Source organism: Pseudomonas oryziphila, from assembly GCF_003940825.1.
Classification (GTDB): Bacteria; Pseudomonadota; Gammaproteobacteria; order Pseudomonadales; family Pseudomonadaceae; genus Aquipseudomonas; species Aquipseudomonas sichuanensis.
Window position 1 is genome coordinate 1190475 of sequence record NZ_CP034338.1, and the last position, 902190, is coordinate 2092664.

Sequence of the window (902190 nt, forward strand, 5' to 3'; positions counted from 1 at the left end):
CCGCGAGTCGATCCTCGCCGACGCCCTCGAAGCGCTCATCGGCGCCATCTACCAGGACGCCGACATGCAGACTGCGCGCGAGCGCATCCTGGCCTGGCTGACCGACGAGTTCGAAGGCCTGACCCTGGTCGACACCAACAAAGACCCCAAGACCCGCCTGCAGGAGTTTCTGCAGTCGCGAGCCTGCGAGCTGCCACGTTACGAAGTGGTGGACATCCAGGGCGAACCGCACTGCCGGACCTTCCTCGTCGAATGCGAAGTGGTCCTGCTGAACAAGAAAAGCCGTGGCCAGGGCGTAAGCCGGCGTATTGCCGAACAGGTCGCCGCCGCCGCCGCATTGATCGCCCTGGGCGTGGAGAATGGCAATGACTGAGAACACTTCGACCCGCTGCGGCTATGTCGCCATCGTCGGCCGCCCCAACGTCGGCAAGTCGACGCTGCTCAACCACATCCTCGGGCAGAAGCTGGCGATCACCTCGCGCAAGCCGCAGACCACCCGCCACAACATGCTCGGCATCAAGACCGAAGGTGATGTGCAGGCGATCTACGTCGACACCCCCGGCATGCACAAGGCGAACGACAAGGCGCTCAACCGCTACATGAACCGCAACGCCTCGGCGGCCTTGAAAGATGTCGACGTGGTGATCTTCGTGGTTGACCGCACCCGCTGGACCGATGAGGACCAGCTGGTGCTCGAGCGCGTTCAGTACGTGACCGGCCCGGTGATCCTGGCGGTCAACAAGACCGACCGCATGGACGAGAAGGGCGACCTGATCCCGCACCTGCAGTGGCTGCAAGAGCAGCTGCCGAATGCCGAGATCGTGCCGATCTCGGCCCAGCAGGGGCACAACCTCGAGTCGCTGGAAGCGCTGATCGCCAAGCACCTGCCGGAAAACGACCACTTCTTTCCGGAAGACCAGATCACCGACCGCAGCAGCCGCTTCCTCGCCGCCGAGCTGGTGCGCGAGAAGATCATGCGCCAGCTGGGCGCGGAGCTGCCGTACCAGATCACCGTGGAGATCGAGGAATTCAAGCAGCAGGGCCATGTGCTGCACATCCATGCGCTGATCCTGGTCGAGCGTGACGGCCAGAAGAAGATCATCATCGGCGACAAGGGCGAGCGCATCAAACGCATCGGCTCCGACGCGCGCAAGGACATGGAAACGCTGTTCGACGCCAAGGTGATGCTCAACCTCTGGGTCAAGGTCAAAGGCGGCTGGTCCGACGACGAGCGTGCCCTGCGTTCGCTGGGCTACGGCGACCTGTAAGCCTCCCAGGCACACCTGCTTTCCCTGTGGGAGCGGGTTTACCCGCGAATGCGATAGTGGATTCACTGACGCTTTCGCGGGTAAACCCGCTCCCACAGGTGCATATGGCCCTCAGAGATAGCGTATGGACCAACCCACCCCCCAGCCGGCGTACGTGCTGCACAGCCGCCCCTACAAGGAAACCAGCGCCCTGGTGGATTTCCTCACGCCCCAGGGGCGGGTGCGTGCGGTACTGCGCCGTGCGCGGGGCAAGGGCGGCAGCCAGGTGCGGCCGTTCGTGCCACTGGAAGTGGAACTGCGCGGACGTGGTGAGCTGAAGACCGTATGGCGCCTGGACAGCAACGGCATCGCGGCCTGGCTGCATGGCGATGCGCTGTTCAGCGGCCTCTACCTCAACGAACTGCTGATGCGCCTGTTGCCCGCCGAGGCACCGCAGCCAGCGCTGTTCGAGCATTACACCCTGACCCTGCAAGCCCTGGCCGCCGGCCGACCGCTGGAGCCGCTGCTGCGCTCGTTCGAATGGCGGTTGCTGGACGAGCTGGGTTACGCCTTCTCGCTGGAGCACGACGTGAATGACGACCCGGTCGTCGCCGAGGGCCTGTATCGCCTGCAGGTGGATGCCGGCCTGCAACGGGTCGAGCTGTTCCAGCCCGGGTTGTTCAAGGGGACCGAGTTGCAGGCCCTGGCCCAGGCCGACTGGGACGCCCCCGGCGCCTTGCTCGCCGCCAAGCGCCTGATGCGCCAGGCCCTGGCGGTGCACCTGGGGCCCAAGCCACTGGTCAGCCGGGAACTGTTTCGCAAGCGCTGATCAGCACGTATGCTGTGGCCCTCAACTTTCAGGAGTGCCCCTTCGTGACTCACAGCAACCGCATGCTTCTCGGCGTCAACATCGACCACGTGGCGACCTTGCGCCAGGCCCGGGGCACCCGCTATCCAGACCCGGTCAAGGCCGCGCTGGATGCCGAGGAAGCGGGCGCCGACGGCATCACCGTGCACCTGCGTGAAGACCGCCGGCACATCCAGGAGCGCGATGTGCTGGTGCTCAAGGACGTGCTGCAGACCCGCATGAACTTCGAGATGGGCGTCACCGAAGAGATGATGCTGTTCGCCGAGAAGATCCGCCCGGCGCATATCTGCCTGGTCCCGGAAACCCGTCAGGAGCTGACCACCGAAGGTGGCCTGGACGTGGCCGGCCAGGAGGCGCGGATCAAGGCCGCGGTCGAGCGCCTGTCGCGCACCGGCGCCGAAGTGTCGCTGTTCATCGATGCCGACGAGCGCCAGATCGAGGCCTCGCGTCGGGTGGGTGCACCGGCCATCGAACTGCACACTGGCCGTTACGCGGATGCCGAGACGCCGACCGAGGTGGCCGAAGAGCTCAAGCGCATCGTCGATGGCGTGGCGTTCGGTATTGGCCAGGGGCTGATCGTCAACGCAGGCCACGGGCTGCATTACCACAACGTCGAAGCCGTTGCCGCGATCAAGGGCATCAACGAGCTGAACATCGGCCATGCGCTGGTGGCCCATGCGCTGTTCGTCGGCTTCAAGGCCGCCGTGGCCGAGATGAAAGCGCTGATCGTCGCCGCTTCGCGCTGAACTTCGCGGGCCAATCGCCGGCAAGCCGGCTCCCACAGTTTTAGCGCTAGCCTCAAGTCTTGCGCTGTACCTGTGGGAGCCGGCTTGCCGGCGATTGGCCAGTGCAGGTGAAACCGCTATTGGCTCTGAAACAACAGGGTGAAACGGGTCGGCCCTTCGGCCTGGCTACGCACCTCAACCCGCCCCCCATGCAACTGCATGATCGACTTCACGATCGCCAACCCCAGCCCGGTCCCGCCCTCAAGACGTGACCGCCCGCTGCCAGCCCGGTAGAAACGCTCGAACAGGTGCGGCAGATGCGCCTCGCCAATGCCAGCCCCCTGGTTTTCCACCCAGACCCCGACTTCATCGCCCAGCCGCTCGATCCCCACGGCCACCTTTTGCGCTTGCGGGCTATGCCGGATCGCATTGCTCAGCAAGTTCGACAGCGCCCGCTGGAACATCAGCCTATCCGCCCGAGCCGTGCCCCAGCCTTGCAGTTCCAGGGTGATGCCCTTGAGCTCGGCGCTGAAGGCAAACAGCTCACTCACCCGGGCCACCTCGTCAGCCAGTGCCACCGGCTGCAGCGCAACCTGGCTCTGCGGCTGGCTGACCTGGGCGAGGAACAGCATGTCGTTGATGATGCGGTTGAGCCGGGTCAGCTCCTCGACACTGTCCTCCAGCGCTTCACGGTACTTGTCGCCATCGCGCTCGCGGGCCAGGGTCACCTGGGCCTTGCCCATCAGGTTGCCGATCGGCGTGCGCAGTTCGTGGGCCAGGTCGTCGGAGAACTGCGACAACTGGCGCACCCCCTGATCGAGGCGGTCGAGCATGACGTTGATGGCCCGGGCCAGGTCGGCCAGCTCGGTCGGCAGGCCCTCCACCGGCAAGCGGTGGTCGAGGTCCTGGGCCGACACTTGCCCGGCGATGCGGCGAAAGTGACGCAGCGGGCGCAGGTCGCGCTGCACCAGCTTCCAGGCAGCGATGCCGATCAGCAGCAGCAGCAGCGGCAAGGCGAGCAGGGTTGAATGCAGGTAGGCCTGCAGCAGGGCGTTGTCGTCGCCGCGGTTGAGCGACATCAGCACATTCACCGGGGTGTCGTCGCGCAGCAGCATCAGGCGGCTGGCGGTGAGCACCTCGTTGCCTTGATCGTCGCGCCATTCGTGGAACACCAGCCGGGGGCTTGCGGCCATTTCCAGCAGGTGCCGGGATTGCAGGGCGGGGCCAAGGCTGAGCAGGGCTGGGTGACGGCCGCTGGTGGCCATGACGCTGAGGCTCAGGTTGTCGTGGCCCATCACCAGGTCGAGCAGTGGGTGGGCGCGGGTGCCCAGGTCGTCGCTGCGCAGGTCCACCCGCAGGTTGTGCTCGACCTGCAGCATCTTGCGCGCCAGGTCCTTGCGCGCACGGCTGTCCAGCTCGTGGTCGAGGGCGAACACCGCCAGGGTGGCCAGCAGCAGCACCAAGGCTGCGCCCATCAGGGTGACGGTCAGGCCGAGGCGCAGCGACAGGGTGGCGCGCTTCACGCCCGCGCCTCGAGCACATAGCCGACGCCACGCAGGGTGTGGATCAGCTTGTCCTCGAAGGGGTCGTCGATCTTCGCCCGCAGGCGGCGGATCGACACCTCGACCACGTTGGTGTCGCAATCGAAGTTCATGTCCCACACCAGCGAAATGATCTGCGTGCGCGACAGCACTTCGCCGCTCTGGCGCATCAGCAGGTGCAGCAGGGCGAACTCCTTGGCGGTCAGGTCGATGCGCTGGCCGCCGCGAAAGGCGCGGTGGCGGCCGGGGTCGAGCTCAAGGTCGGCGACCTTCAGGGTGCTTGGTTGCAGGCGCTGATCGTTGCGCCGCAGCAGGCTGCGGATGCGTGCCAGCAGCTCGGGGAATTCGAAGGGTTTGAGCAGGTAGTCGTCGGCGCCCAGGTCGAGGCCCTTGACCCGATCGGCAAGGCGGCCGTGGGCGGTGAGCATCATGATCCGGGTGGACGACTCGGCGCGCAGGCGCTGCAGCACGCTCCAGCCATCGAGCTCCGGCAGGTTGACGTCGAGGATCACCAGGTCGTAGGGCTGCTGGCGGGCCAGGTGCAAGCCGTCGGTGCCGGTATGGGCGCAGTCGACCACGTAGCCGTTCTCGCGCAGGCCTTGCTGCAGGTAGTCGGCGGTACGGGGTTCGTCCTCGATGATCAGTAGGCGCATGGTGGGCTCGGGTTACGGAAAGGGGGCGATTCTCGACCCTGTAGTGACATCAGGGTCAAGCGGTGAGGATGTTACTGGATGCGAATGGGTAAACGGCGGGGATAACGGATTTGTAATACGCGGGTCATGTGCGTGACAGGCCTGGTCCATTGATTTCGTGGGAGCGGGCTTGCCCCGCGAAGGGGCCGCCTTGCAAGACTGTAATGTCCTGCTCACCTTGGCGTTAGCTGCCCCTTGCGATGATGGCCCTGTCGATACGGTTATCACGAGGCAAGCACGATGAACCTGAGCAAATACCTGCTGCTGGCGATCCTCGCCCTGGGCAGCACCAGCGTTTTCGCCGAGGGTGGCGCGGAGCGTTCGAAGCAGTTCTGGCAGGCGTTCCGCGAGGACCAGGCACGCCTGTACGGCGACAAGCAAGAGGCCATGGCCGAGCGTGAGCGCAAAGCCGAAGAGAAGGCCCGCGAGTTGGCCAAGGATTGAGTGACCGCCACCTGCGCCGCGACAGCTCCTCGCCGCGGGTGTATTCAGGCGCCCCTTCAGGGTAATGCCAGTCAGTCAAGCCAATTGGGGTCGCTGCGCGACCCTTCGCGAGTAAACTCGCTCCCACAGGGCATCGAGATCCTGTGGGAGCGGGTTTACCCGCGAAGGGCTGCAAAGCAGCCCCAACAAGTGCGATGAAGCGCTAACTGTCTGGCATTACCCTTTCAGGGCGCCTTTTTTATTTGCGCGCCAGCAGCGTGGCGCGGCGCGGGGCCGGCAGGCCTTCGACGGTCTTGCCGTGGTCGTTCGGGTCGAGGAAGTCGCCCAGCGACTGGTAGCGCATCCACTCGGTGCTGCGCTGCTCCTCGACGCTGGTAACGCTGACATCGACGCAGCGCACATCGCTGAACCCCGCGCGGCGCAGCCAGCGCTCCAGCGCCGGCACCGACGGCAGGAACCACACGTTGCGCATCTGCGCATAACGGTCCTCGGGCACCAGCACCTGGTTTTCATCGCCCTCGATCACCAGGGTTTCCAGCACCAACTCGCCACCTTTCACCAGGCAGTCCTTGAGCGCCAGCAGGTGCTCGATGGGCGAACGGCGGTGGTAGAACACGCCCATGGAGAACACCGTGTCGAAACCTTCCAGGTTGGCCGGCAGCTCCTCCAGGGCAAACGGCAGGTGCCAGGCCGGCAAGTCCGGCAGGTACTGCTGCACCGCCTGGAACTGGCAGAAGAACAGCCAGTTGGGGTCGACCCCGATGACCATGTCGGCACCGGCGCCGAGCATGCGCCACTGGTAGTAGCCGTTGCCGCAACCCACATCGAGTACGCGCTTGCCCTTAAGGTCCAGGTGCGGGCCGACCCGCGACCATTTCCAGTCCGAGCGCCATTCGGTGTCGACGTGCACGCCGAACAGGTCGAACGGCCCCTTGCGCCAAGGCGACAACCCCATCAAGGCCTGGCGCATCTGCTCCCGGGTGGCGTCGTCGCAGTCGCAGTCCAGGCGCAGGCCGTCGACCAGGTCGATCTCGCTTGGCGTCAGTCGTGGCAGCGCTTCGAGCGCGCCGCGCCAGCGGTCGAGGTCGCCGTGGCCCTTTTCCAGCTTGGTTTGCAGTTGTGCCTGCAGGCCTTGGGACCAGGTGGCGAGAGGCGTGCCCGCCAGGCGGCGGACGAGGGGGGACAGATCGATCATGGCAGGGCTATCAGCGAGGCGAAGTTAAGGCATTGGAACCAGGGCACGACCTTGGAGAAGCCGGCGGCGCGCAGGCGCTCGGCATGGGTTTCCAACGTATCGGGCTTCATCACGTTTTCGATGGCGCTGCGCTTCTGGGCGATTTCCAGTTCGCTGTAGCCATTGGCCCGCTTGAAGTCCAGGTGCAGGTCGTTGAGCAGTTGCTGTTGCTGGTCGTCGGCGAAGCGCAGCTTTTCCGAGAGGATCAGCGCACCGCCCGGCAGCAGCGCCTGGCGAATACGGCCGAGCAACTCCAGGCGCTGTTCGGGGGCGATGAACTGCAGGGTGAAGTTCATCGCCACCACCGAGGCGGGCTCGAACGGCAACGACAGGATGTCGGCCTCCAGCACCTGTACCGGCAACAGCTCCTGGAACATCGAATCCTGGGCCGTGAGGTACTGGCGGCAGCGCTCGACCATGGCCGCGGAGTTGTCCACGGCAATCACCCGGCAACCCTCGGTGCGCACATGCCGGCGCAGGGCCTGGGTCACCGCGCCCAGCGAGGCGCCGAGGTCGTACAGCGCTGTATTCGGCTGGGCGAAGCGCGCGGCCAGCACGCCGAGGTTCTCGACGATGGTCGGGTAACCGGGCACCGAGCGCTTGATCATGTCCGGGAACACTTGCACCACGTCCTCGTTGAAAACGAAGTCGGGTACCTGCTCCAGGGGCTGGGCGAAAAGGCGGTCGGGTTGTTTGCTCACGAAGGGTCCGGGCGGCTGGCAATCTACAGGGGCGGCATTCTAGCCAAACCACGGCAAGCTTGCATGACTGGCTGACCGGCGCTGCTGGCTCACTTGACCCGAATGGCGCAATCGAAGGTCTGCACCGGGCGCACTTCCGGGGCCCAGGGCTGCTGGTAGACCAGGATCAGGTGGCCCTCGCCGGCGGCCTTGGCCTGGAAGCGCCAGGTGGAGGTCCCGCCGCTGCCGACGATACCGGCTTCCTCGGGGGTGCTGTAGACCTCGGGGCCGAGGACCCGGAGGATTTCCGGGGCCGGGTTCTGCAACAGCCAGCGGTAACCGGTGCTGGGGTTGCTGGGCAGGGTGAGGGTCATGGTCTGGCCAACCTGCAGGCGCGTCGGGCATTCGCTTTCGGCGTCCAGTTCGACGTTGCGTTGCGGCTGTTGCGCACAGGCGGTGAGCAGGGCGAGGCCCAGGGGAACGAGCAGACGAGGGAGGGTCATGTTGGCTCCTGAGGCTGAAGTTGCCAGAGGATAACCGAAGTTGTGCTGCCTGTGCCGGCCTCATCGCGGGGCAAGTCGCATCGGCGCACCGCCGCTCCCACAGGTGCCATGACCTGTGGGAGCGGCGGTGCGCCGATGCGACTTGCCCCGCGATCGGGATCGGTCAGAACAACACTTTCGCCACGTCGGCAAAGCGCTTGGCGAAGTGCACGGTCAGCCCTTCCTTCAGATACTCCGGCAACTCGGCGAAATCGCCACGGTTGGCCTCGGGCAGGATCAGCTCGAAGATTTTCTGCCGGCGCGCGGCAATCACCTTCTCGCGCACGCCGCCAATCGGCAGCACCTGCCCGGTCAGGGTCAACTCGCCGGTCATGGCCACGCCTTTCTTCGGTACCTGGTCACGGGCCAGCGACAACAGCGCGCTGGCCATGGTCACACCAGCGCTGGGGCCATCCTTGGGGGTGGCGCCTTCGGGCACGTGCAGGTGAATGAAGGCCTCGTTGAAGAAGCCTGGCGTGCCACCGTACTGCTTCAGGTTGGAGCTGACATAGCTGTAGGCGATTTCTGCCGACTCCTTCATCACATCCCCCAACTGGCCGGTAAGCTTGAGGCCGCGGTTGAGGGTGTGGATGCACGTGGCCTCGATCGGCAGGGTGGCGCCGCCCATGCTGGTCCAGGCCAGGCCGGTGATCACGCCCTTGCCGGCCAGCACCTGTTCGCTGCGGAACACCGGCATGCCGAGGGCTGGCTCGAGCTCCTTGTTGCCGATCTTCAGTTTGGCGCCCGGGTCTTCCAACAGCTTGACCACCGCCTTGCGCACCAGCTTGCCCAGTTGTTTCTCCAGCTGGCGCACGCCAGCCTCGCGGGCATAGCCCTCGATCACCGTTCGCAGGGCGCTGTCGCTGATGCTCAGGCTGCTCTTCGAGACACCGGCCTTTTCCAGCTGCTTGGGCCACAGGTGGCGCTTGGCGATGGCCAGTTTTTCTTCGGTGATGTAGCCGGACAGGCGGATCACTTCCATGCGGTCGAGCAACGGCCCGGGGATCGAGTCCAGGGTGTTGGCGGTGCAGACGAACAGCACTTTGGACAGGTCCAGGCGCAGGTCCAGGTAGTGGTCGAGGAAATCGACGTTCTGCTCGGGGTCGAGGGTTTCCAGCAGCGCCGAGGCGGGGTCGCCCTGGTAGCTTTGGCCCATCTTGTCGATCTCATCGAGCATGATCACCGGGTTCATCACCTCGACCTCCTTCAGCGCCTGCACCAGCTTGCCCGGCTGGGCGCCGATGTAGGTGCGGCGGTGGCCCTTGATCTCGGCCTCGTCGCGCATGCCGCCGACGCTGAAGCGGTAGAACGGCCGGCCGAGGGATTCGGCGATGGACTTGCCGATGCTGGTCTTGCCCACCCCGGGCGGGCCCACCAGCAACACGATCGAGCCGCTGATCTCGCCTTTCCAGGCGCCCACGGCGAGGAATTCGAGGATGCGTTCCTTGATGTCATCGAGCCCGGCGTGGTGGCGGTCCAGCACCTTGCGGGCGTGGGCAAGGTCGAGCTTGTCGTCGCCATACACGCCCCAGGGCAGGGCGGTGGCCCAGTCCAGGTAGTTGCGGGTGACGGCGTATTCCGGCGAGCCGGTTTCGAGGATGGCCAGCTTGCCCATCTCTTCATCGATGCGTTTTTTCGCCTGCTCGGGCAGGGTCTTGTCCTGCAGGCGTTGCTGGAACTGCTCGACATCGGCGCTGCGGTCGTCCTTGGTCAGGCCCAGCTCCTGCTGGATGACCTTGAGCTGTTCCTTGAGGAAGAATTCGCGCTGGTGCTCACCGATCTGCCGGTTCACCTCGGCGGAAATCTCGTTCTGCAGGTGCGCGACTTCAACTTCCTTGCGCAGCATCGGCAGCACTTTCTCCATGCGTTTGAGCATGGGCACGCAGTCCAGCACTTCCTGCAGCTGGCTGCCGGTGGCGGAGGTGAGCGCGGCGGCGAAATCGGTGAGCGGCGACGGGTCGTTGGGGCTGAAGCGGTTGAGGTAGTTCTTCAGCTCTTCGCTGTACAGCGGGTTGAGCGGCAGCAGCTCCTTGATCGCGTTGATCAGCGCCATGCCGTAGGCCTTCACCTCATCGGTGGGCTGCGCCGGCTGGTGCGGGTATTCGACTTCGACCAGGTAGGGCGGGCGGTGATGCTTGAGCCAGGTGCGGATGCGCACCCGGGTCAGGCCCTGGGCGACGAACTGCAGCTTGCCGCCTTCGCGGCTGGCGTGATGCACCTTCACCAGGGTGCCGTACTGGGGCAGGGCCTTGGTGTCGAAGTGGCGGTGGTCTTCGGCCGGGGTGTCCATGAAGAACAGCGCCAGCGAGTGGTGCGGGGTCTTGGCCACCAGGTCGAGGGTTTCGGCCCAGGGCTCTTCATTGACGATCACCGGCAGCACTTGCGCGGGGAAGAACGGGCGATTGTGGATCGGGATCACGTAGACCTTGTCCGGCAGTTGCTGGCCGGGCAGGGCGAGATGGTGGCCGGCGCCGGTGGCGTGGTCGGGGTGTTCGACTTCGCTGTGTTCGTCGGGGCGGTCCGGGAAATCCTGCTGGTCGCTCATGGGGCACCTGCGTGAATGGCTATGGTGCTTAGATGGGGCGGGGAGGGATGGGTTTCAAGCATTGAGCTTCTAGCCACAAGCTTCAAGCTGCAAGAGAAAAGCGCGACCGGGCTGGTTCGACGTTCTCTTGCAGCTTGCAACTTGAGGCTTGCAGCTTACTCCGCGAGTTTGTAAGCGATGATGTAATCGCCCATGCGGGTGCCCAGCGAGCCATGGCCGCCGGCGGTCACCAGCACGTACTGCTTGCCGTCCTTGCCGGTGTAGGTCATCGGCGTGGCCTGGCCGCCTGCCGGCAGGCGGGCTTTCCACAGCTCTTCACCGTTCTTCACGTCATAGGCGCGCAGGTACTGGTCCAGGGTGCCGCTGAGGAAGCCCACGCCACCGGCGGTGACGATCGAGCCGCCCATGCTCGGTACGCCCACCGGCATGCCGATCGGTACCGGGGTGCTGTCACGGGTGGTGCCGTTCTTGTGCTTCCACACCACTTTGTTGGTGAACAGGTCGATGGCGGCCACATAGCCCCAGGCCGGGGCCTGGCACGGCACGCCCAGCGGCGACATGAACGGGTGCATGGTCACGGCATACGGCGCGCCGGTGTTCGGCTGCACGCCGCTGGTCTCACTTTCGCGCTTGCTGCCTTCGGCAACCTGCTCACGCGGCACCATCTTCGACACGAAGGCCATGTAGTTGGGCGAGGTGAACAGCAGCTGGCGCACCGGGTCGACCGACACGCTGCCCCAGTTGAACACGCCGACGTTGCCCGGGTAGACCAGGCTGCCCTGCTCGGACGGCGGGGTGTACTGGCCTTCGTAGCGCAGGCTGCGGAACTGGATGCGGCAGAGCATCTGGTCGAACGGCGTGGCGCCCCACATGGCCTGTTCGGTCAGGTCGGGGCCGAGCAGGTTGAGGTCGGAGCGGGCCTGGGTCGGTGCGGTGTGGTCGCCCTTGACCGCGCCTTGCGGTACCGGGATCTCGCGGATCGGCACGATCGGCGTGCCGTCGCGGCGGTCGAGCACATACAGGCTGCCTTGCTTGGTCGGCACGATGACCGCGGGCTTGACGCCATCGTCGGTCTTCAGGTGGACCAGGGTCGGCTGGCTGCCGACGTCCATGTCCCACAGGTCATGGTGGGTGAACTGGTAGTTCCAGCGCGCCTTGCCGGTGGCCAGGTCCAGGGCGACGATGCCGGCGCTGTACTTCTCGGCGCCCGGGGTGCGGTCGGCGCCCCACTGGTCGGGGGTCTGGTTGCCCAGCGGCAGGTAGATCATGCCGAGGTCTTCATCGACGCTGGCGATCGACCACATGTTGGCCGAATTGCGGCTGTAGAACTTGCCGTCGGCCAGGGGCTTGGTGTCGTCCGGGTTGTTGCTGTCCCAGTTCCATACCAGGTGCCCGTCGTGCACGTCATAGGCGCGGATCACCCCGGACGGCTCGTTGGTCGACTCGTTGTCGGTCACGTGGCCGCCGATGATCACCAGGCTGCGGGTGATCGCCGCCGGCGAGGTGGAGTAGTAGCCACCGGCGGTGAACGGGCCGATGCCGCGGGTCAGGTCGATCACGCCCTGGTTGGCGAAGCCTTCGCAGACCTTGCCGTTGTCGGCGTTAATGGCGATCAGGCGGGCGTCGGCGGTCGGCAGGTAGAGGCGGCGCGGGCAGGCCTGGGCCACGGCTTGGCCGGCGTCGGTGATTTTCGGCGCGGGGCTGCCGTCACGGCTGACGTAGCTGTTCTCGTCGTAGTAGGAGACGCCACGGCAGGTCATGTGGGCGAAGCCCTTGAAGGTGCCGGTAGGGCTCTTGACCTGCGGGTCGAAGCGCCAGATTTCGGCGCCGGTGTCCGGGTCCAGGGCCAGCAGCCTGCTGTGGGCGGTGCAGGCATAGAGCATGCCGTTCACTTTCAGCGGGGTGTTCTGGTTGGTCAGCTCGACCGGGTCGTTCTCGGTCGGCAGGTCACCGGTGCGGATGCGCCAGGCTTCTTCCAGGCGGTAGGCGTTCTGCGGGGTGATCTGGCGCAGCGGCGAATAGCGGTCGCCGTGCTCGGTACGGCCGTAGGCCTGCCATTCACCGTCCGGCATGGCCGGTGCGGCGCTGCCCATTTCGCTGTCGTCGCGGGTGAACGCGCCACGGATTTCGCCCGGGTGGGTGAACTGGCTGGCCACGGCGGTGGCACCGGAAGCTACCACGGCCAGGCTGAGCAGGGCGGTGTTGATCCTGGAAGCCGGGCCGATCAGCGGGCGACGCGCCCACGGCAGCAGCAGCACTACGCCGATGGCGAACCAGATGGCCAGGCGTGGCACCAGCTGCCACCAATCCAGGCCGACTTCCAGCAGGGCCCAGACCGTGCTGCCCAGCAGCACCAGGCCGTACAGGCCCAGGGCGATGCGGCGCTTGGCCAGCAGCAGGATGCCGGACAGGGCAAAGCCGATCCCGGCGATCAGGTAGTAAAGCGAGCCACCCAGCTGGCTCAGCTTGATGCCGCCGGCCAGCAGGGCCAGGCCCATCAGCAACAGCAGCACGCCCATCAGGCGCGGTAGCCAGCGGGTTCCATTGTTGGCACCGTCAGTGCTCATCGTCTGTTCTCCGTAGAGTGGAAGGGGGGGTTAGAAAGTGCTCTGGATCTTCAGGCCACCGATCAGCGCGTCATCGACGTGCGACACGCCGCCCGGGTGGCGGATGTACTGCAGGTTCGGGCGCACGGTGAGCCAGTTGGCCAGGTGGATGCCGTAATAGAGTTCGGCGCTGTATTCGGTGTCCTGCACGGGCAGGTAGCCAGGGTTGTCGTAGTCGTAGAGACCGGCGGCCTGGTTGATGAGGCGGGCGTTCTTGCGATAGCCGGGGTTGACGTGCACACGGGCCAGGGCGAAACCGATGTCGTCCTTGGCGCGGGCGTCGAACGGCCCTTTGTAAACCACACCTGCCTGTACATAGTTGTCGATGGCATTGGTCTTCTTGTCGTGCACCGTGGCATTGGCGAACAGGCTCAGGCCACGCGACTGGTCGGACGCCTGCGCGGTCACCTGCTGCTGCACGCCGAGCCACAGGCCGTGCTTGCTCGAACTGCTGCGGTAGGCGGCGCCGCTGATGGCGGCCGGGGCGCCGTTGCTGTCCTTCAGAACATCCTGTGCCTTGGCATTACTGTAGTAGTAGCCGGCGCGATATTCCCCTTTCAGGCCATTGAGCCGCGGGCTCCACACCAGTTCGACCGGCATCACCGCACCTTGCGTGCCGCTGCCGCTGAGCTTGAAGCCGTTCCCCGATTCGAGGTTGGACGGGTTCTGCTCGAATACGCCGACCTGGGCATAGAGTTCGTCGTTGAGGTTGTAGCGCACGCGCAGCGCCCACTGGCTGACCGGCCAGTTGTACCAGATGCCGCCCACCCAGTTGCCGACCTGCGAGCCGCAGAACGCCAGGTTCTGGAAGTCGCAGGGGAAGCTGTTGAAGTCTTCGCCTTCGCCGAAGCGGCCGAATTTCACATCAAGCGCGCCGTCGAAGTACTTCTGCTTGATCCACATCTGCGTCAGCCGCCAGGTTTCGCCGCGGCCCCAGACTTCCTGGGCCGAGGTGAAGCCGCCGACGCGTGGGTCGTTGATGCGGTCGTTGCTGATGTTGTCGCCGTGGCGTTCGGTGACGGTCAGCTGGACCTCGGTGTCATGCCAGCCGAGGATCTTCTGCAGGTCCATGTTCACGCCGAAGGTGAACTGGTCGCTGTAGCGTGCGGCGCGGTCGTGGCTGTAGCCACCGTGCAGGTTGCTGCCCATCTCGCCGGTGTAGCCGAGGGTGAAGTCGTAGCCCTTTTCCAGCAGATCGGTGCGGGTGCCGCCCCAGTCGCCGAGCATCCAGGGGGAGTCCTTGGCGAACAGTTCGCTGGCGCTGGTGGTGGGGGACAGGCTGCCGAGCAGGGTGGCAAAGGCGAGTCCGGCGTAGCGGGTAGTGGGCAACTGGAGCATGAGATAGCGCTATCTTTTGATTGTTGAAGAAACGGCAAGCGCAACGAGGCGTGGGAGCATCGAAGGGAAAAGGCTGCGAAAGGTATTCAGTGAAGCGATTCAGCTTGCGGCGGGGAGGATATAGGGGAAGTTGTAAGAAAAAAAGACAAAATGTCGCAGGGGATTGTTGCTGGGCGGGTAATAGTTGGGGGCTTGGCGGAAGATTTGTAGGGTATTTGAGATCGAGCGCCGCCCGCGCGGCGCATCGCTGGCAAGCCAGCTCCCACATTTGTTTCGGGCCAGTTACTCCTGCAAGGTCATCACTGTCCGCCTTGTCGTTACGACGCGGTATTGAGGTGGGCACCAAGGCGGGCAGCGGTACCCTCACAGGCATAATTGGCCCGAAACAGATGTGGGAGCTGGCTTGCCAGCGATGCGCCGCGCGGGCGGCGCTCGATCTGCTAGGCGCTGCAAATCTTTCGCCTGGCCAATCAGAAGCTGGTACGCAAACCAACCTCCACACTACGCCCCGGCGCCGGCGCGATATCCCGCAGGATCGAACTGGCATAACGCACCGTCTGGTCCGTCAGGTTCTCCCCCCGCACAAAGGCCAGCCACTGGCTCTGGCCGATATCGAAGCGATAACCCAGGCTGGCACCCAGGGTGGTGTAACCCTCGGTGCTGGTCTCATTGGCCGGTTTGCGGTGCTGCGAAGCGGCATGCTGCACGTCGACCCGCGCCTGCCAGCGATCCAGTTCCCACACCAGCCCGCTGTTCAGGCGCAAAGGCGCGATGCGCGGCAGTGGCTCGCCGCTGTCGAGGTTCTTCGCCCGGGTGTAATCGCCCGAAAGCTCCAGGGCGAAACTGCCGTAGCGGTTCTCCAGCAACTGCCAACGGTCCTGGGCCTCGATGCCATAGAAGCGCGCACGCACGCCCTGGTACTGGTACTCGGGGAAGCCTTCGTGCTCATGGTCATGATCATGGTCTTCGTCATGGTCATGATCGTGCCCCTCGCGCAGGTTGCCGGTACCGATCAGGCCGATGTAGTTGCGAAAGTGGCTGTAGAACACGCCGACACTGCCCTTGTGGGTGCCATTGTCGAAGCGCAGGGCCAGGTCGCCGGAGATGGCCTTCTCTTTGTTCAGGCTGGCGTCACCCACTTCATAGGCGCCGGTGGCGACGTGGGCGCCGTTGGCGTACAGCTCGTAGAAGGTCGGGGCGCGCTCGGTGTAGCCCAGGTTGGCGGCCAGCGCCCACACCGGGTCAAGCTGGTACACGGCGCCGGACGAGAGGCTGAAGGCGTTGAAGCTGCTGGCGCTGTCGGCGGCGGCGAAGGTTTCGTTGCCCTTGGCATCGGGGTCGACGCGGGTGTGCTCCAGGCGGGCGCCCAGGCTCAGGTTCAGGCGCTGCGTGGCCTGCCATTGTTCGAGCATGAACAGCGCCAGGCTGTCGGTGTCGGTGTGCGGGACGAATGCCTCTTCACCCAGGGCGGAGAATTCGTTGCGGCTGATCTGTGCGCCGATCACCCCTTCGACCGGGCCGAGCGGCTGGTGCCGCGCCTCGATGCGCGCCTCGTAGCCTTTGTTCTTGAAGGTGGTATGCACTTCGCCGCTTTCGATCTCGCGGTGCTGGTAGTCGGTGTAACCGGCATCGACCTTGACCGAGCTGAACGGGCCGTCGAGGTCGCGCAGCTCCGAGGCGAAGCCGTAGTGGTCCTGTTGCATGTCCAGGCGCACACCGGGCTCGGCCACCGAGCCGTAGTTGCTGTCGTAGCGGCTGTAGGACAGGCCGGTGTAGCCGTGGTCCCAGTGGTAGCTGCCGCCGATTGCGCCACCGTCCTGGCGGCCGTCGCTGTTTTCCAGGCGGTGCTTGCTGCCGGGTTCGTCGGCGTCGCGCACCTTCGAGCTGCGCGCATAACCGGGGATGCGCAGGTCGTTGAACTGGCGGCTGTTGGCATCCAGGTGCAGGGCGAAGGCGCCGTTGCCGGCTTCCAGCTTGCCGGCGCTGCTGCGGGTGGTGTCGGCGCCGCCGTAGCGCAGCTCACCGGCGCCGTGGATGCCGTCGATGGGCGCGTCGGGGATGCGGTTGTCGAAGGTGTTGACCACACCGCCGATGGCGTTGCCGCCATACAGCAAGGCGGCCGGGCCACGCACGATCTCGACCCGTTCTACGGTGACCGGGTCCAGCGGTACGGCGTGGTCATAGGACAGCGACGAGGCGTCGAGGGCGCCGACGCCGTTGCGCAGGATGCGGATGCGGTCGCCGTCCAGGCCACGGATCACCGGGCGGCTGGCGCCGGGGCCGAACCAGGTGGAAGCCACGCCGGGCTGTTTGTTCAGGGTCTCGCCCAGGCTGCCGTGCTGCTGTTGCAGCAGCGCGTCGCCTTCGAGCACGGTGCTGGGGGCGGCCAATTGCGCGTTGCCCAGCGGGTTGGCGGTGATCACCTGGGGTTGCAGCTCGACGGCGTGGCTTGCGGGCGAGGCCAGCCACAGCGCGACGGCGAGGGGGGAGAGGTGCAGGGGGATGTGACGCATGAGGTGGGGCGTTCCTTGGCAGAAATGCTAATAGTTACTTTATAACATTTCATCACAAGCTGTTCGGTACTGGCCAGCACTTTGTGGATTGGCGTATTTGTCTGTAGGAACGGCCTTGTGCCGCGAAAGGGCTGCAAAGCAGCCCCGGCAATTTATGGTGGGCTGAGATCCAGGGGCCGCTGCGCGCCACTTTCGCGGCACAAGGCCGCTGCTACACGGGGAGCGCGCATAGCCCTCTACACTCGTGTAAGGTGCGCACCTTCCCGAACCTGGAGCACTGGCATGAGCACGGCCCAACACAATGCGCTGCACGGCAAGACCCTCGAGCAGATCCTCACCGAGCTGGTGGCGCACTACCAATGGCAGGGCCTGGCCGAGCGCGTCGATATCCGCTGCTTCAAGAGCAACCCGACCATCAAGTCGAGCCTGACCTTCCTGCGCAAGACGCCCTGGGCGCGGGAGAAGGTCGAGCTGCTGTATGTGAAGCTGCAGCGCAAAGGCTGATGCCGCGCCGCCCCTGGCTGACGCTCGCCGCCGTGCTCGGCTGGGCGGGCCTGGCGATCCAGCTGTACCTGGTGCTGCTGGCGCGCTGGCAGGCGCAGGCCAGCCTGATTGGCGGGCTGGTCAACCTGTTCTGTTTTTTCACCGTGCTGAGCAACACCCTGGCGGCCACGGTATTGAGCCATGCCGCGTTCGGTCGCGAGTCGGCGGCCAGGCGCTGGTTCCTCTCACCTGCGGTCAGTTCGTGCATCGCCGCCAGCATCGTGCTGGTAGGCCTGGCCTACAGCCTGCTGTTGCGCCACCTGTGGCAACCCCAGGGCTGGCAATGGTTGGCGGACGAGCTGCTGCACGATGTGATGCCGGTGCTGTTCTTTCTGTATTGGTGGTTCGAGGTGCCGAAGGGGCAACTGCGGATGTGGCACCTTGCGGTGTGGGCGCTGTATCCGGGGCTATATTTTGCCTTTGTGCTGTTGCGCGGGCATGAGATCGGGGTCTATCCGTATCCCTTCGTCGATGTGGCGCGGTTGGGGTATGGGCAGGTGATGGTCAATGCCCTGGGGGTGCTGGCGGGGTTCTGGGGGATCGGGCTGGTATTGCTGGGGCTGGATCGGTGGCGCAGGCCTTCATGAAACTGTTGGTGTTATCGCGGGGCAAGCCCGCTCCCACGCTGATCCACCCTTGGACTGCCCCCAAGAAGTTGGACACCAATCCAACCCTTAGGAGTAGTCCACAGCGTGGGAGCGGGCTTGCCCCGCGATAATGCAGTACTGGCAACCTTATTCGTCGTCGGCGGTGCCGTCAGCTCGCCAGTAAGCAGCGGCCTTGAGGGCATCCTCGGGCACGCCTTTCTCCTGCAGCAGCGCCTTGGCCTGGCGGGTCAGGGATTTCTCCAGCGCCACCCAGCCGTACAACCGGCCATCTGGCAACGCCAGGTGCTTCACCCGCTCCAGCACGTCTTCGGCATGCCGGCGCACCCAGATCACCTCGACCTGCGCCTTGCTCGGCAGTGGCTGGCGCTCCTGTTCATCCTCGATCTGGATCACCGCCAGCACCTGGCGCCCCGCCGGCAGCTCTTCCAGGCGCCGCGCAATGGCCGGGATCGCCGTTTCATCGCCAATCAGCAGGTAGCTGTCGAAAATATCCGGCACCACCATCGAGGCCCGTGGCCCGGCGATATCCAGCGTTTGCCCCGGTGCGGCCTGGGCGGCCCAGGTCGACGCCGGGCCGTCGCCGTGCAGGACGAAATCGATGTCCAGCTCCAGGTTCTGCAGGTCGATGCGCCGTGGCGTGTATTCGCGCATGGTCGGCCGGGCGCCACCGTCGCGGCCCAGGTTGCGTGCATCGATGGCCACCTGCTCCTCGGGCGTGCAGGCAAACAGCAGCTTGATGTGATCGTCCGTGCCGACGCTGGTGAAACCGGCCAGCTCGGCGCCGCCGAGGGTGACGCGGCGCATGCGCGGGGTCAGCTCGGTGACCCGCAGCACGACGAGGCGGCGCTGGCGGATCTCGTGGTTGACGCGATGGATGGTGTCGCTCATGGGGTGTTCTCCGTAACGGCCGGCCCGGAGGCGATGGCCTTGGCGGTGTCGTTGAGCAGGGTGCGTACCCGCTCGATCTCGTCGGGCGTCCAGCGGCCGCTGTGCATGTGCAGGGCGTGGCGCAGGTTGCCGACGGCTTCATGGATTTCAGCGGGGCGGTCATGGCCGCGCAGGGCACGCTTGCTCACTTCGATGCGCATGCGCACGCCGTCGAGGGCGACTGCTTGCTCGGCCAGGGCATTGCGACCGGCATCGGTGATGGCGTAAAGGCGCTTGCTGCCCTGGACCTGGCCGCCGATCAGCTCGGCTTCTTCGAGGTAGCTGAGGGTTGGGTAGATCACGCCGGGGCTTGGGCTGTAACTGCCGTCGAACAGGTTCTCGATCTGGCGAATCAGGTCGTAGCCATGGCCAGGCTGCTCGGCCAGCATCGACAGCATCAGCAGTTTCAGGTCGCCCGGGGCGAATACCCGCGGGCCGCGCTCGCCGCGGCCAGGGCGGCGTTCGAAGGGGTCATGGGAGGAATGGTCGCGCATGGCGCAAGGGCTCCGTCTGTTTCGATATATCGCAAGATATTACTCAAGATATATCTAAAGACAAGCCCTCAAATGCAGATGATTATCATCTAGTTGCTCGATAGGTCGTTGCGCCGTACGGGTTGCAATGCCACCTGCGGTGCCTTGCAGGCGTTGGGATTGTTCGGTTCCAGGTATGGCATGAGGATCGGCGCCATGCCCTTGAGCACCTGCACCGGCAGTGCCGAGGTGAAAGTGAAGGCTTCGGCCGTGCGCCCCGGGACGAAGGCGGTGAGGGTGCCGAAATGGTTGTCGCCAAGGAAGAACACGAAGGTGGCGGTGCGGTTCAGCGAGCGCGAGCCGATCAGCCGGCCACCGGCGCCGAAGCTTTCGATGCGGTTGTCACCGGTGCCGGTCTTGCCACCCATCACCAGCGGCGTGCCGTCGTGCAGTTTGAAGCTGCCCGAGATGCGCCGTGCAGTACCGGCGTCCACCACCTGCGACATCGCGCCCTTGAGCGCCCGGGCCACCTCGACCGGGAGGATCCGCTGGCCACGGTCGGGGTCGCTGAGCAGCTGGGTTTCGTAAGGCGTGCCCTGGGCGAAGTGCAGGGTGTCGATGCGCAGGGTCGGCAGGCGCACGCCGTCGTTCTGGATGATGCCGACCAGCTCGGAGAGCGCGGCCGGGCGGTCGCCGGAGCTGCCGATGGCGGTGGCCAATGACGGCACCAGGTGGTCGAACGGGTAACCCACGCGCTTCCAGCGCTGGTGGATGTCGAGGAACGCCTCGATCTCGACCATGGTGCGGATGCGGCTGTCGCGAGCGCCCTGGTGGCGGCTCTTGAACAGCCAGCTGTACACCTCCTGGCGCTCGAAACGGCTGGCGTTGAGGGTGTCCTTGAGCGAAGCGCCGGGGTTCTTCAGCAGGTAGCCGAGCATCCACAGGTCCAGCGGGTGGACCTTGGCGATATAGCCCTGGTCGGGCAGGTCGTACTTGCCCGGCCCGTAGGCTTCGTACATTTCCACCAGGCGGCTGTCGGTGAGCTTGGCCATGGCGATCTTGTCGTCCTTGCTGTGGGCCCTGACAAACGCGTTGAAGGTTTCCTGGCCCGATTCGGGGAACAGGTAGCGGTGCACCGCCGCCAGGCGTTGCGGGGTGACGCGCATGCTGTCGAGGAAGGTATCCAGGCGCTGTTGCGAGGTCTTGCGCTGGTACTTCTTCCAGAACCGCATCATGTAGTTGCTGCCTTCGCGGTCGGCGAAGCGCGCCAGGTATTCCTGGCGCCGTGGGTCGCTGTCGTCCCTGAGCAGCGGTTCGCGGTTGAACGGCTGCTGGTAGGTGACGTAGCGCACCAGATCGCGCATCAGGCGGATGAACGGCAGGTTGATTGATTCGCGCAGGGCATCCTTGAGCGTCGGGTTGCGGTTGTTGTCTTCCTTGCGGAAGTTGTTGAACACGTGCATGCCGCCGCCGGTGAAGAAGGCCTCGCCGGTATTGGCCGAGTACTTGCGCTCCAGGGCCGCGTCGAGCATGGCATCGAGGCTCTGGTTCTTCTGGTTCAGCATCAGCCATTCCAGCGACCACTGGCTGATGCGGTCGAGTTCGGCCACCGGCACCTTCTTCAGCTCGGCGGGCGGCTTGCCGGCGTACTTGTCGTGCAGCTCGGCGATGATTTCCAGGTAGGTGGTCAGCACGCGCAGCTTGGCGGTGGAGCCCAGTTCCAGCTTGCTGCCCTCGTTGATGTCGAAGGGCTGGTTGGTGCTGTCGGTTTGCACACGCACCCGCGAGCCGTCGTCGGTACGCTCGAACAGGGTGAAGCTGTAGCTGACCTGGTCGGTGGTCTTGCTGGTGAGCAGGCGTTCGCCGATCAGGCCCATCTGCGCGGCGAACGCCGGGTCGGCGAGGTTCTTCAGGTACTGGCTGACCTGCACGTTGAGGTCGGCCTGCAGGGTGCTGGTGGCCGACAGGTCGAGGCGGTCGAGGTCGTACAGCGGGCGGTTGAGCATGGCTGCCAGGCGGTTGCGGGCCAGGCTGATGCCCTTGTTGGTGATGATCGGCACGATGGTCGGCTGGGCTACCCAGTCGCGGTACACCGCCTTGCTGGCCAGGGCCGCGTCGGCCAGCGGGCGCTCGACGATGCCGTTGGCGGCGAGCACGCGGATGTGCGCGTCGGTGAGATCGGCAAGCTCCAGGCGGCCCTTGGACAGGTAATACGAGGGCCGGCGCTGGGCAATCATCAGCGACAGCACCTGGCGCAGGGCCAGGCCGCGCTCGGCCAGGCTTTTCTCGTCGCTGGCGGTGGACGTGAGGGCCTGGTTGACCTGGTCGAAATCGGCGCCGTACCAGACGCGCAGGCCCTCGGCCATGCCATGCACCTCACCGTGCCCGGGCACTGCCGACAACGGCACGCTGTTGAGGTAGTCACGCACGATGCGCTCGCGCGCCTCGGTGGTGTCCGGCCCGCCCTGGTAGGCGCGCACGCTGGCCGAAATCATCTGGCGGATCTTCTCGGCGCCGGACACGGTCAGGCCGTCCGGCGAATGCCGGTATTTTTCCAGCTGAGTGGCCAGGGTGCTGCCGCCGGCCGATTGGCCGGGCAGCGCCAGGTACTTGGCCACCTGGCTGTAGGCGGCCTTGGCGAAGCGCGGCCAGTCCACCGCCGGGTTGCTCTTCGGGTCCGCAGGGTCCAGCAGTTCGCGGTTTTCGATGAACAGCAGGCTGTTGACCATCACTGGCGGGATCGCCGCGAAGTTCGGGTACAGGTGCTGCGGGTAGTTGTACTGGTAGAGGGTGTCGCCACGGCAGTCGGTGATCGACAGGCCGGCCTGGATCTTCTCGACGTAGGGCACGAACAGACCATGCTCGGCATAGCTCATCAGCGCCGGGGAGAAGCGCACCTGCTGGTTGATCAGGTAGTCGCGCTTGAGCAGGCGCGGCAGGAATTCGCCCAGGGCGCTGTAGCCCAGGCGTTTGTCGAAGGGGCCGTCACCGGGGTAGACGATGGCGTCGCTGGGGCCGGGGTCGAGCTGGTAGGTGAGGGTACTGGCCAGTTTGCTGAATTCGCGCGATTGCAGGCGCGACGTCTGGATCTCCTGCCAGGCGGCGTAGCCCACGGCAGCCACGGCGACGATCAGGATGAGCAGGATCAACCGCCACCACAGATGGCGCTGGCGCGCAGGTTTTGGCGGTGGGGTTTCAGCCTGGGGTGCTTTGGGTGCTTCCGTACTGCTTGGTTCCGATTGCCACAGTGCGCCCATAGTCTTGAGTCCGGCCAGGTATTTTCGCGTTGCTTGTCTGAAGCTTAGACGTTGGTCGGCTTTGGTGAAAAATTTGTAGGAGGCTTCGAAGGTGCCTGTACGAACATGCGCCTTTGGTGCGACTTCCATTCTTCGGCAATGTTGCTAAGGTAGCTGCCCCATTCCTGTGCATGGGCACTGAAGGGCGGTGATGCCCCTCCGTGAAAGGCGTTTTGGCCGAGGAATCTCGCCAAATTTCCTGCTTTATATAGTGAAAAGCCCTGCATGTGGCTTCCTATACTGCTCGGCCCCTTCGCCCTGCCCGCAACCCGCGCGGCAGACAGGCCGGCCCACAAGGCCGCCTGGCAAGACGACGTTGCGCCTATCGGCGCGGCCGGTGCTGCACGAAGGTCAAATCCAATAACAAAATGAGGTTGTATTGCTATGCCAGTCGGCAACCATCCTGCCCACGGCGAGTCCGCCCAGGGCGGCCCGCTCAAGCGCGAACTGGGCGAACGGCACATCCGCCTGATGGCCCTCGGCGCCTGTATCGGCGTCGGCCTGTTCCTCGGTTCGGCCAAGGCCATCGAAATGGCCGGCCCCGCCATCATGCTGTCCTACATCATCGGTGGCCTGGCCATCCTGGTGATCATGCGCGCCCTCGGCGAAATGGCCGTGCACAACCCGGTCGCAGGTTCCTTCAGCCGCTACGCCCAAGACTACCTCGGCCCGCTGGCGGGCTTCTTGACCGGCTGGAACTACTGGTTCCTGTGGCTGGTGACCTGCGTTGCCGAAATCACCGCGGTGGCCATCTACATGGGCATCTGGTTCCCCGATGTGCCGCGCTGGATCTGGGCGCTGATGGCCCTGGGCAGCATGGGCGCGATCAACCTGATCGCGGTCAAGGCGTTCGGCGAGTTCGAGTTCTGGTTCGCCCTGATCAAGATCGTCACCATCATTGCCATGGTGCTCGGCGGCATCGGCGTGATCGCGTTCGGCTTCGGCAATGACGGCGTGGCCATGGGCATCTCCAACCTGTGGAGCAACGGCGGCTTCATGCCCAACGGCGTGACCGGCGTGCTGATGTCGCTGCAGATGGTGATGTTCGCCTACCTGGGCGTGGAAATGATCGGCCTGACCGCCGGCGAAGCGCGCAACCCGCAGAAGACCATCCCCCAGGCCATCGGCTCGGTGTTCTGGCGCATCCTGCTGTTCTACGTGGGCGCGCTGTTCGTGATCCTGTCGATCTACCCGTGGAACGAAATCGGCAGCCAGGGAAGCCCGTTCGTGATGACCTTCGAGCGCCTGGGCATCAAGACCGCCGCCGGCATCATCAACTTCGTGGTGATCACCGCCGCGCTATCGTCGTGCAACGGCGGCATTTTCAGCACCGGGCGCATGCTCTACAGCCTGGCGCAGAACGGCCAGGCCCCGGCCACCTTCGCCCGCACCTCGAAGAGCGGCGTGCCGCGCAATGCGCTGCTGCTGTCGATCGGCGCGCTGCTGCTGGGCGTGCTGGCCAACTACCTGGTGCCGGAGAAGGTGTTCGTCTGGGTGACCTCGATCGCCACCTTCGGCGCGATCTGGACCTGGGTCATGATCCTGCTGGCGCAGCTCAAGTTCCGTGCCGGGCTGTCCACTGCCGAGCGCAACGCGCTCAAGTACCGCATGTGGCTGTGGCCGCTGAGCTCGTACCTGGCGCTGGCGTTCCTGGTGCTGGTGGTGGGGCTGATGGCGTACTTCGAGGAGACCCGCGTGGCGCTGTACATTGGCCCGGCGTTCCTGGTGCTGCTGACGGCGCTGTACTACAGCTTCCGCCTGGCGCCGAAAGAGGCGCAAGGCGTGGCGAGTAACGCCGCCTGATCAACGAAGCCCCGGCCAGTGCCGGGGCTTTGTTTTTGTGTCTGTTGCGAGGGCCTCATCGCGGGGCAAGCCCGCTCCCACGCATTTGAACGTGGGAGCGGGCTTGCCCCGCGATGAGGCCATTGGATCAACCGGAGCGATTCATTCCCAGCTCCATGTCATCGATCAACGCCTTGGCCATGGCGCTGAGGATGCGCGCTGAACTGCCGGCGAGCATGTCGCCTTCCATTTCAGCTTCGCAGGTGAGGTGGCGGATGCAGCCGAGCAGTACCGACAGCTCGTCGAAAGCGTGCTGGAAGGGGATGCCGGGCTGGATGCGGAACAGCTCCAGGCAGGTGGTGGTGCCTGAGGTGTTGCCATGGTTGGTCGGGGTGGTCATGGCTGCGCTCCCGTTTCGTGGCGGATCAGGGGGTAGAGCAGCTGGTTCAGGTAGACGCAGGTATTGAGCAGGGTCTGGCGCTGCTCTTCGCTTTCGGTGTCGAAGTACATGTCGAGGACTTCGCGCAGGCATTCCATCAGCGAGGTGGCTTCGGTACGGGCGGCTTCGGGGGTGAGGTCAGGGGAGACGGTCAGGTAAGGGAAGAAACGGGGTGGATCGGGGACGATCTTCTTCATGGCAAAACCTCAGTGCGTTACTGGAGCCGCCATCTCGATCTTTCTCACGGATGAAGGTGGCAGCCGTACGCGGGGTGAGAAACCGGTGCACTGAAGCCGGCCAGACCGAAGTCTGCCCGCGCATGGCTGCCATAAACCTAAAGCCTTGGCAGTGCAGGTCGGGTTCTCACACCCGGTCACCCAAATTTGGCGACCGGGTGAAGTTAGCCCTGAGGGATTTCCCCGACAACGCAGCAACTTCCGGCAGGTGCGTAGGATAGTTCCCAAGCCTTCTGGGCTGAAGCATTTGGTTGCAGGTTCGGAAATGTCTTACGGGTTTAGTGGTATGCCTTGGGAGGGCCTGGCTGGCTACCGCGTCAGGGCGGCCAGGTGCCAGGCGAAGGTTTTGCAGCGCCCTTGAGATCGAGCGCCGCCCGCGCGGCGCATCGCTGGCAAGCCAGCTCCCACATTTGTTTCGGGCCAGTTATGTCTGTGGAAGTACCGCTGCCCGCCTTGGTGCATGCCTCAAGTCAGGTGAGGCGCCAGTGGTGCCCACCTCAATATCGAGTCGAACCAACAAGGCGGACAGTGATGAACTTTCAGGAGTGACTGGCCCGAAACAGATGTGGGAGCTGGCTTGCCAGCGATGCGCCGCGCGGGCGGCGCTAGATCTCATAGGCACTGCAAAAACATCGGCGAACACCTGGCGGCCCTCACCCAATCCCCCGGCAAGCACCTGTTGGCCTTCACTCAACTCCCTTGAAAGCCCCCCTCAAGCCGCCACCTCACTCTGCGGCTCAAAGCTGTCGGCCCGAGCCAACTGCCACATCCGCGAATAAAACTGCCCATTCACCTCGCCGGTCAGCAACTCCCCCGGCTTGAGGAACACATGCATCTGCGAGAACAGCTTGATCTCGGTCGCCGAAATGCGCCGCACCAGGTGCTTGGCCTCCAGCTGCGCCGGGTGTTCCAACCCCGCCGCCGCCAACATCTCGGCCAGCGCGCGCAGGGTGTTGTGGTGGAAGTTGAGCACCCGCTGGGCCTTGTCCGGCACTACCAGCGCGCGCTGGCGCAGGGCGTCCTGAGTGGCGACTCCGGTCGGGCACTTGTTGGTGTGGCAGCTCTGCGACTGGATGCAGCCGATGGCGAACATGAAGCCGCGCGCCGAGTTGGCCCAGTCGGCGCCAATCGCCAGCACGCTGGCGATGTCGAAGGCGCTGACGATCTTGCCGCTGGCACCGAGCTTGATCTTGTCGCGCAGGTTCAAGCCCACCAGGGTGTTGTGCACGAACAGCAGGCCCTCGCGCAGCGGCACGCCGATATGGTCGGTGAACTCCACCGGCGCTGCGCCGGTACCGCCTTCCTTGCCATCGACCACGATGAAGTCGGGGAGGATGCCGGTTTCCAGCATGGCCTTGGCGATGCCCATGAACTCCCACGGGTGGCCCAGGCAGAACTTGAAGCCCACCGGCTTGCCGCCGGACAGCTCACGCAGCTGGGCGATGAACTGCATCATCTCGATAGGGGTGGAAAACGCGCTGTGGCGCGACGGTGAGATGCAGTCCTCGCCCATCAGGATGCCGCGGGTCTCGGCGATTTCCTGGGTGACCTTGTGCTTGGGCAGGATGCCGCCGTGGCCGGGTTTGGCACCTTGGCTCATCTTGATCTCGATCATCCGCACCTGCGGGTTCCGCGCCTGGGCGGCGAAGCGCTCGGGGTCGAAGCGCCCGTCGGGGGTGCGGCAGCCGAAATAACCGCTGCCCAGTTCCCAGGTCAGGTCGCCGCCGTGCTCCCGGTGGTAGGGGCTGATGCTGCCTTCGCCGGTGTCGTGGGCGAAGTTGCCGAGCTTGGCGCCTTTGTTCAGGGCGCGGATGGCGTTGGCGCTGAGCGAACCGAAGCTCATGGCTGAAATGTTGAAGATCGACGCCGAGTACGGCTGGGTGCACTGCGGGCCGCCCACGGTGACGCGGAAACTGGCCGGGTCGGCCAATGGCGCCGGGCGCATCGAGTGACCGATGAATTCGAAACCGGATTCGTACACATCAATCAGTGTGCCGAAGGGTTTGTCCGACGCTTCGTTCTTCGCCCGGGCATAGACCAGCGAGCGCTGGGCACGGGAGAACGGCAGGGCATCGCTGTCGGACTCCAGCAGGTATTGGCGGATTTCCGGGCGGATGGCTTCGACCAGGTAGCGGATGTTGCCGAGGATCGGGTAGTTGCGGCGTACCGCGTGGCGCTGTTGCAGCAGGTCGAACACACCGATCAGGCTGAGCACCCCGGTGGCCAGGGTGAACGGCCACAACCACTCATGGTGGAGCAACGGCAGGCTGGCGAGGGTAAACAGCACGCAGGCGGCGAAAAAGGCGTAGCGACTGAGAAGTGACAGGCTCATACGGGGTCCTTGCGAATGGCTCGGTCAGGCTCAGGGCCTGGGGCGAACCCCGACCATAGCCCGCTGGCCGGCCCATGGCCAGCCTGGGGCGGCGCAGGAAAAATGAAAATACGGGTATCGAAAATCATTCGCGATAGTATATGTTATAAAGTATCACTTTGAGATCGAGGAGTACCCATCATGAAAGCAGGCATCCACCCCGCGTACCGCACTGTGCTGTTCCATGACACCGCTGCCGATGCGTACTTTTTGATTGGCTCGACCGTCGATACCGATCGCACCCAGCAGCACAGCGATGGCCAGACCTACCCCTACGTGGCGCTGGATGTGTCCAGCGCTTCGCATCCGGTGTACACCGGGCAGCAGCGCAAGACCACGGTGGAAGGACGGGTGGCCGGGTTCAACAAGCGCTTTGCCGGGTTTTCCGGGAAGACCGGGCAGTAGTCGAATGCTATCGCGGGGCAAGCCCGCTCCCACGAGTTCCAGCGTGGGAGCGGGCTTGCCCCGCGATAGCGTCAGTTGCCAGAGCGCAACAAGCGCTGGTGCCACAGCGTTTGCTCAGCCAACGGCACATCAACCAGATACTGATACTTCCCCGCCACCCGGCACGCCACCGCCACCCCATCGCGGTACAGCAGCCGATTGCCGTTCACCGCCGGCACCTTGGCCCCCGGCAGCAAGGTGCCCACCAGGTTCAACGGATCGCAACCACTCACCACCACCAGCGCCCCGTCCGCTTCGCGCCTGCGCACCTGGCGCAATACCCCGATGGCTTCGGGCAAGGCGAACTGCTCGCCGGCCAGCCCTGCGATAAAGCGCCCGCCACGGATCTCACCGCGGGCTTCGAGGCGGTGATAGCAATGCAGCAACTCACGCCACGACGGCAGCACATCGCTTTCACGCTCCAGCAGGCGCCAGCACACCACGCCGTAGCGACGCAGCAGGCTGCGGGCGATATGTTCCAGGCGCGGGTCTTTGTCCACTGCGCTGCCCGCGCGGCGCAGCAGCGCCCAGCGCCCAGCATGGGCCATGGAACTCGACAGCGGCGGATGCCCGCGACGGCTGCTGCGCGAAGCGCGTTTGGCCGCCGGGGTGATCAGGCTGCGCAGGCCACTGAAACTGTCGGCGCTGGCCAGGCCAAAGCCGACCAGTTCCTGCAGCGCGGTTTCCAGCTCGCTGGGCAGCAGGTGCGCCTCGTGGGCAAGTTCGTCGAAGAACAGGGCGCCGTGGGCCTGCAAGCTTTGCAGCACGCGCTGGCCGCGCGGCGATAGCTGCTGCGGATCGGGCGTTGGCGCAAGGCTGCGCCACAGGCCAAGTTGCTCGCGTGGCAGCAGCACCAGGGGGGTGCTGGTCAAGGTGCTGGCCGAGGCCGTGGCCGCCAGCCGGCTCCAGGCCCAATGGCCGCTGCGGCAGGCATCGTCCAGCCAGTGCGGGCTGTAGTCCTTGATCCGTGCCGGCAGCAGTTCCGCCTCCCAGGCGCCGGCAGCAGCCGGGAAGCCTTGCAGCTGGCCGAGCACTTCGCCCACGGCCTGCGGGCCACGCAGGCGCTCTTCGCCGGCCAGGTGCTGCCAGTCGAACAGAAAACGCATGAAGTCCTGCAGGCTGACCGGTTCGATCTCGCGGCGCAGGCGCTTGACCGTATAGCGGTGGATGCGCGCCAGCAGGTGGCGTTCGCACCACTGCATTGCGCGCTCACCCGGGCTGAACTGGCCGCGCAGCACGTAACCTTCGCCTTCCAGCCGGGCGAGGGCCTGTTCGCAGTCGCCCAGGGCGCAACCCAGCGGCGTGCCGATCTGGGCGAGGGTCAATGGGCCGAAGCCGCTCAGCCGGGCCCGCAGCAGTTCGCTCAGCGCGATGTCCTGCGCATAAGGCTGGTCGAAGCCCGGCAGCACTGGCAACGCAGGCTCCAGGTGGGCGCCGGGGAACACTGCGCTGATCTGGCCAAGGCGCTCACGGGCCAGCCACACAGGCGGCCCGCCCGCCTGCAGGCGGCAGGCTCTGCCGGACTGCGCCAGTTGCCCAAGCAGGGCGACCCATCCAGGGTTGGCCTCGGCTTCGGCCTGGGTGATCACCCCCAGGCTCATCAAGGCTTCGTGCAGTTCATCGGCGTTGGCCGCGTGCGGCCAGGCCTCGGCCTGCACGGCGCGGATGGCGTCGATGTCCAGCGCACCGAGGTCGTCGCTGCTGTGCACTTCGTTCCAGCGGCGGTTGAGCACGGCCTGGGTGCGTCGTTCTTCCAGTGGGGCATCGTCGAGGAAGGTGTAGGGGCGGGCGTTGAGGATCGCCGAGGCCAGCGGTGAAGGCGCCGGCAGGTCGCGGCTGAGCAGGCGGATGTCACCGGCCTCCATGCGCTGCAGCAGCGCCAGCCAGCCTTCGCTGTCCATGGCCTCGTGCAGGCAGTCGTCGAGGGTCTGTTCGACCAGTGGGTGATCGGGAATCTGCCGCTCGCCGACCAGGTTCTCCAGGCAGGCGATCTGGTCGGGGAATACCGCGGCTATCAGGTCTTCGCTCTTCATCCGCTGGATCTGCGGCGGCACCTTGCGCCCGCCCACATAGCGCGGCAAGGCCATGGCCACCGCCGCGCACCAGCGCCAGCGCACGCCGAACAGCGGCGCGTCGAGCAGGGCCTGGACAAGGATCGGCTCGGCCGTGCGGCTGTTCAGGTAACGCCAGACCTCGTCCAGTTCGAAACTGTGGCTGCTCGACAGCGACAGCACGATGGCATCCTCGCTGGCCGCCGCCTGCAGCTCGAAGTTGAACGTGCGGCAGAAGCGCTTGCGCAGGGCCAGGCCCCAGGCGCGGTTGATGCGGCTGCCGTAGGGCGAATGAATGATCAACTGGGTGCCGCCGGACTCGTCGAAGAAGCGCTCCATCACCAGGGTCTGCTGCGAGGGCAGGGCACCAAGCACCTGCCAGGTGCGGCCGAGGTAGTCGAGCAATTGCTGGGCGCAGCCTTCATCCAGTTGGTAGGTGGTGCGCAGCCAGCCCAGCGCCTGGTCGAAATCGCCGGCCTGCAATTGTTGATCAAGGCGCGCCTGCAGCCGCGCCACTGCGCCGGACAGCTCATTGCTGCGCCCGGGCGCCTCGCCGATCCAGAACGGAATGGTCGGTGGCTGGCCTCGGGCATCCTCGACCCGTACCCGCCCAGGCTCTACCCGCAGGATGCGGTAGGAGGCGTTGCCCAGCTGGAAGATATCGCCAGCGATGCTTTCTATCGCGAAGTCTTCGTTGACGCTGCCGATGTTCAGCGCCTGGGGTTCGAGCAGCACGGCGTAATCGGCGGTTTCGGGGATGGTGCCGCCGCTGGTCAACGCGGTCAGCTGGCTGCCGCGTCGCCCGCGCAGGCTGGCGCTGACCGCATCACGGTGCAGATAGGCGCTGCGCACGCCCTGGCGGCCGTTGAAACCCTCGGCGAGCATGCGCAGCAGGGCCTGGTAGTGGCCTTGGTCGAGGGCGGCGTAGGGGGTGGCCTGGCGCAGCAGGTTGAACAGTGCGCGCTCGTCCCAGGGCTGGTTGCTCACTTCGGCGACGATCTGCTGGGCGAGCACGTCCAGCGGTGCCGCCGGGATATGCAATTCGTCGAGTTCGCCCTGGCGTACACAGTCGAGCAAGGCGACGCACTCGATCAGCTCGTCCCGCGAGGTGGGGAACAGCCGGCCCTTGGGCATGCCATCGACCTGATGCCCGGAGCGCCCGACCCGCTGCAAGAAGGCGGCGATCGAGCCGGGCGAGGCGATCTGGCAGACCAGATCGACATCGCCGATATCGATACCCAGCTCCAGCGAGGCGGTGCTGACCAGCACCTGCAACTCGCCAGCCTTGAGTTGCTGCTCGGCCTTCAGGCGATGCTCCTTGGCCAGGCTGCCGTGGTGCGCGGCCACGGCGTCGTTGCCCAGGCGCTCGCCCAGGTGGCGGGTGAGCCGTTCGGCCAGGCGCCGGGTGTTGACGAAGATCAGCGTGGTGCGGTGCTGGCGGGCCAGCGCGGCCAGGCGCTCGTAGACCAGCGCCCAGACATCGCTGGCCATGACCGCGCCCAGCGGCACCGGCGGCACTTCGAGGGCCAGGTCGCGCTGGCGCACATGGCCGATGTCGACGATGGCGCAGGGGCGCTGGTGGCCAACCAGGAACTGCGCTACCCGCTCCACCGGGCGCTGGGTCGCCGACAGGCCGATGCGCCGCAAGGGGCGGCCGGCCAGGGCTTCCAGGCGTTCCAGGGTCAAGGCCAGGTGGCTGCCGCGCTTGTTGCCGGCCAGGGCGTGGATCTCGTCGACGATCACCGTGTGTACGCCGGCCAGGCCTTCGCGGCCCGACGCCGAACCCATCAGCACGTACAGCGATTCCGGCGTGGTCACCAGGATATGCGGGGCCAGCTTGCGCATGGCCGCGCGCTCCTTCTGCGGGGTGTCGCCGGTGCGAACAGCCGTGGTGATGCGTGGCGCCTTCAGGCCGAGCTGCTCGAGCTGCGCGCCGATGCCTGCGAGGGGAGCCTCGAGGTTCAGGCGAATATCGTTGGACAGCGCCTTGAGCGGCGAGACGTAGACAACCTGGGTTTGCGCCGGCAGCTCGCCGTCGCGGTCGAGCCCTTGGCAGAACAGCTCGTCGAGCACGGCGAGGAAGGCGCTCAGGGTCTTGCCCGAGCCGGTTGGCGCGGCCAGCAGCATCGACTGGCGCGCATGGATCAGCGGCCAGGCGCCGGCCTGGGCCTCGGTGACCGTGGCGAAGCGTTGGCGGAACCAGGTGGCCACGGCGGGGTGGAACAGGCCGAGCACCGGGTGCTGATGGGCGGGGAGGTTCATGGATTGGTTATGGAGCGTTGCAGGCGGATAGGCAAGGGGCCGTTCGTCTGCCTGTTCCGGCCTCATCGCGGGGCAAGCCCGCTCCCACGCTCAGGTCCACAGCGAACGTCGTGGGAGCGGGCTTGCCCCGCGATAGGACCGGAACAGGTATCCTGCGTCTCCCGACCCTCCGCGAGCCGCCCCATGCCTAACACCATCCACATCGCCGCCGCCCTGTTGATCGACCCGCAAGGCCGTACCCTGCTGGTGCGCAAGCGCGGCACCCTGGCCTTCATGCAGCCGGGCGGCAAGATCGATGCGGGGGAGTCAGCGGCCCAGGCGCTGGCGCGTGAGCTTCACGAAGAGCTGGGGCTGCGCATCGACCCGGCACAGGCCACGCACCTGGGCAGTTTCAGCGCCCCGGCCGCCAATGAGCCAGGCTTCGTGGTCAAGGCCGAGCTGTTCCGTGTCGACAGCGCCGAGGCCGTGACCCCGGCGGCGGAAATCGAAGAAGTGCTGTGGCTGGCTGCCGGCGACACGCCAGGCCTGAGCCTGGCGCCGCTGACCCGCGACCTGATCCTGCCGCTGTGGCGCCAAGGCCTCAACGCACCGCGCTGACCCCGTCGAGGGTGGCGAACGAAGTGTCCTTGGCGGTCAGCAGGAAGTCGCGCATGTACGGCGCATCGAGCATGTCGGTGCGCACCGCCGCGTACAGCGTGGCGAACAGGCCTTTTTCACCCAGGCGCTTGCCCTTCACGTAACCGCGCGCGCTGTATTCGTGCAGCGCCCAGTGCGGCATGCCGCATACACCACGGCCGCTGGCCACCAGTTGCATCATCATGACCGTCAGCTCCGAGGTGCGCACCGCGGCCGGTTCCATGTCGGCCGGCTCGAGGAAGCGGGTGAAGATGTCCAGGCGGTCGCGCTCCACCGGGTAGGTGATCAGGGTCTGGTCGAGCAGGTCCTGGGGCACGATGTAGGGCTTGCTGGCCAGCGGGTGCTGGTTGGCCACCGCGAGCATGGCTTCGTAGGTGAACAGCGGTACGTAGGTGATGCCGGCCAGGTCCAGCGGGTCGGAGGTCACCACCAGGTCGAGGTCGCCGCGGGCCAGGGCCGGCAAGGGGGCGAAGGCGAAGCCCGAGGCCAGGTCCAGCTCCACTTCCGGCCAGGCGTCGCGGAACTGGTCGATGGTCGGCATCAGCCACTGGAAGCAGCTGTGGCACTCGATGGCCATGTGCAGGCGCCCGGCGGTGCCGCCGGCCAGCCGGGCGATATCGCGCTCGGCGCCGCGCAGCAGCGGCAGGGTGGCGTCGGCCAGTTGCAGCAAACGCAGGCCGGCGCTGGTGAAGCGGATCGGCTTGGTCTTGCGCACGAACAGCGGCAGGCCCAGGCGTTCCTCCAGCTCCTTGAACTGGTGCGACAGCGCCGATTGCGTCAGGTGCAGGCGCTCGGCGGCCTCCACCAGGCTGTCGGCCTCGCGCAGGGCATGAAGGGTTTTCAGGTGACGGATTTCCAGCACAAGGGCTCCGTGAACAATCTTTGAGGAAAACGGGATGGCGTTGAGTTTCCCTCATGTTGCCCTGGCCTGTCGACCGCCGCTTGGCAATGACCGCTGGGCAAGGTTCATGAAACTGTCACGGTTTTGTGGCAGCGCGAGCGAATGGATTTCATCAGACTCGCGCTCTACTGGGGATCTGCATTCTGGTGTTTTTTTCATGCGGGCTTTTTTACTTTTCTTCCTTCTGCTGATTAGCGCTTCGGCGAGCTTCGCCGACGACCGCTGCAACCCACAGGTGCCGGTGCAACGTGCCGAGCTGGGCGAGCTGAGCCTGGTCTACCAGAGCGTCGGCGCACCGCGGGATCCGGCGTTATTGCTGGTCATGGGCCTGGGCGGGCAGTTGATCCACTGGCCGGACGACGTGGTCGAGGCGCTGTGCCGCCAGGGCTTTCGGGTGATCCGCTACGACAACCGCGATGTCGGCCTGTCGCGCTGGAACCAGCTGCCGGGCTCGGCCAACCTCACCCTCGAAGTGCTGCGCTACAAACTGGGCCTGCCGGTATCGGCGCCCTACAGCCTGACCGACATGGCCGGTGACGGCCTGCACCTGATGGACGCGCTGCAGATCCGCCAGTTCCATGTGCTGGGGGTGAGCATGGGTGGGATGATCGCCCAGCACATTGCGGCCATGGCGCCGGAGCGGGTGCGTAGCCTGACGCTGGTGATGTCCAGCTCGGGTGCGGCCGGGTTGCCGGCACCGAATCCGGCGCTGGTGCAGCTGCTGGCGCGGCGCAATGCACCGAACCGAGCGGTGGCGATCGAACAGCAGGCTGACCTGCTGGCGGCCTTGGGCAGCCCGCAGGTGAAGGATGATCGCGCGGTGTTGCTCCAGCAGGCGGCGCAGGCCTATGACCGGGCGTTCAACCCCGAGGGCGTGAAGCGCCAGATCATGGCGATTCTCGCCGAGCCGAGCCGGGTCGAGCTATTGAATCAACTGCGGGTGCCGACGCTGGTGGTGCATGGCACCGCCGACCCGCTGCTGCCGGTGATGCATGGGGTGCACCTGGCGGCGCATATCCAGGGCAGTGAGTTGCGCTTGATACCGGGGCTGGCGCATCGCTTCCAGGAGCCGTTCAAGCAGCCGCTGCTGGGGGCGGTGCTGCCTTACCTGCAGTCGCATCGGCAGGATGTGACGCATATCGCCGGGCTCTAGAACCTATCGCGGGGCAAGCCCGCTCCCACGCAATAGGCCTGTGGGCAATGCACTGCGTGGGAGCGGGCTTGCCCCGCGATGCCAGTTCGAGCCTTCAGTGCATTCGCACCCACACGCTCACCAGCACCGTCGCCGCCATCAGCCAGGCCACCGTGGCCAGCGCCAGTGACGCCTCCAGGCGCATGCGGTCAACCAGCACATACAAGGTCGCCAGGTAAACGAAGTACGGAATGATCGACCACATCCCGAACAGGATGGTGGTCTTCAGATCGTCCACCGAGCGCCCCTTGCCAACGATGTAATGGGCGATCAGGGCGAAGGTGGGGAACAGCGGCACCAGCCCTGCGATGTAGTAGTTGCGGGTCTTCGACAGGATGGCCAGCAGCACCACCACGCCGGCGCCCAGGGCCGCTTTGAATACCAGGTCCACGTTGTCTTCCAGGTTGAGGTTGCCGATCAGCCGAGGCCGTATTTCTTCACTTTGTCGAACAGTGTGGTCTTGGCCATGCCCAGCTCCTGGCTGGCCTGGCTGAGGTTGCCGCCGGTGCGCTGCAGGGCGTCGCTGAGCAGGTTGCGCTCGAACGCCTCGACCGCCTCGGAAAAGCCCAGGCCCTGGCTGGCGCCGCCGCTGGGGCCCTTCTTGAACGCCGGCAGGCCCAGGGCATGGCGTTCGGCGACGTTGCGCAGTTCGCGCACGTTGCCTGGCCAGTCGTGGGCCATCAGTTGCGACAGGGTCTGGCTGTCGAGCTGTGGCGCCTCACGGTCGAAGCGCAGCGCCGACTGCTGCAGGAAGTGCTCGAACAGCTGCAGGATGTCTTCGCGGCGCTCGCGCAGGGGCGGCAGCTCCAGGGTCACCACGTTGAGGCGGTAATACAGGTCGCTGCGGAACTGGCCGCTCTGGCCGAGGGCGTCGAGGTCGGACTTGGTGGCGGCGATCACCCGGCAGTCCACCGGGATGCTCTGGTTCGAGCCCAGGCGCTCCAGAGTGCGCTCCTGCAGCACGCGCAGCAGCTTGATCTGCAGGTTGATCGGCATGCTCTCCACTTCATCGAGGAACAGCGTGCCGCCATTGGCGTGCTCGATCTTGCCGATGCGCCGTTTGCCGGCGCCGGTGAAGGCGTTGGCCTCATGGCCGAAAATCTCGCTTTCGAACAGGTTCTCCGGCAGGCCGCCGCAGTTCAGCGCCACGAACGGCTGGCCCTGGCGCCGGCTGAAGTCGTGCAGGCAGCGGGCGACCAGCTCTTTGCCGGTGCCGGTCTCGCCTTCGATCAGCACGTTGGCCGAGGTGTCGGCAACGTTGGCGATCAGTTCGCGCAGGTGCTCCATGGCCGGCGAGCGGCCAATGATCCGGCCTTCCAGGCTGCTCTGTTCGACCAGTTGGCGGCGCAGGGCGACCACCTCCCGGGACAGGCCGCGCTGCTCCAGCGCGCGGCGGACCACGTCGACCAGGCGCTCGGGCGAGAAGGGTTTTTCCATGAAATCGTAGGCGCCGTTGCGCATGGCGCCGACCGCCATGTCGATATCACCGTGGCCGGTGATCAGCACCACTGGCAGGCTGCGGTCGCGGGCCTTGAGGCGGTTGAGCAGCTCCAGGCCATCGATGCCCGGCAGGCGGATATCGCTGACGACGATGCCGGCGAAATCGTCGCCGATGCGTTCCAGTGCCTGCTCGGCGCTGCCGACGCCTTCGCAGGCGATGTCCTCGAGGGCCAGCGCCTGCTGGCAGCCGAGCAGCACATGGGGATCGTCTTCGACGATCAAGACCGTCAAGGGTGCTTGGTTCATAGGGACCCTTCGTTCATGGGAGCTCTGCGGATTCGGTGGGGGGCGTGGCCAGGGGCAAGGCGAGGACGAACGCAGTGCCGCCACCGGCGGGGTGTTCGACGCTCAGGGTGCCCTTGGCGGCGGTGGCCAGGCTGGCCGACAGGGTAAGGCCAAGGCCCAGGCCATGCTCGCCCGGTTTGGTGGTGAAGAACGGTTCGAACAGGTGCTTGCGCGCTTCCGGGTCGATGCCGTGGCCGTTGTCGCGTACCCACAGGCGGTACTTGTCGCCCTGGGCTTCGCCTTCCAGCCACAGCTGCGGCAGCGGTTGGGTGGCCATGGCGTCCAGGGCGTTGCCGATCAGGTTGACCAGGATCTGTTCCAGGCGGGTCTGGTCGATGGCCAGCTGCTGGTCGTCGAACTGGCGGTGCAACTGCAGATGGCAGGCACTGATGCGGTTGCCCAGCACCTGCAGGGTGGCCTCGACGGCCTTTTCCAGCGAGGCCTGACCGCGGTCGTCGCCGCGCCGGGCGAACGAGCGCAGGCTGGCGGTGATGCGGCCCATGCGGTCGATCAGGTCGTTCATGGTGCGCAGGTTGGCGCTGGCGGTTTCCAGTGCGCCGCGTTCAAGGAAGCGCACGGTGTTGCCCGACAGCGTGCGCAGGGCCGCCAGGGGCTGGTTGAGCTCATGGGCGATGCTGGTGGACATCTGGCCGATGGCCGCCAGCTTGCCGGCCTGTACCAGCTCGTCCTGGGCCTGGCGCAGGGTCTGTTCGGCGTGGCGGCGTTCGCGGATCTGGCCTTTGAGGCGTTCGTTGCTGGCACGCAGGTCGGCGGTGCGCTCGGTGATCTTGCGCTCCAGGTGGCTGTTGGCTTCTTCCAGCGCCTCGCGAGCAGCCAGGCGGGTGGCGATCACCTTGCGTCGTTCGTTCCAGGCTATGGCCAGGATCGCCAGCAGGGCGAATGCCACGCCGACCAGGATGCCCTGCACCATGGATTCGCGGCGCAGGTCCTGTAGCGGGGTGAGCAGGGTGAAGTGCCAGGGGGTGTCGACCAGGCGTCGGGTCTGGGCCAGGTAGGTCACCTCGTGGGGCTTGCCGTGGGCGGTTTCGCTGTTGGCCGGGAAGGTCAGTTTCTCCACGCCATCGGCCAGGGTTTCGCGGGCCAGCGGTTGCAGCTCGTTGAGCGGCCACCAGTAGTACTGCAGGCTGCGCGCCAGGCGTTCCTTGATCTGCGGGTTCAGCGGGCGGACCGACTTGAGGCGCCGGGCCGGGTCGCTGGAGAGGATGATGATGCCGTTCTCGTCGCTGACGAAGGCTTCCAGGCGGGCGCGTTGCCAGCGCTCTTCGAGGGTGTCCAGGCGGACCTTGATCACTGCCACGCCGATGATCTTGCCGTGTTCTTCCAGGCCATGGGCCAGGTAATAGCCGGCCTCGCCGGTGGTGCTGCCGATGCCGTAGAAACGCCCGGGCTCGCCGCGCACGGCGGTCTGGAAGTAGGCACGGAACGCCAGGTCTTCGCCGAGGAAGGAATCGGCGTCGCGCCAGTTGCTGGTGGCCTGCACCCGGCCGTTGGTGTCGAGGACGAAGATCGCCCGGCTGCGGCTGCGCCGGTTCAGGCCTTCGAGGTATTCGTTGACGGCTTGGCGATCACCGGCTTCGGGGTCGGTGAGCAGGCGCGAGACGCTGTCTTCAAGCTCCAGCAGGCTGGGCAGGTAGGTGTACTTGCTGATTTCGCTTTCGACCGTGCGCGCATGCAGTTCCAGCGCGCGCTCGCCGCTTTCGCTGAGGGTGCGGATGCCATTGCTCTCGCTGATCAGATAGCCAGCCATGCCCAGACCGACCATCAGCAGGATGACCAGGGGCGGCAGCAGCAATTGACGGATCAGGCGGGATTTCACGGCAGGCTGGGCAGGGCGAAGGAGCGAAGGGTCGCATTTCATCACAGTGGCCTTGTCACGACCAGCGTCCGCTGCCGGGCAGGCAGCGGACGTGGCTCACTCAGTGTTGCAGGATCTTGCTGAGGAAGTGCTGGGTGCGCTCGTGGCGGCCTTGCGGGTTGCCGAAGAAGTCTTCCTTCTGGCAGTCCTCGATGATGTTGCCTTTGTCCATGAAGATCACCCGGTTGGCGACCTTGCGGGCGAAGCCCATCTCGTGGGTAACGCACATCATGGTCATGCCTTCGTGGGCCAGCTCGACCATGACGTCGAGCACTTCGTTGACCATTTCCGGGTCCAGCGCCGAGGTCGGTTCGTCGAACAGCATGACGATCGGGTCCATCGACAGGGCGCGGGCAATCGCCACGCGCTGCTGCTGGCCGCCGGACAGCTGGCCGGGGTGCTTCTTGGCGTGGGCCCCCAGGCCTACGCGGTCAAGCAGGGCCAGGCCCTTCTTGGTGGCTTCCGCCTCGCTGCGGCCGAGTACCTTGCGCTGGGCGATGGTCAGGTTCTCGGTGATCGACAGGTGCGGGAACAGCTCGAAGTGCTGGAACACCATGCCGACCCGCGAACGCAGCTTGGGCAGGTTGGTCTTGGGGTCGGCGATGGAGGTGCCGTCGACCACGATGTCGCCTTTCTGGAACGGCTCCAGCGCGTTGACGCACTTGATCAGCGTGGACTTGCCCGAGCCCGACGGGCCGCAGACCACCACCACTTCACCTTTCTTGACCTCGGTGCTGCAGTCGGTCAGCACCTGGAAGTCGCCGTACCACTTGTTGACGTTCTTGATGGAAATCATACGGTGATCCTTTTTTGCAGGCGCTTGACCAGCCAGGAAGCGGAGAAGCTGATGAGGAAATAGACGACACCGGCGAAGATCAGGAACTCATGGGAGCGCCCGATGATGTCGCCGTTGGAGCGCGCCGAGTTGAGGAAGTCGATCAGGCCCACGGTGTACACCAGCGAGGTGTCCTGGAACAGGATGATGCTCTGCTGCAGCAGCAGCGGGGTCATCTTGCGGAACGCCTGGGGCAGGATGATCAGGCGCATGCACTGGCCATAGCTCATGCCCAGTGCCTGCGCGGCGCCCATCTGGCCCTTGGAGATCGATTGCACGCCGGCCCGCACGATTTCGCAGAAGTAGGCCGCCTCGAACATCATGAAGGCCACGACGCAGGAGGTGAACGCGCCCACCGGGGTGTCTTCGCCGGTGATCCAGCGCAGCACGAAAGGCACCGCCAGGTAGAACCAGGTGATGACCAGCAGCAGCGGGATGGAGCGGAAGTAGTTGACGTAGGCGCCGGCGAAGTTCGACAGCAGCTTGCTCGACGACAGACGCATCAGGGCGAGGATCGTGCCCAGCGCGATACCGCCGACCACACCCATCACCATCAGTTGCAGGGTCAGGACCATGCCGTCCCACAGGGCGGGCAGGGCCGGGATGATTTCGCTGAAATCCATGTCCATTTACTTGCCCCCCACGGAGATCAGGCCAGGTACCGAGACTTTCTTCTCGACCATGCGCATGAGCAGCATCAGGCCCATGTTCAGGGTGAAGTAGATCAATGTGGCGAGGGTGAACGCTTCGAACAGGTTGGCGGAGAATTCGGCGGTCTGCTTGGTCTGTGCCAGCAGTTCCATCAGGCCGATCAGCGACGCTACCGAAGAGTTCTTGAACACGTTCAGGAATTCCGAGGTGAGCGGCGGAATGATGATCCGGTAGGCCTGGGGCAGCAGCACGTTCATGTAGATCTGCGACAGGCTGAAGCCCATTGCGCGACCTGCCGATTCCTGGCCACGCGGCAGCGCCTGGATACCGGTGCGCACCTGTTCGCAGACACGGGCGGCGGTGAACAGGCCGAGGCAGATGACCACGCTGATCAGTGCCGAGGTGGTCGGGTTGAGGTCCTGCTTGAACCACTCCTGCAGGCCTTCGGGCAGCAGGTCGGGCACCAGGAAGTACCAGATGAACAGTTGCACCAGCAGCGGTACGTTACGGAACAGCTCGACGTAGGCGGTGGCAATCCCTGACACCAGGCGGTTAGGCACAGTGCGCATGACGCCGAGCAGCGAGCCCAGCAGCAGCGCGATGATCCAGGCGGAGACAGCGATGGCGATGGTCCAGCCCAGGCCGGTGATGTACCAGTCCAGATAGGTTTCGCTGCCCACGCCGGTGGACTTGAAGAACACGCCCCAGTCCCAGTTGTAATTCATCGGGATTTCCCCTCAGACGGTTGTTTCACGGGCACCTTGATACATCCGGGGGCGTTCGACGCCCTCGGATGTAAAGGTTAGACACTAAAAAGTGGCCTGTCGGATCGAAACGTGCGCGTTGCGCACCAGGCCACTAGTTGCCTGGGATCAGGACTTCTTCTCGTCCGCGGCCTTGTCGGTCGGCTCGGCGATCAGCTTCTTCAACTCGTCGCTCATTGGGAAGTTCAGGTTCAGGCCTTTCGGTGGGATCGGCTGCTGGAACCACTTGTCGTAGCTCTTGTTGACTTCACCCGACTTGAAGTAGGCGACGATGGCTTCGTCGACCGCTTTCTTGAAGGCCGGGTCGTCCTTGCGCACCATGCAGCCGTAGATCTCGTACGACTGTGGGGTGCCGGTGATGACCCAGTCGGACGGCTTCTTGGCCTTGGCCATTTCACCGGCGAGCAGGGCGTCGTCCATCATGAAGGCCACGGCGCGGCCGCTTTCGAGCATGTTGAAGGCTTCGCCGTGGTCCTTGGCCGAGATCACGTTCATCTTCATCTGCTTGTCGGCGTTCATCGCCTTGAGGATGCGCTCGGAAGTGGTACCGGCGGTGGTCACCACGTTCTTGCCGGCCAGGTCGGCGAAGTCTTTATAGGAAGGCTGACCGTCTTTGACCTTGGTCAGCAGGCGGGTGCCGACTTCGAAGATGCCCACCGAGAAACCAACCTGTTGCTGGCGCTCGACGTTGTTGGTGGTGGAGCCGCACTCAAGGTCCACGGTGCCGTTCTGCACCAGTGGGATGCGGGTTTGCGAGGTGACGAGGTTGTACTTGACCTTGATGTCGGTGCCCAGTTGCTTCTTCAGGGCGTCGACCACAGCGATCTGGATGTCGTGGGAGAAGCCCACGGGCTCCGGCTTGCCGGCGAGGTAGGAGAACGGGATGGAGGAGTCGCGGTGGCCCAGGGTGATGGTGCCCGAGTCCTTGATCTTCTTCAGGGTGCCGGTCAGCTCTTCGGCCATGACTGGCGATGCGATGACTGCAGCCGCGATAGCGGCGCCCAGCAATTGACGAACGATGCGCATCAAATTTTCCTCGACGTGTTTGTTTTTTTTATGGAGCCGTTGGCGGACTCTTTCGTTCAACGAATACCGCAATGAAGCGGGTGCATTCGGCTACCAAGTGTAGAGCATGAGTCGTGCCAAGCTCTGGCAATGATCATAACGGCGCGAAAACACTGGGGATTAATCTTTTTTGACGGTAATGGATGCTGATGTTTCGTGCGGATTCCCGAATGGATGGTCGGCGACCGTTCGGAAAACCGAATGAATGGCTGGCAAGATCTATTTAACGCCGGCCGGGCGCTGGCTGGTGCTCTGCTGGGGCTTTTGCGCCAGGAGCCCCAGGCATGACCGAAGTTGCCATTACGCCCGATTCAATCGATGCATTCATTGCCAACCGCTTGCCTGCGTGGTTGACCCAGGCAGACGAGTCACGCCTGGTCGCGCTCAACCAGGCCCTGCGCGGGCAACAGGAAAGCGCACATCGGCTTGCGCCCTTGTTCGATGCCATCCCCTCTATGGAGGTTTATGCCGCACCGCTGCTCGAGAAGGCGCTGGAGCAGGCCGGAGCTGGCAAGCTGGATGTTCGCCGCTGCCAGGTGGGTATCAGTCGGGATGTCGAACTACCCACTGCCTCGCCCCATCTGAAGGCGCCGTCTTACATCCATCATTCGACCCAGAGCCTGCTGGCCGCCGCGCTGCACAATTTCCACGAAAGCGAGACACGACCTTCGATCTTTCGTCGTGCCGAACTGACCGATGAGACCGGCAGGCCGCTGGCGTTCGGTTTTGAAGCCTTCGCAATGCTTTGCCGCAAGCTCGACCTGGGGGGCAGCTACCAGGCCCTGCTCAAGTTGACGTTCCAGCCTTCGGGGGAGGGAGGGTCGATCCGTCGTGAAATCGAGCGGCAGATGGAGGAGAACCATCGGGCGCAGTTGGAAGTGGCAGTACGCATGGCCAGGCTCAGGGAGCAGGTCGATGAACAGAGCTATTTCGAATTGCTGGCGGTTTTTGCCGCGAAGCCGGCAGTGCCATCGGCCCCCGGGCAGATCACGGTCCGCCAGCTCTACCTGCTGGGGAAGAAGGTGCGCGGCGTGGTCACTCTTGAGGTCCGCGATGCGCCAGGCGAGTCGCTCAAGGCCGTGATCGCCTGGATTCCGGGAGACCCCCGGCAACCTCTGAGCCGATATGCATCCTGGGAGGCACTTTACCTGGCACTGGGCAAGCGCCTGCGCGACAGCACTGCCAGGATGTTCTTTGGGCGTTTCATCAGCGAACGGGATCGCCCGCTATTCTTCGGGGCGCTCAAGGCGTTGGGCAGGGCTACTGCGGCGGGGGCGGCGCTCGAACTGGACGGGCGCAACCTGGCCATCGATGATTCGCTATTCGTGCATTTGCGCAAACTGCAACTGGAGAAGTTGCTGGACGATGCCCGCGTGCTGGCGGTGCCGACCGGCGATGAAGACGACGTCGACCGACATGCACGCCTGGATGGGATGATTGCAGCTGGTTTCGACTTGCTGGCCTTGGCCGGGCTGTTCATCCCAGTGTTGGGGGAGGTGATGCTGACTGTGACGGCGGTACAGATCGCCGAACAGGTCTACGAGGGTTATCAGGATTGGCAGATCGGTGATCGCCAGGGCGCGTTGGACCATCTGTTCACCGTGGCGCAGAACCTGGCGGTCGGGGTCGTGGTGGGCAAGGCAGGGTCCGCCGCCGTGGGGCTCACACGGCGCCTGCCGTTCGTGGATGGGCTGATGCCGGTGCGTACCGGCACGGGGGCGACCCGGCTCGCCAGCGAGCGACTTGAGGCCTATCAGCTGGAAGACCAGGACACGGCAGTTGGGCATCAGGTACGCGTGGCGGATGGCTGGCGCCTGCGCTTGCCCGATGGGGCCTACCAGGTGAGCCGATCGGCAGAGGGCGGCCAATGGCGCATCCAGCATCCCCGGCGCAGCACAGCCCATGCGCCCAGGCTTGAGCACAACGGCAGCGGGAGCTGGCGCCATGAGCTGGAGCAGCCACAACGCTGGCAAGGTGTTGGCCTGTTGTTACGTCGCCTGGATCGCCGATTGGCGAGCGTGCCGAACGCTACCGCTCAGATGCTGGCCGAGGTGACTGGCCTGGACGAGGGGCGTCTTCGCCAATTGCACCTGGAAAACGCCCCGCCCCCCGCACGGCTGCTCGACGCTTTCGAGCGCCATGAGTTGCACCGACAGTACCCGGCCCTGCGCGGTGAGGCTTTCGATGGTTACCTGGCCGACCGTGAGCGAGTGCCGAGCCGTTCGGCCAGCCTGTTGCGTCGGGATTTCCCAGGGCTGAGCGTGTCCGTGGCCGAGGAAATCGTCGCGCAGGCCAGCAGCGGGCAGGTCGCCGCAATGCTGGAGCGTGGACGGGTGCCGCTGGCGTTGGCCGAGCGGGCACGCTGGCAGCTGCGGAACAGCCGCCTGGATCGTGCTTGTGCCGGCCTGCGCGGAGCCGAAGCGGTCAACCCTGACTGCGAACGTCTGGCGTTGGGGCTGGTCGAGCGCTTGCTGCCTTGGTCGGCAAGCGTGCGTATCGAGTTGCGCGAAGCCAAGGTCGATGGTGCGTTGCTGGCCTCTCAGGGTAGCGCGCAGGCCAGCACTGTGTTGCGTGTGGTCAAGGCCAAAGGTGGATACACACTGCAGGATGGCCCGGGCGCCGAGCATGCTTCTGACCGTGACAGCCTGTTGCGCGCATTGTGGCTAAGCCTGGATCAAGCGCAGAAAGCGCAGTTGGGGGAGGGCGCCAGCGATGAGCAGATGTTCGTCGATCGCCTGGCCGCCAGTGCCAGTGCCGATCGCGAGCAAGTGGCCAGGGTGATCGGGATGGCGCCTGTCGGGCGTGGCCTGCAACCGCCTCGGCGGTTGGCTGACGGGCGCGTGGGTTACCCGCTCAGTGGTCGGGGTGTGGGCAGCCGGCAGGCGATCCGACGCGGTATTCACCAGATCTTCCCCACGCTCACCGAACTTGAGATGGAAGCCTATGTGCTGGATCTGCTTAGCAGGCGGGTCGACCTGTGGGAGCATTACAGTCTGTTGCAGCGCCAGTTGGGTGAATTGCGCCAGCAGTTGCGCAGGTGGCGTGATGAGGCGGCCAACCCGTTGCAACTGCTTCACCGGCAGCGTGTGGCGGATGTGATTCGACGCAGTTGGCGGCGCAAGCTGGTTGATCTGGCCGGTGACCCGGTGCTGACTGTCGAGGGGGAGCGGGTGGGCAGCCTGCCGATGTTGCCGGCAGGGGTCGATTTTTCTCACGTTCGGCGCCTGGTACTCAGGGATATGGGGCTGGGTGAGGTCGACGCTGATTTTCTGGCACGTTTTCCCAACTTGCTTGAGCTGGACCTGCGAGAGAACGCACTGACTGCGATCCCTGCGGGGATAGAACGCATGACGCGCCTGCGGCAACTGCACCTGGCACGCAACCAGATCAGCCTGGACATGGCAGGCAACGCCCGGCTGATGCCGCTATCGAGCCTGCATACCCTGGACATGAGCCACAATCCTCTGGGGCGCGCCCCTGACCTGGCAGGCCTGCGTCACCTGCGGCGGGTACTGCTGCGTTCGACAGGGCTGGACACCATGCCGGAGCCAGCGCGTCGTCTGTCCTGGCGCGGTTTGGCGGACTTGCGCGACAACAGCATCCGCCAGTTGCGCCTGGAACTGAACACGCTGCGCCTGCGTCTGGGCCGCCTGAGCCTGCATGACAACCCGCTGAGCGAAGCTGATGAGGCGCTGTTGGAGCAGGCCGCTGGTTCACGTGAGCTGCAGGCGGCACATACCCCTGTCGATTCTGCCCTGCGCGATTTGTGGTTGGGGCACGAGTACGGTGAGGCCCGCACTCAGCGCCAGGCAATATGGGATGCATTGCAAGCCGAGTCTGATTCGGCCGATCTGTTCCGGTTTCTCGCCGACTTTGCCCAGATCGATGATTTTGACCAATACCCTGAGTACTACCGAAGCCGGGTCTGGCACATTCTTGAGGCATGCCACGCCCATGAATCGTTGCGCATGCGCCTGTTCAGCGAGGCCAGTGGGCCGCGCACCTGTGAAGATCGCCTGTTGCTGACGCTCAGCCAGTTCGAGCTTGCGGTGTTGGCCGAGCAGGCCGTGTTCGAAGGGCCACAGGCTCAGGTGGAAAGGCGGCTTGTGCAGCTAGGGCGCGGCCTGCTTAGGCTCGACGAACTGGATCGTATTGCCGCACGGCATGTGCAGAGCCTGCTGCAGCGCGGTGTCGCCATGGTCGACGAGATAGAAGTACGGCTGTGCTTGCGGGTCAGGCTGGCGCAGGCATTGGGATTACCCGCGCAGCCACCGGCCATGCACTACGAAAGTTTCGCCAATGTCAGCACCAGTGACCTGAGGCGGGCGCAGGCGCAGGTACTTGCTTCGGAGACCCGTGAGCGGGTGGTCGAGTCGTTGGCGCAACGGCCATTCTGGGAACGCTACGTGCGTGAACGCGATCACGAACGCTTCGAAGTGCTGGCCGAGCCTTTTCATCAGCGCCTGGAAGTCATCGAGCAGGGGGTGGAGCAGACCGGTGAGCAGTACTATCTCGAGCAAAGCACGGCGTTGATGGTTGAACTCGAGGGGGTTGAGCGTGAGCTTGTTCGCACCCTGGCCCGCGAAGCCTACGAGCGTTCACATCCGTGAACGCCCCTGGGGACTCACTAGCACTCGCCGAGGTGCCGGGTATCTGCCGTGCGCTGGTTTGCCGCCGTTCAGGCGGCTTGAACCGGCGCACGATCTTGTCGGGTGTGTGCCAGGTAGTCGACCAGCGCCTGTTGCTCGACGGCGCTGGTGAACAGGCCGAGCTTGGTGCGGCGCCAGAGAATGTCATCGGCGTCGACCGCCCACTCCTGGCTGCACAGGTAGTCCACTTCGCGGGTGAACAGGCCACCACCGATGGCCTGGCCCAGGTCCTCGGGGCCATTCACGCCCTCGAGCAGGCGCCAGACGCGACTGCCGTAAGTCACAGCCCAACGCTTGGTGATATCCAGCGGCAGCCAGGCATGGCTGGCCAGCACGGCGTCCACCAGTGCCTGCACGCTGGTCATGCTTTCGCCGCCGGGTAGCGGCGCATCGGCGGTCCAGCTGCCGCGCATCTGGGTGAAGAACGGCTTGAGCTCCGCCATCGCCGACTCGGCCAGCTTGCGGTAGGTGGTGAGCTTGCCGCCGAATACCGACAGCAGTGGCGCTTCACCTGCTGCGGCGGACAGCGCCAGGGTGTAGTCGCGGGTCACTGCCGATGGGTTGTCCGACTCGTCGTTGCACAGCGGGCGCACGCCGGAGTAGGTGTGCAGGATGTCGGCGCGGCTCAGCTGGTGGTTGAAGTGTTCGTTGACCACTTTGAGCAGGTAGTCGGTCTCCTGCTCGGTGATCGCCACCTTGGCCGGGTCGCCGCTGTATTCGCGGTCGGTGGTGCCGATCAGGGTGAAACGCTCCAGATAGGGGATGCAGAAGACGATGCGCTGGTCTTCGTTCTGCAGGATATAGGCGTGCTCGCCTTCGTACAGGCGCGGCACGATCAGGTGGCTGCCCTGGATCAGGCGGATGCCGTAAGGCGCATCGAGCTTGAGATCGTCCTTGATGAAGCTGGCCACCCAGGGGCCGGCGGCGTTGACCAGGGCGCGGGCGCGGATGGTCCGCAGGCTGCCGTCGGCGTGTTGCAGCTCCACTTCCCAGATGCCCTCGACCCGCTCGGCACGCAGGCAACGGGTGCGGGTGTGGATGTGTGCACCTTTCTCGCGGGCGGCCATGGCGTTGACGACCACCAGGCGGGCGTCGTCGACAGCGCAGTCGGCGTATTCGAAACCGCGGGTGATGGCTGGCTTGAGCGGGTAGCCCGGGCCGAAGCGCAGGCTGCGCGAGGCGCCCAGGCGCTTGCGCTTGCCCAGGTGGTCATAGAGGAACAGGCCGGCGCGGATCATCCAGGCCGGGCGCAGGTGTGGCTGGTGCGGCAGGACGAAGCGCATTGGCTTGACGATGTGCGGGGCTTTGGCCAGCAGCACTTCGCGTTCGGCGAGGGCTTCGCGCACCAGGCGGAATTCGTAATGTTCGAGGTAGCGCAGGCCGCCGTGGATCAGCTTGCTGCTGGCCGAGGAGGTGTGCCGGGCCAGGTCGTCCTTTTCACAAAGGAATACCTTCAGGCCGCGCCCGGCGGCGTCTGCCGCGATGCCTACGCCATTGATGCCGCCACCGATCACGGCGAGGTCGTAGCAGTCGAGGGGTTGGGGCGAAACGGGCTGGGACACAGCAAGGCCTCCTGGGCTGTCCATATCGAATATGAACATTGATGTTCGTTTGCGAAAATACTAGCGCAATGAACAGGCGGCCGCCAGTGAGTCTTTATAGAAAAAACTGATCGGATGACAATTAAATGAACATTTACGAACATCGTGCAGGGCCGGCAAGCCGGCGCCTGCAGAAAGGAGGCGTCAGACCACGTCCAGGCGGATCTTGTACTGATTGAGCAGTTGGGTCAGGGCGGGGGTAGGGGCCTGATCGGTCACCAGGCAGTCCACCAGGCTGATCGAGCCAAGGCGGACCATGGCGTTGCGCCCGAACTTGCTGGAGTCTGCTGCGAGGATCACCTGGCGGGCATTGGCGATGATCGCCTGGGACACGCGCACCTCCTGGTAATCGAAGTCCAGCAGGCTGCCGTCCTCGTCGATGCCGCTGATGCCGACCACGGCGAAGTCGACCTTGAACTGGCTGATGAAGTCGACGCTGGCCTGGCCTACCACGCCGCCGTCTCGGCGTACCGTGCCGCCAGCGATCAGCACTTCGAAATCGTCCTTGGCGCCAAGGATCGCCGCCACATGCAGGTTGTTGGTGATGATCTTCAGGTGGTTGTGGTTGAGCAGCGCCCGGGCGATGGATTCGGTGGTGGTGCCGATGTTGATGAACAGCGAGGCATGGTCGGGGATCTGCCGGGCCACGGCTTCGGCAATGCGCTGCTTCTCGTCGCGCATCTGGTCGGCGCGCATGGCGTAGGCGGTGTTCTCGATGCTCGAGTCGTAGGCAGCGCCCCCGTGGTAGCGGCGCAGCAGGTTGGCCTCGGCGAGCTGGTTGATATCGCGGCGGATGGTCTGCGGAGTGACGACGAACAGCTGCGCCATTTCCTCGATGCTGACGTAGCCGCGTTCGCGGACCAGCTCGAGGATTTGTTGTTGGCGTGGAGGCAGATTCATGGGCGGTCCTTGGGGGCAGCCGGAAAAATTCTGCAATGATGCCGGAGGAAGGGGAGTAGGACCAGCTTGGGTTGCTGCGCAAGCAGCCATCGAGGGGCAAGTCGCCGCTGCGACTTGCCCCTCGATGGTTCGATGATCAGGCGTCGTGGTCTTCCCAGTCGCGGGTGCGGTCCACGGCCTTGCGCCAGCCTTTGTACAGCTTCTCTTTCGCCGCTTCATCCAGTTGCGGGCTGAACTCGCGTTCGATGATCGCCTTGTCGCGCAGCTCGTCCAGGCCGCTCCAGAAACCGCAGGCCAGGCCGGCCAGGTAGGCGGCGCCGAGGGCGGTGGTCTCGCGCATTTTCGGGCGCTCTACGCAGGTACCGAGAATGTCGGCCTGGAACTGCATGAGGAAGTTGTTGGCCACCGCACCGCCATCCACGCGCAGTTCGCTCAGGCGCTGGCCGCAGTCCTGCTGCATGGCATCGAGCACGTCGCGGGTCTGGTAGGCGATCGATTCCAGCGCGGCACGGATGATGTGGTCGACTTTCACGCCGCGGGTCAGGCCGAACAGCGCACCACGGGCATAGGGGTCCCAGTACGGCGCGCCGAGGCCGGTGAAGGCGGGCACCAGGTACACGCCGTTGCTGTCCTTGACCTTGCTGGCAAAGTACTCGGTGTCATAGGCGTCGTTGATGATTTTCAGCTCGTCACGCAGCCACTGCACGGTGGAGCCACCGTTGAACACGGCGCCTTCCAGGGCATAGGCCACTTCGCCGCGCGGGCCGCAGGCGATGGTGGTGAGCAGGCCGTGGGACGAAGCGACCGCCTTGTCGCCGGTGTTCATCAGCAGGAAGCAGCCGGTGCCGTAGGTGTTCTTGGCCTGCCCGGGCTCCACGCACATCTGGCCGAACAGCGCCGATTGCTGGTCGCCAGCGATGCCGGCGATTTTGATGCCGCTCTTGGTCTGGCCATAGACTTCCGACGAAGGGCGCACTTCGGGCAGCATCTGCCGTGGGATGCCGAGGATATCCAGCAGCTTCTCGTCCCACGCCAGGGTATGGATGTTGAACATCAAGGTGCGCGAGGCGTTGGTGTAGTCGGTGACATGCACCTTGCCGCCGGAGAACTTCCAGATCAGCCAGGTATCGATGGTGCCGAACAGCAGCTCGCCGCGCTCGGCGCGCTCGCGAACACCTTCGACGTTGTCGAGGATCCACTTGAGCTTGGTGCCGGAGAAGTAAGGGTCGGTGACCAGGCCGGTGGTTTCGCGGATGTACTGTTCGTGGCCGTCACGTTTGAGCTGGGCGCAGATCTCGGTGCTGCGGCGGCACTGCCAGACAATGGCGTTGTACACCGGACGGCCGGTTTCCTTGTCCCACACCACGGTGGTTTCACGCTGGTTGGTGATGCCGATGGCGGCTACCTGGGCGTGGCTGATACCGGCCTGGGCCAGGGCTTCGACCATGGTCGCGCTTTGGGTGGCGAAGATTTCCATCGGGTCGTGCTCGACCCAGCCGGCCTGCGGGTAGTGCTGGGCGAACTCGCGCTGCGACGTGCCGACCACGTTGGCGTCGCGGTCGAAGATGATGGCCCGAGAACTGGTGGTGCCCTGGTCGAGGGCAATGATGTAGTTCTTGTCCTGGGTGTCTGTCATGTCGATGGCCTTGCAGGAATTAGGAGTGGTTCAGGGCGTGGCGAGCATTGGAGCCCGGCGCTGGCATCAGGAAACCTGGGCATCACCCTGAGGATTATCGTCTGTCTGTGGCTTCTCGGCTTCTGCTGTCGGCAGGTTGCGGGCAATCAGGCCGCGGTACAACGCCGCACCAAGGCTGGCGCCGAGAATCGGTGCGAACACCGGTACCAGGAAATAGGGAATGTCACGCCCGCCGGTAAAGGCGATGTCGCCCCAGCCAGCGAGGAAGGTCATCAGCTTGGGCCCGAAATCGCGCGCCGGGTTCATCGCAAAGCCGGTCAGCGGGCCCATGGCGCTGCCGATCACGGCGATCAGCAGGCCGATCAGCAGCGGCGCGGTGGCGCCACGGGGCAGGCCGTTGTTGTCGTCGGTCAGGGCCATGATCACGGCCATCAGGATGGCGGTGATGATCACTTCGACCAGGAACGCCTGGCCGGTGGACAGCGCCGGGTGCGGGTAGGTGGAGAATACCGAGGCCAGTTCCAGGCTGGCCTGGCTGCCGCGCAACATGGCGTGGGCCTGTTCGAAATCGAAGAACAGGTTGCTGTACAGCGTGTAAACGAGCGCGGCGCCACAGAACGCGCCACACACCTGGGCGAGGATGTAGAACGGCAGTTTGCGTTTGTCGAAGCCGGCGAACAGGGTGAGGGCGATGCTCACGGCCGGGTTCAGGTGCGCGCCGGAAACGCCGGCGGTGAGGTAGATCGCCATGCTCACGCCGACCCCCCAGATGATGCTGATTTCCCACAGGCCGAAGCTGGCGCCGGCAACCTTGAGGGCGGCGACACAGCCTGTGCCGAAGAAGATGAGTAGCGCGGTGCCGAGGAATTCGGCCATGCATTGGGCGGAAAGCGTCGGTTGGCGTAGAGCAGTCGTCATGTATGACCTCGGTTCTTGTTGTTGTGAGGCGTAGTGCGCTCGACAGCAAAAAAGCCCGGAGTCGATCCCCATTGACGCCGGGCGGGTGCAGGGAGTGCACCTTATAGGTGCACCATGTATTCAGAAACGAAAAAATATAGACAAGAAACGCTGATGTCAAAGGTCGAAAGTGAACGGTTGGCCACAAACTGACCGAGAGGCCTGCCTGCGAACCGTTGGCCGCCGCTCTGGCCCGCGGGTGTGCTGGCTGGTCTGGGGGATTTGCCCTACAGTAGCCGGCGACCTGCGATCGACTGGAGCCTTCGATGACCCCCGCCCTGGACCTGCTGAAAAAGGCGCGCGCCGAGTACCGCGTGCACAGTTACGAACATGACCCGAAGACTGCCTCCTATGGCCTGGAAGCGGCCGAGAAGCTTGGCCTTGACCCGCTGCGGGTGTTCAAGACGCTGCTGGCCAGCAGCGAGAAGGGCGAATTGCTGGTGGCGGTGGTGCCGGTGGTCGGTACCCTCGATCTCAAGGCGCTGGCCCATGCGGCGGGGGTGAAGAAGTGCGAAATGGCCGACCCGCAGGCTGCCCAGCGTGCCACGGGCTACCTGGTGGGGGGGATCAGCCCGTTGGGGCAGAAGAAGCGTCTGCGCACCTTCATCGACGAGTCCGCGCAACAACATGAAACCATTCACGTCAGCGCGGGCCGTCGTGGCCTGGAAGTGGAGCTGGCAGCGGCGGTGCTGGCAACCCATACCCAGGGGCAATTCGCCGGGATTGGTCGCGGCTGATCATCTGTATGGTGGTAATTTCCCCGACTCTGTCACTGTTCGGTCCGGGCCCCGTGCGCCATGCTCGGGCCCTTTCCAAAAAGACAGAGGGAGCGTGTCATGCAGTTGCACTTCCATCAGGTCGACGCGTTCAGCGATCGTCCCTTCGCCGGCAACCCCGCCATGGTTTATCACCTGGAGCAGTGGCTCGACGAGGCGCTGATGCAGCAGATCGCCGCCGAGCACAACCTTGCCGAGACCGCGTTCGTGGTGGCCGAGGGTGACGGATATCGCATCCGCTGGTTTACCCCGAGTACCGAAGTACCGCTGTGCGGCCATGCCACCCTGGCCAGCGCTTATGTGCTGTTCGAGGTCTATGGCGAGCAGAAGGCGCGGCTGGACTTCCAGAGCCAGTCAGGGCCACTGAGCGTCAGCCGTGAAGGGGATCGCTTGTGGCTGGACTTCCCGCGCATTGATTCGCAGCCGGTGGCCGAGCCTTTGCCGGTTGCCGAGGCGTTGGGCTGCGAGGTGCTGGAAGTGCGCCAGAGCAAGGAGCTGTTCGTGGTGTTGCCGTCGGAGCAGGCAGTGCGTGATTGCACGCCGGACATGGCTGCGGTGGCGCGTCTGCCCGGGCTTGGCGTGATTGTGACGGCGCCCGGCGCCAGGCATGACTTCGTATCGCGCTATTTCGCCCCGGCTATCGGCATCCCCGAAGACCCGGTGACCGGTTCCACCCATTGCCTGCTCATCCCGTACTGGGCCGAACGCCTTGGTAAAACCGAGTTGAGTGCGTTCCAGTGCTCGGCCAGGGGCGGTGAGCTGTCATGCAGGCTGGAAGGTGAGCGGGTGAAGATCGGTGGGCAGGCTCGGCGGGTGGCCAGTGGCACGTTGATGCTGTGATTGTCGCGGGGCAAGCCAGGGCACCGAACCGCAGCTCCCACGTTGGTCGTGGGAGCAACTGCCTGGCTGCGCGATCCACATGACTTATTGATCGAGCCGGGACCTGTGGGAGCGGCTTTAGCCGCGAACACCGGCAAAGCCGGTGCCATCCACCGCGTCGCCTGTTTCGCGGGTAAACCCGCTCCCACAGGCAGAGTACAGGTCTTGAGTTCGGCTCGGTCGGGTGCGCGCTGACTTGTCCTGCGATGTTCTGGGTGCCTCAGAGCGCCGAGCTGACGCGGCGCACGCCGTTCTCCTGGCGTGGCAGCTGCGCGGCTACGCTGCCGGGTACCGGGAACAGCACCAGGTGGTCGGCCGCCACGGCGATGCCGATTTCCTGGCCTACCTGATGGTCGATGTGGCTGGGGAAGATCGCTTCGAGCTGGCTGCCGGTGGGCAACTGCAGGCGATACAGGGTGGAAGCGCCGAGGAAGCTCTTGCCGACAATTTGCGCCCGCAATTTGCCGTCGGGCGCATGGATGATGTCATCCGGGCGCAGCAACACGTCCACCGAGCTGCCCGTGGCCATGGTGTAGGCGCGATTGCCCCGCAGTTCGCCGAGTTCGGTGGTCACCGCTTCATGGCTGCTCATCTGGCCGCGAATGAAGTAACCCTGGCCAATGAAGCTGGCAACGAAGGGGGTTTGCGGCTCGTGGTAGAGGTTGTAGGGGGTATCCCACTGCTCCAGGCGGCCTTCCTTGAACACGCCAACGTGATCACTGACGGCGAAGGCTTCTTCCTGGTCGTGGGTGACCAGGATGGCGCTGGTGCCGCGGCTCTTGAGGATGTCGCGCACCTCGTGGCTGAGGCGCCTGCGCAACTCGACGTCGAGGTTGGAGAACGGCTCGTCGAGCAGCAGCAGTTGTGGCTCCGGCGCCAGTGCGCGGGCCAGTGCGACCCGCTGTTGCTGGCCGCCGGACAACTCGTGCGGGTAGCGCCCGCCGAGGCCGCCCAGCTTGACCAGTTCGAGCATCTCCTCGACCACGGCCGCCTGTTGCGGGTGCTTGCCGATGCCGAAGGCGATGTTCTGCGCCACGGTCAGGTGTGGGAACAGCGCGTAGTCCTGAAACACCATGCCGATCCGGCGTTTTTCCGGAGCCAGGGTGAAGCCTGCACGGGAGATGACCTCGCCGGCCAGCTGGATCTCGCCTTCATGCACCGGCTCGAAACCGGCGATGGCGCGCAGCGTGGTGGTCTTGCCGCACCCGGAGGAGCCCAGCAGGCAACCGATGTCGCCTGCGTTCAGGTGCAGGTTGAGGTTCTGGACGATGCGCTGCTCGCCATAGCCGCAGGCGAGGTCGCGCAGGTTGAGCAGTAGGGGTTGACTCATGCGTGGTGGTAAGCCGGTTCTACAAGGAATTCGAGAAGGGCCTTCTGCGCATGCAGGCGGTTCTCAGCCTGGTCCCAGGCGACCGAACGGGGGTCGTCGAGCAGGTCCTGGCTGATTTCCTCGCCACGGTGGGCGGGCAGGCAGTGCATGAACAGGGCATCGGGTGCCGCCAGGTCGAGCAGTGCGCGGTTGACCTGGTAAGGCGCGAAGTGCGCCAGGCGCCGTGCAGTTTCCTCTTCCTGGCCCATGGAAGTCCAGACGTCCGTGGTCACCAGGTGGGCGCCGCGTACGGCTTCCTTGGGGTCACGGATGATCTGCACGCGGTCACCGCCCAATTGCAGGAAGCGTGGATCGGGGTCATAACCCTCGGGGCAGGCGATGCGCAGCTGGAAGTCGAACTGGCGAGCGGCTTCGATGTACGAGTTGCACATGTTGAAGCCATCGCCGATCCAGGCCACGGTCTTGCCCTGGATCGAGCCACGGTGTTCAAGGAAGGTCTGCATGTCGGCCAGCAACTGGCAGGGGTGCGACTCGTCGGACAGGCCGTTGATCAGCGGCACCCGCGAATGGGCGGCGAATTCGGTGAGGGTGCTGTGGGCGTGGGTGCGGATCATCACCGCATCGACCATGCTCGACAACACGATGGCGCTGTCGGCAATCGGCTCGCCGCGGCCCAGCTGGGTGTCGCGCGGCGACAGGAAGATGGCCTGGCCGCCGAGCTGGATCATGCCCGCCTCGAACGACACCCGGGTACGGGTCGAGGATTTTTCGAAGATCATCCCCAGCACGCGGTTCTTCAGGGGCTCGAACAGCACGCCACGCTTGCGCAGGTCCTTCAGCTCGATGCCTCGGCGGATCACACCGAGCAATTCGTCGGTGGTGAAATCCAGCAGGGAGAGAAAGTGCCTAGCGCTCATGATTGACTACCTTATCTGCAACGGTGTGCAGGTCGACCGTATGGGTTTTGTTGACAACGGGAGTGACCTGCGGCGTAAGCCGCACGGGGCGGACGGAATAGGGAAAGGCGCAATACTATAATTAAATGTCGCCTCAAACCAAGAGGGGAAACAGTGTCTCTGTATCAGCGGGTGTCGTAACCCACTGCAGGTGCGCTGTTTTTTATTTGCTACAGGGTTTGTACACGGCCAGGCGCGCGTTTGGCAAACCTGCTGTCGCGAATCGTGGGCCTGATGTCGGCCAATTCACGCCGCGAAGCGCGCTGGTGAGCCTTGCTGGGGCGGCGCATAGTCGAACGTCCATAACAACACGGCAGAGGCGGCCATGACCAAGACCCTGCATCACCGAGCCTGTCACCTGTGCGAGGCCATCTGCGGCCTGAACATCGAAGTGACCCACGAAGCCGACGGCCGGGCGCGTATCAGCTCGATCAAGGGCGACCCGCAGGACCCGTTCAGCCGTGGGCATATCTGCCCCAAGGCAGTCGCCCTGCAGGATATCCAGGAAGACCCCGACCGCCTGCGCCAGCCCCACAGGCGTATCGGCGACCAGTGGCAGCCGATTGGCTGGGACGAGGCGTTCACCCTGGCCGCCGAGCGCCTCTGGGCGGTGCAGCAGGCCCACGGGCGCAACGCCGTCGCGGTGTATCAGGGTAACCCCAGCGTGCACAACTATGGGCTGATGACCCACAGCAACTATTTCCTTGGCCTGCTCAAGACTCGCAATCGCTTCTCTGCCACCTCGGTCGACCAGTTGCCCCAGCACCTGACCAGCTACCTGATGTACGGCCATGGCTTGCTGCTGCCGATCCCGGACATCGATCACACCCACTTCATGTTGATACTCGGTGGCAACCCGCTGGCTTCGAACGGCAGCATCATGACGGTGCCGGATGTGGAGAAGCGGCTGAAGGCGCTGAAGGCCAGGGGCGGGCGCCTAGTGGTGGTCGACCCGCGGCGCAGCGAGACGGCGGCGATGGCAGATCAGCACCTGTTCATCCGCCCCGGTGGCGATGCGGCGCTGCTGTCTGCGCTGCTGCATACCCTTTTCGCAGAGGACCTGGCCCGCGGATCGCACTTGCCTGTCAACGGGCTGGATCAGGTACGCCAGGCCATTGCGCCGTTCGATGCCGAGGCGATGAGCGGGCTCTGCGGTATCCCGGCGCAGGACATCCGCCAGCTGGCCCGGGATTTCGCGGCCGCAGGCAAAGCCGTTTGCTATGGCCGGATGGGGGTTTCCACCCAGGCCTTCGGTTCGCTGTGCCACTGGCTGGTGCAACTGATCAACCTGGTCACCGGCAACCTCGATCGCAAAGGCGGTGCCCTCTGTACCGAACCTGCGGTGGACCTGGTGGCCAGCACCTCGGGCGGGCATTTCAACCAATGGCAGAGCAGGGTCTCGGGCCTGCCGGAATATGGCGGCGAACTGCCGGTGTCTGCCCTGGCCGAAGAGATCCTCGAGCCGGGTGAAGGGCAGATACGGGCGCTGGTGACCGTCGCTGGCAACCCGGTGTTGTCCACGCCCAACGGGCGGCGTCTGGATGAGGCCCTGGCTGGGCTCGAGTTCATGCTCAGCATCGACCTGTACATCAACGAGACCACCCGCCATGCCGACCTGATCCTGCCCTCGACTTCGGCGCTGGAGAATGATCATTACGATTCCACCTTCAATTTGCTGGCGGTACGCAACGTCAGCCGTTTCAACCGGGCGATCCTGGCCAAGCCCGAGGGAGCATTGCACGACTGGGAGATTTTCGTCGGCCTGGCCAAGGCTTTTGCGGCGCGCGCCCAGGCCGAGCTGAAGGCGACGCTGCCGCCAGCGCAGATGATCGATTACGCGCTGCGCAAGGGGCCTTATGGTGATGCGTCAACCTGGAAGCTGTCGCTGCAAACCCTCGACCAGCATCCCCATGGCCTCGACCTCGGGCCGCTGACGCCGAACCTCGCTGAACGCTTGGGTACCGCCAGCCAGGCGGTCGAAGCAGCCCCGGCTGCCCTGCTCGAAGACCTGCAACGGCTTGCCCGGCAATTGCCGCCGGAACCAGGCCAGCTGTTGCTGATCGGCCGCCGTCATGTGCGCAGCAACAACTCGTGGATGCACAACTTCCATCGACTGGTAAAAGGCAAGCCGCGCCATCAGTTGCTGATGCACCCGCTCGACTTACACCAGCGCCAACTGCAGGACGGCCAGACGGTACGAGTTCGCTCGCGCACCGGTGTGCTCGAAGTGCAGGTCCAGGCCAGCGAGGAGATGATGCCGGGGGTGGTCAGCCTGCCCCATGGCTACGGGCATGGGCGCCAGGGCGCCCAGTTGCAGGTGGCCAGCGCGCAACCTGGGGTGAGTGCCAATGACCTGACTGACGAGCGCCTGCGTGATGGCGTTTCCGGCAATGCGGCACTCAATGGCGTGCCGGTGCAGGTGGAGGCCGCCTAGGCTTTGTACGAAAAGTGCCTGATCGCCGCTCGACGACTTTCGTACAAACCCTAAACACCGGCAAGGCCGAGCATGCCGCTCGGGTTTCCGATACAATGCGTCACCGTGCCGACGACCATGTCGGAAAGTTCAGCCGAGGTGCTTCATGGATATCATCGAAACAATCAAAGAGCAGATCGCCAACAACACCATTCTGCTTTACATGAAAGGCTCGCCGAATGCCCCGCAGTGCGGCTTTTCGGCCAAGGCATCGCAAGCGGTGATGGGTTGCGGCGAGAAGTTCGCTTACGTCGACATCCTGCAGAACCCGGAAATCCGCGCCAACCTGCCCAAGTACGCCAACTGGCCGACTTTCCCGCAACTGTGGGTGGCCGGTGAGCTGGTCGGCGGTAGCGACATCATGCTGGAAATGTTCGAAAAGGGTGAGCTGCAGGCCCTGATCAAGGACGCGGCTGCCAAAGCCAAGGCTTCCGAGGCCTGATTCCAGCTTTGGCTCGCCGGAATGCAAAAGCCCCGTATATGCGGGGCTTTTTGTTGTCTGGTGATTTTTCGCGTGCCTCTGTAGGAGCGGCCTTGCCGGGGCGCTCCTACACCCCAATAAAAAGCCCCGCACTTGGCGGGGCTTTGGTGTATCTGGCGATCGTTACTCTTCGCCCATCTGCGACTGCAGGTAGTTCTCGATGGTGATCTTGTCGATCAGGCCCAGCTGGGTTTCCAGCCAGTCGATGTGTTCTTCCTGGTCTTCGAGGATGTCTTCGAGCACATCGCGCGAGCCGAAGTCGCCTGCAGTTTCACAGTGGGCGATGGCGGCTTTCAGGTCGGCGTGGGCCTTTTTCTCAAGCTTCAGATCGCACTCGAGCATCTCTTTGGTGTGCTCGCCGATCATCAGCTTGCCCAAGTCCTGGACATTGGGGATGCCTTCGAGGAAGAGGATGCGCTTGATCAGCTTGTCCGCGTCCTTCATCGCCTGGATGGATTCTTTGTACTCGAATTTGCCGATCTTGTTCAGGCCCCAATCTTCATACATGCGTGCGTGCAGGAAGTACTGGTTGATTGCGACCAGCTCGTTTCCGAGGATCTTGTTGAGATGCTGGATGACGCTTACGTCGCCTTTCATGATGGGGTCCTGCCCTGTAGAAGTTGAGCCAATGAAATCAAGTCTGAGCCCGACAACTACCTATGTCAAACCTAAGTTATTGAATAATAAGTGAAAATTAATCGGAATAAGAATGTTTGTGAACCGCGTTCGAGCGCTAACTTATTGAATTTCTGGCATAAAAAAACCGGGCACTAGGCCCGGTTCTTCGAAATTCATTTTTTACGCCGCGTTAAATTCAACGGGGTAGGGCAGCGCAGCCTGTTGGCTGAGCTGCAGCTCGGTCAGCGTCTCACGCACCACCTGCTTGGCGAGGCAGGCGCATTTACCGCATTGGCTGGCGACGTTGGTGGCGGCTCGAACGTCCTTGTAGCTGCAGCATCCTTCGTAGATCGCATCGCGGATCTGTCCATCGGTGACACCGACACAAAGACACACATACATAAAGGCTGACCATTACGGTTGGATTCGATGGGTTGGAGAGTAATGGTAATGAGAATGCTTGTCAAAGCACTTTCTGAAAGGGCCGTCCTTGAGCGACCGATGGTAGAGATTCGGCCTGTCACCATAAGCCGTGTATGATGGTCGGCCTTTGCCAGATCCGGGGGAACTCATTCCGCCCGGGCAAGGTTCTTCACCCCTCATCAGGAGAAATCGAATGAGCGTACTCGTTGGTAAACAAGCCCCTGACTTCACCGTCCCTGCCGTGCTGGGCAACGGCGAAATCGTCGACAGCTTCAACCTGGCCTCGGCCATCAAAGGCAAGTACGGCCTGGTGTTCTTCTACCCGCTGGACTTCACCTTCGTCTGCCCGTCCGAGCTGATCGCCCTGGACAATCGCATCCCTGACTTCCAGGCTCGCAACGTGGAAGTGATCGGCGTTTCGATCGACTCGCACTTCACCCACAACGCCTGGCGTAACACCCCGGTCAACAACGGCGGCATCGGCCAGGTCAAATACACCCTGGCAGCCGACATGACCCACGAAATCTGCAAGGCCTACGACGTCGAGTCCGAAGGCGGCGTGGCCTTCCGTGGCGCCTTCCTGATCGACACCAACGGTGTTGTCCGTTCGCAGATCGTCAACGACCTGCCACTGGGCCGCAACATGGACGAGCTGCTGCGCCTGGTTGACGCCCTGCAATTCCACGAAGAGCACGGCGAAGTCTGCCCGGCCAACTGGAAAAAAGGCGACAAGGGCATGAACGCTTCGCCGGAAGGCGTTGCCGCTTACCTGAGCGAGAACGCTGGCAAGCTGTAATTTGCCAAGCGCATAAAAAAACCGGCCCTGGTGGCCGGTTTTTTTTGTCTCAAGTTTCAAGCTGCAAGCCACAAGTGAAAAGCCTGGCGCATATAGGCTGCTCTTTCTTGTCGCTTGAAGCTTGAGGCTTAGTCGTTGAAATCGCGCCAGCCGCCCATTTCTTTCCAGCGGTTGACGATGCCGCAGAACAGCTCGGCAGTTTTCTCGGTGTCGTAGCGTGCCGAGTGCGCCTCGCGGCCATCGAAGTCGATGTCGGCGCTCTGGCAGGCCCGTGCCAGCACGGTCTGGCCGTATGCCAGGCCGGCCAGTGTTGCGGTGTCGAAGCTGGAGAACGGGTGGAAGGGGTTGCGCTTGAGGTCGTTGCGCGCCACTGCGGCATTGAGGAAGCCCAGGTCGAAGCTGCTGTTGTGCCCGACCAGGATTGCCCGCTTGCAGCCGTTGGCCTTGAGAGCCTTGCGCACGCCACGGAAGATGTCGGTGAGCGCACTTTCCTCGCTCACCGCCATGCGCAGTGGGTGGTCCAGCTTGATCCCGGTGAACTCCAGCGCGGCCTGTTCGATGTTGGCACCTTCGAAGGGTTCGACCCGGAAGAAGTAGGTGTGCTCGGGGAACAGGAAGCCCTTCTCGTCCATGCCGATGGTCACTGCGGCGATTTCCAGCAGGGCGTCGGTGGCGCTGTTGAAGCCACCTGTCTCGACATCCACCACCACCGGCAGATAACCACGGAAACGTTCGGCCATCGGATGGCGCGAACCGCTGCTGACCTGATTGTCCTGATCGTCGTCGTAGAGGTCTTCGCTCACGCGTTGTCCTCCAGCAGGCGCCAGCGCAGTTTCTCACCGGCACGCAGCGGGATCACGGTGGTGTCGCCGAACGGCAGACTGGCGGGTGCCGTCCACTCTTCGCGCACCAGGGTGATGGTGTCGGTGTTGCGCGCCAGGCCGTAGAAGTCCGGGCCATGCTTGCTGGCAAAGCCTTCGAGCTTGTCCAGCGCGTTACGCTGCTCGAATGCCTCGGCATACATCTCGATGGCGGCGTAGGCGGTGTAGCAGCCAGCGCAGCCGCAGGCGGCTTCCTTGGCGTGCTGGGCATGGGGGGCGGAGTCGGTACCGAGGAAGAACTTCGGGTTGCCGCTGGTGGCCGCGTCCAGCAGCGCCACCTGGTGGGTGTTGCGCTTGAGGATCGGCAGGCAATAGAAGTGCGGGCGGATACCGCCGACCAGCATGTGGTTGCGGTTGTACAGCAGGTGCTGGGCGGTAATGGTCGCGCCGACGTTGGCCGCAGCCTCGGTGACGAACTGCGCGGCGTCGCTGGTGGTGATGTGTTCGAAGACCACTTTCAGCGTGGGGAAACGCTCGACCAGGCGGCGCATGTGCTCGTCGATGAAGCGCTTCTCACGATCGAACACGTCGATCTCGCTACGCGTCACTTCGCCATGCACCAGCAGTGGCAGGCCGGTCTCGGCCAGGGCCTCGATCGCCGGGAAGATGTTGTCGATGCTGGTCACGCCGGAATCGGAGTTGGTGGTAGCGCCGGCCGGGTACAGTTTGGCGGCGTACACGATACCGCTGGCCTTGGCCGCGCGGACATCTTCGGCGCTGGTGCGGTCGGTGAGGTAGAGCACCATCAGCGGCTCGAAGCGGCTGCCGGCCGGACGCGCGGCGAGGATGCGCTCACGGTAGGCGCCAGCTTCGGCGGCGTTGCGCACCGGGGGCACGAGGTTGGGCATGATGATGGCACGGGCGAAGGTGCGCGCCACGTCGCCAACGGTATGTGGCAAGACGGCACCATCGCGCAGATGGATGTGCCAGTCGTCGGGGCGCAGGAGGGTCAGGCGATCGGACATTGGGGATTCCAGGCGGGTCGAACTCAGAAGCCAATGCTACCGGAAAACCCTTGGGCGAGCACGGCTATCAAGTTTTCCAACCAGCGTCCGATAGCGTTGAGGTAAGCCGTCAGAATTTGTGGAGCCGCCCGTGCGCCAGCGTTACCTAGCTCTGTTCACCCTTGTCGCCAGCCTGCCGGCGGGGGCACTCACCTTCCAGACCCGCGTGGAGCATGTCGCCTGGAAAGTCGAGGGTGACCAGTTCGAATGCCGTCTGATTCAAGCGATCGATGGTTTCGGTAGTGGTGAGTTCGTGCGCCGTGCCGGCGAGCTGCCGACGTTCCAGCTGCGCTCCTCCAGCAATGTGCTCGGTGCCGGATCCGCCACACTGTTGGCGGCAGCTGCACCCTGGCAGCCAGGCCGTGGCGACATCAATCTGGGGGCTGTGCGCATGGGCCGCACGGGTGTGCTGTTCACGTCCTCGCAAGGCCAGGCCAGCCGCTTGATCAATGGCTTGCTCGATGGGCGCAGCACGGTGGTGCGCAATTATGCAGGTGAAGGCGGGCGAGCCATGGAAGTGCGGGTGCTGCCGGTCAGTTTCGCCAAGGCCTACAGTGACTATCAGCGCTGCGCGAGCACGCTGCTGCCGATGAATTACGATCAGATTCGCCAGACCCAGGTCGGCTTCCCCGGCACTGGCTTTGAGCTGGACAGCTCGGCGCGTGCACGCCTGGACCTGATTCTGGACTACATGAAGGCCGACCCGACGGTCAATCACATCGAACTCGACGGTCATTCCGACAACAGCGGCAACCGCCTGACTAACCGTGACGCATCGCGCCGTCGTGCCCTGGCAGTGGCCGAGTACTTCAAGGCCCATGGCATTGCCGAAGAACAGATTACCGTGCGCTTCCACGGCGAGCGCTACCCCCTGGCCAAGAACAACAGCGCCGCCAACCGTGCGCGCAACCGTCGTGTCAACATCCAGCTCGATCGGGTGACCCCGGTCGAGAAGCCGGTTCCGGCTGCGGCGCCGGCCGTCCCCGCTGCAGCCCCGGCGCCGGCTGCCACCACCGCGCCGGCAGTCGTACCGGCCCAGCAGGCACCCGCGAAGCAGGGCTGAGTGCGACCACTGGTCGCGCTGTCGACAGTTCCTGTCGCTTTGTCGTCACAAGCTGTCGCCCCACTGTAATTTTTGCGGCAAGGCCGTTAGAATCGAAGGCTTTCCGTACAACCCCGTGGAGTGATGGCATGGCGGACGTAAAAAAGGTCGTACTGGCGTATTCCGGCGGCCTTGATACTTCGGTGATTCTCAAGTGGCTGCAGGACACTTACAACTGCGAAGTGGTGACCTTCACCGCTGACCTGGGTCAGGGCGAAGAGGTCGAGCCGGCCCGCGCCAAAGCCCAGGCAATGGGCGTTAAAGAAATCTACATCGATGACCTGCGCGAAGAATTCGTGCGTGACTTCGTGTTCCCGATGTTCCGCGCCAACACCGTCTACGAAGGCGAGTACCTGCTGGGTACGTCCATCGCTCGTCCGCTGATCGCCAAGCGCCTGATCGAAATCGCCAACGAAACCGGCGCCGACGCCATTTCCCACGGTGCTACCGGCAAGGGTAACGACCAGGTGCGTTTCGAGCTGGGTGCCTACGCGCTCAAGCCAGGCGTCAAGGTCATCGCCCCATGGCGCGAGTGGGACCTGCTGTCCCGCGAGAAGCTGATGGACTATGCCGAGAAGCACGGCATCCCGATCGAGCGCCACGGCAAGAAGAAGTCGCCGTACTCGATGGACGCCAACCTGCTGCACATCTCGTACGAAGGCGGTGTCCTGGAAGATACCTGGACCGAGCACGAAGAAGACATGTGGAAATGGAGCGTCTCCCCTGAGAACGCCCCGGACCAGGCTACCTACATCGAGCTGACCTACCGCAACGGTGACATCGTTGCCATCGACGGCGTCGAGAAGACCCCGGCCACCGTGCTGGCCGACCTCAACCGCATTGGCGGTGCCAACGGCATCGGCCGCCTCGACATCGTCGAGAACCGCTACGTCGGCATGAAGTCCCGCGGCTGCTACGAGACCCCTGGTGGCACCATCATGCTCAAGGCCCACCGCGCCATCGAGTCGATCACCCTGGACCGCGAAGTCGCTCACCTGAAAGATGAGCTGATGCCGAAGTATGCCAGCCTGATCTACACCGGCTACTGGTGGAGCCCAGAGCGTCTGATGCTGCAGAAGATGATCGACGCCTCGCAGGTGAACGTGAATGGTGTGGTTCGTCTGAAGCTGTACAAGGGCAATGTCGTGGTTGTCGGTCGCAAGTCGGATGACTCGCTGTTCGACGCCAACATCGCCACCTTCGAAGAAGATGGCGGCGCCTACAACCAGGCCGACGCTGCCGGCTTCATCAAGCTCAATGCACTGCGCATGCGCATTGCGGCCAACAAAGGCCGTTCGATGCTCTGAGCATCCAGCTGAAAAGAACCCGGCCCAGGCCGGGTTTTTTTTTTGGCCGTCATTCAGGGGCTTCGGCTTGTTCGAACGGCAGTTCGGTGTCCTCGTGCATGGGGCCGGCTGATAGATGAAAACGGGCTCGGGTGTCGAGGTTATAAAGGGTCCAGCGGCGAGTGGTGGTTTGTGGGCGATCGATCATGCGCAACACATGGCGCTCGAGCATCTTGCGGCTCTCTGGGCCGGAGATGGCGATGACCATGGCAGCTTCGCTTTCGCAGAAAGGTGCCGAGGGCGGGGTGGGTGGTGCCTGGGTCTCTGTGGTTGCCGACGTAACCGCTTGGTTTGGCGCTGTTGGTGGTTGAGCGGGGTTTGGGCTGTTGGGCGTTGGGTCATGGTACTCGGGCACGAATAGCGACCCGGTATTGAAGTTGAGAGTGAGGAAGAACAACACCGTCAAGAAGAAGGGGAAGCCTACGAGGAACCAGGTGTAGATGGTCTGGCTTTCCTCGCTCAGGAATGGCAGCGAAGCCAGGGCAGAGGCTTCGATGACACCGGCGAAGACGGCGATAAGCGTCAATGGGCTGAATGATGGATTGTTCATGATGGGCGCCTGGGCATGCTTTGCTCATCAGTAGCCTGATTTTGATCACAGAGTAAGTGTGAGTATTTCCTCTATGGAGCGCTCTGGCCATTTATTTGTCGGCGTTCCGATGTCTTGTCCGAATAGTAGAAATTTCCTGCGTTAAGTGTAATGCCTCTACGCTTGGAGCTCGATTTGCAGAGTGTTAACTTGCACGCGGCTACATTTATTCAGGAGCGCATAAAGTTCTGCAAAATAACTGCGCGTAGGAATATTCCTTAAAAAGAGTAGGCACCTTCCTTCGATGCATCTGCCAAGGAAACCATCGCACGAATAATCGTTATGCTCGGTTGTGCTGGGGCATAAAACTAAAATAACGCAATAATGGATATCGCATGAACAAAGTGCTGATCGTGGATGATCACCCGGTCATTCGCCTGGCGGTACGCATGCTGATGGAACGGCATGGATACGAGGTGATGGCGGAAACCGACAACGGGGTGGATGCCTTGCAGCTAACGCGGGAGCATCTGCCAGACATTGTCATTCTGGATATTGGAATTCCCAAACTGGACGGGCTCGAGGTCATTGCCCGAATGACCTTGGCAAGCCCCGCAAGCAAGGTGCTGGTATTGACCTCGCAGGCGCCGGGCCACTTTTCGATGCGTTGCATGCAGGCGGGGGCTGCCGGGTACGTTTGCAAGCAACAGGAGCTGACCGAGTTGCTAAGTGCAATCAAGGCCGTGCTGTCAGGGTACAGTTACTTCCCCAATCAGGCACTGCACAAGGGGCGCACAGGCGTTGGTGGCGGAAGCGAAGTTGAAATGGTCGAGCGTCTTTCCGGCAGGGAGATGATGGTGCTGCAGCAACTTGCACGAGGAAAGACCAATAAGGAAATTGCCGATAGCATGTTTCTCAGCAACAAGACCGTGAGTACTTACAAAACCCGGCTGCTGCTCAAACTCAATGCGCGTTCACTGGTTGATCTCATCGAACTGGCCCAGCGGCACGGCCTGGCCTGAACCATCAAAAGCCTCCATCAGGAGGCTTTTCATGCCTGGGTTACAGGTCGTAATCAAAATCGGCCAGCTGCTTCTGCAGGCGCCGCTCTTCCAGCATATTGTCGATGGTCCGGCGCTTGCTGAGGTTGGTCTTGGCCACTTCGGGCTGCGGCTCAGCGTCTTCTTCTGTGATTTGAAACTCGTCGTCGATAGCCAGGTCTTCTTTATCGGTGCTCATGCGTCACTCCAAGCCAAAGGGCCATTGGCCGTCCTTATAGCGGGATTCACCGAGCGGGTAAAAAAGATTTTTTCAATCGTATTGCCAGTATTTTTGCTATTGCCTCAATCGTCCGATGTCTTGTGCCTGTATTCACACAGGTCCTCGATACGGCAGCTACCGCAGCGAGGCTTGCGCGCTTGGCAAACGTAACGACCGTGCAGGATCAGCCAGTGATGGGCGTCGAGCAGGTAATCCTTGGGCACGAACTTGAGCAGCTTCTTCTCCACCTCCAGCACGGTCTTGCCTGGTGCGATGCCGGTGCGGTTGCTCACCCGGAAGATATGGGTGTCAACGGCCATCGCCAGTTGCCCGAAGGCCGTGTTGAGCACGACGTTGGCGGTTTTGCGGCCAACCCCGGGCAATGCTTCAAGCGCCTCACGGGTTTCTGGCACTTCGCCGCCATGCTGTTCGACCAGCAGCCGACAGGTCTCGATGACGTTCTTGGCCTTGCTGTTGTACAGCCCGATGGTCTTGATGTATTCGCTCAGCCCATCCACCCCCAGCGCATGAATGGCTTCTGGCGTGTTGGCGATGGGGAACAGGCGTGCAGTTGCCTTGTTGACGCCGACATCGGTTGCTTGCGCCGAGAGAATCACGGCAATCAGCAGTTCGAAGGGGGTGGTATAGGCCAGCTCGGTCTTGGGCTCGGGATTGTCTTCATGCAGCCTGCGAAAAATCTCCAGGCGTTTAGCGGCATTCATGGGGTCAACGTGTTCCTTGACGATGTGCAGTGGTGGGCTCGGGGCGTAGCTGATTGTACAAGCCCAGCAGTAGGCCGAGCAGTACCAGTGCGCCGGGCGCCAGATGAGTGATGTGTAGCCCTGTGATATCGGTCAGGGCCTGACGGCTGATGGCCAGAGCCAGGCCAGCCACTGCCATGCCCGCAAGGCCAATGAGCAGTGAACGCCAGCGGCCGGTTTGCGGTAACAGGCGTTCGACGGCCAGGCATTGCAGGGCCAGTAGCGCGGGAAAGTGGCCAAGCACAAGGGCCATCGGCAACGCCCAGGCCTGCAGCCCCAACTGCAGGCAACTGGCGAGCGCTGCGGCCAGCACCATGGACATCCACAGGTGCATGGCAGGTAGCAGATGGTTGCGTAACCCCGCCATGAGCAGTTGGTGCAGCAGTATCAATACGGCCATGTAGACCAGCATCGTCGAGGCCTGTATGACTGACCCGGTCGTGCCGATCAAGGGTGCCAGGCAAACGCTTAGCAACCAGTACCTATTCATGTTGGTCCTCCCCGAGCAACGCGGTGCGGTGTTGATCGAAGTAGCGCAGCGCATCCTGCACCGCGTCGATCACTGCGCGCGAGGTGACTGTCGCGCCAGCCAGTTGGTCGAACACGCCGCGATCCCGCTTGAGCGCCCAGGCCGGCTCGGGCGGGTCGTCATGGGCCTTGCCGATAAACTGGTCCAGCCAATGCCGTGCGGGATCGACCAGTTGGTCGCCCAGCCCTGGGCTCTCCTGTTGGCGAAGTACGCGTAGCCCGGTCAGGCGACCATGATTGTCGATCGCGATGGCCAGCTCGATTGGTCCGGCGTACCCCGGCACCTCGCTGCGCAGCATGATGGCCACGGGGGTGTTGGCCAGGCTGGCGCGATAGCCCGCCAGCAATCGACTGTGTTGCAACTGCTTGTCGGCCAGTGCCAAGGGGGTCTGCAGTGGCTGGTTGTCGTAGCTATCTGTTGGCAGCACAGCCAGCCACTCACGCTCTTGCATCCGCTGTTGGGCTTCCTGGATGGGGCCGGCGGTCCAGTGTTGCCAGGCAAGGCTGCCGGTCAGTGCCAGGGCCGTCACCGATGACAGCAGCAGTAGGCTGCGCACGCGCCTGCTCATGTGGACACCGGTTGACGTCGCTGGGCCCAGCGGTCCAGCGCCGGAGCGCAGAGGTTCATCAGCAGGATCGCAAAGGCTGTCCCGTCCGGCACGCTGCCCCAGGTACGCAGCAGGTAGATCAGCCAACCTGCTCCGATACCGAACAACAGGCGGGCCAGCGGACGTTTACAGCCGGAGATGGGCTCGGTGCAGATGAAGAACGCTGCCAGCATGGTTGAGCCAGAGAACAGGTGCAGCAAAGGTGAACCATTGGAGTCGGAGCCCGACCCGTTCCACGCCAGCAGGCTGAACAGCAGGAGCCCGCCGAGCAAGCCCGCCGGGGCATGCCAGCTGAACACCTTGCGCTGCAACAGGAACAGCCCGCCCAGCAGGAATGCCAGGTTCACCCATTCGCTGCCTCGCCCGCCCAGCGTGCCGAAGGCCGGATGCGTTGCAAACAGCTCATCGATGGTCAGGCTGCGATTGTGCCGCAGGGCATCCAGTACCGTTGGGCTGGCCCAGGCGTCGATCTGCTCGCTGGCAATAAAGCTCAGGTGCAGGCTGTCGAGCAGGCCAGGCGCTTGGCCGGGCCAGTGATTCATCTGCAGTGGGAAACTCAACAGGGCGAAGGCATAGCCAACCATCGCCGGGTTGAACAGGTTGCGTCCGACGCCGCCGAAGGCCTGTTTGCCCAAGCCTATGGCAACGCTGGCCGCAGCCACCGGTAGCCACCAGGGGGCCTGGCTGGGCAATGCCACCGCCAGCAGCACCGCGCTGACCAATGCGCTGCCATCCTCCAGCGCCGGGCGTATCGCTTGCCCGCGCCATGTCAGCAGCAGTGCCTCTGTGGCCAGGGCGGCGCTGGCGCACAGCAGCAGGTTGATCAACACCCCCCAGCCATGCAGCCAGAACAGCGCCAGCAACCCCGGCACGCAGGCCAGAAGGACCAGGCCCATGGCGTTGCGCAGGCGCGGGTCAGGCAGTGGCATGGGTTTGCAGGCTCATTGTGTGAATAGTCCGCTAAGGCCGGAGAGCGCCATGGTCATCACGCCAGCGCCGATCAGCTCGATGGGCAAGCCACGCAGCGCCGCCGGAACATCCGCATGGCGGCTGCGTTCGCGCAGGTCGGCGAACAGTAGCAGGGCTAGCCAGAACCCCAACCCGCCTGCCACGCCCCAGGCCAGCGCTTGCCAAACGCTGCTGCCATCGCTGCCGAGCTGCAACAGCAAGCCTAGCACCGCGACATTGCCCAGCAGCAGCTCTTGCAGGCCCTCCGCAGGCCAGCCAGGTCGCATGCGGCGCAGCAGTTGCGGTAGGCCCCAGGCGAGCATCGCCAACAGCGGCAACAGGAGGAACAGGCTTAAGGCCTGCAATTGCAGCGGGGCAAGCAGGTACTGCTGGAGCAGCAGCCCGGCGGGCAGGCCGATCAGGATCAACAGCGCGCTGCACAGGCCAAGCGCTTGCAAGCGCTCGCGCTCGATCGGGTCGGGTTGCAACATCAGGTTGTTGACCAGCGCAGCGCTGACCAGGACCAGGATGTAGTCGCTCATGAAATGCCTGCCGCCTGAGGATGCCGTGATTATCCGGCAGCGGCCGCTGGATGGAAATGCCCCGGCCAGTTGGCCGGGGCAGGGGCGTTACTTGATGCGCTGGCCGGGCTTGGCGCCGCTGTCCGGGCTCAGCAGGTAGATCTCTTCGCCACCAGGGCCGGCCGCCATGACCATGCCCTCGGAGATGCCAAAACGCATCTTACGTGGTTTGAGGTTGGCCACCATCATGGTCAGGCGACCTTCCAGCTTGCTTGGGTCGGGGTAGGCCGACTTGATGCCGGAGAACACGTTGCGCTGCTCGTCACCGATGTCCAGGGTCAGGCGCAGCAGCTTGTCGGCACCCTCGACGGACTCGGCCTTGACGATCAGTGCCACGCGCAGATCGACGGCGGCGAAGGTGTCGAACTCGATTTCGGCCGACAGCGGGTCCTTGGTCAGTTCGCCGTTGCCGGCTGGGGCCTGGGCTTGCGAGGCCAGCAGGTCTTCCTTGCTGGCCGCGACCATGGCCTCGACCTTGGCCGGCTCGATGCGGCTCATCAACGCCTTGAACGGGTTGAGCTTGTGGTTTTCCAGGCGCGACAGGTGGTCGTTCCAGGCCAGCGGGGCGACGTTGAGGAACGCCTCGGCATCGGCGGCCAGCAGCGGCAGAACCGGCTTGAGGAAGATCACCAGCTGACGGAACAGGTTGATGCCCTGGGCGCAGATGGCCTGGACTTCATCCTGCTTGCCTTCCTGCTTGGCCAGCGACCACGGCGCCTTGTCGGCAATCCAGGCGTTGGCGCGGTCGGCCAGGGCCATGATTTCGCGCATGGCACGGGCAAAGTCGCGGCCTTCGTAGGCTTCAGCGATCGACGGAGCGGCGGCCAGGAAGGCCTCGGTCAGCTCGGGGGCGGCATCGCCGGCAACCATCACGCCGTCATTGCCTTTGTGGATGAAGCCGGCGCAACGGCTGGCGATGTTGACCACCTTGCCGACCAGGTCAGAGTTGACCTTCTGCACGAAGTCCTCGAGGTTCAGGTCGAGGTCGTCGACGCCGCGGCCCAGCTTGGCGGCATAGTAGTAGCGCAGGTATTCCGGCTGCAGGTGGTCGAGGTAGGTGCGCGCCTTGATGAAGGTGCCGCGCGACTTGGACATCTTGGCGCCGTTGACGGTCAGGTAGCCGTGCACGTTGACCGCGGTCGGCTTGCGGAAGCCCGAACCTTCAAGCATGGCTGGCCAGAACAGGGCGTGGAAGTTGACGATGTCCTTGCCGATGAAGTGGTACAGCTCGGCCTTGGAGCCTTCGCTCCAGAACGCGTCGAAGTCCAGCTCCGGGCGGCGCGCGCACAGGTTCTTGAAGCTGGCCATGTAGCCGATCGGCGCATCCAGCCAGACGTAGAAGTACTTGCCAGGCTCGCCCGGGATTTCGAAGCCGAAGTACGGTGCATCGCGGGAGATGTCCCATTCCTGCAGGCCGGAGTCCAGCCATTCGGCCAATTTGTTGGCCACGGCGTCCTGCAACGTGCCGCTGCGGGTCCACTGCTGCAGCATGGCCTGGAAGTCGGGCAGCTTGAAGAAGAAGTGCTGCGAGTCGCGCAGCACCGGGGTGGCGCCGGAAATCGCCGACTTGGGGTTCTTCAGTTCGGTCGGGGCATAGGTGGCACCGCACTTTTCACAGTTGTCGCCGTACTGGTCCTCGGCCGCGCACTTGGGGCAGGTGCCCTTGATGAAGCGGTCGGCGAGGAACATGCCCTTTTCCGGGTCGAAATACTGGGTGACCGAACGGGTGGCGATGTGGCCGGCGTCACGCAGGCGGCTGTAGATCATGCCCGACAGCTCGCGGTTCTCTTCGCTGTGGGTGGAGTGGAAGTTGTCGAAATCGACCAGGAAGTCGGCGAAGTCGCCGCTGTGCTCGGCCTGGACGTTGGCGATCAGTTGCTCCGGGGTGATGCCTTCCTTCTCCGCGCGCAGCATGATCGCCGAGCCGTGGGCATCGTCGGCGCAGACATAGATGCACTGGTTGCCGCGCAGCTTCTGGAAGCGAACCCACATGTCTGTCTGGATGTACTCGAGCATATGGCCAAGGTGAATGGAACCATTGGCATAGGGCAGGGCGCTGGTGACGAGAATCTGACGTGGCTCGGACATGGTGGCTCGGCTACTTATCTGGCTACGGGGTAAAAATGAGGGTGATCGGCCACTATAAAGGGCTGGCGAAGATATTTCACCTTGCGAACGCATCTGCTGACGATTGACGGGTTAGCATAGGCGCCTGTTTCGTATTCAGTTTGCCAATGGGAGCCTCCATGAGTGCCGTTACCCGTGCCGCCGTCGAAGGCGTGCTTCGCCAGTACACCGACCCCTACCTGAACCAGGATCCGGTCAGCGCCGGCTGCGTGCGCGCCATCGACATCCAGGGCGCGCAGGTCAGCGTGCAGTTGCAGCTGGGTTATGCCGCCGGCCTGTTCAAGGGTGGTTGGGCCCAGGTGCTGCAGACCGCGATCGAGAACCTCGATGGCGTTTCTTCGGCGCGTGTGACCATCGATTGCGTGATCGCCACCCACAAGGCCCAGGCCCAGGTGCCGGCCATGGCCAATGTGAAGAACATCGTGGCCGTTGCCTCGGGCAAGGGCGGGGTCGGCAAGTCGACCACCGCGGCCAACCTGGCCCTGGCACTGGCGCGGGAGGGCGCGCGAGTCGGCATTCTCGACGCAGACATCTACGGCCCTAGCCAGGGCGTGATGTTCGGTATCGCCGAAGGCACTCGCCCGCAGGTGCGCGAACAGAAATGGTTCGTGCCGATCAAGGCGCATGGTGTTGAAGTGATGTCCATGGCTTTCCTCACCGATGACAACACACCCATGGTGTGGCGCGGGCCAATGGTTTCCGGTGCGTTATTGCAACTGGTGACCCAGACCGCCTGGGATGACCTCGACTACCTGGTGATCGACATGCCGCCGGGCACTGGCGACATCCAGTTGACCCTGGCGCAGAAAGTGCCGGTGGCCGGCTCGGTGATCGTCACCACGCCACAGGACCTGGCGCTGCTGGATGCGAAAAAGGGCGTGGAGATGTTCCGCAAGGTCAACATCCCGGTGCTGGGCGTGGTGGAGAACATGGCCGTGCACATCTGCTCCAACTGCGGCCATGCCGAGCACCTGTTCGGTGAGGGCGGTGGTGAGAAGCTGGCGGCCCAATATGGTGTCGAACTGCTGGCTTCGCTGCCGCTGTCGATGCTGATTCGCGAGCAGGCCGACAGCGGCAAGCCAACCGCCATTGCCGAGCCGGAAAGCCAGATCGCCATGGTCTATCAGGAACTGGCGCGTCAGGTGGGGGCACGGATCGTATTGCAGGAAGCCGCCGCACCGGCAATGCCGAGCATCACCATCAGCGAAGACTGACGCAGGCTGCTTCGAATGGAAAAACGCTGACCAGGCGATTTACAGCGACTTCGTGGGAGCGGGCTTGCCCCGCGATACCGGCGCAGCCGGTGCCCCCCATCGCGGGTCAAGCCCGCTCCCACGGAGTGCTCTGAGCGACAGGGCAGTCTGTTCCGCGAGATTTTCGAGCAGGCACAAAAAAACCCGCCAATGGCGGGTTTTTTCTGAAAGCTAGGAAGCGAGATCGACTTAGGCGATCTGAACTTCTTCAGCCTGCATGCCTTTCTGGCCGCGGGTAGCGACGAAAGTAACAGCCTGGCCTTCTTTCAGGGTTTTGAAGCCGTCAGCTTGGATGGCTTTGAAGTGCACGAACAGGTCGTCGCCCGACTGAGGGGTGATGAAGCCGTAGCCCTTCTCATCGTTGAACCACTTGACGGTACCGGATTGGCGATTGGACATTTTTCTGTCTCCTTGGACAAAGTTGATGGCGGCCAGGAAAGCCCCGACCGAGACTGAGTGCAAAGGAGCAGAAGGTGTCATGGAGATGGGCCGATCGTAAATCGTGCATCAAACAGATCTTCGGTGTCGCGTGCAGCACAGTGGCGACACCATAACCCACTTTCCCTGACCTGCCAATAACTGGTGAGAGGTTTGTCGTAATTCAGATCGGCGGCGGCTGCAGGCCCCGTCCGGCGGGCATTGCAGTGAGACTGTGGGATGCGACTTTGCCGCGGGCGCCGGGACCGGTAAGATGCGCATCACGATTTTTTTCACCTTGCACTCTCAGGACACACCCGCCATGAGCATCAAATCGGACAAGTGGATTCGCCGCATGGCGCAGGAACACGGCATGATCGAACCGTTCGTCGAGCGCCAGGTGCGCGGCGAGCAGGACAGCCGGGTCATTTCCTTCGGTGTTTCCAGCTACGGCTACGACGTGCGCTGCGCCGACGAATTCAAGGTGTTCACCAACATCAACTCGGCTACTGTCGACCCGAAGAACTTCGACGCCGGCAGCTTCGTCGACATCAAGAGCGACGTCTGCATCATCCCGCCGAACTCCTTCGCCCTGGCCCGCACCGTCGAGTACTTCCGCATCCCGCGCGACGTGCTGACCATCTGCCTGGGCAAGAGCACCTATGCCCGTTGCGGCATCATCGTCAACGTCACCCCGCTCGAGCCTGAGTGGGAAGGCCATGTCACCCTGGAGTTCTCCAACACCACCACGCTGCCGGCGAAGATCTACGCCAACGAAGGCGTGGCGCAGATGCTGTTCCTGCAGTCCGACGAAGAATGCGAAGTCTCGTACAAGGACCGTGGCGGCAAGTACCAGGGCCAGCGCGGCGTCACCCTGCCGCGCACCTGAGCCGACCAACCGCGGGAATTGTTTGCCCGTCCGGCACTCCAACGAGATAGCAGTCCCGGCGCGCACGACGCGTGCCGGCTCTCGTCAGGAGCCGCTCCATGAAACTCGACCCCGCAATCAGCGCCAAGCTGGCGGTCCTGCAGCCGAATCAGGTCGGATTGCTGGCCTGGACGCTGCTGGCGCATCCGCCAATGCACCTGCAGGCCGGTGGCGTACCGCATCAGCCTGACCCTGATACCCCGCAACCGCCAGAGCCCGGCGAGCATCCGCCGATGGAGCCGGGCGAGCCGACCCTGCCCGACGAACCACCGCCAGCCCCCGTGGCCTGACCCGTCCGCAGCGCCGCCTGGTTTTAGCGGCTCAGTTACCCAGCAGGTAGCCGCTGCGGCATACCTGCTCGCCAGCGACATGGGCGATGACCATGCCGGCCGTGGCCATGCGCCGCACGCTACGCGCATACAGCAGCCCTGCCTGGGTGTTGCGCAGCGGGGTGACGCGGTCACTGAGCGGGTCGATGACCTCGGCTATCAGTTGCCCCGCTTCCAGGTACTGCCCGGGTTTGGCATGGAACACCAGCAGGCCGCCCAGCGGCGCAGTGACGGGCTCCACCGCTGCCAGCGGCGTCGCTGGCTGGCGCAGGGCTGGCAGCGGTGCGGGCTGGCCGTCGATCACGCCGCTGTGGGTGAGGAAATCCACAATCGCCTGGCAGTCCTGGGTCGCCAGGGCATGGCTGACATCCGCCTGGCCGCGCAGCTCGATGGTCACCGAGAAGCTGCCCATGGGGATCGGGAAGCGCTTGCCGAAGCGCTGTTGCAATTGCCACCACACCAGGCTGAAGCACTCGTCGAACGACTGCCCGCCCGAGTCGGTGGCCAGCAAACTGGCCTGCACGCCCAGGTAGCGCGCCAGCGGTTCGACCTGAGGCCAGGCCTCCGGGGTGGTGTACAGATGCTCGACGGCTTCGAAGTCGCAGTGCAGGTCGAGCACCATGTCGGCATCGCAGGCCAGGCGCTGAAGGGTCAGGCGCTGGGATTGCAACGGGGTGTGCGCCGGGTGCGCGTCCAGGCCGCGACGCAGGTACTCGCGGATCAGCGCCAGATTGTGCGCAGGGTCGTCATTCAGATGGCCTTCGATCTGGTCGCCGATGCTGTCCGACAAGTCGACGAAGTTGCGGTTGAAGTTCTCGCCGCTCTGCAGCTCGAAGCGCCCCAGCGGGGCGTCCAGCAGCACCTGCTCCAGGCCCACCGGGTTGGCCACCGGTACCAGGATGATCTCGCGCCGTAGCCGGCCGTGCTGTTCCAGCTCCAACAGGCGTTGCTTGAGGTGCCAGGCCACCAGCATGCCCGGCAGTTCGTCGGCATGCAGCGAGGCCTGGATGTACACCTTGCCGCCGCCGCGCGGGCCGAAGTGGAAACTGTGCAGTTGGCGGGCGATGCCGGGCGCGGGGGACAGCAGGTCGTGGGTCGAATGGTGCATGGGGGTCCTGAAGAGGGCGGGCTGCGACCAGGGGCCGGGATGATGGATAGAAGCACAACTTAGCGTGCGGTGCATCATTGCCCGGTTTCGCACAACGATTGCTGGTGCAGCCGGCCCATGGCTCGGAAATGGTGAAGGTGCATTGCCTGTTTACTGGAGGCTCATCTTGGCTGCGCATCAAAAATGTTGCGCAACTGACCATTCTGTAGCACCTTGCTCTTGCGGGACTTGCATGAAATACAGCGAATTCCGTCGGTGGCTGCGTGCTCAAGGCGCCACGTTCGTTCCTGCCAAAGGCAGCCATTTCAAGGTTTACCTCGGCAAACGACAGACGATCTTCCCCGACCATGGCGCCAAGGAAATTGGCGAAGGGCTCAGGAAAAAGATCCTCAAAGACCTTGGGCTAGGCGATTGACCCTGAAACGAGGCAACGACATGAATTTTGATTATCCGGTGATCGTGCATTGTGAAGCAGGCAGCTTCTGGATCAGCTGTCCGGATATTCCAGAAATGGCCAGTGCGGGCGGCACGATGGATGAGGCGTTGTTCGATGCTGTCGATGCCTTGGAGTCGGCGCTTTCGTTATACGTGGATCGGCGTGACGCGATTCCACTGCCTTCGCCACACGGATGCGATCAGGCGGTGGTCAGGTTGCCTGCGTTGACCGCCGCCAAGGCCGCGCTGTGGAACACCATGATTGCGCAGAAAGTGACCAAGACCGAACTGGCTCGGCGACTTGGCGTCAATCGGCCACAAGTGGATCGTCTGGTCAACCTGTTGCATCGCTCGAAGATCGAGCAGGTAGAGCACGCCTTGCATGTGTTGGGCCAGCGTATCGAATTGGCAGTGGTCGCTGCTTGACCGCGCACCAATGAAAAAGCCGCCTGTCCAGGCGGCTTTTTCATGTCTGTCGGCTTACTTCCCCGGCACCAGCGTCAGTCGCTGGCTGCCATAAGCCCGTCCGAAGTTCTGCGGTTGCAGCGGCAAGCTCATGAAGCGCCCCTTGAACCAGGCATCCAGCCCGTCGCTGTAATGGCGGCTCGCCGGGTTGCCGGACTGGCCGCTGCTGGTCAGCAGTTGCAAAGGTTCGGCCTGGCCGAAGTCGACGATCATCCGCGCCGAGGCCGGCAGGCGGGTGTCGAAGTTGCTGCCCCAGGCATAGGGCGTGAGTGCCAGGGTGCTGAAGTCACCGCCGGCAGCCATTGGCGAGTGGCTGAGGCTGTCGCCCAGGCCACGGTAGTTCGGTGCTGGCCAGCGATACTGGTGCAGCTTGCCCCACTGCCAGGCACGGCGGTCGGCGCCGAGCTGGGCGGTGCCGGTATCGATCGCCGCCGCCAGGCTGCGTGCGAGGATGGCCGGTTTGTCTTCCTTCTGTGGCGTGCCACGGTCATCCCAGAACGGGCTGTCCTCGCGGCCCAACAGATGGTCGGCCTGGGCCGAATAGGAGAGCTGGGCATTGCCGACGAACGCTTGCCAGGCCGGGCTCGACTCGGGGCCGAGGTCGTCAAGGAAGGTCTGCCGGGTGACTTCCTGGAGGAACAGCTCATACAGCGCGGCATCGGCCGACACCGGGCTCAGCCGGCCATCGAAGGCCTTGAGCCGGGCCAGGGCGTCGCGGGCCTTGTCGCGCTGGGCGGCGGGCAAGGCGTCGATGGCCTGTTTGAGTGGCAGGGCCATGCCCGGGGCATCGAACATCTGCTTGAGCTTGTCGGCCAGCAGCGTCACCTGGTCGTTCTGCAGGGCCATCAGGCTACGGCTGTCATGGCGGCCGTTGCCCGCCAGTTGGGCCAGGCGCTCGGCGCGTTCAGGGTAGTACCAGCTGCTCGACAGCTGCATGCCGTAGCCCTTGGGCTGGCTGCGCTGGTTGGCATGGCCGATGAAGCCGGCGGCCGGGTCCTGATCGTAAGGGTGGAGCATCGCGTCGGCGTAGCCATCCCAGTCATAGCGCCCGTCCCAGCCCGGCGAGGGCAGCAGCCCCTGGCCGTCGCGGCGGTTGGGGTAGCGGCCACTGACTTGCCAGCCGATGTGCTCGGGTTCGGCGAACACGAAGTTAAGGGCTGCAGCGCCGATTTCACGGGTGCTGTCGAAGGCCCGCTCGATGTTGCTGGCGCGGGTCAGGTCGAACAACGCGTCGAGGCTGCGATCGTCCTTGAGTTGCGGCAGGTGCAAGGCCAAGGCCAGGCTGCCGTGGCCCGGCAGCAGGGTGCCATGGCGGGTGTCATACAGCACTTCGCGTTGCGGGCGCTGGCCACGGACGAAGAAGGTCTCGCTGCGTGCGCGGGCTTGCTGCCATTTGCCGTCGGCCAGGTACGTCAGTTGGCTGCCCTGGCGGCGTACCTGTTCGAGGAACAGGTCCTGGTTGTCGGCCATTACCGCGCTGGCGCTCCACGCTACTTTACCGTTGTAGCCGGCCAGCACGATCGGCAGGCCCGGCAGCGAAAGGCCGGCGACCTGGTATTTACCGGTATGGATCTGCACCGGGCTCAGCGCCCAGGGCGCCCGGCTGTCGCTGGCCAGCAGGCTCTTGCCGCTGCGACTGCGCTGTGGCCCGAGGGCGAGGTTGGACGAGCCGGGGTTGCCGAGCAAACCGAGATCGGCCAGTTGCTGGCCGGCGGCGGCGAGCGAGGCAAGGCCCGGCAGCTGGCTGGCCAGGTTCAAGCCCTTGAGCTTGTCGACTTCGCTTTCGGCCAGGGCTTCGTCGGGCGCGCCGGGTAGCAGCCAGGCCAGTTTATCTGCGCCGACCTTTTGCGCCAGGGTCAGGGCCGAGAGCTCTTCCTGCAGGTTCACCGACTGGCTGAAGGCGTACAGGCTGAAGATCAGCGCCGAGTCCTCCGGCTTCCAGTACTCGGGGCGATAGCCGCTACGGGCCAGTTCGGCCGGCAGCTTGTCGCGGTAGCGGAACAGGTAGGCGTTGACCCCTCGGGCATACACTTCGAAGAAGCGCTTGAGCCGCGGCGAGGCGTCGGCATAGAGCTGGCCGGCGCCCTGCTTGAGGTTGGCGGCGCGCATCAGGCGGTCGATTTCCAGCGCCTCGGGGCCGGCCAGCTCGGCCAGGCGGCCTTGGGCCAGCAGGCGCAGGGTGACCATTTGCTCAATGCGGTCACCGGCATGGATATAGCCCAGGCTGAACAGCGCATCGTGGAAGTTGCTGCTTTCGATCAGCGGCGCACCCATGGCGTTGCGCCGCACCGAAACATTCTGCGCCAGGCCCTTGAGCGGCTGGACGCCGGTGGTCGGCGGTACGCTGTCCTGCATGCCGCCCATCTGGCAGCCAGTCAGCGCAAGCATGCCGAGCATCGCGGCGGCGCTGCCGAAGCGGGGGCGGAAGGGAGGAAGGACGGGCGCGGCCATGACTAGGCTCCTGCAGGGCGTGGCGGGGTTTGGAAAGGCGCTAAGGTAGTGAGCGCGCAGTCGCCGTGCAAGGTGCGGGGGCGCTTTATTTACGAACGGCTTGCCGCCGGCTGCAAGCCTCAAGAAAAAGCCGGCATTGCACCGGCCCGTTTTATCTTGCGGCTTGCAGCTTGGCGCTCAGGGCTGCTTCAAGCGCCGTGGCACTTCTTGAATTTCTTCTCGCTGCCGCATGGGCACGGGTCGTTGCGACCGACGTCCTTCAGGGCATTGCGCACCGGCTCCTGGTGGCCGTGGTTGCAGTGCGGGCCATGCACATGGCCGTGGTCGTGATCGTGATGATGGTCGTGACCGTGGTTGCAGTCGGGGCCATGAACATGGGGTTGCTGGGTCATTGCGGGATTACTCCGGTAGAAAATCGCCGGGCATTATCTCACCACTGCGCGACAAGTGCAGGTCCCGGGGGATGATCAGCCCGGTGGCCAGGTCGCCTTGCAGCCGGTAGTGCAATGGCTGTTGGCTCCTGAGCAGTTTCGCCAGGGGCTTGAGGTGCTGCCAGAGGTTGGTCCGCGCGGTGATCTTGAAAGTGCGCCGGGCATGAGCGCCAACGCTGCGCCAGAGGCTGACATCCTCTTCGGCCAGCAGGATGTCACCCAGGTGTACCGCGTAGTGCAGGTTGCGAATGAACAGCCGGCTGTCGTTGGGGTTGATGACCTGCAGGTGCAGCACGAATTCTTGCTGGTGCAGGCGCATCCTGACCTTTTCCACCTTCATCAGGTGCACCTCTGGCTGGCGCCAGCTGTCGTCGCCCCAGCTGGCGCAGCCCGCCAACCCGCTCAGCAGTAAAGCCAGCAGCATCAGGCGGACGAGGGCGCGCATGTTCAGTTACCGAAATAGCTGGCGCAGCATTTCTTGAATTTCTGCCCGCTGGCGCAGGGGCAGGGATCATTGCGCCCGACTTTCAGTTCCACGGTCGGGTCGATGAAGTACCAGCGCCCGGCCTGCTGAACGAAGGCCGAGCGTTCGCGGTGCTGGTGATCGCCTTGGCCGTCATGCCAGCGTGCGGTGAAGGTGACGAAGGCATGCTCGGGTTGCCCGCCGAGCACCTCGGCGTTTTCCACCTCGAGCCCCAGCCAGGTGCTCTGCGCGCTCCAGGCCGCCATGCCGGCGCGGTCCAGGCCGGCCTGCTGGGCCGGCAGCGTGGTGCCGACCAGGTAATCCATCAGCCCCAGCACGTAGGCGCTGTAGCGCGAGCGCATCAGCGTCTGCGCATCCGGTGCCGGGGTGCCGGCGTGATAATGCCCACAGCAGGCATCGAGCAGGTTGCCGCTGCCGCAAGGGCAGACCGAGACACTCATCGAGTCACCACCAGTACTTGCCGAAATTTTGTGGATTGGCCCAGAACTTCGCATTAAGCCAGTCCGGCACCTGTTTGTAGTCATGCAGATCATAGGTGAACAGGCTGAGCACCTGTTCGTCGCGTTGGAATTTCTCGCTGGCCGACAGCGCCAGCGAGAAAAAATCGGTGTCGTGCCAGCCGCAGGCGCCCAGGTCTGCGAGTACCGCGACCTTGCTGGCATTGAGGTTGCGAATGCCGCCAAGCAGCTCCAGGCCACTGCGTTTGGGCAGGTGTTCAAGGCAGTCCACCAGCAACGCCAGGTCGAAGCGCTGGGCGGCCAGGCCGGCTGGCAATGGGCCGGGTGAGGCGACTTCTATGAGGGTATCCGGGTGCTCCGCGGCGAAGGCGTCCAGGGCCGGGAAGCGCGTGCCCACCAGCAGCAGCTTGTGTGGCGTGAAGCGCTCGAGCAGGGCGGCCAGGGCCTGCTGTGGCGTGCGTTGTGAGAAAGCGTCGGTCATTGCCATTCCTCGTTCAGGTCGCTCAAGACTAACGGCCCCGGCCCGCCTGGCATAGAGGCACGGCGCCACGTCGTGGCTTATTGCTGGCAGAGCGAGAAACAGCAGTCTTTACTTCCAGAGCATCGGTTTTGCACCGATTCCCCTAGGAGAAGCAACAAGATGAGCATAGTACGCACAGCGATACCCCTGGTCCTGCTCACCAGTGTGTTGACTGGTTGTGCAGGTTTGCAAAAAACCGACTGGCCGAAGTGTGCTGCCGTCGGGGGTGTAGGCGGCGCGGCCTTGGGCGCCATCGAGAGTTCCAGCTGGGCTGGCTGGGGTGCATTGCTCGGTGGCGGCCTGGCGGCCGGTTATTGCTGGGCCCACGGCGATGGCGACGAAGACGGCGATGGTGTGCCGGACAGCCGGGACAAGTGCCCAGGCACGCCGCGCGGGGTTCAGGTCGATGCCAACGGCTGCCCGCCACCACCCCCAGTGGTCGAGGAGGTCGTGGTACAGAAGGAAGAAGTCATCGTCATCCGTGATGTGCGCTTCGAGTTCGACTCGGCACGCCTCACCGCCACCGACAAGGAGCGCCTCAATACCATTGCCACGCGCCTCAAGCAGGAGGCCCCGAGCGCCCGCCTGAGCGTTACCGGCCATACCGACAGCGTCGGTTCCGACCGCTACAACCAGAAGCTTTCCGAGCGCCGTGCCCATTCGGTGACCGATTATCTGGTCGAACAAGGCGTACCGCGCAGCAGCTTCGTTTCGGTCGTGGGGGCCGGCGAGACCCAACCTGTGGCTGACAACGCCACGGCTGACGGGCGCGCCATGAACCGCCGTACCGAGATCAAGATCCAGCGTTGACGGCCCTGCGCCCGTGCCTTGAGAAGTGGCGCGGGCGCGTCTTTACTCCTGGGGGACCGGTAGCGGCCGGTGACACAGGAGCATTCACCATGCGTGTTTTGTCCAAGGCGGCGCTGCCGCTGTTGCTGGCCACCAGCCTGCTGGCCGGTTGCGCCACCCACAGCGATGGCAGCGCGCCCCTCAATCAAAGGACCTGGCCCCTCTGCAGCCTGCTCGGTGGGCTGGTAGGCGGTGGCCTGGGGGCTATCGAGAGTTCCAGTTGGGCGGCCGGTGGCGGTGCCCTGGGAGCCATCGCCGGTGGCCTGATCTGCTACGCCCAGGATGGCGATGAGGATGGCGATGGTGTCTTCGACCGCCGTGACCGTTGCCCGGACACCCCCGCCGGCACCCAGGTCAACCACATGGGCTGCCCGCTGCCCCAATACCCTCCCGCGCAGGCGCAAGCCGAGCCCGCCGCGCCCCCTGAGGTGATTACCCTCGACGATCAGGGCCAGGTGCTGTTCGCCTTCGACTCCGCCGAGCTCACGGCAGCCGCCCGGCAGCGTCTGCAAAGCCTGCTGCCCAGGCTGAACGCGCCGGGCGTGACCAGGGTCAAGGTCATTGGCTTCACCGACAGCGTCGGTTCCGACAGCTACAACCAGCGCCTGTCCGAGCGCCGTGCCAGCAGCGTCGCCGAGTACCTGATCAGCCAGGGGCTGGCACCGGACAAGGTGACCAGCCAGGGCCGTGGCGAGGCTGATCCGATTGCCGACAACGAGAGCGATGAAGGCCGGGCGCGCAACCGACGGGTGGAACTGCACCTGAACTGACCCCTCTGGCGCGCCTGCCGCAGTAAGGTTACTGTTGCCAGCGCGGTCCGCTCGAACGGGCCGCGCTGGCATAACAATAAACAGTGGGGGCGGGGTATGAAGTTCATCCTGGGCCTGGGCAAGGTCCTGACGGTGCTGTTCTGGTGGGTGGTGCTGTTCAACCTGTTCATGCCGCAGCCATTGCCGCTCAATTTGCTGATCAATGCCGCCGGCATCGTCCTGCTGTCACTGCACGTGCTCGAGGTGCTGTTTTTCAACGCCAGCTTGCGCGGGCGCAGCCACCGTTGGTTCGATCGGTTGCAGATCCTGCTGACCGGCATCTTCCACGTCATGTCCATCCCCAAACCTGGTAAGGCCTAGAGCCATGCATAAATTGATGTTGCTGGCCGCTTTGGCCGCGCCCCTGGCTCAGGCAGAAAGCCTTGAAGTCGCCGCTCACTCCATGCTGCGCCTGCCGAACAAGTCGGCCAGCGTGCACCTTGAACAGCTGCGTGTGGCCGACTCGGCGACCCTGTTGCTGCCAGCCACCCTCACTGAGCTGAAGATCGACCGCCTGGAGCTGGGGCGCGATGCGCGTATCGCCATCGCCCCCGCCGAACGTGACCTGAGTATCAGCGCCGCCAGCGCCCACCTGGGCGAAGGCAGTGAAATCAGTGCGCCTGGTGCACCGGGCACTTATGAGCGGGCAGCCCGCCCGGGGCGCAACCTCGACTTGCGCCTGCAGGCGCTTGAGGCCGAGCAGCTCGTCATCGATGCCCGTGGCGGCGCTGGCGCGCCAGGCTATGTCGGCCTCGACGGTGGTAATGGCAAGCCGGGTGGCTGCACCTGGGGGCAGGCCAGCCGAGGGGCCAATGGTGACAACGGTGGCAATGGGCACGATGGTGCCCCTGGCGGGCGGATCCGCCTGGCGCTGCCGGACGGCTTCGCCCAGGAACGGATCATGGTGCGGCTGGAGGGCGGCGCGCCGGGCAAGCCGGGCGCAGCCGGCAAGGCTGGCAAGGGCGGCGCGAGCAAGGGCTGCCTGGTGTACAGCACGGCGGCCGGCGCCAATGGCTTACCAGGGCAAGCCGGGGAGCCAGGTGCCGCCGGCGCTGCCGGGGAGTTGATCCTTCAGCGTTTGTAAGCGCCGGGGCTGAGCCTGCTTGAGGCGTTATCAGGCAGGCTTGTCAGCGACTCCCCACCTAACGGTCAGACACCTCCGACACCCATGGTCTAGTCTGAAAAGGACCGGTACCGGCCAAGTTCCCACTACAAGTGCCCGGACCGGACAACCATTGGAGTCCCCCGGGAGGTGCTCTCATGAGCCTGCTGCTTGAGCCGTATACCCTGCGTCAGCTGACCCTGCCCAACCGTATTGCCGTTTCCCCCATGTGCCAGTACTCCGCCGTCGACGGCCTGGCCAACGACTGGCACCTGGTGCACTTGGGCAGCCGTGCTGTCGGTGGCGCGGGCCTGGTGATCAGCGAGGCCGTTGCGGTCACCGCCGATGGCCGCATCACTGCCGAAGACCTTGGCCTGTGGAACGACGAACAGATCGCCCCGCTGCAGCGCATCACCCGCTTCATCACCGCTCAGGGCGCCGTGCCCGGCATCCAGCTGGCCCACGCCGGACGCAAGGCCAGCACTTATCGCCCCTGGTTGGGCAAGCAGGGCAGCGTCAAGCTCGAAGAGGGTGGGTGGCAGCCGGTCGGCCCATCGAAAATCGCCTTCGACCCGCAGCACACCGCGCCGCGCGAGTTGAGCAAGGACGAGATCCAGGGCGTGGTGGCCGCGTTTGTGGCCGCGACCGAGCGCGCATTGAAGGCGGGTTTCAAGGTCGTGGAAATCCACGCTGCCCATGGCTACCTGCTGCACCAGTTCCTGTCGCCGTTGAGCAACCAGCGTCGCGACGACTATGGCAGTTGCTTCGAAAACCGCATTCGCCTCACCCTGCAGGTCACCGAAGCAGTGCGCAAGGCGTGGCCGAAGGAGCTGCCACTGTTCGTTCGCGTATCGGCCACCGACTGGGTGGAGGATGGCTGGAACCCGGATGAAACCGTCGAACTGGCGCGCCGCCTGCGCGTGCAGGGTGTCGATCTGATCGACGTTTCATCTGGCGGCACCTCGGTCAACGCCGAGATCCCCACCGGCCCGGGCTACCAGACCCGCTTCGCCGAGCGGGTGCGCAAAGAGTCGGAAATCGCCACCGGCACCGTTGGCATGATCACCGAACCCGCCCAGGCCGAGCACATCCTGCGCACTGGCCAGGCCGATGTGATTTTCCTGGCCCGTGAACTGCTGCGCGACCCGTACTGGCCACTGCACGCCGACGATGACCTGGGCGGCAACAAGGCCACGTGGCCGGCGCAGTACCAGCGGGCGACCAGCCGGGCCAACCCGATCCACGAGTCGGACCTGCGCGATTGACTCAGCGGTAGGCGGCCTTGCTGAGGATGTCGCTCACCCATTGGTTGATGCTTTTCTGCGCAAGCTCCGCCTGGGCCGCCACGCTGGCGTGAAGCGTGGGCTCCAGGCGCAGGCTGAGCTTGCCGGAGTAGGTCTTTTGCGGTTCGCGCCCCAGGCGCTGACAGGTTTCGAGGTAGTCGTCGACGGCCTCCTCGAAGGCCTGACGCAGTTCGCTGATCGATTCGCCATGGAAGCCGATCACGTCGTGGATACCGGCGACATGGCCAACCAGCAGTTGGTCTTCGTCGCTGTATTCGATGCGGGCGGCATAGCCGCGGTAATTCATCACATTCATGGTGTCACTCCTGCCTGCTCCAGGAACTGGCGGGCATCCTTCACTTGATAGGCTTTGGCGTGGCGTTCCGGGTGAGGGCGGTGGAAGGTTGCGACCGCCCCGTGGAGTTCGAACCGTACGCGTGACCCCCTACCTTCGACCGTTCTGGCGCCAAGCGATACCAGCAGCGATTCCAGGCGTATCCAGTCCAGGGTTTTGGGCACAGGTTTCTTGAAGACAAGTTCGAGTAAAGCACGTTGGTGATTATTCATGGTATCAGTCTGTGATACCAGTTTAATTTGCTCAACGGCTTGGCGGTAGGGAGTGGCAGCGGCAGATTGCGGGAAATGTCGGTATGGCAGGCAGCAAAAAGCCGACTGGCGTTCACTGCCAGTCGACTTCTGTCATCCGTGCATCAATGCTTGAACATCACATGCCGCACACAGGTGTAGTCCTCCAGCCCGTACATCGACATATCCTTCCCGTACCCCGAATGCTTCTGCCCGCCATGGGGCATCTCGCTGACCAGCATGAAGTGGGTATTCACCCAGGTGCAGCCGTAATGCAGCCGTGCCGCCAGGCGGTGGGCGCGGCCGCTGTCGCGGGTCCATACCGATGAAGCCAGGCCGTACTCGGAGTCGTTGGCCCATTCCAGCGCCTGGGCCTCGTCGCTGAAGCGGGTCACCGACACCACCGGCCCGAACACTTCGTGGCGGACGATCTCGTCATCCTGCAGGGTGTCGGCCAGCACGGTGGGTTCGAAGAAGAACCCGTCTCCCGGCACGGCCTTGCCGCCGGTGACCAGGCGGATATGCGGCTGGGCAATCGCACGCTGTACCAGCCCGGCGACCTTGTCGCGGTGCTGGGCGCTGATCAGCGGGCCAAGCTCGGTGGCCGGATCGCTCTGCAGGCCGTGCTTGAGGCTGGCCACCGCCTCGCCCAGGCGTTCGACGAAGCGCTCGTAGATGCCGTCCTGCACGTACAGGCGGCAGGCCGCGGTGCAGTCCTGCCCGGCGTTGTAGAAGCCGAAGGCGCGGATGCCTTCGATGGCTGCATCGATGTCGGCATCGTCGAACACGATCACCGGGGCCTTGCCGCCCAGCTCCATGTGCATGCGCTTCACGCTGTCGGCGGTGGCGCCGATGATGTGCGCGCCGGTGGGGATGGAGCCGGTCAGCGACACCATGCGCACCTTGGGGTGGGTAACCAGCGGGTTGCCGACGGTCTGGCCGCGGCCGAACAGGATGTTGAGTACGCCGGCCGGCAGCAGGCCCTGAATCAGCTCACCCAGGTGAAGTGCGGTCAGCGGGGTCAGCTCCGAAGGTTTGATCACCACGGTGTTGCCGGCGGCCAACGCTGGGGCGATTTTCCACGCCAGCATCATCAGCGGGTAGTTCCACGGCGCGATGGACGCCACCACCCCCAGCGGGTCACGGCGGATCATCGAGGTGTGCCCGGGCAGGTACTCACCCGCCGCCGAGCCGCCCAGGCAGCGTGCCGCGCCGGCGAAGTAGCGGAACACGTCGGCGATGGCCGGGATCTCATCGTTGAGTGCGGCAGCGTAAGGCTTGCCGCAGTTGTCAGACTCCAGCCTGGCCAGCGCCGCGCCGTGCTGTTCGATGACGTCGGCGATGGCCAGCAGCGCGGTCGAGCGCTCTTTCGGCGTGGTCTGCGACCAGCCGTCGAACGCCTTGTCGGCCGCGCGCACAGCGCTGTCGACCTGGGCCTCGGTGGCTTCGTTGATCTGTGCCAGGGCCGTGCCCTTGGCCGGGTCGAGCACGGTCCAGGCCGGGCCTTCGCCAGCGACAAGCTTGCCGTTGATCAGCATGTTGGTTTGCATCAGGGACTCCTCCAGGGTCATTTGCCGCTGCCCGCGACGCTTTCACCGCCACGGGTCAGGTAATAGGCGCCGAGGATCGGCAGCATGGTCACCAGCATCACCAGCATGGCGACCACGTTGGTCACCGGCACGTCGCGCGGGCGGCTGAGCTGGTTGAGCAGCCAGATCGGCAAGGTGCGCTCGTTGCCGGCGGTGAAGGTGGTGACGATGATTTCGTCGAACGACAGGGCGAAGGCCAGCATGCCGCCGGCCAGCAACGCCGAGCCCAGATTGGGCAGGATGATGTAGCGGAAGGTCTGCCAGCCGTCGGCGCCCAGGTCCATCGACGCTTCGATCAGGCTCTGCGAGGTACGGCGCAGGCGGGCGATGACGTTGTTGTAGACGATCACCACGCAGAACGTGGCGTGGCCGACGACGATGGTGAACAGCCCGGGTTCTATGCCTAAGCGCTTGAACGCCGAGAGCAGGGCGATACCGGTGATGATGCCGGGCAGGGCGATCGGCAGGATCAGCATCAGCGAGATGCTTTCCTTGCCGAAAAAGCTGCGTCGATACAGCGCCGCCGAAGCCAGGGTGCCAAGCACCAGGGCGATCAGCGTGGCCAGGCAGGCCACCTGCAATGACAGCTTGATCGCTTCGAGCACGTCGGGGCGGGCGAGGGCCACGGCGAACCACTTCAGCGTGAAGCCCTTGGGCGGGAAACTGAACGCCGCGTCTTCGGTATTGAAGGCATAGAGCAGGATGATCAGGATCGGGAAGTGCAGGAACACCAGCCCGCCCCAGGCCGCCAGGCGCAGGCCCGTCGAGGCTTTTTCAGAGTGCATCGAAGGCCCCCAGGCGTTTGACGATGGACAGATACACCGCGATCAGCACGATCGGCACCAGGGTAAAGGCCGCCGCCATGGGCATGTTGCCGATCGCCCCTTGCTGGGCATACACCATGCTGCCGATGAAATAGCCGGGCGGGCCGACCAGTTGCGGCACGATGAAGTCGCCCAGGGTCAGCGAGAACGTGAAGATCGAGCCGGCGGCGATGCCCGGCACCGACAGCGGCAGGATCACCTGCATGAACGTTTGCCGGGGTTTGGCGCCGAGGTCGGCCGAGGCTTGCAGCAGGGAAGGCGGCAAGCGCTCCAGTGCCGCCTGGATCGGCAGGATCATGAACGGCAGCCAGATATAGACGAACACCAGAAAGCGCCCCAGGTGCGAGGTCGACAGGGTGCTGCCGCCCACGCCGGGGATGTCCAGCACCAGCTGCAACAGCGGCTGCAGGTGCAGTTGCTGGATGAACCACTGAGCCACGCCGCCCTTGGCCAGCAGCAGGGTCCAGGCGTAGGTCTTGACGATGTAGCTGGCCCACATCGGCATCATCACCGCGATGTAGAAGAACGCCTTGGTGCGGCCGGTGGTGTAGCGCGCCATGTAGTAGGCGATGGGGAAGGCCAGCACGGCGCTGGCCAGCGACACCGCCACGGCCATGCTCAGGGTGCGCAGGATGATGTCGAAGTTGGCCGGGTTGAACAGCGCGGCGAAGTTGGCCAGGGTCAGGTCCGGCGTCACCGCCATGGTGAAGTCGTCGAAGGTGTAGAAACCTTGCCACAACAGGTTCAGCAGCGAGCCCAGGTAGATCGCGCCGAACCACAGCAACGGCGGGATCAGCAGCATCAACAGGTACAGGTTGGGGCGCCGGTACAGCAGGTCGCTCAGGCGCCGCAGCGGCGTGATGCCCGTTGCTTTTTCAGCGGCCAGGCTCATGGCTGGGTTTCCCGCAGCGCCGTCATCGCCTCGCGCGGCCAGCTGGCCTGCACGCGCTGGCCGGCCTGCCACTGGTGCGCCTGTGCCTGCCAGCGGTCGTTGGCCTGGCTTACGGCGAGCAACTGGCCGCAGTCCAGCTTCACCTCGAAACGGGTGGCGCTGCCCTGGTACTGGATGTCGTGCAGCACCCCACCGACCTGTACATCGCCGCTGGCGGGCTGGCCGTCGAGGCGGATGTGCTCGGGGCGGATGGAGAAGGGCGATGCGCTGCCATTGAGCTGTTGCGCCAGTTCCCCGCGCAGCACGTTGGAGGTGCCGACGAACTCGGCAACGAAGGTGGTCGCCGGCTGCATGTACAGGTTGCGGGGCGTGTCGACCTGTTCGATGCGCCCGCGGTTGAACACGGCCACTCGGTCGGACATCGACAATGCCTCGGTCTGGTCGTGGGTGACGAAGATGAAGGTGATGCCCAGTTGGCGCTGCAGCTTTTTCAGCTCGCCCTGCATTTGCTCGCGCAGTTTGAGGTCGAGGGCGCCGAGTGGTTCATCGAGCAGCAGCACCCGTGGCCGGTTGACCAGGGCGCGGGCCAGGGCGACGCGCTGGCGCTGGCCGCCGGACAGCTGCGCCGGCTTGCGTGCGCCGTAGCCGTCCAGGGCGACCATGGCCAGCGCCTCGTCGGCACGAGCATGGCGTTCGGCCTTGGCCACGCCTTTGACTTTCAGGCCATAGGCGACGTTGTCGCGCACGTTCATGTGGGGGAACAGGGCGTAGTCCTGGAACACGGTGTTGACGTCACGCTGGTACGGCGGCAGCCCGGCGGCTTCGCTGCCATGGATGCGGATCGAGCCGCTGCTGGGTTGCTCGAAGCCGGCGATCAGGCGCAGGCAGGTGGTCTTGCCCGAGCCCGAGGGGCCGAGCATGGAGAAGAACTCGCCGTCCTCGATGTCGATGCTGACCTGGTCGACGGCCTTGACCTCGCCGAAGGTGCGGGAAACCTGGGTGAACTGTACGGCTAGGGGCATAAGCGGTACTCAGCTGGCTTTGTATTGCCTGTGCCGGCCTCATCGCTGGCAAGCCAGCTCCCACAGGTCATTCACAAGGCCGGGGCCAGTGAGATCCTTGTGGGAGCCGGCTTGCCGGCGATGAGGCCAGTGCAGGTGAAAACTCCTTTGCTAACGGTTTCAGCGCCCGCCCATGATCGCGATGTAGTCCTGGGTCCAGCGGCTATAGGGCACGAACTTGCCGCCCTCGGCCTGCGGGGTTTTCCAGAAGGCGATCTTGTCGAAGTTGTCGAAGCCATTGGTCTTGCAGCCCTCGGCCCCCAGCAATTCGCTGCCGGTACAGGCCGCCGGTACCGCCGGCAACGAGCCGAACCAGGCCGCCACGTCGCCCTGCACCTTGGGCTGCAGCGACCAGTCCATCCATTTGTAGGCGCAATTGGGGTGCTTGGCCTCGCTGTGCAGCATGGTGGTGTCGGCCCAGCCGGTGGCGCCTTCCTTCGGCACCACCGAGGCCACCGGCTGCTTGTCGGCCTGCAGCCCGTTGACCATGTAGCCCCACGAACTGGTGGCAGCCACGCCCTCGTTCTTCACGTCGCTCATCTGCACGGTCGCGTCGTGCCAGTAGCGATGGATCAGCGGCTGCTGCTGGCGCAGCAGGTCGAGTACCGCCTTGTACTGCGCCTCGGTGAGTTCGTAGGGGTTCTGGATACCCAGTTCAGGCTTGGCGGACTTGAGATAGAGCGCCGCGTCGGCGATGTAGATCGGCCCGTCGTAAGCCTGCACGCGGCCCTTGTTGGGTTTGCCGTCGGGCAGGTTCTGCGGTTCGAACACCACGCTCCAGCTGGTGGGTGGCTGCTTGAACACGTTGGTGTTGTACAGCAGCACGTTAGGGCCCCACTGGTAGGGCGTGCCATACACCTGGTCCTTGACCACGTACCAGGCGCCGTTGTGCAGGCGCGGGTCGAGGTTCTTCCAGTTGGGGATCAGCGCGGTGTTGATCGGCTGCACCCGCTTGCCGGCGATCAGCCGCAGCGAGGCATCGCCCGAGGCAGTCACCAGGTCATAGCCGCCCTTGGTCATCAGGCTGACCATCTCATCGGAGGTGGCGGCGGTCTTCACGCTGACCTTGCAGCCGGTTTCCTTCTCGAAGCCGGTGACCCAGTCGTAGGCCTTGTCGCTTTCACCGCGCTCGATGTAGCCGGGCCAGGCGATGATGTCCAGTTGCCCCTCGCCGGCACCGAGCTTCTGGGGCAGCCCGGCGGCCTGGGCGCCAGCGCTGGCGAGCAGGGCACCGAGCAAAACGGTCTTGTGCACTGACATGATGTTCCCTCTTGTTGGCAATTGTGGTCGGGGCAGACGTCAAGCAAAGCGGCGGTCAGTTGGCTGACTGCTTATGATTTTTAGCGACTGAGTCGAGTCTAGATCGCTTTTATCAATCGCTGATGCAACATCCGGAAGCATTTGCACAGGTGGAGAAACCCCTGCGCCGTCCTACTCTGGTGGCCACTTTTTCGTACACGTGGAGGCACGCCAGATGAATACCCGAGGTCTGCTCGACCAACTGCTCAAGTCCGGCCAGGATCTGCTCAACAGCCAGGCCAGCAAAGGCTCCGGGCACAAACCTGCAGGCAGCGGCGGGCTGGGCAGCCTGCTTTCCGGTGCCGGCGGCGGTGCCCTGGCAGCCGGCGCCATGGGTTTGCTGCTGGGTAACAAGAAGGCCCGCAAATACGGCGGCAAGGCGCTCACCTACGGTGGCCTGGCCGCGCTCGGGGTGCTGGCCTACAAGGCCTATGGCAACTGGCAGGCGCGCCAGGGCGCAGGCGACCAGCCGCCACAGACGCTGGACCGCCTGCCCCCGGCCCAGGCCGAGCAGCACAGCCAGGCGGTGCTGCGGGCACTGGTGGCGGCGGCCAAATCCGACGGCCATATCGACGAGCGCGAGCGGGCCTTGATCGAAGGCGAGTTCACCCGCCTGGACAGCGACCGTGAGCTGCAGCACTGGCTGCACGCTGAGCTGAACAAGCCGCTGGACCCTGCCGAGGTGGCCCGCGCCGCGCAAACCCCGGAAATGGCCGCCGAGATGTACCTGGCCAGTGTGATGATGGTCGACCAGGAGAACTTCATGGAGCGCGCCTACCTCGACGAACTGGCACGCCAGCTGCGCCTGGACCCGGCCTTGCGCCAGGAGTTGGAGAGCCAGGTCAGGCTTGCCGCAGGCCAGTGAACAGGCAAATGGCCACATCAATAGGCAAGGAGGCCTGAATACAGCAGCATTCAGCCGCAAATGCGTAAGACGCCTGGGCTATACTTCGGCGATTTTTCCCGCTCGTATCGAATTCCTGAGGGCTGAATGTTGAAGAACTGGACCTTGCGCCAACGGATCCTGGCAAGTTTCGCCGTGATCATCGCCATCATGCTGCTGATGATCGTGGCCGCCTACTCGCGGCTGGTGGCGATCGAATCCAGTGAGGAAGCGGTGGGGTCCGACAGCATTCCTGGCGTCTATTACAGCTCGATGATTCGCAGTGCCTGGGTCGACAGCTACGTCACCAGCCAGCAGTTGGTGGGGTTGTCGAACCACCGCGAAATCACCTCGGCCGACATGGAGCTGTTCAAGAGCTTCGATGACCGCCTCAAGCAGCACATGGCCAGCTACCAGGCCACTATTCGCGACCCCGCCGACCAGGCCGCCTTCGACGACTTCACCCGCCTCGAGGAGGGCTACGTGAAGATCGTCGACCAGGTGCTGGAGACCTACCGGCAAAAGAACTACGTCGAAGCCCAGCGCCTGATCGCCGAAGTACTCACCCCGGCCTGGGTGGATGGGCGCAAGCACCTGAACGGGGTGATCGAGCGCAATCGCGAGTCGGCCGATGCCGCCACCAACGACATTGTCAGCGCCGTCAACACCGCCAAGGGCAGCATGATCGTCTCGCTGCTGCTGGCGATCGTCGCCGCCGGTATCTGCGGCCTGCTGCTGATGCGCGCGATCAGCGCGCCCATGCAACGCATCGTGCATGCCCTCGATCGCCTGCGTTCGGGCGACCTGAGCATGCGCCTGAGCCTGGACCGCAAGGACGAATTCGGCGCCATCGAAGGCGGCTTCAACGAGATGGCCGAGTCGCTGGCCGGCCTGGTGTCGCAGGCCCAGCGCTCGTCGGTGCAGGTGACCACCTCGGTCACCGAAATTGCCGCGACCTCCAAGCAGCAGCAGGCGACCGCCACCGAAACCGCCGCCACCACCACCGAGATCGGCGCCACTTCGCGCGAGATCGCCGCCACATCCCGTGACCTGGTGCGCACCATGACCGAAGTCACCTCGTCGGCCGACCAGGCCTCGAGCCTGGCCGGTGCCGGCCAGCAGGGCCTGGCGCGCATGGAGGAGACCATGCACCAGGTGATGGGCGCCGCCGACCTGGTCAACGCCAAGCTGGCGATCCTCAACGAGAAGGCCAGCAACATCACCCAGATGGTGGTGACCATCGTCAAGGTCGCCGACCAGACCAACCTGCTGTCGCTCAATGCCGCCATCGAAGCGGAAAAGGCCGGCGAGTACGGCCGTGGCTTCGCCGTGGTGGCCACCGAAGTGCGCCGCCTGGCCGACCAGACCGCCGTGGCCACCTACGACATCGAACAGATGGTGCGCGAGATCCAGTCGGCGGTGTCGGCCGGGGTGATGGGCATGGACAAGTTCTCCGAAGAGGTGCGCCGCGGCATGTTCGAGGTGCAGCAGGTGGGCGAACAGCTCAGCCAGATCATCAACCAGGTGCAGGCCCTGGCGCCGCGTGTGCTGATGGTCAACGAAGGCATGCAGGCCCAGGCCACCGGCGCCGAACAGATCAACCAGGCCCTGGCCCAGCTCAGCGATGCCAGCACCCAGACCGTGGAATCGCTGCGCCAGGCCAGCTTCGCTATCGACGAGCTGAGCCAGGTGGCCGCCGGGCTGCGTGGCGGTGTATCGCGTTTCAAAGTCTGACGCCGATGACCGACCTGTCCCCCCGTGAGGACCGCGCGACCACTGCCAAGGGCGCGCTGTACCTGCAGTTCCGGATCGCCGCGCAGCGCTTCGCCCTGGACGTGCGCGAAGTGATCGAAGTACTGCCGCGTCGCCCGCTTAAGCCCATCGCCCAGGCACCGGCCTGGGTGGTCGGCGTGCTGGCCCACCGTGGCGCGCTGGTGCCGGTGATCGATGTGTCGGCACTGAGCTTCGGCGCTCCGGCGGTTTCGCGCGGCAGCACCCGCCTGGTGCTGGTGCACTACCGTGGCGACCCGCAGCGCCCCGAGCTGCAACTGGGGCTGATCCTGGAACAGGCCACCGAGACCCTGCGTTGCCGGCCCGACGAGTTCCAGCCCTATGGCCTGGACAACGCCGAGGCCCCTTACCTGGGGCCGGTACGTCAGGACGCGCAAGGCCTGGTGCAGCGTATCCGCGTCGACGATCTGCTGCCGGCTGCGGTCCGCCAACTGTTGTACCCCAGCGAAGTCGGGCAGGTGCCGACATGACCGGGCAACGGTTCTTCCGCTTCCTGCAGGAGCGTATCGGCCTGGACGTGGAGTCGGTCGGGGCGCCGATGATCGAGCGGGCCTTGCGCCAGCGCTGCGTTGCCCTGCAGGCCACTGACCTGGACGATTACTGGCTGCGCCTGCAACAGTCCACGGCCGAGCAGCAGGCCCTGATCGAGGCGGTCATCGTCCCCGAAACCTGGTTCTTCCGTTACCCCGAATCCTTTACCGCGCTGGTGGACCTGGCCCACAAGCGCGTGGCCGAACTGGCCGGTGCCCGGCCGCTGCGCATCCTCAGCCTGCCGTGCTCGACCGGTGAAGAGCCCTATTCCATCGCCATGGCACTGCTCGATGGCGGGGTCGCGGCGCAAGCCTTCAGTGTCGATGGTATCGACATCAGCCCCAATTCGGTGGCCAAGGCCGAGCAGGCGTTGTATGGGCGCAACTCGTTCCGCGGCAGCGAACTGGCCTTCCGCGAACGGCACTTCAGCGAAGCCGCCGAGGCCCACCAACTCGACGAGCGGGTGCGCCGGCAGGTCAGCCTGAAAGTCGGCAACGTGCTGGACCCGGCGCTCAAGGCCCGTGACGGCCAGTACGACTTTGTGTTCTGCCGCAACCTGTTGATCTATTTCGATGTGCCTACCCAGCAACGGGTATTCGAGGTGCTCAAGCAGCTTACCCACGCCCAGGGTGTGCTGTTCATCGGTCCGGCCGAGGGCAGCCTGTTGGCGCGCCTGGGCATGCGGCCTCTGGGGATCGCCCAGTCGTTCGCCTATGTGCGCCAGGCTGACCCTGTGCCGGCCCCGCCGAACAAACCCTTGCCGGCCATGCGCCCGTTGGCGCCGCCATTGCCCAAGGTGGTCACGCTGCCCCAGCGCCCGGCAAGGCCGTTGATGGCCCCCCCAGTGGCTGCCGAACCTCGGGAAAACGAAGCGCAACTGCTGGCGGCCATCGCCCGGCACGCCAACGCCGGCGACAGCCAGCAGGCCCGAACTGACTGCGAGCGTTACCTGCGCCTGTTCGAACCCAAGGCGCAGGTCTACTACTGGCTGGGGCTGCTCAGCGATACCGAGGGCGATGTCACGCAGGCCATCACCCATTACCGCAAAGCGTTGTACCTGCAGCCTCAGCACCCGGAGGCGCTGATGCACCTGGCTGCCCTGCTGGCCTCGCAAGGCGACGAGGCGGGCGCCCGACGCCTGCAGGAGCGCGCGGCCCGTGCCGGCCGGGAGGCTGAACGATGAGCGCTGGATACGACATGCAACTGATCGCCCATGACGATGGCCAGGCCATCGACGATTGCTGGAACCGCATCGGCGTGCACGGCGACAAGCAGTGCCCTCTGCTGGAACGGCATATCCACTGCCGCAATTGCGAGGTGCATGCGGCGGCGGCAACGCGCTTGCTGGATCGCTACGCGCAGGTGCTCGAAGAACAGGACGAAACACTGCCGCAGGCCGAGTGCGCAGTCGGTCGCTCCATGCTGCTGTTCCGGCTGGGTGAGGAATGGCTGGCACTGGCCACGGCCTGCCTCGCCGAAATCGCCCCGCTGCAGCCGGTGCATTCGTTGCCGCATCAGCGCTCGCGGGTACTGCAAGGGGTGGCCAATGTGCGCGGTGCGCTGGTGCCGTGCCTGTCGCTGGCGGACCTGCTGAACGTGCCGGCCGAGGCCAGCGTCGAGCGCAGTGGGCGGGTCATGCCGCGCATGCTGATCCTGGCTGCCGAAGGGGGCCCGGTGGTGGTGCCGGTGGCGGAGATCGATGGCATCCACCGGCTGGACCCTGAGCACCTGCAGGAGGGCCGCGATACCGCCCACTTCACCGCTGCGGTGCTGCAGTGGCGGGGCCGCAGCGTGCGGGTCCTGGATGAACAACACCTTCTGCAAGCCGTGAAGCGGAGCCTGTCATGACCCCGGAGCAAATGCGCGACGCGTCCTTGCTGGAGCTGTTCAGCCTGGAGGCCGAAGCCCAGACCCAGGTGCTCAGTGCCGGCCTGCTGGCACTGGAGCGCAACCCCGCCCAACCTGACCAGCTCGAGGCCTGCATGCGTGCGGCCCATTCGCTCAAGGGTGCGGCGCGGATCGTCGGCATCGACGCCGGCGTCAGCGTCGCCCATGTGATGGAAGACTGCCTGGTGGCCGCGCAGGAGGGCCGCCTGCTGCTGCGCCCGGAGCATATCGATGCGCTGCTGCAAGGTACCGACCTGCTGATGCGCATCGCCACGCCAGGCGACCCGGCAGGCGAAGGCCTGGTGCCGGTGTTCCTCACCCAGATGGCCGGGCTGCTGGATTCGCCGCCGTCGACCATGCAGGTGGCGCCGCCGTTGCCGGCTGCAACGCCGCCAGCCATGGTCGCGCCGCCGCCGGCCATGGAGCCTGAGCCGGAGCCTGCCGCTGAACCCGAAGCCGAGCCGGTCGTCCGGCCGAGGGCCGGCAAGCGCGCTGGCGAGGGTAGCGAGCGCGTGCTGCGGGTCACTGCCGACCGGCTTAACAGCCTGCTCGACCTGTCGAGCAAGTCGTTGGTCGAAACCCAGCGCCTGAAGCCTTATCTGGCGACCTTGCAGCGCCTCAAGCGCATGCACGGCCAGGGCATGCGCGCCCTGGACGGGCTGAAAGCGCAGCTCGAAGACAGCGGCCAGGGCCCGGAAGTACTCGATGCCCTGGCCCAGACCCAGCAACTGCTGGCCGAAACCCAGCAGATCCTGCTGCAGCAGGCTGCCGACCTCGACGAATTCGGCTGGCAGGCCAGCCAGCGCGCTCAGTTGCTGTACGACACCGCGCTGGCCTGCCGCATGCGCCCGTTTGCCGATGTGCTGACCGGTCAGAGCCGCATGGTGCGCGACCTGGGGCGCTCCTTGGGGAAACCGGTGCGGCTGCTGGTCGAAGGCGAGAAGACCCAGGTCGATCGCGACGTGCTGGAAAAGCTCGAGGCGCCGCTGACCCACCTGCTGCGCAACGCCGTCGACCATGGCATCGAGCTGCCCGAAAGACGCCTGCTGGCCGGCAAGCCCGGTGAAGGCACGGTGCGCCTGCGCGCCTCGCACCAGGCTGGGCTGCTGATTCTGGAACTGGCCGATGATGGCGCCGGCATCGACCTTGAGCGCCTGCGCCGCAGCATTGTCGAACGCGCGCTGTCGCCGGCCGAAACCGTGGCGCAGATGAGCGAGGCCGAGCTGCTCACCTTCCTCTTCCTGCCCGGCTTCAGCCTGCGCGATACGGTCACCGAAGTGTCCGGGCGCGGGGTTGGCCTGGATGCGGTGCAGCACATGGTCCGCGAGCTGCGCGGCTCGATCGAGCTGACCCAGGTGGCCGGGCAGGGTTGCTGCTTCCACCTGGAGGTGCCGCTGACCCTGTCGGTGGTGCGCAGCCTGGTGGTGGAGGTGGGCGGCGAGGCCTATGCCTTCCCGCTGGCGCATATCGAGCGCACCCTCGATGTGCCGGCAGAAAGCATCGTGCAGATCGAAGGGCGCCAGCATTTCTGGCACGAGGACCGGCATATCGGCCTGGTCGCCGCCAGCCAGCTGCTCAACCGGCCGGCGACACAGGACGCGGGCCAGAGCCTGCGGGTGGTGGTGATTCGCGAGCGCGACCAGCTTTACGGCGTGGCCGTCGAGCGCCTGATCGGCGAGCGGGTGCTGGTGGTGATGCCGCTCGACCCGCGCCTGGGCAAGGTCCAGGACATTTCCGCAGGCGCCTTGCTCGACGATGGTTCGGTGGTGCTGATCATCGATGTCGAGGACCTGCTGCGCTCGGTGGACAAGCTGCTCAGCACCGGCCGCCTGGAGCGCATCGAACGTGGCGGCCAGCACGGCCGTGGCGTTGCGCGCCGGCGTGTGCTGGTGGTCGATGACTCGCTCACCGTGCGCGAACTGCAACGCAAGCTGCTGGGCAACCGTGGCTATGAAGTGGCCGTGGCGGTGGATGGCATGGATGGCTGGAACGCCCTGCGCAGCGATGACTTCGACCTGCTGATCACCGACATCGACATGCCGCGCATGGACGGTATCGAACTGGTCACCCTAGTGCGTCGCGATCAGCGCCTGCAATCGCTGCCGGTCATGGTGGTGTCGTACAAGGACCGAGAAGAAGACCGTCGTCGTGGACTTGATGCCGGCGCCGACTATTATCTGGCCAAGGCCAGCTTCCATGACGATGCGTTGCTGGACGCCGTGGAGGAGCTGATCGGAGGTGCCCAGGGATGAAGATCGCCATCGTCAATGACATGCCCATGGCTGTGGAGGCCCTGCGCCGAGCGCTGGCCTTCGAGCCGGCGCATGAGGTGGTGTGGGTCGCCGGTAACGGCGCCGAGGCGGTGCAGCGCTGTAGCGAACAGCTCCCGGACCTGATCCTGATGGACCTGATCATGCCGGTGATGGACGGCGTCGAGGCGACCCGGCGGATCATGGCCGAGACCCCCTGCGCCATCGTCATCGTCACGGTCGACCGCAAGCAGAACGTGCACCGGGTATTCGAGGCCATGGGCCACGGGGCCCTGGACGTGGTCGACACGCCGGCACTGGGCGCGGGCGATGCCCGTGAGGCGGCGGCGCCGCTGTTGCGCAAGATCCTCAATATCGGCTGGCTCATCGGCCAGCAGCGGCCCAGTGCCCCGCAGCCGGTGCGCACACCCTTGCGTGAGGCGTCCCAGCGCCGCGGGCTGGTGGCCATTGGTTCGTCGGCTGGCGGGCCGGCGGCACTGGAGGTATTGCTCAAGGGGCTGCCGAAGGCTTTCCCGGCCGCCATCGTGCTGGTCCAGCACGTCGACCAGGTATTCGCCGGCGGCATGGCCGAATGGCTCAGCACGGCGAGCGGGCAGTCGGTGCGCCTGGCCCGCGAAGGCGAGCCACCGCAGCCGGGGCAGGTCCTGCTGGCCGGTACCAACCACCATATCCGCCTGCTGCACAACGGTCAGTTGGCCTACACTGCCGAGCCGGTCAATGAAATCTACCGGCCTTCGATCGACGTGTTCTTCGAAAGCGTGGCGCGCTACTGGTCGGGCGACGCGGTGGGCGTACTGCTCACCGGCATGGGCCGTGATGGCGCCCAGGGCCTGAAGTTGATGCGTCAGCAGGGTTTTCTGACCATTGCCCAGGACCAGCAGAGCAGTGCGGTTTACGGCATGCCCAAGGCTGCTGCGGCCATCGACGCCGCAGTGGAAATCCGCCCGCTGGAACGCATCGCCGGGCGACTGACGGAACTCTTTTCGAAATGACGACAAGTATTGAGGCACGCCGCCTGGCCGGCCGTGACCGGGTGACCCGCAATGACTGATCTACCGATCGAAGGTTTCACGACCATCAACGAAGGCGCGGCGATGGTCCTGCTGGTGGACGATCAGGCAATGATCGGCGAAGCGGTGCGCCGTGGCCTGGCCTATGAAGAGAACATCGACTTCCATTTCTGCGCCGACCCGCATCAGGCGGTGGCCCAGGCCATGCGGATCAAGCCCACGGTGATCCTCCAGGACCTGATCATGCCGGGCCTCGATGGCCTGACCCTGGTGCGCGAGTACCGCAACAACCCGGCCACCCAGGACATCCCGATCATCGTCCTGTCGACCAAGGAAGACCCGCTGGTCAAGAGCGCGGCCTTTGCTGCCGGGGCCAACGACTACCTGGTGAAACTGCCCGATACCATCGAGCTGGTGGCACGCATCCGCTACCACTCGCGCTCGTACCTGACCTTGCTGCAGCGCGACGAGGCCTACCGCGCCTTGCGGGTGAGCCAGCAGCAGTTGCTGGACACCAACCTGATGCTGCAGCGGCTGATGAACTCCGACGGCCTGACCGGGCTGTCCAACCGCCGTCACTTCGATGAGTACCTGGAGCTGGAGTGGCGCCGAGCCATTCGTGAGCAGCAGCAACTGTCGCTTTTGATGATCGATGTCGACTACTTCAAGGCGTTCAACGACAGTTTCGGCCACCTGGCCGGTGACGAGGCCTTGCGTCAGGTGGCCGAGGCCATCCGCGGCAGCTGCTCACGGCCCAGCGACCTGCCGGCGCGCTACGGTGGCGAGGAGTTTGCCCTGGTGCTGCCCAATACTTCGCCGGGCGGCGCGCGGCTGATTGCCGAGAAGTTGCGTCAGACCATCATGGGTTTGAACATTGCCCACACCGTGCCCGAGCACGGCTCGTACTTGACCGTAAGCATCGGCCTGGCCACCCAGACGCCGGCGGTTGGCAGCCATTGCCGGCAGTTGATCTCGGCGGCGGACAAGGGGCTGTATCAGGCCAAGAACAACGGCCGTAACCAGGTGGGCATTGCCTGAGCGCGGCATCCTAACGCTGACGCCATTCCTTGTAGGAGCGGCCTTGTGTCGCGAAAGGGGCGCGCAGCGCTCCCGGCGGTAGCGGCTTTGACACTGATAGCCCGGGGCCGGTTTGCGGCCCATCGCGGCACAAGGCCGCTCCTACAAGGGGCGTGCATGGCTGATTGCGACGCCTGCCCGGCGGGTCTGCCGTCACGGCGCGGACTCGGTTATACTCGCGGGCTTTTCACCGAATTCGCACGAGAGCTGCCCGCCCATGGAAATCCAACCGATCCTGAACACCATCAAGGACCTCACCGAGCGTTCCCAGTCCATTCGGGGGTATCTTTGACTACGATCACAAGCATGATCGTCTGGTCGAAGTAAACCGCGAGCTGGAAGACGCCTCCGTCTGGAACAAGCCCGAGTATGCCCAGGCCTTGGGCCGCGAGCGCGCCATGCTGGCGCAGGTCGTCGAAACGCTCGATAAACTGGCCAACGGCCTGGGCGACTGCAAGGACCTGCTCGACATGGCCGTCGAGGAAGGTGACGAAGGCGCCGTCAGCGATGTCGTGACCGAGCTGCAAGGGCTGGAGGAATCCCTCGCCCTGCTCGAGTTCCGTCGCATGTTCAGCGGTGAGATGGACCCGAACAACGCCTACCTGGACATCCAGGCCGGCTCCGGCGGTACCGAGGCCCAGGACTGGGCCAACATCCTGCTGCGCATGTATCTGCGCTGGGCCGACAAGCGCGGTTTCGACGCCACCATCATCGAGCTGTCCGAAGGTGAAGTCGCCGGCATCAAGGGCGCCACCGTGCACATCAAGGGCGAGTACGCCTTCGGCTGGCTGCGCACCGAGATCGGCGTGCACCGCCTGGTGCGCAAGAGCCCGTTCGACTCCGGCGCCCGCCGTCACACTTCGTTCTCGGCGGTATTCGTGTCGCCCGAGATCGACGACAAGGTCGAGATCGAGATCAACCCGTCCGACCTGCGCATCGACACCTACCGCTCTTCGGGCGCCGGTGGCCAGCACGTCAACACCACCGACTCGGCGGTGCGTATCACCCACGTGCCGACCAACACCGTGGTGGCCTGCCAGAACGAACGTTCCCAGCACGCCAACAAGGACACCGCCATGAAAATGCTGCGGGCCAAGTTGTACGAGCTGGAAATGCAGAAACGCAACGCCGCCTCGCAGGCCCTGGAAGACAGCAAGTCGGACATCGGCTGGGGTCACCAGATCCGCTCCTATGTACTCGATGACTCGCGTATCAAGGACCTGCGTACCGGCGTAGAGCGCAGCGACTGCCAGAAGGTGCTCGACGGCGACCTCGACGAGTACCTGGAAGCGAGCCTCAAGCAGGGGCTGTAAGCATCCAAGCGGCGGCAAACCCGTGGGAGCGGGCTTGCCCCGCGATCCCTCACCCGCGTGAGGCAACGAACACCTGATGGAAAGAATGACGACATGAGCGACCTCAAGACCGAATCGCAAGACCTGCAACAGGAAGAAAACGCCCTGATCGCGCTGCGCAAGGAAAAGCTTGCCGCCGAGCGCGCCAAGGGCAACGCCTTCCCCAACGACTTCCGTCGCGACAGCTACTGCAACGACCTGCAGAAACAGTACGCGGACAAGACCAAGGAAGAGCTGGAAGCAGCCGCGATCCCGGTCAAGGTGGCTGGCCGCATCATGCTCAACCGTGGCTCGTTCATGGTGATCCAGGACATGACCGGTCGCATCCAGGTCTACGTCAACCGCAAGACCCTGTCCGAAGACACCCTGGCCGCGGTCAAGACCTGGGACCTGGGCGACATCATCAGCGCCGAAGGCACCCTGGCCCGTTCCGGCAAGGGCGACCTGTACGTCGAAATGACCAACGTGCGCCTGCTGACCAAGTCGCTGCGCCCGCTGCCGGACAAGCACCACGGCCTGACCGACACCGAGCAGCGCTACCGCCAGCGCTACGTCGACCTGATGGTCAACGAAGAAACCCGCCACACCTTCCGTGTGCGTTCGCAGGTGATCTCGCACATCCGCAAGTTCCTCATCGAGCGCGACTTCCTCGAAGTCGAAACGCCGATGCTGCAGACCATTCCCGGCGGCGCCGCGGCCAAGCCGTTCGAAACCCACCACAATGCGCTGGACATGGCCATGTTCCTGCGTATCGCCCCGGAGCTGTACCTCAAGCGCCTGGTGGTCGGTGGCTTCGAGAAAGTCTTCGAGATCAACCGCAACTTCCGTAACGAAGGCGTCTCGACCCGGCACAACCCCGAGTTCACCATGCTCGAGTTCTACCAGGCCTACGCCGACTACAACGACAACATGGACCTCACCGAAGAGCTGTTCCGCGAATTGGCGCAGCTGGTACTGGGCAGCACCGACGTGCCGTACGGCGACAAGGTGTTCCACTTCGGCGAGCCGTTCGTGCGCCTGTCGGTGTTCGACTCGATCCTCAAGTACAACCCTGAGCTGACCGCTGCCGACCTGCAGGACGTCGACCGTGCCCGCGAGATCGCCAAGAAGGCCGGCGCCAAGGTGCTGGGCCACGAAGGCCTGGGCAAGCTGCAGGTGATGATTTTCGAAGAGCTGGTGGAGCACAAGCTGGAGCAGCCGCACTTCATCACCGAGTACCCGTTCGAAGTGTCGCCACTGGCCCGTCGCAACGACGACAACCCATCCGTGACCGACCGCTTCGAGCTGTTTATCGGTGGCCGCGAGATCGCCAACGCCTACTCCGAGCTCAACGACGCCGAAGACCAGGCCGAGCGATTCCTGGCCCAGGTTGCCGAGAAAGACGCCGGTGACGACGAAGCCATGCACTACGATGCCGACTTCGTTCGTGCCCTGGAATACGGCATGCCGCCGACCGCTGGTGAAGGCATCGGTATTGACCGCCTGGTCATGCTGCTGACCAACTCGCCGTCGATCCGCGACGTGATCCTGTTCCCGCACATGCGTCCGCAGGCCTGAGTGTCCTGAACAAGCCGCCTTTCGAGGCGGCTTTTTCATGCCTGTACACTTGTACTGGCTGTACCGGCGTCTTCGCGGCTAAAGCCGCTCCTACAGGGACCGTGCAGTACTTGTGGGAGCGGCTTTAGCCGCGAAGACGCCGGCACTGAACAAACATTTTCATGAGGTATCACCGTGACACCTGCCATGCCTCACCAGGGCGCCGCCGGCATCGCCACCGCCGTCGCCGAAAGCGTGCAATACCAGGGCCGCAAGACCGCCCGCCAGGGCAGCGAGCAGCGCCGCCAGCAGATCCTCGACGCCGCCATGCGCATCGTCGTGCGTGACGGTGTGCGCGGTGTACGTCACCGTGCCGTGGCCGCCGAGGCCGGCGTGCCGCTGTCGGCCACCACTTACTACTTCAAGGACATCCAGGACCTGCTGGCCGATACCTTCGCCCAGTACGTCGAGCGCAGCGCCGCCTATATGGCCAAGCTCTGGGCCAACAGCGAAGGCGTGCTGCGCCAGTTGCTCGCCCAGGGTGACGGCAGCCCTCAGGCGCGGGCGCGCCTGGCCGACGAGGTGGCGCGCATGACCGCCGACTACGTGATCCGCCAGTTGCACAATCGTCGCGACTTTCTTATGGCCGAGCAGGCCTTCCGCCAGGAAGCGCTGCTGTGCCCACGCCTGGCCGAACTGGTGTGCGCCCATGAGCAGATCCTGCTGCACGGCGCGCGGCAGATGCTCCAGGTGGTCGGCTCGCGCCAGCCCGAGCAGGATGCGCAGATGTTGACGGCGATAATCGAGCAGATGGAATATCAGGGCCTGCTCAAGGACGCGAATGCGCAGGCCGATGAGCAGATGCTCGCTATCCTTGTCCGATACCTGCAGATGGTGCTGGCCTCGGCTTGAGCTGCGAACGAATTCTCAAGGAGAACCCGATGAAAGCCTGGCGTGTGGTGTTGTTGACGTTGTCATTCCTCTTGCTGGGCGGTTGTCTGGTGGCCTTCCATGAACCGCTGCCGAGCAATCAGGCAGCGCCCAAGGCCCTGCTCGGCAAGTGGAGCAGCAAGGACGCCTGGGGCGAGCCACTGAAACTTACCATCAGCCGCAGTGGCGGCGATGCCTACAAGGCGGTGGCGACCGCCAAGGGCAAGGCCCCTGAAGAGTACGTGTTCACGGTGTCGCGCCATGGCAACCGCTGGTACATGTCGGCCGGTGTGCCCAAGCGGCTGGGGGGCAACTTCCTGATTGGCGGTTTCGATATCGTCGAGGGCAAGGAACTGGTGGTTTACAACCTCGATGTCGAGCAGGTGCGGCAGGCCGTCGACAAGAAGGAACTGAGTGGGCGAAGCATCGAAGTCCCCGAAGAGAATGGCGAAGGTGTGTTGATCGACAGCCCGTCGGCGCGTGTGCTGGCGTACCTGGACGATCCGGCCAACTCTGACCTGTTCGTCGAGGTGGCGCGCTTCCAGCGCTCCGGCAAATGACCGTGTCGGCCTCTTCGCGGCTAAAGCCGCTCCCACAGGTGCATTGCCCGGCCTGAGGGCTGCGATATCCCTGTAGGGGTGGCTAAACCCCACAGGTGCATTGCCCGGCCTGAGGGCTGCGATATCCCTGTAGGGGTGGCTAAATCTGCCCCACAGGTGCATTGCCCGGCCTGAGGGCTGCGATATCCCTGTAGGGGTGGCTAAATCTGCCCCACAGGTGCATTGCCCGGCCTGAGGGCTGCGATATCCCTGTAGGGGTGGCTAAATCTGCCCCACAGGTGCATTGCCCGGCCTGAGGGCTGCGATATCCCTGTAGGGGTGGCTAAATCTGCCCCACAGGTGCATTGCCCGGCCTGAGGGCTGCGATATCCCTGTAGGGGTGGCTAAATCTGCCCCACAGGTGCATTGCCCGGCCTGAGGGCTGCGATATCCCTGTAGGGGTGGCTAAATCTGCCCCACAGGTGCATTGCCCGGCCTGAGGGCTGTGATATCCCTGTGGGAGCGGCTTCAGCCACGAAGAGGCCGGTTCAGGTGTCTTGTTCTTGAAAGGAGTCCCCGGTGGACGAGTACCAGCAGACCATACGTACGTTGTCCGACCGCATCGTGGCCGCGCAAACCCCCATTCGCGTGCTCGATGCGGTGAAATGGGACGACGGCATCCGCCAGGGCTTCCTCAAGGCCAAAGGCAAGGAACCACCCGCGGTGGACCGTGCCTACTACCAGAGCCGGCCCTTGTCGTTCGACTCCAGCGCGGTGAAGGCCGAGTTCCAGAACATCGAGCGTGACATCACCCGCCAGCTTGGCCAGTTCAACCCGGTCGGGCAGATCATGCGACGCATGTGCAAGGAATACCGCATGGTGGTGCGCATGCTAGAAGCGCGCGGCACCGAGGACTTCGGGCTGATTTCCCAGGAACTGTACGGCGCGGCCTCCGACGCTTTCCATGCCGGCGACCCGACCCTCGCCGACCTGGGGCTGATGCTCTCGGATTACCTGAACAACATCGACGGCCGTGGCGACCTCAAGGACGAGCCGAAGAACCTCACGGCGAAGGAGGCGGTGGAGATCCTCCAGCGCCGCCTGAACAAGGTGTTCGGCGAGGCCGAGGAAACCATTCGCGTATTCGAGTCGGACGGCATCGTCGCCGACGCGGCGGCCGGCGCCGACTACATCAAGGTGCGCGCCGACGCAATGTTCAACAACCGCGACGTGCGCGCCCTGGAGGTACATGAAGGCCTGGTGCATGTCGGCACCACCCTCAATGGCCTGAACCAGCCGATCTGTACCTTCCTGGCCAAGGGCCCGCCCTCGTCCACGGTGACCCAGGAGGGGCTGGCCATCCTGATGGAAGTGATCGCCTTCGCCTCCTACCCCAGCCGCCTGCGCAAGCTCACCAACCGCACCCGGGCCATCCACATGGTCGAGGAGGGCGCGGACTTCATGCAGGTCTACGAGTTCTTCCGTGGCCAGGGCTTCGAGATGGGGCAGAGCTACAGCAACGCCAGCCGGGTGTTCCGCGGCTCGGTACCCAATGGCCTGCCATTCACCAAGGACTTGTCCTACCTCAAGGGCTTCATCATGGTTTACAACTACATTCAGTTGGCCGTGAAGAAGGGCAAGCTGGAGCAGATCCCGTTGCTGTTCTGCGGCAAGACCACCCTGGAAGACATGCGCACCTTGCGCCAGCTGGTCGAAGAAGGCCTGGTGGAGCCACCCAAGTACCTCCCGGAGCAGTTCCGCGACCTAAACGCGCTGTCGGCCTGGATGTGCTTCTCCAACTTCCTCAACCACCTGAGCCTGGACCGCATTGAAGCCGACTACGCGAACATTCTCTGACGCCTGCCGTCACCTCGCCATCGGCCTTGGGCTGCTGCTGTTGAGTGGCTGCAGCAGCCTGCTGTTCTACCCTGAGCGCGGTCAGCCGTTTACTCCTGAGCGGGCCAAACTCGACTACCGCGATGTCACCCTGACCGCCGCTGACGGCGTTCGCCTGCACGGCTGGTGGTTGCCGGCCAAGGCCGGTGTCGAGGTCAAGGGCACGGTGCTGCACCTGCATGGCAACGGCGGCAACCTCGCGGGCCACCTGGGTGGCAGCTACTGGCTGCCGGAGCAGGGGTACCAGGTGCTGATGATCGACTACCGGGGCTATGGCCTGTCCCAGGGCAAGGCCACCTTGCCTGAGGTCTATGAAGACATCGCGGCGGCCATGGCCTGGCTGGACCGCGCCCCCGAGGTGCAGGGCAAGCCACTGGTGCTGCTGGGCCAGAGCCTCGGCGGCGCCATGGCCATCCATTACCTGGCGGCGCACCCGCAGCAGCGCGAGCGCTTCAGCGCACTGGTGTTCGACGGTGTGCCGGCCAGTTACCGGGCGGTGGGCCGCTATGCCCTCAGTACCTCGTGGATGACCTGGCCGCTGCAGGTGCCGCTGTCGTGGCTGGTGCCCGACGGCGACAGCGCGATCCGCTCCATCGAACAGCTGGCCAGCCCGCCGAAGCTGTTCTTCCACAGCATCGATGACCGGCTGGTGCCCCTGGACAACGGCATTCGCCTGTACCAGCACGCTCCACCCCCGCGGGTGTTGCAATTGACCCGCGGCGGCCACGTACAGACCTTCGCCGACCCGACCTGGCGCCAGGTGATGCTGCGCTTTCTGGACGACCCCGCGCATTTCAACGGCCTGCGCCGCCTGGCCGAAGTACCCAACTACCCTGACGAGAAGAACAAGCAATGAGTGAAGAACGCAACGCCATCCCGCTGATCCTGACCGGCGTCGGCAGCATCATCGTGACGGTGGGGGCCCTCTGGTATTACGGCTACCTGCATTTCGCCAAGCCTGAAGATGCCCTGTTGCTGCAGGACTTCACCATGCTCAAGACCATCCCGGGCGAGGACTACAAAGTCTCGTTGGACCCGGCACCGCAGGTGGCGCAATGCCTGGATGGCGTGCTGGTGCTGTTCGATACCCAGCAGAAGGGACTGACCGGTGTGCTGGTGGACAACCGCAAGCGCGCGGTGCGCTGCATGGGCGAGGAGACGCCGCAGCAGGTGCAGTGAACGATGGGGCCGCCGCAATACGGCCCGATTAGTTCAATCGTGCGCTGGCGACTGAATAGACATCGCATCTTTCGCGTTTGCCGATCGCGATGACAAGCACCACCACGCGCTGATCAATCACCTTGTAGACCAAGCGGTAGCCAGCTGATCTCAATTTGATCTTGTAGCAATCAGCCATGTTATTGAGCCGGTCTTTTTCGACTCGGGGCTGAGCCAGTCGAGCCTTGAGTTTCTTGGCAAGCTGCAGGCGCAGTTTGGGTTCGAGCTTGCGGTATTCCTTCTGCGCCCGTGAATCAAACTCAAGGTTGTAGCTTGCTGTCGCGCTCTGCGTCGGCGATGAGCTCATCGATATCCACCCTCACGGTAGGCCCGCCAAGTCGCTGGCGTACCAGTTCGGCCAGTTGGATATCGTCAATCAGATCCATCATCGCCTCGTAGCGCGCTGGTGGTACTGCGTAGAAGGCAGGCTCGTTCCGATTGAGGATCACCACGGTTTCACCGTGCGCTTCGCGAATGGTGCCCATTGGGTCTTTCTTGAGGTCGGTGATGGATGCTGCCAGATCGGCGAGGACGTGGAAGGTCATAGTTGTTTCAACCCATTTATCGACAAGGATGGTTGCGTGAGTCTAGTGCTTTTTAAGGTGTCTTTAAAGGTGCTTTTGACCAAAGGCCAAGCATGAAAAAACCCGCCATCAGGCGGGTTTTTTTCATTCAGTCAGCAGTCCTCACTGGACCTGGCTCACCGCCCGCGGCATCACCGGCTGGTTATCGTTGGAGATGGTCACCTCCACTCGACGGTTCTGCGCACGGCCGGAGTTGCTGCCGTTATCGGCCACCGGATACTCCTTGCCGTAGCCCTGGGCGACGATGCGCGCAGGGTCCACCCCGGCACGTACCAGCGCCATGCGCACGGCAGCGGCGCGGCGCTCGGACAGGCTCTGGTTGTAGTTGGCCGAGCCAACGCTGTCGGTGTAGCCCTCGACGATCACCTTGCGCTCCGGGTTCTCCTGGAGGAACTGCGCCAGTTTGGTGACGTTGGGGTAGGCACTGCTCTTGAGTTCGGCCTTGTTGAAGTCGAACAGCACGTCGCCGAAGGTCACCAGCGTGCCGCGCTCGGTCTGCTTGGCATTGAGGCTGTCCTGCAGCTTCTTGATCTGCGCGTCACGGGCATCGAGCTTGGCCTGGGCGCGTTGCGCGGCAGAGTTCTTCAGCTCGGCCTCGGCCGTGCGCAGGGTGATGGTCTGCTTGGCCACTTCGACGCGCTGGTTGGTGAGGTAGGCGAGCTGGTCGACCTTCTTGCTGTCCTCACGCTCCATATAGGCCTTGTCGGCTTTGTTCAGCCAGTCCTGGGCGTCCTTGGTTTCGAGGGCGGCTACCTTGCTCGACTGTGGATCGCTCTGTAGCGCCGAGAAATTGCTGCGGGCCGATTCGAGGTTGGCGTTCGGGTCGTGGGAGCAGGCGGCAAGGCCGACACTCAGGGCCAGCAGGGCGGGAATCATGACGTAATTGCGCATAGTGTTCATCCTTTGATCGTTAGCGAAGGCTTGGGGGCGCGGCAGGCCTATTCGGCGCTGCGCAGGCCTTCTTCACGTACGTCCTGGACACCCTGGCGGGCATCCTGCACAGCCTTCTGGGCCTTGGCGGCCTGGGCCTTGCGTTCAGCGACACGGGCATCCCATTCAGCCTGTTCGGCGAGCATGCGGGCCTGGTCGTATTGCTTGTCGTGCATGGCAATCTCGGCCTGCTTGAACTTGTCCTGGGCCGCTTTCATTTCCACTGCGGCGAACTCGGTACCGCCGGCACTGACCGCAGCGTTCACTGCCGACTGGCTGACGGCATACTGCTCGGTGGGCGGCTTGCCGGCGCAACCGGCCAGTACCAGGCTGCTGCCCAGGGCCAGTGCGGCCAGCTTCAGCCCGCGCAGGTGAGTGGTGGAGGGTTTTGCAATGCGGGTCTTCATGGTGGTCAACTCCATTGGGTCACTCCTGTTAACGACGATGTCCGCGACCGGTCCATCGTTGTTCCCTAGCCAAGGCGTGCGCTGCAACGCCCGTGTTTGCAGGGTTTTGCCGTGATGGCTACTGGCTGTGACCGAGGCGTTTTTTGGATAGTTCAGAAAAATTGCTGTGCTAACGAAGTTTTTTTCTGACTGATTGGTCAGCGCGAAAAGGCCGGAACTTTGCGCTGCGCGCAAGGTATCTGCGGGCCCTTGAGCAAGGCCCGCAGAGGGTGAGGGCTTAGTGGCGTTCGTTTTTGCCTGGGCTGCCGAGCGCTGCCAGGTGACGGCGGGAGAGGGCGAGGAAGCGAGGGGTAGGGCCGATGTCCTCGTACAGCGGATCACCCTCTTCATCGGTGGCGATCACTTGCCGGCCCTTGATGTAGGGGAAGCTGGCTTCCAGCTCTTCGAGCGCAGCGGCGACCAGTTCGCCAAGCAGCTCTTCAGGGCTGCGCTTGGGGTACATCTCGGTCAGCGCGGCCAGGCGCGCTTGGGCTTCCATGTCCAGGTGCAGGACATGCCCGGTGGGGCTCAAGCGTCCGGCGGCATTCTGTTCCCAGTGCTGGGCGAGTTCGCGGATTTTCATGATGACCTCTGTCAAAGCCTCGAAAGTGGCATTGCTTCGGATGACCACTCTTCACTTTAGTTGCTTTGCCCGCGCCCGGCTTGCCAGGCGCGGCCTGGAGTCGGCACTCTTGGGGCTTGCTGTTTCCTGGAGTGGAGAGGCCCGATGAGCGATATCGATCTGCGTTTGCGCGAGGATGTGCATCTTTTGGGGGAGCTGCTTGGCGAGACCATCCGCCAGCAGCATGGCGAGGCGTTCCTGCAGAAAATCGAGGACATCCGCCACAGCGCCAAGGCCGACCGGCTGGTGGAGGGTGAAAAACTCAGCTCTACCCTGGGCGACCTGGCCGAGGAGGACCTGCTACCCGTGGCGCGGGCCTTCAACCAGTTCCTCAACCTGGCCAACATCGCCGAGCAATACCAGTTGATTCGCCGCCGCGATGCCGACCAGCCGCAGCCTTTCGAAGCGCAGGTACTGCCCGAACTGCTGGCCCGGCTCAAGTCGGCCGGGCACAGCGACGATGCCCTGGCCCGGCAGTTGGCCAAGCTCGACATCCAGCTGGTGCTCACCGCCCACCCCACCGAGGTGGCCCGCCGTACCCTGATTCAGAAATACGACGCCATCGCCGCGCAACTGGCGGCCCAGGACCATCGCGACCTGAGCCCCGCCGAGCGCGGGCAGGTGCGCGAGCGCCTGCGCCGGCTGATCGCCGAGGCCTGGCACACCGAGGAGATCCGCCGCACCCGGCCTACGCCGGTGGACGAAGCCAAATGGGGCTTCGCGGTGATCGAGCATTCGCTGTGGCAGGCCATCCCCAGCCATCTGCGCAAGGTCGATGCGGCGCTGTTCCAGGCTACCGGCCTGCGCCTGCCGCTGGAGAGCGCACCGATCCGCTTCGCCTCGTGGATGGGCGGCGACCGTGACGGCAACCCCAATGTCACCGCCAGCGTGACCCGTGAGGTGCTGCTGCTGGCACGCTGGATGGCCGCCGACCTGTTCCTGCGCGATATCGAGAACCTGGCCGCCGAGCTGTCGATGCAGCAGGCCAGCGCAGCCTTGCGCGAACAGGTCGGCGACAGCGCCGAGCCTTACCGCGCGCTGCTCAAGCAACTGCGCGACCGCCTGCGCGCCACCCGTACCTGGGCCCAGGCGTCGTTGGCTGCTGCGCAACCGGCCAGCGCTGCCGTGCTGGTCGACAACCGCGACCTGATCGCGCCACTGGAGCTGTGCTTCCAGTCGCTGCATGAATGCGGCATGGGGGTGATCGCCGACGGGCCGTTGCTCGACTGCCTGCGCCGGGCAGTGACTTTCGGCCTGTTCCTGGTGCGCCTGGACGTGCGCCAGGATGCCGCCCGCCATCGCGATGCGCTGAGCGAGATCACCGATTACCTGGGGCTCGGGCGCTACGCCGAATGGGACGAAGCGCGGCGCATCGAGTTCCTCCAGGCGGAGCTGAAGAACCGCCGCCCGTTGCTGCCCGGGCACTTCAAGCCCCAGGCCGATACCGCCGAAGTGCTTGCCACCTGCCGCGAGATCGCCGCGGCGCCTGCTGCCTCGCTGGGTTCCTATGTGATCTCCATGGCTGGCGCGGCCTCCGATGTGCTGGCGGTGCAGCTGCTGCTCAAGGAAGCAGGGCTGACCCGGCCGATGCGTGTGGTGCCATTGTTCGAGACACTCGCCGACCTGGACAACGCCGGGCCGGTGATGGAGCGCCTGCTCGGGCTGCCGGGCTACCGGGCCGGCTTGCATGGGCCGCAGGAAGTGATGATCGGCTATTCCGACTCGGCCAAGGACGCCGGCACCACGGCGGCGGCCTGGGCGCAGTACCGCGCCCAGGAGCAGTTGGTGCGCATCTGCCGCGAACACCAGGTCGAACTGCTGCTGTTCCATGGCCGTGGCGGTACGGTCGGACGCGGCGGCGGCCCGGCCCATGCGGCCATCTTGTCGCAGCCGCCGGGGTCGGTGGGCGGGCGCTTCCGTACCACCGAGCAGGGCGAGATGATCCGCTTCAAGTTCGGCCTGCCGGGGATTGCCGAGCAGAACCTCAACCTCTACCTGGCCGCGGTGCTGGAGGCGACCCTGCTGCCGCCGCCGCCGCCGCAACCGGCCTGGCGCGCACTGATGGACCAGTTGGCCGCCGACGGGGTCAAGGCTTATCGCGGCGTGGTGCGGGAGAACCCCGACTTTGTCGAGTACTTCCGCCAGTCCACCCCGGAACAGGAGCTTGGCCGACTGCCGCTGGGCAGCCGCCCGGCCAAGCGGCGTGCCGGGGGGATCGAGAGCTTGCGGGCGATCCCATGGATTTTCGGCTGGACCCAGACCCGCCTCATGCTGCCGGCCTGGCTTGGCTGGGAAACAGCGCTGAACAATGCCCTGGCCCGTGGCCAGGGCGAGCTGCTGGCGCAGATGCGCGAGCAGTGGCCGTTCTTCCGCACCCGCATCGACATGCTCGAAATGGTGCTGGCCAAGGCCGATGCGCAGATTGCCGAGGCCTACGACCAACGTCTAGTGCAACCGCAACTGCTGCCATTGGGTGCGCACCTGCGCGACCTATTGTCGCAGTCATGCCAGGTGGTGCTGGGCCTGACCGGGCAGTCGGTGCTACTGGCGCACAGCCCCGAAACCCTGGAATTCATCCGCCTGCGCAACACCTACCTCGACCCCTTGCATCGCCTTCAGGCCGAGCTGCTGGCCCGCTCGCGCAACCGCGAAGCCGCTCTGGACAGCCCGTTGGAGCAAGCCCTGCTGGTCACCGTGGCGGGCATCGCGGCGGGGTTGCGCAATACCGGTTGAGGCGCTCAAGCGGCGCTTGCGGTCGGCAAGCCATCAGTTGCCGACCCTGACCCCGAGGGCTGGTTGCGCCGGGCGCAACCGGGGCCTCGCGGGGCTGCGCCGGACGCTTTGCTGCCCCGTTGGGACGCTTGTCGGGGGGGCGGGGGCTGTGTATCTTGAGCAGCCTTTGGACCGATTTTGCGGTCTCGACCGATTTTCCGGAGTTGGCCTTGTGCGCCGAATCCGTTGATTTGCATAGAAAAATATGAGGAGCACAAGATGCGTGTAATTCTGCTGGGAGCTCCCGGGGCCGGTAAAGGTACTCAGGCAAAGTTCATCACCGAGAAGTTCGGCATTCCCCAGATCTCCACCGGCGACATGCTGCGTGCTGCCGTCAAGGCCGGCACCCCGCTGGGCCTGGAACTGAAGAAAGTCATGGATGCCGGCCAACTGGTCTCCGACGAGCTGATCATCAGCCTGGTCAAGGAGCGCATCGCCCAGCCGGACTGCGCCAACGGCTGCCTGTTCGACGGTTTCCCGCGCACCATCCCGCAAGCTGAAGCCATGGTCGCCGCCGGTGTCGACATCGACGCCGTGGTCGAAATCGCCGTGGACGACGAAGAGATCGTTGGCCGCATGGCGGGCCGCCGCGTACACCTGGCCTCGGGCCGCACCTACCACATTCAGTACAACCCGCCGAAAGTGGAAGGCAAGGACGACGTCACCGGCGAAGACCTGATCCAGCGCGACGACGACAAGGAAGAAACCGTGCGTCATCGTCTGTCGGTCTACCACAGCCAGACCAAGCCGCTGGTGGACTTCTACCAGAAGCTGTCGGCCGCCAACGCCGGCAAGCCGAAGTACAGCCATATCGAAGGCGTCGGCTCGGTCGAGTCGATCACCGCCAAGGTGCTGGCAGCCCTGAGCTGATCCATCACCCTGCGTCACGACGGCCCGCTTGCGGGCCGTTGTCGTTTATACTGCCGCTCTTTTTCCCCTGTCTCTTGGAAACCGCGTTCGATGACCACCTTGCTGGCCCTGGATACCGCCACCGAAGCCTGTTCCGTCGCCCTGCTGCATGACGGCAAGGTGACCAGCCATTACGAGGTGATCCCACGCCTGCACGCGCAGAAGCTGCTGCCGATGATCAAGCAGTTGCTGGCCGATGCCGGCGTGGCGCTGAGCGCCGTGGATGCCATCGCCTTTGGTCGCGGCCCGGGCGCCTTTACCGGCGTGCGGATCGCCATTGGTGTGGTCCAGGGCCTGGCCTTCGCCCTGCAGCGCCCGGTGCTGCCGATCTCCAACCTGGCCGCGCTGGCCCAGGGCGCGTTGCGCGAGCACGGCGTGCAGCAGGTCGCTGCCTCCATCGATGCGCGCATGGACGAAGTGTACTGGGGCTGTTACCGGGCGGAGCAGGGTGAAATGCGCCTGGTCGGCCAGGAGGTGGTGGTGGCACCAGAGCGCGTCAGCTTGCCTGAAGGCCTGGCCGGCGAGTGGTTTGGCGCCGGTACTGGCTGGAGCCTGGCCGAGCGCCTGGCGGTGCACGCCAGCGCCAGCGATGCCACCGCGCTGCCCAATGCCCTGGATATCCTCACCCTGGCCAGCCATGCCTGGGCCCGCGGTGAAGCGGTCGCCGCCGAGCAGGCGCAACCGGTGTATCTGCGCGATAATGTCGCTACGCCCAAGGCACGCTGAGGTCGTTCGTCGGCTATCGCCGTTCACGATAAAACCTTTTGCGCGAACTGTGGTCCAGTTATCGTTCGGGCATTAGCGATGGATCTCTGATGCTGCTAAATTGCCATCATTGATCCTGAGTGCCCACGCCATGCGTATCGACGGCTTCTCCTCGCAGAGTTACCCCATCAAGCGCCCGCCGCGCAAAGCGCCGGTGCGTGACGAAGCGATCGATGACGCCGAGATCATCGAAGAGCCCGAACAGCAGGCCAGCCGTGCCAACCGCCGCAGCGCCAACCTGCCGGCCCGCCAGCAGGACCTGATCTTCCCCCGCGCCCGTGACCGGCGTACCTCCACGGCACTGGCCAGCTACCTGACCACCGCGGGCTTCACCGACTGGGATATGGAAGTGCTGGGGCTGGACCTGTACATTTGACGGATGATTCCGTCCCCCCAGCCCTACTTTCTCGGTTGCCCCTCCTGGAGCGAAAACGCCTGGCGTGAGTATCTCTATCCCGCCGATGCACGCACGGCTGAGTTCCTCGGCTTGTACAGCCAGGTCTTCAATGCCGTGGAAGGCAACACCACTTTCTATGCCCGGCCAGCGCCTGCGACGGTAGAGCGCTGGGCGCAGATCATGCCGGCGGGCTTTCGCTTCACGGCCAAGTTTCCGGGCGATGTCAGCCATGCCGGGGACCTGCGCGCGCAACTTGATTCGGCGATCGACTTCACCCGATTGATGGCGCCGTTGGGGCAGCGCGTGTCCCCCTACTGGCTGCAGTTGCCGGCGCAGTTCGGGCCCTCGCGCATGGGTGAGCTGGCGTATTTTCTGGATGAGGTTGGCGTGCCGGTTGCCGTTGAGGTGCGCAACGATGCGTTCTTCGCCCGTGGAGACGAAGAGCGCCTGCTCAATCGGCTGTTGCATGAGCGGGGTGTCGAGCGCATCTGCCTGGACCCGAGAGCGCTGTTCAGCTGCACATCTCGTGAGCCCGGTGTGCTGCATGCGCAGTCCAAGAAGCCCAAGGTGCCGCCCCGCCCGTGTTCGTTCAGCCAGCATCCGCAGGTGCGCTTTATCGGTCACCCTGAGCTTGCGGCCAACGAAACCTTCCTTACCCCCTGGGTCGACAAGGTGGCGGTGTGGATCGAGGAGGGCCGTAGCCCCTATGTATTTCTGCACACCGCCGACAACCGGATGGCTGCAGCGCTTGCCCAGCATTTCCACCAGCGGCTGATGGCCCGCCTGCCCGGGCTGGCCGCGTTACCGGAATTGCCGCGCGCGCCCGAGGTCGAACAGCTAGGGCTACTCTGACGACACTTTCTTCATCTGCCGGAGGTTGAACCATGGATGTGCAAACCCTGCGAGCCGAAGCCTTCAAGGCGCTGCATGAACGCGATGGCACATTCGTCATCCCCAACCCCTGGGATGCGGGTTCGGCCAGGATGTTGGCGGCCCTTGGCTTCGAAGCACTGGCCACTACCAGTGCGGGGCTGGCGTTCAGCCTGGGGCGCCCGGATGCCGAAGGCGCCCTGAGCCTTGAGGAAACCCTAGGCAATGCCCAGGCCATCGTGGATGCCACGCCGCTACCGGTGGCGGCAGACCTGGAAAACGGCTTTGGCGATTTGCCCGAGGACTGTGCGCAGACGATCCTGCGCGCCGCCGCAACCGGCCTGGTTGGCGGTTCGATCGAAGATGCCAGTGGCCGCAGCGAGGCGCCGATCTACGACTTCGACCTGTCCGTGGCGCGAGTGCGCGCTGCCGTGGAAGCTGCTCGCCAACTGCCATTTCCGTTCACGCTCTGCGCCCGCGCCGAGAACCTGCTGCACGGCAAACTGGACCTGGACGACACCATCCGGCGCCTGCAGGCCTATGCCGACGCTGGTGCCGATGTGTTGTATGCGCCTGGGCTGCGCAGCGTCGATGAGATTCGCGCGGTGGTGCAGGCCGTGGCGCCCAAACCGGTAAACGTGCTGATGGGCATGCCGGGGGTGCCGCTTGGCGTCAATCAGTTGCAGGATCTGGGCGTGAAGCGCATCAGTGTTGGTTCGTCGCTGGCCCGCGTCGCACTGGGCGCCTTCCAGCGCGCGGCGTTGGAAATCCGCGAACAGGGCACGTTCGGCTATGGCGACCAGGCGTTGCCATTTGCTCAGCTCAATGATCTGTTTCGCCGCTGAAACCCCGCGTTCTCAGGCGTATGCGCGAACGTTGTTCAACACCACTGGGCGGGCCCAATGGGTATCGAACTCCAGGTCGTTTTGTTGCTTCGCCAGGGTAGGCTCGTCGAAGGGTTCTGGCGCCGGGTCGAGCAGGTTCATCTCGAATTCGGCGATCGGCAGGAACAATGGGCGAGGCGATGGCGCGGGGCCGGGCTCGGCAATCGGATGGCCCTGGCTCATGACCACCGGGCGCAGCCAGCTGTTGCTGATGTCGAGGTCGCGCTGCTGGGTAATCAGCTCGGCGGTGCTGAAGGGTTCGGGCGCCGGTTCCAGCAGGTTGGCCTCGAGTTCCGCCTTGGGCAGGAACAGCGGCTCGGGAGGGGTGATTTCGGTGTCATGCACCGGCAGAGCGCGCTGGGCGTCGATCAGGGCCAAGGCCCTGGCGCCGCCGATAGGTTCGCCACTCTCTTTGTCGTACTGCACCAGCGCCTGGCTGACGCTGTCGATTTCCCCTTGCGGCTGCTCGGCCATGGCCCGGGCGAAGAAGTCCTGCCACAGGTGGCTGACGCCGCCCAGTGCCTGGGAGTTCTGTCGACCGTAGTTGCCGACAGGCGACAGGTAGGTCAAGCCGATGGGGAGAGTGTCTGACATGGCAGTCGCGCGCGTTGTGCTCTGGCAGAATAGCGGATACTGCGTGTATCGGCTGAGGCCGGGGTTTCATTAATTAATTTCGAGTGCGGGATCCGATGGTAGAGCAAGAGCTGGGCACAGGTATCAGGATCGAGGCACTGACCCCCGAATTCCAGGCGCAGGCGTTGGCATGGGCCGAACGCCTGGGCTTGCCGCTGGCCGACGAGGCGGCCGGGTTTGCCGTGCAGGTCGGTGCCGATGGCCTGCAGATCCAGCAACTGGGCCCGCAGGCGCCTGGGCCTGTGCGGGTGGATTTCGTCGAGGGACAGGCGGCGCATCGGCGGCTGTTCGGTGGTGGCAGCGGGCAGATGATCGCCAAGGCGGTGGGTATCGCCCAGGGCGTGCGGCCGCAGGTGCTCGATGCCACTGCGGGGTTGGGCAAGGATGCGTTCGTGCTGGCCAGCCTGGGCTGCCAGATGACCTTGATCGAGCGTCAGCCGTTGATCGCGGCGTTGCTGGAAGATGGCCTGGCGCGGGCGCGGGGGGACCTTGAGGTGGGGGCGATCGTCGAGCGCATGCGGCTGCTGACCGGCAATGCCATCGAGCGCATGCGTGGGTGGGAAGGGGAGGCGCCCCAAGTGATCTACCTTGATCCGATGTTCCCGCATCGGGACAAGAGCGCGCTGGTGAAGAAGGAGATGCGGGTGTTCCGGCCGTTGGTCGGTGATGACCTGGATGCGCCGGCGTTGCTCGAAGCGGCGTTGGCGTTGGCTTCGCACCGGGTGGTGGTCAAGCGGCCGCGCAAGGCGCCGATTATCGATGGGCCGAAGCCGAGCCATAGCCTTGAGGGGAAGTCGAGTCGGTACGATATTTACCCGAAGAAGGCATTGAAAGCTTGAATTGAGTGTTCGCCGATAGATCTTCTGCGCCTATGAGATCGAGCGCCGCGCGGGCGGCGCTCGATCTCATAGGCGCTGCAAGGCTTTTGGCGAACACCTGGCGGCCTTCACGCAAAACCCAAAGCTCGAAGGCCCAGCCACTATCAAACCAATACCCGCGAACTCGCCACCGCAACCACCGCCAACCCAATCGCCAGATTGACCCCGACCATCCGCCGAATCCGCCCCAGAACCCCAGCCCCCGCCGCCCAATCCTCAGCCTGCACCGCCGTGCGCAATTCAGGCAGCAGCAACGACTGGATCCGCATGAACAACGCAAACATCACGATCCCGCCGCCGATCATCACCTGAACGTACCGCGGCGCGGTCTCGAACCCGGCAAAGCGCAGGTGAATCATGGCCACCCCGCTGATCGCCAAAATCGCCACCGCCAGCCAGACCCATCTGAAGAACCGCTGGAAAACTTCCACCCACAAACGCAGCCGCGCCGGCCCCTCCAGGGCTGCAACCGTGGCCGGGCGCAGGATCAGCCAGGCGAAGAACATGCCGCCGACCCAAACCAGGGCGGCAAGGACATGCAGGGTGTAGGGCAGGGCAAAGGCGAGCATCAGGATCTCCATGCGGCACAAAGGGCGATAGCGGGGTATGATAGCCGGCCCATGCGAAACACTGAAAATATATCCAGCCCTCCGGGCGCCTGCAGACCATGATCAGCAACGAACTCAAAGCCACCATTCAGGGCGCCTACTCGCGTTTCCTCGAAGCCAAAAGCCTCAAACCACGCTATGGCCAGCGCCTGATGATCGCCGAAGTGGCCAAGGTGCTCGGCGACATCGCCTGCGACGACGAAGGGCGCCGTGCCGGCGAGCCCGCCGTGGTGGCGGTCGAGGCGGGTACCGGTACCGGCAAGACCGTCGCCTACGCCCTTGCCGCGATCCCGGCCGCCAAGGCCGCCGGCAAGCGCCTGGTGATCGCTACCGCGACCGTGGCGCTGCAGGAACAGATCGTGCTCAAGGACCTGCCCGACCTGATGCGCAACAGCGGGCTGAACTTCAGCTTCGCCCTGGCCAAAGGCCGTGGCCGCTACCTGTGCCTGTCCAAACTCGACATCCTGCTGCAGGAAGGCCACGCCCAGTCGGCCACCGCCCAGCTGTTCGAAGAGGAAGGCTTCCACATCGAAGTCGACGAGCGCAGCCAGAAGCTGTTCAACAGCATGATCGAGAAGCTCGCCGGCAACCGTTGGGACGGTGATCGCGACAGCTGGTCGGAAGCCGTCGAGGACCAGGACTGGGCGCGCCTGACCACCGACCACAGCCAGTGCACCGGCCGCCATTGCCCGAACTTCCAGCAGTGCGTGTTCTACAAGGCGCGCGAAGGCATGGGCAAGGTCGATGTGATCGTCACCAACCATGACATGGTCCTCGCCGACCTCGCGCTGGGCGGCGGCGCCGTACTGCCCGACCCGCGCGACACCATGTACGTGTTCGACGAAGGCCATCACCTGCCGGACAAGGCCATCGGCCACTTCGCCCACTATTCGCGCCTGCGCTCCACCGCCGACTGGCTGGAGCAGACGGCCAAGAACCTCACCAAGCTGTTGGCCCAGCACCCGCTACCGGGCGACCTGGGGCGCTACATCGAGCAGGTGCCGGAGCTGGCCCGTGAGGTGCGTACCCAGCAGCAGTTCATGTTCACCCTGTGCGAGCAGGTTGCCGATTTCCGCACCGGTGAAGACATGGAAGGCCGCGACCGCCCGCGCTACCGCTTCGAAGGCGGCGTGGTGCCCGAGCAGATCCGCGAAGTCGGCATCGAGCTGAAAAAAGGCTTCGCCCGCCTCACCGACCTGTTCACCCGCCTGGCCGACCTGCTCAAGGAAGGCATGGACGGCGAGAACAACATCGGCATTGCCAGCCACCAGGCCGAGGAGTGGTACCCGCTGTTCGGCAGCCTGGTGACCCGTGCCCAGGGCAACTGGGAGTTGTGGACCGCGTTCACCGCCGAAGACCCGGAAGACAACCCGCCCATGGCGCGTTGGTTGACCCTGGCCGAAACTGGCGCGCTGTTCGATATCGAGGTCAATGCCAGCCCGATTTTGGCCGCCGAGATGCTGCGTAAAAGCCTGTGGAACGTCGCCCATGGCGCCCTGGTGACTTCGGCGACCTTGACCGCGCTGGGCAAGTTCGACCGCTTCCGCATGCGCTCGGGGCTGCCGCGCGACGCGGTGCAGTGCGTGGTGCCCAGCCCGTTCGTGCATGGCGATGCCGGCCTGTTGCGGGTGCCCGACCTGGGCGCCGACCCACGCGATGCCACGGCGCACACTGCATCGATCATCCGTGAACTGCCGAACATCGTCGAAGGTGCGCGGGGCGCGCTGGTGCTGTTCTCGTCGCGTAAACAGATGCAGGACGTATTCGATGGCCTGGACCGCGACTGGCGCAAGCTGGTGCTGATCCAGGGCAACCTGTCCAAGCAGGAAACCCTCAACAAGCACAAGGCGCGGGTCGACGATGGCCAGCACAGTGTGTTGTTCGGCCTGGCCAGTTTCGCCGAAGGTGTCGACTTGCCGGGCGCTTACTGCGAGCACGTGGTCATCGCCAAGATCCCGTTCTCGGTGCCGGATGACCCGGTCGAGGCCGCGTTGTCCGAATGGATCGAGGCCCGCGGCGGCAACCCGTTCATGGAAATCGCCGTGCCTGACGCTTCGCTGAAGCTGATCCAGGCCTGCGGCCGCCTGCTGCGGACCGAACAGGACCGCGGCATCATCACCTTGCTCGACAGGCGCCTGGTCACCCAGCGCTACGGCAAGGCTATTCTCAATGCGCTGCCGCCATTTCGACGGGAAATCGGCTGACTGCCGGAGCAAGACGCTTCCTTTGTTGTCCATACTCGATCGTGAGCCCATGCCGGGCTCAGAAGGAGAGCCACCGCCCTATGATCCGCCGTACCCTGCCTGTGATGTTCTCCCTGTTGTTCAGTGCGCCGTTGCTGGCCGGGCAACAGACACTGTTCAGCTTCGTGCGCCCCGCCGCGGTGGTCAACGTGACCACCCAGGACGCTGCGATGCCGCAGTACAACGCGGAGCAGACCGCCGAAGGCGAGGTGTTGCGGAGGGTGGTGTTCAATCCGGTGGCGCAACCGACCTTGCGCCTGGCACCGCCCAGCGGCGCCTGGGACTGGTCGGCCGGGCAGGCCCTGACCCTGCGCCTGCAAAGCGGCATGGACTGGGCGCTGACCGTCGACGTGGCGGTGCAGAGCAGCGATGGGCGCACCCTCACCAGCCGTATCGACTTGCCGGCAGGGCCGGCGCAGACGGTGATGATCCCCCTCAAGGCCAGCTCGCCGCTCAGCCAGGGCATGCGCGCCGGCCCGCCGATGCCATGGGCCCATGAAGGCCAGCGCCTGCTGCTGACCAGCAGTGCAGGCGAGGTGGACCTCAAGCAAGTCACCTCGTTCAGCCTGAGCATCCCCAGCCCCAAAGTGGCGCAGAGCCTGTTGATCGAGAAGGTCGGCCTGCAGGACGACGATCAGGCGTTCAAAGCCGCCTACAGCGAGCTGATCGACGGCTATGGCCAGTCCACCCGTGGGCGCTGGCCGGAAAAGATCGTCAGCGACGACCAGCTCAAGGCTGCCGACAGCCGCGAGCAGGCGCAGCTGAAAAGCTGGTTGGGCGAGCGCGATAAGCTCGGCCTGGACGCCTATGGCGGCCTGCTGGCGGGGCCAGCCTTCGAGGCCAAGGGCTTTTTCCGTACCGAAAAACGCGACGGGCGCTGGTACCTGGTGACGCCCGACGGGCACCCGTTCTATTCCCTGGGGGTCAATGCCGTCGCCGCCGATGGCGGGCGCACTTACGTCGCCGGTCGCGAAAGCATGTTCAAGGCACTGCCCGCTGATGGCGAGGCACTGGCGGCGTTCTATGGTGAAGGCAACAACGATGATGGCAACACCTCGTCCCAGGGGCGCCAGTTCAAGCAGGGGCGCTGGTTCGATTTCTATGCGGCCAACCTGCAGCGTACCTACGGCAAACCCTGCTCGGCGTCGCCCGAACCGGCCTGCCCGCCATCGGCCCTGGACGTGCCGCGCTGGCAGGCGCACACCCTCGACCGCCTGCAGGCCTGGGGCTTCAATACCCTGGGCAACTGGAGCGACCCAGGTTTTGCCCAGGCCAAGCGCATGCCGTACACGCTGCCACTGTCGATCGTCGGCGACTACGCCAGCATCAGCACCGGGATGGACTGGTGGGGGCGCATGCCTGACCCGTTCGACCCGCGTTTCGCCATGGCCACCGAGCGCGCCGTGGCCATCGCCGCCCGTGACCACCGCGACGACCCATGGCTGATCGGCTACTTCGCCGACAACGAACTGGCCTGGGCCGCACCCGGTGACGACCCGAAGGCCCGCTATGGATTGGCCTACGGCACCCTGCGCCTGACCACCGATGTACCGGCCAAGCGCGCGTTCCTCAAGCAGCTGCGCGACAAGTACCGCAACCAGGAAGGGCTGTCGAAAGCCTGGGGCATCGAGCTGAGCGCCTGGGAACTGATGGAAGACCCCGGCTTCGAGGCACCGCTGCCCGACCCTGCGCACCCGGAAATCGAGCGCGACTACCAGTACTTCCAGCAGGTGTTCGCCCAGACCTACTTCAAGACCATTGCCGATTCACTGAAGTGGCATGCCCCCAATCACCTGCTGCTGGGCGGCCGCTTCGCCGTGAGCACGCCGGAAGCGGTCAAGGCCTGCGCCGAGTTCTGCGACGTGCTCAGCTTCAACTTCTATACCCTCAAGCCCGAAGACGGTTATGACTTCGCCAGGCTGGCCGAGCTGGACAAGCCGGTGCTGGTATCGGAATTCCAGTTCGGCTCCCGCGACCGTGGCCCGTTCTGGCCCGGCCCGCTGGAAGTGGCCCGCGAGGAAGACCGTGGCCCGGCGTACGGCAATTTCCTCAAGGCGGCCCTGGCCCAGCCGATGATCGTTGGCGCCCATTGGTTCCAGTACCTCGACCAACCAGCCAGCGGGCGTCTGCTCGATGGAGAAAATGGCCATCTGGGGCTGGTGGCCATCACCGATGTGGCCTATCCGGGCTTTGTCGAGGCGGTGCGCCGCAGCAACCTGCAAGCCGTTGGTCAGTTGCGCAAGGCCCTCGACAAACCCGCGCAGTGACCGCCCTGCGCGCCTCGAATATCAGTTTTTCCTTGCGACCACCCGGCCACATTCAGTAGGCAAAACGGCCAACTACTGAAACAATGCACGCCTTTTTCAGCAAGGTCGTACGGAGAACAGGCGGGTGCAGATTCAGGGCCACTATGAGCTGAAGTTCGAGGCGGTGCGTGAAGCCTTCGCCGCGTTGTTCGAGGATCCCCAGGAGCGTGGTGCGGCGCTGTGCATCCAGGTCGGCGGCGAGACCGTGGTCGACCTGTGGGCCGGCAGTGCCGACAAGGATGGCCGTGAGGCCTGGCACAGCGACACCATCGCCAACCTGTTTTCCTGCACCAAGACCTTCACCGCCGTCACCGCCCTGCAACTGGTGGGCGAGGGCAAGCTGGCACTGGATGCGCCGGTTGCGCGCTACTGGCCGGAATTCGCCCAGGCCGGCAAGGAGCAGGTCACCCTGCGCCAGCTGCTCAGCCACCGCGCCGGCCTGCCGGCCATTCGTGAACTGTTGCCGGCCGAGGCCCTGTACGACTGGCAGGCGATGGTCGACGCGCTGGCCGCCGAGGCCCCCTGGTGGACCCCAGGCACCGAGCATGGTTATGCCGCGATCACCTATGGCTGGCTGATCGGTGAGCTGATCCGCCGAGCCGATGGTCGTGGGCCGGGCGAGTCGATTGTCGCGCGCACCGCCAGGCCGCTGGGCCTGGATTTCCATGTGGGCCTGGCGGACGAAGAATTCCACCGCGTGGCGCACATCGCCCGCGGCAAGGGTAACCCGGGCGATGCTGCGGCCCAGCGCCTGTTGCAGGTGACCATGCGCGAACCCGAAGCACTGTCGACCCGCGCCTTCACCAACCCGCCGGCGATCCTCACCAGCACCAACAAGCCGGAATGGCGGCGCATGCAGCAACCGGCGGCCAATGGCCACGGTAATGCGCGCAGCCTGGCGGGGTTCTACGCCGGCCTGCTCGATGGCAGCCTGCTGGAGTCCGAACTGCTCGACGAGCTGACCCGCGAACACAGCCTCGGCCAGGATCGCACCCTGCTGACCCAGACCCGCTTTGGCCTGGGCTGCATGCTTGACCAGCCCCAGGTGGCCAACGCCACCTTCGGCCTCGGCGCCCGGGCTTTCGGGCATCCCGGGGCAGGTGGCTCGGTCGGCTTTGCCGACCCCGAACACGACGTGGCCTTCGGCTTCGTCACCAATACGTTGGGCCCGTACGTGCTGATGGACCCGCGCGCGCAAAAACTGGTACGTGTGCTTGCCGGCTGCCTTTGATCGGGTGGCGCGGGTATTGCCCCGGCCCTTTGACTATCCTCAGTGCCAACGCCTGAAAGGTGTGGGTAGAATTTCTTTCAATTTCATGGTGTATCGCTGATGTCTTCACATAAAACCTTAGCACTCGCCCTGTGCCTGACCATGACTGGCTGCGCCAGCCATTCGCAGGACAGTTCGAAAGACGGCGGCTTGAGCTGGTGGCCCTTCGGTTCGGATAAAGTCGCCGACAAGGAAGTGAAAGCGGCCGTGACCGAAAACGTCGCCAAGGCCGACGCCAAGTCCGAGAGCGGCAGCCGCTGGTGGTGGCCATTCGGTGGCGACGAGAAAACCACGCAAGCTGCGGCCGTGCCAAAGATCGACCAGAAGGCCACCCAGGCCTGGCTCGACCAGTACGAACCCAAGGTGCGCGAAGCCATCAAGGGCAGCAAGTTCGAGCTGGAGCGCCGTGAAGACCTGCTGGCGGTGACCATCCCGGTCGACGGCTCCTATAACCCGGACCGCCCGAACATGCTGCTGCCGGTGACCCTGAGCCCGATCACCCAGGTGGCCAAGGCCATCGAGGCCGACAGCAAGACCGCCATCCTCATCCTCGGCCATGGTGACAGCAGCGGTGCTATCGCCGCCACCCAGAAGCTGAGCCTCGAGCGTGCCGCTTCGGTGTCGGCGATTTTCCGTCTCAGCGGCCTGCAACGTGATCGCCTGATGCTCAAAGGCATGGGCTCGGTCATGCCGCGTGCCGCCAACGACAGCGCCCCGGGCCGTGCCCTGAACCGCCGTGTCGAACTGCTGCTGACCCCTAAGGACACCATGGTCGCCCTGCTGGCCAAGTACCAGCAGGCAGCGCCTGCGCCAGCCGCAGCGCCGATGGTTGCGGTGCAGGACACCAAGGCACCGGCAGCCAAGGCCGCCGCCGCCAAACCGGCCGCCAAGCCTGCGGCGAAAAAACCAGCCGCCAAAGCCAAGGCCCCGGCCAAGGCCACTGCCGCTGCGAAAAAGAAAGCCGCTCCGGCCAAACCTGCCGCGAAGAAGGCCAGCACCGACAAGAAAGTCGCCGCCAACAGCCCTGCGAAGACCAACTGATCGTCAAGGAAACGCAGCCATGACCCAATCCCTGGCCGATATGCGCCGTGACTACACCCGTGATGGCCTGGCCGAAGCCCAGGCGCCGGGTGAGCCGTTCGCGCTGTTTCACCAATGGTTCGCCGATGCGGTGAAAACCGAGCAGCTGCCGGTGGAAGCCAACGCCATGACCCTGGCCACTGTCGATGCCGACGGCCGCCCGCATTGCCGGGTGCTGTTGCTCAAGGCCCTCGATGCACAGGGTTTCACCTTCTTCACCAACTACGAAAGCGCCAAGGGCCAGCACATCGCGGCCAGGCCGTTTGCGGCCATGACCTTCTTCTGGCCGGCGCTGGAGCGTCAGGTGCGGATCGAGGGGCGGGTGGAAAAGGTCACGGCCAAGGAATCGGACGATTACTTCCAGGTGCGCCCGCTGGGCAGCCGCCTGGGGGCCTGGGCGTCGCCGCAGAGCCGAGTGATCGCTGATCGCGAGGAACTGGAGGGGCTGGTCAAGGCCACCGAGGCGCGTTTCTCCGATACGCAACCCCATTGCCCCGAGCACTGGGGTGGCTATCGCTTGCTGCCGGAGCGCATCGAGTTCTGGCAGGGCCGCGCCAGCCGGTTGCATGATCGCCTGAACTATCGGCTGGTGGATGGCCAGTGGCAGCGTGAGCGCCTGGCACCTTAACTCTTGAACGCGGCGGCCTCGCGTTCCAGCCAGGCCGCCAGCGCTTTGCGTTTGATCTTTTCTGCCCGCGCCCGCTCCAGCAACTGGAGCATGAATGCCTGCTTCGCCGGATCCGGCCCGGCCAGCGAAAGCGCCAGGTCACGGTCCATCCAACGCCTCATGCGTAGATACAGCCAGCCGTGGAAGTACAGGCCGGCGACAGTCGTCACCACGACGATGAAGTAATCCATGGCTATCCTTGGTCCAACCCGAGTGCCCCTTGCACAGCCGATGGTGGCTGTACCTGAGCTGAATGGGAACAAATTTATAACGTTTGCGCCGTGACACCTGTCAAGGCGAGGCGTCTAATGAGCACCTGAAACTTTTGGAGATTGTCCTCATGCGTAAATCCGTTTTGCTGGTGGCGAGCTTCACCACCATGGCGTTGTTGCTGGGCGGCTGCCAGTCGTCGCTGACCGGTGACAGCTACTCCCGTGATGAGGCCCGCCGCGTGCAGACCGTGCGCATGGGCACCATCGAATCGCTGCGTCCCGTGAAGATCGAAGGCACCAAGACGCCAATCGGTGGTGGTGCCGGCGCGATTGTCGGTGGTGTTGCCGGCAGCGCGGTTGGCGGTGGCCGTGGCAGCATCGTTGCCGCTGTGATCGGTGCCGTGGCCGGTGGCCTGGCCGGTTCCGCCGCCGAAGAAGGCCTGACCCGCACCCAGGGCGTCGAGATCACCGTGCGTGAAGACGACGGCAGCATGCGCGCCTATGTGCAGCAGGTGCAGCAGAACGAAATCTTCCGCGTCGGCGAGCGTGTGCGCATCATGACTGTCGATGGCACCAGCCGCGTCACGCACTGATCGCAAGACAAAACAAACCCCGACACGGCTTTGCCGGGTCGGGGTTTGTTTTTGCCTGATGGATTCAGCGGGCGGCGGCTTTGCGACTTGCCATGGCCGTGATCAGGTAACCGACCACGGCGGCGAAGAACGAGCCGGTGAGGATGCCCATGCGGTCCATGCCCGCATAGTCGCTGCTACCCGGTACGAAGGCCAGGGAGCCGACGAACAGGCTCATGGTGAAGCCGATGCCGCAGAGGACCGCCACCCCGAGCACCTGCCCCCAGTTGGCCTCGGCCGGCAGTGCGGCCAGGCGCAGCTTGACGGCAATCCAGGTCAGGCCGAACACCCCGACCGTCTTGCCGGCCAGCAGGCCGAGCGCGATGCCCATGGGGACCGGGTGGATAAAGCTTTCCAGGGTGACACCGGCCAGCGAAACGCCGGCGTTGGCAAAGGCGAACAGCGGCAGGATGGCGTAGGCGACCCAGGGCTGCAACGCGTGTTCCAGGCTCAGCAACGGCGAGGTTTCGGCGTGCTTGGTACGCAGCGGGATGCACAGTGCCAGGGCCACACCGGCAAGGGTGGCATGCACACCACTCTTGAGCACGCAGACCCAGAGAATCAGGCCGATCACCAGGTAAGGGCCAAGCTTGATCACCCCCAGGCGATTCATGGCGAGCAATGCGATCAGGCAGGCGCCGGCCAGCATCAGCGACAGGCTGGACAGCGTGCCGGAATAGAACAGGGCGATGATGATGATCGCGCCCAGGTCGTCGATGATCGCCAGGGTCATCAGGAACAGCTTCAGCGACACCGGCACACGTTTGCCCAGCAACGCGAGCACGCCAAGCGCGAAGGCGATGTCGGTGGCGGTAGGGATTGCCCAACCGGCCACGGCAGCCGGGTTGTCGCGGTTGATGAACCAATAGATCAGCGCTGGCACCAGCATGCCGCCGATGGCGGCAGTAGCGGGCAGGATCACCTGCGAAGGCTTGGACAGGTGGCCGTCGACCACCTCGCGCTTGACCTCAAGGCCAATGAGCAGGAAGAACAGCGCCATCAGGCCATCGTTGATCCAAAGCAGCAGTGGCTTGGCGATCTCGAGGGCGCCGACCTGGACGGCGACCGGTACTTCGAGCAGGCCGTTGTACAGATAGGAAAGCGGCGAATTGTTGATGATCAGGGCCAGCACGGCGGCGGCGATCAGCAGCAGGCCGCTGGCGGCTTCCAATTGGAAGAAACGAGCGAAGAGGCTACGCACGGGTGAGGGCTCTCCAAATAGCTGGATTGAAACGGGCGTACACCCTAGCGTGTGGGGATATGCTTTAAAACAAAAATTATATTCTTTTTAGTTATAAGGTGTTGCGGGTACGACCGGGCAAGCCTAGACGGCAATGCGGAGCAGGGCAGGAAGGTAATTCTCAGGGAAGAGCCGGAAAAATCCGAGAGTGACCGCAGGCCTGTGCCGTCACCGCGACACAGGCCTGTCGAACGGTCAGTCGTTCAGGCCCAGCATGTCCCGTGCTACGGCTTCGGCGATGCGGATGCCGTCGACCCCGGCGGACAGGATACCGCCGGCGTAGCCCGCGCCTTCACCTGCCGGGAACAGGCCCTTGAGGTTCAGGCTCTGGAAGCTGTCGTCACGGGTGATGCGCAACGGCGAGGAGGTGCGTGTTTCGATCCCGGTCAGCACCGCATCATGCAGGCTGTAGCCCTTGATCTGGCGCTCGAAGGCCGGCAGTGCCTCGCGGATGGCTTCGATGGCGAAGGCCGGCAGGCTTGCCGCCAGGTCACAGAGGGTGACGCCCGGCTTGTACGAAGGCTCGACGCTACCCAGTGCAGTGGACGCACGGCCGGCCACGAAGTCACCTACCAACTGCGCTGGTGCCTGGTAGTTGCTGCCGCCCATCACGTAGGCGTGGGATTCCAGACGCTCCTGGAGTTCGATGCCGGCCAGCGGGCTGCCCGGGTAATCGCGCTCCGGGTCGATGCCGACCACCAGGCCCGAGTTGGCATTGCGCTCGTTGCGCGAGTACTGGCTCATGCCGTTGGTGACCACGCGGCCCGGCTCGCTGGTGGCGGCGACCACGGTGCCGCCCGGGCACATGCAGAAGCTGTAGACCGAGCGACCGTTCTTGGCGTGGTACACCAGCTTGTAGTCGGCAGCACCCAGCTTCGGATGGCCGGCATATTTGCCCAGGCGCGCCTTGTCGATCAGCGACTGTGGGTGCTCGATGCGGAAACCGACCGAGAACGGCTTGGCCTCCATGAACACGCCCTTGGCGTGGAGCATGCGGAACGTGTCGCGAGCGCTGTGGCCCAAGGCCAGGACCACATGGCGCGACAGCAACTGTTCGCCGTTTTGCAGGACCACGCCGGTCAGTTGCTCGCCATCGACCAGCAGGTCGGTGACTTTTTGCTCGAAGCGTACTTCGCCGCCCAGGCTGATGATCTCTTCGCGCATCTTCTCGACCATGCTGGTCAGGCGGAAGGTACCGATGTGCGGCTTGTTGATGTAGAGGATCTCTTCCGGCGCGCCGGCCTTGACGAACTCTTCCAGCACCTTGCGGCCATGGTGTTGCGGGTCCTTGATCTGGCTGTACAGCTTGCCGTCGGAGAAGGTCCCGGCGCCGCCTTCGCCGAACTGCACGTTGGACTCGGGGTTGAGCACGCTCTTGCGCCACAGGCCCCAGGTGTCCTTGGTGCGCTGGCGTACTTCCTTGCCGCGCTCGAGGACGATCGGCTTGAAGCCCATCTGTGCCAGCAAGAGGCCGGCGAAGATGCCGCACGGGCCGAAGCCGACCACCACCGGGCGTTCCTGCACTGCCGGTGTCGCGTGGCCGACGAACTTGTAGCTGACGTCCGGGGCGACGCTGATTTTCGGATCGTCGGCGAACACCCGCAGCAGCTCGTCTTCGTTGCTGGCTTCGAGGTCGATGGTGTAGATGAACAGCAGCTCGCTGTTCTTCTTGCGCGCATCGTAGCTGCGCTTGAACAGGGTGAAACCGAGCAGTTGCTCATCCGTGATGCCCAGGCGCTGGACGATGGCTGCGCGCAGCTCGTCATCGGAGTGGTCCAGGGGCAGCTTGAGTTCGGTGATTCGTAGCATGGCAGGGTCCAGTATCCCGGCCATGGGCGGCCGGCGGCTTTACACAAACCGCCAAGTATAAGCTGTTCGCCGCCCCGACTGGCAGGATAAAAGCGCCCGGCGATCAGAGGTCGCGGGCACCGCCGTAGTAAGCGCAGCCCTTCAGGGTCTTGCCGTCGATGCGCAGTTCGGCCTTGAGGTGGCGGATCGCACCGGTGGCAACGTCGACGCAGCGTTGCGGCGCGACCCACAGCTCGACACGCTGGCCGTTGGCTTCACTGGACAGGCTCAGGCCGCCGCCGGGCAGCTCTTCTTCGAGGAACGGTAGCGGCAGCGGTTCCTGGCCGACGCGGTTGAGCACCATGCCTTTGCCGCTGGCCTTGATGTCCCAGTCCGGCTCGTGGCCGCCGGCGCGCAGGGTCAATTGCTTGAAGTTGGGGTCTTCGCAACCGCGGGCGGTGGGTTCCAGGCGGTACAGGCGGGTGACGTCGATCTGGCCGTCGCTGCCGGCCTGCTTGCTGCCGGTCAGGCGGCCGCGCAGGTCGCTGAACAGTTTGTCCTTGGAGTCTTTGGCCAGGTTGGCGGCTTCCTGCAGGATCGCGGTGCTGCCAGCGTCATTGATGACGAACTGACGGGCTTCGTTGCAGGGTTTGAACAGCAGGTGGCCGCCGCCGGCGCTGAGTTCGCCCTGCATGCGCGTGGTGCCGAGGTTCGGGTCGACCGGTTTTTCGGCCAGCACCTGGCAACCGGCGAACAGCGGCAGCATCGAAGCGAGCAGCAGGGAGGGGGTGAGGCGCATGGGGCGGGCTCCGGGAATCTTGGCGAAAGAGCTGGCCACGTTACTCAGGGTGCGTCGGGATCTCAAGCGCCGGGTCATTCGCGTGTGCTTCTTCGCGGGTAAATCGCGACGGCGAACCGCCGCTCCCACAGGGGCCGTGCACTCCTCAGGGTTGCACAGTACCTGTGGGAGCGGCGGTTCGCCGTCGCGATTTACCCGCGAAGAAGCGCACGCATTACTTGCAGGCAGAAAAAAGGGCCCGAAGGCCCTTTGATCATTCAACCCCCGAGGTACGCGTCACGCACCTTCGGATCGGTCAGCAACGCTTCACCGGTACCCTGCATCACCACCTTGCCGTTCTCCAGCACATAGGCGCGGTCGGCGATCTTCAGCGCCTGGTTGGCGTTCTGCTCCACCAGGAACACCGTCACGCCATCGCGGCGCAACTGTTCGATGATGTCGAAGATCTGCTGGATGATGATCGGCGCCAGGCCCAGCGAAGGCTCGTCGAGCAGCAGCAGCTTAGGCTTGCTCATCAGCGCACGGCCGATGGCCAGCATCTGCTGTTCGCCACCGGACATGGTGCCGCCGCGCTGGATATAGCGCTCCTTCAGGCGCGGGAACAGCTGCAGGACTTTGTCCAGCTGCTCCTGGTAGTCGCCCTTGTCGGTGAAGAAACCGCCCATGGCCAGGTTTTCCTCGACGGTCAGGCGCGAGAACACGCGGCGGCCTTCCGGCACCACCGCGATGCTCTTGCGCATGATGTGCGAGGAGGGCTGGCCGACCAGCTCTTCACCCAGGTACTTGATGCTGCCGCTATGGGCCTGGGGCGAACCGCAGAGGGTCATCAGCAGCGTCGACTTGCCGGCGCCGTTGGCGCCGATCAGGGTGACGATTTCGCCCTGGTTGATCTCTACGTTGACGCTGTGCAGCGCCTGGATCTTGCCGTAGAAGGTGGAAACGTTCTCGAACTTCAGCATTTACGCCTCCCCCAGGTAGGCCTTGATCACATCAGGGTTGCCGCGAATCTCTTCCGGCGTGCCATCGGCCAGGGGCGTGCCCTGGTTGATGACCACGATGTGGTCGGAGATGCTCATCACCAGTTTCATGTCGTGCTCGATCAGCAGCACGGTCACGTTGTGGGATTCACGCAGGTAGCTGATGAGCGCCTTGAGGTCTTCGGTTTCCTTGGGGTTCAGGCCGGCGGCCGGTTCGTCGAGCATGATGATCCGTGGCTGGGTCATCATGCAGCGGGCGATTTCCAGGCGCCGTTGCTGGCCATAGGCGAGGGTGCCGGCGGTACGGTTGGCGAACTCGGTCAGGTTGACCTTCTCCAGCCAGTACTGCGCGCGCTCCATGGCTTCCTTTTCGCTGCGGCGGAAGCTCGGGGTCTTGAACAGGCCGGCGAAGAAGTTGGTGTTGAGGTGGCGGTGCTGGGCAATCAGCAGGTTCTCCAGCGCGGTCATTTCCTTGAACAGGCGCACGTTCTGGAAGGTCCGCACCACGCCCTTGCGGGCGATCTGATGGCCGGCCAGACCCTGGATAGGCTGGCCGTCGAGCAGGATGGTGCCGCCGCTGGGTTTGTAGAAACCGGTCAGGCAGTTGAACACGGTGGTCTTGCCGGCGCCGTTCGGGCCGATCAATGCCACCACCTGTTTCTCCTTGACAGTCAGGCCTACGCCGTTGACCGCCAACAAGCCGCCGAAGCGCATGCTCAGGCCGCTGACTTGCAGAATTTCGCGGCTCATCGAGGCAGCTCCAGGTGAGGACGTTGCATGGGCAGCAGGCCCTGCGGACGCCAGATCATCATCAACACCATCAGCGCACCGAACATCAGCATCCGGTATTCGCTGAACTCACGCATCATCTCCGGCAGCAGGATCATCACGATGGCCGCGAGAATCACGCCCAACTGCGAACCCATGCCACCCAGCACGACGATGGCGAGGATGATCGCCGACTCGATGAAGGTGAACGACTCCGGTGTCACCAGCCCTTGGCGGGCGGCAAAGAAGCTGCCGGCGAAACCGGCGAAGCAGGCACCCAGGGTGAATGCCGAGAGCTTGATCACGGTGGGGTTCAGGCCCAGCGCACGGCAGGCGATCTCGTCTTCACGCAGCGCTTCCCAGGCACGGCCGATCGGCATGCGCAGCAGGCGGTTGATGACGAACAGCGCCAGCAGGGCCAGCAGCAGGGCGACCAGGTAGAGGAAGATGACCTTGTTGATCGAGTTGTATTCCAGCCCGAAGAACTCGTGGAAGGTCTGCATCCCTTCGGCAGCCTTGCGTTCGAAGGTCAGACCGAAGAACTCGGGCTTGGGAATGTTGCTGATGCCGTTGGGGCCGCCGGTCCAATCGGTGAGGTTACGCAGGAACAGGCGAATGATCTCGCCGAAGCCCAGCGTGACGATCGCCAGGTAGTCGCCACGCAGGCGCAGCACCGGGAAACCGAGCAGGAAGCCGAAGGTGGCGGCCATCAGGCCGGCGATCGGCAGGCACACCCAGAAGCTCCAGCCCAGGTAGTGCGAGAGCATCGCATAGCTGTAGGCGCCGACGGCGTAGAAACCCACATAACCCAGGTCGAGCAGGCCAGCCAGGCCTACCACGATGTTCAGGCCCAGGCCCAGCAAGACGTAGATCAGGATCAGGGTGGCGATGTCGACCGCGCCGCGCGAGCCGAAGAACGGCCAGATCAGCGCCGCCACGATCAGCCCCATGATGATCCAGCGCTGGGTTTTCGGCAGGGTGAGGAAGTTGCTCACCGACGGTGGCACCAGCTTGCGGTCCGAGCGGCGGCCCATCACCGCACTCCACTGCTTGTCGAACAGCACGCGCAGGAACATCAGCACCGAGCACGCGGCAATGATGCTGATGGTGAACGAGCCCTGGCTGTGAACGATCAGGCTGATGCCATCGATGCTGAGTTTCAGGCCCAGTACCGGGAAGGCCACGGCCCAGACCAGCAAGGCGCTGAATAACGCCTGTTTGAGATTTCTGTTCATACTTTTTCAACCTCCGGGCGGCCCAGGATGCCGGTCGGCCGGAACAGCAGGACAAGAACCAAAAGACCGAATGCCACCACGTCCTTGTACTGGTCGCCGAAGATGTCGGCGCCGAACGCTTCGGCCACGCCCAGCACCAGCCCGCCGAGCATGGCGCCCGGAATGCTGCCGATGCCGCCCAGTACCGCCGCGGTGAAGGCCTTCAGGCCCACCAGGAAACCGGCGTTGGGGTTGATCACCCCGTACTGCATGCTCAGCAGCACGGCCGCCACCGCCGCCAGCGCGGCACCGATGACGAAGGTCAGGGCGATGATGTTGTTGGTGTTGATGCCCAGCAGGTTGGCCATCTTGATGTCCTCGGCGCAGGCGCGGCAAGCGCGCCCCAGGCGGGAACGGGAGATGAACAGGGTCAGGCAGGTCATGGCCACCAGGGTGACCACGAACACCAGGATCTGCATGTAGCTGATCAGGACTTCTTCCGCGCCGCCCGGCCCGAAGGAGAAGCTGCCGGGGATCAGGTTGGGGATGGATTTGTCCTTGGAGTCCTGGGACAGCAACACGGTGTTCTGCAGGAAGATCGACATGCCGATGGCGGAGATCAGCGGGATCAGCCGGTTGCTGTTGCGCAGCGGCCGGTAGGCGACCCGTTCGATGCTGTAGCCGTAGGCACTGGTGACGCAGATGGTGGCGACGAAGGCCACGGTCATCAGGATCGGCAGCGAATGGATACCCATCATGGCCAGCCCGGCAAGGGCGATGAAGGCCACGTAGGAACCGATCATGTACACCTCGCCGTGGGCGAAGTTGATCATGCCGATGATGCCGTACACCATCGTGTAACCGATGGCGATCAAGGCATAGGTACTGCCGATGGTCAGTCCGTTAACCAGTTGTTGTAGGAAATGGTAGATCTCAGGCATTACAGCGCTCCTAAAAACCTGATTTGCATTTCACTGGTGGGGGATGACCCCGGCCCATGTTCTCGTGGTCTTCGCCACGTGATCTTTTGCGGGCACTGCCAGGAAACCGCGGGTGACGGTTTTAAGATTTTCAGGTGGACCGGCCCCCGGATCGCGGGAGTCAGGCCCATAGAACCTCGTAAAACAAAGCCCACTGCTCGCACAGTGGGCTTCTCGGTCAGCTATTAGTCACGCAGTTACTGAGGAGAGACTTCGGTCTTCGGCTTGCCGAAGTGCCATTCGTACACCACGAACTTGAAGTCTTTCAGGTCGCCTTTCTCGTCGTAGGACAGCTCGCCGGTCGGGGTCTTGAACTTGCCGGCGTGGATGGCGGCAGCCACCTTGTCGGTGTCTTCGGACTTGGCGGCCTTGATGCCTTCGGCAATCAGCTCGACGGCCGAGTAGGCCGGGAATACGAACGGGCCGCTCGGGTCCTTGCCGTCAGCCTTGATGGCGTCGACGATGGCTTTGTTCGCCGGGTCCTGGTCGAAGGACTTCGGCAGGGTCACCAGCAGGCCTTCGGAGGCGTTCTGGGCGATCTGCGAGATGGAGTCGTTACCCACGCCTTCCGGGCCCATGAACTTGGCTTTCAGGCCCTTTTCCTGTGCCTGGCGCAGGATCAGGCCCAGCTCTGGGTGGTAGCCGCCGTAGTAGACGAAGTCGACGTTGTTTTGCTTGAGCTTCTGGATGATCGAGGAGAAGTCCTTGTCACCGGCGTTCAGGCCTTCGAAGACAGCAACCTTGGTGCCTTTCTTCTCGAGGGTCTGCTTGACCGCGGTGGCGATGCCTTCACCGTACTGCTGCTTGTCGTGCAGTACCGCGACCACTTTCGGTTTGACGTGGTCGGCGATGTAGTTGCCGGCGGCCGGGCCCTGGGCGCTGTCCAGGCCGATGGTGCGGAAGATCAGCTTGTAGCCACGGGCGGTGATTTCCGGGGAGGTGGCGGCCGGGGTGATCATGATCACGCCTTCGTCTTCGTAGATGTCGGACGCAGGCTGGGTGGAGCTGGAGCACAGGTGGCCGATCACGAACTTGACGCCGTCGTTGACCACTTTGTTGGCGACTGCAACGGCCTGTTTAGGGTCGCACGCGTCGTCGTATTCCTTGGCTTCGAGCATCTTGCCATCGACGCCGCCCTTGGCGTTGATGTCCTTGATGGCCTGTTTGGCGCCGATGAACTGCATGTCGCCGTATTGGGTGACCGGACCGGTCTTGGGGCCGGCGATACCAATCTTGATGGTATCGGCGGCAAACGAATGGCTGGCAACCCCGGCCAGAACCATTGCGGCGAACAGCTTGGAAATCTTGATCATAGTGCTCCACTCATTCTGTTGTAATTCTTATAGTCCTGGAGGCCAGGCCTACAGACCGGGCGGGATTTGCGGCTGGCTACGCCTAACCGCAACCCCACCTTCCCCCGGAACATGTCCCGGAACTGTACCGGTACAGTGTAGAGCGCTGCCCGAGCGCTTGAAAAGCGGGCGAAAAGCGTCTGTTTCCGGGGGTGTCGCCTGATCGACATAAAGATACAGAAAAGCGCCATCACTTTGCCTGCACTCTCGGCCCGCCCCACAAGTTCGCGCCGAATCGACCAAATTACGTATTTGAAACCGGGTTTTTCTGCAAAAATGCCGGCCTTTTTTCTTGGCCGATTTATGCGCAGGTAAACCCATGACTGATCAAGTAAGCACCCTCTATGCCAAATTGCTCGGCGAGACCGCTGCCATCGAGTGGAAAGCCCTGGAACGTTTCTGGGCCAAGGGTGACCTGATTTGGGTCGACCCCAGCCTCGACCTGATCGTCGTTGCCGAGGCAATGGCCGAGAATCGCAGCGAGATCTTCGCCAAGTGGCGCAGTGATGGCACTGTGGCGGCGCTGTCCGCGGAGCAGGCGCTCGACCTGCAAACCCGCGATCCAGAGATCTGGGCGGTGGTCGTTTCGCCGTTCATCGTGATTCAGGAAAAGAAAGCGGAATAAGCACGCGCTTTTTTAGTGCGCAAAATCGCACAGACGCCTCGCGATGGTGCGCGTTGACGCTCACGTAAGGTGGAAGTAAGTAACAGTGGCGGGATGATTCGGCGGGGCGGTAACAGTTTACGGCATGCGTAAATGGGGCTGCTTCGCAGGCTTCGCAGGCTTCGCAGGCTTCGCCAGCTCGTACAGTAACAGTGCTCTATTCAAGGCATGTGCGGTCGCTGTGGGAGCGGGTTTACCCGCGAAGCACGCAACGCGGTGTCTGGCACCAGCTTCGCTGGTGTTCGCGGGTAAACCCGCTCCCACATGTACTGCACGACAGCTGTATGAGCGCCCCGGCAAGGCCGCTCACACAGTTGGACAGTTGCTCCCACAGAGGCCTGCAAAAAGACTCTGCAGGCCCATGGGAAGTGGGCGCCCCGCGGGTAATCAGTAGTCCACGCGCCCGGTATGGGTGTTCAACGAGATCACGCGGGTCTTGCCGATGCGGTGACGGTAGATCTCGCGCAGGTACTTCACCGCCTTCTTCACGCATTCGCGCGACAGGCGGATATCGTTGATCGAAACGAAGCGGCTCTTGTCGTTGATCAGCTCGCGGTACTTCTTCTCGTACATCGGCTTGATCGCGTACCAGTTGGTGTCGAGGATCTTCGCCGGGTTCTCGAACTCGTTGAGCAGGTCGTCGATGCGGTCCTCGTCGAAGTGCTCGCTGGTGATGAATTCGAGGATGGCGTTGTCCATGGTGTCGTCGAAACGGTACGGATTGCGCGCGAAGCAACGCTTGATGAACGCCACGATCAGGGTCAGGAAATCGTCCGACAGGCACGGGCTCTTGGCGATCAGCGTGGTCAGCGACAGGTTGGCCGAAGCACCGATCACCAGCGCATAGCGCTTGAGCGTGGTGTTGGGGAACAGGCTGTTGAGGTGGGTCTTGAGCCGGTTCAGGTCCATGTACGACAGCTTGTAGTCCTTGGGCAGGGAGACGATCGACACCACCGACGAGCAGTTCTTGAAGAAGTGCAGGTCGTGCAGCGCCGCGGCGTCGTAGCCCGAGGCCTGGTATTGCTCCAGTGCCGCGCGGTAACGGCTCGACTCGATCGGCAGCAGGCTGATGCCTTCGATGGCCTGGGTCTGCTTGTTGAAGTGCGGCAGGTCGATGGAGCGGAAGAACAGGTCGTCGATATCCAGCCGCGGCTGTTCGCGCTCGAATACCTTGAACTTTTCCGACCCGGCCGGGGGGATTTCCGGCACCACCGATTCGGCGTAGGCGATGGCCACGGGGCCGGCCAGGCTCATGAACAGGTCGTTGGCATCCAGGCGGATGGTTTCGCCGATGTCGATGCCGGCGCGGCGGAAGTAGTTCTGGTCGTAGTCGGTGGTCACCGCCTGCGCCGTGAGGATGTTGAAGATCTGCTGGGAGATGTACTGGTTGGCGTGTTTCTCCATGGCGTTGACGTCGATGTTCTGGATCGTGCCGTCATCGCTTTCTTCGGCGTAGCGCATGATGTCGTTGGAGATCAGCATCATCGCGTTCCACGGGCGGATGCGGCCCATGACGCTGGCTTCACTGCTGTCTTCGTTATCGAAGTTGTACGAGAAGTCCCATTCTTCCGAAAGATATTTGCACAGCAGGCGCCCGGCGTTGATGTGCAGGGCCTCGGACATCTCGCTGCGGTGGTCGGAGGCGTTGGGCAGCACGCAGATACCGCTGGTAAAGATCGGTTCGAAGACGAACGAATGCCCGCTCTTGCCGTCGTTTTCGTCGGCCGGCTTGGTGTCGAAGGTCTTGTTCATGTACGAGTACTGCTGGGCCAGGCCGAATTCCGAGGCCATGCCCGAGCCGGTGCCGCCGCCGGCGCTGAAGATGTAGAAGTACAGGCGCGACTGGTTGGCCTTGATGCCACAAGAGTCGATCAGGTACGAGTGGATCAGCTTCCAGTCGGCGCTGGAGAAGCGCTGGGTATCCTTGTTGAGGATGATCTTGGCCAGGTACTGGCCGAGGATCGGCGCGTTACCGGCGCCACCGGCATGCACCTCGGACAGGTCCATGATCTTCATCTTGCTGTAGTCGCGCAGGAAACCGCCGCGCTCACCCTTGCGCGAGAAGCGGATGCGCCCGGCGATGTCCTTGTCCAGGTCGCCCAGCATCACCAGCGGCTCGACTAGGAATACCGGCTTCACGCCCTTGTTCTGTACCAGGCGCAGGTTCTGGCGGATCCAGCGCGCGGGGCTGTAACCGCCTTCGCCCTTGTGGCGATCCTCGTTGTTGAATTCATTGAGGAAGAAGGTGCGGGCGTTGTACACAAGCTCCGCCACGTCCAACGCAATGTTCGAGCCGCAACGGCCCAGGCCGATCAGGCACACCGACGGGAACTGCTGTTCGAGGCGCAGTTGGTCTTCGTCTTCCACGTGCAGGTTGCGCGGGAATACCAGGTCGCGCAGGCCGTCGAGGTTGTCGAGGATGCGCTGGATGTCCTGTTCGGTGAAGTAGAGGTACTGCTGCGCCGGGGTGCTGCGCGCCGCCGGCAGGTCTCGAGCACCGCTTGCGGTCAGCGAAGCGGGAAGGAGCGTCGACTCGGGGACCGCATTGGCAGAAGTGTTCGTAGAGGTCATAGTGCGCCGTTTGCCTGGGAGTGTGGGCTTCCCGGTGAAGCATGTCATAACGCTATCACGGAGAAATATCGCGACTTTATCAGTGCGTCTTTTTCTTGTGCGATCGGGGATTTCCCTAGCCCCTACATGGTTTTTTGCGAATCGCACCTGCACTGCATCGTCCGTTCGTCACGCTTCTTTAATCTTCTGTCTGGAGTTGCTCATGAGTAGTGCGTTGCCTTCGCTGGGTTTTGCCGGGATCGGCCTGATGGGTCTGCCGATGTGTCGTCGCCTGTTGGCGGCCGGCTATCCGCTGACAGTGTGGAACCGTAGCCCGGACAAATGCGCCGAGCTGGTGGCCGCGGGTGCCCGCCTGGCCGCCAGCCCTGCCGAGCTGTGCCAGGACACCGATGTGGTGCTGTTGTGCCTGGCCGACACTGCGGTGGTGCGCGAAGTGGTGTTCGGTGAGCAGGGCGTCGCCAAGGGGGGGCGCAGCGGCCAGTTGCTGGTGGACTTCTCCAGCCTTGAGCCCACCGCCACGCGGGAGATGGCCGCGGAGCTGGCGGCCCTGTGCGGCATGGCCTGGCTGGATGCACCGGTGTCCGGCGGCACTCCAGGCGCCGAGGCCGGCACCCTGGCGATCATGGTCGGTGGCGAGGCGGATGACCTGGAGCGCGTTCGCCCGGTGTTGCTGACCCTCGGTCAGCGGGTGACGCACATGGGCGCGGTGGGGGCAGGGCAGGTGACCAAGGCGTGCAACCAGATGATCGTCGCCTGCAATGCGCTGGTGATCGCCGAGGTCGTGGCGCTGGCCGAACAGTCAGGGGTGGATGCGCGGCTGATCGCCGAAGCCCTGGCCGGTGGTTTCGCCGACTCGAAACCCTTGCAGATCCTTGCACCGCAAATGGCCGAGAGCCGTTTCGACCCGATCAAGTGGCATGTGCGCACCCTGCTCAAGGACCTGGATACCGCCGTTGGATTCTCCCGCGAGCAGGGCTCGGCGACGCCGCTCAGTGGCCTCGCCGCGCAATTGATGCGTTTGCATGGAAGCCAGGGCTATCTGCAAAAAGATCCGGCGACTCTGGTAGAGCTGTATCGCAGCAAGGGCTGAGTACGCGGGCCTGGCGATCGAGCCGTTCGAGCACCGGGCGCAGCTCGGCCAGGGCTACCGGGCGGCTGAGCAGGTAGCCCTGCAGGTAGTCGCAGCCATGGGCGGCGAGGAACGCGCGCTGCTCTGGCGTCTCGACGCCCTCGGTCACCACCTCCAGGTGCAGGGTATGCGCCATCATGATGATCGCCTGGACGATTTCGCGGTCTTTCTGGTTGCCCGGCACGTCCTGAACGAACGAGCGATCGATCTTCAGCACGTCCAGCGGCAGGCGCTTGAGGTAGGCCAGCGATGAATAACCCGTGCCGAAATCGTCGATCGACAGGGCCACGCCCTGGGCGCGGATGCGCTTGAGCAGGTTGACGGTGTGCTGGATGTCGCCCATCAGGGCATTTTCGGTGACCTCCAGCTCCAGTTGACGGGCGGCCAGGCCGGCCTGGAACAACGCCAGTTCGACTTCGGTGGCGAGCTCTTCGCGGCCGAGGGTGAGTGCCGAGCAGTTCACCGTAACCTTGAGCTCGTCATGGCCCTGGCGCCCGAGCAGGGCCAGGTCTGCGCAGGCCCGGCGCAGCACCCACAGGTCCAGCTCGGCGATCAGCCCGTTGGCCTCGGCAATACCGATGAAACGGTCGGGGCCAAGCAGGCCATGTTGCGGGTGCTGCCAGCGCACCAGGGCTTCGAGCTTGGCCACCCGGCCGCTGCGCAGGTCGAAGATCGGCTGGTAGTGCACGCACAACCCGCGTTCTTCGAACAGTGCCACGCGCAGTTCCTCTTCCAGTTGCAGCTCCAGGGTGGCGCGGGTCTTCAGGCCATTGCTGAAGAAGTTCAGGCTGTTGCGCCCGCAGCCTTTGGACTGGTAAAGCGCAAGGTCGGCGTTCTTCAGCAACTCCTCGGTGCTCAGGCCATCGTCGGGGAAAATGCTGATGCCGATACTGGTGGTCATGACCATGCGCCGGCCCGCCAGGTCGATTGGCTCCTTCATGCGCAACATGATGCGCTGCGCCAGGTGACGGGCCTCGTCGCGGTTGTTGAGTGCGGTGACGATGCAGAATTCGTCGCCGCCGAAGCGCGCCACCAGGTCATGACCACGGGTCGCGGCCTTGATGTGCCCGGCGATCACTTTGAGCAGTTCATCGCCGGCGGCATGGCCGAGGCTGTCGTTGATGCGCTTGAAGTGGTCGATGTCGAGGAACATCACCGCGAGCATGCTTTCACTGGCGGCATGCTCGGCCAGGCGTTCGGCAAATACCTGGTTGAAACCACGGCGGTTGACCAAGTTGGTCAACGCGTCATAGTGCGCGGCCTGCTGCAGTGATGCGCGGGCTTGGTCGAGCTGGCTGAGCAGCAGGTTCACCCGGCGCAGGTCGTGCTCCTTGCTTTGCAGCTTCTTGTCGGACAGTGCTGCGCTGATGCTGCTGCCGCTGATCAGCAGGGTGATGAAGGCGATGGTCAGCGCCAGTTGCAGGCTGTTGTCGCTGGTGGGCAGGCGCAGGGCGGTCTCGCTGGGGATCACCAGGGTCATGGCGGCCATGCCGGTGAAGTGGGTCACGACAATGCCGCCGGCCATCAGCAGGCTGGCGCCATATTTCATCAGCAGGTGCAAGGTGCCACTGCCGTGGCGGAAGTGCCGGGCCATCAGCAGGGCGACCAGGCTGGTGGCCACGGCGATGGCGATCGATGCCAGCAGCAGGGCCGTCTGGTAGTGCTGCTGGGCACTGGTCTGCAGGGCGGCCATGCCGACGTAGTGCATGGTGCTGATACCGATGCCGATGAACAGCGCGGTCTGTAAAAAGTGATGCGGGCGCATTTGCGCACGCTCGAGGCCGTTCATCGCCAGCCAGGCGGCAAGCAGCGCGATCAGCAGGGAGAGGCCGGTCAGGGCCGCGTCGTAGTGAATGTCCAGCGGTGCCTGGAAGGCCAGCATGCTGATGAAGTGCATCGCCCAGATACCACCGGCCAGGCAGCAGGCGCCCAGTATTCGCCATTGCCTGCGGGCCAGGCGGTCCTCGCAATGGCTTTGCCGCTCGGCCATGTCCAGGGTGGCGAAACAGGCGGCACTGGCCACGGCAAAGGCTAACAGCACCAGGTAGGGGTTGTGTTGGCAGTCGAGGATGATCTGCCCGGTCGTCGGTAATCCCGAGAACAATTGCAGTCCCAGCCACTCCATTGCAGGCCTCTTCGTCGAGTGCTCTCCGGTCCCCACGACGCGCGGCTGGAGACTGTTCCTGCTGGAGTATAGGAAGCTGTATTTAAGCCTTCCTGATTAATGGCACTTTGATCTCTACCATTTGGATATGAAGGTGATAGCTGGAAGATCTAAATAGATAACGAAGGCTGAAACGATCGCGGGGCAAGCCCGCTCCCACGTGGGAGCGGGCTTGCCCCGCGATGACCTCTATGGAGTTCAGCCGGCGACCAGTACCCGGATGGCCTCCAGGCGCAAGGCGGCCTTGTTCAGCGCGGCCATGCCGTCTTCGCGCTGCTGGCGCAGGGCGTCGATTTCGCTGTCGCGCACGCTCGGGTTGACGGCTTTGAGCGCTGTCAGGCGCGCCAGCTCTTCGTCAGCCTCGGCGGCCAGGCGTTGCTGTGCCTGGGCAACCCGCTCCTCATGGACCGGAATGACCTTGGCTTCACCCGCGCTGATGCGCTTGGCCAGGACATCGCGCTGGGCCTGGACGAACTTGTTGGCGCTGGCCTTGGGCACGCTTTCAAGCTGGTCGTTGAGGGTCTCGAAGGCCACGCGCGGGGCCAGGTCGTTGCCATTGGCGTCGAGCAGGCAGCGCAGCGCCGCCGGTGGCAGGTAGCGGCCCATCTGCAGGCTGCGCGGGGCGACCACTTCGCTGACATAGAGCAGCTCGAGCAGCACGGTGCCGGGCTTGAGCGCCTTGTTCTTGATCAGCGCCACGGCGGTGTTGCCCATCGAGCCGGACAGCACCAGGTCCATGCCGCCCTGCACCATCGGGTGCTCCCAGGTGAGGAACTGCATGTCCTCGCGCGACAGCGCCTGGGCGCGGTCGTAGGTGATGGTCACGCCCTCGTCGTCGCCCAGTGGGAAGCTGGCGTCGAGCATTTTCTCGCTCGGCTTGAGCACCAGGGCGTTCTCGGAATGGTCTTCGCTGTCGATGCCGAAGGCGTCGAACAGGGTTTCCATGTAGATCGGCAGGGCGAACTGGTCGTCCTGCTCGAGGATCGCCTCGACCAGCGCCTGGCCTTCGCCGGCACCGCCGGAGTTGAGCTCCAGCAGACGGTCGCGGCCGGTGTGCAGCTCGGCTTCCAGGCGCTCGCGCTCGGCGCGGGCTTCGCCGACCAGCTTGGTCCAGCCCTTGTCGTCGCCACCGGCCAGTTGCGCCAGCAGGCGCGGGCCGAACTGGTGCTGCAGGGCGTTGCCGGTCGGGCAAGTGTTGAGGAAGGCGTTGAGGCCTTCGTGGTACCACTGGAACAGGCGCTCTTGGGGGCTGTCCTGCAGGTATGGGATGTGCAGTTCGATGGTGTGCTTCTGGCCGATCCGGTCGAGGCGGCCGATGCGTTGCTCGAGCAGGTCCGGGTGCGCCGGCAGGTCGAACATCACCAGGTGGTGGGCGAACTGGAAGTTGCGGCCTTCACTGCCGATCTCGGAGCAGATCAGCACCTGGGCGCCGAACTCTTCGTCGGCGAAGTAGGCGGCGGCGCGGTCGCGCTCGAGGATGCTCATGCCTTCGTGGAAAACCGTGGCCGGGATGCCGGAGCGCACGCGCAGGGCGTCTTCCAGGTCCATGGCGGTTTCGGCGTGGGCGCAGATCACCAGGACCTTGGTGCGCTTGAGCATCTTCAGGGTGTCGATCAGCCAGTCGACGCGCGGGTCGAAGCGCCACCAGCGCTCGTCGTCGCCGGGCTCGCCCTGGGCCTGGAAGGCCACTTCCGGGTACAGCTCGGCACGCTCGCCGGATGGCAGCGCGGCATACGGCTCGGGGTTGGCCAGCGGGTAGGGGTGCAGCTGGCGCTCGGGGAAACCCTGGATCGCCGCGCGGGTGTTGCGGAACAGTACGCGGCCAGTGCCGTGACGGTCGAGCAGCTCGCGGATCAGGCGCGCGCTGGCCTGGCTGTCGCCATCGGTAACGGCGGCCAGCAGGGCTTCACCCTCGGCCCCCAGGAAACCCTGGATGGTGGCATGGGCTTTCGGCGACAGGCGGCCTTCGTCAAGCAGCTCCTGCACTGCCTCCGCCACCGGGCGATAGTTTTCGCTCTCGGCGCGGAACGCGGCCAGGTCGTGGAAACGGTTGGGGTCGAGCAGGCGCAGGCGGGCGAAGTGGCTGTCCTGGCCGAGTTGTTCAGGGGTGGCGGTAAGCAGCAGCACGGCCGGGACGACCTCGGCCAGTTGCTCGACCAGGGCATATTCGGCGCTGGCCTGTTCTTCGTGCCAGACCAGGTGGTGAGCCTCGTCGACCACCATCAGGTCCCAACCGGCGGCGAACAGCGCGTCCTGGGCCTTTTCATCGTCGACCAGCCATTCCAGGGCGACCAGCGCCAGTTGGGCGTCTTCGAACGGGTTGGTGGCATCGCTTTCGATGAAGCGCTCGGCGTCGAACAGGGCGACCTGCAGGTTGAAGCGGCGGCGCATTTCCACCAGCCACTGGTGCTGGAGGTTCTCCGGTACCAGGATCAGCACCCGGTTGGCGCGGCCGGACAACAGCTGGCGGTGGATCACCAGGCCCGCTTCGATGGTCTTGCCCAGGCCTACTTCGTCGGCCAGCAGCACGCGCGGGGCGATACGGTCGGCCACTTCGCGGGCGATGTGCAACTGGTGGGCGATGGGTTGGGCGCGCACGCCGCCCAGGCCCCACAGCGACGACAGCATCTGTTTGCTGGTGTGCTGCAGGGTGTTGTAGCGCAGGGAGAACCACGACAGCGGGTCGATCTGGCCGGCGAACAGGCGGTCACTGGCCAGGCGGAACTGGATGAAGTTCGACAGCTGGGTCTCGGGCAGCACATGCGCCTGGTTCTGGGCGTCGATGCCGTGATAGATCAGCAGGCCGTCGATGACCTCGACTTCGCGCACGGTCAGCTTCCAGCCTTCGAAGTGGATGATCTGGTCGCCTGGCGAGAAGCGCACGCGGGTCAGCGGCGCGTTGCGTAGCGAGTACTGGCGGGTTTCCCCCGTCGCCGGGTAGAGCACGGTCAACAAGCGACCATCCTCGGCCAGGATGGTCCCAAGTCCGAGCTCTGCTTCGCTGTCGCTGATCCAGCGTTGCCCCGGTTGATACTGCTGCGCCATACTGCCTGAACTCCCGCGATGAAAAAGCCGAGTATGTTAACGGATCGGCTGCGCCAGACCAATGAATGTGAAGAGTCTAGCGCTTTCATCGACGAACACCGTCCCGTCACGAGGGCCAAGCGCCAACATGGCTGCCAAGCACCGCTGGTTGAACCTCTCCCTGGCCATTGGCAGCTTCACGCTGCTGGCCGCCTGTGAACAGAAAACCTTCGAAGTATTGCCGCCGATACCAGTCGAGCAGTTGGAAGTGCTGGGCGTGCAGACCCCGATCAAGAGCGTGCATTTCCATGACCGCGAGGGCGAAGGCCTGCTGGTGCTGAGCCGGGTCGACGGCCAGGCCAGCGACCCGGATACCGAGGAGGAGGTCGATAAGGTGGTGCTCAAGGCCACGCTGTATGGCCGTGCCGCCAGCGCCGAGGTGTTCAAGCCACGCTGGCAGATCGAGCAGGAAACCACCTGCGCCGGTCTGGACCTGGATGTCGACTTCTATACCGATGTCAGTGACGTCAGCGACCTGAACAAGGACGGCGTCGCCGAAGTGACCGTGGCCAGCCACGCGTTCTGCGGTGGTGGCATCGACCCGCACGATATCGCCATCGAGATGCGCGAAGGCCAGGCGGTGTACAGCATTACCGGCCAGTCGCTGATTACCCCGGCCGGAGAAGAACCCTTCGGCGGCGAGCGTGAAGACAGTGCCTCGCTGAAAAACGCCCCGCAGGTGCTGCGCGAGCATATGGACGCGGTCTGGCAGCAGGTCTACAAGCGGCCATGGAGCGAAACCAGCGCGCCACCGGACGACGACCCCGACGGCGACGATCAATAACAGCAGCCCCCAGGCCCATGCGGCGTTGTGATGCGCCGCTCACCTTTGCCCACAGGCGTTCAAGGCGGCGTAGCGCCGGCCGACACAGTGGCTACAGGAGAACATTCCATGCTGCCGCCCATCATTCCGCTCAGCGCCGCCCCGGTGACCTCGCAACAGGACCCGGTCAAGCCGCCGCCGGCCATCCCGCCGGTGGTGCCGACACAACCGGCCGCCGGCGAAGGGGCCATCGACCTCAAGCATCATCGCGACCCGGCCGAACGCGCCCTGCTGATGCGCGAAGAACAACGGCGCCAGCAGCAACAGCGCAACCAGGGGGACGCAGAGCAGCTTGTGGTCGTGCCCGGCGAGGAACTCAACGCCGACAACACCGTGCCCGTGGCGCCGCTGGGCGAACGTACACGCCAGGGGCTGCTGGTGGACATCGAGGTCTGAAGCACACCCAGGTCTTTTGCTGCAAAACCTAGTCAGCGCTCATGCTTGCCTTCATCATGAGTGCCTCTGCTGCCCGTCGAGCCCGCCATGAGCCAAGACAACCTGATCGACTTCGGCGCTGAACGCGCCAAACGAATCCATGACCTCAAAGACAAGCGCCTGAACGACATGCGCCAGGCCTTCGAGCAGGCCATGCCGCTGGCCTCTGGGAAAAAGAAGAAGCCCAAGGGCAAACCCAAGAAGCGCTGAAACTTGATGCAGGTCAACCCTGCACCCGCCTCGCGTGCCCGGCCCCGGGCACCATTGACTCTGGTCAATTTCCCCTCGCCTGCCTTTGGTTACTGTGCACTCATCGGATGACGGCACACCAAGGGAGGGGCCGACATGTTCTTCGACAACGTGGTTATCGCCGGTGTGGTGACGGTCGGGCTGATGTTGGCCTTCTTTGCCGGTCTGGGCATTTTCATCTGGAAGGATGCGAACAAGCGCAAGCAGCGCTGATCCTTCCCGATTCACGAGCACGCAAGGCATTTAGGGCGACTTCGGTCGCCCATTTTTTTTGCCTCGATTTTTCCTCTGTAGGAGCGGGCAGCTCATCTAGATGATTAGCTAGCTAATTAATCGTCTGCGCTTTATCCTTCCCCCAGTTGTCTATCGTTCTTCTCATACCGTCTGCTCCCGCAAGGTCCGATTCGTGCCCATCACCTTCCAGGCCCTGTTCGCCCCCAGCAGCCTCGCGCTCAAGTTCGCCATCAAGACCCTGCTTGGCGGTGGCCTGGCGTTGTGGCTGGCGATGCGCTGGGGCCTGGAGCAGCCGGCCTGGGCGCTGATGACTGCGTTCATCGTCGCCCAGCCGCTGTCGGGGATGGTGATCCAGAAGGGCCTGGCACGGTTGGCCGGCACGCTGGTCGGTACCTTCATGTCGGTGGTGTTCATCGGTGTGTTCGCCCAGACGCCCTGGCTATTCCTGCTGACGCTGGCGCTATGGTTGGCCCTGTGTACCGCCGCTTCGACCCAGTTGCGCAGCGCCTGGGCCTATGCCTTCGTGCTGGCCGGCTACACCGTGGCGATCATTGCGCTGCCGGCGATCGACCACCCGTTGCAGGTGTTCGACCAGGCGGTGGCGCGTTGTACCGAGATCTGCTTGGGCATCTGTTGCGCCACCGCCAGCAGTGCGCTGATCTGGCCCATGCGGGTCGAGCAGCAACTGGCAGGCCAGGCGCGGCAGGCCTGGCACAACGGGCTGCAGGCGGCCAGCGCCATGCTGGGCGGTGAGGATGAAGCGCGCAAAGGGTTGCTGGAAAGCCTCGGGCGCATCGTGGCGATCGACGCCCAGCGCGAGCATGCCTGGTTCGAAGGCAGACTCGGTCGCCAGCGGGCCAAGGCGATCCAGGGGCTGAGCCAGAAGTTGATGGTGTTGCTGCGCATCTCGCGCTCGGTGCGCCGGCAGTGGCGCCAGCTCGATGAAATCGAGGCAGGGCACCTGGCGCCATGGCTGGATGAGGTGCGCACCCTGCTGGCCAGCCCCGAACAGGCCAGCCTGCTGGTGTTGCGCCAACGGGTGTGGGATGCCGCCCAGGACACGCGGATCAGCTCCGCCGAGCATTACTGTCTGGCGCGCCTGGCGTTGCTGCTGGACTACGCCATGGCGGCCACCCAGGCGCTCGCCGATGTGGAGCAGGGTCGGGCACCCAAAGAGCAGGTGCAAAGCCTGGCGGCGCACCGCGACCTGTCCCTGGCCCTGCTGTTCGGCTCACGCAGTGCCCTGGCGTTTCTGGTGATGAGCAGTTTCTGGCTGGCCACCGCCTGGCCCTCGGCGCCGGGCGGGCTGGTGCTGACGTGTGTGGTCTGCAGCCTGTTCGCCAGCCGCGAGAACGGCGCGCAGATCGGCCTGAGCTTCTTGCGTGGGATCCTGCTGGCGGTGCCGGCGGCGTTCCTGGTCGGGCAGATCCTGCTGCCGCAATGGAGCAGCTTCGCCATGCTCTGCCTGGGCATGGGCGTACCGCTGTTCCTTGGCGCATTGGGCATGGCCCATCCGCGCACCGGCGCTACCGCCACGTCCTATTGCCTGCACTTCATCGTGCTGGTGGCGCCGCTCAATGCCATGCATTTCGATGTGGCGAGCATGCTCAACAGTGCGCTGGCCATGCTGATAGGCGTGAGCGCCGCGGTACTGGCGTTCCGCCTGCTGGTGCTGCGTCACCCGGCCTGGCTGGGCCGGCGCTTGCGTGCGGCCACCCAGGGCGACCTGGTGCGCCTGACCCGGCGCGACCTGCGCGGTGCCGACAGTTGGTTTGGCGGGCGCATGGCCGACCGCCTGATGCAGTTGGCGCGGCATGCCAGTGAGTTGCCCCAGACCGAGCGCCAGCGTTGGGACGAGGGCCTGCACAGCCTGGATATCGGCGACGAACTGGTGCACCTGCGTATGTGCCTGGCCGTGGCCCAGGCGCCCTTGGCCAACGCCGAGCGCCAGTACCTGCAGCAACTTGAGGCGGTCCTGGCGAGCGGACCGGCGCCGGGCCGAGGCGCGCGCCTGGATGCCGCCAGCGCAGAATTCATCGAGGCCCTGCAGGGTCAACCGCCCAGCGATGCGCTACGCCTGGCCGAGGGCGCTGTACTGCAGTTGCGCAAGAGCTGGGGCAAATGGTGCCGTTGGCAGGAGGACGCCCATGGGGCTGCGTGAATGGGCGCTGGGTGGCGTGCTGCTCAGCCCGTTTCTGATTTATGTAGTGCTGGCGCTGCTGCTGACCGGGCTGCTGCGCTTTGTTGTGCGGGCCACGCCGCTGGGGCGCTGGATCTGGCACGAGGCGCTGTTCGATACGGCATTGTTCGTTTGTGTCCTGTACCTGGTGGTGCGTTCGCTAGGTCCACTTTAAGGAGTAAGTTCATGCGTACAGCCGTACGTGCTCTGGTCACTTTGTGTGTGGTAATCCTCGCCGTCTTCGCAGGCTTCAAGCTCTGGCAGTACTACATGCTCACCCCCTGGACCCGGGATGCCCGGGTGCGCGCCGATGTGGTGGTGATTGCCCCTGATGTGTCCGGTTGGGTGAGTGCGCTGAAGGTGCAGGATAACCAGCAGGTCAAGGCCGGTGACCTGCTGATGACCATCGACCGCGAGCGCTTCCAGGCTGCCTTCGACCAGGCCTCTGCGGTGGTCGAGACCCGTACCCAGCAAGTGCGCCTGCGTGAGCGCGAAGCCGCGCGCCGCACGGCCCTGGGGCCGGAAGCGATCAGCGCCGAGCTGCGCGAGAACGCCCAGATCAATGCGGCCGTTGCCCGGGGCGAGCTGCACGAGGCCGAGGCCCAGCTGAAGGTGGCGAAGATCAACCTGGCCCGCAGCGAAGTGCGCGCGCCGCGCAGCGGGCACATCACCAACCTGCGCCTGGCCCAGGGTAACTTCGTCACTACCGGGCAATCGGTGATGGCGCTGGTGGACGATGCCACTTTCTATATCCAGGCGTACTTCGAAGAGACCAAGCTGCCGCGCATTCGCGTCGGCGACCCGGTCAAGGTGTGGCTGATGGGGGCGGGTGAGGCGATGAACGGGCATGTGCAGAGCATCAGCCGCGGTATCACCGACCGCAACTCGACGCCTGACGGGCAATTGCTGCCGGAGGTGGAGCCGACCTTCAACTGGGTGAGGTTGGCGCAGCGTATCCCGGTGCGGATACAGCTGGACCAGATCCCCGAGGGGGTGAACCTGAGTGCAGGGATGACCGCAAGCGTGCAGGTGCGTGAGGATCAGGTCGAGCGGTAAACGCATCGGCAGCCATCGCGGGGCAAGCCCGCTCCCACGTGTTCGGTTAAGCCAACACGTGGGAGCGGGCTTGCCCCGCGATGGGCTGCTTGCATCAAGGCTGCTGCGCGGTCGCCGCCAGCACGATCTCGCGAATGCACACCTGCTGCGGCTGTTGGTACGCCCAGAGGATCGCCCCCGCCACATCCTCCGCTGCCAGCACCACGCCGCCCATGTCGTTGGCTTTCCATGCCTGATAATCGCGCTTGATGCCCTCATCGGTGGTATGCCCGAGCAGCTCGGTTTCCACCGCGCCCGGGGCGATGGTCACCACCCGCACGTTGTGCGGCGCCAGTTCTTCGCGCAGGTTCTCCGACAGGCCGTGCACGGCAAACTTGCTGCCGACATAGGCCACATGGTTGGGGAAGGTCTTGCGTCCGGCCACGGAGCTGACGTTGATCAAGGTGCCGTGCCGACGCTCACGCATGCCGCCGACCAGCGCGTGCACGCCGTTGAGCAGGCCTTTGACGTTGATGTCGAACATGCGCTCCCACTGCTCCGGGTCCTGCTCGTGCATTTGCCCCAGCAGCATCACCCCGGCATTGTTCACCAGCGCATCGGCCGGGCCATGCAAGGCTTCGGCCTCGTGTACGGCGGCCACCAGCGCCGCGCGGTCGCGGATATCCACGGCGCGGCACAGGCAGTTGGGCAGGGCCAGCGCCTGCAAGCGCTCCAGGCGCCGGGCGATCAGCAGCAGCGGGTGGCCGGCGGCGGCGAACAGGCGGGCAGTGGCGGCGCCGATGCCGGAACTGGCGCCGGTGATGATGATGAGGGGCTTGTGCATGATGGCCTCCGAGGCATAATCGTTTTCGATGGTCGAAATTCTAGGTAGCGCTGCAAACCTTGAAAAACGGCTTTTTTCTTTGGCTGGCATCGGTTTCAACTATGGATATCCGTCATCTCAAGGCGTTCATCGCGGTGTTCGAGGAACGCAACATCACCTTAGCCGCCCAGCGCCTGTGTGTGGCCCAGCCCACGCTGTCGGTGACCATTCGCCAGCTGGAGGAGGACCTGGGGGCCGAGCTGTTCGTACGCCAGGCCCGTGGCGTCGAGGTCACCGAGCAGGCCCGTGCACTGTATGCCCAGGCCTGTCGCATGGTGGCCGAGGCCGATGCCCTGCGCCTGCGTTTTCGCCAGGGGCGCGAACAGGTGCCGCTGACGCTGGGGATCGAGGCGGATATCGCGCCAGCCCAGGTCGAGGCTTGTGTGCGCCTGGCCAACCAGGCGGTGGAGCGGCTGCAACTGACCTTGCTCGAAGGTTGCGCCGGCGATGCGCGGCTGGCCGACGAGGAGCAGCGCTGCGAGGACGAGTTGTTCCTGCCGCTGTGGGAGGAGGCTTTCGTGCTGGTGTCGGCCACCGGTAGCCAACCGGATGGGCGTTGGATCAGTTGCCCGCAGCACCCCTCTCACCAACGCCTGATGGCCGCTTATGGCGAAGGCGAGCAGGTGGGGCAGGCCGCTTCGCTGCAACAGGCACTGGCCATGGTGGCTGCAGGCCTGGGCACGGCGTGGCTGCCGCAGTCGTTGGCCGAGCGCCACCCTGGGGTGTATTGGCAGCCTGGCCCCGGGCTGGCGTTGCGCCGCCGGATCGGCCTGTGCCTGACCCGCGAGGCCCTGCGGCTGCCGGCACTGGCCAGCCTGCACCAGGCACTGGGTGGCGGTTAAAGGAACATACCGCCGGAGACTTCCAGGCGTTGCCCGGTGATCCAGCCGTTACCGTCTTCGAGTAGCAACGCGACGGCCGCGCCGATGTCGTCGGGCACTCCGACCCGCCCCAGGGCGGTATTGCCGGCGATGAAGTCGTTGACCTGCGGGTTGTCACGCACCACGCCACCGCCGAAATCGGTCTCGATGGCGCCCGGGGCAAGAATGTTGACGCGAATGCCACGGGCACCCAGTTCCTTGGCCTGGTAGCGGGTCAGCACTTCCATCGCGCCTTTCATCGCCGCATAGGCGGCATAGCCGGGGAGGGCGAAGCGGGTCAGGCCAGTGGAGATGTTGACGATGCGCCCACCATCGGCGAGCAACGGCAGCAAGCGCTGGGTCAGGAAGAACGGGCCCTTGAGCTGGATATTCAGCAGCTGGTCGAACTGTGCTTCGCTGGTGTCGCTGAAGGGGACGTTCAAGCCGATCCCGGCGTTGTTCACCAGGAAGTCCAGCTGCCTGCTGCCGAACTGCTGCTGCAGGGTGTCGCCCAGGCGCTCGACGAAGGCGGCGAAGCTCGAACTGTCACTGACATCCAGTTGCAGCATGGCGGCGCGTACACCGGCTGCTTGCAGGGTGGCAGCCACGGCCTGGGCCTCGTCGGCCTTGCTGTGGTAAGTGCCGATGATGTCGATGCCGCGGGCGGCCAGGTGTTGGGCAGTGTTGCGGCCCAGGCCGCGGCTGGCGCCAGTGATCAGGGCAATCTTGCGAGTCATGTCGGTTACCTCATGGGCGATGGCTGTTACGGACAGGTTATTGATCGGTCGATGGCTGTTAAATCCAGCGAAACCGGAAATACTGTTCGTCTTTTCAGGACAAATGAGGTGGCGGATGAACAAGCTGGAGCTCTTGCGCACATTCGTCCGGGTCAGCGAGCTGAGTAGCTTCACCCTGGCCGGCGACAGCCTGGGGCTGCCGCGTTCGACCGTCTCCGAGCAGGTGCGGGTGTTGGAGCAACTGCTCGGCACGCGCTTGTTCAACCGCACCACGCGCCGGGTGCAGGCCACCCAGGATGGGGTGCTGCTGTACGAGCGCAGCAAGGACCTGCTGTCGGGGATGGACGAGATCGAGAGCCTGTTCCGCGCCGACGATGCCGAGCTTGCCGGCTGCCTGCGCATCGACTTGCCGACCATGATGGCGCGGCGGGTCATCGTGCCGGCCTTGCCACAGTTCCTCGAGCGCTTTCCACGGCTTGAAGTGGAGATCAGTTGTACCGACCGCCAGGTGGATCTGCTGCGCGAGGGCTTTGATTGCGTGATGCGCATCGGTGCCTTGAGCGACCTGGACGTGGTCGCCCGGCCGGTGGGGCAGTTGAGCATGCGCAACTGCGCCAGCCCCGCCTATCTCGAACGCTACGGCGTGCCGCGCAGGCTCGAAGACCTGGCGGGGCACCGGCTGGTCCACTACGTGCGCAGCCTTGGGGCGCGCAGCCAGGGCTTCGAGTACCTGCACGGCGGCGAACTGCGCTTCCAGGCCATGGCCGGGGTGGTGACGGTCAACAACGCCGAGGCCTATTCCGCCGCCTGCCTGGCGGGCCTCGGGCTGATCCAGGTACCGGCGGTGGGCGTTGCCGAGCACCTGCAGCGTGGCGAACTGGTCGCGCTGCTCGAGCAGTGGCAGGCACCGGCCATGCCGGTGTCGCTGCTGTATGCGCGGCAGCGCCATGTGCCGCGGCGGGTCCAGGCGTTCATGAATTGGCTGGCGGCGTTGCTGGCGTCGCAGGTCGATCCGCCGCCGGGCTGAAAATCCCTGGCAATTGCGGTAGGCTGGCCTCCGCGCGTTGCCCGCCAGAGGCAACCGTTCCCGCCCGGCGTGCGTCACTTCCGAATTTTTTGCGAGGTTACGTCATGGCCATCAGTTCCCAGGACATCTGCAACGCCGCCGATCAGCTCAAGGGCTTCGTCGGTTTCCACGGTAAGCGCGGCACCCATATCGTGCGTTTCTCTGAAGACGCCTTCGGCATGGACGTGGCCGACGCCAGCATCACCCCTTGCAGCGAATTCGTCTGGCGGCCCGAAGCCGAACAGCGCATGGCCTTGTGCCGCGAGCGCCTGGCGTTGCTGCTCGACCAGCATGTGGATGACCGGCTGAATATCGGCGAGCCGCTGCGCTTGTACCTGCGGCGCACCGACCTGCCGGAAATCGTTGCCGATCGGCGCCTGCGCTGAGCCCGCCTCAGCCGGCATCGTGGCGCTGCTCATGCCCTGCCAGCAGCGCCTCGAAGCCTTCACGGTCCACCGGGCGGCTCAGGTAGTAGCCCTGCACCTCATGGCAGCGGTCCTTGCCCAGCGCCTTGAGCTGCTGCTCGGTTTCCACGCCTTCGGCGGTGACGGTCAGGCCCATGGCCTTGCCCAGGTTGATGATCGCCTGGACCACGGCCCGGTCATTGCCGCTCTGGTTGTTCAGGCCGGCGATGAAGCGTTTGTCGATCTTGATGCTGTCGAAGGGGTAGGTGCGCAGGTAGCCCAGCGATGAGTAGCCGGTGCCGAAGTCGTCCATGTTCAGGCGCACGCCCAGCTCCTTGAGCGCGAGCATGGTGCCCAGGGCGCCTTCGATGTCGTTGAGCATGACGTTCTCGGTGATCTCCAGCTCCAGGCGCTGGGCCGGGAAACCGGTTTGCAGCAAGGCTTCGCGCACGTCGGCCACCACGTCACTGCGGGAGAACTGTGCCGGGGACAGGTTGACCGATACCAGCAGTTCGTCGGGCCAGTCGCGGGCGGCCCGGCAGGCTTCGCCAAGCACCCAGCGGCCAAGCGGGACGATCAGGTCGCTCTGTTCGGCCAAGGGGATGAAGGTGTCGGGGCCGAGCAGGCCTTCCTGGGGATGCTGCCAGCGCAGCAGCGCCTCGACCGAGACGATGCGCAGGTCGTCCAGGCGATAGCGCGGTTGGTAGTGCAGCACGAATTCGTGCTGTTTGATGGCGCGTCGCAGGTCGTTCTCCAGTTGGCGACGGTACTGGATCTGCTGGTTCATTTCTGGCGAGAAGTAGCGCCAGGTGTTCTTGCCGTCGGCCTTGGCCTGGTACAGGGCGATGTCGGCGCAACGGATCAGCTCGCCGGCATCGAAGCCCTGGGCGCGCGTCTGGGCGATGCCCAGGCTGGCGCCGATGTGCAAGGGCTGTTCGTCGAACAGGATCGGTTGTTGCAGGCGCTCGATCAGGCGGGCGCAGAAGCGGTCGATTTCGTTGCGGTTGTCCAGGCCATGCAGCACCAGGACGAACTCGTCACCGCCCAGGCGGGCCACCAGGTCGTCGTCGCGAGTGGCATCGCGCAAGCGCGCGGCGACTTCCTGCAGTACCGCATCACCAGCGGCATGGCCCAGGGAGTCGTTGATCAGCTTGAAACTGTCCAGGTCGAGCAGCAGCAGGGTCAGGGGAGGGCTGTCATTGCCACGCAGCAGGGCCTGCTCCAGGTGGCGTGAGAGCTTGTTGCGGTTGGCCAGGCCGGTGAGAGCGTCATGCATCGACAGGTGCTGGATGCGTGCATGGGCGGCGACTTCGTCGGTGATGTCGCTGGCGGTGCCGCGAAAGCCGGCGAGGCGGCCGTCGAACAGGATCGAGCGCGCCGAGATCCGGCAATAGCGGCTTTGCCCGTTGGGGTCGTAGTAGGTGCAGCGCAGGTTGGCCATTTGCTGCGGGTCGCTGTCGGTCTGGGTGTCGAGCCAGGGCAGCAGGGGTGTGGTGTCGCAGGACAGCAGTTGGTTGAGGGGCTGGCCGAGCCAGTCTTCGATGCGGTAGCCGGTGACATTGACGAAGCGTTGTGACAGATAAGTCAGGCGGTGATGTCGGTCGGTTTCCCAGATCCAGTCGGATGCGGCTTCGGCGACGGCGCGAAAACGCTGTTCGCTGGCTTCCAGTGCCTGGTTGCTCTGTTGCAGGCGCAACAGGCTCTGGTCGATGGCTCGGGAGCTGCGCAAGGCATGGCGGAACAGGTACAGCAACACCAGGCCCATCACCAGCAGCACGCCAAGCAGCGGTGGCAGGAAGGCCCAGAGCAACTGGCGACCGGGTTGTGGGCTGTTCCAGGCCAGGTGATAGCCGGTGTCGGCAAGGTCGATGTGCGGCTTTTGACGGGCGCCTGCGATATTTTTCTCCAGGCGCATGCCGGCCAGGCCGGCGCCCTCGCCAAGCTGGGTGAGCTTGGCCTCGGTCAACTGGTCGATGAACAGCATCACCGGTGCCTGGCGGACCTCGCCTTCGAGCACGTCCTTGTCTGGGCGTACTGCGGCGGCGCTGAGCACCGCCGGCCAGCCGTTGAAGCGCACGAACTGGGTGATCTGTTCACGGGCCGGCGCAGCGTGGCGCGCTTGTGCGAGGATCGGCGCGAGCGGCGCGTCCAGGTAGGCGGTGGCGGGTGAGTCGGTGGGTTTGCCCTTGAACAGGGCGTAGGTGGTGCCGCCATCCTCGACCACGAACACTCCTTCGTAACCGCTGGCGCTGTATAGCGATTCGCCGACGTTCTTCTCTTCATAGGCCCATTGCCAGTCGACTTTGCCGGCCAGGTGCTCGTAGGCGGCATCCCATACCGCGTAACTGGAGAGGAACTGGCGTGAGGCCAGCAGCCTTTGCTCCAGTGCCTGGGTGGCGTGGAAGCTGCTGCGCTCCTGCTCCTGGCGGTCCAGGGTGGCGGCAATGTTGAACAGGGCGCCAAGGGCTATCAGGCAGGCGAGGCCGAACAGGGCGCAGAAACCGCCGACCAGGCGGCGTACCTGCAGATGAGAGGTGAGGCGGGTGGCAGAGCGGTCGACATTCCTGTCCATGCGCGTTCGGCTCCTTGAACTGCAGCCTTCGCCCAGGGGCTGGAGGAAGGTTCAGTCAGGATAGGCCAGCCTGAGCGGCGTGACTTCGCCGCGGGCGAAATTGACCTGGTCGCGGCCCTGATGCTTGGCGGCGTAAAGCGCCTGGTCGGCTTCCTGCAGCCAGTGCTCGGGTGTGTGCAGGCCAGGGTGGAAGGCCGACAGGCCGATGCTCAGGCTGATTCGCAGGTCCGGAAGCTGTGGGTTGCGATAGGCCGCGACCTGTTCGCGCAGGCGCTCCATGGCCTGGCAGGCCTGGGCCTGTTCAGCGCCGGGGAGGATCACGCAGAACTCGTCGCCACCATAGCGCCCGGCCTGGTCGTCGTCGCGCAGGTTGCGCGTGAGTGCCTCGCTGAGCTGGCGCAGCACGCAGTCGCCGACCACGTGGCCGTAGGTGTCGTTGATGGCCTTGAAGTGGTCGATGTCGATCAGGGCAATCACGGCAGGCAACTGTTGCTGCTGGCAGGCCTGGAACCTGAGCAGCAGCAGGTCCTTCCATGAGCCGTGGTTGAGCAGGCCGGTGAGGCTGTCGGTGCGGCTCAGGGCGCTGAGCCGGCGCTTGTGCTCGGCCAGCTTGATCGCCAGCTGGTAGCAGACCCAGCCTAATGCCAACGGATAGAGGGTGAGCATCGGCAGGCAGGCCAGGACCTGCAAGGGTGTGGCCTGCGTCTGCAGGCCGGTGCCGAGCAGGGCGCTGGCCAGCACCATGCCGCCGGCCTGGGCCAGCAGACCGCGCAGCAGCATGCGCTTGCCCCCGGCGGCGACGTTGTTCATGGTCATCATCGACAGGATGGTGACGCTGGGCAGTGGGTTGAACTGCATGGCTGCGGTCCAGAAGCCACCCATCATCGAGTCGAGCACAAGGTTGCGTTGTTCGGCCTGGTAAGGGGTGGGCGAGCGACGTGCCCACTGGTACGCCAGGTGCGGCCAGGCGATGCCGTTGAACAGCAGCAAAGCCCAGGCCCAATGCGGTAACTGCAACGGCGCGACGGCGGCCATGACACTGAACAGGCCGATACCCAGACCGATGATGCGCGGCAGGTAGATACGCCTGACGAAAGAAAGTCCCTTACCGCTGCGGTTGTCGATCATGGTTGTGGTTCTTCTGATGAGCGCCGTTTATCGCATAAGTTGTATGAATATTGTTGAACAATCATTCATGGGCTAAGAATGGCCTTGCAAGCCAATTCACGGTTGATGCGACCCCCGTGGAGTAACATGAAGGCTTTCTTGCTGCTTGGAGTGTTCCTGCTCATGGCACCCATGGCTTCATCGGCTGGCGAGCCAGCACCGCACCTGGACGGGCGCTTCCATAACCAGGCCGAACTGCCCAAGGACGGTGTGTGGAAGAAGCTGCGTATCGGGTTCAAGTACCTGTTGCTGCGCAAGCCGCCCGAGACTCGCCCGGCCACTGCACCAGGCCTGCAGCCCATGACCCGTCAGCAGGTGCTCGATGCACCAGACCACAGCTTGTGGCGGCTGGGCCACTCCACGGTGTTGCTCAAGCTGCGCGGGCGCTTCTTCATTACCGACCCGGTGTTTGCCGAACGCGCCTCGCCTGTGCAGTGGGCCGGCCCCTTGCGCTTCCACGCGCCACCGCTGGCGCTTGATGACTTGCCAGCGCTGACGGCGGTGATCCTTTCCCACGATCATTTCGATCATCTTGATGAGGACGCGATTCGCCGCCTGGCGCCACGCACCGAGCACTTCCTCGCACCGCTGGGCGTTGGCGACCTGCTGATCGAATGGGGAGTGCCGGCGGCCAAGGTGCGGCAGCTGGACTGGTGGCAGCAGGTCGAAATCGAAGGGATACGTTTTGTCGCTACGCCTGCGCAGCACTTTTCCGGGCGCGGTCTGTTCGACAGCAACCGTCGGTTGTGGGCGTCCTGGGTGATGATCGATGAGGGGCTGCGATTGTTCTTCAGCGGTGACACCGGGTATTTCGACGGTTTTCGTGAAATCGGTGAACGCTATGGGCCGTTCGATCTGACGTTGATGGAAACGGGTGCCTACAACCTGGCCTGGCCCAATGTACACATGCAGCCCGAGCAGAGCCTGCAGGCGCACCTGGACCTACGAGGACGCTGGTTGCTGCCGATTCACAATGGCACTTTCGACCTTTCCATCCATGCCTGGGAAGAGCCCTTCGAGCGCATCCTGGCGTTGGCCAATGCCGCGCAGGTGCAACTGAGTACCCCGCAGATGGGCGAGCGGGTCAGCCTCGACTCGCCCCACGCCGGGCAGAACTGGTGGCGACCGCAGCCGTTGCGGCGGCAGGGCAAGTCTGCCCAGCGGGCGGTAGCTGCGCGCTAGCTAGTTTTGGTTTGCCGGCGGTTTCTCTTTCTTTAATAGCTGCGAGGGTGGCTTGCCGCTGTCGCTGCGCACCTGGGCATGGCTGATCAAGGCGAAGATGAAGCTGCCGCCGATGATGTTGCCGGCCAAGGTGGGCAGGGCGAAGTCGAGCAAGAAGGTGCGCCAGGTTTCTTCGCCGGCCCAGACCAAGTAGGACACCTCGACCGAGCCCACGACTATATGGGTGAAGTCGCCCAGCGCCATCAGGTAGGTGATCATCAGGATGATCCAGATCTTGGCGTGCTCCATGGACGGGATCATCCATACCATGGTGGCGATCATCCAGCCCGAGACGATGCCCTTGGCGAACATCTGACTGAGGTCGTTTTCCATGACCTTGCGGCCAACGTCGAGGAAGGCGATATCGGTCTTGCTGTCGAAGATCGGCAGTTCGAGCATCACCCAGGCTACCAGCAGGGTGCCGGCCAGGTTGCCGAGCAGGACGATGGTCCATAGCCGCAACAGGCGGCCGAGGTTGGCCAGGGTAGGGGTGGTCATCACCGGTAGCACGGCAGTCAGGGTGTTTTCGGTAAACAGCTGCTGGCGGGCGAGGATTACTGCCAGGAAGCCTGCGCTGTAACCGAGGCTGGCGATCACTTGGGCGCTGTCGCCCTCGGGCAGTCGGGCGTAGAACAAGCCCATCGCCATCAATGACAGGCCCATGGTCAAGCCGGCTGCCAATGCTGACCACCACAGTGCGGCGAGTGTGCGCTCGAGCTCCTGATCACCCTGCGAGCGGATGATCTCGTGCAGCACTGCCGCGCGGGGTGGCTGGTTGTGGCTTGCTTCCTGCTCTTCGTCCGCCGACAGGCCAGGGGTCTTGTCGCTTTGTGCATCGCTCATGATTGCCAGGCTCCGCAGGGGGTTTATCTACAGAGCGGAAGGGGCGGGCAATAGTTGCCAGGCGCGGTCAGAAAGTTTTTCAAGATCAAGGTGTTGACTCTGAGTTCAAAGCGCGTATTATTCGCCTCCTCGCAGCGTTGAACGCAGCGAAGGAAGCAGTAAGTTGTTGAAGTTGAAGGTGTTTTGAAAGAAGCAGCTTCGAAAAACAACTTCAACAAGGCGGTTGACAGCAGGTTGTAACGCTGTATGATTCGCCTCCCGCTACGAGAGATCGCAGCGAGTTAAGCGGTTGAAGCTAAACGAGTTTCTCGGAAAGAACTTCAAAATAAACGCTTGACAGCCAATGAGGAAAGCGTAGAATGCGCGCCTCGGTTGAGACGAAAAGCTCTTAGCCAAACGCTCTTTAACAAATTGAATCAAGCAATTCGTGTGGGTGCTTGTGAGTACGGACTGATAGTCAAAAAGATTATCAGCATCACAAGTGGCCATGCGAGAAATCACATAGTCATTTGAGGTTGCTGAGCCAAGTTTAGGGTTTCTTAAAAACCCAAGCAGTATTGAACTGAAGAGTTTGATCATGGCTCAGATTGAACGCTGGCGGCAGGCCTAACACATGCAAGTCGAGCGGATGAGAGGAGCTTGCTCTTCGATTCAGCGGCGGACGGGTGAGTAATGCCTAGGAATCTGCCTGGTAGTGGGGGACAACGTTTCGAAAGGAACGCTAATACCGCATACGTCCTACGGGAGAAAGCAGGGGACCTTCGGGCCTTGCGCTATCAGATGAGCCTAGGTCGGATTAGCTAGTTGGTGAGGTAATGGCTCACCAAGGCGACGATCCGTAACTGGTCTGAGAGGATGATCAGTCACACTGGAACTGAGACACGGTCCAGACTCCTACGGGAGGCAGCAGTGGGGAATATTGGACAATGGGCGAAAGCCTGATCCAGCCATGCCGCGTGTGTGAAGAAGGTCTTCGGATTGTAAAGCACTTTAAGTTGGGAGGAAGGGCAGTAAGTTAATACCTTGCTGTTTTGACGTTACCGACAGAATAAGCACCGGCTAACTCTGTGCCAGCAGCCGCGGTAATACAGAGGGTGCAAGCGTTAATCGGAATTACTGGGCGTAAAGCGCGCGTAGGTGGTTCGTTAAGTTGGATGTGAAAGCCCCGGGCTCAACCTGGGAACTGCATCCAAAACTGGCGAGCTAGAGTATGGTAGAGGGTGGTGGAATTTCCTGTGTAGCGGTGAAATGCGTAGATATAGGAAGGAACACCAGTGGCGAAGGCGACCACCTGGACTGATACTGACACTGAGGTGCGAAAGCGTGGGGAGCAAACAGGATTAGATACCCTGGTAGTCCACGCCGTAAACGATGTCAACTAGCCGTTGGAATCCTTGAGATTTTAGTGGCGCAGCTAACGCATTAAGTTGACCGCCTGGGGAGTACGGCCGCAAGGTTAAAACTCAAATGAATTGACGGGGGCCCGCACAAGCGGTGGAGCATGTGGTTTAATTCGAAGCAACGCGAAGAACCTTACCAGGCCTTGACATGCAGAGAACTTTCCAGAGATGGATTGGTGCCTTCGGGAACTCTGACACAGGTGCTGCATGGCTGTCGTCAGCTCGTGTCGTGAGATGTTGGGTTAAGTCCCGTAACGAGCGCAACCCTTGTCCTTAGTTACCAGCACGTTATGGTGGGCACTCTAAGGAGACTGCCGGTGACAAACCGGAGGAAGGTGGGGATGACGTCAAGTCATCATGGCCCTTACGGCCTGGGCTACACACGTGCTACAATGGTCGGTACAGAGGGTTGCCAAGCCGCGAGGTGGAGCTAATCTCACAAAACCGATCGTAGTCCGGATCGCAGTCTGCAACTCGACTGCGTGAAGTCGGAATCGCTAGTAATCGCAAATCAGAATGTTGCGGTGAATACGTTCCCGGGCCTTGTACACACCGCCCGTCACACCATGGGAGTGGGTTGCACCAGAAGTAGCTAGTCTAACCTTCGGGAGGACGGTTACCACGGTGTGATTCATGACTGGGGTGAAGTCGTAACAAGGTAGCCGTAGGGGAACCTGCGGCTGGATCACCTCCTTAATCGACGACATCAGCCTGCTGATGAGCTCCCACACGAATTGCTTGATTCATTGTGTAAAGACGATGCTGTAACGCGACCCTGTATAGGTCTGTAGCTCAGTTGGTTAGAGCGCACCCCTGATAAGGGTGAGGTCGGCAGTTCAAATCTGCCCAGACCTACCAATTACTTGGTGCGGCTGGTCAAATGGGGCCATAGCTCAGCTGGGAGAGCGCCTGCCTTGCACGCAGGAGGTCAGCGGTTCGATCCCGCTTGGCTCCACCACTCTTTCAGGTTTCGCAGCACTGCTCAGAACTTAGAAATGAACATTCGGCAATGAATGTTGATTTCTGACTTTTGTCAGATCGTTCTTTAAAAATTCGGATATGTGATAGATAGACTGACATGCACTTTCACTGGTGTGTGATCAGGCTAAGGTAAAATTTGTGAGTTCTGCTCTTAATTGAGCGAAATGCGAATTTTCGGCGAATGTCGTCTTCACAGTATAACCAGATTGCTTGGGGTTATATGGTCAAGTGAAGAAGCGCATACGGTGGATGCCTTGGCAGTCAGAGGCGATGAAAGACGTGGTAGCCTGCGATAAGCTTTGGGGAGTCGGCAAACAGACTGTGATCCAGAGATCTCTGAATGGGGGAACCCAGCCAGCATAAGCTGGTTATCTTGTACTGAATACATAGGTGCAAGAGGCGAACCAGGGGAACTGAAACATCTAAGTACCCTGAGGAAAAGAAATCAACCGAGATTCCCTTAGTAGTGGCGAGCGAACGGGGACCAGCCCTTAAGTTGGTTTGAGATTAGTGGAACGCTCTGGAAAGTGCGGCCATAGTGGGTGATAGCCCCGTACACGAAAATCTCTTATCAATGAAATCGAGTAGGACGGAGCACGAGAAACTTTGTCTGAATATGGGGGACCATCCTCCAAGGCTAAATACTACTGACTGACCGATAGTGAACCAGTACCGTGAGGGAAAGGCGAAAAGAACCCCGGAGAGGGGAGTGAAATAGAACCTGAAACCGTATGCGTACAAGCAGTGGGAGCCTACTTTGTTAGGTGACTGCGTACCTTTTGTATAATGGGTCAGCGACTTATATTCAGTGGCGAGCTTAACCGAATAGGGGAGGCGTAGCGAAAGCGAGTCTTAATAGGGCGCTTTAGTCGCTGGGTATAGACCCGAAACCGGGCGATCTATCCATGGGCAGGTTGAAGGTTAGGTAACACTGACTGGAGGACCGAACCGACTACCGTTGAAAAGTTAGCGGATGACCTGTGGATCGGAGTGAAAGGCTAATCAAGCTCGGAGATAGCTGGTTCTCCTCGAAAGCTATTTAGGTAGCGCCTCATGTATCACTGTAGGGGGTAGAGCACTGTTTCGGCTAGGGGGTCATCCCGACTTACCAAACCGATGCAAACTCCGAATACCTACAAGTGCCGAGCATGGGAGACACACGGCGGGTGCTAACGTCCGTCGTGAAAAGGGAAACAACCCAGACCGTCAGCTAAGGTCCCAAAGTCATGGTTAAGTGGGAAACGATGTGGGAAGGCTTAGACAGCTAGGAGGTTGGCTTAGAAGCAGCCACCCTTTAAAGAAAGCGTAATAGCTCACTAGTCGAGTCGGCCTGCGCGGAAGATGTAACGGGGCTCAAACCATGCACCGAAGCTACGGGTATCACCTTTTGGTGATGCGGTAGAGGAGCGTTCTGTAAGCCTGTGAAGGTGAGTTGAGAAGCTTGCTGGAGGTATCAGAAGTGCGAATGCTGACATGAGTAACGACAATGGGAGTGAAAAACTCCCACGCCGAAAGACCAAGGTTTCCTGCGCAACGTTAATCGACGCAGGGTTAGTCGGTCCCTAAGGCGAGGCTGAAAAGCGTAGTCGATGGAAAACAGGTTAATATTCCTGTACTTCCAGTTATTGCGATGGAGGGACGGAGAAGGCTAGGCCAGCTTGGCGTTGGTTGTCCAAGTTTAAGGTGGTAGGCTGAGATCTTAGGCAAATCCGGGATCTCAAGGCCGAGAGCTGATGACGAGTGCTCTTTAGAGCGCGAAGTGGTTGATGCCATGCTTCCAAGAAAAGCTCCTAAGCTTCAGATAACTGGGAACCGTACCCCAAACCGACACAGGTGGTTAGGTAGAGAATACCAAGGCGCTTGAGAGAACTCGGGTGAAGGAACTAGGCAAAATGGCACCGTAACTTCGGGAGAAGGTGCGCCGGCGAGGGTGAAGGACTTGCTCCGTAAGCCCATGCCGGTCGAAGATACCAGGCCGCTGCGACTGTTTATTAAAAACACAGCACTCTGCAAACACGAAAGTGGACGTATAGGGTGTGACGCCTGCCCGGTGCCGGAAGGTTAATTGATGGGGTTAGCGCAAGCGAAGCTCTTGATCGAAGCCCCGGTAAACGGCGGCCGTAACTATAACGGTCCTAAGGTAGCGAAATTCCTTGTCGGGTAAGTTCCGACCTGCACGAATGGCGTAACGATGGCGGCGCTGTCTCCACCCGAGACTCAGTGAAATTGAAATCGCTGTGAAGATGCAGTGTATCCGCGGCTAGACGGAAAGACCCCGTGAACCTTTACTATAGCTTTGCACTGGACTTTGAGCTTGCTTGTGTAGGATAGGTGGGAGGCTTTGAAGTGGGGACGCCAGTTCTCATGGAGCCATCCTTGAAATACCACCCTGGCAACCTTGAGGTTCTAACTCAGGTCCGTTATCCGGATCGAGGACAGTGTATGGTGGGTAGTTTGACTGGGGCGGTCTCCTCCCAAAGAGTAACGGAGGAGTACGAAGGTGCGCTCAGACCGGTCGGAAATCGGTCGTAGAGTATAAAGGCAAAAGCGCGCTTGACTGCGAGACAAACACGTCGAGCAGGTACGAAAGTAGGTCTTAGTGATCCGGTGGTTCTGTATGGAAGGGCCATCGCTCAACGGATAAAAGGTACTCCGGGGATAACAGGCTGATACCGCCCAAGAGTTCATATCGACGGCGGTGTTTGGCACCTCGATGTCGGCTCATCACATCCTGGGGCTGAAGCCGGTCCCAAGGGTATGGCTGTTCGCCATTTAAAGTGGTACGCGAGCTGGGTTTAGAACGTCGTGAGACAGTTCGGTCCCTATCTGCCGTGGACGTTTGAGATTTGAGAGGGGCTGCTCCTAGTACGAGAGGACCGGAGTGGACGAACCTCTGGTGTTCCGGTTGTCACGCCAGTGGCATTGCCGGGTAGCTATGTTCGGAAGAGATAACCGCTGAAAGCATCTAAGCGGGAAACTTGCCTCAAGATGAGATCTCACTGGGATCTTGAATCCCCTGAAGGGCCGTCGAAGACTACGACGTTGATAGGTTGGGTGTGTAAGCGCTGTGAGGCGTTGAGCTAACCAATACTAATTGCCCGTGAGGCTTGACCATATAACACCCAAGCAATTTGCGCGTAAGCCGAATTGTGGTGGTGAAGACGAAAGACCCGAAAGTTCGCAACATCACAAATCACATATCCGAATTAGCCAAGAGTGTTCACAAGACATTCTGGGCAACCGAATTTCTTGACGACCATAGAGCATTGGAACCACCTGATCCCATCCCGAACTCAGTAGTGAAACGATGCATCGCCGATGGTAGTGTGGGGTTTCCCCATGTGAGAGTAGGTCATCGTCAAGATTCATTTCGCAAAACCCCTATCTGCGCATGCAGGTAGGGGTTTTGTCTTTTCCGGCTTTTAATCCTTCCAACCTCGGGTCAAGGCAAAGGTCTTTTGCGCCTCCGATAGCTCTGCAGGCGGCGCCAGGGGTGCGACAATTATTACCGTCCGATGACGTGACTTTCCCGCACCGACCCTGCGTCAAGACTTAGGTTCGGGGCAATCCTCGCACCCGGACAGAGCGATGCCAGCGTACCGTGCTGCGCATTTCTGGACCTCCACCGCCCTATACACTGAGGTAAGAAGCAAAATGGCCAAGGCCGCCGATGTCGTTGTGCAATGCCTGGAAAACGAAGGTGTCGAGTATGTGTTCGGCATCCCCGGCGAGGAGAACCTCGACCTGCTCGAGTCCCTGCGCAAATCGAAGATCAAGCTGGTACTGACCCGCCATGAGCAGTCCGCAGGCTTCATGGCTGCCACTTATGGCCGCCTGACCGGCAAGACCGGCGTCAGCCTGTCGACCCTCGGCCCCGGCGCCACCAACCTGGTGACCGCCAGCGCCTATGCCTACCTCGGCGGCATGCCGATGATGATGATCACCGGCCAGAAGCCGATCAAGAAGTCCAAGCAGGGCCGTTTCCAGATCATCGACGTGTGCGGCATGATGGACCCCATCACCAAGTACACTCACCAGTTCGCCTCGGCCGACAACATCCCGGCCCGCATGCGTGAAGCCTTCCGCCTGGCCGAAGAAGAGAAGCCGGGTGCCGTGCACCTGGAACTGCCGGAAGACATCGCTGCCGAACAGACCGACGCGCTGCCGATCCCGCGCAGCCTGCACCGCCGCCCGCTGGCCGAGCACGTGGCCATCGAAGCCGCCGTCGAGAAACTGAAGAACGCCCGTAACCCGATCCTGGTGATCGGCGCCGGCGCCAACCGCAAGATGACCGCCAAGGTCCTCAAGCAACTGATCGACAAGACCGGCATCCCGTTCATCACCACCCAGATGGGTAAAGGCGTGGTCGACGAGCGTCACCCACGCTTCCTGGGCAACGCCGCGCTGTCCTCCGGCGATTTCGTGCACCGCGCCGTCGAAGCCGCCGACCTGATCGTCAACATCGGCCACGACGTGATCGAGAAACCACCGTTCTTCATGGTTCGTGGCGGCACCGAAGTGATCCACGTGAGCTTCCGCTCCGCCGAAGTGGACGCCGTGTACTTCCCACAGGTGGAAGTGATCGGCGACATCGCCAACGCCGTGTGGCAGATCAGCGAAGCCCTGACCGACACCAGCCACTGGGACTTCACCCGCCTGCTGGCCATCCGCGAAGCCAACGAAGCGCAGATCGCCGAAGGCGCCGACGACAACCGCTTCCCGGTCTACCCGCAGCGCATGGTCGCCGACATCCGTCGCGTGCTGCCGTCCGAAGGCATCGTTGCCCTGGACAACGGCATCTACAAGATCTGGTTCGCCCGTAACTACAAGGCGCACAAGCCCAACACCGTGCTGCTCGACAACGCCCTGGCGACCATGGGCGCCGGCCTGCCGTCGGCCATGGCGGCGCACCTGGTGTACCCGGACCGCCCGGTGATCTCGGTGTGCGGCGATGGCGGCTTCATGATGAACAGCCAGGAGCTGGAAACCGCAGTCCGTCTGGGCATGCACCTGACCGTGGTGATCCTGCGCGACGACGGCTACGGCATGATCCGCTGGAAGCAGGCCAACATGGGCTTCACCGATTTCGGCCTGGACTACGGCAACCCGGACTTCGTCAAATACGCCGAAGCCTACGGTGCCAACGGCCACCGTGTGGAAAGCGCCGAAGGCTTCCTGCCACTGCTGGAGCACTGCATCAAGACCCCGGGCGTGCACGTGATCGACTGCCCGGTCGACTACAGCGAGAATGACCGCATCCTCAACAGCGAGCTGCGTGAGCGCGCGCTGGCGGTCTAAACCGTAGCACCCTCATCGCGGGGCAAGCCCGCTCCCACGTTGTCACACACGTGGGAGCGGGCTTGCCCCGCGATCGTTTATAAGCCGCTACTTCCATGTGTTAGGGTTCACCCAAATTTCCTTTCCCAGGACACCCCACCCATGCTCCCCCCGCTCAGCGAAAAAGAACTCGACCGCCTCGAAGACCTGCTGATCACCTACGGCAACGACTATTCGGTCATCAACCTGGCCGAGCTCAATGGCTTGTTCACCGCCCTGGCCAGCTCGCCGATTCAGGTCAATCCGGAAACGTGGCTGCCTGCAGTTTCAGGCGGCAAGGTCCCGAAATTCAAGAAGCCCGCCCATGAAGAGGCCTACACCGCGCTGATGCTGCGCTACGCCAGCCAGATCGCGGAAGAACTGGCCGACAACCTTGCCGACTTCGAGCCATTGTTCGAAGAGAGCGAGGATGAAGGAGGGCCGGCGATCATTCTCGAAGAGTGGTGCTTCGGCTACATGCGCGGCACGCAAGTCGCCGAATGGAGCGCGCTGCCGCCGGAGCAGGACCGTCTCCTCAAGGCCATCTCGCTGCATGGCCTGGAAGACAACTTCGAGTTGCTCGACTCGATGAGTTTCGATGAACTCCAGGCCTGTGTGCCGCAGGTAGTGGAGGCGGCGCGAGGGTTGTACCAGTATCAGAAACAGCAGCGTCATTAAGGCCTTCGCGGGGCTGATTATTCCACCTGCCGAAATACTGGATTGCTTGCGGCACTCATTCTGCTGCCAACCGATCCAGTGCAGCATGTTCTCCAGCAGCGCCACTCCCGGCGCTGATCCGGAGCCAAGCACATGCCAACCCCGATCAAACTCTACAACTTCCCCAAGTCCGGCCATGCCCACCGCATCGAGCTGATGTTGTCGCTGCTGAACCTGCCCACCGAACTGGTGTTCGTCGACCTCGCCAAAGGCGCGCACAAGCAACCCGATTTCCTCGCCCTCAACCCGTTCGGCCAAGTGCCGGTAATCGACGACAACGGCACCGTGATCGCCGACTCCAACGCGATTCTGGTGTACCTGGCCAAGGCCTACGGCGGTGAACGCTGGCTGCCCCAGGACCCGATCGATGCAGCCCGCGTGCAGCGCTGGCTGTCGGTGGCCGCCGGTCCCCTGGCCTTCGGCCCTGCCGCCGCACGGCTGGTCACGGTATTCGGCGCCTCGTTCAACACCGACGAAGTCATCGGCCGCGCCCACACCCTGCTCAAGGTCATCGATGCCGAATTGGCCCAGCGCCCGTTCCTGGTGGGCAGCGAGGCGACCATCGCCGATATCGCCAACTACTCCTACATCGCCCACGCGCCAGAGGGCAATGTGTCGCTGGAACCCTACCCGAATGTGCGCGCCTGGCTTGCCCGCATCGAAGCGCTGCCAGGGTTCGTGCCGATGCCGCGCACGGTCATCGGCCTGCAGACCACGCTGTAACCCCTGAGGAATGCCGCCATGCGCTCTCCCTGGCACGAAGGTGAAAAACGACTGCAGGAGCAGGTCGGCGTTGCCGAGCGCATGGAGGCGTTCGGGCAGAAAGTCATTCGCGACCATATGCCTGACCAGCATCGGGTGTTCTACCACCAGTTGCCGTTCATCGTGGCCGGTGCCGTGGATGCGCAGGGTAAACCCTGGGCAACCCTGCTTGAAGGCCCGGAAGGCTTCGTCAGTTCGCCCGATCCGAAGCAACTGCTGATCGACACTGAGCTGGCCAGCGACGATCCCGCCACGCCTGGCCTGGCCCAGGGTGGCGCCATCGGCCTGCTGGGGATCGAACTGCACACCCGCCGGCGCAATCGCCTCAACGGCCAGGCCCGCCGCGTCGCAGGGGGGCTGCTGGAGGTGGCGGTCGAACAATCGTTCGGCAACTGCCCGCAGTACATTCAGTTGCGCGAATACACCCGTGTCGATGCGCCCTCACAGGGGCGCCAGGATGCATCGGCACTCGATGCTCGAACCCGGGCGATGATTGAAGGCGCCGACACTTTCTTCGTTGCCAGTTACGTCGAACATGACGATGGCCGGCGCTCGGTGGACGTGTCCCATCGCGGCGGCCGCCCAGGTTTCGTCAAGGTCGAAGGCAACCGGCTGACCATCCCCGACTACGCCGGCAACCTGCATTTCAATACCCTCGGCAACCTGCTGGTGAACCCGGTTGCCGGCCTGCTGTTCGTCGATTTCGTTACCGGCAATGTATTGCAGCTGTCCGGCCGCACCGAGGTGATGCTCGACAGCCCGCTGATCAGTGCATTCGAAGGCGCCGAACGGCTCTGGGCGCTGGACGTCGAGCAGGTGGTGCTGCGCCCGGCAGCGCTGTCGCTGCGCTGGGCCTTCCAGGAATATGCCCCGACCAGCCTGGCGACTGGCACCTGGGCCGAGGCCGAGCAGCGCCTGCAACAGCGTGAACGGCAGCGCCAGTGGCTGGCCTGGCGGGTGGGGCGAATAGAACAGGAGAGCCGCGACATCCGCTCGTACTATCTGCAGCCCGATGATGGCAAGCCCGTGCCCTTTGCCCCAGGGCAGCACATCCCCATGCGCCTGCAACTCGACGGCGAGGCTCCGCTGGTGCGCACCTACAGCCTTTCCAGCGCGCCCTCCGACGGTTACCTGCGCATCAGCGTCAAGGCCCAAGGCCCGGCTTCGCGACACCTGCATGAGCGCTTGAAGGTCGGTGACGTGCTGCAGGTGCGCCTGCCCATGGGCAATTTCACCCTCGACCAACAGAGCCAGCGGCCCCTGGTGCTGATCGGCGCCGGGGTCGGCATCACACCGCTGATGGCCATGCTTCGCGAGCAACTAAGCAGCGGGCAGGGCAGGCGTATCCACCTGTTCCACGGCGGGCGCAGCCTGGCCGAATTGCCGTTCCGGCAGGAACTCGCCGCACTCAAGCAGCAGGCCGGTGACCTGCTGGCTATCCACCGCGCCCTGAGCCAGCCCGAAGCCGATGCCGTGCCTGGCCGCGATTTCGAGTTCGCTGGCCGTCTGGGCATCACCCAGATCAAGGCCGTACTGGCGCTGGACGACTACGACTTCTACCTGTGCGGCCCGGCCAGTTTCACCCAGGACCTGTACGAAGGCCTGCGTGCGCTGCATGTGCCCGACGTACGCATCCACGCCGAGGCGTTCGGCCCCTCGACCTTGCGCCGCCACACTGACGACCGGCAACCCGTGCTGCAACAGCCCCCGGCCGCCACTCAGCCGGTGCCGGTGTACTTCGCCAGCTCCGCCAAGGAAGCCCGCTGGGCACCCGACAGCGGCACGCTGCTGGAGCTGGCAGAACGCCGAGGCCTGTCACCGGATTTCAGTTGCCGGGGCGGCTCCTGTGGTACCTGCAAAACCCGCGTGGTCAGCGGTCAGGTGCATTACCCCAACCCGCCTGCCGAGCTGCCCGATAGCGGCACTGTACTGATCTGCTGCGCGGTGCCGGCCCAGCCGGAGGACGGTGCGCAGCCGTTGGTGCTGGAGCTGTGAGGCTGGCCGCACCGGCCCTATCGCCGGCAAGCCGGCTCCCACACAGTCCGTATGAACCCAAGCTATGCGCCATCCCTGTGGGAGCCGGCTTGCCGGCGATGGGGCCGGTGAAGCGAGCAGAAAACCCCGCTATAACAGATAATCCCCCGCACCCCCGAGGCCCAGGAGCCCGCATGGACCAGATCCACCTGATGAAGGTGTTCGTCGCCGTCGGCGAACTGGAAAGCTTCGCCGCCGCGGCCCGTCGCCTGGCGATATCGCCGGCGGCAGTGACCCGTGCCGTCACGGCCCTGGAAGAACAACTCGGGGTCAAGCTGCTGCTGCGCACCACCCGCAGCGTGCGCCTGACCGAAGCCGGCGGGCGCTACCTGGAAGACACCCGGCATATCCTCGCCAGTATCATCGAAGCCAACGAAGCGGCCGCCGGCATCAATGCCGCGCCCAAGGGCGACCTGGCCGTGACCGCGCCGATCCTGTTCGGCAAGAAGTTCGTCATGCCCTGCATCGTCCGCTACCTGCAGCAGTACCCCGAGGTGGACGTATCGGCCTACTTCCTCGACCGGGTGGTGAACCTGGTGGAGGAGGGCATGGATGTGGCGGTACGCATCGGCCAGCTACCCGACTCCGGCCTCAAGGCCCTGCGCGTGGGCAGCATGCGCAGGCTGCTGTGCGCCTCGCCTGGGTATCTCGAACAACACGGCACCCCACGCCATCCGAGCGAGCTGCAAGGCCACGCGATCATCGCTGCCGGCGTTCTCTCGCCACGCACCGACTGGCGCTTCGGCGCCATCGACGACCCGACCCTGATCCGCATGAAGCCACGCCTGACCGTGACCAGCAACGACGCGGCCATCGCCGCCGCCAGTGCCGGGCTGGGTATCGCCCGGCTGCTGTCCTACCAGGTGGCCGACGAGCTGGCGGCCGGGCGGCTGCAGGTGATCCTTGCCGAGTACGAAGAAGCGCCCTGGCCGATCCATGTGCTGCACCGCGAGAGCAAGTACGGCTCGACCAAGGTACGCACCTTCATCGACATGCTGGCCGAACACCTGCGTGCTCAGCAGCACCTGAGTTGAACCCATGACGTCGTACAACCATGGTGCTAGGCCACCCAAATTTTCCCCGCTAAGCATAGGTAAGCCCTGATATAGCTCAATCACAGGCAAATACGCGAACATGACAACTTAAAATTGTTGTACGACGACCTATGACATGGCAATCTTGCGCCTGAAACAATTTGTCTCAAGTCGCCCGGGCGACCACAGGCAATCACCAGCAACTCTAAAAATAATTCAGGTGATCCATGAGCATAAAAGGCATCCGTTGGTGGATGGTCAGCCTTGTTACAGCTGGCCTGGTCGTCAACTACCTCGCCCGCAACACCCTCTCGGTGGCTGCCCCCACCTTGATGTCCGACCTCTCCATCAGCACCGAGCAATACGCCAAGATCGTCGCCACCTGGCAGATCTGCTACGCCCTGATGCAACCCATCGCCGGCTGGGTCATCGACTTCATTGGTACCAAGCTGGGCTTTGCGGTGTTCGCCCTGGCCTGGTCGCTGGCCTGTGCCGGGGCGGCGCTGGCCAGCGGCTGGCAAAGTCTGGCGTTCATGCGCGGGCTGTTGGGGATGACCGAAGCGGCCGGCCTGCCTGCCGGCGTCAAGGCCACCACCGAATGGTTCCCGGCCAAGGAGCGTTCGGTCGCCATCGGCTGGTTCAACATCGGTTCTTCGCTCGGCGCCTTGCTGGCACCGCCGCTGGTGGTCTGGGCCATCCTGCACAGCGGCTGGCAACTGGCGTTCGTCATCGTCGGCGTCTCGGGGATCGTCTGGACCCTGCTGTGGATGCTGCTGTACAAGCACCCCAAGGACCAGAAGCGCCTGAGTGCCGCGGAGCGCGACTACATCCTGTCCGGCCAGGAAGCCCACTTCAAACAGCAAGCGCGGGTCAAGGGCGCCTGGAAGCGCATCTTCAAGGAGCGCAACTTCTACGCCATCGCCTCGGCGCGGATTCTCTCCGAGCCGGCCTGGCAGACCTTCAACGCCTGGATCCCGCTGTACCTGATGACCGAGCGGCACATGAACATCAAGGAAGTGGCGATGTTCGCCTGGCTGCCGTTCCTGGCCGCGGACATCGGCTGCGTGCTGGGCGGTTACCTGAGCCCGCTGTTCCACCGCTACTGCAAGGTGTCGCTGTTCACCTCGCGCAAGATGGTCCTGGTGTTCGGCGCCAGCTGCATGATCGGCCCGGCCTGCATCGGCCTGGTGGAAAGCCCGTACACGGCAATTCTGCTGCTGTGCATCGGCGGCTTTGCGCACCAGACATTGTCCGGCGCGCTGTACTCGATCACCTCCGACTCGTTCAGCAAAGACCAGGTGGCGACCGCCACCGGCATGGGCGGCATGTTCGGCTACCTGGGGGCTGCGGTGTTCACCCTGGTGTTCGGCATCCTGGTCACGCAGATCGGCTACAGCCCGCTGTTCGTGGTGCTGGCGGCGTTCGACATCATTGCTGCGGTGCTGGTGTGGAACCTGGCGCGCGAGCTGCGCAGCGAACCCCGTGAGGCAGCACCGACAGAGGCGCAGGTGGTGCTCGGCACGGGCCGTTAACCCCGTTGCGATGGATCAAAGGGGCTGCTTGCAGCCCCTTTGGCGTTTTCAGTCGGTGCCAAGTGCCCGGTACTGCAAGCTGAAACCCAGGTGCAGTTGTTCATGTTGGCGCAGCAGCTGCAAGCCGGGCCGATCGGGCAGGTGATGGGCGTTGATCGGGTGGCTGACCGGCTCGATGCAGAAGAACCCCTGGTCCTTGGGGCAGTACAGCAGGTAGTGATCGGCACCCCTGGCATGGCAATCGAGGCGATAACCCGCCGTCGGCTGGACAATGCTGCAGGTGCCTTGCCAACCACTGAAGGCATGATCGACCCCATCGCTGGGCAATACCTGCGGCGTGTCGAAACACCACTGCGGCGGGATCGTGGCCTGGCGCGAGGGCAACTGCCCCTCATCTCCCACCCACACCTGCTGCGCGGGCGCCAGCAAGCGGGTGTCGGCAAAGCGCGGAAAGTACGGGTGAAACCCCAGCCCATGCCAGGTCGGCCGTGGGGCGAGGTGGGTCACTTCCAGCTCAAGGGTCAGGCAACCTTCATCCAGGCGTACGTCCAGGGTCGCGCGGTAAGCAAAGGGCACCTGGCTGTCCAGGCTCAGGCGGGCATGGCCGTCATCCACGCTGTCGACTTGCCAGGGCTGCTGCCAGGCACTGCCATGGATAGGGTAGGGGTCATGGTCGGTATTGGGCGCCAACGCCAGCCAGCCATCAGGGCACTGAAAGCCGCCCTCAGCGATGCGGTTCGACCAGGGCGCCAGCAGGTAGCAGCCCAGGCGTCGTGGTGAGCCGCTGGCCAGGGCGGCGCTGTCGCTGTGGCGCAGCAGCGCCTGGCCGCTGGCCTTGGCCTGCCAGTTGATCAGGCTGGCGCCCAGGGTGGGCGCCAGGCTCAGGCGGGTCAGACGGTCTTGCAGGTGCAGTTCAGGCACAGGCATTGCGGCGCTCCGAAGGTGCAGGCGGTTTCAACCCGCCTTGCGGTAGGTCAACAGGACGATCCCGCATACCACCACGGCGGCGCCGAGCAGCTGCAGGGTATTGAGTTGCTGGCCGAGCAGGGCCCAGCCCAGCAGCAGGGTGGCGATCGGCTCGATGTTCATCACCGGGGCGTTCTGCGCCATGTTCAGCCGAGGCATGCACACGAACAGCAGGGTGAAGGCCGTGCCGTACAACACCACCAGGCTCGCCAGGGCCAGCCAGCCGCCGCTGCTGCCCGGCAGCGCCAGCCCGGCCGGTACCAGGCCGCCGGAGCCTGCCAGCAGCATGCTGGCGAACACGATCAGCAGGGTCAGCATGCTGCGCACCGGGCCGCGAACGCCGGCCAGCTTGTGGTCGGTGATCCACAGGGCGCAGGCGAATACACAGGCCGCGCAGAACGCCAGGCTTACCCCCAGGGCCCAGTCCGGGTTGGTCTCGGCGCTGCCATTCAAGCGAGAGGGCACATCCAGCGCCAGCACCAGGCCGAACAGGATCAAACCCATCAAGGCCGCGGTGCGCCGGGTTGGTCGCGGCCCGCCGAGGGCCCAGCTCAGCAGCGCCAGCAGGATCGGGAAGGTGTTGCCCACCAGCAGTGCCAGGGCCACCGGAATACGCGCCACGGCCGAGTACAGGCACAGGCTCTGGGTGGCGATCAGCAGGCCCAGCAGCAGTTGCCAGCGCCAGGAGCCGGCAGGTAGCCCCAACGGCTGGCGCTGCCACAGCACCAGGCCACCCAGGGCCAGCAGGGTCAGGCCCGAGCGGCAGAGGATGGCCAGTAGTACGCCAGTGTCGTCGTCGAAGGCGATGCGCGCGGCAATGTGGTTGCCGGCGAAGCAACAGGCCAGCAGCGCCAGCAGCGCTACCGCCAGTTTGCGCGGGAAGAGGTGAGGCGAAGCGAGGGCGACAGCCATGATGCAGGGTCCGTTTGCAGGGAGGGGCGGGCCATCGAGGCCCGCCTTGTGGCATTACAGCACCACGCTTGGCAGCCACAGCGAGATGGCCGGAATGTAGGTCACCGCCATCAGTACCAGGAACAGTGCCAGGTAGAACGGCAGCAGCGCCTTGACCGTGGATTCGATACTGACCTTGCCGATCGCCGAACCGACGAACAGCACCGCACCCACCGGTGGGGTGATCAGGCCGATCCCCAGGTTGACCAGCATGATCATGCCGAAGTGCACCGGGTCCACACCGATGCCGGCGATCACCGGCAGCAGGATCGGCGTGAGGATCAGGATCAGCGGCGCCATGTCCATCACCGCGCCCAGCAGCAGCAACATGAAGTTGATGCACATCAGGATCACGTAGCGGTTGTCCGACAGGGTCAGGAACAGCGTGGTGATCTTCGACGGGATCTGCATCAGCGTCATGACGTAGCCGAAGCTTGCCGCAAAGCCGATCAGGATCATCACGATGGAGATGGTCCGCACCGTGCGGTGCATCAGCTTGGGCAGGTCGCGCCACTTGTAGTCGCGGTAGATGAACATGGTCACGAAGAACGACCAGACCACGGCGATCGCCGCCGATTCGGTGGCGGTAAATACCCCGGACAGAATGCCGCCGAGGATGATCACCATCGCCATCAGGCCCCACAGCGCTTCACCGGCGATCTTCATGGCCTGGCGCAGCGGGATCACTTCGCCCTTGGGGTAGTTGCGCTTTTTCGCGAAGATCAGGCACAGGCCCATCAGCACGGCGCTCATCAGCAGCCCGGGCATCACACCGGCCATGAACAGCGAGGCGATCGACACCGTGCCCCCGGCCGCCAGCGAGTACAGCACCGAGTTGTGGCTGGGCGGGGTGAGCAGGGCCTGCACCGAACCGCTGACGGTGACGGCGGTGGAGAACTCGCGCGGGTAGCCCTTGCGTTCCATCTCCGGGATCAGCACCGACCCGACCGAGGCGGTGTCGGCCACCGACGAACCGGAGATCGCGCCAAAGAAGGTCGACGCGGTGATATTGACCAGCGACAGGCCGCCGCGCACGAAGCCCACCAGCACCCCGGCGAACGCCACCAGCCGCCGCGACATGCCGCCTTCGGCCATGATCGCGCCGGCCAGCACGAAGAACGGAATGGCCAGCAGCGAGAACTTGTTAACCCCACTGGCCACCTGAATCATCATGGCCTGCAGCGGGATGTCGATCCACCACGCGCCGATCAGCGCCGACAGGCCCAGGGCATAGGCCACCGGCATGCCCAGCAGGATCAACGCGAGGAAGCTGCCTATCAGAATCAACGCATCCATCATGCCGCTCCTTCGTGTTCTTCGACGACGTCAAAGCGCATCACCTGGCGATGGCTCTGGTCGCCCAGGATGAGTTTTTCCAGCACGAACATCAGGGTGACGGCACCGCCGATCGGGATCGGCGCATAGGTCAGCCCCACCCGCACCGATGGCAGGGTGGCAAGGAACTGCTTCCAGGTGGTCACACACAGCTTGTAGCCGTACCAGGTCATGAACACGCACACCAGCAGCATCAGCAGCTGCACCAGCAGCGCCGCGGCCTTGCGTTGGGCCGGCGGCAAGCGGTCGGTGACCATCGCCACCGCCATGTGCGCACCAGCGCGGTAGCTGGCGGCGGCGCCGATGAAGGCGAACACCACCATCAGCAGGATCGCCACCGGCTCCGGCCAGCTGGAGCCGGTGCCCAGCACGTAACGGGCGAAGATGCCCCAAGGAATGATCAGCGTCATGGTCAGGATCGACAGGCCGGCAATCCAGATGCAGCAGCGGTACAGGGCGTCGTTCAGACGCAGGAATGAATTTTTCATAAGGCATCACCGAAGCTGCAGGACGGCGCGTGCAGCCCTGCAGGAGTCATCTGGGAACGGAACCGGGTTTACTGGACCTCGGCGATGCGCTTCATCAGGTCGGCGTACTGCGCACCGTACTTTTCCCGCACCGGGGCGGTGGCGTCGAAGAACGGCTTCTTGTCGACGCTGATGAATTCCACGCCCGCTGCCTTGAGCTTGGCTTCACTGGCCGCCGACTTGGCGTCCCACAGCGCCCGCTCTTCCATTTGCGCCTCGCGGGCGACGGTCTTGACCAGGGTCTGCTGCTCGGGGGTGAGTTTTTCCCAGGTGGTCTTGGACATCACCACCGGCTCCGGCAGGATCAGGTGGCCGGTCAGGGTGAAGTACTTGGCGCTCTGGTAGTGGTTGTGCTCCAGCAAGGTCGGCGGGTTGTTCTCGGCGCCGTCGATCACTCCGGTCTGCAGGGCGCTGAAGATTTCCCCGGTGTCCATGGCGATGCCGTTGCCGCCCATGGCGTTCATCATGTCGAGGAACAGCGGGTTGCCCTGTACGCGGATCTTCATGCCCTTGAGGTCTTCGATGCTGCGCACCGGTTTTTTCGTGTAGAGGCTGCGGGTGCCGCCGTCCATCCAGGCCAGGGCCACCAGGTTGAAGTCGGAGTTGGTGATCTTGTCGAGGATTTCCTGGCCGATCTCACCATCGATGACCTTGCGCATGTGCTCGTGGTCGCGGAACACGAACGGCATGTTGAACACGTTCACATCCGGCACCACCGGGCCGACGATGCCCAGGCTCACGCGGGTCATCTGCACGGCGCCGATCTGCGCCTGCTCGATCACTTCCTTTTCCGAACCCAGCACACCGCCGGCGAACATCTTGAAGGTGATCGCGCCGTTGCTGGCCGCTTCGAGTTTCTTGCCCATGTGTTCCTCGGCGACCACGGTCGGGTAGCCGCTGGGGTGGATCTCGGCGAACTTGATGTTCAGGGTGGCGGCCGAGACCGACATGGACAGGGCAAAGGGGAGGGCGGCCAGTAGCCACTTGTGCTTCAAGGTCATGAGGAAACTCCGGTGTTGTTATTGTCTGGTTTCGTTCGTGTGGGCAGTGCGGTAGAGCAGGCTCAGTTGCCCCAGGCAGGCTCCTCCAGGCCTTTGGCGCCTGGGTTCAGGGCGAACACGCCACCGGCCAGCGGCTGGTCGGCAAGGTCCACGCCTGCGGGGCGAATCGAGGTGACGAACAGCGTGTCCAGGCCAGGGCCGCCGAAGGCGCACATGGCCGGCTTCTTCACCGGTACCGGCAGCGAGCGGTCGAGCTTGCCGTCGGGGGTGAAGCGGTGCACCAGGCCTGCGTCGTTGCCGCAGATCCAGTAGCAGCCGTCCTGGTCGATGGCGGCGCCGTCGGGGCGGCCGGGGTAGTCGCGCATGTCGACGAACAGCCGGCGGTTGCTGGGGGTGCCGCTGTCGGTGTCGTAGTCGAAGGCCCAGATGGCCTGCACCTGGGGGTGCGAGTCGGACAGGTACATGCGCTTGCCATCGGGGCTGAAGGCCAGGCCGTTGGGCACGATCATGCCGTCTTGCTGCAGGTGCAGCGGCTGGCCCTCGCCGTCGTGGCGGTACAGCGCGCCGACCGTGGCGCCTTGCTGCATGTCCATCAGCATGGTGCCAGCCCAGAAACGGCCCTGGCGGTCGCAGCGCCCGTCGTTGAAACGCATGCCTTCACGAGCATGGGCCACGCTGGCCAGGGGGCGGCTGACCAGGGTGCCCTGGGCGGTGGGTTGCAGATGGAACAGGCCACTCTGCATGCCGGCGATCCAGCCGCCCGCGGGGCTGGCGCCGGGGGCGATGCAGGCGAGCATTTGATCGGCCTGCCAGCGCTGGTGCGCGCCATCCGCCAGCCGCCAGCGGTGCAACTGGCCGGCGGGAATATCGACCCAGTACAAGGCCTGTTCGCCGGGGTGCCATACCGGGCTTTCACCAGTGCCGTTGCGGGCGTCGAGAATCAGTTCTGCGTGCATGGACGGCCTCCTGGCCCTGGGTGGCTCAATCGAAGGGCCCGGCAGCGACGAAGGCGCCACCCTGGTAGACCATCGCCGGGTCATCGGCGGCCGGCATCGGCTGCGCCTGCACCTTGGCCTGGTACACCTCGGAGGAGTCCTTCGGCGCGTAGCCCAGGTGCGCGGCGTAGCGGTTGTCCCACCACTGCGTCGGGTTGGCCGAGGCACCATAGACCACGGTGTGGCCAACGTTCGGGGTGAACAGGCCGCGCTCGATCAGTTGGGTGAGGTCGTCATAGCTCAGCCACGAGCTGAGCATCCGCCGGTTCTGCGGCTCGGGGAACGACGAGCCGATGCGGATGCTGACGGTCTCGATGCCATAGCGGTCGAAGTAGAAGCTGGCGACGTCCTCGCCGTAGCACTTGGACAGCCCGTAGTAGCTGTCGGGCCGGCGCAGGGCATGGGCGTCGATGCGCTCGTCCTGTTTGTAGAAGCCGATGGTGTGGTTGGAGCTGGCGAAGATGATGCGCTTGACCCCGTGCTTGCGCGCCGCCTCGTAGATATGGAACACGCCGCAAATGTTGGGGCCGAGGATCTCCTCGAACGAGCGCTCCACCGACACGCCGCCGAAGTGGACGATGGCGTCCACCCCTTCGACCAGTGCCTGCACTGAAGCCTTGTCGGCCAGGTCGCAGTTCACCACCTCTTCGTGGGGGCCGCTGGCGGGCGCCATCGGGCTGATATCGGACAGGCGCAGCACCTCGGCGCAGCCCTGGAGGCGCTCGCGGAGCACCTGGCCCAGGCCTCCTGCGGCGCCAGTGAGGAGCAGGCGGTTGAAGCGGGTAGTGGTCATGGCAGGCTCGCAGTCGTCAATTGTTGTATGTTGTCGTATGACTTTAGGCGATTATCGACAGCGTTTCCGCTGCTTGTCAATCACTCACAGCAGCGACAGCGGGTAGTTGAAAATCAGGCGGTTCTCGTCGAATTCGTTGTTGCTGAAGCTGCGGCGGATGTTCGAGTTGCGCCACTTGATGCTCAGGTCCTTGAACGCCCCGCTCTGGATTACGTAGGCCAGCTCCGACTCACGCACCCATTCCTTGCCATCACGGATGGCGCCACTGTGCACGTCGTCGCCGCTGATGTAGCGGTTCATCAGGGTCAGCCCCGGCACACCGACGGTGACGAAGTTGAAGTCATGGCGCACCTGCCAGGAGCGCTCGTTGGCGTTGTCGAAACTGGCGTTGTAGCTGTCGTTGGCCAGGGTGCCGCCACTGGTGCCGTTGACCCGCATCCAGGTGTCGCCGCTGACCCTCTGCAGGCCGACGTAGAAGGTGTTGCCGCCCACCCGTGCCGAGAACATTCCCGAGTAGGTCTTGTTGTCCAGCTTGCCGGCGCGCTCGGCACCGTCTTCGCCGCCCTGGAAGTAACCGAGGTTGGCGCCCAGGGTCCAGTTGCCCAGTGGCTGGCTGTGGCTCAGCTGCAGATACTGCTGTTCGTAGACGTCCTTGAGTTGCGCGTTCCACAGGCCGATCAGGGTGCGGTCCTGGTTGAACTTGTACTCGCCGCCGGCGAAGTTGAAGCGGTCCGAGATGCCACGGCCGTAGCTCATGTCTTCCATGCTCGCATCGTTGCGCGGGCTGTTGCCGCGGAACTGGCCGCCGTAAAGGGTCAGGCCGGCGATTTCGCTGGAGGTGAGCTGGCCGCCGCGAAAGGTCTGCGGCAGCGAGCGACCATCGTCCGCCCGCAGGATCGGCAGCACCGGCATCCACTCACCGATCTTCAGTTCGGTCTTGGAGATGCGCGCCTTGCCCGCCACCGCCAGGCGGCCGAAGTCGTCGGCCGGGCGCCCGTCGTCGTGGCGGGGCAGCAGGCCGGTGCCATAGGTGCCGCCACCGCCGTCTAGCTTCACCGACCACAGCCCCAGCACATCCGCGCCGAAGCCGACCGGGCCCTCGGTGAAGCCGGAGCGGGCATCGAGGATGAAACTCTGGGTCCACTCTTCGGCCTTGCTCTGCGGGTTGCGCGGGTCGACGAAGTTGCGGTTGATGTAGAAGTTGCGCAGGCCCAGGGTGGCCTTGGCATCCTCGACGAAGCCGGCGGCCAGGCTGGCGCCAGGCAGGTTGCCGAGCAGGGCGGCGCCGAGCAGGGCGAAAGGCAGGGGTTGGCGGATGTTCATGGTTGTTGTGCTCCCGAATGTGAGGCAGCCGATTGCCGGGCACGCGCAAGCGGCCAACGGCAGGGGCGGGTCAGTTCAGCCCGTCAGGGCGTGAGGGGTCGAGCCAGAAGGCGCTAGGTAGTCAGGGCCTGCGGCAAGGGTTCGCCGGGGAGCGTTATCGGGAGACGGGTGTGCAGCGACGGGCGCGAGGTGCGCGAACGGAATGTTGGCATGGGACTCTTCACTGATTGTTGTTTTTGTTGTGTGTTGTCGTACAACTGTGACGATTATTATCAAGTGAGAATCGGCTTGTCAACGTTCCATGGGATTCAAGTGTGCTGGGTTGTACGATCCCTGTGAAGGAGCGACACAAGGCCGCTCCTACACAGAGCGTCTAAGGCATTTCCAGGGTTGGCAGCTCAATGGCAAGCGGTTCCAGCGCCTGCCGGGCACACTCGCCCAGCACCTTGAGCCCCTGGGCCAGCTCTGGCGACAGCGGCCTGCCCAGGCACAAGCGCAGCCCCGTGGTGGGCTGACCATCGGCGAAGAAAATCCCGCTGCCGGCGATGTGGTAGCCCCGCTCATGGGCCAATTGCTGAAGCAGGGCCATGTCGCTACCCGCCGGCAATTCAAGCCAGTGAATGAACCCGCCGCGCGGCGGCACGTAGACCGTGCCCGCCGGGAAGGCCGAACGCACCAGCCCGTGCATCGCCTCGTTCACCGTGGCCAGCTGCCCCCGCAGCCGGGCGCAGTGCTCGTCCATGTAGCCGCGCCCGATGAACTCGTTCAGCGCGCTTTGCGCCAGGCTCGACACCGCCAGGTTGCGCGAGAACATCTGCGCGAGGATGGCATCGCGGTACTTGCCGGCCACGCACCAGCCCACCCGGAAGCCCGGGGCGACGGTCTTGGAGAACGACGAGCAGTAGATGGTCTGCCCGGTGCTGTCATAGCTCTTGAGCGCGCGTGGCCGCTCGGTTTCCGGCACCAGGTCGAAGAAGATGTCGTCCTCGATGATCGGTACATCGGCCTCGCGGGCCAGTTGCGACAGCCTGGCGCGGGCCGCCTCGGGCATGATGAAGCCGCGCGGGTTCTGCAGGGTCGGGTTGAGGAAGATCACATCGACTTTTTCAAGCTTCAGCGCCTCTTCGAGGTGCTCCATGTCGATCCCGGTTTCCCCGTGGGTGCGCATGGGCAGCGCACGCATCCCCAGGCGCTCGATGGTCTGCAGGATGCCGTAGTAGGTGGGGGTTTCGATGGCCACCGTGGCGCCGCGCTGGGCCACGGCCTCCAGGGCCAGTTCCAGGGCGACGGTATCGCCGGAGGTCACCAGCACTTCATCCGGGCCGCAGACCACGCCCCGGGTCAGCATCAGCCCGGCAATGCGCCGGCGCAGCGCCGCATGCCCAGGTGGCGTCACCAGCCCGGCGATGGCCAGGTCGGCCTTGCTGGCCAGTGTGGCCATGCACTTGTTGAGCAGCACGTGGGGGGTGAGGTCGCCGTGCAGCACGGCCGAACTCAGCGACAGGGTGGTGCGGCTGGCCGCCTGGGAGAGCATGGCGACCACCGCGTGGTTGACGTTGACCGTGACGCTGGAGAAGTCGAAACGGCTGGCCGGGCTGGCGCGCCCCGCCGCCGACACGAAGTAGCCGACCCGCGGCTCGGTCAGCACATAGGCGTTGGCTTCGAGGTCGGCCAGGGCCCGCTGCACGGTGGTGATGCTGGTGTCGAACAGGCGGGCCAGGGTGCGGATCGACGGCAGCTTGGTTCGCGCCGGCCATTCACCGCTGTCGATCTGGCGGATGATCCAGTCCTTGACTCTCCGCCAGCGTTTATCAGGTGTTTCGAACCGATCCATGGGGTCTCTTGTCAGCTCAGGAATGACCTCCCAGAACATAAAGTAAAACCACCCCGGTTGCAGCAACGATGGCGATGTTCAGCGCCACCAGGCCGAAGGCGAAGCGGATCAGCCCGTGCTCTTCATCGCGGTTGGCGGCCGCCAGCCCGGTGATCAGCGACAGGATCGACAGCGAGCCCAGCGCACCATGCCCGGCGGCGCTGTTGACCATCGCCGCCAGCCACGGCCCGTAGTCGCTGCCCAGGGCGGCGATCGACGGCATCACCAGGGTGTTGCCGCCCACGTTGGAGCCGGTGACGTAGCCCGCGATACCCGCCAGCAGCGCCACGGTCGGCGCCAGCGAAATCCCCGACAGCGATTGCAGGGCGCGCTGCGCCTCGACCAAGAAGCCCGCGTTGACCATCACCTGCGACAGCAGCAGGAACAGGAAGATGGTCGCCACCGGGAACTTGGCGCGCTTGAGCAGCGAAGCCCACGGGAAGCTGCCGTCGGCGCGCTGACGCAGGGTCATCAGCACGGTGACGATCAGCAGCGCCAGCCCCGGCGAAGCCAGCGGCTTCCACGAAACATGCTCGCCCTTGATCACCCACACACCATCCCATCCCGACAGTACGAAAAGTGCGCGCGAGGCGACGATCACCCCCAGCAGCGCCAGGTACGGCCAGGCTGCCGCCGGCCAGCGCACCAGGCGCTTGCGCTGCAGGTACGAAATCACCAGGCCCACGGCGGCCACGGTCAGCCCCGCCAGCACCCCCGATACCTCAGGCCCGACAAAGCGGTTGATGCCGTACAGCACCGCGCTGAACAGCACCGATACCGCACACAAGCCCAGCCACGGCAGGGCGCTGCGAATGCCGGCCTGCCACAGGGCGATGCCCGCCAGCACCAGGAACACCGGCGCGCTGATCAGCGCCGAATGGCTGCCCAGCTCGTTGGCCGGCAGGTGGGTGAGCAAGCCGCCGATCACCGTGGCCAGGCCCAGGGTGCCCCACGGCATGATGACCATGCCGGCCAGGGCGATCTTCATCCCGGCCTGGCGCGAGAACAGCCCCATCAGCAGCGGCACGGTGGCGATCAGCGAGACGCCGAAGCCGGTCATCGCTTCCAGCAGCGGCGCCAACCCCAGCACGATGAAGATCACCTGCGCCGCTGGCTTCCAGCCCAGCTCGCGCACCCAGGCACCGATGGCCTGCGGCGCGCCGCCGCGCTCCACCAGAATGACGAAGGCCAGCCCCGGCACGATCACGCAGGCGGTGCTGAGGAACAGGATCATCGTGTCCTTGATGATCGCCGAGCTGGCGGCGGCCGACAGTGGCGCCGCGGCGCCCATGCCCCACAGCAGAAAGACCACCGCGACGCCGGCCAGCGCTGCCTGCACGGGCGGGCGACGCACCAGCAGGATCAGGGCGATCACCAGGCCGATGGGCGACATTTGCAACAAGAGAGCAGCCATGTGCTGTGTTCCTTAATCGTGGGTTTGACCGCTGTACTCGGTGGCGCGCATCGAGGGGCGGTCGCAGAAACGCTGGTACCAGGCGTTCAGGCGCGGGTGCTGGGCGAAGTCGCAAAGCTCGCGGAACACGATCCAGTCCAGGGCGGTGCCCAGGGCCACGTGGCCAACGTTCAGCGGGCCGTCGAGTTCGACTTGTTGTTCGAGGTAGCGGTACGACTCTTCGAGCTTGTACTTCTGGCCCTCGCCATAGGCCGGGTAGCGCAGGTGCGCCGGGCGGCGCTCGACTTCCCAGCGCAGCTTGATGCCGACATCGCACAGGCCCTGGGCCAGCGCCTGCAGGCGCAGGGCCTGGTAGCGCTCGGGGCCTTGCAGCGGGATCAGCTTCGGCCCCTGGTGCAAGGTGTCGAGGTAGTCGCAGATCACGATCGAGTCGAACAGCGCCTCGCCCTCGGGCAGCATCAGCACCGGCACCTTGCCCAGCGGGTTGGCCTGGTAGATGGTCTCGTTGCGGGTAGTCGGGCTGGTCTCGTGGTGGATCACCTCCAGGCGCTCGGCGAGCCCGAGCTCATGGGCCATCACCAGCACCTTGCGGGCGTAGGGCGAGTGGGTCTGGTAGTAGAGCTTCATGGGGCGGTCCCTGTGTCGAGGATGGCCGAGGCGGCCTTGTGGGCGTCGATGAACAGCCGCGACGGCGCGCCGGCCGAGGTGACGTAGTGGTTGTAGTAGCACGAGCCCTCGGCCAGCGGCCCGAGCACCCAGAGGTTGCGCACCGGTTCGCCGCTGCTGGCGCGCGGGTGGCAGGCCGCGTCGACATCGATGCCATCCAGGCCCGGCACATCGGTGCGTGGGCGGATCAGGCCAAGCCGCGCCAGGTCGCGCACCGGGGCGCAGTCGCTGTCGTGCACGCCGCTGCCCTGCACGTAACCGGCCACGCGCCGGTAAGGCTTGGCGGCTGGCACGGCGCCCGGCGGCAGGAAGGTCAGCAGCCCGGCGTCGCTGAGGGCCAGCAGGTCGGCGTGGCGCTCCTTCTGCGGCCCGGCCACCAGGCGGTTGATCGCCTTGTGCCAGCGGCCGTAGAACTGCCGGTGCGAAGCCTCGGTGAGGCCGTCGAAGTCGACTGCCTCGCGCAGCCGGTCACGCAGGTCGCGCCACACCTCGATGGCTGCCTTGGCCGGCGATTCGGCGCGGCCGATGCGGGCCTCGTGCAGGTCGGCCTCGATGGCGTCGTAGATCCACGCATGGTAGTTGTGCGCGTTCACCTGCGCCGGCAGGCTGTGCAGGATCAGCGCCTGCGGGTCGATGGCGCCGGACAGCGCCTCGTAGTGACGCAGCAGGCTTTCGCTCTCGCGGGTATCGGTGGGCGTTTGCAGGCTGACGGTGCGCAGTTGCTCCAGCACTTCACGGTGGCGCGCCGGGTCGGTCTTGGCGTGCAGCACCGCCATGCCGGCCGCGCGCATTTCCAGGAGCATGCGCGGCAGCACGTCACGCTCGAAGTCCAGCTGGCCGTTCGGCGCCTGCTGGCGCAGTGCATCGATGTGGGTGCTGGTGAGGAAGATCGGCTTGTGTCGTGGCGCCCGGGTCAGGCCATTGGGGCGCGCGCGGAACGGCAGGCCGTCACGCGACTGGATATAGATCACCGGCTCCTTGCCGGATGGGAAGTACACATGGCTGGAGTCGGCCATGCGGTGGTAGGCGCCACCGCGGCCAGCGGTCAGCGCCGCCAGGGTATCCATTGCCCCCAGGCCCAGCCCTTCGAGCAGCACGGCTTCGCCGGCGGCGATGCTGTCGAGGCTGCCCGGCAGCGGGTAGATATCACCCACCCGGCCTTCCTCGTCTGCCCGCACCCGCCCGGTATGGCCGACGGTCAGGATCAAGCGGTCCACGGTCACACAGTCGCCCGACGGCAGCTTGAGCTGGTAGGCCTGTTGCGCATCGGTGCGCAGGCCGACCACCGGGTGCGGGTGCAGGCGCACCGCCACCCAGGCCGGCGCGCTGCTCAGGATGCGCGAGAAAGCGTCGGCCAGGTAGGCGCCGAGCAGCCGGCGTGGGAGGAAGTCCTCTGGCTCCACCGCGCGCCCGTCGTCGGCCACCAGGCCGGTCTTCGGGTCGACCTTGACCCCCTTGGCTCGGCACCACTCCAGAAAGTCCGGGCCCGAGCGTTCGCGGGCATCGTGCAGGGTGCCGAAGGCCGCCGCGTCGGGGTACACCCCAAGTTGCCCGGCCACGGTGTTGAGCAGCAGGTAGTCCGGTTGGTTGGGCCAGTGGGCACCGGTGCCGAACACGTTGGGGTCGAAGATGTCGATCACCAACGGCTGTTGCGGGCGGGTTTCGGCGATGCTCAGCAGGCGCTCGAAGATCGACAGCCCGCGCGAGCCGCAGCCCACCAGGCCGATGTGCAGGGGCTTGCTCACCATCTGCGCTCCTCCCCGAAGAACGACGGCACGGCGACTGCCGAGCCTTGCTCGAGGGCCACGTCATGGATACGCCGGCCCAGGGCCAGGTCGAGGATGCCCATGCCGAACGGCGAATAGATCAGGGGTTTGTCACGGTTCACCTGCAGTTCGCCGCGCAGGATCTGCGCCACGGTGCCGGTGACGAAATCGCGGTGGCCGAAGCGCTGCTCTGCCAGGTGCGGTGAGGTGTTGGCCTTGAGGCAGTGGCTGACGTCGTCGAAGTAGTTGTAGCTGGCGGCGACGATGCCGGCATCGATGTCGCGCAGCGAGATGTTCAGCACGATCTGGCCTGGGCGGAAGGTGTCGTCGCCGCTGACGTAGGGGGTGCCGGCGCTGGTGGCGAACACCACGATATCGGCCTTGAGCGCTTCTTCCAGCGACCACAGTTGCACCTGCGGCAGGCCCAGTTGCTCACCGAAACCGGCCAGTGCCTCGGCCGACTCGCGGTTGAGGTCATGCACGCCGACCTGGTCGAACGACCAGTCGTCGCCGATGAAGGTGTCGAGGATGTTGCGGGCGATCACGCCGCCGCCAATGATCGACAGGCTGCCGGCGCGCTTGTGTTTGTCATTGAGCAGCCAGGCGCCCAGCACGGCCGAGGCGGCGGTGCGCACGGCGCTGATCAGCGCGCCTTCGAGCAGCGCGTAGGGGTAGCCGGTTTGTGGGTCGTTGAGGATCAGTACCGCCGAGGCCCGTGGGATGCCGGCGTGGATGTTGTCCGGGTAGCTGGCGATCCACTTGATGCCCGATACCGACTGTTCGCCCTGTTTGTCGACGATCGCCGCCGGCAGGGCAATGATGCGGTTGGCCGGCTCTTCGGGGAAACGCAGGAAGTAGCTGTCCGGGTTGACGGTTTCGCCGCGCTCGTGGGTGAGGTAGGTCTGCGCGACCACCTCGATGGCCTCCTGGCGCATGCCGGCAAGGATGTCCTTGACGGTGGCGCCGGGGATCACGTGGAACGGGGGAATCGAAGCTTGTGCGGTCATGACTGGTTACGCCGTAAGGGAGAGAGGGAATTCGGGGAACAACGGTTGCAGCGCGTCCGGGCCCAAGCGTTGGCTGACCCAGTCGTCTGAATAGAGGGTTTCCAGGTAGCGCTCGCCCATGTCCGGGGAGATCGCCACCACCACATCGTCCGGGCGGATCTGCGCTGCCCACTGCTGCACGCCGGCCAGCACCGTGCCGGTGGAACCACCGAACAGCAGGCCGTAGCGCTGCGCCAGCCAGCGGCACACCTGAACCGTGCGCACCTCGGGCACGGTGAGGAAGGCGTGGATATCGCTGGGCTCGTAGATCTCAGGGCGGCGGCTGGTGCCGAGCCCCGGGATGTGGCGGGTGCCGCCGGGCAGGCCGAAGGTCACCGAACCGACCGAGTCCACCGCGATCACCTTGGTGCGCGGGTGGTGGTCGGCGAAGTAGCGCTTGCAGCCCATCAGCGTGCCGGTGGTGCCGGCGCCGACGAACAGGTAGTCGACATGCCCGAACTTCTCGGCGATGGCCCGCGCGGTGGCGTTGTAGTGGGCCAGCGGGTTGTTCGGGTTCTGGTACTGGTTGAGCCAGATGTAGTCGGGGTTCTGCGCGACCATCTGTTCGATCAGGCGGATGCGCGAGTAGAGGAAACCACCGTTCTCGTCGCGCTGGTCGACCACGATTACCTGTGCACCCAGGGCCTGGATCAGCTTGCGGTTGGGCGCCGAGGTGTTCGGGTCGATGACGCAGACGAACTGGTAGCCCTTGGCCGCGCAGACCATCGCCAGGGCCACGCCGAGGTTGCCCGACGAGGATTCGATCAGCCGCGTTCTGGGGGTGATCAGCCCACGGCTTTCCAGGTCGGCGACGATTGCGTGGGCGGTCTTGAGCTTGATGGAGCCGGCCGGGTTCAGGCCCTCGATCTTCAAGTGCACCTTGGCACTGCACAGCTGATCGACCTGAACGTAGTTATTTTCGTTTATCAGTTGCTTGATCATTAGGGCATCCCTGTCAGATTTCCTGAATGAAGCGTGCCGTCCGGCCGTTGGGCCGGCAGGCTTTGAAGTAACGGGGCAGCAGGGAAGTGGGGTACCGGGTGGTAGCGCTTGCCTGTTCTACGGTTATCTACAAACGCGCTTTCCATCCGTGGAAACGATGTTGCTCATGATGTTGGGGTTGGTATGCAACTGCGCGCCGGGTGTGCCTGCGCTGCGGGAGTGATGGTGCGGGGCGGGGAGGGGAGGGCGACAGATACAGAAAATCGGGATTTTTCAATACAGGGGAGGCGGGCAGGGTAGGCCTGGCGCGGTCATTGTGGGAGCAGCCGTCTGCTCGCAATTCAAAGCGTTGGCGCGATACCTGTGGGAGCGGGCTTGCCCCGCGATTGCAACAACGCGGTGTATGGCACCGGCACGGCCGGTGTTCGCGGGGCAAGCCCGCTCCCACGCTATGGACTTCCCCAGGAAGTTAGACCACTTGGGGGGCAGTCCACTATCGTCACGTGCTCTGCGCGCTGTGTCATACAGCGCAAGCCAAGGCTGTGGCTAGGTCAGCAGCTGCTTGCGGCAAGCCTCGAGAATCTCATCCGCCAACGGCGAATCATCCGGGCAGGCGCGGGACAGCGTGATGGCCCCCACCAAGGTGGCAATCACGCTCAAGCGCCGGGCACGCTGAGCCTTCTCATCGGCAGTATCGGTTGGCCCGCCGGCCGCCTGCAGCGTCTGAAGCAACTGCTCCAGCCCTTGGGCAAACACCGCCTTGACGGCCTCAGGCTGGCGCGCCGCATCGTTGCTCAGCGCCGCCAGGGTGCAGCCTTGCGCCGGATTGTCGCGGTGCTCCCTGGACAGGTACTGGCCCAGGAAGTCCGCCAGATCGACCCCTTCACTGCGCGCCGCGCTGCTGGCCAGGCCACAAGCCGCGGCCTCGGCCATAAGGTCGGCCTTGGAGCCGAAGTGCTTGTAGAACCCGCCATGGGTAAAACCGGCAGCGGCCATCAGGTCGGCCACACCGACCCCGTCATACCCCCGCTCGCGAAACAGCGAGGAGGCTGTTTCGACAATGTGCGCGCGGTTGGCTTGGGCTTGTGCCTTGGTGACTTTCATGGCGGGCGACTCCTGCACCGGGATGGTGGGGCTCATCATACATTGATGTTGTTCATCATCAAAATGTTGACACGGTTAGATTATGATCGTAATCATAATAGCAGGCCCACCCAACCTTGAGGATCTACCCATGAGTGCCTTGCCTACCGTTCTTGTCACCGGCGCTTCCAGCGGCATCGGTGCCATCTATGCCGAACGCTTCGCCCAGCGCGGCCACGACCTGGTGCTGGTCGCCCGCGATCAGGCCCGGCTGGAGGCCCTGGCCGAGCGCCTGCATGAGCAATTTGCTGTCGCGGTCGAGGTGCTGGTCGCCGACCTGACGCAGGAAGCTTCCTTGGCCAAGGTCGAAGCCCGTTTGCGTGAAGATGGCCGCATCGGTGTACTGATCAACAACGCAGGCCAAGGCCAGTCGGGCGGTTTCCTCGGGCAGAACGGCGAAAGCCTCGAACGCCTGATCGGCCTCAACGTCACCGCTGTCACCCGCCTGGCGGCTGCCATCGCCCCGCGTCTGGCCGAGCAGGGCAGTGGTGCGATCGTCAACATCGGTTCGGTGGTGGGGCTGGCGCCGGAGCTGGGCATGACGGTGTATGGCGCTACCAAGGCCTTCGTGCAGTTCCTGTCCCAGGGGCTGGCGCTGGAATTGGGGCCAAAGGGTGTCTATGTGCAGGCCGTGCTGCCGGCAGCGACCCGTACCGAAATCTGGTCGCGTTCCGGGCTGGACATCGATTCGCTGCCTGAAGTGATGGAGGTACAGGATCTGGTCGATGCCGCACTGGTGGGCTATGACCGGCGCGAGGCGATCACCATCCCGCCGTTGCAGCACGCCGAGCGCTGGGCGGCGCTGGACGGTGCACGGCAGATGTTGATGGGGGATTTGCGCCAGTCCCAGGTGGCTGAGCGTTATCGCGCCGTGTAGTGGGCCAGGTTCACAGCCCCTCGCCAAGATACAGCCGGTGTGCCTCGCCAATCCGTTCACTGGCTGTGGCAGGCACACCCGCTTCCCTGGCAAAGCGTGGCCACTGTGCGACGGCCTCGCAGACTTCCTTGATGATCCGCCGTGCGTCCATGCCGCGAACCTGGCTCGCCACGCTCAGCAGGTCATCGAGGGTGAAGTCGTCGCGCTTGCCGTTGACCGTCATCTGGTGGGTGTCTACCCAGAAGCTGCCGGGCAGGTAGGAATAGGACACGTCGTAGGCCGGCGTGAGGTACCAGGTGCCGTCGGTATCCATCATGAAGGCCGTGTTCTTGGTGTGATCGTCCTGGTTGCGGGCGACCAGGTTGAAGACCATGCGCCGGTAGAACTGCTCGGCCCCGTCTCGGGAAATCCTCAGTGCACGCATGACCCCGAACGCCTCGGCATACGAGTACTGGCCAGGCTTGCGGAAGTCGGCATGGTCGAGTGCGCACAGGGTGGCCATGTGGATTTTCTCGCCTTCGGCCGTGCGGTCGAAGCGCTTGGTCATGAAGTGGGCGCGGCCTCCCTCTTCCAGCAACCGGCACTCGGTCATGCTGATGCCCGCGGCCTTGGCCATCAGGTGGTAGGCGTACTCGATCCGCCCGTAACCCTGTGAATCGGCCAGCAGTTTCGAGTCCTTGGCCACATCGAACTTGAGCAGCCAGTACTCGAACCCGGGGGGCGCGGTGACCTGGCCTGAGCGGATCTCACCTTGAGCATCGATGGCGATGACCGCTTTCGCCCGTGCCCCGCCCGCGCTCGTGCCGATGTGGATGAGGTGTTGCAGGGCCGCCTCGTCCACTGACGGGTCATGGGCGTTGAGCCGTTCGGCGATCGACTGGCGATCCGACAGCACCTCGCTGGCGAGGCGCACCAGGGCGTCGATCTGGATACTTTCTGCCTTGTCTCGTTCGGTGGCCAGCGCCGGGCGGTATTCCAGCGCGCCCATGCCTCGCTCGCCCTGGTACAGCAGGCGCTCGACCGGCGTGAATGTGGCTTTGCTGCGCCCTTGCTGGGCCAACCAGGCATCGATCAGCGCATTGCCGAAGTCATCAGGCAGGGAGTCGGCCAGAATCGACGGCAGGCCTTTGAAGGTTTCGCGGTCCAGCCCCTGGAAGACGTAGACGTAGTCCGCGCGCAAGGGCATGTGGACAGGCGAGATTTCCAGGCCGGTCCTGACGAATTCGGGGGTGTATTCGAATTCTCCAACCTGGGTTTGCGGGTTCCAGTTGAGTGCGCCTACGTACACATCCCAGAGGTAGATTTGTGCGATCACCAGCTTTCATCCTTGTGGGGTTTCTGGCCACCAATGAGCGAGGGCTTGCCAATCGGGGTTTTGCCGGTGTGTTCAGGCGCCGGCTGGGTTGCCCGTGTAACTGTCGCTCGCTGCCTTTGCTTGCCCTGCATTTTCGCCAACTGCAAGGGGCTGCTTCTGACTTCCTCGATCAGGCTGGCGAGGCGCTCCAACTCCCCAAGCACCCGCAGCACGGCGATTACATTGACCAAGGTGCCTTTGCCGGCCGTGAGTTTGCGGTAGGTTTCCCGAGAGATCCCGGCTTCATGGGCAACGATGTCCTGGCCGATATTACGCTTCAAGCGGATCGCTTCAATGCGCTGGCCGATCTCACGGGCGATGGCGTCGTCGGTCATTGATGTGGCTTTCATAACGCCTGGAATCCTATGTTCAAAAGACCTTTATCGATCTCTTCGCCTAGAATATTAGGCGTTGAAAAGTGATTTTTAAAGGTTGACCAAGCATTTTATAAAGCTTGTAAAACTAGGCGTTATACGGATTTTTATGCATTTGAGCTAAGTATTCTAGGCGTTAGCGTTGTAGGGTCGGCTGAGTGATTATGCTGCCTTTGTTTACGACATTTCGTTTCGCAGAGGACGGCTTATTGATGTGCGTCCCGCAGTGGCCAAGCCTGCGAACACCTTTTCCAGCTTCACCACCGCGGCCTTCATCTCGGCGGTCGTTTGAGCGGCAAACCCCATCAGCAAGCCAACGTCGTTCCTCGGCACCGCATACAGGCCGCCCAGCCCGAGCAGGTCGATCCCCACCCCGCGCGCGGCCCTGACCACGGCGTCTTCAGGCAAGGCCTGGACGAAATGGCAGGGCATCTGCAGCCCCCCGGCCGGGATCTGCGGCACGAGAAATGCCGCCAGGTGCCGCTGAATGAGATCCGCCAGTACATCGCGCCGCTCGGCGTAGAGTCCGCGCATGGCCCGCACATGGGCGTTGAAGTGGCCGCCCTCCATGAACCTGGCCAGGGTCAGCTGGGCGATGGAGGCGTTATGCCCGTCCTGCAGGGTTCGGGCGGCGGTCATCGGCGCGACGAGTGGGGGCGGCAGCAGCAGGTAGCCGATGCGCAGCCCGGCGAACAGCGATTTGGTGAAGGTGCCGATGTACAGCGTGCGGTCATGCGGGTCCAGGCCCTGCACGCAGGCGGTGGGGCGGCCGGCATAGTGGAACTCGCTGTCGTAGTCGTCCTCGATGATCCAGGCCTGTTGCTGGCGCGCCCACTCGATCGCCAGCAGGCGCCGGTCAAGCGACAGGGTTGCGCCGGTCGGGTATTGGTGGGAGGGAGTGAGGAACAGCGCCCGGGCGTCCGGCGCGAGCCGGGCCATGGCGTCCACCTGCAGGCCGTGCTCATCCACGGGTACTGGTACGCCTGCCAGGCCTGCCGCAGTGATGGCCTTGCGGGTGCCCTGGTACAGCGGGTCCTCGACCAGCACTTTGTCGTCGGCGTCCATCAGCACCTGGGCGCACAACCCGAGTGCCTGCTGCGAACTGGTGAGGATCAGGATGCGCTCGGCGGATGCCTGGGCGCCGCGCTCTAGGTTGAGGTAATCGGCGATTGCCTTGCGCAGCGGGGCCATGCCCTGCGGCTCGCTGTGCTCCAGCGCCCGCGTGCCGTATTCCTTGTACACCTGCCGCTCCAGCTTCTCCCAGATGGCCAGGGGGAAATGCCGGGTTTCGGCCACGCCGGGGGCGAAGGGGCGAGGGGACTGGAAGTTGTGCACGCCACCGCTGTGCAGAATCGCCGTGCCTCGGCGGCTCAACTGCACAGGGGCTTCGCTGTGTGCCGGGCGCTGGCGCTTGCGCAGCGGCAGGCACCGGGCCCGTTGCGACACGAAGCTGCCGCTGCCTATGCGTCGCTCGATGAAGCCTTCGGCGTGTAGCTGGCTGTAGGCCGATTCCACGGTATCCCGCGACACGCCCAGGGACTGGGCCAGCGGGCGCGAGGCGGGCAGCGCCTTGCCCACTGGCAGTGCGCCGTCGAGGATCAACTGGCGGATCGCCCGCTGGATGCGCACATGCAAGGCCAGCGCGTTGTGGGCGGGGTCGTTGATCCAGGCTTTTACCGATTCCAGTTGCGCGTGTTTGAACATTGGCCTGACTCCCTGGCTGATGGATTCGATTAATGGCTGCCAATGCCGGGGCTGCGAAGCGGCCCCGGCAATCTCAACACTTCCGCCTATCCAGAACCCTCAAGTGGTCTGGCCACTACTAATGAATTGGCAGGTAAAAACCAACCATTTATCCGCTATAAAACCCAGGCCCGCAAGCAATCACCAAGGAAGGCGTGCGCTACGGGCAGGCCGGCCACTCTCACTCATTCATGCTGTCCTGTTCAGAAGGGGTTTTACGATGACCGCTACACAATTGCCCGTTTTCGTTCGTGGGGTCAGGCAGAGCGATCTGCAGCCGTGGTGCGGGTTCTGGGAGCAATACCAGGCCTTCTACCAAGTGAACCTGGGCCCAGCCATCACCGAGCGCACCTGGGCCCGCTTCTTCGACCCGGCCGAGCCCATGCACTGCGCCGTGGCCACCGACGGGGAGCAGATCTTCGGCTTCGTCCACTACGTGTTCCACCGCTCGACCTGGGGGCGCAACGACTTTTGCTACCTGGAAGACCTGTTCGTGTGCCCGAGCGCACGGGGCCGGACGGTCGGCAAGCGGCTGATCGAGTTCGTCCAGGACCAGGCCCGGCAGCAGCAGTGCGACCGGCTGTACTGGCATACCCAGGAGAGCAACCGGACTGCGCAGCGGTTGTATGACTGGATTGCTGAGAAGCCGGGGGTGATTGAGTATCGGATGCCGCTGGATGTTGCTCACTAAGTCCATAGTGAGCTGATGAGGGCGTGGGAGCGGGCTTGCCCCGCGATTGGCCGCAAGGCGCTTGGCGATAGTCTTGCAGCGTTCTCTAGATCGAGCGCCGCCCGCGCGGCGCTTCGCGGGTAAACCCGCTCCCACATCTGTTTCGGGCCAGTTACTCCTGCAAGGTCATCACTGTCCGCCTTGTTGGTACGACGCGGTTTCAGCGTGGGCGTTGCCGTCGCCCCACATGTCTCAAGGCATGCACCAAGGCAGGCGCCGGTACTTTCACAGGAATAATTGGCCCGAAACAAACTGTGGGAGCGGGTTTACCCGCGAAGCGCCGCGCGGGCGGCGCTCGATCTGGAAGGCGCCGCAAGGACTTCGGCGAACACCTGCCGGCCATTACGCAAACACCTTGAAAGTGCTGCCTTCGATGTCGCAAGACTCATGATCCGCTCTATACTCATCAACGGTCTTGCCCTCGACCACGTGACTGGCATGTTCCAGTCCGGCACATCGATGCCCTTTGTGGCGAGGGCAAGCCCTCCTTCTGCCATTACCGCTTCGTGTGGTAGCGGGTTTACCCGCGAAGGGCCGCAGCGCGGCCCCGGGGATCTTCAATCCCCAACCCCATGCAATCGCAACGCCCGCTGCGCACATTCCTTCCAGCTCAACTTGCGCTTTGCAGCCACGGCCAAAGGCACTTCCGCCGCCATCACCACCGGCATATCCCGCATCCGTACCCAAGGCTCGCTCTGCCAATACAAAAGGCTCGCCGTATGCCCACCCGGCCAGCACATCCTGCCCAGGCGCGGCAGGTCGTCCAGCGCCGAGTCCTGCCCATCGCGCAGCACCGCCACTACCTCATGGGTCAGCCAGTGCCGCAGGTGGCGGTTCTCTGGAATGTGATGATGGGCCAGCAGGGTATAGGCCCCGGACTCGCTGACCATGGTGGTCTCGCTGTACTGGCCGTAGCGCAGCAGCTGCACGGTGCGATGCTGGTCCGGGTCGAGCTTGCGGATGCAGTGTTCGTCGAAGAAGCGCCCGGTCATCCGGCCGAGTTCGTGGGCGCAGAACCAGGCTTGGGATTCGAGCCAGAGGGTATGGAGGGGGCGGTTGTGGCGGGTGAAGAGGGTGGAGTCGTGGAGGTCAGTCATGGCTGGCCTCCCTGGTCCTGAGGGATTGGAGCAGGCGGGTCGCATGTGCGAGGGACCTGCGAGTGTTCAAGTCGATAGGCATTTCCTTTACCTCCGTGCGCGGTCAGCTTTCTTAAGGCTGGGGTGTCGGGAGCTAAGAAACCTACACGGCAGGCCGGACGTATTCCCCTCGCGGGTCTTGTATTAGCCCACTCCCGACATAACGGAGTGCATTTTGCGCGCAGCAGTAAACCACAGGCACAAAAAAGCCGCATCTGTCGGGAGCGGGTGGACCGCCGTGTTAGGCGTTTCTTAGGCGCCGACAGCAACCTATCGCGAAACTCGCCTTGAGCCAATCACTAGAGGTGTAGTCCATTTCCTAAAATTCAAATCAATCTTCCAGGGTTCCCCACTTAAGGAAGAATGCGAAGAAAGGGTCTGTGATATACAGCTCCTGATCACCTTTAACCCAATCGATTACAGGGGTTGAGGCTTCATCATTCGAGGCAATCTCAGACATTTTTTCCAAGACTCGGGAAACTTCGTGGGCTTGGGGTACCTCTGTGACTAAAATTTCTTTAATGGCTGAACGAAGGACCTCGTATTCAACTTTTTGCATTCCTGGGGCTAATTTTGCTAGCGCCAAAAGCACTACTTTGTAGATGTCTGCGGTTCCCCCGCCAGTCAAAGGGCGAGGTTTTCGATCAGATCGTTGTCGTGGGCCTTTAGCTAATTTTTCGAAAATAACCTTCCCTGTTTTCTCAGCGATTTGTTTAAAAATTATATCGTCAAGGGAATTGATTTTTAGTTTGGTTTTTAGGGTTTCTTCGATGCCATGTTGGTTTGAGAGTTCTGAGCAAAACTCCTGCATCAAATGAGGGCTTCCATATGCCTCATTAGCCATCCTCTCAGATATGGATGGTGCTATTTCAATATTTAACAATGGGAAGCCGATGCCGGGTATCTCTGTCAGCTCATCTTTAGACCACGATGGGACGGGGATTGGCTCTACGCGAAGAGTCATTTCTTTTTCAACTTTTACCGCGTCATATCGTCGATGAGGAATAGCAATAGCTACAACTGGAAGGCCGTCAAAGACGAGAGGTTTCAGTGCACGAACAACGCTACCTTGAAAGTCCCTGTCTAAATAGTGAAAATCATCAATTACAAGGGTTTTTTGTGTGGCTCGTAAAGCTGCGATTGCTGCAGCTCTAGGGGATAGGCTACGAGATGATTTTGCGGCAGAGGTTTTTTTGTCAGTAACGCTGGCGCCTAACTTTCCTTGACCCTTTGAAATAAAAGGAATGCTCAGTTCTAGACTGGCATCTCCATTTATCGTGCTGCCGTCTTCTTCTGATTCCGATACTTCATGATTGGTGTAGGAATCGGTTGCATCAATTATGCAGTGCCAGAAGTCGTCTTCTTTTCCTATCGAACCACCGTCGATCCAGATGCACTCTTCAGCGGAGCGTGGGAATAACTTGTTCGTTAGAACCGTTTTCCCGGATTTTGTTGGCCCGGTAAGCGTCACAAGTTTACATAGATTTCTTGTGACTTTTTGCAGGCGTTTTTCAAGTTCCCTGCCTGCACGATTGACGTAAGTGTGCTTCGGCATTCCGCCTGGAACAAAGACTTGTTCCACGTAATAGATTTTTGTCATTCCGTTGCCCGTTAAAAAACGCCCTAATTATTAGGGCGTTTTAGTTATATCTATTAGTCCCAGCTCAGAGCACCACCAGTCTGATACTCAATCACGCGAGTCTCAAAGAAGTTCTTCTCCTTCTTCAAGTCCATGATCTCGCTCATCCAAGGGAACGGGTTAGTAGTCCCCGGATACTCTTCCTTCAACCCAATCTGAGTCAGTCGACGGTTAGCAATGAACTTGAGGTAATCCTCCATCATCGCCGCGTTCATCCCCAGCACGCCGCGTGGCATGGTGTCGCGAGCATATTCAATCTCCAGCTGAGTCCCTTGCAGGATCATCTGGGTAGCCTCTTCCTTCATCGCCGCATCCCACAGGTGCGGGTTCTCGATCTTGATCTGGTTGATCACGTCGATGCCGAAGTTCAGGTGCATGGACTCGTCACGCAGGATGTACTGGAACTGCTCGGCAACGCCGGTCATCTTGTTGCGGCGGCCCATGGACAGGATCTGGGTGAAGCCACAGTAGAAGAAGATGCCTTCCAGTACGCAGTAGTAGGCGATCAGGTTGCGCAGCAGCTCTTTGTCGGTCTCGACGGTGCCGGTGTTGAACTCCGGGTCCGAGATGGCGCGGGTGTACTTCAGGCCCCAGGCGGCTTTCTTAGCGACCGATGGGATCTCGTGGTACATGTTGAAGATCTCGCCTTCATCCATGCCCAGCGACTCGATGCAGTACTGGTAGGCGTGGGTGTGGATCGCCTCTTCGAAGGCCTGGCGCAGGATGTACTGGCGGCACTCGGGGTTGGTGATCAGGCGGTACACGGCCAGGGCCAGGTTGTTGGCAACCAGCGAGTCGGCGGTGGAGAAGAAGCCGAGGTTGCGCATCACGATGCGGCGCTCGTCTTCGGTCAGGCCGTCCATGCTCTTCCACAGGGCGATGTCGGCGGTCATGTTGACCTCTTGCGGCATCCAGTGGTTGGCGCAGCCGTCCAGGTACTTCTGCCAGGCCCAGTCGTACTTGAACGGGACCAGTTGGTTGAGGTCGGCGCGGCAGTTGATCATGCGCTTTTCGTCAACGGCGACGCGGGCCGAGGAGCCTTCCAGCTCGGCCAGGCCTTCGGCGATGTCCAGGGCGTCCAGGGCAGCCTTGGCGCGCTTGACGGCGTCGGAGTCCGAGGCGGTGGCGGCGCGGGCTTCCAGGGCGGCGGCACCGCCGGCGCTGTCGAGCTTGTCCAGGGTGGCGGCTGCGGCGGCTTGTGCGCCGGTGTTGCCCTTGGCGGCTACTTCGCCGTCTTCTTTATCGAATTCGTCCCAGCTCAGCATGGTGAGTTCTCCTGCTTGAGGGCCATCTTGAGTATGGCCGGTGGATCTTGGTTGCGGTGCTTAGGCCCCGGATGGGGTACTGCAGTGCACGCAAATCTGAATGCCCTTTGAGGGGCTGGCCCGGGTATTGGCGCCCGGGCCTATTGTGTTTGGCTGTGGGGCAGGAGGCGGCAGTGCCGGCCTCTTCGCGGGTAAACCCGCTCCCACAGGGTTCCGTGTGGCTACACGAAAAAAGAGGCTTCCCGGGGGAAGCCTCAGCCAAGCCTTATTGGCAGGCTTCGCAATCCGGCTCGTCGATGGCGCAAGCCTTCGGTACCGGGGCAGGGCCTGCGGCCTGGACCGGGGCGCTGTCGCCACCGCTCGACACGGCGTTGAGCTTGCCGGTGTTGATGGTCGACTTCTCGGTGCTGGTCGCGGCCAGGGCACGGAGGTAGTAGGTGGTCTTCAGACCACGGTACCAGGCCATGCGGTAGGTCACGTCCAGCTTCTTGCCCGAGGCGCCGGCGATGTACAGGTTCAGCGACTGGGCCTGGTCGATCCACTTCTGGCGACGGGAGGCGGCATCGACGATCCACTTGGTCTCGACTTCGAACGCGGTGGCGTACAGGTCTTTGAGCTCTTGCGGGATACGCTCGATCTGCTGCACCGAACCGTCGTAGTACTTCAGGTCGTTGATCATCACCGAGTCCCACAGGTCGCGGGCTTTCAGGTCGCGGACCAGGTACGGGTTGATCACGGTGAACTCGCCCGACAGGTTCGATTTCACGTACAGGTTCTGGTAGGTCGGCTCGATGGACTGCGACACGCCGGTGATGTTGGCGATGGTCGCGGTCGGCGCGATGGCCATGATGTTCGAGTTACGAATACCTTTTTGCACGCGGGCACGGACCGGTGCCCAGTCCAGGCTTTCGGTCAGGTCGACGTCGATGTACTTCTGGCCACGGGCCTCGATCAGGATCTGTTGCGAATCCAGCGGCAGGATGCCTTTGGACCACAGCGAACCCTGGAAGGTCTCGTAGGCGCCGCGCTCGTCGGCCAGGTCGCAGGAGGCCTGGATCGCGTAGTAGCTGACCGCTTCCATCGACTTGTCGGCGAATTCGACGGCAGCGTCGGAGCCGTAGGCGATGTGCTGCAGGTACAGTGCGTCCTGGAAGCCCATGATGCCCAGGCCCACCGGGCGGTGCTTGAGGTTCGAGTTACGCGCCTGCGGCACCGAGTAGTAGTTGATGTCGATCACGTTGTCGAGCATGCGCACGGCGGTGTTCACGGTGCGTTGCAGCTTGGCGGTGTCCAGCTTGCCATCGACGATGTGGTTCGGCAGGTTGATCGAGCCCAGGTTGCAGACCGCGATCTCGTCCTTGTTGGTGTTCAGGGTGATCTCGGTGCACAGGTTCGAGCTGTGGACCACGCCCACGTGCTGCTGCGGGCTGCGCAGGTTGCACGGGTCCTTGAAGGTCAGCCATGGGTGGCCGGTCTCGAACAGCATCGACAGCATCTTGCGCCACAGGTCTTTGGCCTGGATGGTCTTGAACACCTTGATCTTGTTGTACTCGGTCAGGGCTTCGTAGTACTCGTAGCGCTCTTCGAAGGCCTTGCCGGTCAGGTCGTGCAGATCAGGTACTTCGCTTGGCGAGAACAGGGTCCACTTGCCGTCATCGAAGACACGCTTCATGAACAGGTCAGGGATCCAGTTGGCGGTGTTCATGTCGTGGGTACGACGACGGTCATCACCGGTGTTCTTGCGCAGCTCGATGAATTCTTCGATGTCCAGGTGCCAGGTTTCCAGGTAGGCACACACGGCGCCTTTGCGCTTGCCACCCTGGTTCACTGCAACGGCGGTGTCGTTGACGACTTTGAGGAACGGCACGACGCCTTGCGACTTGCCGTTGGTGCCCTTGATGTACGAGCCCAGGGCGCGCACCGGGGTCCAGTCGTTGCCCAGGCCACCGGCGAATTTCGACAGCATGGCGTTGTCGTGGATCGCGTGGTAGATGCCCGACAGGTCGTCCGGCACGGTGGTCAGGTAGCAGCTGGACAGCTGCGGGCGCAGGGTGCCGGCGTTGAACAGGGTTGGCGTGGACGCCATGTAGTCGAACGACGACAGCAGGTTGTAGAACTCGATCGCGCGGGCTTCTTTGTCTTTCTCTTCCAGCGCCAGGCCCATGGCCACACGCATGAAGAACACCTGCGGCAGCTCGAAGCGCACGCCATCCTTGTGGATGAAGTAGCGGTCGTACAGGGTTTGCAGGCCCAGGTAGGTGAACTGCTGGTCGCGCTCGTGGTTGATCGCCTTGCCCAGTTTTTCCAGGTCGAAGTCGGCCAGGGCCGGGTTGAGCAGTTCGAACTCGATACCTTTGGCCACGTAGGCCGGCAGGGCCTTGGCGTACAGGTCGGCCATCTCGTGGTGGGTGGCGCTGTCGGCCACGCCCAGGAAGCCCAGGCCTTCGGCGCGCAGGGTGTCCATCAGCAGGCGGGCGGTGACGAACGAGTAGTTCGGCTCACGCTCTACCAGGGTGCGGGAGGTCATCACCAGGGCGGTGTTGACGTCCTTGATGGCCACGCCGTCGTAGAGGTTCTTCAGGGTTTCGCGCTGGATCAGCTCGCCATCGACTTCGGCCAGGCCTTCGCAGGCTTCGCTGATGATGGTGTTCAGGCGCGCCATGTCCAGCGGCGCCAGGCTGCCGTCGGCCAGGGTGATGCGGATGCTTGGGTGCGGCTCGACCACGGCGCCGGTGTTGGCGCGGGTGGCGCGCTCTTTGGCGCGCTGGTCGCGGTAGATCACGTAGTCGCGGGCGACTTTCTGCTCGCCGGCGCGCATCAGGGCCAGTTCGACCTGGTCCTGGATTTCTTCGATGTGGATGGTGCCACCCGATGGCATGCGACGCTTGAACGTGGCGGTGACCTGCTCGGTCAGGCGCGCGACGGTGTCGTGGATGCGCGACGAAGCGGCAGCGGTGCCGCCTTCAACTGCGAGGAACGCCTTGGTGATGGCCACGGTGATCTTGTCGTCGGTGTAGGGGACGACAGTACCGTTACGCTTGATCACGCGCAGTTGGCCTGGGGCGGTGGCAGCCAGGTCCTGGTTGGACTCGGCCTGCGGCGCCAGAGCCTGCGGGTTCTCGCGAGTTGTGTCGGTTTGCATGGGTGGGTGTCTCCACAGTTTCTATAGTGTTCAGGCGCCTTTGGGGCGCCCACCGTTCCGTCCACTTGCCTGGTGGCCCAGGCGGGGATGCGCGTGAAGCACACGCATCCGTCCGCTCGGGCGTACCGACTTCGGGACAGACTCAGGAATAAAGGGCAATAACCTGCCGCTCCCTGGCCGAAGTCAAAGTTTTTGGGCGAACCCAAAATCTGTTGCTGATGGGGGCAGGCCTGGCCTGCAACACCCATGCCCGAACAAGGCCCTGAAAGGGCTTGCCTCGGTCGCCTCCGCAGGAGCGGTTTGGCTGCTGGAATCACGTTAAGTTCAGTAGGTGAAATTCGCTTGAATTTGCCTGTTGACTTGTGTGTGTGATTTTGCTCGAACCCCAACATCTAGTGGTTCGCTGCGATCGGGATACAAGATAATGCGGTCTGGGGGGCTTTGCAAGGCGAGCGCCTGTGGATAAGTTGTGAGTACTTTGTGTGTGATTCCTGGGTAGTCGCTGTAGGCCTTGTCCCAAGAGGTTTTCACGATTTTTCTGCGTCTCGCCGCCCCAGGGCAGTTTTTTGCGGGCGCGAACCCTATCACAAAAAATGCTTCAGCCAAGGGGTGTTTGAGGTGATTGGCAGGCGTGAGCCCGGAACGTAGTATCCGGGGGCGATGTTGCTCTTTGGTGAAAGGGAATCATCAGCACAATCAAGTTGTTGTGGTGCCTGTGCGGGCCCATCGCGGGGCAAGCCCGCTCCCACATCATGGCGTGAGCATCGTGGGAGCGGGCTTGCCCCGCGATGGGCCCGCACAAGCCTGCAGTGCCCCCGAACAAGACCAACAAAGGGTAAAGGGCCATGGATCAGCCGAACAACCGCATCCTGATCGTCGAGGACGACCAGCGCCTCGCCGAGCTCACCGCCGAGTACCTCCAGGCCAACGGCTTCGAGGTGGCGGTAGAAGGCGATGGCGGCCGCGCGGCGCGGCGCATCATCGACAGCCAGCCCGACCTGGTCATCCTCGACCTGATGCTCCCCGGCGAAGACGGCCTGAGCATCTGCCGCCGGGTGCGCGGCCAGTACGCCGGCCCCATCCTCATGCTCACCGCCCGCAGTGACGAACTCGACCAGGTCCAGGGCCTGGACCAGGGCGCCGACGACTATGTATGCAAACCGGTGCGCCCACGCCTGTTGCTGGCGCGCATCCATGCCCTGCTGCGCCGCAGCGAAGCGCCGGAGCGCCAGCAAGCACTGGCTTTCGGCCCGCTGCACATCGACCAGCGCCTGCGCGAGGCGCGCCTGGGCGGCCAGCTGGTCGAGCTGACCGGCGCCGAATTCGACCTGCTGTGGCTGCTGGCCAGCAACGCCGGGCGGGTGCTGTCGCGCGAAGAAATCTTCACCTCATTGCGCGGCGTCGGTTACGACGGCCAGGACCGCTCCATCGACGTGCGTATCTCCAAGATCCGCCCCAAGATCGGCGACGACCCGATCAACCCGCGGCTGATCAAGACCCTGCGCAGCAAGGGCTACCTGTTCGTCGGCGAGGCCGCCCAGGCACCGGCCCCATGAATTCCATTTTCCTGCGCATCTATGGCGGCATGCTCGCCGTGCTGGTACTGGTGGCCGTGCTCGGCGTGCTCAGCCTGCACCTGGCCAACGAGGTGCGTGCCGGCCAGCACCGCGAAGGCCTGGCCCAAGGCACCTTCAGCCTGATGGCCGACAACCTGGCGCAGCAGAACGAGGTGGAGCGCAAGCGTTCGCTGGTGATCTGGGAGCGCTTGCTGGGGGTGCCGCTCGACCTGCAACCCCTGTCGGCTTTCACCCTCGATGGCGGCCAGCGTGCGCGGCTGTACCGTGACCTGGTGGTGGTGGAAAAGACCGGCCCGCATGCCGCCCGGGTGCTGCGCCGGGTCGGGCGCGAAGACCAGTTGCTGGTGGCCGAGGTCAAGCAGGTCAGCGAGCAGTTGGCGCGTGCCACCCTTTATCTGCTGGCCGACGAGCTGGTGCGTTACCCGGTCAGCGAACAGCAGAGCCGCCTGGCGCAGATCCGCCAGAGCAAGGGCTTCGGCTTCGACATCGCCCTGCAGCGCATCGAGCGCGCGGCGCTGGATGACGACCAGCGGCGCCGGGTGGAGGAGGGCGACACGGTGATGGCGCTGGGCAAGGACGGTGACTCGATCCGCGTGTTTTCGGGCTTGCCTGGCTCGCCCTGGGTGCTGGAGATCGGCCCGCTGCACCAGCTCAATCCATACCCGCCGCAGTTGCTGATCCTGATCGCCTTTCTTGGCCTGTGCCTGATCGGCCTGATGGTTTACCTGCTGGTGCGCCAGTTGGAGCGGCGCGTCTCGGGCCTGGAAGTGGCTGCCACGCGCATCGCCCAGGGCAGCCTCGATACCCGCGTGCCGGCCGGTGACGCCGACTCGGTCGGGCGCCTGGCCGAAGCCTTCAATGGCATGGCCGAGCACCTGCAGCGTTCGCTGACCATGCAGCGCGAGCTGGTGCGGGCGGTGTCCCACGAATTGCGCACGCCAGTGGCGCGCCTGCGCTTCGGTCTGGAGATGATCGAGAGCGCCAGCACCGAGCAGGCCCGGGCCAAGCACCTGGCCGGCATGGACGGCGATATCCAGGACCTGGACAAGTTGGTCGACGAGATGCTGACCTACGCCCGCCTGGAGCAGGGCGCCCCGGCCTTGCTGTTCCAGGCGGTGGACCTGGATGACCTGCTGGCCCGGGTGATCGACGAGCTGGCCCCGCTGCGCGCCGATGTGCGCGTGTTGCGCGGTGAATGCCATGGGCTGGACGGTGGCGCTGCCTGGGTCGAGGCCGAGCCGCGCTACCTGCACCGCGCCCTGCAGAACCTGGTGCGCAATGCCATGCGCCACGCCGAGTCCGAGGTGCGCCTGAGCTATCAACTCGGCCAGCAGCGCTGCCGTATCGATGTGGAGGATGACGGGCCGGGCATTCCAGAGGGGGTATGGGACCGCATCTTCACCCCGTTCACCCGCCTGGACGACAGCCGCACCCGCGCCTCAGGCGGGCATGGCCTGGGCTTGTCGATCGTGCGGCGGATCATCTACTGGCACGGCGGCCGCGCCCTGGTGGGGCGTAGCGAGCAGTTGGGCGGGGCCTGTTTCAGCCTGAGCTGGCCACGCGAGCAGCCACGGGATTAAACGCTGATCAGGCTGAGCAGGTGGCCGTCCTGCACGCAGAACTGGCCATCGAGCTCGACGCCGTGGTGCCACTGCGCCGACAGGTCGGTCAGCAGGCGCAGGCGGGCGTGGCCATCGGTGGACCATGCCAGCAGCTCGGCGTGTTCGAAATAGAAGCGTTGTCGGGTCAGCGGGTAGAGCGTCTTGAACAGGCTTTCCTTGAGCGAGAAGGTCAGGGTCACGGCCAGGGCCTGCTGGCTGCGGTCCAGGCGTTCCAGTTCGGCGGGGGTGAGGATCTCGCCGGCCAGGCGTTCGGCACGCTCCTCGCTCAGCAGGCTTTCCTGGTCCAGCCCCAGGCCGCGGCAGGCGCCGTCGGCTGCCACCACGGCGGCGGCCCAGCCCTTGCCGTGGGTGATCGACCCGTGGATGCCGGCGGGCCAGATCGGCGAGCGGTCCTCGTGAGTGGCGGGCACATAGTCGCGGCCATCCAGGCGCTGCAGGGCCTCGCGGGCGCATACGCGGCCGGCCAGGTACTCGGCCTGGCGCTTGGCCACCGAGCGTTGCAGGCTGGCGCTTTGCGCGATGCCGGCGCGCTGGAAGTCATCGGCGGCGAGCTGGGCCGGGTCGAAGGCGCAACTGACCAGCACCGCGCCGGGGACCGGGCGGGGCAGGGGCCAGTGGTGCTGGAGGGGGGCGCAGCAGGCGGGGAGTCTGTTCATGGCGGGTATTGTGCCAGCCGTTGGGCGTGCGGTGGAGCTGAAATTGTTGGGGGCTGCTTCGCAGCCCTTTCGCTGGCAAGCCAGTTCCCACAGGTATCGGTGTAGCAGTGTGGGAGCTGGCTTGCCAGCGAAAGGGCCGCAAAGCGGCCCCAGCGATTCTCAATCAAACGCCGACTTGAGGAACGCCTGCATATCCTTCCATGAGCTCTCATCCGCCGCTTTGTCATAACCAATGTCCGGCCCGCCATGCTCGCCATGGCTCAACCGATCGGCATCCGGGTTGGTAAACCCATGCTTGGCCCCCGGAATCCCGACGAACTTGTAGTCGGCCTTGGCCGCATCCATCTCTGCCTTGAATGCCGCCACCTGCTCCGGCGTGACCATGCTGTCGGCCTCGCCATGCTCCACCAGGATCTTGGCCCGGATCACGTCGGGCTTGGCCGGCGTCTGGGTGACCAGCGCGCCATGGAAACTCACCACGGCATCGAGCTTCTCGCCGCGGCGCGCGGCGTCGAGCACCACCTTGCCACCAAAGCAGTAGCCCACGGCGGCCAGCTGGTGTTGCCGGGTGTTGGGCTGCAGCTTCAACAACTCCAGCCCCGCATCGAAGCGTTTGGCGGCCGCCTGCGGGTCCTTCATCGCCGCTGCCATGAACGCCTGGGCATCCTGCGGGTGCTCGGTGTGCTTGCCGTCGCCGTACATGTCGATGGCCAGGGCGTTGTAACCCAGCGCCGCGAAATCCCGGGCGCGGCGCTTGGCGTAATCGTTCAGGCCCCACCATTCATGCACCACGACGATACCGGGGCGTTTGCCTTCGACCGCGTCGTCATAGGCGTAGTAGCCGATCAAGGGGGTGCCGTCGGCATCCTGGTAGCGGATCTCGCGGGTCTGCACCGCTGCCTGGGCAAGGGCGGTACTGCACAACAGGGCCAGGGCAAGCAGGGAACGCATGGGCAAAGCTCCTTCTTTTGCGGTGGGTATTTCGTTCAGCCGGGGTTCAGGCCGGGTTCAGCGGTGGTTCAGGGCGTCCTCCCTACTCTAGTCCCCAGACCGAAACAGCGCATCCAACTGGAGTACGAACCTATGAAAACCTTCAACACCCTGCTTGCCGCCATGGCCGTTTGCGCCGCTGGCATCGCCACCACTGCCCAGGCCGACGACACCTTCGCCAGCCTCACCTATGGCCAGACCAGCGACAAGGTCCGCAAGTCCGGCCTGCTGCAGAGCAACACCGACCACCTGAACACCGATGGCATCATCGCCAAGGACGGTACCTGGGGCGTGCGCCTGGGGCAGATGAACAACCAGGGCCGCTACTATCTGACCTATGACAACGTCTCGGGCGAGCACAGCGGCCTCAAGCTGCGCCAGGAAAACCTGCTCGGCAGCTACGACCTGTTCCTGCCGGTGGGCGATACCACCAAGCTGTTCGGCGGTGCTTCGCTTGGCGTGACCAAACTGTCCCAGGAGTCCTCCGGCTACAGCCGCGACACCGATACCGGCTACGCCGTCGGCCTGCAGGGCGGGGTGCTGCAGCAGGTCACCGACAATGCTTCGGTGGAGCTGGGCTATCGCTACCTGCGCAGCAACGCCAGCACCGAGCTGTCGCCCCATGACGGCGCGAAGATCGGCACTCTGCGCCTGAACAGCAGTGCGCAGACCTATCTGGCGGCCAACTACAAGTTCTGAGGTCGCTGTTATCCTGTACCGGCCCTTTCGCGGGTAAACCCGCTCCCACAGGTCAAGCGCAAGCCTATAGTGCGATGCAGTACCTGTGGGAGCGGGTTTACCCGTGAATGGGATCGCACAGGCAACCCAAGAAGGAGAGTTGCATGAAATTGCTGGTGGTCGAGGACGAGGCGCTGCTGCGTCATCATCTGTTCACTCGCCTGGGCGAGGGCGGCCATGTGGTGCAGGCGGTGGCCAATGCCGAGGAGGCCCTGTACCAGGCCGAGCAGTACAACCACGACCTGGCGATCATCGACCTGGGCCTGCCGGGCATGAGCGGACTCGACCTGATTCGCCAGTTGCGCAGCCAGGGCCAGAGTTTCCCGATCCTCATCCTCACCGCCCGCGGCAACTGGCAGGACAAGGTCGAAGGCCTGGCCGCCGGTGCCGACGATTACGTGGTCAAGCCGTTCCAGTTCGAAGAGCTGGAAGCGCGCCTGAATGCACTGCTGCGCCGCTCCAGCGGTTTCACCCAGTCGACCATCGCCGCCGGCCCCCTGGTGCTGGACCTCAACCGCAAGCAGGCAACACTGGACGACGCGCCGCTGGCGCTGACCGCCTACGAATACCGCATCCTCGAATACCTCATGCGCCATCACCAGCAGGTGGTGGCCAAGGACCGGCTGATGGAGCAGCTCTACCCAGGGGACGAAGAGCGCGACCCTAACGTCATCGAGGTGCTGGTCGGCCGCTTGCGGCGCAAGCTCGAGGGCGAGCAGGGCTTCAAGCCGATCGACACGGTGCGCGGCCTGGGCTACCTGTTCACCGAGCGCTGCCGATGATCCGTTCGCTGCGCGTGCGCTTGATGTTGGCGGCGGCGTTGTTGGCGTTGCTGTTCATGCTGGCGCTGCTGCCGGCGTTGCAGAAGGCTTTCAGCCTGGCGTTGCAGGAGTCGATCGAGCAGCGCCTGGCTTCGGATGTAACCACCCTGATCTCCGCCGCGCGCATCGAGCGCGGCCAGTTGCAGATGCCGGCGCTGCTGCCGGACGAACGTTTCAACCTGCCCTACACCGGCCTGCTCGGCTATATCTTCGACCGCCAGGGCAAGCTGGTCTGGCAGTCACGGGCCACCCGCAACCAGAACATCAATTACCAGCCGCGTTACGACGGGCGGGGCAACGAATTCGCGCGCATCCAGCAAAGCGATGGCGACGAGTTCTTCGTCTATGACGTGGAGGTCAAGTTGCTGGGCGGCAAGAGCGCTGCGTTCAGCATCGTGGCGCTGCAACCGGTGCGCGAGTACCAGGACACCCTCGATGGCTTGCGCGAAAAGCTCTACCTGGGCTTTGGCGCCGCCTTGCTGGCGTTGATGCTGCTGCTTTGGGCCGGCCTGACCTGGGGCCTGCGTTCGTTGCGCCGGCTCAGCGTCGAACTCGACGAGGTTGAAGCTGGCGCGCGGGAGGGGCTCAGCCGTGAGCATCCCCGTGAACTGCTGCGCCTGACGGGCTCGCTCAACCGCCTGCTGCGCAGCGAGCGTGAGCAGCGCCAGCGCTACAAGGACTCGCTCGATGACTTGGCGCATAGCCTCAAGACCCCACTGGCGGTGCTGCAGGGCGTGGGCGAAAGCATGGCCCAGGGCAAGCAGGAGCCGGAACAGGGGCGGGTGCTGCAGGGCCAGATCGAGCGCATGAGCCAGCAGATCGACTACCAGTTGCAGCGCGCCAGCCTGCGCAAGAGCGGGCTGGTGCGCCACCAGGTGCAGCTCGGCCCGTTGCTCGACAGCCTGTGCAGCACCTTGGCCAAGGTCTACCGTGACAAACGCGTGGAGGTCAGCCTCGACATCCCGGCTCAGGCGCGGGTGCCGATGGAGCAGGGGGCATTGCTCGAACTGCTCGGCAACCTGCTGGAAAACGCCTACCGACTGTGCCTGGGGCAGGTGCGGGTCAGCCTGCATGAAGCGCCGGGGCTACTGGAGCTGTGCGTTGAGGACGACGGCCCCGGCGTCCCCCCCGACCAGCGCGAGCGCATCCTCGAGCGCGGCGAGCGGCTGGACAGTCAGCACCCGGGGCAGGGTATCGGCCTGGCGGTGGTCAAGGACATCATCGACAGCTACGACGCCGAGCTGAGCCTGGGCGATTCGCCGTTGGGCGGGGCTGCGTTCCGTATTGCCTTCCGCCTCGATTGACGGTGCGGGGGAGAACTCTGCCTTCCTAGTCCAGGGGGGCGTGGGAGCGGGCTTGCCCCGCGATACCGGCGAAGCCGGTGCCATCCGGCGCGGGCCTCATCGCGGGGCAAGTCGCAGCGGCGCACCGCCGCTCCCACGGAACATCTTTACCGAACACATCCAAGGCGGATTCCCGCCAACCTACCTTGTACGATTTCCGCCATCGGGCGGGAATCCGCCATTTCCCACCTGCATTTACGCCCCGTCCGAGGGCATTCCCACCCCGTAAATACGGGTCGTGCACCTCAAGCGGGCACCTTGGCATCACCCTTGCTATTCATCTGGCAGAGGCCTGCCCAGGCGCTCGAACACAACGACAAATCCCTCCGGGTGCAGGAGGGTTCGCGATTCAGGTGCCCCACATCCTGGGAAGGATGCGCCGGCACACTTGAGGAAAAATGAGCCATGACGACACGTCAGCCGCTGTACAAATCGCTGTATATCCAGGTGTTGGTCGCCATCACCATCGGTATCCTGCTCGGCCACTTCTATCCGGAAACCGGCGTTGCCCTCAAACCGCTGGGTGACGGGTTCGTCAAACTGATCAAGATGGTCATCGCCCCGATCATCTTCTGTACCGTGGTCAGCGGCATCGCTGGCATGCAGAGCATGAAGTCGGTGGGCAAGACCGGCGGCTACGCGCTGCTGTACTTCGAGATCGTCTCCACCATCGCCCTGATCATCGGCCTGGTCGTCGTCAACGTGGTCAAGCCAGGCGCTGGCATGCACATCGACGTCAGCACCCTGAACGCCAGCAGCGTGGCCGCCTACGCCGCCGCCGGCGCACAGCAGACCACCGTTGGCTTCCTGCTCAACATCATCCCCAACACCGTGGTCGGCGCCTTCGCCAACGGCGACATCCTGCAAGTGCTGATGTTCTCGGTGATCTTCGGCTTCGCCCTCCACCGCCTGGGCAGCTACGGCAAGCCGCTGCTGGACCTGATCGACCGCTTCGCCCATGTCATGTTCAACATCATCAACATGATCATGAAGCTAGCCCCGATCGGCGCCTTCGGTGCCATGGCCTTCACCATCGGCCAGTACGGCGTGGGTTCGCTGGTGCAGCTGGGCTACCTGATGGCCTGCTTCTACATCACCTGCGTGCTGTTCGTGCTGGTGGTGCTGGGCGGCATCTGCCGCGCCCACGGCTTCAGCGTGCTCAAGCTGATCCGCTACATCCGTGAAGAGCTGATGATCGTGCTGGGCACCTCGTCCTCCGAGTCGGCCCTGCCACGCATGCTGGCCAAGATGGAGCGCCTGGGTGCGAAGAAATCCGTGGTTGGCCTGGTGATCCCGACCGGCTACTCGTTCAACCTCGACGGCACCTCGATCTACCTGACCATGGCTGCGGTGTTCATCGCCCAGGCCACCGACACCACCATGGACATCACCCACCAGATCACCCTGCTGCTGGTGCTGCTGGTCGCGTCCAAAGGTGCTGCCGGCGTTACCGGTTCGGGCTTCATCGTCCTGGCAGCGACCCTGTCGGCCGTCGGCCATCTGCCGGTTGCCGGCCTGGCGCTGATCCTCGGCATCGACCGCTTCATGTCCGAAGCCCGCGCCCTGACCAACCTGATCGGCAACGCCGTGGCCACCGTAGTTGTGGCTAAGTGGGTCAAGGAGCTGGATACCGACAAGCTGGACTCGGAGCTGGCCTCCGGTGGTTCGCCGCTGGTCGAGACCCGTCCGACCGACGACCTGGGCGTAGCTGAAGGCCCGGCGCGTTGATCGCGATATGAGAAGCAAAAAGGCGACCTTCGGGTCGCCTTTTTTGTGCCTGAGATAATGGTGGCGTCTGTACCGGTCCTTTCGCGGGTAAACCCGCTCCCACAAGGTCGACGAAATACCTGTGGGAGCGGGTTTACCCGCGAAGAGGCCCGGTCATTCGACCCGGGTCTCGCCGCTGTACACCAGAATCTCCCGGCACCGCCGGCACAGATAGCGCCGCCCCTGACGCACCAGCTTGTGCCGCTGCGCGGTAAACGGAAATTCACCCTCAGGGCACGGGCAGCGGTAGATGTAGCGCATCGTCACCCGCCGTTGCACCTCATAGTTGTGGCAGCGATTGGGCGGCAGCTCGTACACCCCGCGCATGATCAGCTGCCACTCTTCGCCATGGGCCTGGATACGGTCGCCGAACAGTTGATGGGCGACCAGGTGCGCCACTTCATGGGCCACGGTCTGGCGCAGGAAGTCTTCCTGGTTCTCGCGGTACAGCTGCAGGTTGAAGCGCAGCAGGTTCTCGTGCAGATGTGCGACACCCGCCTTTTGCCCGCGCAGCTTGAAGCTCACTTCCGGGCGCGGGAAGGGACGTTTGAAGAAGGTTTCGGCTTGCTGGTAACAGGTTTCGACGCGTTGCTTGAGCTGCTCGGGCATGGCGGGGTGGTTCTCCTGACCGGGCATTATGCCGCAAGCGCTTCGGGCCTGCCGAGCCACCGGTCAGCAGATGGAACGAGGCCGCCTTGCGGCGGCCTCAGGTGATGCTCCCGTGTCGGGTCGATCTAATAGGTGTGTGCTAGTTGGTGTAGACGGGCCCCACGCCCAGTCCCCAGATGATCACCGTGGCGGCCATGATCGCCACCAGGACCACCAGGCCCACCGCCAGCACCGAACTGGAGAACAGAAAACCTTCATCGGACGGAATGTTCATGAATGTCGGTAGCCCCACATACAGCAAGTAGACCGTGTAGCAGATCGCCGCCGTACCGATCAGCATGCCCAGCCACAAGTGCGGGTAAAGCGCCGCCAGGCCACCAATAAACAGCGGGGTCGCAGTGTAGGTGGCAAAGGCGATGCATTGCGCCATGCTCGGGTTGGCGTCGTAGGTGCGCGCCATCCAGTGGATGAAGGCACCCATCACGGCCACCCCGGCAAGCATCGCCAGGTATGACATGATGCTCATCCAGATCGCGCTTTCCATGGTCAGCATCACTGCCGGGCGCTCGCCGATCACCCAGCCCACCTGGGTGGTGCCGATGAACGCCGAGACGGCGGGGATCGCCGCCAGGATCAGTGTGTGCGTCAGGTACATGTGGCTGATGCTTTCGTCCTCGCCACGGATCTCCCGCCACTCCTGGTCAGGGTGGGTGAACAGCCCTACAACGTGATGAATCATACTGGTCACTCCTATCGTCGTTGCCAAACGCCCCCCAGATGGAGCGCCTGTGGCCCGAGGCCAGGAACATCGATTACTGCGGTCATGTGGCCTTATGTCGCAGTATAGGAAGCCGTTCCCCACACAAAACCGGCTTTTTAGAGCAAATTGCGCTGTCAGGCCCGGTGTTGATTCCCTTGAAGTCTTTATCGGAATGGCCTACAGCGGTGCGCCATTTGTGCGTAAAATATGCGCCTTTTGTCACACCTCGCGGATCCAAGCGCTATGGGCACCCTCTCGGTCAACCAGAACAAACTGCAAAAACGCCTGCGTCGTCTCGCTGGCGAAGCCATCACCGACTACAACATGATCGAGGATGGCGACAAGGTCATGGTCTGCCTGTCCGGCGGCAAGGACAGCTACACCATGCTCGACGTTCTGTTGCACCTGCAGAAGGTGGCGCCGATCAAGTTCGAGATCGTCGCGGTGAACATGGACCAGAAGCAGCCTGGCTTCCCCGAGCACGTGCTGCCGGCCTACCTCAAGGAACTGGGGGTCGAGTACCACATCGTCGAGAAGGACACCTACTCGGTGGTCAAAGAGCTGGTGCCCGAGGGCAAGACCACCTGCTCGCTGTGTTCGCGCCTGCGCCGTGGCACGCTGTACACCTTCGCCGACGAGATCGGCGCGACCAAGATGGCCCTGGGGCACCACCGCGACGACATCGTCGAGACCTTCTTCCTCAACATGTTCTTCAACGGCGCGCTCAAGGGCATGCCGCCGAAGCTGCGCGCCGATGACGGGCGCAACGTGGTGATCCGCCCGCTGGCCTACTGCAGCGAGAAGGACATCCAGGCCTATTCGGACATGAAGGAATTCCCGATCATCCCGTGCAACCTGTGCGGCTCGCAGGAAAACCTGCAGCGCCAGGTGGTCAAGGACATGCTGGTGGAGTGGGAGCGCAAGCACCCGGGCCGTACCGAGAGCATCTTCCGCGCCATGCAGAACGTGGCACCGTCGCAGTTGGCCGACCGCAACCTGTTCGACTTCACCAGCCTTACGATCGACGAAAACGCCACCCCGCGCTTTCTCGACGTGGTGAATCTCTGAGCCCATGCGCGACTACCAGTGGCTGCATGAGTACTGCCTGAATCGCTTCGGCTCGGCCCAGGCCCTGGAGGCCTTCCTGCCGCAGCCGCGCACGCCGGCGCAGTTGCGCGACGTCAGCGACGACCGCTACCTGTCGACCCTGGCCCTGCGCGTGTTCCGCGCCGGGCTCAAGCACAGCCTGGTGGACGCCAAGTGGCCGGCGTTCGAGCAGGTGTTCTTTGGTTTCGACCCGGAGAAGGTCGTGCTGATGGGCGCCGAGCACCTGGAGCGGCTGATGCAGGACGAGCGCATCATCCGCCACCTGGGCAAGCTCAAGAGCGTGCCGCGCAATGCGCAGATGGTGCTGGATGTGGCCAGGGAGAACGGCAGTTTCGGCGCGTTCATCGCCGATTGGCCAGAGACCGACATCGTCGGGCTGTGGAAGTACCTGGCCAAGCACGGTAACCAATTGGGCGGGCTGTCGGCGCCGCGCTTTTTGCGCATGGTCGGCAAGGATACCTTCATCCCCACCGACGACATGGCAGCCGCGCTGATCGCGCAGAAGATCATCGACAAGCCGCCGACCAGCCAGCGCGACCTGGCGTTGGTGCAGCAGGCGTTCAACCAGTGGCACGCCGAGAGCGGGCGGCCGCTGTGCCAGTTGTCGGTGATGCTGGCGCATACCGTCAACCATTGAGATCAGTGGTACTGCCATCGCGGGGCAAGCCCGCTCCCACGCATACCACGTGGGAGCGGGCTTGCCCCGCGATGGTGTTTAGCTCCCTTCGCCGGCCATGCGCCGCTCGATCTGAAACTTCCAGCGCACATACAGCAGCCCGGCTACGAACAACCCCAGGCTCACCAGCACCTCGACCCAGCCAAACACCGCTCGCGCCGGATCGAATGCCGCCAGCACGCCCTTGATGAAGTAGATGTTCACCACGAAGCAGGTCCAGGCATGCGCCCGGGCGCTGCCTTTGAGCATGCCGGGCAACAGCAGCAGCAGGGGGATCAGCTCGACGGCCAGGATCACCCCGACCCGCGCCCCGTGCAGGTCGGCGAACCACAGGTTGTTCACCACCAGCAAGGCGATCAGGCCGAAGAAACAGGCCAGGCTCAAGGCGCGGGTCAGGCGTACCCGTGGCGCCAGCCAGTCCAGTGGCGGCAGTACCTTGGGTTTTTTAGCCACGTTCGCCACCCAGGGCCTTGGCGGTGTTCGCCAGGCGTTGGCCGAGTGCGCGGCACAGGGTGATTTCGTGTTGATCGAGTTCGCGCTTGCCGTCGGCACCGGCATGGTGGCTGGCGCCATACGGGGTGCCGCCGCCGCGGGTTTCCAGCAACGCCGACTCGCTGTAGGGCAAGCCCAGCACCAGCATGCCGTGGTGCATCAGCGGCAGCAGCATCGACAGCAGGGTGGTTTCCTGGCCGCCGTGCAGGCTGGCGGTGGAGGTGAACACCGCCGCCGGCTTGCCCACCAGCTCGCCACCGAGCCACAGGCTGCTGGTGCCGTCGAGGAAGTACTTGAGCGGGGCTGCCATGTTGCCGAAGCGGGTCGGGCTGCCCATGGCCAGGCCGGCGCAATGGCGCAGGTCGTCGAGGGTGGCGTACAGCGCGCCGCTGGCGGGGATGTCCGGAGCCACCGCTTCGCACTCGGTGGAAATCGCCGGCACGGTGCGCAGGCGGGCTTCCACGCCGGCCATCTCGACGCCGCGGGCGATGTGCCGGGCCATCTCGCTGGTCGAGCCGTGGCGGCTGTAATACAGCACCAGGATGTACGGGGCGCTCACGGCAGGATCTCCAGCACTTTCTCCGGCGGGCGGCCAATCACGGCCTTGCTGCCGGCCACCAGAATGGGCCGTTCGATCAGTTTGGGGTGCTGGACCATGGCCTCGATCAGCTGGGCATCGGTCAAGGCCGGGTTGGCCAGGTCGAGGGCCTTGTATTCGTCTTCACCGCTGCGCAGCAGCTGGCGGGCGCCGATGCCCAGTTGGCCAAGCAGTTGCTTGAGGGTGGCCGCGTCTGGCGGGGTTTCCAGATAGCGCACGATGGTGGGCGACAAGCCGCGTGCCTCGAGCAGCTCCAGGGCGCCGCGGGATTTCGAGCAGCGCGGGTTATGATACAGGGTCAGATCGGTCATGACGGGTCGCATCCAGCAGGGTGTGGCGGCTATTCTAACCGACTTCAATGCTTGAAAACTTCGAGAAGGATTGACCCATGGCAAGGCGTTTGGCAGCTGCACTGGCCATCACCGCGAGCCTGTTGCTCGGCGGCTGCGGTGCAGACTACGGTGTGGACCAGCACGGCAATACGGTGAAGAGCGAACAGGTTGACGGGCACTGGCTGGTGCTCAACTACTGGGCCGAATGGTGCGGCCCGTGCCGTACGGAAATTCCCGAACTCAATGCCGCGGCCAAGCAATGGGAGGCCCAGGGCATCAAGGTGCTCGGGGTGAATTTCGACGGCTTGCAGGGCGCCGACCTCAAGGCCGCCGCCGACACCCTGGGCATCGCCTTCACCGTACTTGCCCAGGACCCGGCCGAGCGCTACGAGTTGCCGCGCAGTGAAGCGCTGCCGGTGACTTACATCATCGACGACAAGGGCAAGGTACGTGAGCAGTTGATGGGCGAGCAGACGCTCGAAGGGCTGCAGGCGAAGATCAAGGCGCTCAAGGGCGCTTGACAGCAGTTGCAAGTTTCGAGCTGCAAGCTGCAAGAAAAAGCGCAGGCATCGCGATTTGCTCTTTCTTGCAGCTTGAGGCTTGCAGCTTGCAGCTTGCAGCTTGCAGCTTGCAGCTTCTCTCAGCCTTCTTCAGGCCAGAAGCGCAACGGCTTGCCTTCAGCCGGCCAGAAGCGGATCTGCTCGATCGGCGACACATCCCAGCGCTGTACCGTTTCCAGCGCCTGCAGGAAGCGTTTTTCCTGGTCCATCAAGGCGGGCGCACACAGCTTGCGGGTCTTGCCGACCTTACCGAAGCTCAGTTGCTCGCCGTTCAGCGTGTACGGTGCGAACCAGTGGTTGCAGCCGGCATTGCCGTAGGCGCGGCCATCGTTGGCCAGGGTCAGCGTAAGGTGGCTGTAGTCGATCAGCGGCCGCTCACCGATCCACTCCAGCACATAGCTCTGCTCCTGCTGCAGGGGCGAAGGCTGCGCTGCACAACCCATCAGGCCGCCGGCAATCAGCGCGGCGCTCAACAGCTGTTTCACTCAACCACGCTCCTGACACTGTGGGCACAGGTGCTTGTCGCCCTGGCTGGCCCAGCCCAGCTCCGCCACACGGGCGCTGGCGGCCGGTGCGTGGCCTTTCTTGCCCAGCTTGGCTTCAGCGGCGAACTCGAAATCCAGCACGGCGTCGCAGCTGTCGCACTTGACCTGCCATTCGTGGATTTCCAGCTCGTTGAACACCGGGCCCTTGGCCACGGCGACCCACTGACCGCTCGGGTTGATCAGGTGGCGCACGGTGTCCACGGTCAGGCGCATGGACAGGGTCTTGCTGCCCTTGAGGCTGACCAGCAGCACGTCGTTTTTCTGAATCGAGCCGCCGTTGCCGGTGACCTGGTAACGGCCCGGCACCAGTGCGCGGCATTCGATCAGGGTGTGTTGCGGGTTGAAAAGGGTGTAGCGGAAATCGTGTTCGACCATGGGTCCTCCAGAATTGCCGCGTATCCTAGCATCAACCTTCGACGATGTTCTGCGGATTGCCTGCCGCCCAGCGGGTGATGTTGTCCAGGGTGGTCGCGGCGATGGCATCCAGCGCCTCGCGGGTCAGGAACGCCTGGTGCGCGGTGACGATCACGTTGGGGAAGGTCAGCAGCCGCGCCAGCACATCGTCCTGCAGCGGCTGGTCGGAGCGGTCCTCGAAGAACAGTTGCGCCTCTTCTTCATACACATCCAGCCCCAGGTAGCCGAGCTGGCCGCTTTTGAGCGCATCGATCAGCGCCGGGGTGTCGACCAAGGCGCCGCGGCCGGTGTTGATCAGCATGGCGCCGGGTTGCAGCTGGGCCAGGCTGTGGGCGTTGATCAGGTGCCGGGTGTGTTCGGTCAGTGGGCAGTGCAGGCTGATGATGCGGGCTTCGCGCAGCAGCTCGGGCAGCGTCAGGTAGCGTGCCCCCAGGGCCAGCAGTTCGGGGTTGGGGTAGGGGTCGTAGGCCAGCAGCTGGCAGCCGAAACCGGCCATGATGCGGGCGAACGCCACGCCGATCTGCCCGGTGCCGACCACGCCGACGGTCTTGCCGTGCAGGTCGAAGCCGGTCAGGCCATGCAGGGTGAAGTCACCTTCGCGGGTGCGGTTGTAGGCACGGTGCAGGCGCCGGTTGAGGGCCAGGATCAGGGCCACGGCATGCTCGGCGACGGCGTGCGGCGAGTAGGCGGGCACCCGCACCACCGCCAGCCCCAGGCGCTGCGCCGCGGCCAGGTCGACATGGTTGTAGCCGGCCGAGCGCAGGGCGATCAGGCGCGTGCCGCCAGCCGCCAGGCGCTCCAGCACCGAGGCGTCGAGTTCGTCGTTGATGAACGCGCAGATCACCTCGTAACCGCAGGCCAGGGCCGCCGTGTCGAGGGTCAGGCGCGCGGGCTGGTAGTGCAGCTCCAGGGCCGTGTCTGCGACGGCACGCTCGAAGCTTTCCTGATCGTAGTGCTGGCTGCTGAACAAGAGGGCGCGCATGGCGGTATTCCTTTTATGGCTACGCCGCCAGTCTAGCCAGACGGGCAGGGCGTCTATTGATCTGTATGGGCTGTGGCGGCCTCATCGCGGGATACTCGATCACACGCTGCATTGTGCCTGTTCCGCGAGGCGGACAATTGCCCGGTCCAGCTCATCCAGCGCCTGCTGGGCCTGTGGGTTGTCCTGCTTGAGCAAGGTTTCGCTACGCTGGCAGGCCGCACGCAACTGTGGCACGCCGCAATAGCGCGAGGCGCCGTTGAGCCGATGCACGCGCTCGATCAGGGCGGCGTGGTCTTCTGTTTCACGGGCTGCAAGGATGGCCTCCCGTTCAGACGCCAGCGAGGCCAGCAGCATGGCCAGCATGTCCGCCGCCAGGTCCGGTTTGCCGGCGGCCAGGCGCAGCCCTTCCTCCGGGTCGAGCACCTTCAGTTCGCTGCTGTCGGGCATGCGTTCAGGGCTGCGCTCGGGCTGTGGCGCACCCAGGCTCAGGCCGGTCCATTTCATCACCACCTGGGCCAGCTGGCGCTCACTGATCGGCTTGGTCAGGTAATCGTCCATGCCGCTGTGCAGCAAGGCGCGCTTTTCATTGGCCATGGCGTGCGCGGTCAGGGCGACGATCGGCAGCGCCGGGCCGCTGTGGCTGCTTTCCCAGCGGCGGATCTGTTCGGTGCAGGCTCGCCCGTCCATGCCCGGCATCTGGACATCCATCAGGACCAGATCGAAGGGCTCATCCTGCACGGCCTGGGCCGCCGCGAAGCCGTTGTCCACCGCCAGTACTTCGGCGCCCATGCCTTCAAGCAGGGTCTGTACCAGCAGCAGGTTGGCCGGGTTGTCGTCGACGCACAGCACCTTGGGCATGCGCTCGCCTGTGACATGGCGCTGTTCGCCGAGTGGGCGGCGCGGTTGCACCAGTTCCAGCAGCAGGCGGCGCAGCTTGCGTGTGCAGGTCGGTTTGGCCAGCAACTGGCCATGGGCGTTGGGCAGGTAGGGTTGGTAGAGCGGCTGCTCGGTGGTCGGGCAGAGCACCACGCACTGGCAGCCCTGGCGTTCGAGTTGCTGGTGATAGTGGCCGAGCTGTTCGGGCGAGAGGCTGCCCAGGTTGGTGCCGAGCACGGCGAAATCGAATGGCTGCCCGGCTTGCGCGGCCGCGTGCACGGCCTGCAACAGTTGGTCGTAGGAGGTGAACAGGCAGACCGACAGCCCGCAGTCCTCCAACTGATGCTCCAGGGCCTGGCGCGCCAGGTCATGGCCGTCGACGATGGCCACCCGGCGGCCCAGCAGCGCCTGCAGCGGTTGCTCCTCGATATCGTCGTGGGCCCTGGGCAGGTTGAGGCTGATCCAGAACTGCGAGCCTTCGCCCGGGGTGCTGTCGACGCCGATCTCACCGCCCATCTGCTCGATCAGGCGCTTGGAAATCACCAACCCCAGGCCGGTGCCGCCGGGCTGGCGCGACAGCGAGTTGTCGGCCTGGCTGAAGGCCTGGAACAAGGTGCGTACGTCCTGCGGCGAAAGGCCGATGCCGGTGTCCTGCACGCTGATGCGCAGTTGCACGCTGTCTTCCTGCTCGTCTTCGAGCATGGCGCGTACCACGATCGTACCTTCGCGGGTGAACTTGATCGCGTTGCTCACCAGGTTGGTAAGGATCTGCTTGAGCCGCAGCGGGTCGCCCACCAGCGACAAGGGCGTGTCGCGGTACACCAGGCTGAGCAGCTCCAGCTGCTTGGCGTGGGCCGCCGGGGCGAGGATGGTCAGGGTGTCCTGGATCAGGTCGCGCAGGTTGAACGGGATGCTGTCGAGCACCAGCTTGCCGGCCTCGATCTTGGAGAAGTCGAGGATCTCGTTGATGATCCCCAGCAGGTTGTCGGCGGACTTTTCGATGGTGCCCAGGTAATCGAGCTGGCGTGGGGTCAGCTCGCTTTTCTGCAACAGATGAGTGAAACCCAGGATGCCATTGAGCGGGGTGCGGATCTCATGGCTCATGTTGGCGAGGAACTCGGACTTGATCCGGCTGGCTTCCAGTGCTTCCTTGCGCGCCATGTCCAGCTCGATGTTCTGGATCTCGATGGTTTCCAGGTTCTGGCGCACGTCCTCGGTGGCCTGGTCGATGCTGTGCTGCAGCTCTTCATGAGCGCTGTGCAGGGTTTCGGCCATGCGGTTGATACCCGCGGCCAACTCGTCCAGTTCATGGCTGCCCATGGCCGGCAGGCGTGCGTCGAGGTGGCCGTCCTTGAGCTGGTTGACCGCATGCTTGATGCGGTTGATCGGGCCGTTGATGGTGCGGCCCATGCGCACGGCGAGCAGGGCGGTAAGGCTCAGGCAGGCGAAGATCAGCAGCAGGCTGGTGAACAGGTTGCGGTAGCCGCGCAGCAGGGTGCCGTCGTGGGACAGCTCGATCTCCACCCAGCCGAGCAGCCGCTCGGCCTCGTTGGGCACGGCATCGGTGGCCAGGTCGCGGTGATGGCCGAACACCGGCATCAGGTAGCGGGTGGCGTCATTGCCGGTGCGCTGCAACAGTTGCGTGCCGGTGCCGCCGCTGGGGGGCTGGTTGAGCATGCTCGGGCCGGCGTGTGCCAGGCGCGTGCGGTCGGCGGCAAGAAACGCCACGGCGCGCACGTCGGACTGCTCCAGCGCCTGGGCGGCGATGCGCTCCAACTGCTCCGGGGCCGGGCGGGCCATGGCCGGGGCGGCCAGCGGGGCCAGTTGCTCGGCGATCATCTTGCCGCGTTGCAACAGTTGCGTGCGCAGTTCGTTCTGCTGCAGCCAGGTGAAGTAGCTGCCCAGCACCAGGGCCATCAGGCTGGCTGGCAGCAACGCCAGCAGCAGCACGCGGCTGCGGATTCCCAAACGATCGAGCACACCTGTCTCCTGTCATGTGCCAACGCGCAAGCGCGCTCCAGCGGGAACGTTACTCCGGGCTTGGTGGCAATGCACTCATTTGTATTGGTTTTTGTCTGCCGGGGGCTTACCGCTCTGCGGTTTGCGAGCGCTTGCACGGCCCGCGTCAAGGTTCGCGTCGGTCGTGCAGCGGTTGCCTTGGCAAGACGGTATAGCCAATAATCGCGCAACTGAGAATTGATGGCAGTTGCCAATGAATCCCGTAGCTATTCACGAGTCCAGTATCCTGGCCATCGAGGACGACCCTGTCCTGGGTGCCTATCTGCATGAAGAGTTGCAGCGCGGCGGCTTCCAGGTGACCTGGTGCCGCAACGGTTTGGAAGGGCTGGAGGCCGCCGGGCGGCAGGTGTTCGACCTGGTGTTGATGGATATCCTGCTGCCGGGACTGAACGGCCTGGACGCCTTGGCGCGCCTGCGTCGACACAGCGCCACGCCGGTCATCCTGATGTCGGCGCTGGGGGCCGAGGCGGACCGGATCAGTGGCTTCGAGCGCGGCGCCGACGACTACCTGCCCAAACCCTTCAGCTTTGCTGAACTGCGCGTGCGGATCGAGGCGATCCTGCGCCGGGTGGCTTTCGAGCGTCGCGCCAAGGTGCCGCACGAGGCTGGCGTCGGCCAGCTGCACTTCGACGAGCCACTGTGCGATGTCAGCTTTGAGGGTGCCTGGGCGGGCCTGACCCCCAGCGAATTCCGCCTGCTCGACATCCTCCACCGCAGCCAGGACGAAGTGCTGAGCAAGCCCTTCCTTTATCAGCAAGTGCTGCAACGCGGCTACGCCCGCCATGACCGCAGCCTGGACATGCACGTCAGCCAGATCCGCCGCAAACTCAAGGCCATCGGCTACCACGAGCGGCAGGTCCGCACGGTGTGGGGCAAGGGCTACCTGTTTGGCGCGGGCGAGGCGGACTGAGCGTGCTCGATCGTCATTCGCTGTTCTGGAAGCTGGCCATCCTGCTGGTGGGGTTCTGCCTGTTGATGATCGGCCTGAGTTACACCTGGGGCCGGCACATGGAAACCCAGAACGCCTTCCTCTCCGAGCCGGCCCGCCAGGTATTGCGCGGCTATGCCGCTGAAGCCGAACAAGCCTGGGAAGAAGGTGGGCGGGAGGGGGTGGATCGTTGGCTGGAGGGGATGCATTCGCGCGAAAAGGGTTGGGTCGGCGTACTCGACGGTGACCTCCGGCCGCTGGGTAGCTTCAGCCTGGGCAGCGCCGAAGTTCAGCGCTTGACCCGTTTGCGCGGGGTCGACTGGCCCATGAGCCGACGAAGCATCGGCCAGCCCTGGCTGCGTATACCGTTTTTTGAAGACCCGGACCAGGGCTCGCTGGTGATCGAGTTGCCCGAGCGCTTCAACCCGGGCCAGTACCGCCTTTTCTGGCGGGTGATCACCAACGGAATCATTCCTGGGTTATTCACCCTGCTGTTGTGCGTTGGCCTGTACCGCATGCTGATCGTGCCGCTCAATCAATTGCGCGAGCAGGCCCGCGCCTGGCGTGCCGACCAGCTCACCACGCGGCTCGACTCGCGCACCATCCAGCGCCGTGACGAACTGGGCGAACTGGCCCGGGCCTTCGACCAGATGGCCGAGCGCCTGCAGGGTACCGTGGTGTTGCAGCAGCAGCTGTTGCGCGACCTCTCCCATGAAATGCGCACCCCGTTGAGCCGTTTGCGCGTGGCCTGTGATGGCGAAACCGACCTGCAGCGCCTGCGCGAGCGCGTGCACCGCGAGGTGGACGGCATGCAGCAACTGGTCGAGGACACCCTGCAACTGGCCTGGCAGGATGCCGAGCGTGCACCGATGAACCTGGAGCCGATCCAGTTGCCGGTGTTGTGGGACATGCTCAGCGAAAATGCCTGCTACGAAAGTGGCTGGGCGCCGCAGCGCCTGGTCTGTGCCGTGCCGCTCGACTGCTGGGTGCAGGGCAATCTCAACCACCTGGCCCAGGCGCTGGAGAACATCCTGCGCAATGCCATTCGTCATTCACCGATCGACGGCCAGGTGCGCCTGAGTGGAAAACGCGAAGGCGGCTACTGGCGCATAGACCTCGAAGACGAGGGCGGGGGCGTGGCCGAGGAGGACCTGGAGCGGATCTTCGCGCCGTTCTCGCGGCTCGACGGTTCGCGGCCGGGGGATGGTGGTTTCGGCTTGGGGCTGAGCATTGCCCGCAGTGCCATTCGGCGTCAGGGCGGCAGGGTGTGGGCGGAGAACGGCGAGCGTGGGCTGAGGGTTTGCATGCGCCTGGCGGCGGGTGATTGCGATTCATCGCGGGGCAAGCCTGCTGCCACGAAGTGCGATGCCTCGGGCTCGCTACCAGGCTTATAGCTGACAGCTATAGCGTCCGACAATTGCGTGATATGGCCGCGCGGGGTTTGCCGGTATGATAGGCGCCCCTGCCGTCCGGATTGCGATAACGCCCATGACCCTGCAGTACCCAACCATCGCCGATTGCGTCGGCAACACGCCTCTGGTTCGCCTGCAGCGCATCGCCGGGGCTACCAGCAACACGCTTTTGCTCAAGCTCGAAGGCAACAACCCGGCAGGTTCGGTCAAGGACCGCCCGGCGTTGTCGATGATCACCCGTGCCGAGCTGCGCAATCAGATCAAGCCCGGCGACACCCTGATCGAAGCGACCTCCGGCAACACCGGGATCGCCTTGGCCATGGCGGCGGCGATCAAGGGTTACAAGATGATCCTGATCATGCCGGACAACTCCACCGCCGAACGCAAGGCGGCCATGACTGCTTATGGCGCCGAGTTGATTCTGGTGACCAAGGAAGAGGGCATGGAAGGCGCGCGCGACCTGGCTGAAAAGCTGCAGGCAGAAGGCCGTGGCCTGGTGCTTGACCAGTTCGCCAACGGCGACAACCCGATTGCCCACTACAACAGCACCGGGCCGGAGATCTGGCAACAGACCCAGGGCACCATCACCCATTTCGTCAGTTCCATGGGCACCACCGGTACCATCATGGGCTGCTCGCAGTACCTGAAGGAACAGAACCCGGCGGTGCAGATCATCGGCCTGCAACCGATGGAAGGTTCGGCCATCCCCGGCATCCGCCGCTGGCCCCAGGAATACCTGCCGAAGATCTTCGACGCCACCCGGGTCGACCGCGTGGTCGACATGTCGCAGCAGGAGGCCGAAGAGACCACCCGCCGCCTTGCCCGCGAAGAGGGCATCTTCTGTGGCGTGTCTTCCGGCGGTGCGGTTGCGGCCATGCTGCGCCTGTCCCGTGAAGTCGAGAACGCGGTGATGGTTGCCATCATCTGCGACCGCGGCGACCGTTACCTTTCCACCGGCCTGTTCGATACCAACTGATGTCCAGAAAGAAAAGCAACAGCGGCCTGCGCTTCCAGCCGGCCGGCGGTGACCGTAGCACCCAGGTGCCCGTGGGCAAGAAGCAGCGCCTGCAGATCGAGCGCCTGGCCGGTGATGGTCGCGGCATCGCCTTCGTCGAGGGGCGCACCTGGTTCGTCAGCGGTGCGCTGGGCGGCGAAGAGGTTGAAGCGCGGGTGCTCGCGGCCCGCGGCAAGGTAGTCGAGGCGCGCCTTGAGCGTGTGTTCCAGGCCAGCCCCGAGCGTCGCCAGGCGCCGTGCAAACATTACCAGCGCTGCGGTGGCTGCAGCCTGCAGCACCTGCCCCATGACGGCCAGCTGGCGCTCAAGCAGCGTACCCTCGCCGAGCAGTTGCAGCGTGTCGCCGGCATCCAGCCGGAGGAGTGGGCCGCGCCCCTGAGCGGGCCTGAGTTCGGCTATCGACGCCGGGCGCGGGTGGCCGTACGCTGGGACGCCAAGGCCCGTCAACTGGACGTGGGCTTTCGTGCCGAGGCCAGCCAGGACATCGTCGCCATCGACGAGTGCCCGGTACTGGTACAACCCTTGCAATCGATTTTCCGCCACTTGCCGACCGTACTGCGCAGCTTGAGCAAGCCGCAGGCACTGGGGCATGTGGAGCTGTTCAGCGGCAGTGCCGAAGCGGTACTGGTGCGCCATGTGGCGGCCCTTCCTGCTGAAGACCTGGCGCGCCTCGAGGCATTCTGCCGCGAGGCCGGCGCCCAGTTGTGGCTGCAGGGCGAAGGCGACCCGGCACCGGTGGATGACGCAAATGAGCTGGGTTTTGCCCTGGATCCTTGGGCGTTGCAACTGGCCTGGCGGCCAGGCGACTTCGTGCAGGTCAATGCCCAGGTCAACACCCTGATGATCCAGCAGGCCCTGGCCTGGCTGGCGCCGCAGGCGGATGAGCGGGTGCTGGACCTGTTCTGTGGCCTGGGCAACTTCGCCTTGCCGTTGGCCCGGCAGGCGCGGGAAGTGGTGGCAGTCGAAGGTGTGCAGGCCATGGTCGAGCGCGCCGAGGCCAATGCCCGCAGCAACAATGTGCATAACGCACGATTTTTTCAGGCCGATTTATCGCAGCCTTTGGCGGGCGCCGGATGGGTCGCCGAGGGCTTTTCTGCGGTACTCTTGGATCCACCGCGCGACGGGGCTTACGAGGTGGTGCAAGGCATCGCTCGGCTCGGCGCGAAACGGCTGGTCTACGTATCGTGCAACCCGGCCACGCTGGCGCGAGACGCGCAGGTGCTGGTCGGGCAGGGGTACCGGTTAAAAAGGGCCGGGATTCTCGACATGTTTCCTCAGACGGCGCATGTCGAGGCCATGGCGTTATTCGAAGTGGGCTAGCGAGCCTGGTCTTCTGGTGCGGCCCTCAAGGAACGAGGGCGGCACAGGTGATAACCAGCGCACCCGCGTGGTGCGCTGTATGGAAAGGTAAAGCAAAGATGGTACAGGTGAGAGTGCACCAGCCGGTCAACAACGACGGCAGTATCAATCTCGAAGCATGGCTCGATCATGTGGTGAGCGTCGATTCGCAGCTCGATCGCGCGGCGCTCAAAGAGGCCTGTGAGTTCGCCCAGGAAATCGAGAAAAAGGGCAACCCGGCCAAGCATTCCTGGGCCGATGGCACCTCCAGTTTCCAGGCGGGCCTGGAGATCGCCGAAATCCTCGCCGACCTCAAGCTCGACCAGGATTCGCTGATGGCTGCGGTCATCTATCGCTCGGTGCGCGAAGGCAAGGTGACGGTGGCCGAAGTTGGCCAGCGTTTCGGCCCGGTGGTGTCCAAGCTGATCGACGGCGTGCTGCGCATGGCGGCCATCAGTGCCAGCCTCAGCCCGCGCCAGTCGCTGGTGCTGGGCTCGCAGGCGCAGGTCGAGAACCTGCGCAAGATGCTGGTGGCCATGGTCGACGATGTGCGGGTGGCGCTGATCAAGCTCGCCGAACGCACCTGCGCCATTCGTGCGGTGAAGTCCGCCGACGATGAAAAGCGCCTGCGGGTGGCCCGCGAGGTGTTCGATATCTATGCACCGCTGGCCCACCGCCTGGGCATCGGCCATATCAAGTGGGAACTGGAAGACCTTTCGTTCCGCTACCTCGAGCCTGACCAGTACAAGCAGATCGCCAAGCTCCTGCACGAGCGCCGGCTGGACCGCGAGCGCTTCATCAGCGACGTGATGAACCAACTGCAGAACGAGCTGCTGGCCACCGGCGTCAACGCCGACATCAGTGGCCGGGCGAAACACATCTATTCGATCTGGCGCAAGATGCAGCGCAAGGGCCTGGAGTTCAGCCAGATCTACGACGTGCGTGCGGTACGCGTGCTGGTGCCGGAAGTGCGCGACTGCTACACCGCGCTGGGCATCGTGCACACCCTGTGGCGGCACATCCCCAAGGAGTTCGACGACTATATCGCCAACCCCAAGGAAAACGGCTACCGCTCGTTGCACACCGCGGTGATCGGTCCCGAGGGCAAGGTGCTGGAAGTGCAGATCCGCACCCACGCCATGCACGAAGAGGCCGAGCTTGGGGTGTGCGCCCACTGGCGCTACAAGGGCACTGACGTCAAGCCCAGCTCCAACCACTACGAAGAGAAGATTTCCTGGCTGCGCCAGGTGCTCGAATGGCATGAAGAACTGGGTGACATCGGCGGCCTGGCCGAACAGCTGCGGGTCGATATCGAGCCGGACCGGGTCTATGTGTTCACCCCCGACGGCCATGCCATCGACCTGCCCAAGGGCGCCACGCCGCTGGACTTCGCCTACCGCGTGCACACCGAGATCGGCCACAACTGCCGGGGCGCCAAGATCAACGGGCGCATCGTGCCGCTCAACTACAGCCTGCAGACCGGCGAGCAGGTGGAGATCATCACCAGCAAGCACGGCAATCCGAGCCGTGACTGGCTGAACTCCAACCTCGGTTACGTGACCACCTCGCGGGCTCGGGCGAAGATCGTCCACTGGTTCAAGCTGCAGGCGCGCGACCAGAACGTCGCTGCCGGCAAGACCCTGATCGAGCGCGAGCTTAGCCGCCTGGGGCTGCCGCAGGTGGACTTCGAGCGCCTCGCCGAGAAGGCCAACGTCAAGACCGCCGAAGACATGTTCGCCGCCCTCGGTGCCGGCGACCTGCGCCTGGCGCACATGGTCAACGCCGCCCAGCAGTTGCTCGAGCCCGAGCGCATCGAGCAGGTAGAACTGGTGCCGCGCCAGGCTCGGGGCATTCGCGCGGGCAAGCGCAACGACATCCAGATCCAGGGCGTCGGCAACCTGCTCACGCAGATGGCCGGCTGCTGCCAGCCGCTGCCGGGCGATGCCATCGTCGGTTACATCACCCAGGGCCGCGGCGTGAGCATTCACCGCCAGGACTGCGCCTCGGTGCTGCAACTGGCGGGCAAGGAGCCGGAGCGGATCATCCAGGTCAGCTGGGGGCCGATCCCGGTGCAGACCTACCCGGTCGACATCGTCATCCGTGCCTACGACCGCCCGGGGCTGCTGCGCGACGTGTCGCAGGTGCTGCTCAACGAGAAGATCAACGTGCTGGCGGTCAACACCCGCTCGAACAAGGAAGACAACACCGCCTTGATGTCGCTGACCATCGAGATCCCTGGCCTGGATGCCCTCGGGCGCCTGCTCGGCAGGATCTCGCAGTTGCCGAACATCATCGAGACGCGGCGTAACCGTACCCCTTGAGAACGAGGTGGCTTCTTCGCGGGTAAACCCGCTCCTACAGGTAGGTCGCAAACCTCTGTGGGAGCGGGTTTACCCGCGAAGCAGGCGCCGCCGAAGGACCTGCATTCATGACCTACACCCTCGACGACCTGCTGCACCTCATGGCCCGCCTGCGCGACCCGCAATATGGCTGCCCGTGGGACCTCAAGCAGGACTACGCCAGCATCGTCCAGCACACCATCGAAGAAGCCTACGAAGTCGCCGATACCATCGAGCGGGGTGATTTCGCCCACCTGCAGGGTGAGCTGGGCGACCTGCTGTTCCAGGTGGTCTACTACAGCCAGCTGGCGCGAGAAGAAGGGCGTTTCGAGTTCTCCGGCGTGGTCGACTCGATTACCCGCAAGCTGGTTCGTCGCCACCCCCATGTGTTCCCCACCGGCGAGCTCTATGCTCCGGTCGATACGCCCTCGTTGAGCGAGGCCCAGGTCAAGTCGCGCTGGGAAGAGATCAAGGCCGAAGAACGTGCCGAAAATAGCGAGCCCGAGCAATTGTCGCTGCTCGACGATGTGCCGGCCGCACTGCCGGCACTGTCCCGCGCCGCCAAGCTGCAAAAGCGCGCGGCCACGGTCGGCTTCGACTGGCCCGACGCGCTGCCGGTGCTGGACAAGGTGCGCGAAGAGCTCGACGAAGTGCTGCAGGCGATGGCCGATGGTGACAGCGATGCGCTGGAGGACGAACTGGGCGACCTGCTGTTCGCCACCGTCAACCTGGCCCGGCACCTCAAGCACGACCCGGAAAACGCCCTGCGCCGCGCCAACCGCAAATTCGAGCGGCGTTTCCGTTTTATCGAACAGGCATTGCGCGAGCAGGGCCTGAACATCCAAGATCGTACCCTCGACGAGCTGGACGCCCTATGGGGCGAGGCCAAGCGTCAGGAAAAGAACCTGCCCAGCTGTGGCTGAGCCGATGCATAAGTGAGTAAAGACACCCATGAGCCTTTCCCTTCGCGACCAGTTGCTCAAAGCCGGCCTGGTCAACCAGAAACAGGTTTCCCAGACCAACAAGGCTGAGAAAAAACAGAAGCGCCTGGAGCACAAAGGCCAGGTCGAGGTGGACGACAGCCAGCAACGCCTGGCCAAGGAAGCCCTGGCCGAAAAGGCCAGGAAAGACCAGGAGCTGAACCGCCAGGTCCAGGAAAAGGCCGAGCAGAAAGCCCGCGCCGCGCAGATCAAGCAGTTGATCGAGGCCACCCGCCTGCCCAAGCTCACCACCGAGGACTATTTCAACTTCGTCGATGACAAGAAGGTCAAGCGCATCGCCGTCAACGCCCTGATGCGCAGCAAGTTGAGCAACGGTGCGCTGGCGATCGTCGGCCATGCCGGCGGCTACGAAGTGATCCCGCGTGAAGCGGCAGTGAAGATCCAGGAACGCGACCCGCAGCGTATCCTGCTGCTCAACACCCATGTCGAAGAGGCGGACGAGGATGATCCGTACGCCGCTTACAAGATCCCTGACGATCTGATGTGGTAAGCATGAAAAACCCCGCCTAGGCGGTAATGTCAGTCAGTTAACCTTTCATCGACACTCATGGGGCTGTTTTGTAGCCCTTCGCGGGTCAACCCGCTCCCACAGGATTGCGCAATGCTTGAAACTGGCGCGAAACCTGTGGGAGCGGGTTTACCCGCGAAGGGCCGCAAAGCGGCCCCAATTGGCTTAACTGACCGGCATTAGCCTAGGCGGTTTTTTTGTTTGAAGGCGGTGTCACTGGGTGGTGCGCTGGTTTTCCAGGATTTCCAGTTCGCTGCGGTACTGCTGGGCCAGGTGTTCTTCGTGGAACATGCCGACCAGTTGGCCCTGTTGGTGCACGTCCCAGATCCGCACGCCAGCGGCCAGGCCTTCGTGGGACATTTTCGATTCGTCGCGTTCGGTTACTTGAACTGTCATCGTCAAACTCCACTGCTTGATGGGCTGCGGCACTGTGTCGCAGGCCTTCTTTATAGAATTTGTTAGCAGGCTAAGTAAATTAAACGGCGATGAAACAAGTTTCATCCAATGACCTCATCGCGGGGCAAGTCGCATCGGCGCACCGCCGCTCCCATGGGAACCACATGGCGCGTGGGAGCGGGCTTGCCCCGCGATGAAGTCACGTGAAACGCCCAGGCAAAAAGAAGCCCCGCACAAGGCGGGGCTTCCGGTGCTACTGGGGCAGCGATCAGTTGCCCTTGACCGCCTTGCCATCGACCGTGCCGTCCTGCAGCACGATCACGTACTCCTTGCCGTCGGTCTCGACCTGGCGCAGTTGCACCAGCAGGTAGTCCCAGTTCTTGGCGAACCACAGCTCGGTGATGCGCTTGCTCTGGCTCGGGTCGCGTACGCGCTCGACCTTGATCGCATCGACCTGGCCGGCCTTGGTCGCCACCTTCTCGGTGCCCAGTACGCGGAAGTCGTAGGTGTCGATCTCGTCACCGTCGACCACCTGGTAGGTCATGCTCTTCTTGCCGGCGGCCACGTCATGCTGCAGCGCCAATTGGTAGGACGACTTGTCCAGCACGCCGCGGTTGAGCGGCAGGTTGATCGCGTCGCCACGGTCGCTGCCGGTGACCTTCTTGCCGTTCCAGTCGAAGCTGAGGTCGACTTTTTTCGCCTTGCCCAGGCCGCCGCGCTCGAAGTGGTACTTCTGCGGCAGCAGGGTGTCGTTGTCGAGCTTGAGGGTGCTTTGCTCGGTGAGGCTGGCGATCATCATGGAAGCCTTGAAATTAAGGTCCCAGGTACCGTTGGCGTTCTTCACCAGGCTGCGCTCGGCAGTGCCGCTCATGGGCAGTTGCTTCCAGTCAGCCGTGTAGCTGGCCGCGAAAGGCTTCAGATCAGCTGCCTGGAGGGGCAGGGCGAGCACGGCGAGAGCCAAGAGCAGGGCGCGACGCATAAATTCTCCTAGGATCGAATCAAGTGACCGCTGGCCGCCAGCGGCTGGCCATCCAGTAATGCACCCTGTTCGCCCAGACGCAAGCGCCCTTCGCCGAACCAGCGCACCGCCAGCGGGTAGATCTGGTGTTCCTGCAGGTGCACGCGCTGGGCGAGCGACTGCTCGGTGTCGTCCGTTGCAACCGGAACCACAGCCTGTACGACCAAAGGCCCGCCGTCGAGTTCCTCGGTGACGAAGTGCACGCTGCAGCCGTGCTCGGCATCGCCAGCCTCCAGCGCACGCCGGTGGGTGTGCAGGCCTTTATACCTGGGCAACAGTGACGGATGTATGTTGAGCAGGCGGCCCTGGTAGTGGCGTACAAAGCCGCCACTGAGAATGCGCATGAAGCCGGCCAGTACCACCAGATCGGGCTCGAAGCCGTCGATCAGCGCCATCAGCGCCGCATCGAAGGCTTCGCGGCCGTCGAAACCCTGGTGCTCGAGCAGCGCGGTGTCGATACCGGCTGCCTTGGCACGTTCCAGGCCGTAGGCGTCGGCGCGGTTGGAAATCACCGCGCGGATGCGTACCGGGCTGTCACTGGCGCTGGTGTTGTCGATCAGCGCTTGCAGGTTGCTGCCGGAGCCCGACAGCAATACCACGACGTTGCAGGTCTTGCTCGGCATCAGTGTGCCTTGAGGTTCTGCAGCTCGACCTGAGCGGCGCCTTCGGCGGCTTCGGCGATGTGGCCGATCACCCAAGGCTGCTCACCGGCGGCGCGCAGTTCGTTCAGGGCAGCTTCGACCTGATCCTGGGCGACACAGATGACCATGCCGACGCCGCAGTTCAGTACGCGGTGCATCTCGTGCTCGTCGACGTTGCCTTTTGCCTGCAGGAAGTCGAACACCGCCGGGCGCTGCCAGCTGGCCACATCGACCACGGCCTGGGCGTTTTTCGGCAGTACGCGCGGGATGTTGTCCAGCAGGCCGCCGCCGGTGATGTGGGCCATGGCCTTGACCGCGCCGGTGTTCTTGATCAGTTGCAGCAGCGGCTTGACGTAGATGCGGGTCGGCGCCATCAGCAGGTCGGTCAGCGGTTTGCCGTCGAGCTGGGTGTTTTCGATGTCGGTACCGGACACTTCGAGGATCTTGCGGATCAGCGAGTAGCCGTTGGAGTGCGGGCCGGAGGACGGCAGGGCGAGCAGGGCGTCGCCGGTGGCGACTTTAGAGCCGTCGATGATCTCGGCTTTTTCCACCACGCCGACGCAGAAGCCGGCCAGGTCGTAGTCTTCGCCTTCGTACATGCCTGGCATTTCGGCGGTTTCACCACCGACCAGCGAGCAGCCGGCCAGTTCGCAACCGGCGCCGATGCCGGTAACCACGGTGGCGGCCACGTCGACATTGAGCTTGCCAGTGGCGTAGTAGTCGAGGAAGAACAGCGGCTCGGCGCCGCACACCACCAGGTCGTTGACGCACATGGCGACCAGGTCCTGGCCGATGCTGTCGTGCTTGTTCAGGTTCAGTGCCAAGCGCAGCTTGGTGCCGACACCGTCGGTGCCGGAGACCAGTACCGGCTGTTTGTAGCCGGCCGGGATCTCGCAGAGGGCGCCGAAGCCGCCCAGGCCACCCATGACTTCAGGGCGTGCGGTGCGCTTGGCGACGCCCTTGATGCGTTCGACCAGTGCTTCGCCGGCGTCGATGTCTACACCGGCGTCCTTGTAGCTCAGGGAGGGTTGCTTGCTCATTGATCCAGGCCTTTAAGAGGGAGGGATTCTTGGAAAACGACCGGGACGGCCAAGGCCGGCTTCAAAAGCGGCGGCTGCCTGTACGTCACTGGTCTGCGAAGGCGCGCGATTTTATCAGGGTTGCCCCGAAGCGGCCATCCTCAGGCCGACGGGCAGGCCGGAAATCTGGGCAAAAAAGCGCTTTCACGGTGCGCGACTGGTTGCCGCGGCGGTGCCTGTATAAGGTATAGGCATCGTGACGAGCTCAATGGGCCGCGGCAGCGGAGCATTTCTCTGCGTTGCGCGGTCACAACCGGCAGGTCCGGGCTCGTCGCTCGTGGTCATCTGGACAGGAATCCTCAATGCGTCTTTTCAATTACATCGCGGCCGGGTGCCTGGTGCTGGTCGGCGCTGCGGCGCAGGCCGAAACCGTCACCGGGCTGTATCAGGTCCGCGAACCTGTCGAAGGGCAGGGCGCCGATGCCCGCGCCCAGGCTACCAGCAAGGCCCTGGACACCTTGGTGCTGCGCCTGACCGGCGACCCCAAGGCGGCGCAGAGCCCGGCCTTGGCAGCCCTGCGCAAGGATCCCCAGCAAATCATCAATCAGGTCGGCACCGAGGCCGGGCCCCCCGAGGCGCTGCTGGTCGAGTTCGACCCCGGCAGTACTGAACGCGCGCTGCGCCAGGCGGGCCTGGCGTTGTGGGGCAACAACCGGCCGTCGATCATCGGCTGGTGGCTCTACGACAGTGTCGAGGGCAGCAACCTGGTCGGCGATGGCCAGGCCGCCGCCGAACCGCTGCGCCGTGCCGCCCAGCACCGTGGCTTGCCGCTGCGCCTGCCGCTGGCCGACCTGCAGGAGCAACTGGTGGCCAACGCCAAACAGCTCGAGGGCAATGACCCTGCGCCGCTGCGCGAGGCGTCCGAGCGTTACGGCGCCAATGCCTTGCTGGCGGTGCATGCCCATGAGGCCGACGGCAAGTGGCAAGGCAAGTGGCAACTGTGGCTGGGCGACCAGCGTGAGCAGGGCAACGCCGAAGGTGCCGACCAGGCCGCCCTGGCCGATGCCGTGCTGCTGGCCGTGAGCAACCGCCTGGCGCCGCGCTATGTGACCCGCCCCGGCGCCAGCAGTGACCTGCAGGTGCAAGTGCAGGGCATGAACTTGCAGCGCTATGCCGAACTGAGCCGCGTGCTCGAACCTTACGGCGCCCGTTTGCAGATGGCCGATGGCGCCACCCTGACCTACGGTGTCACCGGCAACCGTGAGCAGCTGCGGGCGCAACTGGGCCTGGCCAAGTTGCAGGAGTTGCCTGCCGAGGCCACGCCGGCACCTGCGCCCCAGGGCGAGCCGGGCGCGACACCCCCTACCACTGCAGCCAAGCCGTTCGATGGCTTGCGTTTTCGCTGGTAAGGGGGCTTGGACATGATTGATATGCGTCGTTGGATCGGGCTGGGCGCCGCCTTGCTGATCGCCGTGCTGCTGTACCTGCTGCACAACATTCTTTCCCCCTTCCTAGTGGGGATTCTGCTGGCCTACCTGGCCGACCCGCTGGTCGACCGCCTCGAACGGGCCGGGCTGTCGCGGACCTGGGGCGTGGTGGTGGTCTTCAGCTTGTTCACCCTGCTGTTCATGGCCCTGCTGCTGGTGCTGATCCCCATGTTGGCCAAGCAGCTGGTGCGCTTGTACGAGCTGGCGCCGCAGATGCTCGACTGGCTGCAGCATGTGGCCCTGCCTTGGGTGCAAAGCCGCCTGGGCCTGGCCGATGGCTTCTGGAAGTTCGACAAGATCAAGGCCGCCATCGGCGCGCACATGGGCCAGACCACCGACATCGTCGGTGTACTGCTGTCCCAGGCCACCGCGTCGAGCCTGGCCCTGATCGGCTGGCTGGCCAACCTGGTGCTGATCCCGGTGGTGGGGTTCTACCTGTTGCGCGACTGGGACCTGATGATGGCCAAGCTGCGCAGCCTGTTGCCGCGCCAGCGCGAAGAGCAGGTGGTGGGGTTGGCCGGTGAGTGCCATGAAGTGCTGGGGGCGTTCGTGCGTGGCCAGTTGCTGGTGATGCTCGCCCTGGGCGTCATCTATTCCACCGGGCTGATGCTGGTGGGCCTGGAACTGGGCCTGCTGATCGGCATGCTGGCGGGGTTGGCGGCAATCGTCCCGTACATGGGCTTCATCATCGGCATCGGCGCGGCCCTGGTGGCCGGGTTGTTCCAGTTCAGCGGCGATTTGTATCCGATGTTGGGGATTGTCGCGGTGTTCATGGTCGGCCAGGCGCTGGAAGGCATGGTACTGACGCCCATGCTGGTGGGCGACCGCATCGGCCTGCATCCGGTGGCGGTGATCTTCGCCATCCTCGCCGGTGGTGAGCTGTTCGGCTTCACCGGTGTGCTGCTGGCGCTACCGGTGGCGGCGGTGATCATGGTGCTGTTGCGGCATGTGCATGACCTCTACAAGGAGTCGGGCATGTATGGCGAGGCGATCGATCCGGACCTGTAAGTGACCGCGTCAGCTGCGCGATACCTGTGGGAGCTACTGTCTTATGTTGTCAGTGCTGGCCTCATCGCTGGCAAGCCAGCTCCCACAGGTACGATGCTGCTTCAAGTTAGCGCGATACCTGTGGGAGCGGGTTCACCCGCGAATACGGGCATAGCCCGTGCCAGGCACCGAGGTGTCATCTTCGCGGGAAAACCCGCTCCCACAGGGGCTCGTGAACATCGCAACTGCTTGATTTTACTTGTGCTCTTCCCCTGCCGGATTGTGCCGCCCGCGTTGCGGGTATAGACTTTGCACACTCTTCACCAAAGGCCCCCTGTGGTCCCCGCGACCGCCCGCGAGCATGAAACCGATCCAGTTGCCCCTGGGTGTGCGTCTCCGTGATGACGCCACCTTCATCAACTACTATCCGGGCGCCAATGCCGCGGCATTGGGCTACGTCGAGCGGCTATGCGAAGCCGACGCCGGCTGGACCGAGAGCCTCATCTACTTGTGGGGCAAGCAGGGCGTTGGCCGTACCCACCTGCTGCAAGCCGCTACCCAGCGTTTCCAGCAGCGCGGCGAGCCCGCCGTCTACCTGCCGCTGGCGCAACTGCTGGAGCGCGGCGTCGAGTTGCTTGACCACCTCGAGCAATACGAACTGGTGTGCATCGATGACTTGCACGTGATCGCCGGCAAGGCGGACTGGGAAGAGGCCATGTTCCACCTGTTCAACCGCCTGCGCGACAGTGGCCGACGGCTGCTGCTGGCCGCCTCCAGCTCGCCCCGCGAACTGCCGATCAAACTGGCGGACCTCAAGTCGCGGCTGACCCTGGCCCTGATTTTCCAGATGCGCGGCATGTCCGACGAGGACAAGCTGCGCGCCCTGCAGCTGCGTGCCTCGCGGCGCGGCCTGCACCTGACCGACGAAGTCGGCCACTTCATCCTCACCCGTGGCACACGCAGCATGAGTGCGCTGTTCGACCTGCTCGAACGCCTTGACCAAGCTTCGCTGCAGGCGCAACGCAAGCTGACCATCCCGTTCCTCAAGGAAACCCTGGGTTGGTGACCCCCTGAAAACACGGGGCCAGAGCGGCAAAACAGAAAAGTCACATGTTTTTCGATAAAATTTGCAAATGGTTCTGATAGAAGGCATAGTTTCCCCCTTCTAAAGGACTACAGACACGGTCGTGCCCATGCTGAAGCGCTTCGCACCCCTCGTGCCACTTGCACTTGCCACCTTCCTGTTTGGTTGCGCCGCTCATGGCCCGACCACTCAATCCCAGGATCATCGCCCGGTCGCCGAGCAATCGCTCAAGGCCAAGGCTTCCGCTTCTTCCGTATTCACCGAGGAAGAGCTGGCCAGCGACGATGACCTGAATGCCTTTTCCAGCAGCAAGCCCTATCAGCTCCCGGTGCTGGCCGACAGCATCCTCGAGCGTGGCATGGCGCTGATCGGTACCCGTTACCGCTTTGGCGGCACCACCGAACAAGGCTTCGACTGCAGCGGCTTCATTGGTTATCTGTTCCGCGAAGAGGCCGGCATGAACCTGCCGCGCTCGACCCGCGAGATGATCAACGTCGACGCCCCCAAAGTCGCGCGCAACAAGCTCAAGCCAGGCGACCTGCTGTTCTTCAGCACCAATGGTCGCGGCCGCGTCAGCCACGCCGGCATCTACCTGGGCGACAACCAGTTCATCCACTCCAGCAGCCGCCGCAGCGGTGGTGTGCGCATCGACAGCCTTGGCGATCGCTACTGGAGCAAGACCTTCATCGAAGCCAAGCGCGCGCTGGCCATGGCACCGACCACCATTTCGCGCAATTGATTTGATATCAAAATGCTGTACCCTGCCGCGGCGGCGTAGCTGAAAAGCTCGCCGCCGTGCGCATTTACAGAAAGCGTCTAATCTAATTTCTCACCTATTTTCATCTTCGGCCGTGGCCGGGGCTTGTCTGACAGGACGTTCGCATCATGGCGATGTTGGCGCGCTTCGCATTTCTTTCCCTGGCGGCATTGCTTGCTGCCTGCTCCAGCCGTGCACCTGCCCCGGCGCCGGTCAAGCAGCCCATGGTCTTCAGCCAGCAACCGGCGGCATCGCCTGCGGCGGAGGATGTGCTGTTCCGCGCGATCGGCCTGGTCGGCACGCCCTATCGTTGGGGCGGCAACACCCCTGATTCGGGGTTCGATTGCAGCGGCCTGATCGGCTACGTATACCGTGATGCCGCGGGCATCAGCCTGCCACGCACCACGCGCGACATGATCGTCATGCGTGCGCCAAGCGTGGACATCAATGCCTTGCAGTCCGGCGACCTTGTGTTCTTTGCCACCAATGGCGGGGCACAGGTCAGTCATGCCGGTATCTATGTCGGCGAAGGGCGTTTCGTCCATGCGCCGTCTACCGGCGGCACGGTGCGCCTGGACTATCTCTCCAGCAGTTACTGGGCCAAGGCCTATCTGCAGGCCAAGCGCGTGTTGCCACCTGGGCATCTGGCGCAGAATCCCTGAGCGCGGCGGGCCACCCGTCTGGCCGTGGGCCCCTCAGGGCGCCTTGTTGATGCGCCAGTCTAGGTTGCCCACATCGTCCGCAACCAATACGCCACCTCGCGGTTTGCGGTTCCACGAGTCCTGCTGTCCAATCAACGCGCTCTGTTAGAAAGGCGGCGATAACGCACCGGCGCCTGCGCGTTTCATTACCCACCTGAATTCCGGGTGAGGCGGGCGCAGGGCGGTTCAACGCACAGGCTTGGCGAGGGCCGCTTTATATACCGCGAATGGTCGTGGCGGCTGGTAAAGGATGCGTGCTTCTTCATCGAAAGGAGCATGTCATGAGCGGCATCGAAAGCATGTTGCAGCGCAACCTGCAGGTATTGGGCACCGGGCGCGAGTTGGCCCGTCTGGCCGACAAGGTCCTGAGCGCTTATCCCGATCCATACCAGCTGGCCGTGACCCAGGCGTCGGTCATCCTGCGCAAGCATACCGGCAAGGACTGGGACCCTCGGCAGGTCTGGTGGCATCAATTCAGTCGTGCCAGCTCCAGCCATCGCAGCTTTACGGGATGGGCGCACAGCAGTCCGCCCGCCAAGTCCCTGCGCTTCACCGAATTGATGGTCGAGCGCTTCGACCCCGGCTTCCAGGAAGCTACTGACTCGCTCGATCTCTATGGCGGCTTCTATCGCCAGGGGCCTCATGCGCACACCTACGATGAGCGCAACGAGGTGCCAATGTTGGCCCGCGATGTCCAGCAGGACTTCTGGGCCTTGGATTTCGCCCAGTTATACCGGCGCCAGATATCGGCATTCTGGGCCGCGTACCAAGATGACTTCAGGCTCCTGGCCAAGGTCAACCTGCTGGGCCAGTGTGCCCGTGCCGAACGGGGCGGGTATATCGACAGCGCGGACGCGGCGCAGTTGCGCGCTCATGTGGTGCCGGGGCTGTCGGCGGGGGAGCGAGCGCCCTCGCTGGCGCAACTGCGTGAACAGTCGAGTGTCGAGCTGCGTGCAAGCGGCTATGGGCTTGGTGTCGCCAGTGGGGCGGCGATCTATGCAATCCAGGGGCCCGGTACCAGGGTCCTGTTGTACTGCCCCTGGGCCGAACAGGCGCTGCGAGGCTTCGACAACCTGCAGGGCATGGCAGGCTGGCTGCGCGAGCACCTGGCCACGGCTCAGGGTCGGGGAGCGTTCCAGCAGGCGTTGATTGCCGACCCGCAAGACCTCGAGGCTGCGCAAGCGGTGCAGCAGGCCCTGCAAGCGCTGGGCGAAAGTCCGAGCGATGCGGCCGCGTTGGCTGTGCTCAAGCAGCAGCGCAGCCCTGTCGGGCACCTTCTCGACGCTCTGGTGGAGCATGCCCGGCAGGAAATGCAGCACACCGCCGCCCGCCTGGTGGACAACAGCCAACTGCGCAAGGCCCTGTGGCGGGGTTATCTGGGGGCTTTCCTGAAAGTGTTCGGCGGTTTCGTGCCGTTGGGTTGGCCGGTGTCGCTGGTGCTGCTCGGCGCCACCCTGGCAAAGGTCGGCCTGGAGGTCGACGGCGCCTTGCACGCCCGCAATGCCCAGGAACGCAAGGCGGCGATGCGTACGGCCATCCTCGATTCGATCTTCGGCGCCTTGAACATGGTGGATGTGAGTTTTGGCAGCAGCCTGGCGTCCCTGACCTACCAGGCGCCGTTCCATGAATTGGACGCATCGCTGGCCGAATGGGAGGTCGAGCAGGCCCCCACGTCGAGCCTGGCGGGGGATGAGGCCAACGAGCTGCTTGACAGCAAGCCAATGGGTAGCGACCGCTTGCAGGGGATTCGGCTCGGCACGGACGGCAGTTGCTGGATCGAGTTGGAAGGATTGCCCTACCGGGTGCGCTTCAGCCCGGAGCTGTCGTCCTGGCTGATAGTACCTCCGGAAAACCCTTACGCTTTCGGACCCTTGCGCCCGGTGCGGATGGACGCTGCGGGCGAGTGGCAGTTGCTGGTGCCGCCACGCCTGTTGGGTGGGGCGCCGACCGATGGCTTGGCCAGCGAGCCCTCGGCGTTCTGGGATGAGTACATGCACACCCACCTGGACCGCAGCCAGACCCTGTCGAATGCCGCGCGAGCGCGCCAGCGAGCTCTATTGCAGGGGCGGGCAATCGATGTGCTGGATGACGAGCAGGAGCCGCTGGTGGACGAAGATGGATTTGACTTCATCGACAGTGAAGGCGAGCACGTTTACACCTACCGCCATGACGGGGAGTACCGCAATCACCGGATCTTCATGTACACGGAAGAAGACGGTGCCAAGATCAATCGGTTCCTGCGCGAAGGCGAGCGCGAGTTCGATTACGGCGACGAAGTCGAGTACCTCGACAACCTCGCCGATGACCTGGGGAAGCTACCGCACAACAACGACGTGCCGCTGTATCGCGGAGGCCATGGCACACGCAGTACCAGTGGTACGCATTTTCGCAGTGGGCAGTTCAAGGTGGGCGATGTGCTGGTCAACACCGACCTGACCTCCTTCACTGAAAACCCCTACATCGTGCGCCTGTTCGCCGCCGACAATGATCTGGTGGCGGGCAGCGGGGTGGAAGGCGTTTTCGACGACAGCTCGGTGGTGTTCGAGCTGCCTGCCGGCAGCTATCAGCACGGCACCCCCATCAGTCCGTTCTCCAGCCATCCGAACGAGGCGGAAACCCTGTTCCTGCCTGGTTCGTATTTCCGCGTCGAGGCGCTCAAGGAAATCCGCGGTGGCGACTACCACTTTGTCAGTGTCAGGCTCAGCGAGGTGCCGAGACCGGCCAGCGGCGAGGTCTATGAGCTGCGTACCGGCGAGCTATTCGACAAGGCCGCCTACGCTGCTCGGCTGGGTAGCGCGGAGCTGGCTAACCGATTCTTCCCTGACTGACGCGCTTCGGCGCGTCTAGCCACTTGTGCCCGGCATCGTGGGTAACTCGGGCACAAGTGCGCAGGTACATACCTACCGCCCCCGAGGTTCATCGCCCAGCCAGGATGCGTGTTCGATCACGACATCAAGGAGCGGGGTTATGAGCAGCAGTATCAAGGAGCGCGTGGAACAGAGCCTCGACGCGGTGGAGGCGGGGCGGCCGTTGGTTCGCCTGGTGGACGAGGTGATTCGCGAGTATCCCGACCCGTACGTACTGGCGAGCCAGCATGCGCAGCGCATTCTGCTCAAGCATACGGGGAAGGCCATCGATCCGCGTTTCGTCTGGTGGCACCAGTTTGACGGGGCCACCAGCAGCAGCCACAGCTTCACGGGGTGGCGGCACAGCGGGCCGCCGCGCAAATCGATGCACCTGGTCGAGTTGCTGATCAATCGTTTCGATGCTCGGTTTCAGGACGCACCGGACGAGCTTGATCTTTATGGCGGCTTTTATCGCCAAGGGCCACACGCCAGCCACTTCGATGAGCGTAATGAAGTGGCGATGCTGGGCAGCAAGGTCCAGCAGGATTTGTGGGCACTGGACTTCGCGGTGGCCTATCGCGATGCAGTCACGCGTTTCTGGGCCAACTATTCCGGGCACTTTCGCGCACTGGCGAAGGTGAATGTGCTGGGGCAGGGGGCCAGCGCGTTGAGAGCAGGACGCATCAACCGTAGCGACTGGGCGTTGTTGCGTGCGATGGCCGCTGACGACCTGGCCGATGGCGAGCTGCCGACGCTGGCCAAACTCGAGCAGGACAGCACCACGCACCCCTTTTCCGTCAACCGCTATGTGCTTGACCAGGGCGACCGCGGCTGCCTCTACAGTTTTACGGTGGCCAGCGGTCGCACCCTGCTTTACCGTCCATGGGCCTCGCAAGCGCTCATCGGCTTTGCTTCGGAATTGGCCATGGCAGGTTGGTTGCGTACGCAGCTGCAGGACCGCGACACCTTGGCTCACCATGTGCTGGCGGCCCATACCGACGCGCGTGACCCGTCACGCGCCCAGGCGGTCAGGACTCACCTGCAGAGTATCGCCAGCAGCGCGAGCGATCAGGCGGCCCTGCACCTGCTCGGCTTCATGAAGCGAACCGTCAGCTCCGATATCTTCAGCCACCTGGCTAACCAGGCCACAACCGAGATGAGTGACAACGCGTCGGCGATCATCGGCAACGCCGAGTTGCGCAAGGCGATGTGGAGCGGTTATCTCGCGGCGTTCATCAAGGTGTTCGGTGGCTTCGCCCCCCTAGGTTGGCCCATGACCCTGATGTTGCTGGGCGCCAGTCTCGCCAAGCTGGGTCTGGACGTCGATGCGTCCCTGCATGCGGCGGACGAGCAGAGCCGCAAGGCGGCGCTGCGCAACGCCATGCTCGACTCGGTATTCGCGGCATTGAACATGGTCGATCTGGGGTTCCAATCGAGTTATGCGTCGCTGACCTATGAATCATCTGTCGGCGAGGCGGATATCGATCTGAATCGCTGGCAGGTGGCACAGGCCGCCCCGCAGCCGATGGAACACCTCGAATCCAATCAAATCGTCAGTGGCGATTTGGTCAGCGACGGGCGTTTGCGCGGTATCAGGGTCACAACCGATGGCGGTTGCTGGATCGAACTCGATGGCCTGTCCTATCGCGTGCGCTACAACCACGACCTGCACGTCTGGCAGATCGTACCTGCTCATAACCCCTTCGCTTTCAGCCCGCTGTATCCGGTGCGCCTGAGCGCCGCCGGGGATTGGGAACTGCTGGTGCCGCCGAAGCTGGCTGGCGGAGCGCCGCCTGCCGTGGATGGCATGCCCAGCGTCACCTCGCGCTTCTGGGACAGCCACATGGTCATCGAAGAAACGCGGAGCAAGCTGGTTGCCGCCCAGGTGTTGCGTCGCCATAAAGCATTGCTTGATACCAGCGAAGTACCACGGCTGGCCCCCGGCCAAGCCCCTGATCTGGACGAGCGAGGCCTGGATTGTGTGCGGGTCGAGGGCCAGACGCGTTACTCGTATCGCTCGGGCCGCGAATTCTACAACTCCCTGATCGAGTACTACACCAGCGACGAATCCAGGGTGAATGATGTGTTCCGTTCGGGTAGCTATCGCTATGGGGACGAGGACGACTACATCCAGGCGCTTGCCGACAGTCTCGAGCGCTTGCCCAGAAACAACGGGGCCAGCCTCTACCGCGGAGGCAATGCCTCGCGCGGCACGGGTGGAGGGAATTATCGAAACGGCCAGATCAGGGTAGGGGATGTGCTGGTCAATACCGACCTGACCTCATTCACCGAGAACCCCTTCATGGTTGCCGAGTTCGCATCGCGATCGGCCGTGAGCGCGCCGGGGAACCTGCCGGGATTGTTCGACGACAGTTCGGTGGTGTTCGAGTTGCCGGCCGGTTGGTACCAGGACGGCACGCCGATCAGCGCGTTTTCCCTTTACTGGGATGAAAGCGAGACACTGTTCCTGCCGGGGCGCTACTTTCGAATCGTCAAGCTGGAGCAGGTTTACGGTGAACATTACCGCTTTATCCATGTGACCCTGCAACAGATCCCCAAACCTGCCTCGGGGACCCTCTACGATCTGCGCACGGGGCTGGTGTTCGACGCCCAGGCCTACGAAGCACGCTTCAAGACACCGGGGCTTGCGCAGCGTTTCTTTGCGGCTGATAGCCCCGCTGCCAGCGTGAGTCCGGCCTGAACCGGCCACTCAGGCTTGCTTGAGCAGCAGCGCCACCCCCGGGTAGTACTGCCCCAGCTCGTTGTGCAGCTTGCGGTAGGCGTAGGGGAAATACCAGGCGATGGCGCAGGCGGTGTGCTTCTGCAGGTCGTCGACCAGGTCCTGAAGCTCTTCGGGGCTGGCGTGCTGGCCGGTTTTCCAGGGAGTGACGAACAGCGCGCCGGCCTTCAGCTGGCTGGCATAACCGATGTGCTTGGCCTGGGCGGCGGTTTCCTGCAGCGCCGAGGCCAGGTCGAGGCGGGCGATACGTGGCCAGCGCTGGCCGGCATGCAGGTGCACAGAGGCTTCGGCGTTGCTGATCGACAGGTCGCATCGCCCCTCGCGCTCACCCTCGTCGCGTTGCTTCTTGCTCTGGTGCTGCTGCAGTGCCACCAGCTCGCCTTGCCAGGCCGCTGCCGCGAGCATGCCGACGTTGGCGGCGCTGCCATGCCAGTAGGGCGCGTCAGCGTCCCCTTGCAGCTGGTTGAAACGATCGATGCAGTCGACCCAGCGCTCCAGCGCCGGGCGCAGGAACTCGAAGTGGGTATTGTTGATGATCAGGCCTTGCATGCTGGGCGCTCCTTGTCATTGTCATTGAGGTCAGCGAGATTGATGGCTAAGTGATATCACTGCCATCAGTGTGGCACAAGCCGACGGATTGGCCATTGATCCAGGCCAGTTCGGCCCACGTTCGATTGACGCTCCCGGTGCAACCCTCTAACCTTCGCGGCGTGTTTCAGGTGCCCTGCGAACCGTGGTTTGGCAGGGTGAAACTGGGAAGCCGGTGGGCGCCAGCAGGCGCGATTCCGGCGCTGCCCCCGCAACGGTAAGTGAGTGCAAAACCGCGCAGGGCCACTGGGTGCAAGCACCCGGGAAGGCGCGCAGGCAAGGGCCAGGTGCCCGCTCACAAGCCCGGAGACCGGCCTGGAACTGCCAACGGCATCACGGAGGGTGATGCGCAGTGCGATGTGGCCCAGGCCACGGCCCCTGCGCGTTCTCCGTCTGCCCGCCTTTTACCTGTCGCCTGGCTGCGACAGCTGCGGAGAACCCTGATGAGCGAATCCCCCGAACGCGACGAACGCCACCTGGCGCGCATGCAGCGCAAGAAGGCGCTCATCGACGAGCGCATCGCCAACTCCCCGAACGAATGCGGCTTGCTGCTGGTACTCACCGGCAACGGCAAGGGCAAGAGCAGCTCGGCCTTCGGCATGCTCGCCCGGGCCATGGGGCACGGCATGCAGTGCGGCGTGGTGCAGTTCATCAAGGGCCGCAACAGCACCGGCGAGGAACTGTTCTTCCGGCGCTTCCCCGAGCAGGTGAGCTACCACGTGATGGGCGAGGGCTTCACCTGGGAAACCCAGGACCGCCAGCGCGACATCGCCGCTGCCGAGGCCGCCTGGGCCGTGTCGCGCCAGTTGCTGCAGGACCCAGCGATCCAGTTCGTCGTGCTCGATGAACTGAACATCGCCCTCAAGCACGGCTACCTCGACCTCGACCAGGTGCTCAGCGATATCCAGGCCCGCCCGCCGATGCAGCACGTGATCGTCACCGGCCGTGCGGCCAAGCCCGAGATGGTCGAACTGGCCGATACCGTCACCGAGATGGGCATGCTCAAACATGCGTTCCAGGCCGGTATCCGCGCACAGAAGGGCGTTGAACTGTGAGTGAAGCACGTCAGTGCCCGGCGGTGCTGATCGCAGCCCCAGCCTCCGGCCAGGGCAAGACCACCGTCACCGCCGCCCTTGCGCGCCTGCACCGCAATCTCGGGCGCAAGGTGCGGGTGTTCAAGTGCGGCCCGGACTTCCTCGACCCGATGATCCTCGAGCGTGCCAGCGGCGCGCCGGTGTACCAGCTGGACCTGTGGATGATCGGTGCCGATGAGAGCCGTCGCCTGCTGTGGGAAGCGGCCCGCGATGCCGACCTGATCCTGATCGAAGGGGTGATGGGGCTGTTCGACGGCACCCCGTCGAGTGCCGACCTTGCGCGCCACTTCGGCGTGCCGGTGCTGGCCGTGATCGACGGCACGGCCATGGCCCAGACCTTCGGCGCCCTGGCCCTGGGCCTGGCGCGCTACCAGCCGGACCTGCCGTTTGCCGGTGTGCTGGCCAACCGCGTCGGCACCTTGCGCCACGCGCAACTGCTCGAAGGCAGCCTGACCGAAGGCCTGCGCTGGTACGGCGGGCTGTCCCGCGAGCGCGGCATCGAGCTGCCCAGCCGCCACCTCGGGCTGGTCCAGGCCAGCGAGCTGAATGACCTGGATGCGCGCCTGGACGCCGCCGCCGAAGCGCTCGCCGCCAGTTGCGATGCGGCGTTGCCGCCAGCGGTGAGTTTTGCCGCGCCAGCGCCTGCAGCGCTTGCGACTTCGCTCAAGGGTGTGCGCATCGGCGTGGCCCGTGACGAAGCCTTCGCCTTCACCTACGGCGCCAACCTGGAGCTGCTGCGCAACCTCGGCGCACACCTCGAATTCTTCTCGCCGCTGCATGACCGCGAATTGCCCGCTGTGGATAGCCTGTACCTGCCCGGTGGCTACCCGGAGCTTCACCACCACGCACTGGCCGCCAATGCGCCGATGCTGGAGGCGATCCGCGCCCACCATGCCCAGGGCAAGCCCTTGCTGGCCGAATGCGGCGGCATGCTCTACCTGCTCGATGCCCTGACCGACGTGGCCGGCGAACGTGCCGCGCTGCTCTGCCTGCTGCCGGGCGAGGCGACCATGCAGAAGCGCCTGGCCGCCCTGGCCTTGCAGGCGGTCGAACTGCCGGAAGGCACCCTGCGCGGGCACACCTACCACCACTCGCTGACCAGCACCGCGCTGGAACCGATCGCCCGCGGCCTGAGCCCCAACGGCGGCCGTGGCAACGAAGCGGTGTACCGCCTGGGCCGGCTGACCGCCTCCTACGTGCATTTCTACTTCCCCTCCAACCCCGACGCGGCGGCGGCGCTGCTGCGACCATGAGCGACCACGCCTACAGCGACGCCGAGCGCGCGGCCGTCTACCGGGCCATCGGTGAGCGCCGCGACATGCGCCATTTCGCCGGTGGCGTGGTGGCGCCGGAGCTGCTCGCACGCCTGCTTGCCGCCGCGCACCAGGCGCCGAGCGTCGGCCTGATGCAGCCGTGGCGTTTCATCCGCATCACCCGCACCGAGCTGCGCACGCGTATCCAGGCGCTGGTGGAGGACGAGCGGGTACGCACCGCCGACGCCTTGAACGAGCGCTCCGATGAATTCATGAAGCTCAAGGTCGAGGGCATCAACGACTGCGCCGAACTGTGGGTGGCGGCGTTGATGGACAACCGCGAGCCGCACATCTTCGGCCGTCGCACCCTGCCGGAAATGGACCTGGCCTCGCTGGCCTGTGCCATCCAGAACCTCTGGTTGGCGGCGCGTGCCGAGGGCCTGGGTATGGGCTGGGTGTCGCTGTTCGAGCCACAGGCGTTGGCCGAGCTGCTGGGCATGCCCGCCGGGGCCAAGCCGGTGGCGGTGCTGTGCCTGGGGCCGGTGATCGAGTTCTACCCGGCGCCGATGCTGGTGCTGGAAAACTGGGCCGAGCAACGGCCCCTGAGCGAAATGCTGTACGAGAACCATTGGGGAGACCGGCCATGAGCGTGGCCTTGCTGACTGTCGCGGGCGTGGCCCTGGACGCCTTGCTCGGCGAGCCGCAACGCCGGCACCCGTTGGTGGGCTTCGGCAACCTGGCGGCGAATCTGGAGCGGCGTCTGAACGCCGGTGGCCGTGGCTGGCGCAGCCATGGTGTCAGCGCCTGGTTTCTCGCCGTGGTGCCACTGACCCTGCTGGCGCTGGTCCTGTCCTGGCTGCCGTACGTTGGTTGGCTGGTCGATGTGCTGGCGCTGTACTGCGCGTTGGGCCTGCGCAGCCTCGGCGAGCATGTGCTGCCGGTGGCCCAGGCCCTGCGCCAGGGTGACCTGGACGAAGCGCGGCGTCGGGTCGGTTACCTGGTCAGCCGCGAAACCCGCGAGCTGGACGAGCCCGCGGTAGCCCGGGCAGCCACCGAATCGGTGCTGGAGAACGGCAGCGATGCAGTGTTTGCCGCGCTGTTCTGGTTTGCCGTGGCCGGTGCGCCGGGGGTGGTGCTGTATCGCCTGAGCAATACCCTCGATGCCATGTGGGGTTATCGCAACGAACGCTTCGAACGCTTCGGCTGGTGCGCGGCGCGCATCGACGACGTACTCAACTACATTCCCGCGCGCCTGGTGGCGCTGACCTACGCTGTGCTCGGCAAGACCCGCCTGGCGCTGCGCTGCTGGCGCCAGCAGGGGCCGCTGTGGGACAGCCCCAACGCCGGCCCGGTGATGGCCGCCGGTGCTGGTGCGCTGGCTGTGGAGTTGGGAGGGCCTGCGGTGTACCACGGTGAGCTGCACGAGCGGCCGCGCCTGGGCGAGGGGCCGATGGCCGACGCCGACGCCATCGAGCGCGGCTGGAGCCTGGTGCAGCGCGGGGTATGGCTATGGTTGCTGGTGATCTGCCTGGGGAGTTACCTGAATGCTTGAACACGGTGGCCGCCTGCTGCGGGCGGTGGCGCAGTACGCAATTGCCCGCGAGCGTTGGCTCGACCTGTCCAGCGGCATCGCGCCCTGGCCCTATGCCGTGCCGCCGATTCCCCAGGAGGCCTGGGCGCGACTGCCGGAAACCGAGGACGGCCTGGAGCAGGCGGCGCGCACCTACTATCACGCCGATCTGTTGCTGGCCGTGGCCGGTTCCCAGGCGGCGATCCAGGCCCTGCCGCAGCTGCGCGCGCCTGGGCGGGTCGGGGTGCTGACACCCTGTTACGCCGAGCATCCCCACGCCTGGCAGCGCGCGGGGCACACGCTGGTCGAACTGGCTGACGAGCAGGTCGATGAGGCAATCGACAGCCTCGACGTGCTGGTGCTGGTCAACCCCAACAACCCCACCGGCCGGCTGATCCCCCGTGAGCGCCTGTTGGCCTGGCATGCCCGGCTGGCAGAGCGGGGCGGCTGGCTGGTGGTCGACGAAGCGTTCATCGACAACACCCCGCGGCTCAGCCTGTGCGGCCATGTGGATCGGCCTGGGCTGATCGTGTTGCGCTCGTTCGGCAAGTTCTTCGGCCTGGCGGGGGTGCGGCTGGGCTTCGTGATGGCGCAGCCGGCACTGCTGCAGGCGCTGGCCGAGCTGCTGGGGCCGTGGACGGTGAGCGGCCCGACTCGGGTGCTGGGCAAGGTGTGCCTGGCCGATGAACTGGCCCACCTGATGCAGATCGACCGCTGCGCCAAGGCCCGCGCGCGGCTGGTGGCGTTGCTGGGCGAAGCCGGCCTGGCGCCGACCGGGGGCTGCGACCTGTTCCAGTACGTGGCCACCGAGCGTGCGGCGCAACTATATGAATACCTCGCCCGGCGCGGCATCCTCGTGCGCCTGTTCGAGCAACCGGCGGCGCTGCGCTTCGGCCTGCCGGCCAATGCGGCGCAGGAGCTGCGCCTGCGCGAGGCGCTGCTGGATTATCAAAAGGAATCGGCATGACCACCCTGATGGTGCAAGGCACCACTTCCGATGCCGGCAAAAGCACGCTGGTTACCGCCCTGTGCCGCTGGCTGCTGCGCCAAGGCGTAGCAGTGGTGCCGTTCAAACCGCAGAACATGGCGCTCAACAGCGCTGTGACCGCCGACGGTGGCGAAATCGGCCGCGCCCAGGCGGTGCAGGCCCAAGCCTGCCGGCTGGCGCCGCACACCGACATGAACCCGGTGCTGCTCAAGCCCAACAGCGACACCGGGGCCCAGGTGATCATCCATGGGCGCGCGGTCACCAGCATGAACGCCGTGGCCTACCACGGCTACAAAGCCATTGCCATGCAGGCGGTGCTGGCCTCCCACGAGCGGCTTGAGCAGGCCTATCAAGTGGTGATGGTCGAAGGCGCAGGCTCCCCTGCCGAGATCAACCTGCGCGCCGGCGACATCGCCAACATGGGCTTCGCCGAAGCGGTCGACTGCCCGGTGATCCTGGTGGCCGATATCAACCGTGGCGGGGTGTTCGCCCATCTGGTCGGTACCCTGGAGCTGCTCTCGCCGAGCGAGCAGGCGCGGGTCGAAGGCTTCGTCATCAACCGCTTCCGTGGCGATATCGCCTTGCTGCAACCGGGCCTGGACTGGCTGGAGCAGCGCACCGGCAAGCCGGTGCTTGGCGTGCTGCCCTTTGTCACCGACCTGCACCTGGAGGCCGAGGACGGCATCGACGTGCGCCAGGCGGTCAAGGGCGAACGGCTGCTCAAGGTGATAGTCCCGGTGCTGCCGCGCATCAGCAACCACACCGATTTCGACCCGCTGCGCCTGCACCCGCAGGTCGACCTGCAATTCATCGGCCCGGGCCAGCCGATCCCGCCCGCCGACCTGATCATCCTGCCCGGCTCCAAGAGCGTGCGCGGTGACCTGGCGCAGTTGCGCGCGCGTGGCTGGGACACGGCCATCGCCCGGCATTTGCGCTATGGCGGCAAGCTGATCGGCATTTGCGGTGGGTTGCAGATGCTGGGCCGCGAGGTTCACGATCCGCTCGGTCTGGAAGGCCCGGCCGGCTCCAGTGCCGGGCTTGGCCTGCTGGACTACGAGACGGTGCTTGAGGCCGAGAAGCAACTGCGCAACGTCAGCGGCACGCTGGCGCTGGAGCAGTCACCGATCGCGGGCTACGAAATTCACGCCGGAGTCACCCGTGGCCCGGCCCTGGAGCATCCGGCCGTGCAACTGCAAGACGGCCGCTGCGACGGTGCCATCAGTGCCGACGGGCAGATTCTCGCCACCTATCTGCACGGCCTGTTCGAAGGCAGCCAGTCGTGCGCGGCACTGCTGCGTTGGGCCGGGCTTGCCGATGTACAGGCCATCGACTACGAGGCCCTGCGCGAGCGCGATATCGAGCGCCTGGCTGACCTGGTCGAGCAGCACCTGGACACCGCGCATCTGCGCCAGCTGTGTGGAGTCACTGCCCATGCGTAACCTGATCCTCGGCGGCGCCCGCTCGGGCAAGAGCCGCCTGGCCGAGCAACTGGCCAGCAGCAGCGGCCTGTCGGTGACCTACATCGCCACCAGCGAGCCCTTGGATGGCGAGATGAACGAACGGGTACGCCTGCACCGTGAACGCCGCCCGGCTGACTGGGGGCTGATCGAAGAACCCTTGGCCCTGGCCAAGGTGCTGCGTGCCGAAGCCGGCGAAGGCCGTTGCCTGCTGGTGGACTGTCTGACGCTGTGGCTGACCAACCTGCTGATGCTCGATGACGAGCAACGCCTGGTGCAGGAGCGCGATGCGCTGCTGGCGTGCCTTGAGCAATTGCCGGGCACGATCATCCTGGTCAGCAACGAAACCGGCCTGGGCGTGGTGCCCATGGGCGAACTGACCCGCCGCTACGTCGACCACGCCGGGCTGTTGCACCAGGCCGTGGCCGAGCGCTGCCAGCGCGTGGTGCTGACCGTGGCCGGCCTCCCTCTCATGCTCAAAGGACCCACTCTATGACCCAGATGTGGTGGCGTGATGCCTGCCAATCCCTCGACACCGCCGCCATGCACCAGGCCCGCGCCCGTCAGCAGCAACTGACCAAGCCCGCCGGTTCCCTCGGCCAGCTCGAAGGCCTGGCGATTCACCTGGCCGCCTTGCAGGGGCGCGAGCGGCCCAGCGTGGACAAGGTGGCGATCAGCATCTTCGCCGGCGACCACGGGGTGGTGGAGGAGGGCATCTCCGCCTACCCGCAAGCGGTGACCGGGCAGATGCTGCGCAACTTCGTCGGCGGCGGTGCGGCAATCAGCGTACTGGCCCGCCAGTTGGATGCAGGTCTGGAGGTGGTCGACCTCGGCACCATCGATCCGTCCCTCGAACTGCCCGGCGTGCACCACCTGCGCCTGGGCGCGGGCACGGCCAACTTCGCCCGCCAGCCGGCGATGACCGACACCCAGCTGGCCGCCGCCCTGCAGGCCGGTCGCGACAGCGCCCTGCGTGCGGTCGAGGACGGCGCCCAGCTGTTCATCGGCGGCGAGATGGGCATTGGCAACACCACGGCGGCAGCGGCCCTGGCCAGCACCTTGCTGAGCTGCCCGGCGCGTGAACTGAGCGGGCCGGGCACCGGCCTGGACAGCGCCGGTGTGCGGCACAAGGCCGAGGTGATCGAGGCGGCGCTGGTACTGCACGGGTTGCGCGCCGACCAACCGCTGCAGGCCCTGGCCTGTGTCGGTGGTTTCGAGATCGCCGCGCTGGCCGGCGCCTACCTGGCCTGTGCCCAGCACGGCGTGGCGGTGCTGGTCGATGGCTTCATCTGCAGCGTCGCCGCCCTGGTGGCGGTACGCCTCAACCCGCAATGCCGCCCTTGGCTGCTGTTCGCCCACCAGGGCGCCGAGCCGGGCCACAAGATGCTGCTGGCCGCGTTGCAGGCCGAGCCACTGCTAGCCCTGGGCCTGCGCCTGGGCGAAGGCAGCGGTGCGGCGCTGGCTGTGCCACTGCTGCGCCTGGCCTGTGCCCTGCACGGGCAAATGGCAACCTTCGCCGAAGCGGCGGTGGCGGACCGCCCGGCATGATCCTCGACCTGCTGCGCCACGGCGAGACCGAACTGGGTGGCGGCCTGCGCGGCAGCCTGGACGATGCTCTGACCGCTACCGGCTGGGCCCAGATGCGCCAGGCCGTGGCACAGGCTGGCCCCTGGGACATCCTGGTCAGCTCACCGCTGCAACGCTGCGCGCTGTTCGCCGACGAGCTGGGCGCGCGCCTGGGCTTGCCGGTGCAGCGCGAGGCGGATGTGCGCGAGCTGCACTTTGGCGACTGGGAAGGCCGCAGCGCGGCGCAGATCATGCAGACCGAAGCCGATGCCCTGGGGCTGTTCTGGAACGACCCCTACGCCTTCACGCCGCCGGCCGGCGAGCCGGTGCTGGCGTTTGCCGAGCGAGTGGTGGCAGCGGTCGAGCGCCTGGCCCGCGCGCATGCCGGCAAGCGCGTGCTGCTGGTCACCCACGGCGGGGTCATGCGCCTGTTGCTGGCAAGGGCGCGTGGCTTGCCCCGTGAGCAGCTGCTGCAAGTCGAGGTCGGCCATGGGGCGTTGATGCGCCTTGAGGCCAGCCTTGATGGCCATTTGCGCGAGGTTGGCTGAGATGCTGCCGTTCTGGATTGCCCTGCAGTTTCTCAGCAGCCTGCCGGTGAGCCTGCCAGGTATGCCGACGCCTGCGCAGATGGGGCGCTCGGTGCTGTTCTATCCCGCGGTCGGGCTGCTGTTCGGCCTGCTGCTGTGGCTGGCCAGCCATCTGCTCCAGGGTACGGCGGCGCCCTTGCAGGCGGCGCTGTTGCTGGCCTTGTGGGTGCTGCTCAGCGGCGCCCTGCACCTCGACGGCCTGGCGGACAGCGCCGACGCCTGGCTGGGCGGCTTCGGCGACCGCGAGCGCACCTTGCAGATCATGAAGGACCCGCGTAGCGGGCCGATTGCCGTGGTCACCCTGGTGCTGGTGCTGCTGCTCAAGTTCTGCGCTTTGTGGGTACTGGTGGAGGACGGCGCAGGCGGCCTGCTGGTGGTGGCGCCGATAGTCGGGCGGGCGGCGATGCTCGGACTGTTCCTGACCACGCCCTATGTGCGCCCGGGTGGACTGGGCACAGCATTGGCCGAGCATCTGCCGCGCCGGGCCGCTGGCTGGATACTGCTGGGCTGCGCCGGGGCCTTGGGCATGGCGGGCAGTTGGGCAGTGATGGCGGCTTTGCTGGCTGCACTGCTGGTATTCGGCTGGCTGCGCCAATTGATGTGCCGGCGGCTGGGGGGCACCACGGGCGACACCGCTGGCGCACTGCTGGAACTGCTCGAATTGACGGTGGTGGTGGCGCTGGCGGTGATGCGCTGAGCGGGTTGTCAGCGTGTGAATTTTCCTGCGGTTGTTGCGGAAATTTCCTTTGATGGGCTGACATATCCTCGGCAGCTCCACCCTCGCAAGGAGCGCACATGCGCCACTGGATCCTCGCCTGCCTGCTGGCCCTGAGCGGCCTGCCCGCGGGCGCCGCCGACCTGGTCGACTTCTGGAGCCTGCCGCGCCACGGCGGCAATAGCTTCAATCGACTGCCCCCCGACCAGGCCTACTTCAATGCGCTCAAGGGCTATGGGGCCAGTTGGGTGCGGCTTTCCTATGACAAGTGGCGGCCGTCGGCACGCGATTTCCTCCTGGGCACGGCGGATGACTATCAAGGGTTGGCGCAGGCCGATCTGCAACAGTTGTTGGAAGTCCTTGACCGTGCCCACGCGGCGGGCCTCAAAGTCGTGATCACGCCCTTGTCGCTACCGGGCATGCGTTGGGCGCAGAACAACCAGGGGCATTTCGATGACCGCTTGTGGCAGGACAAGCGCTTCTGGGACCAGTCCGCACGGTTCTGGCGTGACCTGGCACTGGCGCTCAGGGACCACCCGGCCATCGCCGCCTACAACCTCATCAACGAGCCCGCGCCGGAAAAACACGGTGGCCTGGCCGAGCACGCCACTGCGGCGCAGATGAAGCAGTGGTATCTGGGCCAGCAGGGTACTGCGCGCGACCTGCCGGCTCTTTACCGGCAACTGCTGGCGGCCATACGCGACGTCGACGAAAAGACGCCGGTCATGCTCGATGCCGGTTGGTACGCCGCCGCTGATGCTTTCGATTACTGGCCGTCGATACCGGACGACCCCCGCGTGCTGTATAGCGTGCACATGTATGAGCCTTATGCCGCCACCAGCGCGCCGAACATGGCCCGCCTGCAGCCGTTGGCCTACCCGGGGCCGGTGCCGTTCGCCGGGCAGGTGCAGCAGTGGGATGGCGAACGGGTCGCGCGGTACCTGCAGCAGCCATTGGACTGGGCCGCGTCGGTCGGGCTGCCGCGCTCGCGGCTGGTGGTCGGGGAGTTCGGCTGCATGCGCCGCCTGCCTGGGTGTCGGCAGTACCTGGAGGACGTGCTGACGGTGCTCGACCGCCAGCAGTTGCATTGGGCGTTCTACAGCTTCCGTGAAGACAGCTGGGACGGCATGGACTACGAACTGGGTGCGGCCAAGGTGCCTTGGCGGTATTGGCAGGCGATCGAACAGGGAGCGCCGGACCCGCTGCCACGCAAGGCCACACGGGAATTCGAGCCGATCCGCCGGCGCCTGCAGCCGTGACGGCGGCAATGAAACTTCTTGCAACATCCATATTGCGGGTATATACACGTAACCATGCTGACCAGTGAATGCATCTGTACCCACCTGCGTCGTGCTGCCCGTGGGGTGAGCCGACACTACGACGAGGCCCTTGCCGGCTTCGGCATCAATGTCGCCCAGTTTTCCCTGCTGCGCCATGTGCAGCGGCTCGACCGGCCGAGCATCACCAGCCTGGCCGAGGCCATGGGCCTTGAGCGCAGCACCTTGGGCCGCAATCTGCGGGTGCTGGAGGCCGAGGGGCTGGTGTGCCTGGCCGACGGCGATGACCAACGCAATCGGCTGGTGCTGTTGAGCGAGGCGGGCAAGGCGCGGCTTGAAGCGGCGCACCCGGCCTGGCAGCAGGCCCAGCAGCAACTGGTGGAACAACTGGGCGAAGGCCAGCGCGACGAACTGGTGCGCCTGCTGGAGCGGCTGGCTTGATTCATTACGATCATAAGCGGGTATATACCCGCATAAACCTTGCGATGTGCTGGAGACAACGACAATGACTTCCGTATGGCGGACCAGCGGTTGGGTGCTTCTGGGGGCGGCGCTGATCCTTGCGCTGTCATTGGGTGTGCGGCATGGCTTCGGCCTGTTCCTGGCGCCGATGAGTGCCGATTTCGGCTGGGGCCGCGAGGTGTTCGCCTTCGCCATCGCCCTGCAGAACCTGATCTGGGGCCTGGCCCAGCCGTTCTCCGGCGCGCTGGCCGACCGGCTGGGCGCGGCGAAGGTGGTGATCATCGGCGGCATCCTGTACGCCACGGGGCTGGTGCTGATGGGCATGGCCGACTCGATCTGGTCGCTGTCGCTCAGTGCCGGCCTGTTGATCGGCATCGGGCTCTCAGGCACGTCGTTCTCGGTGATTCTCGGCGTGGTCGGCCGTGCCGTGCCGCCGGAAAAGCGCAGCATGGCCATGGGCATCGCCAGCGCGGCGGGTTCGTTCGGGCAGTTCGCCATGCTGCCCGGCACCCTCGGCCTGATCCAGTGGCTGGGCTGGTCGGCGGCGCTGCTGGTGCTGGGCCTGATGGTGGCGCTGATCGTGCCGCTGGTGGGCCTTTTGCGCGACAACCCGATGCCTGCCCAGGGCGCCGATCAGAGCCTTGTCCAGGCGTTGCGCGAGGCCTGCTCGCATTCTGGCTTCTGGTTGCTTGCCCTGGGCTTCTTCGTCTGCGGCTTCCAGGTGGTTTTCATCGGCGTGCACCTGCCGGCCTACCTGGTCGACCAGCACCTGCCGGCCATTACCGGTACCACGGTGCTGGCGCTGGTCGGGCTGTTCAACATCGTCGGTACCTACACCGCCGGCTGGCTGGGCGGGCGCATGTCCAAGCCGCGCCTGCTGACCGCGTTGTACCTTTTGCGGGCGGTGGTGATCGTGCTGTTCCTGTGGGCGCCGGTGACCCAGGTCAGCGCCTACCTGTTCGGCATCGCCATGGGCCTGCTGTGGCTGTCGACGGTGCCACTGACCAATGGCACCGTGGCCACGCTGTTCGGTGTGCGCAACCTGTCCATGCTCGGGGGTATCGTGTTCCTGTTCCATCAGCTGGGGGCGTTCCTGGGGGGCTGGCTGGGCGGTGTGGTGTATGACCAGACCGGCAGCTACGACCTGGTCTGGCAGATCTCGATCCTGCTCAGCCTGCTGGCCGCCGCGCTCAACTGGCCGGTGCGCGAACGCCCGGTGGCCCGGTTGCAGGCGCAGGCGGCATGAACCGGCAACTGGCGCGCAGCCTGCTGGCCCTGGCCGGGCTGCTGTTGCTGGCCTTGGTGTGGTGGGGCTGGCACAAGGGCGGGCTGGCGCTCATGCAACTGGGCATGAGCCTGTGTTAGGCGCTACCCTGCAAGAAGCATTTTCCTGCAGGAGCACCCCTTGATGCATGCACGCTGGCTGACCTTACCCTTGCTGGCCCTGGCCGCCGCGACTTCTGGCTGGGCTGCTGACTGCCCGGCGCTGCTGCACGGCAGCCTGCCCGAACTGCGTGGCAAGGAGCAGATCGACCTGTGCCAGCGCTTTGCCGGCAAGCCGCTGGTGGTGATCAATACCGCCAGCTATTGCGGCTTCGCCCCGCAGTTCGAAGGGCTGGAAACGACCTACAAGGCCTACCACGGCCAAGGGCTTGAGATGCTGGGCGTGCCGTCCAACGACTTCAAGCAGGAAGACGCCGACAGCGAGAAGACCGCCAAGGTCTGCTACGCCAACTACGGTGTGACCTTCACCATGACCAAGACCCAGCCGGTACGGGGCAAGGATGCGATCCCGCTGTTCGTCGAGCTGGCGCGCCAGAGCAGCGCACCAAAGTGGAACTTCTACAAGTACGTGGTGGACCGCAAGGGCAAGGTCATCGGCAATTTCTCCAGCCTGACCAAGCCGGATGATCCGGCGTTTACTGCGGCGATCGAGAAGGCGATTGCTTCACAGCCGTGAGGTGGCTGCCTTGGGATTGCATGTAGGCCACCAGGTGCAGGACGACAGGTTTGCAGCGCTCTCAAGACCGAGCGCCGCCCGCGCGGCGCATCGCTGGCAAGCCAGCTCCCACATCTGTTTCGGGCCAATTATGCCTGTGAGGGTACCGCCGCCCGCCTTGGTGCATGTCTCAAGTCGGGTGGAGCGCCAGCAGTGCCCACCTCAAAACCTCGTCGTACCAACAAGGCGGACAGCGATGAAATCACAGGAGTGACTGGCCCGAAACAAATGTGGGAGCTGGCTTGCCAGCGATGCGCCGCGCGGGCGGCGCTCGATCTCATAGGCGCTACAAAAACACCGCCAGGCACCTGGTAGCCTTCACTCAACATCCCGACCTGCACCTGTGGCCCAGCCTCGCCTCAATGAGGATGCACCGTCAGCGCCACCAGGCGCACGACCAGTGGCCTTACCATCAGCACACAAACAAAGGCCACCGGCATCGCCAGTTGGTAGGCCTTGAGCACCTTGCTCAGGTAATCGTCACCCACCCCGGCGGTGGCCGCGGTGATCACGAAGCACATCAGCATGGCCATGATCCCCGACATGAAAAAGGCAAACACATAGGGTGTCGCACCTGGATGCAGCTTGCGTCGGGTGCGCAGGGTAAGGGGCTCGTTCATGGCGATTCCTGTTCGAAAGGTGAGGGCGCAGGTTAGCAATGACTGCCCAGGCGCCTGTAGACCTTGCCCAGTGTGTTCTTTATAAAGAGATTCTTACGAATCCGAAGGGCACGACATGGACCTGCTCAACGCCATCCGCAGTTTCATCAAGGTGGTCGAGGCCGGCAGCATTGCCGGGGGCGCCCGCGTGCTGGGGCTTAGCCCGGCAGCCGTCAGCCAGAACTTGGCGCGCCTGGAGGCTCACCTGCAGGTCCGCCTGCTGTCGCGTACCACCCGCAGTATGGCGCTTACACCGGCAGGCAGCCTGTACTACGCGCGGGTGAGCCATATCGAGCGTGACCTGGCCCTGGCCGAGCAAGCCGTGGCCACGCCTGACAGCGAACCGCAGGGCAGGTTGTGCATTGCCTCGAGTTCGGCCTTTGGTCGGCATGTGCTGGCGCCGCTGATCCCGGCGTTTGCCGCGCGCTATCCGCAGCTTTCGATAGAGTTGGTGATGACTGACCGCAAGGTCAATCATGCCCGCGAGGACGTCGACGTCAGCCTGCGCATCACCCCGCAGCTCGAAGATCATCTGCTGGCCCGGCATATCGCGCGTATTCCCTTCATCTGCTGCGCCTCGCCCGGTTACCTGGCCGCCAACGGCTGGCCGGTTACGCCTGAGGCGCTGCGCGAGCACCGCTGCCTGGTGTTCCGCTACCCGGTGGACGGGCGCTTCCTGCCCTGGGGGTTCATGCGCGATGGCCTGCGTTTCGAGGCGCAGTTCGGACCGGTACTGATCAGTGACGACATCGATGCCCTGACCCAGATGGCACTGAACGATGGCGGTATCACCCGCCTGGCCGAGTTCATCACGCGACCGCACCTGGACGCCGGGCGGCTGGTGCCGTTGTTCGAGTTCAGCGACGACACCCAGGCCTACGCCCAGACCGAGCCGATGGATGTCTACCTGTGCCTGGCGGACCGCCATGCCATGACCACCAAGGTGCGTGCTTTCATGGCGTATCTGCAGGACTGTCTGGGCGACAGCTGGCACGTGCAGGCATGAAAAAACCGCCACGAGGGCGGTTTCTTCATGCTGCGGCAGTGACTTAGAAGCGGTAGGTGAGGGATGCACCGATACCGTGGGCACTGTTTTCGTACTTGGCCTGATAGGTGCCCTTGGTCGGGCTTGCCAGGTTGACCTTGGTGTCTTCCTCCCACAGGTAGGAGTAGGCCACGTCGATGGTCATGTCGTCGGTCGGGCTGTAGCCGGCGCCCAGGCTGAAGATCTTGCGATCGCCAGTAGGAATGCGCGGCGAGCGGTCCTGGTTGTTGGTCGGCGACTGGTCCATGGAGAAGCCTGTGCGCAGGGTCCACTCCTTGTTCACCTTGTAGGCCGCACCGATGGCGCCAGCCCAGGTGTCATGCCAGTTCTGCTCCTCGGTGATGGTGCCCAGCCCGCGCCCGACCGGGCTGGCGGCAACCTGTGCCGGCAGCTCGTTGGTGACGGTGATGTCTTTCAGGCGGCTCCAGCGGGTGAAGGTGGTGCCTGCGTACAGGGTCCACTGGTCATCCAGCTCGTGAGTGATCGAGAAGTCGGCCGACTCCGGCGTCTTGATCTTCAGTTCGGCGTCGAACTTGCTGCCACTGAACGGGCCGAGGAGCGCGTTGTTGACCTTGGTATCGCCTTCAAGCTTGTAGTCGACCATCGAGTGGTAGGTCAGGCCGATGCGGGTGCGGTCGGTGGCCTGGACCATGATGCCGATGTTGTAGCCGACGGCGGTGTCGTCGCCCTTGATCTTCACTTCGCCGTCATTGCGGCCAGGGGTGAACGGGTTGACGGTGTTCGAGCCCAGTTCGCCCTTGATGCGGTTGATGGTCGGACCGAAGCCGATCGACACCTTGTCGTTGAAGGCATAGCTGATGGTGGGCTGGAAGGTCACCACTTCGACGTGGCTCTTCTTGCCCCAGTAGCGTGCGGCGTCGCCGCTGCCATAGTCGGTAACCAGGCCGAACGGTACGTATACACCGAAGCCGACGCTCCAGTTATCGTCGATCGGCTTGACGTAGTAACCCATCGGCACGCCGACGACCGGGACCATGTCACCGTCGGTTTCCCCCCCGAGGTTGCTGCCACGGCCGGAAATGTCGGATTTTGCAAAGATGGCTGCGCCACCCACGGTGATTTGTTCGCGCTTGAGGCGCGCCATGCCCGCCGGGTTGCCGTACACGGTGCTGGCATCTTCGGCAGAAGAAGAACGACCCGCGAAACCTGTCCCCATGCCGCTGACACTTTGTTCGTTCAGCGCGAAACCGCTGGCGAGCAAGTGGCTGGAAGCGAGGGCAACGGCAATACCGAGGGAGGTTTTGAGCATTGCTTTTTTCATTATTAGAAACTCCTTGGGATCTCCGGGGCGGAAAGCTACCAACAAATCTCGCTCCACGCTATAGGCTGTATCGCGGGAGATAGAGCGGTTTTGTAGGACAATCCGACCAAAATTCCTTTTTTCCGGGGTGTATACGAGAACGACTCTCAGAACGGTTCTGTCGCAACGGGTTCGATGCAGTGCTGCCAGGCCCTGGCGAAGTCACGCAAGCGGCCCTGGGGGTTGAAGGTCTGGCGCCAGATACGCGCCAGCCCCAACAGGTCGTCGGCGGCGGGTAGCGGGGTGGCCTGCTCCTCGATGAGCATCCAGGCAATGGCGGTGGCGTAACGCAGGTTTACCGTGAGTTCCAGGTGCGGCCCGCCGAGGAAGGCGTGCTGGCTGGCCAGGCCACGGACCAGGCTGGCCAGCTCGGGGTCACGGGCGAGGAATTGGTCCCACAGGCAGCGGTGGCGGTGCTCGGCAATGCGGTAAAGGCCGTGGCCGCGCCGGTCGTGCAAGGCGGAGCCCAGTGCCGACTGGCTGGCGGCAACGCCCAGTAACAATGCTTCGGCGCTTTCGCAGTGGCGGTTCAGGTAGATCAGCGTTGGCCGGATCACGTATCGACTCAACTCGTTCGCAGCGATGCCCATGGTGCCCTCGAACAGATCAGGACCGACGGGCGCTGGAGCTTGGCAGCTGGTGAGTGGTCAGGCCCGTCGGAAGCGACCACGGCCGCTCGAGTTGAAGTGTAGTGTGATAAGCATGGTGTAAAGGGCTGTTTTTAAATCGATTGCTGCCTGAGGTCGCGGGGCATATGCCCGCTGGCAATTAAGCCAAGAACCGTCAGGCAGCTTGCATGGGCATGGATTCATGGCATGAATCGCGCGCCATTCATTCATGCAACCAGCGACTGGCGGGTGCGCTCGATCACTGCCTGCAAGGGCTCGGCGCGGGTGTACTGGTCCGGGTACAGGCGCTCGGAGTGGCAAGCGACGCCATACTCGTCGACCAGGGTGAAGCTGAAGCTGCCCTTGCGGGGCGCTACGATCAGGCACTTCAGTGGAGCGAAGGCTTTGGAGAGGGTGCCAGCGGCAACCTGAATTTGATGATGGTTACTCATATTGTTGGATGTTCCTGCGTAAGACACGGTGTTTGATCCGTGCACAATAGAAACGTTCCAGTGACGTCTTTATTAAGGAGACGCAGAACCTGACTGGAACAGGGCAGCCAGAGTGGCGCAAGCAAAGGTGGGCGCTGGGCTGACTGGTAGGTACGACAAAAGGCAGGCAGCACACCGGGGCCAGGGTTCGAGGCACCGGGGAAGATCCTGATCAATCTGAGACGTGATTCGTGCTTGAGCAGCGTTGGCTGCCAAGTGGATCATCGAATGGGCCGGTCCTGATGGGGCATTGCCTGCTCGTGGTCGAGGGCGTATGCAAGGACTGTGTGGCCGGAATTGACTTTCAGCTGGGTACTAACAGGGCGCACCCTACACGAATGTTCGAGGGTTGGCAAGCATCCAGTTGTTTTCAGCGAAGCCGGCCATTATGTCGATTCTTGTCGGTGCTGTGAAGAGGGGAGCTGCCCCATCGAATGCCTGGATGGCCTGTTTTCGAGCACGCCCATGCCGTTTGATGGTGCACTTGTACACATTTGAGACACTGGCTGTTAGCCCCGTGCAACAGGCTGCAAACGCTTCGCCAATGACTTGACTGCAAGCTTAAGTCAATGAAAAAAAACACTAATTTTTACTGGTGAAAAAATCGACAGTTTGACTGTAAGCCCCGGTTCATAGGGGTTTGCGGGCTTCATGAGGGGGTTGTCCACCGAGTTATCCACAGCTTCTGTGGATTGTCACGAGCACTTGCTCTAGCACGGGCGTGCCAGCAGTTTGGGCAAGTGTCCGACAATCGGGGTGGTGCAGCGGGGGTGGAGATACGCCTCGCAAAAACGTCAAGAAAAAAACATGAAAAAAAATCGATCCTGGCCGAAAGTCTGCCGGGCCGTAGCGAAAAAAAAAGAGTAGAGTGGCGCGCCTCTTGAGTCACCTACGCTGTCGGTCATGAAGTTTCGCGGTAAACACCTCGCCAGTCCGGATACATCGTTGCCCCCCAAAAAACACTTTTCCCTGAAAGTTGCCTTGTGGCTGCTCGACAGCCCGCGCCTGGGCGACAAGCCCAGCGTCAAGCACCTGGCCGGGCGTATGCTCAAACAGCCGGCCCGCCAGGGTGTGGTGGTGGCCCAGAGCCGCCTGGGGCAGATGCTGTGCCGCGACTGTGGCAACGCCCGCGACCGGCGCATCGGCCACGAGCTGCTGCGCCAGGCTGCACGTGCCGGTGATCGCCGCGCACAGCTGGAGTACGGGCGTGCATGTCAGGCCCAGGAGCCCGAGCAGGCCCGTTACTGGCTGGAGCTGGCGGCGGGGCAGGGCTCACAGGAGGCGCGGCGGTTGTTGCGCCAGTGGGGCGACAGCTGATCGCGCTGCGCACTGTGGGAGCAACTGTCTTACTGTAGGAGCGGCCTTGTGCCGCGAAAGGCCCGCTCCTACAGCTGTCGTGTGGTACATCAGTACAGGCTCGCTCCGCGATGAGGCCTCGCAGGCAACCTGATCAAGCTGCTGATAAGCTGCGCAGCATTCGCAAAAGATCGTTTGGGGTAACCATGGCAGTGGATCTGGCCAGCATTCTGCTGGGGTTGGTGGCGGGTGCCTTGCCCTGCCTGGGATGGCTCATGCAGGTTCAGCGCCGCCAGGGTGCCCGGGACGCAGAACGGGCCTTGCTCGAAGAGCGCCTGAGCAGTGCCCAGCTGGCCCACGAAGGCCTGCAGGCCCAGCTTGACGCCGGCCGCGACGAGATCAGCGATCTGAGCGAAGCCAACACCGTCAAGCAGGCCCAGTTGGCCGCCCTGGGGCGCGAGCTGGAGCTCTTGCAGATCGACCGCGACAATGCCCGCGACGCCGCCCACGCCTGGAGCCTGGAGCGTGCCAACCGTGAAGCCGAGCTGCGCCGCTTTGAAGCGCAGGCGGCTCGCCTGGAGGCCGAATTGCGTGAGCAGCAGGAAAGCCACCAACAGCGCCTGGAAGACCTGCAGCAAGCGCGTGACACCCTGCGCGCCCAGTTCGCCGAAATGGCCACGAAGATCTTCGACGAGCGCGAGCAGCGCTTCGCCCAGACCAGCCAACAGCAAATGGGCCAGTTGCTCGACCCGCTCAAAGAACGCATCCAGGCGTTCGAAAAACGCGTCGAGGAAAGTTATCAGCAGGAGGCCCGCGAGCGTTTCTCGCTGGGCAAGGAACTCGAGCGCCTGCAGCAGCTCAACCTGCGCCTGTCCGACGAAGCCACCAACCTCACCCAGGCGCTCAAGGGCCAGAAAACCCAGGGCAACTGGGGTGAGCTGATCCTCGAGCGGGTGCTGGAGCACGCGGGCCTGGAAAAGGGCCGCGAATACCAGACCCAGGTCAGCCTCAAGAGCGCCGATGGCGAGCGTTTCCAGCCCGACGTGCTGATCATGCTGCCGGGCGACAAGCAGGTGGTGGTCGATGCCAAGGTCAGCCTTACCGCCTACCAGCAGTTCGTCAGCAACAACGACGAAGCCGCGCTCAAGCAGCATGTGCTGTCGCTGCGCAACCACGTCAAAGGCCTGTCGAGCAAGGATTACAACCGCCTCGATGGCCTGCACAGCCTCGATTTCGTGCTGCTGTTCGTGCCGATCGAGGCAGCGTTCTCGGCGGCGCTGCAGGCTGAGCCGAACCTGTTCCAGGAAGCCTTCGACCGGCAGATCGTGATCGTCAGCCCGACCACCCTGCTGGCCACCCTGCGGGTGATCGACAGCCTGTGGAAGCAAGAGCGGCAAACCCAGAACGCCCGCGAGATCGCCGAGCGCGCTGGCTGGCTGTACGACAAGTTCGTGTTGTTCATCCAGGACTTGGACGAACTCGGCGCCCGCCTGCAACAGGTCGACAAGGCCTACGCGGCAGCGCGCAACAAGCTCTGCGAAGGGCGCGGCAACCTGGTCAGCCGCAGCGAGCAGCTCAAGCTGCTCGGCGCCCGGGCCAGCAAGAGCCTGCCGGCCGAATTGATCGAGCGCGCCTTAAGCGACGAAGCCGTTACTGAACCAGGCTCAGATGCCGATTGAGCAGGGCGCGCAGCGCTGCGGGCTTGACCGGCTTTGCCAGGTAGTCCAGGCCGGCGGCATGGACCATGGCGATGGTCTCGTTGCGCCCGTCGGCACTGATCACCACCCCCGGTACCGGCTCGCCCAGGCGCGCCCGTAGCCAGCCCATCAGCCCGGTGCCGGTCTCGCCATCGTCCAGGTGGTAGTCCACCAGCGCCAGGTGCGGGCGCAGTCCCTTGGTCAGCAGCGCCTCGCATTCGGCCTGGTTGCGGGCGGTCCACACCTGGCAGCCCCAGCGGCTGAGCAGGCTGTTCATGCCGATCAGGATGCTGTCTTCGTTGTCCACGCACAGCACCTGCAGCCCGGCCAGTGGTTGGCCTGGCTGCTCCATCGGTGCCGGCGTCGCCGGTGCGGCGCTGCGGGCAATCGGCACGCTGACCCGGAACACGCTGCCCTTGCCCGGCCAGGAGCGGACTTCCAGCCGATGGCCCAGTACCCGGCACAAGCCATCGGCAATCGCCAGGCCCAGGCCCAGGCCTTTTTCGGCGCGGGTCTGGTGGCTGTCCAGGCGTTTGAATTCCTGGAAGATCACCGCCAGCTTGTCGTCGGCGATGCCCGGGCCGCGGTCCCACACCTCCAGCCACAGGCGCTCGCCCTGGCGTCGCACGCCCAGCAGGATCGGGCCCTTGCCATAGCGCAGGGCGTTGGTGAGGAAGTTCTGCAGCACCCGGCGCAGCAGCTTCATGTCGCTTTCCACCCGCAGGCGGCTGCCGCGCAGGCGGAACGCCAGGCCTTTTTCGGCGGCCAGCAGCTTGAACTCGGCACCGAGGGTGTCGAACAGCTCGTTGAGGGCAAAGGCTTTGACGTCGGGGGTGACCTTGCCGTTTTCCAGGCGCGAGATGTCCAGCAGGTCGCTGATCAGCTCTTCAGCCGAGCGCAGCGAGCTGTCCATGTGCTGCACCAGTTGCCGGGCTTCGTCGTTCATGCCCTCGGCCTGCTGCGACAGCGCGGCGGAGAACAGCCGTGCGGCATTCAGCGGCTGCATCAGGTCGTGGCTGACGGCAGCGAGGAAGCGGGTCTTGGACTGGCTGACGGCCTCGGCGCGGCTCTTGGCCTCGGTGAGCGCCTGGTTGAGCTGCGACAGCTCGTGGGTGCGCTCGGCCACCCGCTGCTCCAGGCCTTCGTTGGCGTCACGCAGGGCCTGCTCGGCTTCGCGGAACGGGGTGATGTCGGTGAAGCTCATGACGAAACCACCGCCGGGCATCGGGTTGCCGATCAGCTCGATCACCCGGCCATTGGGGAACAGCCGCTCGGAGGAGTGCGCGCGGCCCTGGCGCATCCAGTGCAGGCGCCGGGCCACATGGACCTGCGCCTCGCCTGGGCCGCACAGGCCACGCTCGGCGTTGTAGCGGATGATGTCGGCGATCGGCCGGCCGACGCTGATCAGCCCGTCAGGGTAGTTGAACAGCTCCAGGTAGCGCCGGTTCCAGGCCACCAGGTGCAGGTTCTGGTCGACCACGCTGATGCCCTGGTTGATGTTCTCGATGGCGCCCTGCAACAGCGCACGGTTGAACTGCAGCACCTCACTGGCCTCGTCGGCGATGCGCACCACGTCCTCGAGTTGCATCTCGCGGCCTTCGATGGCCGCCTTGACCACTGCGCGGGTCGAAGAGCTGCCGAGTACCCCGGCGAGCAGGCGCTCGGTGTGTTCGATCCAGTCACCGTCGGCGTTCTGGTTGGGGTTGAAGCCCTTGCCCTGGCGGTAAGCGAAGCGGATGAAGCTCTGCCGGGCACGCTCTTCGCCGACGAAGCGCGCGGCCAGGTTGAGCAGGTCGTCGATCTGCACGGCCAGCAGCGGCTTGCTGCTGGGGCGGGCGCTGGTCTGCTGGCCGATGAAGCGCCCGGCCTGCCAGTGCTCCGAGACCCGCGTGCGCGACAGGATCGAGACCCAGGCGAACAGGGTGAAGTTGCCCGCCAGCGACAGCACCACGCCTTGGGTGAGCGGGGTGATCGGCAGGTCCAGCGGGTTGCCATGCAGCCAGGCCAGCCCCGGGAACAGCGACAGCGACCAGCCCAGGCTGTGGGCGGCGATTGGCAGTACCAGGGTGTAGAACCACAGGAAGATGCCGGCGGCCAGGCCTGCAAACACGCCGCGGCGGTTGGCCTGTTTCCAGTACAGCGCGCCGAGCATGGCCGGGGTGAGCTGGGTCACGGCGGCGAAGGCGATCTGGCCGATGGTCGCCAGGCTGGCGGTGGAGCCGAGCAAGCGGTAGCTCACATAGGCCAGTAGCAGGATCACCACGATGGTCACCCGGCGCACCGAGAGCATCCAGTGGCGGAACGCTTCGAACGGCCGCTCGGCGTTGTTGCGGCGCAGCAGCCAGGGCAGCAGCATGTCGTTGGAGACCATGGTCGACAGCGCCACGGCCTCGACGATGACCATGCCGGTGGCCGCCGAGGCGCCGCCGATGAAGGCCAGCAGCGCCAGGCTCGGGTGGGCTTCGGCCAACGGCAGGCTGATCACGAACGAGTCGGAGATCACCGTGCCCGGCAGCAGCATCTGCCCGGCCAGGGCGATGGGCACGACGAACAGCGCGGCCAGGGCCAGGTACAGCGGGAACACCCAGCGTGCCAGGCGCATGTCCTGGGGTTCGATATTCTCCACCACGGTGACGTGGAACTGCCGGGGCAGGCAGATGATCGCCATCATCGCCACGGCGGTCTGCACCACCATCGACGGCCAGTTGATGGTCTCCTGCCAGTAGCTTTCCAGGTGCACCGACTGGCGCGCCTGGGTGAACAGGTCGTCGAAACCGTCGTACAGGTTGAACACCACGAAGGCGCCCACGGCGAGGAACGCCAGCAGCTTGACCAGCGACTCGAAGGCGATCGCCAGGACCATGCCGCGGTGGTGCTCGGTGACGTCCAGGCTGCGCGTGCCGAAGACGATGGCGAACAGCGCCAGCACCAGCGACACCACCAGCGCGGTGTCCTGCACCCGGCTGCCGGTAGCGTCGGCGTTGGCGCCGATCAGCAGGTTCACCCCCAGCACGATGCCCTTGAGCTGCAGGGCGATATAGGGCAGCACCCCGACCAGGCAGATCAGCGCCACCACCACGGCGAGGGTTTGCGACTTGCCGTAGCGGGCGGCGATGAAGTCGGCGATTGAGGTGATGTTCTGCTGCTTGCTGATCAGCACCATCTTCTGCAGCACCCAGGGCGCGAAGATCAGCAGCAGCACCGGGCCCAGGTAGATCGGCAGGAACGCCCACAGTTGCTCGGCGGCCTGGCCGACCGCGCCGAAGAAGGTCCAGCTGGTGCAGTACACCGCCAGCGACAGGCTGTACACCCAGGCACGCAGCTTCGGCGGCAACGGGGTGCTGCGGCGGTCGCCGTAGAAGGCGATGGCGAACATGATGGCCATATAGGCCAGGGCGACCACGGCGATCAGCCCGCTGGACAACGACATGCAAACTCCGGAGCAAAAAAATGAAACGCGGTCACGATCAATCAGTCTGGCACGCAGGGGCGGGTTAGTCAGCGCCGACGTTGGTCGCAGTGGCAGGACGTCGCAGGCAGTACAGTCAGCCTGTGCGGTCCCTTCGCTGGCAAGCCAGCTCCCACAAGTACAGTGCTTGCCCCAAGAAATGCGCGGAACCTGTGGGAGCTGGCTTGCCAGCGATAGGGCCCTGATAGGTAGCCTAGAGCTGCTGGGCCCCGCGCGTGCCCAACCAGTAGAACACCGCCGCCAGCAGCACAGACCCGATCAACAGATAGAACACCGACGCCGGCGCCATGTACCCCAGGGCCAGGCCCACCAGCATCGGCCCCAGCCCCGCGCCCAAGTTGGAGAGGTTCTGCGCGCCGTAATAGATCCCACGCAGATGTTCCGGTGCGATCAGGTCGATGAACATGAATTCGGCGGGAATGACGATGATTTCGCCCAAGGTGAACACCAGCATGGCCAAGCACCAGGCCACTGCAGAGCCGGCCAGGGAAAACCCCAGCAGCCCGGCGACGAACATGGCCATGCCGGCCATCAACCAGGGCATCAGGTGCTGGCGGGCCATGCGCCGGCCGATCAGGTACTGCAGGGCGATCACCGTGAGGGCGTTGGTGGTCACCAGGTAGCCCACCAGCCGCGCCACTTCGGCGGGGTCGTGGATGCTCACCACCAGGTATTGCGACAGGTAGGCGGTGAACTGCCCGAACACCACGGCGCTGAGCACGCCGCCCAGGGTGAAGCACACCAAGCGCCGGTCGCGCAGCATGCCCAGGGCGACCTGGATGAAGCCTGCCGCCGGCGCGCCCTTAGCCTGGCTCGACAGGCTGCGTTCGCCCAGGCGGTGATAAGCCAGGCTCAGGCCCAGGCCAATCAGTGCCGACACCAGGAACGGCAGGTGGTCGTCGGCTTCGATCAGCAGCACCCCGAGCATCGGCCCGGCGGCCCAGGCGATGTTGTTGAAGGTGTACTTGATGGCGAATACCTCGCCGCGCTGATCTTCGGGCAGCAAGGCGCAGAACCCCGCCTTGGCGGCAATGTCGACCACGGTCTGGGCCAGGTTGGCCACCACCAGGAAACTGAAGAACAGCACTGCCGAGGTACTGGCCACCATCCCCGCGATGGCCAGGGCGAACACCAGCGCGCTCGCCACGATCAGCGTGTGGCTGCGCAGCGTGTCGACCAGGTGCCCGCCATACAGGCTCAGCAACGATGCCAGGAACATCGCGCCACCGACCAGCAGGCCCGTCTGGCCGATCGACAGGGCCATGTGCGCGGACAGGTAAACCACCAGATAGGGCAGGGTGATCGCCCGGGCCGTGGTCAGGGTGAAGGTGGTGAACAGCAGCAGGCGGACGGCGGCAGGGTAGCTTTTAAGGGCGCGCAGCATCGACGGATCCTTGTCTTTGTTAGCGGCCAAGCATATGCCAGGCGGCATGCCATGGGCTATATCTTTAAAATCGATAACAGATAGAGAAATTACCCGTTATATAGATATTCTTCAAAGGCATAAGATGAATTCACCTTACACAAGGCCAGGAGACAGCCCATGCCATGCACCCAGACCCGCGCACCTTCATGGCGCCCGTTCAGCCAATTGGCCCATCCCCGCGAGGTGATCCGCCAGTTCACCCCCAACTGGTTCGCCGCGACCATGGGTACCGGCGTGCTGGCACTGGCCTTTCACCAGTTGCACATCCCGCTGCTGGACAGCCTGGCCGAAGGGCTGTGGTGGCTGACCATTGGCCTGTTCGTCTTGTTCTGTGTCTTGTATGGCGCCCGCTGGGTGCTGTTCTTCGACGAGGCCCGGCGGATTTTCGCCCACTCCACCGTGTCGATGTTCTTCGGCACCATCCCCATGGGGCTGGCCACCATCCTCAATGGCGCGCTGGTGTTCGGCCTGGCGCGCTGGGGCGAGGCGGTGGTGCCTTGGGTCGAGGGCCTGTGGTGGTTGGATGTGGGCCTGGCGCTGCTGTGCGGGGTAGCCATTCCCTACCTGATGTTCACCCGCCAGGAGCACAGCATCGACCAGATGACCGCGGTGTGGCTGCTGCCGGTGGTGGCTGCCGAAGTCGCCGCCGCCAGCGGCGGGCTGCTGGCGCCGCACCTGGCGGACGCTCACGCACAGTTCCTGGTGGTCATCACCAGCTACGTGATGTGGGCGGTGTCGCTGCCGGTGGCGTTCAGCATCCTCACCATCCTCATGCTGCGCATGGCCTTGCACAAACTGCCGCCGGCCAACATGGCGGCCTCCAGCTGGCTGGCCCTGGGCCCGATCGGCACCGGTGCGCTGGGCATGCTGGTGCTCGGTGGCGACGCACCGGCGGTGTTCGCCGCCAATGGCCTGGGCAGCCTGGGTGAGGTGGCCCGTGGCCTGGGCCTGGTGGCCGGCATCGTGTTGTGGGGCGCGGGCTTGTGGTGGTTGCTGACGGCGGTGCTGATCACCCTGCGCTACATGCGCCAGGGCATGCCGTTCAACCTGGGCTGGTGGGGCTTCACCTTCCCACTGGGGGTGTACTGCCTGGCCACTCTGAAACTGGCGGCCTGGCTGCAGCTCGGCTTCTTCAGCGTGTTCGGTCAGGTGCTGGTGGTTGCGCTGGCCATGCTCTGGGCCCTGGTGGCCAGCCGCACCTTGCGCGGGGCGTGGCGCGGCGAGCTGTTCGTGTCGCCGTGCATTGCCCAGCGCTGACCGGCCTTACAGGTTGGGTGTGTAGTCGAAGGCGCTGGCGGCCTGGATATCGGTGAACGGGGTGACGGCCGCATGCTTGTTCATCACGCTGTTGACCAAGGAGCCTGGGAACATCTGGATGGCGTTGTTGAAGCGCTCCACTTCGCCGTTGAAGATCACGATGGCCGCGCCGACGTTCTGTTGCTGCTCGGCGATTTCACGCATGAGGTTGTTCATCAGCTCCGAGGCCTTGAGCTCGGGGTAGGCCTCGAAGGCCACGCGCAGCCCGCCGAGCAGCGAGCGGGTGGCGTCCTCGGCCTTGGCCAGGGTCTTGCCGTCCGCCTCGACAGGTAGCTCGGCAATGGCGCTGCGCAGGCGGGTGATCCCGGCCAGCACGCCTTGTTCATGGTCGCGGTACAGGCCGGCCTGCTCTTGCAGTGCATCGAGCACCTTGGTCTTCTGCCTTTCATAGGTCAGCACATCGGCCCAGGCGCGTTTGACCCGGTTATGGTTGCCGACGATGCCGTTGTACAGGCTGATGACGATCAGCGGCACGCCGATCAGCACGGCCAGCAGGATAAGGGCGAAAAGGTCCATGTCAGTGCTCCGTCTGTAGCTGTGCCGGGGTAGGCACAGTGAAGTTGTCGTCGTGCTGCTCGGCCAGGGTGTGAACGGCGTCGAGCAGGGCGCTGAGCTGTGGCAGGTGCACGCCGTGGTCGATCAGCAAGCGGAAATCGCTCGCGCGGGTCAGCTCGCAAGTGAGCTTGAAAGCGAGCGGATTGTCGTTGCTGCTCAGGCACAGGTGCCCGTGCCGCGAAAACTCCAGGTTGGGCTTATCGAGTTGGCGATGCAGGTCGAGCAGGTGCAGCACCGTCACCGGCTTGGCGAAGCGGGCGCAGGCCATGGCCGAGCTGCCGGTGAGGCTGAAGGCGCTGTCGAAGTCGCTCGATGCGGTCTTGAAGGGGTACTCCATGTCGACCATGGATGAGCGGCCTCCGCTACCGCCGCCCAGGGCGATGCCCTGCACCCAAGGGAAGTCGATCACCAGGCTGTAGCGATCGTATTCCTGATAGGAGGTCACGGTTTTCGAGGTAGTGCCGCCTTTGCCATCGGACTCGGTTTCCTGGTGGGTCTGCTTGTCCACGTAATGCAGGTGGTACCAGCGGTAGTCGAAGCTGTGCAGCCGGCCTTGATAGTGGCCCTGCACGGCGCGGCGCAGGAAGCGTTTGTGGTTGCCGCGCACATAGTCGCGAAACTCGGTTTGCAGGCCCTCGAGCAACTGGCTGTCAGTCACCGGGATTTCCTGCAGGCCGGCGGTGATCAGGCTGGAGCGCTCGGCCAGGTCGTGGGCGAGGTTGGGGATGAGCTTCCTGCGCTGGTAAAGGACGATCAGGCTGATCGCAGCGGCGCCGAGCAGGCCGAGCGTGAGGTTGGATGCAAGCTGCGGCAGGCTCTGGCCCAGCAGATTGGCCAGCGGCGCCAGCAGCGGCTCGTAGGCCTGCAGGTAGCCTGCGATGCTGGCAATCGCCAGAGGCCCACAGAGCAGGGCAATCAGCCAGGGCAAGCGGTTGTCGAACTGCATGTTGCCGTAAAAGGCGGCCATGGCGTCCACGGCGACCAGCAGTTGCTGCTTGGTCGTGGCCGTGCGTGCGGCGTGGCTGGCCGCCTGCAGCGTGCGCTTGAGCCGGGCGTTATGGGTATTCAAGTGAATCAATGGCTGGCCTTCATCCCTGTTCAGTTCGGCCCCAAGGCGCGCACCTTCCGTGTTGCTGAGGGGCGGCAGTCTGCCAGCTTCGCGGTTGCCGTTCCATCGTGCCGGCCAACGGGCTTGCCTTCATCGTCCATTCCCGTGCAGATTTGTGGCTTTATGCGCTGAACGTGCCTCCAATGACAAAGCCCAATCAGGTACACGGACGATGAGTCACCCCTCGCAATTCACCCTGCTCGGCAAGCGGCGCTTTTTGCCGTTCTTCATTACCCAGTCGCTGGGCGCGTTCAACGACAACCTGTTCAAGCAGTCGTTGATCCTGGCGATCCTCTACAAGCTGAGCCTGGAAGGCGACCGCTCGATCTGGGTCAACCTCTGCGCCTTGCTGTTCATCCTGCCGTTTTTCCTGTTCTCGGCGCTGGCCGGGCAGTTCGGCGAGAAGTTCGCCAAGGACCGGCTGATCCGCGCGATCAAGCTGGCCGAAATCGTGATCATGGCTGTCGGTGCCATCGGTTTCATCACCAGCCATCTGGAGCTCATGCTGCTGACGCTGTTCGCCATGGGCACCCACTCGGCGCTGTTCGGCCCGGTGAAGTACTCGATCCTGCCCCAGGCCCTGCGTGAAGAAGAACTGGTGGGCGGCAACGGCCTGGTGGAGATGGGCACCTTCCTGGCGATCCTCGCCGGCACCATCGGCGCCGGGGTGATGATGTCGGCTTCCAGCTACGCCACGGTGGTGGCCGGCGGGGTGGTCGGCACTGCCGTGCTCGGCTACCTGGCCAGCCGCTGGATCCCGCGGGCGGCGGCAGCGGCACCGGAAATGAAACTCGACTGGAACATCTTCAAGCAGTCCTGGGCCACCCTGCGCCTGGGCCTGGGGCAGACCCCGGCGGTGTCGCGCTCGATCGTCGGCAATTCGTGGTTCTGGTTCGTCGGCGCCATCTACCTCACGCAGATCCCGGCTTACGCCAAGGACTGGCTGCACGGCGACGAGACCGTGGTGACCCTGGTGCTGACCCTGTTCTCGGTGGGCATCGCGGTGGGCTCGCTGCTGTGCGAACGCCTGAGCGGGCGCAAGGTGGAGATCGGCCTGGTGCCGTTCGGCTCGTTCGGCCTGACCTTGTTCGGCCTGCTCTGGTGGTGGCATTCGGGCGATGTGCCGGCAGGCGCGGCGCCGCACAGTTGGCTGGACTTGCTGGGCATGAGCCAGGCCTGGTGGATCATGGCCTCGATCGTCGGCCTGGGCATCTTCGGCGGCTTCTATATCGTGCCGCTGTACGCCTTGATCCAGGCGCGTACCGCCGAAGGCGAGCGGGCCCGGGTGATCGCCGCCAACAACATCCTCAATGCGCTGTTCATGGTGGTGTCGGCGATCGTCACCATCGTCCTGTTGAGCCTGGCCAAGCTGAGCATCCCGCAGCTGTTCCTGGTGGTGTCGCTGCTCAACATTGCGGTCAATGCCTACATCTTCCGCATCGTGCCGGAATTCACCATGCGCTTCCTGATCTGGCTGCTCAGCCACTCGATGTACCGGGTGCAGCACCGCGAGCTTGAGCGTATTCCCGATGAAGGTGCGGCGTTGCTGGTGTGCAACCACGTGTCGTTCGTCGATGCGTTGCTGATCGGCGGCGCCATTCGCCGGCCGATCCGCTTCGTCATGTACTACAAGATCTACAACCTGCCGGTGCTCAACTTCATCTTCCGCACCGCTGGCACCATCCCCATCGCCGGGCGCGGCGAGGACGAAGTGATTTATGAACGTGCCTTCGCCCGCATCAAGCAGTACCTGGCCGAGGGCGAGCTGGTGTGCATCTTCCCCGAGGGCAAGCTCAGTGCCGACGGCGAGATCGATGTGTTCAAGGGTGGGGTCAGCCGGATCCTTTCGGAAACGCCAGTGCCGGTGATACCGCTGGCATTGCAGGGGCTGTGGGGCAGTTTCTTCAGTCGCGACCCGAACAAGGGCTTCTTCAAGCGCCTGTGGTCGCGGGTGACCCTCGTGGCAGGCGCCGCCATCCCGGTGGAAGCGGCGCAGCCCGAAGCGCTGCGCGAGCAGGTGAGCCTGCTGCGCGGCGATGTGCGTTAGGAAGGGATAAGGCGCAAGGTCAGCTGGCGCTGACCTTCAGGCCAACCAGGCCGGTGATGATCAGGGCAACACTGGCCAGGCGGATCAGCGCCATGGATTCACCGAACAGGATGATCCCGGCAATGACGGTACCCACGGCGCCCACGCCGGTCCAGATGGCGTAGGCGGTACCCAGCGGCAGCTCTTTCATGGCCAGGCCCAGCAAGCCAAGGCTGATGACCATGGCGCCGACGGTCAGCACGGTGGGCAGGGGGCGGGTAAAGCCGTCGGTGTACTTGAGGCCGACAGCCCAGCCGACTTCGAACAGGCCGGCGAAGAACAGGATGATCCAGGACATGGTGTGTCTCCATCTATTAATGATGGGGCCGTCCCCGATACGATCACGCGCAGCGTCGTGAGGTCGTCCTCACAGTGCGCACTATATTGCCCATTTGCCGAGGCCGGGGCAAGTCTCAGGGATCGGTGGTTGCCTCATCGCCGGCAAACCGGTGTGGGAGCCGGCAAGCCGGCGATGAGGCCGGAGCAGGCAACATCAATTGCTGACAGAGGCGGTGCTCTCAACCCCGGGCGAAGGCTCCTCCATCCGCCTGAACCAGGTCGACAGCAACGCCCCGGAGATGTTGTGCCATACGCTGAACAGCGCGCTGGGCACCGCCGCCAGGGGCGAAAAATGCGCCGCCGCCAGCGCCGCGCCCAACCCCGAGTTCTGCATGCCCACCTCCAGCGCCAGCGACTTGCGCTGGGCCAGTGGCAGCTTGCACAGCTTGCCGGTGAGGTAACCGAGCAAAAAACCGAAGCTGTTGTGCAGGATCACCACCGCCATGATCAGCAGGCCCGATTCGGCAATTTTCGCCTGGCTGGCCGCCACCACCGCGCAGACGATCATCACGATGCTCACCACCGACACCAGCGGCAGCACTTGCACCGCCGCGTGCACCCGCGCGCCGAGCAGGCGCTGGGCCAACACGCCGAGCACGATCGGCAGCATGACCAGTTGCAGGATCGACCAGAACATGTCCATGAATGAAACCGGCAGCCAGGCCGAAGCCAGGAACCAGATCAGGGCCGGGGTGAGCAGCGGGGCGAGCAGGGTGGTCACCGCCGCGATCGCCACTGCCAGTGCCAGGTCGCCCTTCGACAGCCACACCATCACGTTGGACGCCGTACCGCTCGGGCAGCAGCCGACCAGGATAACGCCCACGGCGATCTCCGGCGGCAGGTGAAACAGCTGGCACAGCAGCCAGGCCACACCGGGCATGATCACGAAGTGCGCCACCACCCCCAGCGCTACCCGCCAGGGCTGGCGGGCGAGGGCGGCGAAGTCGTCGAGCTTGAGGGTCAGGCCCATGCCGAACATCACCAAGCCCAGCAGCGGCACGATGGCCACCTTCAGGGCGATGAACCACTGCGGCATGACAAAGGCCAGGCAGGCGAACACCAGCACCCACAGGGCGAAGGTGTTGCCGACGAAGCGGCTGAGGGCGGCGAGGGCGCGCATGGCGGGGGGAAACCTCCGGTTTCAGCTTCAAGCTCCAAGCTCCAAGCTATAAGAAGAAGCGGTGCCCGAGCAGGCACCGCAGTTGCTGTGGCTTTTTCTTGTCGCTTGCAGCTAGAAGCTTGCCGCTGTTCTTCAAACTCCCTGCGGAATCTCCTCGCCACCCAGCGCCTCGAACAGCGCCGGCAGGAACTCGTTGAAGGTCATCATCATCAGCAGGAAGCTGGCATCGAACTGTTGCTGGGCTTCGTCACCGCCGTCCTGCTCGGCCTGCTCCTGCAGCAGCTCCTCGAACTTCAGGCGCTTGATCACGGTCTTGTCGTCGAGCACGAACGACAGCTTGTCCTGCCAGGCCAGGGCCAGTTGCGTGACCACCTTGCCGGTGCTCAGGTGCAGCTGGATTTCCTCGCCGGTCAGGTCCTGGCGTTTGCAACGCACGATGCCGCCGTCTTCGGCCTGGTCGCGCAGCTCGCATTCGTCGAGCACATAGAAGTCCGCAGCCGGCGCCTGGGCCTTGACCCATTCGGTCATGGTCGCCACCGGGGCAATCTTGACGCTCACCGGGCGCACCGGCAGCGAGCCCATCACTTCACGCAGGGTCGACAGCAGGTCTTCGGCACGCTTGGCGCTGGCCGAGTTGACCAGGATCAGGCCCTGGCGTGGGGCGATGGCGGCGAAGATCATCGAGCGGCGGATAAAGGCGCGCGGCAGGAAGGCCTGGATGATCTCGTCCTTGATCTGGTCGCGTTCCTTCTTGTAGACCTTGCGCATCTGCTCGGTCTCGATCTCTTCGACTTTCTCCTTCACCGCATCGTTGACCACGCTGCTGGGCAGGATGCGTTCTTCTTTACGCGCGGCGATCAGCATGAACTCACCGCTGACGTGCACCAGTGGTGCGTCCTCGCCCTTGCCGAACGGGGCGACGAAACCATAAGTGGTCAGTTCCTGGCTGGCGCAGGGGCGGGCCGGCTTGCTGGCCAGGGCAGCTTCCAGTGCTTCAGGCTCGAACGGGACATCCTGGGTCAGGCGGTAGGTCAGCAGGTTCTTGAACCACATGGGGGGCAATCTCTCCTCAATACATAAGGCGGGCATTATTCTCCGAGCGGTGGGTTCAGGCCAACCCTGTCAGAGGGCCAGCACCACCCTATAAAGGAAGAAAACAGCGGCTGCGCTAGGTCCTTGAAAATTATTCAAAAAAAATTAAAAAAGTGCTTGCCAGGGTACAGGCTCCTCCGTAGAATGCGCACCACACCGAGACGAAGGGTGATTAGCTCAGCCGGGAGAGCATCTGCCTTACAAGCAGAGGGTCGGCGGTTCGATCCCGTCATCACCCACCACTCGATGTATAGCGCGGCGGTAGTTCAGTCGGTTAGAATACCGGCCTGTCACGCCGGGGGTCGCGGGTTCGAGTCCCGTCCGCCGCGCCATATTAAGCTTCAGGGCCCACTGAACACCCTGAAGCAACAGAGAAAGCGACCTTAGGGTCGCTTTTTTTGTTTCTGGCCTTCACCGGTGAGCCGGACCGGCCAGAATCCTCTGTCCGCCGCAAGTGGCCAGCAGGCCGTGCGCCGGTTCTTATCGCCAGCACGAGACCGACCATGCAGGATGCCAGCCTCTCTCCCTCCGCGACCCAAGCCGCGCCCCTACTCGGTATCGACCTTGGTACCACCAACAGCCTGATTGCCGTCTGGCGCGATGGCGCCGCACAACTGATCCCCAACGCCCTTGGCGAAGTGCTGACCCCCTCGGTGGTGAGCATCGATGAGGATGGCAGCATCCTTGTCGGGCAGGCTGCACGGGCGCGCCTGACCACCCACCCACAGCTTACCGCCGCAGCGTTCAAGCGCTTCATGGGCAGTGACAAGCGCTATGCGCTGGGCGAGCACCACTTCACACCGGAAGAGTTGTCGGCCCTGGTGCTGGGCGCACTGAAGCAGGATGCCGAAGCCTACCTGGGTTGCCCGGTGAGCGAGGCGGTGATCTCGGTGCCGGCCTATTTCAGCGACGAGCAACGCAAGCGCACGCTGTTTGCCGCCGAGCTGGCCGGTTTGACCGTGCAACGCCTGATCAACGAGCCGACCGCCGCTGCCATGGCCTACGGCCTGCACGAGCAGAAATTCGAGCGCACCCTGGTGTTCGACCTGGGCGGCGGCACCTTCGACGTCACCGTGCTGGAGTACGCGCTGCCGCTGATCGAGGTGCATGCTTCCACTGGCGACAACTACCTGGGCGGTGAAGACTTCACCGAGGCCTTGCTGCTGGCCTGCCTGCGCGACTGGAACCTCGCCCTCGAAGACCTCGAAGGCCAGGCCCTAGCCAGCCTGCGCGACGCCATCGAACAGCTCAAACGCGAAGCGGGCGAGGGCAGCTGCACACTGAACTGGAATGGTGACGGCCAGGCCCGCGAATGGGTGCTCGACGAACTCAAGCTGCAAGCCATCTGGGCGCCGTTGCTGGCGCGGGTGCGTACCCCCATCGAGCAGGCCCTGCGCGATGCCCGGCTGAGCCCGCGCGAGCTGGACAGCCTGGTGCTGGTCGGCGGCGCCACGCGCATGCCGCAGGTGCAGCAACTGGTGGCCAAGCTGTTCGGCCGCCTGCCGTACCGGCACCTGGACCCGGATACCATCGTCGCCCTCGGCGCCGCCAGCCAGGCTGCCTGCAAGGCCCGTGACGCGGCCATCGACGAACTGATCCTGACCGATGTATGCCCCTACACCCTGGGTATTGCTTCTTCACGGGGCGAAGACGTCACCGGCGCGTTCTCGCCGATCATCGAACGCAATACGGTGATCCCCACCTCCAAGGTGCAGCGCTTCTACAGTAGCCATGCCGAGCAGAAATTCGTCCGTATTGCCGTGTACCAGGGCGAGCGGCCGTGGGTGCGCGACAACATCCTGGTCGACAGTTTCGAGATCCCGCTGCAGCAGACCGGCCAGATCCAGCCGCTGGACGTGCGTTTCAGCTACGACATCAATGGCCTGCTGGAAGTGGACGTGACCTTCCTCGAAAGCGGCCAGAAGCACAGCCACAGCATCGACCGCAGCCCCACCGGGCTGGATGCCGACGCACGCCAGGCCAGCCAGGAGCGCCTGGCCAAGCTGAAGATCCACCCGCGCGACACCCTGCCCAACCGCACCCTGCTGGCTCGCCTTGAACGCGCCTGGATGCAGAGCCTGGGCGATGAACGCGAGCTGATCGGCGGCTGGCTGGATGCCTTCAACAACGTGCTGGCCCGCCAGCAGGCCAGCGAGATCAACCGCGAGCGCCAGGCCTTGAGCCAGGCGCTCGACGAACTGCGCTACTGACCGTTGAGGTGCCGCAGGGTGGCCTGCAGGCTGTCGTCCAGCAGACCCGGCTGTCCCGGCACCGAGCCATAGCGGTTCGGCAGCCGGTCGCCGGGCAGGCCCAGCAACAACAATGGCACTACCGGCAGCAGGCGGCTGAGCAGCACCAGGAGGACCAGCGAGGGGATGCCCCGACCCAGATCGCGCAGGCGCCTGAGCAAGGCACTGATCAACAACCCGATGACCACCACCATCAGCGCTGGCACCGTCAGCATGAGGCTGTAGCACAGGGCGATGGCCACCAGGTGCAGGCCGAAGCCTGTACGGTCCAGGCGGCTGTTGAGCTTCCATACGGCCCAGAACGGCACGGGTTTGTACTGCAGGTCTTTGAGCAGCATGCGCTCGGACCAGCCCAGCAGCGCCATGATTGCGCAGCGCAGGCCCAGGTGCTCACGCGGGTTGTCCTTGTGCTTTTGCAGGGCGCGCAGTACGCGGGTTGTGGGGCGTGTGCAGCGCTCCAGCAGAGCGTCCAGGGCCTCCAGCAGGTCGCTCACCAGGCGCCTGTCGATGCCATGCTCGCGCAGCACCCAGTTTGGTACCGTGCGAGTCTTGCCCTTGAGCAGGTCAGCGCGCCAGGGCGCGAACCAGTCGCCCGTTACCTGTATCGCCTCAAGCCGCTCGCGCAGTTGGCTACGCAGCGCCTCGTCAAGCGAGCGGTCGTGGTACAGCACTGCGCAAAACAGCAGGTAGCCCAGCGGGTTCTTCGCGAGCACAGAGCCGTCATCGTTGCCCAGGCATTGCGCCAGTTGCTTGGCGCTCGGCAGGCGGTCGCTGTTCAGCGCCTGCTGCAGGTTCGCCATGCGCGCTGCGACCTGAGCCTGCAGCGGGTCGCTGGGGTCCAGGTTGCCGAGCAGGCCGCCGCTTGGGTGGCGCAACAGCAAGGCATGGGTAGCGGCGAACGGATGCTCCTGCGGGTACTGCAACTGGCCGGGCAAGGCCGGGTCGATCAGCGCCAGCCAGCGGGTCGGCTGGTCGATCATGGCCAGCATGAACAACTGCTGGCGGTGCCATTGCCATAGCGCTTCGCCCTCGGGCATCGCCGGCAACACCACGCCGTCCTCGGCCAGGCGGCCCTGCAGATGCAGGGCGAACGGCACGGTGAACATACGTGGCATGTTGAAGTGATTGTTGAGTTCGTACACCGCCTGGGCCGAGTAGCAGCGCAGGCGCCGCAGCCACTCGCGGCAAACCGGGTGAATCGCGTCTTCGCTCAGGGCTGCGGGCAGTTCGGCGCCTGGCAGGGTGTCGGCACAATACCGCGTCAGCGCCTGGCATACCGGGGCGTGTGACAGCCAGTGCAGTTGCTGTGCGGCCTGGCGCTGGAAACCTTCGAGAATCAAAGCGTCGAGCGGGTCTTCGCTCGGGTGTTGGGCGAGGATCTGCCCCAGCAATTCGGCTTCACCACGTTGCAAGGCCCAGGCCTGCCAGTAGCGCTGGTGCAGGGCGTGCTCGTCTTGCTCTTGCAGCAACCAGGCCAGCAGCGGCAGTTCGTCGTCGCCGTCCAGGCGCCAGTCGACGAAGGTGGCGGCGATGCCGCCCAGCTCAAGGCGCGCCGCTTCGGCCCAGCGCGCCAGGGTCTGCGGCGCTTGCCCCGGGCTTCCCCAGGCCTGGGCCGGGTCGGCCAGCTCGGCGGGCCAGGCGGCAGGCGTGTGTTGCAGGTCAAAGGCCTGGATCAGCAGCGGCAGGCGCTGGGGTTGATGGCGCGCGCACAGGTCGAGCAACCAGCGTTCGGCCTGTGGATGCCGATGCTCACGGTACAACCGCAGCCAGCAGTCCAGGGCCTGTTGTTCGGCGCCCAGGGCATCGGCCTGGCGGGCCAGCAGGTAGAGCAGGTCGGCGTCGTCGGGCGCTTGCTGCAAGCGCTCCTGCAGCAGGCCATGGAAGGTGCTGCTGGCAATGCCGGCCTGGCTGAACTGCACCATCAGGCGTTCTACCAGGGCTTGGTCATTGGGCATCGCCAGGCAGGTGTGCACACTGGCGAACTGCTCGTATTCGAACAGCGGGCGCTGGGTGAAGCAGTGCTCCAGGCTGCGCAGGTACCACAGGGTTTCCATTTGCGCAGTCGGTGGCCAGTCACGCATCAGCCCGGTGTCGAACGGATCCGGTTCGTCCAGCCGGCGCAGGAAGGCTTCCACCGGTTGCGGGTTTTCCAGGCGCAGCAGCTGCTGGTCCCAGGCCAGGCGACGGGCCAGCATGCCCGCGCACTGGTGCGACAGCGGGCCGCAGTCGTACAGGGCGCGCAGCAATTGCCAGCTCAGCTCGTCCAGCTCGTCCAGCGGCAGCTCGTCCAGTTCGGCGATGTAGCGCTGCCAGGCCTGCGGGTCGAAACGCAGGGCCGGCTCTTCGAGCAGGGTGTGGAAGCTGATCAGCGCGGGGTGCGCGGCGGCTTCCTCGGCCGGCTGCTCGTTGGCATCGACTGCCGTGGCCTCTTGCTCGCGGGCCAGGCGCAAGGCTTCGTCATAGGCCGCGCGCAGGGCCTTGAAACCTTCCGGGTCGGTTTCGGGGTGGTGGGCTGGCAGCCGGCCACGGTAGGCCAGGCGGATGGCGTCGAGGTCGTTGGTGGGGTCGATTCCCAGACGAATCCAGCAGCTCATGACCAGCAATCCTCTTCCAGCGTGTTGGGGCGTTCCGGTTCGGGCAGTTGCAGGTCCCAGGGCAGGCCGGCGAGCAGTTCATGGGCGCCGTAGCGCAGGTTGAGCAGGATGCAGCGGTTCCAGTGCTCGCTGCCTTGGCGTTCGAGGTTGGCGGCGAAGGTCTCGTCGCTGCTGTCGCTGACGTTCCACAACGCCTTGCCGAACAGGTAGCCGGCCAGGTAGGTGTCCCAGCGGTTGTAGTAATGGCGGGCGCGCAGGGCCAGGCGGTAGTGCAGGTAGAGGCTTTCTTCGCGGCTGACCAGGTCGTTCTTGACCCCGGCACGCAGCAAAAAGCTCATGCGCCCCAGGTCCCAGGCACGGGTGCCGCCGGGGCCGCAGTCGGGGAAGGTGCGTGCGGCGAATTCGTGGCGGACACGCTCACGTGGGCTGAGCCCGTCGAGCAGCGCCTGCCACTGGCTGGGCAGGCAGCGCTGGTATTGCCAATAGGCCTCACTCACCTCGGTGGCGTGGCCGGTGTCGGCCATGCCGAGCATGTCCAGCAGTTGTGCACGGTTGCTGATGCCCCACCAGCGCTCCAGGTCGGACTGGTCCTCGCCTTCGTAGTATTCGGCGGCGGTGTAGCTGGCGCCGTTGAGCGCGGCCATGGGCGCGGAGAGGGCAAACAGCCAGCGCTGTGCGGATTCTTCCATGAAAGTCGGTCCTGAGGCTCGGGGGAACAGGCGCGGATTGTAATGCAATGGTTGGCGGCGTGGGGTTGCGCTTTCAGGCCTGTGCAGTCCCCTGTAGGAGCGTTGACTTGAGGGCTCAGTGGCGCTGTTCTTCCGCGCGCAGGGTCAAGACTTCATAGCCACTCTCGGTCACCGCCACGGTGTGTTCCCACTGCGCCGACAAGCTGTGGTCGCGGGTGATCACCGTCCAGCCATCGCGCAGGCTGCGGGTGCCGCGCCCACCCTGGTTGATCATCGGCTCGATGGTGAACACCATCCCGTGCTGCAGCTTCAGGCCAAAACCGGGCTGGCCGAAGTGCAGCACCTCGGGCGCCTCGTGCATCTGCTGGCCGATGCCATGCCCGCAGTATTCGCGCACCACGCTGTAGCCAGCGGCCTCGGCATGGGCCTGGATGGCGTGGCCGATATCGCCCAGGGTCGCGCCCGGGCGGACCTGTTCGATGCCTTTCCAGAGCGCGGCGTAGGTGGTGTCGACCAGCCGCCGGGCGTCTGCGCTGATCTGCCCCAGGCAGTACATTTTCGACGAGTCGGCGATATAGCCGCCCTGTTCCAGGGTGATGTCGACGTTGACGATAGAGCCTTCCTTGAGCACCTCGTCGACCTTGGGCATGCCGTGGCACACCACATGGTCCACCGAGGTGTTCAGCGCATAGGGGAAGTCGTATTGGCCCTTGCTCGCCGGGCGCGCCTTGAGGGTTCCTACGATGAAGGCTTCGGCGCGGTCGTTGATCTGCATCGTGGTCACGCCGGGGCGGATGAACCCGTCGAGGTCGGCGAACACCTGGGCCAGCAATTGCCCGGCGCGGCGCATCAGTGCCAGCTGGGCGGCGTCCTTGAGTATCACCTTGCTCATTGCAGCAGTTCCTTGAGGTTGGCTTGTTCCTGGCGCAGCAGCTGGCGCAGCAGTTCCTGGTAAGTGGCCTGGGGGTGCAGCTCGGCGAGCATGCCAAGGCGGATCCAGTGTTCGGCCTGGGCGTTGATCGAGCGCGACAGGGCGGCGCTGGCGATGCGCAGGTCTTCGTGGAGTTCGTCGTTGATCTTGACGATGCCCATGGCTAAGTCATCCGTATATATGAAACGTATATGAATCATATGTCGAAACAGTCAAGGCGTGCCACCCGTTGGTGCGTCGATCCCTCTCTCGGTGCATGAGCCAATCGCGGGGCAAGCCTGCTCCCACGCCTTTAACCCTGTGGGAGCTGGCTTGCCAGCAATTGGCCCAGCGCTGGCCTGAGAATTGCTGAGCACTCACTATCAAGGCCATCAACGCCGATGGCCGCTTTTCATCACGACGAAGGCGCCGTGTTGCTCCGCTTGCCCAGTGCAGGCGGGGCAGCCGGCGCCTTCGTCGTTTCATCAGCAGGAGATCGCCGATGAGCAACAGCCAGGTGCGCAGCGTTTGCCCGTATTGCGGGGTAGGGTGCGGCATCGTCATGAGCGTGAGCGACGGCCAGGTGGTGAAGGTCAGCGGCGACAAGCAGCACCCGAGCAATTTCGGCCGCCTGTGCACCAAGGGCCTGACCGCCCACGTGCCGCTGAGCGCCGGGCGCATGGCCCATGCCTTCGTACGCCGCCAGCGCAGCCAGCAACCGGTACGCAGCGGCATGGACCAGGCCATCGCCGAGGCCGCCGCCCGGCTGCGCGCGATCATCGACACACATGGGCCGGACGCCGTGGCTCTGTATGTGTCCGGGCAGATGTCGCTGGAGGCCCAGTACCTGGCCAACAAACTGGCCAAGGGCTTTATCCGCACCCGCCATATCGAGTCCAACTCGCGCTTGTGCATGGCCAGCGCCGGCAGTGGCTACAAACAGTCACTGGGCGCCGACGGCCCGCCGGGCAGCTACCAGGATTTCGAGCGCGCCGAGGTGTTCCTGGTGATCGGCGCGAACATGGCCGACTGCCATCCGATCCTGTTCCTGCGCCTGCTCGACCGGGTCAAGGCCGGGGCCAAACTGATCGTCGTCGACCCCCGGCGCAGTGCCACCGCCGACAAGGCCGACCTGTTCCTGCAACTGCGCCCAGGCAGCGACCTGGCGCTGCTCAACGGCCTGCTGCACCTGCTGCACGTCAACGGCCACACCGACCCGGATTTCATCGCCCGGCACACCGAGGGCTGGGATGAGCTGCCGGCATTCCTGGCCGACTACACCCCCGCGCGGGTGGCCGCCATCACCGGCTTGCGCGAAGCCGACATCCATGAAGCGGCGCGCCTGATCGGCGTAGCCGGCGAGTGGATGAGCTGCTGGACCATGGGCCTGAACCAGAGCATCCACGGCACCTGGCACAGCAACGCGCTGTGCAACCTGCACCTGGCCACCGGCGCCATCTGCCGCCCCGGCAGCGGGCCGTTCTCGCTGACCGGCCAGCCCAACGCCATGGGCGGGCGCGAGATGGGCTACATGGGCCCGGGGCTGCCCGGCCAGCGCTCGGCCCAGGTCGCGGCCGATCGCGCCTTCGTCGAGCAGCAATGGCAACTGCCGCCCGGCCATCTGCGCAGCGAAGGCGGCGAGGGCACCGTTGCGTTGTTCGAGCAGATGAAGGCCGGCGAGGTAAAGGCCTGCTGGATCATCTGCAGCAACCCGGTGGCCAGCGTCGCCAACCGCCAGCAGGTGATCGACGGCCTGGGCCAGGCCGAGCTGGTGATCAGCCAGGATGCCTTTCTCGACAGTGAAACCAACCGCCATGCCGACATCCTTTTGCCCGCCGCGCTGTGGGCCGAAGGGGAAGGGGTGATGATCAACAGCGAGCGCAACCTGACGCTGATGCCGCGTGCCGTCGCGGCGCCCGGCGAAAGCCTGGAGGACTGGCGGATCATCGCCCGCATCGCCTGCGCCATGGGTTACGCCGAGGCCTTCGACTACCCCGATGCCGAGGCCGTGTACGAGGAAATCCGCCGTTTCTGGAACCCTGCCACCGGCTACGACCTGCGCGGCATCGGCTACGCCGAGCTACGCCAAGGCCCACGCCAGTGGCCCTGCGCCCCAGGGCAAAGCGACGATCGCAGCCCGCTGCGTTACCGCAACGACGGCCTCAGCCAGCAGCTGCTGCGCGACGCGCATGGCGAGCGGCCGGCGCTGGCCTTCCCCACGCCCAGCGGCAGGGCGCGCTTTTTCGCCCGGCCCTGGCTGCCGCCGGCCGAGCTGCCGGACGACGCCTATCCCTTCGTGCTCAACACCGGCCGCGTGCAGCACCAATGGCACACCCTGACCAAGACCGGCAAGGTGCCCAGCCTGAACAAGCTGGAGCCCGGCCCCTTCGTCGAGATCCACCCCGACGACGCCCGGCGCCTGGGTATCGCCGACCAGGACCAGGTGGCGATCCGCTCGCGCCGTGGCCAGGCGCTGTTGCCGGCGCGGCTCAGTGACCGGGTGTTGCCCGGCGGCTGCTTTGCGCCGTTTCATTGGAACGACCTTTACGGCGCGCAACTGGCGATCAACGCGGTGACCTGCGATGCGGTCGACCCCACCTCGTTGCAACCGGCCTTCAAGCACTGCGCCGTGGCCCTGGAGCGGGTTGCCGGCGAACGTATCGAAGCCCTCGACCTGACCACCGCCACGCCTTCGGAGCCTGCCACCATGCCGACCGCCACCCTGTCCCGCCTGCTGGGCCTGGACGCACTGCCGGCCCCGGTGCTGGCCGAAGACGAACGCCACTACCTGCAGGGCTTTTTGCTGGGCCTGGGCCAGGCCCGTAGCGAAGGCGTGCCGAGCCTGCCGGCCAGCGCACCCCTGGCGCCGGCCCGGCGGCTGTTCGTCGATGGCCTGTTGGCCGGGCTTTTCGCCCAACCGGCGCCAGCACCCGTGGTGATCGATGCCGCGCCATGCCACCACGTGCTCTGGGCCTCGCAGACCGGCACGGGCGAGGCCCTGGCCGAGCGCTGCGCCCAGCACCTGCGCGAGGCCGGGCTGGCGGTGCAACTGAGCTGCATGGAGGCGATGACGCCTGCGCAGTTGCAGGGCGCCGCCAGCGTGTTGCTGATCGCCAGCACCTTCGGCGATGGCGAGGCTCCGGACAGTGGCGCGGCGTTCTGGCAGGCGCTGCAGGGCGAGGCGGGCGAGCATTGCGCGGCACTGCCTTTTGCGGTGCTGGCGCTGGGCGATTCGAGTTACGACCAGTTCTGCGGGTTCGGTCGCAAGCTCGACCAGCGCCTTGCTGAGCTAGGCGGGCGGCGCCTGCTGGCGCGGGTCGATTGCGAGCCTGAGCATAGCGAGGCCTTTGCTGCCTGGCTGGCGGCTCTGCTGCCCGAACTGGGCAGCGCCGCGCCAATCTGCGTTGAGCCCGAGCCGGAAAACAACTACAGCAAACAGCAGCCTTGGCTGGCGCCGCTGCTGGAAAACCGCTTGCTCAACGGCCCCGGCTCGACCAAGGAAACCCGCCAACTGGTGTTCGACCTGAGCGGCAGCGGCTTCACCTACCAGCCCGGCGATGCCTTGGGCGTGTGGCCGCGCAACTGCCCGGCGCTGGTCAGCGAACTGCTGGCGCTGATGCAGCTCGATGGCCAGGCCCAGGTCGAGCTCAAGGGGCACGCTCCGATGCCCCTGGCCGTGGCCCTGGAGCGGCACCTGGAAATCGCCCGGGTTACCCCGCAGCAGCTTGAAGTGTTCAGCCAGTCGGCCGAGGCGTTGCGCGACCTGCTGCAGGACAAAACAGCATTGAGAGACTGGCTGTGGGGCCGTCAACTGGCCGACGTGCTGCGCGAATACCCCCAGCAGTTGGCGCTGGATGCCTGGCTGACGCTGCTCAAACCGCTGCAGCCACGCCTGTACTCGATCAGCTCCAGCCCCGCCGCGCACCCTGGGCAGGTGCACCTGACCATGGCCACGGTGCGCTACGGCGAACGCAAAGGGGTGTGCTCGGCGTTTCTCGCCGACCGGGCTCAGGCGCTGGAAGTGGCGATCTTCCCGCAGCCGTCCAGGCACTTCCGCCTGCCAGAGGACGACAGCCTGCCGATCATCATGATCGGCCCCGGTACCGGTGTGGCGCCGTTTCGCGCGTTCCTCCAGGAGCGTGAGGTGCGCGCGGCCAGCGGGGGCAACTGGCTGTTCTTCGGCGAGCAGCAGGCGGCCTGCGACTTCTATTACCGCGAGCAACTGGAGGCCTGGCAGGCCAGCGGGCACCTGCGCCTGAGCACGGCGTTTTCCCGCGATCAGGCCGAGAAGATCTATGTGCAGCAGCGCCTGCTGGAACACGGCGCCGAGCTGTGGCAGTGGTTGCAGGCGGGGGCGTATGTGTACATCTGCGGCGATGCCCAGCGCATGGCCAGGGATGTGGATGCGGCACTGCGCCAATTGGTGGCCGAGCATGGCGGCATGGATGCGGCGGCGGCGGATGCCTATGTCGAGGCGCTGGGGCGCGACAAGCGTTATCGGCGGGATGTGTACTGAGTGCCCCGCGTTGGGGAGCAGTGCACCTTGGCTGTGCATTCATGGGTTGCCTGCGCCGGCCTTTTCGCGGGTAAACCCGCTCCCACAGGAGCAGTGCAGGCCCTGTGGGAGCGGGTTTACCCGCGAAGAGGCCGGCGAAGCCACGCGACTTGATGGTCTTGGCACAGTCTCTGCTTTGACAGATTCACAACAGCCCCACTGATCAACGGCGATCAACCCAGGGGCCTCACATTGATGAGTACAGGCAAAGGCGCCTGGAGCTTACGCTCCAGGCGCCTTTTTGTTTTCCGTGATCGAGGAACGGCTATGAAGGCAACAGCGAACGGCGCACAACGGGCACGACTGGTCATCGTCGGCAACGGCATGGTCGGCCACCACTGTGTCGAACAACTGATCGGGCAGGGTGCACTCGAGCGCTTCGAGCTGCATGTATTCGGTGAAGAGCGCCAGCGTGCCTACGACCGGGTACACCTGTCGGAGTACTTCGCCGGCAGTTGCGCCGAGACCCTGGCCCTGTGCGAGCAGGGCTATTACGGCGACCACGGCGTGCACCTGCACCTGGGCGAGGCGGTACTTCAGATCGATCGTGAGCGCTGCGAGGTGGTCACTGCCGAGGGCCGTTACGGCTACGACCAACTGGTGCTGGCCACTGGTTCCTACCCGTTCGTGCCGCCGGTCGAGGGCTGCAGCGCCAATGCCCGCCTGGTCTACCGCACCCTCGATGACCTTGATGCGATCCGCAGCGCCGCCAGTGACGCCCGCCGTGGCGTGGTGGTCGGCGGTGGCCTGCTGGGGCTGGAAGCGGCCAACGCACTCAAGTCGCTGGGGCTGGAGGCCCATGTGGTGGAGTTCGCGCCCCGGCTGATGCCGGTGCAACTGGACAGCGACGGTGGCGCGGCACTCAAGGCGCAGATTGAAGCGCTGGGCGTGGGCGTGCACCTGTCCCGCGCCACCCAATCGGTGAGTGCCGGTGAAGACTACCGCTACCGCATGAATTTCGACGGCGGCGAACACCTGGAAACCGACCTGATCGTGTTCTCTGCCGGTATCCGCCCCCAGGATGCCCTGGGCCGGGCCAGTGGCCTGGAGATTGCCGCCCGGGGTGGCGTGGTGATCGACAATCATTGCCGCACCAGCGACCCACGGATTTTCGCCATCGGCGAGTGCGCCTCGTGGAACGGCAGCGTGTTCGGCCTGGTTGCCCCGGGCTACGCCATGGCGCGCAACCTGGCGGCGCTGCTGATGGGGGCGGCGGCCAGCGAATTCACCGGCGCCGACATGTCGACCAAGCTCAAGCTGCTGGGGGTGGATGTCGGCTCCATCGGCGATGCCCACGGCGCCACGCCGGGCGCGCGCAGCTACCGCTTCATCGACGAGGCCAACGCCAGCTACCGCCGGCTGGTGGTGGACGCCAGCGGCAAGCACGTAATCGGCGCGGTGCTGGTGGGTGACAACAGCTATTACGACACCCTGCTGCAATACGCCCAGAATGGCATCAAGCTGCCGGCCGACCCGGCCGCGCTGATCCTGCCCCAGGGCGGCGGCGCGCCGGCGCTGGGCGCCGATGCACTGCCCGACAGCGCGACCATCTGCTCGTGCCACAACGTCAGCAAGGGCGCGGTGTGCGCGGCTATCGACAGCGGCTGTGGCGATCTGGCCTCGGTCAAGGCCTGCACCAAGGCCGCCAGCGGTTGCGGCGGCTGCGCGGCGTTGCTCAAGCAGGTGTTCGAACACGAGCTGACTGCCCGCGGCGTGACCGTCGACAAGAGCCTGTGCGAGCACTTTGCCTACACCCGCCAGGAGCTTTACGGGCTGGTGCGGGTCGAGGGCATCCGCAGCTTCCACGAACTGCTCGAACGCCACGGCAAGGGCCATGTTGGCTGTGACATCTGCAAGCCGGCGGTGGGCAACATCCTCGCCTCGTGCTGGAACCAGCCGATCATGGACCCGGCGCTGGTGCCGCTGCAGGACACCAACGACACCTTCATGGCCAACATGCAGAAGAACGGCACCTATTCGGTGGTGCCGCGCATCCCCGGTGGCGAGATCACCCCGGAAAAACTCATCGTGATCGGCCAGGTGGCCAAGAAGTACGACCTCTACACCAAGATCACCGGCGGCCAGCGCATCGACCTGTTCGGCGCCCAGCTGCATGAGCTGCCGCTGATCTGGGGCGAACTGATCGAGGCCGGGTTCGAGACCGGCCACGCCTACGGCAAGTCGACTCGTACGGTGAAGTCGTGCGTGGGCAGCACCTGGTGCCGCTACGGCGTGCAGGACAGCGTGGCCATGGCGTTGCGCCTGGAGGACCGCTACAAGGGCCTGCGCTCGCCGCACAAGCTCAAGTTCGCGGTGTCTGGCTGCACCCGCGAGTGCGCCGAGGCGCAGAGCAAGGACATCGGCGTGATCGCCACCGACAAGGGCTGGAACCTGTACGTGTGCGGCAACGGCGGCATGCGCCCGCGCCACGCCGAGCTGTTCGCCACCGACCTGGACGATGAAACCCTGGTGCGGCTGATCGATCGGGTGCTGATGTTCTACATCCGCACCGCCGACAAGCTGCAGCGCACCTCGGTCTGGCGCGAAAGCCTGGACGGCGGGCTGGACTACCTCAAGCAGGTGATTCTCGACGACAGCCTGGGCCTGGCCGCCGAGCTGGAGGCGCAGATGCAGCATGTGGTCGAGCAGTATGAATGCGAGTGGGCCAACGCCCTGAACGACCCGGAAAAACTCAAGCGCTTCCGCACCTTCGTCAACGACCGGCGCGCCGACCCCGATGTGCACTTCGTCCGCGAGCGCGGCCAGCGCCGGCCTGCTGCAGCGTTGCACCTGATCCCGACCCATGAGGAGGCTGTCTGATGAACCTGTCCAATGCTGCTGTGGCAAACCAATCAAGCTGGCAGGCCGTGTGCCAGGCTGCCGACCTGGTCGCCGATTCCGGTGTGGTGGTATGGCATGAGGGCGAGCAGGTGGCGCTGTTCTACCTGCCCGGGCACGAGCAGGCGCTGTACGCCATCGACAACCGCGACCCGCGCTCGGGGGCCAATATCATCGGCCGCGGGCTGGTGGGCAGCCTGCAGGGGGAGCTGGTGGTGGCGGCGCCGTTGTACAAGCAGCATTTCAGTCTGCAGGACGGGCGTTGCCTGGAGGACTCGGCGCAGCAGTTACGGGTGTGGCCGGTGCGGGTGGTGGCGGGGCAGGTGGAGATTGGCTTGGGCTGACGGTTTGATATTGCTTGGGGCTGCTGTGCAGCCCTTTCGCGACACAAGGCCGCTCGTACAAGGACCACGATTCCTCTGTGGGAGCGGCTTTAGCCGCGATCACCCGCGAAGCGGGTGCCAGATAACCAATGCTTCGTGCGGTAATGAACACCCTGTTTGATCAACTGGTCATTTCGCACGATTTAACGTACCGCTAGCTCATCCCTTTCCTGTCGATGCCGCGACGCGTTCCGACATACAGAGCGGCATCTGCTCACCATCATTTCGCCTTCCCAAGCCATGGCCAGGAAGGCTAGCCCCATGACCACCCTCACCGAGCACGACGTCGAGCTCGCCATTGCCCCCCTCGAAACCCTGCTCAGCGAGGACCTGGGCCTCGCCGCTGCGGCTGTCAACGACTGGCTGCACGGCATCAGCAGCGGTTTGCTCGACTTGCAGACCCTGCGCAACCTCGGTGAAAACACCCCTGTTGTTGCCAACGCCCTGGCCGCCGTGGATGTGCTGGCTGACCTCATCGAGTTGGTCGAACACCCTGGCAGCGACCCGCTGCTGTGGGTCAGCCTGGGTATCAACCTGATCGGCGTGGTGCCCTTTCCACCGGGCATGGCCATCCCGCGCCGGGTGTTGCGCCCGGTGCTGCAACTGACCCGCCAGACCCTGCGCCGCCGCCCTGGTGCGCGCCTTGACGCGGTGCTGCTGGAAATCCTCGAAGGCCACCTGCACGCCAGCATCCGCGGCGAGCTGGAAAACTTCATCAGCGGGGCGCTGCAGCACTTGCCAGAAATGCTCGCCCAGGCCGGTGAGCTCGCCCAGGCGCTGCTTCGCCAGTTGGCCCGCGCCCTCGACGACCTCGCCAAGGGCCGGCTGGACGCCCAGGCCAGTCGGCGCACGGCGCGCCAGCAACTGGCCGAGGTGGCCCTGTACGACTCGGCGCTGGAAGCGGATGCCTGGTTGTTGGCCCTGGCGGCGTTGGGCAACGCCGCCGAAGGCACTTTCAAACAGGCCTACAACAGCGTCGCCGGGCATTTCAGCGGCGAGCTCGAGGCCTTGTTCAAGCCACTGATCGCCACACTTGAAAGCTTGGCCGAAGCGGTGCCCAAGCAGCTTGCTGCCCTCGGCCAGGCCGAACGGCCGCACAGCATCGCCTGGCTGCTGACCCAGCTGCTGCAGACTGTGCAGGCCCATCCGCCAAGCTGGCGAGTGGCGGTCAACCTCAAACCCAACGCCACTGCGCAGGCCAGGCTGATTCGCAGCGAAGGGCCGACCGAAGCTACCCGCCGCCAGGGCCGCGCCAACAAGCAGCCCAAGCCCGAGAAGAACGGCCCCTGCGCCTGCACCGGCTTCAGCATCAGTCATGTGCTCGGTGACGAGACACTGGCCCACCAGGACTTCAGTCTGTCCGGGCCTTTCCCGGTCAACTGGACACGGGTGTACAACTCGCGGCTGGCGGCCCTTGATCAAGGTTCGCTTGGCGCCCGATGGATCACCGAGTTCACCACCTGCTTTGATACGTCCGGCCAGGGCCTGGTGCTGCATGATGCTGATGGTCGCAGCCATGAGTTCCCGCTGCCCAAGGTTGGCAAACACCATCACAACGCCATTGAATACCTGACGTTGGTGCGCACCGCCGAGCAGCAACTGGTGTTGCTGCGTGGCCTGGACCGCCGCGAAACCTATGCCCGCGAGGGTGACCGCTTCTACCTGACGCACATCCAGCTGCGCAGCGGCGCCGGGGCAATGCTGCACTACGAGCACCGGTTCAACGGCCGGCCGGTGCTGTCGGATATCAACACCTACTCCGACAACGACCCCGAAAAACGCCATCTGCAATTGGGCACCTTGCTCGACGACCATGGGCATATCCAGGGCCTGTGGCAGGTGGTCGACGGCACGCCGCTGCGTCAGCTGTGCGCCTACCACTACGATACCCACGGCGACCTGATCGCCGCCCAGGACGAGCACGGCGCTGCTTGGCACTACCAGTACCAGCATCATTTGCTGACCCGCTACACCGACCGCACCGGGCGCGGCATCAACCTCGAATGGGACGGCAGCGGCCCGCACGCCAAGGCCATCCATGAATGGACCGACGACGGCAGCTTCGAGACCCGCCTGGCCTGGGACCCGAACATCCGCCTGACCTATGTCACCGACGCCCACGGCCAGCAGACCTGGCATTACTACGACGCCCTGGGCTACACCTACCGCCTGATCCACCCGGATGGTCGTGAGGAATGGCTGTTCCGCGACCCGCGCAAGAACGTCATCCGCCACGTCCACCCCGACGGCAGCCAGGACCGCTACACCTACGATGAACGCAGCAACCTGCTGCAGCACATCCGCGCCGACCACAGCACGGTGCACTACGCCTACGACGATCACGACCAGCCGATCAAACTGCGCGATGCCGAGGGTGGCTTGTGGCTACGCGACTATGACGAGCGCGGCAACCTGGTCGAGAGCGTCGATCCGTTGGGCAACAAGACCGAGTTCGCCTACACCCCGGCCGGGCGGGTCAAGGCGATCAAGGATGCGCTGGGCAACGAAAAGACACTCGCCTACAACGCCGCCAGGCAGTTGCTTGAGTACACCGACTGCTCGGGCAAGCGCAGCCAGTGGGCCTACAACACCCTTGGCCAGTTGACCGCATTCTTTGACGCAGCCGGCAACCAGACCGCCTACGAGTACCAGGCCGGCCAGTTGGCCAAGGTCACCCACCCGGACCAGACCGAAGAGCGCTTCAACTATGACGCCGAAGGCCGTCTGCTGGCGCATGTCGATGCCCTCGACCGCTGCACCACTTGGGCCTACAGCGCCGCAGGCCTGCTGAGCGAACGCATCGACGCCAATGAACATACCCTGCGTTATCGCTGGGACAAGCTTGGCCGTTTGATCGGCCTGGAAAACGAGAACGCGAGCAAGGCCACTTTCCTCTACGACCCGATGGGCCGGCTGCTGCAGGAGACTGGCTTCGATGGCCTGGTCACCCGTTACCAGTACGACCCGCACAACGGTCGCCTCGCCTCGACCCAGGTTGGCCAGCGCCGTATCGACTTGACCTTCGACCCCATGGGCCGATTGAGTGAGCGTACGGCCCGCCTGGGCAACCAGAGCCAGTGCGAAACCTTCGCCTACGACGGTAACGGCCAGTTGATCCAGGCCGTGAACGCCGCCAGCAAGCTGCAATGGTTCTTTGATGACGCCGGCAACCTGAGCCGCGAGCATCAGTACTACCAGGCCACCGGCACGCCGATGGTTGCGGTGTGGCAGCACCAGTACGACGCGCTCAACCAGCGCACCGCGACGATTCGCCCGGACGGCCACAAGGTCAGCTGGCTGACTTACGGCAGCGGCCACCTGCTCGGCATGACCCTCGACCAGCACGAAATGCTGGCCTACGAGCGCGATGACCTGCACCGCGAAGTCGTGCGGCATCAGGGCAATAAGTTGATGCAGACCCAGGCCTGGGACCCTGCAGGGCGTTTGCAGGAACAGCTGCTGGGCAGCCATGACGGCCAATCCACGTTGCTCAAGCGTCAGTACCGCTACGACGTCGCCGGCCAGCTGACCAACATCCACGACAGCCGTCGTGGTCCGTTGGAGTACCAGTACGACCCGGTGGGCCGCCTGCTTAAGGCCACCAGCCGCCTGGGCGTGGAAACCTTTGCCTTCGACCCGGCCGGTAACCTGCTGGACCAGAAGACTCAGGAGCTGAATCGCCCGCTGGAAGCCGATGCACGCCATAACAAACTGATGGACAACCTGCTGCGCGAGTACGCCGGGACCCACTACAAGTACGACGAACGCGGCAACCTGATCCACCGGTTGCACAACGGGTCCCATGCCCACTTCACCTGGGACCTGTTCGACCGGCTGGCCGGTTACAACGACGACAAGCTCAAGGTCGATTACAGCTACGACGCCCTGGGTCGTCGCCTGCACAAGCATTCGGTGGCGCACTTCTGGGATCGCCCCGAGGCGGGCACCGGCTGGAACCAGCTGCAACGGGCCAAACGCCAGCGCGAGTTGGGCTGCGGCTTTACCTTGTTCGGTTGGGATGGCGACACGCTGGCCTGGGAAAGCTCACCGCCTCTCGATGAAGGCGATTCCGGGCGTACGGTGCATTACCTGTATGAACCGGACAGCTTCGTGCCGGTTGCCCAGGCGCTACGCAAGAGCCCGATCCGCCTACACAAGCAACCGGACTGGAGTCAGGGCGAGTATGACTTCGATCAGGATCCGCTGTGGCACACCGAGATAAAGCCACAACCGTTCGAGGCGATCGCCTGGTACCACTGCGATCACCTCGGTACGCCGATGGAACTGACCGATGAGCAGGGCCGCATTGCATGGGCGGGGCAGTACAAAGCTTGGGGCGAAGCCCGTGAAGAGCGCTCGGCGTGGGCCAAACAGCATGGCCTGGGCAACCCGCTGCGTTTCCAGGGGCAGTATCACGACCATGAGACGGAGCTGCACTACAATCGCTATCGATATTTTGACTTCCAACTTGGCAGGTTTATAAGCAGCGACCCTATAAAATATTCTGGCGGCTTAAATTTATTTGTCTACTCCCCCAATCCTATTTCCTGGATCGACCCGCTAGGTCTATCTAAAAAAATGGGTGATACAGTATGCAGCTGTGAGATCTGCCCAGACAAACCGAAAGAAATTGACCCAAGAAACCTAAGGTCCAGGCAGACTCGCGCAGAAATGTCGCGAAATAAAGTTGACAAACTTTCTTCAAGGATGCGAAGGAACGGCTACGATCATGATCACCCGGTGGATGTAGCAGAGGTCAATGGCCAGATAATAATAATCGACGGGCATCATAGAGCTCAGGCTGCAAGCAAAGCAGGTATACCCAAGGCTCCAGTTATAGTGCATGAAGTTGATCCGGAAACCGCAAAGAAACTTGAGAATGACATGTATGAATCGAGGTGTTCATGAAAAAAATTACAGAAAAAGAATTCATTGAAATAACGAAAGATTTTTCGGACATCCAACAGCAGTTAGTATGCGCCTACCTGGCACTGACAAAGAATGAAAAAAACTGGCCAAAACATGGAGTTATAAAAATTAATCAGGAGTCTTGGGGGTTCAAAAAGCACGGAGCAGGAGTATGCTTTACAAAGTGCGCTACAGGCGAGCTAATAGACGCCCATGACGACATGGAAAAAAGCCCAAGAAAGCTCGACGCCTGGAGAATTCAGAACTATTTATCTTCAATAGAGGAGATGGAGATTGAGCTACTTGGAAAGCACTACCACTCACACAATGACGACGACATTGAGGAGCTTCTGCGCACATGCCATATAAATAATTGAGTAACAGGGGGCGGCTTTATTTTTAATGGCCTCATGTAGAGAAAATAAACTCCCTATTCTCTCGCCTGGATAACCAGAGTCAGTGCGAGCGCGGCAACCTGATCCACCGGCTACATAACGGTGCCCACGCGCACTTCACCTGGAACCTGTTCGATCGGCTGGCGAGCTACAACGACGACAAGCTCAAGGTCGACTACAGCTACGATGCTCTGGGCCGACGCCTGCACAAGCATTCGGTGGCGCACTTCTGGGATCGCCCCGAGGCGGGCACCGGCTGGAACCAACTGCAACGGGCCAAGCGCCAACGCGAGTTGGGCTGTGGCTTTACCTTGTTCGGTTGGGATGGCGACACTCTGGCATGGGAAAGCTCACCGCCGCGAGATGAGGGCGATACCGGGCGCACTGTGCATTACCTGTACGAGCCGGGCAGCTTCGTGCCGGTGGCCCAGGCGCTGCGCAAGAGCCCGATCCGGCTGCACAAGGTGCCGGACTGGAGTCAGCGCGAGTATGACTTCGATCAGGATCCGCTGTGGCACACCGAGGTGAAGCCACAACCGTTCGATGCCATTGCCTGGTACCACTGCGACCACCTCGACACACCGATGGAGTTGACCGATGAGCAGGGTAGCGTCGCCTGGACCGGGCAGTACAAGGCGTGGGGCAAGGTGCGTGAGGAGCGTTCGGCGTGGGCCAAGCAGCGTGGTATGGGCAACCCGCTCCGCTTCCAGGGGCAATACCACGACCATGAGACCGGGCTGCATTACAACCGGTACCGGTACTATGACCCTGCGGTTGGGCGATTTGTTGGCCAAGATCCAATAAGCTACGCGGGTGGTCTGAATTTAGCTACATACGCACCGAATCCTATCGATTGGATTGACCCGCTGGGTTTAGCTAAGGTCATTGCTGCAAAAAGTCGACGAGAGGCGATGCGAGTAGCCCAGCAACACGCTCAGGTGCCGAGAGTTCGGAAGGGAGGGGAAGAGATATTGTCTTCGGAACTAAATTCGGAGAGACGAGGGAAACAATGCTCATGCTTACTTGCTGAAGGCATAAGTACTTTGGGTAGAAGAATTCGGTAAGACAGCTCTAAAGTGTTTGACCATCCTGATGGGCACCTTCACATGGTCGGGGACGGACATCCCGATCACCACAGTGGTCCGCACGCTCATGCTAAAAGTAAAAAGGGTGTGTCAATTATTGTTACATATCCGAGATAAATAAAATGTTCAAAATAGTATATTGCATGGCGCAATTTGCTGAATTCAAAAAGCTTGCCAGCGAGCGTATACAGTCAATCCCTGCGAATGATCGAGATTCTTTTGCTTTGGTGACTGCGATGAATGGAAGTGCCAAGATTGGGTTTGATTCTTGCGCTGAACTTAAAGATGTGCTGCGGAGCTTTATTGATATTTGTTATTGTGCTGATCAATCAGGGAGGTTGTACTTGCCTGGAGAGTATCATGGTGGGGGTATGCCTATGTTTATCTTCAAGGATCGAGGTGGTAGGTTCAAGGCGATGGTAGATGAGCATAATGAATATCTGGTGGCTCTGAAGAGATACAATTTTCTTGCAAAGTACAAAGATATCGAGTCGCCAAGTGCGACGAATTTGTCTGTGTTTTTGGAGGATTCAAGTTCTTGTATAGGTCGTGACCTTTACGGAGATTTTATTGGTAGCTGTGAGTTTGTATGTGTCGCGAATATAGCGGGCGAGTACGGGTGGGGTGCGTTCACTGCATTTGCTGATGATATCGATGTTCTCATTAACACATTGATAAGAATCTCTGATAGGAGTCCGGTCGTTAGGTTGAAGGCGGTTTCCGATATTCCTCAGTGGTAGTAGTTGGTCTAAATGGCCTTTGTAAGGTTGTATGGCCACCGGCACGCCGATGGTTGCGGTGTGGCAGCACCAATACGATGCCCTCAACCAACGCACCGCGACGATTCGCCCGGACGGCCACAAGGTCAGCTGGCTGACCTACGGCAGCGGCCACCTGCTCGGCATGACCCTCGACCAGCACGAAATGCTGGCCTACGAGCGCGATGACCTGCACCGCGAAATCGTGCGGCATCAGGGCAATAAGTTAATGCAGACCCAGGCCTGGGACCCGGCTGGGCGTTTACAGGAACAGCTGCTGGGCAGCCATGACGGCCAGTCCACGCTGCTCAAGCGTCAGTACCGCTACGACGCTGCCGGCCAGTTGGCCAATATCAGCGACAGCCGTCGTGGAGCGTTGGAGTACCAGTACGACCCGGTGGGCCGCCTGCTCAAGGCCACCAGCCGCCTGGGCGTGGAAACCTTCGCCTTCGACCCGGCCGGTAACCTGCTGGACCAGAAGACTCAGGAACTGAATCGCCCGCTGGAAGCTGATCCACGCCGTAACAAACTGATGGACAACCTGCTGCGCGAGTACGCCGGGACCCACTACAAATACGACGAACGCGGCAACCTGATCCACCGGTTGCACAACGGGTCCCATGCCCACTTCACCTGGGACCTGTTCGACCGGCTAGCGAGCTACAACGACGATAAGCTCAAGGTCGACTACAGCTACGACGCCCTGGGCCGGCGCCTGCACAAACATTCAGTGGCGCACTTCTGGGATCGCCCTGAAGCCGGCACCGGCTGGAACCAGCTGCAACGGGCCAAGCGTCAACGCGACCTCGGTTGCGGGTTCACCCTGTTTGGCTGGGATGGCGACAGCCTGGCCTGGGAGAGCTCACCGCCACGCGACGAAGGCGATACTGGCCGCACTGTGCATTACCTGTACGAACCGGGCAGCTTCGTGCCGGTTGCCCAGGCGCTACGCAAGAGCCCGATCCGCCTGCACAAGGTGCCGGACTGGAGTCAGCGCGAGTACGACTTCGAGCAGGATCCGCTGTGGCACACCGAGGTGAAACCGCAACTGTTCGACGCGATTGCCTGGTATCACTGCGATCACCTCGGCACGCCGATGGAGATGACCGACGTGTAAGGTAATATCGCCGTTTCCCACGCGCCGACGCCTACAGATACACTGCCTCGCATGAACCTCGACACCCGCATCAAGTTCCGCCACCTGCTGTGCTTCCTGGAGATTGCCCGGCAGGGCAGCCTGGCCCGTGCCGCCGATGTGCTTGCCATCAGCCAGCCGGCCATCTCCAAGACCCTCAAGGAACTGGAAGACCTGCTCGAGGCGCGGCTGTTCGAGCGCACCCACCTGGGCGTCACCCTGACCCCCGCCGGCACCCGTTTCATGCGTTACGCCGGGCCCAGCGTGCAGGCCCTGCGCGATGGCGTGGGCAGTGTGCGTGGCGATGCCAGGACGCCCTCGCAGGTGCGTATCGGCGTGCTGTCGACGGTCGAGGGCCTGCTGATGCCCGAGGTGCTGTGCCGCCTGCACCAGCGCCATGAAGCACTGGTGATCAGCGTGGTCACCGGGGTCAGCGCGCAATTGCTCGGGCAATTGCGCCTTGGCGAGTTGGAGCTGGTGGTCGGGCGCATGACCGACAGCCCGCAGATCCAGGGCCTGTCGTTCGAGCACCTGTACAGCGAATCGATGGCCCTGGTGGTGCGCCCGGGCCACCCGCTGCTGGCCAGTACGCCGGTGGAGCGGGCGCAGGTGGGGGCTTACCCGCTGGTGCTGCCGCCCCAGGGCACCACCATTCGCCAGCACGCCGACAGCCTGTTCGTGCAGTGCGGTATTCCGCTGCCGGCACAACGCCTGGAAACCTTGTCGCTGGCCTTGAGCCGTCGTTACCTGCTGGGCAGCGATGCGCTGTGGGTGGCGCCGCGCGACGCGGTGCTGCTCGACCTGCGCCGTAACGAACTGGCCGAGCTGGACCTGGGCGTGCGCGAGCCCGGCGGCTCGGTGGGCATCTGCCGCAACGCCGCCTTGCCGGCGAGCCTGCCCGCGCAGTGGGTGTGTGAAGTACTGCGTGAGGTGGCCGGGCAGTACCGGGACGGCCTGTACCCCTGAAGGGGCCATTGCACGGGGCCTCGGGGCCCTTTGCAAGGCACTGGATCGAGGGGCGTGATGGCGATCTGGCACTTCACCTTCGACGCAATTCGCACTGCACGGCCCTGTGCCGTGACATCAGCAGTTTCAATACCGGAACTTATCGGGCTTTCCTGGCTCCTATGCCGGTAGCCATTGGTCGTGGCCGCCTGATAAGCTCGCGGCTTTACCCTGATTTGCCCCTCTGGCGCATGAACAAGGAATCAGCATGAAACAAACTCGTCTGGCGGCTGCGGTTGCCCTGGTAGGTCTGGTGCTGGCGGGCTGCGACGCCCAGACCAGCAGCGTCGAACTGAAGACTCCGGCACAGAAAGCTTCCTACGGTATCGGCCTGAACATGGGCAAGAGCCTGGCTCAGGAAGGCATGGACGACCTGGATTCGAAAGCTGTCGCCCAAGGTATCGAGGACGCGGTTGGCAAGAAAGAACAGCGCCTGAAGGACGAAGAGCTGGTCGAGGCCTTCTCCGCCCTGCAGAAGCGCGCCGAAGAACGTCTGGCCAAGGCCAGCGAAGAAGCTGCCGCCACCGGCAAGAAGTTCCTGGAAGAAAACGCCAAGAAGGCCGGCGTGGTCACCACGGCTTCGGGCCTGCAGTACGAAGTGGTGAAGAAGGCCGATGGCCCGCAGCCAAAACCGACTGATGTAGTGACCGTTCACTACGAAGGCAAGCTGATCGATGGCAAGGTGTTCGACAGCTCCGTCGAGCGCGGCGCTCCAATCGACCTGCCGGTCAGCGGCGTGATCCCGGGTTGGGTCGAAGGCCTGCAACTGATGCATGTCGGCGAGAAGTACAAGCTGTACATCCCGGCTGAGCTGGCCTACGGCGCCCAGAGCCCGAGCCCGCTGATCCCGGCCAACTCGGTCCTGGTCTTCGACCTGGAACTGCTGGGCATCAAAGACCCGAGCAAGCAGGACGCCGAACCAGCCCAGGCTGAGTAAGCGTAACCTTTGCTGTACAACGACGCCCCGTTTCGACGGGGCGTCGTCGTTTTTGCCGGTGGTTGACGCGAACCGCTGGCGTCCTTCACTGTCGCAAGCAATGCCACAGGTGATCCTGCGGCGGGTTGTCGCAAAACGTTTGCGCGATTGAAACGACTGTGTAAAAAACGCCCGATCCGTGCCCGGCCCTTGCCCGGCGGGCACCGAGCGGCGCAAAGGCGGTCCTGTTCACAAGGTTATCCACAATAAATGTGGATAACTGTCCGTTGCTCTGGAGGTTGCATGAGCGCTCCCTGGAATTTCGCCCGTTTTCTGCCGCTTGCCGAGCGCCTGCTCAGCCGTGGCCGTTTGCCGGCACTGTTGTTCGCGGTCGCGCGCAAGGGGCCCAAGCTTGGCCAGCTGCGCGAGGATGTGCGGCTGATGCAGGCCCTGTGCCTGGCCTGGTGGCGCGGCGAGTACCGCGCCGTTAGCCCCAAGGCGCTGGTGACCATCGTCGCCGGGCTGCTGTATTTCGTCAGCCCCCTGGATGCGATCCCCGACTGGTTGCTGGGTGTGGGCTTGCTTGACGATATCGCCGTGCTCGGCTGGGTACTCAAGACCGTGGCCGATGAGCTGAGCCGCTTCAGGGCCTGGCGCGACAGCCAGGCGCCGGAGAAACTGCGGGTGGTCGAGCGCTTGCCGGACACGCCCGAGGCGCTGCGCCTGGAGCGCCCCAACCGCTGAATAAGCAGCGAGCGCACAGACCCCCGAGGTTGGTAATATAATTGGCATAAGCGTTATGCCTAGGGATTACATGCCGTGATCCAACGTCAAGGGGGTTGTATGGGTATTCAGGTCATCAGCCGGGACGGTCAGCCCGAGTACGCAGTGGTTCCCTGGGAGCAGTATCAGGCGCTGCTGGCCGCTGCGGGCCAGGCACCTGCCGCGGCGCCAGGCAACAGCGACACTGTCGAAAGCACAACGCAGAACGCGAGCCTGCGCTCCCTGGACGAGCTGGCGTCGTTGCGTCAGGCCAAGGGCCTGCCCCCTGAGCAACTGGCGCGCACGGTGGGCATCAGCCCGGCTTACCTGGCGATGATCGAGGCTGGCGAGCGCCGCCCTGACGCAGCGATCCTGCGCAGCCTGGCCTGGCACCTGGGTATTGGTGGCTGGAGCGAGCCGTCATGAGCCAGGTCAGGATCAGCCGTCAGCACTGGGAGAGTCTGCTGACCGAGCTCGACCTGGCCCGCCGACAACGCCACCTGCTCACTTACCGTGCATTGCTCGAACGCCTCCAGCTACCCAGCCCGGCCATGCAGACACTGACCGCTGCCCTGGAATACCTGGCGCTGCTCGATGCCCGTGCCGAGCAGCCGTTGCGCAGCTCGCTGGTGATCAGCCAGGGCGCCAGCCGCCTGCCGCGTACCGGTTTTTTCGAGTGCGTAGAGCGGCTGGGCAGGTTCAACGGGCCGGTGGATGGCATGGAGGCTGCGTCGTGGCATGCCTCGGAAGTGGTGCGGGTATTCGAGTACCGGTATCCGGAAGAGGCGTGAACCGGGTCGGCAGTGCCGGCCCCATCGCTGGCAAGCCAGCTCCCACAAGGGCTGCGTAACTTCTGTGGGAGCGGGTTTACCCGCGAAGCAGGCGGCGCGCCGCTTTGACGCCAAGCGTTGTATCTGAGGGGCGCAATGCAGTCAGTACAAAACAGTCGCTTTCACATGCGCTGGCCCATCTAGCAACAGGCGCGTTGATCGCGGGCCCGCTCGCTCTGTTGTTCGGTGATCAGCTTGAGCACGTCGATCACCCGCCCCAGCCCCAGGTAACGGCCGCCCTGGGTAATGATGAACGCCTCCTCGATGCGCTGCTGCGCCCGACCGGTAAGCAGGCGGCTGACCTGCTGCAGCGATTGTCCACGTTCGACCACCACAAAGTCCCTGCTCATCAGTTGGCTGACCGGCGTGGCTGCCAACAGGTTGCAGCCCAAAGGCTTGAGCAGGGCTTCGGGCAACGAATGGCGGTGGACGATGCCACAGGGCTTGCCCTGTCGGTCCAGCACGGCGAGGGAATTGAGGTTGGCTTGGCCGCGGAAGGCTTCCAACACTTGCTGGGTGGCGGTTTCCAGGGGCACCGCCGGCTGCTGGATGAGCAGGGCGCCAAGGTCGGCGCTGTCTTCGTTCAACGCCCCAGGGTTGCCCGGCGCCAGGGGCGGCAGGAACGAGCATTCACGCGCAGCGGTCTCCTGGGGGCGGCCAAGCAGATAGCCCTGCAGCAGCTCGACGCCCATTTCAGCCAATACGGTCAGCTCTTCTGCCAGTTCGATGCCTTCGGCGATCACCTGGGCGCGTGAGGCGCGAGCGATTTGCAGGATCGAGCCGACGAATTCGCGCTTGAGCGGGTCCTGGTGGATGCCGTCGATGAAATGGCGGTCGATCTTCACGTAGTCCGGGCGCAGCTCCGACCATAGGCGCAGGCTTGAATAGCCGGCGCCCAGGTCATCCAGGGCAATCGAGAAACCCATGTCGCGGTAATGGTGCAGGGCGTTGAACAGCAGCTGGAAATCTTCGGTGGGCGTCTGCTCGGTGAGTTCGATGACCACCCGGCTGGGCGACAGGCCGACCTGTTCGAGCATCTTCAGGGTGCGCCCGGACGGGTAGTGCGGTTCAAGCAAGGACTCGGGGGAGACGTTGAGGAACAGCTTGCCCTCAAGGTTCTGCTCGGCAAAACGCCGGCAGGCGGTTTCGCGGCACAGCACTTCCAGTTCGCTGAGGCGCCCGGCCTGGCGGGCGATGGCGAACAGGTTCAGTGGCGAATGCAGCGGGCTGTTGGAGGGGCCGCGACTCAAGGCTTCATAGCCGAGAATGCGCCGTTCGGAAAGACAGACGATGGGCTGGAACAGGCTGTGCACGCTACGTTGAGCCAGGATGGCGCTCAGTGCGCTGAGCTGTTCGGTGACGGTCATGGACTGCTTCCTGAATAGAAAAAGGCCGGGCGTTTTCACGCTCGGCCCTTCTATTTCACGACAGCCAGATGACTGTTTGATGACGGCTCACATTATATTGCCATCACCTCAGTGCTTGGCCACCGAAGTGCTCAAGCTCAGGTAGTCGAGCAGGATGCGCCCGGTCTCCGACAGGTAGGCGTCGTCTTCCGGCTTAGTGTCGTCCGGCTCGGCCGGCAGCGCGTCCTCGTCCTCTTTCTTCAGCTCTTTGAGCGGTTCTTCGCCCTTGGCCTTGCGGCGGATGTTTTCCAGCGCCAGCTGCTTGGCCTCGATCTGGTCGTGGCGCGCGCGGCGGTCCTGTTCGTTGAGGCTGACGGTCTTCTCGTCCATCAGCTTCTGGGTCAGGGCCAGGCGGTCACGGATGTAGGCAAACTCGGCATCCTTGACGCTACGCGCTTCATGCTGTGCCTTGAGCTGGGCCAGGTACGGCTTGAACGGGTCGGCCACCGGCTTGATCACCGGGCGGATGGTGTCCCACGGCATGGCTTCGGGCAGGGCGCTTTCGCCGATCTCCTTGGTGTCGATGATCGACGGGTAGGCGATGTCCGGCAGCACGCCCTGGTGCTGGGTGCTCTGCCCGGAAACCCGGTAGAACTTGGCCAGCGTCAGCTTGAGCTCGCCATGGTTGAGCGGCTGGATGGTCTGCACGGTGCCCTTGCCGAAGGTCTGGCCACCGATGATCAGTGCGCGGTGATAGTCCTGCATGGCGCCGGCGAAGATCTCCGAGGCCGAGGCCGAGAGGCGGTTGACCAGCAGCGCCAGCGGGCCTTTGTAGAAGGCACCGGGGTTTTCGTCTTCGAGCACATCCACGCGGCCGTCGCTGTTGCGCACCAGCACGGTCGGGCCTTTTTCGATGAACAGGCTGGTCAGCTCGGTCGCTTCCTGCAGCGAGCCACCGCCGTTGTTGCGCAGGTCGATGACCACACCGTCGACTTTCTCTTTCTGCAGCTCGGTGAGCAGCTTCTTGACGTCGCGGGTGGTGCTCTTGTAGTCCGGGTCACCGGCGCGATAGGCCTTGAAGTCGAGGTAGAAGGCCGGGATCTCGATGATCCCCAGCTTGTAGTCGCGGCCGTCCTGCTTGAGCTTGAGCACCGACTTCTTCGCCGCCTGCTCTTCGAGCTTGACCGCTTCACGGGTGATCGAGACGATCTTGCTGGTCTGATCGTTCGGCGCATTGCTCGCCGGGATGACTTCCAGGCGTACCACCGAGCCTTTCGGGCCACGGATCAGCTTGACCACTTCGTCCAGGCGCCAGCCGACCACGTCGACCATTTCCTTGTTGCCTTGCGCCACGCCGATGATCTTGTCGGCCGGGGCCACCTGCTTGGTTTTCGCCGCAGGGCCTGCCGGCACCAGGCGCACGATCTTGACTTGGTCGTTGTCGCTCTGCAGCACCGCGCCGATACCTTCGAGCGACAGGCTCATGTTGATGTCGAAGTTCTCGGCGTTGTCTGGCGACAGGTAGTTGGTGTGCGGATCGTACGACTGGGCGAAGGTGTTGATGTAGGCCTGGAAGATGTCTTCGGCACGGGTCTGGTCCAGGCGCGCCAGCTGGTTCTTGTAGCGCTTGGTCAGGGTTTCCTGGATCTGCTTGAAGTCCTTGCCGGCGATCTTCTGGCGCAGCACCTCATCCTTCACGCGTTTGCGCCACAGGTCGTCGAGCTCGGCCGAGTTCTTCATCCACGGGGCGTCCTTGCGGTCGACCAGCAGGTCTTCTTTCACCGTGAAGTCGATCTTGTCGACGCCCTTGTTCAGCTCGGCCAGGGCGAAGTCCAGGCGCTGCTTCACACGGTCCAGGTAGCGCTTGTAGATGGTGAAGCCGGGGTCGAGGTTGCCGCTTTTCAGGAAATCGTCGAACTGCGTCTTCCACTTGTCGAACTCGGCGATGTCGGCCGCGGTGAAGTAGCTGCGCGCAGGGTCCAGCAGCTTGATGTAGCTGTCATAGATGATGACCGAACGGGCGTCGTCCAGCGGCGGCTTGCTGTAGTGGTGGCGCTTGAGCAGCTCGACCACGTTGAGGCTGGCGACGATTTCGTCACGGTCCGGCTGCAGGCTGTCCCACTTGTTGGCGGCGGCCGCATTGCCACCGAGCGTGAGGCTGCCAAGCCCGATGACAAGGGCGAGGGCGGTGCTGGGGAGGAAATGCTTCATGCTGATTCGACGTGTAGGCAATTGATCACGCATAGTAGGCCGTCTTTTCCGTTCGCCGGTTCCATGAAACCGGGAAAATACTGCAAAAAGCCTGGGACGGTGATCCCAGGCTCAGTCATATGATTCAACTATGGAGGCACTGTGAAGGCATTGCAAGGCGTTGACGGACATGTGGCCTGGGTCGAGGCCGAACGCCCGGCCTGTGACGCAGGGCAGGTGCGCATTCGAGTGGCCGCTGCGGGGCTGAACCGCGCCGACCTGCTGCAAAAGGCCGGCCTTTATCCACCGCCGCCGGGTGCCAGCCCTTATATGGGCCTGGAGTGCGCGGGCATCATCGAAGAGGTCGGCGCCGGCGCCGACTGGCGCGTCGGTGACCGGGTCTGCGCCCTGCTGGCCGGTGGCGGCATGGCCGAAGAAGTGGTGGTCGATGCCCGCCACGTGCTGCCGGTACCCGAGGGCCTGAGCCTGCACCAAGCGGCGGCGATCCCCGAGGTGTACGCCACGGCCTGGCTGAACATCTTCCAGCTTGGTGGCCTCAAGGCTGGCGAGAAGGTGCTGGTGCACGCTGGCGCCAGCGGCGTAGGTTCGGCGGCGATCCAGCTGTGCAAGGCCTTCGGCAACCCGGTATGGGTCAGCGTCGGCTCTGACGAGCGCCTGGCCTACTGCCAGGACCTGGGGGCGGCGGGCGGTGTGGTGCGCAACGCCAACCTCGACGCGCTGGAGCAGCTCGGGCCGTTCGATGTGATCCTCGACCCGGTGGGTGCCAGCTACGGGCCGCTCAACCTCAAGTTGCTGGCCCGCGACGGGCGCTGGGTGATCATCGGCCTGATGGGTGGGCGTAAGGTCGAGCTGGACCTGGCGCTGGTGCTGGGCAAGCGCTTGCAGGTTACCGGGTCGACGCTGCGTAACCGCGATGACGGGTTCAAGGCTGAGCTGCTGCGCGAGCTGGGGCAGCAGGTGTGGCCGCTGTTCGCTGAGGGGCGGTTGTCGCCGCAACTGGTCGATACCTATCCGGTGGAGTTTGCCGAGGCGGCCTATGCCGAGCTCGAGAGCAACCAGGTGTCGGGCAAGCTGGTGCTGGTGATCGATTCGAGCCTGGTGTAACCAGGTTCGGCCTCTTCGCGGGTTTACCCGCGAATGGGCCAGAACAGGTCCTAACGTCAGGTCCAGCTCAACACCGGCCAGCCATTGACCAGCGCATGCTCACGCAACACCGCATCCGGGTTCACCACATGCGGATGATCCACCTTCAACAACAACGGCAAATCGTTGCGCGAATCGGAATAGAAACTCGCCCCCTCCAGGTTCTCCTGCTCCTGATCCAGCCACTCCAGCAAGCGGGTGATCTTGCCCTCGCGGTAGGTCAGCACGCCGTGGGTCTTGCCGGTAAAGACGCCGTTGACCGCCTCCAGCTCGATGGCCAGGTACTCGTCCACCCCCAGCCGAGCTGCGATCGGCCCCACCAGGTGCGTACCGCTCGCGGAAATGATCAGGATGCGGTCGCCACGTTTGCGGTGCTCGGCGATGCAACGGCAGGCATCGCCATAGATGATCGGCTCGATCACGTCCTCGACCCAAGGCTCGACCAGATGCTCCACCTCTTCCAGGGTGCGCCCGGCGATCGGTTCCAGGCTGAAGGCCATGTAGTCTTCCATGGCCAGGTGGCCCTTGCCGTAGGCCTCCATCAGTTCATGGTCGCGCTTGAGGAACGCCTTGCCGTCGACCCAGCCCAGCCGGGCCATCTGTTCGCTCCACAGCGACGCGCAGTCGCCGTGGATCAGGGTTTCGTCCAGATCGAAAATTGCCAATGCCATGGGTTGAATCTCCTTAGGCCACTTCCCGTAGCGCCGTGGGGTCGATCGACAAGGATACACGCTGCCCGTCGGCGTGCAGGTCGGCTGCCGAGCGGTTGAGCACGTCCACCACCAGCTCCACGCCGCGCACCTGCACGCGGTAGCGGATGACATTGCCGAGCAGGCTGTGGCTGCGTACCTCGCCGTCCAGCTCGCCGTTCACGCCCAGGGTGATGGACTCCGGGCGGATCGCCAGGCGGCTGGCCACCGGGCGCTGCAGCAGGCGGCTGGCACTGTCGGCATCGAGCAGGTTGTAGTTGCCGATGAAGCCTGCGGCGAACAGGTCGACGGGGGCGGTGTAGAGGGTTTCGGCATCGCCGCTCTGGACGATGCGCCCCTGGTTCATCAGGACGATGCGGTCCGACATGGTCAGCGCCTCCTCCTGGTCGTGGGTGACGAAGATGGTGGTCAACCCCAGCTCGCGCTGGATCGCGCGGATCTGCTCGCGCAGGTGCTTGCGAATGCGCGCATCCAGCGCCGACAGCGGCTCGTCGAGCAGCAGCAGGCGCGGGCGGGTGACCAGCGAGCGGGCCAGCGCCACGCGCTGGCACTGGCCGCCGGACAACTGGTGCGGGTAGCGCCCGGCAAAGCTGCCCAGCTCGACCAGGTCGAGCACTTCGCGCACCCGTGCCTGGCTTTCTTCGGCCTTGACCTTCTGCATGCGCAGGCCAAAGGCGACGTTCTGCTCCACGGTCATGTTGGGGAACAGCGCGTAGCTCTGGAACACCATGCCGATCCCGCGCTTCTGCGGGCTGAGCGGCACGATGTCGTGGCCGTCGAGCAGGATATGGCCGCTGTCCACCGGCGTCAGCCCGGCGATGCAACGCAGCAGGGTGGACTTGCCGCAGCCCGAGGGGCCGAGCAGGGTGACGAACTCGCCGCGCTCGATCTGGCAGTCGATGTTTTCGAACACCGGGCTGCCGGCGTAGCTCTTTTGCAGTTTCTGTACGCTGACGAAGCTCATGTCAGGTCTTGTCCTTGTTCAAACGGTTGGCGACCCAGGTCAGGACCAGCACGAAGGCGAAATAGGAAATCACCAGCGCGCTGTTGAAGTGGCCGCTGCTGTTGCGCATGTTGTTCAGGTACACCTGCAGGGTCTCGTAGCGGGTGCCCACCAGCAGGTTGGCGAACACGAACTCGCCGAACAGGAACGAAAACGACAGCAGCAACGCCACCATCAGGCCCTTGCGCAGGTTGGGCAGCACCACCAGGAACGCGGCCTGCCAGGTGCTGGCCCCCAGCAGTTGGGCGGCGTCCATCAGGTCGCGCAGGTTGATCGCCTGCAGGTTGTTGGTGATGGCCCGGTACATGAACGGCAGGGCGACGGTGAAGTAGCAGCCGATCAGGATCCACGGCGTACCGACCATGGCCATCGGCCCGCTGCCGTACAGCTGCAGCAAGCCCACCGCCGACACCACCGGCGGCACCGCGAACGGCAGCAGGATCAGCACGTTCATCAGCGCGTCGAGCCGGGGGAAGTGGTAGTGCACCACGAACAACAGCGGCAGGATCAGCACCACCGACAGCAGCAGCGCACCCACGCACACCAGCAGCGACTGGCCGAAGGCGGCGAGAAAGCGCGGCTCGCTCCACAGCGCGATGTACCACTTGAAGGTCAGGCCGCTGGGCAGCAGGGTTGCCGACCAGCTGGTAGCCAGGGAGTAGAGCAGGGTGCCGGCCAGCGGCAGCAGCAGGATCAGGAACAGCAGGTAGACCACCAGCTTGTGGTAAAGCCCGGCGGCGGTTTTTTCAGCGCGCATGGTAGCTCCTCTTGAGCAGCCATTGATGGACCACCGTGACCAGGGTCATCAGCCCCACCAGCACCATGGCCAGGGCGCTGGCCAGGTTCGGGTCGAGGCTGATGTCGCCGGCTACCAGGCCGGCGATGCGGATCGGCAGCACGTTGAAGTTGCCGGTGGTCAGGGCGTAGACCGTGGCGTAGGCGCCCAGGGCGTTGGCCAGCAGGATGACGAAGGTGCCGAGCAGGGCAGGGGTGAGCACCGGCAGGCCGATATGCCGCCAGAACTGCCAGTGGTTGGCCCCCAGTAACGCCGCGGATTCGCGCCAGTCTTCGCGCAGGGCGTCGAAGGCCGGGTAGAGCAGCAGCACCCCCAGCGGGATCTGGAAGTAGGTGTACACCAGGATCAGCCCGGTCTTGGAGTAGATGCTGAAGTCACCGAGCAGGCCCATCTGCTTGAGCAGCAAGGTCAGTGCGCCGTTGAAACCCAGCAGGATGATGAAGGCGAACGCCAGCGGCACCCCGGAAAAGTTGCTGGTCATGTTGGCGAAGGCGCTGACGAAGTCGCGCAGTTTCGAATCGACCCGGCGCAGTGAGTAGGCGCCCAGGGTGGCGATGACAATGCCGAACAGGCTCGACCAGAAGCTGATCTCCAGGCTGCGTTGCAGCGCCTGCAGGTAGAACTTCGAGGCGAACACCTTGCTGAAGTTGGCCAGGCCCCAGCCGCTTTCGCTTTGCAGGCTGTTGATCGCCACCCAGGCCAGCGGGGCAATCTGGAAGATGATGAAGAACACGGCGAACGGCAGCAGGCAGAGCAGGGCCAGGTAGCGGCCACGGGGGCTTGCATTCACTTGAGCAGCTCCCGGCAGACGGTTTTGTCGTGTGCAGCACCGAGCAGCTCGCAGATGGTGCCGCACAGCTCGGTCTGCAGCGGTTTGGCCGCAGGGTCCAGGCTGAAACCGTCACCAAAGACGAACAGCGGCACCTCGCGCTCCTCGGCCAGCAGGCCATTGTGCGAGCGGTCGTTGTTCATGCCGTGGTCGGCGGTGACCAGCACTTGGTAGCCCTCTTCCAGCCAGCGCGGCAGGTAGTCGGCCAGCAGAATGTCGGCGCTGCGCGCGGCGTTGCGGTACTGGCTGCTGTCCAGGCCATGGCGGTGGCCGGCGTCGTCGATGTTCATCGGGTGCACCAGCAGGAAGTTCGGTGCATGGCGTCGGCGCAGGTATTCGGCGTCGGCCAGCAGGTGCGAATCGGGGTAGTGGTCGGCGTAGTAGAACAGGCCATGCTGGATCGGCAGCTTGGGCGCGTGGGTGTGGCGGTCGCGCAGCGGGTCGAACGGCGAGCGGTTGTACAGCTCGCTCATCCAGTGGTAGGCCGCCGCTGCGGTGCCCAGCCCAGCCTCACGGGCGTAGTGGAACACGCTGCGCTGGTTGGACAGGCGGTTGACGTTGTTGTGCACGATGCCGCTGTCGATCGGCGGCACGCCGGTGAGGATGCATTCGTAGAGCGGTCGCGACAGCGACGGCAGCTCACATTCCACGCGGTACAGCGCGGCGCGGTCGGCCTCGACGTAAGCGTGCAGGTGGCCCATGGCATGGTGGGCCACCTGATGGTTGAGGCCGTCGAGCAGTACCAGGATGACGTTGTGTTGCATGTTCGCTCCCTTCGGAGCTACAAGCGGGCAAGCGGCAAGCTGCAAGAAGACGCGGGCATGTCGATAGCCTGCTTTTACTTGCAGCTTGCAGCTTGAATCTTGTAGCTGCCTTATTCCATCTCGATGATCACCTGCTCCTGCCACTTCTGCGGCAGGGCCTTGGAGGTGGCTTCCCAGGCCGCGGCGTCCTTGATCGGCTGGGCGGCCTTGTACTGCTCGTTGGGCAGCAGCTTGGCCTGTACGTCTGCCGGCAGCTTCAGGTGCTCGGCACGGATCGGCCGGGCGTGGCCCTTGGCCAGGTTGATCTGCCCGGCATCGCTGAAGATGTACTCACGCGTCAGCTTGGCCGCGTTCGGGTGCTTGGCGTACTTGTTGATGATGGTGGTGTAGCCGGAAATCACCGTGCCATCGGACGGGATCAGCACTTCGAAGCGCTTGGGGTCGATCTGCTCGCGGTAGCTCAGGCCGTTGAAGTCCCACACCACGCCGACTTCGATCTCGCCCTTCTCGATGGTCTGGATCGTCGGGTTGGCCAGCGACAGGCGCTTCTGCTGGGCCAGCTTGGTGAACAGCTGCAGGCCCGGCTCGATGTTCTTCTCGTCGCCTTTGTAGGCGATGGCGGCGGCCAGCACGCCGTTGGCGGCCTGGGCGGCGGTGCCGACGTCACCGATGGCGACCTTGTACTTGCCCTTTTCCAGGTCGTGCCAGCTGGTGGGGCGCTCGCCTTCCTTGACCAGGTCCTTGTTGATGATGAAGGCGATGGTGCCGGTATAGGCCAGCGCCCAGTGCCCGTCCTGGTCCTTGGCCCAGGACGGAACCTGCTCCCAGGTGCTTGGCTTGTAGGGCTGGGTCACGCCCTTGGTCACTGCGATCGGGCCGAAGGCGGCACCCACGTCGCCAATGTCGGCGCTGGCGTTGTCCTTCTCGGCGTCGAACTTGGCCACTTCCTGGGCCGAGCTCATGTCGGTGTCGCTGTGCTTGAGGCCGTATTTGCTCGCCAGGTCTTCCCAGGTGCCTTTCCAGTTGGCCCAGGCATCGGGCATGCCCACGCTGTTGACCGTGCCTTCCTTGCGGGCGGCATCTTCCAGGGCCTTGAGGTCTTCGGCCATGGCCGTGGTGCAGAACGCGATGGCCGAACCGAGCAGTGACGCCATGAACAACTTTTTCATCCGAAGCTCCTTGGGTGGGTGCCTTGCAATCGTTGTTATGTGATGAAGCGGTGCCTGCCAACCGTTGGTCTAGGTCAGCAAACCTTGAGCCAAGGTAGGCCGGTTGCGTGACAGTTTGATGTAAGGGGCGGGCCTGAGTAGTGCGCCGCAAGCCCTGGCAATACAGCGTAGACCAGATCGAAAGCCTTGATTCACGCGGGCTGGCCCGGTTCTGGCAAGCCCCGCTAAAAGCCTTTGTCACAGGATGTTCATCAGCCGTGACTAGGCTTGCACTACGCTCCATATGCCCTGTTCTGGGGCTGGACTAGTCCAGATAGGTAACCTTTGATGCAAGCGACGCCACCGCGAGCGGTAACAGCCATCTGCCATGCCCTGCAGGAGCAGATCGAACACGGCCTGCTGGCGCCGGGCGGCAAGCTGCCGGCCGAACGCAAGCTCAGCGAGGTGTTCGACACCACGCGCATCACCCTGCGCGAGGCACTGGTGCAGCTGGAGGCCCAGGGCCTGATCTACCGCGAGGAGCGGCGTGGCTGGTTCGTTGCACCCGAGCGGCTGACCTACGACCTGATCGAGCGTAGCCACTTCCATGCGATGGTGCGGGACCAGGGGCGGCTGCCCAGCACCGAGCTGTTGTCGGCGCGGCTGCAGCCGGCCCCGGCGGCTATCTGCGCGCGCCTGCGCCTGCCGGCGTTGTCCAGCGTGGTGCGGATCTGTCGTTTACGGCGGATCGACGGGCGGGCGGTGCTGTATGCCGAGCATTACCTCAACCCGAGCTACTTCCCTGGGATTCTCGAACAGGACCTGGCGCAGTCGCTGACTGAGATTTATGGCCGGGAATACGGCATTCAGTACGGCCAGGTGTGTTTCGAGATCCTGCCGACCGCCTTGCCGGTGGAGGCCGCCAGTGCGCTGAAAGTGTCAGCGGGCAGCCCAGGGCTGCATATCACCCGGGTCAACAGCGACCAGCGCGGGCATCTGATCGATTGCGATCTGGAGTATTGGCGGCATGATGCGATCCGCATCCGTGCCGAGGCGGGATAAAGTGAACATCGCGGGGCAAGCGCGCTCCCACGCCATGTCATGCATAGCGTGGGAGCGGCGGTGCGCCGATGCGACTTGCCCCGCGATGGCCTCTAGCTGGAGGCATTCCCTTCGGTCATTCCACCACCCCCCGCCGTCACCACCTGCACCGACAACCGCGGCGTCGCCAGGTCCAGACCGGCTTCGTCCAACTGGCGCTTCAGCGCCAGGTTGAACGCCCGCGACACCTCCCACTGCTTGATCGGCGCAGTCTTGAACCGCGCCCGCAAGATCGCCGAACCCGACTCGAAACTCTCCACCCCCTGCAGCTCCAGCGGTGACCAGATGTTGCGGCGCATCAACGGGTCGCTGCGCAGCTTCTGGCCAACCTCGCGGACCAATGTGATGGCCTGGTCGATGTTCATGTTGTGGGGGATCGCCACACGGAAGATGGCGTAGCCGAACTCGCGCGAGTAGTTCTTGATGCTCTTGATCTCGCTGAACGGGATGGTATGCACGATGCCGTCGATGTCGCGCAGGCGCACGGTGCGGATGGTCAGGCCTTCCACGGTACCGAGGTGGCCGCCGACATCCACATAGTCATCGATGGCCAGCGAGTCCTCGATGATGATGAACAGCCCGGTGATCAGGTCGGCGACCAGCGACTGGGCGCCGAAACCGATGGCCAGGCCAATGACCCCGGCACCGGCCAGCAGCGGCGTGACGTTCATGCCCATGTTGGCCAGGGCGACGATCACCGCGATGATGAAGATCGCCACGAACATCACGTTGCGGATCAGCGGCATCATGGTCTGTGCGCGGGCGTTGGCCTGGCCCCGGCGCGAGCGCACCAGGGAGTGGTGCACGGCGGTGTCGGCCAGGATCCACACCAGCCAGGCGACGATCAGGGTGCCTGCCAGGCCCAGCAGGCGCAAGCTGATCTCGTGGCCGTCGCCTTCGGCGAAGTCGATCATCGACAGGCCCCACACGCGCAACCCCAACTCGATGAAGGCCAGCCAGATGAACAGGTGCACCAGGGCATAACCGAAGTTGCGCAACCGTTCGGTGTACACCGCCTGGCGTTTGTTGGCGCGCTTGGGGTTGGCGGCGTGGCGACGCACCAGGCCGTTGAGCACCATGCACACCACCACCAGCACCGTGCACATCAGCGATTGCCGCAGGGCGGTGCTGGTGTCGCCGGCGGACACGAAGGTGGCGAACAGCGAGACCGCCACCAGCAGCAGCGCCGGGATGAACCAGAAACTGCCGAGGATCTCGATGGTGTCGCTGAGGGTGCGTCGGGTCAGGCGCCGGCTCAGCGGCTGGTTGCGGATCAGGTGGGCGATCGGGCGTCGGAAGCGCAGGATGAACAGCCCGGTGCACAGCGCGGCGAAGACGTTGGCCAGGGTGGCCAGGCCATGGGCCAGATGGCTGCCCAGGGCGGTAGTCAGGCGTGGGTCGCTCATCGCCTCGCCGAACGCGGCGAAACTGCCGATCAGCCACAGCGGGCGAAACGCCTGGTGGCGCAGGATGTGCAGGGCGCGGTGGCGGTGCGGGCCGTCGAGCAGCGAGAAGGCGATCACGCAGATTGCCGAAAACAGCGTGCCGACCACCAGCGCATACGCCAGCACCATGGCCATGGATTTACCCAACGACGGTGGCAGGGCGAAGCTCAGGTAGACGGTGAACACCAGCGCCACCAGCCACGGCCCGAGCTTGCGCAGGGCAAACCGTACCAGGTCCCAGGTGCGTGGGTGCTGCGGCAGCTCCTCGGTAAGGCCGAAGCGCACCCGCACCCGGTGGCCGATCCAGTTGAAGGCGTAGGCCAGCAGGCTCCATACGGCGATGACCGCCGCGAAACCGAAGAGAATGGCCGGCCATTGGTGCACCGGCACCATCAGTGCGGTGAGTTCATCCTGGGCCTGGCTGATTTCCTGCGCCCAGCGGTTGAACGGGCTGGCGTCACCGCTGAACTGCTTTTCGAAGTCATGCAGGGCGCCGCCGATCAGGCCGAGCACGCCTTGTTCGACGGTGGGTTGCGATTGTTTGCTGGCGTCGCGCAGCTTTTTCAGGTCGGCCAACAGCTTGGCGCGCTGCTGGTCGTTCTCCAGGTTCTTGATCACCTCGTCCAGCGACTTGCCCAGCGGCTCCGTGGCCTCGGGCTGGGCAGGCGTGCTGGAGCCAAGCAGGCTCGGCAGGCCGGCGGCCTGCACCGGGGTGACGAACAGGAGAAACAGCAGGAACAGGCAACGCAGGAGGGCAGGCACCGGGAAATCTACCTCAGGTCAAACGATTGACCGAGTGTAGAGGTTTATGTGGGCAGTTTCTCCAGGATCTTCCAGCAGGTCAGGCCGAAGATGCCCAAGGTGCCGATCCACATCATCAGCACGCCGATATTGCGCTCGCGCAGGCTGAAGCCGATGGTCAGCAGCATGAGAAACCCGAATACCGGGATGAACAGCGACAGGAACGGGGACATGGTGCGGCAATCCTTGTGCTTGATGGGCCATGTATCAAGCATAGCGCTTTGCCAGCGAGGTGGATTGACCGGGGGCAGGGGGTTGCCAATGCCGGCCTCATCGCTGGCAAGCCAGCTCCCACAGCTACAGCGCAACCCTGTGGGAGCCGGCTTGCCGGCGATGGATGTGACGCGGCCTCAGGGCAGTTCGCGGCTGCGGTAGAAGGCCGTCAGCACCTTCACCAGGTGCGCCAGGTCATGGCTGCCGCACAGCTCGCGGATCGAGTGCATGGCAAAGGTCGGCAAGCCTATGTCGACCGTGCGCACGCCCAGGTTGCCGGCGGTGATCGGGCCGATGGTCGAGCCACAGCCCATGTCGCTGCGGACCACGAAGCTCTGCACCGGCACTTCCTCGGCCATGCACAGGTGGCGGAAGAACCCGGCGGTTTCGCTGTTGGTGGCGTAGCGCTGGTTGTTGTTGACCTTGATCACCGGGCCTGCGTTGAGCTTGGGCCCGTGGTTACCGTCGTGCTTGTCGGCGTAGTTGGGGTGCACGCCGTGGGCGTTGTCGGCCGAGATCATCAGCGAGCGCTGCACGGTACGCACATAGGCGTCACCTTCGGGCAACAGGCGCTGCAGGGTCTGTTCGAGCATCGGGCCGTCGGCGCCGCAGGCCGAGCAGGAGCCGACTTCTTCGTGGTCGTTGCACACCAGCAGGCAGGTTTCGTCGCTGTCGGCGCCGAGCAGCGCCTGCAGGCCGGCATAGCACGACAGCAGGTTGTCCAGGCGGGCGCCGGCGATGAAGTCGCCGTTCAGGCCGATCAGTGCCGCGTCCTGGGTGTCGTAGAAGCTCAGCTCGTAATCGAGCACCACGTCGGCGTTGAGGTCGTGCTCGCGGGCCAGTTGCTCGGTGAGCAGGGCGCGGAAGTCGATGCGCTCGTCGCCTGCCACCTGGGCCAGGATCGGCGGCAGTTCGGTCTGCGGGTTGATCGTCCAGCCTTCGTTGGCGGTGCGGTTGAGGTGGATCGCCAGGTTGGGGATCACCGCGATCGGCAGCTTGAAGTCGATCAGTTGGCTTTCGACCTTGCCGTCACGGCGGAAGGTGACTCGCCCGGCCAGCGACAGGTCGCGGTCGAACCACGGGGCGAGCAGGGCGCCGCCATAGACTTCGACGCCCAGCTGCAAGAAGCCCTGGCGCTGCAGTTCGGGTTGCGGCTTGACCCGCAGGCACGGGCTGTCAGTATGGGCGCCGACCATGCGGATGCCGCTCATCAATGGCGAGTGCTTGCCGAGCTTGATGGCGATGATCGAGGAGTCGTTGCGGGTCAGGTAGTAGCGCCCGCCAGGCACCGTGGCCCAGCTGTCGCGTTCGTCCAGGTGCTGGAAGCCGGCGGCTTCGAGGCGCTGCACGAGGCTTGCGGTGGCATGGAAGGGCGTCGGGGAGGCCTTGAGGAATTCAATCAGGCCGGCGTTCAGGGCATCGCGCATAAGTCACTCCAATTCGAGCTTCAAGCCGCAAGCTGCAAGCTTCAAGCAAAGGCGGTCAGCAGCGCAAGCGTGCACGCGACCTGCCTTGGCTTTAGCTTGCAGCTTCTAGCTTGAAGCTTGCAGCTTAAAAAGGCGCCGGGCACTCGAACTTCAACCGCTGCCCGGATACCGGGTGGGTAAAGCTCAGCATCGAGGCATGCAGGCACAGCCGTTCATGGGCGGCCAGCGCTTGCGGGTTGGCGTACAGGCGGTCCCCCAGCAGCGGATGGCCGATCGACAGCATGTGCACGCGCAACTGGTGCGAGCGCCCGGTGATCGGTGTCAGCTCGACCCGGCAATGATCGCCGCAGCGTTCGACGATGCGCCAGAAGGTCAGGGCGTGCTTGCCTTGCTCATGGTCGACCACGTGGCGCGGCTTGGTCGGCGGGTCGTAGCGCAGCGGCAGGTCGATGCTGCCGCTGTCCAGTTGCGGTTGGCCCCAGCACAGCGCGGTGTAGGCCTTTTCCGTCTCGCGGTCGTGGAACTGGCGCGACAGTTCGCGGTGGCTGTCGGCGTCACGAGCCAGCAGGATGATCCCCGAGGTCTCCCAGTCCAGGCGGTGGACGATCAGCGCGTCGGGGTAGCCGTTTTCCTGCAGGCGGGTGATCAGGCAGTCCTTGTTGTCATCGGCACGGCCCGGCACCGACAGCAGCAGGGTCGGCTTGTTGATCACCAGGATGGCGGCGTCTTCGTGAAGGATCTGGATGTTCGACAGCGGCATGTTCGGGCGTTCTCTGCAAAGCATTGTGGGAGCGGGCTTGCCCCGCGATAGCGTCAGATGGCCATCGCGGGGCAAGCCCGCTCCCACAAGGTATACCTGGGGCTGCTGAAGACTCAGCGATCAGGCAGGGTGATGTTCAGTTCCAGAATCGAGCAGCTGCCCTGGTTTTCCAGTTCGATCTGCACGTCGTCATTGCCGATGTTGACGTACTTGCGAATCACCTCGACCAGCTCCTTCTGCAGGGCAGGCAGGTAGTCCGGGGTGCTGCGCTGGCCACGCTCGTGCGCCACGATGATCTGTAGACGCTCTTTCGCTACCGACGCGCTGCTCTGTTTCTGTCTGCCACGAAAGAAGTCAAAAAGGTTCATGGTTTACTTGCCTCCAAACAGGCGTGCGAAGAATCCTTGCTTCGGCACTTCGATGAACCGCAGTGGCTTGGGCTTGCCCAGCAGGCGGTCGACGGTGTCACTGTACGCCTGGCCGGCATCGCTCTGGTCATCGAGGATGACCGGGATGCCCTGGTTGGACGCCTTGAGCACGGCCTGGGATTCGGGAATCACACCCAGCAGTTCGACCGAGAGGATTTCCTTGACGTCTTCGACGCCCAGCATTTCGCCCTTCTCGACACGCTCTGGGTGGTAGCGGGTGATCAACAGGTGTTCCTTGATCGGGTCGTCACCTTGTTCCGCGCGGCGCGACTTGCTCGACAGCAGGCCGATCATGCGGTCGGAGTCACGTACCGAGGAAACTTCCGGGTTGGTCACGACGATGGCTTCGTCGGCGAAGTACATCGCCAGGTGCGCACCTTTTTCGATACCGGCCGGCGAGTCGCAGACGACGAACTCGAACTGCTCCTTGAGCTCCATCAGCACCTTTTCCACGCCTTCCTTGGTCAGCGCGTCCTTGTCGCGGGTCTGGCTGGCGGCCAGCACGTACAGGTTCTCGAGGCGCTTGTCCTTGATCAGGGCCTGTTGCAGGTTGGCTTCGCCGTTGACCACGTTGACGAAGTCGTACACCACGCGGCGTTCGCAGCCCATGATCAGGTCGAGGTTACGCAGGCCGACGTCGAAGTCGACGATGACAGTCTTGTGCCCACGCAGTGCGAGGCCGGTACCGATAGCGGCGCTGGTGGTGGTCTTGCCCACACCCCCCTTGCCGGAAGTAACCACGAGAATCTTGGCCAAGGTGTTTCACCCCTAAATAATCGGGACAGGCGTCCCTGCAAATACAAAAAAACGGCAACGGTAAAAAGTTGCGCTAAAAATGCCGGCAAGTATCCGTTAAAGACGGGTGATGTTCAACACGTCACCGGACAGGCTGACCTGCACGCCCGAGCCCCACAGCGGGTCGCGGCGCAGGTCTTCGCAAACTTTGTACTGGCCGGCGATGGAGACCATTTCTGCGGTCATCTGCTGGCAGAAGATGCGCGCCTTGGTATTGCCCTTGATCCCCGCCAGGGCCCGGCCGCGCATGGCGCCGTACACATGGATGTTGCCATCGGCAAGAAGTTCCGCGCCCGGGCTGACGGAGCCGGTGACCACCAGGTCGCCGCCCTGGGCGTAGATCTGCTGGCCGCCGCGCACCGTCGTGGTGATGATGCGCGTCGGGCGCACTTCGGGTTCGGCTGGCGCCGGTGGCGGTGGCGGTGCAGGTTCCGGCGCTTTCACCTCCGGCTCCGGCTCCAGCGGGCGCTCGCGGGCTCCGGAAGGCGGCAGCACCGGCAGGTCGATGGCGATCGCCGCGGCGATGTCCTCGATGCGGTTAGCGCGGATCGCCAGGGTGCGCAGGCCATGATGGCGGCAGACGCGCATCAGCCCAGGCAGGTCGATGGCGCCCTCGTCGGGGGGCAGCTTGTCCAGCGCCAGCACCAGCGGCGTGTTGCTGAAGAAGTTCGGCGCCTGCGCCACCTTCGCCGCCAGCTGGCGGTCGAGGGATTCGAGGTCGTTGCGCGCCAGTTCCAGCACGGTGATGGCAAGCATGCTGCCCTTGAGCTGGAACACGGGGGCGTTGTCGGGTGTCTGGTTAGGGCTCATGGTCTGCATAGACGGCTTGTTGCGAGAAAAGTGCCCTGACTTATAGCGATAAGACCGATTGCCCGCAACCGATGTAGAATGCTCGGCCCTTGTCTTGCCGGAAGCTTCAATGGAACGCCCGCGTTTTCGCCGCCAATTTCTCCACCCGCGATTCTGGGCCCTGTGGCTTGGCCTGGGCCTGTTGTGGCTGGTCGCCCAGTTGCCCTACCGCGCCCTGCTCGGGCTCGGCCGCGTTCTCGGTGCGCTGATGTACCGGGCGGCCGGCGAACGCCGCCGCATTGCCGCGCGCAACCTTGAATTGTGTTTCCCCGAGCTTTCCAGCGACGAACGGCAGCGCCTGCTCAAGGAAAATTTCGCCTCCACCGGCATCGCCTTCTTCGAAATGGCCATGAGCTGGTGGTGGCCACAGGCCCGCCTGGCCCGCCTGGCGCACATCGAAGGCATCGAACACCTGCAGGCTGCCCAGCGTGAAGGGGAGGGGGCGATCCTCATGGCCGTGCACTTCACCACCCTGGAGATCGGCGCTGCGCTGCTGGGCCAGGTCCACACCATCGACGGCATGTACCGCGAGCACGGCAATCCGGTGTTCGACTTCATCCAGCGCCGTGGCCGCGAGCGCCACAACCTCGATTCGCTGGCGGTGGAGCGCGACGATGTGCGCGGCATGCTCAAGCTGCTGCGCAAGGGCCGGGCGATCTGGTATGCGCCCGACCAGGACTACGGCATGAAGCAGAGCATCTTCGTGCCGCTGTTCGGCATCCCGGCCGCCACCGTTACCGCCACCAGCAAGTTCGCCCGCCTGGGCAAGGCCCGGGTGATCCCCTTCACCCAGAAGCGCCTGGAAGATGGCAGCGGCTACCGCCTGGTGGTGCACCCGCCGCTCGAAGGCTTCCCGGGGGAGACCGAAGAGGCTGATTGCCTGCGCATCAACCAGTGGGTTGAAGGCGTGCTGCGCGAGTGCCCGGAGCAATACCTATGGGCGCACCGGCGGTTCAAGTCGCGGCCTGAGGGCGAGCCGCGGCTGTACGACAAGAAGAAAAAATGAGAAAGATCGCGGGGCAAGCCCGCTCCCACAGGCCTGTCGTGGGAGCGGGCTTGCCCCGCGATAGCGACTCCAGGAAGGAACCATGACCCCCACCACCGGCCTGATCCTCTCCGGCGGCGGCGCCCGCGCCGCCTACCAGGTCGGCGTGCTCGCCGGCATCGCCGAACTGCTGCCGCCTGGCGCGGCCAACCCGTTCCCGGTGATCGTCGGCACCTCCGCCGGTGCCATCAACGCGGTCAAGCTGGCCAGCGGCGCCACCCGCTTCGCCGAATCGGTGCAGCATCTGACCGCCTTCTGGCAAAACTTTCGCAGCCACCTGGTACTGCGCAGCGACTGGCCCGGGGTGATCCGCCAGGCCAGCCGTTTCGTCGGCCACAGCCTGCTGGGCCTGGGCGGCCAGGTGCCGGTGGCACTGCTCGACAGCCGCCCGCTGCGCAAACTGCTGCACCAGCACCTGGACCTGGACGGCATTGCCCATTCCCTGGCCGCCAACCAGTTGCGCGCCATCGCCGTGACCGCCTTCGGTTATGAGTCCGGCCAGGCGGTGACCTTCTATCAGGGCCGCGACACCATCGAGCCCTGGCTGCGTCACCGACGCATCGGCATGCCTACGCCGCTGACCATCGACCATCTGTTGGCCAGCTCCGCCATCCCGCTGCTGTTCGCCCCGGTGCGGCTCGGCGAGGAGTTTTTTGGCGACGGTGCGGTACGTCAGTCGGCGCCGATCAGCCCGGCCCTGCACCTGGGGGCCAGCCGCGTGCTGGTGGTGGGCGTCAGTGGCAACCCACAGCGCCCGGCGCCGCCGTTGCCCACCCAGCGGGTGTTCAGCGGCCAGCAGCCGAGCCTGGCGCAGATCGGCGGGCACATGCTCAACAGCACCTTCATCGACAGCCTCGAAGACGACATCGAGTTGCTGCAACGCCTCAACCACCTCAGCCATATGTTGCCAGCGCACCTCGATGCACGGCGCCTGGGGCTGGCACCGATCGAGGTGCTGGTGGTGGCGCCAAGCCAGCCGCTGGACGAGATTGCCGCGCGGCACCGGCGCGACTTGCCGGCGGCGCTGCGGCTGTTCCTGCGCGGGCCGGGGGCGACCAAAACCAGCGGGGCGGGGGTGCTCAGCTACCTGCTGTTCGAGGCGAGCTATTGCAGCGAGCTGATCGAACTGGGGCGCAAGGATGCCTTGGCCAAGAAGCGCGAGTTGTGCCAGTTCCTGGGGATCTGACAAAGCATCGCGGGGCAAGCCCGCTCCCACATGGATCGCGCTAACTTCGAGGCAGCATCGTACCTGTGGGAGCTGGCTTGCCAGCGATGAGGCCAGCACTGACAACATAAGACAGTTGCTCCCACCCTCTGTACTGCCCCCAAGAGTTGGATTGGTTTCCAACTTTTTGGGAGGAGTCCAGAACGTGGGAGCGGCGGTGCGCCGCTGCGACTTGCCCCGCGATGATGCTTACTCGGCGATCTGTAACTTGCGCGCCTGGGTGTACACGTACCGCAGCTTTTCATACTCGAACGGCGAGTTGGTCTGGCCATAGCTGAAGTTGGTGCTGTTGCGCTTGTCGATGGCCCGCATCAGCGTGATTTCCGGGTGCTCTTCGGCAGACTCCGGCACGTCCAGGTAATTGACCGCCTGCTCGCCCACGTAATCCACCACCAGCCCGGTGGTGTCGCGCAGGTTTGACGGCCCGAGGATCGGCAGCATGATGTACGGCCCTTCCGGGACGCCATAGAAGCCAAGCGTCTGGCCAAAGTCCTCGCTCTGGCGCGGCAGCCCCATGCTGGTCGCCGGGTCCCACAGCCCGCCGACACCGAGGATGGTGTTGAACATCAGCCGCGCGGTGATTTGTGCCGAGCGCTTGGCCTTGAGCTGGAACACGCTGTTGAACAGGTTCGGCACATCGCCCAGGTTGTTGAAGAAGTTGTTCACCCCGGTGCGCACGAAGCTTGGGGTGATGTAGCGGTAGCCATCGACCACCGGCAGGAACACCCACTGGTCGAAGCGGTAGTTGAAGTGATAGATGCGCCGGTTCATCGCTTCCAGCGGGTCATAGATGTTCAACGCCGCCAGGGTCGAGCGCTCGAACTCGCGCTGGTCCAGGCCCGGGTTGAACTTGAGTTCGCGCAGCGGATCGAGGAACCCATCGGGTTCTGCGGTGAGGGCCGGGGCCTTGTCGGCCTCGACCACGCTGGCCCGGGGCGCGACTTCCTCGGCCAGGGCGCAGCTGCTGGCGAGTATGGCTGTGACGAGCAGCAATCGGTTAACCACGGAAGAACTCCAGCATGGCGTCGCTGTTGACGCGGTAATTGAGGTTGCCGCAGTGGCCGCCATGGGGGTACAGGGTCAGGCGCTCGCCGAACACCCGGCGCAGGAAACCGATGTCGCCGGGGCCGAGGATCACGTCGTCGGCGTTGTGCATCACGGCGATCTTCGGGCTGTCGTGCAGGTAGTCGGCGAGGGCGTACAGGCTGACCTGGTCGATCAGCTGCAGCAGGCTGTTGCCGTCGGTGCGCGCGCGCCACATGGGGATCACCTGCTCGGTCAGGTAACAGTCGAAATCGCACTGCAGGGCACGCTTGAAGAACGGCGTGAGGCTGGTGGTTTCGGTGATCGGGTACTTCGGCGGAATGATCAGGCCGCGGCGGTTGATCAGGTCGGAGGTGAAGGCGATGTCGGCTGCCGAGAAGCGGAACGAGGTGCCGATCAGCATGGCCATCTGTTCGTTGGACAGGTGCTGGCGCGACTGCTGGAAGTCGTACAGCAAGGCTTCGTTGAGGTCGATGTAGCCCTTGTCCTGGAAGTAGCGGGTGAGCTTTTCCAGCATCAGTTCGTAGAACGTGGTGCTTTTGTCGATGCCCTTGACCCGGGTCTGCACCAGTTTGTCCAGGTTGCTGATCGAGGTGTACAGGTTGACCGGCGGGTTGAGCAGCAGCACGCGCTTGAAGTTGAAGCTGCGCCGGGTTTCGTCCAGCTTGCTGACGAAGGCTGCATCCAGCGCCCCCAGGCTGTAGCCCGTCAGGTAGTACTCGCTGACCGGCAGGCGCGGGTGCTGAGCGCGCACCGCCTGCATCACCCGGTACAGGTCCTTGGCATCCTCGGCGCTCACGCCAGGCGTGGCGAAGCGCGAGGCCGCGCTCATGAAGTCGTAGCTGGTCGGCGAGGACAGCTGCACCACGTGGTAGCCGGCCTGATAGAACAGTTTTTTCAGGTATTCGTTGATCGAGCTGAAGTAGGGCGCGCCGGTACCGGCGATCAGGAAGATCAGCGGCGCCTCGTGGTCCTGCCTGGCCAGGCGGTAGCGCAGTTTCTTCACTGACCAGAAGTTGTCCGGCAGGGTGAACTCGCGTTCCGGGCGCAGGGTGAGGCTGTAGTCGTCCTGGTTGATTTCATCGTCACTGGGCAGCGTCGGGCGTTGCTCAGGCGGGGTGGTGGCGATGGTCGCCTCGAACGGGTTGGTCAATGGGTAGCCGTAGCTCGCGGCATCGATATCCCGCGCCGAAGCGGCCGCAGCCATGAGCAGGCCGCCAAGCAGCGCGGCGAGGCGCAAAGATCGAAGCATGTAGTCCCCCAGAAAAACGCAAGGTCGTGCAGTTTGTACGCAGGCTAGGACCATGGTCGGCACGGCAAAGTTGCCTGCCGTTCATACCTTTGTCGCACCAGATGTTGTTGTCCACGGCAATGTCTGTGTTGTGCAACATAGCCGCTGGGCCATGATTTTGCCTTACATCGGCCCGTGAGCGATCATTCACGCTTTCGATTGCCGCTATTGGAGAACCGGATGTCCCGTTCGTGGCCGCTCATTGCCTTGCTGCTGTTCCTGCCCCTGTGGCTGGCCGCCAGTTATGGCGTGCGTTATGGCTTGATGGAAGCGCCCCAGTGGGTCGGCTTGTGCTCGCAGCCGGGGGAGATCTGGCAGTGCCAGGTGCGCTCGCTGCTGGGCTTGGGCATTCATTTCCAGGTGATCGCCTGGAGCGCGTTGGGGCTGGCGCTGGTCGCCCAGTTGGCTCCGGGCCGCCTGGGTCGATGGCTTGCAGCGCTGGCGCTGGTGTTCGGGCTGCCGGCGCTGGTGCTGTACACCGCGAGCATCGCGGTGTTCGCGGTGGTCCTGGCAGGCTTGCGCTTGGTCAGGTGATTACCGGCTTGCTGGGTCGGGCTTGGAGGGTGGCGGGCTGAAACCTCAACTCAGCACGTGTTCCACCGGCTCCAATGCCGGCGGCAAAGGCTCATGCCCCAGCGCCGCCAGCACATCGCGCTCGAGGGTGCGCACCAGCGCATCGGTCGGCAGGTCGTTCTCATCCCGGCCGAACGGGTCTTCCAGCTCGTTGCCAATGGCATCCAGGCCGAAGAAGGTGTAGCTGACGATGGTGGTGAACAGCGGCGCCAGCCAGCCCAGCGGTTCGGCCAGGGCGAACGGCAGCAGCAGGCAGAAGATATAGATGGTGCGGTGCAGCAGCAGAGTGTAGGGGAATGGCAGAGGCGTACCCTTGATCCGCTCGCAGGTGGCCTGCACATCCGTCAACCCCGACAGGCGCTGTTCCAGGGTGGTGTAACGGAACTCGCTGATCAGCTGTTGCTGCGCCAGTCGTGAACATTGCGCGCCGATGTCCTGCAGGATTCCGTTGCACAGATTGTGCGGGGTCAGCGGCGCCTGCTCGGCCAGCCAGGGGCGGGCGGCGCGCAGTTCGTCCTCGTTGCGCAGCCGGGCATTCAGGGCGTGGGCAAAACCGCACAGGCTGCGCAACATCGCCGAGCGCAGTTGCGCATCCTCGATCACCACGCTTTCACGCACGAACGAACGCACCTCGATGATCATCCGCCCCCAGGCCTTGCGCCCTTCCCACCAACGGTCGTAGCAGGCGTTGTTGCGAAAGCTCATGAAGATCGACAGTGACAGCCCGAGCAGGGTGAACGGGGTGGCGCTGACCGGGTAGAACAACGCCGGGTAGTGCCGCTCGATGAGCACGATCAGTGCGGCCAGCAGGGTGACCATCAGGCAGCGCAACGCGATGCGCTTGACGATCGAGCCCTTGAGGGTGAACAGCACGCGCAGCATGTCGGGGCGGGAGTGGACGATCAAGAGGGGTTCCCGAGGCGGCCGTTCAGCCGCCGGTCATGTTCATGAAACGCAGGATCTGCACCTCGCCACCCACTTCGAAGTGGTGGCGCCAGGGCTTGAGCTGCATGGCCTCGCGGATGGCCTTGTCGAGGCGGGCACTGTCGCCGGGGTGCTGGCGCAGCACCTGCTTGAGGTCCAGCGAGTGCTCGTTGCCCAGGCACAGCAGCAGGCGGCCTTCGACGGTCAGGCGCACGCGGTTGCAGGTGGCGCAGAAGTTGTGGCTGTGGGGCGAAATGAAGCCGACCCGGGTGTTCGGCGCTTCGGCCAGGCGCCAGTAGCGGGCCGGGCCTTGGGAGGACTCGGCCGATTCGATCAGGCTGAAGTGCCCGGCCAGGCGCTCGCGCACATCGTCGCTGGAGCAGTAGGACTCGCCGCGCTGGTGTTCGCTGATCACCCCCAGGGGCATTTCCTCGATGAACGAGATGTCCAGCTCGCGGTCGATGGCGAAGCGCACCAGGTCGACGATCTCGTCGTCGTTGCGGCCCTTGAGCACCACGGCGTTGAGCTTGGTGCGACGAAAACCGGCGGCGCGCGCGGCATCGATGCCGGCGATCACCTGATGCAGGTCGCCGGTGCGGGTCAGGGCGCGGAAGCGCTCGGGGTCGAGGCTGTCGAGGCTGATGTTCAGGCGCGACACGCCGGCATCGAACAGCGGCTGGGCCAGGCGGCCGAGCTGCGAGCCATTGCTGGTCAGGCACAGTTCACGCAGGCCGGGCAGGGCGGCGATGCGTTCGCAGAGCCCGACGATACCTTGGCGGACCAGGGGCTCACCGCCGGTCAGGCGGATCTTGCGGGTACCCAGGGCGACGAAGCGTTCCGCTACCTGATAGAGCTCTTCGAGGCTGAGGATCTGCTGGCGCGGCAGGAACTGCATGTCCTCGGCCATGCAGTAGACGCAGCGGAAATCGCAACGATCGGTGACCGACATCCGCAGGTAGTCGACCTTGCGGTTGAAACCGTCGATCAGGGCCTGGGGGTTCTGTTCCACGTTGGCGCTCGAGAGGGTTGGGGCTATGCAATCCAAGCTATCGCCTGGGGCCAGACCCGTCAAATTGCTTTCCCTGACCGCTTGATCAATGGCCTCTATCAAGGGCCAGGCAGATGCGCGTACGGCATTCTCGTGGGAGCGGGCTTGCCCCGCGAAAGGTCTATTACAGACACCTGAAACCCATGATCGACACCGCCTATCACCCCGTCAGACATTTCGATTGGACGCCCCCACACCACCCTCCATAGGCTGGAAAAAAGCAGCGGACAACGTGATCCGCCGCACCTTTACCATGCCCGCGTGAGGATTGACCGCATGAGCCAGGACCAACACATCAGGGACTACAAGGGGCCGGCCGCCGGCTGGGGCGCGCTCAAGAGCGTGACCAAGAGCTGGCTGGGCAGCGAGAACGCCTTCAAGAACCTGCGGGCCATGCTCAAGACCAACCAGAACGGCGGCTTCGACTGCCCCGGTTGCGCCTGGGGCGAGTCGCCGGAAAGCGACATGGTCAAGTTCTGCGAGAACGGCGCCAAGGCGGTCAACTGGGAAGCCACCGGCCGCTCGGTGGACCCAGCTTTCTTCGCCAAGTACAGCGTCAGCGCGCTGCTGGAGCAGACCGACTACTGGCTTGAGTATCAGGGCCGGCTGACCCACCCGATGCGCTATGACGCGGCCACCGATCACTATGTCGAAACCAGCTGGGACGAGGCCTTCGCCCTGATCGGCCAACACCTGAACAGCCTCGAGTCGCCCGACCAGGCCGAGTTCTACACCTCGGGCCGGGCCAGCAACGAGGCGGCGTTCCTCTACCAGCTGTTCGTCCGCGCCTACGGCACCAACAACTTCCCCGACTGCTCGAACATGTGCCATGAAGCCAGCGGCGTGGGCATGTCGCAAACCCTTGGGGTGGGCAAGGGCACCGTGGTGTTCCATGACCTGGAGCTGGCCGACGCGATCTTCGTCATCGGCCAGAACCCCGGCACCAACCACCCGCGCATGCTCGAGCCGCTGCGCGAGGCGGTCAAGCGCGGCGCCCAGGTGGTGTGCTTCAACCCGCTCAAGGAGCGCGGGCTGGAACGCTTCCAGCACCCGCAGCACCCGCTGGAGATGCTCAGCAACGGCTCCGAGTCCACCAGCACCGCGTACTTCCGCCCGGCGCTGGGCGGCGACATGGCGGCCATGCGTGGCATCGCCAAGTACCTGTTGCAGTGGGAACGCGAAGCGCAGCTCAACCATGAGCCGGCGGTGTTCGACCATGCCTTCATCGCCGAGCACACCAGTGGTGTCGAGGCTTACCTGGCCGTGGTCGAGGCCACGCCCTGGGACCATATCGTCGAGCAGTCCGGCCTGACCAAGGCCGAGATCGAGCTGGCGGCGCGCATGTACCGCAAGGCCGAGCGGGTGATCATGTGCTGGGCCATGGGGGTGACCCAGCACCGCCACTCGGTGGCGACCGTGCAGGAAATCGTCAACCTGCAACTGCTGCGCGGCAACGTCGGCAAGCCCGGTGCCGGCCTGTCACCGGTACGCGGCCACAGCAACGTGCAGGGCGACCGTACCATGGGCATCGACGAAAAACCCAAGGCGCAACTGCTCGACGCCCTGGAAAAGCGCTTCCAGTTCAAGGTGCCGCGTGCCCATGGCGACAACGCCGTGCTGGCGATCAAGGCCATGGAGGAGGGGCGGGCCAAGGTGTTCGTCGCCCTGGGCGGCAACTTCGCCCAGGCCACCCCGGACACGCCACGCACCCACGCGGCGCTGCGCAACTGCGCACTGACCGTGCAGATATCCACCAAGCTCAACCGTTCGCACCTGGTGACCGGGCGCGACGCGCTGATCCTGCCGTGCCTGGGCCGTACCGAGATCGATAGCCAGGCCGAGGGCCCGCAAGGGGTGACGGTCGAAGACACCTTCAGCATGGTGCACATCTCCCATGGCCAGCTGAAGCCGCGCTCGCCGCACCTGCGCTCGGAGCCGGCGATCGTTGCCGGCATGGCCAAGGCCACCCTGGGCAATACGCCGATCGATTGGGAATACGCGATTGCCGACTACGGCCGCATCCGCAGCATGATTGCCGATGTGATTCCGGGCTTTGCCGATTTCAACGAGCGGTTGCAGCATCCGGGCGGTTTCCACCTGGGCAACAACGCGGCAGACCGCACCTTCCGTACCGCCACCGGCAAGGCGTGCTTCACCCCGAGCCTATTGCCCGAGCAACTGGTCAACGACCAGGTGCTGGCCCGTGGCGACAAGCCCGACCTGATCCTGCAGACCCTGCGCTCCCACGATCAGTACAACACCACCCTGTACGGGCTGGATGACCGCTATCGCGGGGTGTTTGGCCTACGCGAAGTGGTGTTCGTCAACGAAGCCGATATCCGCCGCCTGGGTTTCGAGCCGGGCGAGCAGGTGGACCTGGTGTCGCTGTGGGCGGATGGCCGCGAGCGGCGGGTGTCGGGGTTCCGCCTGGTGGCCTATGACGTGCCTGAAGGGCAGGCGGCGGCGTACTACCCGGAGACCAACCCGTTGGTGCCGTTGGAGAGTTATGGCGACGGCACTTACACGCCAACCTCGAAGTTCGTCGCGATCAAACTGGAGAAGGCCAGCGCGGGGAACCGGATCGCGGCGGCAGTGGCTGACTGATTCCGGGCGTCACGCACTCTTTGTGTAGGAGCGGCCTCGTGCCGCGAAAGGGCTGCAGCGCAGCCCCGGCGATCTTGCGTGATGCCGATACCCTGGGGCCGCTGCGCGCCCCTTTCGCGGCACAAGGCCGCTCCTACAGTGGATGTGCAAGCCCGCTCAGCGATGCACCGGATACGCCGTGGTGTACTTCATCTGTTCCATGGCAAAGCTCGAGGTGATGTTCGACAGCCCGTCGGTACTGGTGATCAGCTTCTTGTAGAAGCGGTCGTACGCGGCGATGTCGCCCACCACCACCCGCAGCATGTAATCCCAGTCGCCGGACATGCGGTATACCTCCATCACCTCCTCGAACGCGGTCACCGTGGCAGCAAACTGCGCCAGCCAGGCGCTGTCGTGGCGCTGGGTCTTGAGCTGGACGAACACCGTCAGGCCCAGGCCCAGGCGCTGGGGGTCGAGCAGGGCGACGCGGCCGCGGATATAACCTTCGTCCTCCAGGCGCTTGACCCGCTTCCAGCAGGGGGTTGTGGTCAGGTTGACCGCTTCGGCCAGGTCCTTGAGGGAGATCGAGGCGTCGCGCTGGAGCAGGGTGAGGATGTGCTGGTCGAAACTGTCCATGTCGCTGTTGGGCTCCAGGCGAGAAAAAGTTTCCCGAGATTAGCCGTTGGCGATGCAGCTTGGAATCGCTATGGCCCGCATAAGGTAATAATGTTCTGGCTGGCGCCGGTCGCTGGCGGATATGAGATAGTTGCGCTTTTCCATCCCTAGTCAATGGACCCGACCATGTCCGAAAAGCCGCGCAATTTCGCCACCCGCACCATCCACGCCGGCGAGCAGTCCAGCGTTGCCGACAACGCCATCTTCCCGGCCATCGTCACCTCCAGCTCGTTCATCAAGCGTGGCCTGGACGACAACCCCGAATACGCCTACAGCCGGGTCAGCAACCCCACCCGGCATGCCTATGAAACCTGCGTGGCGGCCCTGGAGGAGGGTGTCGGCGCGGTGGCCTGTGCTTCTGGCGTCAGCGCTACGGCCACGGTGCTCGAGCTGCTGTCCAAGGATGCCCACGTGGTGGTGATGAACGGCGTCTACGGCGGCACCTTCCGCCTGCTGGAAGACTACCGCGGGCGCACCTCGGGCCTGACCACCACCTACGTCGACCTCAACGACGTCGAGGCCGTGGCCGCGGCGATTCGCCCGAACACGCAACTGATCTGGATCGAGTCGCCGACCAACCCCTTGCTGCACCTGGTCGATATCAAGGCGGTCTGCGACCTGGCCCGCGCCCGCGGCATCATGACCTGCATCGACAACACCTTCTGCTCGCCGTGGAACCAGCAGCCGATCACTTTGGGCGTGGACCTGGTGATGCACTCGGCGAGCAAGTACATCGGCGGCCACTCCGACCTCACCGGCGGCGTGGTGGTGGCGGCCAACGACGAACTGCTGGGGCGTCTGCGCAAGATCAGCATGGCGGTGGGGGCGATCCAGGGGCCGTTCGATTGCTACCTGGCGCTGCGCGGGCTGAAGACCCTTGACGTGCGCATGGAGCGCCAGAGCGCCAACGCACTGCGCGTGGCGCAGTACCTGGAAAGCCATCCGCAGGTCGAGCAGGTGTATTACCCAGGGTTGGAGAGCCATCCGCAGCATGAATTGTGCAAGCGCCAGATGCGCACCGGCGGGGCCGTGGTGGCCATTCGCATCAAGGGTGACCGGGCTGCGGTCAACCGCCTGGTCGAGGCGCTGCAGATCTTCGTCCTGGCCGATTCGCTGGGCGGCGTGGAGAGCATGATCAACCATTCCTGGAGCATGTCGCACAACTCGCTCAGCCCTGAGCAGAAGGGCGTGATGGGCATCAGCGAGAATCTGGTGCGGTTGTCGATGGGGATCGAGGACTATCGGGATCTGATCGAGGACCTGGATATGGCGCTCAAAGCGTCCGCTTAAGGGCTGATAACGTCATCGCGGGGCAAGCCCGCTCCCACGCACGTGGGAGCGGGCTTGCCCCGCGATCATTTTGAAGGGTTTACCCGGTTATCCGGGGTGTTCAGGACTTGGGCGGATGGACGATCCGTTCAATCTTGTCCTTGATCAGCAGCCGCTCCTTGCGTAACAGGTTGACCTTGTCGTCGGCGCTGCCGTTGCCTTCGGCAGCCACCACTTCCTTGTCCTTGGTGTTGTAGTCCTTGTGCAGCTTGTGCAGGTCCTGATTCTTGTCGATCAGGGCCTGGAACTGGTCGGCGCTAACGTGCAGGTCTGCGAGCAAATCGTGCGGAACTGGCATTTCTTCACCTCTTTCAGGGTTGGCGAACGGGCCTGAACCATGAGGATAGCCGCCTTTGCCCCAATGGGGGACTGGGTTAGGCTGTCGCACACCCTCCCTTGACCGGAACCTGCGCCATGCCTCACCTGAACCTGGAATACAGCGACAACCTGGGCGAACTCAACGTCGACCTGCTGCTGTTGCGCCTGAACCACGCCCTGGTGGGCAGCGGCCAGTTTGCCGACGAAGCCGATATCAAGAGCCGCGCCCAGGCCTTCGCCAAGTACCGGGTGGGCACCGCACCGGGTGAGCGTGCCTTCGCCCATGTACGCCTGGCGATGCTCAGCGGGCGCTCGGAGCAGGTGAAACAGCAGTTGTCGGGCAGCCTGCTCGCGGTGCTGCAGGAGGCGATCCCTGCCCAGGCCGGGCTGGATATCCAGCTGTGCGTGGAGGTGCTGGACATCGACCGTGAGCCCTATGCCAAGCTGCGTCTGCCGGCTGAATAAAAGCTGAATGAAACTTGTTTAATTGGTGAAAACTGCATTCCGACCAATTGTTACCAAGTTTTTCACAAAAAATTGATGCTAGCCTTCTTAGAGTTCGGCCAACTTCCCAAGGTGCCCGCCCGGGCACCCTGGCCGCTCATGAACTCTACCTGCGAATGCCATGCTCAACGTCAAATCCCTGCGGACTGAATGGGTCACGCTGCTGGCCAGCCTTTACCTGTTGATCGGCCTTAACACCTTCCTCTGGCTACACCTGCAAGCCATCGTGCCGCCCGGCATGGTGGGGCTGTGGCTGGGGCTGGCATTCGCCGTGCTGATGTTGTTCGCCTTCAATCTGATATTGACCTTGTTGGCATTCAAGTATGTGTTGAAACCGGTATTGATCCTGTTGTTCATGAGCGGCGCGGGCGTTGCCTACTTCATGAATCAATATGGCGTGCTGATCGATACCGGCATGTTCCGCAATGTGGCGGAAACCAACGTTGCGGAAGTTCGCGACCTGCTGTCGATCAAGTTTGCGCTGTATATCGTGCTGCTCGGCGTGCTGCCGTCGCTGTTGGTATGGAAGGCGAAAATCGCCTACCGCCCCTGGTACCGCGAAGTGCTGGGCAAATTGGTGGTGACGGGGGCCTGTGTGGCGGCGCTGGGCTCGGTGGCACTGGTCAACTACCAAGGGCTTGCATCGCTGTTTCGCAACCACCACGAACTGCGCCTGATGCTGACCCCGAGCAATATCGTCGGTGCGTCCATCGGTTATGTCAGCGAACAGTTGGGTACTGCATCACGGCCTTTCCAGCCATACGGCACGGATGCCCACCGCGATGCCGCCTGGCAGCACCATGAGCGCAAGTCGTTGACCGTGCTGGTGGTGGGTGAAAGTGCCCGCGCCGAGAACTTCGGCCTGCTTGGCTATGCCCGCGACACCACGCCGAACCTGGCCAAACAGCAGGGCCTGCTGAGTTTTACCGATGTGCACTCGTGCGGTACCGAAACCGCCGTGTCGGTGCCGTGCATGTTCTCCGGCATGACCCGCAAGGACTATGACGCCCGCGTGGCCAAGAACCGCGAAGGCCTGCTCGACATCCTCCAGCGCGCCGGCCTGGCCGTGCAGTGGCGTGACAACCAGTCCGGCTGCAAGGGCACCTGCGACCGCGTGCAGTTCATCGACGTGAGCAACCTTGCCGACCCGGCCCTGTGCGCCAACGGCGAGTGCCACGACGAGATCCTCCTGCAGGGCCTGGGCGAGCTGATCGACAACCTCGACAAGGACACCGTGCTGGTGCTGCACCAGATGGGCAGCCACGGCCCCGAGTATTTCAAACGCTACCCGACGGGCAGCGAGCCGTTCACCCCGGTGTGCCGCAGCAATGCGCTGAACCAGTGCAGCCAGGCGGAAATCGTCAACGGCTACGACAACACCCTGGCCTACACCGACAAGGTGCTTGGCTCGCTGATCGATACCCTGCGCAGCAAGCAGGACAAGGTCGACACGGCGATGATCTACCTGTCTGACCACGGCGAGTCGCTGGGTGAATACAACCTCTACCTGCACGGCACCCCCTACGTGATGGCGCCGGAGCAGCAGAAGCACGTGCCGTTGTTGACCTGGTTCTCCGACAGCTACCAGCAGGACTTCGGCCTGGACACCGACTGCCTGGCCAAGCTGCGCGACGCGCCACTGTCCCAGGACAACCTGTTCCACTCGATGCTCGGCCTGTTGCAGGTACGCACCGAGGTCTACCAGCAGTCGCTGGACATGTTCGCCAGCTGCCGGCCGTGGCTGGCGGCGGGGCGCTGAAGCAGGGTTTTAACGCCATCGCGGGGCAAGCCCGCTCCCACGACATAGCGCCGAGGCGTGGGAGCGGGCTTGCCCCGCGATGGCGTTAAAACCCGGTCACCGTCCGGGCAACCGCCCGGCACCATGGATGGCGCGAGGTTTCACCCCCAGGGGCCGCGCCGTATATACTGCGCGCCAATGTTAGTGGGAGAGCCTCGTGGCCATCGAAATTCACTGGATCCGTGACGACCAGACCCTGGCCGAGCACTGCCAAAGCTGGCGCGAACTGCCCTTCGTGGCGCTCGACACCGAATTCATGCGGGTCGACACCTTCTACCCGAAAGCCGGCCTGATCCAGGTGGGCGTCGGCGAGCACGCCTACCTTATCGACCCTCTGCTGATTGGTGACTGGCAGCCGCTGGCCGAGTTGCTCGACGACACGGCCGTGGTCAAGGTGCTGCACGCCTGCAGCGAAGACCTCGAAGTGCTGCTGCGCCTGACCGGCAAGCTGCCGCAGCCGCTGTTCGACACCCAGCTGGCCGCCGGTTACCTGAACATCGGTTTCTCCATGGGCTACTCGCGCCTGGTGCAGGAAGTCCTGGGGCTTGATCTGCCCAAGGGCGAGACCCGCTCCGACTGGCTGCAGCGCCCATTGTCCGATACCCAGGTGAGCTACGCCGCCGAGGATGCCGTGCACCTGGCCGAGCTGTTCAGCGCGCTGCGCCCGAAATTGTCCGACGACAAGTACGCCTGGGTCCTCGACGACGGCGCCGAGCTGGTCGCCGCGCTGCGCCGTGAAGTCGAGCCAGAGACCCTGTACCGCGACGTCAAGCTGGCCTGGAAGCTGGGCCCTCAGCAGTTGGCTGTGCTGCGCGAGCTGTGCGCCTGGCGCGAGCGCGAAGCCCGCAGCCGCGACGTACCGCGCAACCGTATCCTCAAGGAACACTCGTTGTGGCCCATGGCCAAGAGCCAACCCGGCAACCTGCCGGCCCTGGGCAAGATCGAAGAGATGCACCCGCGCACTATCCGCCAGGACGGCGAGTTCCTCATCCAGCTGATCAAGCGCGCCGCAGGCCTTCCCGCCGAACAGTGGCCGCAGCGCTTGCCTGAGCCGCTGCCGATCGAGGCCGCCGGCATTCTCAAGCGCCTGCGTGCCATCGGCCAGGCCGAAGGCGAGCGCCTGCAGATCGCCCCGGAGCTGATGCTGCGCAAGAAGACCCTCGAGGCCCTGCTCAAGAGCGGCTACCCCGACGGCCCCTATCAACTGCCCGATTCGCTGCGCGGCTGGCGTCGCGAGCGTATGGGCCAGGCCCTGCTGGACGACCTGGCAGGCGCCGGAGAAACTCAATGAAACGTATTTGCTCGATTTACAAGAGCCCACGCAAGAACGGCATGTACCTCTATGTGCTCAAGGCCGATGGCCTGGAGCGCGTTCCTGAAGGCCTGTTGCCGGTATTCGGCACGCCGATGCACGCCTTCGACTTGGTGCTGACCCCGGAGCGCAAGCTGGCCCGCGAGGACATCGTGAAAGTGCTGGAGAACCTCGACAACCAGGGTTACCACCTGCAGATGCCGCCGCCGGAAGAGGAGTACATCGAGCACCTGCCCGAAGAGTTGCTGCGCCGCAACGACCCGGTCTGATTCGGGCGCGCTCATCCTCATAGCTGCGGCGCGCCTGGCGGGCCGCTTTCGTTGTTTGCCAAGGTTGTGTTTCACATGCGCGTACTGATCGCTGAACAGGATCATGCCAACTACGCCCGCCTGCTCGGCGAGGCAGCACCGGACCTGGAAGTGCTGACCAGCGGCGACTCCGCTGAACTGGCGCGCTTCGCCGCCGACTGCCCGGTGTGGCTGGGCCAGCCGGACCTGCTGGCCAGCCTGCTGCGCCAGGGCCATAAACCTGAGTGGATGCAATCGACCTGGGCGGGCATCACCCCGCTGCTGGCCGATGCGCTGCCGCGTGACTACCGCCTGACCCGGGCGGTGGGCATCTTCGGCCAGGTGATGGCCGAGTACATGCTCACCTACATGCTGGTGCACGAGCGCGAAGTGTTGTCGCGCCTGGTCAGCCAGGTCGAGCGGCGCTGGGACGACCGCCCCGGGCGCAGCCTGGAAGGGCGCCGGGTACTGATCGTCGGCACGGGCGACATCGGCCAGCGGGTCGCCGAGTTCCTCGTGCCCTTCGGCGTGACCCTGTACGGCGTAGCCAGCACTGCGCGCGAGCAGGCACCTTTCGTTGAGGTGGTCGGGCTCGACCAGTTGCCACGCATGGTCGGGCAGGCCGATTACGTGCTCAACCTGCTGCCCGACACCCCGACTACCCACGATCTCTACGATGCAGCGCTGTTCAAGTGCTTCCAGCCCAGCGCATTGTTCATCAACGCCGGGCGTGGCGCGGCGGTGGTCGATGCAGCCCTGGTCGAGGCGCTCAAGGAAGGCCATCTGGCCGGTGCGGTGATCGACGTCTGCCGGCAGGAGCCGTTGCCTGCGCGGCACCCGTTCTGGACCGCCTGGGGGCTGCTGCTGACCGGGCACAGCTCGGCGCCGACCTCGCCGCCGGCGATGGTGCGCTTGTTCGTCGAGAATGTGCGGGCCTATGCAGCGGGGCAGGGGTTGCGCGGCGAAGTGGATTTCGCCCGCGGGTATTAGCGAGGAGCTACAAGCTACAAGCGTCTGCGGATCGCTTTTTCTTGCAACTTGCAGCTTGCAGCTTGCAGCTTGCAGCTGCTTTACAAGCTGAACTCACCCTCAGCCGCCAGCTCGCTCAGCGGCCGGCGCGGGCTCGGCACTTCGCGGGCCTGCAGGCCCTCGGCCAGGCTAGCCTTGTCGCCCAGCTTGCCGATCGCCACCATCGCGTGCAGCGCGTAGCCTTCGGGGATCTTCAGCTCGCTACGGGCCAGGTCCTGGTCGAAGCCGGCCATGCCATGGGTGTGCCAGCCGCTGATGCTGGCCTGCAGCGCCAGGTGGCCCCAGGCGGAACCGGTGTCGAAGGTGTGCCACAGCGCCGGCTTTTCTTCATCCGAGCCCGGTGCGGCGAAGGTGGTCTTGGAAATTACCAGCACCAGCGCCGAAGCCTGCTGCGCCCAGCTGCGGTTGAACTCGTTGAGGATGCCCAGGTAGCGCTCCCAGCTCGGCGTGTCGCGGCGCGCATAGAGGAAGCGCCAAGGCTGCGAGTTGTAGGCAGACGGCGCCCAGCGCGCGGCTTCGAGGAAGCTCAGCAGGGTCTCCTGGCTGATCGGCTCGGCGGTGAAGGCGCGAGGCGACCAGCGGTTGATGAACTGCTCGTTGATGGCGTAGTCGGCGATACGAGGGGTGGCGCTCATGGCTGCTCCTGCAGTGGGCGGGGTAAAGACCGCACGCTACTGCGTCCGGCAAGCACTGACAAGCGGTCTGGCGTTGCCGCCGGACAGCCTCTAGACTGGCGCCGCCGCGCGCCGCGGATTCAAGTTGATTGCAGGAATACGTGTGATGATCGCCGACAACGCGCCCTTCTGGCGGCGCAAGACCCTCGAAGAACTCGACTCGCGCGAGTGGGAGTCGCTGTGCGACGGCTGCGGCCTGTGCTGCCTGCAGAAGCTCGAGGACGAAGAAGACAACAGCGTCTATTACACGAGCATCGCCTGCAAATTGCTCGACCTCACCACCTGTCAGTGCAGCGACTACCCCAACCGCTTCGCCCAGGTGCCCGACTGCATCCAGCTCACCCCGGGCAAGGCCGACCAGTTCAAGTGGCTGCCGCCCACCTGCGGTTACCGCCTGGTCAGCGAGGGCAAAGACCTGCCGGCCTGGCATCACCTGGTCAGCGGCGACCGCGAGCAAGTTCACGAGCAGCGCATTTCCCGGTCCGGGCGCATGCTCAGTGAGAACGATGTGGATGAAGATGACTGGGAAGATCACCTGATTTTCCGCGCTGGTTGAATCGCCCGGGCTTTCGTCTCTGGGGAACAAGGAGTTTTCTGTATGCGTCGCCCGCTGTTGCTGCTGCTTGGCCTGCTGGCCAGTTCCCAGGTACTGGCGAAGAAAGTCGACCTCGATTACCAGGTGCGCCTGCTGCCGCAAAGCGGCCAGGCCGAAGTGCGCCTGACCCTGGCCGACGGTAGCGTGGTACGCAGCCTGGACTTTGACCTGGGCCAGAGCGGCGCCTACAGCGACTTCCTTGCCGACGGCCAGTGGCAGGCCCAGGGCGGCCGCGGTGTGTGGCGCCCGGCCCCCGGCAAGACCAGCCTCAGCTACCGGGTACTGCTCGATCAGGCGCAGCCTGGCGCCAGCCATGAGGCCCGGATCACCGCGCATTGGGCGTTGCTGCGCGGTGAGCAGCTGGTGCCGCCGGCGCGCCTTGACCAGCAGGACGGTACCGAACTGGTGGCGCGCCTGACCTTCGAGTTGCCCGCCGGCTGGAAGAGCGTGGAAACCGCCTGGCCGCGCATCGGCCGACAGAAATTCCGAATCGACGATGTTTCGCGCCTGTTCGACCGCCCCACGGGCTGGATGCTCGCCGGCAACCTCGGCAGCCGCCGTGCGCGCCTTGGCGAGACCGAGGTCACGGTTGCCGCGCCGCAGGGGCAGGGCATGCGCCGCATGGATACGCTGACCCTGCTGACCTTCGTCTGGCCGCAACTGCAGGCGGTGTTCCCGCGCAACCCGCCCAAGCTGCTGCTGGTCGGCGCCCGGGACGGCATGTGGCGCGGCGCCCTGGCCGGGCATAACTCGCTGTACCTGCACAGCGGCGCGCCGCTGATCAATGACAGCGGCGCCAGCCCGCTGCTGCGCGAAGTGGTGCAACTGTTCGCGCAGATCAACGACCGCGATGGCAGCGACTGGCTCGGCGAGAGCCTCACCGACTATTACGCCACCGAACTGCTGCGCCGGGCAGGCGGCATCAGCGATGACCGCTACCAGGCCTTGCAGGCCCGCTTGCACAAGCAGGGCGCCAAGGTGACTCAGCTCAAGGGCGCCAAGGCCGACGCCGCGCAAGTCGCCCGCGGGGTGTTGCTGTTGCAGGCGCTGGACCGCGAGATCCGCCTGCACAACCACGACAAGCGCTCGCTGGACGATGTGGCGCGGGCGCTGATGCGCCTGTCCAGCGTGAGCACCGAAGAGTTCGTGCAGATCAGCGAGAACGTGCTCGGGCGCCAGTCCGAGGTGTTGCAGAGCAAGCTGCTGCGCTAGAGTGAACTGGTCAAGTAATTTTGGACACCGGTTAAGGTTCATGCCGGCTCCCACAAGGTCCACGAAAACCCTGTGGGAGCCGGCTTGCCGGCGACAGGGCCAGACCTGCTTACTTGAACTTCGGCCCCGACCGGGTATTCAAGCCCTTGGCCATGCGGTCATACAGCACCACATTCACCGTCGCCGCCAGGTTCATGCAGCCCTGGGTCGGAATATAGATGGTCTCTTCGCACCACCCCCGCACATCCTCGCTCAGCGAGCCATCCTCAGGCCCGAAGATGTAGATCGCCCGATCCGGGTGGGTGTACTCCGGCAGCGGCCTGGCACCGTCCACCAGCTCCACCGCCACGGGCGTGCAACCCAGCGGGATGATGCGTTGCAGGTCGTCGATGCCGATCAGCGGAATGTCGTAGTGCACGCGCTTGGTGTCGGTGACGAAGTCGCGGGCGCGCTCGTAGCGCTTGCCGGTGTAGAACACCGAATTGACCCCGTAACAGCCTGCCGCACGCATCACCGAACCGACGTTCTCGGCGGATTTGGGGTTGAACAGGCCGATGCAGCTGTACCGTTTGTTCGCCACGAGTCGGGCCCTTCGCAAAAAAGAGCGCGATTATACGGGGTCGCCGACTCGGCGGGGGCGGGAATCGACGTTCAGTCTTTCTTCAGCAGGCTGGCCAGCCCGGCGAACGGGTTATGGGTGGCCACGGCGGTTTTCGGCGAGCTCAGCGAGCCCTCGCTGAAATACTGCTGGTCGGTGTAGCGCGAATGCTCGTTGTCGTGGCAGTACAGGCACAGCAGTTCCCAGTTCGAGCCGTCCTGGGGGTTGTTGTCGTGGTTGTGGTCACGGTGGTGCACGGTCAGTTCCGACAGGCGCTTGCCGGAGAACTCGCGGGTGCAGCGGCCGCACACGTGGGGGTACATCTTCAGCGCCTTGTCGCGGTAGCCCATTTCCTTGTCGCGCTTGGCGTCGGCGAGGATGCGGTCGAGGCGGGCGGTGGCAGCGGAGGTGGAGCTCATGGTGTTACCTTTTTTCTGATCAGGCGAATGACGGTTATAGCGTCGAGTCTAGCGCGCCTGTGGCGTCAGCGGACAGGCAAAAACGCTCGGATCGGCCTAGCCTGTAGCAAGGTTCCCGACAGGAGGTGGCAGATGTTGCATGCGATCCTCGCCGCGCTGCTGAGCGCCGCCACCCCCATGGCCGATGCCGCCGGCCAGCAAGCCGGCTCCCTCACGCCCGCGCCCGGTGCGCCCGGCACGGCGACCCCCACGCCGTATCCGCAGATCACTCCGAGCACGCCGCCCAAAGCCGGCGCCAACCGCCCCGGCGCACCGCTGTTACCGCCCATGCCGGTGCCAGGGCCGCCGAAGGATCAGCCATTGCCTGGGTTGAACCAGGACCCGCCGAAAGCCCCGGGCAAAAACGACTAGACCTGGCGCGCCAGGTTTTGCCCGTCCTGCATGCGCAAGCGCTTGGACAACGCCACCGCCAGGGCGCGGATGATGCGTGCGGCGATGCGCGGCGCGTCCATCAGCATCTTTTCCAGTGAGTCCTTGCCCAGGGTGAGCAATTGGCAATCGCTGGCCGCGACACAGGTGGCCGAGCGCCGCTCACCGTCGAGCACGGCCATTTCGCCGAAGGCACGGCCCTTGCGCAGGGTGGCGATCTCCACCAGGGCGCCGGCGGAGTCGGTCTTGCGTACCGAGACCACGCCGCGGTGCAGGATGCACATGAACGTGCCGGCGTCGCCTTCGCTGAAAATGGTCTGGCCTTCGCTGATCGCGGTGAGGCTGAAATAGCCGGCGGCGGCAAGGTAGTCGCCGGGTTGCAGGGTGTCGAACTGGCCGCAGTCCATGAGCATGTCGCGGATTTCGGCGTTGAGGTGGGATTGGTCGGGCATGTGTTGTTCTTCTTCGAATGTCTTGATCCCTGTGGGAGCGGGTTCACCCGCGAATGCCGCAGTGGCTTCACTGACGCTTTCGCGGGTGAACCCGCTCCCACAAGGGCCGTTTCACCTTCATGTCGGGTGACCGAACCCTATGACAACCAAAAACGCGTTTTACACCACGCCCAGCTCATTGAAGACGAACGCATATTCCAGCGCCACGTCGCGCAGCCCCTGGTAACGCCCGCTCATGCCGCCGTGGCCAGCACCCATTTCGGTCTTGAGCAGCAGCAGGTTGCTGTCGGTCTTGCACGTGCGCAGGCGCGCCACCCACTTGGCCGCTTCCCAGTACTGCACGCGGCTGTCGTTGTAGCCGGCGATCACCAGCATGGCCGGGTAGGCCTGCTGCTTGACGTTCTCGTACGGGGCGTAGCCCTTGATTCGCGCGTACACCTCGGGCTCTTCGGGGTTGCCCCATTCGTCGTACTCGGTGACGGTCAGCGGCAGCTCCGGGTCGAGCATGGTGTTGAGCACGTCGACGAACGGCACTTCGGCGATGGCGCAGCGGAACAGCTCCGGGCGCAGGTTGAGCACCGCGCCCATCAGCAGCCCGCCGGCGCTGCCGCCGCTGATGGCCAGGCGTTCGGAGGAGGTGATGCCCTCGTTGATCAGGTGTTCGGCGCAGGCGATGAAGTCATCGAAGCTGTTGTGCTTGTGTTCCTGCTTGCCGGCCCGGTACCAGGCCTCGCCCAGCTCGCCACCGCCGCGCACATGGGCGATGGCGAAGGCCACGCCGCGCTCCAGCAGGCTCAGGCGGGCATGGGAGAACCAGGGGTCGAGGCTTTCGCCGTAGGCGCCGTAGCCGTACAGGTAGAGCGGCACGGTCTTGTCCAGATCGACACGCCGGCGCACCAGGCTGATCGGCACGCGGGTGCCGTCCTTGGCCACTGCCCACAGGCGCTGGCTGACATAGTCGTCGGCATCGAAAGCGCCCAGCACCGGGGTCTGCTTGAGCACGGCCTGCTCGCCCGTGGCCAGCTCCAGCTGGCGCACCTGGGCCGGGCGGTTGAGGGCCTCGTAGCGCAGGCGGATGCGCGTGCTGGCGAACTCCAGGCTGTCCTGCACGTATAGGCTGTAGGCGGCATCCGGCAGTTCCACGCGGTAGGCCGGCAAGCCTTGCGGGCGCACCTCGATGATCGGCAGGCCGCCTTCGCGCAGGCTCAGGCTCAGGGCCGAAGCGTTGAGGCTTACGCCTTCGAGCATGATGTCGTCGCGGTGCGCGACCAGCAGCTGCCAGTCGGCGCGGGTCGGTACCTGGTCGGCCGGGGCGTGGTACAGGGCGAAGTTGATGCCGTCCTGGTTGCTGCGGATGAACCAGCGCCACTGGCCGTCGAGCTGGCCGTGGTCGGGGAAGTATTCGTGGCCTTCGACCCGTGGCGCCAGGCAGGTGAACGCAGCCTGCGGCGTGGCGGCGTCCAGCACCCAGGCCTCGCTGGTGGTCTTGCTGTTGAGCAGCAGCACCAGCTGGCGCTCGGAGCTGGCGCGGTAGCAGTGCAGGAAGAAGCGCCCGTCGGGCTCTTCGAACACGCTCAAAGCATCGGCCTCGCCGAGGGTGTGGCGGCGCAGGCGCCAGGGGCGGTGGGTGTCGTCCAGTTCGGCGAAGAACAGCGTCTGGCTGTCGTTGGCCCAGGTCATGCTGCCGTCGCAATCGTCGAAGGGCAGGGTGGTCAGCGCGCCGTTGGCCAGGTCCTTGACGTACAGGGTGTAGATCTCGTCGCCGCTGGTGTCGAGGCTGTAGGCCAGCAGGCGGTGGTCGGGGCTGACGTTGAATGCGCCGAGGGCCAGGAAGCCGCCATTGGCCAGGGCGTTGGGGTCGAGCAGCAGTTCTTCGCGGCTTTCATCCACCGTGTTGCTGTCATCCGCAGGGCGCGGGCAGCGGTAGTGGCGCGGGTATTCGTCACCGGCGGTGGTACGGGTGTAGTACAGGTAGGGGCCCCAGGGCGAGGGCAGCGACAGGTCGGTCTCGAGGATACGGCCCTTGATCTCTTCGAACAGCTGTTCGCGCAAGCTGGCCTGGTCGGCCAGGCAGGCCTCCTGATACGCGTTTTCCGCGTTCAGGTAGGCCAGTACCTCGGGGGTGTCGCGATCTTGCAGCCAGGCGTAGGGGTCGGTGCCGGGGGCCTGGTGGGCGACGGGGGGCATGATTGGCATTCGGTGTCTCATGATTGAAGGCAGCCTGTGCCGGCCATTTCGCGGGTAAACCCGCTCCCACAGGTTATGCGTAATCCCTGTGGGAGCGGGTTTACCCGCAAAGCAGCCGACGCGGTTCCTGAATGGGAGAGGGGGCGCCTGCGCCGGTAAAAGTGTTTATCATAGGCGTCTCTTTGCCTGGCATGCACGAACACCATGACCGAACACGACTATCTGTTGGCCTGGGGCCTCTACGCCGTCGCCGCCCTGGGTTGCCTGCTGGTGGCCTGCAAGCTCACCGGCTGGATGTGGCGCTGGCTGCGCGAGCCGCTGTGGGTGATCGTCGCCGTGCTGCTGTTCAGCCCGACCATCGTCGACCCGGTCAAGGACAGCTTCGCCCCGGCCATCGCCATCACCGCGCTGGACCTGGCCTTCAAGGTCGGCAACAACGCCTGGCGCGCCGCCTCGGACCTGGCCATGTACGGCATGATCGCCTTCGCCCTGTACCTGGTCTTCGTGCTGATCCGCTGGCCGCTGGAAAAACGCGCCGGCGAGCGACGTGCCCTGCGTGAGGCCGCGGCCCAGCGCCAGGCCAAGGAAGATGACGAGGCGCCGGCCCTGGCCCCGGTGGCCGCCGACCGCAACGACCGTTACCGCGATGACCCGCCACCTGCTCCCGTGCGCCGTTCCGGCCCGGCCCAGGGCCGCGTAGAACCCCGTCTGTAAGCCAGGAGCCGCGAGCATGTGCGAACTGCTGGGCATGAGTGCCAATGTCCCCACCGATATCGTCTTCAGTTTCACCGGCCTGATGCAGCGCGGTGGCCGCACCGGCCCGCACCGCGACGGCTGGGGCATCGGGTTCTACGAAGGGCGCGGCCTGCGCCTGTTCCAGGACCCGGCGGCGAGCAGCGAGTCGGAGGTGGCCAATCTGGTGCAGCGCTACCCGATCAAGAGCGAAGTGGTGATCGGCCATATTCGCCAGGCCAACGTTGGCCGGGTGTGCCTGTCCAACACCCATCCGTTCGTGCGCGAGCTGTGGGGCCGCAACTGGTGCTTCGCGCACAATGGCCAGTTGGGCGAGTTCAGCGGCCAACGCACCTTCTATCGCCCGATCGGCGACACCGACAGCGAAGCGGCCTTCTGCGACCTGCTCAACCGCGTGCGCGAGGCCTTCCCCGAGCCGGTCGAGGTCGAGCAGCTATTGCCGGTGCTGGTCGAGGCCTGCGCCGAATACCGTGGCAAGGGCGTGTTCAACTGCCTGCTCAGCGACGGCGACTGGCTGTTCTGTTTCTGCTCCACCAAGCTGGTGCACATTACCCGCCGCGCGCCTTTCGGTGCTGCACGCTTGAAGGATGTCGACCTGATCGTCGATTTCCACACGCAAACCACCCCCAACGACGTGGTCACGGTGATCGCCACTGAAGCCTTGACCGAGAACGAGACCTGGAACCGCTACGAGCCGGGCCAATGGGCCCTGTGGCGCCACGGTGAGTGCGTCGCCCACGGCCAGAGCTAAGGACGCTCCATGTTCAGAAGTTACCTGCGCTTGCTGTTGTTCACGTTCGGCCTGCTGGCCGGTATCCAGGTGCCCGGGCTGGTCAAGGACTACAGCCAGCGGGTCGAGGCGCACCTGCTGGAATCGCGCCAGGCGCTCGACGGCTTCCGCCAGACTGCCCAGCGTTTCTTCAACGGCGACCTGCAGGCGCTGGTGCAGCATTACCGCAGCAGCGACGACCCGGTGTTCAACAGCGATGCCAACAGCATCGAAAGCCTGCTGATCCGTAATCAGTTGCTGGAGCACGAGTGGCAGGCGCTGCAAGGCTCGTGGGTGAGCCGCACCTGGCATGTGCTGGTGCAGCCGGAACCGGCGCTGCGTGAAGAGACGCTCAAGGGCTACAGCTACCAGATCCTGCTGGTGCCCGAGGCGATCGGCTGGGGGATTGGCGCCGGGTTCGTGCTGGCGTTCGTGGTCGAGAGCCTGTTGCTGCTGGTCGGCTGGGTGATCCTGGGTGGTCGGCGCAAGGTGGTCAAAGAGAGCTGGCGCTAGCCCTCGCCAGCCCAATCGCGGGGCAAGCCCGCTCCCACAGGTGAACACACTGCATGCGTGGGAGCGGGCTTGCCCCGCGATAGGGCCCTTCAGACCAACACAATCCGCTGCCCCCCCACATCCCGCGCATAGCGCTCCAGCACCTGCCGGCAAACCCCCACCACCTCGTCCACCAGCGCCACCCCGGTCTGCCAGGCCACCACCAGCTCCAGGCTCGGCGGTGGCTGCAACCCCTCCAGCAGCACCAGTTCACCCCGGCTCAACTCGCTGTCCACCAGCGCCGGCGGCAGCGCGCCGATGCCAAAGCCATCGCGCAGCAAGCGGGTGATCGCCGCCACCGAGTTCACGCAGTTCAACCGCGGCGCCTCGGCCCCGGCCCCCTGCAACAGGCTGAGCACCTCCTGGTGAGGCCGTGAATTCTTCGAGAAGGTGACGATGCGTTCGCGGCCCAGTTCAGCCAGCGACCCATAGTCACGGTGGTGGATGGAGCCTGCGGCAACGATCCAGCCCATGGGGTAACGCGCCAGGTCCAGGCTGCGGATCGACGGCTCGCGCAGCAGGTCGGTCTGCAGGATCACGTCGAGAAAGCCCTTGTGCAGCTGTTCGCGCAGGTTCAGCGCGGTGTCGGCCACCAGTTCGATCTCCACCTGCGGATAGCGCTCGGAAAGCTCCGCCACCAGCGCGCTCATCCAGGTGTGGATAACCGTGTCCATCACCCCCAGGCGAATCCGCCCGGTCTTGGCCCGGTCGCTGTCCAGCGACTGCTTCATGGCCTTGGCGGTGTCGAGCATGCGTTCGGCGTATTCGAGCACCTTGCTGCCCTCGGGCGTCAGGCTGACCCCGCGCGAGTCGCGCAACAGCAGTTTCACCCCAAGGTCGGCCTCCAGCGCGGCGATGCGGCTGGACACCGAGGCCTGGGTGGTGAACAGCTTCTCGGCGGTGAGGCGGAAGCTCTTGAGCCGGGCGACCCAGACGAAGGTTTCGAGGAAGCGAAGGTTCATGATCAGTTTTTCTTGTTCCAGACCGGCGGATTTTCTCGTTGGACGCTTGAGGCGCTGGCTCTGAACATGGCAGCCAGGCCGCGACCTCGACGTCGCCCGTAAAACAATACCAACAAGCCGAGGCATACATGAACCCGACCGGCGTGCAGCAGCAGGCCCCCGCCCGATCCTCGAGCGGCCCCTTCGCCTGGTACCGCGACATCGACTCCCAGCAACGACGCACCTTCTGGAGCTGCAAGATCGGCTATGGCCTGGATGGCATGGACACCCAGATGCTCAGTTTCGTCGTGCCCACCCTGATCATGCTCTGGGGCATCAGCACCACCGAGGCCGGGTTGATCCATACCAGCACGCTGATCGCCTCGGCCCTGGGCGGCTGGATCGCCGGCATCCTTTCCGACCGCATCGGCCGGGTGCGCACCCTGCAACTGACGGTGCTGTGGTTCGCCTTCTTCACCTTCCTCTGCGGTTTCGCCCAGAACTACGAGCAACTGCTGATCGCCCGCACCCTGATGGGCTTCGGTTTCGGCGGCGAATGGACCGCCGGCGCGGTGCTGATCGGCGAGGTGATCCGCGCCCAGGACCGTGGCAAGGCGGTGGGCATGGTGCAGTCGGGCTGGGCCATCGGCTGGGGCCTGACCGCCATCCTCTATGCGCTACTGTTCTCCTGGCTGCCGCCTGAACAAGCCTGGCGCGCGCTGTTCCTGCTCGGCCTGCTGCCGGCGCTGTTCGTGATCTTCGTGCGCCGCCTGGTCAAGGACCCGGAGGTCTATCGCCAGGCCAAGGCCGCAGAAACCGTCGCCGAACCCTCGCACTTCTACGAGATCTTCGCCCCCGGCATGCTCTGGATTACCGTGCGCGCCTCGCTGCTGACCACCGGCGCGCTGGGCGGTTACTACGCCATCACCTCGTGGCTGCCGACTTTCCTCAAGAACGAACGCGGCCTGAGCGTGCTCGGCACCGGCGGCTACCTGGCGACGGTGATCGTCGGCTCCTACATTGGCTACGTGGTCAGCGCGTACCTGTCTGATCTGCTGGGGCGCAAGAAGAACTTCATCCTGTTCGCCGTGGGTTCGTTCATCATCGTGCTGCTCTACACCCAACTGCCGGTCAGCAATGACGTGATGCTGTGGCTGGGCTTGCCGCTGGGCTTCTTCGCCTCGGGCATCTTCAGCGGCATGGGCGCCTTCCTCACCGAACTGTTCCCCACCCGTATCCGCGGCTCGGGGCAGGGCTTCTGCTACAACATCGGCAAGGTCTTCGCGGCGTTGTTCCCGCTGCTGATCGGCCTGCTCAGCCAGAAAGTCCCCCTGGGGCTCGGCATTGGCGCCTTCGCCGCGGTGTCCTATGGCGTGGTGATCCTGGCAGCGCTGAGCCTGCCGGAAACCCGCGGCAAACAACTGCTGGCACGCTAAGGTAGGCAGCATGAACATCGACACGGGAATCAGCCAAGTGAAACGCCTGCTACTCAATTGCGACATGGGCGAGAGTTTCGGCAGCTGGCGCATGGGCCTGGATGCCGAGGTGATGCCGTACATCGATTGCGCCAACATCGCCTGCGGCTACCACGCCGGCGACCCGGGCACCATGCGCCGCACGGTGGCCCTGGCGCTGGAGCATGGCGTGACCATTGGCGCGCACCCGGCCTACCCGGACCTGGTGGGCTTCGGTCGGCGCTCCATGGCCTGCAGCAGCGAGGAGATCCGCGACCTGCTGCACTACCAGATCGGCGCGCTGGATGGCATCTGCAAGGTGCAGGGCAGCCGGGTGGCCTACATCAAGCCCCATGGCGCGCTGTACAACGACATGATGGCCGACCCGCAAAAGCTGCGTGCCGTGCTCGAGGCCGTGGCCGCCTATGACGGCAACCTGCCTTTGATGCTCATGGCCACTGCTGACAACAGCGCCGCCCAGGCCCTGGGCGACGAAATCGGCGTGCCGCTGTGGTTCGAAGCCTTCGCCGACCGTGCCTACACCGCCAGCGGTCACCTGGTGTCGCGGCGCCTGCCGGGCGCGGTGCACCACGACCCGGCGCTGGTGGTCGAGCAGGCATTGCGCCTGGCCCGGGGTGAAGCACTGGTGGCTGATAACGGCAGCGCTGTAGGGCTGAACGCCAGCACCCTGTGCGTGCATGGCGACAACGAAAGCTCGGTGGCCGCCGTACGCCAGATCCGCCAGGCCCTCGACGCGCTGGAGCTGCCATGACGCCGCGTATCGAGGTGGTGGCGTTCGACAGCCTGATGGTGCGCCTGTTCGACCGTATCGATGAGGCCAACATGCCCTGGATTCTCGCCGCCAGCCAACGCCTGCGAGCGGTGTTCGGCGCGCAGCTGATCGACTTGGTGCCGTCCTATACCACGCTGATGGTGCAGTTCGACCTGGCACCGAACGAAGCGCGCCAGCGCATTGTGCAAGCATTCGAGGGGTTGCAGCCGGACCCCGGCAGCGCCGGGCGGCGCCACGAGATCCCGGTGTGGTACCACGCCAGCGTCGGCCCTGAATTGCCACTGCTGGCCGCCCGCAGCGGGCTGAGTGAAGCCGAGGTGATCAGCCTGCACAGCGGTCGCGATTATCCGGTATTTGCCTTGGGATTCGCCCCTGGCTTCGGCTTCATGGGCCTGGTCGATGAGCGCCTGGCCAGCCCGCGCCTGAGCACCCCGCGCAAGCGCGTGGCGGCGGGCAGCGTGGGCATCGCCGAACGCCAGACGGCCGCTTACCCTGCGGTATCGCCGGGCGGCTGGAACCTGATCGGGCGCACGCCGGTGCGCCTGTTCGACCGTGAGCGCGAAGGCTACAGCCTGCTGCAGCCGGGCGACCGGGTACGTTTTGTGGCGGTGGACCGCCGTGAATTCATCACCTTGGGCGGCGACGACAGCCCGTTGGAGGCCCAGGCATGAGCCAGTTGCGGATCGAGGCCAGCACCGCGCTGTGCCTGTTGCAGGATGCCGGGCGTTTCGGTGTGCGCCACCTGGGTGTGACCCAGGGCGGGGCGTTGGATTGGGTGGCCATGCGTTGGGCCAACTGGCTGCTGGGCAACGACCTGGACAGCGCCGTGGTCGAGATCGCCCTGGGCGGTTTCAGCGTGGTCGCCGAACAGGATTGCGTGCTGGCGTTGGCCGGTGCCGACCTGGATGCGCATATCGATGAGCGGCCAGTGGCGCCTTGGCGCAGCTTCAGGCTGGGCAAGGGGCAGCAGTTGAGCTTGCGCCAGCCGCGTCAGGGCGTGCGGGCTTATCTGGCGGCGCCCGGCGGATTCGCGGGTGAGGTGGTGCTGGGCAGTTGTGCGACGGTGGTGCGCGAAGCCTTGGGTGGCTTGGATGGGCAGGGCCGGGCGTTGCTCAAAGGTGAGGTGTTGCACGCGGGTGCTGCCATCGCGGGGCAAGCCCGCTCCCACGTGCCTGAAACGGTGCGCCCGGTGTATGACGAGAAGCCCCTGCTGGACCTGGTAATGGGCGCGCAGATTGGCGACTTCAGCGGTACCAGTTTGTTCGAGGCGTTCAATCGTGACTGGACATTGGACAGTCGCGCCGATCGCATGGGCATTCGCCTGTTGGGGTCGCAGCTGGTGTACCAGGGGGCGCCGATGATTTCCGAGGGCATCCCGCTGGGCGCTGTGCAGGTGCCGCCGGACGGGCAGCCGATCGTGCTGCTCAATGACCGGCAGACCATTGGCGGCTATCCGCGGCTGGGCGCGTTGACGCCGCTGGCCCTGGCGCAACTGGCGCAGTGCCTGCCGGGGGCGGTGGTGCGGTTCCGGGCGGTGGTGCAGGATGAGGCGTGGCGGGAGCAGCAGGTGTACTTGCGCAGGTGGGGTTGAGTCTGCCGGCCTCATCGCGGGGCAAGCCCGCTCCCACGCCATTTCCACGAGAGTATGGCGTGGGAGCGGGCTTGCCCCGCGATGGGGTCAGTCCAGTCAATTCATCACTTGGAGAGGTAACGCATCCCGTCTTCCAACCCCTGCAAGGTCAGCGGATACATCTTGTCCTCGATCAGGTCGCGCACCAGGTGGGTTGACGCCGTGTAGTCCCAGGCCTGCTTGGGGTACGGATTGATCCAGATGACCTTCTTGAACTTCTCCATGAAGCGCTGGATCCACACATACCCGGCTTCTTCGTTCCAGTGCTCGACGCTGCCACCCGGCTGGGTGATCTCGTAGGGGGCCATGGCGGCGTCGCCAACGAAGATCACTTTGTAATCGTCGCCGTACTTGTGCAGCAGGTCGAAGGTGGCGAAACGCTCCGAGGTGCGGCGCAGGTTGTTCTTCCACACCGACTCGTAGACGCAGTTGTGGAAGTAGTAGTACTCCAGGTGCTTGAACTCGGTCTTGCAGGCCGAGAACAGCTCTTCGCACACCTTCACATGGGCATCCATCGAGCCGCCGATGTCGAACAGCAACAGCAGCTTCACCGTGTTGCGCCGCTCGGGGCGCATCTGGATGTTCAACAGCCCCGCGTCACGGGCGGTGTGGTCGATGGTGCCGTCGATATCCAGCTCTTCGGCGGCGCCTTCACGGGCGAACTTGCGCAGGCGGCGCAGCGCCAGCTTGATGTTGCGGGTGCCCAGCTCGACCTGGTCGTCGAGGTTCTTGTACTCGCGCTGGTCCCACACCTTCACCGCCTTGCCCTGGCGCTTGCCGGCCTCGCCGACGCGAATGCCCTCGGGGTTGAAGCCGCCCGAGCCGAACGGGCTGGTGCCGCCGGTGCCGATCCACTTGTTGCCGCCGGCGTGGCGTTCCTTTTGCTCTTCGAGGCGTTTCTTGAATTCCTCGATCAGCTTGTCCAGGCCGCCCAGGGACTGGATCTGCGCGCGTTCCTCGTCGCTCAGCGAGCGTTCGAACTCCTTGCGCAGCCAGTCCTCGGGGATCAGAGCCTCGATGTGCCGGTCGAGGTTATCCAGGCCCTTGAAGTAGGCGGCGAAAGCGCGGTCGAACTTGTCGAAATGGCGTTCGTCCTTCACCAGGATGGCCCGGGCGAGGTAGTAGAACGCGTCCATGTCGGCGAACACCACGCCCTTCTGCAGGGCGTGGTGCAGGTCGAGCAGCTCGCGCACCGACACCGGCACCTTGGCCGCGCGCATTTCATTGAACAGGTTGAGCAGCATGGCCCGGCTCCTGTCAGCGGTTGCCGCGCCGGCTCATGAAGGCCAGGCGCTCGAGCAGTTGCACGTCCTGCTCGTTCTTGACCAGGGCCCCGGCCAGCGGCGGGATGGCCTTGGTCGGGTCGCGTTCACGCAGTACCGCTTCACCGATGTTGTCGGCCATCAGCAGCTTGAGCCAGTCGACCAGTTCGGAGGTGGAGGGCTTTTTCTTCAGGCCCGGCACCTTGCGCACGTCGAAGAACACGTCCAGCGCCTCGCTGACCAGCGACTCGCTGATCTTCGGGTAGTGCACATCGACGATGCGCTGCAGGGTGTCGCGGTCGGGGAAGGCGATGTAGTGGAAGAAGCAGCGGCGCAGGAAGGCGTCGGGCAGCTCCTTTTCGTTGTTGGAGGTGATGATGATGATCGGGCGCTGCTTGGCCTTGATGGTCTCGTCGGTCTCGTAGACGTAGAACTCCATCTTGTCGAGCTCTTGCAGCAGGTCGTTGGGGAACTCGATGTCGGCCTTGTCGATCTCGTCGATCAGCAGGATCACCCGCTCCTCGGCCTCGAAGGCTTCCCACAACTTGCCCTTTTTCAGGTAGTTGCGCACATCGTGGACTTTGTCGGTGCCCAGCTGCGAGTCGCGCAGGCGGCTGACCGCGTCGTACTCGTAGAGGCCCTGATGGGCCTTGGTGGTCGACTTGATGTGCCAGGTGATCAGGCGCGCACCGAACGAGGCGGCCAATTGCTCGGCGAGCATGGTCTTGCCGGTGCCGGGCTCACCCTTGACCAGCAGCGGGCGCTCCAGGGTGATGGCCGCGTTGACCGCCAGTTTCAGGTCGTCTGTGGCGACGTAGTCGCGGGTGCCTTCGAACTTCATGAACCGATCCTCTGGGGTGGCCTGTGCCGGCCCTTCGCCGGCAAGCCGGCTCCCACAGGTACGGCGCAATCGCTGTGGGAGCCGGCTTGCCGGCGATAGGGCCGGTAGAGACAACACATGTTTGTATTTTGTCAGCGACTATAACCCCAGCCCCGACGCCTGCAAACGCAGACCCGGTATTCAGTCCCTGAATGGTCCGTCACGACCGGCCGCCCGGCAGGCGCGATCAGGCTTTACGCTCCCCCGTTGCAGGCTTACCCTGATGTTTTTCCCCGCTCTTTCATGTTCAAGGACACCTGCCATGAGCCGTATCTACGCAGACAACGCCCACTCCATCGGCAACACGCCGCTGGTGCAGATCAACCGCATCGCCCCGCGCGGCGTGACCATCCTGGCCAAGACCGAAGGGCGCAACCCTGGCTACTCGGTGAAGTGCCGGATCGGCGCGAACATGATCTGGGACGCCGAGAGCAGCGGCAAACTCAAGCCGGGCATGACCATCGTCGAGCCCACCTCGGGCAATACCGGCATCGGCCTGGCCTTCGTGGCCGCCGCCCGCGGCTACAAGCTGATCCTGACCATGCCGGAGTCGATGAGCCTGGAGCGGCGCAAGGTGCTCAAGGCGCTGGGCGCCGAGCTGGTGCTGACCGACAAGGCCAAGGGCATGAAGGGCGCCATCGAGAAGGCCAACGAGATCGTCGCCTCGAACCCTGCGCAGCACTTCCTGCCGGGCCAGTTCGACAATCCGGCCAACCCGGCCATCCACGAGAAGACCACCGGCCCGGAAATCTGGAACGACACCGATGGCGCGGTGGACGTGCTGGTGGCCGGCGTCGGCACCGGTGGCACCATCACCGGGGTGTCGCGCTACATCAAGCACACCCAGGGCAAGGCGATCCTGTCGGTGGCGGTGGAGCCGGTGAACTCGCCGCTGATCAGCCAGACCCTGGCCGGCGAGGAACTCAAGCCCACCCCGCACAAGATCCAGGGCATCGGCGCCGGCTTCGTGCCGAAGAACCTCGACCTTTCGATTGTCGACCAGGTGGAGACGGTGACCGAGGAGGAGTCCAAGGCCATGGCCATTCGCCTGATGCAGGAGGAGGGCATCCTCTGTGGCATCTCCTGTGGCGCGGCGATGGCGGCGGCGGTGCGCCTGGCGGAAAAACCGGAAATGCAGGGTAAGACCATCGTCGTGATCCTGCCTGACTCCGGCGAGCGCTACCTGTCCAGCATGCTGTTCAGCGACATGTTCAGCGAGCAGGAAAACCAGCAGTAAGCGGCAAAGTAAGCGGCAAGTTGCAAGCCTCAAGCGGCAAGATCACGGCCTGCGTTGACGCAGATCAGCTTGCCGCTTACGGCTAGGAGCTTGCAGCTCCCCCGGAGGGGGTTATCATGTCCGGCTATTCGGGGATGGCCAGATTTCCCCTCCAAGGAGTGTTGCATGACCTTTTCCTTTGTCGCCAAGGCCGGTGTGTTGCTGGTCTTTTTCGGCAGCGTGCTGTTCGTACACCTGCGCGGCAAGGCGCGTCTGCCGGTGCTGCGCCAGTTCGTCAACCATTCGGCGCTGTTCGCCCCGTACAACAGCCTGATGTACCTGTTCTCCGGCGTGCCTTCCAAGCCGTACCTCGACCGCCAGCGCTTCCCTGAACTGGACGTGCTCAAGGACAACTGGCAAACCATCCGCGAAGAGGCCATGCGCCTGTTCGACGAGGGTTACATCAAAGCCGCAGAAAAGGACAACGACGCCGGTTTCGGCTCGTTTTTCAAGAAGGGCTGGAAGCGTTTTTACCTCAAGTGGTACGACAAAGCGCTGCCGTCGGCCGAGGCGCTGTGCCCCAAGACCGTCGAACTGGTCAACAGCATTCCTAACGTCAAAGGTGCGATGTTTGCCCTGCTGCCCGGCGGCAGCCATCTGAACCCGCACCGTGACCCGTTTGCCGGTTCGCTGCGCTATCACCTGGGCCTGTCCACCCCCAACTCGGACAACTGCCGCATCTACGTCGACGGCCAGCCCTACGCCTGGCGCGATGGCGAGGACGTCATGTTCGACGAGACCTTCGTGCACTGGGTGAAGAACGAGACCGAGATGACTCGGGTGATCCTGTTCTGCGATGTTGAGCGCCCGCTCAACAGCCCGTTGATGACCCGCATCAACCGCAAGGTCAGCGCCTTCCTCGGCCGTGCCACCGCACCGCAGAATACCGACGACGAGCGTGTCGGCGGGATCAACCAGGCGTATGCCTGGAGCAAGCGTTTCAGCAATGTGATCAGCTCCCGCGTGAAGCAGTTCAAGCGTGCCAATCCCAAGGCCTACCGTGTGCTGCGGCCAGTGCTGGCGGTGCTGGTGGCCGTCGCGCTGTACCGCTGGTTGTTCTGATTTATCCGTTGCTTGCCAGGGCCCCATCGCCGGCAAGCCGGCTCCCACAGTGAATCGCATGACCCTGTGGGAGCCGGCTTGCCGGCGATGGGGCCCTGTTGCCCAGCCAAAGAATTGCCGTTATATTCCGAAACATTCACTTCTCCAGCAGACCTGCTCATGCCAGCCATCCCTTCCACCACTGCTTACGTTCTCGCGCCTGTCGCGGGCGTGGTTGTGCGTGGCAGCCAGCAGCCGGCCATGATCAGTCATTACCCACCACCACCTGTCAGTGGCGTCGTAGGCGGCGTAGCTCCGCCTCCTTGCGTGGTCGTACTGGGCTGATCGGCTTCTGGCCGCATCCCCAGCGCACGCAAGCTACTGAACACGGTCGGCTATCCCTCGATACGCGATAGAACCGCCCGTACGGCTTTCCTTGCCCATACAGGTGGCAATACATGTCTGTTTTCAACAAAGCATCCGTGGCCTCGGCGGCCACCACCAGCCTGTTCGTCCTGCTGTGGAGCAGCGGGGCGATCGTCTCCAAGCTTGGTCTGGCCCAGGCCAGCCCCTTCGCCTTCCTGTTGCTGCGCTCGGCGCTGGCTCTGGCCGGGCTGTTGCTGATCGGCCCGTTGCTGGGGTTGCGCTGGCCGCATAGCCGGGGTGGCATTCTGCGCGCCCTGGGTACCGGCTGCGTGCTGCTCGGCGCGTACCAGATCTTCTACCTGCTGGCGCTGAACACCCACGTCACCCCCGGCGTCATGGCCACAGTGATGGGCGTGCAGCCAATCCTCACCGTGGTCCTGATGGAGCGTAGGCGTTCCTGGAGCCGGCTGTTCGGCCTTGGCTTGGGCCTTGGTGGGCTGGTGATGGTGGTCTACCAGGGCATCAACCTGGGTGGCGTCTCGTTGCTCGGGATGCTGTTCGCCTTGCTGGCGCTGGCCAGCATGACCTGCGGCTCGATCCTGCAGAAGCGCATCACCGACAACCCCATGGGTACCTTGCCATTGCAGTACCTGGCAGGTTTTGCCCTGTGCGCGCTGTTCGCGCCGTTCCAGCCGTTGCAGGTGGCGTGGAATGCCAGCTTCCTCGGCGCGCTGCTGTGGATGGGGCTGGTGGTCTCGTTGCTGGCCACGCTGCTGCTGTACCGGCTGATTGCGCGGGGCAACCTGGTCAATGTCACCAGCCTGTTCTACCTGGTGCCGGCGGTGACGGCGGTGATGGATTTCATCATCTTCGGTAACCGCCTGGCGCCGCTCAGCCTGCTGGGCATGGGGCTGATCGTGGTCGGGCTGCTGTTTGTGTTCCGCAAGCCGGCGTTGCGTACAGCGCAGGCCTGACGCCAGTGGGAGCGGGCTTGCCCCGCGATGCGTCGTCCGATCTGACGAAATCGCGGGGCAAGTCGCAACGGCGCACCGCCGCTCCCACGCTACACAGCTCCCACGCTGCCCGGTTCACTGCCGGGTAGGGCGCAGCACCAGCCACAGTGCCGCGCCAATCAGCACCCCGCCGTACAGGTGTGCCATCGACAGTGGCTCGTCCAGCAGCCACGCCCCCCACAGCACGCCGAACACTGGAATCAGGAAGGTCACGGTACTGGCCTTGACCGGCCCGATCTCGTCCAGCAAGCGGAAGTACAGGATGTAGGCGAACGCGGTGCACAGCAGGCCCAGGCCCAGCAGCGACAACCACACCTGCCAACCGCCCCAGCTGGCTGGCGGTTGGCTGAGGGCGCTCCAGGTGAACAGCGGGCTGAGCAGCAGCGTCGCGCCGAGCATGCTGCCCAGGGCCGACAGGCGGCTATCCAGGCCGCTGATCCAGCGCCGGGCGAGGAAACCGGCGAAGCCATAGCAAGTGGTCGCCGCCAGGCAGGCCAGAGCGCCTTGCAGCAGGGCCAGGTCCAGCGCCGCAGGCCCTGCGCCGCTGAGGATGCCGACGCCGAACAGGCCCAGGAATATCCCGCACAGCTTGGCCAGTGTCATCGGCTCACGGAAGCACAGCGCGCCGATCAGCACACCCATCAGTGGCGTGGTGGCGTTGAAGATCGCCGAATAGCCGGCCGGCAGCACCTGCGCTGCCACCGAATAGAAGGTCGCCGGGATGCCGGAGTTGATCATGCCCAGCACCAGGCAGGCGCCCAGCTTGCCGTTGAAGTCCCAGCGCACCCGGGTAGCGGCGAGGATCGCGATCAGCCCAAGGCAGGCGATCGACACCCGGAAGAACGCGGTCGGCACGGTGCCGAGTTCCGGGGCGATGATGCGCATGAACAGGAAGCTCGCCCCCCAGACAGCGGCGAGGGTCAGCAGGCGGGCTAGGGCGATGGGGCTCACGGGGGTCTCCGGCAGTGGGGCAGGGGCGCGAGTGTACGTCACGGGCCTTGGCGATTCTTGTGCTTTCTTGCTCAGTGATTGCGTGCGGCCCATCGCGGGGCAAGCCCGCTCCCACGCCACACACCACACACGCGGGAGCGCGTGGGAGCGGGCTTGCCCCGCGATGGGCCGCACGGTCTTCCGTAAACCCTGCAGGCGACTAAGCTCTTTAACTCACCTTGATTCGAGGCCCCGCGCATGACCCAACCCTGGCCCGCTGCCGACATCGCCCGCGTGATCCTCGAGGGCTTCGACGACTACCGCGAGCATTTTCGCCGCATCACCCTGGGCGCCCGCGAGCGTTTCGAGCAGGCGCGCTGGCAGGACATCCAGCAAGCGGCTGCGGCCCGTATCAACCTCTATGAAGAAAAGGTCGCCGAGGCCAACGGCAGGTTGCGCCAAGGGTTCCAGGCGCCGGTGCTGCTGGACGTGGAGCAGTGGCCGCTGGTGAAGAGCGCTTACATCCGCCTGATCGACCCGCGCCTGGACGATGAACTGTCCGAAACCTGGTACAACTCACTGTTCTGCAGCCTGTTCAGCCATGACCAGATCAGCGACGGTTGCATGTTCATCCACACCACCCGGCCTTCGATGCGCAGCCACGAGCGCGCGGCGCAAACCTGCACTTACCCGCTCCAGGGTGGGCTGAAGGGGTTGTTGCGGGCGATCTTCGCCGATTATGCATTCAACGAGCCCTACGGCGATCTGGAGGGCGACCTGACACGGCTGGAGCAGCAACTGCGCGAGAGCCTGCCCGACTGGGTGTGCAAGGACCCGGCGCTGGCCGTGGAGCTGTTCACCCCGGTGCTGTACCGCAACAAGGGCGCCTACCTGGTCGGGCGCCTGCACACCGTCGACGAGCAATGGCCGCTGGTGATCCCGCTGCTGCACCGCGAAGGGCATGGCATCGAGGCCGACGCGCTGATCACCGATGAGGCCGAGGTGTCGATCATCTTCTCCTTCACCCGCTCGTACTTCATGGTCGATGTGCCGGTACCGGCGGAGTTCGTCAACTTTCTCAAGCGCATCCTGCCGGGCAAGCACATCGCCGAGCTGTACACCTCGATCGGCTTCTACAAACACGGCAAGTCGGAGTTCTACCGCGCGCTGATCGGCCACCTGGCGCGCAGCGATGACCGTTTCATCATGGCCCCGGGGGTACGGGGGATGGTGATGAGCGTGTTCACCCTGCCGGGCTTCAACACCGTGTTCAAGATCATCAAGGACCGCTTTTCGCCCTCAAAGACCGTGGACCGTGCCACGGTGATCGACAAGTACCGCTTGGTGAAAAGCGTCGATCGCGTCGGGCGCATGGCCGATACCCAGGAGTTCGCCGATTTTCGCTTCCCCCAGGCCAAGTTCGACCCCGAATGCCTTGCCGAACTGCTGGAGGTTGCGCCCTCCACCGTGGCCCTCGAAGGTGACACGGTATTGATCCGCCACTGCTGGACCGAACGGCGCATGACCCCGCTCAACCTGTACCTGGAGCATGCCAGCGAGGCGCAGGTGCTGGAGGCGCTGGAGGATTACGGGCTGGCGATCAAGCAACTGGCGGCGGCCAATATCTTCCCGGGCGACATGCTGCTGAAAAACTTCGGTGTCACCCGTCATGGCCGGGTGGTGTTCTACGACTACGACGAAATCTGTTTCCTTACCGAGGTCAACTTCCGCCATATCCCGCCACCGCGCTATCCGGAGGACGAAATGTCCGGCGAGCCGTGGTATTCGATCGGCCCCCACGACGTGTTCCCCGAGGAGTTCCCTCCGTTCCTGTTCGCCGACATGGGCCAGCGGCGTTTGTTCAGCCGCTTGCATGGCGAGCTGTATGACGCCGATTACTGGAAGGGGCTGCAGGAGGCGATCCGGGCGGGGAAGGTGATCGATGTGTTTCCGTATCGGCGCCGGGATCGCAAGCCGTGAGAGTGCCGGCGGGTCAGAGCATTCTGAGCAGCAGATGGGCGCCTGCCTTCAGGTATTCGACTTGTGCAATCAACGCATCGCGCACGATGGCTGCGCCTGTGTCGCTGAGTTCGGTTTTCATAGCTTGCAGAACCGACAGCTGTAACAGGTGCATGGTCACGTCCATGGCGTTCATGTAGGCGGTGAGGTTGCTGTTTGGAGTGCCGAGCAGGTTGATCAGCCGCTCGATGCGTTCATCGGCGTCCCTGGCGATGGCGCGATACTCCTGCAGGTTCACCGTGCCGTCCGCATGGATGGTGCTGAGCAAGTGTTCAAGCGAGCCTGAGTTGAATGGGTTGCGCTCTGCTTTTGTGGTGTGGTCGTTCATGGGTTGTCCTCTAGGAAGCCGTGTTAGGTAACCGTGGCGGTTGCCACAACACGCAGTCTGCCTAGCCCCAGGGCCCAGGTTGCGGTACATGATTGCGACATTGCACGGGCAGAACGTGGTATGCGCTAGCGGGACGCGGCTGTCTTCAGGCACTTCAGCTCACTGAAGTCTGCCCGTACCTGGCCCAGGCGTTGTTGCAGGAACGTGCGCTGTTGCGGGCTGCTTTGTTTCATCAAGTCCACCAGCAGGCTGCGGGCTTGCAGTTCGGTATTCTGGAACGCGGCTCGGTATTCTGGCGTCCACAGACTCTCCTTGCGCTGCAGCAGCTGTGCCAGCCGTGGCTCGAAGCCGGGCGAGGCACGCTGGTCCATCACCAGCACCAGCTGCTGCTGCCAATGGGCGCGGTTGGCGATCGCTGCACGGTTCTGATCGCCCAGCGCCTGGGACCAGCTCAATACCCGCAAGCGCTGTTCGGGGGTGAGCTCTCCCAGCCAAGGTTCAAGGCGCTTCTGCATGCGGGTTGCACGCTGTTCGATCTGTTTGGGCAACGGCGTCTGGGCATAGGCTTGCCGGCGTTTGTCGATGTCCTGGCGAAACGCCTGGCGCATCTCGGCCACCTGGGCGTCGCTCATGCCACGCAGCAGCTCGCTGGCGGAGGGGGTGATCTGCTCGGCGACCCTCCCGATCGCCTGGCGTGCCTCGGCAGTGCGCTGTTGCAGGGTCGCATCGGTAACGTTATCGCTGGCGACCATCCCTTGCACCCGGTCGAGCCAGTCGAGGTAGCCGGGCAGTTGGGTCTTGCAGTGCCAGGCCAGTTGTTCCTTGAGCCGTTCGTCGAGCAGGCGCTTCTGTTCGCGGTTCATGTCCAGGTAATCGCCCAGCGACCACGGCACCAGGCGGTCGAGGTTGCGGTAGGCCAGGTCGATGCGGTTGCAGGCTACCAGCACCAGGGCCAGGGCAACGACGATGAGCAGGGCTTTGGTCAGGCGTACAGGCATGAGCGAATCCTTGCAGGGACTGGCCAGGCGGTAGACGCAAAGGGTGCGCGGCGGTTCCGGCGCATGTGCGTTCGGACGGCCGGGCGGGTCAGGTGTTAGGTTTTGTACGAAAAGTGTCTGCGCGACGATCATGCTGCGTTGAAAACAGGCTCGGAATGCTCATTTACAACCCGTAAACTCCGCTTCCTCGCCTGTTTTCGCCTTGCCTGATCGCCGCTCGACGACTTTTTGTACAAACCCTAGAATAGCCGCCTTGTCTTGAGGATCTTCACAAATGGCTCTGCTTGGGCGCTACAACAGTTTGCAAATCGTGAAACACGTGGAATTCGGCCTGTACCTGGACGGCGGCGCCGATGGCGAAATCCTGCTGCCACGGCGCTACTTCCCCAAGGGCGCAGAGCTGGAACTCGATGACTGGCTCAACGTGTTCATCTACCTGGACAGCGAAGACCAGCTGATCGCCACCACCGAGAAGCCGAAAATGCAGGTGGGCGAGTTCGCCAGCCTCAAGGTCAAGGACATCAACGGCGCGGGCATCTTCCTCGACTGGGGCCTGTCCAAGGACCTGCTGATGCCGTACTCGGAAGAGTCGCGGCCGCTGAAGATCGGCGACTACTGCGTGGTCCACGCCTACCTGGACAAGCGCACCCGCCGCATCACCGCCACCGCCAAGCTGGATCGCTACCTGGACAACGCCCCGGTCGACTACAAGGTCGGCCAGCCGGTCGAGCTGCTGGTGGCCGGCGAAACGCCGATGGGCTTCAAGGCGATCATCAACAACCGCCACTGGGGCCTGATCCACAAGAACGAGGTGTTCAAGTTCCTGCGTTCAGGCATGCACGAGAAGGGTTTCATCAAGGAAGTGCGCCACGACGGCAAGATCGCCCTGAGCCTGCAGCCGGTGGGCGAAGCGCTGGCCGACGGCCTGCAAGAGCAGATCATGCAGCGCCTGGAAGCGGCTGGTGGCGTGCTGCCGGTGTGCGACAAGAGCGACCCGGCGGTGATCAGCCAGATGTTCAACGTCAGCAAGGGCAACTTCAAGAAGGCCATTGGCGCGTTGTTCAAGCAGGGCAAGATCGTCATCCATGACGACCGGATCGAGCGGGCCTGATCAGGCCTGCACGAAGGTGCGGAAATCCAGTTGCTCGCCACCCGGGCGGGTGTCGCGCAGCAGCGAATCGCGGTCGGCGCTCAGCGCCAGGCTGATGGTGGAGCGGCGCTTGCCGGGGTGGCGTACTTCCATCTGCTCCTGGTGAGCACGGAGGAAGTTGACCGGCACCTTCAGGTGCTGCAGTTCGTCGGTTTCCGGGGTGTGCAGCAACAGGTTGACCCAGTCGGGCTGGCCTTTGCGCAGCAGTGCCACCGGCACTTCGAACCACCACAGGTTGCGCTTGGTGTCGAGGATGGCGAACAGGGTGTTGTCGCTGTCGAGTACCGGGCGGGCCAGCGCTTCGTTGCGCCGGGCGATGGCGGTGGGTTTGTTGATTTTCATGCAGGATCCTGCGGATTGACGCCAGAAAGGCCTGACATTGTGCGGGGTGGCGCAGGGCGGGGCAAGGTGTGCGATGCGCATTGGCCGCTCCGGCAGTGGGTGTGCAAGTCCACTTAGTGGGCGCAACTGTCTTGTATTGCCTGCACTGGCCTCATCGCTGGCAAGCCAGCTCCCACATTAAGGATGGCGCGGTCCATGTGGGAGCCGGCTTGCCGGCGATGAGGCCCGTGCAGACATCACAAAACCTCAACCTTTGTTACCCACCAGGCTATCCACCGCCGGCACCCGGGTGTCGCTTTCCATCTGTGCATCGTGCTCCAGCTGGTGGCTGAAGCGCTCCAGCGAGGCGTTGGCCGGCTGCGAATCGCTGGCGAACACCGGCGGGCTCAACAGGTAGCCGCAGAGCAGCCGGCTGAGGGCCGCCAGGCTGTCGATATGGGTGCGCTCGTAGCCGTGGGTGGCATCGCAACCGAAGGCCACCAGGGCGGTGCGGATGTCGTGGCCGGCGGTCACCGCCGAATGAGCGTCGCTGAAGTAGTAGCGGAACAGGTCGCGGCGCACCGGCAGGCCCTGGTCGCCAGCCAGCTTCAGCAGGTGGCGCGACAGGTGGTAGTCGTAGGGCCCGGACGAGTCCTGCATGGCCACGCTCACCGCATGTTCGCTGGAGGCCTGGCCGGGGGCCACCGGAGCGATGTCGATACCGACGAACTCGCTGACATCCCAGGGCAGGGCGGCGGCAGCGCCCGAGCCGGTTTCCTCGGTGATGGTGAACAGCGGGTGGCAGTCGATCAATGGCTGCCGGCCGCTTTCCACCACCGCCTTGAGCGCTGCCAGCAGCGCCGCCACGCCGGCCTTGTCGTCCAGGTGACGGGCGCTGATATGGCCACTTTCGGTGAACTCCGGCAGCGGGTCGAAGGCGACGAAATCACCGATGGCTATGCCCAGCGCTTCGCAGTCGGCGCGGGTGGTGCAGTAGGCGTCCAGGCGCACTTCCACGTGTTCCCAACTGATCGGCATCTGGTCGATGGCGGTGTTGAAGGCGTGCCCGCTGGCCATCAGCGGCAGCACGCTGCCGCGGTACACGCCGGTATCGGTGAACACGCTGACCCGGCTGCCTTCGGCGAAGCGGCTCGACCAGCAGCCCACGGCCGCCAGCGCCAGCCGGCCGTTGTCCTGCAGCTGGCGCACGCTGGCGCCGATGGTGTCCAGGTGCGCGCTGACGGCTCGGTCCGGCGAGCTCTGCCGGCCCTTGAGCGTGGCGCGGATGGTGCCGCGACGGGTCAGTTCGAAGGGGATGCCCAGTTCGTCCAGGCGTTCGGCGACATAGCGCACGATGGTGTCGGTGAAACCGGTGGGGCTGGGGATGGCGAGCATTTCCAGCAGGACTTTCTTCAGGTAGTCGAGATCGGGTTCGGGGTGTCGTTCAGTCATGGGTACTCCTTGGTTCCTGTGCCGGCCTCTTCGCGGGTAAACCCGCTCCCACAGGGATTTCACTCTCCTTGAAGGCGGCGCTGCACCTGTGGGAGCGGCGGTGCGCCGATGCGATTTACCTGCGAAGAGGCCCTTGAAGGCTTACGCCGGCGCGCGGCTATGGGCGAACAGCAGATCGACAAAGCGCTCAGCCGTGGGCTGCGGTTCATGGTTGGCCAGCCCTGCGCGTTCATTGGCCTCGATGATCACGTAATCCGGCTGCTCGGCAGCACGCACCATGAAGTCGAGCCCCACCACCGGGATTTCCAGCGCCCGCGCAGCCCGCACAGCGGCATCGGCCAGCACCGGGTGCAGGCGTTCGGTCACGTCTTCCAACGTCCCCCCGGTATGCAGGTTGGCGGTGCGTCGCACGGCCAGGCGCTGGCCGGCCGGCAGTACATGGTCGTAGCCAACGCCCGCCGCCTTGAGCGTGCGTTCGGTCTCGTCATCGAGCGGGATGCGGCTCTCGCCGCCGGTGGCGGCCTGGCGCCGGCGGCTCTGGGCCTCGATCAGCGCGCGCAGGCTGTGCTTGCCGTCGCCGATCACCTGGGCCGGGTGGCGGATGGCCGCGGCCACCACCTCGTAGCCGATCACCAGGATGCGCAGGTCGCTGCCCGGGTGGTAGCTTTCCAGCAACACGCGGCTGTCGAAGCGCCGGGCTTGTTCCACCGCCTGGCCGACGTCGTCGATGCAGGTCAGGTTCACGGCCACGCCCTGGCCTTGCTCACCGTCCACCGGCTTGACCACCACCGCGCCATGCTCGTCGAGAAACGCCAGATTGTCGTCGGCGTTGCCCGCCAGTTGCTGCGCCGGCACCTGCAGGCCGGCGTCGTGCAGCACCTGGCGGGTCAGGCGCTTGTCCTGGCACAGGGTCATGCTCACGGCACTGGTCAGGTCGCTGAGCGACTCGCGGCAGCGGATGCGTCGGCCGCCCAGGCACAGGGTGAACAGCCCGGCGGCGGCATCGTCCACCTGCACCTCGATGCCGCGGCGCAACGCTTCATCGACGATGATCCGCGCATAGGGGTTGAGCCCGGCCTCGGGGCCGGGGCCCAGGAACAGCGGCTGGTTGATGCCGTTCCTGCGCTTGACCGCGAAGGTCGGCAGGTTACGAAACCCCAGCTTCTGGTACAGGCGCTTGGCCTGGCGGTTGTCGTGCAGCACCGACAGGTCGAGGCAGGCCAGCCCGCGGCTCATGAAGTGCTCGATCAGGTGGCGCACCAGCACCTCGCCGACGCCGGGGCGGGTGCAGTGTGGATCGACCGCCAGGCACCACAGGCTGCTGCCGTGTTCGGGGTCGTCGAAGGCCTTGTTGTGGTTCAGGCCCATGACGCTGCCGATCACCGCGTGGCTGTCTTCGTCCTCGGCCAGCCAGTACACCGGGCCACCGAGGTGGTGTGGGGTCAGCAGGTCGGGGTCCAGCGCCAGCATGCCGCGGGCCTGGTACAGCGCGTTGACCGCCTGCCAGTCCGCCGGGCTCTGCGCACGGCGAATGCGAAAGCCACGGAACACCCGCTGCGCCGGGCGGTAGTCGGTGAACCACAGGCGCAGGGTGTCGGACGGGTCGAGGAACAGCTGCTGCGGCGCCCGGGCCAGCACCTGCTGCGGCGCGGCCACGTACAGGGCGATGTCGCGCTCGCCGGCACGCTCTTGCAGCAGGGCGTCGGCCAGGCTGGCCGGGTCGGGGTAGGTGTGCCCGATCAGCAGGCGGCCCCAGCCACAGTGCACTGCGCGGGGTTGGTCGTGGGGTTCGCTGCCGTCACCGGCCAGGCGCGCCTGCAGGCGTTCGTAGGACGGCGCCTGGCCGCGCAACAGGCGCTGGCCGTAGGCGATTTCGTGGGCTTTCATCGATCAGATTCCTTGTTCGCTGAGCCACAGGTTCAGCGCTGCCAGCTGCCACAGCTTGGAGCCGCGCAGCGGGGTGAGCTGGCCATGGGGGTTGCCCAGCAGGCGGTCGAGCATCGCCGGGTTGAACAGGCCGCGGTCCTGGCTGGGGTCGGTCAGCAGCTCGCGCACCCAGCCCAGGGTCGCGCCCTCCAGGTGCTTGAGCCCGGGCACCGGGAAGTAGCCCTTCTTGCGGTCGATCACTTCGTGGGGGATGACCCGCCGTGCCGCCTGCTTGAGCACCTGCTTGCCGCCATCGGGCAGCTTGAAGCGCGCCGGGATGCGCGCCGACAGCTCGACCAGGCGGTAGTCGAGGAACGGGGTGCGCGCCTCCAGGCCCCAGGCCATGGTCATGTTGTCCACCCGTTTGACCGGGTCGTCGACCAGCATCACCGTGCTGTCCAGGCGCAGCGCCTTGTCCACCGCGTCCGGCGCACCAGGGCGGGCGAAGTGCTCGCGGACGAAGTCGCCAGCGGCGTCGTTGTCCAGCAGCCAGGGGGCCTGCACGGTGTCGCGGTATTCGCCGTGGCTGCGGTCGAAGAAGGCTTCGCGGTAGGCCGCGAACGGGTCCTGCGCGCCATCCACCTGCGGGTACCAGTGGTAGCCGGCGAACAGCTCGTCGGCGCCCTGGCCGCTCTGCACGCCCTTGCAGTGCCTGGCCACTTCCCGCGACAACAGATAGAAGGCGATGCAGTCATGGCTGACCATCGGCTCGCTCATGGCCCGGAACGCCGCCGGCAACTGCTCGATGATCTCGTGCTCGGCGATGCGCAACTGGTGGTGGCGGGTGCCGTAATGGCGGGCGATCAGGTCGGAGTACTGGAATTCGTCGCCGCGCTCGCCACCGGCATCCTCGAAACCGATGGAAAAGGTCGACAGATCGTCGACCCCGGCTTCACGCAGCAGGCCGACCAGCAGGCTCGAATCGACTCCGCCGGACAACAGCACGCCAACGTCCACCGCCGCGCGCTGGCGGATCGCCACGGCGTCGCGGGTGGCGTCGAGCACCCGGGTGGTCCAGGCCTCCAGGTCCAGTTCCTGCTCATCGGGGTTGGCCCCGTAGTGCAGTTGCCACCAAGTCTGACGCTCGACTTCGCCGTGGCGGTCGATGCGCATCCAGGTGCCGGGTTCGAGCTTCTGCACGTTGGCCAGCAGGGTGCGCGGCGCCGGCACCACGGCGTGGAAGTTGAGGTAGTGGTTGAGCGCCACCGGGTCGAGCACAGGGTCGATGTCGCCGCCCTTGAGCAGCGCCGGCAGCGTCGAGGCGAAGCGCAGGCGTTCGCCGTTGCGCGACAGGTACAGCGGCTTGACGCCGAGGCGGTCGCGGGCCAGGAACAGGCGCTGGTTGTCGCGTTCCCAGATGGCCAGGGCGAACATGCCGTTGAGCTTGGGCAACAGCGCTGCGCCCCAGGCGTGGTAGCCCTTGAGCAGCACCTCGGTGTCGCCATCGGAGTGGAAGCGGTAGCCCAGCGCCTGCAGTTCCTCGCGCAGTTCGGGGAAGTTGTAGATGGCGCCGTTGAAGGCCAGGGCCAGGCCGAGGGGGTTGTCGACCATCGGCTGCGCCGAGTTGTCGGACAGGTCCATGATCTTCAGCCGGCGGTGGCCGAGGGCGATCGGGCCCTGGCTATGGAAGCCCCAGGCGTCCGGGCCGCGGGGCGCCAGGTGGTGGGTGATGCGCTCCACGGCGGCGAGGTCCGCCGGGCGAGGGGCTTGGTCGAAGGGGGTGAAACGTAACTCTCCTGCTAATCCGCACATAAGTCCTTACCGGTTTTGCCGTTGGGGAAGGTGCCCAAAAATCGGGGCACTTAGGTAGGGACCGGGGTGGGTTGTGAGAGTTTTAGATCAATCTGTTATATGGCCTGGGTGGCCATCGCGGGGCAAGCCCGCTCCCACGCAACCACGTGGGAGCGGGCTTGCCCCGCGATGCTTTGGTCATTTACCGCGAATCAACCGGCGCAACGCGAACCGGTTCGGGTGGCAGGCCTCGGCCACTGCTCGGGGCACCGGCAACGGCTCACCACTGACCCACGCCGCAATCAGCTCCCCAGACAGCGGTGCGGTGATCAACCCACGCGAGCCATGCCCGCTGTTCACATACAGGCCCTCAAGCCACGGGCAGGCGATATCCGGCACCTGCCGCGCGTCCCTGGCCAGCAAGGCATAGGCCTCATTGAACGCCTCGGTGTCCGCCACCGGCCCGACGATGGGCAGGTAATCCGGGCTGGTGCAACGGAACGCCGCGCGACCTTGCAGTTGCTCGACAGCGAGCTTGCCGACGGCCAATCGCCCGGCCAGGTCAGTGGAAATCTCGTCCAGCAGCGCCAGGTTGCCCTTGTGCTCGGCGAGGGTGGGCGTGGTGTCCTGGCTGTGGAAGTCGAAGCTGGCGCCCAGGGTGTGCTCATCGCCTCGTGGCGGCGCCACATAGCCTTCGGCGCACACCACCGTTTGCAATGCCCGGCTGGCCTCGGTGGCCGGCAAGCGGGTGATCTGCCCGCGAATGCGCTTGAGCGGCAGCCCGGCGCAGGCCGGGAAGTTGCGTACCTCGGCGGCACCGGCCAGCACCACCAGTGGCGCGCTGGCCAGCAGGCGTTCGCCGTCCCAGGCCTGCCACAGGCCATCGGCCTTGCGCAGTTCGAGCACATTGGCGTGGCTCAGCAGGCGGATACGCGGATGGCCGAGTTGCGCCTGGCACAGCGCGGGCGGATGGACCCAGCCACCTTCGGGGTAGAACAGGCCGCCAGCGGGCAGGGCAACGCCGGCGACGGCCTGGGCCTGGTCGCGGTCCAGCACCTGCAGCAGGCTGCTGTCGAACGCAGCCGCCAGTTTCGCCTGACGCTCGGCCTCTTTGTCGTCGAAGGCCAGTTGCAATACCCCGCAGCCATCCCAGGCCTGGCCGCGTTGCAGGCGCTGCAGCCAGCGGCGGGTGTAGCCAAAGCCGGCAAGGATCATCTGCGACAGCGCCGTGCCATGGGCGGACAGCTTGAGGTACAGCACGCCTTGCGGGTTGCCCGAGGCTTCCTGCGCCGGGCCGTCGTGGCGTTCCAGCACGCTGACTTGCCAGCCGCGTGCGGCCAGGCTGGCGGCGGTGGCACTGCCGGCCAGGCCGGCGCCGATCACCAGGGCTTCGCGCGGGCCGGGTGGTGCGGCCGGGCGGGCGTACCAGGGGGCGGGCAGGGCCGCCGGTTCGGCGCTGTAGTGGCCATGCATCACTTCCCATTTCTTGCCCAGCCCCGGCACCTTCTTCATGGTGAAACCGGCCTCGACCAGCGACCGGCGAACCCAGCCGGTGGTGGTGAAGGTGCCGAGGGTGGTACCGGCGTGCGACAGGCGTGCCAGCTGGGCGAACAGCTCCGGGGTCCACATGTCCGGGTTTTTCGCCGGGGCGAAGCCGTCGAGGAACCAGGCATCGATGCGTGCGTCGAGCTGCGGCAACTGCTCCAGGGCATCGCCGATCATCAGCGTCAGGGTCACCCGGCCGCCATCGAGGCTGAACTGCTGGAAGCCTGGGTGAATGGCCACGTACTGCTCCAGCAGCGGGCCGGTGTACGCGGTGAACTGTGGCCACAGCTGCATGGCCCGCGCCAGGTCGTCACGGGTCAGCGGGTACTTCTCGACACTGACGAAATGCAGGCGGGCATCGGCATGGGCCAGCTCGTCGAACAGTTGCCAGGCACAGAAAAAATTCATGCCGGTGCCGAAGCCGGTCTCGCCGATCACCAGGCAGGCGTGTGGCGGCAGTTCGGCGAAGCGTTGACGCAGGCGGTTCTGCTCGATGAACACATGCACGGTTTCGTCGATGCCTTCTTCCCTGGAGAAATACACATCGTCGTATTGGCGCGAGTGGGGGCGGCCCTGGTCGTCCCAGTCGATCTGGGCATGCAGGGAGAGGGGTGAGTCAGACATGGTCGTATTAAGCCGCAAGTTGCAAGCTTCAAGCTGCAAGATAAAAGCGGATAGTCGCACGCGCCGCTTTTTCTTGCAGCTTGAAGCTTGTAGCTTGTAGCTGATCCATTGAAGGAGCCCAGCATGTTCGAATCCGCGGAAATCGGTCACAGCATCGACAAGGACACCTACGAGGCCGAAGTGCCCGCCCTGCGCGAGGCGTTGCTCGAAGCCCAGTACGACCTCAAGCAGCAGGGGCGTTTCCCGGTGATCGTGCTGATCAACGGCATCGAGGGCGCCGGCAAGGGCGAGACGGTCAAGCTGCTCAATGAGTGGATGGATCCGCGCCTGATCGAGGTGCGCACCTTCGACCAGCAGACTGACGAAGAGCTGGCCCGCCCGCCGGCCTGGCGCTACTGGCGGGCCCTGCCGCCGAAAGGGCGCATGGGCGTGTTCTTCGGCAACTGGTACAGCCAGATGCTCGAAGGTCGGGTGCATGGCCAGTTCAAGGACGCCGTGCTCGACCAGGCCATCGCCGGGGCCGAGCGCCTGGAGCAGATGCTGTGCGACGAAGGCGCGCTGATCATCAAGTTCTGGTTCCACCTGTCCAAGAAGCAGATGAAGGCGCGGCTCAAGGCGCTGAAGGACGACCCTCTGCACAACTGGCGCATCAGCCCGCTGGACTGGCAGCAATCGGAAACCTACGACCGCTTCGTGCGCTTTGGCGAGCGGGTGCTGCGCCGCACCAGCCGCGACTATGCGCCCTGGCATGTGGTCGAGGGCTTCGACCCGCATTACCGCAGCCTGGCGGTGGGGCGCATCCTGCTGGAAAGCCTGCAGGCTGCGCTGGCCAACAACCCCAAGGGCAAGCATCAGGGCAATGTGGCGCCGCTCGGGCGCGCCATCGACCAGAAGAGCCTGCTCGGGGCGTTGGACCTGACCTTGCGCCTGGACAAGCGCGACTACGAAGAACAGCTGGTCACCGAGCAGGCGCGCCTGGCCGGCTTGCTGCGCAACAAGCACATGCGCCGGCATGCGCTGGTGGCGGTGTTCGAAGGCAATGACGCCGCGGGCAAGGGCGGGGCGATCCGCCGGGTGGCGGCGGCGCTCGACCCGCGGCAGTACCGGATCGTGCCGGTGGCCGCGCCCACCGAGGAGGAGCGCGCCCAGCCTTACCTGTGGCGCTTCTGGCGGCACATTCCGGCGCGCGGCAAGTTCACCATCTTCGACCGCTCCTGGTACGGGCGGGTGCTGGTGGAGCGGGTCGAGGGCTTCTGCAGCCCGGCCGACTGGATGCGCGCCTATGGCGAGATCAACGACTTCGAGGAGCAACTGCGCAACGCCGGGGTGGTGGTGGTCAAGTTCTGGCTGTCCATCGACCAGCAGACCCAGCTTGAGCGTTTCGAGGAGCGCGAGCAGATCCCGTTCAAACGCTACAAGATCACCGAGGAAGACTGGCGCAACCGTGACAAGTGGGACCTCTACAGCGAAGCGGTGGGCGACATGGTCGACCGCACCAGCACCGAGATCGCGCCGTGGACGCTGGTGGAGGCCAATGACAAGCGCTGGGCGCGGGTGAAGGTGCTGCGCACCATCAATGAGGCGCTGGAAGCGGCGTTTGCCCGGCACAAGAAATGAATCAGCGGCAAGTGCCAGCTTTAAGTTTCAAGTAAAAGCGGCTCGGCGCAGGGCCGCAATTCTTGAAGCTTGTGGCTTGTAGCTTGCCGCTGGGGGGCAACCATGCCCCCCGGGAATGACCTGATGAATTCTTTTCCCGCAACCCGTCCTCGGCCCGGTGCCGCAACCCCTTAGAATCCAGTTACCCCCACCACGGGCCTGATCGAGGACACCATGCACATCACTTCCGGCCGTTGGGTTTTCGGCCTGCTGCTCGCCCTGTTGACCGCGCTGCTATGGGGCATCTTGCCAATCAAGCTCAAGCAGGTACTGCAAGTGATGGACCCGGTGACCGTCACCTGGTACCGCCTTGCGGTGTCCGGTGGGCTGCTGTTCGCCTGGCTGGCGGCCCGTCGACGCCTGCCGTCGTTCGGTCGGCTGGGCGGCAAGGGCAAACTGCTGATGCTGGTCGCCATCGGCGGGCTGCTGGGTAACTATGTGCTGTACCTGATCGGCCTGAAGCTGCTCAGCCCCGGTACCGCGCAGTTGGTGGTGCAACTGGGGCCGGTGTTGTTGCTGGTGGCCAGTGTGTTCGTGTTCAAGGAGCGCTTCAGCCTGGGGCAGGGCATTGGCCTGGTGGTGCTGTTGGCGGGCTTCGGGCTGTTCTTCAACCAGCGCCTGGAAGAATTGCTGACCTCGTTGGGTGCCTACACCACCGGGGTGTTGACCATCCTGTTGGCCACCAGCATCTGGGTGTTCTACGCCCTGAGCCAGAAGCAACTGCTGACGGTGTGGGGTTCGCAGCAGGTGATGATGGTGATGTACCTGGGCTGCGCCCTGCTGCTGACGCCTTGGGTGCACCCACTGGAGGCCCTGCAGTTGAGCCCATTGCAGGGTTGGTTGCTGCTGGCGTGTTGCCTCAACACGCTGGTGGCCTATGGCGCCTTCGCCGAAGCCCTGGCGCACTGGGAGGCCTCGCGGGTGAGCGCGACCTTGGCGTTGACGCCTTTGGTCACTTTCATTGCGGTGGCGATCGCGGCCTGGGCCTGGCCGGAATATGTGCATGCCGAGGATATCAATGTGCTGGGGTATCTCGGGGCGGTGACGGTGGTGCTGGGGTCGGCGCTGGTGGCGTTGGGGCCATCGCTGGTGGCGGGGTGGAAGGCGCGGCGGGCGCGGGCAGTGCAGGTTCACTGAGCATCGGTGCTGGCTTCATCGCCGGCAAGCCGGCTCCCACAGATTGGACGCGAAACCCTGTGGGAGCCGGCTTGCCGGCGATGAAGCCTGCGCGGCCAATCGATCAGCCCTTGCCGCCTGGCGCCAGCATGTTCTCCGGCCTTACCCACTGGTCGAACTGCTCGTTGGTCAGGTACTTCAACTCCAGTGCCGCCTCGCGCAGGGTCTTGCCTTCGCTGTAGGCCTTCTTGGCGATTTCCGCGGCCTTGTCATAACCGATGTGCGGGTTGAGCGCCGTCACCAGCATCAGCCCGCGCTCCAGGTGCTCGGCCATCTGCTCGGCGTCGGGCTCGATACCGGCCACGCAGTGCTGCTGGAAGTTGCTGCAGCCATCGGCCAGCAGCTCGATCGACTGCAGCAGGTTGTGGATGATCACCGGCTTGAAAACGTTCAGCTGCAGGTGACCCTGGCTTGCGGCAAAGCCGATTGCCGCGTCGTTGCCCAGCACCTGGCAGGCCAGCATCGACAGCGCCTCGCACTGGGTCGGGTTGACCTTGCCGGGCATGATCGAGCTGCCGGGCTCGTTGGCCGGCAGGCGGACTTCGGCCAGCCCCGCGCGCGGTCCGGAACCAAGCAGGCGCAGGTCGTTGGCAATCTTCATCAGCGCCACCGCCAGGGTTTTCAGCGCGCCGGCCAGGCTGGTCAGCGGCTCGTGGCCGGCGAGGGCGGCGAACTTGTTCGGTGCGGTGATGAAGGGCAGGCCGGAGAGTGCTGCCAGCTCGGCGGCGATGGCCTCGGCAAAACCATGCGGGGCGTTGAGCCCGGTGCCCACCGCCGTACCGCCCTGGGCCAGCTCGCAGACCGCCGGCAAGGTGGCGCGGATGGCGCGCTGGGCATAGTCGAGCTGGGCGACGAAGGCCGAGACTTCCTGGCCGAAAGTGATCGGTGTGGCGTCCATCATGTGCGTGCGGCCGGTCTTGACCAGCTTCTGGTGGCGCGCCGACAGCTCGGCCAGCCCGGATGACAGCTCGGCGATGGCCGGCAGCAGTTTGTGCTGCACGGCCTGGGCGGCGGCGATGTGCATGGCGGTGGGGAAGCAGTCGTTGGAGCTTTGCGAACGGTTGACGTGATCGTTGGGGTGGACCGGCACCTTGCCGCCACGACCTTTGCCGGCCAGCTCGTTGGCGCGCCCGGCGATCACCTCGTTGACGTTCATGTTGCTCTGGGTGCCGCTGCCGGTCTGCCAGACCACCAGCGGGAATTGATCGTCGTGCTCGCCGTCGAGCACTTCGTCGGCGGCCTGCTCGATCAGCCTGGCGATGTCGGCGGGCAGGTCGCCGTTGCGGTCGTTGACCCGCGCCGCGGCTTTCTTGACCAGCGCCAGGGCGTGCAGCACCGCGAGGGGCATGCGTTCCTTGCCTATGGCGAAGTTGATCAGCGAGCGCTGGGTCTGCGCGCCCCAGTAGGCGTGCTCCGGAACTTCCACCGGGCCCAGGCTGTCTGTCTCGATACGGCTCATGCTGCGCTCACTCCTTTGTAGTCCGAATTCGCAGTTTAGGCCCTGATTCGACCAAGCGGTTCCCACGCTCGTCGTAGCCCTTGAGCACTTCGCCATCACAGCGCAGAATGCTCTACTCTGAGGTACCCGCCTCCCTTTCTTGAAGGAAATGCAATGACCCGTCTCCGTGTCCTCTGTGCCGCCGTAGCCCTGGTCTGTGCCAGCGGCCAGGTACTCGCTGCCACCCCCAGCCACAATGCCGCCGCCGAGAAATTCCTGACCCTGGCCAACGCCGACAAGCTGGGCACCCCGGTGTACATGCAGGTCCAGCAGATGTTCGCCCAGCGCTTCGAGCAGACCAAGGCGCCGGCCTCCAAGAAAACCGTGCTCGACAGCTACCAGGCCAAGGCCAACGCCGCCCTGGACAACGCCATCGGCTGGAAGAAGCTCAAGCCGAAGATGGTCGACCTGTACACCGCCACCTTCACCGAGGGCGAGCTGAACGACCTGGTCAAGTTCTACGAGTCGCCGCTGGGCAAGAAAGTCCTGCGCGAAATGCCCAAGGTCACCCAGCAGTCGGCCCAGCTCACCCAGCAGAGCCTCGAGCCTGCGGTACCGGTGGTCAACAAGCTGCTCGACGACATGACCAAGGAACTCGACCCGAACGCCGGCAAGGCCCCGGCCAAGAAGTGAGCCCATCGCGATGAGCATGCAGCAACGCATCGAACAGCAACTGGCGCCGCTGGGCACCGCGCACCTTGAAGTGCTCAACGAAAGCCACATGCACAGCCGTGGCCAGGAGACGCACTACAAGGCGGTGCTGGTCAGCGAGCAGTTCGCCGGGCTGAACAGCGTCAAGCGTCACCAGAAGGTCTACGCCACCATGGCTGAGCTGATGGGCGAGATTCACGCCCTGGCCATTCACACCTACACCCCCGACGAGTGGGCGCAGGTGGGCAGTGCGCCGGCTTCGCCGGTGTGTGCGGGCGGCGGGCACTGAATCCTTTCCGTCGTTCTGGTACACTTCGCGACATTCCCTAGGGGGCCGCTGTGCGGCCCATCGCCGGCAAGCCGGCTCCCACAGGTACGGCGCCTCTCTTGAGGCATGCGCCCGACCTGTGGGAGCCGGCTTGCCGGCGATGGGCTGCGCAGCAGCCCCCTTGTTCTTGTAGACCCCGGTCCGCCCCTTACGAGGGCAACCACCTGGAGATTCAACGCAATGACCCAACCGATCGTCGTGGCGGCGCTGTACAAGTTCGTCACCCTGGAAGACTACCTCGAGCTGCGCGAGCCGCTGCTCAACGCCATGCTCGAAAACGGCGTCAAAGGCACCCTGCTGCTGGCCCATGAAGGCATCAACGGTACCGTGTCGGCCACCCGTGAAGGCATCGACGGGCTGCTGGCTTGGCTGCGCAACGACCCGCGCCTGGTGGACGTTGACCATAAAGAGTCGTACTGCGACGAGCAGCCGTTCTACCGCACCAAGGTCAAGCTCAAGAAAGAGATCGTCACCCTCGGCGTGCCGGGCGTGGACCCGAACAAGGCAGTGGGCACCTACGTCGAGCCGAAAGACTGGAACGCCCTGATCAGCGACCCTGAAGTGCTGCTGATCGACACCCGCAACGACTACGAAGTGGCCATCGGCACCTTCAAGGGCGCCATCGACCCGAAGACCGAGACCTTCCGCGAGTTCCCCGAATACATCAAGGCCAACTTCGACCCCAACAAGCACAAGAAGGTGGCCATGTTCTGCACCGGTGGCATCCGTTGCGAAAAAGCCTCGAGCTACATGCTCGGTGAGGGCTATGAAGCGGTCTATCATCTCAAGGGCGGCATCCTGAAATACTTCGAGGAAGTACCTCAGGAAGAAAGCCTGTGGGACGGCGACTGCTTCGTCTTCGACAACCGGGTCACCGTGCGTCATGACCTGAGTGAGGGCGAGTACGACCAGTGCCACGCTTGCCGCCACCCGGTCGATGCGAAGGACCGCGAGTCCGAGCACTATTCGCCAGGCGTGAGCTGCCCGCATTGCTGGGACAACCTGAGCGAGAAGACCCGGCGCAGCGCCATCGACCGCCAGAAGCAGATCGAGCTGGCCAAGGCGCGCAACCAGCCGCACCCGATCGGTTTCAACTACAAAGCCGAGGCCTGATGCATGTCCGCACGCCTGCTCTATGTGATGGACCCGATGTGCTCCTGGTGCTGGGGTTTCGCCCCGGTGGCCGAAGCGCTGATCGCCCAGGCGCGCGAGGCCGGTGTCAGCACCCGCCTGGTGCCGGGCGGGTTGCGTACCGGCGGCAGCGCCCTGGACGCCTCGACCCGCAAGTACATCCTCGAGCATTGGCAGGCGGTGCATGACGCCACCGGGCAACCGTTCCGTTTTGAAGACGCGATGCCGGACGGTTTCGTCTACGACACAGAGCCTGCCTGCCGCGCCCTGGTTGCGGCGCGTGAACTGGACGAGCAGCGCGCCTGGCATCTGCTCAAGCTGATCCAGGCGTCGTTCTACCAGCAGGGCGTGGATGTCACCCGCGCCCCGCAACTGGTCGAGCTGGCTGAGCAGGCCGGGTTCGATCGGGAGCTGTTCTCCCTGCGCTTCGCCAGCCACGACACCCGCACCGCCACCACGGCCGACTTCGCCTGGGTGCAGGACCTGGGCATCGCCGGCTTCCCCACGCTGTTGGCCGAGCGCAACGGCCAGTTGGCCTTGCTGACCAATGGCTACCAGCCGCTGGACAGCCTGAAACCCTTGCTCGGCCGTTGGCTGCAGCAGGCTGTTTGTGCTTGACCTGCCCGGGTCGCCAGACCCGGTGCCCGGGAAGCCCCCCGCTGTGCCCGATCGCTTGAGCTGGGCAGAAATCCGCCGCCTGGCCCTGCACCACAAAAAAGCCCTGTGGAGCGCCAACCTGGTGGCCGTGTTCGCCGCCCTGTGCAGTGTGCCGATCCCCTTGCTGCTGCCGTTGCTGGTGGACGAAGTATTGCTAGGGCATGGCGATGCCGCGCTCAAATGGATGAACCACCTGCTGCCCAGCAACTGGCAGGTGGCCGCCGGTTATATCGGCCTGATGCTCTGCGCCACGCTGACCCTGCGCCTGGCAGCGCTGGCCTTCAACGTGGTCCAGGCCAAGCTGTTCGCGGGCCTGGCCAAGGATATCGTCTACCGCCTGCGCATCCGCCTGATCGAGCGGCTCAAGCGTATCTCGCTGCAGGAGTATGAAAGCCTGGGCAGCGGCACGGTGACCACGCACCTGGTCACCGACCTGGATACCCTCGACAAGTTCGTCGGCGAAACCCTCAGCCGGTTCCTGGTGGCGGTGCTGACACTCACCGGCACGGCGGCGATCCTGATCTGGATGCACTGGCAGCTGGCGCTGCTGATCCTGCTGTTCAACCCGCTGGTGATCTACTTCACCGTGCAGTTGGGCAAACGCGTCAAGCACCTGAAAAAACTCGAGAACGACAGCACTGCACGCTTCACCCAGGCGTTGACCGAAACCCTCGATGCCATCCAGGAGATCCGCGCTGGCAACCGCCAGGGCTATTTCCTCGGCCGCCTTGGCCTGCGGGCCCGCGAGGTGCGCGACTACGCTGTCGCTTCGCAGTGGAAAAGCGATGCCAGTGGCCGCGCCAGCGGGCTCTTGTTCCAGTTCGGCATCGACATCTTCCGTGCCGCCGCCATGCTCACCGTGCTGTTCTCCGACCTGTCCATCGGCCAGATGCTGGCGGTGTTCAGCTACCTGTGGTTCATGATCGGCCCGGTGGAGCAACTGCTCAACCTGCAGTACGCCTACTACGCCGCAGGTGGCGCCCTGAGCCGGCTCAACGAGCTGCTGGCGCGCGCCGACGAGCCGCAGTACCCGGCGGCCAGCGACCCGTTTGCCGGGCGTGAAACGGTGGGTATCGAGGTGCGTGACCTGCGTTTTGCCTATGCCGAAGAACCGGTGCTGGACCAGTTGAACCTGTCCATCGCCCCGGGTGAGAAGGTGGCGATCGTCGGCGCCAGTGGTGGTGGCAAGAGCACCCTGGTGCAACTGTTGCTGGGGCTGTACAGCGCTCAGGCCGGGACCATCCGCTTTGGCGGTGCCAGCCTTCAGGAAATCGGCCTGGAGACCCTGCGCGAGCACGTCGCGGTGGTGCTGCAGCACCCATCGCTGTTCAACGACAGCGTGCGTGCCAACCTGACCATGGGCCGCGACTGCAGCGACGACGCCTGCTGGCAAGCGCTGCGCATCGCCCAGCTGGATGCCACCATCGCGGCACTCCCCCAGGGCCTGGACAGCGTGGTCGGTCGCTCCGGGGTGCGCCTCTCCGGCGGCCAGCGTCAGCGCCTGGCGATTGCGCGCATGGTGCTGGCCGAGCCCAAGGTGGTGATTCTCGACGAGGCCACCTCGGCGCTGGATGCCGCCACCGAGTACAACCTGCACCAGGCTCTGGCGCGTTTCCTCAGCGGGCGCACCACGCTGATCATCGCCCATCGACTATCGGCGGTGAAACAGGCCGACCGCGTGCTGGTGTTCGATGGCGGGCATGTGGCCGAGGATGGCGACCACCAGCAACTGATCGCCGAAGGTGGCTTGTACGCCAAGCTGTACGGGCATCTGCAACAGACCTGAAAAAACAGCCGCAAGTGGCAAGCCTCAAGCGGCAAGATAAACGCGTGCGCTTTTTCTTGTCGCTTGAGGCTTGTCGCTTGTCGCTGCTTCATGGCAAATGGCCTACGCTGTGCTGTGTCTAGGTCGATTCGTGCCTTATCTGCCGCCGTGACAGGGACTACATGAAGGGAAATCGGACTCTCGAAGCGCCAAGGCTGCTGGGCATCATCTGGCCTTTCGTTGCCGTTGTGGTCTTCCAGGTGCTGCTGGGCAGCCTCAGCCTCTATGCGTTGTCCTCGGTACGCGCCTACGTGGCGGGGGAAAGCCTGTGGTCCAAGGCGCAGAAAGACGCCATCTACTACCTGAGTCTGTACGCCGACGACCGGCATCCGCTGACCTACCAACGCTATCGTCAGGCCATTTTGGTGCCCCAGGGCGACCACAACCTGCGCCTGGCGCTCGACCGGCCGGAGCCAGACATCGAGGCCGCGCGCAAGGGCATCCTGCAGGGCGGCAACCACCCGGACGATGTCGCCCGGATCATCTGGTTCTACCGCAACTTTCGCAACATCAGCTACATGCAGACCGCCATCGATTACTGGGATATTGGCGACGACTACTTGCGCCAGCTCGATGTGCTGGCCGGCGAAATGCGCGAGGGCTTTGTCGGCGGTGCTGTCGACGCCGGCCAGGTGGCGCAATGGAAGGCCCGCATCGTCGCCATCAACGATGGCGTGACCCCGGCGGCCAAGGCCTTCAGCGATGCCCTGGGCGAGGGCTCGCGGGCGCTGCTCAAAGTGCTGATGCTCACCAACCTGATCACTGCGCTGTTCCTCATCGTCATGGCCTGGCTGCGCTCAAGCAAGCTGCTGGCCCAGCGCCAGGCGTTCGCCAGTGCCTTGCAGGAAGAGCGGGAGCGGGCGCAGGTAACCCTCGAATCGATCGGCGATGCGGTGATCACCACCGACGTCGATGGCTGTATCACCTTCATGAATCCCGCTGCCGAGCAGCTGACGCACTGGCAGGCCGCCCAGGCCGAGGGCCTGCCACTGGCGGCGTTGTTCAGCCTGCTCGACGAGAACGCCGAGAAGGACAGCCGGACCCTGGTCGAGCAGGTGCTCAGCGGCAGCCTCAAGGGCAGCGACGAACATGCCCGGTTGATCCAGCGCCTGGATGGCAGCACGGTGTCCATCAACCTGGTGGGTTCGCCGATACTCACCGACGGCCAGGTCAGCGGCATCGTCGTGGTGCTCCACGACATGACCCAGGAGCGTCAATACATCGCCAACCTGTCCTGGCAGGCGACCCATGACGCCCTCACCGGGCTGGCCAACCGCCGCGAGTTCGAGTATCGCCTGGAGCAGGCGCTCAACACCCTGATGCGTCAGGCGGGGCGCCACTCGCTGATGTTCCTCGACCTCGACCAGTTCAAGCTGGTCAACGACACCTCTGGCCATGCCGCCGGCGACGAGTTGCTGCGGCATATCTGCGCGGTGCTTCAGTCGGGCCTGCGCGAGGGTGACACCCTGGCGCGCCTGGGCGGCGACGAATTCGGCGTATTGCTGGAGAACTGCCCGCCGGAGCAGGCCGAGCGCATTGCCGAGCAGTTGCGCCAGGTGGTGCAAAGCCTGCATTTCGTGTGGAAGGGCCGGCCATTCGTCACCACCGTGAGTATTGGTCTGGTGCATATCGCCCAGGCGCCGAGCACCCTGGAGGCGTCGCTGCGGGCTGCCGACATGGCCTGCTACATGGCCAAGGAGAAAGGACGCAACCGGGTCCAGGTGTATCACGCCGACGACAGCGAGCTGTCCATGCGCTTTGGCGAGATGGCCTGGATCCAGCGCCTGCATGTGGCGCTGGAGGAGAACCGCTTCTGCCTGTACGCCCAGGAAATCGCCCCCCTGCAAGGGCAGGAAGGCCCCGGCCATATCGAGATCCTGCTGCGTCTGCACGATGAAAGTGGCCGCACCATCCTGCCCAACAGCTTCATCCCTGCGGCCGAGCGCTACGGGTTGATGACGGCCCTCGATCGCTGGGTGGTACGCAGTGTGTTCCAGGTGATCCGCCAATGCCTGGACGAGGGGCGCGAAGGGCCGTTGGCCCTGTGCGCGATCAACCTGTCGGGGGCGAGTATCGGTGATGACAACTTCCTCGAATACCTGCAACGGCTGTTTGGCGAGTTCGATATCCCGCCACGGCTCATCTGTTTTGAAATAACCGAGACCAGCGCAATTGCCAATCTTGGAAGCGCAATTCGATTCATCAATGAATTGAAAGGGCTGGGCTGCAAGTTCTCCCTCGATGACTTCTGCGCCGGGATGTCGTCATTCGCCTATTTGAAACATTTGCCGGTAGACTTCCTGAAGATCGACGGAAGTTTTGTCAAAGACATGCTCGACGATCCGATCAATCGGGCTATGGTTGAGGTGATCAATCACATCGGTCATGTGATGGGCAAGCGCACCATCGCCGAGTTCGTCGAGACGCCGTTGATCGAACAGGCTTTGCAGGAAATCGGCGTGGATTACGCCCAGGGTTATCTCATAGAGCGGCCGCAGGTGTTCACCTGCGACAGCCTGCAGCGCCAACGGATTGCCGCGAGACCCCTGTTGCACCGGGCGCCGGGGACCTTTCGCTGAATACAGCCCGGGAATCACAGGGAATCAAGGAGCTGACAGTGATTGATTCATTCATAAGGATCGGACCCTTGATGGATCCGGCCAGTTATCCGGATTGGGCCCAGCAACTGATCGAGGATTGCCGCGAAAGCAAGCGCAGGGTGGTCGAGCATGAGTTCTACCAGCGCCTGCGCGATGGTCAGCTGCGCCCGGCGACCGTGCGCCAGTACCTGATCGGCGGTTGGCCGGTGGTCGAGCAGTTCTCGTTGTACATGGCTCACAACCTTACCAAGACCCGCTACGGGCGCCACGCCGGTGAAGACATGGCGCGGCGCTGGCTGATGCGCAATATTCGCGTCGAACTGAACCATGCCGACTACTGGGTGCACTGGTGCCAGGCCCACGGTATTCACCTGCACGAGTTGCAGGCGCAGGAAGTGCCGCCAGAGCTCAACGGCCTCAACGACTGGTGCTGGCGGGTCTGCGCCACCGAGTCACTGGCCATCGCCATGGCCGCCACCAACTACGCCATCGAAGGTGCCACAGGCGAGTGGTCGGCGGTGGTCTGCGCGAATGATACTTACGCCCAAGGTTTCCCCGACGAAACCCGCAAGCGCGCGATGAAGTGGCTGAAGATGCACGCCCAGTATGATGATGCGCACCCGTGGGAAGCGCTGGAGATCATCTGCACCCTGGCGGGGGAGAACCCTACGCTGGGGCTGCGCACCGAACTGCGCCGGGCGATCTGCAAGAGCTACGACTGCATGTTCCTGTTCCTGGAGCGTTGCATGCAGCTGGAAGGGCGCCAGCAAGGGCGGCTGCGCCCGGCCTTGGCGGCGGGCTGAGGATCGTTGTTGGGTTTGCAGGCCTAATCGCCGGCAAGCCGGCTCCCACGGGATCGCATAAACCCTGTGGGAGCCGGCTTGCCGGCGAAAGGCCGCACCGCGGCCCCGGCAATCCAGGGTTTATTGCGCGTTCAGCGCTTGGCCGTTCACTTCCTTGCTATCTGGCCCCATCAGGTACAGATACACCGGCATGATCTCTTCGGGCAGCGGATTGTTCTGCGGATTCTCGCTCGGGTAGGCCTGTGCCCGCATCGCCGTGCGCGTGGCGCCCGGGTTGATGCTGTTGGCGCGTACCGGCGCCACACCTTCCAGCTCGTCGGCCAGGGTCTGCATCAGCCCTTCGGTGGCGAACTTCGACACGCCATAGGCGCCCCAGTAGGCCCGGCCCTTGCGCCCGACGCTGCTGGAGGTGAACACCACCGAGGCGTCGTCCGACAGCTTGAGCAGCGGCAGCAGGGTGCTGGTGAGCATGAAGGTGGCGTTGACGTTGATGTGCATCACCCGCATGAAGTTGTCGCCCGACAGCTGCTCCATCGGCGTGCGCGGGCCGATGATCGAGGCGTTGTTGAGCAGGCCGTCGAGGCGGCCGAACTGCTCCTCGATCATCACCGCCAGTTCGTCGTACTGGTGCGGCAGGGCGGTTTCCAGGTTGAACGGGATGACCGCTGGTTGCGGATGGCCGGCGGCTTCGATCTGGTCGTAGACCTCGTTGAGGTTGGCTTCGGTCTTGCCCAGCAGCAGGACCGTGGCGCCCAGGGCGGCATAGGCCTTGGCGGCGGCGGCGCCGATGCCGCGACCGGCGCCGGTGACCAGGATGATCCGGCCTTTGAGCAGGTCGGGGCGGGCGGTGTAGTCGAACATAGGTCTGTCCTTGGATATGAGCTGCAAGCTATAAGCGGCAAGCTACAAGAGAAAGCGGATCAGTGTTGGAGCGGCTCTTTCTTGAGGCTTGAAGCTTGACGCTGCGACTTGAAATCAGCGGCCGCACAGTGCGCTGTCGATCACCTTGCGCAGCTCCAGCGGGTGGTCCACCACCACGTCGGCGCCCCAGTTGTTGGGGTTGTCCTGTGGATGAATATAGCCATAGCGCACGGCGGCGGTGCGGGTGCCGGCATCGCGGCCAGACTCGATATCGCGCAGGTCGTCACCGACGAACAGCACGCTGGCCGGGTCCAGGTTCAGCGTCTTGCAGGCGAGGATCATCGGCTCCGGGTCGGGCTTGCTGCGCTTCACGTGCTCGGGGCAGATCAGCAGCGCCGAGCGCTCGGCCAGGCCCAGGCGCTGCATGATCGGCTCGGCGAAACGCACCGGCTTGTTGGTGACCACGCCCCACAGCAGGTTGCCGCGCTCGATGTCGGCCAAAAGCTCGGCCATGCCGTCGAACAGCTTGCTGTGCACCGCGCAGTCGCGCTGGTAGCGCTCGAGGAACTCCTGGCGCAGGGCCTCGAAGCCGTCGGCGTCCGGGTCCATGGCGAAGGTTGCGGCCACCATGGCGCGGGCGCCGCCGGAAATCTCGTCGCGGATGCGCGCGTCGTCGATGGCCGGCAGGCCGCGATCGGCAAGCATCGCCTGGCAGATGGCGATGAAGTCCGGCGCGGTGTCCAGCAGGGTGCCATCCATGTCGAAGAGTACTGCTCGCAGGCGCATGCTCATTCCTCGCGCAGGGTCTGGATCATGTAGTTGACGTCGACGTCGTTGTTCAGCTTGTAGTGCTTGGTCAGCGGGTTGTAGGTGAGGCCGATGATGTCCTTCACTTCCAGGCCGGCAGCGCGGCTCCAGGCGCCCAGTTCGGAGGGGCGGATGAACTTCTTGAAGTCGTGGGTGCCGCGCGGCAGCATCTTGAGGATGTACTCGGCGCCGACGATGGCCAGCAGGTAGGCCTTGGGGTTGCGGTTGATGGTCGAGAAGAACACCTGGCCGCCGGGCTTGACCATGCGGTAGCAGGCGCGGATCACCGAGGACGGGTCGGGCACGTGCTCGAGCATTTCAAGGCAGGTGACCACGTCGAACTGCTGGGGCATTTCCTCGGCCAGGGCCTCGGCGGTGATCTGCCGGTATTCGACTTCGACGCCGGACTCCAGCTGGTGCAACTGGGCCACCGCCAGCGGTGCCTCGCCCATGTCGATGCCGGTGACGGTGGCGCCGCGCTGGGCCATCGCTTCACTGAGGATGCCGCCGCCGCAGCCGACGTCGAGCACTTTCTTGCCGGCCAGGCTGACCCGCTCGTCGATCCAGTTGACGCGCAACGGGTTGATGTCGTGCAGGGGCTTGAACTCGCTTTCGCGGTCCCACCAGCGGTGGGCCAGGGCTTCGAACTTGGCGATTTCGGCGTGGTCGACGTTGCTCATCTGAACAGTCCTCTGAAACTTCGATAAAGAGTGTCACGGGGCGGCAGCCGTGGCTGCCAGCCAGTCATTCGTTGCGCCCGCCGATGCGGGCTCCCCAGGTGCGAGCCGTGGCGGCCAGGGCCTGCTCGTCCATCCGCGTCAGGCGGCGGTCCTGCACCAGGGGGTGGCCGGCGACCCAGACGTCCTTGACGCAGTCGCGGCCGGTGGCGTAGATCAGTTGCGAAACCGGGTCGTGCACGGGTTGCTGGGCCAGGCCGGACAGGTCGAACACGGCCAGGTCGGCGGCCTTGCCCGGCTCCAGTGAGCCGGTCACGTCCTCAAGGCCCAGCGCCCGGGCGCCATTGAGCGTGGCCATGCGCAGTGCCCGGTGGGCATCCAGGGCGGTGGCGCTGCCGGCGACGGCCTTGGCCAGCAGGGCGGCGGTGCGGGTTTCGCCGAGCAGGTCGAGGTCGTTGTTGCTGGCCGCGCCATCGGTACCGACGGCCACGTTCACGCCGGCCTGCCACAGGCGCTCCACCGGGCAGAAGCCGCTGGCCAGCTTGAGGTTGGATTCCGGGCAGTGGACCACGCTGGTGTTGCTTTCTACCAGCAGCGCCAAGTCTTCGTCGCTGACCTGGGTCATGTGCACCGCCTGCAGGTTGGGGCCGAGCAGGCCCAGGCGAGCAAGGCGCGCCAGCGGGCGCTCGCCGGTGTCGTTGAGCGCCTGCTCGACTTCACTGGCGGTCTCGTGGATGTGCATGTGCAGCGGCGCGTCGAGCTGGTCGGCGATGATGCGGATCTTTTCCAGGTTCTGGTCACTGACCGTGTAGGGCGCGTGCGGGCCGAGGGCGATGCTGATGCGCGGGTGGTGGCGCAGGTCGCCGAACAGCTCGATGGCCAGCTGCAGGCCTTCTTCCGGGGTGCGTGCGCCAGGGATCGGGAAGTCCAGCAGGGGCACGGCGATCTGTGCGCGGATGCCACTGCGGTGCACGCGGTCACAGGCTTCGCGGGGGAAGAAATACATGTCGGCGAAGCAGGTGATGCCGCCCTTGAGCTGCTCGGCGATGGCCAGGTCGGTGCCGTCGCGCACGAATGCTTCGTCGACCCAGCGCCCCTCCGCCGGCCAGATGTGCTCCTGGAGCCAGGTCATCAACGGCAGGTCGTCGGCCAGCCCGCGGAACAGGCTCATGGCGGCATGGCCGTGGGCATTGACCAGCCCGGGGCTGAGCAGGCAGTCGGGCAGCTCGCGCACCTCGTTTGCCCGGGGTGCCCGCTCGCGCGGGCCGAGCCAGGCGATCAGGCCGTCGCGAATGCCCAGCGCGTGCCCCGTCAGCACCACCCCCGCCGGCTCCACGGGCACCAGCCATTGCGGTACGAGCAGCAGGTCGAGAGGGGGAGTGGCGGTGGGCATGCGCGGCATATACCTGGGTCGGTTCGGCGAAACGCGCAGTATACCCGAGCGTCCGGGGCTGAGGGTCGCTATAATCGCCGGCTTTTGATGCCAGGGCGACGGGGAGAGGCGATGCGCGAGCAACTTTTGGCGGCGGAGACGGTGACGGGCATCCAGTGGCGCGACGGCGCGTTGCACCTGCTCGACCAGCGCCTGCTGCCGCTCGAGCAGCATTGGCTGACCTGCACCGACGTTGCGGCGGTGGTCGAGGCGATCGGCGACATGGCCGTGCGCGGCGCTTCGGCAATCGGCATCTGCGCCGCCTACGGGCTGGTGCTGGCGTTGCGTCAGCGGCTGGCGGAAGGCGACGGCTGGGAAGAGGCCCTGGAAGAAGACTTCATGATGCTGGGCGAGGCACGCCCCACGCCGGCCAACCTGTTCTGGGCGCTCAACCGAATGCGCGAACGCCTGCAGCGCCTTCGCCCCGATGAGGACGTGCTGGCGGCGTTGGAGGCCGAGGCGGTCGCCATCCATGAAAGCGATCGGGAGGCCAACCTGACCATGGCCCAGTTCGGTGTCGAGCAGATCCGCAAGCACCAGGGCAGCGAGCAGGTGCTGCTGACCCATGGCAATGCCGGGGCGCTGGCCAGCGGTGGTTTCGGTACCGCGCTGGGGGTGATCCGGGGTGCGGCGCTGGAAGGCATGGTCGAGCGGGTCTACGCCTGTGAATCGCGCCCGTGGTTGCAGGGCTCGCGCCTGACGGCCTGGGAGTTGGCTGCCGATGGCGTGCCGGTGACTGTGGTCGCCGATTCTGCCGCCGGGCACCTGATGAAGGTCAAGGGCATTACCTGGGTGGTGGTCGGTGCCGACTGTATCGCCGCCAATGGCGACGTGGCGGCGAAGATCGGCACCTATCAGATGGCAGTCACGGCGATGCACCATGGCTTGCGCTTCATGGTGGTGGCGCCGAGCACCAGCATCGACCTGAACCTGGCCACGGGCGAAGACATCCCGCTGGAAGTGCGCGGTGAAGAGGAGCTGCTGGAGGTGGAAGGCATCCAGGTGACGGCCGATGTCGAGGCCTACAACCCGGTGGTGGATGTCACCCCGGCCGACCTGATCGATGTGATCGTTACCGAAAGGGGTGTCGTCGAGCGCCCGGACACCGCGAAAATCGCCCAGTTGATGTGCCGCAAACGCCTGCATTGAGGGGTTTTCAGCAGCTTCGCCCTCTCCAAACGGATGGGGCTGTTGCGGGGCACGGCGGCATCCTGCCATATCTCCCATGCGCCCAGCCTTTGTGGTAACATCCGGCAGTTTCCAAGGCCGCTCGTTGAAGCGGCCTTCATTGCGCAGATCCATGGTACAACTCATTGATTTGTCGTATGTCGTCGCACCCCTATGCGCTGCGGCGGCGAGCTTCGTTCGTCCTTCGAGGGATCAGGCGAAGTTTCACCAGAAAAAGGAATCAGGCTTCTCATGGGCGAACTGGCCAAAGAAATCCTCCCGGTCAATATCGAAGACGAACTGAGACAGTCTTACCTCGACTACGCGATGAGCGTGATTGTCGGGCGAGCGCTGCCCGATGCGCGTGACGGCTTGAAGCCCGTGCATCGTCGCGTTCTGTATGCGATGAGCGAACTGGGCAACGACTGGAACAAGCCGTACAAGAAATCCGCCCGTGTGGTCGGTGACGTGATCGGTAAGTACCACCCCCACGGCGACACTGCCGTGTACGACACCATCGTGCGTATGGCGCAGCCGTTCTCGCTGCGTTACCTGCTGGTCGATGGCCAGGGCAACTTCGGTTCGGTGGACGGCGACAACGCCGCGGCCATGCGATACACCGAAGTGCGCATGTCCAAGCTGGCCCACGAGCTGCTGGCCGACCTGCACAAAGAGACTGTCGACTGGGTGCCCAACTACGACGGCACCGAGCAGATCCCGGCGGTCATGCCGACCCGTATCCCCAACCTGCTGGTCAACGGCTCCAGCGGTATCGCCGTGGGCATGGCCACCAACATTCCGCCGCACAACCTGGGCGAAGTGATCGATGGCTGCCTGGCGCTGATCGACAACTCCGATATCACGGTCGATGAGCTGATGCAGTTCATCCCGGGCCCGGACTTCCCGACGGCCGGCCAGATCAACGGTCGCCAGGGCATCATCGAGGCCTATCGCACCGGCCGTGGCCGCATTTATATGCGTGCCCGCTCCGAGATCGAAGACATCGACAAGGTCGGTGGTCGCCAGCAGATCGTCATCACCGAGCTGCCTTACCAGCTGAACAAGGCGCGTCTGATCGAAAAGATCGCCGAGCTGGTGAAAGAGAAGAAGATCGAAGGCATCACCGAGCTGCGCGACGAGTCCGACAAGGACGGCATGCGCATCGTCATCGAGCTGCGTCGCGGCGAGGTGCCGGAAGTGGTGCTCAACAACCTCTACCAGCAGACCCAGCTGCAGAGCGTGTTCGGCATCAACATCGTTGCCCTGATCGACGGTCGCCCGCGCCTGCTCAACCTCAAGGACCTGCTCGAAGCCTTCGTCCGTCACCGCCGCGAAGTGGTGACCCGGCGTACCGTGTTCGAGCTGCGCAAGGCCCGCGAGCGTGGCCACATCCTTGAAGGCCAGGCCGTCGCGCTGTCCAACATCGACCCGGTCATCGCCCTGATCAAGGCTTCGCCGACGCCTTCCGAGGCCAAGGAAGCACTGGTGGCCATGGCCTGGGAATCCAGTGCCGTGCAGGTGATGGTCGAGCGCGCCGGTGCCGAGTCGTGCCGCCCGGAAGACCTGCCGGAGCAATACGGCCTGCGCGAAGGCAAGTACTACCTGTCGCCGGAACAGGCCCAGGCCATTCTCGACCTGCGCCTGCACCGCCTGACTGGCCTGGAGCACGAGAAGCTGCTGGCCGAGTATCAGGAGATTCTCGAGCAGATCGGCGAGCTGATCCGCATCCTCAGCAGCGCCGAGCGCCTGATGGAAGTGATCCGCGAAGAGCTCGAAGCGATTCGCGCCGAGTACGGCGATGCCCGTCGCACCGAGATCCTCAATGCCAGCCATGACCTCAACTACGGCGACATGATCCCGGAAGAAGAGCGCGTGGTGACCATCTCCCACGGTGGTTATGCCAAGACCCAGCCGCTGTCCGCGTACCAGGCCCAGCGCCGTGGTGGCAAGGGCAAGTCGGCTACCGGCGTAAAGGACGAGGACTACGTCGAACACCTGCTGGTCGCCAACAGCCACGCCACCCTGTTGCTGTTCTCCAGCAAGGGCAAGGTGTACTGGAAGAAAACCTACGAAATCCCAGAGGCTTCCCGCGCCGCTCGCGGTCGTCCGCTGGTCAACCTGCTGCCGCTGGAAGAAGGTGAACGCATCACCGCCATGCTGCAAATCGACCTGGAGGCGCTGCAGCAGCACGCAGACCCTGAGGAAGAGCTGGAGGACAGCGACGACAGCGTGATCGAAGGCGAGCTGGTAGAAGTCGAGGAGGTCGACGAGGAAGACGGTGACACGCCAGAGTGGGTTGCCGAAGCGACAGGCGCCTACATCTTCATGGCCACCGCCTCCGGTACCGTCAAGAAGACCCCGCTGGTGCAGTTCGCCCGTCCGCGCTCCAATGGCCTGATCGCCCTGAAGCTCAAAGAGGGTGACACCCTGATCGCCGCGGCCATCACCGACGGCGCCAAGGAAGTCATGATGTTCTCCGACGCCGGCAAGGTGATTCGTTTCGCCGAGAGCGTCGTGCGTGAAATGGGCCGTACCGCCCGTGGCGTGCGTGGCATGAAACTGGGCAAAGGGCAGCAGATCATCTCGATGCTGATCCCGGAGTCCGGCGCGCAGATCCTCACCGCCTCCGAGCGTGGCTTCGGCAAGCGTACCCCGCTGTCCAAGTTCCCGCGTCGCGGTCGTGGTGGCCAGGGCGTGATCGCCATGGGTACCAAGGGGCGCAACGGCCTGCTGGTCGGTGCTATCCAGGTACAGGAAGGCGAAGAGATCATGCTGATCTCCGACCAGGGCACGCTGGTGCGCACGCGGGTTGGCGAGGTGTCCAGCCTGAGCCGTAACACCCAGGGTGTGACGCTGATCAAGCTGGCTGCCGACGAGACGTTGGTGGGCCTGGAGCGAATCCAGGAACCATCCGAGGACGAACTCGATGATGTGATCGAGACGGGCGAGGAGGGCGTACCGCTCGACGCGGTGGATGCCGCTGACGAGGACAGTGCCGGCGCTGAAGAGGCGCAGCAAGAGTAAGCAAGTGCAACAACCCGAACGGGGCGACCAAGGTCGCCCCGTTTGACTGATTAGCGTCGGCAGCGTCCTGAAGGGCGGTGCAATACCCTGTGGCAGCGGGTTTGCCCGCGAAGGCGCCGATGCGGTGCAAGCCCCGGCCATGCCGGGGTTCGCGGGTGAACCCGCTCCCACAGGGGGCTGTGCAGTATCGAAGATTGCAGATTTGTACTATTTGGCAGAGCGAGAGTGGATGTGAGCAAACGAGCCTTTAACTTCTGCGCAGGCCCCGCCGCGCTTCCTGATGCCGTCCTGCAGCGTGCCCAGGCAGAAATGCTGGACTGGCGCGGCAAGGGTTTGTCGGTGATGGAAATGAGCCATCGCAGCGACGACTACGTGGCCATCGCCGAGAAGGCCGAGCAGGACCTGCGTGACTTGCTGTCCGTCCCCTCCAACTACAAGGTGCTGTTCCTGCAGGGTGGCGCCAGCCAGCAGTTCGCCGAGATCCCGCTGAACCTGCTGCCGGAAAACGGCACTGCGGACTATGTCGAGACCGGTATCTGGTCGAAAAAGGCCATCGAGGAAGCACGTCGCTTCGGCAACGTCAATGTCGCCGCCAGCGCCAAGCCCTACGACTACCTGGCCATCCCGGGCCAGAACGAGTGGCAGCTGAGCAAGAACGCCGCCTACCTGCACTACGCCTCCAACGAGACTATCGGTGGCCTGCAGTTCGACTGGGTGCCCGAGGCCGGTGACGTGCCGCTGGTGGTCGACATGTCCTCCGACATCCTCTCGCGCCCGATCGACGTGTCGCAGTTCGGCCTGATCTACGCCGGCGCGCAGAAGAACATCGGCCCGAGCGGCCTGGTGGTGGTGATCGTGCGTGAAGACCTGTTGGGGCGTGCCCGCAGCAGCTGCCCGACCATGCTCGACTACAAGGTCTCGGCCGACAACGGCTCGATGTACAACACGCCGGCCACCTATTCCTGGTACCTCTCGGGCCTGGTGTTCGAGTGGCTCAAGGAGCAGGGCGGCGTCGAGGCCATGGAGCAGCGCAACCGGGCGAAGAAGGACCGTCTCTACGGCTTCATCGACTCCAGCGAGTTCTACACCAACCCGATCAGCGTCAATGCCCGTTCGTGGATGAACGTGCCGTTCCGCCTGGCCGACGAGCGTCTGGACAAGGCCTTCCTGGCCGGCGCCGACGCCCGTGGCCTGCTGAACCTCAAAGGCCACCGCTCGGTTGGCGGCATGCGCGCCTCGATCTACAACGCCCTGGGCCTGGAAGCGGTCGAGGCGCTGGTGGGTTACATGGCTGAATTCGAGAAGGAGCACGGCTGATGTCCGAACAGGAACTCAAGGCCCTGCGCGTACGCATCGACAGCCTCGACGAGAAGATCCTCGAGCTGATCAGCGACCGCGCGCGCTGTGCCGAAGAAGTGGCGCGGGTCAAGACCGCCTCGCTGGCCGAAGGCGAGAAGCCGGTGTTCTATCGCCCTGAGCGCGAAGCTGCCGTGCTCAAGCGCGTGATGGAGCGCAACAAGGGCCCGCTGGGCAACGAAGAGATGGCGCGGTTGTTCCGCGAGATCATGTCGTCGTGCCTGGCGCTTGAAGAGCCGTTGAAGATTGCCTACCTCGGCCCCGAGGGGACCTTCACCCAGGCCGCGGCCATGAAGCACTTCGGCCATGCCGTGATCAGTCGCCCGATGGCGGCCATCGACGAAGTGTTCCGCGAAGTGGCGGCCGGTGCCGTCAACTTCGGCGTGGTGCCGGTGGAGAACTCCACCGAGGGTGCGGTCAGCCATACCCTGGACAGCTTCCTCGAGCACGACATGGTGATCTGCGGTGAGGTCGAGCTGCGCATCCACCATCACCTGCTGGTGGGCGAGAACACCAAGACCGACAGCATCACCCGCATCTACTCCCACGCCCAGTCGCTGGCCCAGTGCCGCAAGTGGCTGGACGCGCATTACCCGAATGTCGAGCGCGTGGCGGTTTCAAGCAACGCCGAGGCAGCCAAGCGGGTCAAGGGTGAGTGGAACTCGGCGGCGATCGCCGGCGACATGGCGGCGAACCTGTATGGCCTGACCCGCCTGGCCGAGAAGATCGAGGATCGCCCGGACAACTCCACGCGCTTCCTGATGATCGGTAACCAGGAAGTGCCGCCGACCGGCGACGACAAGACGTCGATCATCGTTTCCATGAGCAACAAGCCGGGCGCGCTGCACGAGCTGCTGGTGCCCTTCCATGAGAACGGCATCGACCTGACGCGCATCGAGACCCGTCCGTCGCGCAGTGGCAAGTGGACCTACGTGTTCTTCATCGACTTCGTCGGCCATCACCGCGATCCGCTGATCAAGGCGGTGCTCGAGCAGATCAGCCAGGAGGCTGTGGCGCTGAAGGTGTTGGGCTCTTATCCGAAAGCGGTGCTTTGATCGATTTTGCTGGGGCCGCTTTGCGGCCCATCGCCGGCAAACTGGCTCCCACAAAGATCGGTGTGTCGCCGGCCCTGTGGGAGCTGGCTTGCCAGCGATGGGTTGCGCAGCAGCCCCCTGCGGTCTCACTGACTGGCATGTTTTTGAACAGGGTTCGCGCTCGTGGTTAATGCTGTAACAAATAATCCCGTTCCACTGATCAACCGCCTGGTTGTCGTCGGCCTCGGCCTGATCGGTGGCTCTTTCGCCAAAGGCCTGCGCGAGAGCGGCCTGTGTCGCGAAGTGGTCGGTGTCGATCTGGATGCCGAATCGCGCAAGCAGGCGGTAGTGCTGGGTGTGGTCGATCGCTGTGAGGCGGACCTGGCTGCGGCCTGTGTCGGTGCCGACGTGATCCAGCTGGCCGTGCCGATCCTGGCCATGGAGAAGGTTCTGGCGCGCCTGGCGCAGCTTGACCTTGGCGATGCGGTCATCACCGATGTCGGCAGCGCCAAGGGCAATGTCGTGCGCGCCGCCCGTGAGGCTTTCGCCGCGGGTCTGTCGCGCTTTGTCCCGGGTCACCCGATCGCCGGTTCCGAGCAGAGCGGGGTGGAGGCTTCCAATGCCGCGCTGTTCCGCCGGCACAAGGTCATTCTCACGCCATTGGCTGAAACCGACCCCGCTGCCCTGGCCCTGGTCGATCGGCTGTGGCGCGCGCTGGACGCCGATGTCGAGCACATGCCGGTGGAGCGCCACGACGAAGTGCTGGCTGCCACCAGTCACCTGCCGCACCTGCTGGCATTCGGCCTGGTCGACTCGCTGGCCAAGCGCAATGAAAACCTGGACATCTTCCGGTACGCTGCGGGGGGCTTCCGCGATTTCACGAGAATCGCCGGCAGCGACCCGATCATGTGGCATGACATCTTCCTCGCCAACCGGGAAGCGGTCCTGCGTACTCTCGATACATTTCGCAGCGACCTCGACGCCTTGCGCGACGCGGTCGATGCTGGAGACGGGCACCAACTGCTGGGTGTGTTCACCCGCGCCCGGGTTGCCCGCGAGCATTTCAGTAAAATCCTTGCCCGCCGGGCCTATGTGGACGCTATGAACGCCAACGACCTGATTTTCCTGGCCCAACCTGGTGGCCGCGTATCCGGACGGATTCGCGTACCGGGCGACAAATCGATTTCCCACCGTTCGATCATGCTCGGCTCCCTGGCCGAAGGCACCACCGAAGTCGAAGGCTTCCTCGAAGGTGAAGATGCGCTTGCCACTTTGCAGGCATTCCGTGACATGGGTGTGGTCATCGAGGGCCCGCAACATGGCCGCGTGACCATTCACGGTGTCGGCCTGCATGGCCTGAAGCCGCCGCCTGGCCCGCTCTATGTCGGTAACTCCGGCACCTCGATGCGCCTGCTCTCGGGCCTGCTGGCCGGCCAGCCGTTCGACGTGACCATGACCGGCGACGCCTCGCTGTCCAAGCGCCCGATGAACCGCGTGGCCAACCCGCTGCGCGAAATGGGCGCAGTGGTCGAAACCGGTCCGGAAGGGCGTCCGCCGCTGACCATCCGTGGCGGCGCCAAGCTCAAAGCCCTGACCTACACGCTGCCGATGGCCAGTGCCCAGGTTAAGTCCTGCCTGCTGCTGGCGGGCCTGTACGCCGAAGGCACCACCACCGTCACCGAGCCGGCTCCGACCCGTGACCACACCGAGCGCATGCTGCGTGGCTTCGGCTACTCGGTTGCATCGAATGGCCCGGTCGCCTCGCTGCAGTCCGGCGGCAAGCTCACCGCGACCCGTATCGAAGTGCCAGCGGACATCTCTTCCGCGGCGTTCTTCCTGGTGGCTGCTTCGATCGCCGAAGGTTCCGAGCTGGTCCTGGAGCATGTCGGCATCAACCCGACCCGTACCGGCGTGATCGACATCCTGCGCCTGATGGGCGGCGACATCACCCTGGAGAACCAGCGTGAAGTCGGCGGCGAGCCGGTGGCCGACCTGCGTGTGCGTGGCGCCAAGCTAAAGGGTATCGACATCCCTGAAGAGCTGGTGCCGCTGGCCATCGACGAGTTCCCGGTGCTGTTCGTCGCTGCCGCCTGCGCCGAAGGGCGTACGGTACTGCGCGGTGCCGAAGAGCTGCGGGTCAAGGAATCGGATCGCATCCAGGTGATGGCCGACGGCCTGATCACGCTGGGCGTGAAGTGCGAGCCTACCCCTGACGGCATCATCATCGATGGCGGCCAGATCGGCGGCGGTGAGGTGCACGGTCACGGTGATCACCGTATTGCCATGGCGTTCAGCGTCGCATCGCTGCGCGCCACTGCACCGATCGTCATTCATGACTGCGCCAACGTCGCCACGTCGTTCCCCAACTTCCTGGCGCTGTGCAAGGAAGTCGGTATTCGCGTCGCAGAAGAGGGCAAGTCGTGAATTCGCTAGCGCCGGTCATCACCATCGACGGGCCAAGCGGCTCGGGCAAGGGTACGGTCGCAGGGCTGCTGGCCCGTGAGCTGGGCTGGCGTCTGCTCGACTCCGGCGCGTTGTATCGCCTGCTGGCATTCAATGCCAGCAACCATGGTGTCGACCTGACCAACGAAGAGCTGCTCAAGGCCCTGGCGGCCCATCTGGACGTGCAGTTCATCGCCGCCGAGCCTGGCAAGCTGCAGCAGATCATTCTCGAGGGTGAAGATGTCAGCAATGTCATCCGCACCGAAACGGTGGGTGCCGGCGCCTCGATGGTCGCCTCGCTGCCGGCCGTGCGTGAGGCGCTCCTGCAGCGCCAGCGGGCTTTCCGCGAGGCGCCCGGGCTGATCGCCGATGGCCGTGACATGGGTACGGTGGTGTTCCCGGACGCGCCGTTGAAGGTGTTCCTCACCGCCAGTGCCGAGGAGCGTGCCCGTCGCCGTTACCTGCAGTTGAAGGGCAAGGGCGAAGATGTTAGTCTGTCGAGTCTGCTAGATGAGATCCGTGCGCGTGATGAGCGCGACACCCAGCGCGCAGTGGCCCCGCTCAAGCCGGCGGCCGATGCGATCCAGCTGGATTCCACGGAGTTGTCCATCGAGCAGGTGCTGCAACGCATCAGAAGCGAGCTCGCCCTGCGCGACTTGGTCTGATGGAGAGGAGAGCGGGCAGGGGCACCAGTCAACGTCCTGTCAGCACTTCTTAACTTAACGAAACCCACATTGTCTGGAATGTGGCTATGGGCGTCTTTTTCGCCCGAATCTACAGGAATTAAAATGAGCGAAAGCTTTGCAGAACTCTTTGAAGAAAGCCTGAAAACCCTCAATCTTCAGCCGGGTGCCATCATCACCGGTATCGTTGTCGACATCGACGGCGACTGGGTTACCGTACACGCTGGCCTGAAGTCCGAGGGTGTCATCCCGCTCGAGCAGTTCTACAACGAAGCTGGCGAACTGACCATCAAGGTCGGTGACGAAGTTCACGTTGCGCTGGACGCGGTCGAAGACGGCTTCGGCGAAACCAAGCTGTCCCGTGAAAAAGCCAAGCGCGCCGAGTGCTGGATTGTTCTGGAAGCTGCTTTCGCTGCTGAAGAAGTGGTCAAGGGCGTTATCAACGGTAAGGTTAAAGGCGGCTTCACTGTCGACGTTAACGGCATCCGTGCGTTCCTGCCGGGCTCCCTGGTTGATGTCCGCCCAGTGCGCGACACCACCCACCTCGAAGGCAAAGAGCTGGAGTTCAAGGTCATCAAGCTGGACCAGAAGCGCAACAACGTTGTCGTTTCCCGTCGCAGCGTCCTGGAAGCCGAAAACAGCGCCGAGCGCGAAGCTCTGCTGGAATCGCTGCAGGAAGGCCAGCAGGTCAAAGGTATCGTCAAGAACCTCACCGACTACGGTGCGTTCGTTGACCTGGGCGGCGTCGATGGTCTGCTGCACATCACCGACATGGCCTGGAAGCGTATCAAGCACCCGTCCGAGATCGTCAACGTTGGCGACGAGATCGACGTCAAGGTCCTGAAGTACGATCGCGAGCGCAACCGCGTTTCGCTGGGTCTGAAGCAACTGGGTGAAGACCCATGGGTTGCTATCAAAGCCCGTTACCCAGAGAGCACTCGCGTGACTGCTCGCGTTACCAACCTGACCGACTACGGCTGCTTCGCTGAGCTGGAAGAAGGCGTTGAAGGTCTGGTACACGTTTCCGAAATGGACTGGACCAACAAGAACATCCACCCGTCGAAAGTCGTTCAGGTTGGCGACGAAGTGGAAGTCATGGTTCTGGACATCGACGAAGAGCGTCGTCGTATCTCCCTGGGCATCAAGCAGTGCAAGTCCAACCCATGGGAAGACTTCTCCGGCCAGTTCAACAAGGGTGACAAGATCACCGGTACCATCAAGTCGATCACCGACTTCGGTATCTTCATCGGTCTGGACGGCGGCATCGACGGTCTGGTTCACCTGTCCGACATCTCCTGGAACGAAGCTGGCGAAGAAGCCGTGCGTCGCTTCAAGAAGGGCGACGAGCTGGAAACCGTCATCCTGTCGGTTGACCCAGAGCGCGAGCGCATCTCCCTGGGCATCAAGCAGCTGGAAGACGATCCGTTCTCCAACTTCGTTTCGATCAACGACAAGGGCGCTATCGTCAAAGGTATCGTCAAGGAAGTTGACGCCAAGGGCGCTATCGTGACCCTGGCCGACGACATCGAAGCTACTCTGAAAGCTTCCGAAATCAGCCGTGACCGCGTTGAAGACGCCCGTAACGTGCTGAAGGAAGGCGAAGAGATCGAAGCCAAGATCATCAGCGTCGACCGCAAGTCCCGCGTCATCAGCCTGTCCATCAAGTCGAAGGACGATGCTGAAGAGCGCGAAGCCATCCAGAGCCTGAAAAACGCTCCGGAAGCGGCTGCCGATACCACCATGGCTGCGCTGCTGCGCGAAGCAATGGCCAAGCAGAACTGAGTTCTGTTTGATCGGTAAGAAAAAGGGCGACTTCGGTCGCCCTTTTTTGTGCCTGCAGTTCAGTAGTTCCCGCTCTGGGCTATCGGTAGTCACCGTTGAGGCGGATTGTAGCCTTATCTTGAATTTTTTCTTTTAGTCAAGAACTACCCTGTTCAAATGTGCCGGGGCGTGCTACAAACTGATTAAGCAATGATCTAGCTGCTTGATAACGAAGGGAAAAATATGACGAAGTCGGAGCTGATCGAACGTATTGTCACCCATCAGGGGCTGCTCTCGTCCAAGGACGTCGAGTTGGCCATCAAGACCATGCTTGAACAGATGTCGCAGTGCCTGGCGACCGGGGATCGCATCGAGATTCGCGGCTTCGGCAGCTTCTCTTTGCACTACCGCGCTCCGCGGGTAGGCCGCAACCCCAAGACCGGCCAGTCGGTCAGCCTCGAAGGCAAATTCGTGCCGCACTTCAAACCGGGCAAAGAGCTGCGGGATCGCGTCAATGAAGACGAGCACGAACCTATCTGAATGCAAGGAACACTCTGATGCGTAATCTCAAGCGCGCCTTGGTGGTGCTGTTCGTGCTGCTGCTGGCGGCGGTGGTGGTGTTCTTCGTGCTGGAGAACCAGCAGTCGGTTGCCCTGGTATTGTTCGGTTGGTCCGCACCGCAGATGCCGGTAGCCGTGCTGGTGCTGGCTGCGCTGGTGGTCGGGCTGGCGGTAGGGCCGCTGCTCGGGGCCTATGGGCTGATGCAGGGTAAGCGCAGGATCCGCGCAGCAGTACGCCGGGAAATGCTTTCCGGGAGTTGAGACTTTTCTCACTGATGTCGGCGCATTCGCGTTCTTTGTCGCGGGTTGAAGGGATGGGTTAATGGATCACCTCTTCCCAGCCTGCCGAAGGACTCAGCAGAATGCACTTTCCCTCGATTTCCCATCATGGCGGTACCCGCGGGGTAACCGGCTCCTGTCATCAGCTTCATCTCGATCCTGTCACCAGCCTGCTGATTGATTGCGGGCTGGAGCAAGGGTTGGAGGTCGCGCCTGGGGTGCCTAACGCCACGCTCGGCTTCGATGTCTCCGGCATCCAGGCCTTGATCGTCACCCATGTCCATCTTGATCACGTTGGGCGCATACCTGCCCTTTTTGCTGCAGGCTTTCGTGGCCCCATCTTTTGTAGTGAGCCATCGGCCAGGTTGTTGCCGATCGTCCTGGAGGACGCGTACAGGCTTGGGGTCAGCAATGAGCCAAAGCAGGTGGCTCGGTACGTGGCATTCCTGGAGCAGCATATTGTCCCGGTGCCGTTCGAGTGCTGGCATGTGCTCGTCGAGCGTCCGGCGCTGCGTTGCAGTATCCGGCTTCAGCGGGCAGGGCATCTGCTTGGCTCGGCGTATATCGAGTGCGAGGTGGAACTGGATGGCAGCAGTACTCGAGTGGTCTTCTCGGGTGATCTGGGGGCCTGCGGCAATCCATTGTTGCGCCCGTTGCTGCCACCCGAGCGCGCTGATGTGCTGGTGTTGGAAAGCACCTATGGCGATCGCCTGCATCCGGATCGCAGTGGGCGGCGTCAGCAGTTGGAGGCGGCTATTGATCGTGCTTTGCTTGATCAGGGCACGATCCTGATCCCTGCTTTCAGTCTTGGCAGGACTCAGGAGTTGCTCTATGAGCTGGAGGATCTGCTCCATCACAAGAATCTGTTGAACAAGCCGGCCGGCGAGGTCGCTGGTGACTTCCCTGACTGGTCCCATCTGCCTGTGATTCTCGACTCTCCGCAGGCTCAGCGGGTTACCCGTGTGTACAGGGAATTGCATCAATTCTGGCGTTCCGAGGCCAGGGAGCGGTTGGTCCAGGGGCGTGATCCACTGGGATTTCGCCAGCTCATCACGGTCGACACCCATGCCCGGCATCAACAGGTCGTCAACTACCTCAAGAGTACCGGTCGCCCGGCCATCGTGATCGCGGGTAATGGCATGTGCTCGGGTGGGCGGATTGTCAATTACCTCAAGGCCATGTTGGCTGATCCGCGACATGAGGTGATGTTCGTGGGGTATCAGGCCAAGGGCACGCCGGGTGCGGTGATTCAGGCAAGCGAGGGGGCAGGAGGATTTGTCCAGATCGATCTGGATGGGCAGATGTACGAGATTCGGGCCAAGGTGGTGACGCTGGGCGGTTACTCGGGGCATGCAGACCAGGCAGGGTTGGTGCGCTTTGCCATGGGGCAGAAAGAGCCCTGTCGTAGGGTAGTGCTGGTGCACGGTGAGAGGGCTGCAAAGCAGACACTTGCGCAGGTCATGAGGCGCAAGTTCCAGCAGTTGGGTCATGAATTGGATATCACAATTGCTGAATAGGGGTTCGATGTTGAAGGTCTATGCGGCGCTGGCTTCGATGTCAAAAGCCCAGACCGCATGAATAGCCGCAACGGCTACCGGGATCGCCTTTGGCAAACCCGCGCCGGCGGTGTTGACCTGAAGATCCCGAAGCTGCGCCAAGGCAACTACTTTCCTGGTTTTCTTGAGCTGCGACGTACCGCAGAACAGGTTACGGGCATAGCTGGCATCTCCAAGAGCTAGGCGTGGCTCTAACTCTGGATCGATGCCACCTACGTCAAAGTGCTGGAGGTCGGGCGCATCATCTCGGTCGCCGTCTTAATCGTCGTGGCCGTGAACACCAATGGTGGCCGCGATGTCCTGGGCATGCGGGTTGTTCGGAAGCTGAACCGTTCTGGACGGACTTCTGCGAAGCCTGATGCGACCTTGCAGTGCTGCTGCGTGCACTTCATGCGCAACGCTGTGGCCTCGCACAGGACAGCCTAACCGAATGCCACCAGCAGTGGCGCCTGGTCGCTGATCAGTTGCGCGAAAAGTACCCCAAGATCGCGGCGCGCATGGGCGGCTGCGAGGATGGAGTGCAGGCACACATGGCGCTTCCCAAATCGCACCGACAGCAGTTGCACAGCACCAATCCACAGGAACGGCTCATCGCCTAGATCAAGCGTCGCACCGACGTCGTGGGCATCTTTCCTAACGACCCTGCAACACACGGCTGGTAGGCGCAATGCTGCAGGAGTAGAGCGACGAGTGGTGCTTGCAACTGCGATGTATGCAGTTGGAGGCCTTCGAGACGGTCAGCGATAATCCGCATGCCAAGCTGTTGGTCGTGATCAACTAAGCAGCAAACTCAGTGATCAAGGCCCTGATGAGTTACAGCACCTCCATGGACACGATCTCCAGGATTGCAGATCGATCAAGACTTGTTCATTCGGTCTCAGGTGCAATCATTTGAGCATCTGATCGAATGTCCCCTGATGACGCCAGTCCCGAAACCGTTGATACGCCGTTGACCACGGCCCAAAACGTTCCTGCACATCACGCCGCGCGGCCCAGGGGAAGAGCACCCAAAGCATGCCGCCGAGCATCAAGTGGTCACTCAGTCTGGGTCGCTCTCGGCCACGAGTTTCAGTGAAGAGATCTACGACTACAGTCCAGGCCTTATTCGAGAGTTCGTTACGCTTTGCCAGCACAGAGTTCCTTTTCGTAGATGGCTGGAAACCCTACAGTTTCTCGGGATTTACGACAGAATCTAACGCCTATTAGTTACTGAGAATGATTGTGTTTAGCGTTTGCCCGTATCCTCCCACGACTGGCTTCTTCAAAGCTAGCGCTCGTTGGTTTTGCTGGGTCACCGGCGCGCCGAACTAGTCACATGTGGTATATTCCCGAGCAGTGATGAGATAGGCGTGTGCCCTTTTCTAACAGGTGCCGTACGCGCGTGCTATCCACTCGTAGAGGAGCGCTTAAGCAAGTGTGCCTCCGGTTTAGGTGCTAAGTCCACGAGTAAGGGTGTTTCAAAAATTTTGACTGCTCGACTCATGTCCGTTTAATTCTATCTATTACTTGTTGGCGGGTGATAGGGGAAAATCAACATTTTATTATGGATGTGGCAAATGGATTTAATTAGATGGATTGATTTTCAAAGTCTGGGTGATAAACGAGGTAGTCTGGTTGCAGTTGAAATCGGACAGGAAAAGTGCATTCCGTTCGAAATCAAACGTGTGTACTACATCTTCGATACTGCGACGAATGCAAGTCGTGGATATCACGCACACCACAATCTTAGTCAAGTGATCATTTGCCTTAAAGGTAAGTGCAGAATGGCCCTTGATAATGGGCTGGTGCGTGAAGAAGTTTGGCTTGATAATCCGACCAAGGGTCTTTTGGTGGAAAATCTTGTCTGGCGTGAGATGCACGACTTTAGTGACGATTGTGTATTGCTCGTGCTTGCAAGTGAACACTATGATGAGTCGGACTATATCCGAGTTTTCAATGATTTTTTGAAAGAAGTTGATCATGCCAAAAATTCATAAATTGGCGGATGTTCAAAGTGCCTGTTTAGGTGAGCAAACCAGAGTTTGGCAGTATTCAGTTATTTTGCCTGGTGCTGTTATTGGTCGCAACTGCAATGTCTGTGCGCATACCCTGATCGAAGGGGATGTGTTTGTTGGTGATAACGTAACTATTAAGTCTGGCGTTTTTCTCTGGGCGGGTACTCGCATTGAGGACGATGTATTCATTGGTCCGAATGCCACGTTCACGAACGATCCCATGCCCAGATCGAAGATTTACCCGGAAGCCTTTGTCGGGGTGACGGTCAGGCGCGGAGCCAGTATTGGGGCCAATGCGACTTTGTTGCCGGGCGTGACGATCGGAGCGGGTGCAATGGTTGGTGCAGGTGCCGTTGTGACATGTGATGTTCCGGACAATGCAGTTGTTGTGGGTAACCCAGCCAAAGTCATTAGGTATATTGAATCATGATAAGCTTTCTCGATCTAAAAGAGATTAATTCGCGGTACAGGGATGAACTGGTCGAAGCTAGTGCTCGTGTTATCGATTCCGGTTGGTATGTCCAGGGGGGGGAGGTAAAGGCATTTGAGGCGGAGTTCGCGGCTTGGTGTGGCGTCGAACATTGCGTGGGAGTAGCAAACGGCCTGGATGCTCTTGTGTTGACCTTGCGAGCCTGGAAGGAGCTTGGGCGTCTCAAAGAGGGGGACGAAGTCATTGTTCCCGCTAATACTTATATTGCGAGTATTCTGGCTATTACCGAGAATCGACTAATTCCGGTGCTGGTTGAGCCTGATCCTTACACATACAACTTATGTCCGATTAAGGCGGAGGCGGCAATAACTAATAGGACGAAAGCGATCATTGCTGTCCATCTGTATGGTCAGCTTGCGGATATGCAAGGGCTAAACGCCTTGGCAAAAAAATACGATCTGCTGGTGCTGGAAGATGCGGCGCAGGCGCATGGTGCTAAAGGCCCATGCGGAAAAAAAGCGGGCGCACTTGGTCATGCATCAGGCTTTAGCTTTTATCCAGGCAAGAATTTAGGGGCGCTGGGAGATGCAGGTGCCGTCACTACAAATGATGGCGAGTTGGCTCAAGTTATCCGTGCGCTGGGAAATTATGGCAGCATGGAAAAGTACAAGAACTTATACCAGGGCTTGAATAGCCGGCTTGATGAGATGCAAGCGGCATTGCTAAGGGTCAAGTTGAAGTACCTCGATGGTGACACTGCAAGGCGACGTGAGATCGCGATTGCCTATGCGGATAATATCGTCAATTCGTCTGTCTCGCATCCTATCGCGCAAGGCCTGTCAGTCGACGCGTTGGATAGTCATGTGTTTCATCTTTATGTTTTGCAGGTTGAGACGCGTGATGAGCTTCGGCAGAAGCTTGAAAAAACGGGCATCAGTACATTGATTCACTATCCAATCCCGCCTCACAAACAAAAGGCATATCCCTCGTACAATCAATATGAGTTACCGATCACCGAGCGAATTCATGAGCGTGTATTGAGCTTGCCAATAAGTCCTGTCATGACGGCGGAGCAAGTTGAAAAAGTTATCTGTGCTGTGAACGCGCTAGGGTAGACTGATGATAAAGTTAGTCAGGGAACTCGTTTCGCTAATGTCATCCGAACAGCGAAAATCGTTTCTATATCTGCAATTTTTTGTCGTTTTGATGGCGATTGCGGAAGTGGTCGGTGTTGCGGCGGTAGGTCCATTCATGGCGTTGGTGGGGAATATGGAGCTCATCCAGACCAACGCTGTGGTCAATAACTTATACCTGCAAAGCGGCTTGTCCAGTCCAATCGAATTCCTCTTTTTCACTGGCGTGGCCGTTTTGGTATTTCTTGCGGTCTCTGCGGTCCTCTCTGTTGTTACAATCTGGAAGCTTTCAAATTTTGCTGCCAGCACCGGGGCGGAAATGGGTGATGCGCTATATGCGTATTACCTAAAGCAGAATATTTTGTACCATTCAGTTACTACCAGTTCGCAGTTGACTAAGCAAATCGCGACAGAGGTGGCTCGAATTACTGATCACGTGCTGCAACCCCTGGTGCAAATCAATGCGCGCATTGTTGCGGCCTTATTCATTTCTGTAGCTATATTTGCCTATAATCCTATTATTTCTTTGGCGGGTTTACTGGTTTTTTTTACAGCCTATGTTTCGCTGTTTTTTGTTGTTCGCGGCAGGCTCGCAAGAAATGGAAAAATGATTTCAAGGGTTTCTAAGCAACGCTTCACATTGATGAATGAAGGCTTTGGGGCTATCAGGGATGTCCAGTTGCTAGGCCGCGAAAGTAGTTTCATTCGTGCTTTTCAAGAGAGTGGTCGAGTATTTGCTAGGGCTTATGGTTCCAGCAATGGTCTTTACAATATGCCGCGTTATTTGATGGAGTTTATCGTCTATAGCGGCATGGTTGGTTTGATTTTAATATTATTAAAGGTGCATGAGGGGGACCTTTCGGCCATTCTCCCAGTTTTGGCTGTATTTGGTCTTGCCGCTTTTAAATTGTTGCCGTCATTTCAGCAAATATACAGCGGTGTCGCTCAGGTTAAGAGCAATATTTCAGCATTTGAATCAATCAAGCATGATCTGTCTTTGGCACGGGCATCCTCGTTGACGAGTATGATTGGGCGGACTGAGGGAGATCATCTTCAAGGTGATGTTGAGTTTCGGTCTGTGGAGTTTTGTTATCCCGATAAACCTACTGCGGCTCTAAAGAACATCAGTCTCCGGATCCCTAGAGGCGCTGTCGTGGGTATCGTGGGCCCATCCGGGTCTGGAAAATCAACTTTGATTGATCTTTTTTTGGGGCTAATCACGCCTGACAAAGGCGCTTTTCTGGTTGGTGAACGGGTGGTTGACAGGAATAATGTCCGCCAATGGCAGGAGCAGTTGGGGTATGTCCCGCAGTCTATTTTCCTGACGGAAGGAACGATCACCGAGAACGTCGCTTTCGGTGTAGAGCCAGAGTTCATTGATGCTCAGAAAGTGAAAAGAGCTATCCAGTTGGCTCACCTTGATGAGTGGGTTGACGCCTTGCCGGATGCCTACGAAACCCGCATTGGAGAAAGAGGTGTCCAGATATCCGGTGGCCAGCGCCAGCGCTTGGGTATCGCGCGTGCCCTATATGACGATGCTGACATCCTTGTTTTTGATGAGGCGACTAGTGCCTTGGATGGAGTGACTGAGAAGATGATCATGGAAGCCGTTGAGCGGTTCAGTCACAAAAAAACCATCATCATGATTGCGCACCGCTTAAACACGATAAAGAACTGCGATGTCATTTTCATGCTCGACCAAGGCAGGGTTGTAGATCAAGGTACCTATGAGTATCTCATGGTAAACAACGAGTATTTCAATAGGATGGCCAGTAGTTCGTGAGCGGAGTCCATAGCATGACCTCGGAAAAAAATGAGGGTCGAGTTGTAATGCTCGTCAATTCATGTGATGCATACAGCGATGTCTGGCCTTTGTTTTTTGGTGCACTAGAAGAACACTGGCCGGATCGTAATGTTGACGTTGTTCTAAATACCGAGTCGCTCTCGTCGGGTGTAAAGGCGGAGCGCCTAATATTCAGCAATTATGTCGGCGAGTGTGGGCGCGACCAGTGGGGGGCGCGTTTGCTCCGGGCTTTGAAAAGCCAGGAATCGGAATATGTGATGGTTGTCTATGATGATTTCATTCTTGAGAGCCGATTTGATAGTGAGCGCCTGGCACGTCTTGTTGAGTTCATGGATGAGCATCCAGACGCGGCTGTTTGCTATTTGGCTCAAATGGGCTTTAAAACTGAGCAGTCTGCAAAGCAGTCGGGCATTTCCAAGTTGCTCGACAGAACTGAATATCGCCTGAATTCAGCACCGGCGCTCTGGCGTCGTACTGATCTCATCAATTACACCGGAGTGCACGATACGCCTTGGGCTTGGGAAGTATTTGGTAGTTATCGCACTTACGGAGATGGCAGAGGGTTTTACTGCCCCAGCCGCCCAGAAGATGACGTGTATTGTTACAATCACGAGAAAGGGGGGGCAATTTATCGTGGTAAGTGGGTTGCTGAAGTTGTTGTTTCTAAAAATGAACGTTACCAGTTGGGTATCGATCTGCAACAGCGAGGCTTGGTGACCAAGTCCAGCGTTCAAAAACGAACCCTTAAGTGGAAAGCGCAGTTTTTGTGGTTGGGCTATAAAATGGTGGGCTTCAAGTTTCTATATTTTGTTAGTCGCGCGTTAGGAAGTAAGTTCAGATGAGTACTTCAAGAGTCAGCTTTGCGTTTGGTGTGCTGGTCTTCAATCATGAATCGTACATCATCGAGCATCTGGAAAGTATCAGGTACCTTATCGAGCAGTATGGCGAAGGTATGGATTTCCAAATCATTATTAATGATGATCGCTCGAAAGATCGTTCGGTGGCGCTCGTAGAAGCATGGTTGGCGAAATACGCTAACTTGTTCGTCTCGGTTGACCGGCTGTACAATGACGTAAATCTCGGGACATGCGCGAGCGTTGGTAATATGGTCGACGCCTTGTGTGCGAAGTACTTTAAGTTGACTGCAGGGGATGACGTTTATTCGGGGGAAAATATTTTCAATGTTATTCCCGATCTCGCGGTTCACAGTATCGTATCGGGTGTGCCGCTTGATTTGACGGACGGCGTTATATCGAAGAGTGGATTTGATGTTTTTCATTCCATTGCGGCTGATGCGATTTATGATCAGGGGCCACTGCTCAGAAGATTTAAAGGTATCAGTGTAAATAATGCGCCGAATATTATTTATCAGGTTGATCTCCTGCGCGCCCCCGCAGTTAGGCGTCTGCTTGGTCAGTTTGATGTTGTCGAAGACCTTCCTCTCCAGGTGGCTATTGCAGAGTCGGGCAGTGATGCCAGCTTCAAGCTGATCAATAAAGTGTTCGTTTATTATCGTCGTACTGCAGGCTCGACCTATCTGGTTGCGACCAGTCGCTTCTTCAAGGATCAGATAAAAATGTTTGAGTACTTGATTGCTGGGGAGTCGTCTGCGGTGAAGCGTTTCGTTCTGATGAATCGTATGTATTGCTTTAAGTCCGGTGTGCGGATCGTAAAGCGTCTCTGTAATATTGCGGTGGCTATTTATGGGGTGAAGTGCATGCTCAAGTTTTGGGGTATTCGTGAGCGTGTTGCGCGCTTTGAGAGTGACTTAGATCTTGAGGCCCATGTTAGGCATTACGCGTTGATAAAAGGTCGCGCGGCGGCGTTTATGAATGCGAGTTTCTGTGAAGTGGTCAGTTAGTGTATTGGTATATTGCTTGTTAAGGGGGTGTGATTTGAGCAGGGAGGCTGTGATGTATATTGTCAGTGGTCGTGTTGGGAAATCTAAGAGATATTTTCTGTGAGATATTATATTCCCATTGTGTTGGTTGAGGTTTATCTTTGCGCAACGTTGTTGGTTTTTCAGTTCGGCCCTGTTAGTTATAGAGTGCATGACCCGGCTGCGCTCTGGGGATTTATATTCTTATACCATGTCAGCATGGTGGTTGGTTATGTCTTGGCTTGCAGGAAGAAGCCGGCTGTCGAGAAGGTGTCTTGGCATTCGCAGAACTACTCGCCCGCTGTTGTGTGGGGGCTCATGTTGCTTGCCGTAGTAGCAAGTATTTTGGGGCATAGAAATATCACAGGCTCCATGTCGCTGTTCTCTGTCAGTTTTCTGCAGGAGTTGATTTACGGTGTCAATGCGCCCGGTATTCAGTATGCCCAAAAGGTAGCGCGTGTGATGTCTGAAGGCTATGCGGGTGACAAGTTTTCTAATGTGCTCTATTTTCTTGTGTCTCCCGCGAAGGTGATCATTATCCCAGTATTAATTTTTTTCTGGGATCGCATGAGTGTGATGATGCGTGTGTTGGGATTGTTTGTTAGTGTTTTGCCTGTGTTGTCAGGTGTTTCTGTGGGGACCAATAAACCGGTTTTCGACTTTGCTATTTTCTTTGCTTCGTCACTTGCAGTTTATTTTGCTTTGAATCGGATTAGGGAGGGGGTGTTTGCGTTCCACAAGAGAAAGTTTTTCTTGGTGCTTTCAATTTTTTCGTTTCTGGGTGCGGTGTTTTATTTCGGTTGGTCCTTGCATGGGCGTTCGGCGGACATGACTTACATTACGTCGGGTTCCGTGTTGGGAGATATTTCAATTCGCGCGAATCCTGGCTTGAATGAAGGTTGGTCGGGGTTCCTGATGTTTACATTCATGTGGCTGTCCAGCTATTTAGCGCAGGGGTACTATGGTTTTTCCTTGGCATTGGAACAGTCGTTTACTAGTACCTACGGCTTTGGGAATTCACCGTTCTTAATGCGGCAGTTTGAGTGGGTGACAGGGGTTGATATCTCAGCTAATACGTATCAGCACAAGATTAGTGCTGCGTGGGGTGAGACGTCGCAATGGCATTCACTCTATAGTCATGTTGCCAATGATGTTGGTTTCTATGGTGTTGCAGTTTTTTGTCTCGTGTTCGGGTTTTATCTAGCCAAGATTTGGATCAGTATTGTTGATACCGACAATTTGTGGGCAAAGTTGCTAGTCCCCTTGTTCGCCCTTGCGGTGATATTTATGCCTGCTAATAACCAAGTGCTGGGTTATCTCGATTCGTTCTCGACATTCTCAATCTTAACGCTGATCTGGTTGTGTAGCGTTAGAAAAAAACGTAGAATGGCATGATTTGGCTCGGCCTTGGGTGTTCCGGGCGTTTAGGGGATTTAATATGTTTGATGGAAAGGTCCTGTTGATCACGGGTGGTACGGGGTCGTTCGGCAATGCCGTGCTTAAGCGCTTTATTGATACCGATATCGCTGAGATTAGGATCTTCAGTCGCGACGAAAAAAAGCAGGACGACATGCGCAAGCGCTATGCCAGTCCCAAGTTAAAGTTCTATATCGGCGATGTTCGTGACTATCAGAGTATCCTGAATGCCACGCGTGGCGTTGATTACATTTTCCATGCGGCAGCGTTGAAGCAGGTGCCTTCATGCGAGTTTTATCCGCTGGAGGCGGTGAAAACCAACGTCTTGGGTACCGAGAACCTGCTTGAAGCAGCCATTCAGAACGGCGTCAAGCGGGTGGTATGCCTCAGTACTGACAAGGCGGTTTACCCGATTAATGCTATGGGTATTTCCAAGGCCATGATGGAGAAAGTCATGGTCGCGAAGTCGCGTGTTGTTGACGAAAGCCGTACGGTTGTGTGCGGTACGCGTTACGGCAACGTCATGGCGTCGCGAGGCTCAGTGATACCTCTATTCATTGATCAGATCAGGGCGGGCAAAGCGTTGACCTTGACGGATCCGAATATGACGCGGTTCATGATGACCCTGTCGGATGCCGTCGATTTGGTTTTGCATGCCTTTGAGCATGGCAACAACGGTGACCTCTTTGTGCAGAAGGCGCCGGCGGCGACGATCGAGGTATTGGCGCAGGCATTGACCGCCCTGGTCGGAAAGCCCGAGCACCCTATTCAGGTTATCGGTACTCGTCACGGTGAGAAATTGTACGAGGCGCTGTTGAGTCGTGAAGAAATGGCCTGCGCAGAGGATATGGGAGAATACTTCCGGGTGCCGCCAGATCTGAGGGACCTCAACTACGCAAAGTTTGTTGAGCAGGGTGAGACCAAGATCTCCCGAACCGAGGACTACAACTCTCACAATACTGAGCGCCTTGATGTAGAGGGTATGCAACAGCTGTTGCTTAAGCTTGAATTCATGCGTGCAATTCAACGTGGCGAGCACGCCACGCCGGAGGAGTGAGGGATGAAGGTTCTGATTACCGGTGCCAATGGGTTCGTTGGCCAGAACCTGATCGCTCAACTGGGCGAACGTAATGATGTGGAGATCATTCGTTTTACGCGTGGTGACTCGCTTGCGGTATTACCTGAACTGGTCGCGCAAGTAGATTTCGTCTTCCACCTCGCTGGTGTAAATCGCCCACAGGATCCTCTGGAGTTTCAAACTGGTAACGCTGACCTGACCCGCGCACTTTGTCGGGCGATTAAGGCCTGCGATCGTACAGTTCCGGTCCTGTACACCTCATCGACTCAGGCGGGTCTGGACAACCCTTACGGTTGTAGCAAACGTGATGCCGAACAGGCCTTGCTGGAGCTAGGCGAAGCCCAAGGGGGAGGGGTGCACGTATTCCGTTTGCCGAACGTGTTCGGTAAGTGGGCGCGCGCCAATTACAATTCTGCGGTTGCTACTTTTTGCCATAATATCGCTCGGTCTTTGCCGATCACAGTCAATGATCCTAATGTTGCGATCACGTTAGTTTATATTGATGATGTGATTCGATACTTCATTTCAGTCATGGATGGCCGTCTGAAAGATGCACCGTTTGTTGCGGTGGAGCCTACCTACACTATTACTGTTGGGGCGCTTGCCGAGCAGTTGTACGCCTTCCGCGACAGTCGTCAGACCTTGATTACCGAGCGGGTGGGTACCGGTCTGGTGCGCGCCCTGTACTCGACTTATTTGAGCTACCTTCCGCCGAGCAAGTTCACCTACGAGGTGCCTAGGCACGGAGACCCGCGAGGGGTATTTGTGGAAATGCTGAAAACTCCGGATTCAGGGCAGTTTTCATATTTTTCGGCTCACCCGGGCGTAACGCGAGGGGGGCACTATCATCATTCCAAAACTGAAAAATTCCTGGTGATCAAAGGGGATGCCTGTTTCCGTTTTCGTCATATTGTGACCGGCGAATTCTATGAGCTCCTTACCAGTGGCGAGAAGCCGCAAATCGTTGAAACAGTACCTGGTTGGACTCACGACATTACCAATGTCGGTGGTGATGAGATGTTCGTGATGCTGTGGGCCAATGAAATTTTCGATCGCGCACATCCTGACACGTATGCCCGCCCCGTCGGTACTGAAGCCTGAGCCCCGCTGACAGGATATAGAGATGAAAAAGCTTAAAGTAGTAACGGTCGTAGGCACCCGCCCTGAAATCATTCGTCTGTCGCGTGTTATGGCTGCGCTTGATAGGCATTGCGAGCATGTTTTGGTGCACACCGGCCAAAATTATGATTATGAACTGAATGAGATTTTCTTCCAGGATTTGGGCATTCGTAAGCCGGATCAATTTCTCAGCGCTGCCGGCAGCACCGGAGCGCAAACTATTGGTAATGTAATCATTGCGGTCGATCAGGTGCTGGCGGAGGTTAAGCCTGACGCCCTCTTGGTGCTGGGTGATACCAATAGCTGTATGGCGGTTCTGCCGGCAAAGCGCCGCAAAATCCCTACCTTCCATATGGAAGCGGGAAATCGTTGTTTCGATATGCGAGTGCCTGAGGAGATCAACCGTCGAATCGTCGATCATACCGCCGATATCAATCTTACTTACAGCACGATTGCTCGCGATTATTTGTTGCGTGAAGGGTTGCCTGCCGATCGGGTGATCAAGACCGGTAGCCCGATGTTCGAAGTGCTTTCCTACTATCGTGCAGGTATCGAGGCATCGGATGTTTTGACGCGCCTTGGGGTAGAGCGTGAGCGATTCTTCGTGGTCAGCGCTCATCGCGAAGAGAATATTGATTCGGACACGAATTTCCTGAAGCTGGTCAGTATGTTGAATGCCGTGGCGGAGCAATTTGACCTGCCCGTTATCGTGTCCACCCATCCACGTACGCAAAAGCGTGTAGACGCTCTGGGTGTTACTTTTCACGCGAATGTGCGCTTGCTGAAACCGTTGGGCTTTAAGGACTACAACAAGCTGCAACTCGAAGCGAAAGCGGTTCTTTCCGATAGTGGCACTATCAGTGAAGAAGCGTCCATTCTCAATTTCCCAGCCTTGAATATTCGCGAGGCGCACGAGCGTCCTGAAGGTATGGAGGAAACTGCCGTCATGATGGTTGGTTTGGATACCGATCGCGTACTGCAGGGGTTAAATATTCTAGAGGGGCAGTCCAGGGGAGATCATCGCGATTTGAGGCTGGTAGCAGATTACAGCATGCCGAATGTGGCTGAAAAAATTGTACGCATACTGCATAGCTATACAGACTATGTAAATCGAGTTGTCTGGAAGCGATATTAATTCGCATGATCTGTGCAAATACATCACCGCTGCGGGTTTTGATCGTAAGTCAGTATTTCTGGCCAGAAAATATGCGTATCAATGATTTGGTGCGCGATCTTTCTGAAAGGGGGCATTCTGTAAGTGTGCTGACTGGTGTTCCAAATTATCCTGAAGGGAAGGTGTTTGAGGCCTATAGTTTAAAGCCTCAGCAATTCAGTAACTTCGCAGGCGCTGAAGTTATACGGGTGCCACTTGTCCCTCGGGGTGGGAATAGCATTGGGTTGGCGTTTAACTATTTGTCTTTCTTTGTCTGTGCCTCGACCATTGGTGCGTGGAAACTTCGTCGCCGCAAGTTTGATGTTGTTTTTGTATATGCGGTATCGCCAATCATGGCAGCGATACCTGCGGTGGTGATTGGGGCGTTGAAGCGAGCTCCTGTCTTCGTGTGGGTGCTCGACCTATGGCCAGAGACATTGCGGGCGGTGGGTGTGCTGAAGAGTCAAAGGCTTCTAGCGCTAGTTGGCAAGATGGTATCGTGGATCTATAACCGGGCCGATTATTTGCTACTTCAGTCCCATGGCTTCTCCGAGAGTGTTCGTCAGTACTGCACAAGGCCCATTAGCGACGATCGTTTGGTGTATTTCCCTAGCTGGGCGGAGGATGATTTCTCTTCCTCGCAGTCTGGGGTATGCAGTCTGATTCAAAGGGATGATTCGGTTTTCACCATAGTATTTGCGGGTAACTTGGGTGAGGCACAGGACTTTCCGGCGATACTCGATGCTGTAGAGGTCCTGCGTGAGCGGACGCCTGTGCGTTGGATTATTGTCGGCGATGGTCGTATGGCTAGTTGGATTGCCGAGCAGGTTATCGCCAGGAACCTGGACAATGTGCATTTGCTGGGGCGTCATCCGCTGGAAGCGATGCCTGGGTTGTTTGCACATGCCGACGCATTACTGGTATCGCTCAAAGCCAACGATGTTTTTGAAAAGACGATTCCAGGTAAAGTTCAGGCCTATCTGGCCTCGCAAAAACCGGTGCTTGGGATGATCAATGGTGAGGCGGCTAGGGTGATCGAGGCGTCTGGGGCAGGTTTTGCCTGCCGGTCCGGCGATGCTCGAGGACTCGCTGAAATTACCTTTTCAATGGCCACAGCCACGCAGCAGGATCGTGACGATATGGGTGAAGCTGGAAGGCGTTATTACGAAAAGCACTATGTCAAAGAAAAGTTAATGACACGCCTTGAGGGGTTATTCCGTCGTGCAACGCTGCGCAAGGCGGGTCGCTCGTGAGTTACCCTGTTCTGCTGACCGGCGCTACCGGTTTTGTGGGTGCTGCCGTGCTTGGTCGTTTGCTTGGTGATGGATGTAGAGTCACCGCGGTTGTGCGGGGGGATTGCGCGTCTGTCGATTCACGAGCTGTGCGTTATGGCATCGACGCGCTCGATGAACAGACGGAGTGGCGAAACGCATTGGAAGGTGTGCAAGTGGTTGTGCATCTCGCAGCGCGCGTGCATGTCATGAACGACCTGGAGGTAGATCCGCTTTCTGCGTTTCGCAGGGTCAATGTGGAAGGTACGCTGAAATTGGCCCGTGCAGCCGCAGCATCAGGCGTAAGGCGATTCATCTTCCTCAGTTCGATCAAGGTCAATGGTGAAGGCACCGGACAGAGCAGGCCTTATCGTGCGGACGATGTACCGGCTCCTGTTGACCCGTATGGCGTGTCAAAAATGGAGGCCGAGCAAGGTCTGCGCGCCCTCGCTGAGCAAACCGGGATGGAGGTCGTGATTATTCGGCCCGTGCTGGTCTATGGTCCGGGTGTAAAAGCGAACTTCCGATCAATGATGGGATGGCTGCAAAAGGGTGTGCCGCTGCCATTTGGTGCGATAGATAATTTACGTAGCCTGGTCGCACTGGACAATCTTGTCGACCTGATCGCTACGTGCCAGGTTCACCCGGCGGCGGCCAATCAAACATTCTTGGTCAGTGACGATGAAGATTTGTCCACCACGGCCTTGCTGACTCGGATGGCACGCGCGCTTGGTAAGACGGCGAGACTATTACCGCTGCCGACTCGGGTGCTTGAAATGGTGGCGGTGATGCTTGGTCGGCGCGCCCTCTCGCAGCGACTTTGCGGATCCTTGCAAGTTGATATTCAAAAGACCCGCTCCTTGCTCCAATGGACTCCCCCTGTCACTGTTGATGAAGCGTTGATGCGGACTGCGCAAGATTTTCAGGGAAAAACAAAAGCATGATTCAGTGGTGGCTTATTCCTTTGGTGTTGTTTGCGTCACTGTCATTGACGGCTGCTCTGCGAAAGTACGCGCTGTCCAGGAACATCATTGATGTTCCAAATGCTCGCAGCTCGCATGCCGTTCCTACGCCAAGAGGAGGAGGAATAGCAATCGTAGCGGCTTTCCTCATGGCTGCGATCATGTTGGGTATTTGCGAAGGTTTGCCTGACACGACACTTTTCAGTGTTATCGGCGCTGGTGGACTTGTTGCCATTATCGGGTTTATGGATGATCGCGGCCATATTGCAGCCCGATGGCGATTGCTCGGGCATTTCATGGCGGCGGCATGGGCTTTGATTTGGTTGGGCGGGTTCCCCCAGATTACGGTAGTTGGCGTTGCACTGGATTTAGGCTGGTTGGGGGCGGGATTCGCGGCGATCTACTTGGTCTGGCTATTGAATCTTTATAACTTTATGGATGGCATAGATGGTATTGCCAGTGTTGAGGCTGTGTTTGCCAGCGCCGGTATGTCTCTACTTTACTGGTTAGCAGGATTCGAGCAACTCAGTGTATTGCCGATGCTACTGGCAGTGGCTGTTTGCGGTTTTCTTTATTGGAATTTCCCGCCCGCAAAGATCTTTATGGGGGATGCAGGGAGCGGATTCCTTGGGATAGTGCTGGGCGTATTTTCGCTGCAGGCTGCCCATCAGGATTCTCGCCTTTTCTGGGCTTGGTTGATTTTGCTCGGCGTGTTCATTGTCGATGCAACGCTAACGCTATTGCGGCGGATGCTGCAAGGGCAGAGAGTGTACGAGGCGCACTGCTCGCATGCTTATCAGCATGCCGCTAGGCAATACGGTAAGCATCTGCCGGTCACGTTGGGTGTGCTAGCACTGAACATATTTTGGTTGTTCCCGTTGGCCTTTGCTGTCGTGTGCCTGGGGCTTGATGGTGCTGTGGGTGTCCTGCTCGCGTATGCGCCTTTGGCGGCCCTGGCTTTGCGATTCAGGGCAGGCAGGCCAGAAGAAAAACGTGCCAATTGACTGAAGGGATGCGAGGTCTGGGGCCTTGCAAGCGACAGTACTATTTTTTAAGGGTCGGAAGGATCGATGGCTGAGGGAATTATGGACAAGTTCAGGGATTACCTGTTGGGCTTGCCTCGCATGCACAAGCGACTGGTTCAGGTGGCCGCCGATATCGTCCTCGTTTGGCTTGCGCTTTGGATGGCGTTTGTTGTGCGCTTGGGGATCGAAGAGTGGGATGTGCCACTGCTCCAGCACCAAGGACTGTTCTTGGCGGCGCCGTTGATTGCTGTGCCATTGTTCATTCGCTTTGGTATGTACCGGGCTGTAATGCGCTATTTCGGTAATGATGCGCTCATTACCATAATCAAAGCGGTCAGCCTATCATCGTTGCTGTTAACCTTGGTTGTCTACTGGTACAGCAACCACGAGGGCATCGTACCTCGATCAATCATTTTCAACTACTGGTGGCTGAGCTTGATCATGATTGGCGGCTTGCGCCTGGGTATGCGCCAATACTTTCTCAGCGATTGGTTCACGGCTGCGCAACACGTACCGTTTTCGAGTCGTGATGATGGGCTGCCAAAAGTTGCCATCTATGGCGCGGGGGCCGCAGGTAATCAGCTCGTGGCGGCGCTAAGAATGGGGCGTGCTATGCGCCCCGTGGCATTCATCGATGATGATGCCAATATTGCGGATCACGTTATTTCCGGGCTGCATGTTTATCGGCCGAACGATATACCTAAACTAATCGAGGTGACCGGTATACAGGAAGTGCTGCTCGCAATTCCTTCGGTTAGTCGAGCAAGGCGTCGTGAGATTCTTAGTTACCTTGAAGGGTTTCTCCTCCATGTTAGGAGCGTGCCGGGGTTCATGGATTTAGCCAGGGGGCGCGTAAAGGTCGACGATATTCAGGAAGTCGATATCGCCGACCTGTTAGGGCGTGACTCAGTTCCGGCACAACAAAATCTGCTGGCGCACTGCATCAAGGGCAAGACGGTGCTAGTGACTGGTGCAGGTGGTTCCATTGGTTCAGAGTTGTGCCGTCAGATACTCTCCATAGAGCCAACTACGTTATTATTATTCGAACATAGCGAATTCAATCTTTATAATGTCCTTGGGGAGTTGGAGCAGCGCCTGGCAAGGGAGTCGAGAAGTGTGCGGGTTGTGCCGATTCTAGGCTCTATACGCAACGCGTCACTACTTTTGGATATCATGCGAACTTGGCGCGTCGAAACGGTTTATCATGCCGCGGCCTATAAACATGTTCCAATGGTTGAGCATAACATCGCTGAAGGTGTTCTGAATAACGTTATAGGTACTCTGAATGCTGCCCAAAGCGCATTGCAAGCTGGGGTCTCCAATTTTGTGCTTATTTCCACAGACAAGGCTGTCCGTCCTACCAATGTAATGGGGAGTACAAAACGGCTGGCGGAGATGGTGCTCCAAGGCTTGAGCAAGGAAGCGACCCCGGTCATGTTTGGCCAAAGCAACAGTGTTGCGCATATCAACAAGACACGATTCTCCATGGTTCGCTTCGGCAATGTACTGGGGTCCTCGGGTTCAGTGATCCCGTTGTTCCACAGGCAGATCAAAGCTGGTGGCCCGCTGACTGTCACTCACCCGAAGATTACGCGTTATTTCATGACCATTCCCGAAGCGGCCCAGTTGGTTATCCAAGCTGGTTCAATGGGGCAGGGGGGGGATGTGTTCGTGTTAGATATGGGTGAGCCTGTCCGTATCGTTGAGTTGGCCGAAAAAATGGCACACCTATCGGGTTTAAGCATACGCTCGGATAAAAATCCTCACGGCGATATTTCGATAGAGTTTACTGGCTTGCGGCCAGGTGAAAAGCTCTATGAAGAATTGTTGATTGGCGAAAACGTGGTGGCTACACCGCACCCCATGATCATGAGTGCCAGCGAGGATTACCTAGAGTGGGATGTCTTGCGCTCCAAGATTCAGCAGCTTTTACACGCTATTGAAGAGGATGACTACTTGAAAGTTCGGCAGTTGCTGCGTGAGACCGTCAGTGGTTATGCACCGGATGGTGAGATTGTTGATTGGATCTATCAGCAGCGTCGTCTGGATCCGTGAGCGGGCGACTCGTCTAGCCTAGTTATGCAGGTGGCAAGCTCATCTCAGGGGATAGGTTGAAGCACGGGTGAGCTGTGTTCCCGCATTATTAAACGATTGTGGTTCTCTGTCATTTTGAGCTGGGGCAATGGCGTCACCAATATCCTATTTTTTGTCTGGCGCAGTATCCATCTTCTGAGCTGTGTACGCCAGCATGAGAGCATTGGGTAATTGTGCGCGGCCTGATAGTATCGTCGTTCCTTCGTGTGTTATCAGGTATGTGGGTTGATGAAGACGCTAGTGGGAGCTCTGCCGAAGCTCATGATGCTGTTGTTCGGTTTGACATTGCTGAGTGGTGTTTGGCTCCCTGTTTACTCTGATGAGGTGATGAACAAATTTTATGTTTCCAGATTCTTCCTTGATGCAGGCCAGCTGACCACATTCTTTCCTCAGTGTGCGTCGAGTCTTGGGCACGCGGTGGCCTGGGTGTTTTATCCAGCGGCTTCCATCCTCTCGTTGATTTTTCAAGACATGAATCCGTTGGGTATACGGGTGAGCGGAGTGGTCGGCGCGCTGGTCTGGTTTGCATTGTTGGCCTGGTGGTGCAGCCGACAACAACACGGACAGTGGAGTTGGCGCTTCACGCTGATTTTGGCTTTTGGTGCTATGGGCGTAGTACCCTACTTGTGGGTGATGTCGCGTCCGGAGCAGTTTATGTTGCTGCCTCTGCTAGTCTTCTGTGTCGCAGCGTTACATGGGCCGGAGAAAGAGAAATGGGTGCAGCGCACGCTTCTGCTCATGCTGATGGTCGTCTTGCTTTCAGTTTTCTTTTACGTGCACCCAAAGAGTATTTTTTTTACGCCGTTTTTCCTAGTGGTGGTGTGGGTAGGCACGCGTAATTTTTCTGTTTGGGTTCGCGGCGGATTGCTGATTTATACGTTTGTACTGGCAGTGCAGGCACTTGCTGATGCTAATACGTTAAGTGCCTGTCAAGACGCGCCAGTAGTTCGAGAGGTCTTGGGAAGTAATGTTGTGAACCCAGGGCTATTATTCGAAAATCCATACCTGTTTTTCAGGGGGTTGATTAAAAATCTAGTCTACTTTTTCCCGAATATGGGTCAGCACCTCATCTTCAGCCCGACATTCCAGTCAGGGTGGTTGCCGCCCTTGGAAGGCAGCCCAAGTTGGTTGATGCTGTTGAACGCAGTCGTATGGGGTGCGGTTTGCCTGTTTATTGCGTTATCTCATGCTGCTGCGTTAATCGGGCTATTATTCGCGATTTATCGACGAAGCGTAACATCGCCGTTGCTGCTGGCTGCTTTACTCGCAGCTGCAGACGTACTGAATGCGATGCTTTACAACGGGCAGAACTTCTACGCGGCCATCCAGTATGTGCCTATTGCGATGATGATTTCGGTGTTGCTGTTTAATGAGAGCCAAGGAAAAGCAATCGCTTCTTGGCTGCCAGCTTGGGAGTCGAAAGCGGCGTTGATGGCGGCGGGATTGGCAAGCCTTTCGTTGATTGCCTTGATGTCCCTGGTCACCCCGAGCCTTCTGCGCAGTGCGGATCTTCAGCGGGCTGAGATTTGGGGGCAGCCCCTTTCGGTTCCAGTTTTCAATACCGAGGCCCATATGAATGCTATTCGGGAGGTTGGTAGGATGTGTCATATTCCCGAGCGCTCCGCCAGCTTTGTTGTCGTGGACCATATGACGTACTTCGTCTATCGGAAGAATGTGCGTCCTGTTCATGTACACTATGTTTCGGAGAGGGCTTATGGCGGAGATTTGCTAGGAAAATTGATACCTTTTCTGAAGGCCCACGGCAGCCCAGGTGTAGTGTCGCGCTGTGATTGGATTCCAGGGGAAATGCGAGGCATTGAGAAGGTCGGTGAGATGGGTTACTGCTGTGTTGATTTGACGGAATGATCCGATTGAGTATGTCTGGATGCCCTGCCGTCGTCCCCTGGCGGGGCGGTGCTGCTGGAAAAAGGGGCTGCTTTGCTGACGCGATTGGTGCCAGCAGGTAAACTGTGGACAGTTTATGCACTGTGTCGGTACTGTCCGTGCTCGTCTGGCATGAGCATGACAGCATCTTGCGTGATGATACGTGCGCTGGGTTGTGGTAGCTGTCAACGTCAGATGGTGTCGAAGGTGTTGCATGAAAGTGGGTATGGAGCCGGCTTTGATGTTGAATTTCGATATGTAAGATTGGGCAATCCACATTTTAAGTAGAGGTTTCTTGAGCCTGCCTGTTCTGCTCAAGGTTGGACAGATGCACGCTAAGACTAATGGGCACTAGGCATGGTTGGTGTCGATCCTACGTAACGCATGTGCTATCGCTGGAGTTTTTTGTTGAAAATTGACATTTCTGTGGTTATACCAGTCTATCGATCCAAGGAGACGTTGGTCACGCTTTGGCAGCGACTGGTGGCCAGCCTTGAGTCGGCTGGGCTTACTTTCGAAATAATTTTCGTTGAAGACTGCGGGGGCGATGGTTCTTGGGGAGTCATTCGTGGCATTGCGGATGATGACAAGCGAGTTCGAGGTTTTCAACTGAGCCGAAATTTCGGCCAGCACGCTGCCACGATCTGCGGGCTCTCCCACAGCAAGGGGCGTTGGGTCGCGACATTGGATGACGATCTTGAGCAAGCGCCTGAGTCGCTTGTCGAGCTCTATCGAAAGGCGATGGAGGGGCATGATCTCGTGTATGGGATCTATCCGCAGCGTAGCCACAAGGCCTGGCGAAATGCGACTTCTTCAGCTGCACGTTGGCTTTTCAACAAGGCCATTCCTTCACTCAACTATGAATACACCAGCTTTCGAGTGATTCGTGGAGATTTGGCTCGGGAGCTGCAGCGGTTCGACTCACCTTTTCCTTTTGTAGATGGCTATCTATCCTGGCTTACCAATCGTTGCGCCTCAGTCAATGTTGCGCATAGCGCGCGCGCGCACGGCGCTAGCAATTACACCCTGAAGAAACTAGTCACCCATACGATCAATATTTTTGTCACTTTTTCAGATTTGCCACTGCGAATGGCGTCATGGCTCGGTTTGTTTGCTTTCCTGATGGGTATGGGGTGGTTATCGGCAATCTTCCTTCGATACTGGTTTGGGGGTATTTCGGTATCCGGTTTCGCCTCGATCATGGCTGCAATTCTTTTTTTCGGGGGTGTCCAACTGTTGATGTTGGGTATTTTCGGGGAGTACCTGGGACGGATGAATTTCAAGTCCTCTCGCAAGCCGTTGTACCTAGTAGGACGTTCAACGGCTGAAGAGGGTGGCAAACATGTCCGATAAGACACTGCTTTTCTTGTGTTCTGGTGGCGGAGGCAATCTACGGTTTGTACACCAAGCCATCTTGCGTGGTTGGTTACCCGCCTGGCAGAAAATTGCCGTTATCACCGACAGGGAATGCCCGGCCAGTGAGTATGCACGTCAGCACGATTTGCAGGTTTTCTGCATTGACTTCAAGGAAGATAGGCAGGCCTCGCTGCTGCGGACTGCTTTGACTATTAACCCGGAAGTGATAGTTACGACCGTTCACAAAGTTCTCAATGAGCAATTCGTTGCGGCGTTCGAGAACAAGATGCTTAACACTCATTACTCCCTTTTGCCTGCTTTTGCTGGCAAGATCGGCACAGCGCCGGTCAAGGCGGCCATGGACTACGGGGTCTGTTTGGGAGGGGTGACGGTGCACAAGGTTACTGCCGAGGTAGATGCGGGCAGGCCTGTGGTGCAGGTGGCTTTCCCGATGACACCCGATGATGAACTCGAACGCTTAATGAATATTGAGTTTCGTGCCGGTTGTATTGCACTGCTGAATGCCTTGCGCATTCTTGCCAATCAGCTCACTCCTGATTGGAGTGGGCAAGCGCTGTGCATCGAGGGTAGAACCGTGCTGGTCAGTCCTGGGTTACCCTTGCCAGAAGAATTGGCTTTTGAAGATTTTTGGAGTGCATTGAAGTGAACGATACAGTTTGCATACTGCAGTCCAATTATATTCCGTGGAAGGGCTATTTTGATCTCATCAATGATTCAGATTTTTTCGTTTTCTATGATGATGTGCAGTATACGAAAAATGATTGGCGAAACAGGAACAAGATTCAGTCTGCTGGAGGCCTATCTTGGCTTACGGTTCCTACGGGTTCGGATATAAGTCGCCTCGTTTGTGAGGTCGAGCTCAATGATTCGTGGTGGCAGCAAAAGCATTGGCGGACGTTGTTGCAGTGCTATCAACGGGCTCCGCATTTTACGACGTACAGGGATTTTTTTGAGGATTTTTATCTTGGGAAAACCTGGTCGAGCTTGTCCGATATGAATCAGTACTTGATAAGGTATGTTGCGAGTAATTTCTTGGGTGCTCGGACGACTTTCAAGGATTCCCGAGATTATCCATGCGTGGGTCAGAAACAAATTAGATTGCTCGGGTTGCTAGATGCTTTGAGCGCCAAACGATACATTTCCGGGCCTGCTGCCAAAAGCTATATTGATCCCCTTTGTTTTAATACTGCGGGCATCGAGCTTGTGTGGAAAGACTACTCAGGGTACCCGGAGTACCCCCAACGATTTACACCATTCGAACACGGTGTGTCGATACTGGATCTACTGTTCAACGTTGGGCCAGATGCACCTTGGTATATTTGGGGTTGGCGTGAGGGACCTTTGACGTGATGGGGAATACAGCTAAACAGTTGATTCGTTATGGCGTCGTTGGTTTTTCCGCCAATGCAATAGGTTACCTCCTGTATTTGCTCCTCAATACGGCGGGAGTGGGGCACAAGGTCGCCATGACCATGGTGTATGCGATCGGTGTATTTCAAACGTTCGTGCTAAATAAGCGTTGGTCGTTTCGTTATGCCGGGGGGCACGGAAAAACGTTTGCACGCTACGTGCTGATTTATATTTTGGGCTACATTATAAATTTTGTAGCTCTTTCAGTATGTGTCGATAATTTGCAATGGTCACCCGCTTGGGTGCAAGCGGTGATGGTTTTTGTTGTGGCGGCTTTTATCTTTGTACTCCAGAAATGTTGGGTGTTTAAAATGGATGCTGTCGAGATGACTCAAAAAAAAATGAGCGACGGTTTCAGATGAGCGAACAGTCAAAGCATGTGTATTTTTCACCTTCGGCATTCGTCGAGCTTGCGCAGCATGAACGCCAAAACTGGTGGTTTCGTTCCAGAAACGCTTTGATCCTTTGGGTAATGGAACGCTACTGCGCCAGAATTAATAGTTTCCTTGAAGTCGGGTGTGGCACGGGCTTTGTACTGGAAGCTGTGAGCGAGCGTTACAAAGAAGCAAATATTTTTGGCTCCGAATATTTTGAGGAAGGCTTGGAATTTGCGCGTCAACGCGTACCGACTGCCAGTTTTCAGCAGTTGGACGCGACAATAATGTCGGACGTGGAGCGGTTCGACGTCATCGGTGCTTTCGACGTGCTAGAGCATATCGAGGAAGATGAAAAGGTCATTGAAAACCTTGCTCGCGCAATAACCTCCGGTGGCGTGTTGCTTATTACGGTACCTCAGCACGCGTGGCTGTGGTCGAAAGTCGATGAATATGCGTGCCACGTGCGGAGATACTCAAGGCCAGAAATAGTCGCAAAAGTCGAAAAGGCGGGCATACGTGTTCAATACGTCTCGTCATTTGTCAGCTTGCTGCTTCCGTTGATGTGGCTTTCCCGGCTCCGTGCCAGAAATCAGGTCATCGATCCGATGAGCGAGTTCAAGATCCCGCGCTGGCTGAATGCGGTGCTTGAATCCGTTATGAATGTCGAGCGTGTGTTGCTCCGTCTTGGTCTGCGTTTTCCAGCAGGTGGCTCGCTTCTTGTGGTGGGGCGGAAGGCTTGAGGTCGCTTGATGGATGGGCGCCCATGGAAAACACGTTGAAGATACTTTGGAACAAACATGAATATTCCCTTTAACAAGCCTCACATGACAGGCAAAGAGCTCTGGTATATCTCCCAGGCCCACAGCAATGGTCACCTGGCCGGCGATGGCGTGTTCACCAGACACTGTTCCCGGTGGCTAGAGGCTCGCACAGGCGCGACCAAGGCTCTGCTTACTCATTCCTGCACCGCAGCTCTTGAGATGGCAGCCATACTGGCTAACCTGGGGCCCGGAGACGAAGTCATCATGCCGTCGTACACTTTTGTGTCAACGGCCAATGCTTTCGCGCTTCGTGGTGCGGTTCCGGTGTTTGTCGACATTCGCGCCGACACGCTGAACATTAATGAACAGTTGATCGAGGCGGCAATCACTCCCCGAACGAAGGCAATTGTTCCGGTGCATTATGCCGGCGTGGCTTGCGAGATGGATACGATCATGGGTATCGCTCTGCGCCACCAGCTCATCGTGATCGAGGATGCCGCGCAGGGCATTATGGCGACCTACAAAGGGCGTCCGCTTGGGTCGATCGGCCATATGGGGTGCCTGAGTTTTCACGAGACCAAGAACATTATTTCGGGTGAGGGCGGTGCCCTGCTGATTAATGATTCAGAGCTCATGCAGCGGGCGGAGATCATTCGCGAGAAGGGTACTAACCGCAGCCAGTTTTTTCGCGGCCAGGTTGATAAATATACGTGGTGTGACCTCGGCTCCAGCTTTCTGCCAGGGGAGCTGATTGCGGCGTTCCTGTGGGCACAGATGGAGGCGGCCGACGATATTACCCACCAGCGTCTGGCGTTGTGGCAGCGTTACCACGCTGCATTTGCTCCATTGGAACGTGCGGGTATGGTTCGTCGTCCCAGCATGCCGGATCACTGTCATCATAATGCGCATATGTATTATCTGTTGTTACCGGACCTTGCTGCGCGCACTGCATTTATCGAAGCATTGAAGCTCAGGCAGATAAGTTCGGTTTTCCATTATGTACCATTACACTCGGCGCCTGCAGGGCGGGTGCTTGGAAGAGCTCATGGTGAAATGTTGCATACCGACGCTCAATCCAATCGATTGGTCCGTTTACCATTGTGGGTTGGGCTCGACGAGCATATTGATACTGTCATCGCTGCAGCTTTTGAGGTTTTAGCATGATTCTTGTTACTGGGGGGGCGGGTTTCATCGGGTCCAATTTTGTGCTCGATTGGCTTGCCCATTGCGATGAACCGATCATCAACCTCGATGCGCTTACATACGCTGGAAACCTGGAAAACCTGGCCGACCTAAAGGGAGATGAGCGTCATGTCTTTGTTCATGACGACATCTGCAATCGGACCGGTGTGGATGATTTGTTGGCGCGTTACCGGCCCCGAGCCATTGTGCATTTTGCTGCTGAAAGCCATGTTGATCGCTCCATCCATGGACCGGAAGCATTCATGCGCACCAATGTTGATGGGACTTATACGTTGCTTGAAGCTGCGCGTAACTATTGGCAGGGGTTGACCGAGGTTGACCGTGCAGCGTTCCGTTTTTTGCATGTTTCCACTGATGAGGTTTATGGGTCACTGGGGCCGAATGACGCGCCTTTTGTCGAAACGCGCGCCTATGAACCCAATAGCCCTTATTCGGCCAGTAAGGCGGCAAGCGACCATTTGGTTCGTGCCTGGCACCATACCTACGGTCTTCCGGTAATCACTACCAATTGCTCGAACAATTATGGGCCTTACCATTTCCCGGAAAAATTGATCCCCTTGGTCATCACTCACGCACTGGCGGGAAAACCATTGCCCATTTATGGCGATGGCATGCAAGTACGTGACTGGCTGTATGTGAAAGACCATTGTTCTGCAATCCGCAGGGTGTTGGAAGCGGGCGTGCCCGGTGAGACTTACAATGTTGGCGGATGGAATGAAAAACCCAACATTGAAATCGTGCATACGTTATGTGATCTGTTGGACGAACTTCAGCCTGACGCGAATGGCAGTTACCGGCGTCTGATTACGCACATTAGCGATCGGCCGGGGCATGATCGGCGTTATGCCATCGACGCGCGCAAGATCGAGCGGTTGTTGGGCTGGCGGCCAGCCGAAACGTTCGAAACCGGTATTCGAAAGACTGTCCAGTGGTATCTGGCCAACGCCGATTGGGTTGCTAATGTTCAGAGCGGTACCTATCGCCAATGGATTCAAATGCATTACGAGGAACACGCATGAAGCGCAAAGGCATCATTCTGGCCGGCGGCTCCGGCACCCGACTTCACCCAGCCACATTGGCCATCTCCAAGCAGTTGCTGCCGATCTACGATAAGCCGATGATCTACTACCCGCTGACCACGTTGATGCTCGCGGGTATTCGTGAAATTCTGATCATTTCCACGCCGCAGGACACGCCGCGTTTTGCACAGTTGTTAGGGGATGGTAGCCAATGGGGGCTGTCGCTTTCCTATGCTGTGCAGCCATCGCCAGACGGCTTGGCTCAGGCTTTCATCATCGGGGAGTCTTTCCTGGCCGGTGCGCCCTGTGCATTAGTGCTGGGAGACAATATTTTCTACGCGCATGCGCTGAAAGAGCTTCTGCGTGAGGCGGATCGCAAGGTGCAGGGGGCCAGCGTCTTTGCCTACCCGGTGAGTGACCCAGAACGCTATGGAGTGGTTGAATTCGATGCAAATGGCCGAGCCCAGAGTATCGAAGAAAAACCTCTTACACCTAAGTCGCGTTATGCAGTGACCGGACTGTATTTTTACGACAGCGATGTAGTGGAGATAGCCAAGCAGGTAAAACCCTCGCACCGCGGGGAGCTGGAAATTACTGATGTTAACCTCCATTACCTGCATGCCGATAAACTAAACGTTCAAGTCATGGGTCGTGGGTTTGCCTGGTTGGACACTGGTACCCACGACTCCATGCTGGAAGCGTCGCATTTCATTGCGACGATCGAGCGCAGGCAAGGATTCAAGGTGGCTGTTCCTGAGGAGATCGCCTGGCGACAGAATTGGATAGACAACTCTCAGCTTGAGAGTTTGGCTAAGCCGCTGGCGAAAACCGGTTACGGGCAGTATCTGATGAGTTTGCTGGCTGATGGCGGACTGAGTTTTGGCTGGTAAACATCACATACTAAGACTCGAGGCCAGGTTCAGCAGCGAGTCTGAGGGCTAAAGCCTCAATGCCTGTAGGCTACGTGCATCGCACCTTGTCACCCAGTTCTCCGCTTCAGCCCATAGAAAGATCTGCAGCGGGGAGTCTGGTGTAGCTGAGCAGGCCAAGTGCGTCCAAGCACCAGTTTCATTTCGTAAAATTTTCACTCCTCGAGCAGTTTGCCCAAGCCAGCACGGCCATCTACGGTAGCAGGGCAACCAAGGAAACGTTGCCTTTCAATAAGCCTCAAGGAGTGACTTCCCATGCGTAACACTGTCCTGTCGTATCTGCTGCTCCCGCTTTTTACCTGCCTGTCCTTTTCGCTCAGCGCTGCCCCCACCAGCATGCCTGCCGAGCCGGTGCCTGCAGTGGCGCCGGCCCAGTCGGCAAACAGCCAGGTAGATCTGAACACGGCCGATGCGCAAACCCTGCAAAAAGCGCTGAACGGCATCGGCCAGGCCAAGGCACAGGCCATCGTCGCCTACCGTGAGGCCAACGGGCCGTTCACCTCCGTGGATGAACTGCTGGAGATAAAGGGCATAGGCAAAGCGCTGCTGGAGCGCAATCGTGACAAGCTGATGGTCGAGTAAAGGTGGCTGGAGCCGATCGGCACCCGGCTGGTCGGCTCTTGATGACGACAGCGCTTATTTCAGCGGTCTTGCGCATCCTTGGCATCCGCCTCGGCATTGCGCTCGTGAACTTTCTTCAACTGCTCCTCGGTCAACGGCAGTTTTTTCGCCGTATCCCGCAGCATCATCAGCCCGCCAACGATCGAGCCAAGGGCGACAATGAGTATCAACCAGGCATACCAAGGCATCGGTGTTCTCCTGCAAACTGAAGATGACAGCACCTGCATGGCATTCGAACCATGGCAGTGTGCGATGGTTCAATTATAGGAGTGGCCCACTGCCAGGCCAATTCTCATGACCCGCGGCCCCCAAAGGCCCTGCCACTTCGTTTACAATGCGCGCCGTTTACGACTTGCCAAGAGACCTCGCCCATGTCCGCCTGCCAGACGCCCCTGATCGTCGCCCTGGATTTCCCTACCCGTGACGCCGCCCTGAAGCTGGCTGACCAGCTCGATCCGGCGCTGTGCCGGGTCAAGGTCGGCAAGGAACTGTTCACCAGCAGTGCATCGGGGATTGTCGAGACCCTGTGCAGCAAGGGTTTCGAAGTGTTCCTCGACCTCAAGTTCCACGACATCCCCAACACCACGGCGATGGCGGTCAAGGCTGCAGCCGAAATGGGCGTGTGGATGGTCAACGTACACTGCTCCGGTGGCCTGCGCATGATGTCGGCCTGCCGTGAGGAACTGGCCAAGCGCAGCGGCCCGCAGCCACTGCTGATCGGCGTGACCGTGCTGACCAGCATGGAGCGTGAGGACCTGGCAGGCATTGGCCTGGATATCGAACCGCAAGAGCAGGTATTGCGCCTGGCGGCACTGGCCGAGAAGGCCGGGATGGACGGCCTGGTGTGCTCCGCGCTGGAGGCTCCGGCGCTGAAGGCCGCGCACCCGTCGCTGCAGCTGGTCACCCCGGGTATCCGCCCGGCGGGCAGTGCCCAGGACGACCAGCGCCGGATCCTGACCCCGCGCCAGGCGCTGGATGCAGGTTCCGACTACCTGGTGATCGGTCGCCCGATCAGCCAGGCGGCGGATCCGGCGCAGGCGCTGGCCGCCGTGGTCGCCGAAATTCGCGGCTGATTCGAGCCGGCCGGGGCTGCCTTGCAGCCCCGGGGTTTCAGACCTTCAACACCAGCTTGCCGAAGTTCTCCCCGCTGAACAGCTTGAGCAGCGTCTCTGGGAAGGTTTCCAGCCCCTCGACCACATCCTCCTTGCTCTTCACCTTGCCGCTGGCCAGCCAGCCGGCCATCTCCTGTGCGGCCTTGCCGTACTCCTTGACGTAGTCCATCACCACGAAACCTTCCATGCGCGCACGGTTGACCAGCAGCGCCAGGTAGTTGGCCGGGCCTTTGACCGCTTCCTTGTTGTTGTACTGGCTGATGGCGCCGCAGATCACCACCCGCGCCTTGAAGTTCAGGCGCGACAGCACCGCGTCGAGAATATCGCCGCCGACATTGTCGAAGTAGACGTCCACGCCCTTCGGGCATTCACGCTTCAGGCCCGCCAGCACGTCCTCGGCCTTGTAGTCGATGACGCCGTCGAAGCCCAGCTCGTCGAGCAGGTACTGGCATTTCTGCGCGCCGCCGGCGATGCCGACCACACGGCAGCCTTTGAGCTTGGCGATCTGCCCGGCAATGCTGCCCACCGCGCCTGCGGCACCGGAGATCACCACAGTGTCGCCGTCCTTGGGCTGGCCGACGTCGAGCAGGGCGAAGTAGGCGGTCATGCCGGTCATGCCCAAAGCGGAGAGATAGCGGGGCAGGGGGGCCAGCCGTGGGTCGATCTTGTGCAGGCCCTGGGGTTCGCCGGTGAAATAGTCCTGCACGCCCAGAGCGCCGCTGACGTGGTCACCGGGCTTGTAGTCCGGGTGCTGCGAGGCAACCACTTCGCCCACGCCCAGGGCACGCATCACCTGGCCCAGGCCTACTGGCGGGATATACGACTTGCCTTCATTCATCCAGCCGCGCATGGCCGGGTCGAGGGACAAGTACAGGTTCTTCACCTGGATCTGGCCCGCGCCGGGTTGGTCAGCCGGCACCTGCTCGAAGGTAAAGTCGTCGCGGCGCACGGCGCCGACCGGACGCTTTGCCAGCAGGAAACGGCGGTTGGTCTGGGGCATGGCGGATTCTCCTGAACAGGGTAAAAGGTGGCTGATGATCGGCTGTGATTATGTACTGCGTCACGCAAAATCACCGCAAACGATAGTAGTCCAACCGTGCCCCTGATGATGCTGCCCAGCCGGCAGGAGGGCTGACTAGACTCAGCCTCGACTCAATTTCTCCATGCAGGAGCCAGTGATGAGCATGACGTTCTCCGGCCAGGTAGCCCTGGTCACCGGTGGTGCGGCGGGTATCGGCCGGGCGACAGCCCAGGCGTTCGCTGCCCAAGGGCTGAAAGTGGTGGTGGCCGACCTGGACGCGGCCGGCGGTGAAGCCACCGTGGCGCTGATCCGCGAGGCGGGTGGCGAGGCCCTGTTCGTCGCCTGCGACGTGACCCGCGACAGCGATGTGCGCCAGTTGCACGAGCAGACCATGCAGGCCTACGGCCGGCTGGACTACGCCTTCAACAATGCCGGTATCGAGATCGAGAAGGGCCGCCTGGCCGAGGGCAGCGAGGCCGAGTTCGACGCCATCATGGGCGTCAACGTCAAGGGCGTGTGGCTGTGCATGAAGTACCAGTTGCCGCTGCTGCTGGCCCAAGGCGGTGGCGCGATCGTCAATACCGCCTCGGTGGCGGGCCTGTCGGCGGCGCCGAAGATGAGCATCTATGCCGCGTCCAAGCACGCGGTGATCGGCCTGACCAAGTCGGCGGCGATCGAGTATGCGAAGAAGGGCATCCGGGTGAACGCGGTGTGCCCGGCGGTGATCGACACCGATATGTTCCGCCGCGCCTACGAGGCCGACCCGCGCAAGGCTGAGTTCGCCGCGGCGATGCATCCGGTTGGGCGCATCGGCAAGGTCGAGGAGATCGCCAGCGCGGTGCTGTACCTGTGCAGTGATGGCGCCGCTTTCACCACCGGGCACAGCCTGACCGTCGATGGCGGTGCACTGGCGATCTGATTGTCCGGTCAGCGCTGGGCGGGCGGGATCAATTATCTTGCTCGCCATTCAAACAGCTGCGCGATTCCTGTGGGAGCGGGTTTACCCGCGAACGGGCCGGCAAGGTTATCCACAACCGCCACGCCACCCCCGCACACCCCAGCAGCAACACCGTGCCGAATACGTTCAGCGCCAGGCGCGACCCCAACCTGTCGCTGAGCAAGCCGGTAAAGATCACCGGCAGGCTGAACCCCAGATACGCCAGCAAGAAGAACCCGGCACTGGCCCGGGTCTTCTCGCTGCCGGCGAGTTGGTTCACCGCAGCCAAGCCACCTAAGTAGATGAAGCCGTAGCAGGCACTGCTGGCGGCAATCGCGCCCAGCAGCACGCCAGCCAGTTGACCGCTGTCGGCGCCCCAGGCCAGCAACCCATAGCTGCAAGGCAGTATCAGCAACCCGAGCAGCGTGGCCTGGGCGCTTGGCAGGCGGCGGGCCATGGGCTGGAACAGCAGCCCGCAACTGATCACGCAAAAGGTCGAGAACCCCGACCAGGCACTCAGGCCGTGTTGGCGCAGGATCCCCGGCAGCAAGGCGATCACCAGGCCGACACAGGCCCAGGCGAGCAGGATCGCCATGCCATAGGCCAGGCTACCGGCGGGGTAGCAGGGCAGCCGAAGCATGGCGCTGCGCTGCGCCGGGCGTGGGTCGGGCAGGCGCCACAGCAACAGCACGGCGATACCCGCGAGCAACAGTTGCAGATGAAAGCTTGCCGGTGCCAGGGTGGGCCCGCGCAGCAGGCACAGGCTGGTCAGCGCCGCGCCCAGGCCGAAGCCCAGTGAGGTGCTGGCCGTGACCCAACTGGCGGCGCGGCCGCTGTCGCTGCCCGCCATCAGTTCGCCCATGTACGCGGTGGCCGTAGCCGATGCCAGCCCGGTACCCAGCCCCAGGAGCATGCGCGCGGCACCCAGTGCCTCCAGGCTTGGGAACAGCAGCATGATCAGCGTGGCGAGCATCGACAGGGCCAGGGCGGCGATGATCAGCGGGCGTCGCCCGACCCGGTCGGCCAGCCCGCCAAGGGCCAGCAGCACCGGCAGTACGCCGAGCACATAGCCGGAAAAGGCCACGGCGGTGGCCGCGGCGCCACGCCCGGCGAGTTCGGCGTAGGTGATGTACAGCGGTGCCTGCAGGTTCACCGCGAGGGTGATCAGGCACAGCGCGAAGGCCAGCAGGGCGGGGGCATGGCGGGTGGGCATGGGGCATCCGTCAAAGGGTGGAGTGTCTGTCGGCAGCATCGAGACTATGAGGTTGCCCAACAAGGCACAGTCCCCAGGCATTTGTGATTAACTGTTCGCCTGAAATCAGCGAACACTTGCCATGCACCTGAATCTTGATCGCCTGCGGCCAACGCCCCTGGTCCAGCAACTGACCGAACAGTTGCAAGCCTGGATCGAACAGCAACGCCTGCGCCCCGGCGCCCGCCTGCCGTCGATCCGCACCCTGGCCAAGGCCCAGGCGGTGAGCGCGTCCTGCGTGATCGAGGCCTACGACCGCCTGGTGGCCAGCGGCTGGCTGGTGGCGCGGCACGGTGCCGGGTTTTTCGTTGCCGAACGCAAGCCGGGGCAGCAGGCGGATGCCGGCAGCGCCTGGGGTGAGGCCATCGATGGCAGCTGGCGCTTGTTCGGCGAAGGCCATGAGGCGCTGCTCAAGCTCGGCTGCGGCTGGCTGCCGGTGGCCTGGCGCGCCGAGGCGGAACTGGCGCAGGCCGTGCGCCAGGTCAGCCGGGGCGAGCCCGAGGCGCTGTTCGACTACTGCCCGCCGCTGGGCCTGGCCAGCCTGCGCCTGCAACTGCACAAGGGCCTGGCGCGGCTCGACATCAACGCCGAGCCCGAGCGCATCCTCACTACCCAGGGCATCAGCCATGCCCTCGACCTGCTGGTGCGCACCCTGCTGGCGCCGGGCGACACGGTGCTGGTGGAGCGCCCCGGCTACTACAACCTGTTCAACCTGCTGCGCCAGCACGGCGTGCGGATGCTCGAAGTGCCGCGCACGCCAACGGGGCCAGACGTTGTCGAACTCGAGCGGCTGCTGGTCGAGCACCGGCCACGCTGCCTGTTCACCAACAGCCTGTACCAGAACCCCACCGGCACCAGCCTGACCCCCAAGGTCGCCTATCGCCTGCTGGAGCTGGCCCGCGAGCATGACCTGCGGATCATCGAGGACGACCTCTATGCCGACTTCCAGGAAGGCCCGGCCACCCGCCTGGCCACCCTCGACAGCGAGCAGCGGGTGATCTACCTGGGCAGCTTCTCGAAAACCCTCAGCAGTTCGCTGCGGGTGGGCTACCTGGTTGCGGAACCGTCGCTGATCGCCCGCCTGGCCGAGTTGAAGATGGTCAGCGGCATCGGCACCTGCCGCTTTGCCGAACAGGTGATCGGCCAGATGCTTGCCAATGGCAGCTACCGCAAGAGCATCCAGCGCCTGCGCGTGCGCCTGGGGCAGCACATGGCCAGGCTCCTCGGGCAGCTGGAGGCGTGGGGCTGGGAGGTGTTGTGCGAACCCTGTGGCGGCATGTTCGTCTGGGCCCGCTCGCCTGGGCGCGACTTTGCCGGGCTGGAGCGCCTTGCCCTGGAGCATGCCGTGCTGCTCACGCCCGGCAGCGCCTTCGACCCCCAGGGGCGGGCTTGTGACTGGTTGCGCATCAATGTCGCCTACGGACAGGACGTCCGCGCCCAGGCGTTCCTCCGACGCGCGGGGCGACCTCCAGCGGCCTGAAAGCGACACGTTCATAGCTAAATGACACCATTCTGGCGCCAGGCTCTTGTGAGGTGGCCGCTGCGATTGTCACTCTTGCCTTTCGGAAAAGCCCGACAAGCTAGAGGGGAATCGGTGATGGCGGTGACCAAGCACGGTGTTCTGGCCAACCTGGGCATGGCCCGCAAGCTCGGCCTGGGCTTTGCCTTGGTGCTGCTGCTGACGCTGCTGGTGGCGGCCATCGGCGTATACGCGCTGTTCAGCGTAGGCCAGCGCTTCGACGGCTTGCGCCAGATGGCCCAGTTCAATACCGACCTGCTGCGCCTGCGCCAGCACGAGCAGGCGTTTGCCCTGCGCTCCGATATCAGCGAAGCCGATGCGCTGCGCGCTGGCCTCCAGGGCCTGGTCGAGCGTGCCCGTGGCCTGCCGGGGCTGGCCTCGACCGAAGGCGAACTCGGCGCCTACGGCCAGGCGTTCGACCAGTTCGTCCAGGCGGTACAGGGCAAGGAGCTGGCGCTGGACATGGCCAGCTGGTCGGTGTCCAGCGTGGCCAACAACCTCGATGTGCTGCAGGCCGGCCTGGCCGATGACGGCACCTACACCCTCAAGCAGTCGCAAGGCCAGCAGGGCGGCGAGTTTCTCGAACAGGCCGGCCAGGTGGCGCAGGTGTCACGGCTGATGCTGCAGGCCATGGACGAAGCCCGGGTGCGCCTGGAACAAAGCCGCAAGGGCGGCGAGGTGGAGCAGGGGCGCATTGCCCAGACAGTGGAGGCCGCCAGCCTGGTCGAGCAGCTCAAGGGCGCGGTGAGCGATGCCGGTTACCAGAGCGTGCTGGGCGAGGTGGCCGGGCATATCGCCAGCTTCTCCGACAAACTCAATGAATACACCGACCTGCTGGCTCAGGAACAAGGCATCAAGGCCCAGTTGCAGGCCCGCGCGGAACAGGTCACGGCGCGGGTCGACCAGGCCTACAACGCACAGGAACAGGCGATGCAGGCCGAGCTAGCGCGCAATGCCGTGGCCATCGCGGCCGCCACCGCGCTGGCGCTGCTGGTCGGGGTGCTGGCGGCCTGGCTGATCACCCGTGCGGTGGTCGCGCCGCTCAAGCGGGTGATCATCCGTGCCCGGCGCATCGCCGCCGGTGAACTGGCCATCGAGGCCGAGACGCCACGCAGTGACGAGGTCGGGCAGTTGTTGCAGGCCATGCAGCAGATGGCCGAGGGCTTGTCCGGTGTAGTCAGCGGCCTGCAACAGGGCATCGAGCAGTTGGCCGGCAGCGCCCAGGCGTTGTCTGCCGTGACCGAGCAGACCAACCGTGAAGTCGGCAGCCAGAAGGACGAGACCGAGCAGGTGGCCACCGCCATGCAGCAGATGACCGCCACCGTGCATGATGTGGCGCGCAATGCCGAGCAGGCGGCCGAAGCGGCCCAGGCCGCCGACGACAAGGTCGAGTCCGGCCAGCTGGTGGTGCGCCAGAGCATGCAGCGCATCGAGCAGCTCGCCGCCGCCGCCGAGACCGCCAGCTGCGGGATCGACAGCCTGAGTGCCGAGATCCATACCATCGGCGACGTGCTGGAGGTCATCAAGAGTGTCGCCGAGCAGACCAACCTGCTGGCGCTCAATGCCGCCATCGAGGCCGCTCGCGCCGGTGAGCAGGGGCGTGGTTTCGCCGTGGTGGCCGATGAAGTGCGCGCCCTGGCGCGGCGTACCCGTCAGTCCACTGAAGAGATCGAGCGCCTGGTGGCCAGCCTGCGTGGCAATGCCCAGCAGTCGGTGACACAGATCCGGGGCAGTACCGAGCTGGTGCGCCTGGCGGTGGCCGATGCGCTGCAGACTGAAAGTGCGCTGGGCAGCATTGCCGCGGCGGTGTCGTTGATCCAGCAGATGAACCAGCAGATCGCCGCGGCGGCCGAGCAGCAAAGCTCGGTGGCCGAGGAGATCAGCCGAAGTGTCACGCAGATCCGCGGCAGCGCCGATCAGGCGGCGCTGGCGATGGAGGACAACGCCCGCTCAAGCGTCGAGCTGGCGCGTCTGGGGGATGACCTGAAGGGGATGGTGGGGCATTTCCGACTGTGATTGCCTGTGGTGACCCTATCGCGGGGCAAGCCCGCTCCCACGCAGTGGACTGGTGTGGGAGCGGGCTTGCCCCGCGATAGCGTTGTCAGCCTTTGCGCTGGCTGAGGATAAGCAAGGTCAGCACCCCCGCCACAATCCCCCAGAACGCCGACCCGATCGAGAACAAGGTGAACCCCGATGCCGTCACCATGAAGGTGATCAGTGCCGCTTCACGCTCGCGAACCTCGCCCATGGCCACGCTCAGGCCATTCATGATCGACCCGAACAGCGCCAGCGCGGCGATCGACAGCACCAGCTCTTTGGGCAGGGCGCCGAACAGCGCCGCCAGGGTGGCGCCGAAGGTACCGGCGATACCGTAGAAGATCCCGCACCAGACCGCAGCGGTGTAGCGCTTGCGCGGGTCTTCATGGGCGTGCGGCCCGGTGCAGATGGCCGCGCTGATGGCCGCCAGGTTGACCCCGTGTGAACCGAACGGCGCCAGCAGCAGCGAAGCAAAGCCGGTGGCCGTGATCAGCGGCGAGGCCGGCACCTGGTAGCCATCGGCGCGCAGCACGGCGACCCCGGGCATGTTCTGCGAGGTCATCGCCACCACGAACAACGGGATGCCGATGCTGATGGTCGCCGCCAGCGAGAAGCTGGGCGTGGTCCATACCGGGGTGGCTACCTCGAGCTGGAAGCCGCTGAAGTCCAGCAGGCCCAGCGCGCCGGACAGCGCGGTGCCGACCAGCAGCGCGGCCAGCACGCAGTAGCGCGGCGACAGGCGCTTGACCAGCAGGTAGCTGAAGAACATGCCCAGCACCAGCAGGGTACGGTGCTGGGCGGCGACGAAGATCTCGCTGCCGATCTTGAACAGGATGCCCGCCAGCAAGGCGGAGGCCAGCGACGCGGGAATGCGCCTGACCAGCCGTTCGAAGCTGCCGGTGAGCCCGCAGATCAGCACCAGCACGGCGCAGGTGATGTAGGCGCCGATGGCTTCGCCGTAGCTCACGCCACCGAGGCTGGTGATCAGCAGTGCCGCGCCGGGCGTCGACCAGGCCACGGTGATCGGCGTGCGGTAGCGCAGCGACAGGCCGATGCTGCACACCGCCATGCCGATCGACAGCGCCCAGATCCACGACGAGATCTGCGCGCTGGTCAGGCCTGCCGCCTGGCCGGCCTGGAACATCAGCACCAGCGAGCTGGTGTAGCCGGTGAGCATGGCGATGAAACCGGCGACTACCGCCGAGGGGGAGCTGTCTGCCAGCGGGCGCAGGGGCACGGTGGTGGCATCGGTCATAGGGTGAATTCCTTGTACAGGTGTAAGCATTTTTTTCAGGCTACCGTGCCATGGCTTGATCCTTGCCATACAGCAGGCATTGCATTTAGCCGTACAGTCGCCAACTATTGGCCACGGTTCTGCAACTGCGTGAAAGGGGAGGGGCGATGTACAAGGTGTATGGCGATTACCAATCGGGCAACTGCTACAAGGTCAAGCTGATGCTCAGCTTGCTGGGCCGCCCGTACGAGTGGCAGGCGGTGGATATTCTCAAGGGCGAGACCGAAACCCCCGAGTTCCTGGCCATGAACCCCAATGGCAAGGTGCCGGTGCTCAAACTGGAGGATGGCACGTGCCTGTGGGAGTCCAACGCCATCCTGAACTTCCTCGCCGATGGCAGCGAGTTCCTGCCCAGCGAGCCACGCCTGCGCACCCAGGTGCTGCAGTGGCAGTTCTTCGAGCAATACAGCCATGAGCCGTATATCGCAGTGGCGCGGTTCATCCAGTTCTACCTGGGGTTGCCGGACGAGCGACTGGAGGAATACAAGGGGCTGCACAAGGGCGGCTACAAGGCGCTCAAGGTGATGAACAAGCAGCTGGAGATGACGCCGTACCTGGTCGGCGACCAGTATTCGATTGCCGACGTGGCGTTGTATGCCTACACCCATGTGGCGCATCAGGGCGGGTTTGATCTTTCTGCCTATCCGGCGGTGCAAGCCTGGCTGGATCGAGTGGCCAGCCATCCGCGGCATGTGCCGATGGTGGATTGAGTTGAGTTATCGCGGGGCAAGCCCGCTCCCACGGTTGGTTAGCGTGGGAGCGGGCTTGCCCCGCGATGGCCTGTAGCCTCTAAGCGAAGCGCTTGTCCAGGTAGGCAATGATGTCCTTGGACTCATACATCCAGGTCACCTTGTCGCCTTCATCGATGCGCAGGCATGGCACTTTCACCCGGCCACCGCCTTCGAGCAGCGCCTGGCGGTGCTGGGCATCGTTCTTGGCGTCGCGCAGCGCCACCGGCACGTTGAGGCGGTGCAGGGTGCGACGGGTCTTCACGCAGAACGGGCAGGCGTGGAACTGGTACAGGGCAAGGCCCTTGGCGTCCTGTTCAACGCGCGCCTGGGCCGAGGCATCACGCTTCTTCTTGGCCGGGCGGCTGATCCAGTCGCCGAACACGATGAGCTGGCCGAGGCCGACCCGCAGGGCTTTGACGATCATGACTGACTCCTGATCTGGTTGAGGCGCACAAAACAAAAAGCCGACCCCTGGGGGTCGGCTGCGGATCATAGGCCGATCACTTGATCAGGCTGAGGAACTCGCTGCGGGTGGCGGCGTTGTCCCGGAACTCGCCGAGCATCACCGAGGTGAGCATGGTGGAGTTCTGCTTCTCGACACCGCGCATCATCATGCACATGTGCTTGGCTTCGATGACCACGGCCACGCCGGCGGCACCGGTCACCTGTTGCACGGCCTCGGCGATCTGGCGGCTGAGGTTTTCCTGGATCTGCAGGCGACGGGCGAACATGTCGACGATGCGCGCCACTTTCGACAGGCCCAGTACCTTGCCCTTGGGCAGGTAGGCGACATGGGCCTTGCCGATGAACGGCAGCATGTGGTGTTCGCACATCGAATACAGCTCGATGTCCCGGACCAGCACCATTTCGCTGTTGTCGGAGCTGAACAGCGCGTTGTTGGTGACTTCTTCCAGGGTCTGCTCATAACCGCGGCAAAGGTACTTCATGGCCTTTGCAGCCCGCTTGGGCGTGTCGAGCAGGCCCTCGCGGGAGACGTCCTCACCCAGTTGGCTGAGGATCTCGGTGTAGTTCTGTTCCAGGGACATGGATCTACCTGTGGAAAATTTCGCAAAGGCGAAGGGTACGGCGGCGGCGGCGGCGCTGCAAGCGCGATGTCACTCGTCGCGGCCTTCGAGCATGGTTCGCTTGAGCATGACATACACCGCGCCAGTACCACCGTGGCGGGCCTGGCACGAGGCGAAGCCGAGCACCTGCGGGTGCTGGCGCAGCCAGGTGTTGACGTGGCTCTTGATCATCGGGCGCTTGCCGTCGATACGCGCGGCCTTGCCGTGGGTGACGCGCACGCAGCGTACTTCCAGCTTGGTGGCCTCGGCGATGAAGTCCCAGAGGATCTCGCGGGCTTTCTCCACACTCATGCCGTGCAGGTCGAGGCTGCCCTCGAAGGCGATCTGGCCGAGCTTGAGCTTGCGGATCTGGCCTTCCTGCACGCCGTCGCGGCGCCACATCAGCTCGTCTTCGGCGCCGACGTCGATGACGAACTGGTCGGACAGGCCGTCGACCACCAGTGGCTGGTCGCTGCGGATGGTCGCCGCCTGGCGCAGGCCGGCCAGTTGCTTGCGATCGGCCTTGGCTTTGCCGACTTCGGCGCGGTCGTGCTTGATCTGCTTGACCCCGCGTACTTCGCTGCGAAAGAGGGAAAAATCGTCGTCTTGCATGGTGCCTCCACGTGGGCGGCGTAGTTTACGCGAGTGTGGGCCTTAGTGAAGTCTTGAGTTAATGGTGCGGGCCTCATCGCCGGCAAGCCGGCTCCCACAGGATGATACTGGGTTCAGGAATGACACGGTCGCTGTGGGAGCCGGCTTGCCGGCGATGAGGCCGGTACTGACGAACGGGATATCAGTCGTGTTTTTTCATCAAATGCGGCGACAGGTTCAGCTCACGCCCGCGGCGCAGGCGAATACGGCTGCGGCGCCAGAAGCGCACGCCGACATACAGCAGCAACAGCCCGACCACAGTCAGTGTGGCCGCGAGTGGGCGGTTGGCATTGAGTTCGGCGAGGGCGGGGTAGTTGCCCAGCAGGCCGGCGATGCCGGCCATGGCGAGCAGGATGCCCAGGGTGGCCAGCAGGACGGAGAAGGCGGCGGCCAGGCGCGCGCCCCAGTTGCGCGGCTCGCGCTGGCGTAGGCGTCTGGCATCGAAACTGCCTTTGAGCTTCATTCGAATTCCTCGGGATCGGGTGTCGCTGATCCGGGTTTCGACCTGCTGTGCGCCCTTGGGTTCCGCCCGTCCGCCGGGCGGTGCCTGGTTCAGACCAGGCTGGCGGTAGGGGCCACGCAGGCGAAGTTGTCGGCCATCACGGCCATCTCGCACTGGTGAATCTGTGCGGCCGGGATGACCCCGTCCTTGAAGGCCAGGTCGCGGGTCGCCGAGGCATCTTCCACCAGGGTGCAACGATAACCATAGTCCTTGGCGCGGCGTACGGTGGTGCTGACGCTGGAGTGGCTCATGAAGCCGCACACGATCAGGTCCAGGTGGCCGAGCTCCTGCAGCGTTTCGTGCAGCTTGGTGTTCTTGAAGGCGTTGGGCATGCGCTTTTCGATGATGGTTTCACCGGCCAGCGGCTCCAGGCCCGGGATGAACTCGCCGCGCGCGCCTTGCGGGTCGAACAGGCCGCCGACGGTGCCCAGGTGGCGAACGTGGATGATCGGGCGCCCGGCCTTGCGGGCAGCGTCGAGCAACCGGGCGATGTTGGCCACGGCCTCGTCCATGCCCGACAGCGCCAACGGACCGCTCAGGTACTCCTTTTGCGCGTCGATGACGATCAGGCTGGCTTGGCCCAGCTTGGCCGGCGGGTAGTCGCGGCCGCTGAGGCGGAACATCGTGGTTGGAACGGACATCAAGGGCTCCTTGGGTAGGGCTTTTGTGCCCCTATTCTCCCTTGCCTTGGCGCCAATGTGAATGGTTGACATTGCAGGCGGCATGGTTACTGGCCTGTGGCTATCCATTCGGCTATCGGAGAGAGCATTTGTGTGGTGTGGGCTGTTAGACTTTTGGCCTGTCTGAAAAGGAGTCTTCCGTGATCACATCCCGCCTGCGCACCCTGCGCGACCATATCCGCTGGGCGGTCAGCCGCTTCCATGAGCATGAGCTGTTCTTCGGCCACGGTGCCGACAATGCCTGGGACGAGGCCCGCCTGCTGGTGCTCGGCGCCGTGCACCTGCCGTGGGAGGTGGCCGACAGCTACCTGGACTGCCAACTGGAGGACGACGAGCGGGTGCGTTTGATGCACTTGCTCAAGCGCCGTATCGAGGAGCGGGTACCGACCGCCTACCTGCTGGGCGAGGCGTGGTTCTGCGGCATGTCGTTCATTGTCGACGAGCGTGTGTTGGTGCCGCGCTCACCGATTGGCGAGTTGATCGAAAAACGCTTCGAGCCGTGGCTGGCGGCGGAACCTGCGCGCATCCTCGACCTGTGCACCGGCTCCGGTTGCATCGGCATCGTTGCTGCCGAGGTGTTCCAGGAGGCTGAGGTGGTGCTGGGCGACCTGTCCTTCGACGCCCTGGAAGTGGCCAACCAGAACATCGAGCGACACGGGCTGGATACGCGGGTCTACACCGTGCAGGGTGATGGCTTCGCCGGCCTGCCGGGGCAGCGCTTCGACCTGATCCTGTCGAACCCGCCATACGTCGACTCGGAAGACTTTGCCGACATGCCGGCCGAATACCACCACGAGCCGGAACTGGGCCTGGCCTGCGGCAATGACGGCCTGGACCTGGTGCGGCGCATGCTCGCCGAGGCGGCTGACCATCTGACCGAGAAAGGTTTGCTGATTGTCGAAGTGGGCAACAGCCAGGTGCATGTCGAGGCGTTGTACCCCGAGGTGGACTTTGCCTGGCTGGAGTTCGAGCGCGGCGGGCACGGGGTGTTCATGCTGACTGCCGAGCAGTGCCGGCAGCATCAGGAACTGTTCGCTTCGCGGGTTTGATCGGCATTCGCTGATCTGGGGCTGCTGTGCAGCCCATCGCCGGCAAGCCGGCTCCCACACTGATCGCATAAACCCAAGCTATGCGTAATTCCTGTGGGAGCCGGCTTGCCGGCGATGAGGTCAGTGCAAGCTATACAAGGCAATTGCTCCCACCCCGACCGCTGGCTTGCGGCTGTGTCAGCGAGTGGCAATCCAGATCAGCAGCCCGGCCTGGAACACCGCAAAGGCCACCAGGCAGGTGATGGTGAAGCGCAGCCCATTGTCCTCGCGGCGGTACTTGGCCACACGCTCGTCACGCTCGCGCAGCTGCGCTTCCTTTTCCATCAGGTTCTGCTCGGCCTGCTGCAGCATGCCGGCGGCGTCGAGGATGTCGACCCGCTGCACCTTCTCGGTATTCCAGCCGCCCTTGAGCTGGCCCACTGTGGTTTCCACCACGGCGCCCTTGAGTATCTGGCCTTCGCTGTACTCCACGGCCAGGCCGACGCTGGTCAGCACATGGTCGCGGCGCAGGCGCGTGTCTTCGTTCAGCGCGTCCTTGTTCGGCAGGCTCATGCCTTCGACGTGGTAGCCCGAGCAGCGCTGCTGCAGCCATTGCACCGCCTGGGCCAGCAGGTAGCGGCCAAGCCCACGATTGAGTGGCTCAAGCTGCAGGCCGGCGTCGCTGCCGATGCGCACCAGGCGCTGTTCGTGATCGACGCGAATATCCAGCTGGTTCTGTTCCTTGCGCACTTTCTGCCCGGGCAGGCGGATTTCCATGCGCAGCAGGCTATGGGCCTTGTCATGCCGCTCGGCGTAACCGAACTGGACGAAGCGCAGCGGGCGGGCGCCGCTGTTGCGATCGGTCGGCAGGGCGGCCAGGCGCAGCAGCTGGAAGTGTTCGGCAGCCAGGTCCGCCCACGGCTGCGGGGCGCTTTCCGGGGCTTGTTCTTCGGTCGCCTCGGCGGCGGGAGCATCGGTCATCAGGGCAATCCTCAGGTGCGCGGCGGCCGGGTGCTGGTGGACATCGCACGCGCAGTCACCGCCTTCTCATGCCGCGTTATCGGCAGCCATCGCCAAGACCTGAGCCTACGGCGGCAGGAAAGCTCAGGCCGGCGGCAGGCCATGGATGAAGGCGACGATCCGTTCGCCCAGTTCGCGGGCCAGCGGCAGTTCGGGATTGCTGTAGCTGTCGCGTTGCTGGCGCATGTCCCGGGGGCTGATGCGCAACATATGGTTCATGCCGTCGATCAGCGCCAGTTGCGCGTCGGGCTTGGCGGCCTTGAGCCGCTCGGCGTCGGCAACCTCTACCTGCACGTCGTTGCGCCCCTGAATGATCAACGCCGGCACCTGGAGCCTGGCGAACGCCGCCGCCGGGTCCTGGCGCAGCAGCGAAATCAGGTACGGCTGCACACTGGGGCGGAACACCTGGCGCAGCGGGGCCGGTACATCCAGGCTGGTCTGCCCGGCCTGCAGGCGGTCGATCAGGGCCACGCCACCGGCCAGTTGCGCCGCCGGCAGGCGCTGGGCCAACTGCTCGCGCAGCACATCGGCCACCGGGCGGCCGCTGCCGGCCAGGGTGATGACCGCGCTGGCGCCGGCCTGCTCGGCGGCCAGGCTGGCAATCAGTGCCCCCTCGCTGTGGCCGACCAGGATCAATGGGCCGAAACGTGGGTCGTGGCGCAGTTTCTGGCCCCAGGCCACGGCGTCGGCGACGTAGCGCTCGACGCTCAGATCGCGCTCGTCCGGGGTGGCCGGCTGGCTGGCGGCCACCCCGCGCTTGTCGTAGCGCACGCTGGCGATGTGTTCGCCGGCCAGCAGCAAGGCCAGGCGCTTGAGGTTGTCGATGCGCCCGGAGGCCGGGTTGTTGCCGTCGCGGTCGGTGGGGCCGGAACCCGCGATGATCAGCACCACCGGCGGCGGGGTGTCCTGCTGCGGCAACAGCAGGCTGCCGTGCAGCACGCCCTGGCCGGTGTCCAGGTCGATCGGGCGTTGCAGCACGGTAGGGGCGGCCGCTTGGGCCAGGCTGGCGCACAGCATTAGGAGCAGGGTGATGAGGCGCGACTTCATGGATGGGGGGCTGCTTGGGGAGGTGAGGGTAAGACAGAGCCGGAAGGGGAAGGTTCGTGCGGCGCGTCGAGTTGACCTGTGCCGGCCTCTTCGCGGGTAAACCCGCTCCCACAGGGCCAGCGCCGGTTTTGAACTCACAGTAGCCGCTGTGGGAGCGGGTTTACCCGCGAAGAGGCCGGCATGGGCAACCCATCCTGTGGCGTTTTCCGTATACTGCTGCTTTCGTCCCACTCAGGCTGATTTCGCGGAGCGTCCATGTCCGGCAATACCTACGGCAAGCTGTTCACTGTCACCACCGCTGGCGAAAGCCATGGCCCGGCGTTGGTCGCCATTGTCGATGGGTGCCCGCCCGGCCTGGAAATCTCCCTGGCCGATCTGCAGCATGACCTTGACCGGCGCAAGCCCGGCACCAGCCGGCATACCACCCAGCGCCAGGAAGCCGATGAAGTGGAGATCCTCTCCGGCGTGTTCGAAGGCCGCACCACCGGCTGCTCGATCGGCCTGCTGATCCGCAACACCGACCAGAAGTCCAAGGACTACTCGGCGATCAAGGACCTGTTCCGCCCGGCCCACGCCGACTACACCTACCACCACAAGTATGGCGAGCGCGACTACCGCGGCGGCGGGCGCAGCTCGGCGCGCGAGACCGCCATGCGCGTGGCAGCAGGCGCCATCGCCAAGAAGTACCTGGCCACCCAGGGCATCCGCGTGCGCGGCTACATGAGCCAGCTCGGCCCGATCGAGATCCCGTTCAAAACCTGGGACTCGGTGGAAGACAACGCCTTCTTCAGCCCCGACCCGGCCAAGGTGCCGGAGCTCGAGGCCTACATGGACCAACTGCGCCGTGACCAGGATTCGGTCGGGGCGAAGATCACCGTGGTGGCCGAGGGCGTGATGCCGGGCCTGGGCGAGCCGATCTTCGACCGCCTCGACGCCGAGCTGGCCCATGCACTGATGAGCATCAACGCCGTCAAGGGCGTTGAGATCGGCGCCGGTTTCGCCTGCGTCGCCCAGCGCGGCACCGAACACCGAGACGAAATGACGCCGGAAGGCTTCCTCAGCAACAACGCCGGCGGCATTCTCGGTGGCATCTCTTCCGGCCAGCCGATCGTCGCCCACCTGGCGCTCAAGCCGACCTCCAGCATCACCACGCCGGGCCGCTCGATCGACATCGATGGCAACCCGGTGGAAGTGATCACCAAGGGCCGTCACGATCCGTGCGTCGGTATCCGTGCCACGCCGATCGCCGAAGCGATGATGGCCATCGTGCTGATGGACCACCTGCTGCGCCACCGCGGGCAGAATGCCGACGTGAAGGTGAATACCCCGGTGCTGGGCCAGCTCTGAGTATTCAGCCGACTGTGCCGGCGCTATCGCCGGCAAGCCGGCTCCCACAGGTCATGGGTTGTCGCTGAGGCCTGCGCATAACCTGTGGGAGCTGGCTTGCCAGCGATAGGCCCGGTCAGACACCACCGAACCCGCGGTCTGCCCCATGCCCCCCATCCCCTACTGGCGCCTGTCCAGCTTCTACCTTTTCTACTTCGCCCTGCTCGGCTCCACGGCGCCGTTCCTGGCCCTGTACTTCGATCACCTGGGCTTTTCCCCGGCACGCATCGGCGAGCTGGTGGCCATCCCCATGCTGATGCGTTGCGTCGCCCCCAACCTGTGGGGCTGGCTGGGTGACCGCAGTGGCCAGCGCCTGTTGATCGTGCGTTTGGGGGCTTTGTCGACCCTGGCGACCTTCTCGCTGATCTTCTTCGGCAAGAGCTACGCCTGGCTGGCGTTGGTGATGGCCCTGCACGCGTTCTTCTGGCATGCGGTGCTGCCGCAGTTCGAAGTGATCACCCTGGCCCACCTGCACGGCCAGACCGCGCGCTACAGCCAGGTGCGGCTGTGGGGCTCGATCGGCTTCATCCTCACCGTGGTCGGCCTGGGGCGCCTGTTCGAACAGTTGAGCCTGGACATCTACCCGGTGGCCCTGGTGACCATCATGGCCGGCATCGTCGCCGCCAGCCTGTGGGTGCCCAACGCCCAGCCGCCGGAGCATGCCGAGCGGCGCGGGGCAGGGGGCTTCCTCAAGCAGTTGCTGGCCCCGGGCGTGCTGGCGTTCTACCTGTGCGTGGGGCTGATGCAACTCAGCCACGGCCCGTACTACACCTTCCTCACCCTGCACCTGGAGTCGCTGGGCTATAGCCGCGGTGCGATCGGCCTGCTGTGGGCGCTGGGGGTGGTGGCCGAGGTGCTGGTATTCATGGCCATGAGCCGCATCTTTGCGCGTTTTTCGGTACGCCGGGTGCTGCTGGCGAGCTTCCTGCTGGCCGCCGTGCGCTGGCTGCTGCTGGGCAACCTGGCGGATATCCCGGCGGTGCTGGTGCTTGCCCAGGTGTTGCACGCCGCCACCTTCGGTTGCTTCCACGCCGCCAGCATTGCCTTCGTGCAGTCCAGCTTCGGTGCCCGCCAGCAGGGCCAGGGCCAGGCGTTGTACGCCGCCTTGTCCGGCACCGGCGGTGCGCTGGGCGCGCTGTATTCGGGTTACAGCTGGAAACTCCTGGGCCCGCACTTCACCTTTGGTATGGCCAGCGTCGCGGCACTGGCGGCAGCCGTTATCATTGCCCTCCGTTTGAAAGACAGCAGGAACGACCCCTGATGAGCATCCTCAGCGTTTTCCACAGCAGCAGCCCCGAGCTTGCGAACAAGGTACTGACTCACCACGACGACATCGTCGCCACCCTGGCCGAGCAGGGTGTACGCCTGGTGCGCTGGGAATCCGGCGCGCGCCTGCGTCCTGGCAGCAGCCTGAGCGAGGTGCTGGACGCGTGCCGCGCACCGCTCGACCGGCTGATGAGCGAGCATGGCAGTGCAACCTTCAGCCTGCTCAGCCGCGATGGCGACGACCCCGCCGAGGTCGACTTGCGCGACGAGCATGTGCATGACGACGAGCAAGTGTTCGCGCTGATCAGCGGGCGTGCGCAGCTGAGCCTGCGCCTGGGCGATTTCGTCTATGCCGTGCTGTGTGAAAAAGATGATGTGCTGGTGGTGCCGGCTGGCACCCGGCGCTGGCTTGACCTGGGGGACACGCCGTTCTGCCTGGCGTTGCGGCTGCACGCCAGCGAGCAGGGCGTGCAGCCGCGTTTCACCGGTGATGCCGGTGCCCGGCAGTTCCCGGGGTTTGGCGAGCTCTGAAACAGCCGCTTAGCGGTAGGTTGGCAGCGCGAAGCGCTGCTGGCTCTGCAGCCTGGAGATCACTGGCAGTTCGCTGGCTTGTTCGGCGAGGTCACGGCGCAGCGCACTGATCGCCCACGACAGCTGTTCGGCACTGTGCAGTTGCGCGTAGCTCAGCACTCGGCGGGTGACCACGCCATCGGCGGCGCGCAAGGTCAGCAGCACACCGCCGTCCGGGCGGGCCTTCGTGTCCACCTGATAAGCGGAAAACACCGAGACGAACTTTTGCTGGATGAGGTCCATATCAACTCCTGACTGATGTGTGGGCAGACATGAGTTGGGTTTTGCAGTGATCGTGCCATTCTTCTTGTTGTAAAAAATCCTTTATAAACAATGAGTTATTGATTATTTGGGAACGCCCTGGATTGCATTCTGCAAGGTCGTGCAATTTGCACAGTGCAATTTGCACGGTCATAGCTTCTGTCTCTGCCCCCCATAGAATCTGAACCTTTGACCCGCTGGCGGTGCCTGACCAACACTTGGGCCCATTCAATTGCCACGAGGTTCCAGATGTCCGACCAACAGCCCGCGCCCATGACCGCCGAAGAAACCGCCGCATTCGCCGAAGAAGTCTTCGAGCGTGCCCGCCGCGGCGATGCGCCGATGCTCGGGCGCCTGCTCGACAGCGGCTTGCCGGTCGATTTACGCAACCACAAGGGCGATACCCTGCTGATGCTGGCCAGCTATCACGGCCACCATGAGGCGGTGCAGGTGCTGCTCGGCCACGGTGCCGACCCACTGATCGCCAACGACAACGGCCAGTTGCCCATCGCCGGCGCGGCATTCAAGGGCGACCTGGCGATGATTCGCCTGCTGCTGGAGCAGGGCGTGCCCGTGGACGCCGCCGCAGCGGACGGCCGTACCGCACTGATGCTGGCGGCGATGTTCAATCGCCTGGAGATCATCGACTACCTGCTGGCCCAGGGCGCCGACCCGGCGCACCGCGATGCCGGGGGTGCCACCGCACTGATGGCGGCGCGCACCATGGGCGCGACGGACGCTGCAGCGCGCCTCGAAGCACTCGCCGGCTAACGGCCCGGGGGCGTTTGCGGCTATCCTTGGCGCCTTTTCACGCCAACCCGCAGGGCCCCCCCATGAAAGACCAGTTGCTCGAACTCATCCGTCTCATCGCTGCCGGCTGCATGCGCGATGAGGATATCGAGCGCATCGCCGACGAGGCCGCCCAGGCTTACGCCGACCCCGCCGCCTTCCTTGCTGCCAACCCAGACATCAATTACGACGATACCTTCCCGTTCCCGCTGGGCGAATGGGTGGTGGTCGGCAGCCTGCCCGACACTGTGCTGTTCCAGGCCGACAGCTACCAGGACCTGTTTCAGCAGATCAGCGATTCGTTCGACAAGAGCGTGCCGTTCACCCTCAAGCCCAAGCAACTGGTACGTACCGAGCCGTTGACCGCGCTCAACCGCATCCAGGTGCAGATGGGCGCGCTGAACAAGGAAGCCGGCGGTTATGTGCTGCTGAACTTCAGCCAGTTGCTCGACGACGAGTTGCAGGTGGTGATGGTGGGGCAGAGCGACCTGGCGCGGGTGCTGGAGCTGGGCGCTGCGGTGGGGATCAAGGTCGAGCCGGCGCTGGAAGCGTTGAAGGTGGCTGTGCACGTCTGAAACCTGCGTCGCTCTTTTCGCGGGTAAACCCGCTCCCACAGGTACTGAGCTGGCCTCAGGCCCTGTACAAAACCTGTGGGAGCGGGTTTACCCGCGAAATGGCCCTGAAGGCAGTTGTCAGTTTCAACCCAACGCGGTATCGAGAAACATCATCACCGCAAACCCGCCCATCAACCCCAGTGTCGCCGAGGTCTGGTGGCCGTTGCGGTGGGTCTCCGGAATGACCTCGTGGGACACCACGAAGATCATCGCTCCCGCCGCCAGGCCCATGCTGATCGGGTAGGCCAGGGCGAAGCCGGTGGAGATGCCCAGGCCGATCACCGCACCCAACGGCTCCATCAGGCCGGAGCCGATCGCCACCAGCGCCGCCTTGAAGTTGGACAGCCCCGTGGCGCGCAGGGCCAGGGCGACAGCCAGGCCCTCGGGAATGTCCTGGATGGCGATGGCGCTGGTCAGTGGCAGGCCGATGCTCATGTCGCCGTTGGCGAAACTCACACCGATGGCCATGCCTTCGGGCAGGTTGTGCAGGGTGATGGCCAGCACGAACAGCCACACCCGGCTCACCCGCTCGGCTTGCGGGCCACAGGGGCCCGTGCTTTCGTGCTCGTGCGGGGTGAAACGGTCGAGGCCGAGCATCAGCAGCACGCCCAGGCCCATGCCCAGCACCACGGTGAAGGCTGCGGCCGGGCCGTTGCCGGTGATCTCGCGGGCAGCGTCGAGGCCGGGAAGAATCAGGGAGAAGGAACTGGCGGCGAGCATCATGCCGGCGGCAAAGCCGAGCATCACGTCCTGGCTGCGCGCGCTGACGTCGCGCAGCACCACCGCCAGCACCGCGCCCAGCGCGGTGGCCGCAAAGCCGGACAGGCCGCCGAGGGTGGCCAGGGGCAGGTGGTCGGCATGATCGCCATTGAGCGCATTCCAGATGCTCGCCAGCAGCAGTGCGATGATGGCCAGCAGGCTCAAGCCCAGGCCGGCGCTGAGCCAGGGTGTGGTGCGGGCCTGTTGCCGCCAGGCGCCGAGTGGCGAGAAGGGGGCGGCGTTGTGGTTGTGGGCTGGGGGCATGCGGACCTCGAAGCGATGAATGCTGCCAGTCTATCCACTGACTGGCCCGTGGGACCAAGGATTCCCCTCTATCGAGGCCATAGCCAGCTATGCTCTGGCTCACATTCACCACACGGGAGCGGCGGCATGGGCTCTACTTTCAACGGGCTGGTCGGCCTGGTCATCCTCGCCCTGGACATCTGGGCGGTGCTGAACGTACTCAAAAGCAGCGCCGAAGTCGGTATCAAGGTGTTGTGGATCCTGCTGATCGTGCTGCTGCCGGTGCTGGGGCTGATCATCTGGGCCATTGCCGGCCCGCGGGGCAACCTGCGGATCTGATCACCTGATACCGCGAAAAGCTGGCATCAGCAGTTACAATTTGCCGACGACAAGGCCTATCCTGCCATAGCCTGTGACGGGCGCTATCGACAAAATTTTCACACTCGATTTTCGAGAATCCGCGCCGCACAATACCGCCCTGGTCCGGCGCCATGATCGATGGCAAGGCCTGGCTGTCGGCGATTTCGCCCTTTTCGCAAACCCGCAATCCTAGGACCTCTCCATTCATGGCTATCACGGACGCCCTGAAGCAAGGGGGCGCGCGAGGCTCGTTCTCGCCGACCCTGAAATCCCACCTGGCCTATACGCTGCTCAGCGGCCTGGTGATCATGCTGATGCTCAGCCTCGTGCGCCTGGCGCTGCTGGTCTACAACAGCGACATGATCGGCGACACCCCTTACTCGACCGTGGCCGAAGGTTTCCTCAACGGCCTGCGCTTCGACCTGCGGGTGGTGGTGTACATCAGCATTCCGCTGCTGTTGGCCCTGCTCAGCCCCTGGCTGATGGCCCGGCGTGGCCTGTTCCGCTTGTGGCTGACCATCGCGTCGAGCGTGGTGATGTTCCTCGGCCTGATGGAGATGGATTTCTACCGCGAGTTCCACCAGCGCCTGAACGGCCTGGTGTTCCAGTACATCAAGGAAGACCCCAAGACCGTCATGAGCATGCTCTGGTACGGCTTCCCGGTGGTGCGCTACATCCTGGCCTGGCTGGTCGGCACCTGGCTCTTGAGCCTGCTGTTCAAGGGCATCGACCGCCTGACCCGTGGCGGTAACGCCAGCCTGCAAGGCGCTGGCGCGCGCACCGTGGCGCCTTGGTACGGTCGCCTGGTGGTGTTCGTGGTCATCCTGCTGATCGCCGTGGTGGCCGCCCGTGGCACCCTGCGCCAGGGCCCGCCCATGCGTTGGGGCGATGCTTTCACCACTGACTCGAACTTCGTCAACCAGCTTGGCCTGAACGGCACCCTGACCCTGATCGATGCCGCCAAGAGCCGCTTCGGTGAAGACCGCGCCAACATCTGGAAAGCGACCCTGGACCAGAACCTGGCCACCCAGAGCGTGCGCGACCAACTGCTGACCCCGCATGACACCCTGGTCGATGCCGACGAAGCGGCGATCCGTCGCGACTTCGTGCCGCCCCAGGAACGCACCCTGCCGATCAAGAACGTGGTGGTCATCCTGATGGAGAGCTTCGCCGGGCATTCGGTGGGCGCCCTGGGCAGCGAGACCAACATCACTCCGTATTTCGACAAGCTGGCCAAAGAGGGGCTGCTGTTCGACCGCTTCTTCTCCAACGGCACCCATACCCACCAGGGTATGTTCGCCACCATGGCCTGCTTCCCCAACCTGCCGGGCTTCGAATACCTGATGCAGACCCCGGAAGGCGGCCACAAGCTGTCCGGCCTGCCAGCGCTGCTCAGCGCCCGCGATTACGACGACGTCTACGTCTACAACGGTGACTTCGCCTGGGATAACCAGTCCGGGTTCTTCGGCAACCAGGGCATGACCACCTTCATTGGCCGCAACGACTTCGTCAATCCGGTGTTCTCCGACCCGACCTGGGGCGTTTCCGACCAGGACATGTTCGACCGCGGCAACGAAGAGCTGGCCAAGCATGACGGCAAGAAGCCGATCTATGCCCTGCTGCAGACGCTGTCCAACCACACCCCGTACGCACTGCCCAAGGACCTGCCGGTCGAGAAGGTCACCGGTCAAGGCCGCCTGGACGAGCACCTGACCGCCATGCGCTACTCCGACTGGGCGCTGGGCCAGTTCTTCGAGAAGGCGCGCAAGGAGCCGTACTTCAAGGAGACCCTGTTCGTCATCGTTGGCGACCACGGCTTCGGCAACCACCAGCAGGTCACCGAGCTGGACCTGGGCCGCTTCAACGTGCCACTGCTGCTGATTGCCCCGGGTATCCAGGACAAGTTCGGCGCGGTCAACCACACCGTGGGCACCCAGGTCGACATCGTGCCGACCATCATGGGCCGCCTCGGTGGCCAGGCCCGCCACCAGTGCTGGGGCCGTGACCTGCTCAACCTGCCGGAAGGCGACCAGGGCGTGGGTATCATCAAGCCGTCGGGCAGCGAACAGATCGTCGGCCTGGTGCAGGGTGACCGTATCCTCATCGAGTCCAAGGACATGAGCCCGCGCATGTACCGTTACCAGCTGGGCCGTGAGTTCAAGGCCGAGCTGATCGACAGCCCGGACGAGTCGCAGTTGCAGAAAAAACTGGAGGCGTACATCCAGACCGCGACCAAGAGCTTGCTGGACAACACCGCTGGTGTGGTCCATGGCACGCCGAAGTAACTAAGTCGCTGCATCGAAAAAGCCCGCCCTGACCCGGCGGGCTTTTTTTATCAGGTTTCATGCTTGGGGCTGAACAATTGCCCCCTTGTCAGGGTCAAGCTAGTACGCAGTTTCACTCACCGTAGTGGTAGCGAGGGCTGATCGATGAAAGAGTGGGAAGTGCGCTTTGCTGACCAGAAGGGCGAACCGCAATCGCTGTTGCTCAACGCCGAGCAGCGCCCCAGCGAGGAAGATGCCGCACGGGCGATTCGCTCCCGTCTGTTTCCGCTGATGGATGAACTGGACCTCAACGATTTTCAGGACCGCAGCTTTTCCCCGACGGCGCGTTGGCTCAAGGAGCAGAACGGCGTCACCATCACCGCTATTGACGAAGCCCCCTGAATAACGGGTTTCTGGCGAGGTGCCGGCTCAGGCACTACGCTGCTTGAAGACGTGGGCCTATTCTGCGGGTCCGCGTCGTCTTCATTCTCGTTTTGCATCAGCTCTAAACGCCAGGCAGGTCTCAAGTGCCAGGTGAGTGCGTTGTGCACGGAAAGTCTATCCATTGCATTGCAGGAGGACGTTTCATGAGCAGCCTGAACGACGATATCAGCAGCAGTGTTCTTAGCCAGATGAAAGCTGGCGGTTTTGACTTCACCCGCATCCACCCCATTGAGTTCTATGCCGTTTTCCCCGACGAGGCCTGCGCGCGCCGGGCGGCGGGGCAGTTCCGTGGGGAGTCGCTCAGTGCCCAGGTGAGCGAGCGCGACGATGGCGCCTGGCACCTGGAACTGAGCAAGGTCATGTATGCCACCTACGGGGGGATTGGCGCTTTCGAGGCATCGTTCGAACGCGTCGTTTCGCCTTATGGCGGCGAGGTCGAAGGCTGGGGCGTCAAGCAGGAGCGGCCGATCGCCTGAGACCTGCAGGAGCGCCCCGGCAAGGCCGCTCCTGCAGTCAGCGCAAGGTCGGCTTCACTGTTTACGCCCCGCCATATGTTTCAGATACGCCAGCAACGCATCGAGCTCCTGCTCGTTGAGCACCTGCGTGGAAAACCCCGGCATCCTTGCCTGCGGCCACCGCCGCAGGCTCTGCGGGTCGCGGATGTACTGGCGCAGGAACGCCGGCTGGAAATACTCGGTGGGGTTGTGCGGCAGGTTCAGGTCCGGGCCGAATTGCGCGTCGCCTGCGCCATTGAGGCGGTGGCAGGCCAGGCAGTTCTGCTGGAACAGGGCGAAGCCCTGGCGCACCGGGTCGTGCTCAGGCAACGCGGGGGCGGGCAACAGGGCAGGGAAGCGTACCTCCACCGCAGCCAGGCGGCGGATCGTGGCGATCTGGAACGGCCATTGTTCGGGGCGGATACCGCTGGCCCGGGGGTTGGTCCAAACCAGGTAGAACGGCCCGGCGCTCGGCTTGCCGGCGGCGAGCGGCGGCCAGCCATGGGCGGGATCTTCGATGGCCAGCCAGGCCTGGGCCGGGCCGCTTTGCAGCAGCGGAGCCGCCGGCATTTCGGCGGCGAAACCATCCAGGGCCACGGCTTGCAGGTGATCGGCTGCGCTCACCCCTTCGAGCAGCGCCGCCAGCGGCACGGCGCGGTAATGCACCGTGCGTTTGTAGGCCACATCCTGTTCGATGATGATATCGCGGGCTTGTGGGTGGTGGAGCAGTTGCTCGCTCTGCCATTGCCGGTGCTTTTCGCCCAGCTCCAGGTTCAACTGCGCCGCCGAAAGCGGCGGTGTGAGCAACAGGCAGAGCAGGGCGAGGTACAGGCGCATGGGGGTCTCCAACCATCAAGGTTGGCAGATTACCCGTGCATAACCTGCAAAGGCCACAGCCGCCGTCAGCCAAACAGCCGGGTGAGGTTCGGCAGAATCAGTAGCAGTGTGGTGGCGAACAGTATGAGCCCGGCTTGGCGTACTTTCGATTGTCTGAACATGGCGGACCGCCTTCTTGTTGTTATTCCTGAATAACCCTTGGCTTCCCTGTCACGCGTCGGGTCGATCGCAGTGGCGTGGTAAGACGCCGTCGCTGCTTGCCTCGTGTTTTGTCGATATACAACCAACAGTAGGGCGCGCGTCAGGGATGTTTCAGAACCCTTTGTTCTATTGGATTTTGCATTGATATCCGAGGGTTTTAAGGCCACTGGCCACCTCGCTGGCACGCTCTGGCTAGACGAGTGCGCGCAGGGGGTTACCGAGGGTTACAGGGCCTACCGTTCGTCCGGACATCCTACTTGCTTGTGCTGATATTTCGCGTCAGTCTTTACAGCAAATCCCACCCACATGTCGTTCAGGACTACCGCTATGTCGTTACGCATCTGCATCCTTGAAACCGATGTCTTGCGACCGGAGCTGCTCACGCAGTACCAGGGCTACGGAAGGATGTTCGAGCAGCTGTTTTCGCGTCAGCCGATCGCTGCCGAGTTTGACGTGTTCAACGTCATGAACGGCGACTACCCCCCGGACGGCGTAGCCTTCGATGCTTACCTGGTCACAGGCAGCAAGGCCGACTCGTTCGGCGACGACCCCTGGATCCAGACTCTCAAGGCCTACCTGCTCAAACTTTATGAGCGCGGCGAGAAGCTGCTGGGCGTGTGCTTCGGCCATCAACTGCTGGCCTTGACCCTCGGTGGCAAGGCCGAGCGCGCCGACAAGGGCTGGGGTGTGGGTATTCATCGCTACAGCCTGGCGGCCCATGCCCCGTGGATGGACCCGCAAGTGTCCGAGCTGACCCTGCTGATCAGCCACCAGGACCAGGTCACCCAGCTGCCCAAGGATGCAACGGTGATCGCCTCCAGCGATTTCTGCCCGAACGCCGCCTATCACATTCGCGACCAGGTGTTGTGCTTCCAGGGCCATCCGGAGTTCGTCCACGACTATTCCCGCGCATTGCTCGATGCGCGCCAGGATTACCTGGGTGATGAGGTCTATCAGAAAGCCGTGGCCAGCCTGGCCAGCGAGCACCAGGGTGACCTGGTGGGCGAGTGGATGCTGCGCTTCATCCAACAGCCGGCCAAGTCGAAGCCTGACGCCGCCTGATCGATCGCGGGGCAAGCCAGCTCCCACGGAGGCCGTGGGAGCTGGCTTGCCCCGCGATGCGTTCTACAGCCAGCCCGAACGCTTGAAGCTGTAGAACAACCCCGCACACCCCAGCCCGATCACGCTTAGCACGGCAAAATAGCCGTAATGCCAGCCCAGCTCCGGCATGTTCTGGAAGTTCATCCCATAAATTCCGGCAATCGCCGTGGGGAACGCCAGGATTGCCGCCCAGGCCGCGAACTTGCGCTGGGTGATGCTCTGGCGCGATGACTCCAGCAGCATGCCGATCTCGATGGTCTGGCTGGCGATGTCGCGGATGCCGGCCAAATCCTCCATCTGCCGCGTGACGTGGATCTGCACGTCGCGAAAGTAGGGGCGCATGTTCTTGTCGATGAACGGGAAGTTCAGGCGCTGCAGCTCCTCGCTCACCTCGACCATCGGCGCCACGTAGCGGCGCAGGCGCAGGATGTCGCGGCGCAGGCTGTGCAGGCGCTGGATATCCTCTTCCTTGAGCGAGTTGCTCAGCACGCTCTGCTCCAGCTCTTCGATTTCGCCGTGGATGGCTTCGCTGACCGGCTGGTAGTTCTCGGTGACGAAGTCGAGCAAGGCGTACAACACGAAATCTTCACCGTGTTCGAGCAGCAGCGGGCGCGCCTCGCAACGCTGGCGCACCAGGGCATAGGATTTCGAATGGCCGTTGCGGCAGGTGATGATGTAGCCGTTGCCGGCAAAGATGTGGGTTTCGATGAATTCCAGCCGGCCCTCGTGGCGCACCGGGGAGTAGGTGACGATGAACAGTGCGTCGCCGAAGGTTTCGAGTTTCGGCCGGCTGTGTTTTTCCAGGGCGTCTTCGATCGCCAGCTCATGCAGGCCGAACTGACGCTGCAGGTTGGCCAGCTCCTCGGCATTGGGCTCTTCAAGGCCGATCCAGACGAAATGCCCGGGCTTGCGTGCCCACTCGGCGCCTTCATCGAGGTTGATGTTGGTGACTTTCCTGCCGGCGCTGTACACCGCAGACGCGACGACTCGACCCATGGTTGCCCGCTTATTCGGTTGAACACGACGGACAGCTTGGGCTGTGTAAGCGATTGGGGCAACCCGTGGACATGAAGATTTGCGCAGGCCCTAGGCCGGCAAGCCGCGGCGCCCACAGAGTGGCGCACGCGGTCGAGGTGGGAGCCGGCTTGCCGGCGATGGGCCCTAGAGTCAGGCTCAGTTGCCGGGCAGCTCGTTTTCCATATGGTCGATGCAATGCTGCATCTGCGCCTGGCACTGCTCGATCACGGCTGGCAGGTCCTGCTGGGTCAGGCCTGCGGTGGCGATCGGCGCCAGCGAGCGAATGATCACCGTGCGCCGGCGCCAGCTGTTCAGGCCCATGCGCCGCGTGTAACGGCTGACGCACACCGGCACGATCGGCACACCGGCTTCGAGGGCCATGTGGAACGCGCCTTTCTTGAACGGCAACAGCTGTTCGCCCGGGTTGCGCGTGCCCTCGGGGAAGACCCAGATCGAGGTGTCGTGCTGCAAGGTGCGGGTAGTCGCCTGCAGGGCCTGGCGTGCCTGGAAGACGTTTTTACGGTCTATCAGCACGTTGCCGCCCAACCAGAACAGCTGGCCGAACAGCGGCACCCAGCCCAGGCTTTTCTTGCCGATGGCCACGGTGCGCCGCGGTACCACCTGGCCAATGATGAACAGGTCGTAGTTGGACTGATGGTTGGCAATGATCACGCAGCCCGGGGGCTGGTCCCACAGCGGGCCGACCTCGGCCTTGACCTTGATGCCCATGAACCAAGCGGCGGGCACGCTGTAGAGGCGGGCGAACAGGCGGCTGTTGTCGGGGTTGAACGGGCGCAGCAGGCCGATGACCAGGCCAAGCACTCCCACGAGCAGGAAATGCAGCCCCAGCAGGAGCATGCGAAGCAGATAAAGCATGGTACGACTCACACAGAACGATCGCGGCGCAGTGTACGGACGTGCACTGTTGGCGGCAAATGCTGTGGGAGGCTTGATGTCCTGTCTGTAGGAACGGCCCGACAAGGCCGATCCCACAGGCGTTCCGGGCAGCCAATCAGCCCAGGTGGTTCTGGTCCGACAGGATGGCCTCGTCCAGCACCTCCAGCAGGCCTTTGCGCACCTTCAGCTTGGTGTTCTTGTGCGCCAGCATGTTCAGCTTCTTCATTTCGCGGGCGACCGCGGTGGCGGTTTCCAGCAGTTGCTCGGCCGGCACCACCTTGTCGAGGAAGCCAGCGTCCACCGCGCCCTGCGGGTCGAACACCTCGGCATTGTTCACCGAACGCTGGAAGGCTGCACGGCTCAGGCGGTCACGGGCCAGTTCGATACCGGCATGGTGCATGGTCATGCCGATCTGCACTTCGTTCAGGCAGATCTTGTAGGGGCCTTCGACACCGATGCGGTAGTCGCCCGACAGCAGCAGGAAGGCGCCCTTGGCCACCGCGTTGCCTGGGCAGGCGACGATCACCGGGAAGGGGTGCGAGAGCAGGCGGCGGGCCAGGGTGGAGCCAGCGGTGACCAGCCCGACGGCTTCTTTAGGGCCGGCGGTCATCACCTTGAGGTCGTAACCGCCGGAGAGAATGCCCGGCTGGCCGGTGATGATCACGATTGCACGTTCCTCGACGGCGCGGTCGAGCGCGGCGTTGAACGCCTTGATGACCTCCGGCGAGATCGCGTTGACCTTGCCGTTGTTCAGGGTCAGGGTGGCGATGCCGTCTTCGGCGTGGTAGGTAATCAGCTCGCTCATGGCAGAGTCCTTAGGGGGGCGTGGCGACGACGTTACCCAGCGTCGCCTGCCAGGTAAAGCACCAAGGCTGACCGGTTGGTCAGCGCCAGGCCGCTACCCCTCGCGCCATCGGGCCGGCGCATCTGCGGCAGGTAAAAGCGCAGGCCACAATGGCAGCTTTGCCTTGATAACCGAGAGAATTCGGCTGATTGGCTTAAGCGCATGAAAATTCTGAAAAAAATGCTTGCCAAAGAAAGACTCTTCTACTAAATTAGCGCGCCTCGACAGGCTAAACAGCTTGAAGAGAAACGGTGAAGTGTCCGAGTGGTCGAAGGAGCACGCCTGGAAAGTGTGTATACGAGAAATCGTATCAAGGGTTCAAATCCCTTCTTCACCGCCACATTCTACGAGAAGCCCCCGAATCGAAAGGTTCGGGGGCTTTTTGTTTTGGCTGATCCGAAAGCCCCATGAAACCCTGTGGGAGCAACTGTCTTATGTTGTCAGTGCTGGCCTCATCGCTGGCAAGCCTGCTCCCACAGGTACGATGCTTGCCTCGAGGTTAGCGCGGCCCATGTGGGAGCGGGTTCACCCGCGAACACCGGCAGCGCCGGTGCCATGCTGCGCGGTGCTTGCTTCGCGGGTAGATTGCAGCGGCGAACCGCCGCTTCCACAGAAGGCGCTTTGCGTCAGAAACTCACCGAAGCCGACAACCGCGCAGTACGCGGAGCGCCCTGGAACAAGTAGTTGTCCCCCAGGTAGTCGCCCACGTCGCGCCAGTAGCGCTTGTCGAACACGTTGTCCACGGTGAGGCGCAGCACCGTGTCGTAGCCGCCGATGCGGGTGCTGTAACGGCTGCCGAGGTCGAACACGGTGTAGCCGCCGACTTCGACGTTGCCGGCCTGGCTGGCATATTTGCTGGCGCTGTAGCGCGCGCCGCCGAGCAGCGCCAGGCCTGGCACGGGCAGGGCGTAGTCGGCGTGCAGCGCGGCGCGCAGGCGTGGCACGTTGATCGCCTGATGGCCTTCATAGGCGTCGGTGCCGCTGTCCTGCACCCGGGCGCGGATCGCCGCGGCACTGGCCTGAACCTGCAGTTTCGAGGTCACCCAGCCGCTGGCGCCCAGTTCCAGGCCGGTGTTCTTCTGCTGGCCTTGCTGCACATAGGTGAAGCTGCCGTCGTCCTGCGGCTGCGCGTACTGGTAGGCCTGGCGGATCTGGAACAGCGCGGCACTGAAGCTCATGCCCTGCCAGTCGCGCTTGATACCCACTTCCAGCTGGCGCGACAGGGTGGGGGCGAGGATCTCGGCGGCGTTGCTGGCGAACCAAGGCGCCGTGCTGCCACTGGAAAGGCCTTTGGAGTAGCTGGCGTACAGCGTGGTATCCGCCTGCGGCTTGTAGATCAGCGCGGCGTTGGGCAGCAACTGGTACTGCCGGGTATGCCGGCCGGCGATGCCGTTTTCATCCCAGGTCTTCTCGTCCAGGCGCACTTCGCGAGCGCCGATCACGGTCTGCCAGTGTTCGTCGAAGGTGATGCGGTCGCTGACGAACAGGCCGTACTGGCGGCTGTCCAGGCGGCGTTCGCTGTCGCCGATGGGCTTGTCGGACGGCGCCAGCGCCGGTGCACCGGTGTAGATGTTGCCCGTGCCCAGCCACTCGTTGTAGTACGGGCGCTGGTCGAGGGTGCGCCGCTGGGCGCTGGCACCAACCGTCAGTTCGTGGCCCACGCCGAACGCGTCGAAGCGGCCATCGAGCATGGCCTGGGCCTCGTCGGTGCGCCGGGTGTCGTCCGGGCTGCGGAAGTCATAGATGTCGTAGTCGCCGTTGCTGGCAAAGAACGCGCCTTCACTGGAGCCCCAGGCAAACGCGCTGTAGTCATCGATCACCACCTTGCTGCGCGACGCGCTCAAGGTGCCGTTCCAGTCATCGTTGAAGCGGTACTTGAAGCGCCCACCCAGGTTCAGCGAGTCGTTCTGCACCGGCTTGGCCCACTGCTGCCAGGCCAGGTGGTCCTTGGGGTCGACATCGTGCGGCAGTTGGCTGCCGCCCAGCAGTTGGTAGCCCGGCACCGAGTACTGCTCGCGGTGCTGGTATTCAGCATCCAGTTCCAGCACGGCGTCGGGGTTGATCTGCCAGTCGGCGGCCAGCGAGGCGAAGTCGCGTTTGCCGTCGGCATGGTCGACATAGCTGCGGATGTCTTCATGGGCCAGGTTGACGCGCAGGCCGAACTGGCGCTCGGCGCCGAACCAGCCGCCCAGGTCGGTGGCCAGGTAGCGTTCGCCCTGTTCGTTGCTGGAAACGCTGAGGGTGCGCACGTCTTCCGTGCGCTTGGTCACGTAGTTGACCAGCCCGCCAGGCTCCGACACGCCGCTTTGCAGCCCCGAAAGTCCCTTGAGCAACTCGACCTGCTGCTTGTTCTCCAGTGCCACGTTCTGCTCACCGGCGATGGTCTGGCCGTTGATCCGGTAACTGCTGGCGGCATTGAGCTCGAAACCGCGCACGTTGAAGTTCTCGTAGTAACCGACCGGCGCATAGCTTTCACCCACCGAGGCGTCGCTCTGCAGCACTTCGCTCAATTTGCGCACCTGGCGGTCGTCGAGCAGCTGGCGGCTGAACACGCTGACCGCCGCCGGGGTATCGAGCAGTGGCGCATTGTGCAGCCCGCCGACCTGCGCCTCGCGGGCCTGGTAGCCATCACTGCCGTACACCTCGGTGACCTTTACCGGCGCCAGGGTCACGCTGTCTGCTGCCAGGGCATGGGCGCCGTGCAGGGCAAGGCCAAGGCCGAGCAGGCCAAGGGGCAGGCGGGGGCGAAGCGGGGTCATGCGGGGCTCCTTGAAAATACCGACGCCGCCGTTATCGGTCGGCGGCGGTCGGCAGGGCAGGTGTCGGGCAGGGCTGACCCGCCGGCGTTGCGCCGGTCAGGCGGATGCAAAAGGGCGCCATGTTAACAGGCGCGCACGGGCAAGTGCCTGCAAACGCAGGCACTCAGGGAGAAAACGTATGGGGCCCGGGTGAATTCAGGCGGCGACTGGCCGTTGATGCCGGCGCCAGTTGTCGTCGATCTTCGACCAGGTCTTGCCGTCGGTGATGGCCAGCAGTTTGCGACCATCCTTGAAGGTGGCGATGAAGGTCACTTCGTCCTCCTTGCCACCCAGCAGCAGGCCGGCAAGCAGGCCGACCGGCCCGGCCACCAGTGCTCCGGCCATGCCCCAACCCAGGGCGCCGCCGAGGCTGCGGGTCGATTCCAGGTTGGCCAGTTTCAGCTCCTGGATGCGTGTGAGGGAAATGCGCTCGCCAGGCGAGGGGCTGCGCGGGGTCTTGAGTGTGAGCGCTCCATTGCGATACTCGCCTTCACCTTGCAAGAAATCGCCGGATTGCACCGTGAGTCTTGTCATCGTGTCGTCCTGTCGGGAAAGGGCATTTGACCAACGCCTAATGAGCGCCGTGGGCGCGGGCAAGTCAACGGCCAGGCGACGGAGGGTCGTGCGGCCGGTTGTCGCGCAGTAAAGCGCCTAAACGAAATGATGCTTCGAATGAACATCAAGTGGTCGCGTTTTCATAAGTAAACTTCGAGCGGATGAATAAAAACCACTGAGTCATTAATTGGGCTCATGGTTTTGCCCAGGTTTTCCGGGGTAATAACAGTTTGCGCAAATAAGGGCGTGGCAGTGTCGGTGTTCACAAACGAAAAAGTTCTGTCAGAAAACGCTGGACAGAAAGTTTCACTTTGTGTCAGTTTTTTTGCGCCTCATAAGGGCGAGTGACAGGATGAACTCGCCAAGTGGGAGACTCCTGTCTGACATCAACTGCTTGTTCGTAAACAAGGAAGTAACCTGCATGTCGAAAGTCCAAGTTAATGCCAGTGTTTCGGCCACTTCTGCGTTACAACCGCAAGGGCCGAGTGCCTCCGCCGGTTTGATCGACCGTTTCGCCCATCAGTACGATCGCGGCGGCGCCAACATCAACGGCAAAGCGTCCTACACCGTCGACCAGGCGGCCGATTTCATCCTGCGCGATGGCGCGGCCTGGAAAGACCTGAACAAGGACGGCACCATCAGCCTCACCTACACCTTCCTCAACCGCGCACCGTCGGACTTCTACAGCCGCGAACTGGGCAGCTTCAGCCAGTTCAGCAGCCTGCAGAAGGACCAGGCCAAGCTCGCCATGCAGTCCTGGGCGGACGTGGCCAAGGTGACCTTCACCGAGGCGGCGTCGGGCGGCGACGGTCACATGACCTTCGGCAACTACAGCGCCAACGACGGCGGCGCGGCCTTCGCCTACCTGCCGTTCGACCAGCCTGGCTCGCACAAGGGTGAATCCTGGTACCTGATCAACAGCGGCTACCAGGTCAACACCACCCCGGGCACCGGCAACTACGGGCGCCAGACCCTCACCCACGAAATCGGCCACGTGCTCGGGCTGTCCCACCCCGGCGACTACAACGCCGGCAATGGCAACCCGACCTACCGCGACGCCACCTACGCCCAGGACACCCGCGGCTACAGCGTCATGAGCTACTGGAGCGAGAGCAACACCTCGCAGAACTTCGTCAAGGGCGGCGGGCAGTACTACGCCTCGGCGCCACTGCTGGACGATATCGCGGCGATCCAGAAACTCTACGGCGCCAACTACGCGACCCGCTCGGGCGACACGGTGTATGGCTTCAACTCCACCGCCGATCGCGACTTCTACTCGGCCACCTCGGCGTCGTCGAAGGTGGTGTTCGCGGTGTGGGACGGCGGCGGCAACGACACCCTGGACTTCTCCGGTTTCACCCAGAACCAGAAGATCAACCTCAACGAGGCATCGTTCTCAGACGTGGGCGGCATGGTCGGCAACGTGTCCATCGCCAAGGGCGTCACCGTGGAAAATGCCTTTGGCGGTTCGGGCAACGACCTGCTGATCGGCAATGCCGTGGCCAACCTGCTCAAGGGCGGGGCCGGCAACGACATCATCTACGGCGGTGGCGGTGCCGATACCCTGTGGGGCGGCGCCGGCGCGGACACCTTCGTGTTCGGCGCGGTCAGTGATTCGACCAAGGCGGCACCGGACCGGATCATGGACTTCACCAGCGGGCAGGACAAGATCGACCTGTCGGGCATGGCCGCCTTCGCCGTGGACAAGCTGCCGCTGCAGTTCGTCAACGCCTTCACCGGCCATGCCGGCGAGGCGATCCTCAGCTACGACCAGGCCACCAACCTGGGCAGCCTGACCATCGATTTCACCGGAAACAGCCTCGGCGATTTCCTGGTGACCACCGTTGGCCAGGCCGCTGTCACTGACATCGTGGTCTGATGCACGAGGGGGCGGCGTGTGTGCGCCGCCCCTTTTGAGCTGAGGTTGACGCATGCCTTTTTGCAAACCAATGATCGCCGTGTGGGCGATCCTCCTGACGGTGATGACCGAGGTCAGTATGGCCAGCAGCCTGTTACTCCCCAACCCCGCGCAACTGGCCGGGCGTTGGCAGCTTTACCCTGAAAGCCAGCAAGCGCAGGCCTGTGAGTTGCGCCTTGACGCCAACGAAGGCGTGCTGGGCGGCGATCTGGATTGTGTCGCGCAGCTGATCGGCCTGCGTCCCGGCAGTTGGCTGGTAACCCCGGATACCCTGGCTCTGGTGGGCGGGGACGGCAGCAGCGTGGTGCACTTCAGCCGCGAAGGCGCCCTGCGCTATGGCTGGACTGCTCCAGACGGCACGCCGCTGATACTCGAACGCCAGCACCCATAACCCCCGCCCGGCACTTTGCAGTGCCGGGCCAATAAGGGCGAAACATGAAACAACCGAGCCAAAAGCCCGGGGCACCCTTGTGGGCGGCGCTCGGCAACTACAAGTCGACCTTGATCAGCGTTGGCTGTTTTACCGCACTGATCAATGTATTGATGCTGGTACCTTCCATTTATATGTTGCAAGTGTACGACCGTGTACTGAGTTCGCAGAACACCACAACGTTGTGGATGCTGACCTTGATGGTCGTCGGCTTCTTTGTATATATCGGCGCACTCGAAGCGGTGCGCAGTTTCATTGTTATTCGCGTGGGCAACCAGTTGGAGAAAAGTTTCAACCTGAGTGTGTATCGCGCGGCCTTCGAGCGTAACTTGCGCCAGCGTGACGGCGCTGCCGGGCAAGCCTTGAACGACCTCACCCAATTGCGCCAGTTCGTCACCGGGCCTGCGTTGTTCGCCTTCTTCGATGCCCCCTGGTTCCCCCTCTACCTGGCGGTGATCTACCTGTTCAATGTATGGCTCGGAGTGATGGCCACGGTCGGCGCACTGCTGTTGGTCGGCCTGGCCGTGCTCAACGAGCGCCTGACCCATGCCACCCTGGCCGAGGCCAGCAACGTCCAGCAGCAATCGACCATGCTCGCCGCAAGCCAGCTGCAGAGCGCCGAAAGCATCCAGGCCATGGGCATGCTCGGCGCCCTGCGCCAGCGCTGGTTCGCCCTGCACGGGCGCTTCCTCGACCTGCAGAACCGCGCCAGCGACACCTCGGCGGTGATCACCGCCAGCAGCAAGGGCCTGCGCCTGTGCCTGCAATCGCTGGTACTGGGCCTGGGCGCACTGCTGGTGATCGAGGGCCAGATGACGCCCGGCATGATGATCGCCGGTTCCATCCTCATGGGCCGGGTGCTCAGCCCGATAGACCAGTTGATCGCGGTGTGGAAGCAGTGGAGCGGCGCCCAGCTGGCCTACCAGCGCCTGGGCAGCTTGCTGCACGATCACCCCGAGCCGCCGGCGCCCATGCCGTTGCCGGCACCCAGCGGTGCCCTGGCGGTGGAGCAGCTCAGCGCCGGCCCGCCCGGGCGCAACCTGGCCACGCTGGCGCAGGTGAGCTTCAGCCTGGCGCCGGGTGAACTGCTGGGCGTGCTGGGGGCCTCGGGCTCGGGCAAGTCGACCCTGGCCAAGGTGCTGGTCGGCGTGTGGCCGAGCCTGGCCGGACATGTGCGCCTGGATGGCGCCGAGCTCAAGCAATGGGACCGTGAAGCCCTTGGCCCGCACATTGGCTACCTGCCGCAGAACATCGAGCTGCTGCGCGGCAGCATTGCCGAGAACATCGCCCGCTTCGGCGAGCTGGATGGCCAGAAAGTGGTCGAGGCCGCGCGCCTGGCCGGGGTGCATGAGCTGATCCTGCGCCTGCCCCAGGGCTACGACACCCGCCTGGGCGAGGCGGGCGCCGACCTGTCCGGCGGGCAGAAGCAGCGCATTGCCCTGGCCCGCGCGCTGTACGGCAACCCCTGCCTGATCGTGCTCGACGAGCCCAACTCCAACCTCGACAGCCCCGGCGAAGCCGCCCTGGCCAGCGCCCTGATGCAGCTCAAGGCCCAGGGCCGCACCGTGGTGCTGGTGACGCACCGCAGCGCGGCACTGGCCCAGGCCGACAAACTGCTGGTGCTCAACGAAGGGCGCATGCAGGGCTTCGGCCCGGCCCGCGACATTCTCCACGCCCTTGGCCAGGGCCAGGCGCAACGCCCATTGCAGGCCGGAGGTGGCGCATGAGCCGGCATGAGCGCGATGCGCGTTTCCATGTACGCCTGGGTTGGCTGCTGACCCTGGTCGGCTTTGGCGGGTTCATGGCCTGGGCCAGCCTGGCGCCGCTCGATCAGGGCGTGCCGGTGCAAGGCACGGTGGTGGTGTCGGGCAAGCGCAAGGCGGTGCAGTCCATGGCTGCCGGCGTGGTCAGCCGGATCCTGGTCAGCGAAGGCCAGCAGGTGCGCCAGGGCGAGCCGCTGTTTCGCCTTGATCGCACCCAGGTGCAGGCCGATGTCGACGCGCTGCAGGCCCAGTACCGCATGAGCCGCGCCAGCCTGGCGCGCTGGCAGAGCGAGCGCGACAACCTTGGCCAGTTGCAGTTTCCCGCCGAGCTCAGCGCCGATGCCGACCCCAGGCTGGGGCTGATCCTCGAAGGCCAGCGCCAGTTGTTCGACAGCCGGCGCCAGGCCCTGGCCCGCGAGCAGGGCGCCCTGGCCGCCAGCATCGATGGCTCCCAGGCCCAGCTGGCCGGCATGCGCCGTGCCCGCGGCGACCTGCAGGCCCAGGCCGATTCGTTGCGCGAGCAGTTGGACAGCCTGCGCCCGCTGGCCGGCGAGGGCTACATCCCGCGCAACCGGGTGCTGGAGTACCAGCGCCAGCTGTCGCAGGTGCAGCGTGACCTGGCGCAGAACGCTGGCGAAAGCGCACGGCTTGAACAGGTGATCGTCGAGGCGCGGTTCAACCTGCAACAGCGCCGCGAGGAGTACCAGAAAGAAGTGCGCAGCCAGCTGGCCGAGGCCCAGGTGAAAGCGGCGACGCTTGAGCAGCAGCTCAATTCCGCGCGTTTCGACCTGCAGCACAGCGAGATCCTCGCCCCGGCCGACGGCATCGCGGTGAACCTGGGCGTGCACACCGAGGGCGCGGTGGTGCGTGCCGGTGACACTTTGCTGGAAATCGTCCCCCAGGGCACCGCGCTGGAGGTGGAAGGGCGCCTGCCGGTCAACCTGGTGGACAAGGTGGCGCCACAGTTGCCGGTGGACATCCTGTTCACCGCGTTCAACCAGAACCGCACGCCCAGGGTGACCGGCGAAGTGGCGCTGGTGTCGGCCGACCAACTGATCGACGAACGCACCGGCCAGCCGTATTACGTACTGCGCAGCAGCGTCAGCGACGCGGCGCTGGCACGCCTGCAAGGGTTGTCGATCCGCCCGGGCATGCCCGCCGAACTGTTCGTACGTACCGGCGAACGCTCACTGCTCAACTACCTGTTCAAGCCCCTGCTCGACCGTGCAGGCAGCGCCTTGACCGAACAATAAGGACTGCGTGTGAACAAGCTGCAATTGATCGGGCTGCTGGCGGCCTGCGCCTGGCTGCCGACGGCCGCGCAGGCGGCCATGGGGCCGTTCCAGGTTTACGAGCAGGCGCTGCGCCGCGACCCGACCTACCTGGCCGCCTTCAAGGAACACGAGGCCGGCCAGGCCTATCGTGACATCGGCCGCGCCGGGCTGTTGCCGAACCTGTCGTACAACTACAACCGCGGGCGCAACGATTCCGAGGTGTCCTACCTTGGCGATTCTCGGCGCCAGACCGAGGACCGCACCTACAACAGCATGGGGTCGAGCTTCACCCTGCAGCAGCCCTTGTTCGATTACCAAGCCTATTCGAGCTACCGCAAGGGCGTGGCCCAGGCGCTGTACGCCGACGAAAACTTCCGCGATCAGAGCCAGCAACTGTTGGTGCGGGTAATGACCAGCTATACCCAGGCGCTGTTCGCCCAGGACCAGATCGCCATCAGCGTGGCCAGCAAACAGGCCTACCGCCAGCAGTTCCAGCAGAACCAACGGCTGTTCGATGCCGGCGAAGGCACCCGTACCGACATCCTCGAAGCCCAGGCCCGGTTCGAGTTGGCCGATGCCGAGGAGATCCAGGCGCGCAACGAGCAGGATGCCGCGCTGCGCGAGCTGGGCGCGTTGATCGGCGAGCCTGCGGTGCGGGTCGAGGACCTCGCGCCGCTTTCGGCCGGCTTCGTTCTGCCGCCGGTCGAGCCCAGCGGCTATGACGCCTGGCAGGAACGGGCCGTGGCCAACAATCCACAGCTGGCGTCGTCGCGTCAGGCTGTGGAAGTGGCGCGTCAGGAAGTGGAACGCAACCGCGCCGGGCACCTGCCCAGGGTCACCGCGTTCGCCACCTCGCGGCGCCAGGAATCGGACAGCGGCAACACCTACAACCAGCGCTACGACACCAACACCGTCGGCATCGAGGTCAGCGTGCCGATCTTCGCCGGTGGCGCTGTCTCGGCCTCGACCCGTCAGGCCAGCCGGCAGCTGGAGCAGGCCGAGTACGCCATGGACGGCACTACCCGCAGCGCCCTGATCGAGCTGCGCAGGCAGTACAACGCCTGCCAGTCCGGGGCCAGCCGCCTGCGTGCCTACGAGCGAGCGCTGGTGGCGGCCGAGGCGTTGGTGGTGTCGACGCGCAAGAGCGTGCAGGGCGGCGAGCGGGTCAACCTGGATGTGCTCAATGCCGAGCAACAGCTGGCCACCACCCGCCGCGACCTGGCCCAGGCGCGGTATGACTACCTGCTGGCCTGGATCAAGCTGCACTACCAGGCGGGGGTGTTGAGCGAGACGCAGTTGGCGCGGGTGGATGAGGCATTCATCGCCAGCAAGCTGTGACCCCTGTGGGAGCGGCGGTTCGCCGCTGCGATTTACCCGCGAAGATGACACCTCATTGCCTGGCACGGGCTATGCCCGTGTTCGCGGGTGAACCCGCTCCCACAGGGATCGCGTGACCCTGTGGGAGCGGGTTTGCCCGCGAAAGAGACACTGCGGTGCCCGTGTCAGTCGGCGATGAAAGCCATTGGCGGCCTTGAAGGTCAGGCCACCTCCGGCTGCAACTTCACCCGTTTGCGCTCCGCCAACCCCCACACCGCCAGCGCCACGGCGCCGATCACCACCCCGGCGACGACGATCCCGTTCCAGCCATGCCGCTGGAACAACTGCGTCCCCAGCAACGAGCCCAGCGCGCCGCCGATGAAATAGCAGGTGATGTAGCCGGCATTGAGGCGTGTACGCGCTTCAGGGCGCAGCACGATCACCGCATTCTGGTTGCTCACGTGCACCAATTGCACCGCCAGGTCCAGCAGCAGCACGCCCAGCAGCAGCGCCGCCAGCGAGCTTTGCGCAAAGGCCAGCGGCAGCCACGACAGCAGCAGCGCCACCAGGCCCACCGTGGTGCCCAGCGAACCCTTGCCGCGGTCGGCCAGGCGCCCGGCCCAGTTGGCCGCCAGCGCCCCGGCCGCACCGGCCAGGCCGAACAGGCCGATCACTGCGTCGGAATAGTGGTACGGCGGGCTGCTCAGCAGGAACGCCAGCGGCGTCCAGAACAGCGCGAACAGGCTGAACGCCAACAGCCCCAGCAGCGAACGCAGGCGCAGTACCGGCTCTTCGATGAACAGGCGGAACACCGAGCCGATCAGCGCCGGGTACTTGAGCCCGGCATGGCTGCGGTGTTGCGGCAGACTGCGGTAGAGGGCGAGGGCGGTGAGCGCCATCAGCACCGCGGCCAATACGTAGATGCTGCGCCAGCCGCCCAGTTCGGCCATGAAGCCGGCGGCGGTGCGTGCCAGCAGAATGCCCAGCAGCAGGCCGCTCATCAGCGTGCCCACGGCGCGGCCACGCTGGTCCGGGGCGCTGAGGGCGGCGGCCATCGGCACGAGGATCTGCGCCACCACCGAGAACAGCCCGGTCAGCGCGGTGCCGAGGATCAGCCAGGGCAGGCTGGGGGCGCAGGCGCTGATGACCAGGCCGGCGGTGGCGATCAGCACCATGGTCACGATCAGCCGGCGCTGTTCGAACAGGTCACCCAGCGGTGCCAGCAACAACAGGCCGGCGCCATAGCTGAGCTGGGCGGCGATGACGATGGTGCCGGCGCCGGCGGTGCTCAGGCCGAACTGCTCGGCGATGCTGTGCAACAGCGGTTGGGCGTAGTAGTTGCTGGCCACGGCCAGCCCGGTGGCGGTGGCCATCAGCAGGATCAGGGCGCGGCTGAGAGTGGGGGCGTTCATGGTTGTCTCGTGGCAGGCAAGGTGGAATGGCGACAAGTATCAGGAAGTGTCTGGCATGACGCCAATGTATAGTTTTCAGCTTGTCCATCTAAAAAGCAGATAGATCGATGAATCTCAAGCAGCTCGAATACGCCCTGGCGGTGGCCGACACCGGCAGTTTCACCCGCGCTGCCGAGCGCTGCCATGTGGTGCAGTCGGCGCTCAGCCACCAGGTGGCGCGGCTGGAGGCGCAGCTGGGGGTCAGCCTGTTCGAGCGCAGCTCGCGGCGGGTACGCCTGACCCATGCCGGCGAAGCCTTCGTGCTCAGTGCCCGGCCGGCGCTGGAGGCCGCCAGGCGCATTGCCGATGACGTGGCCGCCGCCTGTGGCCAGGTGCGCGGGCGCCTGTCGATCGGTGAAATCAGTTCGCTCACCGCGCTCGACCTGGTCGACCTGCTGGCGGTGTTCCATCGCCGCCACCCGGACGTGGACGTGCGCTGGCTGACCGCCAAGAGCGAGCTGCTGATGGCCGACGTGTGCGAGCGGCGCCTGGACGTGGGGTTTGTTGGTTTGTGGCAGGGCGAAGTGCTGCAGGGCGTGCAGCATCGCCTGCTGGCGCGTGAGGAACTGGTGGCGGTGCTGCCGCCCACCCATGCCTTGGCGGGCAGGGCGCAGCTGGCCCTGGCGGACCTGGCCGCCGAGGTGCTGGTGGACTTCCCCGAAGGCACTGGCGCGCGCCGGCAGACCGACGAAGCATTCCAGGCAGCGGGGTTGGTGCATCGGGTGCAGTTCGAGATCGGCCATATTCGCCTGGTGGAAAAGTTCGTCCAGCGCGGCATGGCCGTGGGGCTGGTGCCGGAGCGGATCGCCCGGGGTTTTGCCGGGGTGGCGGTGGTGCCGTTGCTGGATGCGCCGGTACGGCATTTGTATGCCGTGTGGTCGCCCAGCCCGACGCCGGCGGCGCGGGCGTTTCTGCAGGTGATGGAGCAGAGCCTGGGGGCCGATGGCTGAGTATGTAGCTGCCTGTGCTGGCCTCATCGCCGGCAAGCCGGCTCCCACATCTATTGCCTGATTCCTGTGGGAGCTGGCTTGCCAGCGATTAGGTCTGCCAGGAGACGCGTGTCTCAGGCCGAGAACCCACCATCGGCGGTCAAGCTGGCGCCGGTGATATAGCCCGCCTCCGGCCCTGCCAGATAGGCCACGAAGCTGGCGATCTCTTCCACCTGCCCATAGCGCCCGATGGCCATCAGCGGGATCAGGCTGTCGGCGAACTCGCCGCTGGCCGGGTTCATGTCGGTGTCCACCGGCCCTGGCTGCACGTTGTTGACGGTGATGCCCTGGGGCCCCAGGTCACGGGCCAGGCCTTTGGTCAGGCCGACCAGCGCCGACTTGCTCATGGCATACGGCGCGCCGCCGGCAAATGGCATGCGCTCGGCGTTGGTGCTGCCGATGTTGATGACCCGCCCACCCTGGCCCATGTGTTTCGCGGCGGCCTGGGTGGCGACGAACACGCTGCGCACGTTGACCGCCAGGATGCGGTCGAAATCGGCCAGGTCGAACTCGGCCACCGGCGCCACCGCCAGCACGCCGGCATTGTTGACCAGAATGTCGAGCCCACCGAAGGCCTTGACCGTGTCGGCCACGGCCTGCTGCACGGCAGCGGCCTCGGCGCTGTCGGCGCGCAGGGCCAGGGCCTGGCCGCCGGCGTTATTGATCTCGCCGGCCAGGGCTTCGGCGGTGGCGGCGGAGCTGACATAGGTGAAGGCTACCTTGGCGCCGTCGCGGGCCAGGCGGCGGACGATGGCCGCGCCGATACCACGGGAACCGCCCTGGACCAGGGCTACTTTGCCGCTCAGGGGAAGTGCTTGGGACATGCTGATCTCCAGTATTCAAGCAAGGCAGGTTGCCTTGGATGGGCGCAGTATCGACCGATGATTACCCACTGATAAGATGGTAATCACGATCATCTGAGTAAACCGTTGGTTGAGAATCCAAGCCATGGAATCGTTCAGTCACCTTGAATGCTTTGTTCGCAGCGCTGAAGTGGGCAGCTTTGCCGAAGCCGCCCGGCGCCTGTCGCTGACCCCGGCGGCGGTCGGCAAGAACGTCGCCCAACTGGAAGCGCGCCTGGGCGTGCGGTTGTTCCAGCGTAGTACCCGCAAGCTGACCCTGACCGAGGCGGGGCAACGATTTCTGGGGGAAGTCAGCGACAGCTTGCGCACCATCCAGTACGCCATGGCCAACCTGGCCAGTGCCGAGGGCCAGCCGGCGGGTGTGCTGCGGGTGAGCATGGGCACGGTGTTCGGGCGGCTGTATGTGCTGCCGTTGCTGGGGGAGTTCTTGCGGCGTTACCCGGCGATCACCCCGGACTGGCATTTCGACAACCGCCAGGTCGACCTGATCGGGCAGGGCTTCGATGCCGCCATCGGCGGTGGTTTCGAGCTGCCGCTGGGGGTGGTGGCGCGCAAGCTGACCCCTGCGCACCGGGTGCTGGTGGCGGCGCCGGCGTACCTGCTGCGGCACCCGCCGATCGAGCATCCCAGTGCGTTGGCGCAGCATGAAGGCATCCTGATCCGTTCGCCGCAAACCGGCCGCGTGCGTGCCTGGCCGCTGACCAGCCGTTGGCAGGAGCAGTGCCCGCTGCAATTGCCGCAGAGCATGACCATGAGCGACTCCGATGCCGCCTGCGCCGTGGCCGGGCAGGGGCTGGGGATTGCCCTGGTGAGTTTGCCGTTTGCCTTGCCGTACCTGACCGAGGGCAAGCTGCAGCGCGTGCTGCCGGACTGGTACGTGGACGATGGCAACATCAGCCTGTATTACGCCGAACACAAGCTGTTGCCGGGCAAGACCCGGGCGTTCATCGATTTTGTGGTGGAGCAGTTTGCCGAACAGGGGTTGGCGGGGCGGTTCAATGCGTTGCAATGACCATCGCGGCACTTTGTGGGAGCCGGCTTGCCGGCGATGCAGGCGCCGCAGTCTCGGGCACCGGCTTCGCCGGTGATCGCCGGCAAGCCGGCTCCCACAGGTTCGGCGCAGCTTGCAAGAGCGTGTGGAGGCAGGCTTGCACCATTGATTACACGACGGCGACGATGTACTGCACCTGCATCACCCCATTCACCACCAGGCTCACCTCGTCATCCAGCTTCTTGCCCAGCAGTTGCTGCCCCAGTGGCGCACGCGGGGTGATCACCGTCACCAGGGCATCACCTTCGCCAATCTTCAGCCCGGCCCCCTCCGGCCCGAGGAACAGCAGGCGCTGGCGGCCGTCTTCATCTTCCAGCGTCACCAGGCAGCCGATCTGGATGCCCCGCGCCGGGTCATAGTCGCGCAACACCAGTTGTTGATAGGTCAGCAGCGCCTGGCGGATCTCGGCGGTGCGCCGGGCCTGGCCAGTGGCCAGATAGGACGCCTCCAGCCCCAGGGTGTCGTACTTGTTCTCGGCGATGTTCTCTTCGGCGGTGGCCGTTTCGTAGGCGGTCTGGGCCGCCTGGCGCAGCACTTCCATGTCGTGCTCGAGGGTGGCGATGATGCGCTGCAGCAGGCTGGTCTTGTTCATCTCAGTAGCAGAACTCCAGCACGTTGGCCTGGCTCTTGTCGGTCGGCGCGGTGCGGTTCTGTTGCAGCCAGAACTGGCACTTGGGGTTGTTCAGGTTGCGCGGGCTGCCCTGGGCGGTTTCGGCCGCCTGTTGCAATTGCTGCTGGTGCAGGATGTCCTTGTAGCGTTCGAACATCTGCGCCTGGGCATCTTCCGGTTGCGCGGGCGCGCTGGCGGGCGCCGGCTGGACGATGGCCGGGGCGACCGCCTGGGCCACCGGCTGCACCTGTTCCGGCCACAGGCGCTGCGCCAGCCACAGGCTCAGAGCGATGGCGACGGCCCCCAGCCACAGGCCGAAGGCGACGCACAGGATCAGTTGCACGGGTTTGAGGGTGATCTTCAGTTCGCGGGAGCGGGGCATGGCGGCCTCCTGGCAGGGCGGATCGATGGCGGCATTGTCGCATGGCGTGGCAGGTTTTTTTAGCGCGGCGCTTTTGTCGGCGCGCATTTGTGCGCAGAATCCGCGGTCTTTTTTGCAGGTAACGGGACGTGGCGATGAAAACCACCTGGGACATCTTCTGCACGGTCGTCGACAACTATGGCGACATCGGCGTGACCTGGCGCCTGGCCCGCCAACTGGTGGCCGAGCATGGGCTGGGCGTGCGCCTGTGGGTGGATGACCTGCAGTCCTTCGCCCGCCTGTGCCCGGCGCTGGACTGCGATGCCGACCAGCAATGGCAGGAGGGCGTCGAGGTGCGCCGCTGGGCCGCCGAATGGCAGGGCGCAGCGCCTGCACAGGTGGTGATCGGGGCCTTTGCCTGCCAGTTGCCGCCGGCGTTCGTCGAGGCCATGGCCCAGCTGCCCAAGCCGCCCTTGTGGCTGAACCTGGACTACCTCAGTGCCGAGGACTGGGTCGAGGGTTGCCATGGGCTGCCCTCGCCGCAGGCCAACGGGCTGCGCAAGATCTTCTTCTTCCCGGGCTTCACTGAAAAAACCGGTGGCCTGCTGCGCGAGCGCGCCTTGTTGCCGCGCCGCGAGGCGTTCGAGCGCGCAAGCTTCCTCGCCGAGTTAGGCGTTGTGCCCGAGGACGGCGCGCGGCTGATTTCGCTGTTCGCCTACGAGAACCCGCAGTTGTGCAACTGGCTCGATGCGCTGGCGGCCGATGCGCAGCCGGTTCACCTGCTGGTGCCGCAGGGGCGCATCCTGGGGGATCTGGGCCGCTGGCTGGGCGAGCCCGAGCTGCCCGTGGGGGCCTTGCATCGGCGCGGCGCCTTGACCGTGCAGGTGCTGCCGTTCGTCAGCCAGGACGATTACGACAAGCTGCTGTGGAGCTGCGACTTCAACGCCGTGCGCGGCGAGGATTCGTTCGTGCGCGCGCAATGGGCCGGCGCGCCGATGTTGTGGCACATCTATATCCAGGAAGAGAACGCCCACTGGGAAAAACTCGAAGCCTTCCTGGCCATTTACCGTCGTGGGCTGTCGGACGCCGCTGGCCTGGCGCTGACCGCGATGTGGCGTGCCTGGAACATGGATCAGCCGATGGGGCAGGCCTGGCAAAGGCTGCAGCCGCACTGGGCTGAGTTGTGCACCCATGCCCGCCAGTGGCGCGCCGAACAGGCCGCTCAGCCGGACCTCGCCACGAGACTGGTACAGTTTTACCGAAATTCGCTATGATACGCGGCCTCGATTTTTATAAATCCATCCAGATTCGGATACTTCGTAATGAAAACTGGTAAAGAGCTGAAACCCGGTACCGTACTGCGGATCGATAACGACCCGTGGCTGGTTCAGAAAGCTGAGTTCACCAAGTCGGGCCGTAACAGCGCGATCATGAAGACCAAGCTGAAGAACCTGCTGACCGGCTACAAGACCGAAACCGTATACGGTGCGGACGACAAGCTGGACGACGTGATCCTGGATCGCAAAGAAGCGACCCTGTCGTTCATCAGCGGTGACTCGTACACCTTCATGGACACTTCCGACTACACCATGTACGAACTGAACGCCGAAGACATCGACGCCGTTCTGCCGTACATCGAAGAAGGCATGGAAGACATCTGCGAAGCCGTGTTCTTCGAAGGCCGCCTGGTATCGGTAGAACTGCCGACCACCATCAGCCGTCAGGTTGTCTACACCGAGAACGCCGCACGTGGCGACACCTCGGGCAAGGTCATGAAGCCTGCCAAGCTGAAGAACGGTACCGAGATCTCGGTTGCCGACTTCATCCAGATCGACGAGTGGATCGACATCGACACTCGCGACAACAGCTTCAAGGGCCGTTCCAAGAAGTAATCCTTCTTGCGATGAGCACGAAAAACCCGGCCTCGGCCGGGTTTTTTTGTGCCTGATAAACATCGCGGGGCAAGCCCGCTCCCACGCCAGGATGCGACCAGCGTGGGAGCGGGCTTGCCCCGCGATCATTTTGTTATACGGTCACATGCAACCGCACATCTACATTGCCACGGGTTGCGTTGGAGTAAGGGCAGACCTTGTGCGCCTTCTCCACCAGCCCTTCGGCATCGCCCTGGGCCAGGCCCGGCAGGTTGATGTGCAGGTCGATGTCCAGGCCGAAGCCACCGGGAATCTGCCCGATACCCACCTTGGCGGTGATCGAGGCATCGGCCGGCAGGGCCTTTTTCTCCTGGCCGGCGACGAACTTCAGGGCGCCGATGAAGCAGGCCGAGTAGCCGGCGGCAAACATCTGCTCGGGGTTGGTGCCGTCACCGCCAGCGCCGCCCAGCTCTTTAGGGGTGCTCAGCTTGACTTCCAGCTTGCCGTCGCTGGAGCGGGATTTACCGTCGCGGCCGCCAGTGGAAGTGGCTTCTGCGATGTACAGCGGAGTGACCTTTTGCATCTTGAGCCTCGTTCATATGCTATGCGCCCGTTGATGGAAGGGGCGCTGGGTGGGTACGGGATAAAACTTAGCGCGCAATTAGTTTGCGCGCAAGTTAAATGTTCGGCCACTCGTCCGAACGGCCATCACCCAGCATAGCCGTCAGAGGTTTTTTTGCAGGTTCGCGCGCAGTTCGATCAGTTCTGCCTGCAGCTTGGCCAGTTGCTCGACCGTGCGGCCGCTGGCCTTGAGGATGCAGTGCGGCACGTCCCGGGCTTGCTGTTGCAGGGCGCGGCCCTTGTCGGTCAGTTGCACCAGCACCACCCGTTCGTCTTCGCGGCTGCGGGTACGCTTGAGCAGCCCCTCGCTTTCCAGGCGCTTGAGCAGAGGGGTGAGCGAGCCGGGGTCGGTGAGCAGGTGCTGGCTGATCTCGCCCACGGTCAGGCCGTCCTGCTCCCACAGCACCAGCATGGCCAGGTACTGCGGGTAGGTCAGGCCCAGCGCCTGCAGCAGGGGCTTGTAGACCTTGGTCATCAGCAGCGACGTCGAATGCAGGGCGAAGCAGACCTGGTTGTCCAGCAGCAGCTCGTCGCAGGGGGCTTGGGGGTTGGCGTTCATGCAGGTCCTTGAAATCGGTGTAGGTGAAAATCTAGCACGCTGAAGGTTAGCGCGCTCATTGCCAGCGCAGCTCGCTGCGTAAGGCCAGGTCCCAGGGGGGCACCGGGCTGAAGCGGCTCTTGAGGAATTCGAGCAGCAAGCGGCTGCGAGAGTTCGTTTCATGTTCCAGGCGCAGCGCATAGATGCCACTGCTCTCCGGCGCGGGCAGGCCGTTGTCGCAGAACAGTGGCAGCAGTTCGCCGCGCAGCAGGTAGTCGCTGATCAGCCAGGTGGGCAGGTGGGCGATGCCCAGGCCGGCCAGTGCGCCGAACAGCAAGGTTTCGGCATTGTTGGCGGTCATGCGCATGCGCGTGGGCCGGTACAGGCGCGCCTGGCCATCGACCGTGAAGCGCCAGGCGAACGGCGGCGCCAGGCCGTCCCAGTCGAGGCCGTCATGCCCGGGCAGCTCGCTGGGGCAGGCGGGCACGCCACGGCTGGCCAGGTACCCGGGGCTTGCGCAGGCGATACGCACCATGTAGGCCAGGGGCGTGGCCACCAGGCGGGTGTCGGCCAGGGGGCCGGCGCGCAGCACCAGGTCGACTTCGCCCAGGTGGCTGCCGTGCAGGTCGACGAAGCTGTCGATCAGGCGCAACTGCACGTCCAGCCCGGGGTAGGCCACCAGGAAGTCGGCAATGGCCGGTGCCAGGTGGCGGCGACCGAAGGCCGCCGGGGCATCGATGCGAATCAAGCCTTCGGGGGCGTTGCTCAGCGATACCGCCTCGGCCCGTGCCAGGCGCAACTCTTCGATGATGCGCCGGGCCCGTTCGGCGAAGGCGTTACCGGCGGGCGTGGGGCGCACGGCGTGGGTGCTGCGGGCGAACAGGCGGCTGCCGACGGCGCTTTCCAGGTTGTCGATGCGCCGCGCCACGGCCGAGGGGGTCAGTGGGTGGCGGCGAGCGGCGGCAGAAAAACTGCCGGTTTCCAGTACGTCGAGGAACAGGCTCAGCTGTTCGGTGAGGATGTCGGGGCTCATGGCAGGTCTGCTTATGCGTAAGGCGCACAGCCATTGTGCGCTGCTATGCGTTTCCCCGCCAGCCGCGACTGGGTAGCATGCAGCCATTGTTCAGGAGCAGGCGGATGAGGCGCTGATGATCGAGTGGTTGATGTATATCGTGTTGGGCGCCGCGCTAGGCACCATGGGTGGGTTGTTCGGCATCGGTGGCGGGCTGATAGCCATCCCTGCGTTGGGCGTGCTGTTCGGCCTTGACCAGCAACTGGCCCAGGGCACCGCGCTGGTGATGGTGGTGCCGAACGTGCTGCTGGCGCTGTGGCGCTACCACCAGCGCAACCGCATCGAGCTGCGCCATGCCGTGCCTTTGTCGCTGTGCAGCTTCCTCTTCGCCTGGCTGGGCTCGATCTGGGCGGTGGGCATCGATGCCCAGTCGATGCGCCTGGGCTTCGTCGGCTTCCTGGTGGCGCTGGCGGTGTGGAACGTGGCGCGGATGTTCCTGCGGGTGAGGCCGCCGAGCAGCGAGTTGCGTTACCCCTGGCCGTGGTTGGGTGTGCTGGGCAGCTTCGCTGGGACCATGGGCGGGCTGTTCGGTGTGGGGGGGGCGGTGGTGGCCACGCCGATATTGACCAGCGTGTTCGGCACCACCCAGGTGGTGGCCCAGGGCTTGTCGCTGGCGCTGGCGGCGCCGAGTACCACGGTGACCTTGCTGACCTATGGGGTGCATCAGAGCGTGGACTGGAGCGTCGGTATCCCGTTGGCGGTGGGCGGCCTGCTCAGCATCAGTTGGGGGGTGAAACTGGCCCATGCCTTGCCGGAGAAGGTACTGCGCGCGCTGTTCTGTGTGTTCCTGGTGGTGTGTGCGGTGATGCTTGGGTTCGAGCTTTAGCCCGATCGCGGGGCAAGCCCGCTCCCACAGTCGCAAGCGTGGGAGCGGGCTTGCCCCGCGATGGTTTCTACGTGCTACTTGAACCCTTCGACAATGAACTCGGCCATGCAATCGGTGATCGGCGACTGCTGTTGCGCGTTGCGCAGCAGCATCACATTGGCCATGTGCAGTTGCGGCAGGCCATCGTCCTCGCCAAGGATGCGCAGCTCGCCGCCGACCAGGCTGTGCAGTTGCGCGGTCACCGCCAGCCCGGCGCTGACGATGGCGAAGATCGCCGCCAGGCTGGGGCTGGTGTAGGCGATACGGTATTCGATGCCCTGTTGCTCCAGGGCATTGCAGGTCCAGGCGCGGCAGAAACAGTCGGTGTTGAACAGCGCCAGCGGCATCGGCCGCTGTTCCTGTGGGCAGTAGCCTCGGGCCGCCGCCCACACCAGCCGTTCCTGGCGCAGGAGCTGGCCGATTTCATTGCCGGGCTCGCGGGTGACGATGGTCAGGTCCAGGTCCTGGCGCAGCATCAGCTGTTTCGACGAGTCGCAGTGCACCTCGACATGGATCAGCGGGTAGGCCTGGGCGAAGCGGGTGAGGATGCCGGGCAGGTAGCGCATGGCATAGTCGTCCGGGGTGCCGATGCGCACCACCCCGACCATGTGTGGCATGCGCAGGGTATTGAATACTTCGCCATGCAGCTTGAGGATGCGCCGGGCGTAACCCAGCAGCACCTCGCCTTCGGCGGTCAGGCGCACCTGGCGGCCGTCGCGCTCGAACAGCTGGCGCTGCAGGATGTCTTCCTCCAGGCGCTTCATCTGCATGCTGACCGCCGACTGGGTGCGGTTGACCACTTCACCGGCGCGGGTGAAGCCGCCTTGCTCGGCAATGGCGACGAAGGTACGCAGCACGTCGGCATCGAGACTCTGATACTGGGACATTGCATCAATCTCCGAGATGCATGGCATCAGAAACATTCGTTGGATTGATCTTAGGCCTGGGCAGAGACTGAGGCCATCCACACGGAGGGCGTCAAGATGAAAGGTCATTTCAATGTTGCTCACCAGCCGGTATCGGCCCTTAACCATCTGCTGCACGATGCCGGCGGGCTGTTCCTGCGCTGGTACGAGTTGCACCGCCAGCGCGATGAATTGGCGCGCCTGAGCGATGCGACGCTGCACGACCTGGGGCTGTCGCGGGCGGATATCCAGCAGGAGGCCGACCGGCACTTTTGGGAAGATCCGCTGCGCAAGTGAGGGGGTAAGGCCTCGCCGGCCTCTTCGCGGCTAAAGCCGCTCCCACAGGAGTACCGCTGCTTGCGGGCTAGCGGTGAACCTGTGGGGCCGACCGGCACTTTTGGGAAGATCCGCTGCGCAAGTGAGGGGGTAAGGCCTCGCCGGCCTCTTCGCGGCTAAAGCCGCTCCCACAGGAGTACCGCTGCTTGCGGGCTAGCGGTGAACCTGTGGGGCCGACCGGCACTTTTGGGAAGATCCGCTGCGCAAGTGAGGGGGTAAGGCCTCGCCGGCCTCTTCGCGGCTAAAGCCGCTCCCACAGGAGTACCGCTGCTTGCGGGCTAGCGGTGAACCTGTGGGGGCCGACCGGCACTTTTTGGAAGATCCGCTGCGTAAGTCAGGGGGTGAAGGCTTCGCCGGCCTTTTCGCGGCTAAAGCCGCTCCCACAGAAACACCGCTGCTTGCGGGCTAGCGGTGAAACTGTGGGGGCCGACCGGCACTTTTTGGAAGATCCGCTGCGCAAGTCAGGGGGTGAAGGCTTCGCCGGCCTCTTCGCGGCTAAAGCCGCTCCCACAGGAACACCGCTGCTTGCGGGCTAGCGGTGTTCCTGTGGGAGCGGCTTTAGCCGCGAATGCTATGGTGCAGACACAAGAAGGGTTGCAGATCAATCGGAGGTACAGGCTTTGCCCCTCGAACTGTCCATCCAGCAGGCCCGCCGCCTGGCGCTGTCCGCCCAAGGCTTCGGCAAGCCCCCCGATACCCCGGCCACGCTGGCCAGCCTCAATCGCACATTGCAGCGCCTGGGTGTGGTTCAGATCGATTCGGTCAATGCCCTGGTCCGTTCCCACTACCTGCCGTTGTTCTCGCGCCTGGGCGATTACCCGCAGGCGGCGCTCGACCAGCTCGCCTGGGGCACGCGTCGCCAGCGCCGGCTGTTCGAATACTGGGGCCATGAAGCCTCGCTGCTGCCGCTTGCGCTGTACCCGCTGATGCGCTGGCGCATGGCCCAGGCCCGGGAAGGCCGGGGCATCTATCGGCAGCTCGCGGCCTTTGGCCGTGATCGTCCCGAGGTGATTGCACGCGTACTGGCGGCGGTGGCCGAGCGCGGCGCACTGGGCGCTGGCAGCCTGTCGACCCGCGAGGAACGCGCTGGCCCCTGGTGGGACTGGAGCGAAGAGAAACACGCATTGGAATGGCTGTTCGCCGCAGGCGAGGTGACGGTGGCCGGGCGCCGCGGTTTCGAGCGCCTGTATGACCTGCCCGAGCGGGTGCTGCCCGCCGCCATTCTCGACCAGTCGGTGCCCGGCGAGGCCGAAGCCCATCAGGGCCTGATGCTGCATGCCGCCAACGCGCTCGGCGTGGCCACCGAACAGGACCTGCGCGATTATTTTCGCCTGTCACCCCAGCACAGCAAGGCAGCCCTGGCCGAATTGCTGGCGGACGGGCGCTTGCAGGCCTGTTCGGTTCAGGGCTGCAAGCAACCCGCTTATCTGGCGGGCACGCCGCGCATCCCCCGGCGCATCCACACCAGCGCCTTGCTGTCGCCGTTCGATTCGCTGGTCTGGGAGCGCAGCCGCACCGAGCGGTTGTTCGACTTCCGCTACCGGCTGGAAATCTACACCCCGGCGCACAAGCGGGTGTACGGCTATTACGTGCTGCCTTTCCTGCACTGCGAGCGCATTGCCGCGCGCCTGGACCTGCGTGCCGAGCGCGCCCATGGGCGGCTGGCGGTGCACGCGGTGCATGAAGAAGAACTAGGGCTGGACGAGGAGGGCTACCAGGCGCTGGCCAACGAGTTGCGGCGCCTGGCCGCCTGGTTGGGGCTTGAGCAGGTACAGCTCAACTGCCCTCGCGCCGAGGGCAGCCGGCTGCGTCAGGCATTGCTCAGCGGCGTACCTGCTTGAGGGTTTCGGCGATCAGGAAGGCCAGCTCAAGGGACTGGTCGGCGTTCATGCGCGGGTCGCAATGGGTGTGGTAGCGATCGGACAGGGCGTCTTCGGTGATCGGTCGGGCGCCGCCGATGCATTCGGTGACGTTCTGCCCGGTCATCTCGATATGGATGCCGCCGGCATGGCTGCCCTCGGCCTGGTGCACCTGGAAGAACTGCTTGACCTCGTCGAGGATCTGCGCGAAGTCGCGGGTCTTGTAGCCGCTGCTGGCCTTGATGGTATTGCCGTGCATCGGGTCTGAGCTCCACAGCACCTTGCGCCCTTCGCGCTCGACGGTACGGATCAGCCCCGGCAGGTGCGCGCCGACCTTGCCGGCGCCCATGCGCACGATCAGGTTGAGGCGGCCCGGGTCGTTGTCCGGGTTGAGCACGTCGATCAGGCGAATCAGCTCTTCGGGGTCCATGCTCGGCCCGACTTTCACCCCGATCGGGTTGTGCACGCCGCGCAGGAACTCGACATGGGCGCCGTCCAGCTGGCGGGTGCGGTCACCGATCCACAGCATGTGCGCCGAGCAGTCGTAGTAGTCGCCGGTCAGGCTGTCGCGGCGCACGAAGGCTTCTTCATAGTTGAGCAGCAGCGCTTCGTGGGCCGTGAAAAAGCTGGTTTCGCGCAACTGGGGCGCGGTGTCCAGGCCGCAGGCACGCATGAACGCCAGGGTTTCGTCGATGCGGTTGGCCAGTTGGTGGTACTTGTCGGCCAGTGCCGAGTTGGCGATGAAGTCCAGGTTCCACTTGTGCACCTGGTGCAGGTCGGCGAAGCCACCCTGGGCGAAGGCGCGCAGCAGGTTGAGGCTGGCCGTGGCCTGGTGGTAGGCCTGCAGCAGGCGCTCGGGGTCGGGCACGCGGCTGGCGGCGTCGAAGCCGATGCCGTTGACGATATCGCCGCGGTAGGCGGGCAGGGTGACGTTGCCGATGGTTTCATCGTTGGCCGAGCGCGGCTTGGCGAACTGGCCGGCCATGCGCCCGACCTTGACCACCGGGCAGCCGGCGGCGAAGGTCATGACGATGGCCATCTGCAGCAGCACCTTGAAGGTGTCGCGGATCTTCGCCGCCGAGAACTCGGCGAAGCTTTCGGCACAGTCGCCGCCCTGGAGCAGGAAAGCCCGGCCTTCGGTGACCTCGGCGAACTGCCGGCGCAGTTCACGGGCCTCGCCGGCGAACACCAGCGGCGGATAGCTGGCCAGCGTCTGCTCCACCTTCAGCAGGTGGGCGGCGTCCGGGTAGACGGGTTGCTGCTGGATCGGCAGGGCGCGCCAGCTGTCAGGGCTCCAGGGTTGGGTCATCACGGGCTCTATCTATAAGTGTCGGTTCAGGCGTAGCTGCCATGGTACAGCCGCCGACGTGCTTGTTGCACCACCGGCATTGGCGGACAATGCGCGCTTTGCGCAGGCGGTGGTGGGATGGCGACGGAGCGGGAAGAGCGGCTGCTGGCACGGGTGGAGGACGCCTTTGGCGTCATCAGCGTGTACGAGGTGGAGGACTACCGCTTCCTCGAGTTCGGCGACGCCATCGAGCAGAGCTGCACCTTCACCGCCGACCCCAGCTGGCTGGAGTACGACTACACCCGCGCCATGCTGGTCGGCGCGCTGTGTCATGAACAGCCCGAGAGTGCGCTGTTCCTCGGCCTCGGCGCCGGCACCCTGACGCAAGCGTGCCTCAAGTACCTGCCGCTGGACGATGTCGAGGCCATCGAGCTGCGCCCCGATGTGCCGCGCCTGGCCATGGAGTTCATGGGCCTGGACGATGACCCGCGGTTGTACGTGCGGGTGGGGGATGCCATAGAACTGCTGCCGACGGCGGAAAAGGCCGACCTGGTCTTTGTCGACCTCTATACCGACCATGGTCCCGGTGTTGGCCACCTGGCCTGGACGTTCCTGGAGAACTGCCAGAAGCAGCTCAACCCGGGTGGCTGGCTGGTGATCAACCAGTGGGCCAGCGATGACGGCAGGCCACTGGGTGCCGCCTTGCTGCGCGGGCTATACCACCGCCATTACTGGGAGTTGCCGGTGAAGGAGGGCAACGTGATCCTGCTGGTGCCAGCCGATCTGGATCAGCAGTTGGACATCGACAGCCTGCGCGCCCGTGCCGAGGCGCTGGCGCCTCGCTTGGGCTACTCGCTGGAATACCTGATCAAGGCGGTGCGGCCGGCTACCTGAAAACCGCGTCGTCTTCTTCGCGGGTAAACCCGCTCCCACAGAGGCTGTGGAGTTCCGAGCCAGTGCTGACCTGTGGGAGCGGGTTTACCCGCGAAGAGGCCGAGACGGATGTAAAAGGGAATCGATTCAGCCCGCCCGGTTCGATGGCCCGATACTGGCCTTTCCTTCAGAAATATTTCTCACGGTTCTCACCGAATTCGTATATAGTACGCGCCGGTCTTTTAGCGGGCCGCAAATCAGGTGGTGCAAATCCTCCGAACCCAGCTTCGGCTGCGCGTCCGCTAGTCGGACTTTCCCAAGACGTTCCCATTTTCAATCGTTTTCGCAAATCCCCGCCGCCAAAGCTGCCTGGGTGACCGTTTGGTCTTTCAAGGCATGTGCAGCTTTGGAGCATGGGTCTTTGCGGATGCACCTAGAGGCAGACCCATGACCCAGGAAACCGGCGGATTCGCCGCTCTCGAACTCAATCCGAATATTGTTGCTGCCGTCGTGGCCACCGGCTACGAAGAGCCGTCGGCCATTCAGCAACAGTCGATCCCGATCATCCTCGCCGGTCACGACATGATCGGCCAGGCGCAGACTGGCACCGGCAAGACCGCTGCCTTCGCCCTGCCGATCCTCAACAAGATCGACGTGAGCAAGCGCGAACCGCAAGCCCTGATCCTGGCGCCAACCCGTGAGTTGGCGCTGCAAGTTGCTACCGCTTTCGAAACCTACGCCAAGCAGATGCCGGGCGTTAACGTGGTGGCTGTTTACGGTGGTGCCCCGATGGGCCCACAACTGCGTGCCATCCGTAACGGCGCGCAAATCGTCGTCGCTACCCCTGGCCGTCTGTGCGACCACCTGCGTCGCGACGAGAAAGTCCTGTCCACCGTGCAGTACCTGGTACTGGACGAAGCGGACGAGATGCTCAAGCTCGGTTTCATGGACGACCTCGAAGTGATCTTCGATGCCATCCCGGCCTCGCGCCAGACCGTGCTGTTCTCCGCCACCCTGCCGTCTTCGATCCGTTCGATCGCCGAGCGCCATCTGCGCGAGCCGAAGCACGTCAAGATCCAGAGCAAGACCCAGACCGTCACCGCGATCGACCAGGCCCACCTGATGGTCCATGCCGACCAGAAGATCCCGGCTGTTCTGCGCCTGCTGGAAGTGGAAGAGTTCGACGCGCTGATCGCCTTCGTGCGTACCAAGCAAGCCACCCTGGACCTGGCCGCCGCGCTGGAAGCCAAGGGTTACAAGGCTGCCGCACTGAACGGTGACATCGCCCAGAACCAGCGTGAGCGCGTGATCGACTCGCTCAAGGATGGCCGCCTGGACATCGTCGTCGCCACCGACGTCGCTGCCCGTGGCCTGGACGTACCGCGCATCACTCACGTGTTCAACGTTGACATGCCGTACGACCCGGAGTCCTACGTGCACCGTATCGGCCGTACCGGCCGTGCCGGTCGCGAAGGCCGTGCGCTGCTGCTGGTCACCCCGCGTGAGCGCCGCATGCTGCAGGTCATCGAGCGTGTTACCGGCCAGAAGGTCGCCGAAGCCCGCCTGCCTAACCCGCAAGCCGTGCTCGATGCGCGCATCAAGAAGCTGACCAAGAGCCTGGCGCCGCTGGTGGCCGAGTCCGAGGCCAGCCACGGCGAGTTGTTCGACCGCCTGACCGCCGACCTGGGTTGCAGCGCGCGTGCACTGGCTTCGGCCCTGCTGCGCAAGGCCACCAATGGCCAAGCCCTGGACCTGGCTTCGGTGGAGCGCGAGCAGCCGCTGGTGCCGACCCACAGCCCGCGCGAGCGCAGCACCGGTGAGCGTGGCGAGCGTGGTGAGCGTAGCGAGCGCAGTGGTGACCGCGAGCGTCGTGCGCCGATGCCGCTGGCCGAAGGCCGCGTGCGTTGCCGTACCGCCCTGGGTGCCCGTGACGGTATCGCCGCCAAGAACCTGCTGGGCGCGATCCTCAACGAAGGTGGCCTGGCGCGTGACGCCATCGGCCGCATCCAGGTACGCGACAGCTTCAGCCTGGTCGAGCTGCCGGAAGATGGCCTGGAGCGTCTGCTGACCAAGCTCAAGGACACCCGCGTAGCCGGTAAGCAGCTGAAGCTGCGCCGCTACCGCGAGGATTGATCCTGGCGCTGCAATGAAAAAATCCCCGGCCTAGGTCGGGGATTTTTTTGCCTGCACCGACCTCTTCGCGGGTAAACCCGCTCCCACAGGTACAGCGCCAAGTTGAAATCCGGCGCAATACCTGTGGGAGCGGGTTTACCCGCGAAGAGGCCCTTCAGTCGAACCGATAGATATCCATCCCCAGCGCCCCCAAGGTGAAGCCCTGGTGCACGATGCTGAACCGCTCACCCGAGCCCATGGCGAAGTACAGCGGCAACAGATGCTCGTCACTGGGATGGTTGCGCACTGCGTGAGGCGCCTGCCGACGATAGTCCACCAGCGCATCCTGGTCCCCCGCCTTCAGCCGCTCCACCACCCAGTCGCGAAACGCCAGTGCCCAGGGCTCGACCGCATCCGGCCCGGCATGCCAGTCGAGCTCGCCGAGGTTGTGGGTAATGCTGCCCGAGCCGACCAGCAGGATGCCTTCCTCGCGCAGTGCCGACAGTGCCTGGCCGACCTTCAGTTGCAGAGCGGGGCCAGCCTGGCTGGGCAGCGACACCTGGATCACCGGGATATCCGCCGCCGGGTACATCAGCGACAGCGGCACCCAGGTGCCATGGTCAAAGGGGCGTTTGTCGTCCAGCTTGGCGCCCAGCAGATCGGCCACTCGGCGAGCCAGCGCAGGCTCGCCCGGTGCCGGATACTGCACGGCATAAAGGGCCGGCGGGAAGCCGTGAAAGTCATGCCAGGTCTGGGGCTGGGGGTTGCTCGTCACCAGCAGCTCGCGGCTTTCCCAGTGGGCCGACACCACCACGATCGCCTTCGGGCGGGGCAGGGCGCGGGCCAGGGCGGCCAGGGCCGGGCCGCTGGCGCCAGGTTGCAGGGCGAGCATGGGCGATCCATGGGAGATGAACAGGCTGGGCAGCATGGCGAGGTCCTGGCAGGTAAGATGCTGTCATCTTCGATCAGGAAACGATCGAGATCCAATATAAGTTTTTACGGCTAAATATCGAAAAACCGGGAGGAATCATGGAGCCAGCGTTCTGGCACAAGCGGTGGGCGGACAACCAGATCGGCTTTCACCAGCTCCAGGTGAACCCGTACCTGCAGGCGCACTGGCCGGCGTTGGGCCTGGCCGTCGGGGCTCAGGTGCTGGTGCCCTTGTGTGGCAAGAGCCTGGACCTGCTGTGGTTGGCTGCGCAGGGCTATCGGGTGCTTGGCGTCGAGCTGTCGCGGCGGGCGGTGGAAGACTTCTTCATCGAGCACGGGCTGCTGGCCGAGGTTTCCCCGCGGGGCGCTTTCGAGGTGTGGCGCTGTGGCGAGATCGAGCTGTGGTGCGGGGATATCTTCGCGTTGAGGGCCGAGGATGTGGCCGGCTGCACCGGGCTGTACGACCGGGCGGCGCTGATTGCTCTGCCGCCCCGGATGCGCGAGCGCTATATGGCGCTGCTGGATGATTTGCCAGCCATCGGCAAGGGCTTGCTGGTGACGCTGGACTACGACCAGTCGTTGATCGACGGGCCGCCGTTTTCGGTGGGGGATGGCGAGGTGCGTCAGGGGTTTGCGGGTTGGCAGGTGATGGAAACCGAGCAGGTGCAGATTCTCGCAGACAGCCCGAAGTTTCAGAACGCTGGTGTACCGAGCCTGGTGGAGCGGGTCTACCGGATAGCCCGTTGACTGCGACGGTGGCTGCTCCGGCCCCATCGCCGGCAAGCCGGCTCCCACAGGGTAAGCGCATGGCTTGGGCTGATGCGTTCGCAGTGGGAGCCGGCTTGCCGGCGATGAGGCCGGTACGGCCACCATGCAGGAATAAAAAAGGGCGACCGAAGTCGCCCTTTTCGCCCAAGCCCTGGATCAGCCGCGGCGGCGCAGTGCGTCGATGCGGTCTTCCAGTGGCGGGTGGCTCATCAGCAGGCCGGCCAGGCCGTGCTTGAGGCCGCCGTTGATGCCGAAGGCCTTCATGGTATCGGGCATGTGCACCGGCAGGCCCTGTTCGCTGCGCAGGCGCTGCAAGGCACCGATCATCGCGCCGGTACCGGCCAGGTGGGCGCCGGCTTCGTCGGCGCGGAACTCGCGGCGGCGCGAGTACCACATGACGATGATGCTGGCGAGAATGCCCAGCACCAGCTCGGCGACGATGGTCGCCACGAAGTAGGCGATACCGTGGCCTTCTTCGTTCTTGAAGATCACCCGGTCGACGAAGTTGCCGATGATGCGGGCGAAGAACATCACGAAGGTGTTCACCACGCCTTGCACCAGCGCCATGGTGACCATGTCGCCATTGGCCACGTGGCCGATTTCGTGGGCCAGCACCGCACGCACTTCATCGGGCGAGAAGCGCTCGAGCAGGCCTTGCGATACCGCGACCAGCGCGTCGTTGCGGTTCCAGCCGGTGGCGAAGGCGTTGGCCTCGTAGGCCGGGAAGATACCCACTTCGGGCATCTTGATGCCGGCTTCGCGGGACAGCTCCTCGACGGTCTGCAGCAGCCACTGTTCGTGGCGGGTGCGCGGCTGGCTGATGATCTGGGTGCCGGTGCTCATCTTCGCCATCCACTTGGAGATGAACAGCGAGACCAGCGAGCCTGCGAAGCCGAACACGGCGCAGAAGACCAGCAACTGGCCCAGGTTGAGATCAACCCCGTTGGCGGCCATGAACCCGTTGAAGCCGAACAGGCTCAGGGTAATGCTTGCAACCAGCACCACCGCGAGGTTGGTGGCTACAAACAACAGAATGCGCATCATGGTTGTCACGTTCTCCTGACGGATAAGATTGTTGCGTACTGCGGGGGTATATAAGGGGGAGGCCTGGCGGTTTCAACCGGTCGACTATTTCAAACTGTGTACGCGGGGAGTATGGCAGAGGATGCCGGAGAGGCTGTGGGAGAGAGCGTTGCAGGATGTAAGAATGAATCGCCTGTAGGAGCGGCCTTGTGTCGCGATAGGGCTGCGTAGCAGCCCCGACGATTTTGCATGATGCCAAGATCCTGGGGCTGCTGCGCAGCCCTATCGCGACACAAGGCCGCTCCTACACAACGCGGAGCGCGTTACTGCGAGTAGGTGCGCAGGAAGTTGCCGATTCGGCCGATCGCCTGCTCCAGGTCATCCACCCGTGGCAGGGTGACGACGCGGAAGTGGTCCGGCCATGGCCAGTTGAACGCCGTGCCCTGGACGATCAGCAGCTTCTCCGAGAGCAGCAGGTCGAGGGCGAATTTCTCGTCGTTGAAGATCGGGCACACCTTGGGGTCGATACGCGGGAACGCGTACAACGCGCCCATCGGCTTGACGCAGCTCACGCCGGGGATGTCGTTGAGCAGTTCGTAGGTGCGGTTGCGCTGCTCCAGCAGGCGGCCAGGCGGCAGTACCAGGTCATTGATGCTCTGGTAGCCGCCCAGGGCGGTCTGGATGGCGTGCTGGGCCGGCACGTTGGCGCACAGGCGCATGTTGGCCAGCATGTCGATGCCTTCGATGTAGCTCTGGGCATGTTGCTTGGGGCCCGAGATGATCAGCCAGCCGGAGCGGAAGCCTGCCACGCGGTACGACTTGGACAGGCCGTTGAAGGTCAGGCACAGCAGGTCCGGGGCCAGCGACGCAGTGCTGATGTGCACGGCTTCGTCGTAGAGGATCTTGTCGTAGATCTCGTCGGAGAACACCACCAGGTTGTGCTGGCGCGCCAGTTCCAGCATGCCCAGCAGCAGCTCCTTGGAGTACACCGCGCCGGTCGGGTTGTTCGGGTTGATGATCACCAGGGCCTTGGTGTTCGGGGTGATCTTGGCCTTGATGTCTTCGAGGTCAGGGAACCAGTCGGCCTGCTCGTCGCACAGGTAATGCACCGGCTTGCCGCCGGCCAGGCTCACCGCGGCGGTCCACAGCGGGTAGTCGGGGGCCGGGATCAGCACTTCGTCGCCGTTGTTGAGCAGGGCCTGCATCGACATCACGATCAGCTCGGACACGCCGTTACCAAGGTAGATGTCCTCGATGCCAACGCCTTCGATCTGCTTTTGCTGGCAGTACTGCATGACTGCCTTGCGCGCGCTGAACAGGCCCTTGGAGTCGCTGTAGCCCTGGGCGGTGGGCAGGTTGCGAATCACATCCTGGAGGATTTCGTCGGGCGCCTCGAAGCCAAAGGGTGCCGGGTTGCCGATGTTCAGCTTGAGGATGCGATGGCCTTCCTCTTCCAGGCGTTTGGCGTGCTTGAGCACCGGGCCGCGAATGTCGTAGCAGACATTGGCGAGCTTGTTCGATTTGCTGAACTGCATGATGTGATCCCGATTGAGAATACGCGGTGCGCCGCCGTCGAAAGGTTTGAAAGGGCGTGGCGCGGGTGCCAGACTGAGGCCTCGCACACGAAGCCAACTAATATACGTGCCACCCGCGCCAGGGAAAAGACGGCGCGAGGTGAAATTCAGCCTGCCGAGGTCCAGACATGCAAAAGATCGACAAAACCCTTGAACAATGGCGCGAGAAGCTCGACCCCGAGCAGTATCAGGTGTGCCGTCTGAAGGGAACCGAGCGCCCCTTCAGCGGCAAGTACAACAGTGAGCGTCGCGACGGCATCTACCACTGCATCTGCTGTGACCTACCGCTGTTCGATGCCCAGGCCAAGTTCGACTCCGGTTGCGGCTGGCCGAGTTTCTACGAGCCTATCCAGGACAGCGCGATGATCGAAATTCGCGACACGTCCCACGGCATGATCCGCACCGAAGTGACCTGTGCCCAGTGCGATGCCCATCTGGGCCATGTATTCCCCGACGGTCCGCCGCCAACCGGTCTGCGCTACTGCATCAACTCGGTGTGCCTGGACCTCAAACCCCGCGATTGAAGGAGCAAACGCATGGCCGATGCACTGCTGGACATCCCCTGTGTCACCCTCGGTGGCGAGCAGAAAGTGCTGGGCGATTTCGCCGGCAAGGCGCTGCTGGTGGTCAACACCGCCAGCCAGTGCGGTTTCACCCCGCAGTACAAGGGCCTGGAGCGCCTGTGGCAGGACTACCGCGAGCAAGGGCTGGTGGTACTGGGCTTCCCCTGCAACCAGTTCGGCAAGCAGGAACCGGGTGATGCCCGCGAGATCGCGCAGTTCTGCGAGGTCAATTTCGGCGTGAGCTTCCCGCTGTTTCGCAAGGTCGAGGTCAACGGCCCCGGCGCCCACCCGCTGTTCGCCGCGCTCAAGCAGCGTGCCCCGGGCCTTTTGGGTTCGCAGAAGATCAAGTGGAACTTCACCAAGTTCTTGTTCGACCCGGCCACCGGCAAGGTCATCCGCTACGCGCCGACCACCAAGCCCCAGGCCCTGGAGGCCGACATCGAGCGTTTGCTCAAGAGCTGAGCGGCACCCAATGATCGATCAGCGCCAGTAACTCTTCGCGGCGGAACGGCTTGGCCAGGTAGTCGTTCATGCCGGCGGCGCGGCAGCGTTCGCGCTCCTCGGGCATGGCGTTGGCGGTCAGGGCGACGATGGGCAGTTCCGGCCAGCGTCCGCTCTGGCGGATGCGCCGACTGGCTTCGTAGCCGTCCATCACGGGCATGTTGCAGTCCATCAGCACCAGGTCGAAGGTTTCCTGCTCCAGAAACTCCAGGGCTTCGGCGCCCTGGGCGGCGACCTGCACCTGGCAGCCGAGCTTGCCCAACAAGCCTTTGGCCACCAGCTGGTTCACCGGGTTGTCCTCGACCAGCAGGATGCGCGCGCGACGTTCCTGTGCCAGCGACACCTCATGGGGCAGTGGGGCGTTGGCCTCGCCCTGCAGGGTGCGGCGCAGGGTGTGATAGAGGGCGTTGCGCGCCAGGGGGCGGGCGAGTTGCTGCAGGGGGGCCAGTTGCGTGGCCTGCTCGCTGGGCAGGAAGCTGCCGTAGGCGGTCACCAGCAGGATCGGCGCCTGGATGCTTGGGCGCAGTGCCAGTACCGGGTCCAGGTCATCGGTGATCAGCAGGTCGACGACCCCGTTGAGTTCGCTGGCCGCGTCGATCCGCACGTAGTCCAGCCCCCAGCCCGGCAGCAGCCCTTGCAGCAGCTCGGCCAGGCCGCTGCCGGCATTCGTCAGTGCCGCCACGCGCCCGGCCAGCGGCGCTGGCGGGATCGCCTCGGTGTGGGCGGGCAGCGGCAGGTCGGCGCTGAAGCGGCTGCCAAAGCCGGTTTCCGACTGAATGTGCAGGCGGCCCTGCATGGCCTTGCACAGGTTGTGGGTCAGGGCCAGGCCCAGGCCGGTGCCGCCATACTGGCGGGTGATGCCCGCGCCAGCCTGGGTGAAGGGTTGGAAGATGCGCGCCTGGGCCTCCTCGGGGATGCCGATGCCGGTGTCGCTGACCTCCAGGCGCACTCCGCCGACGATGCACGACAGGCGCAGGTCGACGCGCCCGAAGCGGGTGAACTTGAGCGCGTTGGACAGCAGGTTGCTGACGATCTGCCTGACCCGAGTGGGGTCGCCGAGCACGCTGCTGGGGAAGTTCGCGCTGATCAGGCAGGTCAGCTCGACGCTGGCCGCGGCGTTCTGCGACAGCAGGTTGGCGGTGTCTTCGAGCATTGCCCCAAGGTCGAAGGGGATACGTTCGAGCTCCAGCTGGCCGGCGTCGAACTTGGACAGATCGAGAATATCGTTGAGCAGTTCCACCAGCACCTTGCCCGAGTCGTGGGCGATTGACAGCTGCTGGCGTTGTTCGCCGGCCAGGGGGCTGTCCAGGGCCAGGGCGATCATGCCGAGCATGCCGTTGAGCGGTGTGCGGATTTCGTGGCTCATGTTGGCCAGGAAGGCGGCCCGCGCCTGGGCCATGCCCAGGGCACGCTGACGCGCTTCGTCGAGCTCCTGGTTGGACTGGCTCAGGCGATTGTTGCTGGCCTTGAGCTCGTTGGTGCGGGCCGAGACGATGTCTTCCAGTTCGTTGAGGTATTGCGTCAGGCGGTTCTCGGCGTTGCGCCGTTGCTGGATCTCGGTGGCCATGCTGACGAACTGCTGGTTGGCGACCTTGACCAGCACGCCGATCTCGTCGTTTTCATGGCCCTTGGGGCAGTCCACCCTGGTTTGCCGCGGCGTGCGCGCATCGCCACCGCTCAAGGCGCTGATCACCGTGACCAGCGGTTTGGTCAGCATCAGGTAGAACAGCGCCAGGAGGATGCCGGTGAGCACCAGGCTGCGGGCGAAACCGTTGAGCAGGGTAACCCCGGCGCGGTCGAGAAAGCGCCCGCCGAAGGCAAAGGTGTCGACGTCCAGGTACAGGGTGCCCAGGTATTCGCCGGGCATGTGGGCCAGGTACAGGCGGTCCTGGAACTGGCGCTGCTCGCCGAACAGGAAGTCCGACAGCGGTCGGTAGCGGCTTTCCAGCCTGGGGCGCTCGGTGTCGGCCAGTACCGTGTCGTTGTTGTCGATCAGGCGGGCGCGCAGCAGCGCCGGAGATTTGAGCAGGCCACCGGTGAGTTCCTGGGCCAGCTCGGTGTCGATGTTGTAGGCAATCCGTGAGGCGGTGTCGTGGCTGATCTTCAGCAGCGCCTGAATTTCACGGTTGATGGACGCGTCTTCGCTGGCATAATCGATGCCGATCTGGATGAGACTGAGCAATGTTCCCAGGATGAAGCCGACCAGGACTGTCAACCGGGCTTGCTTGTATGACAGGCGATTGGTGAACTTGATATCCATGGGTCCCAAGCCGGTGATGTGCTCCGTGCGCTGCGCAAGCATAGCCGATCAGCCCTGGCTGCTGGCGGGTCTGTCAAACATTCAGCCTTGACCGCCATCGCGGGGCAAGCCCGCTCCCACGCCGTCAGTGAGCAGGCGCTCATCGAGCACGTGGCAGCGGGCTTGCCCCGCGATAGCGGTCCGACGCTCTCATTGCCTGCTTTCAGGAGCCATCATGGACGCCCGCCTTACCGCTTTTCTCGACCGCGCCGAATCCGTCCTCGCGCGCCTCGAACCCTTGCTGCCTGCTCCACGCCCGGACATCGACTGGTCGCAAACCCTCGCCGCCCGCTGGCAGCGCGATGGCCGCAGCGGCTACCTGATGCCGCTTGAGGTCAGCCTCGACATCCGTCTGTCCGACCTGATCGGCGTCGACCAGCAGCGTGACCAACTGGGGCGCAACACCCACCAGTTCATCAACGGCATGCCGGCCAACCACGCCTTGCTGTGGGGGTCGCGCGGCACCGGCAAATCGTCGCTGGTGCGTGCGCTGCTGGCCGAGCATGCAGGCAATGGCCTGCGCCTGATCGAAATCGAGCGCGACCACCTGGCCGACCTGCCGCGTGTGGTGGAGCAACTGCAAAAGCTCGAACAGCGCTTCATCCTGTTCTGCGACGACCTCTCGTTCGAAGCCGGGGAGGGTGACTACCGGGTGCTCAAGAGCGTGCTCGACGGCTCGCTGGAGCAGGCCCCGGACAACGTGCTGCTGTACGCCACCTCCAACCGCCGTCATCTGGTGCCGGAAAAACAGAGCGACAACGAAAACTGGAAGATGGTCGACGGCGAGCTGCACCCCAACGAAGCGGTGGAAGACAAGATCGCCTTGTCCGACCGTTTCGGCCTGTGGCTGTCGTTCTACCCCTTCAGCCAGGAACACTTCCTCAATGTGGTCGAACACTGGATCGGCCAGCTGGCGCGCCCGGCCGGGCTTGCCTGGCAGCGTAGCGAAGCACTCGATATCCTCGCCGTGCGCTGGGCCACCGGCCGCGGCAACCGTAATGGCCGTTGTGCCTATCAGTTCGCCCGCTACTGGGTCGGGCTGCAATTGCTGGAGCAGAAATAAATGATCGATCTCAACGCCAGTGGCCAAGGCCTCGACGGCTACGCCCTGCTGGCCGCGCAAGTGCAGGCGCTGTTCGCCAACGAGCGTGACTTCATCGCCAATGCCGCGCAGTTTTCGGCGTTCCTCTATAACCAGGTGGATGACCTGAACTGGGCGGGGTTCTACCTCAACCGCAACGAAGAGCTGGTGCTCGGCCCGTTCCAGGGCCAGGTGGCCTGCGTGCGCATTCCGTTCAGCAAGGGCGTGTGCGGTGCAGCGGCAGCCACCCGACAGACCCAGCGGGTGGAAGATGTGCACGCGTTTCCCGGGCATATCGCCTGCGACAGCGCGTCGAACAGCGAGCTGGTGATCCCGTTGCTCAAGGACGGGCGGCTGATTGGAGTGCTTGACCTGGATAGCCCGAAGGTCGGGCGTTTCAGTGAGGCCGATCAGGCCGGGCTGGAGCGCCTGGCGGCGATCTTTCTGGAATTGACTGATTGCTGAAATGAACAAAGGGGCCTGTGAAGGCATAGCCAGTCAGTTAAGCCAAATGGGGCGCTCCGCGCCCCTTCGCGGGTAAACCCGCTCCCACAAGTACAGCGCTCGATTCAGATTTTGCGCGATCCTGTGGGAGCGGGTTTACCCGCGAAGGGCTGCAAAGCAGCCCCAATAAGTGCGATGAAGCGCTAACTGATTGGCATTAGTCTGCGCAGGCCTCTTTGTATCTGTGCTGTTGCCATCGTGGGGCAAGTCGCATCGATGCAACGCCGCTCCCACAGTCCCGCGAGATCAGTCGTAGATGACCCGCTTTTTCCAGGTCTCGTCCTCGTCGGTCTTGAGGCCTTCGGTCAGTGCGTTCTGGTCGTCAGCTGCCGGCTCCATCTGGTCCAGTACCTGGGCGTTCGCCCGGTTCAGCAGCTTCTCCATATAGGTGAACTGCTCTTCATACTGTTTAGGTTCGGGCTGCTTGCGCAGGTACTGCACGCCACGCTCGAAGGCCAACCGCGCCTGGCCCGGCTGGTTCTGCTGCAGCGCCTGCTGGCCCAGGTTGTTGAAGAACTCGATGTGCAGCAGCACCAGGATGTGGCGGATCTCCTTGACCCAGTACTTGCCCTCGTTGGTGGCCAGGAAGCCTTCCTGGGTAGCGCGCACGATCTGATTGTGCAGCAGCTCCAGCAAGAAGCGCACGTCCTTGGCCTTGACCTCGGTGTGGATAGGCGAGGGCGGGTTGCTGACCGGGATCTTGTCGCCCTGGGCGATCAGGCCTTCAAGTTCGGCGATGCGCGCCTTGAGCTCGGCGCTGTGCTTGTCCAGGGCCAGCTGGCGCTGATTGAGGTTGAGTTCCAGGCGGGTCAGAAGCAGCTTGAGCGCCGGGGTCATGAACTGGCCGGGGAAGGTTTCGGTGATTTCACCGCAGCGGCGCAGGCGGTCGGCCAGTTCTACCTTGAGCCGGACGCGTTCGAGCTTGTTGTTCTCGACCACGTTGTTGAGGTAGCCGATCACGATCAGCAATGCGATGCCCGCAACGATAAGCAGGGTGATCAGAAGTGGTGTCACCGTAAACGCCTCATGAAGAAGTTTTGCATCTGTACGAGAGTGTAGTGAGTTCGCCGAAAAGCGAACAGTGCAGCCTGGCGGACAGCTTTGGGGCGTGCCGTTCGCCGTTGGCCTCATGTACTGGTATATGTCGGCCGCAGTCTGGATTTCTCCAGATGCTGGCGCATTGCCACGAGCTTGCCGGGCTACCGTCAGAAAATCAACGCCAATCCCTGGGCGCGCCTGTCAGCACCTTATAGGAAAGCGGGAAGTCATTGATTTAAATAAATTTCTACAAAGGGGTTGACGGCTTTCCATGGCATCCATAGAATGCGCGCCACTTGCAGCGTAAAGCACACAGCGAAACGCGGCAGGGAGTGAAGATGTAGCTGTGTCCCCTTCGTCTAGTGGCCTAGGACACCGCCCTTTCACGGCGGTAACAGGGGTTCGAGTCCCCTAGGGGACGCCAATGCGGGAATAGCTCAGTTGGTAGAGCACGACCTTGCCAAGGTCGGGGTCGCGAGTTCGAGTCTCGTTTCCCGCTCCAGTTTCTCCGGCACTGCTTCGGCAGGGCAGGAAAAGAAAATCCAGGCTGAATCGCGAGGTTCATGTGCTGGTGCGCTGCAAAGCGTCGGCTTAGTCCCCTTCGTCTAGTGGCCTAGGACACCGCCCTTTCACGGCGGTAACAGGGGTTCGAGTCCCCTAGGGGACGCCATATTGCGGGAATAGCTCAGTTGGTAGAGCACGACCTTGCCAAGGTCGGGGTCGCGAGTTCGAGTCTCGTTTCCCGCTCCAGTTTCAATGGCGTCGTCTTGTACGGTGCAGGTGGTGAAGGTCTTCATGGCGCTTCACGCCAAATGCGGTAAAGCTTCACTTTGCGGGAATAGCTCAGTTGGTAGAGCACGACCTTGCCAAGGTCGGGGTCGCGAGTTCGAGTCTCGTTTCCCGCTCCAAACATGAAAAACGCCACTCTTCGGAGTGGCGTTTTTTTTTGGCCTTTATCAGGCCGCGCGATCCACCGGGACGGCTTCGATGCTCGGGAACATCAGCCAACAGGCCTTGTTGTCGAACGAGACTTCCATCGACTCGATGCGCGAGCCTGGCAAGTCATTGTTGAAGCGGTTCGATCTGATGGCTTTGCAAGGACGGGCGTTCGAGGTTTCGACAAAAAAATGCAGCCGTTTCAGGAAAGCACGCCCCACGCGGTAGGGTGGGGCGTTTTGCGAATCAGTGCGTGTTGCCCTGGCCGCTGTGGGTCAGCAGCTGTTTCTCCTGGTGCCAGTCGAACGGTTCGTCGTTCTGTTCGGCTTCGTAGCGGCGCTCCTCCAGTTGCTGATACAGCGCCAGCTCGTCGTCCGGCATGAAGTGCAGGCAGTCACCGCCGAAGAACCACAGCAGGTCGCGGGGCACCAGGTGGGCGATCTGCGGGTAGCGCTGGATCACCTGGCACAGCAGGTCCTGGCCCAGGTACTGGCTTTCGAGCGGGTCTTGCGGGAGCAGGGTCAGCAGTTCGTCGTAGCGTTCGAGGAACAGGGCGTGGCTCTCCTCGGGCACCTGCTCGGCCTCGCCCAGCGCGGCCAGGATGGTGCGCAGGTGATGCAGCAGTTGCAGGTGATAGTCCAGCTGGGGGTTGGCCATGGGGTGGTCCTCGGTGGTTCTAAACAGGGGCGCAGTATACGCCAATCGCGGGGCAAGCCCGCTCCCACGCTACACACCGTGGGAGCGGCTGTGCGCCGCGATGATCCTCAGCGCACCTTGCCGGGTACCGGCAACAGTTGCTCCTTGTCGAACGCATCCACATCGATCACCGCCCGCCTGGCCTGCTCGGCGGCCTGCAGGCGTTGCCCGTCGGCCGCCTGCAGTACTCCGGCCTGCACCGCCGCATCGATCGCCGACTGGCCCGGTTGCAGTTGCACCGCGCCCGCTTTGAGTGCTTTGTGCAGCACCGCCTGCAAGGGTGCCGCCTCATCCAGCAGATCGCAGGCCCGTTGCAGTGCCGCCACCGGATCACCCTCGGCCTGTGGCCGGAAGCAGCCGGCCAGCACTTGTTCCAGTGCTTCATCGCCTTTGCTGCGGCCGATCAGTGCGGCCACTTCGGCATCCAGTTCGTCACTGGGCCCGGTGTGGCGGCGGCCGAACGGGAACACCAGCAGGCGCAGGGCGCAGCCGATGAAAGCGTTGGGGAAGTTGTCCAGTAACGCATCCAGGGCCTGCTCGGCCTTGCCCAGGCTTTCCTCCAGCGCCCACCGCAGCAGAGGGCGCAGGTGCTCGGGCGAGCCCAGGTCGTGGTAGCGCTTGAGCGCGGCGCTGGCCAGGTACAGGTAGCTGAGCACGTCGCCCAGCCGCGCGCTGAGCCGTTCGCGGCGTTTGAGCGCGCCGCCGAGCAGCATCATCGACAGGTCGGCCAGCAGGGCGAAGGCCGCGGCCTGGCGGTTGAGGGCGCGGAAGTAGCCCTGGCTCAGGGCGTCGCCCGGCACCTTCTCGAAATGCCCCAGGCCAAGGCCCAGTACCAGGGTGCTAGCGGCGTTACCAGCGGCGAACAGGATGTGTTGCATCAGCAGGTCGTCGAATTCCTTCAGTGCGTGGTCGTGGTCTTCGCGCCCGACCAGGGCCATTTCCCTGAGCACGAACGGGTGGCAGCGGATGGCGCCCTGGCCGAAGATCATCAGGTTGCGCGAGAGGATATTGGCCCCCTCGACAGTGATGAAGATCGGCGCGCCCTGCCAGTTGCGCCCCAGGTAGTTGTTCGGGCCCATGATGATGCCCTTGCCGCCGTGCACGTCCATGGCGTGCTGGATACATTCGCGGCCGCGTTCGGTGAGGTGGTACTTGAGGATCGCCGACAGCACCGAGGGTTTTTCGCCCAGGTCCACGGCCTTGGCGGTGAGCAGGCGGGCGCTGTCCATCAGCCAGGCATTGCCGCCGATGCGTGCCAGGGATTCCTGGATGCCCTCGAAGGCGTTCAGCGGCACGTTGAACTGCTCGCGAACACGTGCGTACTGGCCGGTGACCAGGCTGGTGTACTTGGCCGCGCCGGTGCCGACTGCGGGCAGCGAGATGGAGCGGCCCACCGACAGGCAGTTCATCAGCATCATCCAACCCTTGCCGAGCATCTGCTGCCCGCCGATGAGCTGCTCCAGCGGCACGAACACATCCTTGCCACTGTTGGGGCCGTTCATGAAGGCGGCGCCCATCGGCAGGTGGCGCTTGCCGATTTCCACCCCTGGGGTGTCGGTGGGGATCAGGGCCAGGCTGATGCCCAGTTCTTCCTGATCACCGAGCAGGTGGTCCGGGTCGTAGGCCTTGAACGCCAGGCCCAGCAAGGTGGCGACCGGGCCCAGGGTGATGTAGCGCTTCTCCCAGTTCAGGCGCAGGCCGATGACTTCCTCGCCATGCCATTGGCCTTTGCAGATGATGCCGGTGTCGGGCATGGCGCCGGCGTCGGAGCCGGCCAGCGGGCCGGTGAGGGCGAAGCAGGGGATCTCGTCGCCACGGGCCAGGCGCGGCAGGTAGTGGTTGCGTTGTTCATCGGTGCCGTAGTGCAGCAGCAGTTCGGCCGGGCCCAGGGAGTTGGGCACCATCACCGTCGAGGCCAGGTCGCCGCTGCGGGTGGCCAGTTTCATCGCCACCTGCGAGTGGGCATAGGCCGAGAAACCTTTGCCGCCGTACTCTTTCGGGATGATCAGGGCGAAGAAGCCATGCTGCTTGATATGCGCCCAGGCTTCGGGGGGCAGGTCGAGGTCCTGGCCGATCTGCCAGTCGCTGACCATGGCGCATAGTTCTTCGGTGGGGCCGTCGATGAAGGCTTGTTCTTCATCGCTGAGTTTTGGGGCCGGGTAGTCGAGCAGGGTGTTCCAGTCCGGGCGCCCACTGAACAGGTGGCCGTCCCACCACACGGTGCCGGCGTCGATGGCTTCGCGTTCGGTTTGCGACATGGGCGGCAGGGTGCGCTGGAACCACTTGAACACGGGCGCGGTGAACAGCTTGCGGCGTATTTCGGGCAGGGCGATGAAGGCGACCTTTATGGCGATCACTGCCCAGATCAGCGTCAGCAGCCAGCCGGGGGCATGGCTGAACAGGCCCATCAGCAAGGTGTAGGCGGCCATCGCCGCGAGGATCTGCAAAGGGGGCAAGCGACGGTGCGTGAGGTACGCAGCGCCCAATACCAGTACCAGCAACCACAACAGCAACATGATCCTTCCTCCTTGAAACCAGGGGGCTTTCAGCCGACCCACAGAGCTTAGACGGGCTAGGAGGACTGACACGGCGGGGCGCCAAGAGTTCGTTTGGCCATCGCGGGGCAAGTCGCAGCGGCGAACCGCCGCTCCCACGCATGTGAACTGCATTCCAATCGTGGGAGCGGGCTTGCCCCGCGATGAGGCCATTGGATCAATCGGAGCGATTCATTCCCAGCTCCATGTCATCGATCAGCGCCTTGGCCATGGCGCTGAGGATGCGCGCCGAACTGCCGGCGAGCATGTCGTTCTCCATTTCGGCTTCGCAGGTGAGGTGGCGGATGCAGCCGAGCAGTACCGACAGCTCGTCGAAAGCGTGCTGGAAGGGGGTGCCGGGTTGGATGCGGAACAGCTCCAGGCAGGGGGTGGTGCCTGAGGTGCAGCCATGGTCGGTCGGAGCGGTCATGGCCGTGCTCCCGTTTCGTGGCGGATCAGGGGGTAGAGCAGCTGGTTCAGGTAGACGCAGGTGTTCAGCAGGGTCTGGCGTTGTTCTTCGCAGTTGGTGTCGAAGTACAGGTCGAGGACTTCGCGCAGGCAGGCCATCAGCGAGGTGGCTTCGGCGCGGGCGGCTTCGGGGGTGAGGTCGGGGGAGACGGTTAGGTAGGGGAAGAAGCGGGGTGGATCGGGGACGATTTTTTTCATGATAAAGAGTCCTATGCGGTCATTGAAAACCACCATCCAGATCCTTTCTCACGAGGTGAGGGTGGCGGCCGTGTACGAGGTGAGAAACCGGGACATAGGACAAACCCGGCCAGACCAAAGTCTGCCCGCACACGGCCACCATTAGGGAACCGCTGGTTGTCATATGTGGTCGGGTTCTCACACCCGGTCACCAAATGTGGCGACCGGGTGAAGTTATCCCTGTGGTGTTTCCCCGACAACGCAGCAGCTTCCGGCAGGCGCGTAGGATAGTTCCCAAGCGCTGCAGGCTGAAGCATTTGGTTTCAGGTTCGGAAATGTCTTACGGGTTGAGTGGTAGGCCTTTGGCGGTCCTGGCTGGTTACCGCGTGAGGGCGATCAGGTGCCAGGCGAGAGCCTTGCAGCGTTCTTGAGATCGAGCGCCGCCCGCGCGGCGCTTCGCGGGTAAACCCGCTCCCACCGTTTGTTTCGGGCCAGTCTTTCCTGTGCCATCACCTGGTCCGCCTTGTTGGTATGACGCGGTTTCAGTGTGGGCGTTGCCGCCGCCCCACATGACTCAAGGCATGCACCAAGGCAGGCGCCGGTACTTTCACAGGACTCATTGGCCCGAAACAAACTGTGGGAGCGGGTTTACCCGCGAAGCGCCGCGCGGGCGGCGCTCGATCTCATAGGCGCCAGAAACCTTGCGACGAACACCTGTCAGCCCCCACGCGATCTCTATTGGCAGACGGCCCTATCGCGGGGCAAGCCCGCTCCCACGGTGGGTGCTGCGTGGGAGCGGGCTTGCCCCACGATAGGGCCCTCACACCCCCACACAACGCCCAAGCCTGGAGTAGACTGTCCCCCTCCCGCATTCATAAGGACATCGCCATGCTGAAGATCTGGGGCCGCAAGAACTCAAGCAATGTGCGCAAGGCGCTGTGGATCGCCCACGAACTGGGCCTGGACTTTGAATCCATCGACGCCGGCGGCGCCTTCGGCGTGGTCAACGAACCGCACTACCGGGCCCTCAACCCCAACGGCCTGGTACCGATGCTCGAAGACGGCGAGTTGGTGCTGTGGGAGTCCAACGCCATCGTCCGCTACTTGTGCGCCGAGTACGGCGAGGAGCAGGGCTGGTACATTGACGATCCACGCCAGCGCGCCCTGGCGGACAAGTGGATGGACTGGACCACCTCGTCCTTCGCCACCCCGTTCCGCCCGCTGTTCTGGGGCCTGCTGCGCACCCCTGAAGACCAGCGCGACTGGGTGGCGATCAACGCCGCGCACAAGCAGTGCGCCCAGTTGCTGGCCATCGCCGACGAAACCCTGAGCAAGCAGCCATACCTGTCCGGTGAGCAGATCGGCATGGGCGACATCCCCCTGGGCAGCTTCATCTACGCCTGGTTCGAAATGCCCATCGAGCGCCCGTCCATGTACCACCTGGAGGCCTGGTACGAGCGCCTCAAGCAACGCCCGGCCTACCAGGCGGCGGTGATGACTGCCCTGACGTGACGCCACTTCGATAGTCATTATCAATAGATGTGACTGTACTTGTGCGGCCGGCCCTTGCACCATGGCCGCACTCACTGCGCCAGTGACTTTGCCTGGCGTGTCCTGAACCATTCTTTATCCGGTACGTGACCCGCTATGAGTTCCGCCCTGTCCATCCGACAGCTGACCAAGACCTACGGCAACGGCTTCCAGGCCCTCAAGGGCATCGACCTGGACGTCGCCGAAGGCGACTTCTTCGCCTTGCTGGGCCCCAACGGCGCCGGCAAGTCCACCACCATCGGCATCCTCTCGACCCTGGTTAACAAGACCAGCGGCACGGTCAACGTGTTCGGCCACGACCTGGACCGCGAGCCGGCTGCGCTCAAGCGCTGCCTGGGCGTTGTACCCCAGGAGTTCAACTTCAACCAGTTCGAGAAGACCTTCGACATCGTCGTCACGCAGGCGGGCTACTACGGCATCCCGCCGAAGCTGGCCAAGGAGCGTGCCGAGCAGTATCTGACCCAACTGGGGCTGTGGGACAAGCGTGACGTGCAGTCGCGCTCGCTGTCCGGGGGCATGAAGCGCCGCCTGATGATCGCCCGGGCGCTGATCCACGAACCGCGCCTGCTGATCCTCGACGAGCCGACCGCGGGGGTGGACATCGAGCTGCGCCGTTCGATGTGGAGCTTCCTCACCGAGCTCAACCAGAAGGGCATCACCATCATCCTCACCACTCACTACCTCGAAGAGGCCGAGCAGCTGTGCCGCAATATCGGCATCATCGACCACGGCACCATCGTCGAGAACACCAGCATGCGCCAGCTGCTGGGCAAGCTGCATGTCGAGACCTTCGTGCTCGACCTCAAGCACGACCTGCCCGCTGCGCCTGAGCTGCATGGCTACCCGTGCCGGCTGATCACCCCGCACACCCTGGAAGTGCAGGTGGAGAAGGAAATCGGTATCACCGCGCTGTTCGGCCAGCTGGCGCTGAAGAACATCGAGGTGCAGAGCCTGCGCAACAAGACCAACCGACTCGAGGAGCTGTTCGTGTCCCTGGTGGAAAAAAACCTGTCGAAGGTGGCCGTATGAGTGTGGAGCTGCGCACCAACTGGGTGGCCCTGAACACCATCGTCTACCGCGAAGTGCGGCGCTTCCTGCGTATCTGGCCGCAGACCCTGCTGCCGCCGGCGATCACCATGGTTCTGTACTTCGTGATCTTCGGCAACCTGATCGGCCGGCAGATCGGCGACATGGGCGGTTTCACCTACATGGAGTACATCGTGCCAGGGCTGATCATGATGTCGGTGATCACCAACTCCTACGGCAACGTGGTGTCGAGCTTCTTCGGCAGCAAGTTCCAGCGCTCCATCGAGGAGCTGATGGTGTCGCCGGTGTCGCCGCACATCATCCTGGTCGGCTACGTATTGGGTGGTGTGCTGCGTGGTTTGGCGGTGGGGGTGATCGTCACGATCCTGTCGCTGTTCTTCACCCACTTGCAGGTGCATCACCTGGGCGTGACCGTGGTGGTGGTGTTGCTTACCGCGACCATCTTCTCGCTGCTGGGCTTCGTCAACGCGGTGTTCGCGCGCAATTTCGACGATATCTCGATCATCCCGACCTTCGTGTTGACGCCGCTGACCTACCTGGGTGGGGTGTTCTACTCGATTACCCTGTTGCCGCCGTTCTGGCAGACCGTGTCGTTGGCCAACCCGGTGCTGCACATGGTCAACTCGTTCCGCTACGGCATCCTAGGGGTGTCGGACATCAGCATTGGCACCGCGATCACGTTCATGCTGGTGGCCACCGCGCTGCTCTACCTGCTGTGCATCCGCCTGCTGGTCAGTGGCCGTGGCATGCGGGCGTAGGCAGCGGCACTGGCGCCGGCGCCACTGCCGGCCCACCCACCAGCGCCAGTAGAACTGGGTGGTGAAGTAGGCGAGTACGCCAAGCACCACCCCGCACACCACCGAGCCCAGCAGGAAGGGTTGCCACAGCGTTGCCAGCTGGTCGGTGACCCAGTCGACGGTGATCTCTTCGGGCAGCGTGCGCGGCGGTACCTGCATCAGCCAGGCGCCGGTCATGTAGGTGACGAAGAACACCGGCGGCATGGTCAGCGGGTTGGTCAGCCACACCAGGCTCACCGCGATGGGCAGGTTGCCGCGCACCGGGATCGCCAGGGCGGCGGCCAGCAGCATCTGCATGGGGATGGGGATCAACGCCGCGAACAGCCCGACGCCCATGGCCCGCGCCACCGAGTGACGGTTGAGGTGCCAGAGGTTGGGGTCGTGGAGCAGCTTGCCGAAAAAGCGTAACGACTTGTGTTCCCGGATGCTGGTCGGGTCCGGCATGTAGCGTTTGAACAGACGGCGCGGCATGTGGGCTCCCGGCGGGGTTGAAGGGCGTCAGTATGCCTTGATTGAATCGCAGCCTCGTTCAGAGTTTGTGACAATTGTTTAGCAGGATTTCCCTCTTGATCAGCTAAGCCTCAGGGGCGTTTTTCGCTTCTGGAGCTCTATCTCATGCGCACAGGGATGCTTGCGCTCGTGCTCGGGCTGTTGAGCCTGCGCTTTCTGCCTGCTCTGCCACCGGTCGGGTGGTTGCTTGCACTGCTATTGCTGGGGCTGGCCTGCCTGCGTACGCGGGGCTGGCCGCTTGGCTGTTACCTGTTGGGGCTGTGCTGGGCGTGCTGGTCGGCGCAGCAGGCACTGGATGATCGGCTGGCCGTGGCACTGGACGGGCGCACCTTGTGGCTGGAGGGGCGGGTGGTCGGCCTGCCGGCGCGCACCGAGCACGGTGTGCGCTTCGAGCTGGAGCAGACCAGCTCGCGTCGGGCCGAGTTGCCGCAGCGGTTGCAACTGAGCTGGTTCGATGGCCCTGGGTTACGCGGCGGGGAGCGCTGGCGGCTGGCGGTCAACTTGCGGCGCCCGCATGGGTTGCTCAACCCCCATGGCCCGGACCGCGAGGCTACCCTGCTGGCACGGCGGACCGGCGCGAGCGGCACGGTCAAGGCGGGTGAGCGGCTGGGCGCTCCCGCCCATGACTGGCGTGACGGTATCCGCCAACGCTTGCTGGCAGTCGATGCCCATGGGCGTGAGGCGGCCCTGGCGGCGCTGGTGCTGGGCGATGGCGCGGGGCTGGCGCGCCAGGACTGGCAGGCCCTGCAAGCCACCGGCACGGTCCACCTGCTGGTGATCTCCGGGCAGCATATCGGGCTGCTGGCCGGGTTGGTCTATGGCGGGGTGGCCGGGCTGGCCCGCCTGGGCGCCTGGCCGCGACGCCTGCCTTGGTTGCCCTGGGCCTGCGGCCTGGCCATGGGGGCGGCGCTGTTGTACGGCTGGCTGGCGGGCTTTGGCGTGCCGGTACAGCGTGCCTGCCTGATGCTGGCGGTGGTACTGCTGTGGCGCCTGCGCTTTCGCCAGCTGGGCGTGGGGCTGCCCTTGTTGCTGGCGCTGCTGGGGGTGTTGCTGGTCGAGCCGCTGGCCAGCCTGTTGCCGGGCTTCTGGCTATCGTTCGCCGCCGTGGCGGTGTTGGCGCTGTGTTTTTCTGCCCGGCTGGGTGCCTGGCGGCCTTGGCGGGCCTGGACGCGGGCGCAGTGGGTGATCGCCGTGGGCCTGCTGCCGGTGCTGCTGGCGCTGGGCCTGCCGATCAGCCTTACGGCGCCGCTGGCCAACCTGCTGGCGGTGCCGTGGCTGAGCCTGGCGGTGCTGCCCTTGGCCTTGCTCGGTACCGCGCTGTTGCCGCTGCCCTGGCTGGGGGAGGGGCTGTTGTGGCTGGCGGGCGCTTCGCTGCACGGCCTGTTTGGCTGGCTTACCCAGGTGGCAAGGCTTGTGCCGGCGTGGATTGCCGAGCCACTGCCGCCGTGGGCCGGGCTGCTGGTGGGGCTTGGCGCGTTGCTGGTGCTGTTGCCTCGGGGCGTGCCCTTGCGTGCGCCGGGTGCGGTCCTGATGCTGGCCCTGTGGGCGCCACGTGAGCAGGTGCCGCATGGCCAGGTCGAAGTCTGGCAACTGGACGTTGGCCAAGGGCTGGCGGTGTTGCTGCGCACCCGCCAGCACAGCCTGTTGTATGACGCCGGCCCCGCGATGGGGGCAAGCGACCTTGGGGAAAGCGTGGTGCTGCCGACCTTGCGCAAGCTCGGGGTGCGGCAGTTGGACCTGATGCTGATCAGCCATGCCCATGCCGACCATGCCGGGGGCGCCGTAGCCGTTCATCGTGGGCTGCCGGTGAAACGGGTGTTGGCCGGCGAAGCGACGGCGTTGGCGGCAGGCTTGCGTGGCCAGTCCTGCAAGAGTGGCGAGCGCTGGCAATGGGATGGTGTCGATTTCGAGCTCTGGCAATGGCCGGCCGGGCCCAATAGCAACGAGCGGTCCTGTGTGCTGCGGGTCGAGGCCAATGGCGAGCGGCTGTTGCTGGCAGGCGACATGGAGGCCGGGGCCGAGCGGGCCTGGCTGGCCGCGACGGAGGATCCGCGCATCGACTGGCTGCAGTCGCCGCATCATGGCAGCCGCACGTCGTCCAGCGAGGCGCTCATCAGGGCCATGGCCCCGCGCGGGGTGTTGATATCGCGCGGGCGGCACAATGGGTTCGGGCATCCTCATCCGCAGGTTATCGAGCGCTATCGGCGGCAGGGTATGAGCATTCATGACACGGCCTTGGAGGGCGCACTGCGGTTGTGGTTGGGGCGCCATGGTGGGGTGGAAGGGGGGCGGGGGCAGCGGCGGTTCTGGCGCGATCAGGAATGAATATTTGCTGGATGTTTGGGGTGCATGCCTTGGGTGTTGTGGTGGGGCACAAATCGAGCGCCGCCCGCGCGGCGCATCGCTGGCAAGCCAGCTCCCACATCTGTTTCGGGCCAATGAGTCCTGTGAAAGTACCGCTGCCCGTTTTGGCGCATGTCTTGAGTCATGTGAAGCAGCGTTAGCGACCACGCCAGAACCGCGTCGTACCAACAAGGCGGACCAGGTAATGGCACAGGAGAGACTGGCCCGAAACAAATGTGGGAGCTGGCTTGCCAGCGATGCGCCGCGCGGGCGGCGCTCGATTTGCGCCACCTCGCAAGTCCCAAGTCGAACCCTGCGATTTCCCTGACCTCCGGCAGATGAGCCCCCCGCGTGCGTATGGTAGAGTGGCGGCCTTTTTCCGAGGGGATGCTTACTGTGTGGGAATTGGTCAAGTCCGGTGGCTGGATGATGCTGCCGATCATCCTGAGTTCCATCGTTGCCATGGCAATCGTCGTTGAGCGCCTGTGGACCCTGCGCGCCAGCCGTGTCACCCCGCCGCACCTGCTGGGCCAGGTGTGGATGTGGATCAAGGACAAGCAACTCACCAGTGACAAGCTCAAGGCCCTGCGCGCCGATTCGCCGCTGGGCGAGATCCTCGCCGCAGGCCTGGCCAACTCGCGCCATGGCCGCGAGATCATGAAAGAGTGCATCGAGGAAGCCGCCTCGCGGGTCATCCACGAGCTGGAGCGCTATATCAGCACCCTCGGCACCATCGCTGCCATGGCCCCGCTGCTCGGCCTGCTGGGCACGGTGCTGGGCATGATCGACATCTTCAGCGCCTTCATGGGCTCGCAGATGACCGCCAACGCCGCAGTGCTCGCCGGTGGTATTTCCAAGGCCCTGGTGACCACGGCCGCCGGCCTGATGGTCGGTATCCCGGCGGTGTTCTTCCACCGTTTCCTGCTGCGCCGCATCGATGAGCTGGTGGTGGGCATGGAGCAGGAAGCGATCAAACTGGTGGAAGTGTTGCAGGGCGACCGTGAAGTGGAAGTGGCCGGAGGCAAGGCGTGAAGTTCCGGCGCAACCGTCAGCGCGAGAACGTCGACATCAACCTGGCGTCGTTGATCGACGTGGTGTTCGTGCTGCTGCTGTTCTTCGTGGTCACCACCACCTTCACCCGTGAGACGCAACTGCGCGTCGAACTGCCCGAGGCCGCCAGTGCCGAGCAGGCGCCGGCCGACCAGGGCAAGCTGGTGGAAATCTCCATCAGCGCCGAGGGTGTGTATTCGGTGAACAATCACCTGCTGCCCAAGAGCGACCTGGACACCCTGACCGAGGCGATCGAGAAGGAATCCGGCGGTGACATCACCCTGCCGCTGGCGATCAGCGCCGACGGCAAGACCCCGCACCAGGCTGTGATCACCGCAATGGATGCGGCCGGCAAGCTCGGCTTCAGCAAGTTGCGCATGACCACCGTCGAGGCTGCGCAGGGTAAACACTGATGGCCTTCGCCGATCGCCTGCTCGCGGCCTGGTACAACGGTCATCCAGCCCTGGCGCTGCTACGCCCGCTGGAGGCGCTGTACCGCCGGGTGGTGATGCGCAAGCGCGCGCGCTTCCTCAGTGGTCAGAGCACCAGCTACCGGGCTCCGGTGCCAGTGATAGTGGTGGGCAACATCACCGTTGGCGGTACCGGCAAGACGCCGATGATCCTCTGGCTGATCGAGCACTGCCGAAAGCGTGGGCTCAAGGTTGGCGTGGTCAGCCGTGGTTATGGTGCCAAGCCGCCTGAATACCCCTGGCGCGTCGCCGCCGAGCAGAGCGCCGAACAGGCCGGCGACGAGCCGTTGCTGATCGTCCAGCGTACTGGCGTGCCGCTGATGATCGACCCTGACCGATCTCGCGCCGTGCAGGCGCTGCTGGCCAGCGATGCGCCCGACCTGATCCTCTGCGATGACGGCATGCAGCACTATCGCCTGGCCCGTGACCTGGAGCTGGTGCTGATCGACGCCGCCCGTGGCCTGGGCAACCGCCGCTGCCTGCCCGCCGGGCCGCTGCGTGAGCCGGCCGAGCGCCTGCACGAGGCCGACGCGGTGTTGTTCAATGGCGCCGCGGCCGACCGTGACCAAGGCTTCGCGTTTCGCCTGCAGCCCACCGCGCTGATCAACCTGCGCAGCGGCGAGCGCCGTGGCCTTGACCTGTTTCCTGCTGGCCAGGCACTGCATGCCGTGGCCGGCATCGGCAACCCGCAACGTTTCTTCAATACCCTGCAGGGGCTAAACTGGCAGCCGCTGCCGCACCCGTTCGCCGACCATGCGCCGTACAGCCGTGAGCTGCTGTCGTTCAGCCCGCCGCTGCCGCTGGTGATGACCGAGAAGGATGCGGTGAAGTGCCGGCCCTTCGCCGCCGACGACTGGTGGTACCTGGCGGTCGATGCGCTGCCTTCGGCGGCCTTTGCCGCCTGGTTCGACGCACAGCTGGACCGCCTGCTGCCCGGCCGCCCCTGAGCCTTTTTCATTTTCCGGCCACTGGCCTCAAGGAAACCCCATGGACACCAAACTGCTCGATATACTGGCCTGCCCGATCACCAAGGGCCCGCTCAAGCTCAGCGCCGACAAGACCGAGCTGATCAGCAAGGGCGCGGGCCTGGCCTACCCGATCCGCGACGGCATCCCGGTGATGCTGGAAACCGAAGCGCGCACCCTGACCGATGAAGAGCGCCTGGACAAATGAGCCTGGATTTCACCGTGGTGATCCCCGCCCGGCTGCGCTCCACGCGCCTACCGGGCAAGCCGCTGCTGGCGATTGCCGGCAAGCCGATGGTCCAGCATGTGTGGGAGCAGGCGCGCAAGAGCGGCGCCAAGCGCGTGGTCATCGCCACCGACGATGCCAGCATCGTCGAGGCCTGCCAGGCGTTCGGCGCCGAGGTGCTGTTGACCCGCGCCGACCATGAGTCGGGCACCGATCGCCTGGCCGAAGTTGCCGCCCAGCTCGGGCTGGCGGCCGATGCCATCGTGGTCAACGTGCAAGGTGACGAGCCGCTGATCCCGCCGGTGATCATCGACCAGGTGGCGGCCAACCTCGCCGCGCACCCCGAAGCCGGCATCGCGACGCTGGCAGAGCCGATCCACGAACCGGAAACCGTGTTCAACCCCAACGCGGTCAAGGTCACCAGCGACAAGCACGGCCTGGCGCTGACCTTCAGCCGTGCACCTTTGCCCTGGGCCCGCGATGCCTTTGCCAAGGCGCGTGACGTGCTGCCCGAGGGTGTGCCGTACCGTCGCCATATCGGCATGTATGCCTACCGCGTCGGTTTCCTCCAGGACTTCGTCGGCTGGGGCCCATGCTGGCTCGAGCAGACCGAAGCGTTGGAGCAGCTGCGCGCGCTGTGGCATGGCGTGCGTATTCACGTGGCCGATGCCATCGAAGCCCCGGCCGTGGGCGTCGACACCCCTGAAGACCTGGAGCGCGTGCGGCGCTTGCTGGAGGCCTGATGCGCGTTCTGTTCGTCTGCCTCGGCAATATCTGCCGTTCACCCACTGCCGAAGGCGTATTGCGCCACCAGCTGGAGGCCGCAGGCCTGGCTGAACAGGTGCAGGTGGCGTCTGCCGGCACCGGTGACTGGCATGTGGGCAAGGCCCCCGACAGCCGTACCTGCAAGGCCGCGCTGGCGCGTGGCTACGACCTGTCGCGCCAGCGCGCCCAGCAGGTCAAGGCGGCGCATTTCGCTGAATACGACCTGATCCTGGCCATGGACAACAGCAACCTGGCCAACCTCAAGGCACTGCGCCCGCACAACGCCAAGGGCGAGTTGGACCTGTTCCTGCGCCGCTACGGCGCGGCGCTGGATGAAGTGCCCGACCCTTATTACGGCGGTGCCGAAGGTTTCGAGCAGGTCCTGGACCTGATCGAGGCGGCCTGCCGCGAGCTGGTGGTGGAAATCAAGGGGCGGTTATGACGGTGGCGTGGCAGCAACAGGTATCGCTCAAGCCCTACAACACCTTCGGCATCGATGTGCGTGCGCGTTACTTCACCCAGGCCCATGACGATGAGGAAGCGCGTCAGGCCCTGGCCGAGGCCGCCGAGCGGCAGGTGCCGGTGCTGGTGATCGGCGGTGGCAGCAACCTGCTGCTGACCCGCGACATCGACGCCCTGGTGCTGCACATGGCCAGCCGTGGCCGGCGCCTGCTCAGCGATGACGGCGAGCGGGTGGTGGTGGAGGCCGAGGCCGGTGAGCCCTGGCATCCCTTCGTGCAGTGGACCCTGGCACAAGGCCTGAGCGGGCTGGAGAATCTCAGCCTGATCCCTGGCACCGTGGGGGCCGCGCCGATGCAGAACGTCGGCGCCTATGGGGTCGAGATCAAGGACGTGTTCGCCGGCCTGACCGCGCTCGACCGAGAGACCGGCGAGCTGCGCGATTTCACGCTGCAGGAGTGCGCGTTCGGCTACCGGGACAGCCTGTTCAAGCGCAACCCCGGGCGTTGGTTGATCCTGCGCGTACGTTTTGCCCTTGACCGGACGTTGCGGGCGCACCTGGATTACGGCCCGGTGCGTCAGCGTTTGACCGAGCAGGGTGTCGGGCAGCCGACTGCCCAGGCCATCAGTGATGCGATCTGCAGCATTCGCCAGGAGAAGCTGCCGGACCCGGCCGAGCTGGGCAATGCCGGGAGCTTCTTCAAGAACCCGGTGGTGACGGTGGAGCTGGCAGACAAGATTCGTAGCGCTTACCCGACCGTGGTGGCATACCCGCAGGCCGGTGGCCAGGTGAAGCTGGCGGCGGGTTGGTTGATCGAGCAGGCGGGGTGGAAGGGCCACCGTGATGGCGACGCCGGTGTGCATCGCTTGCAGTCGTTGGTACTGGTGAACTATGGCCAGGCGAGCGGGGCGCAGATGTATGCGCTGGCGCAGAAGATCCAGGCGGATATCCTCGAACGGTTCGGCGTGGAGTTGGAGATGGAGCCGAACCTGTACTGATTGTGCAGGTATGTGCTGGCCTGATCGCTGGCAAGCCAGCTCCCACATTGACCGCGCTGGTCTCAAGCGATTCGCAATCATGTGGGAGCCGGCTTGCCGGCGATGAGGCCAGATCAGGCGATACATGATGCAAAGAAAAAGCCCCGCCAGTTCGCACTGGCGGGGCTTTTTCATTCAGCGACCGGAATCAACCGTGATGAGGCTTGTGCTCGTCTTCGGTGGTTTCCAGGGCTGGAGCGGCCTGGGCGGCAGCCAGGGCAGCAGCGGCTGCTTCGGCTTCGCGCTTGCGGCGGCGCACTTCACGCGGGTCGTTCGGCGCGCGGCCGTTCGGCAGCATGACAGGGGCCTGCTCGACCACCGCTTCGACTTTGGCAGGCGCCTGCTCGGCAACCACTGGAGCCGGTTCGGCAGCTGGCGCTTCGACCACTTCAGCTTGTACTTCAACAGCCTGGGCCTCGACGGCCGGAGCCGCTTCGAAGGCAACCGGAGCCTGAACTTCAGCCGCTTCGGCGACCGGCGCTGGTTCGATCTCGGCGGCTGCCACTGCTGGAGCCTCCACGACCGGTTCAGCTTCGATCACGACAGCCACCTGCTCGGCAACCGCTTCTTCGATCACTGGCTGTGGTGCCGCTTCAACAGCAGGCTTGAAGCTCGGCTCGGCGGCAACTACGGGCTCGCTGACCGGCTGCTCGACCACTGGAGCGATCGCGATGGCCTCGGCTTGCTCGGCAACCTGGACCACTTCGCTGTTTTCAACCTGGGCTTCGGCGACAACGGCGCTGGCGCGTTCGGCCTGCTCGTTGGCCTGGGCTTCGGCGTCGGCGCTGATGTTGCTGGTGGCGACGGCGGCGGTGACAGCGATGCCGGCGGCCAGTTCGGCGCCCAGCGCGGTGGCCTGGTGCTGTTGTGGCTGCTGCTCTTCGCCGGCTTCGTCTTCGCCGCCTTCGATCAGCTCGCCATCGGCGTTGCGCTGACGTTCACGACGGTTGCTGCGACGGCGCTGGCCGCGGGAGCGACGGCGCGGACGCTCGCCATCGGCGCCTTCCTGCTCGTCCTGCAGCAGCTCTTCGTTCGGCAGTTGCTCCTCGTTGAGCTCGGCAGCTTGTTCAGCAACCTGCTCGTCAGGGCGCGGCTGGCGCTCTTCACGCGGTGGGCGTGGTTGGCGTTCTTCGCGTGGCGCACGTTCTTCGCGTGGTGCGCGTTCTTCACGCGGTGCACGTTCTTCGCGTGGGGCGCGCTCTTCACGCGGCGCACGTTCTTCGCGTGGGGCACGCTCTTCACGTGGAGCGCGCTCTTCACGGGCTACGCGCTCTTCGCGTGGTGCACGCTCTTCACGCGGCTGGCGCTCTTCGCGGGCAGCTGGTGCGGCGTCCAGTGGCTCGCGCAGTTCGCGTACACGTTCTTCACGGTTGCCGCGGCGGTCATCGCGCGGCTGGCGTGGTGCGCGTTCTTCACGCGGCGCACGCTCTTCACGTGGGGCGCGCTCCTCGCGAGGGGCACGTTCTTCGCGTGGCTGGCGCTCTTCACGCGGGGCACGCTCGGCGCGTTCCTCACGCGGCTTGCGCTCCTCGTCGCGACGGCCATTGCGGTTGCGGCTCTGCTGGCGACCGTTGCGGCGCTCCTCGTTGCGCGGCGTGCGCTCGGCGGCCGGCTTCTCGGTGGTGGCGACCGGGGCGGCGACAGGCTCTTCCTTGCCGGCGAACAGGCTGACCAGCGACTTCACCAGGCCTTTGAACAGGCTTGGCTCTGGCACGCTAGGGGCGACAGCGGCTGCCGGTGCAGCGGCAGGCTGTGCTTCTTCTGTGCTCGGTACAGGAGCGTTGGCGCGGGCCGGAGCAGTCTTGACCGCGGCTTCCTGGCGAACCAGGGTGCGGGTGGCGGTCGGCTGCGGCGCTTCTTCGGTTTCGGTGGCTGCGATCTCGTAGCTGGACTGGTTGTTCAGCACTTCCGGGTTGTCGTCGCGCAGGCGCTGGACTTCGAAGTGCGGCGTTTCCAGGTGATCGTTCGGCAGGATGATGATGCGCGCGCGAGTGCGCAGTTCGATCTTGGTGATCGAGTTGCGTTTCTCGTTGAGCAGGAAGGCAGCGACCGGGATCGGGACCTGGGCACGTACCTCGGCGGTACGGTCTTTCAGCGCTTCTTCTTCGATCAGGCGCAGGATGGCCAGCGACAGCGACTCGACGTCACGGATGATGCCGGTGCCGGAGCAGCGTGGGCAGACGATGCCGCTGCTTTCGCCCAGCGATGGGCGCAGGCGCTGACGGGACATTTCCAGCAGGCCGAAACGCGAGATGCGGCCAACCTGCACGCGGGCGCGGTCGGCTTCCAGGCATTCACGCACGCGCTCTTCGACGGCGCGCTGGTTCTTGGCCGGGGTCATGTCGATGAAGTCAATGACGATCAGGCCGCCGATGTCACGCAGGCGCAGCTGGCGGGCGATTTCTTCGGCCGCTTCCAGGTTGGTCTGCAGGGCGGTTTCTTCGATGTCGCTGCCTTTGGTGGCGCGCGCCGAGTTGATGTCGATGGACACCAGGGCTTCGGTCGGGTCGATGACGATCGAGCCGCCGGACGGCAGGTCGACAACGCGCTGGAAGGCGGTTTCGATCTGGCTTTCGATCTGGAAGCGGTTGAACAGCGGGACGCTGTCTTCGTACAGCTTGACCTTGCTGGCGTACTGCGGCATCACCTGGCGGATGAAGGTCAGTGCTTCTTCCTGGGCGTCGATGCTGTCGATCAGCACTTCGCCGATGTCCTGGCGCAGGTAGTCGCGGATCGCGCGGATGATGACGTTGCTTTCCTGGTAGATCAGGAACGGCGCGGAGCGGTCCAGCGAGGCTTCCTTGATGGCGGTCCACAGCTGCAGCAGGTAGTCGAGGTCCCACTGCATTTCTTCGCTGCTGCGGCCAAGGCCGGCGGTGCGCACGATCAGGCCCATGTCGCCTGGAACGGTCAGGCCGTTGAGGGCTTCACGCAGTTCGTTGCGCTCTTCGCCTTCGATGCGGCGGGAGATGCCGCCGGCACGCGGGTTGTTTGGCATCAGCACCAGGTAACGGCCAGCCAGGCTGATGAAGGTGGTCAGGGCGGCGCCTTTGTTGCCGCGCTCTTCCTTCTCGACCTGAACGATGACTTCCTGGCCTTCGCTCAGTACTTCCTTGATGTTGACCCGGCCTTCGGGGGTCTTCTTGAAGTATTCGCGGGAAATTTCCTTGAGTGGCAGGAAGCCGTGACGTTCGGAGCCGAAGTCGACGAAGGCGGCTTCGAGGCTTGGCTCGATGCGGGTGATCTTGCCTTTGTAGATGTTGGCCTTTTTCTGCTCGCGCGCGCCGGACTCGATGTCCAGGTCGTAGAGGCGTTGGCCGTCTACCAGGGCTACACGCAACTCTTCGGGTTGAGTTGCGTTAATCAGCATTCTTTTCATGTTGTACCGTCGGTTTCCGGGCTGCCGGAAACGGCGTTCGGCACACACGACGTATCGGGGTCGGTGCCAAGGTGCGCAAAGGGTGGCGGGCCACCCCCGTGTCGAGCAACGTTCGGCACCAGCCGGTTGCCCAGCCTGCCGTTGTCGCGACGACGCGTCCTGTTCGCTGTGGTGTCAACGAGCCCCTTAGGTGTTCGAATCGACGTTCATCGATAGCCGAATCAGCCAGACAGGCCTCGTGCACTCATGACAGGAGGAGGAATCAACCGTCAGCCGTGGACGCCGCTAGAGCGTCTGTTCAGGACCTTATCCGCTCATCGCCCGTTCAGTGGGGCGGTGGCCGGACGCGGTGCTACACGGTCCGAGGGCTGTGCATCTCCACCCTGCACGTATCCCTGATAATTCGGGTGCTGCCGCGCGCTGAATCCGCAACGGGTTGCATTTTTCGTCAGCGCGGGTACCGCGCTGGCGCCATTTATGTCCAAGGCAGGTATTTCCGAAGCATTCGCCGGGCGTTACGTGGAAGCGACTGGCGGGCAGAGGTGCGGCGAAAAAGGTTCGGTAAGCAGGTGGAACACCGCGCTTGTCGTTTTTCTTCGGTCTTCTCTACACAGCGCTGGTGGCGATTCCAGGCATTTGTTTAAACTGGCGAAAACCCCGTAGGACGGCCTCGCGTCCTGGAGAATTGCGAAGGTCAGGAACCGGCGTAGAGCCTGGTATCACTGGCCTGCCGCTTTTGGCGGCGTTCGCGACTATAGCAGTTATGATTAAGTGCTTCAATTCCATAAAAAATTGTTATGATCCCGCCATGACGACCAATACCCCTCCGACTTCCGGCGTACAGCTGATCGAAGTCGCGCCGGAGCTTGCCGGCCAACGCATCGACAATTTCCTCATCACGGCCCTCAAGGGCGTGCCCAAAACCTTGGTCTACCGCATCCTGCGCAAGGGTGAGGTGCGGGTCAACAAAGGGCGGATCAAACCGGAATACAAGCTGCAGGCTGGCGATATCGTCCGCGTGCCGCCTGTGCGCCTGCCTGAACGCGACGAGCCAGCGCCTGTGGCCCAGGGGCTGCTGCAGCGCCTGGAAGCCGCCATCGTCTATGAAGACAAGGCGCTGATCGTGATGAACAAGCCATCCGGCATTGCCGTGCATGGCGGCAGTGGTTTGAGTTTCGGGGCGATCGAGGCGCTGCGTCAGTTGCGCCCTGATGCCAAGGAGCTGGAGCTGGTGCATCGCCTGGATCGCGACACTTCCGGCCTGCTGATGATCGCCAAGAAGCGCAGCATGCTGCGCCACCTGCATGCCGCCCTGCGCGGCGATGGCGTGGACAAGCGCTACATGGCGCTGGTGCGCGGCCATTGGCCGACCGCGAAGAAGCAGGTCAACGCGCCGTTGCTCAAGAGCAACCTGCGCTCGGGCGAGCGCATGGTCGAGGTGAATGACGAAGGCAAGGAGGCGTTGACGATGTTCCGCGTGCTGCGCCGTTTCGGCGAGTTCGCCACCATCGTCGAGGCCCGGCCTATTACCGGCCGTACCCACCAGATTCGTGTGCACGCCCTGCATGCCGGGCACATGATCGCCGGTGACAGCAAATACGGTGATGAAGATTTCAGCCGCGAGATTCGTGAGCTGGGCGGCAAGCGCTTGTTCCTGCATGCCTATCAACTCACGGTGCCGCTGCCGGACGGCGGTGAGCTCAAGCTCGAGGCGCCGGTGGATGAAGTGTGGGCCAAGACCGTGGAGCGCCTGAGCGCGACCTGACCTATGAACAAGCGTTACGAGCTGCTGATCTTCGACTGGGACGGCACCTTGGCCGACTCCATCGGGCGTATCGTCGAGGCCATGAATGTGGCGGCCGGGCGCGCCGGTGAGGCGCCAAGCAGCGATGAGGCCATCAAGGGCATCATCGGCCTGGCATTGGACGAGGCGATCGCCACGCTGTACCCGCACCTGGATAACGTGCAGGTGCAGGCTTTTCGTCAGCATTACGCCGATGTCTACACGGCGCTGGATCAGCAGCCTTCGCCGCTGTTCGAGGGGGTGGTCGAATCCCTCGAGGCTTTCCGTGCCGAGGGCTATCGCCTGGCGGTGGCCACCGGCAAGGCGCGTCGCGGGCTGGATCGCGTGCTCAAGGCCAATGGCTGGGAAGGCTACTTCGATATCACTCGCGGCGCCGACGAGACCCGTGGCAAGCCGCACCCGTTGATGCTCGAAGAAATCCTCGCCCATTGCCGGGTCGAGCCCGGGCGGGCGCTGATGGTCGGTGATTCGGCATTCGACCTGCAGATGGCCAGCAATGCAGGCATGCACTCGGTGGCGGTCGGTTATGGCGCGATGCCGCTGCAGGCCCTGGCCGAGTTCGGGCCGCAAGTGTGCATCGAGCATTTCTCTCAATTGCGCGAATGGCTGGCGAGTGGCGCGCAACTCAATTTCCAGGGTAGGTGAGCATGGCTGACGAGTGGAAGGCACCCGAGTCCGAAGACAACGAAGAGCGCAAGAGCTGGAAGCTGTTGGAGAAGACGCTGCTGGCGGGCGTCCAGGAGCAGCGTCGGGCGCGGCGCTGGGGCATCTTTTTCAAGTTGCTGACCTTCGTCTACCTGTTCGGCATGCTGGTCCTGTTCACGCCGCTGATGGACGTGGACAAGGCTGCGTCACGCAGTGCCAGCCACACGGCGCTGGTCGAGGTGCGTGGGGTGATCGCTGATCAGGAGCCTGCCGGCGCCGACAATATCGTCAAGAGCTTGCGTGAGGCATTCAAGGACTCGAAAACCAAGGGTGTGGTGCTGCGTATCAACAGTCCGGGCGGCAGCCCGGTGCAGTCGGGCTACATCTATGACGAAATTCGCCGCCTGCGCGCCGAATACCCAGCCATCAAGCTGTATGCGGTGATTACCGATCTGGGTGCCTCCGGCGCTTATTACATCGCCAGTGCCGCCGATGAGATCTATGCCGACAAGGCCAGCCTGGTCGGCTCCATTGGCGTGACGGCTGCCGGTTATGGCTTCGTCGGCACCATGGACAAGCTGGGCGTTGAGCGTCGCACCTATACCGCAGGTGAGCACAAAGCCTTCCTCGACCCGTTCTCGCCGCAGAAACCGGAAGAGACCGCGTTCTGGCAGGGGGTGCTGGATACCACGCATCGCCAGTTCATCGCCATGGTCAAGCAGGGTAGGGGCGAGCGCCTGAAGGACAAGGATCATCCTGAGTTGTTCAGTGGTTTGATCTGGTCCGGCGAGCAGGCCAAGGAGCTGGGCCTGGTGGATGGCCTGGGCAGTGCCAGCTATGTGGCTCGCGAGATCATCGGTGAGAAGGAATTGGTGGATTTCACCGTGCAGGAGTCGCCGTTTGATCGTTTCTCCAAGCGTATCGGTGCCAGTGTGGCCGAGCGGTTGGCCATGTACATGGGCTTCCAGGGGCCTTCGTTGCGTTGATCTGATATCGGCGTGGCATTCATCGCGGGGCAGGCCCGCTCCCACGAGCAATTCGTGGGAGCGGGCTTGCCCCGCGATGCGTTCTCAAGGCACCTGCACGCCTTCCTTGTGCAGCATATCCACCAGGCGAATCAGCGGCAGCCCGATCAGGCTGGTGGCGTCGCAGCCGTGGGTGCTCTGGAACAGGCTCACCCCCAGCCCCTCTGCTTTGAAGCTGCCTGCGCAATCCAGCGGCTGCTCGGCCTGCACGTAACGCTCCACACTCTCCCGATCCAGTTCGCGCATGGTCACCGTGAATGGCACGCAATCGACCTGGCACTGGCCGCTGGCGCTGTTGAGCAGTGCCAGGCCGGTGAGGAAGGTGACCTGCTGGCCGCTCGCTTCCAGCAGTTGCTCGCAGGCGCGCTCGAAGGTGTGAGGTTTGCCGAGGATCTGCTCGCCGAGCACCGCCACCTGGTCGGAACCGATGATCAGGTGTCCCGGATAGCGGCCTGCGAGCGCTTCGGCTTTTTGCCGGGCCAGGCGGCGAACCAGTTCGACGGCGGGCTCATCGGCCAGCCGCTGCTCGTCTAGATCGGGGCTTGCCCAGCTGAAGGGCAGGCGCAGGCGGGCGAGCAGTTCGCGCCGGTAGGGGGAGCTGGAAGCCAGTAACAGAGGAAGCATGATAGACTCCTGGTCAATTGCCCCGAATTCTAACATGCGAGATGTGCCGAATTTCCTTTGACAGGGAGGGGGTGCATCCCTAGAATGCTGCGCCTATGTTGAATGACCCGATTCCACCTCACGTTGACCCGCGCAAATTAGCCGATCGAGGCGTAACCCTTAGTGGTTCGCTGCAACTCGCTGATTTGGAAAGACTCTGCGACCCGCTTTCCGACGCTGTCGGTATGGTGCAGGCGAAGTTCGATTTTGAACGAGACGAACAGAAAGTTGTGGTTATCCACAGCGAGCTGGATGTCGAAGTCAAAATGGTTTGCCAGCGTTGTCTTGAGCTGGTCACCCTTCCAATCCACAGCGAATCTACTTACGCCGTGGTGAAGGAGGGTGCGAATACCCAGTCGTTGCCGAAAGGCTATGACGTGCTGGAACTGGGCGAAGATCCTTTGGATCTGCAGGCCCTGGTCGAGGAAGAGCTGCTGCTTGCCCTGCCGATCGTGCCTGCTCATCATCCGGAAGAATGCCAGCAGCCGGCGGGCGCAGATGAGCCCGAACCGAGCAAGGACGAGGTAACGCGGTCCAACCCGTTCAGTGTATTGGCGCAGTTAAAGCGTGACCCAAACGTTTAGGAGTTAATCAATTATGGCTGTTCAGCAGAACAAAAAATCCCGCTCTGCCCGTGACATGCGCCGTTCGCACGACGCCCTGTCGGAAAACGCCCTGTCGGTAGAGAAGAGCACCGGTGAAGTACACCTGCGTCACCACGTTTCGCCAGAAGGCGTATACCGTGGTCGCAAAGTGATCGACAAGGGCGCTGACGAGTAATCCTTGTCCGCTCAGATCATCGCGATCGACGCAATGGGCGGGGACTTCGGTCCCCGCAGCATTGTCCAGGCTAGCCTAGCCTGCCTTTCGGCTACTCCCTCGCTGCACCTGACCCTCGTCGGTCAACCCTCCCTTCTTGAAGAGCTTGTCAGCGGCCAATCGGCTGCGGATCGCGCGCGCCTGCAAATTGTTGCGGCCAGTGAAGTGGTGGGCATGGACGAGCGGCCGTCGCAGGCGTTGCGCGGCAAGCCCGACTCGTCGATGCGCATCGCCCTCGAACTGGTGCGGGACGGCAAGGCCCAGGCCTGCGTCAGTGCCGGCAATACCGGCGCGCTCATGGCGTTGTCGCGTTTCGTGCTCAAGACCTTGCCCGGTATCGATCGCCCGGCGATGGTGGCGGCGATCCCGACCCAGGCAGGCTACTGCCAGTTGCTCGACCTGGGCGCCAATGTCGACTGCAGTGCCGAAAACCTCTACCAGTTTGCGGTGATGGGTTCGGTGGCTGCCCAGGCGCTTGGCGTTCATCGCCCGCGGGTGGCGCTGCTCAATATCGGCACCGAAGACATCAAGGGCAATCAGCAGGTCAAGCTGGCCGCCAGCTTGTTGCAGAATGCGCGAGGCCTGAACTACATCGGTTTTGTCGAGGGCGACGGCCTGTACCGCGGCGAGGCGGACGTGGTGGTGTGCGACGGTTTTGTCGGCAACATCCTGCTCAAGTCCAGCGAAGGCCTGGCGACCATGATCGCCGCGCGCATCGAGGCGTTGTTCCGTGGTGGTGTGCTGGCGCGGGCTGCCGGGGCCATGGCCATGCCATTGCTCAAGCGCCTGCAGGCCGACCTGGCGCCGGCGCGGCACAATGGCGCAAGCTTCCTCGGGCTCCAGGGTATCGTCATCAAGAGCCATGGTTCGGCGGGTGTGCAGGGTTTCCAGAGTGCGATCCAGCGTGCGCTGATCGAGATCCAGGAGAACCTGCCGCAGCGCCTCCATGGTCGGCTCGAAGACTTGCTGCCGTGAAACCTCGTGAGGGCGGGCTTGCCCTGCGATGAGGCGAGTGCTGGAAAAACAAAGACTTTGGGCATATCGCCCATGAAGTGCTTAAATGTGACCGCTTGGTCCGCCGTTCCATCCAAGCTTTCAGATTTCGCGCTAGGCCTGTGGCCTGGCGCACCCTATCCGACGACAAGATCATAAGGGCTTGTTCAATGTCTGCATCCCTCGCATTCGTCTTTCCCGGTCAAGGTTCCCAATCGCTGGGCATGCTCGCCGAGCTCGGTGCTGAAAAGCCGGTAATCGTCGAAACCTTCAAGGAAGCTTCCGAGGCTCTGGGCTACGACCTGTGGAAACTGGTCCAGGAAGGTCCGGAAGAACAACTCAACCAAACCGACAAGACTCAGCCGGCCATCCTGACCGCCTCCATCGCCCTGTGGCGCCTGTGGCTGGAAGAGGGCGGCGCGCACCCGGCCTTCGTTTCGGGCCACAGCCTGGGTGAGTACAGTGCCCTGGTCGCTGCTGGCAGCCTGTCGCTCAAAGACGCCGTCCGCCTGGTCGAGCGCCGTGGCCAGCTGATGCAGGAAGCCGTGCCGGCCGGTCATGGCGCCATGGCTGCCATCCTGGGCCTGGACGATGCCGTTGTGGTCGAGCTCTGCGCCAAGGCCGCTGAAGATGAAGTGGTCAGTGCGGTGAACTTCAACTCGCCGGGCCAGGTGGTGATTGCCGGTAACAAGGCTGCGGTCGACCGCGCCATGGCGCTGTGCAAAGAGGCCGGCGCCAAGCGTGCTCTGCCGCTGGCGGTCAGCGTGCCGTCGCACTGTGCGCTGATGAAGCCCGCTGCCGAGCGCTTCGCCGAGTTCGTCAACGCCATCGAGTGGAAGGCCCCGCAGATTCCAGTGGTGCAGAACGTCACCGCCGCCATCGCCGCCGACCTTGATGCGCTCAAGCAGGACTTGCTGGCACAGCTGTACCAGCCTGTGCGCTGGGTTGAATGCGTGCAGGCCCTGGCCGAGCGCGGCGCGGTGAACCTGGTCGAGTGCGGCCCGGGCAAGGTGCTGGCTGGCCTGAACAAGCGTTGCGCCGACGGCGTGACCACCTACAACCTCAATACCCCTGACGCCGTCGCCGCCACCCGTGCGGCGCTGGCCTGAATCTGGAGACGCTTGCATGAGCCTGCAAGGTAAAGTTGCACTGGTTACCGGCGCCAGCCGTGGCATTGGCCAGGCCATCGCCCTTGAGCTTGGCCGCCAGGGCGCCATCGTCATCGGCACCGCCACTTCGGCCTCCGGTGCCGAGCGCATCGCCGCCACGCTCAAGGAGCACGGCGTTGCCGGTACCGGCATGGAATTGAACGTGACCAGCGCAGAATCCGTGAATGCGGTGCTGAGCGCCATCGGTGAGCAGTTCGGCGCCCCGGCCATCCTGGTCAACAACGCTGGCATCACCCGCGACAACCTCATGCTGCGCATGAAGGATGACGAGTGGTTCGACGTGATCGACACCAACCTCAACAGCCTCTACCGTCTGTCCAAGGGCGTGCTGCGTGGCATGACCAAGGCCCGTTGGGGTCGTATCATCAGCATCGGCTCGGTGGTCGGTGCCATGGGTAACGCCGGGCAGGCCAACTATGCGGCCGCCAAGGCTGGCCTGGAAGGCTTCAGTCGCGCGCTGGCCCGTGAAGTGGGTTCGCGTGGCATCACCGTCAACTCGGTCACCCCGGGCTTCATCGACACCGACATGACCCGTGAGCTGCCGGAAGCGCAGCGCGAAGCCCTGCAGAAAGAAATTCCGCTGGGCCGCCTGGGCCAGGCCGACGAAATCGCCAAAGTGGTTTCGTTCCTGGCCTCTGACGGCGCAGCCTATGTCACTGGCGCCACCGTGCCGGTGAACGGCGGGATGTACATGTAAAAACCGCAATGCGATGTGACGGATTGCTTCAAAAAAGAGTCATACTCCGAGCTTAAAATCCGTTATAAAGCTGCAACCAGATTCCGGGCAGAGGGTTGGGCGACTTAGCTGAAGGCGTGTTCCGCTTGAAAAGCAGGCGTCTTTCTATAAACTTGGTCACCGGCCAGCTGCCTGACATATGTCCATTAGGAGTGAAAACTAGGTATGAGCACCATCGAAGAACGCGTCAAGAAAATCGTCGCCGAGCAACTGGGCGTCAAGGAAGAGGAAGTTGTGAATGCTGCTTCCTTCGTTGAAGACCTGGGTGCCGACTCGCTTGACACCGTTGAGCTGGTGATGGCTCTGGAAGAGGAATTCGAGACCGAAATCCCTGACGAAGAAGCCGAGAAGATCACTACCGTTCAAGCTGCCATCGACTACGTCAACGCCCACCAGGCCTAAGACGCTTTAGTCGACGCTTCTTGTCGGGGAAAACCGCACTGCCTTCGCTGGCGTGCGGTTTTTTCTTTGCAAGACGCCAGTGTCGAGCCGCGAGCCTTCAGAGCTTGTTGCCATTTCATTCCATTGCCTTGAATGCAATGGCAAGAAACTCTGTTATTGGAAAAGGAGAGTACTGTGTCGCGTAGACGCGTCGTGGTCACCGGTATGGGTATGCTGTCGCCATTGGGTACTGATGTACCGAGCACCTGGCAGGGCGTTCTGGCTGGCCGCAGTGGCATTGGTCCGATCGAACACACGGATCTGTCTGCCTACTCCACCCGTTTTGGCGGCTCGGTGAAGGGCTTCGAGGTCGAGCAGTACCTGTCGGCCAAGGAAGCTCGCAAGCTCGACCTGTTCATTCAGTACGGCCTGGCAGCCGGTTTCCAGGCGGTACGCAATGCCGGCCTGGAGGTCACCGACGCCAACCGTGAGCGCATTGGCGTGGCCATGGGCTCGGGGATCGGCGGCCTGACCAACATCGAAGAAACCAGCCGGACCCTGCACGAGCAGGGCCCGCGCCGCATTTCGCCGTTCTTCGTGCCGGGCTCGATCATCAACATGATCTCGGGCTTCCTGTCGATCCACCTGGGCCTGCAGGGGCCGAACTACGCGATCGCCACCGCCTGCACCACGGGTACCCATTGCATCGGCATGGCCGCGCGCAATATCGCCTACGGTGAAGCGGACGTGATGATTGCCGGCGGTGCCGAAATGGCCGCCTGTGGCCTGGGCATGGGTGGCTTCGGGGCCTCGCGCGCGCTGTCGACCCGCAACGATGAGCCAACCCGCGCCAGCCGTCCGTGGGACAAAGGCCGTGACGGTTTCGTGCTGTCCGACGGTGCCGGTGCCCTGGTGCTCGAAGAACTGGAGCACGCCAAGGCGCGTGGTGCGACCATTTATGCCGAGCTGGTCGGTTTTGGCATGAGCGGCGACGCCTACCACATGACTTCGCCACCCGACTCGGGTGAAGGTGCTGCGCGCTGCATGGCCAACGCCCTGCGCGATGCCGGCATCGAGCCGCAGGCGGTCAGCTACATCAATGCCCACGGCACTTCGACCCCTGCTGGCGATATCGCCGAGGTGGCGGCGATCAAGCGCGTGTTTGGCGAGCACGCCTACAAGCTGGCAGTCAGCTCGACCAAGTCGATGACCGGTCACCTGCTGGGTGCCGCTGGCGCGGTGGAAGCAATCTTCAGCGTGCTGGCGATCAACAGCCAGATGGCGCCGCCGACCATCAACCTGGACGAGCCGGACGAAGGTTGCGACCTGGACTTCGTACCGCACCAGGCGCGCAGCATGCCGATCGACGTGGTGCTGTCCAACTCGTTCGGCTTCGGCGGAACCAACGGTTCGCTGGTGTTCCGCCGGTTCGCCGACTGATGCACTGCTGGATCGATGGCCAGGAAGCGACTGCGGTCAATTTGCAGAATCGCGGCCTGGCCTACGGTGATGGTCTGTTCGAGACCATTGCCGTGCATGGCGGCAAGCCCAGCCTGCTAACCCGGCATCTCGACCGCCTGGCGCTGGGTTGCCAGCGCCTGGCGATCGATGTTGACCTGATGCTGGTTCGCAATGAGCTGATGCAATTCGCTCAGTTGCTGGGGGAGGGCGTCGCCAAGCTGATCCTTACCCGCGGCGACAGCCAGCGTGGTTATGCCCCGGCGCCGGGCGCCCAGGCGCGACGTATTCTTCAGGGCAGCCCCTTGCCCGTCTATCCCGCACAGCACGCCGAGCTGGGTGTGCGCCTGTTCCCCTGTCAGACACGGCTGGCGGAACAACCGCTGCTGGCCGGACTCAAACACCTCAACCGCCTGGAGCAGGTGCTGGCCCGAGCCGAATGGCAGGACAGTGCGTATGCCGAAGGCTTGATGCGCGACAGCCAAGGGCGAGTGATCGAAGGGGTGTACAGCAACCTGTTCCTGGTGCGTGGCAAGGTGCTGCTGACCGCCGACCTGAGCCGTTGTGGCGTGGCTGGCGTGATGCGTGGCGCATTGCTAGAACAGGCGCCGTTGTCGGGCCTTGCCGTCGAGGTGCGTGACCTGACCCTGGAAGACCTGCAGCAGGCCGACGAGGTGTTTGTCTGCAACAGTGTCTACGGTATCTGGCCTGTACGTGAATTCGCTGCACTGAACTGGCCGCCGGGCCCGCTCACCCTTAAACTGCAGGCCGTTGCCCGTACGTTACTGGATACCTGATTCGTGAGACGCAAATTCCTGCTGCTGCTGGAAATGGGTTTGATCCTCGCCGGCCTGGCATTGGGTTGGGCTGCCTGGAAGGTCAACTCAGTCCTGGAGCAGCCCCTGCAAGTGGCGCAGGAGCGCCTGCTCGATGTGCCTGGCGGCACCACACCCAATCGCATGTTCTACCGCATGGAGGGCGAGGGGCTGCTCGACGATGCGCTGTGGCTGCGCCTTTACTGGCGCTTCAACATGGCCGGCACCCCGCTGCATACCGGTGAATACCGCCTGACCCCCGGCATGACCGTGGGGCAGTTGTTCGATGCCTGGCAGCGCGGCGATGTGGTGCAGTACAACCTCACCCTGGTCGAGGGCTGGACCTTCCGCCAGGTGCGTGCCGCAGTGGCCAGGCACGACAAGATCAAGCACACCCTCGATGACCTGAGCGACGCGCAGGTGATGGACAAGCTCGGTCACACCGGCGTCTTCCCCGAGGGCCGCTTCTTCCCTGATACCTACCGCTTCGTGCGCGGCATGAGCGACGTCGAACTGTTGCAGCAGGCCTATATGCGCCTGGACGAAGTGCTGGCCAAGGAGTGGGCCGAGCGCAGCACCGGCTTGCCGTATCGCGACCCTTACCAGGCGCTGATCATGGCCTCGCTGGTGGAGAAGGAAACCGGCATCCCGCAGGAGCGTAACCAGATCGCCGGTGTGTTCGTGCGCCGGCTGCGCCTGGGGATGATGCTGCAGACCGACCCGACCGTGATCTACGGCATGGGCGAGCGCTACAACGGCAAGATCACCCGGGCCGACCTGCGTGAGCCGACGCCCTACAACACCTACACCATCAGCGGCCTGCCGCCGACGCCGATCGCCATGGTCGGCCGCGAGGCGATCCATGCCGCGCTCAACCCCAGCGATGGCAGCAGCCTGTATTTCGTCGCCCGTGGCGATGGCAGCCATGTGTTCTCCGATGACCTGGATGACCACAACAGCGCTGTGCGTGAGTTCCAGCTCAAGCGGCGGGCAGACTATCGCTCCAGCCCCGCACCTGCGGCGCAGCCGGGAGCAGGCGAGCAACCGGCACCCGACCAGGAGACGCCTGCCGAGGCAGCCCCGCCTGAAAGTGACGCTGGCGCGCCTACCGATGAATCCGTGCCGGCCGAGGCGCCGGTACCCGAAAAACAGTAAGGAACACCCGTGAGCGGTTTGTTTATCACCCTGGAAGGCCCCGAAGGCGCGGGCAAGAGCACCAACCGCGACTACCTGGCGGCGCGCCTGCGTGAGCAGGGTGTCGATGTGGTGATGACCCGCGAGCCCGGTGGCACGCCACTGGCCGAGCGCATCCGCGAGCTGCTGTTGGCCCCCAGCGACGAGCCCATGGCGGCCGATACCGAGTTGCTGCTGATGTTCGCTGCCCGTGCCCAGCACCTGGCAGAAGTGATCCGTCCGGCCCTGGCGCGTGGCGCCGTGGTGCTCTGCGATCGCTTCACCGATGCTACCTACGCCTATCAGGGCGGCGGCCGTGGCTTGTCGGTGGAGCGCATCGCCATCCTCGAATCCTTCGTCCAGGGCGAACTGCGCCCGGACCTGACCCTGGTCTTCGACCTGCCCGTCGAGGTCGGCCTGGCCCGTGCTGCTGCCCGTGGCCGCCTGGACCGCTTCGAGCAAGAGGGCCAGGCCTTCTTCGAGGCGGTGCGCCAGGCCTACCTGCAACGCGCCGCCCAGCAGCCGCAACGCTACAGCCTGCTGGATGCCGCTCAGCCGCTGGATGCGGTGCAACGGGCAATCGATGCGCTGCTGCCGGGCCTTGTGGAGCGTTGCCGTGGCTGAAGCCTACCCCTGGCAACAGGCGCTTTGGCAGCAACTGGCCGGGCGCAGTCAGCATGCCCATGCCTACCTGCTGCATGGGCCCCAGGGTATCGGCAAGCGTGCCCTGGCCGAGCGGCTGATGGCGCGGCTGCTGTGCCAGACGCCCCAGGGGCTGGATGCCTGCGGGCAGTGCAAGGCGTGCCTGCTGCTCAAGGCCGGCAGCCATCCGGACAACTTCGTGCTGGAGCCAGAAGAAGCCGACAAGCCGATCAAGGTCGACCAGGTTCGCGAACTGGTGTCGTTCATCGTGCAGACGGCCCAGCAGGGCGGGCGCAAGGTGGTGCTGATCGAGCCGGTGGAGGCGATGAACGTCAACGCGTCCAATGCCTTGCTCAAGAGCCTTGAGGAGCCTTCCGGCGATACCGTGCTGCTGTTGGTCAGCCACCAGCCCAGCCGCTTGCTGCCCACCATCAAGAGCCGTTGCCAGCAGGTCACCTGCCCGCAGCCGAGCCTGGCCCAGAGCCGTGCGTGGCTGGCTGATGCCCTTGCCGACAGCGCCGAAGACGAGCGCGAGGAGTTGCTGACTCTGGCCGCCGGCTCGCCGCTGATGGCTGTCAGCCTGCAGGCGAAGGGGGTGCGCGAGCAGCGCGCGCTGGTCACCGAGGGCGTGAAGAAGCTGCTCAAGCAGCAGCAGTCGCCCAGCCAGCTGGCCGAAGCCTGGAACAACGTGCCGTTGCTGTTGTTGTTCGACTGGTTCTGCGACTGGTCGCACCTGATCCTGCGCTATCAGCTGACCCAGGACGAGGACGGGCTAGGCCTGGCCGACATGCGCAAGGTGCTGCAGTACCTGGCGCAGAAGAGCCGCCAGGCCAAGGTGCTGGAGGTCCAGGCGTGGATCCTCGAGCAGCGTCAGAAAGTGCTGGGCAAGGCCAACCTCAACCGTGTGCTGCTGCTCGAAGCCTTGCTCGCCCATTGGGTGCAGCTGCCGGGCATGCGCTGATCTCCATCGTTCATTCATGTGTGTGTTCCCATGCTCGTAGATTCCCATTGCCACCTCGACCGTCTTGATCTCAGCGCCCATCAGGGTTCCCTCGATGCCGCCCTGCGGGCCGCGCGTGAGCGTGGCGTCGGGCATTTCCTGTGCATCGGCGTCAGCGCCGAGAACGCCGGCGCGGTCAAGGCGCTCAGCGAGCAGTACGCCGACGTCGATTGTTCGGTGGGGGTGCATCCGCTGGACCTGGCGCCGGGTGAAACCCCGGCCCTGGAGTGGCTGCTGCGCGAGCTGGCCCATCCGCATGTGGTGGCCATCGGCGAGACCGGCCTGGACTATCACTACGAGCCCGAAGCCGCCGAGCTGCAGCAGGCTTCCTTCCGCCTGCACCTGGAAGCCTCGCGCCAGACCGGCAAGCCGGTGATCGTGCACACCCGTGCGGCCCGCGAGGACACCCTGGCCCTGCTGCGTGAAGCCAACCTGCCCCAGGCCGGGGTGCTGCACTGCTTCACCGAAGATTGGCCGATGGCCAAGGCTGCGCTGGACTTGGGTTATTACATCTCGTTGTCCGGCATCGTGACATTCCGCAACGCCGATGCCCTGCGTGAGGTGGCCCGGCAGGTGCCGGTCGATCGCCTGCTGGTGGAGACCGATTCGCCGTACCTGGCGCCGATCCCGCACCGCGGCAAGCCGAATCTGCCGCAGTACGTGCGGGAAGTGGCCGAATATGTCGCCTCGCTGCGCGGGGCCAGCTATGAGCAGCTGGCCGAGCAGACCACCGCCAACTTCAAGCGCCTGTTCCCGCTGGCGCGGGTGGCCTGATCCGCAGTTCGTCGCTGGCGCCCGGGCAAAAAAAACCCGGGTTCTGGGGGGGGAATCCGGGTTAAGACCATTAGGAGTAAAACAAAGGTACGCGGTCCCTGGGCACCTTTATCGGCGCGCCACTTGGGGGGGATGCGCCGCGCCAACACTTCAAGTATTGGCCAGGATTGGCGCCCTGCCAGCGCTTGCTGATCGTTTTTTAAACAGATTTGGAATACGTCGGCGGTCCCTTGGGCGATCAGTGCATGGCGATTTGCCTGACCAGCCGCAGTGCTTCGTCGATCAAGCACTCATCGGTATAGAAGTGTGGGGAAAAACGCACGCCGGGCCCGCGCAGGGCGCAGATCACTTGCTGGCTGCTGAGCGCCCGATAAATGTCGGCATTGGCGCGGCCAGCCACGGTGAAATTGATGATGCCTGCGCGGCGCCTTGGGTCTGCCGGGCTGTGCAACTGCACACCCGGGATCGCCGCCAGCCCCTGGTGCAGTTGCTCGACGCGATGCCCGAGTTGCTCTGCAACCACCTGCATGCCGACATCTTCCAGCAATGACAGGCTGGCCTCCAGCGCACAGGCGCCGAGCATGTTCGGGCTACCCGGCTCGAAGCGTCGGGCGCTGCGTGCCGGTTGCCAGGTACGGTGCTCGAAATCGCCCAGCTGTTCGAGCATGTGCCAGCCGTAGGCATGCAGTTTCAACTGCCTGCGCAGGGCGCTGCGGCAATAGAACACCCCCAGGCCTTCGGGGCCGAGCATCCATTTGTGGCCGTCGGCCATGGCGAAATCGCACTGGTATTGCTGCACGTCGAAGGGCAGGGCGCCAATCTGCTGGATGGCGTCGACGCAGAACAGCACGCCCTGTTCGCGACAGCCCTGGCCCAGGCGGGCAAGGTCCAGGCGCAGGCCACTGGCGAACTGCACGGCACTGACCGCCAGCAGCCGGGCACGCGGGCCGCAGGCCTGGAGCAGTGCGGCCTCTGGGTCATCCCCGGCCAGGCTGATCTCGATCACATCGACGCCTTGATCCGCCAGTGCCTGCCAGACCACACGATTGGAAGGGAACTCTTCGTCGCTGATGATCACCTGGTCGCCGCGTTGCCAGTCGAGGCCGAAGGCCACCAATGACAAGGCTTGCGAAGTATTGCCCAGCAAGGCGATATCGCCAGTTGACGGCGCGTTGAGCAGGCGCGCCAGGCGTTCGCGCAGGCGTCGCTCGGTGGCCAGCCAGGCCGGGTAGTCGCTGGCGCCCCGCTGCAGGTTGTCACGGGCGAAGCGCGCCACGGCATCAGTGGCCCGGCGCGGCCACGGAGCGATGGCCGCGTGGTTCAGGTAGCACAGGCCCGGAGCCTGCTCGAACTCATCAAGAAACACAGACATGCTTGGAAGATCCGTGCAATTTACCGCCAGTTAGGCATAATAATCCGCTTCGATTGTCATCCTAGTCCTACCTATGCACAAAGAACCTCGTAAGGTCCGTGAATTTCGCCGCCGCGAGCAGGAAATCCTCGATACGGCGCTCAAGCTGTTTCTCGAACAGGGTGAAGACAGTGTCACCGTCGAGATGATCGCCGACGCCGTCGGCATCGGCAAAGGCACGATCTACAAGCACTTCAAGTCCAAGGCGGAGATCTACCTGCGCCTGATGCTCGACTATGAGCGTGACCTGAACGAGCTGCTGCATTCCGCTGACGTCGACCGTGACAAAGAGGCGCTGTCGCGCGCCTACTTCGAGTTCCGCATGCGCGACCCACAGCGCTACCGGCTGTTCGACCGCCTGGAAGAAAAGGTGGTCAAGGGCAACCAGGTGCCGGAAATGGTCGAGCAGTTGCACAGCATCCGTGCCTCCAACTTCGATCGCCTTACGCAGCTGATCAAGGGCCGCATCAGCGAAGGCAAGCTCGAGGACGTGCCGCCGTACTTCCACTATTGCGCGGCGTGGGCGCTGGTCCACGGTGCGGTGGCGCTGTACCACTCGCCATTCTGGAGCAACGTGCTGGAAGATCAGGAAGGCTTCTTCCAGTTCCTCATGGACATCGGCGTGCGCATGGGCAACAAACGCAAGCGCGACCCAGAAACCGCGAACTGAAGCGGCCCGGGCGGTGCTTGCCGGCCCTCGGTGAGCATTGCGCGATTCAGCCTTCGACAGGAAGACTTGCAAAAACCTGATTTATGAGTCAGGTTTTGCCGGTCCGATTCTTCCATGCCGGAGTCACCCATGATCGTCGATCGTCAAGGCAGGCGCTTTCGCAACCTGCGCGTCAGCCTGACTGCTGCCTGCAACTACGCCTGCACCTACTGCGTGCCCGATGGCAAGCGCCTGGTGGCGGCGCAGGACGAGCTGGGGGCCGAGGCGCTGGGACGCGGCGTGGCCTATCTGGTCGAGGCCGCAGGTGTCGAGCGTTTGCGCATCACCGGCGGCGAGCCGCTGATCAGCCCGCGGCTCGAGGGCTTCCTGACGGCGGTGGCCGGGCTCGGCCTGGAGGACATCAGCCTCACCACCAATGGCCAACTGCTTGCCCGCAAACTGCCGTTGCTGCGTGCAGCCGGCATCCGCAGGCTGAATGTCTCGCTCGATACCCTCGACCCCCTGGCGTTTCGCCGCATCGCCCGTGGCGGCGACCTGGCCAGCGTGCTCGACGGCATGGCCCAGGCCAGCGCTGCCGGCATGGCGATCAAAGTCAACATGGTGCCCATGCGTGGGCAAAACCTCGATCAGGTACTGCCGCTGCTCGACTACTGTCTGCAGAAAGGTTACGAGCTGCGCTTCATCGAGCTGATGCGCATGGGCCACCTGGCCCGAGACAGCAATGCCTTCGGGCAGCAGTTCGTGGGGCTGGAGCAGTTGCTCGCGCTGATCGGCGAAGCCTATGAATTCGAGCAGGCGCAGCGCCCGGTGGATGCTACCGCGCTACGTTATCGCATACCCGGCAAAGGGCACTTCGGAGTGATCGCCAACGAGAGCGTACCCTTCTGTCGCGCCTGCTCGCGGCTGCGCTTGTCGTCCACCGGCTGGCTGCATGGTTGCCTCTCTTCAGGCAACCGTCACTTTGTCGGCGACCTGCTGGACAAGCCGCGCCACCAGGCGCTGCCGGCGTTGCAGCGGTTGCTGGTGAAGGCGCTGGCGGACAAGCAGGACCTGGCGTTCTCCGGCGATGTGATGGTGATGAAGGTGATCGGCGGCTGACTCTGGCGCAAAAGCTGCATCTGGCGGCTATTCGCCGGTTTTTCGTCACCGGCCTTTGGAGGAAAGATGCGTAGCCTGGTCTTGCTGCTGGCGCTGATGGCGTTGGGCGGTTGCATGAAAGTCAGCGACATGGGGGAAGAGGTCCGTTACCAGATGAGCGACGTGGGCCTGCTGGACCACAGCAACACCACCCGTACCCTGTCCATCCGCTTGCAGCCCGATTCGTTCATCTTCATTGGTCAGGGCGCGTTCATGCCGCCGGGCAAGGGGCCGCAGCCGCGCCAGAACGCCGTGGCCGAGGAAGCCTTCAAGAGCTTCATCGAATACTTCCCGCTGGTGCGCCGCGCCCAGGGCCCGCTCGGCCTGGAAGACGCGATTGCCGAAGCCCGTTCGGTCGGCGCCGACTACGTGCTGTACACCCGCTTCGCCCGCACCGACGACCGTATCGGCAATGGCGATGAATGGTATGACGAACAGGCCGTCGACCGCCTGGGCTGGGACACTGGCGTGGTGCAGATGATGTTGATCGAGACCAGCACCCGCTACCTGATCGACACCGCCCGCATCAAGAGCCGTGGCGGTTTGTTGACGTTCCATGACAACAGCCCCCAGGATTTGCTTGCCGCGCCCATGCGCGAGTACGCTCGTAGCCTCTTGGGCATGAGCAAGTAAGCGAGCGTGATATGACCGACACCGGCAAAGCCAACGATCTCCTGGCGCAGATCCCCGCACACAAGGGCCTGCCACCGGTGCATCTGTGGAACCCGGATTTCTGCGGCGACATCGACATGCGCATCGCCCGTGACGGCACCTGGTACTACCTGGGTACGCCGATCGGGCGCAAACCGATGGTCCGGCTGTTTTCCACCATCATCCGCCGCGATGGCGACGACTACTTCCTGGTCACGCCGGTGGAAAAAGTCGGTATTCGCGTTGATGACGCGCCCTTCGTTGCGGTGCTGCTGGATGTGCAGGGGAGTGGCGAGCAGCAGGTGCTGCGCTTCACCAGCAACGTCGACGATCAGGTCGAAGCCGGCCCGGCCAACCCGCTGCGGGTAGTGATCGACCCGATCACCCAGGAGCCTGCGCCCTATGTGCTCATGCGTGGCAACCTCGAGGCGCTGATTCACCGCAATGTGTTCTATCAGTTGGTGGAGTTGGCGGTGCCTCAGACCATCGAGGGTGAGCAGTGGCTCGGAGTTTGGAGCCATGGCCAGTTCTACCCGATCGGGCGCGACGCCTGAGTGAAAATCGGCCTCCCGCTTTTTCCGCGGATTGGCCGTTTCCCCTATATTGGGCGGGGCATAACCTGAGGGCCACAGCCAATCAGGAGATCCCCTTCATGAACATTCCCCGTCTTTCCCTCAGCGTATTTGTCGCCCTCGGCCTGTTGGGCGCCAAGGTGCCTGCCTGGGCCCATGGTGACGCGCAGCATCCCGAGCAGGTGAAGATTCTCCAGGAGCAGTTGCCCAGCAATGCCCCGGGCAAGAAAGCGGTGATGCTCACCGTCAGCTACGCACCGGGCCAGGCATCGCCCGCCCATCAGCACCCAGGCGCGGTCATGGCTTATGTATTGGAAGGCGCGGTCGTCTCGAAGCTCAACGACGAGCCGCAGAAAACCTACAAGGCCGGCGAGTTCTGGTACGAAGCGCCCGGCACCGTGCACAGTGTATCGAGCAACGCCAGCAAGACCGCGCCGGCCAAGCTGCTGGTGTGGAGCCTGGTGGACGAGGGGCGGCCAGTGACCGAACCCCTGTCCCGATGAGTCGCCCGTCAGGGCGTCGTGGCTACAGTTCGCGCTGCACGGCGCTGATCAGGGCCGTGTCCAGCACTTGGCTGGGTGCCACCTGAACGCTCTGGGTATAGAAGGGCGGCAGGTTCTGCGCCAGTTGTGCCACGGCCTGGGCACTGACGCCGGCAGGCAGTAGCACATACTGCAAGTTGGAGGGGAATGACTGCGGCACCGGCCCTTCCATGGTTGAGCCGTAAGCGCCAAATGTCATCACCGCCTGGCTGGTCGCCGGGTCAGGGATGTACAGGAACACGAAGGTGCCGTATTTGGGGTGCGTGAGGCATTGCTTCGCCTGGGCGCGTACAGCAGGGTCGTTGTCGTTCATCAGCTTCCAGCGCAGTTCGGCATAGCCACGCGTGGTCTCCATGAACGCGGTGCGGATTGGCGACTGCTTCTCCACGCCTCCCAAGCAGGCCAACAGGTTGCCGAATGGGTCGAGCAAGGCCACGGCGTTCATGGTGTCGGCCTGCCGGGCGGTTTCGATCAGTGGGCGGGCCAGTTCCTGCCCAGGCATGCGCGGGTTGGCGCTGCTGACCTTGAGGCTCCAGGGGCTCAGGGCGGCCAGGGCCTGCCGGACTTTGCTGTCGGCGGGCAGCGAACTTGGGTTGCGCAACTGGTCAGGTGGCAGGCCGCTGTTGTTGCTGGCGTCACGCACGTTGGACACGCTGGCGTCGAAGATCGAACCGGTGAGGCTGAAGGCTGCCGCGTCAATACCGCAGCCGGCATAGACCGGCCCGCTGCCTGCGCCTTGATAGGATCGGTTGATCGGCGCGGCAACCGCATAGTAGCCCCAACTGGCCTGCGCCTTCTGGCGTACGGCGGGCGGCAGGCTGGGGAAATCGAACTGGCTGTTGAAGTTGATCCCCGCGTAAGTATCGATGGCACTGACCGCCACGTTGAAGCCGGCAGTCAGCAGCGAGCCGGCGCACATGGCGCAGGGGTCGAGGGTGGTCACCACGGTCAGTTTTTCCGGCGCTGGCAGGCCCAGGCGTTCGCGATTGGCGAAGTACCAGTCCACCAGCTGTCGTTCACCGTGGGCGGTCGGGTCGTGGGGCAGGAACGGCGGTTGCGCGGCGCTGCCGGGGTAGGGCATCAGCACATTGTTGTGCAGGGCGGCGAGCACGTTGCCGGTGGCGTTTTCGATGATGCAGCCACCAACTGCGAAGGTGCCTTGTTGGCTGGCCAGAATGGCCTGGTTGGCAACGAGTTCCACCGCTTGCTGGGCATTTTGGGCGGTCTGCTTGGTGTCCATCTTGACTCCCTGTCGTTGAGGCGCCGGATGCGCATGCAGACGATAGTTCAGGGCAATTGGAAAACAAGGGGCGTGTGCAAAAGAACCTGTAGTGCCTGCCTGGTGGGCGAGACAGTGCAGGCGTTGCCACGGGCAAGCTGAATTGGGCCAGCCATCGAGAGCGTTCACACGGTGGCAGGCAGCTACACGCCAAAACGAAAAAACCCGCCAGGGGGCGGGTTCTTCGGGTGTTCAAAGACTGTGGAGACAATCTCTGCAACGCTGTTTGGCTCCGCGACCTGGACTCGAACCAGGGACCCAATGATTAACAGTCATTTGCTCTACCGACTGAGCTATCGCGGAATTTCGGCGTATCTTACCGATTGCCAGGGGGAAGTCAAGCTTCCCCTTGGCAATCAAGGAGTTACAGTACTTCTACGATGGCCTTGGTGACCACGTGGATGTTGCTCTGGTTCAGGGCAGCAACAGCGATGCGGCCGGTGTCCAGGGCATAGATGCCGAACTCGTTCTTCAGGCGTGCCACTTGCTCCACGCTCAGACCGGAGTAGGAGAACATGCCGGCCTGGCGACCAACGAAGCTGAAGTCGCGCTTGGCACCGTACTCGGCCAGCAGCTCGACCATCTGTTTGCGCATGCCATGGATGCGGGTGCGCATCTCGGCCAGTTCGGCTTCCCACATCTGGCACAGCTCAGGGCTGTTCAGCACGGTGGCGACGATGGTCGCGCCGTGGGTCGGCGGGTTGGAGTAGGTGGTGCGGATCACCCGTTTGACCTGCGACAGCACGCGGGTGCTCTCGTCTTTCGAGGCGGTGACGATCGACAGCGCGCCGACGCGCTCGCCGTACAGCGAGAACGACTTGGAGAACGAGCTGGACACGAAGAACTCCAGGCCCGACTCGGCGAACAGGCGCACGGCGAAGGCGTCTTCGGCGATGCCGTCACCAAAGCCCTGGTAGGCCATGTCGAGGAACGGCACGTGGCCTTTGGCCTTGACCACTTCCAGCACGTTCTTCCAGTCGTCCAGCGACAGGTCGACGCCGGTCGGGTTGTGGCAGCAGGCGTGCAGCACGATGATCGAGCCGGAGGGCAGGTTGTTCAGGTCTTCGAGCATGCCGGCACGGTTGACGTCATGGCTGGCGGCGTCGTAGTAACGGTAGTTCTTGACCGGGAAACCTGCGGTTTCGAACAGAGCGCGGTGGTTTTCCCAGCTCGGGTCGCTGATGGCAACCACGGCGCCCGGCGCCAGGCGCTTGAGGAAGTCGGCACCGATCTTGAGCGCGCCGGTACCGCCGACAGCCTGCACGGTCACTACACGGCCGGCGGCCAGCAGTGGCGATTGGGCACCGAAAATCAGCTTTTGCACGGCCTGGTCGTACTGGGCGATGCCGTCGATCGGCAGGTAGCCACGGGACGCGTGCTGGGCGGCACGGGTTGTTTCGGCTTCGATCACTGCGCGCAGCAGCGGAATGCGGCCTTCCTCATTGCAGTAGACGCCTACGCCCAGGTTGACCTTGTCGGTACGTGGGTCAGCGTTGAATGCTTCGTTGAGGCCCAGGATGGGGTCGCGGGGTGCCAGCTCGACAGCGGAAAACAGGCTCATTGTTACCTTGGCTCGGATAGGAGAGTGATAGGGGTTGCCACGCTCCAGCCGAATGCACTGAAGCGGTGCACAAACGGGGAGTCAGTATAGTGATACCGCCCGGTCACTGCGACAGTCTGGCGCAGCTTTTCCGGCTGTTTGCGCAAATATTTTTCGACCATTGGTCGAATTGCCCGGTCCATTGCCATAGGTGCTGCCGGGCCAGGCTTGAAAGCCGAGCCCGGCGGGCGCATTTGCGTATAGACTACTGGCTAAATTTACAGTTGCCGCGACATTCACGAGGTCCGTCATGTCCGAGTTCCAGCTCGTCACCCGATTCCAGCCGGCCGGCGACCAGCCCGAGGCCATCCGCCAGATGGTCGAAGGCATCGAGGCCGGGCTTTCGCACCAGACGCTGCTGGGCGTGACCGGCTCGGGCAAGACCTTCAGCATCGCCAACGTGATCCAGCAGGTGCAGCGCCCGACCTTGGTGCTGGCGCCGAACAAGACCCTGGCGGCGCAGCTTTACGGCGAGTTCAAGGCGTTCTTCCCGAACAACGCGGTCGAGTACTTCGTCTCCTACTACGACTACTACCAGCCCGAGGCCTACGTGCCGTCGTCGGACACCTTCATCGAGAAGGACGCCTCGATCAACGACCATATCGAGCAGATGCGTCTGTCTGCGACCAAGGCGCTGCTGGAGCGGCGCGACGCGATCATCGTCACCACCGTATCGTGCATCTATGGCCTGGGCAGCCCCGAGGCGTACCTGAAGATGGTCCTGCACGTCGACCGTGGCGACCAACTCGACCAGCGTGCGTTGCTGCGCCGCCTGACCGAGCTGCAGTACACCCGCAACGAGATGGACTTCGCCCGCGCCACCTTCCGTGTGCGCGGCGATGTGATCGACGTGTTCCCGGCCGAATCGGACCTGGAGGCCATCCGCATCGAACTGTTCGATGACGAGGTGGAGAACATCGCCGCCTTCGACCCGCTGACCGGCGAGGTGATCCGCAAGCTGCCGCGCTTCACCTTCTACCCCAAGTCGCACTACGTCACGCCGCGCGAAACGCTGCTCGAAGCGGTGGAGGGCATCAAGGAAGAGCTCAAGGAGCGCCTGGAGTACCTGCACAAGCACAACAAGCTGGTCGAGGCCCAGCGCCTGGAGCAGCGCACCCGCTTCGACCTGGAGATGATCCTCGAACTGGGCTACTGCAACGGCATCGAAAACTACTCGCGCTACCTTTCCGGGCGCCCGGCCGGAGCGCCGCCACCCACGCTGTACGACTACCTGCCGGCGGATGCACTGCTGGTGATCGACGAATCCCACGTTTCCGTACCCCAGGTCGGCGCCATGTACAAAGGCGACCGCTCGCGCAAGGAAACACTGGTGGAGTACGGCTTCCGCATGCCATCGGCATTGGACAACCGCCCCATGCGCTTCGACGAGTGGGAGGCGGTCAGCCCGCAGACCATCTTCGTGTCCGCAACGCCCGGCCCTTACGAAGCCGAGCACGCCGGGCGCGTGGTCGAGCAGGTGGTGCGCCCCACCGGCCTGGTCGACCCGCAGGTCGAAGTGCGCCCTGCGCTAACCCAGGTCGACGACCTGCTGTCGGAAATCGGCAAGCGCGTCGCCTTGGGCGAGCGGGTGCTGGCCACCACCCTGACCAAGCGCATGGCCGAAGACCTCACCGACTACCTGGCCGATCACGATGTGCGGGTGCGCTACCTGCACTCGGACATCGACACCGTCGAGCGGGTGGAGATCATCCGCGACCTGCGCCTGGGCACCTTCGACGTATTGGTGGGCATCAACCTGCTGCGCGAAGGCCTGGACATGCCGGAAGTGTCGCTGGTGGCCATCCTCGATGCCGACAAGGAAGGCTTCCTGCGTTCCGAGCGTTCGCTGATCCAGACCATTGGCCGTGCGGCGCGCAACCTCAACGGCAAGGCAATCCTCTACGCCGACAACATCACCGGTTCCATGCAGCGCGCCATCGACGAGACCGAGCGGCGCCGGGACAAGCAGGTGGCGTTCAACACTGCCAATGGCATCGTGCCCAAGGGGGTGGTCAAGGACATCACCGACATCATGGAAGGTGCCACCGTGCCCGGTGCGCGCAGCAAGAAGCGCAAGGGCATGGCCAAGGCGGCGGAGGAGGCCGGGCGTTACGAAGTCGAGTTGCAGACTCCGGCCGAGATCACCAAGCGTATCAAGCAGTTGGAAGAGAAGATGTTCCAGTTCGCCCGCGACCTGGAGTTCGAGGCTGCCGCGCAGTTGCGCGACGAGATCGGCAAGCTGCGCGAGCGCCTGATCGCTAGTTGAGCAGCCTGTATCGGTGTTGGCTTCTTCGCGGGTAAATCGGGGCGCCGAACCGCCGCTCCCACAGGTTATGTGCAAGGTGTGTGGGAGCGGGTTTACCCGCGAAGAAGCCAGCGCATTACCCATGTCTGGCGTCCGTCAGTGCGCTTCCCCTGCCTTCAACCCCTGCGGCAACTTGCGCGTCAACAACACCGCCAGCATGCTCACCGCCAGCCCGATCCCGACGAAGTGGAAGGCATCGTTGTAGGCCATGATCATCGCCTGCTGGTGGGTGATCTCACTGAGTTTGCCCAGCGCCGCGGTGTCGTTGCCCAACCGCTCGGTGAGTTGCGCCAGGCGCTCGGCCACTTGCGGGTTGCTCGGCACCAGTGCTTCACGCAAGTAGTCGAAGTAAACCTTGGCCCGCGCATCCAGCAAGGTCGCCAGCAAGGCGATGCCAATCGCGCCGCCGAGGTTGCGCAGGATGTTGAACAGGCTCGACGCCGAGCCCGCATCCTGGGGTTGGATGTAGGCCGTGGCGATCAGCGAGATGGTCACCATGATCATCGGCTGGCCAATGGCGCGGATCACCTGGATCTGGTTGAACTGCGGCCCGGCGAAGTCCGGGTTGAGCACCCCGGAACTGAAACTGGCCACGCCAAACAGGCAAAAGCCCAAGGCGCACAGCAGCTTGGGCGAAATCACCTTCATCAGCAGTGGCACCAGCGGAATCAGGAACAGCTGCGGCACCCCCATCCACATGATCACCTCGCCGATCTGCAGGGCGTTGTAGCCCTGGATCTGTGCCAGATACAGCGGCAGCAGGTAGATCGAACCGTACAGCCCCACACCCATGCCCAGGCTGGCGATGCTGGATAAACCGAAGTTGCGGTTGCCGAGGATGCGCAGGTTGATCAGCGGGTGCGGGCGGGACAGCTGCAGGATCACGAACAGGATCAGGCTGACCAGGGCGACACTGCCCAGGCCGACGATCAGGCTGGATTCCAGCCAGTCCTTGCGGTGGCCCTCTTCAAGGAACACCTGCAGGCAGCCCAGGCCCAGGCCGAGGCTCACGATGCCGGCGTAGTCGGTGCTTTTCAGCAGCTCCCAGTGGGCTTCTTTCTTTTCCAGCCCGTACATCAGCCCGGCAATCATCAGCAGCCCTGGCGGGATGTTGATGTAGAAGATGTACTCCCAGCCCCAGTTTTCGGTCAGCCAGCCACCCAGGGTCGGGCCGATCGACGGGGCGAAGGTGGCGGTCATGGCGAACATGGCCATGCCCTTGGCGCGGTGATGTTCCGGCAGCTTGATCAACGTCAGGGTGAACGCCAGCGGGATCAGTGCGCCACCGGTGAAGCCCTGCAGGGCGCGGAACACGATCATGCTTTCCAGGTTCCAGGCCATCGAGCACAGCAGCGACGAGGCCAGGAAACCCAGCGACACCCACACCGCCAGGCGCCGGGCCGACAGCAGCTGCACCAACCAGGCGGTCAGCGGGATCATGATGATCTCGGCCACCAGGTAAGAGGTGGAAATCCACGAGCCTTCCTCCAGGGTGGCTGACAGCGCGCCCTGGATGTCCTTGAGCGAAGAGTTGGTGATCTGGATGTCCAGCACCGCCATGAAGGCGCCGAGCATCACGCTCATCACCGCGATCCAGTCGCGCCGGGTGGGCTCTGCGCTGGGCCGCAGCAGTTGGTCACCGGCCATCGCGGCTGTCGTCCTGGCTGCGCAGGTCGACGGTGGCCGTCACCGACATGCCCGGGCGGATGCGGCCATGCAGCGGATTGTCGGCGGCGAAGGTCAGCTTGACCGGGATGCGCTGCACCACCTTGGTGAAGTTGCCGGTGGCGTTGTCTGGCGGCAGCAGGCTGAACTGTGCCCCGGACGCGGCGAACAGGCTGTCGACGCGGCCTTCGATCGGGGTGTCGGGGTAGCTGTCGAACAGCAGTTCGGCACGCTGGCCGGGGTGCATCTTGCCGATCTGGGTTTCCTTGAAGTTGGCCTGCACCCAGATGTCCTGGTCCGGAACGATCGACAGCAGGTAGGCGCCGGCCTGCACCACTTGGCCGTTGCGCGCGCTGCGCTGGCCGATGGTGCCGCTGATCGGCGCGTGGATCTCGCAGCGGGTCAGGTTGATTTCGGCCTGCGCCAGGTCGGCGCGGGCATTGGCAATCTGCGCATCGAGGCGCTTGAGTTCGGCGCTCAGGGCATCGACCTGCTGGCGCTGGCCCTTGAGGTCGGCCTGGGCCTTGTCTACCTGGGAACGGGCGACATGGCTTTCCGCCGAGAGGGTGGTGACGCGCTCTTCGGAAACGAAGCCGGGCTTGCGCAGGGCCTGGGCGCGGTTGAGGTCGAGCTGCGAGCGGTCGAGGGTGGCCTGGTTGGCGGCCACCTGGGCCTGGCCGGCGGCAATCAGGCTGCCTTGCTGGGCCAGCCGGCTCTGCGCCTGCACCAGTTCCGCTTCGCGGGTGGCCAATGCGGCGCGGGCGCGGGCCACGGCCAGTTCGAAATCAGCGACTTCCAGGCGCACCAGCAGGTCGCCCTTGTCGACGTGCTGGTTGTCTTCCACCTTCACTTCATCGATGCGCGCGCCGAGCTGGCTGGATACGCGGGTGATCTCGCCCTGTACATAAGCGTTGTCGGTGCTCTCGAAGAAGCGCCCCTTGAAGTACCAGTGGGCGAGGAAGGCGAGGGCGATCAGCGCGACCAGGGTGATGAAGATCAGCAGGCGACGTTTGAGTTGGGCGGGCATGAGGACTATGGTTCCAGAAGTGTAAGCAAATTTAACAGCCGCAAGCGGCATCGTCACAAGTGACGAAAGCGCCATTGCTGGAGCCCAGTGCCCGCTCCCTGCTAACATCCCGCCTTTGTTTGAATCTTCGTTCGAGACTCTCCATGACCACCGTTCGCACGCGTATCGCGCCATCGCCCACTGGCGACCCCCATGTCGGCACTGCCTACATTGCCCTGTTCAACTACTGCTTTGCCAAGCAGCACGGCGGTGAGTTCATCCTGCGTATCGAAGACACCGACCAGCTGCGCTCCACCCGCGAGTCGGAACAGCAGATCTTCGACGCCCTGCGCTGGCTCGGCATCGAATGGAACGAAGGCCCGGACGTCGGCGGCCCGCACGGCCCGTACCGGCAGAGCGAGCGTGGCGAAATCTACGCCAAGTACGCCAAGGAGCTGGTCGATGCAGGCCACGCCTTCTACTGCTTCTGCACCGCCGAAGAGCTGGAGCAGATGCGTGCCGAGCAGATGGCCCGCGGCGAGACCCCGCGCTACGACGGTCGCGCCCTGCTGCTGAGCGATGAGGAAGTGCAGCGCCGCCTGGCGGCCGGCGAGCCGCACGTGATCCGCATGAAGGTGCCGAGCGAAGGCATCTGCGTGGTGCCGGACATGCTGCGTGGCGATGTCGAGATCCCGTGGGACCGCATGGACATGCAGGTGCTGATGAAGAACGACGGCCTGCCGACGTACTTCCTGGCCAACGTGGTCGACGATCACCTGATGGGCATCACCCATGTACTGCGTGGTGAAGAGTGGCTGCCCTCGGCGCCCAAGCTGATCAAGCTGTACGAGTACTTCGGCTGGGAGCAGCCCAAGCTGTGCTACATGCCGCTGCTGCGCAACCCGGACAAGAGCAAGCTGTCCAAGCGCAAGAACCCGACCTCGGTCACCTTCTACGAGCGCATGGGCTTCATGCCCGAAGCGATGCTCAACTATCTGGGCCGCATGGGCTGGTCGATGCCGGACGAGCGCGAGAAGTTCTCGCTGGCAGAGATGGTCGAGCACTTCGACCTGTCGCGCATCTCGCTGGGCGGCCCGATCTTCGACATCGAGAAGCTGTCCTGGCTCAACGGCCAGTGGCTGCGTGAACTGCCGGTGGAAGAGTTCGCCGCGCGCCTGCAGAAATGGGCCTTCAACAGCGACTACATGATGAAGATCGCCCCGCACGTGCAGGGCCGGGTTGAAACCTTCAGCCAGGTTGCCCCGCTGGGTGGCTTCTTCTTCGAAGGCGCGTTGAAGCTTGACGCCAAGTTGTTCGAAAGCAAGAAGCTGTCGTCTGATCAAGTACGCCAGGTGATGCAGCTGATCCTGTGGAAACTGGAAAGCTTGCGCCAGTGGGAGAAAGACCGCATCACCGCCTGCATCCAGGCAGTGGTCGAGTCGTTGGAGCTCAAGTTGCGCGATGCCATGCCACTGATGTTCGCCGCCATCACTGGCCAGGCCAGCTCGGTGTCGGTGCTCGACGCCATGGAAATCCTTGGCCCTGACCTGACCCGCTACCGTTTGCGCCAGGCCCTGGACCTGCTGGGCGGCGTGTCGAAGAAAGAAAACAAAGAGTGGGAAAAGCTGCTGGCGAATATCGCCTGATAGCGGCTTTTGCTTTCGTGGGAGCGGGCTTGCCCCGCGATTGCGATGTCGCATTGACCATCGCGATCGCGGGGCAAGCCCGCTCCCACGGGACTTTGTTTGCATCGAAGAGCAGGGCAGGGCGGTAAGTGATTGTTATCTGTGAAAAATTTTTTGAATAATTTCAAAAATTCGTTTGACAGCCCTGCAATCGGAACTTAATATGCGCCCCGTCCACAGCGATGAACGAAAACGAAACGCCAGGCACCCAGCCAGCGCTTCGGTTCAAAGCGACATTGTGGGGCTATAGCTCAGCTGGGAGAGCGCCTGCATGGCATGCAGGAGGTCAGCGGTTCGATCCCGCTTAGCTCCACCAAATTCCGCTTAACGGCAATGCCGGTAAGCAAGACCGGGTCCAGCAACCGGGTCTTGAAGGTAAGAAGGTTCGTCCCCTTCGTCTAGTGGCCTAGGACACCGCCCTTTCACGGCGGTAACAGGGGTTCGAGTCCCCTAGGGGACGCCAGTTTTGCACAAGCGATGTTTGATCATGTCGCTGGGCCGAGAGGCTAGAAATCTGGGGCTATAGCTCAGCTGGGAGAGCGCCTGCATGGCATGCAGGAGGTCAGCGGTTCGATCCCGCTTAGCTCCACCAATTTGCCGCGGTTCGTGAAAACGGATCGGCACGAAGGTTACGTCCCCTTCGTCTAGTGGCCTAGGACACCGCCCTTTCACGGCGGTAACAGGGGTTCGAGTCCCCTAGGGGACGCCACTTTTACCCGCGTTTTGCGGGAGTTGAAAGGCTCATCATAATTGGGTGAGCCTTTTGTTTTACCTCGGGGCTATAGCTCAGCTGGGAGAGCGCCTGCATGGCATGCAGGAGGTCAGCGGTTCGATCCCGCTTAGCTCCACCAATTCGCCGCGATTCGTGAATGCGGATCGGCACGAAGGTTACGTCCCCTTCGTCTAGTGGCCTAGGACACCGCCCTTTCACGGCGGTAACAGGGGTTCGAGTCCCCTAGGGGACGCCATTTTTTTACCCGCGTTTTGCGGGACTTATAAGGCTCATTCGATTATTGAATGGGCCTTTTGTTTTTTCTGCTCCTTGAGAATTTGCTGCCGGCCGCTTGCTCGCCGCAGATTTTGCTTGCCTTGAAATATGATGGGCATAATATGTCGATCATAATATTTTGAGGTGAGCCATGAGCGACAAGAAGAGCAAGACACGCGAACGCATTCTTGAAGCGGCGCGTGGCGCGTTGATCCAGCACGGGCCGGCCGAGCCCAGTGTGAGCCAGGTCATGGGCGCCGCCGGGCTGACCGTGGGTGGCTTCTACGCCCATTTCGACAGCAAGGATGAGCTCATGCTGGAGGCCTTCAGCCAGTTGCTGGCCGAGCGCCGGGCCTTGCTCGCCGGGGTCGACCCGAGCCTGGACGGTGCTGGCCGTCGTGCGCTGGTTGCCGCTTTCTATCTTTCGCGCAAGCACCGTGACGCAGAAGTGGCGGCCTGCCCGCTACCCAATGCACTCAGCGAAATGCAGCGCCTGCCAGAGGCTTTCCGTGAGGTTCTGGTGGAGCACATCGAGCTGATGACCGCGCAGATGGTCGACCGCCCCGAAGACATGGACAAGGCCCTGGCCGACTTCGCCCTGATGGTGGGTGGTCTGGCAGTGGCGCGGGCCTTGGGCACTGGCGAGCTGTCCGATCGTATCCTGCGTGCCGCCAAATCGGCGGTGATCTGAGCACGTTCATTCCTGGAGCATGGCGATGAATACCCTGAGCTGGATTCGTGGTGTCAACGGCACCCTCGGCCACCTGGCCCCTGAGCACGTTGCCGGCAAAATGCGCCGCGCCTTCATGAGCCCACGCACCCTGCCACCGAGGGACTGGGAACTGCCGCTGTTGGCTCGCGCCGAGCGCATCACTCTGCGCTTCGGGCTGTCGGCGCTGCGCTGGGGGCAAGGGCCGACCGTGTTGCTGATGCACGGTTGGGAAGGGCGGCCAACCCAGTTCGCCGCACTGATCGAAACCCTGGTCGCTGCCGGGCATACCGTGGTGTCGCTGGAGGGCCCGGGCCATGGACGCTCGCCAGGGCATCAGGCCCACGTGGTGCTGTTCGCCCGCGCCTTGCTGGAGGCCGCAGCCGAGTTGCCGCCGCTGCGCGCGGTGATTGGGCATTCCATGGGTGGCGCCAGCGTGCTGCTGGCGCTGCAGTGGGGGTTGCGTGCCGAAGCGGCGGTGAGTATTGCCGCGCCAGCCCGGTTGCTGGGGGTGATGCGCGGCTTCGCCCGGCATCTGGGGTTGCCGGCACGGGCCAGGGCGGCCTTCATTCGCCAGGTCGAGCGTGATATCGGCGTGCAGATTGCGCGCCTGGATGTCACCGGTTATCAGTTGGACCTGCCGGGCCTAGTGGTGCATGCCAGTGATGATGTGCTGGTGCCGGCTGGTGAATCGCAGGTCATTCACAAGGCCTGGTTCGACAGCCGCCTGCTTTTGCTCGAAGAAGGTGGCCACGTGCGCGTGCTGGCCGACCCGCGGCTGGGTGAAGCGGTACTCGAACTGCTGGCGCGCACCAATGAGCGCGCCCGACAAAGCGCCTGAGCATCCGTTACACTCTGCCCGTTCACGAACAACCAGGAGCGGGCATGAGCTGGGATCTGGCGGCACCATTCACCATCGACCTTCGCGTCGGCAATGAGGACATCGATGGCCTCGGCCACGCCAACAATGCGGTCTACGTCACTTGGCTCGAACGCTGCGCCTGGCGCCATTCCCAGCGCCTGGGGCTGGACCTGGCCGAATACCGTCGCCTGGACCGGGCCATGGCCGTGGTGCGCCACGAGATCGACTACCTCGCTGCCGCCTACGAGGATGACGAGCTGCAACTGGCCACCTGGATCGTCGACTGGGACCAGCGCCTGCGCATGACCCGGCGTTTCCAGCTCAAGCGCCCGAGCGACGGCGTCACCCTGTTACGCGCGCACACCACCTTCGCCTGCATCGAGCTGTCCACTGGCAAACCCAGGCGCATGCCGGCGGAGTTCCTCGACGGCTATGGCGCGGCGCTGATCGGCAACTGAAAAGCGGCGGATTTTTGCTAGACTGCCGCCTTTTGCGCCCTGAGACCCTCACATGCAAATTGCCCTGGCCCCGATGGAGGGGCTGGTCGACAACATCCTGCGCGACGTCCTGACCCGGGTGGGTGGCATCGATTGGTGCGTCACCGAGTTCATCCGCGTCTGCGACCGCCTGTTGCCGGAATCCTCGTTCGACAAACTGGCCCCGGAACTGCGCCAGGGGGCGCGCACCGCGGCCGGCGTGCCGATGCGTGTGCAACTGCTCGGCTCGGACCCGGTGTGCCTGGCCGAGAACGCGGCGCTGGCCTGCGAACTGGGAGCGCCGGTGATCGACCTGAACTTCGGCTGCCCGGCCAAGACCGTCAACAAATCGCGTGGCGGGGCGGTGCTGCTCAAGGAGCCGGAATTGCTGCATGCCATCGTGCGTGAGGTGCGCCGAGCCGTGCCGGCGCACATTCCGGTGACCTCCAAGATGCGCCTGGGCTTTGACAGCCCGGATGGCGCGCTGGAGTGCGCCACGGCGTTGGCCGAAGGCGGCTCGGCGCACCTGGTGGTGCATGCGCGGACCAAGGTCGAGGGCTACAAGCCACCGGCCCACTGGGAGTGGGTGGCGCGGGTGCAGGATGTGGTCAAGGTGCCGGTGTTCGCCAATGGCGAGATCTGGACAGTCGACGACTGGCGACGCTGCCGCGAAGTGAGCGGCGCCGAGGACATCATGCTTGGTCGCGGCCTGGTGTCGCGCCCGGACCTGGCCCTGCAGATCGCGGCTGCCCGCGATGGCCGTGACTACCAGCCGATGAGCTGGGACGAGCTGCTGCCGTTGCTGCGCGAGTTCTGGCGACAGGCGCAGGCCAAGCTGTCGCCGCGCTATGCGCCGGGGCGCATGAAACAGTGGCTGGCGATGCTGACCCGGGGTTATCCCGAGGCGGTGCTGCTGTTCGCCGAGTTGCGGCGTGAGGATGATTGCCAGCGGATCAGTGGCTTGTTGGGGTGTCAGGCGTCGTTTGCCGAAGCCTGCGTCGCCTGATCCGCCCCTATCGCGGGGCAAGCCCGCTCCCACGAGGGATACTTTGGACTGCCCCCAAGAAGTTGGACACCAATCCAACCCTTGGGGGCAGTCCACTTAGTGGGAGTGGGCTTGCCCCGCGATTGCGTTTGCGCGTCAGCAAAAATTTTATGAAGGGCCCTTGAAAGCGTTTTGCCCGGCCATATCTCTTTGAGTACGCGATGCCGAAGTCGGGTCGCGTAGTGACTTACTTGCTGAATCTCAGGAGTTTATGACCATGACCACCGCTTTCTCTCTCGCACCCCTTTTCCGCAACTCCGTCGGTTTCGACCGTTTCAACGACCTGTTCGAAGCTGCAGCACGCAACGAGGCCGGTAGCAGCTACCCGCCCTACAACGTGGAAAAGCATGGTGAAGACCACTATCGCATCGTGGTTGCCGCTGCCGGTTTCCAGGAACAGGACCTCGACCTGCAGGTCGAAAAAGGCGTCCTGACCGTGTCCGGTGGCAAGCGCGATAACGGCAACGAAGGCGTCACCTTCCTGCATCAGGGCATCGCCCAGCGCGCCTTCAAGCTGTCGTTCCGCCTGGCCGACCACATCGAGGTCAAGGGCGCTGGCCTGGCCAACGGCCTGCTCAGCATCGAACTGCTGCGCGTGGTGCCGGAAGAAGCCAAGGCCAAGCGCATCCCGATCAATGGCGACAAGCCTGCGCTGAACTGAGTTCGGACGGGATGAACGAAAGGGCACCTTCGGGTGCCCTTTTTGCTGTGCCCTGCATAGCGCAATCAAAAGGCCCTGTGGGAGCGGGCTTGCCCCGCGATTGCGATGTTGGATCTCATACCGCAATCGCGGGGCAAGCCCGCTCCCACGGCGTTAGATGAACCTCGGGTGCACCACTCAATAATCCGCCGGCGCCTCCAGCAGCATCTGCCGGAACTCCGGCAGCGGCAGCGGCCGGCTGTGCAGGTAGCCCTGGTACAGGTGGCAACCGAGCCGTTCCAGAAACTCCAGTTGCTCGGTCAATTCGACACCTTCGGCGATAACCGCCAAGCCCAGGCTGCGCGCCATGGCGACGATGGCGCGAACGATCTCGGCATCATTCGGGTCAACCGGCGCGTCGCGCACGAAGGTCTGGTCGATCTTCAGTGCATCCACCGGCAGGCGCTTGAGGTAGGTGAGTGACGAGTAGCCCGTGCCGAAGTCGTCCATGGCGAAGCTGACGCCAAAGCGTTTGAGCTCGCGCATCTTGCTGATGGTGTCTTCCAGGTTCTGGATGACGATGCCTTCGGTGATCTCCAGCTTGAGCATGTGCCGCGGCAGGCGGTAATCGTCGAGGCTGCGCAGCACCCGTGCGACAAAGTCGTTCTGGCGGAACTGCCGGGGGCTGATGTTGACGCACAGGCTGAAATCGTCGGCGTCGATCAGCCCGTCCTCGAGCATGCGCGCGCAGGCGTCGCAGGCTTCGTCGAGGATCCAGCTGCCCACTTCCAGGATCAGCCCGCTCTCCTCGAGCACCTGGATGAACTGTGCCGGCGGCTGCTGGCCCAGTTGCGGGTGGTGCCAGCGCAACAGCACTTCAGCGCCGACGATGTGGTTGTCACGGGCATCGACCTGGGGCTGGAAATGCAGGGCCAGCTCGCCGCGGGCCAGCGCCAGGCGCAGGTCGTTCTCCATGCGCAGGCGCTCGCTGGCGGCCTTCTGCATGGTGGTGTGAAACAGTTGGGTGGTATTGCGCCCGGAATCCTTGGCCCGGTACAGGGCGATGTCGGCGCGCTTGAGCAGGTCGGCGGGGGTAGCGCCGTGGTCCGGGATCAGCGCCACGCCGATGCTGGGTGTCACCTGCAGGCGCTGGCCATCCAGCGACATGGGTTCGGCCAGCAGTTCGCGCAGGGTGTCGGCCAGCTCGCGGACCTTGCTTTCCACCAGTTCGCGGCTGCCTTCCAGGCCGCTGATCAATACCACGAACTCATCGCCGCCCAGGCGTGCCACGGTGTCCTCGAGGCGCACGCTGGCCTCCAGGCGGGCCGTGATGATCTTCAGCACGGCGTCGCCCACCGGGTGGCCGAGCGAATCGTTGATGTGCTTGAAATGGTCGAGGTCGAGGAACAGCAATGCGCCGCGCAGGTTGTGGCGCTTGAGCAGGGCAATCTGCTGGCTCAGGCGGTCCATCAGCAGGGCGCGGTTGGGCAGGTTGGTCAGCGGGTCGTGGTAGGCCAGGTGGCGAATCTGCGCCTGGGCGTTCTTCAGCAGGCTGACATCCCGTGCAGTGAGCAACAGGCAGTCGACTTCGTTGAGGCTGATAGGCTCCACCGACACTTCCACGGTGAGAATGTCGCCGCGCTTGTTGCGCCCGAGCATCTCGCGGTGATGGACCCGGCCGCGTGCCTTGAGCTCGTTGAGCAGGGCGCTGCGTTGCTTGTCGTCTGCCCAGATGCCCAGTTCATAGACCGTGCGGCCCACCACCTCGCTGGCGCTGTAGCCGGTCAGCCGGCAGAATCCATCGTTTACTTCCAGGTAGCGGCCGCTGCGCCGCTCGGTGATGGTGATGGCGTCGGGGCTGGAATGGAACGCCTTGGCGAATTTCTCCTCGCTGGCCTTGAGCGCCGCCTCGGCCCGCTGCTGCTGAGTGATGTCGCGCAGGGTGGTGACGCTGCAGGCCTGGCCGTCGACACTGATCAGGCGGCTGGAAATGACGCAGGTCAAGGGCCCGCCGTTGCGGTGGTTGACCCCGATCGCCACATTGCTCAGGGCCTGGTCGCGGATCACCCGTTCGATGCGCTGGGCGCGCTCGGCCGACTCGGCCCACAGGCCCAACTGCTCGGCGGTACGGCCCAGCACCTGCTCGGCGCTCCAGCCGAAGGTCTGGCTGAAGGCCGGGTTGATCTCGATGAACTGGCCGGTGTCCTGGCGGGTCACGCAGATCGGGTCCGGGCTGACCTGGAACAGGCTGGCGAATTTTTCTTCCGAGGCCGTGAGGCGTTGTTCGCGTTCTACCTGGTCGGTGATGTCCAGCAGGGTGCCGGCCATGCGCAGTGGTTTGCCCTGCTCGTCACGGTACAGCCGCGCGCGGCTTTCGATAAAGCGCGTGGCGCCGTTATCCAGCTGCACCTGGTAGGTGATCTGGTAGTTGCCGGCCGGCCCCTCGCGCAGGCTGCGGTAAGCCTGGCGCATGGAGTTGCGTTCGTGTTCGGGCACCCCTTCGAAGAACGCATCGAAGGACTCGTGGAACGGCACCGGGTCGAGCCCGTGCAGTTGGGCGGCGCGGGCCGAGCCATAGAGCATGCCGCTGGGAATGTGCCAGTCCCAAGTGCCCAGCTGGGCCGAGTCCAGCGCCAGGTCGAGGCGCTCCTGGCTGTCCTTGAGCGCCTGCTCGGCGCGTTTGCGCTCGGTGGTGTCGACAAAGGTACTGATCAGGTAGGTGATGCCTTCCAGTTCTATGCCCTGGGTGCACAGGATGCCGTCATGGACCTTGCCGCTGGTGGCGCGGAACTGCACCTCCATGGTCAGCGGGCCGCTGCCGGCGCGGGTGGCCTCCAGCACCTGGTGGCGCTGCTCGGGGTTGACCCACAGGCCCAGCTCGACACTGGTCTTGCCGACCACGTGGGCGCCGGGCCAGCCGAACATGTCTTCGAAGTGCTGGTTGACCTCGATGATCAGGCCGTCATGGCGGCGGGTGAGCAGGATGGCGTTGGGGCTGAGGTGGAAGAGGGTGGCGAAGCGCTTTTCCGAGTTGATCAGTGCGGTTTCCCGCTCGCGCTGGCGGGTGATTTCGCGGATCACCCCGATCATCTGCCGCCGACCGTGGACGTCGTGGGTCAGGCTGCCGTTGATCTCCAGCCAGTGCACGCTGCCGTCCGGCCAGCGGATGCGGTGGCGCATGGCCTGCTCGATGGGTTCGCCATTGACCACGGCCTGGAACGCCTGGCGCGTGCGGGCACGGTCTTCATCGGGCAGCAGGTCGAGGTAGTCGACATCGTTGGGCAGTGGGCGCTGGGGGTCGAAACCGAACAGCGCCTGGGTGCCCCGTGACCAGCTGACCCGGCCGCTCTCGATATCCCAAAGCCAGGCGCCCAGGTTCGCGCCGTTGAGTGCGGCCAGCAGTTGCGGGGCATTCTGCCAGGCCTGCTCCGATTCCTGGGGATCGACCGCAGGGATGCGCGGCAGGCGCGGAAAGCGGTTTGCTGATTTGGGCATCGGTACCAGACCTTTGGCGGATGTCGCGTCCTTGGGAAGTGTACTGCCGTACTGACGACCGGTCAGGCGGGCCCCGCGTGGCTGTCGAGCAGGGCCATGAAGGCCCTGGCCGCGTTCGATAGCGTGCGTTCTGTGTGCAAAATGTAGCCTAGCTGGCGCGACAGCTGTATGCCGGGCAGGGCGATGGACGCCACCTGCTCATCCAGCATAGTACGCGGGAGCACACTCCACGCCAGGCCGATGGAAACCATCATCTTGATGGTTTCCAGGTAGTTGGTGCTCATGGCGATATTCGGCGTCAGGCCCTGGCTTTCGAACAGGCGCTGGACGATGTGATGGGTGAAGGTGTTGCCGCCGGGGAAAACCGCCGGGTGTCGGGCCACGTCGGCCAGGCTGACCTGGCCGCTGCTGGCCAGCGGGTGTTCGGGCGCGGCGACGAAGTCCAGGGCGTCCTCCCAGACCGGGGTCGCCCTGACCAGGTGATGCGGCTCGGGAGCCAGGGTGATTACGGCAATTTCGGCGCGGCCATGGAGAATTTCATCGTAGGCGGCTTCCGAATCCATGAACTGGATATCCAGCGCCACTGCCGGGTGTAGCCGGGTGAACGCCCGCAGCACCGGTGGCAAGCGGTGCAGGCCAATATGGTGGCTGGTGGCCAGGGTCAGGCGACCGCTCACCTCCCCGGTCAGGTTGGTCAGCGCGCGGCGAGTATCATCGAGCACGTTGAGGATCTGATAGGCACGGGGCAGCAGGGCGCGGCCGGCTTCGGTCAGGCTCACTTCCCGCCCCAGCCGGTCGAACAGGCGTACGTCCAGTTGCTGCTCGAGCCCGGCGATGCGTTTGCTGATGGCCGGCTGGGTCAGGAACAGGCGTTCAGCCGCGCCAGAGAAGCTGCCGGTTTCGGCAATCGCGATAAATGCGCTGAGGTTGGCCAGGTCCACGATTCAGATTCCTGATGGTTATGCAAAGCATGAAAATTATGAATTTGAGTTATTCAATCTATCGCCATAGCATCGTCCGTACAAGCCAAGGGGTCTTTGGCATAGAAAGACGCTGATGAGGAACAGTCTGATGGCTGGCAAAACGCTCTACGACAAACTCTGGGAAGCCCATGAGGTCAAGCGCCGCGATGACGGCTCGTCCTTGATCTACATCGACCGCCACATCATCCACGAAGTGACGTCGCCCCAGGCCTTCGAAGGCCTGCGCCTGGCCAATCGCAAGCCGTGGCGCATCGATGCCAACATCGCCACGCCCGACCACAACGTGCCGACCACGCCAGAGCGCAAGGGCGGTATCGAGGCCATCGTCGACCAGGTGTCGCGCCTGCAGGTGCAGACCCTCGATGAGAACTGTGACGAATACGGCATCGTCGAATTCAAGATGAACGACGAACGCCAGGGCATCGTCCACGTCATCAGCCCCGAGCAGGGCGCGACCTTGCCGGGCATGACCGTGGTCTGCGGCGACTCGCACACCTCCACCCACGGCGCCTTTGGTGCCCTGGCCCACGGCATCGGTACCTCCGAGGTCGAGCACGTGCTCGCCACCCAGTGCCTGGTCGCCAAGAAAATGAAGAACATGCTGGTGCGCGTCGAGGGCCAATTGCCTGTCGGCGTCACCGCCAAGGACATCGTCCTTGCCGTGATCGGCAAGATCGGTACCGCCGGCGGCAACGGCCATGCCATGGAGTTCGCCGGCAGCGCCATCCGCGAGCTGTCGATGGAAGGCCGCATGACCATCTGCAACATGTCCATCGAAGCCGGCGCCCGTGTGGGCCTGGTGGCCACCGATGCGACCACCGTCGCCTATGTCGAAGGCCGCCCGTACGCACCGAAAGGCGAGCAGTGGAAGCAAGCGGTCGAGTCGTGGAAAGACCTGGTATCGGATGAAGACGCCGTGTTCGACACCGTGGTCGAGCTGGATGCCAGCCAGATCAAACCGCAAGTCAGCTGGGGCACCTCGCCCGAGATGGTCCTGGCCGTCGATCAGCGCGTGCCGGACCCGGCCGCCGAGGCCGACCTGATCAAGCGTGGCTCGATCGAGCGTGCCTTGAAGTACATGGGGCTCAGCGCTAACCAGGCGATCACCGATATCCAGCTGGATCGCGTGTTCATCGGCTCGTGCACCAACTCGCGCATCGAAGACCTGCGCGCCGCGGCCGAAATCGCCAAGGGGCGCAAGGTCGCCTCCAGCGTCAAGCAGGCGATCGTTGTGCCGGGCTCGGGCCTGGTCAAGGCCCAGGCCGAGCGTGAAGGCCTGGACAAGATCTTCCTCGAAGCCGGCTTTGAATGGCGTGAGCCTGGCTGCTCGATGTGCCTGGCGATGAACCCGGATCGCCTGGAGAGCGGCGAGCACTGCGCGTCCACCTCCAACCGCAACTTCGAAGGCCGCCAGGGCGCCGGTGGTCGTACCCACCTGGTCAGCCCGGCCATGGCCGCCGCCGCCGCGGTGACCGGCCACTTCATCGATGTCCGCGAGTTGATCCAAGGGAGCGCAGCATGAAAGCCTTTACCCAGCACACTGGCCTCGTCGCGCCGTTGGATCGCGCCAACGTCGACACCGACCAGATCATCCCCAAGCAGTTCCTGAAGTCGATCAAGCGCACTGGCTTTGGCCCCAACCTGTTCGACGAGTGGCGCTACCTGGACGTGGGCCAGCCCTACCAGGACAACAGCAAGCGCCCGGTCAACGAAGAGTTCGTGCTCAACCACAAGCGCTACCAAGGTGCCAGCGTGCTGCTGGCGCGTGAGAACTTCGGTTGCGGCTCCAGCCGCGAGCACGCGCCATGGGCGCTGGACGAGTACGGTTTCCGCAGCGTGATCGCGCCGAGCTTTGCCGACATCTTCTTCAACAACAGCTTCAAGAACGGCCTGCTGCCGATCATTCTCGATGCCGCTGAAGTCGACGAGCTGTTCAAGCAGGTCGAAGCCAACCCAGGCTACCAGCTGACCATCGACCTCGATGCCCAGGCCGTGACCCGTCCGGATGGCAAGGTGCTGAAGTTCGAGATCGACGCGTTCCGCAAGCACTGCCTGCTCAATGGCCTCGACGACATCGGCCTGACCCTGCAGGACAGCGACGCGATCAAGGCATTCGAAGGCAAGCACCGCGCCAGCCAGCCTTGGCTGTTCCGTGATGCCTGAAGTTTGTAGGTGACAGTACCGGCCTCTTCGCGGGTAAACCCGCTCCCACAGGAGCAACGCAGCCCTCGCGACCTGTGATTTCTCTGTGGGAGCGGCTTCAGCCGCGAAGAGGCCGGACAGGTAGTAAAAAACCAAAAGGATTGACCCATGACCAGCACCACCCACACCGACGTGGTTCAGCGCCAGTTCGGCGAACAGGCCAGCGCCTACCTCAGCAGCGCCGTGCACGCCCAGGGCAGCGAATTTGCCCTGCTGCAGGCCGAGCTGGCGGGGCAGGGCCATGCCCGTGTGCTGGACCTGGGCTGTGGTGCCGGTCATGTCAGTTTCCACGTCGCACCGCTGGTCGGTGAAGTGGTGGCCTACGACCTCTCGCAGTCGATGCTCGACGTGGTGGCCGCTGCGGCAGCCGAGCGCCGCCTGGGCAACATCACCACCGCGCGTGGCGCCGCCGAACGCCTGCCGTTCGCCGATGCCAGCTTCGACCATGTGTTCAGCCGTTATTCGGCGCACCACTGGAGCGACCTGGGCCTGGCCCTGCGCGAAGTGCGCCGGGTGCTGAAACCGGGCGGGGTGGCGGCCTTCATCGATGTCATGTCGCCAGGCAGCCCGCTGCTCGATACCTACCTGCAGACGGTCGAAGTGCTGCGCGACACCAGCCACGTACGCGACTACAGCGCCGCCGAATGGCAGCGCCAGGTCAGCGAGGCCGGCCTGCATGTGCGCAGCCACACTCGTCAGCGCCTGCGCCTGGAATGGCACTCCTGGGTCGAGCGCATGCGTACCCCCGACCCACTGCGCGTGGCTATCCGCCAGTTGCAGCAAGCCATGGGCGAGGAAGTGCGGCAGTATTACCAGATTGAGGCCGATGGCTCGTTCAGCACCGATGTGCTGGTACTCTGGGCCGAACGCTGATTATTCACGACGGGGCCGAGGCGGCCGCGTCGCTTTGATGGATAGAGGAAAGCATGAGCAAGCAGATTCTGATTCTCCCAGGTGATGGCATCGGCCCGGAAATCATGGCCGAGGCGGTCAAGGTGCTGGAGCTGGCCAACGACAAGTTCCAGCTCGGCTTCAGCCTCGCCCACGACGTGATCGGCGGCGCTGCCATCGACAAGCACGGTGTGCCGCTGGCCGACGAGACCCTGGAGCGTGCACGCCAGGCCGACGCCGTGCTGCTGGGCGCCGTGGGTGGCCCGAAGTGGGACAAGATCGAGCGTGACATCCGCCCTGAGCGCGGCTTGCTGAAGATCCGTTCGCAACTGGGCCTGTTCGCCAACCTGCGTCCGGCCATCCTCTACCCGCAACTGGCCGATGCCTCGTCGCTGAAGCCGGAAATCGTCTCCGGCCTGGACATCCTCATCGTCCGCGAACTGACCGGCGGCATCTACTTCGGTGCTCCGCGCGGCCAGCGCGAACTGGAGGGTGGCGAGCGCCAGGCCTACGACACCCTGCCATACAGCGAAAGCGAAGTGCGCCGCATCGCCCGCGTCGGTTTCGACATGGCCCGCGTGCGTGGCAAGAAGCTGTGCTCGGTGGACAAGGCCAACGTCCTGGCGTCCAGCCAGCTGTGGCGTGAAGTGGTCGAGGACGTGGCCAAGGGTTACCCGGACGTCGAACTGAGCCACATGTACGTCGACAACGCCGCCATGCAGCTGGTGCGCGCGCCCAAGCAGTTCGACGTGATGGTCACCGACAACATGTTCGGCGACATCCTGTCGGATGAAGCTTCCATGCTCACCGGTTCTATCGGCATGCTGCCTTCGGCATCGCTGGATGCCAATAACAAGGGCATGTACGAGCCGTGCCACGGTTCGGCGCCGGACATCGCCGGGCAGGGCATCGCCAACCCGCTGGCGACCATCCTCTCGGTGTCGATGATGCTGCGCTACAGCTTCAATCAGCAGGCAGCGGCCGAGGCCATCGAGCAGGCGGTCAGCCTGGTCCTGGACCAGGGCCTGCGCACCGGTGACATCTGGTCTGCCGGTTGCACCAAAGTCGGTACGCAGGAAATGGGCGACGCAGTAGTCGCAGCGCTGCGGAATCTGTAATCTCTCTGGCCCGCCACCAAAACCTGGTGGCGGCCCACTTTTAGCAAAGGTGTAGTTGCGATGAAACGTGTAGGTCTGATCGGTTGGCGTGGAATGGTCGGTTCCGTGCTCATGCAGCGGATGCTCGAAGAGCAGGACTTCGACCTGATCGAGCCAGTGTTCTTCACCACCTCCAATGTGGGTGGCCAGGGTCCGAACGTGGGCAAGGATATTGCCCCGCTGAAGGACGCCTACAACATTGAAGAGCTCAAGACCCTCGATGTCATCCTGACCTGCCAGGGCGGCGACTACACCAACGAAGTCTTCCCCAAGCTGCGTGAAGCGGGCTGGCAGGGCTACTGGATCGACGCCGCCTCGTCGCTGCGCATGCAGGACGACGCCGTGATCATCCTCGATCCGGTCAACCGCAAGGTCATCGACCAGCAGCTGGATGCCGGCACCAAGAACTACATCGGCGGCAACTGCACCGTCAGCCTGATGCTGATGGGGCTGGGCGGCCTGTTCGAAGCCGGCCTGGTCGAGTGGATGAGCGCCATGACCTACCAGGCGGCCTCGGGTGCCGGCGCGCAGAACATGCGTGAACTGATCAAGCAGATGGGCGCCACCCATGCGGCCGTGGCCGATGACCTGGCCAACCCGGCCAGCGCCATCCTCGACATCGACCGCAAGGTTGCCGAAGCCATGCGTGGCGAAGGCTACCCGACCGAGAACTTCGGCGTGCCGCTGGCCGGCAGCCTGATCCCGTGGATCGACAAGGAACTGCCGAACGGCCAGAGCCGCGAAGAGTGGAAGGCCCAGGCCGAGACCAACAAGATCCTCGGCCGCTTCAAGAGCCCGATCCCGGTTGACGGTATCTGCGTGCGCATCGGTGCCATGCGTTGCCACAGCCAGGCGCTGACCATCAAGCTGAACAAGGATGTGCCGCTGGCCGATATCGAAGGCATGATCAGCCAGCACAACCCTTGGGTGAAGCTGGTGCCGAATCAGCGTGAGATCAGCATGCAGGAGCTGAGCCCTACCAAGGTGACCGGTACGCTGAATATTCCGGTTGGGCGTCTGCGCAAGCTGAACATGGGGTCGCAGTATCTGGGGGCCTTCACTGTGGGTGACCAGCTGCTGTGGGGCGCGGCCGAGCCGCTGCGTCGCATGCTGCGGATTTTGCTGGAGCGTTGATCGTTCTGGGGTGATTTGTGGTTTGAGAGAACCCGTGCCATGAGAGTGGTGCGGGTTTTTTTATGGGGGCTGGGTTAGTTGTTGGTTTGTTGGTTTGTTTTGGAAGTTTTATGCGCATTCATTTGTGATGTCGACGCGTAGTCACCTTTCCGCCCTTACGGCGGCCTACTTTGGTCTTGGCCAAAGTAGGCAAAGCCGCTCGCTCCCATCATACGGCCCCTACGCTGCGCTTCGGGGTCCCTTCGCTCCGGCGTCCTCCGGGCCCGCGCGGCCTCCGACTTGCTGCGCAAGTCTACATCTCGCGCCTTCGGCTGCGCCGAAGGGTGCTGCGCACCAGGGCCCTCCAGACGCCTACGCTCAGCCTCCTGAAGTCGCGAAGTTAGGGGCGGCGCCTGGGCTGGCGTTAGCTGTCGCTAGTTGGATTGGCTGGGAACTCAGGATTGCAATCGCTGGCAAGCCAGCTCCCACAGGTTAGTGCAAACTTTCTGGCTTGCGCTGTACCTGTGGGAGCCGGCTTGCCGGCGATGTGGCCCGAATAAACAACACAGAAACTACAGCCAAACTTAGATAGCCGTATCACTGCTCTTGATCTGCTCTTGATCTGCTCTTGATCTGCTCTTGATCTGCTCTTGATCTGCTTTTGATCTGTTTTTGCTTTTGCTTCTAAGCGCGCAATAGTCCAGGCGACACAAATTGCGACTTCAGGAGGCCGAGTGGAGGTGACTGTAGGGCCCTGGTGCGCAGCACCCTTCGGCGTAGCCGAAGGCGCGAGATGTAGACTTGCGCAGCAAGTCGTAGGCCGCGCGGGCCCGGAAGGCACCGGAGCGAGGGGACCCCGGAGCGCAGCGCAGGGGCCGTATGATGGGAGCAGGCGGCTTTGCCTACTTTGGCCAAGACCAAAGTAGGCCGCCGTAAGGGCGGAAAGGTGACTAAGCGTCGCCATCGCCAACGAATGCGCATACATCTATCAAAACCCACACTCTGAAAGCAGAAGCCGAAGCCAAACCTATCTCCCACCCCACAATCCAAGTAAAGTGCCGCTCCCCGCCGTACCCGCTGAACACAGAAGGAACCCCAGCCATGACCACCCCTGTAGATATCGCCGTAGTAGGCGCCACCGGCGCAGTCGGTGAAACCCTCGTGCAGATCCTCGAGGAACTGTCCTTCCCGGTGGCCACCCTGCACCTGCTGGCCAGCATGGAATCGGCGGGCAGCAGCGTCATGTTCGCCGGCAAGAAGCTCAAAGTCCGTGAAGTGGACAGCTTCGACTTCAAGCAAGTGAAACTGGTGTTCTTCGCCGCCAGCCCCGCCGTCAGCCGTAGCTTCGCACCCAAAGCACAGCAAGCCGGCTGCACCGTGATCGACCTGTCCGGCGTGCTGGACGGGGCCGTGGCGCTGGTGCCGGAAGCCAACGCCGAGCGCATCGCCGACCTGCCGCAGCCAGCCCTCATCACCAGCCCCTGCGCAGGCGCGGTGGCACTGGCCGTGGCGCTGGCGCCCCTCAAGGGCTTGCTCGACATCGAGCGCGTTCAGGTCAACGCTTGCCTGGCCGTTTCGGCCCAGGGCAGGGAGGCGGTCAGCGAGCTGGCCCGGCAAACCGCCGAGCTGCTCAACGCCCGCCCGCTGGAGCCGCGCTTCTTCGACCGCCAGGTGGCCTTCAACCTGCTACCGCAGGTCGGTGCGTCCGACGAGCAGGGCCATACCGCCGTGGAGCGGCGCCTGGTCAGTGAGCTGCGCCAGCTGCTGGGCCTGCCTCAATTGAAGATTTCCGTGTCCTGCATTCAAGTCCCGGTGTTTTTCGGCGATAGCTTCAGTGTGGCGGTGCAGAGCCGTCGCCCGGTCGATCTGGGCGCTGTGAACACCGTACTCGAGGCGGCCGAGAGCATCGAACTGGTAGAGCCAGGCGATTATCCGACCCCGGTAGGTGACGCAGTGGGCCAGGACGTGGTCTATGTTGGTCGTGTACGTCACGGGATAGATGAGGATGAACAGCTCAACCTCTGGCTGACCACCGACAATGTGCGCAAAGGCGCGGCACTCAACGCCGTGCAGGTGGCGCAATTGTTGATTAAACACATGGCGTAAAAGATACTGACCAGCAATTTTGTCCTGCACCACAACAGGGTTTTTGGGACGGTTCTTACAAGGGAAGAGTTCATGCTTCGAATTCGCAAACTGGTACTGGCCATCGCGGCAGCCTCGGCGCTGTCGTCCGGCGTGGCGAATGCCTTGGGGTTGGGGGAGCTGACCCTGAAGTCGGCACAGAACCAGCCACTGGATGCCGAGATCGAACTGCTCGACGTGCGCGACCTCACCGCAACCGAGATGGCGCCAAGCCTGGCGTCGCCGGAGGAGTTCGCCAAGGCCGGGGTGGCTTACCCGACCTACCTCGAAGACCTGACCTTCACCCCCGTGATCAACCCCAATGGCCGCAGCGTGTTGCGCGTCACCTCCAGCAAGGCGTTGCCGGAGCCGGTGGTCAAGTTTCTGGTCCAGGTGATGTGGCCGCAGGGGCGTCTGCTGCGCGACTACAACGTGCTGCTCGATCAGGCCAAGGCCCAGGGCAGCCAGCCCTCCCAGGCCAACATCAACCCAGCGCAAAGCTCCGGCAGCTACACCACCAAGCGTCGTGACACGCTGTGGCAGATTGCTGCGCGCAATACCCAGGGCGGCTCGGTCCAGCAGACCATGCTGGCGATCCAGGCGTTGAACCCGGATGCGTTCATCGGCAACAACATCAACCAGCTCAAGACCGGGCAGGTGCTGCGCCTGCCCGATCAGCAGCAGGTACAGAGCATTGCCCAGGGCGAAGCCAACCGTGAAGTGGCCGAGCAGTACGCCGCCTGGCGTGAAGGCCGACGCCTGGGGCCGCGCGCCCGCCAGTTGGACGCCACCCGTCGTGGCCAGGCCGGCGAGGCCCCGGCGCGTATCGCCCAGGGCGACAACCTGCGCCTGGTGGCCCCCGGCGGCAAAGGCGCCGCTGGCCAGGCCAAGGCACTGAACGACAAGCTTGCCGTGGCCCAGGAAAGCCTGGACACCAGCCGTCGCGACAACGACGAGCTCAAAAGCCGCATGGCCGATCTGCAGAGCCAGCTGGACAAGCTGCAGCGGCTGATCGAACTGAAGAACGACCAACTGGCACGCCTTGAAGCTCAAGGTGCGGCACCGCAGGCACAGCCAGGCGAACCTGCCCCCGCGCAGCCAGCCCTCAACGCCCAGTTGACGCCCGCCGAACCTGTGGTGGCGCCAGCACCTGCTGCGGTCGATACCGCGCCGGCAACCACACCGGCCACCAGCGAAGCACCTGCTGCCCAAGAGCAGGGCGCGCTCGATCAACTGATGGGCAATCCGCTGCTGCTGGGGCTGATTGCCGGCTCGGCGTTCCTCGCCCTGTTACTGTTGCTGCTGCTTTTGGCGCGCAAGCGCAAAGCCCAGCAGGAAGCTGAAAAACACCTGCGTATGGCTCGCGCCCTGTCCGAAGAGGGCGACCGTGCCCCGGACCTGGACCTGCCGCCGGACAGCTTCGACGGCCTGGACGTCTCGGCGCCCAGCGTCACCCTGTCGCCTGCGGTGGTCGCCGCCTCGGCGGCGGCGGCAACGGCTGCCGAGATACCTGCGCCTGCGCCAGCGCCTGCCGCGCCCGCAGTGGACCCGCGCGCCGCGCTGTTCGCCGAGGTAGATGAGAGCCTGGCCCGTGGTCGCCTGAACCATGCCGCCGACCTGCTGGAAGCCGCCGTCGCTTCCGAGCCGCAGCGCAGTGACCTGCGCCTGAAACTGATGGAAGTGTATGCCCGTCAGGGTGACCAGGATGCCTTTGCTGGCCAGGAGCGCAAGCTGGCGCCGGGCGAGCAGAACCAGGCCGAAGTCGCCTCGCTCAAGGAGCGCTTCCCGGCCATGCTCGGCGTCGCGGCGGTGGCGGCTGGTGCCGCAGCCCTGGCTGCCGAGCTGGACGAACAATACGTCCAGGACCTGTTGCAGGACCCGGCGCCGGCTGCCGTCGAAGCCGAGCCTGAGCCGGCAGTGGAGCCCGAAGCCGTTGCCGAGGCCTTCCCGGAGCCAGAGCCTGAACCGGCCCCGGTTGCTGAAGACGACCTGGACAGTGCCTTCGACTTGAGCCTGGGTGATGACCTGCCGGAAGAAGACCCTCTCGATCTGACTTCACTGGAAGAGGCGGTGTCGGCTGCCGCGCTACCTCAGGCCGATGCTGCGCCTGCCGTCAGCGAAACCGATGCCGACGATGATTTTGAAGCTCTGTTGGCTCAGGCGCAGGCTCAGGCACCGGAGCAGCCGCAGGCCCTCGATGACCTGGCCGATTTCGACCTTGATGTGGGTGAGCCAGAGGCCTTGGCCAGCAGCGAGGAGCCGGCGGTGGATGTGGCGGCCGAGTTGGCGGCCTTCGAAGCCATGCCCGAGTTCGACCCGATTTCCGAGCTGGAGCTGCCGGACGACTTCGACCTGTCGCTGTCGCTGGATGACGACTCGCCGGCGGCGCAGAAATTTGCTTCCGAACTGGACGACGTCAACGCCGAGCTCGACAAGCTGTCGCAAAGCCTCGATGCGCCAGACAATGCGCCAAGCTTCACCGCCGAAGACGCCGCCCAGGAGCCGGAGCCGCTGGATGACCTGGACTTCGATTTCTTCTCCGGTACCGACGAAGTGGCCACCAAACTGGATCTGGCGCGTGCCTACATCGACATGGGTGACCACGACGGCGCTCGCGACATCCTTGACGAAGTGGCCAAGGATGGCGATGAGAACCAGCGTCAGGAAGCCAACGAGATGCTCTCGCGCCTGGTCTGATCGCTGAATCGATCGCGGGGCAAGTCGCATCGGCGCACCGCCGCTCCCACAACAGCCCTGTAATGAGGGGCGCGTGGGAGCGGCGGTGCGCCGATGCGACTTGCCCCGCGATCGTTTCGGCCAGCATGCGGTTTGCCGCTATACTGCCCGCCTTTTCGTTTCATCATCAGGTTTCACGTTCTTGGACATCATCGACAACGCCGCCGCCGAATCAGCGGCCGAAGGCTTCACCCGTATCGCCCTGGGCGTGGAATACAAAGGTTCGCGCTACCGCGGCTGGCAGCGCCAGGCCAGTGGTGTGCCCAGCGTCCAGCAAGCGCTCGAGCAGGCGCTGTCGAAGGTGGCCAATGAACCGATCAGCGTGATCTGTGCCGGGCGCACCGACGCCGGGGTGCATGGCTGCGGGCAGATCGTGCATTTCGATACCCAGGCCGTGCGCGATGAACGCGCCTGGACCCTGGGCACCAACTTCAACCTGCCCCACGACATCAGCGTGGTCTGGTCCAGGCCAATGCCTGCGGATTTCCATGCCCGCTTCAAAGCCAATGCGCGGCGCTACCGCTATGTCATCTACAACGACCCGATCCGTCCGGCCCACCTTGCCGAGGAAGTGACCTGGAACCATCGGCCGCTGGATGTCACGCGCATGGCCGAAGCCGCACAGTACCTGCTCGGCACCCATGACTTCAGCGCCTTCCGCGCCAGCCAGTGCCAGGCCAAGTCGCCGGTCAAGCACATCCATCACCTGCGCGTTACCCGCCATGGCCAGATGATCGTGATCGATGTGCGTGCCACCGCCTTCCTCCATCACATGGTGCGCAACATCGCCGGCGTGCTGATGGCCATCGGTACCGGCGAACGCCCGGTGGAATGGGCTCGCGAGGTGCTCGAGGGGCGTGATCGCCGCGCGGCGGGGGTGACCGCGCACCCTTATGGGCTGTACCTGGTGAAGGTGGAGTACCCGCCCGAGTACGAGCTGCCGCAGCGTTACATCGGCCCACACTTTCTCACCGGTTTCGAGGCGTTGCTGGACTGACGGAGCAAAGGTCATTTGCTACCATCGGCGCTTTCATCGATCACTCAAGGTTCGCTGTCCATGAGCAAGGTTCGCAGCAAGATCTGCGGGATTACCCGCATCGAGGACGCCCTCGCCGCTGTCGAGGCCGGCGCCGATGCCATCGGCCTGGTGTTCTATGAAAAAAGCCCGCGTGCCGTGGACGTACGCAAGGCCCGGGCGATCGTCGAGGCCTTGCCGCCCTTCGTGACGACCGTAGGCCTGTTCGTCAATGCCTCGCGCTGCGAACTGAACGAGATCCTCGAAGTCGTTCAACTGGACCTGCTACAGTTCCACGGCGATGAGAGCCCGGCTGATTGCGAGGGTTACCATCGCCCCTGGATCAAGGCCCTGCGTGTACGGCCCGGCGATGACCTCGAGGCGGCCTGCAAGCACTACGCCGGCGCCCGCGGCATCCTGCTGGACGCTTATGTGCCCGGCATCCCGGGGGGAACCGGCGAAGCGTTCGACTGGTCTTTGATACCGCAACACCTGAGCAAACCGATCATCCTGGCTGGCGGCCTGTCGGCCGATAATGTCGCCGAGGCCATCCGCCAGGTGCGCCCGTACGCGGTGGATGTCAGTGGCGGCGTGGAGCAGGTCAAGGGCATCAAGGATGCCGTGAAGATCGAGGCCTTCATGCAGGCAGTGCGCCAGGCGTGATGGTGGATGTGACGGCTGGCCGCGCGCCATCGTCCATAGGTTTCGCAGCCCGATGCTGCCAGGCCGCGCCTGCAAGGCAGCGGCTCAGGCCATCGGCGTAATTATTGGAGGTGGGGCGGTACATGGCGCAGTCATGGCCGGCCCATCGTCGTTTCAAAGCAGAATTTGAGCTCAAGGGCAGGGTGGGGCAGGCAATGCCTCCCGCCCGCCATTACTGGAGAAAGAAAGCATGAGCAACTGGTTGGTAGACAAACTGATCCCTTCGATCATGCGTTCCGAGGTGAAGAAGAGCTCGGTGCCCGAAGGGCTGTGGCACAAGTGCCCGTCCTGCGAGGCCGTGCTTTACCGTCCGGAGCTGGAAAAGACCCTCGATGTCTGCCCCAAGTGCAACCACCACATGCGCATCGGCGCACGTGCGCGCATCGACATCTTCCTCGACCAGGACGGCCGTGCCGAACTGGGTGCCGACCTGGAACCGGTCGATCGCCTGAAGTTCCGTGACGGCAAGAAGTACAAGGACCGCCTGACCGCTGCCCAGAAGCAGACCGGCGAGAAAGACGCACTGATCTCCATGAGCGGTACCCTGATGGGCATGCCGATCGTGGTCAGCGCCTTCGAATTCTCCTTCATGGGTGGTTCGATGGGTGCCATCGTCGGCGAACGCTTCGTGCGCGCTGCCAACTACGCCCTGGAGAACCGTTGCCCGATGGTGTGCTTCTCCGCCTCCGGTGGTGCGCGCATGCAGGAAGCGCTGATCTCGCTGATGCAGATGGCCAAGACCTCGGCGGTGCTGGCGCGCCTGCGTGAAGAAGGCATCCCGTTCATTTCGGTGCTGACCGACCCGGTCTATGGCGGTGTTTCCGCCAGCCTGGCAATGCTCGGCGACGTGATCGTCGGCGAGCCCAAGGCACTGATCGGTTTCGCCGGCCCGCGGGTCATCGAGCAGACCGTGCGCGAGAAACTGCCAGAAGGCTTCCAGCGCAGCGAGTTCCTGCTGGAGCATGGCGCCATCGACCTGATCATCTCCCGTGACCAGTTGCGTCCGCGCCTGGCGCGCCTGTTGGCCCAGATGACCGGCCAGGCAACCCCGGCAGAAGCCCGTGAGGCGGCTGCGGTAGCGTGATGAGCCAGCGCAACCTGGGCGAGTGGCTCGCCTACCTCGAACAGTTGCACCCTACGGCCATCGACATGGGCCTGGAGCGTTCCCAGCGGGTGCTGGCGCGCCTGCAGTTGGGCAAGCTGGCGCCTCGCGTGGTGACGGTCACCGGCACCAACGGCAAAGGTTCCACCTGTGCTTTCGTGGCCTCGCTGCTGCGCGCCCAGGGGCTCAAGGTCGGGGTTTACAGTTCACCGCACCTGTTGCGTTACAACGAGCGCGTGCTCATCGATGGCGTCGAAGCCAGCGATGAGCAGCTGTGCGAAGCCTTTGTCGCCGTCGAGGCGGCGCGCGGCGATACCTCGCTGACCTATTTCGAGATGGGTACCCTGGCGGCGTTCTGGCTGTTCAGCCAGTCGCAACTGGATGCCGTGGTGCTCGAGGTAGGCCTGGGCGGCCGGCTGGATACGGTCAATGTGGTGGATGCCGACATTTCGCTGGTCACCAGTATCGGTGTCGATCATGTCGACTACCTGGGGAACACCCGCGAATTGGTGGCCTTCGAGAAGGCCGGGATCTTCCGCCAGGGCAAGCCGGCCCTGTGCGGTGATCTGGATCCGCCGCAACCCTTGTTGGACAAAGCGAGCGAGCTGGCTTGCCCGTTGTTCCTGCGCGGGCGCGACTTCGACCTGGCCAGTACCGACGACCACTGGCATTGGCGCGGCAGCAAGGCCGACGGAACGCAGCTTGAGTTGCGCGACCTGCCGTTGCTCGACCTGCCCATGGAGAACGCAGCGCTGGCCCTGCAGGCTTTTGCGCTGATGGGCCTGCCGTGGGATGAGGCGCTGGTTAAGCAGGCGCTGCTGGACACCCGTATCACCGGTCGGCTGGATCGGCGCTCGCTGGTATTCAAGGGCAAGCGCGTTGAGTTGCTGCTGGATGTGGGCCACAACCCGCATGCGGCCGAGTATTTGGCGCGTCGCCTGGCGGCCCGCCCGCCGAAGGGTCGGCGCCTGGCTGTTTTCGGTCTGTTGGCCGACAAGGATCTGCAGGGCGTAATCGAGCCTTTGCAGGGATTGGTCGGGCATTGGGCAGTGGCGCCGCTGGATACGCCGCGCAGCCGCCCGGCTGAGGAACTGGCCAAGGTCTTGACGAACCTCGGTGCGACAGTGAAGTCTCACCCCAGCGTCGATGCTGCCCTCGAAGGGCAGTGCGCCCAGGCGACGGCGGATGACCAGATCCTGCTGTTCGGTTCGTTTTTCTGCGTCGGCGAGGCGCTGGCCTGGCTTGAACGGCAGGCCCCAGAGGATGGAGTAGATGGCAGTGCTGGATAAAGGGATGAAGCAGCGCATGGTCGGTGCGCTGGTGCTGGTGGCGCTGGCGGTGATCTTCCTGCCGATGCTGTTCACCCGCGAGGACGAGATGCGTCAGGTGCGCGTCGAGGCGCCCCAGGCGCCAGCCATGCCGAGCCTGCCTCAGGTGCAGGTCGAGCCGGTGCAGGTGCCGGAGCCGCAACCATTGCCGGAGCAGGTTGATCCAGCGCCTGTGGTGATCGATGAATCGACGGCGCCAGCGACCACGCCAAGCCAGCCTATCGCGCCAGCGCCTCAGGCCCAGGTAGCTGTTGCGCCCAAGCCGCAGACGCCGGTGCCGACGCCAAAGGTTGAAACCCGTCCAGCGCCTGCGCCTGCGCCGGCACCTGCCCCGGCAGTCACGGCGGCGGCGAGCAAGCCGGCCACGCCAGGCAAGATCGACGTCAACGGCCTGCCGGTGAGCTGGTCGATCCAGCTGGCCAGCCTGTCCAACCGCGCCGGTGCCGAAAAGCTGCAGAACACCCTGCGTAGCCAGGGCTACAACGCCTACATCCGTTCGGCCGGTGGTATGAACAGGGTGTATGTGGGGCCGTTGATCGAGCGCGCCGAGGCCGAGCGCGTGCGTGACGTGATCAATCGCCAGCAGAATCTCAAGGGGATTCTGGTGCGCTTCCAGCCGGAGCGCGGCTGAAACCATCGCGGGGCAAGCCCTGAAGGGCTTGTGAGTGCATTGTAGGAGCGGCCTTGTGTCGCGAAAGGGGCGCGAAGCGGCCCCAGTTTTCAGCTACGCAACAAAAATCGCCGGGGCTGCTGCGCAGCCCTTTCGCGGCACAAGGCCGCTCCTACAAAGGGCGTGCAAGTTGATTGTGTGGCTGGCTCGGCAGGCGCTACGCTCCGAACGGCAAGGCGCAAAGCTGTCCCTGGAGTCAGCCTGCAGCCCTTCAAACACCTGACATTCCGCTTACCCCAAGCCCTCCGCTCTGGTAAAATGCGCCGCCTCAAACGTCGGCAGGCAGCACCGTGGCATTTACCTGGGTTGATTGGGCGATCATCGCGATCATCGCCGTTTCCTCACTGATCAGTCTTAAGCGCGGCTTCGTCAAGGAAGCTCTGTCTCTGGTCATCTGGATTGTCGCCGGGGCGCTGGCCTGGATGTTCGGTGGCTCGCTCTCGGTCTATCTCGAAAGCTACATCCAGACGCCCTCGATGCGCACCATCGCCGGCTGCGCCATTCTTTTCGTCGCCACCTTGCTGGTGGGGGCAATGCTCAACTTCCTCATCGGCGAGCTGATTCGCGTGACCGGGTTGTCCGGCACCGATCGCTTCCTCGGCACGGCCTTCGGCGCCGCGCGTGGGGCCTTGCTGGTGGTGGTGGCTGTCGGGCTGCTCAGCCTGGGGCCGGTACAACAGGATCCGTGGTGGCAGGAATCACGCCTGATACCACAATTTCTATTGGTAGCCGACTGGTCGAAAAACCTGATTCTCGGGTTCACCGGCCAGTGGATGTCCAGTGGGGTCAGCGCACCCGTTGACCTTCCGTTCAAGGAACAGCTGCTCGGGCCTGCAAAGCCCTGAGCGCTATTCACTCAAGTTTCATCAAAGTAGGGGTTGCGTCGCATGTGTGGCATCGTCGGTATCGTCGGTAAGTCGAACGTCAATCAGGCGCTGTATGACGCGCTTACGGTCCTCCAGCACCGCGGCCAGGACGCTGCCGGTATCGTGACCAGCCATGACGGCCGGTTGTTCCTGCGCAAGGATAATGGCCTGGTGCGCGACGTCTTCCAGCAGCGCCACATGCAGCGCCTGGTCGGCAGCATCGGTATCGGTCATGTGCGTTACCCGACCGCCGGCAGCTCCACCTCGGCCGAGGCCCAGCCGTTCTATGTCAACTCGCCGTACGGCATCACCCTGGCGCACAACGGCAACCTGACCAACGTCGAGCAGCTGGCCAAGGAGATCTACGAGTCCGACCTGCGTCACGTCAACACCAACTCCGACTCCGAAGTGCTGCTGAACGTGTTCGCCCATGAGCTGGCGGTGCGCGGCAAGCTGCAGCCTACCCAGGAAGACGTGTTCGCCGCGGTGTCCCACGTGCACAGCCGCTGCGTCGGCGGTTACGCGGTGGTGGCGATGATCACCGGCTACGGCATCGTCGGTTTCCGTGACCCCAACGGCATCCGTCCGGTGGTGTTCGGCCAGCGTCACACCGACGAAGGCGTCGAATACATGATCGCCTCGGAAAGCGTCGCGCTCGACGTGCTCGGCTTCACCCTGATCCGTGACCTGGCGCCAGGCGAAGCGGTGTACATCACCGAAGAAGGCCAACTGTTCACCCAGCAGTGCGCGAACAACCCCAAGCTGCAGCCATGCATCTTCGAGCACGTCTACCTGGCCCGCCCTGACTCGATCATCGACGGCGTCTCGGTGTACAAGGCGCGCCTGCGCATGGGCGAGAAACTGGCCGAGAAGATCCAGCGCGAGCGCCCGGACCATGACATCGACGTGGTCATCCCGATCCCGGACACCAGCCGCACCGCCGCGCTGGAGCTGGCCAACCACCTGGGCGTGAAGTTCCGCGAAGGCTTCGTCAAGAACCGCTACATCGGCCGTACCTTCATCATGCCCGGCCAGGCTGCGCGCAAGAAATCGGTGCGCCAGAAGCTCAACGCCATCGAGCTGGAATTCCGCGGCAAGAACGTGATGCTGGTGGACGACTCGATCGTGCGCGGCACCACCTGCAAGCAGATCATCCAGATGGCTCGCGAAGCCGGCGCCAAGAACGTCTACTTCTGCTCCGCGGCACCTGCGGTGCGCTACCCCAACGTCTACGGCATCGACATGCCGAGCGCTCACGAACTGATCGCCCACAACCGTACCACCGAACAGGTGGCCGAGTTGATCGGCGCCGACTGGCTGATTTACCAGGACCTGCCGGACCTGATCGAATCGGTCGGTGGCGGCAAGATCAAGATCGAGCACTTCGATTGCGCGGTGTTCAACGGTGAGTACGTCACCGGCGACATCGACGACGCCTACCTCGAGCGCATCGAGCAGGCCCGTAACGACCTGGCCAAGGTGAAGACCCAGGCAGTCAGCGCGATCATCGACCTGTACAACAACTGACTTTGGGAGCGACGGCATGACGGATCAATGGGATGCCGGGCGACTGGACAGTGACCTTGAGGGTGTCGGTTTCGACACCCTGGCGGTTCGCGCCGGTCAGCACCGCACACCGGAGGGCGAGCACAGCGAAGCGCTGTTCCTGACCTCCAGCTATGTCTTCCGCACGGCCGCCGACGCCGCCGCGCGTTTCGCCGGCGAGACGCCGGGCAACGTTTATTCGCGCTACACCAACCCGTCCGTGCGCGCCTTCGAAGAGCGCCTGGCGGCAATGGAAGGTGCCGAGCAGGCCGTGGGTACTTCCACCGGCATGGCGGCGATCCTGGCCGTGGTGATGTCGCTGTGCAGTGCCGGCGACCACGTGCTGGTGTCGCAGAGCGTGTTCGGCTCGACCATCAGCCTGTTCGAAAAGTACTTCAAGCGCTTCGGCGTGCAGGTGGACTATGTGCCGCTGGTCGATCTGAGCGGTTGGGAGCAGGCCATCAAGGCCAACACCAAGCTGCTGATCGTCGAGTCGCCGTCCAACCCGCTGGCCGAGCTGGTGGACATCACCGCGCTGGCCGAGATCGCCCATGCCCGTGGTGCCATGCTGGTGGTGGACAACTGCTTCAGCACCCCGGCCTTGCAGCAGCCGCTCAAGCTTGGCGCCGACATCGTGTTCCATTCGGCCACCAAGTTCATCGACGGCCAGGGCCGTTGCATGGGCGGCGTGGTTGCCGGGCGCAGCGAACAGATGAAAGAAGTGGTGGGCTTCCTGCGCACCGCCGGGCCGACCCTCAGCCCGTTCAATGCCTGGATCTTCACCAAGGGCCTGGAGACGCTCAAGCTGCGCATGCGCGCCCATTGCGAGAGCGCCCAGCGCCTGGCCGAGTGGCTCGAGCAGCAGGACGGTGTGGAGAAGGTGCACTACGCCGGGCTGCCTAGCCATCCGCAGCATGAGCTGGCCAAGCGCCAGATGAGCGGTTTCGGCGCGGTGGTCAGCTTCGAGGTCAAGGGTGGCAAAGAGGGCGCCTGGCGCTTCATCGATGCTACTCGGGTGATCTCGATCACCACCAACCTGGGCGACAGCAAGACCACCATCGCCCACCCGGCCACCACCTCCCACGGCCGCTTGTCGGCGCAGGAGCGTGAAGCGGCGGGCATCCGTGACAGCCTGATCCGCGTCGCCGTCGGCCTGGAAGATGTGGCTGACCTGCAAGCCGATCTTGCCCGCGGTCTGGCGGCGCTGTGATCGACTGGAAGGGTGGCGAGCCTGGCCATAACGGCCGGGTGGCCCTGGTTACCGGTGCCGCGCGCGGCATCGGCCTGGGCATCGCCGCCTGGCTGATCTGCGAAGGTTGGCAAGTCGTCCTCAGTGACCTGGACCGCCAGCGTGGCGCCCGGGTGGCCAAGGCGCTGGGCGACAATGCCTGGTTCGTCAGCATGGATGTTGCAGACGAAGCCCAGGTCAGTGCCGGGGTGTCCGAAGTGCTCGGGCAGTTCGGCCGGCTGGATGCGCTGGTGAGCAATGCGGCCATCGCCAATCCGCACAACCAGACGCTGGAAAGCCTGTCGCTCAGCCAGTGGAATCGTGTGCTGGCGGTCAACCTCAATGGTCCGATGCTGCTGGCCAAGCATTGCGCACCGTACCTGCGCGCCCATGGCGGTGCCATCGTCAACCTGACCTCTACCCGTGCCCGGCAGTCCGAGCCGGATACGGAAGCCTACGCGGCAAGTAAAGGCGGGCTGATGGCGCTGACCCACGCCCTGGCGATGAGCCTGGGGCCGGAAATCCGCGTCAATGCCGTCAGCCCCGGCTGGATCGATGCCCGTGACCCGTCGCAGCGTCGAGCCGAGCCCTTGACTGAGGCCGACCATGCCCAGCACCCGGCGGGCAGGGTAGGGACGGTGGAGGACGTGGCGGCCTTGGTGGCATGGTTGCTGTCGCGCCAGGCGGGGTTCGTCACCGGCCAGGAATTCGTGGTCGATGGCGGCATGACCCGCAAGATGATCTACACCTGAGCGACAAGCTATTAGCTTCAAGCTGCAAGAAGGGACCGCGAGGTCCTTTCGTTGTTTCAGGGTTTCAAAAGGGTGTGCAGACGACGTGCTTTTTTCTTGCCGCTTGCAGCTTCAAGCTAGCAGCTGCTTTTTGATCTTTTTTAAAAAAAATTCAATGGGGCTATTGACTTAGCATTGGTACCTGCGTAAATTTCGCGGCCTCAGCGAAGCAAACGCAACAAGCAACATCGCGGGGGTGATTAGCTCAGCCGGGAGAGCATCTGCCTTACAAGCAGAGGGTCGGCGGTTCGATCCCGTCATCACCCACCACTTCCTGAGAATGTTTCTGGTACAGGATGCTTCTAACGAAGCTGAAAGTCAGAGAGGAACAGGACGCAAGTCCACACTGCGCGGCGGTAGTTCAGTCGGTTAGAATACCGGCCTGTCACGCCGGGGGTCGCGGGTTCGAGTCCCGTCCGCCGCGCCATTTTTCAGTATCAGATGGGTGCCTGGCACCGGTCTGAAGTCGAAGGCAAATATGCCTGAGGCTGATCCCAGTTTCAATCAGGTGCAAACCTGTACGATACGCAGCGGTAGTTCAGTCGGTTAGAATACCGGCCTGTCACGCCGGGGGTCGCGGGTTCGAGTCCCGTCCGCTGCGCCATCTTGTGTTTTGAACTCCTTGAACAGTTCGAAGCAAAACAAAAAAGGCGATCTCGCATCGCTTTTTTTGTGCCTGGCTTTCGCGTCCAAGACGCTTGAAAGCCTGGATCCCAGTTTCAATCGGGTGCAAGCCCGAGCGATACGCAGCGGTAGTTCAGTCGGTTAGAATACCGGCCTGTCACGCCGGGGGTCGCGGGTTCGAGTCCCGTCCGCTGCGCCATCTTCAGTTCTGAGCCCCTTGAACAGCTCGGAACAACAAAAAAGCGACCTTCGGGTCGCTTTTTTCGTTTCTGGCGCTTGTCAGGTTGTCTCATTCAGAGCCTGAAATTACCGATCAACCCTTTCAGCTCGCCGCCCACCCGCTCCAGTTCGATAGACGCTTCCTCGATTTGCCGGCTGGCATCGAGTGAGTGGCCGGCGACATCGCGCACCCGTTCCACATTACGGCGAATGGCCACCACGACCGTGCTTTGCTGCTCGGTACTGGCGGCAATCTGCTGATTCATGCCTTGGATATCATCAACGCTGGTCGTGATGACCTGCAGGGCCTCGCTTGCCTGATTGGCAAGCTCAACGGTGGTGCTGGCCACGCGGCGGTTGCCTTGCAGGTATTCCACCGCCTGGCGGGCACCGTCCTGCAGGCGGGTGATCAGTGTTTCGATCTCGGCAGTGGAGCGCTGGGTACGCAGGGCGAGACCGCGCACTTCGTCGGCCACCACCGCGAAGCCGCGCCCGGCTTCGCCCGCGCGGGCGGCCTCGATGGCCGCGTTCAGGGCCAGCAGGTTGGTCTGCTCGGCCACCGAGCGGATAACCGCCGTGATGCAGTTGATCTGCTCGGCAGAGGCGCACAGCTGTTGCACGGCCTCGGTGCTGCTGCTGATGTCACTGGCCAGTTGGGCAACCTGGCGCTGGGTATCGCTGACCACCTGCTGACTGAGTTCGGCCTTGTCAGTGGCCTGGCGGGTCGCCTCGCTGGCCAGCGAACTGTTGTGCGCCACCTCCTGCACGGCGCAGGCCATCTGGCTCATGGCCGCCGCCACCTGGCGAGTTTCGCTCTGCTGGCTGGCGGCACCGCTGCTGGTGCGTTCGATCACGCAAGCCAGGGCCGCCGAGGCCTGTGAAAGCTGCTCGCAGGCCTGGCCGATCCGGCGCAAGATACCGCGCAAATTGGCGCTGCTGCGCTCAAGGGCCTGGAGCAGTTGGCCGAACTCATCTTGGCGTGGGCCAAGGTCATTGGCGCTCAGGTCGCCTTCGCCAATGCGCCGGGCCATGTCCAGTGCCTGTTGCAGGGGGGCGCAGATCTGCCGGATCAGCAGCCAGGCTACCAGGCAGGCCAGCAGCAATGTGCCGCAGAACACGGCAAGCATGAGGCGCGTGCGTTGGCCGAGCTCGGCGGCACTGACCTGGTTCTGCTGGGTGATCAGTTGGTTGATGTGTTCGATGGCCGCAAGCACTTGTGTGGTGAGCTGTTTGCCCGTGGAGCCGACCAGTGTCTCAGTACCTGCCTCGAGGCTGTGCTGCAGATCGTCCATGTAGTTGCCCATGATCTTGCGTGTGGCGCCAAGATGGGTCTGCGCCTGGGGGGAGGGCATCTGCGTCAGATTCTCGTCGATCAGCCCGTTTACTTTTCGGTAGGCGTGGCGCAGGTTTTCCAGCTCTGCATGTTCACCGTTCAGCGCATAGGCCATCTGTGTGGCGCGGATGTCGTTGAGGTTGTCGAGAATGTAGTTGACCGAGACCAGGCGTTCAGCCCGATGGGTCAGGGTGCCGAGGGTGAAGATCGCGGTCAGGACGAGGAGGGCTGCCAGCAAGACCAGTGGGGAGAGGCTAAGCAAGAGTTTCAGGCGGACCGGCAGATTCTTCATCAGCGATTTCCTTGGGCATTCGAACGGGCGAATGAGTCTAGCGAGGGAATTTCCTTATCTGCTTAGGAGGTTCTTGTGACTGGTGTACGAAAAATCGCTAATTATCGCGAGAAAGTTCCCGGCGCTTTGGTCGGCGTCATCCACGCCTTTACATGAACCTTGCGCAATGTTGGCCCTTTCAAGGTTTCGGTGGCTTGTGGATGTGTTGCACAATAGGCACCGTTCGATTTACCCGGAATTCACGATGTCCAGATCATCCGTCTACGGTGCGCTCGGGCTGGCCCTTGTGCTGGCGGGCGTATCCGGTTGCTCCTCGAAGAAGGCTACCGTGTACGAGCACGAGAACTTCGACGACTCGGGCACCTTCTCACGCAGTTTCCCGGTCAGCGAAGCGGGCTCCTGCGAAGCTGCCCGGCGTGCGCTGCTCAGCCAGGGCTACATCATCACCAGCAGCGATGCCAACCAGGTGGCCGGCAACAAGAGTTTTCAGCAGAGCGCCGAAAACCACATGCAGATCAGCTTCAACATCACCTGCGTGCCGGACATGAGCGACAAGCAGCGTTCGACCATGTTCGCCAACGCCCTGCAGGACCGCTACACCCTGAAAAAATCCAACACCTCTGCCAGCTTGGGGGTCGGGGTGCTGGGCTCGGTGTCGATGCCGATCGGCTCCAGCGACGACTCGATGGTCAAGGTCGCCAGCGAGACAGTGGCCGCGCCACAGTTCTACGAGCGTTATTTCGCCTTGGTGGAGGGCTACCTGCCGAAGCCGAAAAAGGTGAAGAAGGCCGATACCCCTGTCGAGCCGCCGAAAGTGGAGCAACCAGCGCCAGCCTTGGGGCTGCCCGAGCCTGCGCCAACCCCGCTGGCACCCGCCCAGCCAGAGGCGGCGCCGCTGGCGGCAAGCGCCCCAGTGGCCGCGTCTGCCGCAGCCCAGGCCAGCGCACCTGCCGCCCCTGAGCCGGCCCCCGCCGTGCCCGTTCACGAAGCGCCGGCAGCTCCGGTGGTGGATGACAGCCACGGTTCGCAACCGGTTGCACCGCCCGTCGAGGCGGCCCCGATCCAGGCCCTGCAGCAGCCTGCGCAGAGCGAAGCGGCACCGGCTTCGCCGTGAGCGGTCGCTAACTTCCCGCAGGCCTGCTACGTTTACCGTTCATGGGGCTGTAATGGCTCTGTCATCCGACCCGCTTAGGGTTTGTACGAAAAGTCGCCGAGCGGCGATCAGGCAAGGCGAAAACAGGCGAGGAAGCGGAGTTTGCTGGTTGCAAATGAGCATTCCGAGCCTGTTTTCAACGCAGCATGATCGTCGCGCAGGCACTTTCCGTACAAACCCTAGGGTGGCGGTGGATCCCATGAACGACAACGAGGAAGCAGGCAGATGGACGACTACCAGGAAGAATTGCTCGAATTCCAGGCTTATGAACTGGATGTGCCTGAGCCGGCGGACGACGCCACCGAGCTTTAACCCACCTGCCGCTGATGGCGGCGAAACTCCCCCGGCGTTACGCCCGTCCAGCGCTTGAATGCGCGCTGGAAGGCCTCGGCCGATGCAAACCCCAGCAGATAGGCGATTTCGCCGAAGGCCAGCTCCGTGTCGCGGATGTAGGTCTCGGCCAGGTCGCGGCGTGTATCGTTGAGCAGGTTGCGATAGCGCGTGCCTTCTTCGGCGAGTTTGCGCCGCAGGGTCCAGGTGGGCATCTGCAGGTGCTGCGCCACTTCCTCCAGATCCGGTTCGCGGCCGCCATTGAGCAGCGGCCCCAGCAGGTGGGTGATACGTTCGCCCAGGCTGCGTACCCGGGTGCGCTGGGCCAGTTCCGTTTCGCACAGCTGCAACAGGTGCTGCCAGGTGCTCGGGCAGTGTTGCGGGTTGGCCAGGGCCAGGGTGGCCTGGCCCAGGCGTAACTGGTTGGCTGCGGCGCCAAACTGCACGGTGGTGCTGCACAGGCGCTGGTATTGATCGGCATAAGCCGGCGCTTCGAACTCGATCTCCAGCCGCTCGGCCTGGATCGGCCTGCCGGCCAGGCTGGACAGTTGCGCCAGCCAGCCGCCGAGCAGCGAGTCGACCACGAAGCGGTTGTAGGCGTTGTACGGGCTGATGGAGTAGAAGCGCAGCCAGGCGCCTTGTTGGTCTTCATGAAAGCTCGACTGGCCACGGTAGTTGGCGGCATACAGCGGCTCGAAGCGCAGCAGCGTACGCGCGGCCTCGCCGAGGGTCGGCGCCTGGGCGGCGGTGACGCCGGCCAACCCGGCCTGGGCCAGGTGGCTGAGCTGGCCCATGTGCAAACCCAGGGCAGGCTCAGCGCTCAAGGCGATGGCGGCGTGGCCCAAGTGCATGTAGCGCGGAATCGACAGGCGCGCCCCGGGTTCGGCCAGGCGCCGATTATCCAGCCCATAACGCAGCAGCAGTGGCTGCGGATCGTGGCCGAGCTGGCCGAGCGCTTCGGCCAGGGGCTGGACGAAGCCTACCGACAACTCGCCCAGGCGCACGCGCTGACGGGGCATGGCGTTACAGCCACAGGTTGAGCAGGCGGGCGCCCTGGCTGGCGCTGCCCGCCCACAAGGTGCCGGCCTCGCTGGCAAAGCCCTGGCCGCCACCGCTCTGTTCCCAGAACTGCCCACGCATGAACACGCTCATGCTGGCGGCGCCGTCGCTGGCCGCCTGGGTCAGCCGTTGCCAGGCCTCCTGCTCGCTGACCTCGCCACGCTGCAACGGCAGTTCGGCCGCCGCGGCCTGGTGACGGTTGCCGCGCCAGGGCAGTTGCCAGCGCTGCTTGCCGCTGAGAAACACCGGGTTGGCGATCAGTTGCACCGACTGCCCGGCCAGCAGCCGGTAGTTGTCCGGGTACCAGCTGTCACTGCCGACCAGCACGCCCAGGCGCCCGGCGGGTGTCTGCAGCACCTGCAGCGGCTGCTGGCGGCCATGGTGGATGTAGCGGCGGGTTTCGCTGTCCGGGTAGCGCTGGTATTGCGGTTGCCCCAGCACGCTGCCGTCAGCGGCGAACACCAGGCTGCTGTTGAACAGCGGGCCGCTGCCGGCATGCAGCACGCCGTTCTTCACGTAAGGGGCGGGCAAGACAATCGAACCGGCCACCAGGGTGACCCCGAACTCCCGCGCCAGACCGCCGAACAGCTGCTGGTAATCGGCGGCCATCTGCGCGGCCTTCATGCGCAGGCGCGCATCGCTGCGCCGGTCGTCGCCGCTGGCCGACAGCATCGCCAGGCCGTAGCGCAGCGGGTTGCTCAACTCCAGCCATTGCCAGGCCTCGCGGTCGCGGGTGGCCTGGTACAGCTCGTTCTTCTCGCCGCGGGCCCACAGCCAGGTGCCGATATGCTCGGGCAGCACCACCACGGTACGGGCATTCACCAGGCCCTGGTCACGGGCCTGCTGCAGGTACGCCGACAGCTTGCGGTGCAGGCGTGCAAGGTTCTGGTAATCGCCTGGGTACAGCAGCGGTTCCACACCCAGGAGGTTGCCGTGCTCGCCCGGCACTCCCTGGTTGAGCGCCAGCTCGATACGCAGATCGGACAGGTAGTGGCCTTCCGGTCGTTGCAGGGTCCAGAAGCCATAGCCGCAAAGGCCGGCGATGATGACCAGCGCCAGGGCGCCGGCTAGCAGTTTTCGCATGGAGCGGTTCAGCGCAGTGGGGGAAAGAGGAGGTTAGGGTAAGCCTGCTGTGCAGCAGGATCAATAAGTTGTCAGTTTCGATCATTGAGCGCATTCAAACGCCTGTTTAATGTCGGCCACAGACAAACGACGGGGCCCGCCTTCGAGGTTCCCGCATTCCGTGATCACGCCACCTGTGGAGCTTATCCATGGCCAACACCCCTTATCCGCACCTGCTGGCCCCACTCGACCTGGGCTTCACCACCTTGCGCAACCGTACGCTGATGGGCTCGATGCACACCGGGCTCGAAGAGCGCCCGGGCGGCTTCGAGCGCATGGCGGCCTACTTCGCCGAGCGTGCCCGCGGTGGTGTCGGCCTGATGGTCACCGGCGGCATCGCTCCCAACGACGAGGGTGGGGTGTATTCCGGTGCGGCCAAGCTGAGCACCGAAGCCGAGGCCGACAAGCACCGGATCGTCACCGAGGCCGTGCATGCAGCCGGTGGCAAGATCTGCCTGCAGATCCTTCACGCCGGGCGCTATGCCTATAGCCCCAAGCAGGTGGCGCCCAGTGCCATCCAGGCGCCGATCAACCCGTTCAAGCCCAAGGAGCTGGACGAGGAGGGCATCGAAAAGCAGATCGCCGACTTCGTCATCTGTGCAAGCCTGGCCCAGCGCGCCGGCTACGACGGCGTCGAAATCATGGGTTCGGAAGGCTACTTCATCAACCAGTTCCTGGCGGCCCACACCAACCACCGCACTGACCGCTGGGGCGGCAGCTACGAGAACCGCATGCGCCTGGCGGTGGAGATCGTGCGCCGGGTCCGCGAGGCGGTCGGGCCGAACTTCATCATCATCTTCCGCCTGTCGATGCTCGACCTGGTCGAGGGCGGCAGCAACTGGGAAGAGATCGTGCTGCTGGCCAAGGCCATCGAGCAGGCCGGCGCCACCCTGATCAACACTGGTATCGGCTGGCACGAGGCGCGCATCCCGACCATCGCCACCAAAGTGCCGCGCGCGGCATTCAGCAAGGTTACCGCCAAGCTGCGCGGCGCGGTGAGCATTCCGCTGATCACCACCAACCGCATCAACACCCCTGAGGTGGCCGAGGCCGTGCTGGCCGAAGGCGACGCCGACATGGTGTCGATGGCCCGGCCGTTCCTGGCCGACCCGGACTTCGTCAACAAGGCCGCGCAAGGCCGCGGCGACGAGATCAACACCTGCATCGGCTGCAACCAGGCCTGCCTGGACCACACCTTCGGCGGCAAACTGACCAGCTGCCTGGTCAACCCGCGTGCGTGCCACGAGACCGAGCTCAACTACCTGCCAGTGCTCAACGTCAAGCGCATCGCCGTGGTCGGCGCCGGCCCTGCCGGCCTGGCTGCCGCCACCGTGGCTGCCGAGCGTGGCCACCAGGTGACCCTGTTCGATGCCGCCAGCGAAATCGGCGGGCAGTTCAATGTGGCCAAGCGTGTGCCGGGCAAGGAGGAGTTCTTCGAGACCCTGCGCTACTTCCGTAACAAGGTGAAGAGCACCGGCGTCGACCTGCGGCTCGATACGCGCGTCGATGTGGCGGCGCTGGTCGAGGGCGGTTTCGACGAAATCATCCTGGCCACCGGCATCGCACCGCGCACCCCGGCCATCCCCGGCATCGACAATGCCAAGGTGCTCAGTTACCTGGACGTGCTGCTGGAGCGCAAGCCGGTGGGCGAGCGGGTGGCGGTGATCGGCGCCGGCGGTATTGGTTTCGATGTGTCCGAGTACCTGGTGCACAAGGGCGTGGCCACCAGCCAGGACCGCGAGGCGTTCTGGAAGGAGTGGGGCATCGACGGCCAGTTGCAGGCCCGTGGCGGCGTGGCCGGTATCAAGGCCGAACCGCATGCCCCGGCGCGCCAGGTGTACCTGCTGCAGCGCAAGAAAACCAAGGTCGGTGACGGCCTGGGCAAGACCACCGGCTGGATCCACCGCACGGGGCTGAAGAACAAGCAGGTGCAGATGCTCAACAGCGTCGAGTACCTGAGCGTGGACGATGCCGGCTTGCATGTGCGCGTCGGTGAAGGCGAGCCGCAGTTGCTGGCGGTGGACAATATCGTCGTCTGCGCAGGGCAAGACCCGCTGCGCGAGTTGCACGAAGGGTTGTTGGCCGCGGGGCAGTCGGTGCACCTGATCGGTGGCGCGGACGTGGCTGCAGAGCTGGATGCCAAGCGTGCGATCAACCAGGGGTCGAGGTTGGCCGCCGAGCTGTGATCGCTTGAGAAACCCCATCGCCGGCAAGCCGGCTCCCACAGGGATCACTCTAGCCTTGTGGGAGCCGGCTTGCCGGCGATAGGGCGCAGCGCGCCCATGCGATAAACTCGCGCCATGCCCGAATTCTCCCTGCCCCAAGCCCCCCTGCAGCGCCTCGATCTGCCCTGGCTCCAGCATGCCGGTCTGGAGGCCGCCGTCCTGCGCCTTGACCTGATCGACCCACTGATCAGCGGCAATAAATGGTTCAAGCTGCGCCACCACCTGCTCGAAGCCCGGCAGGCCGGATCACCGGGCCTGATCAGCCTGGGCGGCAACCACTCCAACCACCTGCATGCCCTGGCCGCTGCCGGCAAGCGCTTCGGCTTCGCCACCGCCGGGCTGCTGCGTGGCCATGAGCAGGACACGCCGACCGTGCGCGACCTTCGGGCGCTGGGCATGCAGTTGCACTGGCTGGGTTACGCAGGTTACCGAGACCGGCACCAGGCGGGTTTCTGGCAGCCCTGGCAGGCCCGTTATCCGGGCTGGCACTGCATCCCCGAAGGCGGCGGCGGCCCCGCCGGTGCCCAGGGCTGCGCGCTGATCGTCGAGCAGTGCCGGGCACAACTGGCCGCACTGGGTTGGCAGGACTACGACGCCTGGTGGCTGGCCGCCGGTACCGGCACCACCCTGGCGGGGCTGGTGTTGGCGGAGCAGGGCAGGCATGCGGTGCATGGTGCCCTGGCGGTGCCTCTGGATCATGGTGTGCCGCAAACCGTGGCGGCACTGGCTGGGCCGTACGGATACACGCTGCATGAAGCCAGCCGTGGCGGCTTTGCCCGGATCGATGACGAGCTGTTGGCGTTCGTCGCCGATAGCGAACGGCAGGCTGGCTTACCGCTGGAAGCCTTGTACACCGGCAAGGCGCTGCTGGCCCTGCGTGACCAGGTGGCGGCCGGGCGCTTCAAGCCCGGCACCCGCCTGGTGTTCCTGCACAGCGGTGGCCTGCAGGGGCGACGCGGTTACTTGTAGGGCAGCATGCGCAGCAGGGTGTTGTCGCGGCGCACGTAGTGGTGATACAGCCCGGCGAGTGCGTGCAGGCCGATCAGCCAGTAGCCCCAGCTGCCGATGCGTTCATGCCAGCCTTTGATGAACTTGGCCAGGTCCGGGTCCGGCGCGACGATGGCCGGCAGCTCCAGGCCATAGAAGGGGATCGGCTTGTCGGCGGCGCTGAGGATCGCCCAGCCGGCCAGCGGCAGGCCGATCATCATCAGGTACAGCAGCAGGTGCACCAGGTGCGACAACCCGGTCTGCCAGGCCGGTGGCTTGGGCACGATCGCTGGGGTGGGGCGCGACAGGCGCAGGGCCAGGCGCAGCCACACCAGCACGAACACGCTCAGGCCAAGCATGAAGTGCAAATCCTTCATCACATCGCGTTCGGCGCTGCCCTTGGGGAACAGGCCGCGCAGCTCGATGCAGGCGTAGACGGCGGCCAGCAGCACCAGCATCAGCCAGTGCAGGGTGATCGACAGCCGCGAGTAATGGGCTGCGGGGGTGGATGAAACCATGGTGGATCCTCGTCATCAGGTCTGGAAGGGCGCTCTTGATTGGCGCCTGCCCTCAACTTTAATCGCTGGCGTGAAAAACGGCTTGCTTCAGATCTATCAAGTGCAGCCGACATAGCGAACCAGGTGGTGGCCATGGGCCTGCGCCTGTTTTCTATCGCACAAGGATGATGTGTTCAATGAAACCCCTGATTACCGCCCCTCGGGCGGCGCTGTTGGCTTTCCTTTCCCTGCTGCTTGCCGGTTGTGAGCAAGCCCCGGCCGTCAAGACGCCGCCGGTTGCCCAGATGACCATTCCGCTGTGCGTCAACGACCAGTGCGCGGTACTGGATCAAAATGGCGCCTTTCGCGTCGGCCCTGACAACGACTACGACCTGATCTACACCCAGCCCTTCACCAATGCCTTCATCTTTGGCAAAGGCGACTACTGGAACCTGGCCAGTGGCGACGGCAAGCAGGTGCTGCGCGCCGAGCTCACCGATGAGGTCTTCCCCTTGACGCCGGGCCTGTTCGGCTTCGTGCGCGATGGCAAGTCCGGGGTGATGGACGAGCAGGGCAAGGAAGTCCTGCCGGCCGCGTTCGATAGCATTTATGTCGGTGGCGAAAATGACTTCATCGTCGTTGAGCTGGATGAGCGGCGCGGCATCCTTACGCCCAAGGGCGAGAAGGTCAGCGAAGCGGTGTTCGATTCGATGTACGTGCGCGACGATTTCGCCAAACGCGGCAACTGGGTGCTCGCCCAGAAAGGCAGTGAAAACTGGGGCTACAACCTGCAGACCAAGGTGCTGCGCAAGCTTGATTTCGACACCATTACCAGCGCGGCGGATGGTTTCCTGGTGGTCTCCCGCGAAGGGCAAGCCGGTGTCGGCCTGGCCAATGCCGCAGGCGATCTGGTGATCCCGCTCGGTAAATACTGGCTGGGCACCCCGGGCGCTGGCCTGGTGGGTTACCGCGATGGCTACGACAAACCCTGTGGTTATCTCGACTACCAAGGCAAGGTGATCATCGAGGCGCAATACCAGAGCTGCGAAACCTTCGGCAAGACCGGTGCCATGGTGCAGGTGCCACGCACCGAGGAAGATCGTGGCAAGGCCGGCATGATCGGCCACGACGGCAAGTGGCTGATCCAGCCCGAATACGATTCGGTCGGTGACGCAGGCCTCGGCCTGATGGGCATGAGCGGCCATCGCCCGGGTTTCAACCATATCGGCAAGCTGCAGAACGCCTTCCTGGCGACCTACGGCACCATCGACCTGGACCAGGGCAAAGTGCTGGTTCAGCCCACCTACCAGCAGATCGGCGTGATCACCCCCAAGCGCTTTGCCTTCACCGAACTGAAGTCGCCGCGCAAGACCGTGACGTTCCTCGGCATGCCGAGCGAGACCGCCACCGTGGGCCTGATGGACGAGCAGGGCAAGGTGCTGATCAAGCCTGAGCAGTTCGTGATGCTCAAGCTGACGGCGGACGGGCACCATCTGGTGGCTTCCGAGGGCAGCACTTCGGACGCTTCGCGGGCGCTGTACGACCTCGACGGCAAGCTGCTGGTGCCGGCCAAATGGCAAGACCTGCAGGTTGACGAAGCAAGGGGTGCAATCTTCGGCTACCGGGTCGAGGGCAATGGCGACGACGCCGTGCGAACCCTGCGTGCCCTGTACTGCCTGGACGGCACCGTGGTGTTCGACACCAACCGTCTGCCGTGCGGTGCGGAGCAGGTAGTGGATGGCAAGGGCAAGGTGCTGTGGCCGCAGGATGCCCAGGCCCATTGCCCGGCGCCTGAGCCTGTGGCCGAGGCCTCCTGATCTTCCCTCGCGCCTGCCGGGCCTCTTCACGGATCAGCCGCTGAAGGGGCCTGGGCTCATCACCCAGGCAGGTGTGGCCAGCTGTCGGCCACCAGGAATACCCGCTCGACCTCTTCCCAGGCCCCGTCTGCCTGCTGCGCCATTCTGGCCAGCAGTTGTGCGGGTGCGTGGGCGTCCAGCCCCGCCAGCCACACCTGGAATTGCGCTGCACTCAAGCAGTCCCCTGGCGCCAGGCGTGCCGGTGCCAGCCAGGCATGCCGGGGCAGGGGCTGCCAGCGCTGCGCCGGGTCGTTGGCCCAGTCTCGCCGATGCAGCCAGCCGCCACGCAGGTGTTCGGGGTGGCTGCCGGAGGGCGGTCGGGCTGCCGGGCCTGCCAAGGGATAGAACAGATAACCGCCGAGCCACAGGTGTGCCTGCACTTTGTCCACGCCCAGCGAGTCGAGCACCTGACGACTGTGCGGGCCACTCGACATGGGCAACTGGTGGTGCGCCAGGTGCGCCAGTTTCTGTCCCAGCCGGTCATGACAGCCAGGCCCAAGCCAATCGGCCGGGTCGCTGCCCTCACCCGTACTGGGCCCCAGGTAAAGCTTGATTGCCAGCTCCAGGTGATGATCGCCTTGGCGGTCGCGCAGCAGGATGTCCAGCTCGCCCAGGGTGTGCCCGCCATCGCGGATCGCCAGGTTGGCCGCCAGCAGCTCGATGCCGGGCGCCTGGCGCAAGGCGAACTGCCACAGCGCTTCGTAGTACAGCCCCAGCCGACGGCTGCTCAGGCGTGCCAGCCCTTCGAGCAACGGCGCCGGGGCCTGGTCGAGTGCGCGCAGCCAGTCGGCCAGGCGCGCCGGGTCGTCGGCCCAGCCGCTGGCGTGGAGCGGGTGGCGCTGTGGCTGCGGGGTGTCTTGCAACAGGGGCGGCGACAGGATCGTCCAGGCCAGGTCGCGCACCGCGGGGTGGCGCAACTGGCGGGGCAGGGGGGCGAGGTCGGCGAAGGGCATCATCCCGCGAGCATAGCCGGTTTGCCGCTGCCCGGTGCTTTCGCCCATAATCCCGGCATAGTCACCCCGCCGCAGAGCCTTGCAGGAGCACCATGGAGCAATTTCGCAATATCGGTATCATCGGACGCCTTGGCAGCTCCCAGGTGCTCGACACCATTCGCCGACTGAAAAAATTCCTCCTCGAGCGCCACCTGCACGTGATCCTCGAGGACACCATCGCCGAAGTACTGCCCGGCCACGGCCTGCAAACCTCCACCCGCAAGCTGCTGGGCGAGGTGTGCGACCTGGTCATCGTGGTCGGTGGCGACGGCAGCCTGCTTGGCGCCGCCCGCGCCCTGGCTCGGCACAACATTCCGGTGCTGGGCATCAACCGCGGCAATCTGGGTTTCCTCACCGATATCCGCCCCGATGAGCTGGAACAGAAAGTCGCCGAAGTGCTCGACGGCCACTACCTGGTAGAGAACCGCTTCCTGCTGCAGGCCGAGGTGCGCCGCCACCACGAGGCCATCGGCCAGGGCGATGCGCTCAACGATGTGGTGCTGCACCCGGGCAAATCGACGCGGATGATCGAGTTCGAAATCTACATCGACGGCCAGTTCGTCTGCAGCCAGAAGGCCGACGGCCTGATCGTCGCCACCCCCACCGGTTCCACGGCCTATGCGCTGTCTGCCGGCGGGCCGATCATGCACCCCAAGCTCGACGCCATCGTCATCGTGCCGATGTACCCGCACACGCTGTCGGGCCGGCCGATCGTGGTGGATGGCAACAGCGAGCTGAAGATCGTGGTGTCCAACGACCTGCAGATCTACCCGCAGGTCTCCTGTGATGGCCAGAACCACTTCACCTGCGCCCCCGGCGACACCATCACGGTGAGCAAGAAACCGCAGAAGCTGCGCCTGATCCATCCGCTCGACCACAACTACTACGAGGTCTGCCGCACCAAGCTTGGCTGGGGCAGCCGCCTGGGGGGCAGGGACGACTGATGCTCGATCCGGCGCGCAGTTTCGACATCATCGGTGACGTGCACGGTTGTGCGCTCACCCTCGAGCGCCTGCTCGACGCCCTCGGTTACAAACGCATCGGTGGTGTATGGCGGCACCCACGGCGCCAGGCGCTGTTCCTCGGCGATATCGTCGACCGCGGCCCGCGCATTCGCGAAGCGCTGCACATCGTCCACGACATGGTCGAGGCCGGCCAGGCCTTCTGCATCATGGGCAACCACGAATACAACGCCCTGGGCTGGGTCACGCCGGCGCTGCCGGGCAGTGGCAAGGCCTACGTGCGCGAACACACGCCACGGCATGCCCGGCTGATCGACGAAACCCTCACCCAGTTCGCCCAGCACCCCGGCGACTGGCACGACTTCATCCAGTGGTTCTACGAGCTGCCGCTGTTCGTCGACGCCGGGCGTTTCCGCCTGGTGCACGCCTGCTGGGACCCGCAGTTGATCGAACCGCTGCGTAAGCAGTACCCCAACGGCTGCATCGACGAGCACTTCGTGCAGGCCTCGGCAGTGTCCGGCAGCTTCGCCGCTACCGTGTGCAATCGCCTGCTGCGCGGCACCGACATGCGCTTGCCGGACGGCCTGACGCTGACCGGCGGCGATGGCCTGACCCGCGCCTTCTTCCGCACCAAGTTCTGGGAAGAAGACCCGCAGACCTACGGCGATATCGTCTTCCAGCCCGACGCGTTGCCCGACGAGGTGGCGCGTGCGCCGCTCAGCCATCACCAGAAGAACGCCCTGTTGCGCTATACCGAGGACGAACCGCTGCTGTTCGTTGGCCACTACTGGCGCAGCGGCCGCCCGGCGCCGATTCGCGGCAACCTGGCCTGTCTGGACTACAGTGCCGTGCTGTACGGCAAGCTGGCCGCCTACCGGCTGGATGACGAAATCCGCATCGACCCGCATAAGTTCGTCTGGGTCGACGTCGAACGCCCACAGGCCAATCAATGAACGTGATCGAAGTGCTGCGCCTGCCGCTGGCGGTCGACCTCAGCGGTTTCGTCGCCCTGCTGCGGCGCCTGCAGGTGCCGCATCGGGTGGTCGAGGAGGGCGGGGAGCAGGTGCTGTGGGTGCCGCCGGCGATTGCCGAGGATGTTCGCGAGCTGTACACGCGCTACCCCGACGGCAATGCCGATCTGCAAGCCATCCCGGAGCCTGCGCAAGGCAGCTTGGCTGCGCCTGCGCCCTCCTTGAAAGAACAGGCCATCGCCTGCAAGGTCACCGCCAGCGTGCTGTTCCTGTGCCTGGTGGTCGCCGGCCTGACCGGCCTGGGCGACAACCTGACCACCATCGCCTGGTTCACCTTCCTGCCGTTCCAGGTGCAGGGCGAATACCTGTATTTCACCCCGCTGCTGCAGGCGCTCGGCGAAGGCCAGTGGTGGCGCCTGGTGTCGCCGATGCTGCTGCACTTCGGCGTGCTGCACCTGGCGATGAACGGGATGTGGTACTGGGAGCTGGGTAAACGCATCGAACTGCGCCAGGGCCCGTGGATGCTGCTGTCATTGACCCTGCTGTTCAGCCTGGTCTCCAACCTGGCCCAGCACTTCACCAGCGGCCCGAGCCTGTTCGGTGGCTTGTCCGGCGTGCTGTACGGCTTGCTCGGGCATGTCTGGCTGTACCAGAAGCTGGCGCCCAATCCGCAGTTCAGCCTGCCCCGGGGCGTGCTGGCGATGATGCTGATCTGGCTGCTGGTGTGCCTGAGCGGTGTGGTGGGGCAGCTCGGCTTCGGCCAGATCGCCAACGCCGCCCATGTCGGCGGGTTGCTCATCGGTTGCCTGACGGGGCTCTTGGGTGGATGGCTCGCCCGGCGTAAACTGTCCGCCTGACTGAGGAGACACCATGTCCACGTTCGCGCAAATGATCGAAAACATCACCCCCGAGATCTACGAAAGCCTGAAAACGGCCGTCGAAATCGGCAAATGGTCCGATGGCCGCAAGCTCACCGCCGAGCAGAAAGAACTGTCGCTGCAGGCCGTGATCGCCTGGGAAATCCAGAACCTGCCCGAAGACCAGCGCACCGGCTACATGGGCCCGCAAGAGTGCGCATCGAAGTCCGCGCCGATCGCCAACATCCTGTTCAAGTCGGACTCGGTACATTGATCGAACTCGCTCGTGGCTCTTTGAGCAAGATGGCGGTGCGTCTGGAAGCACCGGTCGTTCAATACAGTTTCCGCCTGGACGACACCCAGGTGCCGGTGAACCCGCTGATCGGCCAGTCGATCCGCCTGGAGTACCTCGGCGCCATCCACTGCACCCACTGCGGCAAGCGCACCAAGACCAGCTTCAGCCAGGGTTACTGCTACCCGTGCATGACCAAGCTGGCCCAGTGCGACGTGTGCATCATGGCCCCGGAACGCTGCCACTACGATGCCGGCACCTGCCGTGAGCCGTCGTGGGGCGAGCAGTTCTGCATGACCGACCACGTGGTGTACCTGGCCAACTCGTCGGGCATCAAGGTCGGCATCACCCGTGCCACCCAACTGCCCACCCGCTGGCTCGACCAGGGCGCCAGCCAGGCGCTGCCGATCATGCGCGTGGCCACCCGGCAACAGTCCGGGCTGGTCGAAGACATCCTGCGCAGCCAGGTGCCGGACCGCACCAACTGGCGTGCATTGCTCAAGGGCGATGCCGAGGTGCTCGATCTGGTGGCCATCCGCGAACAGATTTTCGACGCCTGCGCCGACGGTATCCGTGGGTTGCAGGAGCGCTTTGGCCTGCAGGCCATCCAGCCGCTGCCCGACGCCGAGGTGGTGCAGATGCGCTACCCGGTCGAGGCTTACCCGAAAAAGATCGTCAGCTTCAACCTCGACAAGGACCCGGTCGTGGAAGGCACGCTGCTGGGCATCAAGGGCCAGTACCTGATCTTCGACACCGGCGTGATCAACATTCGCAAGTACACGGCCTATCAACTGGCCGTGCTCCAGTAAAGGATCGTCACCATGCGTACCGAACAACCGCAAGTGATCTACCTCAAGGACTATCAGGCCCCCGAGTACCTGATCGACGAGACGCACCTGACCTTCGAGCTGTTCGAGGACCACACGCTGGTGCACGCGCAACTGGTCATGCATCGCAACCCCGCGCGTGGCGCGGGCTTGCCGCCACTGGTGCTCGACGGCCAGCAGCTGGAGTTGCTGAGCGCATCGCTGGATGACCAGGAACTGCAAGCGGGCGACTATCAACTCGACGACAGCAGCCTGACCCTGCAGCCGAAAACCGAGCGCTTCACCCTCGACACCAGCGTGAAGATCCACCCGGAAAGCAACACTGCGCTGGAAGGCCTGTACAAGTCCGGCAAGATGTTCTGCACCCAGTGCGAGGCCGAGGGCTTCCGCAAGATCACCTACTACCTCGACCGCCCGGACGTGATGAGCGTGTTCACCACTACCGTGATCGCGGAGCAGCATCGCTACCCGGTGCTGCTGTCCAACGGCAACCCGATCGGCAGCGGGCCGGCCGAAGACGGCCGCCACTGGGCCACCTGGGAAGACCCGTTCAAGAAGCCGGCCTACCTGTTCGCCCTGGTGGCGGGTGATCTTTGGTGCGTCGAGGACTCCTTTACCCGCCAATCGGGTCGCGACGTGGCGCTGCGCATCTATGTCGAGCCGGAAAACCTCGACAAGTGCGACCACGCCATGGTCAGCCTGAAGAAGTCCATGCGCTGGGACGAAGAGGTCTACGGCCGTGAATACGACCTGGACATCTTCATGATCGTCGCGGTCAACGACTTCAACATGGGCGCCATGGAAAACAAGGGCCTGAACATCTTCAACTCCAGCTGTGTGCTGGCCCGTGCCGAGACCGCCACCGACGCTGCCCACCAGCGCGTCGAAGGCGTGGTCGCCCACGAGTACTTCCACAACTGGTCGGGCAACCGCGTGACCTGCCGCGACTGGTTCCAGCTGTCGCTCAAGGAAGGCTTCACGGTGTACCGCGATGCCGAGTTCAGCGCCGACATGAACTCGCGCACGGTCAAGCGCATCGAGGACGTCGCCTACCTGCGCACCCATCAGTTCGCCGAAGACGCCGGCCCCATGGCCCACCCGATCCGCCCGGACAGCTTCATCGAGATCTCCAACTTCTACACCCTGACGGTGTACGAGAAGGGCGCCGAGGTGGTCGGCATGGTCCACACCCTGCTGGGGGCCGAGGGCTTCCGCAAAGGCAGCGACCTGTATTTCGAGCGCCATGACGGCCAGGCGGTGACCACCGACGACTTCATCAAGGCCATGGAAGACGCCAACGGCGTCGACCTGAGCCAGTTCAAGCGCTGGTACAGCCAGGCCGGCACCCCGCGCCTGGAAGTCAGCGAGGCTTACGATGCCGCTGCGCAGCGCTACAGCCTGACCTTCCGCCAGAGTTGCCCGCCGACCCCAGGGCAGGTCGAGAAGCTGCCGTTCGTGATCCCGGTGGCACTGGGCCTGCTGGACGCCGAAGGCCATGACCTGCCGCTGCGCCTGGCCGGCGAAAGCGCCACCAGCGGCACCAGCCGCGTGCTGTCGGTGACAGAGGCCGAGCAGACCTTCACCTTCGAAGGTATCGCCAGCAAGCCGCTGCCCTCGTTGCTGCGCGGCTTCAGCGCCCCGGTCAAGCTGAGCTTCCCCTACGACCGCGACCAGCTGATGTTCCTCATGCAGCACGACAGCGACGGCTTCAACCGCTGGGAAGCGGGGCAGCAGCTGGCGGTACAGGTGCTGCAGGAACTGATCGGCCAGCACCAGCGTGGCGAAGCGCTCACGCTTGACCAGCGCCTGATCACTGCACTGGGTACCGTGGTTGGCAATGAGTCGCTGGACCCTGCCATGGTCGCCGAGATGCTCTCGCTGCCGGGCGAGGCCTACCTCACCGAGATCAGCCAGGTGGCCGATGTGGACGCCATCCACGCGGCCCGCGAGTTTGCCCGCCAGCAGATCGCCGCGCAGATGTTCGACGCCCTGTGGGCCCGTTACCAGGCCAACCGCGAAGTGTCGCGCAAGACCCCTTACGTCGCCTCCGCCGAGCACTTCGCGCGCCGCAGCCTGCAGAACATTGCGCTGTCGTACCTGATGCTGAGCGGCAAGCCGCAGGTAGTTGAAGCGACCCTGGAGCAGTTCGATCAGTGCGACAACATGACCGAGCGCCTCACCGCCCTGGCGGTGCTGGTCAACTCGCCGTTCGAGGCTGAGCGGGCCAAGGCCCTGGAAACCTTCGCCGAGCACTTCAAGGACAACCCGCTGGTCATGGATCAGTGGTTCAGCGTGCAGGCGGCAAGTGCCTTGCCGGGCGGACTGGCGCGGGTCAAGGCACTGATGCAGCACCCGGCCTTCACCTTGAAGAACCCGAACAAGGTGCGGGCACTGGTCGGTGCTTTCGCCGGGCAGAACCTGGTCAACTTCCATGCCGCTGACGGTTCGGGGTATCGCTTCCTGGCGGACCTGGTGATCGAGCTCAATGCACTGAACCCGCAGATCGCTTCGCGCCAGTTGGCGCCGCTGACCCGCTGGCGCAAGTATGACGATAAGCGTCAGGCGCTGATGAAGGGTGAGTTGGAGCGGATTCTGGCTTCGGGCGCGCTGTCCAGTGATGTGTATGAGGTGGTGAGCAAGAGCCTGGCGTAAGCCTGGAGAAGTTGGGGCTGCTGCGCAGCCCTTCGCGGGTAAACCCGCTCCCACAGGGTTTCATGCAATCCCTGTGGGAGCGGGTTTACCCGCGAAGGGCCGCGCAGCGGCCCCAAATGTTTTTGTGGTTAACAAAACATAACGTCCCGCTCGTTGTTTTCTGTCGGATTACCCCGATAGGATGGCCCGAAGCTATTCCAGGGCTCTGGAACAGGGTTTCTCAGCACCTGGCAATAGATTGACCCAGCACAAGAACACAAAAGGGGCAGTCATGAGAGAGCGGATCACGGCACGGGGCCGGCACGGCGCCTGGCCATTGGCAGCCAGCGCGATGCTGGCGCTGGCACTGGCGGCATGGGCGGGCAGCGTCGATGCGGCGGTGGCCGCCGAGGAATACTCGGTGGAGTCGGCCAAGGCCAGCCAGAGCCTGTTGATCGGTGCCACCCACGCAGGCAAGCGCCTAGTGGTGGTCGGCGATCGCGGCCATATCCTGTTCTCCGACGACCAGGGCAAGACCTGGACCCAGGCCCGGGTACCCACCCGGCAACTGCTCACCGCCGTGTTCTTCCTCGATGACAAGCGCGGCTGGGCCGTTGGCCATGACGCGCAGATCCTCGCCAGCAGCGACGGCGGCGCGACCTGGAGCAAGCAGTTCGAAGACCGCTCCCGCGAAGCCCCGCTGCTCGATGTGCGCATGCTCGACCCGCAACAGGGTTTTGCCGTCGGTGCCTATGGCACGGTGCTCGAAACCCTCGACGGTGGCCAGCACTGGCAAGACGTCGGCGAGCGCCTGGACAACCCCGATCAATTGCACCTCAACGCCATCACCTTGGTGAAAGGCGCCGGCCTGTTCATCGTCGGCGAGCAAGGCAGCATGTTCCGCTCCAGCGACAACGGCCAGAGCTGGTCGAAAGTCGAAAGCCCCTACGAGGGCTCGTTGTTCGGCGTGATCGGTACCGCCCAGCCCAACACCCTGCTGGCCTACGGCCTGCGCGGCAACCTGTTCCGTTCCACCGATTTCGGTGACAGCTGGCAGCCGATCGAGCTTCGGGCCGAACGTGGCCCGCTCGAATTCGGCCTGGCAAGCGCTACGCTTCTCGAGGACGGCAGCGTGGTACTGGTCGGTAACGGCGGCAGCGTGCTGCGCAGCCACGACGACGGGCAGAGCTTCAGCGTGCGCAATCGCGCCGACCGCGTCGCCCTGGCCGGGGTCAGCGGCCTCGCCGGCGGCGGCCTGCTGCTGGTAGGGCAGGGCGGTGTGCACCTGGCATCGGCCGACGGCACCCAGGAGGTGCGCCCATGACCAGCCGGGAGAGCTTCGACATGCAGCACAAGGACAAGGCCACCCTGCTGGAACGCCTGATCTTCAACAACCGCCCCATGGTCATCGCCATCTGCGTGCTGGTGAGCCTGTTCCTGTTCTGGCAGGCCACGCAGATCCGCCCGTCCACCAGTTTCGAAAAGATGATCCCGCTGCAGCACCCCTTCATCGAGCAGATGATGGAGCACCGCAACGACCTGGCCAACCTCGGCAACACCGTGCGCATCTCGGTCGAGGCGGTCAACGGTGACATCTTCGACAAGGACTACATGGAAACGCTGCGGCAGATCCATGACGAGGTGTTCTACATCCCCGGCGTCGACCGCGCCGGCCTCAAGTCGTTGTGGAGCCCCAGCGTGCGCTGGAGCGAAGTCACCGAAGAGGGCTTCTCCGGCGGCGAGGTGATCCCCAACACCTACAACGGCTCGCAGGGCAGCCTCGACACCCTGCGCGACAACGTGCTCAAGTCCGGCCAGGTCGGGCGCCTGGTGGCCAACAACTTCAAGTCCAGCATCGTCGACATTCCGCTGCTGGAGAGCTTCCCCGACCCCCAGGACCCAGGCAAGCAGGTCAAGCTCGACTACCAGCAGTTCTCCCATCAGCTGGAAGAAAAGATCCGCGACAAGTTCCAGGCGCAAAACCCCAACGTCAAGATCCACATCGTCGGCTTCGCCAAGAAGGTCGGTGACCTGATCGACGGGCTGGTGATGGTGGCGATGTTCTTCGGCATCGCGCTGGTGATCACCTGGGCGCTGCTGTACTGGTTCACCTGGTGCATCCGCAGCACCATCGCCGTGCTGATCACCACCCTGGTGGCGGTGGTCTGGCAGTTGGGGCTGATGCATGCGGTGGGCTTCGGGCTCGATCCGTATTCGATGCTCGTGCCGTTTTTGATCTTCGCCATCGGCATCTCCCACGGGGTGCAGAAGATCAACGGCATCGCCTTGCAGTCCAGTGACGCCGACAATGCCCTGACCGCAGCCCGGCGTACCTTCCGCCAGTTGTTCCTGCCGGGGATGATCGCCATCCTGGCCGACGCCGTGGGCTTCATCACCTTGCTGATCATCGATATCGGGGTGATTCGCGAGCTGGCCATCGGTGCCTCGATCGGCGTGGCGGTGATCGTCTTCACCAACCTGATCCTGCTGCCCGTGGCCATCAGCTATGTCGGCATCAGCCAGAAGGCCATTGCCCGCAGCAAGAAGGACGCTACCCGCGAGCACCCGTTCTGGCGCCTGCTGGCCAACTTCGCCAGCCCCAAGGTGGCGCCGGTGTCCATCGTGCTGGCACTGCTGGCCTTCGCCGGCGGCCTCTGGTACAGCCAGAACCTGAAGATCGGCGACCTCGACCAGGGTGCCCCGGAGCTGCGCCCCGACTCGCGCTACAACCAGGACAACCGTTTCATCATCAGCAACTACTCGACCAGCTCCGACGTGCTGGTGATCATGGTCAAGACCCCGGCCGAGAGCTGCTCGATCCACTCGACCATGGCGCCCATCGACGAGTTGATGTGGACCATGGACAACACACCGGGCGTGCAATCGACCATCTCCCTGGTGACCGTGTCCAAACAGGTCATCAAGGGCATGAACGAGGGCAGCCTGAAGTGGGAGACGCTGTCGCGCAACCCGGGCATCCTCAACAACTCCATCGCCCGTGCCGACGGCCTGTACAACGGCGACTGCTCGCTGGCACCGGTGCTGGTGTTCCTCAACGATCACAAGGCCGAAACCCTGGAACGGGTCACCGCCGCGGCCAAGGCCTTCGCCGACAGCCACAACAAGGACGGCCTGCAGTTCCTCCTGGCGGCGGGTAACGCCGGGATCGAGGCAGCGACCAATGAAGTGATCAAGTCGGCCGAGCTGACCATCCTGATCCTGGTCTACCTGTGCGTGGCGGTGATGTGCATGATCACCTTCCGCTCCTTTGCCGCCACCCTGTGCATCGTGCTGCCGCTGGTGCTCACCTCGGTGCTGGGCAACGCGCTGATGGCGTTCATGGGCATTGGCGTGAAGGTCGCAACGCTGCCGGTGGTGGCGCTGGGTGTGGGCATTGGCGTGGACTACGGCATCTACATCTACAGCCGTCTGGAGAGCTTCCTGCGCGCAGGCCTGCCACTGCAGGAGGCCTACTACCAGACGCTGCGCTCCACCGGCAAGGCGGTGCTGTTCACTGGCCTGTGCCTGGCCATCGGCGTGTGCACCTGGATCTTCTCGGCCATCAAGTTCCAGGCCGACATGGGCCTGATGCTGACCTTCATGCTGCTGTGGAACATGTTTGGCGCACTGTGGCTGCTGCCGGCGCTGGCGCGGTTCCTGATCAAACCGGAGAAGCTGGCGGGCAAGGAGGGCGGGTCGATCTTCGCCCACTGATCCTCAGCAAGGGGCCGCTCTGCGGCCCAATCGCCGGCAAGCCGGCTCCCACAGGTATTGCGCTGGCCTTGAAGATGGCGCGATCTCTGTGGGAGCCGGCTTGCCGGCGATTGGGCTGCAGCGCAGCCCCATGGCTATAATGGCCGCCCAATTTCCCGGATGTCCCCATGACCCTCGCCACCACCCTCGCAGCCTGCGACATGCTGCTGATCGACGGCCTGCATGCCTTCGACTTCACCTTCGACGAAACCGGCCTTGTGATCGAGTGCATGGACGGTCGCCAGCTGCGCCGCTGGACCTTCACCCCCGAGCAAGTCGCCGCCGCCACTGGCGCGGGCGACGACTGGCGGCTGGCCTCTGCCGAGGGTGAGCATCGTCTAGTCTGTATGAGTGCTTTCAGAGCCCCGGATGAAGAAGACGATGAATCGGACGTGGACCAGCCTGCTGACCGCTAGCCTCATGACCCTTGCAATCAATGCCCACGCCGCCACCTTGCTGGTGGGCAGCTACACCGATGGCCCCAGCCAGGGCATCTACCGCTACGGTTTTGACGAGCGCAACGGCCACATCGATGCCAAGCCCCAGCAAGTGGTCAAGGCGGTCAGCCCGTCATGGCTGGTGCTGTCCGCCGACCAGCGCCTGCTGTTCGCGGTCAACGAGACTGCCCAAGGCCATGCCAGCAGCTTTTCGCTGAGCAGCAAGGGCGAGATCAAACCGCTGAACCAAGTACCCAGCCAGGGCGACGAGCCGACCCACGCCAGCCTCAGCCACGACCAGCGCTACCTGTTTGTTGCCAACTACGCCGTCGCCCCCGACCCCGGCGGCAGCCTGGTGGTGATCCCGGTGGCGAAGGACGGCAAGCTCAAAGCGGTGGTGCAACAGGCACGGCATGCGCCGAGCAAGGTCAACCCCGAGCGCCAGGCCGGTGCCCATGTGCATTCGCTGGTGCTGTCGCCCGATGGTCGCCACCTGTACGCCTGCGACCTGGGCGCGGACAAGGTATTCATCTACCGCTACGACGGCGCCAGCCCCGAACACCCGCTGAGCCCGGCGATCCCGCCAGCGGTCGACCTGCCGCCGGGCAGCGGGCCGCGGCATCTGCTGTTCGACGCCAAGGGCAAGCACGCCTACCTGACCCTGGAAATGAGCGCCGAAGTGGTGGTTTTCGATGCCCAGGATGGCGCGCTCACCGAGCGCCAGCGCTTGCCGCTGACCGACCTCAAGGACCCCGCCGCCAAAGCCGCCGGCGGGCTGCACCTGTCGGCGGATGGCCGTTTTCTTTACGTCAGCAACCGAGGCACGGCCAATGAGATCGTGGTGTATGCGGTGGGCAAGGACGACGGCCAGCTGACCCTGCTGCAGCGCCGTTCGGTGGAGGGCGATCATCCCCGGGAGTTCACCCTCGACCCCAGTGGCGACTTCCTGCTGGTAGCCAACCAGAAGAGCAACCAGATCGTGGTCATGCACCGCGATCCGCGCAAGGGCACCCTGGGCCAGACCGTACAGAAGTTCGACCAGCCGGCGCCGTCGGACCTCAAGTTCCTCGAGTGATAAGTCTTGCTTGTGGGGGCAACTGTCTTGCTCGCCATTCAAACAGCTGCGCGATTCCTGTGGGAGCGGGTTTACCCGCGAACACGGGCAAAGCCCATGCCAGGCACCTAGGTTCATCTTCGCGGCTAAATCGCAGCGGCGAACCGCCGCTCCCACAGGCAGAGTGCAGGGCGAGGCAATTATCGATTGCCGTGATATTTGCTACTGCCGCAATGAATTTCAGACAGCGGCTGCATCGGCGTAAGTTTTGACCCAAGGCCCCGACGGGCCAACGTCAAACCACCGAAGTCGAGGTCCGCCCACATGAACTTCAATCTCTTCTCGCTCATCGCCGCTTCCGCCATCTCCGCCTCGGTCGTGCTGCCAGCACACGCGCAGGCCGAACACAGCAGCAAGCCGTCCACTACCCACAGCTACACCGACAAATACCTGCAACAGAGCGCGCATTTCCACGCCGCCCTGAGCAAGCACTCCAATTGAGTGTGTAAAGCCATTGGTAATAGCACAACGCCATGTGATTTAATTTGACGCTAAATTTTTGACTCTCCAAGGGGCAGAGCATGATGTGGCGTATCACGGCGGTAGTGCTGTTGCTGATGTCGGCGCCGATCCTGGCGCTGTGAGCTGCAAGCTCAGAGTTTCAAGCTACAAGACAAAGCAGAGTCAGCCGCTCGACTTGGCGCTTGAGGCTCGTAACTTGAAGCTGCTTCACCTGGCCATGATGGCCTTGAACAGGTCCGATTCCAGCAGGCCCTGCAACCAGCTCCGCACCCGCGGATAAGCCGCCTCGGCGAACCACTCAGGTTCGACCCCGGCAAACTGGCGCATCAAGGGCAGCAAAGCGGCATCGGCCAGGCTCGGGTGGTCGGCCAGCAGGTAAGGCCTGCCTTCGAGCAGGCTTTCCAGCTCCACCAGCCACGCTTCGGCCTGTTGCCGGTAATGCTCCCGGGAATGCTCGGGGTAGCGCTCGGCATATTTGTACAGGCTCACCTGGGCCTTGAACGTGCTGTCGTTACGCGCGATCAGCGCATCGGCCCGTTGTGCCGCCGCTGGGTCGGCCAGCAGGCGCCAGTCCTCGGGGTCATGCCGGGAAAGGGCCCAGCGCATGATATCCAGGCTCTCTTCCAGCACCCCATCCCCGGTATCAAGCACTGGCACCGTGCCTTTGGGCGACAGTGCCAGCAGCTCGGCCGGCTTGTTCTTCATCGCCACCTCGACAATCGCCACCGGGCACTGCGCATAGCGCAGGGCCAGGCGCGCACGCATGGCCCAAGGGCAGCGGCGGAACGAGTAAAGGATCACCCGCTCACCTCGACATCGCTCAGACCGTTACCTTGCCGGCGCACCTGGATCTGCACCGGGATGCGCTCGTGCATCTCCTGTACGTGGGAGATCACCGCCACTTTGCGGCCCTGGGCCTGCAAGCCGTCGAGAGCGTCCATGGCCAGTTGCAGCGACTCGGGGTCGAGGCTGCCGAAGCCCTCGTCGATGAACAGCGATTCGATGCGCAAGGTGCTGGAAGCCATCGAGGCCAGGCCCAGTGCCAGTGCCAGCGAGACCAGGAAGGTTTCGCCGCCCGACAGCGAATGCACCGAACGCAGTTCGTCGCCCATCTCGGTGTCCAGCACCAGCAGGCCCAAGGCACTGCCGCCGCGCTTGAGGCGATAGCGCCGGGCCAGTTGGCGTAGCTGGCTGTTGGCGTGGTGCAGCAACAGGTCGAGGTTGTAGCCCTGGGCGATCTTGCGGAACACATCGCCCGAGGCGGAACCGATCAGGGCGCTCAGGCGTGCCCAGCGTTGCCACTGCTGATAGGCCTGGTCGATCTGTTCGGCCAGGGCCTGGTGTGCCTGCTGGCGGCGTTGATCGTCAGCCTGCTGGGCGCGCAGTTCGGCGCATTGCTGCTCCTGGGCGACCAACTGCTGTTGCAGCTCGGCGAGGCTCTGCTCCAGCGCTTCGACCGGCAGTTCTCCATGGGCTTGGGCAGCATGTTGCTGCAGGCGCTGCTCGCGCTCCTGCAACAGTACCCGGCCTTGCTCGATGGCCTTCTCCGCCGCCTGCAACTGTTGGCGCAGCTCACCGAGCTGGGCGTCGTCGATGGCCAGCAGGCGGTCGAGGCCGGCGTCGTCCAGTTCCGGGTGGCTGCTGCGCCATTGGGCGATTGCGCCCTGCAGCTGCTGGTGCTCGTGCTCCAGGGCCTGCTGGCGCTGGCTGTTGGCGTTGAGTTCAGCGGCCAGTTGCACGCCCTGGGTACGCAATGCCTGCAAGCGCTGGGCAGTGTCGGCGTCGGCAGCGCGAGCCTGTTCCAGCTGTGACTCCATATGCTGCTGCCAGGCTTCGGCGCTGGCCTGCTCGCCGAGCAGCTCGCCGAGGGTGGCCTGGGCCTGCTGGCGCTGTTCGTCCAGTGCGGCGATTTTCTGCAGCAGTTGCTGCTGATTGTGCTGCCGGGCCTGTTGCTGGTCGCGCAGCTTGTCCAGCTGCTGCTGGCGGGCCTGTTGTTCTTCCTGTTCGTCCTTGCGCTGGTCGAGTTGCTGGCGGCGCAGGGCAATCTGCTGGTCAAGACCGAGGAAGGCCTGGGCCGGGTCGTCGCGCAGCGCCTGGAGAATGTCCTGGGGCAGCACGCTGGCCAGGTCGTTCAGGCCCTGTTCCAGTTGCTGCTGGTCGGCCGCCAGGGCTTGGTGTTGCTGGTCGAGGTGGCGCTGGGCCTGCTGCTGGGCCTCGCTGGCAGTCTGTAGCTGCTGGGTGAGGCGAGCGGCGTCCTTTTGCAAGGCGAGCAGGGCGCCCTGGCGTTTCTCGTCGCGGTCGATCTCGTCGCCCAGGCGGCGCAACTGGCCGTCGAGCCAGGCGCTACGAGCCTTGTCGTCCTGGGGCGCGAGCGCCGGCCACAGGGCATGGGCCTGAACCTGTTCGAGCAACGGCTGTAGCTGTTTGCTCAGCGTGAGCTGTTGCTGCTGATAATCCTTGAGCTGGGCGTTGACCACGCCCAGTTCGGTACGCAGCTCCACCAGCCTGGCGTTGAGGTGTTCGACTTGTTTCTGCGCTGCCTCCTCCTCGGCCTGGTCGTGGCGGCCCAGGCTGTGCAGCAAGGCTTCTGGCTGATGGAACGGGTGCTCGGCGCTGCCGCATACCGGGCACGGCTCGCCATCGCGCAGTTGGGCGCGCAGTTCTTCGACGCTGGTGTTGCGCGCCAGGCGCTGGCGATCAAGCAACTGGCGGGTCAGTGTCAGGGCCTGCTCGGCGCTTTCCAGCTCGCTCTTGGCCGCGGTGCCTGCGCCGATCAGTTGCTGGCGCTGCTGCATGGCCTGCTGCTGGCGATCGCGCAGGGCGTCGATCGCCTGGCGCAGTTCCAGCTCACGGCCATGCAGGCGGGCAAGCTCCTCGACAGCGCGCTGCTGCTTGCGGTTGTCCTGGAGCATGGCGCCGAGCAGGTCGATCTGCTCGGCCAGCGCATGGGGTTCGGCCCCGGCTTCGCGGAACAGCATCTCGAAGTTGTCGCGCTGGGCTTGCAGCTGGGCATTGGCCTGGCTCACCTGGGCCTGCAGGCCTGGCAACTCCTCGCGGCCCTTGGCCAGCCGGCCGCCGATCAGCATCACTTGCTTCAATTGCGGCAGATAGGCCTGCCAGGCGTTGGCCAGGCTACCCAGGTGTTCACTGTCGGCCAATGCCGCATCGATCTGCGCCAGTTGCTGCTGGCTGCGCAGCTGGCTTTCTTGCAACTGCTGCAGGTGTTGCTCAGCGTCGCTGACTTCCTGCGCAGCCTGCTGGCAGGCTGCGCGTTGTTCGCCCAGTTCTTTGTCGAGGCGGGCGAGGTCGCCTTGGGCGGCGAATGCCTGGCGCAGACGCGGGGCGTTATCGCTGTGCTGGGCCTGATGCTGGGCCAGGGCCTGGCGCGCCGTTTCCAGTGCCTGCTCGAGTTCGCTGGTGCGGCTATGCAGTTCGCTTTGTTGGCGCTGCTGTTCGGCAATCGCCACGGCCAGCGGCGCCAATTGCCCGGCCAGATCCTGCTGGCGATGGAACTGGTGACGCTGCGGTGCAAGGCGCTCCAGGCGCTGCAGGTCGAGGCGCGGTTCGGCCAGTTGCTGCCAATTGTGCTCGGCGGCTTGCAAGGCTGCATGGGCTTCGCCGTGCTGGGCTTGCAGCTGGCGTTGTTCGTCGAACCAGACGCGCTGCTGTTCCAGCTGGCGCTGGCGGGCCTGGTCGGCCTTGAACTGCTGCTGGGCCTGGTCCAGTTGCTGGTCGAGCAGGGCGCGGGCGTCGCTTGCCATCGGCAGCAGGTGCTCGGCCTGCTTCTTCAGGTCGTTGTGGCGTTCGCCGGTTTCCCGCGCCTTGCTGAAGGCGCGTTGGCCGAGGCGGGTATAGATTGCCGTGTTGGTGAGCTTTTCCAGCAGCTCGCTGCGCTCTTTGTCGTCGGCCTTGAGGAAGGCGCCGAACTCGCTCTGGGCCAGCATTACCGCGCGGGTGAACTGTTCGAAGTTCAGCCCCAGGCGGGCTTCGATCAATTGCTTGTACTCATTCTTGCCACTGCCAAGCAGCTGTTCGCTGTCCAGGTCGTACAGGCTCTGGCGGCTGTTCTGCAGCTTGCCATTGGCTTTCTCGCGGGCGCGGTTGGCTTCCCAGCGGGCGCGGTAGCGGCTGCCGTCGATGCCGACGAAGTCGACCTCGGCAAAACCGCTGCCGGTGCCGCGGCGCAGCAGATTGCGCGGGTCCGAGGTGGGGATGTCGCCGTCGGCGTCGGGCACCTTGGCTTCCCGGGCAATGTCGTTCAGCCGCGGCACAGTGCCGAACAAGGCCAGGCACAGGGCATCGAGCAGGGTGCTCTTGCCGGCGCCGGTGGGCCCGGTGATGGCGAACAGGCCAGCGCTGGCCAGGGGCTCTGCGGTGAAATCGATGTCGATCGGCCCGGCCAGCGAGGCGAGGTTCTTCAGGCGGATGGCAAGAATCTTCATGGCTGCTCCTCTTCGTGCAGGACGTCCTGCAGCAGCTCGGCAAAATCGGCCAGGGCCTGCTCGTCGGCGGGGTTGCCGTAGGCCTGCTGCCAGGCGCGGCCGAACAGGTCCTGCGGGGTCATCTGGGCCAATTCAACGAAGGCGAGTTCGTCGTCTTCCTGGCGGCCCGCGCCTGCGTACTCGGCGCTGATGCGCACCAGGCGCACCGCCTTGCCCTGCAGGGCAACCTCGATCTGCTGGCGCAGGTCGGGCTGCGGCTCGTCCAGCACTACCCGAACTTCCAGCCAGGGTTGGCGGTTGGGGTCTTCGAGCAGGTCGATCACTGGCAGTTCGCCGAGCTGCACCAGCAGTTCGCCCAGCGGGGCCGGGCCGACCCGCTGCAAGGCCACCGCGCGCGGGACCAGGCGTGGTTCAACGCTGACCAGTTCGCTGCCGTCGAGCTCCACTTCCAGCACCTGGTGCGGGTAGTTGATCTCGGCGAACGACAGCGGGATCGGCGCGCCGCTGTAGCGGATGCGGTTCTCGCGGTTGACCTTCTGCGGTTTGTGCAGGTGGCCAAGGGCAACGTAGCCGATGGCCTTGTCGAACAGCCGCGCCGGCAGGGCTTCGGCATTGCCGATGATCAGGCTGCGCTCGGAGTCTTCCGAGATGCTGCCGCCGGCCATGTGCGCATGGCTGATGGCGACCAGCGCCTGATCCTTCTTGCGCTTTTTCTGCGCTGCCGCGATCAGTTGCTCGTGCACCTGGGTGATGCCTTGCAGGTAATCGTCCCCCAGCGCCGGACCGGTGACTTCGGCCGGGCGCAGGAACGGCAGGGCCAGGCACCAGGCTGCCACCTTGCCGCGGGCGTTGGTCAGCGGGATCAGCAGTCGCTCGGCGTCCAGCTGGCCTTCGTCCAGCCAGTGCACCCGGCCCAGGGCATGGGTGCGCAGGCGGCGCATCAGCGGCGCCGGCAGCTCGATGCGCGAGCCGGAGTCGTGGTTGCCGGCGATCATCACGATATCCAGCTTGGGCTGCTGCTCATGGGCCTGGACGATGAAGTCGTACAGGCGTTCCTGGGCTTTGACCGGCGGGTTGACGGTGTCGAAGATGTCGCCGGCGATCAGCAGCGCATCGGGCTGGCGCAGGTGCAGTTGGCCGAGCAGCCAGTCGAGGAAGCAGGCGTGTTCGAAGTCGCGTTCCTGGCCATGCAGGCTCTGGCCAAGGTGCCAGTCGGAGGTGTGAAACAGACGCATGGAAGATCCGTTGGATGAGCGGCAGAGGGCGTTGGGGTGAGGGCGGTATGGTAACCCATTGCGGGGTAAGCTCGCTTTCGCTGTGCCACCTCGATTGCGAATGGGGCGAAAGATGGGCCTAAGCCTCTGACAGATATCACTAGTTCTTGCCGAGTTTTTTTGTTCAGGACAACGCATGTTCGAGTGAGTGTTCCGTCGTTGCCGTAGGACGTTTCTTGATCTGCTTTCGGCGCCGTCGGAGGCGTCATCGAGCTGCTAGCGTTCGGCGTTTTCTGCGTACAAAGGAAAGGCCGCATGACCCGCAACTCTTTCAAGGGCATCGCCGCAGGTGACCGCCCATGACCTATCGCATTGTGATTTTCGGCAAGGGGCAGGGCCTGGTGGGCGACCGCACCACCACCGGCGCCACCTGCATCGGAGACCGCGCAGCGGGTAACGTAAATGGCCGCGCCTGGCTGCTCGAAGGCGACCAGACCACCGCCTGCCCGAAGTGCGGACAGGTGGGCACCCTCATCGACGGCGAACAGCGCTTCCTCCAGGATGGCGTACCCACCGTCGTCGACGGCGCCCGCGTGCGCTGTGGCTGCCCGCTGGGCAGCAACCGCCTGATCGCATCGTCCCAGGCCGCCCCGGCCAAGGCGCCTGTCACTTCACCGGTGGCTGCTGAACGCGCCACACCCACCCCACAAGTCGCCATGGCGACCCCTGCAGGGCTGCAACCCGGTTTCTACATCGTGCCGCGCAGCATGACCGGCGAGCAGGTGCTGCAACAGCTGGCCGCGCTGCCGGGCAACCTGCCGCTGTCGCTGGTGCGTCGCCTCAACCCCACCTTCGACCAGGGCTTCAAGGCGGGCGAGCTATTCGTGCTTGGCGCCTCCGAGCACAGCTACGCCTGCACTCGCGAAGAAGCCGAACTGATGGCTGCGGCCCGCAGTGCCCGGGCGTCGCTGGCGCAGCTCAGCACCGAAGAAGCCGACTTCATGATGCGACACATGGCCGAGATCGCCGGTGTGCTCAACGGCGCGAGCCAGTCGATGGGGGTGGGCAAGGACATGCTGTCGCGGGGGCTGGGGCAGGTGGAAGACACGCTCAAAGGCATCGAGCGTTTGCACCAGCGCGAGTTCGTTGCGCACCGGCACCTGAACAGCCCGCAGTTCTTCGCCGAGCGCAAGGCGCTGTATGGCCAGCTGAACGCACAGCTGCGCAGCGCGTTTCTCGGCAAGTACCTGAGCCTGGGGCAGCACGAGGATTTGCGTCGTGGGCTGGGGATCTCGACCAAGAGCCTGGTGCATCACTGGTCGAAGGCCGGCGCTCCGGGGGCGATCCCTGGGTATGCGACGCACCTGGATGAGGTGGCGAAGATGACCAAGTACCTGAAGTACGGCGGGCATGTGGCGGTGGGGGTGGGGGCGACTTCGTCGTACATGAAGATCTACGAGGCGTGCCGGGCGAGGGAGACCGAAGAGTGCAAACGGATTCGGTTCACTGAGACAGGTAGCTTTGCTGGAGGGTTGGCCGGAGGAACAGCTGGCGCTTTGGCCGGGCAGTCGGCAATCAAGTACGTTTGCTACTTCGGCCCGTGGGGGCGAGCAGTCTGCGCAATAGCAACAGTTGGGGCAGGTTCTTTTGCAGGCAGTTCGTTCTTGGGGCAAGCCGCTGAGTATGTTGGAGAGACAATTTACGAGACATTCTATGATTGATCTGAATGATTGGCCGGCAGGTGTGAAAATCGCAGTATTGATTACACCCTTTTTAACTGGGCTCACAGGCATAGGAATCAGTGCGCATATCGCTTCCTCGAGGCACTTTGATTTGATGTGTGAAGCGCTTCAGAGAAGTAAATGTTTGCATGATTAGTTGAGGCGAGGAGGGGGGTTTACATTAAAGCTCCGATTGATGACGGTGGGTGCTATTGCGGGAGTGCTAATCTGGCCAGGGTTATCGTTTAGGCGGGGTGATCTGGATTCGGAGGACTATCAAAACTTTCCTGCCTATCTCAAGAGGCGTATAAGAGCCGCTATTGTCTGTGTCTATGTTTCTTTGGTTTGGGCAGCCGTCATTGAGCTATTTGTTGAGCTGAAACGGACATAATAGTTGCGGGGTCAATCATCTCGGCTATTAATGGAGGTTGTGGTGATGCGGTCACCGTCGAGGACTTGGCCTTTGCGGTAGATCACGATGCGATAGACCATAGCGATCACCTGCGGCAATGACCTTGAAGCGGTTGCTGGTCATGCGGGCTTTCCTTGTGCGCAGAAAACGCCGAACGCTAGCAGCTCGATGGGGGTTATTTATAATGCTGAATATGATTGATGTCAGTGGGGGCTCTGTTGTTGTAAAGCTGCTGTTGCTGGTGACTCCATTTCTTTTGTTGATTGTCGGGCTCGTCGTTAATGCCTATATTGCGGGTTCACGCCACTTTCACGTCATGTGTCGTGCCTTTGGGCGCAGCAGTGGCCTGCAGGATGAGCTTGTTCTTTGGGGGGCGACGAGGTTGCGGTCTCGGATGTTGATCGTTAGTGCTATGAGCCTTGCTGCGGTTTGGCCATCACACGGGTTCCGCCGTGGATGGTTGGACGCTAACGACTGGCGAGATTTCCCTGAATATTTGAAATGCTGCATGAAAGTGAGTAGCTATTGTTTATTTATAGGGCTGGGAATGCTTTTTCTCTTGGTGTCATTTGTGAGGGTTGTACCTTGAGAAAGTGATAATTCAGGTAAGGCTTTGATGCCTTGCAGTAGTCTGTGGTTTGAGCTTGGGGTAGCACGAGGACCTGCGTTGGGGGATCTCTTGGCCGAGTAGCCAGTCGAGGAAGCAGGCATGTAATAAGTCGTTCCTGGCCATGCAGGCTCTGGCCAAGGTGCCAGTCGGAGGTGTGAAACAGACGCATGGAAGATCCGTTGGATGAGCGGCAGGGGGCATATCGGTGGGGGCGGTATGGTAACTCATCGGGGGGGAATTGGAGCCAGGGGTGTGGTGCTGAGGTTGGATCGGAGTTTCGGCCTTGATGTGTTCGCCGAAAGAGTTGTAGCGCCTACAAGATCGAGCGCCGCCCGCGCGGCGCTTCGCGGGTAAACCCGCTCCCACCGTTTGTTTCGGGCCAGTCTCTCCTGTGTCAGCACCTGGTCCGCCTTGTTGGCACGACGCGGTTTCAGTGTGGGCGTTGCCGCCGCCCCACATGGCTCAAGACATGCACCAAGGCAGGCGCCGATACTTTCACAGGAATAATTGGCCCGAAACAAACTGTGGGAGCGGGTTTACCCGCGAAGCGCCGCGCGGGCGGCGCTCGATCTCGAGAGCGCTGCAAGACTGTCGCCTGGCACCTCGCCGCCCTCGCACGATAGATCTCAAAACCCCAAAAAGCCCAACCCTAGCTATTTCGGATACAACGGCGGCAAGCTCCCCGCCTCACCCGCCGGCGCCAGCACCTGCTCGGCCCGGGGAATGTCGCCGATCGCCCGCCACAGTTCATCCCCGTGCCAATACTGGCCGCTCTCGCTGTACAACGCCCCGTTCAAACCATCCAGCGCATCCGACAACGGCACGAAGCGCGCCGCCATCTCGGCCAGGGTCTCCGGCTGCTGCCGCGCCCAGGCGTCGAGCGCCTGGCGCGTGGCCTGGGGGTCGTTGGCCTGGCAGGCACGCTTGAGGTCGTCGAGCAGTGTGCGCGGGCTCGGGCCGGTCTGCGCGGCGCGCAACACCGCCGGTTGCGAGCGGGCGCGCCACCACAGGGTGAAGCCGAGCAGGGTGGTCAGCGCCAGGATCAGCGTGGCCAGTTGCCAGGGCCACAGCAGGCGGCTGGCGCTGCTGCTGTCGCCGACCGGGGTGTCGGCGCTGAGCGCCGGGTTGTCCTGCACGCTGAGGGTGCGCGCCGGCAGGCTGGTCTGCTGAAGGTGGTCTTCGAGGGTGTTCCACCAGGTCACCTCCAGCGCCGGCAGGGCCAACTCGCCACTGTGGGTGGGCACCAGCGCCTCGCGCTCTTCGCGGTTGGCGACCATGCCGCGCTCGCTGATCTCGTTGCGCAGCAGCGGCTGGTCCGGGTAGCGGCGCAGGCCGACTGCCTCGGTGGCCGGCAGCGGCGGCAGCTGGGTGCTCGACAGCCCGTCGGCGCGCAGGGTGACATTGCGCGTCAGCGAGTCGCCGATCTGGGTAGGCTGGCTTGCTGGGTCGGGGTACCAGTGCTCTTCCAGGGTCAGGTTGCGTGCCGGCAGCCAGGGGCGGTCTTTCGGATAGTTGGCGGGGATTGGCTTGACGGTCAGGCGCAACGGCAGCGAGCTGACCTGCACCTGGCGGCCGACCCGGGGGCTGCCGGCCGCTTGCGTGCCGTTGTCTGCGGCGGTGGCGGTGAACTGCAGCGGTGGGATTTCGAGCTCGCCACTTTGCTGCGGGTAGAGCGCGTAGCGGGTTTCGATCACCCCGTGGCGCACGCCGTTGATGTCTTTTTCATAGGTGCGCGACTCACCCAGCGGGTCGACCTTGGCGTTGTCCAGTTGCAGCGGGCTGAGGCTGCTGTCGTCGTACAGCGCCACCGAATGATAGATGCGCAAGGTGAGCACGGCCTGGGCCTGCACATACACCTCGTTGCTGTCCAGGGTGGTCTCGACGAACACCTGGGAGGCGACGTCCGGGCGTTGGCTGTCGGCCTGCTGCACTTGCAGGTCGATGGCCTGGCTGTGGGACTGCCCCAGTTGCAGTTCGGGGATGCGCAGGCTGCCGCTGCGCCGCGGCAGCAGGGTGATGATCCAGCGGGTGCTGGCGCGGGTTTCGCCGTCAAGGCTGTGCAGGCTGTTGAGCTGGCGCGTGCCACGCACCTCGAAGTCGGCGTCGAGGGCATGCAGGTCGGGTTTGCCGAACTGGGTGACGTCCTGGCTCTCGAGGGTGAGCTCGAGGGTTTCGCCGGCTTCCAGGCGCGTGCGGTCGACACTGGCCTTTAGGGTGAGCTCGGCCTGGGCCGCCAGGGCCCACAGCAGGGTGAAAATCAAGACGCCGAGGCGACTCATCGTGAGGTTTCCTGATGCAATTGCTGTTCATACCAGAATTTGCGCCGCAACAGCTCCGCCGGGTTGTCGGGGATCTCGCGCAGCCATTGTTCCAGGGCCTGGCGCTGTTCGGCGTCGAGGCTGGTGGAGACCGGCCGCTGTGGCGGCTGGGTGACACTGTCATCGTTGCCCCCGGCAGTGCCCGGCGCTGCCTGGCTGGTGTTGCCGTTGGCATTTTCGGCGGACTGCTCTGGCTGGGCCTGCTCATCGGCGCCAGGGGTTCCCTGGGCGCTGGATGAACTGCTGTTGCCTTGGTTGTCGGTGCCGGGTGTGTCCTGGGCATCGGCATTGGCCGGCGGTTCCTCGGCCTTGGCCTCGCGCTGTTGCAGCAGCTGCTGGACCAGGGCCTGGTTGTCCAGCGCCGGCTTCAGGTCGGGCTGGCGCTCCAGCGCCTGTTCGTAGGCGTCCAGCGCCGCTTCCAGCTCGCCGGCGCGGGCCAGGGCATTGCCTCGATTGTAGTGGGCGGCGGCGTCGCTGCCTTGGGCGAAGGCGGCGGCGGCGCCCGCGAAGTCGCCGGCCTGGTACAGGGCCATGCCGCGCCATTGCGGGTCCTGGAAGTGGCGCGCGGCCGCCGCCGGTTGCTGGCGCAGGAGCAACTGCTGGCCCTGCTGGTCCGGCCTTAGCCACAGGTCATTGAACTCGAAGGCCTGGCTCGGTTGCGGCAGCGCCAGCAGCAGCGGCAGGCAGAACAGCCAACCGCGTCGACCGGCGCAGGCGGCCAGCAGCAGCAGGGGCAGCAACAGCCAGTAACCCTGGTCGGCCCAGCTGTCCAGTTGCACGGTCTGGCCGTCGTTGCGCAGCAGGCGTGGGTTGTCGAACAGGCCCAGGCCGCGCAGGTCGAGGTCGTCGATCCGGGCATGGCGGTAGCGCCCGCCGGTGCCATTGATGAAACTCTTGAGCGCGGCGCTGTCCAGGCGCGGCATGAGGATGCCGCCCTGATCGTCCTTGAGGTACTCGCCGTTGGCCTGACGCACGGGCGCGCCTTCAGTGCTGCCAATGCCCAGCATCAACAGGCTTGGGCCCTGGCGGCCCAGGGCCTTGGTGATGCCGTCGCGCTCCTGTTCGCTCAGGGCCGAGCCGATCAGCAGCAGGCGGCCCTGGCCAAGGCCGCTCTGGGCCAGCAGCGAGAGGCCTTTCTGCACGGCCAGGTCGGCGCGCTGGCCGGGCTGGGGCATGATCGACGGGTCGATCGATTCGAGCAGATTGCGCGTGGTACCGAGGTCGTCGGACAGCGGCACCAGGGTGTGCGCGGAGCCGGCGTAGACCACCAGCGCGGTCTGGCTGTCACGCCGGTGTTCGAGCAGGTCGAGGATCTTGCGCCGGGCCTGCTCCAGGCGGTTGGGCGCGGTGTCTTCGGCGAGCATCTGCGGGGTGAGCTCGAGCAGGATCACCAGCGGGTCGGCGGGGCGCTGGCGGGTTTCTTCAAGGCGCTGCCAGCTTGGCCCGAGCAGGGCCAGCACCACCAGCAGCCAGGCCAGGCCCAGGGCGACCCACGGCAATTTGCTGGTGCTGCCGCTGCCGCCACCGAGTAGCACGGCGTGGAACTGCTGGGGCAGGATCAGCTGCCAGCGCCCGGCACGCTTGCGCCGGTGCCAGAGCTTGAACAGCAGCCAGCCGAGCAGGGGCACTACCAGCAGCCAGAGTGGGCGTAGCCATTGCGGCCAGAGTTCGATCATCGCCGCCTCCTCAGGCGCAGGCGTTTGAGGCGCTGGCGCCATTCGGGGTGCGGCTGCAGAAAGCGCGGTTTGCGCAGCAGGCGTTGCAGCAGGTTGTCCGGCCACTGCACGGCTACCACCAGCAGCACGCTGAGCAGCAGGGCCAGGGCCAGCGGCCAGGCGTACAGCTCGCTGGCGGTGCGGGCCTGGGTGGGTTGCTGGGCCACCGGTTCCAATTGGTCGAGGGTGTCGCCGATGGCGTTGAGCTCAGCGCCGTCATGGGCACGGAAGTAGCTGCCGTGGGTGATGTCGGCAATCTCCTTGAGCGAGGCCTCGTCCAGGTCCAGGCTCGGGTTCAGCCCGAGCAGGCCGGGGGTGCCGCTGGCCTCGGGGTTGGCGCCGATGCCGATGGTATAGATGCGCACACCTTCCTGGGCCGCCAGGCGGGCGGCGGTCAGCGGGTGTATCTGCCCGCCGTTGTTGGCGCCGTCGGTAATCAGCACCAGCACCCGGCTTTGTGCCGGGCGCTGGCGCAGGCGCTTGACCGCCAGGCCGATGGCGTCGCCGACGGCGGTGTTCTTGCCGGCGATGCCAATCTGCGCTTCGTCGAGGAAGGTGCGCACGGTACGCCGGTCGAAGGTCAGCGGGGCCTGCAGGTAGGCCTGGCTGCCGAACAGGATCAGCCCGACCCGGTCGCCCTGGCGGTCCTGGAGGAAGTCGCCCATCAGGGCCTTGACCAGGTCCAGCCGGCTGATTTCCTCGCCTTGCCACTGCATGTCGGGAAAGTCCATGGAACCGGACACATCCACCGCCACCAGCAGGTCGCGGCCGCTGGCCGACACCGGCACCGGCTCGCCCAGCCATTGCGGGCGGGCGGCGGCCAGCAGCAACAGCAACCAGATCAGGATGAACGGCGCCTGTTGGCGCCAGGTCGGCAGGTTCAGCCGTGCGCGGCGCCCGGCCAGGCCTTCGAGCTCGTCGAGGAAGCCGACCTTGAGCACCGGCTCGCCACTGTCGGCGGCGGGCAGCACCAGGCGCGCCAGCCAGGGCAGTGGGAACAGCGCCAGGAGCCACGGCCAGGCCAGTTCAAACATGCTTGCGGATCCAGGTTTCGACCGCCTGGGCGAGCCCGGCGATGGCTTTATCGTCGAGCTTGCACTCGGGCTTGTAGGCGCCTTCGACCAGCACCATCCAGCGTGTCAGGCCGGCGGCCGGGCAGCGGTTGTCGAGGAAGGCCAGCCATTGCCGGCCATTGAGGGTATGGCTGTTGGCGCCGGGGTAGTGGTTGCGGCACAGGCGTTTGAGCAGGGCGTTGATCTGCTGCAGCCAGGCGCCGGCCGGCACACCGTCGTAGGGGCGCGGCAGGCGCGCCAGCTCTGCCAGCGCTTCGACGCGCACCGGGTCCAGCGGCAGTTCGGCACGCACCACCTTGCGCTTGCCTGGGCGCCAGCGGCGCAGGCGCCAGGCACCCCAGGCCAGCAACGGCAGCAGGGCCAGCAGCAGCCACCAGCCCGGCGCCGGTGGCCACAGGCCGATCGGCGCCGGGGCGATCAGAGGCTGCAGCTGATCCAACGGGTTCATTGGCGGCTCCCGGAGCGCTGGGCATTCAGGTATTCGCGCAGTTGCTCGATCATTTCGCTCTGGGTGCTCAGTGGCATCAGCACTACCCGCAGTTTTTGCGCCAGCAACTCCCAGCGCTCGATGCGTGCTTCGGCCTGCTGGCGGTAAGCCTGGCGCAGGTTGGCGTCGAGGGTGTCGAGTTCCAGTTGCGCACCGCGCTGGGCGAAGCGCAACAAGCCGGCGGCGGGCAGGGCGTGGTCCAGCGGGTCGCTGACCGGCAACAGCAGCACATCGCAATGGCGCGAGAGCATCGCCAGGTGTTGCTCGACGCTGGCGCTGAGGGCGCGTTCGTCGCAGATGACGATGGCCAGGCTGCCCGGGCGCAGCACCTCCCGCGCCCGGCGCAGGGCCAGGCCGAGGCTGTCGGCCTGGGGCAGGGCTTCGGTATGCAGGGCCTGGTTGACCTTCGCCAGGCGGTTGAGCAACTGCAGCAGGCTTTGCTTGCTGCGCCGGGGCTTGATCTCCAGGTGCTCGTTGTCGCCGAACACCAGGCCGCCGATACGGTCGTTGTGGCCCAGCGCGGCCCAGCCGAACAGGGCAGCGGCCTGGGCCGCCAGCACCGACTTGAACATCAGCCCTGAACCGAAGAACAGGCGCTGGCTCTGTTCGACCATGATGAAGATCGGCCGCTCGCGCTCCTCATGGAACAGCTTGGTGTGCGGCTCCTGGGTGCGCGCGGTGACGCGCCAGTCGATGTTGCGCACATCGTCGCCGGCCTGGTAGACCCGCACCTGGTCGAAGTCCACCCCGCGCCCGCGCAGCTTGGAGTGGTGCAGGCCCACCAGCGGGCTGCGTTGCCCGGGCCGCGAGAACAGCTGGATTTCGCGCACACGGTGGCGCATGTCGATCAAGTCGGCGAGGCCGATGCGGATGCCGGAGTCGGCCAGCGTGCGGGTGGGCATGGGTTCAGGCGACGGCGACGACGTCGAGGATGCGCTGCACCACGCGGTCCTGGTCGACCCCCGCGGCCTCGGCCTCGAACGACAGGATGATGCGGTGGCGCAGCACGTCGAACAGCACCGCCTGGATGTCCTCGGGGCTGACGAAGTCGCGCCCGGCCAGCCAGGCGTGGGCGCGTGCGCAGCGGTCCAGGGCGATCGAGCCGCGCGGGCTGGCGCCATAGGCGATCCAGTCGGCCAGTTCGCTGTCGAACTTGGCCGGGGTACGCGTGGCCATCACCAGTTGCACCAGGTATTCCTCCACGGCGTCGGCCATGTACAGGCCGAGGATTTCCTTGCGTGCGGCGAAGATGGCCTGCTGGCTGACCCGCCGCTCGGGTTTCACCTCGCCGCCCAGTGCTTCGCCGCGGGCCTGCAGCAGGATGCGCCGCTCGACTGCAGCGTCGGGGAAACCGATCTTCACGTGCATAAGGAAGCGGTCGAGTTGGGCTTCGGGCAGCGGGTAGGTGCCTTCCTGCTCGATCGGGTTCTGCGTGGCCATCACCAGGAACAGCGGCGACAGCTCGTAGGTGCTGCGCCCGACGCTGACCTGGCGCTCGGCCATGGCTTCGAGCAGCGCCGACTGGACCTTGGCCGGGGCACGGTTGATTTCGTCGGCCAGCACCAGGTTGTGGAAGATCGGCCCCTGCTGGAACACGAAACTGCCGGTTTCCGGGCGGTAGATTTCGGTGCCGGTGATGTCGGCGGGGAGCAGGTCGGGGGTGAACTGGATGCGATGGAACTCGGCTTCGATGCCCTCGGCGAGCTCTTTGATGGCCTTGGTCTTGGCCAGGCCCGGAGCCCCCTCCACGAGCATGTGGCCGTCGGCCAGCAGCACGATCAGCAGGCGCTCGACCAGTTTTTCCTGGCCGAGGATCTGGGAAGAGAGAAAGGTGCGCAGCGCGTTCAGCGCCTCACGGTGTTCCATCGTCGACGGTTCCTGGGAGTGGGCCTGGGGTGCGCTGGGGCGCGGTTGCCGGGCGGGGGGATACTTTAATCTATCCGGGGGTGCGGGGCCTAATGGGCGGGGGTAAAAATCTTGAAAAGAAAGGGTGTGTGAGGGCGGCTGGGAATTGCGTCAGGGCCACCGGGTGTTCGCCTTGGTTTTGGGGTTGGGGCACAGATCGAGCGCCGCCCGAGCGGCGCTTCGCGGGTAAACCCGCTCCCACAGTCTGTTTCGGGCCAATTATGCCTGTGAGGGTACCGCTGCCCGCCTAGGCGCATGTCTCAAGTCAGGTGAGGCGCCAGTGGTGCCCACCTCACTACCGCGTCGTGCCAACAAGGCGGACCAGGTAATGGCACAGGAGAGACTGGCCCGAAACAAACTGTGGGAGCGGGTTTACCCGCGAAGCGCCGCGCGGGCGGCGCTCGATTTCACAGGCGCAACACCTCTCAAGGCGAACACATCTCCACCTTTTCCCCAAAGTTGGAAAGCTTCTTGCAAAGCCAGCGCCAGGCGCCACCCAGGCGTCAAAGTTTTGCTTCAAGAGGACTCGCGGTGGATCGCACTCAGTTAATCAGCAACGCGCGCAACAACCTGGCCGGTCTCGGCAGGGGCAACCTCGGCGTGCCGCTGTTACTGCTGGTGATGTTGGCAATGATGATGTTGCCGATACCGCCGTTCCTGCTCGATGTGTTCTTCACCTTCAACATCGCCCTGTCGATCGTGGTCCTGCTGGTGTGCGTCTATGCCCTGCGCCCGCTCGACTTCGCCGCCTTCCCGACCATCCTGCTGGTGGCCACGCTGTTGCGCCTGGCGCTGAACGTCGCGTCCACCCGAGTGGTCATGCTGCATGGCCAGGAAGGGCATGGCGCCGCGGGCAAGGTGATCCAGGCGTTCGGTGAAGTGGTGATCGGCGGCAACTACGTCGTCGGTGCGGTGGTGTTCGCCATCCTCATGATCATCAACTTCGTGGTGGTGACCAAGGGCGCCGGGCGTATCTCCGAGGTGAGCGCGCGTTTCACCCTTGACGCCATGCCCGGCAAACAGATGGCCATCGACGCCGACCTCAATGCCGGCCTGATCGACCAGGCCCAGGCCAAGGCGCGTCGTAGCGAAGTGGCCCAGGAGGCCGAGTTCTACGGCTCGATGGACGGTGCCAGCAAGTTCGTCCGTGGCGATGCCATCGCCGGCCTGCTGATCCTGTTCATCAACCTCATCGGCGGCATGCTGATCGGCATGCTGCAGCACGGCATGACCTTCAGCGATGCCGGCAAGGTCTACGCGCTGCTGACCATCGGTGACGGTTTGGTGGCGCAATTGCCATCACTGCTGCTGTCCACCGCTGCCGCGATCATGGTGACCCGTGCTTCGGGCTCCGAGGACATGGGCAAGCTGATCAATCGGCAGATGTTCGATTCGCCCAAGGCCCTGGCGGTTTCCGGCGCGCTGATGATCGTCATGGGCCTGGTGCCGGGCATGCCGCACATGGCTTTCCTCAGCCTGGGCGGGGTGGCCGCCGGCGCTGCCTACCTGGTGTGGAAGAAGCAGCAGAAAGCCAAGGCCCTGGCCCTGGAAGAGATTCAGCGCCAGCAGGACCTGCTGCCATCGCCGCAGCGTGCCATGGACACCAAGGAACTGGGCTGGGATGACGTCACCCCCATCGACATGATCGGCCTGGAGGTGGGTTACCGCCTGATTCCGCTGGTGGATCGCAACCAGGGCGGCCAATTGCTGGCGCGGATCAAGGGTGTGCGCAAGAAGCTGTCCCAGGACCTGGGCTTCCTCATGCCCACCGTGCACATTCGCGACAACCTCGACCTGCAGCCCAGTGCCTATCGCCTGACGCTGATGGGCGTGATCCTGGCAGAGGCCGAGATCTACCCGGACCGTGAGCTGGCAATCAACCCCGGCCAGGTATTCGGCACGCTCAACGGCATCGCCTCGCGCGACCCGGCGTTCGGCCTGGAGGCGGTGTGGATCGATGTGGGTCAGCGCGCCCAGGCGCAGTCGCTGGGTTACACAGTGGTGGATGCCAGTACCGTGGTCGCCACCCATCTCAACCAGATCCTGCAGAAGCACTGCCATGAGCTGATCGGCCATGAAGAAGTCCAGCAGTTGCTGCAGGTGTTGGCCAAGGCGTCGCCGAAACTGGCGGAAGAGCTGGTGCCGGGTGTCATTTCCTTGTCGGGTTTGCTCAAGGTTCTGCAGGCGTTGCTTTCCGAGCAGGTGCCGGTACGCGACATTCGCAGCATTGCCGAAGCCATCGCAAACAATGCGGTGAAGAGTCAAGATACCGCCGCGCTGGTGGCGGTGGTGCGGGTCGGGTTATCCCGCGCTATCGTTCAAAGCATTGTCGGCGTTGAGTCCGAGCTGCCTGTGATCACCCTTGAGCCAAGGTTGGAACAGATCTTGCTCAATAGTTTGCAAAGGGCCGGGCAAGGTCAGGAAGACGGTGTTCTTCTTGAGCCGAGCATGGCCGAAAAGCTTCAGCGCTCGTTGATCGAGGCGGCCCAGCGTCAGGAAATGCAGGGCCAGCCGGCCATCCTTCTGGTGGCGGGCCCGATCCGCGCCATGCTGTCGCGTTTCGGTCGCCTGGCTGTACCGAATTTGCATGTTTTGGCGTATCAGGAAATACCTGACAACAAGCAAGTCACCATTGTTGCCACCGTGGGCCCCAACGGCTGAGGTAGTGGGTTATGCAAGTTAAGCGTTTTTTCGCCGCCGATATGCGTCAGGCCATGAAGCTGGTTCGTGATGAGCTTGGCTCCGATGCCGCCATCATCGGCAACCGGCGCATCGCTGGCGGTGTCGAGTTGACGGCCGCGCTGGACTACAAGCTGTCCGCCCTGGCCCCACGGGTGCCCAATGCCGAGCTCGAGGACGAGTTGCGCAAGACCCAGTCGCGCATTGTCACCGCCCAGGCTGAAATCAGCGGGCGCAACGAAATCGGCGAGGGCAACCGGCAGTTGTTCGCCGGCCAGTCGCTGACCGCTTCCGAACCGCTGGTCGAGCCGCATGTCGACGTGCCTGCGGCGCCTGCCGCACCGGCTGCCGCGCCGGTCGACCCGCGCCTGTTCGACGCCATGCGCTCGGAGCTCACCGGCCTGCGCGAGCTGCTTGAAGTGCAGCTCGGTTCGCTGGCCTGGAGCCAGCTGCAAGGTAACAAGCCACAACAGGCCAACCTCTGGCGCCGCCTGCAGCGCTTGGGCTTGTCGGGCGGGCTGGCCCGCGAACTGCTTGAGCTGACCGCCGAAATCGAAGAGCCGCGCCACGCCTGGCGCATGGTCCTGGCGCACCTGGCGCGGATGATCGACGTGCCCGAGGTCGAGCCGATCGAAGAGGGCGGGGTGATCGCCATGGTCGGCCCGGCCGGCATGGGCAAGACCACTACCCTGGCGAAACTGGCCGCACGCTATGTGCTCAAGTACGGCGCGAGCAATATCGCCCTGGTGAGCATGGACAGCTTCCGCATCGGCGCCCAGGAACAGCTGAAAACCCTGGGGCGCATCCTCAATGTGCCGGTTACCTACGTCGACCCGGGCGAGTCCCTGGCCCAGGCGCTCGAACCGCTGCTGCGCAAGCGCGTGGTGCTGATCGATACCGCCGGCCTGCAGGCCAGCGACCCGGCGCTGCGCATGCAGCTGGAGACGCTGGCCGGGCGTGGCATCGCCTCGAAGAACTATCTGGTACTGGCCACCACCAGCCAGAAACAGGTGCTCACCGCCGCCTACCACAGCTACAAGCGCTGCGGCCTGGCCGGTTGCATCCTGACCAAGCTCGATGAAACTGCCTGCCTCGGTGAAGTGCTGAGCCTGGCCATCGGTCACGAATTGCCGATTGCCTACCTGACCGACGGGCCACGCATTCCGGATGACCTGCAATTGCCGCGCAAACACCAGTTGGTGAGCCGCGCGGTGAGCGTACAGATGCAGGACGAGCCCAGCGAAGAGGCCATGGCCGACATGTTCGCTGATCTCTACCACAACCCCGGCAAGCGGGCGGGGTGAAGGTGAACACTGTGCAAAGTACCTACATCATGGGGTTGCCCGGCCTGGCCGCGGCGCTGAGCATCAAGCCCCTCATGTGGCCTGGGTCCAAGCAAGACAAGGTAAACAACAGACATGGGTAGCATGCATCCCGTACAGGTGATCGCCGTCACCGGTGGCAAAGGTGGCGTCGGCAAGACCAACGTTTCAGTGAACCTGTCCCTGGCGCTGGCCGAACTCGGCCGCCGGGTCATGCTGCTCGACGCCGACCTGGGCCTGGCCAATGTCGACGTGCTGCTGGGCCTGACACCCAAGCGCACCCTGGCCGACGTCATCGAGGGCCGTTGCGAGCTGCGTGACGTGCTGCTGCAGGGGCCGGGCGGGGTACGCATCGTGCCGGCCGCCTCGGGCACCCAGAGCATGGTGCACCTGGCACCGGCCCAGCACGCCGGCCTGATCCAGGCGTTCAGCGAAATCGGCGACAACCTCGATGTGCTGGTGATCGACACCGCCGCCGGGATCGGCGAATCGGTGGTCAGCTTCGTGCGTGCGGCGCAAGAGGTGTTGCTGGTGGTCTGTGACGAGCCTACCTCGATCACCGATGCCTACGCCCTGATCAAGCTGCTCAACCGCGACTACGGCATGAACCGTTTCCGCGTGCTGGCCAACATGGCGCAGAGCCCGCAGGAAGGGCGCAACCTGTTCGCCAAATTGACCAAGGTCACGGATCGCTTCCTCGACGTCGCCCTACAATACGTCGGCGCCGTGCCTTACGACGAATGTGTGCGCAAGGCGGTGCAGAAGCAGCGGGCGGTCTATGAGGCCTTCCCACGGTCCAAGTGTGCGCTGGCCTTCAAGGCCATCGCGCAGAAGGTCGACAGCTGGCCGCTGCCAGCCAACCCACGCGGGCACCTGGAGTTTTTCGTCGAGCGTCTGGTGCAGCCCACCAGCGCGGGGCCAGTGCTATGAGTGCGAGCGGCTTCAAGATGTACAGCAAGGCGTCGAAGGACGCCCAGTACGAGCTGGTCGAGCGCTACGCGCCGCTGGTCAAGCGCATCGCCTACCACCTGCTGGCGCGCCTGCCGGCCAACGTGCAGGTCGAGGACCTGATCCAGGCCGGCATGATCGGCCTGCTGGAAGTCGCCAACAAGTACGACGCCAGCAAGGGCGCCAGCTTCGAGACTTACGCCGGCATCCGCATCCGCGGCGCCATGCTCGACGAGGTGCGCAAGGGAGATTGGGCACCACGTTCGGTGCACCGCAATACGCGCATGGTCAGTGACGCAATGCGCTCGGTTGAAGCAAGAACTGGTCGCGACGCTAAAGATCACGAGGTTGCTGCCGAACTCCAATTGAGTCTCGATGATTACTACGGGATTCTGAACGACACCTTGGGCAGCCGCCTGTTCAGTTTTGACGACCTGTTGCAGGACGGTGAACACGAAGGTTTGCACGAGGACGGGGCCAGCGGCCAGCTGGAGCCATCGCGTGACCTGGAAGACGAGCGCTTCCAGCGCGCCCTGGCCGAGGCGATCGCCAACCTGCCGGAGCGTGAGCGCCTGGTGCTCGCGCTGTACTACGACGAAGAGCTGAACCTCAAGGAAATCGGTGAGGTACTGGGGGTCAGCGAGTCACGTGTCAGCCAGTTGCATAGCCAGTGCGCGGCGCGTTTGCGCGGCCGCCTGGGGGAATGGCGGGCACGCTGAGCCCGGGTTCGATGCAGTCGTTTTTTGCTCTACCGAATTGATTGACTGCGCGCTCGGCGCCGAGCGCGTTTAAGACTGCTTGGAGGTCTACTTGAACAAAGACATGAAAATCCTCATCGTTGACGACTTTTCGACGATGCGGCGGATCATCAAGAACCTGTTGCGTGATCTGGGGTTCACCAATACCTCGGAAGCTGACGACGGCAACACCGCGTTGCCGATGCTGGAAAGCGGCCACTTCGATTTCCTGGTGACCGACTGGAACATGCCGGGCATGTCCGGCATCGAACTGCTGCGCAAAGTCCGCGCTGACGAGCGTCTGAAGCACCTGCCGGTGCTGATGGTGACCGCCGAAGCCAAGCGTGAGCAGATCATCGAAGCGGCCCAGGCCGGGGTAAACGGCTATGTGGTCAAGCCTTTCACCGCCCAGGTGCTCAAAGAAAAGATCGAGAAGATCTTCGAACGCGTCAACGGCTGAGTCACCTCAGGGGGCGCCATGGAGTCAACCAACAACTCTCTGGGTGAGTTCGAATCAACCCTGAAAAAACATGCCCAGGAACTGGTCGAGAGCCTCGAGCGCGGCCGTTTCGGCGATGCGGTGCAGCTGATTCATCAGCTCAACCAGACTCGCGACCGGGGCTTGTATCAGGAAGTCGGCAAACTCACCCGTGAACTGCACAGTGCGATCGTCAGTTTCCAGATCGACCCGGCGATGCCGCAGGCCGAGGAGGTCTCGCAGATCACCGATGCCACCGAGCGCCTTTCCTACGTGGTGCGCCTCACCGAAGGCGCGGCCAACCGCACCATGGACCTGGTGGAGGAGAGCACGCCGGTGCTCAACACCCTGGCCAGCGAAGCCCAGGACCTGTCCGCCGATTGGCAGCGCTTCATGCGCCGCGAAGTGGCGGCGCCGGAATTCCGTGAGCTGGTCAAGCGTGTCGACAGTTTCCTGGCGCACAGTGCCGAAGGCAACCGCAAGGTCGCCGGGCACCTCAACGATATCTTGCTGGCTCAGGACTATCAGGACCTGACCGGCCAGGTGATCAAGCGGGTTACCGCGCTGGTCACCGAAGTAGAAAGCAATCTGCTCAAGCTCGTGCTGATGGCCAGCCAGGTCGACCGCTTCGCCGGTATCGAACATGACCACCAGCAGCTGCGCGCTGAAAAAGATGAAGAAAAACATCCGACTCGGGGTGAAGGTCCGCAGATTCATGCCGATAAGCGTGAAGACGTCGTGTCCGGTCAGGACGATGTCGATGATCTGCTGTCCAGCCTGGGTTTTTAAGGAGCACGTTTAATGAGCTTCGGCGCCGATGAAGAAATCCTTCAGGATTTCCTGGTAGAGGCCGGCGAAATCCTCGAGTTGTTGTCCGAGCAACTGGTCGAGCTGGAAAGCCGGCCCGATGATGCGGACCTGCTCAATGCGATTTTCCGCGGTTTCCACACTGTAAAAGGGGGCGCCGGCTTCCTTCAGCTCAACGAACTGGTGGAGTGCTGCCACATCGCCGAAAACGTGTTCGACATCCTGCGCAAAGGTGAGCGCCGGGTCGACGCGGAACTGATGGACGTGGTGCTTGAAGCGCTCGACACGGTCAACAGCATGTTCGGCCAGGTGCGTGAGCGTACCGATGTCACCCCGGCCACCCCGGAGCTGCTGGCGGCGCTGTCGCGCCTGGCCGAACCGGGTACCGCCCAGGCGCCAGCCGCCGAGGTCGAGGCTGCGCCAGTGGTCGAGGCCAGCGCCGAGCCGGACATCACCGACACCGAGTTCGAGCAATTGCTCAATTCGCTCGATGCGGTCAAGGCCGAGGCCGAAGCCGAGCTGCATGAGCAGATGCAAGGCGAGGCGCCGGTCACCGGCGGTGACGAGATCACCGACGCCGAGTTCGAAAACCTGCTCGACCAGTTGCACGGCAAAGGCCAGTTTTCGACCGAAGTGGCGGCCAGCGAGCCGGCAACTGCCGCTCCCGCTGCAGCCAGCGACGAGATTACCGACGACGAGTTCGAGTCGTTGCTTGACCAGTTGCACGGCAAGGGCACCTTCGCCGTCGATGCACTGCAGGGCGCTGCCGCGCCGGCTGCAAGTGCCGCGCCTGCTGCTGGGGGCGATGACATCAGCGAGCATGAATTCGAAGCACTGCTGGACCAGTTGCATGGCAAGGGCAAGTTCTCCGCTGATGCGGCGGTTGCCGAAGCACCCGCTGCCGCCGTGGCGACCGCGCCCAAGGCAGAAGCAAAGCCTGTGGCCAAGCCTGCACCTGCGCCAGCTGCCGCACCGGCCCCGGCTGCTGCCGCCAAGCCGGCCGCTGCGGCTCCTGCCCGTGCCCCGGCACCGGCCGCCGAGAAGCATGGCGCCAGCGAAGCGGAAACAACGGTGCGGGTCGACACTGCGCGCCTGGACGAGATCATGAACATGGTCGGCGAACTGGTGCTGGTGCGTAATCGCCTGGTACGCCTGGGCCTGAACAGCGGCGACGAGGCCATGTCCAAGGCCGTGTCCAACCTCGACGTGGTCACCGCCGATCTGCAGACCGCGGTCATGAAGACCCGCATGCAGCCGATCAAGAAGGTCTTCGGTCGCTTCCCGCGCCTGGTTCGTGACCTGGCGCGCCAGCTCAAGAAAGAGATCAACCTGGAGTTGGTCGGTGAAGAGACCGACCTCGACAAGAACCTCGTCGAGGCCCTGGCCGACCCGTTGGTGCACTTGGTGCGCAACGCCGTCGACCATGGTGTCGAGATGCCCGACGAGCGCGAAGCTTCGGGCAAAGCCCGTACCGGCCGTGTGGTGCTGTCGGCGGAACAGGAAGGCGACCACATCCTGTTGTCGATCTCCGACGACGGCAAGGGCATGGACCCGAGCGTGCTGCGTGCCAAGGCCGTCGAAAAGGGCCTGATGGACAAGGACGCCGCCGACCGCCTGAGCGAGTCGGACTGCTACAACCTGATCTTCGCCCCGGGCTTCTCGACCAAGACCGAGATCTCCGACGTGTCCGGCCGCGGTGTCGGCATGGACGTGGTGAAGACCAAGATTTCCCAGCTCAACGGTTCGATCAACATCTTCTCGGCCAAGGGCCAGGGCTCGAAGATCGTCATCAAGGTGCCGCTGACCTTGGCGATCATGCCGACCTTGATGGTGATGCTGGCCAACCAGGCGTTTGCCTTCCCGCTGGTCAACGTCAACGAGATCTTCCACCTCGACCTGTCGCGCACCAACGTGGTCGACGGCCAGGAGGTGGTGATCGTCCGCGACAAGGCGCTGCCGCTGTTCTACCTCAAGCGTTGGCTGGTCCAGGACCAGGCGCACGAGGAGCAGCACGAAGGCCACGTGGTGATTCTGTCGGTGGGCACCCAGCGCATCGGCTTCGTGGTCGACCAGTTGGTGGGGCAGGAAGAAGTGGTGATCAAGCCGCTGGGCAAGATGCTGCAGGGTACCCCGGGCATGTCCGGCGCCACCATCACCGGTGACGGCCGTATCGCGTTGATCCTCGACGTTCCGAGCATGCTCAAGCGTTACGCCGCCCGGCGTATTTGATTTCGGTGGCGCGCCCTGGCGGGTGCGCCACCTAATGGAGTGTTTATGGCAGTCAAGGTCCTGGTGGTGGATGATTCCGGTTTCTTCCGCCGCCGTGTCTCGGAAATTCTCTCGGCCGACCCGACGATCCAGGTCGTGGGCACCGCGACCAATGGCAAGGAAGCTATCGACCAGGCGCTGTCGCTCAAGCCCGATGTCATCACCATGGACTACGAAATGCCCATGATGGACGGCATCACTGCGGTGCGGCACATCATGCAGCGCTGCCCGACGCCGGTGTTGATGTTCTCCTCGCTGACCCATGAAGGCGCCCGCGTTACGCTGGATGCGCTGGATGCCGGTGCAGTGGACTACTTGCCGAAGAATTTCGAGGACATTTCGCGCAACCCGCAGAAGGTCCAGCAAATGCTGTGCGAGAAGGTTCACACCCTTGCACGCAGCAACCGCCGTTTCGGCGCCTATTCCAGCCCGGCGCCGGCCGCAGCGCCTGCACCGGCCAGCAGCCACGCCCCGGCCAGCAGCTTTGCCGGCAGCGCGCCTGCTCGCCCGGCCGCGCCGGTGCGCACCGCCGCGCCTGCGGCTGCCCATTCGCCAGCACCCAAGCGCAAGCCTTACAAACTGGTGGCCATCGGTACCTCCACCGGCGGCCCGGTCGCGCTGCAGCGCGTGCTCACCCAGCTGCCTGCCAGCTTCCCGGCGCCGATCGTGCTGATCCAGCACATGCCGGCGGCCTTTACCAAGGCCTTCGCCGAACGCCTGGACAAGCTGTGCAAGATCAGCGTCAAGGAAGCCGAGGACGGCGACGTGCTGCGCCCGGGCCTGGCCCTGTTGGCGCCTGGCGGCAAGCAGATGATGGTCGACGGCCGTGGCACGGTGAAAATCCTGCCGGGCGACGAGCGCCTGAACTACAAGCCTTGCGTCGACATCACCTTCGGCTCCGCCGCCAAGTCCTATGGCGACAAGGTGCTGTCGGTGGTGCTCACCGGCATGGGCGCCGATGGCCGCGAAGGCGCGCGCCTGCTCAAGCAGGGTGGCAGCACCGTATGGGCGCAGGATGAGGCCAGTTGCGTGATCTATGGCATGCCCATGGCGATCGTCAAGGCCAACCTCGCCGACGCGGTGTACAGCCTGGACGAGATCGGCAAGCACCTGGTCGAGGCGTGCGTCTGATGGATGTCTTGAGCCTGATCGGCCTGATCCTCGCTTTCGTCGCCATCGTTGGCGGTAACTTCCTCGAGGGTGGGCATGTCGGTGCGCTGCTCAACGGCCCGGCGGCGCTGATCGTCCTGGGCGGCACCCTGGCGGCGGCGCTGCTGCAGTCGCCGCTGTCGTCGTTCAAACGGGCGCTGCAGATCGTCCGCTGGATCTTCTTCCCGCCACGGGTGGACCTGGCCGGCGGTATCGACCGTGTCGTCAACTGGAGCCTGACCGCGCGCAAGGAAGGCCTGCTGGGCCTGGAAGGCGTGGCGGATGCCGAGCCCGACCCCTATGCGCGCAAAGGCCTGCAACTGCTGGTCGACGGCGCCGAGCCGGAAGCCATTCGCAGCGTCCTCGAGGTGGATTTCCTGACCCAGGAGTCCCGCGACATCCAGGCGGCCAAGGTGTTCGAGAGCATGGGCGGCTATGCGCCGACCATCGGTATCATCGGTGCGGTGATGGGTTTGATCCATGTGATGGGCAACCTCGCCGACCCTTCGCAGTTGGGTAACGGCATTGCCGTGGCGTTCGTCGCCACCATTTACGGTGTTGCCAGTGCCAACCTGATCCTGCTGCCGATCGCCAACAAGCTCAAGGCCGTCACCCTGCGCCAGTCGCGTTACCGCGAGATGCTGCTCGAGGGCCTGCTGTCGATCGCCGAAGGGGAGAACCCGCGTTCGATCGAACTCAAGCTGCAAGGCTTCATGGAGTAACCCATGGCCCGTCGTCGTCATACCGAGGAACATGAAAACCACGAGCGCTGGCTGGTGTCGTACGCCGACTTCATCACCTTGCTGTTCGCCTTCTTCGTGGTCATGTACTCGATTTCCTCGATCAACGAGGGCAAGTACAAGCAGATCTCGCAGGCGCTGATCGGGGTGTTCAACGACCCCGAGCGCAGCATGAAGCCGATCCCCATCGGTGACGAGCGCCCGCTCACGGTCAAGCCGGCCGAGCCGCTGGTCAAGGACAGCGAGCAGACCGACGCCGGCCTGGCCCAGGCCAGTGTCGATCCGCTCAAGAGCATTGCCGACGATGTGCGCGATGCGTTCGGCGACCTGATCAAGTCCGACCAGATGACCGTGCGCGGCAACGAGCTGTGGATCGAGATCGAGCTCAACTCCTCGCTGCTGTTCGGCAGCGGTGACGCCATGCCCAGCGATGTTGCGTTCTCGATCATCGAAAAAGTGGCGAAGATCCTCAAGCCGTTCGCCAACCCGGTGCACGTCGAAGGCTTCACCGACAACCTGCCGATCCGCACGGCGCAGTACCCGACCAACTGGGAGCTGTCTTCGGCGCGTGCGGCGAGCATCGTCCGCCTGCTGGCGATGGAAGGCGTCAACCCGGCGCGCATGGCTTCGGTGGGCTACGGCGAGTACCAGCCGGTGGCCGGCAACGACACTGCTGAAGGGCGCGCGCGCAACCGTCGGGTGGTGCTGGTGATTTCACGCAACCTCGAGGTGCGTCGCAGCCTGACCGGTAGCGGCAGTGCCAACGCCACGCCGGATGCGGCCTTGCGCCGGGCTGGCACACAAAGTGCACCAGCCTCGCCAGCATCGGTGGCGGGGCAATAACTCGTCAATTCTCTGTCGCCGCAAGGCGGTGATCGCCGGCATCAACGAGTCAAGAGTTGTCCTATGAGAGTCTGGGCAGTAGCCAATCAAAAGGGTGGCGTTGGCAAGACCACCACCACCATCGCCCTGGCCGGCCTGCTGGCCGAGGCGGGCAAGCGCGTGGTCGTTGTCGACCTCGACCCGCACGGCTCGATGACCAGCTATTTCGGGCACAACCCCGACGCGCTCGAGCACAGCTGTTACGACCTGTTCCTGCATAAAGGCACGGTGCCCGAAGGGCTGCCGGGCCAGTTGCTGCTGCCCACCAGCGATGAGCGTATCTCGCTGCTGCCGTCGAGCACCGCGCTGGCGGTGCTGGAGCGCCAGTCGCCGGGGCAGAGTGGCCTGGGCCTGGTGATCGCCAAGAGTCTGGCGCAGCTGTGGCAGGACTTCGACTTTGCCCTGATCGACAGCCCGCCGCTGCTCGGCGTGCTGATGGTCAATGCCCTGGCCGCCTGCCAGCAGCTGGTGATCCCGGTGCAGACCGAGTTCCTTGCCGTCAAAGGCCTGGAGCGCATGGTCGGGACCCTGGCCATGGTCAACCGTTCGCGCAAGCAGGCACTGCCCTACCAGATCGTCCCAACCCTGTTCGACCGCCGCACCCAGGCATCGCTGGGCACCTTGAAAGTGCTGCGCGACACCTATGGCGAGCAGGTCTGGCAGGGCTACATCCCGGTTGACACGCGCCTGCGCGATGCCAGCCGCAATGGTGTCACGCCCTCGCAGTTCGACGGCAAGAGCCGTGGCGTCATTGCCTACCGGGCGCTGCTCAAGCACCTGCTTACTTATCGCTCCGCGCTGCAGGTGGCCTGATGAACCAAGCCCGGCATATTGCCAGCAAACCGCAAATGGCCCTGCAGTCGTACCTTGATGGCCTGCTGCAGGAAGCCACCGAGTCGTTCGAGCTGCCAGAACCTGCGCCTGCCGCGCAGCCGGCCAGCCAGGCGCCCAGTGACGAATTCGAAGCGGCTGTTCGCGAAGAACAGGCCGCTGACGCCCGCCGCCAGGCCGAACCGGCACCCGCAGCGCCGCGACCTTTTGCCGAGCCGCAGGTCAAGGTGCTGCCGACCGTTCTGCCGCCGGCCCAGCCAGTGGTCAGCGTGGTCGAGCAAGAAGTGCCGGCCGAGGTGCAGGCCGCCGAACCGGTCGCACCCTTGGTCGAGGTGCACCTGCCAGCACCCGCCGCGCCTGTGCCACCGGCCACGGTCGACGGCCGCCCAGCCTGGGCGGCCGAACCGTTCGAATGCCTGCTGTTCGACGTCGCCGGCCTTACGCTGGCGGTGCCGCTGGTATGCCTGGGCTCGATCTACTCGCTGGCCGGTCAGGAACTGACGCCGCTGTTCGGCCAGCCGGACTGGTTCCTCGGCATCCTCAGCTGCCAGGCGGGCAACCTGAAGGTCCTCGATACCGCGCGTTGGGTCATGCCCGACCGCTACCGCGAGGACTTCCGCCAGGGCCTGCAGTACGTGATTTCGGTGCAGGGCTACGAATGGGGGCTGGCGGTACACCAGGTCAGCCGTTCGCTGCGCCTGGACCCGAACGAGATCAAGTGGCGCAGCCAGCGTGGCCAGCGTGGCCAGCGCCCGTGGCTGGCCGGCACGGTGATCGAACACATGTGCGCGCTGCTCGACGTCGCCGAGCTGGCCGAGCTGATCGCCAGTGGCGCGGTCAAGCAGATGAATACCAAACACAACTGAATCAACGCCGCTACTGCCGCGGCTATACAGAGCACACCGCCGAAGGCGGATTGAGAGGGCTAGGGGAATGAAGAAGTCGTCTGCACAAGGTTCCGAAGATCCGATCCTGCAATGGGTTACTTTCCGTCTGGACAACGAGTCCTACGGCATCAACGTCATGCAGGTCCAGGAAGTGCTGCGCTACACCGAGATCGCTCCGGTGCCGGGCGCACCCAGCTACGTGCTGGGCATCATCAACCTGCGCGGCAACGTGGTGACGGTGATCGACACCCGCCAGCGCTTCGGCCTGATGCCCTCGGACATCACCGACAATACCCGCATCGTCATCATCGAGGCGGACAAGCAGGTGGTCGGTATCCTCGTCGACAGCGTCGCTGAAGTGGTGTACCTGCGTCAGTCGGAAATCGAGACTGCGCCGAACGTCGGTAACGAAGAATCGGCCAAGTTCATCCAGGGCGTTTGCAACAAGAACGGCGAACTGCTGATCCTGGTCGAGCTGGACAAGATGATGACCGAGGAAGAGTGGTCCGAGCTGGAGAGCATCTGAGTTGATTTTCGAGGCTGCGGTCATCCTCCTGGCGCTGCTGTGGGCGCTGAGCCTGTGGTTCTTCCTCAATTACAGCAAGCGCCAGCGCGAGCTGGCGGCACAGCAGGCCCAGGGCGATGCGCTGCGTGACCAGCGCATCAAGGACCTGGGCAAGCGCCTGGACGACTATCAGAACGGTACCGTGCGCATGGGCGAGGCCATTCACGAACTGCGCGCGGTGGTCGCGCCGTTGCCGGAGAAACTCCAGCAACTGGAACAACGCGACCCCAACAGCGTCACCTTCACGCAGGCCGCCAAGCTGGTAGGCATGGGGGCCAGTGTCGAGGAGCTCACGCAAACCTGCGGCCTGACCCAGGCCGAGGCCGAACTGATGCGCAAGCTGCACCACGGCGAGTGATCCTCGCCGGCTCGCTATCGAGGGCGCGCAGCGGCCCCGACAGGCTTGAGTGACATCAGGTGGTGGCCCAGGAATGGCTGCCGCCGATCCTGACGATGCGGCCCAGTGGCAGCCACTGGTGCTGCAATTGGTTGAAGCGCTGCAGGTCGACGAAGTGCCCTGCGTTTACCCGGGGCATGCCATACAGGTTGGTGATCTGGCGCAGCGTGGCCTGCAGTGGCATGTGCCTGTCGATTACGCTGTTGAGCATGGCCGGACCGGTCAACTTGTTCAGTCTCGTTGCATAGTCGTAGGCGGCCTGCGGGTCGACCTGTGGGTCGGGTCGGCTGTCATAGAAGCCCGGCTCCGCGGCAAACCTTGAATGCATTTCCTCCGAAATGGCCTCCAGCAGTGGGTTGCCTGGGTGGCTGCCGATCGGTGTGGTGTTGTACAGCAAGTGCATGCCGAGCTTTTCGTTGGAAACCGGTGGGTACAGCAGCAGGCCATCCCTGGGGGCGAGCAATTCGATCGAATCGATGGCCTCGCCCGGCTCGCCCCGTGGCTGGCCATTGATCATCAGCGGCCTGCCAGGTTCGCGCAGGGTGTCGTCCACGTCCAGGTACAGGCCGCCCTCGTGGTTGAGCAACGGATAACGCAGCACGTCCGAAGCAGAGGAAAAATTGGTGGCCACGCCACTGTTGCCGTCGATGGCCGCCTGGTACTGAGCGAAGTAGCGACTGCGTTGGAAGCTGGCGTAGAACGGCTGTTCTTCCAGGGTCATGACCTGGAGGGTCGGTGCGTGTTCGGCGAGCAGGCGCAGGTTCTCCCGGTAGGCTTCGGGCGTTGTGTTCGACAGGAACAACCGGTAGGCATACTGGCTTTCACTCAGGCGCGTGGCGTTCCTTCCGAGGTTGGTCAGCAGCGCTGGACTGATCACCTTGTCACCGACCCAGATGCTCGATACCTGTTTGGGGATCGGCTGCAGTGCCGTGGCGTCGATAGTGGGGTACTCGACCGGCAGGTGCAGGTCGATACCCAACGCACGCAACGTGCCCATGCGCATGGCGTCGGTGACCGGGCGGGTGCGCACATCGACTTCCATCAGACGGTTGGTCTCTGGATCCGGTACATGGAAGTTAGGGTCCACATGGTTGAGTTCGTCCTCCCGGATGAACGCATCGAACTCCACGTCGTAGATCATTTCGGTGACATAGCCGTCGACCGTCGCATACAGGCTGTCGGGTGTGCCGTCGTAGCGCGGCGTGCGTGTAACCCTGCTGCTGACCAGTGGATCGGCGTCAGTCAGTGGGGCGATCGGTTCGGGGTTGTGAAAGTACTCGACTATTGCTTCAGGAAAGTGAGGCGGCGAGACCGGCCCCATGGGATAACCCAACTGGCCGTTGACCTGGCTGGGCATGACGAAGCGTTCGTCCTTGAAACTCAGCAGCAAGGGTGATTCCTGGGCGAGCTGGTGCAACAGGGGCGCGGCGTTGAGCAGGCCGAAGGCGGCCCCTTGCACGCCCGCGGCCTGTTGCGCCTGGCTCTTGCCGTGGATGGCCTGATCCAGCCCGAGGCCGAATTGCGCCATGCCGCCGATGGCGAACAGCGGAGCCAGTTCCGGTACCACCAGCGCCAGGGGCGCAAGGTAGTCGAGCGCCGACTTCAGGTAACCGCGCCAGCGCGCCTTGAGCACTTCGTTTTGGTCGGTGACGATAAAGTCCGCGTCCTGATAGCTGCGACGTTTGTGGCGCTGGGCCAGCGCCAGGAACAGCTCGCCTGCGATGGGCGGGCTGTAGGTGTTGATCTTGTAGTTCACATAGTCCCGAGGCGCCCAATGGCCTTCTGTGGTGAACCCGGGGCGCTGAGGGTTCAGGTCGTTGCTGCGCGGGTATGCCGCCAGGCCGTCGAGGGCAGTCGCCAGGCCGCTGTAGCTCAGGCCGTCCGGCGTATCGGCCTGGGCGAAGTGTTCCATCAGCGCCTGGCGTTTTTGCAGGTCCTTGCACTGCTGCGCGAACCACTCCTTGAGCAGCGCCTCGTTGGCGAACTCATGCAGGGGCGAGGCGTTGCCGGGTATGTACAGCAGGGTCAGGCCGCTGGTCCTGTCCTTGAAGCAGAGCAGGTCGGTCGCGGTATAGCCATACACATTCAGTGGGCGGACCAGGACGCTGGAAGGTCGGGTGGTCACTCCAGCGGCCTGCCAGGCGAGGCGTACGCCGGCGCGGCTGAGGCTGCCTTGCGCTGCCTGCTTGTTGCAGGCAGCGAGGAAGTTGATCTGCGCGCTGACGCGATAGCTGTCCAGGTGGTTGGACCAATAGCTGTCCAGCAAGGCCTTGTAGCGGGTATGAAAATCCAGGTTCCAGATGAACCGCTGCAGGTCTTCGGCCGGCACATCGATATGGGTTTTGTGGCTGTATTCCTGGGGCTGCGAGCGTCGGAACAGGCCGTTGTACACTGCGTAGGCCGCGCCATTGCTGTACCACTCGCGCTCACGCAATTTTTCGACCAGGCGGATCTTGCCGGGAAAATGCCCGGCCCAGGGTTCACCGAACAATCCGCCAACCAAGTTGTTGTTGGATTCGCCTTGCCAGTTCGACAGCATGGCCTGCGTCAGGCTCTGCTTCTGCACGACGATACCCTCCCAGCTGGCGTTGCTGCCTGACTGGTAGTGCAGGGTCACCACATCGACCTGGTCGGGGTCCAGATTCAGCTGGTGCTGGGCCGCCCAGGCCTTGATGGCATCGGCAGCGATGCGGTCGGGGCGAGGAAAGTGGCGCAGATGGTCGCGGACGTACTGCACACCCGCGTTGTTGACGATGGGAGTATTCAAGGTAGTGCACCTTAGCCGTTAACGAGTTGGCAAAGGTGGCAGGCGGCGGGGGCGCGCGGGCCCTACATAGTTATCGTCGCGGTTCGGGCAGGGCGAGTACGGATGGGGAAATGTCCCGTTCGCCTGGCGGTGTGTCGTCGAAGCCGGCCGGCACCTTGCCGCGCAGTTGCCAGGCGAAGGCGATGATCTCGGCGATGGTCAGATACAGCGCTTCGGGGATCTGCTCGCCCAGTTCCAGGCGCGCCAGCAGGCGTACCAGCTCGGCATTCTCGTAGATCGGCACTTCATGCTCGCGGGCCAGCGCGAGGATGGCTTCGGCCAGTTCGTCGTCGCCCTTGGCACTCAGGGTGGGGGCCTGCTGGCCGTCGTAGCTCAGGGCAATGGCCTGGCGTGGTTGCGGCTGCTTCATGCGTTCTCGTCCACCCAACGTTGTTCCAGGCGTGTGCGTGGGCCTTGCGGTGGCGTGCCGGGATGGCATTCCAGATCGCCGACATCCAGGCCGCAGGCCAACAGGCGTTCGCGCAGGGCGCCGAGCTGGCTGTCGATCAGCCGTGCCGTGCGCTCCTGCTCGGCCCAGAGCTGGCCCGACAGGCGCCCCTGGGACAGTTGAGCCTGGACTTGCAGGGGGCCAAGGGGGGCCAGATCGAAGGCCAGCTCGATGCGCCACAGTGCGGCCAGCGGATCACGCTGTTCGTGCTGTTCACGTTCACGGTCGGCTTGCTGCTGCGGGGTTTCCTCGCGTTGCAGCTTGACCTGCAGGGGGATGAACTCCTGGCCGTGGCGGATGGGGATTTCGGTCTGCCAGGTGGTCTGCAGGTTGCCGTTTTCCAGCTGGCCGGATTGCTGCAGGCTGGACAGCGCATGGCTCTGCAGGCGCGACACGGCCCCGGCGGCCAGGCGCAGCAGTTGCTGCAGATCGCCTTCCTGCTCCAGCTTCTGCAGCAGGCGCGTGGGCAGCGGGAAGGGGCCCGACTGTGGGCGTGGGCTGACCTGGCCGAGCATGCCCAGTGCGCTGCGGGCAAAGCCAGGCAGCGCCTGGGCCAGGGAAGTGCTGGTCAGCATCGGGCTGAGCGTCGCGTTGGCCGGTGGCGGCGGCAACTGGGCGATCAGGCGCACCAGCTGTGCCTTGAGGTCGGGTGCCACGCCGCTGGCAAGGCCGCCGAGCAGCTTGGACTCCAGGAATGCGCCGCTGCTGCTGAGCGCCTGGGCGAGGTTCTTCGGTTCGCTCAGTTGGCGGGCGTCCGGCAGGCTGGCCAGCAGGCGCTCGGCGCTGGCGCGTAGTTCGACACCGGCGTCTGGCGAGCGGGCGATCTGCTGCAGGCCGCTGAGCAGCCCCGGCAGTGATGCCTGCTGCCCTTGCTGGGTGACCAGGTGCTGGGCGATCGCCAGTTGATCCTGACGGCCACTGAGGGGCACGAAACGCAGCGACTGGTCGCCTTGCACCAGGGCGCTGAGCAGGCTGCCGACCGGTAGTGGGCGTGGGCTGTCGATGGTCAGGGTGGCTCCGGCCTGGCTGCTGTTGAGCAGGCTCACCAGCGAACGGAAGCTGGCTGCTTCTCCGGGGGGCTGCGGCAATGCCTGGCTGGTCAGCACTTTGCCTTGCAGCAAGGTGCCGACCGGCACCTGGCGGGTGTCGAGGCGGGTGAGGGTGGCGATATTGTTGGCGTTGGCCTGCTGCACCAGCACCGCGAGGCGGTTGCTGTCGGTTTGGCTGACGGTGATCAGGCTGCCCTGGGGCAGTGGCTGGCTGGCGCTGGCCTGCAGCTGGGTCTGGTTGCCGTTGGTCTGGGTCAGGCGCAGCAGGAGCTGGAATTCCTGGCCGACCTGGCGCAGCGACATGACTTCGGCGCGCGCCGTCTCGCCCGGTGCCAGCAGATCGGGCTGCGATTGCAGCAGGCGCAGCAGTTCACCGGTCATGGCGGCCCTGGTCGCCTGGGGGCTTGGCGCAGTTTGTGCGCCGAGACTATTGATTTCAGTCATGATTGTATACAACCTGTCGAACCCGCCCTCTTGGCAGCGGGACAGCGCGTGTAATAATGCCGGCCGCCCGCCTGCCAGTATAACGGCAGGGCAGGGGGCGACTTGAGACACAGGGTTTAAGACCGGTGTCGTCTGCTTCGCGGGTAAACCCGCTCCCACAGGGATTGCGTTGGTCCTTGTGGGAGCGGGTTTACCCGCGAAGGAGCGGCGTAGATCATGAGCCCAACCTTAATAAGGCGAAACCGTGACCCTTCACCTCCAAGCCGCAGGCCTGGCCTGCGAGCGCGACTGGCGACTGCTGTTCGAGCACCTGGACTTCGAACTGCGCCCTGGCGACATGCTGCAGATTGCCGGCCCCAACGGCAGCGGCAAGACCAGCCTGTTGCGCCTGCTGGCCGGGCTGATGCAGCCCACCGCCGGGCAGATCCTGCTCGGCGGCCAGCCATTGGCCGAGCAGCGCCACGCCCTGGCCAGCATCCTCATCTGGATCGGGCACGCCGCCGGCATCAAGGACTTGCTCACCGCCGAAGAGAACCTCGCCTGGCTTTGCGCGCTGCACCAGCCGGCTAGCCGCGATGCCATCTGGCGCGCGCTGGAGGCCGTCGGCCTGCGCGGTTTCGAGGATGTGCCGTGCCATACCCTGTCAGCCGGCCAGCAACGGCGCGTGGCGCTGGCGCGGTTGTACCTGGACAGCCCGCCGCTGTGGATTCTCGACGAACCGTTCACCGCCCTCGACAAGCAGGGCGTCGCCCAGCTCGAGGCGCACCTGGCGGCGCATTGCGAACAGGGCGGCACGGTGGTGCTGACCACCCATCACAGCCTCGCGCACAAGCCTGCCGGTTACCGTGAACTTAACCTGGGGCAATGGGCGGCATGAGCGTATTCCTTCTGCTGTTGCGCCGCGAAGCGCGCCTGTTGTTCCGCCGTCCGGCGGAACTGGCCAACCCGCTGGTGTTCTTTGCCATAGTGGTCGCGCTGTTCCCCCTGGCGGTGGGCCCTGAGACGCAATTGTTGCAAACCTTGTCGCCGGGACTGGTCTGGGTCGCGGCGTTGCTGGCGGTGTTGCTGTCGCTGGACGGGCTGTTTCGCAGTGACTTCGAGGACGGCTCGCTGGAGCAGTGGGTGCTGTCGCCGCACCCACTGGCGTTACTGGTGCTGGCCAAGGTCCTGGCGCACTGGATCTTTTCCGGCCTGGCGCTGGTATTGTTGGCGCCACTGTTGGCGCTGATGCTCGGCTTGCCGGCCAGTTGCCTGCCGGTGCTGCTCGCTTCGCTGTTGCTGGGCACGCCGGTACTGAGCCTGCTGGGCGCGGTGGGGGCGGCGCTGACGGTCGGTCTCAAGCGCGGCGGTTTGCTGCTGGCGTTGCTGATTCTGCCGTTGTATATCCCTGTATTGATCCTGGGCAGTGGTGCGTTGCAGGCGGCGTTGCAGAATATGCCGGCCACCGGCCACCTGCTCTGGCTCGCCAGCCTGACGGCCCTGGCGGTGACACTGGCACCCTTTGCGATCGCCGCCGGCCTGAAGATCAGCGTCGGCGAATAACGAGTTCCGGGCATTGCAGCCTGGCCAACACCCTGGATGTACCCTGATGAAAATTAGCTGGACGTGGTTCCACAAGCTGGGTTCCCCCAAATGGTTCTATGCCATCAGCGGCCGCATGCTGCCGTGGCTGACCGTTTCCGCCATCCTGCTGCTGCTGGTGGGCATCACCTGGGGCCTGGCCTTCGCCCCCCAGGACTACCAGCAGGGCAACAGTTTCCGCATCATCTATATCCACGTGCCGGCAGCGATGCTGGCGCAGTCCTGCTACGTGATGCTGGCGGTGGCCGGGGTGGTGGGGCTGGTGTGGAAGATGAAACTGGCCGACGTCGCCCTGCAATGCGCAGCGCCCATCGGCGCCTGGATGACCGCAGTGGCGCTGGTTACCGGCGCCATCTGGGGCAAGCCGACCTGGGGCAGCTGGTGGGTGTGGGACGCGCGCCTGACCTCGATGCTGATCCTGCTGTTCCTGTACTTCGGCATCATCGCCCTGGGCCAGGCCATCAGTAACCGCGACAGCGCGGCCAAGGCCTGCGCGGTGCTGGCCATCGTCGGCGTGATCAACATCCCGATCATCAAGTACTCGGTGGAGTGGTGGAACACCCTGCACCAGGGCGCCACCTTCACCCTTACCGAAAAACCGGCGATGCCGGTGGAAATGTGGCTGCCGTTGCTGCTCACGGCGCTGGGTTTCTACTGCTTCTTCGGCGTGGTGCTGTTGCTGCGCATGCGCCTCGAAGTGCTCAAGCGCGAAGCCCGCGCCAGTTGGGTCAAGGATGAGGTAATGAACAGCCTGGGCCGGGGGGCAGCACGATGAGCTTCGCCTCGTTCAATGATTTCCTCGCCATGGGCCACCATGGCCTTTACGTCTGGTCGGCCTACGGCATCTGCCTGGCGGTGCTGGCGCTGAATGTCGCCGCGCCCCTGTTGGCCCGCCGGCGCTACCTGCAAGAAGAGGCGCGCCGTCTGCGCCGGGAGAGCAAACCGTGAATCCGCAGCGCAAGAAACGCCTGTTCATCATCCTCGGCCTGCTGGCCGGTGTCGGCGTGGCCGTGGGCTTTGCCCTGAGTGCCCTGCAGCAGAACATCAACCTGTTCTATACCCCCACGCAGATCGCCAACGGCGAAGCGCCGCTGGACACCCGCATCCGCGCCGGCGGCATGGTCGAGAAGGGCTCGGTGCAGCGCTCGGCGGACTCGCTGGACGTGCGCTTCGTGGTCACCGACTACGCCAAGTCCGTGCCGATCACCTACCGCGGCATCCTCCCCGACCTGTTCCGCGAAGGGCAGGGCATCGTCGCGCTGGGCAAGCTCAACGCCGACGGCGTGGTGGTGGCTGACGAAGTGCTGGCCAAGCACGACGAGAAATACATGCCGCCGGAAGTCAGCAAGGCCCTGAAAGAAAGCGGCCAGGCGGAGGCCAAGCCATGAACGCGGCCCTGGTGATCCCCGAACTCGGCCAGTTGGCGATGATCCTGGCGATCTGCTTCGCGGTCGTGCAGGCCACGGTGCCCTTGCTTGGCGCCTGGCGCGGCGACAGCCTGTGGATGAGCCTGGCGCGCCCGGCGGCCTGGGGGCAGTTTGCTTTCCTCGCCTTTGCCTTCGCCTGCCTGACCCACGCCTTCATGACCGACAACTTCTCGGTCACCTATGTGGCCAGCAACTCCAACAGCGCCTTGCCCTGGTACTACAAGTTCAGCGCCGTATGGGGCGCCCACGAGGGCTCGCTGCTGCTGTGGGCGCTGATCCTCGGTGGCTGGACCTTCGCCGTGTCGATCTTCTCGCGCCAACTGCCGCAAGTGATGCTGGCCCGGGTGCTGGCGGTGATGGGCATGATCAGCGTCGGCTTCCTGAGCTTCTTGATCATCACGTCCAACCCGTTCTCGCGCCTGTTGCCACAGGTGCCAGGCGACGGTCGCGACCTCAACCCGCTGCTGCAGGACTTCGGCCTGATCGTCCACCCGCCGATGCTGTACATGGGCTACGTGGGCTTCTCGGTGGCCTTCGCCTTCGCCATCGCCGCGCTGCTCGGCGGGCGCCTGGACGCTGCCTGGGCGCGCTGGTCGCGGCCCTGGACCATCGTTGCCTGGGCCTTCCTCGGGGTGGGCATCACCCTCGGCTCGTGGTGGGCCTACTACGAACTGGGCTGGGGCGGCTGGTGGTTCTGGGACCCGGTGGAAAACGCCTCGTTCATGCCTTGGCTGGTGGGCACGGCGCTGATCCATTCGCTGGCGGTCACCGAAAAGCGCGGCGTATTCAAGAGCTGGACCGTGCTGCTGGCCATCGCTGCATTCTCGCTGAGCCTGCTGGGTACCTTCCTGGTCCGTTCCGGCGTGCTGACGTCGGTGCACGCGTTCGCCGCCGACCCGTCGCGCGGCATCTTCATCCTGATCTTCCTGCTGTTCGTGGTCGGTGGCTCGCTGACCTTGTTCGCCCTGCGCGCACCCGTGGTCAAGAGCCAGGTCGGCTTTGCCCTGTGGTCGCGGGAAACCCTGCTGCTGGCCAACAACCTGGTCCTGGTGGTGGCGGCCTCCATGATCCTGCTCGGCACTCTCTACCCGCTGGTGCTCGATGCCTTGACCGGGGCCAAGCTGTCGGTCGGCCCGCCTTACTTCGATGCCTTGTTCCTGCCGCTGATGGCGCTGCTGATGCTGGTGCTGGGCGTGGGTGTGGTGGTGCGCTGGAAGGACACCCCCGGCAAATGGCTGGCCAGCATGATGACCCCGGTGCTGATCGGCAGCGCCGTGCTGGCGCCGCTCGCCGGGTTGCTGGTCGATGACTTCGACTGGCCGGCCCTGAGCGTATTCGCCCTGGCTGCCTGGGTGGTCCTCAGCGGCGTACGCGACATCCTCGATAAGACCCGCCACAAGGGCCTGTTCAAAGGCCTTGGCGGCCTTGGTCGCAGCTACTGGGGCATGCAGCTGGCCCACCTCGGCCTGGTGGTGTGCGCCCTGGGCGTGGTGCTGTCGAGCAACAACAGCGCCGAGCGCGACCTGCGCATGGCGCCGGGCGAGACGGTCGAGCTGGGCGGCTACCACTTCCTGTTCGAAGGCGCCAAGCACTTCGAGGGCCCTAACTTCATCTCCGACAAGGGCACCGTGCGGGTTTCCCGCGAGGGCCGTGAAGTCTCGGTACTGCACCCGGAAAAACGCCTGTACACCGTGCAGCAGTCGATGATGACCGAGGCCGGCATCGATGCCGGCTTTACCCGCGACCTGTATGTCGCTCTGGGCGAGCCGCTGGAAAACGGCGCCTGGGCGGTGCGGGTGCATATCAAACCCTATGTCCGCTGGATCTGGCTGGGCGGTCTGCTGACCGGCCTGGGCGGCTTGCTGGCGGCCTTCGACCGACGCTACCGCGTCAAGGTCAAGACCCGGGTGCGTGAGGCCCTGGGCGTGTCTGGAGCAACTGCATGAAGCGTTGGGTCATGGTGGTGCCACTGGCGGTATTTCTGCTGGTGGCGGTGTTTCTTTACAAAGGGCTGTTCCTCAAGCCCGACGAGCTACCCTCGGCGATGATCGGCAAGCCGTTCCCGGCCTTCTCGCTGGGTACCGTGCAGGGCGACCGCACGCTGACCCAGGCCGACCTGCTCGGCCGTCCGGCGCTGGTCAACGTGTGGGGCACCTGGTGCCCGTCGTGCAAGGTCGAGCACCCCTACCTCAACCAGCTCGCCGAGCAGGGTGTGGTGATCCACGGGGTCAACTACAAGGACGACAACGCCGCCGCGTTGAAATGGCTGGCCGAGTTCCACAACCCCTACCAGCTCAATATCGCCGACCCGCAAGGCTCGCTGGGCCTGGACCTGGGGGTGTACGGCGCGCCGGAAACCTTCCTGGTCGATGCCAAGGGCATCATCCGCTACAAGCACGTCGGTGTGGTCGATGCCACGGTGTGGCGCGAGCAGCTGGCGCCGCTGTACCAGGGCCTGGTCGATGAGGCCAGGCCATGAAGCGCTGGTTAGCTGCCGCCGTGCTGGGTTTGAGCCTGGCCGGCGCCGCCAGGGCGGCCATCGACACCTACCAGTTTCGCGACGAAGCCGAGCGTGAGCGCTACCAGCAACTGACCAAGGAACTGCGCTGCCCCAAGTGCCAGAACCAGGACATCGCCGACTCCAACGCGCCGATTGCCGCCGACCTGCGCCGCGAGATCTTCCGCATGCTTGGCGAGAACAAGAGCAATCAGCAGATCGTCGACTTCATGGTCGATCGCTATGGCGACTTCGTGCGTTACAAGCCAGCGCTCAGTGGGCGCACCTTCCTGCTCTGGTTCGGCCCGGGCATCCTGCTGGCTGGCGGTTTCGTGGTGCTGGCGCTGATCGTGCGCCGCCGCCGTGGCCAAGCCGCGGCCGGCCCCGCCGAATTGTCTGCCGACGAACGCGAGCGTCTCGCCAAACTGCTGGAAAAAGACCGTACCCATGACTGAATTCTGGCTTAGCGCGGGCCTGCTGCTGCTCGCCGCCCTGGCATTTCTGCTGCTCCCGATCCTGCGTGGCCGCCGTCGCCAGCAGGCCGAGCAGGACCGTACCGCACTCAACGTGGCGCTGTTCGAAGAACGCGTCGCCGAGCTGGCTGCCCAGCAGCAGGCCGGGGTGCTCGACGCCGAACAACTGGCCAAGGGCCGCGACGAAGCGGCCCGCGAGCTGCTGGCCGACACCGAGCGCGACGGCGTCGCCCGCCAGGGCCACCTGGGCAAGGCCATCCCGCTGCTGGCGGCGGTGCTGGTGCCCGCCATGGCGCTGGGGCTGTACCTGCACTTCGGCGCTGCCGACAAGGTCGAGCTGACCCAGGAGTTCGCCAAGGCGCCGCAATCCATGCAGGAAATGACCTCGCGCCTGGAGCGGGCGGTACAGGCCCAGCCGGACTCGGCCGAAGCCCTGTACATCCTGGGCCGCACCTATATGGCCGATCAGCGCCCGGCGGATGCCGCCAAGGCCTTCGAGCGCGCAGTATCCCTGGCCGGGCGCCAGCCGGAGCTGCTCGGGCAATGGGCCCAGGCGCTGTACTTCGCCGCTGACAAGCAGTGGAGCCCGCAGTTGCAAGCGCTGACCGAGGAGGCCTTGAAGGCCGACCCGCAGGAAGTCACCAGCCTTGGCCTGCGCGGTATTGCCGCGTTCGAGGGGCAGCGTTACCAGGAGGCCATCGGCTTCTGGCAGCGCCTGCTGGCGCAGCTGCCCGAGGGCGATGCCTCGCGTGCCGCACTGCAGGGCGGCATCGACCGCGCCGCAGACAAGCTCAAGGCTGGCGGCGCCAAGGTCGAGCAAAGCGCACGTCTGAAAGTGCGGGTAGAGCTGGCCGCCGCGCTCAAGGACAAGGTCCGCCCGGACGACACCGTGTTCATCTTCGCCCGCGCCAGCAATGGCCCGCCCATGCCGCTGGCGGCCAAGCGGGTGACCGTGGCGCAGTTGCCGATCGAGGTGGAGCTGTCGGACGCCGACGCGATGATGCCGCAGATGAAACTGTCGGACTACGCTGAAGTCCAACTGGTTGCCCGTGTCTCCCGTGCAGGCCAGCCGACCCACGGTGAGTGGAAAGGCCAGAGCGCCCCGCTGGCCAGCGGCACCCAGGCCATCCAGCACCTGACCATCGACAGCCCCGATTCATAAGAGAGCAACGCCATGAACAGCACCGTCCGCCTGACCCTGATTACCCTGGCCCTGGGTCTGTCCGCGTGTACGGTGCATCAGCCAGGCGAGCGCGAGCCGCTGCCGCCAATCCAGACCACACCGCCGCCGCACCAGGGGCCGGCGGTCAAGCCGCTGCCAGGCAGCAAGCCCGGTGGGCCGGCGGCGACGCCCAAGCCAATGCCGCGCACTTCCGCCAGTTTTGCCCCGCCACCCGGCGGCGCCAGCCACTGGGACCCGAAGCTGGGGGTCTATGTGCTGGAAAAGCAGCCCAACACCTTCTACCGCCAACGCACCTATTACCGCTGGAACAACGGCTGGAGCTGGTCGTTGAGCCCCAACGGCCCGTGGCAGGACACCGACAGCAGTGGTGTGCCGGGTGGTTTGGGCAGGGCGTTCGGGCAATAACTGCCGTGGTCTGATCGCGGGGCAAGTCGCATCGGCGCACCGCCGCTCCCACGATTCTTCGTGGGAGCGGGCTTGCCCCGCGATAGGGCCGGCAGCGTCAACAACTGGCATACTCCCCCTTCGCATTCAATGGAGGGTGGCATGAGCAAGACAGTCCTGGTGCTGGTGGAAACCGTCGATGACTACCTACCCCTGCTGGAACAGGCCGGTTACCGCCTGATCCGCGCGCCCTCGCCGCAGCTGCGCGCCGATGCCATCGCCCGGCACGCTGGCGAAATCGATGCTGTGCTCACCCGTGGCCCGTTGGGCCTGACTGGTGCTGAAATCGAACAGCTGGTGAAGCTGCAGATCATCTGCGTGATCGGCGCCGGCTACGAGCAGGTCGACCTGGCCACCGCCGCGGCACGGGGCATCACCGTCACCAATGGCGCCGGGGCCAATGCCGGCGCGGTCGCTGACCATACCCTGGCCCTGCTGCTGGCGCTGCTGCGCGACATCCCGCGTGCTGACGCCAGCACCCGTCGCGGTGAATGGAACCGAGTGATCAGCCCATCGGTGAGTGGCAAACGCCTGGGCATCATCGGCCTTGGCGCTGTCGGGCAGGCCATCGCCCGGCGCGCCGCCCTGGGCTTCGACATGAACGTCAGCTACCACAGCCGCACCCCGCGCACCGATGTGCCCTACACCTGGTACGACAGCCCGCTGCACCTGGCCGACGCGGTGGACATCCTCGTGGTGGCCACTCCGGGCGGCAACGGCACTCGCCACCTGGTGGATGCCCAGGTGCTCGAAGCCTTGGGCGCCGAGGGCTATCTGGTCAACATCGCCCGAGCCAGCGTGGTGGATACCCAGGCGTTGGTTGCTGCCTTGCAGCAGGGTGCGATCGCCGGCGCTGCGCTGGATGTGTTCGATGACGAGCCTGCCGTGCCCGATGCGCTCAAGGCGCTGGCCAACACCGTACTCACCCCGCATGTCGCCGGCCAGTCACCGCAAGCGGCCCGTGACACCGTGACCCTGGTGCTACGCAACCTGGAGGCGTTCTTCGCCGGCCAGCCAGTGCTCACGCCTGTTCGCGGCTGAACCTTTTGCCGATGTTTGCCTGGCACCCTGCCGGGCTTGAGGAGTTTTTGCATGCAACTCGAGATCTTCCAGGTCGATGCGTTTTCTGCCGTGCCTTTCGGCGGCAACCCCGCGGCGGTGATTCCGCTGGAGCAGTGGTTGCCGGACGACCTGCTGCAACGCATCGCCGAAGAGAACAATCTGTCGGAAACCGCCTATTTCGTCCGCAATGGCGAAGTGTTCGACTTGCGCTGGTTCACGCCGGCCGTGGAAGTCGACCTGTGTGGTCATGCGACCTTGGCGGCGGCCTGGGTGCTGTTCGAGCAACTGGGCGAGCGAGCCGAGGTGCTGCGGTTCAGTACCCGTAGCGGTGAGTTGCGGGTCAGCCGTGCTGCCGATGGCCGGCTGGCCATGGATTTCCCGGCCAAGCAGCCGGTTGCAGTGGATATACCCGAAGGCTTGCTGGCGGCATTGGGTCTGGGTACCGCGAGTGCAGTGTACCGATCGGACGATTATGTGGTGATGATCGATGACGCCTCGCTGCTCGACGCGCTCGAACCGGACTTCGTTGCACTGTCGGCTTTCGATGTACGTGGCATCGCAGTGACCGCGCCGGGCCGCGGCTTCGATTTCGTTACCCGCTGGTTCGGCCCTCGGGTCGGGGTCAACGAGGACCCGGTCACAGGCTCTGCTCATACTTCGCTGGCGCCGTTGTGGGCGGCTCGACTGGGCAAACCAGTGCTTAGTTGCGAACAGGGCGGTGCTCGCAAGGGGCAGTTGACTTGTGAAGTGCCGGGTAATGGGCGGGTGATCATTCTTGGGCTTGGGGCGCTGTATCTTCGCGGCTCGATTCATATCTGAACATGCGGGCCTGCTTCGGCTCGAAGCAGGTCCGTCAAGGATTGGGCTATTGATCGCCGGCAATATATTGGAAAGTGGCATCGCCACTGGGCACTGTCGGCAGCGTGACCTTGATGAGCGGAATACTGATACCGGTCTTGCTCAGGAATTTTGCCCTGTCCTTTTTGGCATCGATCAAGGCCGTACTGTTGTTGTAGAAGAAGGCCTGTAGCGGTAGACGGCCATCCAGATTGTCATCCCAGACTTTTAGCAACAGTTCATTCCATTGGTTGAAGTAGCGTGAATCACGCCATTTGGAGCGCATGCCTTGATAGAAGTTGGGGCCTGCATACTGGTTCAGTTCATCACGAACATCCCAACCACAGATTCTGCTGCCGGCGGTACCTGGCGGATAGGCCGCGTTCCACTGCTCCGCCATTGTGATATTCAGGCGATGGCATTTGTCGGAATTGGCAACGCCCGGGTAAACGCCACAACCTTGATCCGCCTTACGGTTGTCGGTCCAACCGTCCATGGGGAAAAAGCAAAGCACTTGTATGCGTTCAAGACCCGCAGGCGTGTTCAGCACGGGATAGAAAATCAGGCCGTTCACATTGGGACGATCCCAGGCGAAGGAGGCAAAGTTGTTGTCCTTGCGCAAGAACGAGAATGAAACGCTGCCCTTGGCGTGTGCCTTGGGGCTGGGGTCCCAGGAATCATAGGCGTCCCCGTAAGTGGTGACGCGAATCATCACCCCTGAGCACAGAAAAGCGGGCATGGTGTCGCTGCCGCAGTCTGCCGGTCTTTCATGATAGCTGCTGGTCAGCGCCGCTGCGGTCGCCGGGCCATCGGCCCTGGTGACGGTCGTGGAGGGGCGTTGCCCGGCACACCCGGTAAGTAGCAACACAATCAACAGAAAGAGCCTGGTCTTCATGGCAGGTGACCTCGATTCGCCACTGAGGCGTAAGTGATAGCCGCTGCATCCCGGTTGGATGCGGCAAGCATCGGGTTACATGTTTCAAGGCCTAGGCGTGAGTGAAACTAAGGCAGGAGGGCAGAGAGCCACAACTGGCAAAAATACCAGGTGGCGAGGCTGCGCGTTGTGGGATGGGCACATGTCCCTCTCGGGCTATCAGTGCGGGTTGTGACTATACTCGCTGCCTCATCCAGCAGAGATGCTCAACTATGTCCATGGAAAAGCAAGGCACCTGCCTGTGCGGTGCGACCCGCTTGAAGGTCACCGTCGGCAACACCCATATCAGCGCCTGCCACTGCAGCATGTGCCGCAAGTGGACCGGCGGCCCGCTGCTGGCGGTACATTGCGCCGCGCCGCCGCAGATCGAGGGCCCGGCGCCCAGCGTCTACGACTCCTCGCCATGGGCCCAGCGCGGTTTCTGCGGCCAGTGCGGTACGCACTTGTTCTACCGCTTGAAAAAGGACGATATGTACGTTGTGCCGGTAGGCTTGTTCGACGGTAAGCAAGACTGGACCTTCACCGAGCAGATCTTCATCGATGAAAAGCCCACCTGGTACTGCTTCAGCAACGAGACCAAAAATCTCACCGGCCAGCAGATCTTCGAGCAGTTCTCCCCATCCTGAGGCAGCCGGTCTTGCCAAGCAGCTGCATTCCTGCGAAAAGGGCGGCCACGAAAAACCGCTTCGAGGAACCTGCCATGAGCAGTGAGCTGCAAGTCATCGATCTACAGGAAGGCGACGGCAAGGCCGTGGTCAAGGGCGCGCTGATCACTACCCAGTACCGGGGCACCCTGGCCGACGGCAGCGAGTTCGATTCGTCCTGGACGCGCGGCAAGCCGTTCCAGTGCGTGATCGGCACCGGCCGGGTGATCAAGGGCTGGGACCAGGGCCTGATGGGCATGCGCGTGGGTGGCAAGCGCAAGCTGCTGGTGCCGGCACATCTGGGCTATGGAGAGCGTAGCGTGGGCGCAATCCCGCCGAATTCCGATCTGACCTTCGAGATCGAACTGCTCGAAGTACTGACCCGGGACGATTGAGGCACGGGACATCATTTGGCAACAGTCCTCTACTAACGTGGTCGCTGGTCACGGAACGGCAGTTGTATCCAGGGAGGAACCAAACGGGGCGAGGGCACTCTGACCCTCACGCGCGGCCAAGGATGGCATCCACTTCAAGGGCGCCTGCGGCATCGACGGCAGGCCATGTGGCGAGCCTCGATACCTTCTGTCACAAGAGCCTGCCGTAGATGAAACTGCCCCCCTTCGTTCGCCGTCGTCGTCACCTGCTGTTGAGCCTGTTGCTCACCGCTGCGGCCGTGCCCCTGGCAATGGATGTGGTCGAAAGCCGGGCGCAACCGGTGGATGGCACCCAGACCCTGGTGTTCCTGCGCCACGCCGAAAAGCCTGGCGAAGGCTTGGGCCAGTTGAACTGCCAGGGGCTCAACCGTGCCATCGACCTGGCCACCTTGCTGCCGGAGCGTTTCGGCAAGGCCGACTACGTGTTCGCCGCCAATCCTTCGCGGCATGTCGAGGAGGGCAGCCAGGACCGAAGCTACAGCTATATCCGCCCACTCATGACCATCACCCCCAGTGCCATCCGCCTGGGCCTGCCGGTGAACATCGACTACGGCGCCAACGACACCGACGGCCTGGCCAGGGAACTGCTGCGCGACAAGTACCGCAATGCCACCGTCTATACCGCCTGGTCCCATGGTTACCTGCCGGAACTGATCAATGCCGTGGCCGGCAAGGCCCTGGGTGAGGATCGGGTGATCACCCAGGACTGGAGCGGGGATGACTTCGACACCCTGTACGTGCTCACCCTGACCTGGCACGACGGCAAGGCCAGCCTGCTCAGCCGTAATGTGCGCCAGGGCCTCGACAACGGCGAGTCTGGCTGCCCGACCTGAGCTGCTGGTACTGTCTTGCGCTGAACCCATGCACAGGGATGTACGGATGAGCCAGCGGGTAACAGTGATCGGAGGAGGGGTGGTTGGCCTGGCGACCGCCTATGCGCTGGTGCGCGAGGGGTACTCGGTCGACCTGGTCGAAGCCCGTGACAGCCTGGCCAGTGCCACCAGTTTCGCCAATGGCGGGCAGCTTTCATACCGCTATGTGGCGCCGCTGGCCGATGCCGGAGTGCCATGGCAGGCGCTTGGTTGGTTGTTGCGGGGCGATTCGCCCTTGCGCTTGCGCCTGCGCCTGGACCCGGCCCAGTGGCGCTGGCTGGCGGCCTTCGTCATGGCCTGCCGCACAGGGGTCAATCGCCGCAATGCTGCCCAGTTGTTGAACTTGGCCCTTGAGAGCCAGGCAGCGCTGGCGCGTTGGCGCGAGGAGGACGGCCTGGCGGATTTTGCCTGGCGGCGCAACGGCAAACTGGTGGCCTTTCGCACCCGGCAGGCCTTCGCCCATGGGCGCGAACAGTTGCTCGATCCACTCAATCAGCAGGTGCTGGATGCCGGGCAATTGCGCCTGCTCGACCCGGCGTTGGCCGAGGCGCCTTTTATCGGCGGTGTGTTCACCCCGGACGAGGAAGTCGCCGATTGCCACCGCTTCTGCCTGCGCCTGGCCGAGCGGCTGGAGGCGTCGGGGCACTGCCGGCTGCACCTGGGCCAGGCGGTGACTCGGCTGATACGGCGCAAGGACGAAGTGGTGGCGCTGGCGCTCGCTGATCGCCAGTTGGACGTCCAACGCCTGGTGCTGTGCGCCGGGCACCGCAGCGCCAGCCTGGCATTGCCCGGCTTGAACCTGCCGGTTTATCCACTCAAGGGCTACAGCCTGACCGCACCCGTCACCGAGGCGCATCGGGCGCCTGACGTGAGCCTGACCGACTACGAGCGCAAGATCGTCTATGCGCGGCTGGACCAGCAGCTGCGGGTGGCGGCGATGGTGGACATTGTCGGCTATGACGAAACGGTGGATGCCGGCAGGCTGCGCAGCATGCGCCGTCTGGCGGGAGAGACGCTGCCCGGGGCGGCCGATTATGGCCAGGCGGTGGAGTGGGCGGGGATGCGGCCGGCAACGCCGACCGGGGTGCCGATCATCGGGGCGACGATGTACCGCAACCTGTGGTTGAACCTGGGGCATGGGGCGTTGGGGTTCACCCTGGCCTGTGGCAGTGGCGAGCGGTTGGCCAGGATGATGGGGTGAGTCTGCGGGCCCTATCGCCGGCAAGCCGGCTCCCACAAGTGCATGTGGGAGCCGGCTTGCCGGCGATAGGGCCAGTACTGGCGGTAAGTGATTCAGCGACCGAACCGCATCGGCCAGCCCACCACCTTCTTCACCCGCGGCGTGGCATAGGTGCGCACCTTGGATGTGCTCAAGCCCAGGCGCACCAGCGATTCGGCGATGGTCACCGCCGCACTCACACCATCCACAACCGGCACCCCGGTGCGCTGGCGAATTTCTTCGTCAAGCCCGGCCATACCGCCACAACCCAGGCAGATCACCTCGGCCTTGTCCTCCTGCACGGCGCGCTCGGCCTGCTCGACGATGGCTTCAACGGCCCGCCTTGGGTCGGCCTCCAGCTCCAGTACCGCCAGCCCGCTGGCACGCACCGAGGCGCAGCGGTCGTACAGGCCCGACAGTTTCAGACGGTCCTCGATCAGCGGCACGGTGCGGTCCAGGGTGGTTACCACCGAGTAAGCGTGGCCCAGGTACATCGCCGTGCTGGCGGCGGCGTCGGTGATGTCCACCACTGGTACGTTGAGCAACTCCTGCAGGCCTTCGCGGCCATGTTCGCCGTAGCCGGCCTGGATGACGGCGTCGTAGGGCTGGTCATAGGCCAGCACCCGGTCCATCACGGCGATGGCGGCCAGGTAGCTCTCGAAATTGCCTTCCACCGATTCGGCGCCGAACCAGGGCGTCAGGCCGACGATCTCGGTGCCCGGCGCGGCGACGCTGCGCGCCTGCTCGGCGATGGCCTCGGTTATGGCTGCGGTGGTGTTGACGTTGGCGATCAGAATACGCATGACGGACTTCCCTGAAATCAGTGGCTGCTGTGGTCGACGGCGATGCACTCGCCGCTGACGTCGTGGTACTGGGCGTGGCGCGGTGCGATCAGCAGGTACAGGGCGGCGGCGATGCCGGCCCCGATCAGCCAGGAGAACGGCGCGACACTCTGGAAGTTGGGTACCAGGGCCAGGACGATGGCCAAGAGCGCTGCGGGGATGAACGCGGCGAGGGCGCGCAGGTTGATGCCCTTGCTGTAGTGGTAGGCGCCGGCGGGGTTCTCGCTGTACAGCTCGGGCACGTTGATGCGGCCCTTACGCAGCAGCCAGTAGTCGGCCATGATCACGCCGTACAGTGGGCCGAGCAGGGCGCCCAGCCCCGACAGGAAGTACACGATCACCAGCGGGCTGTTGTACAGGTTCCACGGCAGGATCAGCACCGCCAGGGTGGCGCTGATCAGGCCGGCACGGCGGAAGTTCAGGTGGCGTGGCGCCAGGTTGCTGAGCACGAAGGCCGGGGCGACGAAGTTGGCCATGATGTTCACCGCCACGGTGACGATCAGGAAGGCCATGCAGCCCAGCACCAGGAACAGGGTGTTGGGGATGCTGGCGACAATCTGTGTCGGGCTGTCGATGATCTGGCCGTTGATCTGGAACTGCGCGCCGCACAGCACCACGGTGATGGCGGCGAACACCAGGATGTTCACCGGCAGGCCCCAGAAGTTGCCGACGCGGATGGTCTTGCGGCACGGCGAGCTGCGCGCGAAGTCGCAGAAGTTCAGCACCAGGGTGCCGTAGATCGCCAGCCACAGTGCGCCGCCGGCAAAGATGTTGCGCCACATCTCGTAGCCGGTCAGGGGTTCGGCAACCGACCAGGCGATGCGCGCGTCGGCCTTGAAGTACATGAATACCGCCAGGCAGGCCACGGTCAGCAGGATCACCGGGCCGGCGAAGGCTTCGTAGCGGCGCACCATTTCCATGCCGTAGGCGAGGATCACCAACTGCACCAGCCAGATCGACACGAAGCACACCCAGCCCAGGCTCGACAGGCCGAGGATGCTGTCGTGGTCGTAGGCGGCCACTTGCGGCCAGACGGCCGTGAGCAGCACCCGCAGCACTACAGAGGCGAGGTAGGTCTGGATACCGAACCAGGCGATGGCGATCACCGCGCGGATCAGCGCCGGGATCTGCGCGCCGTGGATGCCAAAGGCGATGCGGCTGATCACCGGGAACGGCACGCCGGTTTTCTGCCCCATGTAGCCGGACAGGTTCATGAAGAAGTACACCAGCGCCGCGCCGATCGCCAGCGACAGGAGGATCTGCCAGCCGCCCAGGCCGAGGGCGAACAGCCCCATGGCGAAGGAGTAGTTGGCGATGTTGTGCACGTCGTTGGTCCACAGCGCGAAGATGCTGTAGCCGCCCCAGCGCCGGCCTTCGGCTTTGGTCGGGGCGAGGTCGCGGTTATGCAGGCGCGGGCTCAGTTCGAGGTCGGCCGGGTGGCCTTCGAGGGTGGTTGCGGCGGGGCTGGTGCTGGCAACGGAAAGTTCAGGGGCAAGGGGGAGGCTGCTACTCATTCCGGCGGCTCCTGATGCGTGTGACTGCGATGAGCGGGCGCTGGCGCACGGGCTCGCCATCTCGTCGGTGCAGGCGTTGGCATCACTGGGTTCTGGGCGCGGCGGTCGCGGTTCGGGGCGACGCTGCGGGTTCTTGTGTATTTATGTTTCGTTCAACTTGTATACAAAACACGAACACACAAAAGCCAGTTCTATGCCAGGGTGAATCCAAGTTTCATGGTGCCATCATTTTGAGTTTGGCTAGTTGAAATATAAGTTGCTGAAATTAAGGATTTATAAGTTGACCGAATGAACAGTTTAAATTTTTTAAGATGCGAATTAGTTGATCAACTGGTCAAAATTAGTTGGCTGTGGTGTGTAACCTAATGGGGCGCTGCTTCGCAAAAGTGCACACAAAAATGGCACTTAAGGTGACATTTATGTGTACAAAAAATCGCCAAGGTTCTTCGCCGGCAAGCCGGCTCATTCAGCGCGCACTGCGATACCCCGCCATGCCAACAAGGCGGACAGCGGTGATGCCACAGGAAAGACTGGCCCGAAACAAACTGTGGGAGCGGGTTTACCCGCGAAGCGCCGCGCGGGCGGCGCTCGATCTCATAGGCGCTGATGAAACATCGGCGAACACCTAGTGGCCCATATGCGAATTCAAGACAGGCCCCTGGGCGTCACACCGCTGGCCTTGGGTAATCAGGATCGGGTAACGGCCACCAGGCGCATGGCGGGAGATTGGGTGAAGGCCACCAGGTGCCTGGCGATGTTTTTGTAGCGCCTATGAGATCGAGCGCCGCCCGCGCGGCGCTTCGCGGGTAAACCCGCTCCCACAGTTTGTTTCGGGCCAGTCTTTCCTGTGCCATCACCTGGTCCGCCTTGTTGGCATGACGCGGTATCGCGGTGCGCGCGGATGCCGCTGCGCCTGTCTCACAGGCAATCCACCCCTCAGTGCTTCATCCCCAACTCCGCATCATCCAGCAGCGCCTTGGCCAGCGCGCTCAGGTAATACGACGCCCACAGCAGTTGCGGCTTCTCTTCCATGATCCCGGTAATGGTCAGGTCGCGCACGCAGCCCATCAGTTCCGAAGCCTGGTCCCGCGCATGCTGGCAGGGGATGCCGGGCTCGATGCAGAACAGCGGGGCGGTCATCCCTTCGCCTTGATAGAACTTGGTTTTGCCCACGGTGGTGCGGGGCGTGGTGTCGTCTGTGTTCATTGCTCACTCTCCCTGAAATGATCGATGCCTGGACGGCCCCTGTCGCTGGCAACCCAACGCCACAGTTACGGCACCGGTGCTAGGGCAAAGCCAATCCCTGTGGGAGCCGGCTTGCCGGCGATGAGGGCGGCCCAGGCAAAACACGCCTACCGGCCTAGTGGAACGCCCGGCGCTCCAGCTGCGGCATCTGCGCTTGAATCAACGCCGACTCGAGCAGCACCCGCAGCGCCTCGATCTCATGCATCAACGCCATGATCAGAAGCGACGCGGGCGACTTGGGTTGCTGGACCGAAATGGCCTGATGCGCCATGGCCTGAGCGCACAGGGCGTACTCCGTGGCCTGGACGAGGGTGTCTTCGAGGGAGTGGTGGTTGTGGGGTGGATCGGGGACGATCTTCAACATAGCTATTTACCTTTCAGGTGCGACCACCTGCCTGCTGTCAAACAGGAGGGTGGCAGCTGTACGTGGGTTGACAGACCGGCGGAAATAGCAAAGTTCCGGCGCACGCGAACGTGCCCGCACGTACAGCCGCCATAACGGCAAACCGCACGCTATTTACCGTCACAGCCTGTCAAAGCTGTGTCGTTGATGAGCAACGACTCGCCGAGACTAGGGGGCCGCCAGGGCGACCGCAACGGAAAAAAGGCGGCAGGAGTATGTTTGGGAAATGGACTACAAGTAAGGGCTTTAATCTGATTCTTCGTGGCCGGTAGCAAATTCAGGAGTTGCAGACATCGCATGGATATTGGCCGGTCTTCGTAGGCGCATTTCAGCGCGCACAAAGATATCGCGCCATGCCAACAAGGCGGACAGCGGTGATGGCCCAGGCTTAACTGGCCCGAAACAAATGTGGGAGCTGGCTTGCCAGCGATGCGCCGCGCGGGCGGCGCTCGATCTGATAGGCGCTGCAAACCTGTCGCCATGCACCTGGTGGCCCACATGCGATTTCAAGACAGGCCCTTGGGCCTCACACCGCTGGCCCTGGGTAGTCAGGATCGGGTAACGGCCACAAGGTGCATGCCGGGAGATTGGGTGAAGGCCACCAGGTGCCTGGCGATGATTTTGTAGCGCCTACAAGATCGAGCGCCGCCCGCGCGGCGCTTCGCGGGTAAACCCGCTCCCACAGTTTGTTTCGGGCCAGTCTTTCCTGTGCCCTCACCTGGTCCGCCTTGGCGCATGTCGAAAGTCCTGCGCTGGCCCATCTTCAAGCCATCGGCGGCAGTCTGCGCTTCACCGGGGTCTTCTTGATGATTGCGGTATTGGTCTCGGCCAGCGTATTGAGCAGGTCGAGCAGGGTGTCCAGCTGTTCCATCGAACGCACATGCAGGCGGGCGATAAAGCAGTCCTCCCCCGTAACCTTGTCGCATTCGGTGAACTCGGGGATGGCGATGATCTGCCGCTCCACCTCCTGCAGCTTCCCAGGCAGTGGGCGCACGCGCACGATGGCCTGCAACTGGTAGCCAAAGCAGCGTGGGTCTACCTCCACCGTATAGCCACGCAGCACGCCACGTTCCTCCAGGCGGCGCAGGCGCTCGCTGACGCTGGGCGCGGACAGCCCGCTGATCTGCGCCAAGGCCTTGAGCGAGCGGCGAGAGTCCTCCATCAGGGCGTTGATCAATAGCTGGTCGATGTCGTCAGTCATGGCTACCTCGTTAGGCAATTCCGGTGATTGGCCTTGATAGTAAAGGCGAATGGCTAAATCTGCCTTCGCTATCCGCTGGAAGGCCCATCGGCACCCCGCGCATACTGTGGCCATCGTGTACAGGAGGTGTGAGATGGACAATTCGCTGCGCCGCGGCTCCCTGGAAATGGTCGCCGCCATGCTGATCTCCGGGACCATCGGCTGGTTCGTGCTGGTGTCCGGGCAGCCGGTGCTGGAGGTGGTGTTCTGGCGCTGCTTGTTCGGCGCCGGCACCTTGCTGCTGATTTGCGCGGCCATGGGCTTTCTCAAACCCGGCGTGCTGACCCGCGCCACCTTCCTGCTGGCGGTGGTCAGCGGGGTGGCGATCGTCGGCAACTGGGTGCTGCTGTTCGCCTCTTACTCGCGGGCATCGATCGCCATCGGCACGGCGGTGTACAACGTCCAGCCGTTCATGCTGGTGGGGCTGGCGGCGCTGTTTCTCGGCGAGAAGATCACCCTGGCCAAGCTGACCTGGCTGGGCGTGGCCTTTGTCGGCATGCTGGCCATCGTCAGCGCCCATGGCGCCGGGCAAGCCAGCGGCAGCGAGTACCTGTTGGGCATCGGCCTGGCGCTGGGGGCCGCTTTCCTTTATGCGGTGGCGGCACTGATCATCAAGCGCCTGACCGGCACGCCGCCGCACCTGATCGCACTGATCCAGGTGAGCACCGGGGTGCTGCTGCTGGCGCCATGGGTGAAGCTCGGCGGCCTGCCGGGTGAGTGGCCGGCATTGGGCAGCCTGGTGACCTTGGGCATCGTCCATACCGGGTTGATGTACGTGCTGCTGTACAGCGCCATCCAGCGCCTGCCCACCGCGCTGACTGGCGCGCTGTCGTTCATCTACCCGATCGCGGCGATCCTGGTGGACTGGGTGGCCTTCGGTCATCGACTGGCGCCGTTGCAATGGCTGGGGGTAGCGCTGATCCTGCTGGCGGCCGCGGGCATGCAGCAAGGCTGGTGGTTGCGCCCGGCGCGCACTGAGGGCGCGGCCAGGCCTTAGTCGCGGGCCGCTTCAGAACTTCTTGGCGACGCTGGCCACCAGCGTCGCCGAGCAGACATCGTCGAAGCCATAGCTGCTGGCGCACTCGGTCTGCGACAGGTCGGTGTCGACATAGGCCAGGCTCCAGTCGACCCCGGCAAAGGCGCGGGTCAGCTTCACTTCCCATTCGCGGTAGCTGTCGGCCGTGCGCTCGCTGGCCGAGACGAACATCGGGTCCTTGAAGTCCATGCGCCCGTAGCGCAGCTGCAAGCCTAGCTCCAGGGGCAGTTGAGCTTCGTAGCCGACATAGGTGTAGAGGGTGTCCTGGTCCTCGCCGAACAGGTTGCCGGCGTCGTCGGAATAATTGGCGGCCAGCTTGAAGCCGTAGGCCGTCAGGGCGGCGTAGTACTCGCTCTGGTTGTACAGGCTCGACTTGGGGTAGGTGTACCTCAGGTAGCCCAGGTCCAGGCTCACCTCTTCGCTGGCCTGCCAGTACCAGCCGGCGTAGTAGTCCACCTCCTGGCGTGTCTTGGAACCGAAACCGAAGTCGACGTTGGAGGTCCAGGCGCCGAGGTACAGGCCGCTGGCGTGCTGCAAGGTGGCGCCGAACTGGGCGGCGGGGTCGTTCTGGGTCTGCGAGATGCCGCGGTTGCGGTAGTCGCTGTGCAGGGCGAGGTCGAACTCCAGGCTGAAGTCGTCGTTCAGTGGCACGGCCTGGCAGGCGAGGGGGGCCAGGGTGAGGGCGAGCAGGGTGATGCGGCGCATGGCGATACCTGTTGTTGTGATTGTCGGTAGATGCGGGGCACGGCTGGGCCAGGCCCCCGCCGTGCGACGGGAGCCGGGCAGGGGGCGACGGGGTCAGAGCTCGGCTTTGTACACTTCGCGGCCGCCGAACCAGGTCTGCAGCACGCGGGTGTCGGCCAGGTCCTGATCGGCGACGCTGAGTACGTCGCGGTCGAGGATGATGAAGTCGGCCTGTTTGCCGGGGGTCAGCGAGCCGATCTGCCGCTCCAGGCCGATGGCCTTGGCGGCGTTGAGGGTGTAGGCCTGCAACAGAGTCTGGCGGTCGATACGCTCGGCGGCGTTGAGCACGCCCTTGGGGCCTTCGCGGGTGATGGCCTGGTGGATCGCCAGCCACGGGTTGGGCGAGGACACCGACCAGTCGCTGGCGCCGGCGATGGTGGCACCATGGCTGAGCAGCGAATGGGCCGGGTACTGGTAGGGGTAGATCGCGCTGCTGACATAGGGTTTGACCATGTCCACGGTGTACTCGTCGGCCGAGGCCCACAGCAGCTGCATCGAGGCGATCACGTCCAGCGGCTTGAGGCGGGCGAACTCGGCGGGGTTGACCAGTTGCAGGTGGGTCAGCGAATGGGTGACGCCGCTGTGGCGGTCCTTGCGCGCCTGCTCGATGCCGTTGAGCGACTCGCGCACCGCGCGGTCGCCGATGGCGTGGATGTGCACCAGCCAGCCACGGGCGTCGGCGGCGCTGACCAGCTCGCCGAAGTGCGCCGGGTCGATCAGCAGCTCGCCGTTGCCGTGGGTGTTGCTATAGGGCTCGAGCATGGCTGCGCTCTGCGCCGGGTACTCGACCACGCCGTCGGCGAAGATCTTGATCCCCGGCAGGGTGAGGTTGGGGATGCCCTGGAACTGCTGGCGCACCTTGTCCAGGGTATCGAGGTCGGCCGGGGTGCTTTTCGGGTTGGCCACCAGCAGGGCGGCGACGTGGGCATTCAGCCCGCCCTGGGCGGCCAGCGCCTTGTAGGCCGGCAGCACGCCGACCGATTTCTCCGTGGGTTTGAGGCTGAACAGCGATTCACCTGGGGCTGCGTTGACGGCCGGGTCCATCCAGGCGGTGATGCCGAAGCTGTTGTTGTACTTCACCGCGGCGTCGGCGGCGTGCAGCAGCGCCTCGGCGCTGTGCGCGGGCATGGCGGCGGCGATGCGGTCCCAGCCGGCGTCCACGGCGAAACCGTTGGGGCTGCCGTCCTTGCGCTTGCCCAAGGTACCGCGTTCGGCCGCCGGCAGGCTGGCCAGCAGGCGGGCGTCTACACCTGCGCGGTCGAGCATGGCCTGGTTGGCCCAGGCGGTGTGGTGGTCGCTGCCGATGAACACCACCGGCACGTTCTGCCACTCGCCATGGTTGAAGGTGCGGCCCAGTTCCTCGGCTTTGGCCCAGTAGGTCGAGCTCACCCCGACCACCACCAGCACGTCGCCCAGGCGCGCCCGGCCATCGTCGCGCCAGCCGCGCAGGCGTTGTTGCAAGTCTTGGGTGCTGACCCCTTCTTCGCTGTCGAGGTTGGCCGCCGACAGTTCCAGGCCGCCGAAGATGGCGTGGTTGTGGCTGTCGATCATGCCGGGCAGCAGGCGCTTGCCGGCCAGGTCGACCACCCGGGTCGAGGCGTCGGCCAGGGCCTTGATCTCGCTGTCGCTGCCCACCTTGAGCACCTTGCCGTCCGCCACGGCCATGGCCTGGGCCGATGGCTGGGCGGGGTCGGCGGTGTACAGCTTGCCATTGAGCAACACCAGGTCGGCCGCGGCCATGGCGTCCAACGAGGCAAAAGCCAGCGCCGCCGCCAGCAGGGTGGGTTTGAAAGCTTTCATCGACGAACCTCTTGTTTTTTTGGGCTTGCCGGCGAGACTAGCCACTGGCCCGGGCCGGCAGAACGCCCGAAACGCGAAAAACGCTTTTGCCTGCCAGGAAAAACCATGGACAAGTTCGCCGCTGTCAGCATGTTCGTCGCCACCGCCGAGCACGGCAGTTTCAGCCGCGCCGCAGAGCAGTTGGGCAAGACTCCGTCGGCGTTGACCAAGGCCGTCAGCCACCTGGAGGCGGAGCTGGGGGTGCGCCTGTTCGAGCGCAGCACCCGGCGCACGGTGCTCACCGAAGCGGGCCGGGTGTACCTGGAGACCGCGCGCCAGGTATTGATGCGCCTGCACGAGGTGGGTGAGGTGGTGGGGCAGATCCAGCACGGCCTGCACGGCATCCTGCGCCTGACCGCGCCATTGGCCTATGGCCGGGCGTTTCTCGATGAGGTGTGCGCGGGTTTCCTGCGCGAGTACCCGCAGATCCGCCTGCGCGTAGACCTGTGCGACGCCTTCGTCGACCTGGTCGAAAGCGGCTACGACCTGGCCCTGCGCGAGGGCCGGGGCGACTTGCCGGGGTTGATCGGCAAGGCCGTCGGGCGCAACTGCCTGACTCTGTGCGCCAGCCCCGCGTACCTGGCGCGCAACCCGCTGCCGGTCACCCCGCAGACCCTCGACCGGCACGACTGGCTGTTGTACCGGCATGCCGCCTTGAGCCGGACCTACTGGTGGGTGGAAAAGGACGGCGAACGGCTCAGCCTGCTGCAGCCTGCCAACGCACGACTGGAAAGCGACAACTATGACCTGCTGCTGGCCAGCGCGCTGGCCGGGGGCGGCTTGTTCCACGTGCCCATGTGGAGCGGTGCGCCGTATCTGGCCGATGGGCGGCTGGTGCAGGTGATGGCGGATTACGCGATCGACCCGGACGCCTTCGGCCCGCAGATCCTGGCCGTGTACCCCAGCCACCGTCGGGCTACGGGCAAGGTGCTGGCGTTCATCGACTATCTGGCCGGGTATCTGGACGCGCGCGGCTTGGGCTGAATGCTCGGCATTCGATGGCGGCGCGAGCCCCAGCAGGTAGAATGGCGCTTTTGCCCGACCCATGACCGATATGAGCCCAGCCATCGCCACCCTCGAGCAGCACCTGCTCGCCGCCCTCGATCCCGCCCCGACTGAGACCCGCCGTCTGTTCCATGGCCGTGGCCGTTGCTGGCCGGGGCTGGAGCAGATCACCGTCGACTGGCTCGACGGTGTGCTGTCGGTCGCACTGTTCCGTGAACCACCCGAGGGCCAGTTGGCTGAGCTCGAAGCGATGCTGCGCAGCCTGGCCGAACGCCCGCAGTGGACCGGCCAGGCCATGCTGTTGCAGCACCGCTACCTGCCCGACAGCCCAGGCCAGTGGCTGCTCGGTGAACCCTGCCAGCAGCGCGAAGTCACCGAGGATGGCCTGAAGTACCTGCTCGACCTGGGCGTGCGCCAGAACAACGGCCTGTTCCTCGACATGCGCTACGGCCGGCGCTGGGTGCGCGAGCAGGCGGCGGGCAAGCGGGTGCTCAACCTGTTCGCCTATACCTGCGGCTTTTCGGTGGCGGCGATTGCCGGGGGCGCCGAACAGGTGGTCAACCTGGACATGGCCAAGTCGGCGTTGTCCCGTGGGCGTGACAACCACCGGCTCAACGGCCACGACGCGTCGCGCGTCGCCTACCTGGGGCATGAGTTGTTCAAGTCGTGGGGCAAGGTGCGCAAGTACGGGCCGTACGATCTGATCATCATCGACCCGCCGACCTTCCAGCGCGGCAGCTTCGTGCTGACCCAGGACTACGGGAAGATCCTGCGGCGCTTGCCGGAGCTGTTGACTGCGGGCGGGACGGTGCTGGCGTGTGTCAACGACCCGGGGATCGAGTCGCAGTTTCTGATTGACGGCATGGCTGAACATGCGCCGGGGCTGGCGTTTGTCGAGCGGCTGGATAACCCACCGGAGTTTCCCGATGCGGACGCGGAGGGTGGGTTGAAGGCCCTGGTATTCCGCCAGGTGTGATGTTGCCTTTGCCGGCCTCTTCGCGGGTAAACCCGCTCCCACAGGGACCCTACAGTATTCAGACCTGTAGCGATTCCTGTGGGAGCGGGTTTACCCGCGAAGGGGCCGGACTTGTCTGAATCAATTACTACTTGTTGGTATAGATCTGGTCGAACACGCCACCGTCGTTGAAGTGGGTCTTCTGCACGGTGCGCCAGTCACCGAAGGTCTTCTCCACCGACAGGAAGTCCACTTTCGGGAAGCGGTCGGTGTACTTGGCCAGTACCGTGGCGTCACGCGGGCGCAGGTAGTTGTTGGCGGCGATTTCCTGGGCTTCAGGCGACCACAGGTACTTCAGGTATTCCTCGGCCACGGCCTGGGTGCCTTTCTTGGCCACCACCTTGTCGACCACGCTCACCGGCGGCTCGGCTTCTGCCGACACGCTTGGGTAGACCACTTCGAACTGGTCGCGGCCGAACTCGCGGGCGATCATTTCGGCTTCGTTCTCGAAGGTCACCAGCACGTCGCCGATCTGGTTGGTCATGAAGGTGGTGGTGGCGGCGCGGCCGCCGGTATCGAGCACCGGTGCCTGCTTGAACAGCTTGCCGACGAAGTCGCGAGCCTTGCCTTCGTCGCCGCCTTGCTTGAGCACATAGCCCCAGGCCGAGAGGTAGGTGTAGCGGCCGTTACCCGAGGTCTTGGGGTTGGGCACGATCACCTGTACGCCGTCCTTGAGCAGGTCGGGCCAGTCTTTCAGCGCTTTCGGGTTGCCCTTGCGCACGATGAACACGGTGGCCGAGGTGAACGGCGCGCTGTTGTTCGGCAGGCGGGTCACCCAGTTGTCCGGCACCAGCTTGCCGTTGTCGGCCAGGGCATTGATGTCGGTGGCCATGTTCATGGTGATGACATCGGCCGGCAGGCCGTCGATCACTGCGCGGGCCTGTTTGCTCGAGCCGCCGAAGGACATCTGCAGGTTGACCTTCTCGTTGTGTTCTTTCTCCCAGTGTTTCTGGAACGCCGGGTTGTAGTCCTTGTAGAAGTCGCGCATCACGTCGTACGAGACGTTGAGCAGGGTCGGGGCGGCCTGGGCGAGGTTGCCCAGGGCCAGGCCCGCGGCCAGCAGCGAGGCGCTGAAGAGTTTTTTCACTGGGGGCATTCCTTGTTCTGGTTCAAAGGGTTGGCGATATGCCAGCGACTATAGCGGGTGGCTTTGCGTGGGTTAAAGAACAAAAAGGACTTTGGTTATGTCGTTGTCAGTACTGGCCTCTTCGCGGGTAAACCCGCTCCCACAAGGAGGTCACAATACTTCCGGGTTGCGCAGTACCTGTGGGAGCGGGTTTACCCGCGAAGAGGCCAGCACAGGCGACCTCAATGCTTGGGAAACAACGCATTGCCGCAGCGCGAACAGAACGCCGCGCCATGTTCATGGTGGTGCTTGGCGCAGGTCGGGCAGTCGTGCTGCAACTGCTCCCCACGCAGCGCATTGGCCAGCTCGGCGGTAAAGATGCCGGTAGGCACGGCAATGATCGAGTAACCGATGATCATCACCAGCGACGACAGTACCTGCCCCAGCGGCGTTTTCGGCACGATGTCGCCGAAGCCCACGGTGGTCAGGGTGACGATGGCCCAGTAGATGCCCTTGGGGATGCTGGTGAAACCATGCTCGGGCCCTTCGATCACGTACATCAGGGTGCCGAACACCGTCACCAGGGTCGACACGCTGACCAGGAACACGATGATCTTCTGCTTGCTGCCCTGCAGCGCCGCCAGCAGGTAGTGGGCCTGCTTGAGGTAGGGGCTGAGCTTGAGCACGCGGAAGATCCGCAGCATGCGGATGACGCGAATGATCAGCAGGTACTGGGCATCGCTGTAGTACAGGGCGAGGATCCCCGGCACGATCGCCAGCAGGTCCACCAGCCCATAGAAGCTGAAGGCGTAGCGCAGCGGTTTGGGCGAGCAGTACAGGCGGGTGATGTATTCGGCGAGGAAGATCGCCGTGAAACCCCACTCGATGGCGGCCAGCAGGCCGGCATAGCCTTGGTGCACATCGTCGATGCTGTCGAGGATCACCGTCACCAGGCTGGCGAGGATGATCAGCAGCAGGGCCTTGTCGAAGCGTCTTCCAGCTGCGGTATCGGTCTGGAAGACGATGACGTAGAGCCGCTCGCGCAGGCTTGCAGGGTTATCCATGGGCGCGTTCCATTGTGCAAATGGGCAGAGCCTAGGGGCTGGCTATCAGCTGTGCAAGCGGGGCGCGTTGCGGCGTTGATTGAGCTGCACCAGGTGGCTGCCCAGGTGCATCAGCCAGCAGGCGACCACGAACGGCGCGGTCAGCCCGGCGATCGGCAGCAGGTTGAACAGCGGTTGCAGCAACAGCGCCAGGGCGATGGCCAGTAACGTCACCCAGGGCCGCTCACCCTGGCGGCTGAAGGCCAGTGCAGCCAATGCCGCGTTGAAACCGTACAGCCCTAGCCAGGCCCCTTGCGCCTCACCGGCCAGCAGCGCAACACCACCACCGATGGCCGCACCGATCACCGCCCAGGTGGCGGCATAGGGGTTGGCAAAGTACATCCCGATGACGATCAGCAACCCGGCCATCGGCCTGTCGAGCAGGAAGATCTGCCCGATGCCGCGCAGCATGGCATACAGCGGGTCGGCCTCGACGTAGCTGTTGGTGGTGGGTTCGGCCAGCAGCAGCGCGGCCCAGCCGAGCAGCACGAAGGGCGCGGTGTAGGCCACCAGCAACTTGCCGCCGCGTTTGCGCCACTGATGGGTGAGGATGCTCGACAGCCCACCGGCGGCGATGATCAGCGGCGGCAGGATGGCCGACCAGGGCAGCACGGCGCTGATCAGGATGCCGATCAGTACGCCGTTATAGCAGTACAGCCCGGCCTGGCGGTCGGCGCGGTCATAGCCGCGACGTTGGGCGGTGAGCAGGCCGGCGAGGGCACCGAGCAGGGCGCCGCCGACCAGCGAAGGGGCGGTCAGCAGGATGGCCAGCAGGCAGCACAGGCCGCACAGGGGGTTGCGCAGCAACAGCACCTGGCTGAAGCCGTTGAGCAGCGCCGTGGCCCAGTCGGGGCACGGGTTGACGAAATTTTTGGTGTACATGGGCAGTCGGTAAGGTGAGTGGTCAGCGGTGGGCCTCTTTGGGCCTCGGTTTTCCGCAAGGTTGTTGTCGCGGTGCAAGGGGAGGGCTTTGCCCTCCATTCGCTGGCAAGCCAGCTCCCACAGGGATCGCGCATGTGGGAGCCGGCTTGCCGGCGAAAGGGGCGCAAAGCGCCCCCGGCGATCTCAGACCAAGGTCTCGATCCGCAGCGTATTAGTCGAACCTGGCTTGCCGAAAGGCACACCGGCGGTGATCAGCAGCGTGTCGCCGCGGCTGGCCATGCCTTGTGCCTGGGCGATCTCCAGCGCGGTGGAGACCACCTCGTCGACCTGGCGCAGGCGGTCGTTGACCACCGAGTGCACACCCCAGGCCACGCTCAGGCGCCGTGCGGTGTTGAGGTTCGGCGTCAGGTTGAGGATCGGCGCCCGTGGCCGCTCGCGGGCGGCGCGCAGGGTGGAGTTGCCCGACTCGCTGTAGTTGACCAGCACCGCCACTGGCAGGATGCCGCTGATGCGGCGGATCGCGCAGCTGATGGCGTCCGATACCGTGGCCTCGGCCTTGGGCCGGCCGACGTCGAGCTGGGCCTGGTAGTCCGGGCCGTTCTCCACCTGGCGGATGATCTTGCTCATCATCTGCACCGCTTCCAGCGGGTAGTCACCCGAGGCGGTCTCGGCCGACAGCATCACCGCGTCCGCACCTTCGGCCACGGCGTTGGCCACGTCGGTGACTTCGGCGCGGGTCGGGGCAGGGGAGAAACGCATGGATTCGAGCATCTGCGTGGCCACCACCACCGGTTTGCCCAGCTGGCGACAGGTGCCGATGATGGCTTTCTGGATCTGCGGCACGCTCTCGGCCGGGACTTCCACGCCCAGGTCGCCACGGGCGACCATGATCGCGTCGGACAGCTCGGCGATGGCTTGCAGTTGCTCGACCGCCGAGGGCTTCTCGATCTTGGCCATCAGGTAGGCGCGGTCGCCGATCAGCTGGCGCGCCTCGACGATGTCTTCCGGGCGCTGCACGAACGACAGGGCCACCCAGTCCACGCCCAGCTCCAGGCCGAAGGTGAGGTCGCGGCGGTCTTTGTCGGTGAGCGGGGACAGGTCGAGCACCGCTTGCGGCACGTTGACGCCCTTGCGGTCGGACAGCTCGCCGCCGGCCAGCACTTCGGTGTCGATGGCATCGCTGTGCTTGGCGGTCACCCGCAGGCGCAGCTTGCCGTCATCGAGCAGCAGGTCCATGCCAGGCTCCAGCGCGGCGATGATCTCCGGGTGCGGCAGGTTCACCCGGCGGCTGTCGCCCGGGGTCTTGTCCAGGTCCAGGCGCAGGGCCTGGCCACGCTGCAGTTGCACCTTGCCGTCGGCGAAGCGGCCAACGCGCAGTTTCGGGCCTTGCAGGTCCATGAGGATGCCCAGCGGGTAGTTGAGCTGCTGCTCGACTTCGCGGATCCACTGATAGCGCAGGGCGTGATCGGCGTGTTCGCCGTGGCTGAAGTTGAGGCGGAAGATGTTCACCCCGGCTTCGACCAGCTGGCGGATGTCATCGATGCCTTTGATCGCAGGCCCGAGGGTGGCGAGGATTTTTACTTTTTTATCAGGCGTCATGATTGCGGAGTCTCGAGGATCAGGATGGCGCGGAAGTCGTTGACGTTGGTGCGGGTCGGCTCGGTGACGATCAGCGCATCCAGGGCGGCGAAGTAGCCGTAGCCGTTGTTGTTGTCCAGCTCATCGCTGGCCGACAGGCCCAGGGCCTCGGCGCGGGCGTAGCTGTCCGGGGTCATGTAGGCGCCGGCGTTCTCTTCCGAGCCGTCGATGCCGTCGGTGTCACCGGCCAGGGCGTACACGCCCGGCAGGCCCTTGAGGCTTTCGGTGAGGCTGAGCAGGAACTCGGCGTTGCGCCCGCCGCGGCCGTTGCCGCGCACGGTGACGGTGGTCTCGCCGCCGGAGAGGATCACGCAGGGCGCCTTCAGCGGCTGGCCATGCAGGACGACCTGCCGCGCGATGCCGGCGTGGACTTTGGCCACTTCCCGCGACTCGCCTTCCAGGTCGCCGAGGATCAGCGGGCTGAAGCCGGCCTGGCGGGCCTTCACGGCGGCGGCCTCGAGCGACTGCTGGGGTTTGGCGATCAGCTGGAAGTGGCTGCGCGCCAGCGCCGGGTCGTCGGCCTTGACGGTTTCGGAGGCCGGGTTGTTGAGCCAGTCGATGACGGCTTTGGGGGCCTCGATGTTGTAGCGCTTGATGATCGCCAGGGCATCGGCCGAGGTGCTCGGGTCGGCCACGGTAGGGCCGGAGGCGATGACCGTGGCCAGGTCGCCCGGTACATCGGAAATCGCATAGGTGTAGACGGTGGCTGGCCAGCAGGCTTTGGCCAGGCGGCCGCCTTTGATCGCCGAGAGGTGCTTGCGCACGCAGTTCATCTCGCCGATGGTGGCGCCGGATTTCAGCAGCGCCTTGTTGATCTGCTGCTTGTCGGCCAGGGTCAGGCCTTCGGCGGGCAGGGCCAGCAGGGCCGAGCCGCCGCCGGAGAGCAGGAAGATGACGCGGTCGTCTTCGGTGAGGTTGCTGACCAGCTCGAGCACGCGCTTGGCCACGGCCAGGCCGGCGGCGTCGGGGACCGGGTGGGCGGCTTCGACCACTTCGATCTTCTGGCAGTTGGCGCCGTGGCCGTAGCGGGTGACGACCAGGCCTGAGACTTCGCCCTGCCAGCTTTTTTCGACCACTTCGGCCATGGCGGCGGCGGCTTTGCCTGCACCGATGACGATGACCCGGCCGCTGCGGTCGGCGGGCAGGTAGGGTTCGAGGACCTGACGGGGGTGGGCGGCGGCGATGGCTGTGTCGAACAGTTCGCGCAGGAGGTTTTGTGGATCGACCGACATGGCAGGCTCCCAGATTATTGTTGTTCTGCAGAATCAAAAACGCCCCTGGAACTGCCTCCGTGCAGGCCGAACCAGGGGCGGTCCCCACAGCTGCAAGCTTCAAGCTACAAGCTGCAAGTAAAAGCAGATCTGCTTTTGCTTGCCGCTTGAAGCTTGCAGCTTGAAGCTTATTTCTCGTCGCGGATCGAGAAGTTGGCCATGTGCTCCAGGCCTTTGATCAGCGCCGAGTGGTCCCAGTTGCCGCCGCCCAGGGCCTGGCAGGTGTTGAACACTTGCTGGGCATTGGACGTGTTGGGCAGGTTGATGCCCAGCTCCTTGGCGCCTTGCAGGGCCAGGTTCAGGTCCTTCTGGTGCAGGTTGATGCGGAAGCCTGGGTCGAAGGTGCCTTTGATCATGCGCTCGGCATGCACTTCGAGGATCTTCGAGGAGGCGAAGCCGCCCATCAGGGCCTCACGCACCTTGGCTGGATCCGCGCCGTTCTTGGCGGCGAACAGCAGCGCTTCGGCAACGGCCTGGATGTTCAGGGCGACGATGATCTGGTTGGCGACCTTGGCGGTCTGGCCGTCACCGTTGCCGCCGACGCGGGTGATGTTCTTACCCATGGCTTCGAACAGCGGCAGGGCGCGTTCGAAGGCTTTCGGGCAGCCGCCGACCATGATGCTCAGGGTGGCGGCCTTGGCGCCGACCTCACCGCCGGACACCGGGGCGTCCAGGTAGGCGGCGCCGGTGGCCTTGATCTTCTCGGCGAAGGCTTTGGTGGCGGTAGGCGAGATCGAGCTCATGTCGATCACGACCTTGTTCGGGCCCACGCCTTCGGCAACGCCGTTTTCACCGAACAGGACGCTCTCGACCTGCGGGGTGTCGGGCACCATGACGATGATGAATTCAGCTTCCTGGGCCACTTCCTTGGGGTTGGCCAGGGCCACGCCGCCGGCGGCGATCAGGTTGGCTGGAGCTGCGTCGTGGTGGGTCGATACGAAGATGCTGTGACCTGCTTTTTGCAGGTTCTGGGCCATGGGGTTGCCCATGATGCCGGTGCCGATGAAACCGATTTTAGCCATGAGAGATTACCTCGTTGTAATTGTTGAATCTCGATGGAGCAGGCTGAACAGGCCCCTGTGGGAGCGGGTTTACCCGCGAAGCAGGCACTGCGGTGGATGGCACCGGCTTCGCCGGTGTTCGCGGGTGAACCCGCTCCCACAGTGTCCTGTTTTCAACAGGGGCCTGCGCTCAGCCGTTAGATAGCGTTGTGCGTCTTCAGCCAACCCAGACCCGCCTCGGTGGTGGTCTTGGGCTTGTACTCCGCGCCCACCCAGCCCTGGTAACCGATGCGGTCCAGGTGCTCGAACAGGAAGCGGTAGTTGATCTCGCCGGTGCCGGGCTCGTGGCGGCCCGGGTTGTCGGCCAGCTGCACGTGGTTGATCAGCGCCAGGTTGGCTTCCAGGGTGCGGGCCAGGTCACCTTCCATGATCTGCATGTGGTAGATGTCGTACTGCAGGAACAGGTTGTCGCTGCCCACTTCGGCCTGGATTTCCAGGGCCTGCTGGGTGGTGTTCAGGTAGAAACCGGGGATGTCGCGGGTGTTGATCATTTCCATGACCAGGCGGATCCCGGCGGCCTTGAGCTTGTCGGCGGCGTACTTGAGGTTGTCGACGAAGGTCTTGCGTACGTCGGCGCACTGCAGGCCTTGCGGACGGATGCCGGCCAGGGCGTTGACCTGGGTGTTGCCCAGCACCTTGGCGTACTCGATGGCCTTGTCGACGCCGGCGCGGAACTCTTCGACGCGGTCCGGGTGGCAGGTGATGCCGCGCTCACCCTTGGCCCAGTCACCGGCCGGCAGGTTGAACAGCACCTGGGTCAGGCCGTGGGCGTCGAGCTGCTGCTTGATCTCGGCGGCGCTGAAATCGTACGGGAAGAGGTATTCGACACCGCTGAAGCCAGCATCGGCGGCGGCCTTGAAGCGGGCCAGGAAGTCCTGTTCGGTGAACAGCATGGACAGGTTGGCAGCGAAGCGAGGCATGGTTGTCTCCTTGCAATGAGGGCCCCCGGCACGCCGGTGCGCGGGGGCGTCAGGCAATCAGTCGAGCATCGAGATGGCGGTTGGCGCGTCGTTGCCGACCAGGGCGAGGTCTTCGAACTCGTTGACCGCGTTGATCTCGGTGCCCATGGAAATGTTGGTGACACGCTCGAGGATCACTTCGACCACGACCGGTACGCGGAACTCTTCGGCCATCTTCTGCGCCTTGAGCAGGGCAGGGGCGATCTCGGCCGGTTCGAACACGCGGATGGCCTTGCAGCCCAGGCCTTCGACCACGGCGACGTGGTCGACACCGTAGGTGGCGGCGTCGGTGGAGTTGATGTTCTCGAACGCCAGTTGTACACAGTAATCCATGTCGAAGCCACGCTGCGCCTGGCGGATCAGGCCGAGGTAGGCGTTGTTCACCAGCACGTGGACGTACGGCAGGTTGAACTGCGCGCCCACTGCCAGCTCTTCGATCATGAACTGGAAGTCGTAGTCACCGGACAGCGCGACAACCTTGCGTTTCGGGTCGGCCTTGACCACGCCCAGGGCAGCAGGGATGGTCCAGCCCAGCGGGCCGGCCTGGCCGCAGTTGATCCAGTGGCGTGGCTTGTACACGTGCAGGAACTGCGCGCCGGCGATCTGCGACAGGCCGATGGTGCTGACGTAGGTGGTGTCCTTGCCGAACACTTCGTTCATTTCCTGGTACACGCGCTGTGGCTTGACCGGAACGTTGTCGAAGTTGGTCTTGCGCTGCAGGGTCGCCTTGCGCTGCTGGCAATCTTCCAGCCAGGCCTTGCGGCACTTCAGCTTGCCGGCGGCTTTCCACTCGCGGGCCACTTCGAGGAACACGTCCAGCGCCTTGCCGGCATCGGAGACGATACCCAGGTCCGGGGTGAACACGCGGCCGATCTGGGTCGGCTCGATGTCCACGTGCACGAACTTGCGGCCTTCGGTGTAGACGTCGACGGAGCCGGTGTGGCGGTTGGCCCAGCGGTTGCCGATACCGAACACCAGGTCGGATTTGAGCATGGTCGCGTTGCCGTAGCGGTGCGAGGTCTGCAGGCCGACCATGCCGACCATCAGTGCGTGGTCGTCAGGGATGGTGCCCCAGCCCATCAGGGTCGGGACTACCGGTACGCCGGTCAGTTCGGCGAACTCGACCAGCTTGTCGCTGGCGTCTGCGTTGATGATGCCGCCACCGGCTACCAGCAGTGGGCGCTCGGCGTCATTGAGCAGGGCCAGGGCTTTTTCGGCCTGTACGCGGGTGGCGGACGGCTTGTTGATCGCGAGTGGCTCGTAGGCGTCGATGTCGAATTCGATCTCGGCCATCTGCACGTCGAACGGCAGGTCGATCAGCACAGGGCCTGGGCGGCCGGTGCGCATTTCATAGAAGGCCTTCTGGAACGCGTAAGGCACCTGGCCCGGCTCCAGCACGGTGGTCGCCCACTTGGTCACCGGCTTGACGATGCTGGTGATGTCGACGGCCTGGAAGTCTTCCTTGTGCAGGCGGGCACGCGGAGCCTGGCCGGTGATGCAGAGGATCGGGATGGAGTCGGCCGACGCACTGTACAGGCCGGTGACCATGTCGGTGCCGGCAGGGCCGGAGGTGCCGATGCATACGCCGATGTTGCCCGGGTTGGCGCGGGTGTAGCCCTCGGCCATGTGCGAGGCACCTTCGACGTGGCGAGCGAGGACGTGATCGATGCCACCGACTTTTTTCAGGGCCGAGTAAAGCGGGTTGATCGCGGCGCCAGGAATGCCGAACGCGGTATCTACACCTTCACGGCGCATGACCAGAACGGCTGCATCGATTGCTCTCATTTTGCTCATGGTTTGTGCCTCATCGATTTTGTAATTGTATACAACTTGCTTTGCGACAGAGTGTATTCACGCTTCGACCCAAAGGTCAATCCATTTTCGTCGGCAGGCTTTGATTGGCGCTTGGGCCCGTGAAAAGCGGCATTTCGTCGCAGTCGGTACGATTGCTTCAAATTATTGTATACAAAACATATCTCTGTTGTGTTCTATTCTCTCATCGGTTTTCAACTGCCCTCAGGGCTTCTCACAACAAGAAGAGGACCTTTTCATGAACGCATTGACCCTTAAAGTCGCCGTCGGCGTGGTAAACGCCGCGCTGGCCGCAGGCCGCAAGATCAACGCAGCGCCACTGACCGTGGCGGTGCTGGATGCCGGCGGACACCTGCTGGCGCTGCAACGGGAGGATGGCGCCAGCCTGCTGCGACCGGAGGTGGCCATCGGCAAGGCCTGGGGGGCAGTGGCCCTGGGCAAGGGCTCGCGCCTGCTGGCGCTGGATTCGCAGCAGCGGCCGGCGTTTTATGCCGCGTTGAATGGCTTGGGTGAGCGGCCGGTGGTGCCGGTGCCGGGGGGTGTGCTGATTCGCGATCAGGACGGCAAGGTGCTGGGTGCGGTAGGGATCAGCGGGGATACGTCGGATATCGACGAGCAGTGTGCGATCAGTGCGATCGAAGAGCTGGGGCTGACGGCGGATGCCGGGGTGGCTGCCTGATTCTTTATTGACGCTACCGGCCCTTTCGCGGGTAAACCCGCTCCCACAGGTTCACCACAATGTTGAAGGTTGTGGTGACCCCGTGGGAGCGGGTTTACCCGCGAAGGGGCAATCGCCGTGGTTCAGGCTGCCTCTGGCTCGCAGCCCTTCAGCACCAGGCGAATGATGGTTTCTGCCGCCGCATCGTAGTCACTATCGGCCAATTTGGCCTTCCCCGTCACCACGGCAATCTGCCAGTCGAAATCCGCGTAGGTCTGTGTCGCTGCCCAGATGCTGAACATCAGGTGGTGCGGGTCGACGTTGGCGATCTGCCCGCGGTCGATCCAGCGCTGGATGCACTCGATGTTATGCCGGGCCTGCTCGTTGAGCTGCTCGACCTGGCGCGGCGACAGGTGCGGCGCGCCGTGCATGATCTCGCTGGCGAACACTTTCGAGGCGTGGGGCAGGTCGCGGGAGATGAGGATCTTCGAGCGGATATAGGCGCTCAGCACTTCCTTGGGGTCGCCGTCGGCGCTGAACGGCGTCGAAGCCTGCATGATCGGCGCGATGATGCTTTCGAGCACCTCGCGGTAGAGGTTTTCCTTCGACTTGAAGTAGTAGTACACGTTCGGCTTGGGCAGGCCGGCCTTGGCCGCGATATCGCTGGTCTTGGTGGCGGCGAAGCCCTTGTCGGCGAATTCTTCACTGGCCGCGCGCAGGATCAGTTCCTTGTTGCGCTCGCGAATGGTGCTCATTGTCGGGGGTCTTCCTCGTGTATGGCCCCCTCCGTGAGGGGTCCGGCATGGTAGCACCCGCCTCGACGGGGGCTCAAGGCAGCGACTTTCGGCTAGAATCCGCAGCACTCAAACCACGGGATACAAGCAAACATGGCAGGAAGCAGTCTACTGGTACTGATCGACGACATCGCTACGGTACTCGACGATGTGTCGCTGATGACCAAGGTCGCGGCGAAAAAGACCGCCGGCGTGCTCGGTGACGACCTGGCGCTCAATGCCCAGCAGGTTTCCGGCGTGCGCGCCGAGCGCGAGATCCCGGTGGTGTGGGCGGTGGCCAAGGGCTCGATGGTCAACAAGGCGATCCTGGTGCCGGCGGCGCTGTTGATCAGCGCGTTCATCCCCTGGGCGGTGACGCCGCTGCTGATGGTCGGTGGCGCCTACCTGTGCTTCGAGGGTTTCGAGAAGCTGGCGCACAATTTCCTGCACAGCAAGGAAGAGGACGAGGCGCAGCACGAGGCGCGCAAAGAAGCCGTAGCCGATGCCAATGTCGACCTGGTGGCCTTCGAGAAGGACAAGATCAAGGGCGCGGTGCGGACCGACTTCATCCTCTCCGCCGAGATCATCGCCATCACCTTGGGTACCGTCGCCGATGCGCCGCTGACCCAGCAGATCATCGTGCTGTCGGGCATCGCCATTGTCATGACCGTGGGTGTGTATGGCCTGGTCGGCGGCATCGTCAAGCTCGATGACCTCGGGCTGTGGATGAGCAAGAAGGCCTCGAGCGTCACCCGTGCCGTCGGCAACGGCATCCTGCGCGCGGCGCCATACCTGATGAAGAGCCTGTCGGTGATTGGCACTGCGGCCATGTTCCTGGTTGGTGGCGGCATCCTGGTGCACGGCATTGCACCGCTGCATCACGCCATCGAGGCCTTCGCCGAAGGCCGGGGCGGGGCGCTGACCGGTGCCTTGCTCAACGGCGTGGCCGGCGTGGTCGCCGGGGCCGTGGTGCTGGCGCTGGTCAGCGCTGTATCGAAGCTATGGCGCGCGGTCAGGGGCTGACCGTGACGCTCTTCTCCTGTGGGCGCCAGCTCAGCAGGTTCTGGCTGAAGCCGTAGGCCGCACTCTGGTAGTAGGCAATGGCCCGGCGGATCAGCGGGTTGTCCACGCCCACCTTGGTTTCATGGCTGTTGCCCAGGGCATCCTGGTGAATCCGCAGGCCACCGCGTGGGCTGAGGATCGCCAGGTCCTTGCCGTCGTACAGGCCCAGGTGCTGGTAGTTGCCGATCAGCACCCGGGGTGGCAAGTCGTCGCCCTTGAGCAGGTCGCGGCCGAAGAAGGTCGAGGTGTAGCTGAGGTTGAGCAGGCCGAGCAGGGTCGGCGCCAGGTCGATCTGGCTGGCCAGGGTCGGGTTCTCGGCCGGTTCGATCATCTTCGGTGCATAGATCCACAGCGGAATCTGGTAGTTGGCGACCGGCAGGTCCTCTTTGCCGGCGCTGCCGGCTGTGTGGTCGGCGACGAAGATGAACAGGGTATTGTCGAACCAGGGCTTTTTGCGGGCCTGTTGCAGGAACTGGTCGATGGCGTAGTCGGTGTACTTCACCGCACCTTCGCGACCGTCACCGGAGGGGATGTCGATACGCCCCTCGGGGTAGGTGTATGGGCGGTGGTTGGACGTGGTCATCAGCTGCAGGAAGAACGGCTTTTGCGTGGCGTGGTCGGCATCGGCCAGCTTGATCGCCTGGCGATAGAGGTCTTCGTCGGCCATGCCCCAGGCATTCTTGAAGCTGATTTCGCTTTCATCGACGCTGCTCTGGTCGACGATGCGATAGCCGTTGCCGCTGAAGAACGCGTTCATGTTGTCGAAGTAGCCGCGCCCGCCATAGACGTAGACCGCGTCGTAACCCACGGCCGCCAACTGCTGGCCGAGGCTGGCGTAGCCGCTTTCGCGGCCGATGCGCTTGACGATCGAGCGCCCGGGGGTGGGCGGAATCGACAGGGTGATGGCCTCCAGGCCACGGTCGGTGCGGGTGCCGGTGGCGTAGAAATTGTTGAAATACAGGCTCTGCTTGCGCAGCACGTCGAGGTTGGGCGTGAGGTTGCGCGGGTCGCCGTTGCTGCCCATGTACTTGGCGCTGAAGCTTTCGATGGTCACCAGAATGATGTTGGGCGTGCGCTGCGGGCCGCTGGCGCTGATGTGGCGGCGGATGTCCTGGGGCTCGCGCAGGTCGAAGCGGGCATTGGCGGCGGCCAGTTCATGGTGCATCTGCGCACCGACATCATCGGCGCCAAGGGTGGCGTAGAACTGGGTGTAGTCCAGCTCGTTGTTGCGGAAGGCGGCGAAGAACTGGTACGGGCCGTTGCTGGACAGCTCGCGCTGGTAGGCGTTGCCATCCGGGTTGCGCGGGAACTGCTGGTCGATGATCAATACCGAGGCGCCGCACAGCACCGCCAGCACGGCAACGCCGGCCAGGCGCTGGCGCGCGTTGCGGACAGTGCGCGGAGCAGTGGCTTGCGCAGCAGCAGGCAGAGCACCACGGCAGCCACCGCAAGGCTGCCGAGCAGCGTTGGCAGGGGTAGGACTCGCGGATGTTGTCCAGCACTTCCTTGGAATACACCAGGTAGTCGACGGCGATGAAGTTGAAGCGCACGCCGAACTCGTCCCAGAACAGCCATTCGGCCACGGCGACGAACAGCATCACGAACAGGCTGATGGTCAGCACGCCCTGCATCAGCCAGCGGTGCGCCCGGGTGCGCCACAGCGACGCTGGGCACAGGGCCAGGTAAAGCCCCAGCGGCAGCGCGGCATAGATGAGGAAGCTGAGGTTGTACAGCGCGCCGGTGATAAACACCGCGAAGTAGTTACCGCTGAACTCGTCTGCGTGGGCCAGCAACAAGACCAGTCGGGTCAGCAGAAAAACGCCGAACCAGGTAGAGCACAAAAGAATGAGGAAGCGCCAGGGGCGGCGAGAGGTGCACGCATGAGTTCTGCCTATGTCCTTATTGGGTGCAGGAAAGCGTGCAGAGTACCGGAGTGTTTGCAAAAGTTTTGTCAAAGTTTCGCTGTATGCTGAGTGAATTTTCACCTTTATAGTTCAGGCCTTTCTTTATTAATAAAGGCGAGGGCTGAACATGTTTGGCAATGTGTTGACCTATGATGCCTATCACTTGGCGCTATACCTGCTCACTGCGCTGGCCTGGAGCGTTCTGGGCCTGTGGTTGCTGATGAGTGGCGTGGGCGTCGCGGCGTTGCTCAGGTGTTGCGCCATGTTTGGCGTGGCGCTGCTGATCAATGGATTCATGCTGATGCTGGATATTTGGCGGGTGCTCGATCATGCCCAGGTTGAGGCTGGTTTATTGGCGGTAGGTGTGGTTTTGCCAATAATGTTGATGTTGATTTACAAGACAAGTTTTTCAAAAGTAAGAAAAGGCTGAGTTATATGTAGGTTTATTCCTACATGCTCTAACGAAACAGCGCCTCAATTAGAGGCGCTGTTTCGTTTCAGTCATCAGAAGTGCACTTTCACCAACAGGCTGGCGGTGTTCTGGTCGGTGGTGAAGGCGTCGCTGTCCTTGATGCCGTACTTGTTCTTCCAGTAGTCGTACTCGATACCGACGTACAGCTGCTTCTCACCCAGGTGCAGCGCTTTACCCAGGTCGTACTTGATCTGCGGGTTGAAGTGCAGGTTGGCCTGGTAGGTGCCGCGACGGTTCTCGTCGTTGTCCACCACCCAGTCCATGAAGCCGTCGATCAGCACGTCGGACGAACCCACAGGGATGGTGTAGGACCACACTGGGGTGATCTGCCAGACGTTGTCGCCCGGGCGGCTGCCGTCGGTGGTGCGCTGGTAGAAGTTCAGCTGGAAGTAGTCGAAGCCTGGGATGGCCAGGTCGAAGCCTGGGCCGATCAGGTAGGACTCGGTGTCACCCTCGCCGAACTCGTAGGTCATGGCCAGCAGCACGTCCTTGACCGGGCCGAACTCGATCTTCTGGTCGAAGATCTTGCCGAACGACAGGCGTGGGCTGAACTCGCCGTAGTAGGTGTTCGGGCCGTTATTGGCGTCCTTCTTGCCCTGGTAGAAGATCTTGTCGAGGAAGAAGAAGTTGTCGCCGTACTTCCAGCCGTCGGCGTGCTCGAAGGTCACCGTCTGCTGGATTTCGGGGTTGACCTTGAAGTTCTTGCCCCACAGATAGGTCAGGCTGTTGTTCTGCCACTGCAGCAGGTCACCGGCTTGGCTGGCGCCGCAGGCCAGCAGGCCGCCAGCGAGGATCAGGCTATTGATGATGCGCATTGCGTGTGTCGCTCCCTTGATTGGATCTGTTGTCAGCGCTCGGGCGCCGTTTTTTGTCTTTTGAGTCAGCTTTTTTCGATTGGCCACAGCTGTTTGGCAAGAGCTGCGCCAACTTTTCCGGGTTGGCCACAACCATCCTGCTCGACGTCTTGCTGAACGGATGAACATGGTTCTTTCAGGCTGGCAACACGTTGACCAACCGCCCGAATTCATTGACTGAGCGGTCAGCAAACGTGGGCAGGATCCTTCCTGCCCCGATCGAGGGGGCGCGCAGATTACTGGCTTGCGCGCCGGTCCTCAAGTGCTCCGTCCTGGAGCACGGTGTTACAAAGTTGTGCGTTTGGTCAGGTTATCAGAAGTGGACCTTGATCAGGGCACTGGCGACGCTCTGATTGCTTTCCAGGTTGCCGCGGCTGTCGATGCCGTATTTGTCCTTCCAGTAGCTGTACTCGAAGCCCACGTAAAGCTGCTTGGCGCCCAGGTTCAGGGCCTTGCCCAGGTCGTATTTGACCTGTGGGTTGAAGTGCAGGTTGGAATGGTAGGTGCCACGGCGGGTCTGGTCGTTGTCGGAGACCCAGTCCATGTAACCGTCGATCAGGATGTCGGAGCGGCCCACGGGAATGGTGTAGGACCAACCGGGGGTGATCTGCCAGACGTTGTCACCCGGGCGGCTGCCTTCGGTGTTGCGCAGGTAGAAGTTCAGGGTGAAGTAGTTGAAGCCGGGAATGTTCAGGTCGAAGCCGGGGCCGATCAGGTAGGCCTCGTTGTCGCCTTCGCCGCGTTCGTAGGTCATGGCCAGCAGCACGTCCTTGACCGGGCCGAAGCTCAGGTTGCGGTCGAGGATCTTGCCGAACGACAGGCGCGGGCTGAACTCGCCGTAGTAGGTGGTCACGCCTTTGCTCGGGTCGGGCTTGCCGTTGTAGAAGATCTTGTCGACGAACAGGAAGGTGTCGCCGTACTTCCACTTGTTGGCGTGCTCGAAGGTGATGGTCTGCTGGATATCGGGGTTGACCTTGAAGTCCTTGCCATACAGGTAGGTCAGGCTCTCGCCGTGCCACTGCAGCCATTCGCCAGCGTGGGAGGGGAGGGTGGCCAGCAGGCTGCTGCCCAGCAACAGCGAGGAAGTGATGCGCTTCATGTTGTGTTTCCCGGACTTATTGTTTTTGTTGGCGGTTTTTTCGGCGCGCAGGCGCCCCGGGCGGCCCATTCCGGCGGGCCGACGGTCATGCGGTTACTGCAGGTGGCAAGCGGGGCGGCAAAGGCTGCCGCCCCTGGTCCTCAATGCTGGTGGCAGGCGTCGTTGTGCGCGGCGCGTTCGGCGCCACCGAGGATGTTGAACAGCAGGTTCAGCACCAGGGCGCTGAGGGTGGCCATGGCAATGCCACTGTGGGTGATGGGTTCCATCCACTGGGGCATCTGTGCGAAGAACTCCGGGCGCACCACGGGGATCAGGCCCAGGCCGACGCTGACCGCAACCAGCAGCTGGTTGCGACGGTCGGAGATGTCCGCTTCCTGGAGGATCTTGATCCCGGTGGCGGTGACCATGCCGAACATGGCGATGGACGCGCCGCCCAGTACTGCAGGCGGGATCGAGGCGATCAGGAAGGCCGCCTTGGGCAGCAGGCTGAGCAGGATCAGCAAGCCACCGGCCATCACCGTGACGTAGCGGCAACGCACCCCGGTCATCTGCACCAGGCCGATGTTCTGGGCGAACGAGGAGTGGGTGAAGGTGTTGAAGAACCCGGCGATGAACGATGCCCCGGCGTCGCACAGCAGGCCACGACGCAGCATCCCAGGGGTAACTTCACGGTCGGTGACCTTGCCCAGGGCGAGGAACATGCCGGTGGACTCGACGAAGATGATCACCACCACCAGGCACATCGACAGGATCGGCGCCAGGCTGAAGGTCGGCATGCCGAAGTGCAGTGGGGTGACCACCTGCAGCCAGGGCGCCTCGTTCAGGCCGGACAGGTCGACCATGCCGATGGAGCCGGCGAGGATGTAGCCCAGGCCCATGCCCACCAGTACCGAAACGTTGACCCAGAAACCGCGCATGAAGCGGTTGATCAGCAGGATCACCGCCAGCACCAGGCCGGCGACCATCAGGTAGATCGGCGAGCCGAAGGTCTGGGCCTCATGGCCACCACCGGCCCAGTTGACCGCCACCGGGAACAGCGACAGCCCGATGGAGGTAATGACCGTGCCGGTCACCAGGGGGGGGAAGAAACGCACGACCTTGGACATGAATGGCGCGATCAGCATGCCGAAGAACCCGGCGGCGATGGTCGCGCCGAAGATCCCCTGCAAACCGACGCCAGGCATGCCGGCCATGGCCACCATGCTGCCGACGGCAGCGAAGCTGGCGCCCATCATGACTGGCATGCGGATGCCGACCGGGCCGATACCGAAGGATTGGATGATGGTGGCAACGCCGGCGACCAGCAGGTCGGCGTTGATCAGAAAGGCGACTTCCTCGCGGGACAGGCCGGCGGCCTGGCCGATGATCAGCGGCACGGCGATGGCGCCACCGTACATCAGCAGAACGTGTTGCAAACCCACCAGGATCAGCTGGAACAGGGGCAGGGGCTGTCGTGGCGGCGCAACAGGAATGTACGCCTTGGGTGACTCGGACATGCAGCACCTCGAGTTTTGTTTTTATTCTCGGATCCAAGCCAAAAGCTCCAAGCGGCAAGCTTCAAGTAGAAGCTTGTGGTTCCCGCTCGAAGCCTGAGGCTCGATGCTTGCTTGTTATCTAGCTACTTACCGCTTGTAGCTTGCAGCTGCTTTCAGTTGACCTGGGCGCCTTTGGCGATCCAGTCGCCGACCAGCTTGCGTTCTTCAACGGTCATCTGGGTGATGTTGCCCAGCGGCATGATCTGGCTGGCGACGGCCTGCGCTTGGATGCGCGCGGCCTGGGCCTGGATCTGCTGCGGGGTGTCGAACATCACGCCGGCAGGGGCGGCGCTGAACAGTGGGCTGGTCGGTTTGGACGAGTGGCACACGGTGCAGCGTTCCTGGATGACGGTGTGGATCTTGTCGAAACCGCCGGTAGCTGCCTGGGCGGTGGCCTGGGCAGGTGCTGCGGCTGGTGCTTCGGCAGGCTTGGCAGCTTCCTCGGCGCGCAGCTCGGCGGCGGTCTTGCCACCCACGGCGGTGGCCGGCAGCGGCTGGTATTCGACCTTGGCGGCGGCCTGCTCAGGGGCGGTCGGCAGCGGCTTGGGGCCGGTCACGTAGGCCAGGCAGATCATCGCCAGGGCGCCGACAGGCAGGGTCCAGGCGTACTTGTTGCTGTCGTGGCGGGTGTTGAAGTAGTGGCGGATCAGTACCGCGGCCACCGCGATCCCGGCCAGGATCAGCCAGTTGTACTGGCTGCCGTAGGTGCTCGGGAAGTGGTTGCTGATCATGATGAACAGCACCGGCAGGGTGAAGTAGTTGTTGTGGCGCGAGCGCAGCAGGCCCTTGGCCGGCAGTACCGGGTCGGGGGTCTGGTTGTTCTCGATGGCCGCCACCAGCTGGCGCTGGGCCGGCATGATGATGCGGAACACGTTACCGACCATGATGGTGCCGATGATCGCGCCGGTGTGCAGGTAAGCACCGCGGCCGCTGAACACCAGGCTGAAGCCCCAGCATGCGGCGATGATCAGCACGAACAGCACGCCACCAAGCAGGGCTGGTTTCTTGCCCAGGGGCGAGTCGCAGAGGAAGTCGTAGACGAACCAGCCGGCGATCAGCGAACCGATACCGATGGCCACGCCTTCGGCACCGCTCAGGGTGCTGCCGGGGGCCAGCAGGTACAGAGCCGGGTTCCAGTAGAACACCACGCACAGCAAGGCGATCCCGGACATCCAGGTGAAGTAGGCTTCCCATTTGAACCAGTGCAGGTTCTCGGGCATTTTCGGTGGCGCGAGCTTGTATTTTTCCAGGTGGTAGATACCGCCACCGTGGATGGCCCAAAGGTCACCCGACAACCCATCGCGCGGGTTGCTTCGGTTCAGGTGGTTCTCCAGCCAGACGAAGTAGAACGATGCACCGATCCAGGCGACGCCGGTGATCATGTGAACCCAGCGAATGCTCAGGTTCAGCCATTCGTGAAGGTGTGCTTCCACAGTAGTTACCTCTCGCCGGTCACCACATAGATGACCGACCCTTTCTTATTGGTGGGGATTGAGGATCAGCATCTGTTCCTCGGGGAAGTAATGCTCATCGCAGTTGTTGCCAGAACCACTGCGATCAACCACCAGGAAATCATCCCGCTTTTCGATCGTAAGCACCGGGTGGTGCCAAACGCCGCGATGGTAATTGATGCCCTGCCTGCCGTTACTGCGGAAGGCGCGGACCAAGCCTGATACAGGTGCATCGCCAACTGGCGCGACCACGATCAGAAAGGGGTTGCCGAGCAGCGGGATGAAAGCCTGGCTGCCCAGCGGATGGCGTTCCAGCATGCGCACGGTCAGCGGCATTTCCAGCGCGTCGGCGCGGAAGATGCTGATGATCGCCTTGTCCTCAGGCTCGGCGGTCTCGACCGTGGCGAGCTTGTGGAAGCGCATGGTCGAGCCGTTGTTGATCATGAAGTGGTCGCTGCCATCGGTTTCGATCACATCACCGAACGGGGCAAAGGCTTCTTTGGTCAGGGGCTCGATCATCAGGGTGCGCATGCGGTTATCTCTTCTATGTTCGTTGTTCTTGATTTGGGTGGACTGGTAGCTCTTGCCAGGCCCTGGGTACGGACGCGTCACGCACTCGGGCCAGGCCTTCGCACAGTCCTCAAAGCTGCAGCAGGCGGAACAGGGCGATCAGGTTGATCTGCGCCAGGGCTTCCTTGAACTCGGCATCCTTGTCGTTGTGGATGCGCTTTTCGAAGGAGGCGAGGATCTGGTGCCGGTTGCTGCCCTTGACCGCCATGATGAACGGAAACTGGAACTTGGCTTTGTAGGCGTCGTTCAGTTCGGTGAAGCGGGCGAACTCTTCGGCGGTGCACTGGTGGATACCGGCGCCGGCCTGTTCGTTGGTGCTCGATTCGGTCAGCTCGCCCTGCACGGCGGCTTTGCCGGCCAGGTCCGGGTGAGCGTTGATCAGGGCCAGCTGGTCGCTGTGGTTGGCGCTGAGCAGGATGTCGCTCATGCGCTGATGCAGCGCTTCGATCTCGTCCAGTTCAGCCAGTTGGCCGAGATCGTAGGCCTTTTCGGCGACCCACGGCGAGTGCTCGTAGATGTCGGCGAAGGCTTCGACGAAGGCGGCGCGGCCCAGGCTGGAAGGTTTGAGGGTCTTGAAGGCGGTCATCAGGCGTTCTCTTTCTTGTACGGGTGGGTGGCGTGCCAGTGGCGGGCGATGTCCACGCGACGGGCGAACCAGACCTGCTCATGGCTCTTGGCGTAATCGACGAAGCGCTTGAGCGCGGCGAGGCGCGCCGGGCGGCCGACCAGGCGGCAGTGCAGGCCGATGGAGAGCATTTTCGGGGCTTCGGCGCCTTCGGCGTACAGCACGTCAAAGGCGTCCTTGAGGTACTGGAAGAACTGCTCGCCGCAGTTGAAGCCCTGTACCTGGGTGAAGCGCATGTCGTTGGTGTCCAGGGTGTAGGGGATCACCAGGTGCGGCTTGCCGGTCGGGTTGTTCGGTTCCCAGTAGGGCAGGTCGTCGTCGTAGGTGTCGCTGTCGTAGAGGAAACCGCCTTCCTCCATCACCAGGCGCCGGGTGTTCGGGCCGGTGCGGCCGGTGTACCAGCCCACCGGGCGCTCGCCGGTCAGTTCGGTGAGGATGCGGATGGCTTCGAGCATGTGCTCGCGCTCTTGCGCTTCTTCCATGTTCTGGTAGTCGATCCAGCGGTAGCCGTGGCTGCAGATCTCGTGGCCGGCCTCGGCCATGGCACGGATCACGTCGGGGTGGCGCTGGGCGGCCATGGCCACGGCGAAGATGGTCAGCGGCACGCCGCTGTCCTTGAACAGCTTGAGCAGGCGCCATACACCGGCGCGGCTGCCGTATTCGTAGAGCGATTCCATGCTCATGTTGCGCTGGCCCTGCAACGGCTGGGCGGCCACCATTTCAGACAGGAAGGCCTCGGACTCTTTGTCGCCGTGCAGGATGTTGCGCTCGCCACCTTCTTCGTAATTGAGCACGAAGGACAGTGCAATGCGGGCATTCCCCGGCCATTGCGGATGAGGTGGGTTGTTGCCGTAACCGATCAGGTCGCGAGGGTAGTCAGCGCTCACTGCAGTCTTCCTTCTTGTACGTTAGTGCGGTTGGTGGGCGGGCCGCGTCGGGATGTCGCACCACCGGATGGGCTGATTGTATACAACTTCTTAAATACTTTGTAAGCCTGTTTTTCCGCATTTCTTCCCATTTGTCGCCCAGAAACGGCTTGCAAGAAACCTGCCTGATTGGTCAGCTAATAACGGTGACCCCTGCTTGCTGCCTGTCTTTGCGATTGGTGGCCTGTTTTCAGGGGTGAGCGGGCCGCTAGGAAGAAGGGTTCAAAAAATTGTGTACAATTTTTTGAGAAACTGTCTTAATGGCGTCATTCCCGCACACCGCTGGCCCCCGTGCCCGGTGCATGCCGTGTATTTTTTGCCCACGCATACGACAAGAGGCGACAAGCAAATGGGACGTTTGACCACACACGTACTGGACGCCGCGCATGGCTGCCCGGGCAGCTCGATCAAGGTTGAGCTGTACCGTGTCGAAGGCCAGCAGCTGGAGTTGATCAACACCGTGCTGACCAACAGCGATGGCCGCGTCGACGCACCGCTGTTGCAGGGTGACGACTACCGCACCGGCGTTTACCAGTTGCAGTTCAGCGCTGGCGATTATTACCGCGCTCGCGGCGTGCAACTGCCGGCCGCGGCGTTCCTTGACGTTGTCGTGCTGCGCTTTGGCATCGACGAGCAGCAAGAGCACTACCATGTGCCGCTGCTGATCTCGCCGTACAGCTACTCGACCTATCGTGGAAGCTAGTTGGTCGCTAGAAGAATCTTCGTAGGTCCTTGCCCGCTCTCACACTGGCGGGCTTTTTTTTGCCCGTGTGTAGGAGCGGCGCAATTCCTGTGGGAGCGGGTTTACCGGAGTGCCGGACCACCGCGAAGCAGGTGGCGCGATGGATGGCACCGGCTCTGCCGGTGTTCGCGGGTAAATCGCAGCGGCGAACCGCCGCTCCCACAGGATGCGCGCCGCTTTGACGCCAAGCGTTGTAACTGTAGGGGCGCAGCCTGTGATGAGTTAAACGCAGGCAGATACGACAAAGGGGCGCCATGCGCCCCTTTGTCGTTTGCTCGTGTAGCCCGTTCGACGTCAGGGCGCGATGCCCGCCGTGCCGTTGGCCAGCTTCGGTTGCCGGTAGAGGTCCAGCAAGACCTGGTCCAGCACCTGCGAGGCGCCCCAGGGTTTGGGGTCGTTGAGGATGGCTGCGACCGCCCAGGTGTTGCCATTGCTGTCGCGGCTGAAGCCAGCGATCGCGCGGACGGTGTTGAGGGTGCCGGTCTTGATATGGGCCTCACCGCTCATGGCCGTGCGCTTGAGGCGCTTGCGCATGGTGCCATCCATGCCCACCAGAGGCATGGAACTGATGAATTCGGCGGCGTACGGGCTGTTCCAGGCAGCCTGCAGCAGCGCGGCCATCTCGCGGGTGCTGACCCGTTCCGCGCGGGACAGGCCCGAGCCGTTCTCCATCACCAGGTGCGGCGCGGTGATGCCTTTCTTCGCCAGCCACTGACGCACCACGCGCTGGGCGGCACGGGCATCGTCGCCATCGGCATCGGTGCGGAACTGCGCGCCGAGGCTGAGGAATAACTGCTGGGCCATGGTGTTGTTGCTGTACTTGTTGATGTCGCGGATCACTTCGACCAGGTCCGGCGAGAAGGCCCGGGCCAGCAGGCGGGCGCTCTTGGGCACGTTCTCGATGCGGTCGGCGCCCTGGATGCTGCCGCCCAGCTCGTTCCAGATGGCGCGCACGGCCCCGGCGGCATAGGTCGGGTGGTCCAGCAGCGACAGGTAAGTCTGCGAGTTGCAGCCTTCTGCCAGTTGGCCGCTGACTGTCACGCTGACACCGTCGGCCTGGGTCACCGGGTTGTAGCGCACTTCGCCGGTGCACTGCTTGCCCGCCACGGCCTTGACCTGGTTGTCGATGCGGATGCTGGCGATCGGCGGTTCGACTGCCACCGTGACCTTGCCACCGTCGTTGCGGGCAACGAAGCGCAGCGCCTTGAGGTTGACCAGCAACGAATCGGGCTTGACCAGGAACGGCTTGTTGTCGTCGCCGCCGTCGTCATTGAACTGTGGCAGGTTGGGCTGCACGAAATGGCTGCGGTCCAGGACCAGGTCACCGGTCACGGTGCGCACGCCGTTGGCGCGCAGGTCGCGCATCAGCAGCCAGAGCTTTTCCATGTTCAGTTTGGGGTCGCCGCCGCCCTTGAGGTAGAGGTTGCCGTTGAGCACCCCGTTGTTCAGGGTACCGTCGGTGTAGAACTCGGTCTTCCACTGGAAGGTGGGGCCCAGCAGCTCGAGTGCGGCGTAGGTGGTGACCAGTTTCATGGTCGAGGCCGGGTTCACCGAAACGTCGGCGTTGAACACGGTAGCGGTGCCGGGGCCGTTGAGCGGCAGCATCACCAGGGACAGGGCGGAGTCTTGCAACTTGTTGGTCTTGAGGGCCTGCTGCACCTTGGCTGGCAAGCTGGTGTTGACGGCGGCGGCCTGGCTGGGCAGGGCGAGTGGCAGAAGCAGGCCGGCGAGCAATAGTGGGCGGAGCGTCTTGATCATGGATAGATGAACCCTGCAGGCGAGGGAAAAAGACCATGGGGCTGTAAGAATGATGGCCCCAACACGTAAACGAGTGCGCATTATGCCCCAAGCGCACGCTGTATGCGCCCCGTTCGACACAAATGCGCCGCAGCTCGCCGGAAACTGGTAAAGTGCCGCGCGTTAATACTTGAGAGGATTGTTTCATGGCTACCAACCGTTCCCGTCGTCTGCGCAAGAAACTGTGCGTGGATGAATTCCAGGAGCTGGGTTTCGAACTGAACCTGGGTTTCAAGGAAGACCTGTCCGATGAAGCCATCGATGCCTTCCTCGACGCCTTCCTGACCGAAGCCATGGACGCCAACGGCCTGGACTATGTCGGCGGCGATGACTTCGGCCTGGTTTGCAAGGCTACCCGTGGCTCGGTGGAAGAAGCGCAGCGCGCTGCTGTCGAAGCCTGGCTCAAAGGCCGCAGCGAACTGACCAATATCGAAGTCAGCCCGCTGCTGGACGCCTGGTACCCGGAAAAGCCGATCAACTCGGCTTCCTGATCCGTGGCGGCGGTGCCCGAGCGGGCGCCGCCTCACCTTGGCTCGGCCTGGCGCTCCAATTGCCGGGCCAGGGCTTTCTCCACACGGCGCATGTGCCGTGCCAGTGCCTGACGGTACAACTTCATCTCTGCCAGGGGTAACCCGGGTTCCTCCAGTAGTTCACACGCCTGAATCAACGACCTGGCATCCAGCATTCGCGCCGCGCTGAGGATCTTGTGTGCCTGCGCAGCAAGCGCATCGGCGTTCTGCTGCGGGTCGATGGACATCAGGATGCCCAGGTCCTGCTGCAGGCTCAGGTGCAAGGTGCTGAGGATGCGGTCGCGGTCACTGGCGCTGTCGCCGACAATGGCGCTCAGGCCCTGCAGGTGGAAGCGATGACCGCACTCGTCGCAGCCCTCCTTGCACGGCCGGGTGTTGCGGGCAATGGCCGCCAGCCGCTGGCCGAGCACCTGCAAGCCGATGGGTTTGAGCAGGCAGTCGTCCATCCCCGCATCCAGGCACTGTTGGCGCACTTCGGGTTGGGCGTTGGCGGTATAGCCGACCAAGGTGCAGCGTGGCCTGCCGTGCAGGCGTTCCTCCGCGCGCACGGTCCTGGCGAGCTCGTAGCCGTTCATCTGTGGCATGTTGCAGTCGACGATGAGTACGTCGAAACAGCCTTCGCGCCATTTGCGCAATCCTTCACGACCATCGCGGGCGCTGTCCTGGCGCAAGCCCAGGTAGTTCAACTGTTGTGCTATCAGCAACAGGTTGGCCGGGTGATCGTCGATCACCAGGATCCTCAGCCGTGCATCCGGGCGCTCGATGTCGTTCGCGTCCTGAGGCCTCGACTCGACCGGGGAAACGCACTGCAAGGGCATGCGCAGCCTTACCCGTGTACCTACGCCATGCAGGCTCTGCAGGCTCAGTTCGCCGCCCATCATCGCGCACAGGCTTTGGCTGATCACCAGCCCGAGGCCGGTGCCGGCCCGAGCACCGTCGCTGTAGGGGTTGGCCTGCACGAAGGGGGTGAACAGCTGCTCGAGTTCCTGCTCGTGGATGCCGATGCCGGTGTCGCGGACCTCCATGTCGAGGGTCTGGGTCAGTGGCTCGCCACTGTTGCACAATTTGACGCTGATGCTCACCTGGCCCTGTTCGGTGAACTTGATCGCGTTGCTCACCAGGTTCGACAGCACCTGCTTGAACCGCAGCGGGTCGAGCAGCGCATGGCAACGTGCCTCGGCGGCGATCACCACTTCGAGCGCCAGGCCCTTGTGGCGGGCCAGCCCGTCGAATACACGTCCGACGGACTCGACCAACGCTGCCAGGTCCACCGGCTCCGGGGCCAGGGACAAATGGCCCGACTCGATCCGAGCGATGTCGAGGATATCGCCGATCAACCCCAGCAGGTCCCTTGCCGAGTGATGGGCAATCTCCAGGGCCGGGCGGTCCAGTTGGCCCTGTTCGGCGCGCCGGGAGGCGAGTTCGAGCATGCCGATCAAGGCGTTCATGGGGGTGCGGATTTCGTGGCTGATGGTGGCGAGGAATGTGCTCTTGGCGCGGTTGGCGTCATCGGCCTGTTGCTTGGCCAGGCGCAGGTCCTGCACCAGGTTGCGACGTTCGCTGATATCGATCCAGCCGCCGATGATGCCCTGCATTTCCCCCAGCGAATCGCGGTAGGGGAGGATCCAGTGGTAGATGGTCAGATCCTTGTCCCGCAACCGCAGAGGGCGATCGAGGATCAAGGGTTTGCCTTGCTCCATCACGCGTCGGTAATCGTCCTGGATCTGCCGGGTGTAGTCGCAGTCGCTGAAGCGGGTGTCCTGCAGGCGCTTGCCGATGACCTGCTCAAGGCTGGCGCCGACCGCTTGCAGGTAGCTGTCGTTGCAACTTTGCAGGCGCCCTTCGCGGTCACGCACGTACATGGGGTGTGGCGTGCCATTGAGCAAGGCACCCATGAACTCCAGCTGGTCGTTGAGCGCCCGCTCGGCGCGTTGACGCTGTTTGATCTGGCGGCGCAGCCGGGCATTCCACACCAGTGCCAGCACCAGCAGCACACCGATGACAGCGACCACCTGCAGGATCACCCTGCGGTAATTGCGCCAATAGGCGTCGTCGGCCGCGCCGTGATCCCGCCATCGACTGTTGATCACCCCCAGTTCCTCCGGAGAGATGCTCAGCAACGCCTTGTCGAGGATCGAAGCCAGTTCGCTGGCCTGGGGCAAAGTGGCCAGCGCGAAGGTCGCAGGCTCGGTGCCGACGGTGGTGCGGATCACCAGGTCGTTGTTGCTGGCCAGCATATGGTTGGCATCGATCAGTGTGACGATCGCGGCATCCACGGCGCCGCTGCCCAGCAGGGCCAGGGAGTAGTAGGTGCTGTCGGTGGCCACCTGATGAATCAATGGGTGTTTGGCATTGAGCAGTGCAGCCACGCTGCTGTCACGCGGTACCGCGACGCGCTTGCCCTTGAGCTGCTTCAGATTGGCAGGCTGGTGATTGCCGTCGCGGCTGACCAGTACGTAGGCGCTTTCCAGGTAGGGCCTGCTCAGTTGCAGGGGGTTGCCTGGGCGGGTGTCGGTGGAGAGCGTGGCGATGATGTCGGTGCGGCCGGACTCAAGCTGATCGATCATGTCGCCATCGCCACTGGCGCGACCAATGTCGAAGCGCAAGCCGGTGCGCAGGCGGATGAGTTCGAGCAGATCGGCGACGATGCCGCGCAACCGGCCGTTACCGTCGAGGAAGGTCAGCGGCGCTGCGGTGTCGTTGACCACGACCCGCATTACCGGGTGATCGCGCAGCCAGTTCTCTTCCCGTGGCGACAGCTGCAGCTTGCGATCAGTCAACAGGCTGCCGCTGCTGGCACTCCAGCGCTTGAAGATATCGTTGCGGGTGGCGCTCGACTGGGCGTCGAGGGCGGCATTGACCAGGGCCAGCAGCATCGGGTCGTCGTCACGCATGGCAAAACTGAAGCCCACGGCCTCATGCTTGCCGAAATTGGCCATGCGCAGACGCGGCAGGTGCCCCTGGCTGATCAGGTAGTGCGTGGAGACCGTGTCACCGATGAACACGTCGGCCTGCTCGAAGGCCACGGCATTGAGCGCCTGGGTGGAGGACTCGAAGGTCAGCAGCTCGGCCTTGGGGTAATTGGCACGGATCTCTTCGGACGGCAGGTAGTGATAGAGCATGCTCAGGCGCATCCCGTCCAGGCCGGTGTCCAGGGCACGGGTTTCGTCCTCCCGGGTTACCAGTACGGGTTGGTCGATGGCGTAAGGGCGTGAGAGCGCCAGCCCCTGGGTGGTGGCTTCATAGCCATTGGCGCTACCGAGCAGATCTATGCGCCCGCTCTTGAGCGCCGCGACTGCTGCTGGCCGGCTGGGAAAGCGTTGCACTCGCACCGGCAGGCCCAGGGCATTGCCGATCAGGCCTGCGTAGTCGGCGGTCAAGCCTTGGTACTCGCGCCCTCCGCTGGCGATGTCGAACGGCGGATAGTCAGGTGCGGAAGTGCCGAGTACCAGTTCATGGCGGGTGGCCAGCCAGTTGCGTTGCTCCAGGGTCAGGGCGGGGTGGATCGACGTCGGTGCCGAGCGGCTGAGCAGGGCGTAGGTCCTGCCTTCGTCTATATTCGCGCAGACAGTCGGCATGGGGGCGCCCAGGCTCAGGCAGAGCAGCGATATACCGAGGTACTTCCACATCACGACCTCAGACCAGCGCGTTGCGTTTGGCGACGTCGATCAGCTCCACCAGGGTGCTGGCCTGCAACTTGTGCATAAGGCGTTTCTTGTAGGTGCTGACTGTCTTGTTGCTGAGAAACATGCCCTTGGCAATTTCCTTGTTGCTGCGGCCCTGAGCGAAGAGTTGCAGCACCATCAGTTCGCGGTCATTGACCTGGCGGAACAACTCCAGTTCCTTATTGCAGTTTTTTTGCGCAGCGTTGAGTGCCTGGCTGGGGAAGTAGTTGTAGCCGGACAGTACCGCCTTGATGGCGCTGAGCAATTCGCCCAGGTCTTCTTGCTTGCAGACGTAGCCCGCAGCGCCAGAGTGCATGCAGCGAATCGCGAACAGCGCGGGAGATTGTGCGGTCAGTACCAGGACCTTGAGCGGCATTGCCATGGACTGGAAGCGAGACAGCATCTCAAGGCCGTCGAGCTTGGGGATGCTGATGTCGAGGATGACCAGGTCGGGGCGGTATTCGCGAATCATCTGCATGGCATCGACACCATTGTCAGATTCGCCCAGGACGTTGTAGCCCTGGTTCTCCAGCAGCATCCGAATAGCCAGGCGGATAACGGGATGATCGTCGACGATAAATACTGTTTGCATATTCAACATTCCATGCGGCGAGGCGAAAGCAGTCGGCACATTAGCTCAGTTGAATGGTGGCGGGCAGGGATGCTCAGGCTAATTTATTTATATAGGAAATTCCTTACGGCGAGAGCGTGTGTGTGCTACGAGAAATGTGGATTTTTAGGCGGTTTGATTGGTTTTGCAGGTTTAATTAGTTGTCTTTGAGGTTAATGTTTAATGCTTTTGGTATTTGTGGGAAGAGTCTTACAAGTTTGGCGGTGAAGGTAATAACCACACTACCGTCACCGCCCTGATTCAAGTTGGACTGGTGCGTCCGGTCATCTCGCAGGCCATTTCACTGGCATAGCTGTCTGTCATGCCGGCGATGAAATCGATCATGCGCAGGAAGGCGCCATGCAGCGAGCCATGTGGATTGGGCGCGTTATTGCCGATCAGGTCCAGCACGCGGCGGCTCTTGAACGACGGCGTGCGCCCGCCATGTTGTTCCAGCGCCGCGCCGCAGAAGGTGTTGAGGAGGATTTCCAGGGTGGTATAGGCGCCGATTTCATGCAGGGTCTTGCGCTTGTCCTGAAAGATCTTCTTGCGCGCCATGTCCTTGGCCTGCAGCACACAGCGCTGGGCCGGGCCGTGCATGTGCTCGACCAGGTCGCCGGGCAGGCGGCCGGCGAGCAGGGCGCTTTGCTGTTCGACGAAGGCTTGCGCGGCGGCGTTGGTCAAGTGCTCGATGGCTTTGCCGCGCAGGATTGCCAGCTTGCGCCGGCGGGATTCGTTGGGGCCGAGCTGGCGGTAGGTCTCCGGCAGGTCGTCACCGACCAGGTCGAGCAGCAGCGCTTCGACCTCGGCGTACTGCAGCAGGTCCATCTCGAGGCCGTCTTCGAGGTCGATCAGGGCATAGCAGATATCGTCGGCGGCCTCCATCAGGTAGACCAGCGGGTGCCGGGCCCAGCGTTGGTGTTCGAGCTGCGGCAGGCCCAGCTTGCCGGCGATCTGCTCGAGCAGGGGCAGCTCGCTCTGGTAGCAACCGAACTTGTGCTTCTTGTAGCCCTGGGCGTCGGCATGGCGCGAAGTCCAGGGGTACTTGAGGTAGGTGCCCAGTGTCGCGTAGGTCAGGCGCGTGCCACCGTCGAACTGGTGGTATTCGAGCTGGGTCAGCACGCGAAAGCCTTGCGCGTTGCCCTCGAAGTTGAGGAAGTCGGCGCGTTGGTCGTCGCTCATGTCGTCCAGCCAGCCACGCCCGGCGGCCTGCTGGAACCAGTGGCGGATGGCGTCTTCGCCGGAGTGACCGAAGGGTGGGTTGCCGATGTCGTGGGCCAGGCAGGCCGACTGCACGATCATCCCCAGGTCGCTGGGCTCGCACCAGTCGGGCAGGGCGCCGCGCAGGGTTTCGCCAACACGCATGCCCAGCGAGCGGCCAACGCAGCTGACTTCCAGCGAATGGGTGAGGCGGGTGTGGATATGGTCGTTGCTGGTGACCGGATGTACCTGGGTCTTGCGCCCCAGGCGGCGGAAGGCGCCGGAAAAGATGATGCGGTCGTGGTCCTTGTGGAAGGGGCTGCGGCCAAGCTCTTCTGGGCTGTAGAGGGCTTTGCCCAGGCGTTCGCGGGTCAGCAGGGTGTGCCAGTCCAAGGCTCGATCTCCGGTCGTTGTATCGGCATAGCTTCCTGCGTCTGGCGCGCCCTGGCAAGGGCGCGCACGACGTTCAGGGGCGCCGGCTGCTGCTCAGGAACAGGCGGATCAGTGGCGCCAGGCTGGTGCCCAGCTGCAGCAGGCGACTGATGTTGCCACTGCGCACGCCTTTGCCAGTGAGAAAGCCCAGCGCGACGATAGCGCCCAGGCCCCACAGCGAGCCGTGCTTGACCCCCAGGCCCTCGCCAAGCGAGCTACCCATGCCGCGCAGGCGGCGCGCCGGTTCGAGCATCTGGCTGGTTTCGTGGCTGATCTGCTGGCGGTGCATCTCCATGCGCAGGCGCAGCAGCGCCTTGCGCAGCTCACGCGGGTTACGTGTGTCGGGCATTTCGGGCAGGTTCATGGCAGCAGGCGCTCCCGGTCCTTGGCCAGCTCTTCGAGCGTGGCGCTGAATGGCGATGACTCATCGAACACCGCCGCTTTCAGGCGCAGGCCGCAGTACAGCGCGGCGATGCCGTAGAACAGGCACAGGCCGATGATCCCGGCCAGTCGATAGCTGTCCCACAGCAGCACCAGTACCAGCCCCGATAGGGCGGTGAGCAGCAGCAGGGCGAACACCAGTGCCAGGCCGGCGAACAGCAGCAGGCGCAGGGTGCGCCCCTTCTGCTCCTGCAGCTCAATGCCGAACAGCTCGATGTGGCTGTGCAGCAGGCCCAGCATCGCGGCGCCCAGGCGCCGGCCGGACGCGCCGGCGCCGATGGCGTCGTTGTCCATGGCGGCTCCTCAGCGCTTGGCCAGCAGGCCGATCAGCAGGCCGACGCCGGCAGCGATACCGATCGCCTGCCAAGGGTTCTCCTGCACGTATTGCTCGGCGCTGCCCACGGCCGCCTGGCCGCGTTGGCGTACCGAGTCCTGGGTGAGTTGCAGGGTTTCGCGGGCCTGGGCCAGGCGCTCGTGGATCTGTTCGCGCAGCTCGTCAGCCTGGTCGCCGGCGAGGTTGGCGGTGTCGGCGAGCAATTTCTCGGTGTCGCGGACCAGGGCCTGGAAGTCAGCCATCAGTATGTCTTGAGCAGTCTTTGCCGATTTGCTGGCCATATGGGCCTCTCCCTGTGGATGTGTGTGGCTATTTCGAGTGATGGCGGGTGCGGAAGGTTCAGCGCGATGTGCTGGTACAGCGCTTGCTTATGTTCGAGGCGCGCTCGCAAGCGTGCGCGCCGAAACCGTGCACCCGCCCTGCGGATCACGCTAAACCTTAACCCAATCCACGACAAACCCAAGAAAAAACCACGCAGGCGTTCACCCACTCACAGAAGCGGGGCAGGCGCCTGGCACCGATTCGGTGCAGGGATGCCGGTTCTTGAACTGTCCTGGTGCCTTTTTGCAGGCCTGCCTCTTCATGGAAAACATGCACAGCGCGATGGACTCCCTGGTCCATGGCTCCAACACCCTGTTCATCCTCATGGGCGCCATCCTGGTGCTGGCCATGCACGCCGGCTTCGCCTTTCTCGAAGTCGGAACCGTGCGCCACAAGAACCAGGTCAACGCCCTGTCGAAGATCCTCAGCGACTTCGCCATCTCGGCGCTGGCGTACTTCTTCATCGGTTACTGGATCGCCTATGGCGTGACCTTTTTCCAGCCCGCGGCAGTGCTGGCCAACGATCATGGCTATGCACTGGTCAAGTGCTTCTTCCTGCTGACATTCGCCGCTGCAATCCCGGCGATCATCTCCGGCGGCATCGCCGAGCGTGCGCGGTTCGTCCCGCAGCTGTGCGCCACTGCGTTGATCGTGGCGTTCATCTACCCCTTCTTCGAGGGTGTGGTGTGGAATGGCAACTTCGGCTGGCAGGCCTGGTTGCAGGCGCGCTTCGGTGCACCCTTCCATGACTTTGCCGGCTCCGTGGTGGTGCACGCCATGGGCGGCTGGCTGGCGCTGGCGGCGGTGATCCTGCTGGGTGCGCGCCGTGGCCGTTATCGCGATGGCCGGCTGGTGGCGTTCGCGCCGTCGAGCATTCCGTTCCTGGCGCTGGGTTCGTGGATCCTGATCATCGGCTGGTTCGGCTTCAACGTAATGAGCGCACAGACCCTGCAAGGGGTGAGCGGCCTGGTAGCGATCAACTCGCTGATGGCCATGGTCGGCGGCACCGTGTCGGCGCTGGTGGCCGGGCGCAACGACCCCGGCTTCCTGCATAACGGCCCGCTGGCAGGGTTGGTGGCGGTCTGCGCCGGTTCCGACCTGATGCACCCGATCGGTGCGCTGGCCACCGGCCTCATCGCAGGCGGCCTGTTCGTCTGGTGCTTCACCGCGGCGCAGAACCGTTGGAAGATCGACGATGTGCTCGGTGTCTGGCCGCTGCACGGTGTGTGTGGGGTGTGGGGCGGCATCGCCTGTGGCGTGTTCGGCCAGGCCGCACTGGGCGGCCTGGGTGGCGTGAGCCTGGTCAGCCAGTTGCTTGGCAGCTTGGCCGGTGTGCTGGTAGCGCTGGCCGGCGGTTTTGTCGTGTACGGCCTGATCAAGGCGGTGCACGGCCTGCGCCTGAGCCACGAACAGGAGTTCCAAGGGGCCGACCTGTCGCTGCACCGCATTGGCGCCACCAGCCAGGATTGACCTGGCGCAGGTGCGCGATGGCAAGCACGGACCTAGAATAAGCATCCCTTATCTTCGATTTCCGGGTTTGCCCCATGCTCCCTGAATGCCAGCTGTTCGGCACCCTCGGGTGCCATCTGTGTGAAGTGGCCGAGGCCATGTTGATGCCGTTCGTCGAGCATGGCTTGCTGGTCGAGCTGGTCGACATTGCCGACGCCGAGGTGCTGTTCGAGCGCTACAGCCTGACCATCCCGGTATTGCGCCGCTGTGATACCGGGGCCGAGCTGAACTGGCCCTTCGATGCCGAGCAGGTGGTGGCCTTCCTGCGCTGAGCCGCGCATTGACGACGGCGTGGCCTGCTCCGTATGCTGTATATAAATACAGTATCGAGGTGAAGCCATGCTCAATGTCGAGCAACTCAAGTACAGCATCAACCACATGGCCCCGGAGCGTGTGTGCGACGCCGTGCTGGAACTGCGCCTCGACGGCATCGTCACCGATGAGCAGACGCCGTTCGGCAAGGTCCATTTCAATACCTGTTTCGCCGAGATCGAGGCATTGTTCCAGCGCGCCGGCTTTCACCGGCCGCTGGACGTGGTTGGCTACCAAGGCCTGAGCTACGCCTTGTTCGACCCCGGGCGCTGGGATGCGGTGCAGGTGCTGCGCTGGCTCAAGGCGCGCTGCGAGCCGGCCGGCGAGGCTGGTTGCGCCGCGCAGGCTGGGGGATAATGCCCGGCTCCCGATCAGCAGAGCCCGACGATGACCACGCCTTTCAACCCTGCCCACCTGCAAGCCAGCACGGTATGCCTGCCGCCCGGGCGCTGGGCGACAGTGCTCGATTGCCTGTGCGATCACTTCAAGGGCATCGACCGTGAGCAGTGGCTGGACCGTTTCGCCCGGGGCCGGGTGCTGGACGCGCAAGGCCAGGCGATTGCCGCCGACCTTGCCTACCGCCAGGGCATGCGCCTGCATTACTTTCGTGAAGTACCCAACGAGAAGCCGATCCCGGTACAGGAGCAGATCCTGCACATGGATGAGCATCTGGTGGTGGCGGACAAGCCGCATTTCCTGCCGGTAACGCCCACTGGCGAGTATGTCGAGCAGACCTTGCTGCGCCGCTTGATCCGCCGGCTGGACAACCCGCACCTGGTGCCGCTGCACCGCATCGACCGTCACACCGCGGGGCTGGTGTTGTTCTCGGCCAACCCGCAAACCCGGGGTGCCTATCAGCGGCTGTTCCCCGAGCGGCGCATCGACAAGCACTACCAGGCCATCGCCGCTGCGCTGCCGCAGCATGATTTCCCCTTGGTGCATTGCAGCCGCCTGGTGCATGGCGAGCCGTTCTTCCGCATGCATGAAGTGCAAGGGGCCGATAACAGTGAAACCCATGCCTGTGTGCTGGAAAAGAACGGTGGGTTGTGGCGCTATGGACTGTCGCCGGTCACCGGCAAGACCCATCAGTTGCGGGTGCACATGGCGGCGCTGGGGGCGGGGATCTGCAACGATCCGTTCTACCCGCAGCTGGTCGAGGAACAGGATGACTATGAGCGGCCATTGAAGCTGCTGGCCCAGAGCCTGCGCTTCGAAGATCCGTTGACGGGTGAGGCGCGTTACTTCGAGAGCAGGCTGAAACTGGACTGGTAAAAGCATCGCGGGGCAAGTCGCATCGGCGCACCGCCGCTCCCACAGGTCATGTTGCAGTACCTGTGGGAGCGGCGGTGCGCCGATGCGACTTGCCCCGCGATGGTTCGTTCAGGCTTTAGCGGTTGAAGCGCTCCACCAACGAGTACTGCGTGCCGGCGGTGCTGGTCAGCTCTTCGCTGAGCAGCGCCGAGCGCTGGGCCTGGCCGGCGGTCTGGTCGGCCAGGTCGGCAATGGTGCTGATGTTGCGGCTGATCTCTTCGGCCACCGCGGTCTGCTCTTCGGTGGCGGCGGCGATCTGGGTGGCCATGTCGGTAATGTTGGCGACCGCTTCGCTGATGCCCACCAGCGCCTGGTCGGCTTCCATGACCCGCTCGACACCTTCCTGGGCCTGGCGGTGGCCGGTCTCCATGGTCTGCACCGCGTTGTTGGCGGTCTGTTGCAGCTTGGCGATCAGGCCGTGGATCTGCCCGGTGGACTCGGCGGTGCGCTGGGCCAGCTGGCGAACTTCGTCGGCAACCACGGCGAAACCTCGGCCCATCTCACCGGCACGAGCTGCTTCGATGGCGGCGTTGAGCGCCAGCAGGTTGGTCTGGTCGGCAATGCCCTTGATCACATCGACCACGCCACCGATTTCGTCGCTGTCCTTGGCCAGTTGCGTCACGGTCAGGCCAGTCTCGCCCACGGCAGCCGACAGGCGCTCGATGGCGTCACGGGTTTCGCCGGCAATGTTGCGGCCCTGGCTGGTCAGGCGGTTGGCTTCCTGGGTGGCATCGGCGGTGCGCTGAACGTGGTTGGCCACTTCCTGGGTAGTGGCGGCCATCTGGTTGACGGCGGCGGCCACCTGCTCGGTTTCCACGCGCTGGCGCTCCAGGCCCGACGAGCTCTGGTGAGCGAGGGTGTCGGACTGGCGGGCCTGGTCGCTGAGCTGTTCGGCGCTGTCCTGCAGGCGGGTCAGGCAGGTCTTCATCCGTGCGTCCTGGCTGAGCATGGCCATTTCCAGGCGTGCCTGGACGCCGCGGCTGTCGGTGTACATCTGCGCGATCAGCGGGTCGGACGTGCTCTGTTCGGCCAGACGCAGCAGGCGCTTGAGGCCGCGCTGCTGCCAGCTCAGGCCGAGCAGGCCCAGCGGGACCGACAGGCCGGCGGCCAGGGCGAAGCCCCAGGAGTGGCCGAGCCAGTTGCCGATCAGGAAGCCGACCTGGCTGATCAGGATGAACGGCAGCCAGTCCTGCAGCACCGGCAGCCACTGGTCGCGGCGCGGGATCGCTGACTTGCCCTGGTTGATGCGCTGGTACAGGCCTTCGGCGCGGCGGATCTGCTCGGCGGTGGGTTTGACCCGCACCGACTCATAGCCAACCACCTGGTTTTTCTCGAATACAGGGGTGACGTAGGCGTTGACCCAGTAGTGGTCGCCGGACTTGCAGCGGTTCTTGACGATGCCCATCCATGGCAGGCCTTGCTTGAGGGTCTGCCACATGTGGGCAAACACCGCAGGCGGTACATCGGGGTGACGCACCAGGTTGTGCGCCGCGCCCATGAGTTCCTCGCGAGAGAAACCACTGATCTCGACGAAGGCATCGTTGCAGTAGGTGATCACGCCTTTGGCATTGGTCGTGGAGATCAACCGCTGTTGGGCAGGGAAAGTCCGTTCTCTCTGGGTAATCGGCTGGTTGTTACGCATTGGCTGTTCAATCCGCAAGGCTTTCGACAGGTATCGGCAAGCCGCTGGTTTTATTGAATGAATATTTCACTTGCATTGATCTGGCGCAACGGATGCATGCGGCGATTGTGGTTTAAGCCCACGCGTTCGCGTACGTTGCCGTCAATATTGCAGCTTTATTTATGGTTTATGACGATCAGGTCGGATCATGACCGATTGCTCAGCCAAGTGCCAGCATCGGGTAACTGAAGCCCGCGAAGTGCGCCAGGTTGACGCAGGCATGGCAGGCCACCGCTGCAGCCAGCCCGCCATGGCGGTACGCCAGGCCGTAACCCACCCCTGCCAACGTCGCCAGGTAGAACCACTGCCAGCCGCCCCCCAGGTGAGCCAGGCCGAACAGCAGCGCTGCTGCCAGCAACGCCAGGCCGTCATGCCTGAACAGACGTTGCAGGCCGCCCTGGATGTAACCGCGAAACAGCAGTTCTTCGGTCAGGCTGACCAGCAGCAGGTTGTTCAACAGCCACAGCCAGGCCTGGTCCGGCCATTTCGGAGCCCAGGCCACCAGCCCCAGAGACCAGGCGCCGCCCAGGCAGGCGAGCAGGGTCAGCGGCAGGATGGCGAGCAGGCTCAGCGCCAGCCCCCGCCCGCGCAACACCACCAGCCACGGGCAGGCCAGCAGCAGCCACAGGCTGATCAGCGGCTTGTCCAGGTTCAGGTACATCGAGAACGGCAGCGCACCCTGGCTGAACACAGCCTTGTCGATGACCTTGGCGCTATTGAAGCCCGGCAGCCAATGCAGGGCCAGTGCTGCAGCCATGCCGATGAACAGCAGGTGGCCGAGGGTCTGTTGCCAGCGCACCCTGCGCCGTACCAGCAGGGCGGTGCACAACAGGGCGAGCAGGCTGGGCAGGGCAGCCAGGCCGAGGCTGCCGTGGGCCAGTGCAAAGCAATAGCCGAGGGCCAGCAGGCCCAGCGCGATCCAGTGGGGCAACGACATGCAAAATCCTTGTGGCAGCGAGTGCGGAACTGCTTCGACTGAGCTCGCGCCCTTCAGGACACCTGATCAGGGGCCAATAAATGGCCCCTGGCCATGATCACCCTGCAATCAGTTGCCGCAGCACATAGTGCAGGATGCCCCCCGCCTTGAAGTATTCCACCTCATTGAGCGTGTCGATCCGGCACAGCACCTCGATCTGCGTCTGTTGCCCGTCCTCACGGGTAATACGCAATGGCAGGCTCATCCCCGGGCGGATCTGCGTGCCGCCAAGCCCCAGCACATCGATGCGCTCCTTGCCGGTCAGCCCCAGGCGCTTACGGTCGTCACCGGCCTTGAACTGCAGAGGCAACACGCCCATGCCCACCAGATTGGAGCGGTGGATGCGCTCGAAGCTTTCCGCCAGCACGGCCTTGACCCCCAGCAGGTTGGTGCCTTTGGCCGCCCAGTCGCGGCTGGAGCCGGTGCCGTATTCTTGCCCGGCGATCACCACCAGCGGCGTACGTTCCTGCTGGTAGCGCATGGCGGCGTCATAGATCGACAGCTTTTCGCCGCTCGGCACATGCAGTGTGTTGCCGCCTTCCTCGCCGCCGAGCATTTCGTTGCGGATGCGAATATTGGCGAACGTGCCGCGCATCATCACTTCGTGGTTGCCGCGGCGCGAGCCATAGGAGTTGAAGTCGCGCGGTTCCACGCCCTTTTCGCGCAGGTAGCGCCCGGCGGGGCTTTCGGCCTTGATGTTGCCGGCCGGAGAAATATGGTCGGTGGTCACCGAGTCGCCGAGCAGGGCGAGGATGCGAGCCCCTTGAATATCGGTGATCTGCGGCAGCGGGCCGCCAATGTCGTCGAAGAACGGCGGGTGCTGGATGTAGGTGGAGTCGTCCTGCCAGACATAGGTGGCCGCCTGTGGTACCTCGATGGCCTGCCACTGGGCGTCACCGGCGAACACTTCGGCGTATTCCTTGTGGAACATGCGCGTGTCGACGTTGCTGACCGCTGCGGCAATCTCCTGCTGGCTGGGCCAGATATCGCGCAGATAGACCGGTTGGCCATCCTTGCCCGTGCCCAGGGCATCCTGGCTCAGGTCCACGCGCACGCTGCCGGCCAGGGCGTAGGCCACCACCAGCGGTGGCGAGGCCAGCCAGTTGGTTTTCACCAGCGGATGCACCCGGCCCTCGAAGTTGCGGTTGCCCGACAGCACCGAGGCGACCGTCAGGTCGGCGCTGCCAATGGCTTGTTCGATGGCCTCGTCAAGCGGCCCTGAGTTGCCGATGCAGGTGGTGCAGCCATAACCCACCAGGTCGAAGCCCAGCTGGTCCAGGTAAGGGGTCAGGCCGGCGGCCTTGTAGTAGTCGGTGACCACCTTGGAGCCGGGGGCCAGCGAACTCTTGACCCAGGGCTTGCGTTGCAGGCCCTTTTCCACGGCTTTTTTCGCCACCAGCCCGGCAGCCATCATCACGCTCGGGTTGGAGGTGTTGGTGCACGAGGTAATGGCGGCGATCACCACCGCGCCGTCACGCAGGGTGTGAGTCTGGCCGGCATGGCTGTAGTCGATCTCGCCGGCCTGGTCGGCATTGCCCACGGCCACGCCGCCACCGCCTTCGCTTTCCAGGCGCCCGACATCCTTGGCCAGTGGCTTGGGCTGTAGCTCGATGAATTGGTCGAAGGCTTGGCGAACCTGGTTCAGGGCTACCCGGTCCTGCGGGCGCTTGGGGCCGGCCAGGCTGGCTTCGACCTCATGCATGTCCAGCGCCAGGCTGTCGCTGAACAGCGGTTCCTGGCCGGGCAGGCGCCACAGGCCCTGGGCCTTGCAATAGGCTTCGACCAGTTGCACCGCCTGCTCCGGGCGGCCCGACAGGCGCAGGTAGTCGAGGGTCACCTGGTCGACCGGGAAGAAGCCGCAGGTGGCGCCATATTCCGGGGCCATGTTGGCGATCGTGGCGCGGTCGGCCAGCGGCAGATCGGCCAGGCCGTCGCCGTAGAACTCGACGAATTTGCCCACCACACCTTTCTTGCGCAGCATCTGCGTCACGGTCAGCACCAGGTCGGTGGCGGTGATGCCCTCGCGCAGCTTGCCGGTGAGCTTGAAGCCGATTACCTCGGGGATCAGCATCGACACCGGCTGGCCGAGCATGGCCGCCTCGGCCTCGATGCCGCCCACGCCCCAGCCGAGCACGCCCAGGCCGTTGATCATGGTGGTGTGCGAATCGGTGCCGACCAGGGTGTCGGGGAAGGCGTAGGTGCGCCCGTCCTCGTCGCGGGTCCAGACCGTGCGCCCGAGGTATTCCAGGTTGACCTGGTGGCAGATGCCGGTGCCCGGCGGCACCACGCGGAAGTTGTCGAAGGCGTTCTGGCCCCAGCGCAGGAACGCGTAGCGCTCGCCATTGCGCTGCATCTCGATGTCGACGTTCTGGGCGAAGGCGGCGGGGCTGGCATAGCGGTCGACCATCACCGAGTGGTCGATCACCAGGTCCACCGGCGACAGCGGGTTGATGCGCTGCGGGTCGCCACCGGCCTTGTCCATGGCAGCGCGCATGGCCGCCAGGTCGACCACGGCCGGTACGCCGGTGAAGTCCTGCATCAGGACCCGCGCCGGGCGGTACTGGATCTCGCGGTCCGAGCGGCGATCCTTGAGCCAGCCGGCCAGGGCATGCAGATCGTCGCCGGTCACGGTCTTGCCGTCCTCCCAGCGCAGCAGGTTCTCCAGCAGCACTTTCAGCGACATCGGCAGGCGTTGCAGGTCGCCCAGCTGGCGGGCGGCTTCGGCGAGGCTGAAATAGTGGTAGGTGTGATCGGCCACCTGCAGCGACTTGAGGGTTTTCAGGCTATCGAGCGAGGGCATTGACAACTCCTTGTGCTCCGGTGCCCGGCGACTGCCAAAGGATCGCCAGTGTCACCGCTGTGAATCGGTCCGCACGGCACGGACCTGGCTGAACAGTCAGGTTAGACCCGTTTAGCGGGCCTGACCCTTTTCTGGACCGGTGGGGCGTGTCGCGGGTTCCGATCTTCCTTTATCATTCGCCGCCCGGCCGCACCTTGTGTTGCGTCGGGTCAAGGCTGGCGCCGCCTGCGCCAGTGATGTGGAGTTAGAGATGAATACCCTGTTCATGCATTGCCGGCCCGGCTTCGAGGGCGAGGTCTGCGCCGAAATCAGCGAACACGCCGCCCACCTGGGCGTGGCCGGCTATGCCAAAGGCAAGCCAAACAGCGCCTGCGCCGAATTCGTCTGCAGCGAGCCCGACGGTGCCGCGCGGCTGATGCGTGAAATGCGTTTCGAGCAGCTGATCTTCCCGCGCCAGTGGGCGCGCGGCAGCTACATCGAGTTGCCCGAGACCGACCGCATCAGCGTGCTGCTCGAGCACCTGGCCGAGCTGCCGGTGTTCGGCAGCCTGTGGCTGGAGGTGCTTGACACCAACGACGGCAAGGAGCTGTCGACCTTCTGCCGCAAGTTCGAAGTGCCGCTGCGCAAGGCGCTGGAGAAGGCCGGGCGGCTGGTCGACGACGCGCAGCGTCCGCGCCTGCTGTTGACCTTCATCAGTGGCCGGCGGGTATTCCTGGGCCAGGCCGAAGCGGGTAACCAGGCGCTGTGGCCAATGGGCATCCCGCGCCTGAAGTTCCCACGGGAAGCGCCCAGCCGTTCGACCCTCAAGCTGGAAGAAGCCTGGCACCAGTTCATCCCGCGCGAGCAGTGGGACCATCGCCTGAACGACGACATGACCGGTGTCGACCTGGGCGCTGCGCCTGGTGGCTGGACCTACCAGCTGGTCAAGCGTGGCATGCTGGTCACCGCCATCGACAACGGGCCGATGGCCGAGAGCCTGATGGACACCGGGCTGGTCACGCACCTGATGGCCGACGGTTTTACCTGGAAGCCGAAACAGACCGTGGACTGGATGGTCTGCGACATCGTCGAGAAGCCGGCGCGCACCGCGTCGCTGATCGAGACCTGGCTGGGCGAGGGGCTGTGCCGCGAGGCGGTGGTCAACCTCAAACTGCCGATGAAGCAGCGTCACGCCGAGGTGCGCAAGTTGCTCGACCGCATCGAGGAAGGCTTCAAGGCGCGCAAGGTCAAGGTGTCAATCGCCTGCAAGCAGCTGTACCACGACCGCGAGGAAGTGACCTGCCACCTGCGCCGGCTGGACCTGAAACCGCGTTGAAGCCAATCGCCGGCAAGCCGGCTCCCACGGGTAAAGGGTTGCACGGGCCATGTGGGAGCTGCGGTTCGCCGCTGCGACTTGCCGGCGATTGGGCTGCGCAGCAGCCCCTTGGAGCACCTCGACGGATGCGCCACAATGACGATCATTTCGCGGAGCCTTTCATGACCGATTTCACCCCCGACGCCATCCTCGACGCCACCGGCCTGAACTGCCCGGAGCCAGTGATGATGTTGCACCAGCACGTGCGCAACCTGGCCGCCGGCGGCCTGCTCAAGGTGATCGCCACCGACCCCTCGACCCGCCGCGACATCCCCAAGTTCTGCAACTTCCTCGGCCACGAACTGGTAGGCCAGCAGGAAGAGGCCGGCACCTACCTGTACTGGATCCGCAAGAAGGCCGACTGAGGCCGGCGCGATCAGGCTACACTGCGCTCCCCTGACAGGAGAGCGCCATGCTGATAGTTGCCGACGAAAACATCCCGCTGCTCGATGCCTTCTTTGCCGGTTTCGGCGAGATCCGCCGCTACCCCGGCCGGGCCATCGATGCCGCCTGCGTGAAGGACGCCGACGTGCTGCTGGTGCGCTCGGTGACCCGCGTCGACCGGCAACTGCTCGAAGGCAGCAAGGTGCGCTTCGTGGGCACCTGCACCATCGGAACCGATCACCTCGCCCTCGATTACTTCGCGCAAGCGGGCATCCACTGGAGCAGCGCCCCAGGTTGCAACGCCCGTGGCGTGGTCGATTATGTGCTGGGCAGCCTGCTGACCCTGGCCGAGCTCGAGGGTGTCGAGCTGGGCAAGCGGGTCTATGGCGTGGTCGGTGCCGGCGAAGTCGGCGGGCGTCTGGTGCGCGTGCTGCATGGCCTGGGCTGGAAGGTGCTGGTGTGCGACCCGCTGCGCCAGGCCAGCGAGGGGGGCGATTTCGTCGACCTTGCGACCATCGTCGAGCAGTGCGACGTGATCAGCCTGCACACGCCGTTGCAGCGCGGTGGCGAACACCCGACCTGGCACCTGCTCGATGAAGCGTATCTGGCGCGCCTGCGCCCCGGCGCCTGGCTGATCAATGCCAGCCGTGGCCCGGTGGTGGACAATGCCGCGCTGCGTGAGCTGCTGCTGGATCGCGAAGACCTGCATGCGGTGCTCGACGTGTGGGAAGGCGAGCCGCAGGTGGACCTGCAACTGGCCGACCTGTGCACCCTGGCCACCCCGCATATCGCCGGCTACAGCCTGGACGGCAAGCAGCGCGGCACGGCACAGATCTACCAGGCGTTCTGCCGCGTGCAGGGTGAACCCGAGCAGGTAAGGCTGGCGGACCTGCTGCCAGCCCCTGCGCTGGCGCAGATCGAGCTGGATGCGGGGGCCGAGCCGGCCTGGGCGCTGGCCACCCTGTGCCGGGCGGTGTACGACCCGCGCCGCGACGATGCCGATTTCCGTCGCAGCCTGAGCGACGACCCGGCCGAGCAGCGTGCGGCCTTCGACCTGCTGCGCAAGCAGTATCCGGTGCGGCGCGAGATCGAGGGGTTGGCGGTGCGTCTACGGGGTGAGGCGCCGCAGCTGGCGCAGGTGGTGAGTGCGTTGGGCGCGGTGCTGGTTTGACAGTTTGACCTGCAAATAAAAACCCGGCGCAGGCGCCGGGTTCGAAGGAATTCTTGTTTTAGTCTTTGCCGACTTTCTTGACCCGGCTTTCTTCCAGGTCCTTGCAGGCTTTCTGGATCATCTGCTCGGTGATCGGGATCTCGCGGCCCTGGCCATCGATGATCGAGCCGCAAACTTGAGGTTGCGGGTGTTTCGGGGCCTTGGGCGTCTCGTTGCCGTGCTGCAAGCTCATGTCCTGTCTCCTCTTCAGGTTCAAGCTCAAACGTACCGCTTTGCCATGACTGGCCTGTGACAACGGGCGGGGCATGACAGGCCCAGTCCAACAGAAAGCGTGGCAAAGCTCCAGCGGCACCTTAGAACGAAAGGTCATAGGCAGGGCATAAGGCTTTTTCGCCCCGCGCCGTCCGATACCTCTGATGCGATGCCCCAGCGGTTGGATCAGTTCCTGCGAGATGGACCAGTGGTAGGCTTGGCCCATCTTCCTGCCGAACCTGCCCGCCATGCCTGAACCGATCTCTTCCCGCCAACGTCGTGCCCTGCATCTGGGCTGGCAGTTTCTGCGCCCATACCGCCGCCAGGCCCTGCTGGCCCTGCTCGCGCTGGTGGTCACTGCCGGCATCACCCTGTCCATGGGGCAGGGCATTCGCCTGCTGGTGGACCAGGGTTTCATGACGGGTTCGATGCACCAGCTCAACCAGACCATCGGCCTGTTCCTGCTGCTGGTGCTGGCCCTGGCCGTGGGGACTTTCGCCCGCTTCTACCTGGTGTCGTGGATCGGTGAACGCTGCGTCGCCGACATCCGTCGGGCGGTGTTCGATCATCTGCTGGGGCTGCACCCAGGGTTCTTCGAGGACAACCGCAGCTCGGAGATCCAGTCGCGGCTGACCGCCGACACTACCTTGCTGCAGTCGGTGATCGGCTCGTCCCTGTCGATGTTCCTGCGCAATGCCCTGATGGTGGTGGGTGGGGTGATTCTGCTGTTCGTCACCAACCCCAAGCTCACCAGCATCGTGGTGCTGGCCTTGCCGCTGGTGCTGGCGCCGATCCTGCTGTTCGGCCGGCGGGTGCGCAGCCTGTCGCGGCAAAGCCAGGACCGGGTCGCCGATGTCGGCAGCTACGTCGCCGAGAGCCTCGGGCAGATCAAGACCGTGCAGGCCTACAACCACGAAGCCCGTGACCGCGCGCTGTTTGCCGAGACCGTGGAAGCGGCGTTCGGCGTGGCGCGACGGCGTATCGCTCAGCGTGCCTGGCTGATCACCCTGGTGATCGTGCTGGTGCTGGGAGCAGTGGGGGTGATGCTCTGGGTGGGCGGCATGGATGTGATCGCCGGGCGCATCTCCGGCGGCGAGCTGGCGGCCTTCGTGTTCTACAGCCTGATCGTCGGTAGTGCTTTCGGCACCTTGAGCGAGGTGATCGGCGAACTGCAGCGGGCCGCGGGTGCTGCCGAGCGTATTGCCGAGCTGCTGGCGGCGCAGAGTGCGATCCTGGCGCCGCGCCAGTCCGTCAGCCTGGCAGGCGGGCGCGCCAGTGGCGCCATCGAGCTGCGCGAAGTGCGCTTCGCCTACCCGTCGCGCCCGGCGGTGGCCGCCGTCGATGGCCTGAGCCTGCAGGTGCAGCCCGGCCAGACGGTCGCGTTGGTCGGGCCGTCGGGTGCCGGCAAGTCGACCCTGTTCGACCTGTTGCTGCGTTTCTACGACCCCCAGGGCGGCAGCATCCTGCTCGATGGCCAGCCGATCACCGGCCTGGAGGTGGCCGAGCTGCGCCGTCAGTTCGCCCTGGTGGCCCAGCAACCGGCGTTGTTCCGCGGCACGGTCGAAGCCAACATCCGTTATGGTCGCCCCGAGGCCAGCCAGGCCGAGGTCGAGGCAGCGGCGCGCAGCGCCCATGCCCACGAATTCATCGCCCAGTTGCCGCAGGGTTACCAGACGCTGTTGGGGGAGGGCGGCATCGGTTTGTCCGGCGGCCAGCGCCAGCGCCTGGCGATTGCCCGGGCGCTGCTGGTGGATGCGCCGATCCTGCTGCTGGACGAGGCCACCAGCGCCCTCGATGCGCAGAGTGAGCACCTGATCCAGCAAGCGTTGCCGCAACTGATGGCCGGGCGCACCACGCTGGTGATCGCCCACCGCCTGGCCACGGTGCAGCATGCCGACCGCATCGCGGTGATCGACCAGGGGCGTTTGGTCGCGGTGGGCACGCACCGCCAACTGGTGGAAGAGAGCCCGCTCTATGCGCGCCTGGCGGCGCTGCAGTTCAACAATGGCTGAGGCTGTCGCGAGTTTGTAACAATTCTGTAGCAATTGCCTGAGAGTATCTGGCTCAGCTGTTGCGTATGTGCTCGACCTGGCTGCTATCGATCGATGGCAGCTTTTTTTTGGCCTGCGAACGAGGACAAGGATGTCTTTAGTCGGCGGCGCTGTCGTGTCCGCTTCCTTACCTCCTTGTTCCGAGATCCACGATGTTGCGTAAATCCCTCAGAGTGCAAATTCTCACCCTGCTCGGCGGCAGCCTGGCGGCGATGTTGCTGATCGCCCTGGTGTGCTTCCAGTTCCTGTCGTCCAGCGTGCGCGGCTATGCCCAGCTGGTGGACGGGCCCTTGCAGGCCTCGCAGTTGATCGATGAAGCCAACCTGCAGTTCAAGATCCAGGTGCAGGAGTGGAAGAACGTGCTGCTGCGCGGCCGCCAGCCGGCCGAGCTGGACAAGTACTGGCAGCAGTTCCAGGCCCGTGAGCAGCAGGTTCAGACCCTGCTCGGGCAACTGATCGAAAGCAGCGATCCGGCACTCAAGGCGCGCCTGGAACAGCTCAAGGCCAGCCACCGGCAGTTGGGTGTGGCTTACCAGCAGGGCCGCCAGGCCTTGATTGCGGCCGGCGGTGACCCGGTGGCCGGCGATGTGGCGGTCAAGGGGGTGGACCGCGCCACCAGCGACCAGATGAGCGCGCTGGTCGAGCAGTTGCGCGGTGATGCCCGTGGCCGTGCGGCCGAAATCAATGCTGACGCCGAGCGCACCGTATGGCTCGGCGTACTGGTGATGCTGGCTTCGGCCGTGCTGGTCGGGCTGCTGAGCCTGTGGCTGATCAACCGCAGCCTGGTCGAGCCGATTCGCCAGTTGATCGACTATGTCGCCCAGCTCAGCCAGGGCCGCTTCGGCGCGCGGGTCGACAGCCGTCGCGAGGACGAGCTGGGGCGCCTGGCGCGGGCCGCCAATACCCTGCGCGATTTTCTCGCCGACACCGTCGGCCGCCTCAAGGACAATGCCGAAGAGCTGGAAAGCGCCAGCGGCCAGCTGCGCAACATCGCCGGCGACATGGCCAGCGGCACCCATGACCAGTTCCAGCGCACCGACCAGGTCGCCACCGCCATGCACGAGATGTCCGCCACCGCCCAGGAGGTGGCGCGCCATGCCGCCGAGGCGGCCCGCGCGGCGGACGACGCCGACCACAGCGCCCAGGCCGGCGAGCAGGTGATGCAGCAGACCATCGATATCATTGGCCTGGTCAACCGCGAGATCGCCGGCACGGCTGCGGTGATTCGCCATCTGGAGAACGACAGCACGCGCATCGGCAAGGTGCTCGAGGTGATCCGCGGCATTGCCGAGCAGACCAACCTGCTGGCGCTCAACGCCGCCATCGAGGCGGCACGTGCCGGCGAGGCCGGGCGTGGCTTTGCGGTAGTGGCGGACGAGGTGCGCAGCCTGGCCCAGCGCACGGCGGCGTCGATCGCTGAAATCCACCAGATCATCGAAGCGGTGCAGTCGGGCGCGGTAGAGGCGGTCAAGGCCATCGAGAGTGGCCAGCAGCGCAGTGAAGAGGGCGCCGAACAGGTGCAGCAGGCCGGGCAGATGCTGCAGCGCATCACCCTGGCGGTGGAGGCGATCCGCGACATGAACCGGCAGATCGCCACGGCGGCCGAGGAGCAGACCAGCGTTGCCGAAGATATCTCGCGCAACCTGATCGAGATCACCCGCATCGCCACGGCCAACCAGCAGGCGGTGCAGCATACCGAGCAGGCCGGGCAGCGTTTGCATGGCTTGTCGGGGCAGTTGGGTGAGGTCACCTCGCGCCTGACCGCCTGAAGCTGACATCGCGGGGGAAATCCGCCATCCGGGCGGGATCTTCCCCCTATCCGTGGCGGTTTGTCGCCATGCGACCTGATGTCGCCCCCCCATGAACATTGGCTTGCAACCGGTTGGCACGCTCTTCGCTATCGAGGCCGCGCTTACATAACAACCGGATAGATCCAATGAAGAAAATCCTGCTGACGCTCCTGTGCCTGAGCGTCATCGGTTGCTCCAAGCCTGCGGAGCCACAAAAGACCGTCGATGTCCTGCTGATCGGCGGCGGCATCATGAGCGCCAGCCTGGGGACCTACCTCACCGAGCTTGAGCCGGGCTGGAAGGTCGACGTCTACGAGCGCATGGACCAGGTCGCCGAGGAGAGCTCCAACGCCTGGAACAACGCCGGTACCGGCCACTCGGCCTTCTGCGAGCTGAACTACACCAGCGAGGGCAAGGACGGCAGCATCGACATCAGCAAGGCGGTCAACGTCAATGAGCAGTTCGAGGTGTCCAAGCAGTTCTGGGCCTATCAGGTCGAGCAGGGCGTGCTGAGCAACCCACCTTCGTTCATCAACAATGTGCCGCACATGAGCTTCGTCTGGGGTGAGGAGAACATCGCGTTCCTGCACAAGCGCGTGGCGGCGCTGCAGCACAGCTCGCTGTTCCGCGGCATGCAGATCTCCGAAGACCGCGAGCAGATCCGCCAATGGGCACCGCTGGTAATGGAAGGGCGCGACCCGGGGCAGAAAGTCGCGGCCACGCGCATGGCCATCGGTACCGACGTGAACTTCGGCGAGATCACCCGCCAGCTGTTCGCCTCGATGACCCGCAACCCCAATGTGCAGCTGCACTTGAGCCATGAAGTGCGCGACATCGTGCGCAATGAAGACGGCAGCTGGAACGTGGTGGTGGCCGACCTGGCCAACGGCGGCGCGCAGACCAGCGTCAAGGCCAAGTTCGTATTCATCGGTGCCGGCGGCGGTGCGCTCAAGCTGCTGCAGAAATCCGGCATCCCGGAAGCCGACGGCTATGCCGGCTTCCCGGTGGGCGGCCAGTTCCTGATGACCGACAACCCCGACACCGTCGCCCGGCACCAGGCCAAGCTGTACGGCAAGGCGTCGGTCGGCGCGCCACCGATGTCGGTGCCGCACCTCGACACCCGGATGATCGATGGCAAGCAGGTCCTGCTGTTCGGCCCGTTCGCGACCTTCTCCACCAAGTACCTGAAACACGGCTCGCTGTTGGACATGTTCGCTTCGCTGACCAGTCACAACGTCAGCCCCATGCTGCATGCCGGTATCGACAACATCGACCTGAGCACCTACCTGATGGGCCAGCTGATGCTCAGCTTCGATGACCGCATGGCGGCCCTGCGCGAGTATTTCCCCAATGCCAGGAACGAGGACTGGAAGCTGCTGCAGGCGGGCCAGCGGGTGCAGGTGATCAAGAAGGACCCTGTGCACGGCGGTATCCTGCAGTTCGGCACCGAGGTGGTGGCCGCCGAGGACGGCAGCATCGCCGCGCTGCTGGGTGCTTCGCCCGGCGCGTCGACCGCCGCGCCTATCATGCTGACGGTGCTGGAAAAGGCCTTCAAGGACCGCATCAAGAGCCCTGAATGGCAGGCCAAGTTGAAAGCGATAGTGCCAACCTACGGGCAGAAGCTGAACAACGACCTGGCGCTGACCAACAAGACCCGTGAATGGAGCAGTGCACGGTTGCAACTGCTGCATGTGCCGGTAATGCCGGATACGACGGTGTCGGCGCGGTAATTGCCAATCGCGGGGCAAGCCCGCTCCCACACTGCCGAGGATTTGCGGCAACGTGGGAGCGGGCTTGCCCCGCGATGTGATTCAGGCACAAAAAAAGCCCGCACTTGGCGGGCTTTTCGGGGATTTGGTCGGAGAGACAGGATTCGAACCTGCGGCCTTCTCGTCCCGAACGAGACGCGCTACCTGGCTGCGCTACACTCCGATGGCCAAAATGCTACTGCATCGTTTTTTTCAACGCAACCCCTTGTTGCAAAAAGGAGTTGCGCCGAAAAGCAGTGGCTGGATCAAAGCTCTTTGACCGTGCGGATCTGGTCTTTGTTGATGCGTGTGCGCTTGCCGTCAAGCTGTTCGAATTCGTAGAAGCCGGAGTCTTCGTCATAGCTCGGGGTATCCACCGCCTGGATCTCACGGCCGTCGTTCAGGGTGATGACGGCTGGCGATGCGCAGCCGGCGAGGGCGCCCAGGCCCAGGGCAAGCAGGAAAGCGGGAAGGGTCCGTTGGATCATCGTGTTTCTCCTGGTTCGAGTGTGCTGGATGACGTTAAGACGCAGGGCGTCCACGCAAGTTCCTTGTCCAGTGCAGCATAGCGCCCAGGCCGGGGCATTGACCGGCAGCAACGGCGGGGCAGCGCTCGGCCGGCCTGTGATATAACAGCGCACATCCTTGTTTCCCTGCGACGGACCCTCATGAAAGCCAAGGCAGATACCCCCTTCGTGCCGTTGAACATCGCTGTACTGACGGTCAGCGACACCCGTACCTTCGAGACCGACACCTCCGGCCAGCTGTTCGTCGATCGCCTCACGGCGGCCGGCCATCAGCTCGCCGCCCGGGTGCTGCTCAAGGATGACCTGTACAAGATCCGCGCCCAGGTCGCGACCTGGATCGCCGATGACCAGGTGCAGGTGGTGTTGATCACCGGCGGTACCGGTTTCACCGGCCGTGACAGCACTCCGGAAGCCGTGGCCTGCCTGCTGGACAAGCAGGTCGAGGGTTTCGGCGAACTGTTCCGGCAGATCTCGGTGGCCGATATCGGCACCTCGACCGTGCAGTCCCGGGCCTTGGCGGGCCTGGCCAATGGCACCCTGGTGTGCTGCCTGCCGGGTTCGACCAATGCCGTGCGCACCGGTTGGGATGGCATCCTCGCCGAACAGCTCGACGCCCGCCACCGCCCCTGTAACTTCGTCCCTCACCTGAAGCAGGCGGCGGCCTGTGACAGCCGTGGTTGAGGCCGCGACTGTCCGGCCATTGATGCCGGTGGAAGAAGCCCTCGAGCGCCTGCTGGCGCTGGCCGAGGCCGCGCCGATCGGTGACACCGAAGAGGTGGCGCTGGCCGATGCCGAAGGCCGCGTGCTGGCGCGTGAGCTTGTAGCCGGGCTCGACCTGCCGCCCTGGCCCAACAGTGCCATGGATGGCTATGCGCTGCGCCTGGCTGATTGGCAGGGCGAGGCGCTGCCGGTGAGCCAGCGCATTTTTGCCGGCCACGCGCCGCAGCCCCTGCAGCCAGGTACCTGTGCGCGTATCTTCACCGGTGCGCCCTTGCCGCAAGGGGCCGATTGCGTCGAGATGCAGGAAAACGCCGAAGTGCTGGAGGATGGCCGGGTGCGTTTCCTCGAGCCGCTGGCCGTCGACCAGAACGTGCGCCCCAAAGGCCAGGAAACCCGTGCCGGCGAGCAGGTAATGAGCGCCGGCACACGCCTGGGGCCGATCCAGCTCGGTCTGGCGGCGACCCTGGGTTTTGCGCGCCTCGACGTGGTGCGCCGGCCCAGGGTGGCGGTGCTGTCCACCGGCGATGAACTGGTCGAGCCTGGTTTGCCGCTGGGCCCGGGGCAGATCTACAACAGCAACCGGCGCCTGCTGGTCAGCTGGTTGCAGCGCCTGGGTTGTGAAGTGGTGGATGCCGGCATTCTGGCTGATGACCTTGAGCGCACTCGCCAATGCCTGGCCGGGCTGGGCAATGTCGACCTGATCCTGTCCACTGGCGGCGTGTCGGTGGGTGAGGCCGACTACCTTGGCCTGGCCCTGCGCGAAGCCGGTGAGCTGGCGCTGTGGAAGCTGGCGATCAAGCCGGGCAAGCCCCTGACCTTCGGTCACTACCAGGGTGTACCGGTCATAGGCCTGCCGGGTAACCCCGCATCGACCCTGGTCACGTTCGGCCTGCTGGCCCGCCCATACCTGCTGCGTCGTCAGGGCGTGGCCGATGTCGCACCGCTGCGCTTCAGCGTGCCGGCGGGTTTCGACTGGCCCAAGCCGGGCAATCGTCGGGAATACCTGAGGGCGCGCATCGAAGATGGCCAGGTACGCATCTACAAGAACCAGAGCTCCGGGGTGCTGCGCAGCGCTGCCTGGGCCGAGGGGGTAGTGGAGGTGCGTGAGGGCAGCATGCCGCGCCAGGGCGAGCTGGTGCCGTTCATTCCCTTCAGCGAGCTACTCGGCTAGCACCTCACCGCTGGGGGATTCGCCTGCGGGGGCCAGTTGGGTCAGGCGCATGTGCACGTTCTCCAGCTGTTGCGCCGCGACACTCCAGTCGTGGCGCTGGCGGGCGAACTGGCGGCCGGCTTCACCCAGTTGGGCCATGCGCCAGGGCTGGTTGAGCAGTTGGGTGATCAACAAGGCCAGCTGGCCGCTGTCGTCGCTGCCCAGATAGTGTTCGCCATTGTTGGCCGCCAGGCCCGAAACGCCCTTGCCGGTGCTGATCACCGGCAGGCCCGCGGCCATCGCTTCGAGGATTTTCACCTTCGAGCCACCGGCATAGCGCAGCGGTGCGAAGAACAGCGCCGAGCGCCGTTGTATTTCGCGCAGGTCGGGGCGGTAGCCGAGCCACTCGATGCGCGGGTCGTTCCAATGCAGTTTCCAGCTGGCCGGCAGCGCATGCCCGGCAATGGCCAGGCGTACCGCCGGGTTGCTCATCCACACCTGTGGCAGGATTTCTTCCAGGGCCCACTCGATGGCTTCGAGGTTGGCCCCGTACTCGAAGTTGCCGACGAACAGCAGGCGCTGGCTGTGGGGGCACGGCCGGACAGCCTCGAAGTAGTCGCAGTCGACGCCATTGACCACCACATTGACTGCTCGCCCGCTGATCTGCTCGATCAGCTCGGCATCATGGTTGCTGACCGCCACCACTTCGCTGGGTTGACGCAGCACGCGCTGCTCCCAGCGGCGATAGCGCCAGCGGTCGAAGGCATTGAAGGGGCGCAGCCACAGTGGCAGGCGGTCATGGCAGGCGCCGCCCATCACCGATTCAAGGGTGTGTTCGCTGAGCATGAAGGGCAGGCCACGGGCCTGCAGGGCCTTCTCGAAGGGCTGGAAGCTGTAGCTGTGCTCGATCTGGATGACATCCCAGGGTTCGTCCAGCAGCTGCTCGAAGCGATGCCGCAGGCACGGTGCCAGGCCATTGACGATCGCCCGCATGGGGTAGTCGATGATCGGTGAGGCCAGCAGGTTCAGCGGGCTGTGCAATGGCCGGCGGGGCAGCACGATCAGGCGTTCGAGCAAGGGCTCCAGGGCTTCAAGCGCCGCATCGCCCAGCGGCACCTTGGATTGCACCAGCAAGGTGATCCGGTGACCACGCTGCGCCAGTTGGCGCAACAGATGATATTGCCGGGTCTTGCTGCCGCTGGTGGTGGGCCAGGGCAGGTAGGGCAGGGTCCAGAGTATGCGCATGAGCCCGATTCCTCGTTGCATGGCCGGGTGTCGGCCCTGGAAGCCAAGACGCGCCCGCTGGCAGTCAACCGATGGCGGCTGCCGGGGCGCGTCCATGGATATCAGTAAAGCGTACGATGCCGTCCTCGCCCAGGTACGCGCCGCTCTGCACCTCGATCATCACCAGGTCGATGACGCCCGGGCTTGGGCATGGTTTCGCGGGAAACCGGCCATGATCGGTCGCCAGCACCGCCAGCGATGATAAAGGGGGCAGAGGGATCATCGTCATAGCCTCTACTCAGGGCGCTGGGGACAGCGCAGTGAACGGAAATACGACCTGTCAGGCATCTGGCGGCAAAAGTCAATAAAATGACTTTCGTGAGCATTGTCGTCATTGATGGCCAAATATTTGTCGAATGATGCGCCTGAAGCCTCAGGCTTTCAATGTCAATTGTATGAAGTCAGCTTTAATCGCTTAGCTCAGGGAGCAATTTCAGGTTGATGGTGGTCGAGATTGCGGTAGGGCTTTTCCATGGAGAACAACGATGAATGAGCGCAAGGCACTGCTGATCCTGCATGGCAAGCAGGCGACCAACGACGAGGTGCGCGAGGCCGTGGGCCAACTGCGTGAGCGCGGCTGGCAGCTGGATGTGCGCCTCACCTGGGAGGCTGGCGACGCCCGGCGCCTGGTCGAGGAGGCGCAGGCTGCAGGCTATCCGCTGGTGGTGGCAGGTGGTGGTGATGGCACCTTGCGTGACGTGGCCGAGGCTTTGGCACAGGGGGCCGCCAACACTCGGCCAAGCCTGGCGTTGCTACCCCTTGGGACGGCCAATGACTTCGCCAGGGCCGCCGGGGTGCCGTTGGAGCCGGCGGCGGCACTTGCGCTGCTGGACATGCCGGCGCAGCCGATCGACCTGGGGCAGGTGGGCGACCAGCTGTTCCTCAACATGGCAACCGGCGGCTTTGGCAGCCAGGTCACGGCCAGCACCTCGGAAGACCTCAAGAAAGTGCTGGGGGCGGCGGCGTACCTGTTCACCGGCCTGTCGCGCTTCAGTGAGTTGCAGGCCGCATCGGTCACGTTGCATGGGCCGGGTTTCGAGTGGCAGGGCGAGCTGCTGGCGCTGGGCATCGGCAACGGGCGCCAGGCCGGTGGCGGGCACGTGCTCTGTCCGGACGCCAAGGCCGACGATGGCCTGCTGGACATCGGCATCCTGCCGGCGCCGCAGGAAATGGTGGGGGCTTTGCGCGGACTGCTGGCGGGGGAGGAACTGTTCGTGCGGGCGCGGCTGCCATGGGTGGAGATCAAGAGCGCCCAAGGCCTGGACATCAACCTCGACGGCGAGCCGCTGCAGGCCGACAGCCTGCGCTTCGAGGCCGTGCCCCGGGCGCTGTGCGTGCACCTGCCGGCGGATTCACCGTTGCTCAGTCGTCCAGGCTGATGATCTTTTCGCGCACGGCGAACAGCACCAGGCCTGCCACGTCGTAGATCTGCAGGCGTTTCATGATTTGCGAACGGTGGGTTTCCACGGTCTTGATCGACAAGCCCAGGCCATTGGCGATTTCACGGGTTGATTTGCCACGTACGATCAGGCGCAGGATCTCCAACTGGCGAGCGGTCAGGTTGTGGCGCTCTTCGCTGGGTGGCTTGCCGCTCTGCGCGCGCAGCAGCGCCTGGTTGATCACGGTATGGGCGATGGCCGGGCTCAGGTAACGCTCGTTGTTGCGCAGTGCGGTGAGGGCCTGTTCCAGCTCGGTGGCGCTGGTGTCCTTGAGCAGGTAGCCATGGGCGCCGCTTTCCAGGGCGCGCATGATCAGGTCGGGGTCGGTGTGCATGGACAGCATCAGCACCTTGCAAGCGCAACCGTTTGCGCGTAGCTGCGCAAGCGCGTCCAGACCGCTGGTCGAGCGCATGGATATGTCCAGCAGGATAATGTCCGGCGCCAGGCGCAGGACCTGCTCCAGCAACTGGCCGCCATCCTCGACTTCGCCGACCACCAGGTAGTCGGGCAGGTCCGATACCAGCGCGCGCACGCCGGCGCGAATCAGCGAATGGTCGTCTACCAGCAGCAATCTACACGTCATGATGGGGGGAGGTCCTGGCACGTTCCTGGCTGCGTGGCGGCCACGGGAACAGGGCTTCGATCTGGCAGCCTTGGCCGGGTTGGCTGTTGACGGTCAAGCTGCCTTGCAGGGCGGTGGCCCGCTCCTGCATGCCAGCCATGCCGCGTTGGCCAGCCTCGGCCGGGGCTAGGGCGGGCACGAAGCCACAGCCATCGTCCTGAATCGACAGGGCAAGGCCCGGCGGCGTGCGTTGCAGGCGAATCAGCAGGTTGCGGGCGTTGGCATGACGCAGCACGTTGGTGACCGCTTCCTGAGTAATGCGGAAAGCCGCCATGGATACTTCTTCGCTGATGCCGCCCAGGCGCTGGTGGCAGTCCAGGCTCCAGTGCAGGTCGCTGCTCTGCAAGGTGCTCTGCAGGTGCGCGCGCAGGCTGGCCTCAAGGCCCAGGCTGGCCAGTTGCCGCGGGTTGAGGATGGCGGACAGATCGCGAACATTGCTCAAGGTATGGTCCAGGGTGCTGCGCAGGGTCGTGCACTGGGCCTGCAGCTGCTCAGGGACCCGGCGTTGCAGCCAGTCGAGCTGCAATTTGGCAGCGGTCAATAACTGGCCGATATCGTCGTGCAGTTCTCGGCTCAGGTGCTGGCGCTCGCTCTCCTGCACTTTGAGCATGCGGTCGGCAAGCTCCGCCGGGCGCAGGCTGATCGAGTGCGCGCCGTGGCGCAGCTGCCAGGCAACGCCGAGCATCGCCAGTACCTGGAGCAGCAGCAGGCCGCCGGGCAATGGTTGCGCTCGCCAGTAGAAAAGCAGGTTGGCTGCCAGTGAGGCCAGGCACAACAACGCGGTTGCCCAACGCAGCAGGGCGATGCTAGAGCGGCAGCGCTGGAAAAACGTCAAGCCTGGGAACATAGGGAGGGAGGCCAATAAATTATTGCTGTTGGAGGCAGTACACAGGTTTGGCCAGAAGTTTGGCGTCCCGTTTTCAAGTAAACATCGGGCACGAATGCAAAAGCCCGGTAACGACGGAGCACGCGTTCGAGTGCACGCATGTTAACACTTCGGTTTGCTTTGGTCGCGGGGGTGCAACTGCTTGAAAGCTCAGAATTCACGGGCTATCGCGGAGTATCTGTGCGCTCCGCAGGCTGGCACAGTGCCACGGCCGCTGCGCGGGAGCATGGGGGTAAGTGCAACTAAGGCAAACCCTGATGTGCAGGTTTGACGCAACTTGTGCAACTTTGCAAGTTGGACGATCGTCTCGCCTAGTTGCAACGCAAGAGCAGCCTGTTAGTTGCCGATCGTGGCGGTTTTAACATTGCAGGCCGGTACTTGCCTGCCCGGCATGCGCCGATGCGCAGTTGGCGTCGGTGCCCAGGCCGGGCACGCACGGCTGCCCAAGTGCACTGGCCAGTTCGTTCAGCAGCATATGTTGCTCTTCGCTGTCCAGGCTCAGGCGGCCGGTGAGCGGGTCGACCAGCTCCAATTGCCACGCCAGAAGGGTCAGGCAGGCTGCCAGCGCCGGCAATGTCTTGCCCTGCAAGTGTCGTTGCCTGCAGGCAGGGGCGAGCAGCTGTTGCAGGGTGCGGGTGTAATGCGCCACTTCAAGCAGGCCAAGGGTGTCGGCGCGCAGTGCCAGCAGGTCAAGGCTTTCGTCCAGGCAGTGGCAGGCGTCGGGGTCGTTGCCGATCAGTTCGAGGTGCTGCAGGCATTCCTGTGCCTTGCTCAGCAGGGTCTGCGCATCCAGCAGGAAACCCTGCAGGACGCTGCTGGGCAGTGGTGCGATATCCATCATGTCACTCCAGCGCGCAGGGCTAGAGCAGGGGTGGGCCATACCTGGACGATTGCGAGCAAAAGCCTGACTCCATTCATGCATTGAGAATGGCGTCACATTAATGGCTAAAGGATATTGCGAACATCAGGTTGCACCCGATTGCGGGTAGGGGTTTCCCTGATGAAGATAGGGGCGAATGCTTCGTTGTGGGGTGTCCTGCGGTAGGGCGTGGCGGCAGTAAAGCATGATGGTAAAGTGATATCAATCTCTGGCCCCGGCTTTTTCCGTTCGGGGTCAAGCTGCGCGAACACCCGCCGATACATCGGCGGATGCAATCAATTTTCCCGACACAAGCCAGGGGGTTGTCCAAATGGCCGGCATTCTCGACACGGTAGACCAACGTACGCAACTGGTAGGTGAGAACCGCCTGGAAATCCTCATGTTCCGTCTGGCTGGCCGGCAACTGTTCGCCATCAACGTGTTCAAGGTGCAGGAGGTACTGCAGCTGCCCAAGCTGACGCTGATGCCGCAGCGCCATTCATTCGTCTGTGGCGTGGTCAACCTGCGTGGGCAGACGCTGCCGGTGATCGACCTGTCCCAGGCGATCGGCATGCGGCCACTGCAACCGGGGCCAGGCAGCACCATCATCGTCACCGAGTACAACCGTTCGGTGCAGGCCTTCCTGGTGGGGGGCGTCGACCGGATCGTCAACATGAACTGGGAGGCCATCATGCCGCCGCCGACCAGCGCCGGTCGCCAGCACTATCTGACGGCGATCACCAAGGTCGAAGAGCAGTTGGTGGAAATCATCGACGTGGAGAAGGTGCTGGCCGAGATCGTGCCCTACAGTGCCAAGGTATCCCGTGACAAGCTCGAAGACCCGGTGCTGGCCCGCGCCCGTGGCCGTGAAGTGCTGCTGGTGGATGACTCCAGCGTGGCCCTGGCGCAGTTGCGCGATACCTTGTCGCAGTTGGGCGTGAAACTGCACGTGGCCAGTGATGGCCTGAAGGCGCTGCGTCTGCTCAAAGGCTGGGCCGATGCCGGGGAGGATGTCTGCGAGAAGCTGCTGATGATCTTCACCGATGCGGAAATGCCTGAGATGGACGGCTACCGGCTGACCACCGAGATTCGCAACGACCCGCGCCTGCGCGGCCTTTACGTGGTGCTGCACACCTCACTGTCGGGCAGCTTCAACGAGTCGATGGTGAAGAAGGTCGGTTGCGACAACTTCCTCTCCAAGTTCCAGCCCGACCGCCTGGTGGATGTGGTCCGTCAGCGCCTGAGCATGGATACCGCGTCGGCCTGATACCTGGTACACCTGTGTCCGGTATAAGCTTGGGCTTTTACTGGCGCAGGGTGAGGCAGGGATGATTCTGAGTGCGTTGTATCGTTATCCGGTGAAGTCGACGCAGGCGCAGAGCCTGCAACGCTCCCCGGTCGATTACCTGGGCCTGGACGGTGATCGGCGCTGGTTGGTGGTAGAGGCCGAGAACGGTCGTTTCCTCACCCAGCGGGCATGGCCTGCGCTCGGGCAGATCACTGCCGACTACAGCGCGAATGGCCAATTGCTGCTCACCGCGCCAGGGCGGGCGGCATTGAGCGTGCCAGTGCCGCCTGCAGACGACGAGTTGCGTGGTGTCACCATCTGGCGTGACACCCTGCGCGTGCCCGATGCCGGGGATGCGGCAGCGGCATGGCTCAGCGAACTGTTGGGCAAGCCGGTGAGGCTGGTGCATTGCCCTGACCAGCGGGCGAGGTACCTGCCCAGCGGATATGGCCTGAACAGCGACCGCGCGGCATTCCCTGATGGTTTTCCGTTGTTGTTGATCGGCCAGGCTTCCTTGGACGAGCTGAGCGCGCGCATCGGGCGCCCCATGGAGATGCTGCGTTTTCGGCCGAACCTGGTGGTCGAGGGCGCCGAGGCATTTGCAGAAGACCGCTGGAAGCGCATCCGTATTGGTGACATGACCTTCCGTGTGCTCAAACCCAGCGTGCGTTGCATCCTCACCACTCTCGACCCCGCCACGGGCGAACGCAGCCCGGACCGTGAGCCGCTGACCACGCTCAAGACGTTCCGCGAGAAAGAGGGGGATGTGCTGTTCGGCCAGAACCTGGCGGTGGATGGCGCGGGGGAGCTGAAGGTGGGGATGGCGGTTGAGGTTATCGAGTAAGGCAGGGCGATTGCGATTGTGTGAGGGCTGCAAGGTGTTGGGCGATAGTCTTGCAGTGCTCACGAAATCGAGCGCCGCCCGCGCGGCGCTCGATCTCATAGGCGCTGCAGCACCCTCGGCGAACGATCACATATCGTCGAAATACCGCTCATGCCAATCCACCAGCGGTTGCGGCGAATTGAGCTTTTGCCCGTAGATCACCGAATACGACAGCACGTTCTGCACGTACTGGCGCGTCTCGTCGAACGGGATCGACTCGACCCATACGTCGAAGCTCAGGTGCTTGGCGCCCTTGAGCCATTGCCGTACGCGGCCGGGGCCGGCGTTGTAGGCGGCCGAGGCCAGCACGCGGTTGCCGTTGAACTGGCTGTGAACCTGGCTCAGGTAGGCGGCGCCGAGCTGGATGTTCTTGTCCGGGTTGAGCACCTGGGCCGGGGAGGCCAGCGGGATGCTGAACTTGCGCGCAGTCTCCTTGGCGGTGGCAGGCATCAGCTGCATCAGGCCGCTGGCGCCAACGCTGGAGCGGGCGTCTTCCATGAATGCGCTTTCCTGGCGCGTGATGGCGAACACCCAGCTCGAATGCAGGCCGCGCACCTTGGCTTCGCGCACCAGGGTGTCGCGGTGGGCCATGGGGAAGCGGATGTCCAGGTCGTCCCAATACTGGGCCTGGCTGATGGTGCGAATGGCCGGGAAGTACCAGCGCATGTCATAGGCAAGGCGTGCCTGGGCGACCATTTCGTCACGATTGAAGTGGCGGCTGACGTGGTACCACTCGCGTCGGCCTTCGACAATCTGGCCGCGGGCGTGGAACTCCAGGGCACGGCGCACGCCGGGGGTATTGCGCACCTTGTTGATTACCTGCTGGCTGAGCTGCAATGGCTTGTTGTTCAGCTGGTAGGCGGTCTGTGCCCGGTCGGCGGCGAGGAAGCCATAGAAATCACGCTCGCGGGCCACGGTCTTGTACAGCAGCGGGATCTGCGGGTTGTTGGGCTGCGCCAGTTCCAGGCTGCGGGCTTGCCAGTACTTCCAACGGTTGCTGCTGGCCAGGTCCTGCGGCAGGCGTTTGCTCAGCTCATAGGCTTCTTCCCAGCGGCCCAGGCGCAGCAGCAGGCGCATGCGCCACTCGCTGACGGTGTTGTCGCGCAGTTCGGGGTCGTAACGGGTCATGAGGTCCAGCGCGCGCGGGTCATAGCGACGTGCAAGCGTGAGGCCGATCTCGCGGGCGATGGCGACCTTCTCGTCGCGGGAGAAGTGCATGCGCTGGGCGTAGTCATCGAGCAGCGCCATGGCTTGCTCGGGATCCTGGCGTGCCAGGCGGCGCAGGCCGAGGCTGACCACGTCGGACATGGCTTCGTTGACCGGGGTGAAGCGCGAAGGCTGGTTGAGCAGTTCGGGCTTCTGCGCCACATCGATCAGCAGCTTGCCCTGGGGAGCCAGAGTGGTGAGGGTCTTCACCAGGTTGTTGGCCAGCCCGTAGTTGCGCGCCTGGGCCGCCAATTTGGCGCGCTGCCAGCGTTTGGCCTCGGTCAGTTGCCCCTCGGCTGCCCACATGGCGAACAGCGTGTCGCAGGCCTCTGGTTGCGATTTGCCGACGTTCCATAGCTTGTCTGCCGTGGCGAAGCCCTGGGCGCGCTGGCCGTGGCTCAGCTGGTACTGGCCGTTGAGGCAGTCCAGCTCGGTGAAGTTGAGCTTGGGGTCGTAGTATTTGATGAAGGTGTTCCATTCGCCGCGTTCGGCCAGCCAGCGCAACCAGCGCAGTTTCATCCAGTTGGCCTGGGGCAGGTCGCCGTGGGCGGCGAGGAAGCCTTCGATTTCCTCGTTGCTGGCGCTTTTCAGCCGGGCAGTGAGCTCGTCATATGTGAGGTAGGGCGTCAGCGGGTAGTCGCGCAGTGCTTGCGCGTAACGCAGGTAGGGGCCTTTGTCGCCTTTGGCCAGGGCGCGCTTGGCCTCGTCGTAGTACTGGCGCTGCTGGGTGAGGTCGGCGGCCTGTGCGGCACTCGCAGCGGTTGCGGTGAGCAATAGGCAGGAAGCAATGTGTAACAGGCGGCTGCGCATGATACGTCCGGGCAGTTGAACCATTAGAGAGTGACGGCGGAGCCAGCACTGTTGGGTATTACTGCCTAGCTTAGCCGTTTGCCGTGGGCCGGTGAAAGCACTGTGCTTGTATCGAGTTGTTATCCGACGCGGTGCTGCTGGCAACGCGGTTTTAATGCCCTGCGCAGGCAAGTCGGGTAGAATGCGCGCCCAGTTTTTGGAGATGATCATGACCCTGCTCAAATTCAGCGATGTGTCCCTCGCATTCGGCGCCATGCCGTTGCTGGACAAGGTTTCCTGGCAGATCGCCCGTGGTGAGCGGGTGTGCATCATCGGCCGCAACGGTACAGGCAAGTCGAGCATGCTGCGCCTGATCAAGGGTGAGCAGAAGGCCGACGATGGCGATATCTGGCGCGCCCCAGGCCTCAAGATCGGCGAGCTGCCGCAGGAACTGCCGGTAGCCGACGAGCGCACGGTGTTCGATGTGGTGGCCGCTGGCCTGGATGGCGTGGGCGAGCTGCTGGCCGAATACCACCACCTGAGCCTGAACATCCACACTGCCGAAGACCTGGACAAGCTGATGCATGTTCAGCACGAGCTGGAAGCTCGCGATGGCTGGCGCCTGCAGCAGGTGGTCGAAAGCACCCTCAGCCGCCTGCAACTGCCGGCCGACAAGACCCTGGCCGAGCTGTCCGGTGGCTGGCGCCGCCGTGTGCTGCTGGCCCAGGCGCTGGTGTCCGAGCCGGACCTGCTGCTGCTCGACGAGCCCACCAACCACCTGGACATCGGCGCCATCGCCTGGCTGGAAGAGGCCTTGAGCAGCTTCAACGGTGCAGTGCTGTTCATCACCCACGACCGTTCGTTCCTGCAGAACCTGGCGACGCGCATCCTGGAGCTGGACCGTGGCGGCTTGATCGACTGGAACGGCGACTATGCCAGCTTCCTGGTGCACAAGGAGGCCGAGCTGGCTGCCGAGGCGACCGCCAACGCGCTGTTCGACAAGCGCCTGGCCCAGGAAGAAGTGTGGATCCGCCAGGGCATCAAGGCGCGGCGTACCCGTAACGAAGGCCGCGTGCGCGCGCTCAAGGCGCTGCGCGTGGAGCGTGGCGAGCGCCGCGAGCGTCAGGGTAAGGCGAACATCCAGATCGAAGTGGCGGACAAGTCCGGCAAGCAAGTGATGTTGCTGGAAGACGTCAGCTTCGCGCACCAGGGCGGGCCGAAGCTGGTCAAGGACTTCTCCATGGTGCTGCAGCGCCAGGACCGTATCGGCCTGCTCGGCGCCAACGGCACCGGCAAGACCACCTTGCTCAAGCTGATGCTGGGTGATCTGCAACCGACAGCGGGCAAGGTCGAGATCGGCACCAAGCTGGAAGTGGCCTACTTCGACCAGATGCGTCACCAGCTCGATCTGGAAAAGACCGTTATCGATAACCTGGCCGAAGGCCGCGACTTCATCGAAATCGATGGCCAGAGCCGCCATGTGCTCAGCTACCTCGGTGATTTCCTGTTCAGCCCTCAGCGTGCCCGTACCCCGGTCAAGGCGTTGTCCGGTGGTGAGCGTGCCCGCCTGCTGCTGGCCAAGCTGTTCAGCAAACCCGCCAACCTGCTGGTGCTGGACGAGCCGACCAACGACCTGGACGTGGAAACCCTCGAGCTGCTCGAAGAGGTGCTGTCGAACTACAAAGGCACTGTCCTGATGGTCAGTCACGACCGGGCTTTCCTCGATAACGTGGTCACCAGCACCCTGGTGTTCGAAGGTGAAGGGCGCGTGCGCGAGTACGTGGGCGGCTACGAAGACTGGATTCGCCAGGGTGGTTCGCCGAAGTTGCTGGGCGTGACCGAAAGCAAGGGCGGTAAGTCCGAGCTCAACAGTGCGGTGGTCGAGAAGGTGGCGGAGCCAGTGGCCCCCGCACCGGTTGCTGCGGCCCCCGACGCGTCGAAGAAAAAGCTCAGCTACAAGCTGCAGCGTGAGCTGGAGATGCTGCCAGGGCAAATCGACGAGGTGGAGCAGCGCATGGCTAAGGCGCAGGAGGAAGTGAACGCTGCGGGCTTCTATCAGCGGCCGATTGCCGAGACTTCGGCGGTGCTGGCCAAGATCGAGGCGTTGCAGGGTGAGCTGGATGCGCTGGTGGAGCGGTGGGCTGAGCTGGAAGGCTGACATCATCGCAGGGCAAGTTGGATAACCGCACCGCAGCTCCCGCAGCCATCAAGGTTTTGTGGGAGCGGCGGTGCGGCGATCCGACTTGTCCCGCGATCAAGACATCATTATTCCTTTTTCAACAGGCGTACTGCCAATACATCGCACGGCGCGCCATGCAGCACATCGTTGGCGGTGCTGCCCAGCAGCAGCGCCAGGCCATGCCGGCCATGGCTGCCCACCACGATCAGGTCGCACTTCTGGTCTTTCGCCAATTGGTGAATTTCCTGGCGTGGCTGGCCGTAGGTGAGGTGCGAATCGCCGCGGTTGATGTCCGGGTACTTGTTGAACAGGCGCTCCATGCGCTCCTTGGCCTGATCGAACTGTTGCTGCTGCAGCTGCGAGAGGTCCATGGGCACGTCACCACCAAAGGCCATGGCCATGGGTTCGACGATATGCACCAGGGAGACCTTCGCGCCGCTGCCCAGGGCGATCGCTTTGGCGCGCTTGATCACCGGGTCGCATTCTTCGGTCAGGTCGACGGCGACCAGAAGATGTTCGTAGGACATGAGCTGTACTCCTGACAATCGCGATAGAAGAAGTATGGTCGCTTTCACGCGGGTCGTCCGTGAAGCATGAGTAACCCGCTCATTTGCAACGCTTTATAAGGTCTACAGATATGACGGTATGGCTGGTGGTGTCAATCCTTGCGCTGATTCTCAGCCCGCTCGCCTGGTTGCGTCCCTCGCGCAAGCAGAGCCGGCAGATGAATCTGCGCCTGGAGGGGCGACGCATGGGCCTGGCCATGCAGCTGGCGCCGCAAGAGTGGCCGCACTGGCTGGAAAAACAGCCCCCCAGTCCATGCCCGCAGTACCATCGGGCACGGCGCAAGGGGCACGACGACAGCTGGTGCTACTGGCAGGTCAGCACGGGCGTCTGGTGGAACCGTTACCGCGAGCCCTGCGAGGATTCGCGGTTGCTCGAGGCCTTCGCCGGGTTGCCGGAAAGCGTCTACAAGATCGAGGCCGATACCCAGATGGTCGCCCTGTTCTGGGGTGAGCGTGGCGAAGATTCTGTTTTGCAGGATATTGCCAAGGTGCTCGAAACCCTCGCCTGATCCCTTCTCATCAACGACAAAGCGGCGCGCAGGAACCGGAAGGCTCCTGCGCGCCGCTTTGCGTTCTGCTGCGCAGAAAAGGCCAGGCAGGCCGGGAACACGTTGAACACCTGCCAGTGTAGCCAGTGTTGGCGAGTGTGTTTAAGAAAATGCAGTCGTTAGCACTTGCCCATGGTCTATCGCTGACATGAATGGTCGGCGATCACTGTCATCATGCTTCATGCCTGCAGCATACAAAATGACTGGAAAGTCGCGTTTTCAAGGTGCTTGAGAGCATTTGACAACGCCGATCTTTTCGGAGAATGTGTGCACACCCAAATCAAACGGGCGTATGAATTGAGCGTTTGTATGTCAGATCGCTCTTACAGAACCCCGATTAGCGCGCCGACGGGTGTGCCTGCGGCAAGACACCGGCAGACCGGCTCTTGCGCCAGCGATCGGCGTGTACAGTTCAGCTTCCATATCGTGGAGATCAGTTGATGATTTACGAAGGTAAAGCCATCACGGTTAAGGCTCTTGAAAGCGGCATCGTCGAACTGAAGTTCGACCTCAAGGGTGAGTCCGTCAACAAGTTCAACCGCCTCACTCTGAACGAGCTGCGCGAGGCCGTCGACGCCATCAAGGCCGACGCTTCGGTCAAGGGCGTGATCGTCAGCAGTGGCAAGGACGTGTTCATCGTCGGCGCCGACATCACCGAGTTTGTCGATAATTTCAAGCTGCCCGAGGCCGAGCTGGTTGCCGGCAACCTGGAAGCCAACCGTATCTTCAACGCCTTCGAAGACCTCGAAGTGCCGACGGTTGCCGCCATCAACGGCATCGCCCTGGGCGGTGGCCTGGAGATGTGCCTGGCCGCCGATTACCGAATCATGTCCAGCACTGCCAAGATCGGCCTGCCGGAAGTCAAACTGGGCATCTACCCAGGCTTTGGCGGCACCGTGCGCCTGCCGCGCCTGGTCGGCTCGGACAACGCCATCGAGTGGATCGCTTCGGGCAAGGAAAACCGTGCCGAAGACGCCCTGAAAGTCGGCGCCGTCGATGCCGTGGTTACCCCTGAGCTGCTGCAGGCGGGTGCACTGGACCTGATCAAGCGCGCCATCAGCGGCGAGCTGGACTACAAGGCCAAGCGCCAGCCCAAGCTGGAGAAGCTCAAGCTCAACGCCATCGAACAGATGATGGCCTTCGAGACTGCCAAGGGCTTCGTCGCAGGCCAGGCCGGCCCGAACTACCCGGCGCCGGTCGAAGCCATCAAGAGCATCCAGAAAGCCGCCAACTTCGGCCGTGACAAGGCGCTGGAAGTCGAGGCCGCGGGCTTCGCCAAGCTGGCCAAGACCTCGGTTGCCGAGAGCCTGATCGGCCTGTTCCTGAATGACCAGGAGCTCAAGCGCAAGGCCAAGGCCCATGACGAGATCGCCCACGACGTGAAGCAGGCCGCCGTGCTCGGCGCCGGCATCATGGGCGGCGGCATCGCCTACCAGTCGGCCGTCAAGGGCACGCCGATCCTGATGAAGGACATCCGTGAGGAAGCCATCCAGCTGGGCCTGAACGAGGCGTCCAAGCTGCTCGGCAAGCGCGTCGAGAAAGGCCGCCTCACCCCAGCGAAGATGGCCGAAGCGCTCAACGCCATTCGCCCGACCCTGTCGTATGGCGATTTCGCCAACGTCGATATCGTGGTCGAGGCCGTGGTCGAGAACCCGAAGGTCAAGCAAGCGGTCTTGGCCGAGGTGGAAGGGCAGGTGAAAGAGGACGCCATCCTGGCCTCCAACACCTCGACCATCTCGATCAACCTGCTGGCCAAGGCGCTCAAGCGCCCAGAGAACTTCGTCGGCATGCACTTCTTCAACCCGGTGCACATGATGCCGCTGGTCGAAGTCATCCGTGGCGAGAAGTCCAGTGAAGTGGCCGTTGCCACCACCGTGGCCTACGCCAAGAAAATGGGCAAGAACCCGATCGTGGTCAATGACTGCCCGGGCTTCCTGGTCAACCGCGTGCTGTTCCCGTACTTCGGCGGCTTCGCCAAGCTGGTCAGCGCCGGTGTCGACTTTGTGCGCATCGACAAGGTCATGGAAAAGTTCGGCTGGCCGATGGGCCCGGCCTACCTGATGGACGTGGTCGGGATCGACACCGGCCACCATGGCCGTGACGTAATGGCTGAAGGCTTCCCGGACCGCATGAAGGACGATCGTCGCTCTGCCGTCGATGCGCTGTACGAGGCCAACCGCCTGGGCCAGAAGAACGGCAAGGGCTTCTACGCCTACGAGACCGACAAGCGCGGCAAGCCGAAGAAAGTCTTCGATGCCGACGTGCTCGACGTGCTCAAGCCGGTCGTTTTCGAACAGCGTGAGGTTACCGACGAAGACATCATCAATTGGATGATGGTCCCGCTGTGCCTGGAGACCGTGCGCTGCCTGGAAGACGGCATCGTCGAAACCGCCGCCGAAGCCGATATGGGCCTGGTCTACGGCATCGGTTTCCCTCCTTTCCGCGGTGGCGCGCTGCGCTACATCGATTCGATCGGGGTCGCCGAGTTCGTCGCACTGGCCGACAAGTACGCCGACCTGGGGCCGCTGTACCACCCCACCGCGAAGCTGCGCGAAATGGCCAAGAGCGGCCAGCGCTTCTTCAACTGAGCGCCCAACGAGCTAGAGCGAGAATACTGATATGAGCCTGAATCCAAGAGACGTGGTGATTGTCGACTTCGGTCGCACGCCGATGGGCCGCTCCAAGGGTGGCATGCACCGCAACACCCGCGCCGAAGACATGTCCGCGCACCTGATCAGCAAGCTGCTGGAGCGCAACGACAAGGTCGACCCGAAAGAAGTCGAGGACGTGATCTGGGGCTGCGTCAACCAGACCCTGGAGCAGGGCTGGAACATCGCGCGCATGGCGTCGCTGATGACCCAGATCCCGCACACCTCTGCCGCGCAAACCGTCAGCCGCCTGTGCGGCTCGTCGATGAGCGCGCTGCACACCGCCGCCCAGGCGATCATGACCGGCAACGGTGACGTGTTCGTCATCGGCGGTGTCGAGCACATGGGCCACGTCAGCATGATGCACGGCGTGGACCCGAACCCGCACATGTCCCTGCACGCCGCCAAGGCCTCCGGGATGATGGGCCTGACTGCCGAGATGCTGGGCAAGATGCACGGCATCAGCCGTGAGCAACAGGACCTGTTCGGCGTGCGTTCGCACCAGCTCGCCCACAAGGCGACGGTGGAAGGCAAGTTCAAGGACGAGATCATCCCGATGCAGGGCTATGACGAGAACGGCTTCCTGAAGGTCTTCGACTTCGACGAGACCATTCGCCCGGAAACCACCCTCGAAGGCCTGGCATCGCTCAAGCCGGCCTTCAACCCGAAAGGGGGCACCGTCACCGCCGGTACTTCGTCGCAGATCACCGACGGCGCTTCGTGCATGATCGTCATGTCCGGCCAGCGCGCCATGGACCTGGGCATCCAGCCGCTGGCGGTGATCCGCTCGATGGCGGTGGCGGGCGTGGACCCGGCCATCATGGGTTACGGCCCGGTGCCTTCGACGCAGAAAGCCCTCAAGCGCGCCGGCCTGAGCATGGCCGACATCGACTTCATCGAGCTCAACGAAGCCTTCGCTGCACAGGCCCTGCCAGTGCTGAAAGATCTGAAAGTGCTCGACAAGATGGATGAGAAGGTTAACCTGCACGGCGGCGCCATCGCTTTGGGCCACCCGTTCGGTTGCTCGGGTGCGCGAATTTCCGGCACCCTGCTCAACGTAATGAAGCAGAATGGCGGCACGCTCGGCGTGGCGACCATGTGCGTCGGCCTGGGCCAAGGCATCACCACTGTCTTCGAACGCGTCTGATCGCGTTGCAAGGCAGCAACCGGGGCCCTGTGCCCCGGTTTTTGTTTTTTACAGGATTTGTTCAAGAGGCAGGGCGACATGCAGATACAACCCGGTGTGTACCGGCACTACAAGGGCCCCGAGTATCGTGTGTTCGGCGCTGCGCGCCACTCCGAGACCGAGGAGTGGGTGGTGTTCTACCAGGCCCTGTACGGCGAATTCGGCCTATGGGTGAGGCCGCTTTCGATGTTCCTGGAGTCGGTCGAGGTTGACGGCGAGCAGGTGCCACGCTTTGCTTTGGTCGAGGCCGAAGAAGGGCTGTCCGGGTTGCTGGCCAAGGCCGACGACTGAGCGTTCGCGCTTGACCTCACTGTTTTGCCACTATATATAGCGGTGCCGCGTCTGGCACCTGACGCGTTTTTCATCTTCAGATTCAGGAATACTCCGATCCATGGGCAAATCGCTGGTCATTGTGGAATCCCCGGCCAAGGCCAAGACCATCAACAAGTACCTGGGCAACCAGTACGTGGTGAAGTCGAGTATCGGCCATATCCGCGACCTTCCCACCAGCGGTTCCGCCAGTGCGAGCAAGGAGCCGGCGGCCAAGCGTGGCAAGGCCGCAGCTGAGGCTCCGGCACTGTCGCCCAAGGAAAAGGCCCGCCGCACGCTGGTGGCACGCATGGGCGTCGACCCTGAGGCCGGCTGGAAAGCCAAGTACGAGATCCTTCCCGGCAAGGAAAAGGTGATCGAAGAGCTGCGCCGCCTGGCCAAGGATGCCGACACCATCTATCTCGCAACCGACTTGGATCGCGAGGGGGAAGCCATTGCCTGGCACCTGCGCGAAGCCATCGGTGGTGATGACAGCCGCTACAAGCGTGTGGTGTTCAACGAAATTACCAAGAAAGCCATCCAGGAAGCGTTCTCGCAGCCGGGCGAGCTCGATATCGATCGGGTCAATGCCCAGCAGGCGCGTCGCTTCCTCGATCGCGTGGTCGGTTACATGGTTTCGCCGTTGCTGTGGGCCAAGATCGCCCGTGGCCTGTCCGCTGGCCGTGTGCAGTCGGTGGCGGTGAAGCTGGTCGTCGAGCGTGAGCGCGAAATCCGCGCCTTCAATCCGGAAGAGTACTGGGAAGTCCACGCCGACCTGGGCACCGCCAAGAACGCCAAGGTGCGCTTCGAAGTGGCGCGCGAGAAGGGCGAAGCCTTCAAGCCGCTCAACGAAGCCCAGGCCATGGCCGCCCTGGAGAAACTCAAGGCGTCGAGCTACAGCGTCAGCAAGCGCGAAGACCGGCCGACCAGCAGCAAGCCCTCGGCACCGTTCATCACCTCCACCCTGCAGCAAGCCGCGAGCAATCGCCTGGGCTATGGGGTGAAGAAAACCATGATGATGGCCCAGCGTCTGTATGAAGCCGGTTACATCACTTACATGCGTACCGACTCGACCAACCTGTCGGTCGATGCCGTGGAAATGGCGCGCAGCTACATCGAGAAAGAGTTCGGCAAGCAGTACCTGCCAGCCGCGCCCATCGTCTATGGCAGCAAGGAAGGGGCCCAGGAAGCGCACGAGGCGATTCGCCCGTCCGACGTCAACACCCACCCGACCAAGCTCACCGGTATGGAGCGTGATGCCGAGCGCCTGTACGAACTGATCTGGCGCCAGTTCCTGGCCTGCCAGATGCCGCCGGCGCAGTATCTGTCCACCAGCGTTACCGTGGCGGCTGGCGATTTCGAGCTGCGCGCCAAGGGCCGCATCCTCAAGTTCGACGGTTACACCCGCGTCTTGCCGCAGCAGAGCAAGCCAGGTGAAGACGACGTTCTGCCAGACATGGCGCAGGGCGAAGCGCTCAAGCTGATCCAGATCGACCCTAGCCAGCACTTCACCAAGCCGCCGGCGCGCTTCACCGAAGCCAGCCTGGTCAAGGAAATGGAAAAGCGCGGTATCGGCCGACCATCGACCTATGCCGCGATCATTTCGACTATCCAGGATCGCGGCTATGTGACCCTGCACAACCGCCGCTTCTACTCCGAGAAGATGGGCGACATCGTCACTGAGCGCCTGTCGGAGAGTTTCTCCAACCTGATGGACTACGGCTTCACCGCGGGCATGGAAGAGAACCTCGACGACGTAGCCCAGGGCGAGCGTGACTGGAAGAACGTGCTGGACGAGTTCTACGGTGACTTCAGCAAGAAGTTGCAGACTGCCGAGTCCACCGAGCATGGCATGCGTGCCAACCAGCCGACCCCAACCAATATCGAGTGCAAGGAATGTGGGCGGCCAATGATGATCCGCACGGCCTCCACTGGCGTGTTCCTGGGTTGCTCGGGCTATAGCCTGCCACCCAAAGAGCGTTGCAAGGCCACTGTGAACCTGGTGCCGGGCGACGAGATCGCTGCCGACGACGAAGGTGAGTCCGAGTCGCTGGTATTGCGTGGCAAGCATCGCTGCCCGATCTGCTCGACCGCCATGGACGCCTACCTGCTCGACGAGAAGCGCAAGCTGCACATCTGCGGTAACAACCCGGATTGCGTCGGCTACGAGATCGAAGAGGGCAGCTACCGCATCAAGGGTTATGAAGGGCCGAGCCTGGAATGCGACAAGTGCGGCAGCGAGATGCAGCTCAAGACCGGCCGTTTCGGCAAGTTCTTCGGTTGCACCAATGCTACGTGCAAAAACACCCGCAAGCTGCTCAAAAGCGGCGAGGCGGCGCCACCGAAGATGGACAAGGTGGACATGCCCGAGCTCAAGTGCGAGAAGGTCGACGACACCTATGTGTTGCGTGACGGTGCCTCGGGTCTGTTCCTGGCCGCCAGCCAGTTCCCCAAGAACCGCGAAACCCGTGCGCCGCTGGTGCTGGAAATCGTGCCGCACAAGCACGAGATCGATCCGAAATACCACTTCCTCTGCGAAGCGCCGCAGAAGGACCCTGAAGGCCGCCCGGCGGTGATCCGCTACAGCCGCAAGACCAAGGAGCAGTACGTTCAGTCTGAAGTCGACGGTAAGCCGACTGGCTGGAAGGCGTTCTACGACGGCAAGGCGTGGAAGGTCGAAGACAAGCGCTGATCGTTCAGGGCTTTGACCGGGGCCGCTTAGCCCCCATTGCCGGCAAACCGGCGATGGGGGCTAAGCGGCCCCACTCATTTGATGACAAGCAAAGCGCAATCCCTGAAACTGCATGCAATCGCCTTGCAGCCTTCAGGAGGTCACCCGACATGGCCCAGGAACTCTACACCCGCACCAATCAGAAACTGTTCTTTGCCGGCCTAGCGCTGGAGTCCATGGCCAAGGCCTCTGCAAGCGGTGCCATGAACGCCCAGGGGTTGGTCCAGGCCGAGCGCGAAGCAGCGTTGTTCCACCTGTATGGTGCGCTGCTGGGCTTGTGCCATGAGATCGCTGGTTTCTACCGCTTGCCGCAAGCGGCTGCGGCACGGGCCGAGCTGCTGCTCAACGATGAGATGCTGCAGAGCGTGGCAATTCCGGAGATGGCAGAGATGCTGGAGCTGGCACGGCAGCCGGAAACCTGGCTGGCTCGCCTGCTTGCAGCTTATGCCGATTTGTTCCGACCGCCGGTCGCGAAGAAAAGCGCGAAAACCGATGTTACCCAGCCATTGATCCAGGCGATCAATCTGGATGAGGCCGAGCCGCTAGAGCTTTCGCAAGCAGAGCTTGAGGCCTGGCGGAAGAACCTGAAGGACTTGGTGAGACGATTCCGCGACGCGCTGAGTGAGTGCTGACAGCAATCATGGCTGATACACTATCGGCCTTTCGTGCAAAGCAGGCCCCAAGTATGTCAACGTCCTTTCTAGAAATTGTCGAGTTGCCTGACGGCCGGATCGAGCTGCGCCGCGCCGAGGATGAAGGTTCCCTGGTAACCCTGGATTTCTCCGAGGATGCCAAGGCATTCCTGCAAGGACAGCATGTGGAAGTGGCCAAGGCCATGCTCAGCGTCGGTGTGCAAATGGCCGGTCGCTTGGTAGAGGGCGATTTCGAGCGTGAAGAGGGGCCACGAGTCCTTCACTGAGCCACGCTAGAGGCTCACGGCTACAAACAGATGACAGGCAAAGCCTGAACATCAGCCAAGGCGGATGTTCAGGCTTTGTGCTTTTCCGCTGGCAGCGGCGCGCAGCAGCTGTTGCCGAGCGCTGTTGCTCACGCTGCCCAGCCAGCTGACGACGGTATGGCTGTGCCCCAGGCGTAATGCTTCGCAAGCCAGCTGCAGGGCGTTCTGGTTGCTGCCCGGTTGAAGCAGCAGGATGCGTTCACGGTTGAGGCCGGCATCGCGCAGCCATGCTTGCGTGAGGCTGGTAGGCGGGGCGATCAAGGTGAGCCAGCGGCTGTCGTCCTCTTCGCTGAGTTCGCGCAAAACAGGCGCCAACAGGCTTTGGCAATGGCCGGGGGCGCCGCGCAGGGCCAGTTCACTGAACAACTCGGGTTGGTTGCTTTTGCGTGGCTGTTCGCGGGCCTTGAAACCCGGCAAAACCGGATTGGCGAAAAATGCCTCGAACAGTGGCAACTGGACTTGTTGCGGTGCAGGGATGAACGGCTGCATGACGCCTCCTCGATCAGCGGCGCAGAACGCCAACGCTCAAGCCCTCAATCACCAGTTCCTGTTCTTTCAGGTCGACTTCGATAGGGGCGAATTCCGGGTTCTCAGCAATCAGCCAGACCTTGCTGCCTTCACGCTGGAAGCGCTTGACGGTTACTTCGTCGCCGATGCGCGCGACCACCACCTGGCCGTTGCGGGCCTCGCGGGTGGTGTGCACGGCGAGCAGGTCGCCGTCGAGGATGCCAATGTCCTTCATGCTCATGCCGTGCACGCGCAGCAGATAGTCGGCGCGGGGGTGGAAGAATGCAGGGTTGATGCTGCAGGAGTCTTCGATGTGCTGTTCAGCGAGGATCGGAGCCCCTGCGGCGACACGGCCAATGATCGGCAGGCCGTTCTCTTCGGCCTTGGCTTCCAGGCCAGGGATGCGGATGCCGCGCGAGGCGCCGGGGGTCATCTCGATGGCGCCCTTGCGCGCCAGTGCCTTGAGGTGTTCCTCGGCCGCATTGGGTGACTTGAAGCCCAGTTCCTGAGCGATCTCGGCACGGGTCGGAGGGAAGCCGTTGTCTTCGAGGCAGCGTTTGATGAAAGCCAGGATCTCGGCTTGGCGTGGCGTGAGTTTCAGCATGGGCGAGGACTCTGTCTTTTTATACAGTGACTGGGATTATATACAGTGGGTTGCGAGCTGCAAGCTGCAAGCTGCAAGAAAGATCAAAAGCCCCGCGCATCTTGTCGCTTGCAGCTTGTGACTTGGCGCTTTTAAATGGCGACTGCCCAGTCACCGAGCCTTGACATCAGCAGGCCTGAAACGTATGTTTCAAACAACTGTTTGTCAGGCGGAGTAGTCATGGCCCAATCGGAAACCGTTGAACGCATCCTCGATGCGGCGGAGCAGCTGTTCGCGGAGCGCGGGTTCGCGGAAACCTCATTGCGGCTGATCACCAGCAAGGCGGGGGTCAACCTGGCGGCGGTGAACTATCACTTCGGTTCGAAGAAGGCCCTGATCCAGGCGGTATTCTCGCGTTTCCTCGGGCCGTTCTGCGCCAGCCTCGAACGTGAGCTGGAGCGCCACCAGGCGCGCCCCGAGCACAAGGCTTCGCTTGAAGAACTGCTGGAGATGCTGGTCGAGCAGGCCCTTGCGGTCCAGCCGCGCAGCAACAACGACCTGTCCATCTTCATGCGCCTGCTGGGCCTGGCTTTCAGCCAGAGCCAGGGTCACCTGCGGCGCTACCTGGAAGACATGTACGGCAAGGTATTCCGCCGCTACATGCTGCTGGTCAACGAGGCCGCCCCGCGCATTCCTCCGCTGGAGCTGTTCTGGCGTGTGCATTTCATGCTGGGGGCCGCGGCGTTCAGCATGTCCGGGATCAAGGCCCTGCGTGCCATCGCCGAGACCGACTTCGGCATCAATACCTCGATCGAGCAGGTGATGCGCCTGATGGTGCCGTTCCTGGCAGCCGGCATGCGCGCTGACACGGGCGTCACCGACGAGGCCATGGCTGCCGCGCAGCTGCGTCCACGCAGCAAAGCCAGCGCCCCGGCCAAGGCCTGACACACTGGGCGGAGCAGGGCGCTTCAGATAAGCTAGCGCCATGCCCGACCTCGATTTCCTGCACATTTCCCTCGCTGATCAATGCCTCTATGGCTTCGCCCATGGCGTGCTGCTGTTGCGCCTGCCGATCTCCACGGCGCGTAATGGCGCGGGGGAGCGCAAAGGCTCCGGGTGCACGCCTCGTGGCCTGCATCAGGTGCGCGCCAGGATCGGTAGCGGCCTGCCACAGGGCGCAGTGCTCAGCAGCCGGCGCTGGACCGGTGAGGTCTGGTCGCCGGCGCTGCAAGCGCAGTTTCCCGATCGTGACTGGATCCTCACGCGCATCCTCTGGCTCAGTGGCTGCGAACCGGGGTACAACCGGCTGGGTCCGGTCGATACCTTCCAGCGTTACATCTATCTGCATGGCACGCCCGACACTGAACCTATGGGCATTGCGCTGTCCCATGGCTGTGTACGCCTGCGCAACGACGATTTGCTTGCCTTGTTCGATCGCGTACCCGCCCATTGCCCGGTACGGATAGACGAGGCCGCTTGCCCGCACTGGGCCTCCCTGAATCTTCAATGAAGGACTCGCTATGACCGCCAGCCTGCAAGGCTCTCTGATGGTAGATATCGCCGGCAAATGGCTGACCGCCGAGGACCGCCATCTGCTGCGCCAGCCCGAAGTGGCCGGCTTGATCATCTTCGCCCGCAATATCGACAGCCCGCGCCAGGTGCGCGAACTGTGCGCGTCGATCCGTGCCATCCGCCCCGAGCTCATCCTTGCCGTGGACCAGGAAGGCGGCCGGGTGCAGCGCCTGCGTCAAGGCTTCGTGCGCCTGCCGGCCATGCGCGCGATCGCCGACAACGACAACGCCGAGTACCTGGCCGAACAATGTGGTTGGTTGATGGCGACCGAAGTACTGGCGGTTGGCCTGGACCTGAGCTTCGCGCCGGTGCTCGACCTCGACCACCAGCGCAGCGCCGTAGTGGGCAGCCGGGCCTTTGAAGGTAACCCCGAGCGTGCCACGCAATTGGCCGGGGCCTTCATCCGTGGCATGAATGCCGCCGGCATGGCTGCCTGCGGCAAGCACTTCCCCGGGCACGGCTGGGCCGAGGCCGACTCCCACGTTGCCATCCCGGTCGATGAGCGCAGCCTGGAGCAACTGCGCGCCGCGGACCTGGTGCCGTTCAGCCGCCTCAGCGGCCAGTTGGCGGCAGTGATGCCGGCCCACGTCATCTACCCGCAGGTCGACAACCAGCCGGCTGGCTTCTCGCGCCGCTGGTTGCAGGACATCCTGCGTGGCGAGATGGGCTTCGATGGGGTGATCTTCAGCGATGACCTGTCGATGGCTGGCGCTCACGTGGTGGGCGATGCCGCCAGCCGTATCGAAGCCGCGTTGAGCGCCGGTTGCGACATGGGCCTGGTGTGCAATGACCGGGCGGCAGCGGAGCTGGCTCTGAGCGCAGCGCAGCGCATGAAGGTCAAGCCGTCGCCGCGCATCGCGCGGATGCGCGGGCAGGGCTTCGCGTGCACCGATTACCGCCAGCAGCCGCGTTGGCTGGAGGCGCTGGGTGCGTTGAAAGAGGCGCAGTTGGTCGACTGACCTTACCGGCCTCTTCGCGGGTGAACCCGCTCCCACAGGTAAAGTGCCTAGTTCAAGGGTTGTGGGAGCGGGTTTACCCGCGAAGAGGCCGGCACTGACTTACCCGGTTCAACGGCCGCGCTTGCCTGGCAGCGGTGCAAACAGCGCGTCAATCTCCTCATCCCCCAACCGCCACTGCCCGGCCTGGCCACCATCGAGCAGCCCGGCCGCCAGCGCCGCCTTCTCCTGCTGCAGTTGCTGGATCTTCTCTTCAACCGTGCCCCGAGTGATCAGCTTGAACACGAACACCGGCTTGTCCTGGCCGATGCGATAGGCGCGGTCGGTGGCCTGGTTTTCGCTGGCCGGGTTCCACCACGGGTCGTAGTGGATCACGGTATCGGCTGCGGTCAGGTTCAGGCCGGTGCCGCCGGCCTTGAGGCTGATCAGGAACACCTCGCTGTCGCCGTTCTGGAACTGCTGCACCGGGGCGCGGCGATCACGGGTGTCGCCGGTCAGCAGGCTGTAGCGGATGCCGCGCTTCTCCAGCTCGAACTCGATCAGCGCCAGCATCGAGGTGAACTGCGAGAACAGCAGGACCTTGCGCCCCTCACTGAGCAACTCCTCGAGCATCTCCAGCAGGCTGCCCAGCTTGCCCTTGTCGGCAAAGTTGCCCTTGCTTTCGGTGCCCTGGACCAGGCGCAAGTCGCAGCACACCTGGCGCAGCTTGAGCAGGGCGTCGAGGATGATGATCTGGCTACGCGCCGCGCCGTTGCGGGCGATCTCGTCGCGGACCTTCTTGTCCATCGCCACCCTGACCGCCTCGTAGGTGTCGCGCTGGGCGTCACTGAGCTCGACCCAGTGGATCATCTCGGTCTTGGCCGGCAGCTCGGTGGCCACTTGTTCCTTGGTGCGGCGCAGCAGGAACGGGCGGATGCGGCTGGCCAGGTGGGCCATGCGCTCGGTGTCGCCGTGGCGTTCGATCGGGGTGCGGTAGTCCTGGGTAAAGCGCTTGCTGTCGCCCAGCCAGCCGGGCATCAGGAAATGGAACAGCGACCACAGCTCACCCAGGTTGTTTTCCATGGGCGTGCCGGTGAGGCACAGCCGCTGGGTGGCCTGCAACTCGCGTACGGCCTGGGCCGCCTTGCTGGTGCTGCTCTTGATGTTCTGCGCCTCGTCCAGCACCAGCAGGTGCCAGGGTTGTGGCTTGAGGTGCTCAAGGTCGCGGGGCACCAGCGCGTAGGTGGTCAGCACCAGGTCGTAGTCGCCCAGTGTGGGGAAATGCTTGTTGCGGCCTGGGCCGTGCAGGGCCAGCACACGCAGCTCGGGGGCGAAGCGCTTGGCTTCATCGAGCCAGTTGGGCACCAGGCTGGTGGGCATCACCGCCAGGGCTGGATGGGTCAGGCGCCCGGCCTCTTTCTCCAGCAGCAGGTGGGCAAGCGTCTGCAGGGTTTTGCCCAGGCCCATGTCGTCACCGAGAATGGCGCCGGTGCCCATCTCGCGTTGGGCCTGCAGCCAGTTCAGGCCTTGCTGTTGATAGGGGCGCAGGGTTGCATTGAGGCCTTTGGGGGCTTGCACCTGCAGGTCGCGGGCGTCGCGCAGGCGCCGGCCCAGGTCGCGCACCTGGGCGCCACCTTCCCACAGCAGGGGCAGGTGTTCGATGTCGTTCAGGCGCGCTGCGTCAGCGCGCTCCAGGCGCAGGCTCGGGCCGACGGCGTCTTCGTGCAGGTACAGCTCGCCGAGGGTGCCCATCACCGCCTTGATGCGCCCGTAGGGCAGGGCGACGCGCAGGGCAGGGCTGTCGTGGCGGGCGCGGTTGAGGTCGATCAGCAGGTGTTCGTCGTCGCTGCGCCGTGCCAGCTCGCTGGCGCGCAGCAGTTCCGGGCTGCTGCGCAGCAACTGCAGGACGATGGGTAGCAGGCTGTGGCGCTGTCCCTCGACCACGATACCCAGTTCCAGATCGAACCATTCGTGGCCCGGCGCTTCGTCGATGGTGGCGTACCAGTCGTCGACCTCATGCAGGTTGAAGGCGAAGTCGCGGTGCACATCCACTGCCCAGCCGGCTTCGCGCAGGCGCGGCAGGCCCTCGCGGGCAAAACGCAGCCAGGCTTCGTCATCGGCCAGCTGATACATCTCGCCGGCGCTGTCGGGCAGCGCTTTGCTCTGGCGGGTGGCGGGTTTGAAGCCGGCATCGCGCAACGTATTGCGCAGCGCCTGCTCGGCCTGGGGCTGGCGGCGGATGCGCTGGCTGGTGCTCTCGACCAGGCGGGTCAGCGGCTTGCTGTCGTTGCCACTGGTGCGCAGGCCGTCGTAATCGAACGAGAGCGCTGCGCGGTGTTGCATCTGCCGCTGCATGCGCCCGGTCTTCGGTGTGTAGGCGCTGTATTCGAGGCTGCCGAGGGTCAGGCGCGCGGTGGGCTGGATGTCCTCGATCTGCTCGCTGCGCACCGTCGTGGGCGTCGGTACCTGGCGGTTCAGGGCGTTCAGGCGGTGGCTCAACGGCACGATCAGGTGTTCCGGGACCGTGGGCGCGCTGGCCAGCTGGCTGGCGATGAACGGGTCGAGATCATGCAGCAGTTTGCCGCTCTGTCCCGTTTGCGGGTCTACGTAGTAGAGCGGTTCGAGTGGCAATGCCAGCCAGTGCGCCTTGTCTTCATGGTGCCAGGCGCCGCGGTAGCTGCCATTGTCCAGCCGCACCCAGCGAAAATCGGCATGCAGGTCGGGCCCTGGGGCGAGCGGGGTCTGCTGTTCGCTGTACAGCAGTCGGCCCGTTGCCAGCGCGTACTCGTAAAGGTCCGCACCTTTCTTGCCTTCCAGGCGAGCAATGGGCAGGGCGTAATCCTTGCTCATGGCGTCGATCAGGCGCAGTGTGCGCAGGTCTTCGTCAGTCACATAGCGCGGTGTGTAATAGATCAGCTCCGGCATCGAGCCGGGGCGTGTCAGTTTCAAGCTGCCGTCGGCCTGGCGCGTGCCCTTGAACACGCTGAGCATGCAGCGGCCGTGATCGATACCCAGCAGGTAGTACAGCGAAGGGCCCTTGCGCCTGGCTGGCTCGCTGGCTGGCGCCACCGGTACCTCGAGTGCCTCCACCCAGTGCGCAAGCTCGGGCGGCAAGTCCAGGGACTGCGCCGCGGCTGGCGAGCGGGTGGCCGGGAGCTGTTGATCACCTTCGACATGGTCGGCACCGCGCTCAAGGACGAACAGGGCAGCTGCACAGTGCTTGCAGTTATGGCCTACCGGGCATGAACAGGTGCCGTCACAGGTCAGGCCGTCCTCGGTCATGTCCAGCGTGATCCGCTGGTAATAGACGCGGCCAGCGGAACCATGGCATTCGGCGCGGATGGTCGTGCCGAGGATCGACACGATCTCGCTTCTGCCCTCTTCGGCATACTTCAGGCCGCGCTGCAGTGCCCCGCGGTCGAACGCGAACGTCCAGCCGTCGTGATTACGGACGAGGAACTGCGCATCGCTTTCGCTCACCTCACTGCTCCATCATCTCCGGGTCCGGCAGCGGCATCTTGCGCATGCCGGCAGGCGACACCTTGATCAGCACGGCCAGATGACCGCCGTCGAGGAAGGTCAGCTGGCCAGCCTTCATGTTGCTGTTGCTCTGCTTGAGCTGTTCGCTCTGCAGCACGCTGCCATTGCTGTCGAGCTGGTTGACCCAGAAGTTGGCGTCAACGGCGATGAAACGATCTTCCTTGATGCTCAGGTTGCCTTCGATGGGGAAGTGGCCGAACTGTTCGTTGCCGGCGCTCAGGGCGATGGCCTCGCCGTCCTGCTGCCAGGCTTTGTGCAGCAGCACGGTGTAGTCGGCGGTGGCCTGCAGGCGGGTGATTTCGTCACCCAGCCCGGCCGGGCGCTCGGCGCCTTTTTCCAGGCGTGGCGCGCCGGCGCTCCAGTCTTCCGGGGCGAACGGGCTGGTGATCGCCGGCACGGCGTTCTGCCGCACCAGGATCATTTCCACCTGATAGGGGCCTGCGGCGAAGGCGGTCGGGGCGAACAACGCCAGCAGCAGGGTCAGGGAACGAATGGCACGCATGGAGCTTCCTTAGTTTGGCTGTGGGGTCAGGCGCTCGAACAGCGCCTCCAGTGTATTGAAGCGTTCTTCGGGGCGTTCCATCGGCACCATGAAGCGGAACTGGGTTGCACCTTCGAACTTGTAGCGTTTGGGCTGGCCCTGGATCAGTTTGATCAGGGTCAGCGGGTCGACCGGGGTTTGCGCCTCGAACTCGAGCTTGCCGCCATTGGGGCCGGCATCGACTTTCTTGATGCCGAGCTTTTCCGCCTGCAGCTTGAGCAGGGTCAGGCGCATCAGGTTCTTGCTCGGCTCGGGCAGCAGGCCGAAGCGGTCGATCATCTCGACCTGCAGGTCCTTGAGGCCTTCCTCGTCCGCCGCTGATGCAATGCGTTTGTAAAGGATCAGGCGCGCATGTACATCCGGCAGGTAGTCCTCGGGGATCAACGCCGGCAGGCGCAGGTTGATCTCCGGGCCGCCGCCAAGCGGTTGCTCGAGGTTCGGCTGGTTGCCCTTGCGGATGGCCTTGACCGCGCGCTCGAGCATTTCCATGTACAGAGTGAAACCGACCGCCTGGATCTGCCCGCTCTGGCCGTCGCCCAGCAGCTCGCCGGCGCCGCGGATCTCCAGGTCGTTGGTGGCTAGGACGAAGCCGGCACCCAGGTCCTGGGTGTTGGCGATGGCTTCCAGGCGTTTTTCGGCATCGGCGCTGATCTGCTGGCGCGGCGGCGTCAGCAGATAGGCGTAGGCCTGGTGGTGGCTGCGGCCAACCCGGCCGCGCAGCTGGTGCAACTGCGCCAGGCCGAACTTGTCGGCGCGCTCGATGACGATGGTGTTGGCACTGGGCACGTCGATGCCGGTCTCGATGATGGTCGAGGCGATCAGTACGTTGAAACGCTTGTGGTAGAAGTCGCTCATCACCTGTTCGAGTTCGCGCTCGCGCATCTGCCCGTGGCCGATGCCGATGCGTGCCTCCGGGACCAGCTCGGCCAGCTCCGCGGCGCACTTCTCGATGGTCTTCACGTCGTTGTGCAGGTAGTACACCTGGCCGCCACGCAGCAGTTCACGCAGCAGCGCTTCCTTGACCGTGCTCTTGTTCTGCTCCATGACGAAGGTGCGCACCGACAGGCGTCGCGCCGGCGGGGTGGCGATGATCGACAGGTCGCGCATGCCCGACACCGCCATGTTCAGCGTGCGCGGGATCGGCGTGGCGGTGAGGGTGAGAATGTCCACCTCGCTGCGCAGGGCCTTGAGCTGTTCCTTCTGGCGCACGCCGAAACGGTGTTCCTCGTCGATGATGGCCAGGCCCAGGTCCTTGAAGCGCACATCGTCCTGCAGCAGCTTGTGGGTGCCGATGAGGATGTCGATCTTGCCTTCGGCGAGCTCCGCGGCAGCGGCGCTGACCTCCTTGGCCGACTTGAAGCGGCTCATCACCTCGACCGTTACCGGCCAGTCGGCGAAGCGGTCGCGGAAGCTGTTGTAGTGCTGCTGGGCGAGCAGGGTGGTCGGCACCAGCACCGCCACCTGGCGGCCGCTGTGCACGGCGATGAACGCCGCGCGCATGGCCACCTCGGTCTTGCCGAAGCCGACATCGCCGCATACCAGGCGGTCCATGGGTTTGGCGGCGAGCATGTCCTCGCGCACGGCCTCGATGGCGTTCTGCTGGTCGGGAGTTTCCTCGAACGGGAAGCCGGCGCTGAAGGTGGCGTAGTCGGCGGCCGGGTCGGCGAATGCGTAGCCTTTGCGCGCGGCGCGGCGGGCATAGATGTCGAGCAGTTCGGCGGCGACGTCGCGCACCTGCTCGGCGGCCTTGCGCTTGGCCTTCTGCCAGGCTTCCGAACCCAGCCGGTGCAGCGGCGCCAGGGCATCGTCGCTACCGGTGTAGCGGGCGATCAGGTGCAGGTTGGCCACCGGCACGTAGAGCTTGGCGCCTTCGGCGTATTCAAGGGTGAGGAACTCGGCGGCCTGGCTGTCGATTTCCAGCGTGGCCAGGCCCAGGTAGCGGCCCACGCCATGGTCGATGTGCACCACCGGCGCGCCTTCGCGCAGCTCGGTAAGGTTCTTGATCACCGCGTCGTTGGCCGCCTCGCCGCGTTTGTCGCGGCGCCGGCGCTGCATCACGCGCTGGCCGAACAAGGGGCTCTCGGCCACCAGGGCAATGGCCGGGTCGTCCAGCAGCAAGCCGTCGTCGAGCGGGGCGATGGTGATTGCCAGGCGTTCGCTGCCGGTGATGAAGTCGGCCCAGCCCTCGACGGTCTGCGGGCGCAGCTTCAGGCGTTCGAGCAGTTCCAGCAGCACTTCGCGCCGGCCGGCGGACTCGGCGGTGAACAGCACGCGGCCCGGGAACTGCTCGAGGAAGTTCGACAGCGCCGCCAGCGGCTGGTTGGCCTTGGCCTCGATGGCCAGGTTGGGCAGCGCGCGCGCCGGGAAGCGCTCACGACCGGCGCCGGGCTCGAGGTCATCGGTGCTGACCACCACCCGGGGCCACTGCTTGAGCTTGGCGAAGCAGTCCTCGACCGGCATGAACAGCTCGGCCGGCGGCAGCAGTGGGCGGCTGAGGTCGCCGCGGCGCTCTTCGTAGCGCCCGCGCACGTCGTTCCAGAAGTGCTCGGCAGCCTGCTCCACGCCCGGCAGGGAGAACACCTGAGTGTCCGCCGGCAGGTAGTCGAACAGGGTCGAGGTTTCTTCGAAGAACAGCGGCAGGTAGTACTCGATGCCGGCCGGGATGATGCCGCTGGTCAGGTCCTGGAAGATCGCGCTGCGTCGGAAGTCCACATCGAAGCGCTCACGGAAGCGGGCCTTGAAGCGGGTCACCTCGTCCTTGTGCATGGGGAATTCGCGGGCCGGCAGCAGGCGCACCGAGTCGACCTTGTCGATCGAGCGCTGGGTCTCCGGGTCGAAGGTGCGCAGCGTCTCGATCTCGTCGTCGAACAGGTCGATCCGGTACGGCTGTTTGCTGCCCATGGGGAACAGGTCGATCAGCGCCCCGCGCACGGCGAACTCGCCATGCTCGTAAACCGTGTCGACGCAGCGGTAGCCGCTGGCCTCGAGGCGCGTGCGCATCTGCTCGACGTCGATCTTCTGGCCCACGTCCAGCACCAGGCTGCTGCCCAGCAAGAAGCGGGTGGGGGCCAGGCGGTGCAGGGCGGTGGTCACGGGCACCACCAGGATGCCGTGGTCCAGCTCCGGCAGCCGGTACAGGCTGGCGATGCGCTGCGAGATGATGTCCTGGTGCGGCGAGAACAGGTCGTAGGGCAGCGTTTCCCAGTCGGGGAAGGGCAGTACCGGCAGGTCCGGGGCAAAGAAGCGCAGCTCCTGCTCCAGGCGATCGGCGGCCTGGCTGTCGGCGGTCAGCAGCAAGGTGAAGCGGCCGGCACTGCTGGCGGCTTCGGCGATGGCCAGGCTCAAGGCGGCACCGGGCAGGTTGCCCCAGGTGTGTTTGCCGGCCGTGGCCGACATTTGCGGTAGGCGCAGAACTGACACGGGAGATCGGACTCCAAGCGTTGCGGCAAAGAGGTCGATTGTACCGGTGAGCGGGCGCGCTGTCAGGCTCGAAAGGGCGTGGCGACGGGGCTTGTGGCCGGCGACAGGCGCTCATTGCCCGATACGCCGCGGGGCGTCATAATGTAGCCCCTTTTTTGTTCCCCTACATGTGGAAGGTTACCGTGACTCAGAAGCCCGACCAGTGTCTTGGTGAGTGGATCGATCGTGAAGCCCTGGCTGAAGCGATGATCCCGCTTATCGGTCAGCTCTACCGCAACAACAATGTGGTGAGCTCGATCTATGGCCGCAGCCTGATCAACCGTTCGGTTATCTCGATTCTCAAGGCCCACCGCTTTGCGCGTCACCGTCAGACCGACGAAACCGAACTGTCCGTCCACGAGACATTCCCCCTGCTCAAGGCCATGAGCGAGCTGAAACTGGGCGCCGCTTCGGTTGACCTGGGCAAGCTGGCCAACAAGTTCAAGCAGGAAGGCAATGGCCGCACCGCCGAGCAGTTCGTGCGTGAAGAACTGGCCGATGTGGTTGGTCAGCAGAACGCCTCCGCACGCAAGGGTACCGACGTCGTGCTGTACGGCTTCGGCCGCATCGGCCGCCTGCTGGCGCGCATCCTGATCGAGAAGACCGGTGGCGGCGACGGCCTGCGCCTGCGCGCCATCGTCGTGCGCAAGGGCGCCGAAAACGACTTGGTCAAGCGCGCCAGCCTGCTGCGTCGTGACTCGGTGCACGGCCCGTTCGATGGCACCATCACCATCGACGAAGCCAACAACACCATCACCGCCAACGGCAACCTGATCCAGGTGATCTACGCCAAGAGCCCGAGCGAAGTCGACTACACCCAGTACGGCATCAAGGATGCGCTGATCGTCGACAACACCGGCGTATGGCGTGACGCCGACGGCCTGGGCCAGCACCTGGCCTGCCCGGGCGCTGCCCGCGTGATCCTCACCGCGCCGGGCAAGGGCGCGCTGAAGAACATCGTGCACGGCATCAACCATGGCGACATCAGCGCCGATGACAAGATCATCTCCGCTGCTTCCTGCACCACCAACGCCATCGTGCCGGTGCTCAAGGCCATCAACGACCAGTACGGCATCGTCAACGGCCACGTCGAAACCGTTCACTCGTTCACCAACGACCAGAACCTGATCGACAACTTCCACAAGGGCAGCCGTCGTGGCCGTGCCGCGCCGCTGAACATGGTCATCACCGAGACCGGTGCCGCCACCGCTGCCGCCAAGGCACTGCCAGTGCTCAAGGGCAAGCTGACCGGCAACGCGATCCGCGTGCCGACGCCGAACGTGTCGATGGCCATCCTCAACCTGAACCTTGAGAAGGCCACCAACCGCGAGGAACTCAACGAGTACCTGCGCCAGACCGCCATGCACTCCGAGCTGCACAAGCAGATCGACTACGTGAGCTCGCAGGAAGTGGTTTCCACCGACTTCGTCGGTTCGCGCCACGCCGGTGTGGTCGACGCTGAAGCGACCATCTGCAGCGACAACCGCGTTGTCCTGTACGTCTGGTACGACAACGAGTTCGGCTACAGCTGCCAGGTGGTTCGTGTGATGGAAGACATGGCCGGTGTGAACCCGCCAGCGTTTCCACGCTGATCCGCTTGTAATGCGTTGAGAAAACGGGAACCTTCGGGTTCCCGTTTTTTTTCGCCAAGTATTGTGTCGTCCATGCGGGCCTCTTCGCGGGTAAACCCGCTCCCACAGGGATGCCGTAAGGCTGAAGTGACGGCAAACCTGTGGGAGCGGGTTTACCCGCGAAGAGGCCGGTGCACCCCGTCGAGAATTTGAATTTGCGCGCAGCACTCTTGTCCATCCTGATGCTCCTGACTGGCTGCGAACAGGGCCCTACCCTCGAACGCTTCGGCGGCCCGACCATGGGCAGCAGCTACAGCATCCAGTACGTTCGCCAGACCGGCGGCCCGGCGCCGGAGCAGGTGCGGGCGGCCGTCGAAAGCATCCTGCAGGCCATCGACGCGCATTACTCCACCTACCGTGGCGACTCCAGCGTCAGCCGCTTCAACCAGCTGCCGGCCAATCAGTGCCTGCCCGTCGATGCCGACATGCTCGAACTGGTCACCTTCGGCCAGCACCTGGCCGAGCAGAGCCAGGGCGCCTTCGACCTCACCGTCGAGCCGCTGCTGGACCTCTGGGGCTTTGGCCCGCAGGCCCGCGCGCTGCACGTGCCGGATGCGCAGGCGCAGGCCCTGGCCCGCCAGCGGGTTGGCTACCGCCACTTGCGCATCGAGGGCGAAAACCTGTGCAAGGACGCGCCGATCGAGCTGGACTTCAACAGCATCGCCGCCGGCCATGCGGTCGACCTGATCGCTGCGCACCTGCAAAAAATGGGCATCGACAGTTTCCTCGCCGAGGCCACCGGCGAGCTCAAGGCCGTGGGCCGCAAGCCCGATGGCAGCCCCTGGCGGGTGGCCTTGGAGCTGCCCCGCGAAGATCGCCAGGTCGCCCGCCAGGTCATTGCCGTGCAAGGGCTGGCGGTGTCGACCTCGGGTGACTATCGGCACTATTTCGAGGACAATGGCCGGCGCTATTCGCACACCTTCGATGCCCGCCTCGGGCGCCCGGTCGAACATGACCTGGCGTCGGTGACCGTGCTCGACGCTTCGGCCTTGCTGGCCGACGGCTACTCGACCCTGCTGTTGATCCTCGGGCCGCAGCAGGGCTGGGACTTCGCCATTGCCCACGGTATCGCGGCGGTGTTGGTGACTCGGGCCGAAGGTGGTTTCGTCTCCCGTTCCACCCCGGCGTTCGAGCGGGCGCTGAAAGGCGAGTGAAAGGCAAGCCACGGATGATCGCCACCATGGATTCGGTGAAACCACATGTAGTGCAGGCAAAAGTGGCCTACGACGCGACCAAGGGTTAATGTGCGCGGCGTTCACGCTTGATTAGACTGCACCCGAATTTTCTCATGGCGCCCCGGCGACATGATCGCGCCCCGCGGCCAACCGGCCGGCGGGCCAGTTCTGAAGGAGTACGCATGGCTGTCTACAACTACGACGTAGTGGTGCTGGGTTCCGGCCCGGCCGGAGAAGGCGCGGCAATGAACGCCGCCAAAGCAGGGCGCAAGGTGGCCATGGTCGACAGCCGTCGCCAGGTCGGCGGCAACTGCACCCACCTGGGCACCATCCCGTCCAAGGCGCTGCGTCACTCCGTGCGGCAGATCATGCAGTTCAACACCAACCCGATGTTCCGCGCCATCGGCGAACCGCGCTGGTTCTCGTTCCCCGACGTGCTCAAGAGCGCCGAGAAGGTGATCAGCAAGCAGGTCGCCTCGCGTACCGGCTACTACGCCCGTAACCGCGTCGACGTGTTCACCGGCACTGGCAGCTTCGCCGACGAGCAGACCGTCGAAGTGGTCTGCCCCAACGGTGTGGTCGAGAAGCTCAACGCCAAGCAGATCATCATCGCCACCGGCTCGCGCCCGTACCGCCCGGCCGACATCGACTTCCACCACCCGCGCGTCTACGACAGCGACACCATCCTCAGCCTCAGCCACACCCCGCGCAAGCTGATCGTCTATGGCGCCGGGGTGATCGGTTGCGAATACGCCTCGATCTTCAGCGGCCTGGGCGTGCTGGTGGAGCTGGTCGACAACCGCGGCCAGCTGCTGAGCTTCCTCGACTCGGAAATCTCCCAGGCGCTGAGCTACCACTTCAGCAACAACAACATCACCGTACGCCACAACGAGGAGTACGACCGGGTTGAAGGGCTGGACAACGGGGTGATCCTGCACCTGAAATCGGGCAAGAAGATCAAGGCCGACGCCTTGCTGTGGTGCAACGGCCGTACCGGCAACACCGACAAGTTGGGCCTGGAGAACATCGGTATCAAGGTCAACAGCCGTGGCCAGATCGAAGTCGACAAGAGCTACCGCACCAGCGTGCCGAACATCTACGGCGCCGGCGACGTGATCGGTTGGCCGAGCCTGGCCAGTGCCGCCCACGACCAGGGCCGCTCCGCCGCTGGCAGCATCGTCGACAACGGCAGCTGGCGCTTCGTCGATGACGTGCCCACCGGCATCTACACCATTCCGGAGATCAGCTCGATCGGCAAGAACGAGCAGGAGCTGACCCAGGCCAAGGTGCCGTACGAAGTGGGCAAGGCCTTCTTCAAGAGCATGGCCCGCGCGCAGATCGCCGGTGAGCCGCAAGGCATGCTGAAGATCCTGTTCCACCGCGAAACCCTGGAAATCCTCGGCGTGCACTGCTTCGGTTACCAGGCCTCGGAGATCGTCCACATCGGCCAGGCGATCATGAACCAGCCGGGTGAGCAGAACAATCTGAAGTACTTCGTCAACACCACCTTCAACTACCCGACCATGGCCGAAGCCTATCGGGTAGCTGCCTACGACGGTCTGAACCGGCTTTTTTGAGCGGCTCCGGCCGGTGGCCTGAGCCGGTCGGGGAGACCGATTTCAGCCCTACCCGAGGGTGGTCTTGGCCAAACCGGGAAAGTCTGTAATCAGGCTGTCCACGCCAAAATCAGCGAGCCGGCGCATCAGTGCCGGTTCGTTGACCGTCCACACCGACACGTGCAAACCCTGGCGCTGTGCCTTGATCAGGCGCTCGGGGGTGCACAGCGTCCAGTTCAACGCCAGCATCTCGCAACCGTAGTTCTGCGCGACCTTCAGTGGGTCGAGCCAGGCGTATTCGGCCACCAGGCCGCGCTTCACGTCGGGCACCAGTTCCTGGGCGGCGCCCAGCACTTCTCGTGAGCTCGAGGTGATGGTGACCTTGTCCAGCAGGCCGTACTGCTGGGCCAGTTCGCGAATCGCCAGCACGGTGGTGGCGGCGCGGGTGCGCGAGGCGCTTTTCACTTCCAGTTGCCAATGCTCGAACGGGCATTTCTCGAACAGCTCTTCCAGGCGAGGGATGGTGCAAGGCTGCACATGGCCCGGGCCGCCCTGGCGCGCGTCGTAGGTGACCAGGGCGGCAGCCGGGTGCTCGACCACCTTGCCACGCCGGCCAGTGGTGCGCTTGAGGGTAGAGTCGTGGATCACCATCAGTTCGTTGTCGGCCGACAGGTGCAGGTCGAGTTCACAGCGGTTCACGCCGTGGGACAGGCATTGGCGGAAGCTGGTCAGGGTGTTCTCGGGGGCTTCGCCCTTGGCGCCGCGATGGCCATAGATCAGGGTCACGTTCGTTCCTTCAAATCAGAGAAAAAATGGCTCAGGAGGCGGGGTTGTTCTGTTCCAGTGCCTGGCGCCGCTGCTGTTGCTGGCGCTGCAGGATGTAGCGCGCCAGCAGCTGGCGCTGGGCGTCGGTCATGTCGATGAACTCGGTGCCCACCTCGAAGCTGCCATCGGGGCGCGGGTCGCAATGGGTGACGCGGCCACGCAGCAGCAAACCATGGGCGCGGGGCATCAGCACCATCTTCACTTTCACCCGGGTGCCGGCGCTGATCTGTTGCCGCTGGGCGAACTCGATGCCGCCTTCGGAGATGATCACCGGCTGCGGTTGGCCGACTTCGCCGAGCAGGGTTTGCGCGACTACGGCGCTGAGCAGGTCGAGGCGTTTGTTCTGGGCGCGCAGGAAGGCGGCGAGGGTACGGTCCTTCTCACTCAGCTGACGCAGCAGGTGTTGCGACTCGAAGTCGGACAAGTGCAGTTCGCTGAGCAGGTTGAACAGCTCGGAATCATCCTGCAACAGTTCTGTCTCAAGGGCTTCGGCCGCGCTTAAGGGGCTGATTTGAAGTGCGATCCGATCTTCGATGCGGTAGTATTCGCGGCGATCTTCTTCGTCTAATGTCGTCATGGCGAACCCAAGGTTACGGCGGTGGTCCGAGTGTAAAGCCGCCGTAGGCGCATCGCCACAAGGACGTTCCCTTTCATCCGAACAAGCCCCGACATGTTCAGACCTCTTTTCGTATTCATTGGTACGCGTTACACCCGTGCCAAACGTCGCAATCACTTTGTCTCGTTCATTTCACTCACTTCGATGATCGGCCTCGCCCTGGGCGTGGTGGTGATGATCGTGGTGCTGTCGGTCATGAACGGCTTCGATCACGAGATGCGTACCCGCGTGTTGGGGATGATCCCCCATGCCACGCTGGAGACCGGCCAGCCGATCGACGACTGGCAGGGCCTTGCCTCCAAAGTAAAGCAGAATCCGCAGGTGTTGGCGGTTGCGCCTTTCACCCAGATGCAGGGCCTGCTCACGCACGAAGGCAAGGTGCAGAAAGTGCTGCTCAATGGCGTGGAGCCGGCGCGCGAGCGTGACGTGTCGATCATCGACAAGTTCGTGCTCGATGGCAGCCTCGACAAGTTGGCGCCGGGCGAGTGGGGCATCATGATCGGCGACAAGGCCGCGCAGAAGCTCGGCGTCGGCATCGGCGACAAGCTGACCTTCGTCGCCCCCGAAGTCAGCGTCACGCCGGCGGGCATGTTCCCGCGCATGAAGCGCTTCACCGTGGTCGGCATCTTCCACGTCGGCGCCGGCGAGATCGACGGTTACCTCGGCCTCACCAACATTACCGACCTGTCGCGCCTGCACCGCTGGAAGCCAGACCAGGTCCAGGGCATCCGCCTCAAGTTCGACGACCTGTTCCAGGCCCCACGTGCCGCCTGGGCCATCGCCCAGCAGTTGGGCGAGCAGGAGTTCTATCCGCGTGACTGGACCCGCACCCACGGCAACCTCTACCAGGCCATCCGCATGGAAAAATCCATGATTGGCCTGTTGCTGCTGCTGATCGTGGCGGTGGCGGCGTTCAACATCATTTCCACCCTGGTGATGGTGGTCAACGACAAGCGCGGCGACATCGCCATTCTGCGTACCCTGGGCGCAACGCCGGGCCAGATCATGGCCATCTTCATGGTCCAGGGCACGGTGATCGGCGTGGTCGGCACCCTGATCGGCGCGGTCGTCGGCATCCTCGGCGCACTCAACGTCAGTGCGGCGATCGCCGGCGTCGAGACGCTGATCGGGCACAAGTTCCTCAACGCCGACGTGTACTTCATCGATTACCTGCCCTCGCAGCTCCAGGCACAAGATGTGTGGATGGTCTGCGGTGCGGCATTGGTCCTGAGTTTCTTCGCCACCCTGTACCCGGCCTGGCGTGCCTCGCGCACCCAGCCTGCAGAGGCGCTACGTTATGAGTGAGTCGCGCATGAGTGATAAAGCCGTGTTGAGTTGCCGCAACCTGGGCAAGAGCTACGACGAGGGCCCGGAGTCGGTCCAGGTGCTGTCCGGCTTGAACCTTGAGCTGCACCCTGGTGAGCGGGTGGCCATTGTCGGCAGTTCGGGCTCGGGCAAGAGTACCTTGCTCAACCTGCTGGGCGGCCTCGACACGCCAACCCAGGGCAGTGTCTGGCTGGCCGGCGAAGAGCTCTCGGCGCTCGGCGAGCGTGCCCGTGGGCTGCTGCGCAACCGCGCGCTGGGCTTCGTCTACCAGTTCCACCACCTGCTGGCGGAGTTCACCGCGCTGGAGAACGCCTGCATGCCGCTGCTGATCGGCAAGACGCCGATCGCCGAGGCCCGCGAGCGTGCTGAAGCACTGCTCAAGCGCGTCGGCCTGGGCCATCGGCTGAATCACAAGCCGGCCGAGTTGTCCGGCGGTGAGCGCCAGCGCGTGGCGATCGCCCGCGCCTTGGTCAACCGCCCGGGCCTGGTGATGCTCGACGAGCCGACCGGCAACCTCGACCACCACACCGCCCTGGGTATCCAGGAACTGATGCGTGAGCTGTCCACTCAATCGCAGACCGCGTTCCTGGTAGTGACCCACGACCTCAACCTGGCGCGCCAGATGGACCGCGTGCTGAGCCTGGAAGACGGGCGCCTGGTGGCGATCTGAATCGCCTGCGCGGGGCGCCCTGAGGCGCCCCGGTTCACACTTTCATTGGGTATCCCGGTTCATGTTCAGACCCTTGTCCTTGTTCATCGGTGCTCGCTACACCCGTGCCAAGCGTCGCAACCACTTCATCTCGTTCATCTCCATGACCTCGATGATCGGGCTGTCGCTTGGCGTGCTGGCAATGATCACGGTGTTGTCGGTGATGAACGGCTTCCAGCGCGAGATGAGCTCGCGCGTGCTTGGCCTGGTGCCGCATGCCGCCATCCTTGGTGTGCAGCCGCTGGACGACTGGCGCAAGGTCGCCGCCACCGCCGAAGGCAACCCGGCGGTGATGGCCGCGGCGCCTATCACCGAAATGGAAGGCATGCTGTCGTACCGGGGGGCGATGCAGCCGATCCAGGTCGCCGGTATCGACCCGGCCGAGGAAGCCAAGGTCTCCATCGTTACCCAGCACATCGTCCAGGGCAGCCTGCAGGCGTTGCAGCCGGGTGACTACGGGGTGGTCATCGGCGAGCTGACGGCCCGGCGCTTCCGCCTCAATACCGGTGACAAGCTGACCTTGATCGTCCCCGAAGTCAGCAAGGAACCTGGTGGCATCACCCCACGCATGCAGCGCCTGACCGTGGTCGGCATCTTCAAGGTGGGCGCCGAACTGGATGGCTCCCAGGCCTACATCCACATCGCCGATGCCGGCGAGATGCAGCGCTGGGCCCCGGGTCAGGTGCAGGGCGTGCGCCTCAAGCTGCATGACCTGTATGCCGCGCCGCAGGTGTCCAAGGCCATTGCCGCGGGCCTGGGTGATGGCTACCGCGCCGATGACTGGTCGCACACCCAGGGCAGCCTGTTCAGCGCCATGAAGATGGAAAAGACCATGATCGGCCTGCTGCTGATGATGATCATCGCGGTAGCGGCGTTCAACATCATCGCCACCCTGGTGATGGTGGTGAACGACAAGGGCGCGGACATCGCCATCCTGCGCACCATTGGCGCCACCCCGGCGCAGATCATGGGCACCTTCATGGTCCAGGGCAGCCTGATCGGCATCGTCGGCACCCTGCTCGGTGGTGTGTTCGGGGTGGCCCTGGCGTTGAACGTCAGCGCGGTGGTCGGTTGGCTGGAGCGGGTCAGCGGCCAGCACATCTTCACCTCCGACATCTACTTCATCAGCAGCCTGCCGTCCGAGCTGCAGTGGGGCGACGTGGCGCTGATCTGCACCGCGGGCCTGGTGATGAGCTTCCTGGCGACGATCTACCCGGCGTACCGCGCCTCGCAGATTGAGCCGGCGATGGCGTTGCGCTACGAGTAAGGCTTCAAGTTGTCCTCGCGGGGCAAGCCCGCTCCCACAAAAAGCAGGCATGCGCGAGCCCTGTGGGAGCGGGCTTGCCCCGCGATGGGCTGCAAAGCAGCCCCGGTTCACGGCCTGTCAGGTAACTCGATCACAAACCGCGTCCAGCCATCCGCGCACTCTGCCCTGATGCTTCCCCCATGCGCCTGCACGATCGAGCGGGTGATCGCCAAACCCAACCCCGCATGCTCGCTGCTGCCTTCCTGGCGTGCCGGGTCTGCCCGATAGAAACGGTCGAACAACCGCTCCAGCAACGCTGGCGCAATCGCCGGCCCCTGATTGGCCACCACGATGCGCAGCCCGGGCTCCAGCGTCACGCGGATCTCGCCTGCGGCAGGGGTGAAGCGCAGGGCGTTGTCCAGCAGGTTGGACAGGGCGCGGCGCAGCATGTGCCGGTCACCCTCGGTGTGCGCCATACCCTCGCGCAGCAGCCGCACCTCGGCGTCTTCGGCCAGCGGCGCGTAGTACTCCAGCAATGCATCCACCTCCGCCGCCAGGTCCAGTGGCTGGCGGCTGGGCATCAGCAGGCCGTGGTCGGCCTTGGCCAGGTAGAGCATGTCGTTGACCAGCTGGGCCATCCACTGCAGCTCTTCCAGGTTGCCGTGCAACGCTTCGCGGTACTCCTCAAGGCTGCGCGGGCGGGTGAGGGTGACCTGGGTGTGGGTGAGCAGGTTGGACAGCGGCGTACGCAGTTCGTGGGCGATGTCGGCAGAGAACGCCGACAGTCGCTGGAAGGCGTCATCCAGGCGTTGCAGCATGGCGTTGACCGTGGCGCCGAGTTCGGCCAGCTCCTCGGGCAACTGCGCCAGCGGCAGGCGCGTGGTCAGTGAGCGGGCATTGACGCTGGCGGCCACCTTGCCCATCTGCCGCAGCGGCTTGAGCCCGCGGCGCGCGGCCCAGGCGCCGAGCAGTGCGGTGGCCAGCGCGGACAGGCCGACGGTGAGCCAGATCAGGCGCTGCATGCCCTGGAGGAAGTGTTGGTGATGAGTGATGTCGAGGAACAGGGTCAGCTGCGGGGCGCTTGGCTGATGGTCTGCCAGCGCGGTGCTCAGGCTGCGGTAGTCGATGCCGCTGGTATGCAGGGTCGCAAGGCCCGGCTGGCTCGGTTCGTCCGGCAGGCCGGTACGGCTGTCGAACCAGGGTGTGCCGTCGGCGCCCCGCACGCGCAGGGCCAGCTCGGACTGGTGGCTCAGTTCGTCGCGCAACTGGGGCAGGCGTGAGCGCAGCTGCTCAGGTGTGGCCACACCCTCGAGCAGGCTGCGCATCAATGACAGCCGGCCGCTGAGCAACTGCTGGTCGAGTTCGACGAAGTGCTGTTCGCTGGCGCGGCTGAACAAAAGCCCGGCACCCAGTGAGACGCTGGCGGTGCAGGCTGCGAACAGCAGGGCCAGGCGGCCGCCGAGGGACAGGCGGCGCATCAGTCCTGGCGCTCTTCAAGCACATAACCCATGCCGCGCACGGTATGGATCAGCTTGGTGGCGTGGCTGTCGTCGATCTTCAGGCGCAGGCGGCGGATGGCCACTTCGATGACATTGGTGTCGCTGTCGAAATTCATGTCCCACACCTGGGAGGCGATCAGCGACTTGGGCAGCACCTCACCCTGGCGGCGCAGCAGCAGTTCGAGCAGGGCGAACTCCTTGGCGGTCAGGTCGATGCGCTGGCCCGAGCGTTCGGCGCGGCGGCGGATCAGGTCCAGGCGCAGGTCGGCGAGCATCAGGCAGGTGTCCTGGCTGGCACTTGCGCCGCGGCGCAGCAGGCTGCGTACGCGGGCCAGCAGTTCGGAGAAGGCGAAGGGCTTGACCAGGTAATCGTCGGCGCCCAGCTCCAGGCCGTGTACGCGGTCTTCGACGGCATCGCGGGCGGTGAGGAACAGCACCGGGGTGGTCAGGCCCGCCTGGCGCACCGCCTGGAGGATCTGCCAGCCATTGCGCCCAGGCAGCATCACGTCGAGGATCAGCAGGTCGTGGTCGCCGGTTAGCGCCAGGTGCTGGCCGGTGTCGCCGTCACCGGCCAGCTCGGTGTTGAAGCCGGCCTCGCTCAGGCCCTGGGCCAGGTATTGGCCAGTCTTGGCCTGGTCTTCGACGATCAGTAGTTTCATGGGCGTCCACAGTTCTGAAGGTTCACTCGGGCCCTGTGGGAGCGGGTTTACCCGCGAATACGTCGGTGCATTCACTGCAGCATTCGCGGGTAAACCCGCTCCCACAAAGACAGTGCTCGAAATCATACGTGACGATCCTCTGCCTCGCCCAAGCTGACAAAGTTGTAATCTTCCCGTCAGCCAGCTGCCAGCCGGCGCCTTCCAGAATGGCCTCATTCTCGCTGCAGTTCCCGGAGTTCACATGAAGCACCTGTTCATCACCGCCGCCCTTGCGCTGGTCAGCTTGCCCACCTTCGCTGGCGAAGCCCAGCACTTCGCCTTCGGCGAGCCGGCGCCGGCAGCCAAGGCCACCCGCACCGTCGAGGTCGTGCTCAAGGACATCGCTTTCGAGCCCAAGAGCCTCAGGGTCAAGGCCGGTGAGACGGTACGTTTCGTCCTGGTCAACGAAGGCAAGCTGCCCCACGAGTTCAACCTGGGTGACAAGGCCATGCATGCCGAGCACCAGAAAGAGATGGTGGCGATGCAGGGCAAGATCTTCACCGCCGGCATGAATCACGAGGGCATGGACCATGGCCAGATGGACCATGGCCAGATGGACCATGGCCAGATGAGCCAGGGCGGCCACGCGCACGGCGGCGGCAACACAGTGCTGGTGCAGCCCGGCCAGCGTGCCGAGTTGACCTGGACCTTCCGCACCTCGGCGCCCATCGAGTTCGCCTGCAACGTACCCGGGCATTACCAGGCCGGCATGGTTGGCCCACTGACCATCGAGTAGCTTGCGCTCCAAGGCGGGGTGTAAAACCGGTAGACTAGGGGCATTTTCGAACCCTCAGGTCAGTTTCCATGCATCCCGCCGCCGAACACTCCCCGCTGGGCAAGTCCAGCGAATACATCGCCACCTACACCCCCGCGCTGCTGTTCCCCATTCCGCGCCTGGCCAAGTGGGCCGAGCTGGGCGTCAGCGGCGACGCCCTGCCGTGGCAGGGCGTGGATTTCTGGAACTGCTTCGAGCTGTCCTGGCTGCTGCCGTCGGGCAAGCCGGTGGTGGCCATCGCCGAGTTCGCCATCCCCTGCGACTCGCCGAACATCATCGAATCGAAGTCGTTCAAGCTGTACCTCAACTCGCTGAACCAGACCGTGTTCGCGTCGTTGACCGAGCTGCAGGCCTGCCTTGAGAAAGACCTTTCCGGCGCCGCCGGCAAGCCGGTGCTGGTCAAGGTTCGCACCCTGGCTGAGGTCGAAGCGCAGGGCGTGACCGCCTTGCCGGGCCAGTGCATCGATGCGCTGGATATCACCATCAGCAACTACGAACAGCCACAGCCTGAGTTGCTGCGCTGCTCTGCGGAGCGCGTGGTGGAAGAGACCGTGCACAGCCACCTGCTCAAGTCCAACTGCCCGGTGACCGGCCAGCCGGACTGGGGCAGTGTGGTGGTGGAGTACAAGGGGCGGGCGCTGGATCACGCCAGCCTGCTGACCTACCTGATCAGCTTCCGCCAGCATGCCGACTTCCATGAGCAGTGCGTGGAGCGAATCTACCTGGACCTGAAGAACCTGCTGCAGCCGGAGTACCTGACGGTGTACGCGCGCTATGTACGTCGTGGCGGGCTGGACATCAACCCGTATCGCAGCACCGGGCCGATCAGTCCGGCGAACCTGCGCCTGGTTCGTCAGTAAGGCAGTTGGGGCCGCGTTGCGGCCCATCGCTGGCAAGCCAGCTCCCACACCGACGGCACACTTCAAGCCATGTGCTGCACCTGTGGGAGCCGGCTTGCCGGCGATGGGCTGCAACGCAGCCCCAGCGGTGTTTGAAAGGCTCAGATCCCCATGCTGTGCAACGAATTGACGATGCTGCGCAGGGTGGCGGTGAGGTCCGGGTGGTCGGCCTCGAAGCGTTCGATGGCAAGGTTCACGCCATCCACCAGGTTGTTGTCAGGCGTGGCTTCCTCAAGTTTCAGTTGAGCCTCGATCTGCCGGGCTTCTTCATGCAGGTTGGCCAGCTCTTCATCCGAAAGCGGCACGTTGCGGTCCAGTTGCTCGCGCAGGCTGTTGAGGCGCTCTTGCAGTTCGCGGGCAGGCATTGTTCGTTCTCCATCAATGGCTTGGCAAGGCATGGACCTCGGCGCAATGGTAAAGGTTCGTGCCTGACCTCTAGCGTAATCCACCTGCCGGTGCTTTGCATGACCCGTATCAACGCGGATGTGTCAGGGCTTCTCGCCCTTGTGCCGGCGCAGGGCGATGTCCGACAGGCAGGTGTCGAGGGATTCCAGATGGTCGATGACCGAATGCACGCCCAGGCCGAACAGCTCGAGCGTGGCTTTGCCGCGGGCACGCTCCTGCTCCTGTTGGGTCATGGCCTGCCACTGGCTTGAGGCCTGGTCGCAGGACGGGCTGCAGGCGGCCAGGCCGACGGTCCACAGCCCGGCATTCAGGCCCGACTGCAGCAGCAGCGGCTCGCCACTGATCAGCACGCAGCCTTCCAGTTGCTGGCTTTCGAGGGCCATCAGGGCGTGCCAGCAGGCATCCGGCGCCGGCCATTTGCAGCCGTTGCTGGGCAGGCCCGGCAGCCAGTCAGGGAGTACGCTGGTCAGGCGTTTGCCCGCGCTGGGGCTGACCTCGTCAAGCCAGATGCACGGCACTTGCCGGGCGCGCAGGCTGGCCAGCAAGGCCAGGGCGCCGGGGGCGGGCAGGGGGCTGCCGTTGCTGGCATGGACCAGGCAGCCACGCAGGCCGAACAGCACGGCAGTGAAGGCAGGTGCGTCTTGCATGGCAACTTCCCTGAAATACCCTGCAGGCTATCCAGCGTTTGTTACCGAGCGATGACTGCAACAGTTGTTCACAAAATGTTGAGCTAATTTATGTAAAGCTGTTTATCAGCCAGCGAGCCATTATACTGGCGCCTTGTTCGCAGCGCGCCCAGGGCCGTTGCCGCCCTGAAATCCGATGGAGAAACATCTATGCGTAGGATCGGTGCCGGAGTGATCGAGCGACTCACCCAGGCCTGTGTCTGCGCCAGCCTGTTGCTGGCGCCCGTGGCAGCCACCCAAGCGGCCACCGAGGACGACCCGTGGGAGACGGTCAACCGACCGATCTTCAAGTTCAACGATGTGTTGGATACCTACGCCCTCAAACCCCTGGCCCAGGGTTACCAGGCCGTCACCCCGCAGTTCCTCGAAGATGGCATCCACAACATCTTCCGCAACCTGGGCGATGTGACCAACCTGGCCAACAACGTGCTGCAGCTCAAGCCGCGCGCGGCGGGTATCGACACGGCACGTTTGATCGTCAACACCACCTTCGGCCTGGGCGGTTTCTTCGATGTCGGCACCAAGATGGGCCTGCAGCGCAGCGACGAAGACTTCGGCCAGACCCTTGGTTACTGGGGCGTGCCCAGCGGCCCCTACGTGGTCATCCCGCTGCTCGGCCCAAGCACCGTGCGTGACGGCCTGGCCAAGTACCCGGACACCTACACCGAACCCTACCGCTATATCGACCACGTGCCGACGCGCAACTCGATCTTCGCCCTGGACGTGATCGATACCCGCGCCAGCCTGTTGCCTGCCGAGAAGCTGATTCAGGGTGACAAGTACATCTTCATCCGCAACGCCTACCTGCAGAACCGTGAGTTCAAGGTCAAGGACGGCGAAGTCGAAGACGACTTCTAAGCCTTGTCGATGTGAAAAAGGCGGCCTTCGGGTTAGTGCCAGTCAGTTAGTTGGGGCTGCTTTGCAGCCCTTCGCGGGTAAACCCGCTCCCACAGGTTTCGCGCCGACTTGAGGCTCTGCGCGATCCTGTGGGAGCGGGTTTACCCGCGAAGGGTCGCGCAGCGAACCCAATTGGCTTAATTGACCGGCATTGACCTTCGGGTCGCCTTTTTGCGTCTTGCGTTCAGTGCATGGCCAGGATGCGCAGGCCGAACTTCTGTTCGCCTCCTGGCTGGTCGGCGATCCACACCACTTCGGTGCTGGCATGCAGGCCCTTGAGGGCGGCGTGGTCGGAGTCGATGCGCACCTCGATGCGGTCGCCCACCTGGAAGCGCTGTGGCGCCTGCACCTGCATTCCGCTGCTGGACAGGTCCAGGCAGACGGCGGCGATTACCTGGCCCTCATGCAGCAGGCTGACCTCGGTGTCGATGCGCATGCGGATGAAATCGCGTTTTTCACTGTGGCTGTCGGGCGTCAGGTGCATGCTCGGTCCTTTCCATCGGTTGCGCCGCTGTGCAGGCTGTAGCGCCGATCATACGTCCGGGCAAATTGCATCGGCAATCGCCAGTTGCAGGGCAGGCCTGCAATGCCTGCGGGGCCGGCGGATATGCATAACAGTGTGCGAAACAGAGCCCTTAATAACCACGAGTGATTACCGCGCAGCACTCGACCCTTGCATGCTTGAAACGCCCGGCGGATGGGAGTACCGTCTGCGCCTTACAGGGCACCACTGCTATTTGCCGGGCGAGTTTTCTTGTCCTACAACTCAGAGAGTGAGTGATCACACAGTATTCCAGTAGCTTTGCGCCGGCTTGCCGACGCCCGCTACGCCAACCCAAATCGGCGCCGTTCGCCCACATGCAGAAAACCAGTGCAACGCTGCTGATTATCGATGACGACGATGTGGTCCGTGCCAGCCTCGCCGCCTATCTGGAAGACAGTGGCTTCAGCGTCCTCCAGGCCGGGAACGGCCAGCAGGGCCTTCAGGTCTTCGAAGAACACCAGCCCGACCTCGTGATCTGCGATCTGCGCATGCCGCAGATGGGCGGCCTCGAACTGATCCGCCAGGTCAGCGAGCGCGCGCCGCAGTTGCCGGTGATCGTGGTGTCCGGTGCCGGTGTCATGAGCGACGCGGTCGAGGCCTTGCGCCTGGGCGCCGCCGATTACCTGATCAAGCCGCTTGAAGACCTCGCCGTGCTCGAGCACTCGGTGCGCCGCGCGCTCGACCGCTCGCGCCTGGTGCTGGAAAACCAGCGCTACCGCGACAAGCTCGAAGCCGCCAACCGCGAGCTCGAGGCCAGCCTGCACCTGCTGCAGGAAGACCAGACCGCCGGGCGCCAGGTGCAGATGAACATGCTGCCCGAGAACCCTTGGGTTGCTGGCGAGTACACCTTCGAGCACCAGATCATCCCGTCGCTGTACCTGTCGGGTGATTTCGCCGACTACTTCCGCGTGGATGAACGGCGCATTGCGTTCTACCTGGCCGACGTTTCCGGCCATGGCGCGTCGTCGGCGTTCGTCACCGTGCTGCTCAAGTTCATGACCACGCGTCTGCTGTTCGAATTCAAGCGCGGCAGCAAAGTGCGTGAGTTCAAGCCTTCGGAAGTGCTCAGCCACATCAACCGCGGGCTGATCAACTGCAAGTTGGGCAAGCATGTGACCATGGTCGGTGGCGTCATCGACGAGGAAACCGGCCTGCTTACCTACAGTGTCGGCGGCCATTTGCCGTTGCCGGTGCTGTACACCCCGGGTGAAGTCCGTTACCTGGAAGGCCGCGGCCTGCCGGTGGGGCTGTTCGAAGAGGCCAGCTACCAGGACCTGGTGCTGGAGCTGCCACCGCAGTTCAGCCTCACGCTCATGTCCGATGGCATTCTGGACCTTTTGCCAGGGGGCACACTCAAAGATAAGGAAGCGACCTTGCCGGAAATCGTCAAGGAAGCGGGGGGTAGCCTGGAGGGGCTGCGCCAACGATTCGAATTGGCTACGCTTGGGGAGATGCCGGATGATATCGCCCTATTGGTGTTGAGCAGGAACCTTGAATGAGTACCGGTAGAATCCAGTTCGCCGAACAGAGCGGCACCTTCGTTCTGAAATTTGTCGGTGAAGTGCGCCTGACCCTGTGTTCGGCGCTGGATGCGACGATCGAGAAGATTTTCACTGCGCTGAATTTCTCGGCCATCGTCATCGACCTGACCGAAACCGAAAGCATCGACAGCACCACGCTGGGCCTGTTGGCCAAGCTGTCGATCCTGTCGCGGCAGAAAATTGGCCTGCTGCCGACCGTGGTCACCACCAACCCGGACATCTCGCGCCTGTTGCAGTCCATGGGCTTCGACCAGGTTTTCAACATCGTCGACCGCCCGGTGCCATGCCCCGAGTGCCTGACCGACCTGCCATCGCAGGACCAGAGCGAAGATGTGGTGCGTTCCAAGGTGCTGGAGGCGCACAAGATCCTCATGGGGCTGAACGACTCCAACCGCGAGGCGTTCCACGACCTGGTGAGCGCGCTGGAGCGTTCCTGACCATCGTTTTTCCTGTCCTGGCCTCATCGCCGGCAAGCCGGCTCCCACAGGGATCGTGCCAGCTGTTGAGCATTGAGCAAGACAGCTGCTCCCAAAGGATTGCACATGGCTTGGGCCTGCGCGGTCAGGGTGGGAGCTGGCTTGCCAGCGATGAGGCCAGGGCAAGCAATACAGGCCTTGCGCCCGATCACCCCCGCCGCACGAACTCCGTCGCCGCGGCCCCATCGGCATTGAGCTGATACACCCGCTCTGGCCGCCCCTGCTCATCGAAGAACACCTGCCCCAGCCCCGCGCTGTTCCACAGCCGCTCACCGGCCTTGCTGTGGCTGGGCACCCGTGGCACCACCTCCATCTCCCGACGCTTGGTGAACCAGTTGAGTGGCGAGCGCGGTGAATACAGCCAGCGGTTGAGCCGGTCGAGCACATCCAGCAGGCGCCGGGGGAATTCGTTCTTGATGCCGCTGCTGGTCACCTGCCACAGGTGTGGGCTGCGCTGGCGGTGGCGGATCAGCACTTCATAGACGAACGAGTAATGCACGTCGCCCGACAGCACCACGTAATGCCCCGGCGTGCGCGAGTGACGGAAGATGTTGAGGATCACCTGTGCCGCGCCGCGGTGGGCCATCCAGTTCTCGGCATCCACCAGCAGTGGGTAGCCCAGCGCACTGAATACCCGCTGCACGGTTTCAATCAGCTTGACCCCGAAAATCGGCGCCGGCGAGACGATCACCGCCGAAGGGTGGTCGATCAGCGCCTGTTGCAGTTCGCACAGCGCTTCCCAGTCGAGCAGGCCAGACGGTTTGCCCAGGTTGCTTTCGCTGCGCCAGCGGCGGGTACGGGTGTCCAGCACCAGCAGCGGCGGGTTGCTGGGCAGCTCATATTGCCAACCCTGGAAGCGCAGCAGCTCGCCGATCAGTTCATCCTGAGTGGTGCGCTGCTGAGCAAAGCGTTGGCATTGCTCGATCAGCGGCGCGCAGGCATCCGGGTCGTTGCCCCAGCCCTGGCACAGCAGATAGCCGAGCAGCGCGTTGCCGATGATGCGCCGCGAGAACGGGTGGCCATAGGCGGTCTGTTCCCACTGCGCCGAGAGGTTCCAGTCATCGGTGATGTCGTGGTCGTCGAAGATCATCAGGCAGGGCAGGTGGGCCATGACCCGCGCCACCTGGCCCAGGCCATCGGCGAACGCTTCGATCAGCGGCAGTTCGCGGCGGTAGCGCGACTGGCGTTGCTCGGTGAGGTCCGCCGGCATGTCCATCCGCACCAGCGCCCACGGCGTCGGCGACCACACCAGCAGGTACATGGCCATCACCTCGGCGAAGGTCACCAGGTGGTTGTCGGCATTGCTGGACGAGAAGATCGGCTTGCGCTTGCCACCGAAGAAGCGCTCGCGCAGGGTTTCGTTGCCCTGCTGCGCCGGCAGCAGGTCGGCGCGGTGGTAGTAGCAGGCCGGGTGGCGGTAGAGTGCCGCGCCGCTGTCGACCACGGCGCCCTCCAGGGGCTCGTCGAACAGCCCCAGGCACTCGATCAGTTCATGGATGGCCCGCAGCATGGGGCCGGCGACGTCATCGGCGTACACCTGGTCGCCGGTCATCAACAGCACGGCGGGGCGTTGTTGCGGCTGGGTGCAGGCGGCCAGCAGGCGGTCGGCGCATAGCAGGCCGTCGGCCGCCGGGTGGTGCGGCTTGCGGCATGAACCGTGGAGTACCTGGTCGAGGCGCTCGCGCAGCACGAAATCTGGCCGGGTGGCGCCGGGGTAGAGCAGGTGTGGCGCCCAGTCGCTGATGCCCTGGCCGTTGATCAGCAGGTCGTATTCAAGCGCGATGTCGCAGGGCAGCGGTCGGTCGAAATGGATGTCCAGCAGGTGCACGAATGCCCGTGCGCCGACCGCGAGGGTGGTGCAGTGAAGGCTGGGGGTGATGCCTGGGTAGCCGAGCACGAATTCGGGCAGCAGCGGTTGCGAGCCGACCAGCCAGATGGCCAGGCGTTGGGGTTCAAGGCGGCGCAGTACCGGGCCAGCAAGAACAAGGGGCAGTGGGGCGCGGGAGGTCATCGACGGCTCTGGGGGCTTGGCTGGCCTCTTCGCGGGGCAAGCCCGCTCCTAAACTGTAGGAGCGGGCTTGCCCCGCGAAGAGGCCCTTGAATTCAAATGCTTTGCAGGCAAAACAAAACGGGCGGAAAATGCTGCGCACTTCCCGCCCGCTTGGCAAACCCGATGTGTATCAGGCCTTTTCTGCCATCAGCTTCTCGAGCTTCTCCTGGTCGCGGGCGAACTGGCGGATGCCCTCGGCCAGTTTCTCGGTGGCCATGGCGTCCTCGTTCATCGCCCAGCGGAACTGGCTTTCGTTCAGCACCTGCTTGGCCTCACCGGCGTTGCCCGGTTTGAGAATGCGCGGCAGCTCGCCCTGGTCGTCCGACAGCTGCTGCAACAGCTCCGGGCTGATGGTCAGGCGATCGCAGCCGGCCAGCTGCTCGATCTGGCCAATATTGCGGAAGCTCGCGCCCATCACCACGGTGTTGTAGCCGTTGGTCTTGTAGTAGTCGTAGATGCGCGTGACCGACTGCACGCCCGGGTCTTCGGCGCCCACATAGTCCTTGCCGGTGCTCTTCTTGTACCAGTCGTAGATGCGCCCCACGAACGGCGAGATCAGGAACACGCCAGCATCGGCGCAGGCCTGAGCCTGGGCGAAGGAGAACAGCAGGGTGAGGTTGGTCTGGATGCCTTCCTTTTCGAGCTTCTCGGCGGCGCGGATGCCCTCCCAGGTGGAGGCCAGCTTGATCAGCACGCGGTCGCGGGAAACCCCGGAGGCTTCGTACAGTTCGATCAGCAGGCGGGCCTTTTTCAGCAGTGCCGGCTCGTCGAACGACAGGCGCGCATCCACTTCAGTGGAGATCCGCCCAGGGATGGCTTGCAAGATGCCCGCGCCCACGGCCACCGCGAAGGTGTCGCAGGCCAGGTCGACATTGCCCTTGGCCTCGGCCTTGACCTTTTTCAGCAGGTCGGCGTAACCCGGGATGGCAGCGGCCTTGAGCAGCAGCGACGGGTTGGTGGTGGCATCGACCGGCTTGAGCCGGGTGATGGCGTCCAGGTCCCCGGTGTCGGCGACCACGGTGGTGAACTGCTTGAGTTGTTCCAGCTTGGAGGTCATGGGCGTGCTCTGTCCTGTGCAATGGCTCGACATTACCCGAGCCCTCACGCCCGCTCAAGGCCCCGTGTGTAGGAGCGGCCTTGCGCCGCGAAGGGCTGCGCAGCAGCCACGGGGCCAGCCCGGGGATATGCCGAAGGTGACGATTCGAGTCGCAAGCTGACCGGAGGTTCCCGGCGCTATCGTGCGCAGCACAAAGACAATGGTTGCCACACCTGACCTGTGGGAGCGGGTTCGCCCGCGAAGGCGGTCGTGAAGTAGCCGACGCATTCGCGGGTAAACCCGCTCCCACAGGGCACCCGGCGTCTGCGTGGGGGAGGGCTTGCCCCGCGATGGGCTGCGCAGCAGCCCCGAGGCCAGCCCGGGGATATGCCGAAGGTAACGATTCGAGTCGAAAGTCGACGGGTGCTTCCCGGCGCTATCGTGCGCAGCACAAAGGCAGTGGTTGCCACACTTGGCCACGGCAGCCTCATCGCCCCTGCAACAACTCCGCCGCCTGGTCCAGCACCGCCAGCGGCGTGTCGGCCTTGTGAATATCCGCCGACAGCAACTGCCGGAAGCGCCGCGCCCCCGGGAAGCCCTGGCCCAGCCCGAGAATATGCCGGGTGATATGGTGCATCGCACCGCCGCTTTCCATATGCGCGACGATATAAGGCCGCAGCCGCTCCATCGCCTCGCTGCGGCTCACCACCGGCGCCTCGCTGCCAAACAACTGTTGGTCAACCTCGGCCAGCAGGTACGGGTTGTGATACGCCTCGCGCCCCAGCATCACCCCATCGAAGGTCTGCAGGTGCGTGCGGCACTCTTCGAGGGTCTTGATGCCACCGTTGAGCACCAGCTCCAGGTCCGGGAAGTCCGCTTTCAATTGCGCCGCCACGTCATAGCGCAGCGGCGGGATCTCGCGGTTCTCCTTGGGCGACAGCCCTTCAAGAATGGCGATGCGCGCATGTACGGTGAAGCTGCGACAGCCGGCATCGCGCACCTGGCCAACGAAGTCGCACAGCTCGGCATAGCTGTCGCGGCCGTTGATGCCGATGCGGTGCTTGACCGTCACCGGAATACCGACCGCATCCTGCATGGCCTTGACGCAATCGCCCACCAGCGCCGGATGGCCCATCAGGCAGGCGCCGATCATGTTGTTCTGCACCCGGTCGCTGGGGCAGCCGACGTTGAGGTTGACCTCGTCATAACCCGCCTGCTCGGCCAGCCGCGCACAGGCGGCCAGGTCCGCCGGCACGCTGCCGCCCAGTTGCAGGGCCAGCGGGTGCTCGGAGTCGTCGTGGCGCAGGAAGCGCTGGGCATCGTTGTGCAGCAGCGCGCCGGTGGTGACCATTTCGGTGTAGAGCAGGGCGTTTTTCGACAGCAGACGCAGGAAGAACCGGCAGTGGCGGTCAGTCCAGTCCATCATCGGCGCCACGGAGAAGCGGCGGGACGGCTCAGGGCGCGTGGTTTGTGGCTTTGAGGCTGTTTCTAGGGGCATTCTGGTCTACACATTCTTGTACCATTTTTCGCGGTTTTGGGGCGTTTTTGGAGTGACGGTGGTACGATGTACCACCGCCAGTCACGCTTGTACCACCGGAAATCATGGCAACGATCAGAGCAAGGAAAAAGGCCGATGGAACGGTCAGCTATACCGTCCAGATCCGCCTCAAGAAAAAGGGTGTCCTAGTCTACCAAGAGTCCCAGACATTCGCCCGCAAGCAGGCGGCTCAAGCCTGGGCGAAGCGACGAGAGACCGAGTTGGCAGAGCCTGGCGCAATCGAGCGGGCCAACCGAGGTGGGCATGCGGTCAAGGACATGATCGACCGCTACCTGGTGGAAGCCGAGAAAGCCCGGCCGCTGGGTAAGACGAAGCGACAGACCCTCCTGGCTATCAAGAACAGTTACCTCGGCGAGGTGGTCGACTCCGACATCTCTCAGCAGGTGCTGGTGGATTACGCCCTATGGCGTATGAGCCCTGAAGGCGGCGGCATCAAACCGCAGACAGCGGGCAATGACCTGGCTCACCTGGGCTCAGTGTTGTCGCTGGCTAGGGCGGCGTGGGAGTACGAGGTCAACCCTCAAGCCATGCCCGACGCTCGCCTCGTGCTGAAGCGGCTCGGCTACAACATGAAAAGCCGGGAACGAGATCGTCGGCCAACCCTCGAAGAGCTCGACAAGGTGCTCGAGCATTTTTTCGAGATGCTTGCACGTCGCCCGACAGTCATTCACATGCCCAAGGTCGTGGCGTTTGCCATCTTCTCCACGCGCCGTATGGACGAGATAGCGCGCATCTTGTGGGAGGATCTGGATGAGCACCGCCAGGCGGTGAAGGTGCGGGACATGAAGAACCCCGGGCAGAAGATCGGCAACGATGTGTGGTGCCATCTACCGGATGAGGCGTGGGCGATTGTGCAAAGCATGCCGCGTCAGTGCGCTGAGATCTTCCCTTACAACAGCGACTCGATCGGTGCGGCCTGGTCCAGGGCGTGCAAGATGGTTGGCGTGGAGGATCTGCACTTTCACGATCTGCGGCACGAAGGTGTGAGCCGGTTGTTCGAAATGGATTGGGATATCCCGAGGGTGTCGAGTGTGTCCGGACATCGTGACTGGAACTCGCTACGGCGATACACCCATCTTCGCGGGCGCGATGATCGGTATAAAAGCTGGCGGTGGTTAGAGCGAATAGTCCAGGCGTCGGTAACCCTCGGTGCCCGGGCCGAGTAGTTACCAGGGCAATTGCGCAGAATTGACCAGGCATTGTATTCGGCCTGACCCTGTCGGTGGCATTTAACACATCCGGCAGGAATGAAGGCGAAATGCTACTATTAAGAGCCAGCTTGGAGAATTTCTGTGAGTTCTGATTTCGATGAAGGTTCTTTCCCAAAAGCGCGCGGCTGGCTGCTCGCATTCTCGTCTTCCCTCATTGCCCTCTGGTTTTTTGGTGCGGATCTGACATCCGTGTCTGTGTTGGGTACAAAGATGGAGTTCACAAGGAACACTCAGCACGTCTGGCTCGTAGCACTCGCGATAAATGCCTATCTGCTACTGAGGTTCTATCAGCACCAGCCGGCCATTTCATATTATGAGTGGGCTGTATATAGAAAGTGCTATGAGAGACTACTGCTTAGAATTACGTTGCTTCTGAATAAGCGGTCAATCCGAAAGCAAGTGCTTGAGCGTAGTGGGGTGTATTCCTCCTCTGACTTAGCGGTTTACTCAGTAGAGTGCGTGATTGAATCGTCGGAGTTTCAGCGCTACACTAATCGTGAAGAAAAGCGCAGATATATCAAGGGTATGAGTGAGAGCGTTGTATTTCATGCTCATTGTCTAGTAAGCGATAAGAAGGAAAATAGAACTGAAGCGACAATGGAGAGTGCGGTTGCGTTCGACTTCCCCTACTGGCTGATCTGTATGTGTGTCTGGCTCTCGAAGGTTAAAATCTGGATCACAACTTCGTATGCCACCGAGCACCTGTTGCCTTACATCTGGAGCGGATTCGCGGCAGTGGTATGCCTTCTCCGTTGGCACGCGGCTGTTGTCTCTTAATAACGTGGTGCGCCTAGATTCACGCCGAAGCCATAGTCACGCGCAGCTTCCCGCTGTTGATCGAGGTAAAGCGCCAATCGGAGTTATGAAGCGCGCGCCCTGTGCAGGGGGCGGAGAATAGGAAATTGTTGTCGTTCTTGCTCAGGCCCGTAACTACCCAGATCGGCGACCGATCAACAGCATACAGTCAATGATGCGTGTAGTCAGGTCCGCCGAGAGCTCTTAGCTGGTAGTCGTTAATAGCTTGGAGCAGCGACTCGGCCAGGCTCTTCAGGCGCGCAATCTCTTCAGGCGGCGCACCAAGATCCTTTGCTTCCTGGTAGCGCTTCAAGGCCTCCATTGCATCAGAGAAAGCCTGGTGATCTGGAAGAAGAACTTTCGTCACATCTCGCTTCACGAATCACTCCTCCGGCGTCAATGCAGAATGTGCGGTGCTTTCCCGCGAATAATAAGCTGATGTTCGGTCACCAATCGATATCGTAAATCCGCAATCGCCCTGAAGAGCTCGATCTCTTCAGGCAGCGCATCATCTGCCTCAGCTTGCCGTAGGCGACGTTGCGCATCGATCGCTTTAGTGAGTCTCCCTCGCTAGCTGCTGACAGGCCGCTAGCAACTCTTAGCTGCCGGTGAGCACCGGCAGAGCTCGGCCACAAGCAGGCATCGAATGATCTAGAATACCTAGAGCGATCCGTGCTGGAGAAAAACCTATGCCCATACTTCATAGATACGACTCACTGCTGCTCAAGAAAAGCGTTACGTTGTCGCAACCCTATTCACATCGACTGAGTCAAAGCTTAGCACTAAAGCTTCAATTGCTGTCATCTCTTAGGCGGTTAAACAAATTTTCGGTGCTAGATGAGATTGCACTGCTAGAGAGAGCACCAACTAGCCGCCCTACAGGAACCAAGGCAGCTGAAAAATTTAGAGGACCTATTCTAGGTAGGTTCTGGCACAAGCATTATTGCGATTCAAGACATTTGGCTCAGAACTTTCACAATAAGTGGTTTGGTGATTACGCACTTAAACACGGTTTATTCGAGGAAAAGCTTCGAGAAATCTTGATGACTGAAGAGGATGATGCTGACATTGAAAGATATTGGGTTGTCATGGCCAATCGAATATCGCATGCGGTTGTTTGTGAGGGGGTCGAGTCAAGGCGAAAGAGGGGGGCGCTTACGGGTGAGTGGTTGGTTTATTATATTCATGGCGGGCTTAACTATTACCTGGATTTAGCTGATCATTCAGAAATAAAAGATCCTGAAAAATTGTTCGGCCGCTTGAAGGACGGATCTGAATGGGAATTTCCATTTGCATTCACATGAATTGCCCCTAGTATTGATAAATACTAGAGCGACAGCTCTTGGTCGATGGCCGCCGATTGTAGGCGGCCATCGATGCAGGGTGGTCAATGCGAATTCAACTGGCAGGAAGGGTCGTAAGCAAGCAGGTAGATCGTACGGGCGATAGACACTGATTAACTGAGGTGCAATGTCCCAGTTAGCCTGCCCGTAACGTCTTATTCAATTGCGCGCACTCTTTGCGCGCAGCATCCCGCTGCTGATCCAGGTAGAGAGCCAGATCGGCAATGTGGATGCCTCGGGCGCTCTTCTGACTCGGTTCAAGTCGAGTGATGGGCAGCTTGATCTCACCGGCCAGTACCTTGCGTTGAAATACGAGCGGCGTGAGGTGCGTGAAGTAATCGGCGCACACCTGCTCGAGCGAGATAATAGCCAGACCGTTGTACTGCGCCATCAACACAAAAGCTGTGTTCATGAATGTTTCTCCTTCTGCGGCTGGGTATGGCTGAGGCCCTCGCGAACGTGGCCGCGTGCGAGTTCGATCAGTTCGTCGTCGGAAACAGGCTCCACGTGTTGCTCGCCGTTTTGCACGGCCTCCAACCGAGTGCGGTACAGCCCGGCCTGGCCGAGCCAAGCGGCTGCGTTGTCTTCGGCGTCCGGTACCGGGCAATCGTTGACTGTGGGTTTCATGCGGCCTCCTGCTGGTACAGGTCGATCAGGTCTTTCGCATTGGCGGCAATCAAGTCCTCGGCCTCGTCAGGGCAGACGCTGTTGCCGATCAGTCGGATCTGGTCGGTGTTCTTGATGGGGCGCCATTCCAACTGGCCGGTTTCCAGGTTTTCGAACAGGCCGCGATCAAGGATGTAGTCGGGGCTGAAGCCCTGGGCGAGCTTTAGTTCCGGGGCTCTGAGCATGCGCAGGGTGAAGTCGACCAGTGCGTGCTCGCCGAGTAGCACCAGGTCGACCGGTTCGGGGAAGTGTTCCGGCAGGTACTTGTGCAGGAAGTGAGCGCACTTGCGGGCCTTCACCAGCAGGTCGGGCGGCAGGATCGCGGCGGGCACCTGGACGATGGTGACCAGCGCCATGCGTTCTTTGGTTGGCAGGGTGTGCATTGGTTCGCCCATGCCTTGCCACTGCCCGCCGGTGCCGTAGTACTTCACCAGGTACGCGCTGGCCAGGCGCTGGTTGGTGCCGCGCCCGAGAATAGTGCTCAGTGGCACCTTGGCTGCTCGTCCGTCGCCCTTGTAGAAACCGCCGTTCGCCTGCTCAAAGTGGCATGCAGCGACCGCGTGGTGACCGCTACCGGTGGTCAGGGCGTTTACGGGGTGGCCCATGCCGCTGCCCGTGGAGCCTTTGCGCAGGGTGATCATCGACGCGGTGACCAGTGCTTGTTCGCCTCGGTTAGCCCCGGTGATGGTCCGGGTGGACTCGGAAACGGGGTATCCCGAACGGTCCCCATGATGAGTCAGGTGAGTCAGGTGGGCTGCCGCCAGGGCGAAATGGCCTCCCTTGATCTGGGCCACCTGAGTGCGCAGCGGCTCGACTGCGCTGAACGTGCGCTGCGTGCTCGCGTTGGCGAACTCGGTGAGGCTTGCGGCTGCCAGCTGCTGCTCGTCCAGCTGGAGCACGAAGGGCTGCTCGGCCATCACGGTGTGGCGCCAGAAACCCTTGGCTACGCGCCGGCAGGTGTTGTCTACCAGCGGGCGTTTGCGTGCGAACAGGCTCTTGCCCAGGTCGGAAAAGTCGATGCACTCGGCGGCGGTGCGCCAAGGCAGTTGGCCTGGTTTCGGGTTCTCGTGCCGCTTCGGCTTTGTCCAGACGATGGGGCGGCCATCCGTGCGGCCGATGAGGAACAGGCGCTTGCGGATAGTTGGGGAGCCGGCGTTCGAGGCGCGGCGCTCACGCCACTCCACATTGCAGCCCAGGCCGCGCACCAGTGCGTCCATCGGTACCCATTGGCCGATGCAGTCCAGGATTTCGCCCATGTCGGGGTGATCTGCAGCCAGTCCAGTGGTGAGGCAGGCGATGAATGCCTTGAAGGTGCGACCCATTTCCGACTTGATCGGCTTGCCTTCGTCGTCCAGTGGCCCCCAGGCCTGGAACTCTTCAACGTTCTCCATCAGCAGCAGGCGCGGGCGGGTCACGAAGACCCAGCGCACTACCACCCATGGCAGCGATCGAACAGCCTTGCTGCGTGGGGCGCCGCCCTTGGCCTTGGAGAAGTGGCGGCAGTCTGGGGATGCCCACAAGATGCCCACGGGCTGGCCGCCGGTGGCCTGCAGCGGGTCGACCTCATAGATGTCGCTGATGTAGTGCCGGGTGTTGCGGTGGTTCGCGCGGTGTACCGCGATTGCGATGGGGTTGTGGTTGATGGCGATGTCAGGGTCGCGGTACACGCGGGCGCCGCCGCTGCTGGCCCCGCCTGCGCCGGCGAACAAGTCGACGTACAGCTCGCGCTGGAAAGGCAGGGCGTGCTGCTGCGCGCCCTGGATATTAATCTGCTGGGCGGCGGTCATGCTGTCACTTCCTGTTGACGGGCGGCCAGATGCGCGTGCTCAGGACGCAGGACGTCTGCCTCCAGCAGGGCGTCGTGGATGGCCACGGCCATCTCATCGACGGTGGCGAACACGCCTGCAGCATTCCCCGCCAACGTCGAATTGATCGCGTCGGCGATGCAGTTGCATACGGCCTCTTCATCTGCGGTGAGTGCGAAGTAGGGGAGGTGCTTATACCCCTTGGCAAGCTGCGCGTGCGGGCGATCTGGAGCGATTAGCGTTGCATCAGCGGGCGCTGCCTGGCGCAGCCTGTCGTGGGGTATCTGTGGATCGGCGGGGGCGTTGAGAGTGGAAATAATGCCTGCTGCTACGCAGCAGAGGCTCTTTGTTTTTTGCGCGTCGACGCCAGCTGCTTTACGGAGCAAAGCGGGAGTGCGGGTGGCGTTCACCTGGTCACACGCGTACCCGCTTTCCTCCGGGGGCTGGATCGGTGTCTGTCCCGGTGCGATGGCGCGGGCATGACCGGCGCAGGGCGCGGAATCGAAGAGCAAGCCGGTATGGTGGTGGGGCTGATTCATGCTGCAGCTTCCTGTTCGGCGGGCTTCAGCAAGTGAGCGAGGGTGAGGGTTTCGTCGCGCAGGCGGCGTGCATCGCGCTCGAGCTTCTTGCCTGTCTTGAAGGCGCTCCAGGTTTCGGCGGCAATACGCAGTGCCTCGGCGATCTCCAGCAGCGAGCGGTGATGTGTCTCCTGCAGAGCGTTGGTTTCCTTGAGCCGCTTGGCGTGCTCTGCCAGGTGGCGGTGGTCATTGCGCAGGAATTCCAAGGACGCCTCGAGCTCCTGGATGGTTGCTTTGTGTTCGCGATCGCTGGCTGCCTGGCCTCGAATTTGTCCCTCTTGGCGGCCAAACCAATAGGCGTAAGCGAACAGCCCAATGACAAACGCGCTGATGACGATGAGGGCGATAACCTGCTGGGGGGTCATGGGTCTAGCTCCTTGTGGTGTGCGGGCCGGTGGTGGCGGCCCTTGGTGGTGTTGCTACTACTTGTCTTGCTCGGTGGGTCGAGACTGCTTTTCGTCCGCCTGATAGGCCCTGCTGTCGATCAGAGCGGCAACATGGCGGATGTGGGCGAACTTCAAGGCCTTCTGGCTGTTGTCCAGCGTGGTCACTGGCAGGCAGATCCGGCCGACCTTCAGTTGCTCGGAAAAGGTGTCTTCGTTGAGGTTGCGGAAGTACTGCATGCGCACTTTGTCGAGCGGGATGAGAACATCGCCGAAGATGCGGTAGAGCAGCTCTACAGTCGTTGCCTCAGGTGCGTGCGGCAGGCGCAGCGCTAGTTGGTCTGTTGTATTGCTCATCAGGCTTCGGGCTCTCCCTGAGCTTGTGGCGTGACGGATGGTGCCAGGTGGTTTCGCAGTGCTTGCGTACCAGGTCGCGCCACTCTTCAGGAACCTGCAGGAGCGCGGCATTGCGCTCCTCGCGGGTCTTGAGCTGGAGGATCTGGGCTGCGTACTGCCTAGGCCGCATAGCGCTTGTCTTCCGGTGGTGTCGGAAGTTGCAGCTTCAGACGTTCTGCCAGCCAGGGAATCCCGGCCTGCTTCACGCGGGTCGACTCGCTGTACTGCATCCCTGCTTTGGGATGGAACCACTGCCCCTCCTTCGTCCGCAGGTAGTCGCGGTCCCGGGTGGGGTAGCGGGGCAGGTTGCGATCGTTCAGCAGTTCGTTCTCGCGCATCCGGCTGATCAGCTCGTTGCGGCTGATGCCGAACAGCTTGGCGGTTTGTGCCAGGGTACGTTCCATGGTCGCTTCCTATGCTGCGTCAGCGAGCACTTGCTCGACTGGGGGCATGTCGGCGGTGTCCAGCTGGCCGTTGGCGATCGCTTCGAGGTGACCCGCGATCTTTCTCGCGCTGGCGAGGCTGTTTGCTGGCAACGTCAGCGTGTTCACCGTTGAGCCCATGCGGATCACCACATTGAGCTGGTCGAGATAGACTTCGGTCTGCAGCGTGGCCTTGGCGCAGGCACCGTTCGCCTCGTCGCGGAGGATGTGGGAGAACTGCCCGGACAGGTTGGTCTGCGCTTTGAGGCAGGTGAAAGCGCTATGGCTCAGTGCGTAGCTCATGCTGCGTGCCCCCCATTGTCTGGGGCCGCTGGGCGGATGGCGGGCGCTGACGTGGGGCGCTTGGTGGCGCCAAACGCGCAGCCGTGTTGCCGGGCTAGGCGGCGGATTTTGAAGATCAGATCAGTAGATGCGGCGGCCGGATGGACGTGCAGTGATGCGGTGGTGTGCATGGTAGTGCCTCACTCTGTGGTGGAAGAGTGGGGCAAATATCACGCAATGTGCTTGCCTGTGTCAACACAGATCGTTTTATTTTTTTGAGGCGTGCATGAACCGTGATGATTTGAGGATGCCGCCAACCAGATGGATGTGCTCAATTTCTGCCTCATCGACATGGATCGGCGCATGGTCAGCGTTGACGCTATCGAACCGGTACATTCCGTCGCGCAGGTAGATGAACTCCTTAATCATGGTTCTGCCGTTCGATGTTCTGACCAGCACCTCGTCGCCGCTGTAGTAGCTCTTGCTTGGCTCCACAAGCACGTATTCCCCGTTCTTGATCCTCGGGTGCATGCTGTCGCCTGTTACCTTTAAGCCATAGGCATCAGGGTCATCGCTATGGATGTTGAGGTATCCATCGCCATGCCCTGTGGGAAAATCCAGGGCTTCGAAGTATCCGTCAGTCCCTAGTTGTGCATAGCCTACTACCGGCACCGCGCCCTCCAAGGCCCGTCGTGCGAATGTAATGTTGACGCTGGGCGGCGCTTCAGCCGGGGCAGAGCCCGGCAGCAATTCTCCCAAGGTGATGTTCAGCGCGCTCGCCATCCTTTCAATGTCTGCGAGATTGGGCTCTCTGATGCCCCGCTCATAGTTGCCTATGCGGGATTGAGATTCCCAGCCGCAGGCGATCGCCAGTGATTGCTGGCTCAGGCCCTTGGCCTTGCGGAAGTGCTTTATGCGTTGTGCGAGTGTATTCATCCCTGATTTTTATCACGTACTGAAATGTTTTTTTTGCACTAACCGTGTTGAATGGTCCACGGTGCGTGTTATCTTTGTCGGCGAGTCAACCGGAGTCTTCGTTATGAATCGTATCGCCGAGATAAGAAAAAGCGCTGGTATCAAGCAGAGAGACCTGGTTGCTCGGTTGGGATGGACCCAAGCCCGATTGAGTAACTATGAGTCTGGGCTTCGTATGCCGGGGCTTAGTGAGTGCCGTGCTATCACTGCAGCCCTGAATGACTTGGGCGCGGAATGTGCGCTGGATGATGTTTTCCCGCCCGAGATGGACGAGCCGCGAGCGGCATAGGCCGCACACAAAGAAAAAAGGCGACCCGAAGGTCGCCTGGTTTCCCCCGGTGCACCACCACAGTGCTACCGGGCCGTGTTTAGGATGGGCGGGCACACCACGTAACCGCTCACCTTGTACACGGGGTCCAGGCATTAGTGCCTGGGGGTACCGCCTTCTCCACCACAGATTGGGCGGCGGGGCCGGGCCAGTCCATTGGGCTGTTCCGGCAGTGACTCTCTCAAGCCACGCGGCGAGTGTAACACCACCGCTCGCCGCCGACACTGGCAGCCTTTGTGGCGTAATGCCATGTGTAGAAAGGGGAGGCGTTTGATCGCCTCCATCACTCGGCAGTAGCACCACGATGCTGCCGGGAAGCGTGATAGGTAGGCGGGCACACCACATAGGTCCTCCTACCTTGATCGCGCCGCCCAGGCAGGGAGCTTGGGTAACGCCTCCTTCACCACGGGAGGCGACAGTTTCGCTAGGGGCTGTCGATGGAACGACGCCCCGGCAAGAGGCCGTATCAGCCCCTCGCTGCCCGGCTACTTTCTCTCTCAACGCTATGCGGCGCACGCAACACCACTGCCCGCCGCAGGCACTGGCTACCGACAAGGACACATGCCATGAGCCGAATCGCAATTAGCTGCACCGATCGCGCCAAGCGTGAGGTGCTGCCGCTTGAACTCGCGCTGTATCACGCTGTACGTGATTACCCCGGCGGCGCCGCTGCAATCGCTGCCACCACCGGCCGCAACGCCACCACGCTCCAACACAAGCTGTCTCCCACCCATCCCACCCATAACGTCAACGTTCAAGAGTTCAGCGAGATCCTTGAGCTGACCAAGGATCCGCGCATCCTCGACTCGGTGCATGCCTTGGTTGGCGACACCATCTGGCAGGGGCTGTCGGACGCCTACACCCATGACATCCCCGAGACGCTGACTATGGGTCTTGCTGAGTTCTTCCGGCAGGTCGCCAACTTGTCCGAAACCTGGGCGCGCAGCATTGGCGACGGAAAGGTCGACGATCAGGAGCTGGCCGAGATCCAGCACCAGGTGTTCCGCGGTATCCAGGGCTTGCTCGGCATGTATCGCCGCGCCGAATACGTCAACCAGACCACTCGGGGGGCGCGACGTGGCTGATAACGCGGATCTGGCGAATGACGTTGTTCAGCAGCGCCTGGATGAGGCGCTGGCCGCACGGGCGGGGGAGCCCGTGCGTGTGTCCCTTACGGACTGCATTGATTGTGACGACCCGATTCCGGAGCCGCGCAGACAAGCGGCCCAAGGCTGTGTGCGTTGCGGCGCCTGTCAAACCCTCCATGAAGACCGGAGGGCACACTATGCTCGATAAGGTTCTCGACCAACTGCACGACTACGGCTTGCAGCCTGAGCAGCCCCTGATCTTCGGCAAGCTGACCCGCTGCCGAACCCAGGATGACAAGGGCAAAGAAAAGAACGGCTGGTATGTCCTGCATGAGCACCTGGCCGAGAAAGGGCAAACCCTGATCTTCGGCAGCTTCGGTGACTGGCGACACGGCGAAACCCAGAAGGTCAAGACCGACGGCCGAGGGCTGACCCCGGATGAGCGCGAAGTGATGCGCGCCCGCCAAGCCGACGCCAAGCGCCGGGCGGCGGAAGTCGCCGCCAACGCAGCACGTCGTGCGGGCAAGCGCGCCGATGCCCTGTTCAAGCGCATGCCCGAGAAAGGGCGGAGCGCTTACCTTGATCGCAAGCAGGTGGTCGGCTTTGGGGTTCGCTATGCCCCGAAGTCGGGCGCAGTGCTCGTCCCGATGCAGAATGCTCAGGATGCCATCGTCGGCCTGCAGGTGATTTATCCGACGGTCCAAGAGGGCACGGGGCGCGACAAGTCGTACTGGCCGTACGGTATGGCAAAAGACGGCGCCTTCCACATGATTGGCGGTCATCCCGAACCAGGCGAACCGGTGCTGGTGTGCGAGGGATACGCCACCGGCGCTAGCCTGCACATGGCGACCTCCCAGGCGGTGGCGATCGCCTTCGATGCGGGCAACCTGATGTCGGTCGCCAAGCACATGCGCGAGCGCTTCCCTGGTCGCTCCATCATCATCTGCCGCGATGACGACTGGAAGACCAAGCGGCCTACCGGTGAGCCCTGGAACCCTGGCGAGGAAAAGGCCAACAACGCGGCGGTGGTGGTCGGTGGCCAAGTGGTCGGCCCGATCTTCTCGATCGAGCGCGAGGAGAAGTGGACCGACTTCAATGATCTGCACTGCGCCGAAGGCCTCGAGGCCGTGCGTCGGCAGGTCACCGCGGTGATCAAACCACCTGCTACGGGTGGCTGGAAAGACATGCTGGCCAGGACCGAGAGCGGTGCTCTGATCGCCCACATGCAGAACGTCGAACTGATCCTGGCCAATGATGAACGTTGGGGCGGGGTGATCGGCTACAACGCCTTCAGCTCGAAGATCATGCGCCTTCGTGCTGCACCTTATGGCGGTGTGCCGGGGGAGTGGAGCGACATCGACGACATGCGTGTGATGAAGTGGCTGGCCCAGCAGGGCCTGCGCGTGAAAGCCTCCCATGTGGTCGAGGCTGTCAGCGTCGTCGCTCATGACAATGCCTTCCATCCGGTGTGCACTTACCTGGCCAAGCTTGAATGGGATCGCGTACCACGCCTGGAGCGCTGGCTGCATGAGATCTTCGGCGTCCCCCGGAATGAATACAGCGCCAAGGTCGGGAAGCGCTGGATGATCTCGGCGGTGGCGCGTGTCATGAAGCCCGGCTGCAAGGCGGACGCGGTGATGATCCTTGAGGGGGCGCAGGGCGCGGGCAAGTCTTCGGCCTTGGGCATTCTTGGGGGTGAGTGGTTCATGGACACGCCGTTCACTCTGGGTGACAAGGATGCGTTCCAGGCGATCCGGGGCAAATGGATTGTCGAGCTGGGCGAACTGGACAGCTTCAACAAGGCTGAGAGCACCAAGGCGAAGCAGTTCTTCTCGGCCTCCATCGACACCTACCGCGAAAGCTATGGGCGAAGAACGAGCGACGTGCCACGCCAGTGTGTTTTCGCGGGAACCACTAACCAGGACGAATACCTCAAGGACGCCACGGGTAACCGGCGTTATTGGCCAGTCGCCTGCGTCAAGGTCGATCTTGAGGCGTTGCGCCGGGTCCGCGATCAGTTGTGGGCCGAGGCCATGTTCTGCTACCAGGCCGGTGATATCTGGTGGGTCACTCGCGAGGAGGAAGAGCTCTTCACCTCGGAGCAGGAAGAGCGCTTCGTGGTGGATGAATGGGAAGGTCCGATCCTTGAGTGGCTGGAGGCATCGCAGGTCGGGGAGACAGTCACCGGTAGCGAAGTGCTGGGGCAGGCGCTCAAGCTGGACCCTGGCCACTGGGGCAAGCCCGAGCAGATGCGGGTAGGGTCGATCATGCACCGTCTCGGTTGGCGGCGCCGTCGGTTGGCCGCGCTGCCCAAGAGTGGCAAGCGCCCATGGGCGTACCAGAAGCCCGAAGGTTGGGGCCGCACCAGTGCTCTGGAACAGCAACCACCGGCGCAGAAGGAGCCTTGCTTTTGATCAAGCACATCGATGAGATGCTGAAGTTGTGGGCGCAAGAGCTCCACACGCCATGCGAGCGCTTCGGCGGTTCGGGTGGTGGTAGCATGCTCGGACTCCTCATGGACTGTCAGGGCGACCTGATCCGAGGCACCAGAGGAAGTCGGGTGCTGCTCGATGAGTCTGCCGATATCGAGATCATCGTGAACAAGCACCTGGAGCCCCAGTTGTACGTCATTGTCCGTGAACACTACTGCAACCATGACAGCCTACTCGAGCAGAAAATGGCTTATTGCAGGTGCAGCAGAAAGACGTACTATGAGCGCCTGCACCAGGCCCATGTGGCTATTCAGGGGCTGTTGAGAGGGAAGAAGGCTGCATGATCCGCCACCTTTGGTCCTACCGTCCCGCTGTGGTCCTGCCGCATTTATTGCAGGCAAGCCCAGCTCCAGCCCGTGCAGTTCGCGGGATGTCCCACCGTCCCGCCATCCACGTGAGGGCGCGCACATAGGGCGCATGCAGCGCGTTACGCGCGCATTGCGCGCAGCGTGCTTCTAATCTCTCTCTTTACACGGGAAAGTGTTAAAAACAGTTAGACAGTGGGACAGCCCTTGATTTTCAAGGGCTCCACAAGTCCCGCCATCACCGCCCCCTTTGGACCCTATGGGTCAGCGCCAAAGTGAAGCGAAGCCGGGGTGGTGTATTCCTCCGACATTTGCCAGACATTCACCGGGCGTTTACCCCTTATTGCCGGGTGGCATTAAAACTTGCTTGCTGCCAGGAAACTGGACCTGTAAAAAGTACCCATCTTCGAGACGTGCGGGCGCACAAAGCAGCCCGCCACACACCAGAAACCCCGGCCCTTGCGCCGGGGTTTTTGCATTTGGGGGAAGAAATGAACAGCGAGCAACAAGCCTTGGCCGAACTGCCGATCTGGATGGTGATCGTACTGTCCCTGGTCGGCGGTGTGTCGGGAGAGATGTGGCGGGCGGACAAGGCGGGCGCTCGCGGTTGGGGTCTGGTTCGTCGGTTGGCATTGCGGTCCGGTGCCTGCGTTACCTGCGGGTTGTCGACCAACATGCTGCTGTACGCCCTCGGGGTTTCGGTGTGGGCGGCGGCGGCAGTCGGTTGCCTGACCGCGATGGCCGGCGCCGACGTGGCGATCAACCTGTACGAGCGCTGGGCCGCCAAGCGCCTGGGTCTGTCCCAGGCGCCGCCAGCTGGCACCGAGGCGGGTCAGTGACCCGGCCGGGGGCAGGGGGTGGGGGCCGTTTTTTTGGGTCCTCCCCCCGGCCCGCCCCCTACACGGGTGCGCAGACTCGCGGTTTCCCTGCAGCTGAGAATCTTGCAGGGATGTCCGTCTTTTCAAGGACTTAGCGATGGGCAAGACAGTCAGCAAGCTTGAACTGAGTGAGATCGTCGGTCGCGACGAGCGCACTTTGAGCCGGTGGCAGAAGGAAGGCATGCCGGTGATCGAGTTCGGCGTGGGGCGCGGCAACGAAAACCAGTACGACACCCAGGCGGTGCTCGAGTGGTTGATGCGGCAGGCTGCCCTCAACGGCAAGAAGGAATCAACGCGTGATCGCCTCGACCGGATCCGTGGTGACCGTGAAGAACTCGCGTTCGCCAAGGATCTGGGCGAGGTCGTAATCGAGGCCGACATGGTCGAGCGTTTCGAGGCGGTGATCGTCGCTGCCAAGATCGAGCTGCTGAACACCTTCCCTGATGAACTGGCAGCGACCTTGTCTGCGCAGTACGGCGTGCAGGTCGATGACCAGCTGATCCGCGAGCCCATCGAATCAATACTGAGGAGGTTGTCCGCGTATGACGAGGACGACGATCTCGCAGGGGATCCTGACGAGCCGGACGACGAAGAGGGCTCTGAAGAAGACGGCGAGTAAAGCGATGGGCCGCGTCTGCCGCAAGTGGGCGCCACCGCCGCGCATGACCATCATCCAGTGGGCCGACCGGTTCCGCTGGCTCGCCCCCGAGGAATCGGCGGCACCTGGTAAATACCGGTTCGACAAAACGCCACACTTGATCTGGCCGGGCGGTCCGCTCGAAGCACTGGACGATCCGAACGTTGCCGAGATCGTGGGGCGCAAGTCGGCCCAGGTGGCCTGGACATCGGGTGTGCTCGGTAACGCCATCGGCAAGTGGATCGACCTTGATCCGTCGCCGATCCTGATCCTGTTTCCCAAGGCCGAAGCGGCCAAGCAGTACGTGGCGGAAAAGCTGGAGCCGATGATCCAGGCCACCCGGCGCCTGCGCAAGAAGATCGATCTGCGTAGCCGTAAGCTGCAGCAGCGTCAGGACTTCAAGCGGTTTCCCGGCGGCTTCCTCAAGATGGTCGGCTCCAACAGCCCGGCCAGCGTGAAGTCGACGCCGGTACCACGGGTCGCCATCGAAGAACCGGACGACTGCAACCTGAACCTGCGGGGGCAGGGGGACAGTATCAAGCTCGCCAAGGAGCGCCTAAAGACGTTCCGGCGGTCGAAGATCATCATCGGCGGTACCCCGACCATCAAAGGCCTGTCGGCAATCGACGCCGAACTGGAACTGTCGGACAAGCGTGTGGGGTTGGTGCCGTGCCATGGCTGTGGCCAAGAACACGCACTGAGCTTCGAGCATTTGCACTGCGACGAAGACCAGCACTACTTCCATGAGGTGTACGGCAAGCGTCGCCCGGAAACGGCGTACTACGCCTGCCCGCACTGCGGCGAGATCTGGGATGACCACCAGAAAAACGCCAACCTCAAGCTGGGGCGCTGGGAGGCTACCGCCGAGTTTCGTGGCATTGCCGGCTACATCATCAATGAGCTGTACGCCACGTTCCCCGGCTCGCGCTTCGAAGTGCTGATGGAGAAGAAATTACAGGCCGAGCACGCTGCGCGGCAGGGCAACATCGGCCCGATGATCGCCTTCACCAACAGCTCGATGGGTGAGAGCTACGAATACAAGAGCGACGCACCGAAGACCGACGAGCTGGAGAAGCGCGCCGAGCCTTATGCCGAGCTGACCGCCCCCAGGGGCGTGTTGTTGGTAACCGTCGGTGTCGACGTGCAGGGCGATCGCCTTGCCGTGCTCTTCACGGGCTGGGGGCGCGGTGAGGAGTCCTGGCGGTTGTACTGGGGCGAGCTGCCCGGCAACCCCATCGACCCCAACGATCCGGTATGGACCGAGCTGGACAAGATGATCGCCACGCCGATCCCCACCGAAAGCGGTGCGCAGCTCGCCGTGTCGGCGGTCAGCATTGACAGCTCCGACGGCAACACCAGCGACGCGGTGTATACCTACGTTCGGGATCGCCAACGCTTCAACATCATGGCGATCAAGGGCGCATCGATCGACAGCCGGGATCGGGAGATCTTCACCAAGCCGGCCCAGTCGGCGGACACCAGCCAGGACAACACCAAGGCAGCCAAGTACGGGTTGCGGGTCTACATCGTCGGCACTCACAAGGCCAAGACGCTGATCGATGGCCGGATGAAGCTCTCCGGCGCAGGGCCGGGGCGCATGCACTGGTATAGCGAGATCCGCGCGGACTATTACGAGCAGGTCACCAACGAAGTCCTGGCCCCGCACCCCCGCCAGCCCAGCAAGATGGTCTGGCAGAAGAAGGCCGGCCGGCGCAACGAAGCCCTGGACTGCGAGGTATACGCCCTGCACGCGGCTCGCAGTCTGAAGACGCACCTGCTGCGCGATCACGAGTGGGACCAGCTGGAGCAGCAACTGCTTCAGCCCACCCTCTTCACTACTGAACAGGCGGTGGCGCCGGTTCCTCGCCGGGTGGTCACGCGCGGTCGGGGTACGCGGAGCCGCGTCCAATAACCGAGGTCACCATGACTGAAGCACAACAACGCCTTGACGAGGTCCGGGCGGCGATCTCGCGTGTCCTGAAGAACGGCCAGCGGCTGCGTCGGCAAGATCGCGAGGTCCAACTGGCCGAGCTGAACAGCTTGCGTTTGCTGGAGAGGCAGTACGCCGAACAGGTCGCTCAAGAACACGCTGCCCAGCAGGGCCGTGGCCGCAACCGCATTTCCTACGTGGGGCTTTGACCATGTGGCCGTTTCGAAAGCAGGAATCTGCTGCCGAGCAACTGATGGCCGAAGCGATCCGCGTGGCCAGGGCATCGGTCGAGGATAAGCCGATTGTTGCCCAGGGCGGTGGCGGCGGTGTTGAGACCCGCTGGCGGGGCGCCTCGCGGGTGCTGCGTAGCGTGGCCAGCTGGATACCCGGCCTTGGCAGTCCTCGCCGCGACTTCAACCAGACCGAGCGCCGGATGCTGGTGGCACGTTCCCGCGATGCCATGCGCAACCACCTGGTGGCCCGCGCCGCCATCACGCGGCTGCGTACCAACGTGGTGGGCACCGGGCTGGTCTGCCGTGCCCAGGTCGACCATGAGGCGCTGGGCATCACCGAGGAAGAGGCCGAGCAGCTCAACAGCCAGCTGGATCGGTTGTGGTCGCTGTACGCAGATGACCCGAGGGAGTGCGACGCAGAAGCGACGCTCAACCATTATCAGCTGCAGGCCCTGGTGCTGGTGTCGTCGATGGTGGCGGGTGACGTGTTCGTGGCCAGCCCCGACCAGGAGCGCCTCGGCTGCATTTTCAGCACGCGCCTGCAACTGATCGAGTCCGAGCGTATCGGCAACCCGAACGGCGGCATGGATCGGGTTGACCTGGTGGAAGGTATCGAGTTCGACGGCCTGGGTGCGCCAGTGGCGTACCACGTCTGCACCGGCTACCCCGGCGAGCATCTGGCAGGCAAGACGCTGAGCTGGGAGCGATTGGCCGTCTTTGGCGCTGAAACGGGGCGTCGTCGCGTGTTGCATGTCCTGGCCGACAAAGAGCGGCCTGGGCAGAAGCGCGGGGCGCCGTACCTGTCTCCGGTGCTGGAGCCGCTGCAGAAGCTGGAGCGCTACAGCAGCGCCGAGCTGATGGCGGCCGTGATCTCGGCGATGTTCACCGTGTTCATCAAGAAGGGCGGCGACTTCAACCAGTCCAACCTGCCGATGGCGGCGCTCAGCGAAGAGAAGCCCGGCGGCGATGACACCTCAGACGGTGCAGTCGCACTGGGTGAAGGCGCCATTGTCGACCTCGGCGTGGGCGAAGAGCCGATGATCGCCAACCCCAGCCGGCCCAATGCGCAGTTCGACCCGTTCTTCACCGCCGTGGTGAAGGAGATCGGCGCGGCGCTTGAGCTGCCGATGGAAGAGCTGCTGTTGCACTACAGCAGCAGTTACAGCGCCGCGCGTGCCGCCATGCTTCAGGCCTGGCGGTTCTACAGTTTGCGCCGCTGGTGGCTGGCTTGCGATTTCTGCCAGCCCAGCCGTGAGCTGGTCATCGACGAGGCCGTGGCCAGGGGTTTGGTAAAGCTCCCCGGCTACAGCGATCCAGCCAAGCGCAAGGCCTATTGCCAGGCGCTGTGGATTGGACCGGCCCGTGGCGCGATCGATGAGCTGAAGGAGGCCAACGCCGCCGGCAAGCGCATCGAGATCGGCGTGAGCAACGAAACGCTGGAGACAGCGGCGATGACCGGCGAGCCCTGGCAGCAGGTGATCCGACAGCGTACCCGCGAAGTCGCGTACCGGCGGCAGCACAACATGCAGGCCCTGCCCAAGGGGGGCCTTGAAAGCCCGCCAGACCCCGAACCCAAAGAGGAATAGACATGCCTCGAGCACTTGAGCTGGCTGCTTCGCAGCCCTGGCTGATGATGCCCGACGCCTTGGATAACCTGCTGACCATCTCCGACCGCATGGGCGATCCGGTGGCACTGGTGACCAAGCGCGGCGAGCGGCTGGAAGAAACACGGCGCGTCACCATGCGCGGCAACGTGGCGGTGGTGCCGGTCACCGGGCCGATCTTTCGGTACGCGAACCTGTTCACCGAGATCAGCGGTGCCACCAGCACCCAGGTCCTGGCGACGGACATTCAGCGCGCCCTGGACGACCCCAAGGTCAAGTCCATCGTGCTCAACATCGACAGCCCTGGTGGCGTCGCATCGGGCATCAACGAACTGGCCGAGATGATCTACGCGGGCCGCTCCCGTAAGCGGATCGTCGCGTACATCGGCGGGATTGGCGCGAGCGCGGCGTACTGGATCGCTTCGGCGGCGGGCGAGATCGTCATCGATGAGGCCAGCCTGGCCGGCAGCATCGGCGTTGTGGTCGAGGCTGTGGTCGAGGACGACAAGAAGGCCGGCCGGGCGCGCTACCAGATCGTCAGCCGCAACGCACCGAACAAGCGGCCCGATCTCGGTACCGAAGAGGGCCGCGCCAAGCTGGGCGAAACCATCGACGCCATGGGCGAAGTCTTCGTGGGCAAGGTTGCTCGCAACCTCGGAGTCGCTGCCGAGAAGGTGCCCGAGATGGGCGACCACGGCGGCATCCGCGTCGGTGCGGACGCCGTCAAGCACGGCCTGGCCCACCGCACGGGCTCGCTGGAATCCCTGATCACCGAACTGGCCAAACCGGCCATCAACTCCCCAAGGATGCACACCATGACCACCGTCAAGACCACGGCAGAACTGCGCACCGCGATTGCGGCGGGCACTGACCCCAACACCATCGAGATCGCCCAGGCCGAGCAGGTCGACACCACAGCGATCCGCGCCGAGGGCGCCGCCGCTGAGCGCGACCGCATCAAGGGTATTAACGCCCTGGGCGCCAAGGGCTTCGAGAAGGAGATCAGCGCGGCGATCGACGACGGTTCGTCTGTAGAGGCCACGGCCCTTACGCTGCTCAAGGCTTCGCAGGATCGCGGTATCTCGCTGGCCGGTATCAAGAGTGATGCCCAGGGCGCCGGCAGTGCCACCCCACCCGCTGGCGGTAAGGAAGGTGAGCGCAAGGTCGCCGTCAGCGCAATCGTTGCAGGCGCTTCGCGCCGCTAATAGGAGCCCCTCATGGCAAACCCTGAACGCAATACCTACCTGCCGAGCGAGCTCTCGGCGGGCGACTTCCCCATCGTGATGGATACCGGCCTGATCGCCGTCGGCCAGAAGCTGGCCCGTGGCTCGGTGCTGGGCCAGGTCACGGCCAGCAAGGAGTACCTGCTGTGCAAGGCCGCCGCTGAAGACGGCTCTCAGGTCCCCAGCGCAATCCTCGACCAGGACGTCGACACCACTGATGGCGCCAAGAGCGTGCCGATCCGCCTGACCGGCCAAGTGCTGGGCAGCCAACTCACCTTTGGCGAGGGTTTGACCCTGGCCACCGCGAAGGCCGCCCTGCGTCCTCTGTGCCTCTTCATTCGCTGATCGGAGCAACCATGACTGACATTTTCGACACCCTCACCATGATGGAAGCCATCGAGCAGATGCCGACGCCGCGTCGCTTCCTCATGAATACCTTCTTCAACGCGGGCATGCCCGAGACCTTCGGCACCGAAGCGGTCACCATCGACATCGTGAAGGGCAAGCGCAAAATGGCGCCGTTCGTTCACCCGACCCTGCCTGGTAGCGTATCGCAGCGCACCGGCATCAGCTCGTCGACCTATAAGCCGCCCTACATTCAGCCGAAGCGCGCGACCCAGGCAGAGCTGATCCTCAAGCGTGGAGCCGGCGAAACGCCGTTCTCGACCCGTACTGCGCTGGAGCGAGCAGGCGAACGGCTCGGCCGGGACCTGGTGGATCTTGACGACGAGATCACACGCCGCGAAGAGTGGATGTGTGCCCAGGCGCTGACCACTGGCCGCATCCGCGTTATCGGCGATGGTGTGGATGACACCATCGACTTCCTCATGGAGGACACCCACAAGGTTGCGTTGGCCACCGGTCGCTGGAATACCGCCGGCTCTGACCCGATCGCCAACATGCGTCAGTGGCGCCGCCTGATCGCCAAGGACTCTGGGCGTTCGGCCAACGTGGCGGTGTTGAGTGCTGAGGCGCAGGATGCCTTCCAAGGCAACGATACGGTGTTGAAGCAGTTGAACAGCCGCCGTGTCGATATGGGCCTGATCAAGCCGGAAGAGCTGCCGGACGGTGTGACCTACCTCGGTTACCTCAACGATCCCGGCATCGACATGTACGCCTATGACGAGTGGTACCTGGACGACGAAGATGGTGAAAAGCCCATGGTACCGGCGGGCGGTCTGATCCTGGGTTCCATCGGAACGCGCAACGCGATGCTGTACGGGGCGATTCAGGACATGGAAGCCATCGAAAGCGGCCTGGTCGAAGCGGCGCGCTTTCCCAAGAGCTGGGTCACCAAGGAACCAAGCCAGCGCTGGCTGAAGGTCCAGGCCTCTCCGCTGGCTGGCCTGCTGGAGCCGAACGCCTTCCTCTACGCCAAGGTGGTGTGACATGGCCAAGGTCGAATATGTGGTGGTCGATGGCTGCGTCCAATCCGGTACCACGCTCGTGAAAAAGGGCGAGGTCTTCGTTCCTCCCACTGCCGAAGTCCGTGATCTGCTGCTCGCTGAAGGGGTCATTGTCGCTCGCGGCAAGCTGGAATCCGCCAGTCGTGCGGCTCGCCGCCAGCCGGGGCTGGGCCAGGGTGGTGCGCCGGCCTCGGCTCCCGCTCCGGCGCCGGACGGCGGTGGTGGAAACCCGGATGAGGAAGAGGAAGAAGAGGAGGAAGAGGAAGACGACGACAGCACGGGGAACTGATCATGCCCTTCCGTGAGGCGGTGTCGGGTATGGACGAATCCCTGCTCGACGAGCTGGGCGACGAGGTCGAGATCGAAGGCTTCCCTGAGCCGGTGTCCGGGTTCATGTCGGTACCGTGGCAGCAGCCACGGGTCGGCACGATCAACACCGGCCTGCGGCAGCCCGTCTTTTCGGTGCGTGTTGCCCAGGCCAATGGCATCAGGGAGGGCCTGCATCTGGTGTGCGATCTCGCTCCGGCAGATGGTGGTGGGCGGTACGTCATCGCCAAGCGGGAGCCGGATGGTAGCGGTTGGATCAACTTTGCCCTGCGGGAGGTGAAATGAGCGTTGGCAGCTATTACAAGCAGTCCAGTAGCACGGGGCTGATCACGTTGCAGGCCAATTCCCGGCAGGTGAAGGGGTTCGACCAGTTCGCTGCTCTACTGCCAAAGGCGGTGATGGCAGCTGAGCGGCGAGCCATCAACAAGACGCTGGGCTGGTTGCAAGGGCGTATTGCTCGCGAGGTAGGTCAGCAGGAGCGTATTGCCATCAAGGCGGTGCGGCAGCGCCTGCGGGCCTACAAGGCGGGGAGTAAAGGGCAGGGCAAGCTCTGGTTCGGCCTTAATCCAATCGAGGCCAGCCGAGCCGGTCGGCCCCGGCAGACCCGTGCAGGCGTGTCGGTGGCCGGTCGCCGCTATCAAGGCGCGTTCTACCGCCGAGTGTACGGCAGCAATCCTGATATCTGGATCCGCACGGCAAGTAAACACTTCGACGCAAGCGACTATCCCGACAGCGAGATCTCCAAGGCGGGCGGGGCGAGTTCAGGCTGGATCGCCGAGAACGACAGTCGCTTCCCCCTGGCCAAGGCCAAGATCTCGCTTGAGGAGGTCAGGCCTCACTTCGAGTCGTGGACGAACAAGGCTCACCAGCGTCTGCTGGTGGTGATGGAGCAGGAGTTGAATTTCGAGATGCTCAAACTCACGCGGAAGGTTGGAAATGGCTGACGATCCAATCCCCCTGGCAAGGGTATATGCAGCGATGGAGGAGTTCATACGTGCGGCGATTCTAGGTCTGCGCTATGTGGGCACGATGCCCGGGATGTTGACCGTCGTTGATGTGCCGGCGGTGGTGATTGAGTTGGCTGGCTTCGAGGCGGCAGAGCGTGACCCAGGCACGGGCGAGGTGGCGATCGATGCGCGGTTCGAGGCACGGCCCATCGTCGGGGTTGAGGACGAGGATCATCTGCACGTTGTGGCCTTCATTGCTGCGCAGTTGGCGGTGTTGTTGCGTTTGCAGACCTGGGGCATTGAGGTGGAGCCCGCCGAGTTTGTCCGAGCAGAGCGGGATTGGAGTCGCCCTGAACTAGACAGCATGGCGGTCTGGGTCGTCGAGTGGACGCAGGTCATCTACCTCGGCGAGGAAGAGTGGCCCTGGCCTATCGAGCCACCAGGTGAACCGGTCGTCGTTGGGGAGGACCCGTTATGAGTTATGCATCAGCCCAGCATGACCGCATGCTTGCTGATGTGGTGCTGCCCTGCGTGGTGGTGGCGGTCGATACGGCGGCTGCCCGTGTGCGGGTTTCGGATGGCCGCGACTGGACCAGCGCTTGGGTGCGCTGGCATTCGCAAGCCGCCGGCAAGGCCCGCCACTGGCGGATCCCGAGCCTCAACGAACAGGGCGTGCTGATCAGCCCGAGCGGCAACCCCGCGCACGGCACCTTCGTGCCGGGCCTGTACGGCAATGCTGGGGCGCCGCCCGACAACCGCGACCACGTCGAGGTGTGGCGCTTCGACGATGGCGGCTCGCTGGTCTACGACTGGCAGGCCAAGAGTTACACCATCGAGCTGCCCTCGGGCACGGTTAAGGTGAAGGTCGGCGCCACGGTGGCCACCCTGACCGACGAGGCGATCAGCGCCGAAACAACCACGCTGACGGCGAAGGCGACCACGGTCAGCGTCAAAGCCACCAGCATCACGGTCGAGGCAACCAGTGCCGCTATCAAGGCCGCCAACATCACCCTGGAAGGCCAGGTGCAAATCAAAGGCCCGCTAACGGTCACGGGCGACATCAACGGCGGCGGCCGGATCATCGACACCGCCGGCAACACGGCCAACCACAAACACTGAACAGCCCGCCCCGAGCGGGCTTTTTTACGCCTGGAGGATCCATGGCCAAGACATCGAAAGACACCGACGAAGGTACTGAGCTTCCGACGCCAGTTGTGCAGACCGTCACCTTCATCGACCAGGCCTACGACCGCCGCAAGTTGTTCCTGCCCAACTGGGCCGAACTGGTGGTGGTGCGGGGTGTGGTCGAGGTCAAGAGCGACGACACGCTCGCCCTCGAATACCTGCGCAACCGGTCTGACTTCAAAGAACAAGAGGCCTGACCATGATCGGCATGGACCGTCGCACGGGGCAGCTGGTCACCGGCCTGTCGCACCTGCGGCAGTCCGTCGAAGACATCCTGGGTACCCCCGTTGGCAGCCGGCGCATGCGGCCTGAGTACGGCAGCCACCTGCGCCGGTACGTCGACCTTCCAGTAAACGAGGGTTGGAAAAGCGCTGTGCAGGCCGAGGTGGCGCGTGCCCTTGGGCGCTGGGAGCCGCGCTTGAAGCTCGAGCGTGTGCGTGTGCAGGCCGTCATCAAAGGCCAGGTCACCCTGCAGCTGTCTGGTCAGTACCTGGGCGACAGCGCGCTGGTAGAGGTGATTGTATGAGTACGATGGATTTGACCCAACTCCCGGCGCCGCGCGTGCTTGAGAGCTTGGATTACGAGAGCGTGTACGACGAGGAGCTGGTCCGGTTCCGCGAGTACATGGGCGACAAGTGGGATGCGCTGCTCGAGAGCGATCCGATTACCAAGCTGATTGAGCTGGGTGCCTACCGCAAGCTGCAGAATCGGGGCCGGGTCAACGATGCGGCCAAGGCCTTGATGCTGGCTTTTGCCGCCGGGTCTGACCTGGACCAGCTGGCGGCCAACGTCAGCCTGCGTCGCTTGGTGGTGCAAGCCGAGGATCTCAAGGCGGTGCCGCCGGTCGAGGAAGTGCTCGAGGCCGACGACGCGCTGCGCGAGCGGGTGCAGCTGGTCTACGAAGGACTGACCACGGCAGGCCCGCGTAACAGCTACATCCTGCATGCGCGCAACGCTTCAGGGAAGGTGGCCGACGCCACGGCGGAAAGCCCGGCCCCGGCCGAGGTGGTCGTCACGGTGCTGGCCCTGGAGGGTAACGGCAGCGCATCGCCGGAGCTGTTGGAAGCGGTGCAACTGCACCTGAGTGAAGATGACGTCCGCCCTCTGGCCGATCGGTTGACGGTGCAAGCGGCCGAGATCCTGCCCTATCGCATCGAGGCGGTGGTGGACATGGTCGGTACCGGGCCAGAGAACGAGGCCATTCTGGCCGAATGCCGGCGCCGGCTGGGCGCTTGGGTCAATCCCAGGCGCCGGCTGGGGGTGGCCGTGACCCGTTCGGGTGTTGATGCGCAGGTGCATATCAACGGCGTCGAGCGGGTAGAGCTGGTGGGGTGGCAGGACGTCACCCCGGACAAGGCCCAAGCCGCTTGGTGCCAGGGCTTTACCGTGACGCGGGGTGGCTGACATGAACAGCCTGCTACCGCTGAATAGCACCCAGCTCGAGCGGGCCGTCGAGTACGCCACGGACGAAGTCACCGACGTGCCGCTGCGCACCTTGTACAACCCGGACACCTGCCCGGCGCACCTGCTGCACCAACTGGCCTGGGCCTGGTCAGTGGACCGCTGGGACGACAGTTGGTCGGAGGCGGTGAAGCGGTCGGTCATCCGCTCGGCGTTCTTCGTTCATGCGTACAAGGGCACGATCGGTGCGCTGCGCCGGGTGGTCGAGCCGTTCGGCTATCTGATTGAAATCAACGAGTGGTGGCAGCTCCAGCCCCATGGCCCTCGCGGCACCTTCGCGTTGAAGGTGGGTGTCTCGAACGGCGGCATCAGTGAAGAGACGTACCTGGAGCTGTCCCGGCTGATCGATGACGCCCGGCCTGTTAGCCGGCACATGCTCGGCTTGGACATCAGCCTGGAAGCCTACGTCCCGGCCTACCAGGCGGTGCCCAGCTATGACGGCGAAGTGATCGAGGTGTACCCGTGGGAGGCCTCGGACATCGACGTCGACGTGGGCGCCTTCGAGGTGCTGGCCGACCACACCACAGACCTACTGGAAATTTACCTGAATGGCTAACTCAACCACGCAATTCGGCGGGTTCCTGACCAACGTCGGGGTTGCCCTGCAGGCCAACAGCGCCGCGCTTGGCTTGCCCTGGAGCATCACCCATATGCTGATCGGGGATGCCGGTGGCGAGCCGTCCCAGACGCCGGACCCAACCCCCAACCCAGCACAGAGCGCGCTGGTACGTCGAATGTACCGGGCCCCGCTCAATGCGTTGTACAAGTCACCGGCAGACCCCAACGTGCTGGTAGCAGAGCTGGTGCTACCGCCTGAGATCGGTGGATGGTGGATCCGTGAGCTGGGCCTGGAAGATGCAGACGGCAACTTCATCGCGGTGGCCAAACCGCCGCCCAGTTACAAGCCTTTGCTGCAGCAGGGCTCTGGTCGAACCCAGACCATCCGCATGCATGTGGTGTTCGGCAACGTCGCGAACATCAACTTGAAGATCGATCCAAGCATCGTGCTGGCCACCCGTGATTACGTCGACAAGGCGCGCGAGGCGGCCGAGCTGTACGCACGCAACCAGGTCAAGGCGCACGCCGAGGCCGCCGACCCGCACCCGCAGTACCTGCGCCGCGCAGACGTGGCCAAGGACGCCGGGCCGCTGGCCTGGCTCGGTGCGGCAGCGGGCACGGCCGACGCCCTGGTGCTGACGCTTAAGAGCAGCGAAGCAGTGCTGCCAGCCTATGCGGCAGGTCAGCGTTTCCAGTTCCAGGCCGTCGCAACTAACACCGGCGCTGTCACTGCGAAGATCAACGGCCGGGCAGCTGTGGCGGTAAAAACGTCCGGTGGCAGTGGTCTGGTGGATCTGGTGGGCGGCGAAATCCAGGCTGGTGCCCTGTATGACCTGAACTATGACGGGACTTACTTCCAGCTGGGTGGGGGCGTGGGTGGCTCATCCCTGCCGGTCGGTAGCATTGTCCCATTCCCCAAAGGCACGGTGCCGCCCGGCTTTCTTGAGCTGGATGGCAGCGTGCAAAGCATCACGACTTATCGTGATCTTTCGGCTTACCTCGGCACTACCTATAACAAAGGCGACGAGGGCGCGGGGTTCTTCCGCTTGCCGGATTCCCGCGGCGAGTTCCTGCGCGGCTGGGACCATGGGCGCGGCGTGGATTCTGGGCGTGCGCTGGGCAGCTGGCAGGACGAGGCTTTTAAACGGCACAAACATGACGCGCCCGGATGGGGCAATAGCAGCAGCGACTCTACCGGCGGTACGTATTTTGTGACTGCCGACTCCGGCGGTTCATACACCGGAGATATAAGCACAATGCGCGAGTCGGGCGGGACTGAGACTCGCCCGCGCAACATCGCCGTGATGTGGTGCATCAAGGCCTGGAACGCCCCGGTCAATCAGGGAAACATCGACGTTGCGGCGCTGGCGGCGCAGGTCGCGGTCTCGATGCCTAAGCGCTACCGCTCTGGCTTCGGTATGTCGATCAATGCGGCCTCTCCCGCCAACACGGTGGACGTTGCGCCGGGAGTGGCGCGTGGCTCGGGCAACTCGGTTGAGCTGCTGAGCACTATGAGCGGTGTTTTGCAGTCCGCTGGGGCCTGGTCTCCGGGCACGGGCGGGAACAAATTGGACGCTGCCGCGCGAGCGCCGAACAGCTGGTATCACCGCTTTATTCTTCGGCGCATCGCTGGTGGCGAGGCCGACCTGCTGTTCTCGTTGAGCCTCGCCCCGGCGGTGCCAGTGGGGTACGAAATCATCATGCGCGCCGGGTCGGTCCTGACAGGCGCCGACGGCAATGTCGTGCCATTCATTGACGTCGGGCGGGAGCGGTTCTGGTCGGCACCGATCAAAGAGGGTGCGGGTTCTTACGCTTCATCGGGCTCATTCACGCAAACGCTGACGCTGACGGTTCCGCGCGGCGTCCGCGTCCTCGTCAGGCTGCAGATCGCATTCGCTGGGGCGGCAGTCAACATGTACCTGCGTCCGACCGACTCTCAACCTGCTGCGATTTATTACATTACGGGCGTGAGCGCTGCGGCGGTCGCGGCGTGGGGCGTCGGCATGACGTTGAACACGTACACATCTGAACAAAACTCTCAAGCATTCGAAGTTCTGACCGACGCCGCCGGATCGATCGTCATGCAATCGTATGCAACAGACGGCTTCTACTCGATTGTGAATCTCGGCTATGTCGAGCTCGACTAACGCTATTCAAAAGGAGGCGTCATGCCCTACGTGCAACGCAACGAGGCCGGCGTAATCGTCGGCCAGTTTGCAAATCGGCAGCAAGGCTATGCAGAGGAGTGGCTGGCGGATGGCAGTCCCGAGCTGTCTGTTGTGGGTGTCGAGCAGCAGGCAATCACCGAACGCGCCTGGCGCGACGCAGAGCTTGCCGAGCTGATCTGGCTGCGTGATCGCCACCGCGACCAACTGGAGATCGGTGCAGTCACCGCGCTGACGGCCGAGCAGTTCGGCGAGCTGCTTGTTTACATGCAGCAGTTGCGCGACTGGCCGCAAACGCCCGAGTTCCCCGATGCGTCGGTGCGCCCGGTGGTGCCGCCCTGGATCGCTGAACAAACCCCATGACGCCCCGCACTGACGGGGCGTTTTCATTCCTGCGGTACCAACGGCCTCGCTCTGCGGGGCCTTGTTCATTCTGGAGACATGCATGAGCGGATTCTTTCACGGCGTCACCGTGACCAACGTCGACACTGGCTCGCGCCCGATCGCGCTGCCGGCGTCCTCGATCATCGGTCTGGTCGACACCTTCACCGAAGGCCCGGATGCCACGGCCAAGGCCAACGACCTGGTGCTGATCACCAACGAGCGCGAGGCGGTCGCGGCCTTCGGGCCGAACGCGGCCATCACCAAAGCCTGCCGTGCTATCTACACCCGAGCCAGGGCGGTGATCGTTGCCTGCGGCGTGGCCAAGGTCGAGGCCGCGCCCGAGCAGACCTCGGCGATCATCGGCGGCCAGCTGGCCAACGGCAAGCGCACCGGCCTGCAGGCGCTGCTTGATGGCAAGAGCCGGTTCAACGCACAGCCGCGGCTGTTGATTGCGCCCAAGCACAGCGCCACCCAGGCGGTCGGTACCGCGCTGGTGGCCTTGGCCGACAAGCTGCGCGGCATCGCCATCATCGACGGACCCAATACCACCGACGAGGCGGCCATCGCCTACGCCGGGGAGTTCGGTGCCAAGCGGGCCTACATGGTCGACCCAGGCGTGCAGCTGTGGGACACCGATGCCAACGGCACGATCGACGCCCCCAGCTCGGCCTGGGTGGCCGGCCTGTTCGCCTGGACTGATGCCGAGTACGGGTTCTGGGCCTCGCCGTCGAACAAAGAGTTCGTCGGCATCACCGGTACCACGCGCCCGGTCGAGTTCCTCGACGGTGACGAAACCTGCCGCGCCAACCTGCTGAACAACGCCAATGTGACCACCATCATCCGCGATGACGGCTATCGCCTGTGGGGCAACCGCACGCTGTCGAGCGATCCGAAGTGGGCCTTCGTCACTCGCGTGCGGACCATGGACATCGTGATGGACGCGATCCTCTACGGCCACAAGTGGGCGGTCGACCGCTCGATCACGGCCACCTACGTCAAGGACGTGACCGAGGGCCTGCAGGCGTTCATGCGCGACCTGAAGAACCAGGGCGCGATCATCAACTTTGAAGTGTTCGCCGACGAGACGCTGAACACGGCCAGCCAGCTGGAGCAGGGCAAGGTGTACTGGAACATTCGCTTCACCGACGTGCCGCCGGCTGAAAACCCCAACTTCCGCGTCGAGGTCACCAACCAGTGGCTGACCGAAGTCCTCGACTCTGCCGCTTAAGGAGCGCACCGCATGGCAATGATTCCCCAAACCCTGGCCAACCTGAACCTGTTCGTGGATGGCGTCAGCTTCCAGGGCGATGTGCCCAGCTTGACCCTGCCCAAGCTCACCCTCAAGACCGAAGAGCATCGCGGCGGTGGCATGGACCTGCCGGTCGAGATGGACCAGGGCATGGAAAAGCAGGAAGCGGCATTCACCACCACCGGCGTGCGTCGCGAGTCGATGAAGTTCTTCGGCCTGGCTGACGGCACCGCGTTCAACGGCACCTTCCGTGGCGCCTTCAAGGGGCTCAAGGGCAAGATCACCCCCGTGGTGGTGACCCTGCGCGGCACTCTGAAGGAAGTCGACATGGGCGACTGGAAGCCCGGCGACAAGGCCGAGATCAAGCACAGCGTCGGCGTGACCTATTACAAGTTGGAGGTGGACGGCCGCCTGATCTACGAGATCGATGCCCTCGGCATGAAGCGCGTGATCGACGGCGTCGACCAGCTCGCTGCCCAGCGTCAGGCCCTCGGCCTGTAACCCCCGCATATATAAGGACAAACACCCATGAGCAAGAAAGTCCCCGCGTTCCTGACCGTTGCAGCTGACCACGTCACCGTCCGCCTGAGCAAGCCCACCGAATGCAACGGCGTGCAGGTCGACCAACTGACCCTGCGTGCGCCGACGGTGCGCGACATCCGCGCGGCGCAGGCCACCGGCAATGATGACGATGAGCAGCGCGAGCTGAACCTGTTCGCATCCCTGGCCGAGGTAGGGGCCAAGGATCTTGAGGGCATGATGCTGAAGGACTACAGCCGCCTGCAGGCCGGCTATTTTCGCTTGGTGCAAGACGACGAGCTTTGACCCTCACACCCAGAAACGGCTGGCAAAGCGGCTGGCCGTTGAGCTGGGGTTCTCGTCTGCCGAGATTTCGGCCATGTCCTGGTCGGACACGGTGTGGTGGCTCACGGATTGAGCCTGCAGGAGGGTAGCGCATGGCAAGACTTGCGATAGCCCTGGAGATCGGCGGCGCCGTCGCAGCATCGCTTGGTGCGGCGTTCGGTACCGCGAAGGGGCACATCAGGAAGCTCGAGGAGAGCGGCAAAAATGCCAAGGTGTTGAAGAACACCATCGGCGAGACGATCAAGCTCAGGGATGAGTGGAAGAAAGCGCACGACAGCGGCTCGGCCTCCGCTGCTGGGCTGTTGCGCCGGCTGGAGGGCAATCTGGATGCCTTGAAGAAACAAGGCGTCGAAGTCGGGCGCCTGGCTCGGGAGTACCAGCGCCTCGGCCGGGAAGCCAAGGCGGCGGATCTGCAGCAGACTGGACGGCAGCAGATCAGCGCGGGCAAGTCGGCGCTGAAGTCGAACATCGGCGCCGCGACGATCGGCGTCGGTATGGCCGCAATCCCGACCAAGATCAGCGCCGACTACCAGGCGGTGATCAGGGACATCGCGATCAAGGCCGATGTGGCGAACAAGCCCGAAGAGGCGCAACTGACTCGAACGGTGATCGACACGGCCTCGGCAACCGGTATGTCGCGCAACGATGTGGCCGACCTGGTCAACCAGCTTGTCGGTGCCGGTATGGAACTGGACAAGGCGCTGGCCTACGCGCCTACCGCAGCGAAGTTCGCGGTTGGGCAGGGGGCCAGTGGCGTCGACACTGCTGCGATGATCCAGGCGCTGCAGCAGAACGCCAAGATCACGGACCCAAAGGTCATGCAGCAGGCGCTTGAGGCGATCGCGTTCCAGGGGCAGGCGGGCAGCTTCGAGGCCAGTGACATGGCTCGCTGGTTCCCGCAACTGCTGGCCGGGATGGAGAAGAGCGGCAGCACGGGGCTTGATGCGGTGACGTCGCTGGGTTCGATGCTGCAGGTGCAGATGAAGACTGCCGGCAGCTCGGATGAGGCGGCGAACAACTTCAAGAACTGGATCGAGAAGATCGGTTCGGGCGAGGTGGTCGATGCCTACAAGAAGGCCGGCATCGACTACCAGGCCTCGATGAACACGGGTATCCAGAAAGGGATGTCGACGATCGAGTCGTCGATGGCGCTCGCGTTGAAGTACGTGGAGGCCACCGACCCGGCGAAGGCGAAGAAGATCAAGGATGCCCAGGCGTCGATCAGCAAGGAAGCTGACCCGGAGAAGGCCAAGGCCGCGCTCGATGCCTTGGAGAAGTCGCTGCGTACCGGCGACCTATTCGCGGACATGCAGGTCAAGGCTGCCCTGACGGCCTATTCGCAGAACCGTGACCTCTATACCCAGCTCAAGAACGACTCGACCAATGCCACCGGGATCCTCGACAAGAACCTGGCTGAGCGGCGTGAGACGTCTTCGCAGATCTGGAAAGAGACGCTGCAGGCGGTCGACGACAGCATGCGCAGCGTCGGCGATGCGATTCGTCCGGTCACGGACCTGGTGGGCCAGAGTATTGGCTCAGTCGCTCGCAAGCTCACCGAGCTGTCCGACAGCGCGCCCGGCGTGGTGATGGGCATCACCGGCATCGTCACAGCGATCGGCGCGCTGATCACGCTCTACAGCGCGGGCAAGATCGGTAAGGGCGTCTACAACGTGGCGCGCGGTCGATATACGGGGCGTGCGGGGCAGGGGGGCACTTTGCCCGAGACCGGCAACCCTGCAGTGGACGCCGGGCTCGGCGCCCTTGGAAAGGCCTTGGGTGCCGGTGCGGCGAACGATCCGGCGGGTGGGCTCAGCAGTGATCCGCAGCGCGTCTTCGTTGTGAACGCCCGTGAGCTGGGCGGTGGTGTGGCTGACGGCAGTGGTGATGATGGCGGTCGTCGACGCCGTCGTCGTGGCCGTGGTGGTCGACGGTCAAGACCATCAGCGCCTGCGCGGCGCCCGTCGGTGCCCAAGGCCCCCGAAGTGGCGAAGGTCGGTACGGTGGCCAAGGTGGCTCAAGCTGCCGAGGGCGGCCTCCTGGGTAAGGCTGTCGGCTTGGCCAGCAAGGCAAGCGTGGTGGCCAAGCGTATGCCGGGCGGCAATGTGCTTGACGCAGGGTTCAAGGTCATCGACACGGCAATGAATGCCGAGACGCTGAACGAGAAGGCTGAAGGATACGGCAGCGCGGCTGGTGGGCTGGCGGGATCCATGGCCGGTGCAGCGGTAGGGGCGGCGCTAGGCTCCGTGGTGCCAGTCGTTGGCACCGTGGTCGGAGGGCTGATCGGTGCCGTACTGGGCGGCATGGGCGGTGAAGAGTTGGGTGGGTTCCTTGGCGTCAAGTTGTTCGGTGAGGACGAGGAGGTGGCCAAGGCTGATAAGGGCACGGTGCCCGGGGACGTTGCCCGCTCGATCGCTGCTGCAGTACCGGCGCCGACTGCGCCGGTGGTGGCTCAGGCGCTGGACCAGGCCAAGCCGGTCGGGGCGCCGGCAAAGATCGATCAGTCGTTCGCGTTCTCGCCAACCAACTCGTACACGATCCAGGGCGATGTGAAGGATCCGGCGCAGCTGGCCCGCGAGATGGAGCCGTACCAGCGAGCCCAGTTCGACGCCTGGTGGCGTGAGATGTCTTCCCGCCAGCCCACGACCCAGCTGTTCGACGAAGCCCATGTCAGTTAAGGAGGTGCCATGGCGTATATGGAGTCCATGCAGTCGACGCTTTCGTCGTTGATTGAAGCGGGGGAGGCTGGCCGTACCAGCCTCGATGGCATGCTCGGGCCGTTGAATGGGGCGGTAAGTGACATGACCGGCGCGGCCTCTGAGCTGGAAGGGATTCCGGTGATCGGCCCGGCCATCGGCCAGAAGCTGCAGCGGAGCATGCGGGCGATCAATGCCGCGCAGTCTGTTGTGGGCCGGGTGGCCTCGACGTACAGCCAGGTGGTCAGTGGCGCGGCGGCGGTGCAGGAGCGCCTCGGTTCGCTGAAGGAGCAGGCCGGCAAGGCCTCGGCAGCGATCAACCGCATCGCGGGGCAGGTGAGCCCGTCGCTGGCCAACATCCTGCCCACTGGCTCGGCGGGCATGACGCCGGCAGCGGAGGCGGTTCAGCCGTTCCCGCACCTGCTGATCCTGCAGCCGCTCGATCCGAAGGTGCCGCCGTACTACTTCAACCTGAACACGGCGGCGTTCGATGAGTTGCGCCGGCAGACTTCGGCGCGCTGGGCCGCGCAGGAGCGCCTGACCCGTGACATTGCCCAGCAGGCAGTGGGCCACGGCGAGGACAAGTTGAGCCTCAAGGGGGCGATCTTCCCAACGTTTAAGGGCGGCCTCAAGCAGCTCGATACGATCCGCGCGATCATCCGCACGCTGCAGCCGGTGACGCTGATCACCGGCTATGGCGACGTGCTGGGCACCTGGTGCTTGGTCAGCGCTGACGAGGAACAGAGCGCGCTGCTGGGCGGCGGCATCCCCCGCAAACAAGGGTTCTCACTGGAGTTCGTGAAGTATGGCGAAGACATGCAGAACGTCTGATGGAGATCTGCTCGACACGCTGTGTTACCAGCATTACGGCCACCTCAATGGTACCGTCGAGCTGGTGATGCAGGCCAACCAGGGGCTGGCCGATGAGGTGCAGCCCTATCGCGCGGGGATCCTGATCCGCCTGCCGGATCTGCCGGTGCCGTCGATCGAGACGGTGCTGCTCTGGGGTTGATCCCGCCCACTCAAAAGCCCCGCCCCGTGCGGGGCTTCTTCATTCTGGAGGTTACATGCAGCCGACGTTTCGCCTTGTCGCCGATGGCAAGGACATCACGGCGCTGATCAATGACCGGCTCCTGCTGCTGCGTACCACTGACAAACCGGGGATGGACTCCGACGAGTTCGAGCTGCGCATCGATGACCGCGACGCGGCCGTGGCGTTGCCCGGGCGAGGTGCCGGCATTGAGGTGCACCTGGGCTATGTCGGTCGGGCGCTGGCCCGCCTGGGTCGTTACACGGTCGACGAGATCGAGGTCTCAGGCCCGCCGCGCACCATCGTGATCCGTGGCAAGGCCAGCGATATGCGCGGTACCGGCAAGACCACGCGCAGTGGCAGCTGGGAGGGCGTGCCACTGTCGCAGATCGTGCGCGACATCGCCGCCCGCAACGGCTGGACACCGGTCTGTCCGGTGCAGACGAAGGTCGACCGCGTCGACCAGCGCAATGAATCGGACTTCAACTTCATCACGCGCCTGGCCAAGCAGTACGACTGCACGGCGAAGGTCGGTGACGGCAAGCTGTTGGTGATGCCGCGTGAGGCCAGCGTAAATGCCAGTGGCAGGGCGTTTGGCACGGTGACCATCACCCCGGCCGATGTGAGCCGGTGGCAGTTCAAGCTCGGCGATCGCAGCGCACAGAAGGCAGTGAAGACCCAGCACCAGGACAAGAAGAGCGGCAAGTTGGTGGTGGTCGAGCTGACCAACGACGAAGCCCCCAGCAACCTGCCGGCGGTCCATACCGACCGCCACATCTATCCCGACAAGACAGCCGCCGAACAGGCCGCCAAGGCCAAGTTGGCTGCGTTCAATCGCAGCACGGCCGGCGTGCGTCTGCAGATGGCGGGGCGTGCCGACTTGTTTGCCGAGCGGGTCATCAACGCCCAGGGCTTCAAGATAGGCCTGGATGGGGAGTACCTGGTCGACAGCGTCGAGCAGACGTTCGATGCCTCTGGCTGGACGACGGTGGTCGAGTGCAACGGTGGCAAGAAGGGCAAGGCGAAAGCCAAGGGCAAGAAAAAGAAATCTGACAAGCCACTGAAGGTGGTCGACGTTAACCCGGCCTAAGCGGCCACTGCAGGAGATCCAACATGACTGTCACACTCAAGCAGCTGCAGCACATCCTCCCCAACGCCGGCACTCAAGCCGGCGTTTTTCTTCCCGTCCTGAATGCGGCAATGGTCAAGTGGGGCATTGTCACCCCGCTGCGTAAGCGTGCCTTCCTCGCCCAGATCGGGCATGAGTCGGGCCAGCTGCGCTACGTCCGTGAGCTGGGCAACGACCAGTACTTGGCCAAGTACGACACCGGCAAGCTCGCTGCCCGGCTGGGCAACACGCCCGAGGCCGATGGTGATGGCCAGCGATATCGCGGCCGTGGCCTGGTTCAGGTCACCGGGCATGACAACTACAAGCGATGCGGCGAAGCCCTGGGCCTCGACCTGCTCGCCCGTCCCGAACTGCTCGAGCGCCCCGAGCACGCGGCCGACTCGGCCGGCTGGTTCTGGCACCAGGCCGGCCTAAACTCGCTGGCCGACAAAGGGCCGTCGGCGTTTGAAGCCATCACCCGCCGTATCAACGGTGGGCTCAACGGTCAGGATGATCGCCTGGCCATCTACAAGCGCGCCGAGCAGGTGCTGATCTGATGTCGCTCGGAGCGCGGTGGGTGCTGCTCTCCCTGCTGTTCGGGGCGACGGTAGGGGCTCGCCTGGCCTGGTTGTGGCAGGCCGACGAGCTGCAGAAGCAGGAGGCCGGGTACGAGCTGCAGCTTGCGCAGAAAGACCTGGCGCACAGCCGCGAGCGGGAGGCCGCCGCCAGCGCCGCCCTGGATCAGCTGAAGCAGCAGCAGGTCGCCCGGCGTGACCTAGAAGACCGCCTGCAGGTGCAGGATAAAACCCATTGGAAGGAGATGAACGATGCCCAACAAGCTCAGGCTCGCCTGCGCGACCGGCTGGCTACTGCTGATCTGCGGTTGTCAGTCCTGGTCGACGCCGGAGCCGTTGCCGCCCAGGGTTGTGGCGGTGGGGTGCGAGCGCCCGCCGGCACCGGAGGCGTGGTGGATGGAGCCCTACGCGCCCAGCTTGACCCAGCGCATGCTCGACGAATTGTTGCCATCACCGACGAAGGCGATCGAGCAGTGATCGCGCTGAAGGCCTGCCAGGCCTACGTGCGCGAAGTTACCCAGTAGAAAAGAGGCGAGCCGGGTGGATGCGTCAACATCCAGCCCGGCCCACCGAACCCGCAGACCCTTCCTGCAAGTCCAGCCGCGACCTCTGCCTTGTGCACAAAGCGCGGCGAGCCTAACACCTGTTTATCCATACAGTAAAGACTTGCAATCAATGACCTCTCCTATCGTTCCCTGGATGGGCGGCAAACGCCGCCTGGCCGACCGCTTGATCCCTCTTTTTCCCCCTCACGAATGCTACGTCGAAGTCTTCGCTGGCGGTGCCGCGTTGTACTTCATGCGCCCTCAGGCTGCCCCGGTGGAGGTGCTCAACGACCTCAACGGCGACCTGGTGACGCTGTACCGCGTGGTGCAGAACCACCTCGAGGAGTTCGTCCGTCAGTTCAAATGGGCGCTCAGCTCCCGGCAGATCTTCGAGTGGCAGAAGATGACCCGCCCCGAGACGCTGACCGACATCCAGCGCGCGGCGCGGTTCTTCTACCTGCAGCAGCATGCCTTCGGCGGCAAGGTCACTGGGCAGACGTTCGGTACCGCCACCACTGGGCCGGCCATCAACCTGCTGCGCATCGAGGAGAACCTCTCGGCAGCCTGGCAGCGCCTCGCCGGCACCTACGTTGAGAACCTGTCCTGGCTCGACTGCGCCGAGCGCTACGATCGAGCGCACACGTTCTTCTACATGGACCCGCCGTACTGGCAGACCGCCGGCTATGGCGTTGACTTTCCGTTCGCAGAGTACGAGCGCATGGCCGACTTCATGCGGCGCTGCAAGGGCAGGGTGATGGTCAGCATCAACGACCACCCGGACATCCGGCGGGCCTTCGACGGCTTCCACTTCGAGTGCCTGGATATCCGCTACACCACGGCGAACCCTCGGATCGGCATGGCCGATGTGACCGGTGAGTTGGTGATCATGAACTGGCAGCCCGAAGGGCTTGGTCAGTTGTTCTGACCCAGGCGGCATGGGGCAAAAATGGGGAAGCCTGAGCGCCATTCTATGCCCCTCTATGCCCTTTAGGCTTCTAGCTGGCTGACATAAAAAAGCACCCAAGCCCTTTGTATTACGGGGCTTGGGCGCTTTTTGCGTTAATACTCCAGCACAACTGGGGTGAGCTAGTGTTACACCGATAGAACCAAATAATAGATATTCGAAAGCTAGTTGGTTCTTTGGGTTTAGGGTGGCGCACAACGAAAATGTTGTTGTGCGCTATTTTTAAGCCATTTTAATTCTTGCGGATTCTGTTCTAGAAGTTGCATTGTCTGGTAAGCATTCATCTGAAACGGCTGGCCATTCTTTGTACTTTTTAATCAGTCCGGGGTCCATTTTTAGCTGTTTAGTAATGAGTCTTCGTGCATCATTTGCTTGGTCTAACAGGGAAAATGCACATATTTTGACTTCGTCATCAGTGCTTTGCGCAGAAAGGTTTCTGAGCGTGACAGCGCTATAAATGTTGTGATCTAATTTTTTGGCTGCAGTTTGTACATTGATATGAAATGCTTCGGAATGCTCATCTTCGGTGAAATCTTTGTGTTTCATATACATTGTAATGACTTCGTCAGGGTTGCCTGAGCGTAGCAAGATGTAGGAGCGGCGAGCCAAATAACTTGTAAAGGAGAGACCTTCGGCATACGCATTTTCCAAATACTCTAGTGCTGACTCAAAATCATTCTGAGCAAGGGACAGTTCAGCAGCTGTTTCAGCGTAGTACATTGCATTTAGATCGTATTTTTCCAAGTCAAGCTTGGTTTTTAAAAGTTTAAGGTTGTCTTGAGAGAAGTCTAGCGGTAGTTCTAAGATGTCGCTGATATTTATGCCGAGCTTCTTTCTGCTTAGCACGCTTTCAAGTTCTATTTGTGCTTGGGAGGAATTCTCAGCAATGGAGTGCAGGTATCGAATCCTAGATAGGCATGTTTTGATTGGTTCGTGTGGCTCCGCTACATGTGAGTCGAAGAATCGCGCAATCTTTACTTTAAGCTCGGCGTTGTCATCTATGCGATAGATGTGATCTAGCGCTTTGGTTGTAACAGTGCCAAGATGTTTGCGGCGGCTTAATGAGAACTTTTCCCTAAGGCTGTCGTAAAAGTCTAAAAGTCCTATTAGCTCTGCGGGGGAGCAGCTTACATCAAGCTGTTGTTCCAAAAGCTCCAGCGTTTGCTCGTGCTCAGGATTGCGAGTTCGTGCCGTTTTTATAAGCTCAGAAATTTCTTGTTTGATTTTTTCTTTGGTTTCGGTTTCTTTTGTCCGGAAGTGCTGTAGGCAGAGTAAGTCTAATGATTTTTCCCAAGCTGGATTGTCTAGGCTAGGATCTAAGAGCAAGCTTTTTTCAAGGTGGTCTTTTGCCAGTTTTCCTTCTAACTCTAGACTTCCGGTCTTTTGACGGATGCTACGTATCAGCGTGCTCGCAGCGGTATTGAGGACGCTATTGCTGTATGGGAATCGTTCTGCTAGAGCGCTGTGCAACTGTATTTGTTCGGATATTTTCTTAACCGATTTAATCTTCTTTAAGTGATAGGTGATGTTGTTTGGATCAAGCTCAAGGAGTTTGTCACACCAGTATGTTACATTTTTATTGTCATTAAGCAGTGTGTGTATGTTGATGTACTTGTCGATATATATTTTTTTGTCAATGTTGGTTTTTGCGTTTTGAAAGTGCGAATCGCAAATGGCTAGGGCTTTAGTTAGGTCTTGGGATTCGGTGAGTGATTCTATTTCAAGTAGATTTCTGAGATCTTTGGTGCCGAGTCGGGTTGACTCGTTTGATAGTGAGAGTTGCTTGATGAATTCGGAAATATCTTTAGAGTCATCTTCGTCTAGTATGGCGGTAATTTCTCTGCTGATTATTTCGTTTTTTGCCAGGCTATACTTGTCTTCAACAATCTGTCTTATGGTCATTTCAAGCTTTGATTGTTTTGTGCTTGAGTTTAAATTTAGCTCTTTGTTGATGGTTTGGCGGTGGATTTCTGCAAACAGCTCATCAAATCCATCGATGAGGACTGGGTAGACTTTATCTTTCCATATTAAGTTTCGCAGGTTGTGGCAAACCTCATCGCCTGGGCGTAGGCACCAGTAAATTCCATTTTTTAGATAAGTTTCTTGTTTTACAAGGAACTCCAGCACATCCATAATTGAGCGGTCGCAGCCAGAATACCCAACAACAATCAGGCCGTATTCTTTGCAAAACTCTACGAATTTTTCTTTGGTGTTTTGCTCTAAGGATTCGGTCTCTCTCAATGTGCTCTTGATGTCGTCAAAGAGATAGTCGCCATGCAGTTTTACGATTTTAGGTCGTTTTGAGGTGATTGACACGGATCTAATGGAAGAGTCATGTGCGCAAACGATCGGGCGTTTATTTGAGAACACATAAAACGCTTCGTTTATCAAATCGTCAAAGTTGGTTGTAAAAATTGTATTAAAGTAGTTTTCGTCGACAAGTGATACTAAATAGGAGTAGCCGATAGATGGAAGTTTGTTGGCTACCTCTTGCTCGACAAATCGTCTTCTTTGTGTGGGGAGATCGAATTTCTTTTCGAAAAGCGACGAGTAAGGATTGTCAGAGTTGTACCAGCTAGGGTGTGAGTTCTCAAAGTATTTTTTTGCAGTTGATGGGTCCGCTGGCTTTTCTTGATTGAATCGCTCATAAAGCTCAGTTGCCCACTCGTCAATTAACTGGCTGCCAGTTCTTATTCCGGAGGTAACGGAAGCGCCTGCGCCTAAAAAAATACTGTAATTAGCAGGGCTGCTTTCTTCTTTGGTTTTGATGTGGCGGATCAGGTCACTTATACTTCTTAATTTGTGGGTCAGTTCGCCATTTTGTCCGCTTTTGTTTCCGAAAATGTCCTCGGCCTTCATCGGTTGATTCCTACCTTGGTTATCAAGTTATGGTGTGTTGCGCCACAAGCAAGCACACCAATTGCCCTTGGATGATGGCTAAATGGTATCGAGGTGTCCATCCCACAGCTTCGGTTTGCGCATATTGGAATCGCCAATGTCGCCGCTGGGGTTCAGATGACGTTGAGCTGAGGCGGAGAAACTGACTGAGGAAAACGCTCCTGGGACTGATGAAGGTAGATGAGCCCCGAGTGCCGCGCTATTGAGGTCCGGCGAAGGCCACCAAGCAGAGGTTTGATCCAGATCTAGGGAAAATTCTGGATCCCGGGGGGCGTTTTTCCGGTGCTCGAGTGAGATATCACAACAAACCCGGTTTAGCGCGGCTCATAGTCGCACGGTGGGTTCGGATTTTTTACCGAAGGTGGGTTGGCTTTCGCTGTTTTCAGTGGGGGGTATAAAAGCGATGGTACAAAAATGGTACAAAGTCTTGATGATTGTTGTAGAGGTCTTGTGAGCCAATGTCTTTAAGGAGAGCCTGCCCAATCCATCATCGGTGCAACGCTGAAACGGCGGGACGGCTCAGGGTGCAGGGCAGGGGAGGTAGCGGTTGGTGATGGCATAAGTCTGGGGCACGCACTCGACGGAGCCAGGCGGCAGGCCGCTGGCAGGCGATGGAAAGGTAGATGGGCGCCAGTTTACCAAGCGCGGGGGGATTCGTCCGATTCGATCGACGATAAGGTGCTGGGTAGGTTGATTTCGGATGGGGAAACCCAGTCAATGGACGATGAACGCCAAAGCGCTTGAGTTCAGAGAGACCCAGCGCATCGAGCAGCAGATCATCGAGAACCCTGCGATCGCTGCGGAGTGGACGCGCCATCAGATTGCGGCTGAAGAAGCCATCTTCTGTTTGGCAGCAGGCAGGTGGCCGCACGTCAGAGGAAAATCATGATGTTGACGATCCACCCCGAACCACCCCTCCCTCGAAGACACCATTATCCAGGCCATGGAGTACGCTCTGCGCGCGCAGGCTGTGGCGCATCAGACCATTTCGATCCAGCCCGGGTCGCCCGGATGGCACACCACATACATCCAGCGAGGCGCAATGGGGCAGCAGCTATTCGCCAGTTTCAGTATCAAACTGGCGACGGCGGATCAAGAATTCGCCAGCTCCTGTGAAAGCTCCGGATGCCTTGCAATCAGGCGCATCAGGCAGAGAACGCCGCCCGGTGGTACGAAGCGCCCTTGCTCCCAATCGCGAAGCGTCGCAACGGGAGTGGCGATACGCTCAGCGAAAAGGGCCTGAGTCAGCCCGGAACGTTCTCGGGCCTGGCGCACCAACATCTGTTCAGGGGTAGTGACGCGTCCTGCGCCTGCTTTCGCTTCCATAAGCGCTTGGCGCAAATCGGGGATCGCCTCGCCAGCATCGTCTTCGATTGCCTTGGCAACCTTTTCAATATCTATGTCACGCATTTCATACCACCTTGCTGATCTCAGCTGGGCTCATATTGGCACGCTCGGCCTTGGCGTAGACCGTGACCAACAACACAATCTCGTCTTCAGACAGGTTGAAGTAAATCACCCGTGCGCCGCCGGATTTACCGGCGCTGGAGCGCCCCCAACGTACTTTGCGCGCCCCATCCGCGCCTGGGACGACATCTCCCGCCAGCGGATTGGCCGCGATCCAGTCGATGAACGCCACGCGCTCGTGATCAGACCACAGCTTGGCGGCGTTCTTCTGAAATGTAGGCGTCTCTATGACGGTACGCATGGCCAGAATGTACGGGAATCCCGCACTGCAGACAATATCTCCCTCCTATCGCCGGACCAAAGACATGGTTCCGCGGAACCTTGCCATTACCAGCGAACCCATCCTTGGGTGTGGCGTCACCATGGGGGGCAAGCCCGCTTTACTGTGTGCATAACATGATGGCCATGGGCTTCACCGGCAATGACTCGCCTTGGCTGCCACTGCTAGCATGCGCACCGCGCAACATTGATGGATCGCCCCCATGACACGTATGGACACCGCCAGATCATGACCCGCTACCTCACATTCATTGCCCTGATGGCCACTGTCGGTGTTTGCCAGGCTTTGGAAATGCTCGGCCAGACCACCGACGGATACGTCAAGGCCCACATCAAGCCGCCACCTCGTACGGTCTTTGAGGTTTACCTCGATGTAAAGCGCAACCCGTACGGGGCACTCGGAACCTTCGACTTCAGCCACAGTGATGAGCGGTCCAAAACCTGCTACCGCGTGCTGGGCCGCCGAACTGCAGGGCCGGACGACGTGCGGCAGGTCACGATGGCCAGCGAGCAAGGCCATGCGCTTTGCCAGCATCTGCTGGGCACCCTCTACGAAGCCGGTAACGGGGTATCCCAGGACCTGTACCGCGCTCGCATGCTTTACCTGCAAGCAGCCCCCAACGACCCCACTGCCTACGTCGAGCTGGGCCGCATGGCGCGTGACGGTGTCGGTGAGCCGGTAGACTTCGTCCGGGCGCGTGCCCTCTTCAGGCAGGCCGGCCCAGGTGGTGTGGTTGGGCTGGGCGGGTTGATGGAGCAGGGCAAGGGCGGGCCGCAGGATGTGCAGGGCGCCTTGAACCTTTACATGCAGACGACCCGCAATTTCCGTGACCCCGCGTGGGGGGCTATGCGTGCGTTGCTGGACAACGGCATGTCGTTGGATACCGCGCAGGTGGAGAAGTACAACCAGCTCTGGATCAGCGGGTTCCAGAGCCTTCAGCAAATGAAGATCAAACGCGATGCGTCGCTCAAAAAATTCCGCTACACCGAGTGGATGAGGCTTACGGTGTCGTATCGGTTCCCGGTAGAGCAGGGCCCCCCCGCCGTCTCCCTTGTCGAAAGCAGCGGCGATTCGCAGCTTGATGAGACGGTGCTGAGGGTCTTGGACAAGCTGCCGATGGATGATCCCTACATGGCGCCGTCGGGCATGCGAACCCCTGATATGGTGGCCCCGATTATCCTTGGCCCCGGCTTCTTCGGCAGTTGAACCTCGGGTACTGGCCGGCCTGTCCAGCGGACCAACGCCCCGCTGCAGGCGCCGGCTTGGCCGGCGAACAGGCCCGCCCAGGCTACAAAGGCCTTAGTGCTTCATCCCAAGCTCCGCATCATCCATCAGCGCCTTGGCCAGCGCGCTCAGGTAATACGACGCCCACAGCAGTTGCGGCTTTTCCTCCATGATCCCGGCGATGGTCAGGTCACGCACGCAGCCCATCAGCTCCGAGGCCTGGTCCCGTGCATGCTGGCAGGGGATGCCGGGCTCGATGCAGAACAGCGGGGCGGTCATCCCTTCGCCTTGGTAGAACTTGGTTTTGCCCGCAGTGGTGCGGGGCGTGGTGTCGTCTGTATTCATTGCTCACTCTCCCTGAAATGATCGATGCCTGGGCGGGCCCCATCGCGGGTCAAGCCCGCTCCCACGGATGCAGGCATAACCCTGCGGGCTGGGGGTGGCGTGGGAGCGGGCTTGCCCCGCGATAGCGCCAGCTCAGGCGACACATGACCAACGGCCTAGTGGAACGCCCGGCGCTCCATCTGCGGCATCTGCACCTGAATCAACGCCGACTCGAGCAGCACCCGCAGCGCCTCGATCTCATGCATCAACGCCATGATCAGAATCGACGCGGGCGACTTGGGCTGCTGGACCGAAATGGCCTGATGCGCCACGGCCTGAGCGCACAGGGCGTACTCCGTGGCCTGGACGAGGGTGTCTTCGAGGGAGTGGTGGTTGTGGGGTGGATCGGGGACGATCTTCAACATCACGATTTTCCTCTGGCGTGCGACCACCTGCCTGCTGTCAAACAGAAGGGTGGCAGCTGTACGTGGGTTGACAGACCGGCGGAAATCGTAAAGTTCCGGCGCACGCGAGCGTGCCCGCACGTACAGCCGCCATAGAGGACGAGCCATACACGATTTACCGTCACAGCCTGTCAAAGCTGTATCGTTGATGTGCAACGACCTGCCGAGACTAGGGGCCTGCTAGATCGACCGCAACGGAAAAAAGGCGGCAAGAGTATGTTTGGGAAATGGACTACAAGGAAGGGGTTAAGTCTGATTGTCGTTGATCTCTTTTGGCACTCTCTGGTTCTGCGAACATTGGGTCTTGCTTGGATATGGCGAGGTCAGGGGCGAGTGCGCTTGCGCTGCGTTTTGGATGCTTAACACGCCTAGGCCTGCCTGCGCGACTTACTACTGCTGACCTGAGGCTGTAAGTCCTAGTCGACGCCGGAGCCGTTGGTGCGCCATGTACTTCAACCTCGTTCGTCGACGGGAGCGCGGCATTGCGTTCCCGTCCGATCAGTTGCGCAAGATCCAGCCGCTGAAGGCCGATATCCAGATCGGTGAGCATCACAGCTCGCTACTCGGCCGGGTGACAACACAGGCGACAGTCTTCAATTGCACCCCAGGCCCAGACGTCATTCCGCCGCTACTTGATGCCAAAGTGACTGGCATGGTTACGCTCGGCATGAACATCACGGGTGTTGAGGATGTGGATGGAGTGCTCTATGCGCAGTCCTGTTGGTGCAAAGTGCTGGAGAAAGCGTATGGGTATCCGTCTTCCGGTCGGCTGGTTAGCTGAGCTCAATGACCAGAGCGCTCTGATCACTGATCCCGATGGGCGCGCTGCTGTGCTTTGCGCAATGGCTTATGTGGCGCACCGTCGGCGTGAGGTTAATAGCGAAGAGTTGGTCGACATGCTGGAGTTTGCCGAGTCGGCCAGGTGGTGGGCTTTGAATGCACAGGAGTCGAGCACGGCCGCTAGCTTTCATGGGGCAAAAATGGGGCAGACCGAGCGCCATTCTATGCCCCTCTATGCCCTTTTGGCTTCTTGCCAGCAGGTACAAAAAAGCGCCCAAGCCCTTTGTATATGGGGCTTGGGCACTTTTTTGCGTTAATACTCCAGCACAATCGGGGTGTGAAACGGTTAGCGAATATTGGCTGTGATAACTGGTGTTGAGAGGCTTCGAATACCGGCTGACTTGCTATGCTCCGCGAGAGGTTATTTTCCTGGTTTGGATGGTTCTAGGCGCTTTATAAGCTCCAAGAGGAGTTCGTGGGTGTTTATTGGGAAGGAGTTCTCGCTGGTTCTGGAGAATTCTTGGGTTGCAAAAATCTTTAAAGCCATTTCTGTTTTGATTTTGTGCTGCTCTTCGAGTGGCAAAGAGGCGAGGAATGGACTAATTGCAGCAAGATCTAGCGAGGTCTGTCGAAGTCTATATTGTTGCTCTCGATGCTTGGCTGACTCTCGCGCAAGATAGGCCGCCGGGACCGATAGCGCGAGTGAAATTGCTAGTCTTGCTAAAACATCATCTAAATGAATACTCCCATCTAGGCTTGTTGTAATAAGCTCGGCTAGCATGACTACTACAATCCCCATGCAGGCTATAGAGCCCCAGCGGAAAAAATTTGCTGAGCGCTTCTCTGAGCGTGCATCTTTTTCGTAGGATCCAATAATCGAAGTGTTTGATATTACCCCGATTAGCTCATTGACTTGGGTCTTCCTTTCGTCTAGCTCAATCATTGTTGAATTGTATAGTTTATGCACTTGGTTGATGCTGTCTTGTGCGCGCAATTCAAGTTCTTGGATTTCAGTTTCTAATTTTGTTGCTTGCTGTGAGGTTTTTGTCAAGAAATTGCTTAGTTTTATAGTGTCTTTTTTTAGTTGCTTGAGGTCGGGGTATTCAATTTCTTCTAGAATTAATACTAGTTTTTTTCCGGTGTCCAGGTAGCTTTCGGAGTATGTTTTTAATACATCTGAATTGGTTGTGCTGAGTTGTTGGCCGACCTCTAGTGTTGTGTGGGTTAGGCTGTTGATGGCGGATAGTACGTTTAGGTCTGATATTGAGCCAGAAGGCGTAAGATGAATTGGAGTATTTTTTAGGTTGTTGACTTCGCTTAAAAGGTCTTTAAGTGTTTCGTTTAGGTTTGGGTCGTGAAGTTTTCCGACGGTATCCCTTTTTAAATTGGAGGTGGTTGATTCAATTTCTGAAATAAGTTTGAGTATGTCTGTAAGTGAGTCGTGGTTTTTGATGGTCATGAATGCTTGGCTAGACTGGTTTTAGAGATTTCTTTAGATACTTGGCAAGGCTAAAGCCCGGCAGTCAAGTAAATGAGAGTTTGAGGTTGTACAAAAGTGCTGAACAAGGAGGAATGAGGGTAGCAAATGGCCATGAATGAGTCGATGCCCGGCTGACTGATCGTATGAAGGTTGGCCGCTTCGGAAGGGCTGATAGCTGGCTAAGCTAGGAGTGTGCTTGGGCGGCGAATGCTGTTCCGAGTGAAACTGAACCTCAGTTGTAGCTCAGGTTAAGTGGTACGAAATTGGTACGCAGGATGAGATTGTTAGCTGTAGGTCAAGTAATTAGAAGGGTTTAAGAAAAGTTACCCTAATCCACTATCGACGCCACGCTGAAGCGGCGGAACGCTTCAGCGCTCAAGCCTCAGTGCCGTTTGCACTGGCAGTGATCCAAGGCGCGGATGGGTGGCTGGAAACGCTGCTCAACCCGCATTCCAATTCCAGCGCCGTGCACGCAATGCTGCGACTTCCTCATCGGTCGCGAATCCACCTTCCTCGGTTTCCTCCACCGCATGCCTAATCTGCGCGGTCAGGGATTTTTCCTGCTCGATGTAGTCACCCAGAACGCGCATCGCCAGACAGCTCGCATTCACGCCGTTGGCTTTGGCAAGTTCAGCGAGAGCGTCGAAAAGATCTTCCGGAACGTTCAACGTTGTTCTGGTCATGGCAACCTCGGCGTCGGACGGTGACCGGTCATCGCCAAATCTGTTCCTATTGCGGTAATCCTGCGCAAGAGGCGGCGCCTGCGGCGGTGCATGCCTTGAGTCTGGCGCAGCGGTTGCAATGCCCACACTGATAACGCGTCGTGCCAACAAGGAGGACAGCGGTGCAATCACAGGAGTGACTGGCCCGAAACAGATGTGGGAGCTGGCTTGCCAGCGATGCGCCGCGCGGGCGGCGCTCGATCTTGAGAGCGCTGCAAAATTCCCGGCGAGCACCTGGTGGCCCTCACCCGATACCCTGACATGCACATGGCGGCCATTACCGAATGCTGACTCAACAAAACCAGCGGTGTCATTTCCAGGCGCCTGCCTTGAGGTCGCATGTGGGCCACTAGGTGCATGGCGACAGGTTTGCAGCGCCTATGAAATCGAGCGCCGCCCGCGCGGCGCTTCGCGGGTAAACCCGCTCCCACATCTATTTCGGGCCAGTCATGCCTGTGACATCACCGCTGTCCGCCTTGTTGGCATGACGCGATATCTCGGTGCGCGCCGTACCCACCGCCCCCACCACCGGCAATATCAACTCCGCCCCCTCATTGCGCACATTCCCTACCTGGCGCCCCACCGCAAACCATTCAAACGCCTCCACCGGCAAACACTGCTCCCTGGCCACCCGCTCAGCCTCAACAGCCGTCAACTCCGGATCAATCCACATCCGCGCATGCTCTGCCCCCAGCACCAGCGGCCGACGATCATGAATATCCACCATCCCCGCATCACTGGCCGCGGTGATGATTACAAACCCATCCCCCTCGTTCGGCTCCAACCCCGGCCGCACCTCGGCCAGCGCCGCCATGAACATCGGCGCGCCACTTTTCAGGCGAATGAAATACGGCTGCTTGCGCTTCGGGTCCAACGGATCGGCCACCCACTCATACCACCCATCCGCCATCACCAGCGCCCGGCCCTGGGGCCACAGGGCCTTGAAAAACTTGCCAGTGGTCACGGTCTCGACCCGGGCATTGATCGGCGCGGGGCGTTTGTCCTTGGCCCAGAACGGCGCCCAACCCCAGTGGCAGGGGTCGATGCGCAAGCCGTCCTCGGCGTTGTGCAGCACCAGCACGCGGCTGCCGGGGGCCACGTTGTAGCGGTCGATGGGGTGGTTGTCGTAGCCGCTGACCACGTCCTGCTCGGCCTGCAGCTCACGCAGGTAGTCGGCCAGGCCTTGGTATTGGGCGAAGCGTCCGCACATGGGGGCCTCCATTTTTGGGCGTTGCATGCAGCTGGGGTTTTGGGGGCTGTCGGTTATGGGACGCATGGCACCGGCTTTGCCGGTGATCGCGGGGCAAGCCCGCTCCCACGTTGACCTGTTGAGTCCGGGAAATGCGCCGGGGTTTCCATTTGTCGAAATTTCCTACGCCGAAATTGACCGGCGCCTGGAATCACCATTAACTGTATATACATACAGTTTATTTCAAGGCTGCATCATGACCGCCATCCTCGGCCCGATTGCGTGTGGGAGTGCTTCGCTCCCACGCTACCTGTTTCGCGTACCGGCGGGCTTCCCTTCGCCGGCGGCGGACCATATGGAGCAACCGCTGTCACTGGACGACTTGTTCAACCTGCGTGCGCCGCACATGTACCTGGTCAGGATAGACGGCGACAGCATGCAGGGCGCCGGGATCTTCGACGGCGACCTGGTGATCGTCGACCGTGCCCTGGAGGCGCGCCACGGGCATATCGTCATCGCGGCGGTCAACGGCGAGCCGCTGTGCAAGCGCCTGCACCGGGTCGGTGGCGAGGTGGCGCTGCGCTCGGAGAACCCGCGCTACCCGCCGCGCTACATCCTCGAAGGCGACGAGCTGGCGATCTGGGGCGTGGTGACCTTCAGTGTGCGCAGCCATGACCCCAATGCCTGAGCCGGTGTTCGCGCTGATCGACTGCAACAGCTTCTACGCCAGCTGCGAGCGGGTGTTCCGCCCCGACCTTGCGCGCACGCCGATCGTGGTGCTGAGCAACAACGATGGCTGCGTGATCGCCCGCAGCGCCGAGGCCAAGGCCTACGCGCGGATGGGCGAGCCGTACTTCCAGATCCGCGACAAGCTGCGCCGGCACGGGGTGCTGGCGTTCTCGTCCAACTACGCGTTGTACGGCGACATGAGCGAGCGGGTGATGGGCTTGATCGAGTCGATGGTGCCGGCGGTGCAGGTTTACTCCATCGACGAATGCTTTGCCGACTTCTCCGGCATCCCGGGCAACCTCACCCAGTTCGGCCGCGATATCCGCGCCCGGGTGCTGCGCTGCACCGGCATCCCGGTGGGGGTGGGCATCGCCCGCACCAAGACCCTGGCCAAGCTGGCCAACCACATGGCCAAGCGCTTGCAGGCGCAAACCGGCGGGGTGGTGGACATCTGCGAGCCGTTCAAGCGCGACTGGGTGCTGCGCAATACCGGGGTGGAGGAGGTGTGGGGGATCGGCAAGCGCATGACCGCGCACCTGGCCGAGCTGGGCATCCGCAAGGCGATGGACCTGGCCCTGGCAGACCCGCGGCTGCTGCGCGAAAAGTTCAGCGTGGTGGTCGAGAAGACCGCCCGGGAGCTCACCGGCACGCCGTGCCTGGCGCTGGAAGAAACCGACCCGCCGAAGCAGGAGATCTGCTGCAGCCGGATGTTCGGCAAGCGCCTCACCGAGCTGGCGCCGATCAAGCAGGCGGTGGCCACTTACACCGGGCGCGCCGCCGAGAAGCTGCGGGCCCAGGGCTCGCTGTGCAAGCGCATGCGGGTGAGCATCCGCACCGGGCTGTTCAACCCCGATGAACGCCACCACGTGCAGGGCGTGCTGGTGGAGCTGCCATACCCTACAGACGACACCTTGCTGCTGACGCGGATGGCGACCGAGGCGGTGGCGCGGATCTACCAGGCCGGTTACCGCTACAGCAAGGCCGAGGTGTTGCTGCTGGATCTGCGCCAGCCGGGGGAGTTCAGCGATGACCTGTTCGCCCAGGGCCAGCCGTTGGCGAGTGGCCGGCTGATGTCGGTACTGGACGAGGTCAACGGGCGCTATGGGCGGGGGACGCTCAGGGCCGGCAGCGTGCCCGCAACGCCCGAGTGGGGGATGCGCCGGGCGATGATGAGCCCGTCCTATACCACGCGGATCGAGCAGTTGTGGACGGTGGGGTCGCGGTGAGTTGCTGCACAGTGCTGAATCGCCCCTGGTTTCCTAGACACTCTCCAAGCTCAGGAAATAGCGTTTCTCATACTCTACTGGAGACAGCTGCATAGCACTGCTGTGTCGACGCTTGGGGTTATAGAACATCTCGATGTAATCGAAAATATCACTTCGGGCTTCGTCACGCGTTGCGTAGATCTTTCGTCGGATTCGCTCCCGCTTCAAAAGCTGGAAAAAGCTCTCGGCTACGGCATTGTCGTGGCAGTTTCCCCGTCGGCTCATGCTGCTGATCACATTGTTGGCCTTCAGGAAGCTTTGCCAATCTGAGCTACTGAACTGACTGCCTTGGTCTGAGTGAATCATCACTTGCTGCTGTGGCTTGCGTCGCCACACGGCCATCAGCATGGCGTCGATGGCTAGGCTCTGTCTGAAAAAAGCCGTCGCATACACCGCATGACGCAAGCCAGCGAGACCATTGCGGCATAACTTTTTGCGAGCTTGTCGAAGCGCGTGACGATTCGGCGGTTCTCTTTTAGCCAGCCGAACATGCGTTCGATGATGTTGCGCTGTCGATATTTGGGGCGATCAAACAGTCTCGGCAAGCCGGGTTTGGGCTTGCGTTTCATTGAGCGCAGCGGAATGACCGGCTGCATCCGATATCGATCGCAGTAACGGCGCAAGGCCTCGGCGTCGTAGCCTTTGTCAGCCAGCAACCATTTGCATCGTTTGCGTGGACGACCACGCTGGTTTGTCGGGATGCTGACATCATCAAGCAACGGCTGGGCATAGCTGATGTCGCTGGCTTGGCCGCCAGAGAGAAGGAAGCGCAACGGTATCCCGTTGGCGTCGCAGAGCATATGGATTTTGGTTGTCAGGCCGCCGCGACTGCGGCCTAGAGCGTGATCGGCAGGCTCGTCAGGCCCCCTTTTTTCCGCGCTCCAGATGAAGCACGGGTTGCTCGAACAGCGGTCGAATCGATCATCCAGGTGTGGGGATCGATCAAGCCTTTGTCATTGAGTCTGAGGTGCAATCGTCTGAGCATCTGATCGAATGTTCCGCGGTTTCGCCAGAGTCGGAAGCGGTGATAGACCGTTGCCCAAGACCCGAAGCGCTCGGGCATATCTCGCCAGGCTGCTCCTGAGCAGAGCACCCAGAGCACACCATCGAGCATCAAACGATCACTGCTGCGGGGCCTGCCCCTGACGTGGGCCGCCGTAAAGAGGTCGGCGACCACTGCCCACGCTTCATCCGAGAGTTCATAACGCTTTGCCATCACAGAATTCCTTTCCGTAGATGGCCGGCGACTGTACAGAACCCAGGCTGTTCCGAGGCCACATTTCAGTTTCTTAGGATTTCAGACAGAGCCTAGAGCGTGATCGGCAGGCTCGTCAGGCCCCCTTTTTTCCGCGCTCCAAATGAAGCACGGGTTGCTCGAACAGCGGTCGAATCGATCCTCCAGGTGTGGGGATCGATCAAGCCTTTGTCATTGAGTCTGAGGTGCAATCGTCTGAGCATCTGATCGAATGCTCCGCGGTTTCGCCAGAGTCGGAAGCGATGATAGACCGTTACCCAAGACCCGAAGCGCTCGGGCATATCTCGCCAGGCTGCTCCTGAGCAGAGCACCCAGAGCACACCATCGAGCATCAAGCGATCACTGCTGCGGGGCCTGCCCCTGACGTGGGCCGCCGTAAAGAGGTCGGCGACCACTGCCCACGCTTCATCCGAGAGTTCATAACGCTTTGCCATCACAGAATTCCTTTCCGTAGATAGCCGGCGACTGTTCAGAACCCAGGCTGTTCCGAGGCCACATTTCAGTTTCTTGGGATTTCAGACAGAGCCTAGGCATTGCCTTTGGTGCAGTGATCGTAATTATATTTCCTGGAATCGGCGGAATCATGCTAGGTGGCTCATCAGGCTTGCTCTTAGCATTGGCTCACTTTCTTGCTAACAAGAACGTTCGTATGCCGCCGATAGAGCCGCATTCGCATTAGATGGTGGAGCTCTAACTTCCTTAAAACTGCCCCGCGACTACCACGATAGATTTCATTGTAAGAACCATTCGCCAGTAGGTGATCGCAATACTAGTCTTGATTTTAATTCTCTCGTTTTCGCCCGCAGTCGTCATCGCCCAGCGTCTGCTCCTGACTCGCCCCCACCCCATAGGTCATGAAACCCTCGCGAACACGCTGGCCACGCCACAAAGCGCGCATGAGCGTCTGAACGATGTAAGCTCCACCACCAATACAAATGCCCCATAAATCACCACAAGTTATAACGCTTATTGAAAAACATATAAAAACAATAAATACTTTAGTTTGACTATGGCTATAGTGAACTCAGGTAATCCGGAAAAACCAAAATGCCAACTCATAAAGCAATAGGCGCCTCACTTTTTTTTGTCGTACTCAACGCGCTGGGATCTGACGCATTAGAACTACCTCAATACATGTTCAGTGGTAGAGTTTTGGAGCGTTTGCTGATAGTGATATTCGGCGGCGCCGCCTTATACTGGGGGTACAAATTATTTAGCATCACCACCTCAGAAGCTGGGAAATTAATAGCTCAAAGAGGAGAGTGGAAGTTTCAACTGTCACAAGTTGGCCCGGGAGTATTCTTTGCGCTATTCGGCGCCTCAATATTAGTATATGCACTTAGCGCGGCGCCGCGCTTCATCCAAAATGCTCACACTGACAACGACGACGAAGGTTCAGCTAAAGTTTCTGTGTATGGAGCCACGCCAGCAGTAGCAGCACCCCCATCCACAAAACTAGATTATCTAATCACGCTTACCACATTGAAAAGAGAGGTTGTCGAAATTCTTCCACCTGCTGACCTAGCAAAGTCCAAGAGCATCCAAAAACTATTCTCAAACTTAGAGCCAGTTAGAAGAGACCTACTCGATGGAGCACTGAATGCTGCTGGACGATATTCCGAGTGGAGCCACCTTAATGATCTCAGGATGACTGATCCATTGAGTTTTAGCGAAAAATTAAATAATGATAAAAAGCTAAAGCAGAGATTTGAGGAGTCAGATGACCTCCTAACAAGAGTCAGAGACCAATAATGCAAACCTTCACCAAGATTATCTCAATTATAGTATTGAGCTTCTGCACTCTTACCAACGGCTTAGCATATGACCTAACTTGGTATCAGCAAAGCACCAAAACCGTTCTCAAAAATGCAAGGAAACTCATCGAGCCCACCCTCCCTCCCAACGAGAGAGCGATCGCCAACAGCATAACCTACAAGGTAAGTTCGAGCCCAGGTATTGGCGCATTCGCAGCATTCGACGACAACGAAAGAATCATAATAATAAGCGCTGGAACCATTCAAATTATCGACTGGATACAAGATCTTTTAACAATGGAGGCGGAACTTGACAAGCCAGGCTGCTACTCCGAATTTCTGATCTACCTCAATGAGATAATGGAAACAAACGCGCTCAGAATATCCAACCACCTGCCTCCTCAACCCGCCATGTCGCCCCTGGTATACTCCGCGCACACTGACGGTGCCTGTTCCGGGGTCACAATCGAAGACTTTCAGGAGTTAGATAACTTTAATTACTACAAAGCAAAAGCCATAGAGGCCAGCATCATGTTCATGTATCTTCATGAGCTTGGCCACCATGTATTGAATCACGTAAAAAACAAACATATTCAGGAGCCCGAAAATCTCGCCATGAGTCGCAGCAAAGAAAATGCAGCCGATCAATACGCCATAGTCACCGCACTTCATGCCAACTACAATTTAGTAGCGGCCGCCCCTTGGAACTATTTCATGGCAGCTTTTGGAGGGGGCTCACTTGAAGCCGAAAAAAAATCAGACCATCCACTTGGGGTAAAAAGAGTTTTAAGTATATATGATAACGCGATAATTTATTACACTGACAACCCCGGCGCATGGAAAGACCCGACAACCTACGATGATTTAATGGCTGGTTTAAAAAAACAGCGCGACCTCATTAAAGAGCAGATCAACAACATAGAACCTTGATACATCCCCGACCTAACTTATAGATACATTTGTGTGTTCACCCGCAACTGCGAGGCCTGCGCTTCGGAGAAACGCCCACGGGCACCTCGACGCGGTCATATCTGCCTGTCCAGCCACCCCTGAACCCGCGGGCAACCGTACTCGAGGGCTTTAAACTGATACGCAAACTTCACGTTTTTGTCTTTGGCGTCTGCATCAACCAGCACATCGCGCATGGCGAAATACAGATTCGCCCTGAAGGCCGGTTCATCAAGTTGCATTACCACGGTGGGCATTGGCCGAGCCTGCGAGCAGTACTCAAGGATGGTCGGCTGCGGATAGTAGCGCGCATAAGGCCCGGGCATTTCCGGCAAGGCCTTGACCTGCGCAATGTACTCGGGTGTGTCGATATCGCTCAGGCAGTTCACGCGCATTTGCAGCGCCGCAGGCGTGAAGCCGCGATTGAGGCTCGATTTGAACAACCCGCATATCTTGGCACGCTGCCCCTGGCCGTCCAGGACACCGAGCAACTGCGCCAAGCGATACTCAGCGGCTGGGTTGCCGGCAGCGATGGCGGCCTCCAGCAGCGTATTGGCGCTGGGTAGATGCTGCTGTGTGTAATCGACGAACGCCTGCCTGGACGCTTCATTCATTCGGCCGTCTGGCCCGCGTCGATTCACCAGTTCCATCATTCTGCGGTCAATCTCGTCGAGAATCGGCACCGCTTGCCGATACTCCGCTTCACCGGGAAGCAGCGTTGCGGGTTGGGCGTGCGCCTGGAGGCTGAGGCAGGTAAACAGCAGAGGCGTGAGCAGGCGTCTCATGACAAAAAGTGGCATCCGTGGCGATTGGCGTCGAGAGGCGCGAGTCTAGCAAGAAAGCGCCAAGCGCAGGCCCCTCACGCCCTGCCTCGTACTTCGTAGGAAACCGTGATCTGCGGTTCGCGCAGCGCCCAGACCGTTTCGGCAAAGTCGCCGATCATCTCGGCCTGCGCTTCGAGGGTCATCTCGACCGCTTCAAGGCATACAAGATGGCCGGGGGACCAATCGAGCAGTTTGCACTGGGGGTATCTGGCCATTAGCGCGGCCAAGGCCTGTTGCGGCGGTTGCCTGCTGCTATACGCGAAGTCGAAGTACGGGGCCATGTCCGGGAACTGGTAGAGCAGCACCCACGCAGGTGCCGGGCCAGCGAACCATAACGTGACGGCGCGATGCGCCCATTGCGCGCCACCGTTGGCTACGAGCGAAAGGGAGTCGATGATCGACCGGCACTCGGGTATGAGTGTCATGCAGTCAGCTTCGAACCTGCGCACGGGCACCGGGGTATCGGCCAGGCTGGCAAGCATCGCAGCACGTCGTGCTTTTCGGTTCATGGTAGGGCCTTGAGGTTGAGTGGTTGCATTCGGTCGGGGTGATGGGCCTGTCACATCCAGTCCAGCGGTGCCCCCGACCTGACCCACGCCTTCACCCCGCCGCGGTACCAATACACCTGGCGGTAGCCCAGGGCAATGGCGCGCACCGCGCTGTTATAGCTCATCCAGCATTGTGGGTGGTGGCCATAGAACACCAGCGCACGCGCCTTGTCACCGTGGGTCAACGCTTGCAGGTCGTTGGCCAGGCGTTGCTGGGTCTGGTCGCTGAAGGCGCCGCCCTCGGCGCCGTAGTGCAGGTCGATGGCACCGGGAATGCCGGTACTGGCGCCTATGGCGGCAATCACTACGGGCGGCTTGGGCGTAGCAAGTTCACGGGTGAGCGCTGCCGTCGTGATTAGTTGGCCACCGGGAATGCGGATGGGGGTGTCGCTGCCAAGGCTCGGTCCGGCATGCAGCACGCTGGTGGGTTCGACATCCGTGGCCAACGATTCTTCCTTGGCCACTGTCTCGGCGGGCTCACCGTAGCGGCTTTGGTAGAACGCATTGAACCCCGGGCCACTGGCCTTGAGGTTCATGAACTGCCGGGCAACGGCGTCCACCCGGCCATCGTTCCCCACGTGGAACAGATCGCCGCCAACGATGACGCGTCGCGAGCCCGGCATCACCAGGGTGTCGTCGCGCCTGGCCATTTGCTGCAAATCGACCGGCTCGCCATAGCGCAGGTTCGCGCCACTGGCGCGCAGCACCGCCTTGTTGCAGGTGGCTGCGCAAGCCAGGCGGGCTTCATCGACGGGCCCGATCGCCTTGAAGCCGTCCTCTGGCGGCGTGGTCCAGAAACCCAGCTTGTCGGGGGCATCCCGCCGTGGCCCTTGGCCGGCCTGCTGGCGCAGGGTTTCGATCAGCGCCAGGCTCAGGGTCGAGCGGTCGAAATACAGGCTCTCGACCCGCTCGCGGTAGGCCCGTGCCACCGTCGAAACCCCGGGGTTGTCCTTGTCGGCCTGCTGCGCCGGCCGGAAGTAGGCCGCCTTGTCCAACGCCTGCTGGCGGTTGCCCAGCAACGGCACCTCCACGTCCTGGTAGGCCTTGTACATCAGGGCCCTGAAGCGGCTGTCGGTGAACAGGGTCTTGCGGTGGGTGCCTTCGAAGCCATCGTCCACGCCGGCGTGCACGCCCAGCAGTTCGAAACGGGCGTTGCCGGAGTTCCACACCAGCAGAGGCCCGCCAGAGTCGCCGAACCAGATGTTGCAGTAGTGGTTGAACAGGATGGTCCGTTGCTGGGCGTTGTAGCTGTGCCGGCTGATGTCCAGGGTGCACTGCTTGAGTGAGGGCGCGACGAAGCCCAGCCTGGCCATGGACAGCTTGAACAGGTCGCCGGGGTAGCCGATGGCGGCGACTTGCAGTTGCGCCGAGCGGGCGGCGTCGAAGCTGTCGGCGAAGGCCAGCGGCGTCACCGGCGTGGCGGGCGCCTTGCGCAGGCGCAGGAGGGCCCAGTCCGCGCCGCCCTTGTGCTGGTAACTGACCAAAGTGGCCGGGATCACTTCCTTGTGCTCGGCCGAGCGCTCGAATATCACCTGCACCTTGCCTTTGCGGTCGGTCTTGTCGACGCAGTGGCCGGCGGTGACCACCAGGGTCGGCGTGCCCACCACGGCACCGCTGCAGCTGCCGTCTTGGGCTTTCACCTGCACCAGGGCGTCATAGGGCGGCTGGCTGAAATCGGTGATGAACCGGCGGTCTTCCTCGATACCGATACCTCGCCACAGCGAGGGTACGGGCATCAGGCCCACCGTGGGCAAGGGCAGGGGCGCAGGCTGGTCGAGGCTGGCCAGGTCCGTTTCGCGCAAATAACCCACCAGGCCATACACCGCCTGGCGGTCGGGACGCACCTGCGGTTGCCGGTCGAGAAAACGCGTTACCGAGGCTGTGTCGATGGGGTTGAGGTAGCCCAAGGTATCCGGGTAGGGGCCTTCGCTGGCTGCAATCACCGCCAGCCAGCCGGGCGCTTGGGCCGGGCGTGCATACACCAGGTGCCAGCGGCCGATGTCCTGGATCACCGGGGACGCGGGGTCGGGCTTGAGGCGAACCTGCAGCGGGCGCAGGCTCAGGTAGCGGGTGCCGGGCGCATGGCGCAGCCCCCAGGGGATATCCTGCCCGCTGTGCTCGGCGAGGTTGCCGAAAAACGTCTCGCCGCCATAGCGGTTGTCCCTGGGCTTGCCCTCGGGGGTGACGATGGCGGCGGCAATCTCGGCCCAGTGGCGCTTTTCGTCCAGCGTCCGGGCATCGTCCATCAAGCGCCAGGCGCGGCGGATATCGCCGCCGGCCACCGCCTTGCGGTACCAGGGCATGGCCAACGGGGCAAAGCTGTCGTGCAGGCAGGTGTCGAAGTAGGTGTCGCCGATCTGCACCATGGCGTCGGTGTCGCCTGCGTCGGCGCGGCGCAGCAGGGCGGGCAGGTTGCGCGCCTGTTCCACCCACTGGCGGGCCTTGGCGGCATCCGGCTCGGCACCTGGCTGGTCGATGAACAGGCAGCCGTAGCGCTGGGCAGCGGCTGGGTCGCCGGCTTCGGCCTGGGCGCGGAGGGTGCTCAGCGTTTGGTTGTCGACGGCGTCCACCGCAGCATGGGCGGGGCAGGCGAGGGCCAGGGCCAGCAATGGCCAACAGCGTCGGCATGGAAGGCTCACGGTGTACTCCAGCAGTCAGTCGCCTGGCTGGCCCGGTGGCGCCGGGCCAGTATCAGGCAATTATAGGTGCTGGCCTGGGCGCTCTCGGGTTGTCATCGCCAGCGTCAAGGTGCGCCTCTGCGGCAGTTTGACGCCGGTTTCTTGGACAAATCTTGTAATACAGGCAGTTTCATAGTAACTAGTGGCCCCTAGCCATGAAACGCCAGGAAAGGCAGCGTACCCGCGGGAATGGAGTCCCTGTCACCACTCCCCCCTTATCGCCCCGGCGAGCCTGCAAGCAGGCCCGTTGTCGGTGTGCGCACGCGCCTTTTTCAAGCGGGTTTACAAGGATGCTGCCGGGCACGGCGGCCAGGCATCCGGCACTGACGCTGAAAACGCCCGCTGCAGCGGGCAGCAAAGAGGAAGGGAAATGTTCGGCTCCAGCTTCATGCGGCCCACTGCGCTGGCCGCGGCGGTCGCGCTCGGATTGAGTGGTTGCGCCACCATCGACAAGACGCTCGGTGACAACTCCAATGGTTTCGCTTGCGGTGCTGGCGCGCTGGCCGGTGCCGTGATCGGCGGGGCGATCGTGGCGGCGGCGGGGGGCAACGGCAAGCAGATCGCAGCAGGCTCGGTGGCCGGCGGGGCAGTGGGCTGCGCCGCAGGCTATGCCTATAAGCAGCGAGTCGATCGGCTCAAGGCGGTCGCCGCCCAGGAAGGGCTGCAGGCGCAGGTGCGTGAAATCGAGGTGGTCGATGCCAGCACCGGCAAGAAGGCCTCGGTCGGCCTCGAGGCCCAGGTGCAGATGCAGGAGATGTTCCCCTCCGGCTCCGCCACCCTGACCGCCGATGGCACGCGCAAGCTCAGCGCCCTGGCCCGGGAGTTCGCCAACAACCGTGGCAAGGCCGAGCCCGGCAAACCGAGCAAGAAAGTGCTGGTGGTCGGGCACACCGACTCCACCGGCAGCGCCGAGCTGAACCAGCGTCTGTCCGAACAGCGCGCCCGTGCCGTGGGCGATATCCTCGCCAGCGCCGGTATCGCCCGCCAGGACATCTATTACCAGGGCGCCGGTGCCTCGCGCCCACTGGCCGACAACGCCAGTGACGCCGGGCGCGCGCAGAACCGCCGCGTCGAGTTCGTCGAGGTGGACAACGAGCAGGTGCTGGTCAAGCGGGTCAACGACGAGCGCAGCAACGCCAAGTACCTGGCCCACGGCACGGCGGCCCAGCCCAAGGTGAAGGCCCAGGCGCAGGGCAAGCAGGCCAAGGTCGCCAAGACCACCCGTGCGCCTGCGCCGGTGAATAACGACAAGGCGCCGACCTTGCCCGACCAGTCCGCAGCGGCGGTCATCGTGCAGCTCGATGGCAAGGGCGGCATCGACTTTGGCGGGGAGCCGGTCACCAGCACCCAGTCGGCACTGGCCTCGAACATCACGCCCAAAAGCTCGACCTTCTCGGTCATCAGCCCGGCCTACGCCAGCGCGCCGGTGACCTCGTGCGTGGGCGACCTGCCGCGGGTCGAGGGCGAGGTGAAGAACCTGGCTACCGGCGCCACCCTGAAGGACTACCGCACCAACGACTTCTTCCCTGGCCTCAACGGCCAGGTCTGGGGCAGCAAGGTCAATGGCCATGTGGCCACGGTCGGCCCGGTGGGCATCCTGCGCGACAACGCCCAGGTGGCGGTGGCGCCGAAGATGCAGTTCATCTCCGACTTCGCCAGCGGCTCGAAGAAGCAGAGCCCGGTGTACAGCTCGGTGGCCAACACCTACGAAGGTGAAACCCAGATCCTCTATCGGGTCTTCGCGGTGGACCAGAAGAAAACCCCCGTCACCTGCATGGACATCGTCTTCGACAAGCGTGCCGGTTCCGCCGTCGCCGGCGAGATCTACTACCCCAAACAGAACAACGCCTACGTCGCCCAGTTCAAACCCAAGCTTGCGCGCTAACAGGACCAACCAATGCTAGATGCCATCCGCACATTCTTTTCGCTTTACTGGCACATCGTGGTGCCGATCGTCACGACCCTGTTCCTGGCGATTCCGATCATCACTCACTGGTATGAGGTCCGTTACTGGTTGATGAAGCTGCGTATCGGCCTGCCATGGCTCGGCCGTGTCGCCCATTGGGTGAAGCACCCGGGCTCGCGTGAGGCGGCCGACCAGGAGTGCCCGAACGCCGTCGGTTTCTATGAGTCCGAGGCGCAGCTGTGCCGCCTCTACGAAACCTACTACCTCAACCACCAGCCGTCGGAAGCCAACTTCCGTCGCTGCCAGGACTACCTGGGCAAGATCGACGAAGACAACCGCCACGAGAAGGGCTTCAGCCTGTGGCTGCTGATCATCGTGCTGATGCTGATCGAGGCCAGTGCCTTCGGCTTCGCCCTGGCACCGTTCGCCCTGACCCTGGCCACCCCGAACACCGCCATCGCCGGTGCCTTCGCCATCGGCCTGGTGATCTCGATCATCGGCGTGTTCCTGTCCGAGTTCGCCGGCCGCCAGCTTTACCTCAACAACGTGGTAGCGAAGATTCTCGGCTACGAGAGCGTGCGCGCCTCGGGTGCCGACGGCGACATGGTGCGTACCCACCTGGTGACCCTCGACAATACCCACATCGATGATGGCAAGCCGCATTACCAGCAGATGCTCAATCGGGTGAAGCTGCCCAAGAACGGCGACAAGCCGGCCAAGCGCTTCGGCCTGGTCGTGGCCTATGGCGTGTTCATCCTGGGCCTGGCGATCGCGGCCTTCTGGGTGCGCACCGAAACTCTCAACGCCCAGGAAGCCGAGTTGATCGCCCATCCGCCGGCGGTGTCGCAAGCGGCCGATGACTTCCCGGCTGGCGCTGACGACAGCTTCCCGGTACCGAGCGACATGCAGGGTATCGCCAACGAGGCGGCGGGCAAGTCGGCGCAGGATCAGATCGACGCGCTGCACCGTGCTTCGCTGGTGACCTTCGCCGTGCTCAGCGGGCTGTTCATCTTCATCCAGCTCACCAGTACCTTCCTGGCCTACCGCTTCGGCTTCGCCGGCACCCACTCGCGGGTCGCCTGGGACCTGGTGCGCAAGTTCTCCAGCGCCGCCGATTTTGTGCGTTACCACGAAACCAAGGCGCGCGAAGTCGCCACCGACGCCCAGGATTCGCTGGGCAAGCTGCAGTCCCTGCAACTGAGCGTGTTCCGGGTCAGCGGCGACGACCGCGAGAAGCTGCGCAAGGACAACGCCAAGCGCACCTTCAGCGTATTCATCGCCGAGCAGGAAGCGCGCCGGGCGTTCCGCCGCAAGAAAGAGAACGCCGACAGCATGGCCAATGAAAGCCTCAAGGTGGTGGAGGCTTACATCATCAAGGCTACCGAAGACCTCAAGGCCGCCATCGCCGCCGATGACAACGCGCGCATCCAGGAGATCATCCGGGTTGCACGCCCACGCATCGCCCAGATGAACGACCCGCAGTTGCAGCAGTACCGCGATGCCTTCAATGGGCTGGTGACCATGTTCAGCGTGGATGTCAGCCAGTCGGCGGTGGCGGTGACCACTACCGCACCGGTCACCGTGACCGTCGCGCCAGCCCCTGCGCCAGTCGCCGCGCCAGCCCCGGTGGTGGAAGTGGCGGTCGCGCCTGCGCCGGTCGAGGCGGTTGCCCCGGCCCCCGCACCTGCCGTCGGCGGGTTCGACCCGCACCAGTACGGTGACCTGACCGAGTTCCACGAGGACGACCTGGCCTACGTGGCACAGCGCCTGGGGGCCGAGCTCGACACGCTCAAGCGTGCCCGCCGCCTGCAGATGCTGGACAAGCCCAACAGCCAGCCGGCCTGACCGGACTCACCGCCCGCCGAGGCGCTGCCCATAGCGCTAGCGCCTCGGCCCGGGCACACCCCCTTCGGAGGTACGATGAAACTCAAGCGCCTGCTGCTTGCCCTGATCCTTGCGCCGAGCGCCCTGATGGCGGCCGAGCGCAATGACCTGCCAAGCTGCTACACCCAGGCCCGGGTCGACGAGTTCCGCAGCGCCCCCTCGGGGCGCCTGCTCACCGTCGTGGTCGACCAGACCACGCCCTTGACCACTGACCTGCAACGCACTGCATGGGGGCACATCAAGCGCTTCCTGCAGCCGGGCGACAAGCTGCGCCTGTACTCGTTCAGCGCCTACCTGGACGGGCACTACACGCGCCTGCAATACGCCGCAGAGCTGGAAAAGCCCCTCGACGAGGCGGTGCTGGGCAATGTGCCGATGATGTCGGCACGCAAGCTGGACAACTGCCTCAAAGGCCAGTCGGCGCTGCTGTACCAGCGTTTCGGCAAGGCGTTCGCCGGGGTCATGGGCAAGTCCAGCTCGGACATTCCGCGCAGCGAGATCCTGTTCAGCCTCAAGGCGGTCGGCGAAGACCTGCAGAAGGCCGAAAACGTCAACGAGCACGTCATCCTGGTGATGTCGGACATGCTCGAATACAGCGACTTCGGCAGCTTCTACCAGGCCAACGGCATCCGCCAGATCGACCCCAACGTCGAGCTGGCCAAAGTGCAGAAGCAGAACCTGCTGGCCGATTTCGGCGGTGCGCGCATCTATGTGCACGGCGCGGCGTTCGTGCCGACCACGGCCAAGAACGGCTACCGCAGCGGCAAGATGATCCAGAACCTGGAAACCTTCTGGCGCGCCTACTTCGACAAGTCCAACGCAACCTTGCAAGGCTTTGGCAACCCGGAGCTGACCGCCACCCTGGAGTGATGGCACGGCTGTGCTGCGCGCCGCAGTCGCAATGGCTGCAGCACGCAGCACCTGGTGGCTGGCCGAATTCGAAAAATTACGGTCACAGGGCTGTGTTTTGTATATGGAAATCCGTATATTCGCATCTCCATATGTATTGCCCCTTCGCGGGTAAACCCGCTCCCACAGGTTCACCACAACCTTCAACATTGTGGTGAACCTGTGGGAGCGGGTTTACCCGCGAAGGGGCCGGCAGCGTCAAAAAAGAATCAAGCAGCCACTCCGGCATCCGCCGTCAGCCCCAGCTTTTCGATCGCACACTGCTCAAAGGTTTTGCCATGATCACCCCACCCGAGCTCTTCAAGAGCCTGGCGGACGAGACCCGCGCTCGCGCCACTTTGCTGATCGCCCAACTGGGCGAGCTGTGCGTCTGCGAACTGATGTGCGCCCTGGACGACAGCCAGCCCAAGATCAGCCGCCACCTCGCCCAGTTGCGCAGCAGCGGCCTGCTGCTGGATCGCCGCCAGGGCCAATGGGTGTACTACCGTCTCAATCCGCAATTGCCTGCCTGGGTGCACGAGGTGCTGCAGCTGACGCTGCAGGCCAATGCCGCGTGGCTGCAGGCCAACGCCACACGCCTGCAGAACATGCAAGAGCGCCCGGTGCGCACTGCCGCCTGCTGCTGAACACCTGCCAAGCGAGGTCCCCATGCTGGTCGCCGTTGCCGTCTTCGTTTTCACCCTCACCCTGGTCATCTGGCAGCCCAGGGGCCTTGGCGTTGGCTGGAGCGCCACGCTGGGCGCGATCATCGCCCTGGCCGTGGGCGCGGTCTCGCTGCAGGACATCCCTGTGGTGTGGGCCATCGTCTGGAATGCCACCGCCACCTTCATCGCGATCATCATCATCAGCCTGCTGCTGGACGAGGCGGGCTTCTTCGAGTGGGCAGCCCTGCATGTGGCGCGTTGGGCGAGGGGCAGTGTTCATCGCCTGTTCGCCTTTTGCATCCTGCTTGGCGCCGCCGTTTCGGCGCTGTTCGCCAACGATGGTGCGGCGCTGATCCTCACCCCCATCGTCATGTCGATGCTGATCGCGCTGCGGTTTTCCCCTGCAACTACCCTGGCGTTCGTCATGGCCGCCGGTTTCATTGCCGATACGGCCAGCCTGCCGCTGGTGGTGTCGAACCTGGTGAACATTGTCTCGGCCGACTACTTCGGCCTGGGTTTCGCCGACTACGCCGCGGTGATGGTGCCGGTGAACCTGGCCAGCATTGGCGCCACCTTGCTGGTGTTGTGGCTGTTCTTCCGCCGTGACCTGCCACAGCACTACCCGGCCGACACCTTGCCGGCGCCGAGCTCGGCGATACGTGACCCGGCCACCTTCGCCGTCGGTGGGGCGACGCTGCTGTTGCTGCTGGTCGGCCTGTTCGCCCTGGAGCCGCTGGGCATCCCGGTCAGCGTGGTGGCGAGCGTGTGCGCGGCGCTGCTGTTCGCGGTCGCCGCCCGTGGCCACCGCATCTCCACCCGCCGGGTACTGCGCGAGGCGCCCTGGCAGGTGGTGATCTTCTCCCTTGGCATGTACCTGGTGGTGTACGGGCTGAAGAACGCCGGCCTTACCGACCTGCTTGCCCGGCTGCTCGATCAGCTCGCCGCCCACGGCCTGTGGAGCGCCACCCTGGGCACCGGCCTGCTCGCGGCGCTGCTGTCGTCGGTGATGAACAACCTGCCCAGCGTGCTGATCGGGGCGCTGTCGATCCAGGCCAGCGGTGCCGAGGGCCTGGTGCGCGAGGCGATGATCTACGCCAACGTCATCGGCTGCGACCTCGGGCCGAAGATCACCCCCATCGGCAGCCTGGCCACGCTGCTGTGGCTGCACGTGCTGGCGCGCAAAGGCATGCGCATCAGCTGGGGTTACTACTTCAAGGTCGGCCTTGTGCTGACTTTGCCGGTACTGCTGATCACCCTGTCGGCCCTGGCGCTGCGCCTGAGCCTGTGACACCCACCACCCTGCGAAGGAGCTTTCATGCGAGTCCTGTTCATGTGCACGGCCAACAGTTGCCGCAGCATCCTCAGTGAAGCGGTGTTCAACCACCTGGCGCCGCAAGGCTTCCAGGCGGTGAGCGCCGGCAGTTTTCCCAAGGGCCAGGTGCTGCCGCGCAGCCTGGCGACCCTGCAGCAGGCCGGCATCGCCATCGCCGGCCTGAGCAGCAAGGGTAACGATGCCTTTGCCGACAACCCGCCGGACATCGTCATCACCGTCTGCGACAAGGCGGCGGGTGAGGCCTGCCCGGTGTACTTTGGCCCGGCGCTGAAGGCCCACTGGGGGCTGGAGGATCCCTCCGAGGTGGTGGGTGACGAGGCGGTGATCGATGCCGCCTTCCAGGCCACCCTGGCCCATATCGAGCGGCGATGCATGGCGTTCTTCGCGTTGCCGTTCGCCACGCTGGAACCCGAGGCGCTCAAACGCGAGTTGCAGCGTATTGGCGGTCTTTGAGCCTTTGCTGCTCGGAAGGGGCCGGCCCACGGCGTATGATCGCCGGCCGCAAGCGCCGACAAGGAAACCGTCATGCTCCCCAACAAAGCCTGTGCAGTGGTGCTGTCATCCTCGCCGTATCCCCGGCTGCTGCTGTTCCGCCATCCTCTGGCGGGTGTGCAGTTGGTCAAGGGCAGCATCGAAAAGGGTGAAGCGCCGGGTGCGGCAGCCGTGCGTGAGTTGTGCGAGGAATCCGGGATCAGCGGTGCGCTGATCAAGGCTGACCTGGGGTGTTGGGATGCCGGCCACCAGGGGCAGGTCTGGTCGTTCCAGCTGTGTGAAGTGAAGGGGCCGCTACCGGAACAATGGGCTCATCAGACACTCGACGACCATGGTCATGTGTTCGAATTTTTCTGGGCCGAGCTCGACCAGCTGCCTCTGAACGAATGTCATCCGCTGTTCCAGCGGGCGCTGGTGTTTCTCGGCGCCGCGCTGCAGGCTCACGGCCATAAGGGCAAGTGGGTTGAGTGCGATCCCCTGTAGGAGCGGCCTTGCCGGGGCGCTCCCACAGGTTTCTGCGAGGCATCAACGCAGCTTGAGCAATCGGTCCAGCGAAAAGGCCCCGGCCCCTCGGGCGATCAGTAACAACAGCAGGCCGGCCCAGGTCAGGTGGGTGGGCCACGCATCGGGGTAGACGAACACTTCGATGACCGTGGTCATGCCGAGCAAGGCCAGGGCCGACAACCGGGTCAGCAGGCCGAGTACCAGCAGCAGCGGGAACAGGTGCTCGGCATAGGTGGCCAGGTGCGCCGCCAGCCAGGGTGAGAGCAGTGGCAGGGCGTATTCGCTGCGGAACAGCTCGTAGGTGCCGGGGGTGATGGTCAGCAGGCCTTCGACCTTGGTGCGCCCGGACAGGAAAAACACCGAGGCGATGCCGAGCCGGGCCACCAGGCACAACAGGTTGTCGCTCAGCAGCTGTTGCAGGCGCTCGGCAAGTCGGTTCCAGTGATGGCGCAGGCTGTTGGCCGGCCCGCTGGTGTGGGTGATGTCCATGGCAGCTCCTTCAGGCGAATGTGAGTGGACGAAAAGCCCGGACTTGCAACAGCCGGCCGAGCAGGTCGGTGAAGTCCAGGTCGGGTTGGGCTTGCAGCGCGAGCTGCGACGCCTGGTCCAGCGTCAGCCCGCCGGCACAGGCCTGGAGAAAGGCGCAGCCACCGTGTTCCAGGGAGTGATGGCGCACACCGTCGGCATCGCCGCTCAGCAGCACACCTTCCGCGACCCAGGGCTGCTCCTGCGGCCAGGCCAACTGTTCGCGGCTGCAGCGCCACAGGCTGTACGCCGGATGGTGTGCGAACCAGTACCAACGTACGCTGGCGCGCGGGCGCAGATGGCTGTATGCCAGGTCGCCGGCGGTCATGCCGGCCAGTTCGGCGAGGTCCAGGCAGGGATCGCAGGGCTCGCTGAAGGCCTCGTTCCACAAGCGGTCCAGGCGCGCCACATCGGCCAGGTAAGGCAGGCCGTGCTGCGCCTGCGTCGCTTCGAGAAAGGCCGCAAAGGTTGCGCCGTAGTGAATCAGCCGGGTATCGCTGGGCGGTGACTGCCGCGCATAGGCTGCCGCCGCATCACCCATCCAGGCTGGGCCGACCAGTTGCTCGACACTGGGGAAGTTGGCGCGCAGGGCATCGACGCAGCCAGCCAGCACGGTGTTGCGGTACACCGCAAACGCCGGCTGCTCGGTCAGCACCGCCAGTTGTGGCGCCGGCCGCCCTTGCAGCGCGTCGACGAACGCGTCCTGGAACTGGCGCAAAGAGGGATTCATGACAAGCCTCCAGTTTGTTCCAGCGTTGCCTGGGCCCGGTCGCGCTCGGCGAGCAGCTCGTTGAAGGGGGGAAGCTTGCCGTCACGTTCGATCAAGGTCGGGCGTGGTCCGATGCGCTCGATCAACCCTTGGTAAAGCGCCCAGACCGGTTCGGCGATGCTGGCGTCATGGGAATCGATCAGCAGCGCGCCCTGGTCGTCGTGGCTGTACCCCGCCAGGTGCACCTCGGTCACGGCGTGGGCCGGGAACCGATGGAGGTAGTCGGTGGTGTCGAAACCCAGGTTGTGTGCGCTGACGTGCACATTGTTGACGTCCAGCAGCAAGCCGCAGCCGGTACGCCGGACCAGCTCGGCGAGGAAATCGATCTCGTCCCAGTCATGCCCCTGCAACTGCAGGTAGTGGCTGGGGTTCTCGATGGAAAGGCGCCGCCCCAGGGCCTCCTGGCTGCGCTGGATGTTGTCGGCGATTCGCCCCAGTGCCTCGCTGCTGCGGGGGAAGGGCAGCAGGTCGGGGTGGTACTGGCCGCGCCAGGTCGACCAGGCCAGGTGTTCGGACACCAGCGCCGGGCGCACCTGGTCGATCAAGGCGCGCAAACGCCCTAGGTGCGCGGCATCCGGTTCAGCATCGGCTGCCAGTGACAGCGCAACGCCGTGCAGCGACAGCGGATGCTGCTCGGCGATGCGCGTAAGCCAGGCGAGCCGTGGGCCGCCGACCATGTAGTTTTCCGGGTGGACTTCGAACCACAGCCCATCGGCGTGGTGGGCCAAGGCCTGAGCGTAGTGCTCGGCCTTGAGCCCGAGCCCGGCGCCCAGCCGCGTGTTGCCGTTCATGGTCGGCCTCCTGCACTCAGGACTTGATCGGGGTCAGCGAGCCCATGCCGTTGGGCGTCTTGATCGAGGTGCAGGAGCCGGCCGGGACGTTCTTCCAGTGCATGCCGTCATAGTCTTTTTTGGCACTGCCGGCGCAGGTGGTGCCGGCGCCAGCCTTGCAGTCGTTCTTGCCGGCCATGGCAACGCCGTAGCATTTTTCCATGGCGGCACCGGTGCCGGCGGGTTGGGCGGTTTCCGCGGCCATGGCGACACTTGCCAGCGAGGCGAGGGCAAGGGCGGCAGTGGTGAGGGCGAAAGCTTTCATGGCGAGTCTCCAAAGGATGGGGCCGTGGCGAATTACCGGCGGCTCATGGACTAGTTCGCCGCACTCGTCCTTCGGGTTACAGCCACTACAAAATATTTCTCGCGATGTGCGCAGGCCACCTACCTTATTGAGGCAGGCCGACGTTCGCACGGCAGGGGTGTGCGACAGGGGGCCGATAAAAAGAAACGCGGCGAGGGTGTAACCCAGGCGGCCAATGCAACGAACTAATCCTCAGGCAGTGCTTAATGTGCGCGAGTTGCAGTTGCAGGCTTTGCTGCTGCGCGGGCTCTCGGGCGATGCAGTGGCATACCGCGATTTTCTGGCGGCTCTGGCGTTGCATGTGCGTGGCTTTTTGCAGCGGCGCCTGGCCAGGCGCCCCAGTGAGGTCGAGGACCTGGTGCAGGAAGTGCTGCTGGCGGTGCACAACGCGCGCCATACCTACCAGGCGCAGCAGCCATTGACAGCCTGGGTGCAGGCGATAGCCCGCTACAAGCTGGCCGATCATCTGCGCAGCTTCGCCCGCCACGAGGCGCGCAACGAGCCGCTGGACGATGACACCGACCTGTTCGCCGGCACCGGTGCGGAGCCGGCCGAGGCCAGCCTGGACCTTGAGCGCTTGCTCGAGCAATTGCCGGCACGTCAGCGCCTGCCCATCGTGCACGTCAAGTTGCAGGGGTTGTCGGTGGAGGAAGCAGCACGCCGCACCGGTCTCTCCAGTTCGGCGGTCAAGGTGGGCATACATCGAGGGCTGAAAGCCTTGGCCAGGTTGATTGAAGGCAGGAGTAACCATGAACACCGATGACTGGATTGACCTGCTGGCCCGCCACGAGGGCCCGGTGGACCGGCACGTGTCGGCCAAGCGCCTGGGAGTTGCACTGCTTGGTGGCTTGCTCGGCGCGGTGCTGATGACAGCGGCCATCTACGGTGTACGCAGCGACCTGGGCGAGGTCATCCGCACGCCACTGTTCTGGGCCAAGGTTGCACTGCCCGCCAGCCTGGCGCTGCTCGGGTTGTGGTTGACCCAGCGGCTGGCCCGGCCGGGTGTGAAGGGCGGTGCCTTGTGGGGGCTGCTTGGCCTGCCCTTGGTGCTGGTCTGGCTGGGCGCGGCGATCAGTCTGCTCGGTACCCCTGTCGAAGCCCGCGCCGACCTGGTTCTGGGCCGTACCTGGCGCACCTGTGCCTTGAACATCGCCCTGCTGTCGCTACCCTGCCTGATCGCTGTGTTCTGGGCCTTGCGCGGCCTGGCGCCAACCCGCCTGCGCCAGGCGGGAGCGGCTGGCGGATTGCTGGCCGGTTCGACGGCAACCCTGGCCTACTGCCTGCATTGCCCGGAGATGGGCGTGCCGTTCTGGGGGCTCTGGTATGTGTTGGGGATGCTGTTGCCGACACTTTTTGGGGTGGCTATCGGCCCGCGACTGTTGCGCTGGTGACCCGTTGCGCCCATCACGAGGTTGCAGGGCCAGCCTTGCGCTGGCCCTGCTGGCCGGTTATTGCCGGGCAGGTTGCAGGAAGGGGTTGCCCTTGTGCTGCAGGTACTGCTGGCCAAACCAGTACGAGGCGTAATCGGTGATATGACCGATATCGCGGTACACCGGCACCCCGTCGATGGCCATCAGGCAGGCGCCGTCCCGGCACTGGGCATCCTTCGGATCAATGATGATCAACTCTGGATACGCCTCCTGCGCGGCCTTGAACAGTGCGGTGAGCTTGGGCTCTTCAACGCCATCCCAAGGTTGCTGGTTGCAATGCGCGCTTTCGGCCGCGACGCCGAACATCCCACGCATTTTGATGTTGCGGTACACGCAGTTGTTGACGTTGGCCGGCATGAGCATGTTGGCCTTGACGATTACCGGAATGGCACCGGCCTCACGGATGACCTGCAGCCCTTCAAGCAGTGCGGCCTTGAGGCGTTGGTTGGAGAGCGCCTCGGTACGCTCGTCCTCCAGGGAGTTGACCACCCTGTCGGTGTTCACGTAGTTCTCCCAGATCTGGCCGAGCATCACGTACTTGTACTGATTCTGCTTGATCAGTTGGTAATAGTCGGCGCTGGCCGCGTGGCAGGTAACGTACAGCTCCTTGAACTTGTACCAGTCGTAGAGGTAGACGCCAGGCAAGGTCAGGCAAGCGGAGAAGGATTGCGCCATGACCGAGATGTTCGCGTCCTTGGCCAGGGTATCGATGAAACCCCACTCCTGGTTGGAGAACGAGTCGCCGATCAGCAGCGCCTTGGTTAGCGACTGCACGTCACCCATGGCGCAACGCTCGTCCGAGCCATCACGGGCACCTTCCAGGCATTTTTCACGGTGAGGCACTTCGGCGGCCTTGAGGCGGGTCAGGACGCCGTTGGTACCGTAGTCGAAGCGGGCGGGCCAGCCGTCGGCCTTCTTCCCGGCGGCATGCAGTGCCGACAGGCCGATGGCCGGCACGATCAGCATCAGCACCAGGGTCTTGGTGAAGCCCAGGCGCGAGTGGCGCAGTGGTTTTTCCACCAGCAGGTAGGACAGCGTTGCCAGGGCGAAGGTGAGGGCGAAGTAGCTGGCGATGACCGTTGGGGTCTTTTCCATGCCCAGGTAGTTGACGGTGGCGATGATCGGCCAGTGCCACAGGTACAGCGAGTACGAGATCAACCCGATCAATACCACGGGCCGGGACGACAGCAGCCTGGAGGTGATGCTGGAGGGGCCGACGAACAGCAGTGCGGCGGTGGCCAGGCAGACCAGCAGCGCGTGGTGGTCCGGGTAGCTCGCCACCGGGATGACCTGCAGGGCGGTCAGGACGATGACCAGCATCGCAACCAGTGCGATGGCCGAGGCCATGACCTTGCCAGGCTGTTTTCTGCCGTTGCCCAGCACGGCGACGCAGGAACCGATCATCAGTTCGAAGATGCGCGCCGTGAAGAAGTAGTAGCCATGCCCATAGAAAGCCTTGGAAATGTACAGTGCGGCGCCGAACGACAGCAGCGTCAACAGTACACAGGCATAGCCCAGCTGGCGTTTGCTCAGCGAGCGGTTCAGCAGCCACAGCCCCAGCGGCAGCACGATGTACCACTGCCACTCGATGGCCAACGACCAGGTGTGCATGAGCAGCAGGGTCGCGGCATCCGCCGTCGCATAGCCGCCCGTTGCCTTGCCGAAGTACTGGTTTGACAGCAGCAGGCTTGTGTACTTTTCGCTCTTCAGGAAATTGACATAGTCATCGGGCAGGTACAGGACGGTGGCCACGGCCAGGGTGCCGACCAGCAGGGCCAGCACCGCTGGCTGAAGCCGCCAAATCCGTCGCGCGTAGAACCCGGAGAACGTGAACGTGCCCTTTTCCATGGACCTGAGGATGATCGACGAGGTCAGGTAGCCGGAAATGACGAAGAAGATATCGACGCCGATGAACCCCGACGGGAACAGCGTGAGCCCGCCATGGAAGACCAGCACCAGCAGAACGGCAATCGCGCGCAGCCCGTCGATGTCCGCTCGATAATCAACTGTTCTTGCGGTGCCTTGGGCCGGCTGGGTAGTCGTTGCACCGCTGGGCGGAAGAACGTTTGAAACATCGTGTGGCGTGAGCGGATAGCTTTTGTCGTTTGACACAGTGGTAGTCCTTAATTCCCTTCCAATCGCCTTCAGAATCCAGGCAGCACGCAACGTGCCTGCGAGTGGGCCCGCAGGGCACAACAGCTTCCATGGTGAACAGCGCAGGCGTCTTCCAGGGCAGGGCCCTGGCTGCCGGCGCGTATCGTACAGGCCTTTAGTCATTGCATTCCATTTCAATTGCTTGGCGAATGGGCGAGGGCGGCCACAGGTGCCGTGACGACGCCCCGGGCAGCCTCCAGTGCCCTATCGAAAACCTGCCTTGGTACATCGAGAAACATTGTGAAAGCGCTGGTTACACAGCCGCGCGTCAGCGGCAGCTCCGCAGAGCCATAGTCAATCCCGCGTGTGTGCTCTGGCAGAAGCTGTCGGAGCGCCACTGGTCGCCTGAGGCAATGGAAGACTGGCATTCGCCTTGGGTGTGTACGATGATTTTCGTATCGACAAGGATGTCCCATGCAAAGAGGCTTCAAAGCAGCGAGGCGCGCAGTGATCGCAGCCCTCGAAGCGGGTGATTACCTGCATGCGTCACGCGGCGATATCGAGGTGAAGAACCTGTTGGCGACTGGAGCGGTTACGGCGGCGCAAGTCATCGACGTCATCCTCGCCTGCAACGGCACCCATTACTGCAGCAGCCCTCATCACACCGTGGCATCGGTCGAAGTTCACCTGATCAGGTGGCACGGTTGGTACATCAAGTTCTATTTTCTCGAGCCAGACACCTGGTTCATCAGCGTTCATCAGTGAGTATCCAGGCGATGACAATTCTTTTCGAAGGCGATACCGGCAAGGCGCTCTGCGAGCATTGCCATGCCGTGGTAACCACGCGTTACCTGCGCCGTGACGTGCCATTCAGTGATGGGCAAGGCGTGGCACGGGACATCCTGGTGGGCGTGTGCGATGGCTGCGATACGGTGGTGGCCATCCCGCCGCAGTCCACCCCGGCAATCCGCGAGGCGCGCAAGCAGCAACTCAAGTCCATCGAGGCGCGGCTGCCGGCGGTGTATCTCGATGTGCTCGACGCGGCGATGCAAGCGGTCAGCAGCGAGGCGGGGGCGCACTTGCGCAAGTTGTTCCTCGCCCATTATTTCCATTGGCTGGTGCGGGCCCGCCAGGGGGCGGGTCTGCAACCCGGTCACGAGGCCTTCGTCCAGGCACTCGACGCGCAGCGGCGTCAGAGGGGGTTGCCGGCGTCCGGAGCCACGCGGCGGTTGTCGATGAAGGTCAACGTGCACATGGCCGAGGACTTCCTGACGCTGCTGGGGCAAACCCGGATGAGTCAGACCGAGCTGCTAAAGGCGGTGATCGCAAGAATCCAGGTGGATGTGCTCGAGGCGCGTGATCCGCAGGTGATCGAGGCGCTGCAGCGACTGACGCGGCTGGCGGGTTAGGTCGGGTCGGGTGAGCCTGATTCATCACATGTGAGGCTTGCGGAGCTCATGATCCAGGCGTAACGTGCATCACATGTGAGACAAGGACACCCCCCTTCGATGACAGGCAAGAAAAGCTCCACCGACTACATGCGTGACATGCGCGCCCGGCTCAAGGCCGCGGGCCTGGTCAAGCGTGAGCTGTGGATCCTGCCCGAGCACGCCGCCGCCCTGCGCGGTATCGAGAAGGCTTTACGTCAGCCCCACGCGGGCAAACAGGTCAGAACGGAGGATTTCATGACCGAGCACACCCACTGGACGATCGAAACGCTGCACGGCGCCCTGCAAGGCCTGGACGAGGTGCGCGGCGGGTCGATCGGCCTGTCCCTGCAACAGGGCGCCGAGCCCAGCCTCAAGCTGGTGATGAACGAACTGGACGGCCTGCCGCTGTACATCGCCGTGGCCGGTGAGCAGATCCTGGTCGACACGCTGCTGGTGGAAGCCAGTCAGGTGAAAGACCGCGCTGCATTCAACGATGCGGTGCTGCGTACCCGCGACGTGTTCCCGCTGTCGTCCATCGGCCTGCACACGCTGCCCTCGGGCGAGTCGGTGTACACCATGTTCGGCGCCCTGAGCGCGGCCTCGTCGTTGGACAACATCGTCCAGGAGATCCACACCCTGGCCGACAACGTCATCACCGCCGCCGAAGATTTCGAAGACTACTTCACCCACTGATTCCGGAGATTGCATCATGAGTTTGTTGAGAAAGATCGTCACCGCCCTGCGTGGCGGCGCTTCGGAAGTCGGTGAGGCGATCGTCGACTCCCAGGCCCTGCGTATCCTCGACCAGGAGATCCGCGACGCGGACAACAACCTGATCGATGCGCGCAACCAGTTGGTCAAGATCATGGCCAAGCACAAGACCGCGCAGCAGCGCGTCACCGAGTTCGACAAGACCATCGGCGACTGGGAGCAGAAGGCCATTGCCGCGCTGGACAAGGGCGAGGAGGGCCTGGCCCACGAATGCGCGGCGCGCATCGCCGACCTGACCAACCAGCGTGACAGCGAGCAGGCGCTGGCCGACCAGTTCGGTGCGTCGGTGACGACCCTGACCGCCACCGTGAACAAGACCGAGGCGCAGATCAAGGGCCTCAAGCAACAGGTGGATCTGGTCAAGGCTCGCGAAAGCGTGCAGCGTGCCCAGGTCAGTGCGGCGTCGGCCACCGGCGGCGCCAATGGCAGCCTGGAAACGGCGGTCGGGTCGCTGGATCGCATCAAGAAGCGCCAGGCCGAGCGTGCCGCCGAGCTGGAAGCGGCGGCGGAGCTGGCGGGCAAGGCTGACGGCAGCGATCTGGAAGCACGCCTGAAGTCGGCTGGGATCGGCGCCAGCAACAGTGGTGCCGACGATGTGCTGGCACGCTTGAAGGCCAAGGCGGCCAAGCCGGCGGAGTGATTCGTTGAGTGGGCCGGCCTCATCGCGGGGCAGGCGCAAAAACCCTGTTGCAGACCCGTTGGCGGGGCACACGAAAAGCAGTATCGTGTCGCCCCCGCCAAAGGACTGCCGCGACCCAAGGGATTTTCAATGTCGCCTTCTGCCGACAGGCCCAGCCTGTTTGCTACAGCTCCAGTACTGGCTCCTGATCCGTCACCCTCTCACCCAGGAGATGCCCCGTGGGTTGGTTGAAACGCTTCATGGGCTTTGAAGCCCCTAAACCTGCCGCCAGCAGTCAGGCCCAAGGTAACCTGCCATTCGGCCTGGGCAGTGGGCGCATGCTCAAGCTCGATCGCTCGCTCAAACTACTGCTCGACGGGCATTGCGAACTGGAGGTTCCCGAGCAGGAAGTGGTCTGGGCGATTGGTGAGGTTGACCTCGGCCAGTCTGTGCGCCTGGCGCGCTTCTATATGGAAAACGAGGACTACTGGCTGCAGGTGGTGATGAACGGCGCGTCCGCTGACGATGTCCGTGACATCATCCTGTTCGGTTACTACAGCGTGGTGCCGGTCACCAGCGACGCGGAGCTCAAGCGCCTGGTCGGCCCCGAGTCGAACATCGGCCTGCCGTACTACGAGCACGAAGGCTACGAGTTCGTTCGCCAGTGGGGCAGCGAAGAGGGGCAGACCGAGCTCACGCCGATCAGCGAGTGGGTCACCAGCCCCGAGACCAGCTACCGCATCCAGCACCTGTCGATGCTGTATGCCCGCGAAACCGGCCTGACCGATCGCCGCGAATTCCTCCTGCTGTCGGTGGAGGAAGACGAGGACGGCAATGTCAGCCTGACCACTTCGGTGGGTGTCACCCTGCAATCAACGGACTTCAACGTCATCTGACAAGGATTCACCATGCTCGACGCACTTCGCATGTCGCTCAACGCCCAGGCAGTGATCGGCTTCATTCTCTACATCAGCGTGGCGCTGGTGCTGTTCTGGCTGTTCCAGTTCATCTACACGCACCTCACCCCGCATCGCGAATTCGCCCTGATCCGCGACAATAACAGCGCCGCCGCTATCGCCTTGGGCGGCGCGCTGATCGGCTTCTCGCTGCCGGCCAGCAACATCATCGCCTACAGCGTCGGCCTGCTCGACTTCGTGGTCTGGGTGGTGATCGCTGCCGTGGTGCAACTGTTGGCCTTTGCCATCACCAGCCTGGTGCTCAAGGGGTTGGCCAGCCGCATCGCCAAGGGCGAGATGGCCGCCGCGATCTATGCCGCCGCCGTGGCGATCAGCGTGGGCTTTCTCAATTCGGCCTGCATGACCCCGTCGGTCTGAGCCGTTTGCGCGCAAGGAGCCATACATGAGACGCAGTTCCGTCAAGCTGGTGCTGGCCAGCTCCCTGCCGCTGGCGCTTACCGCGTGCAGCGCGCCCGAGGAAACCTACACGGTCAGCAAGCGCAGCAACTACACCACCGTCCAGGCCTGTGTCGATGACAAGGTGCCGGTGGACGTGTGTTCCGATGCTTATATGGAGGCGTTGGCCGATCACCGTCGGGTCGCGCCGACCTATGGCGACAAGGCGGCGTGCGAGGCCGATTTCGTGCCGGACTACTGCCAGGTCACCAGCGACAACCGCTACATGCCGCGCCTTGGCGGTTTCGAGCTGGCGGTGTCGGGCGAGGTGAGCCAGTCGCAGGTCGACGCGGCTCGCACCCAGGTCGAGAGCAGTGGCCAGGCTGTCAGTGGTGGCAGCAACTTCAATGGCCTGCTCGCCGGCCTGCTGCTCGGCCAGGTGCTCAGCGGCGGTAATCGCCAGTACTACTCGCAGCCGGTCTACCAGTATCGCGACAGCCGCGGCGACTACCGCACCACCACCCTCGGCCAGCAGATCGACCAAGGCAAACGCTTCGAGCGCTCCGACCAGGCCCAGCAGAGCGGCGGCAGCTACAGCAGCTACTACTCCGGCAGCTCCAGCGGTAGCAGCTACAAGTCCAGAAACTCGACCCGTTCCAGCGTGTCCTCGTCGATCTCCCGTGGCGGCTTCGGCAGCCAGGCCACTGCGCGCAGCGGCTGGGGCGGCAAGAGCAGCGGCGGCTTCAGTTTCGGCGGTTGAGCATGCGCAAGATCCACTGCGACGAACGCCCGGACTGGCGCACCACCGCCGAGCGCGAAGGCTTCGCCTTTCACACCATCGACGGCGAGCGCTACTGGGATGAGCGCGGTTACTACCAGTTCAGTGAGGCCCAGGTCAGCCGTGACCTGGAGGCGCCCACCCAGGAGCTGCACGCGATGTGCCTGGACGCGGTGGCGCGCATTGTCGACAGCGAAGCGCTGATGACCCGCCTGGCGATTGCGCCGGCGTTTTTCGACCTGGTGCGTCGTTCGTGGAAGGAGGGGCATCCGCACCTCTACGGGCGTTTCGACTTCAGCTACGACGGCACGGGCCCGGCCAAGCTGATCGAGGCCAACTACGACACGCCGACCTCGCTGTACGAGGCGGCGGCGTTCCAGCTGATCTGGCTTGAGCAGCAGATTGAGCGCGGCGTGCTGCCGGCCCATGCCAGCCAGTTCAACACCCTGGCTGAAGACCTGGTGCGGGCTTTTGCGGCCTTCGAATGTGAAAGCCCGTTCTACTTCTCGGCCATCGGCGGCTCGATCGAGGACCGCGGCACCACGGATTTCCTGCGCAAGATGGCCGGGCACGTGGGTATCAGCACCCGACATATCGACCTGGAGGATATCGGTCTGAACGACGAGGGGCGTTTCGTCGACCTCGAAGGCCGACCAATCCCGCGCCTGTTCAAGCTGCACGCCTGGGAGCATATCTTCCACGAGGACTTCGGCCAGGCCATCGCCGGATGTGATACCCAGTTCGTCGAGCCAGCGTGGAAGTCGCTGATTTCCAACAAGGGCATCCTGCCGTTGTTGTGGGAATGGCACGAGGGCCATCCGAACCTGTTGCCAGCCTTCCTCGACGAAGACCCTCGGCGGCCGGTGCCCAAGGGCTGGGTGCGCAAGCCGTATTTCTCCCGCGAGGGGGCCAATGTGGACATTCGCACCACCGATGACCAGCGGGTGTTCGAGGATGGGCCCTACGACGATGCACCCTATATCCTGCAAGGTTTCGCGCCTTTGCCGAAGTTCGGCGACAGCTACACCTTGATCGGTTCGTGGGTGGTCGGTGATCTGGCCTCGGGGATCGGCATTCGTGAAGACGACACCCTGATCACCAAGGACAGCTCGCGGTTCCTGCCGCATGTGGTCGTGGACTGACCGGCTGCGCTGTCGCGTAGAGAACTACGTAGCAAGCCTCGTCAACGGGGGAGCGGGCTGATCACAACGTTGCGATTGCCCGCCGATGATGGCCCCTCCAATGGTCGGTTTCAGGACGCGCCGGGTCGCCCGCGCACAACCTCTTCGCGCAATAGCTGCCATGCTCTGGAGATGCCTTCGGACCGCGCGCACCTAGACGCTCGGCCTCAGGCAAGGAGGGTGCCCGGCACATCGTCACCGTGACGTGGCCGCGCACCGCAGCTGAACACCGCCGGGTACTGCTCATGTTTCGGGGTGGCCCGGGTTGCCGAGGTTTGCTGTATGCCTGATGAGTTGAACCACCTGCCCCTGATCCAGCGCGTCCTGGCCCGTGAAAAGGACACCCCCGGCGCCTTGTTGCCGATCCTCCACGCCATCCAGGCCGGCGTCGGCTATATCCCCGACATCGCCATCAATGAAATCGCCCATGCCCTCAACCTCAGCCTGGCCGAGGTGCGCGGGGTCATCAGCTTCTACCACGACTTTCGCACCACACCGCCTGCCCGGCACACGCTGCGCCTGTGCCGCGCCGAGTCCTGCCAGAGCCGCGGCGCCGAGGCGCTGGCCGCACAGTTGCGCGAACAGCTTGGCCTGGACGACCACGGCACCAGCGCCGACGGCGCGTTGAGCCTGCGCCCGGTCTACTGCCTGGGCGCTTGTGCCTGTTCACCGGCGCTCGAGCTCGATGGCCAGTTGCATGCCCGGCTCACCCCCGAGCGCTTGCGGGCGCTGGTGGATGGCTGCCGTGAGGAGGTGAAGGCATGTTGAACCTGTGCATTCCCTGTGATTCGGTGGCCCGCGCCGTCGGCGCCGATCAGGTGGCCGAGGCGCTGGCCCGCGAGGCCGAACGTCGCCAGCTGCCACTGCGCATCCAGCGCACCAGTTCGCGTGGCCTGTACTGGCTGGAGCCGTTGGTCGAGCTGGAAAGCGACGCCGGCCGCCTGGGTTTCGGGCCGGTCTCGGTCGAAGACGTGCCGGGCTTGCTCGACGCCCTCGCCACAGGCGAGCCAGGCCATGCCCTGGCACTGGGCCTGGTCGAGCAGATCCCTTACCTGAAAACCCAGCAACGCCTGCTGTTTGCCCGCGCGGGCATCACCCGGCCGTTGTCGCTGGACGACTACCACGCCAACGGTGGCTTCGAGGGCCTGCGCCGGGCAACGCTGATGGAGGGCGATGAGGTGGTCGCAGCCGTGCTTGAGTCCGGCCTGCGTGGTCGGGGCGGCGCGGCGTTCCCGGCGGGCATCAAGTGGCGCACCGTGCGCCAGGCCCAGGCTGTGCAGAAATACGTGGTGTGCAATGCCGACGAGGGTGACTCCGGCACTTTCGCCGACCGCATGCTGATGGAGGGCGACCCCTTCCTGCTGATCGAGGGCATGATCATCGCTGGGCTCGCCGTCGGGGCGAGCAAAGGCTACATCTATGTGCGCTCGGAGTACCCGGATGCCATCCGCGCCCTGAACGAGGCGATCCTGCTGGCCCGCGAAGCCGGTTACCTGGACGTCGCCGGCAAAGCTGTGGCCTTCGACCTGGAGGTGCGGGTCGGGGCGGGCGCCTATATCTGCGGCGAGGAAACCGCGCTGCTCGAATCCCTCGAAGGCAAGCGCGGCATCGTCCGCGCCAAGCCCCCGCTGCCAGCGCTGGAGGGGTTGTTCGGCCTGCCGACGCTGGTGCACAACGTGCTCACCCTGGCCTCGATCCCGATCATCCTGGCCAAGGGTGCTGCGTACTATCGCGACTTCGGCATGGGCCGCTCGCTGGGCACCTTGCCGTTCCAGCTGGCCGGCAATATTCGCCACGGCGGCCTGGTGGAGCGGGCGTTCGGTCTCACCCTACGCGAGCTGGTGGAAGGCTACGGCGGCGGTACCGCCAGCGGCCGGCCGATCAAGGCCGCGCAAGTGGGTGGCCCGCTGGGCGCCTGGGTGCCGCCGGCCCAGTTCGACACGCCGCTGGACTACGAGGCCTTTGCCGCCATGGGCGCGATGCTTGGCCACGGCGGCGTGGTGCTGGCCGACGACACCCTGAACATGGCCAGCATGGCGCGCTTCGCCCTGCAGTTCTGCGCCGAAGAGTCGTGCGGCAAGTGCACGCCATGCCGGATCGGTTCGACCCGCGGCGTCGAGGTGGTCGACCGGCTGATCGCCAGCACCGACCCAGCCATGCGCGAAAGCCAGGCCGGACTGCTGCGCGACCTTTGCGACACGATGCAATACGGTTCGCTGTGCGCCATGGGCGGGATGACCTCGTATCCGGTGGCCAGCGCCCTCAAGCACTTCCCCGCCGATTTCGGCCTGGAGGCCGCGCAATGATCAACTACTTCGACCCCAGCAGCGATATCGACCTGGGTACCCCCGAGCGTGTCAGCGACGTGCAGGTCAGCCTGGTCATCGATGGCCGTTCGATCAGTGTGCCGGCCGGCACCTCGGTGATGCGTGCCGCCGCGCTGCTCGGCACCACCATCCCCAAGCTGTGTGCCACCGACAGCCTCGAAGCCTTCGGCTCGTGCCGCATGTGCATGGTCGAGATCGACGGCATGCGCGGCTACCCGGCGTCGTGCACCACGCCGGTCAACGAGGGCATGGTGGTGCGCACGCAAACCCCGCGCCTGGCCGACCTGCGGCGCAATGTGATGGAGCTGTACATTTCCGACCACCCACTGGACTGCCTGACCTGCTCGGCCAACGGCAATTGCGAGCTGCAGACCGTCGCCGGCCAGGTCGGCCTGCGCGAGGTGCGCTACGGCTATGACGGCGACAACCACCTGAATGAACAAAAGGACGTCTCCAACCCGTACTTCGACTACGAACCCAGCAAGTGCATCGTCTGCAGCCGCTGCGTGCGCGCCTGCGAAGACATCCAGGGCACCTTCGCCCTGACCATCACCGGGCGCGGTTTCGACTCGCGGGTGGCGGCCGCCGGTGGCGCCGATTTTCTCAGCTCCGAATGCGTCTCCTGCGGCGCCTGCGTGCAGGCCTGCCCGACCGCGACCCTCAGCGAAAAAAGCCTGGTCCAGCTCGGCCAGCCCGAGCGCGCGGTGATCACCACCTGTGCCTATTGCGGTGTGGGCTGCTCGTTCCGCGCCGAGATGAAGGGCGACCAGTTGGTGCGCATGGTCCCGGACAAGCAGGGCGGCGCCAACCACGGTCACGCCTGCGTCAAGGGCCGATTCGCCTGGGGCTACGCCACTCACCCCGACCGCATCACCAAGCCGATGATCCGCAAGCGTCTGCAAGACCCCTGGCAAGAGGTCAGCTGGGACGAGGCGGTGACCTATGCCGCCAGCGAGCTGCGCCGCATCCAGCTCAAGTACGGGCGCGACTCCATCGGCGGCATCACCTCCAGCCGCTGCACCAATGAAGAGGCGTACCTGGTGCAGAAGCTGGTGCGCACCGCGTTCGGCAACAACAACGTCGACACCTGCGCGCGGGTCTGTCACTCACCGACCGGCTACGGCCTCAAACAAACCCTCGGCGAATCCGCCGGCACCCAGAGTTTCGACTCGGTGATGCAGGCCGACGTGGTGCTGGTGATCGGCGCCAACCCCACCGACGCCCACCCGGTGTTCGGCTCGCAGCTCAAGCGCCGCTTGCGTCAGGGCGCGCGGCTGATCGTCATCGACCCACGGCGCATCGACCTGGTCGACTCGCCCCATGCCCGTGCCGAGCTGCACCTGCAACTGCGCCCGGGCACCAACGTGGCCATGCTCAACGCCCTGGCCCATGTAATCGTCAGCGAAGGCCTGCTCGACCAGCGCTTCATCGATGCCCGCTGCGAGACCGAGGACTTTGCCCGCTGGCGCGATTTCGTTGCCCTGCCCGACAACGCCCCGGAGCTGCTTGGCCCGGTGTGCGGCGTGCCCGCCGAGCAGATCCGCGCCGCCGCCCGGCTGTACGCCACCGGCGGCAACGCGGCGATCTACTACGGCCTGGGCGTGACCGAGCACAGCCAGGGCAGCACCGCGGTGATGGGCATCGCCAACCTGGCCATGGCCACCGGCAACATCGGCCGTGAAGGGGTAGGGGTGAACCCGCTGCGCGGGCAGAACAACGTGCAGGGTTCCTGCGACATGGGCTCGTTCCCCCATGAGCTGCCCGGCTACCGGCATATCTCCAACGCCAGTGTGCGCAGCGAGTTCGAACAGGCCTGGGGCGTGACCCTGCAACCCGACCCCGGGCTGCGCATCCCCAACATGTTCGAGGCCGCGCTCGATGGCAGCTTCAAGGCGTTGTACTGCCAGGGTGAGGACATCGCCCAGAGCGACCCCAACACCCAGCACGTCACCGCGGCCTTGCTGGCGATGGAGTGCGTGGTGGTGCAGGACATCTTCCTCAACGAAACGGCCAAGTTTGCCCATGTGTTCCTGCCGGGCAGTTCGTTCCTGGAAAAGGACGGGACCTTCACCAACGCCGAACGGCGCATCTCGCGGGTACGCAAAGTGATGGAACCGTTGGCCGGCAAGGCTGACTGGGAAGCCACCATGGCCCTGGCCAACGCCCTGGGTTACCCGATGCAGTACCGCCACCCGTCCGAGATCATGGACGAAATCGCCCGCCTGACGCCGACCTTCCACCGCGTCAGCTACAGCGAGATCGACCGCCACGGCAGCCTGCAGTGGCCGTGCAACGACGCCGCCCCCGATGGCACCCCGACCATGCACATCGACCAGTTCGTACGCGGCAAGGGCCGCTTCATGCTCACCGGTTATGTGCCCACCGACGAGAAGGTCAACAACCGCTACCCGCTGCTGCTGACTACCGGGCGCATCCTCAGCCAGTACAACGTCGGTGCGCAGACCCGGCGTACCGACAACGTTGCCTGGCACGCCGAGGACCGCCTGGAGATCCACCCCAGCGACGCCGAGAGCCGCGGCATCAGCGACGGCGACTGGGTCGGCGTGGGCAGCCGTGCGGGGCAGAGCGTGCTGCGTGCCAGGGTCAGCGCTCGGGTGGCGGCGGGGGTGGTGTACACCACCTTCCACTTCCCCGAGTCCGGCGCCAACGTGATCACCACCGACAATTCCGACTGGGCCACCAACTGCCCCGAGTACAAAGTCACCGCAGTGGAGGTGGTGAAGGTGTTCCAGCCGTCGGAATGGCAGAAGCGCTACCAGAGCTTCAGTGACGAACAGCGGCGCCTGCTTGACGAGCGACGTCAGGCGCAAGGCAAGGAAAAGGCGGAGGTACGCCGATGAGCAGCGACAACCTGGTGAAGATGGCCAACCAGATCGCCCACTACTTCGACAGCGAGCCGGACCGGGACAAGGCGGTGCAGGGCGTGCGCCAGCACCTGCAAAGCTTCTGGACCCCGGCGATGCGCAGGCAGTTGGGGGAGTGGATCGAGGCCCATGCGGGGGAGGGGCTTGATCCGAAAGTGCGCGAGGCGCTGGCCTAGCGATTGATGGTGCGGCCTCATCGCGGGGCAAGCCCGCTCCCACGAGCAACAGCGTGGGAGCGGGCTTGCCCCGCGATGAGGCCGTGACAGGCAAAAAATGAAATGTCCGTCATATACGTGAGGCTATTCGCAAGCGAATGCTACGCTCGCGAAAACACTGTCACGGAAACCCACCATGGACATGAACTGGCACCAGGCCCTGCAAGACAGCCTGAGCTGGCTGGCAATTGCCACTGGCATCACCCTAGTCTGCTTCACCGCCGCCGCCACGCTGGCCGTGCGCTACACCCGCTGGGGCCGCCAGTTCTGGCAGCTCGCCGGGCCCTACTTCAGCATTCAACGCAGCTGGCGGCCGTTGCTGGCATTTGCCCTGCTGCTGGTGCTGACCCTGTTCTCGGTACGCCTGAACGTGCTGTTCTCGTTCTGGTACAACGGCTTCTACAGCGCGCTGCAGGCCCTGGACCAGGCAGCGTTCTGGTACATGCTGGGGGTGTTCGCGGTGCTTGCCGCCATTCATGTGCTGCGTTCGCTGTTCGCCTTCTACGTCACCCAGGCGTTCAACATCCATTGGCGGGTCTGGCTCACCGAGCGCCTGAGCGCCGACTGGATGCACGGCGATGCCTATTACCGCGGGCAATTCCTCGCCGAACCGGTGGACAACCCCGACCAGCGTATCGAGCTGGATGTGAACGCCTTCGTCACCGGCTCCGTGTCGTTGGCGCTTGGCGCGGTCAGCGCAGTGGTCTCGCTGGTGGCCTTCACCGGGATTCTCTGGGGGCTGTCGGCGCCGCTGGCGGTGGCGGGGGTCGAAGTGCCACGGGCGATGGTGTTCGCCGTGTATGTGTATGTGCTGATCGCCACCTGGATCGCCTTCCGCCTCGGGCAGCCACTGATCCGCCTGAACTTCCTCAACGAAAAGCTCACCGCCAACTTCCGTTACGCGCTGATGCGCCTGCGCGAAAACGCCGAGAACATCGCCTTCTACCAGGGCGCGCAGGTTGAGCGCGGCACGCTGCTCGGCCGCTTCTTCGCCTTGATCGGCAACGCTTGGGCGCTGGTGTTCCGGAACCTGAAATTCAGCGGTTTCAACCTGGGCGTCAGCCAGGTCGCGGTGGTCTTCCCGTTCATCCTCCAGGCGCCGCGCTTCTTCAGCGGTGCGATCAAACTGGGCGACGTGATGCAGACTGCCCAAGCCTTCGGCCAGGTGCAGGATTCGCTGTCGTTCTTCCGCGAGTCCTACGACACCTTCGCCAGCTACCGCGCCACCCTCGACCGTCTGACCGGCTTCCTTGATGCCAACCAGCAGGCCAGTGCCTTGCCCAAGGTCGACACCGACGGCTTGCCCAAAGCATTGGCCATCACCGGGCTGCAGGTGCTGCGCCCGGACGGCCATGCCCTGATCGCCAACCTCGACCTGCACCTGCAGGCCGGCCAGGCGCTGCTGATCAAGGGGCCTTCGGGCAGTGGCAAGACCACCTTGCTGCGCGCCCTGGCCGGGCTGTGGCCCTATGCCGAAGGCGAGGTCCGGCGGCCACTGGGGCACCAGGCGCTGTTCCTTTCCCAGCGCCCGTACCTGCCCTTGGGCGATCTGCGCACGGCCATCGCTTATCCGGCAGACGGCAGGCCCGAGGACGATGCGCGTATGCAGCAGGCGCTGCGCCAGGTCAACCTGGCCCACCTGGCCGAACGCCTCGACGTGCAGTGCGACTGGTCACGAATTCTTTCGGTGGGCGAGCAGCAACGCCTGGCGTTCGCCCGGGTGCTGTTCAACCAGCCCCAGGTGGTGTTCCTCGACGAGTCGACCTCGGCGATGGACGAGGGGCTGGAGCATGGGCTGTATGCCTTGCTGCGCAGCGAGATGCCCGAGACCTTGCTGGTCAGCGTCGGGCACCGCAGTACCCTGGCGGCGTTCCATACCCACCGGCTGGAAGTGGACGGGCAGGGTGGGTGGTCGTTGTTCGAGCAGCAGCCGGTGGTCGAGGAGCCGGCTTAGATCCGCGGCCCTCAATGCCTTCAGACCGCTCCTACAGCGAACGTGCAAGTTCATTGTGGGGGGCGGCTCGTCGGCGACGGCCCCGAGCGGCCCTTTCAGGGCTGGATCTGGCATTTCCATACACCCGCCAAAGTGGCCAGCGCAAAAGCCCCACCCACCAGAAACGTCGCCTGATACCCCAGCCAATCCCACAACCCTCCGGCCAGTGCACTGGCCACCAGCAGCGCCACCCCGGTCAGCAAGTTGAACAGCCCGAACGCCGTGCCGCGCAGGTCGGCTGGCGCGCTGTCGGCGATCAACGCGCTGAACACCCCTTGGCTGAAACCCATGTGCAGCCCCCACAAACTCACGCCCAATGCCAAGCCGAGCCCGTTCGGCAGTAGCGCCAGCGAGAGGTCGGCCAACACCAGCAAGCCCAGCCCGACCATCAGCACGCCGCGTCGTCCGAGCCGATCCGACAGCACCCCGGCGGGGTAGGCCGACAGTGAGAATGCCAGCGCCATGGCCACCAGCACCGCTGGCGCCCACAATGCCGGCAGCCCCAGCGCCTGGCCGCGTAGCAGCAGGAAAGCCTCACTGAAACGGGCCAGGGCAAAGCACGTGGCCAGGAGGATCAGCCGCCAGTAGCCGCGCCCCAGGCGTGCCAGTTCGGGCAATGCCAAGGGCGAGCGCACGGGCCTGGGCGCGCCACGGTCTTCAGGTTCGTGGACGAAGGCCAGCAGTACACAGACGGCCAGCACGGCCGGTATCACGGCGGCCCAGAACACCGTCTGGAAATGGCTCGCCGTCAGCCACATCAACAGGATGGCCAGCAGCGGCCCGATGAACGCGCCGACCGTATCCAGTGCCTGGCGCAGGCCGAATGCCGCCCCGCGCAACGCCGGAGGGGTAACGTCGGCAATCAATGCGTCACGCGGGGCGCCTCGTATGCCTTTGCCGATGCGGTCGACGAAGCGGGCAGCAGTCAACCACTCAAGCCCCGAAGCCAGGGGGAACACGGGCTTGGTCATGGCCGCCAGGCCATAGCCGAGCACGGTGAGCAGCTTGCGCTTGCCCAAGTGGTCGCTGAGGGCGCCAGAGAACACCTTGGTGATCGATGCCGTGGCTTCGGCGATGCCTTCGATCAGCCCGACCGCCAGCACCGACGTGCCCAGTACGCCAACCATGTACAGCGGCAGCAGGGCGTGGATCATCTCCGAAGAGATGTCCATGAACAGCGAAACGAAGCCCAAGGCCCAGACGCTGCGGGGGAGGGGTAGGTGGGGCATGGTGATCTCGCGCAGGGCTTCGAGATCACTGTAGACAATGCCGGCCCTTTCGCGGAGCAGGTCGCATCGGCGCACCGCCGCCCCCATGACGCCTTACGACTTGAACCGCCCTACCAGACCGTTCAGCTCATCCGACAGCAGCGCCAGCCGCCCGGAGTCCGACTGCGCCGAGCTGGCCAGCCCTTCCACCAGCCGTGCTTCGTCGTAGATCTGCTGGATGTGCCGGTTGATCTCTTCGGCCACGCTGTGCTGCTCCTCGGCGGCGGCGGAAATCTGCAGGTTCTGGTCGCGGATCTCGTTCACCGACAGCTGGATGCCTTCGAAGCTGTCCCGCGCATGCTCGATCGACGACACGCTGGCGCGCGACAGGTCCAGGCAGCTTTCCATCTTCTGCGAGACCTCCTGGGTCTTGTCGCCGAGGGTATTGAGCAACTGGTCGATCTCGCCGGTGGAGTCGGCGGTGCGCTTGGCCAGTGCCCGCACTTCATCGGCGACCACGGCGAAACCGCGGCCCTGGTCACCGGCCCGTGCGGCTTCGATGGCAGCGTTGAGGGCCAGCAGGTTGGTCTGCTCGGCGATGGCGCGGATGGTGCCGAGGATCTGGTTGATGCTGCGGCTGCCGGCTTCCAGTTCGACCATGGCCTGGGATGATTCGCTCAGGCGGCGGCCCAGGCGGTTGACGTTGTCGGTGGTCTGCTCGATCTGCTGCTTGCCTTCGGCCACTCGGCGATGGCCCTGTTCGGCGGCATCGGCGGCGCTGCTGCATGAGCGCGCCACTTCGTTGGCGGTGGCGACCATCTCGTTGAACGCAGTGGATACCAGCTCCACCGCCTCGCGCTGGCGCCCGGCGGCTTCGTTCATGTCGTCGGCCATGGTGCTGTTGGCCTTCGAGGCCTGCTGCAGGTTGTTCGACGCGGCGCCGATGCGCTGGATCAGCTGGCGGATGGCGGCCAGGAACTTGTTGAACCAACCGGCCAGTTCGGCGGTTTCGTCCTTGCCCTGGATCTGCAAGTCGCGGCGCAGGTCGCCTTCGCCTTCGGCGATCGACTGCAGGCCCAGGCTGACCTGGCCGATGGGCTTGACGATCACCCGCGAGAAGGCCGCGGCCACCAGGGCGAACACCAGCGCCAGCAGCATCACGATGACGGTGGTGACGTAGGTCATGCGCGTGGCCGCGGCCATGACTTCGTCGTATTCGATCAAGCCGATGAAGCGCCAGCCAAGGCCCGGGGAGGTCCATACGTTGGCCATGTAGCGCACGCCATCGATCACCACCTCGGTGGAGCCCTGTGCGGTGGCGGCCAGCTGTGCGTAGGGCGCGCCGAGGTCCTTGAGCTGTTTGAAGCTGTGCGAGGCATCGCGCGGGTCGACCAGCACCGTGCCGTCTTCGATCAGCATCACGTAGCCGCTGTCGCCGAGCTTGATGCTCTTGACCAGCTCGGTGAGGTTTTTCAGTGAGACGCTGACCACGAATACGCCCTTGGCCTTGCCGGTTTCGTCGAGCAGCGCCCGGGCGGTGCCGACCAGGGCCACATCGTCCTTGTCGTAGTAGTAGGCGGCGGTGCGCACGGTCTTGTCCGGGCTGGCCATGGCGGCCTTGTACCAGGGGCGGGTGCGCGGGTCGTACTTGGCCAGTTGCGGGTCGTCCGGCCACTTGGCGTAGCTGCCGTCTTCCAGGCCGATGGACAGGATCGCCGCCGCCGGGTGGGTGGTGCCATAGCGGGCGAAGGCGTCGATGACCTGCTGCGCGGCCGGCGGCAGGGGCTGGCTGGCCGCATCGGCGGCAGTGTAGTTCTTGAGTGAGGCGACCGAGGTGTATACAGGATCCTTGGCCATTTGATCGACATTCTGCAGAGTACCGTCGAAAAATTGCCGCATGTTGCCGTCGATCTGGCGGATTTCCCGGGTACTGCCATCGAGGAACTGCTCCACCGCTTCACTGCGGATGTTCAGCACCGAAATGCCGCCGACCAGCGCCACCGGGATAAAAGCCACCAGTACGAAGGCCAGGACCAGCTTGTTCTTTATCTTCATGCGTGACGCCCATCCGTGAGAGTGAAGGTGCACATGGCCGTTGTATCTGTCTGATGGCCACTTGCTATCTTTGCTGTTCAGGTGGGTCGGAATATAAACCTTTGACGAAATATTCGTGTACAAAAAATCAAGTAATTGTTTTGATCTTTGAGTCAGGCGGGGGTCAGGCGAGGGTGTAGGGGATGATGTTGGCGGGTTGGCTGGCGAACAGCGGGCCGAGCATCCGGTGATCATCGGTCAGGATGAAATAGTCGGATGCCAGTTGGATGAGAGAGTTGTCGGTGATACCGAAGCGCAGGAAGTGCTCGCCACAGCTGTCGGTATGGATGTCCGACTCGACCTGGCGGAACATCGAGAACAGCTGGCCGGCGACGGCGAGGGCCGAATGGTAGGCGAGGCCAGTGAGGTCGATCAGGTTGGAGATTTCGGTGGCGATGTAAGGGGTGATGTGAACTTCGTCGTGCTCGGCGATGATCGCCAGGACCTTCTGGTAGTCCGCGTCAGCGAACTTCTTCAGGCGTTTTGACACCCGGATGAACCTGCCACCTTCCAGGCTGCCGATTACCAGCAGCAGGAGCAGGTTGGTGTCGATGATCAGCTTCCTGGCCATTCATCACTCCTTGTTCCTGAAACCCTTGAACTTGCCGCTGGCCGCATCGATGAGAAACACCTTGTGCTCGCGGCGAGTACCCATGATCTTCGCCAGCTGGCGCAGGGGTGAAGTGCTGTCGGCGTCGACGTTGAGGGGGGCCGGGTCGAGTTGGTAGCTGTAGGTGATGTGGTAAGTGCTCTCGTCGGGGGAGAGCAACGCTTCCTCGAGTTGCACATGCATGGCGCTGGCGACCAGCTTGTGCAGGTTTTCGGCGGCAATGCCGATGGCGTGATCGAACTCAATCATGGTGGCTGCTCTTGTTGGATGCCTCGGGGCCAAGAGTGGGAGGCAGACAGGCTGTAGGAGTGGATTCTGGCACATGGGAGCACGCAGCGCTGTGAGGGGAAGAGACTGCACGCTAGGGCGATATCCAGGCAGGAGCAAGCGGCAAGCTGTAAGTGCATGTTCCATCGAATGAAATCGCGGTGATTACGCAAGTGATTGGTTTTAAGGAGAATTCTTAGGACTTTCCTTATTTCACGTAGGGTATTTCCCAAGCATGATTTTGCGGCCTTTCGGCGGTTGTTCTCGTCAGCCGAGCTCCTTAGTCTCGCCGGGTCGTTGTCACTTCAACGACCGGGTGTGCAAGCCCGCACATGTAGTGCGAAGAATACGCCGCTGTTTGATCAAGGCGAATTCGCTCGCAAGCCGCTTATGGTGGCTGCGCGTGGGAGGTCTTCGGACCTGCCGGGTTCCTACATCTCGGTCTTGCACACCTGCGCGCAGCTGCCTCCAACTTTCCGAGTGCAAGCGGATTCAGGCAGCTTTTCATGGCTATGTAGGAGTGCTGACCATGCTGAAAATCGTTCCCGATCCACCCCACACCTGGCTCCGGGAGGTTCACCGATGAACCACGCCCCAGCCGGAACCTCCCGGCCCATTCCCCCGCGCCCAACCACGGCCCACGCCCATTTCGGCACCTGCCACGACGCCCATCCCCCGATGTTCTCGGTTCGCGCCGGCATCGATGGCGAGGACGCGCTGGTCTGCGCCGTGGCGGCCTTGCAGGCGGCCTATGAAACCAACGCCCTGGCGCTGGAAAAAGCCGAAGAACCGTTGCGCAGCCTGCTGGTGGCAACGGAGAACTCGCTGGAAAAAGGGCTGGCGTTGTCTTCGGCAGTACTGGAAGGGATAGAGCGCGGCTGAAAATCTGCGACAAAGGCCGCGTTGCGGCCTTTGCGCGGTGCACTTGGAATAGACGTCCTGACTTTCGTTAATCAAACGCCCCTGGCCGTCGCTATTTAGCGTTAGTCAGCGATTTTGCAGGACTTCTCGGAATACATCTGGTCGCGCAGATGCGATATGGAGTAACGAACGTGCTGCACCTGAGGGGGTGCGTCTGCCCTGTTCCCATTCTTGCAATGTGCGCACGGAGACGCCTAGCAGTTCAGCGAACTTAATTTGCGAGAGCCCGGTTCTGTTCCGTGCTTCGGCAGCTTCGCTGATATCTACGTGATGAACGGCGCCATAATGCCCGGCGTTGACATCTCGAATTGACTGGAGCAGTTCTTCGCCAATGTTGCGTGTGGCATCTCGCTGCATCAGTTCTTTTTCAGTCAGGGGCATGGTTCAGTTCCTTCGCGATCTTGCGCAGCATATGCGCGGGGATATTCTCTGTAGCGCTCTTGCCGTAAATCAGCAGTGTTATCAGGACTCCATTGGCCAGCTGGACGGTGTAGACCACCCGTACAGCCCCACGTTTACCTTGGCCTTCCATGCCCCAGCGGACCTTGCGACACCCCCCTGAACCAGGGATAACCGATCCGACATTCGGATTGTTTGCAAGGTACTGCATGAATGCGCCGTGTTCGTCTTCGGTCCAGTAGTCTGGCCAAAGCTTGGTGAAAAGCGCAGATTCAATGATCGTCAGCATAGCGCATCCCTACGTCTTTGACGTAGGGATTCTGCTGTGCCTTGTCGAGATTCTGAAGCAGATGGTTGTTTCGAGTAATTGCGGTGACATGCTGAGTGGGATCAGTTAGCCGTCACTCTTGCAAACGCGCAGCCTCGCCCCTGTTCACGCCACCGTCTGACGGAGCAAAACACCTCGCTCCTCGAGCCATTGCTCAAAACGCTCGAACGTCGCAAGCGCGGCGTGTACCGAACAGGTCAGCGCGGCCGGTGGCAGCGAGGCCTCTGCCAGGCGGGCGAGGAAGCTGCGCCAGTGCGTCCCGGTCAACGGCCCGTACACGTCGAAAAAGGCAGCGCCGCTTTCGGCCCCGACGCCCAGGCGCTCGGCCATGGCGCGCTTGAGCACCTGCCCGCCAAGCGTCGAACCTTCAAGCACGTACATCACCCCCAAGGCACTGGCCTCGCTGTCGATCAGCGGCAGGGCGCCACACTGGGGCAGGGCATCGATCTGGGCTGCGTCGAGGCCAAGTGCGAACAGGTCACGGACGAGAGCCGGGGCTTTGTTGCGCTCGACGCCCTGGTAGCCGGCGAGTGCAGCTTCCAGCGGGGCGTGGAAGCCGTAGTAGGCCTCGATCAGGCGCTGATAAACCGGCAAGTCGAAGCCGTCGCTGAAAAACGGAAGACGCTGTTCAAGCCCCTTGTGGCAGGCTCGGGTGCCCTCGCGCAGGGCTTGCAGCAAAGGACTTGCAGGATCGGACATGGGGGAGCTCTGGCAATCGACAGCGGACGATAGTGCCAGCCCGTCCACGGGAAAACCACTATTGGATCCAGGTTCAAGGCGCTTGAACTGTGCGCTGTATCTGCAATCATGGCGCGCCCCCGGAGCGGGGCTTTCAACGGCATGACAGGAAGGCGGCATGATGCGCGCAACAACACGGAACGGCTGGGCCCTGGGCCTTTTAATGGCAACCCCAGGCCTTGCGGCCGCGGCCCCCGAAGCGGTACCGCTATACCGCGAAATCAAGGACTGGGTGGTGGGCTGCGACAATACCCGCTACTGCACCGCAGTGCTGGCCGATCACTCGGAGCAGTCGCGCATTTTCATTCGCGTGCAGCGCGAAGCAGGGGCCACGGGTGCTTTGCACCTGACGCTGTTGGGCAGTACCGACTGGTCTGGCGAACCTCTGCTCGACGGCCAGCCATTGATGGCCGCCTGGCGTATCACCCGCCACGCCGAGACCCAGTTGGAGGTGGACGGCGCGGATGCCTATGCTGTCCTGCGCCAGTTGCGCAACGGGCAAAAGCTGGTGGACGACACCCCTCATCAGGAGCGGGAGAGCTCGTTGCAGGGCCTGAGTGCGGCCTTGCTGCTGATTGACTCCGTGCAGGGGCGCGTCGGTCACCCCAGCGCCCTGGTTCGCCCGGGCGATACGGTCGAAGATGCGCAGTTGCCTACATTGCCAGCGCCCAAGGCCCCCGCCTTCGTTGCGCGACCAGCATTGAGCGAAGCAGAGCAGGCTGGCATCACCCAGGTGGTGATGGCCAGGGCCGCTGCCCAGGACCAGTTGAAGAACGAATACGATGTGCCGCCTGAGCTTGAGGTGCATGCGCTGAACGACCGCCAGGCGCTGGCGCTGCTGAGTTACAACTGCAACGACTTCAACTGCCAGTACGCGCTGTACCAGGTGGCGCGATCAGCGCCCTACGCACTGGCGCCGATGGCCTTCGAGGTGCCGGCCAGCCCGGTCAACAGCCTGACCCGCGACCACATCAGCATCAACCAGAGGACCGGTGAGTTGTACAGCTACGCCAAGAACGATTACCCCGGCAGCTGCGGCACGGAAGAGTTCTGGCGTTTCGACGGCCAGCGCATGCGCCTGACCCGGCTGCTGCGGATGGAGCGCTGCGTGGGGTTGGGGCCGGACTACTGGCCGGTGCTGTGGCGCACTCAGGAGTAGCCCGTTCTCGGCTCAGAACGCCAGTTTGTAGCCGATCAGCAGCAGCATGGCCGCCAGGCACGGGCGCAGTACGCGGTCCGAGATGCGCCCGGTGAGGTGGCTGCCCAGGTAGATGCCCGGCAGCGAACCCAGCAGCAGGTAGCCCAGCAGCGACCAGTCCATGTTGCCCATGCTGGCATGGCCGAGGCCGGCGACCAGGGTCAGCGGCACGGCGTGGGCGATCTCGGTGCCCACCAGGCGACGGGTGACCAGGAACGGATACAGCAGGAACAGGGCCACGGTGCCCAGCGCGCCGGCGCCGATCGAGGTCAGGGTGACCATAATGCCCAGGATCACGCCGGTCACGACGGTGAGGATGTTGAGGGTGCGGTCGCTGAGGTGGTAGTGGTCACCGGCATGCTTGCTGGCAAAGGCCTGCAGGCGCGACTTGAACAGGATTGCCAGGGCCGTGAGGATCAGCACCACGGCCAGGCCTTGCTTGATGATGGCGTTGAGCGCCGAGGTGTCGGTGTGCAGGGTGCTGAGGAACCACAGAGTAAGAGCTGCGGCGGGTACGCTGCCCAGGCTCAGCCAGCCGGTGATCTTCCAGTCGATGTTCTTGTTGCGCCCGTGCACCCAGACGCCGCTGGCCTTGGTGATGGCGGCATACAGCAGGTCGGTACCCACGGCGGTGGCCGGGTTGATGCCGAACCACAGCAGGATCGGGGTCATCAACGAGCCGCCGCCAACGCCGGTCATGCCGACGATGAAGCCCACAACCAGTCCCGCAATGGTGAAACCGAAAGAACCTACATCCATACGCTACTCGACGCCCAGCTTGCCCGTGATCGGATGGAAGCCAGCATATAGATTTTTTTATAGCCAAATAGACTTGTTCGTTATTAGGTTATAACCGCGTTTGAGAGGCAACTGTCCTGTGTCGCCTGCACTGGCCCCACCTCGACCGCATCGACCTCAAGCCATGCGCGATCCCTGTGGGAGCGGGCTTGACCCGCGAACACCGGCGCAGCCGGTGCCATGCAACGCGTTGGCTGCTTCGCGGGTGAACCCGCTCCCACAGCCTGGCGATCCGTTATCACCACCGTCAAGCTCCTGCATCGACCTTGCGCCATGCGCGATCCCTGTGGGAGCGGGCTTGCCCGCGAACACCGGCGTAGCCGGTGCCATGCAACGCGTTGGCTGCTTCGCGGGTGAACCCGCTCCCACAGGGTCTTCGCCTGAGTACCGGTTAACGATCCGTCATCACCACCATCACCTGCGCATCCCCGCCATCCTCGCTTTCCGACAGGTAGATATGCCCCACCTGGCTGTCGAAGTAGGCGGTTTGCTGCGGGCCGATGCTCACTGCCTCGCCGGTCTCGAACTCGATACGCACGCGCCCGCTGAGCACCATGGCGAACTCTTGCCCCGGGTGGCGGATAAAATCGTCGAACTGCCCGCGTTCTCGGGCAATGATGCGGGCATAAGCCGGGGTCATGCGCCGCTCCGGGAAGGCACCGGCAATCGGGTAGTAGTCGTAGGTGCCGGTGGAGTAGCCGGCCACCTCGGCCAGTGAATCGACCACCACGGTGGCGGGCTGCGGTGCGCTCGCCGGGCCGCTGGCGCGAAACAGCTGGGCGATGTCGAGGTTCAGGGCGCGTGCGGCGGCGGCCAGTTTCTCGTAGCTCACCGACACCTGCGCCAACTCCATCTTCGACAGTGTCGACACCGGCACCCCGCTGAGTTCGGACAGCTGCTTGAGCGTCATCTGCCGTGCCTTGCGCACCTGGCGCAGGCGCGCGCCGACTTCGTCGCGGTCAAGCAGGGGGCGGGCAGCGGTGGCGTCAGGCATCAGGGCTCTCGAACAGGCGGTGGGCCGTGCATCTTACCTTGGACGCTTGCGCAATCCGAAATTCTCATATATTAGAATTCTCACAAATGATAATTCATGCGGTGGGAGCGTAGATGACACAAATCCATGACACCCTGATCATCGGTGCCGGCATTGCCGGTGCCTCACTGGGTTACCGCCTGGCCGGGCAGCAGCGGGTACTGATGCTCGAGCGCGAGGCGCAGCCGGGCTACCACGCCACCGGGCGTTCGGCGGCCATGTTCATGGAGGCCTACGGCACCCCGCAGATCCAGGCCCTGACCCGCGCCAGCCGGGCGTTCTACGAGCAGCCGCCGGTTGGCTTCTGTGAGCATGGATTGCTGGAACCGCGCGGCTGCCTTTACGTCGCCAGCCACGAACAGCGCGACCTTCTCGACGCCACCTATGCCCAGAACCAGGCCAACGGCACCGCCGTCAGCCTGCTCGATGCCGACGCGGCGGTGGCCCTGGTGCCCAGCTTGCGTGGCGAGCTGCTGGCCGGTGCGGTGCATGAAACCGGTGCCATGGACCTCGACGTGCACGCCCTGCACCAAGGTTTTCTGCGCGGGTTCCGCCAGGCCGGTGGTGAGTTGCGCTGCAACGCCGAACTGGTTCGGGCCCAGTATGTGAGCGGCCTCTGGCAGGTCGAACTGGGCGATGGCAGCCAGCTGCAGGCACGGCAACTGGTCAACGCCGCCGGCGCCTGGGCCGACCGCGTGGCCGAGCAGTGTGGGGTCGATACCATCGGCCTGCAGCCTTGCCGACGCAGCGCGTTCACCTTCCCGGGCCCGGCGCAGCACGATTTCGCCCGCTGGCCTGCAGTGATCGGTGTCGACGAAAGCTTCTATTTCAAGCCCGATGCCGGCCAGCTGTTGGGGTCACCGGCCAACGCCGACCCGGTCGAGCCTCAGGACGCCGCGCCGGAAGAACTCGACCTGGCCCTGGGCATCTTCAACATCGAAGCCATCACCACCCTCGAGATCCGTCGGCCCAGCCACAGCTGGGCAGGCCTGCGCTCGTTCGTCGCCGACGGCGACCTGGTGATCGGCTTCGATCCGCAGCAACCGGCGTTCTTCTGGCTGGCCGCCCAGGGTGGCTACGGTATCCAGTCCGCCGCCGGGGCCTCGCGGCTGGCGGCGGACCTGTTGCAAGGCCTGCCCTTGTGCTCAAGCCTCACCCAGCAAGGGGTCGAGCCTGCGCGCCTGTCCCCGGCACGTTTCAACTCAACCATCAAAGGAGATTGCCATGAGCAATGACATTCAGCGTTTTCCCAGCAGCCTGCCGTTTCCGTTTTCCCGCGCGGTAAAGGCGGGTGGCTTCCTGTTCCTTTCCGGGCAGATCCCGATGAGCCCTGCCGGCGAGGTGGTGAAGGGCGATATCCAGGCCCAGACCCGCGCCGCCTGTGAGCGTATCCAGGAAAGCCTGGCGGCCTGCGGCGCACGGCTCGACCAAGTGGTGAAGGCCACCGTATGGCTGTCGGACATGGGCCATTTCGCCGGTTTCAACGAGGTGTACAAGGAGTTCTTCGGCGCGGCGCTGCCGGTGCGTTCCACCGTGGCTTCGGCGTTGGCGCTGGGGGTGGATGTGGAAATCGAGGTGCAGGCATACGTCGGGTAGGGCCACGCTGATCCGCGGCCTCACGAACACACAACAATAAAAACCAGAGGTGCACATGCAAGAGCAGCTGAAAATCGCTGGCGCTTTCGTCGGCGTGATCGTGGGGGCGGGCTTTGCGTCCGGGCGGGAACTGCTGTTGTTCTTCGTCGATTTCGGCATCTGGGGCATGGTCGGGGCGCTGGTCAGCGCCGCCCTGTTCACCTTCCTCGGCATGGCCCTGGCAGGGCTGGGCAACCGCCTGCGGGCGACGTCACACAAGCAGGTGATCCAGGCCATTTGCGGCCGACACCTGGGCCTGCTGGTCGACTGGATGATCACCTTCTTCATGTTCGGCGTAACGGTGGTCATGCTCGCCGGGGGCGGGGCGTTGCTGGAGCAGCAGTTCGGCGTGCCAGCCCTGGCGGGCAGCGTGCTGGTCACGGTGCTGGTGGTGGCCATCGTCTGCCTGGATGTGCAGAAGGTGATGGTCGCCATTGGCGCGATCACCCCCTTGCTGATCCTGGTGGCATCGGCCATTGCCCTATACGCGGTGTTTACCCGCAACCAGAGCTTCGCCGCCCTCGACCAACTGGCCAGCCAGCAGCAGGCCGGTGCCAGCCATTGGCTGCTGGGGGCGTTCCTGTATGTGTCCTACAACATCGTTGCCGGTGCGCCCATCCTGGCGATCCTCGGTGGTTCGGCGAGCAGCCGCCGCAGCGCGGTGGTGGGCGGTCTGCTCGGCGGCGCAGCCCTGGGCGGGCTGATGCTGGTGATGAGCGCCGGCATGCTGTCGCGCCTGGACAGCGTCGCCGAACTGCCCATGCCGATGCTGTCGATCGCCAACGAACTGTCACCGCTGCTGGGGCTGGTGATGTGCCTGATCATCTTCGGGATGATCGTCAACACGGCGGTGGGCACCCTGTTCTCGTTCCTCTCGCGGCTGCTGCCGGCGGGCACGGCGAAGTTCCGCGGTGGGGCGGTGGTGGCGGGTGTGGTGGGGTTCGTCTGCAGCCTGGTGGGCTTCATCAGCCTGGTGGGGCAGGTGTATCCGCTGTTCGGCTACCTGGGGTTGGTGCTGATGGCGGCGGTACTGGTGGGGTGGGTGAAACGCGGCAAGAGCAGGAGCGCGGCGGTGGCGTGAAGGGCCATCGCGGGGCAAGCCCGCTCCCACAGGGATAGCGCAGCTGTTTGAATGGCAAGCAAGACAGTTGCTCCAGAAGCGTGGGAGCGGGCTTGACCCGCGGTAGGCATCACATCAGATGCGCAAACCTGTTCGGCCATAGTCAATCACCCGTAGCAATCAGGCTCAGTAAACAGAGCGTTCCGAGAAGGCCGAATAATTCAGACGCGCCCGGCATACACGCCATGAGTGTTTTCGTAGGCTGCGATCCTTTCTCTACAAGGAGTGCAGCCATGGCTTTCAACGGATACATGAGTATTACCGGCAAGCGGCAAGGTTTGATTTCGTCAGGCTGCAATACCCAGGCGTCCATCGGCAACAGGTGCCAGGTCGCGCACCAGGACGAGATCACGGTGATGTCGTTCAGCCACGGCATTTCCAACCCGGACAACACCCAGCGCGGCACCCACCAGCCCGAATATGGTGAGCGGCTGGATGAGGCGTATTGGGAGGTGAATGCGGCGGCGTCTCGGTTGATCAGCTATGGCTGTGGGGTCAGCGCTAAACACCTGAGCGATCGGCGGTTGCGGATGCAGTTCAATCGGGAGTTGGCTTATTACGCGCGGCGGGTGGTAAACGATGTATATGAGCGCCAGATGGACCCAGAGCAGGCACTTGCTGCACTGAATGCTGAGAAAAACAATATTAAACTTCAGCGAGAGAGAATTATAACGCAGTCAGTTGGTCTCGTCGGTGGTATGGGACAGATAGTAGCAGGAGGTGGCTTTTGCTACGGCTCATTTGGGACGCTCTGCGCTGTAGCAGGCGGACCTTTAATCGCACATGGAACAAATAATGTGTATGAGAATCTCAGGGGGCTGTACGAGGGGCGTGACGATGTTCAAGGGCCTGTTAAGAAGGCTTATCAAGAGGCTTCGAAAAAATTAGGTTTTACAGAGCGTGAGGGGAGGGTAGCTTTTCTGGTTGCTGATTTATCATTGTCGATAGGTGCGTTGTTTAGACCTGTGCTTAAGCCCGATGCATGGCGGCTGTACAAATACTATCGTGTTGACAAAGAGATCGCGATTAAACAGATGAGCAAGGCAGCATTGGGGGCTGAGGCTGCAGTCAATACGCCTACTGCAATTGATTTGTACAAAGAGTACAAGAAGTGAATATGACAGGGTTGCTTTTGTTTGTAGGGCTTGATGCCTTGTTGACCATTTGTTTTGCTAGGCTTGTACTGCGCAGGAGGGTGCTGGCAATAATAATGACGCTATTCAGCATGGTGATGATAGTTGTTTATTTGAAGCTGATTGGCGGTTCGGGCTTGATTAATTACTCGTTTGACTATGGTGATGGCTTTGGGTGGGAGCTAAATGTCGTGACGACCATAAGTGTTGCTATGATTTTGTTTCACGCTTGGTTTATATAGCCTTTCTCAGGCGGGTTCTGAAAACTGGCCTAGGCTAATTCACGAACAAGCTCGTCCCGACGGAAGTGGTCGCAAGTGGTAGGGTAAGGCGCCCGAGCGTTGGGGCTGGGTCAAGGAATGTTGTGGCAATCCGCAATCAGCGCCGGTCGGGTGCTATCACGGGTCAATCCCGCCCCCACAAATGCGTGGGAGCGGGCTTGCCCCGCGATAGGCATCACATCAGATGCGGAAACTGCCCACCAGTTGCTTCAGGCGTCCGGCCTGCTGGCTCAGGGCGTCGCAGTGGCGCAGGGTTTCGTTGAGGTTTTCCACCCCTTGCTGGTTCAGCGCGTTGATCTGGGTGATGTCCAGGTTGAGGCTCTCGACCACGGCGGTCTGCTCTTCGGTGGCGGTGGCCACCGACTGGTTCATGCCGTCGATCTCGCCAATGCGCTGGGTCACGCTGGCCAGGCGCTCGCCGGCCTGGTTGGCCACCTGCACGGTCTCCTCGCTGGAGACCTGGCTGGTGTTCATGGTGTGCACCGCTTCGCGCGAGCCCACCTGCAGGCTGGTGATCATGCGGTGGATCTCTTCCGCCGATTCCTGGGTGCGGTGTGCCAGGTTGCGCACTTCGTCGGCGACCACGGCAAAGCCACGCCCGGCCTCACCGGCACGGGCGGCCTCGATGGCGGCATTGAGCGCCAGCAGGTTGGTTTGCTGGGAGATGCCCTTGATCACGTCGAGGATCTTGCCGATCTCGTCGGTGCTGGCATTGAGCGTTTCGATCTGCTCGCAGGATTCGCTGATGCGCAGCGACAGGGCGGTCATCGCGCTGATCGCTTCTTCCACCACCGCACGGCCGCCGTGGGCCTGTTCGCTGGCGCCGCTGGCGTGTTGCGAGGCGTCGGCGGCGTTGCGGGCGATCTCCTGGGTGGCGGCGCCCAGCTCGTTGATCGCTGCGGCGACGCTGTTGGTGCGCATGCTCTGCTCTTCGGAGCCGCTCAGCGAGGCGTTGGAGGCGCCCACCACTTTTTCCGACAGGTCATGCACCAGGCGGGTGGCCGAGGACACTTCGCTGATCGAGGCATGGATCCGCTCGACGAAGCGGTTGAAGGCGGTAGCCAGCTCGCCGAACTCGTCCTTGTTTTCCACGGCCAGGCGGCGGGTCAGGTCGCCTTCGCCTTCGGCGATGTCCTGCATGGCACGGCCCATGGTGGTCAGCGGGCGCATCAGCACCGGGATCAGCAGGCCGAGCAGGCCGGCGATGGCGGCGACGGCGATGAGCATGGCGATGATCGCCGAGGTGCGGAACTGGCTCAGCGGGGCGTAGGCCTTGTCCTTGTCGATCGACAGGCCGATGTACCACTGCGCCGACGGCAAACCTTGAACCGGGGCGAAGGAGATGATGCGGTCCTTGCCGTCGAGGCTCACGTCCTGCATGCCGGGTTCGACGCGCAGAGGGCTGCCGGGGTAGATGTCCTTGAGGTTCTTCATCACCCGATCTTTGTCCGGGCTGACGATGACCTGGCCATCACGGTCGACCAGGAACGCATGGCCGATGCCGCCGAAGTCCACGGCGTTGATGATCTCGACCAGGGTGTTCAGGCTCAAGTCGCCGCCGACCACGCCCAGCAGTTCGCCGTTGGATTTTGCCTTGACCGGGATGGCGATGGTCACCACCAGGCCGCCGACCGACGCCTGGTAGGGCGGCGTCAGCAGGGTCTGGTTGGCGCTGACCGCCTGGGTGTACCACGGGCGTTGGCGCGGGTCGTAGCCGTCGGGCATCTTCGCGTCAGGGCGCTGGGTGAACAGCCCGGTGTTCTGGCCGAAGTAGGTGAACTGGAAGTTGCTGGTGTACGACGGCTGGTCGACCAGCCCAGGTACGTTGCTGCCGGCGCCTTGCTGGGCGATGTCCTGGGCCAGGTTTTCCAGCACCAGGATGCGCCCGCTCATCCAGTTCTGCACGCTGCTGGCGGTCTGCAGACCGGCCTGGCGCACCGATGATTCGATGTTCTGGCGGATGGTATTGCGCTGCAGGTAGTCGTTGTAGAGGGTAAACAACGCGAATGCCAGGACGACGACGCCGCAGGCACTGAGCAGGATCTTGTGGCGGAATTTCAGGTTCATGTTTCGAGACCTTGATTCTGGGAAGGAAGGGCGCCGCATGCTTGTGGCACGAGGGGCGGGGCCTGTTTCCGAGGTATCGGCCGTTTGCGCAAAATGTTGAAAGACTAAATGTCGCAGATGTTGGCTGCTATGCCCTCAAGTGCTTACAAATCATTTCGAGGCCAGCAGCGCCACCAGTGCCCTGGCCGCCTGGCCCATGGGCTGCTGCTTGAGCCAGAACGCGTGCACCGGCAGTTCCAGGGCGTTGCGGGTATTGCGAAAGTCCAGGCGTACCAGGCGCCCGGCCCTGACCAGCGGCGCGACCCGCGACAACGGCAGGTCGCCCCAGCCCAGGCCCGCCTCGACCATCTGCACGGCCAGGTCGAGGCTGTCGGTGCGCCAGTGTGAGGTGCCGATCAACGAGCGCGGGTCGGCCAGCGGCAGGTCGCGGCTGCGCACCAGGATCTGGCGCAGGTGCACCAGGTCTTCGAGGTCACGAATGCGGCCCTCGACATAGGCCGGGTGTTGCGGTGACAGGGTAGCTACCAGCGATTCCATGGCGATGTGCTGGAAGCTGCGCCGTGGGTCGACCTGCAGCCCGGCAAAGGCCAGGCACAGGCTGACCCTGGCGCTGTCGAGCAGTTGCAGGGCGTCTTCCTGTGGCGCGGCCAGCAGCTCGATATCGAGCAGTGGATAGCGCTCGCCCAGGCGGGCGATGGCCGCGAGCAGCGGGCGCTGGTCGATGTCCGGGACCACCGCGATGGCCAGGCTGCTTTCCAACCCGCGCGACAGCTCCAGGGCGTGCACGCTCAGCAGCCCTAGTTGCTCGGCGATCAGCCGCGCGTGGGGCTCCAGGGCCTGGGCCTGGGCGGTGGGGCGCGCCTCGCGCGAGCCACGCTCGAACAGGCTGTAGCCCAGCTCGGCTTCAAGGTTGCCGATGGCCATGCTCACAGCCGATGGAACGCGGCCTAGCGCACGGGCAGCGGCGGAAAACGAACCGTGATCGAGCACGGCGAGAAACAGCAGGATGGTATCGCTGGAAAAATTCATGGCAGTCTCCTTTCAGTAAATCTGAAAGGTGCTGACTTTTTCTGTCAAGGCCGTTGAAGCATCCTTGCCCGCCTTCGACAAACCAGCGGTAAAGGTAACCCCGTGCAAGGACTCAAACGCAAACTGGTCTACGTGACCTTCTATGAATTGATCGGCCTGTGCATGTCGACCCTGGGCCTGGCCTATCTGTCCGACACCCAGGCCTCCCATACCGGCCCGTTGGCGGTGATGATCACCACCATCGCCATGGCCTGGAACTTGATCTACAACAGCCTGTTCGAGTGGTGGGAGAGCCGCCAGGTGACGCGCGGGCGCAGCCTGGCGCGGCGGGTGGCGCATGCCATCGGTTTCCAGCTGACCCTGGTGGTGTACCTGATTCCGCTGATCGCCTGGTGGCTGGACATGAGCTTGCTGGAAGCGCTGGTGGTGGACCTGGCGTTCATCATCCTGGTGCCGTGCTACACCTTCGCCTACAACTGGGCGTTCGATCGGATCTTCGGCTTGCCGACTTCGGCCATGGCGCCCGCACCGGTCTGAAATCCGCGTTGGCCTCATCGTCGGCACTCACAACCGACCAACTCAAGGCGGCAAGCGAATCAGCAGCGGCGCCTGCTGCTGCTCCTGCACTGGCACCCGGTTGGCGAGCAGGCTGTCTTCCACCTGCCCGGACAGATAGTAAACACCCGCCATGGCCCCGCTCTGGCGATTCTCCATCAGTTCCTGCCATTCCTCGTTCAGCGCCACGTTGAGGATCACCCGCAACTGCTCGATCATCTGCGGCTGCTCGCGGTCATGGGAGAGCATGCCGTAGCCGGTCACCACCACCGAAATCATGGCCCCCGCCGCCTTGCCCACCGCGGCGGCGATGGCGCTGGCCGCCCCGCGCGGGGCGAGGCTGGCGCCGAGTTTTTCGCTGGCCTGGGTGGCCACTGATGACAGCCTCGCATCGGTTTGCCCCGGCGCCTTGGAGGCCTGTTGATGCAGCTGCTGGCGCAGCGACTGCCAGGCCGGCTGCTGTTCCAGCGACTTGGCCCTGAGCAACTGATAGAGCGTGGCGTTGCGCGCATCGGGCGGGCCGAGGGCGATGGCCGGGATATGGTTCAGGCGCTGGCTGAACTGCTCGGGCGGAGCGTTGTAGCGCTGGATGATCGCCGGCAGCTGCTGGCCCAGCAGCTGTAGATACAGTTCGCTGGCACGGTCGCGGATGCCTTCGGGGTTGATCTGTTCGGCCACCGGGTCGATCACCCGCTGGTGGTACTGCTCCTGCAAGTACAGGCCAAGGCGCTTTTCGGGCGGCTCGTTGCCATTGCCGTTGTTGATCTTGTACCAGGCCACCTTGAGCGTGAGCCATTGCTGGGTCCAGTAGCCGGTGAACCAGGGGATGAAGTCGTTTTCGGTGCGTTGCTGCACCTGTTCCTTCCACACCCGCATCGAGCGTCGGGCGTAGTCGTTGGCCGAGCCTGCGGCGGCGGCAGAGGCTTCGATGATGTCCTGGTCGATGCGTTGCCAGACGGCGGGGGGCAGGTTTTGCGGTGGCGGCGGGGCAGGGGGGCGTTTGCCGGCGCAGCCGGCCAGGGCCAGGATGAAGCAGGCAGGCAAAAGTAGGGCGAGCGGCTTCACGCGGGCTGCCTCCTTGGGTAGAGGCTGGGGTGGTTTTTCGAGTATAGGGCGGTAAAGCGGTGTGTTTGGTGGTGGGGCGACATGCTGTCTTGGGATTGCAGGTGGGTGGCCAGGTGCAGGGCGACAGTCTTGCAGCGCCTATGAGATCGAGCGCCGCCCGCGCGGCGCATCGCTGGCAAGCCAGCTCCCACATTTGTTTCGGGCCAATTATGCCTGTGAGGGTACCGCTGCCCGCCTTGGTGCATGTCTCGAGACCTGCGGAGCGCCAGTGGTGCCCACCTCAATACCGCGTCGTACAAACAAGGCGGACCAGGTAATGGCACAGGAGAGACTGGCCCGAAACAGATGTGGGAGCGGGTTTACCCGCGAAGCGCCGCGCGGGCGGCGCTCGATCTCATAGGCGCTGCAAAAATACCGGCGAGCACCTGGTGGCCTTTACCCCAAATCCCCCCGCCCCAGATCAAGCTTGGCTTCCAGATGGTCCAGATGCTCATGCATCAACGCCAGCGCCGCGCCGCAGTCGCCGCTCTCCACCGCATCGATAATCGCCGCGTGCTCCTGCCAGGCGCAGTGCTCGCAGCAAGGCGACTCATAGCGGGCGATGATCAGCGAGGTCATCGGCACCAGCCCGTTGAGAAAACGCGCCAGCGGTGCGTTGGCGGCCATCTGCGCCAGCTTCATGTGGAATTCGCCACCCAGGCGGATCGCCGTGCAGCGTTCGCCCTGCTCATGGTGCTGGCGTTCGCGTTCGACCAGTTGGCGCAGCTGGCGGATCTGCGCCGGGCGCGCGCGCTGGGTGGCCAGGCCGATCAGCGTGGTCTCGGCCAGGCGCCGGGCGCTGAGCACCTGGCGCGCCTGTTCGGGGTCGGGGGCGGCCAGGTGCGCGGTGTGGCTGGGGCGTTGCACGATCACCTGCTGGTCGGACAGGCGCCCGAGCACCCGGCGGATCACCGTACGGCTGACCCCGAAGGCGTTGCCCAGGGCCTGCTCGGGCAAGGCGCTGCCCGGTGGCAGGCGCTGTTCGAGAATGGCGTCGAACAGCCGGGGGTAGATCTGCTCCGCCGACAGGCGGGTTTCGCCGGCACCCAGCAGGGCAGGCAGGTGCGGGGCGGCGTGGGCGCAGGTGGTCATGGTCGCTCTCCTGTTTCAGGTGCCTGGGTGGTCGTCCGGGATGTTCAGGGCGATGCCCATGCGCTCGCCCTCGGCGAGGATGTGCCGGCGCATCTGCAGGCTGGCCAGGGCGCTGTTGCGTTCGCGGATGGCACGCACCACCGCTTCGTTTTCGCTCAGGCGCGCGGCCAGGTGTTCGGGCGATTTGCGCAGCATCTCGGCGCTCTCTTTGAGGGCATTGCCGGTCTGCTGCACCACGCTCTGGAAGATCGGGTTGGTGGTCAGGGCGAACAGCGCCTCGTGGAAGGCGATGTAGGCGTTGACGCCCGCTTCGCTGTCGCCGGCGTCGAGTGCTTCGCGCATGTCCATGAGGTTCAGGCGCAGCTGGCCAATGTCCTGGCTGCCGGCCGATTGCGCCACCAGCCCGGCAATGAAGGGTTCGAGGGTGTAGCGCAGTTCCAGCACGTCGGCCAGGCTGGCTGCGGCAACGGCTTCCGGGCTTTGCGCCTGCGCGGCGTCGGCGTCCAGTACCAGCACGCCCTTGCCGGGCATCGAGCGCACCAGGCCCAGGGTTTCCAGGACGATGACGGCTTCGCGCAGGCTGGGGCGGCTGATCCCCAGCTGCTCGGCCAGCTCGCGCTGGCCGGGCAGCATGTCGCCGCTGCGCCACTGGCCTCGGGCCAGGGCCTGGCGGAGTTTCTCCACCACTGATGTGACTACGGTTGAAGAGCTGATCACGGTTCGCTCCTTGAGAGGCGCTGCATTTTTGCGTTTGGCCGACCGGCGCTGGGCGCCGGCCGGTTCAGGCTTAGAATTCCTGTTGATGGGGTTGGCCCTGCTTGCGGGGGGCGTGAGCGAAGCCAGGCTTGTTGGCCAGCACGTTGTGGGCGCGGTCCAGATCGATGTCCTTCTCCCAGCGGGCGATGGCCACGGTGGCGACGCAGTTGCCGATGAGGTTGGTCAGCGCCCGGCCGATGCCCATGAACCAGTCCACCGCCAGCACCAGCACCAGGCCCACCACCGGGATCGCCGGTACCGCGGTCAGGGTGGCGGCGAGAATCACCAAGGCCGAGCCTGGGATGCCGTGGGCACCCTTGGAAGTCACCAGCGACACCAACAGGATGGTCAGCAGGTCGCTCATGGCCAGCGGCGTGCCGGTGGCGTTGGCGATGAACACGATGGCCAGGGTCAGGTAGATGGAGAAGCCGTCGAGGTTGAACGAGTAGCCAGTGGGGATCACCAGGCCGACGGTGGAGCTGCCTATCCCTAAGTGCTCGAGCTTGCGCATCACCTGTGGCAGCACGGCATCGGAGGAGGCGGTGCCCAGTACGATGCTCAATTCCTCACGCAGGTATTTGATGAAGGGCAGCAGGCGCAGCCCCGACAGGCGCATCACGGTACCCAGGACAATCAGCACGAAGCCGGCGCAGGTCAGGTAGAACAGCGCCACCAGGCCGCCCAGGTGCTGCAGCGAGCTCAGGCCATATTTGCTGGTGGTGAAGGCGATGGCACCGAACACACCGATCGGCGCCAGGCGCACGATCATGCCCATGATGCGGAAGATCACATGGCTCAGCTCGTTGATCAGCCGCGAGATGCCCGAGGCCGATTCACCCACCAGGTTCAACGCGCTGCCGAACAGCACCGAGAACAACAGCACCTGGAGGATGTTGTTGTCGGCGAAGGCGCCCACCACCGAGGTGGGGATCAGGTCCATCAGGAAGGTGGTGGTGCTGTGGATATGCGCGCCACGGTCGGCCAGGGCGCCGGCATCGGCACTGGAGAGCTGGTCGAGGTGGATGTTGGCGCCGCTGCCGATACCGCTGGTGAAGGCGAATACCAGGCCGATCACCAGGGCCAGGGTGGTCAGCACTTCGAAGTAGATGACTGATTTGAGGCCGATGCGCCCGACCTTCTTCAGGTCGCCGGCGCCGGAAATACCGCTGACCACCACGCAGAACACGATCAGGCCGATGAGCATCTTGATCAGCTTGATGAAGCCGTCACCCAGGGGTTTGAGTTGCAGGGACAGGTCGGGGAAGCTCAGGCCACAGGCAACGCCTAGGGCGAGGCCGAGCACAACCTGGAGGAAGATCGAACGCGAACACCATTTGAGCATGGGAGGGATCTCGGGTCGGTGTCCTTGCCCCCCAGCCACACGGAGCGAAAGAGTGCAGGACTTAATTATTGTGGTCTTACCGGTTTGTTCACTGCGAGGGTCATGTAACGCCTAAATTTGCCTGATTGCAAGATTTTTTGGCCATACCGGTCTGACCAGTTGTGGTGCAGTGCTGTCGACTCTGCTCTGCTGCGGTGCGCGGGGGAATTTCAGGGCTTTGCGAGGACCTGATCGATGGCGACGATCAACTTGCCCAGGTCCTTGGGGGGCGCTCTGTGGATGGCACGGAATAGGTAGGCGCGCTGCTCTTCTTCGTCGTCCGGCTCGGCGAAAAAGGTTTTGAGTCTCACCCCCAGTACATCGGCAAAGCCGCTCAAGGCCTCGATGCTGGGGGTGTAAGTGCCGGTTTCGAAGCGGCTTATGGTCTTGGGGTCGAAACCGGTCAGTTCGCCCAGTTGCGCTTGCGTGAAGCCCGCCAGTTTGCGGTAGCGGCGCAGGGCAGGACCGAGGCCAGAACTCGTCATCGCTCAATTCCCATTTAGAATCAAGCACTTAACGATATCTATTCGCTCAACGCAACGCCACGATTCATCACCTTTATTTGCAAAATGTGATGGAATTCGTAGAATCGCCACCTTTGACTGATCAGTCATTCAAGTATCCCTCCAGGGGGAAACGGGCCCTTTCGGACCGCGACACGCTGCTGTTGGGTACTTTGAGCTGATCCAGGATGAACCGTTCCGATGCCCCGACATCCCGTCTGGTCGCTCGTCGGGCCGTTCGCGAATGGAGTTGCATCGTGCGTCTGAACCTCCCGGTCAACCCGGTCGAGCAAAGCTTCCCCGAACACCAGCGGCTCATTTCGGCCACCGACACGGCCAGCCTGATCACTTACTGCAACGCCGAGTTCGCCGCCATCAGCGGCTATAGCCAGGCCGAGCTGATCGGCAGCCCGCACAACCTGGTGCGCCACCCCGACATGCCCGAGGCGGTGTTCGAGCTGATGTGGCAATACCTCAAGGCTGGCCAGAGCTGGATGGGTATCGTCAAGAACCGCTGCAAGAACGGCAATTTCTACTGGGTCAGTGCCTATGTCACGCCGATTCTGGAGAACGGCCAGGTGGTCGGCTACGAATCGGTGCGCGTGCGCCCCAGCCGTGAGCAGGTAGCTCGGGCCGAGGCGCTGTATGCCCGGTTGCGGGCGGGCAAGGCTGCCTTGTCGCCCGCCCGGCGCCTGGCGTTGCTGCAGCGTGCCATGGCCGTGCCATTGCTCGCCGGTGCGCTGGCCATCGCTGCCAACCAGCTGTGGCCGGGCCTGCCGGCCCAAGGGCTGACCCTGGCGTTGTTCGCCGGGGTCGGCGTCTGGGCCCAAAGCCGCATGCGCCGGTATCTACAGGGGATTGCCGAGGGCGCCCGCAACACCTTCAGCGACCCGCTGGTGGCGCTGACCTACAGCGACCAGGCCGGTGCCGCAGGGCAGCTGGAGCTGATCCTGATCAGCGAAGAGGCGCGCCTGAAAACCGCGCTTACCCGCCTCAGCGACCTTGCCACGCAGATGGCCGACGCCGCGCAGGATGCCGGGCGGTTGTCGCGCGGTACCGAGTCGGCGCTGCTCGAACAACGCGCCGAAACCGACCTCACTGCCACCGCCATGACCGAGATGGCCGCCTCGATTGGCGAAGTGGCCGGCCATGTGCAACTGACGGCACAAGAGGCGCACACCGCGCACCTGTTGGCCGAGCAGGGCAGCCAGGTCGCCGATGCGACGGGCGCCGCAATTCGCGGGTTGGCCGACACGGTCGGGCAGATCAACCAGGCGGTCAATGACCTGGCCGGTCAGACCGGTGCCATCGCCGAGGCCGCCGGGATGATCCGCGCCATCGCCGAGCAGACCAACCTGCTGGCGCTCAATGCCGCCATCGAGGCGGCCCGCGCCGGCGAACAGGGGCGTGGCTTTGCGGTGGTGGCCGACGAGGTGCGCGCGCTGGCCGACAAGACCCGCCAGTCCACCCTGCATATCCAGACGATCATCGACACCCTGCGCAGCGGTGCCGAGCAGGCGGTGAGCATCGCCAGCCTGGGCATCGACGGCGCAGGCCAGGGCGTGACCCAGGTCGCCCAGGCCCAACAGGCCTTGCAGGGTATCCGCCAGGCCGTATCGCGCATCAGTGATATGAGCCAGCAGATGGCGGCGGCTTCACAGGAGCAGTCGGCAGTGGCCGAGGATGTCTCGCGGCAGATCAACGGGGTGGCCGGCACAGTTCAGCAAAGTGCTCGTCACGCCAACGCCGCCGCTTCGCGCGGTGCCGAACTGGAACAGGTGTGCGCCGGATTGCGCGCCCTGGTGGAGCGCTTCAACCGCTAGGTTGCCAAGGTTATGGACGACAACTATCGCGCAGCCGTGGATGCGGCTGCGATCTTTTCCGAGACCGACCTGCAGGGTCGGATCACTTACGTCAACCAGCAGTTCTGCAGCATTTCCGGCTACAGCCGCGAGGAACTGCTGGGGGCCAACCACCGCATCCTCAATTCCGGCCTGCATGAGCCGAGCTTCTTCCTCGACATGTGGCGGGCCCTGGCGGCCGGCCGGGTGTGGAAGGGCGAAATCTGCAACCGGGCCAAGGACGGATCGCTGTACTGGGTCGACAGCACCATGGTGCCGCTGATCGACCCGCACACCGGCAAGGTCCGCAAGTACGTGTCGATCCGCTTCGACGTCACCGAGAAGCGCCAGTTGCTGCACACGCTGCAGTGGCGGGTCGGGCATGACGTACTGACCGGCCTGCCGAACCGCGCCTACCTTTCCGACCTGCTCAACCAGGCGTTGGCGTTTTCCCGGCGCGAGGATGTGCCGCTGGCGGTATGCATGCTCGACCTGGACGGTTTCAAGGCGGTCAACGATGGTTACGGCCATGCCGTCGGCGACCTGCTGCTGGTGCAGGTCGCCAAGCGCCTGCAGGGCATCCTGCGGGGCGGCGATGCGGTGGCGCGGCTGTCCGGTGACGAATTCGTGCTGATCCTGCGTTATGTCGAGGGGCCTCAGCAGTTGCAGGCGGCCTTGCAGCGGGTGCTGAAGGCGCTGGCCGCGCCCTATGCGGTCCGTGAGCACTCGCTGAGCCTCAGCGCCAGCATCGGCGTGACCCTGTACCCCCAGGACGACGAAGACACCGACACCCTGGTGCGTCATGCCGACCAGGCCATGTATGTGGCCAAGCAGCGCGGGCGCAACCGCTATCACCTGTTCGACGTGTCCCAGGAGCAAGAGCTCAAGGCCACTCACCAGACCGTGGCGCGGGTGCGTCGGGCCCTGCGTGAAGGTGAGTTGTGCTTGTACTACCAGCCCAAGGTGAACATGCGCAGTGGCCAGGTGATGGGTTTCGAGGCGCTGCTGCGCTGGCTGCATCCCTCCAAAGGGCCGGTGCCCCCAGGGGATTTCCTGCCGCTGGTGGAGCAGACCGACCTGATCGTCGAGTTGGGCGAATGGGTCATCGACCAGGCCTTGAGTCAATTGCAGCAGTGGCGCTTGAGCGGATGTGACTGGTCCGTCAGCGTCAATATCGCCGCCCGGCAGTTGCAGCGCGGTGACTTTACCGAACGCCTGGCCCAGTTGCTGGCGCGTCATCCGGGGGTACCGCCTGCGCGGCTGGACCTGGAAATCGTCGAGTCGGTGGCGATCGACAACCTGGCCCGCGTGGGCCGCTGCCTTGACGCCTGCCGCGCGCTCGGGGTGAGCTTTTCACTGGATGACTTCGGTACCGGCTTTTCCTCGCTGAGCTACCTCAAGCGCCTGCCGGCGCAGACCATCAAGATCGACAGGTCCTTCGTACGCGACATCCTCCATGATCATGACGACCTGGCGCTGACCACTGCGGTGATCGGCCTGGCCCGGGCCTTTGGCCGCGAGGTGGTGGCCGAGGGTGTGGAAAGTGTGGAGCACGGATGTGCGCTGATGGCGCTGGGTTGCGAGCTGGCCCAGGGCTACGGCATCGCCCGGCCCATGCCGGGGGACGCCGTAACGGGATGGGTGTCGGGCTATCGTCAGCCGCCCCAGTGGGCGGCCGACGACGGCCAGCAGGCGCAATGCGATCCGCCGTGCCGGTAAGGGTCAGTCGGAGTAGGTGTTGACCATGACTTCGGTCAGCTCGCGCAGCAATGCCGCCTCGTCGGCCTTGCGGGTGTCGAGCAGCAGTTCGGCCGCGCGATGGTACAGCGCGCTTTCGTTTTGGTAATGGCCCGATACCAGGTCGACGCGCTGCACCACGCCATCGCGGCGCCAGGTGGGCCCCTGGACATGGCCCGGTTGGTTTTCCAGTGCATCGATGTAGCGCGAGGGCACCGCTGGCCCGGTGTAGGCGCCGGCGTCGGGGGCGGGCTCGCTGAGGCTGTCGAAGTATTCGCCAGCCCCCGCCCAGCGTTCGGCGAGCGCTTCGAAGGCTTGCGGACGCAGGCGCCGTACCCATCGCTGCCAGAACGGCTGGCTGACCGACCACTCGACCAGCGTCGTCGAGTCGCTGCCGGCCCGCACGGCATCAGCCAGCCGCTGCAGGGTCGCCTCGCTGAGGTGGGCCATCTGCGGGAAACGCATGGTCTGCGGTTGCGGCGGCAGGTGCAGCCTTTGCCGTAACTGGATGCGCGCCATCAGGGCCATTTCCAGTTCGTCGGGATGGTCGCTGGTCAGTTCGGCATCGTCGATGTCATCGTCGCCGTGCAAGGCCGGGGCGGGGTTTTGCGTTGGTTGGTAGTCGTCCGCCCTGATGGCGCGGCGCCGAGCCAGCCGAGCCTGATAGAGGGCACCGATACGCTCGTCCAGCAGGCGTTGGCGCAACAGTGCCTGGGTGCTGCGTACCGCTACCTGTTCATCGGCATCGGTCGCCGTGGCATGGCTGACGGTCTGCCACACCGTCACCTCGGTCTCGACCTGCTGGAACAGCACGATGGCCTGGTCCACGCACTCCTCGGTGGCGTCATTGAGCAGGTCGATGATCTGCTGCTGGACCTGCGCCCGTCCCCAGCCGCCCTCCACGGCGCCGGCTTCGTCCGTCGCCAGCAGTTGCAACACACGCTGCATGCGCTGGGTCATGGCGACGGGCGCGTTCTGGAAGTCCAGGGTGTCGGGCAGCCGTTGCAGCAGTTCGTAGAGTGGCTGCCACTGCGGGTCCTGGGCGGTGCTGTTGATATGCGACTGAAGTTCTTCGGGCCAGTCGGCCGCCCATAGGTGGCCCTGGCCGATTGGCGCGGTAACGTTGAAGCCTGCGTCGACGAGGTTGCCAAGGGCCACGTCGCTGAAGGGGTTGCCATTTAAGGCGTAGGCGATGCCCGGATGGCTTTCGCGTACCGCGCGAGCGTAGGCCGTGTGCAGTAGGTCAGGTGCATCGATCAGTTCGTTGGCGCTCAGGTCCAGGTGGCGCAGCTCCAGCGGCTCCTGGTTCATCAGAGCCTCGAGCCCCACTGGCCATTGGCTGATATTGGTCAATTCCAGGTCCAACTGTTGCAGCTGCGTCCAGCCAGTGAGATCGGGGGCCAGGCCCAGGGGATTTTCATTGAGCACCAGCATCTGCAGGTGATCGAGGCCAGCAAGCGCGGTGCGTCCGGCCTCGTCGAGCACGATCGCGTTCTGCCCCAGGCTCAGTCCGCGCAAGGCTGGCCAACGCTGCAGGGCCTGAAAGTGTTCGGCGGTCATCATCAGTTCGTTGAGGTCGGCCTGGAACCAGGACAATGATGGCAACGCCGATAGGCGCTCAAGCGTGGCCACCGACAGGCCGCGAATGCCGTCGGTGAGGTTGAGGCGTTGCAGGTTCCCCATGCCGGCGAGCAGCGCCAGGTTGGCCTCAGCGTCCAGGTCGATGTTGTTTTCCGACACATCCAGTGCCTGCAGCTCACCCATCTCGGCCAGGGCCTGGGGTAACTGCTCGAGGGTGTTTTCCGCCAGGTCCAGGAGTTGCAGGCGAGGAAACGCGCCGAGGAAGGTATTCAAGCCGGCCATGTCCACGGAGCCCAGGCCATTGAGGTTCAGCAGGCGGACTGAGTGCAGGCGTACCGGGAGGGAGGGCAGGCTCGTGAGCCCGGTGCCATCGATCACCAGGTTGATGTCATCGATGTTGTCGTGGGGGCCTTGCGCGCTTTCCCGGCGCCATGCGCTGCGAATGCGCTGGGCAGCAGCTTCGCGTAGCGCCCGCTGCTGCTCGAACGCACCGACCGGCGAGCCCTCGGGGGCGTCTACCCAGCGCTGGAGCGCGGTATCGAGCTGGCGATATTCCATCAGCAAGCGGTCCAGCAGGCGCCCGAACGCACCTGGTAGTGGCCCCGCCTGATAACGCAGGCGTTGGCGCAGCATTTCCCGGTCACCCTCGGGCGTAACGGGGTAGAGCTGGTCGAACAGCTCATCCTCGTTCAACCAGCCCCGGCCCCGACCGCTGAGCCGGTAGCCGATGCGCCGTTCACCCGGCAGTCGGCTCGGCAGGCGGTACTGCGGGCGTACCGGTGTCATGCCAAGGTCGAGGGCGGCTCGGCGTCTGTCGCTGGTGGCCAGCTCGAACAGTCGGTCACGCAGCGAGGGCCCTTCATGGATGTGCAGGCCGAGCGCATTGCGCTCACTGTCGGGCATGGCGTGCAGCAGGGCGCGGTGCAGGTCCTCGTAGCCCGCCAGTTCGTTGCCCTGCTCGTCGTAGGGTTTGTAGCCTTGCTCGGTTCTTACCAGCACCTTGGTGGCGTGGCCAGGCTCACCGGCGGCTGCGATCAGGTCACCTTGGGGCAGGGCGGCGCGCAGCTCCATGCGCAGGTTGCCGGTCCAGCCGGGCAGGCGCGGGAGCATGGCGAACACCAGGGTATCGCGATCATTGACTGGGCCGCTGTCTTGATGGAAGCGGGCCAGGGCTCTGCCGATTCGGCTTTCGCGCAGATACAAACGGGCAGTCTCGGCCACTGTCAGCGGCAGCCGTTCGGTGTGTTGGAACAGCTTCAGGTCGGTGGGGCTGGCCTGGGCGACGATCTCAGTGCGGGCGTTGTGGCTCAGCCCTGGGAAGTCGCGTGCCACCACGCGGGCCATTGGTGATGGCTTGGCCGGGGCGAGGGCTGGGCGCCCGCCCAGTGCTTCGAGGCTGTCGAGCAGCAGCGCCGGTATCGGCCGGTGATCCACCAACGTCCGACGCAATGTCGCGCTGTCATAGCCGCTGCAGCGCAAAGCCTGTTCGAGCCGGGTGGCATCCAGTTTTTCCGTTGCGGGGCCCAGGCGGCCCAGCAAGGTTTCGTCTGGCCACGCCAGCGGCCGATCATGTTCAAGTAGCCATGTGCCCTGGCCGTTGCCCAGCAGTTCGGGCGGGTGACGCAGCCCCTTGACTGGCGCCAGCCTCAGGCTGCCGTCTTTCGCCTGCTCAAGCGGGATTGCCATGTCGTCGCGCGCCAGCCAGAGGTGCTCTTGCCAGTGATACAGGCCACGGCTGTCCGCTACCTGCTCCTGCGGCCAGGGGCGTGGTCGAGCGAAGGGGGTCAGCTCCCCAGGCCATAACTTCTGTGCCTCGCCCGTGCCGATCCGGGACCAGTCGTGCAGTGCGCCGTGAGGTTCGGCGAAATGGCCGGCGGCGCCCAGGGCGGCGAACAACGCGAGGTTTTCCAGCACACTGAACAGATGACCGATGGCGGCGTCCGCATCGCCCTCGTTGGCGGCGTGCACGCCTTCGAGAAACTCATCGACGATCTGGGCGCCGCCGATGACCAGCAGCAGCTCGCCCAGTGCAGGCACGAAAAAGCCAGCGACATTGAGCACGTTCAGCCCGACGCCCAGCCACTGCTCGACGCGGGCCAGCTGGGCCGCGGCATCGCGCTGCGCCACGGGTACGGCAATGGCCGCGGCGTCGGCCAGGCGCTGTTCGACCTGTGTGCGGGCACGTTCGACGAACGCATCCTTGGTCCAGGGGGTGAAGCTCAGTTCCAGGCGCGCGTTGAGGTCCAGGGTTTCCTGCCATAGATCGGTGGGGGCGGGGAAGGCGCGCTTGATCCAGCTGAAATGCTTGCCCTTCTCCAGCACTGGGGGTGTCGGATGCAGTTCGGCGTACGGGTAGCGCGGATAGAGGGTGGCGCGCAGGCGGGCAGCGAAACGGGGCTGTTCGACATGGCTGACGTAGCGGCTGAAGAAGGCGCGTTCGTCCTGCTGGCGCAGCAACTGCGTGAGCGCGGTGCCTGCAGCCTGCAGCGAAGGGTATTGGCGCAGGGGATGGTGGGGGTGGCCCGGCAGGTACAGCAGGCAGGCTTCGATCTTGTCCTTGGGTTGGTCACGGATCAGCATCGGCCCGTTCAAGGGAATGCCGAACACGCTCAGGTATCCACACTGAAGTTGAAGACGGGCTGAGTCTGCCAGGCCGGCGTAGACAGTCTCGCCCATGAGCGCGGCGTGTGGCTGCAGATGCCCTTGCAGCGACGCCTGAGTCAGCTCGGCGGCGAAGGCAGCACGGTCGTGCTGGCGCAGTATCTCGCGAAAGTCAGCGGTGTCGATGTGGTCTTGCAGGTGATAGCGGTAGCGTTGGCCCAGGTCGAGATTTCGCACGCCGCTGACGAAAGTGTGGGCGTCGCTGGTTACGGTGTTGTTGTCCCTGCCGAAGCGCTTGAGGCTAGAGGTGGACGCGTACAGCTCGATGGGGGTGTTCGCATCGAAGTTCTGCAGGGCCGCTTCCATCCAGGACGATGTACGGTTGCCCAGGCCGACCCAGCCCTGCTCTACGCTCGGCAAGTCGCGCCCGGGGAACCAGCGTGACAGCGCCTCTTCGAGCAAAGGACGGCAGAATGCCTCGATGCCTTGCACGGGTGACAGGGCTTGGTGCACACGGCGCATCGCCGCGTGGCTGGCGCGAACCCGCCGTTCGAGCTGTTTGCGCTCGGCCGCGGTGGCGCCTGCCATCCACTGCGGCAGGCGGTGATGGATGAAGGCGAGGTGAGGTGAGAGGGGGGAGTGGGTCATCGGTGCTGCTCCAGTCTTGAGGGAGCAGCGAGGGTAGTGAGTGCAAGCCGATCGGCCGGGTTACATAGTTGCTACCTGGCCGTCGGCTACGGGTTACAGCTGCGGTGCGGTGCTCTTGACCGCCGCCAGTTCCGGGTGGGCGACCAGCTTGTCGATGTGCAGCTCGTCGTTGTTCATCCAGGTCTCGGTCAGCACCCGGTAATGCTCCATGTCGCGGCAGCGCATGCGCAGGCTGTAGTCGAAGTGGCCGCTGATCAGCTGGCATTCGTACACCTGCGGGCAGGCCCGCACGGTGGCTTCGAAAGCGCGCTGGGCCGAGCGCCCGCTCTGGTTGGACAAGGCCACCAGCACCAGCAGCGACAGGCCCGGGGAGACCTGCTGCAGGTCGATGATCGCCCCGTAGCCGCGGATCACCCCGCGCCGCTCCAGCTTGCGCACCCGTTCCAGGCAGGGCCTGGGGGTCAGGTGCACGAGGGTGGAGAGTTTCTCGTAGGTGATCCGTCCGTGGTGGCGCAGCACGTCGATGATGGCTTCATCGATGCGGTCCAGCGGTGCGGCGGCAGGTGTGGTGGCCTTGGTATCCATATACGGCGTGACTTCACTTCAGGCGATTGGAGAGGAACTGCCGCAGGCGCTCGCTCTGTGGCTGGTCGAGGATTTCGGCGCTGCCGTGCTCTTCGACCAGGCCCTGGTGCAGGAACAGCACCTGGCTCGAGACCTGGCGGGCGAAGCCCATTTCGTGGGTGACCATGAGCATGGTACGTCCTTCCTCGGCGAGCGTCTGTATCACCTTGAGCACTTCGCCGACCAGCTCGGGATCGAGCGCCGAGGTGGGCTCGTCGAACAGGATGATTTCCGGCTCCATGGCCAAGGCGCGGGCGATGGCCACGCGCTGCTGTTGGCCACCGGACAGAAACGCCGGGTATTGCTCTGCGGCGCGTGCCGGCAGGCCGACCTTGTCCAGGTACTTGCGCGCCCGTGCCTCGGCTTCGCTGGCGCTGATGCCCAGCACCTTGCGCGGCGCCAGGCAGATGTTCTCCAGCACCGTCAGGTGGCTCCACAGGTTGAAGTGCTGGAACACCATGGCCAGGCGTGTGCGCAGGTTCTGCAGCTGGGCCGCTGGCGGGGTGCCCTTGCTCAGGTCGAGGGTCTGGCCGTCGAGGGTGATGCTGCCGGCGTTGGGCTTTTCGAGGAAGTTGATGCAGCGCAGGAAGGTGCTCTTGCCCGAGCCGCTGGCGCCGATCAGGCTGATCACGTCGCCCTTGCGGGCTTGCAGCGATACGCCCTTGAGCACCTGGTGCTCGCCGTAGTGCTTGTGCAGGCCGTCGACGCTGAGCTTGATGGCGCCGGCCTGAGCATGGCTGCTCGGGGCCTGGGCGAAGTGGGTGAGTGGCAGTGCGGTAGCGGTCATCAGGTCAGCCTCGGGCAGGGTCAAGGAAGCGCATCCAGCGGCGCTCGGCCAGTCGGAACAGGCCGACCAGGGCGAAGGACAGCAGCATGTACAGCAGGGCGGCCACGCCGAAGGCCTGGAAGGTCAGGAATGTCGCGGCGTTGGCGTCGCGGGCCACCTTGAGGATGTCGGCGACGGTGGCGGTGAAGGCCAGGGAGGTGGCGTGCAGCATCAGGATCAGTTCGTTGCTGTAGGCCGGCAGTGAACGGCGCAGGGCCGCCGGCAGCACCAGGAACAAGTTGAGTTTCCAACCACGCAAACCATAGGCCTGGGCCGCTTCCAGCTCGCCGGCGGGCAGGTTGCGGATGGCCCCAGCGAAGATTTCCACGGTGTAGGCGCAGGTGTTGAGCACGAAGGCCAGCAGCGTGCAGTTGAGCGCGTTACGGAAAAACTGGTCGAGCAGCATGTGCTCGCGCACCACCTGCAGGCTGTAGAGGCCTGTGTAGCAGATCAACAGCTGGATATAGAGCGGCGTGCCGCGGAACACGAAGGTGTACAGCTGCACCGGCAGGCGCAGCCAGACATGCCGCGAGGTACGCGCCAGGGCCAGCGGCAGCGAGAGCAGCAGGCCCAGCACCATGCTGACCACGAACAGCCACAGGGTCATGGTCAGCCCGGAAAACCCGTTGCCATCGTTGTACAGGTAGGCCGGGCCGTATTGCTGAAGGAGTTCGATCATCGCGCCAGCTCCCTGATGCCGATGTTGTAGCGTCGCTCAAGGCGTTTGAGCAGCTGGTTGGACAAGGTGGTGATGACCAGGTAGACCAGCCCGGCGATGCACAGGAAGAACAGCACGTCGTTGGTGGTCTTGCCGGCGTTCTGCGCGGCCTTGACCAGGTCGGCCAGGCCGATGATCGACACCAGCGCGGTGGACTTGAGCAGCACCAACCAGTTGTTGCCCAGCCCCGGCAGAGCAAAGCGCATCAGTTGTGGGAACAGCACCAGCCGAAACCGCTGCGCGCGGCTCAGGCCATAGGCGGTGGCGGCTTCCAGCTGGCCGGCCGGCACGCTGAGGATGGCGCCGCGGAAGTTCTCGGTGAAGTACGCGCCATAGATGAAGCCCAGGGTGATCACCCCGGCGCCGAACGGGTCGATCTCCACGTAGTCCCAGCCCAGCGCCTCGGTCAGGTCGTTGAGCCAGATCTGCATGCTGTAGAAGATCAGCAGGATCAGCACCAGGTCAGGGACGCTGCGGATCAGCGTGGTGTAGAGGGTGGCCGGGATGCGCAGCAGCTTGGAGCGCGACAGCTTGGCGCTGGCACCGATCAGGCCCAGCAGCAGGCTGACGGCCAGCGACAGCAGGGCCAGCTTGAGGGTCATCCAGGTGCCCTGGGCCAGCAACGGGCCGAAGCCCTGCAGGCCGTGGGAGAGGAAGTCGTTCATGACAGGGATCTCGCGGGGAGGCCATCGCGGGGCAAGCCCGCTCCCACGTTGTAGTGAGCCCGTGGGAGCGGGCTTGCCCCGCGATCAGCGCTGTAGGTCACTCGTTGTAGATGTCCAGCTCGCCGACGTACTTCTTCTGGATCGCGGCGTAGGTGCCATCGGCGTGGATCATGGCGATGCCTTTATCGAGCAGGGCCTTGAGCTCCGGGTCGGTCTTGCGCAGGCCCATGGCGATGTCCAGCGGCAAGGTCGGGTCCTTGATCGCCGGGCCGCTCTTGAAGTCGGCGCCCTCGGGCTTGGAGAGGAAGTTGAGCTGGGCTTCGAGCTTGTCGGTGACGGTGGCGTCGAGGCGGCCGTTCATCAGGTCGGCATAGTTCTGGTCCTGGGCCTGGTAGGCCTTGACCTGGGCGCCCAGCGGTGCCAGCACGGCGCGGGCATAGGCTTCCTGCAGCGAGCCTTGCAGCACACCGACTTGCTTGCCCTTGAGCGATTCGACGGTGTCGCCGAAGCCTGCGGACTTGCGCACGATCACCGAGGTGGGGCTGAGGAACAGGCGGTTGGTGAAATCGATCTGTTTCTGGCGGGCCGGGGTGACGGCCATCGACGACATGATGGCGTCGAACTTGCGCGCCCGCAGGGCGGGGATCATGCCGTCGAATTCGTTGTGCACCCAGGTGCACTTGACCTGGAGCTTTTCGCAGATGGCGTTGCCCAGTTCGATGTCGAAGCCTTGCAGGCTGCCATCGGCGGCGACGGATTCGAAGGGCGGGTATTCGGGGTAGACGCCAAAGCGGATCTCGGTCCATTCCTTGGCCTGGGCAACGGTGGTGGCGCACAACGAGAACAGCAGCACGCCGAGGCGTTTTCGTAGGGTGAGCATAGGTGTAGGTCCCTGGGTGTTGTTATTGGAAGTAGGGGCAGTGCAAGCGTGTGGCTCTGTAACTGTTCTTGTGGGTGACTCGTTGGTCGCGGTCAGAATGCGCGAGGTAGAGCGGTTTTTTGTGTCGTTTGCCTGCGCGCGCGGGGCCGGATTCGGCTGTTGAGTTGCTTGTTGCAGCAGAATCGGCTGTTGCGACAAGGATTTATGGAAGTGCGACAGCGGTTTCTGTCTGGCTCCGATGCCGGGGCCGCTTTGCGGCCCATCGCCGGCAAGCCGGCTCCCACAGGTGCGGTGAAGGTCTTGAAACCAGCGCGAACGAGGTGGGAGCCGGCTTGCCGGCGATGGGCTGCAGCGCAGCCCCAGGCCATCGATCAGGCAGCGCTGGCCTTGCGTTCAACCGCCGTCGGCTGCAGCAGGGCGAACAGATCCTTCGGATTGGCCAGCTCCGGCACCAGGTTGATGTCATGGCCAATGTCCAGCGCCTTGGCCACATCCAGCACATAGCGCAGCGCCGAGTAGTCCTCGATGGCGAAACCGACCGAGTCGAACAGCGTCACCTGCTCGGCGCTCTCGCGCCCGGCCGCGATGCCTTCGACCACCTGCCAGAACTCGGTGGTCGGCGAATCGGCTGGCATCTGCTGGATCTCGCCTTCGATACGGCTCTGTGGTTCGTACTCGACGATCACTCGGGCCCGCTCGACGATCTCGCGGTGCAGCTCGGTCTTGCCCGGGCAGTCACCGCCCACGGCGTTCAGGTGCATGCCGGGCTCGATCATTTCGGGGGTGAGGATGGTGGCGTAGGCCTTGTCGGCGGTGACCGTGGTGACGATGTCGCTGCCGCGCACCGCATCGGCCACGCTGGCGGCGATGGTCAGTTTCAGCTGCGGGTAGCCGGCCAGGTTGGCCGCGAGTTTTTCCGAGGCCGCGCGGTCGATGTCGAACAGGCGAATCTCCTCGATGCCCAGCAGGGTGTGGAAGGCGATGGCCTGGAACTCGCTTTGCGAGCCGTTGCCGATCAGCGCCATGCGCTTGCTGTCCTTGCGCGCCAGGTAGCGGGCGGCCAGGGCGGAGGTGGCGGCGGTGCGGATCGCGGTGGTCAGGGTCATCTCGCTGAGCAGCACCGGCGCGCCGGTATCGACGTCGCCCAGGGCGCCGAAGGCCATCACCGTGAGCAGGCCGTTGTGGGTGTTCTTGGGGTGGCCGTTGACGTACTTGAAGGCGTACAGGCTGGCATCGGACACCGGCATCAGCTCGATCACCCCGTCCGGCGAGTGGTTGGCCAGGCGTGGGCATTTTTCGAAGTCGTGCCAGCGCAGGTAGTCCTGGCGGATGTACTCGGCCATTTCTGCCAGGCAGGTGGGCAGGCCCTTGCGATTGACCAGGCGGGCGAGGTCTTGCACGTCGATATAGCGGGTCATGGTGATTCTCCTTTGAATTCAGTGGCGCGAGGGCAGGTGGACTTCGGCGAGCATGCAGCGCGCGCTGCCGCCGCCGATGCGTTCGATATGGTCGATGTTCACCACCAGCGGGTGGCTGTGGCGCTCGACCTGGCTGCGCTGGCCGGCGTCCAGCGAGCGCCAGGCGCTGCGCGACATCACCAGCAGCGAGCGACCGTCGCGGTCGTGCACTTCGAGCATGTTGCCGGCGAAGTTCTCCAGCTGGTCGTGATTGAGCGCCAGCACTTGTTTGCCGGTGTCGCGCAGCGAGTGTTCCAGGGCCTGGCGCTCGCTGGCGTGGGGCAGGGCGTCGAGGCACACCACGGCGAGCTGGCGACCGACGTTCATCATCACGTTGCTGTGGTAGATCGGCGCGTGCTGGCGGTCGACGGCGTGGAACAGGCACAGGCGGTAGTCGAGCTGCTCGGCGAACTGGCGCAGGGCCTGTTCGTGGGTGCGGCCGGAGTGGCAGGCATAGCTGATGCGGTGTTCGCGGTCCAGGACCATGCTGCCGGTGCCTTCGAGGAACAGATTCTGCTGTTCCAGCGGGCTCAGATCGACGGTCTGTTTGATGCTGAAACGCCCGTCCAGTGCCCGCAGCACGCCCTTGCTGCGCTCCAGGCGGCGGTTCTGGCCTTCCATCGGATAGAGCACCAGGCTGCCGTCAGCGTGGCTGCTCCACCAGTTGTTGGGGAAGATCGAGTCGGGCGTGTGCGGCTCGGGGGTGTCCTGCACCACCAGTACCTCGACGCCGTGCTGGCGCAGGCTGGCGACGTAGCCGTCGAATTCTTCCAGGGCCTTGGCGCTGGCGGTATCAGGGTCCAGTGGGGCCTGCTGGAAGCGGTTGTTGACGGCGGTGTCCGGGTTGAAGGCGAACCGCGCCGGGCGAATCATGAGGACGGTATTTGTTGTTTGCATTGGGCACGCATCCACGGGTGGGCTGTGTGACCATTGTCGGGCGGATCAGGGCGAAATCCCGGCTGAAGCGCGTGGGGTGGGCGGCGGGTTCAGCTGAAATGGCGGGTTTGACAGCGGAATCTGTTGTGTCCGTGCTGGCCTCATCGCTGGCAAGCCAGCTCCCACAAGGTGGCGCGCGCTATCGCAGGATCTCTGTGGGAGCTGGCTTGCCAGCGATGAGGCCGGTACAGGTACTGCATCACTCGCTGGAAACCACCAGGCCCTGTTCGCGCAAACGCTTGTAAAGGGTCGTGCGGCTAATCCCCAACGCTCTGGCTACAGAAGAGAGATTGCCATTGGCACGCTGCAGCAGTTTGCCCAGGTCGCTCGGGGCGTGTTCAGGTGCTGCGCTTTCCCCGGCCTCGGCCAGAAAACTGTCTGGCAGATGCTCCTCCCCGACCGGCTGATCGCCAGCCAGTGCCAGCGCCACCTGCATCACACTGACCAGCTCACGCAGATTGCCCGGCCAGGGATGCCGCTCCAGCATCGTCAGCACATCATCCGCCAGGCGCTCGGGCTGGCCGGGCTCGCGATGGCGCCCATGCACCTCTTCGATCAGCGCGCGGCGGTCGCTGCGTTCGCGCAGCGCCGGCAGCACCAGGGTCAACCCGGCGATGCGGTAATAAAGGTCTTGGCGAAAACGCCCGACACGCACCTCGGCGGCGAGGTCGCGGTTGCTCGCCGACACCACGCGTATGTCCAGCGCCACCGGCTCGCCGCTGCCCAGCGGCTGGATGCTGCGGGCCTGCAGTACACGCAGCAGGCGGGCCTGGGTGGCCAGCGGCATGTCGCCGATTTCGTCGAGGAACAGCACGCCGCCGTCGGCCTTGCGGATCAGCCCGGGGTTGCCTTTATGGTGGGCGCCGGTGAAGGCGCCTTTTTCGTAGCCGAACAGCTCCGACTCCACCAGTTCGGCCGGGATCGCCGCGCAGTTGACCGCGATCAGCGGCTGGCGCGCCCGGCTGCTGGCCTGGTGCAGGGCGTTGACGAACACCTCCTTGCCTACCCCGGTCTCGCCCTGCACCAGCAGCGGGATGTCCTTCTCCAGTAGCACACCGGCCTGGGCCAGCGCCTTGCTCACACGCGCATCCGTGGCGTTTGGCACACGGCGCGCGGGTGGCCGGCGAGGCCCCTGCCACTGGCAATGCAGGCGCTGGCGGCCATGGGCGAGCAGGGCGAAGGGGCGCCCTTCGGTGTGTTCGAGGATCTGCCGCAACGGCACCTGGAACAGCTGCGCCAGGTTCAGGTGGCGCGGGTCGGCGCCCAACAGGCTGCCTGCGCGGTGGTTGGCCGCACGCACCTCGCCGCGCTCGTCGAACAACAGCAGGCCGGCCCAGGGGCTGTCGAGGTTGTCGGCGCCGGTGTTGAACAGCAGCTGCCAATGCTGCTCGCCGGGCCCGGCGAGGATCAGCCGGTTCTCCAGGCTCTGGCTGAGCATGCGTACCAGGCCCAGAGTCTGGGCGGCGGGCAGGTAGCCGTCGCTGGCCACGTCGAGTACGCCGACCAGGCGCCGCTCGGCGTCGAACAGCGGTGCGGCGGCGCTGGCCATGTAGCGGTTCTGCCTCAGGTAGTGCTCGTCCTGGCCGACATGGATGGCCTCGCCGCACACCAATGCCGTGCCCAGCGCGTTGGTGCCGACGCCTTGTTCGCGCCAGCGTGCGCCGGGGCTGAAGGCGTGCTGCTGGTGCGGGTCGACGAAGCGCCGGGTACCCCAGGCGCCGAGCAGGCAGCCGCTGGCGTCGCCGAGCATCACCAGGTGGCTGGCGTTGCCCAGCAGGTGCGCGTATTGCGGCAGCACGTCGTCATGGGTGAGGCGCAGGAGCACTTGGTTGCGTTCGAGCAGGGCATCGAGCTCGGCACCGGTCAGGCAATCGAAGTCGGGCGCTTGCTGGGGCTGCAGACCGTGCTCGCGGCAGCGCGCCCAGGAGGCCTGGATCAGTTGGGCGTGGGTCGAAACGGATTGGGCCATGGGCCTGTCCTGTGGGGTGTTGTTTTTATTGGCGACCGCGATTGAGTGTCGTTCAGTGCTGTTCAATGTCAAACCCGAGGGTGTTCAGTTGTTCAGCGAAACTGTTCACATCTGTACAGGCCGAGTGCCGTGCCCGGGCGCAAGATGCAGGTTTAGAGCGGTTGTGCCGGGCTGGCACGGAACTGGCTGAGTGGGCTGGACAACCATTACAAGAAGGCCACGCCATGTCCCTGGTGCTGGAGCAGGTACGCCGCAGTGTCGACAACCAGCTGTGGATCGACGACGCCAGCCTGCGCTTCGAGCCCGGCTCGTTCAACGTGCTGCTGGGCCGCACCCTGGCCGGCAAGACCAGCCTGATGCGCCTGATGGCCGGCCTCGACCGCCCGGACAGCGGCCGGGTGCTGATGGATGGCGAGGATGTCACCGGGCGGCCGGTGCGCAGCCGCAACGTATCGATGGTCTATCAACAGTTCATCAACTACCCCACCCTCACGGTGTTCGAGAACATCGCCTCGCCGTTGCGCCAGGCGCGCATGGCCGAACCGGACATCCAGCGGCGGGTGCGCGAAACCGCCGAGATGTTGCGCATCGAGCCCTTTCTCGGGCGCCTGCCGCTGGAATTGTCGGGTGGCCAGCAGCAGCGCACCGCCATGGCCCGGGCATTGGTCAAGGACGCCTCGCTGATCCTGTTCGACGAGCCCTTGGTCAACCTCGACTACAAGCTGCGCGAGGGCTTGCGCCAGGAGCTGCGCGGCCTGTTCGCCGAGCGCAACTGCATCGCCGTGTATGCCACCACCGAGCCCAACGAGGCGCTGGCCTTGGGTGGCACAACCACCTTGCTGCACGAGGGCCGGGTGATCCAGAGCGGCCGCACCACCGAGGTGTATCAACGGCCCGCCAGCGTGCTGGCCGCCGAGCTGTTCTGCGAGCCGCCGATCAACCTGGTGCCCGGGCGCATCGTCGGCAACGAGGTGAGCCTGGCCGGTGCCGTGCACTTTGCCCGCACGGCCGACCTGCGTGAACTGGCGGACGGCGAGTATCGTTTCGGCATCCGCCCCGGCCACCTGACCCTGGTGCCGTCGCGCGACGATGACCTGGAGCTGGCGGTGCTGGTGGAGCTGGCCGAGATCAGCGGCTCGGAAACCTTCCTGCATGTGCGCAACGAGCACTGGCGCATGACCCTGCATCTGCCGGGCGTGCACGAATATCAGGTGGACACGCCGATCCGTGTGTTCGTCCCCACCCACAAGCTGTTCATCTTCGACAGCGCCGACACCCTGGTGCAGGCGCCGCGCCTGCGCGACGCGAGGAGCGCCTGATGGCCGAGATCCGCCTGCACCAGCTGGCCCACAGTTACAGCCGCTCGCCCGCAAGCGCCGACGACTACGCCTTGCATGAGCTGGAGCATGTGTGGGCTCAGGGCGGTGCCTATGCCTTGCTCGGGCCGTCCGGCTGCGGCAAGTCGACCTTGCTCAACATCATCTCTGGCCTGCTGGCGCCCTCACATGGCGAGGTGCTGTTCGACGGCAAGGTGGTCAACGCCTTGACCCCGCAGCAGCGCAACATCGCTCAGGTGTTCCAGTTCCCGGTGGTGTACGACACCATGACGGTGTTCGACAACTTGGCCTTCCCCCTGCGCAACCAGGGCTTGGACGAGGCGCGGGTGCGTGCGCGGGTCGAGGAAATCGCCGAGGTGCTGGAGCTGACCGCGGTGCTGCACAAGCGCGCGCGCAACCTCAGCGCCGACGAAAAGCAGAAGGTCTCCATGGGCCGCGGGCTGGTGCGCGACGACGTTTCGGCGATCCTTTTCGACGAGCCGCTGACGGTGATCGACCCGCACCTGAAATGGAAGCTGCGGCGCAAGCTCAAGCAGATCCACGAACAGTTCAACATCACCATGATCTACGTCACCCACGATCAGCTGGAGGCCTCGACCTTCGCCGACAAGATCGCGGTGATGCACGCCGGGCGCATCGTCCAGTTCGGCACCCCACGCGAGCTGTTCGAACGGCCCCGGCATACCTTCGTCGGCTATTTCATCGGCAGCCCCGGGATGAACCTGATCGATGTGCGCGCCGAGGCCGACGGCGTGAGCTTTGGCGATGTCCATCTGGTGTTGCACGAGGGGGTGCGTGAGCGCCTGGCAACCTCTGAAGGCGGGCGTTTGCAGGTGGGCATCCGCCCGGAGTTCGTGCAGGTGTGGGAGCACCCCTTCGACAACGCTTTCGAGACGCGCGTGGTGGACGTGGAGGACCTGGGTACCTACCGCATCCTCACGCTGGTGCTGGCGGGGGTGACCCTCAAGGCGCGCCTGGGCGAGGACCGGGTGGTGCCCCATGGCCGGGCCTGGGTGAGCCTGCCGCCGCAATGGCTGATGCTCTACCTGGACGATCTGCTGGTGGAGGCCGAGGCATGAACAAGGTGCCGAACAACAAGGCCTGGTGGCTGGTGCTGCCGGTGTTCCTGCTGGTGGCGTTCAGCGCCGTGATCCCGATGATGACCGTGGTCAACTACTCGGTGCAGGACATCTTCGATGCCTCCAACCGTTACTTCGTCGGTGCCGACTGGTACCGCCAGGTGCTACGCGACCCGGCGCTGCATGATGCGCTGCTGCGCCAGTTCATCTATTCCGGGTGCGTGCTGGCCATCGAAATCCCGCTGGGCATCGCCATCGCCCTGACCATGCCGACCCGTGGGCGCATGGCGTCGGTGTGCCTGATCCTCATGGCCATCCCCTTGCTGATCCCGTGGAACGTGGTGGGCACCATCTGGCAGATCTTCGGCCGCGCCGACATCGGTCTGCTCGGCGCGACGCTGGCCAAGCTTGAGGTCAACTACAACTATGCCGGCGACCCGCTTGACGCCTGGGTCACCGTGTTGGTGATGGACGTGTGGCACTGGACTTCGCTGGTGGCGCTGCTGTGCTACTCGGGTTTGCGCGCCATCCCCGACGTGTACTACCAGGCCGCGCGCATCGACCGGGCATCGGGCTGGGCGGTGTTTCGCCATATCCAGCTGCCGAAGCTCAAGAATGTGCTGCTGATCGCGGTGATGCTGCGGTTCATGGACAGCTTCATGATCTACACCGAGCCGTTCGTGCTCACAGGCGGCGGGCCGGGCAATGCCACCACGTTCCTCAGCCAGACCCTCACGCGCATGGCGGTCGGGCAGTTCGACCTGGGGCCGGCGGCGGCGTTCTCGCTGGTGTACTTCCTGATCATCCTGCTGGTGTCGTGGCTGTTCTACACAGCCATGACCCACGCCGACAAGGAGTAGGCCATGAGCAAGCGCAAAACGCTGGCCCTGCTGTTGTACTTCTTCTTCCTGTTGGTGCCGATCTACTGGCTGCTGAACATGTCGTTCAAGAGCAACAGCGAGATCCTCGGTGGGCTGACGTTGTGGCCGCAGGTGTTTACCTTCGACAACTACCGGGTGATCTTCACCGACGCCAGCTGGTACAGCGGCTATATCAACTCGCTGTACTACGTGTGCCTGAACACGGTCATCTCGCTGACGGTGGCCTTGCCGGCGGCCTATGCCTTTTCGCGCTATCGCTTTCTTGGCGACCGGCACCTGTTCTTCTGGCTGCTGACCAACCGCATGGCGCCGCCGGCGGTGTTCCTGCTGCCGTTCTTCCAGCTGTATTCGTCGATCGGCCTGTTCGATACGCACATTGCCGTGGCCCTGGCCCACTGCCTGTTCAACGTGCCGCTGGCGGTGTGGATTCTGGAGGGCTTCATGAGCGGGGTGCCGAAGGAGATCGATGAAACCGCCTACATCGATGGGTACAGCTTCCCGCGGTTCTTCGTGAAGATCTTCATCCCGCTGATCGGTTCGGGGATCGGCGTGACGGCCTTCTTCTGCTTCATGTTCTCTTGGGTCGAGCTGCTGCTGGCACGCACCCTCACTTCAGTGAACGCCAAGCCGATCGCGGCGGTGATGACCCGCACGGTGTCCGCCTCGGGTATCGACTGGGGCGTGCTGGCGGCGGCCGGGGTGCTGACCATTTTGCCGGGCATGCTGGTGATCTGGTTCGTGCGCAACCATGTGGCCAAGGGCTTTGCCCTGGGCCGGGTGTGAGGAGGGCGGATGATGGAGTGGATGGCCTGGACCCTGCCGACCGCGCTGTTCTTCTCGGCGATCGGCCTGTTGTTGATGTGCATGACCCTGTTCGAACTGCGCCGCCCGTGCCTGGAACGTCGCGGTTTTCTGCCGATTGCCACGACCCGTGGCGACCGGCTGTTCATCGGCTTGTTGGTCAGCGCCTACCTGCATCTGCTGGTGGTGGGGGGGAGCGACTGGCCGTTGTGGGTGGCCTCGCTGCTGTCGCTGGCGTGGCTGGTGGTGGTGCTGCGCTGGGGTTGAGCCTGGGGCAAGGATCCTTCTGCAATCTGGAGATCACAATGTTCGATAACGACAACAAACGGCGACATTTGACCCTGGCCGCACTGCTGGTGCTGGCCGGCCTGCACGGCACGGCCTGGGCCGACCAGTACGAAGACGCGGCGAAAAAATGGATCGGCAGCGAGTTCAAGCCGTCGACCCTGACCCCGGAGCAGCAACTCGAAGAGCTCAAGTGGTTCATCAAGGCCGCCGAGCCGTTCCGTGGGATGAAGATCAACGTGGTGTCGGAAACCATCACCACCCACGAATACGAGTCCAAGGTGCTGGCCAAGGCCTTCACCGAGATCACCGGCATCCAGTTGACCCACGACCTGCTGCAGGAAGGCGATGTGGTGGAAAAACTGCAGACCCAGATGCAGTCGGACAAGAACATCTATGACGGCTGGGTCAACGATTCCGATTTGATCGGCACGCACTTTCGCTATGGCAAGGTGGAGTCGATCACCGACCTGATGGCCAATGAGGGCAAGAACTACACCTCGCCAACCCTGGACCTGAAGGACTTCATCGGCATTTCCTTCACCACTGCGCCGGACGGCAAGATCTACCAGTTGCCTGACCAGCAGTTCGCCAACCTCTACTGGTTCCGCGCCGACTGGTTCGAGCGCCCGGACCTGAAAGCCAAGTTCAAGGAGAAGTACGGCTACGAGTTGGGCGTGCCGGTGAACTGGTCGGCCTACGAGGACATCGCCAAGTTCTTCAGCGAGGACGTCAAGGAGATCGACGGCAAGCGGGTCTATGGCCACATGGACTATGGCAAGAAGGACCCTTCGCTGGGCTGGCGTTTCACCGATGCCTGGTTTTCCATGGCCGGCGGTGGCGACAAGGGGCTGCCCAACGGCCTGCCGGTGGACGAGTGGGGCATTCGCGTGGAGGACTGCCACCCGGTGGGCTCCAGTGTGACCCGCGGCGGCGACACCAATGGCCCGGCGGCGGTGTTCGCCACGCAGAAGTACGTGGACTGGATGCGCGCCTACGCCCCCAAGGAAGCCCAGGGCATGACTTTCTCCGAGGCGGGCCCGGTGCCGGCGCAGGGCAACATCGCCCAGCAGATCTTCTGGTACACCGCCTTCACCGCCGACATGACCAAGCCCGGGCTGCCGGTGGTCAACGCCGACGGCACGCCGAAGTGGCGCATGGCGCCCTCGCCCAAGGGACCGTACTGGGAGGAGGGGATGAAGCTCGGTTATCAGGACACCGGCTCCTGGACCTTCTTCAAATCCACCCCTGAGAAACAGCGTCTGGCGGCCTGGCTGTATGCCCAGTTCGTCACCTCCAAGACCGTGTCGCTGAAGAAGACCGTCGTCGGCCTGACGCCGATCCGCGAGTCGGACATCAACTCCCAGGCCATGACCGACCTGGCGCCCAAGCTGGGCGGGCTGGTGGAGTTCTACAGAAGCCCGGCGCGGGTGCAGTGGACGCCGACCGGCACCAACGTGCCGGATTATCCGCGCCTGGCGCAGCTGTGGTGGAGCCATATCGCCGAGGTGGCCAGTGGCGAGAAGACGCCGCAAGAGGCGCTGGACGGGCTGGCGCGGGATCAGGACCGGATGATGGAGCGGCTGCAGCGCTCCAACGCGCAGGCCACCTGTGCGCCCAAGCTCAACCCCGAGAAGGATGCCCAGTACTGGTTCGACCAGCCGGGGGCGCCGAAGCCGAAGCTGGCCAACGAGAAGCCAAAGGGCGAAACGGTCAGCTACAACGAATTGCTGAAGTCGTGGGAGGCGGCGCGCAAGTGATCGGTTAGCTTCAAGGGCCTCATCACGGGGCAAGCCCGCTCCCACGCTATGCAGCGCCATGTAGCGTGGGAGCGGGCTTGCCCCGCGATAGGGCTTTTGCAAAAACGCCAGGCAAAAAAAACGGCACCTGCCAGAGGTGCCGTTTTCGCTTCACGCCAACTTACTTGTGCAGCTCTTCAGCGGCATACAGCGTATTTTCCAGCAGGCAGGCGCGGGTCATCGGGCCAACGCCGCCGGGTACCGGGGTGATCCAGCCAGCGCGGGGCAGGGCGGTCTCGTAGACCACGTCGCCGACCAGCTTGCCGTCTTCCTGGCGGTTGATGCCGACGTCGATGACGATCGCACCTTCCTTGACCCACTCACCCTTGACCAGGCCCGGCTTGCCGGCGGCGACCACCAGCAGGTCGGCACGGCCAACGTGGCCGGCCAGGTCCTTGGTGAAGCGGTGGCAGACGGTGACGGTGCAGCCGGCCAGCAGCAGTTCCATGGCCATCGGGCGACCGACGATGTTGGAAGCGCCGACGATGACCGCGTTCATGCCGTACAGGTCCTGGCCGGTGCTTTCCAGCAGGGTGATGATGCCCTTTGGGGTGCACGGGCGCAGCAGCGGGATGCGTTGCGCGAGGCGGCCGATGTTGTACGGGTGGAAGCCGTCGACGTCCTTGTCCGGGCGGATGCGCTCGAGCAGCAGCGAGGCGTCCAGGTGCGCGGGCAGCGGCAACTGCAGCAGGATGCCATCGACGGCCGGGTCGTCATTGAGGCGGTCGATCAGCTCGGTCAGGGCCTGCTGGGTGGTTTCGCTGGGCAGGTCGAAGGCCTGCGAGATGAAGCCGACTTCTTCGCAGTCCTTGCGCTTGTGCGAGACATAGACTTGGGAGGCCGGGTCGGTACCGACCAGGATCACTGCCAGGCCTGGCGTACGCAGGCCCTGCTGGCGGCGCTCCGCGACACGTTGCGCGATCTGCTTGCGCAGGTTGGCGGCGATCGCCTTGCCATCGATAAGGTGTGCAGTCATAGACGCGTGATTAACCATCGAGAAGGAAACATGAAGAAGCGCGCATTCTCGCACGACACGGCGCAAGGGCAAAGGCGGGTGGTCGGGCAAATCCCCTAACCCCTTCAATAATTTAAATTTTTTTCAGAAACATGTTGACGACTTTGAGGGTCGGCTATAAGATTCGCCGCACTTGTCGGGCACTGCCTGGCACGGGTTGGCAAAGTTGGACGGAATAAGCGGTTTGTTGGCTTGTTGAGTCGGACTGAAAGCTTAAGCGCCCGTAGCTCAGCTGGATAGAGCATCCGCCTTCTAAGCGGATGGTCGCAGGTTCGAGTCCTGCCGGGTGCGCCATTAGGCCTGGGCAAGTAAGCAGTAACGCAATATGGTGGGCGTAGCTCAGTTGGTAGAGCGCCGGATTGTGATTCCGGTTGTCGTGGGTTCGATTCCCATCGTCCACCCCAGATTCGGCAAAGGCGCCAGGATTGAATGATCAGGCGCCTTTGTTTTAAGCGCTTCATGCGGACGTGGTGAAATTGGTAGACACACTGGATTTAGGTTCCAGCGGCGCAAGCTGTAAGAGTTCGAGTCTCTTCGTCCGCACCATGTTTCTGTAAGGCTGTACCGCAACACTGCATTATGGTGGGCGTAGCTCAGTTGGTAGAGCGCCGGATTGTGATTCCGGTTGTCGTGGGTTCGATTCCCATCGTCCACCCCATATTTTATGAAGGCGCCTTGATCGAAAGATCGGGCGCCTTTGTTGTTTTTGCATTGCATGGTTTGCGGTGCTCGAGCCAGCGGCCGCTGCAGAGTCCGGGCTGAGGGGGCTGCAATCATTGCTCGGCTCACCCCTTGCAATCCTCTATTGATGCCCCAATAAAAGCTGTTAGATTTCAGCCGGTTGACCGTCCGGCCAAGATGCTGGCAGAGGAATACCGCAAATGATCGCAAAAGAAGCGCGCCAGGCCCTGGCGCTGCAACGTTTCGCCGAAGCCAATCCGCAACTGCTCGAGGAGATTCGCGAGCTGGATGCCCTCGAGCAGGCGCAGCAGATCGAATGGGCGTTCGAGGATGCCGCCGATGAGCAGGGTATCCAGCCCTGGGAATTGGCCCTGCAATTGATCGCGCAAACGCCGGAGCAGCTGCAGGCGATGCGCCTGGAAACCCATCGCGAGGTGGCTGAGGCGCTGGGGATGGAGTGGGAAGAATACTGCCAGTTCAACGAGATCGAGCCGCAATAAAAGGTGCGTTCGGGTTGGGCGGGGTTTGTTTGACAAGGTTTTACAATCGCGCGGCCTGTGACGGCCCGCGCGGGCAACGCTTAAACAGGTTCGACGCCACGGCGCTCGGGCCTTTCAGGGAAATCGACCGGCGTGGTCTGCCGACAATCCGGGTGGGGTGACTTCTGCTGAATGAGTCACTAGAATGCTTGCCCTTGATTCTGGAGTCGGGCTATCGCCGGCTAACGTCTGTGCAACGAGGAATATCCATGCAAGTTTCTGTTGAAAACACTTCCGCTCTCGAGCGCCGCATGACCATCGCCGTTCCGGCCGAGCGCGTCGAGAACGAAGTCAACAAGCGTCTGCAGCAGACTGCCCGTCGCGCCAAGGTTGCAGGCTTCCGTCCTGGCAAGGTGCCGATGAGCGTCATTCGCCAGCGTTTCGAAGCCGATGCCCGTCAGGAAGCTTTCGGTGACCTGGTCCAGGCCTCCTTCTACGAAGCTATCGTCGAGCAGAAGCTGAACCCGGCTGGCGCCCCTGCCGTTGAGCCGAAGTCGTTCGAAAAGGGCAAGGACCTCGAGTTCGTCGCCATCTTCGAAGTCTTCCCTGAGTTCACCGTTTCGGGCCTGGAATCGATCAGCGTCGAGCGCCTGAGCGCCGAAGTGGCCGATGCCGACCTGGACAAGATGCTGGACGTGCTGCGCAAGCAGAACACCCGTTTCGAAGCTGTCGAGCGCGCTGCGCAGAACGACGATCAAGTCAACATCGACTTCGTTGGCAAGATCGACGGTGAAGCCTTCGCCGGTGGTTCGGCCAAGGGCACTCAGCTGGTGCTGGGTTCCGGCCGCATGATCCCAGGCTTCGAAGAAGGTCTGGTCGGCGCCAAGGCCGGTGAAGAGCGCGTTGTCAACGTGACCTTCCCAGAGGACTACCAGAACCTCGACCTGGCTGGCAAAGCCGCCGAGTTCACCATCACCGTCAACAGCGTTTCGGCACCACAGCTGCCAGAACTGAACGAAGAGTTCTTCGCTCAATTCGGTATCAAAGAGTCGACCCTGGAAGGCTTCCGCACCGAAGTTCGCAAGAACATGGAGCGCGAACTGCGTCAGGCCACCAAGACCAAGGTCAAGAACCAGGTCATGGACGGTCTGCTGGCCGCCAACCCGATCGAAGTGCCAAAAGCCCTGCTGGAAAACGAAGTCAACCGTCTGCGCGTGCAGGCTGTCCAGCAGTTCGGTGGCAACATCAAGCCTGACCAACTGCCGGCCGAGCTGTTCGAAGAGCAAGCCAAGCGCCGCGTGGTGCTGGGCCTGATCGTCGCCGAAGTGGTCAAGCAGTTCGAGCTGAAGCCGGACGACGCCAAAGTGCGTGAAATGATCGAAGAAATGGCTTCGGCCTACCAGGAGCCAGAGCAGGTTATCGCCTGGTACTACAAGAACGACCAGCAACTGAACGAAGTGCGTTCGGTTGTACTGGAAGAACAAGTTGTAGATACTGTCCTGCAGAAAGCGACTGTGACCGACAAATCGGTCTCGTACGAAGAAGCTGTAAAGCCAGCACAGGCTCAAGCCGACGCTGAGTAACAGGCTACTCTCGTAGGAAACCCCCACAAGCCAGCCTTCGCGCTGGCTTGTGCGTATTCAAGCCATGACTATTTGGGAGTGAGTGCAGGACATGTCCCGCAATTCTTATATTCAGCAGAGCTCTGACATCCAGGCCGCAGGCGGCCTGGTCCCGATGGTTATCGAGCAGTCCGCCCGTGGCGAACGCGCCTATGACATCTACTCGCGCCTCTTGAAGGAGCGGGTGATCTTCCTGGTCGGCCCCGTAGAAGACTACATGGCCAACCTGGTGGTGGCGCAGCTGCTGTTCCTGGAAGCGGAAAACCCGGACAAGGATATCCATCTGTACATCAACTCGCCGGGCGGTTCGGTGACTGCCGGTATGTCGATCTACGACACCATGCAGTTCATCAAGCCGGACGTCTCGACCATCTGCATCGGCCAGGCCTGCAGCATGGGCGCCTTCCTGTTGGCGGCCGGTGCCGCTGGCAAGCGCCACTGCCTGCCGAACTCGCGCGTGATGATTCACCAGCCGCTCGGCGGCTTCCAGGGTCAGGCGACCGACATCGAGATCCACGCCCAGGAAATCCTCAACATCAAGGCGCGCCTGAACGAGCTGCTGGCCCATCACACCGGCCAGCCGCTCGAGACCATCAAGCGCGATACCGAGCGTGACAACTTCATGAGCGCTGCGCGCGCGGCCGAGTACGGCCTGATCGACTCGGTCTACGACAAGCGGCAACTGGCATCCTGAAGCAATGCGCCAGAGCGGGCGGGCGTGGAAAGCGCCCACCCGCGGACTTGAAAAAGCCTGCGATTGCCTTCATCTTGTGTTTCAAGCCTACCGGATTGGATCGATCGAATGACTGACACCCGTAACGGCGAGGACAACGGCAAATTGCTCTATTGCTCCTTCTGCGGCAAAAGCCAGCACGAAGTGCGCAAGTTGATTGCCGGCCCCTCGGTATTTATCTGCGACGAGTGCGTCGACCTGTGCAACGACATCATCCGTGAGGAGGTGCAGGAAGCCCAGGCCGAGAGCAACGCGCACAAGTTACCCTCGCCGAAAGAAATCAGCGGCATCCTGGACCAGTATGTCATTGGTCAGGAGCGCGCCAAGAAGGTGCTTGCCGTAGCGGTGTACAACCACTACAAGCGCCTGAACCAGCGTGACAAGAAGGGCGACGAAGTCGAACTCGGCAAAAGCAACATCCTGCTGATCGGGCCAACCGGCTCGGGCAAGACGCTGCTCGCCGAAACCCTCGCGCGCCTGCTGAACGTACCGTTCACCATTGCTGACGCCACCACCCTGACCGAAGCCGGTTATGTGGGTGAGGACGTCGAGAACATCATTCAGAAACTGCTGCAAAAGTGCGACTACGACGTGGAAAAGGCCCAGATGGGCATCGTCTACATCGACGAGATCGACAAGATCTCGCGCAAGTCGGACAACCCGTCCATTACCCGCGATGTTTCGGGTGAGGGCGTGCAGCAGGCACTGCTGAAACTGATCGAAGGCACCGTCGCTTCCGTGCCGCCGCAAGGTGGTCGCAAGCACCCGCAACAGGAATTCCTGCAGGTTGATACCCGCAATATCCTGTTCATCTGCGGTGGCGCCTTCTCTGGCCTGGAAAAGGTCATCCAGAACCGTTCCACCAAGGGTGGTATCGGTTTCAGTGCAGAAGTGCGCAGCAAGGAAGAAGGCAAGAAAGTCGGCGAGTCTCTGCGTGAGGTCGAGCCGGACGATCTGGTCAAGTTTGGTCTCATCCCCGAGTTCGTCGGTCGTCTGCCGGTACTGGCGACGCTGGACGAGCTGGACGAGGCTGCACTGATGCAGATTCTGACCGAGCCGAAGAACGCGCTGACCAAGCAGTACGCCAAGCTGTTCGAAATGGAAAGCGTCGACCTCGAGTTCCGCAGCGATGCGCTCAAGGCCGTTGCCCGCAAGGCGCTGGATCGCAAGACCGGTGCCCGTGGCCTGCGTTCGATCCTGGAAGGCGTGCTGCTCGACACCATGTACGAGATTCCTTCGCAGAAGGAAGTCAGCAAGGTGGTGATCGACGAGAGCGTCATCGAGGGTACTTCGAAGCCGCTGCTGATCTACGAAAACAGCGAGCCGCAAGCCAAAGCCGCCCCCGACGCCTGATCGGGCAAGGGGCAGCATGCAGAAAGGGGCCTTCGGGCCCCTTTTTGCATTTCCTGGTATCGACGCTTGTAATTTCAAAGGGCTGCCCCCACATTAGCTCCAAGCACCATTTCCAACGGTTTCCGGCCACAAGGCCGCTGTAGAGGCGAAATCATGAAGACCACCCTCGACTTGCCTCTTTTGCCATTGCGCGACGTTGTCGTCTATCCGCACATGGTCATCCCACTGTTCGTGGGGCGTGAGAAGTCCATCGAAGCCCTCGAGGCGGCGATGACGGGCGAAAAGCAGATCCTCCTGCTGGCCCAGAAAAACCCTGCCGACGATGATCCGGGTGAGGATGCCCTGTACCGCGTCGGTACCGTCGCCACCGTCCTGCAACTGCTCAAGCTGCCCGATGGCACCGTCAAGGTGCTGGTCGAGGGCGAGCAGCGCGGCTCGGTCGAACGTTTCAATGAAATCGACGGCCACATCCGTGCCGAAGTCAGCCTGATCGACGAAGTGGAGGCCGCCGAGCGCGAGTCCGAAGTCTTCGTGCGCACTTTGCTGTCGCAGTTCGAACAGTATGTGCAGCTGGGCAAGAAGGTCCCGGCCGAAGTGCTGTCTTCACTGAACAGCATCGAAGAGCCGGGCCGCCTGGTCGATACCATGGCCGCGCACATGGCCTTGAAGATCGAGCAGAAGCAGGAAATCCTCGAGATTGTCGAGCTGCAGGCCCGTGTCGAGCACGTGCTGGCGCTGCTGGATGCCGAGATCGACCTGTTGCAGGTCGAGAAGCGCATCCGTGGCCGGGTCAAGAAGCAGATGGAGCGCAGCCAGCGCGAGTACTACCTGAATGAGCAGATGAAGGCCATTCAGAAAGAACTCGGCGATGGCGACGAAGGTCACAACGAAGTCGAAGAGCTCAAGAAGCGCATCGAAGCTGCCGGCCTGCCGAAAGACGCCCTGACCAAGGCCCAGGCTGAGCTCAACAAGCTCAAGCAGATGTCGCCGATGTCCGCTGAGGCCACCGTGGTGCGTTCGTACCTGGACTGGCTGGTGCAGGTGCCGTGGAAGGCTCAGAGCAAGGTGCGCCTGGACCTGGCCAAGGCCGAAGAGATCCTCGATGCCGACCACTATGGCCTGGAAGAGGTCAAGGAACGCATTCTCGAATACCTCGCCGTGCAGAAGCGGGTGAAGAAGATTCGCGGCCCGGTGCTGTGCCTGGTCGGCCCGCCTGGCGTGGGCAAGACCTCGCTGGCCGAGTCGATTGCCGCTGCCACCAATCGCAAGTTCGTGCGCATGGCCCTCGGTGGCGTGCGTGACGAAGCAGAAATCCGCGGTCACCGTCGTACCTACATTGGTTCGATGCCGGGCCGCCTGATCCAGAAAATGACCAAGGTGGGCGTCCGCAACCCGCTGTTCCTGCTCGACGAAATCGACAAGATGGGCAGCGACATGCGTGGCGACCCGGCGTCGGCGCTGCTGGAGGTGCTCGACCCGGAGCAGAACCACAACTTCAACGATCACTACCTGGAGGTCGACTACGACCTGTCGGACGTGATGTTCCTGTGCACCTCGAACTCGATGAACATCCCGCCGGCGCTGCTCGACCGCATGGAAGTCATCCGTCTGCCGGGTTACACCGAGGACGAGAAGATCAACATCGCGGTCAAGTACCTGGTGCCCAAGCAGGTCAAGGCCAACGGCCTGAAGAAGGATGAGCTGGAGGTCGATGTTTCGGCGATCCGTGACATCATTCGCTACTACACCCGCGAAGCTGGTGTGCGAGGCCTGGAGCGGCAGATCGCCAAGGTGTGCCGCAAGGTGGTCAAGGAGCACACTGGGCAGAAGCAGTTCAAGGTCAAGG

818 protein-coding genes, 26 tRNA genes, 3 rRNA genes, 15 pseudogenes and 1 riboswitch (2 of these 863 running past the window's edge) are annotated in these 902190 nt (G+C 63.7%); of the genes and pseudogenes, 504 read left to right on the top strand and 358 right to left on the bottom strand.

Annotated elements, in window-relative coordinates; all coding sequences use genetic code 11:
- The 4 genes from rnc to pdxJ all read left to right on the top strand — a co-directional run.
- Positions 1 to 373: the 3' portion of a ribonuclease III gene (gene rnc / locus EJA05_RS05650; protein WP_110993796.1), read on the top strand. It extends 317 nt beyond the left edge of the window; 373 of the gene's 690 nt are visible here — the last part of the coding sequence; its start codon lies off the left edge, out of view; its stop codon occupies positions 371 to 373.
- Complete coding sequence (gene era / locus EJA05_RS05655) at positions 366 to 1268, top strand: GTPase Era (RefSeq protein WP_125462816.1); 903 nt, start codon at positions 366 to 368, stop codon at positions 1266 to 1268. Before rnc ends, era begins: the two co-directional genes overlap by 8 nt.
- A gap of 124 nt (positions 1269 to 1392) precedes the next feature.
- Positions 1393 to 2076 (top strand): DNA repair protein RecO, encoded by a 684-nt coding sequence (recO, locus tag EJA05_RS05660; RefSeq protein ID WP_125857603.1) that lies wholly within the window; start codon positions 1393 to 1395, stop codon positions 2074 to 2076.
- Between the two features lie 62 nt (positions 2077 to 2138).
- Complete coding sequence (gene pdxJ / locus EJA05_RS05665; protein WP_374045877.1) at positions 2139 to 2861, top strand: pyridoxine 5'-phosphate synthase; 723 nt, start codon at positions 2139 to 2141, stop codon at positions 2859 to 2861.
- 116 nt (positions 2862 to 2977) lie between these two features.
- Here pdxJ and EJA05_RS05670 read toward each other — a convergent pair whose 3' ends face one another.
- On the bottom strand, positions 2978 to 4363 hold the full coding sequence (locus tag EJA05_RS05670) for a heavy metal sensor histidine kinase (RefSeq protein WP_125857604.1): 1386 nt from the start codon (positions 4361 to 4363) through the stop codon (positions 2978 to 2980).
- Positions 4360 to 5034 (bottom strand): heavy metal response regulator transcription factor, encoded by a 675-nt coding sequence (locus tag EJA05_RS05675; RefSeq protein WP_110995102.1) that lies wholly within the window; start codon positions 5032 to 5034, stop codon positions 4360 to 4362. Before EJA05_RS05675 ends, EJA05_RS05670 begins: the two co-directional genes overlap by 4 nt.
- 279 nt (positions 5035 to 5313) lie before the next feature.
- On the opposite strand from EJA05_RS05675, the gene EJA05_RS05680 reads away from it, so the two are divergent.
- Positions 5314 to 5517 (top strand): hypothetical protein, encoded by a 204-nt coding sequence (locus EJA05_RS05680; RefSeq protein WP_125857605.1) that lies wholly within the window; start codon positions 5314 to 5316, stop codon positions 5515 to 5517.
- A 238-nt stretch (positions 5518 to 5755) separates the two neighbouring features.
- Here EJA05_RS05680 and cmoB read toward each other — a convergent pair whose 3' ends face one another.
- The 7 genes from cmoB to EJA05_RS05725 all read right to left on the bottom strand — a co-directional run bounded on the left by cmoB (position 5756) and on the right by EJA05_RS05725 (position 16975).
- Positions 5756 to 6712, bottom strand: a complete 957-nt coding sequence (gene cmoB, locus EJA05_RS05685) for a tRNA 5-methoxyuridine(34)/uridine 5-oxyacetic acid(34) synthase CmoB (protein WP_125857606.1) — start codon at positions 6710 to 6712, stop codon at positions 5756 to 5758.
- Positions 6709 to 7452 (bottom strand): carboxy-S-adenosyl-L-methionine synthase CmoA, encoded by a 744-nt coding sequence (gene cmoA / locus EJA05_RS05690; protein ID WP_125462821.1) that lies wholly within the window; start codon positions 7450 to 7452, stop codon positions 6709 to 6711. Before cmoA ends, cmoB begins: the two co-directional genes overlap by 4 nt.
- Before the next feature lie 89 nt (positions 7453 to 7541).
- On the bottom strand, positions 7542 to 7934 hold the full coding sequence (locus tag EJA05_RS05695; RefSeq protein WP_125857607.1) for a protease inhibitor I42 family protein: 393 nt from the start codon (positions 7932 to 7934) through the stop codon (positions 7542 to 7544).
- Between the two features lie 163 nt (positions 7935 to 8097).
- Positions 8098 to 10518 (bottom strand): endopeptidase La, encoded by a 2421-nt coding sequence (gene lon / locus EJA05_RS05700; RefSeq protein WP_125857608.1) that lies wholly within the window; start codon positions 10516 to 10518, stop codon positions 8098 to 8100.
- 155 nt (positions 10519 to 10673) lie between these two features.
- The gene (locus tag EJA05_RS05705) at positions 10674 to 13085 is read right to left on the bottom strand and encodes a glucose/quinate/shikimate family membrane-bound PQQ-dependent dehydrogenase (protein ID WP_125857609.1); all 2412 of its coding nucleotides are present in this window, start codon (positions 13083 to 13085) and stop codon (positions 10674 to 10676) included.
- A 30-nt stretch (positions 13086 to 13115) separates the two neighbouring features.
- Positions 13116 to 14462, bottom strand: a complete 1347-nt coding sequence (locus EJA05_RS05710) for a carbohydrate porin (protein WP_125857610.1) — start codon at positions 14460 to 14462, stop codon at positions 13116 to 13118.
- Positions 14463 to 14932: 470 nt separating this feature from the next.
- Positions 14933 to 16975 (bottom strand): TonB-dependent receptor, encoded by a 2043-nt coding sequence (locus EJA05_RS05725; protein WP_125857611.1) that lies wholly within the window; start codon positions 16973 to 16975, stop codon positions 14933 to 14935.
- 282 nt (positions 16976 to 17257) lie between these two features.
- Here EJA05_RS05725 and EJA05_RS05730 point away from each other — a divergent pair, with 282 nt between their 5' ends.
- Both EJA05_RS05730 and EJA05_RS05735 read left to right on the top strand, forming a co-directional pair.
- Complete coding sequence (locus EJA05_RS05730; RefSeq protein WP_110995111.1) at positions 17258 to 17479, top strand: VF530 family protein; 222 nt, start codon at positions 17258 to 17260, stop codon at positions 17477 to 17479.
- Positions 17479 to 18105 carry a Pr6Pr family membrane protein gene (locus tag EJA05_RS05735; protein ID WP_125857612.1) on the top strand — a complete coding sequence of 209 codons (627 nt, stop codon included), beginning with the start codon at positions 17479 to 17481 and terminating at the stop codon, positions 18103 to 18105. The genes EJA05_RS05730 and EJA05_RS05735 overlap by 1 nt, the downstream gene beginning before the upstream one ends.
- Before the next feature lie 147 nt (positions 18106 to 18252).
- Here EJA05_RS05735 and EJA05_RS05740 read toward each other — a convergent pair whose 3' ends face one another.
- From EJA05_RS05740 to EJA05_RS05750, 3 genes are all read right to left on the bottom strand, one after another.
- Positions 18253 to 19014: a siderophore-interacting protein gene (locus EJA05_RS05740; RefSeq protein ID WP_125857613.1), complete on the bottom strand. Its 762-nt coding sequence runs from the start codon at positions 19012 to 19014 to the stop codon at positions 18253 to 18255.
- Entirely contained in the window at positions 19011 to 19547 is a 537-nt protein-coding gene (locus EJA05_RS05745) for a PadR family transcriptional regulator (protein ID WP_125857614.1), read from the bottom strand. The genes EJA05_RS05740 and EJA05_RS05745 overlap by 4 nt, the downstream gene beginning before the upstream one ends.
- An 89-nt stretch (positions 19548 to 19636) precedes the next feature.
- Positions 19637 to 22783, bottom strand: a complete 3147-nt coding sequence (locus EJA05_RS05750; protein WP_125857615.1) for a transglycosylase domain-containing protein — start codon at positions 22781 to 22783, stop codon at positions 19637 to 19639.
- A 423-nt stretch (positions 22784 to 23206) separates the two neighbouring features.
- Between EJA05_RS05750 and EJA05_RS05755 the strand changes: the two genes are divergently transcribed.
- A complete protein-coding gene (locus EJA05_RS05755) occupies positions 23207 to 24625 on the top strand; it encodes an amino acid permease (RefSeq protein WP_125462831.1) in 1419 nt (472 codons plus the stop codon).
- Between the two features lie 127 nt (positions 24626 to 24752).
- On the opposite strand, the gene EJA05_RS05760 is transcribed toward EJA05_RS05755, so the two are convergent.
- From EJA05_RS05760 to EJA05_RS05775, 3 genes are all read right to left on the bottom strand, one after another.
- Positions 24753 to 25004: a DUF3077 domain-containing protein gene (locus EJA05_RS05760; RefSeq protein ID WP_125462832.1), complete on the bottom strand. Its 252-nt coding sequence runs from the start codon at positions 25002 to 25004 to the stop codon at positions 24753 to 24755.
- On the bottom strand, positions 25001 to 25240 hold the full coding sequence (locus EJA05_RS05765; RefSeq protein WP_125857616.1) for a hypothetical protein: 240 nt from the start codon (positions 25238 to 25240) through the stop codon (positions 25001 to 25003). Before EJA05_RS05765 ends, EJA05_RS05760 begins: the two co-directional genes overlap by 4 nt.
- 751 nt (positions 25241 to 25991) lie before the next feature.
- Positions 25992 to 27611, bottom strand: a complete 1620-nt coding sequence (locus EJA05_RS05775) for an FMN-binding glutamate synthase family protein (RefSeq protein ID WP_125462834.1) — start codon at positions 27609 to 27611, stop codon at positions 25992 to 25994.
- A gap of 180 nt (positions 27612 to 27791) precedes the next feature.
- Here EJA05_RS05775 and EJA05_RS05780 point away from each other — a divergent pair, with 180 nt between their 5' ends.
- On the top strand, positions 27792 to 28055 hold the full coding sequence (locus EJA05_RS05780) for a type B 50S ribosomal protein L31 (RefSeq protein WP_125857617.1): 264 nt from the start codon (positions 27792 to 27794) through the stop codon (positions 28053 to 28055).
- A 71-nt stretch (positions 28056 to 28126) separates the two neighbouring features.
- Here the strand turns inward: EJA05_RS05780 and EJA05_RS05785 are convergent, their stop codons facing one another.
- The gene (locus EJA05_RS05785; RefSeq protein WP_125857618.1) at positions 28127 to 32407 is read right to left on the bottom strand and encodes a DEAD/DEAH box helicase; all 4281 of its coding nucleotides are present in this window, start codon (positions 32405 to 32407) and stop codon (positions 28127 to 28129) included.
- 183 nt (positions 32408 to 32590) lie between these two features.
- Between EJA05_RS05785 and EJA05_RS05790 the strand changes: the two genes are divergently transcribed.
- A complete protein-coding gene (locus tag EJA05_RS05790; protein ID WP_125857619.1) occupies positions 32591 to 33004 on the top strand; it encodes an NUDIX hydrolase in 414 nt (137 codons plus the stop codon).
- Here the strand turns inward: EJA05_RS05790 and metR are convergent.
- Positions 32988 to 33905 (bottom strand): transcriptional regulator MetR, encoded by a 918-nt coding sequence (gene metR, locus EJA05_RS05795; protein ID WP_125857620.1) that lies wholly within the window; start codon positions 33903 to 33905, stop codon positions 32988 to 32990. The genes EJA05_RS05790 and metR overlap by 17 nt on opposite strands.
- A gap of 196 nt (positions 33906 to 34101) precedes the next feature.
- On the opposite strand from metR, the gene EJA05_RS05800 reads away from it, so the two are divergent.
- Positions 34102 to 35097 (top strand): alpha/beta fold hydrolase, encoded by a 996-nt coding sequence (locus EJA05_RS05800; protein WP_125857621.1) that lies wholly within the window; start codon positions 34102 to 34104, stop codon positions 35095 to 35097.
- 94 nt (positions 35098 to 35191) lie between these two features.
- On the opposite strand, the gene EJA05_RS05805 is transcribed toward EJA05_RS05800, so the two are convergent.
- The 7 genes from EJA05_RS05805 to EJA05_RS05835 form a co-directional block, all read right to left on the bottom strand.
- Positions 35192 to 35527 carry a GlpM family protein gene (locus EJA05_RS05805; RefSeq protein ID WP_125462840.1) on the bottom strand — a complete coding sequence of 112 codons (336 nt, stop codon included), beginning with the start codon at positions 35525 to 35527 and terminating at the stop codon, positions 35192 to 35194.
- A gap of 26 nt (positions 35528 to 35553) precedes the next feature.
- Positions 35554 to 36882: a two-component response regulator AauR gene (aauR, locus tag EJA05_RS05810; protein WP_125462841.1), complete on the bottom strand. Its 1329-nt coding sequence runs from the start codon at positions 36880 to 36882 to the stop codon at positions 35554 to 35556.
- A 13-nt stretch (positions 36883 to 36895) separates the two neighbouring features.
- Positions 36896 to 38800, bottom strand: a complete 1905-nt coding sequence (aauS, locus tag EJA05_RS05815) for a two-component sensor histidine kinase AauS (RefSeq protein ID WP_125857622.1) — start codon at positions 38798 to 38800, stop codon at positions 36896 to 36898.
- 58 nt (positions 38801 to 38858) lie between these two features.
- On the bottom strand, positions 38859 to 39593 hold the full coding sequence (locus EJA05_RS05820; RefSeq protein WP_110995129.1) for an amino acid ABC transporter ATP-binding protein: 735 nt from the start codon (positions 39591 to 39593) through the stop codon (positions 38859 to 38861).
- The gene (locus tag EJA05_RS05825) at positions 39590 to 40261 is read right to left on the bottom strand and encodes an amino acid ABC transporter permease (RefSeq protein ID WP_125462843.1); all 672 of its coding nucleotides are present in this window, start codon (positions 40259 to 40261) and stop codon (positions 39590 to 39592) included. Before EJA05_RS05825 ends, EJA05_RS05820 begins: the two co-directional genes overlap by 4 nt.
- A complete protein-coding gene (locus EJA05_RS05830; RefSeq protein ID WP_125462844.1) occupies positions 40262 to 41008 on the bottom strand; it encodes an amino acid ABC transporter permease in 747 nt (248 codons plus the stop codon).
- A gap of 147 nt (positions 41009 to 41155) precedes the next feature.
- Positions 41156 to 42073, bottom strand: coding sequence for a glutamate/aspartate ABC transporter substrate-binding protein (locus tag EJA05_RS05835; RefSeq protein ID WP_125462845.1), 918 nt, complete (start codon positions 42071 to 42073; stop codon positions 41156 to 41158).
- Positions 42074 to 42396: 323 nt separating this feature from the next.
- On the opposite strand from EJA05_RS05835, the gene EJA05_RS05840 reads away from it, so the two are divergent.
- Positions 42397 to 46722 (top strand): NEL-type E3 ubiquitin ligase domain-containing protein, encoded by a 4326-nt coding sequence (locus EJA05_RS05840; RefSeq protein ID WP_125857623.1) that lies wholly within the window; start codon positions 42397 to 42399, stop codon positions 46720 to 46722.
- A gap of 68 nt (positions 46723 to 46790) precedes the next feature.
- Here EJA05_RS05840 and glpD read toward each other — a convergent pair whose 3' ends face one another.
- The 4 genes from glpD to EJA05_RS05860 form a co-directional block, all read right to left on the bottom strand.
- Positions 46791 to 48323, bottom strand: coding sequence for a glycerol-3-phosphate dehydrogenase (gene glpD / locus EJA05_RS05845; protein ID WP_125857624.1), 1533 nt, complete (start codon positions 48321 to 48323; stop codon positions 46791 to 46793).
- Between the two features lie 183 nt (positions 48324 to 48506).
- Positions 48507 to 49262, bottom strand: a complete 756-nt coding sequence (gene glpR / locus EJA05_RS05850; protein WP_110995134.1) for a DNA-binding transcriptional repressor GlpR — start codon at positions 49260 to 49262, stop codon at positions 48507 to 48509.
- A 136-nt stretch (positions 49263 to 49398) separates the two neighbouring features.
- On the bottom strand, positions 49399 to 50898 hold the full coding sequence (gene glpK / locus EJA05_RS05855) for a glycerol kinase GlpK (RefSeq protein ID WP_110995135.1): 1500 nt from the start codon (positions 50896 to 50898) through the stop codon (positions 49399 to 49401).
- Positions 50899 to 50964: 66 nt separating this feature from the next.
- Entirely contained in the window at positions 50965 to 51816 is an 852-nt protein-coding gene (locus EJA05_RS05860; RefSeq protein ID WP_125462848.1) for an MIP/aquaporin family protein, read from the bottom strand.
- Positions 51817 to 52121: 305 nt separating this feature from the next.
- Here EJA05_RS05860 and ybaK point away from each other — a divergent pair, with 305 nt between their 5' ends.
- Positions 52122 to 52592, top strand: coding sequence for a Cys-tRNA(Pro) deacylase (gene ybaK / locus EJA05_RS05865; protein ID WP_110995137.1), 471 nt, complete (start codon positions 52122 to 52124; stop codon positions 52590 to 52592).
- 99 nt (positions 52593 to 52691) lie between these two features.
- Complete coding sequence (locus EJA05_RS05870) at positions 52692 to 53471, top strand: PhzF family phenazine biosynthesis protein (protein ID WP_125462849.1); 780 nt, start codon at positions 52692 to 52694, stop codon at positions 53469 to 53471.
- 259 nt (positions 53472 to 53730) lie between these two features.
- Here the strand turns inward: EJA05_RS05870 and EJA05_RS05875 are convergent, their stop codons facing one another.
- Both EJA05_RS05875 and argF read right to left on the bottom strand, forming a co-directional pair.
- Entirely contained in the window at positions 53731 to 54840 is a 1110-nt protein-coding gene (locus EJA05_RS05875; protein WP_125857625.1) for an ABC transporter ATP-binding protein, read from the bottom strand.
- Positions 54837 to 55757, bottom strand: a complete 921-nt coding sequence (gene argF / locus EJA05_RS05880) for an ornithine carbamoyltransferase (RefSeq protein WP_125462851.1) — start codon at positions 55755 to 55757, stop codon at positions 54837 to 54839. The genes EJA05_RS05875 and argF overlap by 4 nt, the downstream gene beginning before the upstream one ends.
- Before the next feature lie 364 nt (positions 55758 to 56121).
- Here argF and EJA05_RS05885 point away from each other — a divergent pair, with 364 nt between their 5' ends.
- Entirely contained in the window at positions 56122 to 58230 is a 2109-nt protein-coding gene (locus EJA05_RS05885; RefSeq protein ID WP_125857626.1) for a molybdopterin oxidoreductase family protein, read from the top strand.
- Positions 58231 to 58375: 145 nt separating this feature from the next.
- Positions 58376 to 58711, top strand: coding sequence for a Grx4 family monothiol glutaredoxin (grxD, locus tag EJA05_RS05890; RefSeq protein WP_110995142.1), 336 nt, complete (start codon positions 58376 to 58378; stop codon positions 58709 to 58711).
- Between the two features lie 162 nt (positions 58712 to 58873).
- On the opposite strand, the gene bfr is transcribed toward grxD, so the two are convergent.
- Positions 58874 to 59347, bottom strand: a complete 474-nt coding sequence (gene bfr / locus EJA05_RS05895; protein ID WP_110995143.1) for a bacterioferritin — start codon at positions 59345 to 59347, stop codon at positions 58874 to 58876.
- Positions 59348 to 59548: 201 nt separating this feature from the next.
- Entirely contained in the window at positions 59549 to 59770 is a 222-nt protein-coding gene (locus EJA05_RS05900) for a bacterioferritin-associated ferredoxin (RefSeq protein ID WP_110995144.1), read from the bottom strand.
- Between the two features lie 214 nt (positions 59771 to 59984).
- Between EJA05_RS05900 and EJA05_RS05905 the strand changes: the two genes are divergently transcribed.
- A complete protein-coding gene (locus EJA05_RS05905) occupies positions 59985 to 60587 on the top strand; it encodes a peroxiredoxin (protein ID WP_023629028.1) in 603 nt (200 codons plus the stop codon).
- 128 nt (positions 60588 to 60715) lie between these two features.
- Here EJA05_RS05905 and rnt read toward each other — a convergent pair whose 3' ends face one another.
- Positions 60716 to 61390, bottom strand: coding sequence for a ribonuclease T (gene rnt / locus EJA05_RS05910; RefSeq protein ID WP_125857627.1), 675 nt, complete (start codon positions 61388 to 61390; stop codon positions 60716 to 60718).
- Positions 61387 to 62433, bottom strand: a complete 1047-nt coding sequence (gene pyrC, locus EJA05_RS05915) for a dihydroorotase (protein ID WP_125857628.1) — start codon at positions 62431 to 62433, stop codon at positions 61387 to 61389. Before pyrC ends, rnt begins: the two co-directional genes overlap by 4 nt.
- 130 nt (positions 62434 to 62563) lie before the next feature.
- Here pyrC and EJA05_RS05920 point away from each other — a divergent pair, with 130 nt between their 5' ends.
- Together EJA05_RS05920 and EJA05_RS05925 are read left to right on the top strand one after the other, a co-directional pair.
- On the top strand, positions 62564 to 63535 hold the full coding sequence (locus tag EJA05_RS05920) for a flagellar protein MotY (protein ID WP_125857629.1): 972 nt from the start codon (positions 62564 to 62566) through the stop codon (positions 63533 to 63535).
- A 128-nt stretch (positions 63536 to 63663) separates the two neighbouring features.
- On the top strand, positions 63664 to 64881 hold the full coding sequence (locus EJA05_RS05925; protein ID WP_125462856.1) for an argininosuccinate synthase: 1218 nt from the start codon (positions 63664 to 63666) through the stop codon (positions 64879 to 64881).
- A gap of 49 nt (positions 64882 to 64930) precedes the next feature.
- Here the strand turns inward: EJA05_RS05925 and EJA05_RS28350 are convergent, their stop codons facing one another.
- A complete protein-coding gene (locus tag EJA05_RS28350; RefSeq protein ID WP_223277181.1) occupies positions 64931 to 65470 on the bottom strand; it encodes a hypothetical protein in 540 nt (179 codons plus the stop codon).
- Between the two features lie 374 nt (positions 65471 to 65844).
- Between EJA05_RS28350 and EJA05_RS05935 the strand changes: the two genes are divergently transcribed.
- A complete protein-coding gene (locus EJA05_RS05935; RefSeq protein WP_110995496.1) occupies positions 65845 to 66471 on the top strand; it encodes a response regulator transcription factor in 627 nt (208 codons plus the stop codon).
- A 40-nt stretch (positions 66472 to 66511) separates the two neighbouring features.
- Here the strand turns inward: EJA05_RS05935 and EJA05_RS28145 are convergent, their stop codons facing one another.
- From EJA05_RS28145 to metG, 7 genes are all read right to left on the bottom strand, one after another.
- A complete protein-coding gene (locus EJA05_RS28145) occupies positions 66512 to 66688 on the bottom strand; it encodes a PA3496 family putative envelope integrity protein (protein WP_189654522.1) in 177 nt (58 codons plus the stop codon).
- Between the two features lie 104 nt (positions 66689 to 66792).
- On the bottom strand, positions 66793 to 67431 hold the full coding sequence (gene nth / locus EJA05_RS05940; RefSeq protein ID WP_125857630.1) for an endonuclease III: 639 nt from the start codon (positions 67429 to 67431) through the stop codon (positions 66793 to 66795).
- A 4-nt stretch (positions 67432 to 67435) separates the two neighbouring features.
- Positions 67436 to 67960 (bottom strand): Rnf-Nqr domain containing protein, encoded by a 525-nt coding sequence (locus tag EJA05_RS05945; RefSeq protein WP_125857631.1) that lies wholly within the window; start codon positions 67958 to 67960, stop codon positions 67436 to 67438.
- A complete protein-coding gene (locus EJA05_RS05950) occupies positions 67953 to 68567 on the bottom strand; it encodes an RnfABCDGE type electron transport complex subunit G (RefSeq protein ID WP_125857632.1) in 615 nt (204 codons plus the stop codon). The genes EJA05_RS05945 and EJA05_RS05950 overlap by 8 nt, the downstream gene beginning before the upstream one ends.
- Positions 68564 to 69535, bottom strand: coding sequence for an RnfABCDGE type electron transport complex subunit D (locus EJA05_RS05955; RefSeq protein WP_125857633.1), 972 nt, complete (start codon positions 69533 to 69535; stop codon positions 68564 to 68566). Before EJA05_RS05955 ends, EJA05_RS05950 begins: the two co-directional genes overlap by 4 nt.
- A 12-nt stretch (positions 69536 to 69547) precedes the next feature.
- On the bottom strand, positions 69548 to 70096 hold the full coding sequence (locus tag EJA05_RS05960) for an Rnf-Nqr domain containing protein (RefSeq protein ID WP_125857634.1): 549 nt from the start codon (positions 70094 to 70096) through the stop codon (positions 69548 to 69550).
- Between the two features lie 87 nt (positions 70097 to 70183).
- Complete coding sequence (gene metG / locus EJA05_RS05965) at positions 70184 to 72223, bottom strand: methionine--tRNA ligase (protein ID WP_125857635.1); 2040 nt, start codon at positions 72221 to 72223, stop codon at positions 70184 to 70186.
- 158 nt (positions 72224 to 72381) lie between these two features.
- Here metG and apbC point away from each other — a divergent pair, with 158 nt between their 5' ends.
- Positions 72382 to 73476, top strand: coding sequence for an iron-sulfur cluster carrier protein ApbC (apbC, locus tag EJA05_RS05970; protein WP_125462864.1), 1095 nt, complete (start codon positions 72382 to 72384; stop codon positions 73474 to 73476).
- A 228-nt stretch (positions 73477 to 73704) separates the two neighbouring features.
- Here apbC and EJA05_RS05975 read toward each other — a convergent pair whose 3' ends face one another.
- Positions 73705 to 73914 carry a cold-shock protein gene (locus tag EJA05_RS05975; RefSeq protein WP_016488765.1) on the bottom strand — a complete coding sequence of 70 codons (210 nt, stop codon included), beginning with the start codon at positions 73912 to 73914 and terminating at the stop codon, positions 73705 to 73707.
- Positions 73915 to 74254: 340 nt separating this feature from the next.
- Between EJA05_RS05975 and dcd the strand changes: the two genes are divergently transcribed.
- Together dcd and EJA05_RS05985 are read left to right on the top strand one after the other, a co-directional pair.
- On the top strand, positions 74255 to 74821 hold the full coding sequence (gene dcd / locus EJA05_RS05980) for a dCTP deaminase (protein ID WP_003258001.1): 567 nt from the start codon (positions 74255 to 74257) through the stop codon (positions 74819 to 74821).
- Positions 74822 to 74919: 98 nt separating this feature from the next.
- Positions 74920 to 75150, top strand: a complete 231-nt coding sequence (locus EJA05_RS05985; protein WP_110995504.1) for a hypothetical protein — start codon at positions 74920 to 74922, stop codon at positions 75148 to 75150.
- A gap of 31 nt (positions 75151 to 75181) precedes the next feature.
- Here the strand turns inward: EJA05_RS05985 and EJA05_RS05990 are convergent, their stop codons facing one another.
- Positions 75182 to 76297, bottom strand: coding sequence for a succinylglutamate desuccinylase/aspartoacylase family protein (locus EJA05_RS05990; RefSeq protein ID WP_125857636.1), 1116 nt, complete (start codon positions 76295 to 76297; stop codon positions 75182 to 75184).
- A gap of 232 nt (positions 76298 to 76529) precedes the next feature.
- On the opposite strand from EJA05_RS05990, the gene EJA05_RS05995 reads away from it, so the two are divergent.
- Together EJA05_RS05995 and EJA05_RS06000 are read left to right on the top strand one after the other, a co-directional pair.
- Positions 76530 to 76712: a type II toxin-antitoxin system HicA family toxin gene (locus tag EJA05_RS05995; protein ID WP_125857637.1), complete on the top strand. Its 183-nt coding sequence runs from the start codon at positions 76530 to 76532 to the stop codon at positions 76710 to 76712.
- A gap of 20 nt (positions 76713 to 76732) precedes the next feature.
- On the top strand, positions 76733 to 77158 hold the full coding sequence (locus tag EJA05_RS06000; RefSeq protein ID WP_125857638.1) for a type II toxin-antitoxin system HicB family antitoxin: 426 nt from the start codon (positions 76733 to 76735) through the stop codon (positions 77156 to 77158).
- Between the two features lie 54 nt (positions 77159 to 77212).
- On the opposite strand, the gene EJA05_RS06005 is transcribed toward EJA05_RS06000, so the two are convergent.
- The 5 genes from EJA05_RS06005 to EJA05_RS06025 all read right to left on the bottom strand — a co-directional run bounded on the left by EJA05_RS06005 (position 77213) and on the right by EJA05_RS06025 (position 81502).
- The gene (locus tag EJA05_RS06005) at positions 77213 to 79648 is read right to left on the bottom strand and encodes a penicillin acylase family protein (protein ID WP_125857639.1); all 2436 of its coding nucleotides are present in this window, start codon (positions 79646 to 79648) and stop codon (positions 77213 to 77215) included.
- Between the two features lie 188 nt (positions 79649 to 79836).
- Positions 79837 to 80040 (bottom strand): SEC-C metal-binding domain-containing protein, encoded by a 204-nt coding sequence (locus EJA05_RS06010; RefSeq protein ID WP_012313055.1) that lies wholly within the window; start codon positions 80038 to 80040, stop codon positions 79837 to 79839.
- A gap of 7 nt (positions 80041 to 80047) precedes the next feature.
- Positions 80048 to 80524, bottom strand: coding sequence for an LEA type 2 family protein (locus EJA05_RS06015; protein WP_125857640.1), 477 nt, complete (start codon positions 80522 to 80524; stop codon positions 80048 to 80050).
- Positions 80525 to 80526: 2 nt separating this feature from the next.
- Positions 80527 to 81003 (bottom strand): YchJ family protein, encoded by a 477-nt coding sequence (locus EJA05_RS06020; RefSeq protein WP_125857641.1) that lies wholly within the window; start codon positions 81001 to 81003, stop codon positions 80527 to 80529.
- Between the two features lie 4 nt (positions 81004 to 81007).
- On the bottom strand, positions 81008 to 81502 hold the full coding sequence (locus EJA05_RS06025; RefSeq protein ID WP_125462869.1) for a DUF6231 family protein: 495 nt from the start codon (positions 81500 to 81502) through the stop codon (positions 81008 to 81010).
- A 159-nt stretch (positions 81503 to 81661) separates the two neighbouring features.
- Here EJA05_RS06025 and EJA05_RS06030 point away from each other — a divergent pair, with 159 nt between their 5' ends.
- From EJA05_RS06030 to EJA05_RS06050, 5 genes are all read left to right on the top strand, one after another.
- Positions 81662 to 82351 (top strand): OmpA family protein, encoded by a 690-nt coding sequence (locus tag EJA05_RS06030; RefSeq protein ID WP_110995510.1) that lies wholly within the window; start codon positions 81662 to 81664, stop codon positions 82349 to 82351.
- An 89-nt stretch (positions 82352 to 82440) separates the two neighbouring features.
- A complete protein-coding gene (locus EJA05_RS06035; protein ID WP_125462871.1) occupies positions 82441 to 83160 on the top strand; it encodes an OmpA family protein in 720 nt (239 codons plus the stop codon).
- 96 nt (positions 83161 to 83256) lie between these two features.
- Complete coding sequence (locus tag EJA05_RS06040; RefSeq protein ID WP_125462872.1) at positions 83257 to 83520, top strand: DUF1145 domain-containing protein; 264 nt, start codon at positions 83257 to 83259, stop codon at positions 83518 to 83520.
- Between the two features lie 4 nt (positions 83521 to 83524).
- Positions 83525 to 84283 (top strand): collagen-like protein, encoded by a 759-nt coding sequence (locus EJA05_RS06045; protein ID WP_125857642.1) that lies wholly within the window; start codon positions 83525 to 83527, stop codon positions 84281 to 84283.
- A gap of 176 nt (positions 84284 to 84459) precedes the next feature.
- Complete coding sequence (locus EJA05_RS06050) at positions 84460 to 85566, top strand: NADH:flavin oxidoreductase/NADH oxidase (RefSeq protein ID WP_125857643.1); 1107 nt, start codon at positions 84460 to 84462, stop codon at positions 85564 to 85566.
- 1 nt (position 85567) lies between these two features.
- Here the strand turns inward: EJA05_RS06050 and EJA05_RS06055 are convergent, their stop codons facing one another.
- The 7 genes from EJA05_RS06055 to ydcS form a co-directional block, all read right to left on the bottom strand.
- Positions 85568 to 85900, bottom strand: a complete 333-nt coding sequence (locus EJA05_RS06055; protein WP_125462875.1) for a type II toxin-antitoxin system HicB family antitoxin — start codon at positions 85898 to 85900, stop codon at positions 85568 to 85570.
- On the bottom strand, positions 85897 to 86151 hold the full coding sequence (locus EJA05_RS06060) for a type II toxin-antitoxin system HicA family toxin (protein ID WP_125857644.1): 255 nt from the start codon (positions 86149 to 86151) through the stop codon (positions 85897 to 85899). Before EJA05_RS06060 ends, EJA05_RS06055 begins: the two co-directional genes overlap by 4 nt.
- A gap of 143 nt (positions 86152 to 86294) precedes the next feature.
- Entirely contained in the window at positions 86295 to 87719 is a 1425-nt protein-coding gene (locus EJA05_RS06065; protein ID WP_125857645.1) for a gamma-aminobutyraldehyde dehydrogenase, read from the bottom strand.
- A 17-nt stretch (positions 87720 to 87736) separates the two neighbouring features.
- Positions 87737 to 88543, bottom strand: coding sequence for an ABC transporter permease (locus tag EJA05_RS06070; RefSeq protein ID WP_125462878.1), 807 nt, complete (start codon positions 88541 to 88543; stop codon positions 87737 to 87739).
- Positions 88533 to 89444 carry an ABC transporter permease gene (locus EJA05_RS06075; protein WP_125466156.1) on the bottom strand — a complete coding sequence of 304 codons (912 nt, stop codon included), beginning with the start codon at positions 89442 to 89444 and terminating at the stop codon, positions 88533 to 88535. The genes EJA05_RS06070 and EJA05_RS06075 overlap by 11 nt, the downstream gene beginning before the upstream one ends.
- A gap of 26 nt (positions 89445 to 89470) precedes the next feature.
- Positions 89471 to 90496, bottom strand: coding sequence for an ABC transporter ATP-binding protein (locus tag EJA05_RS06080; RefSeq protein ID WP_125462879.1), 1026 nt, complete (start codon positions 90494 to 90496; stop codon positions 89471 to 89473).
- Between the two features lie 159 nt (positions 90497 to 90655).
- On the bottom strand, positions 90656 to 91795 hold the full coding sequence (ydcS, locus tag EJA05_RS06085; RefSeq protein WP_110995521.1) for a putative ABC transporter substrate-binding protein YdcS: 1140 nt from the start codon (positions 91793 to 91795) through the stop codon (positions 90656 to 90658).
- A gap of 214 nt (positions 91796 to 92009) precedes the next feature.
- Between ydcS and EJA05_RS06090 the strand changes: the two genes are divergently transcribed.
- From EJA05_RS06090 to EJA05_RS06160, 15 genes are all read left to right on the top strand, one after another.
- Complete coding sequence (locus EJA05_RS06090) at positions 92010 to 92699, top strand: tellurite resistance TerB family protein (RefSeq protein ID WP_125857646.1); 690 nt, start codon at positions 92010 to 92012, stop codon at positions 92697 to 92699.
- A gap of 129 nt (positions 92700 to 92828) precedes the next feature.
- The gene (locus EJA05_RS06095) at positions 92829 to 94451 is read left to right on the top strand and encodes a methyl-accepting chemotaxis protein (protein ID WP_125861255.1); all 1623 of its coding nucleotides are present in this window, start codon (positions 92829 to 92831) and stop codon (positions 94449 to 94451) included.
- A 5-nt stretch (positions 94452 to 94456) separates the two neighbouring features.
- A complete protein-coding gene (locus EJA05_RS06100; protein WP_125857647.1) occupies positions 94457 to 94978 on the top strand; it encodes a chemotaxis protein CheW in 522 nt (173 codons plus the stop codon).
- A complete protein-coding gene (locus EJA05_RS06105; RefSeq protein WP_125857648.1) occupies positions 94975 to 96222 on the top strand; it encodes a CheR family methyltransferase in 1248 nt (415 codons plus the stop codon). The genes EJA05_RS06100 and EJA05_RS06105 overlap by 4 nt, the downstream gene beginning before the upstream one ends.
- Entirely contained in the window at positions 96219 to 96887 is a 669-nt protein-coding gene (locus EJA05_RS06110) for a chemotaxis protein CheW (RefSeq protein WP_125857649.1), read from the top strand. Before EJA05_RS06105 ends, EJA05_RS06110 begins: the two co-directional genes overlap by 4 nt.
- Positions 96884 to 99178: a hybrid sensor histidine kinase/response regulator gene (locus EJA05_RS06115; protein WP_125857650.1), complete on the top strand. Its 2295-nt coding sequence runs from the start codon at positions 96884 to 96886 to the stop codon at positions 99176 to 99178. The genes EJA05_RS06110 and EJA05_RS06115 overlap by 4 nt, the downstream gene beginning before the upstream one ends.
- The gene (gene cheB, locus EJA05_RS06120; protein ID WP_125857651.1) at positions 99175 to 100188 is read left to right on the top strand and encodes a chemotaxis response regulator protein-glutamate methylesterase; all 1014 of its coding nucleotides are present in this window, start codon (positions 99175 to 99177) and stop codon (positions 100186 to 100188) included. Before EJA05_RS06115 ends, cheB begins: the two co-directional genes overlap by 4 nt.
- Positions 100189 to 100239: 51 nt before the next feature.
- Positions 100240 to 101244, top strand: a complete 1005-nt coding sequence (locus EJA05_RS06125; protein ID WP_125462886.1) for a response regulator — start codon at positions 100240 to 100242, stop codon at positions 101242 to 101244.
- Between the two features lie 256 nt (positions 101245 to 101500).
- A protein-coding gene (prfB, locus tag EJA05_RS06130) for a peptide chain release factor 2 (RefSeq protein ID WP_125462887.1) occupies positions 101501 to 102596 on the top strand; the annotation gives its coding sequence in 2 pieces (ribosomal slippage) (positions 101501 to 101572 and positions 101574 to 102596; 1095 coding nt in all).
- Positions 102597 to 102689: 93 nt separating this feature from the next.
- Positions 102690 to 104192: a lysine--tRNA ligase gene (gene lysS, locus EJA05_RS06135; protein ID WP_125857652.1), complete on the top strand. Its 1503-nt coding sequence runs from the start codon at positions 102690 to 102692 to the stop codon at positions 104190 to 104192.
- Positions 104193 to 104378: 186 nt separating this feature from the next.
- Positions 104379 to 105083 carry a TetR/AcrR family transcriptional regulator gene (locus tag EJA05_RS06140; RefSeq protein ID WP_125861257.1) on the top strand — a complete coding sequence of 235 codons (705 nt, stop codon included), beginning with the start codon at positions 104379 to 104381 and terminating at the stop codon, positions 105081 to 105083.
- A 29-nt stretch (positions 105084 to 105112) separates the two neighbouring features.
- Positions 105113 to 105661: a hypothetical protein gene (locus EJA05_RS06145; RefSeq protein ID WP_125462889.1), complete on the top strand. Its 549-nt coding sequence runs from the start codon at positions 105113 to 105115 to the stop codon at positions 105659 to 105661.
- Between the two features lie 558 nt (positions 105662 to 106219).
- Positions 106220 to 107497, top strand: a complete 1278-nt coding sequence (locus EJA05_RS06150) for a flavohemoglobin expression-modulating QEGLA motif protein (RefSeq protein WP_125857653.1) — start codon at positions 106220 to 106222, stop codon at positions 107495 to 107497.
- Positions 107469 to 108392 carry an alpha/beta hydrolase gene (locus tag EJA05_RS06155; protein ID WP_125857654.1) on the top strand — a complete coding sequence of 308 codons (924 nt, stop codon included), beginning with the start codon at positions 107469 to 107471 and terminating at the stop codon, positions 108390 to 108392. The genes EJA05_RS06150 and EJA05_RS06155 overlap by 29 nt, the downstream gene beginning before the upstream one ends.
- Positions 108389 to 108715 (top strand): hypothetical protein, encoded by a 327-nt coding sequence (locus EJA05_RS06160; RefSeq protein WP_125857655.1) that lies wholly within the window; start codon positions 108389 to 108391, stop codon positions 108713 to 108715. Before EJA05_RS06155 ends, EJA05_RS06160 begins: the two co-directional genes overlap by 4 nt.
- A 28-nt stretch (positions 108716 to 108743) precedes the next feature.
- On the opposite strand, the gene EJA05_RS06165 is transcribed toward EJA05_RS06160, so the two are convergent.
- The 5 genes from EJA05_RS06165 to EJA05_RS06185 form a co-directional block, all read right to left on the bottom strand.
- Positions 108744 to 109061 carry a type II toxin-antitoxin system RelE family toxin gene (locus EJA05_RS06165; RefSeq protein ID WP_125857656.1) on the bottom strand — a complete coding sequence of 106 codons (318 nt, stop codon included), beginning with the start codon at positions 109059 to 109061 and terminating at the stop codon, positions 108744 to 108746.
- Positions 109015 to 109299: a type II toxin-antitoxin system Phd/YefM family antitoxin gene (locus EJA05_RS06170; RefSeq protein ID WP_125857657.1), complete on the bottom strand. Its 285-nt coding sequence runs from the start codon at positions 109297 to 109299 to the stop codon at positions 109015 to 109017. Before EJA05_RS06170 ends, EJA05_RS06165 begins: the two co-directional genes overlap by 47 nt.
- Before the next feature lie 141 nt (positions 109300 to 109440).
- A complete protein-coding gene (locus EJA05_RS06175; protein ID WP_125857658.1) occupies positions 109441 to 110229 on the bottom strand; it encodes an OmpA family protein in 789 nt (262 codons plus the stop codon).
- Between the two features lie 47 nt (positions 110230 to 110276).
- Positions 110277 to 110690, bottom strand: a complete 414-nt coding sequence (locus EJA05_RS06180) for a DUF4398 domain-containing protein (protein WP_125462894.1) — start codon at positions 110688 to 110690, stop codon at positions 110277 to 110279.
- Between the two features lie 262 nt (positions 110691 to 110952).
- On the bottom strand, positions 110953 to 111297 hold the full coding sequence (locus tag EJA05_RS06185; RefSeq protein ID WP_125462895.1) for a pilin assembly protein: 345 nt from the start codon (positions 111295 to 111297) through the stop codon (positions 110953 to 110955).
- Between the two features lie 144 nt (positions 111298 to 111441).
- On the opposite strand from EJA05_RS06185, the gene ppc reads away from it, so the two are divergent.
- The 6 genes from ppc (at position 111442) to EJA05_RS06215 (ending at position 117894) form a co-directional block, all read left to right on the top strand.
- Entirely contained in the window at positions 111442 to 114069 is a 2628-nt protein-coding gene (gene ppc, locus EJA05_RS06190; RefSeq protein WP_125462896.1) for a phosphoenolpyruvate carboxylase, read from the top strand.
- A gap of 258 nt (positions 114070 to 114327) precedes the next feature.
- Positions 114328 to 114978 carry an adenylate kinase gene (adk, locus tag EJA05_RS06195; RefSeq protein ID WP_028691565.1) on the top strand — a complete coding sequence of 217 codons (651 nt, stop codon included), beginning with the start codon at positions 114328 to 114330 and terminating at the stop codon, positions 114976 to 114978.
- A gap of 90 nt (positions 114979 to 115068) precedes the next feature.
- A complete protein-coding gene (gene tsaB / locus EJA05_RS06200) occupies positions 115069 to 115743 on the top strand; it encodes a tRNA (adenosine(37)-N6)-threonylcarbamoyltransferase complex dimerization subunit type 1 TsaB (RefSeq protein WP_125857659.1) in 675 nt (224 codons plus the stop codon).
- Positions 115744 to 115873: 130 nt separating this feature from the next.
- Positions 115874 to 116158 (top strand): hypothetical protein, encoded by a 285-nt coding sequence (locus EJA05_RS06205; RefSeq protein WP_110995541.1) that lies wholly within the window; start codon positions 115874 to 115876, stop codon positions 116156 to 116158.
- A gap of 3 nt (positions 116159 to 116161) precedes the next feature.
- On the top strand, positions 116162 to 117031 hold the full coding sequence (locus EJA05_RS06210) for a DUF72 domain-containing protein (RefSeq protein ID WP_125857660.1): 870 nt from the start codon (positions 116162 to 116164) through the stop codon (positions 117029 to 117031).
- Between the two features lie 32 nt (positions 117032 to 117063).
- Positions 117064 to 117894: an isocitrate lyase/PEP mutase family protein gene (locus tag EJA05_RS06215; RefSeq protein ID WP_125857661.1), complete on the top strand. Its 831-nt coding sequence runs from the start codon at positions 117064 to 117066 to the stop codon at positions 117892 to 117894.
- Positions 117895 to 117906: 12 nt separating this feature from the next.
- On the opposite strand, the gene EJA05_RS06220 is transcribed toward EJA05_RS06215, so the two are convergent.
- Positions 117907 to 118527, bottom strand: a complete 621-nt coding sequence (locus EJA05_RS06220; protein WP_125857662.1) for an energy transducer TonB — start codon at positions 118525 to 118527, stop codon at positions 117907 to 117909.
- Positions 118528 to 118622: 95 nt separating this feature from the next.
- Between EJA05_RS06220 and EJA05_RS06225 the strand changes: the two genes are divergently transcribed.
- Positions 118623 to 119405 carry a class I SAM-dependent methyltransferase gene (locus tag EJA05_RS06225; protein ID WP_125857663.1) on the top strand — a complete coding sequence of 261 codons (783 nt, stop codon included), beginning with the start codon at positions 118623 to 118625 and terminating at the stop codon, positions 119403 to 119405.
- 143 nt (positions 119406 to 119548) lie between these two features.
- Here EJA05_RS06225 and EJA05_RS06230 read toward each other — a convergent pair whose 3' ends face one another.
- The gene (locus tag EJA05_RS06230; RefSeq protein ID WP_125857664.1) at positions 119549 to 120013 is read right to left on the bottom strand and encodes a CopD family protein; all 465 of its coding nucleotides are present in this window, start codon (positions 120011 to 120013) and stop codon (positions 119549 to 119551) included.
- Positions 120014 to 120111: 98 nt separating this feature from the next.
- On the opposite strand from EJA05_RS06230, the gene dinG reads away from it, so the two are divergent.
- The 5 genes from dinG to pdxH all read left to right on the top strand — a co-directional run bounded on the left by dinG (position 120112) and on the right by pdxH (position 127579).
- The gene (dinG, locus tag EJA05_RS06235) at positions 120112 to 122256 is read left to right on the top strand and encodes an ATP-dependent DNA helicase DinG (RefSeq protein ID WP_125857665.1); all 2145 of its coding nucleotides are present in this window, start codon (positions 120112 to 120114) and stop codon (positions 122254 to 122256) included.
- Positions 122257 to 122336: 80 nt separating this feature from the next.
- Entirely contained in the window at positions 122337 to 124562 is a 2226-nt protein-coding gene (locus EJA05_RS06240) for a beta-galactosidase (RefSeq protein WP_125857666.1), read from the top strand.
- Positions 124563 to 124686: 124 nt separating this feature from the next.
- Positions 124687 to 125832 carry a serine hydrolase domain-containing protein gene (locus EJA05_RS06245; protein WP_125857667.1) on the top strand — a complete coding sequence of 382 codons (1146 nt, stop codon included), beginning with the start codon at positions 124687 to 124689 and terminating at the stop codon, positions 125830 to 125832.
- 99 nt (positions 125833 to 125931) lie between these two features.
- Positions 125932 to 126912 carry an OmpA family protein gene (locus tag EJA05_RS06250; protein ID WP_125857668.1) on the top strand — a complete coding sequence of 327 codons (981 nt, stop codon included), beginning with the start codon at positions 125932 to 125934 and terminating at the stop codon, positions 126910 to 126912.
- Positions 126913 to 126931: 19 nt separating this feature from the next.
- The gene (pdxH, locus tag EJA05_RS06255; RefSeq protein WP_125462906.1) at positions 126932 to 127579 is read left to right on the top strand and encodes a pyridoxamine 5'-phosphate oxidase; all 648 of its coding nucleotides are present in this window, start codon (positions 126932 to 126934) and stop codon (positions 127577 to 127579) included.
- On the opposite strand, the gene EJA05_RS06260 is transcribed toward pdxH, so the two are convergent.
- A complete protein-coding gene (locus EJA05_RS06260; RefSeq protein ID WP_125857669.1) occupies positions 127576 to 127809 on the bottom strand; it encodes a hypothetical protein in 234 nt (77 codons plus the stop codon). The genes pdxH and EJA05_RS06260 overlap by 4 nt on opposite strands.
- Before the next feature lie 149 nt (positions 127810 to 127958).
- Here EJA05_RS06260 and EJA05_RS06265 point away from each other — a divergent pair, with 149 nt between their 5' ends.
- Entirely contained in the window at positions 127959 to 128423 is a 465-nt protein-coding gene (locus EJA05_RS06265) for an outer membrane lipoprotein (protein ID WP_110996277.1), read from the top strand.
- A 64-nt stretch (positions 128424 to 128487) separates the two neighbouring features.
- Here EJA05_RS06265 and nhaA read toward each other — a convergent pair whose 3' ends face one another.
- From nhaA to EJA05_RS06310, 8 genes are all read right to left on the bottom strand, one after another.
- Positions 128488 to 129663, bottom strand: a complete 1176-nt coding sequence (gene nhaA / locus EJA05_RS06270) for a Na+/H+ antiporter NhaA (RefSeq protein ID WP_125857670.1) — start codon at positions 129661 to 129663, stop codon at positions 128488 to 128490.
- A gap of 234 nt (positions 129664 to 129897) precedes the next feature.
- Complete coding sequence (locus EJA05_RS06275; protein WP_125857671.1) at positions 129898 to 131511, bottom strand: NAD(P)/FAD-dependent oxidoreductase; 1614 nt, start codon at positions 131509 to 131511, stop codon at positions 129898 to 129900.
- Positions 131512 to 131614: 103 nt separating this feature from the next.
- Entirely contained in the window at positions 131615 to 132289 is a 675-nt protein-coding gene (locus EJA05_RS06280) for a COG3650 family protein (protein ID WP_125462910.1), read from the bottom strand.
- A 257-nt stretch (positions 132290 to 132546) separates the two neighbouring features.
- Entirely contained in the window at positions 132547 to 133248 is a 702-nt protein-coding gene (locus tag EJA05_RS06285; RefSeq protein ID WP_125462911.1) for an ABC transporter ATP-binding protein, read from the bottom strand.
- A complete protein-coding gene (gene livG, locus EJA05_RS06290; RefSeq protein ID WP_125462912.1) occupies positions 133249 to 134016 on the bottom strand; it encodes a high-affinity branched-chain amino acid ABC transporter ATP-binding protein LivG in 768 nt (255 codons plus the stop codon).
- Positions 134013 to 135269: a high-affinity branched-chain amino acid ABC transporter permease LivM gene (locus tag EJA05_RS06295; RefSeq protein ID WP_125857672.1), complete on the bottom strand. Its 1257-nt coding sequence runs from the start codon at positions 135267 to 135269 to the stop codon at positions 134013 to 134015. The genes livG and EJA05_RS06295 overlap by 4 nt, the downstream gene beginning before the upstream one ends.
- Complete coding sequence (gene livH, locus EJA05_RS06300; protein ID WP_125857673.1) at positions 135266 to 136189, bottom strand: high-affinity branched-chain amino acid ABC transporter permease LivH; 924 nt, start codon at positions 136187 to 136189, stop codon at positions 135266 to 135268. The genes EJA05_RS06295 and livH overlap by 4 nt, the downstream gene beginning before the upstream one ends.
- 236 nt (positions 136190 to 136425) lie before the next feature.
- Entirely contained in the window at positions 136426 to 137541 is a 1116-nt protein-coding gene (locus EJA05_RS06310) for a branched-chain amino acid ABC transporter substrate-binding protein (RefSeq protein ID WP_125462913.1), read from the bottom strand.
- 358 nt (positions 137542 to 137899) lie between these two features.
- On the opposite strand from EJA05_RS06310, the gene EJA05_RS06320 reads away from it, so the two are divergent.
- Positions 137900 to 138205, top strand: a complete 306-nt coding sequence (locus tag EJA05_RS06320) for a DUF2288 domain-containing protein (protein ID WP_125462914.1) — start codon at positions 137900 to 137902, stop codon at positions 138203 to 138205.
- A 426-nt stretch (positions 138206 to 138631) separates the two neighbouring features.
- Here the strand turns inward: EJA05_RS06320 and EJA05_RS06330 are convergent, their stop codons facing one another.
- Complete coding sequence (locus EJA05_RS06330; RefSeq protein WP_125462916.1) at positions 138632 to 140815, bottom strand: hypothetical protein; 2184 nt, start codon at positions 140813 to 140815, stop codon at positions 138632 to 138634.
- Between the two features lie 202 nt (positions 140816 to 141017).
- Here EJA05_RS06330 and EJA05_RS06335 point away from each other — a divergent pair, with 202 nt between their 5' ends.
- Positions 141018 to 141905 (top strand): NAD(P)-dependent oxidoreductase, encoded by an 888-nt coding sequence (locus EJA05_RS06335; protein ID WP_125857675.1) that lies wholly within the window; start codon positions 141018 to 141020, stop codon positions 141903 to 141905.
- On the opposite strand, the gene EJA05_RS06340 is transcribed toward EJA05_RS06335, so the two are convergent.
- Together EJA05_RS06340 and rapA are read right to left on the bottom strand one after the other, a co-directional pair.
- Positions 141805 to 144069, bottom strand: coding sequence for a putative bifunctional diguanylate cyclase/phosphodiesterase (locus EJA05_RS06340; protein WP_125857676.1), 2265 nt, complete (start codon positions 144067 to 144069; stop codon positions 141805 to 141807). The genes EJA05_RS06335 and EJA05_RS06340 overlap by 101 nt on opposite strands.
- Before the next feature lie 237 nt (positions 144070 to 144306).
- Positions 144307 to 147153 carry an RNA polymerase-associated protein RapA gene (gene rapA / locus EJA05_RS06345; protein ID WP_125857677.1) on the bottom strand — a complete coding sequence of 949 codons (2847 nt, stop codon included), beginning with the start codon at positions 147151 to 147153 and terminating at the stop codon, positions 144307 to 144309.
- Positions 147154 to 147280: 127 nt separating this feature from the next.
- On the opposite strand from rapA, the gene EJA05_RS06350 reads away from it, so the two are divergent.
- From EJA05_RS06350 to EJA05_RS06370, 7 genes are all read left to right on the top strand, one after another.
- Positions 147281 to 147976: a M949_RS01915 family surface polysaccharide biosynthesis protein gene (locus tag EJA05_RS06350; RefSeq protein WP_125462920.1), complete on the top strand. Its 696-nt coding sequence runs from the start codon at positions 147281 to 147283 to the stop codon at positions 147974 to 147976.
- Between the two features lie 108 nt (positions 147977 to 148084).
- Positions 148085 to 148411 (top strand): aspartate-semialdehyde dehydrogenase, encoded by a 327-nt coding sequence (locus EJA05_RS06355; RefSeq protein ID WP_125857678.1) that lies wholly within the window; start codon positions 148085 to 148087, stop codon positions 148409 to 148411.
- A gap of 87 nt (positions 148412 to 148498) precedes the next feature.
- Positions 148499 to 148660, top strand: a complete 162-nt coding sequence (locus EJA05_RS28150) for a hypothetical protein (RefSeq protein ID WP_167409876.1) — start codon at positions 148499 to 148501, stop codon at positions 148658 to 148660.
- 135 nt (positions 148661 to 148795) lie between these two features.
- Positions 148796 to 148912 (top strand): cytochrome c oxidase subunit CcoM, encoded by a 117-nt coding sequence (ccoM, locus tag EJA05_RS28635; RefSeq protein WP_279630498.1) that lies wholly within the window; start codon positions 148796 to 148798, stop codon positions 148910 to 148912.
- Positions 148913 to 149105: 193 nt separating this feature from the next.
- Complete coding sequence (locus EJA05_RS06360; protein WP_125857679.1) at positions 149106 to 151094, top strand: FUSC family protein; 1989 nt, start codon at positions 149106 to 149108, stop codon at positions 151092 to 151094.
- Entirely contained in the window at positions 151081 to 151287 is a 207-nt protein-coding gene (locus EJA05_RS06365) for a DUF1656 domain-containing protein (protein WP_125857680.1), read from the top strand. The genes EJA05_RS06360 and EJA05_RS06365 overlap by 14 nt, the downstream gene beginning before the upstream one ends.
- An 11-nt stretch (positions 151288 to 151298) precedes the next feature.
- Complete coding sequence (locus tag EJA05_RS06370) at positions 151299 to 152168, top strand: efflux RND transporter periplasmic adaptor subunit (RefSeq protein ID WP_125462923.1); 870 nt, start codon at positions 151299 to 151301, stop codon at positions 152166 to 152168.
- A gap of 94 nt (positions 152169 to 152262) precedes the next feature.
- Here the strand turns inward: EJA05_RS06370 and EJA05_RS06375 are convergent, their stop codons facing one another.
- On the bottom strand, positions 152263 to 152991 hold the full coding sequence (locus EJA05_RS06375; protein WP_125857681.1) for an SDR family oxidoreductase: 729 nt from the start codon (positions 152989 to 152991) through the stop codon (positions 152263 to 152265).
- 101 nt (positions 152992 to 153092) lie between these two features.
- Here EJA05_RS06375 and EJA05_RS06380 point away from each other — a divergent pair, with 101 nt between their 5' ends.
- On the top strand, positions 153093 to 153872 hold the full coding sequence (locus EJA05_RS06380) for a LysR family transcriptional regulator (protein WP_125857682.1): 780 nt from the start codon (positions 153093 to 153095) through the stop codon (positions 153870 to 153872).
- On the opposite strand, the gene EJA05_RS06385 is transcribed toward EJA05_RS06380, so the two are convergent.
- The gene (locus EJA05_RS06385) at positions 153869 to 154627 is read right to left on the bottom strand and encodes an SDR family NAD(P)-dependent oxidoreductase (protein ID WP_125857683.1); all 759 of its coding nucleotides are present in this window, start codon (positions 154625 to 154627) and stop codon (positions 153869 to 153871) included. The two genes, EJA05_RS06380 and EJA05_RS06385, sit on opposite strands and share 4 nt — an antisense overlap.
- A gap of 115 nt (positions 154628 to 154742) precedes the next feature.
- Here EJA05_RS06385 and EJA05_RS06390 point away from each other — a divergent pair, with 115 nt between their 5' ends.
- Both EJA05_RS06390 and EJA05_RS06395 read left to right on the top strand, forming a co-directional pair.
- Complete coding sequence (locus tag EJA05_RS06390; protein ID WP_125857684.1) at positions 154743 to 155654, top strand: LysR family transcriptional regulator; 912 nt, start codon at positions 154743 to 154745, stop codon at positions 155652 to 155654.
- 104 nt (positions 155655 to 155758) lie between these two features.
- Positions 155759 to 156079 carry a DUF2025 family protein gene (locus EJA05_RS06395; RefSeq protein WP_125857685.1) on the top strand — a complete coding sequence of 107 codons (321 nt, stop codon included), beginning with the start codon at positions 155759 to 155761 and terminating at the stop codon, positions 156077 to 156079.
- A gap of 7 nt (positions 156080 to 156086) precedes the next feature.
- Here EJA05_RS06395 and EJA05_RS06400 read toward each other — a convergent pair whose 3' ends face one another.
- Both EJA05_RS06400 and EJA05_RS06405 read right to left on the bottom strand, forming a co-directional pair.
- Positions 156087 to 158669, bottom strand: a complete 2583-nt coding sequence (locus tag EJA05_RS06400; RefSeq protein ID WP_125857686.1) for a bifunctional diguanylate cyclase/phosphodiesterase — start codon at positions 158667 to 158669, stop codon at positions 156087 to 156089.
- Positions 158670 to 158720: 51 nt separating this feature from the next.
- A complete protein-coding gene (locus EJA05_RS06405) occupies positions 158721 to 159797 on the bottom strand; it encodes a diguanylate cyclase (RefSeq protein ID WP_125857687.1) in 1077 nt (358 codons plus the stop codon).
- Between the two features lie 126 nt (positions 159798 to 159923).
- Between EJA05_RS06405 and EJA05_RS06410 the strand changes: the two genes are divergently transcribed.
- Positions 159924 to 161018, top strand: coding sequence for an MBL fold metallo-hydrolase (locus tag EJA05_RS06410; protein WP_125857688.1), 1095 nt, complete (start codon positions 159924 to 159926; stop codon positions 161016 to 161018).
- Here EJA05_RS06410 and EJA05_RS06415 read toward each other — a convergent pair whose 3' ends face one another.
- The gene (locus EJA05_RS06415; protein WP_125462932.1) at positions 161019 to 161900 is read right to left on the bottom strand and encodes a formate/nitrite transporter family protein; all 882 of its coding nucleotides are present in this window, start codon (positions 161898 to 161900) and stop codon (positions 161019 to 161021) included.
- A 559-nt stretch (positions 161901 to 162459) separates the two neighbouring features.
- Here EJA05_RS06415 and EJA05_RS06420 point away from each other — a divergent pair.
- The 11 genes from EJA05_RS06420 to EJA05_RS06470 all read left to right on the top strand — a co-directional run bounded on the left by EJA05_RS06420 (position 162460) and on the right by EJA05_RS06470 (position 175676).
- Positions 162460 to 163996 (top strand): 16S ribosomal RNA (locus EJA05_RS06420).
- 85 nt (positions 163997 to 164081) lie between these two features.
- Positions 164082 to 164158, top strand: a tRNA-Ile gene (locus EJA05_RS06425).
- 24 nt (positions 164159 to 164182) lie between these two features.
- Positions 164183 to 164258, top strand: a tRNA-Ala gene (locus EJA05_RS06430).
- 245 nt (positions 164259 to 164503) lie between these two features.
- Positions 164504 to 167396 (top strand): 23S ribosomal RNA (locus EJA05_RS06435).
- A 133-nt stretch (positions 167397 to 167529) separates the two neighbouring features.
- Positions 167530 to 167645: ribosomal RNA gene (gene rrf / locus EJA05_RS06440) — 5S ribosomal RNA — on the top strand.
- Together the 16S, 23S and 5S rRNA genes with 2 tRNA genes alongside form the textbook arrangement of a ribosomal RNA operon.
- A 290-nt stretch (positions 167646 to 167935) precedes the next feature.
- Positions 167936 to 169579, top strand: coding sequence for an acetolactate synthase large subunit (locus EJA05_RS06445; protein ID WP_125462933.1), 1644 nt, complete (start codon positions 167936 to 167938; stop codon positions 169577 to 169579).
- A gap of 141 nt (positions 169580 to 169720) precedes the next feature.
- Positions 169721 to 170275: a UPF0149 family protein gene (locus tag EJA05_RS06450; RefSeq protein ID WP_125462934.1), complete on the top strand. Its 555-nt coding sequence runs from the start codon at positions 169721 to 169723 to the stop codon at positions 170273 to 170275.
- 132 nt (positions 170276 to 170407) lie between these two features.
- Positions 170408 to 171037: a glutathione S-transferase family protein gene (locus tag EJA05_RS06455; protein ID WP_125857689.1), complete on the top strand. Its 630-nt coding sequence runs from the start codon at positions 170408 to 170410 to the stop codon at positions 171035 to 171037.
- An 18-nt stretch (positions 171038 to 171055) separates the two neighbouring features.
- Positions 171056 to 173071 (top strand): pyridoxamine 5'-phosphate oxidase family protein, encoded by a 2016-nt coding sequence (locus EJA05_RS06460; protein ID WP_125857690.1) that lies wholly within the window; start codon positions 171056 to 171058, stop codon positions 173069 to 173071.
- Between the two features lie 173 nt (positions 173072 to 173244).
- The gene (locus tag EJA05_RS06465) at positions 173245 to 174144 is read left to right on the top strand and encodes a LysR family transcriptional regulator (protein WP_125857691.1); all 900 of its coding nucleotides are present in this window, start codon (positions 173245 to 173247) and stop codon (positions 174142 to 174144) included.
- A gap of 227 nt (positions 174145 to 174371) precedes the next feature.
- The gene (locus EJA05_RS06470) at positions 174372 to 175676 is read left to right on the top strand and encodes an MFS transporter (RefSeq protein WP_125857692.1); all 1305 of its coding nucleotides are present in this window, start codon (positions 174372 to 174374) and stop codon (positions 175674 to 175676) included.
- 48 nt (positions 175677 to 175724) lie between these two features.
- On the opposite strand, the gene EJA05_RS06475 is transcribed toward EJA05_RS06470, so the two are convergent.
- The 15 genes from EJA05_RS06475 to EJA05_RS06540 form a co-directional block, all read right to left on the bottom strand.
- Complete coding sequence (locus EJA05_RS06475) at positions 175725 to 176603, bottom strand: aldose 1-epimerase (protein ID WP_125857693.1); 879 nt, start codon at positions 176601 to 176603, stop codon at positions 175725 to 175727.
- A gap of 27 nt (positions 176604 to 176630) precedes the next feature.
- Positions 176631 to 177554 carry an EamA family transporter gene (locus EJA05_RS06480; protein WP_125857694.1) on the bottom strand — a complete coding sequence of 308 codons (924 nt, stop codon included), beginning with the start codon at positions 177552 to 177554 and terminating at the stop codon, positions 176631 to 176633.
- A gap of 54 nt (positions 177555 to 177608) precedes the next feature.
- A complete protein-coding gene (locus EJA05_RS06485; RefSeq protein ID WP_125857695.1) occupies positions 177609 to 178889 on the bottom strand; it encodes a TRAP transporter large permease in 1281 nt (426 codons plus the stop codon).
- The gene (locus tag EJA05_RS06490; protein WP_125857696.1) at positions 178889 to 179416 is read right to left on the bottom strand and encodes a TRAP transporter small permease; all 528 of its coding nucleotides are present in this window, start codon (positions 179414 to 179416) and stop codon (positions 178889 to 178891) included. Before EJA05_RS06490 ends, EJA05_RS06485 begins: the two co-directional genes overlap by 1 nt.
- Positions 179417 to 179484: 68 nt before the next feature.
- Positions 179485 to 180456 (bottom strand): TRAP transporter substrate-binding protein, encoded by a 972-nt coding sequence (locus EJA05_RS06495; protein WP_125462943.1) that lies wholly within the window; start codon positions 180454 to 180456, stop codon positions 179485 to 179487.
- A gap of 62 nt (positions 180457 to 180518) precedes the next feature.
- Positions 180519 to 181412, bottom strand: a complete 894-nt coding sequence (locus tag EJA05_RS06500) for a glucurono-1,5-lactonase (protein WP_125857697.1) — start codon at positions 181410 to 181412, stop codon at positions 180519 to 180521.
- Positions 181413 to 181437: 25 nt separating this feature from the next.
- On the bottom strand, positions 181438 to 182244 hold the full coding sequence (locus EJA05_RS06505) for an NAD-dependent epimerase/dehydratase family protein (RefSeq protein ID WP_125462945.1): 807 nt from the start codon (positions 182242 to 182244) through the stop codon (positions 181438 to 181440).
- A gap of 84 nt (positions 182245 to 182328) precedes the next feature.
- Entirely contained in the window at positions 182329 to 183567 is a 1239-nt protein-coding gene (locus EJA05_RS06510) for an OprD family porin (protein ID WP_125857698.1), read from the bottom strand.
- Positions 183568 to 183940: 373 nt separating this feature from the next.
- Entirely contained in the window at positions 183941 to 185401 is a 1461-nt protein-coding gene (locus EJA05_RS06515; protein ID WP_125857699.1) for an aminotransferase-like domain-containing protein, read from the bottom strand.
- A 16-nt stretch (positions 185402 to 185417) separates the two neighbouring features.
- A complete protein-coding gene (locus EJA05_RS06520) occupies positions 185418 to 186854 on the bottom strand; it encodes an L-lactate permease (protein ID WP_110996412.1) in 1437 nt (478 codons plus the stop codon).
- 12 nt (positions 186855 to 186866) lie between these two features.
- Positions 186867 to 187481 carry a glutathione S-transferase family protein gene (locus EJA05_RS06525; protein WP_125462949.1) on the bottom strand — a complete coding sequence of 205 codons (615 nt, stop codon included), beginning with the start codon at positions 187479 to 187481 and terminating at the stop codon, positions 186867 to 186869.
- A complete protein-coding gene (locus tag EJA05_RS06530; RefSeq protein ID WP_125857700.1) occupies positions 187478 to 189268 on the bottom strand; it encodes an FAD/NAD(P)-binding protein in 1791 nt (596 codons plus the stop codon). Before EJA05_RS06530 ends, EJA05_RS06525 begins: the two co-directional genes overlap by 4 nt.
- Entirely contained in the window at positions 189262 to 190293 is a 1032-nt protein-coding gene (gene sbnB / locus EJA05_RS28640) for a 2,3-diaminopropionate biosynthesis protein SbnB (protein WP_323808597.1), read from the bottom strand. The genes EJA05_RS06530 and sbnB overlap by 7 nt, the downstream gene beginning before the upstream one ends.
- Positions 190294 to 190299: 6 nt before the next feature.
- A complete protein-coding gene (gene sbnA, locus EJA05_RS28645) occupies positions 190300 to 191274 on the bottom strand; it encodes a 2,3-diaminopropionate biosynthesis protein SbnA (protein ID WP_306109320.1) in 975 nt (324 codons plus the stop codon).
- A gap of 546 nt (positions 191275 to 191820) precedes the next feature.
- On the bottom strand, positions 191821 to 192378 hold the full coding sequence (locus EJA05_RS06540) for a TetR/AcrR family transcriptional regulator (RefSeq protein WP_125857701.1): 558 nt from the start codon (positions 192376 to 192378) through the stop codon (positions 191821 to 191823).
- Positions 192379 to 192508: 130 nt separating this feature from the next.
- Here EJA05_RS06540 and EJA05_RS06545 point away from each other — a divergent pair, with 130 nt between their 5' ends.
- Entirely contained in the window at positions 192509 to 193294 is a 786-nt protein-coding gene (locus tag EJA05_RS06545; RefSeq protein ID WP_125857702.1) for an SDR family NAD(P)-dependent oxidoreductase, read from the top strand.
- A gap of 10 nt (positions 193295 to 193304) precedes the next feature.
- On the opposite strand, the gene EJA05_RS06550 is transcribed toward EJA05_RS06545, so the two are convergent.
- The 3 genes from EJA05_RS06550 to pdxR form a co-directional block, all read right to left on the bottom strand.
- Complete coding sequence (locus EJA05_RS06550; RefSeq protein ID WP_125857703.1) at positions 193305 to 194609, bottom strand: type II toxin-antitoxin system HipA family toxin; 1305 nt, start codon at positions 194607 to 194609, stop codon at positions 193305 to 193307.
- The gene (locus EJA05_RS06555; protein ID WP_190306035.1) at positions 194606 to 194998 is read right to left on the bottom strand and encodes a helix-turn-helix domain-containing protein; all 393 of its coding nucleotides are present in this window, start codon (positions 194996 to 194998) and stop codon (positions 194606 to 194608) included. Before EJA05_RS06555 ends, EJA05_RS06550 begins: the two co-directional genes overlap by 4 nt.
- Before the next feature lie 201 nt (positions 194999 to 195199).
- Entirely contained in the window at positions 195200 to 196726 is a 1527-nt protein-coding gene (gene pdxR, locus EJA05_RS06560; RefSeq protein ID WP_125857704.1) for a MocR-like pyridoxine biosynthesis transcription factor PdxR, read from the bottom strand.
- 259 nt (positions 196727 to 196985) lie between these two features.
- On the opposite strand from pdxR, the gene EJA05_RS06565 reads away from it, so the two are divergent.
- A complete protein-coding gene (locus EJA05_RS06565) occupies positions 196986 to 197456 on the top strand; it encodes a GNAT family N-acetyltransferase (RefSeq protein ID WP_125857705.1) in 471 nt (156 codons plus the stop codon).
- Between the two features lie 596 nt (positions 197457 to 198052).
- On the opposite strand, the gene EJA05_RS06575 is transcribed toward EJA05_RS06565, so the two are convergent.
- The 4 genes from EJA05_RS06575 to EJA05_RS06590 all read right to left on the bottom strand — a co-directional run bounded on the left by EJA05_RS06575 (position 198053) and on the right by EJA05_RS06590 (position 204677).
- Entirely contained in the window at positions 198053 to 198592 is a 540-nt protein-coding gene (locus EJA05_RS06575) for a BRO-N domain-containing protein (RefSeq protein WP_125857706.1), read from the bottom strand.
- Positions 198593 to 198962: 370 nt separating this feature from the next.
- Positions 198963 to 200231: an ATP-binding protein gene (locus tag EJA05_RS06580; protein WP_125857707.1), complete on the bottom strand. Its 1269-nt coding sequence runs from the start codon at positions 200229 to 200231 to the stop codon at positions 198963 to 198965.
- Between the two features lie 53 nt (positions 200232 to 200284).
- Complete coding sequence (locus EJA05_RS06585) at positions 200285 to 201535, bottom strand: ribonucleotide-diphosphate reductase subunit beta (protein ID WP_110993000.1); 1251 nt, start codon at positions 201533 to 201535, stop codon at positions 200285 to 200287.
- Positions 201536 to 201800: 265 nt separating this feature from the next.
- Positions 201801 to 204677: a ribonucleoside-diphosphate reductase subunit alpha gene (locus tag EJA05_RS06590; RefSeq protein WP_125462958.1), complete on the bottom strand. Its 2877-nt coding sequence runs from the start codon at positions 204675 to 204677 to the stop codon at positions 201801 to 201803.
- A gap of 845 nt (positions 204678 to 205522) precedes the next feature.
- Here EJA05_RS06590 and EJA05_RS06595 point away from each other — a divergent pair.
- Together EJA05_RS06595 and EJA05_RS06600 are read left to right on the top strand one after the other, a co-directional pair.
- The gene (locus EJA05_RS06595; protein ID WP_110993002.1) at positions 205523 to 206233 is read left to right on the top strand and encodes a response regulator transcription factor; all 711 of its coding nucleotides are present in this window, start codon (positions 205523 to 205525) and stop codon (positions 206231 to 206233) included.
- Positions 206230 to 207834, top strand: a complete 1605-nt coding sequence (locus EJA05_RS06600) for an ATP-binding protein (protein ID WP_125857708.1) — start codon at positions 206230 to 206232, stop codon at positions 207832 to 207834. The genes EJA05_RS06595 and EJA05_RS06600 overlap by 4 nt, the downstream gene beginning before the upstream one ends.
- Here the strand turns inward: EJA05_RS06600 and EJA05_RS06605 are convergent.
- Complete coding sequence (locus EJA05_RS06605; protein WP_125857709.1) at positions 207831 to 208532, bottom strand: 4'-phosphopantetheinyl transferase family protein; 702 nt, start codon at positions 208530 to 208532, stop codon at positions 207831 to 207833. The two genes, EJA05_RS06600 and EJA05_RS06605, sit on opposite strands and share 4 nt — an antisense overlap.
- Before the next feature lie 159 nt (positions 208533 to 208691).
- Positions 208692 to 209483, bottom strand: coding sequence for a dienelactone hydrolase family protein (locus EJA05_RS06610; protein WP_125857710.1), 792 nt, complete (start codon positions 209481 to 209483; stop codon positions 208692 to 208694).
- A 132-nt stretch (positions 209484 to 209615) separates the two neighbouring features.
- On the opposite strand from EJA05_RS06610, the gene EJA05_RS06615 reads away from it, so the two are divergent.
- The 4 genes from EJA05_RS06615 to EJA05_RS06630 all read left to right on the top strand — a co-directional run bounded on the left by EJA05_RS06615 (position 209616) and on the right by EJA05_RS06630 (position 214152).
- Entirely contained in the window at positions 209616 to 210221 is a 606-nt protein-coding gene (locus EJA05_RS06615; protein WP_125462962.1) for an outer membrane protein, read from the top strand.
- 143 nt (positions 210222 to 210364) lie between these two features.
- Complete coding sequence (locus tag EJA05_RS06620) at positions 210365 to 211042, top strand: response regulator (protein WP_125462963.1); 678 nt, start codon at positions 210365 to 210367, stop codon at positions 211040 to 211042.
- On the top strand, positions 211039 to 212385 hold the full coding sequence (locus tag EJA05_RS06625) for an ATP-binding protein (protein ID WP_125462964.1): 1347 nt from the start codon (positions 211039 to 211041) through the stop codon (positions 212383 to 212385). Before EJA05_RS06620 ends, EJA05_RS06625 begins: the two co-directional genes overlap by 4 nt.
- 444 nt (positions 212386 to 212829) lie before the next feature.
- Positions 212830 to 214152 carry a dicarboxylate/amino acid:cation symporter gene (locus EJA05_RS06630; RefSeq protein WP_125857711.1) on the top strand — a complete coding sequence of 441 codons (1323 nt, stop codon included), beginning with the start codon at positions 212830 to 212832 and terminating at the stop codon, positions 214150 to 214152.
- A 153-nt stretch (positions 214153 to 214305) separates the two neighbouring features.
- On the opposite strand, the gene EJA05_RS06635 is transcribed toward EJA05_RS06630, so the two are convergent.
- Positions 214306 to 214800 carry a SprT family zinc-dependent metalloprotease gene (locus EJA05_RS06635; protein WP_125462966.1) on the bottom strand — a complete coding sequence of 165 codons (495 nt, stop codon included), beginning with the start codon at positions 214798 to 214800 and terminating at the stop codon, positions 214306 to 214308.
- A gap of 139 nt (positions 214801 to 214939) precedes the next feature.
- Entirely contained in the window at positions 214940 to 215539 is a 600-nt protein-coding gene (locus EJA05_RS06640) for a Yip1 family protein (protein WP_110993012.1), read from the bottom strand.
- A gap of 264 nt (positions 215540 to 215803) precedes the next feature.
- Here EJA05_RS06640 and ttcA point away from each other — a divergent pair, with 264 nt between their 5' ends.
- Together ttcA and EJA05_RS06650 are read left to right on the top strand one after the other, a co-directional pair.
- Complete coding sequence (ttcA, locus tag EJA05_RS06645; protein ID WP_125462967.1) at positions 215804 to 216628, top strand: tRNA 2-thiocytidine(32) synthetase TtcA; 825 nt, start codon at positions 215804 to 215806, stop codon at positions 216626 to 216628.
- A 4-nt stretch (positions 216629 to 216632) separates the two neighbouring features.
- Positions 216633 to 217304, top strand: a complete 672-nt coding sequence (locus EJA05_RS06650) for a DNA-3-methyladenine glycosylase I (protein ID WP_125857712.1) — start codon at positions 216633 to 216635, stop codon at positions 217302 to 217304.
- Between the two features lie 78 nt (positions 217305 to 217382).
- On the opposite strand, the gene EJA05_RS06655 is transcribed toward EJA05_RS06650, so the two are convergent.
- The 3 genes from EJA05_RS06655 to arsC are packed head-to-tail and all read right to left on the bottom strand — an operon-like array spanning position 217383 to position 218744.
- The gene (locus tag EJA05_RS06655; RefSeq protein ID WP_125857713.1) at positions 217383 to 217796 is read right to left on the bottom strand and encodes a DUF2069 domain-containing protein; all 414 of its coding nucleotides are present in this window, start codon (positions 217794 to 217796) and stop codon (positions 217383 to 217385) included.
- Positions 217789 to 218394 carry an NAD(P)H:quinone oxidoreductase gene (gene wrbA, locus EJA05_RS06660; RefSeq protein WP_125462970.1) on the bottom strand — a complete coding sequence of 202 codons (606 nt, stop codon included), beginning with the start codon at positions 218392 to 218394 and terminating at the stop codon, positions 217789 to 217791. The genes EJA05_RS06655 and wrbA overlap by 8 nt, the downstream gene beginning before the upstream one ends.
- Positions 218391 to 218744 (bottom strand): arsenate reductase (glutaredoxin), encoded by a 354-nt coding sequence (arsC, locus tag EJA05_RS06665; RefSeq protein WP_125462971.1) that lies wholly within the window; start codon positions 218742 to 218744, stop codon positions 218391 to 218393. The genes wrbA and arsC overlap by 4 nt, the downstream gene beginning before the upstream one ends.
- A gap of 77 nt (positions 218745 to 218821) precedes the next feature.
- Here arsC and EJA05_RS06670 point away from each other — a divergent pair, with 77 nt between their 5' ends.
- Positions 218822 to 219286, top strand: coding sequence for a TlpA disulfide reductase family protein (locus EJA05_RS06670; protein ID WP_125462972.1), 465 nt, complete (start codon positions 218822 to 218824; stop codon positions 219284 to 219286).
- A 119-nt stretch (positions 219287 to 219405) separates the two neighbouring features.
- Here EJA05_RS06670 and EJA05_RS06675 read toward each other — a convergent pair whose 3' ends face one another.
- From EJA05_RS06675 to EJA05_RS06690, 4 genes are all read right to left on the bottom strand, one after another.
- The gene (locus EJA05_RS06675) at positions 219406 to 219810 is read right to left on the bottom strand and encodes an META domain-containing protein (RefSeq protein ID WP_110993018.1); all 405 of its coding nucleotides are present in this window, start codon (positions 219808 to 219810) and stop codon (positions 219406 to 219408) included.
- Positions 219811 to 220245 (bottom strand): hypothetical protein, encoded by a 435-nt coding sequence (locus EJA05_RS06680; RefSeq protein WP_125857714.1) that lies wholly within the window; start codon positions 220243 to 220245, stop codon positions 219811 to 219813.
- 31 nt (positions 220246 to 220276) lie between these two features.
- A complete protein-coding gene (locus tag EJA05_RS06685; protein ID WP_125857715.1) occupies positions 220277 to 221266 on the bottom strand; it encodes a 2-hydroxyacid dehydrogenase in 990 nt (329 codons plus the stop codon).
- A gap of 99 nt (positions 221267 to 221365) precedes the next feature.
- Positions 221366 to 224122, bottom strand: a complete 2757-nt coding sequence (locus EJA05_RS06690; protein WP_125857716.1) for a response regulator — start codon at positions 224120 to 224122, stop codon at positions 221366 to 221368.
- Between the two features lie 232 nt (positions 224123 to 224354).
- On the opposite strand from EJA05_RS06690, the gene EJA05_RS06695 reads away from it, so the two are divergent.
- The 7 genes from EJA05_RS06695 (at position 224355) to EJA05_RS06725 (ending at position 232683) form a co-directional block, all read left to right on the top strand.
- Positions 224355 to 225071: a response regulator transcription factor gene (locus tag EJA05_RS06695; RefSeq protein ID WP_125857717.1), complete on the top strand. Its 717-nt coding sequence runs from the start codon at positions 224355 to 224357 to the stop codon at positions 225069 to 225071.
- A 2-nt stretch (positions 225072 to 225073) separates the two neighbouring features.
- Positions 225074 to 226483: a HAMP domain-containing sensor histidine kinase gene (locus EJA05_RS06700; RefSeq protein WP_125857718.1), complete on the top strand. Its 1410-nt coding sequence runs from the start codon at positions 225074 to 225076 to the stop codon at positions 226481 to 226483.
- Positions 226484 to 226577: 94 nt separating this feature from the next.
- Positions 226578 to 227477, top strand: a complete 900-nt coding sequence (cysM, locus tag EJA05_RS06705) for a cysteine synthase CysM (RefSeq protein ID WP_110993024.1) — start codon at positions 226578 to 226580, stop codon at positions 227475 to 227477.
- Entirely contained in the window at positions 227477 to 228835 is a 1359-nt protein-coding gene (gene rlmD, locus EJA05_RS06710) for a 23S rRNA (uracil(1939)-C(5))-methyltransferase RlmD (RefSeq protein ID WP_125857719.1), read from the top strand. The genes cysM and rlmD overlap by 1 nt, the downstream gene beginning before the upstream one ends.
- A 98-nt stretch (positions 228836 to 228933) precedes the next feature.
- Complete coding sequence (gene relA / locus EJA05_RS06715; RefSeq protein WP_110993026.1) at positions 228934 to 231174, top strand: GTP diphosphokinase; 2241 nt, start codon at positions 228934 to 228936, stop codon at positions 231172 to 231174.
- A gap of 107 nt (positions 231175 to 231281) precedes the next feature.
- On the top strand, positions 231282 to 232115 hold the full coding sequence (mazG, locus tag EJA05_RS06720; protein WP_125462980.1) for a nucleoside triphosphate pyrophosphohydrolase: 834 nt from the start codon (positions 231282 to 231284) through the stop codon (positions 232113 to 232115).
- A gap of 28 nt (positions 232116 to 232143) precedes the next feature.
- A complete protein-coding gene (locus tag EJA05_RS06725) occupies positions 232144 to 232683 on the top strand; it encodes a DUF2058 domain-containing protein (RefSeq protein WP_125462981.1) in 540 nt (179 codons plus the stop codon).
- Positions 232684 to 232914: 231 nt separating this feature from the next.
- Here the strand turns inward: EJA05_RS06725 and EJA05_RS06730 are convergent, their stop codons facing one another.
- The 4 genes from EJA05_RS06730 to purM all read right to left on the bottom strand — a co-directional run bounded on the left by EJA05_RS06730 (position 232915) and on the right by purM (position 235796).
- Positions 232915 to 233097: a hypothetical protein gene (locus EJA05_RS06730; protein WP_125857720.1), complete on the bottom strand. Its 183-nt coding sequence runs from the start codon at positions 233095 to 233097 to the stop codon at positions 232915 to 232917.
- Between the two features lie 268 nt (positions 233098 to 233365).
- The gene (locus EJA05_RS06735) at positions 233366 to 234076 is read right to left on the bottom strand and encodes a DUF3108 domain-containing protein (protein WP_125462983.1); all 711 of its coding nucleotides are present in this window, start codon (positions 234074 to 234076) and stop codon (positions 233366 to 233368) included.
- A gap of 8 nt (positions 234077 to 234084) precedes the next feature.
- Complete coding sequence (gene purN / locus EJA05_RS06740; RefSeq protein WP_110993031.1) at positions 234085 to 234738, bottom strand: phosphoribosylglycinamide formyltransferase; 654 nt, start codon at positions 234736 to 234738, stop codon at positions 234085 to 234087.
- The gene (purM, locus tag EJA05_RS06745) at positions 234738 to 235796 is read right to left on the bottom strand and encodes a phosphoribosylformylglycinamidine cyclo-ligase (RefSeq protein WP_125857721.1); all 1059 of its coding nucleotides are present in this window, start codon (positions 235794 to 235796) and stop codon (positions 234738 to 234740) included. The genes purN and purM overlap by 1 nt, the downstream gene beginning before the upstream one ends.
- Before the next feature lie 341 nt (positions 235797 to 236137).
- Here purM and EJA05_RS06750 point away from each other — a divergent pair, with 341 nt between their 5' ends.
- The 7 genes from EJA05_RS06750 (at position 236138) to EJA05_RS06785 (ending at position 246338) form a co-directional block, all read left to right on the top strand.
- A complete protein-coding gene (locus tag EJA05_RS06750; protein WP_125462984.1) occupies positions 236138 to 237184 on the top strand; it encodes a DUF2066 domain-containing protein in 1047 nt (348 codons plus the stop codon).
- Between the two features lie 12 nt (positions 237185 to 237196).
- Positions 237197 to 238270 (top strand): AI-2E family transporter, encoded by a 1074-nt coding sequence (locus tag EJA05_RS06755; RefSeq protein ID WP_125857722.1) that lies wholly within the window; start codon positions 237197 to 237199, stop codon positions 238268 to 238270.
- A gap of 340 nt (positions 238271 to 238610) precedes the next feature.
- Positions 238611 to 239315 carry a DnaA regulatory inactivator Hda gene (hda, locus tag EJA05_RS06765; protein WP_110993035.1) on the top strand — a complete coding sequence of 235 codons (705 nt, stop codon included), beginning with the start codon at positions 238611 to 238613 and terminating at the stop codon, positions 239313 to 239315.
- Positions 239316 to 239442: 127 nt separating this feature from the next.
- On the top strand, positions 239443 to 240072 hold the full coding sequence (locus EJA05_RS06770; protein WP_125857724.1) for a C40 family peptidase: 630 nt from the start codon (positions 239443 to 239445) through the stop codon (positions 240070 to 240072).
- Positions 240073 to 240218: 146 nt separating this feature from the next.
- Entirely contained in the window at positions 240219 to 240752 is a 534-nt protein-coding gene (locus tag EJA05_RS06775; RefSeq protein WP_125462987.1) for a C40 family peptidase, read from the top strand.
- A 320-nt stretch (positions 240753 to 241072) separates the two neighbouring features.
- Entirely contained in the window at positions 241073 to 243619 is a 2547-nt protein-coding gene (locus EJA05_RS06780) for a dermonecrotic toxin domain-containing protein (RefSeq protein WP_125857725.1), read from the top strand.
- A 139-nt stretch (positions 243620 to 243758) separates the two neighbouring features.
- Positions 243759 to 246338, top strand: coding sequence for a dermonecrotic toxin domain-containing protein (locus EJA05_RS06785; RefSeq protein ID WP_125857726.1), 2580 nt, complete (start codon positions 243759 to 243761; stop codon positions 246336 to 246338).
- A 9-nt stretch (positions 246339 to 246347) separates the two neighbouring features.
- Here the strand turns inward: EJA05_RS06785 and EJA05_RS06790 are convergent, their stop codons facing one another.
- Complete coding sequence (locus EJA05_RS06790) at positions 246348 to 246926, bottom strand: hypothetical protein (protein WP_125857727.1); 579 nt, start codon at positions 246924 to 246926, stop codon at positions 246348 to 246350.
- 151 nt (positions 246927 to 247077) lie between these two features.
- Positions 247078 to 247298, top strand: a riboswitch (cobalamin riboswitch).
- Positions 247299 to 247408: 110 nt separating this feature from the next.
- Here EJA05_RS06790 and cobO point away from each other — a divergent pair.
- The 15 genes from cobO (at position 247409) to EJA05_RS06860 (ending at position 259894) form a co-directional block, all read left to right on the top strand.
- Positions 247409 to 248020: a cob(I)yrinic acid a,c-diamide adenosyltransferase gene (gene cobO, locus EJA05_RS06795; protein WP_125857728.1), complete on the top strand. Its 612-nt coding sequence runs from the start codon at positions 247409 to 247411 to the stop codon at positions 248018 to 248020.
- Entirely contained in the window at positions 248017 to 249312 is a 1296-nt protein-coding gene (locus tag EJA05_RS06800) for a cobyrinate a,c-diamide synthase (RefSeq protein WP_125857729.1), read from the top strand. The genes cobO and EJA05_RS06800 overlap by 4 nt, the downstream gene beginning before the upstream one ends.
- Positions 249309 to 249959 carry a 5,6-dimethylbenzimidazole synthase gene (gene bluB / locus EJA05_RS06805; RefSeq protein ID WP_125857730.1) on the top strand — a complete coding sequence of 217 codons (651 nt, stop codon included), beginning with the start codon at positions 249309 to 249311 and terminating at the stop codon, positions 249957 to 249959. The genes EJA05_RS06800 and bluB overlap by 4 nt, the downstream gene beginning before the upstream one ends.
- Positions 249956 to 250864, top strand: coding sequence for an adenosylcobinamide-phosphate synthase CbiB (gene cbiB, locus EJA05_RS06810; protein ID WP_125857731.1), 909 nt, complete (start codon positions 249956 to 249958; stop codon positions 250862 to 250864). Before bluB ends, cbiB begins: the two co-directional genes overlap by 4 nt.
- Positions 250857 to 251849 (top strand): threonine-phosphate decarboxylase CobD, encoded by a 993-nt coding sequence (gene cobD / locus EJA05_RS06815; RefSeq protein WP_125857732.1) that lies wholly within the window; start codon positions 250857 to 250859, stop codon positions 251847 to 251849. Before cbiB ends, cobD begins: the two co-directional genes overlap by 8 nt.
- Positions 251846 to 253309 (top strand): cobyric acid synthase, encoded by a 1464-nt coding sequence (locus EJA05_RS06820; protein WP_125857733.1) that lies wholly within the window; start codon positions 251846 to 251848, stop codon positions 253307 to 253309. Before cobD ends, EJA05_RS06820 begins: the two co-directional genes overlap by 4 nt.
- Positions 253302 to 253823, top strand: coding sequence for a bifunctional adenosylcobinamide kinase/adenosylcobinamide-phosphate guanylyltransferase (gene cobU, locus EJA05_RS06825; RefSeq protein WP_125857734.1), 522 nt, complete (start codon positions 253302 to 253304; stop codon positions 253821 to 253823). Before EJA05_RS06820 ends, cobU begins: the two co-directional genes overlap by 8 nt.
- On the top strand, positions 253820 to 254875 hold the full coding sequence (gene cobT, locus EJA05_RS06830; protein ID WP_125857735.1) for a nicotinate-nucleotide--dimethylbenzimidazole phosphoribosyltransferase: 1056 nt from the start codon (positions 253820 to 253822) through the stop codon (positions 254873 to 254875). The genes cobU and cobT overlap by 4 nt, the downstream gene beginning before the upstream one ends.
- Complete coding sequence (gene cobC, locus EJA05_RS06835) at positions 254872 to 255441, top strand: alpha-ribazole phosphatase family protein (protein WP_125857736.1); 570 nt, start codon at positions 254872 to 254874, stop codon at positions 255439 to 255441. Before cobT ends, cobC begins: the two co-directional genes overlap by 4 nt.
- Before the next feature lies 1 nt (position 255442).
- The gene (locus tag EJA05_RS06840; RefSeq protein WP_125857737.1) at positions 255443 to 256177 is read left to right on the top strand and encodes an adenosylcobinamide-GDP ribazoletransferase; all 735 of its coding nucleotides are present in this window, start codon (positions 255443 to 255445) and stop codon (positions 256175 to 256177) included.
- A 98-nt stretch (positions 256178 to 256275) separates the two neighbouring features.
- Complete coding sequence (locus tag EJA05_RS06845; RefSeq protein WP_125857738.1) at positions 256276 to 257454, top strand: glycoside hydrolase family 5 protein; 1179 nt, start codon at positions 256276 to 256278, stop codon at positions 257452 to 257454.
- A gap of 54 nt (positions 257455 to 257508) precedes the next feature.
- On the top strand, positions 257509 to 257913 hold the full coding sequence (locus tag EJA05_RS06850; protein WP_125463002.1) for a MarR family winged helix-turn-helix transcriptional regulator: 405 nt from the start codon (positions 257509 to 257511) through the stop codon (positions 257911 to 257913).
- A 64-nt stretch (positions 257914 to 257977) separates the two neighbouring features.
- Positions 257978 to 259180 carry an MFS transporter gene (locus EJA05_RS06855; protein WP_125857739.1) on the top strand — a complete coding sequence of 401 codons (1203 nt, stop codon included), beginning with the start codon at positions 257978 to 257980 and terminating at the stop codon, positions 259178 to 259180.
- Positions 259177 to 259299, top strand: a complete 123-nt coding sequence (locus tag EJA05_RS28550) for a hypothetical protein (protein ID WP_258645338.1) — start codon at positions 259177 to 259179, stop codon at positions 259297 to 259299. The genes EJA05_RS06855 and EJA05_RS28550 overlap by 4 nt, the downstream gene beginning before the upstream one ends.
- A 43-nt stretch (positions 259300 to 259342) precedes the next feature.
- Positions 259343 to 259894, top strand: a complete 552-nt coding sequence (locus EJA05_RS06860; protein ID WP_125857740.1) for a glutathione peroxidase — start codon at positions 259343 to 259345, stop codon at positions 259892 to 259894.
- Positions 259895 to 260292: 398 nt separating this feature from the next.
- On the opposite strand, the gene EJA05_RS06870 is transcribed toward EJA05_RS06860, so the two are convergent.
- Positions 260293 to 260553 (bottom strand): DUF2798 domain-containing protein, encoded by a 261-nt coding sequence (locus tag EJA05_RS06870; protein WP_125857741.1) that lies wholly within the window; start codon positions 260551 to 260553, stop codon positions 260293 to 260295.
- Positions 260554 to 260668: 115 nt separating this feature from the next.
- Between EJA05_RS06870 and EJA05_RS06875 the strand changes: the two genes are divergently transcribed.
- Positions 260669 to 261598: a LysR family transcriptional regulator gene (locus EJA05_RS06875; RefSeq protein ID WP_125857742.1), complete on the top strand. Its 930-nt coding sequence runs from the start codon at positions 260669 to 260671 to the stop codon at positions 261596 to 261598.
- 43 nt (positions 261599 to 261641) lie between these two features.
- On the opposite strand, the gene EJA05_RS06880 is transcribed toward EJA05_RS06875, so the two are convergent.
- From EJA05_RS06880 to EJA05_RS06890, 3 genes are all read right to left on the bottom strand, one after another.
- The gene (locus EJA05_RS06880; RefSeq protein ID WP_125463007.1) at positions 261642 to 262919 is read right to left on the bottom strand and encodes an OmpP1/FadL family transporter; all 1278 of its coding nucleotides are present in this window, start codon (positions 262917 to 262919) and stop codon (positions 261642 to 261644) included.
- Positions 262920 to 263065: 146 nt separating this feature from the next.
- Entirely contained in the window at positions 263066 to 263548 is a 483-nt protein-coding gene (locus EJA05_RS06885; protein WP_125463008.1) for a hypothetical protein, read from the bottom strand.
- A 245-nt stretch (positions 263549 to 263793) separates the two neighbouring features.
- Positions 263794 to 264018, bottom strand: a complete 225-nt coding sequence (locus tag EJA05_RS06890) for a hypothetical protein (protein ID WP_125463009.1) — start codon at positions 264016 to 264018, stop codon at positions 263794 to 263796.
- 942 nt (positions 264019 to 264960) lie between these two features.
- Between EJA05_RS06890 and EJA05_RS06895 the strand changes: the two genes are divergently transcribed.
- A complete protein-coding gene (locus tag EJA05_RS06895; protein WP_125463010.1) occupies positions 264961 to 265374 on the top strand; it encodes a tetratricopeptide repeat protein in 414 nt (137 codons plus the stop codon).
- A gap of 299 nt (positions 265375 to 265673) precedes the next feature.
- A complete protein-coding gene (gene rmuC, locus EJA05_RS06900; RefSeq protein WP_190306077.1) occupies positions 265674 to 267032 on the top strand; it encodes a DNA recombination protein RmuC in 1359 nt (452 codons plus the stop codon).
- Here rmuC and EJA05_RS06905 read toward each other — a convergent pair.
- Together EJA05_RS06905 and EJA05_RS06910 are read right to left on the bottom strand one after the other, a co-directional pair.
- Entirely contained in the window at positions 267004 to 270480 is a 3477-nt protein-coding gene (locus tag EJA05_RS06905) for a hybrid sensor histidine kinase/response regulator (RefSeq protein WP_125463012.1), read from the bottom strand. The two genes, rmuC and EJA05_RS06905, sit on opposite strands and share 29 nt — an antisense overlap.
- A gap of 232 nt (positions 270481 to 270712) precedes the next feature.
- Positions 270713 to 271903, bottom strand: coding sequence for an MFS transporter (locus EJA05_RS06910; protein WP_125857744.1), 1191 nt, complete (start codon positions 271901 to 271903; stop codon positions 270713 to 270715).
- 159 nt (positions 271904 to 272062) lie between these two features.
- Here EJA05_RS06910 and EJA05_RS06915 point away from each other — a divergent pair, with 159 nt between their 5' ends.
- The gene (locus EJA05_RS06915) at positions 272063 to 273202 is read left to right on the top strand and encodes a TDT family transporter (RefSeq protein ID WP_125857745.1); all 1140 of its coding nucleotides are present in this window, start codon (positions 272063 to 272065) and stop codon (positions 273200 to 273202) included.
- Positions 273203 to 273208: 6 nt separating this feature from the next.
- Here the strand turns inward: EJA05_RS06915 and EJA05_RS06920 are convergent, their stop codons facing one another.
- Together EJA05_RS06920 and EJA05_RS06925 are read right to left on the bottom strand one after the other, a co-directional pair.
- Positions 273209 to 273778, bottom strand: a complete 570-nt coding sequence (locus EJA05_RS06920) for a LemA family protein (protein WP_125857746.1) — start codon at positions 273776 to 273778, stop codon at positions 273209 to 273211.
- Position 273779: 1 nt separating this feature from the next.
- Positions 273780 to 274886, bottom strand: coding sequence for a hypothetical protein (locus tag EJA05_RS06925; protein WP_125857747.1), 1107 nt, complete (start codon positions 274884 to 274886; stop codon positions 273780 to 273782).
- A 211-nt stretch (positions 274887 to 275097) separates the two neighbouring features.
- On the opposite strand from EJA05_RS06925, the gene EJA05_RS06930 reads away from it, so the two are divergent.
- Positions 275098 to 276972 carry an MFS transporter gene (locus tag EJA05_RS06930; protein ID WP_125857748.1) on the top strand — a complete coding sequence of 625 codons (1875 nt, stop codon included), beginning with the start codon at positions 275098 to 275100 and terminating at the stop codon, positions 276970 to 276972.
- Positions 276973 to 276991: 19 nt separating this feature from the next.
- On the opposite strand, the gene sugE is transcribed toward EJA05_RS06930, so the two are convergent.
- The 3 genes from sugE to rdgC form a co-directional block, all read right to left on the bottom strand.
- A complete protein-coding gene (sugE, locus tag EJA05_RS06935; protein WP_023631604.1) occupies positions 276992 to 277309 on the bottom strand; it encodes a quaternary ammonium compound efflux SMR transporter SugE in 318 nt (105 codons plus the stop codon).
- A gap of 195 nt (positions 277310 to 277504) precedes the next feature.
- Positions 277505 to 278470 (bottom strand): bile acid:sodium symporter family protein, encoded by a 966-nt coding sequence (locus EJA05_RS06940; RefSeq protein ID WP_125857749.1) that lies wholly within the window; start codon positions 278468 to 278470, stop codon positions 277505 to 277507.
- A 132-nt stretch (positions 278471 to 278602) separates the two neighbouring features.
- On the bottom strand, positions 278603 to 279523 hold the full coding sequence (gene rdgC / locus EJA05_RS06945; protein WP_125857750.1) for a recombination-associated protein RdgC: 921 nt from the start codon (positions 279521 to 279523) through the stop codon (positions 278603 to 278605).
- 205 nt (positions 279524 to 279728) lie between these two features.
- On the opposite strand from rdgC, the gene EJA05_RS06950 reads away from it, so the two are divergent.
- From EJA05_RS06950 to EJA05_RS06960, 3 genes are all read left to right on the top strand, one after another.
- Positions 279729 to 279804, top strand: a tRNA-Val gene (locus EJA05_RS06950).
- 13 nt (positions 279805 to 279817) lie between these two features.
- A tRNA-Asp gene (locus tag EJA05_RS06955) sits at positions 279818 to 279894 on the top strand.
- 171 nt (positions 279895 to 280065) lie between these two features.
- On the top strand, positions 280066 to 281772 hold the full coding sequence (locus tag EJA05_RS06960) for a molecular chaperone HscC (RefSeq protein ID WP_125857751.1): 1707 nt from the start codon (positions 280066 to 280068) through the stop codon (positions 281770 to 281772).
- Here the strand turns inward: EJA05_RS06960 and EJA05_RS06965 are convergent.
- From EJA05_RS06965 to EJA05_RS06980, 4 genes are all read right to left on the bottom strand, one after another.
- The gene (locus EJA05_RS06965; RefSeq protein ID WP_125857752.1) at positions 281766 to 284405 is read right to left on the bottom strand and encodes a J domain-containing protein; all 2640 of its coding nucleotides are present in this window, start codon (positions 284403 to 284405) and stop codon (positions 281766 to 281768) included. The genes EJA05_RS06960 and EJA05_RS06965 overlap by 7 nt on opposite strands.
- Positions 284402 to 285094: a DUF1266 domain-containing protein gene (locus tag EJA05_RS06970; RefSeq protein WP_125857753.1), complete on the bottom strand. Its 693-nt coding sequence runs from the start codon at positions 285092 to 285094 to the stop codon at positions 284402 to 284404. Before EJA05_RS06970 ends, EJA05_RS06965 begins: the two co-directional genes overlap by 4 nt.
- Before the next feature lie 115 nt (positions 285095 to 285209).
- The gene (gene map, locus EJA05_RS06975; RefSeq protein WP_125857754.1) at positions 285210 to 285986 is read right to left on the bottom strand and encodes a type I methionyl aminopeptidase; all 777 of its coding nucleotides are present in this window, start codon (positions 285984 to 285986) and stop codon (positions 285210 to 285212) included.
- Positions 285983 to 286186 (bottom strand): ParD-like family protein, encoded by a 204-nt coding sequence (locus EJA05_RS06980; RefSeq protein WP_110993070.1) that lies wholly within the window; start codon positions 286184 to 286186, stop codon positions 285983 to 285985. Before EJA05_RS06980 ends, map begins: the two co-directional genes overlap by 4 nt.
- A gap of 320 nt (positions 286187 to 286506) precedes the next feature.
- Between EJA05_RS06980 and EJA05_RS06985 the strand changes: the two genes are divergently transcribed.
- The 13 genes and pseudogenes from EJA05_RS06985 to EJA05_RS07045 all read left to right on the top strand — a co-directional run bounded on the left by EJA05_RS06985 (position 286507) and on the right by EJA05_RS07045 (position 305535).
- On the top strand, positions 286507 to 290520 hold the full coding sequence (locus EJA05_RS06985; protein WP_125857755.1) for a bifunctional nitrate reductase/sulfite reductase flavoprotein subunit alpha: 4014 nt from the start codon (positions 286507 to 286509) through the stop codon (positions 290518 to 290520).
- Between the two features lie 306 nt (positions 290521 to 290826).
- Entirely contained in the window at positions 290827 to 293379 is a 2553-nt protein-coding gene (gene nirB, locus EJA05_RS06990; protein WP_125857756.1) for a nitrite reductase large subunit NirB, read from the top strand.
- On the top strand, positions 293379 to 293741 hold the full coding sequence (gene nirD, locus EJA05_RS06995) for a nitrite reductase small subunit NirD (protein ID WP_125857757.1): 363 nt from the start codon (positions 293379 to 293381) through the stop codon (positions 293739 to 293741). The genes nirB and nirD overlap by 1 nt, the downstream gene beginning before the upstream one ends.
- A gap of 300 nt (positions 293742 to 294041) precedes the next feature.
- The gene (locus EJA05_RS07000; protein WP_125857758.1) at positions 294042 to 298688 is read left to right on the top strand and encodes an RHS repeat-associated core domain-containing protein; all 4647 of its coding nucleotides are present in this window, start codon (positions 294042 to 294044) and stop codon (positions 298686 to 298688) included.
- A complete protein-coding gene (locus tag EJA05_RS07005) occupies positions 298685 to 299065 on the top strand; it encodes a DUF6896 domain-containing protein (protein ID WP_125857759.1) in 381 nt (126 codons plus the stop codon). The genes EJA05_RS07000 and EJA05_RS07005 overlap by 4 nt, the downstream gene beginning before the upstream one ends.
- An 86-nt stretch (positions 299066 to 299151) precedes the next feature.
- Positions 299152 to 299964, top strand: a pseudogene (locus tag EJA05_RS07010) (RHS repeat-associated core domain-containing protein); the annotation flags it as partial.
- Between the two features lie 326 nt (positions 299965 to 300290).
- The gene (locus EJA05_RS07015; protein ID WP_125857760.1) at positions 300291 to 300908 is read left to right on the top strand and encodes a hypothetical protein; all 618 of its coding nucleotides are present in this window, start codon (positions 300291 to 300293) and stop codon (positions 300906 to 300908) included.
- Positions 300909 to 300939: 31 nt separating this feature from the next.
- Positions 300940 to 302037, top strand: a pseudogene (locus tag EJA05_RS07020) (RHS repeat-associated core domain-containing protein); the annotation flags it as partial.
- Between the two features lie 57 nt (positions 302038 to 302094).
- Positions 302095 to 303027: a pca operon transcription factor PcaQ gene (gene pcaQ, locus EJA05_RS07025; protein WP_125463027.1), complete on the top strand. Its 933-nt coding sequence runs from the start codon at positions 302095 to 302097 to the stop codon at positions 303025 to 303027.
- Positions 303028 to 303274: 247 nt separating this feature from the next.
- Positions 303275 to 304003, top strand: a complete 729-nt coding sequence (locus EJA05_RS07030; protein ID WP_125463028.1) for an FKBP-type peptidyl-prolyl cis-trans isomerase — start codon at positions 303275 to 303277, stop codon at positions 304001 to 304003.
- Between the two features lie 282 nt (positions 304004 to 304285).
- Positions 304286 to 304726, top strand: a complete 441-nt coding sequence (locus EJA05_RS07035; protein WP_110993077.1) for a YkvA family protein — start codon at positions 304286 to 304288, stop codon at positions 304724 to 304726.
- A 99-nt stretch (positions 304727 to 304825) separates the two neighbouring features.
- Complete coding sequence (locus tag EJA05_RS07040) at positions 304826 to 305170, top strand: helix-turn-helix domain-containing protein (protein ID WP_125857761.1); 345 nt, start codon at positions 304826 to 304828, stop codon at positions 305168 to 305170.
- A complete protein-coding gene (locus tag EJA05_RS07045; RefSeq protein WP_110993079.1) occupies positions 305167 to 305535 on the top strand; it encodes a hypothetical protein in 369 nt (122 codons plus the stop codon). Before EJA05_RS07040 ends, EJA05_RS07045 begins: the two co-directional genes overlap by 4 nt.
- A 200-nt stretch (positions 305536 to 305735) precedes the next feature.
- Here the strand turns inward: EJA05_RS07045 and EJA05_RS07050 are convergent.
- A pseudogene (locus EJA05_RS07050) lies at positions 305736 to 306941 on the bottom strand (EAL domain-containing protein); the annotation flags it as partial.
- Between the two features lie 108 nt (positions 306942 to 307049).
- Positions 307050 to 309131: a carboxy terminal-processing peptidase gene (locus EJA05_RS07055; protein ID WP_167409811.1), complete on the bottom strand. Its 2082-nt coding sequence runs from the start codon at positions 309129 to 309131 to the stop codon at positions 307050 to 307052.
- A gap of 141 nt (positions 309132 to 309272) precedes the next feature.
- Here EJA05_RS07055 and EJA05_RS07060 point away from each other — a divergent pair, with 141 nt between their 5' ends.
- Positions 309273 to 310235: an NAD(P)H-quinone oxidoreductase gene (locus EJA05_RS07060; RefSeq protein WP_125857762.1), complete on the top strand. Its 963-nt coding sequence runs from the start codon at positions 309273 to 309275 to the stop codon at positions 310233 to 310235.
- 56 nt (positions 310236 to 310291) lie between these two features.
- Here the strand turns inward: EJA05_RS07060 and EJA05_RS07065 are convergent, their stop codons facing one another.
- The 6 genes from EJA05_RS07065 to EJA05_RS07090 all read right to left on the bottom strand — a co-directional run bounded on the left by EJA05_RS07065 (position 310292) and on the right by EJA05_RS07090 (position 315545).
- Complete coding sequence (locus tag EJA05_RS07065; RefSeq protein ID WP_125857763.1) at positions 310292 to 310945, bottom strand: HAD family hydrolase; 654 nt, start codon at positions 310943 to 310945, stop codon at positions 310292 to 310294.
- A 13-nt stretch (positions 310946 to 310958) separates the two neighbouring features.
- On the bottom strand, positions 310959 to 311948 hold the full coding sequence (locus tag EJA05_RS07070) for an ABC transporter ATP-binding protein (RefSeq protein WP_110996267.1): 990 nt from the start codon (positions 311946 to 311948) through the stop codon (positions 310959 to 310961).
- Position 311949: 1 nt separating this feature from the next.
- Entirely contained in the window at positions 311950 to 312744 is a 795-nt protein-coding gene (locus EJA05_RS07075) for an ABC transporter permease (protein WP_125857764.1), read from the bottom strand.
- Positions 312734 to 313573 (bottom strand): ABC transporter permease, encoded by an 840-nt coding sequence (locus EJA05_RS07080; RefSeq protein WP_125857765.1) that lies wholly within the window; start codon positions 313571 to 313573, stop codon positions 312734 to 312736. The genes EJA05_RS07075 and EJA05_RS07080 overlap by 11 nt, the downstream gene beginning before the upstream one ends.
- On the bottom strand, positions 313570 to 314376 hold the full coding sequence (locus tag EJA05_RS07085) for an alkaline phosphatase family protein (RefSeq protein ID WP_110996264.1): 807 nt from the start codon (positions 314374 to 314376) through the stop codon (positions 313570 to 313572). Before EJA05_RS07085 ends, EJA05_RS07080 begins: the two co-directional genes overlap by 4 nt.
- Before the next feature lie 110 nt (positions 314377 to 314486).
- Positions 314487 to 315545: an ABC transporter substrate-binding protein gene (locus tag EJA05_RS07090; protein WP_125857766.1), complete on the bottom strand. Its 1059-nt coding sequence runs from the start codon at positions 315543 to 315545 to the stop codon at positions 314487 to 314489.
- A gap of 327 nt (positions 315546 to 315872) precedes the next feature.
- Here EJA05_RS07090 and EJA05_RS07095 point away from each other — a divergent pair, with 327 nt between their 5' ends.
- Entirely contained in the window at positions 315873 to 316586 is a 714-nt protein-coding gene (locus EJA05_RS07095) for a UTRA domain-containing protein (RefSeq protein WP_125857767.1), read from the top strand.
- Positions 316587 to 316678: 92 nt separating this feature from the next.
- On the opposite strand, the gene EJA05_RS07100 is transcribed toward EJA05_RS07095, so the two are convergent.
- The 7 genes from EJA05_RS07100 to minC all read right to left on the bottom strand — a co-directional run bounded on the left by EJA05_RS07100 (position 316679) and on the right by minC (position 323313).
- Positions 316679 to 318832 (bottom strand): mechanosensitive ion channel family protein, encoded by a 2154-nt coding sequence (locus tag EJA05_RS07100; RefSeq protein WP_125857768.1) that lies wholly within the window; start codon positions 318830 to 318832, stop codon positions 316679 to 316681.
- A 44-nt stretch (positions 318833 to 318876) separates the two neighbouring features.
- A complete protein-coding gene (locus EJA05_RS28155) occupies positions 318877 to 319044 on the bottom strand; it encodes a hypothetical protein (protein WP_167409870.1) in 168 nt (55 codons plus the stop codon).
- A gap of 177 nt (positions 319045 to 319221) precedes the next feature.
- Positions 319222 to 320511 (bottom strand): M18 family aminopeptidase, encoded by a 1290-nt coding sequence (locus EJA05_RS07105; RefSeq protein WP_125857769.1) that lies wholly within the window; start codon positions 320509 to 320511, stop codon positions 319222 to 319224.
- Positions 320512 to 320635: 124 nt separating this feature from the next.
- Entirely contained in the window at positions 320636 to 321271 is a 636-nt protein-coding gene (locus tag EJA05_RS07110; RefSeq protein ID WP_110996259.1) for an RluA family pseudouridine synthase, read from the bottom strand.
- 113 nt (positions 321272 to 321384) lie between these two features.
- A complete protein-coding gene (gene minE, locus EJA05_RS07115) occupies positions 321385 to 321639 on the bottom strand; it encodes a cell division topological specificity factor MinE (protein WP_023631120.1) in 255 nt (84 codons plus the stop codon).
- Positions 321640 to 321642: 3 nt separating this feature from the next.
- Positions 321643 to 322455, bottom strand: coding sequence for a septum site-determining protein MinD (gene minD, locus EJA05_RS07120; protein WP_110996258.1), 813 nt, complete (start codon positions 322453 to 322455; stop codon positions 321643 to 321645).
- 96 nt (positions 322456 to 322551) lie between these two features.
- On the bottom strand, positions 322552 to 323313 hold the full coding sequence (gene minC / locus EJA05_RS07125; RefSeq protein ID WP_125463048.1) for a septum site-determining protein MinC: 762 nt from the start codon (positions 323311 to 323313) through the stop codon (positions 322552 to 322554).
- 100 nt (positions 323314 to 323413) lie between these two features.
- Here minC and EJA05_RS07130 point away from each other — a divergent pair, with 100 nt between their 5' ends.
- Both EJA05_RS07130 and EJA05_RS07135 read left to right on the top strand, forming a co-directional pair.
- Positions 323414 to 324349, top strand: a complete 936-nt coding sequence (locus tag EJA05_RS07130; protein WP_125857770.1) for a lipid A biosynthesis lauroyl acyltransferase — start codon at positions 323414 to 323416, stop codon at positions 324347 to 324349.
- 82 nt (positions 324350 to 324431) lie between these two features.
- On the top strand, positions 324432 to 325574 hold the full coding sequence (locus tag EJA05_RS07135) for a patatin-like phospholipase family protein (protein ID WP_125857771.1): 1143 nt from the start codon (positions 324432 to 324434) through the stop codon (positions 325572 to 325574).
- A 228-nt stretch (positions 325575 to 325802) separates the two neighbouring features.
- Here EJA05_RS07135 and EJA05_RS07140 read toward each other — a convergent pair whose 3' ends face one another.
- Positions 325803 to 326618, bottom strand: a complete 816-nt coding sequence (locus EJA05_RS07140; protein WP_190306036.1) for an MlaA family lipoprotein — start codon at positions 326616 to 326618, stop codon at positions 325803 to 325805.
- Positions 326611 to 327909 carry an alpha/beta fold hydrolase family protein gene (locus EJA05_RS07145; protein WP_125857773.1) on the bottom strand — a complete coding sequence of 433 codons (1299 nt, stop codon included), beginning with the start codon at positions 327907 to 327909 and terminating at the stop codon, positions 326611 to 326613. Before EJA05_RS07145 ends, EJA05_RS07140 begins: the two co-directional genes overlap by 8 nt.
- A 219-nt stretch (positions 327910 to 328128) precedes the next feature.
- Here EJA05_RS07145 and EJA05_RS07150 point away from each other — a divergent pair, with 219 nt between their 5' ends.
- Positions 328129 to 328482, top strand: a complete 354-nt coding sequence (locus EJA05_RS07150) for a hypothetical protein (RefSeq protein WP_125857774.1) — start codon at positions 328129 to 328131, stop codon at positions 328480 to 328482.
- Between the two features lie 45 nt (positions 328483 to 328527).
- Here EJA05_RS07150 and EJA05_RS07155 read toward each other — a convergent pair whose 3' ends face one another.
- Together EJA05_RS07155 and moaA are read right to left on the bottom strand one after the other, a co-directional pair.
- Positions 328528 to 329427 (bottom strand): bestrophin family protein, encoded by a 900-nt coding sequence (locus tag EJA05_RS07155; RefSeq protein ID WP_267285394.1) that lies wholly within the window; start codon positions 329425 to 329427, stop codon positions 328528 to 328530.
- Positions 329428 to 329449: 22 nt separating this feature from the next.
- The gene (moaA, locus tag EJA05_RS07160; RefSeq protein ID WP_110996250.1) at positions 329450 to 330454 is read right to left on the bottom strand and encodes a GTP 3',8-cyclase MoaA; all 1005 of its coding nucleotides are present in this window, start codon (positions 330452 to 330454) and stop codon (positions 329450 to 329452) included.
- A gap of 315 nt (positions 330455 to 330769) precedes the next feature.
- Between moaA and EJA05_RS07165 the strand changes: the two genes are divergently transcribed.
- Positions 330770 to 333097, top strand: coding sequence for an FdhF/YdeP family oxidoreductase (locus EJA05_RS07165; RefSeq protein WP_125857775.1), 2328 nt, complete (start codon positions 330770 to 330772; stop codon positions 333095 to 333097).
- 156 nt (positions 333098 to 333253) lie between these two features.
- On the opposite strand, the gene EJA05_RS07170 is transcribed toward EJA05_RS07165, so the two are convergent.
- Entirely contained in the window at positions 333254 to 333712 is a 459-nt protein-coding gene (locus tag EJA05_RS07170) for an Lrp/AsnC family transcriptional regulator (RefSeq protein ID WP_110992455.1), read from the bottom strand.
- 153 nt (positions 333713 to 333865) lie between these two features.
- Here EJA05_RS07170 and EJA05_RS07175 point away from each other — a divergent pair, with 153 nt between their 5' ends.
- Entirely contained in the window at positions 333866 to 335041 is a 1176-nt protein-coding gene (locus EJA05_RS07175; RefSeq protein WP_125857776.1) for a trans-sulfuration enzyme family protein, read from the top strand.
- Positions 335042 to 335141: 100 nt separating this feature from the next.
- Here the strand turns inward: EJA05_RS07175 and EJA05_RS07180 are convergent, their stop codons facing one another.
- Positions 335142 to 335378 (bottom strand): YdcH family protein, encoded by a 237-nt coding sequence (locus tag EJA05_RS07180; protein ID WP_125857777.1) that lies wholly within the window; start codon positions 335376 to 335378, stop codon positions 335142 to 335144.
- Between the two features lie 116 nt (positions 335379 to 335494).
- Here EJA05_RS07180 and EJA05_RS07185 point away from each other — a divergent pair, with 116 nt between their 5' ends.
- The 5 genes from EJA05_RS07185 to EJA05_RS07205 all read left to right on the top strand — a co-directional run bounded on the left by EJA05_RS07185 (position 335495) and on the right by EJA05_RS07205 (position 340289).
- The gene (locus tag EJA05_RS07185; protein ID WP_125857778.1) at positions 335495 to 335863 is read left to right on the top strand and encodes a 5-carboxymethyl-2-hydroxymuconate Delta-isomerase; all 369 of its coding nucleotides are present in this window, start codon (positions 335495 to 335497) and stop codon (positions 335861 to 335863) included.
- A gap of 160 nt (positions 335864 to 336023) precedes the next feature.
- A complete protein-coding gene (locus tag EJA05_RS07190; protein WP_125857779.1) occupies positions 336024 to 337661 on the top strand; it encodes a phosphoethanolamine transferase in 1638 nt (545 codons plus the stop codon).
- A gap of 196 nt (positions 337662 to 337857) precedes the next feature.
- Positions 337858 to 338991, top strand: coding sequence for a ribonuclease D (rnd, locus tag EJA05_RS07195; protein WP_125463060.1), 1134 nt, complete (start codon positions 337858 to 337860; stop codon positions 338989 to 338991).
- Entirely contained in the window at positions 338988 to 339281 is a 294-nt protein-coding gene (locus EJA05_RS07200) for a YcgL domain-containing protein (protein ID WP_125857780.1), read from the top strand. The genes rnd and EJA05_RS07200 overlap by 4 nt, the downstream gene beginning before the upstream one ends.
- 75 nt (positions 339282 to 339356) lie before the next feature.
- Positions 339357 to 340289, top strand: a complete 933-nt coding sequence (locus tag EJA05_RS07205) for a D-2-hydroxyacid dehydrogenase (protein WP_125857781.1) — start codon at positions 339357 to 339359, stop codon at positions 340287 to 340289.
- Between the two features lie 80 nt (positions 340290 to 340369).
- On the opposite strand, the gene EJA05_RS07210 is transcribed toward EJA05_RS07205, so the two are convergent.
- On the bottom strand, positions 340370 to 340963 hold the full coding sequence (locus tag EJA05_RS07210; RefSeq protein WP_125463063.1) for a nitroreductase family protein: 594 nt from the start codon (positions 340961 to 340963) through the stop codon (positions 340370 to 340372).
- Between the two features lie 145 nt (positions 340964 to 341108).
- On the opposite strand from EJA05_RS07210, the gene EJA05_RS07215 reads away from it, so the two are divergent.
- Entirely contained in the window at positions 341109 to 341558 is a 450-nt protein-coding gene (locus tag EJA05_RS07215) for a YcgN family cysteine cluster protein (protein ID WP_125463064.1), read from the top strand.
- A gap of 42 nt (positions 341559 to 341600) precedes the next feature.
- The gene (locus EJA05_RS07220; RefSeq protein WP_125857782.1) at positions 341601 to 342809 is read left to right on the top strand and encodes a hypothetical protein; all 1209 of its coding nucleotides are present in this window, start codon (positions 341601 to 341603) and stop codon (positions 342807 to 342809) included.
- A gap of 109 nt (positions 342810 to 342918) precedes the next feature.
- Here the strand turns inward: EJA05_RS07220 and EJA05_RS07225 are convergent, their stop codons facing one another.
- Together EJA05_RS07225 and EJA05_RS07230 are read right to left on the bottom strand one after the other, a co-directional pair.
- Entirely contained in the window at positions 342919 to 343389 is a 471-nt protein-coding gene (locus EJA05_RS07225; RefSeq protein ID WP_046856681.1) for an RNA methyltransferase, read from the bottom strand.
- 71 nt (positions 343390 to 343460) lie between these two features.
- On the bottom strand, positions 343461 to 343826 hold the full coding sequence (locus EJA05_RS07230; protein WP_110992478.1) for a YajD family HNH nuclease: 366 nt from the start codon (positions 343824 to 343826) through the stop codon (positions 343461 to 343463).
- 132 nt (positions 343827 to 343958) lie between these two features.
- Between EJA05_RS07230 and EJA05_RS07235 the strand changes: the two genes are divergently transcribed.
- Complete coding sequence (locus EJA05_RS07235; protein ID WP_125463066.1) at positions 343959 to 344237, top strand: hypothetical protein; 279 nt, start codon at positions 343959 to 343961, stop codon at positions 344235 to 344237.
- Here the strand turns inward: EJA05_RS07235 and EJA05_RS07240 are convergent.
- Together EJA05_RS07240 and EJA05_RS07245 are read right to left on the bottom strand one after the other, a co-directional pair.
- A complete protein-coding gene (locus EJA05_RS07240) occupies positions 344234 to 344707 on the bottom strand; it encodes a cyclic nucleotide-binding domain-containing protein (RefSeq protein ID WP_125857783.1) in 474 nt (157 codons plus the stop codon). The genes EJA05_RS07235 and EJA05_RS07240 overlap by 4 nt on opposite strands.
- Positions 344708 to 344866: 159 nt before the next feature.
- Positions 344867 to 346903: a S9 family peptidase gene (locus EJA05_RS07245; protein WP_125857784.1), complete on the bottom strand. Its 2037-nt coding sequence runs from the start codon at positions 346901 to 346903 to the stop codon at positions 344867 to 344869.
- A 195-nt stretch (positions 346904 to 347098) separates the two neighbouring features.
- Between EJA05_RS07245 and EJA05_RS07250 the strand changes: the two genes are divergently transcribed.
- Genes EJA05_RS07250 through EJA05_RS07260 form a run of 3 tightly spaced genes read left to right on the top strand, consistent with a single transcriptional unit; the run spans position 347099 to position 348929 of the window.
- On the top strand, positions 347099 to 347608 hold the full coding sequence (locus EJA05_RS07250) for an MFS transporter (RefSeq protein WP_125857785.1): 510 nt from the start codon (positions 347099 to 347101) through the stop codon (positions 347606 to 347608).
- A gap of 16 nt (positions 347609 to 347624) precedes the next feature.
- Positions 347625 to 348398 (top strand): class II glutamine amidotransferase, encoded by a 774-nt coding sequence (locus EJA05_RS07255; protein WP_125463070.1) that lies wholly within the window; start codon positions 347625 to 347627, stop codon positions 348396 to 348398.
- Positions 348399 to 348407: 9 nt separating this feature from the next.
- Positions 348408 to 348929, top strand: a complete 522-nt coding sequence (locus EJA05_RS07260; RefSeq protein ID WP_125463071.1) for a DUF2937 family protein — start codon at positions 348408 to 348410, stop codon at positions 348927 to 348929.
- A gap of 89 nt (positions 348930 to 349018) precedes the next feature.
- On the opposite strand, the gene EJA05_RS07265 is transcribed toward EJA05_RS07260, so the two are convergent.
- Positions 349019 to 349930, bottom strand: a complete 912-nt coding sequence (locus tag EJA05_RS07265; protein WP_125857786.1) for a LysR family transcriptional regulator — start codon at positions 349928 to 349930, stop codon at positions 349019 to 349021.
- A 128-nt stretch (positions 349931 to 350058) separates the two neighbouring features.
- Here EJA05_RS07265 and EJA05_RS07270 point away from each other — a divergent pair, with 128 nt between their 5' ends.
- Genes EJA05_RS07270 through EJA05_RS07285 form a run of 4 tightly spaced genes read left to right on the top strand, consistent with a single transcriptional unit; the run spans position 350059 to position 353747 of the window.
- Positions 350059 to 351345 (top strand): MFS transporter, encoded by a 1287-nt coding sequence (locus tag EJA05_RS07270; RefSeq protein ID WP_125857787.1) that lies wholly within the window; start codon positions 350059 to 350061, stop codon positions 351343 to 351345.
- Positions 351346 to 351355: 10 nt separating this feature from the next.
- Complete coding sequence (locus EJA05_RS07275) at positions 351356 to 352135, top strand: 5-oxoprolinase subunit PxpA (RefSeq protein ID WP_125463074.1); 780 nt, start codon at positions 351356 to 351358, stop codon at positions 352133 to 352135.
- Positions 352132 to 352827 carry a 5-oxoprolinase subunit PxpB gene (gene pxpB, locus EJA05_RS07280; RefSeq protein ID WP_125857788.1) on the top strand — a complete coding sequence of 232 codons (696 nt, stop codon included), beginning with the start codon at positions 352132 to 352134 and terminating at the stop codon, positions 352825 to 352827. Before EJA05_RS07275 ends, pxpB begins: the two co-directional genes overlap by 4 nt.
- Positions 352824 to 353747 carry a 5-oxoprolinase subunit C family protein gene (locus EJA05_RS07285; protein WP_125857789.1) on the top strand — a complete coding sequence of 308 codons (924 nt, stop codon included), beginning with the start codon at positions 352824 to 352826 and terminating at the stop codon, positions 353745 to 353747. Before pxpB ends, EJA05_RS07285 begins: the two co-directional genes overlap by 4 nt.
- A gap of 104 nt (positions 353748 to 353851) precedes the next feature.
- Here EJA05_RS07285 and EJA05_RS07290 read toward each other — a convergent pair whose 3' ends face one another.
- Positions 353852 to 355030 (bottom strand): vWA domain-containing protein, encoded by a 1179-nt coding sequence (locus EJA05_RS07290; protein ID WP_125857790.1) that lies wholly within the window; start codon positions 355028 to 355030, stop codon positions 353852 to 353854.
- A 13-nt stretch (positions 355031 to 355043) separates the two neighbouring features.
- Complete coding sequence (locus EJA05_RS07295; protein ID WP_110992491.1) at positions 355044 to 355889, bottom strand: AAA family ATPase; 846 nt, start codon at positions 355887 to 355889, stop codon at positions 355044 to 355046.
- 301 nt (positions 355890 to 356190) lie between these two features.
- On the opposite strand from EJA05_RS07295, the gene cysK reads away from it, so the two are divergent.
- The 3 genes from cysK to EJA05_RS07310 all read left to right on the top strand — a co-directional run bounded on the left by cysK (position 356191) and on the right by EJA05_RS07310 (position 359585).
- A complete protein-coding gene (gene cysK / locus EJA05_RS07300) occupies positions 356191 to 357165 on the top strand; it encodes a cysteine synthase A (protein ID WP_125463078.1) in 975 nt (324 codons plus the stop codon).
- Positions 357166 to 357330: 165 nt separating this feature from the next.
- A complete protein-coding gene (locus EJA05_RS07305) occupies positions 357331 to 358266 on the top strand; it encodes an aspartyl/asparaginyl beta-hydroxylase domain-containing protein (RefSeq protein ID WP_125857791.1) in 936 nt (311 codons plus the stop codon).
- A gap of 437 nt (positions 358267 to 358703) precedes the next feature.
- A complete protein-coding gene (locus EJA05_RS07310) occupies positions 358704 to 359585 on the top strand; it encodes a DMT family transporter (protein WP_125857792.1) in 882 nt (293 codons plus the stop codon).
- A 114-nt stretch (positions 359586 to 359699) separates the two neighbouring features.
- On the opposite strand, the gene EJA05_RS07315 is transcribed toward EJA05_RS07310, so the two are convergent.
- Positions 359700 to 360575 (bottom strand): DMT family transporter, encoded by an 876-nt coding sequence (locus EJA05_RS07315; protein ID WP_125857793.1) that lies wholly within the window; start codon positions 360573 to 360575, stop codon positions 359700 to 359702.
- A 237-nt stretch (positions 360576 to 360812) separates the two neighbouring features.
- Here EJA05_RS07315 and aceK point away from each other — a divergent pair, with 237 nt between their 5' ends.
- Complete coding sequence (aceK, locus tag EJA05_RS07320) at positions 360813 to 362534, top strand: bifunctional isocitrate dehydrogenase kinase/phosphatase (protein WP_125857794.1); 1722 nt, start codon at positions 360813 to 360815, stop codon at positions 362532 to 362534.
- A 13-nt stretch (positions 362535 to 362547) separates the two neighbouring features.
- Here the strand turns inward: aceK and EJA05_RS07325 are convergent, their stop codons facing one another.
- Together EJA05_RS07325 and EJA05_RS07330 are read right to left on the bottom strand one after the other, a co-directional pair.
- A complete protein-coding gene (locus EJA05_RS07325) occupies positions 362548 to 362901 on the bottom strand; it encodes a hypothetical protein (protein WP_125857795.1) in 354 nt (117 codons plus the stop codon).
- 125 nt (positions 362902 to 363026) lie between these two features.
- Positions 363027 to 363899, bottom strand: coding sequence for a DUF6279 family lipoprotein (locus tag EJA05_RS07330; RefSeq protein ID WP_125857796.1), 873 nt, complete (start codon positions 363897 to 363899; stop codon positions 363027 to 363029).
- A gap of 274 nt (positions 363900 to 364173) precedes the next feature.
- Here EJA05_RS07330 and EJA05_RS07340 point away from each other — a divergent pair, with 274 nt between their 5' ends.
- A complete protein-coding gene (locus tag EJA05_RS07340; protein WP_110992498.1) occupies positions 364174 to 365010 on the top strand; it encodes a CvfB family protein in 837 nt (278 codons plus the stop codon).
- Here EJA05_RS07340 and EJA05_RS07345 read toward each other — a convergent pair whose 3' ends face one another.
- The 5 genes from EJA05_RS07345 to mnmC form a co-directional block, all read right to left on the bottom strand.
- Positions 365011 to 365391, bottom strand: coding sequence for a hypothetical protein (locus EJA05_RS07345; RefSeq protein WP_125857797.1), 381 nt, complete (start codon positions 365389 to 365391; stop codon positions 365011 to 365013).
- Positions 365392 to 365637: 246 nt separating this feature from the next.
- Positions 365638 to 366822: an osmoprotectant NAGGN system M42 family peptidase gene (locus tag EJA05_RS07350; RefSeq protein ID WP_125857798.1), complete on the bottom strand. Its 1185-nt coding sequence runs from the start codon at positions 366820 to 366822 to the stop codon at positions 365638 to 365640.
- A 141-nt stretch (positions 366823 to 366963) separates the two neighbouring features.
- On the bottom strand, positions 366964 to 368709 hold the full coding sequence (gene ngg / locus EJA05_RS07355) for an N-acetylglutaminylglutamine synthetase (protein WP_125857799.1): 1746 nt from the start codon (positions 368707 to 368709) through the stop codon (positions 366964 to 366966).
- Positions 368710 to 368712: 3 nt separating this feature from the next.
- Entirely contained in the window at positions 368713 to 370500 is a 1788-nt protein-coding gene (locus EJA05_RS07360; protein WP_125857800.1) for an N-acetylglutaminylglutamine amidotransferase, read from the bottom strand.
- A gap of 177 nt (positions 370501 to 370677) precedes the next feature.
- Positions 370678 to 372648: a bifunctional tRNA (5-methylaminomethyl-2-thiouridine)(34)-methyltransferase MnmD/FAD-dependent 5-carboxymethylaminomethyl-2-thiouridine(34) oxidoreductase MnmC gene (gene mnmC, locus EJA05_RS07365; protein ID WP_125857801.1), complete on the bottom strand. Its 1971-nt coding sequence runs from the start codon at positions 372646 to 372648 to the stop codon at positions 370678 to 370680.
- Between the two features lie 123 nt (positions 372649 to 372771).
- On the opposite strand from mnmC, the gene pap reads away from it, so the two are divergent.
- Positions 372772 to 374265 carry a polyphosphate:AMP phosphotransferase gene (gene pap / locus EJA05_RS07370; protein ID WP_125463089.1) on the top strand — a complete coding sequence of 498 codons (1494 nt, stop codon included), beginning with the start codon at positions 372772 to 372774 and terminating at the stop codon, positions 374263 to 374265.
- 213 nt (positions 374266 to 374478) lie between these two features.
- Positions 374479 to 375441, top strand: coding sequence for a DMT family transporter (locus EJA05_RS07375; RefSeq protein ID WP_125857802.1), 963 nt, complete (start codon positions 374479 to 374481; stop codon positions 375439 to 375441).
- A gap of 103 nt (positions 375442 to 375544) precedes the next feature.
- Here the strand turns inward: EJA05_RS07375 and EJA05_RS07380 are convergent, their stop codons facing one another.
- A complete protein-coding gene (locus EJA05_RS07380; RefSeq protein ID WP_125463091.1) occupies positions 375545 to 376939 on the bottom strand; it encodes a class II fumarate hydratase in 1395 nt (464 codons plus the stop codon).
- Positions 376940 to 377092: 153 nt separating this feature from the next.
- On the opposite strand from EJA05_RS07380, the gene EJA05_RS07385 reads away from it, so the two are divergent.
- The 7 genes from EJA05_RS07385 to EJA05_RS07415 all read left to right on the top strand — a co-directional run bounded on the left by EJA05_RS07385 (position 377093) and on the right by EJA05_RS07415 (position 384973).
- A complete protein-coding gene (locus EJA05_RS07385; RefSeq protein WP_110992507.1) occupies positions 377093 to 377611 on the top strand; it encodes a DUF2059 domain-containing protein in 519 nt (172 codons plus the stop codon).
- Between the two features lie 10 nt (positions 377612 to 377621).
- The gene (locus EJA05_RS07390; protein WP_125857803.1) at positions 377622 to 377918 is read left to right on the top strand and encodes a BolA family protein; all 297 of its coding nucleotides are present in this window, start codon (positions 377622 to 377624) and stop codon (positions 377916 to 377918) included.
- 219 nt (positions 377919 to 378137) lie between these two features.
- A complete protein-coding gene (gene trhO, locus EJA05_RS07395; RefSeq protein ID WP_125857804.1) occupies positions 378138 to 379070 on the top strand; it encodes an oxygen-dependent tRNA uridine(34) hydroxylase TrhO in 933 nt (310 codons plus the stop codon).
- A 3-nt stretch (positions 379071 to 379073) separates the two neighbouring features.
- Positions 379074 to 379706, top strand: a complete 633-nt coding sequence (locus EJA05_RS07400; RefSeq protein WP_125857805.1) for a DsbA family protein — start codon at positions 379074 to 379076, stop codon at positions 379704 to 379706.
- Positions 379699 to 381531, top strand: a complete 1833-nt coding sequence (locus tag EJA05_RS07405) for an ABC transporter ATP-binding protein (protein ID WP_125857806.1) — start codon at positions 379699 to 379701, stop codon at positions 381529 to 381531. Before EJA05_RS07400 ends, EJA05_RS07405 begins: the two co-directional genes overlap by 8 nt.
- Positions 381532 to 381692: 161 nt before the next feature.
- Positions 381693 to 384149, top strand: coding sequence for an EAL domain-containing protein (locus EJA05_RS07410; protein WP_125463096.1), 2457 nt, complete (start codon positions 381693 to 381695; stop codon positions 384147 to 384149).
- Between the two features lie 38 nt (positions 384150 to 384187).
- Positions 384188 to 384973, top strand: coding sequence for a TenA family transcriptional regulator (locus EJA05_RS07415; RefSeq protein WP_110992513.1), 786 nt, complete (start codon positions 384188 to 384190; stop codon positions 384971 to 384973).
- Positions 384974 to 385093: 120 nt separating this feature from the next.
- Here the strand turns inward: EJA05_RS07415 and EJA05_RS07420 are convergent, their stop codons facing one another.
- The 4 genes from EJA05_RS07420 to EJA05_RS07435 all read right to left on the bottom strand — a co-directional run bounded on the left by EJA05_RS07420 (position 385094) and on the right by EJA05_RS07435 (position 388711).
- Positions 385094 to 385834, bottom strand: a complete 741-nt coding sequence (locus EJA05_RS07420; RefSeq protein WP_110992514.1) for a YciK family oxidoreductase — start codon at positions 385832 to 385834, stop codon at positions 385094 to 385096.
- Positions 385835 to 385948: 114 nt separating this feature from the next.
- Positions 385949 to 386620 carry an N-acetylmuramic acid 6-phosphate phosphatase MupP gene (gene mupP, locus EJA05_RS07425; RefSeq protein ID WP_125857807.1) on the bottom strand — a complete coding sequence of 224 codons (672 nt, stop codon included), beginning with the start codon at positions 386618 to 386620 and terminating at the stop codon, positions 385949 to 385951.
- Between the two features lie 2 nt (positions 386621 to 386622).
- Positions 386623 to 387321, bottom strand: coding sequence for a bifunctional 2-polyprenyl-6-hydroxyphenol methylase/3-demethylubiquinol 3-O-methyltransferase UbiG (gene ubiG / locus EJA05_RS07430; RefSeq protein WP_110992516.1), 699 nt, complete (start codon positions 387319 to 387321; stop codon positions 386623 to 386625).
- 64 nt (positions 387322 to 387385) lie between these two features.
- Positions 387386 to 388711 carry a TRZ/ATZ family hydrolase gene (locus EJA05_RS07435; RefSeq protein ID WP_125857808.1) on the bottom strand — a complete coding sequence of 442 codons (1326 nt, stop codon included), beginning with the start codon at positions 388709 to 388711 and terminating at the stop codon, positions 387386 to 387388.
- 111 nt (positions 388712 to 388822) lie between these two features.
- Between EJA05_RS07435 and mtnA the strand changes: the two genes are divergently transcribed.
- From mtnA to EJA05_RS07490, 11 genes and pseudogenes are all read left to right on the top strand, one after another.
- A complete protein-coding gene (gene mtnA, locus EJA05_RS07440; RefSeq protein ID WP_125857809.1) occupies positions 388823 to 389899 on the top strand; it encodes an S-methyl-5-thioribose-1-phosphate isomerase in 1077 nt (358 codons plus the stop codon).
- A 270-nt stretch (positions 389900 to 390169) separates the two neighbouring features.
- Entirely contained in the window at positions 390170 to 392941 is a 2772-nt protein-coding gene (gene gyrA, locus EJA05_RS07445) for a DNA gyrase subunit A (protein ID WP_125463102.1), read from the top strand.
- A 231-nt stretch (positions 392942 to 393172) separates the two neighbouring features.
- Positions 393173 to 394258 carry a 3-phosphoserine/phosphohydroxythreonine transaminase gene (gene serC, locus EJA05_RS07450; RefSeq protein ID WP_125463103.1) on the top strand — a complete coding sequence of 362 codons (1086 nt, stop codon included), beginning with the start codon at positions 393173 to 393175 and terminating at the stop codon, positions 394256 to 394258.
- Complete coding sequence (gene pheA, locus EJA05_RS07455; protein WP_110992521.1) at positions 394258 to 395352, top strand: prephenate dehydratase; 1095 nt, start codon at positions 394258 to 394260, stop codon at positions 395350 to 395352. The genes serC and pheA overlap by 1 nt, the downstream gene beginning before the upstream one ends.
- 162 nt (positions 395353 to 395514) lie before the next feature.
- Positions 395515 to 397755: a bifunctional prephenate dehydrogenase/3-phosphoshikimate 1-carboxyvinyltransferase gene (locus tag EJA05_RS07460; RefSeq protein ID WP_125463105.1), complete on the top strand. Its 2241-nt coding sequence runs from the start codon at positions 395515 to 395517 to the stop codon at positions 397753 to 397755.
- Positions 397752 to 398438 carry a (d)CMP kinase gene (cmk, locus tag EJA05_RS07465; RefSeq protein ID WP_125857810.1) on the top strand — a complete coding sequence of 229 codons (687 nt, stop codon included), beginning with the start codon at positions 397752 to 397754 and terminating at the stop codon, positions 398436 to 398438. The genes EJA05_RS07460 and cmk overlap by 4 nt, the downstream gene beginning before the upstream one ends.
- A 123-nt stretch (positions 398439 to 398561) precedes the next feature.
- Positions 398562 to 400238, top strand: coding sequence for a 30S ribosomal protein S1 (gene rpsA, locus EJA05_RS07470; protein ID WP_110992524.1), 1677 nt, complete (start codon positions 398562 to 398564; stop codon positions 400236 to 400238).
- Between the two features lie 222 nt (positions 400239 to 400460).
- Positions 400461 to 400757, top strand: a complete 297-nt coding sequence (ihfB, locus tag EJA05_RS07475; RefSeq protein WP_110992525.1) for an integration host factor subunit beta — start codon at positions 400461 to 400463, stop codon at positions 400755 to 400757.
- A gap of 17 nt (positions 400758 to 400774) precedes the next feature.
- Positions 400775 to 401038, top strand: coding sequence for a lipopolysaccharide assembly protein LapA domain-containing protein (locus EJA05_RS07480; protein ID WP_125857811.1), 264 nt, complete (start codon positions 400775 to 400777; stop codon positions 401036 to 401038).
- A 101-nt stretch (positions 401039 to 401139) separates the two neighbouring features.
- Positions 401140 to 402573 (top strand): MBL fold metallo-hydrolase RNA specificity domain-containing protein, encoded by a 1434-nt coding sequence (locus tag EJA05_RS07485; RefSeq protein WP_125857812.1) that lies wholly within the window; start codon positions 401140 to 401142, stop codon positions 402571 to 402573.
- A 3-nt stretch (positions 402574 to 402576) separates the two neighbouring features.
- Positions 402577 to 403393: pseudogene (locus EJA05_RS07490) on the top strand (transposase); the annotation flags it as partial.
- 109 nt (positions 403394 to 403502) lie between these two features.
- Here EJA05_RS07490 and EJA05_RS07495 read toward each other — a convergent pair.
- Positions 403503 to 403742: pseudogene (locus EJA05_RS07495) on the bottom strand (transposase); the annotation flags it as partial.
- A gap of 426 nt (positions 403743 to 404168) precedes the next feature.
- Between EJA05_RS07495 and EJA05_RS07500 the strand changes: the two are divergent.
- The 24 genes from EJA05_RS07500 (at position 404169) to EJA05_RS07615 (ending at position 429512) form a co-directional block, all read left to right on the top strand.
- Positions 404169 to 404588: a sugar 3,4-ketoisomerase gene (locus tag EJA05_RS07500; protein ID WP_125857814.1), complete on the top strand. Its 420-nt coding sequence runs from the start codon at positions 404169 to 404171 to the stop codon at positions 404586 to 404588.
- Positions 404572 to 405036 carry an acyltransferase gene (locus EJA05_RS07505; protein ID WP_125857815.1) on the top strand — a complete coding sequence of 155 codons (465 nt, stop codon included), beginning with the start codon at positions 404572 to 404574 and terminating at the stop codon, positions 405034 to 405036. The genes EJA05_RS07500 and EJA05_RS07505 overlap by 17 nt, the downstream gene beginning before the upstream one ends.
- On the top strand, positions 405033 to 406151 hold the full coding sequence (locus EJA05_RS07510; RefSeq protein WP_125857816.1) for a DegT/DnrJ/EryC1/StrS family aminotransferase: 1119 nt from the start codon (positions 405033 to 405035) through the stop codon (positions 406149 to 406151). Before EJA05_RS07505 ends, EJA05_RS07510 begins: the two co-directional genes overlap by 4 nt.
- A gap of 4 nt (positions 406152 to 406155) precedes the next feature.
- A complete protein-coding gene (locus EJA05_RS07515) occupies positions 406156 to 407952 on the top strand; it encodes an ABC transporter ATP-binding protein (protein WP_125857817.1) in 1797 nt (598 codons plus the stop codon).
- A gap of 14 nt (positions 407953 to 407966) precedes the next feature.
- Positions 407967 to 408815: a hypothetical protein gene (locus EJA05_RS07520; protein WP_125857818.1), complete on the top strand. Its 849-nt coding sequence runs from the start codon at positions 407967 to 407969 to the stop codon at positions 408813 to 408815.
- On the top strand, positions 408812 to 409834 hold the full coding sequence (locus EJA05_RS07525; RefSeq protein ID WP_125857819.1) for a glycosyltransferase: 1023 nt from the start codon (positions 408812 to 408814) through the stop codon (positions 409832 to 409834). Before EJA05_RS07520 ends, EJA05_RS07525 begins: the two co-directional genes overlap by 4 nt.
- 99 nt (positions 409835 to 409933) lie before the next feature.
- Positions 409934 to 411247, top strand: a complete 1314-nt coding sequence (locus EJA05_RS07530; RefSeq protein ID WP_125857820.1) for a hypothetical protein — start codon at positions 409934 to 409936, stop codon at positions 411245 to 411247.
- A gap of 43 nt (positions 411248 to 411290) precedes the next feature.
- Complete coding sequence (locus EJA05_RS07535) at positions 411291 to 412325, top strand: polysaccharide biosynthesis protein (RefSeq protein WP_125857821.1); 1035 nt, start codon at positions 411291 to 411293, stop codon at positions 412323 to 412325.
- A 3-nt stretch (positions 412326 to 412328) separates the two neighbouring features.
- Positions 412329 to 413447 carry a UDP-2-acetamido-2,6-beta-L-arabino-hexul-4-ose reductase gene (gene wbjC, locus EJA05_RS07540; RefSeq protein WP_125857822.1) on the top strand — a complete coding sequence of 373 codons (1119 nt, stop codon included), beginning with the start codon at positions 412329 to 412331 and terminating at the stop codon, positions 413445 to 413447.
- 22 nt (positions 413448 to 413469) lie between these two features.
- Entirely contained in the window at positions 413470 to 414600 is a 1131-nt protein-coding gene (gene wecB, locus EJA05_RS07545) for a non-hydrolyzing UDP-N-acetylglucosamine 2-epimerase (RefSeq protein ID WP_125857823.1), read from the top strand.
- 71 nt (positions 414601 to 414671) lie between these two features.
- The gene (locus tag EJA05_RS07550) at positions 414672 to 415871 is read left to right on the top strand and encodes a glycosyltransferase family 4 protein (RefSeq protein ID WP_223811891.1); all 1200 of its coding nucleotides are present in this window, start codon (positions 414672 to 414674) and stop codon (positions 415869 to 415871) included.
- Complete coding sequence (locus EJA05_RS07555) at positions 415868 to 416833, top strand: UDP-glucose 4-epimerase family protein (RefSeq protein WP_125857825.1); 966 nt, start codon at positions 415868 to 415870, stop codon at positions 416831 to 416833. Before EJA05_RS07550 ends, EJA05_RS07555 begins: the two co-directional genes overlap by 4 nt.
- Positions 416830 to 417855 carry an MraY family glycosyltransferase gene (locus EJA05_RS07560; protein WP_125857826.1) on the top strand — a complete coding sequence of 342 codons (1026 nt, stop codon included), beginning with the start codon at positions 416830 to 416832 and terminating at the stop codon, positions 417853 to 417855. The genes EJA05_RS07555 and EJA05_RS07560 overlap by 4 nt, the downstream gene beginning before the upstream one ends.
- A gap of 81 nt (positions 417856 to 417936) precedes the next feature.
- Complete coding sequence (locus EJA05_RS07565; RefSeq protein WP_125861261.1) at positions 417937 to 419931, top strand: polysaccharide biosynthesis protein; 1995 nt, start codon at positions 417937 to 417939, stop codon at positions 419929 to 419931.
- Between the two features lie 267 nt (positions 419932 to 420198).
- Positions 420199 to 421836 (top strand): hypothetical protein, encoded by a 1638-nt coding sequence (locus tag EJA05_RS07570; RefSeq protein WP_223811892.1) that lies wholly within the window; start codon positions 420199 to 420201, stop codon positions 421834 to 421836.
- Positions 421837 to 422262: 426 nt separating this feature from the next.
- Positions 422263 to 423207 carry a glycosyltransferase family 2 protein gene (locus EJA05_RS07575; protein WP_190306037.1) on the top strand — a complete coding sequence of 315 codons (945 nt, stop codon included), beginning with the start codon at positions 422263 to 422265 and terminating at the stop codon, positions 423205 to 423207.
- On the top strand, positions 423197 to 423877 hold the full coding sequence (locus tag EJA05_RS07580; RefSeq protein WP_125857828.1) for a formyltransferase family protein: 681 nt from the start codon (positions 423197 to 423199) through the stop codon (positions 423875 to 423877). The genes EJA05_RS07575 and EJA05_RS07580 overlap by 11 nt, the downstream gene beginning before the upstream one ends.
- The gene (locus EJA05_RS07585; RefSeq protein WP_125857829.1) at positions 423874 to 424581 is read left to right on the top strand and encodes a WbqC family protein; all 708 of its coding nucleotides are present in this window, start codon (positions 423874 to 423876) and stop codon (positions 424579 to 424581) included. The genes EJA05_RS07580 and EJA05_RS07585 overlap by 4 nt, the downstream gene beginning before the upstream one ends.
- Positions 424581 to 425003 carry a GtrA family protein gene (locus tag EJA05_RS07590; RefSeq protein ID WP_125861266.1) on the top strand — a complete coding sequence of 141 codons (423 nt, stop codon included), beginning with the start codon at positions 424581 to 424583 and terminating at the stop codon, positions 425001 to 425003. The genes EJA05_RS07585 and EJA05_RS07590 overlap by 1 nt, the downstream gene beginning before the upstream one ends.
- A complete protein-coding gene (locus EJA05_RS07595; RefSeq protein ID WP_125857830.1) occupies positions 425000 to 425758 on the top strand; it encodes a class I SAM-dependent methyltransferase in 759 nt (252 codons plus the stop codon). The genes EJA05_RS07590 and EJA05_RS07595 overlap by 4 nt, the downstream gene beginning before the upstream one ends.
- A gap of 57 nt (positions 425759 to 425815) precedes the next feature.
- Positions 425816 to 426943: a dTDP-4-amino-4,6-dideoxygalactose transaminase gene (gene rffA / locus EJA05_RS07600; RefSeq protein ID WP_125857831.1), complete on the top strand. Its 1128-nt coding sequence runs from the start codon at positions 425816 to 425818 to the stop codon at positions 426941 to 426943.
- The gene (gene rfbB / locus EJA05_RS07605) at positions 426940 to 428001 is read left to right on the top strand and encodes a dTDP-glucose 4,6-dehydratase (protein ID WP_125857832.1); all 1062 of its coding nucleotides are present in this window, start codon (positions 426940 to 426942) and stop codon (positions 427999 to 428001) included. The genes rffA and rfbB overlap by 4 nt, the downstream gene beginning before the upstream one ends.
- The gene (rfbA, locus tag EJA05_RS07610) at positions 427998 to 428891 is read left to right on the top strand and encodes a glucose-1-phosphate thymidylyltransferase RfbA (protein ID WP_125857833.1); all 894 of its coding nucleotides are present in this window, start codon (positions 427998 to 428000) and stop codon (positions 428889 to 428891) included. The genes rfbB and rfbA overlap by 4 nt, the downstream gene beginning before the upstream one ends.
- A 294-nt stretch (positions 428892 to 429185) precedes the next feature.
- Complete coding sequence (locus EJA05_RS07615) at positions 429186 to 429512, top strand: ComEA family DNA-binding protein (protein WP_125857834.1); 327 nt, start codon at positions 429186 to 429188, stop codon at positions 429510 to 429512.
- 59 nt (positions 429513 to 429571) lie between these two features.
- On the opposite strand, the gene EJA05_RS07620 is transcribed toward EJA05_RS07615, so the two are convergent.
- Positions 429572 to 429739 carry a DUF2897 family protein gene (locus tag EJA05_RS07620; protein WP_110992543.1) on the bottom strand — a complete coding sequence of 56 codons (168 nt, stop codon included), beginning with the start codon at positions 429737 to 429739 and terminating at the stop codon, positions 429572 to 429574.
- 183 nt (positions 429740 to 429922) lie between these two features.
- On the opposite strand from EJA05_RS07620, the gene pyrF reads away from it, so the two are divergent.
- The gene (gene pyrF / locus EJA05_RS07625; RefSeq protein WP_110992544.1) at positions 429923 to 430624 is read left to right on the top strand and encodes an orotidine-5'-phosphate decarboxylase; all 702 of its coding nucleotides are present in this window, start codon (positions 429923 to 429925) and stop codon (positions 430622 to 430624) included.
- Positions 430625 to 430661: 37 nt separating this feature from the next.
- Here pyrF and EJA05_RS07630 read toward each other — a convergent pair whose 3' ends face one another.
- Positions 430662 to 431663: an NADP-dependent oxidoreductase gene (locus tag EJA05_RS07630; RefSeq protein ID WP_125857835.1), complete on the bottom strand. Its 1002-nt coding sequence runs from the start codon at positions 431661 to 431663 to the stop codon at positions 430662 to 430664.
- A gap of 178 nt (positions 431664 to 431841) precedes the next feature.
- On the opposite strand from EJA05_RS07630, the gene EJA05_RS07635 reads away from it, so the two are divergent.
- A complete protein-coding gene (locus tag EJA05_RS07635) occupies positions 431842 to 432603 on the top strand; it encodes an SDR family oxidoreductase (protein WP_125857836.1) in 762 nt (253 codons plus the stop codon).
- Between the two features lie 28 nt (positions 432604 to 432631).
- Here EJA05_RS07635 and EJA05_RS07640 read toward each other — a convergent pair whose 3' ends face one another.
- Positions 432632 to 433834 (bottom strand): MFS transporter, encoded by a 1203-nt coding sequence (locus EJA05_RS07640; RefSeq protein WP_125857837.1) that lies wholly within the window; start codon positions 433832 to 433834, stop codon positions 432632 to 432634.
- A 121-nt stretch (positions 433835 to 433955) separates the two neighbouring features.
- On the opposite strand from EJA05_RS07640, the gene EJA05_RS07645 reads away from it, so the two are divergent.
- The 3 genes and pseudogenes from EJA05_RS07645 (at position 433956) to EJA05_RS28710 (ending at position 437408) form a co-directional block, all read left to right on the top strand.
- Entirely contained in the window at positions 433956 to 435353 is a 1398-nt protein-coding gene (locus tag EJA05_RS07645) for an aminotransferase-like domain-containing protein (RefSeq protein ID WP_125857838.1), read from the top strand.
- A gap of 969 nt (positions 435354 to 436322) precedes the next feature.
- Positions 436323 to 436502 (top strand): annotated as a pseudogene (locus tag EJA05_RS28705) (hypothetical protein); the annotation flags it as partial.
- Between the two features lie 201 nt (positions 436503 to 436703).
- Positions 436704 to 437408: a methyl-accepting chemotaxis protein gene (locus EJA05_RS28710; RefSeq protein ID WP_374046942.1), complete on the top strand. Its 705-nt coding sequence runs from the start codon at positions 436704 to 436706 to the stop codon at positions 437406 to 437408.
- 85 nt (positions 437409 to 437493) lie between these two features.
- On the opposite strand, the gene EJA05_RS07655 is transcribed toward EJA05_RS28710, so the two are convergent.
- Entirely contained in the window at positions 437494 to 438684 is a 1191-nt protein-coding gene (locus tag EJA05_RS07655; RefSeq protein ID WP_125857840.1) for a benzoate/H(+) symporter BenE family transporter, read from the bottom strand.
- A 146-nt stretch (positions 438685 to 438830) separates the two neighbouring features.
- Between EJA05_RS07655 and EJA05_RS07660 the strand changes: the two genes are divergently transcribed.
- Complete coding sequence (locus EJA05_RS07660; RefSeq protein WP_125857841.1) at positions 438831 to 439433, top strand: glutathione S-transferase family protein; 603 nt, start codon at positions 438831 to 438833, stop codon at positions 439431 to 439433.
- Positions 439434 to 439512: 79 nt separating this feature from the next.
- Here the strand turns inward: EJA05_RS07660 and EJA05_RS07665 are convergent, their stop codons facing one another.
- From EJA05_RS07665 to EJA05_RS07685, 5 genes are all read right to left on the bottom strand, one after another.
- On the bottom strand, positions 439513 to 439878 hold the full coding sequence (locus tag EJA05_RS07665) for a glutathione S-transferase N-terminal domain-containing protein (RefSeq protein WP_125857842.1): 366 nt from the start codon (positions 439876 to 439878) through the stop codon (positions 439513 to 439515).
- A gap of 76 nt (positions 439879 to 439954) precedes the next feature.
- Entirely contained in the window at positions 439955 to 440500 is a 546-nt protein-coding gene (gene folE / locus EJA05_RS07670; protein ID WP_110992553.1) for a GTP cyclohydrolase I FolE, read from the bottom strand.
- Between the two features lie 69 nt (positions 440501 to 440569).
- Positions 440570 to 441130, bottom strand: a complete 561-nt coding sequence (locus tag EJA05_RS07675; protein ID WP_110992554.1) for a Smr/MutS family protein — start codon at positions 441128 to 441130, stop codon at positions 440570 to 440572.
- Between the two features lie 181 nt (positions 441131 to 441311).
- A complete protein-coding gene (locus EJA05_RS07680; RefSeq protein ID WP_110992555.1) occupies positions 441312 to 441632 on the bottom strand; it encodes a hypothetical protein in 321 nt (106 codons plus the stop codon).
- Positions 441633 to 441721: 89 nt separating this feature from the next.
- Positions 441722 to 442312 (bottom strand): cysteine hydrolase family protein, encoded by a 591-nt coding sequence (locus EJA05_RS07685; protein ID WP_110992556.1) that lies wholly within the window; start codon positions 442310 to 442312, stop codon positions 441722 to 441724.
- Between the two features lie 179 nt (positions 442313 to 442491).
- On the opposite strand from EJA05_RS07685, the gene prmB reads away from it, so the two are divergent.
- On the top strand, positions 442492 to 443400 hold the full coding sequence (gene prmB / locus EJA05_RS07690; RefSeq protein ID WP_125463152.1) for a 50S ribosomal protein L3 N(5)-glutamine methyltransferase: 909 nt from the start codon (positions 442492 to 442494) through the stop codon (positions 443398 to 443400).
- Between the two features lie 177 nt (positions 443401 to 443577).
- On the opposite strand, the gene EJA05_RS07695 is transcribed toward prmB, so the two are convergent.
- Both EJA05_RS07695 and EJA05_RS07700 read right to left on the bottom strand, forming a co-directional pair.
- On the bottom strand, positions 443578 to 444360 hold the full coding sequence (locus EJA05_RS07695) for a G protein-coupled receptor family protein (protein ID WP_125857843.1): 783 nt from the start codon (positions 444358 to 444360) through the stop codon (positions 443578 to 443580).
- Positions 444361 to 444483: 123 nt separating this feature from the next.
- The gene (locus EJA05_RS07700) at positions 444484 to 445446 is read right to left on the bottom strand and encodes an alpha/beta hydrolase (protein WP_125857844.1); all 963 of its coding nucleotides are present in this window, start codon (positions 445444 to 445446) and stop codon (positions 444484 to 444486) included.
- A gap of 255 nt (positions 445447 to 445701) precedes the next feature.
- Between EJA05_RS07700 and aroC the strand changes: the two genes are divergently transcribed.
- From aroC to EJA05_RS07715, 3 genes are all read left to right on the top strand, one after another.
- The gene (gene aroC / locus EJA05_RS07705) at positions 445702 to 446793 is read left to right on the top strand and encodes a chorismate synthase (protein WP_125463156.1); all 1092 of its coding nucleotides are present in this window, start codon (positions 445702 to 445704) and stop codon (positions 446791 to 446793) included.
- 145 nt (positions 446794 to 446938) lie between these two features.
- Positions 446939 to 448093, top strand: coding sequence for an MFS transporter (locus EJA05_RS07710; protein ID WP_125857845.1), 1155 nt, complete (start codon positions 446939 to 446941; stop codon positions 448091 to 448093).
- On the top strand, positions 448093 to 448629 hold the full coding sequence (locus EJA05_RS07715; protein WP_125857846.1) for an oxidase: 537 nt from the start codon (positions 448093 to 448095) through the stop codon (positions 448627 to 448629). Before EJA05_RS07710 ends, EJA05_RS07715 begins: the two co-directional genes overlap by 1 nt.
- A 9-nt stretch (positions 448630 to 448638) precedes the next feature.
- Here the strand turns inward: EJA05_RS07715 and EJA05_RS07720 are convergent, their stop codons facing one another.
- Positions 448639 to 448911: a DUF3509 domain-containing protein gene (locus EJA05_RS07720; protein WP_125463159.1), complete on the bottom strand. Its 273-nt coding sequence runs from the start codon at positions 448909 to 448911 to the stop codon at positions 448639 to 448641.
- A gap of 267 nt (positions 448912 to 449178) precedes the next feature.
- On the opposite strand from EJA05_RS07720, the gene EJA05_RS07725 reads away from it, so the two are divergent.
- Together EJA05_RS07725 and EJA05_RS07730 are read left to right on the top strand one after the other, a co-directional pair.
- The gene (locus EJA05_RS07725; protein ID WP_125857847.1) at positions 449179 to 449700 is read left to right on the top strand and encodes an ankyrin repeat domain-containing protein; all 522 of its coding nucleotides are present in this window, start codon (positions 449179 to 449181) and stop codon (positions 449698 to 449700) included.
- A gap of 62 nt (positions 449701 to 449762) precedes the next feature.
- Entirely contained in the window at positions 449763 to 450293 is a 531-nt protein-coding gene (locus EJA05_RS07730) for a hypothetical protein (RefSeq protein ID WP_125857848.1), read from the top strand.
- Positions 450294 to 450416: 123 nt separating this feature from the next.
- On the opposite strand, the gene EJA05_RS07735 is transcribed toward EJA05_RS07730, so the two are convergent.
- The gene (locus EJA05_RS07735) at positions 450417 to 451355 is read right to left on the bottom strand and encodes a ZIP family metal transporter (RefSeq protein WP_125463162.1); all 939 of its coding nucleotides are present in this window, start codon (positions 451353 to 451355) and stop codon (positions 450417 to 450419) included.
- Between the two features lie 126 nt (positions 451356 to 451481).
- On the opposite strand from EJA05_RS07735, the gene EJA05_RS07740 reads away from it, so the two are divergent.
- The 4 genes from EJA05_RS07740 to EJA05_RS07755 all read left to right on the top strand — a co-directional run bounded on the left by EJA05_RS07740 (position 451482) and on the right by EJA05_RS07755 (position 454878).
- Positions 451482 to 451673, top strand: a complete 192-nt coding sequence (locus EJA05_RS07740) for a PLDc N-terminal domain-containing protein (RefSeq protein WP_125463163.1) — start codon at positions 451482 to 451484, stop codon at positions 451671 to 451673.
- A gap of 227 nt (positions 451674 to 451900) precedes the next feature.
- Positions 451901 to 453979, top strand: coding sequence for an LTA synthase family protein (locus tag EJA05_RS07745; protein ID WP_125857849.1), 2079 nt, complete (start codon positions 451901 to 451903; stop codon positions 453977 to 453979).
- A gap of 144 nt (positions 453980 to 454123) precedes the next feature.
- Positions 454124 to 454360, top strand: a complete 237-nt coding sequence (locus EJA05_RS07750; protein ID WP_125463165.1) for a hypothetical protein — start codon at positions 454124 to 454126, stop codon at positions 454358 to 454360.
- Between the two features lie 185 nt (positions 454361 to 454545).
- Positions 454546 to 454878 carry a ribonuclease E inhibitor RraB gene (locus tag EJA05_RS07755; protein ID WP_110992570.1) on the top strand — a complete coding sequence of 111 codons (333 nt, stop codon included), beginning with the start codon at positions 454546 to 454548 and terminating at the stop codon, positions 454876 to 454878.
- Positions 454879 to 454932: 54 nt separating this feature from the next.
- On the opposite strand, the gene EJA05_RS07760 is transcribed toward EJA05_RS07755, so the two are convergent.
- Complete coding sequence (locus EJA05_RS07760; protein WP_125857850.1) at positions 454933 to 455733, bottom strand: cytochrome c; 801 nt, start codon at positions 455731 to 455733, stop codon at positions 454933 to 454935.
- A gap of 528 nt (positions 455734 to 456261) precedes the next feature.
- Between EJA05_RS07760 and EJA05_RS07765 the strand changes: the two genes are divergently transcribed.
- The gene (locus tag EJA05_RS07765) at positions 456262 to 456996 is read left to right on the top strand and encodes an amidotransferase (protein ID WP_125463168.1); all 735 of its coding nucleotides are present in this window, start codon (positions 456262 to 456264) and stop codon (positions 456994 to 456996) included.
- A gap of 63 nt (positions 456997 to 457059) precedes the next feature.
- Here EJA05_RS07765 and EJA05_RS07770 read toward each other — a convergent pair whose 3' ends face one another.
- From EJA05_RS07770 to EJA05_RS07780, 3 genes are all read right to left on the bottom strand, one after another.
- The gene (locus EJA05_RS07770; protein WP_125463169.1) at positions 457060 to 458031 is read right to left on the bottom strand and encodes a magnesium and cobalt transport protein CorA; all 972 of its coding nucleotides are present in this window, start codon (positions 458029 to 458031) and stop codon (positions 457060 to 457062) included.
- A gap of 177 nt (positions 458032 to 458208) precedes the next feature.
- A complete protein-coding gene (locus tag EJA05_RS07775) occupies positions 458209 to 458928 on the bottom strand; it encodes a lysophospholipid acyltransferase family protein (protein ID WP_125857851.1) in 720 nt (239 codons plus the stop codon).
- A 136-nt stretch (positions 458929 to 459064) separates the two neighbouring features.
- On the bottom strand, positions 459065 to 459754 hold the full coding sequence (locus EJA05_RS07780; RefSeq protein WP_125857852.1) for a crotonase/enoyl-CoA hydratase family protein: 690 nt from the start codon (positions 459752 to 459754) through the stop codon (positions 459065 to 459067).
- Positions 459755 to 460043: 289 nt separating this feature from the next.
- Between EJA05_RS07780 and EJA05_RS07785 the strand changes: the two genes are divergently transcribed.
- Positions 460044 to 460133 (top strand) — tRNA-Ser (locus EJA05_RS07785).
- A gap of 286 nt (positions 460134 to 460419) precedes the next feature.
- Here the strand turns inward: EJA05_RS07785 and EJA05_RS07790 are convergent.
- Positions 460420 to 462552, bottom strand: coding sequence for a TonB-dependent siderophore receptor (locus tag EJA05_RS07790; protein WP_125857853.1), 2133 nt, complete (start codon positions 462550 to 462552; stop codon positions 460420 to 460422).
- A 195-nt stretch (positions 462553 to 462747) separates the two neighbouring features.
- Entirely contained in the window at positions 462748 to 463125 is a 378-nt protein-coding gene (locus tag EJA05_RS07795) for a hypothetical protein (RefSeq protein ID WP_125463173.1), read from the bottom strand.
- A gap of 442 nt (positions 463126 to 463567) precedes the next feature.
- Between EJA05_RS07795 and EJA05_RS07800 the strand changes: the two genes are divergently transcribed.
- The 5 genes from EJA05_RS07800 to EJA05_RS07820 are packed head-to-tail and all read left to right on the top strand — an operon-like array spanning position 463568 to position 469869.
- Positions 463568 to 465025, top strand: a complete 1458-nt coding sequence (locus tag EJA05_RS07800; protein WP_125857854.1) for a serralysin family metalloprotease — start codon at positions 463568 to 463570, stop codon at positions 465023 to 465025.
- A 52-nt stretch (positions 465026 to 465077) separates the two neighbouring features.
- A complete protein-coding gene (locus tag EJA05_RS07805) occupies positions 465078 to 465455 on the top strand; it encodes an AprI/Inh family metalloprotease inhibitor (RefSeq protein ID WP_125857855.1) in 378 nt (125 codons plus the stop codon).
- Positions 465456 to 465499: 44 nt separating this feature from the next.
- Positions 465500 to 467221 (top strand): type I secretion system permease/ATPase, encoded by a 1722-nt coding sequence (locus EJA05_RS07810; protein ID WP_125857856.1) that lies wholly within the window; start codon positions 465500 to 465502, stop codon positions 467219 to 467221.
- Positions 467218 to 468510, top strand: coding sequence for an HlyD family type I secretion periplasmic adaptor subunit (locus EJA05_RS07815; RefSeq protein WP_125857857.1), 1293 nt, complete (start codon positions 467218 to 467220; stop codon positions 468508 to 468510). Before EJA05_RS07810 ends, EJA05_RS07815 begins: the two co-directional genes overlap by 4 nt.
- 9 nt (positions 468511 to 468519) lie before the next feature.
- Entirely contained in the window at positions 468520 to 469869 is a 1350-nt protein-coding gene (locus tag EJA05_RS07820) for a TolC family outer membrane protein (protein ID WP_374046915.1), read from the top strand.
- A 200-nt stretch (positions 469870 to 470069) separates the two neighbouring features.
- On the opposite strand, the gene EJA05_RS07825 is transcribed toward EJA05_RS07820, so the two are convergent.
- Positions 470070 to 471260, bottom strand: coding sequence for an MFS transporter (locus tag EJA05_RS07825; protein WP_125857858.1), 1191 nt, complete (start codon positions 471258 to 471260; stop codon positions 470070 to 470072).
- Positions 471261 to 471367: 107 nt separating this feature from the next.
- Here EJA05_RS07825 and EJA05_RS07830 point away from each other — a divergent pair, with 107 nt between their 5' ends.
- Entirely contained in the window at positions 471368 to 472249 is an 882-nt protein-coding gene (locus EJA05_RS07830) for a LysR substrate-binding domain-containing protein (RefSeq protein WP_125857859.1), read from the top strand.
- A 113-nt stretch (positions 472250 to 472362) separates the two neighbouring features.
- On the opposite strand, the gene EJA05_RS07835 is transcribed toward EJA05_RS07830, so the two are convergent.
- Positions 472363 to 473118 carry a 3-oxoacyl-ACP reductase family protein gene (locus EJA05_RS07835; protein ID WP_407692095.1) on the bottom strand — a complete coding sequence of 252 codons (756 nt, stop codon included), beginning with the start codon at positions 473116 to 473118 and terminating at the stop codon, positions 472363 to 472365.
- A gap of 118 nt (positions 473119 to 473236) precedes the next feature.
- On the opposite strand from EJA05_RS07835, the gene EJA05_RS07840 reads away from it, so the two are divergent.
- A complete protein-coding gene (locus EJA05_RS07840) occupies positions 473237 to 474163 on the top strand; it encodes a LysR family transcriptional regulator (protein WP_125463181.1) in 927 nt (308 codons plus the stop codon).
- 148 nt (positions 474164 to 474311) lie between these two features.
- Here EJA05_RS07840 and EJA05_RS07850 read toward each other — a convergent pair whose 3' ends face one another.
- Both EJA05_RS07850 and EJA05_RS07855 read right to left on the bottom strand, forming a co-directional pair.
- Positions 474312 to 474794: a GreA/GreB family elongation factor gene (locus EJA05_RS07850; protein WP_125857862.1), complete on the bottom strand. Its 483-nt coding sequence runs from the start codon at positions 474792 to 474794 to the stop codon at positions 474312 to 474314.
- A 1-nt stretch (position 474795) separates the two neighbouring features.
- On the bottom strand, positions 474796 to 475194 hold the full coding sequence (locus tag EJA05_RS07855; RefSeq protein WP_125857863.1) for a hypothetical protein: 399 nt from the start codon (positions 475192 to 475194) through the stop codon (positions 474796 to 474798).
- Between the two features lie 134 nt (positions 475195 to 475328).
- On the opposite strand from EJA05_RS07855, the gene earP reads away from it, so the two are divergent.
- The gene (earP, locus tag EJA05_RS07860) at positions 475329 to 476447 is read left to right on the top strand and encodes an elongation factor P maturation arginine rhamnosyltransferase EarP (RefSeq protein ID WP_125857864.1); all 1119 of its coding nucleotides are present in this window, start codon (positions 475329 to 475331) and stop codon (positions 476445 to 476447) included.
- 48 nt (positions 476448 to 476495) lie between these two features.
- A complete protein-coding gene (gene efp / locus EJA05_RS07865; protein WP_125463185.1) occupies positions 476496 to 477065 on the top strand; it encodes an elongation factor P in 570 nt (189 codons plus the stop codon).
- 133 nt (positions 477066 to 477198) lie between these two features.
- Here efp and EJA05_RS07870 read toward each other — a convergent pair whose 3' ends face one another.
- The 3 genes from EJA05_RS07870 to EJA05_RS07880 all read right to left on the bottom strand — a co-directional run bounded on the left by EJA05_RS07870 (position 477199) and on the right by EJA05_RS07880 (position 479236).
- A complete protein-coding gene (locus EJA05_RS07870; RefSeq protein WP_125463186.1) occupies positions 477199 to 477627 on the bottom strand; it encodes an organic hydroperoxide resistance protein in 429 nt (142 codons plus the stop codon).
- A 141-nt stretch (positions 477628 to 477768) separates the two neighbouring features.
- Entirely contained in the window at positions 477769 to 478224 is a 456-nt protein-coding gene (locus tag EJA05_RS07875; RefSeq protein WP_125463187.1) for a MarR family winged helix-turn-helix transcriptional regulator, read from the bottom strand.
- 55 nt (positions 478225 to 478279) lie between these two features.
- A complete protein-coding gene (locus EJA05_RS07880; RefSeq protein ID WP_110996498.1) occupies positions 478280 to 479236 on the bottom strand; it encodes a LysR family transcriptional regulator in 957 nt (318 codons plus the stop codon).
- A 115-nt stretch (positions 479237 to 479351) separates the two neighbouring features.
- On the opposite strand from EJA05_RS07880, the gene EJA05_RS07885 reads away from it, so the two are divergent.
- Positions 479352 to 480101: a sulfite exporter TauE/SafE family protein gene (locus tag EJA05_RS07885; RefSeq protein ID WP_125857865.1), complete on the top strand. Its 750-nt coding sequence runs from the start codon at positions 479352 to 479354 to the stop codon at positions 480099 to 480101.
- Positions 480102 to 480175: 74 nt separating this feature from the next.
- Here the strand turns inward: EJA05_RS07885 and EJA05_RS07890 are convergent, their stop codons facing one another.
- Positions 480176 to 481027, bottom strand: a complete 852-nt coding sequence (locus EJA05_RS07890; RefSeq protein ID WP_125857866.1) for a LysR substrate-binding domain-containing protein — start codon at positions 481025 to 481027, stop codon at positions 480176 to 480178.
- Between the two features lie 96 nt (positions 481028 to 481123).
- Here EJA05_RS07890 and EJA05_RS07895 point away from each other — a divergent pair, with 96 nt between their 5' ends.
- The gene (locus EJA05_RS07895) at positions 481124 to 481342 is read left to right on the top strand and encodes a DUF1127 domain-containing protein (protein ID WP_125463191.1); all 219 of its coding nucleotides are present in this window, start codon (positions 481124 to 481126) and stop codon (positions 481340 to 481342) included.
- 659 nt (positions 481343 to 482001) lie between these two features.
- A complete protein-coding gene (locus EJA05_RS07900; RefSeq protein ID WP_125857867.1) occupies positions 482002 to 483222 on the top strand; it encodes a winged helix-turn-helix domain-containing protein in 1221 nt (406 codons plus the stop codon).
- On the opposite strand, the gene EJA05_RS07905 is transcribed toward EJA05_RS07900, so the two are convergent.
- Positions 483203 to 484549, bottom strand: a complete 1347-nt coding sequence (locus EJA05_RS07905) for a class II 3-deoxy-7-phosphoheptulonate synthase (RefSeq protein WP_110996494.1) — start codon at positions 484547 to 484549, stop codon at positions 483203 to 483205. The genes EJA05_RS07900 and EJA05_RS07905 overlap by 20 nt on opposite strands.
- Before the next feature lie 117 nt (positions 484550 to 484666).
- Between EJA05_RS07905 and EJA05_RS07910 the strand changes: the two genes are divergently transcribed.
- Together EJA05_RS07910 and EJA05_RS07915 are read left to right on the top strand one after the other, a co-directional pair.
- Positions 484667 to 485422, top strand: coding sequence for a spermidine synthase (locus EJA05_RS07910; protein ID WP_125857868.1), 756 nt, complete (start codon positions 484667 to 484669; stop codon positions 485420 to 485422).
- A gap of 392 nt (positions 485423 to 485814) precedes the next feature.
- A pseudogene (locus tag EJA05_RS07915) lies at positions 485815 to 487534 on the top strand (DEAD/DEAH box helicase).
- A 154-nt stretch (positions 487535 to 487688) separates the two neighbouring features.
- On the opposite strand, the gene EJA05_RS07920 reads toward EJA05_RS07915, so the two are convergent.
- Positions 487689 to 488441 carry a DODA-type extradiol aromatic ring-opening family dioxygenase gene (locus EJA05_RS07920; protein WP_125857870.1) on the bottom strand — a complete coding sequence of 251 codons (753 nt, stop codon included), beginning with the start codon at positions 488439 to 488441 and terminating at the stop codon, positions 487689 to 487691.
- Positions 488442 to 488542: 101 nt separating this feature from the next.
- On the opposite strand from EJA05_RS07920, the gene EJA05_RS07925 reads away from it, so the two are divergent.
- The gene (locus EJA05_RS07925; RefSeq protein WP_125857871.1) at positions 488543 to 489190 is read left to right on the top strand and encodes a thiopurine S-methyltransferase; all 648 of its coding nucleotides are present in this window, start codon (positions 488543 to 488545) and stop codon (positions 489188 to 489190) included.
- A 177-nt stretch (positions 489191 to 489367) separates the two neighbouring features.
- On the opposite strand, the gene htpX is transcribed toward EJA05_RS07925, so the two are convergent.
- Together htpX and EJA05_RS07935 are read right to left on the bottom strand one after the other, a co-directional pair.
- Positions 489368 to 490255 carry a protease HtpX gene (htpX, locus tag EJA05_RS07930; protein ID WP_125463197.1) on the bottom strand — a complete coding sequence of 296 codons (888 nt, stop codon included), beginning with the start codon at positions 490253 to 490255 and terminating at the stop codon, positions 489368 to 489370.
- A 302-nt stretch (positions 490256 to 490557) separates the two neighbouring features.
- Complete coding sequence (locus EJA05_RS07935) at positions 490558 to 491769, bottom strand: pyridoxal phosphate-dependent aminotransferase (RefSeq protein WP_125857872.1); 1212 nt, start codon at positions 491767 to 491769, stop codon at positions 490558 to 490560.
- Positions 491770 to 491936: 167 nt separating this feature from the next.
- Here EJA05_RS07935 and msrB point away from each other — a divergent pair, with 167 nt between their 5' ends.
- On the top strand, positions 491937 to 492332 hold the full coding sequence (msrB, locus tag EJA05_RS07940) for a peptide-methionine (R)-S-oxide reductase MsrB (protein WP_125857873.1): 396 nt from the start codon (positions 491937 to 491939) through the stop codon (positions 492330 to 492332).
- 12 nt (positions 492333 to 492344) lie between these two features.
- Positions 492345 to 492833, top strand: a complete 489-nt coding sequence (locus EJA05_RS07945; protein ID WP_125857874.1) for a glutathione peroxidase — start codon at positions 492345 to 492347, stop codon at positions 492831 to 492833.
- Here EJA05_RS07945 and EJA05_RS07950 read toward each other — a convergent pair.
- Entirely contained in the window at positions 492823 to 495174 is a 2352-nt protein-coding gene (locus EJA05_RS07950; RefSeq protein ID WP_125857875.1) for a hybrid sensor histidine kinase/response regulator, read from the bottom strand. The genes EJA05_RS07945 and EJA05_RS07950 overlap by 11 nt on opposite strands.
- A gap of 172 nt (positions 495175 to 495346) precedes the next feature.
- Here EJA05_RS07950 and EJA05_RS07955 point away from each other — a divergent pair, with 172 nt between their 5' ends.
- Together EJA05_RS07955 and EJA05_RS07960 are read left to right on the top strand one after the other, a co-directional pair.
- On the top strand, positions 495347 to 496234 hold the full coding sequence (locus EJA05_RS07955; RefSeq protein ID WP_125463201.1) for an ATP-binding protein: 888 nt from the start codon (positions 495347 to 495349) through the stop codon (positions 496232 to 496234).
- A complete protein-coding gene (locus EJA05_RS07960; RefSeq protein ID WP_125857876.1) occupies positions 496235 to 496717 on the top strand; it encodes a GAF domain-containing protein in 483 nt (160 codons plus the stop codon).
- Positions 496718 to 497002: 285 nt separating this feature from the next.
- Here the strand turns inward: EJA05_RS07960 and EJA05_RS07965 are convergent, their stop codons facing one another.
- A complete protein-coding gene (locus tag EJA05_RS07965; RefSeq protein WP_125857877.1) occupies positions 497003 to 497770 on the bottom strand; it encodes a hypothetical protein in 768 nt (255 codons plus the stop codon).
- Between the two features lie 372 nt (positions 497771 to 498142).
- Here EJA05_RS07965 and EJA05_RS07970 point away from each other — a divergent pair.
- The 5 genes from EJA05_RS07970 (at position 498143) to EJA05_RS07990 (ending at position 498702) form a co-directional block, all read left to right on the top strand.
- Positions 498143 to 498218: transfer RNA gene (locus EJA05_RS07970), tRNA-Glu, on the top strand.
- A gap of 2 nt (positions 498219 to 498220) precedes the next feature.
- Positions 498221 to 498296: transfer RNA gene (locus tag EJA05_RS07975), tRNA-Gly, on the top strand.
- A 92-nt stretch (positions 498297 to 498388) separates the two neighbouring features.
- Positions 498389 to 498464 (top strand) — tRNA-Glu (locus EJA05_RS07980).
- Between the two features lie 4 nt (positions 498465 to 498468).
- Positions 498469 to 498544, top strand: a tRNA-Gly gene (locus tag EJA05_RS07985).
- Positions 498545 to 498626: 82 nt separating this feature from the next.
- A tRNA-Gly gene (locus EJA05_RS07990) sits at positions 498627 to 498702 on the top strand.
- Positions 498703 to 498976: 274 nt separating this feature from the next.
- Here the strand turns inward: EJA05_RS07990 and EJA05_RS07995 are convergent.
- The 4 genes from EJA05_RS07995 to EJA05_RS08010 all read right to left on the bottom strand — a co-directional run bounded on the left by EJA05_RS07995 (position 498977) and on the right by EJA05_RS08010 (position 502626).
- Complete coding sequence (locus EJA05_RS07995; RefSeq protein ID WP_125857878.1) at positions 498977 to 499387, bottom strand: PA2817 family protein; 411 nt, start codon at positions 499385 to 499387, stop codon at positions 498977 to 498979.
- Positions 499388 to 499494: 107 nt separating this feature from the next.
- Complete coding sequence (locus tag EJA05_RS08000) at positions 499495 to 501942, bottom strand: acyl-CoA dehydrogenase (protein WP_125857879.1); 2448 nt, start codon at positions 501940 to 501942, stop codon at positions 499495 to 499497.
- A 196-nt stretch (positions 501943 to 502138) separates the two neighbouring features.
- Positions 502139 to 502390 carry a DUF3077 domain-containing protein gene (locus EJA05_RS08005; RefSeq protein WP_125857880.1) on the bottom strand — a complete coding sequence of 84 codons (252 nt, stop codon included), beginning with the start codon at positions 502388 to 502390 and terminating at the stop codon, positions 502139 to 502141.
- Positions 502387 to 502626: a hypothetical protein gene (locus EJA05_RS08010; protein ID WP_125857881.1), complete on the bottom strand. Its 240-nt coding sequence runs from the start codon at positions 502624 to 502626 to the stop codon at positions 502387 to 502389. Before EJA05_RS08010 ends, EJA05_RS08005 begins: the two co-directional genes overlap by 4 nt.
- Positions 502627 to 503493: 867 nt before the next feature.
- Here EJA05_RS08010 and EJA05_RS08015 point away from each other — a divergent pair.
- The 3 genes from EJA05_RS08015 to EJA05_RS08025 all read left to right on the top strand — a co-directional run bounded on the left by EJA05_RS08015 (position 503494) and on the right by EJA05_RS08025 (position 505961).
- The gene (locus EJA05_RS08015; protein WP_125857882.1) at positions 503494 to 504117 is read left to right on the top strand and encodes a glutathione S-transferase; all 624 of its coding nucleotides are present in this window, start codon (positions 503494 to 503496) and stop codon (positions 504115 to 504117) included.
- 135 nt (positions 504118 to 504252) lie between these two features.
- Positions 504253 to 505185 carry an ABC transporter ATP-binding protein gene (locus EJA05_RS08020; RefSeq protein ID WP_125857883.1) on the top strand — a complete coding sequence of 311 codons (933 nt, stop codon included), beginning with the start codon at positions 504253 to 504255 and terminating at the stop codon, positions 505183 to 505185.
- On the top strand, positions 505182 to 505961 hold the full coding sequence (locus EJA05_RS08025; protein WP_125463214.1) for an ABC transporter permease: 780 nt from the start codon (positions 505182 to 505184) through the stop codon (positions 505959 to 505961). The genes EJA05_RS08020 and EJA05_RS08025 overlap by 4 nt, the downstream gene beginning before the upstream one ends.
- Here EJA05_RS08025 and EJA05_RS08030 read toward each other — a convergent pair.
- A complete protein-coding gene (locus tag EJA05_RS08030; protein ID WP_125857884.1) occupies positions 505845 to 506471 on the bottom strand; it encodes a DUF2062 domain-containing protein in 627 nt (208 codons plus the stop codon). The genes EJA05_RS08025 and EJA05_RS08030 overlap by 117 nt on opposite strands.
- A gap of 144 nt (positions 506472 to 506615) precedes the next feature.
- Here EJA05_RS08030 and EJA05_RS08035 point away from each other — a divergent pair, with 144 nt between their 5' ends.
- From EJA05_RS08035 to murB, 8 genes are all read left to right on the top strand, one after another.
- Entirely contained in the window at positions 506616 to 508835 is a 2220-nt protein-coding gene (locus EJA05_RS08035) for a DNA internalization-related competence protein ComEC/Rec2 (protein ID WP_125857885.1), read from the top strand.
- A gap of 414 nt (positions 508836 to 509249) precedes the next feature.
- Positions 509250 to 509885, top strand: a complete 636-nt coding sequence (locus EJA05_RS08050; protein WP_138221286.1) for a MotA/TolQ/ExbB proton channel family protein — start codon at positions 509250 to 509252, stop codon at positions 509883 to 509885.
- Positions 509882 to 510316, top strand: a complete 435-nt coding sequence (locus EJA05_RS08055; protein ID WP_125857886.1) for an ExbD/TolR family protein — start codon at positions 509882 to 509884, stop codon at positions 510314 to 510316. Before EJA05_RS08050 ends, EJA05_RS08055 begins: the two co-directional genes overlap by 4 nt.
- Entirely contained in the window at positions 510316 to 511320 is a 1005-nt protein-coding gene (lpxK, locus tag EJA05_RS08060; protein ID WP_125857887.1) for a tetraacyldisaccharide 4'-kinase, read from the top strand. The genes EJA05_RS08055 and lpxK overlap by 1 nt, the downstream gene beginning before the upstream one ends.
- A 40-nt stretch (positions 511321 to 511360) precedes the next feature.
- Complete coding sequence (locus EJA05_RS08065) at positions 511361 to 511546, top strand: Trm112 family protein (protein ID WP_125463219.1); 186 nt, start codon at positions 511361 to 511363, stop codon at positions 511544 to 511546.
- Entirely contained in the window at positions 511543 to 512307 is a 765-nt protein-coding gene (gene kdsB, locus EJA05_RS08070) for a 3-deoxy-manno-octulosonate cytidylyltransferase (protein WP_125857888.1), read from the top strand. Before EJA05_RS08065 ends, kdsB begins: the two co-directional genes overlap by 4 nt.
- Complete coding sequence (locus tag EJA05_RS08075) at positions 512307 to 512771, top strand: low molecular weight protein-tyrosine-phosphatase (RefSeq protein WP_125857889.1); 465 nt, start codon at positions 512307 to 512309, stop codon at positions 512769 to 512771. The genes kdsB and EJA05_RS08075 overlap by 1 nt, the downstream gene beginning before the upstream one ends.
- Complete coding sequence (murB, locus tag EJA05_RS08080) at positions 512768 to 513787, top strand: UDP-N-acetylmuramate dehydrogenase (protein WP_125857890.1); 1020 nt, start codon at positions 512768 to 512770, stop codon at positions 513785 to 513787. Before EJA05_RS08075 ends, murB begins: the two co-directional genes overlap by 4 nt.
- A gap of 187 nt (positions 513788 to 513974) precedes the next feature.
- Here the strand turns inward: murB and rne are convergent, their stop codons facing one another.
- Positions 513975 to 517205, bottom strand: a complete 3231-nt coding sequence (gene rne / locus EJA05_RS08085) for a ribonuclease E (protein ID WP_125857891.1) — start codon at positions 517203 to 517205, stop codon at positions 513975 to 513977.
- A gap of 808 nt (positions 517206 to 518013) precedes the next feature.
- On the opposite strand from rne, the gene rluC reads away from it, so the two are divergent.
- From rluC to sppA, 3 genes are read left to right on the top strand one after another with little or no spacing between them, the layout of a single operon-like run.
- Entirely contained in the window at positions 518014 to 518970 is a 957-nt protein-coding gene (rluC, locus tag EJA05_RS08095; protein WP_125857892.1) for a 23S rRNA pseudouridine(955/2504/2580) synthase RluC, read from the top strand.
- Between the two features lie 3 nt (positions 518971 to 518973).
- Positions 518974 to 519654, top strand: a complete 681-nt coding sequence (locus EJA05_RS08100; RefSeq protein ID WP_125857893.1) for an HAD family hydrolase — start codon at positions 518974 to 518976, stop codon at positions 519652 to 519654.
- Positions 519655 to 519656: 2 nt separating this feature from the next.
- Positions 519657 to 520640 carry a signal peptide peptidase SppA gene (sppA, locus tag EJA05_RS08105; protein WP_125857894.1) on the top strand — a complete coding sequence of 328 codons (984 nt, stop codon included), beginning with the start codon at positions 519657 to 519659 and terminating at the stop codon, positions 520638 to 520640.
- Positions 520641 to 520724: 84 nt separating this feature from the next.
- Here sppA and EJA05_RS08110 read toward each other — a convergent pair whose 3' ends face one another.
- Positions 520725 to 521303: a Maf family protein gene (locus tag EJA05_RS08110; RefSeq protein WP_125857895.1), complete on the bottom strand. Its 579-nt coding sequence runs from the start codon at positions 521301 to 521303 to the stop codon at positions 520725 to 520727.
- Between the two features lie 95 nt (positions 521304 to 521398).
- Between EJA05_RS08110 and EJA05_RS08115 the strand changes: the two genes are divergently transcribed.
- The 12 genes from EJA05_RS08115 (at position 521399) to EJA05_RS08170 (ending at position 531302) form a co-directional block, all read left to right on the top strand.
- The gene (locus tag EJA05_RS08115; RefSeq protein ID WP_125857896.1) at positions 521399 to 521926 is read left to right on the top strand and encodes a YceD family protein; all 528 of its coding nucleotides are present in this window, start codon (positions 521399 to 521401) and stop codon (positions 521924 to 521926) included.
- A 13-nt stretch (positions 521927 to 521939) separates the two neighbouring features.
- Entirely contained in the window at positions 521940 to 522122 is a 183-nt protein-coding gene (gene rpmF / locus EJA05_RS08120; protein WP_008096416.1) for a 50S ribosomal protein L32, read from the top strand.
- A gap of 3 nt (positions 522123 to 522125) precedes the next feature.
- On the top strand, positions 522126 to 523136 hold the full coding sequence (gene plsX / locus EJA05_RS08125; RefSeq protein WP_125463228.1) for a phosphate acyltransferase PlsX: 1011 nt from the start codon (positions 522126 to 522128) through the stop codon (positions 523134 to 523136).
- A 188-nt stretch (positions 523137 to 523324) separates the two neighbouring features.
- Positions 523325 to 524263: an ACP S-malonyltransferase gene (fabD, locus tag EJA05_RS08130; protein WP_125857897.1), complete on the top strand. Its 939-nt coding sequence runs from the start codon at positions 523325 to 523327 to the stop codon at positions 524261 to 524263.
- A gap of 16 nt (positions 524264 to 524279) precedes the next feature.
- Complete coding sequence (gene fabG / locus EJA05_RS08135; RefSeq protein WP_125463230.1) at positions 524280 to 525020, top strand: 3-oxoacyl-ACP reductase FabG; 741 nt, start codon at positions 524280 to 524282, stop codon at positions 525018 to 525020.
- A 204-nt stretch (positions 525021 to 525224) separates the two neighbouring features.
- The gene (acpP, locus tag EJA05_RS08140) at positions 525225 to 525461 is read left to right on the top strand and encodes an acyl carrier protein (protein ID WP_125857898.1); all 237 of its coding nucleotides are present in this window, start codon (positions 525225 to 525227) and stop codon (positions 525459 to 525461) included.
- A 174-nt stretch (positions 525462 to 525635) separates the two neighbouring features.
- Entirely contained in the window at positions 525636 to 526880 is a 1245-nt protein-coding gene (fabF, locus tag EJA05_RS08145) for a beta-ketoacyl-ACP synthase II (protein WP_125857899.1), read from the top strand.
- The gene (pabC, locus tag EJA05_RS08150; protein ID WP_125857900.1) at positions 526880 to 527695 is read left to right on the top strand and encodes an aminodeoxychorismate lyase; all 816 of its coding nucleotides are present in this window, start codon (positions 526880 to 526882) and stop codon (positions 527693 to 527695) included. The genes fabF and pabC overlap by 1 nt, the downstream gene beginning before the upstream one ends.
- Before the next feature lie 3 nt (positions 527696 to 527698).
- On the top strand, positions 527699 to 528868 hold the full coding sequence (gene mltG, locus EJA05_RS08155) for an endolytic transglycosylase MltG (protein ID WP_125857901.1): 1170 nt from the start codon (positions 527699 to 527701) through the stop codon (positions 528866 to 528868).
- Between the two features lie 9 nt (positions 528869 to 528877).
- Entirely contained in the window at positions 528878 to 529510 is a 633-nt protein-coding gene (gene tmk, locus EJA05_RS08160; protein WP_125857902.1) for a dTMP kinase, read from the top strand.
- Positions 529503 to 530489, top strand: a complete 987-nt coding sequence (locus EJA05_RS08165) for a DNA polymerase III subunit delta' (protein WP_125857903.1) — start codon at positions 529503 to 529505, stop codon at positions 530487 to 530489. The genes tmk and EJA05_RS08165 overlap by 8 nt, the downstream gene beginning before the upstream one ends.
- Positions 530490 to 530519: 30 nt before the next feature.
- A complete protein-coding gene (locus tag EJA05_RS08170; RefSeq protein WP_125857904.1) occupies positions 530520 to 531302 on the top strand; it encodes a TatD family hydrolase in 783 nt (260 codons plus the stop codon).
- 238 nt (positions 531303 to 531540) lie between these two features.
- On the opposite strand, the gene EJA05_RS08175 is transcribed toward EJA05_RS08170, so the two are convergent.
- Positions 531541 to 532674, bottom strand: coding sequence for an aminotransferase class V-fold PLP-dependent enzyme (locus tag EJA05_RS08175; RefSeq protein ID WP_125857905.1), 1134 nt, complete (start codon positions 532672 to 532674; stop codon positions 531541 to 531543).
- A 73-nt stretch (positions 532675 to 532747) separates the two neighbouring features.
- On the opposite strand from EJA05_RS08175, the gene EJA05_RS08180 reads away from it, so the two are divergent.
- From EJA05_RS08180 to EJA05_RS08200, 5 genes are all read left to right on the top strand, one after another.
- Positions 532748 to 533383, top strand: coding sequence for a TetR/AcrR family transcriptional regulator (locus EJA05_RS08180; RefSeq protein WP_110995672.1), 636 nt, complete (start codon positions 532748 to 532750; stop codon positions 533381 to 533383).
- Between the two features lie 129 nt (positions 533384 to 533512).
- Positions 533513 to 534481 (top strand): GTP 3',8-cyclase MoaA, encoded by a 969-nt coding sequence (locus EJA05_RS08185; RefSeq protein ID WP_125463238.1) that lies wholly within the window; start codon positions 533513 to 533515, stop codon positions 534479 to 534481.
- A gap of 66 nt (positions 534482 to 534547) precedes the next feature.
- Positions 534548 to 535153: a DUF4823 domain-containing protein gene (locus tag EJA05_RS08190; RefSeq protein ID WP_125463239.1), complete on the top strand. Its 606-nt coding sequence runs from the start codon at positions 534548 to 534550 to the stop codon at positions 535151 to 535153.
- A gap of 11 nt (positions 535154 to 535164) precedes the next feature.
- Complete coding sequence (locus EJA05_RS08195) at positions 535165 to 535725, top strand: DUF1285 domain-containing protein (RefSeq protein WP_125857906.1); 561 nt, start codon at positions 535165 to 535167, stop codon at positions 535723 to 535725.
- Positions 535726 to 535823: 98 nt separating this feature from the next.
- A complete protein-coding gene (locus tag EJA05_RS08200; protein WP_125857907.1) occupies positions 535824 to 536246 on the top strand; it encodes a cupin domain-containing protein in 423 nt (140 codons plus the stop codon).
- A gap of 22 nt (positions 536247 to 536268) precedes the next feature.
- Here EJA05_RS08200 and EJA05_RS08205 read toward each other — a convergent pair whose 3' ends face one another.
- The 3 genes from EJA05_RS08205 to EJA05_RS08215 form a co-directional block, all read right to left on the bottom strand.
- The gene (locus tag EJA05_RS08205) at positions 536269 to 537525 is read right to left on the bottom strand and encodes a cytidine/deoxycytidylate deaminase family protein (protein WP_125463242.1); all 1257 of its coding nucleotides are present in this window, start codon (positions 537523 to 537525) and stop codon (positions 536269 to 536271) included.
- 266 nt (positions 537526 to 537791) lie between these two features.
- Positions 537792 to 537867: transfer RNA gene (locus EJA05_RS08210), tRNA-Asn, on the bottom strand.
- Between the two features lie 61 nt (positions 537868 to 537928).
- Positions 537929 to 539125: an amino acid aminotransferase gene (locus EJA05_RS08215; RefSeq protein WP_125857908.1), complete on the bottom strand. Its 1197-nt coding sequence runs from the start codon at positions 539123 to 539125 to the stop codon at positions 537929 to 537931.
- Positions 539126 to 539414: 289 nt separating this feature from the next.
- On the opposite strand from EJA05_RS08215, the gene uvrB reads away from it, so the two are divergent.
- A complete protein-coding gene (gene uvrB / locus EJA05_RS08220) occupies positions 539415 to 541430 on the top strand; it encodes an excinuclease ABC subunit UvrB (protein WP_125857909.1) in 2016 nt (671 codons plus the stop codon).
- 135 nt (positions 541431 to 541565) lie between these two features.
- Here uvrB and EJA05_RS08225 read toward each other — a convergent pair whose 3' ends face one another.
- Both EJA05_RS08225 and EJA05_RS08230 read right to left on the bottom strand, forming a co-directional pair.
- Positions 541566 to 543056, bottom strand: a complete 1491-nt coding sequence (locus EJA05_RS08225) for an MDR family MFS transporter (protein ID WP_189654560.1) — start codon at positions 543054 to 543056, stop codon at positions 541566 to 541568.
- 49 nt (positions 543057 to 543105) lie between these two features.
- On the bottom strand, positions 543106 to 544161 hold the full coding sequence (locus EJA05_RS08230; protein WP_125463247.1) for an HlyD family secretion protein: 1056 nt from the start codon (positions 544159 to 544161) through the stop codon (positions 543106 to 543108).
- 143 nt (positions 544162 to 544304) lie between these two features.
- On the opposite strand from EJA05_RS08230, the gene gltX reads away from it, so the two are divergent.
- The 12 genes from gltX (at position 544305) to EJA05_RS08290 (ending at position 550566) form a co-directional block, all read left to right on the top strand.
- On the top strand, positions 544305 to 545786 hold the full coding sequence (gltX, locus tag EJA05_RS08235; protein ID WP_125857910.1) for a glutamate--tRNA ligase: 1482 nt from the start codon (positions 544305 to 544307) through the stop codon (positions 545784 to 545786).
- A gap of 279 nt (positions 545787 to 546065) precedes the next feature.
- Positions 546066 to 546141 (top strand) — tRNA-Ala (locus EJA05_RS08240).
- Positions 546142 to 546212: 71 nt separating this feature from the next.
- Positions 546213 to 546288, top strand: a tRNA-Glu gene (locus EJA05_RS08245).
- A gap of 53 nt (positions 546289 to 546341) precedes the next feature.
- Positions 546342 to 546417 (top strand) — tRNA-Ala (locus EJA05_RS08250).
- 41 nt (positions 546418 to 546458) lie between these two features.
- Positions 546459 to 546534 (top strand) — tRNA-Glu (locus EJA05_RS08255).
- A gap of 66 nt (positions 546535 to 546600) precedes the next feature.
- A tRNA-Ala gene (locus EJA05_RS08260) sits at positions 546601 to 546676 on the top strand.
- Between the two features lie 41 nt (positions 546677 to 546717).
- Positions 546718 to 546793 (top strand) — tRNA-Glu (locus EJA05_RS08265).
- Between the two features lie 171 nt (positions 546794 to 546964).
- The gene (locus tag EJA05_RS08270) at positions 546965 to 547504 is read left to right on the top strand and encodes a TetR/AcrR family transcriptional regulator (protein WP_110996448.1); all 540 of its coding nucleotides are present in this window, start codon (positions 546965 to 546967) and stop codon (positions 547502 to 547504) included.
- Between the two features lie 25 nt (positions 547505 to 547529).
- Complete coding sequence (locus EJA05_RS08275; RefSeq protein WP_125463249.1) at positions 547530 to 548363, top strand: alpha/beta fold hydrolase; 834 nt, start codon at positions 547530 to 547532, stop codon at positions 548361 to 548363.
- Positions 548364 to 548407: 44 nt separating this feature from the next.
- Complete coding sequence (locus tag EJA05_RS08280; protein WP_125463250.1) at positions 548408 to 548842, top strand: acyl-CoA thioesterase; 435 nt, start codon at positions 548408 to 548410, stop codon at positions 548840 to 548842.
- Positions 548843 to 548894: 52 nt separating this feature from the next.
- Positions 548895 to 549866, top strand: a complete 972-nt coding sequence (locus EJA05_RS08285; RefSeq protein WP_125463251.1) for a tRNA dihydrouridine synthase — start codon at positions 548895 to 548897, stop codon at positions 549864 to 549866.
- A gap of 256 nt (positions 549867 to 550122) precedes the next feature.
- On the top strand, positions 550123 to 550566 hold the full coding sequence (locus EJA05_RS08290) for an Hsp20 family protein (protein ID WP_110996452.1): 444 nt from the start codon (positions 550123 to 550125) through the stop codon (positions 550564 to 550566).
- A 177-nt stretch (positions 550567 to 550743) separates the two neighbouring features.
- Here the strand turns inward: EJA05_RS08290 and EJA05_RS08295 are convergent, their stop codons facing one another.
- Positions 550744 to 554040: a PAS domain S-box protein gene (locus tag EJA05_RS08295; protein ID WP_125857911.1), complete on the bottom strand. Its 3297-nt coding sequence runs from the start codon at positions 554038 to 554040 to the stop codon at positions 550744 to 550746.
- A 62-nt stretch (positions 554041 to 554102) separates the two neighbouring features.
- Positions 554103 to 554981 (bottom strand): LysR family transcriptional regulator, encoded by an 879-nt coding sequence (locus tag EJA05_RS08300; RefSeq protein ID WP_125857912.1) that lies wholly within the window; start codon positions 554979 to 554981, stop codon positions 554103 to 554105.
- Between the two features lie 130 nt (positions 554982 to 555111).
- On the opposite strand from EJA05_RS08300, the gene leuC reads away from it, so the two are divergent.
- The 20 genes from leuC (at position 555112) to EJA05_RS08405 (ending at position 575316) form a co-directional block, all read left to right on the top strand.
- A complete protein-coding gene (leuC, locus tag EJA05_RS08305) occupies positions 555112 to 556545 on the top strand; it encodes a 3-isopropylmalate dehydratase large subunit (RefSeq protein WP_125463254.1) in 1434 nt (477 codons plus the stop codon).
- A complete protein-coding gene (leuD, locus tag EJA05_RS08310; RefSeq protein WP_125463255.1) occupies positions 556542 to 557186 on the top strand; it encodes a 3-isopropylmalate dehydratase small subunit in 645 nt (214 codons plus the stop codon). The genes leuC and leuD overlap by 4 nt, the downstream gene beginning before the upstream one ends.
- A 147-nt stretch (positions 557187 to 557333) precedes the next feature.
- A complete protein-coding gene (locus tag EJA05_RS08315) occupies positions 557334 to 558098 on the top strand; it encodes a class I SAM-dependent methyltransferase (RefSeq protein WP_125857913.1) in 765 nt (254 codons plus the stop codon).
- Positions 558099 to 558151: 53 nt separating this feature from the next.
- Positions 558152 to 559234 carry a 3-isopropylmalate dehydrogenase gene (gene leuB, locus EJA05_RS08320; RefSeq protein ID WP_110996458.1) on the top strand — a complete coding sequence of 361 codons (1083 nt, stop codon included), beginning with the start codon at positions 558152 to 558154 and terminating at the stop codon, positions 559232 to 559234.
- Between the two features lie 60 nt (positions 559235 to 559294).
- Positions 559295 to 560407 carry an aspartate-semialdehyde dehydrogenase gene (asd, locus tag EJA05_RS08325; RefSeq protein WP_125463257.1) on the top strand — a complete coding sequence of 371 codons (1113 nt, stop codon included), beginning with the start codon at positions 559295 to 559297 and terminating at the stop codon, positions 560405 to 560407.
- A gap of 1080 nt (positions 560408 to 561487) precedes the next feature.
- Complete coding sequence (locus EJA05_RS08330; protein ID WP_125857914.1) at positions 561488 to 562492, top strand: aspartate-semialdehyde dehydrogenase; 1005 nt, start codon at positions 561488 to 561490, stop codon at positions 562490 to 562492.
- A gap of 72 nt (positions 562493 to 562564) precedes the next feature.
- Positions 562565 to 565207, top strand: coding sequence for a FimV/HubP family polar landmark protein (locus tag EJA05_RS08335; RefSeq protein ID WP_125857915.1), 2643 nt, complete (start codon positions 562565 to 562567; stop codon positions 565205 to 565207).
- A gap of 181 nt (positions 565208 to 565388) precedes the next feature.
- The gene (gene truA, locus EJA05_RS08340; RefSeq protein WP_125463260.1) at positions 565389 to 566243 is read left to right on the top strand and encodes a tRNA pseudouridine(38-40) synthase TruA; all 855 of its coding nucleotides are present in this window, start codon (positions 565389 to 565391) and stop codon (positions 566241 to 566243) included.
- 60 nt (positions 566244 to 566303) lie between these two features.
- The gene (locus EJA05_RS08345) at positions 566304 to 566924 is read left to right on the top strand and encodes a phosphoribosylanthranilate isomerase (RefSeq protein WP_125857916.1); all 621 of its coding nucleotides are present in this window, start codon (positions 566304 to 566306) and stop codon (positions 566922 to 566924) included.
- A gap of 229 nt (positions 566925 to 567153) precedes the next feature.
- A complete protein-coding gene (gene accD, locus EJA05_RS08350) occupies positions 567154 to 568047 on the top strand; it encodes an acetyl-CoA carboxylase, carboxyltransferase subunit beta (RefSeq protein ID WP_125857917.1) in 894 nt (297 codons plus the stop codon).
- Positions 568047 to 569354 (top strand): bifunctional tetrahydrofolate synthase/dihydrofolate synthase, encoded by a 1308-nt coding sequence (folC, locus tag EJA05_RS08355; RefSeq protein WP_125857918.1) that lies wholly within the window; start codon positions 568047 to 568049, stop codon positions 569352 to 569354. Before accD ends, folC begins: the two co-directional genes overlap by 1 nt.
- Positions 569338 to 570024: an SPOR domain-containing protein gene (locus EJA05_RS08360; RefSeq protein ID WP_125463264.1), complete on the top strand. Its 687-nt coding sequence runs from the start codon at positions 569338 to 569340 to the stop codon at positions 570022 to 570024. The genes folC and EJA05_RS08360 overlap by 17 nt, the downstream gene beginning before the upstream one ends.
- Before the next feature lie 329 nt (positions 570025 to 570353).
- On the top strand, positions 570354 to 570908 hold the full coding sequence (locus tag EJA05_RS08370; protein ID WP_125463266.1) for a CvpA family protein: 555 nt from the start codon (positions 570354 to 570356) through the stop codon (positions 570906 to 570908).
- 42 nt (positions 570909 to 570950) lie between these two features.
- The gene (purF, locus tag EJA05_RS08375) at positions 570951 to 572456 is read left to right on the top strand and encodes an amidophosphoribosyltransferase (RefSeq protein WP_110995844.1); all 1506 of its coding nucleotides are present in this window, start codon (positions 570951 to 570953) and stop codon (positions 572454 to 572456) included.
- Between the two features lie 16 nt (positions 572457 to 572472).
- On the top strand, positions 572473 to 573684 hold the full coding sequence (locus EJA05_RS08380; RefSeq protein ID WP_125857919.1) for an O-succinylhomoserine sulfhydrylase: 1212 nt from the start codon (positions 572473 to 572475) through the stop codon (positions 573682 to 573684).
- Positions 573681 to 574454: an SDR family oxidoreductase gene (locus tag EJA05_RS08385; protein WP_125857920.1), complete on the top strand. Its 774-nt coding sequence runs from the start codon at positions 573681 to 573683 to the stop codon at positions 574452 to 574454. The genes EJA05_RS08380 and EJA05_RS08385 overlap by 4 nt, the downstream gene beginning before the upstream one ends.
- A 233-nt stretch (positions 574455 to 574687) precedes the next feature.
- A tRNA-Val gene (locus EJA05_RS08390) sits at positions 574688 to 574763 on the top strand.
- An 80-nt stretch (positions 574764 to 574843) separates the two neighbouring features.
- Positions 574844 to 574920, top strand: a tRNA-Asp gene (locus tag EJA05_RS08395).
- A gap of 100 nt (positions 574921 to 575020) precedes the next feature.
- Positions 575021 to 575097 (top strand) — tRNA-Asp (locus EJA05_RS08400).
- 142 nt (positions 575098 to 575239) lie between these two features.
- Positions 575240 to 575316, top strand: a tRNA-Asp gene (locus EJA05_RS08405).
- Positions 575317 to 575410: 94 nt separating this feature from the next.
- On the opposite strand, the gene EJA05_RS08410 is transcribed toward EJA05_RS08405, so the two are convergent.
- Entirely contained in the window at positions 575411 to 576961 is a 1551-nt protein-coding gene (locus EJA05_RS08410) for a methyl-accepting chemotaxis protein (RefSeq protein ID WP_125857921.1), read from the bottom strand.
- Between the two features lie 244 nt (positions 576962 to 577205).
- On the opposite strand from EJA05_RS08410, the gene EJA05_RS08415 reads away from it, so the two are divergent.
- Positions 577206 to 578075 carry a DUF2242 domain-containing protein gene (locus EJA05_RS08415; RefSeq protein ID WP_125857922.1) on the top strand — a complete coding sequence of 290 codons (870 nt, stop codon included), beginning with the start codon at positions 577206 to 577208 and terminating at the stop codon, positions 578073 to 578075.
- Between the two features lie 347 nt (positions 578076 to 578422).
- Here EJA05_RS08415 and EJA05_RS08425 read toward each other — a convergent pair whose 3' ends face one another.
- Positions 578423 to 579463 (bottom strand): AraC family transcriptional regulator, encoded by a 1041-nt coding sequence (locus tag EJA05_RS08425; RefSeq protein WP_125857923.1) that lies wholly within the window; start codon positions 579461 to 579463, stop codon positions 578423 to 578425.
- 4 nt (positions 579464 to 579467) lie between these two features.
- Positions 579468 to 580586 (bottom strand): nitrilase-related carbon-nitrogen hydrolase, encoded by a 1119-nt coding sequence (locus EJA05_RS08430; RefSeq protein WP_125857924.1) that lies wholly within the window; start codon positions 580584 to 580586, stop codon positions 579468 to 579470.
- 188 nt (positions 580587 to 580774) lie between these two features.
- Here EJA05_RS08430 and EJA05_RS08435 point away from each other — a divergent pair, with 188 nt between their 5' ends.
- Both EJA05_RS08435 and EJA05_RS08440 read left to right on the top strand, forming a co-directional pair.
- On the top strand, positions 580775 to 582811 hold the full coding sequence (locus EJA05_RS08435; protein WP_125857925.1) for an NADPH-dependent 2,4-dienoyl-CoA reductase: 2037 nt from the start codon (positions 580775 to 580777) through the stop codon (positions 582809 to 582811).
- Positions 582812 to 582925: 114 nt separating this feature from the next.
- A complete protein-coding gene (locus EJA05_RS08440; RefSeq protein ID WP_125857926.1) occupies positions 582926 to 583819 on the top strand; it encodes a 1-aminocyclopropane-1-carboxylate deaminase/D-cysteine desulfhydrase in 894 nt (297 codons plus the stop codon).
- Here EJA05_RS08440 and EJA05_RS08445 read toward each other — a convergent pair.
- On the bottom strand, positions 583810 to 584355 hold the full coding sequence (locus EJA05_RS08445; protein WP_110995853.1) for a cytochrome b: 546 nt from the start codon (positions 584353 to 584355) through the stop codon (positions 583810 to 583812). The two genes, EJA05_RS08440 and EJA05_RS08445, sit on opposite strands and share 10 nt — an antisense overlap.
- A 176-nt stretch (positions 584356 to 584531) precedes the next feature.
- On the opposite strand from EJA05_RS08445, the gene EJA05_RS08450 reads away from it, so the two are divergent.
- Positions 584532 to 586151, top strand: a complete 1620-nt coding sequence (locus tag EJA05_RS08450) for a WG repeat-containing protein (RefSeq protein WP_190306038.1) — start codon at positions 584532 to 584534, stop codon at positions 586149 to 586151.
- 59 nt (positions 586152 to 586210) lie between these two features.
- Here the strand turns inward: EJA05_RS08450 and EJA05_RS08455 are convergent, their stop codons facing one another.
- Entirely contained in the window at positions 586211 to 587191 is a 981-nt protein-coding gene (locus tag EJA05_RS08455) for a DUF1853 family protein (RefSeq protein ID WP_125857928.1), read from the bottom strand.
- Positions 587192 to 587235: 44 nt separating this feature from the next.
- Between EJA05_RS08455 and EJA05_RS08460 the strand changes: the two genes are divergently transcribed.
- The 11 genes from EJA05_RS08460 to EJA05_RS28160 all read left to right on the top strand — a co-directional run bounded on the left by EJA05_RS08460 (position 587236) and on the right by EJA05_RS28160 (position 599467).
- The gene (locus tag EJA05_RS08460; protein ID WP_110995856.1) at positions 587236 to 588126 is read left to right on the top strand and encodes an NAD(+) kinase; all 891 of its coding nucleotides are present in this window, start codon (positions 587236 to 587238) and stop codon (positions 588124 to 588126) included.
- A complete protein-coding gene (locus EJA05_RS08465) occupies positions 588126 to 589097 on the top strand; it encodes a metallophosphoesterase (protein WP_125857929.1) in 972 nt (323 codons plus the stop codon). Before EJA05_RS08460 ends, EJA05_RS08465 begins: the two co-directional genes overlap by 1 nt.
- Entirely contained in the window at positions 589094 to 589972 is an 879-nt protein-coding gene (locus EJA05_RS08470) for a rhomboid family intramembrane serine protease (RefSeq protein WP_125857930.1), read from the top strand. The genes EJA05_RS08465 and EJA05_RS08470 overlap by 4 nt, the downstream gene beginning before the upstream one ends.
- A 13-nt stretch (positions 589973 to 589985) precedes the next feature.
- The gene (locus tag EJA05_RS08475; RefSeq protein WP_110995859.1) at positions 589986 to 590246 is read left to right on the top strand and encodes a YeaC family protein; all 261 of its coding nucleotides are present in this window, start codon (positions 589986 to 589988) and stop codon (positions 590244 to 590246) included.
- Complete coding sequence (locus tag EJA05_RS08480; RefSeq protein WP_110995860.1) at positions 590243 to 591073, top strand: DUF2797 domain-containing protein; 831 nt, start codon at positions 590243 to 590245, stop codon at positions 591071 to 591073. Before EJA05_RS08475 ends, EJA05_RS08480 begins: the two co-directional genes overlap by 4 nt.
- 12 nt (positions 591074 to 591085) lie before the next feature.
- A complete protein-coding gene (pepN, locus tag EJA05_RS08485; protein WP_125857931.1) occupies positions 591086 to 593743 on the top strand; it encodes an aminopeptidase N in 2658 nt (885 codons plus the stop codon).
- Positions 593744 to 594014: 271 nt separating this feature from the next.
- Entirely contained in the window at positions 594015 to 595046 is a 1032-nt protein-coding gene (locus tag EJA05_RS08490; protein WP_125857932.1) for a WD40/YVTN/BNR-like repeat-containing protein, read from the top strand.
- Positions 595043 to 597436, top strand: coding sequence for an efflux RND transporter permease subunit (locus EJA05_RS08495; RefSeq protein WP_125857933.1), 2394 nt, complete (start codon positions 595043 to 595045; stop codon positions 597434 to 597436). Before EJA05_RS08490 ends, EJA05_RS08495 begins: the two co-directional genes overlap by 4 nt.
- Before the next feature lie 167 nt (positions 597437 to 597603).
- On the top strand, positions 597604 to 597891 hold the full coding sequence (locus tag EJA05_RS08500; protein WP_125857934.1) for a DUF5629 family protein: 288 nt from the start codon (positions 597604 to 597606) through the stop codon (positions 597889 to 597891).
- Positions 597857 to 598987 carry a lactonase family protein gene (locus tag EJA05_RS08505; RefSeq protein ID WP_190306039.1) on the top strand — a complete coding sequence of 377 codons (1131 nt, stop codon included), beginning with the start codon at positions 597857 to 597859 and terminating at the stop codon, positions 598985 to 598987. The genes EJA05_RS08500 and EJA05_RS08505 overlap by 35 nt, the downstream gene beginning before the upstream one ends.
- Positions 598988 to 599290: 303 nt before the next feature.
- Positions 599291 to 599467 (top strand): hypothetical protein, encoded by a 177-nt coding sequence (locus EJA05_RS28160; RefSeq protein ID WP_167409860.1) that lies wholly within the window; start codon positions 599291 to 599293, stop codon positions 599465 to 599467.
- 228 nt (positions 599468 to 599695) lie between these two features.
- Here EJA05_RS28160 and EJA05_RS08510 read toward each other — a convergent pair whose 3' ends face one another.
- From EJA05_RS08510 to EJA05_RS08520, 3 genes are read right to left on the bottom strand one after another with little or no spacing between them, the layout of a single operon-like run.
- Complete coding sequence (locus EJA05_RS08510; RefSeq protein ID WP_125857936.1) at positions 599696 to 600289, bottom strand: glutathione S-transferase; 594 nt, start codon at positions 600287 to 600289, stop codon at positions 599696 to 599698.
- Positions 600286 to 603930 carry an AAA family ATPase gene (locus EJA05_RS08515; protein WP_125857937.1) on the bottom strand — a complete coding sequence of 1215 codons (3645 nt, stop codon included), beginning with the start codon at positions 603928 to 603930 and terminating at the stop codon, positions 600286 to 600288. Before EJA05_RS08515 ends, EJA05_RS08510 begins: the two co-directional genes overlap by 4 nt.
- Positions 603927 to 605165: an exonuclease SbcCD subunit D C-terminal domain-containing protein gene (locus tag EJA05_RS08520; protein ID WP_125463286.1), complete on the bottom strand. Its 1239-nt coding sequence runs from the start codon at positions 605163 to 605165 to the stop codon at positions 603927 to 603929. Before EJA05_RS08520 ends, EJA05_RS08515 begins: the two co-directional genes overlap by 4 nt.
- 338 nt (positions 605166 to 605503) lie before the next feature.
- Here EJA05_RS08520 and EJA05_RS08525 point away from each other — a divergent pair, with 338 nt between their 5' ends.
- Positions 605504 to 606865, top strand: coding sequence for a PAAR domain-containing protein (locus EJA05_RS08525; protein WP_125857938.1), 1362 nt, complete (start codon positions 605504 to 605506; stop codon positions 606863 to 606865).
- A gap of 1091 nt (positions 606866 to 607956) precedes the next feature.
- Here the strand turns inward: EJA05_RS08525 and EJA05_RS28715 are convergent.
- The 7 genes and pseudogenes from EJA05_RS28715 to EJA05_RS08555 all read right to left on the bottom strand — a co-directional run.
- Positions 607957 to 608056 (bottom strand): annotated as a pseudogene (locus EJA05_RS28715) (hypothetical protein); the annotation flags it as partial.
- A 484-nt stretch (positions 608057 to 608540) separates the two neighbouring features.
- A complete protein-coding gene (locus EJA05_RS08530) occupies positions 608541 to 610166 on the bottom strand; it encodes a BatD family protein (protein ID WP_125463287.1) in 1626 nt (541 codons plus the stop codon).
- Positions 610163 to 611881, bottom strand: a complete 1719-nt coding sequence (locus EJA05_RS08535) for a vWA domain-containing protein (protein WP_125857939.1) — start codon at positions 611879 to 611881, stop codon at positions 610163 to 610165. The genes EJA05_RS08530 and EJA05_RS08535 overlap by 4 nt, the downstream gene beginning before the upstream one ends.
- A complete protein-coding gene (locus EJA05_RS08540) occupies positions 611878 to 612954 on the bottom strand; it encodes a vWA domain-containing protein (protein WP_125463289.1) in 1077 nt (358 codons plus the stop codon). The genes EJA05_RS08535 and EJA05_RS08540 overlap by 4 nt, the downstream gene beginning before the upstream one ends.
- Positions 612947 to 613441: a DUF4381 domain-containing protein gene (locus EJA05_RS08545; protein WP_125463290.1), complete on the bottom strand. Its 495-nt coding sequence runs from the start codon at positions 613439 to 613441 to the stop codon at positions 612947 to 612949. Before EJA05_RS08545 ends, EJA05_RS08540 begins: the two co-directional genes overlap by 8 nt.
- Complete coding sequence (locus EJA05_RS08550) at positions 613438 to 614382, bottom strand: DUF58 domain-containing protein (protein WP_125857940.1); 945 nt, start codon at positions 614380 to 614382, stop codon at positions 613438 to 613440. Before EJA05_RS08550 ends, EJA05_RS08545 begins: the two co-directional genes overlap by 4 nt.
- Positions 614383 to 614386: 4 nt before the next feature.
- Positions 614387 to 615346, bottom strand: coding sequence for an AAA family ATPase (locus tag EJA05_RS08555; protein ID WP_125857941.1), 960 nt, complete (start codon positions 615344 to 615346; stop codon positions 614387 to 614389).
- 570 nt (positions 615347 to 615916) lie between these two features.
- On the opposite strand from EJA05_RS08555, the gene flhA reads away from it, so the two are divergent.
- The 14 genes from flhA (at position 615917) to EJA05_RS08625 (ending at position 630036) form a co-directional block, all read left to right on the top strand.
- Positions 615917 to 618046 (top strand): flagellar biosynthesis protein FlhA, encoded by a 2130-nt coding sequence (flhA, locus tag EJA05_RS08560; protein WP_110995265.1) that lies wholly within the window; start codon positions 615917 to 615919, stop codon positions 618044 to 618046.
- Positions 618047 to 618057: 11 nt separating this feature from the next.
- Complete coding sequence (gene flhF, locus EJA05_RS08565) at positions 618058 to 619368, top strand: flagellar biosynthesis protein FlhF (protein WP_125857942.1); 1311 nt, start codon at positions 618058 to 618060, stop codon at positions 619366 to 619368.
- Between the two features lie 114 nt (positions 619369 to 619482).
- Positions 619483 to 620316 carry a flagellar synthesis regulator FleN gene (gene fleN, locus EJA05_RS08570; RefSeq protein ID WP_008093270.1) on the top strand — a complete coding sequence of 278 codons (834 nt, stop codon included), beginning with the start codon at positions 619483 to 619485 and terminating at the stop codon, positions 620314 to 620316.
- Positions 620313 to 621053, top strand: a complete 741-nt coding sequence (gene fliA / locus EJA05_RS08575; protein ID WP_110995267.1) for an RNA polymerase sigma factor FliA — start codon at positions 620313 to 620315, stop codon at positions 621051 to 621053. Before fleN ends, fliA begins: the two co-directional genes overlap by 4 nt.
- 103 nt (positions 621054 to 621156) lie before the next feature.
- Positions 621157 to 621531, top strand: a complete 375-nt coding sequence (locus EJA05_RS08580; protein WP_178125875.1) for a chemotaxis response regulator CheY — start codon at positions 621157 to 621159, stop codon at positions 621529 to 621531.
- Positions 621532 to 621549: 18 nt separating this feature from the next.
- Positions 621550 to 622338 carry a protein phosphatase CheZ gene (locus EJA05_RS08585; RefSeq protein ID WP_125857943.1) on the top strand — a complete coding sequence of 263 codons (789 nt, stop codon included), beginning with the start codon at positions 621550 to 621552 and terminating at the stop codon, positions 622336 to 622338.
- A 12-nt stretch (positions 622339 to 622350) separates the two neighbouring features.
- Entirely contained in the window at positions 622351 to 624585 is a 2235-nt protein-coding gene (locus EJA05_RS08590; RefSeq protein WP_125857944.1) for a chemotaxis protein CheA, read from the top strand.
- 45 nt (positions 624586 to 624630) lie between these two features.
- Positions 624631 to 625755 (top strand): protein-glutamate methylesterase/protein-glutamine glutaminase, encoded by a 1125-nt coding sequence (locus EJA05_RS08595; RefSeq protein WP_125463295.1) that lies wholly within the window; start codon positions 624631 to 624633, stop codon positions 625753 to 625755.
- A complete protein-coding gene (locus EJA05_RS08600) occupies positions 625755 to 626495 on the top strand; it encodes a flagellar motor protein (protein ID WP_110995272.1) in 741 nt (246 codons plus the stop codon). The genes EJA05_RS08595 and EJA05_RS08600 overlap by 1 nt, the downstream gene beginning before the upstream one ends.
- Positions 626496 to 626498: 3 nt before the next feature.
- Complete coding sequence (motD, locus tag EJA05_RS08605; protein WP_125857945.1) at positions 626499 to 627356, top strand: flagellar motor protein MotD; 858 nt, start codon at positions 626499 to 626501, stop codon at positions 627354 to 627356.
- 63 nt (positions 627357 to 627419) lie between these two features.
- Positions 627420 to 628208 (top strand): ParA family protein, encoded by a 789-nt coding sequence (locus tag EJA05_RS08610; protein ID WP_110995274.1) that lies wholly within the window; start codon positions 627420 to 627422, stop codon positions 628206 to 628208.
- Positions 628208 to 629092: a CheW domain-containing protein gene (locus tag EJA05_RS08615; protein WP_125857946.1), complete on the top strand. Its 885-nt coding sequence runs from the start codon at positions 628208 to 628210 to the stop codon at positions 629090 to 629092. Before EJA05_RS08610 ends, EJA05_RS08615 begins: the two co-directional genes overlap by 1 nt.
- A 67-nt stretch (positions 629093 to 629159) precedes the next feature.
- On the top strand, positions 629160 to 629639 hold the full coding sequence (locus tag EJA05_RS08620; RefSeq protein WP_110995276.1) for a chemotaxis protein CheW: 480 nt from the start codon (positions 629160 to 629162) through the stop codon (positions 629637 to 629639).
- Between the two features lies 1 nt (position 629640).
- Positions 629641 to 630036 (top strand): DUF2802 domain-containing protein, encoded by a 396-nt coding sequence (locus tag EJA05_RS08625; RefSeq protein WP_110995277.1) that lies wholly within the window; start codon positions 629641 to 629643, stop codon positions 630034 to 630036.
- 55 nt (positions 630037 to 630091) lie between these two features.
- On the opposite strand, the gene EJA05_RS08630 is transcribed toward EJA05_RS08625, so the two are convergent.
- The 3 genes from EJA05_RS08630 to fliK all read right to left on the bottom strand — a co-directional run bounded on the left by EJA05_RS08630 (position 630092) and on the right by fliK (position 634822).
- Positions 630092 to 632842: a dermonecrotic toxin domain-containing protein gene (locus EJA05_RS08630; RefSeq protein WP_125857947.1), complete on the bottom strand. Its 2751-nt coding sequence runs from the start codon at positions 632840 to 632842 to the stop codon at positions 630092 to 630094.
- A 70-nt stretch (positions 632843 to 632912) separates the two neighbouring features.
- Complete coding sequence (locus EJA05_RS08635) at positions 632913 to 633251, bottom strand: EscU/YscU/HrcU family type III secretion system export apparatus switch protein (protein WP_125463299.1); 339 nt, start codon at positions 633249 to 633251, stop codon at positions 632913 to 632915.
- The gene (fliK, locus tag EJA05_RS08640) at positions 633248 to 634822 is read right to left on the bottom strand and encodes a flagellar hook-length control protein FliK (RefSeq protein WP_125857948.1); all 1575 of its coding nucleotides are present in this window, start codon (positions 634820 to 634822) and stop codon (positions 633248 to 633250) included. Before fliK ends, EJA05_RS08635 begins: the two co-directional genes overlap by 4 nt.
- Positions 634823 to 635066: 244 nt before the next feature.
- On the opposite strand from fliK, the gene ccmA reads away from it, so the two are divergent.
- The 12 genes from ccmA to EJA05_RS08700 all read left to right on the top strand — a co-directional run bounded on the left by ccmA (position 635067) and on the right by EJA05_RS08700 (position 644308).
- A complete protein-coding gene (gene ccmA, locus EJA05_RS08645) occupies positions 635067 to 635699 on the top strand; it encodes a cytochrome c biogenesis heme-transporting ATPase CcmA (RefSeq protein ID WP_125857949.1) in 633 nt (210 codons plus the stop codon).
- Positions 635696 to 636364, top strand: a complete 669-nt coding sequence (gene ccmB / locus EJA05_RS08650) for a heme exporter protein CcmB (RefSeq protein ID WP_110995309.1) — start codon at positions 635696 to 635698, stop codon at positions 636362 to 636364. The genes ccmA and ccmB overlap by 4 nt, the downstream gene beginning before the upstream one ends.
- Positions 636365 to 636410: 46 nt before the next feature.
- Positions 636411 to 637178 (top strand): heme ABC transporter permease, encoded by a 768-nt coding sequence (locus EJA05_RS08655; RefSeq protein WP_125857950.1) that lies wholly within the window; start codon positions 636411 to 636413, stop codon positions 637176 to 637178.
- Positions 637175 to 637351, top strand: a complete 177-nt coding sequence (gene ccmD / locus EJA05_RS08660; RefSeq protein ID WP_110995283.1) for a heme exporter protein CcmD — start codon at positions 637175 to 637177, stop codon at positions 637349 to 637351. Before EJA05_RS08655 ends, ccmD begins: the two co-directional genes overlap by 4 nt.
- A complete protein-coding gene (gene ccmE / locus EJA05_RS08665; RefSeq protein ID WP_110995284.1) occupies positions 637348 to 637791 on the top strand; it encodes a cytochrome c maturation protein CcmE in 444 nt (147 codons plus the stop codon). Before ccmD ends, ccmE begins: the two co-directional genes overlap by 4 nt.
- Before the next feature lie 11 nt (positions 637792 to 637802).
- Entirely contained in the window at positions 637803 to 639776 is a 1974-nt protein-coding gene (locus EJA05_RS08670) for a heme lyase CcmF/NrfE family subunit (RefSeq protein ID WP_190306079.1), read from the top strand.
- On the top strand, positions 639773 to 640309 hold the full coding sequence (locus EJA05_RS08675; protein ID WP_125463303.1) for a DsbE family thiol:disulfide interchange protein: 537 nt from the start codon (positions 639773 to 639775) through the stop codon (positions 640307 to 640309). The genes EJA05_RS08670 and EJA05_RS08675 overlap by 4 nt, the downstream gene beginning before the upstream one ends.
- The gene (locus tag EJA05_RS08680) at positions 640306 to 640782 is read left to right on the top strand and encodes a cytochrome c-type biogenesis protein (RefSeq protein WP_110995287.1); all 477 of its coding nucleotides are present in this window, start codon (positions 640306 to 640308) and stop codon (positions 640780 to 640782) included. The genes EJA05_RS08675 and EJA05_RS08680 overlap by 4 nt, the downstream gene beginning before the upstream one ends.
- Positions 640775 to 641962: a c-type cytochrome biogenesis protein CcmI gene (ccmI, locus tag EJA05_RS08685; protein ID WP_125857952.1), complete on the top strand. Its 1188-nt coding sequence runs from the start codon at positions 640775 to 640777 to the stop codon at positions 641960 to 641962. Before EJA05_RS08680 ends, ccmI begins: the two co-directional genes overlap by 8 nt.
- 12 nt (positions 641963 to 641974) lie before the next feature.
- Positions 641975 to 642388: a hypothetical protein gene (locus EJA05_RS08690; protein ID WP_125857953.1), complete on the top strand. Its 414-nt coding sequence runs from the start codon at positions 641975 to 641977 to the stop codon at positions 642386 to 642388.
- 141 nt (positions 642389 to 642529) lie between these two features.
- Entirely contained in the window at positions 642530 to 643468 is a 939-nt protein-coding gene (locus tag EJA05_RS08695; protein ID WP_125857954.1) for a 2-hydroxyacid dehydrogenase, read from the top strand.
- A gap of 51 nt (positions 643469 to 643519) precedes the next feature.
- Positions 643520 to 644308, top strand: a complete 789-nt coding sequence (locus tag EJA05_RS08700; protein WP_125857955.1) for a PhzF family phenazine biosynthesis protein — start codon at positions 643520 to 643522, stop codon at positions 644306 to 644308.
- Between the two features lie 46 nt (positions 644309 to 644354).
- Here the strand turns inward: EJA05_RS08700 and EJA05_RS08705 are convergent, their stop codons facing one another.
- A complete protein-coding gene (locus tag EJA05_RS08705) occupies positions 644355 to 645221 on the bottom strand; it encodes a halovibrin HvnA (protein ID WP_125857956.1) in 867 nt (288 codons plus the stop codon).
- Between the two features lie 251 nt (positions 645222 to 645472).
- Here EJA05_RS08705 and EJA05_RS08710 point away from each other — a divergent pair, with 251 nt between their 5' ends.
- The 4 genes from EJA05_RS08710 to EJA05_RS08725 all read left to right on the top strand — a co-directional run bounded on the left by EJA05_RS08710 (position 645473) and on the right by EJA05_RS08725 (position 648411).
- Positions 645473 to 645886 (top strand): GFA family protein, encoded by a 414-nt coding sequence (locus EJA05_RS08710; protein WP_125857957.1) that lies wholly within the window; start codon positions 645473 to 645475, stop codon positions 645884 to 645886.
- Between the two features lie 74 nt (positions 645887 to 645960).
- Positions 645961 to 646299 (top strand): FKBP-type peptidyl-prolyl cis-trans isomerase, encoded by a 339-nt coding sequence (locus tag EJA05_RS08715; RefSeq protein ID WP_125857958.1) that lies wholly within the window; start codon positions 645961 to 645963, stop codon positions 646297 to 646299.
- A 209-nt stretch (positions 646300 to 646508) separates the two neighbouring features.
- Complete coding sequence (locus tag EJA05_RS08720; RefSeq protein ID WP_125463311.1) at positions 646509 to 647171, top strand: histidine phosphatase family protein; 663 nt, start codon at positions 646509 to 646511, stop codon at positions 647169 to 647171.
- 46 nt (positions 647172 to 647217) lie between these two features.
- Entirely contained in the window at positions 647218 to 648411 is a 1194-nt protein-coding gene (locus EJA05_RS08725) for a D-amino acid dehydrogenase (RefSeq protein ID WP_125857959.1), read from the top strand.
- A gap of 92 nt (positions 648412 to 648503) precedes the next feature.
- Here the strand turns inward: EJA05_RS08725 and EJA05_RS08730 are convergent, their stop codons facing one another.
- From EJA05_RS08730 to EJA05_RS08755, 5 genes are all read right to left on the bottom strand, one after another.
- Entirely contained in the window at positions 648504 to 649232 is a 729-nt protein-coding gene (locus EJA05_RS08730; protein ID WP_125463313.1) for an aspartate/glutamate racemase family protein, read from the bottom strand.
- A gap of 17 nt (positions 649233 to 649249) precedes the next feature.
- A complete protein-coding gene (locus EJA05_RS08735; protein WP_125857960.1) occupies positions 649250 to 650785 on the bottom strand; it encodes an NCS1 family nucleobase:cation symporter-1 in 1536 nt (511 codons plus the stop codon).
- A 936-nt stretch (positions 650786 to 651721) separates the two neighbouring features.
- Positions 651722 to 651991 (bottom strand): DUF3077 domain-containing protein, encoded by a 270-nt coding sequence (locus tag EJA05_RS08740; protein WP_125857961.1) that lies wholly within the window; start codon positions 651989 to 651991, stop codon positions 651722 to 651724.
- A 154-nt stretch (positions 651992 to 652145) separates the two neighbouring features.
- Positions 652146 to 652394, bottom strand: a complete 249-nt coding sequence (locus EJA05_RS08745) for a hypothetical protein (protein WP_125857962.1) — start codon at positions 652392 to 652394, stop codon at positions 652146 to 652148.
- 802 nt (positions 652395 to 653196) lie between these two features.
- Entirely contained in the window at positions 653197 to 653634 is a 438-nt protein-coding gene (locus tag EJA05_RS08755; protein WP_125857963.1) for an Lrp/AsnC family transcriptional regulator, read from the bottom strand.
- 133 nt (positions 653635 to 653767) lie between these two features.
- On the opposite strand from EJA05_RS08755, the gene EJA05_RS08760 reads away from it, so the two are divergent.
- Complete coding sequence (locus EJA05_RS08760) at positions 653768 to 654670, top strand: DMT family transporter (RefSeq protein WP_125857964.1); 903 nt, start codon at positions 653768 to 653770, stop codon at positions 654668 to 654670.
- Positions 654671 to 654682: 12 nt separating this feature from the next.
- On the opposite strand, the gene EJA05_RS08765 is transcribed toward EJA05_RS08760, so the two are convergent.
- Both EJA05_RS08765 and EJA05_RS08770 read right to left on the bottom strand, forming a co-directional pair.
- Complete coding sequence (locus tag EJA05_RS08765; protein ID WP_125857965.1) at positions 654683 to 655414, bottom strand: TorF family putative porin; 732 nt, start codon at positions 655412 to 655414, stop codon at positions 654683 to 654685.
- Between the two features lie 93 nt (positions 655415 to 655507).
- Positions 655508 to 657253 carry an amidohydrolase gene (locus tag EJA05_RS08770; protein WP_125857966.1) on the bottom strand — a complete coding sequence of 582 codons (1746 nt, stop codon included), beginning with the start codon at positions 657251 to 657253 and terminating at the stop codon, positions 655508 to 655510.
- A gap of 105 nt (positions 657254 to 657358) precedes the next feature.
- On the opposite strand from EJA05_RS08770, the gene EJA05_RS08775 reads away from it, so the two are divergent.
- Together EJA05_RS08775 and EJA05_RS08780 are read left to right on the top strand one after the other, a co-directional pair.
- Positions 657359 to 658276, top strand: a complete 918-nt coding sequence (locus EJA05_RS08775; RefSeq protein ID WP_125463320.1) for a LysR family transcriptional regulator — start codon at positions 657359 to 657361, stop codon at positions 658274 to 658276.
- A gap of 70 nt (positions 658277 to 658346) precedes the next feature.
- Positions 658347 to 659273, top strand: a complete 927-nt coding sequence (locus EJA05_RS08780) for a class I SAM-dependent methyltransferase (protein ID WP_125861268.1) — start codon at positions 658347 to 658349, stop codon at positions 659271 to 659273.
- A 127-nt stretch (positions 659274 to 659400) separates the two neighbouring features.
- Here the strand turns inward: EJA05_RS08780 and EJA05_RS08785 are convergent, their stop codons facing one another.
- The 8 genes from EJA05_RS08785 to gcl all read right to left on the bottom strand — a co-directional run bounded on the left by EJA05_RS08785 (position 659401) and on the right by gcl (position 669086).
- Positions 659401 to 660399, bottom strand: a complete 999-nt coding sequence (locus EJA05_RS08785) for a sulfate ABC transporter substrate-binding protein (protein ID WP_125857967.1) — start codon at positions 660397 to 660399, stop codon at positions 659401 to 659403.
- Positions 660400 to 660620: 221 nt separating this feature from the next.
- The gene (locus EJA05_RS08790; protein WP_125857968.1) at positions 660621 to 661442 is read right to left on the bottom strand and encodes an ion transporter; all 822 of its coding nucleotides are present in this window, start codon (positions 661440 to 661442) and stop codon (positions 660621 to 660623) included.
- A 45-nt stretch (positions 661443 to 661487) separates the two neighbouring features.
- On the bottom strand, positions 661488 to 662363 hold the full coding sequence (locus tag EJA05_RS08795) for an urea transporter (protein WP_125857969.1): 876 nt from the start codon (positions 662361 to 662363) through the stop codon (positions 661488 to 661490).
- A 183-nt stretch (positions 662364 to 662546) separates the two neighbouring features.
- Positions 662547 to 663962 (bottom strand): pyruvate kinase, encoded by a 1416-nt coding sequence (gene pyk / locus EJA05_RS08800; RefSeq protein WP_125857970.1) that lies wholly within the window; start codon positions 663960 to 663962, stop codon positions 662547 to 662549.
- The gene (locus tag EJA05_RS08805; RefSeq protein ID WP_125463323.1) at positions 663959 to 665233 is read right to left on the bottom strand and encodes a glycerate kinase type-2 family protein; all 1275 of its coding nucleotides are present in this window, start codon (positions 665231 to 665233) and stop codon (positions 663959 to 663961) included. Before EJA05_RS08805 ends, pyk begins: the two co-directional genes overlap by 4 nt.
- Positions 665234 to 665400: 167 nt before the next feature.
- Positions 665401 to 666294 (bottom strand): 2-hydroxy-3-oxopropionate reductase, encoded by an 894-nt coding sequence (locus EJA05_RS08810; RefSeq protein WP_125463324.1) that lies wholly within the window; start codon positions 666292 to 666294, stop codon positions 665401 to 665403.
- Between the two features lie 176 nt (positions 666295 to 666470).
- On the bottom strand, positions 666471 to 667253 hold the full coding sequence (hyi, locus tag EJA05_RS08815) for a hydroxypyruvate isomerase (protein WP_125857971.1): 783 nt from the start codon (positions 667251 to 667253) through the stop codon (positions 666471 to 666473).
- A 57-nt stretch (positions 667254 to 667310) separates the two neighbouring features.
- Positions 667311 to 669086, bottom strand: a complete 1776-nt coding sequence (gene gcl / locus EJA05_RS08820; protein ID WP_125463326.1) for a glyoxylate carboligase — start codon at positions 669084 to 669086, stop codon at positions 667311 to 667313.
- Between the two features lie 256 nt (positions 669087 to 669342).
- Here gcl and EJA05_RS08825 point away from each other — a divergent pair, with 256 nt between their 5' ends.
- Positions 669343 to 669783, top strand: coding sequence for a GlcG/HbpS family heme-binding protein (locus tag EJA05_RS08825; RefSeq protein ID WP_125463327.1), 441 nt, complete (start codon positions 669343 to 669345; stop codon positions 669781 to 669783).
- Positions 669784 to 669905: 122 nt separating this feature from the next.
- Here the strand turns inward: EJA05_RS08825 and EJA05_RS08830 are convergent, their stop codons facing one another.
- Positions 669906 to 670517 (bottom strand): TetR/AcrR family transcriptional regulator, encoded by a 612-nt coding sequence (locus tag EJA05_RS08830; protein ID WP_125463328.1) that lies wholly within the window; start codon positions 670515 to 670517, stop codon positions 669906 to 669908.
- 132 nt (positions 670518 to 670649) lie between these two features.
- Here EJA05_RS08830 and EJA05_RS08835 point away from each other — a divergent pair, with 132 nt between their 5' ends.
- Positions 670650 to 671558, top strand: coding sequence for a DUF808 domain-containing protein (locus EJA05_RS08835; protein ID WP_125857972.1), 909 nt, complete (start codon positions 670650 to 670652; stop codon positions 671556 to 671558).
- Here the strand turns inward: EJA05_RS08835 and EJA05_RS08840 are convergent.
- Positions 671548 to 673444 (bottom strand): annotated as a pseudogene (locus EJA05_RS08840) (LTA synthase family protein). The gene EJA05_RS08835 and the pseudogene EJA05_RS08840 sit on opposite strands and share 11 nt — an antisense overlap.
- Before the next feature lie 184 nt (positions 673445 to 673628).
- On the opposite strand from EJA05_RS08840, the gene EJA05_RS08845 reads away from it, so the two are divergent.
- Entirely contained in the window at positions 673629 to 673931 is a 303-nt protein-coding gene (locus tag EJA05_RS08845; protein WP_125463331.1) for a hypothetical protein, read from the top strand.
- 74 nt (positions 673932 to 674005) lie between these two features.
- Here EJA05_RS08845 and EJA05_RS08850 read toward each other — a convergent pair whose 3' ends face one another.
- The 7 genes from EJA05_RS08850 to puuE form a co-directional block, all read right to left on the bottom strand.
- Complete coding sequence (locus EJA05_RS08850; protein ID WP_125857973.1) at positions 674006 to 674788, bottom strand: outer membrane protein OmpK; 783 nt, start codon at positions 674786 to 674788, stop codon at positions 674006 to 674008.
- Positions 674789 to 675140: 352 nt separating this feature from the next.
- Complete coding sequence (locus EJA05_RS08855; RefSeq protein ID WP_125857974.1) at positions 675141 to 675926, bottom strand: outer membrane protein OmpK; 786 nt, start codon at positions 675924 to 675926, stop codon at positions 675141 to 675143.
- A gap of 140 nt (positions 675927 to 676066) precedes the next feature.
- Positions 676067 to 677422, bottom strand: a complete 1356-nt coding sequence (locus EJA05_RS08860; RefSeq protein WP_125857975.1) for a nucleobase:cation symporter-2 family protein — start codon at positions 677420 to 677422, stop codon at positions 676067 to 676069.
- 152 nt (positions 677423 to 677574) lie between these two features.
- On the bottom strand, positions 677575 to 678894 hold the full coding sequence (locus EJA05_RS08865; protein WP_125463335.1) for a urate hydroxylase PuuD: 1320 nt from the start codon (positions 678892 to 678894) through the stop codon (positions 677575 to 677577).
- Between the two features lie 45 nt (positions 678895 to 678939).
- Positions 678940 to 679443, bottom strand: coding sequence for an ureidoglycolate lyase (locus EJA05_RS08870; protein ID WP_046856488.1), 504 nt, complete (start codon positions 679441 to 679443; stop codon positions 678940 to 678942).
- 109 nt (positions 679444 to 679552) lie between these two features.
- Complete coding sequence (gene uraD, locus EJA05_RS08875) at positions 679553 to 680068, bottom strand: 2-oxo-4-hydroxy-4-carboxy-5-ureidoimidazoline decarboxylase (protein WP_125857976.1); 516 nt, start codon at positions 680066 to 680068, stop codon at positions 679553 to 679555.
- Complete coding sequence (gene puuE, locus EJA05_RS08880) at positions 680068 to 680994, bottom strand: allantoinase PuuE (protein WP_125463336.1); 927 nt, start codon at positions 680992 to 680994, stop codon at positions 680068 to 680070. The genes uraD and puuE overlap by 1 nt, the downstream gene beginning before the upstream one ends.
- A 388-nt stretch (positions 680995 to 681382) precedes the next feature.
- On the opposite strand from puuE, the gene uraH reads away from it, so the two are divergent.
- A complete protein-coding gene (gene uraH / locus EJA05_RS08885; RefSeq protein WP_110993583.1) occupies positions 681383 to 681736 on the top strand; it encodes a hydroxyisourate hydrolase in 354 nt (117 codons plus the stop codon).
- Positions 681737 to 682069: 333 nt separating this feature from the next.
- Here uraH and dacB read toward each other — a convergent pair whose 3' ends face one another.
- Positions 682070 to 683533: a D-alanyl-D-alanine carboxypeptidase/D-alanyl-D-alanine endopeptidase gene (gene dacB, locus EJA05_RS08895; RefSeq protein ID WP_125463338.1), complete on the bottom strand. Its 1464-nt coding sequence runs from the start codon at positions 683531 to 683533 to the stop codon at positions 682070 to 682072.
- A 185-nt stretch (positions 683534 to 683718) separates the two neighbouring features.
- Between dacB and EJA05_RS08900 the strand changes: the two genes are divergently transcribed.
- The gene (locus EJA05_RS08900; RefSeq protein ID WP_125463339.1) at positions 683719 to 684063 is read left to right on the top strand and encodes a YggL family protein; all 345 of its coding nucleotides are present in this window, start codon (positions 683719 to 683721) and stop codon (positions 684061 to 684063) included.
- Positions 684064 to 684095: 32 nt separating this feature from the next.
- Here EJA05_RS08900 and EJA05_RS08905 read toward each other — a convergent pair whose 3' ends face one another.
- The 6 genes from EJA05_RS08905 to EJA05_RS08930 all read right to left on the bottom strand — a co-directional run bounded on the left by EJA05_RS08905 (position 684096) and on the right by EJA05_RS08930 (position 691065).
- Positions 684096 to 687680 (bottom strand): transporter substrate-binding domain-containing protein, encoded by a 3585-nt coding sequence (locus tag EJA05_RS08905; protein WP_223811927.1) that lies wholly within the window; start codon positions 687678 to 687680, stop codon positions 684096 to 684098.
- Between the two features lie 58 nt (positions 687681 to 687738).
- Positions 687739 to 688359, bottom strand: a complete 621-nt coding sequence (locus tag EJA05_RS08910) for a response regulator transcription factor (protein ID WP_125463341.1) — start codon at positions 688357 to 688359, stop codon at positions 687739 to 687741.
- Positions 688360 to 688638: 279 nt separating this feature from the next.
- Positions 688639 to 689970, bottom strand: a complete 1332-nt coding sequence (locus EJA05_RS08915) for a deoxyguanosinetriphosphate triphosphohydrolase (protein WP_110993577.1) — start codon at positions 689968 to 689970, stop codon at positions 688639 to 688641.
- A 73-nt stretch (positions 689971 to 690043) separates the two neighbouring features.
- The gene (locus EJA05_RS08920) at positions 690044 to 690373 is read right to left on the bottom strand and encodes a hypothetical protein (protein ID WP_125857979.1); all 330 of its coding nucleotides are present in this window, start codon (positions 690371 to 690373) and stop codon (positions 690044 to 690046) included.
- Positions 690370 to 690744, bottom strand: coding sequence for a phage holin family protein (locus EJA05_RS08925; protein WP_110993575.1), 375 nt, complete (start codon positions 690742 to 690744; stop codon positions 690370 to 690372). The genes EJA05_RS08920 and EJA05_RS08925 overlap by 4 nt, the downstream gene beginning before the upstream one ends.
- A 9-nt stretch (positions 690745 to 690753) precedes the next feature.
- The gene (locus EJA05_RS08930; protein ID WP_125857980.1) at positions 690754 to 691065 is read right to left on the bottom strand and encodes a DUF883 family protein; all 312 of its coding nucleotides are present in this window, start codon (positions 691063 to 691065) and stop codon (positions 690754 to 690756) included.
- Between the two features lie 301 nt (positions 691066 to 691366).
- On the opposite strand from EJA05_RS08930, the gene EJA05_RS08935 reads away from it, so the two are divergent.
- From EJA05_RS08935 to EJA05_RS08950, 4 genes are all read left to right on the top strand, one after another.
- The gene (locus EJA05_RS08935) at positions 691367 to 692575 is read left to right on the top strand and encodes an ammonium transporter (protein ID WP_125857981.1); all 1209 of its coding nucleotides are present in this window, start codon (positions 691367 to 691369) and stop codon (positions 692573 to 692575) included.
- Positions 692576 to 692649: 74 nt separating this feature from the next.
- Positions 692650 to 692886 (top strand): glutaredoxin family protein, encoded by a 237-nt coding sequence (locus EJA05_RS08940; protein WP_125463345.1) that lies wholly within the window; start codon positions 692650 to 692652, stop codon positions 692884 to 692886.
- 67 nt (positions 692887 to 692953) lie between these two features.
- Complete coding sequence (locus tag EJA05_RS08945) at positions 692954 to 693283, top strand: transcriptional regulator (protein WP_110993572.1); 330 nt, start codon at positions 692954 to 692956, stop codon at positions 693281 to 693283.
- 30 nt (positions 693284 to 693313) lie between these two features.
- Positions 693314 to 694198 carry a pseudouridine synthase gene (locus EJA05_RS08950; protein WP_125857982.1) on the top strand — a complete coding sequence of 295 codons (885 nt, stop codon included), beginning with the start codon at positions 693314 to 693316 and terminating at the stop codon, positions 694196 to 694198.
- 115 nt (positions 694199 to 694313) lie between these two features.
- Here the strand turns inward: EJA05_RS08950 and EJA05_RS08955 are convergent, their stop codons facing one another.
- The 3 genes from EJA05_RS08955 to acnA form a co-directional block, all read right to left on the bottom strand.
- Positions 694314 to 695879: a methyl-accepting chemotaxis protein gene (locus EJA05_RS08955; protein ID WP_125463347.1), complete on the bottom strand. Its 1566-nt coding sequence runs from the start codon at positions 695877 to 695879 to the stop codon at positions 694314 to 694316.
- 199 nt (positions 695880 to 696078) lie between these two features.
- Complete coding sequence (locus tag EJA05_RS08960) at positions 696079 to 696855, bottom strand: CPBP family glutamic-type intramembrane protease (RefSeq protein ID WP_125857983.1); 777 nt, start codon at positions 696853 to 696855, stop codon at positions 696079 to 696081.
- A gap of 97 nt (positions 696856 to 696952) precedes the next feature.
- Positions 696953 to 699694 (bottom strand): aconitate hydratase AcnA, encoded by a 2742-nt coding sequence (gene acnA / locus EJA05_RS08965; RefSeq protein ID WP_125857984.1) that lies wholly within the window; start codon positions 699692 to 699694, stop codon positions 696953 to 696955.
- A 250-nt stretch (positions 699695 to 699944) separates the two neighbouring features.
- Between acnA and rlmM the strand changes: the two genes are divergently transcribed.
- The 3 genes from rlmM (at position 699945) to pdxB (ending at position 702603) form a co-directional block, all read left to right on the top strand.
- Positions 699945 to 701009 (top strand): 23S rRNA (cytidine(2498)-2'-O)-methyltransferase RlmM, encoded by a 1065-nt coding sequence (gene rlmM / locus EJA05_RS08970; RefSeq protein WP_125857985.1) that lies wholly within the window; start codon positions 699945 to 699947, stop codon positions 701007 to 701009.
- A gap of 161 nt (positions 701010 to 701170) precedes the next feature.
- Positions 701171 to 701413, top strand: a complete 243-nt coding sequence (gene tusA, locus EJA05_RS08975) for a sulfurtransferase TusA (RefSeq protein WP_110993565.1) — start codon at positions 701171 to 701173, stop codon at positions 701411 to 701413.
- Between the two features lie 47 nt (positions 701414 to 701460).
- Entirely contained in the window at positions 701461 to 702603 is a 1143-nt protein-coding gene (gene pdxB, locus EJA05_RS08980) for a 4-phosphoerythronate dehydrogenase PdxB (RefSeq protein WP_125857986.1), read from the top strand.
- 58 nt (positions 702604 to 702661) lie between these two features.
- Here the strand turns inward: pdxB and EJA05_RS28165 are convergent, their stop codons facing one another.
- Positions 702662 to 702835 (bottom strand): PA1571 family protein, encoded by a 174-nt coding sequence (locus EJA05_RS28165; RefSeq protein WP_190306040.1) that lies wholly within the window; start codon positions 702833 to 702835, stop codon positions 702662 to 702664.
- A gap of 268 nt (positions 702836 to 703103) precedes the next feature.
- Between EJA05_RS28165 and EJA05_RS08985 the strand changes: the two genes are divergently transcribed.
- The 4 genes and pseudogenes from EJA05_RS08985 to mqo all read left to right on the top strand — a co-directional run bounded on the left by EJA05_RS08985 (position 703104) and on the right by mqo (position 708426).
- Complete coding sequence (locus EJA05_RS08985; protein ID WP_125857987.1) at positions 703104 to 704867, top strand: ABC transporter transmembrane domain-containing protein; 1764 nt, start codon at positions 703104 to 703106, stop codon at positions 704865 to 704867.
- Positions 704868 to 705631: 764 nt separating this feature from the next.
- Positions 705632 to 705742 (top strand): annotated as a pseudogene (locus EJA05_RS28720) (hypothetical protein); the annotation flags it as partial.
- A gap of 228 nt (positions 705743 to 705970) precedes the next feature.
- On the top strand, positions 705971 to 706675 hold the full coding sequence (locus EJA05_RS28725; protein ID WP_374045882.1) for a methyl-accepting chemotaxis protein: 705 nt from the start codon (positions 705971 to 705973) through the stop codon (positions 706673 to 706675).
- Between the two features lie 167 nt (positions 706676 to 706842).
- Positions 706843 to 708426 (top strand): malate dehydrogenase (quinone), encoded by a 1584-nt coding sequence (mqo, locus tag EJA05_RS08995; RefSeq protein ID WP_125857989.1) that lies wholly within the window; start codon positions 706843 to 706845, stop codon positions 708424 to 708426.
- A 125-nt stretch (positions 708427 to 708551) separates the two neighbouring features.
- On the opposite strand, the gene EJA05_RS09000 is transcribed toward mqo, so the two are convergent.
- A tRNA-Pro gene (locus EJA05_RS09000) sits at positions 708552 to 708628 on the bottom strand.
- Positions 708629 to 708710: 82 nt separating this feature from the next.
- Entirely contained in the window at positions 708711 to 708932 is a 222-nt protein-coding gene (locus tag EJA05_RS09005; protein WP_110993561.1) for a YgdI/YgdR family lipoprotein, read from the bottom strand.
- A gap of 180 nt (positions 708933 to 709112) precedes the next feature.
- Here EJA05_RS09005 and moaB point away from each other — a divergent pair, with 180 nt between their 5' ends.
- Both moaB and EJA05_RS09015 read left to right on the top strand, forming a co-directional pair.
- Positions 709113 to 709652, top strand: a complete 540-nt coding sequence (gene moaB / locus EJA05_RS09010; RefSeq protein WP_125463355.1) for a molybdenum cofactor biosynthesis protein B — start codon at positions 709113 to 709115, stop codon at positions 709650 to 709652.
- A 22-nt stretch (positions 709653 to 709674) separates the two neighbouring features.
- Positions 709675 to 710862, top strand: coding sequence for a molybdopterin molybdotransferase MoeA (locus tag EJA05_RS09015; protein ID WP_190306080.1), 1188 nt, complete (start codon positions 709675 to 709677; stop codon positions 710860 to 710862).
- On the opposite strand, the gene EJA05_RS09020 is transcribed toward EJA05_RS09015, so the two are convergent.
- Together EJA05_RS09020 and EJA05_RS09025 are read right to left on the bottom strand one after the other, a co-directional pair.
- Positions 710851 to 712086 carry a glycosyltransferase family 4 protein gene (locus EJA05_RS09020; RefSeq protein WP_125463357.1) on the bottom strand — a complete coding sequence of 412 codons (1236 nt, stop codon included), beginning with the start codon at positions 712084 to 712086 and terminating at the stop codon, positions 710851 to 710853. The two genes, EJA05_RS09015 and EJA05_RS09020, sit on opposite strands and share 12 nt — an antisense overlap.
- A 64-nt stretch (positions 712087 to 712150) precedes the next feature.
- Positions 712151 to 712270, bottom strand: a pseudogene (locus EJA05_RS09025) (hypothetical protein); the annotation flags it as partial.
- Positions 712271 to 712610: 340 nt separating this feature from the next.
- Between EJA05_RS09025 and yegS the strand changes: the two are divergent.
- Positions 712611 to 713504, top strand: coding sequence for a lipid kinase YegS (yegS, locus tag EJA05_RS09030; protein ID WP_125857991.1), 894 nt, complete (start codon positions 712611 to 712613; stop codon positions 713502 to 713504).
- Here yegS and EJA05_RS09035 read toward each other — a convergent pair.
- The 3 genes from EJA05_RS09035 to EJA05_RS09045 all read right to left on the bottom strand — a co-directional run bounded on the left by EJA05_RS09035 (position 713488) and on the right by EJA05_RS09045 (position 715910).
- Positions 713488 to 714147 (bottom strand): response regulator, encoded by a 660-nt coding sequence (locus EJA05_RS09035; RefSeq protein WP_125463359.1) that lies wholly within the window; start codon positions 714145 to 714147, stop codon positions 713488 to 713490. The two genes, yegS and EJA05_RS09035, sit on opposite strands and share 17 nt — an antisense overlap.
- Complete coding sequence (locus EJA05_RS09040) at positions 714137 to 715033, bottom strand: sensor histidine kinase (protein ID WP_125466165.1); 897 nt, start codon at positions 715031 to 715033, stop codon at positions 714137 to 714139. Before EJA05_RS09040 ends, EJA05_RS09035 begins: the two co-directional genes overlap by 11 nt.
- A gap of 397 nt (positions 715034 to 715430) precedes the next feature.
- Complete coding sequence (locus EJA05_RS09045; protein WP_374045883.1) at positions 715431 to 715910, bottom strand: histidine kinase; 480 nt, start codon at positions 715908 to 715910, stop codon at positions 715431 to 715433.
- A gap of 352 nt (positions 715911 to 716262) precedes the next feature.
- On the opposite strand from EJA05_RS09045, the gene EJA05_RS09050 reads away from it, so the two are divergent.
- Together EJA05_RS09050 and EJA05_RS09055 are read left to right on the top strand one after the other, a co-directional pair.
- A complete protein-coding gene (locus EJA05_RS09050; RefSeq protein WP_110993554.1) occupies positions 716263 to 717198 on the top strand; it encodes a chemotaxis protein CheV in 936 nt (311 codons plus the stop codon).
- A 61-nt stretch (positions 717199 to 717259) separates the two neighbouring features.
- Positions 717260 to 718063 (top strand): MOSC domain-containing protein, encoded by an 804-nt coding sequence (locus EJA05_RS09055; protein ID WP_125857992.1) that lies wholly within the window; start codon positions 717260 to 717262, stop codon positions 718061 to 718063.
- Between the two features lie 126 nt (positions 718064 to 718189).
- On the opposite strand, the gene EJA05_RS09060 is transcribed toward EJA05_RS09055, so the two are convergent.
- Positions 718190 to 720118 carry a transglycosylase SLT domain-containing protein gene (locus EJA05_RS09060; RefSeq protein ID WP_125857993.1) on the bottom strand — a complete coding sequence of 643 codons (1929 nt, stop codon included), beginning with the start codon at positions 720116 to 720118 and terminating at the stop codon, positions 718190 to 718192.
- Positions 720119 to 720326: 208 nt separating this feature from the next.
- Between EJA05_RS09060 and EJA05_RS09065 the strand changes: the two genes are divergently transcribed.
- Complete coding sequence (locus tag EJA05_RS09065) at positions 720327 to 722255, top strand: ATP-binding cassette domain-containing protein (protein WP_125463362.1); 1929 nt, start codon at positions 720327 to 720329, stop codon at positions 722253 to 722255.
- A gap of 107 nt (positions 722256 to 722362) precedes the next feature.
- Here EJA05_RS09065 and EJA05_RS09070 read toward each other — a convergent pair whose 3' ends face one another.
- Positions 722363 to 722803 (bottom strand): universal stress protein, encoded by a 441-nt coding sequence (locus EJA05_RS09070; protein ID WP_125857994.1) that lies wholly within the window; start codon positions 722801 to 722803, stop codon positions 722363 to 722365.
- Positions 722804 to 722913: 110 nt separating this feature from the next.
- On the opposite strand from EJA05_RS09070, the gene EJA05_RS09075 reads away from it, so the two are divergent.
- The 7 genes from EJA05_RS09075 (at position 722914) to EJA05_RS09105 (ending at position 731183) form a co-directional block, all read left to right on the top strand.
- Complete coding sequence (locus EJA05_RS09075) at positions 722914 to 723351, top strand: hypothetical protein (RefSeq protein ID WP_125857995.1); 438 nt, start codon at positions 722914 to 722916, stop codon at positions 723349 to 723351.
- A 479-nt stretch (positions 723352 to 723830) separates the two neighbouring features.
- Entirely contained in the window at positions 723831 to 725978 is a 2148-nt protein-coding gene (gene fadB, locus EJA05_RS09080; protein WP_125463365.1) for a fatty acid oxidation complex subunit alpha FadB, read from the top strand.
- Between the two features lie 31 nt (positions 725979 to 726009).
- On the top strand, positions 726010 to 727185 hold the full coding sequence (fadA, locus tag EJA05_RS09085; RefSeq protein ID WP_125463366.1) for an acetyl-CoA C-acyltransferase FadA: 1176 nt from the start codon (positions 726010 to 726012) through the stop codon (positions 727183 to 727185).
- A gap of 78 nt (positions 727186 to 727263) precedes the next feature.
- On the top strand, positions 727264 to 727515 hold the full coding sequence (locus tag EJA05_RS09090; protein ID WP_125463367.1) for a DUF1653 domain-containing protein: 252 nt from the start codon (positions 727264 to 727266) through the stop codon (positions 727513 to 727515).
- A gap of 100 nt (positions 727516 to 727615) precedes the next feature.
- Positions 727616 to 730225 carry a type I DNA topoisomerase gene (topA, locus tag EJA05_RS09095; protein ID WP_125463368.1) on the top strand — a complete coding sequence of 870 codons (2610 nt, stop codon included), beginning with the start codon at positions 727616 to 727618 and terminating at the stop codon, positions 730223 to 730225.
- A gap of 149 nt (positions 730226 to 730374) precedes the next feature.
- Entirely contained in the window at positions 730375 to 730896 is a 522-nt protein-coding gene (locus tag EJA05_RS09100) for a DUF6586 family protein (protein WP_125857996.1), read from the top strand.
- Between the two features lie 53 nt (positions 730897 to 730949).
- Positions 730950 to 731183: a hypothetical protein gene (locus EJA05_RS09105; protein ID WP_023630868.1), complete on the top strand. Its 234-nt coding sequence runs from the start codon at positions 730950 to 730952 to the stop codon at positions 731181 to 731183.
- 51 nt (positions 731184 to 731234) lie between these two features.
- Here the strand turns inward: EJA05_RS09105 and sulA are convergent, their stop codons facing one another.
- Entirely contained in the window at positions 731235 to 731711 is a 477-nt protein-coding gene (gene sulA, locus EJA05_RS09110; protein ID WP_125857997.1) for an SOS-induced cell division inhibitor SulA, read from the bottom strand.
- 13 nt (positions 731712 to 731724) lie between these two features.
- Entirely contained in the window at positions 731725 to 732333 is a 609-nt protein-coding gene (lexA, locus tag EJA05_RS09115) for a transcriptional repressor LexA (RefSeq protein ID WP_125463371.1), read from the bottom strand.
- 219 nt (positions 732334 to 732552) lie between these two features.
- Between lexA and EJA05_RS09120 the strand changes: the two genes are divergently transcribed.
- From EJA05_RS09120 to nagZ, 3 genes are read left to right on the top strand one after another with little or no spacing between them, the layout of a single operon-like run.
- Positions 732553 to 733257, top strand: coding sequence for a TetR/AcrR family transcriptional regulator (locus tag EJA05_RS09120; RefSeq protein ID WP_125463372.1), 705 nt, complete (start codon positions 732553 to 732555; stop codon positions 733255 to 733257).
- Positions 733258 to 733297: 40 nt separating this feature from the next.
- Complete coding sequence (locus EJA05_RS09125) at positions 733298 to 733822, top strand: L,D-transpeptidase (protein WP_125857998.1); 525 nt, start codon at positions 733298 to 733300, stop codon at positions 733820 to 733822.
- A gap of 22 nt (positions 733823 to 733844) precedes the next feature.
- Positions 733845 to 734843: a beta-N-acetylhexosaminidase gene (gene nagZ, locus EJA05_RS09130; protein WP_189654564.1), complete on the top strand. Its 999-nt coding sequence runs from the start codon at positions 733845 to 733847 to the stop codon at positions 734841 to 734843.
- A gap of 108 nt (positions 734844 to 734951) precedes the next feature.
- On the opposite strand, the gene EJA05_RS09135 is transcribed toward nagZ, so the two are convergent.
- Genes EJA05_RS09135 through mfd form a run of 3 tightly spaced genes read right to left on the bottom strand, consistent with a single transcriptional unit; the run spans position 734952 to position 742320 of the window.
- Positions 734952 to 738299, bottom strand: a complete 3348-nt coding sequence (locus EJA05_RS09135; RefSeq protein ID WP_125857999.1) for a DEAD/DEAH box helicase — start codon at positions 738297 to 738299, stop codon at positions 734952 to 734954.
- Between the two features lies 1 nt (position 738300).
- Positions 738301 to 738861, bottom strand: a complete 561-nt coding sequence (locus EJA05_RS09140; protein WP_125858000.1) for a CsiV family protein — start codon at positions 738859 to 738861, stop codon at positions 738301 to 738303.
- 9 nt (positions 738862 to 738870) lie between these two features.
- Positions 738871 to 742320 (bottom strand): transcription-repair coupling factor, encoded by a 3450-nt coding sequence (mfd, locus tag EJA05_RS09145; protein WP_110993537.1) that lies wholly within the window; start codon positions 742318 to 742320, stop codon positions 738871 to 738873.
- Positions 742321 to 742487: 167 nt separating this feature from the next.
- On the opposite strand from mfd, the gene EJA05_RS09150 reads away from it, so the two are divergent.
- From EJA05_RS09150 to sthA, 3 genes are all read left to right on the top strand, one after another.
- Complete coding sequence (locus EJA05_RS09150; protein ID WP_110993536.1) at positions 742488 to 743951, top strand: glyceraldehyde-3-phosphate dehydrogenase; 1464 nt, start codon at positions 742488 to 742490, stop codon at positions 743949 to 743951.
- Between the two features lie 194 nt (positions 743952 to 744145).
- Positions 744146 to 745144 carry an FAD:protein FMN transferase gene (locus EJA05_RS09155; protein ID WP_125858001.1) on the top strand — a complete coding sequence of 333 codons (999 nt, stop codon included), beginning with the start codon at positions 744146 to 744148 and terminating at the stop codon, positions 745142 to 745144.
- A 203-nt stretch (positions 745145 to 745347) separates the two neighbouring features.
- Positions 745348 to 746742, top strand: a complete 1395-nt coding sequence (gene sthA / locus EJA05_RS09160) for a Si-specific NAD(P)(+) transhydrogenase (RefSeq protein ID WP_110993534.1) — start codon at positions 745348 to 745350, stop codon at positions 746740 to 746742.
- Between the two features lie 48 nt (positions 746743 to 746790).
- On the opposite strand, the gene EJA05_RS09165 is transcribed toward sthA, so the two are convergent.
- Together EJA05_RS09165 and EJA05_RS09170 are read right to left on the bottom strand one after the other, a co-directional pair.
- The gene (locus EJA05_RS09165; protein ID WP_125463379.1) at positions 746791 to 747507 is read right to left on the bottom strand and encodes a glycerophosphodiester phosphodiesterase; all 717 of its coding nucleotides are present in this window, start codon (positions 747505 to 747507) and stop codon (positions 746791 to 746793) included.
- Between the two features lie 31 nt (positions 747508 to 747538).
- Positions 747539 to 748123, bottom strand: a complete 585-nt coding sequence (locus tag EJA05_RS09170; protein WP_125858002.1) for a PilZ domain-containing protein — start codon at positions 748121 to 748123, stop codon at positions 747539 to 747541.
- Between the two features lie 93 nt (positions 748124 to 748216).
- On the opposite strand from EJA05_RS09170, the gene EJA05_RS09175 reads away from it, so the two are divergent.
- From EJA05_RS09175 to EJA05_RS09185, 3 genes are all read left to right on the top strand, one after another.
- Positions 748217 to 749467 carry a lipoprotein-releasing ABC transporter permease subunit gene (locus EJA05_RS09175; RefSeq protein ID WP_125463381.1) on the top strand — a complete coding sequence of 417 codons (1251 nt, stop codon included), beginning with the start codon at positions 748217 to 748219 and terminating at the stop codon, positions 749465 to 749467.
- A 7-nt stretch (positions 749468 to 749474) separates the two neighbouring features.
- The gene (gene lolD / locus EJA05_RS09180; RefSeq protein WP_178125737.1) at positions 749475 to 750158 is read left to right on the top strand and encodes a lipoprotein-releasing ABC transporter ATP-binding protein LolD; all 684 of its coding nucleotides are present in this window, start codon (positions 749475 to 749477) and stop codon (positions 750156 to 750158) included.
- 61 nt (positions 750159 to 750219) lie between these two features.
- Entirely contained in the window at positions 750220 to 751464 is a 1245-nt protein-coding gene (locus tag EJA05_RS09185) for a lipoprotein-releasing ABC transporter permease subunit (RefSeq protein ID WP_125463382.1), read from the top strand.
- A 107-nt stretch (positions 751465 to 751571) separates the two neighbouring features.
- Here EJA05_RS09185 and EJA05_RS09190 read toward each other — a convergent pair whose 3' ends face one another.
- Both EJA05_RS09190 and EJA05_RS09195 read right to left on the bottom strand, forming a co-directional pair.
- A complete protein-coding gene (locus EJA05_RS09190; RefSeq protein ID WP_125858003.1) occupies positions 751572 to 752924 on the bottom strand; it encodes a heavy metal sensor histidine kinase in 1353 nt (450 codons plus the stop codon).
- Positions 752921 to 753601: a heavy metal response regulator transcription factor gene (locus EJA05_RS09195; protein ID WP_125858004.1), complete on the bottom strand. Its 681-nt coding sequence runs from the start codon at positions 753599 to 753601 to the stop codon at positions 752921 to 752923. Before EJA05_RS09195 ends, EJA05_RS09190 begins: the two co-directional genes overlap by 4 nt.
- Positions 753602 to 753842: 241 nt before the next feature.
- Between EJA05_RS09195 and EJA05_RS09200 the strand changes: the two genes are divergently transcribed.
- Positions 753843 to 754376, top strand: a complete 534-nt coding sequence (locus tag EJA05_RS09200) for a cupredoxin domain-containing protein (protein ID WP_125858005.1) — start codon at positions 753843 to 753845, stop codon at positions 754374 to 754376.
- Positions 754377 to 754444: 68 nt separating this feature from the next.
- Entirely contained in the window at positions 754445 to 755275 is an 831-nt protein-coding gene (gene queF / locus EJA05_RS09205) for an NADPH-dependent 7-cyano-7-deazaguanine reductase QueF (protein ID WP_125858006.1), read from the top strand.
- A gap of 140 nt (positions 755276 to 755415) precedes the next feature.
- Here queF and EJA05_RS09210 read toward each other — a convergent pair whose 3' ends face one another.
- Positions 755416 to 755679: a DUF4404 family protein gene (locus EJA05_RS09210; protein WP_110993524.1), complete on the bottom strand. Its 264-nt coding sequence runs from the start codon at positions 755677 to 755679 to the stop codon at positions 755416 to 755418.
- A 123-nt stretch (positions 755680 to 755802) separates the two neighbouring features.
- A complete protein-coding gene (locus EJA05_RS09215) occupies positions 755803 to 756366 on the bottom strand; it encodes a phosphonoacetaldehyde phosphonohydrolase-related protein (protein ID WP_125858007.1) in 564 nt (187 codons plus the stop codon).
- A 189-nt stretch (positions 756367 to 756555) separates the two neighbouring features.
- Here EJA05_RS09215 and EJA05_RS09220 point away from each other — a divergent pair, with 189 nt between their 5' ends.
- A complete protein-coding gene (locus tag EJA05_RS09220; RefSeq protein WP_110993522.1) occupies positions 756556 to 757263 on the top strand; it encodes an MlaA family lipoprotein in 708 nt (235 codons plus the stop codon).
- Between the two features lie 223 nt (positions 757264 to 757486).
- On the opposite strand, the gene EJA05_RS09225 is transcribed toward EJA05_RS09220, so the two are convergent.
- On the bottom strand, positions 757487 to 757786 hold the full coding sequence (locus tag EJA05_RS09225) for a PilZ domain-containing protein (protein ID WP_125858008.1): 300 nt from the start codon (positions 757784 to 757786) through the stop codon (positions 757487 to 757489).
- A gap of 374 nt (positions 757787 to 758160) precedes the next feature.
- Between EJA05_RS09225 and rssB the strand changes: the two genes are divergently transcribed.
- Positions 758161 to 759345 carry a two-component system response regulator RssB gene (rssB, locus tag EJA05_RS09230; RefSeq protein WP_125463389.1) on the top strand — a complete coding sequence of 395 codons (1185 nt, stop codon included), beginning with the start codon at positions 758161 to 758163 and terminating at the stop codon, positions 759343 to 759345.
- The gene (gene rssC / locus EJA05_RS09235) at positions 759342 to 759824 is read left to right on the top strand and encodes an anti-sigma factor antagonist RssC (protein ID WP_110993518.1); all 483 of its coding nucleotides are present in this window, start codon (positions 759342 to 759344) and stop codon (positions 759822 to 759824) included. The genes rssB and rssC overlap by 4 nt, the downstream gene beginning before the upstream one ends.
- A gap of 187 nt (positions 759825 to 760011) precedes the next feature.
- Here rssC and EJA05_RS09240 read toward each other — a convergent pair whose 3' ends face one another.
- The 3 genes from EJA05_RS09240 to dusA form a co-directional block, all read right to left on the bottom strand.
- Complete coding sequence (locus EJA05_RS09240) at positions 760012 to 761874, bottom strand: alkaline phosphatase D family protein (protein WP_125858009.1); 1863 nt, start codon at positions 761872 to 761874, stop codon at positions 760012 to 760014.
- A 169-nt stretch (positions 761875 to 762043) separates the two neighbouring features.
- Positions 762044 to 762970: a transaldolase gene (tal, locus tag EJA05_RS09245; protein WP_125858010.1), complete on the bottom strand. Its 927-nt coding sequence runs from the start codon at positions 762968 to 762970 to the stop codon at positions 762044 to 762046.
- A 466-nt stretch (positions 762971 to 763436) separates the two neighbouring features.
- Positions 763437 to 764447, bottom strand: coding sequence for a tRNA dihydrouridine(20/20a) synthase DusA (gene dusA, locus EJA05_RS09250; protein ID WP_125858011.1), 1011 nt, complete (start codon positions 764445 to 764447; stop codon positions 763437 to 763439).
- A 104-nt stretch (positions 764448 to 764551) separates the two neighbouring features.
- Here dusA and EJA05_RS09255 point away from each other — a divergent pair, with 104 nt between their 5' ends.
- Entirely contained in the window at positions 764552 to 765673 is a 1122-nt protein-coding gene (locus EJA05_RS09255; RefSeq protein ID WP_125858012.1) for a site-specific integrase, read from the top strand.
- Positions 765674 to 766682: 1009 nt separating this feature from the next.
- Here the strand turns inward: EJA05_RS09255 and EJA05_RS09260 are convergent.
- Positions 766683 to 766892, bottom strand: coding sequence for a hypothetical protein (locus EJA05_RS09260; protein WP_125858013.1), 210 nt, complete (start codon positions 766890 to 766892; stop codon positions 766683 to 766685).
- A 310-nt stretch (positions 766893 to 767202) separates the two neighbouring features.
- Here EJA05_RS09260 and EJA05_RS09265 point away from each other — a divergent pair, with 310 nt between their 5' ends.
- Positions 767203 to 767817 (top strand): hypothetical protein, encoded by a 615-nt coding sequence (locus EJA05_RS09265; RefSeq protein WP_125858014.1) that lies wholly within the window; start codon positions 767203 to 767205, stop codon positions 767815 to 767817.
- 175 nt (positions 767818 to 767992) lie between these two features.
- On the opposite strand, the gene EJA05_RS09270 is transcribed toward EJA05_RS09265, so the two are convergent.
- From EJA05_RS09270 to EJA05_RS09315, 9 genes are all read right to left on the bottom strand, one after another.
- Complete coding sequence (locus EJA05_RS09270) at positions 767993 to 768268, bottom strand: pyocin activator PrtN family protein (protein WP_125858015.1); 276 nt, start codon at positions 768266 to 768268, stop codon at positions 767993 to 767995.
- Positions 768265 to 768483, bottom strand: coding sequence for a hypothetical protein (locus EJA05_RS09275; protein WP_125858016.1), 219 nt, complete (start codon positions 768481 to 768483; stop codon positions 768265 to 768267). The genes EJA05_RS09270 and EJA05_RS09275 overlap by 4 nt, the downstream gene beginning before the upstream one ends.
- Complete coding sequence (locus EJA05_RS09280; protein WP_125858017.1) at positions 768480 to 770309, bottom strand: DNA cytosine methyltransferase; 1830 nt, start codon at positions 770307 to 770309, stop codon at positions 768480 to 768482. The genes EJA05_RS09275 and EJA05_RS09280 overlap by 4 nt, the downstream gene beginning before the upstream one ends.
- The gene (locus EJA05_RS28170) at positions 770306 to 770866 is read right to left on the bottom strand and encodes a hypothetical protein (RefSeq protein ID WP_190306041.1); all 561 of its coding nucleotides are present in this window, start codon (positions 770864 to 770866) and stop codon (positions 770306 to 770308) included. The genes EJA05_RS09280 and EJA05_RS28170 overlap by 4 nt, the downstream gene beginning before the upstream one ends.
- Positions 770863 to 771270 carry a hypothetical protein gene (locus tag EJA05_RS09290; RefSeq protein WP_125858018.1) on the bottom strand — a complete coding sequence of 136 codons (408 nt, stop codon included), beginning with the start codon at positions 771268 to 771270 and terminating at the stop codon, positions 770863 to 770865. The genes EJA05_RS28170 and EJA05_RS09290 overlap by 4 nt, the downstream gene beginning before the upstream one ends.
- Before the next feature lie 57 nt (positions 771271 to 771327).
- Positions 771328 to 771645, bottom strand: a complete 318-nt coding sequence (locus EJA05_RS09295; protein WP_125858019.1) for a pyocin activator PrtN family protein — start codon at positions 771643 to 771645, stop codon at positions 771328 to 771330.
- Positions 771646 to 771803: 158 nt separating this feature from the next.
- A complete protein-coding gene (locus EJA05_RS09305; protein ID WP_125858021.1) occupies positions 771804 to 772088 on the bottom strand; it encodes a phage antirepressor KilAC domain-containing protein in 285 nt (94 codons plus the stop codon).
- 9 nt (positions 772089 to 772097) lie between these two features.
- Positions 772098 to 772409, bottom strand: coding sequence for a hypothetical protein (locus tag EJA05_RS09310; protein ID WP_125858022.1), 312 nt, complete (start codon positions 772407 to 772409; stop codon positions 772098 to 772100).
- A gap of 246 nt (positions 772410 to 772655) precedes the next feature.
- Positions 772656 to 773324 (bottom strand): XRE family transcriptional regulator, encoded by a 669-nt coding sequence (locus EJA05_RS09315; protein WP_125858023.1) that lies wholly within the window; start codon positions 773322 to 773324, stop codon positions 772656 to 772658.
- A gap of 103 nt (positions 773325 to 773427) precedes the next feature.
- Between EJA05_RS09315 and EJA05_RS09320 the strand changes: the two genes are divergently transcribed.
- The 34 genes from EJA05_RS09320 to EJA05_RS09485 all read left to right on the top strand — a co-directional run bounded on the left by EJA05_RS09320 (position 773428) and on the right by EJA05_RS09485 (position 801503).
- The gene (locus EJA05_RS09320) at positions 773428 to 773652 is read left to right on the top strand and encodes a helix-turn-helix domain-containing protein (RefSeq protein ID WP_125858024.1); all 225 of its coding nucleotides are present in this window, start codon (positions 773428 to 773430) and stop codon (positions 773650 to 773652) included.
- Between the two features lie 605 nt (positions 773653 to 774257).
- A complete protein-coding gene (locus EJA05_RS09325; RefSeq protein ID WP_125858025.1) occupies positions 774258 to 774776 on the top strand; it encodes a phage regulatory CII family protein in 519 nt (172 codons plus the stop codon).
- Positions 774777 to 774855: 79 nt separating this feature from the next.
- Complete coding sequence (locus EJA05_RS28730) at positions 774856 to 774987, top strand: TraR/DksA C4-type zinc finger protein (protein WP_407692096.1); 132 nt, start codon at positions 774856 to 774858, stop codon at positions 774985 to 774987.
- Positions 774977 to 777193 carry a VapE domain-containing protein gene (locus EJA05_RS09335; RefSeq protein ID WP_125858027.1) on the top strand — a complete coding sequence of 739 codons (2217 nt, stop codon included), beginning with the start codon at positions 774977 to 774979 and terminating at the stop codon, positions 777191 to 777193. The genes EJA05_RS28730 and EJA05_RS09335 overlap by 11 nt, the downstream gene beginning before the upstream one ends.
- Positions 777190 to 777555: a PA0613 family protein gene (locus EJA05_RS09340; protein ID WP_125858028.1), complete on the top strand. Its 366-nt coding sequence runs from the start codon at positions 777190 to 777192 to the stop codon at positions 777553 to 777555. Before EJA05_RS09335 ends, EJA05_RS09340 begins: the two co-directional genes overlap by 4 nt.
- Before the next feature lie 512 nt (positions 777556 to 778067).
- Positions 778068 to 778415: a phage holin family protein gene (locus tag EJA05_RS09345; protein ID WP_125858029.1), complete on the top strand. Its 348-nt coding sequence runs from the start codon at positions 778068 to 778070 to the stop codon at positions 778413 to 778415.
- 136 nt (positions 778416 to 778551) lie between these two features.
- On the top strand, positions 778552 to 779073 hold the full coding sequence (locus tag EJA05_RS09350) for a terminase small subunit (RefSeq protein WP_125858030.1): 522 nt from the start codon (positions 778552 to 778554) through the stop codon (positions 779071 to 779073).
- 4 nt (positions 779074 to 779077) lie between these two features.
- Positions 779078 to 781003 carry a phage terminase large subunit family protein gene (locus EJA05_RS09355; RefSeq protein ID WP_125858031.1) on the top strand — a complete coding sequence of 642 codons (1926 nt, stop codon included), beginning with the start codon at positions 779078 to 779080 and terminating at the stop codon, positions 781001 to 781003.
- 11 nt (positions 781004 to 781014) lie between these two features.
- Positions 781015 to 781230 (top strand): hypothetical protein, encoded by a 216-nt coding sequence (locus tag EJA05_RS09360; RefSeq protein WP_125858032.1) that lies wholly within the window; start codon positions 781015 to 781017, stop codon positions 781228 to 781230.
- 2 nt (positions 781231 to 781232) lie between these two features.
- Entirely contained in the window at positions 781233 to 782840 is a 1608-nt protein-coding gene (locus EJA05_RS09365) for a phage portal protein (protein WP_125858033.1), read from the top strand.
- A 2-nt stretch (positions 782841 to 782842) separates the two neighbouring features.
- Positions 782843 to 784063 carry a S49 family peptidase gene (locus EJA05_RS09370; RefSeq protein WP_125858034.1) on the top strand — a complete coding sequence of 407 codons (1221 nt, stop codon included), beginning with the start codon at positions 782843 to 782845 and terminating at the stop codon, positions 784061 to 784063.
- Between the two features lie 12 nt (positions 784064 to 784075).
- Positions 784076 to 784426 carry a head decoration protein gene (locus EJA05_RS09375; protein WP_125858035.1) on the top strand — a complete coding sequence of 117 codons (351 nt, stop codon included), beginning with the start codon at positions 784076 to 784078 and terminating at the stop codon, positions 784424 to 784426.
- An 11-nt stretch (positions 784427 to 784437) separates the two neighbouring features.
- Complete coding sequence (locus tag EJA05_RS09380) at positions 784438 to 785469, top strand: major capsid protein (RefSeq protein ID WP_125858036.1); 1032 nt, start codon at positions 784438 to 784440, stop codon at positions 785467 to 785469.
- A 1-nt stretch (position 785470) separates the two neighbouring features.
- Positions 785471 to 785776: a hypothetical protein gene (locus tag EJA05_RS09385; RefSeq protein WP_125858037.1), complete on the top strand. Its 306-nt coding sequence runs from the start codon at positions 785471 to 785473 to the stop codon at positions 785774 to 785776.
- Between the two features lie 29 nt (positions 785777 to 785805).
- Positions 785806 to 786099 (top strand): head-tail joining protein, encoded by a 294-nt coding sequence (locus EJA05_RS09390; RefSeq protein WP_223811894.1) that lies wholly within the window; start codon positions 785806 to 785808, stop codon positions 786097 to 786099.
- Complete coding sequence (locus EJA05_RS09395) at positions 786096 to 786758, top strand: hypothetical protein (protein ID WP_125858039.1); 663 nt, start codon at positions 786096 to 786098, stop codon at positions 786756 to 786758. Before EJA05_RS09390 ends, EJA05_RS09395 begins: the two co-directional genes overlap by 4 nt.
- Positions 786751 to 787239, top strand: a complete 489-nt coding sequence (locus tag EJA05_RS09400; protein ID WP_125858040.1) for a hypothetical protein — start codon at positions 786751 to 786753, stop codon at positions 787237 to 787239. Before EJA05_RS09395 ends, EJA05_RS09400 begins: the two co-directional genes overlap by 8 nt.
- Positions 787236 to 787880: a phage baseplate assembly protein V gene (locus EJA05_RS09405; RefSeq protein WP_125858041.1), complete on the top strand. Its 645-nt coding sequence runs from the start codon at positions 787236 to 787238 to the stop codon at positions 787878 to 787880. The genes EJA05_RS09400 and EJA05_RS09405 overlap by 4 nt, the downstream gene beginning before the upstream one ends.
- A gap of 41 nt (positions 787881 to 787921) precedes the next feature.
- Positions 787922 to 788143, top strand: a complete 222-nt coding sequence (locus tag EJA05_RS09410) for a hypothetical protein (protein ID WP_125858042.1) — start codon at positions 787922 to 787924, stop codon at positions 788141 to 788143.
- A 2-nt stretch (positions 788144 to 788145) separates the two neighbouring features.
- A complete protein-coding gene (locus tag EJA05_RS09415) occupies positions 788146 to 788472 on the top strand; it encodes a GPW/gp25 family protein (RefSeq protein ID WP_125858043.1) in 327 nt (108 codons plus the stop codon).
- Positions 788469 to 789350: a baseplate assembly protein gene (locus tag EJA05_RS09420; protein ID WP_125858044.1), complete on the top strand. Its 882-nt coding sequence runs from the start codon at positions 788469 to 788471 to the stop codon at positions 789348 to 789350. Before EJA05_RS09415 ends, EJA05_RS09420 begins: the two co-directional genes overlap by 4 nt.
- A 1-nt stretch (position 789351) precedes the next feature.
- Positions 789352 to 789963: a phage tail protein I gene (locus tag EJA05_RS09425; protein WP_125858045.1), complete on the top strand. Its 612-nt coding sequence runs from the start codon at positions 789352 to 789354 to the stop codon at positions 789961 to 789963.
- Complete coding sequence (locus EJA05_RS09430) at positions 789956 to 792112, top strand: phage tail-collar fiber domain-containing protein (protein WP_125858046.1); 2157 nt, start codon at positions 789956 to 789958, stop codon at positions 792110 to 792112. The genes EJA05_RS09425 and EJA05_RS09430 overlap by 8 nt, the downstream gene beginning before the upstream one ends.
- A gap of 21 nt (positions 792113 to 792133) precedes the next feature.
- Positions 792134 to 792493, top strand: coding sequence for a phage tail assembly chaperone (locus EJA05_RS09435; protein ID WP_125858047.1), 360 nt, complete (start codon positions 792134 to 792136; stop codon positions 792491 to 792493).
- 82 nt (positions 792494 to 792575) lie between these two features.
- Complete coding sequence (locus tag EJA05_RS09440; RefSeq protein ID WP_125858048.1) at positions 792576 to 793742, top strand: phage tail sheath subtilisin-like domain-containing protein; 1167 nt, start codon at positions 792576 to 792578, stop codon at positions 793740 to 793742.
- 12 nt (positions 793743 to 793754) lie between these two features.
- Positions 793755 to 794264 carry a phage major tail tube protein gene (locus EJA05_RS09445; RefSeq protein WP_125858049.1) on the top strand — a complete coding sequence of 170 codons (510 nt, stop codon included), beginning with the start codon at positions 793755 to 793757 and terminating at the stop codon, positions 794262 to 794264.
- 27 nt (positions 794265 to 794291) lie between these two features.
- Positions 794292 to 794588 (top strand): phage tail assembly protein, encoded by a 297-nt coding sequence (locus EJA05_RS09450; RefSeq protein WP_125858050.1) that lies wholly within the window; start codon positions 794292 to 794294, stop codon positions 794586 to 794588.
- A 131-nt stretch (positions 794589 to 794719) separates the two neighbouring features.
- On the top strand, positions 794720 to 797302 hold the full coding sequence (locus EJA05_RS09455; RefSeq protein ID WP_125858051.1) for a phage tail tape measure protein: 2583 nt from the start codon (positions 794720 to 794722) through the stop codon (positions 797300 to 797302).
- Between the two features lie 9 nt (positions 797303 to 797311).
- A complete protein-coding gene (locus EJA05_RS09460; RefSeq protein ID WP_125858052.1) occupies positions 797312 to 798151 on the top strand; it encodes a phage tail protein in 840 nt (279 codons plus the stop codon).
- The gene (locus tag EJA05_RS09465) at positions 798126 to 798332 is read left to right on the top strand and encodes a tail protein X (RefSeq protein WP_125858053.1); all 207 of its coding nucleotides are present in this window, start codon (positions 798126 to 798128) and stop codon (positions 798330 to 798332) included. Before EJA05_RS09460 ends, EJA05_RS09465 begins: the two co-directional genes overlap by 26 nt.
- 55 nt (positions 798333 to 798387) lie before the next feature.
- Positions 798388 to 799440, top strand: coding sequence for a phage late control D family protein (locus EJA05_RS09470; RefSeq protein ID WP_125858054.1), 1053 nt, complete (start codon positions 798388 to 798390; stop codon positions 799438 to 799440).
- 23 nt (positions 799441 to 799463) lie between these two features.
- On the top strand, positions 799464 to 800015 hold the full coding sequence (locus EJA05_RS09475; protein ID WP_125858055.1) for a glycoside hydrolase family 19 protein: 552 nt from the start codon (positions 799464 to 799466) through the stop codon (positions 800013 to 800015).
- On the top strand, positions 800015 to 800557 hold the full coding sequence (locus EJA05_RS09480; protein WP_125858056.1) for a lysis system i-spanin subunit Rz: 543 nt from the start codon (positions 800015 to 800017) through the stop codon (positions 800555 to 800557). Before EJA05_RS09475 ends, EJA05_RS09480 begins: the two co-directional genes overlap by 1 nt.
- Positions 800558 to 800708: 151 nt before the next feature.
- Complete coding sequence (locus tag EJA05_RS09485) at positions 800709 to 801503, top strand: DNA adenine methylase (protein WP_125858057.1); 795 nt, start codon at positions 800709 to 800711, stop codon at positions 801501 to 801503.
- 261 nt (positions 801504 to 801764) lie between these two features.
- Here EJA05_RS09485 and EJA05_RS09490 read toward each other — a convergent pair whose 3' ends face one another.
- Positions 801765 to 804401, bottom strand: coding sequence for an SIR2 family protein (locus EJA05_RS09490; RefSeq protein WP_125858058.1), 2637 nt, complete (start codon positions 804399 to 804401; stop codon positions 801765 to 801767).
- Between the two features lie 763 nt (positions 804402 to 805164).
- On the opposite strand from EJA05_RS09490, the gene EJA05_RS09495 reads away from it, so the two are divergent.
- Positions 805165 to 805329 (top strand): hypothetical protein, encoded by a 165-nt coding sequence (locus EJA05_RS09495; RefSeq protein ID WP_190306042.1) that lies wholly within the window; start codon positions 805165 to 805167, stop codon positions 805327 to 805329.
- 203 nt (positions 805330 to 805532) lie between these two features.
- On the opposite strand, the gene EJA05_RS09500 is transcribed toward EJA05_RS09495, so the two are convergent.
- Positions 805533 to 805850 carry a helix-turn-helix domain-containing protein gene (locus EJA05_RS09500; protein WP_125858059.1) on the bottom strand — a complete coding sequence of 106 codons (318 nt, stop codon included), beginning with the start codon at positions 805848 to 805850 and terminating at the stop codon, positions 805533 to 805535.
- A gap of 1 nt (position 805851) precedes the next feature.
- Positions 805852 to 806148 (bottom strand): DNA-binding protein, encoded by a 297-nt coding sequence (locus EJA05_RS09505; RefSeq protein ID WP_125858060.1) that lies wholly within the window; start codon positions 806146 to 806148, stop codon positions 805852 to 805854.
- A gap of 267 nt (positions 806149 to 806415) precedes the next feature.
- On the opposite strand from EJA05_RS09505, the gene EJA05_RS09510 reads away from it, so the two are divergent.
- Positions 806416 to 807393 (top strand): tetratricopeptide repeat protein, encoded by a 978-nt coding sequence (locus EJA05_RS09510; protein WP_190306043.1) that lies wholly within the window; start codon positions 806416 to 806418, stop codon positions 807391 to 807393.
- Positions 807394 to 807486: 93 nt separating this feature from the next.
- On the opposite strand, the gene EJA05_RS09515 is transcribed toward EJA05_RS09510, so the two are convergent.
- Positions 807487 to 807756 carry a DUF3077 domain-containing protein gene (locus tag EJA05_RS09515; protein WP_125463394.1) on the bottom strand — a complete coding sequence of 90 codons (270 nt, stop codon included), beginning with the start codon at positions 807754 to 807756 and terminating at the stop codon, positions 807487 to 807489.
- Positions 807757 to 807911: 155 nt separating this feature from the next.
- Positions 807912 to 808160: a hypothetical protein gene (locus EJA05_RS09520; RefSeq protein ID WP_110994547.1), complete on the bottom strand. Its 249-nt coding sequence runs from the start codon at positions 808158 to 808160 to the stop codon at positions 807912 to 807914.
- 484 nt (positions 808161 to 808644) lie between these two features.
- Between EJA05_RS09520 and EJA05_RS09525 the strand changes: the two genes are divergently transcribed.
- Positions 808645 to 808980: a hypothetical protein gene (locus tag EJA05_RS09525; protein WP_125858062.1), complete on the top strand. Its 336-nt coding sequence runs from the start codon at positions 808645 to 808647 to the stop codon at positions 808978 to 808980.
- Complete coding sequence (locus EJA05_RS28355; protein WP_223811895.1) at positions 808946 to 809296, top strand: hypothetical protein; 351 nt, start codon at positions 808946 to 808948, stop codon at positions 809294 to 809296. Before EJA05_RS09525 ends, EJA05_RS28355 begins: the two co-directional genes overlap by 35 nt.
- A 104-nt stretch (positions 809297 to 809400) precedes the next feature.
- On the opposite strand, the gene EJA05_RS09535 is transcribed toward EJA05_RS28355, so the two are convergent.
- The 3 genes from EJA05_RS09535 to EJA05_RS09555 form a co-directional block, all read right to left on the bottom strand.
- A complete protein-coding gene (locus tag EJA05_RS09535; RefSeq protein ID WP_125858063.1) occupies positions 809401 to 810438 on the bottom strand; it encodes a hypothetical protein in 1038 nt (345 codons plus the stop codon).
- A 461-nt stretch (positions 810439 to 810899) separates the two neighbouring features.
- Complete coding sequence (locus EJA05_RS09540; RefSeq protein ID WP_125858064.1) at positions 810900 to 811142, bottom strand: CopG family ribbon-helix-helix protein; 243 nt, start codon at positions 811140 to 811142, stop codon at positions 810900 to 810902.
- Positions 811143 to 811614: 472 nt separating this feature from the next.
- Positions 811615 to 812391 (bottom strand): SOS response-associated peptidase family protein, encoded by a 777-nt coding sequence (locus EJA05_RS09555; RefSeq protein WP_125858065.1) that lies wholly within the window; start codon positions 812389 to 812391, stop codon positions 811615 to 811617.
- Between the two features lie 235 nt (positions 812392 to 812626).
- On the opposite strand from EJA05_RS09555, the gene EJA05_RS09560 reads away from it, so the two are divergent.
- Both EJA05_RS09560 and umuC read left to right on the top strand, forming a co-directional pair.
- Entirely contained in the window at positions 812627 to 813058 is a 432-nt protein-coding gene (locus EJA05_RS09560; protein ID WP_125463400.1) for a LexA family protein, read from the top strand.
- Entirely contained in the window at positions 813042 to 814325 is a 1284-nt protein-coding gene (gene umuC, locus EJA05_RS09565; RefSeq protein WP_323808598.1) for a translesion error-prone DNA polymerase V subunit UmuC, read from the top strand. The genes EJA05_RS09560 and umuC overlap by 17 nt, the downstream gene beginning before the upstream one ends.
- Positions 814326 to 814358: 33 nt before the next feature.
- Here umuC and EJA05_RS09570 read toward each other — a convergent pair.
- The 3 genes and pseudogenes from EJA05_RS09570 to EJA05_RS09580 all read right to left on the bottom strand — a co-directional run.
- A pseudogene (locus EJA05_RS09570) lies at positions 814359 to 814727 on the bottom strand (IS3 family transposase); the annotation flags it as partial.
- Positions 814724 to 815580 (bottom strand): IS5 family transposase gene (locus tag EJA05_RS09575; protein ID WP_190305981.1). Its coding sequence is split into 2 segments (ribosomal slippage): positions 814724 to 815232 and positions 815232 to 815580, totalling 858 coding nucleotides; the frame shifts between segments, so codons are not numbered across the junction. The gene EJA05_RS09575 and the pseudogene EJA05_RS09570, both read right to left, overlap by 4 nt.
- Positions 815581 to 815670: 90 nt before the next feature.
- Positions 815671 to 816053: pseudogene (locus EJA05_RS09580) on the bottom strand (IS5 family transposase); the annotation flags it as partial.
- A 613-nt stretch (positions 816054 to 816666) separates the two neighbouring features.
- Here EJA05_RS09580 and EJA05_RS09585 point away from each other — a divergent pair.
- Both EJA05_RS09585 and EJA05_RS09590 read left to right on the top strand, forming a co-directional pair.
- Entirely contained in the window at positions 816667 to 817371 is a 705-nt protein-coding gene (locus EJA05_RS09585; protein ID WP_125858066.1) for a hypothetical protein, read from the top strand.
- The gene (locus tag EJA05_RS09590; RefSeq protein ID WP_125858067.1) at positions 817371 to 818303 is read left to right on the top strand and encodes a M48 family metalloprotease; all 933 of its coding nucleotides are present in this window, start codon (positions 817371 to 817373) and stop codon (positions 818301 to 818303) included. Before EJA05_RS09585 ends, EJA05_RS09590 begins: the two co-directional genes overlap by 1 nt.
- Before the next feature lie 95 nt (positions 818304 to 818398).
- Here the strand turns inward: EJA05_RS09590 and EJA05_RS09595 are convergent, their stop codons facing one another.
- The 3 genes from EJA05_RS09595 to EJA05_RS09605 all read right to left on the bottom strand — a co-directional run bounded on the left by EJA05_RS09595 (position 818399) and on the right by EJA05_RS09605 (position 822332).
- Positions 818399 to 819106, bottom strand: coding sequence for a hypothetical protein (locus EJA05_RS09595; protein WP_125858068.1), 708 nt, complete (start codon positions 819104 to 819106; stop codon positions 818399 to 818401).
- Positions 819107 to 819180: 74 nt separating this feature from the next.
- On the bottom strand, positions 819181 to 819654 hold the full coding sequence (locus EJA05_RS09600) for a hypothetical protein (protein ID WP_125858069.1): 474 nt from the start codon (positions 819652 to 819654) through the stop codon (positions 819181 to 819183).
- Positions 819655 to 819704: 50 nt separating this feature from the next.
- Positions 819705 to 822332: a trypsin-like peptidase domain-containing protein gene (locus EJA05_RS09605; RefSeq protein WP_125858070.1), complete on the bottom strand. Its 2628-nt coding sequence runs from the start codon at positions 822330 to 822332 to the stop codon at positions 819705 to 819707.
- 409 nt (positions 822333 to 822741) lie between these two features.
- Here EJA05_RS09605 and EJA05_RS09610 point away from each other — a divergent pair, with 409 nt between their 5' ends.
- From EJA05_RS09610 to EJA05_RS09640, 7 genes are all read left to right on the top strand, one after another.
- A complete protein-coding gene (locus tag EJA05_RS09610) occupies positions 822742 to 824256 on the top strand; it encodes an OmpA family protein (protein WP_125858071.1) in 1515 nt (504 codons plus the stop codon).
- A 12-nt stretch (positions 824257 to 824268) separates the two neighbouring features.
- The gene (locus EJA05_RS28175; RefSeq protein WP_190306044.1) at positions 824269 to 826122 is read left to right on the top strand and encodes a hypothetical protein; all 1854 of its coding nucleotides are present in this window, start codon (positions 824269 to 824271) and stop codon (positions 826120 to 826122) included.
- Between the two features lie 75 nt (positions 826123 to 826197).
- Positions 826198 to 827031, top strand: a complete 834-nt coding sequence (locus EJA05_RS09620; protein WP_223811896.1) for a hypothetical protein — start codon at positions 826198 to 826200, stop codon at positions 827029 to 827031.
- Between the two features lie 317 nt (positions 827032 to 827348).
- The gene (locus tag EJA05_RS09625; protein ID WP_125858072.1) at positions 827349 to 827696 is read left to right on the top strand and encodes a metalloregulator ArsR/SmtB family transcription factor; all 348 of its coding nucleotides are present in this window, start codon (positions 827349 to 827351) and stop codon (positions 827694 to 827696) included.
- 22 nt (positions 827697 to 827718) lie between these two features.
- Entirely contained in the window at positions 827719 to 829002 is a 1284-nt protein-coding gene (locus EJA05_RS09630) for an arsenic transporter (protein ID WP_125858073.1), read from the top strand.
- Positions 829003 to 829029: 27 nt separating this feature from the next.
- Positions 829030 to 829500, top strand: a complete 471-nt coding sequence (locus tag EJA05_RS09635; RefSeq protein ID WP_125858074.1) for an arsenate reductase ArsC — start codon at positions 829030 to 829032, stop codon at positions 829498 to 829500.
- A gap of 72 nt (positions 829501 to 829572) precedes the next feature.
- Positions 829573 to 830022 carry an NUDIX hydrolase gene (locus EJA05_RS09640; protein ID WP_125858075.1) on the top strand — a complete coding sequence of 150 codons (450 nt, stop codon included), beginning with the start codon at positions 829573 to 829575 and terminating at the stop codon, positions 830020 to 830022.
- Between the two features lie 42 nt (positions 830023 to 830064).
- Here the strand turns inward: EJA05_RS09640 and EJA05_RS09645 are convergent, their stop codons facing one another.
- From EJA05_RS09645 to EJA05_RS09660, 4 genes are read right to left on the bottom strand one after another with little or no spacing between them, the layout of a single operon-like run.
- On the bottom strand, positions 830065 to 830532 hold the full coding sequence (locus tag EJA05_RS09645) for a DoxX family protein (protein WP_125858076.1): 468 nt from the start codon (positions 830530 to 830532) through the stop codon (positions 830065 to 830067).
- 10 nt (positions 830533 to 830542) lie between these two features.
- The gene (locus EJA05_RS09650; protein ID WP_125858077.1) at positions 830543 to 831298 is read right to left on the bottom strand and encodes an HvfC/BufC N-terminal domain-containing protein; all 756 of its coding nucleotides are present in this window, start codon (positions 831296 to 831298) and stop codon (positions 830543 to 830545) included.
- Complete coding sequence (gene bufB / locus EJA05_RS09655) at positions 831295 to 832128, bottom strand: MNIO family bufferin maturase (protein WP_125858078.1); 834 nt, start codon at positions 832126 to 832128, stop codon at positions 831295 to 831297. Before bufB ends, EJA05_RS09650 begins: the two co-directional genes overlap by 4 nt.
- Before the next feature lie 16 nt (positions 832129 to 832144).
- Positions 832145 to 832432: a BufA1 family periplasmic bufferin-type metallophore gene (locus EJA05_RS09660; protein ID WP_125463414.1), complete on the bottom strand. Its 288-nt coding sequence runs from the start codon at positions 832430 to 832432 to the stop codon at positions 832145 to 832147.
- A gap of 214 nt (positions 832433 to 832646) precedes the next feature.
- Between EJA05_RS09660 and EJA05_RS09665 the strand changes: the two genes are divergently transcribed.
- Both EJA05_RS09665 and EJA05_RS09670 read left to right on the top strand, forming a co-directional pair.
- On the top strand, positions 832647 to 833234 hold the full coding sequence (locus EJA05_RS09665) for a sigma-70 family RNA polymerase sigma factor (protein ID WP_125858079.1): 588 nt from the start codon (positions 832647 to 832649) through the stop codon (positions 833232 to 833234).
- A complete protein-coding gene (locus EJA05_RS09670; protein WP_125858080.1) occupies positions 833221 to 833862 on the top strand; it encodes a DUF1109 domain-containing protein in 642 nt (213 codons plus the stop codon). The genes EJA05_RS09665 and EJA05_RS09670 overlap by 14 nt, the downstream gene beginning before the upstream one ends.
- 57 nt (positions 833863 to 833919) lie before the next feature.
- Here the strand turns inward: EJA05_RS09670 and EJA05_RS09675 are convergent, their stop codons facing one another.
- Positions 833920 to 836013, bottom strand: coding sequence for an acyltransferase family protein (locus EJA05_RS09675; protein ID WP_190306045.1), 2094 nt, complete (start codon positions 836011 to 836013; stop codon positions 833920 to 833922).
- 489 nt (positions 836014 to 836502) lie between these two features.
- On the opposite strand from EJA05_RS09675, the gene EJA05_RS09680 reads away from it, so the two are divergent.
- The 13 genes from EJA05_RS09680 to EJA05_RS09740 all read left to right on the top strand — a co-directional run bounded on the left by EJA05_RS09680 (position 836503) and on the right by EJA05_RS09740 (position 849507).
- A complete protein-coding gene (locus tag EJA05_RS09680; protein WP_223811897.1) occupies positions 836503 to 836760 on the top strand; it encodes a hypothetical protein in 258 nt (85 codons plus the stop codon).
- 11 nt (positions 836761 to 836771) lie between these two features.
- The gene (locus tag EJA05_RS09685) at positions 836772 to 837404 is read left to right on the top strand and encodes a hypothetical protein (RefSeq protein WP_125858083.1); all 633 of its coding nucleotides are present in this window, start codon (positions 836772 to 836774) and stop codon (positions 837402 to 837404) included.
- A gap of 99 nt (positions 837405 to 837503) precedes the next feature.
- Complete coding sequence (locus tag EJA05_RS09690; protein ID WP_125858084.1) at positions 837504 to 838118, top strand: YjfI family protein; 615 nt, start codon at positions 837504 to 837506, stop codon at positions 838116 to 838118.
- Positions 838119 to 838134: 16 nt separating this feature from the next.
- Positions 838135 to 838836 carry a PspA/IM30 family protein gene (locus EJA05_RS09695; protein ID WP_125858085.1) on the top strand — a complete coding sequence of 234 codons (702 nt, stop codon included), beginning with the start codon at positions 838135 to 838137 and terminating at the stop codon, positions 838834 to 838836.
- A gap of 218 nt (positions 838837 to 839054) precedes the next feature.
- Positions 839055 to 839711: a DUF2491 family protein gene (locus tag EJA05_RS09700; RefSeq protein WP_178125818.1), complete on the top strand. Its 657-nt coding sequence runs from the start codon at positions 839055 to 839057 to the stop codon at positions 839709 to 839711.
- 12 nt (positions 839712 to 839723) lie between these two features.
- The gene (locus EJA05_RS09705; protein ID WP_125463422.1) at positions 839724 to 840149 is read left to right on the top strand and encodes a DUF350 domain-containing protein; all 426 of its coding nucleotides are present in this window, start codon (positions 839724 to 839726) and stop codon (positions 840147 to 840149) included.
- A gap of 25 nt (positions 840150 to 840174) precedes the next feature.
- On the top strand, positions 840175 to 840927 hold the full coding sequence (locus EJA05_RS09710) for a DUF1190 domain-containing protein (protein WP_125858086.1): 753 nt from the start codon (positions 840175 to 840177) through the stop codon (positions 840925 to 840927).
- 2 nt (positions 840928 to 840929) lie between these two features.
- A complete protein-coding gene (locus tag EJA05_RS09715; protein WP_125858087.1) occupies positions 840930 to 842087 on the top strand; it encodes a glutathionylspermidine synthase family protein in 1158 nt (385 codons plus the stop codon).
- Between the two features lie 321 nt (positions 842088 to 842408).
- Complete coding sequence (locus tag EJA05_RS09720) at positions 842409 to 842894, top strand: formate dehydrogenase subunit gamma (protein ID WP_110996094.1); 486 nt, start codon at positions 842409 to 842411, stop codon at positions 842892 to 842894.
- Complete coding sequence (locus EJA05_RS09725; RefSeq protein ID WP_125858088.1) at positions 842888 to 844432, top strand: formate dehydrogenase beta subunit; 1545 nt, start codon at positions 842888 to 842890, stop codon at positions 844430 to 844432. Before EJA05_RS09720 ends, EJA05_RS09725 begins: the two co-directional genes overlap by 7 nt.
- Positions 844429 to 847314: a formate dehydrogenase subunit alpha gene (gene fdhF / locus EJA05_RS09730; RefSeq protein WP_125858089.1), complete on the top strand. Its 2886-nt coding sequence runs from the start codon at positions 844429 to 844431 to the stop codon at positions 847312 to 847314. Before EJA05_RS09725 ends, fdhF begins: the two co-directional genes overlap by 4 nt.
- On the top strand, positions 847311 to 847514 hold the full coding sequence (locus tag EJA05_RS09735) for a formate dehydrogenase subunit delta (RefSeq protein WP_125463428.1): 204 nt from the start codon (positions 847311 to 847313) through the stop codon (positions 847512 to 847514). The genes fdhF and EJA05_RS09735 overlap by 4 nt, the downstream gene beginning before the upstream one ends.
- A gap of 175 nt (positions 847515 to 847689) precedes the next feature.
- Positions 847690 to 849507 (top strand): ABC transporter ATP-binding protein/permease, encoded by a 1818-nt coding sequence (locus EJA05_RS09740; protein ID WP_125858090.1) that lies wholly within the window; start codon positions 847690 to 847692, stop codon positions 849505 to 849507.
- A 95-nt stretch (positions 849508 to 849602) separates the two neighbouring features.
- Here the strand turns inward: EJA05_RS09740 and EJA05_RS09745 are convergent, their stop codons facing one another.
- From EJA05_RS09745 to EJA05_RS09760, 4 genes are all read right to left on the bottom strand, one after another.
- Complete coding sequence (locus EJA05_RS09745; protein ID WP_125858091.1) at positions 849603 to 850775, bottom strand: MFS transporter; 1173 nt, start codon at positions 850773 to 850775, stop codon at positions 849603 to 849605.
- A gap of 93 nt (positions 850776 to 850868) precedes the next feature.
- Positions 850869 to 852809 (bottom strand): methyl-accepting chemotaxis protein, encoded by a 1941-nt coding sequence (locus tag EJA05_RS09750; RefSeq protein WP_125858092.1) that lies wholly within the window; start codon positions 852807 to 852809, stop codon positions 850869 to 850871.
- A gap of 163 nt (positions 852810 to 852972) precedes the next feature.
- Positions 852973 to 853419: a PIN domain-containing protein gene (locus tag EJA05_RS09755; RefSeq protein ID WP_125858093.1), complete on the bottom strand. Its 447-nt coding sequence runs from the start codon at positions 853417 to 853419 to the stop codon at positions 852973 to 852975.
- A 3-nt stretch (positions 853420 to 853422) separates the two neighbouring features.
- Positions 853423 to 853707, bottom strand: coding sequence for a hypothetical protein (locus EJA05_RS09760; RefSeq protein ID WP_125858094.1), 285 nt, complete (start codon positions 853705 to 853707; stop codon positions 853423 to 853425).
- A 600-nt stretch (positions 853708 to 854307) separates the two neighbouring features.
- Between EJA05_RS09760 and EJA05_RS09765 the strand changes: the two genes are divergently transcribed.
- Complete coding sequence (locus EJA05_RS09765) at positions 854308 to 854607, top strand: hypothetical protein (RefSeq protein ID WP_125858095.1); 300 nt, start codon at positions 854308 to 854310, stop codon at positions 854605 to 854607.
- 105 nt (positions 854608 to 854712) lie between these two features.
- Here the strand turns inward: EJA05_RS09765 and EJA05_RS09770 are convergent, their stop codons facing one another.
- The 3 genes from EJA05_RS09770 to EJA05_RS09780 form a co-directional block, all read right to left on the bottom strand.
- The gene (locus EJA05_RS09770; protein ID WP_125858096.1) at positions 854713 to 855027 is read right to left on the bottom strand and encodes a helix-turn-helix domain-containing protein; all 315 of its coding nucleotides are present in this window, start codon (positions 855025 to 855027) and stop codon (positions 854713 to 854715) included.
- Positions 855014 to 855334, bottom strand: a complete 321-nt coding sequence (locus EJA05_RS09775; protein WP_190306046.1) for a transcriptional regulator — start codon at positions 855332 to 855334, stop codon at positions 855014 to 855016. Before EJA05_RS09775 ends, EJA05_RS09770 begins: the two co-directional genes overlap by 14 nt.
- Before the next feature lie 144 nt (positions 855335 to 855478).
- Positions 855479 to 856072 (bottom strand): biliverdin-producing heme oxygenase, encoded by a 594-nt coding sequence (locus EJA05_RS09780; RefSeq protein WP_125858097.1) that lies wholly within the window; start codon positions 856070 to 856072, stop codon positions 855479 to 855481.
- Between the two features lie 157 nt (positions 856073 to 856229).
- Here EJA05_RS09780 and EJA05_RS09785 point away from each other — a divergent pair, with 157 nt between their 5' ends.
- Positions 856230 to 857270, top strand: a complete 1041-nt coding sequence (locus tag EJA05_RS09785; protein ID WP_125858098.1) for a DUF1176 domain-containing protein — start codon at positions 856230 to 856232, stop codon at positions 857268 to 857270.
- Positions 857271 to 857282: 12 nt separating this feature from the next.
- On the opposite strand, the gene EJA05_RS09790 is transcribed toward EJA05_RS09785, so the two are convergent.
- Together EJA05_RS09790 and EJA05_RS09800 are read right to left on the bottom strand one after the other, a co-directional pair.
- Complete coding sequence (locus EJA05_RS09790) at positions 857283 to 858068, bottom strand: sulfite exporter TauE/SafE family protein (RefSeq protein WP_125463438.1); 786 nt, start codon at positions 858066 to 858068, stop codon at positions 857283 to 857285.
- 430 nt (positions 858069 to 858498) lie between these two features.
- On the bottom strand, positions 858499 to 859101 hold the full coding sequence (locus tag EJA05_RS09800; protein ID WP_125463439.1) for a helix-turn-helix domain-containing protein: 603 nt from the start codon (positions 859099 to 859101) through the stop codon (positions 858499 to 858501).
- 113 nt (positions 859102 to 859214) lie between these two features.
- On the opposite strand from EJA05_RS09800, the gene EJA05_RS09805 reads away from it, so the two are divergent.
- The 5 genes from EJA05_RS09805 to EJA05_RS09825 all read left to right on the top strand — a co-directional run bounded on the left by EJA05_RS09805 (position 859215) and on the right by EJA05_RS09825 (position 863270).
- Positions 859215 to 860375 carry an NAD(P)/FAD-dependent oxidoreductase gene (locus EJA05_RS09805; RefSeq protein ID WP_125858099.1) on the top strand — a complete coding sequence of 387 codons (1161 nt, stop codon included), beginning with the start codon at positions 859215 to 859217 and terminating at the stop codon, positions 860373 to 860375.
- Complete coding sequence (locus EJA05_RS09810; protein WP_110994383.1) at positions 860365 to 860736, top strand: RidA family protein; 372 nt, start codon at positions 860365 to 860367, stop codon at positions 860734 to 860736. The genes EJA05_RS09805 and EJA05_RS09810 overlap by 11 nt, the downstream gene beginning before the upstream one ends.
- A gap of 55 nt (positions 860737 to 860791) precedes the next feature.
- Positions 860792 to 861856 (top strand): YkvI family membrane protein, encoded by a 1065-nt coding sequence (locus tag EJA05_RS09815; RefSeq protein WP_125858100.1) that lies wholly within the window; start codon positions 860792 to 860794, stop codon positions 861854 to 861856.
- 272 nt (positions 861857 to 862128) lie between these two features.
- Positions 862129 to 863010 (top strand): type VI secretion system tube protein TssD, encoded by an 882-nt coding sequence (gene tssD / locus EJA05_RS09820; protein WP_125858101.1) that lies wholly within the window; start codon positions 862129 to 862131, stop codon positions 863008 to 863010.
- A gap of 2 nt (positions 863011 to 863012) precedes the next feature.
- On the top strand, positions 863013 to 863270 hold the full coding sequence (locus EJA05_RS09825; RefSeq protein WP_125858102.1) for a hypothetical protein: 258 nt from the start codon (positions 863013 to 863015) through the stop codon (positions 863268 to 863270).
- Between the two features lie 219 nt (positions 863271 to 863489).
- Here the strand turns inward: EJA05_RS09825 and EJA05_RS28735 are convergent, their stop codons facing one another.
- From EJA05_RS28735 to EJA05_RS09835, 3 genes and pseudogenes are all read right to left on the bottom strand, one after another.
- Positions 863490 to 864230 carry a methyl-accepting chemotaxis protein gene (locus tag EJA05_RS28735; protein WP_371923713.1) on the bottom strand — a complete coding sequence of 247 codons (741 nt, stop codon included), beginning with the start codon at positions 864228 to 864230 and terminating at the stop codon, positions 863490 to 863492.
- Between the two features lie 114 nt (positions 864231 to 864344).
- A pseudogene (locus tag EJA05_RS28740) lies at positions 864345 to 865415 on the bottom strand (HAMP domain-containing protein); the annotation flags it as partial.
- 111 nt (positions 865416 to 865526) lie between these two features.
- Positions 865527 to 866405, bottom strand: coding sequence for a LysR family transcriptional regulator (locus tag EJA05_RS09835; RefSeq protein WP_125463444.1), 879 nt, complete (start codon positions 866403 to 866405; stop codon positions 865527 to 865529).
- A gap of 102 nt (positions 866406 to 866507) precedes the next feature.
- Here EJA05_RS09835 and EJA05_RS09840 point away from each other — a divergent pair, with 102 nt between their 5' ends.
- Complete coding sequence (locus EJA05_RS09840; RefSeq protein WP_125858103.1) at positions 866508 to 866942, top strand: PACE efflux transporter; 435 nt, start codon at positions 866508 to 866510, stop codon at positions 866940 to 866942.
- A 42-nt stretch (positions 866943 to 866984) separates the two neighbouring features.
- Here EJA05_RS09840 and EJA05_RS09845 read toward each other — a convergent pair whose 3' ends face one another.
- From EJA05_RS09845 to EJA05_RS09875, 5 genes are all read right to left on the bottom strand, one after another.
- Positions 866985 to 868025 (bottom strand): hypothetical protein, encoded by a 1041-nt coding sequence (locus EJA05_RS09845; RefSeq protein ID WP_125858104.1) that lies wholly within the window; start codon positions 868023 to 868025, stop codon positions 866985 to 866987.
- 435 nt (positions 868026 to 868460) lie between these two features.
- Positions 868461 to 869156 carry a GntR family transcriptional regulator gene (locus tag EJA05_RS09860; protein ID WP_125858105.1) on the bottom strand — a complete coding sequence of 232 codons (696 nt, stop codon included), beginning with the start codon at positions 869154 to 869156 and terminating at the stop codon, positions 868461 to 868463.
- A 15-nt stretch (positions 869157 to 869171) separates the two neighbouring features.
- Complete coding sequence (locus tag EJA05_RS09865) at positions 869172 to 869873, bottom strand: FadR/GntR family transcriptional regulator (protein ID WP_125463448.1); 702 nt, start codon at positions 869871 to 869873, stop codon at positions 869172 to 869174.
- Positions 869874 to 869943: 70 nt separating this feature from the next.
- Positions 869944 to 871254, bottom strand: coding sequence for a C4-dicarboxylate transporter DctA (locus tag EJA05_RS09870; protein WP_110994375.1), 1311 nt, complete (start codon positions 871252 to 871254; stop codon positions 869944 to 869946).
- 209 nt (positions 871255 to 871463) lie between these two features.
- Positions 871464 to 871778 (bottom strand): helix-turn-helix domain-containing protein, encoded by a 315-nt coding sequence (locus EJA05_RS09875; protein ID WP_125858106.1) that lies wholly within the window; start codon positions 871776 to 871778, stop codon positions 871464 to 871466.
- 206 nt (positions 871779 to 871984) lie between these two features.
- On the opposite strand from EJA05_RS09875, the pseudogene EJA05_RS28745 reads away from it, so the two are divergent.
- From EJA05_RS28745 to EJA05_RS09885, 3 genes and pseudogenes are all read left to right on the top strand, one after another.
- Positions 871985 to 872335: pseudogene (locus EJA05_RS28745) on the top strand (PAS domain-containing protein); the annotation flags it as partial.
- Positions 872336 to 872509: 174 nt separating this feature from the next.
- Positions 872510 to 873619 (top strand): methyl-accepting chemotaxis protein, encoded by a 1110-nt coding sequence (locus tag EJA05_RS09880; protein ID WP_407692097.1) that lies wholly within the window; start codon positions 872510 to 872512, stop codon positions 873617 to 873619.
- 12 nt (positions 873620 to 873631) lie between these two features.
- Positions 873632 to 875356 carry a putative bifunctional diguanylate cyclase/phosphodiesterase gene (locus EJA05_RS09885; RefSeq protein ID WP_125463451.1) on the top strand — a complete coding sequence of 575 codons (1725 nt, stop codon included), beginning with the start codon at positions 873632 to 873634 and terminating at the stop codon, positions 875354 to 875356.
- A 3-nt stretch (positions 875357 to 875359) separates the two neighbouring features.
- On the opposite strand, the gene EJA05_RS09890 is transcribed toward EJA05_RS09885, so the two are convergent.
- The 9 genes from EJA05_RS09890 to EJA05_RS09930 all read right to left on the bottom strand — a co-directional run bounded on the left by EJA05_RS09890 (position 875360) and on the right by EJA05_RS09930 (position 888279).
- Positions 875360 to 880204: a dermonecrotic toxin domain-containing protein gene (locus EJA05_RS09890; RefSeq protein ID WP_125858108.1), complete on the bottom strand. Its 4845-nt coding sequence runs from the start codon at positions 880202 to 880204 to the stop codon at positions 875360 to 875362.
- A 93-nt stretch (positions 880205 to 880297) separates the two neighbouring features.
- Complete coding sequence (locus EJA05_RS09895; protein ID WP_110994370.1) at positions 880298 to 880789, bottom strand: Lrp/AsnC family transcriptional regulator; 492 nt, start codon at positions 880787 to 880789, stop codon at positions 880298 to 880300.
- 13 nt (positions 880790 to 880802) lie between these two features.
- Positions 880803 to 881615: an ABC transporter ATP-binding protein gene (locus EJA05_RS09900; protein ID WP_223811898.1), complete on the bottom strand. Its 813-nt coding sequence runs from the start codon at positions 881613 to 881615 to the stop codon at positions 880803 to 880805.
- 4 nt (positions 881616 to 881619) lie between these two features.
- Entirely contained in the window at positions 881620 to 882333 is a 714-nt protein-coding gene (gene hisM, locus EJA05_RS09905; protein WP_125463453.1) for a histidine ABC transporter permease HisM, read from the bottom strand.
- Positions 882330 to 883037: an ABC transporter permease gene (locus EJA05_RS09910; RefSeq protein WP_125858109.1), complete on the bottom strand. Its 708-nt coding sequence runs from the start codon at positions 883035 to 883037 to the stop codon at positions 882330 to 882332. The genes hisM and EJA05_RS09910 overlap by 4 nt, the downstream gene beginning before the upstream one ends.
- A 97-nt stretch (positions 883038 to 883134) precedes the next feature.
- Positions 883135 to 883917 (bottom strand): ABC transporter substrate-binding protein, encoded by a 783-nt coding sequence (locus EJA05_RS09915; RefSeq protein WP_125858110.1) that lies wholly within the window; start codon positions 883915 to 883917, stop codon positions 883135 to 883137.
- Between the two features lie 371 nt (positions 883918 to 884288).
- The gene (locus tag EJA05_RS09920) at positions 884289 to 885335 is read right to left on the bottom strand and encodes an ornithine cyclodeaminase (protein ID WP_125858111.1); all 1047 of its coding nucleotides are present in this window, start codon (positions 885333 to 885335) and stop codon (positions 884289 to 884291) included.
- An 18-nt stretch (positions 885336 to 885353) separates the two neighbouring features.
- Positions 885354 to 886271 carry a citrulline utilization hydrolase CtlX gene (gene ctlX / locus EJA05_RS09925; protein ID WP_125858112.1) on the bottom strand — a complete coding sequence of 306 codons (918 nt, stop codon included), beginning with the start codon at positions 886269 to 886271 and terminating at the stop codon, positions 885354 to 885356.
- A 238-nt stretch (positions 886272 to 886509) separates the two neighbouring features.
- Positions 886510 to 888279: a sigma-54-dependent Fis family transcriptional regulator gene (locus EJA05_RS09930; RefSeq protein ID WP_125858113.1), complete on the bottom strand. Its 1770-nt coding sequence runs from the start codon at positions 888277 to 888279 to the stop codon at positions 886510 to 886512.
- 224 nt (positions 888280 to 888503) lie between these two features.
- On the opposite strand from EJA05_RS09930, the gene EJA05_RS09935 reads away from it, so the two are divergent.
- Genes EJA05_RS09935 through EJA05_RS09960 form a run of 6 tightly spaced genes read left to right on the top strand, consistent with a single transcriptional unit; the run spans position 888504 to position 894422 of the window.
- On the top strand, positions 888504 to 889598 hold the full coding sequence (locus EJA05_RS09935) for an ABC transporter ATP-binding protein (protein ID WP_125858114.1): 1095 nt from the start codon (positions 888504 to 888506) through the stop codon (positions 889596 to 889598).
- Positions 889598 to 890695, top strand: a complete 1098-nt coding sequence (locus tag EJA05_RS09940) for an ABC transporter ATP-binding protein (RefSeq protein WP_125858115.1) — start codon at positions 889598 to 889600, stop codon at positions 890693 to 890695. Before EJA05_RS09935 ends, EJA05_RS09940 begins: the two co-directional genes overlap by 1 nt.
- Positions 890692 to 891555, top strand: a complete 864-nt coding sequence (locus EJA05_RS09945; RefSeq protein ID WP_125858116.1) for a carbohydrate ABC transporter permease — start codon at positions 890692 to 890694, stop codon at positions 891553 to 891555. The genes EJA05_RS09940 and EJA05_RS09945 overlap by 4 nt, the downstream gene beginning before the upstream one ends.
- 3 nt (positions 891556 to 891558) lie before the next feature.
- Positions 891559 to 892359, top strand: coding sequence for a carbohydrate ABC transporter permease (locus EJA05_RS09950; RefSeq protein WP_125463462.1), 801 nt, complete (start codon positions 891559 to 891561; stop codon positions 892357 to 892359).
- Between the two features lie 12 nt (positions 892360 to 892371).
- Positions 892372 to 892644, top strand: a complete 273-nt coding sequence (locus EJA05_RS09955) for a DUF2160 domain-containing protein (protein WP_125861275.1) — start codon at positions 892372 to 892374, stop codon at positions 892642 to 892644.
- Positions 892645 to 892682: 38 nt separating this feature from the next.
- Positions 892683 to 894422 (top strand): ABC transporter substrate-binding protein, encoded by a 1740-nt coding sequence (locus EJA05_RS09960; protein ID WP_110994359.1) that lies wholly within the window; start codon positions 892683 to 892685, stop codon positions 894420 to 894422.
- Positions 894423 to 894582: 160 nt separating this feature from the next.
- On the opposite strand, the gene folD is transcribed toward EJA05_RS09960, so the two are convergent.
- A complete protein-coding gene (gene folD / locus EJA05_RS09965; RefSeq protein ID WP_110994358.1) occupies positions 894583 to 895437 on the bottom strand; it encodes a bifunctional methylenetetrahydrofolate dehydrogenase/methenyltetrahydrofolate cyclohydrolase FolD in 855 nt (284 codons plus the stop codon).
- Between the two features lie 256 nt (positions 895438 to 895693).
- On the opposite strand from folD, the gene EJA05_RS09970 reads away from it, so the two are divergent.
- The 9 genes from EJA05_RS09970 to lon (EJA05_RS10010) form a co-directional block, all read left to right on the top strand.
- Positions 895694 to 895770, top strand: a tRNA-Arg gene (locus EJA05_RS09970).
- Between the two features lie 34 nt (positions 895771 to 895804).
- Positions 895805 to 895880: transfer RNA gene (locus EJA05_RS09975), tRNA-His, on the top strand.
- A 57-nt stretch (positions 895881 to 895937) separates the two neighbouring features.
- Positions 895938 to 896022: transfer RNA gene (locus EJA05_RS09980), tRNA-Leu, on the top strand.
- A 36-nt stretch (positions 896023 to 896058) separates the two neighbouring features.
- A tRNA-His gene (locus EJA05_RS09985) sits at positions 896059 to 896134 on the top strand.
- Positions 896135 to 896357: 223 nt separating this feature from the next.
- Positions 896358 to 896657, top strand: coding sequence for a DUF6388 family protein (locus EJA05_RS09990; RefSeq protein WP_125858117.1), 300 nt, complete (start codon positions 896358 to 896360; stop codon positions 896655 to 896657).
- Positions 896658 to 896905: 248 nt separating this feature from the next.
- Positions 896906 to 898219 (top strand): trigger factor, encoded by a 1314-nt coding sequence (gene tig, locus EJA05_RS09995; RefSeq protein WP_125858118.1) that lies wholly within the window; start codon positions 896906 to 896908, stop codon positions 898217 to 898219.
- Between the two features lie 91 nt (positions 898220 to 898310).
- Complete coding sequence (gene clpP / locus EJA05_RS10000) at positions 898311 to 898952, top strand: ATP-dependent Clp endopeptidase proteolytic subunit ClpP (RefSeq protein ID WP_023629742.1); 642 nt, start codon at positions 898311 to 898313, stop codon at positions 898950 to 898952.
- A gap of 108 nt (positions 898953 to 899060) precedes the next feature.
- Positions 899061 to 900344, top strand: a complete 1284-nt coding sequence (gene clpX / locus EJA05_RS10005; RefSeq protein WP_125463465.1) for an ATP-dependent Clp protease ATP-binding subunit ClpX — start codon at positions 899061 to 899063, stop codon at positions 900342 to 900344.
- 153 nt (positions 900345 to 900497) lie between these two features.
- Positions 900498 to 902190 carry the 5' portion of an endopeptidase La gene (lon, locus tag EJA05_RS10010; RefSeq protein WP_125858119.1) on the top strand. 704 nt of this gene lie beyond the right edge of the window, so the window shows 1693 of its 2397 coding nt (coding positions 1-1693); it begins with the start codon at positions 900498 to 900500; the stop codon falls past the right edge of the window.

Excerpts from the sequence above, each read along its gene's own strand:
- EJA05_RS08985 (WP_125857987.1), top strand. The coding sequence starts at position 703,104 with ATGCCTGAACCGATCTCTTCCCGCCAACGTCGTGCCCTGCATCTGGGC.
- EJA05_RS07260 (WP_125463071.1), top strand. The coding sequence starts at position 348,408 with ATGTTCAGAAGTTACCTGCGCTTGCTGTTGTTCACGTTCGGCCTGCTG.
- EJA05_RS08590 (WP_125857944.1), top strand. The coding sequence starts at position 622,351 with ATGAGCTTCGGCGCCGATGAAGAAATCCTTCAGGATTTCCTGGTAGAG.
- EJA05_RS06530 (WP_125857700.1), bottom strand. The coding sequence starts at position 189,268 with ATGGTGAGCAAGCCCCTGCACATCGGCCTGGTGGGCTGCGGCTCGCGC.
- EJA05_RS28170 (WP_190306041.1), bottom strand. The coding sequence starts at position 770,866 with ATGAATCAGCCCCACCACCATACCGGCTTGCTCTTCGATTCCGCGCCC.
- EJA05_RS09305 (WP_125858021.1), bottom strand. The coding sequence starts at position 772,088 with ATGGAACGTACCCTGGCACAAACCGCCAAGCTGTTCGGCATCAGCCGC.
- EJA05_RS06695 (WP_125857717.1), top strand. The coding sequence starts at position 224,355 with ATGAATCCCGTAGCTATTCACGAGTCCAGTATCCTGGCCATCGAGGAC.
- uvrB (WP_125857909.1), top strand. The coding sequence starts at position 539,415 with ATGTCCGAGTTCCAGCTCGTCACCCGATTCCAGCCGGCCGGCGACCAG.
- EJA05_RS08550 (WP_125857940.1), bottom strand. The coding sequence starts at position 614,382 with ATGCCCACCCGCACGCTGGCCGACTCCGGCATCCGCATCGGCCTCGCC.
- htpX (WP_125463197.1), bottom strand. The coding sequence starts at position 490,255 with ATGATGCGCATTCTGTTGTTTGTAGCCACCAACCTCGCGGTGGTGCTG.
- EJA05_RS06240 (WP_125857666.1), top strand. The coding sequence starts at position 122,337 with ATGATCCGCCGTACCCTGCCTGTGATGTTCTCCCTGTTGTTCAGTGCG.
- EJA05_RS08500 (WP_125857934.1), top strand. The coding sequence starts at position 597,604 with ATGACCCTCGCCACCACCCTCGCAGCCTGCGACATGCTGCTGATCGAC.
- EJA05_RS07385 (WP_110992507.1), top strand. The coding sequence starts at position 377,093 with ATGACCCGTCTCCGTGTCCTCTGTGCCGCCGTAGCCCTGGTCTGTGCC.
- EJA05_RS06250 (WP_125857668.1), top strand. The coding sequence starts at position 125,932 with ATGTCTTCACATAAAACCTTAGCACTCGCCCTGTGCCTGACCATGACT.
- EJA05_RS09075 (WP_125857995.1), top strand. The coding sequence starts at position 722,914 with ATGACGGTATGGCTGGTGGTGTCAATCCTTGCGCTGATTCTCAGCCCG.
- EJA05_RS06820 (WP_125857733.1), top strand. The coding sequence starts at position 251,846 with ATGACCACCCTGATGGTGCAAGGCACCACTTCCGATGCCGGCAAAAGC.
- EJA05_RS07070 (WP_110996267.1), bottom strand. The coding sequence starts at position 311,948 with ATGAGCTTCGTCAGCGTACAGAAACTGCAAAAGAGCTACGCCGGCAGC.
- EJA05_RS06680 (WP_125857714.1), bottom strand. The coding sequence starts at position 220,245 with ATGGTCGAACACGATTTCCGCTACACCCTTTTCAACCCGCAACACACC.
- EJA05_RS06515 (WP_125857699.1), bottom strand. The coding sequence starts at position 185,401 with ATGGATCGGTTCGAAACACCTGATAAACGCTGGCGGAGAGTCAAGGAC.
- EJA05_RS06210 (WP_125857660.1), top strand. The coding sequence starts at position 116,162 with ATGATTCCGTCCCCCCAGCCCTACTTTCTCGGTTGCCCCTCCTGGAGC.
- EJA05_RS06875 (WP_125857742.1), top strand. The coding sequence starts at position 260,669 with ATGGACCTGCTCAACGCCATCCGCAGTTTCATCAAGGTGGTCGAGGCC.
- EJA05_RS09210 (WP_110993524.1), bottom strand. The coding sequence starts at position 755,679 with ATGCCTGCCCGCGAACTGCAAGAGCGCCTCAACAGCCTGCGCGAGCAA.
- EJA05_RS07700 (WP_125857844.1), bottom strand. The coding sequence starts at position 445,446 with ATGAAGTCGCGCCTCATCACCCTGCTCCTAATGCTGTGCGCCAGCCTG.
- EJA05_RS08620 (WP_110995276.1), top strand. The coding sequence starts at position 629,160 with ATGAAGAAGTCGTCTGCACAAGGTTCCGAAGATCCGATCCTGCAATGG.
- EJA05_RS06750 (WP_125462984.1), top strand. The coding sequence starts at position 236,138 with ATGCGTCTTTTCAATTACATCGCGGCCGGGTGCCTGGTGCTGGTCGGC.
- EJA05_RS07000 (WP_125857758.1), top strand. The coding sequence starts at position 294,042 with ATGACCACCCTCACCGAGCACGACGTCGAGCTCGCCATTGCCCCCCTC.
- EJA05_RS06385 (WP_125857683.1), bottom strand. The coding sequence starts at position 154,627 with ATGACTCGCAAGATTGCCCTGATCACTGGCGCCAGCCGCGGCCTGGGC.
- EJA05_RS09895 (WP_110994370.1), bottom strand. The coding sequence starts at position 880,789 with ATGGATACCAAGGCCACCACACCTGCCGCCGCACCGCTGGACCGCATC.
- EJA05_RS07305 (WP_125857791.1), top strand. The coding sequence starts at position 357,331 with ATGACCTTTTCCTTTGTCGCCAAGGCCGGTGTGTTGCTGGTCTTTTTC.
- EJA05_RS09480 (WP_125858056.1), top strand. The coding sequence starts at position 800,015 with ATGTCGCTCGGAGCGCGGTGGGTGCTGCTCTCCCTGCTGTTCGGGGCG.
- EJA05_RS06575 (WP_125857706.1), bottom strand. The coding sequence starts at position 198,592 with ATGACTGACCTCCACGACTCCACCCTCTTCACCCGCCACAACCGCCCC.
- pyrF (WP_110992544.1), top strand. The coding sequence starts at position 429,923 with ATGTCCGCCTGCCAGACGCCCCTGATCGTCGCCCTGGATTTCCCTACC.
- pepN (WP_125857931.1), top strand. The coding sequence starts at position 591,086 with ATGCGTACCGAACAACCGCAAGTGATCTACCTCAAGGACTATCAGGCC.
- EJA05_RS28155 (WP_167409870.1), bottom strand. The coding sequence starts at position 319,044 with ATGTCCCCGTTCCTGTCGCTGTTCATCCCGGTATTCGGGTTTCTCATG.
- EJA05_RS07960 (WP_125857876.1), top strand. The coding sequence starts at position 496,235 with ATGATCGATCTCAACGCCAGTGGCCAAGGCCTCGACGGCTACGCCCTG.
- EJA05_RS08170 (WP_125857904.1), top strand. The coding sequence starts at position 530,520 with ATGCTCGTAGATTCCCATTGCCACCTCGACCGTCTTGATCTCAGCGCC.
- EJA05_RS08910 (WP_125463341.1), bottom strand. The coding sequence starts at position 688,359 with ATGCAAACAGTATTTATCGTCGACGATCATCCCGTTATCCGCCTGGCT.
- fdhF (WP_125858089.1), top strand. The coding sequence starts at position 844,429 with ATGATCAACTACTTCGACCCCAGCAGCGATATCGACCTGGGTACCCCC.
- EJA05_RS08585 (WP_125857943.1), top strand. The coding sequence starts at position 621,550 with ATGGAGTCAACCAACAACTCTCTGGGTGAGTTCGAATCAACCCTGAAA.
- EJA05_RS07360 (WP_125857800.1), bottom strand. The coding sequence starts at position 370,500 with ATGTGCGGATTAGCAGGAGAGTTACGTTTCACCCCCTTCGACCAAGCC.
- dcd (WP_003258001.1), top strand. The coding sequence starts at position 74,255 with ATGAGCATCAAATCGGACAAGTGGATTCGCCGCATGGCGCAGGAACAC.
- EJA05_RS08205 (WP_125463242.1), bottom strand. The coding sequence starts at position 537,525 with ATGGACACCAAGCAGACCGCCCAAAATGCCCAGCAAGCGGTGGAACTC.
- EJA05_RS06520 (WP_110996412.1), bottom strand. The coding sequence starts at position 186,854 with ATGGCTGCTCTCTTGTTGCAAATGTCGCCCATCGGCCTGGTGATCGCC.
- EJA05_RS07695 (WP_125857843.1), bottom strand. The coding sequence starts at position 444,360 with ATGACCGATGCTCCCGCCGCCGAGGCGACCGAAGAACAAGCCCCGGAA.
- EJA05_RS06005 (WP_125857639.1), bottom strand. The coding sequence starts at position 79,648 with ATGGCCGCGCCCGTCCTTCCTCCCTTCCGCCCCCGCTTCGGCAGCGCC.
- EJA05_RS05870 (WP_125462849.1), top strand. The coding sequence starts at position 52,692 with ATGCAGTTGCACTTCCATCAGGTCGACGCGTTCAGCGATCGTCCCTTC.
- EJA05_RS09520 (WP_110994547.1), bottom strand. The coding sequence starts at position 808,160 with ATGTTGAAGATCGTCCCCGATCCACCCCACAACCACCACTCCCTCGAA.
- earP (WP_125857864.1), top strand. The coding sequence starts at position 475,329 with ATGAAAACCACCTGGGACATCTTCTGCACGGTCGTCGACAACTATGGC.
- EJA05_RS07235 (WP_125463066.1), top strand. The coding sequence starts at position 343,959 with ATGTTGCATGCGATCCTCGCCGCGCTGCTGAGCGCCGCCACCCCCATG.
- EJA05_RS06965 (WP_125857752.1), bottom strand. The coding sequence starts at position 284,405 with ATGAGCTGCTGGATTCGTCTGGGAATCGACCCCACCAACGACCTCGAC.
- EJA05_RS07710 (WP_125857845.1), top strand. The coding sequence starts at position 446,939 with ATGCCCCCCATCCCCTACTGGCGCCTGTCCAGCTTCTACCTTTTCTAC.
- ccmB (WP_110995309.1), top strand. The coding sequence starts at position 635,696 with ATGAGCGTATTCCTTCTGCTGTTGCGCCGCGAAGCGCGCCTGTTGTTC.
- sthA (WP_110993534.1), top strand. The coding sequence starts at position 745,348 with ATGGCTGTCTACAACTACGACGTAGTGGTGCTGGGTTCCGGCCCGGCC.
- nth (WP_125857630.1), bottom strand. The coding sequence starts at position 67,431 with ATGAATGCCGCTAAACGCCTGGAGATTTTTCGCAGGCTGCATGAAGAC.
- EJA05_RS07105 (WP_125857769.1), bottom strand. The coding sequence starts at position 320,511 with ATGCGCGATGCCCTGAACGCCGGCCTGATTGAATTCCTCAAGGCCTCC.
- EJA05_RS09740 (WP_125858090.1), top strand. The coding sequence starts at position 847,690 with ATGGACATGAACTGGCACCAGGCCCTGCAAGACAGCCTGAGCTGGCTG.
- EJA05_RS28160 (WP_167409860.1), top strand. The coding sequence starts at position 599,291 with ATGAACTTCAATCTCTTCTCGCTCATCGCCGCTTCCGCCATCTCCGCC.
- EJA05_RS28150 (WP_167409876.1), top strand. The coding sequence starts at position 148,499 with ATGAGCCAAGACAACCTGATCGACTTCGGCGCTGAACGCGCCAAACGA.
- EJA05_RS06670 (WP_125462972.1), top strand. The coding sequence starts at position 218,822 with ATGGCAAGGCGTTTGGCAGCTGCACTGGCCATCACCGCGAGCCTGTTG.
- EJA05_RS07875 (WP_125463187.1), bottom strand. The coding sequence starts at position 478,224 with ATGAACGCCAACCCCCAAGCCCCCTGCGACGAGCTGCTGCTGGACAAC.
- EJA05_RS06035 (WP_125462871.1), top strand. The coding sequence starts at position 82,441 with ATGCGTGTTTTGTCCAAGGCGGCGCTGCCGCTGTTGCTGGCCACCAGC.
- dacB (WP_125463338.1), bottom strand. The coding sequence starts at position 683,533 with ATGATCAAGACGCTCCGCCCACTATTGCTCGCCGGCCTGCTTCTGCCA.
- EJA05_RS06265 (WP_110996277.1), top strand. The coding sequence starts at position 127,959 with ATGCGTAAATCCGTTTTGCTGGTGGCGAGCTTCACCACCATGGCGTTG.
- mupP (WP_125857807.1), bottom strand. The coding sequence starts at position 386,620 with ATGCGCCTGCGAGCAGTACTCTTCGACATGGATGGCACCCTGCTGGAC.
- EJA05_RS07485 (WP_125857812.1), top strand. The coding sequence starts at position 401,140 with ATGCACTTTCCCTCGATTTCCCATCATGGCGGTACCCGCGGGGTAACC.
- EJA05_RS07525 (WP_125857819.1), top strand. The coding sequence starts at position 408,812 with ATGAGTACTTCAAGAGTCAGCTTTGCGTTTGGTGTGCTGGTCTTCAAT.
- EJA05_RS06225 (WP_125857663.1), top strand. The coding sequence starts at position 118,623 with ATGGTAGAGCAAGAGCTGGGCACAGGTATCAGGATCGAGGCACTGACC.
- hisM (WP_125463453.1), bottom strand. The coding sequence starts at position 882,333 with ATGATCGAACTCCTTCAGCAATACGGCCCGGCCTACCTGTACAACGAT.
- EJA05_RS08455 (WP_125857928.1), bottom strand. The coding sequence starts at position 587,191 with ATGGGCGAAAGCACCGGGCAGCGGCAAACCGGCTATGCTCGCGGGATG.
- EJA05_RS28550 (WP_258645338.1), top strand. The coding sequence starts at position 259,177 with ATGAACCGGCAACTGGCGCGCAGCCTGCTGGCCCTGGCCGGGCTGCTG.
- EJA05_RS05680 (WP_125857605.1), top strand. The coding sequence starts at position 5,314 with ATGAACCTGAGCAAATACCTGCTGCTGGCGATCCTCGCCCTGGGCAGC.
- EJA05_RS09640 (WP_125858075.1), top strand. The coding sequence starts at position 829,573 with ATGCTCCCCAACAAAGCCTGTGCAGTGGTGCTGTCATCCTCGCCGTAT.
- EJA05_RS08765 (WP_125857965.1), bottom strand. The coding sequence starts at position 655,414 with ATGCGCCGCATCACCCTGCTCGCCCTCACCCTGGCCCCCCTCGCCTGC.
- EJA05_RS07285 (WP_125857789.1), top strand. The coding sequence starts at position 352,824 with ATGAGCCAGTTGCGGATCGAGGCCAGCACCGCGCTGTGCCTGTTGCAG.
- EJA05_RS09050 (WP_110993554.1), top strand. The coding sequence starts at position 716,263 with ATGGCCGGCATTCTCGACACGGTAGACCAACGTACGCAACTGGTAGGT.
- EJA05_RS09525 (WP_125858062.1), top strand. The coding sequence starts at position 808,645 with ATGTACTTCAACCTCGTTCGTCGACGGGAGCGCGGCATTGCGTTCCCG.
- flhF (WP_125857942.1), top strand. The coding sequence starts at position 618,058 with ATGCAAGTTAAGCGTTTTTTCGCCGCCGATATGCGTCAGGCCATGAAG.
- EJA05_RS06555 (WP_190306035.1), bottom strand. The coding sequence starts at position 194,998 with ATGAAAGCCACATCAATGACCGACGACGCCATCGCCCGTGAGATCGGC.
- EJA05_RS06615 (WP_125462962.1), top strand. The coding sequence starts at position 209,616 with ATGAAAACCTTCAACACCCTGCTTGCCGCCATGGCCGTTTGCGCCGCT.
- EJA05_RS06980 (WP_110993070.1), bottom strand. The coding sequence starts at position 286,186 with ATGGGCATCGTCAAGATCAACGACGAACTCCACGAAGACCTGCGCATC.
- EJA05_RS07675 (WP_110992554.1), bottom strand. The coding sequence starts at position 441,130 with ATGCAAGACGACGATTTTTCCCTCTTTCGCAGCGAAGTACGCGGGGTC.
- EJA05_RS07045 (WP_110993079.1), top strand. The coding sequence starts at position 305,167 with ATGAGCCAGGTCAGGATCAGCCGTCAGCACTGGGAGAGTCTGCTGACC.
- EJA05_RS07825 (WP_125857858.1), bottom strand. The coding sequence starts at position 471,260 with ATGAACGCCCCCACTCTCAGCCGCGCCCTGATCCTGCTGATGGCCACC.
- EJA05_RS07560 (WP_125857826.1), top strand. The coding sequence starts at position 416,830 with ATGATTCAGTGGTGGCTTATTCCTTTGGTGTTGTTTGCGTCACTGTCA.
- EJA05_RS05790 (WP_125857619.1), top strand. The coding sequence starts at position 32,591 with ATGCCTAACACCATCCACATCGCCGCCGCCCTGTTGATCGACCCGCAA.
- EJA05_RS07515 (WP_125857817.1), top strand. The coding sequence starts at position 406,156 with ATGATAAAGTTAGTCAGGGAACTCGTTTCGCTAATGTCATCCGAACAG.
- fabG (WP_125463230.1), top strand. The coding sequence starts at position 524,280 with ATGAGCCTGCAAGGTAAAGTTGCACTGGTTACCGGCGCCAGCCGTGGC.
- EJA05_RS08795 (WP_125857969.1), bottom strand. The coding sequence starts at position 662,363 with ATGTACACCAAAAATTTCGTCAACCCGTGCCCCGACTGGGCCACGGCG.
- EJA05_RS07665 (WP_125857842.1), bottom strand. The coding sequence starts at position 439,878 with ATGATCGTCAAAGCCCTGCGGGTCGGCCTCGGCCAGCTCATCGTGTTC.
- EJA05_RS06920 (WP_125857746.1), bottom strand. The coding sequence starts at position 273,778 with ATGGACCTTTTCGCCCTTATCCTGCTGGCCGTGCTGATCGGCGTGCCG.
- gcl (WP_125463326.1), bottom strand. The coding sequence starts at position 669,086 with ATGAGCAAAATGAGAGCAATCGATGCAGCCGTTCTGGTCATGCGCCGT.
- EJA05_RS09450 (WP_125858050.1), top strand. The coding sequence starts at position 794,292 with ATGAGCAAGAAAGTCCCCGCGTTCCTGACCGTTGCAGCTGACCACGTC.
- EJA05_RS09380 (WP_125858036.1), top strand. The coding sequence starts at position 784,438 with ATGACTGACATTTTCGACACCCTCACCATGATGGAAGCCATCGAGCAG.
- EJA05_RS07015 (WP_125857760.1), top strand. The coding sequence starts at position 300,291 with ATGTTCAAAATAGTATATTGCATGGCGCAATTTGCTGAATTCAAAAAG.
- EJA05_RS09760 (WP_125858094.1), bottom strand. The coding sequence starts at position 853,707 with ATGATTGAGTTCGATCACGCCATCGGCATTGCCGCCGAAAACCTGCAC.
- EJA05_RS07630 (WP_125857835.1), bottom strand. The coding sequence starts at position 431,663 with ATGCCCCAGACCAACCGCCGTTTCCTGCTGGCAAAGCGTCCGGTCGGC.
- EJA05_RS09835 (WP_125463444.1), bottom strand. The coding sequence starts at position 866,405 with ATGAATTTTTCCAGCGATACCATCCTGCTGTTTCTCGCCGTGCTCGAT.
- EJA05_RS09320 (WP_125858024.1), top strand. The coding sequence starts at position 773,428 with ATGAATCGTATCGCCGAGATAAGAAAAAGCGCTGGTATCAAGCAGAGA.
- EJA05_RS07035 (WP_110993077.1), top strand. The coding sequence starts at position 304,286 with ATGAGCGCTCCCTGGAATTTCGCCCGTTTTCTGCCGCTTGCCGAGCGC.
- EJA05_RS08315 (WP_125857913.1), top strand. The coding sequence starts at position 557,334 with ATGACCAGCACCACCCACACCGACGTGGTTCAGCGCCAGTTCGGCGAA.
- EJA05_RS08950 (WP_125857982.1), top strand. The coding sequence starts at position 693,314 with ATGACCACGCCTTTCAACCCTGCCCACCTGCAAGCCAGCACGGTATGC.
- EJA05_RS07150 (WP_125857774.1), top strand. The coding sequence starts at position 328,129 with ATGTCCCGTTCGTGGCCGCTCATTGCCTTGCTGCTGTTCCTGCCCCTG.
- fadA (WP_125463366.1), top strand. The coding sequence starts at position 726,010 with ATGAGCCTGAATCCAAGAGACGTGGTGATTGTCGACTTCGGTCGCACG.
- EJA05_RS08925 (WP_110993575.1), bottom strand. The coding sequence starts at position 690,744 with ATGGACAACGACGCCATCGGCGCCGGCGCGTCCGGCCGGCGCCTGGGC.
- EJA05_RS09405 (WP_125858041.1), top strand. The coding sequence starts at position 787,236 with ATGAGTTATGCATCAGCCCAGCATGACCGCATGCTTGCTGATGTGGTG.
- EJA05_RS07400 (WP_125857805.1), top strand. The coding sequence starts at position 379,074 with ATGTCCGCACGCCTGCTCTATGTGATGGACCCGATGTGCTCCTGGTGC.
- EJA05_RS07565 (WP_125861261.1), top strand. The coding sequence starts at position 417,937 with ATGGACAAGTTCAGGGATTACCTGTTGGGCTTGCCTCGCATGCACAAG.
- EJA05_RS06625 (WP_125462964.1), top strand. The coding sequence starts at position 211,039 with ATGATCCGTTCGCTGCGCGTGCGCTTGATGTTGGCGGCGGCGTTGTTG.
- EJA05_RS07760 (WP_125857850.1), bottom strand. The coding sequence starts at position 455,733 with ATGCGCCTGTACCTCGCCCTGCTCTGCCTGTTGCTCACACCGCCGCTT.
- EJA05_RS06540 (WP_125857701.1), bottom strand. The coding sequence starts at position 192,378 with ATGAAAGTCACCAAGGCACAAGCCCAAGCCAACCGCGCGCACATTGTC.
- map (WP_125857754.1), bottom strand. The coding sequence starts at position 285,986 with ATGAGCAAGGTGATACTCAAGGACGCCGCCCAGCTGGCACTGATGCGC.
- ubiG (WP_110992516.1), bottom strand. The coding sequence starts at position 387,321 with ATGAGCAACGTCGACCACGCCGAAATCGCCAAGTTCGAAGCCCTGGCC.
- EJA05_RS28175 (WP_190306044.1), top strand. The coding sequence starts at position 824,269 with ATGCTAGATGCCATCCGCACATTCTTTTCGCTTTACTGGCACATCGTG.
- EJA05_RS06180 (WP_125462894.1), bottom strand. The coding sequence starts at position 110,690 with ATGGAGTTGACCACCATGAAGACCCGCATTGCAAAACCCTCCACCACT.
- EJA05_RS06940 (WP_125857749.1), bottom strand. The coding sequence starts at position 278,470 with ATGCGCGCCCTCGCCGCCCTCAGCCGCTTCGTCGGCAACACCTTCGCC.
- EJA05_RS06915 (WP_125857745.1), top strand. The coding sequence starts at position 272,063 with ATGCCATGCACCCAGACCCGCGCACCTTCATGGCGCCCGTTCAGCCAA.
- EJA05_RS05835 (WP_125462845.1), bottom strand. The coding sequence starts at position 42,073 with ATGCGCATCGTTCGTCAATTGCTGGGCGCCGCTATCGCGGCTGCAGTC.
- EJA05_RS05975 (WP_016488765.1), bottom strand. The coding sequence starts at position 73,914 with ATGTCCAATCGCCAATCCGGTACCGTCAAGTGGTTCAACGATGAGAAG.
- EJA05_RS09860 (WP_125858105.1), bottom strand. The coding sequence starts at position 869,156 with ATGACCACCTGCGCCCACGCCGCCCCGCACCTGCCTGCCCTGCTGGGT.
- EJA05_RS06125 (WP_125462886.1), top strand. The coding sequence starts at position 100,240 with ATGACTGATCTACCGATCGAAGGTTTCACGACCATCAACGAAGGCGCG.
- EJA05_RS09055 (WP_125857992.1), top strand. The coding sequence starts at position 717,260 with ATGATTCTGAGTGCGTTGTATCGTTATCCGGTGAAGTCGACGCAGGCG.
- rfbA (WP_125857833.1), top strand. The coding sequence starts at position 427,998 with ATGAAGCGCAAAGGCATCATTCTGGCCGGCGGCTCCGGCACCCGACTT.
- EJA05_RS07215 (WP_125463064.1), top strand. The coding sequence starts at position 341,109 with ATGATCGCCGACAACGCGCCCTTCTGGCGGCGCAAGACCCTCGAAGAA.
- EJA05_RS09770 (WP_125858096.1), bottom strand. The coding sequence starts at position 855,027 with ATGCCCCTGACTGAAAAAGAACTGATGCAGCGAGATGCCACACGCAAC.
- EJA05_RS08270 (WP_110996448.1), top strand. The coding sequence starts at position 546,965 with ATGAGCGACAAGAAGAGCAAGACACGCGAACGCATTCTTGAAGCGGCG.
- EJA05_RS09785 (WP_125858098.1), top strand. The coding sequence starts at position 856,230 with ATGATGCGCGCAACAACACGGAACGGCTGGGCCCTGGGCCTTTTAATG.
- yegS (WP_125857991.1), top strand. The coding sequence starts at position 712,611 with ATGAATGAGCGCAAGGCACTGCTGATCCTGCATGGCAAGCAGGCGACC.
- EJA05_RS06490 (WP_125857696.1), bottom strand. The coding sequence starts at position 179,416 with ATGAAAAATTCATTCCTGCGTCTGAACGACGCCCTGTACCGCTGCTGC.
- EJA05_RS08955 (WP_125463347.1), bottom strand. The coding sequence starts at position 695,879 with ATGCGTAACAACCAGCCGATTACCCAGAGAGAACGGACTTTCCCTGCC.
- EJA05_RS09790 (WP_125463438.1), bottom strand. The coding sequence starts at position 858,068 with ATGGATGTAGGTTCTTTCGGTTTCACCATTGCGGGACTGGTTGTGGGC.
- EJA05_RS09375 (WP_125858035.1), top strand. The coding sequence starts at position 784,076 with ATGGCAAACCCTGAACGCAATACCTACCTGCCGAGCGAGCTCTCGGCG.
- EJA05_RS08415 (WP_125857922.1), top strand. The coding sequence starts at position 577,206 with ATGTCCAGATCATCCGTCTACGGTGCGCTCGGGCTGGCCCTTGTGCTG.
- bfr (WP_110995143.1), bottom strand. The coding sequence starts at position 59,347 with ATGAAAGGCGACGTAAGCGTCATCCAGCATCTCAACAAGATCCTCGGA.
- rpmF (WP_008096416.1), top strand. The coding sequence starts at position 521,940 with ATGGCTGTTCAGCAGAACAAAAAATCCCGCTCTGCCCGTGACATGCGC.
- EJA05_RS08005 (WP_125857880.1), bottom strand. The coding sequence starts at position 502,390 with ATGACCGCTCCGACCGACCATGGCTGCACCTCAGGCACCACCCCCTGC.
- nirD (WP_125857757.1), top strand. The coding sequence starts at position 293,379 with ATGAACCTGTCCAATGCTGCTGTGGCAAACCAATCAAGCTGGCAGGCC.
- lexA (WP_125463371.1), bottom strand. The coding sequence starts at position 732,333 with ATGCTGAAACTCACGCCACGCCAAGCCGAGATCCTGGCTTTCATCAAA.
- EJA05_RS08760 (WP_125857964.1), top strand. The coding sequence starts at position 653,768 with ATGGACAATTCGCTGCGCCGCGGCTCCCTGGAAATGGTCGCCGCCATG.
- EJA05_RS05760 (WP_125462832.1), bottom strand. The coding sequence starts at position 25,004 with ATGACCACCCCGACCAACCATGGCAACACCTCAGGCACCACCACCTGC.
- EJA05_RS05735 (WP_125857612.1), top strand. The coding sequence starts at position 17,479 with ATGCCGCGCCGCCCCTGGCTGACGCTCGCCGCCGTGCTCGGCTGGGCG.
- EJA05_RS09715 (WP_125858087.1), top strand. The coding sequence starts at position 840,930 with ATGCGCAAGATCCACTGCGACGAACGCCCGGACTGGCGCACCACCGCC.
- EJA05_RS08710 (WP_125857957.1), top strand. The coding sequence starts at position 645,473 with ATGTCCATGGAAAAGCAAGGCACCTGCCTGTGCGGTGCGACCCGCTTG.
- EJA05_RS09710 (WP_125858086.1), top strand. The coding sequence starts at position 840,175 with ATGAGACGCAGTTCCGTCAAGCTGGTGCTGGCCAGCTCCCTGCCGCTG.
- EJA05_RS09485 (WP_125858057.1), top strand. The coding sequence starts at position 800,709 with ATGACCTCTCCTATCGTTCCCTGGATGGGCGGCAAACGCCGCCTGGCC.
- EJA05_RS28145 (WP_189654522.1), bottom strand. The coding sequence starts at position 66,688 with ATGAGCACCGATAAAGAAGACCTGGCTATCGACGACGAGTTTCAAATC.
- EJA05_RS07805 (WP_125857855.1), top strand. The coding sequence starts at position 465,078 with ATGCCTTTTTGCAAACCAATGATCGCCGTGTGGGCGATCCTCCTGACG.
- EJA05_RS07870 (WP_125463186.1), bottom strand. The coding sequence starts at position 477,627 with ATGCAAAAGGTCACTCCGCTGTACATCGCAGAAGCCACTTCCACTGGC.
- EJA05_RS09225 (WP_125858008.1), bottom strand. The coding sequence starts at position 757,786 with ATGCACCTGACGCCCGACAGCCACAGTGAAAAACGCGATTTCATCCGC.
- EJA05_RS07645 (WP_125857838.1), top strand. The coding sequence starts at position 433,956 with ATGCACCTGAATCTTGATCGCCTGCGGCCAACGCCCCTGGTCCAGCAA.
- EJA05_RS09815 (WP_125858100.1), top strand. The coding sequence starts at position 860,792 with ATGCAAGAGCAGCTGAAAATCGCTGGCGCTTTCGTCGGCGTGATCGTG.
- pdxB (WP_125857986.1), top strand. The coding sequence starts at position 701,461 with ATGCTGATAGTTGCCGACGAAAACATCCCGCTGCTCGATGCCTTCTTT.
- EJA05_RS07095 (WP_125857767.1), top strand. The coding sequence starts at position 315,873 with ATGCAAGCGACGCCACCGCGAGCGGTAACAGCCATCTGCCATGCCCTG.
- EJA05_RS06460 (WP_125857690.1), top strand. The coding sequence starts at position 171,056 with ATGCGCTCTCCCTGGCACGAAGGTGAAAAACGACTGCAGGAGCAGGTC.
- EJA05_RS07945 (WP_125857874.1), top strand. The coding sequence starts at position 492,345 with ATGGCCGATGCACTGCTGGACATCCCCTGTGTCACCCTCGGTGGCGAG.
- EJA05_RS09120 (WP_125463372.1), top strand. The coding sequence starts at position 732,553 with ATGGCCCAATCGGAAACCGTTGAACGCATCCTCGATGCGGCGGAGCAG.
- ihfB (WP_110992525.1), top strand. The coding sequence starts at position 400,461 with ATGACGAAGTCGGAGCTGATCGAACGTATTGTCACCCATCAGGGGCTG.
- EJA05_RS06785 (WP_125857726.1), top strand. The coding sequence starts at position 243,759 with ATGAGCAGCAGTATCAAGGAGCGCGTGGAACAGAGCCTCGACGCGGTG.
- EJA05_RS07275 (WP_125463074.1), top strand. The coding sequence starts at position 351,356 with ATGAACATCGACACGGGAATCAGCCAAGTGAAACGCCTGCTACTCAAT.
- EJA05_RS05695 (WP_125857607.1), bottom strand. The coding sequence starts at position 7,934 with ATGACCCTCCCTCGTCTGCTCGTTCCCCTGGGCCTCGCCCTGCTCACC.
- EJA05_RS07435 (WP_125857808.1), bottom strand. The coding sequence starts at position 388,711 with ATGCCCACCGCCACTCCCCCTCTCGACCTGCTGCTCGTACCGCAATGG.
- purM (WP_125857721.1), bottom strand. The coding sequence starts at position 235,796 with ATGAGCAAGCAACCCTCCCTGAGCTACAAGGACGCCGGTGTAGACATC.
- EJA05_RS09335 (WP_125858027.1), top strand. The coding sequence starts at position 774,977 with ATGCTCGATAAGGTTCTCGACCAACTGCACGACTACGGCTTGCAGCCT.
- EJA05_RS09280 (WP_125858017.1), bottom strand. The coding sequence starts at position 770,309 with ATGACCGCCGCCCAGCAGATTAATATCCAGGGCGCGCAGCAGCACGCC.
- EJA05_RS09045 (WP_374045883.1), bottom strand. The coding sequence starts at position 715,910 with ATGGATATCGCACCACTGCCCAGCAGCGTCCTGCAGGGTTTCCTGCTG.
- EJA05_RS09735 (WP_125463428.1), top strand. The coding sequence starts at position 847,311 with ATGAGCAGCGACAACCTGGTGAAGATGGCCAACCAGATCGCCCACTAC.
- tig (WP_125858118.1), top strand. The coding sequence starts at position 896,906 with ATGCAAGTTTCTGTTGAAAACACTTCCGCTCTCGAGCGCCGCATGACC.
- EJA05_RS09370 (WP_125858034.1), top strand. The coding sequence starts at position 782,843 with ATGCCTCGAGCACTTGAGCTGGCTGCTTCGCAGCCCTGGCTGATGATG.
- EJA05_RS09270 (WP_125858015.1), bottom strand. The coding sequence starts at position 768,268 with ATGAACACAGCTTTTGTGTTGATGGCGCAGTACAACGGTCTGGCTATT.
- EJA05_RS07855 (WP_125857863.1), bottom strand. The coding sequence starts at position 475,194 with ATGCCCCGCTCCCGCGAACTGAAGATCACCCTCAAACCCGTGCAACTG.
- EJA05_RS08525 (WP_125857938.1), top strand. The coding sequence starts at position 605,504 with ATGACCTATCGCATTGTGATTTTCGGCAAGGGGCAGGGCCTGGTGGGC.
- EJA05_RS08960 (WP_125857983.1), bottom strand. The coding sequence starts at position 696,855 with ATGTCGTTGCCCCACTGGATCGCGCTGGGCCTGCTGGCCCTCGGCTAT.
- EJA05_RS09875 (WP_125858106.1), bottom strand. The coding sequence starts at position 871,778 with ATGACGAGTTCTGGCCTCGGTCCTGCCCTGCGCCGCTACCGCAAACTG.
- EJA05_RS07165 (WP_125857775.1), top strand. The coding sequence starts at position 330,770 with ATGAGCCAGGACCAACACATCAGGGACTACAAGGGGCCGGCCGCCGGC.
- EJA05_RS08495 (WP_125857933.1), top strand. The coding sequence starts at position 595,043 with ATGACCAGCCGGGAGAGCTTCGACATGCAGCACAAGGACAAGGCCACC.
- umuC (WP_323808598.1), top strand. The coding sequence starts at position 813,042 with ATGACCCCAATGCCTGAGCCGGTGTTCGCGCTGATCGACTGCAACAGC.
- EJA05_RS28350 (WP_223277181.1), bottom strand. The coding sequence starts at position 65,470 with ATGAACAATCCATCATTCAGCCCATTGACGCTTATCGCCGTCTTCGCC.
- EJA05_RS09395 (WP_125858039.1), top strand. The coding sequence starts at position 786,096 with ATGAGCGTTGGCAGCTATTACAAGCAGTCCAGTAGCACGGGGCTGATC.
- glpK (WP_110995135.1), bottom strand. The coding sequence starts at position 50,898 with ATGACAGACACCCAGGACAAGAACTACATCATTGCCCTCGACCAGGGC.
- wbjC (WP_125857822.1), top strand. The coding sequence starts at position 412,329 with ATGAAGGTTCTGATTACCGGTGCCAATGGGTTCGTTGGCCAGAACCTG.
- EJA05_RS06350 (WP_125462920.1), top strand. The coding sequence starts at position 147,281 with ATGGCTGCCAAGCACCGCTGGTTGAACCTCTCCCTGGCCATTGGCAGC.
- rluC (WP_125857892.1), top strand. The coding sequence starts at position 518,014 with ATGACGACCAATACCCCTCCGACTTCCGGCGTACAGCTGATCGAAGTC.
- EJA05_RS05830 (WP_125462844.1), bottom strand. The coding sequence starts at position 41,008 with ATGAATTACAACTGGGACTGGGGCGTGTTCTTCAAGTCCACCGGCGTG.
- EJA05_RS07185 (WP_125857778.1), top strand. The coding sequence starts at position 335,495 with ATGCCTCACCTGAACCTGGAATACAGCGACAACCTGGGCGAACTCAAC.
- EJA05_RS08180 (WP_110995672.1), top strand. The coding sequence starts at position 532,748 with ATGCACAAAGAACCTCGTAAGGTCCGTGAATTTCGCCGCCGCGAGCAG.
- EJA05_RS08825 (WP_125463327.1), top strand. The coding sequence starts at position 669,343 with ATGAACGCATTGACCCTTAAAGTCGCCGTCGGCGTGGTAAACGCCGCG.
- purN (WP_110993031.1), bottom strand. The coding sequence starts at position 234,738 with ATGCCGAGCAAGACCTGCAACGTCGTGGTATTGCTGTCGGGCTCCGGC.
- EJA05_RS08410 (WP_125857921.1), bottom strand. The coding sequence starts at position 576,961 with ATGAAGAATCTGCCGGTCCGCCTGAAACTCTTGCTTAGCCTCTCCCCA.
- EJA05_RS06230 (WP_125857664.1), bottom strand. The coding sequence starts at position 120,013 with ATGCTCGCCTTTGCCCTGCCCTACACCCTGCATGTCCTTGCCGCCCTG.
- EJA05_RS09990 (WP_125858117.1), top strand. The coding sequence starts at position 896,358 with ATGATCGCAAAAGAAGCGCGCCAGGCCCTGGCGCTGCAACGTTTCGCC.
- rlmM (WP_125857985.1), top strand. The coding sequence starts at position 699,945 with ATGAATACCCTGTTCATGCATTGCCGGCCCGGCTTCGAGGGCGAGGTC.
- EJA05_RS28710 (WP_374046942.1), top strand. The coding sequence starts at position 436,704 with ATGACCGCCACCGTGCATGATGTGGCGCGCAATGCCGAGCAGGCGGCC.
- EJA05_RS06280 (WP_125462910.1), bottom strand. The coding sequence starts at position 132,289 with ATGCGCCTCACCCCCTCCCTGCTGCTCGCTTCGATGCTGCCGCTGTTC.
- EJA05_RS09020 (WP_125463357.1), bottom strand. The coding sequence starts at position 712,086 with ATGCGCATACTCTGGACCCTGCCCTACCTGCCCTGGCCCACCACCAGC.
- EJA05_RS06525 (WP_125462949.1), bottom strand. The coding sequence starts at position 187,481 with ATGAAGCTCTACTACCAGACCCACTCGCCCTACGCCCGCAAGGTGCTG.
- pcaQ (WP_125463027.1), top strand. The coding sequence starts at position 302,095 with ATGAACCTCGACACCCGCATCAAGTTCCGCCACCTGCTGTGCTTCCTG.
- EJA05_RS09360 (WP_125858032.1), top strand. The coding sequence starts at position 781,015 with ATGACTGAAGCACAACAACGCCTTGACGAGGTCCGGGCGGCGATCTCG.
- ccmI (WP_125857952.1), top strand. The coding sequence starts at position 640,775 with ATGACTGAATTCTGGCTTAGCGCGGGCCTGCTGCTGCTCGCCGCCCTG.
- rffA (WP_125857831.1), top strand. The coding sequence starts at position 425,816 with ATGAATATTCCCTTTAACAAGCCTCACATGACAGGCAAAGAGCTCTGG.
- EJA05_RS07065 (WP_125857763.1), bottom strand. The coding sequence starts at position 310,945 with ATGGCATTGGCAATTTTCGATCTGGACGAAACCCTGATCCACGGCGAC.
- ybaK (WP_110995137.1), top strand. The coding sequence starts at position 52,122 with ATGACCCCCGCCCTGGACCTGCTGAAAAAGGCGCGCGCCGAGTACCGC.
- EJA05_RS06020 (WP_125857641.1), bottom strand. The coding sequence starts at position 81,003 with ATGAGTGTCTCGGTCTGCCCTTGCGGCAGCGGCAACCTGCTCGATGCC.
- rfbB (WP_125857832.1), top strand. The coding sequence starts at position 426,940 with ATGATTCTTGTTACTGGGGGGGCGGGTTTCATCGGGTCCAATTTTGTG.
- EJA05_RS09650 (WP_125858077.1), bottom strand. The coding sequence starts at position 831,298 with ATGAATCCCTCTTTGCGCCAGTTCCAGGACGCGTTCGTCGACGCGCTG.
- EJA05_RS07030 (WP_125463028.1), top strand. The coding sequence starts at position 303,275 with ATGAAACAAACTCGTCTGGCGGCTGCGGTTGCCCTGGTAGGTCTGGTG.
- EJA05_RS07890 (WP_125857866.1), bottom strand. The coding sequence starts at position 481,027 with ATGTCCCAGTATCAGAGTCTCGATGCCGACGTGCTGCGTACCTTCGTC.
- EJA05_RS09540 (WP_125858064.1), bottom strand. The coding sequence starts at position 811,142 with ATGACCAGAACAACGTTGAACGTTCCGGAAGATCTTTTCGACGCTCTC.
- EJA05_RS07250 (WP_125857785.1), top strand. The coding sequence starts at position 347,099 with ATGACCGAACACGACTATCTGTTGGCCTGGGGCCTCTACGCCGTCGCC.
- EJA05_RS08675 (WP_125463303.1), top strand. The coding sequence starts at position 639,773 with ATGAAGCGTTGGGTCATGGTGGTGCCACTGGCGGTATTTCTGCTGGTG.
- EJA05_RS07995 (WP_125857878.1), bottom strand. The coding sequence starts at position 499,387 with ATGGCCAACCCCCAGCTGGACTATCACCTGCAACTGCTGCATCACCTG.
- mazG (WP_125462980.1), top strand. The coding sequence starts at position 231,282 with ATGACCTACACCCTCGACGACCTGCTGCACCTCATGGCCCGCCTGCGC.
- EJA05_RS08855 (WP_125857974.1), bottom strand. The coding sequence starts at position 675,926 with ATGAAGCGCATCACTTCCTCGCTGTTGCTGGGCAGCAGCCTGCTGGCC.
- EJA05_RS09060 (WP_125857993.1), bottom strand. The coding sequence starts at position 720,118 with ATGCGCAGCCGCCTGTTACACATTGCTTCCTGCCTATTGCTCACCGCA.
- EJA05_RS06170 (WP_125857657.1), bottom strand. The coding sequence starts at position 109,299 with ATGACCTTCCACGTCCTCGCCGATCTGGCAGCATCCATCACCGACCTC.
- rapA (WP_125857677.1), bottom strand. The coding sequence starts at position 147,153 with ATGGCGCAGCAGTATCAACCGGGGCAACGCTGGATCAGCGACAGCGAA.
- EJA05_RS09585 (WP_125858066.1), top strand. The coding sequence starts at position 816,667 with ATGCCAACTCATAAAGCAATAGGCGCCTCACTTTTTTTTGTCGTACTC.
- EJA05_RS28735 (WP_371923713.1), bottom strand. The coding sequence starts at position 864,230 with ATGCGCACCAACAGCGTCGCCGCAGCGATCAACGAGCTGGGCGCCGCC.
- EJA05_RS06600 (WP_125857708.1), top strand. The coding sequence starts at position 206,230 with ATGAATTCCATTTTCCTGCGCATCTATGGCGGCATGCTCGCCGTGCTG.
- EJA05_RS05745 (WP_125857614.1), bottom strand. The coding sequence starts at position 19,547 with ATGCGCGACCATTCCTCCCATGACCCCTTCGAACGCCGCCCTGGCCGC.
- mqo (WP_125857989.1), top strand. The coding sequence starts at position 706,843 with ATGAAGAAAATCCTGCTGACGCTCCTGTGCCTGAGCGTCATCGGTTGC.
- EJA05_RS09310 (WP_125858022.1), bottom strand. The coding sequence starts at position 772,409 with ATGAGCTACGCACTGAGCCATAGCGCTTTCACCTGCCTCAAAGCGCAG.
- EJA05_RS08015 (WP_125857882.1), top strand. The coding sequence starts at position 503,494 with ATGCTGAAGATCTGGGGCCGCAAGAACTCAAGCAATGTGCGCAAGGCG.
- EJA05_RS07800 (WP_125857854.1), top strand. The coding sequence starts at position 463,568 with ATGTCGAAAGTCCAAGTTAATGCCAGTGTTTCGGCCACTTCTGCGTTA.
- gyrA (WP_125463102.1), top strand. The coding sequence starts at position 390,170 with ATGGGCGAACTGGCCAAAGAAATCCTCCCGGTCAATATCGAAGACGAA.
- EJA05_RS06070 (WP_125462878.1), bottom strand. The coding sequence starts at position 88,543 with ATGCACTCTGAAAAAGCCTCGACGGGCCTGCGCCTGGCGGCCTGGGGC.
- EJA05_RS09200 (WP_125858005.1), top strand. The coding sequence starts at position 753,843 with ATGAAGCACCTGTTCATCACCGCCGCCCTTGCGCTGGTCAGCTTGCCC.
- metG (WP_125857635.1), bottom strand. The coding sequence starts at position 72,223 with ATGTCCGAGCCACGTCAGATTCTCGTCACCAGCGCCCTGCCCTATGCC.
- cobT (WP_125857735.1), top strand. The coding sequence starts at position 253,820 with ATGACCCAGATGTGGTGGCGTGATGCCTGCCAATCCCTCGACACCGCC.
- EJA05_RS06220 (WP_125857662.1), bottom strand. The coding sequence starts at position 118,527 with ATGTCAGACACTCTCCCCATCGGCTTGACCTACCTGTCGCCTGTCGGC.
- EJA05_RS06770 (WP_125857724.1), top strand. The coding sequence starts at position 239,443 with ATGCTGAAGCGCTTCGCACCCCTCGTGCCACTTGCACTTGCCACCTTC.
- EJA05_RS05935 (WP_110995496.1), top strand. The coding sequence starts at position 65,845 with ATGAACAAAGTGCTGATCGTGGATGATCACCCGGTCATTCGCCTGGCG.
- EJA05_RS09755 (WP_125858093.1), bottom strand. The coding sequence starts at position 853,419 with ATGGCCAGGAAGCTGATCATCGACACCAACCTGCTCCTGCTGCTGGTA.
- EJA05_RS06340 (WP_125857676.1), bottom strand. The coding sequence starts at position 144,069 with ATGGAGTGGCTGGGACTGCAATTGTTCTCGGGATTACCGACGACCGGG.
- motD (WP_125857945.1), top strand. The coding sequence starts at position 626,499 with ATGGCCCGTCGTCGTCATACCGAGGAACATGAAAACCACGAGCGCTGG.
- EJA05_RS08215 (WP_125857908.1), bottom strand. The coding sequence starts at position 539,125 with ATGAGCCTGTTTTCCGCTGTCGAGCTGGCACCCCGCGACCCCATCCTG.
- leuB (WP_110996458.1), top strand. The coding sequence starts at position 558,152 with ATGAGCAAGCAGATTCTGATTCTCCCAGGTGATGGCATCGGCCCGGAA.
- EJA05_RS09645 (WP_125858076.1), bottom strand. The coding sequence starts at position 830,532 with ATGGACATCACCCACACCAGCGGGCCGGCCAACAGCCTGCGCCATCAC.
- ctlX (WP_125858112.1), bottom strand. The coding sequence starts at position 886,271 with ATGCAAACAACAAATACCGTCCTCATGATTCGCCCGGCGCGGTTCGCC.
- EJA05_RS08230 (WP_125463247.1), bottom strand. The coding sequence starts at position 544,161 with ATGCCCGCCCAACTCAAACGTCGCCTGCTGATCTTCATCACCCTGGTC.
- EJA05_RS09665 (WP_125858079.1), top strand. The coding sequence starts at position 832,647 with ATGCAACGAACTAATCCTCAGGCAGTGCTTAATGTGCGCGAGTTGCAG.
- EJA05_RS07075 (WP_125857764.1), bottom strand. The coding sequence starts at position 312,744 with ATGCGCGCTGAAAAAACCGCCGCCGGGCTTTACCACAAGCTGGTGGTC.
- EJA05_RS05900 (WP_110995144.1), bottom strand. The coding sequence starts at position 59,770 with ATGTATGTGTGTCTTTGTGTCGGTGTCACCGATGGACAGATCCGCGAT.
- EJA05_RS08835 (WP_125857972.1), top strand. The coding sequence starts at position 670,650 with ATGGCAGGAAGCAGTCTACTGGTACTGATCGACGACATCGCTACGGTA.
- EJA05_RS06850 (WP_125463002.1), top strand. The coding sequence starts at position 257,509 with ATGCTGACCAGTGAATGCATCTGTACCCACCTGCGTCGTGCTGCCCGT.
- EJA05_RS08600 (WP_110995272.1), top strand. The coding sequence starts at position 625,755 with ATGGATGTCTTGAGCCTGATCGGCCTGATCCTCGCTTTCGTCGCCATC.
- EJA05_RS06465 (WP_125857691.1), top strand. The coding sequence starts at position 173,245 with ATGGACCAGATCCACCTGATGAAGGTGTTCGTCGCCGTCGGCGAACTG.
- EJA05_RS09600 (WP_125858069.1), bottom strand. The coding sequence starts at position 819,654 with ATGAACCGAAAAGCACGACGTGCTGCGATGCTTGCCAGCCTGGCCGAT.
- EJA05_RS07375 (WP_125857802.1), top strand. The coding sequence starts at position 374,479 with ATGCACATCACTTCCGGCCGTTGGGTTTTCGGCCTGCTGCTCGCCCTG.
- EJA05_RS08930 (WP_125857980.1), bottom strand. The coding sequence starts at position 691,065 with ATGGCCAGCAAATCGGCAAAGACTGCTCAAGACATACTGATGGCTGAC.
- ppc (WP_125462896.1), top strand. The coding sequence starts at position 111,442 with ATGAGCGATATCGATCTGCGTTTGCGCGAGGATGTGCATCTTTTGGGG.
- EJA05_RS05800 (WP_125857621.1), top strand. The coding sequence starts at position 34,102 with ATGCGGGCTTTTTTACTTTTCTTCCTTCTGCTGATTAGCGCTTCGGCG.
- EJA05_RS28725 (WP_374045882.1), top strand. The coding sequence starts at position 705,971 with ATGTCCGCCACCGCCCAGGAGGTGGCGCGCCATGCCGCCGAGGCGGCC.
- EJA05_RS07590 (WP_125861266.1), top strand. The coding sequence starts at position 424,581 with ATGGGGAATACAGCTAAACAGTTGATTCGTTATGGCGTCGTTGGTTTT.
- EJA05_RS07735 (WP_125463162.1), bottom strand. The coding sequence starts at position 451,355 with ATGCCCCCAGCCCACAACCACAACGCCGCCCCCTTCTCGCCACTCGGC.
- EJA05_RS08700 (WP_125857955.1), top strand. The coding sequence starts at position 643,520 with ATGCAACTCGAGATCTTCCAGGTCGATGCGTTTTCTGCCGTGCCTTTC.
- EJA05_RS05705 (WP_125857609.1), bottom strand. The coding sequence starts at position 13,085 with ATGAGCACTGACGGTGCCAACAATGGAACCCGCTGGCTACCGCGCCTG.
- EJA05_RS06055 (WP_125462875.1), bottom strand. The coding sequence starts at position 85,900 with ATGAATGTGATGAATTACCGCGGCTATGCCGCCCGCATCGAATACAGC.
- cysM (WP_110993024.1), top strand. The coding sequence starts at position 226,578 with ATGACCCTGCAGTACCCAACCATCGCCGATTGCGTCGGCAACACGCCT.
- EJA05_RS09460 (WP_125858052.1), top strand. The coding sequence starts at position 797,312 with ATGGCGTATATGGAGTCCATGCAGTCGACGCTTTCGTCGTTGATTGAA.
- EJA05_RS06890 (WP_125463009.1), bottom strand. The coding sequence starts at position 264,018 with ATGAGTAACCATCATCAAATTCAGGTTGCCGCTGGCACCCTCTCCAAA.
- EJA05_RS08690 (WP_125857953.1), top strand. The coding sequence starts at position 641,975 with ATGAACAGCACCGTCCGCCTGACCCTGATTACCCTGGCCCTGGGTCTG.
- EJA05_RS08490 (WP_125857932.1), top strand. The coding sequence starts at position 594,015 with ATGAGAGAGCGGATCACGGCACGGGGCCGGCACGGCGCCTGGCCATTG.
- EJA05_RS07840 (WP_125463181.1), top strand. The coding sequence starts at position 473,237 with ATGGAATCGTTCAGTCACCTTGAATGCTTTGTTCGCAGCGCTGAAGTG.
- fadB (WP_125463365.1), top strand. The coding sequence starts at position 723,831 with ATGATTTACGAAGGTAAAGCCATCACGGTTAAGGCTCTTGAAAGCGGC.
- arsC (WP_125462971.1), bottom strand. The coding sequence starts at position 218,744 with ATGACCGATCTGACCCTGTATCATAACCCGCGCTGCTCGAAATCCCGC.
- uraH (WP_110993583.1), top strand. The coding sequence starts at position 681,383 with ATGGGACGTTTGACCACACACGTACTGGACGCCGCGCATGGCTGCCCG.
- EJA05_RS09805 (WP_125858099.1), top strand. The coding sequence starts at position 859,215 with ATGACACAAATCCATGACACCCTGATCATCGGTGCCGGCATTGCCGGT.
- EJA05_RS08460 (WP_110995856.1), top strand. The coding sequence starts at position 587,236 with ATGGAGCAATTTCGCAATATCGGTATCATCGGACGCCTTGGCAGCTCC.
- EJA05_RS06730 (WP_125857720.1), bottom strand. The coding sequence starts at position 233,097 with ATGACAGTTCAAGTAACCGAACGCGACGAATCGAAAATGTCCCACGAA.
- EJA05_RS09560 (WP_125463400.1), top strand. The coding sequence starts at position 812,627 with ATGACCGCCATCCTCGGCCCGATTGCGTGTGGGAGTGCTTCGCTCCCA.
- EJA05_RS06010 (WP_012313055.1), bottom strand. The coding sequence starts at position 80,040 with ATGACCCAGCAACCCCATGTTCATGGCCCCGACTGCAACCACGGTCAC.
- EJA05_RS06320 (WP_125462914.1), top strand. The coding sequence starts at position 137,900 with ATGACTGATCAAGTAAGCACCCTCTATGCCAAATTGCTCGGCGAGACC.
- EJA05_RS09500 (WP_125858059.1), bottom strand. The coding sequence starts at position 805,850 with ATGCGTGACATAGATATTGAAAAGGTTGCCAAGGCAATCGAAGACGAT.
- tsaB (WP_125857659.1), top strand. The coding sequence starts at position 115,069 with ATGACCACCTTGCTGGCCCTGGATACCGCCACCGAAGCCTGTTCCGTC.
- tusA (WP_110993565.1), top strand. The coding sequence starts at position 701,171 with ATGACCGATTTCACCCCCGACGCCATCCTCGACGCCACCGGCCTGAAC.
- trhO (WP_125857804.1), top strand. The coding sequence starts at position 378,138 with ATGACCCAACCGATCGTCGTGGCGGCGCTGTACAAGTTCGTCACCCTG.
- EJA05_RS05990 (WP_125857636.1), bottom strand. The coding sequence starts at position 76,297 with ATGCACCATTCGACCCACGACCTGCTGTCCCCCGCGCCCGGCATCGCC.
- EJA05_RS07330 (WP_125857796.1), bottom strand. The coding sequence starts at position 363,899 with ATGCCTGTACGCCTGACCAAAGCCCTGCTCATCGTCGTTGCCCTGGCC.
- EJA05_RS09885 (WP_125463451.1), top strand. The coding sequence starts at position 873,632 with ATGGACGACAACTATCGCGCAGCCGTGGATGCGGCTGCGATCTTTTCC.
- EJA05_RS06635 (WP_125462966.1), bottom strand. The coding sequence starts at position 214,800 with ATGCCCGAGCAGCTCAAGCAACGCGTCGAAACCTGTTACCAGCAAGCC.
- EJA05_RS06590 (WP_125462958.1), bottom strand. The coding sequence starts at position 204,677 with ATGCAAACCGACACAACTCGCGAGAACCCGCAGGCTCTGGCGCCGCAG.
- EJA05_RS07245 (WP_125857784.1), bottom strand. The coding sequence starts at position 346,903 with ATGCCAATCATGCCCCCCGTCGCCCACCAGGCCCCCGGCACCGACCCC.
- EJA05_RS09690 (WP_125858084.1), top strand. The coding sequence starts at position 837,504 with ATGACAGGCAAGAAAAGCTCCACCGACTACATGCGTGACATGCGCGCC.
- EJA05_RS09365 (WP_125858033.1), top strand. The coding sequence starts at position 781,233 with ATGTGGCCGTTTCGAAAGCAGGAATCTGCTGCCGAGCAACTGATGGCC.
- EJA05_RS09265 (WP_125858014.1), top strand. The coding sequence starts at position 767,203 with ATGCCCATACTTCATAGATACGACTCACTGCTGCTCAAGAAAAGCGTT.
- EJA05_RS06580 (WP_125857707.1), bottom strand. The coding sequence starts at position 200,231 with ATGACAAAAATCTATTACGTGGAACAAGTCTTTGTTCCAGGCGGAATG.
- EJA05_RS09685 (WP_125858083.1), top strand. The coding sequence starts at position 836,772 with ATGACAATTCTTTTCGAAGGCGATACCGGCAAGGCGCTCTGCGAGCAT.
- EJA05_RS06330 (WP_125462916.1), bottom strand. The coding sequence starts at position 140,815 with ATGACCTCTACGAACACTTCTGCCAATGCGGTCCCCGAGTCGACGCTC.
- EJA05_RS06405 (WP_125857687.1), bottom strand. The coding sequence starts at position 159,797 with ATGATCGACAACCGCAGCGGTAAGGGACTTTCTTTCGTCAGGCGTATC.
- EJA05_RS07880 (WP_110996498.1), bottom strand. The coding sequence starts at position 479,236 with ATGAGCCCCGACATCCTCACCGAACAGCTGAGCCTGTTCCTCGACGTA.
- leuC (WP_125463254.1), top strand. The coding sequence starts at position 555,112 with ATGGCTGGCAAAACGCTCTACGACAAACTCTGGGAAGCCCATGAGGTC.
- EJA05_RS08280 (WP_125463250.1), top strand. The coding sequence starts at position 548,408 with ATGAGCTGGGATCTGGCGGCACCATTCACCATCGACCTTCGCGTCGGC.
- EJA05_RS08540 (WP_125463289.1), bottom strand. The coding sequence starts at position 612,954 with ATGTTTGAACTGGCCTGGCCGTGGCTCCTGGCGCTGTTCCCACTGCCC.
- EJA05_RS08715 (WP_125857958.1), top strand. The coding sequence starts at position 645,961 with ATGAGCAGTGAGCTGCAAGTCATCGATCTACAGGAAGGCGACGGCAAG.
- EJA05_RS09065 (WP_125463362.1), top strand. The coding sequence starts at position 720,327 with ATGACCCTGCTCAAATTCAGCGATGTGTCCCTCGCATTCGGCGCCATG.
- EJA05_RS09035 (WP_125463359.1), bottom strand. The coding sequence starts at position 714,147 with ATGACGTGTAGATTGCTGCTGGTAGACGACCATTCGCTGATTCGCGCC.
- EJA05_RS08900 (WP_125463339.1), top strand. The coding sequence starts at position 683,719 with ATGGCTACCAACCGTTCCCGTCGTCTGCGCAAGAAACTGTGCGTGGAT.
- EJA05_RS07725 (WP_125857847.1), top strand. The coding sequence starts at position 449,179 with ATGTCCGACCAACAGCCCGCGCCCATGACCGCCGAAGAAACCGCCGCA.
- EJA05_RS07635 (WP_125857836.1), top strand. The coding sequence starts at position 431,842 with ATGAGCATGACGTTCTCCGGCCAGGTAGCCCTGGTCACCGGTGGTGCG.
- EJA05_RS09105 (WP_023630868.1), top strand. The coding sequence starts at position 730,950 with ATGTCAACGTCCTTTCTAGAAATTGTCGAGTTGCCTGACGGCCGGATC.
- minE (WP_023631120.1), bottom strand. The coding sequence starts at position 321,639 with ATGAACCTTTTTGACTTCTTTCGTGGCAGACAGAAACAGAGCAGCGCG.
- EJA05_RS06165 (WP_125857656.1), bottom strand. The coding sequence starts at position 109,061 with ATGAGCTCATCGCCGACGCAGAGCGCGACAGCAAGCTACAACCTTGAG.
- EJA05_RS08075 (WP_125857889.1), top strand. The coding sequence starts at position 512,307 with ATGCGCGTTCTGTTCGTCTGCCTCGGCAATATCTGCCGTTCACCCACT.
- EJA05_RS06905 (WP_125463012.1), bottom strand. The coding sequence starts at position 270,480 with ATGTCGTTGTCCAGCGGGCTGATCGCCGTGGTCGCCCTGGCCTATATG.
- relA (WP_110993026.1), top strand. The coding sequence starts at position 228,934 with ATGGTACAGGTGAGAGTGCACCAGCCGGTCAACAACGACGGCAGTATC.
- EJA05_RS07410 (WP_125463096.1), top strand. The coding sequence starts at position 381,693 with ATGAAGGGAAATCGGACTCTCGAAGCGCCAAGGCTGCTGGGCATCATC.
- EJA05_RS08010 (WP_125857881.1), bottom strand. The coding sequence starts at position 502,626 with ATGAAAAAAATCGTCCCCGATCCACCCCGCTTCTTCCCCTACCTAACC.
- EJA05_RS05725 (WP_125857611.1), bottom strand. The coding sequence starts at position 16,975 with ATGCGTCACATCCCCCTGCACCTCTCCCCCCTCGCCGTCGCGCTGTGG.
- recO (WP_125857603.1), top strand. The coding sequence starts at position 1,393 with ATGGACCAACCCACCCCCCAGCCGGCGTACGTGCTGCACAGCCGCCCC.
- EJA05_RS09490 (WP_125858058.1), bottom strand. The coding sequence starts at position 804,401 with ATGAAGGCCGAGGACATTTTCGGAAACAAAAGCGGACAAAATGGCGAA.
- EJA05_RS06400 (WP_125857686.1), bottom strand. The coding sequence starts at position 158,669 with ATGGACAGGAATGTCGACCGCTCTGCCACCCGCCTCACCTCTCATCTG.
- lysS (WP_125857652.1), top strand. The coding sequence starts at position 102,690 with ATGAGCGACCTCAAGACCGAATCGCAAGACCTGCAACAGGAAGAAAAC.
- EJA05_RS08850 (WP_125857973.1), bottom strand. The coding sequence starts at position 674,788 with ATGCGCATCATCAATAGCCTGATCCTCGCTGGCGGCCTGCTGGCCTGC.
- EJA05_RS09945 (WP_125858116.1), top strand. The coding sequence starts at position 890,692 with ATGAACAAGGTGCCGAACAACAAGGCCTGGTGGCTGGTGCTGCCGGTG.
- grxD (WP_110995142.1), top strand. The coding sequence starts at position 58,376 with ATGGATATCATCGAAACAATCAAAGAGCAGATCGCCAACAACACCATT.
- livG (WP_125462912.1), bottom strand. The coding sequence starts at position 134,016 with ATGAGCCGCGAAATTCTGCAAGTCAGCGGCCTGAGCATGCGCTTCGGC.
- EJA05_RS06110 (WP_125857649.1), top strand. The coding sequence starts at position 96,219 with ATGAGCGCTGGATACGACATGCAACTGATCGCCCATGACGATGGCCAG.
- sugE (WP_023631604.1), bottom strand. The coding sequence starts at position 277,309 with ATGTCCTGGATCATCCTGTTCTTCGCCGGCCTGTTCGAAGTCGGCTGG.
- EJA05_RS09695 (WP_125858085.1), top strand. The coding sequence starts at position 838,135 with ATGAGTTTGTTGAGAAAGATCGTCACCGCCCTGCGTGGCGGCGCTTCG.
- EJA05_RS09870 (WP_110994375.1), bottom strand. The coding sequence starts at position 871,254 with ATGCTCAAATGGTGTTCGCGTTCGATCTTCCTCCAGGTTGTGCTCGGC.
- EJA05_RS05785 (WP_125857618.1), bottom strand. The coding sequence starts at position 32,407 with ATGAACCTCCCCGCCCATCAGCACCCGGTGCTCGGCCTGTTCCACCCC.
- EJA05_RS07200 (WP_125857780.1), top strand. The coding sequence starts at position 338,988 with ATGAAACGTATTTGCTCGATTTACAAGAGCCCACGCAAGAACGGCATG.
- EJA05_RS09415 (WP_125858043.1), top strand. The coding sequence starts at position 788,146 with ATGATCGGCATGGACCGTCGCACGGGGCAGCTGGTCACCGGCCTGTCG.
- EJA05_RS07850 (WP_125857862.1), bottom strand. The coding sequence starts at position 474,794 with ATGAACAAGACCAGCCTGCTGCAGCGCATCATCGCCACCCTCGAGCAC.
- EJA05_RS08000 (WP_125857879.1), bottom strand. The coding sequence starts at position 501,942 with ATGTTGCTGTTGTGGTTGCTGGTACTGGTATTGGGCGCTGCGTACCTC.
- EJA05_RS08845 (WP_125463331.1), top strand. The coding sequence starts at position 673,629 with ATGTTTGGCAATGTGTTGACCTATGATGCCTATCACTTGGCGCTATAC.
- EJA05_RS08745 (WP_125857962.1), bottom strand. The coding sequence starts at position 652,394 with ATGTTGAAGATCGTCCCCGATCCACCCCACAACCACCACTCCCTCGAA.
- EJA05_RS08185 (WP_125463238.1), top strand. The coding sequence starts at position 533,513 with ATGATCGTCGATCGTCAAGGCAGGCGCTTTCGCAACCTGCGCGTCAGC.
- gltX (WP_125857910.1), top strand. The coding sequence starts at position 544,305 with ATGACCACCGTTCGCACGCGTATCGCGCCATCGCCCACTGGCGACCCC.
- aceK (WP_125857794.1), top strand. The coding sequence starts at position 360,813 with ATGACCCAACCCTGGCCCGCTGCCGACATCGCCCGCGTGATCCTCGAG.
- EJA05_RS07205 (WP_125857781.1), top strand. The coding sequence starts at position 339,357 with ATGCGCGTACTGATCGCTGAACAGGATCATGCCAACTACGCCCGCCTG.
- EJA05_RS07955 (WP_125463201.1), top strand. The coding sequence starts at position 495,347 with ATGGACGCCCGCCTTACCGCTTTTCTCGACCGCGCCGAATCCGTCCTC.
- cobC (WP_125857736.1), top strand. The coding sequence starts at position 254,872 with ATGATCCTCGACCTGCTGCGCCACGGCGAGACCGAACTGGGTGGCGGC.
- EJA05_RS06845 (WP_125857738.1), top strand. The coding sequence starts at position 256,276 with ATGCGCCACTGGATCCTCGCCTGCCTGCTGGCCCTGAGCGGCCTGCCC.
- EJA05_RS06605 (WP_125857709.1), bottom strand. The coding sequence starts at position 208,532 with ATGAACAGACTCCCCGCCTGCTGCGCCCCCCTCCAGCACCACTGGCCC.
- EJA05_RS06870 (WP_125857741.1), bottom strand. The coding sequence starts at position 260,553 with ATGAACGAGCCCCTTACCCTGCGCACCCGACGCAAGCTGCATCCAGGT.
- EJA05_RS06335 (WP_125857675.1), top strand. The coding sequence starts at position 141,018 with ATGAGTAGTGCGTTGCCTTCGCTGGGTTTTGCCGGGATCGGCCTGATG.
- EJA05_RS08720 (WP_125463311.1), top strand. The coding sequence starts at position 646,509 with ATGAAACTGCCCCCCTTCGTTCGCCGTCGTCGTCACCTGCTGTTGAGC.
- EJA05_RS09930 (WP_125858113.1), bottom strand. The coding sequence starts at position 888,279 with ATGGCCCAATCCGTTTCGACCCACGCCCAACTGATCCAGGCCTCCTGG.
- EJA05_RS05995 (WP_125857637.1), top strand. The coding sequence starts at position 76,530 with ATGAAATACAGCGAATTCCGTCGGTGGCTGCGTGCTCAAGGCGCCACG.
- EJA05_RS08515 (WP_125857937.1), bottom strand. The coding sequence starts at position 603,930 with ATGAAGATTCTTGCCATCCGCCTGAAGAACCTCGCCTCGCTGGCCGGG.
- EJA05_RS06065 (WP_125857645.1), bottom strand. The coding sequence starts at position 87,719 with ATGCAAACCAACATGCTGATCAACGGCAAGCTTGTCGCTGGCGAAGGC.
- EJA05_RS08595 (WP_125463295.1), top strand. The coding sequence starts at position 624,631 with ATGGCAGTCAAGGTCCTGGTGGTGGATGATTCCGGTTTCTTCCGCCGC.
- EJA05_RS07895 (WP_125463191.1), top strand. The coding sequence starts at position 481,124 with ATGAAAGGTCATTTCAATGTTGCTCACCAGCCGGTATCGGCCCTTAAC.
- uraD (WP_125857976.1), bottom strand. The coding sequence starts at position 680,068 with ATGACCGCCTTCAAGACCCTCAAACCTTCCAGCCTGGGCCGCGCCGCC.
- EJA05_RS05750 (WP_125857615.1), bottom strand. The coding sequence starts at position 22,783 with ATGGGCGCACTGTGGCAATCGGAACCAAGCAGTACGGAAGCACCCAAA.
- EJA05_RS06475 (WP_125857693.1), bottom strand. The coding sequence starts at position 176,603 with ATGCCTGTGCCTGAACTGCACCTGCAAGACCGTCTGACCCGCCTGAGC.
- EJA05_RS07040 (WP_125857761.1), top strand. The coding sequence starts at position 304,826 with ATGGGTATTCAGGTCATCAGCCGGGACGGTCAGCCCGAGTACGCAGTG.
- EJA05_RS09900 (WP_223811898.1), bottom strand. The coding sequence starts at position 881,615 with ATGACCGCTACCGCACTGCCACTCACCCACTTCGCCCAGGCCCCGAGC.
- EJA05_RS06390 (WP_125857684.1), top strand. The coding sequence starts at position 154,743 with ATGAACAAGCTGGAGCTCTTGCGCACATTCGTCCGGGTCAGCGAGCTG.
- EJA05_RS05820 (WP_110995129.1), bottom strand. The coding sequence starts at position 39,593 with ATGATTTCCATCAAGAACGTCAACAAGTGGTACGGCGACTTCCAGGTG.
- EJA05_RS08635 (WP_125463299.1), bottom strand. The coding sequence starts at position 633,251 with ATGAAGCAGCCGCAACCACGCCAGGCCATTGCCCTGAGCTACGACGGC.
- EJA05_RS06755 (WP_125857722.1), top strand. The coding sequence starts at position 237,197 with ATGATTGATATGCGTCGTTGGATCGGGCTGGGCGCCGCCTTGCTGATC.
- EJA05_RS09290 (WP_125858018.1), bottom strand. The coding sequence starts at position 771,270 with ATGACCCCCCAGCAGGTTATCGCCCTCATCGTCATCAGCGCGTTTGTC.
- EJA05_RS09255 (WP_125858012.1), top strand. The coding sequence starts at position 764,552 with ATGGCAACGATCAGAGCAAGGAAAAAGGCCGATGGAACGGTCAGCTAT.
- EJA05_RS09960 (WP_110994359.1), top strand. The coding sequence starts at position 892,683 with ATGTTCGATAACGACAACAAACGGCGACATTTGACCCTGGCCGCACTG.
- EJA05_RS06015 (WP_125857640.1), bottom strand. The coding sequence starts at position 80,524 with ATGCGCGCCCTCGTCCGCCTGATGCTGCTGGCTTTACTGCTGAGCGGG.
- EJA05_RS07595 (WP_125857830.1), top strand. The coding sequence starts at position 425,000 with ATGAGCGAACAGTCAAAGCATGTGTATTTTTCACCTTCGGCATTCGTC.
- EJA05_RS07505 (WP_125857815.1), top strand. The coding sequence starts at position 404,572 with ATGCCAAAAATTCATAAATTGGCGGATGTTCAAAGTGCCTGTTTAGGT.
- EJA05_RS06505 (WP_125462945.1), bottom strand. The coding sequence starts at position 182,244 with ATGACCACTACCCGCTTCAACCGCCTGCTCCTCACTGGCGCCGCAGGA.
- EJA05_RS07390 (WP_125857803.1), top strand. The coding sequence starts at position 377,622 with ATGAGCATGCAGCAACGCATCGAACAGCAACTGGCGCCGCTGGGCACC.
- murB (WP_125857890.1), top strand. The coding sequence starts at position 512,768 with ATGACGGTGGCGTGGCAGCAACAGGTATCGCTCAAGCCCTACAACACC.
- EJA05_RS08335 (WP_125857915.1), top strand. The coding sequence starts at position 562,565 with ATGCTTCGAATTCGCAAACTGGTACTGGCCATCGCGGCAGCCTCGGCG.
- EJA05_RS08345 (WP_125857916.1), top strand. The coding sequence starts at position 566,304 with ATGAGCAAGGTTCGCAGCAAGATCTGCGGGATTACCCGCATCGAGGAC.
- lon (WP_125857608.1), bottom strand. The coding sequence starts at position 10,518 with ATGAGCGACCAGCAGGATTTCCCGGACCGCCCCGACGAACACAGCGAA.
- EJA05_RS07660 (WP_125857841.1), top strand. The coding sequence starts at position 438,831 with ATGTACAAGGTGTATGGCGATTACCAATCGGGCAACTGCTACAAGGTC.
- EJA05_RS07345 (WP_125857797.1), bottom strand. The coding sequence starts at position 365,391 with ATGAAAATCAACAAACCCACCGCCATCGCCCGGCGCAACGAAGCGCTG.
- EJA05_RS08830 (WP_125463328.1), bottom strand. The coding sequence starts at position 670,517 with ATGAGCACCATTCGCGAGCGCAACAAGGAACTGATCCTGCGCGCGGCC.
- EJA05_RS08330 (WP_125857914.1), top strand. The coding sequence starts at position 561,488 with ATGACCACCCCTGTAGATATCGCCGTAGTAGGCGCCACCGGCGCAGTC.
- minC (WP_125463048.1), bottom strand. The coding sequence starts at position 323,313 with ATGCAGACCATGAGCCCTAACCAGACACCCGACAACGCCCCCGTGTTC.
- EJA05_RS08450 (WP_190306038.1), top strand. The coding sequence starts at position 584,532 with ATGAAACCCCTGATTACCGCCCCTCGGGCGGCGCTGTTGGCTTTCCTT.
- EJA05_RS09630 (WP_125858073.1), top strand. The coding sequence starts at position 827,719 with ATGCTGGTCGCCGTTGCCGTCTTCGTTTTCACCCTCACCCTGGTCATC.
- fleN (WP_008093270.1), top strand. The coding sequence starts at position 619,483 with ATGGGTAGCATGCATCCCGTACAGGTGATCGCCGTCACCGGTGGCAAA.
- EJA05_RS09070 (WP_125857994.1), bottom strand. The coding sequence starts at position 722,803 with ATGTCCTACGAACATCTTCTGGTCGCCGTCGACCTGACCGAAGAATGC.
- EJA05_RS08465 (WP_125857929.1), top strand. The coding sequence starts at position 588,126 with ATGCTCGATCCGGCGCGCAGTTTCGACATCATCGGTGACGTGCACGGT.
- EJA05_RS06415 (WP_125462932.1), bottom strand. The coding sequence starts at position 161,900 with ATGAGCGATGCACAAAGCGACAAGACCCCTGGCCTGTCGGCGGACGAA.
- EJA05_RS08920 (WP_125857979.1), bottom strand. The coding sequence starts at position 690,373 with ATGAACCTGCCCGAAATGCCCGACACACGTAACCCGCGTGAGCTGCGC.
- ngg (WP_125857799.1), bottom strand. The coding sequence starts at position 368,709 with ATGAAAGCCCACGAAATCGCCTACGGCCAGCGCCTGTTGCGCGGCCAG.
- EJA05_RS07210 (WP_125463063.1), bottom strand. The coding sequence starts at position 340,963 with ATGAGCGCCACCCCTCGTATCGCCGACTACGCCATCAACGAGCAGTTC.
- EJA05_RS08065 (WP_125463219.1), top strand. The coding sequence starts at position 511,361 with ATGGACACCAAACTGCTCGATATACTGGCCTGCCCGATCACCAAGGGC.
- EJA05_RS09430 (WP_125858046.1), top strand. The coding sequence starts at position 789,956 with ATGGCTAACTCAACCACGCAATTCGGCGGGTTCCTGACCAACGTCGGG.
- acnA (WP_125857984.1), bottom strand. The coding sequence starts at position 699,694 with ATGCCCTCGCTCGATAGCCTGAAAACCCTCAAGTCGCTGCAGGTGGCC.
- EJA05_RS07265 (WP_125857786.1), bottom strand. The coding sequence starts at position 349,930 with ATGAACCTTCGCTTCCTCGAAACCTTCGTCTGGGTCGCCCGGCTCAAG.
- EJA05_RS06585 (WP_110993000.1), bottom strand. The coding sequence starts at position 201,535 with ATGCTGAGCTGGGACGAATTCGATAAAGAAGACGGCGAAGTAGCCGCC.
- cysK (WP_125463078.1), top strand. The coding sequence starts at position 356,191 with ATGAGCCGTATCTACGCAGACAACGCCCACTCCATCGGCAACACGCCG.
- EJA05_RS08695 (WP_125857954.1), top strand. The coding sequence starts at position 642,530 with ATGAGCAAGACAGTCCTGGTGCTGGTGGAAACCGTCGATGACTACCTA.
- EJA05_RS06595 (WP_110993002.1), top strand. The coding sequence starts at position 205,523 with ATGGATCAGCCGAACAACCGCATCCTGATCGTCGAGGACGACCAGCGC.
- EJA05_RS09125 (WP_125857998.1), top strand. The coding sequence starts at position 733,298 with ATGCCCGACCTCGATTTCCTGCACATTTCCCTCGCTGATCAATGCCTC.
- EJA05_RS09015 (WP_190306080.1), top strand. The coding sequence starts at position 709,675 with ATGCCGGTGGAAGAAGCCCTCGAGCGCCTGCTGGCGCTGGCCGAGGCC.
- EJA05_RS06485 (WP_125857695.1), bottom strand. The coding sequence starts at position 178,889 with ATGGATGCGTTGATTCTGATAGGCAGCTTCCTCGCGTTGATCCTGCTG.
- EJA05_RS07270 (WP_125857787.1), top strand. The coding sequence starts at position 350,059 with ATGAACCCGACCGGCGTGCAGCAGCAGGCCCCCGCCCGATCCTCGAGC.
- EJA05_RS08725 (WP_125857959.1), top strand. The coding sequence starts at position 647,218 with ATGAGCCAGCGGGTAACAGTGATCGGAGGAGGGGTGGTTGGCCTGGCG.
- EJA05_RS06030 (WP_110995510.1), top strand. The coding sequence starts at position 81,662 with ATGAGCATAGTACGCACAGCGATACCCCTGGTCCTGCTCACCAGTGTG.
- EJA05_RS07520 (WP_125857818.1), top strand. The coding sequence starts at position 407,967 with ATGACCTCGGAAAAAAATGAGGGTCGAGTTGTAATGCTCGTCAATTCA.
- fabD (WP_125857897.1), top strand. The coding sequence starts at position 523,325 with ATGTCTGCATCCCTCGCATTCGTCTTTCCCGGTCAAGGTTCCCAATCG.
- EJA05_RS07685 (WP_110992556.1), bottom strand. The coding sequence starts at position 442,312 with ATGTCCGTTCCAACCACGATGTTCCGCCTCAGCGGCCGCGACTACCCG.
- EJA05_RS07295 (WP_110992491.1), bottom strand. The coding sequence starts at position 355,889 with ATGAAGTTCGAAGGCACCCGCGACTACGTCGCCACAGACGACCTGAAA.
- EJA05_RS07780 (WP_125857852.1), bottom strand. The coding sequence starts at position 459,754 with ATGAGCGAGCTGATTACCTACCACGCCGAAGACGGCATCGCCACCCTG.
- EJA05_RS06450 (WP_125462934.1), top strand. The coding sequence starts at position 169,721 with ATGCTCCCCCCGCTCAGCGAAAAAGAACTCGACCGCCTCGAAGACCTG.
- EJA05_RS07420 (WP_110992514.1), bottom strand. The coding sequence starts at position 385,834 with ATGTTCGACTACACCGCCCGCCCCGACCTGCTCAAAGGCCGGATCATC.
- EJA05_RS06355 (WP_125857678.1), top strand. The coding sequence starts at position 148,085 with ATGCTGCCGCCCATCATTCCGCTCAGCGCCGCCCCGGTGACCTCGCAA.
- EJA05_RS06115 (WP_125857650.1), top strand. The coding sequence starts at position 96,884 with ATGACCCCGGAGCAAATGCGCGACGCGTCCTTGCTGGAGCTGTTCAGC.
- EJA05_RS08025 (WP_125463214.1), top strand. The coding sequence starts at position 505,182 with ATGAGTGTGGAGCTGCGCACCAACTGGGTGGCCCTGAACACCATCGTC.
- EJA05_RS08175 (WP_125857905.1), bottom strand. The coding sequence starts at position 532,674 with ATGTCTGTGTTTCTTGATGAGTTCGAGCAGGCTCCGGGCCTGTGCTAC.
- EJA05_RS07640 (WP_125857837.1), bottom strand. The coding sequence starts at position 433,834 with ATGCCCACCCGCCATGCCCCCGCCCTGCTGGCCTTCGCGCTGTGCCTG.
- EJA05_RS09610 (WP_125858071.1), top strand. The coding sequence starts at position 822,742 with ATGTTCGGCTCCAGCTTCATGCGGCCCACTGCGCTGGCCGCGGCGGTC.
- EJA05_RS05860 (WP_125462848.1), bottom strand. The coding sequence starts at position 51,816 with ATGACGACTGCTCTACGCCAACCGACGCTTTCCGCCCAATGCATGGCC.
- EJA05_RS05710 (WP_125857610.1), bottom strand. The coding sequence starts at position 14,462 with ATGCTCCAGTTGCCCACTACCCGCTACGCCGGACTCGCCTTTGCCACC.
- EJA05_RS07775 (WP_125857851.1), bottom strand. The coding sequence starts at position 458,928 with ATGCTTTATCTGCTTCGCATGCTCCTGCTGGGGCTGCATTTCCTGCTC.
- EJA05_RS06545 (WP_125857702.1), top strand. The coding sequence starts at position 192,509 with ATGAGTGCCTTGCCTACCGTTCTTGTCACCGGCGCTTCCAGCGGCATC.
- EJA05_RS08535 (WP_125857939.1), bottom strand. The coding sequence starts at position 611,881 with ATGATCGAACTCTGGCCGCAATGGCTACGCCCACTCTGGCTGCTGGTA.
- EJA05_RS06640 (WP_110993012.1), bottom strand. The coding sequence starts at position 215,539 with ATGATTCATCACGTTGTAGGGCTGTTCACCCACCCTGACCAGGAGTGG.
- EJA05_RS08445 (WP_110995853.1), bottom strand. The coding sequence starts at position 584,355 with ATGGTTTCATCCACCCCCGCAGCCCATTACTCGCGGCTGTCGATCACC.
- EJA05_RS05945 (WP_125857631.1), bottom strand. The coding sequence starts at position 67,960 with ATGAATAGGTACTGGTTGCTAAGCGTTTGCCTGGCACCCTTGATCGGC.
- EJA05_RS06140 (WP_125861257.1), top strand. The coding sequence starts at position 104,379 with ATGCCTCACCAGGGCGCCGCCGGCATCGCCACCGCCGTCGCCGAAAGC.
- EJA05_RS07810 (WP_125857856.1), top strand. The coding sequence starts at position 465,500 with ATGAAACAACCGAGCCAAAAGCCCGGGGCACCCTTGTGGGCGGCGCTC.
- EJA05_RS09950 (WP_125463462.1), top strand. The coding sequence starts at position 891,559 with ATGAGCAAGCGCAAAACGCTGGCCCTGCTGTTGTACTTCTTCTTCCTG.
- EJA05_RS09185 (WP_125463382.1), top strand. The coding sequence starts at position 750,220 with ATGTTCAGACCCTTGTCCTTGTTCATCGGTGCTCGCTACACCCGTGCC.
- EJA05_RS09390 (WP_223811894.1), top strand. The coding sequence starts at position 785,806 with ATGGACGAATCCCTGCTCGACGAGCTGGGCGACGAGGTCGAGATCGAA.
- EJA05_RS06510 (WP_125857698.1), bottom strand. The coding sequence starts at position 183,567 with ATGAACATCCGCCAACCCCTGCCTTTCGCCCTGCTCGGCGCCGCCCTG.
- EJA05_RS08430 (WP_125857924.1), bottom strand. The coding sequence starts at position 580,586 with ATGCGAAAACTGCTAGCCGGCGCCCTGGCGCTGGTCATCATCGCCGGC.
- EJA05_RS06380 (WP_125857682.1), top strand. The coding sequence starts at position 153,093 with ATGGATATCCGTCATCTCAAGGCGTTCATCGCGGTGTTCGAGGAACGC.
- EJA05_RS07170 (WP_110992455.1), bottom strand. The coding sequence starts at position 333,712 with ATGGACAGTTTCGACCAGCACATCCTCACCCTGCTCCAGCGCGACGCC.
- EJA05_RS09910 (WP_125858109.1), bottom strand. The coding sequence starts at position 883,037 with ATGAACGACTTCCTCTCCCACGGCCTGCAGGGCTTCGGCCCGTTGCTG.
- EJA05_RS07510 (WP_125857816.1), top strand. The coding sequence starts at position 405,033 with ATGATAAGCTTTCTCGATCTAAAAGAGATTAATTCGCGGTACAGGGAT.
- EJA05_RS07240 (WP_125857783.1), bottom strand. The coding sequence starts at position 344,707 with ATGCCCGACCAATCCCACCTCAACGCCGAAATCCGCGACATGCTCATG.
- EJA05_RS07090 (WP_125857766.1), bottom strand. The coding sequence starts at position 315,545 with ATGAAAAAGTTGTTCATGGCGTCACTGCTCGGTTCGGCCATCGCGTTC.
- adk (WP_028691565.1), top strand. The coding sequence starts at position 114,328 with ATGCGTGTAATTCTGCTGGGAGCTCCCGGGGCCGGTAAAGGTACTCAG.
- EJA05_RS08775 (WP_125463320.1), top strand. The coding sequence starts at position 657,359 with ATGGACAAGTTCGCCGCTGTCAGCATGTTCGTCGCCACCGCCGAGCAC.
- EJA05_RS07535 (WP_125857821.1), top strand. The coding sequence starts at position 411,291 with ATGTTTGATGGAAAGGTCCTGTTGATCACGGGTGGTACGGGGTCGTTC.
- EJA05_RS06780 (WP_125857725.1), top strand. The coding sequence starts at position 241,073 with ATGAGCGGCATCGAAAGCATGTTGCAGCGCAACCTGCAGGTATTGGGC.
- pyk (WP_125857970.1), bottom strand. The coding sequence starts at position 663,962 with ATGACGCCTGATAAAAAAGTAAAAATCCTCGCCACCCTCGGGCCTGCG.
- EJA05_RS05675 (WP_110995102.1), bottom strand. The coding sequence starts at position 5,034 with ATGCGCCTACTGATCATCGAGGACGAACCCCGTACCGCCGACTACCTG.
- EJA05_RS09810 (WP_110994383.1), top strand. The coding sequence starts at position 860,365 with ATGAGCAATGACATTCAGCGTTTTCCCAGCAGCCTGCCGTTTCCGTTT.
- EJA05_RS05955 (WP_125857633.1), bottom strand. The coding sequence starts at position 69,535 with ATGCCACTGCCTGACCCGCGCCTGCGCAACGCCATGGGCCTGGTCCTT.
- EJA05_RS07905 (WP_110996494.1), bottom strand. The coding sequence starts at position 484,549 with ATGACCCAACCCTGGAGCCCTGACAGCTGGCGCGCCCTGCCGATCCAG.
- EJA05_RS09495 (WP_190306042.1), top strand. The coding sequence starts at position 805,165 with ATGAACGCCAAAGCGCTTGAGTTCAGAGAGACCCAGCGCATCGAGCAG.
- EJA05_RS07480 (WP_125857811.1), top strand. The coding sequence starts at position 400,775 with ATGCGTAATCTCAAGCGCGCCTTGGTGGTGCTGTTCGTGCTGCTGCTG.
- EJA05_RS06445 (WP_125462933.1), top strand. The coding sequence starts at position 167,936 with ATGGCCAAGGCCGCCGATGTCGTTGTGCAATGCCTGGAAAACGAAGGT.
- EJA05_RS08360 (WP_125463264.1), top strand. The coding sequence starts at position 569,338 with ATGGCAGTGCTGGATAAAGGGATGAAGCAGCGCATGGTCGGTGCGCTG.
- EJA05_RS06480 (WP_125857694.1), bottom strand. The coding sequence starts at position 177,554 with ATGGCTGTCGCCCTCGCTTCGCCTCACCTCTTCCCGCGCAAACTGGCG.
- cheB (WP_125857651.1), top strand. The coding sequence starts at position 99,175 with ATGAAGATCGCCATCGTCAATGACATGCCCATGGCTGTGGAGGCCCTG.
- EJA05_RS06895 (WP_125463010.1), top strand. The coding sequence starts at position 264,961 with ATGAAGTTTCGCGGTAAACACCTCGCCAGTCCGGATACATCGTTGCCC.
- EJA05_RS05885 (WP_125857626.1), top strand. The coding sequence starts at position 56,122 with ATGACCAAGACCCTGCATCACCGAGCCTGTCACCTGTGCGAGGCCATC.
- EJA05_RS08680 (WP_110995287.1), top strand. The coding sequence starts at position 640,306 with ATGAAGCGCTGGTTAGCTGCCGCCGTGCTGGGTTTGAGCCTGGCCGGC.
- EJA05_RS06285 (WP_125462911.1), bottom strand. The coding sequence starts at position 133,248 with ATGCTGAAGTTCGAGAACGTTTCCACCTTCTACGGCAAGATCCAGGCG.
- mnmC (WP_125857801.1), bottom strand. The coding sequence starts at position 372,648 with ATGTCTGACTCACCCCTCTCCCTGCATGCCCAGATCGACTGGGACGAC.
- EJA05_RS09355 (WP_125858031.1), top strand. The coding sequence starts at position 779,078 with ATGGGCCGCGTCTGCCGCAAGTGGGCGCCACCGCCGCGCATGACCATC.
- rpsA (WP_110992524.1), top strand. The coding sequence starts at position 398,562 with ATGAGCGAAAGCTTTGCAGAACTCTTTGAAGAAAGCCTGAAAACCCTC.
- EJA05_RS06295 (WP_125857672.1), bottom strand. The coding sequence starts at position 135,269 with ATGAACAGAAATCTCAAACAGGCGTTATTCAGCGCCTTGCTGGTCTGG.
- EJA05_RS08545 (WP_125463290.1), bottom strand. The coding sequence starts at position 613,441 with ATGAACCCGTTGGATCAGCTGCAGCCTCTGATCGCCCCGGCGCCGATC.
- rssB (WP_125463389.1), top strand. The coding sequence starts at position 758,161 with ATGCAGAAAACCAGTGCAACGCTGCTGATTATCGATGACGACGATGTG.
- EJA05_RS06365 (WP_125857680.1), top strand. The coding sequence starts at position 151,081 with ATGGGGCTGCGTGAATGGGCGCTGGGTGGCGTGCTGCTCAGCCCGTTT.
- pdxJ (WP_374045877.1), top strand. The coding sequence starts at position 2,139 with ATGCTTCTCGGCGTCAACATCGACCACGTGGCGACCTTGCGCCAGGCC.
- EJA05_RS09800 (WP_125463439.1), bottom strand. The coding sequence starts at position 859,101 with ATGCCTGACGCCACCGCTGCCCGCCCCCTGCTTGACCGCGACGAAGTC.
- nirB (WP_125857756.1), top strand. The coding sequence starts at position 290,827 with ATGAAGGCAACAGCGAACGGCGCACAACGGGCACGACTGGTCATCGTC.
- EJA05_RS06910 (WP_125857744.1), bottom strand. The coding sequence starts at position 271,903 with ATGCTGCGCGCCCTTAAAAGCTACCCTGCCGCCGTCCGCCTGCTGCTG.
- EJA05_RS08475 (WP_110995859.1), top strand. The coding sequence starts at position 589,986 with ATGTCCACGTTCGCGCAAATGATCGAAAACATCACCCCCGAGATCTAC.
- EJA05_RS07135 (WP_125857771.1), top strand. The coding sequence starts at position 324,432 with ATGACCCCCACCACCGGCCTGATCCTCTCCGGCGGCGGCGCCCGCGCC.
- rdgC (WP_125857750.1), bottom strand. The coding sequence starts at position 279,523 with ATGTGGTTCAAGAACCTGCTGACCTACCGCCTGACCCAGGATGTCCCG.
- EJA05_RS08195 (WP_125857906.1), top strand. The coding sequence starts at position 535,165 with ATGACCGACACCGGCAAAGCCAACGATCTCCTGGCGCAGATCCCCGCA.
- EJA05_RS06060 (WP_125857644.1), bottom strand. The coding sequence starts at position 86,151 with ATGAATAATCACCAACGTGCTTTACTCGAACTTGTCTTCAAGAAACCT.
- EJA05_RS08945 (WP_110993572.1), top strand. The coding sequence starts at position 692,954 with ATGCTCAATGTCGAGCAACTCAAGTACAGCATCAACCACATGGCCCCG.
- EJA05_RS09720 (WP_110996094.1), top strand. The coding sequence starts at position 842,409 with ATGCCTGATGAGTTGAACCACCTGCCCCTGATCCAGCGCGTCCTGGCC.
- EJA05_RS05780 (WP_125857617.1), top strand. The coding sequence starts at position 27,792 with ATGAAAGCAGGCATCCACCCCGCGTACCGCACTGTGCTGTTCCATGAC.
- moaB (WP_125463355.1), top strand. The coding sequence starts at position 709,113 with ATGAAAGCCAAGGCAGATACCCCCTTCGTGCCGTTGAACATCGCTGTA.
- EJA05_RS06000 (WP_125857638.1), top strand. The coding sequence starts at position 76,733 with ATGAATTTTGATTATCCGGTGATCGTGCATTGTGAAGCAGGCAGCTTC.
- rne (WP_125857891.1), bottom strand. The coding sequence starts at position 517,205 with ATGAAAAGAATGCTGATTAACGCAACTCAACCCGAAGAGTTGCGTGTA.
- EJA05_RS07755 (WP_110992570.1), top strand. The coding sequence starts at position 454,546 with ATGAGCAGCCTGAACGACGATATCAGCAGCAGTGTTCTTAGCCAGATG.
- EJA05_RS05875 (WP_125857625.1), bottom strand. The coding sequence starts at position 54,840 with ATGAGTCAACCCCTACTGCTCAACCTGCGCGACCTCGCCTGCGGCTAT.
- EJA05_RS07580 (WP_125857828.1), top strand. The coding sequence starts at position 423,197 with ATGTCCGATAAGACACTGCTTTTCTTGTGTTCTGGTGGCGGAGGCAAT.
- folC (WP_125857918.1), top strand. The coding sequence starts at position 568,047 with ATGAGCCAGCGCAACCTGGGCGAGTGGCTCGCCTACCTCGAACAGTTG.
- purF (WP_110995844.1), top strand. The coding sequence starts at position 570,951 with ATGTGTGGCATCGTCGGTATCGTCGGTAAGTCGAACGTCAATCAGGCG.
- EJA05_RS07935 (WP_125857872.1), bottom strand. The coding sequence starts at position 491,769 with ATGCAGTTCAGCAAATCGAACAAGCTCGCCAATGTCTGCTACGACATT.
- EJA05_RS08860 (WP_125857975.1), bottom strand. The coding sequence starts at position 677,422 with ATGTCCGAGTCACCCAAGGCGTACATTCCTGTTGCGCCGCCACGACAG.
- EJA05_RS06735 (WP_125462983.1), bottom strand. The coding sequence starts at position 234,076 with ATGCGTCGCGCCCTGCTCTTGGCTCTCGCCGTGCTCGCCCTGCCCCTC.
- EJA05_RS06960 (WP_125857751.1), top strand. The coding sequence starts at position 280,066 with ATGCAGGATGCCAGCCTCTCTCCCTCCGCGACCCAAGCCGCGCCCCTA.
- pabC (WP_125857900.1), top strand. The coding sequence starts at position 526,880 with ATGCACTGCTGGATCGATGGCCAGGAAGCGACTGCGGTCAATTTGCAG.
- EJA05_RS08035 (WP_125857885.1), top strand. The coding sequence starts at position 506,616 with ATGCGCACAGGGATGCTTGCGCTCGTGCTCGGGCTGTTGAGCCTGCGC.
- EJA05_RS08810 (WP_125463324.1), bottom strand. The coding sequence starts at position 666,294 with ATGGCTAAAATCGGTTTCATCGGCACCGGCATCATGGGCAACCCCATG.
- EJA05_RS07750 (WP_125463165.1), top strand. The coding sequence starts at position 454,124 with ATGAAAGAGTGGGAAGTGCGCTTTGCTGACCAGAAGGGCGAACCGCAA.
- EJA05_RS08940 (WP_125463345.1), top strand. The coding sequence starts at position 692,650 with ATGCTCCCTGAATGCCAGCTGTTCGGCACCCTCGGGTGCCATCTGTGT.
- aauR (WP_125462841.1), bottom strand. The coding sequence starts at position 36,882 with ATGAACCAAGCACCCTTGACGGTCTTGATCGTCGAAGACGATCCCCAT.
- EJA05_RS09775 (WP_190306046.1), bottom strand. The coding sequence starts at position 855,334 with ATGCTGACGATCATTGAATCTGCGCTTTTCACCAAGCTTTGGCCAGAC.
- EJA05_RS06185 (WP_125462895.1), bottom strand. The coding sequence starts at position 111,297 with ATGAAAATCCGCGAACTCGCCCAGCACTGGGAACAGAATGCCGCCGGA.
- EJA05_RS06985 (WP_125857755.1), top strand. The coding sequence starts at position 286,507 with ATGAGCAACAGCCAGGTGCGCAGCGTTTGCCCGTATTGCGGGGTAGGG.
- EJA05_RS05775 (WP_125462834.1), bottom strand. The coding sequence starts at position 27,611 with ATGAGCCTGTCACTTCTCAGTCGCTACGCCTTTTTCGCCGCCTGCGTG.
- EJA05_RS08470 (WP_125857930.1), top strand. The coding sequence starts at position 589,094 with ATGAACGTGATCGAAGTGCTGCGCCTGCCGCTGGCGGTCGACCTCAGC.
- EJA05_RS09920 (WP_125858111.1), bottom strand. The coding sequence starts at position 885,335 with ATGACCCGCTATATCGACGTGCAAGACCTCGCCCGCCTGGTCAATCGC.
- EJA05_RS06840 (WP_125857737.1), top strand. The coding sequence starts at position 255,443 with ATGCTGCCGTTCTGGATTGCCCTGCAGTTTCTCAGCAGCCTGCCGGTG.
- hda (WP_110993035.1), top strand. The coding sequence starts at position 238,611 with ATGAAACCGATCCAGTTGCCCCTGGGTGTGCGTCTCCGTGATGACGCC.
- lpxK (WP_125857887.1), top strand. The coding sequence starts at position 510,316 with ATGGCCTTCGCCGATCGCCTGCTCGCGGCCTGGTACAACGGTCATCCA.
- kdsB (WP_125857888.1), top strand. The coding sequence starts at position 511,543 with ATGAGCCTGGATTTCACCGTGGTGATCCCCGCCCGGCTGCGCTCCACG.
- glpR (WP_110995134.1), bottom strand. The coding sequence starts at position 49,262 with ATGAATCTGCCTCCACGCCAACAACAAATCCTCGAGCTGGTCCGCGAA.
- EJA05_RS07145 (WP_125857773.1), bottom strand. The coding sequence starts at position 327,909 with ATGCTTCGATCTTTGCGCCTCGCCGCGCTGCTTGGCGGCCTGCTCATG.
- EJA05_RS08295 (WP_125857911.1), bottom strand. The coding sequence starts at position 554,040 with ATGCCCAAATCAGCAAACCGCTTTCCGCGCCTGCCGCGCATCCCTGCG.
- EJA05_RS07500 (WP_125857814.1), top strand. The coding sequence starts at position 404,169 with ATGGATTTAATTAGATGGATTGATTTTCAAAGTCTGGGTGATAAACGA.
- EJA05_RS08030 (WP_125857884.1), bottom strand. The coding sequence starts at position 506,471 with ATGCCGCGCCGTCTGTTCAAACGCTACATGCCGGACCCGACCAGCATC.
- cbiB (WP_125857731.1), top strand. The coding sequence starts at position 249,956 with ATGAGCGTGGCCTTGCTGACTGTCGCGGGCGTGGCCCTGGACGCCTTG.
- EJA05_RS07655 (WP_125857840.1), bottom strand. The coding sequence starts at position 438,684 with ATGACCGATGCCACCACCGTGCCCCTGCGCCCGCTGGCAGACAGCTCC.
- EJA05_RS06205 (WP_110995541.1), top strand. The coding sequence starts at position 115,874 with ATGCGTATCGACGGCTTCTCCTCGCAGAGTTACCCCATCAAGCGCCCG.
- dusA (WP_125858011.1), bottom strand. The coding sequence starts at position 764,447 with ATGCCCCTAGAAACAGCCTCAAAGCCACAAACCACGCGCCCTGAGCCG.
- EJA05_RS06495 (WP_125462943.1), bottom strand. The coding sequence starts at position 180,456 with ATGACCTTGAAGCACAAGTGGCTACTGGCCGCCCTCCCCTTTGCCCTG.
- ttcA (WP_125462967.1), top strand. The coding sequence starts at position 215,804 with ATGGGCACCCTCTCGGTCAACCAGAACAAACTGCAAAAACGCCTGCGT.
- EJA05_RS07570 (WP_223811892.1), top strand. The coding sequence starts at position 420,199 with ATGAAGACGCTAGTGGGAGCTCTGCCGAAGCTCATGATGCTGTTGTTC.
- EJA05_RS08755 (WP_125857963.1), bottom strand. The coding sequence starts at position 653,634 with ATGACTGACGACATCGACCAGCTATTGATCAACGCCCTGATGGAGGAC.
- EJA05_RS07325 (WP_125857795.1), bottom strand. The coding sequence starts at position 362,901 with ATGAACGACCACACCACAAAAGCAGAGCGCAACCCATTCAACTCAGGC.
- EJA05_RS07230 (WP_110992478.1), bottom strand. The coding sequence starts at position 343,826 with ATGAGCTCCACCTCCGCTGCCACCGCCCGCCTCGACCGCATCCTCGCC.
- EJA05_RS08935 (WP_125857981.1), top strand. The coding sequence starts at position 691,367 with ATGGAAAACATGCACAGCGCGATGGACTCCCTGGTCCATGGCTCCAAC.
- EJA05_RS05960 (WP_125857634.1), bottom strand. The coding sequence starts at position 70,096 with ATGAGCGACTACATCCTGGTCCTGGTCAGCGCTGCGCTGGTCAACAAC.
- folE (WP_110992553.1), bottom strand. The coding sequence starts at position 440,500 with ATGTCCCTGGAACAGAACTACACCGAGATCCTCAGCCAACTGGGTGAG.
- EJA05_RS05925 (WP_125462856.1), top strand. The coding sequence starts at position 63,664 with ATGGCGGACGTAAAAAAGGTCGTACTGGCGTATTCCGGCGGCCTTGAT.
- EJA05_RS06050 (WP_125857643.1), top strand. The coding sequence starts at position 84,460 with ATGAGCCTGCTGCTTGAGCCGTATACCCTGCGTCAGCTGACCCTGCCC.
- EJA05_RS06410 (WP_125857688.1), top strand. The coding sequence starts at position 159,924 with ATGAAGGCTTTCTTGCTGCTTGGAGTGTTCCTGCTCATGGCACCCATG.
- EJA05_RS09005 (WP_110993561.1), bottom strand. The coding sequence starts at position 708,932 with ATGATCCAACGGACCCTTCCCGCTTTCCTGCTTGCCCTGGGCCTGGGC.
- EJA05_RS09625 (WP_125858072.1), top strand. The coding sequence starts at position 827,349 with ATGATCACCCCACCCGAGCTCTTCAAGAGCCTGGCGGACGAGACCCGC.
- EJA05_RS07920 (WP_125857870.1), bottom strand. The coding sequence starts at position 488,441 with ATGCTGCCCAGCCTGTTCATCTCCCATGGATCGCCCATGCTCGCCCTG.
- EJA05_RS07615 (WP_125857834.1), top strand. The coding sequence starts at position 429,186 with ATGCGTAACACTGTCCTGTCGTATCTGCTGCTCCCGCTTTTTACCTGC.
- tssD (WP_125858101.1), top strand. The coding sequence starts at position 862,129 with ATGGCTTTCAACGGATACATGAGTATTACCGGCAAGCGGCAAGGTTTG.
- EJA05_RS06090 (WP_125857646.1), top strand. The coding sequence starts at position 92,010 with ATGAATACCCGAGGTCTGCTCGACCAACTGCTCAAGTCCGGCCAGGAT.
- EJA05_RS08380 (WP_125857919.1), top strand. The coding sequence starts at position 572,473 with ATGACGGATCAATGGGATGCCGGGCGACTGGACAGTGACCTTGAGGGT.
- cmoB (WP_125857606.1), bottom strand. The coding sequence starts at position 6,712 with ATGATCGATCTGTCCCCCCTCGTCCGCCGCCTGGCGGGCACGCCTCTC.
- EJA05_RS09215 (WP_125858007.1), bottom strand. The coding sequence starts at position 756,366 with ATGCAAGACGCACCTGCCTTCACTGCCGTGCTGTTCGGCCTGCGTGGC.
- EJA05_RS07795 (WP_125463173.1), bottom strand. The coding sequence starts at position 463,125 with ATGACAAGACTCACGGTGCAATCCGGCGATTTCTTGCAAGGTGAAGGC.
- EJA05_RS09555 (WP_125858065.1), bottom strand. The coding sequence starts at position 812,391 with ATGTGCGGACGCTTCGCCCAATACCAAGGCCTGGCCGACTACCTGCGT.
- EJA05_RS07885 (WP_125857865.1), top strand. The coding sequence starts at position 479,352 with ATGATCGAGTGGTTGATGTATATCGTGTTGGGCGCCGCGCTAGGCACC.
- EJA05_RS09435 (WP_125858047.1), top strand. The coding sequence starts at position 792,134 with ATGCCCTACGTGCAACGCAACGAGGCCGGCGTAATCGTCGGCCAGTTT.
- EJA05_RS09440 (WP_125858048.1), top strand. The coding sequence starts at position 792,576 with ATGAGCGGATTCTTTCACGGCGTCACCGTGACCAACGTCGACACTGGC.
- EJA05_RS06500 (WP_125857697.1), bottom strand. The coding sequence starts at position 181,412 with ATGCACGCAGAACTGATTCTCGACGCCCGCAACGGCACTGGTGAAAGC.
- cobD (WP_125857732.1), top strand. The coding sequence starts at position 250,857 with ATGCTTGAACACGGTGGCCGCCTGCTGCGGGCGGTGGCGCAGTACGCA.
- EJA05_RS06260 (WP_125857669.1), bottom strand. The coding sequence starts at position 127,809 with ATGGATTACTTCATCGTCGTGGTGACGACTGTCGCCGGCCTGTACTTC.
- EJA05_RS09745 (WP_125858091.1), bottom strand. The coding sequence starts at position 850,775 with ATGCCCCACCTACCCCTCCCCCGCAGCGTCTGGGCCTTGGGCTTCGTT.
- EJA05_RS09220 (WP_110993522.1), top strand. The coding sequence starts at position 756,556 with ATGCGTAGGATCGGTGCCGGAGTGATCGAGCGACTCACCCAGGCCTGT.
- ydcS (WP_110995521.1), bottom strand. The coding sequence starts at position 91,795 with ATGTCAGTGCACAAGACCGTTTTGCTCGGTGCCCTGCTCGCCAGCGCT.
- EJA05_RS09750 (WP_125858092.1), bottom strand. The coding sequence starts at position 852,809 with ATGAAGATAAAGAACAAGCTGGTCCTGGCCTTCGTACTGGTGGCTTTT.
- EJA05_RS09385 (WP_125858037.1), top strand. The coding sequence starts at position 785,471 with ATGGCCAAGGTCGAATATGTGGTGGTCGATGGCTGCGTCCAATCCGGT.
- sbnA (WP_306109320.1), bottom strand. The coding sequence starts at position 191,274 with ATGATCAAGCAACTGATAAACGAAAATAACTACGTTCAGGTCGATCAG.
- EJA05_RS06790 (WP_125857727.1), bottom strand. The coding sequence starts at position 246,926 with ATGCAAGGCCTGATCATCAACAATACCCACTTCGAGTTCCTGCGCCCG.
- EJA05_RS09040 (WP_125466165.1), bottom strand. The coding sequence starts at position 715,033 with ATGTTCCCAGGCTTGACGTTTTTCCAGCGCTGCCGCTCTAGCATCGCC.
- EJA05_RS06565 (WP_125857705.1), top strand. The coding sequence starts at position 196,986 with ATGACCGCTACACAATTGCCCGTTTTCGTTCGTGGGGTCAGGCAGAGC.
- EJA05_RS07830 (WP_125857859.1), top strand. The coding sequence starts at position 471,368 with ATGAATCTCAAGCAGCTCGAATACGCCCTGGCGGTGGCCGACACCGGC.
- EJA05_RS09150 (WP_110993536.1), top strand. The coding sequence starts at position 742,488 with ATGTGGAAGGTTACCGTGACTCAGAAGCCCGACCAGTGTCTTGGTGAG.
- EJA05_RS09420 (WP_125858044.1), top strand. The coding sequence starts at position 788,469 with ATGAGTACGATGGATTTGACCCAACTCCCGGCGCCGCGCGTGCTTGAG.
- EJA05_RS06160 (WP_125857655.1), top strand. The coding sequence starts at position 108,389 with ATGAGTGAAGAACGCAACGCCATCCCGCTGATCCTGACCGGCGTCGGC.
- EJA05_RS06375 (WP_125857681.1), bottom strand. The coding sequence starts at position 152,991 with ATGCACAAGCCCCTCATCATCATCACCGGCGCCAGTTCCGGCATCGGC.
- accD (WP_125857917.1), top strand. The coding sequence starts at position 567,154 with ATGAGCAACTGGTTGGTAGACAAACTGATCCCTTCGATCATGCGTTCC.
- EJA05_RS09515 (WP_125463394.1), bottom strand. The coding sequence starts at position 807,756 with ATGAATACAGACGACACCACGCCCCGCACCACTGCGGGCAAAACCAAG.
- EJA05_RS06040 (WP_125462872.1), top strand. The coding sequence starts at position 83,257 with ATGAAGTTCATCCTGGGCCTGGGCAAGGTCCTGACGGTGCTGTTCTGG.
- EJA05_RS05755 (WP_125462831.1), top strand. The coding sequence starts at position 23,207 with ATGCCAGTCGGCAACCATCCTGCCCACGGCGAGTCCGCCCAGGGCGGC.
- EJA05_RS09955 (WP_125861275.1), top strand. The coding sequence starts at position 892,372 with ATGGAGTGGATGGCCTGGACCCTGCCGACCGCGCTGTTCTTCTCGGCG.
- EJA05_RS07790 (WP_125857853.1), bottom strand. The coding sequence starts at position 462,552 with ATGACCCCGCTTCGCCCCCGCCTGCCCCTTGGCCTGCTCGGCCTTGGC.
- EJA05_RS05985 (WP_110995504.1), top strand. The coding sequence starts at position 74,920 with ATGAAACTCGACCCCGCAATCAGCGCCAAGCTGGCGGTCCTGCAGCCG.
- EJA05_RS06610 (WP_125857710.1), bottom strand. The coding sequence starts at position 209,483 with ATGCGTTCCCTGCTTGCCCTGGCCCTGTTGTGCAGTACCGCCCTTGCC.
- EJA05_RS08770 (WP_125857966.1), bottom strand. The coding sequence starts at position 657,253 with ATGAAAGCTTTCAAACCCACCCTGCTGGCGGCGGCGCTGGCTTTTGCC.
- EJA05_RS09635 (WP_125858074.1), top strand. The coding sequence starts at position 829,030 with ATGCGAGTCCTGTTCATGTGCACGGCCAACAGTTGCCGCAGCATCCTC.
- EJA05_RS06725 (WP_125462981.1), top strand. The coding sequence starts at position 232,144 with ATGAGCCTTTCCCTTCGCGACCAGTTGCTCAAAGCCGGCCTGGTCAAC.
- EJA05_RS07190 (WP_125857779.1), top strand. The coding sequence starts at position 336,024 with ATGCTCAACGTCAAATCCCTGCGGACTGAATGGGTCACGCTGCTGGCC.
- EJA05_RS08740 (WP_125857961.1), bottom strand. The coding sequence starts at position 651,991 with ATGAACACAGACGACACCACGCCCCGCACCACCGTGGGCAAAACCAAG.
- fliK (WP_125857948.1), bottom strand. The coding sequence starts at position 634,822 with ATGACTGAAATCAATAGTCTCGGCGCACAAACTGCGCCAAGCCCCCAG.
- EJA05_RS09505 (WP_125858060.1), bottom strand. The coding sequence starts at position 806,148 with ATGCGTACCGTCATAGAGACGCCTACATTTCAGAAGAACGCCGCCAAG.
- pdxR (WP_125857704.1), bottom strand. The coding sequence starts at position 196,726 with ATGTTCAAACACGCGCAACTGGAATCGGTAAAAGCCTGGATCAACGAC.
- EJA05_RS09350 (WP_125858030.1), top strand. The coding sequence starts at position 778,552 with ATGGGCAAGACAGTCAGCAAGCTTGAACTGAGTGAGATCGTCGGTCGC.
- pdxH (WP_125462906.1), top strand. The coding sequence starts at position 126,932 with ATGACCCAATCCCTGGCCGATATGCGCCGTGACTACACCCGTGATGGC.
- EJA05_RS07925 (WP_125857871.1), top strand. The coding sequence starts at position 488,543 with ATGGAGCCAGCGTTCTGGCACAAGCGGTGGGCGGACAACCAGATCGGC.
- EJA05_RS07715 (WP_125857846.1), top strand. The coding sequence starts at position 448,093 with ATGAGCATCCTCAGCGTTTTCCACAGCAGCAGCCCCGAGCTTGCGAAC.
- EJA05_RS06105 (WP_125857648.1), top strand. The coding sequence starts at position 94,975 with ATGACCGGGCAACGGTTCTTCCGCTTCCTGCAGGAGCGTATCGGCCTG.
- era (WP_125462816.1), top strand. The coding sequence starts at position 366 with ATGACTGAGAACACTTCGACCCGCTGCGGCTATGTCGCCATCGTCGGC.
- EJA05_RS09595 (WP_125858068.1), bottom strand. The coding sequence starts at position 819,106 with ATGAGACGCCTGCTCACGCCTCTGCTGTTTACCTGCCTCAGCCTCCAG.
- EJA05_RS07910 (WP_125857868.1), top strand. The coding sequence starts at position 484,667 with ATGGCGACGGAGCGGGAAGAGCGGCTGCTGGCACGGGTGGAGGACGCC.
- EJA05_RS07220 (WP_125857782.1), top strand. The coding sequence starts at position 341,601 with ATGCGTCGCCCGCTGTTGCTGCTGCTTGGCCTGCTGGCCAGTTCCCAG.
- EJA05_RS07550 (WP_223811891.1), top strand. The coding sequence starts at position 414,672 with ATGCGTATCAATGATTTGGTGCGCGATCTTTCTGAAAGGGGGCATTCT.
- EJA05_RS09510 (WP_190306043.1), top strand. The coding sequence starts at position 806,416 with ATGACCCGCTACCTCACATTCATTGCCCTGATGGCCACTGTCGGTGTT.
- leuD (WP_125463255.1), top strand. The coding sequence starts at position 556,542 with ATGAAAGCCTTTACCCAGCACACTGGCCTCGTCGCGCCGTTGGATCGC.
- ccoM (WP_279630498.1), top strand. The coding sequence starts at position 148,796 with ATGTTCTTCGACAACGTGGTTATCGCCGGTGTGGTGACGGTCGGGCTG.
- EJA05_RS07340 (WP_110992498.1), top strand. The coding sequence starts at position 364,174 with ATGGCTCTGCTTGGGCGCTACAACAGTTTGCAAATCGTGAAACACGTG.
- EJA05_RS09825 (WP_125858102.1), top strand. The coding sequence starts at position 863,013 with ATGACAGGGTTGCTTTTGTTTGTAGGGCTTGATGCCTTGTTGACCATT.
- EJA05_RS06145 (WP_125462889.1), top strand. The coding sequence starts at position 105,113 with ATGAAAGCCTGGCGTGTGGTGTTGTTGACGTTGTCATTCCTCTTGCTG.
- EJA05_RS08615 (WP_125857946.1), top strand. The coding sequence starts at position 628,208 with ATGAACCAAGCCCGGCATATTGCCAGCAAACCGCAAATGGCCCTGCAG.
- EJA05_RS09890 (WP_125858108.1), bottom strand. The coding sequence starts at position 880,204 with ATGACCCACTCCCCCCTCTCACCTCACCTCGCCTTCATCCATCACCGC.
- lolD (WP_178125737.1), top strand. The coding sequence starts at position 749,475 with ATGAGTGATAAAGCCGTGTTGAGTTGCCGCAACCTGGGCAAGAGCTAC.
- EJA05_RS08020 (WP_125857883.1), top strand. The coding sequence starts at position 504,253 with ATGAGTTCCGCCCTGTCCATCCGACAGCTGACCAAGACCTACGGCAAC.
- EJA05_RS07110 (WP_110996259.1), bottom strand. The coding sequence starts at position 321,271 with ATGCCGCTGTCGAACATCCAGATCCTTCACGAAGACGCCGCCATCCTG.
- cobO (WP_125857728.1), top strand. The coding sequence starts at position 247,409 with ATGAGCGAATCCCCCGAACGCGACGAACGCCACCTGGCGCGCATGCAG.
- EJA05_RS07620 (WP_110992543.1), bottom strand. The coding sequence starts at position 429,739 with ATGCCTTGGTATGCCTGGTTGATACTCATTGTCGCCCTTGGCTCGATC.
- rlmD (WP_125857719.1), top strand. The coding sequence starts at position 227,477 with ATGTCCAGAAAGAAAAGCAACAGCGGCCTGCGCTTCCAGCCGGCCGGC.
- EJA05_RS08805 (WP_125463323.1), bottom strand. The coding sequence starts at position 665,233 with ATGTCGGTCGATCCACAAAACCTCCTGCGCGAACTGTTCGACACAGCC.
- EJA05_RS06970 (WP_125857753.1), bottom strand. The coding sequence starts at position 285,094 with ATGGAAGAATCCGCACAGCGCTGGCTGTTTGCCCTCTCCGCGCCCATG.
- EJA05_RS09465 (WP_125858053.1), top strand. The coding sequence starts at position 798,126 with ATGGCGAAGACATGCAGAACGTCTGATGGAGATCTGCTCGACACGCTG.
- EJA05_RS08555 (WP_125857941.1), bottom strand. The coding sequence starts at position 615,346 with ATGGAACACCGTGAGGCGCTGAACGCGCTGCGCACCTTTCTCTCTTCC.
- EJA05_RS06930 (WP_125857748.1), top strand. The coding sequence starts at position 275,098 with ATGAGTCACCCCTCGCAATTCACCCTGCTCGGCAAGCGGCGCTTTTTG.
- folD (WP_110994358.1), bottom strand. The coding sequence starts at position 895,437 with ATGACTGCACACCTTATCGATGGCAAGGCGATCGCCGCCAACCTGCGC.
- EJA05_RS05730 (WP_110995111.1), top strand. The coding sequence starts at position 17,258 with ATGAGCACGGCCCAACACAATGCGCTGCACGGCAAGACCCTCGAGCAG.
- EJA05_RS09425 (WP_125858045.1), top strand. The coding sequence starts at position 789,352 with ATGAACAGCCTGCTACCGCTGAATAGCACCCAGCTCGAGCGGGCCGTC.
- EJA05_RS07745 (WP_125857849.1), top strand. The coding sequence starts at position 451,901 with ATGGCTATCACGGACGCCCTGAAGCAAGGGGGCGCGCGAGGCTCGTTC.
- EJA05_RS06650 (WP_125857712.1), top strand. The coding sequence starts at position 216,633 with ATGCGCGACTACCAGTGGCTGCATGAGTACTGCCTGAATCGCTTCGGC.
- EJA05_RS06025 (WP_125462869.1), bottom strand. The coding sequence starts at position 81,502 with ATGACCGACGCTTTCTCACAACGCACGCCACAGCAGGCCCTGGCCGCC.
- EJA05_RS06455 (WP_125857689.1), top strand. The coding sequence starts at position 170,408 with ATGCCAACCCCGATCAAACTCTACAACTTCCCCAAGTCCGGCCATGCC.
- EJA05_RS07765 (WP_125463168.1), top strand. The coding sequence starts at position 456,262 with ATGTCGTTACGCATCTGCATCCTTGAAACCGATGTCTTGCGACCGGAG.
- fliA (WP_110995267.1), top strand. The coding sequence starts at position 620,313 with ATGAGTGCGAGCGGCTTCAAGATGTACAGCAAGGCGTCGAAGGACGCC.
- EJA05_RS09445 (WP_125858049.1), top strand. The coding sequence starts at position 793,755 with ATGGCAATGATTCCCCAAACCCTGGCCAACCTGAACCTGTTCGTGGAT.
- EJA05_RS07680 (WP_110992555.1), bottom strand. The coding sequence starts at position 441,632 with ATGAAGCTCAAAGGCAGTTTCGATGCCAGACGCCTACGCCAGCGCGAG.
- EJA05_RS06395 (WP_125857685.1), top strand. The coding sequence starts at position 155,759 with ATGGCCATCAGTTCCCAGGACATCTGCAACGCCGCCGATCAGCTCAAG.
- EJA05_RS06775 (WP_125462987.1), top strand. The coding sequence starts at position 240,219 with ATGGCGATGTTGGCGCGCTTCGCATTTCTTTCCCTGGCGGCATTGCTT.
- EJA05_RS08780 (WP_125861268.1), top strand. The coding sequence starts at position 658,347 with ATGAGCCCAGCCATCGCCACCCTCGAGCAGCACCTGCTCGCCGCCCTC.
- bufB (WP_125858078.1), bottom strand. The coding sequence starts at position 832,128 with ATGAACGGCAACACGCGGCTGGGCGCCGGGCTCGGGCTCAAGGCCGAG.
- EJA05_RS09470 (WP_125858054.1), top strand. The coding sequence starts at position 798,388 with ATGCAGCCGACGTTTCGCCTTGTCGCCGATGGCAAGGACATCACGGCG.
- EJA05_RS07005 (WP_125857759.1), top strand. The coding sequence starts at position 298,685 with ATGAAAAAAATTACAGAAAAAGAATTCATTGAAATAACGAAAGATTTT.
- EJA05_RS09935 (WP_125858114.1), top strand. The coding sequence starts at position 888,504 with ATGTCCCTGGTGCTGGAGCAGGTACGCCGCAGTGTCGACAACCAGCTG.
- EJA05_RS08290 (WP_110996452.1), top strand. The coding sequence starts at position 550,123 with ATGACCACCGCTTTCTCTCTCGCACCCCTTTTCCGCAACTCCGTCGGT.
- EJA05_RS05765 (WP_125857616.1), bottom strand. The coding sequence starts at position 25,240 with ATGAAGAAGATCGTCCCCGATCCACCCCGTTTCTTCCCTTACCTGACC.
- EJA05_RS08610 (WP_110995274.1), top strand. The coding sequence starts at position 627,420 with ATGAGAGTCTGGGCAGTAGCCAATCAAAAGGGTGGCGTTGGCAAGACC.
- EJA05_RS08505 (WP_190306039.1), top strand. The coding sequence starts at position 597,857 with ATGAATCGGACGTGGACCAGCCTGCTGACCGCTAGCCTCATGACCCTT.
- livH (WP_125857673.1), bottom strand. The coding sequence starts at position 136,189 with ATGCCTGAGATCTACCATTTCCTACAACAACTGGTTAACGGACTGACC.
- EJA05_RS06080 (WP_125462879.1), bottom strand. The coding sequence starts at position 90,496 with ATGCCCCTAGCCGTACAGTTCACCCAGGTTTCCCGCACCTTCGGCGAG.
- EJA05_RS09175 (WP_125463381.1), top strand. The coding sequence starts at position 748,217 with ATGTTCAGACCTCTTTTCGTATTCATTGGTACGCGTTACACCCGTGCC.
- EJA05_RS08730 (WP_125463313.1), bottom strand. The coding sequence starts at position 649,232 with ATGCGTATTCTGATCGCCAACGTCAACACCACCGCAGCCATAACCGAG.
- EJA05_RS06855 (WP_125857739.1), top strand. The coding sequence starts at position 257,978 with ATGACTTCCGTATGGCGGACCAGCGGTTGGGTGCTTCTGGGGGCGGCG.
- EJA05_RS09725 (WP_125858088.1), top strand. The coding sequence starts at position 842,888 with ATGTTGAACCTGTGCATTCCCTGTGATTCGGTGGCCCGCGCCGTCGGC.
- EJA05_RS07720 (WP_125463159.1), bottom strand. The coding sequence starts at position 448,911 with ATGGACCTCATCCAGCAAAAGTTCGTCTCGGTGTTTTCCGCTTATCAG.
- EJA05_RS09345 (WP_125858029.1), top strand. The coding sequence starts at position 778,068 with ATGAACAGCGAGCAACAAGCCTTGGCCGAACTGCCGATCTGGATGGTG.
- EJA05_RS08115 (WP_125857896.1), top strand. The coding sequence starts at position 521,399 with ATGTTGAATGACCCGATTCCACCTCACGTTGACCCGCGCAAATTAGCC.
- EJA05_RS09275 (WP_125858016.1), bottom strand. The coding sequence starts at position 768,483 with ATGAAACCCACAGTCAACGATTGCCCGGTACCGGACGCCGAAGACAAC.
- EJA05_RS09090 (WP_125463367.1), top strand. The coding sequence starts at position 727,264 with ATGCAGATACAACCCGGTGTGTACCGGCACTACAAGGGCCCCGAGTAT.
- EJA05_RS09410 (WP_125858042.1), top strand. The coding sequence starts at position 787,922 with ATGGCCAAGACATCGAAAGACACCGACGAAGGTACTGAGCTTCCGACG.
- EJA05_RS08275 (WP_125463249.1), top strand. The coding sequence starts at position 547,530 with ATGAATACCCTGAGCTGGATTCGTGGTGTCAACGGCACCCTCGGCCAC.
- EJA05_RS08200 (WP_125857907.1), top strand. The coding sequence starts at position 535,824 with ATGAACATTCCCCGTCTTTCCCTCAGCGTATTTGTCGCCCTCGGCCTG.
- EJA05_RS07130 (WP_125857770.1), top strand. The coding sequence starts at position 323,414 with ATGGAACGCCCGCGTTTTCGCCGCCAATTTCTCCACCCGCGATTCTGG.
- EJA05_RS08790 (WP_125857968.1), bottom strand. The coding sequence starts at position 661,442 with ATGGATAACCCTGCAAGCCTGCGCGAGCGGCTCTACGTCATCGTCTTC.
- EJA05_RS08735 (WP_125857960.1), bottom strand. The coding sequence starts at position 650,785 with ATGAGTAGCAGCCTCCCCCTTGCCCCTGAACTTTCCGTTGCCAGCACC.
- EJA05_RS08655 (WP_125857950.1), top strand. The coding sequence starts at position 636,411 with ATGAAAATTAGCTGGACGTGGTTCCACAAGCTGGGTTCCCCCAAATGG.
- EJA05_RS09195 (WP_125858004.1), bottom strand. The coding sequence starts at position 753,601 with ATGAAACTACTGATCGTCGAAGACCAGGCCAAGACTGGCCAATACCTG.
- EJA05_RS06685 (WP_125857715.1), bottom strand. The coding sequence starts at position 221,266 with ATGCGCGCCCTCTTGTTCAGCAGCCAGCACTACGATCAGGAAAGCTTC.
- sbnB (WP_323808597.1), bottom strand. The coding sequence starts at position 190,293 with ATGACCGCACAAGCTTCGATTCCCCCGTTCCACGTGATCCCCGGCGCC.
- queF (WP_125858006.1), top strand. The coding sequence starts at position 754,445 with ATGCATCCCGCCGCCGAACACTCCCCGCTGGGCAAGTCCAGCGAATAC.
- sppA (WP_125857894.1), top strand. The coding sequence starts at position 519,657 with ATGGCTGACGAGTGGAAGGCACCCGAGTCCGAAGACAACGAAGAGCGC.
- EJA05_RS07950 (WP_125857875.1), bottom strand. The coding sequence starts at position 495,174 with ATGCTTGCGCAGCGCACGGAGCACATCACCGGCTTGGGACCCATGGAT.
- EJA05_RS06215 (WP_125857661.1), top strand. The coding sequence starts at position 117,064 with ATGGATGTGCAAACCCTGCGAGCCGAAGCCTTCAAGGCGCTGCATGAA.
- EJA05_RS09475 (WP_125858055.1), top strand. The coding sequence starts at position 799,464 with ATGACTGTCACACTCAAGCAGCTGCAGCACATCCTCCCCAACGCCGGC.
- EJA05_RS08440 (WP_125857926.1), top strand. The coding sequence starts at position 582,926 with ATGCCCGAATTCTCCCTGCCCCAAGCCCCCCTGCAGCGCCTCGATCTG.
- wecB (WP_125857823.1), top strand. The coding sequence starts at position 413,470 with ATGAAAAAGCTTAAAGTAGTAACGGTCGTAGGCACCCGCCCTGAAATC.
- EJA05_RS06860 (WP_125857740.1), top strand. The coding sequence starts at position 259,343 with ATGCATGCACGCTGGCTGACCTTACCCTTGCTGGCCCTGGCCGCCGCG.
- EJA05_RS06310 (WP_125462913.1), bottom strand. The coding sequence starts at position 137,541 with ATGATCAAGATTTCCAAGCTGTTCGCCGCAATGGTTCTGGCCGGGGTT.
- EJA05_RS07310 (WP_125857792.1), top strand. The coding sequence starts at position 358,704 with ATGTCTGTTTTCAACAAAGCATCCGTGGCCTCGGCGGCCACCACCAGC.
- EJA05_RS09780 (WP_125858097.1), bottom strand. The coding sequence starts at position 856,072 with ATGTCCGATCCTGCAAGTCCTTTGCTGCAAGCCCTGCGCGAGGGCACC.
- EJA05_RS08580 (WP_178125875.1), top strand. The coding sequence starts at position 621,157 with ATGAAAATCCTCATCGTTGACGACTTTTCGACGATGCGGCGGATCATC.
- EJA05_RS08285 (WP_125463251.1), top strand. The coding sequence starts at position 548,895 with ATGCAAATTGCCCTGGCCCCGATGGAGGGGCTGGTCGACAACATCCTG.
- sulA (WP_125857997.1), bottom strand. The coding sequence starts at position 731,711 with ATGCAGCCGTTCATCCCTGCACCGCAACAAGTCCAGTTGCCACTGTTC.
- mtnA (WP_125857809.1), top strand. The coding sequence starts at position 388,823 with ATGCGCGAGCAACTTTTGGCGGCGGAGACGGTGACGGGCATCCAGTGG.
- EJA05_RS09765 (WP_125858095.1), top strand. The coding sequence starts at position 854,308 with ATGAACCACGCCCCAGCCGGAACCTCCCGGCCCATTCCCCCGCGCCCA.
- EJA05_RS09880 (WP_407692097.1), top strand. The coding sequence starts at position 872,510 with ATGGCCGTGCCATTGCTCGCCGGTGCGCTGGCCATCGCTGCCAACCAG.
- EJA05_RS08425 (WP_125857923.1), bottom strand. The coding sequence starts at position 579,463 with ATGCCCCGTCAGCGCGTGCGCCTGGGCGAGTTGTCGGTAGGCTTCGTC.
- EJA05_RS07290 (WP_125857790.1), bottom strand. The coding sequence starts at position 355,030 with ATGCTGCTCAACCTGTTCAATGAAATGCGCGCGGCCAAGGTGCCGGTG.
- EJA05_RS06880 (WP_125463007.1), bottom strand. The coding sequence starts at position 262,919 with ATGAAAAAAGCAATGCTCAAAACCTCCCTCGGTATTGCCGTTGCCCTC.
- asd (WP_125463257.1), top strand. The coding sequence starts at position 559,295 with ATGAAACGTGTAGGTCTGATCGGTTGGCGTGGAATGGTCGGTTCCGTG.
- EJA05_RS08190 (WP_125463239.1), top strand. The coding sequence starts at position 534,548 with ATGCGTAGCCTGGTCTTGCTGCTGGCGCTGATGGCGTTGGGCGGTTGC.
- EJA05_RS08520 (WP_125463286.1), bottom strand. The coding sequence starts at position 605,165 with ATGCGTCTGTTTCACACCTCCGACTGGCACCTTGGCCAGAGCCTGCAT.
- EJA05_RS06620 (WP_125462963.1), top strand. The coding sequence starts at position 210,365 with ATGAAATTGCTGGTGGTCGAGGACGAGGCGCTGCTGCGTCATCATCTG.
- EJA05_RS08435 (WP_125857925.1), top strand. The coding sequence starts at position 580,775 with ATGGCCAACACCCCTTATCCGCACCTGCTGGCCCCACTCGACCTGGGC.
- bluB (WP_125857730.1), top strand. The coding sequence starts at position 249,309 with ATGAGCGACCACGCCTACAGCGACGCCGAGCGCGCGGCCGTCTACCGG.
- EJA05_RS09590 (WP_125858067.1), top strand. The coding sequence starts at position 817,371 with ATGCAAACCTTCACCAAGATTATCTCAATTATAGTATTGAGCTTCTGC.
- EJA05_RS06370 (WP_125462923.1), top strand. The coding sequence starts at position 151,299 with ATGCGTACAGCCGTACGTGCTCTGGTCACTTTGTGTGTGGTAATCCTC.
- msrB (WP_125857873.1), top strand. The coding sequence starts at position 491,937 with ATGCAAAAGATCGACAAAACCCTTGAACAATGGCGCGAGAAGCTCGAC.
- EJA05_RS05905 (WP_023629028.1), top strand. The coding sequence starts at position 59,985 with ATGAGCGTACTCGTTGGTAAACAAGCCCCTGACTTCACCGTCCCTGCC.
- EJA05_RS06630 (WP_125857711.1), top strand. The coding sequence starts at position 212,830 with ATGACGACACGTCAGCCGCTGTACAAATCGCTGTATATCCAGGTGTTG.
- EJA05_RS05825 (WP_125462843.1), bottom strand. The coding sequence starts at position 40,261 with ATGGACATGGATTTCAGCGAAATCATCCCGGCCCTGCCCGCCCTGTGG.
- EJA05_RS09170 (WP_125858002.1), bottom strand. The coding sequence starts at position 748,123 with ATGACGACATTAGACGAAGAAGATCGCCGCGAATACTACCGCATCGAA.
- EJA05_RS09455 (WP_125858051.1), top strand. The coding sequence starts at position 794,720 with ATGGCAAGACTTGCGATAGCCCTGGAGATCGGCGGCGCCGTCGCAGCA.
- EJA05_RS08100 (WP_125857893.1), top strand. The coding sequence starts at position 518,974 with ATGAACAAGCGTTACGAGCTGCTGATCTTCGACTGGGACGGCACCTTG.
- EJA05_RS07380 (WP_125463091.1), bottom strand. The coding sequence starts at position 376,939 with ATGAGCCGTATCGAGACAGACAGCCTGGGCCCGGTGGAAGTTCCGGAG.
- EJA05_RS07255 (WP_125463070.1), top strand. The coding sequence starts at position 347,625 with ATGTGCGAACTGCTGGGCATGAGTGCCAATGTCCCCACCGATATCGTC.
- pap (WP_125463089.1), top strand. The coding sequence starts at position 372,772 with ATGTTCGAATCCGCGGAAATCGGTCACAGCATCGACAAGGACACCTAC.
- EJA05_RS09315 (WP_125858023.1), bottom strand. The coding sequence starts at position 773,324 with ATGAATACACTCGCACAACGCATAAAGCACTTCCGCAAGGCCAAGGGC.
- EJA05_RS09140 (WP_125858000.1), bottom strand. The coding sequence starts at position 738,861 with ATGCGTGCCATTCGTTCCCTGACCCTGCTGCTGGCGTTGTTCGCCCCG.
- EJA05_RS07770 (WP_125463169.1), bottom strand. The coding sequence starts at position 458,031 with ATGGGTCGAGTCGTCGCGTCTGCGGTGTACAGCGCCGGCAGGAAAGTC.
- EJA05_RS09620 (WP_223811896.1), top strand. The coding sequence starts at position 826,198 with ATGAAACTCAAGCGCCTGCTGCTTGCCCTGATCCTTGCGCCGAGCGCC.
- pheA (WP_110992521.1), top strand. The coding sequence starts at position 394,258 with ATGTCCGAACAGGAACTCAAGGCCCTGCGCGTACGCATCGACAGCCTC.
- hyi (WP_125857971.1), bottom strand. The coding sequence starts at position 667,253 with ATGCCTCGCTTCGCTGCCAACCTGTCCATGCTGTTCACCGAACAGGAC.
- EJA05_RS08110 (WP_125857895.1), bottom strand. The coding sequence starts at position 521,303 with ATGCTTCCTCTGTTACTGGCTTCCAGCTCCCCCTACCGGCGCGAACTG.
- EJA05_RS07740 (WP_125463163.1), top strand. The coding sequence starts at position 451,482 with ATGGGCTCTACTTTCAACGGGCTGGTCGGCCTGGTCATCCTCGCCCTG.
- acpP (WP_125857898.1), top strand. The coding sequence starts at position 525,225 with ATGAGCACCATCGAAGAACGCGTCAAGAAAATCGTCGCCGAGCAACTG.
- EJA05_RS08905 (WP_223811927.1), bottom strand. The coding sequence starts at position 687,680 with ATGCCGACTGTCTGCGCGAATATAGACGAAGGCAGGACCTACGCCCTG.
- EJA05_RS28165 (WP_190306040.1), bottom strand. The coding sequence starts at position 702,835 with ATGAGCTTGCAGCACGGCAACGAGACGCCCAAGGCCCCGAAACACCCG.
- clpX (WP_125463465.1), top strand. The coding sequence starts at position 899,061 with ATGACTGACACCCGTAACGGCGAGGACAACGGCAAATTGCTCTATTGC.
- EJA05_RS06100 (WP_125857647.1), top strand. The coding sequence starts at position 94,457 with ATGACCGACCTGTCCCCCCGTGAGGACCGCGCGACCACTGCCAAGGGC.
- EJA05_RS09705 (WP_125463422.1), top strand. The coding sequence starts at position 839,724 with ATGCTCGACGCACTTCGCATGTCGCTCAACGCCCAGGCAGTGATCGGC.
- aroC (WP_125463156.1), top strand. The coding sequence starts at position 445,702 with ATGTCCGGCAATACCTACGGCAAGCTGTTCACTGTCACCACCGCTGGC.
- EJA05_RS09940 (WP_125858115.1), top strand. The coding sequence starts at position 889,598 with ATGGCCGAGATCCGCCTGCACCAGCTGGCCCACAGTTACAGCCGCTCG.
- EJA05_RS08705 (WP_125857956.1), bottom strand. The coding sequence starts at position 645,221 with ATGAAGACCAGGCTCTTTCTGTTGATTGTGTTGCTACTTACCGGGTGT.
- EJA05_RS07085 (WP_110996264.1), bottom strand. The coding sequence starts at position 314,376 with ATGCAACACAACGTCATCCTGGTACTGCTCGACGGCCTCAACCATCAG.
- pxpB (WP_125857788.1), top strand. The coding sequence starts at position 352,132 with ATGACGCCGCGTATCGAGGTGGTGGCGTTCGACAGCCTGATGGTGCGC.
- EJA05_RS07730 (WP_125857848.1), top strand. The coding sequence starts at position 449,763 with ATGAAAGACCAGTTGCTCGAACTCATCCGTCTCATCGCTGCCGGCTGC.
- apbC (WP_125462864.1), top strand. The coding sequence starts at position 72,382 with ATGAGTGCCGTTACCCGTGCCGCCGTCGAAGGCGTGCTTCGCCAGTAC.
- EJA05_RS06885 (WP_125463008.1), bottom strand. The coding sequence starts at position 263,548 with ATGGGCATCGCTGCGAACGAGTTGAGTCGATACGTGATCCGGCCAACG.
- topA (WP_125463368.1), top strand. The coding sequence starts at position 727,616 with ATGGGCAAATCGCTGGTCATTGTGGAATCCCCGGCCAAGGCCAAGACC.
- EJA05_RS09660 (WP_125463414.1), bottom strand. The coding sequence starts at position 832,432 with ATGAAAGCTTTCGCCCTCACCACTGCCGCCCTTGCCCTCGCCTCGCTG.
- EJA05_RS09535 (WP_125858063.1), bottom strand. The coding sequence starts at position 810,438 with ATGACCATCAAAAACCACGACTCACTTACAGACATACTCAAACTTATT.
- rssC (WP_110993518.1), top strand. The coding sequence starts at position 759,342 with ATGAGTACCGGTAGAATCCAGTTCGCCGAACAGAGCGGCACCTTCGTT.
- tal (WP_125858010.1), bottom strand. The coding sequence starts at position 762,970 with ATGACCTCCAAGCTGGAACAACTCAAGCAGTTCACCACCGTGGTCGCC.
- ccmD (WP_110995283.1), top strand. The coding sequence starts at position 637,175 with ATGAGCTTCGCCTCGTTCAATGATTTCCTCGCCATGGGCCACCATGGC.
- pyrC (WP_125857628.1), bottom strand. The coding sequence starts at position 62,433 with ATGTCCGATCGCCTGACCCTCCTGCGCCCCGACGACTGGCACATCCAT.
- argF (WP_125462851.1), bottom strand. The coding sequence starts at position 55,757 with ATGAGCGCTAGGCACTTTCTCTCCCTGCTGGATTTCACCACCGACGAA.
- efp (WP_125463185.1), top strand. The coding sequence starts at position 476,496 with ATGAAAACTGGTAAAGAGCTGAAACCCGGTACCGTACTGCGGATCGAT.
- EJA05_RS09240 (WP_125858009.1), bottom strand. The coding sequence starts at position 761,874 with ATGACCTCCCGCGCCCCACTGCCCCTTGTTCTTGCTGGCCCGGTACTG.
- EJA05_RS08530 (WP_125463287.1), bottom strand. The coding sequence starts at position 610,166 with ATGAGTCGCCTCGGCGTCTTGATTTTCACCCTGCTGTGGGCCCTGGCG.
- EJA05_RS09295 (WP_125858019.1), bottom strand. The coding sequence starts at position 771,645 with ATGAGCAATACAACAGACCAACTAGCGCTGCGCCTGCCGCACGCACCT.
- EJA05_RS06275 (WP_125857671.1), bottom strand. The coding sequence starts at position 131,511 with ATGCTACGAATCACCGAACTCAAGCTGCCCCTGGACCACTCCGATGAC.
- EJA05_RS07180 (WP_125857777.1), bottom strand. The coding sequence starts at position 335,378 with ATGCCAGTTCCGCACGATTTGCTCGCAGACCTGCACGTTAGCGCCGAC.
- EJA05_RS28355 (WP_223811895.1), top strand. The coding sequence starts at position 808,946 with ATGGGTATCCGTCTTCCGGTCGGCTGGTTAGCTGAGCTCAATGACCAG.
- EJA05_RS07175 (WP_125857776.1), top strand. The coding sequence starts at position 333,866 with ATGGACCCGACCATGTCCGAAAAGCCGCGCAATTTCGCCACCCGCACC.
- EJA05_RS09400 (WP_125858040.1), top strand. The coding sequence starts at position 786,751 with ATGGCTGACGATCCAATCCCCCTGGCAAGGGTATATGCAGCGATGGAG.
- EJA05_RS06175 (WP_125857658.1), bottom strand. The coding sequence starts at position 110,229 with ATGCGCAATTACGTCATGATTCCCGCCCTGCTGGCCCTGAGTGTCGGC.
- EJA05_RS06045 (WP_125857642.1), top strand. The coding sequence starts at position 83,525 with ATGCATAAATTGATGTTGCTGGCCGCTTTGGCCGCGCCCCTGGCTCAG.
- EJA05_RS05740 (WP_125857613.1), bottom strand. The coding sequence starts at position 19,014 with ATGAGCGACACCATCCATCGCGTCAACCACGAGATCCGCCAGCGCCGC.
- EJA05_RS08870 (WP_046856488.1), bottom strand. The coding sequence starts at position 679,443 with ATGCGCACCCTGATGATCGAGCCCCTGACCAAAGAAGCCTTTGCCCCG.
- EJA05_RS09670 (WP_125858080.1), top strand. The coding sequence starts at position 833,221 with ATGAACACCGATGACTGGATTGACCTGCTGGCCCGCCACGAGGGCCCG.
- EJA05_RS09915 (WP_125858110.1), bottom strand. The coding sequence starts at position 883,917 with ATGCTCACCCTACGAAAACGCCTCGGCGTGCTGCTGTTCTCGTTGTGC.
- EJA05_RS05840 (WP_125857623.1), top strand. The coding sequence starts at position 42,397 with ATGACCGAAGTTGCCATTACGCCCGATTCAATCGATGCATTCATTGCC.
- EJA05_RS09100 (WP_125857996.1), top strand. The coding sequence starts at position 730,375 with ATGGCCCAGGAACTCTACACCCGCACCAATCAGAAACTGTTCTTTGCC.
- EJA05_RS07055 (WP_167409811.1), bottom strand. The coding sequence starts at position 309,131 with ATGAAGCATTTCCTCCCCAGCACCGCCCTCGCCCTTGTCATCGGGCTT.
- EJA05_RS09325 (WP_125858025.1), top strand. The coding sequence starts at position 774,258 with ATGAGCCGAATCGCAATTAGCTGCACCGATCGCGCCAAGCGTGAGGTG.
- EJA05_RS07350 (WP_125857798.1), bottom strand. The coding sequence starts at position 366,822 with ATGACTGAACGACACCCCGAACCCGATCTCGACTACCTGAAGAAAGTC.
- clpP (WP_023629742.1), top strand. The coding sequence starts at position 898,311 with ATGTCCCGCAATTCTTATATTCAGCAGAGCTCTGACATCCAGGCCGCA.
- dinG (WP_125857665.1), top strand. The coding sequence starts at position 120,112 with ATGATCAGCAACGAACTCAAAGCCACCATTCAGGGCGCCTACTCGCGT.
- EJA05_RS05950 (WP_125857632.1), bottom strand. The coding sequence starts at position 68,567 with ATGAGCAGGCGCGTGCGCAGCCTACTGCTGCTGTCATCGGTGACGGCC.
- EJA05_RS06470 (WP_125857692.1), top strand. The coding sequence starts at position 174,372 with ATGAGCATAAAAGGCATCCGTTGGTGGATGGTCAGCCTTGTTACAGCT.
- aauS (WP_125857622.1), bottom strand. The coding sequence starts at position 38,800 with ATGAAATGCGACCCTTCGCTCCTTCGCCCTGCCCAGCCTGCCGTGAAA.
- EJA05_RS07815 (WP_125857857.1), top strand. The coding sequence starts at position 467,218 with ATGAGCCGGCATGAGCGCGATGCGCGTTTCCATGTACGCCTGGGTTGG.
- cobU (WP_125857734.1), top strand. The coding sequence starts at position 253,302 with ATGCGTAACCTGATCCTCGGCGGCGCCCGCTCGGGCAAGAGCCGCCTG.